Origin of the sequence: Actinobacillus genomosp. 1, from assembly GCF_029774175.1 — a bacterium.
In the GTDB taxonomy this organism is placed as follows: domain Bacteria; phylum Pseudomonadota; class Gammaproteobacteria; order Enterobacterales; family Pasteurellaceae; genus Actinobacillus.
The window spans coordinates 994,982-1,785,000 of the sequence record NZ_CP103834.1 but is presented as its reverse complement, the minus strand read 5'-3'; the positions used below and the strand labels follow the sequence as shown (position 1 = coordinate 1,785,000).

Here is a 790,019-nt window from a genome sequence, read left to right as displayed (position 1 = left end):
AAGCGTAATAGCTCACTAGTCGAGTCGGCCTGCGCGGAAGATGTAACGGGGCTAAAACTAGTCACCGAAGCTGCGGCATCAATGGAAACATTGTTGGGTAGGGGAGCGTTCTGTAAGCGGATGAAGCTGAATTGAGAAGTTTGGTGGACGTATCAGAAGTGCGAATGCTGACATAAGTAACGACAAAACGAGTGAAAAACTCGTTCGCCGGAAGACCAAGGGTTCCTGTCCAACGTTAATCGGGGCAGGGTGAGTCGGCCCCTAAGGCGAGGCTGAAAAGCGTAGTCGATGGGAAACGGGTTAATATTCCCGTACTTGGATAAACTGCGATGTGGGGACGGAGAAGGTTAGGTAATCAGACTGTTGGATGTCTGTTTAAGCCGGTAGGTGGTACATTTAGGCAAATCCGGATGTACATAACACCGAGAAGTGATGACGAGTCTCTACGGAGATGAAGTTACCGATACCACGCTTCCAGGAAAAGCCACTAAGCTTCAGGTTTATCTAAACCGTACTATAAACCGACACAGGTGGTCAGGTAGAGAATACTCAGGCGCTTGAGAGAACTCGGGTGAAGGAACTAGGCAAAATAGCACCGTAACTTCGGGAGAAGGTGCGCCGGCGTAGATTGTAGTGATTTACTCACGAAGGTTGAACCGGTCGAAGATACCAGCTGGCTGCAACTGTTTATTAAAAACACAGCACTCTGCAAACACGAAAGTGGACGTATAGGGTGTGATGCCTGCCCGGTGCTGGAAGGTTAATTGATGGTGTTATCGCAAGAGAAGCTCCTGATCGAAGCCCCAGTAAACGGCGGCCGTAACTATAACGGTCCTAAGGTAGCGAAATTCCTTGTCGGGTAAGTTCCGACCTGCACGAATGGCATAATGATGGCCAGGCTGTCTCCACCCGAGACTCAGTGAAATTGAAATCGCCGTGAAGATGCGGTGTACCCGCGGCTAGACGGAAAGACCCCGTGAACCTTTACTATAGCTTGACACTGAACATTGAATTTTGATGTGTAGGATAGGTGGGAGCCTTTGAAGCAGTCACGCCAGTGATTGTGGAGGCGTCCTTGAAATACCACCCTTTAACGTTTGATGTTCTAACGAAGATTGCGGAACGCGGTCTCGGACAGTGTCTGGTGGGTAGTTTGACTGGGGCGGTCTCCTCCCAAAGCGTAACGGAGGAGCACGAAGGTTTGCTAATCACGGTCGGACATCGTGAGGTTAGTGCAATGGTATAAGCAAGCTTAACTGCGAGACAGACAAGTCGAGCAGGTGCGAAAGCAGGTCATAGTGATCCGGTGGTTCTGAATGGAAGGGCCATCGCTCAACGGATAAAAGGTACTCCGGGGATAACAGGCTGATACCGCCCAAGAGTTCATATCGACGGCGGTGTTTGGCACCTCGATGTCGGCTCATCACATCCTGGGGCTGAAGTAGGTCCCAAGGGTATGGCTGTTCGCCATTTAAAGTGGTACGCGAGCTGGGTTTAGAACGTCGTGAGACAGTTCGGTCCCTATCTGCCGTGGGCGTTGGAGAATTGAGAGGGGCTGCTCCTAGTACGAGAGGACCGGAGTGGACGCATCACTGGTGTTCCAGTTGTCTCGCCAGAGGCATTGCTGGGTAGCTACATGCGGAAGAGATAAGTGCTGAAAGCATCTAAGCACGAAACTTGCCTCAAGATGAGTTCTCCCAGTCTATAAGACTGTAAGGGTTGTTGGAGACTACGACGTAGATAGGTGTGGTGTGTAAGCGTAGTGATACGTTGAGCTAACACATACTAATTGCCCGAGAGGCTTAACTATACAACGCTCAAGTGTTTTTGGGCGTGAAGTTAAGAAACTAAACAAAGAACGAAAGACTAAAGACTAGAAAATCAGTGAACAGCTTGTTTCGAATTTAAACCGAATTTCCCGACGACAATAGTGCGGTTGTCCCACCTGAATCCATTCCGAACTCAGAAGTGAAAAGCCGTTACGTCGATGGTAGTGTGGGGTTTCCCCATGTGAGAGTAGAGCATCGTCGGGTCTTATTACCTTAGCTTATTTTAACTAAGTGAGTTAAGTTAATAAGCACAGAATTTGATTAACAGTCATAGTGCCGTGGCTCTACCTGAATCCATTCCGAACTCAGAAGTAAAATGCGGTAACGCCGATGGTAGTGTGGGGTTTCCCCATGTGAGAGTAGGGCACTGTTAATCTACTAAATTTGCGGAGCGGTAGTTCAGCTGGTTAGAATACCTGCCTGTCACGCAGGGGGTCGCGGGTTCGAGTCCCGTCCGTTCCGCCACTTATCTGAAAGCGAGTTATTACTCGCTTTATCTATATATGATACCAATAGGGGCGTAGTTCAATTGGTAGAGCACCGGTCTCCAAAACCGGGTGTTGGGAGTTCGAGCCTCTCCGCCCCTGCCATATTTAAGAAGCCGATTAGTTTACGCTAGTCGGCTTTTTGCATATTTGTACTTTTCTCTAAAGTGAAGTTATTCTGTTAGAATAATAGAATATCTAGGAATAAAAGTAGCTTCATGAAAAATTTAGATCCTATTATCGAACAGTTTTTAGATACGTTATGGCAAGAACACGGATTATCTGAAAATACGTCGGCTGCATACCGTTTAGACTTGGAATCCTTCTCCGAATGGTTACCTACGCCTAAAGCATTTCTTACTTTAGATCATTTTGACTTGCAAGCATTCTTGGGAGAAAGATTGGAACTGGGCTATAAGGCAACTAGTTCAGCTAGAATGCTCAGTTGTTTGCGTAAATTTTTCCGTTTTTTATATACGGAAAATTATCGTCAAGACGATCCTACTCTCACTTTAACTTCTCCGCGTAAGCCGGCTCATTTACCGAAATCGTTAAGTGAAGAACAAGTGATGGATTTACTTGATTGCCCGAATACGTTGGATCCGGTCGAATTACGTGATAAAGCGATGTTAGAGTTACTTTATGCAACCGGGTTACGCGTTAGCGAACTGGTGTCACTCAATATAGATAATCTGAGTTTACGTCAAGGTGTCGTACGTGTTGTGGGTAAGGGGGATAAAGAGAGGTTAGTGCCAATTGGTGAAGAAGCAAGTTATTGGATTCAAGAGTTTTTTCAGCATGGACGTGCAATGTTATTGAACAATACACAATCAGATGTTGTATTTCCAAGCCGCCGTGGGCAGCAAATGACACGCCAAACATTTTGGCATAGAATAAAACATTATGCCGTTTTAGCAGGTATTGATAGTGAGAAACTGTCTCCACACGTATTGCGTCATGCTTTCGCAACACATTTGGTTAATCACGGTGCAGATTTAAGAGTCGTGCAAATGTTGTTGGGACATAGTGATCTCTCTACCACACAAATTTATACACATGTGGCTAAAGCACGTCTAAAATCATTACACCAAAAATTTCATCCACGAGGATAATATGCAAAAATCATCATCTAAATTTAATTGGGCATTAGCATTACTTTGCTTACCTTGTGCATTATGGCCGCTTGCATTACTGGTTTCTCCCAAATTTTCCAGTTTAGCGTTAAGCCCGGAACAAGTTAATTGGTTTTCGATAGCTTTTTGGATTTATCCGCTTGTCTTATTTGTGATTGCATTGCTGTTATATAAGCTGCATCAATCGCAAAAAGCATTGGCTAGAGGTTTGTTGATACTTTCTTTTATTGGGTTTTATGCCTTACTTGGCTATATTATCCAATCCTTATAACCCATAAACCTGCGAAAGCAGGTTTTTTAATGGCAAAGAAAAACTAACTGATCGCCGAAAAAGATAAGTGGTGTACGTTTCCGTAGCCAAACCGGAACTTGCGCTTGTTGGTAGCGTTTCTTCATTTCTTCTCGCATTGGCTTGCCATACTGTTTGACTTTACCTTGATGCGCTAATTTCACTTGCAGAGGAGCATTCACTAACGCTTCCGGCAATAACAAGCGGTCAATTTTGTCTGACTTTTGGTAAATAATGCTGTCGCCTAAATGTTGTAACTTGCCGATTCCATCCGGTAACATTAACGATTGTTGTACGCAGAGCGGCTGACAAAAATCGTTTATTTCGAGTAAGTCGCCGGTTAAATATAAATGATGTTGATAACGGCGTATCCAAAAATCGGCTAATTTAAGCTGGGGATTTTTATCGGCATCCGCATAAATTGTTTGCTGAATTACTTGCATCAGTTGTGCCGTACTTGGCATTTGTGCGCCGCATTTTTCTAACCACAAACGGATCAATTGTTGTTGTTTCGCCAAAGAAAATTGTGGAAACGCTTCGATATTTAAACGCTTTTCCGAAAAATCCGCATAGTATTGTAATTCTTGAGAGAGCAATTCTTCCAATAGCATTTGTTGTTCGGCACAATGCTGTGCAGAACGAGCCACCATTTGGCTGAAATGCTGCCAGTGTTGATTTACAATCGGTAACACTTCATTGCGTAAAAAATTGCGGTCATAATGGCTGTCGTGATTACTTTCGTCTTCAATCCAAGTTAATTGCTGTTGCAGCGCATATTGTTCGATTTGCGCTTTGCTCACATTAAGAAGCGGTCTAAAAATGGTAAAATTTTGCCAAAATCCGACCGCTTGCATTGCCGATAGTCCTTTGATTCCACTGCCACGTTTTAAGGCAAGCAAGAAAGTTTCTGCTTGATCATCAAGATGATGAGCGGTCACTAACACTTCGTTAGGCAGAATGATTTCCCCTATTGCCTGATAACGTGCCGCTCTGGCGCCGGCTTCGATACCTTCACTGCGATCCACGGTAACCTTTTGCAAAATAAACGGGATTTTTAACCGCTTGCAAATTTGTTCACAAAAAGCTGCCCAACTGTCGGCATTAGGACTAAGCCCATGGTGAATATGTACCGCTCTTAGGTTGATCTGTAATTCGGCTAACAAATGTAATAACACAATCGAATCAATACCACCGCTTAAGCCAAGTACAAAATCTCGCTGTGTCGGGAAGTAGTGTTTAAATTGTTTTCGAAGTGTATCAAATAACATATTGCGCCTTATCTATGTCGGTCATTTTCCTCATTCTATCATTATTCAGTGGCTCTTTTTGAAAAAGAGCAGTGAGAGCCGGATTTAATATGTTAAAATTTAAAGAATTTTATTAAGAAGAGAAAAACAATGTTAAATCAAGTTTCAGAAGGCTTGCTTGCACCAAGCGGGCTTGAGTTATCGCACTTGAGTAAAGTGCTTGATCATTTTGCGAATCGCCAAATTGATTATGCGGATCTCTATTTTCAATTAAGCCAAGATGAGAGTTGGTCGTTAGAAGATTCGATTATCAAAGAGGGCGGTTTTTATATTGACCGTGGTTTTGGTGTGCGTGCGGTATCAGGCGAGAAAACCGGCTTTGCGTATGCAGACCAAATCGGCTTGAGCCAGCTTGAACAATGTGCAACCGCAGCCCGTTCGATTACTAATGCAAGCGGTCAATTATCGGTAAAAAGTTTCAAACAAACGGATGCGATCAAACGTTATGCTTCGGTCAATCCGTTGGATACGTTAAGCCGTGAGCAAAAAGTTGAGCTACTCCATTTAGTCGATAAAGTCGCGCGTGCGGAAGACCCTCGAGTGATTCAAGTTAATGCAGGGCTTTCAGCGGTTTATGAAGAGATGTTAGTGGCGGCAACAGACGGCACGCTTGCAGTGGATATTCGCCCATTAGTGCGTTTATCAGTTTCGGTATTGGTAGAAGAAAATGGTAAACGTGAACGAGGTTCTGCCGGTGCCGGCGGACGTTTCGGCTTAAACTGGTTCTTTGAGCCGCAGGTGGTTAATGGGGAAATGACCGGCGATACTCGAGCGGTTTATCTGGCGAAAGAAGCGGTACGTATGGCATTAGTCAATTTAGGTGCAATGCCGGCACCAGCCGGCACGATGCCGATAGTACTAGGTGCCGGTTGGCCGGGTATTTTACTTCATGAAGCGGTCGGGCACGGGTTAGAGGGAGACTTTAACCGTAAAGAATCTTCGCTATTTACCGGCAAAATTGGAGAGTTAGTCACTTCGCCGCTTTGTACTATCGTTGATGACGGTACGGTACCGGATGTGCGAGGTTCGATTACGGTAGATGACGAGGGCGTACCTTCTCAACGTAACGTATTGATCGAAAACGGTATTTTGAAAGGTTATATCCAAGATAAACTTAACGCTCGTTTAATGGGTGTTGCACCGACAGGTAATGGTCGCCGTGAGTCTTATGCGCACTTGCCAATGCCTCGTATGACCAATACCTATCTCACGGAAGGCTCGCACAGTTTTGAAGAAATGATCGAATCGGTCGATTATGGTATTTACGCACCGCATTTCAGCGGCGGCCAGGTGGATATTACTTCGGGTAAATTCGTGTTCTCAACCGCAGAAGCTTATTTAATCGAAAAAGGTAAAATCACTAAACCGGTTACCGGCGCAACCTTAATCGGCAGCGGCATTGACGCTATGCAGCAAGTTTCAATGGTCGGTAAGAAAATGGAACTCGACCCAGGTATCGGCACTTGTGGTAAAGAAGGGCAATCCGTACCGGTTGGTGTAGGTCAACCGACAGTGAAATTAGATAAGATTACGGTTGGCGGACGAGGGTAAATTTTGCGATCTTACTCGCGAAATTAACAAAATCTTCTTTATATAGGAAACAAGCGGTCATTTTTGACTGATATTTTGCAAATTATCTGGTTTCGTTTTAAGGAAAGCAGGTAAAAAATAAGGAAAAAATAATATGGCATGGGTACAAATTCGTTTAAATAGTACGGATAAACAGGCAGAGCAAATCAGTGATTTTTTAGAAGAAATCGGGGCAGTATCGGTAACTTTTATGGATAGTCAGGATACACCGATTTTTGAGCCGCTACCGGGTGAAACCCGTTTATGGGGTAATACGGACGTAGTGGGTTTATTTGATGCGGAAACCGATATGAAAGCAATTGTTGAAGCATTAATTACTAGCCGTTTAGTTGAAGCGGATTTTGTACATAAGATTGAGCAAATCGAAGATAAAGACTGGGAACGTGAGTGGATGGATAACTTCCACCCAATGCAATTTGGTAAACGTTTATGGATTTGCCCAAGCTGGCGTGAAGTGCCGGATCCGAATGCGGTGAACGTGATGCTTGATCCAGGGCTTGCTTTCGGTACCGGTACACACCCGACTACTGCACTTTGTTTACAATGGTTAGATAGCTTAGATTTAACCGGTAAAACGGTGATCGATTTCGGTTGCGGTTCAGGTATTTTGGCGATTGCGGCACTTAAACTCGGTGCAAAACAAGCGATCGGGATTGATATCGACCCGCAGGCGATTTTAGCTTCGACCAATAACGCCGAAGCAAACGGTGTGGCGGATCGTTTACAGTTATTCTTAGCCAAAGATCAACCGCAAGATCTACAAGCCGATGTGGTGGTGGCGAATATTCTTGCCGGCCCGCTGAAAGAACTGGCACCAAATATCATTACCTTGGTGAAACCGCAAGGCGATTTAGGTTTATCTGGTATTTTAGCAACGCAAGCGGAATCGGTTTGCGAAGCCTATGCGCCGGACTTCAATCTTGATCCGGTGGTAGAAAAAGAAGAGTGGTGCCGTATTACCGGTGTGAAGAAATAATTTAATCGGTTTTAGATAAGCGGTCGGATTTTGTAGAAAATTTGCAAAATCCGACCGCTTTTTTATGCCTTATTTGGCGAGTGCTTGACGCAGTTTTCCGTGATGTACAGCAAGTAATTGTTCGGCAGTCGTTTTATCCGAATCACTTAATATCATCATAATGGCTAATTTTGCGTTGTTTTCGGCAATTTTTAGCGTATTTTCGGCAATCGTTCGATCACATTCGGCGGCTTCCATCACGATTTTAATCGCACGGGCTTTGAGTTTTTCGTTGCTTGCCTGCACATCGACCATTAAATTGGAATAGCATTTGCCGATCATCACCATGGATGCGGTAGTCAGCATATTCAATACCAGTTTTTGTGCCGTGCCGGATTTCATACGGCTTGAACCGGTTAGCACTTCCGGCCCTACAACCGTATCAATCGCAATCTCTGCAATTTGCGCCATCGCTGAATTCGGGTTGCTGGCAATAGAAACGGTAGTCGCACCCAAAGATTTGGCATATTCTAACGCACCAATCACATAAGGGGTACGTCCGCTTGCTGCAATGCCGACCAATATATCTTTTTGTGAAAAATTGACCGCTTGTAAATCGGCTTTGCCTCGTTCCGTATTATCTTCCGCTCCTTCAATCGGGTGGCGTAACGCCCGTTCACCGCCGGCAATAATGCCGACCACCATTTCCGGTGGAACGCCGTAAGTCGGTGGACATTCCGAAGCGTCTAATACGCCTAAGCGTCCGCTGGTGCCGGCACCGATATAGACTAAACGCCCCCTATTTTGGAATGCTTGTACGATTTTTTCGACTGCTTGAGCAATTTGCGCTAAACATTTTTCTACCGCAAGTGGGACTTGTTTATCCTCTTGATTGATCACTTTCACTAGCTCAAGTGCAGAGAGTTGATCGATATTCATTGAGTTAGGATTGCGTTGTTCGGTAATCATTTTTGACAACGCCGTTAATAAATTTTTTTCTGACATTTTTATCTCCAATCACCTTTTACTTTCGGTGTTTTATACAAGTGAGGAGGTGATTACTTAGGATAAATTACCCCTAAACTCACCGGCTGTTTTGCTCCGGTTACGCTTGGTAGATTACTTGCTAAATTATGTACACGTTGATAAGCCAGCCAGGCAAAAGCGGCGGCTTCGACATAATCCATATCCAATCCATATTCGCTAGTGGTTGTGACCGTCCATTTCGGTAGTAATTCACTAAAACGCTGCATTAACAATGGGTTACGTGCACCACCGCCACATACAAGTAATAAGCATTGCTTCTCACTTTCTAAGGTTTTTAGCTCGTTTACTACACTTTGTGCGGTAAATTCCGCCAGTGTACGTTGTACATCTTCAGGGTGATAAGCGGTTAAATTTGCCGATTTTTTTGCAAGCCATTCAAGGTTAAATAATTCTCGACCGGTGCTTTTCGGGGCAGGTAATTTGAAAAAAGGCTCATCAAGTAAACTGTCGAGTAATTCCGGAATCAGTATTCCGGTTTTTGCCCATTCGGCATTTTTGTCGTAGCGTTTGGCTTGATGCAATTCTATCCAAGAATCCATCAGTGCATTACCGACACTGACATCATAGCCAATGGTCGGTTGCTGTGGTGCAAGTACCGAAATATTGGAAATACCACCGATATTTAGCACCACGGTTAAGCGTTCCGGCGAGGTAAAAATCCCTTCGTGAAAAGCGGGAACCAAAGGCGCACCTTGTCCTCCGACCGCCATATCTTTACGGCGAAAATCCGCAATAGTAGTAATGCCGGTGTGAGCGGCAACCAGATTCATATCACCGATTTGCATGGTAAACGGCAATTTACCGTTTGGAGAATGCCATACGGTTTGTCCGTGACAGCCAATCGCTTGAATATCATTTGCGCTGAGCTGATGTTCGGCTAAAAAACGGTTGATACTTTCGGCATACAGCAAGCCTAAACGGTGATCGATTTCACCTAATTTTTGTAACGAAGTTTCGCCGCTTTTGAGTAATTGCGATAAATCGGTACGTAAATCTTCCGGCATAGGTGTAAAGCCGAAAGCGGTCAATCTTGGCGGATTTTTTGCAAAATCCATCACGCATAAATCCACGCCGTCAAGGCTGGTACCGGACATCACGCCGAGGTAGAGATTTTTAGTCATAACAATCAGATAAAAGGAAAATTTGTTGAATTATATCGAATATCCTGCATAAAAGCGGTAAGATCTCGGCTGATTTTTACAAATTTATCTCTTTATGAACCTTCAAAAACTTTTATTGATTCGACGATTTTTCTCTACTCTTGCATTTTTCTCAATGCAAACCGTGTTTTTTATCTATTTACAGAAAAAAGGCTTAAGCAACAGCGAAATCGCTTTTTCGTTGTCTTTATTATTCTTTTGTAATCAAGCGTTGGCGATTTTAGCCGGCATTTGGGGCGATCGTTACGGCTTAGCCAAAATGATGTTGTTAGGCTGTTTGCTGGACGTATTAGCTTATATTTTCTTCCTCTCGGCGGATAATTACGGATTATTATTGTTAGCGACTACTTGCTTCGGGCTGGGGAGCTGTTTGTTCGGTACCAATGCAAAGGCGTGTTTGCTGGCTTTGGCGGGCAATGAATATAGCGAGAAAACCCGTTTACAGGGCAAATATCTGAAAGTGACCAGTATGTCTTCAATGTTTGCACCGTTATTGGTGATTCCGTTTATTAAATTTGAGCAAATCGAGTTATTAATTTGGGTTTGTTTTGCGATGGAGGCGGTGCTATTTGCGCTGATGGTCAAGCCGTTTTATCAGATTCAAACGTTACAAAGTTTGGTGAAATTCCGTTTCGGGCAAATTCGAGAAATTATCACCAAAGAATTTTTATTTGTGCATTTGATGTTGTTTATTCCGCTATCAATTGCCACTTCGTTTTTTGTCATTTTTCCGTTTTTATTTGATAACAAATTAGCTGCACCGGAACATAGCCCAATCGCATTATTTGTGAACGGTTTGATGACGGTATCGCTACAAAGTTATTTCTCACGCAAAATTAATTTAACTGCAAAGCAAATAGTGTGGGTCGCACCGTTGTTAGCGATTGGTATCACTGTGCCGTGGTTTATTACTTTGCATTATATTTCGCTGTTTAGTGCTTATGTCTATTTGGTGGTTTTTACCGTGATTGAGGTGTATGCGCTGACGGCAATGGCGAATTTGTTAGTGAAATTTGATAACGGTACCAATCGAGGCTTCATTTTCGGTGCATCGCGTCTTTTGCTTTCGATTGCCACGGTCGTGGTGATGAATCTAATTCCTCATTTATTTTTGGTGTAGCTATGACTATTCTTTGGATTTCTCTCGGTGCGGTATTAGGTGCAATTTCTCGCTGGCAATTAGGCGTGTGGTTTAACGGTTTTCTAAGTCAATTAGCTTTTGGTACCTTGTTAGCCAATTTACTCGGCTGCTTCTTAATTGGAATTGCTATCGGACTGCATTTGAATGACGGGCAGAAGTTATTGTTTATTACCGGTTTTCTAGGCAGTTTCACCACTTTCTCGAGCTTTTCGTTAGAAGTGAGCGAAAAGTTACTTACCGAAAAATACTATCAAGCATTGAGCGTAATCGGCTTACATTTGATTGGTGGAATCCTGTGTACGGTGTTAGGAATTTTGCTAGTACGCTTTTTTACAGGCGGTCGGATTTTCTAAATTTCTTGCAAACAAAAGCCCTCGCGACTTAATAGTCGGAGGGCTTTTTGATTTAGTTTATTAACTAATTAAAGCAGAATATTCGCAAATAATAAACCGAATGCGATACTGAATGCCATGCTTAATAAGCCCGGTAACATAAAGCTATGGTTGAAGATATATTTACCGATTCGAGTGGTACCGGTGGTATCGAAGTCAATTGAAGCAATAATCGGACCGTAGTTAGGAATAAAGAAGTAACCGTTTACTGCAACGAATACTGCGATAAGCACGGTCGGGTCAATGTGTAATGCAACCGCTAATGGGAAAAGTGTTGCGACTGTCGCCCCTTGGCTGTTTACTAATACAGAGAGTAGGAAAAGAGCGAAAGCAAATGCCCATGGCGCAGTTTCTACTAATCCTGATACCATTTCTTTCACTTCGGTCATATGACCTTGCATTAATGTATCGCCTAACCATGCGATACCGAAGATTGCGATTACCGCACGCATACCCGCATGGAATACCGAACCTTTAGTAATTTCGTTGCCGTCCGGTTTGCAGAAGAAGATGATTAACGCACCAATAGTAAGCATAACGATTTCAATCGTATGTGCCATACCCATCGGTTTACCGTCGAATACCGGACGTAAAGAAGGCATTGCACCCATTAATACTACTAATAATGCGCCGAATAAGAATAAGCTTACGGAAAGTTTTGCGGTCGGTTTAATTGCAACATCCGCAGGATTAGTGTTGGTATTGTTCGCTTTTACGTATTCCGGATCTTGTAATAATTTTTGGTAATGCGGATCGTCTTTTAATTCTTTACCCATTTTATTGACGAATACGCAGGCAAGCATTAAACCGAGAAGTGTAGCAGGAATAGTGACCGAAAGTACGTTACCTAAAGTGATACCTTGCGGTTCTAAGAAAGCAACTACCGCAACGACTGCCGCAGCGATTGGGCTGGCAACGATAGCGAATTGAGAAGCGATTACCGCCATTGAAAGCGGACGTTCCGGACGAATACCGTTATGGCGGCTTACTTCAGCGATAACAGGTAATACGGAATAAGCTACGTGACCGGTACCGGCTAATACGGTAAATGTCCACGTAACAAGCGGTGCGATAAAAGTAATATATTTAGGATTGCGACGTAAAATATTAGTTGCGATTTTAATCATATAATCTAAACCACCGGCCGCTTGCATTGCCGCAGCAGCAGATACTACCGCCATAATCATGAACATTACGTCAATCGGCAGACCCGCCGGTTTTAAACCGAAACCGAAAGAAAGAATTGCAAGACCTAAACCGCCGAAAACACCCAAACCGATACCACCCACACGGGCACCTATCAAAATACATAGTAAAACTATGGCAAATTGCAAAAGAAACATTGCGGACATAATTTAATTACTCCATTGTAATTCATCAAAAAAGCCATCATACTTGAGGCAAAACCTTTTCAGAAATCAAAAACCTTCTCAAGCGGAACGAATGCTTTGAAAAGGAACTGTAATATAGCAATAAATAAAACTAATCTCTATAAGATTTAAGAATTAAATTTTTTTATGATAGGAAATAATATGCAATTTTCAAAAATGCACGGACTTGGCAATGATTTTATGGTGATTGACGGTGTGACGCAGAACGTTTATTTAACCGAAGATGTAATTCGTAAATTGGCTGATCGTCATCGTGGAGTCGGTTTTGACCAGCTGCTATTGGTTGAGCCGCCATATGACCCGGAGCTGGATTTCCATTACCGAATCTTTAATGCGGACGGCAGTGAAGTGGCACAATGCGGTAACGGTGCGCGCTGCTTTGCCCGTTTTGTGACGCTCAAAGGTTTAACTAATAAACAAGATATTCATGTCAGTACCGCTAAAGGAAAAATGGTATTAACTTTAAAAGGTGAAGAAAAAGTTCGCGTGAATATGGGCGAGCCGATTTGGGAGCCGGCACAGATTCCGTTTACGGCAAATAAATTTGAGAAAAACTATATTTTAAGAACCGATTTACAAACGGTATTATGTGGGGTGGTTTCCATGGGGAATCCGCATTGTGTATTACAAGTTGAAGATATTAATACGGCACCGGTTAATGAACTCGGACCTTTATTAGAGAATCATGATCGTTTCCCTGAGCGCGCGAATATCGGCTTTATGCAAGTGGTGAATCGCAATCATATTAAATTACGAGTGTTTGAACGTGGTGCCGGTGAAACGCAGGCGTGCGGTAGCGGTGCTTGCGGTGCGGTTGCGGTAGGCATTATGCAAGGTGTATTAGATAACAATGTCCAGGTAGATTTGCCCGGCGGTTCGCTCCAAATTGAGTGGGAGGGTGTTGGGCATCCGTTATATATGACCGGTGATGCCACCCATATTTATGACGGTTTTATTAAACTCTAAATTAAACTAAGTACTTTTAACCACAGAATACACGGATAGCACGGAAATTTTATTCAGCGTAGTCCGTGTGTTCCGTGGTTTTTAATTATCTAGGCATTTTCTACACCAAACGCCATCACTTCATCAATTTTTTCGGCATTCATCGCAATCATCATTAAGCGATCTACACCTAACGCCACACCGGAACAATTCGGAATGCCTGCTTTTAATGCGGCAAGAAAACGAGTATCTAATTGCTGTGGCGGTAAACCCATTTGCGTTCTGTGTATGTTATCTTGTTCGAAGCGGCGCATTTGTTCTTTCGCATCACTTAGCTCGTGGAAGCCGTTTGCCAATTCTAGGCCTTTGTAATAAACCTCAAAGCGTTCCGCAACACGGTGATCTTCCGAACTGATTTGCGCCAGTGCCGCTTGCGATGACGGGAAATGATAGACCGCAGTCGGACGCTCTTTACCGATATTCGCTTCCACAATCTCACTGAATAGAAATTGTAGCAACGTATCTCTGTTCTCATCATCTTCACAAGGAAAACCGTGCTTACGTGCTTTTTCTACTAATTGCGCACGGGTTGCCGACAGCGGATCTAAACCGACATAGGTTTGGAACACGAACTGATAGCTATAAGATTCCGCCGGTTCGCAATCCAGAATTTGTTGCAATAAATCATCCACCTCATTGATTAAACGATACATATCAAAATGCGGGCGATACCATTCCAACATAGTAAATTCCGGATTATGACGTTTGCCGGCTTCTTCATTACGAAACACGCGACATAATTGAAAAATTGAACCGCTACCCGCCGCCAATAGACGTTTCATATGGTATTCGGGGCTGGTCATCAGATGTAACGTTTTCGCTTCACTGGAAAAAGGCGAAAGAAATTGTGTGTGGAAGGTAGAAAGATGTACATCCGTCACGGAAAATTCGCTCAATGCGGGGGTCTCTACTTCTAATACACCGCGATCTTTAAAGAACTGGCGAATTTCCGCCATAATTTTGCTACGTTTAATCAGGTTTTGAATGGAAGCGGTCGGTTTCCATTCAATATTTTCTAAAGTTAATTCGTTCATAAAAATGATTTTTAGACGTAAAAAATTCATTCTAACGAGATTTGTTTTATTTTGCGAAAGCTAATTTTACGGAATCGTAAATTTGATCGTTTTTCCACAAAATTTTTGTTGCATAGTTTGCTAAATTTTAAGCAAATCAGACCGCTAAATGAGATATATTCTTATCTATAATTACGAGTAATTATCAATACGCCCATGAGTTGATTTACCTTTTTTGAGGTAGATCACAAAACGGATTTTTTGTCCCCCTAAAAATACAAAATACGCTTATCTTGCATAAAAAATAGTGGCACAATAAAAGCGAGTTATATTGATTAATAATCTATTATTTTGGAGTGCATTATGCAAAGTGTTAATTTTGATGTCGCGATTATCGGTGCTGGCGGCGGCGGTTTACGTGCAGCTATCGCAGCAGCGGAAGCAAATCCAAATCTTAAAATTGCTTTAATTTCAAAAGTTTATCCGATGCGTAGCCATACAGTGGCGGCAGAAGGCGGCTCAGCAGCAGTCATCAAAGATACAGACTCTTTTGATAACCACTTTAACGATACCGTAGGCGGTGGCGACTGGTTATGCGAACAAGATATTGTGGAATATTTCGTTGAACATTCACCGATTGAAATGACCCAGTTGGAACGTTGGGGCTGTCCTTGGTCACGTCGTGAAGACGGTGAAGTAAACGTGCGCCGTTTCGGTGGGATGAAAATCGAACGTACGTGGTTTGCGGCGGATAAAACCGGTTTCCACTTATTACACACCCTTTTCCAAACTTCTATCAAATACCCTAACATCGTCCGTTTTGACGAACATTTTGTGTTGGATATTTTAACCGACAACGGCGAAGCTCGCGGTTGTGTTGCGATGAATATGATGGAAGGTACGCTTGTTCAAATCAATGCAAATGCAGTCGTTATCGCAACAGGTGGTGGTTGCCGTACTTATCGTTTCAATACTAACGGTGGTATCGTAACTGGTGACGGTTTATCAATGGCGTATCGTCACGGTGTGGCATTACGTGATATGGAATTCGTTCAATATCACCCGACCGGCTTACCGAATACCGGTATCTTAATGACCGAAGGTTGTCGTGGCGAAGGCGGTATCTTAGTCAATAAAGACGGTTACCGTTACTTACAAGATTACGGTCTAGGACCTGAAACACCAATCGGTAAACCTGAAAACAAATATATGGAACTTGGTCCGCGTGACAAAGTTTCACAAGCATTCTGGCAAGAATGGAAAAAAGGTAACACTTTAAAAACCGCAAAAGGCGTGGATGTAGTGCATCTAGACTTACGCCATTTAGGTGAAAAACACTTAACTGAACGTTTACCGTTTATCTGTGAATTAGCTCGTGCTTATGAAGGTGTAGATCCGGTAACTTCGCCAATCCCGGTGCGTCCGGTTGTACACTATACAATGGGTGGTATTGAAGTGGATATGCACGCAGAAACTTCAATTAAAGGCTTATTTGCAGTCGGTGAATGTGCTTCTTCAGGCTTGCATGGTGCAAACCGTTTAGGTTCTAACTCATTAGCAGAGTTAGTCGTATTCGGTAAAGTGGCTGGTGAAAACGCCGCTCGCCGTGCGCAAGAAGCCGGTCCTCGTAACCAAGCGCAAATTGATGCGCAAGCACAAGATGTTGTTGCACGTTTACATGCTTTAGCTCGTCAAGAAGGTAATGAATCTTGGTCTGATATTCGTAACCAAATGGGTGACGCAATGGAAGAAGGTTGCGGTATCTATCGTACTCAAGAAAGTATGGAAGGTGCGGTCAATAAAATCCATGAATTAAGAGAACGTTACAAAAATATCAGCGTAAAAGATAAATCAAGCGTGTTTAACACCGATTTACTCTACAAAATCGAATTAGGTTTCATCTTAGATGTGGCGCAATCAATCGCTTGCTCGGCTGTTGAACGTAAAGAATCTCGTGGTGCGCACCAACGTTTAGACTATACCGAACGTGACGATGTGAATTACTTAAAACACACCCAAGCATTCTACAATGCGGACGGCACACCGACGATTAAATATTCGGATGTGAAAATTACTAAATCACAACCTGCAAAACGTGTATACGGTGCGGAAGCGGAAGCGCAAGAAAAAGCGAAAAAAGCAGCAGAACAGGCACAAAAATAGGAGAGCGATAATATGGCAAATTTAAATAAAATGACCATCGAAGTGCTTCGCTATAATCCGGAAACAGATAGCGAACCACATTTAGACAAATATGAAGTGCCGTTCGACAGCCAAACTTCATTATTAGATGCACTCGGTTATATTAAAGACGAACTTGAGCCTGAGCTTTCTTATCGTTGGTCTTGCCGTATGGCGATCTGCGGTTCGTGCGGTATGATGGTAAACGGTAAACCGAAATTAGCATGTAAAACATTCTTACGTGATTACAGCGGTTTTATGCGAATCGAACCGCTTGCAAACTTCCCGATTGAGCGTGACTTAGTGGTGGATTTAAGCCACTTTATCGACAGCATCGAAGCAATCAAACCTTATGTTATCGATAATAAAGCACCGGAAGGTCAGCGTACTAAACAAACACCGGCACAATTAGAGAAATATCGTCAATTCTCAATGTGTATTAACTGTGGTCTATGCTATGCAGCTTGTCCGCAATTTGGTTTAAACCCTGAGTTTATCGGTCCGGCAGCGATTACCCTTGCTCACCGTTATAACTTGGATAACCGTGATAACGGTCGTGAACAACGTATGAAACTCTTAAGCTCTAAAAACGGGGTGTGGAGTTGTACTTTCGTCGGTTATTGTTCAGAAGTATGTCCGAAACATGTCGGCCCGGCTTCTGCGATTAACCAAGGTAAATTGGAAAGTGCGAAAGATTACGTAATTTCAATGCTTAAACCAAAAGGCTAGGGGGCAATATGACAACAGCAACTAAACGTAAAGCGTATGTACGCGAAATGAAAGCGAATTGGTGGACAAAATCAAGCTTCTATAAAATGTATATGGTACGTGAAGCGACTTGTTTAGCGACCGTATGGTTTTGTCTGGTATTGCTTCACGGGGTAATCAGTTTAGGCGGAGAAAGTTTAGACGGTTTTATCAGTTTCTTACAAAACCCGATTGTATTTATTTTAAATGTGATCAGTATTGCCGCATTACTTTACCATGCTGCGACATTATATGTGATGACACCGCAAGTTTTAACTTTTATCGTTAAAAACGAACGTGTAAATCCGAATATTTTAAAAAATGCACTTTGGGCGGTAACAGGCTTAGTAAGCCTTGTTGCATTAGTATGTACTTATATCTAGGGGAGAATGGCAATGAATAAACAAGATCCAAAACGTTCTAACGAACCGCCTGTATGGTTAATGTTTAGTGCGGGCGGTACAATTAGTGCAATTTGCTTCCCGATATTACTTCTTATTTTAGGTGTGTTATTACCGCTCGGTTTAGTGCCGGTGGATAATATCGTGGCGTTTGCGCACACCTGGTTAGGTAAATTAGTCATTTTAGCGGTTACCATTTTCCCAATGTGGGCTGGTATGCACCGTGTGCACCATGGTTTACATGACCTCAAAATTCACTTTCCTGCGGGTGGCTGGGTATTCTACGGATTATCCGCTCTCTACTCAGTGATTGTGTTCTTTGCAGTAATCGCACTGTAATCAATATAACGTGAATAAAAGCCATCCGTCAGGGTGGCTTTTTTTGTCGTATAAGCGGTTGAATTTTTAGGAAATCTTGCAAAGCCATTTCTTTAAAATACGAGAAACGGCTTTTTTACTTTTTCATTACCGCAATTTGTTTTAGAATCAACGGACGATTTACTCTCAAGGATTTATGATGAAAAAATTATTTTTAGCGGCGTTAATCGCATCGTTCGGGTTGGCTGCCTGCGGTGTAAAAGGCCCACTTTATTTTCCTGAGCAGCAACCGGCTCAACAACAAACAAAATAATTGCTAACCACGGTAATTCAAAATCTACGTATAACAAGCGGTCGAATTTATTCGATTTTTTGTAAATGCGAGTGTAGCGAGTTTGCCGTGGTTTTATTTTTTCAAACACAACGGACAAATTAATGAATCATTTCAATTATAAAAACCAACAACTTTTTGCGGAAGACGTTTCCGTTTCAGATATCATCAATCAACACGGTACGCCTGCTTATATCTATTCTCGTGCCACGCTTGAGCGTCATTGGCACGCTTTTGATAAAGCATTCGGCGCACACCCGCACTTGATTTGCTTTGCGGTAAAATCCAATTCCAATATCGCTTTATTAAATGTAATGGCGCGCCTCGGTTCGGGCTTTGATATTGTGTCGCAAGGTGAGCTTGAACGTGTACTTGCCGCAGGTGGCGAGCCGAGTAAAGTAGTATTTTCCGGTGTGGCGAAATCACACAGTGAAATTCAACGTGCGTTAGAAGTCGGCATTCGTTGCTTTAATATCGAATCAATCGCCGAGTTACACCGCATTAATGAAGTTGCCGGTCAATTAGGTAAAATCGCACCGATTTCATTGCGTGTAAATCCGGATGTTGATGCGCATACTCACCCTTATATTTCCACCGGTTTAAAAGAAAATAAATTTGGGGTAAGCGTAACCCAAGCTCGTGAGGTATACCGTTTAGCCAAAACGTTACCAAACGTGAAAATTACCGGTATGGATTGCCATATCGGTTCGCAATTAACCGAATTACAACCGTTTTTAGATGCCACTGATCGCTTGATTGTATTAATGGAACAATTAAAAGAAGACGGTATTGAGTTACATCACTTAGATTTAGGCGGTGGTTTAGGCGTGCCGTATAACGGCGAAGAGCCACCACACCCGACCGAATACGCCAAAGCATTATTGGAAAAATTAAAAGGCTATGCGGATCTTGAGATCATTTTAGAGCCTGGGCGCGCGATCACGGCAAATGCGGGGATCTTAGTTACTAAAGTGGAATATCTTAAAGCGAATGAAGATCGTAATTTTGCGATTGTCGATACCGGTATGAACGATATGATTCGCCCGGCACTTTATGAAGCTTATATGCAAATTACCGAGGTAGATCAATCACTTGCACGTGAAAAAGCGGTCTATGACGTAGTTGGCCCGATTTGTGAAACTTCAGACTTTTTAGGTAAAGGCAGAGAACTGGCGATTGAACAAGGCGATCTGATTGCAATGCGTTCGGCAGGGGCTTACGGAGCGGCGATGTCTTCAACCTATAATTCACGTCCTCAAGCGGTCGAAATTATGGTGGACGGCGATCAGGCTTATTTAATTAAAGCACGTGCAAGTTTTGCGGACTTATGGCGTCTAGAGAACTTACTGCCGTAAGTTCTAGAACATTTGCTTTACTTTCCGGTTGAAGCAAATAGAGAAGAAACATTTTAAATTTGGAGAAAGATATGAAACTTTATTGTTTAAAAGGCGCTTGCTCATTCGTACCGCACGTGGCGTTAGAATGGACAGGGGCGGAATATCAAGCGGAACTAGTCAGCCGCGATTTTATTAAATCGGCGGAATTTTTAGCGTTGAATCCACGTGGCGCAGTACCGTTATTAGTGGACGGCGATTTAGCACTTTCGCAAAACCAAGCCATTTTGCATTATTTGGATGAGAAATATCCGGATGCAAAATTATTCGGTAGTAAAACTTTGCGTGATAAAGCGAAAGCGGCGCGTTGGTTAGCGTTTTTCAATAGTGATGTGCATAAATCGTTTGTACCGTTATTCCGTTTACCGAGCTATGTGGAAGGGAATGAAGAATTAACACGAGTGATTCGCCAGCAAGCGGCCGAGCAAATTTTAAATCAATTAGAGACCGCCAATAAGCATTTAGAAAGCCATATTTTCTTCGGTGAAAATATCTCAGTGGCGGATGTTTATCTTTATATCATGTTAAATTGGTGCCGTATGTTAGGCTTAGATTTTTCACACCTTGAGCAACTCTCGCCGTTTATGCAGCGTGTGGAAGCAAATGCCGGTGTAGATGCGGTGCGTCTTGTCGAAGGTTTAAAAGGCTAACCCTTCATTAATAAACGAAAAAAAGCAGAGCAAAGTCCTCTGCTTTTTTTATAAGAATAATTCTTATTAACTTGACAAATATTGATAATAATCAATATCATTTACAATTAGATTTTGTATAAATCCTTTCTTCGTTTTTAAAGATCGAGAGAGTGATGATGATTACAACAACAAATTGGCAGGCAAGCCAAGCCGCTCCGAAAGCATTCCCTGAACGTCAGGCATTAATGCCGATCTGGGGTGGTGAAGCGGTGCCGCAACAAGAATGGCAGAACGTATGGGGACAAGCTGCCGTTCACGCCCTCAAACAAGACGGTTTAGCATATTTCCATATTCCTTTTTGTGCCGGTCACTGTATTTTCTGTGGTTTTTACCGTAATGCGTGGAAACAAGAATACAGTAAAATCTATACCGATAAACTGATTGAAGAATTGGCGTATGAAGCCGGTATCCGCCAAGGTAACGGTAAAATCAAAGCGGTTTATTTCGGTGGCGGAACGCCAACCGCATTGGATACCGAAGATTTAGTCCGCTTAATCAAAGCGTGCTATCAATATTTACCGTTAGCGGACGATTGCGAATTTACGATTGAAGGTCGTATTAGTCATTTTGATATTGAAAAGGCTCGTGCTTGCGTAGCCGCCGGCGTGAATCGTATTTCAATCGGTATTCAAACCTTTAACTCAAAAATTCGTAAACGTTTAGGACGTAAACATAGTGGTGAAGAGGCTTATGAATACCTCAAAGCCTTGTGTGAATTAGATGCGGTTGTCGTTGCCGATTTGATTTTCGGTTTATCGAATCAAACGGATGAAGTTTGGGCGAATGATATTCAAGTGGCAAGTAGCCTGCCGTTATCCGGTTTGGATATTTATGCGTTTAATAACTATCCGTTTTTACCGATTAATAAAATGATTGAACACGGTTCTCTGCCTGCCGCCGCAAGTTTTGAGGTACAAGCGCAACATTACGCTTATGCAGTAGAGCATTTACAAAAAGCCGGTTGGCAACAAGTCAGTAATAACCACTTTGCTTTCCCGAATCGAGGGGAACGAAACCGTTATAACACGTTAGTTAAATCCAATATGCCGTGTCTGGCTTTCGGCTCCGGTGCAGGCGGTAATTTCGGCGGTTATAGTTTCCAAGTACATTCCACACTACAAACTTATTTAGACACACCGGCAGATAAGAAAGCACTATCGTTTTTAAGTAAACACGGTGCAAATAAGCCGTTGCTTGGTGTCGTGCAACACGATTTAGAACTGGGTTATCTGGATATTAAGTTATTTAGACATAACCCGAAAGCAATGAAATTGCTGATGCAATGGCAGCAATTATCTTTATTAAACATTGATCAAGAAGGCATCGCTCGCTTGAATATTAGCGGTCGATATTGGTCACCGACCTTGATCCGCAAATTAATGCTCACGTTACCCACAGAAGATAAAAAGGAGAACAGCATGGTTAAATTAAGTGAAGAACAATTAAGCGAATTACGTCAATCACTTGCCGAAAATCCGGGACAAATTTTAGAAATGGTTGCCGGTATGAAACAATGCAGCTTAGAAGAAGTGATTAGTTGCTTACCGGCGGAAATGGTCATAAAAACGGACGGCGCACGTTTTGTGGAAATCATGCAAGCGTTAGCAATGCTAGAAGATGCGGTGACCTTTATTGCACACACGCCGGATGCAGTGGTTGAGGTCACCGGCAAGCTACCAAGCGGTCAAATCGGCAGAGGTTTTTACAACTTCGACCACGGTCAGGAAGGTGGCGTACACGGTCACCTACGTTATGAAAACTGTGCGGCGATTTATTTACTTGAGCGTCCATTTATGGGCAAACATACCGTATCGCTTAACTTTATTAACCATCAAGGCGGCGCAATGTTTAAAATCTTTGTCGGACGTGATGAAGCGCGTAACTTACGTCAAAACCAAATCGATTTTATGCGTCAATTAATCAAGGGTAAATAATGATTTTATTATTTGGAGCCAACGGCTTAGCCGGACGCGCATTACTGGCGGCGGCTGATCAGCCAATCGTCTCGGTATTGCGCCAACCTTCGACAGATCCGTTTTTTGCGGATCGTCAAACAACTGTTGCCGATGTGATGTCTTTAGAAGCTTGTGAAGCGGTGATGCAGCAATATTCGCCAAAAGTGGTGATCAGCTATATCGGTGGCAAAAAAGACGGTGTACGTAGCGATGCTACCGGTAATATCAATATTATTCGTGCCATGCTGAAATATGCACCTGCCGCTCGTTTTATTTTTATTACCAGTATGGGTTGCGGCGAACAATGGGCATTTTTATCTGAGCCGGTAAAACAAGTATTGGGTGAAGCACTACAAGAAAAAACACAGGCGGAAAACTTACTGCGTGAAAGCTCGCTAAACTGGACGATTTTACGTCCGTGCGGACTAAATACGAGCGAAGGCGAAACCTTCCGTTTAATTGAAAATGCAGCGGAACTACCCGGCAGTTATATGAGCCGTAAAGCATTAGCTAATGCGGTTTTGTCCGTACTTAAAAACGAAGGATTAAAGCATAAAATCTTATCCGTTTGCCAATAAGCAGCGGATCGAAAAGCGGTCGTTTTTAGCAAAAATTTTACTAAAAACGACCGCTTGTGATGAGCGATTAACGCTCAATTTTAGAGCGAATCAACTCGATTAAATCAGCCATTTCTTGCGTTGGAGCAGGGGCTTGGTGCATAAACCAACGGAATAATTCCGGATCGGTATATTTAAGCATTGCCACAAAAGTTTGTTGCTGTGCTTCGCTTAAATCATCAAAATGTTCCTTGTAAAAAGGCATAATCATTTTGTCTAATTCGCGCATACCGCGGCGACATTCCCACTCAATTCTAAAACGATTTAATTCAGCCATTATTTCACCTCATGAATACGTAGTTCTTTCGGTACTTCAAACACCATATTTTCTTCGCAACCTTCTAAATTGCTCACACCGGTTACGCCTAAAGTTTTTAAATGTTCAACCACCGATTGCACTAGAATTTCCGGTGCCGAAGCACCGGCGGTAATACCGATAGTTTCTACACCTTCCAACCAGTTCGGATCAATATCTTGCGGACCGTCAATCAATTTAGCCGGTACACCCATACGTGAAGCGAGTTCTGCCAAGCGGTTGGAATTTGACGAGTTTTTGGAACCGACCACTAATACCAGTTGTGATTGCTTCGCCAATTCTCTTACCGCTTGTTGGCGATTGGTTGTCGCATAACAAATATCGTTTTTACGCGGGCCTTGAATCGCCGGATATTTCTCTTTTAACGCTTCAATCACACCGCTGGTATCGTCAATCGAAAGCGTGGTTTGCGTCATAAAGGTCAGTTCGTCTTGATTGCTGACCGGCAGTTTTGCAATATCTTCAACCGATTCCACCAAGAAAATGCCAGCGTCTTGGTTGTCATATTGTCCCATCGTGCCGATCACTTCCGGATGGCCTTCGTGTCCGATTAAAATCGCTTTGGTACCTTTTTTGCTGGCACGCGCCACTTGCATATGTACTTTGGTGACTAACGGGCAAGTTGCATCAAACACTTTTAAACCGCGCTGTTTTGCTTCTTGGCGAACCGCTTGCGAGACACCGTGTGCCGAGAAAATCACAATCGCATCATCCGGTACTTCATCCAATTCTTCGACAAATACCGCACCTTTGGCTTTTAAGCCGTCCACCACAAAGCGGTTGTGTACCACTTCGTGACGTACATAAATCGGTGCGCCGTGGATTTCAAGGGCGAGTTCTACAATCGAAATCGCTCGATCAACGCCGGCACAGAAACCTCTTGGGTTTGCTAATAAAATATTCATTTAATCACTCTTTTTCTTTTTGTCGAGGAATGCTTCCAAGATGAGCAATCCTGCACCCACTACAATGGCAATATCCGCCACATTAAACACGGGATAATGATAAATATCCCAATAAAAATCAAAGAAATCAACCACATAACCATTATAAGCACGGTCAATCGCATTGCCGATAGCACCACCGATAATTAGGGCATACGCAGAATTTTCCAATTTTTTGACCGCTTGATTACGCCACAGCATCGCTGTTAAACCGAGTGAAATAACAATCGCCAGCCCTAAGAAGAAATATTTCTGCCAGCCGCCGTGGTCGGCTAAAAAGCTGAACGCCGCGCCATAGTTGCGTACATAAGTTAAATTAAAAACGGGTAATACGTTTACACTTTCATACAGATCAAAGCGTTGTACCACAAGGTACTTTGTCCATAGATCAATAATAATCGTCGCTAAACTCAGCCACAACCATTTGATGCCGGTTTGTTTCATAGTGTTCCTATTTGAATGTTAATGCTAAATACTTCACAAGTTGTTTTTCTTTTATAAGGGGAGAGATAAACACCACTCACTAAATAGCGTCTTCGTTTTCTTCACCGGTACGGATACGAATCACTCGCTCGACATCATAGATAAAGATTTTACCATCGCCGATTTTACCTGTCTGTGCGGTATCGATAATCGCTTCGATACAAGCATCTACTTGGTCATCCGCTACTACGATTTCCAGTTTAATTTTCGGTAGAAAATCAATCGCATATTCCGCACCGCGATAAAGCTCGGTATGGCCTTTTTGACGGCCAAAGCCTTTCGCTTCGGTGACGGTCATACCGGTAATACCCGCATCGGTTAATGCCTCGCGCACATCATCCAGTTTGAACGGCTTAATAATCGCTTCGATTTTTTTCATAATAAGTTCCTATTTCAAATTACCACGGAAAACGCAGATTACTCGGAATGTAAAATTCTCAGTAAATTTAACCGCTTGTTTAGTTTTCCGAGTTATCAGTGTGTTCCGTGGTTTTAAAGATTATCTTCTCGCTGATTTCGGGCGGAAACTTTCGCAGATTTCAGGGTGAGTGTCGATATAAATTTCACTTAGTAGTTGTAAGCAATAAGGCACGGCACTAAAAATGCCTCGTACCAGCGTATTGCCTTGCACGTTTTTCACTCCTTCCAAGGTTTCTTTAATCGCTTTCGGCTGCCCTGGTAAATTTAAAATCAGTGAGTCGTGACGAATAACACCGACTTGGCGAGAAAGAATTGCGGTCGGTACAAAATGCAGGCTCACTTGACGCATTTGTTCGCCGAAGCCCGGCATTTCTCGGTGTGCCACCGCAAGGGTTGCATCCGGCGTAACATCTCGTTTTGCCGGTCCTGTTCCGCCGGTGGTTAAGACTAAATGGCAATGGTGTGTATCGACCAATTCAATCAATGTTTGCTCAATTACAGCTTGTTCGTCCGGAATTAAACGTGTTTCAACTTCAAATGGCTCAGTTAATGCGGATTCCAACCAGGCTTGTAACTCAGGAATGCCTTGGTCTTGGTAAATTCCGCCGGAAGCTCGGTCTGAAACGGAAACCAAGCCGATTTTTAATTTATCTTTACTTAACATTTTTATCCCTTGTAATTTTAGGGCGGGTATAAAACCCGCCCGTATTCATATTGAATTTTAGCAAAATAGATTATTTTTTATCTTCCGCTTTTGCCGGTTGTTTATTTTCTTGTTCTTTCAGCATTGACATTGCCATGTTGATACTTTTTTCAACCGTCGCACGGCGCGGTTCTCCTTCAGGGATCAGTTTTAACATCATTCCCCAAGTCATTGCCGCCATTTTGTAGTCTTGCTCTTCAAAGGAGCTGAAAGCAAGTAGGCTAAGTGCATCTAAATTGGTATGGTCTTGGCGTAGAATTTCTTTTAACACCTCTTTACCTTTATCTTTATCCGCTTGATCTTGCGAGAACATCAGCACTTGTGCATAACTGCCTTTATATTGCAGATTTTTCGGGTCTAATTTGCTGGCTTTTTCATAGCTTTCCAGTGCTAATTGACCGTCATCTTTCGCCATACCGATTTGACCTAACATAAACCAACCTTTGGCATCATTCGGTTTCTCTTGCAGCTCTACACGCAATGCCATCGCAAATTGATTTAGTTCTTGTTCGGATAACGGATTGGTATCTTCGTCTTTGATACGCTCATAGAAGTATTCCAATTTCTTATGGGTCATATCAATCATATTGCCCGCTTGCCACGAACCGACGCTCACATAAGCTGCGGTACCGATAGCACCTACGGCTAACAGTAAACCGACAAACCAGGCTTTACCCGACTTACTTTGTTGAAGCTGTTGCGCTTGCACTTGTTCGGGAATATCGTCCAACAAACTTTGTTGAAGTTCCAATTTGGTTTTTTCCGGATCGTCAATTACCCCTTCGTTCGCTTCACGTTCAACTTCTTTTAAACGATCTAAATAGAAGGCTTTATTTAAGCTGTCACGTTTAGTGGAATCACTTTTGACGGTCTTTTTTAGTAACGGATAGAACGCAATTAAACAGATAACGAGCGTAACTATCGCAATAATGATCCAAAAATTCATTAGTCGTCCTTATTATTAAGAATTTGATTTAAACGTGCCTGATCAATCTCTGCCGTTGCAGAATTTTGTTCGGATTTAACCGCTTGTTTTACTTTGGACTTCCGTCCCCAAATTAAACCGAAACCAAGTAGTAATAATGCTACCGGTAAAACCCAAAGTAAGATGGTTGCCGGTGTCAGCGGCGGATCATACGTTACGAAGTTACCGTAACGCTCAATCATATAATTCACCACTTCATCTTTACTTTTACCTTGTTTAAGCAATTCCAACGTTTTTACACGCATATCGGTGGCAATCGTGGCATTCGAATCGGCGATATTATTATTTTGACATTGCGGACAACGCAGTTCTTGAATTAACTTATGATAATCCGCTTCTTGTTGCGGCGTGTCGAACTGGTTAAATTCAACCGGTGCGGCAATCGCTACTGAGCCGGCTAAAATAAAAAGAGATAACAGTTTTTTCATATTATTGCTGCTTAAGTTTTTCATAAATCGGTTTTAATACTTGATTCCATACTTGATCATTCACATCACCGGCGTGGCGGTAGTGGATAACCCCTTTACCGTCAATGATAAAGGTTTCGGGCGCACCGTAAACACCTAAATCTAAGCCTAAAGAGCCTTTCGGATCATAGATATTCGCTTTGTACGGATTACCGTAACTGGCGAGGAATTTCATTGCTTTTGAGCGTTCGTCTTTATAATCCACACCGACAATTTCTACTCCTTGTTTAGCCAGTAACGTTAAGTATTCGTGTTCGGCATAGCAAGTCGGACACCACGTCGCCCAAACGGTTAATAAGCGAGGCGTACCGGTTTTTAACACATTCTGGTCTAACATTTGTTTTTCGTCCAATAAGGATTCCAAGCGGAAATCGGGGATCGTTTTACCGACTAAAGCGGATTCTAGCTTTTTAGGATCGTCGCCCTGCGCATTACGAGAAAGTTGTACCATAAAGGTGACGGTGAGCCCTAAAAAAATAATTAGAGGAAGTAACAGTTTTTTATTCATAATTAGCGGTCTTTTTTCGGTGAAATTTTACAAAAACAGGCGGTTAGCTTAACAAAAATTTAGCGGTTAATCGCCTATTAATTTTCGGTATTTTAACTATACGGCGTTACGTTTTTCATTTTATTTACGAAGCTTCACCGTTTGGATTGCGTGGTCTTCGCCTTTGATTAGAATTAAATTGGCGCGCTCGCGGCTCGGCAAAATGTTTTGTTTTAAATTCAAGCCGTTGATTTCATCCCAAATGGTTGAAGCGGTTTGAATCGCTTCTTGTTCCGACAGTTTTGAATAATGATGAAAATAAGCATTCGGATCAGAAAACGCACTGCGACGGAATTTTAAAAAACGATTAACATACCATTCTTTGAGTAAATCTTCATCGGCATCTACGTAAATAGAAAAATCAACAAAGTCCGATACGAAGACGTTATGCGGACTTGACGGATAATTCATACCACTTTGCAGTACGTTTAGCCCTTCCAAAATCACGATATCCGGTTGATCCACCACATTATATTGATTAGGAATGATGTCGTAAGTTAAGTGTGAATAAATCGGCGCTTGGACATAGCGTTTGCCCGATTTAATATCGGAAACGAATTGAATCAAACGATGAATATCGTACGATTCGGGAAAGCCTTTTCGTTTGAGCAAATCTTTTTCTTGTAATTTTTCCAACGGATATAGAAAACCGTCCGTCGTAATCAGATCAACTTTACGCTCGGTCGGCCATTGCGATAATAATGCCTGTAAAATACGAGCCGAGGTACTTTTACCGACCGAAACGCTGCCGGCAATACTAATCATATAGGGTACTTTTGGTGAAGCTACATCAAGAAAACGATGTAAAACGGTCTGACGCTTCAGATTCTCTTCAATATAGTAGTTAATTAAACGAGCAAGCGGTAAATAAATGGTACTTACTTCATCTAAGGAAAGATCTTCATTAAAACCGAGTAGTGGTTTTAAGTCTTGTTCGGTCAATTTTAATGGAACGGATTTACGTAATTCCGCCCATTTTTGACGATCAAAAGTTAAAAAAGGTGTGATTTTGTTTGATTTTTGCAGGCTCATAGCCAAATTCTCTAGTTTTCCGATGCAATAGTATGCTTTTCTTAAGAAAAGCTTGGATACAAATATACAATATAAATCTAAAAATAGGACGTTTTATCTTAAGAAAAACAAGTAAAATATCTAAAAAACAATCATTTTGTTTACTAAGCAATCGAAAAAACAGATTTTTTAATTTTTTTGAAAAAAATACTTGCGCGCTTTTAAAATTTCCCTATAATGCACCTCACTTGCTTACGACAACGCAACGCCGACTTAGCTCAGTAGGTAGAGCAACTGACTTGTAATCAGTAGGTCACCAGTTCGATTCCGGTAGTCGGCACCATTATCGCATGTTGTAAATAAGTATTCAATTAATCGTGGAGGGATTCCCGAGCGGCCAAAGGGGGCAGACTGTAAATCTGTTGGCTCAGCCTTCGAAGGTTCGAATCCTTCTCCCTCCACCATTTCTTCTAATTGAATCGCACATCGGACAGACGAATTTAGAACAGCGGGCATCGTATAATGGCTATTACCTTAGCCTTCCAAGCTAATGATGCGGGTTCGATTCCCGCTGCCCGCTCCAAGCGCTGATATAGCTCAGTTGGTAGAGCGCACCCTTGGTAAGGGTGAGGTCGGCGGTTCAAATCCGCCTATCAGCACCAGTTATTCTTCTAATTTCATCTCTTCAATGTCTTAAATTTATTAACAATTTCTACATTTGGTTAATGTGGTTATGTACCATTTGTAACCGTGTTTGTTTAAGAGGCTTTTTAAAATGTCTAAAGAAAAATTTGAACGTACAAAACCGCACGTTAACGTGGGTACAATCGGCCACGTTGACCATGGTAAAACAACTTTAACAGCAGCGATCACGACTGTATTATCGAAACACTTCGGTGGTGCGGCACGTGCATTCGACCAAATCGATAACGCGCCGGAAGAAAAAGCGCGTGGTATCACCATCAACACCTCACACGTTGAATACGATACGGAAACACGTCACTACGCACACGTAGACTGCCCGGGACACGCGGACTATGTTAAAAACATGATTACCGGTGCGGCGCAGATGGACGGTGCAATCTTAGTAGTAGCAGCGACAGACGGCCCAATGCCACAAACTCGTGAGCACATCTTATTAGGTCGCCAAGTAGGCGTACCATACATCATCGTATTCTTAAACAAATGCGACATGGTAGATGACGAAGAGTTATTAGAATTAGTAGAAATGGAAGTACGTGAACTTCTTTCTCAATATGACTTCCCGGGTGACGATACACCAATCGTACGTGGTTCAGCGTTACAAGCGTTAAACGGCGTGCCGGAGTGGGAAGAAAAAATTCTTGAGTTAGCACACCACTTAGATACATACATTCCAGAGCCAGAGCGTGCGATTGATAAACCATTCTTATTACCAATCGAAGACGTATTCTCAATTTCTGGTCGTGGTACGGTAGTAACAGGTCGTGTTGAACGTGGTATCATCAAATCAGGTGAAGAAGTTGAAATCGTAGGTATCAAAGAAACTACGAAAACAACCGTAACTGGTGTTGAGATGTTCCGTAAATTATTAGACGAAGGTCGTGCGGGTGAAAACGTTGGTGCATTATTACGTGGTACAAAACGTGAAGAAATCGAACGTGGTCAAGTATTAGCGAAACCGGGTACAATTACTCCACACACAGACTTCGAATCAGAAGTTTACGTATTATCAAAAGAAGAAGGTGGTCGTCATACTCCATTCTTCAAAGGTTACCGTCCACAGTTCTACTTCCGTACAACAGACGTAACAGGTACAATCGAATTACCTGAAGGTGTTGAGATGGTAATGCCTGGCGACAACATCAAAATGACTGTAAGCTTAATTCACCCAATCGCGATGGACGAAGGTTTACGTTTTGCGATTCGTGAAGGTGGTCGTACAGTAGGTGCGGGCGTTGTAGCGAAAATCATCAAATAATTAAGTTTTAGCTTAATATTTGAAGTGAAATGCTAAAGAGAAGGCGTGTTGAAAGACACGCCTTTTTGTTTTTTATGATGGGTATTAAGGTAACGGATTAGTTATGCCGGTTATGAATAAATACGCGGAAAATCATGAGAGACGAAAGAAAAAGCAATGAAAAAGACCGCTTGTTGTGCAATAAGCGGTCTGATTTTTATGAGATTTTGATTAAGCGATTTTTATCGCTTTATATTGGCTGCGTGGTGCGAGGATAAGATCTCTAGCCGCAATAATTTGCAATTCGTAAACGCCCGAGGTTGCCGTTACTTCCATTACGTCATTTACCGCATTAGCCGTATGTTCGAAGGCTTCGATATCCGATTTACCGTTCAATAAATTCGCTAAGAATAAACCCGCAGTCAGATCGCCTACACCTACCGGTTCCTTAGCAAAGGGATATAATGGGCGACTAATATGCCACATACCTTCATTTGTCGCAAATAGCATTTCAAATTTATCCGCTTGTTTACCGACTTTACTTAAATGTTTCACTAAAACTTTTTTCGGTCCTTTGGTTAGAATTACTTTGACCGCTTCAATCGCTTGTTCAAAATTTTCTACGGTTAAGCCGCTTAATTCTCTTAATTCGACTAAATTCGGGGTAATAATATCAGCATGTGCCATTGCCTGTTTTATTAACCCTTCTTTTACTCCGTCGGCAACAATACAGCCTTTATCCGGATGTCCCATTACCGGATCGCATAGATAAATCGCATTCGGATTACGGCTTTTCACCGTATGAAATGCGTTTACAATTTCTGTCACTTGTTCGGCCGAGCCGATGTAACCGGAAAGTACCGCATCACATTTTGTCAATTCGCCAATCTCATCAATCCCTTGAACGATTTCACCGATTTGTTCTTTCGGCATTACCATACCTTTCCATTTACCGTATTGAGTATGATTAGAGAATTGTACGGTATTCAATGCCCAAACATCGACACCTAGCAACTGCATTGGAAAGGTAGCGGATTTATTGCCGGCGTAGCCATAAACCACATGAGATTGAATAGACAGAATGTTTTTCATTCAATTAACTCCTTTTTTATTTTTGAATGTATAAAAATCTAACAAAACAGACTTGTAACTTTAAACGAAAAAACTATAATAACGCCTCTTTTCAAGAAACGCCGACTTAGCTCAGTAGGTAGAGCAACTGACTTGTAATCAGTAGGTCACCAGTTCGATTCCGGTAGTCGGCACCATTCTTTCTTACTTCCGAATATCTTCTTATTCATTCAAAAATAGTCAATTTAAGATTTTTGTGTATAAAAAAGCGATCAAATATTCGCAAAAAATTGCAAAAATTTGACCGCTTGTTTTCTCTTTTGTTTATACGTAGCCGTAGCTCATTAAACGTTGATAACGACGATCTAATAGGTCTTCCGTACCGAGCGGAGCTAAGTCTTGTAAATCGGCCAAGATTTGTTGTTTAAGATTTTCCGCCATTTGTGCAACATCACGGTGCGCACCGCCTAGCGGTTCCGCAACAATGCTGTCGATTAAGTTTAACTCTTTTAAACGTTGTGCGGTTAAGCCCATAACTTCTGCCGCCGTTGAGGCTTTTTCGGCACTTTTCCACAGAATTGAAGCACAGCCTTCCGGAGAAATAACCGAATAAGTCGAGTACTGAAGCATATTGACTTTATCGCCTACACCGATAGCTAAAGCACCGCCGGAACCGCCTTCACCGATAACCGTACAGATCACAGGCACTTTTAATTGTGCCATTTCACGTAAGTTACGTGCGATGGCTTCCGCCTGACCGCGTTCTTCCGCACCGATACCCGGATAAGCTCCCGGGGTGTCGATAAAGGTGATAATCGGCATATTAAAACGATCCGCCATTTCCATTAAACGTAATGCTTTACGATAACCTTCCGGTGCCGGCATACCGAAGTTACGTTTCACTTTTTCTTTGGTGGTACGGCCTTTTTGGTGACCAATGACCATCACTGGACGTCCGTCAAGGCGAGCGATGCCGCCGACGATTGCTTTATCGTCCGCAAACGCACGATCACCGGCAAGTTCGTCAAATTCCGTGAAAATATGTTCGATATAATCTAAGGTGTACGGACGATTCGGGTGACGTGCCATACGAGAAACTTGCCACGCGTCTAAATTGGCAAAGGTTTTTTTCGTCAGTTCTTCGCTTTTTTTCTGTAAGCGTTTGATTTCATCATCAAGGTCGATTTTACCGTCTTGCTCGCTGACCGCACGGAGCGATTCGATTTTCGCTTCCAATTCGGCAATCGGTAATTCAAAATCTAAATATTCTTGGCTCATTGTCTAAGTCCTATTTTCAGAAAATTCTATCTATTCTACCAGTGATACAGGTTAAATAGGTATTTAAGCGGTTATTTTTTTCAATTTTTTTGCAATTTTTGTGACAGATCCGACCGCTTATTCGGTAACGATAAATTGTCCCATCGCACCTCGGTCACGCAGCATAAAATCCGAGATACCAAAGGTGAAGGGTAATTGTGCGCTTGCTTGGTGATCAAAACGAACTAACAAGGTGACTTCTTGATTTTTTTCTAACCAAACCGTATCACGCCATGCGAGTTGCTTATGCGGCAGACGTTGGCGATTACGGGTTTCAATCAGGAATTTTGCACCTTGCAGGGTAAATCCGACCGCTTCATCACTGGTAATATACCAACGTTCGACACTGCCTTGTTTTACATTAAAATCAATCCGTTTCGGATCAAAACGTTGTTGGTTAATCAGCCGATCGAACGGGCGTATAATTAAGCGACGCTCTGCAGCAATTTTTAATTGAAAATCTTCCGTCGCAAACGGCGGTAAACTCGGTTTGTTGCTTAACACTGCCGCCATACCTTCCGGGCGAAGTTCCAAAATCACGTTGTCGGTTAGTTCGTTATCGTCACTAAAGAGGCTTTTCGCTTGGTAAAAAATATCCCGTTTTTGACCGCTTATCAAAGAAACGGTTTGACCTTCGTTGAGATCAACCAGTACTTCCACCCGTTCCGAAGGGGCAAGCGTAATACTCTCTAACGGCACGGGTTCCGCTAGCATACCGATACCGGTCGCAATTAAATGTAACGGTTGATTATTATCCAATCGTAATTGATAAGGGCGAGAAAGCGAAGCGTTTACAATACGTAGGCGTACCCAACCGCGCGCGACTTGGTGATAAGCGGATTCCTGACCGTTTACAAATAGACGTTTACCAAAGAATTGTTTTTGGTTGGTATCTAAAACCTGTACGCCTTGTTTGTTGAGTTGTTGGTCTTGTAGTATCAGCGGAATATCATTTACACCGTATTTATTCGGTAAATTCGCCTTTTTACTTTGCTCGTCTTCGATAATCCATAATCCCGCCAAACCGCGATAAATTTGGAAGGCCGAATTGAGCATCGTGTCGGCGTGATACCAACAGGTACAAGCGGGTTGATGTATCGAGATAATCGGCGACCAGCTGCTTTTAGCCTCCAATTTACGATGGATAGAACCGATCATTTCAGTCGGAGCCAATAACCCTTGAATATTCATCGTAACCGCTTGCGGTAAATTATTTACATAAGTCAGTTTGACGAAATCATCGGATTTAACTCGTACGGTCGGGGCGAGGTATTGACCGTTTACCCCCCATACATCAACTAATTTGCCTTTATCAAATTGCGTTTGCGCAGGGCGTAAATCCAAACGCACGGGGCGACCTCGACCGACGTCAATAATCGGTGGGATTTTTAGCGGTTGGCGTTCCGCCGCCCATAAGGTTTTAGGCGAAGAAAACATAGTCACGGCAACCGCAGAACGTTTAAGTAATTGTCTTCTGGTCAGATTCATCATCTTGATTACTTTATTTCTTAGCTTCTAATTCGGCAATTTCCGCATCTAACGCTTCAATTTTAGACGACATCATCGCATAACTTTTTTCGATTAGTTCTTTAATATTGTCACGGTTATAACCGCTGGTATCAATCGGTTCTAAGGTTTCGCAAATGACCACACCGTTATTCCAACGGTTTAAATCGACTTTATGGTGTAGCGAAGAACAGACAATCGGCACAATCGGCACGCCGGCGGCAATTGCGGTATGGAATGCGCCGGTTTTAAACGGTAATAAACCTCTGCCTCTACTGCGAGTACCTTCCGGGAACATCCAAATCGAAATTTGACGCTCGCGAATAATTTCACCGACTTTATTCATCGTGCTGATTGCGCTGCTGCGTTTTTCACGATTAATAAAAATATTACCGGTCGCCCAGTACACCAAACCGAAAAACGGAATCCAAATCAGACTTTTTTTACCGATAGTCACCGTGCGAGGCGGCACCATACCGGCAATGGTGAGCATATCGTAATTGTTTTGGTGATTGGCGATATAAATCGCCGATTGGTTAAAGTCCGGACGAGGACGATAAATGACTTTTAGTCCAACCAAATGGTGCATCATGGAATACATTTTGGCGACCACACCGACCGAATTCGGATGGCGAAAACGAGCAAAAGCATACAGCGTTCCGATAAGAGAAATCAGAATCGCAAGGATAGCGATCAAAATAATACGAAGAAGTTTTAACATAAATAGCCTTGAGTTTGAATGAAGCTTGCGCTTCTTAAAAATTTACCAAAGTATAGCAAATTTTACTTATTTTATTAAAAGGTTTAAATGCAGAATAAAAGCCGTTATATTAGTTTTACTTTTCAACCAGAGGATGTTTAAGATGAGTAATGTAACTTTAATGGGTAATCCAATCTCCGTTGCCGGTATCTTCCCACAAGTAGGCGATACGGTTGCCGATTTCAGCTTAGTCAATAACGGCTTGGAAAATGTCGCATTAGCGAGCTTTGCCGGACAGCGCAAAGTATTAAATATTTTCCCAAGTATCGATACCGGTGTGTGTGCGACCTCAGTACGTGTATTTAACCAAAAAGCGGCTGATTTAGCGAATACCGTGGTACTTTGTATTTCTGCCGATTTACCTTTTGCACAAGCGCGTTTTTGCGGCGCGGAAGGCATTGAGAACGTACAAACCCTTTCAACATTCCGTAATAAAGCGGTACATAACGCATTAGGCGTTGATATTCAAAGCGGTCCGCTTGCCGGCTTAACTTCACGTTCCGTTATCGTGTTAGACGAAAATAATCGTGTGTTACACAGCGAATTGGTTTCCGAAATTAAAAACGAACCGAATTACGAAGCGGCATTAGCCGTATTAGCTTAAACATAAAGCCAAATCATAAAATGTAGTACCTTCCGTTTTATGGTATAATAAAACGATTACAAGCGGTCCGATTTGCGAATTTTTTTGCAAAAACGACCGCTTCTTTAATAAGAAGGGATACCGAATGAAAGATACGATTGTTGCTCAGGCAACCCCGATTGGTCGTGGGGGCGTGGGCATTTTACGCATCTCGGGGCCGCTGGCTCAAGAGGTGGCGAAAGAAGTGTTGGGCAAAGAGCTAAAACCTCGTCTTGCCAACTATTTGCCGTTTAAAGATCAAGACGGTACTGTGTTAGACCAAGGCATTGCGTTGTTCTTTAAAGCGCCGAATTCGTTTACCGGCGAAGACGTGTTAGAGCTGCAAGGGCATGGCGGTCAAGTGATCTTAGATATTTTACTGAAACGCATTTTAGCGGTTAAAGGCGTACGTATTGCCCGTGCCGGTGAGTTTTCCGAGCAAGCGTTTTTAAACGATAAACTCGACCTTGCCCAAGCGGAAGCGATCGCCGATTTAATTGATGCGACCAGCGAACAGGCGGCACGTTCGGCGTTAAAATCGCTACAAGGCGAATTTTCCAATAAAATTAATCAGCTAGTTGATTCGGTCATTTATCTGCGTACCTATGTAGAAGCAGCGATTGATTTCCCCGATGAAGAAATCGACTTTTTAGCGGATGGCAAAATTGAAGGGCATTTAAACGATATTATTCGTCAGCTGAATGGTGTACGCAAAGAAGCGAAACAAGGTGCGATTTTGCGTGAAGGGATGAAAGTAGTGATTGCCGGTCGTCCGAATGCCGGTAAATCGAGCCTGTTAAATGCTTTGGCGGGCAGAGAAGCGGCGATTGTGACCAATATCGCCGGCACTACCCGTGACGTATTGCGTGAACATATTCATATTGACGGTATGCCGTTGCATATTATTGATACCGCCGGTTTACGCGAAGCGAGCGATGAAGTGGAACGTATCGGGATCCAACGTGCGTGGGATGAGATCGAACAGGCGGATCACGTTTTATTGATGATCGACAGTACCGAACAAACGGCGGAAGCCTTTAAGACCGAATGGGCGGACTTTTTAGCCAAATTACCGCAAAATATTCCGGTCACCGTAATTCGTAACAAAGTGGATTTATCCGGCGAGGCTGAAGGCTTGCAAGAGTTGGACGGCTTTACTTTGATTCGTTTATCGGCACAAACCAAAGTGGGTGTAGATTTACTGCGTGAGCATCTCAAAAAATCAATGGGCTACCAAAGCTCGACCGAAGGTGGTTTCTTAGCTCGCCGCCGTCACTTACAAGCATTGGAAACCGCGGCAGAGCATTTAGAACGTGGCCATATCCAATTAACCCAATTCTTTGCCGGCGAATTACTCGCAGAAGAATTGCGTATGGTACAAAATGCGTTAAGCGAAATTACCGGTCAATTTACTTCGGATGATCTGCTAGGTAATATTTTCAGCTCATTCTGTATCGGTAAATAAGTCCAAGAAAGTAAGATATAAAAAAACAAGCGGTCAATTTCTCCAGATTTTTTGCAAAATTCCTACTGAAATTGACCGCTTTGTTATAAGCGTGAAGGCTAAATAGCCATTAGTTTTTCATTGATTGAACCGGTGCCGGAATACGTCCGCCACGATTCACAAACACTTCGCAAGAGCCTTCTTTAACCGGCATAATCGGCGCATAACCGAGTAAGCCACCAAATTCCACGCTTTCGCCGACATCTTTACCGGTGACCGGAATAATACGCACCGCTGTGGTTTTGCTGTTGATCATACCGATTGCCGCTTCATCGGCGATAATACCGGAAATAGTGTGTGCCGGTGTTTTACCCGGTACGGCGATCATATCTAAGCCGACCGAACAAACCGCAGTCATCGCTTCCAATTTATCTAAGGTTAAAATACCGCTCTCTGCCGCCGCAATCATTCCTTCATCTTCCGAAACCGGAATAAATGCACCGCTTAAGCCGCCCACAGAGCTTGATGCCATCATACCGCCTTTTTTCACCGCATCGTTTAATAATGCTAATGCAGCGGTTGTGCCGTGCGTACCGCATACACTTAAGCCCATCGCTTCTAAAATACGTGCGACGGAGTCACCGATTGCCGGTGTTGGTGCCAGAGATAAATCTAAAATACCGAACGGAATATTCAGCATTTTGGACGCTTCTTGACCGATTAATTCACCGACACGGGTGATTTTAAATGCGGTTTTCTTCACTACTTCCGCCACTTCGGTTAAGGTTGTCGCATTTGAATTTTCTAACGCTTCTTTCACCACACCCGGGCCTGAAACCCCCACGTTAATAATCGCATCCGCTTCGCCTGAACCATGGAATGCACCCGCCATAAACGGATTATCTTCCACCGCATTACAGAACACCACAATTTTGGCACAGCCGAAACCTTCCGGAGTAATGTCAGCGGTACGTTTAATCGTTTCGCCGGCAAGTTTTACCGCATCCATATTAATCCCAGCACGGGTTGATCCGATATTGATCGAGCTACATACGATATCGGTGGTTTTCATTGCTTCCGGAATCGAGCGAATTAAAACTTCATCGGAAGGTGACATGCCTTTTTGCACTAATGCAGAAAAACCGCCGATAAAAGATACGCCGATCGCTTTTGCCGCTCGGTCGAGTGTTTGTGCGATAGACACATAAGAATCCGCTTTAGTTGCCGCCGCAATTTGTGCGATAGGGGTAACGGAAATACGCTGATTAACAATAGGTACGCCATATTTGGCGGAAAGGATTTTGGCGGTTTCGACTAAGTCTTTGCCGACCGTAGTAATTTTTTGATAAATATTTTGGTTTAACTGGTCGATATCGGCACTGATACAGTCGTGTAAATCGATACCGATGGTAATGGTTCGCACGTCAAAGTTTTGGTCGGCGACCATTTTTATCGTTTCAATAATTTCGCTGGATTGAATACTCATTTCTCCACTCCCTTAAATACGGTGCATCGCTTTGAAAATTTCTTCGTTTTGGATACGAATATCTAACGCCAATTTTTTGCTTTCTTGTGTGAAAAACTCGGCTAATTCCGGAAAGGATTTAGCACATTTTGTCGTATCCACCAAAATCACCATCGTGAAAAAATCGTCCATTAGCTGTTGGCTGATATTTACGATATTAATTTGATTTTCCGCTAAAATTTTCGATACGTCGTACACGATACCTACACGGTCTTTTCCGATAACAGTAATTACTGAATTGCTCATTGTTGCTTCCTCGAGTTTGCATATTATTAGATAGGAAGAATGAGTATAACGCTGTTTTAATTATTTGACCAGCCAGTTTGCGCAAACGTTTGCGCAAGTAATAAGAAAAAAAACACGGAATAAATTCCGTGGTTAATATTTAGACTAAATCAAATAATAAAAACTCAACGTCGCTATCGGTTTGAATCGTAAGTAATTGCTCGGCTCGAATCCCTAACGCATCGCTTGTTTCAAGTGGTGTCCCATTTACATTTAATTGACCTTTGACTACTTGTAACCAATACGAACGGTTGCTATCCAATTCAATTTGCGCATTTTTGTTTGTCGCATATTGATAACGCCATAATTTCATATCTTGATAAATCTTAAATGATCCTTGTTCGGCAGTCGGTGATAGAATTAACGTACCGCCTTCACGATCGGCAAATTTATCTTGGCTATAACGAGGCGTTACGTCTTTTTGATTCGGCATAATCCAGATTTGATAAAGATGTAGCGTTTCCTCTAAATCTGGATTCATTTCCGAGTGGAAAATACCCGTACCTGCCGACATAATTTGGAATTCTCCGGCTTTAACTTCAGTTTTATTACCCATACTGTCTTTATGAGCTACACGTCCGTTTAATACATAAGTGAGGATTTCCATATTATCGTGCGGGTGCATACCGAAACCGCGTGCCGGTGCGATAAAATCTTCATTGATCACTCGTAAATGTGAAAAATAGATATGTTTCGGATCATAATAATTGGCAAAAGAAAACGTATGATAACTTTCCAACCAGTCAAATGAACCGTCGCCTCGTTCGTGTGCTTTTCTTACTTGTAACATTTTATACTCCTATAATTCGTTGTTTTTTGCGGTAATTTGACCGCTTGTCGATGGCGGCTATTCTAAATAGAGAATATTAGTAGATAAATATAGAATCTATTGAATAACTATTTACTATTGGTTAATAATTAAATTTTTTGAGAATGAATTTCAGAATCATTAATAGAAAAAATCTATTTATATAACCAGTTTTAATTAGTCTTAGCTATTAATTCCTATCGTACTTATCAGTAATAACAATTAGACAGAATAGATAAGATTACTCATAATTTGCCCAGTTAAATGATGAAAAAGAAATCAATAGGAGTGTAAATTATGACAACTAACACTATTACTTTCCCAGTATTAACTTTAGATACTCAAGCACAAGCACTTAGCGCAGACGTAAATAAAAATGCTACTCACACCGTTCCGGGTTTAACCGTTTCTACCGGTCATTTGATTGCCGATGCGTTACAAATGCGTTTACAAGGTTTAAATGAATTGGCAATGATTTTGAAACACGTACACTGGAATGTGGTCGGAAACAATTTTATCGGCGTTCACGAAATGTTGGATAGTCAAGTTAATGAAGTACGTGAGTTTGTGGATGAAATTGCAGAACGTATGGCAACTTTAGGCGTAGCGCCGAACGGCTTATCGGGTAATTTAGTTGCAACCCGTCAGACACCGGAATACCCGTTAGGTCGTGCAACGGTACAGGAACACTTAAAAATGATCGATTCCTATTATTCACATAATATCGAAGCGCATCGCGTAGTACTTGAGCATAACGGCCATTTAGATCCGATTAGTGAAGATTTATTAGTGGCACAAACACGTGCATTAGAGAAATTACAATGGTTTATCCGTGCGCATTTAGATAGCGGTAACGGCCATATCTAACTAAAATTTTGATGGTATCCTGCTAAATAAGCGGTCGATTTTAATGCAATTTTTGCAAAAAAATCGACCGCTTTAATTTTTGGTAAAATGCAAGTTATTTTTTTCAATTTTGCGATCTAGATCGCAAAATTAATATTTTCTTCGTGCATTTTTGCTATTTATCCTTTAGGGTTCGGGACTGGCTTTGAATTGATTACAATTTATGTTTGTTGCACTAAAAAAGAGGTTATCAAAATGAAAGAAAAAAAGCTAAGAGAAATTTTAAAGCATAATAAACTCAATCGTCTGAAAACATTTGCCGAGGAAACGACGATGTGTTTGGATTTAAAATTAAGTCATTTACGTGAAGAATTGCAAATCACCCAGCAAGAAATCGCGAATAAATTACAGATTAGTCAGCCTTCCGTTGTGGCGTTAGAGAAACGGGGAACGGATATAAAATTATCTTCCATTCAACGTTATATTGACGCTATCGGCGGAAAGTTACAAATTGCGGTGGCGTTGCCTTCCGGAAAATCGGTAATTTACAAACTCTAGCTTAATAAAATAAGCAATCCATTTTGAAAAATTTTAAAGGAGATTAAAATGGATTGCTTGTTTTTAGTTATCATCATTCTTCTTATCCATAAATTATAATTTTAACGTTTCAATGGCCTTAACTATGTTGATGAGATACCTGCGCATGAAGCCGATTTTATTATTAAAAAGATCAATATGGTTAGTCGTTACGTTCGGCATATCAGCCTGTAGTTTAGTTTCTTATCAACCGGTTCAATCCATTACGCAAATTACCCCTAATCAGGGCTACCGTTTACAATCCACCATTAATAAAAATACTGAAGACGGTAACTTGATTATCTTAATGTTTTCCGGCGGCGGTACACGTGCCGCCGCACTGGGCTACGGCGTTTTAGAACAACTCAAATTAGAACATATTCGTCCGACGGCTAAAGGTTCAAGCCTAATTGATAATATCGATTTGGTGTACGGCGTGTCCGGCGGTTCGGTATTAGCCGGTTATTTCGCTCTGGAAGGGCAAGATGTGATTCCCAAATTTGAAGAAAAATTTCTGAAGAGAAATTTTCAGCGAGAAGTAATCGGCCAAGTATTTTCCCTGTCTAACGTCCCGCGTTTAACTTCCCCGCAGTTCGGTCGAGGCGACCTACTGCAAGAACAATTCAACATTGCCTTGTATAAAGGCAAAACATTCGGCGATTTAGAGAAAAACCGTAAGGGGCCTTTTGCCGTCATAAGTGCGACGGATATGAATATCGGGCAAAAGTTCAGCTTCACGCAAGAAACGTTCGACGGACTTTGTTTAGATCTGAATGATTTGGAAATTGCGCGGGCAGTGGCGGCATCCAGTTCCGTACCTTTGATCTTTGCGCCTTTAACCTTAAACAATAACGGCGGGAATTGTCAGTTTAAGATGCCGAAAGAGTTCGTAGTCCGAGAACAAACGGTAGGCGGTTTAACTACCAAAAATATTGAAGAAACCAAACATATATTGACCTTGTATCAGAATAGTCGGGAACGCCCGTTTATCCATTTGGTTGATGGCGGTTTAACCGATAATTTAGGCTTAGCCGGTTTGTTGGATATTTCCGAAGCATTCGGTATGGAACAACTTTATCAGATTATCCGACAAAGCCGAATTAAGAACATTATTGTGATTAACGTAAATGCGCAAAACGAAGTCACGAATGAAATAGATGCAACCGCAAACGTTCCGAGCGTTGCCGACGTAATTAATACGATTATCAATGTGCCGATTGATAAAACGACTCAAAATACCCTACGCCGTTTTCGTACCTTTACCGATGCTTGGAACAAATATGCCAAGACGATGGCGGGTCAAAAAGTCCAGTTACACTTTGTCGGATTAAGTTTAAAAGATCTGCCGGAAGGCGAATTGAAAAAAGACGTACTTAACATTAGTACTTCATTTTATTTGCCTGAGGAAGACGTAGATAAGTTGAGAAAGGCCGCTTATATTTTATTACAACAATCAAACGAGTATCGAGCGGCTTTATCCTCGCTTAGATAAAGCATAGCGATCGAATTTAGCCAATATTTTGTTATTTTTTCGTCAAATTCGATCGCTTATCTTAGTTATGTTCTCGGTAAAGTTGTTCTTTATTTACCAATAATTGTAATTGCGGTAATAATTGAGTAATCATACGCAGTTGTTGAACCAGCACTAGAGCGAGTTTATCTCCGCCGTATTGATAAGTTTGTTCGAAGTGATTAAGTGTCGTATCAATTTCGCTCAGTTGCAGAGAGACGGATTCCTTATCTTTCATTCGAGTGATCGCATCCAACATATCTACCACTTGTTTTCCCTTACTAAAGAATACGGCCGAAAAATCAATATTATGACTTAATTCCGAACTTTCCACTCGGTATGCGCCTAATGCCGAAATATACCCGAGCAACGTATAGGTTACCCCTAATAATTTCGGAGCGAAGTCTAATACTTCCCGATATTTTTTCGGTTCGCTGTGCATATTGGAAATCACCGCACTTAACGCCGAGATATTATTATGCACGTCACGACGAGCGACACGATACGCTAATTGGTCGTTATAGCCGAACTGCAATTGTGCCAAAATATGACGCAAATATTGCCCGCTGGCGGCAAGCGTACTTTGCAAATTGCGATGTAAATTGAGGTATTTCCAGTCCGGATAAATAAACGAAACCGCAAACCATGCTAATGCCGTGCCGACGAGTGTATCGAATAGGCGTGGTAACAGGGCGTTTTCTGCACCTAAGCCGGAGACGTCTAAACTCACAAACACTAATAACGTGATAAAGAAAGTCGAGAAGCCGTAATTACTGATACGGAAGAAGTAATATAAGCTGCCGGTGATACTGATAAGTCCGAGCTGCGCTTCGAGGCTCGGTGAGAAATATTGGAATAGGAAACCGATAAATACCCCTAATACCGTGCCGATAATCCGTTGGATTAAACGTTTTTTAGTCGCAGAATAATTCGGCTGACAGACAAATACGGCGGTTAGCAAAATCCAGTAGCCTTTTCCGTCAAGTTTTAATAACTGCACGACCAAACTGCAAGCAAATACCACGATAGATAAGCGGATTGCATGGCGGAATAGTTGTGAAGACAGAGTACATTGGCTGCGAATCGCTTTTAACATATTGCGCAGACCGGATACATTTTCCGCAATCAAGCGGGTTGATTTGACGACATCTTTACGTAAATCGTCCACACCGTTCTCTTGCTCGATTTGGTTTAACTGTCCCTCGATATTACGTAGGTTCTCTGCGATAGATTGCCAACGATGGGCGGATTTTAAGCCTCTCTCACTATGAAAATGCAGAGAATTAAGTAGCCCTTGTAAGGCTTTCTCACCTCTTGCGCTATGTTGATAACTTTCTCCGTGGCGTAATGCCGAAGCAATCCGCTGGCAGGCAATCGCTTGTAATTCCATCACACGTTGGAAACGGAACATCAAATCGCTGTTGTTTAATTGCTGAAACAGTTCGTGATATTGATAATGGCTCGAACTGGCTCGTTCCCAAATGTCTTGCGCAGTAAAATAATAGCGTAACAAACGATGAGTACGAGAGTGGCGGTTGTGTCCCTGTAAACGGTAAAACAGTGAAACACGAGTTTGGTCGAAGGTTTGTACGATTTGTTGGTTAGCTTTAGCCAAAGCGAGCTGTTTTGCAACAAGATCGTCATCGTCGGGATCGAAGTATTCCGATTTCGCTTGTAAATATGCGCCTAACGCATCATAGGCTTTCGCCAAATTTTCTTGCACAATCCGGTTTGGAAAACAGAAATGGACAATTAATGCGACGACACCGTAAATTAACGCACCGGATAGAATCATCAACATATTACCGTACCAAATACTTTCCGGGGTATAGACTAAACTGGTATAAACCGCCACCACTAGTGAACCGAAAGCAATCGTGCTGTAGCGTTGTCCGATAGCACCGAGCATGACGAGAATAAAGGTGCTTAACATCGCAGCCGGCAAAAACAGCCAGCCAAAACTCAATGAAAATTGCGCGCCTAACGATGAAATTGCAAAGGCGATAAGGCTTAATATCAGATTTTTAATTCTGCCCGATAAACTGTTATCCAAATCCACCAAACCGCCGGCAATAACCCCCAGTATCAATGACATTGCCAAATGTGACATTTGTAACTGCCATACGACAAGTGATACCAGATTAATCGAAATAAAGATCGGTAGCGTTTTAATCATATTTTCCGATAACCAATCGAATCGGAGTTTTTTCAGGAAGTTTTTCATGATAGGAAGTGGTCGAATTCGGCTGAGATTTTACAAATTTTAAAGCAAATTCGACCGCTTAAACAAGAGAAAAGCGAACGGTTTAGCCTAAACGCTCGGCAAGATAGCCCTCATAATCCGGCACATTAATATTAATTTCGTGGTTAAACAGTGAGGCGTTAAGTAAGAAATTGGCACTGGTTTCGTTAATTGCCACCGGAATGTTCCAAACCGTTGCAATACGCATTAACGCCTTTACGTCCGGATCGTGCGGCGCAGCATTCATCGGATCCCAAAAGAAAATCAGCATATCGATTTTTTTCTCCGCAATCAGCCCGCCTAATTGCTGGTCGCCGCCCATCGGACCGCTTAATAACGCTTGGATAGTTAAACCGCTTTCACGGGCTAATAGATGTCCGGTTGTACCTGTTGCATATAAGGTATGCGGAGCCAAAACGGCTTTATGCTGTAGCGTCCATTGGATCAGGCTTTGCTTGCAACTGTCATGCGCAACTAAAGCGATATGCTTCTGAGCAGATATTTTTCGAATTGTTGTTTTCATAGTGGGTTTCCTTTTTGTAAAAATTTGCGCAAATAATACCGCTTATTTATGCCTTTTGCATTGACTAACGAATGATAATAGCTAGAATCTGATAAATCACTCTTAATATTTAATAATAAAGGACTTTTCCTAATGAACTTATACAACATCAAACACCCCGAAGAACAAGTGAATTTCGCACAAGGCGTGCGCCAAGGTTTAGGTAAAGATCAGGGCTTATTTTTCCCTGAAGTGTTGCCGAAATTTGACGATATTGATGCTTTACTGGATTTACCTTTAGTTGAGCGTAGCCAGAAAATTCTTGCGGCATTGATTGGTGACGAACTTCCGCAAGAAACGGTAAATGCGATGGTAAAAAATGCGTTTACCTTCCCGGCACCATTAGCAAAAGTAAATGACGACATTTACGCACTTGAGCTGTTCCACGGCCCGACATTAGCGTTTAAAGACTTCGGTGGTCGTTTTATGGCACAAGCACTGGCAAGCGTGCGTGGTAACGGCAAAATTACCATTTTAACCGCAACTTCAGGCGATACCGGTGCGGCGGTTGCACATGCATTCTACGGCTTAGAAAATATCAATGTGGTGATCCTTTACCCGAAAGGCAAAATCAGCCCGTTACAAGAAAAATTATTCTGTACTTTAGGCGGCAACATTCGTACCGTTGCGATTGAATCGGACTTTGACGCTTGCCAAGCGTTAGTAAAACAAGCGTTTGACGATGCAGAATTACGTCAAGCGATCGGCTTAAACTCAGCAAACTCAATCAATATCAGCCGTTTATTAGCACAAGTTTGTTATTACTTTGAAGCGGTAGCGCAATTACCGAAAGCAAAACGTGCTGACGTCGTGGTTTCAGTACCAAGCGGTAACTTCGGTAACTTAACCGCTGGTTTAATCGCAAAAACGCTAGGTTTACCAATCAAACGTTTTATCGCTTCAACCAATGCGAATGACACCGTGCCACGTTATTTAAAATCAGGCAAATGGGAACCGAATGCAACGGTTGCAACGCTTTCAAACGCAATGGACGTAAGCCGTCCGAACAACTGGCCACGAGTGGAAGAATTATTTAAACGCAATGGTTGGGCGTTAAGCGATTTAGGTTCAGCAGCCTTAAATGATGCGGAAACCGAAGCGGCATTAAAAGCACAATATGCGGAAGGTTATTTATGTGAACCGCATGGTGCAATCGCTTACCAAGTGTTAAAAGATCAGCTTCAAGCAGGTGAAACCGGTATTTTCCTCTGCACCGCTCACCCGGCGAAATTCAAAGAAAGCGTAGAACGTATTCTTAACATTGAATTACCGTTACCGGAAGCATTGGATAAGCATAACAAAATGGAACTGTTATCCGACACCATGCCGGCAGATTTCGCAAAATTACGTGAATATTTGTTAGCGGGTAACTAATCTATTTAGCTTAAACAAGCGGTTGATTTTGAGGAAAGATTTACAAATTTCCTATTAAAATCAACCGCTTTTATTTTGTGTTATTTCAACATTTCTCTGCAATTTTGCTCAACTTGTTGCAAAATGGCGGCATAATCGGTTTGTTTTAAACCGATATCACCAAAATAGTGCATTTGCACATTTTCGATCCCACAGAAGCTAAATAATCCGTTGCCGAGCGTATCATCAAGCGATTTTAAGAAACCTTTGTCTGCATATTTCTGATTGTTGTTACCCATGGTGACAAACTGTTGCATTTTTTTACCTTTTAATAAACCGATACTTTCGGTTTCGCCGTTGGTATAGGCAAAACCATAGGTAAGTACACGATCTAAGTAGCCTTTTAAAATTGCCGGAAAACCCATCCACCAAAGCGGATAAATTAAGGTAATGACATCGGCTTGTTGCCAATATTGATGTTCTGTTTGGACTTGGTTTGCATATATACCGGTGAGGCTGTCTTGAAATTCTTGCCAAGCTAAATTGGGATCAAAATTTAATTGATATAAATCTCGTACGATAACTTGATGATTTTGGCTTGCTTGAACGGTTTGTGTTAGTAGCGCACGGTTAAAACTTTGCGGGTTCGGATGGGCGTAAATAATCAGATGATTCATCGTATTTCTCAGCTAAATAATAACGGTTCTTAATTATCGCCGAAATCAGTCTTTACATACAAAACTTCCCTTAATTATTCTTTGATAATAATCAATCTTTCCTTTAGTTATCAGGCAAATACCTCCTTGGAGTGATGAAAGCGGATCAGTAAAAGTCGATAATATTCATCATTTAGTTTTATTTGCCGTAGGTGTGTTTTGTCCGATTTCAGCCAACAATCTTTGCCTCGACGTAGTTTTTTACGCGGTCATTTTTTAAATGCGTTACAAACTGAGCAGGTCAAGCAACAAGGACATCATGCGATTCGCCCGCCTTGGACAAATCTTGCAAGTTTTTATGAAAAATGTACCGCTTGCGATAACTGTATATCCGCTTGTGAAACGCAAATTATCGTGAAAGGTGCGGGCGGTTATCCCGAGATCGACTTTAGCCGTGGCGAATGTACTTTTTGTGAAGCTTGCGTGAAAAGTTGTGAGTCTGATGTGTTTATCGCTACAACGCAAGAGGCTTGGCGACATAAGATTGAAATTAAAGAAAACTGTTTATTAAAACAACGAGTTGAGTGTAGAAGTTGTGGAGACAGCTGTGAAAGCAGAGCAATTCGTTTTCGCCCGGCATTAGGCGGTATTGCAACTTTACAACTGGATTTGACCGCTTGTAACGGTTGCGGAGCTTGCCTCTCGGTTTGTCCTACTTCCGCAATATCAATTTTAAGGAATGAATTTTAGTAATGAGTACGGAAAATTTAAACGAAGCTAAAAACTGGTATGTGTGCAGCCTTGTCGTGCAAGCCAAGCCGGCAAAATTAGCGCAAGTGAAAGCGGATATTCTCGCAATTCCGCTTGCAGAAATTCACGGTGAAAAAGCCGAAGAAGGCAAATTGGTTGTAACACTTGAAAGTGACAGACAACTTGCACTCGCCGATTTAATCGATCAGGTAAAAGATATTAACGGTGTTATTGTCGTATCGTTAATTTCCAATTACCTAGATGAACAATAGTTTTAATTTTTTTATAAAAGTGGGAAACATTATGGAACTCAATCGTAGAGATTTTATGAAAGCAAATGCGGCGATGGCTGCGGCTGCTGCGGCAGGAATGACCATTCCTGTAAAAAATGTTTATGCTGCTGATGACGGTATTAGATGGGATAAAGCTCCATGCCGTTTCTGCGGTACGGGTTGTAGCGTACTTGTCGGTACCAAAGACGGTCGTGTGGTTGCGACCCAAGGTGACCCGGATGCGGAAGTAAATCGTGGTTTAAACTGTATTAAAGGTTACTTCTTATCAAAAATTATGTACGGCGCAGACCGTATACAAACGCCTTTATTACGTATGAAAGACGGTAAATTCCATAAAGAAGGCGACTTTACACCGGTTTCTTGGGATCAAGCTTTCACGATTATGGCGGAGAAAGTAAAAGATATTCTTAAGAAAAAAGAACCGAATTCGGTTGGTATGTTCTCATCAGGTCAAACAACTATTTTCGAAGGTTATGCGAAAGTAAAACTTTGGAAAGGCGGTTTACGTTCTAACACCATCGACCCGAATGCACGCCACTGTATGGCGTCTGCGGCGGTAGCGTTTATGCGTACTTTCGGTATGGATGAACCTATGGGTTGTTATAACGATATTGAGAAAACCGACGCGTTCGTGCTTTGGGGTTCGAATATGGCGGAAATGCACCCGATTTTATGGAGCCGCATTTCCGACCGCCGCTTATCGGACGATAAAGTGAAAGTGGTGGTAATGTCCACATTTGAACACCGTTCGTTTGAATTGGCGGATACCCCGATTATCTTTAAACCGCATTCGGATTTAGCAATTCTTAACTATATCGCCAACTACATTATCCAAAACGATAAAGTAAACTGGGATTTCGTTAATAAACATACCAAATTTAAACGTGGTGAAACGGATATCGGTTACGGTTTACGTCCGGATCATCCTCGCCAAAAAGCAGCGAAAAATGCGAAAACCGCCGGCAAAATGTATGATTCCGATTTCGAAGAATTTAAGAAAATCGTTGAGCCTTATACATTAGAAAAAGCGCACGAAATTTCCGGTGTACCGAAAGATCAATTGGAAACGCTGGCGAAAATGTATGCGGATCCGAAACAAACGTTAGTATCTTTCTGGACAATGGGCTTTAACCAGCACGTACGCGGCGTATGGGTAAACCACATGGTTTATAACGTACACTTGCTTACCGGTAAAATCTCAACGCCGGGTTGCGGTCCGTTCTCATTAACCGGTCAGCCGTCAGCTTGCGGTACGGCGCGTGAAGTCGGTACTTTCGTACACCGTTTACCGGCGGACATGGTGGTAACCAATCCGAAACACGTTGAAATTGTAGAAAAAGCGTGGAAATTACCGAAAGGTACGATTCCGACCGTGCCGGGGTATCCTGCGGTTATGCAAAGCCGTATGTTAAAAGACGGTAAACTTAATTTCTTATGGCAGCTTTGTACCAACAATATGCAAGGCGGTCCGAATATTAATGAAGAGATCTTCCCAGGTTGGCGTAATCCGGAAAACTTTATCGTGGTTTCCGATCCATATCCTTCTGTTTCTGCGGTAGCTGCGGACTTAATTCTTCCGACTTGTATGTGGGTGGAAAAAGAAGGGGCTTACGGTAATGCGGAACGTCGTACCCAATTCTGGCGTCAGCAAGTAAAAGGTCCGGGTGAATCTCGTTCAGACTTATGGCAAATTGTTGAATTCTCTAAATACTTCAAAACCGATGAGGTATGGGATGAAGCATTACTTGCACAAATGCCGGAATATCGTGGCAAAACCCTTTACGAAGTACTCTATAAAAACGGCGCAGTGGATAAATTCGATACGCCGAATAACGTACCGGGTTATATCAATGATGAAGCGGAACATTTCGGTTACTACCTACAAAAAGGTTTATTTGAAGAATATGCGGCATTCGGTCGCGGTCACGGACATGACTTAGCCGACTTCGATACTTACCACCAAGTGCGCGGCTTACGTTGGCCGGTAGTGGACGGTAAAGAAACCTTATGGCGTTATCGTGAAGGCTTCGACCCGTATGTCAAAGCGGGTGAAGGCGTATCGTTCTACGGCTATCCGGATAAAAAAGCGATTATCTTAGGCGTACCTTACGAAGAGCCTGCGGAAAGTCCGGATGAAGAGTACGATTTATGGTTATGTACCGGTCGTGTGCTTGAACATTGGCATACCGGTACTATGACGCGTCGCGTACCGGAATTACACCGTTCGTTCCCGAACAACCTTTGTTGGATGCATCCGGACGATGCTAAAGCTCGCGGCTTACGTCACGGTGATAAAGTGAAATTAATTACTCGTCGCGGCGAAATGATTACTCACTTAGATACGCGCGGTCGCAACAAATGTCCGAAAGGTCTAATTTATACCACCTTCTTCGATGCGGGACAGTTGGCAAATAAATTAGTGTTAGATGCAACCGACCCGATTTCAGGTGAGACCGACTACAAAAAATGTGCGGTTAAAGTGGTTAAGGCGTAATTATAGCCCCCCTCTTTGAAAAAGAGGGGCTGGGGGAGATTTTTAAGGATCTTCAATATCGTACAAATCTCCCCTAACCCCTCTTTACTAAAGAGGGGGATAAGATAAGTGGAAAATTGTGTAAATTTCAACCGCTTATAAAAAGGATACTACTATGAAACTTGACCCGAATCGTCGCCAATTTTTGAAAAATGCGACCAGAACCGCAGCCGGTATTTGTGGTGTCGGTGTAATTTTAGGGTTACAACAACACCAAGCAAATGCCAAAGAAGGCGTTGCTTTACGACCACCGGGTGCATTACCGGAAAAGGATTTCTTAGCCTCTTGTACGCGTTGCGGACAATGTGTACAAGCCTGTCCGTACGATATGTTGCATTTGGCAAGTTTACTTTCGCCGATGGAAGCCGGTACGCCGTATTTTATTGCACGAGACAAACCTTGTGAAATGTGCGTGGATATTCCTTGTATGAATGCTTGCCCTAGCGGTGCGTTAAGCGAGGAATTGACCGATATTAACGATGCTCGTATGGGATTGGCGGTATTACTCGACCATGAGACTTGTTTGAACTGGCAAGGTTTACGTTGTGACGTATGTTATCGGGTATGTCCGCTGATTGATAAGGCGATTACGCTGGAAGAAGTACCTAATACCCGTACGCATATTCATGCGAAGCTAATCCCGACCGTCCATTCCGATGCTTGTACCGGTTGCGGTAAATGCGAACAATCGTGCGTATTGGAAGAAGCGGCGATTAAAGTATTACCGATGGACTTAGCTAAAGGTATGTTGGGACGTCACTATCGTTTAGGCTGGCAAGAAAAACAAAATGCCGGTAAAGCCTTGTTGGACGAACAGCATCCGGACGGTTTACGTCCGGCAATGGATGCCCGTGTACCGGAAGGAATGAACGAGCCGACTTATCAATTTATGAAAGTACAGCCGAACCAAAAAGTAGCTACGCCGAATCGGGCGACTTACGACTATGTACCGAGTTCGACCACTGTACCTGAAGCGGAACATTTCCCTAACTTAGATTTAAATATTAAGGGGGTTAAATAATGGCTGAGATAAAATTTACCCCGAATAAACCGCAAGACGCCGGTTTAGAGGCTCGACAAAAATTAGGTTGGTGGAGAGCGTACCGATTTTTAATCTTACGCCGTATTAGCCAATTAAGTATTATCCTAATGTTTTTAAGCGGGCCGTTTTGGAATATTTGGATTTTAAAAGGCAATTACAGCGGTAGTATGTTGTTTGACGTGATCCCGATGAGCGATCCGCTCATTACGGCGGAAAGTCTTGCAACAGGCTATTTACCGGAATGGACAACGATTTTAGGTGCGCTAATTGTTGTGGCATTTTATGCGGTAGTGGCAAGTAAAGCGTTCTGCGGCTGGGTTTGCCCTATGAATATGGTTACGGATACAGCCGCTTGGTTACGTAGAAAACTCGGTATTCGTCAAAGTGCTAAAATTCCGCGTAACTTACGTTATGCGATTTTGGCAATGATTCTGGTCGGTAGTGCGATCTCCGGGACATTATTGTGGGAATGGATTAACCCGGTGGCGGCTCTCGGTCGTGTCTTTGTCTTCGGATTGGGCGCAACACTTTGGTTAGTCGCAGTGGTCTTCTTATTCGACTTACTTATCGTAGAGCACGGTTGGTGCGGGCATCTTTGTCCGATTGGCGCAACTTATGCACTGATTGGCGCAAAAAGTATTATCAAAGTCAATGTGGTAGATCGTGCGCATTGTGACCGCTGTATGGACTGTTATAACGTGTGTCCTGAGCCGCAAGTACTGAGAGTGCCGCTACACGGCAAACCGGAAGACAGTACGATAGTGCTTTCAAAAGATTGTATTAGCTGCGGACGCTGTATAGATGTTTGTCCGGAAAATGTTTTTGCCTTTGGAACACGTTTTCAAGGCAGTATCGAAGTAAAAAATGTATAAATCATGGAGTGAACCAAAATGAGAAAATATCTCGCTCTTATCCTTACTGCAATTACAGGTTTTGCAGTAGCGGAAACACAAAATTTATCGCTGGATAAATTACCGGAAAATGTGGCGCCGGCTTATACGAATCCACATAAAGACGTCGGTAATATTCCGACGACTTTCCCTCATCAGCCGCCGCTTGTACCGCATAGTATTCGCGGTTTGCAAGTGACGAAAAATACTAACCAATGTTTAGGTTGCCATGCACCGGAAGTATCAAGTACAACAGGTGCGCCTCGTGTGCCTAAAACGCATTTTATGGATCGCGACGGTAAATTGACGGAAGGTACCTCTCCGCGTCGTTACTTCTGTTTACAATGCCACGTACAACAAACGGATGTAAATCCGATTATTCAAAACAAATTTGAAACGATTCGTCAAACGCAAGGTAAATAAGGAGCAACATAATGATTAAGAAATTTTGGAATTGGTTCCGTACGCCTAGCAAAATGGCGGCAGGCGCATTAATCCTTATCTCCGCAATCGGAGGGATTTTAGCTTGGGGCGGTTTTAACAAAGGCTTGGAATATACCAATACCGAACAATTCTGTTCGGATTGTCATATGAATGACGTTGTACCCGAATATCGTGCTTCCGCCCACTATTCAAACCGTAGCGGTGTGAAAGCGATTTGTTCGGACTGTCACGTACCGCATGAATTCATCGATAAATGGAAACGTAAAATTATCGCTTCAAAAGAAGTGTATGCACACTTTACCGGTAAAGTGGATACCAAAGAAAAATTTGAAGCGCATCGTTTAGAAATGGCGGAGCGTGAATGGGCGCGTATGAAAGCTAACGATTCGCAAGAGTGTCGTAACTGTCATAACTTTGAAGATATGGATTTCACTCAACAAAAAACCGTAGCGCAACAAATGCACGCTATGGCACAAGATCAGGGTAAAACTTGTATCGATTGCCACAAAGGTATTGCACATAATCTTCCGCATATGGAAAAAGTACAAAAAACCTTTATTCCTGAAGATATGATTCAAAAAGAGCAGAAATCCGAAGCAAAATAGTTTAGAGACTAACTAAGGATAAATAATTGGACCGAGTTCAAGATAAATGAAACTCGGTCCTTTTTTATTGCTAATAACGATACTGTCTGAAACAGTACCGGATTCGTTCTTTATGAAACGGCTATAGTCTGTGATTTGTCTTTAGAAAAGATTAAACGCTCTTATATCTCTATCTTCGATATCAACTTAAAGGCATAAAAAATCTGCACCATAAAAAGGATAAGTCCAATTTATAGTGCAGATTTTTAAATATTATCTCGTTTATTTTTTACGAGAATGTAAGCCTTTCTTCTCAAGATTACGATAGATTAACCATTGTTGAACAATCGTAATAATGTTTGAGGTTAGCCAGTAAAGTACTAAGCCTGACGGGAACCATAAGAAGAACACGGTAAACATAACCGGCATAAACGTCATTACTTTTTGTTGTACCGGATCGGTTACCGGACTAGGGGACATTTTTTGTAACAAGAACATCGATGCACCCATTAATAACGGAAGGATGTAGTACGGGTCTTGTGCCGATAAGTCTTGAATCCAGCCGAAGAACGGTGCGTGACGAAGTTCTACCGCTTCCATAAAGGTCCAATATAATGCGATGAAAATCGGCATTTGGATAAGAATCGGTAAACAACCGCCCATCGGGTTCACTTTTTCTTCTTTATAGAGTTTCATCATCTCTTGGCTCATACGCTGACGATCATCACCGAAACGCTCGCGCATCTCTTGAATTTTCGGCTGTAACATACGCATTCTTGCCATTGAGGTATATTGCGCTTTGGTTAATGGATAAAGAATTGTTTTAACCACAATGGTAACACCGATAATCGCTAAACCCCAGTTAGTCACGATACTTTGGATGAAAGTTAATAATGCGAATAACGGTTTTGCAATAAACCACGCCCAGCCGTAGTCTACGGTTAAATCCAAGTTCGCTGCGGTCGCTTCCATCTCTTTTTGGTCTTTCGGACCGGTCCATAATTGGCTGGTAATCGTTGCTTCGCTATTCGGCGCAACGTTTGTTACCGGACCGCGATAACCGATAGTGGCGATACCGTTGTTGGTACGAGAGTAAATCGTATTTTCCGCATCCTGATTCGGAATCCAAGCGGAAACGAAATAGTGTTGCAATAAGGCAGCCCAACCCGCTTTCGTATTAATATCGAGGTTAGCTTTCTCCATATCTTGGAAACTATATTTTTTATAGTTGGTTTCAGCAGAAGAATAAGCACCGCCGGTGTAAGTCGGCATAGTTAAACTTCCTGAACTTTCCAATAAGGTATGTTTGATTTGACCGTAAGGCTGAACTTCGACGGTTGCCGCCGTTTGGTTTTTTACATTGAAGTTCACCGCAACATCATAGCTACCGCGTTTTAACACAAAGTTTTTGGTATAAAGCACACCGTCTTTTTCAAACGTCATCGGTACGCTCATTTCATTTTGACCTTCCGCCAAAACGAACGTATCTTGTGCAACTTGGTATTGCGGACGACCTGCATTGGTATCGATCCCGTTTTTGCCGACTAAACCGCTTTGCGCAATATAAGTCGTCGCTCCGGTTTGTAATAATTTGAATGGCGTTTGGGAATTTAATTCCGCATTATGCGCTAATAAATCCGAAGCAATTACATCGCCGCCTAAAGTGTCGATGGTTAAACGTAATACATCACTTTGAAGCGTGATGGTTTTACCTTGGGTTGCATTTTCCGCAATAACGGTATTTGCGTTAGATGCGGCAGGCACGTCGCTTGATTGTGATGCAACTTGAGCTTGTTGTTGTGCTTGTTTTTGCGCTTGGATTTCAGGATTAAAATCTTGCTGCCATTGCGTAAAAATTAAAAAAGACACTAATAACAAACCCATTACCAGTAAACTACGATTTGAATTCATATTGAGTTTCTCTTGGGTTAAGGACAGATAAAAAGAAAGGCATTTTATAATAGGTTGGCACTAGATCCAACCGCCTTTTGCGAATAGCGGTCGGATTTATCAAGAATTTTGTAAAAAGTTGATCAAATTCGTCCGCTTGTTTGAGGGGAAACTAACGTTTATCTAAGGTTTTGGTTGAAAGACGAGCCACGGCGCAAAGATTGCCTTGTTCGTCTTTAATCTCGATATTCCACACCTGCACTTCACGCCCTAATTTAAGCGGTGTTGCACGTGCAATCGCCTTTGTGCCAGCCGGCACTGATTTTAAATGACTGATATTCAGTTCCATTCCGACCGCAATTTGATGCGCTTCACACACCATTAACGCACCGGCATTGGCAGTGGTTTCCGCTAAAGCGGCTGACACGCCGCCATGCAATACGCCGAACGGCTGCTGGGTACGTTCGTCCACCATAAGTTGCGCTTCAATCCAATCCTCACCGATTGCGGTAAATTCGATACCTAAGTGTGCTACCGCCGATTTTTGGCTAAGTGCGTTTAATTGTTCACAAGTTGCTGTTTGCTTCCAAATGGTCATTATGTTTCCTTTATGAAAAATCTTTCCCAGTACTCTTTATAGAAGAAAAAGTTTTGTTAAATATAATCACTCTCTCCCCTTGTGGGAGAGAGACAGCGAAAAAATTACGTTAGGTAATTTTTTGCAGAGAGAGGGGAAAATACGCCTAGTTCTTCCACGATTCCCCCTCTCCCTGATTTTTCTTCTGAACGAAGAAAAATCTATCCCTCTCCCACAAGGGGTGAGGGATATACAGAAGATTTAAAATCTACACCACCTCAAGCAATGCCTGAATCGGGTGTTTAACCGAATAATGCTCAAAACGTTTTACTTGCGAACGACAGGAATAGCCGGTCGCTAAGCAACGGTCAAGCGGTTTATTTTTCAATTTAATTTGCCACGATTGCTGATAAATCGCTGTCGACATTTCAAGGTGTTTGGTTTCGTGTCCGAATGTACCCGCCATGCCGCAACAACCGACATTTTCATTCACCAACTGTTCACCGAAATGGGCAAAAATCGCTTGCCACTCTTTCTGCGCATTCGGCAATTCGGTCGTTTCGGTACAGTGTGCGAATAAATGCCAGCTCAAGCGGTTAAAATTTACTGATTTTTTGCAATGTTCCAGTTCACCGGCTTGAATCACATCTCGTAGCCATTCGTGAGCCAGTTGCACTTTGAAATCACCGCGCGCTGCTTTTAAGATATCACGATATTCGTCACGGTAAACTAAGGTCAGAGCAGGATCTACCGCCACCATCGGTAAGCCGAGTTGAGCGACACGATTGAGAAATTCCGCCTGATTGCGTGCAGTTTTAGCAAACTTACTTAAAAAACCCTTGATATGTTGCGCCTTACCGCTCGGTTTAAACGGTAACACAACCGGACGAAAACCGAGTTTTTGTAGTAACCGTACAAAATCCGCCACCACTTTCGCATCATAGAACGAAGTAAACGGGTCTTGCACCACCAGCACGGTTTTGCAAAATTCCGCTGATTTTTGACCGCTTACTTGTGCTTCCAAAGCCTCTAAAGTCACGCCCTGATAACCAATCTCAACTAACTGTTGCTGCAAGTTCGGTACGGAAAGCGCCGGTAAATAAGTCATGCCGATCGTTTTGTTCGCCAGCGTTTCCACTAATTTTGAACGACTGAAAAAGTTAAAAAACTTCGGTGCTTTCGCCATCATCGGCGCAACAAATTCAAGATTGGAAACCAGATAATCTTTTGCCGGACGCAAATAACGGCTATGGTACAGCTCATTAAACAGCGATCTAAACGTCGGCACATCAATTTTGATCGGACATTGGCTGGCACAGGCTTTACAGGCAAGGCAAGTATCCATTGCCGCTTTTACTTCGTGCGAAAAATCATATTCTTTCTGTTTATTCAGCGTGTTGCGAATTTTTGCAACAAAATCGGTTAATTTGACCGCTTGTTTACGCGATTTAAAGATCAAATCGTCCGGCGATACGTTTTGTTCGGCAAGTAATCTGAGCCATTCTCGAATCAAAGTCGCACGCCCTTTCGGTGAATAAAGGCGGTTACCCGATACTTTCATTGATGGACACATCGTACTATGTACATCAAAGTTAAAGCACAGCCCGTTACCGTTACAGTTCATCGCCCCTTTAAATTCTTCACGCACTTGAATTGGAATTTGGCGATCAAAATCGGCACGCATTGATGAGTCGATCGGGTAAAGCGCCGCATTACTGTTAAGCGGTGTACAAATTTTGCCCGGATTCAAGCGGTTTTGCGGGTCAAACAGCTGTTTGATATAACGTAATTCTCGCCATAATGTTTCGCCAAAGAATTTCTCGCCATACACCGAACGCATACCTTTGCCATGCTCACCCCAAATTAAACCGCCATATTTTGCGGTAAGTTCAACCACTTGATCGGAAATCGCTTTAAATTTTTGTACTTGCGCACGGTCGGTTAAATCTAATGAGGGGCGAACGTGTAACACACCGGCATCCACGTGACCGAACATACCGTATTCCAAACCGTGATCATCTAATAATTGGCGGAACTCGGCGATGTAATCGGCTAGATGCTCCGGCGGCACACAGGTGTCTTCCACAAACGCAATCGGCTTCGCCCAGCCTTTAGCATTTCCCAATAGACCGACCGCTTTTTTACGCATTGCATAAATTTTTTCGATGGAGGCAATATCGTTGCAAATTTGATAGCCGATAATACCGCCGGTTGAATCAGCCAGTTTTTTATCTAACGCTTTAATGAGGTCTGCGACTTGTTGTTCTATTAGTGTCTGATCACTGCCGGCATATTCCACAATATTAATACCGAGAATCGGGTTATTCGGATCTTCGGTCAATAAATCGGACACCGAATGCCAAATTATGTCCTGTTTAGCTAAATTCAGCACTTTAGAATCGACCGTTTCAACCGAAAGCGCATTGGCTTTCAGCATAAACGGCGCAGAACGCAATGCCGCATCAAACGAATTATATTTAATGTTAATTAAGGTACGGAATTTCGGCAGCGGCAGTAAATTGAGTTTCGCCTCGCAAATAAAAGCAAGCGAGCCTTCCGAGCCGGTTAGAATACGAGTCAAATTAAACTCGCTCTCGTCTGCGTTGAATACATTTTTTAAATCGTAACCAGTTAAAAAACGGTTGAGTTGCGGTAACTCGGCAAGTACGGTCGAGCGTAACTCACGACAACGGCTAAAAATTTCACGATGTAGCTGTTTGCCGGTAGCGGTTAAATTCAAGCAGTTGATTTCTGCAAAAAAATCGCAAGATTTGACCGCTTGTGTTTCCAACACTTCGCCGTTCATCAATACCGATTTAATAGCTAAAACATGATCGGAAGTTTTGCCGTATTGCAGTGAGCCCTGCCCGGAAGCGTCGGTGTTAATCATACCGCCTAAGGTCGCGCGGTTACTGGTAGAAAGTTCAGGAGAGAAAAATAAGCCGTGTGGTTTTAAGAATTGATTAAGCTGATCTTTAACCACTCCGGCTTGCACCCGCACCCAACGTTCTTCTACATTTAATTCGAGGATTTGATTCAGATGGCGGGAGAGATCGACAATAATATTGTTATTCAGCGATTGTCCGTTCGTACCTGTGCCACCGCCTCGAGGGGTAAAAGTGAGATGTTGGAAGTGAGGACTTTGTGCTAATTTCGTTAAAATCACCACATCGGAAACCGATTTAGGAAATAAAATCGCTTGCGGCAACTGTTGATAGACGCTGTTATCGGTGGCTAAAGAAAGACGCTCCGCATAACTGGAAGCAATATCACCGCTAAAATGTTGTTGCTTGAGTTCCTCAAGAAAATGAGTTACCGTCGGATTCAAAGCCGGGATTTTTGAGAGTTGTGGTAGCATATTTTTTATTCTTATAGGACAGAAAGTAAATTCGAGTAATGCGGATATTAACAAGATTTATCAATATTGAAAATGAAAGAGGAAAAAGAATATTTGAATTATAATTTGATTGAAAAATAGACTTTTCTATACACTTTATTACATTTTTACATTGTTATAGTTCTTGATTTTATAAATTCGAACTCGGATAATAATAAGAATTCTTGCTCGTTTGAATTAGAAGAACAAGAATGTAATATTAGGACTGGAAAGTTCGAAATTACAAATTGATTGTAGTTTTGCTTTTTATCCTTGATAATTAACTCTCTTTTTTCTCTAGTGAGACGAGAGCATTAAATCAAAACTTTGGTGCCATAAGCGGTGCTGGAGTGATTTTGTTTTATTAATCGATGACAATTTAGAGGATCATCAAAATGAAAAAATCATTAGTTGCTTTAGCAGTATTATCAGCTGCAGCAGTAGCTCAAGCAGCTCCACAACAAAATACTTTCTACGCAGGTGCGAAAGTGGGTTGGTCTACTTTCCACGAAGGTGTTCGTCAATTCAACAACAAATATGAAAACGATAGCCGTTATTCTACTGTTGGTAATCAGGGTAAAGGTTTCGGTATCAACCGTAACTCAGTAACTTACGGCGTATTCGGCGGTTACCAAATCTTAAACCAAAACAACTTCGGTTTAGCAACTGAATTAGGTTACGATTACTACGGTCGTGTTCGTGGTAATGTAGAAGAGTTCCGTAAATTAAAACATTCTGCTCACGGTTTCAATTTAGCATTAAAACCAAGCTACGAAGTATTACCTAACTTAGACGTTTACGGTAAAGTAGGTGTTGCGGTTGTTCGTAATGACTATAAAGTATATGGCGCAGAAAATACTAATGCACCAACAGAAAAAACTCACAAATTAAAAGCATCTACAATCTTAGGTGCGGGTGTTGAGTATGCAATTCTTCCTGAATTAGCGGCACGTATTGAATACCAATATTTAAACAAAGCGGGTAACTACAATAAATCTTTAGTTCGTGCGGATAAACAAGATGTGAGCTTCCAATATGCTCCGGATATCCACTCTGTAACTGCAGGTTTATCATATCGTTTCGGTCAAGGCGCAGCTCCGGTTGAAGCGGCACCTGAAATGGTTACTAAAAACTTCGCATTCAGCTCAGACGTTTTATTTGATTTCGGTAAATCAAGCTTAAAACCGGCTGCAGCAACAGCTTTAGATGCGGCTAACACTGAAATCGCTAACTTAGGTTTAGCAACTCCTGCTATCCAAGTGAACGGTTATACAGACCGTATCGGTAAAGAAGCTTCAAACTTAAAACTTTCACAACGTCGTGCTGAAACAGTAGCTAACTACTTAGTTTCTAAAGGTCAAAACCCTGCAAACGTAACTGCAGTAGGTTATGGTGAAGCAAACCCAGTAACTGGTGCAACATGTGACGCAGTTAAAGGTCGTAAAGCGTTAATCGCTTGCTTAGCACCGGATCGTCGTGTTGAAGTTCAAGTACAAGGTGCTAAAAACGTAACTATGTAATATAGTGAGTTTTAGAACTTTATAAAAGAAAACCGAATTCTGTTTATCAGGATTCGGTTTTTTTATTTATTCTATTATATAATTTCCCTCCATACGAAGTAAAATTCCATAATTACTTTGTGACTTTTGAGTTATTTACTTCATTTTGTTAGATTTGTGAAAATGATCACAGTATTTATTTCATAAATTTAGTATCCTTATTATGCAATCACTTATATCAAGTGAAGCCCTAAATCATTTCGATCACGAGGATAACTCTATGAAAAAAACAGTATTAAGCACATTGGCATTATCAATTGCATTAGGCGCAGGTATTAGCACCGCACAAGCCGAAACACGTATCGGTGTGACAATCTATAAATACGACGATAACTTTATGGCGTTAATGCGTAAAGAAATCGACAAAGAAGCAAATCAATTAAAAGATGTGAAGTTATTAATGAATGACTCACAAAATACGCAGTCTATTCAAAACGACCAAGTGGACGTATTACTTTCTAAAGGTGTGAAAGCTCTTGCAATTAACTTAGTGGATCCTTCAGCATCAAAAACTATTATTGATAAAGCGAAAGGCGAAGATTTACCAATCGTATTCTTCAATAAAGACCCGGGTGAAAAAGCGATTGCAAGCTATGATAAAGCTTATTATGTAGGTACTGATCCGAAAGAATCAGGCTTAATCCAAGGCGACTTAATTGCAAAACAATGGAAAGCGAATCCGGCATTAGACTTAAATAAAGACGGTAAAGTGCAATATGCGTTATTAAAAGGCGAACCGGGTCACCCTGATGCGGAAGCACGTACTAAATATGTAGTGGAAGGCTTAGCGGCTAAAGGTATCCAAAGCGAACAAATCTTTATGGATGCGGCATTGTGGGATGCGGCACAAGCGAAAGATAAAGTGGACGCTTGGTTATCAAGCGGTAAAGCTAAAGATATCGAAATGATTATCTCAAATAACGACGGTATGGCGTTAGGCGCATTAGAAGCTACTAAAGCACACGGACGTAAATTACCAATCTTTGGTGTAGACGCATTACCTGAAGCGTTGCAATTAATCAAAAAAGGTGAATTAGCCGGTACGGTACTTAACGATGCTGCCGGTCAAGGTCAGGCTGTGGTGCAATTAGCTGCAAATCTTGCGGAAGGAAAAGCGGCTAATGAAGGTACAAATTGGAAAATTGAGAACCGTGTCGTACGTATTCCTTATGTTGGCGTAGATAAAGATAATTTAGATAAATTTTTAAAATAAGTAACTCGATTAGGCACGAGTAGGCTACTCGTGCCTTTTTTGTCGGTATTATGGAGTGAGATATGACAAGTGAAGTACTGCTCACAATGACAAATGTTAGTAAGTCTTTTCCGGGCGTAAAAGCGTTGGATAAAGCTAACTTAACCGTAAAATCTCATAGCGTACACGCTTTAATGGGTGAAAATGGAGCGGGTAAGTCCACCTTGCTCAAATGTTTATTCGGAATTTATGCCAAGGATGAAGGCGAAATTTTATTTTTAGGCAAACCGGTTAATTTTAAAACCTCAAAAGAGGCGCTTGAAAACGGGATTTCGATGGTTCACCAAGAATTGAACCTAGTAAAACAAGTAAGCGTCATGGATAACCTTTGGCTTGGACGTTATCCGCTAAAAGGACCGTTTGTCGATCACGATAAAATGTACCGTGATACCAAAGCAATTTTTGATGAATTGGATATTGATGTCGATCCGCGCGATAAAGTGGCGAAATTATCCGTATCACAAATGCAGATGATTGAAATTGCCAAAGCCTTCTCGTACAACGCCAAAATTGTGATTATGGATGAGCCGACTTCTTCGCTTTCTGAAAAAGAAGTCGAACATTTATTTAAAATCATTCAGAAATTAAAAGATCGTGGCTGCGGTATTATTTATATCTCGCACAAAATGGATGAGATCTTCAAAATTTGTGACGAAATTACTATCTTGCGTGACGGTAAATGGGTTAATACGGTGGCGATTAAAGATACCTCGATGGAACAAATCGTTTCGATGATGGTAGGCCGTGAACTGACCCAACGTTTCCCGGAAAAAACCAATACGCCGAAAGAAACCGTACTCGTGGTAGAACATTTAACCGCTAAAAACCAGCCGTCTATTCAAGACGTTAGCTTTGAATTGCGTAAAGGCGAAGTGTTAGGGATCGCCGGTTTAGTCGGTGCAAAACGTACCGATATTGTTGAAACGATTTTCGGTGTGCGTGAAAAAGCCGACGGTACTATTACTTTAAACGGTAAACAGGTAAACAACCGTAATGCGTTTGAAGCGATTAATAACGGTTTTGCGTTGGTGACCGAAGAACGTCGTTCGACCGGTATTTACGCAAACCTAAGTATCGAATTTAACTCGTTGATTTCAAATATGAAATCTTATTTAGGTAAATTCGGTTTACTCAGCACTAAAAAAATGAAAAGCGATACGCAATGGGTAATTGATGCGATGAATGTGAAAACACCGTCTCATCAAACCAGTATCGGTTCACTTTCCGGCGGTAACCAGCAAAAAGTGATTATCGGACGTTGGTTATTAACTCAACCGGAAATCTTAATGTTAGACGAACCGACCCGAGGTATTGATATCGGGGCGAAATTCGAGATTTACCAATTAATTCTTGAGTTAGCCAATAAAGATAAAGGTATTATTATGATTTCGTCAGAAATGCCGGAATTATTAGGGGTAACCGATCGAATTTTAGTGATGAGTAACGGGAAAGTGGCGGGCATTGTTGAAACCGCTAAAACTTCTCAAGAAGAAATCTTGCAGCTTGCTGCAAAATATTTATAAAAGCAAGGAGTGAAGTATGTCCGCTTTAAAACAGAATCGCACCATGGATTTTTTCAAACAAAATGCGATTTATTTTGTATTATTAATTTTATTAATCATTATTATCTTACAAGACCCGAGTTTCTTAAGTTTACGTAACTTCAGTAACATTTTATCGCAATCTTCCGTACGTTTAATTATCGCACTAGGGGTTGCCGGTTTAATCGTAACGCAAGGTACCGACTTATCCGCCGGTCGTCAGGTGGGGCTGGCAGCGGTAATTACCGCAACCTTAATGCAATCGATGGAAAATATGAACCGAGTTTTCCCGAACTTAGCTGAAATTCCGATTCCGGTGGTTATTCTTGCCGTATGTGCAATCGGTGCGGTTATCGGGTTATTAAACGGTTTTGTTATTGCGTATCTCAATGTAACGCCGTTTATTGCCACCATGGGTACAATGATTATCGTCTATGGTATCAACTCGCTTTATTATGATGCGGTAGGCGGCTCACCGATTGCAGGTTTTAGCGATAGCTTCTCAACCTTCGCTCAAGGTTTCTTCCGTTTCGGTGATTTTAAACTTTCGTATATCACGATTTATGCGGTAGTTGCTACATTAATTATGTGGACGCTTTGGAATAAAACCCGTTTTGGTAAAAACATTTTTGCAATCGGCGGTAACCCGGAAGCGGCGCGTGTTTCAGGGGTAAATGTCCCGCTTAACCTAATGGGTATTTATATGTTATCCGGTGTGTTCTATGCGTTCGGCGGTATGTTAGAAGCGGGTCGTATCGGTTCGGCAACCAATAACCTCGGCTTTATGTATGAAATGGATGCGATTGCGGCTTGTGTGGTTGGTGGCGTTTCATTTGCCGGTGGTGTCGGTACGATTATCGGTGTGGTTACCGGGGTGATTATCTTTACCGTAATTAACTACGGTTTAACTTATATCGGCGTGAACCCATACTGGCAATATATTATTAAAGGCGGCATTATCGTGCTTGCAGTGGCGATTGACTCGCTCAAATACGCGAAGAAAAAATAAAGATTGTCCTTGTCCAAGCGGTATGTTTTGCAAGATTTTTTGCAAAGCGTACCGCTTTTTTTATAGCCGCTTAAACCGTTTTACGAGTAATGAACCAAGCTCTAATATGATCATAAACTAGGTTGAAAAAGAACGTATAAACCACAACAAACATCGTCATACCAATGTCCATCACAAATGCGGCCCACCAGTTTACATTTAACATATAAGCGACTAAAGGAATGGTGAAAATGAGTAAGCCGCCTTCAAAAGCTAAAGTATGAAAAATGCGTAAGATTGTACCTCTCGTTTCTCGAGGTGCGGTGAAAAACCGGTCAAATATTGTGTTGAAAATCATATTCCAAACTACCGCTACCACAGATATGGAAACAATAGTGCCGGTAAGTATTCCTGTTTGATGAGTAGTGAGTAAACTCATTCCGATTAGGGTAAAAAGGATCGCAAAAGTTTCAAACAGTAATGCGTGAAAAATACGCTCTAAACGGCTCATCGGCATAATGATTTTTTCAAAAGTATCGGATGGTATGATATTTTACCTAATCGCGGTGTTTATAGCGACCTTTATGCCATCCGTTATCATAATAGCGATGTGAGTGACGTACTTTTTTGTGATATTTACGTCGGTCGTCACGATGTATTTTTCTATATTTGTGATGACGGTTATTGTTTTCCAGTTTGCCAGCATTCCATTGACTGCCTACCACTCCGCCTAAAGCAGCACCTGCAACCGTAGAAGGAATATCGTTACCCATTACGGCTCCGGCAACTCCGCCAATAACCGCTCCGACGGCGGTATCATGCTGAGAACGGGTTAAAGCGTTTGCGGAAATAGAAACGGATAATGCGGTAATAGCCAAAATCTTGGTAATTAATTTCATATATACTCCAAATGATCAATAGATAGGATTATCTTGTGTGACAAGATGTCTATCGTCAAGTTCGATAGTTCATACTGAAACAATCACGTTTATTTATCACGGTACGGAAAATATATGCGCTTTATTTCTATGTGAGAGAGGCAACAAGGGATAAACCAAGCACCTTTACTAATATAAAAGCATATTTTATCCTGTTGAAATTTTGAATCGAAAGAAGATGTTGTTATAAAATACCGATATGAAGTTTCAACCGTAAAACGTTGTTGAAAGCAATCGTCACAAGTAATAAAGAAGGAGTATTTATGTTAAGTCGGCAATCCGCCACTCAAGGATTTATTTTAGCCGGAATTTATAATTTAGTCGGTATTTTAGGTTTTACCCAATTCTTTACCGATCGAACCTTGATGGAAAACGACCCTATTGTGTTTTCATGGTTAGGGCAAATTGCGATTATTTTATGGGGATTAGCTTACCTATCGGTTGCTCGTTCGTTTTGGAACGTACCTTATTTAGTCGTAGTCTTTTGTTTGGAAAAAATGCTATATGCTGGCGCATGGTTATATTGGCTGGCAACCACACCGGAAAAATTGGACGTGTTAGCCGGTCAATCCATGTTGATGTTCTGTTTCTTTGCCAGCTACGGTTTCGGTGATTTTCTGTTCGGTTTATTTTTTCTGATTGCAGCGGTAAATTCTTTTAAAGGGCGTTATCATTAATCAAGCGAATTTAGTGAATTGTGCTAAAAATGTGATCTTGTTCACACTTATGTTAATCTATTCACGATATAATTTCACAAAAAATTAACACAATAAAAGGGAACATTATGCAAGATTCTAGCTCTGCTTTAGAAAGTTATTCTGATGTAACGCTGATTGGTGCAGGGATTATGAGTGGAACGCTCGGCGCATTTTTAACCGAATTGGCACCGGAAAAAAGTCTTGCGATTTTTGAAAAGCTTTCGGCAGTCGGTTTAGAAAGTTCAAATGAATGGAATAATGCCGGAACCGGACATTCTGCATTATGCGAGCTAAATTATACCGAACAGAAAGCAAACGGCGAAGTTTCGGTCGAGCGTGCCGTTAAAATCTGTGAAGATTTCCAGCTTTCGTTGCAACTTTGGAGCTATTTGGTTGAAGCGGGTAAAATCCAACAGCCGAGGGAATTTATTCACCGTATTCCGCATATCAGTTTTGTTCAAGGCGAACAAAATGCGCAGTTTTTACAAAAGCGTTATCAGAATTTAGCGAAAAGTCATTTATTTGCCGGTATGCAGTTCAGTCGAGATCATCAACAACTTGCGCAATGGATGCCGTTGATGATGCAAAACCGTAAGGCGAATGAAACGTTAGCCGCAAGCTATATCTCATACGGAACGGATGTAAACTTCGGTGAGCTGACTCGAAAATTGTTTGATTATTTAGTGAAGCAAAAAGCGGAGTTAAATTTAAATAATACGGTTAAAAATATACAACGTTTAGCGAACGGCGAGTGGAAACTAACCGTTGTAGATCAGCAAGGTCAAAAGCGAGTGCATCGTAGTAAATTCGTGTTTATCGGCGGTGGCGGCGGTGCGTTGCCTTTACTGCAAAAATCCGGCATCACCGACGGTAAAAATGTCGGCGGTTTTCCGGTAAGCGGTTTATTTATGGTGTGTAATAATCCGGAAGTGATAGCTAAACATAATGCGAAAGTTTATGGTAAAGCGAAATTAGGTGCGCCGCCGATGTCGGTACCTCATTTGGATACCCGTTTTATTGAAGGTAAACAGTCGCTATTATTCGGACCTTTCGCCGGCTTTACATTGAAATTTCTAAAACAGGGTAGTGTTCTAGATCTTCCGACTTCAGTTACCCCGAGTAATTTTTGTTCCGTAACCAAAGCCGGTATTAAAAATTTACCGCTAGCCCATTATTTAATGAAGCAAGCTATGCTCACTAAGTCACAGCGTATGGCGGATTTGCGTGAGTTTATACCGGATGCAAAAGACGAAGACTGGGACGTTTTAGTGGCGGGACAGCGAGTACAAGTCATTAAAGGCGGAGAAATGCGTTTCGGTACCGAGGTGATTCGTGCGGAAGACGGTTCGCTCGCCGCATTATTAGGTGCTTCGCCGGGGGCTTCAACTTCGGTAAAAGCGATGTTAGACGTGTTAGTCGCATGTTTTGCGAGCGAGTTACCTCAGTGGCAAACCAAACTCGTACAAATGTTGCCTTCTTACGGAAAAACATTGCGTAACGAACCGCAGCTCTATGCACAAATTAAGCAGCGTGTAGATCGGGTTTTAGCGTTAGAAAATTAAAAAAGACAAGCGGTCGGATTTTTCGGAAATGTTGCAAATTTATCTGAAAATTTGACCGCTTGCTTTTTGAGCAAACTCACTATTTCAGCGCACAGCCGTACACAAATTACTAGCATTTTAAGGTATTACATTTTATATTAGCGAACAGTTGTAAGCCGAAATAATAACGAATAACTTAATATGACTAATCAACCGAATTACCACCTTATTGACCAAGTACGCCGACGTGCCGAACAATTCGCTACCAGAACCGCTTTACGTTATAAAGCACAGCAAATTTGGCAAGATATTTCATGGCAATCTTTCCAACAGTCCGTTGATCAATTCTCTCTCGCACTCTTAGCTCACGGTATTGAAGTACAGCAAAAAATCGCTATTTTTGCGCATAATATGCCGCAATGGACCATTGCCGATTTCGGCGCATTACAAATCCGTGCGGTAACCGTGCCGATTTACGCAACCAATACCGCTAAACAAGCGGAATTTATCCTTAATCATGCGGATATTCGTATTCTGTTTGTCGGCGATCACGAGCAACTGGAAGCGGCTTTAGAAGTAGCGGATAATTGCCCGTTACTGGAAAAAATCGTGTGTATGAAATCGCAAGAAATCAGTCAAATTCGACCGCTTACCCATACCAAAGTCGAAAACTGGCAAGATTTTCTTGCCTATGCTTCTCAAGATAAACAAGAAGAATTAAGCCAGCGTCTTGCTGATAAAAACCTTTCGGATTTATTTACTCTCATTTATACCTCCGGTACAACCGGCGAGCCGAAAGGAGTCATGTTAGATTATGCCAATATTGCACATCAGCTACACGCCCACGATTTAGCCTTGCCGAAAATTGATGAAAATGACGTTTCATTATCTTTCCTGCCGTTTTCACATATTTTTGAACGAGCTTGGGTGGCTTATGTACTTTATCGCGGTGCAACGGTGTGTTATTTGGAAGATACTAACGAAGTACGTAATGCATTAAATGAAGTGAAACCGACTTTAATGTGTGCAGTGCCTCGCTTATATGAAAAAATGTATAGTGCGATTTGGGATAAAGTGAACAAAGCCCCGGTTCACCGCAGAGCATTATTTAAATGGGCGATTTCGGTCGGCGAGAAAAAACAGAAAAATACGTTATCCTATAAATTAGCGGATAAATTGGTATTAAATAAATTACGTGCCTTATTAGGCGGACGAATCCGTATGATGCCGTGCGGTGGTGCAAAATTAGAGCCTACCATTGGGAAATTTTTCCAAGCAATCGGTGTGAATATCAAATTGGGCTACGGTATGACCGAAACCACCGCCACCGTTTCTTGTTGGGCGGACGAGCAATTTGAACCGAACTCAATCGGGCGTTTAATGCCAAATGCTGAAGTAAAAATCGGTGAAAATAATGAGATTCTCGTCCGTGGCGGAATGGTCATGCGTGGCTACTACAAACGCCCGGAAGAAACGACTCTTGCCTTTACCGAAGATGGCTTCTTAAAAACCGGTGATGCCGGTGAATTTGATGCGCAAGGTAATTTATATATTACTGACCGTATCAAAGAACTAATGAAAACTTCAAACGGCAAATATATTGCACCGCAATATATCGAAGGCAAAATCGGTAAAGATAAATTTATCGAGCAAATTGCGATTATTGCCGATGCGAAGAAATACGTTTCCGCTTTAATCGTTCCGTGTTTTGAAAGCCTTGAAGAATACGCTAAACAGCTAAATATCAAATATCAAGACCGGATGGAATTGGTTAAACATTCGGAAATTGTGCAGTTATTTGAAAAGCGTATCAATGAATTACAAAAAGAGTTGGCACACTTTGAACAAATCAAGAAATTTACTCTGTTGCCGCAAGCGTTCAGCGTAAAAATGGAAGAAATTACACCGACGTTAAAATTACGCCGTAAAGTAATTTTAGAACGTTATCGTAAGCAGATTGAATCGATGTATAAATAATTTCAAGCGGTCGGATTTTGTGAGTTTTTAGCAAAATCCGACCGCTTGCTTATCTACGGAATATCAAAGCCTTGGGCGGCGACATAAACTTTAATCCACTCTTCTTCACTAAACGAAAGCTGTAACGCATCGCTTGCACTACGCACTCTTTCAATTTTACCCGAACCTAAAATCGGCATAATTTTTGCCGGATGGGCTAATAACCAAGCCAATGCCAATACTTCTAAACGACTTTCGCCTTTTTGTTCGCCGATTTCCAATAAAGCTTGAGAAACTCTTGCGCCTCTTTCGTCTAATGGATCAAACAAACGTCCACCGGCAAACGGTGACCACGCCATCGGTTTAATTCGTTTTTCCAGTAAGAAATCTAAACTGCCGTCATCAAACGGTTTTAAATGTAACGGCGAAATTTCAATTTGGTTGGTCACTAACGGTTGATTGACATAAGATTGCAACATTGAGAATTTAGCCGGCGTATAATTGGATACGCCGAAATTCTTGACTTTACCTTCCTGATAAAGTTGGTCAAACGCTTGTGCGATTTGTTCCGGATCGGCACAAGGCGAAAGGCGGTGAATCAATAATAAATCAAGTTGTTCCGTATGTAATTTTTGCAGAGAACGTTCCGCCGACCAAATAATATGACGATAGCTGTTATCGTAATGATGGCTTTTCATTTCCGGTAGGGCTTTATTAGGGTACAAAATGCCACATTTGGTCACTAAGGTCATTTTGTCACGCAATGATTTATTTAATGTGAGAGCTTTCCCGAAAGATTCTTCGGTTGTAAAACCACCGTAACAAGCCGCATGATCAAAGGTATCAATACCAAGTTCCAATAACTGTTCAATAAACGCTAAAGTTTGTTGTGGGGTCTGTTGCCATTTATCCAAACGCCAAAAACCTTGAATAAGACGACTAAAGGTAAGTGTCGGGCTAAGATTAACGTGTTGCATATTCACTCCTTATGGGTAAGTTGGATGAGTTATTTGGATTTTACTCCTAATTAGACTATGATCTATTTATTACACAAACTTTATTAATTAGGAGTACAAACCTCGGTTTGTATTAAAGGTAGAGAGGAAAATTTTATGCACAAAACTATGCAACAAAAAGCGGCGGAAGCACATAATATGTGTAAGCTGAAAGGCGATTCAATGTTGGATAATAGCGATCGCCAAATCGCCTTTGAAGCGGTGTACGATAGTGAAGCGCAAGCGCAACAAGCGGTCGAATTTTTCACGGAAAAGGCAAAATCGGTGGAAACCGAGGCTTGTGTTATTCAGCATAGCATTAGCCCGATTGAAGATGGGTTTTTAATGCAAATGCGGATTGAATTTAGTTGTCAGGCGGAAGTGGTATTATTCCAAATGGCGGTCAGATAAAAAGACAAAGGGGCAATATTGGTTGCCCCTTATTTTTTGTTTTCTGTGGTTAGAAATAAATGGTTTAGCCTTTAAACATTGGTAACATTTCGTACATTGAAAGGAAATGGAACACCGCAGTACAAACACCGAATAAGAATACCAATCCAATCATAACCAGATTACCTTTTTTCGCTTTATAGGCTAATAGCGCCGGAATCATACAAGTCCAAAGGGTTGCCACCGCACCTGCGTAACCAATTGCTTTTAAAAAGCCGAGCGGTGAAAGTAATGAGAATACTAGTGGAGGTAAGAAAGTTACTGCCCATGCTTTGCTTCTGCCTAATTTGCTGTTGTCAAATTTGAAGAAATCCGCCAAGAAGTCAAACGTACCTAGCCCAACTCCGATAAAAGAAGACAGAATTGCCGCCATAGAAAAGGCATTGATCGCTTGTTTCACATACGGCGACTGCACTACTTCACCAATCGTATTGAGTAACACGTCTAAATCACCGTTACTTGCAATCACCGGTGCAAATTGCGCACGCGGTAAATTGCCGAAAATGCTGATCACCCACAGTAAATAAAGCACTAACGCAATAAAAGTTCCGCCGGCAATCGCATATTTTGCTTTTTTCACTTCACCGTAATAAGCACGCATTGAAGAGACTGAGTGGTGGTAGCCGAAAGAGGTTAGTGCAACCGGCAGCATCGCTAATGCGTATTTGGCATATTCTCCGCTCTCATTTTGCTGGTCGAATAAAATATTGCTATCAATATTACTGACCAGACCCGAGATACTGAACGCAAAGGAAAGTGCCATAAAGATAATTAATAGCACCGAAATGCGATCTACCAAGCGAGTAGAGTGCCATACAAAGAACGAGAAAATCAGCACGAATAGTACCGACCAAACACGTGAACTGAATTCACCGAAATCAATCACCGATTTGGTGAGATTTTCTAAAATCCCACCGGAAGCGGTTGTGTAAGCGTAAAGTAAAATCCCACCGACAAAATAGACCGCAAGGTTATTTAACGCATTAATTTTATTACCTAATAAGTCTTTGGTAACGGTATTGAAAGACGCGCGTAGGTCGTAGTTTTTATAGACGTCAAGTAATAACCAGCCGGAAAATGTCATCACAATCATGGTGAAAGCCAGTGCAAGAATAGACCACATTGTCCAAGCTCCCGCACCGGAAGTCGGGAGTCCAAGCATACCTGCACCTACGCAGACACCGGCGATGATACAAGCGCCACCAAAAAGTGTTGGCTGTTTTTGCATAAAATATCCTATTGAAGTAGTACAATAAAGTAATAGTATTGTGCCATAAACTAACTTATTAAAAAATAGTCTTATAGAGAAAAAGTGTATTTTATTGTAATAAAATGCCATTTTTAGCTAAATAGTGAATACTAAAACTTTACGCTTTTGAATAGATTGTCTAAAATAGATCCGAAATTGGATCCGAAGGAACTTATTATGTTGAAGATGAACGATCTTTCCAAATTAACTAACACGCCTAAATCAACCATTCTTTATTATATTAAAGAGGGGTTATTACCGGAGCCGTTGAAAGACAAGCCGAACTTTCATTTATATGATGAAAGCAATATCCAATTAATTGAATTTATTAAATATCTCCAAACGAATTTCAACGCAACGATTTCACAGATCAAAACCGTATTTGCCCAGCCGGATTTTGATCTGAATAATCCTTATAAAAGCTTAATGGGATCGTTAGATATTCTAAATGGTATGGAAGATGCTCATTTGTTAGCGAGTGAGATTTGTTCGGAATTCGGTATTACTGAAGTTGAACTAGATGAATTTGTAGAAATGGGCTTAATGAATCCGACGAATGGGAAGTTTAGTGAAAAAGATCGTGATATGTTGGCTATTCTTAGCCAATGTGATGCACAGGAATTCCAATTATTAGAAAGTTATGCGGAAACAGCGAAAAATTTAGCGCGTCAAGAGATGACAATCGGCGGAGAAATTCTGATGCAAGAAGAAGGGCAAGAAGAACGTTTGAAACACTTTTTCAATATTTTATTGTTATTAAAGCCGTATATCTTAAATTCGCAATTAGTAAAGTATTAACCCTTACTTTTCACTATTTTAGCGATATCTATCATGTTACAAGCGGTCAAATTTGCAGAAAATTTTGCAAATTCGACCGCTTGATTGTTATTAAGGCAGTTCAGGGAACAGCATTTTTAACACGGCTTTGGTTAAACGGCGAGATTTTCCTTGGTAAGGGAAAATATGCATCATCATCATCGGGTTAAAGTTTGCTTCAATCACACCCCATGAACGCAGAGACGGCTCGGCGGCTTTGGTCAAATCCGGAATGATTAAATCCACACCGCAGACTTTTGCTCCCATCGCTTTGGCAATACCAACCGCTAATTGTTTATAACTGTCGTGCATTTGATCGGTCATATCGATTGAGTCGCCGCCGGTACTAATATTAGAGTTGGCACGTAATTGTACGATTTGCCCGTCAGCCGGAATCGAATCAGGCGTTAAACCTTGCTCTTTAAGCTGAAGCAATTCGATGTCACCGAGGGCGATTTTCTTCAATGGCGAACGAGAGCCATCGCCTCGTAGAGGATCACTGTTTTTCGCTTCCACCAATTCACGCACCGTATGTATGCCATCACCTTTTACATTCGCCGGCACACGTAACAATACCGCCAGTGTTTCATCGCCTAACACAAAGAAACGGTATTCGGTGCCGACTAAATAGTCTTCCACCATCACTTCTTTATCTTCACGGAACGCAATTTCAATCGCTTTGGCAAAATCGGCTTTATCCGTCACGCCTTGCTGGAAAATTGTAATACCTAAGCCGTAATTAGTTGATTTCGGCTTAATTACCACCGCTTTACCTTCAAATAACGGATAGTGTGCCACCGCTTGTTCTACCGAGGTAAATTCAACGCTTTTCGGCACATTAAAACCGGCTTTCGCCAATACTTTTTTGGTCACGACTTTATTTTCCATAATTAATGGAGAAATATACTGATCGTGACTGGTCATATTGCCGTTTTTCACATATTCGAGATGATCGCCGAATTTGAGTGCGAGGAACTGATCGTTTTCATCAAGCAATTCGATCTGTAAGCCTTGTTGGATTGCATCAAATAACAAAGCCTGTGTAGAAAGCTCCATATTATCGAAAGCGGAAATCGCATAAAAACGCTCGAATGCTTGCGCTTTATATTGTTGAGCAAGTTGTGCACCGAGTGCTTTATAGCCGCCGGCTTGTTCAACTGCAGCTAATAAACGACCGTTTACCGTTTGGCTCGGATCAGCAAATTGTGCCAGTTTTTGTTGTAATAAATCTTTCTCGTTTTGTGGTACAGAAAGATCATCCAGCATTGCCAGCATCAGGTTAAGGATCGCTTCACCTTCCGCTTGGAACGCAGTGTGCGAATGAGGATCTTCAAGTGCGACTTGATATAATTTTTGTGTGCCAAGTTCGACTTCTTTTTGACCGCTTGTTTCATCCATCCATAACATCGCAAGTAAGAACAGATGAATAAATTTGGCATCGGCAAGTTCAATACCGTAAGGTGAAAGCGGATTGAGATCAAATAAACGGAATTCCGCATATTTAACCCCTTTCTCAAGCAATTCACGTGCTTTTTTCGCACCGCGTAAACGTACGTTCGAATAGAATTCTTTTTCCGCTAATAAATCACCGGTTGCTACAAAATGTTCTAGCGATTCGACATATTGTTGCAGGCTATCATGATTGATCACCACATGAGGGGCATTGACATAGCCATACGGGCTAGAACGTAAACTACGTACTAATTGCCCTTCTGCAAGCGGTGAGTTTTTACCGAAATATTGCGCTTCTACAGTTGGGGTTGCGGCAAGCAAATAAACTAAAATCCATTGATAACGTAAAAAGTTATTGGCTAATTTCATATATAGCGCATTGCGGAACGCAATTTTATTGGGGTATTCCGTTTGTAATGCAAATGCGCTTTCGACAAATTCTTCGGAAATTTGGAAATTATAGTGAATACCGCTCACCATTTGCTTGTATTTGCCATAAATGGCAGAAAGGTGTTCACGATATTTCACATCCCATTCGTTATCTAATTGTGCTTCTTTGATCTCGGATTCCGGTGGTAAACCGGCAGGCATACTGAATGGGAAAATATATTCATCATCGGGCAACGAACGTAACGTTACCTCGTGAATAGCCGATAGCCAACGATATGTGTCTTCCAATTTATCGTTTGGCGGTGTGATAAGTTCTAACTGACTTTCTGCAAAATCGGTTTGAATATAGGGATGATAACTGCGGTTACCAAAAACGCTAGGATGGGCGGTAGTAACAATATTCCCTTTATTATCAATGCGTTGGCTTTCTTTTTCAATACCAAATTTACCTTGTTGAAACAGTAAACCAAGGTGATGAGTTTTAATCAGTTGTTGTAATTTCATAGCTTTCCCTTTCGCGATAAATGCGTTAGACGTAGTCCTGCTCCTAAAATAACATACTTTTTTGATTGGTTTTATAGCCGATTGATAAGATAGTAGATGATTTGGTTATAAAAACTACCGATAATCTTCCTTCAACCGAGTTGCAAGATTTTCCCTTTGAAATCCCTGAGAGTTGGGAAATTGAAAAATTGGGGAATATTATTTTTAATTTAGGGCAAAAAACACCTAATGAGCGTTTTTTTTACATAGATGTAGGTCTTATAAATAATAAAATCCATAAATTAAATAGCTTAGAAAATATTTTAGCACCAGATCAGGCTCCATCTAGGGCAAGAAAGATTGTTCAGAAAAATTCTATTTTATACTCAACTGTTCGTCCTTATTTACAAAATATTTGTATATTAGAACAAGATTTCCAATATGAGCCAATAGCAAGTACAGCATTTGCCGTAATGAATGTATTTACCAATTTTTATCATAAATATTTATTTTACTATTTATTAAGCTCTGTATTTACTGATTTTGTTAATCAAGAAATGGTAGGTGTTGCTTATCCTGCAATCAATGATGATAAATTATATAATTTGCCAATAGCAATCCCCCCACTCAACGAACAAAAACGTATCGTGGCGAAAATTGAAGAATTACTGCCTTATATTGAGCAATATGCAGAAAAAGAAGAAAAACTGACCGCACTTCATCAGCAGTTTCCTGAGCAGTTGAAAAAGTCGATTTTACAGGCGGCAATTCAAGGGAAATTAACTAAGCAAGATCCGAATGATGAGCCTGCTTTGGTATTGATTGAGCGGATAAAAGCGGAGAAATTACGCCTAATTGCCGAGAAAAAACTGAAAAAACCAAAAGTGGTATCAGAAATTATCCTTCGTGATAATTTGCCTTATGAGATTATTAACGGTGAAGAGCGTTGTATTGCCGATGAAGTACCGTTTGAGATACCTGAAAATTGGTGTTGGGTGAGGTTGGGGGAAATTGGTAATTGGGGAGCGGGAGCAACACCTAATCGCCATAAGCCTAAATATTATGAAAATGGTACAATTCCTTGGCTGAAAACGGGTGATTTAAATGATGGGATAATTACTGAAATCCCAGAATATATTACAGAGTTAGCTATAGAAAAAACATCTGTAAAATTAAATCCTGTCGGTTCAGTTTTAATTGCAATGTATGGTGCAACAATAGGTAAATTAGGCATATTAAATATTGAAGCAACTACAAATCAGGCATGTTGTGCGTGTATTCCGTATACAGGAATTTATAATAAATATCTGTTTTATTATTTAATGTCGCAAAAAACGGAATTACAAAAACGTAGCGAAGGTAGCGGACAACCAAATATATCTAAGGAAAAAATTGTAAATTATCTGTTTCCACTTCCTCCGCTTAATGAACAAAAATGCATTGTAGAAAAAATAGAAACTTTATTCTCTACTTTGCAAAATTTATCTCATACTTAACCGCTTAAAAATCTCCCCTTAACAAGGGGAGCTTTATTTTTACCAATCAATAATTTTATTAATTATGGCTTGTTGCTCTGTTGCTGTTTTTCTTAAATAAATTCTGGTGGTTTCAATACTTTCGTGTCCCATTAAATCAGCTAAAAAGGCAATATCATTAAAATGCTCTAAAAAACTTTTAGCAAAGCGATGACGAAATGAGTGAGGATAAACAACTTTTGGATCAAGCTTATACCTTTTTGCTAGAATTTTTAATTGCCCAGCAATACCACGAGTGGTAATACGCTCGCCATATTTATTCAGAAAAATAAACCCAGAAATTTTATTTGTCTGTTTTAGCCATATTTGGCATTCTTGTTGCAATGCTTGAGGAATATAAATTCGTCTTAATTTTCCACCTTTAGAATAAAGATCTAAATAACCAATGTTAATATGCTCGACTTTGATTTGAATTAACTCACTTACCCTTGATCCTGTTGCAGCCATAAAGCGAATAACAAAATACCAATACAATTCATTATCTTCCTTTAATTTCTGTTTAAAATAATAATAATCCGCTTCGCTAATCACATTTTCTAAAAATGGCTTTTGCTGAACTTTAACAAAGCTTAACTTCCATTTTTCTTTTTTAATAAATTCTAAATAACAATTTATTGCTCGTAGCCTTAAACTAACCGTTTGTGGCTTATAGCGATCAATTAAAAAGACTTTATATTCTTTTAAATTGCCCCTTGTAACATTGGGGTATAATTTGTAAAACTGTTTCACAGCAAATAAATAAGCAGAGATACTATTTTTTGCAAGATCTTTATTAGAAAGGTATTTTTGAAAAGAAATAATCATACTGATTCTCCTGTTTTGGTTGAAAAATCAGTATGATAAAAAGATTTAAGCGGTTAATTACGCTCTAAATTTTGCAAAGTAGAAAATAATTTTTCGATTTTTTCTACAATGCGTTTTTGTTCATTAAGTGGAGGGAGTGGAATTAGCCTATTATTTAAATTATTTTGTGTAATTTGATTAATGGTTGTTGTATTGATACCATCAAAATCATTTCTAAATAATGGGGAAGATAAATAATAGTATATATATTGATAAAAAGGGCTTCTGAAAATTGCCATAAAAGCTCCAAATGAATATCCATCTTTATCTACAATAGCTGCTTTTCCAACAAGATTTTTACTTCCATTTCTTGCGCAAATTAATAAATCATTTTTATAACATTTTTTATTTTCTGGAATATTTAAATTAACCCTGACAACATCAGATGAAACATCGATCTTACCATTTTGGATATTACCAGAGCGTAATACAATTGTTCCCTCTAAGACGACATCATTAGGTGCATAGGTAAGTCCTATATTGGTTTCTCCTATTTCCCCCAACCTCACCCAACACCAATTTTCAGGTATCTCAAACGGTACTTCATCGGCAATACAACGCTCTTCACCGTTAATAATCTCATAAGGCAAATTATCACGAAGGATAATTTCTGATACCACTTTTGGTTTTTTCAGTTTTTTCTCGGCAATTAGGCGTAATTTCTCCGCTTTTATCCGCTCAATCAATACCAAAGCAGGCTCATCATTCGGATCTTGCTTAGTTAATTTCCCTTGAATTGCCGCCTGTAAAATCGACTTTTTCAACTGCTCAGGAAACTGCTGATGAAGTGCGGTCAGTTTTTCTTCTTTTTCTGCATATTGCTCAATATAAGGCAGTAATTCTTCAATTTTCGCCACGATACGTTTTTGTTCGTTTAGTGGGGGGAGGGGGATTAAAACATCATTAATTTTATTTACTGCTAATCCTGGCTGTGCCGTAGCAGTAGCATATTGATTTAAATTTAATTGAATAAGAAAATAATTTGCCCATAGAGTATCGGTATTTGAAAATGTTTCTACAACAACAGCGTGTTCTGTAGAATAAAACTTACCTTCTGCAAAATTGATATTTCCACATAATGCACCTTGACGACCAATTATTGGGAATTTACCTTCTCGATTATAAGTTTTAACAAATCCCCTTAAACCATTTCCACCATAACAGGGATATAAACCTTCCTTATATTCTCCATAAATTTCTGAAGCAGAAATAAACCTCCCAGCTTGTAAATGAAAAATATCTTCTAACCTCACCCACACCCAACTCTCGGGAATTTCAAAGGGAAAATCTTGCAACTCGGTTGAAGGAAGATTATCGGTAGCTTTTTTGCTTTTTTTGATTTTCTCTTCTGCGATCAAGCGGTCTTTTTCTTGCTTAATTTTGTCAAGCAAGACCGAAGCAGGTTCATCAGTTGGATCTTGTGGCACGAGCTTGCCTTGAATAGCGAGCTGTAAAATCGCATTTTTGAGTTGTTGAGCTTTCATCGTGTTTGTTTAACCTTTTTTCCGATTGCTTCAAGGGTATTTAAGTCATCTTGTTCGGCATTTAATGCGAGTATTTCACGTCTCTTTTGTTTAAAAAGGGCATACTGTTCATCAGTAAATTCTTTCATTTGTTGGCGGATTTTATTGCCTTTATCCGCCAGCACAGGAAAACCATTATCTTCAATAATGCTATCAATACGGTTTTGCCAAAAGCGTAGGGTTAAATCTTGGCGATTTTTAGCTCTTAGCTCCGCACTTTCTAGGAAGATGACCGTTAGGCGGTTGAGCGTATCAATTTCGTCTTTATTGAGATAATTTTTTGAAACGATAATGTCTGCTTTCAACACTTTCTCGCCACTCCAAGTGGTTAGCCCCATATTTGGTAATTCCGCATTTGCACGGTTACAGATGAGTTCTGCTGCGGTTTGTTGGGTAACAGCGTAAATCAGTTTATTTTGTGCTTCAGCAAAGAACATTTCAGTGGCTTTGTCGGTCGCATCGTAGTCGCTAGAAAGCTTGAATAGTTCCCGCACTTTTTGATAAAAACGCATTTCGCTGGCTCGAATATCTCGGATTCGTTCCAGTAATTCATCAAAGTGATCAACTCGTCCGTTCGGATTTTTCAGACGTTCATCGTCCATTAAAAATCCTTTTTCTAAATAAGTGCGTAAACTACTATTTGCCCAACGTCTAAATTGCACACCTCGTGGGCTACGCACACGAAAACCAATAGCTAAAATCATTGCTAAAGCATAGTGTTTAACGCTGTAATTTTTACCGTCAGCGGCAGTTATAAAGAAATCTTTTATAACTGAAATTTCATCTAACTCTTTGTCTTCAATGATATTTCTTATATGTGTGCCGATATTTTGCACAGAGGTATCAAAAAGTTCGGCAAGCTGATTTTGGGTTAGCCAAACTTCATTTTCTGCAACAAAAAGTGAGACTTTACTTTTGCCGTCTTCAGTGTTGTAAATTATTAAATCAGACATTTTTCCACCTATAATTTAATCCCCAAAATTTGAGTGATTTCGCCTAAAATGCGATCAATATCGGCATTTAAAGCGGTACGTTTTTGCTGATAATTTGCAATGAGTTCATCAGGCGGTAAAATTTCCTCTTCCTCGTGTGGGAAACCACATAGATCAATGTTAAATTGGCGATCCGCAATTTCTTGATAGCTGTAACATCTCGCTTTATCAAAGCCATCAATTTCAATCGCTTGGCGGTTGTGCCACCATTCCATTACCTCGTTGAAATGCTCCAATTTCATTGGTTTAGTTTTGGAGAAATTTTTGTAGCCTTGTGGCATATCTAAGCGGTAAAACCACGTTTCTTTAGTCGGCTCGGTATTATCAAAAAACAGAATGTTGGTGGTAATCGATGTATAAGGAGCAAACACGCTATGCGGTAAGCGGATTACCGTATGCAAATTCATTTCACTCATCAATTTTTGCTTAATCGCCATTTTGGCATTATCCGTACCAAATAAGAAACCGTCAGGCAACACGATTGCTACACGCCCATTTTTCTTTAAGCGATACATAATTACCGACATAAACAGGTCGGCGGTTTCGCTACTGCGGAGAGCGGACGGGAAATTGGTTTTGATTTGCTCAATTTCGCTACCACCATAAGGCGGGTTCATCAAAATAACATCAAATTTATCATTCTCTGTGTAGTCTTTGACGGGCTTTTCTAAGGCATTGTCGTGATGCACATTTGGGTTATCAATGTCGTGCAATAGCAAGTTAGTAATGCAAAGTAAATGCGGTAAAGCCTTTTTCTCAATGCCATAAACAGAATTGCTAAGTAGATTTTTATCATTAATAGAATCGTTTTGTTTATCTAATTCTTTTAATGCCGACGTGAGAAATCCACCTGTACCACAAGCAAAATCAGCAATTTTTTCTCCTAATCTAGGCTTAATCATTTTTGCCATAAAATCGGTTACTGCTCTTGGTGTATAAAATTCTCCTGCATTGCCCGCACTTTGTAGGCTTTTCAGGATATTTTCATAAATATCGCCGAAAGCGTGGCGTTCTTGATATTGCTCGAAGTTAATTTCATCAATGATATTAATCACTTGGCGAAGCAAAATACCATTTTTCATATAGTTGTTATTATCTTCAAAAGCGGCACGAATGATCTTTTGATTCATTGGTGTTTCAGCTGAAATCGGTAAGTTTTTTAATGCTGGAAAGAGCTCGTTATTGACGAAGTTGAGCAATTCATCGCCTGTCATTGCTTTACCGTCTTTGTTATCTTTCGCCCAATTTTGCCAACGTAAAAAGTCGGGCAAAATAGAATGGTAATTATCGTCGATTTGCTCCCACTCCTGTTCTTTGGCATCGTAGATTTTTAAAAATAGAATCCATACGATTTGTTCGATACGTTGGGCATCACCGTTAATGCCAGCATCATTTCTCATCACATCTTGCAGACGTTTTACTAAATTGTTTAAACTCATTTTGTGTCCTATATAAACGAGAAAGAGCGGTCAGATTTTAGAAAATTTTACAAATTTCTTATAAAATCTAACCGCTTATAAAATTAATCAGAATAAATAATTTTTTCTAAGCCTTTTACCGCTTTTCGATAAAGTTCTTTGCCCCCAAACTTATTCAGAATAGGGAGTAAACCTCCAAATGTTCTAAACTTTGGTGTTTGTAGTAATTCAGTTTTACTAAGATCTTTAGTGCCTGATTTCACATATTCATCAAGCAACAGCCCCAACACTTGGCGATTTTCTTCGGAGTATTGGGCTAAATAGTCGCTCTTTTTCGCTTTCTCGATTCGCTCTTGCTTCGTTATCGGCATTTTGCCGTAAGCAACTTTGCGAATAACGTCATAATCATCAAATTGGCTACCAAATTGATTTTTCTTCCGCAGAGAATTAAGCCATTTTTCATCGGTGTAAAATTTCAAGAAAATCTCACCGCTTGTAGTCCAGCTTTGCTGGAATTGCTCATAAGATGAGAAATCTTTTTGAATTTCACGTTGAGAGAAAATATCAATATCCTCTGAAACCAGTTCGCCCTGTTCGTTGAGATATTGCACTTTTTCATCCAGAATTCGAAGTTTTAAGCTGCCAGCCTCCACAATAATAGCGGGCTTATATTCACCACCATCTTCTTTTACTTGATCAGTTGGTTTGGAAGTGCGGTTATTTTTTTCGTTATTTTCTTTGTCATTAAATGGTTTATTTTCAGGCAGTTCAAGAATAGCTACTGGATCACCATCAAAAGCAGGATCAGCAAAAAGGCGAGTTACACCACGAAAATCCAAAATAGTAAAAAATTCTTTGCCTGCATCGGTGCGTAAACGTGTGCCACGCCCAATGATTTGCTTAAATTCGGTCATTGACTGAATGTTGGCATCAAGCACCACTAATTTGCAGGTTTTGCTGTCTACACCCGTAGTCATTAATTTTGATGTTACTGCGATGACAGGGTAAGCATTCCCTTCATTTTGTACATCACAAAAGGCTTCTAAATCGTCATTTTTACCTGTTTGGTCGCCTGTAATTTGGCGAATATATTTGGGATTTTTTGCCAACATATCGGCATTTAAGCGAGAAAGCTCCGCCACCATTCGCTGTGCGTGATTGATATTGGCACAGAACACAATGGTTTTATCCAAGCGGTTGGTTTTCTTGAGAAATTCTGTGATGCGTTCTGCGACAAGGCGAGTGCGGTCGTTTAAGATAATGTTGTAGTCAAAATCTTTAATGGTATAAAGACGATCTTCTACCAATTCTCCATTTTTGTCGGTTAAACCTTTGGTTGGTCGCCAACCTTTTAAGTCGCAATCTAAATCCACTCGAATAACCCGATAAGGGGCTAAAAAGCCATCTTCGATACCTTGTTTTAGGCTGTAGGTGTAAATCGGATCGCCAAAATAGCTGATATTGCTTGCATCAGCAGTTTCTTTTGGCGTTGCGGTCATACCAATGTGCGTTGCTTCGTTAAAATAGTTCAAAATTGCACGCCAATTAGAATCTTCTTTGGCACTGCCACGGTGACATTCGTCAATGATGATTAAGTCAAAAAATGACGGTTGGAATTGCTTAAATAATTCGTTATCCGTTTCGCCATCTAATTGCTGGTAGAGTGCAAGATAGACTTCAAACGAGCTATCTAATTTTTTATTGCTCACTTTAACCATTTTGTCTTTAAATGGCTTGAAGTCTTGGGTCATCGGCTGATCGACTAACACATTTCTGTCTGCTAAAAATAAGACTTTACGTTTTGCCCCACTGGCTTTTAGACGATGAATAATTTGGAAAGCGGTGTAAGTTTTCCCTGTTCCCGTTGCCATTACCAATAAGATGCGATTTCGTCCTTTTGCCACCGCTTCAATGGTAAGATTGATTGCATTCTCTTGGTAATAGCGTGGCTCTTTGAAATTATCACTTGCACTGGTGTAATAAGGCTGTTGGATAATTTTCAATTCTTCGGGTGTATATTGTTTGCTCCAACGTTCAGAAAGTTCTTGTGGAGTCGGGAATTGCGACATTGGCAAAGTACGTTGAACACCCGTAATAAAATCATGCTCAACAAACTCATCACCATTTGAGCTATAGGCAAAAGAGGCTCCCAAGTCTCTTGCATAATCCATTGCTTGCTGTAAACCATCTCTTGGCGAATGTTTATAATCCTTCGCTTCTACTACCGCAATCTTATGATTTTTTGATTGATATAAAATATAGTCCGCTCGTTTTGCTTCTTTGCGGCTGGCTAGTTTAGTTTTAGGATCAACAATCATCTGTCCATCGGTAAATGGTTTATCAACTTTAAAAGAATATTCCTCGCTAATATGTCGATCACTCCAACCTGCATTTTTAATTGCAGGTGTAATGAATTTTGAACGAATATCTGCTTCGGACATCTGACGTTTTTCTGCTGGACTAAACATGGCTTTCCTTCCGATAAGTTTTTCTTATCGGAATAATATCAGAAAGATTTATTTAGAAAAACAAAAGGCGTAAGTTACCTTACGCCTTTTATAAATACATTTTACGTTTGAATCGCTTATTTTATTTTTGCCAAACGCTCACCCATTTGGGTTTCTACGCCGGCTTGTAGGTGAGCTTCGAATTCAACACTATCTTTCGGGAAGAGGTTAATTACGGTTGAACCTAAACGGAAAGCACCCATTTCCTGACCTTTTTTCAGATGCACCGCTGTTTCTCCGGTGGTTTCATAGTGATATACCACAACATCTTTTGCTCGGGGCGGATTAATCACGCCTGCCCAAACGGTACTCATACTTGCCGTAATTGTTGCACCGACAAGAATTTGCACCATCGGCCCGAATTCGGTTTCAAATTCGCAAATTACACGTTCGTTACGTGCAAATAAATTCGGCACGTGTTCAGCTAAGAACGGATTTACCGAAAATAATTCACCCGGTACATAAATCATTTTACGTAATGTCGCATCACACGGCATATGTACGCGGTGGTAATCGCGCGGCGATAAATAAGTGGTAATAAAATGACCGTCTTTAAATTTATTCGCCATTTCTTGATCGTTTGCTAATAATGTTTCAAGCGTAAAGAAATGACCTTTAGCTTGTAGTAAACGGTCATCTTCAATTTTGCCCGATTCGCTTACTTTACCGTCGGCAGGTAAGCAAAGTGCTTGTGCGTCTTGGTTAATCGGACGAGCATTTTCTTTTAACGGACGAATAAAGAACTCATTAAATGTGGCGTAATCAGACGCATTGCTTTTTTGGGCTTCCGATAAATTCACATTATATTGTTTAGCAAATGCACGAATAATAAAGTGGGTTACAACACCCCATTTTTGTTCTGCCAACCAACCGGCTACACGTGTAACAGGTAATTGCGGAAAAATATATTGAAAGGCGACTTTCACACGTTGCCAATAAGTAGGAGTAGAGTATGACTTTAAAGACATTAGGTTGTATCCTTTTTATGCAATTATATAAATAGTCGCGAAGTATAACAGAAAGGAAAGAAATTTACCTAATAGTTATCAAGAGGGCTGAGCCTATAGATTATCTAATAGAGATGCCTAGTATGAATGGTTCGACTCAGCCCGATTTCTTACTCTAGTACAATGCGTTCACGATTTTTCTCTAGCGTTGCTTTACCGATACCGGATACTTCGGTAAGTTGCTCTATAGTAATAAAAGAACCGTTTTTGGTGCGATAATCGACTATCGCTTGTGCTTTTTTCTCGCCGATGCCGACTAGTTTCGCTTTTATTTCCGCCGCATCAGCCGTATTGATATTAACTTGATTCTGTTTCTCGACAGCTTTTCCCGTCATAGTCGCTTGTTGAATAACAGGTGTAGGTTCCGATGCGGATACTTGATTTGGTTTAGCTATCGTATTGCCGGATAGCAGAGCAATCATGAAGCTAATGCTAAGTGTGGTAAGTTTTTTCATAAGTGTTCTCCTTTTTAATTCATAATGTTTCGAGAACAATTTACAAGTCCGTATCATATCGAGCAATTTAACAAATATATTTTTGCGATACGGATCGAGAAAGTCACAAAATTTGTTGTCATAAAATAAAATTGACGGAGAAATAACTTTTTTAGTAGCGATTTAAATAGAATGAGCAGTAATTTCTGTATGATTTCATACAGATAATGGAATTTTTCTGAAAAAGCGTGTGCTGATTGAGCGGAAATACTTTAAAATATGAAAAATCTATTTGGTCTATTTCTACTCTAATATTTGGATATTTAAATGTCACATAATCATCTCCGCAAAGAGCCAACATTTGGCGAATCATCTTCTAATACGGTAAGCTCAACAGAACAAACTGTAGAAAAAATTAATTCGGACGTTATCGAAAAAAGCGTAGTAAACGCTACGGTATCGTTACATTCAACTAAAGTACCTAGTTATACTTTTACGCCGACTATGACGCGTCCGGTTGATGAAACGACAACATTAAAATCAATTGAGGAAACTCAACGAGTGAACAATGAAATGAAACTCTCAACTCATACAGACAGTGATACGACAGACACGCTGAAAGCTGCCGAACAGGTAAATAAAGTTACAACTCCAGAAACGGATACAGTAAAATCCACCGCTAAAAACTCAGGTTTTGCATTTTCTCCCGTTGAAGACGATGTGGAAAAAAGTAAAGTTGAAACTGTGAAAGTTGAGAAAACGGTAACAGAGGAAAAACCAACGATGAATACGAATAATATGGAACGAGTTATTCCGGTATCTAATGTGGAAAAACCGGAAGCACCTATCGTAAAAGTACCTTCAAAATTCCGTCGTTTAGGGCTTGTAGCCGGTCTTGCGGCGATTTTAGCCGGTATTTTCTTTTGGTTAAAACCAAGTGCGCCGGAAACGGTAGAAGAATTACAAGCTCAACAAGGCGGTTCGTTACCAATTGAATTCCGACCGGTTGATGAGGAAGAAGCGAAACGAGCGGAAGCACAAGCGAAAGCCGAACAGGAAGCGGCAGCTCTAGCGCAACAACAAGCTGCGCAGCAAACGCAACAATCGACAGCGGAAGCCGGTGCAACAAACGCGACAAATACTCCGGCAGAATCGGTAACACCGACTACAACGGAAGCTACGGTACCGGCAGTAAATAGTGCGACTGCAACTGAAACGGCGGCGGTAGTCAATAAACCTGTTGTACAACCTGAAGTGGCTAAACCTAAAACGCAAGGCAGCGTGATTCATCAGTCGGAAAATAAAGCGGATAACAAAAAAGCTGAGCCTAAACAGCCGAAAGTTAAGGCAATGACCGCAGATGAGTTTAATGCGAAGAAAGCTAAGAACGCTCAATTAGATCAGTTAGTTAAAAATGTAGAGCAAGGTAAGACGGTAGAAAAAACGGCGGCTAAGGCGGTTAAACCGGCAGTTGCTACTACGACAAGCGGTGTGGTTTCAAGTAAAACATTAACCGTACCGAAAAGTACTTCATTAATGCAAGTGTTCCGTGATAATCAGTTAAATATTTCGGATGTAAATGCTATGAGTAAAGTGAACAACGTCGTCAGTAACTTGAAAGTCGGTGAGCGTGTTACGGTTCGTTTGGATAAGAATAACCGCGTAGTTGAAATGAATATCGGTTCCGGCGGTAAGTTTACTCGTCAAGCGGATGGCAGCTATAGCTTTAAATAATAAATATTACAGAGCAACGTTATAGCCGTTGCTCTTTTTCTTTCAATTTTTAAGGAAAGAGGGGTTTATTGAGGTGTCTTTTTTTATTCAAAAGAAAAGTGCGATTATATGCTCAATAAGTATGTTGGTTATTGTTGGTTGTAAGCCGCTGGAAGCACCTATTGAACAGGTACAACGCGTACAATTTGTAAATAAGCTGGTGCCGACTACAATAAAACCTACGGAAAAAATTAGTGTGGTAAAAAGCCAAACGGCAACAGAATTTCTTTGTAAAGATGATGTTGTTATCAAAGTGCAACGTTACCAATCTAAAAAAGATATAAAAAGTAAGCGAAGAGCAAATGCCAATCAGGCTATTGCGGTCACTTATGGTAATGCTAAACATACGCTGTCACCGGTCGTTGCCAAAGTAGGCGGTGAAAAATATAGCAATATACGTTGGACTTGGTTTGAAGGATTGGACGGCATAGCCGTGCTTTCGGATAACAGCGGCAACGTGTTGGCAAGTGACTGTAAAGCTAAATAACAATAAGCGGTTAAATTTACTTAGATTTTTGCAAGTTTCGAAGTAAAAATAACCGCTTGTTATTTTAGGGAAAAGGACTTAATGAATATTTTAATTATTGGCCCGTCTTGGGTCGGCGATATGATGATGTCGCATGCACTGTATCAACAACTCAAAATTCAATACCCGACTTGTCAAATTGACGTGATGGCACCGGATTGGTGTCGTCCGTTACTTGCTCGAATGCCGGAAGTACGTAAAGCGATCTCGATGCCGATTGGACATGGTTCGTTCCGACTATGTGAGCGTTATCAATTAGGAAAATCGCTGCGCAATCAATACGATATGGCGATTGTTTTACCTAATTCACTTAAATCGGCATTTATTCCGCTATTTGCCAAAATTGCGGTGCGCCGCGGCTGGAAAGGCGAAAGTCGCTATTTCTTGTTAAATGATTTACGCAATAACAAGCAAGATTATCCGATGATGGTGCAACGTTATGTTGCATTGGCTTTTGAGAAAAATGCCGTGCCGAATGCTAAAACATTGCCGATGCCGGTACCTTATCTACAAACGCAAGCGGCTGAGATCATTGCAACTAAAGCGAAATTTGCCAAACAGTTTGAATATGCCGAACAGCGTCCGGCAATCGGCTTCTGCCCTGGGGCGGAATTCGGGCCGGCAAAACGTTGGCCGCATTATCATTATGCTAAATTGGCGGAAATGCTGATTGAAAAAGGTTATGCGGTACATCTGTTCGGTTCTAATAAAGATAAAGAGGTCGGTGAACAAATCCGTGCAAGTTTAGCGGACAATTTACAGCGTTATTGTGTCAATTTAGCGGGGCAAACCGACTTGAATCAAGCGGTTGATTTAATTGCCGATTGTCATGCGGTGGTAAGTAATGATTCCGGATTAATGCATATTGCCGCAGCACTTGGCAAACCGTTGGTTGCGCTTTACGGACCGACCAGTCCGCAATATACGCCGCCGCTTTCCGATAAGGCTGTGATTATTCGCTTAATTGATGGCGGTTTGATTAAGATTCGCAAAGGTGAAGCTGCCGAAGGCTATCATCAGAGTCTGATTGATATTCAGCCGGAAATGGTGATTAAAAAATTAGAGACGTTGTTAGGCTAATTGCAAGCGGTCATTTTTTGCAAAAACTTTGCAGATTTAGACCGCTTGTTTATCTCAATTCAAAAGATAAATAAATGAAAGTTTTAATTGTAAAAACCTCCTCAATGGGAGATGTGATTCATACTTTACCGGCCTTAACCGATGCTCAACAAGCAATTCCGGATATTCAATTCGATTGGGTAATCGAAGAAAATTTTAGTGAAATTCCGCATTGGCATTCGGCGGTTGATAAGGTCGTGCCGTTAGCGATTCGTCGTTGGCGTAAGAACTTATGTAAACGCCAGACCTGGCTGGAATGGCAAAATTATCTGAAGCAACTCCGCTCGACGGAATATGATGCGGTGATTGATGCGCAGGGGTTGATTAAAAGTGCAGTATTTGCCACCAAGCAGGCGAAAGGATCGAAATACGGTTACGATAAACATTCGGCTCGAGAAGGTTTAAGTAGCCTGTTTTATGATCACACGTTTAATATCGCTTATCAGCAACATTCGGTGGAACGGATTCGTCAGTTATTTGCGATGTCACTGAATTACACGCTCCCCGATAGATTGGGCGATTATGGCATTGCCATGCGTTTTGCCAAAAAAAATGAAAATTCAACCGCTTATGTGTTAGCTATTCATGCGACGACTCGAGCGGATAAACATTGGAAAGAAGAATATTGGCGAGAAGTAATTTTAGAATTAAGCATACAAGGTATTGAAGTCCGTTTGCCGTGGGGGAATGAGGCGGAAAGAGAGCGAGCGATACGTTTGGCGGAAACAGCAACGAATGTCGTGATATTACCGAAATTATCCTTAACCGAACTGGCGGAGCAAATTGCCGGTGCGAAGGTCGTATTGTCGGTTGATACCGGACTAAGCCACTTAGCTGCCGCATTAGATAAACAAAACGTGATTTTATACGGTGCAACCGACCCAAAATTAATCGGTGCTTACGGCAAAAATCAGCATTATCTGAGCGGAAACGGTATGGCGAATATTTTACCTTATCGGGTATTGCAAACCTTAGAAACATTGATCACGGAATAATCAATTTATCCCGAGTCGGATACTTGACTTTTGGTCCGTATAACAATAAAATCTACCGTCCTTTCGTCTTTGAAAGGGTATTTTTAATTTTATTTTTATAATTTTAACTGGAGCTTTTAAATGGCAACTATCAACCAATTAGTACGCAAACCGCGTGTGAAAAAGGTTGTAAAAAGCAACGTTCCTGCATTAGAGGCTTGCCCGCAGAAACGTGGCGTGTGTACTCGTGTATACACTACTACACCTAAGAAACCGAACTCAGCATTACGTAAAGTGTGCCGTATTCGTTTAACAAATGGCTTTGAAGTAACTTCATACATCGGTGGTGAAGGTCATAACTTACAAGAACACAGTGTTGTATTAATCCGTGGTGGTCGTGTTAAAGACTTACCGGGTGTGCGTTATCACACTGTACGTGGTGCACTTGACTGTGCAGGCGTTAAAGACCGTAAACAAGGTCGTTCTAAATACGGCGTTAAACGTCCTAAGGCTTAATGGATCTCCGTTAAGTAAGGCCAAACGTCTAAATTAATCAAAAAAATTTAAACCATAAACTCCAGTCAATCGTGATGTGTAGTCACACACAATAGATGAGTTTTGGATTATCCTGAATATATAAACGGAGTATTTGCAATGCCACGTCGTCGTAGTGTTGAACCTCGCAAAATTCTTCCAGATCCGAAGTTCGGTTCAGAGTTACTTGCGAAATTTATTAATGTTTTAATGGTAGATGGTAAAAAATCTACAGCAGAATCAATTATTTACGGTGCTTTAGAAACTTTAGCACAACGTACTGGTAAAGAAGCTTTAGAAGCATTCGAAGCAGCGTTAGAAAACGTTCGTCCGACAGTAGAGGTTAAATCTCGTCGTGTTGGTGGTTCTACTTACCAAGTACCGGTTGAAGTTCGTCCTTCTCGTCGTAACGCATTAGCTATGCGTTGGATTGTTGAAGCGGCTCGTAAACGTGGTGATAAATCAATGGCATTACGTTTAGCAAACGAACTTTCAGATGCAGCGGATAACAAAGGTACGGCTGTTAAGAAACGTGAAGACGTTCACCGTATGGCTGAAGCTAACAAAGCGTTTGCTCACTTCCGTTGGTAATCGTTTAGCAATATGCTTGCAGGGCTTCATCACAAAATTTGCGATGAAGCCTTACCCTTATTTAAACTCATATTAAATTCCAAACAAGGTAATAATATAATGGCTCGTACAACCCCTATTTCACGCTACCGTAATATTGGTATCAGTGCGCATATCGATGCAGGTAAAACAACTACATCTGAGCGTATCTTATTCTATACAGGCGTGAGTCATAAACTTGGTGAGGTGCACGATGGTGCAGCTACTATGGACTGGATGGAACAAGAGCAAGAGCGTGGTATTACCATCACCTCTGCTGCAACAACAGCGTTCTGGTCCGGTATGTCTAAACAATTTGAACAACACCGTATCAACGTTATCGATACTCCGGGACACGTGGACTTTACAATCGAAGTAGAACGTTCAATGCGTGTTCTTGACGGTGCGGTAATGGTTTACTGTGCGGTAGGTGGTGTTCAGCCTCAATCAGAAACCGTATGGCGCCAAGCAAATAAATATCAAGTACCACGTATTGCGTTCGTAAACAAAATGGACCGTACCGGTGCTAACTTCCTACGCGTTGTTGATCAAATCAAAACTCGTTTAGGCGGTAACTCTGTTGCATTACAACTTCCTATCGGTTCAGAAGATAGCTTCAAAGGCGTAGTTGATTTAATTAAAATGAAAGCAATCAACTGGAACGAAGCAGACCAAGGTATGACTTTCACATATGAAGATATTCCTGCGGATATGTTAGAAGCATGTGAAGAACGTCGTGCAATGTTAGTTGAAGCGGCGGCTGAAGCATCAGAAGAGTTAATGGAAAAATTCTTCAGTGGTGAAGATTTAACCGAAGAAGAAATCAAAGCGGCTTTACGTCAGCGTGTATTAGCGAACGAAATTATCCCTGTTTGCTGTGGTTCTGCATTTAAAAACAAAGGTGTTCAAGCAATGCTTGACGCAGTAATTGAATATTTACCTGCACCTACAGATATCCCGGCAATTAAAGGTATCAATGAAGATGAAACCGAAGGTGAGCGTCACGCAAGCGATGAAGAGCCTTTCGCAGCTTTAGCATTCAAAATTGCAACAGACCCATTCGTTGGTAACTTAACCTTCTTCCGTGTTTACTCAGGCGTAATTAACTCTGGTGATACCGTTTACAACTCAGTTAAACAAAAACGTGAACGTTTCGGTCGTATCGTACAGATGCACGCAAACAAACGTGAAGAAATCAAAGAAGTTCGCGCGGGCGACATCGCTGCGGCAATCGGTTTAAAAGATGTTGGTACAGGTGATACATTATGTGCACAAGACGCACCAATCATCCTTGAGCGTATGGAATTCCCGGAACCGGTAATCTCTGTAGCGGTAGAACCGAAAACTAAAGCTGACCAAGAGAAAATGGGCTTAGCGTTAGGTCGTCTTGCTCAAGAAGACCCTTCATTCCGTGTTCACACAGATGAAGAATCAGGCGAAACCATCATCTCCGGTATGGGTGAGTTACACTTAGATATTATCGTTGACCGTATGCGTCGTGAATTTAAAGTTGAAGCGAACATTGGTAAACCACAAGTATCTTACCGTGAAACTATCCGTACAACAGTTAAAGATGTTGAAGGTAAACACGCAAAACAATCTGGTGGTCGCGGTCAGTACGGTCACGTTGTTATCGACTTATACCCATTAGATCCGGAAGGTCCAGGTTATGAGTTCGTAAACGAAATCAAAGGTGGTGTAATTCCTGGCGAATTTATCCCTGCGGTTGATAAAGGTATCCAAGAGCAACTTAAATCAGGTCCGTTAGCGGGTTACCCTGTAGTTGATGTCGGTGTACGTTTACACTTCGGTTCATACCATGATGTTGACTCATCAGAATTAGCGTTTAAACTTGCAGCATCATTAGCGTTTAAATCAGCGTTCGCAAAAGCTAACCCTGTATTACTTGAGCCAATCATGAAAGTTGAAGTGGAAACTCCACCGGACTACGTGGGTGATGTAATCGGTGACTTAAGCCGTCGTCGTGCAATGGTGAACGGTCAAGAAGCGAATGAGTTCGTGGTTAAGATCAATGCGGAAGTTCCGTTATCAGAAATGTTCGGTTATGCAACAGACTTACGTTCACAAACTCAAGGTCGTGCATCTTACTCAATGGAACCATTAAAATACGCTGAAGCACCGACAAGTGTTGCTAATGCAATTATTGAAGCTCGTAAAGCTAAATAATTTATCTTTTAACTAAAGCCTCGGCAATAGGGCAGAGGCTTATTTCTAGGAAGCTATCAAAGTGTCTAAAGAAAAATTTGAACGTACAAAACCCCATGTAAACGTGGGTACAATCGGTCACGTTGACCATGGTAAAACAACTTTAACAGCAGCGATCACGACTGTATTATCGAAACACTTCGGTGGTGCGGCACGTGCATTCGACCAAATCGATAACGCGCCGGAAGAAAAAGCGCGTGGTATCACCATCAACACCTCACACGTTGAATACGATACGGAAACACGTCACTACGCACACGTAGACTGCCCGGGACACGCGGACTATGTTAAAAACATGATTACCGGTGCGGCGCAGATGGACGGTGCAATCTTAGTAGTAGCAGCGACAGACGGCCCAATGCCACAAACTCGTGAGCACATCTTATTAGGTCGCCAAGTAGGCGTACCATACATCATCGTATTCTTAAACAAATGCGACATGGTAGATGACGAAGAGTTATTAGAATTAGTAGAAATGGAAGTACGTGAACTTCTTTCTCAATATGACTTCCCGGGTGACGATACACCAATCGTACGTGGTTCAGCGTTACAAGCGTTAAACGGCGTGCCGGAGTGGGAAGAAAAAATTCTTGAGTTAGCACACCACTTAGATACATACATTCCAGAGCCAGAGCGTGCGATTGATAAACCATTCTTATTACCAATCGAAGACGTATTCTCAATTTCTGGTCGTGGTACGGTAGTAACAGGTCGTGTTGAACGTGGTATCATCAAATCAGGTGAAGAAGTTGAAATCGTAGGTATCAAAGAAACTACGAAAACAACCGTAACTGGTGTTGAGATGTTCCGTAAATTATTAGACGAAGGTCGTGCGGGTGAAAACGTTGGTGCATTATTACGTGGTACAAAACGTGAAGAAATCGAACGTGGTCAAGTATTAGCGAAACCGGGTACAATTACTCCACACACAGACTTCGAATCAGAAGTTTACGTATTATCAAAAGAAGAAGGTGGTCGTCATACTCCATTCTTCAAAGGTTACCGTCCACAGTTCTACTTCCGTACAACAGACGTAACAGGTACAATCGAATTACCTGAAGGTGTTGAGATGGTAATGCCTGGCGACAACATCAAAATGACTGTAAGCTTAATTCACCCAATCGCGATGGACGAAGGTTTACGTTTTGCGATTCGTGAAGGTGGTCGTACAGTAGGTGCGGGCGTTGTAGCGAAAATCATCAAATAATTAAGTTTTAGCTTAATATTTGAAGTGAAATGCTAAAGAGAAGGCGTGTTGAAAGACACGCCTTTTTGTTTTTTATGATGGGTATTAAGGTAACGGATTAGTTATGCCGGTTATGAATAAATACGCGGAAAATCATGAGAGACGAAAGAAAAAGCAATGAAAAAGACCGCTTGTTGTGCAATAAGCGGTCTGATTTTTATGAGATTTTGCTAACGGCTAAATTCCGTCTCCATAAGTCCCTTCGATATCTTCAAAATATTGGTTCATATCAAAAGCCGGTTTTTGTACAGATGATTGCCCAATAATACGAGCCGGTACACCCGCTGCGGTAGCGTGATCAGGAACAGGCTGTAATACAACTGAATTGGCACCGATTTTTGAATAACGTCCTATCTCAATATTACCCAAGATTTTCGCACCGGCACCAATCATTACGCCCTCACGAATTTTAGGATGACGATCGCCGTGCTCTTTACCGGTACCACCAAGAGTTACGCCTTGTAAAATAGATACATCATTTTCAATCACTGCCGTTTCACCCACTACAATACCTGTTGCGTGGTCAAACATAATACCGCAACCTAATTTGGCAGCGGGATGAATATCTACGTCAAATGCCACGGAAATTTCATTTTGTAGATAAATAGCTAATGCTTTACGCCCTTGCTGCCAAAGGTAATGAGTAACACGGTAACTTTGGATTGCATGATAACCTTTTAAATATAACAACGGTGTTGTCCATTTATCTACTGCAGGATCTCGAGTTCGAACCGCATCAATATCACAAGCGGCACTGGCAATAATTTGAGGGTTAGCTTGATAGGCCTCTTCGATAATTTCTTTTAATGCGATTGCCGGCATGATCGGGTTAGCGAGTTTATTCGCTAAAATGTAGCTTAACGAACCGCCTAAATTGCTATGTTTTAAAATAGTCGCATGGAAAAAGCTGGCAAGCATCGGTTCATTATCGACAAGTTCTTGGGCTTCTTCTCTAATATTTTTCCAAATTTGATTAAGTTCACTTTCGTTCATCTAAAACCTCTTTATTCGCCTTTGCGTTCACGCCCTAATAGGCTCGTAGCAACATCATGCGCATTCTTACCGCAGAATAACATTTGATAGATTTGTTCGACAATCGGCATTTCGACACTTTGGGTCTGAGCCAGTAAATACGCTTCTTTGGTATTGTGGAAACCTTCCACCACTTGCCCGATTTCCGCCATAGCTTCCTCAGCAGATTTTCCTTGCCCGAGCATTAAACCGAAACGACGGTTACGCGATTGGTTGTCGGTGCAAGTTAGTACCAAATCGCCAAGTCCCGCCATACCCATAAAAGTATTGGCATTTGCACCAAGTGATGCGCCTAAACGGCTGATCTCAGCTAAACCGCGCGTAATAAGTGCCGTTCTTGCATTAGCACCAAAGCCCATTCCATCGGAAATACCTGCCCCGATTGCAATGACATTCTTAATCGCACCGCCTAATTGCACACCTACCATATCGTTGTTCAAATAGACTCGAAACGCTTTAGCACAGTGAATACGTTGCTGCATTTCGTCGGCAAATTGGCTGTCTGTTGAGGACAGTGCGATAGCTGTCGGTAAGCCTTGAGCGAGTTCTTTGGCAAATGTCGGCCCAGATAGCACCGCTAACGGGTATTGATTACCAAGAATTTCTTGTGCTACGGTTTGTAATAGTCGTCCGGTATTACGTTCCAACCCTTTCGTTGCCCATATAATACGATGATGGGTACTTAACAGAGGCTTTATTTGTTTTAGCACATCGGCAAATACATGACTTGGTACAACGATTAAAATATCTTTGGCTTTGGAAATGGCTTGAACTAAGTCACTTTCAATCTCTAAGGCATCGGGAAAAGCAATATCCGGTAAAAAAGCGTTATTCATTCGTTCGGTTGCCAACACCGCCATTTTTTCCGGTTGATGTCCCCATAGGTAGGTTTTATGTCCGTTACGTGCAAGTGCGATTGCCAGAGCGGTGCCGTAAGAACCAGCACCTAAAACAGTAACGGGTGCCGAATAGACGTTACTCATTATACTTTCCTTATATGATGAATATTTTGAAATTAGAATCCGTATAGGCTGTTAAACAATAACGCTCAATATATCATTTGAGATAAATCCGTCAATTGCGCTTATTTAAACCTATGCAAAGTTTTGAGTTATTGCCTGAGATGAGAAAAAGAAAAGGTATGCAAAGGATGCATACCTTAAAAGAGATTAGTTTACTGCAGGGGTTTCTGCATTTTGCTCCGCTTCTTGACGTTGTAAGTAATCCATAAATAACGCATCGAAGTTTACCGGAGATAAATTTAATGCAGGGAAGGTACCACGGTTTACTAAGCTGGAAATTAATTCGCGAGCATAAGGGTAAAGCACGTTCGGGCATTGTGATGCGAGGCAATGTGCCAATTGAATGCCTTCTATACCTTTAATTGTGAATACGCCCGCTTGCTTCACTTCACAGATAAATGCGGTATCGCCGCTATCTTCTAATGTAGTCGAAACATTAATATGTAATACTACTTCATAGAGATCTTCATCTAACTGTTTAGTTTCCGTATCAAGTTCAAAACCTAATTGAGGTTTCCATTCTTGATGGAAAATAGTCGGTAGATTCGGAGCTTCGAATGAAACGTCTTTGATATAGATACGTTGAATTTGAAGTTCGAACGGAGTTTGCGCTTCTTCTTGAGCGGCCACTTGGTTTTCTTCAGCCATAATATTTCCTTTAATCTATTTAAATTATTTATGTTTTTTAACTGTCGGAAGATTCGCAGCTTTCCAGCCTAAAATACCTTCTTTTAATACATACACTTTAGCGAAACCTTGTTTGGCAAGTAAATCCGCACTTGAACCGGCAGAGAAACCGTTGCTATCAACTAAGATAACCGGGCGATCTTTGTATTTCTCGATCGGATGAACATTATTGGCTTTGATTTCACTCGGCAGAATATGATGACTTTCAACGATATGCCCCGCACGGAATTCATCTTCCGAACGTAGATCGAGGAAAATACCTTCTTCTTTATTAACTAATTGTGTTGCTTGAGCATTTTCAACGATTTTATATTTGCTGGTTATGCCTTTATAAAAATTGAATAAAACCGCAACCACTAAGGCAACCCAAGCAAAAATTAAAATAGGATGAGCCGCAATAAATTGTTGGAGCTGTTGAGTAAATGTTAAATCCATGACTAAATTCTCTTCTTGTTAAAAAGAAAGCGGTCATTTTTAGAGAAATTTTTGCAAATTTTTTCCTAAAATCAACCGCTTATAAAATGCTAATTAAAAGCCCTCCAAACCGGAGAGCTTTATGTTTGAGAATTAGCCTTGAGCTTGTTGAGCCATTACTTCGTCAAAAGATGCCGCTTTTTCGGTTACTTTCGCTTTCGCAAGCACTACTTCAACCGCTTGTTCTTCTAATACCACGTTACGGATATTTTCGGTTAATTGACGGTTTTTCGCATAGTGAGCAACAACTTCAGCCGGTTGTTCGTAAGCCGAAGCGATTTCAGCAATCGTTTCTTCAACACGTTTCTCATCAACTTTTAATTCGTTAGTACCGATTACGGTTGAAAGTAATAAACCTACTTGAACACGACGTTTTGCATCCGCTTCGAATAACTCCGCCGGTAATTGTGCAGCCATTTCCGGTTTACCGCCGAAGCGTTGAACTGCTTGACGACGTAATACGTCCACTTCTTCCGCTACTGCTGCAGCCGGTACTTCAATATCGTTTTGTGCGATTAAGCCGTTGATTACTTGGTTTTTAACGCGTGCGGTTACTGCGTTTTTAAGTTCACGTTGCATATTTTTCTTAATTTCCGCACGTAATTCTTCAACGGTTTTCGCCGCACCGAATTTTTTCACGAATTCTTCGGTTAATTCAGGTAATACGATATTTTCTACTTTCTTAAGTGTAATTGCGAATTTCGCCGCTTTACCTTTTAAGTTTTCAGCGTGGTATTCTTCAGGGAAAGTAACATCGATATCGAATTGTTCGCCGGCTTTGTGACCAACGATACCTTCTTCAAAACCAGGGATCATACGACCTTGACCCATTGCTAAAGTGAAGTCTGTCGCTTTACCGCCTTCAAACTCTTCACCGTCTACAGAACCTACGAAGTCGATTACAACACGGTCTTCCGCTTGTGCCGCTGCTTGAGATTCAGCCCAAGTTGCTTGTTGTTTACGTAACACATCGATCATTTTGTCTAAATCAGCTTCTGTGATTTCTACAACCGGTTTTTCAACTTCGATGTTTTCTAAGCCTTTTAATTCAACTTCAGGGAATACTTCAAAAGTTGCAGTGAAGCTGAATTCTTGACCCGGTTGGTAGTTGTTCGGTGTGAAGGTAGGACGACCGGCAAGGTTAATTTTCTCAGCGATTACCGCATCAAAGAACGCACGTTGCATTTCATCGGATAATACGTCTTGGCGAGCCGCTAAACCAAAACGTTGTTCGATAATTGCGTGCGGTACTTTACCTTTACGGAAACCGTCTACACGAGCGTTTTTCGCATAGCCTTTTAATTGCTCTTTGTAAGCCGCTTCGATTTTATCAGCAGCTACGGTAATAGTTACGCGGCGTTGTAAGCCTTCTAAAGTTTCAATAGAAATTGACATTCTTAAACCTCAAGTTGGGGGTATATAAAAGATACAGAAATAGACGTTTATTGTAACGTTATGTCAATGAACTGTCGAGGGATATTGCGCGGATAATGGACAATTGATAAGAAATAATCAAAAAAAATCAGCAAAATTTATCCGTTAAGCGGTTAAATTTTACTGATTTTTTATCATCAATACGGTTTACCTTATCTTTCCGATTTAAAGACTATAAACCTTTAGGAATACGGATTTTTTGACCCGGGAAGATTTTATTTTCGTCTTTGATTACTTCTTTGTTCGCTTCAACGATCGCTTTATATTTTGCACCGTTACCGTACGCTTTGGTTGCGATTTCCCATAAAGTATCGCCTTTTTGAATCACGTAGAACTCATCGTCACCGGCAAGCGCTTCGCCGTTCGCAATTTGAACGCCGTCGATTTTCACTTCCGAAATACCTTCGATGTTACCCGCCATTAATACCGCTTTTTCTACCGCTGCCGCAGTCGCCGCAATACCGGTCAAATTCGCCACACCGTTTTCAACCGTTACTTGCACATTCTCAACACCCGGATTGTCCGCATTCAAATGTTCTGTTACCGCTTGTGACGCTTCTTCTTCTTTATTGAAAAGTTTTTTGCCGATATTGGCTGCAAAATCAAATAAACCCATGGTAAATTCCTCTAAAGTTAGGTTTAAGGGAGACTATATTCTACATCATTATAGGGTGATTGAAATAGTCGAATCGTTGCGTTAGATTGATGATTAAAAAATAAGTTCAATCCGCTACGGATAATACCGCTTATTAAGTTTTTAATCGTTAAGTGAGAAAATTGACGGCTTATCTTTGATAAGCGGTTGTTTTCAGTAAATGTTTTACAAAAAATTGAGTAAAAATGACCGCTTACGTTTCAAATTTTCTTCATTTTCGGCTAAAATCTCATTCTTTTGTATTTTTCTTCATTCATTTTATTCAGGCAAGGGCGAATCGTGAAACAAGTTAAATTTTACCTGTTGAATCAAGCCGGCGGGCAAGAGCTTTCTGCAGTTGAAGCGATGGCGTGTGATTTAGCGGCGGATGCGTGGCGTTTAGGTAAACGGGTATTGATCGCCTGTGAAACCGAACAGCAAGCCTTGAATATTGATGAAGCCTTATGGGCGAGAGATCCCGATTCGTTCGTACCGCATAACCTTTCCGGTGAAGTAACGCAATACGCTACACCGATAGAAATTTCATGGAAAGGCAAACGTAATGCACAACGCCGAGATTTATTGATTTCGTTACAAACAGACGTGCCGGATTTTATCAACAGTTTTAATCAGATTATTGATTTCGTGCCGGCAAATGAAACGGAAAAAGTACAGGCACGCGAGCGTTACAAACAGTACCGCCAACTGGGTTGGCAATTAACGACGGAACAAGCGTAAATGTGGTATTACAAAACCTTTTCACAATTATCTACAAGAGAATTGTTTGAAATTTACAAGTTACGTACCGCCGTGTTTGTAGTGGAACAAAATTGTCCTTATCAAGAAGTGGATGAGTTAGATCTGATTGCCACGCATTTATTTGCAAAGAATAATGAGAATTTGACCGCTTACTGTCGCATAATCCCTTGCGAAGATTATATAAAAATCGGGCGAGTATTGGTGGCAAAAGAATATCGTGGAGCAGGTTTAGCTCGTGAATTAATGTTACAAGCGGTCGAATTTGCCGAGAAATCCGCAAAACCAATCAAAATCCAAGCGCAAAGTTATTTACAAGGATTTTATAAAAGCCTTGGGTTCGCAGCGACTTCCGGAATTTATTTAGAAGATAATATTCCTCATCTTGATATGGTTTTTAATTAAGCATAATTCAGCCCTATTAGGGCTGGAAATTAGAAAAATACAGAGCCACAGCGAGGCTCACTCAGCCGAAGGCTGATCCTAACCACGTACGGCTTGCCGTGTGTGGAAAAAGAGCGGTTGAATTTCCGTAAAACTTTACAAATTTTGGAGAAAGAAAATGACCCAAAATTGAACAAATTAGAGAACAACAACGCCAACTGCAAATTCAATTTAAAGCGTGGATGGACGATAAGAAAAAGCGTGAGGTGCTAACGTTTCAGCGACCGAATGGAAATATTGTTCGACATTATCCTGACGGACGTGAAGAAGTGATTGAATATGCAAAATAATTTAGCGATTTTCTACTGCGGAACAAACGGTGCGGGGAAAACAACTTTGCGTGGTTTTAATAAAGATACCGTGCAAATTGTGATTGATTCAGATCATATCGCAATGCAAATTAGTCCTGAAAATCCCCGTGCAGTAGATAGTCAAGCAGGCAGGAAAGCGATTGAATTATTATAAAGAGTAAATGCAGTTAACATAATATATTTACATAATTAAAGGAAGACTTATATGAAATCTATAGCCATATTTAATAATAAAGGTGGGGTAGGAAAATCTACTCTTACTTATCATTTAGGATATGCTTTATCAGAAATGAATAAAAAAGTTTTAATGATTGATTTAGATCCTCAATCCAACTTAAGTTTATTTACACTAAAAGACGAAGAAATAGAAACAATATGGAATGAAGAAGATTCTTTTATTGAAGATTATTCAGAAGCAAAAAAAAATCTTAGTGACGAGCAATTTTCACGCTTACATTTAAAAACAAGAAGTATTCATTATATTCTAAAGCCAACTGAAGATGGGCAGTCTGATGAACAAAATATATCTCCCCCAATAAAAATAAATGATAATCTATTCTTAATTCCAGGAAGATTAACATTACATACTTTTGAGGATAAGCTAGCTCAAGAATGGAGTAGGGCTTTTATTGGAAAACCCGAAGCATTAAGAGTAGTTGCTGCTATAAGAAGAATATGTAACGAATATAGCAATAGAATGGGATTCGACATTATCTTATTAGATACATCACCTAGCCTTGGCATACTAAATAAAATAATCATTTCTAATTCTGATGGTTTTATTATTCCTTGTTCTGCTGATGTTTTTTCTGGCTACGGAATTAAAAATATTGGTAATGCCTTAAAATTCTGGAAAAAAGAATTTGATACTATGATGGCATTATTACAAGATAATAAAAAAGAAAATATGCCTAATAGATTTGTTAAACTATTAGGTTACACTATATATAATGCACAAAAAAGAAGTGATGCAAAGAATGAACTCCGACTAGCTCAAGCCCATTATAACTGGGCTAAACTCTTACCAGAAAATATCATAAAATATATTCCTAATGAATGCTATGCACCTATATCAAAAGATGATATAAAATCTTGTATCGGAAATAATTCTATCATTTATGGGCATGCAACAAGGACTGAGACAGCACAAAAAGAAAAAAAACCAATCTGGTTATTACCTGCTGGAATAGCAGGAATTACAAAAGAATATCAATCTGAAATCAGAGACAAATATCATACTTTTGCTAGTGATCTAATAAGAAGATTGGAGAACGTTGATGAATAAATTTGAAAATGAAGAGCTTATTGAATATATCACACAAGAAGCAAAGCATGATTTGGCTCCTCACAGAATATTATTTAATCAATTAAAAGATTACATAGAAACAGATGCTCAGATAAATAAATATGTCCATAGCTATAAATCTAGAGAAAAAGAAGATTCTCATTTAGACGAGAAAATTACTAGAAAAAATAAGGAACGGAGAAAAGAAGGGTTATCTGCGATAGATAAAGATAATATTTTTCATTTAATTACAGATATTTATGGTATAAGAATACTTCATTTACATCATAAACAATTCCAATTCATTCATCAATTTTTCATGGAAAAAGTTAATGCAAATGAAATAGCTTTATATGAAAAACCTAAGGCATATGGCTGGGATCCTGAATATAGAAATTTTTTTGAAGATTTGGGTATTCATTACCAGCAAAAAGAAAGTTCATATACAAGTGTTCACTATGTTTTTCAGCATATAAAAAATAGTAAGGCTACTTGTGAAATTCAAGTTCGAACACTATGTGAAGAATTATGGGGAGAAATAGATCATCTAATAAACTATCCTAAAAAAACGGAAGATCCCGCTGTAGAAGAACTGCTCAAAGTATTTTCCAAAATAGTTGGTGCTTCCGTAAAAGTTTCAAATTCTATTTTTAATATTATAGAGAAAAAATAAATGACCCAAAACCTCCAAATGGCAGACCGTTTCGATGCGTCTGCAGTAGAACAAGCACTTTATAAACACTGGGAAGAACAGGGCTATTTTAAGCCGACTGAGAATCCTGACGTTCCAAGTTACTGTATCGCAATTCCACCACCGAATGTAACCGGTTCATTGCATATGGGGCACGCTTTCCAACAAACGTTAATGGATACGTTAATCCGTTTTAATCGTATGGAAGGAAATAATACCCTATGGCAAACCGGTACAGACCATGCGGGTATCGCAACCCAAATGGTGGTGGAACGTAAAATCGCAGCGGAAGAAGGCAAAACTCGCCACGATTATGGGCGTGAGGCTTTCATCAACAAAATCTGGGATTGGAAAGCCTATTCAGGCGGCACAATCAGCCAACAAATGCGCCGTTTGGGTAACTCAATCGACTGGGATCGTGAACGCTTCACCATGGACGAAGGCTTATCGAATGCGGTAAAAGAAGTATTCGTTCGTTTACACGAAGAAGGTTTAATTTATCGTGGTAAACGCCTCGTAAACTGGGATCCAAAACTTCACACGGCTATTTCAGATTTAGAAGTGGAAAACAAAGAGAGTAAAGGTTCGCTTTGGCATTTCCGCTATCCGTTAGCAAACGGTGCGAAAACCGCAGACGGCAAAGATTACTTAGTGGTAGCGACTACTCGTCCTGAAACTGTACTTGGTGATACGGCAGTAGCGGTTCACCCGGAAGACGAACGTTATCAATCATTAATCGGTAAAACCGTGGTATTACCGCTTGCAAACCGTGAAATTCCAATCGTAGCAGACGAATACGTTGATCGTGAGTTTGGTACGGGTGTGGTAAAAATTACTCCAGCACACGACTTCAACGATTATGAAGTAGGTAAACGTCACGGCTTACCAATGGTAAACGTGATGACGATGAATGCGGATATCCGTGCGGAAGCGGAAATTATCGGCACAGACGGTAAACCGTTAACGACTTACGAAGCCAAAATTCCTGCGGATTATCAAGGCTTAGAGCGTTTCGCTGCACGTAAAAAAGTAGTGGCGGATTTTGAAGCGTTAGGTTTATTAGATGAAATCAAACCGCATGATTTGAAAGTACCTTACGGCGACCGTGGTGGAGTGCCAATCGAGCCAATGCTCACCGATCAGTGGTATGTGAGTGTGAAACCGCTTGCCGAAGTGGCGACCAAAGCGGTGGAAGACGGCGAAATCCAATTCGTACCGAAACAATACGAAAACCTTTACTTCTCTTGGATGCGTGATATTCAAGACTGGTGTATCTCTCGTCAATTATGGTGGGGACATCGTATTCCTGCATGGTATGACGAAGCAGGTAATGTGTATGTAGCACGCAACGAAGAAGAAGTGCGTCAAAAACACAACTTACCAGCAGATCTTGCATTACGCCAAGACGAAGACGTATTAGACACTTGGTTCTCATCAGGTTTATGGACGTTCTCAACTTTAGGCTGGCCAGAGCAAACCAAAGAGCTGAAAATGTTCCACCCGACCGATGTGTTAATTACAGGTTTCGACATCATCTTCTTCTGGGTTGCGCGTATGATTATGTTCACAATGCACTTTGTGAAAGATGAAAACGGCAAACCACAAGTTCCGTTCAAAACCGTGTATGTAACCGGTTTGATTCGTGACGAGCAAGGTCAAAAAATGTCGAAATCGAAGGGTAACGTACTTGACCCGATTGATATGATTGACGGTATTTCCCTTGAAGATTTACTCGAAAAACGTACCGGCAATATGATGCAACCACAACTTGCGGAAAAAATTGCCAAAGCAACTCGCAAAGAGTTTGAGAATGGCATTGCAGCTCACGGTACAGACGCATTGCGTTTCACGCTTGCAGCATTAGCAAGCAACGGTCGTGACATCAACTGGGATATGAAACGCTTAGAAGGCTACCGCAACTTCTGTAATAAATTATGGAATGCAAGCCGTTTCGTATTAACTAACGATAAACTTGATTTATCACCGGGCGAAGCGGAATACAGTTTAGCGGATCGTTGGATTGAATCTGCGTTTAACCGCACGGTTGGTACATTCCGTGACGCATTAAGCCAATATCGTTTCGACTTAGCGGCAAACGCAATTTACGACTTCACATGGAATGAGTTCTGTGACTGGTACTTAGAGCTAACCAAACCAGTCTTCGCAAACGGTACTGAAGTACAAAAACGTGGTGCAAGCCAAACGCTCGTACGCGTACTTGAAAAATTATTACGTTTAGCACACCCGATTATGCCGTTCATCACCGAAGAAATTTGGCAGAAAGTGAAAGGTTTTGCGGGTATTGACGCTGATACCATTATGTTACAACCGTTCCCGAAAGTAGTCGAAAGTAAATTAGACGAAGCGGCGGAAGCACAAATCGGCTGGATTAAAGAGTTAATCATCGCTGTGCGTAACATTCGTGCGGAAAGCAACATTGCACCAAGCAAAGGCTTAGAATTCCTTGTTCGCAACGTATCTGACGAGCAACGCAAAATTCTTGCGGAAAATGACCGCTTGTTAAAAGCAATGGCGAAATTAGATAGCGTACAAGTGCTAAGTACGGACGAAACTGCCCCTCTTTCAGTCGCGAAATTAGTGGGCAACGTGGAAGTGCTAATCCCAATGGCTGGCTTTATCAACAAAGAAGCAGAGTTGGCTCGATTAACCAAAGAAATCGAGAAAATGCGTGGTGAAATCACTCGTATTGAAAACAAACTCAGCAACGAAGCCTTTGTGGCAAAAGCACCTGAAGCAGTCATTGTTAAAGAGCGTGAAAAAATGCAAGAGTACCAAAACGGTTTAGAGAAACTTCAAACGCAATACCAAGCGATTGAAAATCTTTAATCGAGATAAATAGTCAAAAAGCGGTCAAATTTGACCGCTTTTTTTAGCTATTGATACCCAAAAGAAAAGCCCGCAATTTTTTGCAGGCTTTTGGCTTTGGTTTGGAGATACCTTAGCAAGAATTATTTGGTTTCAACTGCTTGTTTTACTTCAGCCGCTTTTTCTTTTACTGCTTCAGCACCAGCTTCAACTTTAGTTGCCGCCGCATCTTTCATTTCAGTTGCTTTATCAGACATTGCTTTTGCCGCATCTTGTGTTGCGGTTTTCGCTTCTTCCATTTTATTTGCTGCCGCATCTTTCATTTCGGTTGCTTTGTCAGCCATTGCTTTCGCTGCATCTTGTGTTGCAGTTTTAGCCTCTTCCATTTTATTTGCCGCTGCATCTTTCATTTCAGTTGCTTTGTCAGCCATTGCTTTTGCCGCGTCTTGTGTTGCAGTTTTAGCTTCTTCCATTTTAGCTGCCGCCGCATCTTTTGTTTCGGTTGCTTTATCAGCTACTGCTTTTGCTGCATCTTGTGTTGCGGTTTTCGCTTCTTCAACTTTAGTTGCCGCCGCATCTTTTGCTTGGTTAGCTTGATCGCAAGCCGCTAAAGTTAATGTTGCACCTAATACTAATGCTAAGAGAGATTTTTTCATTTGTGTTTCCTTATGTAAAAAATGAATGATGCCTACTTTTAATTAAGCACGCTCGTAATACTTAGAACATAGTTTATAAAATAAGTTTCCGGAAATATTTCTTTTTGCTTAAAAAAAAGCCAACTGAAATTTCAGTTGGCTTTCGATTCATAATTTTAATAATTATTCATTATCCGTATTGGCAACACGAGGTGCAGAATGAACGTGACTTACCGCACTTGAATGTCCGCCAAAACCTTTTCCGTAGAAATAGTATTTTGATTGAGTCCATTCGGTTGCGGAAACCATTTCCAATACTTTTTCAGGTGCGGATGCTACCGTCATTTCCGCTTTTGTATGGATAACGCGAGAGAACGTACCTAACTTACCGTTAAAGCTATATTCGCTTTGGTAGTCGGATACGGGCAAGCAAATCGCTTGCGGATTAGCACTTTCAATCGCCGGGGCTTGGGTTGCCTGAGCTTGGTATTTTTGTACTCGCTCATTCTTTTCTTTAACAAGATCACGATCAGAATGTTGTGAAACAAAACCGCCTAAAGGCGCAACGTGTTTTGCCATTGCTTTTTCAACTAATTGCTCATCCGCTTGCTCGCTTTCTTCGATATGATGATGTAAACGCTCTTTGTTCTCTTTAACAAGATCACGATCGGAAGGTTGTTTAATAAAACCGACAATCGGTGCAATAGAACTTGCATTATCCTCAAGGTTTGTTTCGACAATCACTTCATTTACAACTTCGCTCGTTTGTTGTTCAAGCATTTCATCTACGGATAAGAAACGAGGTTTTTCTTCCGTTTTGCTATTCGGTTTGTTGGTTGAAACCGGTTCGCTAAATTTTACCCAAATCTTACCGCTTGCCATTTCCGGAGAAGCGACTGCCGCAGCTAAAGGCATTGCCGCTGCTACATTCTCTTTACGATTATTGTTTTCACGGCGACGTTGATTACCTACGCGAAGATGACGAGGAAGACGGCGCTGACGACCGTTTTCACGTGTCTCTTGACGTTCCTCATTTGCTACTGCCGGCTGTTCATCCTGTGTAACAAGCGGTTGGATTTTCTCCACGTTTTGTAGCTTGTCTTCTACAACTTGAGCAACGATAGCTGTGTTTTCCGCATTCTCTACACGTACTTTTTTACGTAAATCACGACGTTGGCGGCGTTCCGTTGCAGCTACCTCTTTAACCGCACGTTGCTCGACTTGTGCTTCTTGTACACCGGCAACTTCTTCAACCACTTGACGGCGTACTTTTTTCGTCTCATTACGTTCTTGATTACGTTCCTGACGTTGTACTTTTTGCTCTTCTTGTTGTGCTTGAGCTTGTTTGCGTTCTTGACGTTCCGCACGGTTCGGACGTTCACGGCGATTGCGGCGATCACGCTGATTACGTGCTTTCGGCTTCGGTTTCTCTTCAACTTTCTCTTCAGGCGCAAAGAAACTTTTTACTTTTGCAACCAAACGACTAAGTAGTGAAGGTTTAACCTGTTCTACTGGAGTCGGTGCGGGTTGAAGGTTAAGCTCTGTACTTTGTAAGACGGATTCAACGGTAATCACCGGTTCATTACGTGTCACTAACGCTTCGTCCGCAACCGGACTTGCGTGATTGAAAGACTGATTATCTTCTTCACGTACTTCATAGTGTTTCGCTAAATCGTAACTAAGCGTTGGCAACACTTCGCTTTCACGTAAACGATATACGCTGAAATGCGGAGTTTCCATACTTTCATTCGGCACCACCACCACTTGTACATCATGACGTTTTTCGATACTTGAGATCGCTTTACGTTTTTCATTCAGTAAGTAAGATGCGATTTGCACCGGCACGATAGTGTGAACTTGTGCGGTATTTTCTTTGATCGCCTCTTCTTCCAATAAACGTAAAATCGAAAGTGCGATAGATTCGTTATCACGCACTTTACCCGTACCTTGACAACGAGGGCATACGTGGCTTGAAGCTTCGCTTAATGAAGGACTTAAACGCTGACGGCTCATTTCTAATAAACCGAAACGTGAAATACGCCCGAATTGAATACGCGCACGGTCTTGACGTGTCGCTTCACGGATGCGGTTTTCCACTTCACGTTGATGACGCACAGGGGTCATATCGATAAAGTCGATGACAATCAAGCCACCTAAGTCACGTAAACGTAATTGACGTGCAATTTCGTCTGCTGCTTCTAAGTTGGTATTTAGTGCGGTTTCTTCGATATCGCCGCCACGGGTTGAACGTGACGAGTTAATATCAATCGCCGTTAATGCTTCAGTTACGTCAATAACGATTGAACCGCCTGACGGTAAACGTACTTCACGTTGGAACGCCGATTCGATTTGCGATTCGATTTGATAATGGCTGAATAACGGTACTTCACCTTCGTATAAACGTACACGATTGATGAAATCCGGACGCACTAAACGAATATGGTTTTTCGCTTTTTCGAAGATTTTTTTGTTATCGATTAAAATTTCGCCGATGTCACGACGGAGATAGTCACGAATCGCACGCACAATCACATCACTTTCTTGATGAATCAAGAATGGTGCAGGACGAGATTCCGCCGCTTTTTTGATTGCGTCCCAATGATGTAATAAAACTTTTAAATCCCATTGAAGCTCTTCCGGCGATTTACCTACGCCGGCGGTACGTACGATTAAACCGACGTCTTCCGGCACGTCTAAGCAATCTAACGCTTCTTTTAATTCTAAGCGTTCATCACCCTCGATACGACGAGAAATACCGCCCGCACGCGGGTTATTCGGCATTAAGACTAAATAACTGCCGGCAAGCGAGATGAAAGTGGTAAGCGCTGCACCTTTATTACCGCGTTCTTCTTTGCTCACTTGGACAATCACTTCTTGCCCTTCTTTGATAATATCTTTGATATTCGGGCGACCGTTGAATACATAATCCGCAGGGAAGTATTCACGAGAGATTTCTTTTAAAGGAAGGAAGCCGTGACGTTCCGCACCGTAATCTACGAATGCGGCTTCAAGACTTGGTTCAACACGGGTGATTTTCCCTTTGTAGATATTTGATTTTTTTTGTTCGTGTCCCGGGCTTTCGATATCTAAATCGAATAAACGTTGCCCATCAACGAGCGCAACGCGCAACTCTTCTTTTTGAGTCGCATTGATTAACATTCTTTTCATTGTGTTTTCTCATTTTTCATTTTTGTTTTTACATTGCCGACAGAATTAAACGTCCTTTTAATGGCAGTAATGCGCAAAGTTAAATCCATTTTTATTACCTAGAATACCGATGTATTCTTCTCGGATTTGAGGGGCAGTCTCCCGACTGTCGAAAGTAGGTTTTAATTAAGCCGGCTCAAGGTGACGTTTTTGTCTTACGTTTCATTCTTCTTGTCTCGAACGAACTGCAAAATCAATCACTTAGACTTGCGTATTTGCTGATTGGCAAGCGGTGCTTTTTTCGTTATTTTTTACAAATAGTCCGACAATTTCGCCGGACAAAAAAGCATTTTATTATCGCATTTTCACCCCGTAATAGGCAAGGTAAATATCGTAGGTTAGGCGGAGTAAAAAATGGGAAAATGATTGCAATTTATGGTGTTTTTGCTATTTTTGTAGGTAATTTAACCGCTTTAATTAAGGAGTTTATGATGAACAAAACGGCACTTGCGCTACTGTTTTCAGGGGTATTTATCCTTTCCGCTTGTGATGATAAAAATACGCGGGCATTAACCGAGAAATTACAACAAGCCGAACAAAAAATTGCTCAATTAAATGAACAAGTTGCAAAATTTCAGCAAGAATCAACCGCTTTACCGCAACCGATTGCAGAAAAAGCGGATTCTGCATTAGCAACTTTCCCTGCGCTAGATGTTGAAATTTATCCGTTTTTTGCTAAAACGGAACGCATAAAATTCGAACCGCAAGTTAATCAGGAACAAGCGATTCTTTCCGCCGAACAATATTATTTTGTCAGCCTTGCCAAAACCGGCTTTGAATGGTTGGATAACTTATTGGCAAAACAGATTTTAATCAGCTATCAGCCTGTTACGGCGGATGCCGACAGTAAGATCGATCGCAATGCGATAACCGGTGACGAGTTAAATCAACTGAAAACAGCCTTGGACAGAGATTATCAAGAAAGTTTAGCAATGCTAAAAGAAGGTGGGATCCTTGCGATTTCCAGTACGGCGGAAACCATTTATTTAGGACAACGCCATAATATTGTGACTTTTTTCCAAAACTATGACGAATACAGTGGCGGCGCACATAACAATTATCACACCAAATATTTTAATATTGATGTGAATAAAAAACGGATTATTTTATTGGACGACTTACTTTCAGCGGCAAAACAAGTGGAGTTATCTGCGATTTTGTGGGGGTATTATGAACAGCGTAGCGCACCGGATGTGAACGGTAAACGTGAAACTTTTACCCCTAAACAAGACTTTTATGTGTCGGAAGATTTCTTATTTACCGATGACGGGGTGAAATTTATTTATCCGCCGTATGCGTTAGGCCCATTCGCTGAAGGTGAAATCAGCTTGACCGTACCTTGGTATGAAATCAATCAGTTGCTTAATCCGGAATATCAACGTAAACCGAAAGACGGCTACGATTTAGCCCCGGATCATATTCCGGCTGGAAATGAGTAATTAAGCCATATAAACAAGCGGTTAAATTTGCAGAAAATTTTGCAAATTTAACCGCTTGTCTTTACTCTTGTTCTAATTAAAATATCGTTATTCAAACTTATGAGAATCCTGATATGACCAAAGATCCCTTCGCTGAATATATCCGCCATCTTGAACCTTCCAAACTAGAGAAAAGCTATGCTTGGCAAACCGCTATCGGTTTACAAGATGTCGATGGGTTAAAACCGTCGTCTTATTTACGAGAAACGGCGATTAAACATATTGAAGGTGAAATCTCGTTTGAAACGGCAGAACAGTGGATCGAAGGTTATTACCAAGCAAATCCGACAAAAGAAATTGAAAATCGTACTGAAGAAGCGGATAAAGTTTCGGTACGTATTGCCAAATTGCTCTCTGAGCCAGCTTTTTCATTCAATGCGAATCAATATTTAGCCATTCACAAATATCTGTTTCAAGGTATTTATCCGCACGCTGGGCAATTACGAACTTATAATATTACAAAAAAAGAGTGGGTACTAGACGGTGCAACCGTGACTTACGGCATGGCTTCCGAATTGTTGGCAACTTTAGAATACGATTTAGCCCAAGAACGTAAATTCAGCTATAAAGGGCTATCAATTGACCAAGTTATCGAACATTTAGCGCAATTTATCGCACAACTATGGCAAATTCACTGCTTTGAAGAAGGAAATACCAGAACTACCGCCGTATTCTTTATCAAATATCTTCACACTTTGGGCTTCAATGCAACCAATGATATTTTTGCCGAAAATGCGTGGTATTTCCGTAATGCATTGGTACGAGCAAACTATAATAATCTCGCTAAAGGCATCTATGAAAACACGGAGTTTCTCGTACGTTTTATCCGCAATTTATTGCTTGAAGAAAAAAATGAACTGAGTAATCGATTATTGCACATAAACAAAGAAAGAATAATTTTTGACTTAGAGTCAAAAAAATATTGATTTAGTATAAATACAAGTGCTATTATCTCATCTGACAGGAGGTTCCCTCCTGATGTTTCTTCTAAAATTTTAACCTGAAGTTGAACTATGACAGTGGCTCTCATGAGTCGGTTATTTATAACCATATTTCCAGTAGATGCTAAGCAACTAAGCCACCTAAGTATTAAGTTTGATTAAGAACTGATACAGCTTAAAACAACTGGTACGGATAACTTCGTTATCCGAAGACAATGAGTAACCTGTGTTATCCATCCCATTTCTATTCAGTTCAACATTGTTTTGACAACTGGTGCAATGTCGCACTGTTAGATAATAAAGGTTAAAAAATGAACAAAAAATCATTGGTTTTAGAAGAATCCATTAAAGTTTTAAAACAACTACAAATGGAACAGCATGATGTGATGGATAACAGCCAACGACAAAGACTAGATTCTGTAATTCAGGAATTACAAAAGGCACAATTAAGTTCAAATGATCAAATTTTAGATTTGATTGGTAAAGCATTAGATGTTCTACCTTGGCTTGCTAAGCTTTTTTTATATTTTACAGAATAATGTGTCGTTAGTAACAGGTTATTCTTTTTTCTTTAAGGTAAGTGTGATGAATATTGGAAAAGCAATAACATTGTGTCGTAATCAAAAAGGCATAACTAAAACTCAGCTAGCTAAAGATTCTGATCTTTCCATTTCATATTTGACCTTATTAGAACAAGGAAAACGTGAGCCAAATTTATCTGCTATAAATGCAATTTGTAAAGCATTGCAGATCCCACCAAGTATTTTGATTTTTTTAGCTTCAGATTCTACAGAACAGGAAGGAATTTCTTTAGAATTAGCGGAAAAATTATCTCATCTAGCGTTATCTTTGATGGAGTCCAAACCTGAATAAGCCAATATATCCTTACCAACCTGTGAGTAGTTTATTAACACTATCTGATCTTCTAGGGATAGAATTATCTGAATTAGAAAATATCAGGAAAAATTCAGATAATATGTTTTTTATTTCAAAAATAGAAACTAAAAAAGATGGAAGTAAAAGATATACGTTTGATGTAAAACCATCACTTAAAAAAATACATAAAAAAATAAAAAGAATTTTTCTTGAGAAAGTTATCTATCCAGATTACTTACAAGGTTCGTTAAAAGGAAAGGATTACATTAAAGATGCTGAAATTCATCTAAATAGTCAAAATATTATTACTGAGGATGTAAAAAATTTCTTTCCTAGTATCAGTAAAGATATTGTTATTTCTGTATGGAAAAGTGTTTTTCATTTTCCAAAAGATATATCAGAATTTTTAGCTGATTTAATTACTTATAAAGGCTTTTTGGCTCAAGGTGCAATACCAAGTAGTTATATCTGCAATTTAGTTTTATTTAAGGCAGAAAGTGAATTGGTAAAAAAATTAGAAATTCAGGGGTTTACATATACCCGTTATGTAGATGATATTTCCATATCAGCTAAGCGTCCATTTTCACGTTCTGAAAAAACAGAAATTATTGCAGATATTCATAGTATGCTGAAATTGATAGGTGTAAAACTAAATCGTAAAAAACATAGGATTATGCCTAAAAATGATAGGCAGGAGATACATGGTATAAATGTAAATAGAAGATCAGTAACCTTATCTAAAAAGGTGCGAGACAATATAAAAGCGGCGGTTTATCAATGTGAAAAAGAGTATGAACAAAGATCTAAAAATGTAACATACGAAAAACTATATAAAAGCACATTAGGTAGAGTTAATAATTTAGCAAGAATTCATCCTAAAGATGGTAAAAAATTAAAAGCTAGGTTGCAAAAAATTCCTCCTAAAAATTTATAATAGAAATATTTTATTGAAATCTTTATAGATTATAAATAAAGCGGTTAAATTTGCAGAAAATTTTGCAAATTTAACCGCTTGTTATTTATTGCTTATTTAACTTGCTCAAATAACGGCTTCATCACTTTTTCTTCTTGATAAATACGAATACCTAACACAACGAGGTAAACAGGGAATAAATACATCAAGGTGTTCCACGCATGACAAAGTAGCACCACACCAATCAGTTCCGGAATGATATTGAGGAAATAGTTAGGGTGTTTAATCGTTCTGAATAACGTAGAAGTGTTAATTTGGTGGTTCGGTAAAATATAGAGTTTCACCGTCCAAATTTCTTTTAATTCATTGATTACCCAAAAGAGCGCAATATAGGCTAAAAGTACAGTAATTGTACCGATCGTGCTGAGATAATCCCAATGGTGTGCAAAATAATTCGCTTCAAATAATGCGGAAAAATAGAACAGAACATGCACAATAGATAACAGCTTTGAATTTTTACTGCCGTGTTGCGTAGCACCTTTTTGGATAAGCTCCTTCTCATTTCTAATCGAAATACTCAAGCTATACAAGCGGATAATAAAAAAGCTAACAAAGGTAAGGTTTACCAATAACATAAGTTCTCCTTTAATGAAAAGTAATAAAAATAAAATTAAATACGGCGAAAGTTGCTGAAATAAGCTGTTTTTATATTGGTAAATCTTTAAGAAAATTTAACCGCTTGCTCTTGTAATTCTCAGCAAACTTTTCACCGTATTGTTAAAGTTATAGTCCTAATTGCTCCCAAATTTCATCAACACGTTTAACGACATTCGGATCTTTTTTAATTGGTGTACCCCATTCACGGTTGGTTTCGCCCGGCCATTTATTGGTTGCATCAATCCCCATTTTTGAGCCCAAGCCTGCAATCGGTGAAGCGAAATCCAAATAATCAATCGGTGTATGATCAATCAAGGTGGTATCTCGGCTCGGGTCACAACGTGTAGTAATCGCCCAAATCACGTCTTTCCAATCTCTGGCGTTTACATCGTCATCACAGACAATCACAAATTTGGTGTACATAAATTGGCGGAGAAACGACCAAACGCCCATCATCACCCGTTTTGCATGGCCTGCGTATTGTTTTTTAATCGTTACCACCGCAAGGCGGTAGGAACAACCTTCCGGCGGCAAATAGAAATCTACAATTTCCGGAAATTGCTTTTGCAAAATCGGAATAAACACTTCGTTTAACGCTTCACCGAGAACTGCCGGTTCATCCGGCGGACGACCGGTGTAAGTCGAGTGATAAATCGCATCACGACGCATCGTGATATGCGTCACGGTAAATACCGGAAAATATTCTTGTTCATTGTAATAGCCGGTATGATCGCCGTATGGGCCTTCCAATGCCGTTTCATTCGGGTCGATATAACCCTCCAACACAATTTCCGCACTTGCCGGTACTTCCAAATCATTACTAATGGACTTGGTTACCTCGGTTTTCTGACCTCGTAATAAACCAGCGAACGCATATTCCGATAAAGTATCGGGAATCGGTGTAACCGCCGCTAAAATGGTTGCCGGATCAGCACCGATAGCCACCGAAACCGGAAACGGTTTATCCGGATTGGCTTCCTTCCATTCGTGAAAATCCAACGCACCGCCACGATGCGATAACCAACGCATAATTAGCTTGTTTTTACCAATCAGCTGTTGGCGGTAAATCCCTAGGTTTTGGCGTTTTTTATAAGGCCCTTGAGTAATGGTTAATCCCCAAGTAACAAGCGGTGCAACATCACCTTCATGGCAGTGCATAATCGGCAATTTATACAAATCAACGTCATCACCGCTCAATACCATTTGTTGGCAATCCGCTTTACCCAATACCTTACTTGGCATATTCAGCACTTGTTTCCATTGCGGCAGTTGCCCGATAAGTTCTTTAAAACCTTTCGGCGGTTCAGGTTCTTTCAGAAAGGCTAATAATTTGCCGAGTTCTCGTAAGGCGTGTGTATCTTCTTGCCCCATCCCTAATGCGACACGTTTCGGTGTGCCGAATAAATTACACAGTACCGGCATTCGGTAGCCTTTCGGGTTTTCAAATAAAATCGCCGGTCCGCCTTTACGTAAAGTACGGTCTGCAATTTCTGTCATTTCGAGATAAGGGTCGATCTCTTGTTTGACTCGCACTAATTCGCCTTGGCTTTCTAGTTGTGCTAAAAATTCACGTAAATCTTTGTATTTCATATTGGTAAAAAATCAGAAAAATTCGACCGCTAGTATATAGAAAACAATCAATGAAAAATACCCATAAAAAAATTATGAAATTTATATGGAAATTTTATAGAAGTTTGATAGAATCGCCCCACTTTAGCCCAATAGGAGAATACTATGTTTAAGAAAACTGCTTTAGCATTAGCTATGCTAGGCGCAACCGCAGTCGCGAATGCCGATGTACTTACTACGATCAAACCGCTAGGTTTTATCGCAAGTGCAATTACGGAAGGAGTAACGGAAAGCAAAGTATTATTGCCGGTGACTGCTTCTCCACACGATTACAGTTTAAAACCGTCTGACGTAGAACAGTTAAAATCCGCACAACTTGTCGTTTGGGTCGGTGAAGATTTAGAAACGTTTTTAGAAAAAAGTATCGATAAATTACCGAAAGAGAAAGTGCTCAGTTTAGATGATGTGCCGGCAATTAAAGCGATTGTCGATGCAACGGAAAAACACGATGATCATGATGACGATGAAAAACATGAACATGATCACGACCATAAGCACGAACACGAACATGATCATAAACATGAGGCACATAACGGTCATGATCACCATGATCACGAAGGTCATAATCATGATAAAGATTGGCATATCTGGTTCTCGCCGGAAGCAAGCCTTGCCGCAGCGGAACAAATCGCAGCACGTCTAAGCGCACAATTACCGGAACAAAAAGCGAAAATTGCGGAAAATCTTGCAACATTTAAAGCAAATTTAACCGCTAAAAACGAACAAATTCGCAATCAATTAGCGGCGGTAAAAGGTAAAGGTTATTATACTTTCCATGATGCTTACGGCTATTTTGAACGTGCTTACGGATTAACCTCATTAGGTTCGTTTACGATTAACCCGAGCGTAGCACCGGGGGCGAAAACGTTAAGCGTAATTAAGAAAAATGTTGCGGCTCATAAAGCGCAATGTTTATTTGCCGAACCTCAATTTACCCCGAAAGTGATTGAAAGTCTCAGTAAAGGTACGCAAGTTAAAGTCGGACAATTAGATCCGCTCGGTGCGAAAATCGAATTAAGCCAAACCGCTTATCCGCAATTCTTACAAGCGATTGCCGATGAATTCAGCCAGTGCTTGAAATAATCGGCAGATAAAAAACAAGCGGTGGAATTTGCAAAGTTTTCTGCAAATTCCACCGCTTGCTATTTGATATAAATATTATGAAATCACACGGGCTTTAATAGTGCCGTCAATTTGTTGCAAGCGTTCTAACGCTTCGCTTGCATCGTCCAATTCCACATCAATGACCACATAACCGATATTCGGATCCGTTTGTAGATACTGACCGGCAATATTCACGTTACCATCTACGAACACTTGGTTGATCTTATTCAAAATACCCGGGCGGTTTTCATGAATATGTAACAAGCGTTTCGCATTACTATGCAGAATCGGTAACGATACTTCCGGGAAATTAACCGCAGAAAGGGTAGAACCGTTATCCGCATATTTCACGAATTTACTTGCTACTTCGGTACCGATATTCGCTTGCGCTTCAGCGGTTGAACCACCGATATGCGGAGTTAAAATTACATTATCGAATTGGCATAACGGCGATTCGAACGGATCATTGATGGACGCCGGCTCTTCCGGGAATACGTCAATCGCCGCACCACGTAAAGTGCCTTGCGCTAAACGCTCTGCTAACGCATCAATATCCACTACCGTACCACGTGCCGCATTAATTAATACGGAATCATATTTTAATTGTGCAATACGTGCCGCATTCATTAAATTTTTAGTCGAAGCATTTTCTGGGACATGTAAAGAAATCGCATCGCAACTGGCAAGTAATTCGTCTAAACTTGTTACTTGCTGTGCATTACCTAACGGTAGTTTATTTTCAATATCATAGAAATAAACTTGCATACCGATAGATTCCGCCATTACGCTTAATTGCGAGCCGATATGACCGTAACCGACAATCCCTAATTTTTTACCACGTACTTCGTTTGAGCCGGCAGCCGATTTGTTCCACACACCGCGATGTACTTCGGCATTCGCTTTCGGCACTTGACGCATCAAAAGAATAATTTCCGCTAACACTAATTCCGCTACCGAACGTGTATTTGAAAACGGTGCATTAAATACCGGAATACCGAGACGTTTCGCTTCTTTTAAATCAACTTGGTTAGTACCGATACAGAAACAGCCGATTGATACTAGATTTTTGGCATGAGAGAGCACCTCTTTGGTGAGGTAAGTACGAGAACGTAAACCGACAAAGTGTGCATCTTTGATTGCGTTAATCAAATCATCGCCGTCTAATGCTTTTTTATGATATTCAATATTGGTATAACCTGCCGCTTGCAACACGTCTAACGCATTTTGATGTACGCCTTCAAGTAACAGAAATTTAATTTTTGATTTATCAATTTGAACTGCCATACTGGATCCTTGTTGTGTTTGTTTTTATTGTTTTACCATTTTACAAAAAGAAACACACGAAAAATTTTTGAATTTGATAGAAGAGATCATCATAATCAATTGCGAAAATATTTCGTGTGTTTTATTGACTTATTCAATAATTTTTGCGCCTTCCGGTGTACCGATAATGGTTACGTTTGCATAACGTTGTGCAAAGATACCGTTCGTGACGACACCGGCAATATTATTGATGGTATGTTCCATTTTGAGCGGTTCAAGGATATGGAAATTATGTACGTCTAAAATTACATTGCCGTTATCGGTCACTACGCCTTCACGGTATTCCGGCGAACCGCCTAAAGCGACTAACTGGCGAGCGACATATGAACGTGCCATTGGGATTACTTCTACCGGTAACGGGAAGGTTGTGCCTAGTACATCCACTTGTTTTGAGCTATCCACGATACAAACAAATTTTTTCGCCAGCGAGCTAACGATTTTCTCTCGGGTTAGTGCTGCACCACCGCCTTTAATCATCGCACCTTGCGGAGTGATTTCATCCGCACCGTCAATATAAACGTCTAATTCAGTCACTTCATTTGCACTAAATACTTCAATACCGATAGCGCGTAAACGTTCTTCGGAAGCTTTTGAAGCGGCTACCGCACCTTTAATATCATCTTTCATTGAGGCTAACGCATCAATAAAACAGTTTACCGTAGAACCGCTACCGACACCCACGATAGTATCCGGCTTTACAAATTTAAGTGCGGCTTGCGCGGCAATTTTTTTCATTTCTTGTTGGGTCATAATCAATCCTTTTTTATATTAGTTTTATTTTAAAATGAACACTTGAAATATTATCAGTAACAAACCGATTTACCATAAATAAAAGCGGTCGAATTTCCGCAAATTTTTGCAAAAATTCGACCGCTTGTCATTAGTTAGTTATTTTTTACCGCTGCAACGATTTCTTCCGCACAGCTTTGCGCTAATACACCGTCTTCACATTCCACCATCACACGAATTAACGGCTCTGTGCCTGACTTACGGAGAAGAATACGTCCTTTGCCAGCCAAACGTTTTTCTACATCTGCCGCAACCGCTTTTACCGCATCGCTTTCTAACGGATTTTTGCCGCCTTCAAAACGTACATTAATTAACACTTGTGGGAATAATGGTACGGCGCGCGCTAAGTCATTTAAGCTCATTTTATGCGCTTCCATTGCGGCCAACACTTCAAGTGAGGCGATAATACCGTCACCGGTGGTGTTTTTATCTAACACGATAATGTGACCTGAGTTTTCGCCACCCAATTTCCAGCCTTTTTCTTTTAATTGTTCGAGTACGTAACGGTCGCCGACATTCGCACGAGTAAATGGAATCGCTAAGTGTTTCAACGCTACTTCTAAGCCCATATTACTCATTAACGTACCGACTACGCCACCGTGTAATTTGCCCGAACGTAATGCTTCACGCGCAATAATAAATAGGATCTGGTCGCCGTCCACTTTATTACCTAAATGATCCACCATCATAATGCGGTCGCCATCACCATCATAAGCAAGCCCGACATCCGCACCTGATTCAACCACTACTTTTTGTAACGCTTTAATATCGGTTGCACCGCATTTTTCATTGATATTTAAACCGTCCGGCTTGGTACCGATTTCAATCACTTCCGCACCAAGTTCACGCATTACGTTCGGTGCGATGTGGTAAGTTGCGCCGTTTGCACAGTCCACCACGATTTTATAACCTTTCAGGCTGGCATTTGCCGGGAATGTTCCTTTACAGAATTCGATATAACGACCGGCTGCGTCATTAATGCGCATAGCTTTACCTAATTGCGCAGATTCAACGCAATCCATCGGTTGATCTAACAACGCTTCGATTGCTTCTTCCACTTCGTCCGGTAATTTTTCCCCGACACTTGAGAAGAATTTAATGCCATTATCGTAATATGGGTTATGTGATGCGGAAATCACAATACCCGCTTCGGCACGGAAAGTACGCGTAAGATATGCGATTGCGGGAGTCGGCATTGGACCGACAAATGCGGCGGAAAGACCTGCCGCCGCAAGCCCCGCTTCTAATGCCGATTCCAACATATAACCTGAAATACGCGTATCTTTACCGATTAGCACTTGTTTAGTACCTTGGGTTGCCAAAATTTTACCTGCCGCCCAACCGAGTTTTAATGCAAAATCGGGAGTAATAGGAAATTGTCCTACTTTGCCTCGTACGCCGTCCGTACCGAAATATTTACGTTCTGCCATTGTTATATCCTTAAAAAAGAGAGTAAAAACTGCCCGTTAGACAGTCAATTTAACCGATAATTCCTAGCACTTATTTTAAAAAGTACTGATATGCCAAGCTATCCGTGACATTTTGATAACGATAACCGAGTTGATCCAAATGTTGATTAAGACGATGTTTATCGCTTTCATCCAATGTAAATGCGGCAAGAATATCACCGTAATCCGCCCCGTGCGCACGATAATGGAATAACGAAATATCCCAATCGGTCAGTGTTTGGAGGAATTTTAATAATGCGCCTTTTTGCTCAGGGAATTCGAAGCTATAAAGTTGCTCACTGGTAATGCTATTAGGACGACCGCCGACCATATAACGAATATGCGTTTTAGCAATGTCATCATCCGAAAGATCCGCTACGTTATAATTGTGCTGTTGTAGATCGCGAATGATATCCGCTTTTTCCGCGCTGCCGGTAATACGAACCCCAACGAAAATACACGCCTTATTATCATCTGTGTGTCGATAGTTAAATTCGGTGACCGCTCTATTGCCTAAAATCTCACAGAATTTTAAAAAACTGCCTTTTTGTTCAGGAATGGTTACCGCTAATAAGGCTTCATGTTTTTCGCCGATTTCACAACGTTCCGAAACATAACGTAACGTATGGAAATTCAGGTTCGCACCGGAAAGCACACAAGCTAAGTTTTTGCCTTCAAGTTGGTGTTCTTTCACATATTTTTTTAAGCCGGCTAATGAAGTCGCACCGGAAGGTTCTGCAACCGCACGTACGTTTTCAAAAATATCTTTCATTGCCGCACAAATCTGATCGTTATCGACCAGTACCACTTCGTCAATATATTGCTGACATAAACGGAAGGTTTCGTCACCGATTCTTTTTACTGCAATACCGTCTGCGAATAAGCCGACACGTTCCAAGTTATCCGGTTTGCCGACTTTTAAGGCATGTTGCAAACAAGCGGAATCTTTTGATTCAACGCCAATCACTTTTACATTCGGTAGAATTTGCTTAATTAATACCGCAATACCGGCGGCTAAACCGCCGCCTCCGACCGGTACGAATACATAATCTAAATCTGATCTTTGCTGTACTAATTCCATACCGATCGTACCTTGTCCGGCAATCACCATCGGGTGATCGAACGGTGGTACGAAAGTCATCCCCAACTCTGTAGAAAGTTCTAATGCTTTGGCTTTCGCCTCATCAAAATTGGCACCGAATAGTAAGACTTCTCCACCGAACCCTCGTACCGCATCGACTTTAATTGCTGGCGTATTTTGCGGCATAACGATTAATGCACGAAGTCCTAAGTGTTTTGATGAAAGTGCCACACCTTGAGCGTGGTTTCCTGCCGAGGCGGTAATCACACCGGCGGCTTTTTGGCTTGCCGAGAGATTGGAAATCATGGCAAATGCGCCACGCAATTTGAAACTATGTACCGGTTGGCGGTCTTCACGTTTGATAAGAATTTGGTTGCCTAAACGCTCGGAGAGTTTTTCCATTTTTTGAAGCGGGGTAACTTGCGCTAGGTCGTAGATATTGGAACTGAGGATTGCACGCAAATAATCGGTGCCGGATTGAATTGTCGGATTGCTCATAACACTGCTCTGTATTTTATTATACTTTTATATCGGCGTATTGAAGGGTACGTCAGGTTATTGTTTGAAGAAAAACTAAAAAGGCACAAGCGATAACGCTTGCGCCAAAATGAAATAACTAAAGATTAGTGGTGACCGCCACAGCCGCAACCGCCATGTCCATGGTGATGATCGTGGTCGTGATGATGATCATGACCGCCGCATCCGCAGCCGCCTTCTTCACCGTGGCCGCCGCAGCAACCTTCGTGTTCATGACCGGAATGAATATGACCGTGTGCGATTTCTTCTAATGTCGCTTCACGGGTTGCTACCACTTCAACAGAGAATAATAACTCTTGACCGGCTAACATATGGTTACCATCAACCACTACTTCGTCACCGTCCACTTCAGTGATAACAACCGGTAACGGACCTAAATCGGTATCGGCGATAAAACGCATACCGACTTCTAATTCATCAACGCCCATAAATACATCTTTCGGTACACGTTGAACCATGTTTTCATTGTATTCGCCGTAACCTTCTTCCGGTTTAACGCGAACTTCAAAAACATCGCCTACCGCTTTGCCTTCAAGTGCTTTTTCTAAACCTTCAACAAGATTATTATGACCGTGTAAATATTCTAACGGTTGGTTTACCGGTGCTTCATCAACTAACACGCCGTCTTGTGTGCGAACTTGGTAAGCAATGCTTGGAACAACATTTTTTGCGATTTTCATTAAGGATTCCTTTTTTCTATTTAGGTAAAAATACGATTCATTGTAGCGGTTTATCGCAGATTTGCAAAGAATAGAAATAAAATGACCGCTTTGTTCAAACAAGCGGTCTGATTTTGCACGAAATTTGCAAACTTAATCGGTAATATCCGGTGTAACCGTATCCACTACATCAACAGCAGTACCGACTACACCGCCTACAACGGAAGTGACTAAACAACCGCTTAATGCACTACTGCATATTGCGATAACAAAGATTCTAAACAGCGATTTCATATTTATCCCGTTGTGTTACAGATAAAATGCAGCTCTACCGAGGGAGAACTGCATTATAAATGATATGAAGTTAAAGCTTATTTTTCTTCAGCAATAAAGCGATAAGCTAACGCACCGATAATTGCACCTAAAATCGGTGCTACCCAGAATAACCATAGTTGTTCAATCGTCCAAGAGCCTTGGAATAAGGCAACACCGGTTGAACGAGCCGGGTTTACCGAAGTATTGGTTACCGGAATCGAAATTAAGTGAATTAACGTTAAGCCTAAGCCGATCGCAATCGGTGCAAAACCGGCCGGTGCACGTTTGTCGGTTGCTCCCATAATGATAATTAAGAAGAATGCGGTTAATACCACTTCAATTACAAGTGCCGCAGCCATTGAATAGCCGTGTGGAGAATGTTCCGCAAAACCGTTACTTGCAAAACCGGCGGTTACATCAAAACCTGCCGCACCCGAAGCAATCGTGTATAACACCGCTGCCGCTGCAATCGCACCAACAACTTGTGCCACGATATAAGGCACTAAATCTTTTGCATTAAAACGGCCTCCAACTAATAAGCCGATCGAAACGGCCGGGTTAAAGTGACCGCCCGAAATATGGCCTACTGCATAAGCCATAGTTAATACGGTTAAACCGAATGCAAGTGATACGCCTGCATAGCCAATACCTAACTCAGGAATACCTGCCGCTAACACTGCGCTACCGCAGCCGCCAAATACTAACCAAAATGTACCGAAAAACTCGGCGAAATATTTTTTCATTCTTGTTTCCTTAAAAGTAAATTAAACGACACTAATGTGTCAGTGCTTTCCAATAACTATCTTTCGATAGTTTATCGCCAAGAATGCTTAATAGTTTTAAGAAATTAAACACTCTTTTCGAACCGGTGAGTAAAATGATATTTACTCGAATTTGATTTGCCCCGATGCCCGAGCTGAAATAGTCGCTTTACCCGCTTCAAGAGAAAGATGCTCTTTTTCAAATACATCGGCTGATTTTGCCATAGTGGCTAAAGGTCTGGTATTAAAATGGGTTTCTTCACCATTCGGTGTGTCAAGTCTTATATTGGTTAATTGATAATTTTTAAGATTTAACCCTTTTTGAATCACTTCGGCCTTATGCTGGAATTGTTTGATAATATCCAATGTCATTTCATCTTCTAAAGCGGCAATTTTTTCAGGTGAAATACTAAAATAAATATCGTCTATTGCTATTTCCGAACCTAAGTTTTCTAAGACTTTTGCCATTGATTCAAAATCTTTACTTCTTAAATGAATTCGACCTTCAGCTATCCAGCCGTCAATTTTGCCATCGTTTGTATAATTCACGATGTTTCTAATCCCATCGGCTTCTACCTGAATTGTAGAGTATTGCTTGGCACTCTCAAGCGTTTGATTTAAGTTTTTTGAAACGGATTTCTTTAATTCGGCTAAAGACTTGCCGGTCTTACGGCTAAATACGGTCGCTTGCATTAAATCTTTTTCCACTTCTCGACGCACTTCTGTCGAAAATTCAAAAGTAGAACCTGTTGTAGCTTGCTTTTCTGCTAGAGATTCTGACGCAATGGCTAAGTTTGCGGCGATCAACGGTAAAATAATAAAGGCTTTGGATAATTTCATGAGAATTCCTTGCGATGATGAGCATTGCTCAAAGTGCTTGCTTAGAGAGATATTTCCCGATTAAGTTCATTTTCAATCTCTAATACAATCGCTTTATTGACATTTTGTGTGCAAATCGTCCAACGGATATTATAGCCGGCAAGATGCATACCATAGATTCGTTCTGATATTTTCCCTTGCTGATAAGCCGGACGAGGGTCTTGCTCAATAACATTCCGGATAAAAGTGAGTGGCTGCTCAATACCGAATTTTGCAAAATTCCGGCAAAATCCGACCGCTTGTAACGCTCGTTCGGAAAATTCCACTTCGAGTTTTGCTTGTGGTTTAGTTTGTGCGAAGCCGGAATCTGCATCAGGTTCGCTATCTGCATACGCAATGTAGGGCTTAATATCCAAAATCGGCGTACCGTTCACCAAATCAACACTACCTAATTTAAGGAATACTTTTCCATTACTTATCTCCACTCCCTCTAATCTAACCTTAGATAAACCGATAGGATTCGGACGATGTGTCGCTCGGCTGGCAAATACCCCGATACGTTCATTTCCGCCTAAACGAGGTGGACGTACCGTTGCATGCCATTCTCGTTCGGGAATTTGATGGAATTGGAAAATCAGCCATAAATGGCTGAATTGTTCGATACCTCTTATCGCATCGGGCGAATTATACGGCGGAAGTAACTCTAAGATTCCTTTACCTTCCTGTACGAGATTTGCTTGGCGGGGAACGGAAAATTTTTCGTCATAGGGGCTATGAATAATCCCTATAGTAAATAAGGTTAATTGTGGTAAAATCATCAGCTGTATTTATTTACAATAAAATTAAAAATCATGAAAGGAGACAATTATGTTAGCAAATCCACTTATTGTTAGCGATATTAAAAGCATTATTCATCGGGCTCGTGAGCAGGCGATTCGTTCGGTTGATTTTCAGCGAGTCATTATGTATTGGCATATCGGAGAACGTATATTTAAAGAAGAACAACAAGAAAAAGAACGAGCCGAATATGGAAAATATTTAATTAAATCACTTGCCGCACAATTAGGACCCGAATATGGCAGCGGATTTTCTAAAAGACAATTAGAACGTTATCGTCAGTTTTATCGTACATTCCCAATTGTGTCCGCACTGCGGACGCAATTAGCTTGGCAATGGTTTTTCTTTTGTTGCTCGTCAAAAGCGATTACATATTGAAGGCGATGAATTTTTTGTCGATTTAGTATTATATAATCGCTTGTTACAGTGTTTCGTGTTAGTTGAAATTAAAACGCATAAATTAACACATCAAGATATCGGACAATTACAAATGTATGTGAATTATTTTGATCGGGTTGAAAAGCTACCGCATGAAACACCTACAATCGGCATTTTACTTTGTACGCATAAAAACGATGCTGTGGTAAAATTTACGCTCCCTGAACATCAGCAACAAATTTATGCAAGTCAATATCAACTCTATCTACCGAGTGAGCAACGACTTTTAGAAGAAGTTCAGAAAGAGATTCAACAATTTACACAAAAACAGGAAGAACATCATTAATGGATAAACACTCCGCCTTTTCAATTTGGTTTACTACGGCTCGCCCAAGAACATTACCCTTAGCTTTAGCGTCTATTATTGTAGGTTCGGCACTTGCCTATTGGTCCGGACATTTTGATCTAATTACTACGTTACTTGCTTTTATCACCACCATTTTATTACAAATTCTATCTAATTTTGCTAACGACTATGGTGATCATATTAAAGGCTCCGACACAAAGGAACGAATAGGGCCGTTACGAGCGATTCAGCACGGTGCAATTACCGGCGGGCAATTAAGAAATGCCGTCATTCTGCTCAGTGTTTTATCCTTTATCGCCGGTGTAGGACTGACGGTTTACGCTTATCAATCTGTGAAAGATATAGTAGTGTTTATCAGTTTAGGTGTTATTTCGATTATAGCGGCAATTACCTATACGGTTGGCAAAAAAGCCTATGGTTATTTAGGATTAGGTGATTTATTCGTACTGATCTTTTTTGGATTTGTCGCGGTTATCGGCACATTCTATTTACAAGCTCATAGTATTCCGGCAATGATTTTTATTCCTGCTTTCGGCTGCGGTTTATTATCGGTGGCGGTATTAAATATCAATAACCTACGTGATATTAACCAAGACAAACAAGCCGGTAAAAATACTCTGATTGTCCGTATCGGTAGTCAAAACGGGCGGATTTATCATGTCGTATTATTAGTATTAGCGGTCATTTCTTATCTGATTTTTGCCATCAGCGAATTTCAACATTGGTACAGCTACTTATTTTTACTTGCCGTCCCGTTACTTGCTAAACACGGTTCGTTTGTCTATCGTCACCAAGATCCGATTGAATTACGCCCGATTTTAGGACAAATGGCAGGATTAGCACTAATTACTAACCTTTTATTTAGCTTAGGAATTTTTTTAGGTTAGGGCAAATTTAGGGTAAAAAAGACCGCTTGTTTGAGTGATAATCGCAAACAAGCGGTCTTTTTTGTAAGAATATTTTCAAATACTAAAGGATGAACCGCAACCGCAAGTTGAACTTGCATTAGGGTTTTGCACCACAAAACGAGAACCGTCTAAGCCCTCGGTATAATCTACCGTTCCACCGATTAAGTATTGCAGACTCATTGGATCAACCACTAAACCGACATTTTGATTTTCAATGGTTAAATCGCCTTCATTGATTTGGTCATCGAAAGTAAAACCGTATTGGAAACCGCTACAACCGCCACCCGTAATATATACTCGTAAACGAAGATTCGGGTTATCCTCGCCCTCGATTAAACTCTTAACTTTCTTCGCCGCTGCGTCGGTAAAGATAAGAGGAATTTGAATATCGCTCATTTTATTTCCTACAAAAACCAAAATAATTGTGCATTATCTACCAATCTAGGGGAGAGGGCAATAGGATAAATCCTATCGCTCCTCGTAAATCCTTTGTATGCATCTGGAAATACTGGTATCATTCGCAAAGATTTAACTCGGAATATCAACTATAACCTACTGATTAAGAAGGTTATTTAATTTAGTAAAGGTAAATATTAATGATAAAGGCTATTGCTGGCAAGATTGAGCGTTTTTTCGCCTTTGATGAGCTGCTTAAGCAGCTTGTTGTTCGTGATGTAAAATTAAAATATAGACGTAGCTATTTAGGATACTTATGGAGCATCTTAAATCCGTTAATGCTGATGATGGTGTTAGTTATCGTCTTTTCTAATTTATTTAGATTCGATATCCCTAATTTTCCGCTTTATCTCATTTCAGGACAAGTTATTTTTAGTTTCATGACGGAGGCAACAAATAATGCGGTTTGGTCTGTTACCGGAAATGCTTCGTTACTAAAAAAAACCTATGTACCTAAATATATTTTTACGATGTCAAAAGTAGGCAGTTCGCTCGTTAATTTACTTTTCTCACTCGGCGCATTATTACTGGTAATGCTTTATACCCAAGCAGAGTTTTCTTGGAATTTATTATTTTTCCCTTTTATCATTTTACAAGTTTTTTTATTTAGTTTAGGACTTGGTTTATGGTTAGCGGCAATTACCGTTTTCTTTAGGGATATTCAATATTTATGGGGAGTTTTTGTTTCAATGTGGATGTATTTAACACCGCTTTTTTACCCTGTAACAATTATTCCGGAAGAGTATCAAACATTATATAAAACAGCTAATCCAATGTATTGGTATATTGAACAATTCAGGGATATTGTACTTTATGCAAAATTTCCTGAAGCAGGTTCTATTTTTATGGGTACTGGGGTTGCGATATTAGTGCTTATTTTAGGAGCATGGTATTTCAACAAAAAACAAGACGAATTTATTTTATATATCTAATGAAAGACACAGTAATCAAAGTAACCAATGCAACAGTTCGTTTTAATAAATCGACTGAGAATTACAATGGTTTAAAAGAATATGTAATTAAAATGCTAAAAGGTGAACTAATGTTCCAAGAGTTTTTAGCATTAAAAGATGTAAATCTTGAAGTAAAAAGAGGCGAATCCTGGGGGCTTATCGGTACTAACGGATCAGGTAAGTCCACTTTATTGAAACTTATCTGCGGTATTTTAAAGCCTTATAAAGGCACGGTTGAAGTCAATGGCAATATTGCTCCGCTGATTGAGCTCGGTGCAGGATTTGACGGTGAATTAACCGCAAGAGAAAATATTTATTTAAACGGTGCTTTATTAGGGCATAAAAAGGCCTTTATGGAGCAGCATTTCGATGAAATTATTGAGTTTGCAGAGTTACAAGATTTCATTGACGTACCGCTTAAAAATTTCTCATCCGGTATGGCGGCTCGTCTTGGCTTTGCCGTGGCGACTATTGTTAAACCGGAAATTTTAATTGTTGATGAGGTTCTAGCCGTAGGTGATGCGGCATTCCAAGAAAAATGCAAAAGAAGAATGGAAGAAATGCTTTCCGGTGGTACAACCTTATTATTCGTTTCTCACTCTATTGATCAAGTAAAGGAGCTTTGTCAAAACGTGATTTGGATTGATAAGGGGGTAGTAAGAGCTTGCGGAAAAGCGGAAGATGTGATTCCGCTTTATGAAGATTAATAGAAAACCTACTAGACATTTTTTAAAATGATAATGATTCTGTACTGAATATAAGTGTAATAATATTCGTCTTTAAATAATTAACTATAAAATTCGGCTATTGACGAAAGTACTAGGTGGACGGAATAAGTTTATTGTGAAAGATGCTTTTTAAAAGCGATAATTTATCGCATGATTTAATTTAATAGAAGAGGCTTTTATAAATGTTTACAGTTCAAAATGTAATATTTAATTTCTCATCCTTACCTGAACATATGTTTTATCAAATTGATGGTAAAGATTATACGTATTCTCATAAGAATAACAATATCACTATTGATAGTTTTGATGGTGAAACAAAAATAAATTTTTTAGGAATTTTTAATAGTTTCCCTGCGGAACATTTCTTTTTAAATACTAAAGCTAGAAGTGTATATCTAAAGCTTAACATAGAAGGTAATCTTAGCTCGTTAAAAGTATTCAGAAAAACACAATGGAATAATGATATAGTTTATCAATCAAATGATTGTATTTCTAAAGGAGAGATTATCTTAGGTCCTTTTTATTTAGAAGCTGGTACGAAACGTTATTCTTTTGAAATTAGTACTCGGAATAAACTTGTTATTCATGGTGCTGAATGGGCTGTGGAAGATGATATAGTATCAGAAAAAACGGTTGATTTAAGTATTACTACATTTAAGAAAGAGCAATATGTAACGAATAATGTTAATTCATTATTGGAATATAAGCCATTAGATAACTTTAAATTTAGAGCAATTGTTGTAGATAATGGGAGTACACTAAAGTATAGCGATTTTGTTGAATCAGAGAAATTCTTATTGATTTCTCAAGCTAATCTAGGTGGAACTGGTGGCTTCATGAGAGGTTTGTTAGAGGCACATCATAGTAATACGGATTATATCCTTTTCATGGATGATGATATTTTATTGTCTCCAGAAATTGTATTTAGAGCTTTAGCTATTGCACAGATTTCACAAGATAAAAAAGCCTATGGTGGAATGATGTTGCATTTTACGAAGAAAGATAAAATTCATGAGCAAGGTGGGCGTTTACCATGGGAAGTAAACCGTTTCTTTACTGCAATTAATGATGGTGATTATTTATCAGATTTAAATAGCGAACAATATAATGCTTTATATTCGGAAGGAAATCCTGATTTCAGTGGATGGTGGTTCTATATGGCAGAGGTTAAAGAAACTCCCATATTACCAAATTTCTTCTTCAAATGGGATGATATCTGTTCATCATTATATTTACAAAAACATGGGGTTAAGCTTTCAGTTTTTCCAACTATATTTGTATGGCATGAAGATTTCTCTATTAAACGCCATTTATTTATGACAGATTATCTAAGTATGAAAAATGAAATTCATGCATTTGCTTTCTTAAATATTTCTGAAAAACAGATGAAGTCTTCATTTAAGCGTACTTTTCAATTAATAGTTAGAGATATTTTAATGTGGGATTATAAGAGAGCAGAAATTAGAATTAAAGCATTGCAAGATTCATTGAAATATAAAGATATGCTTTCTCCTGAATTTGTATTATCTGGAAATGGTGATTATCCTGTAAAATTAGGTAGAGAATTTACTCCTAAATTACAAGGTATAACTAGTGATATAGATATTTATTTTGAGAGGGAGAAATCATATTTTCCTAGAGGTAATAAAAAATATATAAAATTATTAATTAGCCTGTTTAGACTGGCATTACCTTGGAAAAAAAGTACATTAAAAAATAATAAAATACCTTTACTTTCTATGCATAATGGAAACTTTCCTATTGTATATTCATATAAAAAATATTTTTTATATAACTCTGATGGTAATATTGGTTACTATTGTGAATATTCATTCAAAGAAAGTCTTCGACTTTTTAATGAATTGAGGAAGACTATGAAAGATGTAAGAAAAGAATATCCTAAAATTGTTGAATATATGAATAATACTCAATTTAATGAGGATTATTGGAATAAAATTTTTAAACATAAATAATATAAGTAGGTCTTATGAAAAAATTTCTCCTAGTCGGCGCTGGCTTCTCAAATGCGGTTATTGCACGTGAGCTTGCAGAGCAAGGTTATCAAGTAACGGTAATTGATCAACGTAATCATGTGGCGGGAAACTGCTACTCTGAACGTGATGCCGAAACGAATGTAATGGTGCATATTTACGGTCCGCATATTTTCCATACTGATAATGAACGTGTGTGGAATTATGTGAATCAATTTGGTGAGTGGATGCCGTTTGTTAATCGAGTAAAAACAATTAGCCAAGGGGCTGTGTATTCGTTGCCGATTAATTTACATACGATTAACCAGTTCTTTGGTAAAACGTGTTCGCCGAGTGAGGCAAAAGCATTAATTGAAAGCCAAGCGGATATGTCGATTACCGATCCGCAAACGTTTGAAGAACAAGCGATGCGTTTTGTAGGGCGTGATTTATATAAAGCGTTTTTCTACGGCTATACTAAAAAACAATGGGGCGTAGAGCCGAAAGAATTACCGGCAAGTATCTTAAAACGCTTACCGGTGCGTTTTAATTATGACGATAATTACTTTGCGCATAAATTCCAAGGTATGCCGAAGGACGGTTATACCGTTATCGTAGAAAATATTCTGAAACACGAGAATATTGAAGTACGGTTAGCGACCCCATTTGTTGAAAGTATGAAAGAAGAATTCGATCATATTTTTTGGTCGGGTCCGTTAGATGCTTATTTTGGATTTGAGCTAGGCCGTCTAGGTTATCGTACGTTAGATTTTGAAGCGTTCCGTACTGAAGGTGATTTCCAAGGTAATGCAGTAATTAACTATGGCGATGAAGAAGTTCCATATACGCGTATTTCGGAACACAAACACTTTGCACCGTGGGAGAATCACGAAAAAACGATTTGCTATCGTGAATTTAGCCGTTTATGCGAAGAAAATGATATTCCATACTATCCTATTCGTTTAGTGAAAGATAAAGCCTTATTGCAACAGTATGTTGAAAAAGCAAACAAAGAAACGCAAGTAACTTTTGTCGGACGTTTAGGGACATATCGTTATTTAGATATGGATGTAACCATTAAGGAAGCATTAGAAACCGTTGATGAGATTAAACAATCATTAGCGAGTAATAAGAATTTAAAACCGTTCTATGTAAATATGGATGTGTAAAATTCTTTAGAAAATAGACCGCTTGTAATAATTATTATAAGCGGTTTTTATTGGAGAATGCGATGTTAGAAAAAATTGAGCGTTTAATAGATGAAATAAATAAACTCCATCTTTCTTTCTCAAATGATTATTTTGAAACAGGTAAGATAGAGAAAGTAAATTTAAAACATACATTCTCTAAAGTCCCGACAGAACATATTTTAGCCTATCGTTTAAATCTTCATGAATCAATTAATGATTATTTATATCGTGCTAATTTATATGATGTACCTTATTTTTACCGTGTTAAAACGTCAGAATCTATCTTAGATAAAATAGAACGGTTTAAACAGCGAAACGAAGGATATCCGGTTAATAGTATTTTAAACGATATTTTTGGTGCCAGAATTATTGTATCTAGTGAAGATATTGCATTAATTATGGAATCGTTAGACGATTGGCAAGAAAAATACGGTTTAAAAAATTGGTATTTAAGAGATAAAGATGAATATGTGGGAATTCATGTTTATTTTAAAAATGCGAGCAATTTTTTTTATCCTTGGGAATTACAAATATGGGATAAGAAAGATGCGGAAAAAAATATTCAGAGTCATATAAAATATAAACGTAATTTTGTGAATAACATAAAATGATTATAGAAAAATCCATTTGTGCGGTGGTAGTTACTTATAATCGCAAAGAATTATTATTGAATTGCCTGCAGGCCTTGCAAACTCAAAGTTATCCTCTTGCTCATATTGTAGTGGTCAATAATGCCAGTACGGATGGAACAGTGGATTTTTTGCGAAGTAACGGTTGGTTAGATAACGATAAATTTACTCTTGTGACTTTAGATACGAATCAAGGTGGTGCGGGTGGCTTTTACGCTGGCATTGAGTTTGCTTATCAGCGTCAGTTTGACTATATTTGGTTAATGGATGATGACGGTTTACCGGCTAAGGACAGTTTAGCCGAGTTAATGCCGTATGCTAATGAAGATAACTATATTGGTCCTTTAGTATTAAATAATAAGAATCCTGAAGAACTTACGTTTACATTACGCTTACCGAATAGTAAAAAGGTCTTAACGACTTTAGCTGATGTAGAAACAGCAACAAAAAATAATATTATTCCTGATATTGTGATGCCGTTTAACGGTATTTTATTTTCGAGAAAGATGGTAGAGGAAATAGGCTTCCCTAAAGCTGATTATTTTATTTGGGGCGATGATATGGAATATACTTGGAGAGCTAGAAGATCTGGGTTTAAGATATTTACCGTAACATCTTCTAAATTTTATCATCCGAAGGAGCTAACGTTAGGTACGCCAATGTTTTTTAATTTATTAAAATTTAATGATACCGAATCTAAATTAAAGCTCTATTGTATGTGTCGAAATAATATTCGTAATCTTTTGGATTATAAAGGAAGTTTAATTTCAGTCTTATTTTGTATTAAAGTATGTTGGTTTTTCCTATTTACTAAGCCGAATATAACTAAATTAAAAATCGGTATAAGAGGCATTTGGCATGGTTTAACAAAGAATTTTTCCCATCATAGAGAATACTTATAAAAATTATGAGCAGAGTTAAAATTCTAATTGCAACCCATAAAAACTATGAATTTCCTAATACGGCTTGTTATGTACCGATTTATGTCGGAAAAGCATTACATCGACAGCAATTAGCTATTCAAGGTGATGATACGGGTGATAATATTTCAGTAAAAAACGGTTCGTTTTGTGAATTAACCGCATTGTATTGGGCATGGAAAAACGATGCCTTTGCAGAAAACGATTATGTCGGTTTAGTACATTATCGCCGTTATTTTAAAGGCTCGGACATTCTGTTAAAAGGTAAAAGAATTGCCTCAGAAAATGAATTATTGTCTTATTTAGTTAAATATGATGCCGTTGTAGCGAAAAAGAGAAATTATTATATTGAGAGCGTTTATAGTCATTATAAAAATGCACATTATATTAAAGATTTGGATTTAACTAAAAAAATTATTGAGCGGGATTTTCCGGAGTACGTCACTGCTTTTGAACAAGTAATGTCTAGTGATTCATTACATTTGTTTAATATGTTTGTACTGAAAAGAGAATATTTTGAACAATATTGTGCTTGGTTATTTGCTATTTTGTTTAAATTAGAAAAACTAATTGATATTAGCGGTTATGATAATTACCAAAAAAGAGTGTTCGGTTTTTTGGCGGAACGTTTATTTAATGTCTGGTTATTAAAGAATAAGTTATCTAAAAAAGAAATTAAGGTGATAACTTTAGAAAAAGAGAAAATTCTTTTGAAAGTAATAGGACTTTTAAAAAGAAAATTTTTAAAAAGATCTAAATAAGAGATTGGGAATATTAGAATGAAAAAGCAGATTTTGTGTAAATATATTCTTGCATTTACTGATTTCATATTATTTTATTTCTCTTTTTTATTGTCCTTAGAATTATTAAATTTATGGACGGGAGATCTAAATAAATATTTTCCTATGGAACAGATTAACGATAGGTTGCTGATTCATCTGTTTCTTGCGATTGTATGTGTGTCTTGGTTTGCACTGAGATTAAGACATTATACTTATCGTAAACCTTTCTGGTTCGAGTTAAAAGAGGTTATTAGAACGCTTACTATTTTAGCGGTTGTTGAATTGGCAACCATTGCATTTTCCAAACTTTATTTTTCCCGTTATTTATGGGTCTTAACTTGGACGATTTCTTTAATTATCGTGCCTTTAGGGCGTGTTCTGGTTAAAAATTATTTAATTAAAACCAAGCTATATCTGAAAGATACGATTATTATCGGCGGAGGGAAGAATGCGATAGACGCTTATCATGCTCTGGTCAGTGAGCCGTATTTAGGCTTTAAAGTTAAATACTTTGTTGCTTTGGATAAGCACCCCGATTTAGATAAGTTAGGCGTACCTATTATTAATGAAACACGTCAGAGTTTATGGGAATTGGTTACGAAGAAGTCCGATCAATTTATTGTTGCCTTGGAAGATTACGAAAACGATCAACGAGATAGTTGGCTAAGATATTTATCCAAACAATGCTATCGTTCGGTATCTGTCATTCCTACTTTACGCGGTTTACCTCTGTATAGTACGGATATGTCGTTTTTGTTTAGTTATGAAGTGATGTTATTGCGTGTAAACAATAACCTGGCAAAAAGATCTTCGAGAGTATTAAAACGTACAATGGATATTGTCGGTTCTATTTTATTGATCTTATTAACATCTCCTATTTTGTTATGGCTTTATTTTACGATTAAAAAAGACGGCGGAAATGCTATTTACGGTCATCTTCGTATAGGGAAAAACGGTAAACCGTTTAAATGTTTAAAATTTCGTTCTATGGTAGTCAATTCGGATCAGGTATTACATGATTTGCTTGCTTGTGATGAAGCTGCAAAGGCGGAATGGGAAAAAGATTTTAAATTGAAGAATGATCCTAGAGTGACGAAAATAGGCGCTTTTATTCGCCAAACCAGTTTAGACGAATTACCGCAATTATTTAATGTTTTGGTCGGACAGATGAGTTTGGTCGGTCCTCGCCCGGTAGTTTCTGATGAATTAGCGTATTATAAAGATAATTTGGATTATTATCTAATGGCGAAACCGGGTATGAGCGGGTTATGGCAAGTAAGCGGTCGTAACGATGTGGACTATGATACGCGTGTTTATTTTGATTCTTGGTATGTGAAAAACTGGTCATTATGGAACGATATTGCGATTCTTTTTAAAACAATTACAGCCGTTCGGAAGAGAGCGGGTGCTTACTAATCTTTTAAGAGCAGAAAGATTTTCTTTCTGCTTTTTCTTGTTCCCGATAATTCAGAAGTATATCTTCAAATAGGTACGGGCTTATGAAAACAGTCTTTATTACCGGCGGAGCGGGCTTCATCGGTTCTGCTCTCATACGTTATATTATTAAGCATACCGACTGTGTTGTAGTTAATCTCGATAAACTGACGTATGCAGGAAACCTCGCCTCATTGAAAAATGAGAGTAAAAGTTCACGCTATCATTTCGAGCAAGTGGATATTTGTGATAGCGGTCGAATTTCGCAACTTTTTTGCAAATATCAACCGGATGCGGTTATGCACCTCGCAGCGGAGAGCCACGTTGATCGCTCGATTGGCGGGCCGGCGACGTTTATGCAAACCAACATTATCGGTACTTATACGTTACTGGAAGCAAGTCGTCGATATTGGTCAGATTTGCCCTTAGATAAAAAGCAAAATTTTCGTTTCCATCATATTTCAACCGATGAAGTTTATGGTGATTTAGGTAACGGTGAGGGGCTATTTACGGAAACTTCGCCTTACGCACCTTCCAGCCCTTATTCAGCCTCGAAAGCATCGAGCGATCATTTGGTTCGAGCTTGGTTTCGTACTTACGGTTTGCCGATATTAGTGACAAACTGTTCTAATAATTACGGTCCTTTTCAATTTCCGGAAAAACTTATTCCTTTAATGATTTTAAATGCACTTGAAGGAAAACCGTTACCTGTGTATGGAAACGGTTTACAAATTCGAGATTGGCTATTTGTCGAAGATCACGTACGTGCGCTTTATAAAGTGTTATGTGACGGGAAGGTTGGAGAAACTTACAATATCGGCGGGCATAACGAAAAAACTAATATCGAAGTGGTGTGCGCCATTTGCCGAATCTTAGATGAATTGGTGCCGAATAAACGTAATGGGATAAATAAGTACGAAGAGCTAATTACTTATGTAAAAGATCGTCCGGGGCATGACGTTCGTTATGCAATTGATGCGAGTAAAATTTGCACTGATTTGGGCTGGCAGCCGCAAGAAACCTTTGAATCGGGGTTACGTAAAACCGTTGAATGGTATTTAGCGAATAAGGATTGGTGGCAAGCTATACTTGACGGCTCTTACCTCCGAGAGCGTTTAGCATCGGATCTTAATATTTAAATATAGATAAGTTAGGATCATTTGAGATCTTTCTTAAAAATAAACCGGTCTCTGTGTTTGTTTTTTAGTCTAAAAAGTGTGAATTTGTATAGCGTTCCTACTGAATTTACCCTTTACTTTATAAGTAAGCTGGGGTAGAATGTGCTACCTTTTTTAGTTCTATGTCGCCAAAATTGTGTGCGACTTTATTTAAACATATATTTCCTGAGGTGATGGCATATGCCAGTAATTAAAGTTCGTGAAAATGAATCATTTGACGTTGCATTACGTCGTTTCAAACGCTCTTGCGAAAAAGCAGGTTTATTAGCAGAAGTTCGCGCTCGTGAATTCTATGAAAAACCAACAACAATTCGTAAACGTGAAAAAGCATCTTTAGCTAAACGTCACGCTAAACGTAATGCACGTGAAAATGCACGTAACACTCGTTTATACTAATTAGCAGTCTGCTACTTAGCTTAAATTAACTAAAACCGTGAAACCTTTTGGAATCACGGTTTTAGTGTTTCTAGTGAACCCCTATGTAACCTATTAGTAAATAAGCGGTCAAATTTTGATAATTTTTTGCAAAATTTAGCGTAAATCTAACCGCTTGCCGCTATAACAAGGAGAATCAATGAAAGGTACAATTCCTCGTTCGTTTATTGATGATCTTGTTGCGCGTACCGATATTGTCGAGCTGATCAATAGTCGGGTCAAACTCAAAAAAGCAGGACGAGATTATCAAGCCTGTTGTCCGTTTCATCACGAAAAAAGTCCTTCGTTTACCGTCAGTCAATCTAAACAGTTTTATCACTGCTTCGGTTGCGGAGCGCATGGTAATGCGATTAGCTTTTTAATGGATTACGATAAACTGGAATTTCCCGAGGCGATTGAAGAACTTGCCGCGATGCAAGGTTTGGAAGTACCGCGTGAGAATGTGATGGCTCGTGACGGTAAGCCTCAGGCGAGCTACAAAACCAAGCGTAATTTATATGAGCTGTTAGAAGCGATTAGTCGGTTTTATCAACAAAATTTAACCCAAGATATTCCTAGCCAAAGTTACCTACAAAACCGTGGACTGTCAGCGGAAATCATCGATCGTTTTGAGATTGGTTTTGCACATAATTCGATGGATTCGGTGCTACGTAAGTTCGGTACGAATCGCGATGAAGTACAGAAATTGTTTGATACGGGTATGATTACCCAAAATGATAGCGGTCGAATTTACGATAAATTTCGCAATCGAGTAATGTTCCCGATTCGTGATAAACGCGGACGAGTGATTGCTTTCGGCGGGCGAGTAATGGGCGATGAACGACCTAAATATCTGAACTCGCCGGAATCGGCGACTTACCATAAAGGTAATGAATTATACGGCTTATTCCAGGCACTGCAACAGAACGAAAACCCTACTTCACTCGTTGTGGTCGAAGGCTATATGGATGTGGTCGCATTGGCGCAATTTGGGGTAGATAACGTGGTAGCATCACTCGGTACGGCAACCACCGGCGAACAAATTCAGCAAATGTTCCGTGTTACCGAACAAGTGATTTGTTGTTATGACGGCGACAGAGCCGGACGAGAAGCGGCATGGCGAGCGTTTGAAAATGCGCTGCCGTATTTGCATGACGGGCGTCAGCTGAAATTTATTTTCTTGCCGGACGGCGAAGATCCGGACAGTTTTGTACGGGTGCATGGCAAGCAGGGCTTTGAAGCCTACTTGCAAAATGCGTTGTCACTCAGTGATTTCTTGTTTGATTCCTTGATTGCACAAGTGGATCTCTCCAGTAAAGAAGGGAAATCAAAATTGGCGGCATTAGCGATACCGCTAATTAACCGTATTCCGGGCGAGATGTTACGTGTTTATTTGCGCAATATTCTCGGGCAAAAATTAGGGATTTTAGATCCGGCGCAACTAGAGGCGATGTTACCAAGCCGAGTGCAATCTACACAAAAAACTAAGGCTCAAACACCGCAAATTAAGCGAACGCCAATGCGTTTACTTATCGCTTTGTTATTACAAAATCCAGAATTAGTTAAATTTGTACCGGATATTTCCGCTTTAAAGACGTTGGAGGAACCGGGCTTTGAGTTATTACTTGAATTGGTTGATGTTTGCCGACAAAAAGTGGGTGTATCAATGGGGGCTTTGCTGGAACATTGGCGAGATAAACCGAATTTCCGCACTCTTGAAATTTTAGCCGACTGGGATCATCTAGTTACACCGGAAAATATTGAAAGCACTTTTATCGAAACGCTTGATTTTCTCTATGCAAAATTAGTAGAAAAGCGGATTGAAGTATTGATCGCCAAAGATCGTACGCTAGGATTAAGCGCAGAAGAAAAGCAAGAATTAGTGATGTTGATCGCACAATGATTAAGCGGTCATTTTTGAGAAATTTTTTGCAAAACTATCAAGAAAATTGCAATTAATGGTATAATCCAACACTATTTTTGCTCGCACATAAAACGGATACAATTATGGAACAACAATTAGAACAGCAATCTCAATTAGAACTTCTGATTGCCCAAGGGCGTGAACAAGGCTATTTAACGATTTCGGAAGTGCATGACCACTTACCGGAAGAGTTGGTTGATGCAGAGCAGATCGAAGATATTATTCAAATGATCAACGATATGGGGATCAAGGTTTTAGAAACCGCTCCGGATACCGACGAGCTGATGCTTGCGGAAAATATCGCTGATGAAGATGTCGTAGAAGAAGCGACTAAAGTACTTTCTACCGTAGAATCCGAGTTAGGTCGAACCACAGACCCGGTGCGTATGTATATGCGTGAAATGGGGACGGTTGAGCTACTTACCCGTGAAGGCGAAATTGATATTGCAAAGCGTATTGAAGAAGGTATCAACGAAGTACAGTGTGCGGTAGCGGAATATCCGGAAGCCTTAACCGAGCTAATCGGTTTTTACGCACAGGTTGAAGAAGGTACGATGCGTTTGTCGGATCTTGTTACGGCATTTGTTGATCCGAATATCCAAGCGGATGCGGCATTAGAAGATTTAGAGGTTGATCTTGATGCCGAAGAAGAAGCGACGGATGTTGCGGATGTCGATGACGAAAGCGAAGAGGAAGAAAGCGACGGCAATGCGGATACCGGTGATGACAATTCAATCGATCCTGAACTTGCTCGCGAAAAATTCTATGCGTTACGCGAGCAACACGAAAAAGCCTTACAAGCGATTCAAAAACACGGTCGTAGCCATAAAAAATCAAGAGAGCATATTCAAGCACTTTCGGATATTTTCCGTGAGTTCCGTTTAGTACCGAAGCAATTCGATTTGCTTGTGGAATCAATGCAAAAAATGATGAAACAAGTACGTTCGGAAGAGCGTCAGATTCAACGCTATGCGGTTGAATATGCGCAAATGAAGAAAGCGGATTTCTTGAAACTGTTCCAAGGCAACGAAACGTCGGAAGAATGGATTGAAAAAGCAATCAATGCGAAAAAAGGTGCCGCCCCGAAACTGGCTAACTACGTTGATCAAATTCGTGTCAATATCGCGAACTTACAACGTATGGAACAAAGTACCGGTTTAACGGTGGCACAGATCCGTGAAATCGGCGGTCGTATCGCAAACGGTGAGTTAAAAGCTCGTCGTGCGAAAAAAGAGATGGTTGAAGCGAACTTACGTTTAGTAATCTCGATTGCGAAAAAATATACCAACCGTGGTTTACAATTCTTAGATTTAATTCAGGAAGGTAACATTGGCTTGATGAAAGCGGTAGATAAGTTTGAATACCGTCGCGGTTACAAATTCTCTACTTATGCAACATGGTGGATTCGTCAGGCGATTACCCGTTCAATCGCAGACCAAGCACGTACTATCCGTATTCCGGTGCATATGATTGAAACCATCAATAAACTTAACCGTATTTCTCGCCAATGTTTACAAGAAATGGGTCGTGAGGCGACTCCGGAAGAGTTAGCGGAACGTATGGGAATGCCGGAAGATAAGATTCGTAAAGTGCTGAAGATTGCAAAAGAGCCTATCTCAATGGAAACACCGATTGGTGATGACGATGATTCACATTTAGGTGATTTCATTCAAGACGAAAGCCTTGAATTACCGTTAGATTCGGCAACTGCGGAAAGTTTACGTTTAGCAACGAATGAAGTGTTGGAAGGCTTAACGCCGCGTGAAGCAAAAGTATTGCGTATGCGTTTCGGTATTGATATGAACACAGACCACACGCTTGAGGAAGTCGGTAAACAGTTTGACGTAACGCGTGAACGTATTCGTCAGATTGAAGCGAAAGCATTACGCAAACTTCGTCACCCAAGCCGTTCGGAAACTTTACGTAGTTTCTTAGACGATTAGAATGGAGTGATAAAAAATGCCCAAGTGAGTTGAAACTTGGGCATTTTTGTTTCTATAACAAGCGGTCGAATTTACAAAAAAATTAACAAATTTAACCGCTTGTCCAAAGCATAAAAAAGGAAGCCTAGGCTTCCTTTTCGTTTATATCTAAGACTTATTTAACCGTTACACGGGCGAATTTACGTTTACCGACTTGGTAAACGAACGTACCCTGTTGTGCATTTTGACGAACGTCTTCTACTTTTTCGCCGTCGATTTTTACCCCGCCTTGTTGTGCGGAACGAATCGCCTCGGAAGTTGATGCGACTAAACCGGCTTCTTTTAATAAAGTCGCTAAACCGATTTCGCCTTCAAACGTAAATTCCGGCATTTCATCCGGGATTGCGCCTTTTTGGAAACGGTTGATAAACTCTTGTTCCGCCGCATCCGCCGCCGCTTGATCGTGGAAACGAGCAATTAACTCTTTCGCTAAAAGAATCTTCACATCACGCGGGTTTTTACCTTCCGCAACGTCCGCTTTCAATTGAGCGATTTCGTCTAACGGACGGAATGAAAGTAAATTGTACCAGTCCCACATTAACTCGTCTGAAATCGACATCACTTTACCGAACATATCGCTCGGCGCATCGGTTACACCGATATAGTTACCAAGTGATTTCGACATTTTTTTCTCGCCGTCTAAGCCGACAAGTAATGGTAATGTCATTGCTACCTGCGGTTTTTGACCTGCTGATTTTTGTAACTCACGACCGACTAATAAGTTAAAGGTTTGGTCTGTACCGCCTAACTCAACATCCGCTTCTAACGCAACAGAGTCGTGACCTTGAAGTAACGGATAAATAAATTCGTGGATTGCAATAGATTGATTATTGGTAAAACGTTTTTTGAAATCGTCACGCTCAAGCATACGGGCAACCGTGTAATTAGAGGCAAGGCGAATCATACCTTCCGTCCCTAATTTACCCAACCATTCGGAGTTGAAGACCACACGCGTTTTATTCGGATCTAAGATTTTGAATAATTGTTGTTTATAGGTTTCCGCATTGCGTAACACGTCTTCACGAGTGAGCGGCGGGCGAGTTGAGTTTTTGCCTGACGGATCACCGACCATACCGGTAAAGTCGCCGATTAAGAAAATCACTTCATGACCAAGTTGTTGGAATTGGCGGAGCTTATTTAAAACAACGGTATGACCTAAGTGAATATCGGGTGCTGTCGGGTCTGCGCCTAATTTAATACGTAACGGACGGTTTTCTTTTAACTTTTCAATTAAATCTTCTTCAGAATAAATATTTTCCACACCGCGTTTCAATTCGGCTAAAGTTGCTTCAATAGATTGAGCCATTTGATGATTCCTTATATCTTGTCTTAAATATGAAAATGCTATCTATTATAACGGGATACATTGGAATTGATAAGGTTTAATCGGTTATAGACGAAAAAAAACGCCTCATTTTGTGGGGGAATGAGGCGTAAGAGTTGGAGTGATTACCTATTATTTTTTGAAGTGGTTTAATGATAATAATTCTCATCTTTATAAGCAAGTACCTTTACAAATTCTTACAAATGAGAATCTTTATCATTTGTGCGATAAAATAATAAGATTTTCAGCGAGTTTAAACAAGAACCAAAAAGTCTAAGATAGATAAAAAAGTTACATACGCTAGTTTTAATCGCAATACCGTGATGTTTAACTTTCTCGGCAAGCTAACCAAGGAACACGTATGCCGTTAATATTTTTATAATAAGTAGAACCTTGCTCTCGGGCGACTAAATCCACATAGTTGCCTTGAATCGGGTAATACGAATTATAGGTGACTTCAAAACGAGTACCGCGTGCATTAAGCGTTTTATTTTCAAGGTGATCAAAGGGTTCTACTTTGCCGCCGTCCAATTGAAAATAGAAACCGAAGTTATCTTTTAGACGGCTTTCTTTTGAAAGCGGGAAATAAGTCGATAAATGAGAATTTGCACCGGTTTCAAGGTTACTACAACTATAGAAGTAACGTTTATAATGCGTGGCATTGGATAATTCCGCTTGGCTGATATTATCCTTGAGATAATTGGCTCTCGCTTTCTTTTTCGGTACGGACGAAGTACAAGCGAACAAGAATGTCAGCGTTGAGGTTAATAAAATAAGTTTAAATTTAGTCATAAGATAAAATTCCGATAAAAATAGCCTAGATAAATAGGCTATTTAGTTTAAATGGAGAGGCTGACAAGCGGTAGAGTTTGTAAGAAATTTTGCAAATCTTACCGCTTATTCACTATTTTTTACGTTTTCGATCAGAAGATTTTGCTGCTGTTTTCGTAGCTTCCTTTTCTTTTTTCGATTTACTTTTGCTTGATTTCATTGTTTTAGGTTCTTTAAATATCGGCTTATCGCCGGCTGTTTTGGCTTTCTGTTTTGCAGTTTTACCGACAGCGATACCTTTACGCAGATTATCAATCAAAGCAAAGTCGATTTTCTTATCATCTAAATTGACATTAATCACTTTGACTTTCACCGGATCACCTAAGCGATAAATAACCCCGCTACCACCGACTAAACGTTGGCGATCCGCATCATAATGATAGTAATCATTGTCTAATGTTGAAATATGCACCAAGCCGTCGATCAATAACTCGTTGATTTTAATGAATAAACCGAAACCGGTTACGCTTGAAATCACACCTTCAAACTCTTCGCCGAGATGATCTTGCATAAATTCGCATTTCAACCAATCCGCCACTTCACGGGTCGCTTCGTCCGCCCGACGTTCGGCTGCCGAACATTTCTCGCCGAATTGGTCGATATCGTCCAATTTATAGTGATAACCGCCGCAATCGGTATAGTGTCTGGTATTGCCTTTTCCCTTTTCAATCAAGTATTTAATTGCACGGTGTAACAGCAAATCAGGATAACGGCGAATCGGTGAAGTAAAGTGGGCGTATTCGGTTAAAGCCAAACCGAAATGTCCGACGTTATCCGCTGAATAGACCGCTTGTTTGAGCGAGCGCAGTAACATAGTTTGAATTAATTCGCGATCCGGACGTTCGGCGAGTTGTTCGAGTAATACGGCGTAATCCTTTGGTGTCGGATCAAGCCCAACGTCCCAAGTGAGCCCGCATTCTTTAATAAAGGATTTAAAACTAGTGAGCTTTTCTTCGCTCGGTTTATCGTGAATACGGAATAACGCCGGTTCATTGGCTTTTTCGACAAGACGAGCGGCGGCAATATTCGCTAAAATCATACATTCTTCGATGATTTTGTGCGCATCGTTACGAATTAGCGGCTCGATACGTTCGATTCTGCCTTGCGGATTGAAAATAAATTGGTTTTCAATCGTTTCAAATTCAATCGCACCTCGATAGCGACGAGTGTTTTGCAACACTTTAAACATCTCATTTAAAGTTTCCAAATGCGGTACCAGTGTTGCATAACGCTCACGTAACGCTTCGTCACCTTCTAATATTTTCCAAACTTTAGTATAAGTTAAGCGGGCGTGCGAGTTCATTACCGCTTGATAGAATTGATAGCCGGTCAGTTCACCTTTTTTCGATACGGTCATTTCCGCTACCAAACATAATCTGTCCACTTGCGGATTTAATGAGCATAAACCGTTTGACAGAATTTCCGGTAACATAGGGATCACTCGATTCGGGAAGTAAACCGAATTGCCGCGATTCGCCGCTTCCAAATCCAGTGCGGTTTTCGGACGAACGTAATAACTCACATCGGCAATCGCTACCCATAAACGCCAACCGTCCCCTTCTTTTCTGGCAAAAACGGCATCGTCAAAATCTCGTGCGTCTTCACCGTCAATCGTTACTAGCGGTAAATCACGTAAATCAACACGGTCTGCTTTTGCTTCTTCCGGCACTTCTTCGCTAAATTGACGAATTTGTTTTTCTACGCCTTCCGGCCAAACGTGCGGAATATCGTGGTTACGCAGTGCAATTTCGATTTCCATACCCGGAGCCAAGTTATCGCCCAAGATTTCGGTAATAAAACCGACCGGGCGAGTAAAACTTGCTTTGCGTTCTTGCAATTCCACAACAACCACTTGTCCCATTCTTGCGCCCATGCGCTGATCATCCGGAATAAGAATATCTTGTGTGATGCGGCTATCGTCCGGTACGACAAAACCGATACCGCTTTCTAGGAAGAAACGACCGACAATTTGTTTTTTACGTGCTTCTAAAACTCGGACGATACGTACTTCACGGCGACCTCGACGATCGGTACCGTTCGGTTGAGCAAGTACGAAATCACCGTGCATCACACGTGCCATTTGGTTATTCGGAATAAACCAATCGTCGCCTTTTTCTCCGCCTTCTACTTGTAAAAAGCCGTAACCGTCACGATGACCGATAACCGTGCCTTTAATTAAATCCATTTTTTCCGGCAGAGCATAACATTTGCGTTTGGTAAAGATTAATTGCCCGTCATTTTCCATCGCTCGCAAGCGACGGCGAACCCCTTCGGTACGTTCCTCATCATAGATATGAAAGGCTTCAAGTAATTCTTCACGGCTCATCGGCGCATCGAATTCTCGGATAGTTTGTAAAATAAATTCTCTGCTTGGTACGGGGTTCTCGTACTTTTCGTTTTCTTGTTGGTAATTCGGATCAATTATCATAATGTTCTCTTTATATATGCTAAAGCGGTCTGATTTGCAGAAAAATTTACAAATCAGACCGCTTGTATTAAGTTAAGTTACTCAACCAAAGGCGGACTTTAAGTCCCCAATAGCTGGTAAGCCCTGTGGTATGTTGAACGATTTTACCGTCTTTGATGATAAGAATCGTCGGAGTCGCTTGGATATCCCAGCTTTTGGAAATTTCGCCGTTAGGATCATTGATAACGGGAAACCGGTAATCTTCTTGTTTAAGGTAATCGGCAACTTGCTGCGGATTACCTGATTTAAGTGCAATGCTTAAAACGGAAATATCCTCATCGGCCAATTGTTGAATCGCCGGTGAAGTGAATTTGCAATAAGTACACCAACTGCCCCAAAAGTACAACAACATCGGTTTTTGGTGACTAAGTTGAGCAATTACTTTCGGCTGCTGTTGTAAATCATATAAAACTTGCTGAGCAAATTCGTTTGGCGCATGCGGTTTGCGATACCAATCAATCACGGTACTTAGCACGATAAACATTAATCCGTAGAAAAAAATGTTTTTACCGAAACGTGAAAGCATTGCCTGTTTGTTTTGCATTATTGGTGTTCCTTATCGTGACTGTAAGTATAAGAAGCCGCCCCTCTAGCTAACATTCTTAACTGCATAATCACGCGTTTTTTGAGTTTTTCTCGCTCTTGCGTATTCATATCAAGTGCGTAAGAACCGGCTGTAAATACGATGGTCACTAATCCTTCGGCTTGGATATAAGCGATTTCACGGCTACTGTTCGGATCTTTCGCCACAATGTAATCGGTCAGTTCGGCAATAAAATGTTGAATTTCACGAGAAACGGCGGTACGAAACGCTTGTGAAGTACCGGAACTTTCCCTTAAGAGTAAACGGAACACGTTCGGGCGATCTGCAATCAACTCAAAGAACGTGTCGGTTGAAACGGCAACGATGCTACCCCCCGTTGCAATTCGTTTGCGAGCTTGGCGCATCAGTTGGCGTAAGAGTAAACCGGCTTCATCCACCATCGCTAAGCCGAGTTCGTCCAAATCTTTAAAGTGACGATAAAACGAAGTCGGTGCGATCCCCGCTTCTCTGGAAACTTCTCGTAGGCTTAAATTAGAAAAACTTTTTTCCGCGCTTAACTGGTTAAACGCCGCATCCACTAACGCACGACGAGTCTTTTCTTTTTGTTGAGCTCGAATGCCTATATTACTCATTACTTCTCTCTTGTTTCATAATTTTTGCCACTTCTTTGGCAAGACGCTCATAGCGAATACGTAACGGTGAGCCCGGGCGATAAATTAAACCGACGGTACGGTAAGGCTTAGGTTCATCAAAAGTGAGATAGTTCAGCCCTTCGCAATGCTTCGCCGCTAATTCGGGAATAAGTGACATTCCCGCATTAGCCGCAACCATATTACGTAATGTTTCAAGATTAGTCGCTTTGAAATGCGTGCTTTCTTTGGCGCCGACCGACAAACAATAATCAAGTGTTTGCGTACGGAGACAATGTCCGTCATCTAAAAAGAGTAACTCTTTGTCTTTTAAGCAGGTAATATCGAGATTATTTTTATTCGCCCATTCATGTTTATTAGAAACCGCTAACAGCATTTGCTCGTCAAAAATAGGCACTTCAATAAAAGGTTCGCTTTCTTTTACAAAGGCTAAGATACCGCAATCCAATTGTCCGGATTCAAGCTGATCAACCAATTGTGTTGTTTGTAGCTCATAAATATAGAGCTCAAGCTCTGGGAAGGTGGATTTTAACGCCGGCAATACAAGTGGTAAAAGATACGGACCGAGTGTCGGAATAATGCCGACATGGAGGGGGCCGGACATTTCTTTACCTTGGTTGCTTGCCATCTCTTTTAGCACTTTTACTTCACGTAATACGGCTTTGGCTTGTTCGACGAGGGTTAAACCCGCTTGAGTAAATAATACTTTGCGGCTGGTACGTTCAAGCAATACCGTACCCAATTCGTCCTCTAATTTGCGAATTTGACCGCTTAATGTAGGTTGGCTGACGTTACAAGCGTCCGCCGCACGACGGAAATGTTTATAGTCTGCTAAAGCGATTAAATATTCTAAATCTCTAATATTCACAAGCACTCCTAATTAGATCAAAGGATGACCGTTTTCCTATTAATTAAATAGGCTGAATTATGTCACATTTAGGTGTAGAATGCGTGCGGTTTTTGAAAACATTATGTAAAACAGGAGAATTTTTATGTCTTTAAAAGATATGACAGGTCAAAAAGTACCTAACGTAACCTTCCATACACGCCAAGGCGATGCTTGGGTTGATGTAACGACAGCGGAATTATTTGATAACAAAACCGTTATCGTATTTTCACTTCCGGGCGCATTTACTCCGACTTGTTCATCAACACACTTACCGCGTTATAACGAATTAGCGTGCGAATTTAAAGCGGCGGGTGTGGATAACATTATCTGTATGTCTGTAAATGATACATTCGTAATGAACGCATGGAAAGCAGACCAAGAGTCCGAAAACGTAACGGTAATTCCGGACGGTAACGGTGAATTTACCGAAGGCATGGGTATGTTAGTCGGAAAAGAAGACTTAGGTTTCGGTAAACGTTCATGGCGTTATTCTATGCTCGTGAAAAACGGCGTAGTTGAAAAAATGTTCATTGAACCGCAAGAACCGGGTGACCCGTTCAAAGTTTCTGATGCGGATACGATGATGAAATATTTAGTTTCCGGCTGGGAACCGAAAGAATCCGTATCAATCATCACTAAACCGGGCTGTCCGTTCTGTGCGAAAGCAAAAGCGTTATTAAAAGAGAAAGGCTATACTTTCGAAGAGATCGTATTAGGTCGTGACGCTTCAACTATCTCGGTTCGCGCAATTACCGGCAAAACATCTGTTCCGCAAGTATTTATCGGCGGTAAATACATCGGCGGCAGCGACGATTTAGCAACTTATTTTGCAAAATAATCGGTAAAATTAACCGCTTGATATAAAAAAACCGAACGTTTTAAGGCGTTCGGTTTTTTGTTTATCTCGGCATTATTCCGCACATTCCTGCATAAATTTATCCGCTTGTTTCACCATCGCAGTCGAACCGACAAAGAACGGCACTCGCTGGTGAAGTTGAGTCGGTTTAATATCTAAAATCGGATTAAACCCGTCTGTTGCCATACCGCCGGCTTGCTCAGCTAAGAACGCCATCGGATTACCTTCATATAATAAACGTAATTTACCTTTCGGATAAACGGTTGATGTCGGATAAATATAGATACCGCCTTTTAATAGGTTACGGTGGAAATCCGATACTAATGAACCGATATAACGTGATGAATACGGACGTTTAGTCGCTTCGTCACTTTCTTGGCAATATTTAATGAATTTTTTCACTCCCATCGGGAACGTAACGTACTGACCTTCATTAATCGAATAGTATTTTCCTTCCGTCGGCATTTTCATATCCGGATGAGAAAGAATAAATAAACCGAGCGACGGATCATAGGTAAAGCCGTTTACACCGTTACCGGTGGTATAAACCAACATCGTTGATGAACCGTAAGTCACATAGCCTGCGGCAACCTGTTTACGTCCTTCTTGTAAAAAATCTTCCATTGTCACCGGCGAGCCAATCGGCGAAACACGTTTATAGATAGAGAAAATCGTACCGACCGAAACGTTTACGTCAATATTAGAAGAACCGTCCAACGGATCGGTCATTAGAATATATTTAGCATTTCTGGCACGATCATTGTCAAATGCCACAAAGTTATCGTCTTCTTCGGAGGCAAAACCGGCAACTTCTTCACGTGCCAGTAACGCTTTTTTCATCGTTTCGTTAGCGAACACGTCCAATTTCATTTGTGCTTCGCCTTGAATATTTTCCGAACCGGCAACGCCTAAAATATCTAGGCTTAAACCGGCACGGTTAATTTCTCGGTGAATAATTTTAGCGGCGAGTCGAATAGAAGATAAGATACCGCTTAATTCACCTTTCGCTTCTGGGTACTCCGCTTGTTTTTCAATAATAAATTCGCCGAGTGTTTTCATAATTTCTCCTTGGGCTGTGCTAGAATAATAAAATATATTATAGAGATAAACTGCGGTTACCTCTAATAAGGTACAACAATTTTGTGACATTGATCACATATTTTTCACATGAAGGTTAATTTATGACACAGAAACATATTCATATCTTGGGGATCTGCGGGACTTTTATGGGCGGTGTGGCGATGATCGCTCGAGAACTTGGTTATAAGGTCACGGGATCGGATACCAATGTTTATCCGCCGATGAGTACATTTTTAGAAAATCACGGCATCGAAATTATTCCGAATTACGATGTGGCGCAGCTTCAGCCTGCACCGGATTTAGTGGTGATCGGTAACGCCATGAGCCGAGGCAATCCTTGCGTAGAATATGTATTGGATAATCAGTTAAATTACACTTCAGGCCCGCAATGGTTGCATGATCATCTGTTAAAAGATCGCTGGGTACTGGCGGTGTCTGGCACTCACGGTAAAACGACCACCACCGGTATGTTAGCGTGGATTTTAGATCAAAATCAGATTGATACCGGTTTTTTAATCGGTGGCGTTGCCGGTAATTTCGGTATTTCGGCACGTGCCGGTTCAAGTAAATTTTTTGTAATTGAAGCGGACGAGTATGATTCGGCGTTCTTTGACAAGCGGTCTAAATTTGTACATTACACGCCAAAAACGTTAATTATCAATAATATTGAATTTGACCATGCGGATATTTTTGATGATTTAAAAGCGATTCAACGCCAGTTCCACCACTTAGTACGTACGATGCCGAACAGCGGTTGCATTCTTTCTGCAATAGCGGATGAAAATGTACAAAATACGTTAAAAATGGGCAGTTACAGCGAGTTGCAATTTATCGGTGCAGATCAACAGTGGTTTGCAAAAACGATTTCAGCGGATTGTTCGCATTTTGAAGTATTCCACAAAGGTGAAAAAGCCAGTGAAGTAAAATGGAATATTATCGGGGCGCATAATATGCACAATGCCTTGATGGCGATTGCCGCAGCACATCACGCCGGTGTATCGGTAGCAGGTGCTTGCGAAGCACTCGGCTCGTTTATTAATGCGAACCGCCGTTTAGAAGTGAAAGGCGAAGTGAATGGTATTACCGTCTATGATGACTTTGCTCATCATCCAACCGCAATTGCGGCAACTATTGACGCTTTACGTGGTAAAGTGGGTAAAGAGCAGCGTATTTTAGCGGTGCTTGAACCTCGTTCCAATACGATGAAAATGGGGGTGCATAAAGAAGACATTGCACCAAGTTTAGCCGATGCGAATGCGGTATTCGTTTATCAACCGGATACAATTCCGTGGGAAGTTTCAGTGATTACGGATAATTTAACTCAACCTGCTAAATGGTCGGCGGATTTAGATGAATTGGTCAAAATGGTTGTAGAAGAAGCGAAACCGACAGATCATATTTTAGTGATGAGTAACGGCGCATTTGGTGGAATTCATAATAAACTATTACAAGCATTAAAAGTGTAATGCGCCTAATAAAATAAAGACGCAAGCAATTTGCTTGCGTCTTGTGCTTTCTAAATTCTTTCCTAATATTTATTTCAATAAAACAGTTCAAATTCATACTTTTTGTTCATTATTCAAAAATAAGGCTAAGTCACTTTTTACTAACTATTTTAGTCCTATATGCTCAACTAATTAGTATGATTTAATTCCAAAAGTAAGTTTTCGACTTGCACGAGTAATTTTGGTACAGATTCTATTGCCGTTTCATAGATAACAACAAAATCCAACTCAAAATAACCATGGGCTATGACATTACGCATACCTCGCATATAACGCCAAGGAATATGTTCATACTGTTGAATAAATTCAGGATATTTATTACTTAATACCGTAGCGATTTCTCCCATAGCTACTAAGCTCATTGCAACTGCATTTTCTGAACGTTTATCATCTAAAAAGTCTTCTAATGGGATATCTTTTACAAAGGCTTGAATATCCAAACATAGAGAACGAATTTTCTCTAAATAATCAGGTATACGAAACTCTGCACTCATAATACTTTCGCTTCTGATAAAACTTGTTGACGAAATTTCTCAGGTAAACTACGAGGAGTAAGTATATCCACTTTAATTCCGAGTAATTCTTCTAATTCCACCTGCAGACCACATAAGTCAAACATTGTTGTTTGTGGGGTTGTATCTACCAAAATATCTAAATCGCTATTTTCTGTATCTAGCCCTTTTGCTACGGAGCCGAATACTCGTAAATTTTCCACAGCAAATTGACGACTGACCGCCATAATTTCTGAGTGTTTAGCTTGGATAAGTTTTGATGGGATCATAGCTTACTTCCTTTCGGTTGATAACTTATAGAAAAAGTATAGCTGAAAATTCTTGGTTGTGTAGGTATTTGTTTTTACATATATCTTGAATTTTGTACAAATTCAGTCAAGTTTCAGGAAATTTTAGCGACTTGATATGTTGTAAGCTTTCCATATTAAGTACCAGTATATACTGGTGAAGTACAGTATCGCATTGGTAAAATTAAAGGCTGATCTCGATTTAAAGCTCGGAATCAGCCTTTTAATTAATGATCTAATTTTTATGGGTTACTCTTTTTTCAGTAAGAAAATACCTTGCTCGGTGAAATGGATAAATGCTTCTCTTAAGTCGGGTTCAAATTGATCCGGATTTGCATTGACCAAAACTTCTTTACCGTTCCAATTCGCTACGATTTCCCAGTGATTACCCATATAAACCGCACTCTTAATTTGGCAACGTTGGCTGGCCTCGCCTGTGGCGGTAAGTCGGATTGCTTCCGGACGTACGCCGACTAAACATACACCGTCCGCAACACTAAAATCAGCGGCGTTATGTAACGGGAAACGATAATCGCCGATAGATACCGTACCTTGATTTAAGTTACCGTCAAAAATGGTTGATTCGCCCATAAAATTCGCAAGGAATAAAGAATTCGGTCGTAAATAAAGATCTTTTGCCGGCGCTTTTTGCATAATTTTGCCTTTGTTCATCACGATAACTTCATCCGAAACCGCAAACGCTTCGGTTTGGTCGTGCGTTACATACAGTGAGGTAATGCCTAAACGTTGCTGTAATTCACGAATTTTTTCACGCATTGAACGGCGTAAGTTGGCATCTAAGTTACTTAACGGCTCGTCAAATAATAACACTTTCGGTTTTAGCACTAAGGCACGAGCCAATGCAACACGTTGTTGCTGACCACCGGAAATTTGATCAACGAATCGATCTTCAAAACCGGCTAAATCCACCAGTTCCAATGCCTCTTTCACTCGCTGTTTACGCTCTTCGTTACTTACGCCCTGCATACGTAAACCATAACCGACGTTATCGCCAATCGACATATGCGGGAATAGTGCATAAGATTGGAACACGATACAAATATCTCGGTTTTGAATCGAAGATTTGGTCACATCTTCGCCGTCAATAAAAATTTGACCGCTTGTCGGGTTCTCTAACCCTGCTACTAAACGTAATACCGTGGTTTTACCGCAGCCGGAAGGCCCTAATAAGGTTACCATCGTGCCACGCTTAATCACTAAATCTAAATTATCAATTACCGTTGCTTTACCGAAAGATTTGGTAATATTTTTCAGTACTAAGAAATCGTTGTTCATAATATTTTGCCTTTTATATGCGGACGGCAAGCATACCGCCCGTGGACGAATTAATCTGCTTTTTTCGCTTTGGATTTAGCGATACGAGTATCCCCGACAATCCAGTCGAAGAATAAAATAATCGCCATCATCACAACAATTAAGATTGAACCGTATGCGATCGCCACCCCGTATTCGCCGTCTTCAACACGATTTAAAATATAAGCGGTTGCAACACGGGTATCTGCGGTCACAAGGAACACAATCGCACTCACGGTTGTCATCGCACGTACGAAACTGGTCACTAATGCGGATAACAATGCCGGTTTCAATAATGGGAAGACGATAAACCAAATGGTTTTTAACGAACTGCCTTTTAATGATAATGAGGCTTCATCCAATGATTTATCCAACTGCCCAAGTCCCGCAATTGCCGCACGCATACCGATCGGTAAATCTCGCATTACCATTGAAATAATAATGATGATACCGGTGCCGGTAATATACATTGGCGCATCATTAAAGGCGAGAATATAAGACACACCGGCAACCGTACCCGGTACGGCAAAGCACAGCATAGTTAAGAACTCAAGAGTTTTCTTACCTTGGAAATCTTTACGCACCACAATATAAGCGATTAATAAACCGAATAACGCAGTGAGCGGTGCGGCAATACCGGCGTAAATCATGGTATTGATTAAAGACGGCCACGCCCCGTCACTTAAACCTTGCCCGAATAACATCGCATAGTTATTTAAGGTTAGGGTGTAATCTACCCCCCAGTTTACCGTGAAGCTACCGTAGAAAATACTGCCGTATAACGCAAGGTTGAACACCACCCAGAAACCTAACATTACAATAATGGTATATTTCAAACCGCTTGGTAGGTCTTGTACATCGCCGCGATAAGATTTACCCGAAACGGTCACATAAGAGCGATTACCAATCCACATATACTGAACGATAAAGATCAATAATGAGAAAATCAGCAACATTGAACCTAAGGTACTTGCCGAAGCATAATCTAATTGTGAGCCGGCAATATAGAAATAAATTTGGGTGGCGATTACGTCAAAGCTACCGCCTAAAACCAACGGGTTACTGAAATCGGCGAGTGATTGGATAAACACGATTAAAAATGAATTAGCCAATGCCGGACGTAATAACGGGAAAATAATGTTATAGAACGTTTGATAACGGTTTGCTCGTAACGTATAAGACGCTTCTTCAATCGAAGGGTGAATTGATTTTAACGCACCGTCTAAAATCATAAATGAAATCGGTGCAAAAGCGAGAATCTGTGCGATAGCAATCCCGTTAAAACCATACAGCCAGTTATGATCTTTAAAACCGAAATAGGTATCTAAAAATTCGGTCACATAGCCCGAACGACCAAGCATTAAAGTTACGCCAAGACCCACCACAAACGGCGGTGTCACAATCGGTAGGATTGAGAAAATTTTCCCGATAAAGGCGGTACGGCGAGCGATACGAGTAGTATAAAGCGCAAACGCTAAACCGAAAACGGTTGAAACAATGCCGACAAAGCCGGAAAGGAATAAAGAGTTACTGATTACTCGAACAATATAACCCTGCCCTAAAATTCTGACCACTTGTTCCGGTGCGAAGGTTTCGCCGTCATAAAACATTGAAATAAAAATCGCAACAGTCGGATAAACGATAAAGAAGAAAATCAGCAAGATAATACTGAGCAATGCCGCAATAATAAATTTATCGCCTTGCATCATTTTGAGCTTAGCAAAGGCAAAGGTGGCAAGTGCGGTTAATGTAGCAATCAAGACAATGACCGAATAACCCATACTGACCTTATAAATCGTTGCCGAAATAAAGGCGAATAATAATGTAAATGAAATTAAACCCAATTCCGCTTTTGCCTGGGCTTCGGTCGAAAGTTTTAAGGAAGGGAGTAACCAGAAACCGATTAAAGGTAAAAACCATAGAATAGTCAGATTAACAGAAGACCAACCCATCGCATCTAAAAATTCATCTGAGGTACTTTCCAATAAACCGTAATCCAATGCTTTGGAAGGCAACACAATAAATGCAATAAGTGAGAGCAGAATCCAAAAGTGGCTAGATTCAAACAGCGATCTTTTATTTGTAATAGAATCCATATAGCCTCACAACAACTAATAAAAATATCGAAAAGCAAGCGGTCGTTTTTCGCAGATTTTTTGCAAATTTTTTACGAAAAACGACCGCTTATCAAAAGGCGAATAATTATTTCGCTAATTTTACTTCATCAACCCATTTGCTGATTAAGCGTTTACGTTCGTCACTTGCACCGTATTTTTCAAAATTGTAATCAATTAATTTAAGTTTGGTGAGATCGAACGCAAGCGGAGATTGCTCAGCCGTGGTATTGGTTAAGGTTTGTAACGCTTGACCTTTTTTCCATGCGGTTTCCTGACCTTCTTTTGAAAGAGCGAAATCAACGAATAATTTAGCGTTATCTAAGTTTCTCGCACCTTTTAAGATACTTACGCCGCCTAACTCGTAGCCGGTACCTTCGCACGGTACAACCATTTCAAGCGGTGCACCCTGTTCTTTTTCTAACGCATAGTCATGTAAGAAACCGATACCGACTGTGGTTTCACCTCGAGCGGCATTACGTGCCGGTGTGATACCGGATTTGGTATATTGAGAAATGTTCGGATGAAGATGTTTGAAGTAATCGAACGCTTTATCTTCGCCCCAAAGTTGAGCGAAAGTTGCGATCGCGGTATAGGCTGTACCTGAACTTTGCGGATCAGCGATTTGAATTTCACCTTTTAGTTTCGGATCGGTTAAATCACTCCAACATTGCGGCATTTTCTCAATGCCTAATTTTTTCAAACGTTCGGTATTTACCGCAAAACCTAAAATACCGATATACACCGCTGAACTTAAGTTTCCTTTTACTTTTGCCGGATCTTGGAATTTCGGCATAATTTGATCAATATTCGGTGAACGGTATGCTTCCAATAAGCCTAATTCGCCCGCTTGCGATTGCGGATCTAAAGTACCACCGTACCAAACATCCGCTTGCGGATTATTTTTTTCCGCTTCAATTTTCGCAAACGTACTGCCGGAACCGTTACGAATAAAAGAGGTTTTCACATCATATTTTTCTTCGAATGTTTTTGCTGCATTTTCACACATTACATTAGTCGCACTACAGTAAATCACTAAGCGTCCTTTTGCTTGGGCAGCCGAACTAAACATTAAACCCGCACCAAGTAATGCGGTTGAAACCGCTAAATAAAGTTTCCCAAATTTCATAATCAATAACCTCATTTTGAGTGTAAACCAACAAAATGTGAGCGATTTAATCGAACACATTTTTCTTATTAAAACTAATTTACCGTAATTGAATAAAAAATACCGTGAAGCAGTTCACAAAATACGAGATTGATGAGCGATATTGTTATAAAACCATAATGTAAACCTTATTTGCAATGCATTGGTAAATTATATAAATAATCAAAAAACTTACTTTTTTTTATTTTTATCGGTAAGTATTTACGGTTAAGTCAGACAAACGGCAATATTGTTATAAATCTAGTCTGGGGGATGAATGAGTAAAAAAATTAATGGATTTGAGGTTTTAGGAGAGGTGGCATGGTTATGGGCAAGTTCTCCTTTACATCGAAAGTGGCCGCTTTCTTTGTTAGCAATTAATGTGCTACCCGCAATTGAGAGTAATCAATATGTTTTGTTAAAGCGTGACGGTTTTCCTATTGCATTTTGTAGCTGGGCAAATTTGAATTTAGAAAATGAAATTAAATACCTTGATGATGTTGCCTCGCTAGTTGCGGATGATTGGACTTCCGGCGATCGTCGATGGTTTATAGATTGGATAGCACCGTTCGGAGACAGTGCCGCATTATACAAACATATGCGAGATAACTTCCCTAATGAGCTATTTAGGGCTATTCGAGTTGATCCGGACTCTCGAGTAGGGAAAATTTCAGAATTTCATGGAGGAAAAATTGATAAGAAACTGGCAAGTAAAATTTTTCAACAATATCACTTTGAATTAATGAGTGAAATCAAAAACAAACAAGACTTTAAATTTTCATTAAGAAATACTTAAGGAGAACAAAATGGCAACAAATTCTCATATTGATAGAGTTAAAAAATTAGTTGATTCACTGAATAAATCAACTAAAGGCTTAGCGCAGTCAGGTGCAAACGGCATTAAACAAGGTGCCGGTTATGTCAAAAAAACAGGTCAAAAATTTATCTTATATATTCCTAAAGATTATCAAGGTTATGGTGGTAATAGCGGTGCAAGTTTAAATGATTTGGTTAAAGCTGCGGAAGCTTTAGGAATTGAAGTTCATCGTTCTGAAAAAGACGGTACTACATTAACTAAAGAATTGTTCGGCTCTACGGAAAAATTATTAGGGTTTTCTGAACGAGGCATCGCATTATTCGCACCGCAAGTCGATAAATTATTACAAAAAAATCAAAAATTGGGGAATGCCTTCGGTGGTTCGGCAGAAGCATTGGGGCAGCGTTTGAGTAAAACCCAAACGGCATTATCCGCATTACAAAGTTTTTTAGGTACTGCTATTTCGGGTATGGAACTTGACAGTATCCTTAAACGTCGCAGAAACGGTGAAGATGTTGGTACCGACCTTGCTAAGGCCGGTATCGATCTCACCGCACAATTAATTGACAACATTGCCAGTGCGACGGATACGGTTGATACTTTTTCGGAGCAATTAGGTAAATTAGGTAACGCATTAGCGAATACCAAACTTAAAGGTTTATCGAAAGCATTAAATAAAATCCCCGATTTAAGTATTGCGGGTCCCGGATTTGAGGCGATTGGCGGTATTTTATCGGTTGCATCCGCATCTTTGATTTTAAGTAACAAAGATGCGGATGCCGGCACAAAAGCGGCGGCAGGTCTTGAAATTTCAACTCAAATTATAGGGAATATCGGTAAAGCCGTTTCACAATATGTGATTGCACAACGTGTTGCGGCAGGTTTATCTACTACAGCGGCGACAGGCGGTTTAATTGCTTCTGTTGTGGCATTAGCTATTAGTCCTCTTTCATTCTTAAGTATTGCAGATGATTTTAAACGAGCGGATGAGCTCAATAAATATTCGGAACGCTTTAAAAAATTCGGTTATGAAGGTGATAGCCTATTAGCGTCTTTCTATCGTGAAACCGGTGCGGTTAAAGCGGCTTTAACCACAATTAATACTGTTCTTAGCGCAGCTTCTGCAGGAGTAGGCGCAGCAGCAACCGGTTCACTAATCGGTGCGCCTGTTGCAGCCTTGGTAAGTGCTATTACGGGTATTATTTCCGGTATTTTAGATGCTTCTAAACAAGCGATATTCGAACGTATAGCGACTAAACTTGCCGATAAAATTGAGGCATGGGAACTTCAATACGGTAAAAATTATTTTGAGAACGGATATGACTCCCGTCATTCTGCATTCTTAGAAGATTCATTTGAAATCTTATCTCAATATAACAAAGAACACTCTGTAGATCGTGTAGTCGCAATTACTCAGCAACGTTGGGATGCTAATATCGGTGAGCTTGCAGGTATTACCCGTAAAGGTTCACATACGAAAAGCGGTAAAGCTTATATTGATTTCTTTGAAGAAGGTAAACGTTTAGAGCGAGATCGAGATCTGTTCGATAAAACGGTATTTGATCCGCTTGAAGGTACGATCAATCTTTCAGAGATTAATAAAACCACTTTATTAACCTTTATTACTCCGGTTTTAACTGCCGGTGAAGAAATTCGCGAACGTAAGAAAACCGGCAAATACGAATATATGACGGAATTATTCGTAAAAGGCAAAGAAAAATGGGTGGTTACCGGAGTTAAATCTCATAGCTCGATTTACGATTATACTCAGTTAATTCAATTTGCCGTTGCGCCTGATGGTACAAAACGCCAAGTAACGATTGAATCACATTTAGGCGACAACAATGATCGAATCTATATCTCATCGGGTTCTTCGATTGTATATGCGGGAGAAGGCTATGACGTGGCATATTACGATAAAACGGATACCGGTTATTTAACCTTTGACGGTTCAAAAGCCGATAAAGCCGGTGAATATATCGTAAATAAATCACTTAACGGCGATGTTAAAATTTTAAAAGAAGTTGTGAAAACTCAAAATGTTTCCGTAGGGAAACGTACGGAAACACTACAATATCGTGATTATGAGCTAGGTTATGTCAACAACATCTCTGCTAAAGATGAGCTACACTCAATTGAAGAGATTATCGGCAGCAACCGTCGAGATAAATTCTTTGGTAGTAAATTCAGCGATATTTTCCATGGTGCGGCAGGAGATGATGAAATTGAAGGTCGAGAAGGTCACGATATTCTATATGGTGATGACGGTAACGATACTATCGCTGGCGGTGAAGGAAATGACCATATTTATGGAGGAAACGGTAACGATAAATTATATGGTAACCGAGGAAATAATTATCTAAGCGGCGGTGATGGTGATGATGAGTTATACGCAATTGATGTAGATACGAATAATGTGCTACTAGGCGGTAAAGGTAACGATAAACTTTACTCCGGTTCAGGTAATGATTACTTAGAAGGTGGTGAAGGTAACGATCATTTAGAGGGTAGCTCAGGTAGTGATTTATATGTTTATCGTTCCGGTTACGGTATCCATACAATCAATGAAGAGAACGGTCGAGCACAAGATTTCGATAAACTGTTCTTAGCTGATATCAGTTTTGACTCATTGGCATACTACAGAAGAGGAGACGATATTATTTTAGCTCCGGGTAACTACAATCTTGAATATGCGGAATCGCAAATTATTCTTAAAAATTGGTTTAAAGAGTTTAGACAACATGACGGTTTAAATCGCTCAAATAGCAAAATTGAGGAGATTATTGATAAAGACGGAAATGTTTTCACTATTGAATCTCTTGAGAAGTATATTGATGATTATACTCATAGAAAAAATGAATATTACCTAACTTCTAACTATTACTATAGAAGAGGTAGAGATCAATTAACCGCAATCAGTAATGAAATAGAAAAAATTATTTCTTCTAGCGGTGCATTTACCGGTGAACATGGAAAAGCGTCAATTGGTTTAGGCAATCCATCGATTCCTAATACTAATAATGGAGGAGCTAATATTTTAGGTTCCTTAGCAAATGTTGCTTAAGATAATTATTTTTAAATGATTAATAGCAATCCTATATATATTAGGTGTGTAGGATTGCTATTTTATTTATGGAGGAGCAAATGGATTTTTATCGGGAAGAAGACTACGGATTATACGCACTGACGATTTTAGCCCAGTACCATAATATTGCTGTAAATCCGGAAGAACTAAAACATAAATTCGACCTTGAAGGAAAAGGCTTAGATCTAACCGCTTGGCTATTAGCCGCAAAATCATTAGAACTTAAAGCAAAACAAGTAAAAAAAGCGATTGATCGTTTGGCGTTTATCGCACTACCGGCACTTGTATGGCGAGAAGACGGTAAACATTTTATTTTGACTAAAATTGATAATGAAGCAAAAAAATATTTAATTTTTGATTTGGAAACGCATAATCCTCGCATTTTGGAACAAGCGGAATTCGAGAGCTTATACCAAGGAAAACTGATTTTAGTTGCATCAAGAGCTTCCATCGTAGGTAAGCTGGCAAAGTTTGACTTCACTTGGTTTATACCGGCGGTAATTAAGTATCGTAAGATTTTTATTGAAACGTTAATTGTTTCAATTTTTTTGCAAATTTTCGCACTAATTACACCGCTTTTTTTCCAAGTCGTGATGGATAAAGTCTTGGTACACCGAGGTTTTTCAACCTTAAATGTGATTACGGTGGCATTAGCGATCGTCGTGCTGTTTGAAATTGTGCTAAACGGTTTACGTACCTATATTTTTGCGCATAGTACCAGCCGTATTGATGTGGAGTTGGGAGCAAGATTATTCAGACATTTATTAGCACTCCCTATTTCTTATTTTGAAAATCGTCGAGTCGGCGATACGGTGGCTCGTGTACGAGAACTCGATCAAATTCGTAACTTCTTAACCGGACAGGCACTTACTTCCGTGTTGGATTTAATGTTTTCCTTTATCTTCTTTGCGGTGATGTGGTATTACAGCCCTAAACTTACTCTTGTGATTTTAGGCTCGTTACCGTTTTATATGGGGTGGTCGATTTTTATCAGCCCCATTTTACGCCGCCGTTTAGATGAAAAATTCGCACGTGGTGCGGACAATCAGTCATTCTTAGTGGAATCGGTGACTGCAATCAATACGATTAAAGCGTTGGCGGTTACCCCTCAAATGACTAATACCTGGGATAAGCAATTAGCCAGCTATGTATCGGCGGGATTCCGTGTAACCACATTAGCTACTATCGGACAGCAAGGTGTACAATTTATTCAAAAAGTCGTGATGGTTATTACCTTATGGCTAGGCGCACATTTAGTGATTTCAGGCGATTTAAGTATCGGACAATTAATCGCATTTAATATGTTATCCGGTCAAGTGATTGCACCGGTGATTCGTTTAGCGCAACTTTGGCAAGATTTCCAACAAGTGGGAATTTCGGTAACGCGTTTAGGTGATGTTTTAAACTCTCCGACCGAGAGCTATCAAGGAAAATTGGCGTTACCGGAAATTAAAGGCGATATTACCTTCCGTAATATACGCTTCCGCTACAAACCGGATGCGCCGGTGATTTTAAATGATGTGAATTTATCGATTCAGCAAGGTGAAGTGATCGGTATCGTAGGACGTTCAGGCTCAGGGAAGAGCACCTTAACGAAATTAATTCAACGTTTTTATATTCCGGAAAACGGTCAGGTATTAATAGATGGGCATGATTTGGCATTGGCGGATCCGAACTGGTTACGCCGTCAAGTCGGGGTAGTATTACAAGATAACGTACTATTAAATCGTAGTATTCGAGATAATATTGCCTTAGCGGATCCGGGTATGCCAATGGAAAAAATTGTCCATGCGGCAAAATTAGCCGGCGCACATGAATTTATTTCTGAATTGCGTGAGGGATATAACACGATTGTTGGTGAGCAAGGTGCGGGACTATCGGGCGGGCAACGCCAACGTATTGCGATTGCACGCGCTTTGGTGAATAACCCGAAAATCTTAATTTTTGATGAAGCGACCAGCGCATTAGACTATGAGTCCGAGCATATTATTATGCGTAATATGCATCAGATTTGTAAGGGAAGAACCGTAATCATTATTGCGCACCGTTTATCTACGGTTAAAAATGCCGACCGTATTATTGTGATGGAAAAAGGTCAGATTGTGGAACAAGGTAAGCATAAAGAGCTGCTTGCTGATCCAAACGGCTTATATCACTACTTACACCAATTACAATCAGAATAGGAGGACTTATGAAAACATGGTTAATGGGTTTATATGAGTTTTTCCAACGCTATAAAACGGTTTGGACGGAGATTTGGAAAATTCGTCATCAATTGGATACACCGGATCGAGAAAAGGATGAAAATGAATTTTTACCTGCACACTTAGAGCTGATTGAAACACCGGTGTCAAAAAAACCGAGATTGATCGCTTATTTAATTATGTTGTTCCTATTTTTGGCATTAGTTATTTCAATTGTCAGCCATGTAGAAATTGTGGCGACCGCAACGGGCAAATTAGCGTTTAGCGGACGTAGCAAAGAAATTAAGCCGATTGAAAACGCCTTGGTTAAAGAAATCTTTGTGCAAGAAGGACAATTTGTTGAGAAAGATCAGTTGCTGTTACACCTGACCGCATTGGGAGCCGATGCGGATCAACAAAAAACCAAAAGTTCGTTATCACTGACTAAATTGGAACGTTATCGTTATGAAATTTTATTAGAGGCGGTTGCGGCGGATAGGTTGCCACTCATTGAACTGACAAAGGATGAATTTAAACATGCTACGGAAGAAGATAAAACCAGAATTCGTTATTTGATCACCGAGCAATTTGAAGCTTGGCAAAAGCAAAAGTATCAAAAAGAATTAGCTTTGCAACGTAGAGAAGCGGAAAAACAAACGGTTCTAGCTAATATTCGTAAATATGAGGGAATAAGTCGAGTTGAAAATGAAAGATTAAAAGATCTTAAAAAATTATTTAATTCGAAATCGACTTCTAAACATGATGTCTTGACTCAAGAAAATCGTTATATCGAAGCGGTAAATGAGTTGGCGGTGTATAAATCTCGTTTGAATGAAGTGGAAAGCGATTTACGTCAAGCCAAAGAGGAAATACATTTAATAACTCAGTTGTTTAGAGCCGATATTCTGGAGAAGTTGAAACAAAATGTTGAAGCGGAGAAACAGCTTTCGCTCGAATTAGAAAAAAATGAGCAGCGTCAAATTGCTTCGGTGATTCGTGCGCCGGTTTCCGGTACGGTTCAGCAACTTAAAACCCATACGGTAGGCGGCGTCGTGACAACTGCCGAAACCTTGATGGTAATTGCTCCGGAAGATGATGTTTTAGAGGTAACGGCGTTAATTCAAAATAAGGATATCGGTTTTATCGAAGTCGGTCAGGATGCGGTGATTAAAGTAGAAACTTTTCCTTATACTCGTTACGGCTATTTAATGGGTAAAGTAAAAAATATTACGCTGGAAGCCATCGAACATCCGCAACTCGGTCTAGTTTTTAACTCGATTATTTCTATTGATAGAAAAACTTTATCCGGCAAAGACGGCAAAGAAATTGAACTCGGATCAGGTATGAGTGTGACGGCGGAAATTAAAACCGGAGAACGTAGCGTTATTAGTTATTTACTCAGCCCGTTGGAAGAATCAATCTCGGAGAGTTTAAGAGAACGCTAAAGCAGATAAAACAAGCGGCCATATTTTCCTTACTTTTTTGCAAAAAACGTATGAAATATGACCGCTTGCCGTTTGTTAAAGACTATTTATTTACAATAATTTTAGCACCGTTGGAAAATACGATTTGGCGTGCTTCGAATTGCGCGGTTAGCTGTGCCTGTGGGTTCAGAAATACGGCTTGAGCTTCCTGTGGTAATTCTGAAACCGGTACGGCGAATGCAAGTTCCGCCGTAGTTTGGCGTTTTAAGTTATCTTTAAAGGTAACGGGCGCATCTTGCGTGAGGATAACTTTATCATTATAAACGTAATTAACCGCCCATTGGACGATACGAATATTACGTTTGGTTTTATTCTCAATGCTATATTTAAAGCTTACCATCGGTTGCCCATCTTTATTTTTAGCCAATTCATAACCAAAAAAGCGTAATCCGATACTGTCGTTAAATTGTTTAAGACGTGCTTCTTTAGCGGAAAGAGGTGCATTTTTGGTTACGGCTTTATGTTCAACCGTCGGTTGAATTTTATTGCCTTCAGCTTGAGCATTAAGGGCTAAAAAGAGTGATGCTACTGCCATGCTAAGTAATTTAGTGTGTTTCATAATTCACCTCGTGATGAGTGCTAAAAATCTAAGTAAATATATTATGGTATATATTGTCAGATTTACGGCACGGTTGCAATGACTGCATACCCGTCTGATTCGGCAATAATTTCTACTTGGTTTTGTGCTGCGATAAAAATAGATTCGCCTTGCTGCAAATAAATGGACTCTTCACCGAGATCGATATAAATGCTACCTTTCATCACCAGTAAAATACTTGCGCAGTCTGCCGTGAAGTTTTCTTCGTCAAATGCGTTGAATTGCATATGTTGTAGCGCAAAATCTTTCGCTTCGGGCGTCGGATAAAGATGAATGAAACCGTCGTTTTCTTGATAAGGCGGAATAATTTTCGGAGTAATCGCACGATAGTCGATGGAATGCAATAATGCGGGAACATCAATATATTTCGGGGTTAAACCGCCTCGAATAACGTTATCCGAATTTGCCATTAATTCAATATTCTGACCGCGTAAATAAGCATGCGGTAAACCCGCCCCTTGATATAAGCCTTCGCCTTTTTTCATATGGACAATATTGAAAAAGTAGAAACAAATCAAACCGCCGTCAATTTCTTCAAGCGGCGATTGCATATTTTCTACAATGTAACACACCCAATAATCGGGATTGTCCAATTTAAGTTTATCCGCTTGATATTCTTCTCGTTTAGCTTCAACCACCGGTAAGATCCATTGAGCAAGTTGCTGTTTATCGGCTTGCATAATATCCGCATAAACAAGCGGCAGACCTTTTTCTTCCAAGGCTTGAGCGATAGGTTTGAGAGAATCGTGTTCTTGAAGGCTGGCTTGGATTTCAAGCAACGGTTTGAAGCCGTGTAACGCCCATACGTCCGATAATGCAATCATCATTTCAGGTTTATGATTGGCATCTTTATAAATTCGGTTCGGCGCATTAAGCGGAATATTACGTAGGTTTTCTTGTTCGAATCCGTACTCCGCTTCATTTTTAGTCGGATGAACTTGGATGGAAAGCGGTTGTTTTATATCTAAGATTTTCAATAGATAGGGTAGTGTGTCACCGAATTGACTACGAATTTTTTCACCGAGTAATTCGGGTGTCGTTTCAAGCACTTTATCCAGAGGGAGCCAATTTTGTTCGAAAAGAATTTCAGACGGTGCGACGGGATGAGCCCCCAACCAATATTCGGCATAAGGTTTATCATCGGCTTCAGTTAATTTCAGAAAGTTCGGGATGAAATTCATACCGCCCCAAACATAATGCTGAAATTTCCCTCTTAATTTAAAAATCATTGTTTATATCCTCCGAAGAAATTCACCACTTTTTCAATATCCTCTTTATCCTGAATACGTACCAGTAAACGTCTGCCGCTTTTTAAATCAATAACTAAGATGTTATTGTCGGCCAAATTGATTTGTACGATATTTTTATACTCAAAAAAGACATTGCCAAAGAAGAACCCGCTTTCTTTTAATAACAAATAAGGCGAACGTAAAAAAGCAGTATAAATACAAAGTATAATCGAAAAGGCTAACAAGTAAATGGTTAATGCTTCGATACCGTTTTGAATACCGTAAATGATCGGCAGAATAATCAAACCGATCAGAATCCAAGCATCGGCTTTGACTTGTTTCTGTAAACGTACGGCAAGTTTGGTTTCGCCTTTTAATTTCAGCATAATACTTTGATCATAAACGGCAAAGAGTATTACGGCGATAATACCGACTAAAAGAATAAAATTTGTCATTCGTGCGATCCGAAAATGAAAAGAAACAAGCGGTCATTTTTTGTCAAAAATTTGCAAAATTTGATAAAAATATGACCGCTTATTTTTTTTGAATGTTGATTAAGCTAATGCACCTGTTGCCGCTCCTAAGATACCGATGACGAAGAAGCCAAGGATAATCCAAAGTGCGTTTACACGGTTACGTAATAACCACATACAAGCGAATGTTAGTAATAACGGTAATAATCCCGGCATTAAGCTATCGAGTATTTGTTGGATGGTTGTAGTTTGTTCAACACCGTCTTGCATTTTAATGGTGGATACGACAAGCGGAACATTAATACTTGTCCACTTCTGAACAAGTGCACCCATAATAAATAAACCTAGGATAGAAGCTCCCTCGGTTAATTTCTGTAATAAGCCGCCGCTCATATCTTGTACGACATCCAAACCTTTTTTGTAACCGTAAGTCACGCCGTAGTAACGTGTTGCCAAACGGACAAGGTTAAATAAAACGAAGAATAAAATCGGGCCTAAGATACTACCGGTTAAGGCAATACCCGCACCGAGTGCGGCAAATACCGGACGAGCGGTTCCCCAATAAATCGGGTCGCCTACACCGGCTAACGGTCCCATAAGACCGACTTTAATACCGTTGATTGCCGCATCATCAATCGCTTTACCGTTTGCACGCTCTTCTTCCATCGCGATGGTCACCCCTAATACCGGTGCGGCAACGAAAGGTTGAGTGTTAAAGAATTCAAGATGGCGTTTGATCGCATCTTTGCGTTCTTGCGAATTAGGATCCGGATATAAACGTTTGATAACCGGTGAGATTGAATACATAAAACCAAGTGCCTGCATTCGTTCAAAGTTCCATGAACCTTGGAACAGATTAGAGCGGAGAACAACTGCATTTAAATCGCTTTGCGTTACTTTTTTAATTTCGTTTGTCATTTTATTTTCTCCATTAATCTAATCTGTTATCAAGGTCATCATTTTGGCTTGCAGCAACGACGACTTGTTGGCTTTTGTTATATTTCGGATGAATTTGAATATAAAGGATTGCCATAATCGTACCTAATACGCCGAGCGCAACTAAGTTGAAGTCTGTAAATGCGGCAATAACGAAACCTGCATAGAAGAAAGGCATTAAATGGCCTGCTCGCATCATATTGATAACCATTGCATAACCGACAACCGCAATGAAACCGCCCGCAATTTTCAGACCGGTAGTCACTACTTCCGGAATCGCATTTAACATGGTTTGTACTACATCCGTACCGGCAGTTAATGCTACAATTAGCGCAGGGATAGCGATACGCATAGCTTGTAACATCAATGCGCCGAAATGAATCCAGTCTAAACGGTTGAGATTACCGTCTAATACCGATTTATCCGCAGCGTGTTGGAAACCGACGGTAATAGCACGGACAACATAAGTTAAAACCTGACCGGCAGCCGCTAACGGAATCGCAACGGCGATACCGGTTGCAATATCTTGTCCGCCGACAATTACGAGGATAGTTGAGATCACGGACGCTAATGCCGCATCCGGTGCGAGTGCCGCACCGATATTCATCCAACCTAAGGCTAATAATTCGAGAGAACCGCCGACGATAACGCCGGTTTTCACATCACCTAATACCAAACCGATTAAAGTACAAGCGATTAACGGACGATGAGTCTGGAATTCATCGAGAATAGAACCCGCCCCGCAAATACAGGATACGAGGAAGACAAGAATGACTTGTAACGTTGAAATTTCCATTTTAGTTTCCTTCTAGATTAAGCTGTTTTTCTTTAATAAGTCCATCATATACTGGCGAGCATCGTTCGATACTTTACGTACATCCAGCTCGATACCTTTGGCATCTAATGTTTTGAAAGCATCAATGTCTTGCTCATCTACCGAAACCGCAGAGGTAATCATTTGTTTACCGTCTTTATATGCCATACCGCCGATATTAACCGATTCGAATGCGACTCCCGCATTTACTAAACGTACGACATCGGTCGGATTAGTGAAAAGTAACATCATACGTTCGCCGGCATATTCGGGATTGTTATACACACGAATCATTTTATCGACAGGTACTACGTGTGCAGTTACCCCGGGAGGCGCAACGCTTTTCAGCATAGTTGAACGTACCGTATCTTTAGCCACATCATCATTAACGACAACGATGCGAGTGACTCTGCTTTCCTTTGTCCAACGTGTTGCAACTTGTCCGTGAATTAATCGGTCGTCAATACGTGCCAAACCGATTGTTAAATGCCCGATTCCGTTATTTTGTACCGTTGTCGGTTGAGCGACCGGAGCGGGTTTAACTTCCGGTTCTACCGCCGTTTGTTCTTGCTCTTTTAATGCTCGAACACCTAAACGACCGGCCTCTAAAGCGATTTCAACCAGTTCATCTAACGACGGGCCATCGTCGCGCGCCATAAAAGTTTCGACTAACATCGGCACATTAACACCGGTAACGATATTCATATTTTGTTTACCGTCGATAGTTCGATTTGCCGCATTAAACGGACTGCCGCCCCATGTATCGACTAAAAATAATACTTCATCGCAGTGTGCCAATTCGTTAGCGAGTTTAGCTTGATATTTCCCCATAATGGTTTCAGCATTCTCACCGGGGACGAAATCTATATAAGCAACATCGGACTGTTCACCAATCAGCATCTCGGTCGTTTTGAGAAGCTGTTCGGCGGCGACACCGTGGGTTGCTATGATAATAGCAATACTCATTTTTTACTCCTTAATGGGATTTTTTAGAAACTGTTTTTTCAAATAGAGTGAAAATCGGAGTAAATTCTAGATGAAAATTTACACAAAACAATTGTGAATTTTCTAAATTGTGATCAGTATCTCATTTAAAGGGTATTTTTGTATGTTATATAACCAAATCTATACAATTCATTAACTTTACTTGTAAAAATAATTATCTGCAGTGATGTGAGTAAAACACAAAAAATACCGCTATTCCTATAAGGAATAACGGTATTCGTTTTAAGGTATAGATATGAGAAAGTTATTCTTTCGGTAATCGTTTTACGGCAAGGACTAATCCGCCCCAGATAATGATTAATGCAACACACATCATAATAACTGCTGAAGTACTCATTTGCTTTCTCCTATTGTTCTACTTTAAATTCGGTTTCATTCTGCCATTTCAACCGAGAGAGTAAGAAGGCGACTAAGATTAAGCTGACTGCCATTCCCCAGCCGAAAATATTGATAAACCAGCTCGGATAGCCTTCATAACCTTCATGAACGACTTTGATAATTTCGCTAAATAACATAAATGCCAATACGCCGGTTGTGATGATGACACATAAGCGCCATAAAGTGCCGACTTTGAGCGAAGAAGTTTTGTTGATATGGTGTCCAAGCGTGCTAAGTTTACCTTTGGCAATAATTGCCACTAATGAAACGAATGCGACCGCTACGATACCGAAGTTGTTCACGAATTTATCCATTACATCCAACATCGGTAATCCTGTTGTAGTACCAAACAAGATAACGGAAACCAACATCATCGGTAAACCGACCGCAAAGGTTGATGTAACACGTCCTAATTTGAGTTTATCTTGGACGGCGGCGATAATTACTTCAATTACTGAGATAAATGAGGTTAAAGCGGCAAAGGTTAAGGAGCCGAAGAACAATACGCCGAGTAATGTTCCCATCGGTGCTTCATTGATGATTGTCGGGAAAGCAAAGAAAGCTAAGCCGATACCGCCTTTGGCAACTTCACTGACTTCTTGACCGGATGCCATTGCCATAAACCCTAAAGCGGCGAATACCCCGATTCCCGCCAATACTTCGAAACTGGAGTTTGCGAAACCTACCACCATACCGGTACCGGTAAGATCAGAGTCCTTTTTCAAGTAAGATGAATAAGTAATCATAATCCCGAAGCAAATGGAGAGCGAAAAGAAGATCTGACCGTATGCGGCAATCCATACGCTAGGATCCGCCAATTTTTCCCAATTCGGAGTAAATAGCGCATCTAAACCTTTGGTCGCTCCCGGTAAGAATAGCGACGAAATCACCAAGATAATAAACATCACGACTAAAACCGGCATCAAAATACTTGATGTTTTAGCAATCCCTTTTTCTACCCCTAATGCCAATACGATTAATGCGATAATCCATACGGCGATAAGCGGGCCGACAACCATACCGACAAAATCAAAGCTGATACCGTTAGCAATATCCCCCATTTTAAGAAATTCGCCGACAAAGAAATCAACCGGTTTATCTCCCCAAGCTTTTGTAAGAGAAAAATAGGTGTAAACCGCAGCCCAACCAAGGACGACGGCATAATAAATGCCGATAATGACATTGACTAAAACTTGCCACCAGCCGAAAACTTCAAAGTGTTGATTTAAGCGGCGGAAAGAAAGCGGAGCCGCCGCACGGTGACGATGCCCAATTGCAAAATCTAAAAATAATAACGGAATACCGGCGGTTAAAAGCGCGACGATATAAGGAATAATAAAGGCACCACCGCCGTTTTCATAAGTGGTGTATGGAAATCGCCAGATGTTACCTAAGCCGACCGCTGAGCCGATCGCCGCCATAATAAAGGCATTACGACCGGAAAATGTAGCGCGCTTTATATTAGATGTAGTGTTGGAAGACATGAGATATACCTCAAATTTAATTTTATTTATGTCGAGTTGTAATAGTTATTCGCAATGCCAATATGTCATTGAAAATGCTTAGTATGCAGTGAATATGCCTAAGATTTATTGGGAAGTAAATAGATAAAAATAAAATGAAGGTAGTGGTTATAGAGTGTTAAATAGTTTATTATTCTAACTTTGTTGTATTATTTTAGAATAAAAATCTATTTGTTGGTGCTGGGTAGTTTCTTATATAAACGCTGTCCAAAGGAGTTAGCATAATCACGTTAAATTTGTTTGGTTAAAAAATATGCTTTAGGTCTCTTGGTATAAATAAGAAAGCGGTGGAATTTACAATCTTTTTTGCAAATTCCACCGCTTATATAAGGAAAGGATTAATCTTGTAACGGTTCGACTTTGGCTTGTTTAACCATATTATCGCTTACTTCGAGAATGGTGATTTTAAGGTTATACAAGTTAAATTGAGTATCTTCATCCGGAATTTTTTCTAAATGTTCCAAAATCAAACCGTTAAATGTTCTGGCTTCATCAACAGGTAGATTCCAATCAAATAATTTATTCAAATCACGTAGATTGGCAGAGCCGTCAATAATGACGGAGCCGTCGGATTGTTGTTTTACTTCTTCTTCTATGGTCGGTGTGGTAGAAGTGGTAAATTCACCGACAATCTCTTCAAGAATGTCTTCCAAGGTAACTAAACCTTTAATATCGCCGTATTCGTCCACGACTAAACCGATACGCTCTTTATTACTTTTGAAGTTCATTAATTGCGTCGTTAAAGGCGTTCCTTCCGGAATAAAATAAACTTCATCAACCGCTCGAATTAGCGTTTCCTTACTCGGTTCGTCTTTTTCTAAAAGTAAACGGAAAGCCTCTCGTACGCGTAACATACCGATGATATTTTTATCCATATTCCCTTTATAAAGAACGACTCGGGCATGGGCGGCGTGGTTGAGCTGGCGCATAATCGATTTCCAGTCGTCGTCAATATCAATACTACCGATATCGTTACGAGGCACCATAATATCTTCAACCGTTACCTTTTCCATATCTAGAATAGAAATTAACATTTCTTGGTGTTCGGTCGGAATAAATTTACCCGCTTCTAATACCACGCCTCTAAGTTCTTCGGCACTTAATCCGGTATTTTCATCTTTTTTAACGCGTAATAACTTCATTAAGCCGTTAATGATTAAGTTCATAAAAAACACCAGCGGCATTAATAATTTTTTTAACGGCGTTAAGATATAACTGGCAAAGAATCCGATTTTTTCCGGATAAATCGCCGCTATCGTTTTAGGCAGAATTTCCGAGAATACCAACATCACAAAGGTTAGCGCACCGGTTGCAATCGCTACGCCGGCATCACCGGCTAAACGCATACCGATCATTGTCGCAATAGCGGATGCGGCGATATTGACTAAGTTGTTACAAATAAGGATAAGACTGAGTAAAACGTCCGTTTTGTTGAGCAGCTTCTCCGCCAGTTTCGCCCCTTTATGTCCGTTTTCGGCAAGGTGGCGCATTTTATAGCGGTTCAGCGACATAAGCCCCGTTTCGGAACTTGAGAAAAACGCAGAAAGGAATAGAAGAATTGCGAGTGTAATAAAAAGAGTACTCAGGGGAATACTGTCCAAAATAAAAATCCTATGTAAATGAATCGTTAAGCGGTCGAATTTGAATGAAAATTTGCAAAAAATTCTGAAAACTCAACCGCTTCCTATCGTGATTATGAAATCACATGACTACCGAAATAACCGACGGTCAATAATATTGTACCTAAAATCGAATAAATTAGCACCCGATTTCCACGCCAACGGAATTTCCATTGGCCTAAAAGTTGGATGTTGTAAACAATCCAAGCAAGGAACGAAAATATTGCCTTATGGATTTGTTCCGGCGCAAAGAAATTATGTAGGTAAATCATGCCCGAAATCAGAGTGATTGTCAGTAATGCTTGAGCCGCTAACGTGAGTGTGAAAAAGTGACGTTCTACCGTCATCAGCGGTGGCAGCATACTGCAGAAGACCGCTTTTTTGCTTTTCAGTTTATTATCCAACCATTTTAATTGGAAAGCATAAATTAAGGCTAAGAAAAAGAGTGCGTAGGAAAAAATCGCAATACCTAAATGGAAAATAAGCCCGGTATTTTGCGTAATGTTCTTGATAAAGTTTCCGCTGGCAAAGGTTGATGCTGCTACGCTACAAATCCCGAAGGTATAGACCACCATTAACGGAAACCAAATGGTTTTCCAACGGGGTAAGGCAAGTGTTGCGAAAGCACTCAGTAGTAAGCTCATCATCGAGTTTACATTGGAAAGCGAAAAATTCTGACCAACCCCGTTTAGTACCAATTCTTGTGATAAATTTATTGCGTGGAAGAATATGGCAAGTAAGCCGAATCCAAAAACCGCTTTAATATTCGGTTTTTTATCACCGGTTTGGTTTTCTAAATTGACGAGTGTGGGGGTAACCCATAATAATGCGGCAACATAAGCCAGCATTGCTAAAATCGCAAATAACATTGTCATCCCGTTTAAATTCAAAATAAGAATAGTTTTCAGATACGAGTAATCAAATTACCAGTTTTATTGCCTTTTTGCTATGGTTAGACGTGAAAAATTTCTTAAAGTTTACCTTATGTCAAAGAGGTTCCGCTTATTTAGTTTAGCTTATGAGATATTTTTTAAAAATCCGATTTTCTCTTTGACTATTTTGCTTTCTATCTGTAATATGCACACCCTATGCAAAAGGTAAAACTACCCCTCACCATTGACCCATATAAAGACGCGCAGCGTCGAATGGATTACGAAGGCTACATTTCACGTAGTCTTTTTAGTCGTTTGGGTGAATCTGTGAGCAATGTGCTAAGCGATGCACAAGTTACTCTCTCGTTATATATCGATCCGCAACGCTTAACCGTTATTAAAGGTACGGCGAAAGTTGAAGTGGAATTTGATTGCCAACGATGTGGTAACCCGTTTACACAAACGCTTGACTGTTCATTTTGTTTCAGTCCAGTGTCCAATATGGATCAGGCGGACAATTTGCCCGAAATTTATGAACCTATCGAAGTAAACGAGTTCGGTGAAGTAAATTTACTAGATATGATTGAAGATGAGTTTATCATCGAATTGCCTCTAGTCCCGATGCATAGTGAAGAACACTGTGAAGTGTCCGTGAGTGAACAGGTGTTTGGCGAATTGCCGGAAGAATTGGCGAAAAAACCTAACCCGTTCGCTGTATTAGCTAATTTAAAGAAAAACTAGATCTAGGAGTATAGCCAATGGCTGTTCAACAAAATAAAAAATCTCGTTCACGTCGTGATATGCGTCGTTCACATGATGCATTAACAACAGCAGCAGTTTCAGTAGATAAAACAACTGGTGAAACTCACTTACGTCACCACGTAACTGCTGATGGTTACTACCGTGGTCGTAAAGTAATCAACAAATAATCTCGGTTAGTTTCGAGGTATCAGTTGAATCGTCTAACCCTTGCGTTAGATGTGATGGGCGGGGACTTTGGTCCCCGTATTACTATCCCGGCATTATCTTTAGCATTGGAAAAGAATCCAATGTTATCTTTTGTTCTATTCGGCGATCAGAGCCAATGTTCCCCATTACTTAATTCTCTCCCGATTACACAGCAGCAACGTATTAGTTTTGTGCATACCTCCCGTATTATCGAGGCGGATATTTCTTTTACTCAAGCGTTACGTCAGAGTAAGGGCAGTTCTATGAGACTGGCGTTAGAAGCCGTAGCGAGAGGAGAGGCGCAAGGTTGTGTAAGCGGAGGAAATACCGGAGCATTGATGGGCTTAGCCAAATTACTGATAAAGCCTTTGCCGAATATTGAACGCCCCGCATTGACAACGTTAATTCCAAGTATGAACGGTAAATCGAGCGTGATGTTGGATCTCGGTGCGAATGTGGAAGCAGACAGCCGATTATTATGTCAATTTGCGGAAATGGGCAATATTTTTGCCGAAGTGATGTTAGATTTGGTTTATCCCCGTTTGGCATTATTGAATATCGGCACCGAAGAAAATAAAGGTAATCAAATTATCCGTGATACGCATCAGTTGCTTAAGCAGCGACAGGATTTAAATTACATCGGCTTTATTGAAAGCGACAAATTAATGAATCATTTTGCGGATGTAATCGTTTGTGACGGTTTTAGTGGTAATATTGCTTTAAAAGCCTTGGAAGGTGCGGCTAAAAATATCCTTACCTTATTGAAAAAGCCGACGCCCGATTCTCATCTTTGCCAAACGGCTAAACGTTATTTATTGCGTGCGATTTTCTACCGTTATTATCGGAAATTACAGCAAATCAATCCGGATCGCCACAATGGTGCGACCTTACTCGGGTTATCTTCGGTTGTGGTAAAAAGTCATGGCGGAGCCGGAGTAAATGCATATTTTTATGCGATAGATCACGCAATCGGGCAGATTAGGTACGGAATTCCTGATAAAATTTCACAAGGTTTAAACAGATTACATCAAAATTTATAGAGAATCGAAATATGTACAGCAAAATTCTAGCAACAGGGAGTTATTTACCTGCACAAATTCGTACTAATGCTGATTTAGAAAAAATGGTCGATACGACCGATGAGTGGATTTTCACCCGTTCCGGTATGAAAGAACGTCGTATTGCTGCCGCAGATGAAACTGTTGCGACAATGGGAGCGCAAGCGGCTAAAAAAGCATTGGAAATGGCGAAGATCGATCACAATGAGATTGATCTTATTGTCGTCGGTACAACGACTAACTCGCACGCCTATCCGAGTGCGGCTTGCCAAATTCAGGGGATGCTGGGCATCCAAGATGCGATTGCTTTTGATGTCGCGGCTGCTTGTACGGGGTTTGTCTATGCGTTAAGTGTTGCTGATCAATTTGTGCGTACCGGTAAAGTGAAAAAAACGCTTGTCATCGGTTCGGATTTAAATTCTCGAGCATTGGATGAAACCGATCGCAGTACCGTCGTGTTATTCGGTGATGGAGCCGGTGCGGTTATTCTTGAAGCAAGTGAAGAGCAGGGTATTATTTCGACTCATTTACATTCGTCTTCCGATACTGAATATATGCTTGCTTTACCGGCACAAAAGCGTGGTGATGAAAAATCCGGCTTTATTCAAATGCAAGGCAACGCCACCTTTAAATTGGCGGTAGGTCAGCTTTCAAGCGTGGTGGAAGAAACCCTTGAAGCCAATAACTTACAAAAATCGGATTTAGACTGGCTAGTTCCTCACCAAGCGAATATTCGTATTATTGCCGCAACCGCGAAAAAACTCGAAATGGATATGTCGCAAGTGGTATTAACCGTTGAGAAATACGGTAATAACAGTGCGGCAACCGTTCCAGTTGCATTAGATGAAGCGGTGCGTGACGGACGTATTCAACGCGGTCAATTATTACTGCTTGAAGCATTTGGCGGCGGTTGGACTTGGGGTTCCGCTCTTATTCGTTTTTAATCAATCTTGTTTCTAACAAGCGGTCAAAAAAGATAGAATTTTTACAAATGTCAGAAAAACAAACTTTTGCAGATAAAAAACGTAAAACCGTAGAACAAGCCGAATTTACCGAAGACGGTCGTTACCTTCGTAAAGTACGTAGTTTCGTGTTGCGTACCGGACGTTTGAGCGATTACCAACGTGATATGATGAATAACAACTGGGCGAACCTCGGTTTAGATTATCAAAATACACCTTTCAATTTTGAACAGATTTTCGGTAACAATAATCCGGTCGTGCTAGAAATCGGCTTCGGTATGGGACGTTCTTTAGTTGAAATGGCGGAACAAAATCCGGATCGTAACTACATCGGCATTGAAGTACATACGCCGGGTGTCGGTGCTTGTATTGCTTATGCCGTAGAAAAAGGTGTAAAAAACTTGCGTGTGATTTGCCATGATGCAACGGAAATTTTACGTGATGCGATTGCCGACGGTTCGCTTGGCGGTTTACAACTCTATTTCCCGGATCCGTGGCAAAAAGCGAAACACCATAAACGCCGTATCGTACAGCCGGAGTTTATCACTCGAGTGCTGACTAAATTAGGCGATAACGGCTTTATCCATTTTGCAACCGACTGGGAAAACTACGCAGAACATATGTTAGAAGTATTACGTCAATTTGAGAAAGAGTTACGCAATACCTCGGCAACCAATGATTTTATTCCACGCCCGGATTTCCGTCCTTTAACCAAGTTTGAAGAACGCGGTCATCGTCTTGGACACGGTGTGTGGGACTTATATTTCGTTAAACAAGCATAATCGGTTTAACGATTAATTTTAACTATCCATTCTCATTAAATAAGGGGAGATACAAATGGCTATTCAACGTAACGCGCGTCAGCGTAAAAAAATGCACTTAGCAGAATTCCAAGAATTAGGTTTCTTAGTAAAATTCCAATTTGCGGAAAACACAGGGATTGATCAAATTGATTTAACCGTAGATCGTTTTATCGCAGAAGTAATCAAACCAAACGGTTTAGCTTATGAAGGTAGCGGTTACTTACACTGGGAAGGTTTAGTTTGCTTAGAAAAATTAGGCAAATGTGATGAATCACACCAACAATTAGTAAAAACTTGGTTAGAAAATAACGGCTTAACTCAGGTTGAAGTAAGCGATTTATTCGACATCTGGTGGGACTACCCGGTTCAAGGCTAATGTTGAGCGACAAGCGGTTAAATTTTGCAAAAAAATGGCAAAATCCGACCGCTTTCTATCATGAGGGCGGGTGTATTCCCGCCCGAATAGTTTATAGAGATATTTTTTATAAGAGGAAGATAGATGGAATTTCTAGCCCCTGTTCTTTCAATCATTATCGGCTTTTTTAGCTTCGTATTAATTTTACGTACTTGGCTGCAATTCTGCCAAGTTGATCCTTATATGCCGTTATCCCAATCACTTTTACGCCTTACTTCACCCTTAGTGAATCCGGTAAGTAAAGTGATTCCGACCGTAAAAAACATCAATTTCGCCGCATTACTGATTGCACTCGTATTACTTGCATTCGAGAAATTTGTGCTAGGCGTACCGGTTGCAATGGCGGTATTAGCAGGCTTATTAGGCGTAGTAAAAACTTTCGGGCAGATTTTGTTTTTCACCACGTTAATTCGTGCCTTAATGAGTTGGGTCACACGTGGCGATCATCCGTTAGATTATATGGTAGCTCAAATTACCGAGCCGGTATTAGGTTTTATCCGTAAATTATTACCGCGTACCGGTATGTTAGACTTTTCAGTAATGGTACTCGGTTTCGGCTTAATTCTGCTAAATAACCTTTTCTATAGCGTATTTGGCGTGCTTTGGGCGATCGCTTAATGGAAGCGGTAGAACGTATTGAAAATCCGTGTGGCATCCGCCTGCGGATTTTTTTACAACCGAAGGCAAGTCGCGATCAAATTGTCGGCTTACACGATAACGAACTTAAAATTGCGATTACCGCACCGCCGGTTGATGGGGCGGCAAATGCGCATTTATTAAAATATTTAAGCAAGTTATTTAAAGTGCCCAAAAGCAGTATTGTGCTGGAGAAAGGTGAGCTGCAACGGCACAAACAATTGTTCGTACCGGAACCGAAATTGCTTCCGAAGGAAATTGAGGCGTTGTTTAATAAAGGAGCATAGTTCACTGAAACGTTACTATGTTTAGTGAACTATGTTTATTAATTAAAGCTATTCGCCAGGTTCATATTATCAGTAATGATGCCGTTCACTCCGTTATCAAATAGAGTTTTAATATCCTGTTCGTTATTTGCGGTATAAACCATAACAAATCGTTTAATTGCATGGCATTTGGCAACAAGTTCTGAAGTGGCGATTTTATAATTCAGTACAAAGCCGCTACATTCCAAAGCACTGATACTTTCCCATGCCGAATCACGCCATTTATCCAGTAATAATGCGCGAGGAATAGTAGTTTCCGCATCGTAAGCTCCTTGTAAGGCTTCTTCGCTAAATGAAGAGAGAAGAAACGGACAAATACCTTCCGAGGTGATAAATCGTTGTAAGAATTTCGCACATTGCATGCCCGTTTTATAATCTTGTCCCGGGTTTGGTTTAATTTCTACATTAAGAAAAGCATGATTATCCAGTACAAGATGTACAATACTTTCTAATAGCGGAATGGGTTCTTGAGTAAAGTTTGTACCGAACCAACTACCGGCATCAAGTCGGTTCAATTGTTCCCAATTGATTTTGGCACTACCTTGTCCTGATGTTGTGCGTTCAAGCGTATTATCATGTAATAAAAACAGCAGATCATCGGCAGAAAGTTTGGCATCACATTCAAACATTCGGTATCCTCGTTGAATACCTAGTTGAAATGCCGCCAATGTATTTTCCGGAGCTTGATTTCCGCCGCCGCGGTGGGCGATAATTTTTGGATATGGATATTGCATTGTTAATCCTTATTTTCTTTTTATATCAATTCGTTAGTTTCTTATATTATGCCTGACGTAAATTTGTTGTCGCATTAAACCAATGTAGTTGGGAGAAATCGGCTTCAATATGAAATACACCGGCAGTAGCATGATGCAACAGTTCTGAGCGGATTTGGTTATGACGAATAATGATCGGCTGTTGCCCCAATTCAGCATAAATGAGTTGTTCCGAGCCAAGCAATTCGCTGGTAGAAATATGGCTTTCCCAGCTAGTTTCGTTTACTTGATCCAGAAGGCGGATATGCTCGGGTCGAATACCTAAGATCCAATCACTGTCCTCTTGTACTTGTATGCTGATCGGTACGGGTACGCCTCTTAATAGTTGCCCGTCACAATAAACCCTATGCTGTTTCACTTGGACTTTTAATAGATTCATGGCAGGTAAACCGATGAAGTTTGCGACAAATGTCGATGCCGGATAAGAAAAAATATTCTCTGGCGTATCAAATTGCTCGATTTTCCCTTTATTCATCACAATGATACGATCCGCCAGAGTCATTGCTTCCGTTTGGTCATGGGTAACATAGAGTGAAGTTACGCCGATTTTATTATGACGGCGGCGAATTTCTAAGCGTGTCGATGTACGTAATTTTGCATCTAAATTTGAGAGCGGTTCATCAAACAGAAATAATTGTGGTTTACGCACAATGGCTCTACCCATTGCAACACGTTGCCGCTGTCCGCCCGATAATTCTTTCGGTTTCTTATCTAAATGGGCTTCGATATCTAGCATTTTGGCGGCTTCGGCAATACGTTGCTCAATTTCTTCCGCCGGCATTTTCGCTAACTTGATTCCGTAAGACATATTTTCACGTACCGTCATGTGCGGATAGAGAGCGTAATTTTGAAACACCATGGCAATATTACGTTGTGACGGCTCTAATTCGGTCACATTGCAATTTCCGATGATAATTTCACCGCTTGTCGGCGTTTCTAAGCCTGCAACAATTCTTAATAAGGTGGATTTACCGCAGCCGGACGGTCCGACGACTACAATAAATTCCCCCGGTTCAACTTGTATATCAATGCCTTTTAAAATTAAATCTTGAGGTTTTTTCGTCGTGCCGTAATGTTTCGTGATATTTTTTAACACTAGTGTTGCCATAACATTATTTCCTTGAATAATTATTTTTCTGAATCAATAAGCCCTTTAACAAGCCATTTTTGCATCAATAAGATCACGACGGTCGGAGGAATCAGCATTAAAATGACGCTTGCCATCACAATATTCCAGTTAATTGGTCCACCGCCGGAATCTATCATTTGACGTAAACCGATACCGAGTGAAAACATCTCTTCACTTGTAGTCATTAGCAAGGGCCATAGGTATTGGTTCCAACCATAGATAAACTGAATGACAAATAATGCCGCAATACTAGGTATAGAAAGCGGGACGAGAATATCTTTAAAAAATGTCATTGCTTTTGCACCGTCCATTTTTGACGCTTCCAACAATTCTTGCGGTACGGTGGCGAAGAATTGGCGAAATAAGAATGTAGCTGTAGCGGAGGCTATGAGTGGAATGGTTAATCCGGCATAGCTATTGATCATACCTAGGTTCACTACGACTTCATAAGTCGGAATAATCCGAACTTCAACCGGTAACATTAAAGTTACGAATATGAGTCCGAAAACCAGCCCTCGTAGCGGAAAGCGGAAATACACAATCGCAAAGGCGGATAATAAAGAAATACTGATTTTGCCTATTGCGATTAAGAGCGTCATGGTAAATGTTACCCATAACATACGAGATACGGATAATGCACCGTCTGAGGAATCATTGCCGACAAGCGCAGTGGTATAATTTTGTATCAGTTGATCACCGGGCAATAGCGATATCGGCACGGCTACAACATCTGTTGCCGTATGGGTAGAAGCGATAAAAGCCAAATAGATCGGGAAACAGATCAGTAAAATAGCAAGCCATAGGCTGCAATGGGAGAAAAAATTTAACCAAGGGCGATTTTCAACCATAATTAATGCCCTCCTTTTTGATCCATATAGCGGAATTGAATGAGAGTAAGTAGTAATACTGCCGCCATTAAGATGACGGATTGGGCCGCAGAGCTGCCGTAATCCATAGACATAAAGCCTTCTACATAAATACGATAAACTAAGGTCGATGTCGATTTTCCCGGTCCGCCTTTGGTTAGTGAATCGATAATGGCGAAGGTATCAAAAAAGGCATAGACGATATTAATTACGCAGAGAAAGAATGTCGTCGGCCATAACAGCGGTAACTGAATCGTAAAAAAACGTTTCCACGGTCCGGCGCCATCAATGGCTGCGGCTTCAATAAGCGATTTGGGAATTGCCTGTAATCCGGCGTAGAAAAATAGAAAATTATAAGAAATTTGTTTCCAAACGGATGCGAGAATGACCAACCACATCGCTTGTGAGTCGTTCATTTGATGGTTCCAGTCAATGCCGATATGTTTTAAGAGATAGGCAATTACACCGAAAGAAGGAGAAAACATAAATGCCCATAAAACGCCTACGATAATTGGCGATATGGCATAAGGTAAAATTAAAAATGTACGGTAATAGACTGCACCTTTTACGACTCTGTACATAAAGAATGCGGTCAGTAAAGAGAGAAGCAAGGCAAGCAAAGTTACCCATAAGGAAAAATAAAGGGTGGTATAAATTGAATCCCAATACGTTGGATCATGCCAAAGACGTTTAAAATTATCCAAGCCTACCCAATAAGTCGTGGTACCGAATATATCTTGCATTTGAAATGATTGATACAACGCTTGTATCGCCGGCCAATAGAAAAAAATACCGATAATCAGCAATTGGGGCATCAATAAGAACCAAGGCAGAAAACGGTATCCTGTATATCGAGTCATATTTCTTCCTACGTATAAAAGCAATATCTCCCATTCGGATAAGTCCTAAATGGGAGAATATAGGTAGATTATTTATTAACGGCTCTAAAACGTTCCAGTAATTCATTACCGCGTTTTACAGCACTATCTAACGCTTGTTGTGCCGTTTTTTTGCCACTCCAAACTTGTTCCAGTTCTTCATCTACAATCGTACGAATTTGAGGCATATTACCTAGACGAATACCACGAGTACGTTCGGTTGTTTTGCGTACCATTTGCTCTACCGGCACATCTGTTCCCGGATTTTGTTTATAGAAACCGGATTGTTCCGTGATTTCATACGCTTTTAACGTAACCGGTAAATATCCGGTACGCATATGGCTATTTGCTTGGACTTGAGGCTGAGAAAGGAAATCGAAGAATTGTGCAATACCTTTATAGTGAGATTCGGGTTTGCCGGCGAGTACCCATAAGCTTGCACCACCGATAATCGTATTTTGCGGCGCACCTTTCACATCCTCGTAATAAGGTAACGTCGATTCCCCGAAAGTAAATTTAGCATCACGCTTAATGCCGGAATAAGAACCTGACGAACCGATGAAAATCGCACATTCACCTGATACGAAAGCCGGTTGTGAAGCACTTTCACGACCTTTATAAATAAATAGTCCGTTTTTCGCCATATCCGCTAAATTATCAATATGACGAACGTGCAATGGAGAATTGAAAGCCAATTCGGTATCTAAGCCGTCGAAACCGTTATTTTTCGTTGCAAAGGGTACATCGTGCCATGCTGAAAAACTTTCTAATTGTGTCCAACCTGTCCAAGAAACAGTAAGCGGACAAGAACTCCCTGATTTTTTCAATTGTTCTGTCACGTCACGTACATCTTTCCAAGTTTTGGGCGCTTTTTCAGGATCTAAACCGGCTTTTTTGAAACTATCTTTATTGTAGTAGAGAACGGTTGTGGAGCTATTGAATGGAAGAGATAACATTTCACCGTTAGGGGCGGTGTAGTAACTGCTAACAGCGGGGATATAATCGGACGGGCTAAATTTCACACCGGCATTTTTCATGATTTGAGATACGGACTTCGTTACATCTTTCGCATAAATCATAGAAGCCGTACCCACTTCATATACTTGTAAAATGTCCGGGGCATTACCTGCTCTTACTGCTGCAATACCGGCTGCCATAGATTCGGGATATTCACCTTTGAAAACCGGAACAACTTTATATTCCTGTTGGCTCTCATTAAACTGCTGGGCTAAATCATTGACCCATTCGTTTAATGCGCCTCCCATAGAGTGCCACCACTGAATTTCTGTTACGGCGTAAGCCGGTGTACTTAAAGCAACGGCGGTGATTAATGCGGTTTTGGTGAATAAGCGTTTCATTTTTTACCTCGCTATCGTTAATTCTGTTAGTTCAAATCCACATATGTGCATTGGCATGTAACAAAGATAACAAGGAATTATGGCAACTTAATGACAGATTAAAAAAGTAAAGTGCGAGGTTTTTATGCTCTCACTAGGATAAAAACCTAATAGGATAAATAATTTCGGATATGTAATATCGAAAAGAAAGTAAGAAAAAGCGGTGGCATTTTTGCAAAATCTTGCAGAAATCCCACCGCTTGTTTTTATATGAAATTATTTCATTTTTTCATTGGTTAGTAATTTACCTTTGAATTCACCGGTCAGTGATTCTAAGAAAGCAACAATCTCATTGAGTTCGGTTTCAGAGAAGTTCTTATTGCTTTGGTAAATACCCATGATACGAACCGCTTCTTTTAAGTCTTTCGCAGTTGCATCGTGCATATATGGTGCGGTTAATGCTACGTTACGTAAAGTCGGTACTTTGAAGCGATGCATATCGCTCGGATCTTTCGTAAAGGCATAACGTCCTTGGTCCGCTTCGGTTAATTCCGTACCGCGATCTTTGAAGTAATCGGCATATAAGCCCATATATTCGAATGATTGTCCGCCCATTGCCGTACCGGTATGGCAAGTATCACATTTCGCATTTTTGAAATGTTCATAGCCACGTTTTTGTACGTCGGTTAGCGCATTTTGCTCGCCTTTTAAGAAGCGGTCGAATGCACTGTTCGGCGTAATAAGCGTTTTTTCATATTCACCGATTGCATCGGTGACGTTCGCTTGCGTAAGAGTCGGGTAAATCTCGTGGAAACGTTTCATAAATTCTTCGTCTTTACTGAGTCTGGCGAGAATTTCATCCCAGTTTTTTGAACCCATTTCAACCGGGTTTACCGGTGGACCGCCCGCTTGATCCGCTAAGGTTTTCTCACGACCGTCCCAGAATTGCCATTTATTAAATGCGGCATTAAATACCGTAGGTGCGTTGATCCCGCCTTTTAGACCGTTAATCCCTTCCGATACTGGTAAATTATCCACCCCTGCTTGTGCAAGTTGGTGACAAGTATGACATTGAATCGTACCGTCATCAGACAAACGTCCGTCAAAATAAAGTCCTTCACCTAAAGCGACTTTATGCGGATCTGTCGCTAATTTATCAGGAATCGGTTGAACTAAGCGGGTAGCGTCTGCGCCTTCCGCTTTAGGTAGGAAATGCGCTTGGCGTTGCGCTGTGATCCAATCTAAAATGATTTTTTTCTGAGCTTCGTCAGGACGTGAACCCCAGTGTACATGAATATATTTAGCAACCGGCATTTCATCGTTGCGAATAACTTGTTCTAATTTAGCAAGATCAGCTTCTGAAAGTTTGCTCGGATCTTTCATTCCTTCGATAAGGTGATCAAGACGGAAGAACTTAATACCTTTTTCAATATCTTCAGCGATAACCTGACCTGCAATAGGTAATTTGGTATAAGCCGGTAATTCAACATTAGGTGAGTGACAATATTGACAACCGTTTTCGAACATCACTCCAGCTACCGCTTTATGCGATTCGGGTAAATCTGCGGATGCCAATAATTTAGGCGCTTGCTCTTTGTCAAACCAATAGGCATAACCCACCAGTGAGAAATAGCCGATGCCGGCAGCGGCTAATGCCGAAAGTAAATATTTTTTCATAAATAAATCTCCTTGAAATTGAGATTACATTATCCCTAAAAAGAGTGATATATTTTTTGAGTATGATCAATAGTTTTAATCTATAATAACTATCTCAATAATAAGTATAAACGATGAAAGAAAAACGCCCACCGAAGTGAGCGTTTAAAATCTGTTAAATGAATAGGTAAATTATGCTTTTTTCAGAAATTCGGATTTCAGCATAATTTTGCCGCAATCTACGTTATGGTCACCATTCACTAAGCGGATACCTTTGAATTTCGTACCCTTTTTCAATACTTCGGACGAACCTTTGAGTTTTAAATCTTTAATTAACAGTACATCATCACCGTCAGCTAATAAATTACCGTTGCTATCTTTTACAATTAGCTGGTCTTCATCTTGTTCTTCAATTTCTTCGCCCGTCCATTCGTGAGCACAATCAGGGCAAACAAATTGAATAGAATCGTGATAAGTATTTTCGCCTTTACATTTCGGGCAAGCAGGGTATGTCATAAAAGTAAATCCTCAATGTTATAAAAGGTCGTTATTTTATAATGAAACGCCATAAAAAGTAAGCGGTCTGTTTTGAGGAGAAATTTGCAAGAATTTCTTCAAAATAGACCGCTTTATGCTCAATATCTATAGCTACATTGCCGCAATATATTTCAACATTACACCGGCTGCGATTGCAGAACCGATTACACCGGCTACGTTTGGTCCCATAGCGTGCATTAATAAGAAGTTTTGTTTGTCATATTCCAAACCGACTTTATTTGATACACGTGCTGCCATTGGCACGGCAGAAACACCGGCAGAACCGATAAGCGGGTTAATTTTATTTTTGCTGAACTTGTTCATCAATTTCGCCATTAATACACCGCTGGCGGTACCGATACCGAAAGCAATCACCCCTAATACTAAAATGCCTAAGGTTTGTGGTTGTAGGAATTTATCCGCCACTAATTTCGCACCGACCGATAAGCCAAGGAAAATCGTCACGATATTGATCAGCGCGTTTTGAGCCGTATCATTTAAACGTTCTACCACACCGCTGACACGCATTAAGTTACCGAAACAGAACATACCGAGTAACGGTGCCGCATCTGGCAATAATAACGCCACGAGTAAGAGCAAGATAATCGGGAACAGAATTTTTTCTCGATTGCTTACTGTGCGTAATTGCACCATACGGATTTTACGTTCGGCATCTGTAGTTAACGCTTTCATAATCGGCGGCTGAATCAACGGTACTAGCGCCATATAAGAGTAAGCCGCTACTGCAATCGCACCGAGTAATTCAGGCGCAAGTTTACTTGCCAGATAGATTGCGGTCGGGCCGTCCGCACCACCGATAATACCAATCGCGGCCGCTTGCGGTAGGGTAAAGTCAATAATACCTAACCAGTTCAAACCTAAAGCACCGAGTACGGTGGCGAAAATGCCGAATTGTGCCGCTGCACCTAATAAGAGCGTACGAGGGTTGGCTAATAGCGGACCGAAATCTGTCATTGCACCGACACCCATAAAGATGATGAGCGGAGCAACCCCATAACCGATTGCCACTTTATAGAATAACGCTAACACACCGGCGGTATAGCCCATATCTCCGGCAATCACTTCTAACTCGTTTTGTACCGAAGGTGCGGCTAATGCAATCGCTTCTTTAATACTGTTTACATCCAAACTTGCGCTATTCACTTTTGCAGCGATAATCGCAAATTGTTCGGTTGTGCCGTGATGTAACAGATTATCTAAAGCGGTCATTGCCAAACCGGCTTCCGGAATATTAGATAACAAACCGCCGAAGCCTATAGGTAGTAAAAGGAGCGGTTCAAAGCCACGGGCAATTGCAAGCCAGAGCAATAATAGACTTACCGCAATCATAATGGCTTGTCCTAGCTCCATATGCATAATGCCCATGCCCTGAAACAGAGCGATAATACTTTCCATATCAACTCCCTATTGTTTAAGCAAGATTCATTAATACTTGATCAACGGCAACGACATCACCTTGTTTTATCGCAATACCTTGAACCTTACCGGCTTTGGCTGCACAAATTTGTGTTTCCATTTTCATTGCTTCAAGAATGAGTAACACATCACCTTCCGCCACTTGCTGACCTTCGCTTACTTCCACTTTAAGAATGTTACCCGCCATCGGCGCTTTAACCGGTTCAGCATTTGCACTGGTTGCAGCAGCCGGTGCTACAACTTGTGGTGCGGTAGCTGGTGCTGTCGGTGCAATATTAGTAATATCACCACCCTCGCTTACTTTCACGACAAAGGCTTTGCCTTCAAGTTCAACTGTATAAACTGCAGGACCTGATTGCGGTTGTGCTTTTGGTGCTGCTGCCTGAACCGGTTTAGCGGATTCTGCAGTCGGAGCCGGTTCGAATGCTGCCGGATTATTACGATTTTCTAAGAATTTCCAACCGACTTGTTGGAATAACGCCACGATTAGCACGTCATCAATCGCATTTTCTGAAAGCGTAATGCCTTTCTCTTTAGCCTGTGCAGTTACTTCCGCTACTAATTTGTCAATTTCCGGGGCGATATGGTTTGCCGGACGATCGGTAATCGGCGTAGCACCTTCAAGCACACGTTCTTGTAGTACTTTATTAACCGGTGCAGGCGTACGACCGTATTCGCCTTTTAAAATACCGGCAGTTTCTTTGGCGATAGTTTTATAACGCTCGCCCATTAACACGTTCATGACTGCTTGAGTACCGACGATTTGTGAAGTTGGCGTCACAAGTGGAATATTACCGAGATCTTCACGGACGCGAGGGATTTCTTGTAATACAAGATCAAGTTTGTCACTTGCATTTTGTTGTTTTAACTGGCTTTCAAGGTTGGTTAGCATACCGCCCGGCACTTGTGCTACTAAAATACGGCTGTCTACACCACGTAACTGACCTTCAAATTTCGCATATTTTTTACGAACGTCACGGAAGTAAGCTGAGATTTTTTCAAGTTGAGGAATATTTAAACCGGTGTCATAAGGTGTGCCTTGAAGTGTTGCGACAATAGATTCGGTTGCCGGATGACCGTAAGTACCGGACATTGAAGAAATAGAAGTATCCACACCATCAACACCTGCTTCAATCGCTTTTAATAATGCCATTTCCGCCATACCAGTGGTTGAGTGGCAGTGTAAGTGAAGCTCTACGTCATAACGTTTCTTAATTTCACTGACTAATTCGTACGCAGCCATTGGGGTTAAGATACCTGACATATCTTTGATAACAAGTGAATCTACCCCGATTTCCAATAATTGTTCGGTTACGTCTAACCACGTTTGTAAGGTGTGTACCGGACTGGTGGTATAGCTTAACGTGCCTTGTGCATGCCCGCCGTGTTTTTTAACCGATTGTAATGCAGCCTGCATATTGCGAGGGTCATTTAACGCGTCGAATACACGGAATACATCCATACCGTTTTTTACACAACGTTCTACAAAACGATCTACCACATCATCCGCATAATGGCGGTAACCCAATAAATTTTGTCCGCGTAATAACATTTGCAGTGGTGTATTCGGAATTGCTTTTTTTAATTCACGCAAACGTACCCAAGGATCTTCGCCTAAAAAACGGATACAGCTATCAAATGTTGCACCGCCCCATGCTTCTAAAGACCAATAACCGATTTTATCCAATTCGGCTGCAATCGGTAGCATATCGTCTAAGCGTAATCGTGTCGCAAATAAAGATTGGTGTGCGTCACGTAAAACAACATCAGTAATCGCAATTTTTTTATTTTGAGTAGTCATGATAAAAATCCTCTATTATTTTAATCCTTGTTGGCGACGATGATGGGCAATAGCAGCCGCAATCACGGGGCGTAAATGTTCTAAATCGTTAGCTGGAGTTGCGCTTGGCGCAGGTTTTGCTACTGGAGCGGAGATAGGTTCTGGGAAGTATTTATTGATTAGTGTAGAAATAAAACTAATTGCATAAATCAAAACAATTAGGAAAAGTAACACGAAGCCCATTCCTGAAATCATTAGGTTTATGCCTTCACCAAAGAGTTCTGCATTTGTCATAAATATACCTTTAAGTCTATTGTATTAACTTGTTCAAGATAGCTAAATTATAATTTTCCTGCAAATAATTTAGCCTAGAAATGCCAAGCGGTTCACATTTTTTATCTCACAATGAAAAAGAAATAGTCAAATTTAACAAATTTTTTGCAAATTTCACTCCAAATATGACCGCTTATCAAAAGATTAACGGACACGTTGAACCAAGGCAGAAATATCTTCGGCAAATTTTTCGGTTTCAGCCATTGCTATAATTTGCTCATGCGAATATTTTTTAGCATCATAGACCACGACAATACTTGTATCGCCAACTTGCAGGAAGTTGCTTTCGCCAAATTCAGTATAGCGAGTAGCACCAATACTAATTACCGCTTTTGTCGGGTAATTCGCTTGTTTAAGTAATTCTGCAATATGATTCATCGGTCCTTGATCCGGTTGGTTATTCATCTTGTCTACAATCCAGTTCAGCAGTTTTTGATGAAAATAACTATAGCTTACTGCAGGGCTGTCTTCGCCATATACATTAAGTTCACCGTCACGTTTATGGAAACAAGCGATATGGTAATTATCTAAAACGCAACCCTGTGCAAAATGATCTAAAGGAATAAGTGTTTCAGAAATCCCTTTTGACGCGTTGCCCCAATTTTTCTTTTCACAAATTTTACGTGCATTAGGGCGGCGGATAGAGCAGTCATTGTAAGCGGCAAAATGAGTAGGCTTGAGGGCTATGACTTGATTGTTTTGATATTCAATTTTGCAAATCAGTGCAACTTCAGGTTCAATTTGCAAATTGTCGGCATCATTTGGAAAAGTAATCGTATCGTGAGATAAGGGATAAGTTGCGAGGAATTGTTCCGTTGAGTTTAAAGTTTGGCTTGGTACATAGAAAGGAAAAATCGCTTTCGGTTGAATTGCTTCTTCCGTCTTTACTTGCAAGAAATCAGCCGCTTCACCCGCTTGTTCTAAATGACCGGCAAAATTTCCGGCTACGCCTAAACCAATAAAATGTTCTTTTTGCATAATATTTACCTCTATATAAATAAGTTATACGGAATGTAGCGATTAATTTTAGAAAAAGAAAGTGAATTTTTAGGAAAAGTAAGAATGAACTAATTTACTGTTTAAAGATTGGATTTGTTACTTTTTTAACAAAAAAATAATAAAAAATATTCGAATTGTGTTAAATGTGTTCTTTTGATAACTTTTTCAAGATTTTTTTGCAAAAAGTACTTGCAAGGAATGTGAATTTCTCTATAATGCACCTCACACAACGACGCGCTGTTGTGAACGAGAAGTAAATGCAGTGCGTCGTTCTTTTTTGCTCTTTAACAATATATCAGACAATCTGTGTGGGCACTTGTTGATTGACTTGATTTTAAAAAATTATTTAAAACTTGAAGTCTTAATAGGTGCTTAAACTAGAAATTCATATTTTTCTTTTTACTTAACTTGGTTAGGTAAGGGAAGTGAACTTAGCTAAGCAGTATATTGAGCGATTAAACTTTTTGAATTGAAGAGTTTGATCATGGCTCAGATTGAACGCTGGCGGCAGGCTTAACACATGCAAGTCGAACGGTAGCACAAAGGAGCTTGCTCCTTGGGTGACGAGTGGCGGACGGGTGAGTAATGCTTGGGAATCTGGCTTATGGAGGGGGATAACTACGGGAAACTGTAGCTAATACCGCGTAATATCTTAGGATTAAAGTGTGGGACCTTCGGGCCACATGCCATGAGATGAGCCCAAGTGGGATTAGGTAGTTGGTGGGGTAAAGGCCTACCAAGCCGACGATCTCTAGCTGGTCTGAGAGGATGACCAGCCACACTGGAACTGAGACACGGTCCAGACTCCTACGGGAGGCAGCAGTGGGGAATATTGCACAATGGGGGGAACCCTGATGCAGCCATGCCGCGTGAATGAAGAAGGCCTTCGGGTTGTAAAGTTCTTTCGGTGATGAGGAAGGTGGATGTTTTAATAGGGCATTCAATTGACGTTAGTCACAGAAGAAGCACCGGCTAACTCCGTGCCAGCAGCCGCGGTAATACGGAGGGTGCGAGCGTTAATCGGAATAACTGGGCGTAAAGGGCACGCAGGCGGTTGATTAAGTGAGATGTGAAAGCCCCGGGCTTAACCTGGGAATTGCATTTCATACTGGTCAACTAGAGTACTTTAGGGAGGGGTAGAATTCCACGTGTAGCGGTGAAATGCGTAGAGATGTGGAGGAATACCGAAGGCGAAGGCAGCCCCTTGGGAATGTACTGACGCTCATGTGCGAAAGCGTGGGGAGCAAACAGGATTAGATACCCTGGTAGTCCACGCTGTAAACGCTGTCGATTTGGGGATTGGTCTTTGAGACTGGTGCCCGAAGCTAACGTGATAAATCGACCGCCTGGGGAGTACGGCCGCAAGGTTAAAACTCAAATGAATTGACGGGGGCCCGCACAAGCGGTGGAGCATGTGGTTTAATTCGATGCAACGCGAAGAACCTTACCTACTCTTGACATCCAGAGAATCCTGTAGAGATACGGGAGTGCCTTCGGGAGCTCTGAGACAGGTGCTGCATGGCTGTCGTCAGCTCGTGTTGTGAAATGTTGGGTTAAGTCCCGCAACGAGCGCAACCCTTATCCTTTGTTGCCAGCGGTTCGGCCGGGAACTCAAAGGAGACTGCCAGTGATAAACTGGAGGAAGGTGGGGATGACGTCAAGTCATCATGGCCCTTACGAGTAGGGCTACACACGTGCTACAATGGCGTATACAGAGGGAAGCAATATGGCGACATGGAGCAAATCTCACAAAGTACGTCTAAGTCCGGATTGGAGTCTGCAACTCGACTCCATGAAGTCGGAATCGCTAGTAATCGCAAATCAGAATGTTGCGGTGAATACGTTCCCGGGCCTTGTACACACCGCCCGTCACACCATGGGAGTGGGTTGTACCAGAAGTAGATAGCTTAACCGCAAGGGGGGCGTTTACCACGGTATGATTCATGACTGGGGTGAAGTCGTAACAAGGTAACCGTAGGGGAACCTGCGGTTGGATCACCTCCTTACCAAGAATTAAGCGACAGCGAGTGCTCACACAGATTGTTTGATGAATGAATGAGCGTTTAGGTTAGATGAGATGAAAAGTTATTGAAAGATAACGGTATTTAACGTAAAATATTGCGCTCAAATGGCAAAGTGGAGAGCATCTTTAAATGTTGTCCCCATCGTCTAGAGGCCTAGGACATCGCCCTTTCACGGCGGTAACCGGGGTTCGAATCCCCGTGGGGACGCCATTTAAAGATGACTTTTGTTGTCTGAATTGTTCTTTAAAAAATTGGAAACAAGCTGAAAAACTGAGAGATTTTTCAAGTTCGTTAAAGCGAAAGTGCTAACGAATAGATTGAAAGTCTGAGTAGTAAAAAAATCTTGACTGAACAAAAGCAGTCAAGTGTTTAGTTGAATTAATCAACACGTTAAATGTAAAAGTTTGAAAGAACAAGAACATTTGAGGTTGTATAGTTAAGTGACTAAGCGTACACGGTGGATGCCTTGGCAATCAGAGGCGAAGAAGGACGTGCTAATCTGCGAAAAGCTTGGATGAGTTGATAAGAAGCGTTTAATCCAAGATATCCGAATGGGGAAACCCACTAGATGAAGAATCTAGTATTATTAAGTGAATCCATAGCTTAATAAGGCAAACCGGGAGAACTGAAACATCTAAGTACCCCGAGGAAAAGAAATCAACCGAGATTCTGTAAGTAGCGGCGAGCGAAAGCGGAAGAGCCTGTTAGTGATAATCGTTTTGTTAGGAGAATGAGCTGGGAAGCTCAATCGTAGAGGGTGATAATCCCGTATCCGAAAACATTACGATGGTACTAAGCTAACGATAAGTAGGGCGGGACACGAGAAATCCTGTTTGAAGAAGGGGGGACCATCCTCCAAGGCTAAATACTCCTGATTGACCGATAGTGAACCAGTACTGTGAAGGAAAGGCGAAAAGAACCCCAGTGAGGGGAGTGAAATAGAACCTGAAACCGTGTACGTACAAGCAGTGGGAGCGAGAGAAATCTTGTGACTGCGTACCTTTTGTATAATGGGTCAGCGACTTATATTTTGTAGCGAGGTTAACTGAATAAGGGAGCCGAAGGGAAACCGAGTCTTAACTGGGCGAAGAGTTGCAAGGTATAGACCCGAAACCCGGTGATCTAGCCATGGGCAGGTTGAAGATTGGGTAACACTAATTGGAGGACCGAACCGACTAATGTTGAAAAATTAGCGGATGACTTGTGGCTGGGGGTGAAAGGCCAATCAAACCGGGAGATAGCTGGTTCTCCCCGAAATCTATTTAGGTAGAGCCTTGAGCGGACACCTTCGGGGGTAGAGCACTGTTTCGGCTAGGGGTCCATCCCGGATTACCAACCCGATGCAAACTGCGAATACCGAAGAGTGATACTCAGGAGACACACGGCGGGTGCTAACGTCCGTCGTGGAGAGGGAAACAACCCAGACCGCCAGCTAAGGTCCCAAAGTACTAGTTAAGTGGGAAACGAAGTGGGAAGGCTTAGACAGCTAGGATGTTGGCTTAGAAGCAGCCACCATTTAAAGAAAGCGTAATAGCTCACTAGTCGAGTCGGCCTGCGCGGAAGATGTAACGGGGCTAAAACTAGTCACCGAAGCTGCGGCATCAATGGAAACATTGTTGGGTAGGGGAGCGTTCTGTAAGCGGATGAAGCTGAATTGAGAAGTTTGGTGGACGTATCAGAAGTGCGAATGCTGACATAAGTAACGACAAAACGAGTGAAAAACTCGTTCGCCGGAAGACCAAGGGTTCCTGTCCAACGTTAATCGGGGCAGGGTGAGTCGGCCCCTAAGGCGAGGCTGAAAAGCGTAGTCGATGGGAAACGGGTTAATATTCCCGTACTTGGATAAACTGCGATGTGGGGACGGAGAAGGTTAGGTAATCAGACTGTTGGATGTCTGTTTAAGCCGGTAGGTGGTACATTTAGGCAAATCCGGATGTACATAACACCGAGAAGTGATGACGAGTCTCTACGGAGATGAAGTTACCGATACCACGCTTCCAGGAAAAGCCACTAAGCTTCAGGTTTATCTAAACCGTACTATAAACCGACACAGGTGGTCAGGTAGAGAATACTCAGGCGCTTGAGAGAACTCGGGTGAAGGAACTAGGCAAAATAGCACCGTAACTTCGGGAGAAGGTGCGCCGGCGTAGATTGTAGTGATTTACTCACGAAGGTTGAACCGGTCGAAGATACCAGCTGGCTGCAACTGTTTATTAAAAACACAGCACTCTGCAAACACGAAAGTGGACGTATAGGGTGTGATGCCTGCCCGGTGCTGGAAGGTTAATTGATGGTGTTATCGCAAGAGAAGCTCCTGATCGAAGCCCCAGTAAACGGCGGCCGTAACTATAACGGTCCTAAGGTAGCGAAATTCCTTGTCGGGTAAGTTCCGACCTGCACGAATGGCATAATGATGGCCAGGCTGTCTCCACCCGAGACTCAGTGAAATTGAAATCGCCGTGAAGATGCGGTGTACCCGCGGCTAGACGGAAAGACCCCGTGAACCTTTACTATAGCTTGACACTGAACATTGAATTTTGATGTGTAGGATAGGTGGGAGCCTTTGAAGCAGTCACGCCAGTGATTGTGGAGGCGTCCTTGAAATACCACCCTTTAACGTTTGATGTTCTAACGAAGATTGCGGAACGCGGTCTCGGACAGTGTCTGGTGGGTAGTTTGACTGGGGCGGTCTCCTCCCAAAGCGTAACGGAGGAGCACGAAGGTTTGCTAATCACGGTCGGACATCGTGAGGTTAGTGCAATGGTATAAGCAAGCTTAACTGCGAGACAGACAAGTCGAGCAGGTGCGAAAGCAGGTCATAGTGATCCGGTGGTTCTGAATGGAAGGGCCATCGCTCAACGGATAAAAGGTACTCCGGGGATAACAGGCTGATACCGCCCAAGAGTTCATATCGACGGCGGTGTTTGGCACCTCGATGTCGGCTCATCACATCCTGGGGCTGAAGTAGGTCCCAAGGGTATGGCTGTTCGCCATTTAAAGTGGTACGCGAGCTGGGTTTAGAACGTCGTGAGACAGTTCGGTCCCTATCTGCCGTGGGCGTTGGAGAATTGAGAGGGGCTGCTCCTAGTACGAGAGGACCGGAGTGGACGCATCACTGGTGTTCCAGTTGTCTCGCCAGAGGCATTGCTGGGTAGCTACATGCGGAAGAGATAAGTGCTGAAAGCATCTAAGCACGAAACTTGCCTCAAGATGAGTTCTCCCAGTCTATAAGACTGTAAGGGTTGTTGGAGACTACGACGTAGATAGGTGTGGTGTGTAAGCGTAGTGATACGTTGAGCTAACACATACTAATTGCCCGAGAGGCTTAACTATACAACGCTCAAGTGTTTTTGGGCGTGAAGTTAAGAAACTAAACAAAGAACGAAAGACTAAAGACTAGAAAATCAGTGAACAGCTTGTTTCGAATTTAAAGTGCGAATAAAAAGCAGATAAAGAACAAAGAAAAAGACAGATAAAGACGAAGGCGATAGCCGAAGTCATCGACAGAATATTCTGGCGACCAGAGTGCTGTGGCTCTACCTGACTCCATTCCGAACTCAGAAGTAAAACGCAGTAACGCCGATGGTAGTGTGGGGTTTCCCCATGTGAGAGTAGGGCATCGCCAGATTGAAATTAGCGCGAGAGCGAAAGCGAAGCAAAAGGAACCCTGTGGTTAGAGATAACTACGGGGTTTTTGCTTTTGCAAATTTTTCTCTTTTTGCACGCTGTTTTTTCTTTTCAAAATAGAATGCTATTAGTGGCTCAAGACAATATATTTTATCTGCCTACTTCTCAAAACCATTCTTTTCCGTTATTCTTTTAAAGTTAATCATTTTTATAGGGCTTTAATATCTCTTTGCAACTACCACTACCGATTCATCAAATTGATGATGAAACTTTTGAGAATTTCTATGCGGAAAACAGTCTTGTACTGGTGGATTCGTTACGTCAAAATTTTGTCGATGTACAACAGCCTTTCTTTTATATTTGGGGAGGAAAAAGTAGTGGTAAGAGTCATCTCCTAAAAGCGGTAAGTAATCATTATTTACTGAATCAGCAAACTTCCAGCTATATTCCTTTAGAAAAATCACAATATTTTTCGCCAATGGTTTTGGATAACGCCGAGCAATTAGATGTGATTTGTTTGGATGATATTCAAGTGGTTGCCGGTGATGAAACTTGGGAACTTGCTATTTTTAATCTTTTTAATCAGATTCGCGAACAACAAGGGTTATTTGGTAGCAATCATAAAACATTGCTACTAATTAGTGCGGATTGCCCGCCGCATCAATTAAGAATTAATTTACCGGATTTACGTTCCCGCCTTACTTGGGGAGAGGTTTATCAATTAAGTGATTTAAGTGATGAACAAAAGCGAATCATTTTGCAACGAAATGCGTATCAAAAGGGAATGGAACTTTCTGATGAAGTTGCCAATTTCTTATTAAAACGATTAGATCGAGATCTACATACATTATCTGTCGAATTGGAACGATTGGATCGCGCTTCTTTGCAGGCTCAACGCAAATTGACCGTTCCTTTTGTGAAAGAAATTCTTGGTTTGTAAAGCGATTTGATTCCTATCAAAATTTGCAAAAAATTTGTTAAATTTAACCGCTTATTACCTCTAAAGAGGTAATGATATGGCTACGTTAAATCTCCCTCTTATGTTAAACTTTGCCTATCTTTTTCTTATTATTCATTGTTATGATACATGCTAATCAATTAACTATTACTAATCTTGCTTGTGAACGAGGTGAAAATCGTTTATTTGAAAATTGTAATTTTTCCGTTGCATCAGGTGAGTGGGTTCAAATTGAGGGGCATAACGGGATAGGGAAAACTAGTTTATTACGTATTCTTGCAGGGCTTGCCATACCGGCCGAAGGATGTGTGCTATGGAATGATATTCCTATCCAAAAACAACGTGATGAATATTATTCGGAATTATTTTATTTAGCGCATCATGCGGGGGTAAAACCGGAGCTTTCTCCTTGGGAAAATTTACGTTTTTATCAGAAGATCCAAGGATTAGCATTAGATGATGAAACGTTATGGAATGCTTTAGATAAAGTCGGTTTGATTGGAAGAGAAGATCTGGCTTGTTCATATCTTTCCGCTGGGCAACAACGTCGGGTTGCATTAGCGAAATTATGGCTGACAAAGCAAAAACTGTGGATTTTGGATGAACCTTTTACTGCGATTGATAAAAAAGGTGTTACGGACTTAATTGCTCACATTGAACAACATTGTGAGAATGGCGGTATAGTCATTTTTACCAGTCATCAAGCGGCGGAAAGTAATAAAGTTAAAACCTTATCTTTGGATCAGTTTAAACTATGATTCTATTTACTATTATTCAACGAGAATTAACAATCGCTTTGCGTAAACCGGCGGAGATTCTGAATCCTCTTTGGTTTTTTTTGATTGTGATTACCTTGTTCCCGTTATTGATGGGACCAAACCCTGAATTATTAGGAAAAATTGCTCCGGGGGTGGCATGGGTTGCGGCATTGCTTTCTGCTTTATTATCGTTTGAAAGATTATTCCGTGATGACTATCTGGACGGTTCTCTCGAGCAACTTATGTTATTGCCTATCGGTTTACCGCAAGTTGCATTAGCTAAAGTGATTGCGCATTGGCTACTAACGGGGTTACCGTTAATTTTACTTTCGCCGGTCGCAGCGATTTTACTTTCGTTAGAAACGAATGTGTGGTGGGCATTGGTACTAACCTTATTACTCGGTACACCGATTCTTAGCTGTTTAGGTGCGATAGGTGTCGCTTTAACAGTCGGTTTGCGTAAGGGCGGAACCTTATTAAGTTTATTGATTTTACCCTTGTTTTTACCGGTATTGATTTTTGCTGCGGCAGTATTGGAAGCGGCAACATTGAATATGGGATATAGCGGGCAGCTTGCCATTATCGGTGCGATTTTAGCTTTAACGCTTACATTCTCACCTTTTGCGATAGCAGGCGCATTGAGAATAAGCCTTCAATAATTAAATAAGCGGTCAGATTTTTAGTATTTTTTGTAATTCGGAGATGTTATGTGGAAATGGCTTCACCCCTATGCTAAATCGGAAACACAATATCGATTGTTAGGGAAAATCCAGCCGGCATTAGGTTGGTTAAGTTTTATGATGTTAGCGGTCGCATTTGTCTGGGGACTTGGGTTTGCGCCTAAAGATTACCAACAAGGCGATAGTTATCGTATTATCTTTATTCACGTACCTGCGGCAATTTGGTCGATGGGCGTATATGGTTCAATGGCGGTTGCCGCATTAGTAGCATTAGTATGGCAAATTCGCCAAGCAAACCTTGCGATGATTTCAATGGCTCCAATCGGTTTGGTTTTCGCATTTATTTCACTTGCGACCGGTGCGATTTGGGGTAAGCCTATGTGGGGAACTTGGTGGGTATGGGATGCTCGTTTAACTTCGGCTTTAGTGCTATTTTTCCTTTATATCGGTGTAATGGCACTTTATTCCGCTTTCCAAGATAAACAAACCGGTGCGAAGGCGGCTGGCGTATTAGCCGTAGTCGGGGTCATTAATCTGCCGATTATCCATTTCTCGGTAGAATGGTGGAATACGTTACATCAAGGCGCAACTATTACCAAATTAGATAAGCCGTCAATGGCGGTAGAAATGTTAATTCCGTTATTGTTAGCTATTTTCGGCAGTTTGATTTTTACTGCTTGGTTTAGTATTTGGCGTTATCGTATCGCTTTATTAAACGATGAACGTAAACGCCCTTGGACGAAAACATTAAGCAAATAAGGAGAAAACTTATGCAATTTCAATTTGAATCTATCAGTGAGTTTTTCTCAATGGGTAATTACGGATTTTATGTTTGGCTTTCGTATGCCGTATCGTTGCTCTCAATGGGTATTCTTATTTGGCAAACTCGTCGTGAACATAAGCAAATTTTACAAAATATTCAGAAAGAACAGGCCCGAGAAATTCAGTTGAATAAGAGATAGTCGCAAGCGGTAAGATTTTCGTTATATTTTGTAAGAATATGACCGCTTACATAGGTTGATATCTCTTTATGAAGTGGAAAGCTAATAGCGGCATATTTAGCAAATTTTTGTTATGTTACTATTGTTTTATTATTTTTAAATATTGTGTGCTGTGGGCATACTTTTAAAAGGTGATTACTATGAATCCAAGACGTAAATCTCGATTGAAAGTGGTAGTTTCAATCATTTTTGGTGTTGCGGTAGCAGCCGGATTAACGCTTTACGCGCTAAGCCAAAATATCGACCTCTTTTATACTCCGTCAGAGATTGTAAATGGTAAAAATGATGATCCTGAACAAAAGCCTGAGGTGGGGCAACGTATTCGTGTAGGCGGTATGGTTGTCGAAGGCACGGTAAAGCGTGATGATAAAACGCTAAAAGTAGAATTTGAGGCGAATGATGTCGGTCCGTCAATCGTTATCGAATATGAAGGAATTTTACCGGACTTATTCCGTGAGGGGCAGGGGATTGTCGCACAGGGAGTACTGGTTGAACCGACTCGTTTAAAAGCAACCGAGGTATTAGCGAAACACGATGAAAATTATATGCCTCCTGAGTTAGGTGATAAATTGAAGCAACAACATAGTGCTGCAGGTATTTCCGAAGCGGATTTGAAAGGTGCGTCAGCACGCGATAAAGCTGAAATTGAAAGAACATTGAAGACCTTACAAGGGGAATAATTAATGATTGCGGAATTAGGCAATTATGCCTTAGCACTTGCACTCGGATTGTCGATTTTTTTGGCAATTTTACCGCTTATCGGTGCGCAAAAACAGAATAGTACATTAATGGCATTAGCCCGTCCGATGACGTGGGCAATGTTTTTAGCATTGACGATTTCATTCGGTTCGCTGTTTTATCTGTTTGCAGTGAATGATTTTAGCGTGCAATACGTTGTAAATAACTCTAACTCGACATTACCTATTCAATATCGTTTATCTGCGGTTTGGGGATCACATGAAGGGTCAATGTTATTGTGGGTATGGTTACTCTCGCTTTGGTCTATCGCCGTAGCGGCATTTTCCCGTCAGATGCCGGAAGAAGCGGTTTCTCGCGTATTAAGCGTGATGGGATTAATCAGCATTGGCTTTTTAGTCTTCTTAATCTTCAGTTCAAATCCGTTTAAACGTACTTTCCCTGATTTCCCTGCGGACGGACGTGAATTAAATCCAATGTTGCAAGACGTTGGGTTAATTTTCCATCCGCCATTATTATATATGGGATATGTCGGTTTCTCCGTCGCATTTGCGTTTGCGATTGCTTCTTTGATGACCGGCAGATTGGATACCGCTTGGGCTCGTTGGTCTCGGCCTTGGACAATGGCGGCTTGGGTATTTTTAACACTCGGTATCGTATTGGGTTCTTGGTGGGCTTATTATGAATTAGGCTGGGGCGGTTGGTGGTTCTGGGATCCGGTTGAAAATGCTTCATTAATGCCATGGCTTGCCGGTACGGCTCTTATTCACTCGTTAGCGGTGACTGAAAAACGCGGGACTTTTAAGGCTTGGACGGTTTTATTAGCAATCTTGGCATTCTCGCTTTGCTTGTTAGGTACGTTTTTAGTACGTTCCGGTATTTTGGTTTCAGTACATGCGTTTGCCTCTGATCCGACTCGCGGTTTATATATTCTCGCTTATTTAGTCTTGGTGATTGGCGGTTCATTATTACTTTATGCTTTCCAAGGCTCTAAAATTAAAAGTTTCGATAACTATGAACGCTATTCGAGAGAGTCTATGTTGCTCATTAATAATGTGATGTTAATGGCATTCTTATCTGTAGTGTTGTTAGGAACCTTGTTACCGTTGGTACATAAACAGATCGGTTTAGGTACGATTTCTATCGGTGCGCCGTTCTTTGATCAAATGTTCTTAATTTTAATGGTACCTTTCTCATTTATTTTAGGTATCGGTCCATTAGTAAAATGGCGTAGAGATCAAGTGTCGGCAATTCGTACTCCGATAATTATTGCATTAATTATGATGGTCGTGCTTGGTTTCGGCTTACCGTATTTGTTGCATGATCGTATTACCGCCACTTCGGTATTAGGCGTTATGATGGCGTCCATCATTGTTATTTTGAGTCTGTATGAATTACACCAACGCGCAACGCATAGACATTCCTTTTTAGCCGGCGTATTTAAATTATCGCGCTCCCATTGGGGTATGGTATTGGCTCATTTGGGTGTTGCGATGACGGTATTTGGAATTGCATTCAGCCAAAACTATAGTGTAGAGAAAAATGTACGTATGAATGTCGGCGATAGCGTACAGCTTCAAGGTTATGATTTTACCTTCAAAGGCATTAAAATTACTGACGGTGCAAACTATCAAGGCGGTACGGCCGAGATTGAGATTTCGCGCCAAGGACAATACGAATCGACCTTGAATGCAGAGAAGCGATTCTATAACGTGAGTAAGATGGGAATGACGGAAGCCGCCATTGATTGGGGCTTTAGACGAGATCTATATGCAGCGTTGGGTGAAAAGTTAGAAGACGGCTCGTGGGGCGTACGTTTATATTATAAACCGTTTGTTCGTTGGATTTGGATTGGCGGTTTATTTATGGTGTTCGGCGGTTTACTCTGTATGTTCGATAAACGTTACAGACTAAACGTAGTTAGAAAAAACGCATAATACTTTAGTACATAAGCGGTCATTTTTAGAGAAACTATTGCAAAATATAGCTATCTGGAAATGACCGCTTTTTACTTTTATAAGCACTGTTGGAATACGGAAAAACACTTGAAATAATGTCCGTTGTTGTTCGCTAACTCTATGATATGTTTGAGATTTATTCATAATAGTTGTAAAAATCATTCTTTTTGCTTATTACATAGACAAACGTCCAATTTTTTAGAATTTTTAAGAAAAAGAGTTTGACATATTTTTTTATTCTAGTAATATGTGCGCCACAGACACAGTGAGTGGTGAGATGGCCGAGCAGGCTGAAGGCGCTCCCCTGCTAAGGGAGTATAGGGTTCAAAAGCTCTATCGAGGGTTCGAATCCCTCTCTCACCGCCATTTACTTTATCACGCACCCGTAGCTCAGCTGGATAGAGTACTCGGCTACGAACCGAGCGGTCAGAGGTTCGAATCCTCTCGGGTGCGCCATTTTAATTCTTACTCTATTCGAATTAAAATAGTCGCTGATAAAACTAAATAACTCACCTTCAAAATACAACGCACCCGTAGCTCAGCTGGATAGAGTACTCGGCTACGAACCGAGCGGTCAGAGGTTCGAATCCTCTCGGGTGCGCCATTTCATAAATCATTTCTTTTTATATTTTCCACTAATTTATATAAACTTTTATTATTTAATTTATTCATTATTCTAGTTATTAAATCATATAGGGTTATTCCGTAATAGGGTAAATTCCGTTAGACTTATATTCGTAACTGAAATATAGAGGATTTTATATTGAAAGGATTAATCGCCAGATTCATTGCAGGCTTTGCGCTTTTGCTTTGGGCTTGGGATATGGTATTTCCGTGGCAGCAGCTAATGCAAGCGGAAGAAAATCGCTATAACCAAATTCAACAACGTAAAATATTAAGAGTCGGCATGGTCAATCACCCTATTTCCTATTTTATCGGTGCGGAGGGTGCTGCTGGGATAGAGTACGAATTAGCCAAATCTTTTGCTAATTATCTTGATGTAAATTTAGAGATTAAAACTTTTGATAATAGTGAAAGGCTCTTTAACGCATTAAAGGATAATAAAGTGGATATTGCGGCGGCAGGCTTGTTATATCAACCTGAATTGAGCAAACAATTTCAAATCGGTTCCGCTTACTATTCCGCATCTTGGCAAGTAGTGTATAAGAAAGGGAGTAGTCGCCCTTATAAACTGTCTGAATTAGATGGCGAACTGATCGTACCTTCCGGTTCAGCGGTACTCCCGATTTTACAACGCCTCAAAGAAGATAATCCGACGCTACGTTGGCAGACGACTAATCAATTTACTCAAGAAGAATTATTACTCCAAGTCGCAGAAGGGAAAATTCCTTATACGGTCGGTGTTTCCGTTGATATTTCCGCCGCTCAACATATTCGTCCGAATATTGCGGTTGGTTTTGACTTAACGGACGAGGCACCGGTATTGTGGTATTTACCGAACAGTTCTTATAGTGAATTACAAGCGGCAGTATTAGACTTTATGAATCATGCCAATGAAACCGGATTAATTTCACGCATTGAGGAAAAGTATTTTAATCATTTAGCGCATTTTGATTATGTTGATATTCAAAGTTATTTAACGGCAATTAAATCAGTATTGCCTAGATATCAATCTTTTTTTGAAAAATATCGTGGCGATTTAGAATGGCAGATGTTGGCGGCAATCGCTTATCAAGAGTCTCATTGGGATCCGAACGCAACTTCTCCGACAGGTGTTCGCGGTATGATGATGCTGACTAGAGATACGGCGGATCGTATGAAGATTACTGATCGAACGAATGCGGAGCAAAGTATTCGAGCCGGTTCCGAATATCTGCATATGCTGATGAGCCAAGTTCCCGAAACGGTGCCTAAGGAAGATCGTATTTGGTATGGATTGGCGGCCTATAATATGGGACTAGGGCATTTGTTGGATGTACGACGTTTAACTAAGCAATTGGGCGGAAATCCGGATAATTGGTTGGATGTGAAGAAAAATTTACCGCTTTTAGCGGAAAAACGTCACTATAGCGGCTTAAAATACGGCTATGCCAGAGGCTTTGAAGCTTTTCAATATGTAGAAAACATTCGTCGATATTATAGTAGTATCATTAATCATCAAAGAGTAGAGGAACAAAAAATCCAAAATAATGATGAGCCGCAAAATACTACACAAGATATGACTAAACAATCAGACTCAACTTTGAAGGAATAGTGAAATGAAACGTAAACTGAAAACTAAGAGAAAGCTTGTGAGTAATAATAAAGCTCGTCGAATTTTTCATATTTGGAAAATAAAACATCGTATTGCAGAACGACGGAGATTAGCGTTTATTGCGATGCAAAATGAGGAATGGTAAGCGGTCGGATTTTATCTGTTTTTTGTAAAAAAACCGTCTTGAATAAAGACGGTTTTTATATATTACTATTGTGCGTAGTTAATCACTTTAATTACTTTATTCACACCGCTTACGTTACGAGCGACTTCGGCTGCCGCATCCGCTTGCGTTGGAGAGAGTTTGCCGATTAAAAATACTTCTCCGTTTTCAGTAATCACCTTAACCTCGGTAGATTTTACTTCCGAATTAGCTAACAATTTTGACTTAATTGCGGTTGTAATCCAACTGTCAATCGATATTTGTCCTACGCCGATTTTTTCACCTGTACGTATTTCATTGTAAATCTCTGAAACACCTTCCGCTCCGGCTGCGAGATTTTTCGCGGTTTCCGCTGCGGACATATTAGGTGCTTGACCGATTAATAGCACTTTACCGTTATAAGCGACAACGTTGATACGGGTTTCTTCCTTAAGTTGCGCATCTTTACTTAAATTATATGCCACACGTTCCTCAAGCACTTCATCATCAACCTGAGTACCTGCACTACGAGGATCCGTTGCTACTTTACTGGCAACCGCAGCCGAAGTAACGACCGCCGTAGCGATACAACCTTGCAGAGATAAAAGACTTACGGCAAATAAACTTGTTAAACCAATTCGTTTTAAAGTAAGCATAACAATATCCTTTTTATAAAGTTAAGAAAAAAGTAAATGATCCACTAATTCGCATAGCACGTTTACACAAAACTGATGACCTTCAATAACCCTGAGTTCACTACTGGACGGCATAGAGATTTCAAGATCGTGGTCATCTAATAAGCCTTGCGTATGATCATTACGACTACTGGTAAAAGTAATAATTTCCAGCCCTTCATTTTTTGCCGAATGAATTGCATTTAAAACCGCTTCTTCATTACCGGTAGGCGAAAAAGTAATAAATATATCGCCGTCTTTTGCTACCGCTTGTAATTGTTTACGATAGATATTGACCAATTCATTATCTTGTACGAGAACACCGGCAAGTACACCGTCAAATTGTAATAACAATGCCGAGAAGCTTGGGCGATCTAAGTCGTATTTATGTAATAAATGGCTAACCAGTAACTGTGCATTGGCGTAAGAACGTCCGTGTCCGCAAACAATAACTTTATTACCTCTTAATAAGCAAGCCACAATCCGATGAGCGGCATCACTTAATGATTGAGGTAATAATTCTGCGGCGGCAATTTGAATTTGAATACTTTCGGTAAAGCGATCTTGGATTTTTTCAAGCATGAAACAGTATTTATCCTAAAAAATTTGGAATCCAAAGCGGAGGATTATTCCCTTCAAAAGCAACGACATCAAAACGGCAATTAGCGGTATCCAAACTTTGTTTATGTTTGGTAAATAGCCACATATTGGCGGCATCCAACCATTTTTGCTGTTTTCGATAGTCAATGCTTTCAACCGCAGAACCAAAACGATTACTTTTACGTTGGCGAACTTCGACAAAAACAAAAGTATCGCCTTGTCGCATAATCAAGTCTAATTCACCGCATTTGAACTGCTGATTTGCCGCAACAAACTTAAGCCCGTTTCGTTCTAAAAATTCACGGGCTTTTTGCTCAAAATTTGCGCCTTGTAAGCGTTTAGTTAGCGTTTTCCACTGCGCCATTGCGATATTGCAACCAAGACATACCACGTTCAATATTACAATTCGGGCTAGCGGTTAAATTTCCGGTTAAACCTGAAACGCTATAGCCCGGAATTTGGCGGAATTCATTAAATTTATTGGCAAGCGCCCAAGCATCGGAACCCATTGCATATAAACGCATCATTGAAAAATCGCTTTCCGCTAAAGTTTCCGCTTTTTTATATTCGTCCGAATTTGGATCGGCAAGCAGAGGGATTTCACTAAATTTAACCCCTTCCATTGCCGTACGGAACTCAATGCCGTTATTCGGTGAATTACTACGTGAAGATGTATAAATATTTAATTGTCCGGCAAGCGGAGAACCGTCAATCCCTTGTTTTAATTCAAGTAATTGTTCCGCCGTACCTAACGCATATAATGCCGCACCTTGTACGCCGCCTGAATTTTGAATTGCAGCAACCGCATCTTGCGGCAAGTTATAATAGCGTACATCCGCATCGCTATTGGTCAATTGTCTCCAACGCTGTGAGAATGCGTCCGCAGAACGCTGACCGAAATCATCCTGTGATGCAGCAACGATGGCACGCGAATAACCGTCACGATATAAGCGATCCGCCCCGGCTCTCGCTTCCGCTTCAGGCGATAATCCGTAATAACATACACCCGGAATCGCTTTAACGTTCGGAGTTGAATTTAATGCCAATACGTTCACATTTTTAATTTCTGGGCTTAATAACAATTCATCGACGCGAGATTTTAATAATGGACCGATAATGGTTTGCGCTCCTTGCTGTTTTGCTTGTACGACGATACTTTCGACAGAATTTGCATCCGTGTCGTAAGTTTGTACCGGAATGGAATCCGCACCTTTGGCATCATTAAACCCTTTTTGAATAATATCACCGAGGATTTTTGCTTCACCGCTTAGCGGCAGTAATAGAGCCACGCCGTTTAATTGCGTTTGTTGGAAATTCGATACGTTTTGTAGCTCGGCCGGCATCACGGTTACCGCACTATGGTTCGGATAGAGTTGTTTCCAGTTATTAATACCTTGAGGCATTTGCGCCGGTGTTGAAACATTCTGGTTATAAACCGCAATTAAAGCTAACCAACCGGCAAACTCGGTTTCACCCGGCCCCGGATTAGCTACAGAAAGCGCACCTTTATTGGCATTACGTAATAATGACCAAATTTGGTTGTTATTTTCTTGACGTAACTTGTTATCAATCAATTGAGATGTCATTAAAGAACGGGCTTTAACCGCTTCAATAATATCCTTACGATTTTCCGCGATACGTGCCTGCGTTTGATAATAACGTAAACTTTGCGTACGGCTTAATTGTGCGGTAGGAATCAATCTTAACAGTGAAACGGCTTGCGCTTCATTACCTTGTAAGGCGGCAAGTTGCGTCGCCACCAAATTATATTCTACTTTTTGAATTTCGTTTTTCTGAATCTCTGCAAGTGATAGAGTGAGATCATCGAAGGTATTTTGTGCTTCGGCCGCTTTGTTTTCATCAATTAATTTGCGAATAGCTAATAAGCGATAAGTAATTTTATCTTCTTTATCCGTCGCTTGATCCGCTTTATTGATATAAAACTCTGAAGTCGCATAGGCTTCGTCTTTTACTGTTTTAGTTAATGGATTTTCAAAGAAACTTGTACCGGTACAAGCAGAAAGAAAAAGTGCCATTGCAGTTGGGACAAAGACAGTTTTTAGTTTCTGTTTTAAAATAGTCGCCATTGTATTGCTCCTAATAGACTATAATGGGCGGAATAATATTGAAATCTTACTTATCAAACGAGTGAAAAGCAAATGAAAAACGAACAAAACGGTACTTTGTATATTGTCGCAACACCAATCGGTAACCTTGGAGATATTACACAACGAGCATTAGATACTTTTGCCCAAGTCGATTTAATTGCGGCGGAAGATACCCGCCATAGCGGTTTATTACTTAGCCATTACGGCATCAAAAAACCGTTTTTTGCTTTACATGATCATAATGAACAGCAAAAAGCTGCCGTATTAGTCGAAAAGTTGCAACAAGGATTGAATATCGCTTTGATTTCCGATGCCGGTACACCGTTAATTAGCGATCCGGGTTTCCACTTGGTGCGCCATTGCCGCCAAGCCGGCATTAAAGTCGTGCCGTTACCCGGTGCTTGTGCGGCGATTACCGCACTTTGTGCGTCCGGTATTGCCTCAGACCGTTTTTGTTTTGAAGGGTTCTTACCGGCTAAAACCAAATCACGTTGTGATAAATTAGCTGAAGTGGCTGATGAACCTCGTACACTGATTTTTTACGAATCAACACACCGCATTTTAGATACGCTTGAAGATATGCAAAAAATGTTAGGCGCTGATCGCTATGTAGTAATGGCTCGTGAAATGACCAAAACATGGGAAACCATTTACGGCGATACATTGGAAAATTTAATTGCATGGTTAAATGAAGAGAGTAATCGCATTAAAGGTGAGATTGTGTTAGTGGTGGAAGGAAAACCGGAACAGGCAGATGAAGCATTTTCCGCTCAAGCGGTTAAATTACTCGGTTTACTGTGCCAAGAATTACCGCTGAAAAAAGCGGCGGCAATCGTGGCGGAAACGTTCGGCTATAAGAAAAACGCACTTTACCAATACGGTTTAGAACATCTTTCCGATAACTAAAATACAAGCGGTTAAATTTCCTAAAAATTTAACCGCTTGTTTGTTAGATTCTCGCCAAATCAAAATTCGCTAAATCAATTTTATCTTCCGTGCCGTAGAATTTGGCTAACGCTTTACGTAACGCTTCGGCACGTTTCGGTAAATAACCTCGTTCCGCATAAATTTTGACTTGCTCGAAAACCGCTTGTTTAAACGCGGAATTATCCCCCGGATTACCGGAAAGATTATCCGCACTGGCAAAATAGCGGAATCCGGCGGCGTTTGCCAATACCCATTCAATCGCTTGCGGTTTAACTTCCACCGATTCAAATTCACGCTGACGTTCCGCCGAGCGTCCGTCCGGTTCGTACCAATAACCGAAATCTTCTAATCTACGGCGTTCGGTTCCTGCCACAAGCCAATGGGCAATCTCATGTAATGCACTGCTGTAATAGCCGTGCGCAAATAAAATCACGTTATATGGACGATCGGATTTCACGCCGTCTTCATCTAAAAATGCGGGTAAGTAAATCGGATAGTCTTCGCCCTTTTCTAAGCGGGTATTGTATTCTTCGGCGAAACATTCATCGAAAATACGAATAATGTCTTCAATTTTATGATTGTCTTGGTTCATAGCAAACTTATCTGTGATTAAGAAAAAAATGGCACAAGCGATCAACTTGTGCCATAAGATTATAACTGATTTAGCCAACTTAAAAATTGATTTGCTTCTAAGAAGCCGGTAACTCTTGATTGCGTCAGCTCATTACCGTTCTCATCAAAGAATAAAATGGTTGGTAAACCTAATACATTAAAGTGTTTCATTAACTCATCGTTTTGTGCCGAGTTATTGGTCATATCCACCTGCAGCACCACCATTTCCGCCAATTTTTGCTGTACGGCTTGATCAGTAAAGGTGTATTTCTCAAACTCCTTACACGCCACACACCAATCGGCATATAGATCCAACATCACTTTTTTGCCTTGTGAAGCGGTCAATTTTGCTTGTAATTCTGCAAGTGATTGCACGCGTTCAAACGCTAAGTGATTGCTTACTTGCGCCGAATGAGCGTTACCTTGATTCCAGACTAAGTTCGCCCAAGGGTAAGAAGCAAGCGCAAATGTAAAAAACAATGCAATTCTGACCGCTTGTTTGATTAAGCCTTGTGTAGGAATCACGCTAATCAACCAACCGACAAATACCATCGCCAGTGCCGACCACATAAACGACTCGTAATGGCTCGGTAAAATACGGCTAAGTAAAAAGACCGGTAATGCTAACATCACAAAACCGAATGCGGTTTTTACTTTTAATAACCAATCGCCCGATTTCGGTAAAATACGGTTGCCGAATAAGGTAATCAGAATTAACGGAATCCCCATTCCTAATGCTAATAAATAGAGTGCTAATCCGCCGGTGAGCAAGTCCCCACTTTGGGCAACATACAGTAATGCGCCGGATAACGGCGCGGAAGTACAGGGCGAAGCCACTAAGCCGGCAATCATCCCCATTACAAAAACGCTACCAAATGCACCACCTTGCTGTTTTTGGCTCATTGCATTCAGTTTTTGCTGCCATGAATTCGGCAAGCGGATTTCAAATAAGCCGAACATCGAAGCGGCTAAAATGGTGAATAAAATCGCAAGTGAAATCAGCACCGGCGGGCTTTGTAACGCTACTTGGAACGGTAAGCCGATCGCCGCCACCACTAAGCCTAACAGCGTATAAGTAAGCGCCATACCTTGTACATAAGCAAAGCTGAGTAATAAAGCTTTGAACGTATTAGGGCGTTGCTTATTGCCAATTACAATCGCAGATAACAACGGCAGCATTGGTAATACGCACGGGGTAAAGGCTAAACCGATACCCAGCACAAAGAACCAGAAAATCGATAAGCGATTGTTGGCTAAGTTCTCGGCAAGCTGATCTTGTTCCGCTTTCGGCGCATTAGCCTGTAGCTGAGAAGCGGTTGAATTTGCACTATTTTTTGCAAAATTTTGTACGGAATCGACCGCTGGTTGTCCGTCTAATGCAATGGTGACCGTTTCAGGCGGATAGCAAAAACCTTTGGTACAGCCTTGATAACGAACCGAAAGACTACTGTTTGCTTGTGCCGCAGAGAATGTTACCGGTAGCGTCAGCTGATCACGGAAAATTTCCACATTACCGAAAAATTCATCGTGATAATTTTCCGCAATAGGGAAAGCTAACGGCTGGATTTCGGCATTTTGCGGAGTGACCTGGATTTCCTTTTTATACAGATAATAGCCGTCTGCAATTTGCCAATTCAGTTCAATTTGATTATCGGATTTCGGTGTCGCCGAAAAAGCGAATGCTTCGGATCCGGTCAAGTATTTGGGCTGATCATTACCAAATAGACCGGCATGTGCGGAAAATGTTAGCGTCAGGCTAACGAAGAGAAAGATAAAACGTTTTAGCATATTGAAATAAGAAAATAAAAGATGGTCTATTGTAATATAAATAAGTAAGGTCAGGCAAAACCGTGACTTCTTACAGGAAAAATAGTGAGTTATTGTGAGTCAATTTTAAAAAATTGACAAAAAATGACGTTTTATATTGAGAAAGTTATTCGATAAAGCCATAATAAATTTACGCGTTTTCATTCAAAAGGAGAAAAAACGATGTATGAAATAGTCTTTTATCGAGATAAACGAGGGAGAGAACCCGTTAAAGAATTTCTGTTAAGGTTGTTAAAAGAACAGCAGGAAGGCAGTCGAGAACGATTACACAAAATTAGCCATCATTTAAGCATTTTACATTTGCACGGCACTCGTGCCGGCGAGAATTATATCAAGCATTTGGAAGATCGTATTTGGCAGCTACGTCCGGTCGGTGATTGTCTGTTATTTGCAAGTATCATTCGAGGTAAATTCGTATTATTGCATTATTTTGCCAAAAATAATTATCGAATTCCGAAACGGGAGATAGAACGTGCAAAAGTTCGTTTAGCAGATCTACAGGAGAGAATAAAAGATGAGCCCTATTGGTTCTAGTTGGACATCGTTTGAACAAGAAATTTTTGACGAGTTGGAAATAGCCGAAACACAATTTCGCATACGGCTTATTTTAGAGATTATTGAAACCCGTCAGCAACTGGGGATCTCACAAAGAAAGCTGGAAAAATTAAGCGGTGTGAAACAATCCATGATTGCGCGAGTAGAAAAAGGTTCGGTTAATCCGTCTTTGGCGACTGTATTGAAATTACTCGTTCCGTTAGGTAAGACTTTACAAATCGTACCGCTGGATAAGCCTAAAGTACCACGTTAAAACAAGCAGTCATTTTTCCGAGGATTTTGCAACATCTTCAAGAAAAATGACCGCTTAATTTATCTGAATGGGAACTTTAAACCGCTGTTTTTAACAGATATAAGGTGTAGGCCACATAACACATAAATAGCACGCAACCCTCTACTCTATTAATTCTGCCCGGTCTTTTACGGAAACTAAACGCAAAGAAAAATAATAGGATAGTTACCGCCAACATTACAAGCATATCACGGGAGAAAACCTCCGCTTCCACTTGCATCGGTTCAATTACCCCTGCAATACCGACAACAGCTAAAGCGTTAAATAAGTTCGAGCCGACAATATTACCTAAAGCAAGATCCGATTCGCCTTTACGAGCCGCAATAATTGATGAAGCCAATTCAGGTAATGATGTACCGACCGCTACAATGGTTAAACCGATAACTAAATCGCTTACACCGAAATATTTAGCAATCTCAACCGCACCCCAAACCAGTAACTGAGAACTTGCCATTAAAAAAAGTAAACCGACAACCACCCAAAATAAGGCTTTCTTAATCGGAAATTTTTCTTCGTTTAACGATTCCGTTTGAGCCAGTGTGTCGTTTTTACTTTGTAGCGCAAGCCAGATTGTCCAAGCCATATAGATTGCGAAAATCACCAGTAAAATAATCGCTTCCAAACGAGTGACTTGCGCATCCATTAAGAAGTAAGCGGAAACCAAAGTAATTAAAATTAAAATCGGGAGTTCTTTTTTAATGACCTCGGAAGCAACGATAATCGGTTTGATTAATGCGGTTACCCCTAAGATCAGCGCGATATTGGTGATATTGGAGCCGTAAGCATTACCGAGCGCAATCCCCGAAGCACCTTTCATTGCGGAAGAAGCCGATACCAACATTTCCGGTGCCGAGGTGCCGAAACCGACAATCACAATCCCGATCAACAAGGGGGACATACCGAAATGACGTGCGGAAGAAGCTGCGCCTTCTACAAATTTATCTGCACTCCAAACGAGTAAAATTAAGCCGATAACAATGGCTAATAAAGCATATAACATCGTATTTCCTAATAAATTAAATGGGCGTATAGTATAGGCCAATTTCTGATAATTAACTATAAGGTAGGTTCTATGAAAGTAATTAGCTCTGCGATTAAAAACGGTGCGTTTGAAGATAAATACGGCAAACGCGGCAGTCAATTCAGCCCGAACGGTATGCCGAGTTATTCGATTCCGTTTGAAATTAGTGAGGTACCTGAAGGTACGAAATCTTTTGCCGTTGTTTTGGAAGATAAAGATGCGATTACCGCCAGCGGTTTCGTTTGGATTCATTGGTTAATTGCCGATTTAGAGCGTACCAAAATTGCCGAAAATGAAAGCCTGACCGCCACCGATTTTGTACAAGGTGCAAATTCTTGGGCAAGTAAATTAGGTAACTTTTCTCTCGAAGAAGCTTCAAATTATGGCGGTATGGCACCGCCGAATTGTAAACACCGTTACGAACTTATCGTTTATGCGCTGGATACCAAGCTGAATTTAACTTCGGGTTTCCGTTTCAATGATCTGCATTTTGCAATGCAAGATCACATTCTAGCCAGCGCAAGTATCATGGGAACTTATGACGTTTAAGCTAATTACTGGAACGAGCATTGGACGGACGGTACGAGTGAGGACACTCGTACCAGCATGGTAAAACTTTTGAGAAAAACGACCGCTTGTTATATTTAATTTAAATAGTTAATGGCAAGCGGTCGTTTTTTATAAAAAATTTGCAAAATAATCTAAAAACGACTTGCATAATTATGCAATAAAATTTAGTATTCATTCAATTATTTGAAATATACGGGATTTTAAACGAATGGCAATTCGCATTCACAACGTCAATTTTTTTTACGGCTCAAGCCAAGCGTTATTCGATATTAATTTAGATATCGAAAAAGGCGATACGGTAGTGCTGTTAGGGCCTAGCGGAGCCGGTAAAAGTACCTTAATTCGTACGCTGAATTTAATGGAAATTCCGCAATCGGGTACGCTTGAGATTGCACAACATAAATTCAATCTTTCGGCGAAGACCGATGCGAAAGAAATTGCATTATTACGCCGTGAAGTCGGTATGGTGTTTCAACAATATCATTTATGGCCGCATTTAAGCGTGATGCAAAATCTGATTGAAGCGCCGATGAAGGTATTAGGTTTAGCGAAAGAAGAAGCGATTCAACGTGCTAAGGCGCATTTAACACGTTTACGTTTAGATGAGTTTGCTGATCGCTTCCCATTACAATTATCCGGCGGTCAGCAACAACGTGTGGCGATTGCTCGTGCATTAATGATGCAGCCGCAGGTACTGTTATTTGATGAGCCGACTGCCGCATTGGATCCGGAAATTACCGCCCAAGTGGTTGATATTATTAAAGAATTACAAGATACCGGCATTACGCAGGTGATTGTTACCCACGAAGTCGGTGTGGCACGTAAAGTGGCAACCAAAGTGGTGTATATGGAAAAAGGCAAAATTATCGAACAAGGCGGTGCGGATTGTTTTGAACAGCCGAAAACTGCTCAATTTGAAAACTATCTCTCTCACTCAGAATAAACACTATGCAAGGACACATTATGAAAAAATTATTATTAGCATCAGCCATCGCACTTAGCGCAATTTCCGCACAAGCAAAAGACTTAACCTTTGCAATGGAACCAAGTTATCCTCCGTTTGAATTAACCAATGAAAAAGGCGAAATCATTGGTTTCGATGTGGATATTGCCAATGCAATTTGTAAGGAAATTCAAGCGAATTGTTCGTTTAAAGGTCAAGCATTTGACGGTTTAGTACAAGCAGTGAAACAAAAACGTATCGATGCGGCAATCTCGGCGATTGATATTACCGAAACGCGTGCAAAACAAGTGGCTTTCACAGAGGCTTATTATGATAGTTCGGCAAGTTTTATTGCGGTAAAAGGTAAAGCGGATTTAAATACGGCTAAAAATGTCGGCGTACAAAACGGTACGACCTTCCAACAATATGTTGTTGCGGAAGCAAAACAATACGCACCTAAAGCATACGCTTCGTTACAAGATGCGGTATTGGATTTAAAAAACGGTCGTATTGATATTATCTTCGGCGATACTGCGGTATTAGCGGATATGTTATCGAAAGAAGCGGAGCTTTCATTCGTAGGTGACAAAGTAACCAATAAAAAATATTTCGGTAACGGTTTAGGTATTGCGGTAAATAAATCGAATAGCGAATTAGTCGCGGAATTAAATAAAGGTTTAGCGACCATTAAAGCGAACGGCGAATATCAAAAAATCTACGATAAATGGATGACTAAATAATTTTTATGTTCTCAGAATATCTTCCGCTTATTTATAGTGCCACCCTAATGACCTTAGGGTTGGCACTGACTTCCTTGATAGTCGGCTTATTACTTTCAATGTTGTTTGTGGTACTTGAAACCAGTAAACAACCTTGTGTGAGTAAACCGACTTCTATTTTTTTAGCCTTATTGCGTGGTTTGCCGGAGATTTTAGTCGTTTTACTGATTTTCTTCGGTTCAACCGAATTGGTAGAAAAAATTACCGGCGAATATGTTGAGTTTAGTGCGTTTAGTTGCGGGGTATTAGCACTTTCCTTAATTTTTTCCGCCTATGCTTCGCAATCATTGCGTGGCGCGATTCAAGCCGTACCGAACGGACAATGGGAAAGCGGTGCGGCATTAGGGCTAAGTCGTGCGCATACGTTTTTAAGAATTATTATGCCGCAGGTTTGGCGTCATGCTTTACCGGGTTTAAGTAATCAATGGTTAGTGTTGTTAAAAGATACGGCGTTGATCTCTTTGATTGGCGTGGACGATTTAATGCGTCAGACGGATTTAATTAATACCAATGAACATCAGCCTTTCACATGGTACGGTTTAGCGGCATTAATTTATTTAGCGATTACTTTAATTAGCCAAGTAATTATTGCCGGACTTGAAAAACGTTTCACACGTTTTGAAAGAGGGGGTAAATAATGTTTCAAGATTATTTAGCCGTCATTGCTCAAGGTATTCCAACCAGTTTAAGTTTAACTGCCGTTTCATTGCTGATTGCGTTTGTATTAGCGGTGATTTTGACCTTCTTACTTTCAATGGAAAACAAGCTGATCAAAGCGGTAGTAAACGGTTATTTAATGTTATTTACCGGTACGCCGTTATTAGTGCAGTTCTTTTTGATTTATCATGGGCCCGGACAATTCCAATGGATTGTCGATAGCTTTGCTTGGCAATTCCTATCCGATGCGTGGTTTTGTGCCGCATTAGCGTTAGCGTTAAATAGTGCGGCGTATTCGACTCAATTATTCCACGGCGCGGTAAAAGCGATTCCGAAAGGACAATGGGAAACCTGTGCGGCACTTGGTTTAAGCCGTTTAGACACTTTGAAAATTTTAATTCCATACGCATTGCGCCGTGCGTTACCGTCGTATAGCAATGAGATTATCTTAGTGTTTAAAGGCACATCGTTAGCTTCAACCATCACGCTCTTGGATATTATGGGCTATGCCCGTCAGCTATACGGTACGGAATACGATGCGATTACCATTTACGGTATTGCCGGGGCGATTTACTTAGTGATTACCGGTATGATGACGATTCTGTTACGTAGAGTAGAAGCGAAAGTGCTGGCGTTTGAACGTCCGGCAACGGATAAAGCGTAAATTTTGCGATGGTACTCGTCTCCGATGAGTACCTTTTTTTATATACGGACAAGCGGTCTGATTTTTGGAAAAATTTGCAAATTTCCCGTTAAATCAGACCGCTTGTTGTTAGGATAAAATGGATAAATTACGCTACTTTCTTGGCTAACATGGTTGCGAAGCGCATTTTAATACGGTTGCCGTTCGCATCGGTTTTATGCAATTCGCCCAAATCTTCGTTGTATTTTACTAATTCCCAGTCTTGATAATAGTTTGCTAACTCTCCCTCGCTGAAGGTAAATGAAAATGGCATCGGACACGGATATTCTTCGGTACTCATTGCACACACAATCAGATTATAGCCGCCGACTTTGGTGTTTTTCTGCATATTTTCAATAATTGCCGGAATGCGTTCACGGTTTAAGAACATCATTACAACTGTCGAAACAATCAGATCATATTCGCCGTTTTGATTACCAATTGTCGCTTGGTTAATATCATAAATACCGGTTTCGATATTGCTCAGATTCTCTTTCTCAATCATATAGTTTAAGAATTCGATACTCTCGGCATTATGATCAACCGCTGTCACATCAAAACCTAATAAATTCAGATAGAGAGAATTACGTCCGCGCCCACAACCTAAATCCAACGCTTTACCGGCTTTTACATAATTAACCGCATTTAACACTTCAGAATGAGTTGTGGTTAGATTATATTTTTTCGCATAGTAATCTTTCGCTTCGCAATAGAAGGCTAACTGACATTCTAAATCATCGGAAAGTGCTTCAACTTTATGCCAAATTTGCGGTTCAACAAACGGAGGCTGATTTTCAGGGGTAAAAATCACGCTATTGACTTCTTCTCCTTGTTCGGTCAATTCATAAAATTTTAATTCGCCTTTAAGAATGGTTAGTTTTGCCCAAGTCCCTTGTTTAGTATTGTGCTTTTCTTTAAACATTTGTGGCAGGCTGTCTTTGGTCCAAACCGGCATTTGTTTATAGCAAATTAAATTTTGCATGATGAGTCCTCTCTAACGAATAAAATAATGGCAAATTTTACTCCTCTGATTTTTCTAGGCAATAAAAAAACCGACTAAAATAGTCGGTTATATCAAAAATACCTAAGATTTATTAGATCGCTTTTTAAATTTCGATGCCTTTAAATTGGCGGCCGAAATAAACTAAACCGGTATTGGGCATCACATCAATATGTTTCAGCTCAACCATAAAAATAGTATGTGTACCCACCGAATGGGTATCGACAATATCACCTTGTAAAGACGAGATTGAACCGCGCAATACCGGCTGTCCGTCAAACCCTTCGTCCCAAATATCCCAAGCGAAACGCTCTTCCATACTGCTACATAGGATACAAGCAAAATGCTTCGCCATTTCTTCTTGTTCATGGCTTAAGACATTGATACACACTTTACCGTTTTGCTTGATAATATCGTGTACGGAACTGCTTTGATTTATACAGAAAAGCAAAGTCGGCGGTGTATCGGTTACCGAGCAAACTGATGATACAGTGATCCCGATTTTACCTGCCGCACCATTAGTGGTCACAATACTCACTGCGGCGGATAAATGCGCCATCGCATTACGGAATTGCTGTGAAAATTCAGGTACCTCTTGAGGTTTTGGAATACAAGACATAAATCTCCTTTTAAATTATTCCTTCCAGATCACGTGATATTCTCGGTTATCCGCATCGTGAGAAATTAAGAAGCGAGCGAATACGTCATCCATTTCATCTTTATCGTTCACTAAGCCGACCCACACTTCTGCAAATGCGTCCGGATCAATTAATGTACCGATTTCTTGATCCCAATTGTCCGAGGTTTCAACCATTTCAACTGCGCCACGCTCTTCAAATTGTAAATTGAATAATAAAATATCCGCAGGATCTAAATTCTCACCCGCCATTTCAAGGAAAATATCATATGCGAGATCAATCGCTTCGTCTGGAGTTAATTTGTTCATAATTTGTTTCTTTTATGTAAAAAATAGCGACTTAATTTGCCAATAAAGGTTAGAAAAGTCAAATTTATAGACATTGGATCAAGCGACTTATTACTTGTCCGGCGGTTTTTTCTTTAAGAATTTGCCAATTACTCGGTAATTCAAGCGGCGGATGGTTCTTTTCCGTTTCCACATAAATCAACGCATTGTCGGCAAGCCAGTGGTTTTCAGCCAATAATGTTAGCACCTTCGGCACAAAGCCGTAATGAAAAGGCGGATCGACAAATACCACTTCAAACCCCTGATCAGGATTTTTTTGAGCTAAATATTGCAGTGTGTCGGTATTAATCACGGTGCCATTTGTGGTTTTAAGTGAGGTTAAATTATTTTTCAGCAGATTTGCCGCATTTGCAAATTTTTCAAGAAAAACAACCGCTTGTGCTTGGCGAGAAAGTGCTTCGATACCAAGTGAACCGCTGCCCGCAAAGCAATCTAAGCAACGACTACCCGCCACATCATTCATCAGCCAATTAAACAGGGTCTCTTTTACTCGGTCTGTGGTCGGGCGTAAACCTTCCGCATTTAACACCGGTAGTTTTCGTCCTCGCCACAGCCCTGCAATGACACGCACTTCGCCGGTCGGCTTATTTTGTAAAGTGGAATTACGATTTTTTTTCATACTAACTAAAGGAAAAATAAGGATTATTTGATAAACTATACAAGTTTAGTCCATTTTGAAGGAAAAGTGAGAAAAATATGGCAGAAAAGAAAAAAGGTTTTTGGTCTTGGTTAGGTTTCGGTAAAAAAGATGAACCGAAACAAGCGGAAATCCAAACCGAACAACATACCGAATCGGCTGCAGAAGAAACTGTAGAGCAAAAAGTAGAACAAGCGGAACAAAAGGTCGAGCAGTTACAAGAAACGGTAGAACAGAAGTTAGAAGATCTCGAAGATAAAATAGAAGATAAGTTTGAGCAAATTACTTCACAACCTGAAATCAAGGAATTTGTTGATTCAGTGGAGCAAAAAGCGGAACAGGCTGAGGATTTTGTTGAGCGTATCGAAGATACGATTGAGCAGAAATTTGAACAAGTTGAAGAGTTTTTTGAACAAAAATCGGAAAATATCGAACAATTCGTTGAAGATAAGCTGGAAGAAGCTAAAACTTTTCTGAAAGAAGCGGTAAATGAAGTTGAACAATCTTTCGAACAAGAGAAAGAAAATTCCGTGTCAATTATTGATACGGCAAAAATTGAGCAGCCGTTTACACAAACGGAAGAAGTATCATCGGTAGTCTCTCATTCGGAAAATATCGAAGAGCAGCCTCAGTCTCAAGAACTTACGCAAGCGGTCGAATTTAGCGAAAAATCTGCAAGCGAAAGTGAGATTAACCATCACCAACAAATTGAGCAACGTGTTGAAAAAGTGGTTGATGCGGAGCTTGCCGGTGAGGTGAAAACCAAGTCTGATGCGGAAGAAAATTTTGAAGAATTGGAAGAACTGGTTGAACTTGAAACCGAAAAGGCGGAACACGACCAAGTTGAACAAAAGACGGATGATTACCAAGAAAAACCGAGCGAAGGTGGTTTTTTCAGTCGTTTGTTAAAAGGATTGGTAAAAACTAAACAGAGTATCGGTTCCGGTTTTCGTAATTTCTTTAGCGGCAAAAAAATTGACGACGATTTATTTGAAGAACTGGAAGAGCAGTTATTAGTCGCCGACTTAGGTATGCCGACAACCACTAAAGTTATCAACAACTTAACCCAACACGCCTCTAAGAAACAACTTAAAGATGCCGATTTACTTTATCAGCAATTAAAACTCGAACTTGGCGAAGTGTTAAAACCGGTTAGCCAGCCGCTTGAAATCGATACCGGCAAAAAGCCTTACGTGATTTTAATGGTTGGGGTAAACGGTGTGGGTAAAACAACCACTATCGGTAAATTAGCGCGTAAATTCCAAGCGGAAGGAAAATCCGTAATGCTTGCCGCCGGCGACACATTCCGTGCCGCAGCGGTAGAACAGTTACAAGTTTGGGGGGAACGTAACAATATTCCTGTTGTCGCACAATCTACCGGTTCGGATTCCGCTTCGGTGATTTTTGATGCGATGCAATCGGCGGCATCAAAAGGGATTGATATTCTTATCGCAGATACCGCCGGTCGTTTGCAGAATAAAAACAACTTAATGGACGAGTTGAAAAAAATCGTACGTGTGATGAAAAAATACGATGAAAGCGCACCGCACGAAATTATGCTCACCTTAGATGCCGGTACGGGACAAAACGCAATTAGCCAAGCGAAATTATTTAACGAAGCGGTCGGCTTAACCGGTATTGCGCTAACGAAATTAGACGGTACGGCAAAAGGCGGTGTGATCTTTGCGATTGCCGACCAATTTAACATTCCGATTCGCTTTATCGGAGTCGGCGAAAAAATTGAAGATCTGCGTCCGTTTAATGCGGAAGAATTTATCGAAGCATTATTCGAACACGAAGAATAAAATATTACGCACATTCTTTTACAAAAAATGGTTAAAATTAGACCGCTATTTCCGAATATATCGGAGTAGAAAAAGGTAAACACAATGATTAAATTCACAAATGTAAGTAAAGCTTATAAAGGCGGTAAGCCGGCACTACAGGGGATTAATTTCCATTTACCTGCCGGCGGTATGGCGTATTTAACCGGTCATTCCGGTGCCGGTAAAAGTACCTTGCTTAAACTGATTATGGGCATTGAGCGGGCAAACGGCGGACAAGTGATGTTTAACGGGCATGATATTACCCGTCTTGAAGCGCACGAATTGCCGTTTTTACGCCGTCAAATCGGTATGGTTCATCAAGATTACCGTTTACTTACCGATCGTACGATTTTGGATAATGTTGCGTTACCGCTGATTATCCAAGGCATGAATCAGCAAGTAGTTGAGCGTGAAGCGCGTATTGCGTTAGAGCGTGTCGGTTTAGCGAATAAAGCGAATTATTTGCCGTTACATCTTTCAGGCGGTGAACAACAACGAGTGGATATTGCTCGTGCGATTGTACATCGTCCGATTTTACTATTAGCGGATGAGCCGACCGGTAATTTAGACGAGAAACTCTCGTTTGAAATTTTCCGTTTATTTGAAGAATTTAATCAGGCAGGCACAACGGTTTTAGTGGCAACGCATGATACCAATATTATTTCAAAACGTCCGAAACCGTGCTTAGTATTAGAGCAAGGTCATCTCAGAAATTAAGGAAACAATATGGCTCGTTCATTTAGTACAACTCTTGGTGCCCAAACTCGTTATACCTTACGTTCGGTCTGGCAAGATCTCAAGAAGCGTAAGTTCGGTACATTTCTCACCGTGTTGGTGATTGCGGTTTCGCTGACTATTCCGACGGTAAGTTATTTACTTTGGAAAAATACCAATCAGGCGGCAACCGAATTTTATCCGGAACCGGAACTTACTGTTTATCTGCATAAAAATCTCGCTGAACACGATGTGAATGCGGTGGTGGAACGTATTCGTCATTTCGATGCGGATAAAATCGAATCGCTTAACTATATTTCTCGTCAGCAGAGTTTGGAAGAATTTCGTTCGTGGTCGGGTTTCGGCGAAGCGTTAGATATTATCGATGATAATCCTTTGCCGGCGGTGGTTACCCTTAAACCGAAAAAACAATTTACCGATAACGATACGATGCTTGAGTTTCGTAACGGTTTACAGGCGATTAAAGGGGTGCAAGAAGTCCGTTTAGATAACGGCTGGTTGGAAAAATTAACCGCCTTAACTTGGTTAATCGCTCGTATTGCAATGGTTTGTACCGTGTTAATGTTGATTGCGGTATTTTTGGTTGTAGGTAATGCGGTGCGTACCGATGTGGCAAATAGCAAAGCGTCGATTGAAGTACAGCAATTATTAGGTGCAACCGATCATTTTATCGCTCGCCCGTTCCTTTATACCGGTATGATTTACGGCTTTTTCGGTAGCTTACTCGCTATCCTATTTAGTGCGGTGTTAATCAGTTATTTCACCGGTGTAGTGAAATATGTTACTGACATGTTTACGGTGAAATTTGAATTAAACGGCTTGGCATTCAGTGAAATGTTCTTCTTGATTGTCGCTTGTATCTTTATCGGTTGGCTATCCGCTAAATTGGCAACTAATCGACATATTTTCCGCATCGGTTCTAAATACTAACCGACATAAAAAAGCACCGAAAGGTGCTTTTTTCATTTAGACTGATTACACTTCAATATATTCCGGCTTAAGTCCTAAAAAACTTTCCGCTAACGCTTCGCTCATTTGACGATGACTGGTTGTTCCTTTACCTTCCGCCATCACAATACGGGTAATCCGTTCATCCGACTTACCGCTTAAACGACGGTAGTTCAACGCACTTTGTAGCGGTAAAAAACTCGGGTTGAATGCGGCATTCTCCGCATAACGTCCGCAAATAATTTGTTCTCCGACTTGTAAGGCAATCCCGCTTAACGATTTGCTATATGGTGCATAAGATTGTGCCGCCGCTTGAATCGCCGCTTGTGTTAATAAATCTCCCTGAAGCGGTAGTGAGTGCGTTTGTTGATCAAACAATACCTGTTCGATATTCAAATCTTTTGGTCCGAAAGCATCCGGTAGATATTGTTGCAATAAATTATTTTGGCTGTGCGGTAAATGAATTTTCAGCGTTTTAGCACTATTCAATTCATTCATAAATTGGCGGCAATGACCGCAAGGCGTGTAGTTTACCACCATATCGGTAATAGACTTTTCACCGGCAAGCCACGCATGAGAAATCGCACTTTGTTCGGCATGTACGGTTTGTTGAATTGCTTGTGCGCTAAACTCTTGATTCGCACCGAAATAAAACCGACCGGATGCACCGATGGCAACCGCACCTACATAAAATTGAGAAATCGGCACAAGGGCATAACAAGCGGCAAGCGGTAAACAGACAAGTGCCAATTCAACCGGTGAAAGTTTAAACTGTTGGGTCCATGATTTGGCCTGTTCAGCCGAAAAACAAGCGTGATAATCTTGAGCCTCAAGCGTTGAAGCAACAGCATTAATTATAGGATCATTTTTTTCTTGAACAACTTGAGCGATACGTTGTTGAAGTGCAAATAAAGTTGGCATTATGCTTTTTCTCCTTTGTTTGACGGGTAGTTATTATAACCGCAAATCAGTATTTCAATTGTGATCAAGATCGAACCGAAATAATTAAAATGGATATTTATTAAGCATTTCGTTCTACAATCACACCGACACTGCCGGCTTGCGCAACCGCTTTAGGCTTATGCAATTCAATACGCAATGTACGGATACCATAATTATTTTGTAAAAGATCCGCTACTTGATAAGCAACCGTTTCAACCAGCTTAAATGGCTTGGATTCAACAAAAGCTAAGATTTTTTCTGAAACCTCCGCATAATTTAAGCAATATTGCACGTCATCCGTTGCTACCGCTTTGGTAAAATCCCATTCCATTTCAATATTAAATACTAAGCGTTGTTTGATGGTATGTTCCCAATCGTAAGCACCGATGGAAGCAAAAGCCGTCAATTCGTGAATAAAAACTTTATCCGCCATTTTAGTTTCCTTAATAACTTTGTGATAACATTGCCGAGAATATAACATAGAACGCCAATTGAAGGACAATTTATGAGTATTACCGCCTATTTGTTAATAGTATTTGCCTATTTGTTAGGTTCGGTTTCAAGCGCAATTATTTTCTGCCGCTTAGCCGGTTTGCCGGATCCTAGGGAGAACGGTTCACATAATCCGGGCGCAACGAATGTTTTACGTATCGGCGGAAAATTTTCGGCAATCGGCGTATTGTTGTTTGATATTTTGAAAGGCGGTTTACCGGTTTTATTGGCGTTTAACTTTAAGCTGGAGCCTTCGGAAATCGGACTGATTGCATTGGCGGCATGTTTGGGACATATTTTCCCGCTGTTCTTTCGCTTTAGAGGCGGGAAAGGAGTTGCGACAGCGTTCGGTGCGTTGTTATCAATCAGTTTTGCCGCTTCGGCAGCCGGACTATGTACTTGGTTAATTGTCTTTTTATTGTTCGGTTATTCTTCGCTGAGCGCAGTAATCACCGCATTGATTATGCCGTTTTATATTTGGTGGTTTTTACCCGAATTTACCTTTCCGGTGGCTTTGGTATGCTGTTTATTAGTCTATCGTCATCACGATAATATCCAGCGTCTATGGCGAGGACAAGAACAACCGATGTGGGCTAGAAAATAGAGGATTTCAAGCGTATAAGCGGTTAAATTTAATGAAAAATTGACAAAAATTCTGTCTAATTCAACCGCTTGTTTAAGTGATATAGCAAAAAGCCTAATTCGAAAGAATTAGGCTTTTTAGTTATCTTATACCCATGTTACTGTAACGCTTTTTCAACTTTCTCATAGAGATCGCGAGCTAGGTTGTCTAGATTGCGAAGACGTTCTAAACCTCGTTTCATTAAGGTTTGACGTTGATTGTCATAACGAGAGAGTTTAATCAACGGCTCAATTAAACGTGATGCGACTTGTGGGTTGCTATCGTTTAATTTGATTAAAATATCCACTAAGAATCGGTAACCGGAGCCGTCAATCGCATGGAAGGCTTTCGGACTTTGGTTACAGAAAGTACCGACTAACGCACGTAGTCTGTTCGGATTATTAAAGTTAAAGCTACGGTGATTGAGCAACCCTTGCACGATTTCAAGTACATTTTCGTCCGGTCTTGTTGCTTGGAGCATAAACCATTTATCCATCACTAAGCCGTCCTGATGCCATTTTTGTTCAAAATCCGCCAATAGCTGATCGCGGCAGGCTAATTGCGCCTTGGTCGCTGCAGAGAGTGCCGCTAAGGTGTCCGTCATATTATCCGCTTGCTGATAGTGCTTATAAGTCAGACTATTGCCTAAATCGGTAAAGGCTAGATAGGATAAACAGAGATTACGTAACGCACGTTTTGACATATCTTCCGCAGCAACACGATAAGCATCGCAACGGGTACGGTTATATACGTTCACTAAACGATCTCGTAAGGTTTCGGCGATCGTACGTAACATAAATTCACGAGTAATTGCGATACCGATCGGATCAATTGTTTTGAATAATTCGGCGAATTCGGTTTCTTTCGGGAGCGTTAGCATTAAAGCGGTTAATTCCGGATTCGATTCATAGTTATCTAATAAATAAACCAACGCTTCGGTTAATTCGGCGGAGAAAGTAAAGGCTTCTTCCGATTGATGGTGTGCCAAATTTAGGCGTAATTCATTGTTAAATAACGTTTGTGCCGCATCCCAACGTACAAAATCATTCCGTGCGAATTTGAGTAAGGCAATTAATTGCGCATTGGTATAGGCATAATCTAAACGCACCGGAGCGGAAAAATCGCATAACAACGCAGGTACGGGTTTGTGCATTACATTATGAAATTCGAAGGTTTGTTGCTCTTGTACGACATCCAGGACATTGTTTAATGTAGTACCTTCAAATTGTAAACTAATCGGCGCGCCGTCTTGTTCGCTATATAACTCGATTTTGAACGGAATATGTAAGTTTACTTTCTCTAATTGATCCGCTGTCGGCGGTGTATGTTGTGAAACGTGTAAACGGTAGATATGGTGCATTTCGTCATATTCATCACTCACGCTAAGCTCAGGCGTACCGGATTGGCTATACCAACGACGGAATTGGGTTAAATCAACGCCCGAAGCACGTTCCATTGCCGAAACAAAATCTTCGCAAGTTGCCGCCGAGCCGTCATTTTCCGTAACATACAGCTGCATCCCTTTTTGGAATTTTTCTTCGCCCAATAAGGTGTGAATCATACGAATCACTTCCGCACCTTTTTCATAGACGGTTACTGTATAGAAGTTATTCATTTCAATCACTTTTTCAGGACGAATCGGGTGCGCCATCGGGCTGGCGTCTTCGGCAAATTGCACCGCACGTAATAAGCGTACGTCTTCAATACGTTTTGCCGGACGAGACCATAAATCCGAGGTAAATTCTTGATCACGGAATACGGTTAAGCCTTCTTTAAGGCTTAATTGGAACCAATCTCGGCAAGTAATACGGTTACCTGTCCAGTTATGGAAATATTCGTGTGCAATTACGCTTTCAATATCTAGATAGTCGGTATCGGTAGCGGTTTCCGGTTTTGCCAGCACAAATTTAGAGTTGAAAACATTTAAGCCTTTGTTTTCCATTGCGCCCATATTAAAGAAATCAACCGCGACAATCATATAGATATCTAAATCGTATTCTAAGCCGAAACGATCTTCATCCCATTTCATCGCACGTTTTAGACTTTCCATTGCCCAGCCGGCACGATCTAAATTGCCGCGATCGACATAGATCTCTAATGCGACTTCTCGACCGCTTTTAGTAATAAATTTATCTTGTAACAGATCAAAATCTCCGGCAACCAATGCGAATAAATAGCTTGGTTTAAAGAACGGATCTTGCCATTCGACCCAATGACGACCGTCCTCCAAATCGCCTTGCGCAATGCGGTTGCCGTTAGAAAGTAAGAACGGATACTTCGTTTTAGAAGCGGTAATTTTTGTACGATATTTTGCAAGCACGTCGGGACGATCCAACATATAGGTAATTTGACGAAAACCTTCAGCTTCACATTGGGTACAGATTCCGTCGCCGGATTGGTATAAGCCTTGTAAAGACGTGTTTTGTGCCGGATTTAAACCGGTTTCAATTTGTAATTCGAACGGAGAACTAATATCGGTTACATCAATGGTTAGAGATTCATTATCTTTTTCAAAACGATCAAAAGCTTCGCCGTTTAATTTTAACGAGAGAAAATCAAAACTATGTCCGTCCAAACGAAGATGAGTCGCCTCATTATTTTTACGTTCTACAGTTAAGGTTGAGGTAACAAAAGTACGGTTGGGATCAAGTTGGAAGTCGAGATAAATATCAGTGATAGTAAAATCCGGCGCACGATAATCTTTTCTATATTTTGCTTTAGGTTGCATACTATTTTCCTTGAATGATCGGTAAGAAGAAACTCACCATAGAGAAGCGAACATAATTGTACTAAAATAGTCGCAAGTTTTCCAAAAAATCTGACCGCTTATGACATTTAATCTTCATTTCAATTTGCCTGAAACAGGGGGCAAATTTCAAGACCATCAAACGCTCGGTAATTTACTTGGGCATTCAGACACTTTGGCTATTGCAGAAGCTTCGACACGATTTAGCGGCTTAAGTGTTGTAGTTACACCGGATACTCGTACTGCACTTCGTCTTGAGAAAGCTCTGAAACAATTTAGTAACTTGCCGGTTTCGGTTTTTCCGGATTGGGAAACATTACCCTACGATAATTTCTCTCCGCATCAAGATATTATTTCCGCGCGCCTTTCGGCACTGTTTCATTTGCAGCAAGGCAATAAACAAATTTTTCTGTTGCCAATCAGCACCCTTTTACAAAAAGTTTGTCCGCCGAGTTACCTTGCCAATAATGTGTTATTGATTAAGAAAGGCGATCGTTTTTCGATTCAATCGCTACGTTTACGGCTTGAAAATGCCGGTTATCGCGCAGTGGAACAAGTGTTGGAATACGGCGAATATGCGGTAAGAGGGGCATTACTCGATCTTTACCCGATGGGGACGGAAAGCCCGTTCCGCTTAGATTTTTTTGATGATGAAATCGATTCGATTCGTACCTTTGATGTGGATAGCCAACGTACGATAGCCGAAATCAAAGAAATTAATTTACTGCCGGCACATGAGTTCCCGACCGATAACAATGGGATCGAGCATTTTAGAACTAAATTCCGTGAACAATTCGGTGAGATCCGCCGTGAACCGGAACATATTTATCAGCAAGTCAGTAAAGGGATCTTGAATGCAGGGATTGAATATTGGCAACCGCTGTTCTTTGATGAAATGGCGAGCCTATTTGATTATTTAGCGGAAAATACCTTATTTATTACTTTTGACGGTATTGCGGAAAAAGCGGAACAGTTTCATAAAGATACTGCTCAACGCTATGAAAGTCGCCGAGTTGATCAGATGCGCCCGTTGTTACCGCCTGAAAAGTTATGGTTCTCGGTTGATGAAATCAATCGAGGCTTAAAAGCTTACCCACGTTTGACGTTGAGTGCGGAAAAAGTCAGAAAGTCAGCGGCTAAGCAGAATGCCAATATCGCTAAGCTACCGGAATTAGCGATTAATTCGCAGTTAAAAGATCCGTTTGATGCGTTCAATAAATTCCGTAGTAAATTCGATGGGCAGCTTTTATTTTCAGTAGAAAGTGAAGGTCGCCGAGAAACCTTGCTTGAATTACTTTCACCGCTAAAAATCAAACCGAAACAGGTTAAATCGTTAGCGGAAATTGATTCGCAAATTTCATTGATGGTTTCACCGCTTGATCAAGGCTTTATCATTGAAAATGCAAGCGGTCAAAATTTAGCAATTATTTGCGAAACGGATTTCTTGGGTGAAAAAGTTCAAACAAAACGTGCGGAGAAAAATCGCAAAACGGTCAATCCGGATACGCTAATTCGTAACCTTGCGGAACTCAAAATCGGGCAAGCCGTGGTGCATTTAGAAAACGGTGTTGGCCGTTATGCAGGGCTAACTGTGTTGGATGCCGGCGGTATTAAAGCGGAATACCTTGTATTGCAATATGCGAACGAGGCGAAACTCTATGTACCGGTTGCTTCATTACATCTGATTTCTCGTTATATCGGTGGGGCGGATGAAGCCGCTCCACTACATAAACTCGGTTCGGAAGCATGGGCTAAAACACGCCAAAAAGCAGCGGAGAAAATCCGGGATGTCGCGGCGGAATTACTCGATGTGTATGCGAAACGAGAATCGCAAAAAGGCTTTGCATTTGCCTACGATCGAGACAGTTTTATGCAATTTAGCCACACTTTCCCGTTTGAAGAAACCGAAGATCAAAAAACCGCGATCAATGCGGTTATCAGCGATATGTGCTTGCCAAAGGCGATGGATCGCCTTGTCTGTGGTGATGTGGGTTTTGGTAAAACTGAAGTGGCAATGCGAGCGACTTTCTTGGCGGTTGAAAACCATAAACAAGTTGCCGTGCTTGTGCCGACCACGTTGTTGGCACAACAACATTTCGAGAATTTCAAAGACCGTTTTGCCAACTATCCGATTAATGTTGAGGTGCTTTCTCGTTTTAAAACCGCTAAAGAGCAAAAAGCGATTTTGGAAAAGGTGACGGAAGGCAAAGTGGATATTCTAGTCGGCACGCACAAACTGCTACAAGAGGATGTGCAATTCCGTGATCTCGGTTTGCTTGTGATTGATGAAGAGCATCGTTTCGGTGTGCGTCAAAAAGAGAAAATCAAACAATTGCGAGCTAACGTCGATATTCTCACGCTCACCGCAACGCCGATCCCTCGTACGCTGAATATGGCGTTAAACGGCATGCGAGATCTTTCCGTTATCGCCAGTCCGCCGGCACGACGATTAACGATCAAAACCTTTGTACGCCAACACGATGATTTGATCGTCAAAGAAGCGATTTTGCGTGAAATTCTGCGTGGCGGTCAGGTATATTACCTACACAATGATGTGGCGACTATCGAAAACTGTGCCACTAAATTAGCTGAGCTCGTGCCGGAAGCTCGGATTGTGATCGGACACGGGCAAATGCGTGAACGTGAATTGGAACGCGTGATGAGCGATTTCTATCATCAACGTTTTAATTTATTGGTGTGTTCAACTATTATCGAAACTGGGATTGATGTGCCGACGGCTAACACGATTATTATCGAGCGTGCGGATAAATTCGGCTTGGCACAGCTGCACCAGTTACGTGGACGTGTCGGACGTTCTCATCATCAGGCTTACGCATATTTATTAACGCCGCCGCCGAAAGCACTAACCAAAGACGCTCAACAGCGTTTGGAAGCAATAAGTTCGATTGATAACCTCGGTGCGGGCTTTGTATTAGCCACTCACGATTTAGAGATTCGTGGTGCGGGCGAATTACTCGGTTCGGAACAAAGCGGGCAAATCGAAAGCATCGGCTTCTCGCTCTATATGGATCTGCTCGAAAATGCGGTAAAAGCCTTACAAGAAGGGCGTGAACCGACTTTAGAAGAAATCACCCAAAATCAAGTGGAAATCGAATTACGCATACCGGCATTGTTACCGGACGATTATGTACCGGATGTCAATATGCGTTTATCGTTCTATAAACGAATCGCTTCCGCGGAAAATGTCGAAGCATTGAAAGATCTGAAAGTGGAATTGATTGACCGCTTCGGATTATTGCCGGAAGCAACGAAGAATCTGTTCCAAATTACTCAGCTTCGTCATTTGGCAACACCGCTTGGTTTGAAGAAAGTCGATGCAGGGATTAACGGCGGCTATTTGGAATTTAAACCGACCGCACAACCTGACCCAATGAAGTTCTTACAACTGATTCAATCAAATAAGAATGTCTATAAATTCGAAGGGGCGCAAAAATTCCGCTTTAATTTACCGCTTGAAAGTAATGCGGAACGATTGGAATTTGTTTCAACGTTGATTGAAAAATTGGTTTAATTCATTAAGGGAAAGCGGTGAAAATTTGCAAATTTTTAGCAAAATTTCACCGCTTGTCTTTATTATTTCACGACGGTAATCGTCCACTTAGCATCATCAATTTGCTCGAAGTCAGTCACATCATAGCCTTCTTCCGCCGCCCAGTTCGGGATGGCTTCAGTCGCTTGAGTACAGTCAAATTCGATAATCAGTTCATCGCCTTTATTTAGTTTTGCCATTGCCTCTTTAGCTTCTACAAGCGGGAAAGGACAGACTAAGCCGGATGTTTCTAATTTTACTTGCATATGTGATTCCTTATGTATGTGTATGGTTTATGCGTTTGTACGCGGTTTAATAATTGTGAAGTAAGCGGCAACCCAAGTACCTAAAATCATCACAGGGAGCGATACCCAACCTTGCCATGAGAAAAATGAGGTTTCTACTAAGCCGTTACCGATAGAACAGCCTCCGGCAAGTGTGGCACCGATTCCCATCAATACACCGCCTGTTGCACTGTAGATAACGGTTTTGCTGTCCGGTACTCTCACTCTGAATTCATTTGCGCCTTTCGCCGCAATAAAAGAGCCAAGTAAAATACCTAACACCAGTAATACGCCCCAGTTAATAAATTTAGTTTCGCCGGTGACTAAAAATTGCAATAAATTTGCAGAAGGACCGGTAATGCCTAAACCGAATTCACGCCCTGTCGGTATACTAAATACCCAAGCGCAAATCGCAATAATGCCGATGATTATTGCCGTAATAAACGGATCCCAACGTTTTTCGAATAAAATGTGTGCTAGACCTGTTTTTTTCGGTTTGAGTGTAGCGATTTTAGCTTTGGGTTTACGTAGCTGCTGAAAAACGGCAAATCCGGTGATACCGATAAGCAGAACAACTAAAATCCAAGGTGAAATACCGAAACTTTCATAAATGGTTTTATGTTCGATATTGATACTGCGTAACTCATTGTTAAATGAGCCTAACGGGCCGGTTCTAAGCATTGCACTAAATAACATATAAGTAGCTAATGCAACCCAGCTACCGACTAATCCTTCACCTGCCCGATACCATGTTCCGGTTGCACAGCCGCCGGCGAGAATGATCCCAATACCAAAGAGGAAAGCTCCGCTTATAACTGCAACAGGTGCGAAGTTTTCAGCCGGTTGGAAGTTAATAAAGCCAGCTTCTCTTAGGATAAAGAACCCGACGGATTGAACGCTAATCGCAATAAGTAATGCGATAAACATTTTCTTACTTTTAGTGACATATAAATCTCGGAATGCACCGGTAATACAAAATCGCCCGCGTTGCATAACAAAACCAAGCAATAAGCCACAAAATAGACCTGAAATTAACATAAGATCTCCTGATAAATATAAAGTGTAATTATTATTAGGAAAATCAAATGGTAGATTCCAATAACTATTCTATTTTCTTTATTTCTTTTTGGAATAAGAAACGGATTTCTAGCAAAAAATCGTCAAATGGATTGAATTTTCGCCTAACGAAACTTTTTTTGAAATTTGTGTTTGACAACTTTTCAAAAATCCCTAAAATACGGCACATAAATCGCTACGAAATAACGTAGCGTTTTTATTGCGGGAATAGCTCAGTTGGTAGAGCACGACCTTGCCAAGGTCGGGGTCGCGAGTTCGAGCCTCGTTTCCCGCTCCATTTTAAGATGAGCCCGAGTGGCGGAATCGGTAGACGCAAGGGATTTAAAATCCCTCGCCTTTCGGGGCGTGCCAGTTCAAGTCTGGCCTCGGGCACCATTTTAGAATGACAAAATTTAAATTATGCGGGAATAGCTCAGTTGGTAGAGCACGACCTTGCCAAGGTCGGGGTCGCGAGTTCGAGCCTCGTTTCCCGCTCCATTTTAAGATTTAAAACGGTTGTGCCCGAGTGGCGGAATCGGTAGACGCAAGGGATTTAAAATCCCTCGCCTTTCGGGGCGTGCCAGTTCAAGTCTGGCCTCGGGCACCATTTTAAAGCTTAAAATAAAATTAATTATCGAAGCCCGAGTGGCGGAATCGGTAGACGCAAGGGATTTAAAATCCCTCGCCTTTCGGGGCGTGCCAGTTCAAGTCTGGCCTCGGGCACCATTCGATAATAAACTTCCAAATTATTTTAAATTAAAATAATCTCAATGCGGGAATAGCTCAGTTGGTAGAGCACGACCTTGCCAAGGTCGGGGTCGCGAGTTCGAGCCTCGTTTCCCGCTCCATTCTATATTTAAATCAATTAATTCACCTATCTTAAGTATCTATCTATTAACTTATTTATATTATAATTAAGCTGTTTATATCGTTTTTTAATGATGTTTTTAATGTAATAAAGTAAGGAAATAATTATGCACGAGATGTCTTTATGCCAAAGCATTCTTCAAATAATTGAAAAAGAATGCGAGTCTCAAAATGTAAATCAGGTAACCGATTTATGGCTTGAAATCGGGGCTTTATCTTGTGTAGAAAAATCTTCATTGGAGTTTTGTTTTAATACGATATGCAGGGATACGATTGCGGAAGGATGTCAATTACATTTTATTGATATACCTGCAAAAGCTTGGTGTTGGGGCTGTAGTCAATCGGTGGAGTTAGCCGTGGCACAAACAATATGTCCTCATTGCGGTTCTCAAGATCTGCATATTCAGCAAGGCAGCGAATTAAAAATAAAAGAACTTGCGGTAAAGTAATAATACTTTCATTCTTACATAATAGCTAAGCCGAATAAAATAGTAAGTATTTTATTCGGCTTTAGTTCTGTTTACTCAAATTATTTAATTAAGTGCTACGGGTCTTAATCCTTCGAAATCATTTAACTCCTGCTCTAACTGATTTATGGATAGTAAGGCATCTAAAGTATTTTTAGCTTCTTTTTCATCCATGATACTCATAGCAAAACCGACATGGAGTAGAACCCATTTTCCTAATAACATTTTCGGATCGTTATCACAAACTAAAGTGATATTAACCTCTCTTTGTACACCGCAAACATCGACTGTAGCAAGTTCGAACGCACTTTGCCCAATTTTGACAATTTTTCCCGGTACGCCTAAACACATAATAATTTTCCTATTCTTCTGATCTAGATTTATTTTAACATGGCACTAAAAATATTACGTTTACCTATATCAGGTACCTGCTGTTTTATAGGTAACGATAGTAACATAGTTAGACAATCTTTCGTTAATTGAACCGCTTGTTCCGGTGTTAAACTCGGATCAATCGGAGATAATAATGAACAACTTAGATATTGCGGTATCGAGTTGATACTACTTACGGTAAATGTCATTGTTTTATAGGGTAATTGTAAGCCTAGCTTATCCCCAACTGTCCTTCCTTCCCATAATTGTTCCGGCCCCGGAATGACAATGATACTTATCATCCAAGGTGTTAAGACAGTACCTATCCATTGCCCTTCGTATAATATAAAGTTAGGCGTAAAACATGGAATATCATGCCGATAAAACGGCAGATCTTGCATATTTGCAGATATTTGTTCCATCTCCTTGCGGAATAATTCTGCAGGATTGCGATTAAATCCTACTACCTCGGATAAGGCACTTTCGCTTGATGTATTTTGGTGTCTATACATTTTCCAGCTCCCGAAGTAATAATGGATCATTGAATCCGTAAACTTCCAGTTGCTGAGCTAAACAATGAAAAATGGACGGAAACGCATTTTCTATTGTTTTACTTAGTCCGATCCCCGATTCCAATGATTCCGGTTGGATGCCGATTAGGCATATATGTTCAGGAAGTTCTTCCGTTAAGGTCAATGCCGATAATACATCGCAGATACCAAGCTGATGCGGTGAAATTTTACGTGAAAAAAATGTCGGAATTTTTTCATTGTGCAACACAATAATTTCTCCAGCATTTTTATTGGCAAGTACCGCATCTATAATAATTAGGTATTTACGATTGGCGATACAATCAAGAAGTTCCATTCCACATGTACCGCCATCAATAATATCTAAGAATGCTGCAAGTTCCGGCTTTTTTTCCAGTTCTTGAGCAACTCTGACACCTATGCCTTCGTCACTTAGTAAAATATTTCCGATACCTAAAATTAATGGCTTCATTATAGTACCTTAACTTCGGTTACTTCGTCGGTTTCGGTATTAACGACATGTACGGCACAAGACATACAAGGGTCAAACGAGTGAATCGTACGAACAATTTCTAAAGGTTTCTTCGGATCGGCGACAGGCGTGCCGATTAAAGAGAGTTCATAAGGACCCATTTCATCATCTTGGTTTCTCGGACCGGAATTCCAAGTGGATGGTACTACGGCTTGGTAATTAGCAATTTTACCGTCTTTGATTACAATCCAGTGAGATAACATTCCTCTAGGTACCTCACTAAAGCCAACACCTTTAAATTCGCCTGTCGGTGGAATTTCCGCTTTTAAGTAAGCATCGGTATCACCCCTACCGATATTCTCTATCAATAATTGCCATTGTTGAACAAGTAGATCGTTAAGAGTACAACAATGCACGGTACGTCCGATGATACGTCCTAATGTAGAATGTAAATCATCAACGGATAATTCGTTTTGCGTAAGTGTTTTATATAAGTTTTTCACTTCATTGAAGTGTTTTACGGTTAATTTATTTTCGGTTGCTAATCCGCACATTAGATAAGCTAACGGTCCGACTTCAACGACTTTATTATAAAAAGAAGGTGCTTTTACCCAAGAATATTTCCCGTCTTCTTGCCAACCGGTATATTTAGGACGAGTTAAACCAGCCCACGGTTCTAAAGCCTCATCATCTTCATACCATGCATGTTTTCCGCTTTCTTTAATACCTTTCAATAGGAATTCGTCTTTATAATCGGCGATATTACGGAAAGAAGATAAGTCTCCGTTTTCAATATAACCGCCGGAAAGTACAAATTTAGTATTGTCTTCATTTAAAGGATATTCCGGTACGGATAAGTAATTACGTGATGTTTTACCTAACTGTAGCCATTCCGGATAATGTGCGGCAATAACTGCGGTATCGATTTTATAAACTTGGTTCACGAAATCGTTTAATTTATCTATACAACTTTTAACGAACATTAAACGTTCTAAGTTGAGTACGGATTGAGCGTCTAAGTTAATCGGATTAGCGACACCGCCTATTGCTAAGTTTTGAATATGAGGCGTTTTACTACCTAATAACGCTACGATACGGTTAGCGTCACGCTGGCATTCTAACGCTTGTAAATAGTGGGCGACCGCAATTAAGTTTACTTCCGGCGGTAATTTCATTGCCGGATGACCGAAATATCCGTTGGCAAAAATACCTAATTGCCCGCTCGCAACTAACGCTTTTAATTTATTTTGTACGTTACGGAATTCATTCGCACTGTTTAGCGACCAAGTTGAAACACCTTTCAGCATCGCTTCCGCTTTTTCAGGATCGGCTTTTAGAGCAGAAGTAATATCCACCCAGTCCATTGCGGAAAGTTGATAAAAATGTACGATATGGTCATGCATCGTATGTGCGGCTAAAATCATATTACGAATATATTGCGCATTTAACGGTACTTTAGCTCCGATAGCGTCTTCTACGGCTCTAACACTAACAATAGCGTGTACCGTCGTACAAACGCCGCAAATTCGTTGCATTATCATCCAAGCATCACGAGGGTCTTTACCCTGAATAATATTTTCCATGCCTCGCCACATGGTACCTGACGACCAAGCATTGGTTACTTTGCCGTCTTCAATTTCACAATCGATACGTAGGTGACCTTCAATACGAGTCACCGGATCAATAGTAATACGTTGTTTAGTTGTCATACTCTCACTCCGGATTGGATATTATTTTCTTGATGTGCTTCTTGGATAACTGGTAATACAGGGAATAATCGAACAATTAATATGTAGGCGCAAATTTCAATAGAAATAAACCCGATTGAAATTAATAGTTCCGGTGCCGACGGGAAGTAATCGTAGCCCATGCCCGGATCAAACATAATGATGGAATAATTCATACGCCATAATGCAGAACCGCCGATCATACAAAGGGCCGAGATAAACAACCAACGGCTATCGGAAAATTTGTCGCCTAAGAAGAGTGTGAAAATAGGTAAAGACAGTAAACCTACTTCTAACCAAAACATTAATGAATAGAAATCGCCTTGTAAGACATAATGTAATTTATCGTTATAAATTAATTCTCCGAAACGAACGACGATAAATAATCCGATGAGGATTGCCGCCACTCTGGCTAAACGTGTAAATAAGTGTCTTTCATCCGGTGCTTTACCCGCTAATCCCGCTTTTACTAATGAACCTTCAAAAATGATAATGGAAAATCCCATAATAAATGCCGTAAATAACGAAAAGATCGGTAACATTTCATAGCTTTGCCATACCGGGTGTACTTTATGACCTGCAACAATCATCAGAGAACCCATTGAGGATTGGTGCATCATCGGTAATAAAGCACCTAACGCAACGAGGAAGAACATGATTTTATTGAGCTTATCAAACCATTTTTTCAAACCGAAATAACCTAAAATAACCGGTGCAAATTCTAAGGTTACAACACAGATATAAACGGTCATACATGCCGCTGTTTCAAATAATACGGAAGAGGTATTAAATTGTCCGGGCATGAAAAAATAAGGTAGATGCCAATAACGTCCCATATCGATAGTGATGGATAATCCGCCTAGGGTATATCCGAATAAACTGGCTAACAATGCAGGTCGTACTAAAGGATGATATTTTCCTTTATTAAAAACATATACCGTCCACGCTAATGCCCAGCCTCCGCAAGCTAGACCCGTTCCGACCAATAAGTCAAAACCAATCCATAGCCCCCAAGGATAACCGCCGTTCAGTTCGGTAACGGAACCGATACCAAAAATCAGACGGCGTAAAATTAATAACGCACAAATAGCAGCAAGCGGTGCAAATACTAATACGGGAATTGATATTAAACGACCGCCGAGAGGACGAGCTTTAGCCATGGTGATCCTCCTTATCTTCTTCTACTTTCATTTGTTCACGAGCTAATTTCCATTCTTGTTTTTTAGCTTCTATTTTGTCCGCATGTAAACTTCTATAGGTCATTGCCGTTAGTCCTGCTAAAGCAACTAACGGTAGTATCATGCCTTTATACAAAGTATGCTGTAAATGAGCCGCTCGTGTACCTGTCGCTAATTCATCCAACGGAGGTAAGTCTAAATTTTCATGCGGAACACCGCTAAGTACCAGCACTTGCGTACCACCGCCTTCGGTTTCTCCGTAAATATGTTGCTGATATAAAGGAACTTTAGCTTTATAAGTATCTTTGCTATCCACCGTTTGACGAGGATAATCGTACTCTGTGCCTCTGAGTAAAGTTAAGCGACGTTTGGCTTCGGCCAATAAGTCATTATAACTACCGTAAATAATTGCGCCGGTCGGACAAACTTGACAGCAACCCGGATTTTCGCCTTTATCAATACGCTCCAATCCTTTTTGGTTACACAGTTCACATTTACTGATTTCGCCGAACGGATTGTTATAATCGTATTTAGGTACGTTAAACGGACAAGCGACCATACAATAACGACAACCGGTACAAATATCCGGATCATAATTGACGATACCGGTTTTTGAATCTTTCGTAAGCGCTTGTACCGGACAAGCCGTTACGCAATTGGGTTCAACACAGTGCATGCATTGCTTTTTAATGTAAGCGTAACCGTTATCAACCTGATCTTTATATTTACCTTCCCCATTTGACCAAACTTGAATAATGTTACGAGTAAAAGGCGATAATTTATCGTTATTCGACCAAGTTTGCTCTCCCACAGGATTAATCGCCGTTTTATTTAAATTTTGACATTCGGCGACACAAGCTTGGCAACCGACACAGAGTGTGGAGTCATATAACATACCGACGGCGGTCGGTATCCGAGGGCGATTTTCCGCTTGGGCGTTAGCGACGTTCGGCGTAAGACCGGAGGCTAATCCGCCGCCGATACCCACTTTTAGAAACTTACGTCTATTCATGATATTGTTCCCGAGAATTATTTGAGGCTTGCTGTTGGGCTTTGTGTTGGATACTCAAACTACGTAATGTCATTACACTTACCCCGGTAAGTACGCCGGCGGCTCCGCCGAGTAAACCGATAACAGTTTTAGAGGCAGAACCTCCCTCAGTGATGTTTACGCTAGGTTTATCCACTCTTGGAGTCGGATTCTCCACCGTAGCTAATTGGAAAATACCTTTGGTAAATCCGACACCCTGTTCATTACAGCCATAGCAAGGATGGCCTATACCGACCGGCCAGTTATTACCGCCGACATCACAAAACTCAAGGGTTGAACAGTTACCGTAAGTTTCAGGCCCTTTACAACCTAAATGATATAAACACCAACCTTGTCTGTGTCCCTCATCACCGTATTCACGAGCAAATCTTCCCGCATCAAAGTGCGGTCTTCTATAACAGTTTTCATGAATAAGTCTGTCGTAAGCGAATAGCGGACGATTAAGTTTGTCCATATTCGGTAATTTTTTATAGGTAATAATATAGGCGACGGTTGCCAAGAAATTATGAGGATTAGGAGGACAGCCGGGGATATTAATAATCGGCATACCCAGTAGGATATCCGATAAACTGCTTGCACCGGTCGGATTATTACCGCTGGAAGGAACGCCGCCCCACGCAGCGCATGAACCGATAGCAATGATTGCCATTGCATCTTTAGCGGCTTCTTTAATATGTTCTAAAACGGGTTTGCCCGCAATCATACAGTATATGCCGTCATCTTTAACCGGAATCGAACCGTCCACGACTAAAATATACTGACCTTTATATTTATGCATTGCATTATGTTTGTTATCTTCCGCTTGTTCACCGAAAGCTGCTGATAGCACTTCATGGTATTCAAGAGAAATTAAATCCAACACGAGATTTTCTACCGTAGGATGGGTTGCTCGTAATAGGGATTCCGTACAACCGGTACATTCTTGTGCACCAATCCAAATTACCGGAGGACGTTGCGGGTTTGTTAAGGCATTAGTCATTTCTGCGCTTGCTTTAGCATTTAACCCCATTGTAGCTGCTAAGGCGGTACATAATTTCATAAAATCCCGACGAGAAACATCGGTAAGAGCAGAAAACAGGTCATCATATCGTTGCATATTTCACTCCTAAATACACATTTTATATATGGGCTGATCATAGGCTCTTTAATATGCGATAAATTTGATTTATCTCATAAAAATTAAGGTTTTTTCAGAAATTACACCTAAATAGGTAGCTGGCATTAAGCATACTATTTATTGATGAGAATCATTGTTTTCTTAAATCGGGAGTATTAATTTACCGCTGCTAAAATGATTAAAATAATATTATTTAAAGTGAGGAAAATAGTAATGAGGAATATGGTATATAGCGGCCTTGAAATTAGAGTAAAAGGAAAAGTACAAGGTGTCGGTTTTCGTCCGTTTGTATGGCAGTTGGCAAACGAATATCAGTTATCCGGCGATGTAAATAATGACGGACAGGGTGTTTTGATTAGAATTTTAGCTGATGAAAAAGAAAAAACTTCAGAGAAGTTCAATGCCTTTTTATATGCTTTACAAAATAAACTTCCGCCGTTAGCGCAGATTACCTCATTACAAATTAAGCATAGCGAATGGGATTCCATTATTGATGCGAATTTATTTTTAATTCGTGAAAGTGAAAACAGTCAAATGGATACTCAAGTAATTCCGGATGCGGCAACTTGTCCTGCTTGCTTGAATGAAATATTCGATGAGAATAACCGTCGCTTCCATTATCCTTTTACCAACTGTACTCATTGCGGACCTCGTTTTACGATTATTCGAGCGATTCCCTACGATCGCCAAAATACCTCGATGCGTGATTTTAAGTTTTGCGATACTTGCAAACGAGAATATAAAGATCCGGCGGACAGAAGATTCCACGCACAACCTAATGCTTGTCCCGAATGCGGACCTCACATCATGCTTTGCAATAAAACGGAGCAAATAGCGCAAAATTATCCGGCAATTTTAGCCGCAGCCGATAAATTACGCCAAGGCTACATTGTTGCAGTTAAAGGATTAGGCGGATTTCATTTGGCTTGTGATGCTACTCAAGCGAAAACGATAGATTTATTACGTCATAGAAAGGTCAGACCTAGCAAACCTTTTGCGGTAATGGTACCTAATCTTGATTGGCTAACGGAATTAGCCGAAGAAGAACGTTTATTATTACAAAGTAGTGCGGCACCGATAGTGTTATTAGCGAAGCATAAAGTGCGCGGAGTACACGATTTAGTCGCTCCAGATTTAGCTGAAATCGGCGTTATGTTACCTAGCAATCCGTTACAGCATTTGCTTATGCATGAAGCGAATATGCCTTTGATTATGACTAGCGGAAATCGTAGCGGGTTACCTCCCGCGCTGGATAATCGAGATGCTCTCGACTCGTTAGCGGATTTAGCGGATTACTGGTTACTGCATAATCGAGATATAGTACAACGAACCGATGATTCTCTTGTTAGGGTATCGTTTGACGGCAAAGAAACGTTACGCAGAGCACGCGGCTATGTGCCGAACGAAACCGCCTTATCTATTAATAATGATAAAAATATTTTGGCATTAGGAGCGGATTTAAAAAATACGTTTTGCTTATTACGTAAGGAAAATGCAGTGATTACTCAACATTTGGGTGATATGCAGAATGAACAAATACAACAGCAATTAATTGATAATATTGTATTATTTGAACAAATTTATCAATTTACTCCTGATTTGATAGCTGTTGATGCACATCAAGGCTATTTTACGCATCAGTTGGGTAAAACCTTATCCGAAAAATATAATGTTCCGTTAGTCGAAGTACTGCATCATCATGCTCATATTGTTAGCGTATTAGCCGAACATAATTGTTTGGAAGAACAGGTTATCGGTTTAGCCTTAGACGGTATCGGAATGGGAGAAAATGCCCAATTATGGGGCGGAGAATGCTTATTAGTTTCTAAAAATCGTTGCAAATATTTAGGCGGGTTGCCTCAAGTTGCTTTGATTGGCGGGGATATTGCCGCTAAACAACCTTGGCGTAGTTTTCTTGCGCATTGTTTAGCTTTTGTCGATAACTGGCAAAATAATGCACAAGTTCGGCAGATTATTAAAGATAAAAATTGGCAACCTTTGGTTAGAGCGGTTGAGGCTAAAATTAATGCGCCACTGATTTCTTCAGCAGGTCGTTTATTTGATGCGGCAGCCTGTGCATTGGGTATTGTCGCTGATCAGATAACTTGGGAAGGAGAGGCGGCTTGTAAATTGGAAAATATGGCTTGGCAGTATGCTCAAACGGGAAAAACTTCACGTAACGGTATCACAATCTCTTTAAATGAACATAATCAATTAAATTTAGCGGATTTTTGGTCGGATTGGTTGGCTTTGGAGGCTTCTTCGGCAGAAAAAGCTTGGATTTTTCATTATTCGTTAGCACAAGGATTAGCGAACCTAGCACGTTTACAAGCGGATAAATATCATATTAAAACTATCGTATTGTCCGGAGGTGTGTGGCATAACCGATTACTGCGTTATTTAATTAAATCAATGTTATCCGATTTTAAGCTATTGACTGGGCATGAATTTCCCATGGGAGACGGCGGAATAGCTCTCGGGCAGGCAGTTATCGCAAGTTATTATTAATATTCATATAAATAAGGGCGAGTTATATTCGCCCTTATAAATACTGTTTGTTCAATCACCACGTAATATTACGGATTTTTTATACTTAGCAAATACGCGGTAGAGGTTCGATAGTCGGTAGATCTAATAAACGACTTTGTCCGAAAGATCCGATTAAGCGAACTTTTTTATCGGAAATAACTTCGCCTATGATTGCAGCATCTTTTCCGAGAGGATGAGTCTGGAGAGCGGATAACGCAGCTTGTGCCGCTTCGGCACTTGTAATAACGATGAGTTTTCCTTCATTAGCAAAGTTTATCGCTTCCAAGCCTAACAGTTCACATATCCCCCTTACCTCAGTACGAATAGGTAACGCATCTTGGTAAATTTGCATACCGAGTCCGCTGCTTTGTGAAAATTCGTGTAATACCGCATTTACGCCGCCTCTGGTTGCATCTCTAAGGGTTTTAATTCCTTCTATCGGGCGTAGTAAATCGACTAACGGCGTTAGGACATTACAATCGCTAATCAGATCCGTCTGGATACCGAGTTTCTCTCGTAAATTCAGAATAGTTGCGCCGTGATCGCCTAATGTGCCGCTTACAATAATTTTATCGCCCGTTTTAATTTGATGCATTCCCCATTGGATTTGAGCAGGAATGATACCGATACCGCTGGTATTAATGAAAATTTTATCCGCCGCTCCTTTCGGTACCACTTTAGTATCTCCGGTAACAATTTGAATACCTGCTTTTTTAGCGCAATTTGCCATTTCGCTAATCACTTGCTTTAGCTGTTCAAGCGGGAAGCCTTCTTCTAAAATAAAACCGCATGAAAGATAAAGGGGAACGGCACCGCTTACCACAACATCGTTTACCGTACCGCATACCGCTAATTTACCGATATTCCCACCGGGGAAAAAAATAGGATCTATGACAAAGCTATCGGTACTAAAAGCGAGTTGGTCGCCTTGTGATGTTAAAGCGGTTAAAGGTAAGCGAGCTTGATCTTCAGCCTGTGAAAGCAGAGGATTATTAAATGCGTCCATAAAATATTCTTGAATTAATTTTTGCATTAATAGTCCGCCGTTTCCATGGGACATCGTAATAATATCGCTCATATTATATTTCTCTCCGATATTGATAGTAAGCCGAACACGCCCCCTCAGAAGAAACCATTAATGCACCATAGGCACTATCCGGGTTACATTTTTGCCCGAATAAAGGACAATCACTCGGTTTACATTTTCCTGTTAAGACATCTCCGCAGCGAGCGAGAGGATCATCCGCAACGGCATGTACCTGCGTATTAAAATATTTCTCGGCATCGAATTGCGCATACTGCTCGGTAAGCTCAACCCCTGATTCCGCAATTTCGCCTAATCCTCGCCATTCGCTACTTTTTTTCAATTGAAAGACTTCTTGCATTGCCTGCTGTGCGATTAGATTACCGTTGGATTGAACAATCCGCTTGTATTGATTTTCAACTTCACAACGATTCTCGACGAATTGTTCGACTAGCATCACAATCGCTTGTAATAAATCTAAAGGCTCAAAGCCGGTAACCACAAACGGTTTATGATATTGCTCGGCAAGCGGTTGATAGGGAGCGGTGCCGATAATCATACTGACGTGACCCGGTGCGATAAAGCCGTCGATTAATACTTGCTCTTGTCGTAATAATTCTCGTAATGTAGGAATAATCGTAATGTTTTGGCAAACAATAAAGAAGTTATTTACCTGTTGCTTTTTGGCTTGTTGTAGGGTTACCGCCGTACTTGGCATTGTCGTTTCAAATCCGAGAGAAAAGAAAACCACTTTTTTATCCGGATTTTGCCGGGCAATATTGAGTGCATCCAAGGGAGAATAGACGATACGAATATCGGCACCCTGTCCTTTAGCATCCAATAAAGAGCCTAGTTTGCCTTTTACTCTCATCGCATCACCGAAGGTACAAAAAATGACCTCGGGGCGACGAGCGATTTCAATACATACATCTATTCTGCCCATCGGCAGTACGCATACCGGACAGCCGGGACCGTGAATAAATTCGATGCTTTCCGGTAAAATGCGGTCTAAACCGAACTTAAAAATCGTATGGGTATGACCGCCGCATACTTCCATCAAATAAAGCGGTCGTTTTTTACTGAATTGCGGCAACTTTTGCATTAATTGCTGTAAGTGCGTGATCAATTTACCTGCCAAAACAGGATCTCTAAACTCATCGACGAATTGCATTTTCTGATTCCTTAAGCCATTTGGTTTTCCAACCATTCCAACCACGCTTTCATCCCTTCGCCGGACGTGGCTGAAAGACAAAAGATTTGAATATTCGGATTCACTTGTTTTGCATAGGCAATACATTTTTCCAAATCGAAGTTGAGGTAAGGTAAGAGATCTATTTTATTGATAATCATCAGTTTTGCCGCCATAAACATATGCGGATATTTTAGCGGCTTATCTTCTCCTTCCGTTACCGAGAGAATAGCCACTTTCGCAAACTCGCCTAAATCAAATTCGGCGGGGCATACTAGATTCCCGACATTTTCGATAAACACGGTACTGTTTGGATTCGGTTGTAATTTCGCTAACGCTTCTAACACCATTTTCGCATCCAAGTGACAGCCTTTACCGGTATTAATTTGTAAGGCGGTCACTCCCGTCGCTCTGATTCGGTTTGCATCGTTTTCAGTTTGCTGATCACCTTCAATCACATAACATTGTTTATGTTCTTTTAAATAAGTGAGTGTTGAGGCAAGTAATGTGGTTTTACCGGAGCCTGGGCTAGAAACTAAATTTAATGCCAATATCTTGTTTTGTTTAAAGAAATCATGATTTAAACGCGCATATTGATTATTTTCGCCTAATACGTCTTGTTCAATTTTGAGTAATCGAGTTTGAACATTTGCCGTATTCGATTTTTGCACTTCGGCAACGCCTCTTATGGCGAAAGAATGGGAAGGTTGGGATTTTGAGGGAAGTTCTCCGTCATTATAATGAGTATGCGGTAATTCTCCGATTTTTACCTGAGCGCTGCCGCATCCGCAAGTCGAACACATAATTTATCTCCCTAAATACAAGGTATGATGATCATTATAGAGATTAGACTATACTTTCAATTCGGCTAAGTTGATCAGGATCACAATACTCATAAAATAGCCTGAATTAGGTATATAAGAGATAGAGGAGATATTTTTCATTAAATAGGAAAAAGGCATATATGCAATAAATCATATATGCCGATATTTATACCTACACCAAGCGGTCTAAATTTTCGTTAAATTTGCCATTTTAGCAATCAACCACTTAATGCCGTTACCGGCAAAAGCGATTTGTAAACGGGTCGCTTCGCCGCTGCCTTCTACATTGATAATCGTGCCTTGTCCGAATTTAGCGTGCTGTACTTTTTGCCCCATTTTCCAGCTATTGTCTTCTAAACAAGAAGCGGTCGTTTTTGCCGAATTTTTTGCAAAAGGTGTGCTTTGGGCAAAACTTGCCGCACGATTGATGGAGCCTCTCAAACGCACTTCTCGAATATGTTGTTCAGGCAACTCGGCAATAAAACGAGAGGCGATATGACGCTCTTCTTTGCCGTATAAACGTCTAAGTTCGGCATAACTAATCGTCAATTTTTTCTTCGCTCGGGTAATGCCGACGTAAGCCAAACGGCGCTCTTCTTGTAGTCTGCCTTCGTCAAAACTCATTCCGCTCGGGAAAATTCCTTCTTCCACACCCACCATAAATACACGGGGGAACTCTAAACCTTTTGCCGAATGTAACGTCATTAGTTCGACATAATCCTGATGCGGGGAGGCTTGCGCTTCGCCGGCTTCTAATGAGGCGTGAGTTAAAAATGCGGTGAGATCCGACATTTCTTCCGCTTCATCAGGCTTGCTGAATTGCTTGGTAGCGGTGACCAACTCTTCTAAGTTCTCGATACGAACTTCGCCTTTTTCCCCTTTTTCTTGTTTATACATTTCGTATAAACCGGATTTTTTTATTACAAAATCGGTTTGTTCAAACAGTGGCATTTGTTCGGTTTCTTGTTCGAGTGCATTAATCAATTCGACAAAACGCAGTAAGGCGGAAGCGGCTCTGCCGGACAGTTGTTCTTCCTGTACTGCCACTTGAATCGCCTGCCATAAGGTTATTTGGCGATTACGGGTAATTTGACGAATCGTATCTAACGTGCGTTCGCCAATTCCTCTTGGCGGTGTGTTAATCACTCGTTCAAATGCCGCATCATCTTGGCGATTAGCAATCAAGCGTAAATATGCCAGCGCATCTTTGATTTCTTGGCGTTCGAAGAAACGCATACCGCCGTAAATACGGTAAGGAATATTAGCTTGAATCAATGCTTCTTCAATCACACGAGATTGGCTGTTACTACGATATAACACCGCACATTCGTTTAGGCTGCCTTCGTCTTCTTTCCATTGTTTGATTTGTGAAGCAACAAAACGAGCTTCGTCCAATTCGTTGAAAGCACAATAAATTTCAACCGGATCGCCATCGCCTTGATCGGTCCATAAATTCTTACCCAAGCGGTCTTCGTTATTGGAAATCAATTCGTTAGCAGTGGCAAGAATATGCCCGGTTGAACGGTAATTTTGCTCAAGACGAATAGTTTCCGCTTTTTGGTAGTCATTTAAGAAACGCTGAATATTTTCAACCTGCGCACCACGCCAGCCGTAAATCGATTGGTCGTCATCGCCGACAATCATCACGTTACCGGTTTTACCGGCAAGCAGACGGATTAAGTCGTATTGAATATTGTTGGTATCTTGGAACTCATCGATCAAAATCTGCTGAAAACGTTGTTGGTAGCGTTGCAAAATCGGCGGTTTGTCTCGGAAAAGTTCATAAGCTCGAATCAATAATTCAGCAAAATCTAGCAAACCGGCACGATCACAGGCATCTTGATAGATTTGGTAGATTTGAACTAATTTCTTCTCGTTCGGATCGTTATGATGATCAATATCTTTTGGGCGTTTTCCTTTATCTTTTTGCGCACTGATATACCACGCCACGTGTTTCGGCGGGAAATGTTTTTCATCAATATTGTGCAGCTTTAACAAGCGTTTCAGTAAACGTTGCTGATCTTCGCTATCCATAATTTGGAAATCTTGCGGCAGATTGGCATCAAGATAATGCGAACGTAATAAGCGGTTAGCAATGCTGTGGAATGTACCGACCCACATACCGAACAGGCGGTGATGGCTGCTGGAAGAAAGGGTATGTTCGATACGATGACGCATTTCCGCTGCCGCTTTATTGGTAAAGGTGACCGCTAGAATATTCGATTCCGGTACGTTTTCTACACCGATTAACCATGCAATACGATGGGTCAGTACCCGTGTTTTACCGGAACCGGCTCCCGCCAATACTAAATAATTGCCCAACGGCGCAGCGACAGCCTCTCGCTGCTTATCATTTAAACCGTCTAATAATAAAGAAAAATCCATTACCGCCTCGTATTTAATTAATGTTCGTTTATACAGTTAATCCTATTATAGATCAAAGCGGTCGAATTTTTATAAAATTTCTCAAAATATATATTTTGGATTTTTATAAATGCTTTTAAATATAAATATTTTTAAATATAAATGCTTTTTTATCTGTCACAACTAAATTGTAAATTCAAGAATAAACGCTTTTTTCATACTAATATATTGATTATAATCAATTCGGAGTTTCTAAAGATTATAACTTCAACTAAATAATAAGCGTTTTTATTTATTAAATTACAGTGATATTAAGGCTTAATTATGTAATTTATATTAATTATTTTTAAGAGTGATTTTTTTATGAAGATTAATAATATATCAAAAATAGCCGGCTCTAGTTTTGTAGGTATGGCTGTTTTATCTATGCCGGTTCATGCAGAAAATAACGTTGTAAGCTGGGGAAAGTTATCTAAACCCGGTGATAGTATGTATATACAATTTGGTCTCAGTGATGAAAGGGTAGAAGAGTTAAAAGAAGATGCGAAAAATTACCCAAGAGAAGCTCAGTGGTTTACAGAAGGCGGTGGTGTTTTACAGTCGCAAGAACAAGATAAGGTACTTGAAGGTCAGCAGATAGGTGAAAGAGTAAGTAGTATAATTGATGCATATGATGAGGGAGAGCCATTCCGTGTTAAGAACAGCCCTGTTAAGTACCCTGCTGACCTAACACCAATAAGCGAATTAACTATTCAACTAGAGCGAGGAGTAAAATATAGCTTAAAGAACTTTTTCTTAAGAGGCACATCACTGCCTTCCGCTAAAGGAATTGGTCCGACTCTTTTAGCTCCTTATGATCCGCTGAATAATGAAAGAGATGCGAAAGCTCAAAGTAATCTAGCCGGTGCTACAGCTTATGGAACGGATTCTGAAGCTAAGGGGTTAATGTCCACAGCTTTAGGTTTTGGTTCTTTATCTTTAAATAACTTTGCGACCGCTATCGGTGCTTATGCTACGGCTGAAGGACAAGATTCTACGGCGGTGGGTAAATTTTCTCATGCTTTGGGACAATCCTCTTCGGCTTATGGTCATCTAGCTAGTGCCCAAGGATTAGCATCTTCCGCATTCGGGCATTTAGCAATTGCCGAAGGCGAATCAGCTACCGCAACAGGACACCTTGCAGTAGCTCAAGGTGACCGTTCTTCCGCTTATGGTAACGGTGCGAAAGCTGCCGGTGAACAGTCTTCAGCGGTAGGTTATCTATCTACGGCGGAAGGCGATAAGTCATCCGCTTTCGGTTCTTATGCGAATGCACTTAGCGAAAGTAGTTCGGCTTATGGGTTCTCATCTATAGCTAAAGAGATTGGAGCTTCCGCTTATGGGACTTTATCTATAGCGAATGATAAAGGGGCTTCCGCTTATGGGACTTTATCTATAGCGAATGGTGAAGGGGCTTCCGCTTACGGCCATAATGCATTCGCTGAATGGAATGCTGCATCAGCTTATGGGGAAAACTCATATGCTACTGGAGGAGCCTCTGCATTCGGTCACTCATCTCAAGCAAGTGGGTGGTATTCTTCTGCTTTCGGTAGTCGCTCAATATCAGAAGGTAGCGCTTCCTCTGCTTTTGGTGATTCGGCAATGGCAGAAGGAGATCATTCTTCCGCTTTTGGTAGCTCTGCAATGGCAGTAGGGAGCACTTCTTCAGCTTATGGTCATAAAGCGATCTCTTATGGCCGAGGTTCTTCAGCTTATGGTAATAATGCATTTGCTTATGCTAGTAGCGCTTCTGCATTCGGTATAAGTAGTCAGGCATTAGATTTTGCTTCTGCCGCTTATGGTGCGGGAGCATATTCATTAGGTAAGGCTTCCACTGCGATAGGGATGTTTGCTCACGCCAATGGTTCATTCTCATCGGCATTCGGTGCCATGTCAAAAGCTGACAGTGAATTTTCAACAGCAACAGGATTCTCGGCAAGAGCCGATGAATTATATACAACCGCTACTGGTGCTTTTTCGCACGCAGAAAAAGCATCCGCTTCGGCTTACGGGAATTTCTCTAGTGCGACGGGTGAAGCTGCTTCGGCATTCGGTTATTTAGCAATGGCGCACCAAAATAATGCTACTGCAATGGGTAGTATTGCATTAGCCGAAGGAAATAACGCTACTGCGATTGGTACGCACACCATCGCTAAGTTAGATAATAGCGTGGCTTTAGGCAGTGAGTCCGATACCGGAGATCAAGCTGCATTCGATAAAGTAAAAGAAGCAAAATTCGCAGAAAACTTGAAAGCCAAAGTAGATAATCAGGATGTAACTACAGACTGGGCAGGTAAAACGGCGCACTCTGTTGTTTCCGTAGGTAGAGATGAATATAAAGATAAAGATAAAAGTATCGCTAGTTTAGAACGTCGTATTACTCATGTAGCGGCAGGGAATATTACTGCAAACTCAACGGATGCGATTAACGGTTCTCAAATTTATTCTATCGTGAAAGCGCTTAAGGATTTCGTACAACCTGCGCCAAATCCGGCACCGAATCCTAACCCGGTACCAAACCCTAACCCGGCACCGAATCCGACCGAAACTGTAAAAGTTGAAGGCAGTGGCAATATTTCGGTTACCACCGTAAATAAAACCGCAACCGTTAGCCTAAATAAAGATGTGAATTTAGGTGAAAGCGGTAGTTTGGTTGCCGGTGATACTAAAGTTTCTGACAAAGGTATAAGTTTTGCCGACTCACTGGTAAGCTTAACTTCGGACGGTCTAAATAACGGAGATAAAAAAGTTACTAATGTTGCGGCGGGAGAAGTTAGCGCAAACAGCAAGGATGCGGTAAACGGAACCCAATTACATGCAACAAACCAAAATGTGACGAACTTACAAAATGAAGTCGCAAAAGGTTGGAATCTTGAAACGACTACTGTGGACGGCTCCGTAAGCAAATCTAACGTTAAGATGGGAGATACCGTTAAAGTGAAAGCGGGTAATAATATCGAAATCACTCAAAACGGTTCAAATATCGCTATTGCAACATCTAAAACACCAAGTTTCGATTCGGTGAAAGTAGGTAAAGGCGATAACACGGCAACTATCGAAACCGTAAAAGATAATTACGGCTCTGCACTTAAAGTAAGCGGTGCGAACGGTCAATCTACTCGAATCACTAATTTAGCAGACGGTAAAGCCGATAGTGATGCAGTTAATGTAGGTCAATTGAAACGTGCTACCAATAATATTAACCGTAGACTTGATCGCGTAAACAAAGATTTACGTGCAGGTATTGCAGGTGCAATGGCAATGGGAAATCTATATCAAGCTAATATGCCTGGTAAATCTATGGTTTCTGCGGGTGTAGGTACTTATAAAGATCAAGGCGCAATTGCAGTAGGTTATTCTCGTTTATCGGATAACGGTAATATCGGTGTGAAAATCTCTGTAAACGGTAATACTCGTGGAGATACCGGTGCGGCGGCAAGTTTTGGTTACCAATGGTAATAGAGATTTGTTTGATTAATTAAGTTGATTTTACTTTAATAAACAAGCGGTCGATTTTTTATAAAATCCGACCGCTTTTTTATAGTTATAGAAAATGATAATTATTTTTATTTTATTATTGAAAAGCATCTTGGGTTAATATTGAGAAAGGATAATCAATTAGGTTAAATATTTTTAAAGGAAAAGAATAAAATAATATGCTTTTCGTATATAAAAGTATGGTATAGATAAAAATAGTTACCGATAATTTTTGAAAAATAATCGGTAACTATTTTTTATATTTACAATTCTATAATGGATAAAACTCGTTTATTTACTTCACTAATAAATCAACGAGATATTTCTATAAATTCACAACATATTTGCCGACGCCGAGATCGTCTTCTTTACGAGTACGAGCAATCACGCTTGCCGCCGATTCGACCACACGTAAACCCATTTCGTCTTCGGTACGAACCACATCGCCGCGTAATGAGTTGGTATAAACATCGGTGATTTTAATATCGACAAATTTACCAATCATATCCGGTGTGCCTTGGAAGTTCACAATTCGGTTGTTTTCGGTACGACCGGTTAATTCCATAATATCTTTTTTCGACGGGCCTTCCACCAATACACGTTGTTCCGTGCCTAACATTGCACGGCTGAATTGCATAGCTTGGTGATTGATACGTTGTTGTAAACGTGCTAAACGCTCTTTTTTCTCTTCTTCCGAAATATCATCCGGTAAGTCAGCTGCCGGTGTACCCGGACGAGCAGAGTAGATAAAGCTGAAGCTCATATCGAAGTTTACTTGCTCGATTACTTTCATTGTTTGTTCGAAATCTTCCGCCGTTTCACCCGGGAAACCAACGATAAAGTCCGAACTGATCTGAATATTCGGACGAACTTCACGTAATTTACGAATGATCGCTTTATATTCTAATGCCGTATGGTTACGTTTCATCATGGTTAATACGCGATCCGCACCGCTTTGAATTGGTAAGTGTAAGAAGCTCACTAATTCAGGCGTGTCGCGATAAACTTCAATGATGTCATCGGTAAATTCAATCGGGTGACTGGTGGTGTAGCGTACACGGTCGATACCGTCAATCGCAGCGACTAAACGAAGCAATTCGGCAAAGGTACAAATACCGCCGTCAAAGGTTTCGCCGCGGTAAGCATTTACATTCTGACCAAGTAAGTTCACTTCACGTACGCCTTGTTCCGCTAATTGTGCGATTTCAAATAATACGTCATCCACCGGGCGAGAAACTTCTTCACCGCGCGTATAAGGCACTACACAGAATGAGCAGTATTTATTACAACCTTCCATAATTGAAACGAAAGCGGTCGGGCCTTCGGCACGAGGTTCCGGTAAGCGGTCAAATTTTTCAATTTCTGGGAAAGAAATATCGACAATCGCACGATCTCCGCCACGGATTTTGTTGATCATTTCCGGTAAACGGTGCAATGTTTGCGGGCCGAATACGATATCAACGAATGGTGCACGATCACGAATGTGTTCACCTTCTTGCGATGCTACGCAACCGCCCACGCCGATAATTAGATCCGGTTTATCTTTTTTCCAGTTTTTCCAACGACCGAGTTGTGAGAATACTTTTTCTTGTGCTTTTTCTCGGATTGAGCAAGTATTAAGTAATAATACGTCCGCTTCTTCCGGTTTGTCAGTCAGTTCTAAACCGTGTGTTGAATTTAAAAGATCCGCCATTTTTGATGAGTCGTACTCATTCATTTGGCAGCCCCAGGTTGTAATATGCAATTTCGCCATAATCTTTTAAAAAATAATAAATATATCAATAAGTTAAAAATAAAAGCGTAAAGAGAGAATCCCTTTACGCACAAGTTTCGTTTATTGTACCCGTTTGCTTATTTTTTCGCTATAAATAAATAAAATTAGCAAAAAAATGCCACGATATTTCACTACCGTGGCACTTACTTATATTACTAAATCAATTATTTAGTTAAGGTTAATACAACGCTTTCGCCTGCAACAACTTGACCGACTTTCTTGTCTAAATTGCTGATTTCATCCATATTAGAAATGACTATCGGTGTCAGTACTGATTTAGCTTTGCCTTCGAGTAATTCTAAGTCAAACTTAATAATCGGCTCGCCGACTTTTACCGATTGACCTTCTTGTGCCACGCGGGTAAAACCTTCACCTTTTAATTCCACCGTATCGATACCGAAGTGAACGAATAATTCAACACCTTCTTCCGATTCGATTGAAAATGCGTGATTGGTTTCAAAGATTTTACCGATTGTGCCGTTTACCGGCGCAACAATAGTGTCTGAATTCGGACGAATAGCAACGCCGTCGCCTACGATTTTCTCTGAAAATACCACATCCGGTACGTCTTCGATGTTTACGATTTCACCTGAAAGAGGAGAATATACTTTAACCTCTTTTGCGGCTGCTTGTTTTGATCCGAATAATTTGTCGAAAAAGCCCATAGAAATCTCCGTTATTTTAATAATAGACAAAATACCCGTACATTCTATACGAGAATCTTGTCTTTGTATGCCATTTATTGAAAATTAGTTCAGTTTAGCGTAAAAGTCATTGACTAGTTTTTCAATATCCGCTGCGGTCGGTTGAGCTAATGCCTCGTCCGCTAATGCTTTCGCATCGGCATAGTTGATTGAACGAGCAAGTTTCTTAACATGAGGAACGGAAATCGCACTCATACTGAATTCGTCTAAGCCCATACCTAATAATAATGCGGTCGCACGAACATCGCCGGCTAACTCGCCGCACATACCGGTCCATTTACCTTCAGCATGTGAAGCGTCAATTACTTGTTTGATTAAGTTCAATACCGATGGACTTAACGGATTATATAAATGTGCAATAATTTCGTTACCGCGATCAACCGCTAAAGTATATTGGGTTAAGTCGTTAGTACCGATACTGAAGAAATCCGCTTCTTTCGCAAGATGACGAGCATTGACTGCAGCAGACGGCGTTTCGACCATGATACCTAATTGAAGGTTTTCATCGAATGCTTTACCTTCGGCACGGAGCTGTGCTTTTAATTCCGCAACGATGGCTTTTAATTCACGAATTTCTTCAACCGAGATAATCATCGGGAACATAACCGCTAATTTACCGAATGCCGATGCACGTAACACCGCACGTAATTGCGTATCTAAGATTTCACGACGTGTTAAACCGATACGCACCGCTCGCCAACCTAAGAACGGATTCATTTCTTTCGGTAAGTTTAGGTACGGTAACTCTTTATCGCCGCCGATATCCATGGTACGCAGTACAACTTGTTTACCGTTCATTGCTTCGACAATTTCTTTATAGGCTTCAAATTGTTCGTCTTCGCCCGGTAATTCGCTGCGATCCATAAACAAGAATTCGGTACGATATAAACCGACTGACTCACCGCCGTTACGTAATACGCCGTCCACATCACGGATTGTACCGATGTTACCTGCGACTTCGATACGGTGACCGTCTAAAGTTTCCGCCGGTAAATCTTTTAATTTCGCAAGTTCGGCTTTTTCCGCTGCAACGCGTTCTTGAATCGCTTTAAATTCGGCAAGTGCCGCATCGGAAGGATTAATATGAATTTGGTTATTTACCGCATCCAAAATTAATGTATCGCCGGTTTTAACACGAGCGGTAATATCGTTTGTACCGACAATGGCGGGAAGTTCTAATGAACGAGCCATAATTGAAGTATGCGAAGTACGACCGCCGATATCGGTAATAAAACCTAACACTTTATCTAAATTTAATTGTGCGGTTTCGGAAGGCGTTAAGTCGTAAGCAACTAAAATAACTTCCTCTTGAATATCACCTAAATCGATGATGTGCATATTTAAAATATTGCGTAATAAACGGTTACCGATATCACGAATATCGCCGGCACGTTCTTTTAGGTATTCGTCATCAATTTCTGCCAACATAGATGCCTGCATATCAATAACTTTACTTGCCGCAACATCCGCCGTTACAAGATTATCCGCAATATAGCCCAGAATTTCTTCTTCCAGCTCTTCATCTTCCAAGATCATTAAATGACCTTCAAAGATAGCTTCTTTTTCTTCACCGAGAGTACGTTTTGCTTTCTCTTTAATTGCTGTTAATTGTGCCGCCGCTTTTTCACGACCGGCAAAGAATTTTGCTTTTTCAGCGTCAATTTGATCTGCTGTAATTTTTTTAGTATTGAGTACAATAGGTTCTTCTTTCAATACAAGTGCTTTACCGAATACAACACCCGGAGAAGCAGCGATACCTGTAATCATAATATGTCCTTGTCTAAAAGTGATTAAATGCTTACATAGCACAATACAACCCTATTCCATCCCTATTTCTAAAATAGGAAAGGCAATAGGGCTGCTTTACAATAATAAGAATCTGAAAAGGATTATTCTAAAGTAGGGATTAAATCTACTAAGAAATCAACCGCTTTTTGCTCATCTTCACCTTCAGCAGAAATAGTGATTGTTGTACCTTGAGTTAAACCTAATGTTTGAAGTTTAAACAGACTTTTAGCACTTGAGCTTTTACCGCCGGAAGTTACCGTAATATCCGATGCAAAACCTTTAGCCGCTTTAACGAACTCGGCCGCAGGGCGAGTATGTAAACCGTTAGGTGCAGTAATAACAACGTCTTTTGAGTACATATAAGATTCCTCTTAAATTTTTAAAGTGAAAAAAATCGGTTTAAGTAATTAAAACCCATTACTATTTGTGCTAACTTTACTACAAAAAAGATCTAAAAACACGCTTAAAACCTGAAAATCTTTTGATAAATATTAAATATACGCGTATTAATTAATCAAAAGGAGTGAATTTTGCCTCATGTCAATTTTTAGGAAATAAGTATTAATTAAACGATTGCGCAAAAAATAGTTGAGAACATGACAAAATTTCTTCACCCGTTTATGACAAAGGAAAATCTCACTCGTTCCTTATCAAAAAGCACCGCTTGGTTGGTATATGGCATCATTGTAACGGTTTACGCAATGAGCTTATTCGCCTTGATAGCGCACCGACAAGATGACGGTATGTGGAGCTTTTTCGATGTATTGCCGATTCTGAAATATAGCGGTTTACAAGCCGGATTATCCGCCGGACTTTCTTGCATCTTAGGCATCTTATTAGCCAGAGCCTTCTTTTATTTAGATTTTTTCGGGAAAGCTTATCTTTATAAAATTCTCTCTTTTGTTTGGGCGTTGCCTTCGCTTGTCGTTATTTTTGCGTTAATCGGCTTCTGGGGAAATTCAGGTTGGATGGCGAAGTTTTTGCAGGGGATAGGTATTGAATGGCAATTCAAATTGTACGGTTTACACGGTATCTTACTTGCCCATGTCTTTTTTAACGTACCGCTGGTGACAAAATATTGTGTAGAAAGTTTGCAGCTTATACCAAGCAGCCAACATCGTTTAGCGGCTCAAATGAATTTGAAAGGTTGGTCTTATTTTAAGATCGTTGAATTACCGATGTTAAGCGGGATGTTACCTTATGCTTTTGCCAACGTCTTTTTAATTTGTTTTACCAGTTTTCCAATCGTTCTCATGTTAGGCGGCAGTCCGAAATACAGCACTTTGGAAGTTGCTATCTATCAAGCGGTGACTTTTGAGTTTGATTTTGCAAAAGCGGTCATATTGATTATGGTGCAATTAGCGGTAGGTATTTTATTACAACTGTTAATGGATTTTACCACCAAGTATGCTTTTAATAACGCCAAACAATATACGCCGGTGGTGGATATGATTTGGAAACCTAAGCCAATCGGTTGGCAAAAGAAAGGATTGCAAATCGTACTGCTGTTGCAAAGTTTATTGATTATTTTACCGCTTGCCAGTGTGATTTGGTCCGGTATTTCCGTTTCCAATTTAAGTGAGCGACTATTAAATTCGGCGTTATGGGAAGCCGCTTGGTTTTCATTATTGCTGAGTTTAATCGCATCCGGTTCGGTATTATGTATTGCCTATTTATTAGCGTTGGAAACCAGACAGCTGGCATTTAAACATAAAAAATTGCAATATAGTATTTTGAGCGGTGTCGCGACTTACCCTTTGATTTTACCGGTATTTCTTTTAGCGGTCGGTTTATTTCTATTGCTAATGGAGATTGAATTAAGCACATCTCACTTATTATGGTTAGTCGGTATTTGTAACGGCTTAATTCTATTACCTTATATTTATCGTCTTATTTTTGCCGCAATGTGGCATTCACTTACCGCACAAGATAAATTAGCACGCAGTTTAGGGCTAAGCGGGTTTCGCCGTTGGTGGATTGTGGAAAAAAATTATTTAATTAGGCCGCTTATCGGTGCGTTTGCCCTAGCAATGTCTTCTAGCTTAGGAAGTTTTGCGGTTATTGCTTTTTTCGGAAGCCCGGATTTTAGCTCGTTACCTTATTTGTTATATCAACAACTCGGCAGTTATCGAACCGAAGATGCGGCGGTGACCGCTTTAGTATTGATGCTATTCACCTTATTACCGTTTTTATTTATAGAACAAAAAGAGAAACTTAAATGATTCGTTTGGATGTCCGTTTTGATTATGAACAAATCCCAATGCATTTTGTGCTGGAAGTACCAAAGGGACAACGTGTTGCGATTGTTGGGGAAAGCGGCGCAGGCAAAAGCACCTTATTAAATTTGATTGCCGGTTTTGAGCAGCCGACAAGCGGTCAAATTTGGCTGAATAATTGCAATCATACCGCAACACAAGTGGCTGAACGTCCCGTTTCGATGTTATTTCAAGATAACAATGTTTTTCCGCATCTTACAGTTGAACAAAATATCGGGTTAGCTCTGATTCCTAGTTTAAAACTCAATAGCGATCAGAAAGCGCAAGTAAAACAGATCGCCGAGCAAATGGGAATCGCCGATTTATTGAATAGACGAGCGGATCAACTTTCCGGCGGACAAAAGCAACGAGTAGCGTTGGCGAGAACTTTATTACGTAAACAGCCGATTTTACTGCTCGATGAGCCGTTTTCAGCACTTGATCCTAAACGTAGAAACGAACTTCAAGCATTAGTAGCGGAAATTTGCCGACAACAAAATTTAACCTTATTGATGGTCACTCACCAATTTGAAGAAAGTAAATCGTTATTTGATCGTATTTTAATGATCGAAAACGGAAAAATTTTAACGGATAAATTAATTGTCTGACTGATTTTACTTTTACTTAATTCATTATGTTTTGTATGTATTTTATACTGTGCAAAGGGCTGAATTTACTAAAATTGTGATCTAATCGACAAAACTAAAACGTTTTAGCAGAATTTTCTGTTTTAGCTAAAACGTTTTAGTTAAAATATAATCATTAAATTTTTGATATAAAAAAATAGGTGGCAAACTATGAACTTCCCGAAAATTGCGGAGCAAACGATCGAGAAACTCGGTGGTAAAAGCAATATCACAACGCTGGCGCACTGTGCAACACGTTTACGTTTAACCCTTGCAGACGAGTCAAAAGTAGATAAACAAGCGATTGAGAATATCGAAGGTGTTAAAGGTCAATTCTCAACCAGCGGTCAATACCAAATTATTTTTGGTTCAGGTACGGTAAACAAAGTACACGCTGAGATGCAAAAACAAATGGGTATCGGCGATATGAGTACATCTGAAGTGGCGGCGGCAGGTGCGGCTAATCAACCGTTATTACAACGCTTAGTAAAAGGGTTAGCGGATATTTTCGTGCCGATCATTCCTGCAATCGTGGCAGGCGGTTTGCTGATGGGTATCCACTCAATGCTGACTTCGGTCGGCTTCTTCTGGGAAGGTGAGTCTGTTGCGACCAAATATCCTGAATTTGCGGATTTAATTGATTTTATCAACACCATTGCAAATGCACCGTTTGTATTCTTACCGGTATTACTGGGTTTCTCAGCAACGCGTAAATTCGGTGGTAACCCGTTCTTAGGTGCGGCACTCGGTATGTTATTAGTTCACCCTGCATTAGCGGACGGTTGGAACTATGCGAAAACCTTAATGGAAGGTAACATCAAATACTGGAACGTACTTGGTTTTGAAATTGAAAAAGTCGGTTATCAAGGTACGGTAATCCCAACTATCGTTTCTGCTTGGGTGTTAGCAACGCTTGAAAAAGGTTTCCGCAAATTTGTACCTTCTTATTTAGATAACCTTGTGACACCGATGATGTCTTTATTCATCGCAGGTGTGTTAGCCTTCACGGTAATCGGTCCGTTCGGCCGTGAAGCGGGTTCGGCTATTTCAGCAGGCTTAACTTGGTTATACGACAGCTTAGGTTTTATCGGCGGCGCAATCTTCGGTACATTCTATGCACCAATCGTCATCACCGGTATGCACCAAACTTTCATTGCGGTAGAAACACAATTATTAGCGGAAGTGGCGAACACCGGCGGTACGTTTATCTTCCCAATTGCTGCAATGTCTAACATCGCACAAGGTGCGGCGTGTTTAGGTGTGGCGTTCGCAATGAAAGATGCGAAAGTACGCGGTTTAGCCGTGCCGTCCGGTATCTCAGCATTATTAGGTATCACAGAGCCGGCAATGTTCGGTGTGAACTTACGTTACCGTCAAGCATTTATCGCTGCAATGATCGGTTCAGGTTTAGCGTCTGCGTTTATCGCATTCTTTAACGTGAAAGCGATTGCATTAGGTGCGGCAGGTTTCTTAGGTGTGCCTTCAATCAAACCGGACAGCCTCGCAATGTACTCTGTAGGTATGGCAATTTCATTTATCGTTGCGTTCTCAATCTCAGCGGTATGGGTGAAAAAAGCACAAGCTAAAAAATAATTTAGCAGTAGAATAATAGAGAAAGTCCCTAAATCTTATGGTTTAGGGGCTTTTCGTTTATGCAATAAGCGGTTAAATTTGTTCGATTTTTTGCAAATGGAAGTTTAACCGCAGAATACACGGAACTTCACAGAAAACGATAGTATAAATATTCCCGTAACCAATCAATTGCATTAAAAAGGGCGTACTCGGCACGCCCCTACTTTAATATTGCAGATTTTTAGTGAAATCCAACCGCTTGTTTTGGCTTACTTATAAAACTCAATACCGGAAATGCTGTTGGTGACACGGGTTCCCGCTTTACCGGCTACAATATCTTGAATATCGGAAAGTGAGCCGATTGCGGCGTCTTTACCGGTTGCTTTAACAAAGTTAATCACCGCCTGTACTTTTGGTCCCATTGAACCTGGTGCAAATTCGTCCGCCAGTTTTTCCAATTCCGTTGGGTTTGCTTTGGCAATTTGTAATTGATCCGGTTTGTTGAAGTTCACGCATGCCGCTTTGACATCAGTTGCGATAATAAATAAATCCGCATCCAGTTGTTGTGAAATCACCGCAGTGGCAAGATCTTTATCTACCACCGCTTCCACACCTTGTAATTTACCTTGTGCATCACGAATACTCGGTACGCCGCCACCGCCACCGCAAATTACGATTTGATCTTGTGCTAATAACGCTTTTACCGCTTCAATACCGGTTACCGATTGCGGTTTCGGACTTGGCACCGCTCGGCGGTAATATTGACCGTCCGCCATTACCGTCCAACCTTTTTCAGCGGCGAGTTTTTCCGCTTCTTCTTTTGAGTAAACCTGTCCGATCGGTTTGCTCGGTTTGGCAAAAGCCGGATCTTTCGCATCAACAATCACTTGAGTGACTAAGGTTTGCGTCGGATGTTCCGGCACGAGATTGGTCAGTTCTTGTTGTAACATATAACCGATCATACCGACGGTTTGCGAAACTAACACGTCAAGCGGATAAGGCTCGATTTTGTTATCAATCGCGTGGTAAGCGGCGTGTTGTAATGCGCTTAATCCGACTTGAGGACCGTTACCGTGTGAAATGACTAATTCATTATTCGGTTTGATTTTTGCTAACTGTTCTGCGGCGATTTTGATATTTGCAGACTGGTTTTGGGCGGTCATCGGCTCACCGCGTTTTAATAAAGCGTTACCGCCTAAAGCTACTACGATTTTCATGTTTGTTCCTTTTTCTACTTCTTACGCTAAGCTTGCGACCATGACCGCTTTGATAGTGTGCATACGGTTTTCCGCTTGTTCGAATGCGACGTTTGCCGGCGATTCGAAGACGTCTTCGGTTACTTCGATACCGTTTGCCAGAGCCGGATATTTTTCGGCAACTTGTTTACCGATTTTCGTTTCGCTGTTATGGAATGCCGGTAAGCAGTGCATAAATTTCACTTTCGGATTACCGGTACGTTTCATGAGTTCCGGCGTAACTTGATACGGCATTAGCATATCGATACGTTCGCCCCAAGTTTCAAGCGGCTCGCCCATAGATACCCAAACGTCGGTATGTACGAAATCCACCCCTTTTACTGCGGTATCGATATCGTCGGTTACGGTAATTCTTGCGCCGCTTTCTGCTGCAAATTTTTGGCACATTTCAACTAGGCTGTCTTCCGGTAATAATGCTTTCGGCGCACAGATACGCACGTCCATTCCTAATTTTGCACCGATTAACAGTAATGAATTTCCTACGTTGTTACGCGCATCACCGATATAAACATAACTGATTTGGCTTAACGGTTTTTCACAATTTTCAATCATAGTGAGTACATCGGCTAACATTTGAGTCGGGTGGAATTCATCGGTTAAACCGTTGAATACCGGCACACCGGCATATTGAGCAAGCTCGTTTACCACCGATTGTTTGAAACCGCGATATTCAATCGCATCGTACATTCTGCCCAATACGCGCGCGGTATCTTTCATTGATTCTTTATGCCCGATTTGAGATGAGGTCGGATCGATATAAGTTACGTGTGCACCTTGGTCATAAGCCGCCACTTCAAATGCACAACGGGTACGGGTTGAGGTTTTTTCAAAGATTAATGCAATATTTTTGCCTTTTAATCGTTGTTGCTCGGTTCCTGCATATTTTGCACGTTTTAAATCACGGGATAAGTCTAATAAGAATTTAATTTCACGTTCAGTGTGATTTACAAGGCTGAGTAAGTGTCTATTTTTAAGGTTAAATGCCATGATATTGCTCCTGTGTTCGCTATAAGTAAAAAGATTTAAAAATTTGACCGCTTGTATAAGTGAAATAACTTATTCGAGATCGTGAGTGAATAAAATGTGGAATCGCAAGATGAGAATGCTTTGAAATGAAATGGATAAACACAGCAAAAGAATTCGCTATTTTATCCGTTATGCCTTTTGAGAGCATAAAAAGGGTAGGGTTTAACATTTTTACTCCTAAAAATTTGTGGGGTTGGTACTTGAGAGTCGCCATTAACCTTTCTCGTAGAAGTAGGCGCGTAATTCTAACAAAGCAAACGTTTGCTATCAAGTTGTTAATTATTAGATAATGCAAATTGAATAATAACGCTTTTATTTTGCATTTTTATTCATTAAATACAAGTTGTTTATTAATAATTAAATAAAAATTTATAGGAGTATGATGGTAGCGTTCGGTTAAGCAATAAGCGAACTGATGCTAAATCGCTTAACGAGGACGAAAAAGTTTGTTAAGAATCAGAACGGTTAATGAGACCGGCCAGGTAACCGCAATCAATAAACTGATTAAGACCGATTTAAAGAAGCCAAGGCGAAAAAACTGTACAAAAAAAGTAATTAGAAAACAAACCGGAATGGCAAGCAGATAAATTTCGATCATAGATCCTCCGAGACGAAAAGTAACATCCGAATATTAGCATTTTTGTCGGAATTGAGTAACAGATCGTCTGATTTCTGCTGAAATTTAGAGAAGATTAATGAAATATTTTAACTTTTGAAAAAATAACACTAAAGTGTTAATCTGTTTTTGATCAAATGCAAAGAATCGCGGCACTAGCTCAAGTACACTTGCATTCAGTGATTATTTATTTTTAATTTTTGGAGTTTATATGCTTTATGCAGAATTTTTGCTTTTATTAGCATTCCTCTATGCCGGTAGCCGTTACGGCGGTGTAGGTTTAGGGGTAGTTTCGGGTATCGGTCTATTTGTCGAAGTATTCTTCCTCGGTATGCCGCTTTCAAAAGCACCGATTGATGTAATGTTGGTAATTTTAGCCGTGGTAACTTGTGCGTCGGTACTCGAAGCGGCGGGCGGTTTGAAATTTATGCTTCAAATTGCCGAACGTATCTTACGTAGTAACCCAAGACGTATCACTTTGCTCGGACCGATTGTTACTTATATCATGACTTTAATGTTAGGTACCGGCCACTCGGTTTATTCAATCATGCCGATTATCGGTGACATTGCGTTAAAAAATAAAATTCGTCCGGAACGCCCGATGGCGGCGGCATCGGTTGCATCGCAATTAGGGATTACCGGTAGCCCGCTTTCAGCAGCAGTAGCTTATTACTTAACCGAAATTACCAAATTACCGGGTTTTGAAGGCGTTACACTTTTAAATATCGTAGCGGTAACTATGACGGCAACGTTCGTCGGTGTGCTTGCAATGTGTTTATATAGCTTACGTCGCGGTAAAGAGCTTGAAGATGATCCGGAATATCAACGTCGTATGCAAGACCCTGTATTGCGTAAACAAATTGAAGAAACCAGCTCGACTTCATTAGACGAACAATTACCGGCAAGTGCGAAAAATTCCGTTTATCTATTCTTAGCGGCAATTGCTACCATCGTAATTATTGCAATGGTTCCTGCAATTAAACCGGTAATGGCGGATACGGGTAAGACAGCTGGTATGGATAAAATCATTCAAATCGTAATGCTTACTTTCGGCGGTTTAATTTTAGTATTGACTAAAACCGATGTGAAAAAAGTACCGAACGGTGTGGTATTCAAATCCGGTATGGTGGCGACCATCGCAATCTTCGGTATTGCATGGATGAGTGATACCTATTTCAGTTATGCTATGCCTTCATTTAAAGCGGGTGTAACCGAAATGATTAAAGCGCAACCTTGGACATTCGCATTCGCATTATTTGCAGTATCTGTGGTGGTAAACAGCCAAGCGGTAACTGCGAAAATGTTATTACCGGTCGGTATTGCAATCGGTTTACCTGCTCCGTTATTAGTCGGTTTAATGCCGGCAACTTATGCGTACTTCTTTATTCCTAACTATCCGTCAGATATCGCAACCGTAAACTTTGACGTGACAGGTACAACGAAAATCGGTAAATACTACTTTAACCACAGTTTTATGGCACCGGGTTTGGTTGGTGTAATCGTAGCGTGTTGTGTAGGTATCGCATTAGCTAATATTCTTATTTAATCAATCAAATAAATTAAGCGGTTCGATTTTGTAAAATTTAAGCAAAATCGGACCGCTTATTTTTTTATGCTATAAACCTAATTGGCTGAGTTTATCCGCTTCTTCTTTGAATTGCATGATAGCGTTTTTATCAAAGAAATATTGAGTACCGCAACACTCGCATTGCATATCGATTACGCCGTTTTTCTCGGCAAGCATTTCATCGATTTCTTCCATCGGTAACAGTAAAATCGCGTTACCCGAACGTTCGCGAGAACAGCCGCAATGGAATTTGGTATCTTGCGGCGGATAAACTTCTACGTGTTCTTCATGATATAGACGGAACAACAATTCTTCCGCTTCTAAGCCGAATAATTCTTCGTCTTTCACCGTTTCGGCAAGTGTCATCAAATGCTCGAAATCTTCCGGCGTACCGGTACCGTCCGGCATAATCTGTAATAATAAACCGCCGGCGACCGCTTTGCCTTCATATTCACCGGTGCGAATGACCAAATGGGTTTGAAGTTGTTCCGAACGAATGAAATAATCTTCTAAACATTCACGAATGGTCGGTTTGTCTAAGGCGATTACACCTTGGTAACGCTCACCGTTATTCGGCATAATCGAAATGACTAATACGCCGTTACCGATCATTTCACTTAAGGTTGCATTGTCTGCGATTTCCGCTTGGGTACGCGCTAATGCACGTAATTGTTGTTGCTCGTTACCGTTTACCACCGCCAATTTGAGTGGGCCGTCACCCTGAATTTGGACGGTAATCGTCCCTTCAAATTTCATAATCGCAGTGAGTAGGCTGGTTGCGACCAACATTTCGCCTAATAAATTTTGTACCGCCTTCGGATATTGGTGGGTATTCAGCGTTTCGGTAAAAGTATCGTTTAAACGAACCCATTCACCACGCACGGCGCGGTTTTGGAATAAATAGCGATAAAGTTTGTCGTTGTCTTTTGTATAACTCATGGTTTTTCCTAGTGAAAGCGGTAGGATTTGCAAAAAAATTTGCAAATTTGACCGCTTGTTAAAATAAAAGAAGGCACACGTAAAACGTGCACCGTAGAAGTTTTTTCAATATGGAGATCAAGTTAGTGTATTACAATATTTGATCTTTAAATTTTACTAGATCGCGACGTTCTTTTTTATTCGGTCGGCGATCCGGATGCGGCATCGAAAGCGCATTCGCTTTGCGGGCAAAGGTGATCGCTTCACGTTGCTTAATACTTTTTTCGGTTTCTTGGTAAAGCAATTGCGCTTCCGGTGCGCCTCGGCGTTGGTCGCTGAGTGCAGTGACAATTACTTCTTTTTCATCATTACCTTGGCGCAATTTAATTGTTGCGCCGACTTCAACCGTTTTACTGGTTTTGGCTCGCTGTCCGTTATAATGCACTTTTCCGCCTTCGATCATCGCTTTGGCAATCGAACGTGTTTTGTAAAAACGAGCAGCCCACAGCCATTTATCCAGACGAACTTCATTATCTCGTTCCGTTGTATGTTTCATGAAAAACACCTAATTGTGATTTTTAACTCAATTTGAACGTAAATGATTTTATTTATGTTGAATTTACTGCATAAATTTCAATAAATTTTATCATAAAATATGGTATCTTTAGAAAATTAAATAGCAATAATGAGAATATCTTATGACCACAGAGCGTAAGCTTCCGGAAATTCTTTCGGTAGCAACGATTGCCAAAACACGAATCTTTGAAGTACAAGCTGTCGATTTACGTTTTTCTAACGGTGAAGAACGTCAGTTTGAGCGTTTAACGCCGCAACGTCGTTCTTCCGTGATGGTCATTCCGATTCAAGATCAGCATCTTATTTTCATCAAAGAGTATGCGGTAGGCTCAGAGCGCTATGAGTTAGGGTTCCCGAAAGGGATTGTTGATCCGGGCGAGGAGCCAATAGCCAGTGCCAATCGAGAACTACAAGAAGAAATCGGTTTCGGTGCAAAAAGGATTGAATTTTTACGTTCGCTTTATACCGGCCCGAGTCATATGTTCGGTTTAATGCATTTATTCATAGCCGAAGATCTTTATCCGTCCAAATTAGAAGGCGACGAGCCGGAACCTTTGGAAATAGTACGTATCCCATTAGCAAAGATAGATGAATTATTGGCTGATTCGAATTTTGCAGAATCAAGAAATTTATCCGCCCTGTTTATGCTAAGAGACTATCTGGCAAGCGGTCGGAAATAAGGAAAGTTTAGTATGCAACCATTAAATTCAACGCTGTTGGAAGCGGTTAAACGGATAGCGATAGAGGCGGGAGAACATCTTAAACGTTTTTATCAGTGTTCGGTACAAGTTAAAATGAAAGCGGATCACACGCCGGTGACGGAAGCGGATCTGTTTATTAGTAAATTTGTTACGGAACAATTGCATCAATTAACGCCGGGGATACCGGTTTTATCCGAAGAAAATTGTAATATTGCATTAGCGGATCGTCAGGCTTGGCAAGAATATTGGATCATCGATCCGCTAGACGGTACGCAACAGTTTATCGATCGTACCGATCAATTTTCTGTCGTAATCGGATTAGTTCAGCACAATTGTCCGGTATTGGGGGTGATTCATGCCCCGATTTTGGATAAAACTTATTTTACTATGCGATCAAGCGGCGCGTTTTTGCAAGAAAACGGCGAAATTAGACCGCTTGCCGGTCATCGAGGTTTGCTCAAGGCTGATCGCTTAACAATTACCATGGGCGCATCAGCGCAAAATGCGGTGTTAAATTCGGTGGATAACGCTTATCAGGCGGAAATTTTACAATACGGTTCCAGCAGTTTAAAAGCCGGTTTGCTGGCGGAAGGTAAAGCGGATTGTTATGTACGTTTCGGCGATACGGGCGAATGGGATACTGCGGTAGCGGAAGTTTTACTTTCGGAAGTCGGTGGCAAAATTTTTAATTTGAAGTTTGAACCGCTTACTTATAATCGACGCGCAACTTTTATCAATCCTTATTTTGTTATGGTTGCGGACAAACAATTAGCTTGGGAACAAATCTTCCGGTTTAATTCAAAATAGTTATTTGTATTCCTTTTTAAAATATTACATATTGATTAAATAATTCAGACATTCGGGATAAAAAGAAAAATGAATATCGAAAATAGTTGTATTGTTATTTTTGGTGCATCGGGTGATTTAACTTTCCGTAAGTTAATTCCGGCACTTTATAACTTGTTTAGAGTGGGTCGTTTAGGACAACATTTCTCAGTATTGGGTGTGGCTCGTTCCGAGCTAACGGATGATTCTTTCCGTACCAAAATGCGTGACGCCTTAATTAAATTCGAAAAGGCGGAAGGTCAAGAGTTAGAAGATTTTTGTACCCATTTGTATTATCAAGCGGTGAATACGTCCGAGGCGTTGGATTATGCCAAATTACTGCCTCGTTTAGATGAGCTGCATGATAAATACGGTAGTTGCGGTAATACGCTTTATTATCTTTCTACGCCGCCGAGTTTATACGGCGTGATTCCGGAATGTTTAGCCGCACACGGTTTAACTACCGAAGAATACGGTTGGAAACGTATCATCGTAGAAAAACCGTTCGGTTATGATATTAAAACCGCCAAAGAATTGGATGAAAAAATCCATCACTACTTTGAAGAACACCAGATCTACCGTATCGACCACTATTTAGGCAAAGAAACGGTACAAAACTTATTGGTATTGCGTTTTTCAAACGGCTTATTCGAGCCTTTATGGAACCGTAACTTTATTGATTACGTAGAAATTACCGGTGCGGAAGCGATTGGCGTAGAAGAACGTGGCGGATATTATGACGGTTCGGGCGCAATGCGCGATATGTTCCAAAACCACTTGTTACAAGTATTAGCCATGGTTGCGATGGAGCCGCCAGCAATTATTAACGCCGATTCAATGCGTGATGAAGTAGCGAAAGTGCTGCATTGTTTACATCCATTAACTGCTGAAGATGTAAAAAATAATGTGGTACTCGGACAATATGTAGCGGGTGAAGTGGATGATCAGATGGTTGTCGGTTACTTAGCGGAAAAAGGCGTACCGGCGGATTCGAATACCGAAACCTATATGGCGATTAAGTGTGAGATTGATAACTGGCGTTGGGCGGGCGTACCGTTTTATGTGCGTACCGGTAAACGTTTACCGACCCGTGTCACCGAAGTGGTAATTCATTTTAAAACCACGCCGCATCCGGTGTTCAGCCAAAATGCGCCGGAAAATAAATTAATTATTCGAGTGCAGCCGGACGAGGGTATCTCAATGCGTTTCGGCTTGAAAAAACCGGGAGCAGGTTTTGAAGCGAAAGAAGTTTCAATGGACTTCCGTTATTCAGATTTAAGTTCGGCTTCTAGCTTATTAACCGCTTATGAGCGTTTATTATTAGATGCGTTGAAAGGTGATGCGACTTTATTTGCACGTACCGATGCGGTACATGCTTGCTGGAAATTCGTTCAGCCGATTTTAGATTATAAAGCGGGACGAGGCAGAGTATATGAGTATGAAGCCGGCACTTGGGGGCCGACCGAAGCGGATAAACTTATCGCCAAACACGGTAAAGTTTGGCGTAAACCGTCAGGTGTAATGAAGAAAAAAGTATAAATTTAGCAAATAAATCTCCCCCTCTTTACTAAAGAGGGGGAGATTTGAGTATGAATTAAAAGGAAATGTTAATGAATTACATCACCTTCCAATCCGCTCAACAAGCGGTGGAAAAAATCGCACAAGAATTTGTGTTATACAGTCAATTAAACCGTCCGGTACATATTTCCTTATCCGGCGGTTCAACCCCTAAATTACTGTTTAAAACGTTAGCGCAAGCACCGTTCAATAGCGAAATTCAATGGCAAAATCTGCACTTTTGGTGGGGCGATGATCGTATGGTACTGCCGACTGATCCGGAAAGTAATTACGGTGAAGTGCAAAAGTTACTCTTCGATCATATTCAAATTCCTCAACAAAATATTCACCGTATTCGTGGTGAAGAGTCGGTAGAACAAGAGCTTGCAAGATTTTCGCAAGAATTGACCGCTTGCGTACCTGATTTAGCTTTTGATTGGATCATTCTCGGGATGGGCAATGACGGTCATACCGCTTCGCTTTTCCCTCATCAAACCGATTTTAATGACCAGAATGTGGCGGTTATTGCCAAACATCCTGAAAGCGGTCAAATTCGTATTTCAAAAACCGCTAAATTGCTTGAACAGGCGAAACGTATCACTTACTTGGTAACAGGTGCGGCAAAAGCGGAAGTTTTAAAAGAAATTAACGAAACCGAAGCGGAAAAACTACCGTATCCGGCAGCTCGTATTAAAGCTAAAAGCGGTGTGACCGAGTGGTATTTAGATCGAGAAGCGGCAAAATTGTTATAGTTTGTAGATTATGAATGAAATTCATAATTTAGCTTAATATTTTTCAATGCTGTTATTGCAGATTTGCGTTGTTCTTTGCAATCGTTTCATTTAGGATTCCAATTAAATGAAAATCTTTAATAAGGAATATCTATGACGATTCAAACATTACAACATACAAATAATTTAAGGTTTGCGATTGATCACGGACGTATGGGCGTGTATCAATGGGTAATCGTAATTATGGCTGCCGTAATGAACTTTTTAGACGGTTTCGACGTATTAGCGATTGCCTTTACCGCCACCAATATTTCTAAAGAGTTCGGTTTATCTAAAACCGAATTCGGTGTATTAATCAGTGCCGGTTTAGCCGGTATGACAATCGGTTCGCTGTTTCTTGCGCCGCTTGCCGATAAATTCGGTCGTCGTCCGCTATTACTACTTTCCGTAGCGTTGTCGGCGATTGGTTTGTTACTTTCGGGATTAGCGACCACACCGTTTGTACTTGGTTTTTCACGTGTAATTACCGGTTTGGGAGTGGGCGGTATTTTAGTCGGCACTAATGTGATCACTAGCGAATATTCGTCAAAAAAATGGCGTAGCTTTGCGATCAGCGTTTATGCGGCAGGCTTCGGTATCGGTGCGATGATCGGCGGTATAATGGCGAAAGAGTTGCAAGCGACTTATAGCTGGCATGCGGTGTATTTTGCCGGTGCGGCAATGACGGCGGTCGTGTGGGTTGTGTTATTTATTTGGTTACCGGAGTCGATCGACTTTTTAACCATGAAGCAACCGGCAAACGCCAAAGCACGCTTAAATCACATTGCGAAAAAAATCGGTTTTAACGGTGATTGGGAGCTACCGAAAAAAGTTGAAGCGGTGAAAACCAAGCTGCCGATTTCTCAGCTGTTTAATGATAAATATCGCCGTTCAACCTTATTATTATGGCTTTCGTTCTTTGCCATTATGTTCAGCTTCTATTTTATCAGCTCATGGACTCCGGCATTGCTCAAAGAAGCGGGAATGACGGTGGAAGACAGTATCAATGTAGGCATGGCGATTTCGATCGGCGGTGCGGGCGGTTCGTTAATCTACGGTTTAATCGCCAGCCGTTGGCAGGCAAGAGCGGTATTAATGCTGTTTACCGTATTATCGGCGATTGCGATTGTGGTGTTTATCCTTTCATCTTCGGCACTCGGCGTGGCGATGGCAATGGGAGTGGTTGTCGGGGCGTTAGTAAACGGCTGTATCAGCGGTTTATACACTATCAATCCGGCGACTTACGATGCGGATATCCGTAATACCGGTGTGGGCTGGGCAATTGGTGCGGGGCGTGCAGGTTCGATTCTTGCTCCGACAGTAGCGGGAATATTGCTTGACGGCGGTTTGGCGAAACAAGATTTATATATCGCTGTAGCGGGGGTAATGCTGTTATCTACTCTTGCACTGGCCTTCAAGCGCGAAAATAAAATTTGATTGTAGGAATATATTCATAGTGTCTCAAGGATGCAGGCACTTTTCCTAGAAATCATAAGTGGTCGAATTTGCAAACTTTTCTGCAAATTCGACCGCTTGCGTGTGTAAGAATGTTTTATTTTTTAATAAAGGAGAATATATGAAAAATAAGCTAACAACATCTTATCTTAACGAAATTAAACAGATTTTACATTCTGCTCGTCAGCAAGCTTATGCGGCAGTAAATTCTGCTATGGTGGAAGCCTACTGGAAAATCGGTGAGCGAATCGTATTGGAAGAACAGAATGGTGAGGGACGTGCAGAATATGGCAAAGAGATTATTAAAAATCTTTCCGTTACTCTCACGAATGAATTTGGTTCAGGGTTTGGCGAACGGAATATCCGTAATTTCCGCCAATTTTATTTAATGTTTTCCGATTTGGAGATTTGGAAATCAGTGATTTCCAAATTAACTTGGACACATATTCAACGCACATTAAAAATTACAAACGATAAAGCTCGTTTGTATTATTTGACTGAAGCAGCGGAAAATCATTGGTCGGTACGAACCTTAGATCGTAATATTTCCACTCTCTATTATGAACGTTTACTTGCAAGCCAAGATAAAGAGCTTGTGCAGGCGGAAATGCAAGAAAAAACACAAAAATTACAAGCAAGTGATTTTATTAAATCGCCGACCGTATTAGAATTTCTGAATCTGCCGACTCATTTGGCTTATAGCGAGGCAGAGCTGGAAAAAGCTCTGATTGATAATTTACAACAATTTATGTTAGAACTTGGTAAAGGCTTCGCTTTTGTTGCTCGTCAGCAACATATTCGTACGGAAACTTCCGATTTCTTTATTGATTTAGTGTTCTATAATTACATTCTAAAATGCTTTGTGATAGTGGAACTTAAAACCGAAAAACTCACGCACCAAGACATCGGGCAGTTGGATATGTATGTGCGAATGTACGATGATTTGCAAAAACGAGCGGATGATAATCCGACAATCGGTTTATTACTTTGTACCGAAGCGGATAGCGTTGTTGCGAAATATTCCGTGTTAAATGACAGTTCACAACTGTTTGCCAGCAAATATATGGCATACCTGCCGAGCGAAGAAGAATTGGTGCGAGAGATTGAACAACAGAAAATTATTTTTGAGCAGAATTTTAGTTGAAGTGCTGTAAGATTTACCGCATTTTTAACAGATTGAGTAAATGTAAAAACTAGGGGCGATTATGAAAAAACTTTTTATTTTATACGGTGCAGGCAATACAGGAAAAACAACCACATTTAATAAACTACTGGAAAAAATAAATGCAAAGTACTTGGATAAACTAGTGTATTTTTCTCGTCACAGCAACAATATTGATTTTATAGCAGTATTCCAATACGAAAATATGCGTATTGGTTTCTACTCTTCAGGTGATAGTGAATGGGAAATTAGCCATAATTTGTATGAATTACATCATAAACAATGTGATTTTATCTTTGGTACATCAAGAACTAGAGGTGCTGGTTGCGAAATGTTAGAGAAATTTGCAACTCTTTTTTATGGACATTCAGAAGAAAATGACGTTATTGAATGGTTTGCCAAAGAACGTGCAACAGATGAAGATAATATGAAAGATGAAGATAATATGAAAGTAACAAAAACATTATTTTCAGCTATGGAAAAATTAATTAAATAAGCGGTCAATTTTGCAAAAAATGTTACAAATTCGACCGCTTGTAACGAATCAAAACCAACAGGAGAAGAAAATGTCAGTAAAAGGCGACATCGGCGTTATCGGTTTAGCGGTAATGGGCCAAAACTTAATTTTAAATATGAACGACAATGGCTTTAAAGTAGTGGCGTATAACCGCACGACTTCAAAAGTGGATGAGTTTTTAGCAGGTGCGGCGAAAGGTACGAATATTATCGGTGCTTATTCGTTAGAAGACTTAGCGGCGAAATTAGAAAAACCGCGTAAAGTAATGTTAATGGTGCGTGCAGGCGATGTAGTGGATCAATTTATTGACGCATTACTACCGCATTTAGAAGAAGGTGACATCATTATTGACGGCGGTAACTCAAACTATCCAGATACTAACCGTCGTACCGCTGCATTAGCAGAAAAAGGTATTCGCTTTATCGGTACCGGTGTTTCAGGCGGTGAAGAAGGTGCGCGTCACGGGCCTTCAATTATGCCGGGCGGTAACATTGAAGCGTGGGAACACGTTAAGCCGATTTTACAAGCGATTTCAGCGAAAACCGATAAAGGCGAGCCTTGCTGTGACTGGGTAGGCAAAGAAGGTGCGGGTCATTTCGTGAAAATGGTTCACAACGGTATCGAATACGGCGATATGCAGTTAATTTGCGAAGCTTACCAATTCTTAAAAGACGGTTTAGGTTTAAGCTACGATGAAATGCAAGCTATTTTCCAAGAGTGGAAGAAAACCGAATTAGACAGCTACTTAATCGACATCACTACCGATATCTTAGGCTACAAAGACGAAGATGGCACACCGTTAGTTGAGAAAATCTTAGATACTGCAGGTCAAAAAGGTACAGGTAAATGGACGGGTATCAATGCGTTAGATTTCGGTATTCCATTAACTTTAATCACTGAATCGGTATTCGCACGTTGCGTATCTTCATTCAAAGATCAACGTGTAGCGGCTTCTAAATTATTCAACAAAACCATCACGCCGGTTGAGGGCGATAAAAAAGTATGGATTGAAGCAGTTCGCAAAGCGTTGCTTGCTTCAAAAATTATTTCTTACGCACAAGGCTTTATGTTAATTCGTGAAGCCTCAGAAAACTTCGGCTGGGACATCAACTACGGCGCAACCGCCCTATTATGGCGTGAAGGCTGTATCATTCGCAGCCGTTTCTTAGGCAACATTCGTGATGCGTACGAAGCAAATCCAGACTTAGTATTCTTAGGTTCAGACGATTACTTCAAAGGCATTTTAGAAAATGCAATGGCAGACTGGCGTAAAGTGGTAGCGAAGTCTATCGAAGTGGGTATCCCAATGCCGTGTATGGCATCGGCAATCACGTTCTTAGACGGCTACACGTCAGAACGTGTGCCGGCAAACTTGCTCCAAGCCCAACGTGACTACTTCGGCGCACACACTTACGAACGCACCGACAAACCACGCGGCGAATTCTTCCACACCAACTGGACAGGTCGTGGCGGTAACACCGCTTCAACCACTTATGATGTGTAAGATATCTCTGAACTAATTGCTTATAGAAGCTTCTAAAAAGCGGGTAATAAATGAATTACCCGCTTTTTTTAACTCAAATTAGGACTTCACTATGAAAAAATCACTCGGTATTTCTACTTTGGCGGTATTATTAGCAGCGTGTTCGTCACCAAATGAGCCTACTCAGGTCTCTCAAGTTACGGAAGCGAGTTCGCTTACTAAAGTAGAAGAAGCGTTAAAAGCTTGCCAAGAATCTGTCGGTGAAAGCAAAGATCAAATTAAATTTGACGCTTGTATGAAAGAAAAAGGTTTTGAAAGACAGGCGCAGCAGGAACAGGCTGTGCAGCAAGTACAAGAGACGGTAAAGGAAAACGCTACGGCGGTAAAATCGGAAGCTAAAAAAGTAGTTAAAAAAGTGAAAAGTACTAAAACTAAATAACTAAAAGCCTCTCTAGTGAGAGGCTTCTTTTTGCAAAAAACGGGAGAAATCAGACCGCTTAATGCGGCTTAACCTCACCGTTACGTACGTTAGGATTTACTGCACCGGAACGGGTTTCCGTACTGACTTCTCTGCCGGTTTTAGTGGTATAGTCCGCGCCGTCAAAATCGGACGTTTTATCTAACATAAAGTTGCGATATTCTTCGACCCACATAGCGGTTGCGCCGCAGACGGCAACCGGCATCACGACTAAATTCACAAAAGGTAAAGCGGTAAAAATACTGACGAATGTACCGAAGGTGAAATTTAAAATTTTGCGTTGCCCGAGAGCGTTGCGCATACGTTTAAAACTGATTTTATGGTTATCGAACGGGTAGTCGCAATATTGAATCGCTAATAACCAAGCGCCGAACACAAAGGTTAGAACAGGTACCACGGTTTGCCCGACAACCGGTACGAAACTTAATAAAAACAGTGCAATAAAACGAGGAATACTGTACGCCATTTTTTGCCATTCACGTTTTAGCATACGCGGTACGTCTTTTAACATTTCCGCTACCGTCATATTATTAAGCTGTTCTCCGGTCAGTTGTAATTCGACCTTTTCCGCCAGCAACGCATTAAACGGGGCGGCAATAAAGTTGGTAATGGTGGTAAAGGTAAAATAAAACAGCATAATTAATGAAAGCACGGCAAGCGGTACTAAAATCATAGTCAGCCAATCCAGCCAAGAAGGCATAAAGCTGACGATCCAATCCGCCCAGCCGGCAATATGGCTGATAAAGAACCAAAGTAATGCGATCATTAACACCGCATTAATCACTACCGGTATCAGGACAAACGGCATTAACCGGCGTTGTAACATTAATCGCCAGCCGTAAATAAAATAATGGAAACCTAAGCCTAAGTCGCTTTGCGGTTCGTTAAATGCAGATGACATAATTAATCTATCCTTAATAACTCAAATTTTTATCAGAAATATGGTAAGCTAGACACATTATTTTCGCAAATAGTGAAATTTAAATTTTGTAGATTATTTCAAATGAAAGAGGACCCCAAATGGAGCTTCATATTCTTTTCTTTATTTTAGCGGGCTTATTAATCGCCGTATTAATCGGTTTCAGTTTATGGTCGGCTCGTCGTGAAAAATCACGTATTTTCTCGAATACTTTCTCGACCCGCCCGCCTTCAACGCCGATTAATAACATTGTTTCGGACGTGCCGCCTTCGCTTAATCCGCAGTCTTACGCGCAGACAACAGGACAACACGGCGAAACGGAAGCGGATAATCCGGTGCAAATTCAGCAAGAAGTGGAAAGCTCATTGCGTGAAATAAAAATTAATTTACCGAGACAAGATTCCGCCGCTTATCAAAGTAAAGTAGAAGAAACTCCGATTTATAGCGGTCAGCCGTTACAAGCGCAGCCTCAATATCAGACACAAGCGCAATATCAAGCACAGCCGCAGCATATTGAACCGGCATTTACTCAAGCGCCTCAGTCACCGATTGCGGAAGCAACTTCAGTGTTGGAACAATCGGTGGAAGAGCTGGAACGTCAAGCGGCGCAAGGTGAAGTAGATATTTATTCCGACGCTTCCGTGCGAGTGGAGTTAGCCAAACACTCGATGCAAACGGATGCGGAACAAAAACCGATTGCGGAAAATAATATGATTACGCTTTATGTAGTTGCGCCGGAAGGTCAGCAGTTCCGTGGCGATTATGTGGTACAAAGTCTTGAAGCGTTAGGCTTACAATATGGCGAATATCAAATTTTCCACCGCCATCAGCATATGGGGAACAGCGCATCGCCGGTGATTTTCAGTGTAGCGAATATGATGCAGCCGGGTATCTTCGATTTGGCTAAAATTGAACATTTTTCAACGGTTGGCTTAGTGTTATTTATGCATTTACCGTCGGAAGGCAGTGATGTAGTGAATCTTAAATTATTGTTGAAAACGACGGAAAATCTCGCACAAGCACTTGGCGGTTTTGTGTTAAATGAACATCGAGAAATTTTTGATGAACATTCCCGTCAGGCTTATTTAGCTAGAGTCAGTTAATTTACAAAGTTTTTAGCATAAACGACCGCTTGTTAAGCGGTCTTTTTTATCGAGAATTTCCCAATGCCTTTATTATCACAAATGCAAGAAGACCAAGCGGACACGACTTTCGCACAATTAGAAGCTTTACGTCAAAAATTACGAGAATATGAATACCATTATCACGTATTGGATAATCCGTTAGTGCCGGATGCGGAATATGACCGCTTAATGAATGAATTAAAAAATCTGGAATGGCAACATCCGGAATGGATTACCGTCGATTCTCCGACCCAACGTGTCGGGGCGAAACCGCTGGACGGCTTTGCACAAGTGACGCACGAAATTCCGATGTTATCGTTGGATAATGCCTTTTCCGATGAAGAATTAGACGGTTTTTTACGCCGTATGGAAAGTTATATTACTGAAGATCCGCATACGCTTGCTTTTTGTTGCGAACCTAAATTAGACGGTTTAGCGGTCAGTATTTTGTATGTGGATGGAGTGTTAAACCAAGCGGCAACACGTGGTGACGGTACAACCGGTGAGGATATTACCTCAAATATTCGTACCATTCGTAATATCCCGTTAAAACTGAATATGGATAACCCGCCGGCACGTTTAGAAGTGCGTGGCGAGGTGTTTATGCCGCAAAAAGGCTTTGAAGAACTGAATGAACGTGCGCTGGAAAAAGGCGAGAAAACCTTTGCTAATCCGCGTAATGCGGCGGCAGGTTCATTACGTCAGTTAGATCCGAAAATTACACGTCAGCGTCCGCTCGTGTTAAATGCCTATGGAATCGGTGTTTATGAATCGGATGATGAATTACCTGCAACCCATTTTGAACGTTTGCAATGGCTGAAATCTATCGGTATTCCGGTCAATAATGAAATTCGCTTGGCAACAGGGCGTGAGCAGTTACTTGCGTTTTATGCGGATATTCAAGCCAAGCGTCCGACACTCGGTTATGACATTGACGGCACGGTGCTAAAAGTGAATGACATAGGCTTACAAGAGCAGATCGGCTTTATTTCTCGTTCGCCGCGTTGGGCGATAGCTTATAAGTTTCCAGCACAAGAAGAAATGACGGTGCTGAATGATGTGGAATTTCAGGTGGGCAGAACCGGGGCAATTACCCCAGTCGCAAAATTAGAACCGGTATTCGTTGCCGGTGTGACGGTGAGTAATGCCACTTTACATAACGGTGATGAAATTGAGCGTTTAGGCATTGTCATCGGCGATACGGTGATTATTCGCCGTGCCGGTGATGTGATTCCGCAAATTGTTGGGGTGGTGATGGATCGCCGTCCGGAAAATGCAAAAAAAATCGAATTTCCGACCGCTTGTCCGGTCTGTGAATCGGCGGTAGTACGTGTGGAAGGCGAAGCGGTTGCTCGCTGTACCGGCGGTTTATTCTGTGGTGCACAGCGTAAAGAAGCGTTGAAGCATTTCGTTTCGCGTAAAGCGATGGATATTGACGGTGTCGGCGAGAAATTGATCGAACAATTAATGGATCGTGAGTTGGTGCATACACCGGCGGATCTGTTTAAACTCGATCATACCACTTTAATGCGTTTGGAACGAATGGGTGAAAAATCGGCACAAAATGCGTTAAATAGCATCGAAAAAGCAAAAAATACCACTTTGGCACGTTTCTTATTTGCATTAGGCATTCGTGATGTCGGCGAAGCCACCGCACAAAACTTAGCGAATCACTTCCATAATTTAGATGCGATCCGTGCGGCAACTTTCGAGCAATTGCAAGAAGTACAAGATGTCGGCGAAGTGGTGGCAAATCGTATTGTACGTTTCTGGCAAGAACCTCACAATGTTGCGGTTGTCGAAGATTTGATTTCACAAGGCGTACATTGGCAAGATGTGATTCAGGTTGAAATTGCGGATAACCCGTTAAAAGGAAAAAGTGTGGTTTTAACCGGTACACTTACTCAATTAACCCGAGATCAAGCAAAAGCATCGCTACAGAGTTTCGGTTGTAAAGTATCTGGCTCGGTTTCAAGCAAAACCGATTATTTGATTGCCGGTGAAAAAGCCGGTTCAAAATTGGCAAAAGCGCAAGAACTTGGCGTTAAGATATTGACCGAACAAGAATTTATCGCTTTAACCGGCGAAAATTAAATTATCGTTTGTCAGCAAAAAAGCGTAAAATACAAGCGGTCGAATTTCTAAGAGGATTTACAAATGGCTATTTTAGTAACTGGCGGTGCGGGTTATATCGGTTCGCATACGCTCGTTGAATTATTAAATGCAAATCGTGAAATTGTCGTGTTAGATAATTTATCTAATTCCAGCGAAGTTTCATTGGAACGTGTAAAACAGATTACAGGAAAAACGGTGACTTTTTATCAAGGTGATATTTTAGACCGTGATATTCTGCGTAAAATTTTTGCAGAAAATAAAATTGAGTCTGTTATCCATTTTGCCGGTTTAAAAGCGGTAGGCGAAAGTGTGCGTGAGCCATTACGTTACTATCAAAATAATGTAACAGGCTCTATCGTTTTAGTCGAAGAAATGTTAGTTGCTAGTGTAAATACGATTGTATTCAGTTCATCCGCAACGGTTTACGGTGATCCGCAAATTATCCCAATTGTAGAGTCTTGTCCGGTTGGTGGTACAACAAATCCATATGGTACATCAAAATATATGGTTGAGCGAGTATTGGAAGATACGGTAAAAGCATTCCCACAATTAAGTGCGGTAGTATTACGTTATTTCAATCCAGTTGGGGCGCATGAAAGCGGTTTAATCGGTGAAGATCCGAACGGTATCCCAAATAACTTATTGCCTTATATTAGCCAAGTTGCAGTCGGTAAATTAAAAGAACTTTCAGTATTCGGTAGCGATTATGAAACACACGATGGCACTGGTGTACGTGACTATATCCACGTGGTCGATTTAGCTATTGGGCATTTAAAAGCGTTGGATAAACACCAAGGCGATGCCGGTTTCCATGTTTATAATTTAGGTACAGGAACGGGTTATTCTGTGCTGGATATGGTAAAAGCGTTTGAAACGGCAAACGAAATTAAAGTACCTTATAAATTGGTTGAACGCCGTCCGGGTGATATTGCCGTGTGTTACTCTGAACCGTCTAAAGCGTTAAAAGAGTTAGGTTGGAAAACCGAACGCGGTTTAGAACAAATGATGAAAGACACTTGGAATTGGCAAAAAAATAACCCGAACGGTTATAAAGGCTAACAAGCGTTAATTAAATGATGGCACAGGCGTTTACGTTTGTGCCTTTTTTATCTCCGAAAATTTCTGTTATGATGTTTGATAATTAAGCTAATACAAAGTTGGCGTATTATCATTTCGTTTGCAAAAGAAAAGGAAAAAATGACCGCTTCTCATTCTTCACCTCAACCCTCAATTTGGCGACAAATTTTTACTAAAAATATGTTGCTTTGTCTTTACACCGGCTTTTGTTCCGGCTTACCTTTATTTGTGCTTATCCAATTAATGCCGGCTTGGTTTACCTCAGCAAATCTTGATATTAAAGCTATCGCCGCCTTTACTTTAACCTCATTGCCTTATACGTGGAAGTTCTTATGGGCGGCATTATTAGATCGCTATTTTCCACCGTTTTTAGGTCGCCGCCGCAGCTGGATTTTTCTTGCTCAATTAGGCTTATTGGCGATTCTAGCCGGATTCGGCTTTTTTGATCCGGTAGCGGATATCGGTATTATTACCGTACTTTCGGTGATTTTATCCTTTCTTTCCGCTACACAAGATATTGTGGTGGATGCTTATCGCCGAGAAATTTTATCGGATAATGAATTGGGCTTAGGTAACTCGATTCACGTAAATGCTTATCGCATTGCCGGGCTAATACCGGGCGGTTTATCGCTTTTCTTAGCCGATCATTACCCATGGCAAACGGTATTTATGATTACCGCCGCATTTATGTTGCCATGCCTATTCGTTACGCTATTTGCTAGAGAGCCACAAAGTACACCGATTGATAAAAGCAAACCGTTTTATATGGCGTTTGTTGATCCGTTTAAGGAATTTTTCAGCCGTAAAGGCGTATGGGGTGCAGTAGGACTTATCCTATTTATTTTCTTATATAAATTAGGTGATTCGCTGGCGACTTCGCTACAAACCAAATTTATTTTAGATATGGGCTTTACCAAATCGCATATTGCGGCGGTGGTAAAAACAACCTCGCTCTGGTGCAGTATCGGTGGCGGTATTATTGGCGGGGTGGCAATGCTGAAACTGGGAGTAAATCGTGCGTTATGGATTTTCGGATCAGTACAGTTAATTACTATCTTAGGTTTTGCTTATCTTGCAAGTTTTGAGTATTTTCCGACCGCTTCTATCGGTTCTGCCGAATTATTTAAATTAGGTATTGTGATGGCGGGTGAGTATCTCGGTGTCGGTTTGGGTACGGCGGCATTTGTTGCCTTTATGGCTCGAGAAACCAACCCGATGTACACCGCAATGCAATTAGCCATTTTTACCAGCCTAGCTGCATTGCCAAGTAAATTCTTAGGCGCTTATACCGGACATTTGGTAGAAGCCTTCGGTTATTATCAGTTTTTCTGGATTTGTTTCTTTGTCGCTATTCCAGGAATGTTGATGTTGATTAAGGTTGCGCCGTGGAACGATAAATAATTGTTTTTTTGTTAAAAACTAATCGAGATAAAGAATTATTCATACTAAAGCCTTGCCGTATTATACGACAAGGCTTTTTATATATTTTAGTTATAACTTTATTCAAAAATGAGATTGACTCGCATTATAGATTTAAGTATATTTACAGAACTTTTTGCAAATAAGATTAATTCTCAAAATTAATAAGGCGGTTAAATGCGATTCTCTCAATCAAAACTTTCTATAGCAGTATTTCTTGCAACAACGTCTTGGGCTTATGCTCAAGAAAATACGGTAAATCTTGATGTGGTTTCTGTCGTTTCAGAAAATGCGGGAGCGAAAAGTAAAACTAACGTTGTAACTTTAAAAGATTTAAATAAAGGTACAAAAGAAGATTTACGCGGAGTTTTAAGTGCTGAACCGGCAATCAATTTCGGCGGCGGTACAGGCGGTACTTCACAATGGACAACGATTCGTGGTATGGGGCAAGACCAAATCGATATTAAAGTGGATAACACATATTCTGATGCTCAAATTTTCCACCACCAAAGCCGTTTTATGTTAGATCCGTCATTAATTAAACGTATTGACGTGCGTAAGGGCGCAGGTTCTGCAAGTGCAGGTATTGGTGCAACTAGCGGATCGATTGAAGCGACAACTGTGGATGCAAAAGATCTATTAAGAGAAGGACAAGATTTTGGTTTTAAATTAAATGCCGGTGTAAGTAGCAATAAAGGTCATTCGCAAGGTGCGAGCGTTTATGGTAAATCCGGTGCATTTGATGCGTTATTAAGCGGTAATTGGGAAACGGCTGAAAATTACAAAGGCGGTAAAGGTTATTCCAATAAAGAGGGTAGCGATACGGTTAAAAACAGTGCATTAGGTCAGCGTGGTTTATTAGCTAAATTCGGTTTTGATATTAACGAAGATCATCGTGTAGTAGTAAGCCATCGTCAAGAGCGTTATCACGGTGAGCGTGCATTACGTGAAGAATTTGATTTCTCTCAAGACTGGACAACAACAGCTAGCTTAACTCAACAACAACTTGATGCCGGCTATAAATTAGGAGCTGCTGCAGGGGTTGATCGTCGAGGTCGCCCAACTCGTTATTTGCTTGATAAAAACGGAGCTTTAGTTGCAAACGATGCTAATAATCAACCTTTATATCGGATTACAACTCAAAATACTACAAACCTTGAATATACAGGTAAAAATTTAGGTTTTATTAGTGAAGTAAAAGCGAACGCTTACTTATTAGAAAATTCTCGTGAAGAAACCGATACTAATTCAAAAACAAAAGTGGTAACCAAAGGAGCGAATATCAATTTTGACTCTGAAATCGGTAGTGATCATTTTGTAAAATATGGTGTGAATTATCGCTACCAAGAAGGTAAACCAAACGCAATCACTTCTACAGATGTTAAAAATCACCAAGAAAAAGAAGATGTAGGAGTTTATGCTGAAGGCATTTGGGGATTCGGTCCGGTGACAATGACAACCGGCTTACGCTATGACTATTTTGACTTTAAAGCTAATGACGGTAAAAAAGTTAGTGACGGTGCATTTAATCCAAGCGTCGGTTTAATCTGGGAAGTTGCTCAAGGACTAAGTTTAAATACAAACTTAAACTATGCGACACGTAGCCCACGTTTCTACGAAGTAGCATTAAGCGGTGGTACCGCTCGCAGTGTTGCTGATGACTTAAAAGCGGAAAAAGCACGTAATACGGAGATTGGTTTTAACTATGATTTTAATGATCAAATTTCACTTAACGGTAGCTACTTCTGGCAAAAAGTGAAAGATGCTCATGCAGTATTAAATAATACTTTAGTTAATTCAGCCTTATTACGTAATAAAGGTTATGAATTAGGTGCAGCTTATAAATATAGCGGTTTCACTTTCCGCTTAGGTGTGGCGGACAGTAAGCCTGAAACTTGGGTTTTTAATGATGCAAGTTTAGATAGTACAGTATATGCGGTAGCAACCGGACGTACGTGGACTACAGGTCTTTCTTATAAGTTTGAAAATCCAAGTTTAGAAATCGGTTGGAAAGGTCGTTTTGTTGAAGGTGAAACCGGTACGCCAAGCCGTGGTTCAAATGCGACAACAGCTCCGGTTAAACAGTCAGGCTATGGTGTAAATGATTTCTACGCAAGTTGGGATGCAAATAAAAACTTAACACTTAACTTTGCGGTGAATAATGCATTTAATAAAAATTATAAGAGCCACAGCCAACGTGCAGGTGCAACTAGCTTACCGTCTGCAGGCCGTGACTTCCGTGTAAATGTAAATTACACTTTCTAATTGCTAAAATAAGTGTATAAATAACCGCTTGTGAGGGCTTCTTGCAAGCGGTTATTTTTCATAAAAAATTTGCAATTTCAGGCAGTAATCGGTAAGGTTACTGCCTTAGCTTTTTTATTCGTTATATTTTCATTTTTTAGAGGTTTTCCCTATGAAAATTATTCTTTTAGGTGCACCGGGTGCAGGTAAAGGCACGCAAGCACAATTTATTATGAACAAATTCGGTATTCCGCAAATCTCAACCGGCGATATGTTCCGTGCGGCAATTAAAGAAGGTACGGAGCTTGGTAAACAAGCAAAAGCGTTAATGGATGAAGGTAAATTAGTACCGGATGAATTAACCGTAGCATTAGTAAAAGATCGTATCGCACAACCGGATTGCGCAAACGGATTCTTATTAGACGGTTTCCCTCGTACGATTCCGCAAGCGGATGCATTAAAAGATTCGGGTGTGAAAATTGATTTAGTATTAGAGTTTGACGTAGCGGATGAAGTAATTGTTGAACGTATGAGCGGTCGTCGTGTTCACCAACCGTCAGGCCGTACTTACCACGTGGTTTACAATCCGCCGAAAGTGGAAGGTAAAGATGACGTAACCGGTGAAGATTTAATTATTCGTCAAGATGATAAACCTGAAACCGTATTAGAGCGTTTAGCGATTTATCACAAACAAACTAAGCCGTTAATTGCATACTATACAGCGGAAGCTGAAGCGGGTAATACACGCTATGAACGTTTAGACGGTACGAAACCGGTTGAAGAAGTAAGTGCGGAATTAGCAAAAATTTTAGGTTAATTGTCCCTTATAAATTAAATATGAAAATAGTCGCTAATAATTATTTTTTACAATTGTTAGCAACTATTTGATATAGTAAAAAATGATTGCTAAAAAGTGGGTTAAAACCTTATAGTAAAAGGCTTTAACCCACTTTTTAAAATGTGAACAAAAAAACAGTCCTTTTTACCATTCTTCGAATATCAAAAAACATGATATTAGAAATAATATTCAATGTTATAAATGTAATATTTGTCATAAAATATTTACCTACCAACAAAAATTAAATGCTGCCGATATTTGGTTTGATTATTCGCAAGGAAAACAAACTTATAAGGCACTTGCCATTAAATATCAATATTTAGTAAGAACCATTCATTACCTGCGATGGCAGGCGAGGCTTATTGAAAGATTTCCTAGATACGCCTACGCAAATGTGTCAGTATCATTTAGTCGCAATCGTTATGAGGGCAAAAAGATTTATTTGACAAATCTTAATATTTTATTATCTATGATATAAATTTTCATTTAGAATGAACTAGAAATAATGCTTAATATTTTTAATTTTCAAAATTAATTTGTTTTTTTAGTGCTAAATGATATAAGATATAATCAATATAGATTAATATCTATATTATTTAATGTCATTTTAGAATATATGTTATTACATTCAAATTAGTTACTTAACTTATATAAAATACTTAATTTATGGAGCATAAAAATGAAAAACATACATAAAATAGAACCCTGTCAATTGAACATTAAACAAAAAGCATCAAAATTACCGACCTATATATTAGGTTCTATGGTAGCTTCAGCTCTTGTGCCATCAGCATTAGCGGCAGGGACTATATATGGAGCAGGGAAGGTAAATGCTTCTAATGGTGTGGCCATCGGCGGTACGGCACCGGGAGTACTTGAAACTACTGTTAACGGAAATAAAGGCATTGCTATTGCTGCCAATGGAGGCAACGCCGAAGGTGAAGAATCTATAGCTATAGGTAACTCCACAAATGCTAAAGGTACTAATTCTACTGTAATAGGTCTGTTCGCGAGATCAACAAAAGATGCAACCGATGCTGTTGCTCTAGGCAGATCTGCAGCTGCCAAGAATATTAATACGGTTGCTATTGGTAATACTGCAGCTGCTGATGGTCAGGATGGTATTTCTATTGGTACAAGGGCTAAGAGTGATGGTAATGGTATTGCTATGGGTCTTGAGGCAAATGCTAAGAAAAGTAACTCTATAGCTATTGGTAATGGTGCTAAAACAGAAGCTACTGATGCTGTAGCTATTGGTAATAAAGCCAGCTCTCATATGAATAGCGTGGTTATTGGTTCGAATACTAAAGGTTATGGAAAATATAATACTGTCATCGGTGACAGTGCTTCCGGTCAAACGGAAGGTACCACAGCTATCGGTTATAAAGCGGAAGCCGGTGCTAGTGGCGGTGCTTATGCATTAGCCGCAGGTTACGAAGCTAAAGCCTTAAATTCATCTGGTGTAGCTGTAGGTTATAAGTCAAAGGCACAGAGCCAATGGTCTGTTGCAATTGGTCAGGGGGCTACGGCAGGTGAAAATAACGAAAATCAAAACTCACAAATTGCTATTGGTTTAAATGCCGGAGCTACTGGCGATGATGCGATTGCTGTAGGTTTACGTTCTAAAGCTAACGGAGAATATGGGATTTCTCTTGGTGCGGATAATAAAAATGATGCTAAGTTAGGTGTTATTATTGGTCGAGAGAACGAAATTAAAGATTCTGCGAAAGGCACCATTGTATTAGGCCATTCGGTAAAAAATGTAACAAATGCGAATAATGTTATTTTAGGTAATGAGTCTGCCGATAGTGCTAAGAAAGATTTAGCAGATGCTGTAGAGATTGCAACTGAAGGTAAAACCTTAACCTATAGTAGTTTTAAAGGTACGGCAGCAGGCGTTGTTTCCGTTGGTGCAGCCGGTAAAGAACGTCAAATTCATCATGTAGCTTTAGGTGAAGTTTCTGCGGATTCGACAGATGCGATAAACGGTAGCCAATTATATTCTGTTGCATTAAATGCAGCGAATACAGCAGCAACGGTAGTAAAAGTTTTAGGCGGAAACGCAAACGTTGCTACCGATGGCAAAATTACCATGACTGATATTGGCGGTACAGGGAAAAATTCCGTTCATGAAGCAATTGAAGCCTCTATTACTAAAGTTAATGATGGGCAAAATGCGGTAATGAAAATTTTAAGCGGCAGTGATCTTAAACCGAATGGAAAGCTTGAAATGTCTAATATTGGCGGTACAGGAAAAGATAATGTTAATGACGCTATTAAAGCCGCGATTACTCAAGTTACACAGGGTAAAAATATCACTGTAGAGAGTAACAAAGGAGCTAATGGAGAAACTATTTATACTGTCAAAACTACTGATGACGTTACTTTTGATAAGGTAACTTCTAAAAAAGTTGCTGTTGGTAATATTGTAATAGATTCAACAACGAATCAAATAACAGGTGTTGAAGGTGGGGATATTAGTGTTGGTTCCAAAGCTGTAGTAAACGGTTCTCAACTTAATGAAACTAATCAAAATGTAGAAACTAATAAAACCAATATTGCAAAAGGTCTGAATTTCGCAGATGAAAACGGCAATACCTATAATGCACAATTGGGTAATACGGTTACAGTGAAAGGCGACAGTAAAAATATTACATCTACTCTTGATACACAAGGAAACTATAAGGTTGCGTTGGCAAATGATGTAAATGTTAAGTCTGTTACAACTGGTAATGTATCAATGTCAGCTAATGGCATTAATGCAGGCGGTACAAAAATTACTAATGTTGCTCAAGGTGTAAATGATAATGATGCGGTGAATGTATCTCAACTAAAAGCTACAACACAGAAAATTAACCAAAATATTAATCATGTAAAACAATATGCCGCAGATAACCGTAAACGCGCTAAAGCAGGTTCGGCAGCAGCTATTGCACATGGAAGTATTCCTCAAGTTGTCGGTTCAGGTCGTTCTTCTTTAGGTATCGCTACCGGTGGTTACGGCGGACAATCTGCGATAGCTGTAGGATATTCTCGTTCTTCTAATGATGGTAAACACGTTATTAAATTATCGGCAGGACAAGATAAATATCAAACATCTTATGGTGCAGGTTATTCATATCAATGGTAATCTTTACTAAAGAGCAGATTTATTCTGACAAATCATAAGAAAATGGGAGAATGAATAATTCATTCTCCCATTTTTAACGTAACTACGTTATATAATTTTTATGGATTTACAAAATTTTTACCAAGTGCAATATCTGCCTCAAGCACCGGTTTTAATTCTTCCAATTTCGCTTGTTCGTATTCGCTTAATTTTCCGATAGGCAGTAACTCTTCGACGCCGGTTAAGCCGAAACGTACGGGATGAGCGAAGAATTCAGGATAGTCTGAACCTTCTTTACTTTCTACGTATGCGTAACGAACGCAATCTTCACCTAATAACGCTTTAAATACCGCTACGGCAAAACGTGCGCCGGATTCCGCCATAGAAAGCGTTGCCGACCCGCCGCCTGCTTTAGCTTCTACTACTTCAGTACCGGCATTTTGGATACGATAAGTTAATGCTTCGATTTCCTCTTGAGTAAATGAAAGCGGAAGACCTTCGGAGAGAGCTTGAGAAAGAAGAGGGAGGATAGTCGGACCGGAATGACCGCCGATAACCGGCACTTTAACCGTTTCGACATGTTTAGTTTTTAATTCGGAGGTAAATGTTTTAGCTCGAACCACGTCAAGTGTCGTTACACCGAATAATTTACGTTTATCATAAACGCCGGCTTTACGTAACACTTCCGCTGCAATCGGCACCAATGTATTTACAGGATTGGTAACGATGCCCACACAGGCTTTAGGACAAACTTCCGCGACTTTCTCAACCAAATTTTTAACAATATCCGCATTGATATTGAATAAATCAGCACGAGTCATACCCGGCTTACGCGCCACACCTGCGGTAATAATCACAAGATTTGCATCTTTTAATGCTTCACTCGGATCTTCGCCTGAGTAACCTACGGCATTTACAGACGTCGGAATGTGGCTGATATCAACCGCAATACCCGGCGTTACCGGAGAAATATCATATAACGCTAAGTCTGTACCAACCGGTAAACGAAGTTTTAATAATAGGGCTAAGGTTTGACCAATCCCGCCCGCTGCGCCTAAAAGTGCAACTTTCATAAATAACTCCTAATCAATAATAGTTAAAAAATAGAACTAGGGTAAGTTTACCAAACATTTATTCGGATTGATGCTTAATAAATTAATATTTATAAAAAATTTTTCCAATGTTTGATTTAGATTGATTTTTTGCTATAAGTAAGCAAGAATCGGTCATAATATTAGTATTTATCTTAAATAAAAAAGGGCGAAAATGGAAAAGCTTGATAAGTTATCCGAAGCGTTTAAAGCATTATTAAAACAAGAAAAATTCGGTTCTCAGAGTGAGATTGTGACGGCACTGCAAGAGTTAGGTTTTGAGAATATTAATCAATCTAAAGTGTCTCGTATGTTGTCAAAATTTGGTGCGGTCAGAACGCGTAATACCAAGATGGAAATGGTTTATCAGTTACCTACGGAATTAGGCGTGCCGACAACTTCAAGCCCGCTTAAAAATTTAGTGGTGGATATTGATCATAATGATGTGCTGATTGTCGTAAAAACCAGTCCCGGTGCCGCACAACTTATCGCTCGCTTACTGGATTCTATGGGAAAAAGCGAAGGCATTTTAGGTACTATTGCCGGTGATGATACGATTTTTATCACCCCGACCAAAGTTACTCCGGTGGAGGTTCTGATGCAGAATGTCACCGAATTATTTGAGTCTTCTTTCTAATGAATATTTTTATTACCGGCGGTACCGGCTTTATCGGGCAGGCTTTAGTGAAAACATTGGCTGCGGAAGGACATAATTTGACGATTTTAACTCGTCAAACCATGCCGGAAATATTACCGCAAGCGGTCGAATTTTGCCGAGATTTAACAAGTTTTGAAAATTTCAACCAATTTGATGCCGTGATTAACCTAGCCGGAGAGCCTATTATCAATAAGGCTTGGACAACGAAACAAAAGAGCGTTTTGCTTGACAGCCGAGTCAATATCACAGCGGAATTAGTACGTTTAATTAAAGCGAGTACGAATCCTCCTCATACCTTTATTTCCGGATCGGCAACAGGATTTTATGGTGATTTAGCATCATCGGATAATTTTTATACCGAATCGGCAAGCAGCGGTACAAACTTTACCGCACAAATTTGCCGACAATGGGAAGAAACGGCATTAGAAGCGAATGATGTGACGAGAGTTTGTCTGATTAGAACCGGAATAGTGCTGGCTAAGCATGGTGGGGCTTTAGCGAAAATGCTACCTTTATATCGATGCAATTTAGCAGGCAGATTGGGTTCCGGTAAGCAATATTGGGCGTGGATCAGTTTAGAAGATCATATTCAAGCGGTGTTATTTTTGCTGAAAAATACGAAATGCCGAGGGGCTTTTAATCTTGTTGCTCCGCAACCGGTAACCAGTGCCGAATTTAATCGGCGTTTATCCGGCGCATTAAAACGATATGCCGTGTTCCCCGTTCCAAGTTTTATATTAAAACTGGTATTGGGAGAGCGTTCGCAATTATTATTGGATAATCAACCACTTATTCCTAAAAAATTACAGGATGCGGGTTTTGAATTTAAATATGAAAAGTTAGACTTTGTACAAATGCTTAAATAAAAAAATCCCACCGTCGGTGGGATTTTTTATACTGTACGTTTATTGAAGAATTAAATAGAAGTTTGCGCCGTTACGTAAAATATTGAGTGCGACAACGGACGGTTTTGAATCTAAAACTTGACGTAATTGAGTAAGGTTTTCTACTGCGATACGGTTTACCCCGACAATCACATCGCCTTCGATCAAACCGCGTTGTTCCGCTAATGAGCCTTTTTCTACTTTAGCAATCGCTACACCTTTAACTCGATCTTTATCGAAGTTTGTTAATTCCGCACCTTTAAGTCCGGGAATAATGTCTTTAGTCGCTGCGGTTACACTTTTACCTTGTTCCGCTTGTAAAGTCACTTTCGCTTTTTCCGCTTTACCGTCACGTAAATAAGTCAGCTCAATTTCCTTACCAACACCGGAAGTTGCGACTTTGGCTCGTAATTCACTGAAACTACGGATTTTTTGACCGTTAATTTCAGTAATGACGTCGCCCGCTTTTAAGCCGGCTTTAGCTGCAGCCGAGTCTGCAAGCACTTCACTAATAAATGCGCCTTGCTGTGCACTAATATTAAACGCTTTAGCAAGATCGGCATTTAATTCTCCGCCTTTAATGCCTAACATACCGCGTTTTACTTCACCAAATTCAATAATTTGTTGTACAAGGCTGTTCGCCATATTGGCAGGAATAGCAAAGGCAATTCCCGCATTACCACCGCTCGGTGAAATAATCGCGGTATTGATACCGATTAACTCACCGTTTAAATTGATTAACGGGCCACCGGAGTTACCTTGGTTTACTGCGGCATCCGTCTGAATATAACTTTCATAACCTTCGTCGATACTGCCGGTTGAACGACCTAACGCAGAAATAATACCGGATGTAACGGTTTGACCTAAACCGAACGGGTTACCGATAGCTACACTAAAATCACCGACACGTAATTTATCCGAATCGGCAAATTTTAATTCGGTTAAATCTTTCGGATTTTCCATTTGTACTAAAGCAACATCAGATAACGGATCCGCACCGACCAGTTTTGCTTTAAATTCACGACCGTCTTCAAGTTTAATCGTAATTTTATCCGCATCTTTAATGACGTGGTTATTGGTAATCACGTAACCTTTTTCCGCATTAATAATTGCACCGGATCCTTGTCCTCTGAAATTACGCGGAACATTGCGTTCGCCAAATATATCCGGACCGAAAAAGAACTCGAATTCTTCCGGAATATCACGGCGATATTGTGTTTTCCCCGCTTCGGTTTTTCCTTCCACCGCAATACTTACTACCGCCGGACGCACTTTCTCAATCATCGGTGCGAGGCTTGGCATTGTTTGACCGTCAATTGCGATAGGTAAGGTTGCAAAAGTGGTAGTTGGGGCTGAAAATAAACCTAGACCTAATAATAATGAAGCTAAAATTGATTTTTTCATTACTCTATTCATTTATATTTATCCTTTTAAGTTGTGTGCAACAATAAAACGAGTTCGCATTGTTACTCGCGTTTCCTCAGACCATTTAATTTGGTGGCAGTTCCTTTAAAAAGCAAGTGTATTTATAAAAAATCATCCTCTGTTAAGACAAAAAATTTTCAAAAATTTGTCATTAAATTGTTCATTTTCTGTCAAAATTTAAAAATCCTTTGACTTTATGGGGCAGTTAATAGAGTATTGCCAACCATTTTATGATGTTTTATATAAATAAAGAAAATTCCAATGCTTGCTCATGAATACTTAGTTGAAGTAAAGAACCTTACCTTTAAACGAGGTGAGCGTGTCATTTATAACAACTTAAATTTGAAAGTGCAGAAAGGGAAAATTACCGCAATTATGGGGCCGTCAGGTATTGGTAAAACAACCTTGCTTCGTTTAATTGGCGGACAAATTATCCCCGAGTCTGGTGAGATATTATTTGACGGCGAAGATGTGTGCAAAGCTTCAAATAGCCAGTTATACGCGATTCGCCAACGAATGGGAATGTTATTTCAGTCGGGAGCCTTGTTCACGGATTTATCCACTTTCGATAATGTCGCTTTTCCTATTCGTGAACATACAAAATTACCCGAACAGCTTATTCGAAAATTAGTTCTAATGAAACTAGAGTCGGTCGGCTTGCGAGGTGCGGCGGATCTGATGCCGGCGGAATTGTCGGGCGGGATGGCAAGACGTGCCGCTTTGGCGCGTGCGATTGCACTCGATCCGGAATTAATTATGTATGACGAGCCTTTTACCGGACAAGATCCGATTAGTATGGGCGTGATAGTCGAGTTGATTAAAAAATTAAATCAGGCACTTAATTTAACTTCTATTGTCGTTTCGCATGATGTGACGGAAGTCCTAAGTATTGCAGACTATGCTTATATTGTTGCGGATAAACGTGTGATTGCGGAAGGAACGCCGGAAGCCTTAACGGCGAGTCAGGACCCGCAAGTCATTCAATTCCTAGCAGGAAAAGCGGACGGACCGGTACGTTTCCATTATCCTGCTAAGGATTATACCGAGGAGCTATTTAGTGATTAATTTTATTAGTGGCATCGGTTCCACTGTTATCGGCTTTATCCGAGCTTTTGGGCGAGCGACTTTTATGTTGCTTGGCGCACTTATCGGTAAACCGCAATTTCGTAAGCATACACCGTTATTAATTAAACAATTATATGTTTTAGGCGTACAATCCTTACTGATTATTATGCTTTCGGGACTGTTTATCGGTATGGTACTCGGTTTACAAGGCTATGTGGTGTTAGTGGATTTTGCAGCGGAAACCAGTTTAGGAACTTTAGTTTCTCTCTCATTATTAAGAGAACTCGGTCCTGTGGTAACCGCATTGCTTTTTGCCGGTCGAGCGGGTTCCGCATTAACGGCGGAAATCGGTTTGATGAAAGCGACCGAACAACTTTCAAGCCTTGAAATGATGGCGGTTGATCCGTTAAGACGAATTATTGCGCCACGTTTTTGGGCGGGTGTGATTTCAATGCCTATTTTAGCCGCAATTTTTACCGCTATCGGTATTTGGGGCGGTTCATTAGTCGGGGTTGATTGGAAAGGTGTTGATGGCGGTAGTTTTTGGTCGGTAATGCAAAATTCTGTGGATTGGAGTGATCTGATCAACGGTTTCATTAAAAGTATTATTTTTGCCTTTGCGGTTGTATGGATTGCATTATTTAACGGTTATGATTCCGTAGCGACTTCGGAGGGAATTAGCCAGGCAACGACAAGAACGGTAGTACACGCCTCATTAGTCGTACTCGGATTGGATTTTATTTTAACCGCGATTATGTTCGGCGGTTAATTCACAAGGGAAAGGACAATGCGTCAATCAATTAAATATGAATTTTGGGTAGGTTTATTTGTATTATTCGGCTTAGCCGCATTAGTATTTTTAGGTTTACGAGTAGCGAACGTACAAGGATTTACTTCAGAAAAAACTTATACGCTCTATGCAACTTTTGATAATATCGGCGGACTAAAAGTTCGTGCGCCGATTAAGGTCGGCGGGGTTGTTGTAGGACGAGTTTCGGATATTAGTTTAGATGCTCAAACTTATACGCCTAAAGTATCGTTAGCGGTGAATGAAGATTTTAATAAAATTCCCGATACCAGTTCACTTTCAATTAAAACTTCAGGTTTACTGGGAGAACAATATATTGCGTTAAACGTCGGCTTTATGTTGGAAGGTGAAACGGAATATATGAAAGAAGGCAGTAGCTTTGTCGATACCAATTCGGCAATGGTATTGGAAGATTTAATCGGTCAGTTCTTATACGGAGATAAGAAATCGGATAAAGCTGACGGAGAAAATGCGGAAGGTAAAGAAGAACCTAAAGCACAATAATTACTTAATGTGATTCAATAAGTAATATTTTATTTCGGGTGGGAAGACCACCTTACATTTGGAGATTTTAAATGTTAAAAAATATCAAAAAAGTAATCGTAACCGGTTTTATCGCAGTAGCAACGTTATTCTCAGCTCAAGCATTTGCTGAAACAAGCCCGTATGTTTTAACACAACAAGCAGCGGATAAATTATTCGGTGATATTAAAGCGAATCAAGGTAAAATTAAAGCAAATCCGGAATATCTACGTACGATTGTACGTAATGATTTAATGCCTCACGTACATGTAAAATATGCTGGGCAATTAGTATTAGGTAAAAATTTATCGTCAGCAACGGATGAACAACGCGAAGCGTTCTTTGCCGCTTTCGGTCAATTCGTTGAACAATCTTATGCACAAGTATTAACGCAATATACCGATCAACAAGTTCAAGTTGAGAATGAAAAACCGACAGACGGTAAAACAATCGTTAGTATTCGTGTAAACTTAATCCAATCAAACGGTGCGCAACCGGTGAAATTAGATTTCAAATGGCGTAAAAATAGTAAATCCGGCGAATGGCAGGCTTACGATATGGCTGCCGAAGGTGTAAGTATGGTTGCAACGAAACAAAACGAATGGAGTGGCGTATTGCGTCAAAAAGGTATTGATGCGCTTACCGCTCAAGTGGCAAAATCAGCTAAACAACCGATTACATTAAGTAAATAATATAGTTTTATGAAACCACAAAAAATATTACAATGGGGCGTTCAGCAGAATAATGAAAGCTTATTTGTAAAATTATCCGGTGAATTAACTCGAGACACGTTGCTTCCGCTTTGGAAGCAGCGTGCTTCTTTTTTATCGCCGAAAGGTAATCAGCATATTTACTGGGATTTAAAAGATCTCGAGCGTGTTGATTCCGCCGGTTTTACATTACTTGCTGAATTACTTAATTATTATCAAAAACAAACGCCAAATTGTTTAATTCATGTTCCCGAAGTAGTGAAAACGCTAGCGGATCTTTTTGATTTAACGGATTGGTTAAATACTTTTATCGTTTGCGACAGTAAAAAATGTTGCTGATATTGAGGATATAGACCTAGATGGAACCAAAACAACTTGAAGAAATTTTAAAAAACGCTTTGCCTCATGCGAGTGAAATTCATGCACAAGGTGAGAATTCACATTATGGTGTAATTGTGGTGAGCGATGAGCTTGCGCAATTGTCAAAAGTAAAACAGCAACAAGCCGTTTATGCACCGTTAGGCGAATATTTTGCAACAAATGCGATTCATGCTTTGACCATTAAAGTATTTTCAACAGAGCAGTGGAAAAAAGATCGCTTACTCAATATTGCAGGCTAAAGATTTCAATAAGTGAAAGATAATCAATAATCAAGCGGTCGCTTTTGTAAAAGATTTTGCAAAAATGACCGCTTGTATTTTGTTCTATTAATTATCTATCATCAATTATTCATTTTCGAAGGATTTTATAATGGAAAAATTTCGTGTTCACGGCCCTTTTACATTAAGCGGAACCGTTGATATTTCAGGTGCTAAAAATGCGGCACTCCCGATTCTTTTTGCTGCCATTTTGGCAACAGAACCTGTAACTTTAACTAATGTTCCTGATCTTAAAGATGTGGATACGACATTTAAAATCTTACGTAAATTAGGCGTTGTCGTAGAACGAGATGAAACCGGGGCGGTACAAATTGATGCAAGTAAAATTGATCATTACGTCGCACCTTATGAATTAGTGAAAACGATGCGAGCTTCAATTTGGGCATTAGCACCGCTTGTCGCTCGTTTTCATGAAGGTCAAGTTTCATTACCGGGTGGTTGTACGATTGGAGCTCGTCCGGTAGATATGCATATTTCCGGTTTAGAAAAAATGGGTGCGCTTATCGAATTGGATGAAGGTTATGTAAAAGCGACTTCAAACGGTCGTTTACATGGTGCTCGAATCTATATGGATAAAGTGAGCGTCGGTGCAACATTATCAGTCATGATGGCTGGTACGTTAGCTGAAGGTACGACAACTATTGAAAATGCAGCTCGTGAACCTGAAATCGTAGATACCGCATTATTCTTAAATGCAATGGGAGCAAAAATCTCAGGTGCGGGTACCGATACGATCACTATCGAAGGTGTGGAACGTTTAACCGGTTGCCAGCATCGTATCGTTGCAGACCGTATCGAAACAGGAACTTTCTTAGTCGCAGCAGCGGTATCCGGCGGTAAGATTACTTGTCGTGGAACTAAAGCGGATACATTAGAAGCGGTAATTGAAAAATTACGTGAGGCGGGTATGGAAGTGACGGTTACGGAAGACACAATTACTTTAGATTCTAAAGGTCAGCGTCCGAAAGCGGTAAATATTCGTACGATGCCGCATCCGGGTTTCCCAACAGATATGCAAGCGCAATTTACTTTGTTAAATGTTGTAGCGGAAGGTACAAGTCGTATTACCGAAACAATTTTTGAAAACCGTTTTATGCATATTCCGGAACTTAACCGTATGGGTGCAAAAGGTGAAATCGAGGGTAATACCGCTATTTGTCACGGCGTAGAACGATTAAAATCTGCAGAAGTAATGGCGACAGACTTACGCGCGTCAATCAGTTTAGTATTAGCCGGTTGTATCGCTTCGGGCGAAACTATTGTGGATCGTATTTACCATATTGATCGCGGTTACGAACATATTGAAGATAAATTACGTGGAATTGGTGCAAAAATCGAGAGATTTTCAACCAAATTTGAAGAGTAGTTTTTCTGTTTAAATTCAATAAAAAATGACCGCATCAAGCGGTCATTTTTATAGCCAAAATTACATACCGGAATCTTTTTTCTGTTTATGCATTTTTTTACTATCTTTCATTGATGATTTTTTAGTATTAGACATCGACTTATCGTGCATCATTTTATCATCTTTCATCATGCCGTCATGTTTCATCGAGTCACCTTTCATCATGTCGTCATGTTTCATCGAATCACCTTTCATCATGTCATCATGCTTCATAGAGCCGTCTTTCATCATGCCGTCGTGTTTCATCGAATCCGCTTTCATCATATCATCATGTTTCATATCAGCGGCATTCGCTAATGCGGGCATTGAGATTGATGCGAATAATAAAGAAAGTAATGTGATTTTTTTCATGAAGTTCTCCTTTTAGAAAATAATAATTAAAGAAATCTCTTTAAGTTTGTGCTATTTAAGCATTTGTAATAGTCGTTGTGTAAAAATCGTTGTTTCTATTTATAACCTTTTTCAATCAGTTCTTGATAGCCTCCGTGGTTAGTTACATTGCTGTAACCGAGTTGTTTTAACGTTTGTAATGCGGTTTCCGCTCTACGTCCGGAACGGCAGTATAGATGTACCGGTTCATCTTTATTCGGACTTACTTTACTAATATGATCCGCAATTTGTTCGAACGGAATATTAATCGAACCGTCTAAATGCCCTTGTTGAAATTCTTCCGCAGTACGAACATCAACCCAGATTCCTTTCGCTTTGACCGCTGCATTTGGCATTGTCTGTTCCGTGTGTTTCATTTCTGCCGCATTCGTCATAATTGGAGTAGCTATTGCTAAAGCACCTAACAGATAAATCAATTTATTCATCTTGAGCCGCCACAGCTTCTAAAGCTCTTAAAGAATAGGTGTAAGCGGCACCTGCATTTAGTGCGATAGCGGTTGCTAATGCGCCTGCAATCTCGCTTTCCGTAGCACCGGCTTTCGCCGCTTCTTCCGCATGTACACTGATGCAACTATCACAACGAGTAGTAACCGCTACGGCAAGTGCGATTAATTCACGAGTTTTGTGATCAAGAGCTTCCGCTTCCGCCGCCAGTCCTAGAGCTTGATAAGCTTCTAACATTTTCGGATGTTTTTGGCTTAATGCGCCAAATGATTTTTTAACGTGTGCCGTATGGGCTTTCCAGTCCTGAAACATAAAATTTTCCTCTTATTGAATGTGGATACGGTGTTTTGGACGATAGATTTTAAAGAATATTACAGTAAGCGGTAAAATTTTTAAGAAATTTTGTAAACCTATATTTCCGATAGAAATTCAAGTAGAATAATAACCACTTTTCATAAGAGAAATGAGGAATAAAAATGTCCCAACAATTTGTTTATACAATGCATCGTGTCGGCAAAGTCGTACCGCCGAAGCGTCATATTCTTAAAGATATTTCTTTAAGCTTTTTCCCGGGTGCAAAAATTGGTGTGCTTGGTTTAAACGGTGCGGGTAAATCAACGCTATTACGTATTATGGCGGGCGTGGATAAAGAGTTTGAAGGTGAAGCTCGTCCACAACCGGGTATTAAAATCGGTTATTTACCGCAAGAGCCAAAATTAGATCCGCAACAAACTGTGCGTGAAGCAATTGAAGAAGCGGTTTCGGAAGTAAAAAATGCGTTAACGCGTTTAGATGAAGTTTATGCGTTATATGCCGATCCAGATGCGGATTTCGATAAGTTAGCCGCAGAGCAAGCGAATTTAGAAGCGATTATTCAAGCGCATGACGGTCACAATCTTGATAACCAATTAGAACGTGCAGCGGATGCGTTACGTTTACCGGAATGGGATGCGAAAATCGAACATTTATCGGGTGGTGAACGCCGTCGTGTGGCGCTTTGCCGTTTATTACTCGAAAAACCGGATATGTTATTGTTAGACGAACCGACCAACCACTTGGATGCGGAATCGGTAGCGTGGTTAGAACGCTTCTTACATGACTATGAAGGTACAGTCGTTGCAATTACCCACGACCGTTACTTCTTAGATAACGTAGCCGGCTGGATCTTAGAGCTTGACCGTGGTGAAGGTATTCCTTGGGAAGGTAACTATTCTTCTTGGTTAGAGCAAAAAGAAAAACGTTTAGAACAAGAAGCGGCAGCGGAATCTGCACGCCAAAAATCGATTGCAAAAGAGTTGGAATGGGTACGTCAAAACCCGAAAGGTCGCCAAGCGAAAAGTAAAGCGCGTATGGCTCGTTTTGATGAGCTCAATTCGGGTGAATATCAAAAACGTAACGAAACCAACGAACTCTTTATTCCGCCTGGTCCACGTTTAGGTAATAAAGTTATTGAAGTAAGTAACTTAAGCAAATCTTACGGTGACCGTACTTTAATTGATAATTTATCCTTCTCGATTCCAAAAGGGGCAATTGTTGGGATTATCGGTGCCAACGGTGCAGGTAAATCGACTTTATTCCGTATGCTTTCTGGCCAAGAACAACCGGATTCAGGTTCAATCGTAATGGGTGAAACCGTTGTGCTTGCTTCTGTAGATCAGTTCCGTGACTCGATGGACGATAAGAAAACCGTATGGGAAGAAGTCTCAAACGGTCAAGATATTTTGAATATCGGTAACTTTGAAATTCCAAGCCGCGCTTACGTCGGTCGTTTTAACTTTAAAGGTGTGGATCAGCAAAAACGCGTGGGTGAGTTATCCGGTGGTGAACGCGGTCGTTTACACTTAGCGAAACTTCTGCAACGTGGCGGTAACGTATTGTTATTAGACGAACCGACCAATGACTTGGACGTTGAAACCTTACGTGCGTTAGAAAATGCGATTTTAGAATTCCCGGGCTGTGCAATGGTTATTTCGCACGACCGTTGGTTCTTAGACCGTATCGCAACTCACATCTTAGACTACGGCGATGAAGGTAAAGTGACCTTCTACGAAGGTAACTTCTCTGATTACGAAGAGTGGAAGAAGAAAACTTTAGGTGATGCGGCAACGCAACCTCACCGTATCAAATATAAACGTATTGCGAAGTAATACTTGAATAAGCGGTCGGGTTTTGGTGAAATTTTGCAAATTTTCCTTGAAATTCGACCGCTTGCATCTTTTGATTAGGCAATAAAATGAGTGAACAACCGATAGTAAGACAGGTGGTGCTGGATACCGAAACAACCGGTATGAGTTTTAGCGGACCACCACAAATTGGACATAATATTATTGAAATCGGTGCGGTCGAAGTAATTAATCGTCGCTTAACCGGGCGTACTTTTCACGTCTATATCAAACCGCCGCGAGAAGTGGAAGAAGAGGCGATTAAAGTTCACGGCATTACCAATGAGTTTTTGCAAGATAAGCCTGTGTTTGCCGAAGTTGCGGACGAATTTATTGAATTTATTAAAGGTGCGGAACTCATCATTCATAATGCGCCCTTCGACGTGGCGTTTATGGATCAAGAGTTTTCTTATTTGGAAAACCCTCCGCCGAAGACGGCTGAAATGTGTGGTGTAACCGATAGTCTTGCGGTCGCTCGAAAAATGTATCCGGGTAAACGCAATAACTTGGATGCATTATGTGATCGTTTAGGTATTGATAATAGTAAACGTGTGCTTCACGGGGCGTTACTGGATGCGGAGATTCTGGCTGACGTATTCTTGATGATGACCGGTGGGCAGCTAGCATTATTAGGCGAAGAAGATGCAGCCGTTAATCACGAAAGTATTGCGGATCTTGGTTTAGGCACAATAACGAAATTTGAAACAAGCGGTTTAATTGTGTTGCAATTAAGTGAAGAAGAACAGGTGGCGCACGAAGAATATCTCAAACTGATTGATAAAAAATCCAAGGGGAATTGTATTTGGATGCGATCGAATGAAACGGAATCGGAGCAAATTCACTAATTGCTTGATTTATTTGATTTTAAAATAAGCAAATAAATTCGTTTCGTGAAAAATTGTTTGACGGTTGCGGTATAAATCCGTATGATTCAGATTACCAGTTGCGGAGTGGTAGTTCAGCTGGTTAGAATACCTGCCTGTCACGCAGGGGGTCGCGGGTTCGAGTCCCGTCCATTCCGCCAATTAATTTTTAATTATTGAATTTAATTCGATAATACCGTGTGGAGCGGTAGTTCAGCTGGTTAGAATACCTGCCTGTCACGCAGGGGGTCGCGGGTTCGAGTCCCGTCCGTTCCGCCACTTTTCAAGAAAAAGCCTCTGAGAAATCAGAGGCTTTTTTCATTTTATAGAATCAATAATTTATTCGCTTTGACATAAACGTGAAATAACCGCTTGAATTTGTTGCAAGCCGTTAAGACGAGTACTAGTCAGATTTTGGGAAATTTTTAATGTTTCAAAAAGTTTCGGAATTGAGAATGTTTGTAATTCGCTGATGGATTTTTCCGACAACGCAATAGTGACAATAAATAAAATCCCTTGCATCAAACGGGCATCGCTATAGGCACGAACTTTACGTGGTGTCGCTTGAAATTCAAACCATAAACGACTTTCGCAGCCGTGAATTTCAGGCAATTGCGCTAACTCTTCTTCAGTCGGTTTAGCTAACTGACGGCTTAATTGAATCAGCAAGCGGTATCTTTCTTCCCAAGATTTGCAAAGTTCGAATTTTTGATAAATGTCAGTTAAAGTCATATTTTTATTGATTACCTCTAAATTTTGCAAAAGATTTTAACAATCTGACCGCTTGTTGTTAATGATTTTCTTAAAGTTTGATAGAATTACTCGTTTTTTGATTTTATATAGGAATACAAAAATGGCATTAGTACCGATAGTGGTTGAGCAAACCTCCAAAGGCGAAAGATCGTATGATATTTATTCGCGCTTGTTGAAAGAACGTATTATTTTTTTAACAGGGCAAGTGGAAGATCATATGGCGAATTTAATCGTCGCTCAAATGCTTTTCTTAGAAGCGGAAGATCCGGAAAAAGATATTTATTTATATATTAACTCACCGGGCGGCGTAGTTACCGCCGGCTTGGCGATTTACGACACCATGAACTTTATTAAACCGGATGTGGCGACACTTTGTACCGGACAAGCTTGCTCAATGGGGGCGTTCTTGTTATCCGGCGGCGCAAAGGGTAAGCGTTTCGCTTTACCAAATGCTCGTGTGATGATCCACCAACCTCTAGGCGGTGCGAGAGGGCAAGCGACCGATATTCAAATTCAGGCGCAAGAAATTTTAAAATTAAAAGAAATGCTGACTCGAAAAATGGCGGAGCATAGCGGACAGCCGTTTGAAAAAGTGGCGGCGGATACCGAGCGAGATAATTTTATGTCGGCGGTTGAAGCGATGGAATACGGTCTAATTGATAAAGTTTTAACGCACAGAGATATGAAATAATGGCAAATTTCGAGAAAGAACCGCATTGTAGTTTTTGTGGTAAAAGACGTACCGAAGTTGATCAACTGGTAGAAGGTACGGAAGGTTATATCTGTAATCACTGTATTGAAGAGTCTTACGCATTGTTAAACGGCGAAGAAGAACCGTTAATCGATGAAAAACAAGATGAAGAAAAGTTTTTTGAAAATGTGCCGACGCCACACGAGATTCATGCGCATTTAGATGAGTATGTTATCGGTCAAGAACATGCTAAAAAAGTGTTGTCCGTAGCGGTTTATAACCACTATAAACGTTTACGTAATGCGCTTTCAGGTCATAAAGAAACCAACGGTGTAGAGTTAGGCAAAAGTAATATTTTATTAATCGGCCCGACCGGTAGCGGTAAAACTTTATTGGCGGAAACGTTAGCGCGCCGCCTAAACGTACCGTTTGCGGTAGCGGATGCAACCACGCTTACGCAAGCTGGTTATGTCGGTGAGGATGTGGAAAACGTAATTCAAAAATTACTGATGAAATGTGATTTTGATGCGGAACAAGCGGAACGCGGTATTGTATTTATTGATGAGATTGACAAAATTACTCGTAAGTCGGAAAGTCCGTCGATTACCCGTGACGTATCTGGCGAAGGCGTGCAACAGGCGTTATTAAAATTAATCGAAGGCACGGTGGCGAATATTAATCCGCAAGGTAGCCGTAAGCACCCGAAAGGCGAAACGATTCCGGTTGATACCTCTAAAATCCTCTTTATTTGTGGCGGTGCGTTTGCCGGTTTAGATAAGATCGTAGAAGCTCGCAGTAATAAACAAGGCGGAATCGGCTTTGGCGCAGAACTGAAAAAAGATAAAGAACGTGAAGATCTCACCGAGTTATTCAAACAAGTTGAACCGGAAGATTTAGTTAAATTCGGCTTAATTCCGGAGCTTATTGGTCGATTACCGGTTGTGACTCCGCTACAAGAACTTGATGAAGAAGCGTTAATTCAAATTTTAACCGAGCCGAAAAATGCGATTATCAAGCAATATCAAGCATTATTCCAAATGGAAGGTGTTGAGCTGAAATTTACCAAAGATGCGTTAATTGCGATTGCGCAGAAATCCATTTCACGCAAAACCGGTGCGCGTGGTTTACGTTCGATTGTTGAAAATCTCCTATTGGATACGATGTATAACCTACCGACACTAAAAGCAGAGAAAAATGTGCAGAAAGTGACGATTGGTAAAGGTTGTGTTGAAAACGGCGATAAGCCGAAAGTAGAATAGGCATAGTTAAAATGGACAATGTTTTTCATTGTCCATTTGTTTTATGGGTATGAATATATCATGATACAGGCAATGTATCGTTAAAGAAATAATATGAATATTTGGCAATCTACATCACTTATCACGTGGCTGCTTGCGCCGTTTTCATTGCTGTTTTGGCTGATTAGCCAAGTCCGCTTGTTTTTGTTTCGCAAAAAAATCTTAAAATCTTACCGCTCTCCGGTGCCGGTGTTAGTGGTCGGCAATATTTCGGTGGGGGGGAACGGAAAAACGCCTGTGGTTGTTTGGTTAGTAGAACAGCTACAACAACGTGGTATTAAAGTCGGCGTGATTTCGCGTGGCTATGGCGGCAAAAGCAAAGACTTTCCTCAATTAGTTACCAAACAAAGTTCAGCGGAAATGGTCGGTGATGAACCCGTTTTGATTGTACAACGAACCGGTGTGCCGCTAGCAATTTCGCCGAATCGTCAGCAAAGTATCGAATTATTATTGAGTCGATTTGAGCTGGATTTAATTGTCACTGATGACGGCTTGCAACATTACGCCTTACAGCGAGATATCGAATGGGTTGTGGTTGATGGCGTGCGCCGTTTTGGTAACGGTTTTGTTCTGCCCGCCGGCGGCTTGCGTGAGTTACCAAGCCGTTTGCAATCGGTACAAGCGATTATCTGTAACGGTGGTATTGCTCAGCAGAATGAACATTTAATGACGCTCGAACCTGAATTTGCCGTTAATCTGAAAACGGGCGAGCAAAAGCCGATAACTGATTTTATCGGGCAAGAATGTGTGGCGATTGCCGGAATCGGGCATCCTCCCCGATTTTTTAATATGCTTGAAAATTTAGGCGTTAAATTACTTAAAACACAAGGCTTTGCCGATCACCAAGCATTTGAACCAGCTCAACTTAAAGCACTTGCAGCCGAACAAATTCCATTACTGATGACGGAAAAAGATGCGGTAAAATGCCGAACTTTTGCTCAGCAAAATTGGTGGTATGCACCGGTTTCTGCAAAATTTTCACCGGAATCGACCGCTTGTTTACTCGAACCGATTTTAAAACGATTAGGAAAATAATATGAACGAAAAACTGATTAATCATCTTGCTTGTCCGGTAACCAATACCGGACTGGAATGGGATAAAGCCAATAATCGCTTGATTAGCCGTGAGGCAAAATTAGTTTATCCGATCCAAAACGGCATACCGGTGTTATTACCGGAAGCGGGCGAGAAGTTAGAAGACTAAATGTCTTGAAAATTTAAAGCACAAGCGGTCAATTTTTACGGACTTTTTGCAAAAAATCGTTGAAATTTAACCGCTTGCGATTGCGAACTATGGCCATCATAGTCATAGTTTATTGGTAATAAAAAGCCCTATCCATTTCTGAATAAGGCGGTTTAAATTACTGATCATAATGGTATCTACATGCTACTATTAAAATTGCTTCATCTTCCACGCTGTAAATTAAGCGGTGTTCTTCATTGATTCGCCTTGACCAAAAGCCCGAAAGATTGAATTTTAACGGCTCCGGTTTTCCTATGCCTTCGAATGGTTGGCGTTGAATATCTTTGATCAGGCTGTTTATACGTTTCAAAATTATTGAATCGGTTTTTTGCCAGTATAAATAATCTTCCCACGCATTAGACGAGAAAGTTAGTTTCATTCGATTAAATCTCTTTCAATGCCTTGTCCCTGTCTTAATTCCGCCACACTATCCAATAGCCGTTTTGCATTGGTAGGTGAACGCATTAAATAGGCGGTTTCTTCAAGTGAACAATACTGCTCATATGACATAAGTACGCAATTTCCGCCCTTGCTTCTCGTAATTAAAATAGGCTCAAAATCTTCTGCTACTTTTGACATTGTACCGGCTAGATTTTGGCGTGCTTCTGTGTAGGTTATTGCTTGCATTTATTACTCCTTTTGATTTACATGTACAATATATTGTACATGTAGAAACAATAAAAGACAACGGTAAACGACAAAATAGAGCCGGTTAGTTATGCTCCTATCATTAAATAGTCGCTACCGTCGAGGTTGTACTCTTTAGCTTGCGGTTTAGCTTTATCTACTTCGGTATTAGTAAGGGGCTTCGTAATTCTTGCAAATATGTAACACTCATTTTAGTAACACTGATTTTTGCTATTTTTGCCGATGTTGCTTACAGTGTTACTAAAGATCAATGATTTCAGAAGACGTGAATTGACAATAAAAGACAATAAAAAAGCCTTAAAGCGTTGTGCTATAAGGCTTGTGTAGACGTTTATTTACATCAGTTTATTTTGAATTGGTGGAGATAATCGGGATCGAACCGACGACCTCTTGAATGCCATTCAAGCGCTCTCCCAACTGAGCTATATCCCCGAAAGTGGCAACATAATAAATGCCGCCACGTTAGCTGTCAATAGGAAATTATGCTTGCGCTTGAATAAACTCAATCGCTTTTTGGATACGAGCTAAAGTACGTTCACGTCCGACTAATTTGGCAGTGATATCCATTGACGGCGATTGACCGGAACCGGTTACCGCTAAACGGAACGGCATCCCTACTTTACCCATACCGATTTCTAAATCAGCTGCAGTCGCATTCATCGCATCGTGAATCGCTTCTACACTCCAATCGGTTAAAGCGGTTAATTTTTCCAATAATTTTGCAAGTGGTGCAACTGCTTCCGCTTTGAAGTTTTTCGCCGCAGCTTTTTCATCATAACCGTCAAATTCTTGATAGAAATAACGGCTTGCAGCAGCTAACTCTTTTAAGGTTTTCGCACGTTCGCTTAATACCGGAATAATTTCTTCTAACGCAGGACCGTTTGAGGTATCAATTGCTTGATCATTCATATGCCACGTTAAATATTTCGCCACGTGTTCAGCCGGTAGGCTACGCATATAGTGTTGGTTTAACCATTGTAATTTATCGGTATTGAAAGCACTTGCCGATTTACTTACCGAGTGAATGTCGAATAATTCGATCATTTCTTCACGACTGAAAATTTCTTGGTCGCCGTGTCCCCAGCCTAAACGTACTAAATAGTTAATTAATGCTTCCGGCAAATAACCGTCGTCACGATATTGCATAACACTTACCGCACCGTGGCGTTTCGATAATTTTTGACCGTCATCACCGTTAATCATGGAAACGTGTGCATAAGTCGGAATCGGTGCGCCCAATGCTTTTAAAATATTGATTTGACGAGGTGTGTTGTTGATATGGTCTTCGCCACGAACAACGTGCGTAATACCCATATCCCAGTCATCTACCACCACGCAGAAGTTATAAGTCGGCGAACCGTCTGTACGGCGAATAATTAAGTCATCTAATTCGCTATTGCTGATTTCGATGCGTCCACGTACCGCATCGTCAAACACTACCGAACCTTCTTGCGGGTTTTTAAAACGCACAACGTGCGGTTCATCCGCCGAATGTTCGTGATCACCTAAACAATGACGGTCATAACGAGGTTTTTCTTTATTTGCTTCTTGTTCGTGACGTAAGTTTTCTAAACGTTCTTTTGAGCAGTAGCAACGGTAAGCTAAGCCTTGCTCGATCATTTGATCGATAACTTGGTTATAACGATCAAAACGTTTGGTTTGATAGTACGGGCCGTGTTCCCAACCAAGATTTAACCATTCCATACCTTCAAGAATGGCTGCGGTTGCTTCCGGTGTTGAGCGTTCTAAGTCGGTATCTTCGATACGTAGTACAAATTCACCGTTAAAATGTTTTGCATATAACCAAGAATATAAAGCGGTACGCGCACCACCCACGTGTAAGTAACCGGTAGGGCTAGGCGCAAAACGGGTACGCACTTTTACATTCGGATCTAAAGGGAAAAGAGTTTCGATATTCATTATTATCAGCCTATTAAATGATTTGCCGTGATTGGCTTTTTTAAACAAAAGATTTTTCTATTCTACTACGGTTAATCCGGTGGTTGAAGGTTAAAAAACGTAAAAAATGGAGGTTTTGGACGAAAAATTCAACAAACACGCCGAAATGTTAAAAAAGCGTTTGACGATAAATGAAAAATCTCTATAATGCCACTCCACAACACGGGCGATTAGCTCAGTTGGGAGAGCACCTCCCTTACAAGGAGGGGGTCACTGGTTCGAGACCGGTATCGCCCACCACTTTCCAATAAGTGTTTCGTGTTGATTACAATCTAATAATTGAAAACGGGCGATTAGCTCAGTTGGGAGAGCACCTCCCTTACAAGGAGGGGGTCACTGGTTCGAGACCGGTATCGCCCACCACTTTTCAACAAGTGTTCCGCTTTTCAATTCCCTTTGATGAAATCTCAAGTGGGCGATTAGCTCAGTTGGGAGAGCACCTCCCTTACAAGGAGGGGGTCACTGGTTCGAGACCGGTATCGCCCACCACTTTAGATTTTCATCATAAACTTCAAGCTATAGTAAATGCTATATCATGAGGGCGATTAGCTCAGTTGGGAGAGCACCTCCCTTACAAGGAGGGGGTCACTGGTTCGAGACCGGTATCGCCCACCACTACTTCTTATCTTATTACTTAGTTCCATTATCCAATAACACTTAAAATTTGCTATTTTACCTTCTATCTTTGCATTTCATCACTTTTTTGCGATCTTGATCGGAAATTTCAGATTAAAAACTTCCCATTTCGTTTAAAAATCACTAGCCTTAATATTGATTGACGAGTAAAATTTGCGGTCTTTTTTATTTTATCAACCTGCAAAACTAATCCTTTTGCCGTAAAGCGTGTAACAACGAGGCTTTTACTCTTATGTCAGAACAAATCCAAACTTGTGCAAGCGAAATTCAAGTAACGAATGTCGCGGTACAGCACCCTAAATCAGAAAAAATTAACTTAATGAATTTAACTCGCAAGGAAATGCGTGAGTTATTTGCTGAAATGGGGGAAAAACCGTTTCGTGCCGACCAATTAATGAAATGGATTTACCATTTCGGTGAAGATAATTTCGATAATATGAGCAATATCAATAAAGTATTGCGTGAAAAATTAAAACAAATTGCAGAAATCAAAGCACCGGAAGTATCTGTTGAACAACGTTCAAGTGACGGTACAATCAAATGGGCAATGCAGGTAGGCGATCAGCAAATTGAAACGGTATATATTCCGGAAGATGATCGTGCAACGTTATGTGTTTCTTCACAAGTAGGCTGTGCGTTAGCTTGTAAATTCTGTTCAACTGCTCAACAAGGTTTTAACCGTAACTTAACCGTTTCGGAAATTATCGGTCAGGTATGGCGAGCTTCGAAAATCATTGGTAATTTCGGTGTAACCGGTGTGCGTCCGATTACCAACGTGGTAATGATGGGAATGGGAGAACCGTTACTTAACTTAAATAACGTGATTCCGGCAATGGAAATTATGTTAGATGATTTCGCTTACGGTTTATCAAAACGCCGTGTCACGCTTTCAACGGCAGGTGTTGTGCCGGCGCTTGATATTATGCGTGAAAAAATTGACGTGGCATTAGCGATTTCATTGCATGCGCCGAACGATGAATTGCGTGATGAAATTATGCCGATTAATAAAAAGTATAATATTAAAATGTTAATGGATTCAGTGCATAAATACCTTGAAGTATCGAATGCGAACCACGGTAAAGTGACGATTGAATATGTGTTATTAGATCACGTTAATGACGGCACGGAACACGCACATCAGTTAGCTGAAGTACTAAAAAATACGCCGTGTAAGATCAACCTCATTCCATGGAACCCGTTCCCGGAAGCACCTTACGGTAAGAGTTCAAATAGCCGTGTGGATCGTTTCCAAAAAACGTTAATGGAATACGGTTTTACGGTAATTGTACGTAAAACTCGTGGTGACGATATTGATGCCGCTTGCGGTCAGCTCGCCGGTGATGTAATCGACCGAACTAAACGTACTATGGAAAAACGTAAGTTTGGCAAAGGTATTGCGGTACAAAACCATTAATCAATTTCTCCCTAAGAAACTAAGCGAGGGGAGTATATCTCGAGGAGAACAATATGAACCTTGCAAAATTTTTGCGAAATTTGACCGCTTGTATGCTGTTATCTGTGCTGTTCGGTTGTTCTTCTCAGCTTCCAACCTCCCAAACTACCTTTAATCGTTCGGAAGCGGTTAAAGCGCGTATCAATTTAGCCTTAGCGTATCTCGATCAACATGATTTACCCAAAGCGAAAGAGAATATTGATAAAGCGTTAAGCCACGATCAAAACGATTACTTACCTCATTCTGTTTTAGCTTATTACTATCAGCAAATCGGTGATCAAGCTCATGCGGAACAGGCTTATCATAAAGCATTGAAATTAAGTGATAATCGTCCGGACGTATTAAATAATTACGGTACTTTTCTGTGTAAACAAGCCAAATTTGATCAGGCATATCAGCAGTTTGAGCAAGCGGTGAAAAGTGAGCAGCCTTACTATCATCAAGCCGATAGCCTAGAAAATATTGTGTTATGTGCTAAGCAAGAGCCAAACTTAGCTAAAGCAAATGAAGCGTTAAACCAATTAGAAAAGCTGGATAAAGCAAGAGCGGCGGCACTGCGCTAGCTCGAACTTTTATTTTTGGGCATTGTCTTTTTTACTGCTAAAATAAAGCGAATTTTATTTGTTAGGAAAACGCAATGTCAGAGCTCAATACACAAATTAGCCAGATTATTGCCACAGAACTTTCTGTTGGCTCACATCAAATTCTTGCTGCAATCAAATTACTCGATGAGGGTAATACCATTCCATTTATCGCACGTTATCGTAAAGAAGTCACCGGCGGTTTAGACGACACTCAATTACGTCATTTTGAAACACGTTTAATCTATTTACGTGAGTTGGACGATCGCCGTCAAACGATCCTTAAATCGATTGAAGATCAAGGTAAATTGACGAATGAATTACGTGCCAAAATTGAAACGACCGAAAGTAAAACTGAATTAGAAGATCTTTATTTACCTTATAAACCTAAACGCCGTACTCGTGGGCAAATTGCGATTGAAGCAGGGCTTGAGCCGTTGGCAGATAGCTTATGGAATGATCCGAGCCAATCCCCGGAAGTATTAGCTGAATCTTTTGTGGATGCGGAAAAAGGTGTAGCGGATGTTAAATCTGCGTTAGACGGTGCGCGTTATATTCTGATGGAGCGTTTTTCAGAAGATGCTGAATTACTTGCAAAATTACGCCAATATTTAACCGCTTACGCAACGTTGGAATCAAAAGTGATTGAAGGCAAGGAAGAAGAGGGCGAAAAATTCCGAGATTATTTTGCGCATAGCGAACCGTTTAAAACCATACCTTCACACCGTGCGTTAGCGATGTTCCGAGGCAGAAACGAAGGCGTATTATCGCTTTCGTTAAATGCGGATCCTGAAGCGGAAGAAGGTGCTCGAACAAGCCATTGCGAAGAAATTATTCGCCAGCATTTAGGTGTGATATTCAATCAACAACCGGCAGACAAATGGCGTGAGCAAGTGATTGCTTGGACGTGGAAAATTAAAGCTGCACTTCATTTGGAAACCGAATTAATGGGCGCATTGCGCGAGAAAGCGGAAGAAGAAGCGATTGACGTATTTGCTCGCAATCTGTCTGCGTTATTAATGGCGGCACCGGCAGGCGAAAAAAATACCATGGGCTTAGACCCGGGCTTACGAACCGGTGTGAAAGTGGCTGTGGTGGATAATACCGGTAAATTATTGGCGACCGACACCATTTATCCGCACACAACAGGCAAAGCAGCGGCGGAAGTTTCGCTGTATAAATTAATTAAGCAGCATAATGTTGAGCTGATTGCGATCGGTAACGGCACGGCTTCTCGTGAAACGGAACGTTTTGCCAAGGACGTTTTAAAGCAGATCAAAGAAAGCAAACCGGAGATGTTGATTCCGCAAACCGTGGTGGTCAGTGAGGCGGGGGCTTCGGTTTATTCGGCTTCCGAATTAGCGGCAAATGAATTCCCAGAACTTGATGTTTCATTGCGTGGGGCGGTATCGATTGCTCGCCGTTTACAAGATCCGCTCGCGGAATTAGTGAAAATCGAACCGAAAGCGATTGGTGTTGGTCAGTATCAGCACGATGTAAACCAGTCGCAACTGGCTCGCAAACTGGATGCGGTGGTTGAAGACTGTGTAAATGCGGTTGGGGTGGATCTGAATACCGCTTCCGCACCGTTATTGGCTCGTGTTGCCGGTATGAGCAAAACACTAGCGCAAAGTATCGTAGCGTTTCGTGATGAAAACGGACGTTTTAATGCCCGCTCCGACCTGAAAAAAGTGCCTCGTTTAGGGCCGAAAGCCTTTGAACAGTGTGCCGGTTTTATGCGAATTGTCGGCGGTAAAAATGCGTTAGACGCTTCGAGCGTGCATCCGGAGGCTTATCCGGTGGTGGAAAAAATTCTCCAAGCAACCGATTCGACTCTTGCTGAATTAATGGGCAATGCAACTCGTATTCACCAACTGAATGCAAAAGACTTTGTGGACGAACAATTCGGTTTACCGACTGTAAACGATATTTTCAAAGAGCTGGAAAAACCTGGGCGCGATCCTCGTGGTGAATTTAAAACGGCAACCTTTATGGACGGCGTAGAAGATATTAAGGATCTGAAAGTCGGAATGATCTTAGAGGGGACGGTAACTAATGTGGCGAATTTCGGTGCTTTTGTGGATATTGGCGTACACCAAGACGGTTTGGTACATATTTCAATGTTATCGAACAGCTTTGTGGAAGATCCGCATAAAGTGGTGAAAGTCGGTGATTTGGTGAAAGTGAAGGTCTTAGAAGTGGACGTACAGCGTAAACGTATTGCGCTTACTATGCGTTTAGAAGACAAGCCGACCGACAAACCGACAAGCGGCCGAAATCCGCAAGAAAATCGCAAAAATAGCGAAAAATCCGACCGCTTCTCTGGCAATAAATCGCAACGTAATCAGTTCGCCAACAATGCCTTTGCCGATGCGTTGAAAGGTTGGAAGAAGTAATTCCCTCTCTCTGCTTGTTTTCACTAAACGCTTCAACAAGCTGTCTCTCTCCCACAAGGGGAGAGAGTGAAATATAGCTTAAATAAAACCACGGAACACATTGATTACACTGAATAAAATTTCCGAGTAATCTGTGTATTCCGTGGTTAATTTTTTGCAAAATCTTGCGGAAATATGACCGCTTATTTTGCTTAGTGTAATTTCATTGACGGTCTGAGGAAGCGATTAATTTGACCGACGAATAAAATCAGAGCGGTTTTTACCCAGCCGTGTAAAGCGACTTGGTGCATACGATATAGAGAGAGGTATGCAAGGCGTGCGATTTTACCTTCGATAAACATATCGCCGCTCATTAAGTTACCCATCAAGTTACCGACCGTGCCGAAATGAGAGAACGAAAGCAGAGAGCCTTTATCATTGAATTTAAACGGTTTTTGCTCTTTACCTTCAAGTAAGGCAACAATGTTTTTACCGCATTGGGTCGCCATTTGGTGTGCGGCTTGCGCACGCGGCGGAATCGCTTTGCCGTCTTGGATTAATGAGGCGCAGTCGCCGATAACATATACCGAATCATCTACCGTGGTTTGTAAGGTCTCTTTGATTTCAATTTGGTTGAGACGATTAGTTTCAAAACCGAATTCCTTGACAAACTCGGGCGCTTTAATTCCTGCCGCCCAAACCATCAGATTGGCTTCAATTTTTTCGCCGTCTTTGGTGATTAAGCCGTCTTCCACCGCTTCGGTAATCATCGTATTTAAACGAACGTCCACGCCGGCTTTGCGCAATTCCGCTAAAGCCGAAGCGGATACTTTTTCGGTTAATGCCGGAATTAAACGAGGACCCGCTTCGATTAACGTCACTTTCAAACTGGCTCGGTGTAATTTACCGAAGCCGTATTCGTTTAAATGTTTAACCGTATTATAAAGCTCGGCGGAAAGTTCGATACCGGTTGCACCACCGCCGACGATCGCAATTTTTACATCTTGATCTTCGCTGTGCGAGAAATGTAAGAATAATTCCATCATACGTTTTTGGAATTGTTTCGCTTGTTCCGAGCCGTCTAAGAAAATGCAGTGTTCCGCTACGCCTTTGGTATTGAAATCGTTCGATTTACTGCCGATCGCAATCACTAATTTATCGTAAGCGATATGACGTTCTTTAACCAATAACTGATTCTGTTCGTTATAAATCGGCGCAAGCGTGATTTCTTTTTTATCACGATTAACCGACGTTAAAGTCCCTTGTTGAAACTCGAAAGCATGATTTTTGGCATGTGCACGATAGCTAAGCGCATCGATGCCTTCATCTAAAGAACCGGTTGCCACTTCGTGTAACAAAGGTTTCCAAAGGTGGGTCGTATTACGGTCGATAAGAATCACTTTCGCTTTTTTCTTACGGCCTAATTTGTCGCCGAGGTAAGTCGCAAGCTCTAAACCGCCTGCACCGCCGCCGACTACAACGATTGTTTCGATTGTCATTGAAATACTCCAAAAGATAATAAATTGATAAAAGTCAAAAAAATTGGGTTAATTTTAGGCACTTGTACAATAAAGTCCAGTATCTTTTAAGGTTATTTTGGCTCTTATGCTAAATTGTCTTTGGAAGTGAGAATTTGTTTACAGCGTTTACAGAGATAACGGCGACCGTCTCGCACGATAGCGTTATGGCGGCGTACGGAAAGTAGATGCGTTTGGCAGCCGCATTGATAGGCGAATTGTTTACCGACCACATTTTGCGTATCGAAACAATGATAGGTTTCCGCCGGTACGCCGAAAACTTGCTCCATCATCATTTTCCATTCTTTGCCGTGCGGTTGAACTCGCCCGAACTGTTGATAAACCAAAGCGTGAGCAAGTTCGTGCGGTACCACTTGCTGAATAAAGGATTGCCCGTTTTCCGCCAATAAAACGGGATTAAAGCGAATTTCATTACGTTGCAGGTAAGCGACACCGGCTTTTACACCGCGCACGGCATAGCTGACCGTAGGCGGTGTAAAAGTTTTATTGAAGTGAGTATTGGCTTGCTCCAAATTGCGTTTTAGCTGACGCTGAACCTGCATTTTTAGCTGACGCATAAGAGCAGTATTTGAAACTGAGTCCGTCATTTATTTCGGGCAGTCCATCGGTTGCCATTTTTTATCGTAGCAAACATAGAGTTCGGTCTTGCTTGCGCCTAAATAAACGCCGCGTAGCTGCGGATTATGTTTACGCATCCATTGGAATAAATCATTGCGGCGTAGATTTTTTGCCGGTAGTTTTAGGCTGTAAAACAACTCTTTTTGTTTGGCAAAATAGCTTTCCGCACTATCGAAAGCGCAGCTGCCGTGTTTTTCCCATTCGCCTTGTAATAAGGCCGCCCCCGGTGATTCCGGTAGATATTGCTCAATAGTTTTTGCGGAAACTTCCGGTAAATCGCCTTGGCAATAGCGAGGATGCTGATCAACCGAATGAGCCTTAGCATTTTGTGGCCATAAACCGTGAATAACCCAGCCGAAGTTTTGACTGCCGGTGCACTGATAAGCTAAACGTTGCGGCACATCACCTTGGTTTTTATTGCGTTGTGATTCACAAAAAGCCGGCGACCAAGAAAGTGCCAACATATAGTAATCAACCGGTGCGTGCTTATTTTGCCCGATTTTATCTTCATACATTTTGGAATCATAATTCATCGAAAGTGCCGCTTGAGTCGCAGAGGCTGATTGTGCCTGCGGTGCTTTGGCAATCGGCGTATCGGTTTCGGTTGCATAGTCGTTTTGTTGTTGCGATTGTTTAACCGGTTCTGATTTTTTGGTTTGATTGCCGAAAAAATAAGAGATCGCCGCAATAATTAGTAATACGGCTAATTTTATCAGTTGCTTTTGGTTCATATTTTATAGCTTAGGATTACTAGAAAGGGCGTTACTATAAACAAAAAAGAGAGGTGAGGAAAGATAAAATAAGCGGTTGGATTTGCGAAAAAAGTTGCAAATTCAACCGCTTGTCATTGGCTATTTTATCGTACCGCAAGTAAGGCAGTACAAATAAGTATGTTTAGGGTCGTTGAATTTTTGTAATAATTCAAGTGATTGTTCCGCTTGAGTTGCAATCGGAAGTCCTAATAATGTACCTAATTGTAATTTGAGCTTAGAACCTTTTAGGAATGAGCCGAGCAGACTATCATCGCTATCAATTATCCATTGGCTTCTAAAATGTTCGATTTCCGTTTCGTTATTCGCCTTACGTTTTTGATTTACCAACTCGGTCACCACACTATAAGCACGGGTAAAATCTCCTAATTCATCGACTAAGCCGTGTTTTAACGCATCTTCTCCCGACCACACTTGCCCTTGTGCAATGGTATCCACCGCTTGTTTCGACATATTTCGACCGCGACTGACTAATTCGAGGAAGCGATCATAGCCGTTTTCGATACTGATTTGGATTACTTCCGCTTGTTCTTTCGGCAACGTTTTTAACGGGCTGGAAGAGGCAAACGGTGAAAGTGAAATACCGTCTTCCGTTACACCGAGATTTTTAGCGGTTTTTTCAAAGCTGGCGGCTAAACCGAAAATCCCGATAGAACCGGTAATGGTAGTCGGGCTGGCGATAATTTTATCGCTGGTTGCAGAGATCCAATAACCGCCCGATGCCGCCATTCCCCCCATCGAAGCCACGACAGGTTTACCGGCTTTTTGAATTTCTTCCACTTCTTGGCGAATAATTTCCGAAGCAAGCGCACTGCCACCAGGGCTGTTTACTCTTAGAATTACGCCTCTGACATGCTCATCTTCACGGGCTTTACGTAATAATTTGACTATCGTATCGCTACCGGCGGAACTTGCATCGCTTTCCCCCGAGATAATTTGCCCTTCGACGTTTACAACGGCAATTTTATGTTCGGTTTGTACGTCAAAACGATCATTAAGTTCCATGGCATAATCGAAGTAATCAATACTGTTGTAATGACCTTCTTTGTCTTTACCGAATTGCTCAATCAAAGCGGTCTGAATTTGCGCATTGGTGGCAAGATCGGTTACTAATTTTTGGCTTAACGCATATTGCGCATCGTCACCTTTTAGCTGTCTATATTTCTCAATATAAGTTTGACTGTCCAATAGCACTTGATCCGTAGGAATCTGACGATTTTGCGCGATGTCTTGGCGGATATTGCGCCAAATTGACGTGAGCCACGTTTGTGCATTTTGTTTTGCTTCGGGCGACATATCGTCACGAATAAAAGGTTCTACCGCAGATTTGTAAGTGCCGACACGGAAAATATGCGGTTCGGCTTCAATTTTATCGAGTAAGGTTTTGAAATAAATATTGCTGTAACTGAGCGCATGAATATCGACGAAACCGGCTTTATTCAGATAAATTTTATCGGCGAAACTGGCTAAATAATATTGCGATTGGCTGTATTGCTCGCCGATAGCAATTACGGGTTTGCCCGATTTTTTAAATTCGTTAATTTCATTACCGATAAACTGTAGTGACGCGCTGTCACCGCCTTGGAAATAAGCTAAATCCAGCACTAATCCGGTAATTCGGTCGTCTTTAGCCGCTTTACCAATGGCTCTTACCACGTCAAAAGTTGAAATTTTTATCGGCTCGCTATTGCCTAATTCGGCTTGCACCAAGCGATGAAAATCACCGTATTCATCATGGTTATCGGCTAAGTAGCCGTCTAAATTAAGTGTTAATGCGCCTTTTTCGACAAAATTTGTATGTTTAGTCGAGCTGTTTTCTTCATTGATTAAGGCTAAAAAAGCAAAGCAAATCAATACGAATATAATAAAAAACAGACTCATCACAAATTCACGAACGCAACGAAAAATTTGGTAAATCCCTTTTAATATTTTTAACATAATTATCCTAATTAAACGTAAGAAATTTGCGCAATAAACTACCATAAAAAAGACTTGGAATTAACAAAATATGTTATTCTTATGCTAATTTTTACACGAAAATGTTACTGACTATGGATATTTTAGATTTATTACAACACCGTCGTTCAAATAAAAAATTTGGTGAAATTGCACCCTCTGCGGAGCAAGTTGAAAATATGATTAAAGCGGCATTGCGTGCGCCGGATCACGGCAAAATGAAGCCTTATCATTTTGTGGTGATCGAAAAAAGCGGAATGCCGAAATTGCGAGAATGTTTAGCTGCTGCCGCAGTGGAATTTAATATGGATGAAAAAAATGCAGCCAAGGCGGATAAACTTTCCGGCCAAGCGCCGATGGTGATCGGCATTGTGGCAAAAATTGATCACAAATCACCGAAAGTACCGGCATGGGAACAGATTGTTAGTGCAGGTTGTGCAACTTATGCGATGCAGTTAGCCGCTAATGCACAAGGGTTTGAAACGGTTTGGATCAGCAAAAAATGGGTGGAAGGTTCATTATTACGTGAAACGTTCGGTTGCCGTGCCGGTGATAAAGTGATCGGCTTATTATTAGTCGGATCACCGAAAGAAGATGATGGTATTTCTCTAGCTCGAGAAGCGGAAGTTACCGAAGGTTTTGTAAGTGTGATTCGTTAATAGTGGCGAACCGTATTGAGGAAAGTATGAAAACGATTCTAATCACCGGCTGTTCTTCCGGTATCGGTTATGCCACCGCTAAATTATTGAAAGATAACGGCTGGCGAGTGATTGCCAGTTGCAGAAAACAGGCGGATATTGACCGCTTGCAAGCGGAAGGCTTTGAATGTATTCAGCTTGACGTGCAAGATTCGGCACAAATTGCACAGGCGTTTGACTATATAAAAGCAAGCGGTGGATTAGATGCGGTATTTTGCAATGCGGGGCAGGGGCAACCGGGTTGTGTGGAAGATTTGCCGCGTGAAGCGTTACGTGAGTTATTTGAAATCAATGTGTTTGGTGTGTGGGAAGTGATGAATCATGCACTTAAAATTTTCCGCGCTCAGAATCACGGACGTATTTTACTGACCAGCAGTATTTTAGGATTTGCCGCAATGCACTTTCGAGGTGCTTATAATGCCTCTAAATTTGCGGTAGAGGGAATGGCGGATACGTTACGTCACGAATTATACGGCTCGAATATTTATGTTAGTTTGATTGAGCCGGGCCCGATTTTAAGCGATTTTCGCTCAAATTCTTTGGATAAACTCAACAAATATATTGATGTGGAAAATACCGCTAAAACGGCATTTAACCAAAAACAATATCAGCGTTTGGCAACTAAAAAGAATGATAATCCGTTTGCCAAACCGGCATCTGCGGTGGCGGAAGCCTGCTTAAGAGCTTTAACCGATAACAAACCGAAAGCCCGTTATCAAGTTACATTTCCAACAAAACTGTTCTGGTGGCTAAGGCGCATTTTACCGACTACATGGTTTGATTTTGTGTGCCGTAAATCCGGTGGCTAGAAAAGAAATAAAACCAATAAAACCACGGAATAGACGGATTACACTGAAAAGCCTAGCACGGCAGAGCCGTACTAGGTTAAGCATAATTCAGCCCTGCTAGGGCTGGAAGTTAGAGAAAATATAGAGCCACAGAGTGGCTCACTCAGCCGAAGGCTGATTGTAACCACGTACGGCTTCGTGCGTGAGGGAAACTAGCTATTTCAACAATCTCTGACTGTTCAGCACTACGGTGATGGAAGACATTGTCATTGCAACTGCGGCGATCATCGGGTTGAGTAGCCAGCCGGTAAAAGGGTAAAGTACACCGGCGGCAATCGGAATGGCAATCACGTTATACATAAATGCCCCGAGCAAACTTTGCTTCATATTGCGTAATACCCGTTTAGCAAACGGTAGGATTTGTAGTACCGGTGCCAAGCCGTGTTGCATCAATGAGAGATCGGCGGTTTCGACCGCAATATCCGAGCCATTGTGCATCGCAATGCCCACATTTGCTTGAGCGAGAGCCGGCGCATCATTAATTCCGTCACCAATCATCGCCACTTTTTTGCCTTGTTTTTGCAACTCACGAATTTTATCCGCTTTTTGTTCCGGTAATACTTCGGCAATTACACCATCTAAACCGAGCTGTTGTGCGAAATATTCAGCGGTGGCTTGGCGGTCACCGGTTAGCATTAAGCATTGATAACCTTCCGCTTTAAATTTTTCGATCATTGCTTTGGATTCGTCACGTAATTGATCTTCCACCGATAAAATACCGGCTAATTGATCATTTATTGCTACAAAAATTTGTGTGGCTCGAGAAGCGGTTAAATTTCCGGAAAAATTGACAAACTTCGCATTACCGACCTTGATTTGATCTTCGCCTAAGTTAGCGATAATTCCCGCACCTTTAACCACTTGTACGTTTGTGACTTCACAAGCGGTCTGATTTTCGGCAAATTTTACAATTGCTTTGGCAATCGGATGCGAAGCGTGGACTTCTAAACTTTTTGCCAGTTGTAACACATAATCTTTCTCGAAGCCGTTAAAGGTCTGAATATCCGAAACTGTCATTTCGCCGGTAGTGAGTGTGCCGGTTTTATCGAACACCAACGTATCGATTTCCGAACCGGCTTGCAGGGCTTCGATATTACGTACTAACACGCCGAATTCGGCGGCACGAGCCACGCCGGCAATGGTGGAAAGCGGAATCGCTAAACCGAGCGCACAAGGGCAAGCGATAATTAACACGGTGGTAAAGATCGAGAGTGCGAATGAAAATTCTTTGCCTAAAAATAACCAAATCAGACCGCTTATCAACGCAATCGAAGCCACAACCGGTACAAAAACAGCGGCAACTTTATCGACAAATTGTGCGATCGGTGGCTTACTTGATTGCGCGTGACGTACAGCGTTAATTACACGAGCAAGGGCAGTTTGGCTGCCGACTTGTTCGGCAATATAGATGCCTGCTCCGTCTTGAATCAAAGTTCCGGCACGTACTTTGTCGCCGATTTTTTTCTCAATCGGTAACGCTTCACCGGTCAGCATTGATTCATCCACCCAAATTGAACCGCTTTCCAATCTGCCGTCCACCGCAAGGCGGTCGCCGGTGAGTGCCTGCACACGCATTTCCGGCTTGATGCCTTTGACCGGAATCGTTTGAGTCGCATTATTTTGATCAAAAACGACCGCTTGTTGCGGAGCGAGATCAAGTAATTTTTCTAAGGCAAGTGAGGAACGTTGTTTCGCTTTTAGTTCAAGAAATTTACCGAGATTGATAAAGCCGATAATCATCACGCTGGCTTCATAGTAAACGTGTGCCTGCGGTTGGGGAAAAAGCGTTAGCCAGAAGGAGTAGAGCCAAGCGACACCGGTACTGAGTGCGACTAAGGTGTCCATAGTGGAGGCTTTATTTTTAAGGCTGACCCATGCACCGACAAAGAAATCTTTACCGGCAAAATACATAGTAAATAAACTGACGGCTGCGGCGATAAACCAATATATTAAATTAGTTGAGTTTGGGATCATACCGATAACCAGTCCCAATACGACTAAGCCGAAACCGACAATTAACGCCATAATAAATTGCCATTTTTTATGGCTTAAAGTGCGCTGGGTTTGGGCTTGTTGTTTGGCTCGGCGTTCTTGTTCGCTTTCTAAAATCTCCGCACCGAAACCGATTTTTTCGACCGCTTGCACCATTGCCTGAGGATCCGCTTCGCCCTGTACAAATGCGGTTTGATCGGCAAGATTGACCGAAGCAAAAGTTACCCCTTCCACTTTCATCAAGATTTTTTCAACCCGACGCACGCAAGCGGCACAGTGCATACCGTCAATTAAAAGTTGCTGTTCTTTAGCCATATCGTTTCTTTCCGGTAAGTTTAACCACGGAAATAGTGGTCTTTATATTTTTTTCCCCTCTTTAGTAAAGAGGGGATTTTCTTTGAATACCAATAATGATCAGGATTAAATAACTTCCGCTTCAAAACCAATATCATCAACGGCGGCAATCAGTACGTCTGCGTTAGCGGATCCTTCTACAATCGCTTGTTGCGGATCTAAAGTTACGGTCGCTTTAGTCACGCCTTCTACAGCATTTAAGGCTTTTTCAACGCTTTTTACGCAGTTACCGCAATGTAAGCCGTCAAGTTTGAGTGTAATTGACATTTTGTTTCTCCTAATGATTAGTTGTATGAATTGAAAATGGTGGTTGTGCCGTCTTTTTTAAGTAACAGCACATCATATTTATCTTTATGCCCCATATGTTTCGGCTGATCCATACCCGGCGAACCAAGCGGCATTTCCGGTACGATTAAACCTACCGCATCAGCCGGTTTTTCTTTGAGTAAACGTTCAATATCCTGTGCCGGCACGTGACCTTCAATGAGATAACCGTCCACCATTGCACTATGACAGGCTTGTAATTTCGGCTGTAATTGCAATTTGCTATGTACATGTTGATTACCAGTATCATTTGCGGTGACGTTAAAACCGTGCTGTTTTAAATGATCAATCCAAAAGTTACAGCAACCACAAGTCGGACTTTTCCATACTTCAATATTATTGACTGCATAAGCAAAAGAAGAAGTCGCAAACATTGCACAAAGCGAAACGGTTTTTAACAGACGAAATTTCATAGTTACCTCATAAAAAAGAATGACGAATACTGAATTTCTTTATATGCTAATCCTTAACCCTAGGTTAAGGTCAAGAGGTAACAGAATGAATATTAGTCAAGCAGCCAAACATACCGAATTATCGGCAAAACAAATTCGGGATTATGAAAAAGCCGGTTTATTGCCGCAAGCAACTCGTTCAAGTAGCGGCTATCGAATTTATTCGGCGGCGGATTTAGAACGTTTACACTTTATCAGTAATGCACGTAAGGTCGGATTTTCTTTAGTGCAGATTAGCGAATTATTAAAACTAAATGATGATCCGCATCGTACTAGCCGAGAAGTAAAACGACTTACCGAGCAACATATCGAAGAACTTCAGCAGAAAATTGCCGATTTGCAACAAATGCTGACGCTATTAAAAAGTTGGAGTAAGTCTTGTTGCGGTAACGATAGTCCGGAATGCTCGATATTAAGCGGTCTAAAACGCTAAATTTTTTACAAATCGCCGGTTTTATTTATTTTTGAATTGTCATCAAATCGTCATATTGTTTTTTTAGAATGCGCGTAAACCAAATAATCTATTCCAAACAGCTAGTTCAAACATCAATGAGGAGAACAATATGTTATTGGTAAAAGCAGCTAAAAAATTCGTTCTGATCGGGCTTTCATTAGGCGTAATGGCATCAAGTTATGCTGATACGATTACCGGTGCAGGTGCTTCATTCCCATATCCTATTTATGCGAAATGGGCTTCACTTTATGAGAAAGAAACAGGCAATAAAGTTAATTATCAATCTATCGGTTCCGGTGGCGGTCAGCAACAAATTATTGCAAAAACCATTGATTTCGGTGCATCGGACGACCCGATGAAAGCGGAATTATTGGATCAACATAAATTGTTACAATTCCCGGCAATTATCGGCGGTACGGTACCGGTGGTAAATTTACCGGAATTTAAAGCGGGTGAATTAAAATTATCCGGTGCGGTATTAGCGGATATTTTCCTCGGTAAAATTACCAAATGGAATGACCCTGCGATTAAAGCGTTGAACGGTTCATTAAATTTACCGGATAAAAGTATTGTTGTAGTACGTCGTTCGGACGGTTCGGGTACAACATTCGGTTGGACTAACTATTTATCAAAAGTGTCGCCGGAATGGAAAGAAAAAGTCGGTGAAGGTAAATCGGTTAAATGGCCTACCGGTCAAGGCGGTAAAGGTAATGAAGGTGTAGCCGCTTATGTGAAACAACTTAAATATTCTATCGGTTATGTCGAATATGCTTATGCGAAACAAAATAACTTAGCTTGGGCTTCGTTACAAAACCAAGCGGGTAAATTTGTACAACCGTCACGCGAAAGTTTTATGGCGGCGGCTGCAAACGCACAGTGGGATAAAGCGAAAGGTATGGGCATTGTGCTAACCAATGAAGGCGGCGATAACTCGTGGCCTGTTACGGCGGCAAGTTTCATTCTTGTCCATCAACAAGCGGATAATCCGACCGCAACCAAAGCGGTGTTTGATTTCTTCGATTGGGCATTTGAAAAAGGTAAAAATGCGGCGTCAGAGTTAGATTATGTGCCGTTACCGGATGAAGTAGTTGCTAAAATCAAACAAAAATGGCAAAACGAAGTAAAAGATAAAGACGGTAAAGCGGTTCGCTAATCGTTAAATAAGAAATAAGCGGTTGAATTTGAAGTGTTTTTTGTAAACTTTAAATTCAGCCGCTTTTGTTTTTGTGTGACGGCAATGTCATAAAACTGTCATATTCTTTTTTTAAAATAAGCACCAAGATAAAACATTGGAGTTTTTTATGTCGAATATTCATAAACCGAGCTGTTTAAATCATCCTTTAGCGGAAGGGTTATTTAAGCATACGACACAATTTTTTGCTTGGCTTGTCTTTGCGATGTTGGCGGCCATTTTGATTTCATTAGTTATTGGCAGCTGGGATTCATTAACACGCTTTGGTCTAAGTTTCTTATGGACCAACGATTGGGATCCGATTAATGAGAATTTCGGTGCAATGGTACCGGTTATCGGTACTTTGATTTCTGCGTTAATCGCGTTATTGATTGCCGTACCGATTTCTTTCGGAATTGCGGTTTTTTTAACGGAACTTGCACCGGAATGGTTGAAACGTCCGATTGGCGTAGCGGTAGAAATGTTGGCTGCGATTCCTTCGATTATCTACGGTATGTGGGGTTTATTTGTTTTCGTACCGCTGTTCCAAGAATATATTCAACCGACTTTAATTGAGGTACTTGGCGACCTACCGCTTATCGGCGTGTTATTTTCCGGCGCACCTTTCGGTATCGGTTTATTTACCGCCGGGTTGGTGTTGGCGATTATGATTATTCCTTATATCGCCTCGATGATGCGAGAAGTATTCGGAGTGGTACCGCCGATGTTGAAAGAAAGTGCTTACGGCTTAGGTTCAACCACTTGGGAAGTAGTTTGGAAAATCGTATTACCTTATACCAAAGCCGGTGTAGTCGGCAGTATGATGTTAGGACTCGGACGCGCATTGGGTGAAACGATGGCGGTCACTTTCGTAATCGGTAACGCATTTAACTTACCTGAATCGCTCTTCTCGCCGTCCGCTTCAATCGCTTCATCAATTGCGAATGAATTTAATGAGGCGACCGGATTACAAAAATCGGCGTTGATGGAATTAGGTTTAATCTTATTCTTAATTACTACGGTCGTACTCAGTATTTCTCGCTTAATGATTTTAAGAATGACCCAAAAAGAAGGAAAGAAATAATGTATCGTAATAAAAACGGGCGTTTTTACCGCCGTAAATGTGTAAACAAAGTTATGCTCTCGGGTTCTTTCTTTGCGGTCGGGTTCGGGCTGTTTTGGCTAGGTTGGATTTTATTTACCCTAATTCATAAAGGGATTCCGGAACTCTCTTTAAGCCTGTTTACCTTACCGACGCCGGCACCGAATGAAACGGGCGGTTTAAGTAATGCGATTATGGGTTCCTTTATGATGTTGGTTTTCGCCACTTTAATCGGTACGCCGGTAGGTATTTTAGCCGGTACTTACTTAGCCGAATACGGACGTTACAGTAAGTTGGCAAAAGTTACCCGCTTCCTTAACGACATTTTACTTTCGGCGCCGTCGATTATTATCGGTTTATTTATCTATGCGATTTACGTTTCGCATGTGAAGCATTATTCAGGTTGGGCGGGTTCTTTTGCGCTCGCGATTTTAGTGATTCCGGTGGTCGTACGTACTACCGACAGTATGCTGAATCTGATTCCGAATAACTTACGTGAAGCCGCTGTGGCATTAGGTTGTCCGCAATGGCGTATGATTACGATGGTTTGTTATAAAGCGGCTCGCTCAGGGATTATTACCGGGGTGTTATTGGCGGTGGCGCGTATTTCGGGGGAAACCGCACCGTTATTGTTTACCGCACTTTCAAACCAATTCAGCTCGCTGGATATGAACGCACCGATGGCAAACTTACCGGTGGTCATTTATCAATATGCGGCAAGTCCGTTCCAAGATTGGAATAGCCTTGCTTGGGCGGGCGCAACATTAATTACCGGGTTTGTGTTATGTATAAATATTCTCACCCGTATCTTTTTCAAACCGAAACAACAATAGGAAATGCAATGAGTAACGAATTAATTTCACTACAAGACACTAAAATCGCCATCAATAACTTAGACTTTTTCTACGGTGATTTTCATGCCTTAAAAAATATCAATTTGCGCATTGCGAAAAATAAAGTTACCGCATTTATCGGCCCTTCCGGCTGCGGTAAATCAACTTTATTACGTACCTTAAACCGAATGTATGAACAATATCCGAACCAAAGTGCGCAAGGGGAAATCCTGTTTGAAGGTGAAAACTTATTAACGACCGAAACTGATATTGCATTAATTCGAGCCAAAATCGGTATGGTTTTCCAAAAACCGACTCCGTTCCCGATGTCAATTTATGATAATGTAGCGTTTGGTATCCGTTTATTTGAAAAGTTACCGAAATCGGAATTAAATGATCGTGTCGAATGGGCATTAACCAAAGCCGCATTGTGGAACGAAGTGAAAGATAAATTAAATCAAAGCGGCGACAGTTTATCCGGCGGTCAGCAACAGCGTTTATGTATTGCACGCGGTATTGCGGTAAAACCGGAAGTGTTATTGTTAGACGAACCTTGTTCGGCGCTCGACCCGATTTCAACCATGAAAATCGAAGAATTGATCAGCGAGTTGAAACACGATTATACGGTGGCGATTGTGACCCATAATATGCAGCAGGCGGCTCGTTGCTCGGATTACACCGCTTATATGTATTTAGGCGAATTAGTCGAATTTGGTGAAACCAAACAAATTTTCGATAAACCGAAATTCCAACGTACCGAAGATTACATTCGAGGCAGAATGGGTTAATTTTACTAAAATGAATCGACGCAAGCGGTCGGATTTTGCTAAAATTTTGCAAATTTTTGGTGAAATTCGACCGCTTATCAGAGCAGAACGTTAGAAGCAGACGATGGGGCGCAAAGGATTAGGAGCATAAGATGAATGAAAAAATTCTGATTGTCGAAGATGAAAGAGCTATCCGAGAAATGATCTCTCTGTTTTTATTACAACAGAATTATCAAGTGCTCGAAGCCGAGGATTATCAAAGTGCGGTCAAAAAGCTGAGCGAGAAACCGAAGTTAATTCTACTGGATTGGATGTTACCGGGACGTTCGGGTATTCAGTTTATTCAATATTTAAAAAAATCGGAAGAAACCGCACAAATTCCTATCTTAATGCTTACCGCTCGCAGTTCGGAAGACGATTGCATTGTTTGTCTTAATACCGGTGCGGACGATTATGTGACTAAACCGTTCTCGCCAAAAGTGTTAATTGCCCGAATCGAAGCCTTACTTAGACGAACCTATCAAAATAACGATATTATCAATATAGATGATCTGATCTTGGATCAAAATGCCAAACGCGTTACCTTCCAGAAAAAAGAAATTAGTTTAAGCAGTACCGAATATAAATTATTACACTTTTTTATGACTCATCCGGAAAAAGTCTATAGCCGAGAACAATTACTGGATTTTGTTTGGGGCAATGATATTTATGTGGAAGACAGAACGGTAGATTCTTATATTCGCCGTTTAAGAAGAAGTCTAGAACCCTGCGGTTTTGAACGTTATGTACAAACGGTACGCGGATCCGGCTATCGTTTTTCCAATCATTTTCAGGATAATTAATGAAAAAATTTAGACTTTCTTTCAAGCATTTTTTTATTGAAGCGATTCTTGCCGTTGCTACGGCTTTTTTATTCAGCTTATTTGCTTGGGATTTCCTTACTTGGTTTGTGTTGATTTTAGTGCTGCTATTGGTTTGGCATCATTATAACGAACAACGTTTATTACACCTGATTGATCCGAATCGTGACAGCAGTCGCAAAGTATTAACGACGTGGGAGCATATTTCTCAAACCGTGGCTTTTTATCAAAAACGTAATCGCCGTGAGAAAATCAAAACCTTGCGATTACTTTCGAAATTAAACCGAAATATTCAATATTTGCCGGACGGTATCATTATTTGTCGCCATGACGGCACTATTTTATGGTGTAACAACGCTTCGCAAGAAATCTTAAAGTTTTATTGGGATAAAAAGCTGGAAAAAAGCGTGTTTAACGTGATTTTTTATGAAGAATTTAAAAAATATTTTCATCAAAATAAGAGAAACAGACCGCTTGTTTTAATGGACAGTGACGGGCGATATATCGAATTTCATTTAAACGATTATGACAGCGAAAGTTATTTAATTATTGCGCGTGACGTGACGCAAATGATTCGCTTATTACATTCCAGACAAACATTCCTAACCAATATGAACCACGAATTGCGCACGCCGCTGACCGTATTACGAGGTTATTTGGAATTATTGGAAGGGCAAGCGAAAACCGAGCTACAACAAAAAAGTATTCATGCGATGCAATCCCAAGCGAAACGGATGGGCAATTTATTGGATCAGCTTAATTTATTGGCAAAAATTGAGACGTCTTCCAGCAAAGAACATTATGTAGTTGAAATGTCGGCGATGATTTCCGCTTTACAAAAAAATGCGGATTTTTTAAATCAGAGCAAGCAACAAATTATTTTTAATATCACGCCGAATATTACCGTATTAGGCGATGAAACCCAGTTGCAAAGTGCGGTTTCCAACTTGATTTACAATGCGGTTAAACATGCCGGTGACGGTGCAACCATTGAGGTGGATTGGCATTGGTGTGATGAAGGGGCGGAATTTAGCGTCAAAGACAACGGTATTGGTATTGAAGACGAGCATTTACCGCATTTAACCGAGCGTTTCTATCGAGTGGATGAATCTCGCAGTAATCAAACCGGCGGTAGCGGCTTAGGGTTAGCGATTGTTAAATATGCGTTGGAACAACACGGTTCTCACTTGCAAATCAAAAGTGAGTTCGGCAAAGGTAGTCAATTTAGCTTTATCATTAAAAAATCTCTGCTCGGCGAAACAAAAAATCACTAGAACAGCATTTTTTACTCAACAAATGGGGAATTTGCCAGTAAAATGCCTGTTTTTATGTCCATAAAGAGAGCCAGTCATGTCTGATAAACGCTACGGTGCTGATGAAATTACCGTTTTAAAAGATCTTGAACCCGTCCAACTTCGTCCCGGAATGTACACCGATACCACTCGTCCGAACCATTTAGGGCAAGAAGTTATTGATAATAGTGTCGATGAAGCGTTATCGGGCTATGCCTCTCAAATCGATGTGATCTTGCATACGGATAATTCGTTGGAAGTGATTGATAACGGTCGAGGTATGCCGGTTGATATTCACTCCACCGAAAAAATTTCCGGTGTGGAATTAATTCTCACAAAGTTACACGCAGGCGGTAAGTTTTCCAATAAAAACTACACGTTTTCAGGCGGTTTACACGGGGTAGGGATCTCGGTGGTAAACGCTCTTTCGCAACGTGTGGAAATCAAAATCAAGCGTAACGGTGAAATTTATACGATTGCCTTTGAAAATGGGGTAAAAGTAGAAGAATTAACCGTTGTTGGCAGTTGCCCGAAAAAACAAACCGGTACCACCGTTCGTTTCTATCCTAATCCAAAATATTTCGATTCGCCGAGATTTTCGGTTAGCCGTTTACGCCACTTATTACGTGCCAAAGCGGTACTTTGTCCGAAATTAACCATCAACTTCGTTGATCATATCAATAACAGCAGCGAAACTTGGTATTACGAAGACGGTTTATCCGACTATTTAAGCGAAGCGTTAAAAGAATTCGAATGTTTACCGAATCCACCGTTTATCGGCGATGTTACTTCCGAAACCGAAGCGGTAACTTGGGCATTAACTTGGCTGCCGGAAGGTGGCGAGCTATTGGCTGAGAGTTATGTAAACTTGATTCCGACCGCACAAGGCGGTACGCACGTAAACGGCTTACGTAACGGCTTGTTAAAAGCAATGGTGGAATTTTGTGAAATTCATAATTTATTGCCGAAGAGCGTTAAATTAACCGCTGATGACGTATGGAATCGTTGTGCTTACGTGCTTTCGTTAAAAATTCAAGAGCCGCAATTCGCCGGGCAAACCAAAGAGCGTCTTTCTTCTCGTCAAGCGTCAAGTTATGTGGATAGTACAATCAAAGATGCGTTCAGTTTATGGTTAAACCAAAACGTGCAAACCGGTAAATTGATTGCCGAAATGGCGATCTCATCGGCGCAAAGTCGTTTACGTGCGGCGAAAAAAGTGGTGCGTAAGAAGTTAGTGAGCGGTCCTGCGTTACCGGGTAAATTAGCCGATTGTACCTCACAAGATTTAAGCCGTACCGAGCTGTTCTTAGTGGAAGGGGATTCTGCCGGCGGTTCGGCAAAACAGGCGCGTGATAAGGATTATCAAGCGATTTTACCGCTACGAGGCAAAATTCTGAATACGTGGGAAGTGTCTTCCGATCAGGTGCTTGCTTCGCAAGAGGTTCACGATATTGCGGTAGCACTTGGGATTGATCCCGACAGCGATAGTTTAGATGAATTGCGTTACGGTAAGGTATGTATTCTTGCCGATGCGGATTCGGACGGTTTACATATTGCAACTTTATTATGTGCTTTGTTCTTGCGCCATTTCCCGGATTTAGTCAAAAACGGGCATGTTTATGTGGCAATGCCACCGCTTTATCGGATTGATATTGGTAAAGACGAAGTGCATTACGCGCTTGATGAAGCGGAAAAAGAAGCGATTTTAGCCCGCTTAGCCAAGAAAAAAGGCAAGCCGAACGTACAGCGTTTTAAAGGTTTAGGTGAGATGAACCCAAGCCAATTACGTGAAACCACAATGGATCCGAGTACGCGTCGTTTAGTGCAACTGACATTGGATGAGTTGGATACAACCGAAGAAAACGAGCCGGATACCTTTGAAATTATGGATATGTTACTGGCGAAGAAACGTGCGGAAGACCGTAAACAATGGCTACAAAATCGAGGCGATGAAGCGGAATTAAGCGTTTAATTTGATAGAATATTCAAGCGGTCGGTTTTTTTAGATTTTTTGCAAAAATATGCTGAAAAACGACCGATTGTATTTATGTGAATTTCGTTAAAAATTTTTTGAAGAAGTTCACATTTTTATAACATTTTTATTTTTTTCTAAATAATTTTAGGTATAGTGCAAGCTATTCTTTAACCTAACGATAATGGTGTTCTTATGGGAAGCAATTCAACTCCGTCAAACAAAGCGAGTATGCGTAACGGCATAATTTTTCTCGCCGATGTTGTGCTCTTTTTTATTTTATTAAATACCTTACCTTTTGCGCCCGAAGCAAATAAAGGCTTGGCTTTATTAGTTTTTGTAGCGATTTTATGGCTAACGGAAGCGTTACACGTCACGGTAACCGCATTACTGATTCCGATTCTTTCGGTAGCGTTAGGTTTGGTTAAATCAAAAGAAGCGTTGGTCGCTTTTGCCGATCCGACCATTTTCCTTTTCTTCGGTGGTTTTGCCCTAGCGACCGCATTACATATTCAGAAACTTGACCGCTTGATTGCCAATAAGATTATGGCACTTTCAAGAGGTAAGCTTTCCGTCGCGGTATTGTATTTATTCTTAGTGACCGCATTCCTTTCGATGTGGATGAGTAATACCGCAACAGCGGCAATGATGTTACCGTTAGCGATGGGGATTTTAAGTAAGCTTGATCCGAAAGAAGACCATAATACTTATGTTTTCGTGTTACTCGGTATTGCCTATAGTGCGAGTATCGGTGGTATGGGTACGTTAGTAGGTAGTCCGCCGAATGCGATTGTTGCATCACAACTGCACTTAACTTTCGCAGACTGGATGAAATACGGTTTCCCGATTATGCTAATTTTAATGCCGTTAATGCTAGGTACGCTTTATATGGTGTTTAAACCTAAATTTGATGTGCAATTCGAGCAGTCATTCGAAGTGATTGAGTTGGACAAAAAACGTATTCTTACCTTAGCCATTTTCGTATTAATCGCATTAAGCTGGGTATTCAGTTCTCAATTAAATCCGTTCTTATCGGAGTTACTCGGTTTGAAAGGTAAGATTGGTAGCTTCGACAGTATGGTGGCAATGGTAGCGGCTGCGCTTATTTGTATTACCGGTATTGCAAGCTGGCAGCAAATCCAAGAAGGTACGGAATGGGGCGTATTATTCCTATTCGGCGGCGGTTTGACGTTAAGTAGCGTATTAGGACAAACCGGGGCAAGTAAAATCATGGCGGACGGTATCGTTAGCTTAATTGAAGGCGGCCACTATTATATAATCGGATTGATTGTTGCGGCATTCATTATTTTCTTAACCGAATTTACCTCAAATACGGCAAGTGCGGCGTTATTAGTGCCAATCTTTATTTCAATCGCTCAGGCGTTGAACGTCGAGCCGCTCGGTTTAGCGTTAATTATCGGTCTAGGTGCGTCTTGTGCCTTTATGTTACCGGTAGCGACACCGCCGAATGCAATCGTATTCGGTACGGGACAAGTTAAACAAAGCGAAATGGTTAAAGCCGGTTTCTGGTTGAATATCTTATGTGTATTCGTGATTGCAACGGTGGGATACTTCTTCTGGCGTTAATCTTTAAGAAGTTGAATTCAGAACTTAAATGAATTTAATATAACTATATAGAATAAACGGGTGAATTTATTATACAGAATAAATTCGCCCGTTTTTTATTTGAAATGTACATTATTAATCATTTCTTGTCATATTTTTGTGTAATTTATGTTAAATCTGATTGAAATTTGTTTGATCTAATTCATATAAGTGACATTTATTTTGCACGGGTATTCGCTTTTCGGTTAGATTATAGCTTACTTTGGAATAAAAAATATGTATTGTATTCGAATTGGCTATATTCAAAACCTATTATAGGAGCTTTTATGACCCCAAGTGCAATTACACTCAGTTTTTTAGTGTTTGCAATCGTGATGTTTGCACTCGAGAAATTGCCTCTCGCCGTAACGGCAATGATTGTCACCGTCGGTTTAGCGATTACCGGCGTATTGCCTGCCAAAGATGCCTTTTTAGGCTTTGTAGATACCAATGTGATTTTATTTGTCGCAATGTTCGTCATCGGTGGGGCGTTATTTGAAACGGGGATGGCAAATAAAATCGGTGGGGTCGTCAGTAAGTTTGCCAAAAGCGAACGTCAACTTATGGTGGTGTTGATGGTAATTACCGGTTTTATGTCCGGCGTCTTATCAAATACAGGGACTGCGGCGATTTTAATTCCGGTCATTTTAGGGATTGCGACCAAATCGGGCTTTGCACGTTCAAGATTATTGATGCCGATGGCTTTCGCTTCAACATTAGGCGGGAATTTATCATTGATCGGTTCACCGAATAACCTCGTCGTACAAGGCGTGTTAGCTCAAACCGGTCTGAAATTCGGCTTTTTTGAATATGCGAAAATCGGCTTACCGGTGTTAATCGTCGGTATTCTTTACTTTGTGTTTATCGGTTATCGTTTTTTACCTAAACAGATGAATACACACGTAGAGCAGGAAGAATACAATGCATTCCACAATCATCACAATCATATTCCGAGATGGAAACAATGGGTTTCATTAGTCGTCCTGCTTGCTACGTTACTTGCGATGGTATTTGAAGAAGCTATCGGGATCAAACTGTATATTTCCGCTTGTGTCGGTGCGCTGATTTTGGTCATTATGCGCGTGATTACCGAGAAACAGGCGTATCAGGCGATTGATAGCCAAGTGGTTTTCCTCTTTGCCGGAACTTTAACCTTAGCGGATGCTTTACAACGTACCGGAGCGGGGGCGGATATTGCTCATTCTATTTTAGGTTTATTAGGCTCGCATCCAAGCGCAAGCGCACTTTTATTTACGATTTTGCTTCTTAGCTGTTTATTAACCAACTTTATGTCGAATACGGCAACGGCCGCGTTACTCGCTCCGATAGGTCTTTCGATTGCAAGTTCATTAGGTGCGGATCCGAGAGCTGTATTAATGGCTATCGTAGTCGGTTCTTCTTGCGCATTTGCCACACCGATTGGAACGCCGGCGAATACGATGATTTTATCGGTCGGTCATTATCGTTTTGTTCATTATGTGAAAGCGGGGGTTCCGTTAATTCTCATTACTGTCGCAGTAAGTATGGTGTTATTACCGATTTTCTTCCCTTTCTTTCCGTAATCAAGTAATTACGTTTAATTAAGCAAGCGGTTGAATTTTTGTGAAAAATTGCAACGTTTTCCAGAAATTCAACCGCTTTTTTTATTGAACGGCATTTCTTTAGGTTAATTACACGGAAGACTAAATTATTTGTAATAAATTTGTTAAAAAATTGATAAAATTTATTGTTTCTGAGAGATGCCCTCTTTACTTTTGTAAAAAATCGGTTATTGTCGAATTTAGAATCTAAAAAGACCGATATGCAAACAATTAGAGGTGTTATTATGTCAAAAACTACAAAAAGCCCTATGCGTGGCGTGATTATCTTGACGCTCGATTTAATCTTATTTTTTATCTTACTGAAATGGTTTCCTTTTTCTCCACAAGAAAATCGAGGATTAGCCTTATTAATTTTCGTCGGTATCTTATGGCTAACGGAAGCGTTTAATATCACGGTAACCTCTCTTATGGTACCTATCTTCGCTATCTTTCTAAATGTCCTCTCCACTAAAGCCGCCTTTGCTCCTTTTTCCGAACCGATTATTTTTATGTTTTTTGGCGGTTTTGTGATTGCCGCCGTACTAAATATTCATCAAATTGATCTTTGGATTGCCAATCACGTTATACGTTTAGCGAAAGGCAATCTGAAACGTACGATTATTTATTTGTTTGCGGTTACCGCAGGGCTTTCGCTTTTTATTAATAATACCGCCGTTGCCGCATTGATGTTGCCGCTTTCTCTAGGGATTCTGCATCAATTAGACTTCAAACAACACCGAAAAATCTATGTTTTCGTATTGCTTGGTATTGCGTTCAGTTCAAGTATCGGCGGTATGGGAACGGTGGTCGGTTCCGCTCCGAATGCGATTTTAGCTTCGTATATCAAAGTATCGTTCTCCGAATGGCTTGCATACGGGATGCCGGTGGCGATTTTGTTGATGATTTCGATGGTATTCGCTTTATTAGTGGTGCTTCGCCCGAATTTTAACCTACCGTTTGAAGCTAAAGTCGAGAATATTCCCTTAACCCCTAAACGTTTAACAACCTTGATCGTGTTCTGTATGACGGCGATTTTATTAACTTTCAGTAGTGTCATTGAACCGATTGTGCGCCAAATTTTCGAATTAAAAGAATCGATTAAAAGTTTTGATGCGGTCATTGCTATGATTGCCGTTGTCGTACTTTGTATTACCAATACGGCGACTTGGGCGCAAATTCAAGAGCGTGCAGAGTGGGGCGTGTTAATGTTATTCGGTGGCGGTTTAACTCTCGGTATTGTATTGAAAGATACCGGTGCGAGCAAAATCTTAGCCGACGGTATTGTGAATTATATCGGGAATAAGCATTGGTTAATTATGACGCTTTCGATGGCGGCGTTTATCGTGTTCTTAACCGAATTTACTTCAAATACCGCAAGTGCGGCGTTGATGATGCCGATTTTTATTTCGGTAGCTAATTCGTTAGGTTTACCGCCGATTTCATTAGCGGCAATTATTGCTTGCGGTGCGTCTGCCGCCTTTATGTTGCCGATTGCAACACCGCCGAATGCGATTGTATTTGCCACGGGTTATATCAAACAAAGTGAAATGGTAAAAGTCGGACTTATTCTGAATTTATTATGTGTTGCGATTTTAGGTTGTTTATCTTATTTCTTCTGGACGACTTGGTGGTAAAACTCCATTTGGAGCGTTTTGGGTGAATTAAGCGGTTAAAAATCGGTTGTTTTTTGCAAAATCAAGCAAGAATTTGATCTACATTCGCCCAAAATAGGTAGAAAATGATATAATTGCCCTGTTTTATTTTTGAAACTTAAAAAGAGGAACTTACTATGTCAGTTATTAAAATGGCAGACCTTGATCTTGCCGGTAAACGTTTATTTATCCGTGCTGATTTAAACGTACCGGTAAAAGATGGCAAAGTGACATCTGACGCACGTATTCGTGCAACCATTCCTACCTTAAAATTAGCTTTACAAAAAGGTGCTAAAGTAATGGTAACTTCTCACTTAGGTCGTCCAACTGAAGGTGTTTTCGAAGAAGCAAACTCTTTACAACCTGTAGTTGATTACTTAAACGCATCAGATTTAGGTGTACCGGTACGTTTAGTGCGTGATTACCTAGACGGCGTTGAAGTAGCGGAAAACGAAATCGTGGTACTTGAAAACGTACGTATCAACAAAGGCGAAAAGAAAAACGATCCTGAACTTGCGAAAAAATATGCGGCACTTTGTGATGTATTCGTGATGGACGCATTCGGTACGGCGCACCGTGCGGAAGGTTCTACTTACGGTGTGGCGGAGTATGCTCCGATTGCCTGTGCAGGTCCTTTATTAGCGGCGGAATTAGATGCGTTAGGTAAAGCGTTAAAAGAGCCGCAACGTCCGATGTTAGCGATCGTAGGAGGTTCAAAAGTTTCGACTAAATTAACGGTATTAGACAGTCTTTCAAAAATCGCAGACCAATTAATCGTGGGCGGCGGTATTGCAAATACGTTCATTGCGGCGGAAGGTCACCCGGTCGGTAAATCTTTATACGAAGCGGATTTAATTCCGGAAGCAAAACGTTTAGCCGCAGCGACTAATATCCCTGTTCCGGTTGATGTACGCGTAGGTACGGAATTCTCTGAAATCGCACCGGCAACGGAAAAAGCGGTTTCTGAAGTACAAGAAAATGAATCAATTTTCGATATCGGTGACAAATCAGCAGAGGAATTAGCAAATATCATTAAATCGGCAAAAACGATTCTTTGGAATGGTCCGGTAGGTGTATTCGAATTCCCTAACTTCCGTAAAGGTACGGAAGTCATTTCAAATGCGATTGCCGAAGCGACTGCAAACGGTGCGTTCTCTATCGCAGGTGGCGGTGATACGTTAGCGGCAATTGATTTATTCGGTATTGCAGATAAAATTTCTTATATTTCAACAGGTGGCGGTGCATTCTTAGAATTCGTTGAAGGTAAAGTATTACCTGCGGTTGAAATTTTAGAGAAACGTGCAAACGGCTAATTGATCTTGTAGGGGCGTATTGCATACGTCCTAACACTATCCAAAGGGCGTATGTAATACGCCCCTACTGATATTTTTATTTAAAGGAAACTCAAAATGGCATTATTAGACATCGTAAAACCGGGTGTAGTAACAGGTGATGACGTTCAAAAAGTATTCGCTTATGCTAAAGCACACAATTTCGCTATTCCTGCAGTAAACTGTGTAGGTTCTGATTCTGTAAACGCAGTATTAGAAACGGCGGCACGTGTTAAAGCTCCTGTTATTATTCAATTCTCTAATGGCGGTGCGCAATTCTATGCAGGTAAAGGTATTAAACCGACCTCCGGTACGCGTGCGGATGTTTTAGGTGCAATCGCCGGTGCGAAACATGTTCACGCTTTAGCGGAAGAATATGGTGTTCCGGTAATCCTTCATACCGACCATGCAGCGAAAAAATTACTGCCGTGGATTGACGGTTTATTAGATGCGGGTGAAAAACACTTTGCGGAAACAGGTAAACCTTTATTCTCTTCTCACATGATCGATCTTTCAGAAGAACCGATGAATGAAAATATGGCGATTTGCCGTGAGTATTTAGCTCGTATGGACAAAATGGGTATGACGCTTGAAATCGAAATCGGTATTACCGGCGGCGAAGAAGACGGTGTGGATAATTCGGATGTTGAAGAGTCTAAATTATATACTCAACCGTCAGACGTTTTATACGTTTACGACCAATTACATCCGGTAAGCCATCGTTTTACCGTTGCTGCGGCATTCGGTAACGTACACGGTGTTTATAAACCGGGTAATGTAAAATTAAAACCGTCAATTTTAGGCGCATCACAAGAGTTCGTTTCTAAAGAGCGTAACCTTCCTGCAAAATCAATCGACTTCGTATTCCACGGCGGTTCAGGTTCATCACGTGAAGAAATCCGTGAAGCTATTAGCTACGGTGCAATCAAAATGAACATCGATACGGATACGCAATGGGCATCTTGGGACGGTATTCTTCAATTCTACAAAGCGAACGAAGCATACTTACAAGGTCAATTAGGTAACCCTGAAGGCCCGGATTCTCCAAACAAAAAATACTACGATCCGCGTGTTTGGTTACGTAAAATGGAAGAATCAATGTCTAAACGCTTAGAGCAATCTTTCGAAGACTTAAACTGTGTAAACGTTTTATAATCCAAGATTGTAAAAAGTAAGCCGAAAAAGACCGCTGTTAGGCGGTCTTTTTCGTTGATAATTGCATAGGGATAATTGATAATAGTTTTTCATATAATTCATATTCAATTATCAAATGCCTTTACTTGATATTAAACATCTCAATAAGCATTTTACTGATCGTATCGGTTTGTTTCGTAAGCATGATTTTTATGCGGTAAAAGACGTTTCTTTTACATTAGAGCGAGGTGAAACGATAGCGGTTATCGGTGAAAACGGTGCCGGTAAATCCACGTTATCTAAAATGATTGCCGGAATCACTAGACCGACCTCGGGTGAAATGATTTTCAAAGGTCAGACCCTTCATTACGGCGATTACCGTTTTCGAGTGAAGCATATTCGGATGATGTTTCAAGATCCGAACGATGCTTTCGATCCGAATTATAATGTCGGTCAAATCTTAGATTCTCCTCTGCGTTTAGCTACGAATTTAACTGAAAGTGAACGTAATGAACGGATTTTCAGTACATTACGTTTAGTCGGTATGTATCCCGAACATGCGTTAATTCCTATTCACGAAACATCTAGCAGCCAAAAGCAACGAATTGCTTTAGCGAGAGCTTTGATTCTTTCTCCGGAAATTATTATTGCCGACGATACGCTAAGTACCTTGGATTTTTCGGTTAAAACACAGCTAACCAACTTAATGCTTAATTTACAAGAGCGATTAGGGATTTCTTTTATCTATGTTGGGCAGCATCTCGGTATTATTAAACATATTGCAGATAAACTGATGGTAATGCACGAAGGGGAAGTTGTGGAATACGGTAAAACTAAAGATATTTTGTTAAATCCTCAAAGTCCGATTACGGCACGGTTAATCGAAAGCCATTTCGGCAAAAAATTAACTCCGGAAGCATGGGGTGAATAATTCAAAAATTAATTAAAAAATAATATATAAAAAATATGCGACACAATGAATTTATACGGGGGATAAGAGAAGTTTCTCCGATGATGTTAGGTTTTATTCCTTTAGGGTTGGTGTTAGGTGCGCAAGCCTCACAAAAGGGTATGCCGTTTTATGAAATCGGCTTATTAACCGGGCTGAACTTTGCCGGCGGTTCGGAATTTGCCGCTGTGAATCTTTGGACTCATCCTCTTGCTATCAGTGTTATTGTTGCCGTTTCAATGCTGATTAACAGTCGCCATATTATTATGGGGGCAGCACTCTCTTTGTATATGAAACAGATCGGTCGGTTAAAATCGTTAGGTCTATTATTTTTTATGACGGACGAAGTTTGGGCGATGAATTTGGCTGATGCGCAAAAACGTCCGGAAAAAGCGATTAGTATTCCCTATTATATGGGAACGGCACTTAGCCTTTACGTGATGTGGATCAGCTCAAGCATGATTGGGGCTTATATCGGGCCTTTTGTCGGTGATTTGGAAAAGTACGGTTTCGATATGTCTTTTACTGCAATCTTTTTAGTGATGCTAAAAGGCATGTGGAAATCGTTTAAACTTGCGCGTCCGTGGTTTGTCAGTTTATTGGTCGCCGGTTTTGTCTATCATACGGTAGAGGGTGCTTGGTATGTGCTTGCGGGGGCTTTATCCGGAATTTTATCCGCCTATCTTTGGCATAGGGGAGAGAGTAAGGGAGAAACATTATAATGGAATGGAGTGTTTTTCTGACGATATTACTCATGTCCTTTTCTACTTATCTGACACGGGTTCTCGGTTTTTTGGTGTTACGTAATCGAAAATTAAGTCGTACGACTGAAAAAGTGATGGAGGCAGTTCCCGGTTGCGTGTTAATTTCTGTAATTGCCCCGACCATAATGTCCGGCGATCTCGCCAATACGTTAGCGGTTATTATTACTTGTTTGGTGATGATGAAATTTTCGTTATTTCCGACAGTGGTTATTTCGATTGTGGCAACGGGATTATTGCGAGCAATTTTATAAGGGATAAGCAGTTAAGTTTGAAAATTCTAAACACTTGCTAATTTTCTGCTAATTTTTCTTATTTAGAATGTTTTACATCGGAACTGCTAAGCCGATATGTTTTTTTCACAATGATTCTTAAAAGCTCAAGTCAATTTTGGTTTGAGCTTTTTTTTCATTATATAATCGCTCTCAATACTAAATAGGGGAATATTATGCGAATTTTATTAGTTGAAGATGATGTAATGATCGCAAATGTAGTCGAAGATAGCTTGAAAGATAGCGGCTATGCTGTAGATTGGGTCAATAATGGTAATGTAGCTGAAACAGCTTTGCGAGATCAAACGTATGATATGGTATTGCTAGATTTAGGATTACCCGGACAAGATGGGCTACTCGTGTTACAACATATCCGTAATCTAAAAAATAGCACACCTATTTTAATTATGACTGCTCGTGATGATATTAGTAGCCGTCTAGCTGGGCTAGATGGTGGTGCGGACGATTATTTGGTCAAGCCTTTTGATTTATCGGAGTTGCATGCCCGAATAAGAGCGATTATCCGCCGCCATAGTGGACAGGTAACACCAAAACTAAGTAATGGGGTGCTAACGCTAGATCCACAAACTTATCAAGTTGATATTACAGGTCAAAATGAATCTGTCTCACTGACCAATAAGGAGTTTGCAATTTTGCAAGCCTTGGTATTACGCCAAGGCATTATTCTTTCTCGATCAGATTTGGAAGACAAGCTTTATGGATGGGGGGAAGAAGTAGAAAGTAATGCAGTAGATTTTCTTATTCATACTATTCGTAAAAAAATTGGTAAAAGCCATATTAAAAATGTGCGTGGTGTGGGCTGGTTAGTACCAAAAGAAAGCTAGGGGAAGTAATGAGAAATTCCATTAAAGCTCAATTGATGTGGGGCATTTCGGCATTGTTGTTTATCACGGCATTATTGAATGCAGGCTATAACTTTTCTGATATTTGGAGAGAAACCAATGAATTACAGGATAGGGTTTTAAGACAGGTAGCGGATTATATAGACCCAAATAAAGCTTATCCTAAACAAAATTCTGACCATAATGATACTCAACTACTGGTACAAACTTCGAAAAGCCCTGATGCAATTTTTGATGTAACGGATAAACATGAAGACTTTTATGATGCTGAATATAACGGTGATATGTACCGTTTTTATTTGAAACGAAAGCCGGATGGTTATGTGTTAGTCGCCCAAAATAGCAATTATCGTACCGATTTAGCGATGGATGTAGCGTTAGATAATCTTGTACCATTTGCGATTTTATTACCTCTTACCGTGCTGGCAATTGGATTTTTAGTACATTCTAAAATGCGAACGGTGCAACATATCGCCCAAGAAATTGAGCAACGTCAAGATCTTGATTTAACACCGATTGATACCTTACAAGTTCCAACTGAAATTCAAGGCTTTACCAATGCGATTAATCAACTGTTAGTCAGAACTTTCCATTCGATTGAACAGCAACAGCGATTTATAGCAGATGCAGCCCACGAAATGCGTAGTCCGATGACGGCTCTTTCATTGCAGGCTGAACGCCTTTCAGGACAAGGACTGCCAATACAACAAGCGGTGCAAATTGAACAAATTCAACAAAGTATTAAGCGTAACCGTCACTTAATTGAGCAACTACTTTTACTGGCCAAAGCACAGGCAAGCTATGTAAGTTTACAAAAAACGGAAATCAATTCTCAATATTTATTTCGTCAAATTATTGAAAGTTTGCTACCTATTAGCCAGCAAAAAGATCAGGATATTGGTGTGGTAGGTTCGCAAGCGGTGGTTTTTTATGCTCCGGAAATTGATATGTTTACTCTTGTTAAAACTTTGGTTGATAACGCATTACGATATACGCCAGCAGAAAGCCAAATTGATTTAAGCTGTGAAGAACATGATGAATTTGTGATTTTTAGTGTAGAGGATAATGGTAATGGTATTCCATCGGAAATGCAGGAGCGAGTACTTGAGCCATTCTTCCGTATTCTCGGTACAGAACAACAAGGTACAGGGCTTGGTCTAGCAATCGCTGTAAACATAGCTAAACGTTATGGTGGATATCTAGAATTACATGACAGCCAGAAATTCTCAACCGGACTTTTGGTCAAAGTATTCCTGCGTAAATCTTATCTGCAAGCCTAGTCCATTTATAATAACTGTGTTTGCCCAAAATAATTATCTGTGAATGTAATAATTGAATATGGTTGAACACAGTCCATATCTACCAATATCATTGATACAATGACAACATAATTACAAAACGTTAGTAAAATTCGTCAGCTTGCTAATTTTCCGCTAATTTTTCTTGTTTAAGATGTCTCACATCGGAACTGCTAAGCCGATATGTTTTTTTCATAATGATCTTAAAAGCTCAAACTGTTTTAGTTTGAGCTTTTTCATTTTTCAATAGTTTGAATATTTCACTATATTCTTTATCTTTTTAACGATTTTTCCTAATTTTCGCCTAATTTTGCCCCTGTATTATATTAATAATTGGACAAAATAGTTATCAGTGTGCTTATAGCTATTTATCTTTAATACTATGAAATTAAATATCTAACCGTCAATTTTCTCTTTTTTATATAAAGGATAACTCAATGAAATTTAAACGTCCTCAATGGCATTTATCTCAAGTTAGTCTTATCGCCCTGGTTTCACTTTATGTTACTGTTGCCTTGAATATCGGTTTTTTCCGAAAAGTTGTCAGTCTCTACCAATTTACAGGAACAAGCGCTGATTACTTCATTTACACCATGCCGTTAGTGCTTTTTGCTGCCTTAAATATTGTACTAAACCTACTTTCTCTTCCATTTATACATAAAGTGATTGTACCGTTACTTATTCTATTAAGTGCAGCGGTAAGCTATAACTCATTGTTTTTCAATGTCTATTTTGACCGTGATATGCTCACTAATGTATTACAAACCAACCCTGCTGAAAGCCTGCGAATGATGACACCAAGCTATCTTGTGTGGATTTTCTTCCTTGGTATTGTGCCGGCACTCGCTTATCTTAACGTGAGAATCGCTTACCAAGCTTGGTGGAAAGAAATTTCACTCAGAATTGCAGTGATTTTTACTGCATCGTTAATGATTTTTGCAGTCGCCAGTCAGTTTTATCAAGATTACGCTTCATTTTTCCGTAATAACAAATACTTGCCTCATTTGATTGTACCGTCTAATTTTGTTGCTGCTAGTGTGAGTAAAATCAAGCATAGTCGAATAGAAAATCGTCCGTTCGAGAAATTAGCAGAAAATGTTAAAATAGAAAAACCTGATCGCTATCGCCATGTGACTGTCATTGTGCTAGGTGAAACAACCCGTGCGATGAATTGGGGACTAAATGGTTACGCACGTCAGACTACACCGAAAATGGCAGCCCGTCTTGCAAGCGGTGAGAATTTGATTAATTTTAGTAATGTCAGCAGTTGTGGAACTGCTACAGCTATTTCCGTACCGTGCTTGTTTTCATCAATGACACGAGAGCAGTACGATGAAGTTACTGCTAAAAATCAAGATAATTTACTTGATATTTTGAGTCGTGCAGGTGTTAATGTGGTGTGGATTGAAAATAATAGCGATAGCAAAGGTGTGGCTAATCGAGTTAAAGAAATTAATACTTTTAATGGTAACGCTTCCTCACTTTGTACCAATAGTGAGTGTTTAGATGAAGTGATGTTACCTGAATTGGATAAAGCCTTAGCTGAAAATTCAGACAAAGATACGGTGATAGTATTGCATACGATCGGCAGCCATGGCCCAACTTACTATGAACGCTACACCGAAAACGAACGCCTTTTTACGCCGACTTGTGATACTAATGAAATCAGTAAATGTAGTAATGAAGAATTGGTAAACACCTATGACAACGGTATTGTTTATTTAGATAAGTTTCTTGATCAAGTCCTCCAACGTTTAGAAAGACGAGATGACTGGGAAAGTGCAGTATATTATTTTTCCGATCATGGTGAATCATTAGGCGAAAATGATATTTACTTACATAGCACGCCGTACTCTCTTGCACCAAAAGAACAAACTAAAGTTCCGATGATGATTTGGTTTTCAAAATCTTGGGAAAAAAATGAGCCGTTTGATTTAGACTGTATTAAACGCAATGCCGACAAGCCTTATTCACACGATAACGTATTCCATACGGTATTTAGCTTGTTAGATATTGATATGAATAAACACAGCTTGCCAATATATGATATTTCGCTCGATATTGTCGGTAGTTGTCATCGTTAAACAAGATTGAACGGATTTTGTGGATTTTTGCTCAAATTTAACCGCTTGTCTGATTTTTGATCTAGTGCATAAAAAATGTTAAATACCCCATTTAGACTATTCCTCTTTGTATTTGCTAAACGTACACTGGTATAGATAATAATTTATAGAAGGAATGAAGAATGGAACTTAAAAACGTTATTGAGCAGCGTAAAACGATCAAAGTGTTTAATCCTAATGTGAAAATAGATCGCCAAGAATTAGAAGAAATGTTGAGTTTAGCGCAACTTGCACCGTCTAAAGCAAATTTACAACCGTGGCGTTTTGTCGTGGTGGATGATGCGGAGCAGAAAAGTAAATTGTTAGGCTCGGTTGCATTTAATGTACCGCCGTGTGAAACGGCTTCTGCGGTGATTCTCGTATTGGCGGATTTACAATATCAATTGTTACTGGATGATATTTTAGATCGTTCGATTGAAACCGGTTGTTTACACCAACAATTTAAACAACGTTCGTTGGATTTCTTACTTAGCGTACATAATGCGGCAACGGAACAGGATATTCGCGATCAAGTAATTACCGATACCAGTTTAGCGGCAATGCAATTAATGTTAATTGCCAAAGATAAAGGTTATGATACTCACGCAATAGGGGTATTTGATCGCCCGTCCGTGCTGGCGGCTTTAGAAGTAGATACGACACGTTATTTACCGGTCATGTTATTGGCGATTGGCAAGGCTGCCACCGCAGCGTTACCGAGTAGTCGTTTATCACTTGAATATACGGTCTCTTGGAATAACGGGCTGGGCTTTAAAAAGTAATTGTAATATTTGTTAAACAAGCGGTCTGATTTCTTAAAACTTTTGCAAAAAGTTGCTAAAATTAGACCGCTTTTTTATTGTTATTTTTTATGTTTGAGGAAGTATGCAACCCGCTAATAATTCGATTTTAAGTAAGATTATTTTTGCCAGCCGCTGGCTACAGTTACCGATTTATTTAGGCTTAATTGTAGTGCAAGGTATCTATGCTTATAAGTTTATGAAATCACTCTACAACTTAATCGTAAACTTAGGCGTAATGGATGAGAATACTATTATGCTAACGGTATTAAACTTAATTGACGTAGTGATGATTGCCAACTTATTAATTATGGTTATCGTCGGCGGCTATGAAACATTCGTCTCGAGATTAAGAGTAGATGATCATCCGGATCAGCCGGAATGGCTCAATCATGTCAATGCTTCGGTATTAAAAGTGAAATTGGGTATGTCAATCATCAGTATTTCATCGATTCACTTGCTACAAACCTTTATTAATGCAGGTAATTTGGATGAAAAAACCATGCAATGGCAGGTAATTATTCATGTGACTTTCTTGATTTCGGCGGTTGCAATGGCTTATACCGATAAAATCTCACATTCGGTGACAGTAAAACACCATTAAATCTATCACAATAATTTAATGCATTTTTATCAAAAGCGGTTAGAATTGAACCGCTTTTATTTATGTAGGAAAAGGACTATGACTAAACATTATGATTATCTAGCGATTGGCGGCGGCAGCGGCGGTATCGCTTCTATCAACCGTGCGGCAAGCTACGGCAAAAAATGTGCGATTATTGAGGCGAAACATTTAGGCGGTACTTGCGTAAATGTCGGCTGTGTGCCGAAAAAAGTAATGTTCTACGGTGCGCATATTGCCGAAGCGATTAACAGTTATGCACCGGATTACGGCTTTGATGTCACGGTCAATAACTTTGATTTCACCAAATTAATTGAAAGTCGTGAGGCATATATTTCACGTATTCATACTTCATATAACAACGTATTGGCAAAAAATAACGTTGATGTATTTAACGGTTTTGCAAAATTTGTGGATGCGAAAACGGTTGAAGTAACTTATGCTGACGGCAGTTCTGAGCAAGTTACTGCAGATCATATTTTAATTGCGACCGGCGGTCGTCCGTCGATTCCGGCGATTAAAGGTGCGGAATACGGTATTGATTCCGACGGGTTCTTTGCATTACGTGAAGTCCCTAAACGTGTTGCGGTGGTCGGAGCCGGCTATATAGCGGTTGAAATTGCCGGTGTGTTAAACAGTTTAGGATCTGAAACGCATTTATTTGTACGCCAACACGCACCGCTACGTATGCAAGATCCGTTAATTGTCGATACGTTGTTAGAAGTCTTGGCGCAAGATGGTATCACGCTACATACTCAAGCGATTCCGCAAGAAGTGCGTAAAAATGCAGACGGTTCATTAGTATTAACCTTAGCGGACGGGCGTGAAGCAACGGTTGATTGCTTAATTTGGGCGATTGGTCGTGAGCCGGCGTGCGATAAAATTAATCTTGATGCGGTGGGTGTGAAAACCAATGATAAAGGTCAGATTATCGTCGATAAATTCCAAAATACCAACGTGCCGAATATTTATGCGGTCGGCGATATTATTGAAGGCGGAATTGAATTAACACCGGTTGCGGTAGCTGCAGGTCGTCGTTTATCCGAACGTTTATTTAACAATAAACCGAACGAACATTTGGATTACAATTTAGTACCGACCGTTATCTTTAGCCACCCGCCGATTGGTACGGTCGGTTTAACCGAACCGCAAGCGATTGAACAATACGGTGCGGAGAATGTGAAAGTCTATAAATCTTCATTTACCGCGATGTACACTGCTGTGACTCAACATCGCCAACCTTGCCGAATGAAGCTGGTTTGTGTCGGTAAAGACGAGAAAGTAGTCGGTTTACACGGAATCGGTTTCGGTGTGGACGAAATGATTCAAGGTTTTGCGGTAGCGATTAAAATGGGCGCAACGAAAGCTGATTTTGATAATACCGTTGCCATTCACCCGACCGGTTCGGAAGAGTTTGTAACGATGCGCTAAGTATGAGCTAGTGCAAGTTATACTTATTTGAAAAACGGATACTAAGGTATCCGTTTTTTATTTATACCAAAATAATTGTTCGCCGGTGTTCCAAATTGTTTCCGCAATCATCGGTGGCGATTCATTCCGTAACTCGCAAAGCGTTTGAAAACTGACTGCCAAGCGTTCCGGACGATTAGGTTCTCCTTGAAAGCCGAATACCGGCATATCGGGCGAGTCGGTTTCCAACAATAAACTTTCTAAAGGCAGCTTACGAATCGCTTCTCTGGTTTTATTCGCTCTTGCATAAGTAATAGTGCCGCCAACCCCAATCTTATAACCTAAATCGACAAAGCGTTTCGCCTGCTCGTAGCTTCCCGCAAAGCCGTGAATAACGCCGGTATTGGATAATTTCGCTTTTTTTAGAAAGACGGAAAGCTGATCATGACTGCGACGAGAATGTAAATTTACCGGTAAATTAAACCGCTTGGCGAAAGCAAGCTGTGTTTCTAAAAATTCACATTGTTTTTGCCAAAGCTCATCAGTACAAAGCTGTTCGACAGCTCTTTCCAAACCGATTTCGGCAATTGCTGTACATTGCGGATCTTGTTGGGATAATAAGGATTCTAAATTATCTAAATGCTCGGTCTGATGCTGTTGAATATAAAGCGGGTGAAGCCCTAAACCGTACACTAAGTTATTAGGCATTTGCTTGGCGCAAGCGGTCACTTTTGCGAAATTTTCTGCAAATACGGACACAATCAAAATACGTTTTACATTCGAATGTTCGGCGTTTTCAACAAGTTGGGGAATGGAAAGATTGAGGCTTTCCGAAACATAATCCAAATGAGTATGGGTATCAAAGAATTGCATATAATAGAATGGTAAAAAATAAAAAAGCGAGGAAATTTTCCTCGCTTTTAACGTTTTAATCAAGATTAGTTTGCTGCATAAGCATCTTCGTCACGTTCACCTAACGGTTTAAGCATAGTGAAGAAAAGTACGATACAAACAACTGTTGTCGCTAAGCCTAAGTAAACCGATAATTCATAATCTAAACCGAAACCGATTTTGTTATAGAATAAGTAGGTTGCACATACGCTTGTAATAAACCACGCAGGGATTGAACATACCCAGTGGAATTTTTTGTAACGATATAAGTATGCCGCTGCAGTCCAAAGCATTACCATCGCTGTCATTTGGTTTGCCCAAGTGAAGTAACGCCATAACACGCTAAAGTCGATTTTCGATACTACGAAACCTAATGCGAATAACGGTACTGCAATCAATAAACGTTTCGCTAATGAACGTTGGTCGATTTTGAAAATTTCCGCAATTTGTAAACGTGCAGCACGGAATGCCGTATCGCCTGAAGTAATCGGTAATACCACTACGCCGAGGATTGCAAAAATACCGCCGATAAAGCCTAAGAAGTGCATTGAGCTGTCATAAACCACTTTAGACGGAGAACCTGCTGCAATTGCATCTTGTAACGCTTGTGGGTTTTCATAGAATGCAAGACCAACCATACACCATACTAATGCGATTACACCTTCAGTAATCATCGCACCGTAGAAAATGAAGCGACCTTCGCTTTCATTTTCCGCACAACGCGCCATTAACGGAGTTTGTGTCGCGTGGAAACCTGATAACGCACCGCAAGAAATGGTTAAGAATAATAAAGGCCAAATCGGAACATCGCCTTTAGGTTGGAAGTTTTGGGTGAATTTCTCCCATGTTAAACCTTGACCGTCTGCGTTGATAGTACGGAAGAAATCAATCGGATCTTGCGCACTTAAGTGAGAACTTACTAAACCGTAAACCATACCGATTGACATAAATAGTAATAACGCACCGAAGAACGGATAGATACGACCGATGATTTTATCTACCGGTAATAATGTCGCTAGAATATAGTAACCGAAGATAATAAATGTCCATACACTAATTACAGTCGCTTTATCCATACCCCAAACGGTTACGCCACCGGCTTCTACCGCTTGTTTAACCGCTTCGACATCACCTAATTCAATCGCACCTGAAGTTGCGCCGGCAACATCCATTGTAATGGTTGCCATTAATTGCGCCGGACTTGCAACGAATACCACACCTACTAATAATAGAAGGATTAACGCCATTACGTTGATAAATACTTTAACCGGACGGCCTAAGAATTTACCCGCTAATGCCGGCATTGTCGCACCACCGTTACGAATACTTAACATACCGCAGAAGTAGTCATGTACCGCACCGGCAAAGATACAACCGATTACGATCCAAATCATTGCAACAGGTCCGTATAATGCACCGAGGATCGGACCGAAGATAGGACCGGTACCCGCAATGTTTAATAACTGAATAAGCCAAATCTTCGTTTTAGACATTGGCATATAGTCCACACCGTCATTCATTGTATAAGCAGGTGTTGCTTTTTTCGGGTTAATCACGAAAATCTTTTCGATGATTTTCCCATAGATGAAATAGCCGAGTACGAGGACTGCGACACAGAAGAAGAACCACAACATAGTAAGGTAACCTTATAAAAGTTTAAATTTGGAAGTTATATAAATTGCCCAAGCGGCGTTATATTTTAGTGATATACGTGAATAAAGTAAATTCTGTTCGTTACTATAAATGAGTATTTATGTAAGAAATGTGAATCACTTCAAATTTTTTTGATGTGAAAAATTTTATTTTCTTAACATAAGTCATAATTTATATAAAAACGCCACAATTTCTTGTGGCGGTATGCTTATTTGTGTCGTTTCTCTTCGAAAGTTTCGAGTAACTGTTGAATTTGCTGATTAGCAAAGATTTCTTCTATCGTTACGCTTAATTTTCTTCGCCAATTCGGATATTCAGTACTTGTTCCGGGAATATTCACCGGTTCAAGCATATTTAGCCAATCTTCCGGTTGAGTACCGAATAATGCAGAATTGGTATCCGCTACATAGTTTTGTAACTGATGTACAAATTGTAGGCTGACGCCCTCGCTGTCTTTTGCAAGATCTTGGGCTTTTTCGACCGCTTGTCTAATCGCTTCCTTATTGAAATGGCGGCTTTGTTTCAGAATATTGAGTACTTTCTCACTCGGATAAACACCGAATTTTTCGCCTAAATCAAAGTCGTAACCCTTCCAGTAGCCTTGTACGGTTGGTAAATCATGTGTACTGAGTGTGGTCATCGCTTGATATGGATAATCGGCTAATGGTTTGCTGCCGTGTCGATCCCATTCGAAATAGAAAATGTTATAGGCAAGAATACCTTTGTCTTCTAATTTTTGTAGCATGCCTTTTGGCACGGTACCAAGTGCTTCTGCAATGATTAAACATTGATGTCGTTGGCTTTCTAAGGCTAGAATTGCTAACAAATCCTCAAGTGGATAACGCACATACGCCCCATTTTTAGCCGAATCGCCTTTTGCGACCCACCACATACGAGCAAAACCAAGAATATGGTCGATTCGTAATGCTCCGCAATCTTTCATATTAGCACGTAATAAATCAATAAACGGCTGATATGCTCGGCTTTGCAATACTTCCGGATGCATCGGAGATAAGCCCCAGTTTTGTCCGTTTGGCGCCATAATATCCGGTGGTGCACCAACAGAGGCATTTAGCACAAATAACTCTTTATCCGCCCAAGTTTCCGCACCATTATCGGCAACACCCACCGCTAAATCACGGTAAAAGCCGATAGGCATATTGAGTGCTTTTGCCAATTGATTACACGCTTTTAATTGTTGTTGAGCCACAAATTGCAACCACATATAAAAACGAACTAATTGGCTATGTTCCGTTTGGAATGCCTGTACCGCATTTGATGCGTAGTCTTGATATTCTTGCGCCCAGAAATTCCAACCCCATTGCTCGCTAAATTGGTTGGATAACCAATAATGTAGTGCATCGAATGTGCCTTGTACTTTTAGGCTTTCGCCGTATTCATTGATAAATTGTTCGAAAGCTTGTTGGTCTTGCTGAATGAAAGTGGCATAAGCTAATCGTAGCCCTTCGAGTTTTAAGCGCATTACTTGCGAATAATCTACGTAGTCTTTTGTTCTTGCCTCAATAAGCTGTTGTTGAACTTCTGCGGAATGAAACCAAGCTTGTGCTTCACTAGATTGTTGGAAGGCATCAATCGCGGTTACATCAATATAAATAATGTTTTGCCATAAACGAGAAGACGGACTATAAGGGCTGGCACTTTCTGGATTGGCTGGGAAAATAGCGTGAATTGGATTTAGCCCAATAAAATCACCACCTTTTTCAGCAAGTCGATTGAGAAAGGTTTTCAAGTCGCTAAAATCGCCAATTCCCCAGTTATGTTCGGAACGAAGCGTATAGAGCTGTAAAATAGCTCCCCATAATTTTTGTTTTTGTTGTAATTCTTTCGGTTGGAAAGCGGTTTTTGGCGTAATAATAAGACGGCAACTAAGCGAATGATGCTCACTTTCAAGCTGTAATTGATGATAGCCCATCGGTAGATCTTTCGGTAGATTGATCGCATTACGCTTTACTTTACCACAACGAGTTTCACCGGTTTCTAGGTGAAGTTGCCAGCGAGCTTGTAAGGCTTTATTGCTATTTGCAAGATTTAGTCGAATATAGACCGCTTGTCCTTCTGTCGCTACTTTTACAGGAGGGATAATGGGTTTACTTTTAGGAGAACCTAAGCGTTTTGCAATTTTGCGACAGACAGCTTGGTTGGCATAACGGCGTCTGCCATATTCATCAAAAAAATAAGAATTAAGGTATGGGTGAAGCGATTTCATTGTGATCTTCCTTTTGGGCTTAGTGAGCATAGCTTCATAAGCGGTTATTTTTTATTTATTTTTTGCAAATCGGAGGAGGCTCCTCTGATACCTATCCTTTTACGCCACCAGCAGTTAAACCACCGACTAACCAACGTTGTGCTAATAAGAATACAAGCGTGATTGGAATAGCAGACAAGATGGCTGCTGCGGCAAAGTCGCCCCAGAGGTAGTTTTGCGGATGTAAATACTGTTGCATACCTACTGCAAGCGTGTAGTTATCAACATCTCGTAACAATAAGGATGCAACCGGAACTTCGATAATGCTTGAGATAAAGGAGAGAATAAATACAACTGCTAAAATCGGTACGGAAAGCGGTAGTAAAATTAAGCGGAAAGTTTGCCACGGGCTTGCTCCGTCGAGGGCTGCGGCTTCTTCAAGCGATTTATCAATAGTTTCAAAATAACCTTTGATTGTCCAAACGTGCATTGCGATACCGCCTAAGTAAGCAAAGATTACTCCGCCGTGCGTATTTAAACCTAAGAACGGAATGTAATCGCTTAGACGATCAAATAAGGCATATAACGCGACTAATGAAAGTACCGCCGGAAACATTTGGAAAATTAACATTGATTTCAGCAACAAACTTTTACCGGCAAAACGCAAACGGGCAAAAGCATACGCAGCAGTGGTTGAAAGTGCGAGGGTAATTAGAGCGGTAATACCCGCGACTTTGACGGAATTCCATAGCCAAAGTAAAACAGGGAATGGCGGTGGGGTTATACTTCCGTCCGCATGAGTAACGCTAATGCCTAAGGCGAGTTTCCAGTGTTCAAGTGAAATTTCACTTGGAATCAATTCACCAATTGCTAAGTTTCCGGGGCGCAATGAAATCCCGATAATCATCAGCATCGGGAATAAGATAATCGCACAAAAACAGATTAGAAAAAGATGCGTAGAAAATAAACGCAATTTCATTGATTTAGGTTGAACAATAGCCATAGTTAATATCCTCGTTGCTCCTTCTCTGTATGTAGAAGGAGCAATTTCAATTAATCTTGTGATAATTTCGTCATTCTGATTTGGAATAATGCTAATCCGCTTACTAGCAAGAAGATGATGACCGCAATTGCGGCAGCCAAACCAAAGTCTTGTGTACCACTACCTTCAAAGGCAATACGATAAGTGTAACTGACCAGTAAATCGGTATGACCAGCCGGTGTTGTTGTGCCTACCATATTTGGGCCACCGTTGGTCAATAATTGGATTAATACAAAGTTATTAAAGTTAAAGGCGAAGCTGGCAATCATTAACGGCATAAGCGGTTTAATTAACAATGGCATGGTAATTTTCGTGAAATTTTGCCATACACTTGCGCCATCAATCGCAGAAGCTTCATATAAATCGTGTGGAATCGCTTTTAGCAAGCCCATGCAAACAATCATCATATACGGATAACCTAACCAAGTATTCACAATCAGTAACATTGCCTTAGCTAAGAACGGATCATTAAACCATTCCGGACGGATACCGAATAATTGGTTCAGAATAAGATTGATTTCACCGAAACTTTGGTTAAATAACCCTTTAAAAACTAAGATTGAAATAAAGCCCGGTACGGCATAAGGTAAAATGAGTAACAGACGATAAATCGCTTTACCTTGTAGGGCTTCCCATTGCACAAGGGAGGCAAAAATCATGCCAAGTAAGGTTGTGAAAATAACCGTTAACAGTGCGAATACAACAGTCCAAATAAAGATTTTAATAAAGGGTTCTTGAACACCGTCATCGGTTAAGATTTTGATAAAATTGTGCCAACCGGTTGTAACGGTATAGCCCGGTTCCAATCTACTATCTAGAAAATTATTTTGCGCATCTATTTTTTGGAAGAAACCAATTTCATCATTAGCTTTATAGCGTTCTTGAGTTTCATTATTCGTTAAGATTTCATGGTTTTCATCGTAGGTATAACGAGCTTTTTGTTCTGCAAATTGGCGTAAAGAACTCATAGTGAGTTTTTGCTCAGTCGGAAGAATAAGTTTCACAGACTGTAAGTTTTGGCGATTTTGTGTAATGGCTTTTAATGGAGCAACATTACCAGCCGGAAATTGTTCTACTTCATTTACTGTGATTTCCGAAGCTAAGTCGTTTAATACAAGCGGGTCGGAAAGATAATTTTTTTGCGATTCTTTACTGGTTAAAGCAATTTGATATTGGTTGTTATTCGCTTCAATAAGTTTGAAATCTAAGCGTTCTCCAGCGGCATACGTTTGGCTTTGTAAGTTTCTGAGCACTTGTTCGAAACTTAGTTGGTTCGAACCGCTATAATTGGTAAATGCGATGACAACGGTACAAATGAGCGGGAAGAGTACAAAGATCCCCATTGCCGCTACACCCGGGTAAACATATCGCCAGTGATAAGTTGATTTGTTAGAGAAAATATAAATACCGGCGGTAACTACTACGAGTACAAGTAATGCAAATAAGATTTCGCCTTGTAAATAAATAGTAAAAACAAGATAAAAAGAGAGTAGGTAAAGTAACCCAATAAATAGGCGTTTTGCCCAAGATTGAGAAGGGGTAACGGTTTTTAGTGCTTGCATAGAATTTCCCCTAAGAATGGAGCAAAATGGGATGAGGTTAAACTCATCCTCTTTGTGAAAAACGATAAATATAATGGTGGGTCTTAAGACCCACCTATGGGATGAGAGAATGTTTATTCTTTCTCAATTTTTGCTTGAGCTTCATCAAGTGCGGCTTTTACGGATTGACGACCAGTAGTTGCATTACCAATAGCTGCTTTTTCCGAATACCAGAAACGGCTCATTTGCGGAATATTCGGCATAATTTCACCATTTTCCGCGTTTGCCATGGTTGCGGCAATGCGAGGATCTTTCGCTAGTTTTTCTTGGAAAGATTTAAGCGCTACAGCACCTAAAGGAACATCTTTATTTACTGTATCTAAACCGGAATCGGTTAATAAGTGATTTTCAAGGAATTCTTTCGCTAAGTCTTTATTTGGGCTTGAAGCGTTGATACCGGCACTTAATACGCCAACAAACGGTTTTGATGCTTTACCGTTTAAAGTTGGAAGAACGGCTACACCGTAATTAATTTTACTTTTCTCAATATTTGCCCAAGACCAAGGACCATTAATGGTTAATGCGGTATTACCTTTATTAAAGGCGGCTTCTGCAACTGCATAGTCCATATCTGCACTGATTACTTTGTTTTTTACGAGGTTAACAACATATTGTAAACCTTTTTGTGCGCCTTCATTGTTTACACCGATATCTTTCACATCATAGCCATTTGGCGTAACTTTAAATGCGTAAGCACCTTGAGATGAGATAACCGGCCAAGTGAAGTACGGTTCTTGTAAGTTCCACATGATCGCACTTTTGCCTTTGGCTTTTAATTCTTTATCCAGTTTCTCAACTTCTTCCCATGTTTTTGGCGGTGTTGCTACTAAATCTTTGTTATAAATAAGAGAGATAGCTTCTACAGCAATAGGATAAGCAATTTGTTTACCATTATATTTAGTCGCCTCCCAACCAATATCTGAGAGTTTCGCTTTAAAATCTGAACTTGGTTGAATTTCTGCTAATAAACCGGTTTGAGCATAACCACCAAAACGGTCATGTGCATAAATAATAATATCAGGGCCATCACCGGTTGATGCGACTTGTGGGAATAATTCTTCGAGTTTACTTGGGTGTTCTACAATGACTTTAACACCTGTTTCAGCTTCAAATTTTTTACCCACTTCAGCTAAACCGTTATAACCTTTATCTGCGTTAATCCAAACATTTAATTGTCCTTCGACAATTTTGGCATTCACACCTTGAGCAATACATAATCCTGCTAATACAGCTAAAGCGGTTTTAGTTAATTTTTTCATAGGATTTCCCTCAGTTGGTTTCAAATAATTAATAGACTAATTAGAGATTAGCCATTTTCGTAATGCATAATGAGAAAATTTATCTTTTATTTCATCATCCCCCCTCCTACTCCCTCCCTTTCAATTTATTGATATAGTTCACAGAATTCTTAATGTTTTCTATTTTTGTGATTTCGGTCACAAATTTTGTTATTTTTTTTGTGATCAATGTCACAAAAAATAACGGAAAAAAGCGAATAAAAACATTGAGTTAAGAACTGAAAAAATTTCAGAGGTATGATGTGCAAATTAAATAAATAAGTAAACTAAGTACAAGGTTAGAGTAGGATTGTGAATAAAACTTCATAATTCTTAAATAAGAAAGTGAGGGTAAAAAATGACAGATGTTCGATTAGTAAATGTATGCAAATCGTATGGCAATGTACATATTTCTAAAGATGTTAATTTAGAAATTAAAGACGGCGAATTTGTTGTTTTTGTTGGCCCGTCAGGCTGTGGCAAATCAACCGTATTACGTATGATTGCCGGCTTGGAAGAAATTACCTCCGGTGATTTATTCATCGGGGATAAACGAATGAATGATGTACCGCCGGCGAATCGAAATATCGGTATGGTATTCCAATCTTATGCCCTCTATCCCCATCTTTCTGTTGCAGAAAATATGTCGTTCGGTTTGAAATTGGCTGGTGCTAAAAAAGAAGAAATCAATCAGCGAGTCAACCAAGTTGCAGAAATTCTACAACTCGCTCATTTACTAAATCGCAAGCCGAAAGAATTGTCGGGCGGTCAACGTCAGCGTGTTGCAATTGGGCGTACCTTAGTCTCACAGCCCGAAGTATTTTTATTGGATGAACCGCTTTCAAATTTAGATGCGGCATTACGTGTGCAAATGCGTGTAGAGATCTCAAAATTACATAAAAAACTTGGCAGAACAATGATTTATGTAACGCATGACCAAATCGAAGCAATGACGCTCGCTGATAAAATTGTTGTTTTACAAGCGCTTTCTGCAGGCAGCAATCTTACAACGAACGTTGCTCAAGTGGGTAAGCCATTAGAGCTTTATCACTATCCGGCAAATCGTTTTGTGGCAGGTTTTATCGGGTCACCTAAGATGAATTTCTTGCCGGTGCGAGTGATTGATGTGCGTGAAGGTGGGGTGAAAATTGAATTACCGGATTCAACCCATTTAAATTTCTGGGTACCGGTTGAAAGTGGTGGCGTAAAAGTAGGAGATAACCTTTCATTAGGTATTCGTCCTGAACATTTATTACCGTGTGAACAAAGCGAAGTTTGTATTTCCGGCACGGTAAAAGTAGTAGAACAATTGGGTAACGAAACGCAAGTTCATATTGAAATGCCACCGATTAAACAGAGTTTGGTCTATCGCCAAAATGACATTGTATTAGTGAAAGAAGGTGATTCAATGTCGATTGGTATTAATCCGAATCGTTGTCATCTTTTCCGAGAAGATGGCACGGCATGTAAACGTTTATTTGTCGAGCAAGGCGTATAAATGTTCTTAAGGGTTTCCCTTAAATTTTAATAATGAAAAAAAACTGTCTGAAAAGAGAAAGGAGTTTCCTATGAACCTCAATAAAACGATGTTAGCAACTTTAGTTTCAAGTGCTTTACTTTCAACCAGTGCATTAGCGGTTGATTTCCACGGTTATGCACGTTCCGGTATCGGCTGGACTTCGGGTGGTGGCGAGCAATCGGCATTTACTGTGAATGGTGGCGGTTCAAAATACCGTTTAGGTAATGAAGCAGAAACTTATGCGGAATTAAAATTAGGTCAAGAGCTTTATAAAAATGGTGAGAAATCGATTTATTTAGACTCTAACGTTGCTTATTCGGTGAACCAACAAGTGGACTGGGAAGCAACTAATCCGGCACTTCGTGAAATTAACGTACAGTTCAAGAACTTCGCTGACAGCTTACCGGGCGCTACTTTATGGGCTGGTAAACGTTTCTACCAACGTCACGATGTACATATGAATGACTTCTACTACTGGGATATTTCAGGCCCGGGTGCAGGGGTTGAAAATATTGATGTCGGTTTCGGTAAACTCTCTTTAGCGGTAACTCGTAATACTGAAAAAGATGGTGCATATAGCTGGAACTATAATCCTATTACTAAAAAATGGGAAAGCAGCCAAGATAAAAATAAAGACGTTTATAACGATGTATTCGATGTTCGTTTAGCCGGTCTTGAAACGAATAAAGACGGTTCATTAGAAATCGGTTTTGACTTTGGTAATGCGCATACTAAAGATGGTGCAATCTATGAAAAAGATGCAACCAAACATGGTTATATGGCAACTATTGAGCACACTCAAGGTAACTTCTTCGGTGGTTTTAATAAATTTACCGCACAGTATGCCAAAGATGCGATGACATCATGGAGTACCGGTCATTCACAAGGCGGTTCTGCGAATAATAAAGGCGATATGCTTCGTTTAATTAACCAAGGTGTTGTACAAGCAAGCGATAAAGTAGAAGTAATGTATGCGTTAATCTACGAAAAAACAGACTTAGATAATAAACGAGGTAAGACTTGGTACTCTGCGGGTGTTCGCCCAATGTATAAATGGAGCGATACAATGAGTACCTTATTAGAAGTGGGTTATGACCGTATTAAAGATCAAGCAAGCGGTCAGAAAAATGATCTGATGAAATACACTATTGCGCAACAATGGCAAGCGGGTAGTAGCATTTGGGCTCGCCCTGCAATCCGTGTATTCGGCACTTACGCACACTGGAATGACAAATTTAACACGGCACATCGTACAGACGCTGGTTATAAAGCGAAAGACGGCGAGTTTATCGGCGGTGTTCAATTTGAAGCATGGTGGTAATTGAGCCATTTGGGGCGTATGTATTACGCCCCTTTATACGATGTAAAAGATAATTTTTTAGAGAGGCATTTATGAAAACCAAAATTGCAGCATTTTTATCAAGTGTTTTATTTGCATCGGTTGCTATGGCAGCGACACCGTCAAAAACAGAACTAAGTCGTTTTGGTTGGCAAGATGTGACTTTCTCACAAAAGATTGTTAATGAACTTTCAGAAAAACAAATCCGTACATTTAGCCAAACGCTGGCAGGCACAAATAGTGCGGTAATCGGTTATAAAATTCCGGCAAATCAAGGTACACTCAAGATCAAAGTGAGTAGTTTGGTGGTGGATAATGACCATATTTTTGTACCGAATATCTTAGTTCTGGATGCGAATTTTAATGAGTCGCTAACATACCCCGCTTCGCAATTTAAAGTTGTGGAAGAACGAGGCTTTGAAGGCGGGCAAATTCAAGCGGAATTAAGTTTAACGCCGGCAACCGGACAAGATTTTATTTATTTACTGATCTACACCACTGAAAAAGATCTCGCAGGACAAACGACATTTACTCATCCAGTGAAATTATATGAAAAAGCAAAAGGTAACCAACCGCCTGCAATTGCGGATTTACTGGTAAAGCACACTAATTCAGGACAAATTCAAATTAATGTAGATGGTATTCAGAGTACTCAATTTGTCGGTTTAGGTAATGTGGCTAATGGCGGGGCATTATTTGAAGCAAAACCGACAGCTTCTCAACCAGTTGGAATGGAAGCGAAAGCGGTTAAAAATACACAAAAAAATGCAAAATTGAAATCTGTAGAGAAAACTACGGAACAATATTTTAATGAAGCAGTTATGACGGCGCTTAAAAATAACGATATCAATAAAGCGATGAATTTAGTGAATGAAGCAGAACAATTGGGACTTACTGCACCTCGTCAGATTTTCTTAAAACAAGTTTCCTCCAAAAAATAGATGTTTTTTTCATTTTATCTTTTGCCATTGAGGGTGTCCTTGCTCTCAGTGGCTTTTTTATATCCGCTATCCAGAGAACCGGAAAATTGTTAGAATCTATTTATATTATGTAGTGGAGGCAAGATGCAACAAACGTTTTCAAGATTAATTCCGACAAAATTGATTTCCAGTAAAGCTAATCGTTCTACTAAAGATAATGAAACGATTGAGCGAACATCTTTATTAAATGAATTAAATAAAGCGGAATTTTATCCGATGACACTTGTGATTGCACCGGCAGGATATGGTAAAACGACATTGGTTTGTCAATGGAAAGAAAAACAACTGACAAAGAATCAGCGTATCGGCTGGTATTCACTTGATGAAAGTGATAATAAAGCAGAGCAATTCTCCGCTTATTTTACTGCTGCACTTTCTCATGCGACTGATTTGTCTTTTGCCGGTATCACTTATCAAAATAATCTAGTTGATTATTTTTCCCAATTACTTATTCAACTTTCTCAGGTACGTAGCCATTTCTACCTAGTGATAGATGATTATCATCATATTGAAAATAGCGAAATTCACGATGCACTTCGTTTTTGGTTAAAGCATCAGCCGCAGACAATGAGCTTGATTGTCTTATCACGTTTAACCCCTCCGTTAAGTATTACCAATTTACGAATTCATGAACAACTATTAGAAATTGATGTGCATCAGCTGGCATTCACGCCGACCGAAACTCGTCAATTTTTAGCGTTAAAATTTAATGAACCACTTACAGATGATGAGGTATTTTCGCTTTGTGATCGGGTTGAAGGCTGGGCAACGGCATTGCAATTAGTCAGTTTTGCAGTGAAGCAAAATCCTGAATTATTGCGTTCTCCGGAAAAATTATTTGCCAAGCTTAATCAACAACATATTGCCGATTATCTGAATGAAGAAGTATTCCATTACGTTGAGCCGGAAATTAAGTTATTTATGCAACGCTGTGCGATTTTACGTTCGATGAATGAAAAATTGATACTCGCTTTAACCAAAGATGAAAACGGTGTGAAAAAGCTCGATGAATTAGAAAAAATAGGGCTTTTTATTCAACGGATATTGCATGACGATGGTGAAATTTGGTGGAAATTTCATCCGATTTTAGCATCTTATCTTGCGCAAAGTTGTCGTTTAGAACTGCCTTGTGAATGGCAAGAGCTACATAAAATTGCAGCGATGATGTGGCTGAAATTAGGCTATGGATCCGAGGCGCTTTATCATGCGCAGATGTTGGAAGATTCTCAAACGCTTTATACCATTTTACAAGAACATGGTTGGTCTTTATTTCATCAAGGTCAGCTTAAGTTATTGGAAGACTGTTTGGCATTACTTTCAGCGCAGCAACTTTGGCAAGACTCAAACTTAGTGCTGTTAAAAGCGTGGCTTGCACAGAGCCAGCACCGCCATCAAGAAGTATCGGGTATTTTGCAAAAATTTCAGCCAAATCAACCGCTTGTTGCTGATTTACAAGCACGTTTTGATGCACTAAAAGCACAGGTAGCAATTAATGAAGGTAATGATGAGCAGGCCTATAATTTAGCAAAACAGGCGCTTGTTCATCTGTCGTCTGATTTCGGTTATGCGCAAATTGTTGCAAATTCCATTATTGGAGAAGCACAACATTGTCGAGGCTATCTGAAAGAAGGCTTAGTTCAAATGCAGAAAGTGGAGAAAATGGCATTAGAGCAAAGGGCCTATCATCAATGGTTATGGTCGAAGCTGCAACAAGCGGAAATTTTATCGGCACAGGGCTTTTGGCAGTCTGCCTATGATTTGCTAAAAGATACCACTTTACAAGCGCAGCATTTACACCAAATTCCGATGCATGAATTTCTATTGCGTTTAAAAGGACAAATCTTGTGGGAATGGCATCATTTAGATCAAGCGGAAGCGATGGCGAATGCCGGTATTGAAGTCTTAGAAAAAGAGGGCGAGCAAGCGCATTGTTTGGCATTGTTGGCAAAGGTTTCGCTGACTAAAGGCGATTTAAATAATGCCGGACGTTTGATAGAACAATGTCGCAATTTAATTATTGCTCAGGCGGTGCATTGGGATTGGCGTTCAACTTTTGACGAAGTACAAATGCTGTATTGGCAAATCAGTGATGATAAGTCGCATTTAGAAAGCTGGTTGACGCAAGTTAGTTTTCCGGAACAAGACAATAATCACTTTTTACAACGTCAATGGCGTAATATCGCTCGTTGTTATTTGCTACAAGATAACTTTGAACAAGCGTTGAATATTTTGAATAGTCTGTTACAAACTTCTGCAACCTTTAATTTAATCAGCGATACGCAACGAGCGCTGATTTTGCGTAACCGAGTGTTTTATCGCCAAGGTAGAATGGATCTTGCACAAAAAGATTTGATTCGAGCGTTAAATCTAACCCAACAAACCAATTTTATCAGTGCTTTTGTGATTGAAGGTGATTTGATGGCGCAGCAAATCCGTCAGTTGTTACAAATCAATGTGTTGGATGAACTTTCGACCCACAAAGCGCAGTTTATTTTGCGGAGTATTAACCAGCACAATCGCCATAAATTTGCGCATTTTGATGAAGAATTTGTCGCTAACTTGTTGAGGAATCCACAAGTACCGGAGTTACTTAAAATTAGCCCGCTTACCGCGAGAGAATGGCAGGTGCTCGGTTTAATTTATTCAGGTTACAGTAACGAACAAATTTCACAGGAATTGGTGGTAGCGATAACTACGATTAAAACGCATATTCGTAATCTATATCAAAAAATCGGTGTGGCGAATCGTAGTGAAGCGATTGAATATACTCGTAGTTTATTAAGAATGATGGGGTATAGTTAATTTTCTTCTAAACGAAGAAAAATCGACCCTCGCCCACAAGGGGCGAGGGTTACTTTTTTCGTTATCTTTTCCAAATTCTTGTTTGGTAATCACGAATTGAACGGTCTGAGCTAAAAGTGCCAAGACGAGCGGTATTCAGAATCGTTGATTTTAACCAAGCGGTCTGATTTTGGTAACGTTTTGCAACTTCTTGTTGTGCTTCACGGTAGCTGGCAAAATCGGCCAATACGCAGAAATAGTCTTTGTTTAGCAAATCATAAACCAATGGTTCGAAGATTTCTTGATTACCGCCGGCAAATGAGCCGTCCGCTAATGCATCAATCGCTTTACGTAATACTTCATCTTGTTCGTAGTATTCACGAGAAACATAACCTTTTTCTCGTAATTCACGTACGGATTCTACCGTATGACCGAAAATCACGACATTTTCCTCGCCGGCAAATTCGGCAATTTCCACATTCGCACCGTCAAGCGTACCTAAGGTAATTGCACCGTTTAGGGCTAATTTCATATTACCGGTACCGGAGGCTTCTTTACCTGCAAGGGAAATTTGTTCGGAAACATCTGCCGCCGGAATGATTTTTTCCGCTAAACTTACGCTGTAGTTCGGTAAAAACGCCACTTGTAATTTACCTTGCATTTCCGGATCGTTATTGATGACGTGCGCCACATTATTAATCGCTTGAATAATTTGCTTCGCCATAAAATAACCCGGTGCGGCTTTACCGGCAAAAATAAAGACGCGCGGCACGAATGGCATATCCGGATTGGCTTTCAGCTCTTGATAAGTAGCAATAATATTCAATAAATTGAGGTGTTGACGTTTATATTCATGGAAACGTTTAATTTGTACGTCAAAGATCGCATTTTGATTCACTTGAATACCCAGTGTTTCCTCAATTACTTGTGCCAGCGCCTGTTTATTTTGTTGCTTAATCTCTGCGTAAGCGGTCTGAAATGCTGAATTTTCTGCAAGCGGTTCAATTTGGCGTAACAGCTCTAAATTTTGTGTCCAGTCGCCTTCAATATGTTGATCGAGTAATGCGCTTAATAACGGGTTAGCTTGACGGATCCAACGGCGTGGGGTGATACCGTTCGTCACATTGTGGAATCTGCCGTTAAATAATTTGGCATAAGCAGGGAATAAATCGCTAATCACTAAATCCGAGTGAATTTGTGCCACACCGTTAACCGCAAATGAACCGACCACGCAAAGGTTAGCCATACGCACACGATTATTGGCGATGATTGCCGTTTCGTCCCATACGTTGGCTAATTCATCTTCTGTAAAGCAAGCTTTGACTTGTTGGTAAAGCTCAAGATTAATGCGTTCAATGATGATCAAATGACGAGGCAATAATTTAGCAACAAGGTTTTGATCCCATTGTTCTAGCGCTTCCGGTAACAGGGTGTGGTTGGTATAAGCGAATACTTTTGAACAGATTGACCACGCTTTTTCCCAGCTGTAACCGTATTGGTCGAGTAATAAGCGCATTAATTCAGGAATCGCGATTGCGGGGTGGGTGTCATTTAATTGGATCACTTCAAATTCCGCTAATTGGTCGAGAGTTCTGCCTTTAGCTAAGTGATTTTTGATAATATCCGCTACCGAACAAGCACAATGGAAATATTGTTGCATTAAGCGTAATTCTTTACCGTTTTGATGGTTATCGTTCGGGTAAAGCACTTTGGTAATTTTTGACGCATCAATTACCATTGATTCCGAATCTAAATAATCGCCGTCATTGAATTTGGCTAAATCAAAAGCGGTTTCACTATAGCCTTGCCATAAGCGTAACGGTTGTTGTACGCCTTTATAACCGACTACCGGTAAATCAAACGCTTCACCGTAAATTGTCCATGCCGGTTGCCATTCGTATTTATCGCCGGCAATATGACGAACTTCACCGGCAAAGCCGACTGGTTGGCGGAAATCCGCACGATGTGACTGTAAAGGGAAGAAATCACGTCCCCACGCATCGCCTTCTTCATGTTGTCTGCCCGCCCAATCAAAGCTTTGTTTGAATAAGCCGTATTGATAATGTAAACCGTAGCCTACTGCTGGTTGAGCAAGGCTTGCCATTGAGTCTAAATAGCAGGCGGCTAAGCGTCCTAAACCGCCGTTACCGAAAGCAGGATCAGTTTCTTGTTCTAAAATATCGACCAATGTTTTGCCGTATTTCGCCACTTCATCTACCACATATTGATATACGCCGAGATTCTGTAAGTTATTACCGAGTAAGCGCCCGACTAAGAATTCCATTGAAAGGTAATTGACTTTGCGAGTATCAACAAGCGGTGCGTTTTTCGGGAAAAATTGCAAAGCGGCTTGGTGCGCGACTTGTGCCACCAGCTGATACCATTGTTGATCGGATAATTGAGTTGGATTTAAAGAACGTTCTTCGCAGTAAGCTTGTAAACTGCGTTCAAACAATGCTGAAAATTGTGCCGTGAGCGCCATACATTTTCTCCAGAATGAAAGTAAGAAATTTTTCGCTATTATCAAAAAGCCACTGAATAAAAAAATCCTCCCCGCTAAAATTAGTCAGGGAGGATTTAGTAGTAGGACTAGCTTGAGTGCTGTTCTGTCGCATTTTTATCTTGTGATTTTGTTGCTTTCGGTTCTTTTTCCGGATCGAATTTCACCACCGGCACGCAGCCACGGCAAGCACCTTGGTTTACACCGAGTTCTTCACAAAATTTGTCGTATTTGGCAAGTGCTTTTTTAAACCACCCTTTTGGCTCGTCTGACATATTTCACCTCATTGAATTTACAAAAGATCGGTTAAATTTGACCGCTTATTTATTCATCATTAGTCACGGAAGTTGTTAAATTGGAACGGCTGACCAAGTTCCGCTCCTTTTACCAATTGGATCGCCGCTTGTAAATCGTCACGAGATTTACCGGTTACGCGTACTTGCTCGCCCTGAATTTGAGTTTGCACTTTAATTTTTGAATCTTTGATCAGTTTAGTGATCTTCTTCGCCATTTCGGTTTCGATACCCTGTTTGAGCTTAACTTCTTTTGAGTAAAGTTTACCGTGATGTTCCGCTTCGCTCGGAATATCTAACGAACTGTGTTCGATTCCGCGTTTTACGCAAGAACCGATTAAAATTTCGATTAATTGCTCTAATTGGAAATCGGATTCGCTGGTTAATTTAATACTTTCGTTTTTTTCGTTAAGCTCAATAACCGCTTCAACGCCGCGGAAGTCATAACGTGTGCTTAATACACGGTTGGCATTTTCCACCGCATTACGCACTTCGTGCATGGTAATTTCAGAAACAATATCAAAAGACGGCATTTTTTATTCCTCATTATTGAAACTACGGCAACTATTATCATCATTCGCCGTAGTCGGATTAGACATAAAGATTTTTCGCATTAAGTAAAACGCATAATGCGCTTAAGTCACCGAAGTTTATCACAAATTTCGCTTGTTCTTGAACTTTTGGTTTAGCGTGTAGCGCAACACCGAGTGCAGCGGTTTTGATCATCGGTAAATCGTTTGCCCCGTCACCAATTGCAACCCATTGAGTTTGTGGAATATGAAATTGTTCGCCCAATTTGGTTAAAGTTTGCGCTTTATATTGTGCATCCACCACTTTACCCAGCACCACACCGGTTAATTCGCCGTCAATAATTTCCAATTGATTGGAAACCGCATAATCCAATTGATATTTTTCTTTTAAATAGTCGGCGAAATAATCAAAACCACCCGAAGCAATCGCCAATTTCCAATCGTGTGCTTTTAATTCGACGACCATTTGCTCAAAACCGTCCATTAGCGGTAGCTTTTCTCGTACGGTTTGCAAAATGCTTTCCGGTGCATTTTCCAAAGTACCGACCCGTTTACGTAAACTTTGTTCGAAATCCAACTCGCCTCGCATCGCCCGAGCGGTAATCGCCGAAACAATTTCACCGGCGCCGGCAAGTTTGGCAATTTCATCAATACACTCGATTTTAATCGCAGTGGAGTCCATATCCATCACTAATAAGCCTGCTTCCGTAAGATTGGGTACAATTGCCAAATCCGCCACATCCGCTGCTATTTGGCTTGCCGCTTCTCGTAAATCGCAAGCGGTTAAATTTGTCTCGAAAAATGCAATGTCATAACTTAAATAGACCGCTTGTTTTAGTAATATCGAATCGGTGTCCGCCACAAATTGAGAGATTTGCTGTTCTGTCAGACGTTTAGCGAAGATAAAAATCGTGTTTGGCATAATATTCTCTTTTTAATAGACTTTTTCGAGTGCTGCATAGATAATGTATTTTCGAATTATCTATTATCAATTAGGTATTAGCAATTAATCTATGTATTTAACTCGTGAAAAATTAATGAAAATCGGCTTACTTGCCGGTATCAGCGTGTTATGCGTAATGATTGTGAGTGTGATTTTAAGCGGTATCAATCAGTTTAAATTAGGTTCGCAATTGGCGAGCGTGAACCAAGTTTCCAATCTTTCGCATTTATTGGTGCGGCAGCAAGCGAACCTATTTTCTATGATGTTGGTTCGTAACGTGAAAAGCGAAGACTTGGTAGAGGCGTTGGATGCCTTTTCAAAAGAAGATTTTGTGATTGATGCTAATTTATATTCGCCTTCCGGAACTTTGATTGCACAAAGCCGGAATGCGTTAGAATTTAAATCGCTGATTCAGCAAGATGAGGAACCGGTTACTCAACAAATTGTCGAGCCGATTTTTTCTCAGCAAGATTTGGTCGGTTTTTTACGCGTGACTTTTGATGCGCAGTACGGACAAACGACGAAAAGTAAAGTAGAGCGCATTTTTCATCAATTATACGGGCAGTTAATTATTTTAGTGTTAGCCGGCGGCTTGCTTGCCAGCAGTTACCACTATTTCTTTCGCCGTAAGAGTGCCATCATTCATACTCCGGTAAAACTACCGCTAATTTCGCCTAAAACGCAAACCCGGCGTTTTCATTCGAAACGACGAGTGTTTCGGCACAAGTAATCATTGGGAAGTGATTGTAATTTAGGCTGATGAGAGTATAATAAGTCCCGTTTTTTTATTTATATCCAAACCCTAATTAAAGAGGAATCAATGGCTAAAGAAGATTGCATTGAGATGCAAGGTACAATTTTAGAAACCTTACCAAATACAATGTTTCGTGTGGAATTAGAGAACGGTCACGTTGTTACCGCACATATTTCAGGTAAAATGCGCAAAAACTATATTCGTATTTTAACCGGTGATAAAGTAACGGTAGAAATGACGCCATACGATTTAAGCAAAGCGCGTATTATTTTCCGTGCTCGTTAATTAAAGGCTTAAAACAAAAAACGGAAGTTGAGAAATCAGCTTCCGTTTTTTGTTTTAGCGGGTTTGGCTTGAGGTCGCTTTATTTTTACCTTATGTCACATTTATTTCCACATCAAACACCGGTGTTCTCCGTGTATTCCGTGGTAAATTAATAAAGACTATTTTTCAATAATCGCTTCCGCACAAGCAAAAGCGGACGACCACGCCCATTGGAAATTATAGCCGCCGAGCCAGCCGGTCACATCTAGCACTTCACCGATAAAATAAAGCCCTTCTGTGTGTTTCGCTTGCATCGTTTTTGACGAAATAAAATCGGTATCCACACCACCCATTGTAACCTCGGCGGTACGATAGCCTTCCGTTCCGTTGGGTAAAAATTGCCAATGGTGAATCAATTGATCTAACTGGTTTAATTCCGCTTTGCTTAACTGAGCCATCACATTATCTTTGAAATCACCTTGTTCCAACCAAAGCTCGACTAATTTTTTCGGTAAATAACGAGTTAGTACGGTTTTTAACTGTAATTTCGGAGAAGATTGACGCAATTCGCTTAAGATTATCGAAATATCATCGGAAGGTAACAAATCAATTTCTACCGTTTCACCCAAGTCCCAATAATTAGAAATTTGCAAAATTGCCGGGCCGGATAAACCTCGATGAGTAAATAGCATTTGATTGCTAAAACTTTGCTGCCTGCAAGTGGCACGAATCGGTAACGCAATGCCGGAAAGTGTAGCAAAATGTTTGTCCGAGTCTTTCCAAGTAAAAGGAACAAGGCTTGCTCGTGGCGGAATGACCGGAATATTGAATTGTTCGGCAATTTTATAACCGAACGGGCTTGCGCCTAACGCCGGCATAGACAAACCGCCGGTAGCAATGACTAAATGCTCGGTTTCAAAGGTTTCACTAGCGGTCTGAATTTGGAAATTATTTGCAAATTTTTCGACAGAAATGACCGCTTGTCGTAAAAAGATTTTCACCTTGCCTTTATCGCATTCCGCTTGCAGTAAATCGACAATTTGTTGCGAGCTTTCGTCACAGAATAGTTGCCCTAATTCTTTTTCGTGATAGCTAATCCCGTATTGCGCCACTAAGGCGATAAAGTCCCAGTTGGTATAACGAGCCAGCGCCGATTTTACAAAGTGTTTATTTTGGCTAAGGTAATGGTTTGCCGTAACTTCTAAGTTGGTAAAGTTACAAAAACCGCCGCCGGACATTAAAATCTTACGTCCGATTTTTTTTCCGGAATCCAGTACCGCAACACTTTTGCCCGCTTGTCCGAGTTGGGCGGCACAAAATAAGCCGGCGGCACCGGCTCCGATAATGACGACATCAAAATGTTGCATTAGAAATTTAAGACCTTATCCGCTTCCATCGTCCAGTCTGCAAGCTCAATCAGGGTTCCGACTTCTACACCGTCCGCAAGCGGCAACTCAGTCATACCTCGCGCATTAATACAGGTTTTGCAAAGTTTAACTGTGGCACCTTGTGCGGTGAGAATTTCCAACATTTGTTGCAGATTATAGCCTTCGGACGGATTCTGTTTTCTTAAACCTGCGGTAACCGAATCGGACATTAAGAATAGCTTAAGTTGCGCTTTATGCTGTTCTTGGATTTGTAATGCTAAGCGTAAACCGCTAAAGAAAGATTCGTTGCCGTACGGGGCGGAATTGAAGATAAAAAGAAGTTTTTGCATAGTATTTTCCTTTAAAATACGGAATACATTGATAAAACAAGCGGTCTGATTTTGTATGTTTTTAACAAAATCCGTGTTTTTAACGTATTCCGTGGTTAAGTGAGATTAGCCAACCCAAACGAATTTGGCGATAAATAGTAACGATACTACCGCAACGGACGGATTGATTTCTTTCCAACGACCGGTACAGGCTTTCATCACGCAATATGAAATAAAGCCGAATGCGATACCTTCGGTAATGGAATAAGTAAACGGCATCATTGCGGTAGTGATAAACGCAGGGGTCGCTTCGGTTAAGTCGTCCCATTTCACTTCAATTAAACTTGAAGCCATTAAAATCCCTACAAAAACCAACGCACCGGCGGTTGCATAAGCCGGAACTACCCCTGCAAGCGGTGAGAAGAAAATGGTTAATAAGAATAAGATACCTACGGTAACAGCGGTTAAACCGGTACGACCGCCGACCGATACGCCTGAGCCGCTCTCAATATAAGTACTGATTGCCGAAGTACCCATAAATGAACCGGCCATTGCAGCGGTACTGTCCACTAATAAGGCTTGTTTCATACGTGGGAAGCGACCTTGTTTATCGGCAAAACCGGCTTTGGTGGTTACCGCAATTAATGTACCTGACGAGTCGAATAAGTTTACTAACATAAAGGAGAAAATAATACCGAGTAAACCGACATCTAATGCGCCGGCAATATCTACTTGGCCGACTACCGCATCTAAACTCGGCGGCATAGACATGACGCCGTTAAAACTTACCGCCGGATCAAAAATGAGTGCTAAAGTTGTGATAACGGCAATAGAAATTAATACGCCGGAGTGAAAGCCTTTAGAAGCAAGTACTACGATAATAAAGAAGCCTAAGATGCCCATTAACACTTTCGGATCGTGCAGATCACCCAAAGCGACTAACGTAGCTGGATTTGCGACTACTAATCCCATATTTTTAAAGCCGATAAGGGCGATAAATAAGCCGATACCCGCACCGATACCGACACGTAAACCGAGCGGAATCGCTGACATAAACCAATAACGAATTTGGAAAACGGTTAATAAGAATAAGCCGACCGAGCCTAAGAAAATAGCACCCATACCCACTTGCCATGAGTAACCTAATTTTTGTACCACCACAAAGGCGAAAAACGCATTTAAGCCCATTGCCGGTGCGAGTGCGATAGGAAGATTACTGAATAAGCCCATTGCAATCGTACCGAATGCCGCAATTAAACAGGTGGTGACGAAAACCACTTGAGTATCCATTCCCGCTACACCGAGAATAGACGGATTGACGAATACGATATAAACCATGGTGAAGAAAGTAGTAATCCCCGCCACGATTTCCGTTTTGGCATTAGAGCCTTTTTCGGATAATTGGAACAAACGTTCTAACATAAAAACCTCAGGTAAAAGAAAGAAACTACGGAACGATTTTACGTTCCGCAGCGGATAAAGTTAATATTCCAACACTAAGTTGAGTAATTGAACCGCTAAAAACGCTAGACTGAATTTCTGTTCGTCAGCAACAGACCAGAATTGCACTTCATTTTCCGATTTTGCCAATAATTGGCTGATTTGAAGTTTATTTTCTTCTTCGTTTTCCCCGTTTTTAACCGGTGTCATTACGCTTTCTTCATGGAAATGTAAGCAATTTTGTTGTTGCCATTCTGCGCTAACGCTATCAACGTCCAATTGATATTCCGAATGTAAAGTAACCATTTGCGAAATACCGTAGAAGACCGGTGTTTGCACCGAATGGAAGGTGGTGGAAGCGGTTAAATTCGGTAAAACTTTTGCAAGTTGTAATTCGAAAACTCGAGAGAACGGTAAGTTTTTCTCTTCGCCTTGCACGTTTGCCGGCACGGTATCGAATGCGATACGTTCCGCATTTTCATCAAACGGAATGCCGTTTAACAAACGTGCGGTTTGTCCGGCAAGTTCCTTAACTTTTTCATCACCGAAATACGCCGCCGGTAATAATGAAGTGACAAAAATATGGCTTAACGGTTGAGCTAAGAATGGTTTGAGGGCTAAGGCTAATTGTGAAATTTGCGGGTTAGCCAGTGCAACGATATTGCGTTCACGTAAGTTGGTAATAGCTTCGTCATTGACGCTTGGCACGATTACCGGCACATTGGCAATTAATGCCGTGATGCCGTATAGATCGAGTACAATACAACCGGCTTGCACCGCTTGTGCTAAAACTTCGGCTTGTGCCATTTTGCCGGCAAACAAAACGTGGCTGAAATCCGCCCAATTTACTTCATCAAGCGCAATTTGCTCGATTGCTTTACTGCCCATATAAAGTGATTGTTCTTCACCGAACGGCTCGATTTCGATTGCAGAAATATTGTCTAAGCGCAAATCACACTCAGCTAATGCTTCAAGTAATTTTGATGACAAGGTAAAATCAGCGGCAATCGCTAAACGGATATCTGATGTAATGGAATTCGACATAGGTGAGTTGCTCCTTTTTTATACGCTTGATTTTTTAGCGTAACGCACACACAAAAGTAACAATTGTACATATTTTTAAGAGGAAAAACTAATGACCCCGGCAATAAATTTATTAAAAAAACAAAAAATTGCACATACGCTTCATCCTTATGAACATGATCCGAATAACACTAATTTCGGGCAAGAAGCGGTGGAAAAATTAGGTATTGATGCAAACCAAACATTTAAGACCTTATTGGTAGCGGAAAACGGCGATCAGAAAAAATTAGCGGTGATGGTTGTGCCGGTTTCGCATACGTTGAATTTAAAACGTGCGGCAAGTGCGCTCGGCGTGAAAAAAGTGGAAATGGCGGATAAAGATATCGCCCAGAAAACGACCGGTTATTTGCTAGGAGGAATTAGCCCGCTAGGGCAGAAAAAACGTTTAACCACGGTGATTGACAGCTCCGCACAACAGTTTGCAACGATGTTTGTATCCGGCGGTAAGCGAGGCCTAGACGTGGAATTGGCACCGCAAGATTTGGCTGGTTTGCTAAACGCAACTTTTGCCGATATTAAGGAATAACAAGCGGGCGGATTTCGGCTTTTTTGTAATCTTAAATAAAGAATAATAATCGTTACGGAAAGTTTTGAAAATCCGGATTAAATTTGGGGTGTACAATTTTCAAGATTAAATTAGTGTGATATAGTGGCACCCTATTAGTAAGTAGCTTCTCATTCTCAATTAGACTTGTCTATTGAAATGATAGGCAAATATCTTTTCGTGTGGAACAAATGGCAAAACAGGATGCAGATTGTATAACCTTAGATCTGTTCGCAACCGTGCCAAAAGTTGGGCGACCACGAACCAATCCGTTAAGTCGAGAACAACAAGTTCGTATTAATAAACGTAATCAACTTAAGCGAGATCGTTCGTCCGGGTTGAAGCGTGTTGAATTAAAATTACATGCGGATTTAGTTCGGATGCTTGAGGATGAAGCGTCTCAACGTGGAGTGACACGCGGGCAGTTAATCGAAATTATTTTAAATGATTATATTCATAATCAGACTGATTAGAGAGAAATAGGTAAATTCAAATGGCAGTAGTAGGTTTATTCTACGGTAGCGATACTGGTAATACAGAAAATATTGCAAAAATGATTCAAAAAGAAATCGGTGCGAATTTAATTGATGTGCGCGATATTGCAAAAAGCGCGAAAGAAGATATTGAAGCTTACGATTTCTTACTTTTAGGTATTCCGACGTGGTATTACGGCGAATCTCAAGCGGATTGGGATGATTTTATGCCGACTTTAAAAGAAATTGATTTTAGCGGTAAAGTAATCGGTATTTTCGGTTGCGGTGACCAAGAAGACTATGCGGAATATTTCTGTGATGCGATGGGTACCATTCGTGATGTGGTTGAGCAAAACGGCGGTGTAATTGTCGGACATTGGCCGACTGAAGGCTATAGTTTTGAAGTATCGCAAGCATTAGTGGATGAGAATACATTTGTTGGTTTATGTATTGATGAAGATCGCCAACCAGAATTAACCGGTGAGCGTGTAAACCGTTGGTGTAAACAGATCTTTGATGAGATGTGCTTAGATCAATTAGCATAATGAATACAAAAGATGAAAGGTAACAAGTTATGTCTGAAGAAAATGCAAAACTTCTTAAAAGTGTGGGGTTAAAAGTCACTGAACCTCGCTTAACTATCCTTGCATTAATGCAGCAACATCGTGAAGATATGCAACATTTTTCTGCTGAGGATATTTATAAAATTTTGTTAGAACAGGGTTCTGATATTGGTTTGGCAACGGTTTATCGCGTATTAAACCAATTTGAAGAAGTAGGTATTTTACTTCGCCATAACTTTGATGCAAATAAAGCGGTCTTTGAATTAAATGTTGATCATGAGCATGATCACATTATTTGTATGGATTGCGGTAAAGTGTTTGAGTTTAAGGATCCGGATATTGAACGTCGTCAGCGTGAAATCAGTGAACAGCACGGTATGAAATTAGCGACACACAGTTTATATCTTTATGCAAAATGTAGCGACATTTCACATTGTGATTCTTCAAAAGATAAAAAATAATTTATCTTATCGTTCAATATAAAGCAGACATATACCGAAGGTTTTTTTAAACCTTCGGTTTTGTGTTATCTAAAGGATATGAAATTAAGCGGTTGATTTTGTAAAATTTTTCATAAAAACGACCGCTATCTGAAAGAGATCCCAATTTAATGACAGATAATATTTCACAGCCTGTAGAGGCGAAAGTCAGACTGCCTCGAAAAATTTCACCTTTTTGGTTATTACCAATCGTAGCTTTTGTGATTGGCGGCTTGTTATTTTTCCAAATTCTTAAAGAACAGGGCGAAATGATCACGATTCGTTTTAACGAAGGTGACGGCATAACCGCAGGTAAAACCGTAATTCGTTATCAAGGTTTGCAGATTGGGCAAGTGAAGAAGGTCTATTTTGTCGAAGATCTTAAAAAAGTGGAAGTACAAGCGGAGGTGAATCCCGAAGCAAAGGCGGTATTACGAGAGCAAACTAAATTTTGGTTGGTAAAACCAAGTGCTTCGATTGCCGGCGTGTCAGGACTGGATGCCTTAGTTTCCGGTAACTATATTACCTTGCTTCCGGGAGAAGGAAAAACTGCCAACGAATTTATTGCGGAGGAAGAACCGCCGACGGTATCGGTAACGGACGGCGATTTATTGATCCGTTTAATATCGGATGATCTCGGTTCAATTACGGTTGGAGCGAGCGTTTACTTCCGTAAAGTACCGGTGGGCAGTATTGCGGATTATCGTTTTACCGCTGATCAAAAGAAAGTGGAAATTGACGTTGTTATTGATAAAAAATATGCCAATTTAGTCAAGCAAGACAGTCATTTTTGGAACATTAGCGGAATTAATGCGAATATCGGTTTATCCGGCGTATCGGTAAATGTCGATAGCATTGCTTCGGTAGTTCAGGGAGCAGTAGCTTTTGATTCGCCTGAAGAATCGGTTGTAGCGGATCAGGGACAAAAATTTACCTTATACGAAAGTTTAAAATCGGCGCAACGAGGTAAACCGATTAATATTACTCTCCCGATTATGCAGAATTTAAAAGTAAATGAAACGCCGGTTTTCTACCAAAATATTCAAGTCGGAGTGCTTTCAAGTTTAGCTTTATCAGCTCCCGCAGAGGAAAAAGAAGTAAATACGGAGAATAAACCGTTAGAGAAAGGTATGATTCGCGGTACGTTGTTAATTGATCCGAATCATGTAAATTTATTTAACAGCGGTACTAAAATTTTACTTAAAGAGCCTAAGTTTGCTTTAAACAAAGAGCAACTTAGTAAAGTCGGAGAATTGTTACGCGGTATTTATTTCGATATTGATGCCGGTAAGGGGGAGCCGAAACTTGATTTTGAGGTGCAAAAGGAAGCGGATTATCTACTTTCTCGTCCGAATTTACTGGCTTTAACTTTTAGCGCACCGCAATCATATAGTGTTGATCAAGGGCAGGGTATTTACTATAACGATGTACAAATCGGTGAATTACTGAAACGTACTTTAACGTTGGAAGGAGTGACTTTCCAAGGCATTATTTACCCACCGTATCGCCATTTGGTCGCCGGTAACAGTAAATTTGTTGCTATTTCAAACTTAGACGTATCGGTTGGTTTAGACGGAATGAGAGTACAAGCGGGTTCTCCAAGTGATTGGCTAAAAGGCGGTATTCGCTTATTAACGGACAAAGCTCAAGGCGAGGCTAAAAAACAATATCCGCTTTATAAAGATGTTGAAAGTGCCGAAGCCGGTATTATCGATGATCATAAAAAGACAACCTTAACCTTATCGGCTAACGATTTGTCCGGTATTGATAAAGGCTCGGTGGTGCTTTATCGAAATTTCCAAATCGGTGAAGTGCTGAAAGTACGTCCGCAAAAAAGTCAATTCGAAGTCGATTTGTTTGTGGAACCGGCATATCGTCATTTGCTTAGTGAGAAAAGTCGTTTTTGGATTGAACCGGCGGTTTCTGCCGAGCTTTCTATGCAAGGCTTAAATGTACAAGCCGCACCGCTTATGCGAACTTTGAAAGGTGCAATCAGTTTTGATAACGGCGGCATGAAAGGCGATAAAACCTTATATGCCAGCCAAGCGAAAGCGACTTCGGGTAATACCCGTATTACCTTAATCGCCAAAGATGCTTCCAAACTGTCAAAAGGTATGGACATCAAATATATGGGCTTAACCATTGGACAGATTGAATCGCTTGAACTGCAAAATGCAAAGAAACAGATAAAAGCGACCGCTTACATTGATAGCCAATATTATGCTTTGGTGGCGAAAGAAGGCAGCCGATTTAGTGCAATTTCACCGGAAATTACCACTAGCGGTGTTAAAAATATTGATGCGGCGTTACAAAACTACATTAATGTAGATGCAGGGAACGGCAATCGCAAAACGCAATTTACTTTAAGCGATACTGATACCAATAAAACCATTTATGCGAATGGTTTTCCTGTCATAGTAGAAACCAGCGATGCGCGTGGGATTGAAGCGGATGCACCGGTGCTTTACCGAGGAATGCAAGTGGGGATCGTCAAACGCTTAAATCTAAGTGAATTAGGCGACAGAGTGATGATTCACTTGAGTATTGAAAGTAAATACCAACATTTGGTGCGTAATAATACCGAATTTTGGGCGGCTTCCGGTTATACCATGGATGTTAGCTTACAAGGAGTGAGTATGAATTCGGGCACCATGTCGCAGTTATTAAAAGGCGGTATTGAATTCTCTACCCCATCGGGTAGAGTGGTGCAGCCGCAAGCGAAACCGAATCGCCATTTCTTATTGCAACGTAAGATTCCGCAAGAAGCACCTGAATGGGATCAAGGAATCGCAGAATAATTTCAGAATATGGGGTAATTATCGTACCCCCGTTAAATTTTAAATTGGAGTAAAAAATGCCTTTATTAGATAGCTTTAAAGTTGATCACACTCGTATGAACGCACCGGCAGTGCGTGTTGCAAAAACGATGACGACGCCGAAGGGCGATACGATTACCGTATTCGATTTACGTTTTTGCCGTCCAAATATTGATATTTTACCGGTACGTGGTATTCACACGATGGAACACTTATTTGCCGGCTTTATGCGTGATCATTTAAATAGTGAAAGTGTAGAAATTATTGATATTTCGCCGATGGGGTGCCGTACTGGTTTCTATATGTCGTTAATCGGTGCGCCAAGCGAAGCGGATGTGGTTTCGGCGTGGACAAAATCGATGGAAGATGCTTTAAATAAAGTACCGGACGTGTCAAAAATTCCGGAATTAAACGAATATCAATGCGGCTCTTATAAAGAGCATTCACTTGAAGAAGCGCATCAAATCGCTCGTGATGTGTTAGCCAAGGGTATCGGCGTAAACCGTAACGAAGATTTAGCGCTTGATGATAAATTATTAAATCCATAATTCTTTAAAAAGGCGTAATCTTTATTACGTCTTTTTCTTCTTAAATTTATGCTAATTTTTGACAGACGCCTATTGCGTCTTTTAGTTTTTTCAGGAAAGTAAAATGTTAGACAAAATTTTCAGTTGGTTTGAAGCAAGGGTAGAAACTTACCCGGATGCACCGCCGAAAACTCCCAAAGCGGGAATTATCCCGTTTATTTTTGAAGCGACCAAAGGCATGCGTGGTTATTTAATCGCTTTAACCGTCTTGGTTGCGGCAGTCGGGATTATCGAAGCAGTACTATTTCAATTTATGGGCGAATTGGTTGACTGGGTAGCACAATATTCTCCGGCGCAACTTTGGACGGAGAAAAGCGGTAGTATTATTACGATGTTTTGCATCGCCTTGTTAGGGATTTTATTTGTCTTTTTAGCGAGTAGCATCCGTTTCCAGTCGTTACAAGGCGTATTTCCAATGCGCTTGCGTTGGAATTTCCACCGTTTAATGCTCGGTCAGAGTATGGGCTTTTATCAAGACGAATTTGCCGGACGAGTTTCGGCGAAAGTGATGCAAACCGCTTTAGCCGTGCGTGATGTGATTATGACCTGTGCGGATATGTTGGTTTACGTTGCGGTTTACTTAACGACCTCAAGTGTGATCTTATTACAGTTTGACGGTTGGTTATTTGTGCCGTTTATTCTATGGGTTATTGCCCTTGCGGTGATGATCCGCATTTTCGTACCGAAATTGGCGGAAGCGGCACAAGAACAATCTGATGCACGCAGCTTAATGACCGGTCGTATTACCGATGCTTATTCAAATATTGCGACGGTAAAACTGTTCTCGCATGGCAATCGTGAGTCGGCTTATGCGAAAGAATCAATGCAGGAATTTATGGTTACCGTGCATAAACAAATGCGTCTGGTCACCGTCATCGAAACCCTTACCAATGCGATGAGTATCGGCTTAATTGTCGCAACCGCCGGTATCGGATTATGGCTTTGGGGAGCTGAATTGGTTACTGCCGGGGCGATTGCCACATCAACCGCATTAGCTTTACGTATCAAAGGGTTATCGCAATGGATTATGTGGGAGTTTGCTCGTTTATTTGAAAACTTAGGTACGGTGCAAGACGGTATGCAAACCTTATCAAAACCGCATACGGTGGTGGATAAAGCGGATGCAAAACCGCTTGAAGTTAGCAAAGGCGAAATTAAATTTGAACACGTCAATTTTGCGTATGATCCGAAAAAGCCGTTGCTTAAAGATTTTGAATTAACCATTAAAGCCGGTGAAAAAGTCGGCTTAGTTGGACGCAGCGGTGCAGGTAAATCCACGCTCACTAACTTATTGCTACGTTTTTACGATATTCAAGACGGTTCAATTACGATTGATGGGCAAAATGTACGTGATATTACCCAAGAGAGCCTCCGTTCACAAATTGGCTTAGTGACGCAAGATACTTCGTTATTACATCGCTCAGTGCGTGAAAACTTACTTTATGGTCGCCCGAATGCAACTGAAGAAGAAATGTTGAAAGCGGTAGAAAAAGCGGCAGCGGCGGAATTTATTCCGAATCTACAAGATGCGAAAGGCAGAAGCGGTTTTGATGCGCATGTGGGGGAGAGAGGCGTAAAACTTTCCGGCGGCCAGCGTCAGCGTATTGCGATTGCACGTGTGATGTTAAAAGATGCGCCGATTCTATTATTGGACGAAGCAACCAGTGCGTTGGATTCAGAAGTTGAAGCGGCAATTCAAGAAAACTTAACCGAGTTAATGGACGGCAAAACGGTAGTGGCAATTGCTCACCGTCTTTCAACCATTATGGCGATGGATAGACTGATTGTGTTGGATAAAGGTGAAATTGTGGAACAAGGCAGCCATGAAGAATTATTGGCACAAAACGGTGTTTACGCCAAACTTTGGGCACACCAAAGCGGTGGTTTCTTAGCTGAAGATATTCACTAACTATTCACTTATAACAAGCGGTCGAATTTGCAGAAAATTTTGTATTTAATCACTATAGTTTAAATTCACGATATTCTGGAAATGTAAAGATTTGCTTAAATTTTAAATAAATTATTGATTGCTATTTATATAGCATGTTTTTTATATTAGAATTACAAAAATATCTAAGCTTGAAAAAGCGTTTACTTATTTACCTTAATTTAGGATTTTTATATGTTAAAAAAATTACTTCCAACTGCTTTTGCAGTAACAGCTTTAGCAGCATCAGTATCAGCGCAAGCTAAGTCAATTAGCGGCTCCGTGGATTTCCGTGTTACTTTACCTGAAGTATTAGTGTTATATCATTGGGATGATGCACATTTGACTTTAACTGATAATGTAGCTGATACTCCAAATGATAGTGATCAAGATCGTGAGATTAGTGATGCTACAACTAAGGAAGGAACTGGCGAATTAAATTTAGCTGAGCATACTATTACTGGTGATGTAGCACGTCCGGATATTCCATTTGCTCGTGGCGATAAAATCAAAGTTACACTGAAGAATTCTTGGGCTGTTCGTGCACTATCTATTGATGATGTGACATTGGGACTTGCAGTTCAACAGGAGAAATTAAAAAGTGTGATTGCTAATTCTTCAGAAATTACTGTAAGTGATGCAAAACTTAAAGCAACAAATGCTACAGGAGCTAAAGAAGGTACTTCATTAAAGTTACCTTCACAATGGTCAGAAACTATGGGTGATATTGAATTCAATCTCGACTTACAAAAAGCTAAGCATACAGGAGAATATAACACTCGTGGGGTTGCAGGTTCTGCAACAGTTAATGATGAAGCGACAGATACTTTCCTACTTACTTTAACGGGTAACTAATTTAGTTCTACATATTTAAAAGTTACAAAATGTCAGCACTCTCAAGAGCTGGCATTTTTTTTGAATAAGTTTATAAGGAAAGCAATATGAAAAAATTAGTAATATTAGCAGTGATGTTAGTTACGGGTATAGCTCAAGCTGAATTACAAACTAAGATGGTTACCGATGCGAAAGGAAAAACATCACTAATCGTAAGAGATAACCAACAAAAAGAAATGCCGCCCGCTCAGCTTGGTATCTCACCTCCGATATTATCAGGTACCGTATCGGTAAACAGTTTACGTCTTGATCAATCAGTCACTTTTTATAATTATTCGAATAAACCTAAGGAATTACAGCTTTCCTTAGTGGATATTAAAGGTAATCAAGACAGTCGTTTAATGCGCCAATGGACATTAATTAATCCGACTAAAATCAAGATTGCAGGCGGCGGACATCAAACGATTCGTTTATCGTTTCGCCCTCCTAAAGGAATTTCTCCTAAAAAATATCATGCTATTTTAATGATAGAACAGCAAATTAAAGATCCGATTAGCTATGATAAAGACGGTAACGGGATAAAAATGCAAATCGGTTCTCGCTACGGTTTACCGATTAGTTTAGAGATTAAGCCATAAGGTGACTGAATGAAGCATTCGTTCCTGTATTTATCGCTTAGTATTGCTTTAGGACTTGTAGCGAATAACGTATCGGCAAATGAGAAGATACCGGAAATTCAGTTAGTCGGTATAAAGCTGAACGGACAATCCGTATCGGGAGAACATGGTGATTACCTGCTTGATATGCTCGTGCAAAATAATCGTGAATACTTACCGCTTACGGATTTAGAAAAATTGACCGGTATGAACGCCGTACCGATTAGTGATGTGAATAATCCGATGCGGTATCGCTTTGACACGCCTATCGGTCAGGCTTCGTTAGCTGAGGCAGATATATCGGCATTCAATAATATAACCTATATAGATTTAGCCTCTCTTAAAAAACTGGGGATTAGCGCACGTTTTGAACAATCCGATTTAGCTATTTTGCTCAATATGAGCTATCGAAAGAGAGACACGGAAGTAAAAACAGATAATGCTATAGAAAAAACGGAGCCGGTTGAAATTGAATATTATCCTCAAACTGCGGGATTACTTAGTGCTTATTTAGATAGTAATAGCGAGTATCAGAAAAATCAGTTTGGAAAATATCGTTCTTTCTACAATAGTTTCGGTGCTTTCGGTTATGCCGCAAACGGCGTATGGGGCTTGGATATGAACTATAGCACCTATGGTGAGGGACAATCCAAAAAACGTTATAACAACTTGGAGAATGTTTATTGGACAACCTCCGGAAAACATTTTGCGGGGAGAGTCGGCGTAAATCAAGGTAGCGGAGATTTATACGGTAGTAATGAATATACCGGTTTAACATTAGCGTATAGTAATAAAGGAATCGAACGCCACCTTTCTTTAAACGATAGTTATACTTCTACCTTGTTACAGGGGCAATTCAATGATCTACAAAATATTTCCGGAACAGCCGTACCGGGCGGTGTAGCGGAATTACGTATTAATCAAAGAGCGATTGCTCGAGTATTAATCGGTTTGGACGGACGTTATGAATTTCTTAATTTAGATGTCAGCCAATTGGATTTAGCCAACTCGGAAGTCGATATTGCGATTTATGAATATCCTCAAGCTACAACGCCGGTAAAAGTTGAGAATATTTCATTAGGAAAACGTCGTAGCCGAGCTTCGACAGGCGAATGGTTATTAGAAGCCGGTAGCGGTATGGAAGGGAATGCCTTTGACGACCGCTTAAATGAAGAAAACGGTAACGAGGTAAATCGCCATATCGTTAGTAATTTTTATGCCGAATACGGATTATCGAATCGTATTGCTGTTCGCGGAGGGATTGCCCGTTCGCATAACGGCAGTGGCTTCTACAATACTTGGCATAGCGGACTAAATTTTGCTCCGACGCAGAATAGTAATGCCGATATTGCTTATTGGCATTCACCGGACAGTAGAACCTGGAGAGCGGATTATCAATATCAATGGAAAAATTTATCCGCCTCTTACTATATTTCACACTATCGTTCGTTTTACCGAAAAGAAGAACTCAATACCGATACATATCAGTCGTTGAATTTATCTTATCGTCCTAATGATAAACTAAGTTTAAATTTATCGCATAGTGATGAGCGTCATAAAGGAATAATTGAAGATCATAGAGAAAAAACACGTTTAGGTTTTGATTGGTATGCTACTTCTCAGTTTTCAATGGGGGGATATGCATATACGCAGTCACGTGATTACTATTACCGTTTGTCTTGGAATGATGAAAAATATATTAATCGTTTCGACTTACAAGGAAATCAAGATAGTATCGAAGGTTCGTGGCAGCACCACTATAATCCGAATACGGTAGTCGGCTTATCATTGGCGAAAGACTATCGCCATAATAATTTGTTACATCAAGGATTTGTACATCGTCAATTTGGTGACAATCATTCGTTGAATTTGGGTTATAGTCTTTATCAAGGAAATACAGGTTTTGATAGTCAATGGCAATATCGTCCTATACCGGGAATGTCTATTATGGCAGGTTACCAACATCGTTACGTTGATCATATACGAGAAAGTTACCGAGATATCGACGAACAATACGCTCCGTATTTACAGCGCAAGGCATGGCAAAACGACAGTTATGCTTACTTGCGCTTACGTATTGATTTATATAAGCCGAGTAATGAATTTCCGCATATAGGATATTTCCGAGGTAATCAGCGCGGTAATGTCATGATAAACTTGGAGTATCCTGAAAATTCAAATTTTGATGCTGAAAATATGCGCTTTACCCTTGAGCCAATTAATCAAGTTGAGCATCGTAAAGTAAGACCTGTTTTAGTACAGTCAGAGTTAATTTATCGTGGTACAACAGAGAGCCAATATCAAATACATGATATTGTGCCTGCGGATTATCGTCTAGGGCTGGATTCTCGTAATTTACCGTTTGAATATAGTGAGCAGGATTTACCTAAGCCGACGTTAAGAGTAGATCGATATGCTCCGACTTATGTGGGGTTACCTCTTACAACTCGTTTTGGTATTAGTGGATCTCTCTCGGATTTATTCTCAGGGCAGAAATTGGAACTTTGGCAGGATAATAAATTAATTACTCAAACTGAAAGTGATGAATGGGGTAATTTCCAAATGCTAGATTTACCGAAAGGACAGTATATCCTAAAAGCAAAAGGCTATTTGTCAAAAGAAATTACGATCAAAGATGATTTTATTATGCATCTTATGTTACAAAGGGGGAAATAATCTAATGAAAAAACTGATTTTGTTAGTGCTAGGGTTATCCTGCGGTAACCTTTGGGCGGCTTGTCCGGAATTGGAATATAACTCAGCCCCTCCCTTTTATTTAGATCCTGCTCTGAGAGTAGTTAATAACAATAATACAATTTATTTTTGTCGTTCAAATAGAGCTTTCGGTAAGGCTGATTTGAATCAACGATTTGAAAAAAATATTCAAGAGTATGAATTATTACCTAATATTCCATTACAAAATGGAATGGCAAATATTAGTCTTGGTGATATTCAGGGTACGGGAGATTTAAATGTCGGACAGCATATTCTGACAGGGGGAACAATACCACAACATAATCTTTCCAATCAAACTTTTACATTAGAAACTCAAGGAGTTTTTAATTTTTACTATCGTGCTATTCGTCCGAAAGGAGAATCTATAGATTATTGGACTGAGCTAAGGGATAGTCATATTGGTTTGAGGAGACGTAATAAGGAGTGCGGTGAACAAATTCCGAAGACTATATCTGAGTTACGCAGCAATGCTGATGATATTTTTACAATGAATGATAATTTAGGTGGATGGAAAGCGGGGACTGGATCAATAATTGTAACAAGAGATATTGAGCTGATTAGTCCGGAAGGGCTAAAATATCCGGCTAAAGTTGATCTTATCCATATGAATACTTCTACAAATGGTCAATTTTTTACACCGACAAAAGATGAAAAATCTAGAGATGCCCCTAATTTATTCTGTTGGGTACAAGTAAAAGCTCGCTTAACATTTACGGATCAATCTATTAGACATTCAGGTGTTTTCAACGTAAATATTGGGGTACAGACGAATTAGGATCAAAATAAGAAGTGATTAATTAGCTGTAACGTTTTATCTATTTCTAATACCTTGCATATCGCAAGGTATTTTTTTGCAAAAAATCTGACAAATCCGACCGCTTTTTGATCAGGGATAAGGGAAATAAAAGAATAGTTTCAATCTACAAGTGTAGATCTCGTACAATATGAGCCGGCTATGTTGATTAAGTAGGGGATGATATATGAAAAAAGCATTTATTTTTGATATGGACGGAGTGTTGATTGACTCTGAGCCTTTATGGCAACAAACGGAACTGGATCTTTTACACGGCTACGGTATTCCTATTACCGAACAGGAATTGGCTCGTACGCGCGGTATGCCGTCCGTACCGGTATTACGTTATGCTAGTGAGTTATACCAGAAACCGTTAGATATTGAAAAAGTTGCGCAAGAATTATTGGATTTGGCAATCAGTAATATTCTAAAAGCAAAGCCGTTAATGCAGGGAGTAACAGAAACCTTAGAATTACTTGCACGACATGATATAAAAATTGCGATTGCCTCCGCTTCGCCCCGTTATATGTTGGATAATATCGTGAAAAGTTGCGGTATTGCCGATTATTTTAGCTATATCGCCTCCGGTGCGGAACTGCCGTATAGCAAACCGCATCCGGCGGTTTATTTACAAGCGGCGAAAGGTTTGGGTATTGATCCTGTCGAATGTATTGGCATTGAAGATTCTAAACCGGGTATGATTTCGGTGAAAGCTGCTTCGATGAGCTGTATTGTGATTCCTAATGAATTAGATTTTCACGAAAATTATTGGGCGTTAGCTGATTTCAAATTAGCTAAAATGTATGAAATCAATCCGCAGTTTTTAGCCCGGTTGTAACTTATTTTATCGTCGCAAGCGGTCGTAAATCTTGCAGAATTTACGACCGCTTGCGTGTTTATTCAATTTGAAAAACAGAGAGATTGATAAAGGAATTATAATGATAAAAGCAGTATTTCCCATTCCGGTAAGTTATTTAGGAATGGTTCTCGGGCTTGCCGGAATCGGTTTAGCATGGCGTTATGCGGCAAGCATTTTAGCGATCCCTCATCTTATCGGCGAATCCGTTTTAGCAATCGCCACTTTGATTTGGGCGAGTTTAATCGTGATCTATGGCTATAAATGGTTTAGCTATCCGCAATTAGCCAAAGCGGAATCGGATCATCCGATTATGGGTTGTTTTGTCAGTTTAACAATGATTACGTCGTTGCTCATTAGCCTTGCCGTTCAACCGTATAGCCTGTTCATCAGCCGTATTTTATTAGTTGCAGGAATTATTGGTCAGATAGGTTTTGCGATGTTACGTATCGGTAAATTATGGCAAGGCAATCATCCGACCGAATCAACTACGCCGGTATTGTATTTACCGCTAGTCGCAGCGAATTTTGTCAGTGCCAATGTTTTAGGTATGTCGGGGCAGAATGAACTCGGTATGCTTTTCCTCGGTGCCGGTGTATTTTCGTGGCTCTGTTTAGAACCGGCGATACAGCAACGTTTACGTAATTTAGAACCCGTTTCGCCGGCAGTTCGTCCGGTATTCGGTATTCAGTTCGCACCGGCTTTCGTCTGTTGTTCGGCTTACTTTAGTTTGAACGGCGGCAAAATAGACGGTTTTGTTTATTTGCTTATCGGTTATGGGCTTTTACAATTCTTATTATTGGCCAAATTATTGCCGTGGATTATGCAAAACGGCATATCCATGGGACTTTGGTCTTTCTCATTCGGCTCCGCCTCAATGGCAGGTGTTGGACTCCATTTCTACTACGAACTGTCTGATAAGCCGATAGCAATGCTTGGCATTGCAATGTTTATACTCGGCTCGGCAGCGATTTTAGCATTAGTCTTAATGACGCTACGCTTAATCACCACAAACCGATTTTTACTCAAATAGAAATCTAACTTAGGTATGCTACAAGCGGTTGAATTTGCAAAAAAATTTGTAAATCAAACCGCTTATTTTATTCCCTTAACGCATCAATAACACATTTGAGTGCCGGTGAAGCGTTTCGGTGCGGGTAATAGAGATGAAAGCCGGTAAATGTATAACTAAATTCGCCTAATACTTGAATTAACTCGCCTTTTTCCAATTCTTTTTGGACCAAATCTTTACAAATATAACCTAATCCCAATCCTAATTTTGCCGCATCTCGAATGGCATAATCATTAGAAAAAGTCCATTGTCCTTGTGTTTTAATTTGAATTTGTTCGTGATTGACGATGAAGTCCCAGTGATACATTGCACCGCTGGCATAGCGATAATTTAAGCATTGATGATGGGTTAAATCAGCCGGTGTTTTAGGAAAACCGTGTGCGTGAAAATAGTCCGGTGAGCCGATAACCGCCATTTCTTCATCATTGCCGATTCTTACCGCAATCATTCCTTCAGCAACTAAATCGCCAAAGCGAACACCGGCATCAAATTGTTCGGAAATAATGTCGGAAAATGCGGTATCGCTAATTAATTCAAGTTGAATATCGGGGTAACGTGTTTGGAAGTTAGCGAGCTTAGGCAATAACACCTTATCAAGCGCATATTGTGAGGCGGTGATCCGCACTAAACCGGACGGCGTTTCACGGTAATGCCCTAATATCGCCAGTTCTTGATCGAGTTTTGCAAAGGTTTGTTCTGCCGTTTGAAAAAGTTGGTTTCCTGCATGGGTTAGTGATAATCGGCGGGTAGTTCGAGCGAAGAGTTGTACGCCTAAACGGGATTCCAACTGTTTAATCGTACGGCTTAATGCAGATTGTGAAATACCCAGCTTAGTGGAGGCTTTGGTGAAGTTTTGTTCCCGTGCGACACATAAAAATGCATACAGATCATTATAGTTTTCTCGTTGAAGCATAATATAAATTCCCTTGTAAAAGACGGGCGAAATTTAACCGCTATTTTACCTGATTTAGAACCTGAGTGAATAAATGTTATCGAATTTTTGGTCATTATCATTTGAATGGAAATTTCTATAATGCACACATCTTTTACAATGATTAATGAGGAAAGCAAATGAAAATTCGTACTAGATTAACTGCACTTTCTCGTGCACTTCTACTCGGTTCAATACTTATCGGAGGCTATGCTATGGCAAATTTACCGCAATCAGCAACAGTGGTTGAAGTCCCTGCTCAAACGATTCAACTCACTCAAGAATGGGATAAAACGTTTCCAAAATCAGATAAAGTGGAGCACCGCAAAGTAACTTTTAAAAACCGTTATGGTATTACTTTGGTCGGTGATTTGTATATACCAAAAGGGGCAACAGGTAAATTACCGGCGATTGCAATAAGCGGACCATTTGGTGCGGTAAAAGAGCAATCTTCGGGTTTATACGCACAACACTTGGCTGAACGAGGCTTTGTAACCATCGCATTTGATGGGTCATATACAGGAGAAAGCTCGGGATTACCTCGTAATACTGCTTCACCGGAAATCAATACTGATGATTTTGTATCAGCCGTAGATTTTTTAGGTTCGCTTGATAATGTCGATCGTGAAAAAATTGGGGTGTTAGGTATTTGCGGTTGGGGTGGTTTCGCCTTGAATTCAGCAGTTTCAGATCCTCGCATTAAAGCGGTAGCGGTTAGCACGATGTATGATATGACTCGAGTTATGGCTGACGGTTATGAGATTAAAATGGATCCGTCTCCGAAAGGGCAATATGAACGTGTGCCGGCAATGACGACAGAAGCTCGTTATAAAATGAAACAAGATTTAGCCAATTCACGTTGGGAAGCTGCTGCAAATGATTATGCATTAAATGGCAAAGCGGAAGATCATTTAACACCGCAAGATAAAATTACGGCAGAAACACCAAGATTTGTCCGTGAATATTCAAACTATTATAAAACACCACGAGGCTTCCACCCACGTAGCGTAAATTCAACCGCAGGTTGGAACACTGCAATGATACCATCATTCATTAATATGCCATTGTTACAACGTGCAAGCGAATTAACAGCTCCGGCACTTGTGGTTCACGGTGAAATTGCCCACTCACGCTATTTCGGTGAAGATGCGTTCAAATCGTTAGGCAGTAAAAACAAAGAATTGTATATCGTCCCCAATGCGACTCATACCGATTTATACGATGATGTAGCAGGCAAAATTCCATACGATAAATTCGAGCAGTTCTTTAAAGCGAATTTGAAATAACAGTGACAAGCGGTTAAATTTCCCTAAATTTTTGCAAAAAATGACAGGAATTTGACCGCCTATTTTTTGGAAAATTGGAGAACAAGAATGCAATATGCCGTTGATTTACCGTTGAATAGTTTGATTGAGCAAGGTAGTCGTATTTTTGAGGATATTCATCGAATTGTAGCGGAAAATGCCCCTAAAATTGCCGAATTGTCAGGGAAATTTCAAACACAAGCAGAAATTCAACATCTATTGAGTGAAATTACCCAATCGCATATTGATGAAACTTTACACGTTAATTTGCCGTTATATAGTGATTTCGGTCGTCATCTTCGCATCGGTAAAAATGTATTTATCAATACCGCTTGTGTGTTTACCGACTTAGGCGGTATTACGCTTGAAGATAATGTTTTGCTTGCCCCAAGAGTGAATATTATTACGGTTAATCATCCAACGGATCCGAAAACTCGTCGTGGTGTAATTGTAAAACCGGTAGTGATTAAGCAAAATGCTTGGATTGGTGCAGGCGCAACGGTTTTAGCGGGTGTTACGGTTGGTGAAAATGCGATTGTTGCGGCAGGTAGTGTGGTTACTAAAGATGTACCGGCAAATACGATTGTTGCCGGTGTACCGGCTAAAATCATTAAAATAATTGATGAGGTTCGTAATGAAAATTAAAGCCTTACTAGGGCTGATTATCAGTCTGTTTTTTAGTCCATTTTTACAAGGAAAAACGATGCAAATTACGATAGGACAACAAACTTTTGAAGCAGAATTAGCCGATACCGAGGCAGCACAACAATTTACTAAACTGTTACCTTTAACATTAGAAATGCGAGATCACTTACGCAACGAAAAATTTGCAGAATTACCTCAAAATTTGACCGCTTACGATTATGCGGTCGGCACAATTCAAAGCGGCGATATTCTACTTTGGCAAGGAAATACGTTGGTGATTTTTTATGAGAATTTTGATACGCCTTATCGCTATACTAAAATGGGTAAAATTTCTGATGTAACGGGATTGAAAGCGGCATTGGGAAAAGGGAATAGCATCGTAACTTTTGCCAATTAAAGGAAGCGGTCGGATGCTATTCGGGCATTTTATTTATCAGTGAGGTTTACGCTTACTCACTGCTATCGAGGGTGGGAACACCGGATTAAAATAATGCTCCCTGTTCTCCCGTTACTTTATCGATTTCAGTTTTCACCTCAAAATTTAGTTCGCTTAAATAGCTTTTTAAGGTGGCAATATTATAGAACGAATGGCTATTCGTCGTATTTTGGAAATAAAGATAGAGCTGTTCGAATGAATCTCGGTGCTGTGAAAGTAAGTTTGCCAGTTGTTTTAGCTCTTGATCAGAATAGTGGTAATCGTGTCGTTGTTGGGCGGTTTCCGCTTTCCACCAATTCGGGTTGCGTCCGTGTAAACGCAAATAGGCAATTGTTTGATTGCTATAAAAATAAAATGGAGGAAGTCCGATATTTGTCGGGTAATCAACATTACACCAAATTAAATTCGGCTGCTTGGCAAAGGCTTGTTTTACTTGAGTGATATGCCAACTACTGTGACGAAATTCAACGGCAAGTGAAAAACTGTTAAACCATTTGGTCAGTTGTGCCAAATATAAGCGATTGGCGGTGGTACGTTCAAAGGTATGCGGAAATTGCACAAACAGATTTGCCAAACAATTTTGTTCGATTAACGGTTGTAACGCATTAAGAAATAACTTTGCTTGTGTTTCGGTAGCAATACGTTTATGGCTAAAATCTTGATGCAATTTTACCGAAAATTTTAACCGCCCTTCCGCTTTTTCAACCATACCTTGTAATGCTTTTTCGCCGATAGGCGCATGAAAAGTACTATTGATCTCAACCGTGTCATAATGGCGACTATAGATATTTAGAAAGTCGGTTTTTGATGTGCCGTGCGGATACAGCGTGCCGAGAAGATCGGTATCACTGTATCCGCCTGTACCAAGATAAATTTTAGGCATTAACATTTCCCTAAAGCTAAAATTTGTTGTCCGTTTTCATCGAAATTATGCGGATTTAACCATTTTTCCAATCTTTGTTTATTCGCTTGCCATTCGCTATCAAGTAACGAAAACCAAGCGGTATCACGACTGCGTTGTTTATAGACGACTAATTGGCGGAATGTGCCTTCGTGACGAAAGCCCAAACGTTCGGCACAGCGGTAGGAGGGCTGGTTGAGCGAATCGCATTTCCATTCATAACGGCGATATTGCAGTGTTTCAAATACATATTGCATGACTAAAAATTGCGCTTCCGTTGCAATTCGGCTACGTTGTAGCTGTTCGGAATAGATCACCCAACCCATTTCAATCACTCGATTTTGTCTATCAACACGCATTAAAGCGAAAGTGCCGAGCAATTTATCCGTTTGTTTATCGAAAACGGCTAAATAATAAGGATCTTGCGATTGAGCCATATCGGTGAGGTATGAGTATAACGTTTGTTTATTTGAGAAGGGTTCAATCGGAAGATAAGTCCAGTATTGTAGAGGGCTTTCGCTACCGTAAAGTTGCCAAAGATCTGCAAGATATTGAGGATTTTTCAGTATTTCCGTATCCAATTTTTTGACGACGGCATATTGTCCGATTAATTTTTCAATTTGTGGAGATTGTCCCTCAGTAAAGTGATCCATCGCTTCGCCAATCGGTTGTTTAAATCTGTTATATCTCATTGGTTGTTCCTCATAAAACTAAAGTAAGATGATTCTAAAGCTAAACAACTTGCTTTACAAAAAGTTTTAGGAATTTAACCGCTATTTAAAAGCATAAAAAATCGATAAATTTAATCTAAAATGCTAAAAACTTGCATAAAATTGATATTTTATGCTAAGGTGTATTGGTTTTAATCAATCTGAACAATCCTTGTTCGTCAATTAAGGGTATCTGTGCCTTTTCTTTCGGTTTCGTTCGAGCCTTCTTTTCATCTGTTACTGAACATCAGTTTAATCTTAAATCGACAAAGGAGTATTTATGAAGCTCACGGCATTTATACGTGATAAATCATCATTTAATCCGTTTGTAACGAGTATCACTTTATTAATTGTTATTTTACTTGTTGCCTTTACTTTGCTTTTACCCGCTCAAACGCAATCGGTGTTGGATTGGTTAAAAGCGACCATTTTCCAACATTTTAGTTGGTTTTATATTTTAGTCGGATCGCTGTTTTTATTTTTCTTGATTTTTGTGTCACTAAGTAGTTTCGGCAATATCAAATTAGGTACGAATGAAGAAGAACCGGAATTTCACTTTATGTCTTGGATGGCAATGCTATTTGCCGCCGGTATGGGGGTGGGATTGATGTTTTTCGGTGTTGCCGAACCGCTATCGCATTATGTATCCGGCGTCAGCAACGGTAGTACTGATCAACAGGCGCAGCAAGCCTTGTTGCATACGGTATTTCACTGGGGCATGCACGCTTGGGCGATTTATGGTGTCATTGCTTTGGCTCTCGCTTATTTCGGCTTTCGTTATAAATTGCCATTAGCATTACGCTCTTGTTTTTATCCGTTGTTAAAAGATCGTATCAACGGGCGTTCGGGGGATGTGATCGATATTATGGCATTGGTTGCCACGCTCTTCGGTATTATCACTACGTTAGGGTTTGGTGCGGCACAACTGGGATCCGGATTAGTGGCATTGGGTTGGTTAAGCGAAAGTGATTTCGGTTTACAAGTCGGTGTTATTTTAGTGGTTATGTCGCTTGCGATTCTGTCTGCAATTTCAGGCGTAGGCAAAGGGGTGAAAATTTTAAGTGAAACCAATTTAGGTTTAGCCGGATTTTTATTGTTGTTTGTTTTAATCAGTGGGCCTACGCTTTATTTACTTTCCGCCTTTAGTGACAACATCGGTACTTATTTCAGTCATTTAATTCAACTTAGTTTTAAAACTTATGCTTATGAACCGAATCGAACCGAATGGTTTAACGGCTGGACGATTCTTTATTGGGCTTGGTGGTGTTCGTGGGCACCGTTTGTCGGGTTGTTTATCGCTCGAATTTCACGCGGCAGAACCATTCGCGAATTTGTGTTCGGCGTGTTAGCTATCCCGAGCTTATTCGGTATTTTATGGTTTACCGTGTTTGGTAACAGTGCGATTTGGTTGGATAACAATAGCGCACAAGGCGTGTTATCCGGTTTGATTTCAACACCGGAAATCTTGCTGTTTAAATTCCTTGAGTATTTACCGTTCTCAAGTTTAACCAGTTTCATCGCATTAATTTGTATTGCGTTATTTTTTATTACTTCCGCCGATTCGGGCATTTATGTACTGAATAATATCGCTTCTCGTGATAAGAGTTTAACTTCCCCTCGTTGGCAAGCGATGATGTGGGGCATATTAATGGCGGTAGTTGCTATTACTTTGCTTGGCTCGGGCGGCTTAGCGACTTTACAAACAATGACATTAATTACCGCATTACCTTTTGCGATGTTGATGGTCGTTATTTGTGTCAGTTTAATGAAAGCCTTAGCGGTGGATAAAAAATATTTTGAGGCGAAATTTAATCCGACTACAGTTTTATGGTCAGGCGAAAACTGGAAAACTCGTCTCAATCAAATGCTGAATCAGACTGAAGATAAGGACATTTTAAAATTCTTAAAACATACCGCTTTACCGGCGATGCGAGAATTACGCCGAGAGCTCATTTCGGAATATGATCTGAATGTGGACGTGATCACTAAATTCGATGAAGCCGAACCGGCGGTCGAGTTTGTGATTCATACCGAATCGTTACAAGATTTTATGTATGGGATTCGCTCGGTCGGCCATCAAGTTTCCGAGCAATTAATCAATGACGAACATTTACCGCATATTCAGAATGAAACGACTTACGAGCCGCTAAGCTATTTCTTTGACGGTCGTAACGGCTACGACGTGCAATATATGACGCATAATGAAATCATTGCCGATATTTTAAAACACTACGAACGTTATCTCAGCTTATTACGAGATGTCGGGCAAGAGCTGATGTCGCACGAGCCGACCGAACTTGCTGAATAAGGAAATAAAGTAAGCGGTCTGATTTTTAGCTTTTTTAGCCGGTTTAGAAATCATTTTTACTTATAATCCTTATAAGAAAATATGATTATATTTTATATCTTAAGAGAAGGTAAAATAATACAAAATAGGTTCTTTATTTAAGAAGGAAAGCAATAATGGAATTTATTAAAACTCGTGCAGCGGTGGCTTGGGCGCCGAATGAACCGCTAAAAATTGAAGAATTGGATTTAATGCTGCCGCAAAAAGGCGAAGTGTTAGTCCGTTTAGTGGCAACCGGTGTGTGTCATACCGATGCTTATACCCTTTCCGGTCAAGATAGCGAAGGGGTATTCCCGTGCGTACTTGGTCACGAAGGTGCTGGGATTGTGGAAGCAGTCGGTGAAGGTGTAACCGATTTTAAAGTGGGTGATCACGTTATCCCGCTTTACACTGCAGAATGTCGTAAATGTAAATTCTGTTTATCAGGCAAAACTAACCTTTGTTCGGCAGTACGTGAAACCCAAGGTAAAGGCTTAATGCCGGACGGTACGGTGCGTTTCTTTAAAGACGGTCAGCCGATTTTCCACTATATGGGGACTTCAACTTTCTCTGAATATACGGTGGTTTCCGAATACTCATTGGCAAAAATTCAAGAAAACGCACCGCTTGACGAAGTGTGTTTGCTTGGTTGCGGCGTAACCACCGGTATCGGTGCGGTAACGCGTACTGCAAAAGTGAAAAAAGGCGATACGGTCGCGATTTTCGGTTTAGGCGGTATCGGCTTAGCGGCAATTATCGGTGCAAGAATGGCAGGCGCAGGCCGTATTATTGCGATCGATATTAATCCGGCTAAATTTGAGAAAGCTAAAGAACTTGGCGCAACGGATTGTATTAACCCGAAAGATTACGATAAGCCAATCCAAAATGTGATTATCGAGATGACAGACGGCGGTGTAGATTTCTCATTTGAATGTGTGGGTAATGTGGATTTAATGCGTTCGGCATTAGAATGTTGCCACAAAGGTTGGGGTGAAAGTATCATCATCGGTGTCGCACCGGCAGGGGCGGAAATTCGTACTCGTCCGTTCCAATTAGTTACCGGTCGTGTATGGCGTGGTTCGGCATTTGGCGGCGTGAAAGGACGTACCGAACTACCGGGCATTATCGACCAATTTATGAAAGGCGAATTTAAATTGCGTGATTTCATCACTCACACAATGCCGTTGGAAGACATCAATAAAGCCTTCGATTTAATGCACGAAGGTAAATCAATCCGCACGGTGATTCATTTCTAATTTAATAATATAAGGGGCGTTAAGCCCCTTTTGTTTTTCTTATCGAACGTCTTTCCTTAAAATTTTCCTACCATTTTTCAACAGGCTTGCGAATGTTCATAAAATAGACTATTATTTTTGTAGCAACTTAGCTACAAAAGGAGAAATAATATGAAAATTATAACTAGTCGTGAATTTAATCAAAACCTCGGCAAAGCTCAAAAAGCCGCACTTACTGCTCCTGTAATTATTACCAACCGAGGCGAACCGGCGTTTGTGTTGATGACATACAAAAACTATGCTCAGCAATATCAGCCAAAAACCTTTCGCAGTATTGGTGAAGCATTAGCTGATCCTAACCCCGAAGCTGCCGATGTTGAGCTTGAATTGCAACCTCGTAGCCGTGGACAACGCCGTCCGGTAGAATTTTAGGGGGAAAATGTATTTACTTGATACTCATTTAATCAGTGAAATTCGCAAGATGAAGCAAGGTAAATGCAATGCAGGCGTAGCGGAATGGGTCGAGAGTACATCATCAGAATTGATAAAAACCAATGCGATTGTAATGATGGAAATTGAGCGAGGGATTTTATCAATAGAACGTAAAGATATTGCCAAAGGTAAAGTATTACGTCGTTGGTTTGATGAGCTAGTTAAACCGACGTTTGCAGGTAAAGTCCTTACTATTGATGAAGAAACTGCCCGCATTTGTGCCAAATTACATATTCCCGATCATGCTCCTGAAAATGATGCGTGGATTGCAGCAACTGCGATTCAACATAATCTGATTTTAGTCACTCGCAATGTGGCGGATTTTGCGAAAACCGGCGTGCGAGTGTTTAATCCGTTCCAAGAGTAGCCACATTTTCCACCAACAAAATAGGCAGAATGAAACTCTGCCTATTTTTATCTCCGTCCTATACAACCAGACATCAACCCGTTTTATATTAAATATCAGAAAAAGTGATTAGCCTTTATAACTTAACAAGCGGTAAAATTTACGGAATTGTTTGCAAATTCAATGGAGAAAAGCAATGACAACAGAATATCAACCGCCAAAAGTATGGCAATGGGAAGCACCAAACGGCGGACAGTTTGCCAATATCAATCGCCCGACTTCAGGTGCGTTATTTGAACAGCATTTACCGAAAGGCGAACACGATTTACAGTTGTATTCGATGGGTACACCAAACGGCGTAAAAGTTACCGTTATGCTTGAGGAATTATTAGAACTTGGCATCAAAAAAGCCGCTTATGATCTGTTTCTGATCGATATTAGACAGGGCGATCAATTCGGTTCGGATTTTGTAAACATTAATCCGAATTCAAAAATTCCGGCGTTACTCGATTACAGCCGTGAAAAACCGCAACCGGTATTTGAAAGCGGTGCGATTTTGCTTTATTTAGCAGAAAAATTTAACGCGTTCTTACCGACCGATTTCAGCGAACGTACCGAATGTTTGTCTTGGTTGTTTTGGCAAATGGCAAGTGCGCCTTACGTGGGCGGCGGTTTCGGGCATTTCTACAAATATGCACCAACCAAGCAAGAGTATCCGATTAACCGTTTTACCCTTGAAACTAAACGCCAGTTAGACTTGTTAAATAAACAGCTTGCGAACAAAAACTATATTTGCGGTGAACATTACAGCATTGCCGATATTGCAATTTGGGGCTGGTATGGACAAATCGTGTTAAATCGTGTGTATGAAGCTGCTGAATTTTTAGCGGTACACGAATATCCGCACCTGATGCGTTGGGCGGAACAGATTGCTAACCGTCCGGCTGTGATTCGTGCCTTAGTAAAAGAATATCGTCCGATTAAATCGTAAAAAAAGGGAGAAAAATGACCGCACTTACTCAAATTGCCCGCTATAAAATGTTTGGCGGCTATCACGAACGTTATACGCATTATTCAAACAGCACCCACTGTGAAATGACTTTTGCCATCTACTTGCCGCCGCAAGCGGAACAAGGGAAAAAAGTACCGGTGCTTTATTGGCTTTCAGGGCTGACTTGTACCGATGAAAACTTTGCGACCAAAGCCGGCGCACAACAATTTGCCGCACAACACGGTATTGCGATTGTGATGCCGGATACCTCACCACGCGGTGAAAAAGTGGCAAATGATGAAAGTTATGACTTAGGCCAAGGTGCCGGTTTTTACCTGAATGCGACCCAACAGCCGTGGGCAGAACATTTCAAAATGTACGATTATATTGTGCAAGAACTGCCGGCGCTTATTGAAGCAAACTTTCCGGTCAGCGATAAACGTTCGACTTCCGGGCACAGTATGGGCGGACACGGTGCGATCCAAATCGGTTTAAAGAATCCGGAACGTTACTGTGCGATCTCGGCTTTCTCGCCGATCGTTACTCCAAGCCAAGTACCGTGGGGACAAAAAGCCTTCACCGCTTATTTAGGCACAGATCAGACCGCTTGGGCTGAATATGACAGCTTTGCGTTATTAGATAAGGTATCGCCTGCTCGCCCTATTTTGATTGAGCAAGGGCTTGCCGATAGCTTCTATCCAACCCAATTACAGCCGGAAATATTTGCCGAAAAAGCACAAAAGCTAGGCTTTGATGTCACACTCAATTTGCATGAAGGCTATGATCACAGCTATTTCTTTATCGCGAGTTTTATCGAAAAACATATCGCATTTCATGCAAAAGCGTTAGCAGAAGCATAATATAAAAAGACAAGCGGTCGTAAAATGCAATTTTTTTGCAAATTATGACCGCTTTTTATTTGGTTATGTTAATCGGATTAGCTCGCTAAACCGAAGAATTGCTGAATCCCTACCAGTAAATTATTTACTGCAACGGCGGCAAGAATTAATCCCATCACTCGGCTGATAACCGAAGCCCCGACACTGCCGATAACATTTTGAATTTTACTTGCGGCTAAAAGTAAGAAATAAGTAATCAGCAATACCGCTAACATAATGAGCGTAGTAATGAATTGATCCGTTAAACTAAAGCGATGGTTATCGGTTAATAGCACGATTGCCATCATTGCACCGGGAGAGGCGATAGAAGGAACGGCAAGCGGATAAACCGCCAATTCACTTAAGCTGGTTTGCATTTTGATTTCGTTTTCCGGTTTACCTTCACCGAAAATCATCGTTAAAGCAAAGATTAATAAGACTAAACCGCCGGCAATTTGGAAAGCGGAAAGCGGAATCTGCATCATTTCGAATAGGGATTGCACGGCAACCAAGAAGAATAGCAAGATAATCGTCGCAATTCCGACCGCTTTTAAAGCGACTTTATGACGTTCTGCTGCGGAAAGATGGTTTGTTTTGGCTAAATAGACCGGAATCGAACCGATCGGATCGATTACCGCCCATAACACGACAAACTGTACAATTAATGAATCAAACACAGTAAAACTCCAAATAAATCACTTAGTTATTTGGTAAAGTAACAGAATTTTCGATTTCGTCAAGGCTGGAAAGGCAGGGTTTTCGAGTTAGGAAATAAATAAGTAAAAACGGTATGAAATCAGGGATCTCATACCGTTTTCGTTATGTGTGGATTATTTAATCCAGCTTACGATTTCTTCAATCGGTTTACGTGATTTCGGTGTGATATCACCAGCACGATAGCCGAAAGTTGCCATTACAGAAACGCCGTATTCATTCGGGTCGAATGCGCCGGCTTCGGCAAGAATTTGATTAACCGCATCGTAGTTGAAACCTTCGATAGGGCAGCTGTCGATACCAATCATTGCCGCACCGCTCATCATATTACCTAATGCGATATAAGTTTGTTTTGAGCACCAGTCAAATAATGCACGTTCATTGCCGGCAATTTTAATATCTTCAACGTGGAATTGTTTGTATAACGCTAAAGTTTTTTCCATTTCCTCAGCCGTTAAACCACGTTGTTCAAGGGCTTTTTTGAAGTATTCGCTATCGTGGCTTGCATTTTTCTTAGCAAGTAAAACCACTAAATGGCTTGCGGCGTCCATTTGTGCCGCCATACCCCATGCAACCGGTTTTAATTTGTTACGTAATTCTTGGTTTTGAATTACCACAAATTTCCACGGCTCAGAACCGACCGAACTTGGTGAAAGACGAGCTAATTCTAAAATATAAGCGAAATCTTCATCGCTGATTTTTTTAGTAGCATCGTAATTACGTGTTGCTCGGCGATATTTAAATGCTGCTAACACATTTTCTTTTTCAATATTAAACATTATTTTTCCTTTTTATTTATAGAGTTGATTAGTTAGTGCAACGAATAAAGATGCAAGAACTAAACACGATTTCATAGTTGCTTTCCGAATAAAATATAATTTTTAAAGTTTAAGCGATTCCAAGATATAAAATCCAATCACATTTTATTATAGGGAATATAATTTAAGTTTATGTTAGAAAGCCTATTTTTAGGCGTTTACAATGTTAAAAAATAAGCTACAATCAATTAAATTTGTCCCACAGCAGAAGGAAAATAATATGACGGCAACATTTACACAAATTGGTTGGATCGGCTTAGGTCAAATGGGCGTACCGATGGTTAATCGTTTACTGGCGAATAATATTAATGTCAGCGTTTATAACCGAAATGCGGCGAAAAGTGCGGAATTTGCAGAAAAAGGTGCAAAAGTTGCCGGTTCGGTAGAACAATTAGTTGCAGAAAACCAAGCGGTTATTTTGATGGTTTCGGACTATGCGGCGGCAGTAGATATTTTAAATCCGGACGTTTGTGCAAAACTGCAGGGTAAGGTTATCGTTAATATGAGTACGGTTTCCCCAACCGAAAATTTAAAACTAAAAGTATTGGTGGAAGAACACGGCGGCTTATTTGCCGAAGCACCGGTTTCAGGTTCGGTGGTGCCGGCGACAAACGGTACTTTATTAATCCTATTCGGCGGACAAGAAGCGGTATTAAAACCGTTACAACCGGTATTTGACGTACTTGGTCAGCGTACTTTCCATTTCGGTGATGTGGGTAAAGGCTCCGGTGCAAAATTAGTGCTTAATTCATTATTAGGCGTATTCGGCGAAGCCTATGCAGAAGCAATGTTAATGGGCGAACAATTCGGCATTAACTTAAATGATCTTGCCGAAGCGATTGGCGGATCAGCGATGAACTCACCGATGTTCCAAACCAAAAAACTGTTATTGTTAGAAAAATCATTCCCTGCGGCATTTATGCTGAAACATGCAAGTAAAGATCTCAATCTCGCTTGTGGAGAATTAGAAAAAGCAGGCTTAACGCTACCAGCGGTTGAAACGGTTGCGGCACAATATCGTGAAGCGGTAAAAGCGGATTTAGGAAGCCAAGACGTTTCAGGTATTTACTTACAATTAGCGAAAAAATAATTAAATTTGTATAAATAAGCGGTCGTAAATAGTTAAAAATTTACGACCGCTTATCATTTTATTGTCCTTTACTCTTGTTAGGAATTTATTTCAAAGCTCTGTTTTAATAACTGTAAGATTGCTTGTATTTTTGCCGATTGAGTGCGATGCGCTGTGACGGCATAGAGATTGTAGTAAGGTAATTCAATTTCTGGTAACACGATGACAAGTTCTTTTCTTGCAAGTGATTGTTCGATTTCACCGGAAAGTTGAATGGTGAGTCCAAATCCTGAAATAGCAAGACTTTTAGATGCGGTAATACTTGAACATATAAACGAATTTTTCGGCGAAACTCCTTCTAAACCCAGTGATGATAAAGTATTACGAAATACGGTTTCATTATATTTTATCCAATCTAAGGATAGTAGATCCGTCGCATTATTAATTTCTTTTTCAGCTAAATAAGTCGGGCTAGCACAAATACACAATCGCCATTTAGTCAAATAACGGGCGACTAAACTGCTGTTAGGAGCAGGTTCTGCCGCTCGAATAGCAATATCAATTTGTTCGTTCATTAAATCGGCAATATGATCATCCGGAATCAGTTCAAGCTGAATTTTAGGATGTTGTAATTTTACTTTGGTAAGAAATCGCTTAACCGCTTGGCTATCAATAAAGCCTGTCGGTAAACTGATCGTAACTGGACCGGTAAGTTCGGTTTGTAAATCAGCTAATGCTTCCTGTGTTTCTGCCAGCGTTTGGCTGATTTTCTTTGCTCCCTGCCATAAAAGTTTGCCTGCTGCTGTTGGGCTGATCTTACGAGTCGTTCTATTAAGTAATTTAATGCGGTGATGCCGTTCTAATAATTGAATATGTTGGCTGACAGCGGAACTGGTTATGCCTAATTCTTTAGCTGCGGCAGACATACTGCCTTTTTCTAAGACAAGGTTAAAAATTAACATTGCTTTTAGCATGTCCATCTATCTTTTCCTATTTATTGTTAAGTTTTTCTTGAAAGTTTATTAAGGAATATGTGGATTATCAAGTTGTATTAATAGCGTTACACTCTTTCTATCTTCATTAAACATTTTGGGAGTATAGCTTATGCCACATATCAATATTAAATGTTATCCGAAACATCTAAACGAAGTAGAGTTTACGAATTTCATTGATGAATTAAATGCCGTAATACAGAAACATTTAAAAGCAACGGATGAAGTTATTTCTATTCAATATACCGAGATTGATCCGGAAAATTGGGGAGAGGTTTATCATAACGAAATTGAACCTAATTTAGCGACACTTGCGAAAAAACCGGGTTATAAACTCTAGAGCTAAAATTTAAATTCAAAAATATGGAGTGAAAAATGAAACGAGGAAAATTTTTTCTTTTATTATCAGGGCGTTGGGTTTCTATTTGTTCAGCTAATACAAGTGAAATTCCTCGTTATTTTGGACAAACGGAATCAAGTTATATAAGCCAAACCGCTTATGGCAATTATCCGCAGGCAGGTAAGAGGGTTCAATCCGGTTCGGCTAAAATCTATTATGAAACTTACGGAAAAGGAGATCCGATCGTTATTTTACATGGTGGTTTAGTCGGTTCGATAACGGAAATGGGGGAGTTTATTGATCATTTAAAAAATGATTATCTGGTTATTGCCATTTCGACTCGAGGTCATGGAAAATCGGAAGTTGGTACAGAACCGCTTGATTATGCACAGAAAGCTAAAGACGTAAAAGCGGTATTGGCACAAGAAAAGATTACTCAACCGATTGATATTCTTGGTTTTAGTGACGGTGCTTACACAGGTTATGTCTTTGCCGCAGAATATCCGTTACAGATAAAAAAATTAGTGGCTATCGGTGCGGGTGAATGGAAAAAAGCGTGGCGTTCTTTTGATCTTCCGTTGGAGAATTTAGTTAATTTAGATAAAGCATATTGGGAGCTACAGCAGCATCTTCGTCCCAATCGCGATTTAGCAAATTGGTATAAAAATCAGACCGCTTACTATAATCAAGTTGAAATTGGTAAACCGCTTTTTGAACGGGTTAAAAATAAAACGTTAGTTTTAGCCGGTGAAGATGATAAAAATGCTCCGTTAGATACCGTGATTCAAGCCTATAAATATTTGCCTAATGCAGATTTGGCAATTATTCCTAATGCACCGCATCAAGTTTTTATGACTAATTTCCCCGCTGTATGGGCGGTAGTCGAGCCATTTCTACAGCAAAAATAAGCATAAATAATTAGAGGTAAATCACATATAGATTTACCTCTAAAATTTAGATTGGTTAAAGACTATTCACAATTTCTTTCAACAAGCGGTAAGATTTCGCCTGTTTTTGTTCATCGTAGATATAAGTCACCGCCATAATTTCATCAATTTCCACTTGTTTAGTTAATTGGGTTAATTGAGCTTTAACTGTTGCCGGTGAGCCGACTAGCGTACAAGCGGTCATTTGTTCTACCACCGCTTTTTCTTGGTGGTAAATCTGCATTTCACGTAAATCGACCGGTCCGAAGTGCAGCTCGTTTTCCGTACGATTAAAGTTTTGCCACACTTCCGCATCATTTGCCATTGGCGGTTGTAAATTCTGTTGTGCGTTGGTCACGACATTAATAAAGAATTGGGTTTGGGTGGTCACCAGACTTTGTGCTTCCGCATCGCTATCCGCCACAATCGCATTCACGCCCATAATTACATAAGGTTTCGCTAAATATTTGGACGGCTTGAAATAACGGCGATAAATTTCGACCGCTTCCATCATCATACGTGGAGCGAAATGGGCGGCAAACGCATAAGGTAAACCCAGTTCTGCGGCTAAATAAGCACTTTCGGTGCTGGAGCCTAAAATATAGAACGGGATATCTAAACCGGCGGCAGGGTAAGCGGAAACCGGATTAGTATTTTGGAAATAACCACGCAGTTCGGCAATTTCATCCGGAAATTCGAGGTGTTTTGCTCCTCGGCGTAATGCGTTAGCGGTACGCATATCGGTGCCGGGCGCTCTGCCTAAGCCAAGCTGAACACGATTCGGATAAAGGGTTGCAAGTGTACCGTATTGTTCCGCTACAATATAAGGACTGTGGTTCGGTAACATCACACCGCCTGAGCCAACCGCAATTTTGTTAGTATTGGCTAACGCGTGTTGAATCAGCAGGGTGGTTGCCGAGCTGGCTAGGTTTTTCATATTATGGTGTTCGGCAATCCAATAGCGAGCCAAATCCAGTTCTTCCGCCAGTTTTGCCAGTTTTACCATAGATTGCATTGCTTGTGCGTAGTTTTGCCCTTCACGCACCGGGACGAGATTTAAAATAGAAAGTTGCATAATGTGATAAATCTGAGTGTGATAAATAAGATAAAGCGGTGTAAAAAATGCTTCTTTTTACACCGCTTGTATAGACGTTAATTAGAAATAACCACGTTGATATTGTGCCGGCACAAATTCAATACCGCTGTTATTTGACGCATTTTGTGCGTATTGTACATTCAATAACCATTGTGGGTCACGTAATAATGCACGGCCAACGCCCACTAAATCCGTATCGCCAATGGCTAGCACATGATCAACCACATTCGCATCGTCCAACATACCGACAGCAATAGTAGGTAAACCGGTCGCTTGTTTTACCGCACGAGCTAGATACACTTGATAACCTGCATTAAATGGCGGATGTTTGCCTTCCGCTAACACACCGTCACCGCCGGCACTTACGTGCATACAATCTGCGCCGGCTGCCGCAAAACGTTTTGCCATTTCCACACCGTAATCCGCATCAAAACCGTCCGCACCGAATTCTTGTGCCGAAATACGCACGATCAACGGCATATCTGCCGGCATGACCGCTTTAGCGGCTTTAATTACTTGCTCACCAAATAAGAAACGATCTTGACCGTATTCATCAGTACGTTGGTTTGATTTCGGCGATGAGAATTGGTGAATTAGATAGCCGTGTGCGCCGTGAATTTCAATCGCATCAAAACCGGCTTCCACCGCACGTTTTACCGCATCTTGGTAAGATTGAATCACTTCCTGAATTTCCGCTTTGCTTAATTCACGAGGAGTTTTTAAATTCTGACCTGTATAATCTAATTCACCGTAGTGAATTGCCGAAGGTGCAACCACATCATCGCAATCTTGCGCTTTACGACCGGCGTGACCAATTTGCACCGCAATTTTACTGCCGTATTTATGTACGGAATCGACAAGCGGTTTAAACGCATCACGTTGTTCGTCATTCCATAAACCTAAGCAACTTGGAGTGATACGACCGTTTGGTGCAACGTTGGTCATTTCTACAATGATTAAACCGACACCACCAATCGCACGCGCGGTGTAATGCACAAAATGCCAGTCGTTCGGCACACCGTCTGTTGCCGAATATTGGCACATAGGTGGCATCACGATACGGTTTTTAAGTTCAAGATTTTTGAGCTTGAAAGGTGTTTGTAAATATCTAAATTTCGCCATGTCTAAATCCTTACTTGCAAAAAATTGTATAAATTTTACCGCTTGTTATAATATAAAAACTAATCATATTTGTTTATGGAAGTTATAAATATGCGTGATATTAGAACGGTGGATTTAAATTTATTAAAAGCATTTGATGCACTTTTACAAGAACGCAACGTAACCAAAGCGGCACAACGTTTATCCGTGACTCAACCGGCAATGAGTGCGATGTTAAACCGCCTGCGTGACAGCTTTGGAGACCCTTTGTTTGTACGTGTGCAACACGGGATTGAGCCGACCGCCAGAGCCTTGGCATTAATGCCTTCAGTTAAAACCATTTTGGCGGAAGTGAATCGAATGTTACGACCAGTAGAATTTGATCCACAAACAGCAGAAATGACGATTAAGATTGCCTCCACTGATTATGGTTTGGAAGCGATCGGTACGCCTTTCTTAGCCCATTTAAAACAACTTGCACCCAAAATTAGGGTCGCTTTTTTACCGGCACAAGACGTGGATTTGTTAGCCCAATTTGAACAGGCGAGAATTGATATTGCCTTGGTTTCCACCCAACATATTCCGGCGGATTTACACAGCAAACCGTTGCTGACAGAACATTATGTTTGTGTGATGCGAGCAGATCACCCAATGGCAAACCAACCGTTAAATTTAGACAACTTTTGTGAATTGGATTTTGCAATGATGTCCTATGACGGTGGACAATTTTACGGTGTTTGTGATGAGGCATTGGCGAAACTCGGTAAAACTCGTCGTGTGTCAGTATCAGTCAATCACTTCTCATTGCTACCGAATATCTTACGTAGCACAGACGTAGTGGCATTGATGCCATCACGCTTATCTCATAACTTTAGCGGATTGATTTGCAAAGAGCTTCCGCTCGAAGTACAGGGCTTTGCAATCCAAATGGCATGGCACGAACGCACCCACCAAGACCCAGCTTATCAATGGCTCAGAAATTTGTTGGTGGAGAGCCTGACGAAACAATAATTGACGAACGTATTTACAAAAAATGAGGGAAATTAGACCGCTTGTTATCACTAATATACTAGCTCGCATCCCCTTTCGGGCTTACCCCAAAATGTCTTTTATATTCTCGGCTAAACTGACTTGGGCTTTCGTAGCCGACTTGGAAAGCAATATTGGCGATATTGCTTTGCTTGGTTTGAATAAGCTTTTGTGCGGTCAGTAGACGATGCGATTTTTGATATTGTAACGGCGACATATTGGTCATTTTTTTAAAATGTAAATGAAAACCTGAAACCGACATTCCCGCCTGTTTCGCTAAATCATCTACCCGTAACGGTTCAGACAAATGTTGCTCGATCCACAATGCAGTTTGAGCGATTCGATTTGTGTGGCTGCCTATTTGTACCAATTCTCGTAATTTCTGCCCTTGATCACTTTTTAACAGGACGTAATAAATTTGTTGTTGAATAAGCGGCGCAAGAAAATCTATATCTTCCGGCGTTTTGAGCAAGTCAATCAAGTGTTCAAACTGAGTCAGCAAATTTTCTTCTAATTGCCATTTCAAAAAAGCGGTTGATTTCGTCTGATTTTTTGCAACACTTTTTGGAATGTGTGGCACTATACTTGTCACCATTTTTAGATCGATTTTCATCGTCATCATCAGATAGGGCTTTTCAGGGCTTGCTTCCACTACTTCTACCGACAACGGCACGTTTACCGGACAGAACATAAAATATTTGTTACTAAATAATGTGCATTGATCACCGACACAAATTTTTCTCTCGCCTTGCAACACAATACAAATGCGAGGTTCAAGAATTGTGTTTGCCACCGGTGTAGGACGATCGGCGTGCTGAATCACAAACCCGTCAATCGGCGTTTGCCAAATTTGGTTTTTCGGCACAAGCGGTAATAATTTATCAATAATTTGCATTTTTGGAGAATTAGGCAAAATTTTTACCGAAATGATATACCGACAATCGTGAAATTTCCACAAAAATAACCGCTCGTTCAATGAATATTTGGAGCGGTACGAAAATGGGATTGCAAGCGGTCAAATTTGTAAATCATTTTGCGAATTTGACCGCTTGTGCTTAGAATGGCGAAATTTTATCCAACTTTTGGAGCAATGATGAAAAAAACATTACTGGCGATGATGATCGCAACTGTCGCAGTTGGCACAACAGCTTACGCTGAAACGAAAGCCGTGGCAAATCCTGTGGTGGCGAACCTTGAACAAGAAATCAAAAGTTCGGTATTGATGGACGGCTTAGACGGCGTTTGGGATATGGTTTGGGGGGCTGACGACAAAATTTGGATCACCGAGCGTCAAGGCAAGAACATTGCGACCATTGATCCCAAAACGGGCGAGAAAAAAGTGCTTTACACCTTTGACAAAGCCTTCGCTCAACCCGTTCATCAGGGTGTATTGGGAATGGCGTTCCACCCCAACTTCTTGAAAGGCAAAGGCGAGAACTATGTTTACGCCTACTACACTTATGCCAAAAATCCAACGGACGGTAAATCAACCGCTGGGCGTATCGTGCGTTTAAGCTATGATGCCAAAGCGGGAACACTCGGTAACGAAACGGTGGTGCTAGATAATTTAACAGGCGGTGATGACCACAATGGCGGGCGTTTGATGTTCGACCAAGCGGGCAAATTATTGGCAACCTTTGGCGATAACGGTTTCAACCAATACGGTAATAGCTGTAAGGAAAACCTCGCTCAGAAATTACCAACCGCTGAGGAAATCAAGCAAGGCAACTTCAGCCATTATCGTGGAAAAATTCTTCGTTTGAATTTAGACGGTTCAATCCCTGACGATAACCCAACGATCAATGGTGTGAAAAGCCACGTTTGGGCGTATGGTTTCCGTAATCCGCAAGGCTTAGTTTGGGTAGGAGATCAACTGTTCAACGTGGATCAAGGTCCGGGCGTGGACGATGAAGTCAATCTCATCGAAAAAGGGGGCAATTACGGCTGGCCGCACATTGCTGGCTACCAAGACAATCAGGCTTATAGTTATGTGAATTACTCTCAAGTGAACAACTGTACCCAAGCCCCGATGTACGATGAAGTGACCGTGCCAGAGGGCGTGAAAGCACAATTCCAAAAAGAAACGGACGTGAAATTAGACAACTTCAAAGAGCCATTAAAAACGTTCTATACTGTGCCGAACAGCTACAATTTCAATGATCCAAAATGCAATGGCGACTATATTTGCTGGCCAACGGTAGCGACTACCAGTATCGCTTATTATCCGAAAGACGGCAAAATCAAGCATTTGCAAAATTCCTTGCTTATCACAGGGGTAAAAACAGGTATTCTCTACCAATTACCGTTAAGTGGCGATGCCAAACAGGTTCAAGGCGAAGTGCTAACCCACTTCCGCACCAGCAACCGCTACCGAATGGTACTGGTGTCGCCTGATAGCTCGAAAATCTATGTTGCTACCGATAGTGCAGGCTACATTATGGGCAAACAGCTACAACCCGTGAATGAAGTCGAAAACAAAGGGGCAATTCTCGTTTTTGAAGCGAAATAACAATGCTAGAAAAGGTGGGCAATAGTGCCTACCCTACAAAACACAAGCGATCGAAATTCGCAAAAAATTTGCAGATTTTGACCGCCTGTGGCAAAGCTATTGATGTTTTAACTCTTTAAGTGCTTGGCGAATAATCGCATAACTCGCTGAAAGTGAGAGATAAACCATCACAATAGCAACGATAAGATCAGGTAGATTTGAGTGAGTAAGATAAACAAAAAATGAGGCTAAGATAATGATTAAATTACCAATCGCATCATTTCGTGAGCATAGCCATACGCTCATCATATTGCTGTCGCCTTGACGAAAGCGATAGAGTAACCAAGCGGCAAGCATATTTGCCATAAATGCCGCTAATCCCATTCCGCCCATATCGTTATAACTTGGAAGTGAGCCTTCAGCAAATTGGTAAAAGGTTGTAATGAAAACCCACACGCCAACCAATCCCATTGTTATACCTTTAAGAAGACTGGCTTTTGCTCTTATGGAAAGAGACTTACCTAAAACCAAAAGGCTAATCAGATAATTGGCACTATCACCTAAAAAATCCAAACTATCCGCTAATAGTGACACCGAATTTGCTCGCAAGCCGACCAAAATTTCAACTATAAACATTACTGCATTGATCGAAAATACGACCCATAAAATTTTCCGATAAGTGTTGGAAAGCATTGTTTGCTCAACAGCACAATGATTGCAAGCCATAAAAAAATCCTCTCTAATTGAAAATAGAGCTATACTGTAAAGCCTGTTCTTAGCACAGGGTCAAGAGGGAATTAAGATGAATGATTTTTTTACGGTAAAAGAAGTGAGCAAACAAACGGGGCTTTCACTTGAAACGATTCGCCATTACGAAAAAGTCGCATTAATTTGCCCGCCAAGAGCAGAAAACGGCTATCGCCAATTTAATCAAACCATTATGGAACAGTTAATTTTCATCAGAAATTGCCGAGCATTAGGGTTTTCGCTTGAAGAAATCAAACAAATGCAGGCTTTACAACAGCAACCGCAACAAGATTGCCATAATGTCGATGAGCTTCTCGCCAGCCACATTTTGCAAATTGATGAAAAACTCTCTCAATTACAGCAAATCAAGCAAAAGCTACAAGGCTTGCAAGGATGCAATAACCATAAAATTTCACAATGCAAGGTCATAAACGGCTTAAAAAATAGGTAACTTGCGTGGGCTAAAATGCCCACGTATTCATTTTTTGATGTCCTACCAATCTTTCTGTTCAAATTCTTCCACTAAAAAATCAATGATTTGTCGCACCGCAAGCGGTAATTTTTCTCGGCTTGGATACAAAGCGTAAAGGCTGTATTTGGGAAGTGTCCATTCAGGCAAGACGTTGAGAATTTTACCGCTTGCCAGTAGGTCGCTTAACATATATTTCGGTAGCATTGCAATGCCATTATCGGCAAGCACACTGTTGAGCAAAGCAGTGGTGTCATTGGTGGTAAATTTACTTGTCAAATCAATTTCGATGGTGCGTTCCCCTTGCGTTAAGTGCCACATTTTCATACTGCTATGGCAAAGCTGATGATGTTGCGACAAGTCGTTGGGTGTGGTTGGCGTGCCGTATTCCGCAAGATAGGCGGGGCTTGCCACTAGCAATGAATGGCAATCCGCCAGTTTTCGAGCAATCAAATGGGGGGCAGGGTTATGGGTGATCCGAATGGCAAGATCGATACGCTCGCTAATTAAATCAACCAAATTATCCGTTAGTTGTAACTGCACATTGAGTTTAGGGTGCTGTTTGATAAAACGGTTAATGCTATTTGCTAAATGCAAACTGCCGAAGGAAACCGAACTCGCCACCCGAATCACACCTCGCAATTCGCCTTTTTGAGCGGAAATTTCTCGTTCCATTTCCACCGCACTTTCGGTAATTTTTCGGCAAAAAACGACCGCTTGCTCTCCAATCTCGGTAAGTACCACTTTGCGTGTGGTGCGTTGGAATAAACGAGCGTTGAGCCAGTCTTCCATTAGGGCAATATAACGGCTGATCATTGATTTAGAGATGTTTAATCGTTCAGCCGTTTGGGTAAAACTGCCCGTTTCAGCCACCGATAGAAAAACATTGATTGCAGTAAGTTTATCCATTTTTTCTTCCATTGTTGCTCATTAAGAAACAATGTTATTCAAAAAATGCCATTTATTCAATTTTTTGTTTCGTTATACTGTGCAATATCAAAACGGCAACGTCATTATTTTTTAATTTAACAGAAGGAAAACGTTATGAAAATCGCAGTAATTGGCGCAACAGGTTTAGTGGGCAATGCAACAGTGCAAGAATTGGCTTCTCGTGGACACGAGGTGGTGGGCTTTGCTCGCAATGTTGAAAAGGTGTTTAAGGCAGAGAACGTTCAAGCCGTGCAAGCGGACGTAAATGCAGAAGATTTTGCAGAAAAATTAGCAGGGTTCGATGCGGTGGTGAGTGCGTTTAATGGCGGTTGGACAAACCCAAATCTGGCCGAAGATACCGAGCGTGGTTCAGCATCTATTTTGAACGCAGCCAAAGTGGCTAATGTGCCGTATTTATTGGTGATTGGCGGTGCAGGTAGCCTTTATGTCGCCCCTGATTTACAGCTGGTGGATACACCAAATTTCCCACCTGAAGTGTTCCCAGCGGCAAATGTGGTGCGTAATTTACTTACCGAATTAAAAGGTCGCCGTGATATTAACTGGGCATTTTTATCGCCTGCGGCAATGTTTGCGGTAAACCCGCTTTCGTTTGAAAAAACAGGCAAATATCGCCTAGGCAAAGATGATGTATTGCTCAACGGTGACGGCTCGCCAGCAGATATTTCAGTACCAGATTTAGCCGTGGCAATCGCTGATGACGTGGAACAAAAAGCCCACTTATTTAGCAGATTTACGGTAGCGAACTAAGAAACAGGGCAGAGACGCCCTTTTTTTGTTATAGGAGTAAATAATGGCACTGTTGATTTTTAGCCTAATATGTGGAGGCATTTTTTGGAAAATGCTTAACCATTCGCCCCGCTTACTCCATTTAGGTGAACTACAAAAGATGGAAAACATCCAATTAGACAACACCGTTTTTTATGTTGAAGAAACTCGCTTTGCGACAAACAATTTAGCGGTTAATCAGTATCAACATTTGGCGATGCATTTTTACGATAGGGGGAAATTGTTGAGATATCGCCACGATTGGTACGATCTCTGCCTAACGGTATTTCAATTTGAAGATTGTTCAATGTGGCTTTGGCGGCGAGGTAATCATATCCGCTTAGTCAAAAGCCAAGAACCAATGGAACTTGCTGAATTTGAAAAAAAGATTGCCCCTATCGCTTATAGTAAATGTCTTCACTAATGCCATAACATTTGGAGAATTAGGCAAGTGTTTTAGAGAAATAAGCTACCGCCCACTACTCAATCCCTCCTAAAATAACCGCACTTCTAACGGATAATGCTTAACAGGAGAACATAATGAATTCACTTTTTCAAACTTATACATTAAACAATGGCGTAGAAATTAAAAACCGCTTGGTGGTTGCACCAATGACTCACTTCGGTTCAAACAAAGACGGTACATTAGGCGAGCAAGAACGTACTTTTATTAGCAACCGTGCGGTGGATATGGGGATGTTTATCACAGCGGCTACGTTAGTGGCGAAAAATGGTAAAACCTTTGTAGGACAACCTGAAGCCCTTGACGATAGCCACTTAGACAGCTTGCGTGAAACGGCAAAAGTGTTGCAAGCGCAAGGTACCAAAGCAATTTTACAAATTCATCACGGTGGCGTGAATGCACAAGCAAATTTAACAGACGGACAAGCACTGATTAGTGCCTCAGACCACGCTGAAAGCGGTGCAAAAGCAGCAACTGCAGACGAAGTGGTGGCGTTAATTCAAGCCTATACCAATGCGGCAGAATTAGCGATCCGTGCAGGCTTTGACGGTGTGGAAATTCACGGCGCGAATGGCTATTTGATCCAACAATTCTTCTCGGGCGAATTTAACCGCCGTACAGATGAATGGGGTGGTAGCCTTGAAAAACGCTTACGTTTCCCATTGGCGATTGTGGACTCAGTTATTGCATTAAAAGAGAAATATGCAAAACCTGAATTTATCGTGGGTTACCGTTTCTCGCCAGAAGAACCGGGCGAAAATGGCTTAACAATGGCAGATACTTTCGCTTTAATTGATGCGTTAGTGGAAAAACCATTGCAATACTTACACGTTTCATTGCACGAATTTGACAAAAAAGCACGTCGTGGTGCAGAGACCAACCTCACTCGTATGCAACTTATTCACGAACGCATTAACGGCAAATTGCCATTAATCGGTGTAGGAGGCTTACTTTCAGGTGAGCAAATCCGAGCGGCATTCCAAACAGGTTGGGCGGAATTTATCGGCTTAGGTAAAGCGGTAATGGTCAATCCAAACATTGCGACTTTATTGAAAGAAAACCGTGATAGCGAAATCGCAACCGAGCTTGATCCAACTCGTGCCGACCAATACGGAATGCCGGACATTCTATGGGGCTTATGCCAACAAGGTGGTGCGTGGTTGCCACCTGTGAAAGGTCAAGACTGGAAACCATTAGATATTTAATCTTTATTTAGAAGGAATACACAATGAAAATTTTTTACCAAACATCAGCAACAGCAACAGGCGGTCGTGACGGACATACACGAGTAGATGACGGTTCACTCGGTTTAGATTTAGTTGGTTTCCAAAACGAAAGTGGCAAAGAAGGTGCTAACCCTGAACAGCTTTTCGCAATGGGCTACGCAGCGTGCTTTGACAATGCAATTATTCACGTTGCTCCAACACTAGGCATTAAACCGACTAAACACTCAACGACTGTTGGCGTGGGTATCGGTCAAAAACCAGACGGTGCATTCGGCTTTGAGATCGACATCACCATTACCGTGGAAGGCTTAAGCGTAGAAGAGGCGAAAACCTTAATCGAAAAAGCCCACGCAACTTGCCCATACTCAAATGCAACCCGTGGCAACGTGGACGTGCGTTTACACGTGAATGTGATGCAAATCTTTGATCTATAAGGAAATTAACAATGGCAGCCTATGTGGTTTTTATTCGTGACGAAATGAAAGATCAAACCGCTTACGATGAGTATTTACAACTAGGCGTGCCGACACTGGCTCCGTATGGTGGCGAGATTTTGGTGGCAAACGGTGAATGTCAAGCCCTTGAGGGTGCGGAAATTGACGGTTCCGTAGTGTTACGCTTTCCTGATATGGCGGCCGCCCGAGCTTGGTACACCAGCCCTGAATACGAAAAAATCAAATCAATGCGTTTGAATGCAACACTAGGGCGTGCGGTACTATTAAATGGTATTGCTTAATTCGCTGACAAGCGGTTAGATTTTGCAAAGTTTTACCGCTATTGGAAGAAAGTAATACCGCCTGAGATTGATATTTCAGGCGGTATTTTGTCTATATGGCGAGTAAACAAGCGGTCGAATTTTCGTGAAATTTTGCCAATTTATGAATATCGCTCAAACTTTACAAAAAAATTAGCGACCTAACAAACCGACAGCCTCAACGATTTTGATTAAGCCTTCTGCTGCTACATCGTTGATAATTTTGCCTTGTTTATTGAAGTAATAAAAATTCATTATGCGTGTTGCGAATTTATTCCCCGTAGGGGCTTTACCCATAAAATCGCCCAAGTGAGTGCCTGTGCATAGCCATTGCACCACAACGATATTGCCTTCTTCGACCATTGCTTCGGCTTGCCATTGAACATCAGGGAAGCTTTGGCGGAATAAATGAACAATCGCCAGATAACCTTTTCCGCCAACCATTGGTTCAGGAGACATTGGTGTATAAAATGGGGCATCGTCAGCTACTAACTCACACATTAATGCTTCATCAGCAGTGTTAATGGCAGTTTGAAAACGTTGCATTTGCTCTTTTTGAAAACTCATAATTTCTCCTATGAAATAGTGTCTTTTGAGTTGTGAGAAATTATATCTTATGTAAGATAAATTTATAATAATCTATTTTCTTTAAACACTTTGAAGAAAAACTTATAAATTAAAGCAGGTTATAAGTTATAGAAGTTTTACATTCCCTGTTACTTAAGGAAAAAAATATGATCACGTTACACTATCTAAAACAATCTTGTTCACACCGTATTGTATGGCTACTTGAAGCCTTAGGTTTGGACTACGAACTAAAAATTTATGACCGCTTAGAAGGCACCGGCTTCGCACCGGCAGAACTGAAAGCACAACATCCGCTTGGCAAAGCTCCTGTATTGCAAGACGGCGATTTAGTGTTAGCGGAAGGCAATGCAATTATCCAACACTTGCTCGACCGCTACGACACGGAAAACCGTTTTACCCAAGCACACAAAACGGACGCTTATTCCAATTACGTTTACTGGCTAGCGATTTCAGCGTCAATGTTCTCCGCAAACTTACTGGCGTTAGTCTCGAAGAAAGGTGATTTAGGCGACTTCGCCCAATACACTAATGCGCAAGTTGGTTTATATTTCAATCATGTAGAACAATCGCTAGAAGGCAAAACTTGGATCGTAGGCGAACAACTCACCGGCGCAGATTTTGCATTAAGTTTCCCACTACAATGGGGCTTAAACTATGTGAACAAAGCGGATTACCCAAATATCACCCGTTACCTAGAACAAATCGAAACCCACCCTGCTTATCTCAAAGCGAATGAGAAAACAGCAGGGGGATTAGATTTGAGTCGATTCTAAAACACAAGCGGTCGTAAATTGTTGGGAGTTTACGACCGTTTTTTATTTAGAACGTATGTTGAGAAAACAAAACCGTTCATTACTAATGAACAAAAGTGTTTGATAGTAATGAACGGTTTTGTTTACTTGTTTTTATAAGCGGTTTAATTTCCCTAATTTTTTGTAAATTTCCTGTGAAATTTGAACGCTTTAGAGAGTGAATACTATCTAAAACTAGAAGTTAGATAGTATTTAAATTAATTTAGCTTGATATTTTGTTGGAATTTCACAAGTTGTTCTATTTGATGTGAATTTGGATTATAGATCCATTCATTATCAAAATGTGTTTTTAATCTATTTTCCATAAATAAATTACCAATCACTAAAGAGTGGAATTGATTGCCTTTTTCTCTTTGTTTTTTTATGTCGCTAAGTAAGGTTTCAGGTAATGATCCCATCACAAAATCAGAAATCATCAAAATATCTGCTTTTTCATAATTTTCTGATTGGCATAATGACAATGCATATCGTAATGCTGGAGCGGCATCAGTCCCACCGTGGAATGATTTACTCAAAAAAGAAACTAAATCCGCAATACCTTTTGTTGCACTAATTTCAAATGTCTCAATACCTGTTGAGAAATTAATAACAAAACATTTTCTTTGTTCTGATTTAGCTTTATTTCCTAAATATAAAGACATCGCTTTAGCAATATTTTCAGGTGTCCCACTCATTGAACCACTTGTATCCACACATAAAATCATTGGTCCAAGTTTATCATCTTCCTTTGATTCTATTTCAGTAGTAATTTCATTTTGTTCATCTTGAAATGTTGTTCCTTGTAATTCGAAACAAACTAACTTTGATTCCAAATATTTTAAGTCAAATAAAATAGCTGTTTCAGGATCTGCCATTAATGCTAATTCAGAAGGAATCACATATTCCAATTCTTTCCCTAATTTAAGACCAATAATTTCTTCTTTAGAATTAATATCGGTAACAGGCACGGACACGCTAATTGTTTGAGTAATAGTTTCTATCTTTGATGATTGCTCAATCTGTCGCATTTTACCTAATAAATCTGCGATTTTTTGTGCTTCTTTATCCTGTGCAAAATAATTTGCCCAACGAGTAAGTTCTTTAATTGATTGTGGGGTTAAAGAACCTAAACTATCATCAAACCAAATTCCAAAATCTAAGCCCAAAGGAGAAAGTTGTCGATCTAATTGTTGAATAAGTTCCAACCATTTTTCCAACTCTGTAAGGAATTTTTTTCTTGCAAGTTCAATCTGCTCTAATTCCCATTGGGCTTGTGATTTATCTAGATTTTTTTGCCACTCTTTTAATAATAAATTAGAAGCTACTTCTTTTTCTTCATTATTACTTTCTAATTTTTTATGCCAAAAAGAATAATCAAAAGGAATACCTACTGATTTACAAAAAGCTTGGCATTCTTGGATAGCTTTATCATTTAAAATAGATTTATTCTTATGAAATTCGCTATTCCATATTTTCCATTGCTGTCGGAATCTTGGAAATGGATTTTCTTGTTGAATAAATTTTTCTGCTTTCTTAAACCAATTACAGATATGATCATTTAAATATTCAGCAAGTTGTGGTCTCTGAATAAGCTCTTCATATTTTTCAGAAAGGGATTTTTTGATAATCCCTTTTTCTGATAACAAGTTTATTGACATAACGACTCCAAGCGTTCGCAGTCTGTAATACGCAATTTGAGTTGCTCAATTTGTTTTAAAATACCACTTACTGCTACATTAATTTCATTTTCAGTAACAAATGGGCTTTGTAGTTGTTTTTTGTAGTTTTTATTTTTATTCTCTAATTGCTCTAAAACTGCAGTTAATTCTTGACGAATTTCTTTAACAGATTCAGATAAAGATTTAATCAATCTTTTATTAACTTCTGGTTTTTTATCTCCCTTGTGAATTAATTTTTTAGGAGTAAACTTTACGTCATTATATTCATAACCATATCTCTCACTATATTTTATTATACAGCTTCCTTGACCATTAAATGTGCATTCAATATTATTCATAGAATTTCCATTTTCGTCTATTAGATAGAATTTATCTTTTGTTTTAAATTTATCAATAGGAATATATCCTGAAAATTCACGATTGTAATATCTATCATTAGCATAATTTTTTCTAGAAACAGACTTTTCCACTTTGAAAAACTCTTGTCCATTTGAGAATTTTATAGTTTCATAAATATCCTCAGAGTAATAAATCTCTTTGTTAATCTCTTTATCTAATTTATCTTTTTCTCTATCTAAATCAGCCAAATCAACCCCACTGTCAAAACCGCATTCTTTGATTGCATTCATTACAATATTTTCTACCGCTTCACGATTTTCAGGGGTAGTCCATAAACAATATTTTAATAAAACAACATCACTATGGTTTGTTTCCTTACGTCCATTACAGAATGCAGATGCCTTCAACAGCAATGCAGCTCGTTGCCAACGTCTGTCTGAAACATATACTTTCAACTCATCAAATTTATCAGCTAATTCTTGGCGAATATATTTGATAATTAACAGGGTATCATTGCTAAGCGATACATTATGTAATTGCTCTCGCCATTGCATAAGTTCTTTAGAACTAATAACTAATTCGGGGCTTATGGTTGGTTTTTCTGAACTCGGTTTACTATTTAGTAGCTGATTGAAATTTTCATTTTCTTGAATTGGAGGAACAAGAAGGCGAAGAATAAAACGGTCATATAAAGCATCTAATCCCTGATTCTCGGCTGGAACTTCATTAGATGCAGAAATTAGAGATTTTAGTGGAACATCAATTCTTTCATTACCATTTTTGAAAATATGTTCATTAATAATAGTGAGAAGATTATTCAAAATAGCAGGGCTAGATTTCCAAATTTCATCTAAAAAAGCAAAATCTGCAGTTGGTAAATATCCTTCCACTTGACGGATATAACGATCAGCTTTTAATTCTTGAATAGAGATTGGACCAAAAATTTCTTCTGGTGTTGTAAAGCGGTTCATTAAACACTCGAAATAATTTGAGGTTTCAAATGCACAAGCTAATCTTCTTGAAATCAAACTTTTAGCAGTTCCTGGTGGACCATAAAGAAAAGTATTTTGACCAGAAATAGCCCCTAATAATGTAATAGCTAAAATTTGCTCTCTTTCGTGCATATTGGCATTGAGTTGTTTGAGTAGGTTAGATATGCGATCTTGCATGGCTGTTTTTGAAGCATTAATGATTTTATCAAGATCTTGTAAAGATTGGCTTTGTTGTTTAGATTTTTGATTCATTAGTAAATTTTCCTTAAGTGCAAAATATATTCGAATTATAGTAATTCTAAATTGGTAATTAAAGACGTAGCATCATTTACTTTCCACTAACCAATCCACCATTGGGACGCCATCAATCTCTTTTTCTGGCTGGTATCTGCTTGCGGTAATTATCTCGAATATTCACACTGGAGATAAGTTAGTGTCTTTGAGTTGAATTAGCTGTTGGATGTATTGATTGCATGTTATCAGAGTAAATTGGAACTACAGTTCCAATTTTTTACTTTTGTTAGTGAATTGGAATTATAACTCCAATTAAAAAGAGAGATCGTTTTTACCCCCACTCCCCAAAAGTCCTCCGCCATTCATTTGGGCTGACGTGGAAGCGTTGTTTGAAATGTTGTCGGAAACTGACCGCACTTTGGAAACCGATTTGTTCTGCAATTTGTTCGATAGAGAGTGTGGTGCTTTCTAGTAAATCACGAGCTTTTTGCAAGCGGGTGTCAATCAACCATTGCGCGAAGGATTGTCCTGTGGCTTTACGGAAATGACGAGTAAAGGTGCTACGGCTCATTGACAAACGATTTGCAATTTCGTCAATAAAGTAGACCACTTGCAGATTTTTGCGAATGTCGTCCAGCAGTTCGTTGATGTTTTCATCAGGTGTTTTACGTGGTACGGGCTGTTCGATAAATTGTGCCTGACCACCTTCACGATGGGGCGGCGTAACAAAAAGCCGAGCTAAATGATTAGCCGTTTTTACACCATAAATTTCCCGCACAATCGCCAAACAACAATCCAGCCCAGCAGCTGTGCCGGCGGATGTCATCAAGTTGCCTTGTTGCACATAAAGTGCGTTCAAATCTAACCGCACTTGTGGAAAACGTTGATGAAAATCTGCTTCGCCCATCCAATGGGTTGCCGCCCGTTTGCCATCTAATAAACCTGAATATGCCAAGGCGTAAGTGCCTAAACACAACCCGACAAGCATTGCGCCACGGGCATTGGCTTGTTGCAACGCCGTTTGCAATGCCGCGGTTGGCTTTTCATCAAAATCATTCCAAGCGGGGACGATAATAATATCAGCGGTTTCAAGCAGCCTTAAATCGCTGTCGGCTTGCACCAATGAACCGCCTGAAAGCGAGATTTCAGGTTGTTCTGCCACAATTTTCAAGTCAAATAACGGTTCATTTGCCAATCCTGTTGCGGAAAATACCATTTGTGGCACGGCAAAATGAAATAAGCTAAAATGTGGGTAAAGGATAAGGGCGACAGTTTTCACGGTGTTTTCATCTCTTTTTCAAAGCGGAACATTTCATCAAGCGGTGAATTTTGTTCGTTTCTAAGGCACTTTCGTATTATCTGCATATTTTACAATAAAAAAATGGTCGCAAAACATCCTTGTTTTTCGACCGCTTGTTACCTTAAATTTAAGTTAGAACATTGAACGACCGCTCGCCGTTTTTTCTGGTACGGCTTGGATTATGTCCCAGTGTTCTACGATTTTGCCGTTTTCGTCAAAGCGGAAAATATCCACCACCGCTTCGCCTTTATCCTGCGCATTTAATGTGCTATGAACGTGCAACATCACTAAATCACCTTCCGCCACCACTCGTTTGATTTCAGCACGAGATTGCGGATGTTCTTTTAAGAACGGCGCAAATGCGTCCACAAACGCTTTGCCACCGTCCGCTACGGTTGGGTTGTGCTGTAAATATTCTTTGCCGATATATTTGTCTGTGCCTTCTTGTACTTTGTGTTTGTTGAACACTAATTCATAAAATTCAAGAGCGTTTTTCTTATTTTGCTCCGGTGTGGTGTGTGCCATTGCCGCTGTTGTGGCTAAAAGTGCGGTTGAAATTACTGCAGTTTTAAGTAATTTTTTCATATTGATTTTCCTTTGCTTGAAGAGTTTCAAATAATCTGTTGCCATTATATTGAAATAAAAAATGGGAAAAAGACTGGTTTATGAATATAATTGTTTTAAAAATTGAAACAATAAAGGGTAAAAAATGGATAGAATTACCGCAATTCAAGTGTTTTTAATGGTGGCGGAAACGGGCAGTTTTACCGCAACGGCGGAACGATTGGATCTTTCACGCCCGAAAGTTACCCGTGCGGTTGCCCTTATGGAAGAATGGTTTAATGCTCGGCTTTTGCAGCGCACTACCCGCCATGTTTCATTGACCGATGCAGGCGAACAAGCGGTCGAATATTGTCAAAAAATGACGGAATTAACCTCGGCTATTGAACAAGATTTTTTAGCTAAACGAGGGGAATTGCGAGGCTCATTGCGAATTGCCTCGAACGCAGCATTTGGCAGCACCCATTTGCTCAATGCGATTCGTACTTTTTTAGCCAAACATCCAAAGCTGAATATTCAACTGATTTTGGCGGATAACACGGTAAATTTAGTTGAAGAGGGAATCGATCTTGCCGTTCGTTTTACTAACAATCCCGATCCAAATGTTGTAGCTCGCCCATTATTCACTTGCCATTCTTTATTAGTGGCAACGCCTGCCTATTTAGCTCAGCACGGCACAATTCACTCACCGCAAGAATTAGCTAATCATCGCTATTTAGCACACGCAAATGTAAACCGAAAAGAGTGGACATTTATCAAAGACGGGCAAGAAACCGTGTTGGAACTAACCAGCCAACTCACCATCAACGACACAGGGGCATTACTTAATTTCACCTTAGCAGACGGTGGCATCGCAATGTTGCCGAAATATTTTATTGAGCAACAACTCAAAAACAATCAACTACAAATTGTGCTACCCGATTGGCAAATGCCGACTTATCAAGTGTACGCCGTCTATCCCTCCCGCCGCCAACTCCCCCAAACCGTCCGCAGCTTTGTGGATTTTTTAGTGGAAGAGTTTGAGGGGAGGGGGGGTTGGTAGGAGAAAGGGAAAGTACGGTCGAGTTGTAAGGTTTTATATGATATCGAACGCTTGTTGGTTATGGTTATCGAATCTTTTTAAGATTTTCTCAAGGAAAATCATATTTTTTTCGCAGTTGTACTTATCAAACTGTGATAAATCATTGTTTTCATTTTTCTCATCAAGAATTTCTTTTAATAATTCTAAAATGATTTTTTCATCGTAAAAATATAATAGATGATGAGTATTTTTCGGGTTTGATACAGAATATCTATCATCTAAGATTCTTAATAAATGTAAGATTTTTGCATTATCTGATCCAATAACGTCGATAAGTATATTTTTATCAACTTGATTAAAAATGCTCTTATATTTATAGTTATCTAGTTTTGAGTAATATTCATCATAATTTCCGTCTCCTATTAAAGACAATATTTCAATAAGATTATCTTTTTTACTTTTTTTGTAAAAGAACTGTTGTCTATCATTTAATGTAATTGTTATTTTATTCTTAATTCTAATTACATTTTCATCTTTTTCATTTGTATATCCATACCCAGTACCATTATGAAGTGGAGATGAATAATTAACTTCAAACCAATCAGGGTTGCTCGAAAATTTATTTAAATATTCATCAACTTTCTTTTCTATACTTTCTATGCTTAAATCAGAGATGTTTTCATTTGCAAATAGTATTAATAAATTAAAAACATGAGTTAATATAGGTAACTCATCATATTCTAATTTATCAAATTTTGATAATACATCTTTTAGATTTTCATTAAATTCACTTTCACTTAGGGTTCTATGATCCCATAGGTATAGCCAAGATGGTTTACTATTATTTTGAAAGTAAACTAGCTTGCCTATTTCAGAATTAATTTCATCTTTTATATATTTTGATAATAAAATATCCTCCCAAGTTTTTAGTTGAAAAATGTTTAAATTTTTAAGTTCATTATCTTGTTCTAATACACTCAAAGCTTCTTTTACGTTATTTTTGTTTCTAAATTCTAGATTTAAAGAAAAGAAAAATTTTACAATAAGATAAGAAAATTCTTTGTTTTTTAAAAATTTAGAATCTATATGTGGATAAAAGTCAATAAAGTCTTCCATAACCCGATTTAGATTCCGGAAATTGCTTTTTCCAAATTTTTTGTACTCATTTTTAATTATTTCCAATATTTTATCTTCTTTTAGAATATTTGCTTGATTATTATTTTTAAATGATATCCAATAATCTCTTTCATTATTTTTTATCTCAAAAGTCTTTCATATTGATTTTTCTTTAAACTCATTATAATTATTATCTTTATTTAACTTTTCTTCATTTGCAATAACAATAACCTTTCCATTAGATTGCTCACATAAATAGTTTATAAATCCTAAAACTTGAGAAATACCCATCTTTGTTCGTTCAAGATCATCAAATATGAATGCTATTCCCTTATATTCATCGTCCTTTAAAGGATTAAATTTACTAAAATCAATGTTAATTGTAGTTTCTTCTTCCTTTGTACCAAGTAGATCGATTTTAAAACCCATTTTAATAGCTGATGCTATTACTCCACCGATATATTTAGTTGCTTTATGACCTAGTATAGGGTGAAGTTCTCTAAAGATTGCATCATTGATTTCAGAAATAGAATTTAATCCAAATAAACTAACATATATGAATTTATATTCATTTTTCTGATTTTGATATTCTTTAATGAAATGTGTTTTACCACACCCCCATTCTCCAGTTAATAAAACAGAATAATCTGTATTTTTTCTTTCTAGATAAGAGTCTAAGTATTTTGTAATATAATTATTCATCATTTTTTCCTTTTTATATTTAGATTCTCAATATTTTTAAATAAGTACAAAATAGTATTTCCTGTTATATATGAGTTTTTCTAGAATATTTAGTGTTTCCAAGAAAGCTCTCAAACTCAAATACTGCATCCCCCTCAAACGTATTTCCCTCAAACTCATCCATTGTAACGACATATTTAGGATAGTTGTCTTGAATTTTCAGCAAGTTGCCAAATTCTCGTTCCAATGTTTTTTCCTCGTTGATTGTCAGTGTGGCTTGCATATAAAATGCGTTCGCTGTTTTTTTCTGCGACAAAATCAATTTCTTGGCTGTTTAATCCACCGATTTTGACCTTATAGCTAACAAGTTGAAGATAGCTGAAAATGGCGGTTACTATTTATTCAATATATCTACAAACTTAAAAAAGTTTCAAGTACGATTGAAACTTTTTAAGAAATTACCAAAAGTTTCATTTATAAATGAAATCAAAAGTGCGATGAGTTTTATCCATTTTATTATTACTCAATCAAACTTGACTTGAATCTTTCGCTTTATGGTGAATAAGCCAATATTTTTGTTTTTGGGGAAATTTGCATAATATTCCCTCATCGAAACAAGCGGTCGTAAATTTTTGACGATTTACGACCGCTTGTAGAGTATTCCTAAGATTACTCTCTCGCCAAAATCTTTTGGATTTCCGCCATAATTTCTTGGTCTTGTTCGAGAGCGATACGATACATTTCTTCGTTTTTGAAACGCTCGATTTTCGGGTCGTACACTTCTGACATAAGTTTCACGCTATGGCGATCTTTACCGAAGTACATATTACCGATTTCATGTACTTTGTCTGCATCTAAGCCCAGTTCTCGTAATGCTTGTTTACCGGTACGCAATGCGCTGTCAAAGGTTTCTCGCACTTCAATATCCGCTCCGGATTGTACCAAGTCGTACACATGATAACGGTCATAAGCACGAGCGATAATTTTAATATGTGGATTCACACTACGTGCGTATTTCACGATTTCTAAGGTTTGTTGCGGATTATCAATCGCCACAATCAGCATTTGTGCGGTTTGAATGCCTGCCGCTTTAAGTAAATCAGGGTGAGCACCGTTACCGTAATAACTTTTTACGCCACGTTTTTTCATTGCAGCGATAAGTTTTGGATTCAGTTCAATAATAGTCGGGTGGTAACCTGTCATTTGCAATAAATGATTGACCACTTGTCCGAAACGACCCAAGCCGACCAAGATAATCGGGTTCTGTTCTTCAATATGATCATGCGGTTTAATTTCGTCAATTTTTTGCAAACGAGGCGCGATAAATTTCTGGCTCACAATAATCATTAACGGCGTGAAGACCATCGATAGCACCACAATTGCCGTCATATTGGCGTGTACCGTGTCATCAATCACTTTTTGAGCGTGCGCTGCCGCAAACAACACAAACGCAAACTCACCGCCCTGTGCCATTACGATTGCACGGTCGTGTGCGTCTAAATTGTTACTGCCGGAAAGACGAGCCACTAGGAAAATTACCCCGCCTTTAATCAACATCATCAATGCCACACCGGAGAGAATCAGCCCTAAGTTATCCCACACCACATTTAAGTCGAGCGACATTCCGACCGCAAGGAAAAATAAGCCGAGCAATAATCCTTTAAACGGGTCGATATCCACTTCTAATTGATGACGGAAACTGGAGGTGGAAAGCAATACGCCGGCAGCGAATGCCCCCATTGCTGCGGAAAGTCCGCTCACTTCCATTAATAATGCCGAGCCAAGCACCACGAAAAGTGCTACGGCGGTCATCATTTCTCGGATTTTGGTGCGTGCCAGCATTTTAAAGAACGGATTCAGTACTTTGGTGCCGATAATAAATAAGAAAACCATCGCAAACACGGCAATCGCAATTTTTTGCCAAATCGGCGTGCTGGCTGTTTCCGAGGAATGGATAGGCGACAGAAAAGCGACTACTGCCAATAGCGGTACGATTAACATATCTTCAAATAGCAAAATCGATACCATTTTGCGACCGCGATCAGAAGTCATTTCACCTCGTTCGCTTAACACCTGCATCACGATTGCCGTAGAAGTCAGTACAAAACCTGAGGCACTGACAAATGCCACTTGCCATGAATAGCCGAATGCCATCACTAAACCGGTGAGCGCAATCGCCGCGCCAATCACCTGAAAACTGCCCAAGCCGAAGATATATTTGCGTAAGCCCCATAAATGCGCCGGCTGCATTTCCAACCCGACTAAAAACAGAAACATCACCACGCCGAGTTCGGCAACGTGTAAAATGGTATGCGGATCGGAAAATAAACCGAAGCCGAAAGGCCCGATGGCTAAACCGCCGGCTAAATAGCCCAGCACTGATCCTAAACCGATACGTTTAAAAATCGGTACGGCAATAATTGCCGCCCCTAATAAAGCTACCACACTGGTAAGTTGGCTTGCACCTTCTGCCGCCATAAAACCTCCGAATTCAAAATAAAAATCTTATTATAAAAATAGCATAAAATAGCTAAAGCTTTGATAAGAATTGAAAAGTTAGAAAAAGATCAGGCAAGCGGTTGAGTTTTAACAAATTTTCGTAAGAAAAAGACCGCTTGTCATAATGATTCGGATTACTATAAACAATAACCACAGCTAGAAAAAGCGGGGCATTTTTTTCTTTTTCTTCTATACTGGATTTAATTTTCTTTAATCAGGAGCATAAATGATGAAAATTCTTAATGTTGCGATTGCCGGCAGCGGTTATTCCAGTCGCTTGTTCCATATTCCTTTTCTTAAAAATGACAAACGCTTTCATATTCAGAAAGTGTACGAGCGTACTACCGAGCGAGCAAAAGAATGGCTGCCGGATGTGAATATTGTGCATGAATATCAAGCGTTACTTACGCCGGAAATCGATTTGGTTATTATTACTACGCCGAATCAAACGCATTATGAGATGGTAAAAAGCGCCTTATTAGCCGGTAAACACGTGTTGGTTGAAAAACCGTTAGCCGCAAGCTCGGCGGAGGCATTAGAACTGGAACGGTTAGCCAAACAGCAAAATGTCGTGCTGTACGTTTATCAAAACCGCCGTTGGGACAGCCATATTGCCACAGCAAAAGAAGTTTTGGCTAAAAATTTAGTAGGCGAGGTCGTGGATTGCGAAATCCGCTTTGATCGTTATGCGAAAGGCAAAAATGCTAAAGCATGGAAAGAAGCCGGCGATCGCGGTACCGGTTTAGTTTATGATTTGGGTGTACATTTAATCGATCAATCCATTTATCTGTTTGGTAAACCGCAAGCGGTGTTTGCCGATATTCGTTATCAACACGACGGCGCATTGGTGGACGATAACTTCGATATACATCTTTATTATGCAAACGGCTTAAAGGTTGCCTTACAAGCGTCTAAATATGCACGAGAGCCAAGTCCGGCATTCGTATTACACGGTAAAAACGGTTCTTATATGAAACAAGCGACAGACAGCCAAGAAGCGCATTTAAGCAAAGGTGTGCAGCCAATTGGCAATTGGAATGCGGAACCTGAAACTGAATGGGGTGTGTTACATACGGAAATTGATGGCGAAGTAATTCGTAAGCCGTACCCGAATGCTCAAGCCAGCTATCAAAATTTGGTAGATGATTTATACCGAGTGCTAACTGCCGGATCAGAACCGATCGTAAAATTGGAAGAAGTCACTTTAGTTTTACGCATTATCGAAGCGGCATTTGAAAGTGCGAACAAAGGTCAGAAGATTACGCTATAAGTAAAGCGGAAGATTTACAAGCGGTTGGATTTGCAAAAAATTTTGCAGATTCGACCGCTTTTTTTGTAAGGCTTTAATTATATATTATGACTTATAACAACTTCGTTTAATGATAGATTTAAGGATATTGTATGGAGCAGCTCTCAGTAGAGAATTTAGTTATTGGTTTTGGTAAAGCGGGTAAAACCCTAGCGGCGGATTTAGCTAAGGCTGGGCAGTCGGTAATTTTGGTGGAACAAAGTGAAGTAATGTATGGCGGCACTTGTATCAATATCGGTTGTATCCCTTCTAAAAAATTATTGGTAGAAGGACTAAAAGGGCAAAATGTGGCGGATAAAGTCGCTGTGTTTAATCAGTCAATGACGGCAAAAAACGGCTTAATCGGTAAATTGCGTGCGGCAAATTTTGCTAAGTTAGATAGCCTTGAAAATGCGCGTATTATTACCGCCAAAGCGAGTTTTAAAGACGAACATACCGTGTTATTAAACGGTCGTGACGGCGAGTTTGAAGTACGTGCCGATAAAATTTTTATCAATACCGGTGCAAGTTCAAACCGTTTAGCGATTGAAGGTGCGGATGGTGCGAGAATTTATGACAGTACCGGTATTCTTTCTCTAACCGAACGTCCGGATCGCCTTGTGATTGTTGGCGGCGGTTATATTTCTTTAGAATTTTCCTTTATGTATCAAGCATTTGGCAGCCAAGTTACTATTTTAGAGAATGGCGATACTTTCTTGGCTCGTGAAGATCGTGATATGGCGGAAGCGATGCTTGATGTACTGAATCGTAAAGGTATCCAAGTGCATTTAGGTGTGCAAACGGAACGCTTTGTTGAAAATGCAGATTCGACTACCGTAGTCACCAATCAAGGTGAATTTGTTACCGATGCAGTATTAGTTGCGATCGGTCGCCGTGCCAATACGCAAGGTTTAGCACTTGAAAATGCCGGTATTAAGCTAAATGAGCGAGGTGCAATCATTACCGATGAACATTTACGTGTTGCAGGTAAATCACATATTTGGGCGATGGGTGATGTTGCCGGTTCTGCACAGTTTACTTATATCTCATTAGACGATTACCGCATTGTGCGTGATCAATTATTTGCGGAAGGTAAACGTAGCCGTGATGATCGTGCGGTATTCCCGACCGCTGTATTTACCGAGCCACCATTTGCGCATATCGGTTTAACCGAAAGTGCTGCGCAAAAATCGGGACGCAATATCATTGTGAAGAAAATGAAAGCCGAAATGATTCCCAAAGCCAAAGTATTGGGTCAAACAGACGGATTGCTGAAAGCCATTATTGATGCGGATACGGACGAAATTTTAGGTGTAACGTTATTCTGTGCGGAAGCGCATGAAATCATCAATCTGTTTAAAATGGCGATGGACTACAAAATTCCGGCAAGCTATATCAAAAACCAGATCTTTACTCACCCGACAATTATTGAAGGCTTAAACGATTTATTCGCTTAGCTCTTTAAATAACAAGCGGTGGAATTTGTAAACTTTTTGCAAATTCCACCGCTTTTGTTTTTGTAGATGACTGCGAAAAGGCTTGATCTCTGTACCCAACTCGCCTACATTTATAAATCTTTGTATATAAATAGTACAAATGGTAAAAAAATGGGGAAATTTAACCGCTTGCAATAAATAATTATTGAATAATCTTGCATATTTATGCAAAATATCCCTATTCAGATGTACAGGACATCTTTTTAATAAGATTAAGAAGTGAAAAGGAACATAATATGGCACTTTGGGGTGGACGTTTTAAACAAGAAGCTGATGCGAAATTTAAGTTTTTCAATGACTCGTTACGTTTTGACTATCGTTTAGCATTACAAGATATTGACGGTTCAATCGGTTGGGCGAAAGCGATTACTTCGGTTGGCATTTTAACCGAGCAAGAACACCAACAATTAGTGGCGGCGTTAAAAGAATTACGTGCGGAAATCGAGCCGAATATTGCGATTATTTTACGTGATGATGCGGAAGATATTCATAGCTGGGTTGAATCAAAACTGATCGAAAAAGTCGGTGATTTAGGTAAAAAACTCCACACCGGTCGTAGCCGTAACGACCAAGTTGCGGTGGATATGAAAATGTGGTGTAAGGTTCAGGCGGTCGTATTACAAGAGCGTATCCGCAACTTACAACACAAATTGGTCGAAACCGCCGAAGCAAATCAAAATGCGGTAATGCCGGGCTACACCCATTTACAACGTGCACAGCCGATTACTTTTGCCCATTGGTGTATGGCGTATTACGAAATGTTAGAACGTGATTTCAGCCGTTTAACCGATGCTTATAAACGTATGCACACTTGTCCGTTAGGTTCAGGCGCATTAGCCGGCACGGCGTATTCAATCGATCGTGATGCACTGGCACAGGATCTCGGTTTTGCAATCGGTACACGTAACAGTTTGGATTCAGTTTCGGATCGTGATCACGTGTTAGAACTGCTCTCAACCGCTTCGATCAGTATGGTGCATTTATCACGTTTTGCTGAAGATCTCATTTTCTTCAATAGCGGTGAATCGGCATTCTTGGAATTATCGGATCGTGTCACCTCTGGTTCTTCATTAATGCCGCAAAAGAAAAATCCGGATGCGTGCGAATTAATTCGTGGTAAATCAGGACGTGTATTTGGCGCATTATCAGGCTTACTCACCACCTTAAAAGGCTTACCGCTTGCTTATAACAAAGATATGCAAGAAGACAAAGAAGGCATTTTTGATGCGATGGAAACCTGGCAGGCTTGTTTAGAGATTGGTGCGTTAGTGCTTGAAGATATCAATGTGAACGTGGAACGTACTCGTGAAGCGGCGCAGCAAGGTTATTCGAATGCGACCGAGCTTGCGGATTATTTAGTGGCGAAGGGCATTCCATTCCGTGAAGCGCATCATATTGTAGGTGAAGCGGTAGTCTATGCGATCAGCAAACGTGAACCGTTAGAAGCATTAAGCGTGGCGGAATTTAAACAGTTCCACCCAGTGATCGATGAAGACGTTTACCCGATTCTTTCGTTAGAATCCTGTTTAGAAAAACGTAGTGCGAAAGGCGGGGTGAATCCGGAACGTGTACGTGAAGCGATTGAAGCGGCTAAAGTAAATTTAGGTGCGTAATTGAATTGATATTTGGATAAGAACAAGCGGTCTGATTTGGTAAAATTCTTGCAAAATCAGACCGCTTGTTTATTTGCAGCCTACGTACGGCAATTCCCTTTTATTCTGTGTATTCGGTGTTTTCCGTGGTTCAGATTCAGTGTTTATCTAAATTCGGCTACCGTGTTCCACTTTAACGTGGCTGGCGTGGTCGATTTCTTGGTTATTGTAATCGGATTTAAAGCCTTTTAAATAAACACGAATATGATTTTCTCGTGCGGTAATATTGGCGAAATCTTCAATCAATTCTAATACGTCTGAAGCGATATAAGATGTACGAGAAGCGTCAATAATCACTTTGGAATTCGGGCGAATATTTTTTAAGGTCTTTTTAATTGCCGCTTTATTTAAGAAAGAAACCTCTTCGGAAAGTTGCATTTTGATGTAGCTTGCGTCTTCCAATTCTTCACGACTTAAGTAGTAAGCTCGCTTCATATTACCTTGTAATAAAAAGATAATACTAATCACTAGGCCCAATCCGACCCCTTTGAGTAAATCAAACGCCACCACTGCCGCCGCTGTCGCCACAAACGGAATAAATTGATAAATTCCTTTGTGCCAAAAGTGTTTAAAAATAGTTGGGCGAGCCAATTTATAACCGACCAAAATTAATACTGCAGATAAAGTTGCTAACGGAATTTGATTTAAAATGCTCGGAATTGCCAAGACACAAACAAACAGCAAAATACCATGAATAATACTGGAGAGTTTATGGGTTGCACCGGCATTGGCATTTGCAGAAGAACGCACGATTACTGCCGTAATCGGTAAGCCGCCTAATACGGAAGAGATGATATTACCGACCCCTTGCGCACGTAATTCTTGATTAGTATCAGTAATACGGCGTTTACTGTCTAAACGGTCGGCGGCTTCAATCGACAATAAAGTTTCTATGGAAGCAACAATCGCCATTGTCGCCCCGGTTACCCATACGATTGAAGAACTAAAACCGGCAAAGTCCGGAAAGCGGATTAGATTACTCATTTCCGACCAAGAGTTCGGAATTGGTAACTGAACTAATTGCGTTGCCGGAATGGCAAGAGAACTGTCTATACTTATGAACAGACGGTTAAGACAGATACTGATAATTACCGCAATTAGGGCGGAAGGGAGCATCTTAATTTTTTTTAGTGTAGGAGAGGAATCCCAACCTAACATAATAAATAACGAGAGTAGAGCAATGCTAAACGAACCTAAATGCACATTAATAAACGATTGGCCGATTTCTTGGAAAAATTGTTTATTGCCTAGCGCATACGGCAGTTGAGAAAAAATAATTAAAATCCCGATACCGGCTAACATCCCTTCAATTACGGCAACCGGAATATAATTGGTAATACTGCCCGCACGTAAAAAACCGAGTGAAAGTTGAATGACACCGGCGACAATGCCCGCGCATAGAAATAATTCAAATGAACCTAATTGCGTGACTGCCGCAAGTACAATAGCCACTAATCCGGCGGCAGGGCCCGCTACGCTGATATGTGACGAACTCAAAGCACCGATAACAATACCGCCGATAATGCCCGATACGACTCCCGAAAGCGGCGGTGCGCCCGATGCCAATGCGATACCTAGACATAAAGGTAAAGCGACTAAAAACACAACTAAACCGGAAGCAAAATTTTGTTTGAATAAACGAGTTCTATCTTTTTCAGAAATCATTGTTAGTACCACTTATTTTTATTTATATATTTCTTAACCGTGGGTCAGCGAAAGGCTGAAGCACAAAATATATTTTACGCCTTTTACCGGCATAATCTTTGGTTTATATCAGAGATTTTGATAATTCTTTTATTCTATATAATAAATTTGTTGAAAATATTCATTGTAATAAAAATTTTTACCAAAATTGCGAGTTAAGATTGCAAAACCGTCGCTACCTCTTTAAACTTCCGAATAATTTTTTGTAATTTTTTAATCAAGAGCCTCGTTATGACTGAACCAACTCATCCAACGCAAGAAAATCAAGATATTCCTTTAGGACAAAAGCTGAAACAAGCGCGTGAAGCATTGCATTTAAGCATCGAGGATGTCGCCAAAAAAACGAATTTAAAAAAATCTCACATCGAGTCTTTAGAAAACGATATTTTCATTTTACAAAATGTAGCACCGACGTTCGTACGTGGTTATGTGCGTAATTATTTACGTTTCTTACGTCTGCCGGAAGCATTGGTTTCAACGGTGAACTACGGGGAAGTGATTATTCCTAAAGAAGCGGTTAAATCTCCTTCGCCGAAAATCGTACAAAAATCTCAAACGAAATGGGTGAAATATCTCACGGTTCTTGTTTTGTTAGGTGCGGTAGGTATGACATTACTTTGGTGGTGGCAAGATTATCAAAAAGAGCAGGAAAGCAGAGAACACATTGTCAGTAGCTCTACGATAGAGCAGGCAGTACAAGCTTCTGCGCCGACCTCTGCAGCGGTAGAAGTGCCGGCTGTGCCTGTAGCTCCCGCGCCTGTTATTGAAACGCCTAAGGCGGAAGCGGTAACCCTGATGCCGACGGAAAATAGTGCGACGAATACCGTTGCTGCTGCGGAACAAGCACAAGTGAGCCAAAATCCGGAAACAACAACCGAAGCGGTTAATGTATTACAACAACCTACAGCTACCGAAACGCTGGCGGAACAGCCTCAAGCAGCAGCTATCGGTAATGATGAATTACGTATCGAAATTACCGGTAAAGAAAGCTGGATTACGGTAAAAGGTAACAAGAGTAAGAAAAGTTTAGCGGAAAAATTATATAGCAACGGCGAAGTTCTTACATTTAACGGTGACGAACAATATCGTTTAACTATCGGTGCGCCGGCAAATGTAAAACTTTACTATAAAGGTCAAGAAGTACCGTTAAAAATTGATGGGCGTGTCGCTCGTATTAAATTACCTTTAGCACAATAAGGATTGGAAATGTCAGTTCATCAATCGCCAATTAAACGTCGTGAATCGAAAAAGATTTGGGTGGGCAATGTCGCAGTAGGCGGCGATGCGCCGATTTCGGTGCAGTCGATGACCAATACCCGTACCACCGATGTGGAAGCAACGGTTGCTCAAATTCAAGCACTCGAGCGTGTCGGGGCGGATATCGTGCGTGTTTCCGTACCGACGATGGATGCGGCGGAAGCGTTTAAAGTAATTAAGCAGCAAGTGAATGTACCGCTGGTAGCGGATATTCATTTCGATTATCGTATCGCATTAAAAGTGGCGGAATACGGTGTCGATTGTTTACGTATCAATCCGGGTAATATCGGTAATGAAGAGCGAATTCGTGCCGTTGTGGACTGTGCGAAAGATAAAAATATTCCGATTAGAATCGGTGTGAATGCCGGCTCACTTGAACGTGATTTACAAGAAAAATACGGTGAGCCGACTCCGCAGGCGTTATTAGAATCGGCATTACGTCACGTAGATATTTTGGATCGCTTTAATTTTGAGAATTTTAAAGTCAGCGTAAAAGCGTCCGATGTATTTTTAGCGGTCGAATCTTATCGTCTTTTAGCCAAGCAAATCGTACAACCGTTGCATTTAGGAATTACCGAAGCGGGCGGTGCGAGAGCCGGTTCGGTAAAATCGGCAATCGGTTTAGGTTTGTTATTGTCGGAAGGTATCGGCGATACGTTACGTATTTCGCTTGCAGCCGATCCGGTTGAAGAAGTCAAAGTCGGTTTTGATATTCTAAAATCATTACGTATTCGTTCTCGCGGGATCAACTTTATCGCTTGCCCGACTTGTTCACGCCAAGAAATCGACGTTATTGCTACGGTGAATGCGCTAGAACAGCGTTTAGAAGATATCTTAACGCCGATGGACGTCTCTATTATCGGTTGCGTGGTAAACGGGCCGGGTGAGGCACTTGTATCGGATCTCGGTGTGACCGGCTCAAATAAAATGAGCGGTTTCTATCTTGACGGCGTTCGCCAAAAAGAGCGTTTCGATAATGAAAAATTAATTGACCAACTGGAAGCAAAAATTCGAGCAAGAGTTGCCGAACAACACAATCGAATTCAAATCGAACAAATTTAATTTTAGTAACCACGGTGACACCGATTTACGGATATTGTGCAAACAAGCGGTCAATTTTCTTTAAAAATTTACCTGCCGTATTACTTTGTGTTGTCCGTGGTTTTAGCGTAATAAAAGGAAAACAAAGTGGCTAAAAATATTCAAGCAATTCGTGGAATGAACGATTGCTCACCGACAGAATCGCCGTTATGGCAGTGGATTGAAAATAAAGTACGTAACGTATTAGCCGGTTACGGTTATTCCGAAGTGCGTATGCCGATTGTCGAAAGCACCCCGCTTTTCGCACGTGCAATCGGCGAAGTGACCGATGTGGTTTCAAAAGAAATGTACACCTTCTGGGATAATGACGAACAATTAACCCTTCGTCCGGAAGGGACGGCAGGTTGCGTGCGTGCGGCGATCGAACGCGGGTGGATTTACAATAACGAACAACGTTTATGGTATATGGGTCCAATGTTCCGTCACGAGCGTCCGCAAAAAGGTCGTTATCGCCAATTCCACCAAGCAGGGGTAGAAGTGTTCGGTATTCCGAATCCGGAAATTGATGCGGAATTAATTATTCTTACTGCGCGTTTATGGAAAGAATTAGGGATCGATCAACACGTTTCTTTACAACTAAACTCAATCGGCTCGCTTGAAGCACGTGCGAATTATCGTTCGGCGTTGGTAAAATTCTTAGAAAATCATACCGCTTTGATGAATGATGAAGAAAAAGAGCGTTTAGTTAAAAATCCGTTACGTATTCTTGATACTAAAAACCAAGCGTTACAAGAAGTGTTGAATGACGCACCGAAATTATTAGATTATCTAGATGATGACAGCCGTGAACATTTCACCCAGCTTTGTAGCCTATTAGACGCAATGGGTATTGCTTATGAAGTGAATCCGAAACTGGTACGCGGTTTGGATTATTACAATAAAACCGTATTTGAATGGGTAACTTCGGCGTTAGGTTCTCAAGGTACGGTATGCGGCGGCGGTCGTTATGACGGTTTGGTCGAACAACTCGGCGGCCATGCAACGCAAGGCGTCGGTTTTGCGATGGGCTTAGAGCGTTTGGTTCTGCTAGTTCAAGAAGTGAATAAAGAAATCAACTTACCGAAAGCGGTTGATGTCTATGTGGTTTATTCGGGTGAAGGCGCGACTTTAAATGCGTTCCAAATGGCGGAACGTATCCGTAGCGAATTACCGCAATTAGGTGTGATGACTCACTGCTCGGGCGGTAACTTCAAAAAACAATTTAAACGTGCGGATAAAGTGGAAGCGCAACTTGCATTAGTTATCGGCGAAAGTGAAGTGGCTGAACAAACCGTAGTCTTAAAAGACTTACAAAGCGGTGCGGAACAAATCACTATTGCACAAAGCGATTTAATCGCAGAACTAACAAAACGTTTTTAAGATTAGGAACAATGAATGAGTAACGAATATTTAAATAAAACGGAAGAGCAGCAATTCGAAGACGCGAAGAGTTGGTTTAAAGAAAACGGTACGCCGATTCTGGTTGCCATCATCATTGCTTGTGCGGCAACTTTAGGTTGGAATTTTTGGAAAAACCATCAAATTGAAACGGCACAACAAACTTCAGCGACTTACCAAAATATTATGGAAAGTTATTTACAAGATCCGGCTAAAAATGCACCGCTTATAGAGAAGTTTATCAGTGAGAATAAAGATTCGAGTTATGCGGTATTTTCTCAATTGGAATCGGCAAAACATGCAGTCGAAAAAGCGGATTTTGCAACGGCAAAAACCGTACTGCAAAGCGCACTTACTTCAACAAGTGATGCCAGCTTACAAACAATAATTCGTTTTCGTTTGGCAATGTTGGATTATCAGTTAAAAAATTATGATGAAGCGTTGGCGACCTTAGGTCAAATTAATGATCAAGTATGGGAACAACGTAAATTAGTTTTAACCGGCGATATTTTAGTGGCAAAAGGCGATAAAGTATCGGCAAAAGGCGTGTATGAAAAAGCGAAAGCTACTGCTTCAAACCAAGATAAAGTGCTAATTGACGTACGTTTAAATAATTTATAATCGAAATAGGGCTGTAACATCAGCCCTATTTTTTTATATTTACCAGAAATTATGTGATTTATATTTTACATTAATATTTATTTTCACTTAGAATAGTACAGGTTTTATTATATTTGGAGCTCGTGCTATGAATACGCAAACAATTTCAAATTTTGTTAAACAAGAATTGTCCGGTTGGAAGCCTTTTGAGGTGATTTGGCTGGTAGCCTTTATTGCCGCCCAAGTTTGGGCTTATGTGCAAGCACCGGATTCTATTTTGGCGATGATTTCGGGTATCGCCGGTATTATCTGCGTTGTTTTAGTGAGTAAAGGTAAAGTCAGTAATTACTTGTTCGGTTTAATTTTTGCTTACACCTATTTTTATGTCGCATGGGGCAATAATTTTATCGGCGAAATGAATAGTGTGCTTTATGTGTATTTGCCGGCGCAATTTATCGGTTACTTCGTGTGGCAAGCGAATATGCAAAAAGACAGCCAAGGCGGTGGAGCAGTGATTGCCAAGTCGTTAAGTGTCAAAGGCTGGATTATTCTGTTAGCGGCAATCGGTATCGGGACTTTTCTATTTATTCAAGCACTCAAAGCGGCGGGCGGTAGCTCGACCGGTTTAGACGGTGTGACCACTATCACCACTGTAGCGGCACAGTTATTGATGATTTTACGTTATCGTGAACAATGGTTGTTGTGGATTGTACTTAATGTATTATCCATCGTTTTATGGGCGGAGACACCGGCGATGTATTTAATGTACGGTGCATATCTGCTTAACTCGCTTTACGGTTTCTATAACTGGACGCAATTAGAGAAAAATGCTCAGCGCTAATATTCTTCGCTAGCTAATAACAAGCGGTCTAATTTGCAAAATATTTTACAAATTCAACCGCTTGCTTTTTGCTATAAGTTATAATCTAAAAGTAAATTACGCTTTTTCTCTTGCCACCGCACGATAACCAATATCTCGGCGATAGAAACGACCTTGCCATTGAATTTTTTCGGCAAGTTTTAAGGCTTGTTGTTGCGCATCAAATACGGAATTACCCAATGCGGTTGCACATAAAACACGACCGCCGTTAGTAACGAGTTTACCGTCTTTTTGTTCTACACCGGCAAGGAATACTTTCTGTGATTTTTGTGCTTGAGTTGGAATACCGATGATTTCATCGCCTTTACGATAATCGCCCGGATAACCTTCGGCAGCCAGTACGATACCTAACGCCGCTTGTTCACACCATTTTGATTTAATCGTATCAAGTTTTTCATCACAAGCCGCTAAACAAAGTTGGACTAAATCCGATTCTAAACGCATCATAATCGGTTGAGTTTCCGGATCACCGAAACGGCAGTTAAATTCGATAACTTTAGGTTGTCCATTCGGCATAATCATTAAACCCGCATAGAGGAAACCGGTATAGGAATTACCTTCCGCCGCCATACCTTTCACGGTCGGGTAAATGACTTCTTGCATAACACGATTATGGATTTCCGGCGTAACGACCGGAGCCGGTGAGTATGCCCCCATCCCGCCGGTATTTAAACCTTGATCGCCTTCGCCGACACGTTTGTGATCTTGACTGGTTGCCATCGGTTCCACATTTTTACCGTCCACCATCACGATAAAACTTGCTTCTTCACCGTCTAAAAATTCTTCGATAACCACACGGCTACCGGCTTCGCCGAACGCATTGCCCGATAACATATCTTTTACCGCTTCTTCCGCTTCTTCGAGCGTCATGGCAACAATTACGCCTTTACCGGCAGCTAAACCGTCCGCTTTAATTACAATCGGTGCACCTTTTTGTTTTAAATATGCAAGTGCCGGCTCAACTTCGGTAAAATTTTGATATTCGGCAGTCGGAATCTGATGACGAGCTAAGAAATCCTTAGTAAACGCTTTTGAGCCTTCTAATTGCGCAGCTGCTTGAGTCGGGCCAAAGATTTTTAAACCGTTAGCACGGAATGCATCAACTACACCGATAACGAGCGGTGCCTCCGGTCCAACAATGGTTAAGCCGACTTGGTTTTCTTTTGCAAAATTGACTAATGCAGGAAGATCGGTTGCAGCAATGGCTACGTTTTCAACCCCTTCTTCCAGAGCAGTACCGGCATTACCCGGTGCGACAAAAACTTTTTTGACTAAAGGCGATTGACGAACTTTCCAAGCTAAAGCGTGTTCACGGCCACCGTTACCAATAATTAAAATGTTCATAATTGTTTACCCTTATTTTTAATTTGATAATTTTTTGAGAATAACTGCTTGAGCGGCAATAACCTCTTTGCCGTTAAACGTTACAGAGGGAGAACCGTATAGTTCATAGCCTTCATTAAGTAATTGAGATACTCTTTGGCAGAATGTTGCGTCATCTTTGCCGGTGATTAGTTTGTAAGAAAGTTTTTCATCGCTCATTTGGATTCCATTTGCAAAAGTATGTAGAAAATTGCTCGTTTATTATAAAAGCAAACGTTTGCGCATTATACTTTATTCTTTCGTATAAATAAACTTTAAAACAAGCGGGTAATATTGTTGGTTTTTTACTAAAAACGGCACTTGTCGCTTGCAAAATGCACTTTTTTCAGTATAATTCCACCGTTCAGTCACATCGTTTTTTTAATCCTTGCTTCCACAAGTTGGTGACTGGCTAAAGTTGGAGGCTGCTAACCCGTAAGGATAGTCAATGCGTCACTACGAAATCGTTTTTATGGTTCACCCGGACCAAAGCGAACAAGTACCAGCAATGATTGAGCGTTACACAGCATCTGTAAAAGAAGCTGGCGGTCAAGTTCATCGCTTAGAAGATTGGGGTCGTCGTCAATTAGCATACCCAATCAACAAACTTCACAAAGCACACTACGTGTTAATGAATGTAGAAGCACCTCAAAGTGTAATCGACGAGTTAGAAACTAACTTCCGTTATAACGATGCAGTTCTTCGTAACTTAATCGTTCACACTAAAGCGGCAGTAACTGAAGCTTCACCAATGGTGAAAGCGAAAGAAAGCAAAGTTGCTGAAGCGGTAGCTGAAGTTGAATCAGAGGAAGCTGGCGAGTAATTCGCCAATTGATAATTGCTTAATTCTGAGCGGCTCGGTCGTTTCAATGGTTAAGCAAAGCCAAAACCCGTTAGGGGTTCCGAATTATCGTTTTTGGCTTGAACATCGTTCAATCCAAACAGAAGTAAATTTAGAACGTCAGGCGTGGTGTAAAATCCAAGTGATTTTAAATGGCAGTCAATTTAGTTTAATAACCCAACAAATAAAGCTCGGCGATAAAATTAGAGTTCACGGATTTATCCATACTCACAAAGACTATAACGGTTTAAACCAATTAGTCGTTCACGCCGAACATATTGAATTTATAGATCAGGAGAAGCCAAATGGCACGTTATTTCCGTCGTCGTAAGTTCTGCCGTTTCACAGCGGAAAATGTTGTTGAGATCGATTACAAAGATATCGCTACATTAAAGAACTACATTTCTGAAAGCGGCAAGATTGTTCCTAGCCGTATCACTGGTACTCGTGCGAAGTATCAACGTCAATTAGCTCGCGCAATCAAACGCGCTCGTTACTTAGCGTTACTTCCATACACTGACAACCATCAGTAATAGAGAGGTCGAGTACAATGCAAGTTATTTTATTAGATAAAGTTGCTCACTTAGGTTCTGTGGGCGACCAAGTAACTGTTAAATCAGGTTTTGCACGTAACTTCTTAATCCCACAAGGTAAAGCGGTTATGGCAACAGCAGCAAACATCGCTCACTTCGAAGCACGTCGTGCTGAATTAGAAGCGAAAGCAGCGGAAGCATTATCAGCAGCACAAGCTCGTGCAGCTAAAATCGCTGAAATCGCAGCTGTATCAGTATCTGCAACTGCAGGTGATGACGGTCGTTTATTCGGTTCTATCTCTGCGAAAGATATCGCTGATGCATTAACTGCAGCAGGCGTTGAAGTTGCTAAATCTGAAGTTCGTTTAGGCGAAGGTCCGCTTCGTACAACCGGCGAACACGAAGTTAAAGTTCACTTACACGCTGAAGTGAATGCAGTAGTTACAGTAAACGTAGTTGCTGAATAATAGTCGTAATGATTAACTGAAATACCCAGCTTTTTAGCTGGGTATTTTTTTATATATTATCTAAGCGTTTATACTAAACTTGATGAAACTATGCGGATTTTTTCTTAAGAATTGCATATAATTCATCTTTGATATGTAATTTTTCTCTTTTAAGAACTTCTATTTCATCATTTGTAGCAAGCTCGATATTTGATTCCATATTTTTAATCCGTTGGTCCAACTCATTATGTTTATCAAATAAACGGGAAAAGTGCGTATCACTATTCTTTAATTGAGTAATTAATTCACGAAATTCAGGGAACATATACAACTCCTATTATGTCTTAGTTAATCAATTGGTTTAGTTTGATACTACTCCTTTTTATTTATTCGGCATTGATTTTCTTTTGATTTTTTGAAGCTGATCACAAAATATTTGTATTGGAATAGATTGATGAATTTACTCTAATATTAGCTCAGGTATAATACTGCCTCAGCTTGTTTTACAGGGACAATAATAATGCGTTACAAAGCTCTCTTATCCTTTTTCTTCGCTTTAGTAAGCGGTGCGGCTGTTGCTAAGTGGGAAAAAATTAATGATATTGATTACACTTGGGGACCGTTTAAAATTTATAATATTTCCCTTTTTAGTGAAACAGGTGAATATACACAAGAATCTCGCCCGCTGATGCTGACCTTAAAATACAGTAAACCGGTTGATGGTAGAGATTTTGCTATTTCTGTGGCGAAGTCATGGGAAAGTTTGGGTATTACCTTACCGAAACAAGATGAAGTTATTGATCGTCTGCGTAAAATTTTACCGGATTTAAAACCGGATGATGCTTTAAGTTATATTGCATTAGAGGATAAAGGTTATTTTGTATTGAATGATCAAGTGATTGATCAAGAATTCGATCAAACATTTAATAATGCGATGTTATCGATTTGGCTTGATCCTAAAGTGGAGTTTAGCCAGAAGTTAATCACCAAAAAAGTGGAAGGTGCGGAACAAGAAGTTCATCACTCGCTAGAATATCCGCAAAGTTTAGAAGAAGTTTCGATTGAACCGAGTAAAGCACAAGTTTCTAGCACTTCTGAACTAAGCGATGATGTCGCTCATACGGAACAACTAGTCGATTCCGAGCAGTTATCAACTAAATTGGAATCAACTAAAGCCATCAAATCTATCGGAGTACCGGGGTTACTTTCTCCTATTGCGAATAAATCTTTAGAAGCAAAAAAAGTGCCCGAAGTTAAAAAAGAAGCTGAACCGGCAAAAGATATAGTTGCTGGTGAAAATAAACCGGCAGAACCAAAGATTGTGCCGGCGGAGAAAATCCCTGAAACTGAAAAAGCGAACGAACTAAAAGAAGCAAGTCAATCTACGATTGCTAAAGAGGCAATGGCTACTGAGAATAAGCTCAAAGAGATGAAAGAAGTTCAAGCTGAGAAAGTCGTAGAGCCGGAAGAAACAGCGGAACCGGATAAAACAAAAGAAGCGATTCCTGCACAGGATAAACCGTCTAAAGAAAAAGAAGAAATAGAAAATCCGGAAAAAGAGATTATTCCGGAAATGGATCCGACACCGGACTATAAACTTCCTCTTTCATAAGCAGAGTATTAAGCAGCCGATTGGCTGCTTAATTTTTTTAACTGCTTTAATAAATAAAAGTGGCGGGCGATGTTGTAGATCTTTAAACTCGTTATGCCATTGAGGTTGTTCCGCCAGCATCGGCTCTTCCACTTGCACGATTTCAAACCCGGCTTGAATCAGCTGATTGAAAATCGTTGCCATGGTGCGATGATAGGTTTTGAATGCTTGTTGGAACCAACTTCTATCTCGCTCCCCCTCATCTCGATAATAATTTAAACGATAAGCAACTTGTTGTTTTTGCTCATTTTTCTCCCAACGATAGCCGTCTTTATAGCAAGTGACGATCGGATGTTCTTGGGAAAAAATCAGCGTGCCGCAAGCGGTCATTTTTGCGGAAATTTTTGCAAGTAAATCGGCAAAGTCCTCAATATAATGGAACGCAAACGAGCTGGTGACCACATCAAAATGATCTTCCGGAATTTTATCTAATTGTTCCATTGGCAGGCAATGCAACGAGAAAGCGGTCGATTTTTGCCAATTTTTTGCTAAATCACTTTCTGCCTGTTTTAACATGAGTTCCGATAAATCCAGTCCGACAACTTTACTCGCACCTAATTCTAAATAATGTGCCAAATGTACCCCGGTACCACAACCCAAATCTAATACTTTTTTATTGGTAAGATCCGGTAAAAGTGAAAACATCGTAGGCTTTTCCACCACTTCATTCATACTGATTGGGTTTTCACGTAATTGTTGATAACGTTCAAAGAAAATCGGGGTATCGTAAATACTTTTTTTCAACTGTTTATTCCTATAAAAAAGCCCACAAATGTGGGCGATATGTTACTGGTATTGGGCGAGTTTTTGCAAGGTCTGGTAGGCTTTATCTGTGCTGAGCAAATCTTTAACACGTTGTACGTTGGCTTTTAAATCTCGTTCGCCGAAAGTACGCATAAGCATAGCAGTATTTACTGCAACCGCATCAATATGTGCCGCTTCGCCTTTGCCTTTTAATAAAGCGGTAATTTTTTCCGCATTTTCTGCAGGTTCCCCACCTTTTAACGCCTCAATTGAATGGCGTTGGATACCGAAATCATCCGGTGTTAGTGTGAAATGATGGATCTCTCCTTGTTCAATTTCAGCGACTAAAGTTTCGCCGTGTACCGCCACTTCATCTAAACCGGAACCGTACACCACAATCGAATGTTGATGATTTAAGGTGCGTACCGTTTCTGCATAAAGTTTTAACACATCCGGTGAATAAACGCCGAGTAATTGGCGTTTAGCGTGTGCCGGATTCACCAACGGCCCCAGAATATTAAATAGTGTGCGAGTTTTCAGTGCTTGGCGTACCGGTACAGCGTGTTTAAAACCAGCGTGATAAAGCGGAGCAAATAAGAAACAGAGATTATTTTTATCTAACGCTTGGCGTGCGGTTTGGGGAGAAATGGCAACATTAATCCCTAATGCAGATAGCACATCGCTTGCGCCGGTTTTACTGGAAACGCTACGGCTGCCATGTTTTGCGACTTTATAACCTAAGGTTGCCGCTACAATCGCACTGGCGGTAGAAATATTAATTGTATTTTGCCCGTCACCACCGGTTCCGACAATATCGGCAAAATCGTAATCGGGAGTTGGGAATGCGGTTGCATTTGCAAATGCCGCTTCAACCGCTCCGGCAATTTCTTCAATCGTTTCACCTCGTAATTTTAGTGTGATAAGAGCTGCGGAAAGTTGTTCGTTAGCAACTTTGCCTTGAATTACTTGCTCAAAAAAGTAGTGTGATTCTGCTTTTGTGAGCACTTGATTCTCAAATAATTGACTAAGAATGTTGTCGAGTTGCATAGTGTTATCCTGTTTTTGTTATGTTGATAAGCGGTTATTTTTCTAAATTTTTTTGCTTAATGTTGTGTGGAAAGCAGCCATTCGACCGATTGTTTTAATAATTTAGTGCCTTCTACGGTCAGGATTGATTCTGGGTGAAATTGAAAGCCGCAAATCGGTAATTGTTTGTGGCGAATCGCCATCACGATATTATCGAAGCGAGCATTGATTTCTAACTCCTCCGGCAGATTATCCCCCATCAATGAATGGTAACGGGCAACCGGCATCGGGTTATTGATGCCGTGGAACATTGCTTGGTTATCGTGTTCAATTTTAGACACTTTGCCGTGTAAAACGGTACCGGTATGCACGGTACGTCCGCCTAATGCTTCGATAATTGCTTGATGACCCAAACAAATACCAATCATCGGTACAGCGCCTTTGAGCCGTTTAATGATAGCTAACATATTGCCGGCTTCTGCCGGTGTGCCGGGGCCGGGCGAAAGTGCCACAATACAATTTTCGGTAGTTTGTGCTTTGTTTAGAAAGTCTTCTAATGGGTAATCGTTACGAAAAATAGTTACTTGATGACCTAATTCACGAAATTGATCGACAAGGTTGTAGGTAAACGAATCAAAATTATCAATAAAAAGAATATGTGCCATAGCTTATCCGTCCTTATTTGGTATTAACTTGTGCGATTGCTTTTAATACGGCTTTCGCTTTATGACGTGTTTCATCCGCTTCCGATTGCGGATCCGAATCCAATACTTCACCGCAACCGGCTTGTACGTAAGCGATGCCGTTTTGCACGAATGCAGAACGAATCACAATGCAGGTATCTAAATCGCCGTGCGAAGTTAAGTAACCGACCGCACCGCCGTAACTGTGGCGTTTTTGTTGTTCCACTTGATAGATTAACTGCATCGCTTTAATTTTAGGCGCACCGGTTAAAGTCCCCATATTCATACACGCCTGATAAGCGTGTAGTGCATCTAAATCGGTACGTAATGTGCCAACCACTCGAGAGACCAGGTGCATAATTTGTGAATAGCGATCGATTTGCATCAGATCAACCACTTTACGTGTACCGGCTTGGCAAACACGAGCGACATCATTACGAGCCAGATCAACTAGCATTAGATGTTCTGCCAATTCTTTTTGATCTAAACGTAATTCCAATTCTAAGCGTGAGTCCAATTCCGGATCGATATTGCCGTTGGTATCAAAACCACGCGGACGAGAACCGGCAATCGGATAAATTTCTAATTGACGAGTCGCTTGCGAATATTTCAAGGCACTTTCGGGCGATGCACCGAATAAAGTAAAGTTCTCGCCTTGCATAAAGAACATATACGGGCTTGGATTATTGATTTTGAGCTGACGATAAGCGGCTAAAATATTCGGGCAAGGTAAGCTAAAACGGCGTGAAGGCACAATTTGGAACACATCACCGATATGAATATGATATTTTAGCTTTTGAACGATTTGCTTAAAGGCTTCATCTTCAATATTGGTTTTCACTTCATCACTTGCCGTTCTAATCTGTAGGCGTAATTCGCAAGGCTGATATTTTGCAAGAATTTGGCTAAATTCGACCGCTTGTTGCTGTAAACGGCTTTGTTGGGTTTCATCGAAACAGAAAGTGTGCAACACCGATTCCTGTTTTTGATGGTCAATAAACACTAATTGTTCGGCAAGATAGAAGCTGTAATCGTGGCAACGTAATCCGTCATCTTGTAGTTGAATACCGTCCATCGGAATAAAATGGGCGACCAAATCGTAGCTAAATAAACCGCCTAAATAGATCGGGTCCGCTTTATCGGCAAAAAGTTGGCTCACACAGCGTAAACCGTCAAACACTGTGCTGGTTTTAAGTTTGCTGTCTTCATCTAAATTTTGTGCAATGGGCGGAAAGGTTGCTGATAAGCGGTTAAATTCGGCTGAAACTTTGCAAGTCGGAGCCGGTGATAACTGTTCCAATGCAGCTTGGATATGGGGAATAACCGCTTTACCGTTTTCAGTTAATGTCTCAAAAGTGACGATTTGTGCATCGCAATAAATATGTAATGCAGATTGAGCGAACAATAAACTTTTTAGGCTGTTTTTACTGTGGATTTCTGCAGAGTCTAATAATAGCGTATGCGGTTTATTATCACAGAGGTGGTAAAAAGCGGCGGTGGTATCTGCATAGTAGGGAAGTTGTGTTTGCTGAGTATGGAAATTCATTTCACGATTCCTTGTTTAATTTATTTATGTACTATTAAACTAGTATAAAAATAATAAGTCAAGTAATTTTTTAAATGCGTGAGATTTGACTAAAACGACTGGTTTTCTTTTTTTGCTTTTGTACAATAACCATTATTTTTTATTTATTGAGATATATTATGGCAACTCCACAATCCGGCATTACACTAACGCATCGTAAATCGGGCATTTTTATTGAAGCGAATGTGTTAAATATTGAAATGTTTCGTCCTAGAATTCATACCATTCAGCATCAATTTCAAGAAATTCAGCAGCAGTTTGCTACGGAAGCATTAGGGCTTACCCTTGCTTTCGGCAAAGCACTTTGGAGCCGGCTAAAGGCTAATTCCGCTACTGAATTAAAGGATTTTGTCGCACTAGGCAAAGCGGAACGAGAGTATGCGCCGGCAACCCAACGTGATTTTTTAGTACATATTCAATCAAATCGTCCGGATATTAATTTTTCTATCGCTTTGATGGTGGTGGAACAATTAAAAGAGGTGGCGGAAATAGTGGAGGAAACCCATGGTTTTCGTTGGGTGGAAGAGCGTGATTTAACCGGTTTTATTGATGGTACGGAGAATCCGCAAACCGATGAGAAATTGCGTGAAGTCGCTTTAGTTGAAGAGGGTGAAGATGCCGGCGGCAGTTATGTATTGAGCCAACGCTATGTTCATCAATTATCAAAATGGCATAAGATGAACACGGAGCGTCAGGAACAAGTTATCGGCAGAACAAAAGCGGATAGCATTGAGCTTGATGATGTGCCGGAAAATTCTCATGTAGGTCGTGTGGATTTAAAAGAAAACGGCGAAGGTCTGAAAATTCTACGCCACAGTTTACCGTACGGCTTAGCCAGTGGTGATCACGGATTATATTTTATTGCTTTTGCAAAACGTTTACACAATATCGACCAACAGCTTAAAAGTATGTTTGGTGAATTAGACGGTAAAACCGACCGCTTGTTAGGTTTTACCAAAGCGGTTTCAGGCAGTTACTATTTTGCTCCGTCGTTAGAACAATTGGCAGCATTATAAGAACGGTATAATTCTTTAGAGAATATAAGAATGTTGGTGTATAATACATCAACATTTTTTTCGAAGGATATTACGCTATGAGCCAATTTTTTTATATTCATCCTGATAATCCTCAGGCACGTTTGATTAATCAAGCGGTAGAAATTATTAAAAATGGTGGCGTTATTATTTATCCGACAGATTCAGGTTATGCTTTAGGCTGTGCAATCGGTGAAAAACACGCAATGGATCGTATTGTTGCGATTCGGAAATTGCCTGAAAATCACAATTTTACCTTGGTATGTAGTGATTTATCAGAGCTTTCCACTTATGCATTAGTCACTAATCAATCTTATCGCTTAATCAAAAATAACACGCCAAATCCTTACACCTTTATTTTACCGGCAACCAAAGATGTGCCGCGTAGATTAATGACCAAGCGTAAGACAATAGGGATTCGAGTGCCGGATAATGCTATTGCGTTGGCACTGATTGCAGCGTTAGGTGAGCCGATTTTATCGTGTTCGCTAATGTTACCTGATACGGAAATTACCGAATCGGATCCGGATGAAATTCGAGAACATTTGGAGCATCGTGTGGATTTAATTATCCACGGCGGTTATTTAGGTCAAGAGCCGACAACCGTGATTGATTTAACCGAAGATGCCCCTAAAATTATCCGTGAAGGATCAGGCGATATTACGCCGTTTAATTAATGATTTCCTCCTTCTTAAAGAGGCAATCTATATTTTTAAAGACGCTCGTGAGAGCGACAAAGGAATCTTAATGAAAACATTTCAAACTAAAAATGCCGATCCGAAATCGGTAAAATTTTCTAAAAATCCACGTTTAGCCGAGCGTAATGAAAAGCGTGCCGAACATCCGACCTCAAAACCGTTAAAAGCAAAAAGCGAGCAATCTTTTGCAAAAAAATCAGCAAAACCGACCGCTTCCATCATTGAAACCTCAGAGAAGAAAGAGAAAGTAGTTGGTGAAAAACTACAGAAAATTCTAGCGCGTGCCGGTCAGGGATCTCGCCGTGAGTTGGAAGAGATTATTGCGGCAGGGCGTGTAAGTGTTGATGGCAAAATTGCAAGCTTAGGCGATCGTGTGCAAGTAAGCAGTGCGACTAAAATTCGTATTGACGGTAATTTAATCAGCTTAATTCCGGCACAAAAAGAAATTTGTCGCGTATTGATGTACTACAAACCGGAAGGCGAATTATGTACCCGTTCTGATCCGGAAGGGCGTGCAACGGTATTTGATCGCTTACCTCGTTTAACCGGAGCGCGTTGGATTGCGGTCGGTCGTTTAGATATTAATACTTCGGGTTTATTACTGTTTACTACTGACGGTGAGTTAGCGAATCGTTTAATGCACCCGAGTCGTGAAGTAGAGCGTGAATATTCCGTGCGTGTGTTCGGTAATATTGATGAAGCAATGTTACAGCGTTTACGCAAAGGCGTTCAGTTAGAAGACGGTCCGGCAAACTTTAAACAGATTAAAACGGTCGGTGGCACAGGTTTAAACCAATGGTTTGATGTCACTTTAACCGAAGGACGTAACCGTGAAGTTCGTCGTTTATGGGAATCGCAAGGTGTTGAGGTTAGTCGTTTGATTCGTATTCGTTACGGTAATATCAAATTGGAAAAAGGTTTACCTCGCGGCGGATGGGAAGAAATGGGCTTAGAGCAAGTAAATTATTTACGTGAGCTTGTTGGCTTACCGGCGGAAACCGAAACCAAGGTAGATGTGACGAAAAATCGCCGTCGTACCAATATTCGCCAAATTCGTAAAGCGGTAAAACAGCATTCTAAATATAGAACAAAGGCATAAAACCTAACAGAGAAAGCCAATATAAGAAATATTGGCTTTATTTTTGTTTACAATTTAATTGTAAATTTTGTTATCTTATTTAAGTTATTTGTATATAATTACTGCGCTTATACTTTTATAAGGAGTTCTATATGAAACACATTACAAAATTTGCTGTAACTTTATTAGCCGGATTGGTTATTACCGCTTGTGGCAGTAAGAACCATTCTATTGATATTAAACCTAAATCAGACAAACCTAAGCAGGAACAGCCTAAGCAGCCTCAACCGAAACAAGATCAGCCGAAACAAGATCAGCCGAAACAAGATCAGCCGAAACAGGAGCAGCCTAAGCAAGACCAACCAAAGCAAGACCAACCAAAGCAAGACCAACCAAAGCAAGATCAACCGAAACAAGATCAGCCTAAAGATAAAACAAGCGGCGGAGTATTTATTGTTGAAGGGGCTTCAAAGGGGCTACCCCAATTAACTAAAGAAAAATTGACGGATGCTAATTTGAATTCTATTAAGGTAGATGGCATTGAAATTAAGTTTGCAGATGCAACAAAAGCCGAAGGTAATTGGAAAATATCGAAAGATGGAAGTTTAGAAGTATGTTGTGATAAGTATGATTCGGTTCGTTTTGGTGTATATGATGGAGCTGTAAATAAGAGTTATGCTTTCTATAATGGTAACGTAACTAATGATATACCAACCTCAGGTAAATTTAATTATGAGGGAGATGCTTATTTGTCGGCAGCTATTGATGTTAAAAATGATGATAAGGCGTTTTTTGGTACTTCAAAATTTGAAGCTGATTTCAGTACGAAGAAATTAACCGGTACTTTAGCATTTGATAAGTTAAGTGGTAACAATAAAGTTAATGTTGATGGCACTATTTCTGGAAATAGTTTTACCGGTAAGGCAACATTTGATCGTTTCAAAGATTCAGATGCTATCGTCGAAGGTAAATTCTACGGTGAAAAGGCTAAAGAATTGGCAGGAGCATTCGAAAGTGCCAAGGAAAAAGGTGCCAAACTTGGCGATAAAAGCTGGGGCGGTGTATTTGGTGCTAAACAACAAAAGTAATATATTGATTTAAGTATAAAGCGGTAGGTTTTGCGAAAATTGTAGCAAATGCTACCGCTTTTTATATTATTTTTAGATTTTTCATTTTGATTTATATAATTTATTTTTATACATAGAAGTATATCAGGAGCGTATTTATGCAGAAAATTGCAAAGTTAGGTTTGAGTATATTAGTCGGGTTAGTTTTAAGTGCTTGTGGAAGCGGTGGTGGTAATTCATCAAATAATGCTAAGCATCCACCGATGGCAGATAATACTCCTAAGACGAATAATCCCTCTCCATTAAATAATATTCCTTCAACTTCCGCTACGGGAGCGGCTCTTATTCTTACTAATCAAGATGATAATGTAGTGGAAAAACGCGTGGAAATTAATGATCCAAGTACATCTACTCTAAATGTAGATGGAAAATCAATTCGCGTAAGTTATAAGAACTCAGGAATTTATGCCGGTACTTGGTTAAACATAAATGGTTTACACACTTGTTGTGATAAATACAGTGCGGTACGTTTCGGTATTGTTAAAGATGGTGAGAAAGGGTATATGTTCTATAACGGTTCTCCGACTAAATCCATGCCGACAAGCGGTACGGCAACTTATAACGGCTATGCACTTGTTACGGGTAATTCCGATCAATTTAAAGATAAAGATTGGCTGGATGGGACATCAAAGTTTAACGTTGATTTCGGTACGAAAAAGTTAAACGGTACATTAAATATTGATACGCTTGATGCAGTGAATATCGCTGCAGATATTTCCGGAAATAGCTTTGCAGGTACAGCAAATTCGGCAGGCTTCTCAACTCAAGCAAAAGTGGAAGGTAAGTTCTATGGCGATAATGCGAAAGAACTCGGTGGTATGTTTAAAGACAATTCCAAAATCGGTGATGATAAAGCTTGGGGCGGCGTATTTGGGGCGAGCCAATAATTAATTGGATAAGCGGTCTGATTTTATTATTTTGTTACGCTAAATATTGCAAATAATGATAGAAATTAGACCGCTTATTTTTTAGTTATTCATCATCACTATTCTTCTAGCACCATCAATCCCGGAAGCGTAGCGAAACTTTGCGATTTAACCGTATTATGGAAATCATTGAGATAAGCGTAATGTTGATCCGATTCTCTGAATGCTCCGTAAAGATTACTGTATAGCCCTTGTTGAGTAATTTTCTTAGCAACCACATAACCTCTGTCTAAATAAGGTTTTACCGCCCAATAAGGTAAAGTTGCGATACCTCGTTTACTTGCGACTAACTGAATAATCGCAATAGTTAATTCGCTGGTTCTGCGTGTAGGCATAATACCTGCGGGGCGTAACACTTTACGCAATAAGTCTAACATATCGTCCGGTACCGGATAAGTAATCCAAGTTTCGTCAATAAAATCTTCCGCTTGCCAAATATCTTTATCGGCTAAAGGATGATCCTTAGCACAAATTCCAACCATCTCGTAAGAAAAGAGCGGGCGATAAATAATGCCTTCCGTTTCTTCTGCTTCGGCAACAACCGCCCAATCCGCACGATGAGTTAAGAGCAATCCGACGGTATCGGTATGGAAGCCGGATACAATGTCCAATTCCACTAAAGGCCAACTTTGACGGAAAGTATCCATTGCCGGCATCAGCCAGTCAAAGCAGGTATGACATTCCACCGCAATGCGTAATTCTCCCGCTTCCCCTTGTTTGACACGGGCGAGATCAAGCTCGGCTTCAACGATTTTCGGCAGAATATCATGCGCCAATTTGACTAGACGATCTCCGGCGGGTGTAAAACGTAGCGGTTGGGTCTTACGCTCAAATAAAGTAAGTTCATATTGATCTTCTAACAATTTAAGCTGATGAGAGAGCGCGGATTGCGTGAGATGTACGCGTTTTGCCGCAAGAGAAACGCTGCCGCTTTCTTTTAAAGCGACCAGTGTTTTTAAGTGGCGTAGTTCAAGAAAAATCGGTTTCATGTAAATAATTCATTATAAAAAGAAAGATGATGAAAGATACTATAGATAAATGCTTGGTATGCCAAGACTAAAAATGAAAATAATCATGGGTTAGGCGTTTTTGATACTTTTTTTATGTTATAAAAAAATAATGTTTAATTAATATCAAAATATGATGTGTTTTTTTGCAATATCTAATGGAAATTATCGTTAGACTATAATCCGTTTTAGTTAGGAGAAAAATTATGTCAGCAGAGCAAAAATTACCTCCGGTTGAGGTTAAATTAGGTTTTAATTGGCAGGGATTGCTGATTTCCGTTGTGGTTGGATTTGGTATCGTATTAATTCCTACCCCGGAAGGGTTGAGTGAAAGAGCATGGGGAATGTTAGCTTTATTCGTTGCAACGATTGTAGCGATTATTGCAAAAGCCATGCCGATGGGAGCGGCGACTTTAGTCGCATTAGTGATTAGCGGTGTGACCGAATTAACCCCGATTAAAGCGGGTAAAGACGAAGTGGCGATGTTATCCGGTTTTTCCAATGCAACGATTTGGTTAATCGGAATCGCTATGTTCTTATCGCAAGCAGTAATTAAAACGGGATTGGGTAAACGTATCGCACTTTATTTCGTTTCTCGTTTCGGTAAGAGAATGATGGGCGTCGCTTACGGTATTGCACTTGCCGATTTAGTGATTGGTCCGGGAATTCCGTCCGCTTCTGCACGCGGCGGCGGTATTATGTATCCGATTATGAAATCGATTGCCGAAGCATACGATTCTAAGCCCGGTCCGACAGCAAAACGTGCCGGTGCGTTTTTGGCTTTAGCCGTATCGCAAATCGATACGATTATTTGTACGATGTTTTTAACCGCTATGGCGGGTAACCCTTTGATTGCCGAACTTGCTCGCGGTCAAGGCGTAGAGATTTCATGGATTACTTGGTTTATCGGTGCATTAGTTCCCGGTGTGGTTTGTTTAATCGTTCTGCCGTATTTACTCTATTTGATTTATCCGCCTGAATTAAAAGATACGCCTAAAATGGCGGAGATGGCTCGTCAAGAATTACAAAATATGGGCAAAATGAGTAAAGCGGAATGGATTTTAGCATTAGATTTTGTGTTATTACTGTTCCTCTGGACCGTCGGTGATCTTGCATTTGGTATCCCTGCAACCGTATCCGCTTTTATCGGTTTAGTCATTTTACTCTTATCTAACATTATGAACTGGCAAAATATCATTTCTGAAAAATCAGCGTGGGATACGATGTTCTGGTTTGCAGTGTTAGTGATGATGGCGAATGCGCTAAATAAATATGGTGCGATCACGTGGATTTCTTCGCATATTTCACAATCGGTCGGCGGTTTGGATTGGCCGATTGCATTTGGTATTTTAGTACTGGTTTACTTCTACACCCGCTATTTCTTTGCTTCTGCAATGGCACATATTTCAGCGATGTATCTTGCTTTCCTTGCGGCGGCAATCGCAGTCGGCACTCCGCCGATGCTAGCGGCAATCGGTTTAGGTTATACCTCAACTTTATCAATGAGTTTAACTCAATATGCCGGCGGTCCGGGACCTGCATTATTTGGTTCAGGTTACAACACAACAGGGCAATGGTGGGGCGTTAGTTTCATTATTTCGGTTGCTTCGTTAGTTATTTGGTTTACTGTCGGTGGCGTTTGGATGAAGCTACTCGGTTGGTGGTAATTCGATAACTTAAGATGTTATACATAACTAAGCGGTCAAATTTGTATAAAAAAATGCAAATTTGACCGCTTGTTTTTTCATATAGATAATAATTTATTTATTAATGTATTTCATAATTAAATTGAAAATTATGAGTTTGCATAATGTTTGGTGTTTCTGCATTATCTAGTTATTGAATTTAACAATAGGGTTAGTGAAATAGCAGGAGTGCAGTATGACAACATTACATATCTTAGGTTTTCCACGTGTAGGGGCAAAACGTGAATTAAAATTTGCACAAGAACGCTACTGGCGTAAAGAATTAGCCGAACAAGATTTATTAGATCTGGCAAAAGCGTTACGTGAAAAAAATTGGCAGCATCAGGCACAAGCCGATGCGGATTTTGTCACGGTCGGTGATTTTACGTTTTACGACCACATTTTAGATCTACAAGTAGCAACCGGCGCGATACCGGCTCGTTTTGGTTTTGATAGCCAAAATTTGACCCTTGATCAATATTTCCAATTAGCACGTGGTAATAAAGAGCAGTTTGCGATTGAAATGACCAAATGGTTTGATACTAACTACCACTATCTTGTGCCGGAATTCCAGAAAAACACTCAATTTAAGGCGAATCCTACGCATTATGTGAATCAAATCCGTGAAGCGAAAGCTGTCGGACATCAAGTTAAACCGGTGATTGTCGGCCCGCTAACATTTTTATGGCTAGGTAAAGAAAAAGGCGAAGCCTTTAACCGCTTTGATTTGCTCAAGCAACTTGTGCCGGTTTATTTTGAGATTTTAACCGCTCTCGCCGCTGAAGGTGTGGAATGGATCCAAATTGATGAACCGGCATTAGCATTAGATTTACCTCAAGAATGGCTTGCGGCTTATCAAGACGTTTACGCTCAGTTAGCTAAAGTGAATGCGAAGTTATTATTGGCAACTTATTTCGGCTCGGTGGCGGAACACGCCGCTTTATTAAAAGCGTTGCCGGTAGACGGTTTACACCTTGATCTCGTGCGTGTGCCGGAACAACTCCGTGCATTTGAAGATTATCCGAAAGTGCTTTCTGCTGGTGTGATTGACGGGCGTAATATTTGGCGAGCGAATTTAAATCGTGTATTGGATGTGTTGGAGCCATTAAAAGCGAAATTTAATCAACGTTTATGGATTGCACCGAGTTGTTCGCTATTACATACGCCTTATGATTTATCGGTAGAAACGCAATTACAGCAAAATAATCCTGAATTATATCGCTGGTTAGCTTTTACCTTACAAAAAGTGGCAGAGTTGCAGGTTTTAAAACAGGCGTTAAATGCGGGGCGAGCAGCGGTTACGGAACAGCTGAATGATAGCCAAACCGCGGCAGATGCACGAGCGAACAGCAAAGTGATTCATAAAGCGGAAGTCGCACAACGTTTAGCGAATTTACCGGCAAATGCGGATAAACGCCAGTCACCGTTTGCCGAACGAATTAAGTTGCAAAATAAATGGCTAAATTTACCGCTTCTTCCAACTACTAATATCGGTTCTTTCCCGCAAACATTGGAAATTCGCCACGCCCGTGCCGCATTCAAAAAAGGTGAACTATCGCTTGCTGATTATGAAGCGGCAATGCAAAAAGAAATTGAATTTGTGGTTCGTAAACAAGAAGAGCTGGACTTAGACGTATTAGTTCACGGCGAAGCGGAACGTAACGATATGGTGGAGTATTTCGGTGAGTTACTGGACGGTTTTGCGTTCACTAAATTCGGTTGGGTACAAAGCTACGGTTCTCGTTGTGTCAAACCGCCGGTGATTTATGGTGACGTCACTCGCCCTGAACCGATGACGGTGCGTTGGTCGCAATATGCTCAAAGCCTGACTGATAAAGTGATGAAAGGCATGCTAACCGGCCCGGTGACGATTTTACAATGGTCGTTTGTACGTAATGATATTCCTCGTTCTACCGTATGTAAGCAAATTGGTGTGGCACTTTCTGACGAGGTATTAGATCTGGAAAAAGCCGGTATTAAAGTGATCCAGATTGACGAACCTGCGATTCGAGAAGGCTTACCGCTTAAACGTGCGGATTGGGATGCCTATTTACAATGGGCGGGAGAAGCGTTCCGTTTAAGTTATATGGGCGTAAAAGACGATACTCAAATCCACACTCATATGTGTTATTCGGAATTTAACGATATTTTACCGGCGATTGCTGGGCTTGATGCGGATGTGATCACGATTGAAACCTCACGTTCGGATATGGAATTACTCACGGCGTTTGCCGATTTCAAATATCCGAATGATATCGGCCCGGGTGTTTATGATATTCATAGCCCTCGTGTACCGACAGCCGGCGAAATCGAGCATTTATTACGTAAGGCATTGAAGGTAATACCGAAAGAACGTTTATGGGTGAATCCGGATTGCGGCTTAAAAACGCGTGGTTGGAAAGAAACCGTCGAACAATTACAAGTCATGGTTGAGGTAACGAAAAAATTACGTGCGGAATTAGCTGAATAATTCGACAAAAATAGTATTGGATTTATTAATAAAACAAGCGGTTTAATTTGCAAAAAAATCGGTAAATTAGACCGCTTGCTTAAATTATTTGTTAGAATATCGCCACTTATATTTCTCTTGTTTCAAGCAAGAGGATTTTCTATTTAGGAAAATAAAAATGCGCATTATTTTAACTTCTTTAGTGTTATTTGCCGCTTCAACGGCAAGTTATGCGGAAAAAAGCGGGCCGATTCAAGGACAACTTGAAAACGGTTTACGATATACTTTGCTGCCGTTACATGCGGAAAAAGGACGGATTGAAATTCAAATGAAAGTCAATGCCGGAGCGATTGACGAAACGGATAGCCAGTTAGGCGCAACCAATATACTTAAACATTTAGTGTTACGCGGTACCAATGCTCATCCTAACGGCTTAACGCCGTATTTGAATGAACAAAAATGGAAACAAGAAAAAAATTATCATATCGAGACCGGTTATGATCATACCACCTATCAAATGATTCCGCCTTCAACCTCTAATTTGGATAAAAGTCTCTATTTGTTAGAGCAAATGCTATTTCAAGCGAAACTTACCCAAGAAGATCTTGATGATGAGCGTAAATATATTTTGGAAGATTGGCGACAAGCGCAAAGTGTCGGTAGCTTAATGAATCAAAAACGTATTGCGGCGGTGCGTGCGGATTCTCGTTATGCCGATAGAGCGATTATCGGTACGGCGGAGAATATCCAAAATTTACCGGCAACCCAGTTGCAGCAGTTTTATCAAACGTGGTACACGCCGAATAATATGCAGCTATTAGTAGTCGGCGATATTGAACCGGAAGCGGTGAAACAACAAATTCAACAACGCTTTTCGAGTTTGGTCGCTAAAGAGATGCCGAAAAGGGATTATTTAGATCCTATCTTGTCTGAAGGACTTGCGATTAATAAACTTCAAGATGCTCGCAGTAGCGTCAGCCAAGTCGCATATATTTTCCGCTTTGATGAAATGAAACACCGAGTGCGTACCAATGAAGCTCGTTATGCGCGTTTAATTGACCGTTTGGCACTTGCTTCGTTATCGCAACGATTGCAAAATCCGTCAGCGGTTTTACCTAAAGGCGTTTCCGCTATTACGATACGTAAATCCGACATCGGTAAAAATACCGCTGCATTAGGTTGGTTTGCGACGGTCGAATCAACGCAGCATGAGTTAGGCTTAAAGCAGATTTTTAGCGAAATAGAGCAACTTAAACGTTCGCCTATTACGGAAGATGAGCTGACTAAACAAAAAGAAGCGGTACAAATTCAACTAGAAAATGCGAAGAAAGATGAGAATGATCGCGATTTCCAGCAATGGTTACAGATTATGTCGGAAACCGTATTATCGGATAAACCTTATTTAACGCAGAAGAAGTTGGCGGAGCTCTTAGAGCCAATGCTGAAAAAAGTCTCGGCTAAAGAGGTAAATGAAAGAATCCAACAATGGATTAGCAGTAAAGATCGTTTAATCAACTATCAACCGCCAAGAAAAGTACAGCTAAAATCGATTACGCTAGAAACGGTTAATCTGCTGCAAGCAGAGGTAGAAAAGCCGGAAGTAGAAAAAACGGAAGCTACTCAGCCGACTACAGACAAAAAGCAATAAAGAAACAAGAGTAATCAAGAAATTGATTACTCTTATTTTTTTATCCTTTTAAACGAAATCGCCCACGGCTATAACGAGTTTTCATTAAGGCGAGAATTTGCTCTTTATCGCTACTGACTTTCTGATTACTTTGCTTTGCAACCACCAAGGAATGTTGAATCGAATGGGCGTGAGTAATCGCAATCGCAAGGGCATCGGCGGCATCGGCTTGCGGTTTGGACGAAAGTTGAAGCATACGAGTGACCATATCTTGTACTTGGATTTTATCTGCTGAGCCAATGCCGGTGACGGTTTGTTTGACTAAACGGGCGGCATATTCAAACACAGGTAAATCGTGATTTACCGCTGCGACAATCGCTGTACCGCGAGCTTGTCCGAGTTTGAGTGCGGAATCGGCATTTTTCGCCATAAACACTTGTTCAATCGCAAACATATCAGGTTGGAATTGGGTGATGATTTCGGTCACGCCTGCATAGATGCGTTTTAAGCGAGTCGGTAGATCATCGACGGAAGTGCGAATTGCACCGCTTCCTAAATATTCTAAATGGCGTCCGGTTTGACGAATCACACCATAACCGGTAACCCGTGAACCGGGGTCAATTCCTAAAATAATCGGCATAGTTTGTCCAATGAATGAAAACAAGCGGGCAGATTTGCAAAAATTTTTACAAATCCGCCCGCTTATCTAAAACGAATCAATCTGTTATTTATTTAACTTTGCAGTTGCAGTTTGATTAACTTCGCAGTTTTTTGCAAGGATTTCATCCGCATTTTTACCTTTTTTGAATAACATTCCCGCTTCGGTTTTATTAAAGGTTGAAAGTGAGAAGGTTTCATCTAGGTTCCATACGTGCGTTTTTGAAGCGAATGACGCAAAGTCTTTATTTTTCTCATCACGCATTAACTCTTTTACCGCCACATCATTCACGGTTAAAGTTAAGCCGGTTGCTTTCTCGCCTTCAAAATCATAGGTGGCAACCACGGTTTTATTGTTTTGGCATTGATAAACCACGGTTTTAGAAGAGGCGGTTAATTTATTTTTTACGGTATTTACGGTGTTTGAAACACCGTTAGATACGGCGGTCGCACCTTCTTTTACGGCATTGGTTGTCGCTGAGGCGGCATTTGATACGTTTGAAGCAACATCATTAGCGGTTGAACAAGCTGCTAGTAGTGCGGCAAAAGATAATGCGGATATAAATTTAATTCCTTTCATTTTTTATTCCTTACAATTAAAAAATAAATACACACGTTTTACAACGCCTTCATTAGAAAATTAAAAATGGGTATTAGTTCAATGATTTACTAAAAAAATAAGCCAACCGGTAAGGTTGGCTTTAGCGTAAGGAATTAGAGAAGTGCAGCGACTTCGTCACTGATTTCACCGTTGTGATAGACGTTTTGTACGTCGTCACAATCTTCCAGGCGGTTAATTAAGTCAAGTAATTTCGGTGCGGTTTCCGCATCTAATTCAACGGTAGTTGATGGGATCATTGTCACTTCCGCTTCTTGGATTTTAAAGCCCGCCGCTTCAATACCGTCGCGTACGCTACCTAAATCTTCCCAAGCGGTATAGATTTCGAATGAACCGTCTTCTTGCGGTTGAATATCGTCCGCACCCGCTTCGATTGCCGCTTCGGTTAAAGCGTCTTCATCGGCTGATTCGATTAAGATTAACCCTTTTTTGCTGAATAAGTAACCGACAGAACCTTCAGTACCTAAGTTACCGCCACATTTAGTGAAGCTTGGGCGAACTTGTGAAATGGTACGGTTTGCGTTATCGCTTAAACATTCAACCATTACCGCTGTGCCGCCCGGACCGTAACCTTCATAGATTTTGGTTTCCATATTGGTGTCATCGCCACCGCCTACACCACGTTCAATTGCACGATTGATCGTATCACGTGTCATATTGTTTGATAATGCTTTATCTACTGCAGAACGTAAACGAGGGTTTGCCGAAACGTCACCGCCGCCGATTTTTGCCGCAGTAACCAATTCACGAATTAATTTAGTAAAAATTTTACCGCGTTGTGCATCTTGTGCCGCTTTACGGTGTTTAATGTTAGCCCACTTACTATGACCTGCCATTCTGTTGTTTCCTTTATATTTGATTTGTGAAAATTTGCCCTCGCCCCTTGTGGGAGAGGGAAAGATTGAAGCCTCGTTTAGAGGCGGAAATCAGGGAGAGGGGATGCGGTTAGTTTTTGTAAGACATTTACGAATTTAGACCGCTAGTTTTCCCCCTCTCTCTGTCTGCTCGCTATACGCTTCACAGACAGTCTCTCTCCCACAAGAGGAGAGAGTGGTTATTTCTTTAAATATTTTGCAATTGCCGCTGCATTATTCGGGGATTTCGTTAGCAGTATCGCTTCCTCAACGCTTACCCATTTAAATGCTAAATGTTCGCTTAACACAGGTTGTCGTTCTTGCGTTAAGGCAAGTAAAAACCAATGTTCCGAACAATGTGTCACATCGGGTGCATATTTATACCGAAAATGCGGAAAAATCTCAAATTCTACCGATTCGTTGCAATCTGTTAGCGTAAGTTTTTCCGCTAAAATATCGATACCGATTTCTTCTTTCACTTCGCGAATCGCCGTTTCAAACAGCTGTTCGTTCGGCTCAAGCGAACCGGTCACCGATTGCCAAAATTCGGGATCGTCTTGGCGTTGCAGCATTAAGACGTTGCCCGAATTCTGCGCATAAATCACAACTAAAACGGAGTGAGGATTTTTGTATTTCATTTACAAAAAATAAGCGATTTTTGACCGCTTGTCTTATTCCGCTTTCTCTTTTTTTACGACTGCAATACCCAACTCTTCCAATGCCTGCGGGTTTGCAAAACTTGGTGCTTCGGTCATTAGACACGCCGCTGCGGTAGTTTTCGGGAATGCAATCACATCACGGATATTTTCCGTACCGGTGATAAGCATAGTTAAACGGTCTAAACCGAATGCAAGACCTGCGTGCGGCGGTGTTCCGAATTTTAATGCGTCTAATAAGAAGCCGAATTTTTCTTGTTGATCTTGTTCGTTAATACCGAGGATACCGAATACGGTTTGTTGCATTTTCGGATCGTAAATACGTACCGAACCGCCGCCCACTTCGTAGCCATTGATAACCATATCGTAAGCATTTGCAACCGCATTCACCGGGTTTGCCGCTAATTCTTCCGGCGTTAAACCTTTCGGAGAAGTGAACGGATGGTGCATTGCTGAAAGGTTGCCTTCGCTGTCTGTTTCAAACATCGGGAAATCAATTACCCAAAGCGGTTTCCAAGCGGTTAAATTGGTTAGCTCTAAATCACGACCAACTTTTAAACGTAAAGCGCCCATTGCATCGGTAACTACTTGCCATTTATCCGCACCGAAGAATAGGATGTCGCCGCTAGTTGCTTTGGTACGCTCGATTAACGCTTTGAAAACCTCTTCGTTTAAGAATTTTGCTACCGGGCTTTGGATGCCTTCCATGCCGGCATTTACATCATTGATTTTCGCCCACGCTAAGCCTTTTGCACCATAGATACCGACAAATTGGGTATATTCGTCAATTTGTTTACGGGTAAGCGTTGCACCGTTCGGCACACGAAGCACGGTTACACGACCGTCTGCTGAATTTGCCGGCTCGTTAAATACTTTAAATTCAACGTCTTTTAAAATGTCCGCCACGTCCACTAATTCTAACGGGTTACGTAAATCCGGCTTGTCCGAACCGAAACGTTGCATCGCTTCTTGCCACGTCATGATTGGAAATTTGCCTAAATCTACGTTTAAGCGATCCAACCATAAGCCGTGAATCATATTTTCCATTAATTCACGCACTTCTTCAGCGGTTAAGAATGAGGTTTCCACATCGATTTGGGTAAATTCCGGCTGACGATCGGCACGTAAATCTTCATCACGGAAACATTTTACGATTTGGTAATAACGGTCAAAACCTGACATCATTAACAACTGTTTGAAAAGCTGCGGTGATTGCGGTAAAGCATAGAATTTACCGTTGTGTACACGGCTTGGTACTAAATAGTCACGCGCACCTTCCGGTGTTGCTTTGGTTAGCATTGGTGTTTCGATATCAAGGAAGCCGTTGTCGTCCATATAACGACGTACGAAGCTGGTGATTTTCGCACGTGTTTTGAGTTTTTCCGCCATTTCCGGACGGCGTAAGTCAAGATAGCGATATTTTAAACGTTGCTCTTCCGTGTTGTTTTGGTTGAAATCCAGCGGTAAAACTTCCGAGTTGTTATACACAACTACATTTTTTACTAACACTTCGATTTCACCGGTCGCCATCTCTTTGTTGATTTGTGATTCATCTCGTGCAATCACCTCACCTTGAATTTGCACACACGCCTCTGAACGTAGGCTTGAAGCGATTTTGAAAATCGCTTCATCTTTCTCGTCAAAGAAAACTTGCACGATACCTTCACGGTCACGAATTTGCATAAAAATAAAACGACCGAGGTTACGCACACGGTGTACCCAACCGCTTAATGTTACGGTTTGACCAACGTGCGAACGGTTTAAAACACCACAATAATGAGAACGCATCATAAAAATATCCTTAAGATTTAAAAATAGGTTTTCCGCTGTATGAAATGCGGAGACAAAATCTTTGAAATTATAGCGGAAAATTGGCAGGAATTGGAGATAAAAACAAATAAGCGGTCGATTTTGTAACAAAATTTACTAAAAAATGACCGCTTATTTATTAATTGGTAAAGTTATTTGGCAACAGTTGCTTCAATTAATTTTTCAGCTTTCGCTAAACTGTTTTCTACCGCTGAATACGGCGTATTTGAATGAGCGACAACTTGTTCCGCTTTGTGTAACATGACTTCTACTTTGCCTTTGGTCGGTTCGGTAACTAATACTTTTAACGGTAATTGTAACGCAAGTGTTGGATCTTTTACCATTAACGGCGTACCGGCTTTTGGCGTACCGTAAACAATCACGGTTGCCGGTTGCATTTCAAGGCCGGCGGCTTTCGCAGCGGCTTGGTGATCTATCTTGGTAAAAATTGTCATACCTTTATCTTTAAAACCGGTTTCTAATGTTTCAACGGTTTGCTGAAAGTCGAATTTACTTTCAAAAATCGTCGGTTTTAAATTGGTTTCGGCATTCGCTAAACCGCTCGCTAATAAAGAGACAAGTGCAAATATTTTTAGCTTCATTCTTTTCATCCTCAATAAAAACAGATGACGGTTAGACTGTTAATCGTTTGTATTCTTACAATAAGGTTTCTTTAAGCTAATTTGCTTTTATCGTCAATGTTAAGCCAATTGCGTAGCATTTGTTCACCGTGTTCGGTAATAAAGGATTCAGGGTGGAATTGCACGCCGTAAATCGGCAAATGTTGGTGTTTAAATGCCATTAAGACATCTTGATCGCAAACCGCCGTGGCAATAAGCGGTGTGTTTTCCAACGATTTTTGCGAGATTGCCCACGAATGATATAAACCGATATTAAAACGCTCGGGTAAACCGTCAAAAATCGGGTTGTCGCTTATTTGGATTAAAGGACGTTGCTGCCCGTGTCTGACTTCATTCAAATTGTGTAGTTCGCCGCCAAAAAATTCACACAGCGTCTGATGACCTAAACACACACCTAAAATCGATTTGGTTTGATGAAAACGTTTCAACATTTCGAAGGTTTGCGGATAAGCTCTTGGTACATCCGGGCCGGGTGAAATCAAAATGTGGCTAAAGTTTTCTACCTCATCAAGCACTAATTGTTCTACTAAAACCACTTTCATCGGCACGCCTATTTTACGTAGCAGATCAACCAAATTAAAAGTAAACGAATCGTGGTTATCGATAATTAATAAATTAGTGGCTTTCTTCATTGTTTGCTGCATTGCTATCTTCAATCTTTTCTGCAATTAATATGAGTTTATTGGTATCAAAATCATTGGTAAGCATCTCAACCGCCGGCATCGTTTGGCTAGCTTTGGCGGAAAGTTGCTGGAAGCGTTCCACCTTGCCGACTAAGCCTTGGCGTCCGACTAATGAGGTTACCGTCTGATTATATTGGTTATTGACTGTATTCAGCGTATTGCCCAATTTCGCCAAACGGTCGGCAACGCTACAAACTTGATTATAAATTTCGCCTGCTTTTTCACTGATTTCACGTGCTTCGGCATTGCCTCGCTCAATTCGCCATAAATTTGCAACGGTACGCAAAATCGGCATTAAGGTGGTATATGAAACCAAAATGACATTACGTTCATAACCGTAATTAAACAGCTGCGGATCGTGTTTCATCGCTTCAATATAAGCCGGTTCAATCGGTACAAACATCAAGACGAAATCCGGACTTTTCATCCCTTGCAAACTGCTGTAATTCTTTTTCGATAAGCCGTCGATATGTGTGCGGAGTGATTTGCAATGCTCATCTAACGCTTGGGTAATTGCAAAATTTTCTTCGGATCTGACCGCTTGATCATAAGCCAATAATGAAACTTTACTATCAATAATTAAGTGTTTTTGATCGGGTAAATGTACCACAAAGTCAGGCGCAAAGCGTTTGCCCTCCTGATCTCGAAAACTTTCTTGAGCCACATAGTGCTCGCCGGCTAATAGTCCAGCTGCCTGTAGTGCCGATTCAAGTTGTACTTCACCCCAATTACCGGCGATTTTATTGTTACCTTTTAAGGCATTAGTTAGGTTTTGGGCTTCTTCCGACATCGACACACCGATTTGTAGCACCCTTTTCAGTTCGGCTTCTAAACTTGCCGTGCCTTTCAGCGACTCGCTGTGTACTTCATTTACCCGTTTTTGGAAACCTTCGATTTGTTCTTTAAACGGTTTTAACAGGGCATCTAACGAAGATTGATTGCTCGCGGTAAAACTTTTGGTTTTTTCTTCCAAAATTTGCTGTGCCAAATGTTGAAATTCAACATTAAGTTGTTGTTTTACCTCGATAAAGTTACGTTGTTGTGCTTCAAAATTCGCTTGTTTTTCTGAAAGTGAGGTTCGCAATTCGGTTAATTCATTTTGCGTCTGGCTAAGCTGGGCGACAAGCGATTGGCTTTCACGTTCTTTATGCGAAAGCGCATTTTGATTAAATTGTAATTGTTCTTCTAAACTTTCCGACTTGGCTTGGAATGCACCGATACGTTCTTTTAGCTCATTAATATAGCGTTCCAATTGTTGTTCTTGCTGTTGCGCCTCTTCAATTTTGCTGTGTAAGCGATTAATCTGTGCTTCTTTTTCGTTAATTCGTTCAATACTCGCTTGGGCTTGAGTTTTATATTGAATTGCCCATTGTTCGATCTGATTTTTTTCAATGGCAAGTTGCTCAAATTTTTGATTAATTTGGCTGAGATCGGCTTGTGCTTTGGTCAAATCTTGTGAAAGCTCAAACGCATCACGTTGATAGCGTGATTGCAGAAAAAACAGAAAAACGGCGATAACCAATAGTACGGCAATCGCTACATAAAACCATATTTCATCAATAATCATAAAGGTAAACCTGAATCTAATAGAAAAATATACAGTATTATAGCAATCCGGCGAAAAATGAAAAGTGAAAGAACGTTGCTAAATTGGCAGAAATTCCCCTAGAATAACGGCAATATTCGTCACATTTTGAGTTTATGCAACATTTTATCCAAACCGCCAATCAACTCGGGCAACAGAAAAGCCCGTTTTTCTTTTTAATTGATTTTGAACAGCAAAAACCGATTATTTGCCCGCTGGAAAAAGCGGCAGCAAGCGGTCTTTTTTTCGATTTTTTTTGCAAATCGAATGTTCAGCCGCAAAACGTTCGCAAACCATTTGAATTTCAAATCAATCCCATCTCGTTTGAAACTTATCGGCAAGGTTTTGAACTTGTACAACGAGAAATCCAAGCCGGAAACAGTTATTTATTGAATTTAACTTATCCGACTGAAATTCAAACCAATTACAGTTTAGATGAACTGTTTTTCGCCAGTTCGGCAAAATATAAATTGTGGCTGAAAGAGCAGTTTGTTTGTTTTTCGCCGGAAACTTTTGTGCGGATTCAACAAAATAAAATCTACTCTTATCCGATGAAAGGCACGATTAATGCGAATGAGCCGAATGCGGCGGAAAAGCTGATGCAATCGGATAAAGAATTTACCGAACACAATACGATTGTAGATTTGATTCGTAATGATTTGGCATTAGTTTCACAAAATATTCAGGTGACGAAATATCGCTATTTAGAGAAAGTGAATACCTATCATGGTGCGATTTATCAAACCAGTTCTGAAATTTGCGGCGAGCTAAACGAAAATTGGCAAGCGAGTGTGGGTTCACTATTAGCCAAGCTCTTGCCGGCGGGTTCAATTAGCGGTGCGCCGAAAGAGAAAACCGTAGAAATTATTCAACAAGTGGAAATCGGACAGCGAGGTTATTACACCGGTATTTTCGGTTATTTTGACGGTGAGAATTTAGAGAGTGCGGTGGCAATTCGCTTCATTGAACAGAATAATCAGCGACTGCTTTTCCGTAGCGGTGGCGGCATTACCGCAAAAAGCGTACTGAACGATGAATATAATGAACTATTGGAGAAAGTTTATGTACCGATTTCCATTGTTTGAAACGATTGCAATTATTGATGGTGAACCGCAAAATTTAGCTTATCATCAGCAACGCTTTGAAAGTGCGATTAAACTATATTTTAATGCGCAACCACAGTGGCAATTAGCAGAGGTGATTTGTGTGCCGGACGAATTTCAGCAGGGCAGTGTGCGCTGCCGCATTGATTACAATGCGAGCGAGTTTGAGCAGCAATTTTTTCTTTATACACCACGTAAGATCAACTCTTTCCAATGTGTGTACGTTGAGGGTTTGGATTACCGCTTTAAATATAGCGATCGCAAGCGGTTGGATTCGCTTAAAACTTTGCAAGCCGATGAAGTGATTATTATCAATAACGGCAAGGTGAGCGATTGTACGATTGGAAATTTACTTTTTAACAGAAAAGGGCGGTGGTTCAGCTCGCAAGATTATTTATTAAAGGGTACGCAGCTAACCAAGCTGGTTGAAACCGGTATTGTCGAATTGGTTCAAATTACACCGCAAGATTTGACCCAGTACGAACAAATTATGATGGTGAATGCGCTTAATCCTTTTGATTTACAAAGAGCTTTACCTATTTCAGCGATCAATTTTGCTAGATAGATCGAAAAACAGTAAAAAAATGCTTGAAACTGTATAAGTAAACACTATAATAATACACAGTTAATTGACGACAAGCGGTCGTTTTTTCAGAACAGTTTGCAAAGGACAAAACTATGGCAGCAGATAACAAAAAAGCGCAAAAAGGCACAGTAACAAAACAAATCGATCCGGAACAAAAAGAAAAAGCATTAGCTGCTGCTCTTGCCCAAATTGAAAAACAATTTGGTAAAGGTTCTATTATGCGCTTAGGCGATACGCAAGCACTGGATATTGAAGCGGTTTCAACCGGCTCAATCGGTTTAGATGCCGCATTAGGTATCGGCGGTTTACCGATGGGACGTATCGTTGAGATCTATGGCCCGGAATCTTCAGGTAAAACAACACTGACTTTATCGGTCATTGCGCAAGCACAAAAATCAGGTAAAACTTGTGCATTTATTGATGCGGAACACGCACTTGATCCGGTTTATGCACGCAAATTAGGCGTGGATACCGATGCATTATTAATTTCTCAGCCGGATAACGGTGAGCAAGCGCTTGAGATTTGTGATGCGTTGGTTCGTTCCGGTGCGGTTGATGTAATTATTGTGGACTCGGTTGCCGCATTAACGCCGAAAGCGGAAATTGAAGGCGATATGGGCGATTCTCATATGGGCTTGCAAGCACGTTTAATGTCACAGGCGTTACGTAAGCTAACCGCAAATATTAAAGCGACTAACTGTTTAGTGGTGTTTATCAACCAAATTCGTATGAAAATCGGTGTGATGTTCGGTAATCCGGAAACAACTACCGGCGGTAACGCACTTAAATTCTACGCTTCGGTTCGTTTAGACATTCGCCGTTCAGGTGTGGTAAAAGACGGTGATGAAGTGGTCGGTAGCGAAACCAAAGTGAAAATTGTGAAAAATAAAGTTGCACCGCCGTTCCGTGAAGTCCAATTCGACATTATGTATGGTGAAGGTATTGCTCGAATGAATGAGTTATTAATTCTTGCCGAAGCAAACGGTTTTATCCAAAAAGCAGGTGCATGGTTCTCATATGAAGGCACGAAAATCGGTCAAGGTAAAAACAATGCAATTAAATGGTTAAAAGAAAATCCGGAGATTGCAGAGAAAATTGAACGAGATATTCGTGAGCAACTTATTTCAACACCGGAAAAAACATCGGCAGGCGAACAAAATATGCTAGATGCCGATGATGTGAATGACTTTGAAGACGAAGCGTTTAACGAAGAAGAACTATAGTAAAAAATGCGGTTTCTGCGAAGGTAGAAACCGCATTTGTTTTTTATATTGAATGATTTTAAGTATGGCTAACTACACGGCAATAAATTATCTGTTATATTTACTCTCTAAGCGAGATTATAGTGAACAAGATTTACGACGAAAATTAGTTCAAAAAGAATATAGCCAAGAAGAAATAGAGCAGGCTATCGAACGAGCGCAAAGCAATAATTGGCAAAGTGATGAGCGTTATTGCGCTAGTTTTATTCGTTACCGTTCACAGCAAGGAATCGGGCCCCGCCGTTTAAAACAAGAATTGAAACTCAAAGGGATTAAAGATTGGCTGATAAACCAAGAATTGGAGAATGCCGAGATTGATTGGTTTATACTTGCCGAGCAAGTTTTTGAGAAAAAACGACCGCTGGTATGGGATATTAAAGCCAAACAAAAAATGTGGCGTTTTATGCTTAGCCGAGGCTTTTATAATGATCACTTTAGCCATCTAATGGACATAGATTACAATGATGCAGAATATGAATAATATTACTTTTTTTAGCCGTTTCGAGGCAGATATTTTAGCTGGTAAGAAAACTATTACCATTCGAGATAAATCCGAAGCTTATTTCCAACCTCAGCAAGAACTAAAGGTTTTTACTAATGAAACTCATCGTTTTTTTGCTGACATTCGAGTAATTTCCGTTACGCCTATTCATTTTGAGCAATTAAATGAGCAGCACGCTAAACAAGAAAATATGTCGTTAGCAGAGCTGAAGGAAGTCATCAGAGATATTTATCCGAATGATAATGACTTTTTTGTGATTGAGTTTGAATTAATTGAATGAGTCTTTTTAAATCAACGAAACAAGTAGAACTTTGTCCTGAGTGTGGTTCTGCATTACAAATTAAACGAGGGAAACAAGGCTTATTTTTAGGTTGTAGTAGTTATCCGCAATGTGACTACATAAAACCTCTATATCAGACTAACCGCGTAATTAAAGATTTAACGGAAATTTGTCCTGAATGTGGACACTTTTTGCAGTTAAAACAGGGTAATTTTGGGATTTTTATTGGCTGTAGTCATTATCCGGAGTGTCATTTTACCGTACATGATGAGGCGGAAGAACAAGAAGAATTTGATTGTCCGGAGTGCAAAACGCATAAATTAGTGGCGCGAAAGGGGCTTTCGGGTAAAACGTTTTATGGTTGTAGCGGATTTCCTCACTGTAAGTTTACGTTGGCATCTAAACCTATAGCAAAAACTTGTCCTCAATGCCAATGTTCAATCGTGACGCTTAAGAAGCTACGTGGAAAATCGATGTATCTATGTGCGAATAAGTCATGCCAATACCTATTTAGTGAAGAAAATGAATAACTTAGAAAATATTGTTGAACAATTAAAACGGAATCGTGTGGTTGCTTATCCTACCGAAGCGGTTTTCGGTTTAGGTTGTAATCCTAATAATGAGTCAGCCGTGCGAGCTTTATTAAAATTAAAAAAACGTCCGGAAGAAAAAGGGCTTATTCTGATAGCTCCAACCAAAGAGCTATTACTTCCTTATATTGATGAGAACAAATTAACCGCAGCGCATTGGCAAATTTTTGAAACGCCTTCGGAACGAGCGATTACTTGGGTAATGCCGGCTAAAAAGGATGTTCCTCAATATTTAACCGGACAATTTGATACGATTGCTGTACGTTTATGCCGTATTCCTGCAGTTATTGATATTTGTGAACGTACCGGATTTGCTCTAACTTCAACCAGTTGCAATTTAACCGGACAAGAACCGTGCCGAACGGCAGACGAAGTAAAATTGCAATTCGGTGCGGATTTTCCTGTATTGGAAGCGGAGACTGCTGGCAAAACCAATCCTTCTGAAATTCGAGATATTTTTACACAACATATTTTTAGACAAGGATAAATAAACATGAATCAGTATGCAGTATGGGGAAATCCGATTGCGCAAAGTAAGTCACCTCGTATTCATCAACTTTTTGGCGAGCAAACCGGTAAGTCTATTAGTTATGTTGCTAAGTTAGGGAATGACCTGAATTTTGAGAACGAGCTTATGCAGTTTTTTGCTGATGGGGCAAAAGGGGCAAATATTACCGCACCGTTTAAAGAACGCGCGTTCTCACTTGCGGATGAATATAGTGAGAGTTGTTTGTTAGCGGAAGCCTGTAATACATTAAAACGTTTAGATGACGGGCGGTTATATGCGGATAATACTGATGGTTTTGGACTTTGTTCTGATTTAGAACGTCTAGGTTGGCTGAAACCTCATCAGCGGGTACTTATTTTAGGCGCAGGCGGAGCGACCAAGGGGGTACTTTTTCCGCTGCTAAAAGCGAAACAGCAGATTACTATCTATAATCGAACCTTAGAGAAAGCGGTTCGTTTAGCAGAAAAATTTGCAAAATACGGCAAAATTCAAACCGCTTCATTAGCGCAAATCGCAGAGCAAGAATTTGATTTGATTATTAATGCGACATCTTTAGGTTTACAAGGTAAGTATGTGCCTGTTGCCGCTCATCTTTTAAAATCGGCAGCAGTTTATGACATGCAATATGCGCCGGATATGCGGACACCGTTTTTAAATTATGCTCTTGAATGTGGCGCACGACGTTATCAAGACGGCTTAGGAATGTTAGTCGGGCAGGCTGGTTTTGCATTTAAACTTTGGGAAGATGAATTTCCTGACATTGAGAAAGTGCTTAAACAATTAAAAAGTGAAATGGAAAATGCAAAATAAGATTTCGTAACTTATTATAAAATAAGCGAAAATTAGTTATTTTTATGACAAAATGAGCAATGTATAGCCAAATGATCAAATTTCTTACTTTTTTTAAAAAAAGTGTTTGACGAGGCAAAAGAAAATCAGCATAATACACCCCGTAAACCGATATGGTGAACGCAAAATTAAATGGCTACATAGCTCAGCTGGTTAGAGCACAACACTCATAATGTTGGGGTCGCAAGTTCGAATCTCGCTGTAGCCACCATTTGCGGGAATGGCGAAATTGGTAGACGCACCAGATTTAGGTTCTGGCGCCGCGAGGTGTGTGGGTTCAAGTCCCTCTTCCCGCACCATTTATCGATTTATAAAAATTAGTGTTGGGGTATCGCCAAGCGGTAAGGCACCGGGTTTTGATCTCGGCATCCCTAGGTTCGAATCCTAGTACCCCAGCCATCTAATTATTTCCTAAATAAGCTAACGTTATGTTAGTTTTTTTCTTTTGGGGTATCGCCAAGCGGTAAGGCACCGGGTTTTGATCTCGGCATCCCTAGGTTCGAATCCTAGTACCCCAGCCATCTAATATCTTATCCAGCCTCATACTTATACATTTTTTGATTTATACTTAATAATCCTTATTATTTTCTTTAGCTTTAGACTAAAATTAATTAAAATTAAAAGCTATTCCATAAGGAGAAAGTGAATGTTAAATCCTAAGAATTTTGAGTCGTTAGCTCAGCAACTCCATAACGCATTGCCTCAACCTCTAAAAAATGTCGGCAATGATCTCGAAGAAAAGTTTAAACAAATCCTCCAAGCCCAATTATCTAAACTTGATATTGTCACCCGTGAAGAATTTGATGTGCAGTCTCAAGTGTTGCTTCGTACGCGTGAAAAGCTCAATGAATTAGAAAAACGATTGAATGAGCTTGAAGAACGTCAATCTCAAGAATAATTTATTTTTAATTTTATCAAGCAAAAGGATAACCCAAATGCAAAATATTAATCCAACCCAAACCGTAGCTTGGTCTGCTTTAGAGCAACATAAAGCGGATAACTTAAATATTCCTCAGTTATTTGCCGAAGATGTAAATCGTTTTGATAAGTATCACTTAAACTTTGAACAGCAAATTCTTGTCGATTTTTCTAAAAATGCGATTAATCAAAAGACATTAGAGCTATTGCGTCAGTTAGCGAATGAATGCGGTTTAGCTTCTGCAACCGAAGCAATGTTCTCCGGTCAAAAAATCAATCGCACGGAGAATCGTGCGGTATTGCATACCGCATTACGTAATCGTTCTAATACGCCTGTACTTGTTGATGGCAAAGATGTGATGCCGGAAGTAAATGCGGTATTAGCTAAAATGAAAGATTTCTGTGAACGAATTATTTCCGGAAGTTGGAAAGGTTATACCGGTAAAGCGATCACCGATGTGATCAATATCGGTATCGGCGGTTCGGATTTAGGCCCTTATATGGTAACCGAAGCGTTACGTCCGTATAAAAATCACTTAAATATGCATTTCGTCTCGAATGTAGACGGTACACATATTGCGGAAGTGCTGAAAAAAGTAAATCCTGAAACAACATTAGTATTAGTCGCATCAAAAACTTTTACTACCCAAGAAACGATGACCAATGCTTTAACTGCACGTGAGTGGTTATTAGCGGCGGCAAAAGACGAATCGGCGGTGGCAAAACATTTTGCGGCATTATCAACTAATGCGAAAGAAGTGGCAAAATTCGGGATTGATACGGCGAATATGTTCGAATTTTGGGACTGGGTAGGCGGTCGTTATTCTTTATGGTCTGCAATCGGTCTTTCTATTGCATTGTCATTAGGCTTTGAGAACTTTGAAGCATTGCTTTCGGGGGCTCATGCAATGGATAAACATTTCCGTACTGCGCCGATTGAGCAAAATATCCCGACAACATTGGCGTTAATCGGTATCTGGAATAGTAATTTCCTTGGTGCGGAAACCGAAGCATTATTACCTTACGATCAATATTTACATCGCTTTGCAGCATATTTCCAACAAGGCAATATGGAATCAAACGGTAAATTTGTCGGCCGTGACGGTAGTCCGGTAACACATCAAACCGGTCCGATTGTATGGGGTGAGCCGGGTACTAACGGTCAGCACGCTTTTTATCAATTAATTCACCAAGGTACGAAACTGATTCCTTGTGATTTTATCGCTCCGGCACAAACACATAATCCGGTCGGAGATCACCATGCAAAACTATTATCTAACTTCTTTGCACAAACGGAAGCACTTGCTTTCGGTAAATCGAAAGAAACCGTTGAAGCGGAATTTGTAGCGGCAGGTAAGGATTTAGCGGATGTTGCGGAAATTGTGCCGTTTAAAGTATTTACCGGTAATAAACCGACAAACTCAATTTTAGTGCAAAAAATTACACCGTTCACTTTAGGTGCGCTGATCGCAATGTATGAACATAAGATCTTCGTCCAAGGGGTAATTTTCAATATCTACAGCTTCGACCAATGGGGAGTAGAGTTAGGTAAACAATTAGCAAACCGTATTTTACCTGAGTTACAAAATGCGGAACAAATTACCAGCCACGATAGTTCAACAAACGGTTTAATCAACCAATTCAAAGCATGGCGTTAGTTTATCTATCGGCATAAATTGCAGATAAGAATAGCGGTCATTTTTACAATTTATTGTGTAAAGATGACCGCTATTTATTTTGTTACTCTACTTTTAATTTTTTGCCGACAGTAATATTGTTATTTTTAATATTATTAAGTTTGCTTAATTTTTCTGGTGTTGTTTTATATGTTCTCGCAATAGAATAAAGCGTTTCATCTTGCTGAACGATATGGTAACCGTTCGTTGATTTTTTCGGCTCCGAGCGTTTAGCTGAAGATTCTTCTTTTGAGCCTTTATCTTTTTGGGTTTGTGCTTTATTTTGCTTTTCTTCCCCATCCGACTTTTTATCTTTTATTGAGCTTTTTATTTTCTCGTTACGTTTTTCTTCTTTGTTATTAGCCGAATTTAAAGATTGTTTCGTTGCAGTTTTGTCAGATTTATCATCTTTTTTAACCGATTTATCCTCTTTTCCACTCGACTGTTTTGAAAATTGTTCTTTCTTTGTCTCATTAGCCACTACTTTAACCGAACCGTTTGTATAGCGGGCACGGTAAGCAACTAAACCGTTATAAATCGCACGTGCAATTTTACGACGATAAGCCGGATTAGCCAGCTGTTGCTCTTCCGTTGCGTTCGATAAAAATCCCGTTTCGACTAATACGGAGGTAATATCAGGTGAACGTAATACGCTTAAACTCGCATGCTGGGGAGAACTTTTTGCTAAGGCTGTTATGCTACCCATACGAGACAGGATACTTTTTCCCAATTCATAACCTGAACGTTGAGAATGAGAAAATTGTAAATCCAGCACGGTTTGGTTGAGGTAACGTTCATTATTATTAGATAACACTGAACCTGCACCGCCTAATAACTCGGATTGCTTTTCATGATCCTCAAGCCATTTACCCATTTCATCACTAGCTCGGCGATTAGAAAGTACCCAAACGGAAGCGCCTTTCTGATTAGCTGAGTTAGGTGATGAATCCGCATGTATGGAGATTAGATAGTTTGCCTTATTTTTTCTAGCAATCTCCGTACGATCCGGCAACTGAATAAAATAGTCGCTCTTACGTGTCATGACGGCTTTAAAGTTAGGATCCGAATCAAGTAACGCTTTTAATTCTTTAGAAATACCGAGCGTGACTTCTTTTTCTTTAATTCCTAAGGTTTTGCCGATCGCACCGGGATCTTTACCACCGTGTCCGGCATCAATTACAACAACAACTTTTGCGTAACCGGTTAGGCTAATCATTAAGCCAAATAAACTAACTGCAATATAATTTATTAACTTGTTCATTTTTTTCCTTTTAGTTAAGCGGTCTGATTATTCAGAAATTTTGCAATAATTTGATTACCCGTTTCATTTTGCGCCAGTAGGGTGAGATTACGTCCTGTCTCGGCGTAATCAATTTGGACTAAGATGTCTGCCGGTGGAATAAGCCCTTTTCCTTTAGTTGCCCATTCGAGTAAACAAAGCGTCTGAGGGCGGAAATAATCTCGAATTCCCATAAATTCCAATTCTTCTGGGTCTGCTAAACGGTAGAGATCAAAATGGTACACGGAAAAAGGTATTAATTGATATTCTTCCACTAACGTATAAGTCGGGCTTTTTACATTTCCTTGATGACCAAATGCACGCACAATACTACGAGTTAAGGTCGTTTTTCCGGCACCAAGTTTACCATTTAAATAAATAACGCAACTATGATGAAGATCTTGTTCAAGATATATTTTGATAGCATGAGCAAATCGTTGTCCGAATTGCAACATTTGGTTTTCATCGGGAAAATAAAAAGTAGCTGAATTAGACATTTGGGTTGTTATTTCTCTAAATTAATAAAATGGGTACGATAAAATTTTAATTCTTCGATTGATTCTCGAATATCATCTAAAGCCAGATGGGTGTTTTTCTTCTTAAAAGCGTTAAGCATATCGGGCTTCCAGCGACGAGCAAGCTCTTTTAGCGTACTTACGTCTAAGTGACGATAATGGAAATAATCGGCAAGATCCGGCATATATTTATAAAGAAAACGTTTGTCTTGAGGTACGCTATTGCCGCAAATCGGCGAAGCACCTTTCGGCACCCACCGTTTTAAAAAGTCGATAGTTTGCAATTCAACGGCTCGTTCGGTGAGCTTGCTTTGTTTTACACGCTCGATTAGACCGTTTTCCGTATGTGTTTTGATACACCAATCACTCATTTTATTGAGTAATTCATCCGGTTGATGCACGGTTAATACGGGGCCTTCGGCTAAAATATTTAAATCCTTATCCGTCACAATCGTTGCGACTTCGATAATACGTTCTTTTTCGGGATCAAGTCCGGTCATTTCCAAATCGATCCAGATGAGATTTTGATCGTCTAATTTACTCATATTTATTCCTTTTCTTTTAATGCGCGAAGTACGACATTCGGTACAAATTGTGCAACATCACCTTGATGGCGATAGATTTCTCGTACCATTGTTGAAGATAAATAACGCCATGTTACGGACGGCGGTAAAAAAACGGTTTCTAATTGCCCGGATAATTTATCGTTAAGTTGAGCAAGCTGAATTTCGTATTCAATATCATCACTACCGCGGATCCCTCTGACTAACGCTTTTGCTTGATGTTGTTTGGCAAAATCCGCAAGTAATCCGCTAAATCCGACCGCTTGCACATTGGGTAAATGTGTACAACTTTGTTGAACTAGGGCGGTTCGTTCTTCAAGTGAGAATAACGGTTGTTTACTTGGATTTTTTGCAATGGCGACAATTACCGTACCGAATAGTTTGGCGGCGCGCTCAATAATATCTAAATGTCCGTTGGTAATGGGATCAAAAGTCCCTGCATAGATAACGGTATAACTCATTTTATTTCTCTAAATAAGGGGCGAGAAGTGCCATATGTCGTTTGAGGGCACCTTGATTCTCTTGTAATACGTCAAATCCGGCTTGACTGATTTTTTTACATACTTCCGCATTGCTGAGTAAAAAGTGTACGGCTTGGGCGATGTCTTGCACATCGGATTTCACTTCTACAACACCTTTCACATAGCGCAGTTTTGCAAAAATTTCAGGAAAATTAAATGTATGTACACCGGAAATGACCGGAAGTTCAAAAGCAATAGGTTCTAACGGGTTATGTCCGCCGTGTTTGACTAAACTTCCGCCAACAAAGGCGATTTTAGCCAGTCCGTATAATTGCATCATTTCTCCCATCGTATCACCGAGCAGAACCTGCGTATTCGGCTTTAATGGGCGTTTATCGGTACGTTTAATATAATTAAGGTTAGATTTTACTAATAATTCTTCTACCACACCGAATCGTTCCGGATGGCGCGGAACTAAAATCAGGAGCAAATCCGGCCATTGTGAGAGAAGCTGTTTATGTGCATCCAAGAGCAGTTTTTCTTCTCCCTCATGGGTACTACCGGCAATCCAAACAGGGCGTTCGGCTAATGCCAATTCTTGCTTGGTACTATTTACTTTATTACGTAGCGTATCAGTAATTTCCAAGTCAAATTTCAAGTTGCCGGTATTGACTAATTTTTCAGGATGAAAACCTAATACTAAATAACGTTCGGCGCTGACTGCATCTTGCGCCATTATGAGTGAAATTTTATTTAGCATATGCTCTACACTGAATTTAATCCAACCGTATCGTTTGGCGGATCGAGGAGAAAGTCGAGCGTTAGCAATAATAAAAGCAATACCTTTTTTATGCACTTGATGGATAAGATTCGGCCATAATTCGGTTTCGATTACGAGAATAAGCTTTGGGTTTACAAAGTTTAGAAAACGTAAAACGGCATCGGGTAAATCATAAGGCAAGTAAAAGTGCGACACACTATTACCGAAAGCGGCTCTAACTCGTGCGGAACCCGTAGGGGTCACGGTGGTTACCGTAATCGGTAATTTAGGGTAATGCGTTTGGATTGCCCGAATTAACGGTGTTGCCGCAATGACTTCTCCCACTGATGCGGCATGTACGATAATTCCGTTCGCTTCAGGCTTAGCTAATTCATGATAATAACCGTAACGTTCAAATAAACGGCGACGATAAGCCGGTTGCTTATAACCGCGTTTCCACATCATCAGTAAGATAAACGGTTGAATAATGTAACTGAGCAGAGTATAGAAAATACGTAACATTATTGAGTTCCTACAAGCGGTTGAGTTTTTGCGGTTTTTTGTAATCCTAAGAAAATAAGAGTAGTGACAAAATAAAACATCACACCGGAATTATGCGATAGAAACGCTTGAGTTAAAAAGTAGCCCATCATCAATAAAATATGTGTGATACCGAGTACGCCCCATAAATGAGCTAGAGAATCGGGGGGCGATTGTCGTAAGTTTCGCCAAAATAAACTCAAAGGTACAAATAAGATCGCAAGTAAGGCGATTAATCCGAATACTCCTCTGGTTGTTGTATCGTGTAAATATTGATTATGAGCATGACCAAAGCTAGAAGCGAATTTAGAAATTTTACCTTCTTCAAAATGCTGTTTACGCATTTCCTTAACGCCTTCCAATCCTCGACCGAATAACGGTTTCTCCTGAATACCAAGTAGCGAGCTTTTCCACATATCAAAACGAGCGCCGACGGAAGTACTGGTATTTGAACGATCTACATAAGCGGAAATATCACTTTTCGCTTCGAGATAACGCTGATGAATCGTCTCTCTGACAAAAAAGCCGCCGGCCAGCGTGATGAAAAGTACACTAGTTACTACCCATTTGGACAAATTTTTGCGATTTAAAAAGAAAATGGCTATGAGTGCAACCGGAACTCCGATCCAAGCACCGCGTGCGGTTGTCAGAAAACTGGCAATCATTGCAAGTAATCCAGCAATTAAACAAATGCTCATCAAGAGACGTTGCTTTTGCGTATGAAAATAAAATAATGCGCAAAATGAGAACATTGCTAAAGACATCGCCATATCTCCGGCTTGGATATGCATTGTTTTTGGAAAAGGTTTATCAAGATCAAAACCGAAAACTTGCACGATGCTGACTATTCCCGCCACAATGCCGGCGATTAAAATAGCGTAAAGGATCCATAATTGTTGAATTTGTTTTTTATAAAGCACGGCTAAGATGGGTAAAACCAGTACGGCTCGGCTCGGCAGATCAAGTTCGCTAAACTTACCTTTATGTACGGCGAATGAAATAACGCAGAGAATAAAGTAAAAGAAAAACGAGGCAATCAGCCATTTATCCGCTTTATCTAAACGGAAAGCACGAGATTTAATATGGGGTATGATTAACGCAATGCCTGAAATAGCCAATAGAATCGGAATAAGGCTGTAACTGGTTTTTAAAGGAAGAGCCAAAATAAAAAACAGACCGATTAAGATTGAATAAAGTTGGTCATTATGAGATTTAATTCGCGCTAACATAGCAAGTTCCACATAAGAAAAAATTAACAGGTTATTATACTTAAAAATTGTAGAAGAGAGGAAAGAAAAGGCGGTTTAGTTATATAAATTTTTAACAAATATAAAAAAACCCCTCGTTCCAGAGGGGCAAAACTTATTATGGAGTCATACTTCTTTGAGTACTGCGCAAAATTATATGGATCTTATACTTAAATTCAATAACAAATTTGCAACATTTTTCATACATTATCTATTTTGTGAAGAAGATCACGCTTTATGCGGATTACGGGTATTGGTATCGCTTAAATTGCGCATTAATAATGCATAATCCAAATCAATATCCGCCGGTACGTCTAAAAAGACAAAATGTCCGTCACCAAGGCCTGCTTCCACTTGCTCATTTTTGCGGTTTAGCATACGTTCGATTTTAAATACGATGTTACCTTTCGGCGTCATCATTTCTACCGAATCGCCCACCAAGAATTTATTTTTAACCGCCACTTCCGCCATACCTTCTGCATTGCGTTTGCCGGTGAATTCACCGACAAATTGTTGGCGGTCCGAAATTGAGTAGCCGTATTCGTAGTTTTGGTATTCATCGTGAGTATGACGACGTAAGAAACCCTCGGTATAACCACGATGTGCAAGTGACTCTAAGGTATCCATTAGTGATTCATCAAACGGTTTACCTGCCGCTGCATCGTCAATTGCTTTACGGTAAACTTGAGCGGTACGTGCGCAGTAGTAGAACGACTTAGTACGTCCTTCAATTTTAAGTGAATGAACGCCCATTTGGGTTAATCTTTCTACGTGTTGTACTGCACGTAAGTCTTTGGAGTTCATAAAGTAAGTACCGTGCTCATCTTCAAATGCGGTCATTTGTTCGTCCGGACGGTTTGGCTCGGTGTATAAGAATACTTTATCGGTATGTGAACCTTCGCCTAATGTCGGTGCGATATTTTTCACTTCGATTTCCGGCTCGTAACGTTGAACGGCGGATTGCGGCACGATATTACCGACTTCATCGGTTGTGCCTTCTTCCATTTTGTATTCCCAACGGCAAGCGTTGGTACAAGTACCTTGATTCGGATCACGTTTATTGATATAACCGGACAATAGACAACGACCTGAATATGCCATACAAAGTGCGCCGTGTACGAAGATTTCAAGCTCGATATCCGGCACTTGCTGGCGAATTTCTTCGATTTCTTCCAATGATAATTCACGTGAAAGAATGACACGGGTAAGCCCCATTTGCTTCCAGAATTTTACCGTCGCCCAGTTTACCGCATTCGCCTGTACCGATAGGTGAATATCAATCTCCGGGAAGTTTTCACGCACTAACATAATTAAACCGGGATCGGACATAATCAATGCATCCGGTTTCATATCCACCACGACTTTTAGATCTTTGATAAAGGTTTTAAGTTTTGAGTTGTGCGGTGCAATATTTACCACCACATAGAATTTTTTGCCTAAGCTATGCGCTTCATCAATCGCGATTTGTAAATTGGCGTGGTTAAATTCATTGTTACGTACGCGTAAGCTATAACGCGGTTGGCCTGCATAAACGGCATCTGCACCATAAGCAAAAGCGTAACGCATATTTTTTAAGGTGCCGGCGGGCGAAAGTAATTCGGGTTTCGGGTATTTTAATTCGGACATAGGTTTATTCTCTTCTGATAACAAGTCAGTACGCTCTACAGGTAGAGCGTGTAAAGTTGTCTATTTTCTAGCAAATATTGCTTTCTAGCAAGATATAGATAGATTAGAATACGATTTTTTAATCTATCACTTAACATGTGGGAAAAATGATGAATAAATTTAAACAAACGTTAGCGGTGGCGATGCTTGCATTTTCATCGGCTGCATTAGCAAACGGCGTGATGATGGAAATGTTCCAAATGAACAAGTATATGAGTGCCTTTACTCGAGCTCAAACGGCTACGGAGTTTCAAGAATCGGCAAAACAATTCTTAGTACAAGCGGAAAAAGCTAAAAATACGATGCCGGCAAGTTTAGGCGGTGATCAAGAACGATTCAAAGGCTATCAAGCAGGTATGCAAGAAGTGATTGACGAAGTGAAGAAAGCGGAAGAACTGGCTAAACAAGATAAATTGGAAGAAGCCAAAATGGCGGTATCACGTTTAAACGGACTTAAGAAAAAATACCATTTAGAGTATAAATAACGATTGAAGAGGCGATTGAGTAATCGCCTCTTTGTTTATGATGTGTGAATTGTAAAAATTTATCAAAATTTGACCGCTTGTTTTCGGAGTATTATGGAACATAGATCTTCATTAACTAAAGTATTAGTCGCCACGGCGTCAATCATCGTGATTCTTGCCGGTGTAAAAATGGCGGGTGAAATTATTATTCCTTTCTTGTTGTCATTATTTATTGCGATTATTTGCTCGCCGATTATTAAGTTTATGACCAAGCGGTATATTCCGTTAGGACTGGCAATAAGTTTATTGCTCGGTTTAATCGTCTTAGTTTTCTTTTTCCTAGCCGGTATGATAAACGGTGCGATTCAGGAATTTACCGCTTCGATTCCGCAATATAAAGTGTTATTAACCGAGCGTTTAGAAACGGTTTTCGCTTTGATTAAAGCCTATAACTTACCGATCAGCGTTACTCAAGAAGATGTGCTGAATAAATTCGACCCAAGCGTGGTAATGAATTTTGTCAGCCGCTTGTTGCTTAGCTTTTCCGGTGTGGTATCTAATATTTTCGTGTTATTTTTAGTGGTGATTTTTATGTTGTTCGAATCACCGATGGCAAAATATAAGCTTGCCTTAGCGTTAAGTCCGGATGATGATTTATCGAATGAAGAATATTATTTGAATCAAGTGTTAGACGGGGTAATCGGTTATTTAGGCGTAAAAACGGTGGTAAGCGCACTAACCGGTATCTCGATTTGGATTTTACTGATTGTGCTGGACGTACAATATGCGGTGCTTTGGGCGACACTGGCGTTTTTACTCAATTATATTCCGAATATCGGCTCGTTTTTAGCCGGTATTCCGATCGTATTGCAAGCCTTATTATTAAACGGATTCTCAATCGGTATCGGCGTACTTATCGGTGTAGTCGGTATTAATATGTTGTTCGGTAACGTATTGGAACCGAAAATGATGGGTAAGCGTCTCGGTCTTTCGACTCTTGTCGTGTTCTTATCTTTATTGTTCTGGGGGTGGTTGTTAGGCACGGTCGGTATGTTACTGTCGGTACCGCTCACTATGGCGTTAAAAATCGCCTTGGAGTCGGGGCGTTCGACTCGTCGTTATGCGGTATTACTGGGCGATATAGAAGAAGTACCGACACGTCGTTAAATGCAAGAAAGCGATCGTTAGCATCATGATAGCGGTCGCTTTTTTATTAGTTTGTGTAAACTATAATCAAAAAGCAAACGTTTGCTTAAAAATATGTTTTCAGCCTATTGACGATTTTTAAAGAATCGGTAAAATTCCGCGCATTCTTTTTTTAAAAGATACGTTCGGATGAAGGTAGCTGGAGAAGAGCGTTAAGCTCTACCGACGAGGTAAAATCTTTCAGGTGCTAGCAATAGCGAGGACAGTTACTGGACGAACCCTTGGAGAGATCCAATCCATGTAGTTAATGGAGAATGGACGCCGAAGGCGCAAGTGCGTAAGCATGAAACGCTCAGGCAAAAGGACAGGGGAGAAAAGTACAACCTATTTTCTATTTGTGTTGTGGGGTTTTGTCAATTTTAGATGAAATTCAACCGCTTATAGCCTGCTTTTCTTTCCTTGTAAGTTAAGTTTACGAGGAACCATCATGTCATTTGACGCAATTCTTAATCAAATTAATAGCCTTATTTGGGGCGCACCACTTTTAATTTTACTTTCCGGCGTGGGTATTTATCTGACTTGTGCTTTGAAAGGTATTCAGATTTCGCAACTTCCGCGTGCTTTCGTCTATATGTTCAAACCGGAAAAAGGTAAAGGACAATCGGGCGATATTTCCGCTTTTGCCGCACTTTCTACTGCGCTTGCCGCAACTATCGGTACCGGTAATATTGTCGGTGTGGCGACTGCAATCCACTCGGGCGGGCCGGGTGCGTTATTTTGGATGTGGTTGATTGCCTTATTCGGTATGGCGACTAAATATGCGGAAGGCTTATTGGCAATCAAATTCCGTGGGCGTGATAAAGACGGCTTTGTTGCCGGCGGTCCGATGTACTATATCGAAATGGGTATGGGCAAAAAATGGAAATGGCTGGCGAAAGCATTCGCTTTCTTCGGCGTATTGGTTGCCTTATTAGGTATCGGTACTTTCCCGCAAGTAAACGGTATTACGCATTCGTTAGAATCGACTTTTGATGTACCGGTAGTATTTAGTGCTATCGTATTAACTTTAATTGTGGCTTCGATTGTTTTAGGCGGAGTGAAACGTATTTCTAAAATTGCAACGATCATCGTACCGTTTATGGCGGTCGCTTATGTAATTGCTTCACTCAGCGTATTAATTCTGAATGCAGAGAAAGTGCCGGATGCGATAGTATTGATTGTACATGCGGCTTTTGACCCGGAAGCAGCGGTCGGCGGCGTATTCGGTTTTACCGTGATGCAAGCGATTCAGTTAGGGGTGGCACGCGGTATTTTCTCGAACGAATCGGGTTTAGGTTCCGCACCGATTGCGGCGGCTGCGGCACAAACTAAAGAACCTGTACGCCAAGGTTTAATCTCGATGACCGGTACTTTCTTGGATACGATTATTGTTTGTACTATGACAGGTTTAGTGATTGTATTAACCGGTGCTTGGACAGGCGAAGCCGAAGGCGCGGAATTAACCAATCTTGCGTTTAACCAAGGCTTGGAAAGTTCATTTGGTGCGGTGATTGTCACGGTCGGACTGATTTTCTTCGCCTTTACCACTATTTTAGGCTGGTGCTATTACGGTGAACGTTGTTTTGTTTATTTAACCAACGGCAAAACGCAAGGAATTAAATTCTATCGTTTACTGTTTATTCTCTTAATTGCTTCCGCCCCGTTCTTACAACTAAATACAATCTGGACGATTGCGGATATTGTAAACGGTTTAATGGCGTTCCCGAATCTCATCGCTTTAATCGCATTGCGTAAAGTGATTATAGAAGAAACCAAAAGTTATTTTGCTCGTTTAAAAAACGGTGAACTCGAATAAGATTCACGCCGAGTCATGGAAAATCTGTTAAAGTGTAGGGTAATACCTACACTTTTTTATTTTGTATGAACGTTATTTATTCTTTAGTTTTATTCATCTTTTTGAGTTTAATTTCTCCATTTCTGTATGCCGTTTCTGACAATGCGATCAGTTGTAAAGTAGTGGGGATCAGTGATGGCGATACGCTGACCTGTTTATATCAACGTAAACCGCTTAAGGTGCGTTTGTTGCATATTGATGCACCGGAATCCGCACAACCGTACGGTAATAAAGCGAAACAGGCATTGGCAAATTTAGTCTTTAAGAAACAGGTTATGTTGCATAGCCAAGGTTATGATCGCTATCAACGTTTATTGGCGGTAATTTATGACGAGCGGGAACGCAATATCAATTTATTATTAGTGCAAAAGGGTATGGCGTGGGCATATCGTGAAACTTTGCCGATTTATGAGCGGGCAATGTTAAAAGCCAAGCAAGAAAAACAAGGATTATGGCAAGATAAATCGCCGATTAATCCTGCGCAATGGCGGCAAGTTCATCAGGCTGACAAGCGATCTGATTCCGATTGGAATTGGCAAAAGATTTGGAAAAAACGACCGCTTGACAAGCCCAAAACCGTAGATTGTCATAAAGTATTACATTGTCGTGATTTTAGTGATTACCAAAGTGCGAAACGTTATTTCGACCAATGCGGTTCTAAGACTATGGACGGTAATCACGATGGTATTCCTTGTAATAAATTATATCGAGAGGCAGTACGTTAATGAATATGCAACAAATCACAGAAGCATTTAGATCCGAGTTTCCTTTTTTTAAGCAGCAAGCATCATGGAGCTATTTGGATTCGGCGGCGACCACCTTAAAGCCGCAAGTATTGATGGATAGTACCGCCGAATTTTATGCTTCGGCGGGATCAGTACACCGCAGCCAATATGATCTGGCACAGAGCCAAGCCTATGAGCGAGCAAGAGATTTGGTTACCACTCGTTTTAATGTGGAATCTCGTCATGCGGTCATCTGGACAAGCGGGACTACGCACGCAATTAATTTAGTGGCGTACGGTTTGGAACATTTACTGGCAGCCGGAGATGAAATCATTATTTCCGTAGCCGAACATCATGCGAATTTTATTCCTTGGCAACAATTAGCGCAGCGTAAGCAAGCCAAATTGATCGTATTGCCGTTGGATGCAAATTTTCAGCTAAATCCGACCGCTTTACAGCAAGCGATTTCTGACAGAACTAAAATCGTTGCGTTGAATCTAGTTTCCAACGTTACCGGTGTTCGCCAGCTGGTTGAACAACTCATTCCAATAATTCGCCAATATTCGAATGCAAAAATCTTATTGGATTGCGCCCAAGCGGTATGTTGCGAAAAGGTGGACGTACAAAAATTAGATGCGGATTTTTATGCTTTTTCGGCTCATAAAATGTATGGACCGACCGGCGTGGGCGTTTTAACCGGAAAATTGCAAAGTTTGGAGCAAATTCGACCGCTATTTTTCGGTGGTAAGATGTTAGAAGACATTTCGGAATCGACACTTTCTGTGGCGGCATTACCTTATCGGCTGGAAGCCGGTACACCGAATATTGCCGGTATCATTGGTTTCGGTAAAACGTTGGAATGGCTGGAACAATGGGATTTCAACGCATTGAATCGTGCGGTGGATAACTTGGCGGACGAGGCTTATAAGCGGTTAAAAAATTATAAAAATATTCAAATTTTTTCTCAGCCGGGCTGTTCTACGATAAGTTTTGCATTTGAGGGGATTCATCATGCCGATATTGCGGCGATTATAACCGAAAGTAAAATTGCATTACGTTCGGGAGAGCATTGTGCGAAGCCGTATTTACGTTATTTGCAACAAAGAGGTACGTTAAGAATTTCATTGGTGCATTATACTGCTCCGCAAGAATTGGAGAAATTCTTCAATGCGTTGGATTTAGCCTTGGAGATTTTGCTTGATTAGATCAAAAAAAGATGAAATAGCACTAGAATGAATACCCTAAATAAGGTAATCTTGCCGCCAATTTTCGATTTATTTTAAAATTTAAATTTATAGCAAAAGGTGTCAAAAATGGCTAAACAAATCAAAAAAATTGCCGTGCTAACCAGTGGAGGTGACGCACCGGGTATGAATGCTGCGATTCGCGGTGTGGTGCGTGCCGCATTAAACGAAGGCTTAGAAGTATGCGGTGTTCAAGACGGTTACTACGGATTATATACCGACCGAGTAATTCCGCTTGATAGACGTTCCGTGTCGGAAACCATCAATCGTGGCGGTACCTTCTTAGGTTCGGCGCGTTTCCCGCAATTTAAAGATCCTGAAGTGCGCAAAAAATCAGTAGAAACGCTTAAAAAATATAATATTGATGCGTTGGTTGTTATCGGCGGTGACGGTTCGTATATGGGGGCTAAACTTTTAACCGAAGAATTCGGTTATCCGTGTATCGGTATTCCGGGTACGATTGATAACGATATTGTAGGTACTGATTACACTATCGGTTATCAAACCGCATTAGAAACGGCAGTAGAAGCGATTGACCGTTTACGTGATACTTCGACTTCACATCAACGTATTTCTATCGTAGAAATTATGGGACGTCACTGTGGAGATTTAACCATTAGCGCGGCATTGGCAAGCGGTTGTGAATATATTATCGTGCCGGAAAAAGGTCTAGATAAAGAATCGTTAATGCGTAATATCGAAGACGGTTTCAGTAAAGGTAAACGTCACGCAATTATTGCAATTACCGAATTGATGACGGACGTTCAAGCTCTTGCAAAAGAAATTGAAGATCGTTTCGGCCATGAAACCCGTGCAACCGTGTTAGGCCATATTCAACGCGGCGGTGCGCCTTGTCCGTTCGACCGAATTTTAGCTTCTCGTATGGGCGTATATGCGGTAGATCTTTTATTACAAGGTTACGGCGGTCGTTGCGTTGGTATCAAAAATGAAAATTTGGTACACCATGATATTATTGATGCGATCAACAATATGCGTCGTCCGTTCAAAGAAGAACTGTTTGAAGCGGCTAGAAAATTATTTTAATTTTCCTTAGAATACAAAGGCGACTATTTTAGTCGCCTTTTGTTTTATGTAAGGATACGTTATGCTAAAAGATAAACCGGTTATTTCAAATCAGCACGGTGCGTTAGTGATGGCATTTGTGCCGTTTTTGTATGCCGGATTTAAAAGTGGTTTTAGTTTACTTCATCTTTGGTTTGCCCTTTCTTGGTTATTTCTTTATCTCTTCTCATATCCTTATCTTGCATTATTTAGCAAAAAAACGACCGCTCGTAATAAAAAATGGGCAATCATTTATTTTACTTTAAGTCTATGTTTTGCTTTGCCGGTAGTGATACATAAACCGGGTATTTTGCAATTTTTGTTGATTATTTTACCGCTTGGCTTGGTACAAACTTATTATGCAAAGCAAAAAGACGAACGTCATTTAAATAACGATATTGCCGGTATTCTAACCTTTGGTGTGATTGGTGTGGCAAGCGGTTATTTAATCGGTGGGGGATATGATTGGGCGGTTTTAATTCACCCGACATTGTTTTTCATTGCTACAACTTTTTATGTAAAAAGTATGGTGCGAGAGAGAAGAAATCCGTTATTTATGGAGTTAAGCCTTGCTTTACATTTATTGTTAGCGGTGATTTATTGGTTTTTAGGTTATAAAGGACTGTATTTTGCCTATTTAATCGGATTTATACGTGCTGCGCTGATACCAAGTTTCGGCTTAAACGTGAAGCAAATCGGTATGTTAGAATTTATTACCGTTTTTATTTTCTTTATCTGTTTGATGTACTCGCCATAAACAAAAAGTCTGTAACCGTTCAAGGCTACAGACTTTTTACATTAATAGTCCAAATCGTCTTTATAAAGTTGATAATCGGCTTTTAAGGCTTCGATTAATTCAACAAAATCGTCCGGCAACGGAGCGTGCCATTCCATTAATTCGCCGGTAATCGGATGTTCTAAACGTAGCATAGTTGCGTGTAATGCTTGGCGTTGAAAACCGCGTAATACAGCTAAAAATTCCTCACTTGCCCCTTTCGGCGGACGAGGGCGACCGCCATAGAGTTGATCGCCTAATAGCGGATGAGCAATATGCGCCATATGTACGCGAATTTGGTGAGTACGACCGGTTTCCAAGCGTAAACGTAGGCGAGTATAGTTACGGAAACGCTCCATAATACGATAATGGGTAACCGCCGGTTTACCCATCGGGTGTACTGCCATTGCGGTACGTTTGGTTGGATGGCGTGCCATCGGCTCATCCACTTTACCGCCTTGTGTCATCACCCCGCTTGCTACCGCTTCGTATTCACGCGTAATACGGCGTTTTTGTAATGCGGTTACTAAATGGGTTTGTGCCGGAATGTTTTTCGCCACTACCATTAAACCGGTTGTGTCTTTATCCAAACGATGCACGATACCTGCACGAGGCACCTCAGCAATCGGCGGATAGTAATGTAATAGTGCATTCAGTACCGTACCGTCCGGATTGCCGGCACCCGGATGAACAACTAAATCTTTCGGTTTATTAATTACGATAATATCATCATCTTCATATACGATATTCAACGGAATATCTTGCGGCTCGAAACGGATTTCTTCTTCGATCTCCGCTTGGATTTCTACTTGCTCGCCGCCGAAAACTTTTTCACGGGCTTTATTTACCACTACGCCGTTTACTTTTACTAAATCGCTCTCAATCCAAACTTTTATTCTAGAACGAGAATAGTCGGGGAAAAGCTGAGCGAGGGCTTGGTCAAGACGACAGCCTAATAAGTCGGCGGTTACTTCCGCCGTTAATGTCATTTGTTGAGTCATTAAATATAAATTCCAAAATTTGTTTGTTGCTTATTTAGCGATGTTCTATAAAATAAGACATATCTGTATGAACTTAGCAAAGTGCCATCGGTCAAACCAAACCATTGTACATTAACTTTTCATTGCACACACTTTTTTATAGGTAAAATCATATGCGTAAATTTACTTCTCTTGCTTCTCTTGTATTAGCAGGACTTTTAGTTGTAGGCTGTTCAAGTGCGAATAAAGAATTAGAAGAAGCATCGGCACAAGATCTCTACACCAAAGGTCAAACCTATTTACAAGACGGCGATTATAATTCGGCGATTCGTTATTTAGATGCGGTTGGTACAAAGGGCGGGCAAGGTACGTTCGGCGAACAAACCCAACTAAGTTTAATTTTCGCAAATTATAAAGTGGGGGAGTATTATAAAGCGTTAGATGCGGCGGAACGTTTTGTTCGGGCTTATCCGAATAGTGCAAATATGGATTACGTTTATTATTTAGCCGGTTTAAGTAATGCTCGCTTAGGCGATAATTTTATCCAAGATTTTTTTGGAGTAAATCGTGCTTCTCGCGCATTAGACAGCGTACGTAATGCGTACGGCAGTTTCCAAACCATTGTGCAACATTATCCGCAAAGCCAGTATGTGCGAGATGCGCAGAATTGGATGGCGTATTTAATTAATCGTATGGCTGAGCACGAATTGTCCATCGTGAAATTTTATGATGAGCGAGAAGCTTATGTTGCGGTAGTAAACCGAGTGGAAGAAATGATGCGTTTCTATCCGGACAGTAAACCGACTTATCAAGCACTTTCTTATATGCAAAAAGCCTATGAACAAATGGGTGTTAAAGATTCTGCAGAAAAAGTGGCGGCATTGATCGAAGCGAATAAAGATAAATCTTTCCCTGAAGTCAGTAAACCTGAATACGGCGAACAATTCTAAGCGGTTGATTTTAGTAAAAATTTAGCAATCCTAGGGGCGTTATTTTTAAATAATGCCCCTTTCCCATTTCATAAATAAGACGAAAATATGCGAATTTTAGGTATTGAAACTTCCTGTGACGAAACGGGAGTGGCAATTTATGATGAACATAAGGGTTTGGTAGCAAACCAACTTTATAGCCAAATCGAAATGCATGCGGATTACGGTGGTGTCGTGCCGGAACTGGCTTCTCGTGATCATATCCGTAAAACATTACCGCTTATTCAAGCAGCGTTGAAAGAAGCGAATTTAACCGCAGATGATATTGACGGTGTGGCTTATACCGCAGGTCCGGGCTTGGTCGGAGCATTATTGGTCGGTTCGACTATCGCTCGTTCGCTTGCTTACGCTTGGAAAGTGCCTGCACTTGGGGTACATCATATGGAAGGTCATTTAATGGCACCGATGTTGGAAGACAATCCGCCGGAATTTCCATTTGTGGCGTTACTGATTTCAGGCGGGCATACACAACTAGTCAAAGTAGATGGTGTCGGACAGTACGAAATTTTAGGCGAGTCGATTGATGATGCGGCGGGTGAAGCTTTCGATAAAACCGGCAAATTACTCGGTTTAGATTATCCGGCAGGTGTCGCAGTATCGCAATTAGCCGAGAAAGGTACGCCGAATCGTTTTGTTTTCCCTCGTCCGATGACCGATAGACCGGGGCTGGATTTTAGCTTTTCCGGTTTAAAAACCTTTGCGGCGAATACGGTTAATGCTCATTTAGATGAGAATGGCAAGTTGGATGAACAAACTCGCTGTGATATTGCTCATGCTTTCCAACAAGCGGTGGTTGATACTATTATCATTAAATGTAAGCGTGCTTTACAGCAAACCGGCTATAAACGTCTTGTGATGGCGGGCGGTGTAAGTGCCAATAAACAATTACGAGCCGATTTAGCCGAAATGATGACAAACTTAAAAGGTGAGGTGTATTACCCTCGCCCGCAATTTTGTACCGATAACGGTGCAATGATTGCTTATACCGGCTTTTTGCGTTTAAAAAACGGTGAAACCACCGATTTGAGCGTAAGCGTAAAGCCGCGCTGGAATATGACTGAACTTCCTGAAATTTCAATAACAGGCGGTTCAATGTAAGAAATTTTGCTTTATTTTCTAAGGATGGAATCTTATGCAAAGTATGGAATTGCACAACTATGTTATTAGTCTCAAAAATAATTTACAACGTCGAAATCATATTACGTCGGAATTTGCCAAACAGCATATTCCTTTCGTGTTTTTTGATGCGATTACCCCCGATTTAATCGCACAAAAAGCGCAAGAATTCGGTATTGATATTGCGACAAGCCCTTTGACCAAAGGTGAAATAGCTTGTGCATTAAGTCATATTGCACTATGGCGTTTAGCTAAAGAGCGGAATTTAGATTACATTGCCATTTTTGAAGACGACATTTATTTAGGTGAAAATGCGCAAGCATTACTTCAAACGCATTATTTACCGCAGGATATGGATATATTAAAGCTGGAACAGCATTTTTATCGTGCCGATATGTCTATTTTTCCTAGAATAACTTATTTAGATCGAAAATTTTATCAATTAAAATCTAAACACGTCGGTGCGGCAGGTTATATTGTTTCTAGAAAAGGTATTCATTATATTTTAGAGCAACTTAAGGTTTATCATTTATCAATACCGATTGATGATCTTATTTTTGAGGCATTATTAAAAAATAAAGATTATCTTGTTTTACAAATGAATCCGGCTATTTGTATTCAAGATTTTATTTTAAATAAAAAGACTCATTTTAAGAGTGCGTTAAAAGACGAGCGAGATGTTCGTTGCACGAATAAAATAGGAAAGCAAAAACTCACCCCCTTTAAAAAATTCATTAAAGAACTCAAAAGACCCTTTTTACAACTTAAGAGAAAGAAAATTTACTTTAAATAGAGGACCCTATGAACGTAGCAGAATTCCATCAAAAAGTTGAACAAGTATGGCAACAAATCGAAGAAAAAATTGATGACGAAGGTTTAAGCGTCGATACCGAAATTCAAGGTGCGGTATGTACTTTAACCTTTGATGATGAGTCGCAAATTATCATCAATAAACAAGAAGCAATGTTAGAGTTATGGCTTGCCAGTAAATTAGGCGGCTTCCATTTCGCTTACAGTGACGGTGAATGGGTTACTGCGGAAGGACGTTCTTTCTGGACGCATCTTGAAGAGGCTTTTGCTCGTCATGGCGAACAAATCAGCTTCTAATCAATAAGCGGTCGTTTTTGTAAAAAAATTTGCAAATTTGACCGCTTGTCTATTTCCTTTTTCGCTTATCTTATTGGAATCATAATGCAATTATCTCAAACAGCCGCCAAAGACGTATTAAATAACGTCTTCGGTTATCAATCTTTTCGTCACGGACAACAAGAAGTGATCGATTCGGTTTTGGCGGGAAGAGATTGTCTTGTGATTATGACTACCGGCGGCGGTAAGTCGCTTTGTTATCAAGTACCGGCACTTTGCTTAGACGGTATTACGCTAGTGATCTCTCCGCTGATTTCCTTGATGAAAGATCAGGTTGATCAGTTACTGACCAATGGTATCGAAGCTGGTTTCCTAAACTCCACTCAAACGTTTGAAGAGCAGCAACAAGTTGAACAGAAAGCCCTTTCCGGCCAGCTAAAATTACTGTATCTCTCGCCGGAAAAAGTGATGACTCAAGGCTTTTTCCATTTTATTTCGTTATGCAAAATTAGTCTTATTGCGGTGGATGAAGCTCATTGTGTTTCGCAATGGGGACATGATTTTCGCCCAGAATATACTTTATTAGGTAATTTACGTGATACCTTTCCGAATGTGCCGTTAATGGCACTGACGGCCACCGCAGATCCAACTACCCGTCACGATATTCTGCAACACCTACGTTTAACCGATCCGCATACTTATTTAGGGAGTTTTGATCGCCCGAATATTCGCTATACGGTGCAAGAAAAATTTAAGCCGATGGAGCAATTAGCGAAATTTATCAGTAAACAGCAAGGCAAAAGTGGTATCGTTTATTGTAATAGCCGAAAAAAAGTGGAAGAGATTACTGAAAAACTGGCGGCGCGTAAGATTTCGGTGATGGGTTATCACGCCGGAATGTCGGTTCAGCAGCGTGAAACGGTTCAGAATGCGTTTCAGAGAGATAATATTCAAGTTGTGGTTGCTACTATTGCTTTTGGGATGGGGATTAATAAATCGAACGTGCGTTTTGTCGTGCATTTCGATTTGCCGCGCAGTATCGAATCTTACTATCAAGAAACTGGGCGTGCAGGACGTGATGATTTACCCTCCGAAGCGGTATTATTTTATGATCCTGCCGATTATGCGTGGCTACAAAAAGTATTACTGGAAGAGCCGGAAAGTGAACAGCGCGATATAAAGCAACATAAATTACAAGCAATAGGTGCTTTTGCCGAATCACAAACCTGTCGCCGGTTAGTACTGTTGAATTACTTTGGTGAGTCACGCCAAGAGCCGTGTAAAAATTGTGATATTTGTTTAGATCCGCCTCGTAAATATGACGGTACGCTAGATGCACAAAAAGTCATGTCAGTGATTTATCGTACCGGGCAAACTTTTGGTGCGCATCATGTGATTGGTGTATTACGAGGCTTAAATAATCAAAAAATTCGCCAGTTTAATCATGATCAGCTTTCAGTGTACGGCATCGGCAAGGAGCAAAGCCAAGATTATTGGCTAAGTATTATTCGTCAATTAATTCATTTGGGATTAATACGCCAAAATATTGTGAATCATTCGGCGTTACAACTTACGGAAGAGGCTCGGCCGGTGTTACGCTCCGAACAGAAACTCGAATTAGCGATGCCTCGTTTGACGTTTTCGGCAACGGCTTATGTACAGAAACAGACTTCGGTTCGTTATGATAAAGACTTATTTGCTCGTCTGCGTTTTCTACGTAAGCAAATTGCCGATAAAGAAAATATCCCGCCTTATGTGGTATTCAATGATGCGACTTTGCAAGAAATGGCGGAATTTTTACCGCTTAGCGAGGTGGAAATGTTGGATATTAACGGAGTAGGGGAACGTAAATTAGAACGTTTTGGTGGTGCGTTTTTAAGTTTGATTCGAGAACATTGTAGCAATCGCCAGTAAGCAGACAAGCGGTTAAATTTTGTAAGAATTTCGCAAAATTTAACCGCTTGTTCAGCTATTAGCCTAGCCACTTTTCTACTAATTCGGCATTAGTTTCTTTGTGAACCCACATACTGTCTAATTCCGGTTGAGGAAATTTCGTGTGGTTATAGCCGACAAATTGGCTAAAATCAAAAGCCGCGTGCGGATAGCCGTTTAGTAATAAAAACGCTTGATAGCCGTTTTCCGACCAGCAGATTTCTAAGCGGCGAGGTTCCGTTAAGGTTTTCTCATCAATATCCGCTTTGCTATAGACAAATAAGCTGTCCACCACAGGATTTTCTGTCTGATGTAAATCCATCGCATAAAAATAACCGGTTTCGCCGTCATCTTCAAACATCACGACGAGCTGTTCGTGTTGTGTAGAATGGGCACCGTTACGGTAGCCTTGACCGATAAGTAATTGGTCGGTTAGAACAGAATATAACATTATCTTTCCTCTATTTAATCGAATTGAGTTTGCCAAGTGGTACTTTGATGAGCTTCAAAGCATAAAGCAATTTGTGCTTTGCTATTTTTTTCTTGAGCAAGATACGGAAGGTTCTCAAGTGAGAAATATTGTGAATCAATTGTTTCACTGTTTTCTACAAATTCTCCGCTAAGTAACTCGCACATCACAAAGGTTTTTAACACACTATAAGGGTAATTCGGGTCATTACGACGATGCTGATTGTGAATTGCAATAATAAATTGCGTTTTTACCATTAAACCGGATTCTTCCTTCACTTCTTTTATCGTGTTGGAATTGATTGTTTCCAATACATCAATCCACCCTCCGGGTAATGCCCATCGGCCGTCGTTTTCTTGTACCAGCAGAATTTGTCCGTTTTTAAAAATAGCGGCTCTCGTGTCAATCTTAGGTGTTTGATAACCTTCTTCATTGCAAAAGAGTAGTTTGATTTTCTCAACGGGAATATCTGTTTTATAACTTAACATTTCAGCTGAAATTTCTCGTAAACGCTCATAGCGTTCACGGTCATAAACTCCCGTCGTATAAGTTAATCCGTTTTGTGCGATACTTTGGATTTCAATCGCCCACTTTAGCCATGGCTCGGAAAGTAGAACTTCTTGCATATTTAATTCTCAGTGAAAGTATATACAAAAATGCCACAGAAATTTCTGTGGCATTTATTACTTACGAATCAAACAAGATTACGCTTGACCTTTAACTTCTTTTAAACCGTTAAATGGTGCAGGTGTACCTGCTGCCGCTAATGCTTCTTCGATACGGATTAATTGGTTGTATTTAGCAACACGGTCTGAACGGCTCATAGAACCGGTTTTGATTTGACCTGCAGCCGTACCAACCGCTAAATCAGCGATAGTTGCATCTTCAGTTTCACCAGAACGGTGTGAGATAACTGCTGTGTAACCGGCATCTTTAGCCATTTTGATTGCTGCTAAAGTTTCAGTTAAAGAACCGATTTGGTTAAATTTGATTAAGATTGAGTTTGCGATACCTTTTTCGATACCTTCTTTTAAGATTTTGGTGTTAGTTACGAATAAGTCGTCACCAACTAATTGGATTTTGCCACCTAAAACTTTAGTTTGGTATGCGAAACCTTCCCAGTCAGATTCGTCTTGACCGTCTTCAATCGATTTGATTGGGTATTCGTTGCATAAACCTTCTAAGTAGTGAGTAAATTCTTGAGAAGTGAAAGATTTACCTTCACCTTTCATTTCATATAAACCGTTTTCTTTGTTGTAGAACTCAGAAGATGCACAGTCCATTGCTAAAGTTACGTCTTTACCTAAAACATAACCTGCTTTTTCAACCGCTTCTTTGATACATGCTAATGCATCTGCGTTTGATGCTAAGTTCGGAGCGAAACCGCCTTCGTCACCAACAGCTGTATTTAAACCTTTAGATTTTAATACTTTCGCTAAGTTATGGAATACTTCGGCACCGATACGGAGTGCTTCTTTTAATGTTGATGCACCAACCGGTTGAATCATGAATTCTTGGATATCAACGTTATTATCAGCGTGTTCACCACCGTTGATGATGTTCATCATTGGTAACGGCATTGAATATACGCCCGGAGTACCGTTTAATTCTGCAATGTAAGCATATAACGGTAAACCTTTAGATGCCGCTGCCGCTTTAGCGGTTGCTAAAGAAACTGCTAAGATTGCGTTTGCACCGAATTTAGATTTGTTATCCGTACCGTCTAAATCGATCATGATTTGGTCGATTTCAGCTTGAGCAGAACCGTCTTTACCTAAGATAGCTTGTGCAATTTCGTTGTTTACTGCAGAAACAGCTTTTAATACACCTTTACCTAAGAAACGTGATTTATCTCCGTCACGTAATTCTAATGCTTCACGTGAACCGGTAGATGCGCCAGATGGAGCAGCTGCTAAACCTACGAAACCACCTTCTAAGTGAACTTCCGCTTCAACAGTTGGGTTACCACGTGAGTCGATGATTTCACGACCGATTACTTTAACGATTTTAGCCATTGTTAATATCCTCTAATTGAGAGTTAATGAAAAAAAGAATAGTGATATAGTAAAGACATTTTACGTATTTGTCTTGTAGAAAAGTGATTTAGCTCACAAAATCTAGCACTTCTTTGATCGAATACGGATAAATGAAACTAAAACGATTTAATTATACCTAGATTTTGCCAAAAATATAAACGCCTACCGATATTAAGGTAGGAAAAGTTACGCTTTCTTCACTAAAAAGGTGAGAACTTCATAGTGAGATGTATGCGGAAACATATCAAATAATTGCACCTTTTGGAGTGAATAATTACTTAAGGCTTCAAAATCTTGCGCCATTGTTCTAGCATTACAGCTTGAATAAATTAAATAAGGTGCACCTAATTGATTTAAAAACGCCGAAAGTGGTTTGCCGATACCGCGGCGAGGCGGATTTACGATCACAAGATCCGGTATTATTCCTTTCTCATTTAGCGCAAATTGTGCCGAGTCAAGCGAAGCGAATGTGACATTTTTAAGTTGTAATTGCTCGGCGGATTGAGTAGCGCTGGCAATCGCCGAGGCGGAAATCTCAATACCGGTTAATTGAACATTTTCATTCTTCTCTTGTAACGTTTTGGCACAATGTAAACCAAAGCCACCCACACCACAGAACAGATCCCAAAATTGTTGGATCGGTAACTCTTTTACCCAGTTTTGCGCTGTAGCATAAAGCTGACTAGCGACACTCGGATTAGTTTGGAAAAAGCCTTGCGGACGAATAAATAACGGAATGTCGTTAAAGTTTTCTTCAATCGTGGTTTTTTCGGTAAGGAAAATTTCGGTTTCACCTTCTAAAATCGCAGCGTGTTGCGGCTGGATATTTAAGCTCACTACGGAATCTTTCGGCAGTTTAACTAATAAATTCGGCAATTCACGTTCGACAAGCGGTCGTTTTTGCTCACTTCTTAGCACAAAACGCAGCATAACGGACTGGTTGTATTGGCTTTGCGTAATCAAAATATACTTCAATTCGCCTTTCTTTTTCGAAATGTTATAAGGTACGAGTCCGGCTCGAGCGATAAAATTTTTCAAAATCGGAAAAAACGTTTCAAATTCAGTAGGATAAAGTGGGCAATCACACAGATCAATACCACTTTGCGGATCAGTTTGATCTTTTAAAATGCCTAAAATCGGACGCTCGACACTGCCGGATACCACCATTTTCGCTTTATTACGAAATTGAGCTTGCGGAGATTGAACCGGCGGTAAGATTTCGGTGAAATTTTGCAAAATAAAAGGTGAAATTAACCGCTTAAGATCGGCTTCTTTATCTATAAGCTGTGTAGCATACGGCTTCTCTAGCCATTGGCATGAAACACAATTTTGCTGTTGAAAATGCGGGCAATTTAAGATCATTTTATTAAAGAGTAAGAGATATTTTTTATTCGTTTATTTAGGGCATTAAGAGTATTTATGCCCTATGAAAATGAGTGATGATTAGCAATGTTGTGCTTTATATTCAAGCCATTCGTTTTGTAATGCGGTTAAACGTTGCTGTGCTTGCTGATAACGAGGGCTTGCTTCCAGTTCGTTCCAACTTACCGTTTTGCGTTTCATCAAGGAAATATGGCGTTCGGTTTGCGTTTTAGTCGGTTGATATTTTAAACCGTCTAATACTTGGACGACCCCTTCCGGTTCATTACAGAGCAGCAGTAAATCACAACCGGCGTGAATCGCTTTCTCAGAACGTTCCACAAAACTACCCATAAATCCGGCCCCTTTCATACCTAAATCATCGGAAAAAATAACACCGTTAAAGTTAAGTTGGTTACGTAAGACTTGTTTTAACCAATATTCCGAACCGCTTGCCGGGTGGTTGTCACATTCCGTATAAACCACGTGAGCCGGCATAATTGCAGACAGTTTACCTTTTGAAATAAGTTGCTTAAACGGCAAAATATCATGGTTGAAAATCGCTTCTTTCGGACGATCGTCAAACGGTGTTTCTAGATGCGAATCGGCTAATACGTGTCCGTGACCGGGGAAGTGTTTACCGGTGGTCGCCATCCCCATTTCTCTCATACCGTCAATAAAGGCTTCGGCGATCGGCAGAATCATATTCGGATTTTCACCGAATGAACGATCACCAATTGCTTTACATTGATGACCTAAATCTAAGACTGGAGCAAAACTCAAATCAATATCTAAGGCGAACATTTCAGCCGCCATTAACCAACCGGTTTGTTGGGCTAAAGCGGTCGATTCTTGCGGATTTTTTGCAAGTGTATGGAAGGCTTGCATTGCCGGTAATTTAGTAAAGCCTTCACGGAAACGCTGTACTCGACCGCCTTCTTGATCAACGGTAATCAGTAACGGTTTTTTTACTCGCTGGCGAATAGCTTTTACTAAGGCTTCCAGTTGAGCTTTGTCGTAAAAATTACGGCTAAATAAAATTAATCCGGATACGAGAGGGTGCTCAAGGATTTCAACCTCTTCTTGGCTGAGTTCTTTATCTTTTATATCAATCAGTAACATAGCTTTTAATAGAAAACATTGCAAAATTCGGCAAAAAATTGACCGCTTGCAATAAAATAAGGATGTTTTATTTTACATTAAAAAAGCCCCTGATTTTCATCAAGGGCCGATTAATTATGCTTTAGCGTGTTTTGCTTGATTCTTACGCATTTTAATATTTAACAGTTCTACGACAACGGAGAAGCCCATTGCGGTATAAACCGCTGATTTTGGAATATGAATGTTAAAGCCTTCGCCGACTAACACCACACCGATTAAAATTAAGAAAGCGAGTGCAAGATTTTTAATGGTCGGATTGTTATCGACAAAATCACCGATTGCTTTTGCAGCCAACATCATAACACCCACGGCAATAATAATTGCAATTACCATCACCGGAATATCGTCCGCCATTGCCACCGCAGTAATGACCGAGTCAAGCGAGAAGACTACGTCGAAAATAGCAATTTGAACAAGCGTCATTAAGAAACTTGCTTTTTTCTCTGATTCTTGTTTTTCGTCATGAGATTCCGCCGCAATGGATTCTTTTAATTCCATTGCACTTTTAACAATTAAGAAAATACCACCGATTAAAAGAATTAAATCTCGACCGGAAATAGGCATTCCTGCAATTGAAAAGAGCGGATCGACTAATTTCATCATCCATGCAAGGGAAAGTAATAAGAGAATACGAGTACCCATTGCAAGAGCCAAACCGATAATACGGGCTGATTGACGTTGGTGAATCGGAAGACGTGAAACTAAAATACTGATAACGATAATATTATCAATACCTAATACGATTTCAAGCCCGGTAAGGGTTAATAGCGCAACCCATGCCTCGGGATTGGCAATCCAATCAAACATAAAATGTCCTTTTAAAAAGAGAGAATTTAATAGATTATTACCTATATCCAAAAGGAGCTGATCATAGCGATAGTGAAGTAAAAATTAAAGGGGAGAACGTAAAAAATTCTGTAAAATTTCGGCGGTAAATTGTTTACGTAAATAGAAGCCTAACGGTAAAGATTGAATTCGTTCGCCTTGCTGATTAATTGCTGTAGTGAGTGAGCGGCTATTCCTACCTTTAGGGCGTAATTGCATCACTTCGCCCAACGTGGCATTGATTTCGTTTAAGCGTCCGAAAATAATGTATTCCATTAATTCTTCCCAGTCATTTTTTAACTGCTGTTCTTGCTCAAACGATGGTGTCCACAAAATAGGTTGCCCGATATGGCGTTCAGCGACAGGGATATGCCTTTCGCCTTGCACTGGAATCCATAACACTTTTTGCAATTTATGACGAACGTGCGATGTTTGCCAAGTAATACCGGTATTTTGTGTAAGAGGTGCTAAACTGACAAAGGTTGTTTCTAAAGGAAACCCTTTGTGATTGATCGGAATGGTTTTAAGTTCAATGCCTAAATGAGCAAAATCCTGCTCCGGCTTGCTGCCTGCTTTTGCACCTAATGCGGTTTCGATTAATTGACCGACCCAGCCTTTATCTCGGCGGAGATCTAACGGCACAGCAATGTTTAATTGCTGCGCTATTTCACCTAGGGTAAAACCGGCTAACCAATTTGCTTTTTCAAGCAATTCTTGTTCGGAATGTGAAAAGGTTGAAAGTTTCATTAAACATAATAAAAGGAGAACGAATAATCGGTTCATTCTCCCTGATAAATTTACATCCAAGCATTGTTACGAATAACGCCGACTGCAATTCCTTCAATTTCGATATATTCGATACGAGGATCCACAATAATCGGTTGTAGTTCGTCATTTTCAGGATGAAGATAAATAAGATCGCCTTTTTTCTCTAAACGTTTTACCGTAACTTCATCATCAACTCGTGCAACGACAACTTGACCGTTACGCGCAAAATTTGTTTTATGTACGGCAAGTAAATCGCCGTCTAAAATCCCGATTTTTTCCATTGAGTTGCCATTTACTTTAAGTAAGTAATCTGCGTTCGGATTAAACATTGCACCGTTTACCGGATAATGACTCTCAACGTGTTCAATCGCCATAATCGGCGTACCTGCCGCCACTTTACCGATTAAAGGTAAACCGTCGTCATTTGCCGCAGTTTCTTCATTATCAACTAAAATACGAATACCGCGCGATGTTCCGGAAAGCATTTCGATGTAGCCTTTACGCGCTAATGCTTTTAAATGTTCTTCAGCGGCATTCGGCGATTTAAAACCGATTTCTCGTGCAATCTCAACGCGCGTCGGCGGCATACCTGTTGTTTCAATATGATGTTTGACAAAATCAAAAATTTCTTGCTGACGAGCAGTTAAGTGTTTACGTGACATTTTTTCCTCGCTGTCTTTATATACAGATTTTTTGTTATTATATACAGTAATTTTTTATTTGTAACTAGATAAATTCAGAAAATTTTCACAAATTTATGATAAACTGCGGGCGAAATACTTTAGACGGCATAAACCATAACAATTAAGGATATTAAAATGTCTAGCCTCTTAAATTTTTATCGTAAAGCGTTAAATATTCCGCTTTCATTACTGGTTAAATCTCGAGCTATTCCAACCGATCCGGTCAAGGAACTTAGCCTGAACTTAGCACAACCTATTATTTATGTTTTACCTTATACCTCTCAAACCGATTTATTGATTCTGCAAAAAAACTGTTTGGCACTTAATTTACCTGATCCGTTACAGAATAATGAATTAAACGGTCAATCTTTACCTCGTTATGTATTTTTAGATGAAGGACGTCGCTTTTTTAAATCAAAGGGAGCGAAAAGCGAAACGGAAGCGATCTTTTATCGTTATTTGGATTTACATCGAAATAATGAATCGCTTGACGTTCAATTAGTACCGGTTTCCGTGCTATGGGGACGCTCACCGGGGAAAGAATCGGAACCTCATTTGCGTTTAATGAGTAGTTTCCAACGCATTATTTCGATGATTTGGTTTGGGCGCGATAACTTTGTGCGTTTTTCTCAAGCTCTTTCGTTGAAATATATGGTTGCAGAACACGGTGCCGATGAAGGAATCGCACAAAAATTGGCACGAGTGGCAAAAATTCACTTTGCGAAGCAACGTTATTCCGCCATGGGGCCTAGATTGCCTGATCGTCAAGCGATGTTTAATAAAATTATTCAATCACCGGCGATTAAAAGTGCCATTGAAGAAGAAGCGAAAACGAAGAAAATTCCTATAGAAAAAGCTCGTCAAGAAGCGGAAAAAATTGTGAATGAGATCGCAGCTGATGTAAGCCATGAAAGCTTACGTATTGCGGATCGTATTCTCAGTTGGTTATGGAATAAACTTTACCAAGGTATTAATGTACAGAACGGCGATAGAGTACGTAAATTGGCATTAGAAGGACATGAAATCGTTTATGTACCGTGTCACCGTAGCCATATGGATTATTTATTGCTTTCATATTTGCTTTATCATCAAGGTTTAGTTCCGCCGCATATCGCTGCGGGGATTAATCTGAATTTCTTTCCGGCAGGTCCGATTTTCCGTAGCTGGGGAGCGTTTTTTATCCGTCGTACTTTTAAAGGTAACCGCTTATATTCGACGATTTTCCGTGAATATTTGGCGGAGCTTTTTTATCGCGGATACTCGGTCGAATACTTTATTGAAGGTGGTCGCTCTCGTACCGGACGTTTACTCGAACCGAAAACAGGTATGATGTCGATGACATTGCAAGCATTGCAACGCGGTCTAACTCGCCCGATTAGTATCGTACCGGTGTATATCGGTTATGAACACGTATTGGAAGTGGATACTTATGCCAAAGAGTTACGCGGTGCGGCAAAAGAAAAAGAAAATGCCGGTTTAGTACTGCGTGTGATTAAAAAGCTGAAAAACTTAGGGCAATGCTATGTGAATTTTGCCGAGCCGATTCAAGTGAATAACTATTTAAATCAGTATTTCCCGGAATGGAAAGATACGCAATCTGAAGACAGCCGACCAAAATGGTTGAATGAAGCGGTCGATTCGGTAGCGCATCAAGTAATGATAAATATCAATAAAGCGGCGGCAATTAATGCGAAAAATTTGATTGGTTCCGTCTTGCTTGCTTCACGCCAACGTGCGTTAGCTCGGGAACAGTTGATTGAACAAGTCGATAGCTATTTGCAGTTGTTTAAGCGTGTCAATTATTCCGATGATGTGATCGTGCCGAGCGAAAGTGCGGAGGAAATGCTTGAGCATGTGCTGACTTTACCTCGTTCCGGTGTAATTAGTGAGAAAGATAGTTTTGGTGAAATGATTCGTTTAGATCGAGAATCAGCCGTGCTAATGACTTATTATCGCAATAATATTCAGCATTTATTTGTGTTGCCTTCACTTGTTGCAAGTATTATTTTGCACCATGAGTCGGTATCGAAAGATCTGATTATTAAAACGGTTAATCGTATTTATCCGTTCTTGAAAGCGGAATTATTTCTTCATTTTGAAGAGAATGACGTCAGAAACCAAGTTGAAGCGATTTTAACGGAATTCGCTTCACAGCGTATTGTGAAATACGAGAGTGACGTTTTACAAATCAATCGTGCACGCGTTCGTGCTTTGCAATTGCATGCGGCGGGCGTACGTGAGATTCTACAACGTTACTATATTAGTTTGAGTATTCTGCTTGAACATCCGGAAATCAGCCGTGCGGCATTAGAAAAAGAGAGCCGCTCAATTGCGCAACGTTTATCGGTATTACACGGCATTAACGCTCCTGAGTTTTTCGATAAGGCACTATTTTCAACCTTTAGTGCGAGCTTAAAAGCGCAAGGCTATTTTGATAGTGAAGGAAAATGCATTATGGAGAAAGCGAAGGAAGCGGAAGAGATATTACGTTCGCTTATTTCGGTTGAAGTACAACTCACTATTCAAGGTGCAATGGAAAAAGTAGAAGAAATTGAAAATACTGAAACGGAAGCCAAAACGACAGAAGTCGTAACGGAAAAAACGGAATAGTTTTTTAATATCTAAATAACAAGCGGTAAGGTTTTACAAAATTTTCACAAAACCTTACCGCTTTATTATATAATTTGCGCAAACGATTGCTTTAGCTTTAGAGGAAGAAAAAATGACCACAATTGGCACACCATTAAGACCGAATGCGACGAAAGTAATGATGCTTGGCTCCGGAGAGTTAGGTAAAGAAGTTGTAATTGAATTACAACGCTTAGGCGTAGAAGTGATCGCGGTGGATCGCTATGAAAATGCACCTGCACAGCAAGTTTCACACCGAGCTTATACAATCTCTATGCTAGATGGAGAAGCATTACGAGCATTAGTGGAACAAGAAAAGCCGGATTTTATCGTGCCGGAAGTTGAAGCGATTGCTACGGCAACACTCGTTGAGTTAGAGCAGGAAGGTTATAACGTTGTACCGACCGCAAAAGCAACACAATTAACGATGAACCGTGAAGGGATTCGTCGTTTAGCGGCAGAAGAACTCGGTTTAAAAACCTCTCCTTACCGTTTTGTAGATAATTTGGAAGATTTTAAACAGGCGATTAATGAGATTGGTATTCCGTGTGTGGTTAAACCGATTATGTCGTCGTCCGGTCACGGACAATCGGTGATCAAATCCGAAGATCAGATTCAGCAAGCGTGGGATTATTCACAAGAAGGCGGACGCGCCGGCGGCGGACGTGTGATTGTAGAAGGCTTTATCAAATTTGATTATGAAATCACGCAATTAACCGTGCGTCACGTAAACGGCACGTCTTTCTTAGCACCAATCGGGCATCGTCAAGAAGATGGCGATTATCGTGAATCTTGGCAGCCGCAAGCGATGTCCGAACTCGCGTTAAAATGTGCGCAAGAAACGGCAGAGCGAATTACAACCGCACTAGGCGGACGTGGTATTTTCGGTGTGGAATTGTTTGTTTGTGGTGATGAAATTATCTTTAATGAAGTTTCGCCTCGCCCGCATGATACGGGAATGGTCACCATGGCTTCGCAAGAGCTTTCTCAGTTTGCCTTACACGCTCGTGCGATTTTAGGCTTACCGATTCCGGAAATTTATCAAATTAGCCCGGCAGCTTCCAAGGCGATTGTAGTTGAAGGCAAATCAAATAATGTGAGATTCGGTAATCTTGATAAAGTGTTAGAAGAAATCGGTACGAATATCCGTTTATTCGGTAAAGGCGAAGTAAACGGTCACCGTCGCTTGGGGGTTATCTTAGCCCGTGATGAGAACACGGAAAAAGCCTTGGCAAAAGCCGAACGAGCCTATGCAAAATTAGCGGTACAGCTTTAATGGTTTAATAGACAAAAGTTACATATTTTTCCATTTCACCAAATAACAAGCGGTCAAATTTGCAAAAAAAATCTGCAAATTCAACCGCTTGTTTTGTTATTCGAACTCCAGTTCTACGGCGTTTTCACCGAGTAGAGCTTTGAGTTGGTCGAGCATTTCATCTTTCGGGGTTACTCGCCATTCTACGCCGCTACGTAATAAGGCTCTGCCTTCAGGACTTTGGTAGTAGAAATGTAACGGTAACGTCCCTTCTTTATTCGGTTCGATGATTTCTCGTAATTCTTTTACAAATTGCGGTGTGAGCTGTTCTTGACTAATCGCTAAAGCAAGGCTTTTCGCATAGCGACTGCGAGCTTCGTCTAAAGTAGCTATTTCTCGCACCGACATTTTTAACCCGCCGCTAAAATCATCGAATTGCACCGAACCGGTAGCGATCACAATACGATCTTTCTCTAAAAGATGACCGTAAGTTTCGAGTGCTTCCGAGAATAGTGTCATATCTAATTTACCGGAACGATCTTCAATGGTAGCAATCCCAAGACGGCTGCCTCGTTTGGTTACGGCAATACGTGAACCCATAATAATACCGGCAACGGTAACTACTTGCCCACGGCGTGTTGGTTGCAGTTCATTTAGACGTACTGGCGCATAGTGCGATAACTCTTTTAAGAATCGTCCGATTGGGTGACCGCTTAAATATAAACCGAGTGTGGTGCGTTCACCTTCCAAAACGGTTTGTTCCGACCATTTCGGCGTATTTGCATAGGCATTTTGCACTTCTTCCGGCGTTTCAGTCAGCACACCAAACATATCGCTTTGCCCGAGTGCTTCCATTTTACTGTGTTGATCAGAAGCTTTCAGTGCATCTTCTAAATTTTTCATCAGTGCAGCACGATGCGGGCCTAATTTATCGAAAGCACCCGACATAATTAAGCCTTCAAAGGTACGGCGATTGATTTTTTTCAAATCGACACGTGCGGTCAAATCAAATAAATCTTTGAAGATACCGTCTTTTTCACGCGCTTCTAAAATCGCTTCAACCGGTCCTTCGCCCACGCCTTTAATTGCGCCTAAGCCATAAACAATCTCGCCTTTTTCATTCACTGAAAAACGGTGTTTACCACTGTTTACATCAGGCGGAACAACGGTTAAGCCCATATTGATACATTCGTCATAAAAGCCAACAATTTTGTCGGTATTATCCATCTCCGAAGTCATTACCGCTGCCATAAATTCGGCAGGGTAGTGTGCTTTCAGCCATAATGTTTGGTAAGAAACCAACGCATAAGCGGCAGAGTGCGATTTGTTAAAACCATAGCCGGCGAATTTTTCCACCAAGTCAAAGATTTTCATCGCAAGATCGCCATCAACACCTTGTTTGATTGCCCCTTTTTCGAAGATTTCACGCTGTGCCGCCATTTCTTCCGGTTTTTTCTTCCCCATTGCACGGCGTAATAAGTCCGCGCCGCCTAAGGTATAGCCGGCAAGTACCTGTGCGATTTGCATTACTTGTTCTTGGTAAACGATAACGCCATAGGTCGGATCTAAAATCGGTTTAAGCGATTCGTGCTGATATTGTGCATCAGGGTAAGAAACTTCTTCATGACCATGTTTACGGTCGATAAAGTTTTGTACCATGCCGGATTCAAGCGGACCGGGACGGAATAATGCCACTAATGCGATAATATCTTCAAAACAGTCGGGCTTCAGACGTGAAATCAGATCTTTCATCCCGCGTGACTCTAGCTGGAATACCGCCGTTGTTTTCGAAGCAAGTAACAAATCAAAAGATTTCTTATCATCTAACGGAATACTTTCGATACGCACTGGTTCTTTGCCTTCTCGGGCTAAGCGTTGGTTAATCATCTCCAATGCCCATTTAATAATGGTGAGCGTACGTAAGCCTAAGAAGTCAAATTTTACTAAACCGGCATATTCCACATCATTTTTATCGAAGTGAGTCACCGGATGAAGCCCTTCCGAATCGCAATAAAGCGGTGAGAAATCGGTAATTGCCGTTGGTGCAATAACCACACCACCGGCGTGTTTGCCGGCATTTCGGGTTACGCCTTCCAATTTACGTGCCATATCGATTAAGTCTTTCACTTCTTCATCGGCGTCGTAAAGTTCCGGCAATTTCGGCTCGGCATCAAAGGCTTTTGCTAACGTCATCCCTGGATCCGGCGGAATCAGTTTAGAAATACGATCGACAAAATTATACGGGTGCCCTAGCACACGACCTACATCTCGGATTACCGCTTTTGCCGCCATCGTACCGAAGGTAATGATCTGTGAAACCGCTTGACGACCGTAAGTGTCGGCGACGTGTTCAATCACACGATCTCGTCCGTCCATACAGAAATCGACGTCGAAATCGGGCATTGAAACACGCTCAGGATTTAAGAAACGTTCAAAGAGCAAGTCGAAGGCAAGCGGGTCTAAATCGGTAATTTTTAACGCATACGCCACTAAAGATCCCGCCCCGGAACCACGCCCCGGGCCAACCGGAATATCGTTATCTTTCGACCACTGAATGAATTCCATTACGATCAGGAAGTAGCCGGGGAAGCCCATTTGGTTAATTACGTCCAGCTCGACTTGCAAACGTTCATCATAAACAGACCGCTTGTCTTTACGTTCTTCCGGATCCGGAAATAGAAATTCCAAACGCTCTTCCAAACCTTCACGTGATTTTTTCACTAAAAAATCTTCGGTGGAAAGATCGCCGGTTGGGAAATTCGGTAAGAAATATTCTCCTAAACGCACGGTCACATTGCATCGCATTGCAATTTGTACCGTATTTTCAATCGCTTGCGGTAAATCGGCAAACAAGGCACACATTTCTTGTTCGCTACGGAAATATTGTTGCGGCGAATATTTTTTCGGGCGTTTCGGATCATCCAAGGTGTAGCTGTCGTGGATTGCCACACGAATTTCGTGCGCATCAAAATCGTCTTCTTTCAAGAACATCACGTCATTTACCGCAACTAACGGTAATTGGTGTTTTTGTGAAAAAGGCACCGCTTGTTGAATATAGCGTTCTTCATCCACACGGCCAGTACGACAGAGCGCGAGATAGTAATGATTTGGGAAATATTGCTGATAAAAGCTAACTAATTCGTCTGCTTCCGCTTCATTTTCTTTGAGTAGAGCTTTTCCAACATCGCCGTTTCGTCCGCCGGAAAGCACAATGATGCCCTCATTTAACTCGGCAAGCCACGCTTTTTCGACTAACGGAAATTCAACATAACCTTGTTGATAAGCTTTTGAAAGTAAAAGAGTAATATTGTGATAACCGGTGTTGTTTTTTGCCAGTAAAGTCAGCTCAAAGAAATCTTCGCTATCCGGTTCGGGGCGAACGAAAATATCCGCACCGATAATCGGTTTTAATCCGGCACCTAACGCTTCGCCATAAAATTTCACCAATCCGCAAAAGTTACTGAAATCGGTTAATGCCATTGCCACCATATTGTTAGCAACCGCCGTTTTGACCAATGGTTTTACCTTAGCCAAACCGTTAATCATAGAGAAATCACTATGGACTTTAAGATGAACGAAACGTTGTTGAGTCATTACGATATTAAAATTGAGATAAGAAAAATTTGAGAGGATTTTAGCATAACTAAGCGGTTAATTTTTTGCAAAATTTTGCAGAAATTTAACCGCTTGTTATTACTTGTTATTAATCACGTTTTTTGGTGAGTAGCCACCAAACAATACTTAAACAGATTAAGCTCGGAATTAACGCACCGATAGCGACCGGTATCCACGAGAAGACAAGCGTCATATTGCCGAATACGATATTGGATACGTAAAACACGAAGCCGGCGATGATACCGATAAATAATTTGGTTCCCATTGCGCTACTGCGCAGCGGTCCAAAGACAAACGAGATCGCAAGCAACATCATCACTGCCATTGAAATCGGCTGATACACTTTACGCCAAAAAGCAATTTGGAAGCGTTTGGAATCTTGTCCGGTTTCTTTTAGGAAGCCGACATAATCGGATAAACCTGAAATAGACAGTGATTCCGGTTTGAGCGATACGATACCTAATTTGCTTGGTGTAATCGTTGTCTGCCAGTTTTTATTGACTTCTTTTGCTTGTTGAATACTGTTATCGGCAAGTGATGAAGTTTGTACGCTTTGTAATGTCCAATTCTCACCATTAAAAATCGCATTATCGGCTTGAGTGACTGATTTTAAGACTTTGTCTTCAAAATGATAAATCGACACATTATTTAATTTTCGCTCGTTTTCGATATGGCGAATATAAATAAAATCATTACCGTCTTTTGCCCAAAAGCCGCCTTTAGTCGATAGCATCGAGCCGCCGCTTTGCGCGATAGAACGCATATTTCGAGCATATTGTTCGGTTTGCGGGATTCCCCATTCGCTAATAAACATAGTGAAAACAATGAGAGGAATCGCCGTTTTCATAACAGCTAGACCGATACGGAAACGGGAAAAACCGGAGGCTTGCATCACCACCAGTTCGCTACGGCTGGCAAGGTTTCCCAAGCCTAATAAACCGCCGATTAAGGCAACCACAGGGATAAATTCTTTAATATCGCTTGGTAGCATTAAAAGCGAGTAGTAAGTGGCGGTTAAAGCATCATAAGAGCCTTTACCGACATCTTTAAATTCCTCGACTAATTTAATGATAAACACCAAACCGCTCGACATTAACAGTACGGCAAAAATCATCGCAATAATAGTTTTGCCGATATAGCGTTCGAGAATATTCATACCAAATAAATTCATTTACGCCACCGCCTTATTACGACTGAAAGAATAACGAATCGCCGACATCCATTTTGTATCCCAAAAGTTCATTACCATGGCTAATATAAAGAAGGCAATCGATACTAACGGCATTAATAAGGTCGCATCTAATTTGCCCGAAGCACCGGAAGATTTAAGCGAGCTTTGTAATAAGAAATAGATCAAATACAGCAATACCGCCGGAATCACTTTCGCAAAACGTCCTTGACGAGGATTCACATTACTCATCGGTACGGCGAGTAATGCCATAAGTGGTACGGCAAAAATCAATGCAAAACGCCATTGTAATTCCGCTTTTGCCTCATTCGATGGGTCTGACAATAATTTAGTGAAATCCGCTCGTTGTACTAATTTCTCATTGGAATCCACATCTTGATAACCGAGATAAGCTTGGTAGTCGTCAAAATGAGAAATTCTAAAATCCGCAATATTTGCCGTACCTTCATAACGCGTACTGTTTTCAAGAGTGAGAATTTGATCGCCGTTCGGTAAACCTTGTAACTGACCGGATTCCGCAACTACTACGGAAGGACGATTTTTCTTCTGTTGATCGGGTTGGAATACGTAAATATCGTTTAATTTATTTTGTTCGTTATTAATATTTTCGATAAATAATACATAGCCGCCGGCACTCATAAATTGCCCCGCCGATAATGCGGAAAAACGAGGGTTGGATTTCGCTTCTGCCAACATTTCACTCTGTTTATTGATTGCCCAAGGGGTGAGCCAAAACACGTTATACACCGCAAGTGCCGTAGTAAAAATAGAAAGAAATAATGCGACTTTAGTTAATAAACTCTGACCGATACCGCACGCTCGCATCACGGTAATTTCACTTTCGGCATAGAAGCGTCCCAGAGTGAGTAACAATGCTACGAATAAGGAAAGCGGTAGCATAAATTGAGCTAAAGCGGGCATACCCAGCCCTAATAAACTCAATACTAAGTCGGTCGGTACTTTTCCGCTGACCGCAGAATTCAGCACACTAATTAACTGTTGGCTGAAAAACATCAGTAGCAAAATAAACAGAATAGCCAACTGACTTTTAAAAATCTCTTTCGTTAAATATCGACTTAAAATCACAATGTATCTCTCGTATTAGCCGCCGGTTTATCGGCAACTATAAAAAACGGGGGCAAGCGGTTAAATTTCAAGGAGAATTTGCAAAATTTTTTCCAAAAAAGACCGCTATAAAAGTGCTAATCATACCTTTTTTAGCGATAAAAATCACGAGAACAATCTTAGTTTTATCAGACGGCTATGTTCGTTAAGACTAAGATTATCGTGTTTTAGCGGTAGATTTTTTTAAAATTAATTTTTTACCTTCACGATTAACCACTTCAATTTGATTCGGTGCCACTCTGTCTTTGTGAGAAATAGCAATTAAATTATCGTGTTGCGCACTATTCTCAAAGTTACCTTTCAACGTGAGAGTGTTGATATCAACCTCTTTATCAAACACTAAGAAAGTACCTAACGGTGTGACACGAATATTTTGTAAACCGAGTTTTTCTTTGCTTGTAACTTGATATTGCGGTGCTTTTTTAGATTTATATTGTGCGATGATTTCTTGGTTGGTGACAACATCAATGATACTTTTGAGTTTTTGCGCACTTTTGTCGGTTAAATCGGGCGTATTACTGCTCATTTGGGCATTTTCGGTATTTGAAGTACTTTCGTCATCGGAAGAAAAAACCGCCTCTCCGATAAATTGTTCCGGAACTGCTTTATGAGTGATTAAAGGAGGTGTGTTTTTTTTCGATGCGACCAAAAACAGGCGATCTTCAATCTTCTCAAAACGAATATCGGCATCGGGTATTTGTGAAGTTAATTGTTGAATAAGCGTTTTAATCGCCACTTCACCGTTATTCGGTATGGAAACCTTACGGGTCGTATCTAACTCATAGGCGATAAAACCGATTTTTAGACGTTGCGCCAGCTGTTGCAGTAAGTTTCCCGCTTCTCCTTCATAGGTAATTTTGAGTTTGGCTTGTTCGTAGCGGTTAAAGAGAGAGCTGTCATCGGCAATAACTTGAGGCGGTAGAAAAATAAATGCCATACCGGAGAACAAAATTTTATTAATTAATTTTTTCATAATTTTTCCATTAACGATGCCGTCAGTTTAATTAAGACAAATATTCTACCGATAAAATTCATCGGGCAGAAATAGGAAGTATTTAGTATAGAATAAGTCGTCCAAAAGGAAAACACTATGCCGGTGTTGTTTATGCGCTAGCGAGTGGTTTTATAATGTTCTAATCAAACTAACCCTATGAATCTTTTAGATTATTTATCCGAAAATACCTACTTTATCGGCGTTTTTGGGGATTTTAAAAGAAACTTGTTATTTCTCTCATTTTCTACTTGTAATTTTTAAGATAAATCGGTAGGTTATTCGCAATGTGAGTAATGAAAAGTTACTTTAGCCTTTTAATTTTACAAGAAAGGAGTTACGGATGGAATTTAGTGTAAAAAACGGCAGTGTCGAGAAACAACGTACCGCATGTTTGGTTGTCGGTGTGTATGAGCCTCGTCGTTTATCCGCAGCGGCGGAACAGTTGGACAAGTTGAGCGAAGGCTATATCAGCACGTTATTACGTCGTGGCGATTTGGAAGGCAAGGCGGGGCAAACGCTTTTACTGCATAATGTACCTAACGTACCCGCTGATCGCGTGTTATTGGTCGGTTGCGGAAAAGAAAGAGAATTAACCGAACGCCAATATAAACAAATTATTCAAAAAATGGTACAAGCCGTCAGTGAAACGGGGTCGATGGAAGTAGTTTGTTTTCTGACCGAATTACACGTAAAAGGTCGTACAAGTTATTGGAATGTCCGTTTTGCAATTGAGGCGATTCAAGAAAGTGTATACAGCTATAACGATTTCAAGAGTATTAAACCGGAAGTACGCCGAGAATTCCGCCGTGTTATCTTTAACGTAGCAAACCGTAAAGACTTAGCCGATGCGGAACGTGCGTTAGAACACGGTAAAGCGATCTCGACAGGTGTCGCCTTTGCGAAAAACGTCGCAAACTGTCCGCCGAACGTTTGTAATCCGGCATATTTAGCCGAATTGGCAAAGGGCTTAGCCGCAGAGTATGACAACATTCGTACCACGGTAATTGATGAAGCGGAAATGGCAACATTAGGTATGAATGCTTATTTAGCGGTTTCTCGCGGGTCGCCAAATCCGGCGTATTTATCGGTAATCGAATATAAAAATCATCCGAATCCGGAGGCAAAACCCATCGTTTTAGTCGGTAAAGGGCTGACTTTCGACTCGGGCGGTATTTCGATTAAACCGTCCGACTCAATGGATGAGATGAAATACGATATGGGCGGGGCAGCTTCGGTGTACGGGACAATGAAAGCGTTAGCGGAAATGAAATTACCGCTGAACGTAATCGGTGTGCTGGCAGGCTGTGAGAATATGCCGGACGGCAATGCCTATCGCCCGGGCGATATTCTGACCACGATGAACGGTTTAACCGTAGAAGTGTTGAATACCGATGCGGAAGGTCGTTTAGTATTGTGTGATACGCTGACTTATGTAGAACGCTTCGAGCCGGAACTGGTTATTGATATGGCAACGCTGACCGGTGCTTGTATGATTGCGTTAGGTGCGCATAACAGCGGTTTAATGTCCACCAGTAATGTGTTGGCAAACGAATTATTAAATGCGGCGGAACAAGCGGACGATAAAGCATGGCGTTTACCGCTGGGCGAAGAATATCAAGAACAACTTAAGTCGAATTTTGCCGATTTGGCAAATATCGGCGGACGTTTAGGCGGTGCGATTACCGCCGGACAGTTCTTATCGAACTTCACTAAAAAATATACGTGGGCGCATTTGGATATTGCCGGTACGGCTTGGAAGTCCGGTGCGGCAAAAGGTGCAACCGGCAGACCTGTTTCATTGTTAAGTCAATTCTTGATTAATAAAGCAAATAATCAATAAGCGGTCAAATTTTTATCAAAAATTGAAAAGCCCTCAAATATCTCTATTTGATCTGACCCCAAAAAGTTAGACTGTTTTAATTTAAAGACTGAGTTCTGTATTGTACAGGGCTCAGTCCTTTTAATTTCACTTGAATACGCTCATTGTTGTAATAATGAATGTACTCGTGAATCACTTTCTCAAGCTGTTCGAAAGTTTCAAATCGCTTACCAAAGTAACATTCCGTTTTCAATCGCCCAAAGAAACTTTCCATTGCCCCATTATCCAAGCAATTCCCTTTTCTCGACATACTTTGTTTAATATGATGTTTTCTCAGCATGTCTTGATAGTCAGCCATCTGATATTGCCAGCCTTGGTCGGAATGTAAAATCGGTTTAGCGTCCTTAGGCAGTTTTGCGACCGCTTGCTTTAGCATCCGCATCACTTGCTCAAAGTTCGGGCTTCTTGCTAAATCATGGGCAATAATTTCACCATTAAATAAGTCCTTAATGGGCGATAAATAGAGCTTGCCTTCCGCACATTTAAACTCGGTGATATCCGTGACGAGCTTTTCATTTGGCGCCGTTGCGTGAAAATCTTGTTGCAATACATTCTCGGCAATTTTCCCCACGTCACCTTTATAAGAGCGATATTTCCTCTGCTTACATTTTCCCTTTAAATCAAGCTGTTGCATTATTGCTTGAACACGCTTATGGTTAATCGCACCCAAAAAATCACGTAACTTTAACGTAATACGACGATAGCCATAATTGCCATCATTATCCTGATAAATCTCAACCATTTTCTGCCTCATCACGGCATTTTTATCGATTTTAGGTTGTAAGTGATAAAAGAAAGTACTGCGTTTTAAACCTATCAAAGGGAGTAGGATTTCTAAGGGAAAATTCACCCGCAACGTTTTTACGATGGCTGCTTTTGCCGCATTTTTTGTTGGTTGAACTCCCGTAACTTTTTTAGGTAAGCTACCTCCGCTTCCAGCTCTAAAATACGATAACGTAAGCGTTCTTCTTCGGTTTTAGGTGGGGGAGGCATTTGGGGGTATTTCGATTTCATTGTCGGACGACCTTTGGGTTTGGGGAATAAACCGTTTATACCTTGTTTTTCAAAGGCTTTCAACCATTGGCTAATCGAACCTGAATTAGCGATACCAAAATGAAGGGAGGCTCTTTCCGCAGAAAATTGCCCTTTTTTGACCGCTTGTATAACGGTTAATTTGAATTCGGGGGAATATTTTTGCTTCTTACCCGTCACCACTAACCCATTAATTCCGTTATGATTAAATTGAGCAATCCACCGAGTTAAGGTTTTCTTGGATAATTGAAAATATCGTTGAGTGAATGAATAGTTTTTGTCATTTTGAAGATAAAACTCGATGACTTGTTGTTTGAATAGTGAGTTATATTTAGTCATAAAAAAATCTGCACCTTAATCTGTTGGAGTTTTAGTCCAACTTTTGGGGTGCAGATCAATTTTGAGGGCTTTCTATATTTACGAATAAACTTATTCGATACCGACCAATTTATGTGTTTGTAAACTCAATTGCCATTTGGGTTTATTCGCTCGTTGATTCAAAATACCGAGTTGGGTAATGGTTTCCAATAAATTCATTTTGCCATCCACTTCGCAAGGAGAAAGGTAGTAATGTTCAGCGGTAATTTGTGTTTCGATTTGTTCACAAAAACCTTGTACATCGCCTTTGTCCATCACGATACGGACTTCGTTAGCAAATGGAATACACTCTTTCAAATATTTCTCTTGATACATTAGTTTCGGGCTAGTGGCGATATAATCAATTTGTTTTGGGATGGTTTTTAAGCCGTTCGTTTCAATCGCCAACCAATAACCTTCCGCTTTAAATACATCGAGTAATACGCTTAAATTGGTATACATCGTCGGTTCGCCACCGGTAATGATAATATTCTTGGCGGAATAAGATTTTACTCGTTCAAGAATTTTCGCCACGCTCCATTTTTCGTATTCGTTATAGTTGGTATCGCACCACGGGCAAGCCAGATTACATTTGCCTAAACGCACGAAAATGCAAGGTAATCCGGTGTTAAAGCCTTCACCTTGCAGGCTTTCAAAGATTTCGACAATCGGAAATTCAATATTGGGATAAATAATCGCAGTCATGATAAATCGTGTTTTTTCCTGCAATTATCGTGAATATTCACAATATGAGGTTGGCGTTTCCCAAAGGCGAATTAAGCTGACCGGTAAACCGACTTTTTCCAGCTTTTCAAACATATATTTCGCCATTTCTTCCGCTGTCGTGCGGCTTGGAATACCGTAAACTTTAGAGTTTAAATCGATTAACAGTTTGGCAACTTGGCTTTCTCTGTCGCTATTTAAATCGTAGATATAGGCGTGATCCATCGGGTCTAATATTTCACGTTTCACCACCGATTGTAAATCGGAATAATCCATCACCATGCCTCGTTTCGCTCCTTCAGCAACTAAGTCGCCGCTAACTTCCACCTGAAGTTTATAAGTATGTCCGTGTAAGTTTTGGCATTTGCCGTCGTGCCCATCGAGCATATGCGCCATATCGAAACTAAATTCTTTTGCAATTTTAAACATTTTTTTGACCGCTTGTTTTTTCTGATAAGTACTCATTAAGCCCTTTTTCGCGCAATACGCAACTCGGGCAAGTGTGACAACCGCCTTCTACACCTAAATAGCAAGTATGGGTATGTTGCCTGATATAGTCGAATGCACCGAGTTTATCAGCTAATTCCCATGTCTGTTTTTTAGTAAGGTACATCAATGGTGTTCGAATGTTGAAGTTGTAATCCATTGCTAGATTTAAAGTCACATTCATTGATTTCACGAACACATCTCGGCAGTCCGGATAGCCGCTAAAGTCGGTTTCGCATACACCGGTGAAAATGGTTTGGATACCTTGTCCTTTGGCGTAAATAGCGGTGTAAAGTAAAAACAGCGCATTACGACCATCAACAAAGGTATTCGGCGTATTACCTTCTTGCTTAATTTCACGTTCTTCCATCATCGCATTGGAGGTGATGGCTTTGATTACGGAAGTATCAATCAGCGTTTGTTTCACACCGAGATCTTTGGCTATCCATGCGGCTTTTTCCAGCTCAATTGCATGGCGCTGACCATATTGAAAGGTAACCACTTCAACATTTTCCACACCAAATTCTTGAATGGCTTGGAAAAGACAAGTTGTGGAGTCTTGACCGCCGGAAAAGATCACGACGGCTTTTGGCGTTGAGTTCATTTTGTATCCTTAGTTTTGATTTCAAAGAGAATCTTTGGCGTGGGAGGTTTTCGAACCACGAAAGAATAAGCGGTCTGAATTTGCAATTTTTTTGCAAAAAGAGACCGCTTGTCGAAAAGCTATAATAGCAGAATTTATGCTGATTTTCTAATGTGATTTCGGGTCGTTGGTTTTTTGGATAACCGCCTTCAATAAATTTTTAGAGGCTTCTTGTATCGTTTCTCCGTTCAATGATCCGGAACGTTCTCCCCAAATTGACAAAGAAGCACCGATAATATTCTGTGTATTTTGCACGTGATTCGAAGTGTTTTTGCCGTCCCATTTACCTAATGTCCAGTTATTTAATACGTCTTCAGCCGCATATTTACTATCATTATGAATATTAGAACCGGATTTAGGCACAAAATATAAATAATAAGAATTATAATTCAACACTTTAAAACCGCTTGCCAGTAATTCGGGCAAGCCGGCTCTTATTTCGCGTCGATATTTAATATCCTCTTTGGCTTGAGCATCGCCGTCATAGCTCCAATAAGTAATTTCGATATTCCGATTAAGCTCATTTAAGTTGTTTTTAATCAAACCGTCGTTCCAAATACGGGTAATCAGTCCTTTGCTATTAATAAAGTCATTTAACGTATTTACATAACGAATAAATTCGTGATTGTTTTCGACCGCATAACTAAATTCATCTCCACCGATATGAAAGTGTCGGCTGGAATGCCCAAAAATATAAATCACTTCACCGATTAAGGTTTTGATAATTTCAACCGCTTCAGGGTTATTAATATCGATTTCCTCGGCAAGATAAGGCGATTTCAGCCCTTTCACATACTCCTTACCGTGCTTAAGGGTTAAGAGATCAAAAATCGCCGTCATATGACTCGGGCTATCGACTTCGGGGACAATCTCAATGTTTTTCTCTTTCGCATAATAGATAATGTCGTTCAGTTGTTTATAAGTTAAAAACGGCTTATCGGTTTTCGGATTAAAATAAGTCCCGTTTTTCTGTACGGCATTTGCTTCTTGCTGATCCAAATAAGAACTTTCCAGCGCATAGTTCTCATGATCGGAAAAATGTAAATGTAGGAAAGTTCCGCCTGCCTGATGAATGGTGTCGATAAATTGTTTTATCGTTTCAACCGGATAGAAACGACGAGCGATATCGAGGGTTAATCCGGTTTCTTTTTTCGATGAATCCATAGCGTTTGCATAAGCCGTAGTAAAAGACGAGATAAATATCGTCAGTAACAATGTGATTAATGTGATCGTTTTTTTCATAGTGACACTTAAAAATTTAGGGGTAGTGCTATAGACACGCTTTAAAGAAAATAATTCTCAATTTTTTACACATATGAACTGAGCGAGCAAATGAGGATTGAACGGCATAAAAGCAAGTGAATTTTTAGGTGGATAATTTTATTTTTAGCTTATTCACGCAAACGATTGCATTGTGTTATAATAAATTGCATTTTCTTATTTTTGTTGAGGTTATCTGTGAGCAATACACAACTTAGTTATAAAGACGCCGGCGTAGATATTCATGCCGGTAACGAATTAGTAGAACGTATTAAAGGTGATGTAAAACGTACTCGCCGTCCGGAAGTGATGGGCGGTTTAGGCGGTTTCGGAGCATTATGCGCACTACCGACTAAATATAAAGAGCCTATTTTAGTATCGGGTACTGACGGTGTCGGGACTAAATTACGTTTAGCGATTGACCTCAACAAGCATGACACTATCGGTCAAGATTTAGTGGCAATGTGCGTAAACGATTTAGTGGTACAAGGTGCTGAGCCTTTATTTTTCTTAGATTACTATGCAACCGGTAAATTGGAAGTCGATGTGGCGGCGGATGTGATTAAAGGCATTGCGGACGGCTGTGAAATTTCAGGTTGTGCGTTAGTCGGCGGTGAAACGGCGGAAATGCCGGGAATGTATCATGCGGGCGATTACGACTTAGCCGGTTTCTGTGTCGGCGTGGTGGAAAAATCCGAAATTATTGACGGTTCTGCGGTTAAAGCGGGCGATGTATTAATTGCATTAGCTTCAAGCGGTCCGCACTCAAACGGTTATTCATTAATTCGTAAAGTCATTGACGTAAGCGGTGCGAATCCGGCAACCGATACCTTAGAAGGTAAACCGTTAAGCGAGCATTTATTAGCTCCGACCAAAATCTATGTAAAATCGGTACTTCAATTGGTTAAACAGGCGGATGTACATGCAATCGCACATTTAACCGGCGGTGGTTTCTGGGAAAATATTCCGCGTGTACTTCCGGCGACTGCAAAAGCGGTTATTGATGAAAAATCATGGGAATGGCCGGCGGCATTCAAATGGTTACAAGAAAAAGGTAACATCAGCCGTTATGAAATGTATCGTACCTTTAACTGTGGTGTAGGTATGGTTATCGCATTACCGGAAAAAGACGTTGAAACTGCATTAGCCGTATTAAAACAAGCGGGTGAAAACGCTTGGGTAATCGGTAAAATTGAAAACCTAGGTGAAGGTTCGGAACAAGTTGAAATCATCTAGTTTGTAAAAACATTCAGAAATCGAGCCGCTTGTAGCTATACTACAAGCGGTTTTTTTCTAGGAGTTTTTTGTAATGGCGATTTTTCTTTCAATTTACTTTCTTGTTATCAATCTCATCAGCTTTTATCTGATGTATGCAGATAAACAAAAATCAGTCAATAAAACATGGCGGGTTCCGGAATCCAATTTGTTTTTTCTTTGTTTTGTCGGCGGGTTTATCGGGACTTTCTTGGCGATGAAATATATTCGTCATAAAACCAAGCATTGGCAATTTCACGCCGCAGTGATTATATCCGGTTTGTTTTGGATTATCGGCGTACCGAGCATTTACTACTTCTTGATATTTAATCATTAGAATTTCTAATCCGAAACCTCAATTTATATCCTGTACTCTATTCTGCGAAATGTGATTTAGATCACATTTCTTTTTATGCGAAATCATTATGATCTCTACCGAATTTATTACCTGTTATTTTTTTATTTATTGAGGTGAGTTATGAGTAATGTACGTGTTGAAGTGGATCTATTAGGCGAAAGAAAAGTTCCGGCTGATGCTTATTGGGGTATCCACACACTAAGAGCGGTTGAGAATTTTAATATTTCAAATAACACCATTTCCGATGTACCGGAATTTGTTCGCGGTATGGTGATGGTTAAAAAAGCGACCGCATTAGCAAACGGTGAATTAGGTGCAATTCCGAAAAAAATCGCGAAAGCGATTGTAGAGGCTTGTGACGAAATTTTAGTTAAAGGTCGCTGTATGGATCAGTTCCCATCAGATGTATATCAAGGTGGTGCCGGTACATCGGTTAATATGAATACTAATGAAGTAGTAGCAAATTTAGCTTTAGAGTTATTAGGTCATAAAAAAGGCGAATATAGCGTGATTAACCCGATGGATCACGTCAATGCAAGCCAATCAACCAATGATGCTTATCCTACCGGCTTCCGTATTGCGGTCTATAACAGTATCTTGCATTTAATTAAAAAAGTAGGTTACTTACAAAAAGGTTTCGAAGCAAAAGCGGAAGAATTCAAAGACGTGTTAAAAATGGGACGTACTCAGTTACAAGATGCGGTACCAATGACAGTCGGTCAGGAATTTAAAGCTTTCGCTGTGTTATTGGAAGAAGAAGTACGTAATTTAAAACGTACCGCTAAATTATTGTTAGAAGTGAATTTAGGCGCAACTGCAATCGGTACCGGTTTAAATACACCGGAAGGTTATTCGGAATTAGTGGTTAAACATTTATCGGAAGTAACCGGTTTGCCTTGTGTTTTATCAGAAAACTTAATTGAAGCAACCTCAGACTGCGGTGCTTATGTGATGGTACACGGTGCGTTAAAACGTACAGCGGTTAAACTTTCAAAAGTATGTAACGACTTACGTTTACTTTCATCAGGCCCACGTGCCGGTTTAAATGAAATCAATTTACCGGAATTACAAGCAGGTTCTTCCATTATGCCGGCGAAAGTAAACCCAGTTGTGCCGGAAGTCGTGAACCAAGTTTGCTTTAAAGTAATTGGTAACGATACGACTGTTACCTTTGCAGCAGAAGCTGGTCAATTACAATTAAACGTAATGGAACCGGTAATCGGTCAAGCGATGTTTGAATCTATTGATATTCTTGCTAATGCTTGTGTGAATTTACGTGATAAATGTATTGATGGCATCACAGTTAATAAAGAAATCTGTGAAAACTTCGTGTTTAACTCAATCGGTATCGTGACTTATCTCAATCCGTTTATCGGTCACCATAACGGTGATATTGTTGGTAAAATCTGTGCAACAACCGGCAGAGGTGTGCGTGAAGTGGTATTAGAACGCGGCTTACTCACAGAAGCGCAATTAGACGATATTCTTTCAGTTGAAAACTTAATGAACCCGACTTATAAAGCGGCGAAATTTACTGAAGAAGAGTAGTTTCAGCTTAGTTTTATAAACTGACAAGCGGTCGTATTTTGCTATCTTTTTGCAAAGACGACCGCTATTTTTTTATTGAATATTTCAGTGGTTTGAAGTATTGGAGAGCATATGGAAAAAATCACGATTTATCACAATCCTAAATGCGGAACATCACGTAATACGTTGGCATTAATTCGCCATTTAGGGATTGAACCGACAGTGATTCATTATCTTGAAACGCCACCTGATGAAGCTACTTTACGTCGTTTAATTTCGGCAATGGGTATCAATGTTCGAGAATTACTGCGTACAAATGTACCAGCCTATGAGAAATTAAATTTAGCTCAAACAGAACTGAGTGATGACGAACTGATTGCTGCAATGCTTGCCGACCCGATTTTGATTAATCGTCCGATTGTTATCACAAGTAAAGGTGTTCGACTTTGTCGCCCGTCTGAAGAATTTTTGGAAATTTCACCGGTTTCATTGGATAAACCTTTTACTAAAGAAGACGGTGGAGTGATTGAGCCGTAAGAACGGGTTAAAATACCGGTTATGTTATCGTTAGTCTGGTGGATTAATCGCCATAACGCCTAAAAGAAAAGCGGTCGAATTTGCAAAATTTTCTGCAAACTCGACCGCTTGTTTATGGAATTAGCTGTTGCTAATGCTTAATCGGTCATTTTGATAGTCCACCACAACTGGGCTGTTCGGTAATAATTTACCGCTTAAGATCTGTTGTGCAAGCGGATTTTCAAGCTCTTGCTGAATTGCACGTTTGAGCGGTCTTGCACCGAATAACGGGTCAAAGCCGGCTTTGCCGATGTGGTCTAATGCCGCATCCGTAACCGTCACTTCGTAACCGCGTTCCGCAAGGCGAGCGATTAAACGTTGCAATTGAATACGAGCAATCGCACGAATATGTTCTTGACCTAATGAATGGAACATAACGGTTTCATCAATACGGTTAATAAACTCTGGACGGAAATGCTGACCGACAACTTCCATCACCATCGTTTTCACGACATCATATCCTTTATAAGCATTTTCTTGGATTAAATGCGAACCTAAGTTTGAAGTCATAATCACTACCGTATTGCGGAAATCCACTGTACGACCTTGTCCGTCGGTTAAACGACCGTCATCCAACACTTGCAGCAAGATATTAAACACGTCCGGATGAGCTTTTTCCACTTCATCGAGTAACACTACGGAATACGGACGGCGACGAACCGCTTCGGTTAAATAACCGCCTTCTTCATAACCGACATAGCCCGGAGGTGCGCCGACTAAACGAGAGACGCTGTGTTTTTCCATAAATTCCGACATATCGATACGTACCATCGCATCCGGATCATCAAACAAGAAATTCGCTAGGGTTTTGCAAAGTTCGGTTTTACCAACCCCGGTCGGACCAAGGAACAAGAACGAACCAATCGGGCGATTCGGATCCGACAATCCGGCACGGCTACGGCGAATCGCATTTGCCACCGCTTCCACCGCTTCATTTTGTCCGATGACACGGCTGTGTAACACTTCTTCCATACGCAACAGTTTTTCTTTCTCGCCTTCCATCATTTTGGAAACTGGGATACCGGTCGCTTTTGAAAGCACTTCTGCGATTTCCTCCTCGGTGACTTTGGTACGAAGTAGTTGATTTTCACTGCCTTCTTCCTCACGTTTTACCGCTTCGTGTAATTGTTTTTCCAATGCCGGAATTTTACCGTATTGCAATTCGGACATTTTCTCGAAGTTACTTTCACGGCGAGCCTGATCCATTTCAATACGGGCATTTTCTAACTCGGTTTTGATATGTTGCGTACCAAGTAGAGCCGATTTTTCCGCTTTCCAAACTTCTTCCAATTCAGAATATTCACGCTCACGAGCGGTCAATTCTTCATCTAATTTTGCAAGGCGTTGGCGGCTTGCTTCATCTTCCTCTTTTTGTAACGCTTGGCGTTCCAATTTAAGCTGAATGATACGGCGTTCAAGTTTATCCAACGGCTCAGGTTTAGAATCGATTTCCATACGTAAACTGGACGCCGCTTCATCAATTAAATCGATCGCTTTATCCGGTAATTGACGGTCGGAAATATAACGGTGCGAAAGGGTTGCCGCCGCTACGATTGCCGGGTCGGTAATTTGTACGTGGTGATGGATTTCATAACGTTCTTTCAAACCGCGTAAAATCGCAATCGTATCCTCAACGGTCGGTTCGTCCACTAACACTTTTTGGAAACGACGTTCAAGTGCTGCATCTTTTTCGATATATTGGCGATATTCATCTAGCGTAGTTGCCCCAACGCAATGTAATTCGCCGCGAGCAAGAGACGGTTTGAGTAAGTTGCCGGCATCCATTGCACCGTCCGTTTTACCCGCACCGACCATAGTGTGAATTTCATCAATAAATAAGATAACCTGACCTTCTTCTTTGGCTAACTCATTAAGTACCGCTTTTAAACGTTCTTCAAATTCGCCACGATATTTTGCACCGGCAATTAATGCACCCATATCAAGAGAAAGCACACGTTTATTTTTTAAGCCTTCCGGTACTTCGCCGTTTACAATACGCTGTGCCAAGCCTTCTACGATCGCCGTTTTACCAACGCCCGGTTCACCGATTAATACCGGGTTATTTTTAGTGCGGCGTTGTAAAACTTGTACCGCACGGCGGATTTCTTCATCACGTCCGATAACCGGATCTAATTTACCGGCTTTAGCACGTTCGGTAAGATCAATAGTGTATTTTTGAAGAGCTTGTCTGGTTTCTTCTGCGTTTTGATTATTCACGTTTTCTCCTCCTCGAATTTGGCTGATTGCTGCGTTTACTTTTTCTTTAGTCAAGCCAAATTGTTTTAATAATTTGCCTAAATCGCCGTTATCGTCCAGTGCGGCAAGCACGAATAATTCCGATGAAATAAAGCTGTCACCGAATTGTTGCGCCAATTTATCACATTGATTTAACAGGCGAATCAGTTGCTGTGACGGCTGTGTCGTACCGCCGGATACGGTCGGTAAGCGGTTTAAAATCGTCTCTAATTCACTCAACATTCGTTGTGGTTGTACATTGAGTGCGGTAAATAACGGGGCGATAGAGCCGTCTTGCTGTTTCACTAACGCATAAAGTAAATGGGCGGGTTCAATATAGTTATTATCTTTTCCGATAGCTAAAGATTGGGCTTCTGCAAGAGCTTCTTGCAGTTTGGTAGTAAATTTTTCGAAATTCATATTTTTACTCCTAAATTTCATTAATCTGTATCGAGCAGAATTTATACCGCTTCAACGTTGTAATAAATGGAGCTAGTCGAACTTATTTCAAGTGAAAATGTGAAAAAGATCACAAAAAATAAATTAGTACCTCGTTGTAGGTACTAAAATGGCGTATATTTGATTCTTGTCAATAAAAGTTAGCTAAATTGTTCTTAGAATGTTACTAACGTAACGAGTTGGTTACTTTCGTATTTTAAGAAAAACAACAAGAGGTTAAAAATGAAAAAAACAGTATTAGCGGCAGTATTAGGTAGTGCGTTATTAGCTGGTTCGGCAATGGCACATCAAGCGGGCGATGTTATCTTACGTGCGGGTGCTATTGGTGTTGTAGCAAATTCAAGTTCTGATTATCAAACAGGAGCGGATGTAAACTTAGATGTAAATAATAATATTCAGCTTGGTTTAACCGGTACTTATATGTTAAGTGATAATCTAGGTCTTGAATTATTAGCGGCAACGCCATTTTCACATAAAATTACCGGTAAATTAGGGGCGACAGATTTAGGCGAAGTAGCAAAAGTTAAACAACTTCCGCCAAGTCTTTACTTACAATATTATTTCTTTGATTCTAATGCGACAGTTCGTCCATACGTTGGTGCCGGTTTAAACTATACTCGCTTTTTCAGTGCTGAAAGTTTAAAACCACAATTGGTACAAAACTTACGTGTTAAAAAACATTCTGTAGCACCGATTGTAAATTTAGGTGTTGATGTGAAATTAACGGACAATCTATCATTCAACGCGGCAGCTTGGTACACACGTATCAAAACAACTGCAGATTATGATGTTGGTGGTACACATATTAGTACACCAATCACACTTGATCCTGTTGTATTATTCTCAGGTATTAGCTACAAATTCTAAGTATTTTTAAACTGTGATGAGAAAGGGAGCGTTAATCGCTCCCTTTTTTGTAAAAAATCTTTCAAAAACGACCGCTTGTTAAGCACAAAAATGTAGGATCATTTTCGTGAGCAATTCTCGGGTCGGCTCAATAAATTTTGTTTCTAAAAATTCATCCGGTTGGTGGGCTTGTTCGATAGATCCCGGGCCTAACACAAGCGTCGGGCAGAGCTGTTGAATAAACGGGGCCTCGGTACAATAGTTTACCGCATCACATTTTTCACCTAACAGTTTTTCAACCACTTGTACCACTTGCGCGGAATGTTCACACTCATAACCGGGAATACCGTCGTGCAGATGGCGAATTTCAATCAGATCGCCGTATTGTTCCAACATTGGTTTCAGATTTTCATTGACCATCGCATATAAATCTTCGACCGGCAGATTTGGCAACGGGCGCATATCAAATTGCAGCTCGCAGCAGGCACAAATACGGTTAATCGCATCGCCACCGTGGATATTGCCGAAATTCATCGTCGGATAAGGCACTTTAAACAGATCATTATGATATTTTTCACGTAATTGATTACGCATATTCATCAGATAACCGGTCGCTTGGTGCATTAATTCAATCGCATTAATGCCGCGATCCGGATCGCTTGAGTGACCGCTTTTGCCGGTAATTCTGACCGCTTCGCCAACGTGCCCTTTATGCGCACGAATCGGTTTTAAAGAAGTCGGCTCGCCGATAATCGCACAATCAGGGCGAATATGCGTATGTTGAGCGAAGGTTCTCGCGCCAAGCATGGTGGTTTCTTCATCGGCTGTAGCGAGAATACGTAACGGTTTGGTTAATTTGTTTAAATCAATTTGGCTAACCACATCGACAATAAAAGCAAAAAAACCTTTCATATCCGCAGTGCCTAAACCGTAGAATTTGCCGTCTTGTTCGGTTAATGCGAACGGGTTGAAAGTCCATTTACCTTCGTCAAACGGCACGGTATCGGTATGTCCGGCTAATAATAAACCGCCTTCACCCTCACCGTAAGTGGCTAATAAATTATACTTATCACGACTGCCTTCCACTCGGATAATCTCGGTTTTAAAGCCGAAATCGGCAAGCCATGTCGCCAGTAATTCGATAAGTTGCTTATTGGATTGATCTTCCGCCGCTTCTAAACTGGAAATCGTCGGTAGTGCAATTAAGTTGCGATAGCGTTCGATAAATTTTGTGTTTGCCATAATATTTTCTCTTTTTATTTACGTTTTAACATTGCAAGACCGGCGAGAATTTCCCAAATCATAACCGCATAGATGGCTACTCGTTCAAGTATCGGGGTCAGCATATTTGGAAAAAAGATCGTGATCAATACGCAAAGTACGCCGATTAGACCGGCTTGAATACTAAAGCGGCGTAGCCAAACAAGTTGCGGTTTAACAATATCAATTCCCGCCATAACAATTGCCAAATTACCGAATAAATAAGTAAGACTTGCACCTAAATTTTGTAATCCGCCGGCGGTTATTTTCGCTTGGGATGACGGAATCAAGCTCATACCGATAGTAAAGAACGCGGCAAAAATTAACGCCAACAACCAATATTTACGGCGAGAGAGCTGTAAGATTACCGCAAGATAAGCAACCGCAAAACATAACCCTTGCAGACTGAATACCGCATTCATGACTTGATATAACGGCGAAAAATTATTGGTTTTGCCGTCAATTACCGAACCAAGCGGGATTAGTAATTCTAAAACGGTATGTCTGGCATAGGTTATCAACGAAGATTCGCTAAATAACGCCGAAACAAACTCGGCGAGTGTATAAAATACGCCGATAAATGACAGCAAAACGGCTAATAGAATCACAATAAAGCGCGTACTTCCCCGAATAATCGGATGCATCAGCAACGGATAAACGGCGATTCCGAAAGAACCGTTGGCAAAAAAGAGTTGTAATTGATGGGAAATTTCAACCACTTTATTTGCAAAAATACGTAGAAAAGCAACCGCTTGATTAACCAATGTTGTTTTCATATTTTGCCCTAGAATGAATTGGTGAGAAGCGTATAAATTGCTCCGATAAAAAGCACGCTAATCATCACTAATAAACTTTTTTCAAAGCGAGTTAAATTAAGGTTTTCACCGTTCTGTTTACGAGAATAGAAAAAGAGAGCAAGCCCCGGTACGTATAATACAACAGAGAGCAATAAATAATCTAATCCCGCCGCATAGACAATCCATAAACCGTAAACGGATGCCATTGCACCGGTAAGTTTGATATACCACGCTTCGTTTTGTTTCATCGCCACTTTGAATAAATAAGCACCGACTAAGAAATAAGGTACCAAAATCATCGTAGTCGAAAGCTGAATTAACATACTGTAACCTTTGCCGGTAAACAGCACTAGCAACAGACTGATTTGAATCGCAATATTCGTCAGCCATAAACCGGCAATCGGCGTGCCGTTAATATTAGTACGGTTTAGTACTTTCGGGAAAACTTTGGTTTTTGCCGCTTGGTAAGGGATTTCCGATGAAAACATCGTCCAGCTCATATAAGAGGCTAATACCGATACAATTAAGCAAAAAGTGATAATAATCTTACCGCTTGTACCAATCATCTGTTCCATTAACCCCGCCATAGATGGATTCGGCATTTCGGCAATCACTTCACGAGGCAAAATGCCGAGGGAAAGTACGGTAATCGCCACATATAACACCAGTGTAATCAGAATACCTAAAATGGTGGCTAAGCCGACATCACTTTTCTTTTTGGCATGGGCGGAAAGTACGGAAGCCCCTTCCACTCCGACAAACACCCAAAGGGTAATCAACATTGTGCCTTTTACTTGTTCTAATTGGGTTGTGCCGAGTTTAACGCCGCTAAAATCCTGTACGAATTGCTCCGGTGAGAAAAACCAAACGGCTAAGCCGATAAATAAAAAGAGCGGTAAGGTTTTTACGATAGTTGCGATCAAGTTTACATATGCCGCTTCACGAATTCCTCGAGCAATTAAATGATGGACTAACCAAACGATAATCGAAGCCCCGAAAATAGCGGCTACCGTATTCCCTTGTCCGAAAATAGTTTGATTTTCGCTATCGACAAAAGCCCCCAACCCCTCAAAGGCAACCACTAAATAGCCGACACTGCCGATAGCGGTACAGAGCCAATAGCCCCAAGCGGATAATCCGCCGACCAAATCGCCGAAGCCTTCGCGAGCGTAAGTATAGACGCCGCCTTCCAATTCCGGTTTGATACGAGAGAGAAAAAAGAAAGATAGACCTAAGAAAATAATTCCGATACCGGTAATAAGCCAACCGCTAAGTAATGCTTCGGCACCAGCAACTTCCGCCATATTTTGCGGAAGGCTGAAAATACCGGAACCGATCATTGAGCTAAGTACTAATGCGGTTAAAGAGAAAAGACCGATTTTGCCTTTTGACATAGAATGCCCTTATAATTGTTATTCAAACAAACCGCATAATTTAGCATAAAAATAAAAAATCCTCTAATGCCGAAACAGGAGAGGACTGAGATTTTTTAGCTCCAATCAACATTGGTAAAACTGTTGTAAACCGCCCAGATAAATAATAGTCCGATTAAGATTAATAAGATTTTTTCAAATGCGGTTAAATTTAAGGTTTTGCCTTGATGCTGATAGCGTGAATAAAGGAATAAACCGATGCCCGGTACATAGAGTAGTACCGATAATAATAAGTAATCTAACCCAGCCGCATAGACAATCCATAAGCCGTAAACCGATGCGATAAAACCGGTCAGTTTGATATACCACGCTGAATTTTGTTGGAATGATAATTTCAATAAATATGCACCGATTAAGAAATAAGGCACAAGGATCATTGAGGTCGAAATCAATAATAATGCGTTGTAGCTTTTACCGGTTAATAACACAAGGAATAAACAGAATTGCACCACAAAACCGGTAAACCAAAGTGAATTGATCGGCACTTCATTCGCATTTAATTTATCTAAAATTTTCGGGAACGCGCCATTTTTCGCACCACGATAAGGTACTTCCGCCGAATACATTGTCCAGCTTACATAAGAAGCAAGCACCGACACAATTAAGCAAAAAGTAATTAAAATCTTACCGCTTGAGCCAATCATCGTTTCTAATAAACCTGCCATTGACGGGTTTGACATCTCCGCAATCGTTTCACGCGGTAAAATGCCGAGTGAAAGCACAGTAATTGCAATGTATAAAACCAATGCGATCAGAATCCCAAGTACGGTCGCCAAACCTACATCACTTTTCTTTTTAGCGTGAGCAGATAACACGGAAGCCCCTTCCACACCGGTAAACACCCAAAGGGTAATTAACATCGTGTTTTTCACCTGTTCCGACACGCTGTTATTTAATGCTGATCCTTGCAAATCTTGGTTAAACGTTTCACCTTTGAAGTACCAAATTGCCAAACCGATAAATAGCACGAGCGGGAAAACTTTCACAAAGGTTGCAACCAAGTTTACTGTTGCCGCTTCTTTTACACCGCTTGCTACTAAAGCGTGAACTAACCACACGATAATTGAAGCGCCGATAAAAGAAGCAAGTGTATTACCTTGCCCGAAAATAATTTTGGATTCCGTGTCGGTAAATGAACCAATCCCTTCGAATGCCACCACTAAATAGCCGACAATCCCGATCGTCGCACACAGCCAGTAACCCCAAGCGGATAAAAAACCGACAAGATCACCGAATCCCTCTCGTGCATAAGTATAAATACCGCCGTCTAAATCCGGACGCAGACGAGAAATAAAGAAGAAAGAAAGCCCAAGGAAAATAATTCCGATGCCGGTAATGATCCAGCCGAGAATTAACGCTTCACCGCCGGCGACCGCTGCCATATTTTGCGGCAGGCTGAAAATCCCGGAACCAATCATGGAGCTGAGAACCAGAGCGGTTAAAGAAAGTAACCCAATTTTTTTGTTTGACATAATTGCCCTTATTTTGGTGTTGTGCTTGATACAAGCGGTTAAATTTTGCTGATTTTTTGCAAAAAATTGCCAATTTTGACCGCTTATTCGGTTATTTTAAATGTTTCGCTAGTGTGTTGATGTATTCGATCCCGATACCGCAACAGCCGCCGACAATGGTTGCGCCTTGTGCCGCCCATTTTTGCGCCCATGCAAGATAGGCTTCAGGGGTTAAATCTTTACGCACTTCGTCTAAACCGTCATTGGCGGTTGCATCTTTTGGTTGTGGCGCAAACGCATTTGCATACGCACCGGTTTGGATATGTGTTGCATTTTTGGCTGTTAGAATAGATTGGGTTATCGATAGTGCTTGTTCAATGACTTCCGGCTGACAGCAGTTAAATAAAATCGCATCAACGCCTAATTCCACCATTTTTTCAATCGCAAGGGCTACAGGCTCGCCAGAACGTAGTTGCGGCTCCGGTGTTGGCTCATCATCGGTTAAGGTAAACGAAACCCAAAGCGGGCGGTTATCTTTTGGCAATAACGGCTTAATTGAAGTCGGTTCAATAATCGCACTTTGCGTTTCACATAACCAGATATCCACATAGGGCGAAAGCCCGTCAATAATCGGTTGAGCGATTTCCGCAAAACGATTCGCTTGAATCAAATCGGCACGGTAAGAGCCGAACATCGGCGGTAATGAACCGGCAATTTTTGCAGGTTTTCCGCTATTTTTAACCGCTTGTTTGGCTAAACGACCGGCTAAATCGGCAAGCATTTTGCCATCTGCACTAAAACGTTGTTCGCCAATATGGAATGGCACAACTGCATAGCTATTGGTCGTAATCACTTCTGCACCGTTTGCAATAAAATCTTCATGGACTTGTTGCACCGCAGACGGTTTTTCATAAAGGGATAACGCAGACCATTCCGGCTGTTTAAAAGGTGCGTTCAAACGCATTAACTCACGGCTCATACCGCCGTCTAGGATTGTGATAGGAGATAGCATAGTCTTCTCTGTTTTAAAACTAAAAATGAAAGTGTTTAATGTATCATAAATGTATCGGTGACAATGAAGTTTTTGGCTCCAATTTGCTAGATATTTGTAAGAGTAAATAATATAATGTAAAGCCAATTTTGACAGATATAGAATCATGCTGCTTGCTGACAACATGTGAATGTCTTTTGAGAGTAAAATAATATCAAATAGTTTTGTATATAAATATTTCGGAAAAATTTATGTTACCTATTATAGCAGCTACTGTAGTTGTATCAGCATCAGTATTGAAAGCTATTGTTTCAAGCCAAGTTTCTCAAGGAATTTCTGAAGGTAGTAAAACTGCACAAACACAAATTCATAGCGGGTTATCTCAGTTAATAAAAAGTACGGTTATCGGTATTTTAATAAATGTCGGTATTTTTATATCATCCTATTTCATTTCTTTATTCATTTCGAGAAAGTTTGCCATTCTCTTAATTTGTATAGTTTGTGCAGAATCCTTACTCAAAACAACCTATAAACAAATTAAATTGATACCTGATTATCTCTTGTTTATTAAGTTACGTAGTTTTAAGAAATTTGTGACATATAAAATTGAGAATGAAATACAGAGAGAAGTAAGTAAAGAATTACGAAATAGTAACTTTTTTACACGTACTTTAAACAATTTATTCGGTAGCTCTGAGAGAGAAATTGTTTCTGATATTACACAACAATCTTTAATGGCAACATACCAAATGATTGTATTAAAAACGTTGATTACACTTATGATTCTTATCATTTACTTTGTAACATTCAGATTATTTGTGGTTCCGGTTTTGATTGAAGATTCAGTTAATTTAACATTAAATCCAATCAAGATTTTATGTTATCCATTTGCTTTCTTAATTGATTGTATTTTGGATACTGATTTTACCAATTTCATTATTTAATTAAATTTTCTTACCTAATTGGAGTTGTTTCTTATGTCAGATGTTAATGATTATCTAAAATACAAAGATAATTACTCGGAAAATGAGTTTTGGGATAAAATTAAGGATAACTTAATTTCTATCGGCAAAGAGCTTATAGAAAAAGCACTTGTTCTTTTTTATTCGGGAACGGATAGTAATACACCGATAATGGATAAAACGCTTATTTTTAGCGTGTTAGGTTATTTGATTTTACCTATTGATCTTATTCCAGATGTTACTCCTGCTGTTGGTTATTCGGATGATCTCGCAGGAATCCTTGCTGTTTTAGCAAAAGTTTCAGATTCCGTGACAAAAGAACATACTCAACAAGCACAAGAGAAATTACAGCAGCTTTTTGATTCTACAGGCTCGGAAGAAGTTAAACAACAATCCGAAGCTCAGGAAATGAATACAGTGCAACAAGAAACTGAAGCAAAAAGTAATCAAAAATCAGGACAAGAACCTCCTAATAAGCCGGAAGAATCTCGAAAATCGGAGTCTGGTGGATTTCTATCAAATATAGAAAAAATAGTCGGTATTGCAAATGGTTCGGCAGATCTTGTTCGTAAACTTATTATTTTAGGGATTTTTGCGGCAATTGCCTATTTCGGTTACGCTTTTTATCACAAGGATTCTCAGCCTGTTATCACTTCAACATTAATCAGCGAAAGAGTGAAGCATGTTAAGGAACTAACGACATTAAAATATCACTATAAAGATATTCTGATGATCGAGAAAAATAAAGAAACCGATTTTATTCCTTTTAACTATGCTCGTTTAATTGTGTCTTATGAGGGTATGGCAGTTCTAGGTGTTGAATTGGATAATATTAAAGTGGATATTAGCGGTAATAAAATTATGATTTCCGGTTTAGGGAATGTAAAATTTATTGCTCATGACATTAATGATAATTCACTTAAAGTTTATGATGAAACGGCAAGAATCTTTACAAAAGATTGGGATATTAAAACATTTTCTGATTTAAAGGCTAAGCAACGTACTCAAATAGAACATGATATTATGAATGGAAGTTCTTTACCGGAAGAAGCTAGACAAACAGCTGAAAAAGCGATTGTAGAATTAATTGAATTAATTCCGGGAGTAAAAGGGAAGTATGATATTCAATTTGAAAAAGCTGAAATACAGAAACCTACACAGCCTATAGTAAAACCTCAAGAACCTAAAAAATCTTAATAGCTAAAAAATAGTTGAAACTTAATGCTACTCGACTAAAGCAAGTAGCATTTTTTGTTTCGGATGAGTTATATGAAGACCTGATCAAAATTATAGACATTGCCGTTTTTTTGAATAAATGGTTTGACACTCATCTAAAAAAGTCTATTATAGCCGTCTAGACGGAAAAACGGCTAATTAGAATTCGGTACGAGCGGTCGAAATTTGTAAGATTTTTGCAAAATTCGACCGCTTGCCTAGTGCATATAATGTTATAAATCAACGAATTAAAGGTAACAACAATGGCGATTAATTTATTTACTTCAGAATCAGTATCAGAAGGACATCCGGATAAAATTGCAGACCAAATCTCGGATGCGGTGTTAGATGAAATTTTAAAACAAGACCCGAAAGCACGTGTAGCGTGCGAAACGTATGTAAAAACCGGTATGGCGTTAGTCGGCGGTGAAATCACCACTTCTGCATGGGTGGATATCGAAAACTTAACCCGTCAAGTGATCTGCGACATCGGCTATACTCATTCGGATATGGGCTTTGATGCGCATTCTTGTGCGGTATTAAATGCGATTGGTAAACAATCTCCGGATATTAACCAAGGTGTTGACCGTGCGGATCCGTTAGAGCAAGGTGCGGGTGACCAAGGTATTATGTTCGGTTATGCAACCAATGAAACCGATGTATTAATGCCGGCACCGATTACTTACGCTCACCGCTTAATGGAACAACAAGCGAAAGTACGTAAATCAGGCAAATTAGACTGGTTACGTCCGGATGCGAAAAGCCAATTAACCTTCGCTTACGAAAATAACAAAATCGTAGGGATTGATGCGGTAGTGCTTTCAACTCAACATGCTGAACACGTTTCACAAAAAGATTTAGTGGAAGGCGTGATGGAAGAAATCATCAAGCCGGTATTACCAAGCGAATGGTTAAGCCAAAACACCAAATACTTCATTAACCCGACCGGTCGTTTCGTGATTGGCGGCCCGATGGGTGACTGTGGTTTAACCGGTCGTAAAATTATCGTAGATACTTACGGCGGTGCAGCTCGTCACGGTGGCGGTGCGTTTTCCGGTAAAGACCCGTCAAAAGTGGACCGTTCTGCAGCATACGCAGCACGTTATGTAGCAAAAAATATCGTGGCGGCAGGTTTAGCGGATCGTTGTGAAATCCAGCTTTCTTATGCAATTGGTGTGGCGGATCCGACATCAATTATGGTGGAAACTTTCGGTACGGGTAAAGTTTCAAACGAAACATTAGTGAAATTGATCTATCAAAACTTTGATTTACGTCCGTACGGCTTAATCAAAATGTTAGATTTAATCCGTCCGATCTACCGTGAAACGGCGGCTTACGGTCACTTCGGTCGTGAACACTTTCCATGGGAACAAACGGATAAAGCGGAAGCATTACGTGCCGGCGCAGGTTTATAATTTTAAGTTAATATAACTTAAACGAAGTAGAGCAGTTGAATTTACAGAGAAATTTGTAAATCCAACCGCTTATTTTTTGCTATTCGGAATAAAGGCAAACGTTTGCGCAACGGAATGTAAAAGCGTATAATTCGCCCCAATTTTTTTAATTTGAGGCATTTATGCAAAATTTACGTTATCCCGTTGATTCCAAACCGCCTTTCGGCTTAACCCTTCTTTTAGCGGCACAACATCTGTTGGCTGCACTCGGCGGTATTATCGCCGTTCCGCTTGTTATCGGTAATGTGTTAAAACTTCCGACACCGGATACGATTGTGTTGGTAAACGCGGCGTTATTGGTTTCAGGTATTGTGACGATTATTCAATGCCAAGGTATCGGGCCTATCGGTTTACGTTTACCGAGTGTAATGGGAACTAGTTTTACTTTCGTTGCAGCGGCACTTGCGATCGGTTTTAGCGAACACGGTGTTGCCGGTATTATGGGGGCATCGTTAGTCGGTTCGTTAGTGATGATTATCGGCAGTTTCTTTATGCCGTATGTGCGTAAATTATTCCCGCCTGTCGTGACCGGCGTAGTGGTGATGATGATCGGTTTAAGCTTAATTCCGGTTGCAGTGGATTGGTTCGCCGGCGGCCAAAAAGGTGACCCGCATTATGCGGATCCAGCAAATCTTGCGATGGCGACTTTTGTACTTGTGCTGGTTGTGATCTTAGTGCAATGGGGCAAAGGTATTTTCTCGGCGGCTGCGATTGTAATCGGTATGATGGTCGGCTATGTAGTGGCGTTAGCTCTAGGTTGGATTAACTTTGATGCGGTAAAAAATGCAGATGCGTTTGCGATTCCGCAGCCGTTGCATTTCGGTTTGGCTTTCCCGATTTCAGGGATTATCGGGATGTCGATTGCTTATTTAGTGACGATTGTCGAATCAAGCGGTAACTTCTTAGCTTTAGGTAATGCAACGCAAACGGAAATTACCGGTAAGCATTTACGCGGTGGGGTATTGTGTGACGGCTTAGGCTCCGCATTTGCGGCAATTATGTCCACTACGCCGTTCTCGTCATTTGCGCAAAATATCGGGGTGATTTCCCTAACCGGTGTAGCAAGTCGTTATGTGGTAACCATTATGGGCGTATTGCTGGTGTTAGCCGGCGTATTCCCTTGGTTAGGCGCATTAATCGTGTCGATTCCTAGCCCTGTGCTAGGCGGTGCGGGTTTAATGATGTTTGCGATGATTATTGCCGCCGGTATTCAAATGTTGGATAAAGTGGAACGTTCAAAACGTAACGGTTTAATTATTGCGATTTCAATCGGTTGCGGTTTAGCGGTAACCACTCGTCCCGAATTATTAGATAAATTGCCGAGTTTCTTTAAAGAAGTATTCGGATCAGGCATCACGGTCGGCTCTTTATTGGCTCTTATTCTGAATTTAGTTTTGCCGGAAGATAAAGAATAAATATCAGAATCAATAATCGAAGTAATTGGGAAAACTTACTTGAAATTCGGTAAACTAACCCTTATCTTACGAAGTAACTTTACGCCACGGTTAAGTGGCGTTTTCTTTTCGAATTATTAATAAGGAAAACAAATTATGACTTTACAAGTGACTGACGCAACTTTTGAACAAGAAGTTTTAAAATCAGACGTACCGGTATTATTAGACTTTTGGGCACCATGGTGTGGTCCTTGCCGTATGGTTGCGCCAATTTTAGACGAATTATCGGAAGAGTTCGCAGGTCGTGCGAAAATCGCAAAAGTAAACGTGGATGAGAACCAACAAATTCCGGCACAATTCGGTATTCGTTCAATCCCGACATTAATTCTTTTCAAAAACGGTGAAGTGGTTGCAACGCAAGTCGGCGCATTACCGAAATCACAATTAAGCGCATTTGTTGAACAAGCACTTTAATCTTCAATTTATAAATGAGGGCGGGTAATTTCTCGCCCTTTTTATTTGCAAAAAAATTGTTAAAAAAGACCGCTATTTGTTCTATAAAGCCTAGCCAAATTAGGCGCAAATAGGTACAATCCCTAAGTTACGTTATTTTAAATAGGCGTACAGAAATTTTTTATTTTGGAGAAATTTATGTCGTGGAATGAGTCAGGCAATCAGCAGGATCCGTGGGGTAAACCGGGTCAAAAAAAGCCTGAGCAACAAGGGCAGGGGTCTCAACAGGAGCCTGAAAAACAGAATAATCGCCAAGAGCCGCCGGATTTAGAGGAGGCTTTTAGCTCGCTATTGAAAAAAATGGGTGGAGGTAATAAGGGAAATAATTCTCGCCATCCGCAAAGTTTTGGAAAATTATTCCCGCTTGCCGCAATTTTTGCTGTAATTGTGTGGGGTGCTTCCGGTTTTTATACGGTTAAAGAAGCGGAACGCGGTGTCGTTACTCGCTTCGGTAAGTTAAACGATATTGTTATGCCGGGTTTAAACTGGAAACCGACTTTTGTCGATGAAGTGATTCCGGTCAATATCGAACGTGTTTCCGAGTTAAAAACCAGCGGATCAATGCTGACGCAAGATGAAAATATGGTTCAAGTAGAAATGACCGTTCAGTACCGTGTCGAAGATCCGGCTAAATATCTGTTTAGCGTGCGTGATGCGGATGACAGTTTAAAGCAAGCGACCGATAGTGCGTTACGTTATGTGATCGGTCATATGTCGATGGACGATATTTTAACGACAGGTCGTGCGACGGTTCGTGAAAAAACTTGGCAAACTTTGCGTGATATTATCAAAACCTATGATATGGGTTTATTGGTTACCGATGTAAACTTCCAGTCGGCACGTCCGCCGGAAGAGGTGAAAGACGCGTTTGATGATGCGATTAAAGCGCAAGAAGACGAACAGCGTTTGATCCGTGAAGCGGAGGCTTACGCACGCGGTCGTGAACCGATTGCTCGTGGTCAAGCACAACGTATTGTTGAACAAGCGACAGCTTATAAGGATCAAATCGTATTGGAAGCGAAAGGTGAAGTAGAGCGTTTCTCTAAACTTTTACCGGAATATAAAGCGGCACCGAAAGTAATGCGTGAGCGTTTATATATCGAAACGATGGAAAAAGTAATGAAAAACACGCCGAAAGTGATTATGGACGGTAACGGTAATAACTTAAACGTATTACCAATGGATAAATTATTGGCTAAACCGACCGCTTCCGAATCGGTAAAACAGACGGCACCAATCGTCGTTCAGCAACCGCAAGTAATCCAACAACCGGCACAAACTTCCGGAGCAAGTACACAAGAAGAACCGGTACGTAAGGGGAGATTTTAAAAATGCGTAAATTCTTATTACCTATTTTATCTCTCATTGCTTTTGTGGTGATTTCTTGTATTACGATCGTACCGGAAGGTTATCGTGGCATTATGTTGCGCTTTAATAAAGTGCATCGTGACGCAGACCAAAAAGTGGTGGTTTATGCGCCGGGCTTACACTTTAAAGCCCCGTTTATTGATAACTTGAAAGTATTGGATGCGCGTATTCAGATTTTAGACGGTCAAGAAGATCGCTTTGTAACGGTTGAGAAAAAAGACTTATTAGTTGATTCTTACGTAAAATGGCGTATCAGCGATTTCGGTAAGTTTTATACGGCAACCGGTGGTGATGCTCAGCGTGCTTCGGATCTGTTAAAACGTAAAGTCGGTGACCGTTTACGTTCTGAGATCGGTTCTCGTACGATTAAAGATATCGTATCCGGTTCTCGCGGCGAATTAATGGCGGGTGCGCAAAAAGCATTAAATGACGGCGATGACGGTGCCGAGAAACTCGGTATCGAAGTGGTCGATGTTCGTGTAAAACAGATCAATTTACCGAATGAAGTTTCATCTTCAATTTATCAGCGTATGCGCGCGGAACGTGCCGCAGTTGCAAGCGAACACCGTTCACAAGGTGAAGAAAAGGCGGAAATTATCCGTGCCGAAGTCGATAAGAAAGTGGTGCTGATTGAAGCGCAAGCGAAGAAAACTTCTGAAACTTTACGCGGTGAAGGCGATGCGTTAGCTGCAAAAATTTATGCGGACGCATTCAGCCAAGAGCCGGAGTTTTATAGCTTCGTACGTAGCTTAAAGGCATACGAAAACAGCTTTGCGAAAGATCAAAGCAATATGATGTTACTTAAATCGGACAGCGAGTTCTTCCGCTTTATGAAAGCACCGACAAAATAATTGTATCTATAAGACCCGATCGATATCGGGTCTTTAACTTTTTTATTTCTCTCTGAAAACAGAGCATAACAAGCGGTCGGATTTATCCGTTTTTTAGTAAATTTCTCAGAAAATTTAACCGCTTGTTGTTTGTATGTTTGGAGTGAGCATACCAATTCAATTCAAAACTAACTAAAGAGGCAATTCCTATGGGTAAAAGTGTTGCTATTCTCGGCGCTCAGTGGGGCGATGAAGGGAAAGGTAAAATCGTAGATTTATTAACGGATCGTGTAAAATACGTGGTTCGTTATCAAGGCGGTCACAATGCGGGCCATACCTTAATTATCAATGGTGAAAAAACTGTTCTTCGTCTTATTCCGAGCGGTATTTTACGTGATAATGTAACCTGCTTAATCGGTAACGGTGTGGTACTTTCTCCGGATGCGTTAATGAAAGAAATGGGCGAATTAGAAGCACGTGGTATTAACGTTCGTGAGCGTTTAAAAATTTCAGAAGCTTGCCCATTAATTCTTCCTTACCATGTTGCAATGGATCACGCGCGTGAAGCGGCACTAGGTAAAAATAAAATCGGTACAACCGGTCGTGGTATCGGTCCGGCATACGAAGATAAAGTGGCTCGTCGCGGTTTACGTGTGAGTGATTTATTTGATAAAGAAGCATTTGCTGAAAAATTAAAAGATATTTTGGATTACTACAACTTCCAATTAGTACATTACTATAAAGTTGAACCGGTAGATTTCCAAAAAACTTTAGACGATGTATTTGCGATTGCCGATGTGATTAAAGGTATGGTGGCGGACGTAACCACTTTACTTCACCAAGCGCGCAAAGACGGCGTGAATATTTTATTCGAAGGTGCGCAAGGTACGATGTTAGATATCGACCACGGTACATATCCGTTTGTAACCAGTTCAAATACGACGGCAGGCGGTGTTGCAACCGGTTCAGGTTTTGGTCCTCGTAATCTTGACTACGTATTAGGTATCATCAAAGCATACTGTACTCGTGTGGGTAGCGGCCCGTTCACCACGGAATTATTTGATGAGGTAGGGGCGGAAATCGCTCGTAAAGGTAACGAGTTCGGTGCGGTAACCGGTCGTCCTCGTCGTTGTGGTTGGTTTGATGCGGTAGCTGTACGCCGTGCAGTACAAATTAACTCGATTTCAGGCTTTTGTATGACAAAATTAGACGTATTAGACGGCTTCAAAGAGTTAAAAATCTGTACCGCATATAAAATGCCAAATGGTGAAATCGTAGAATACGCACCGATGGCAGCGAAAGATTGGGAAGGTGTTGAGCCGATTTACGAAACAATGCCGGGCTGGTCTGAAAACACCTTCCGTGTAACTAAACGTGAAGAGTTACCACAAGCGGCGTTAGATTACATCAAACGTATTGAAGAGCTTGTTGGTGTGCCGGTTGATATTCTTTCAACTGGTCCGGATCGTGTGGAAACAATGATCTTACGTGACCCATTTGCGGCGTAATTTCGTTTAAATTTTAAGTTGTTTTCTTACCACGGAAAACACGGAGTTCACGGAATTTTCTGTGTATTCTGTGCTTTCCGTGGTAATTGTTTTTTGATACTTGTCTGAAAAGCAGTTAAATTTGCAAATTTTTAGCGAAATTTAACCGCTTGTTTGGGCAACTTATTTTCCGTAGTGAAACCGAAAAATGAAATTTATTATTAAACTTTTCCCTGAAATTATGATTAAAAGCGATTCGGTTCGTAAACGCTTTATCAAAATTTTGACTTCCAATATCCGCAATGTGTTATTGCGTGAAACCGAAAATGTAGCGGTGATTCGTAACTGGGACTTTATTGAAGTGCGTGCCAAAGTGGCGGAAGAAGCGCCGTTGGTATTGGAATTACTGAAACGTACGCCGGGTATTCACCATATTTTAGAAGTGGAAGAAATGCCGTTTGTGACGATGCACGATATTTTTGAAAATACCTTGGCAAAAGTACGTGATGAGTTAGAAGGCAAAACGTTCTGCGTGCGTGTTCGCCGTAAAGGTAAACACGAATTTCGTTCGTTAGACGTAGAAAAATATGTCGGTGGCGGTTTAAATCAACATATTGAATCGGCTCGTGTGAAATTAACCAAGCCGGATGTAACCGTGCGTATTGATATTGACGGCGATAAAATGTTGCTGATCAATGCTCGTCACGAAGGTTTAGGCGGTTATCCGATCGGTACGCAAGAAGATGTATTATCACTTATTTCCGGCGGATTCGATTCCGGCGTATCAAGCTATATGCTGATTCGTCGTGGCTCACGTGTACATTACTGCTTCTTTAATTTAGGCGGTGCGGCGCACGAAATCGGTGTAAAACAAATGGCGTACCATATTTGGAGCCGTTACAGCACTTCACACAAAGTCCGTTTTGTGGCGATTAATTTTGAAAATGTAGTCGGCGAAATTTTAGAGAAAGTCGATAATGGTCAAATGGGCGTGGTGTTAAAACGTATGATGGTGCGTGCTGCAAGTAAAATCGCCGAGCGTTTCGATATTCAAGCGATCGTAACCGGCGAAGCGTTAGGTCAGGTTTCAAGCCAAACCTTAACCAATTTACGTTTAATCGACAAAGCGTCCGATACATTGGTATTACGTCCGTTAATCACACACGATAAAGAACAAATTATCGCCATGGCAAAAGAAATAGGCACCGATGATATTGCTAAATCTATGCCGGAATTTTGTGGCGTCATCTCGAAAAATCCGACGGTGAAAGCGATTGAAAGCAAAATTGTGGAAGAAGAGGGGCATTTCAATTTTGAAGTGTTGGAACAAGCGGTGGCAAACGCACAGTTCCTCGATATTCGTGAGATTGCTCAACAAACGGAACAAGAGGTTGTGTCGGTTGAAACTACTTCCGAATTAACGGAAAACGATATTATTTTAGATATTCGTAGCCCGGAAGAAACCGATGAAGCACCGTTTAGTTTGGACGGTGTAGAAGTAAAATTAATGCCGTTCTATAAACTTTCAAGCCAGTTCGCTTCGTTGGATCAATCGAAAAACTACTTACTTTATTGCCAACGTGGAGTAATGAGCAAATTACAAGCGCTTTATCTCAAAGAGAATGGCTTTAGTAATGTAAAAGTGTTCCGACACTAATTATTTTAGCAACTTTAAAAGCGGTCATTTTTTGCAAAAAATTTGTAAAATTTGACCGCTTTTTCATTATTTATATTTTCCAATTTAGCAAAACTCATTTAATTTCTCGTTGCTTTTTTATCAAAAATAAATCCGTAAAATTGCACCTCAACGAAACGCACAAACGTGCAAACCCATACGGAGAACAAGAAAATGATGAATTCAAAAATATACCCCATTATTTACCCCTTACATACTCAACAATGGCGTAGAAATCAAAAATCGCCTAACTGTTGCCCCTTTAACCATTTACGATTCTGGTGAAGACGGTGAAATGACCGAAGCAGGTCGCCGTTTTTGGCAAAATCGTTTTGAAGGTTTTGGCTTGTTTATTATGCCTTTTACCAATGTTCACCCAAGTGGCATTGGCTTTGAAAGCCCAAATGCTTTTGATGAACGCCATTTACCTACCTTGCGTGAATATGCTGAAATCGCCCACGCACAAGGGGCAAAAGCAGTGGTACAGATTGCCCATTCTGGCAGTCGTGCCGAACGTTCGATGACCCAAGGATACGACGTGCTAGCCCCAACTGGCGATCTGTACGGGCGATTCCGTACGATGACAGAACAGGAAGTGTGGGAAATGGCGGACAGTTTCGCCTATGCCGCAGAATTAGTGATGAAAGCAGGCTTTGACGGTGTAGAAATTCACGGTGCAAATGGCTGGCTTATTCAACAATTTATGTCGGCGGCAACCAATCTTCGCACGGATTACTGGGGCGGAAATTTGGAAAAACGAATGCGTTTTCCGTTAGCGATTGTGGATAAAATTGATGAAATGCGTAAAAAATATAACCGCCCTGATTTCATCATTGGCTACCGTTTCTCGCCTGAAGAACCCGGTGAAGATGGCATTACAATGAAAGAAACCCTCGCATTAGTGGACGCATTGTTGGAAAAACCGTTGCAATATTTGCATATTTCATTATGGGATTTCTACAAAAAAGTTCGCCGTGGGGCTGATAGCAATCTTACCCGAGTGCAAGTGGTACACGACCGTATCAACGGACGAATGCCGTTCTTTGCCTCAGGTAATTTATACACTGCAGACGATATGCTTAACGCCTACCAAACAGGCTGGGTGGAAAGCGTTTCAATCGGTAAAAGCATTATGCTCAACCCGAATCTCGTGGAACTGATCCAGACTGGACGAGAAGCAGAAATTGAAAGTACCTTCGACTGGGAAAAAGCAGATTACTACCGCTACACCCCAGCAATGCTACAAGGCACAATGGCTGGCACGGATTTCTTTCCACCGTCAAAACAAAATGGTGTGAGATATAGAACCAATCATTTTTAACTAAAACGACAAGCGGTCATTTTTTGCAAAAAATTTGCAGAATTTGACCGCTTTTTCATCACTCTATTTTTTCTAAACTAGCAAAACTGTTTTATTTTTCTTTGGCTTTTTCAGAAAAAATAAACTACTAAAATAACTACAAATTAACCCGTTATGTAAGGAATTAACAATGAAAAATCGTATTTGTAACATTTTAGGTATTGAAAAACCGATTATCCAAGGACCAATGTCTTGGCTGACAGACGCACGTCTTGTGGCAGCGGTGAGTAATGCTGGTGGCTTGGGTGTATTAGGACCAAATGCAGGCTTACACCAAGCGGAATCCACCCCAGAAGGTGCGGCAGAAAAATTGCGTGAAGAGATCCGTAAAACAAAAGCTTTAACGGATAAGCCTTTCGGCGTAAACGTGATTATTGACGGTGCATTAAGTGTGTGGACACCACCGCAAGTAGAAGTCATTAAACAAGAAAAAGTGGCTGTGGTGGTTTATACTGGCTATGGCGAAGGCGGAATCATTCCTGAATTATTCGCAGATTTAAAAGCAGCTGGCGTGAAAATTGTTTATCGAGATATTAACCCAACGCCTGAAAATACCCGACGAGCTGAAGCCGCTGGTGCGGATGTTATCGTTGCGACAGGTTTTGACGAAGGCGGTACATTACCAGGACAAGTGATGGGGACATTCTCTATCGTGCCATTGATTGCCGATGCTACTCAAAACGTACCCGTTATGGCAGCAGGTGGCATTGCCGACCACCGTACAGCTAAAGCTGCATTTGCCTTAGGTGCAGAAGGTTTATTTGTTGGTTCAGCATTTTTAACCACCACCGAAAGCCGTATGCACGATGCAGCTAAAGAAAAAGTTATTGCGGCAACAGGACAAGATTTACTGCTATTCCGCACCGTGCCAGATTATTACCGTTCGCTTTCAACCCCACTCGCAGACAAACTCGCCGAAATGGATAAAGCAGGTGCAAGCAAAGAAGAGATTAATACGTTAATGGGCGGCTTGCGTGGCATGAAATTCGGTATGCTAGACGGCAATTTTGATGAAGGTTATATTTCTGTCGGCAACGGTATCGGTAGCATTCACGCCGTCAAATCCGTAGCGGAAGTTGTTGAAGAATTGACTGGTTGGCTCAAATAATCTTTACCGCCTGAGATTTGGGTTTCAGGCGGTATTTTTTACCCCTATATTTTCAAAATTAGCAAAACTCATTTGATTTTTCATTGCTTTTTAATCAAAAATAAATCCCTATAATTGACCGTACTTAAATTATTTTAGGACAAGAAAATGAAAGAACTTAATATCGCCACTCAATCAGGTACGGTATTGCACGGTGTGCTGTTCCCTGCTGAAACCCAAGCGAAAACGGTGGTTATTGCGATTACAGGTATTCACGGTAACTTTTATTCCAATCCGTTTTATTACAACATTGGTGAAACGCTGAGCAAAGCGGGGGGGGATTTTCTTTATGCACAAACTCGCAATGCATTCGGCAAAATGCAAGAAGTGAACGCCTTAACCAACGAACCTGAAATTATCGGGTCGTTCAATGAAGATTTTGCAAAAACCATTGAAGATTTGACCGCTTACCTTGATTTTGCCGAACAGCAAGGCTATGAAAATATCGTGCTGGCAGGACATTCGCTTGGGGCGAACAAAGTTATCTATTATTTGAGTGAAACGCAAGATCCACGAGTGAGCAAATTTCTGTTACTCAGCCCCGCTAATGTTACCCATTTAACTAATTTTGTCGGTGAGCCTGAGCGTGCCTACATTCGCCAAATGGTCGAAAAGGGTCAAGGGCAAAAATTACTCCCTTTTGAGCTATTTGGCTGGTTGCCTGCCACGGCGGATACCACCTATCAATGGCTGTATAGCCCGTTGCTGAATAATGTCCACGTGGAAACGGATGGTGATTTTTCTCAAGTGGAAAAAATTTCTCATTCTGGGGCTTTGTTAATCGGTACGCTTGACCGTTTTACTTACGGCGATCCAAGTGGTTTTTTACGCAATATCAACGCTCACTTCACGAATAGCCAAGCAAACGAGCTGATTTTTATCGAAAACACGGGGCATACTTATCAGCAAAAAGAGCAAGAACTGGCGGATAAAATCCGTGATCTGCTGACAACTTGGGGGATTTAATGCCATTTCTATTTTTAAAGACGAACGTCGCTATTTCGCTAGAACAAGAAGTTAAGCTAAAAACCGCTTTCGGCAAGGCGATTGCATTAGTGCCAAATAAATCGGAGGCAGTGTTGATGATGGAATTGCAAGACAACGCCCGAATGTGGCTTCGTGGCGGTCAGCCAGCAATGGCGTTTATCAAGTTGAGTTTGTTCGCCGACCCACAACATTTGGGCTACCCTGAATTGACGGCGATGCTCACGCAACAAGTGGCAGAAATTTTGCCGATTCCACCCGAAAATGTGTATATCCAATTTGACAACATTCAGGCGTAGGGCGTGAATGGGTTTTATCTTGAGTAACAAAATATGCTGAAAATAACTGTCTTTACCGATCCGATGATGGGACTTTCCTACGAAAGCGAGCCGTTTTTACGCCAGTTGGAAACCCATTTTCCCAATCAACTTCAATTTGCCTATGTAATGGGCGGTTTGGTGAGAAATGTCGCTGACTGGCTACTGCCGAATGAAACCCTAGCCGAATATAACGCCCGCCTTGCTCGAATTTACGAGGCGGAACAGGCGATTTCAGGCTTACCGATTTCAATGCCGAATCTCAATTTGTTTACCGCTGAACGCCCCTCGTCCCTGCCGTTAAATTTGGCATACAAAGCGGCACAGTTGGCGGAGAGTTGCAAAGCGGACGCTTTTTTATACCGCTTGCGATACGCCACCATTGTGGAAGTTCGCCCAACCAATGATTTAAGCGTGATTTTAGAGGTAGTGCGAGCGGTTGGCATTGATGAATCGCTGTTTTTACGCCATTTTCAAGACGGTTCAGCCCAAGCACAATTAGAACAGGATTTTGCGTTGAAAGATCGCTTAGGCGTACGTGGTTTGCCTGCCTATCTATTTGAATTTGAAGGGAAAAAGCTATTGGCAAATGGCGTGTTGCATTTCGCTCAATTTACGCAAATTATCCGCCAAATTTCAGACGGCAAATTGCAACCTCAAGCCCTTAAATTCACTCAAGAAACGCTCTCGGCATTACTCGCTAAGCACCCTGTGATTTCGCTCATTGAGTTGCAATATGCTTTCAATGTTAGTGAAGCAGAAGTGCGGTCAGTCTTGACAGAGTTTGAAAAGCGCGGGGAAATGGAATGGTTGAATGGGTGGTTTTTACAGGCATCATTTGTATAGGGGATAAAAAGTTGTATCAGTTTATAAATTTTTAGATAATGCCTAAACACTAAATCCATTATTTTAAGGAGTTGTTATGTCCCAATTGGATCTTAATGCCCTAATTACCCGTTTAGAAACGGCAATTAACACCGCAGATGAAAAGTTATTAAATGAATTAGTCGATGAAACCGCCCCTTTTTACACGCCCGTTTCGCCTGCTCCTCTTTATGGCGCAACTGGCTTTTTGGCGGTAGTGAATTTAATGCGAGCGAGTTTTCCAGATGTGCAATGGAAAAAGGAAGAAACGATTGTTCAAGATCACAAAATTGCGGTGCGTTGGACTTGTAGTGGCACCCATCAGCACGAATTTATGGGCGTTCCCTCCACGGGTAAACATTTTTCGATTAGCGTAATGAATTTTTATACATTCAATCCCCAAGGCAAAATTATTAGCGACATTGCGGCAGAAGGAATGATTGGCATTGTGCGTGCGATTGGGTTGTTATCATAAAGTGCAAAATATTTACATATAAGCGGTCAGAATTTGTAATTTTTTTGCAAAAGAGAACACAAAATGGACAGAATCCAAACCTTACAAGTTTTTACTCACGTGGTGGAAACAGGCAGTTTTTCCAAAGCGGCAGATCAGCTAAATTTACACGTTTCAGCGGTTTCCAAAGCCGTGAAGTATTTGGAAAATCAGCTTGGTTTACGTCTGCTTAACCGCACCACTCGTAGCCTAAAATTAACCGCAGAAGGCGAAGCCTTTTATGAAAAAGCGCAATTTTTATTAGCCGAGTTGGAAGAAACATTTCAGGATTTATCAGGCGTGAGCCAGCAGGCAAAAGGCAAATTACGCATTGAAATGCCGACTGTTGTCGCCCCTTTTGTGATTGCTAAATTGTCCGACTTTCAACGCCTGTATCCAGAAATCCAGCTGGTGATCACGGTAAGCGATCAGTTGAGTAACTTAGTTAATGACGGTTTAGATTGCACCCTTCGATTAGGCGAGCTGGCTGATGCCAGCTATATCGCCCGCCGTTTAGCCAATGTGGCAATGCAAACTTGTGCCTCGCCAAGTTATCTTGCCCAACACGGCACACCTGAAACTTTAGCAGATTTAGCACAACATCACGTTGTGCATTATGTTTCAGGTCAGCAGGGGAAAATTATGCCGTGGAAATTTCTTGAGCAGTCAGAGGAAGTTGAACAATTTAAAAACACCCACGCTACACAAGTAAATGACTCAAACGCCCTATTATTTGCTGTTCTTTCAGGGCTTGGCATTGTGCAAATGCCAGATCTGATGCTTCGCCCTTATTTAGAACGTGGCGAGCTTGTACCGATTTTAACGGAGCTACAAACCCCAACTCGTCCTCTTTGGATTATTTACCCTCAACGCCAATTTATTCCAAAGCGTTTGGCGGTGTTAATTGAATGGCTAATGACATTAGCGTGGAATGAATAACCTGCCGCTCAAACTAATGATCGAGCAGATCATTGCTTTGCTTTTTAGTTGAGGCGTTTGGTTAGAAATAGAAAAGAAAAAGGTGCGACATTGCGCACCTTATGAAGACTATGCAAAGTCTTGTAATTCAGGATTAATCGGTGTTTCGGCGATATTATTTGCGTAGTTACATAATGTCGCTAAACTCACACCTAAAATCACTTCAATTGCACTTTGTTGGTTATAACCGGCAGCAAAGAATTCATTCAATTGTGCTTCGGTTAATTTTGCTTTTTGTAGCATTACTGCAAGCGTGAAACGAGCTAATGTATCTAATTTCGGATCTGAGATGCGTGCGGTTGCACGAATTTGATCAACGATTTCTTTCGGTGCGTTTAACGCTTTTAAAGCAATTTTGGTATGGCCGGCAACACAGAATCCGCAGCCGTTTACGATTGCCGCAGTAATTTGTACCACTTCACGCTCAAGCGGTGTTAAGCTGTTGCGACCGTTAATACCGCTGACGGTACGGTAAGTTTCTAATGCGGTCGGTGCATTCGCTAATACGCCGATTAGGTTTGGAATAAAGCCGTTTGCTTGTTTTACCGCTTTTAATGCTTCTTGTGACGCTTCCGGTGCGGTTTCAATCGTATGAATTTGAAATTTTGACATATATATGCTTTCCTTATAAAGAGTAATCTATTTAACTTAATGATAACGGTTGATTTAATAGATCTGCAAAGTATTTTTAACCGTTTTATCGCTATAAATACCTATTTTATATAACTAAAAGTTCTGTAAGAAATGAGAAAAGAGAATAGACGCGAATGAGTAATAAACAAATTTACCTTGCTTCAAACAGCCCGCGCCGATGGGAATTGTTAAAAAATTTAGGCTTGGATTTACTTCGTTTATCAAGTGAAATTGATGAATCGCCGCAAGTAAATGAAAAAGCAGATGAGTATTGCCTACGAATTGCTAAACAGAAGAACCAAGCGGCACAAGCGGTCAGAATTGCAGAAAATCTTGCAGAACACCCGATACTGACGGCTGATACCACTGTTTCGATTGACGGCAAAATTCTCGGTAAACCGAAAGACGAACAAGACGCTTTTGCAATGCTAAAAATGTTATCGGGCAGGACGCACCAAGTATTTACTGCCGTTTGTATTAGTTATCGAGGCAAGCAAGTGGAATGTCTGCATACCAGTGAAGTGAGTTTTAGAAGATTAACCGATGCTGAAATTTACGCTTATATTGCGACGGGTGAGCCGATGGATAAAGCCGGTGCTTACGGTATTCAGCAGTTTGGCGGGGTATTTGTCGAGCGGTTATCGGGAAGCTTTACCGGTGTGATGGGGCTACCGGTATTTGAAACTGCCGAATTATTAAAGCAATTTGATTTGCAAATTTTTTAAAAGATTAGACCGCTTGTTTGCCACGTTATAGGCTTACAAGCGGTCTTTTTTTGAGATTAGATTGCTAATTCAAATGCGTAGAAAGCTACTAACGCAATCGCAATGATTACCGTACCGACGTTGAGTTTTTTGAATTCACCCGAAATGATACGACCGATCACTAATGCGGCAAAACCAAGCATAATACCGGTTACGATATTAGCGGTTAATACGATAAATACCGCACATACTAAGCCTGACATTGCGCCGACGAAATCATCGAAATCTAATTTTGAAACGTTACTTAACATTAATAAACCGACGTACATTAATGCCGGAGCTGTCGCATAACCCGGTACTAAGAACGCAAGCGGTTGGAAAAATAACATTAATAAGAAACCGATACCGACAACGACTGCGGTTAAACCGGTTTTACCGCCAACCGCTGTACCTGCCGCCGATTCAATATAAACCGCTGCCGGTGCCGTACCGAATAAACCTGAAAGCACGGAGCCTAATGAGTCAGAGGTTAAGGCTTTATCGCCGTTAATAATTTGACCGTCTTTATCTAATAAATTCGCTTGACCCGCTACCGCACGAATCGTACCGGTTGCATCAAAGATAGCAGTCATCACTAATGCAAATACGACAGGTAAAATTGCAGTATTTAATGCACCCATTACATCAAGATTTAAGAATTGAGAATTTTCTCCGAAGCTAGGCATTTTGAAGAAACCGGCATATTTTACGTTCGGATCAAACACTAAACCGATGATGGTGATCGCAATAATTACCCATAAAATGCTGCCTTTCACTTTTAAACGCTCTAAGCCGATAATCGCCGCTAAGCCAAGTAACGCCATAATGACCGGGAATGAGGTGAAATCGCCCATTTTTACCGGTAAACCGGCTTGATTGCCAACCACTAAGCCCACGCCGTTCGCTGCGATTAACAGTAAAAATAAACCGATACCGATACCTGCTCCGTGTGCAATGCTTGCCGGCAGGTTACGTAAAATCCACGCACGGATGCCGGTTACCGAAATGAGTGTGAATAATACCCCCATTAAGAAAATTGCACCAAGTGCCACCGGAATCGAGATACCTTGACCAAGCACTAAACTGAATGCGGTAAATGCGGTTAAAGAAATCGCACAGCCGATCGCCATTGGTGCATTTGCCCATAAGCCGATTAAAATTGAACCTAAACCCGACACTAAACAGGTTGCGATAAATACTGATTCAGCTGGAAAACCTGCTTGGCTTAACATACCCGGCACAACAATTACCGAGTACACCATAGCTAAGAATGTGGTTAAGCCCGCAATAATTTCTTGGCGGGTGTTTGTACCACGTTCTTCAAATTGAAACAAAGACATAAAATGAGAACCTCAAATAGATAGAATAAAATTTTAAGGGGAGAATTTTACCGAAGTCAGACCTGATAAGCAAACGTTTGCATAAAATACAATAAATAAGCGGTCTGATTTTCTTTAAGATTTGCAAATCTTTCTTAAAAAGAACGGACTTCACTAAAACAATTTTTGTGAAGTCCGTGTATTCTGTGGTCATAAGTTGCAAAATTTTAGGGAAATTTGACCGCTTGTAAAGGCTAGATTAGTGCGTTGCTGCAAGTTGTTCCAAATCTTTATCGATGTAGTACAACGCTTTGCCGTCTTCACCTAACAGTTTGAATTTATTTAAAATCGAATTAAATAAGAATTCTTCTTCGTGCTGTTCGGCAACATACCATTGTAAGAAGTTAAATGATGAATAATCTTTAGCGTCGAAAGTCACTTCCACTAATTTATTGATTGAAGCGGTGACGTGTTTTTCGTGTTCCAATACGATTTCAAATAAAGATTTTAACGAATCATATTCGGCTTTCGGTGCTTCAATCGCATAAATTTCCGCTAATGAACCGGTTTCGTTTAAATAAGTGAATAAGCGGCGCATATGTTCCATTTCTTCGGTAGCGTGCGCTTTTAAGAATTTCGCCGCACCCGGGAAGCCGTTATTATCCGCCCATGCCGACATTTGTAGATAAACGTTTGAAGAATAAAATTCTAAGTTTAATTGGTCGTTTAATTGTTTGATGATTGCCGGTGATAACATTATGCTTCTCCTTGTTCGTGATCTAAGGTTTCTAAGTCTTTATCGATGAAGTAGAGTGATTTATTGCCTTCGCCCGCCACTGCGAATTTATCTAAAATCTCACCGAATAATTTCTCTTCTTCGTGCTGTTCCGCTACGTACCATTGTAAGAAGTTAAAGGTTGAATAATCTTTTGCGGCAAATGTTACTTCTACTAATTCATTAATTTTTGCCGTGACGTGTTTTTCATGCGCTAGCACTTCGTCAAATAATTCTTTTAACGAAGCGTATTCTTTACGAGGTGCATCGATTTTACCGAGTAACGGTAAACCGCCGGTTTCACTCACATAGTCGAATAATTTTTGCATATGCTCTAATTCTTCGTCCGCATGGCGAAGCAAGAATTTTGCCGCACCGGCAAAACCGTTTTTTGAACACCATGCCGACATCTGTAAATAAACATTTGAAGAGTAGAACTCCAGGTTAATTTGTTCATTGAGTTGATCAATGATCTTTTGCTGTAACATGTTTTACCTCTAATTCAATATTAAAAATTTGTTAAATAATGAGAGCTAATTTCATTACGAAATCCGGATACGACAAAGGGGCGGAAAAACTTCCACCCCTTTGATATATTGTATTGATTATATACGATAATTTAATAAAAAACTATCTATTAATGATCAATAAACGCTTGTTGATCGGCACCTTCTTTTTCCACTACCGGTTTAACCATATGTTCACGATTTAAGCCCAGTTGTAATGCCACACCGATCGCAATATAAATCGATGAATAAGTACCGAAACCGATACCGATTAACAAGGCAAGCGAGAAGCTGTGAATTGTCGGGCCGCCGAACCAGAATAACGCTGCGACAACAAATAAAGTGGTTACCGAGGTCATTAAAGTTCTTGAAAGTGTTTGACTTAACGAAATATCAATTACTTCTTGGGAGGTTACTCGACGAATTTTACTGAAGTTCTCACGTACACGGTCAAATACCACGATAGAGTCGTTTAACGAATAACCGACTACGGAAAGAATTGCCGCGACGAAAGTCAGGTCAATTTCAATCTGTAAGAATGAGAAAATACCGACGGTTACCAATACATCGTGGAATAATGCCAGAACCCCGCCTATTGCCAAACGAATTTCAAAACGAGTACCGACATAAAGTAACAACATTCCAAGCGTGGCGAGGGTTGCCCAAATCGCACCTTGAGTCAGTTCTTCCCCAACGTTCGGTCCGACGAACTCAACGCTTTTAATCGTTGCTCCGGCATCAAGATCCTTATGGACCATATCCATAATTTTATTGCCTAACGACATATCGCCGGCAGATGCCGGTAAACGAATCATCAACTCTTTTTGGCTGCCGGTTGTTTGCACTAACGCATTACCATAACCGTTTTGTTCCAATAAACCGCGTACCTTGCCTAAATCGGCAGGTTGTGAGAAGGTGGTTTCAATTACCGTACCGCCGGTAAAATCCAATCCCCAGTTAAAGCCTTTGGTCACGATAGAGAAAATACATAATGCGCTTACGATTAATGAAAATACGAAACCGACATAACGATATTTCATAAATGGAATGAGCTTATACGGCAGCTTGATTTCCGACGCATCTTTTTCTTTTTGCATAGTTGCCATTTATTTCACCTTAAATCCAAAGTTTTTTCACACGTTTATTGCCGCCGTATACCCAGTTTACGAGCATACGAGTACCGGTAATTGCGGTAAACATTGAAATCATTACCCCAAGTGCAAGCGTGATTGCAAAGCCTTTTACCGGCCCCGTACCTACTGCGTATAATACTAAAGAGGTTAATACCGTCGTTAAGTTCGAGTCGAAGATTGAGGTAAACGCACCGTTATAACCTTCGTGGATAGCTTGTTGTACCGAACGACCGTTACGTAACTCTTCTTTAATACGTTCGTAAATCAATACGTTGGCATCCACCGACATACCTACCGCAAGTACGATACCGGCGATCCCCGGCATCGTCAGCGTTGCACCGATTAATGACATTAAACCGATGGTCAGCACCATATTTACCGTCAGAGCCGCTGCCGCAAACATTCCGAACATTTTGTAGTAAATTAAACAGAATGCGATGGTTAGAACTAAACCGTACATGCCCGCTTCCATCCCTTTAGCAACGTTATCCGCACCTAACGAAGCACCGATAGTACGTTCTTCTACAATCACAATTGGCGCAATTAATGCACCCGAACGTAACAGAACCGCAAGGTTTTGCGCTTCTGCCGGCGAATCGATACCGGTAATTTGGAATTGGCTGCCAAGGCGTGAGTTGATGGTTGCGACGTTAATCACTTCTTCGTGTTTTTCTAAAATCACTTTACCGTTAGCGTCTTTACGGCCGGAATCTTTAAATTCGCTGTAAAGCGTCGCCATCGGTTTGCCTACCGCACTTTTGGTAATATCCGCCATCATCGTACCGCCTTCCGCATCAAGATTGATGCTTACTTGCGGTAAGCCTCGTTCGTCTTTACCGGAGGTCGCATCAATAATATGCTCACCGCCTAAAGACGGTTTACGACGTAGCACGACGGGGTTTCCGTCACGCGTATATTGAATTTCGGAATCCGCCGGTACAATACCTCTGGCTGCAGATTCCGGGCTGGCTTCCGCATTTACTAAACGGAATTCAAGCGTTGCCGTTGCACCGAGAAGTTCTTTGGCACGAGCGGTGTCTTGCACACCCGGTAATTCAACCACGATACGATCCGCACCTTGACGCTGGATAGTCGGCTCCGATACGCCGAGTTCTTCCACACGCTTACGTAAGATGGATAAGTTTTGTTCAATCGCCGTATCGCGTGAGGTGGCAAGTCCGCTTTCCGACGGGCTGAATGAAACCTCAGTCGGGCTAATCGATGCGGCTTCAAGAGAAGTATGAACACGACGGATATAGCGTATCGCTTTATCGGCGGTTTCACTGTCGGCGAATTCAATTACCGTTGCAAAATTTTCGCCTTTTTTAACCGCTTTATATTGGAGTTTTTCTTTACGAAGTTCCGTACGTAGGCTGTCTTGTAGATTTTCTTGCTGTTTGGCTAATGCCGTATTCATATCCACTTCCATCAGGAAGCGAACACCGCCGCGTAAGTCCAAACCTCGTTTCATCGGGCTGCCGCCGATATCGGTTAGCCATGCAGGTGTTGCCGGCGCAAGGTTTAACGCAACAGAAAATTTATCGCCTAATACTTCGGAAATTTTTTCTTTGGCAGGTAATTGTTGTTCATCATTTTCTAAACGCACTAAAATCGAGCCGTTCTCGAGAACGGCTGATTTTGGGGTAATATTCATTGATGACAAGGTTCCCTGTACTTGAACGAGTGTTTCGCTCGTTGCTTGCTGACCACGAGTTCCGGAAATTTGAACCGATGGATCTTCGCCGTATAGGTTAGGAAGAGCGTATAAGCCCCCGATGAGTACAATGATAATAATCATCAGGTTCTTCCATAATGGGAAACGATTTAACACAATTAGTCCCCTAATGATAGGAAAATTAAGAAAGGGCTTTCATTTGACCTTTTGGTAATACCGCAACAACATAGTTACGAGAAATTACAACTTCAGTCGTATCGTTTAATGCGATCACGATATTTTCGTTTTCCGCACTTACTTTAGTGATACGACCGATCAAGCCGCCGTTTGTTAATACTTCGTCACCTTTTGCAAGGTTAGAAAGTAAATCACGTTGTTGTTTTTGGCGTTTCGCTTGTGGGCGATAAATCATAAAGTAAAAAATAAGACCGAAAACCGCTAAAATTACGATCATTTCTAATCCGCCGCCTTGTTGCATAAAAGCTCCTTAAAATCAATAAGTTAGTGTTGAAAAGATAAAATTCCCGTTTGAATGGGAAAATTGGTGCTTAAAATAGCATAAAATCGTTTATTTAACGAGAAGAAAATTTAATGCCATTGCGTTACTTTTAACGTAAGATCACAATCTTACCCTTATTTTTCATCATTCAATTCATTTCAAGGAGAAATTGTGACAAAAATTACTCAACTAGCGGTCGTTTTAGGCTTATTTTTTGCAAATTCGGCTTTTGCTCATCAAGTTCAACTTAATGCCGCTTTGCCTACGGTAAATGTGAGTAAGGACGGCGAGCTGCTAGCAAAAGGTAAAACGGTTACTTATAAAGTATGGACAAGTGACGGCTTGGCGGGAAAAGTTCGTGTAGTACATCATTTTGCCGGCAGAAGCTCGGCAAAAGAGAAGAATGAGGCGTTAATTAATGCGATTAAGGCGGCAAATTTTGATCGCAGCAAATACCAAACGACTTCAATTATTAATGCCGATGATGCGATTGTCGCTACCGGTGCCTTTGTAAAAAGTAGTGCAGAAGACGGAAAATTAGAAAATCCGCATAGCCAAGTGGTGTTGGATCAACAGGGCAGTGTAAAAAATGCGTGGGGACTTAAGGCTAAAGATAGTTTCATTGCCGTATTGGATAAAAACGGCAAAGTCCAATTTGTTGCTGAAGGTAAATTATCCGCTAATCAAATTCAACAGGTGATCGCTTTAATTCATACGCTTATTGCACAATAACTCAGAAAAAAGACGAAGTGGAAAACTTCGTCTTTTTCGCTTTGATATGATTAAAAAAGAATTTCTACTTTTAAACCGCCCATTTCGCTACGGCTAAGTTTCATCGAAAAACCGTGTAATTCAACAATCCTTTTAATAATCGAAATTCCTAAGCCGCTGCCTTTTTCATCTTTATCGGATTGAACCGGGCGATCAACCGGCCGATAAAACGGCTGTCCGAGTTTATGCAAATCTTCATCGCTTACTCCGTAACCGTCGTCTTCAATCGTTAAACCGTTTGAGGTCAGCGTCAGCTTGATTTTACTGCCTTCCGGCGTATAGCTAATCGCATTATCAATTAGGTTTCGCAAGATCAAATTCAGCAATAAAGGCTTCCCTTGTTGGTTTTGCGGTAGGCTTTGCAAATCTACGCTGATTTCCGACCGCTTGTTTTCCGCTTGTGCATAAAGTTGGCTGACGTTTTGTTCAATTAATGTCTGCCAATTAATCGGTTCAAGCTCATCAAGCTGTTCTAAATTTTCCAAACGAGAGAGGGTGAGTAATTGTTCTATCAGCTGTGCAATACGATCAATGCCGTTGGTTAAATTATTTAAGGCGGTTAAATGCGTATCGGGATCGTCAAGCGTCATTTGAGCAATTTCCGTTTGAATACGTAAACCGGCTAACGGGCTGCGTAATTCATGCGCCGCATCGGAGGTAAAACGTCGTTCTCGGCTTAACATTGTTTGCGTACGTGTAAAATAGCGATTCAAACTTTGTACAAGCGGTTGAATCTCTTTAGGTAAATCCGTCGTTCGAATCGGTGTAGTTTCATCCGGTTTGCGCTTTAACACCTGTTTTTGTAATGAACGCAAAGACGCTAATTCTCTAGTGACAATAAACCAAATAGCCAAAATCAGAAGCGGTAGTGCGATAAAACCACCCCAAAATTTGGATGCCATTACATCATTGATGATTTCATTGCGATAATCAATTTCTTGCCCGACCGCAATATACAGATCGCGGTGTTTCAACCAAAAAATACGCCATTGATCGACTTCGGCCTCTTCGTCATCGTGTTCAATTAAACGGATGTTTTTGAAACCTCGATGCGGGGCAAATTCAATAAATTGCCCGTCTCGACCGTCATTAAAAATAGGATCGCCTCGCTCGGTAAAGACCGCAAATGCTAAAGCGTCATCATTGATATGTTTTTGATGATGGACGTTACGACGATGATGAGGGCGAATTTCATGAAAGCCTTGCATAATGTTTGAAGAGGCAAGCTTTTCCGCAAATAAAACTTGTTGCGTATCGAATTGCTTATTCATTTCTTCACGAAATTTAAACCATTCTATCGCCGTTGCGGTAAACCAGATCAGCAAGCTAATGCCGGATAAAATAACGATTAACCTAAAACGTAAACTATTGTTAGCAAAGCGTTTAAGCATCTGAATTTCCTATTTTATAACCTATGCCGTGTACGGTTTTTATCCATTCTTTACCGAGCTTTTTACGTAAATTATGGATATAAACTTCCAGTGCGTTACTGCTGACATCGTTATCCCAACTATATAGTTTTTCTTCAATAACGGAACGCGCCAGTACACGATCTTTATTGCTGGCAAACAGTAACAATAATTGAAATTCTTTCGAGGTTAAGTTGATCTCTTTAGCGGCAAGGGTGACTTTATGGGTACTGCTGTCGATAGTCAGATCACCGATGGTAATTTCGCTTGAACTTTGTTTATAACGGCGGCGAATTAGGGCTTGTAAACGGACGACCACTTCCATTAATGCAAACGGTTTACAGAGATAATCGTCCGCTCCGGAATTAAATCCCAATATTCTTTCGTCTAACGTATCTCTTGCGGTTAAGATTAAAACCGGAATATCCAGATTTTCTTTACGCCAATTTTTCAGAATAACTAAGCCGTCCATTTTAGGCAAAGTGAGATCTAACACGACCGCATCATATTCGGTAGAGAACAGGGCTTCAAAGCCTAGTTTGCCGTCTTGGAACCAATCAACGACAAAATTTTGTTTGGTTAGTCCCAGCTTTAAGCCGTCACCGATAAGTTTGTCATCTTCAATCAGTAGAATACGCATATTTGTGTCCGATAAAGCAAACAAGCGGTCTAAATTTGCTAAAATTTTGCAAAATTCGACCGCTTGTATAAACGATAATAGATAAAAATTATTGTACTTTTTCTACGCTATAAACATCAATAGACGAGTCAAAAGTTTCTTTATCCAATTTACCTTGAATACGAATAGTATCATTCGGTGTTACATCTAAACCTTTCCATACATGGTCATCAATTTCGATTTTAATATTACCGGTACTGTCGGCAAAAATGTATTCGTCACCGTCCACTTGGCGTTGGATTTTGCCTTGTAACACAACACGGCTGTCATCATGCAATGATTTTGCTTGTGCGATAGTGACCGCATTTGTCGCATTGCCACCGAAAGTTTGATTTTGAACCGTTTCATTTTTCGTAGAACAAGCGGCTAATAAGGTTGCCGTAGCAAGAGTGGTTAATACTAAGATTTTTTTCATAAATTGCATTCCTTAATATGCTGATTTTAAAAAGAGATAAAATGATTAAACTTATTTAGCTTTTGTGATGTTTTTCACTTTAATTTCGGGTTGTTCCCATTGTTTATCTAAAATACCGTCAATACGGATTTTATCTTGAGGGCCTACCGATAAGCCTCGCCATAAACTTGGCGGTACTTCAATTTTGATTTGACCGGTACTATCGACAAAAGTGTATTCGGTATCGTTTACTTGTTTGGAAATCGAACCTTCTAGGCTTACAAACGAACGATCTTTTGCGTCTAAGGCTGTTTTTGCATCTTTAGCCACCGCATTTTGGTCAATAAACCCTTGAGGTTTATAGCCGCCGAAATAATGCGGGTGATGATATGCCATCATTTTCATCATATCGTGCGGATGTTTGCCGTTGTGATGGAAAGAATGAAAGTTCTGCCCGCGAGCTTGTCCTTGCATCATTTGATCCGCAGCTTTTCGAGTAAATTCAACCGCTTGTTGTCCCATTACCGGAGCGGCATTTTCCGATACCGCTTGGACTTCGGTTGGTTCATTAGTTTGCCCTTGCGCAGTAGCTTCTTCCGCATTGGCAACTGAAGTGAAAGCCATAGAAGAAAGGGCGAAAATAGAGGCGAATGTCATTAATTTTTTCATAATTAAGCTCCCAAATTAAGTGAGTAATTGTTTGCCATATACTGGCGGAGTAAAACTTAACGTTTTTGGATACGATCTACATCAATGCTTGCCGGGCCTTGAGCGTCTTTATCAACTTTTCCGTAAATCGTGATTTTATCTTTTGGCGTCACGTTTTGATTCTGCCAAGCGTGATCTTCAACATCAATTTTTATTTCACCGGTTGCATCTTTAAAGAAGAACTCATCATTATCTATTTGACGAGTAATATTGCCTGTGAGAGTAACCGGCGTATTTTCAGTCGCTTTTTTCGCTTGAGCGATAGTATTCACCGCTTTTACCGGCTCGGTATTGCCGGCGTTAAAGCCCGCTAAAGCTGTAGTTGAGACGGTTAATAGCGTGGTTAAAGTTAAAAATTTCTTCATAGTTTGCTCCGAAATGAATAGTAAATAAAAAGTGTATTGCCTTATTGACGGGTACATTAAAACAAACAAATCTTAAAGAAATCTTAAGAAAATAATTTTTTATAAAAAAGCCCCGATTATTTTTTTCGGGGCTTGGTATTTGTTAATGAAGAATATTATTTGGCATATACCGGTAAGCGTGCGCAAATATCAAGTACTTTGGCTTTGGTTTCCGCAATCACTTGTTCGTGATTGTTTTTACCGATACTGTCCAATACGTCGCACATCCAACCGGCAAGTGCTTTTACATCTTCTTGATTAAAACCGCGACGTGTAACGGCAGGCGTACCGACGCGAATACCGGAAGTGATAAACGGTTTTTGCGGATCATTCGGCACGGAGTTTTTATTTACGGTGATATTCGCTTGACCTAACGCCGCATCCGCCGCTTTACCGGTTAAGCCTTGTTTTACAAAGCTGACTAAGAATAAGTGGTTTTCGGTACCGTTTGAAATTACTTCATAGCCGCGTTGTTTGAATACTTCTACCATAGCTTTCGCGTTTTTAACTACATTTTGTTGATAGATTTTATATTCAGGCTCAAGCGCTTCTTTAAAGCAAACCGCTTTCGCCGCAATAATATGCACTAACGGCCCCCCTTGGTTTGCCGGGAAAACCGAAGATTGCAGTTTTTTATAAATTTCTTCATCGCCACAAGCGGAAAGAATTAAACCGCCGCGCGGACCGCCTAAAGTTTTATGGGTTGTAGTTGTAACAACGTGAGCGTAAGGAAGCGGGCTTGGGTAAACGCCTGCCGCAATTAAACCGGCAACGTGCGCCATATCGACGAATAAATAGGCACCGACTTCATCGGCAATTTCACGCATTTTCGCCCAATCGACGATTTGAGAATAAGCGGAAAAGCCGGCTACGATCATTTTTGGTTTACATTCCAATGCTTTTTGACGGACGTCTTCATAATCAATTAAACCTTCGGCAGTGATACCGTAGAGTACCGAATTGTAAATTTTGCCTGAGAAGCTCACTTTTGCACCGTGCGTTAAATGGCCGCCATGCGCTAAATCCATCCCTAAAATGGTATCGTTCGGCTGAATTAATGCGCCGTAAACAGCAGCGTTCGCTTGAGAGCCCGAATGCGGTTGGACGTTTACATAATCTGCACCGAATAACTGTTTCGCACGATCAATCGCTAATTGCTCGACAATATCCGCATATTCGCAACCGCCGTAATAGCGTTTTCCCGGATAACCTTCGGCATATTTATTAGTAAATTGCGAACCTTGCGCCTGCATCACTCGAGGGCTTGCATAGTTTTCTGAAGCAATAAGCTCAATATGTTCTTCTTGACGGCGATTTTCATCTTCAATTGCCTGCCATAAAATAGGGTCGTAATCTTGAATATTCATATTTGCTGTAAACATATGGAAGTCCTCCGTAGGGTGAAAATAAATTTGCGCAAACGTTTGCGCAAATTGCGTTGCAAGCATTCTACACATTTCTTAACGATGATGATAGATCTTTTTAGGATAAAATAACGCCATATTATTAATAGAGATAATGAAAAAAATTAATCGAAGAATAAGCGGTTGAATTTTTGGCATTTTTTGCAAAAAATAGGCACTCAAAAGAGTGCCTGAGATAAGGATCTTTAAAATAACTTACTTGACCAACCGAGTTTAGAACCGAGTACGGTAAAGTAGTTATAATCTTTTAAATGTAGAAGACGTAATTTATTCGGACTTTTCTCTACAATAATTCGGTCTTCCGGAGTAAACGGCAAATCATATTGACCGTCGCAGCTGACTTCTAGGCTCGGTTGATTATATTGCGCGAAGCGTAACGAAATCTGGCTGTCGCCGTCAATGACCAAAGGGCGGGAAGAAAGCGTATGAGGGTGCATCGGCACAAGCGCAATCGCATTCATATTCGGCGTTAAAATCGGACCGCCGGCAGAGAGCGAATAAGCGGTAGAACCGGTCGGCGTACTAATAATTAAGCCGTCCGAACGCTGAGAAAATGCGAATTTACCGTCGATATACACTTCAAATTCAATAATACGCGCTACTTGAGTCGGATGAATGACCACTTCATTCAGCGCATTATTCGTTGCAATAATTTTGCCGTTACGTTCAATACGAGCTTCAAGCAAGAAACGCTCTTCAATCACAAACTCGCCTCGTTCAATGCAATTGTGTAATTGTTCGAAGGTTGAATGTGGGGCAATATCGGTTAAAAAACCTAAGTTACCTCGGTTAATACCGATAAGCGGTACTTGATATTCGGCTAACCTGCGAGCCATACCGAGCATATTGCCGTCTCCACCGATCACAATCACTAGATTCGCTTGTTGCCCGATTTCCTCCAGACTTCTTGCCTCGGGCAGATTTAATTGCTGCGCGATACTCTTTTCCACTAAAACACGATAGTGACGATCTTTCAACCAATTATAAACCGCTAAATGTGTTTCCAACGCAATTTCATGACGAGGTTTACCGACAATCGCAATACATTCAAAAAATCGTTCTTCAGATTTCATCTTTTTTACTCATAAAATAAGAATGGCTGAATTCTATACTTTTTTGCTCAGGTATAAAAGACTTGCAGAATATTTATAAAAAATGACCGCTTGTTATGGCTGCCAAAAACCTAATGTTTCATTAAATTTCCAAATAGGGAGTGTTTTTCCGTAATGTTGCAAAGAAACCGTTGCGAAACGTAGTGCCACTTGAGTTTGATCCGTTTCATCAAGTTGTTCGCATAGCTCGGAAAGCGCTTGGTTTAAAGGTATGGTAAGCCACGGTGTAATCCAAGGTGATTCACAATTAAGTTTTTGATAGCTTATCTCCGCTAAATAATCATTTTCAAAATATGGGTTTTCCCATGCTTTCTCGCTGGATTTAAACATAAATTCCCAGTAGCTTTCTTCGCTAGGTAAACAGACTATTTCTGTTTGCCATTTTCCTTCATTTTTTCTAAAAGGCGTAATCAGTGGCAAATTGGCATTTAACCTATTCGTTAAATTCTCTTGCCAATAAGCGTTTACCCGATTAATACCTTTGTTATTTAATAAATCCCCAATCACTTTATGTTCTAAGTCTGCTAAATTGGTTTCAGCCTGTAGCAGGGACGGCTTAATAATGCGAGGTATCGCGGTGATACTTTCTAAATGTTCTTGCTTGATTAAATCTACCGTTTTATGACTGGTTAATTTGTTAAGTTTATCTTCAAAACCCGGATGGCAGAATATCGGTTCCGAGCCATGATTTTTCGTTTGTAAGCCTCGCCAGTTTGTCGGTAGCAATAAAATATTCGCCTGTGTGGCAATTTTTTCAGGGCGATGGCGCCGTACTCGACCCGCTAGCTGAATAATCGAACGCATTGAAGACGGATCAACAATCGCCCAATCATAATCGTGATCTCGCCCGACTTCGGTCACTGGACTGCCTAATACAATAAAAATATGATGAACGGCTTTGTCTTGTGTGAGTGCGCTAATAATTTCCGGTTGGGAAAATAGCGCCTCAGGCTCGCTACGATTTAATATTCTGTCGAGTTTCTCCTCGAGTTTGGAACGTAATAGCAACAATTGTTGAGAATGGTAACAGCATAGATGAATTTTATAGTCGCTAAATTGGGTCTTTAAAGGTGTTTTAAATAAGGTTTCAACGAGCGGAATCATTGGCTTGATATTCGCAAAACGGATTAACCCCACGCTGACATATTTTTTAGAGATAGGATCTTGCTGTGCATATCTCTGATGTAAGGTAATGGCTTGTTCAATTAAAGAATCTGCTAGCATCGTATAGTTAATGTCTTGATTTTCTACGGAGCTAAAGGGCTGTAACTGGATAATTTCCGCTTTATGTCGAATAGGCGATTGCATTAACTTTTCAGCACGGGATGACGTAAACTGGGCATGGTACTGTTCAAACTCTTTTACTGTGGCGCATTTTTGTTGTTGCTGTTTATATTCATCAATCCAAGCGCAACAAATAGGTAACTCAGGGTTGATACCTTGATGACGATTGTAAATCTTACGTCCTGCTTGATAAGCATTAAATAAACCGCTGATAAGATCCGGTGTGAGCGTTGCCGAGGAGAGTAATACTTTACTGCCAAACATTCCCGCCAAATGAACTAAACGGCTCAATGCCGGTAGATCACTTTGACTAAAATCATCGGGTTCGTCTAATACCAGATCAGATGTCAATAAACGTAGCAGAGGCACAATATGCTTACCGCCACGGATTGTTTCCGTTGCTTGAATCATATGATCTAACGTACAACTTACGATAGGTGCATAGAGTAATTTTTTCGCTTTATTATCTGCTAGTAGGGTGCCAAATTCTTCGTCTGCTATGCTACTTTCAAGGACATTCATCCCATAAACTTCATTACCTTCGAACCATTCTTGAACGCTTTCACTACCACTTTGTACCGATTCATTTTGTAACTCAAATAATTGCTTAGTTGCCGAACCGCCGACTAAAACCGCAAGTTGTTCTGGTGATAACATAAGCTTTTGGCGAAGTGCTAAACCTGTTTGTAGCGTAAGTACACGTAAACCAAGCGCGATAGTAAAGCGTGCGCCGTCCTGATTGCTCAAGCCGTACATAATTTTGGCATTAGCGAGTGTTTTTCCACATCCGGTACTCGCCATATTTACCCCAAAGAAGCCGGCTTGTTCGCTTTCCGATTGCACACTTCGCGCTAACTCAAAGGCACGATTTTGCCATTTAAAGCGATCAAGATTCGTACGTTTAGTAAAAGGACGATGTTGCTGAATATGCGGTAGTTCTTTTGCAAGTTTTGGGAGCAAGCGGGCAAATCTTGCGCTTGTTTTACAAACACCAAGCAAATGTTCATCCAGTGCTTGTTTTGGCTGTTTGGTTTTTTTATCTGTATTCGCAAGTAATTTTTCGAAGAAATTAAGGTCTCCCAATTGGCGATCCGCCGGAGCAGAAGAATAATTATGGTCGCCGACAATCAAACACAAACGTGACAAAATAAGTAAGAACGGATCATTTATCGTTTTGTTTAATTGAGATAATTCACGTAAAGGAGCATGGTTTAAGGCTTTGTTAGCCCAACGCTGCATGGCTTTTTGCCAAGCTTTGCTTTCCATCACCAATGTTTTAAATTGCCAGAAGTTTTCCGGTTGAGGATGCTCACTTTGATTCATTACCCAATGTTCTACCGGTGCTAAAAATCGATAGAATAGTTCTACATCTGTTTTAAATATGAAATGTTCTCTTAATTCCCGTTCATAATCACTATGATAACCGAATGTTTTTTGGGTAAAGGGTAATTTATGATGTGAAAGAATGAGCCACAGTACCACTTTAGCAAGCGGTGGAAAATGAGAAAAATTATGCGGATAATCGCTTTTATCCGCAATCAGAGTTAGGTTCGGTAGCCAATCCGGATTCTCTTCAATGTAATTTTGCCAATTTGCTAAACGAGCGAGCCATTGTTCATCCGTATCGCAGCCGGCAATCATGGCTTCAAACAAACGAGCGGAAATCCACTCATGTCGATAACAATCAGGAAAAAATTTCGCTTTAGGTTTTAGTTTTTGCTGAAATGCGATATTTGCTTTACCGATATCATGTAGCAATGCCGCAATAGCGGTTAAAATTTGAATGGAATATGCGCTTAGCCAGCCATTTTCATCATCAGTACGTAAAATATTACGTTGAGTACGATTGGTTGGTACACGTCCTTCGGCATTAAATTGACTTTTATCTCCAACAATCCAAAGCAATTCGGTTAAATTTTTACCATGTGTCCAATAACAAGCAACCGCCGTATTTTTACGAGCCGTTTGACGTAACATATTATGTAGGGTTTCTAGTCCAGCTTGGGTAATGGCGGTTTGCCAGCAACGATCACCGCAACGTTCGGCAAATTGATCCAATATACGTCTAGTTTCGGTCAGGGCATTTTTATTGCATTGGCTAATCAATAAGATATTCATATATTGGCACCTTCAGAAGCAAGTTGTTTAAGCGTATTGATGATAATATCCAGCGCTTCAAAGCGAATAAGGTTATTAATACAAGCTTGGCGGAATTGTTTCTCATTATCCCCATTCTGTGCGGAAATAAATGCTTGCGGCAGAATAATAGCATCTTTAATAATATCTGCCGCATCAAATACCAAACCGCCACGACGTGTTTTCCCGTGTAATATCGCCAAGCCATGCGGTAAACCGAGCACCCAGCAAGCCGTTGCACCTAAACCATAGGCTAAATAATTACCGTGATCTAAAAATTGATTTGCGCCTTCTTTGCCACTTTCTCTTTTAAAACTTTCGTCATTAAGTGTCGCTTGGTTGGCTAAAGCGTATAGTTTTGCGGTTAAACGACCTTCTGCGGCTAAGAGTGATTGGCTGTCTTTCACATTAGTAAATTCTGCTTGATAATGTTGTACTAATGCCGTTAATTTATCTTGAGCATATTCCCAATCGAACTTGTTCCAAGTTCGAAGTAGTAATTGTAACCGTGCTAATTGCAAAGTTTTTGCTGAATTTAACCGCTTGTTATCATCAAACCAAAAGCGACACCACTGCTGTAGATATTCGACCGGACGATATTCACTTTGAGGGCTAAAAAAATCACAACCGATTTCCGCTTCCGTCCCATTAAATAGCGGTGTTCCTCCACCACTACAGAAACCGACCATAACCCCTGCTTTTGATAACTCTCGCATTGCCGCTTGAGTTATCGAAGTACCACTTCCCAATAGTAAACAGATAGTATTGGCAATAGGAATATTCCAATAGAGAGATTCATTATCTTTATCGGTAACGTACTCGACACGTCCACCGTTTAATAATATTCGGCAATGTTCTAAGTAATAAATATTCGCCCGTTTAGAATGTAAAATCGTTTTTAAATCCGAAGACGGAATATAAGGTGTTTTTTTCATATTATTTCCTCCTATTTTATGGGCTTAGCTGCCTATACGGCAGTGAAGCGTGTTGATGACAACACGAATTAATATTTTCATTTCTAAGCTGCCTATACGGCAGTGAAGAATTGCAAATCAAACGCCAAGCACTGCGGTTATTTCTAAGCTGCCTATACGGCAGTGAAGATGCCAGCAGACATAAATGTGGTGGTACGTTTTTTCTAAGCTGCCTATATGGCAGTGAAGGCAGTAAAAATAAGGCAAAGCAAAGCATTCTTTTTCTAAGCTGCCTATACGGCAGTGAAGAGGCGGTAGGGGAAGAAAGCCAACAAAGACAATTTCTAAGCTGCCTATACGGCAGTGAAGCTTGCTCGTGGGTGTATCGCTCCTCGGAGTGTTTTCTAAGCTGCCTATACGGCAGTGAAGCTCTCCGTTTTACCATTCAAAACCGCTCTCAATTTCTAAGCTGCCTATACGGCAGTGAAGTAGCGATTATCCCGAAGTGATTAACCGCATTTTTTCTAAGCTGCCTATACGGCAGTGAAGATAACTTAACATCATTACGTCTTTTGGGGCGATTTCTAAGCTGCCTATACGGCAGTGAAGATCAACACTCACTTTCTTAGCCTCTTGGGTTTTTTCTAAGCTGCCTATACGGCAGTGAAGGGCAAGTGTCGGGATTAATCAAACTTTTTATCTTTCTAAGCTGCCTATACGGCAGTGAAGCGGCTGTACTTGAAAGAATGAAAAGTGCGCAATTTCTAAGCTGCCTATACGGCAGTGAAGAGATAAAAAGATTTAACGAACCATCTTGAGGTTTTTCTAAGCTGCCTATACGGCAGTGAAGACTAACAATTAGATTGTCCACACTCCCGTGATTTTCTAAGCTGCCTATACGGCAGTGAAGGCTTTCTGCCTGAATGGCTTTGGTACGATCGTTTTCTAAGCTGCCTATACGGCAGTGAAGGTGTTGCTCGATCTCACTTGTCTCCAAATCTTTTTCTAAGCTGCCTATACGGCAGTGAAGAAAAGAGGATGTGAATGAATGGATAATCTCAATTTCTAAGCTGCCTATACGGCAGTGAAGATTTCTTTCTGCCCAATCAACATGATCTGATGTTTCTAAGCTGCCTATACGGCAGTGAAGCAACTGCTCAATAACAGTGCTAGGCAGACGCTTTTCTAAGCTGCCTATACGGCAGTGAAGGCTCCCAAGCCTTGCTTCTTGTTCCTAATTTTTTTTCTAAGCTGCCTATACGGCAGTGAAGAATGGCCGCCGAATGAATGATAACCAATTTTCTTTCTAAGCTGCCTATACGGCAGTGAAGAATTGAGAATGTTTCCAAGTAGTTATCAACGTTTTCTAAGCTGCCTATACGGCAGTGAAGTCAAACTGATTTAACGCGGCGTATTTATAAATTTTCTAAGCTGCCTATACGGCAGTGAAGCTGTTAAGCAAGTTGCTTGCTTTAACTTTAATTTTCTAAGCTGCCTATACGGCAGTGAAGACCTCAGCGTTGCCGGACACCCTAGCGTTGCCTTTCTAAGCTGCCTATACGGCAGTGAAGTTAAAGCTGGAATGTCTGCATTGGGATTTAGTTTTCTAAGCTGCCTATACGGCAGTGAAGTGATTGATGAATGTTTACACGATTGGTCGGAATTTCTAAGCTGCCTATACGGCAGTGAAGATGCAGTGTATATCAGATTAACAACCCCAAAAGTTTCTAAGCTGCCTATACGGCAGTGAAGATAGTAATTTTTTCATATTATTTACCTCAAATTTTCTAAGCTGCCTATACGGCAGTGAAGTTGTGGAAGAAGCAAATAACGTAGAGCTAAACTTTCTAAGCTGCCTATACGGCAGTGAAGGCAAAGGATGATTAAAATTAAATTGCCGTTTTTTTCTAAGCTGCCTATACGGCAGTGAAGATCTAACGGTGACTTTGCCGCAACGACAAAGTTTTCTAAGCTGCCTATACGGCAGTGAAGAAATGAGTGGTAATGGTGGCTTAGCCGTACAATTTCTAAGCTGCCTATACGGCAGTGAAGGAATAAAGGCGAGCAAGAAGCCATTGATAAAATTTCTAAGCTGCCTATACGGCAGTGAAGCAAATGTTGGGGATTTTGATTTTAACTATATTTTTCTAAGCTGCCTATACGGCAGTGAAGTATCGTGCTTGTCTAAACTAAACCACGAGGCTTTTCTAAGCTGCCTATACGGCAGTGAAGCGTGACGGTGGCGAGACGGCAGCGCCCGCACTTTTCTAAGCTGCCTATACGGCAGTGAAGCAAGTTGCTGAACTCACAGAAACTGTCTCAAATTTCTAAGCTGCCTATACGGCAGTGAAGGTTGTCTTGAGTGGGGTATAAAGCCATCTCTTTTTCTAAGCTGCCTATACGGCAGTGAAGTCGTTATTTTACTTTAGAATGTCAGATATACCAAGTTGTTAAAGAGCTTTTAATCAAAAAATCCCTTTTTTGAAAGGTTTTTATAACCCTTTGTTTCTAAAAGAAAAATGAATTCTCTTGAAAAAAGGGTTATGAAATGGGTTAGAAATGCGGAACGGTTGCTACTTGGCTTAATCCATATGCGTTAAATAAGCCGGAAGCGGGTTCTGCTAAACGAAATTGTCGTATTGCTAATACAAAATGCTGCTTAGTACTACTGCTCTTGAGTTTTACATGGGGAAATGTTTTTTGATTCTGTTGATGTATTAGCATCTCTTTGCGAACATCTTCAGTCCATTTCCCTTGTTGAGTTAAAAATTTCTCTGTACGGCGAATAGCACTTTGGCCTTTTCTATGTACCCTTTGGTAACGGTAGTATTCCACTATTTCTTCCGGCACAGGTGTTACCGATGTAATAAGCACATAGTCTTGTAAACCTTCTCCAATTAATTGTGTTTTTATTTGGGTACAATGTTGCTCATTTCCGAAAACTCGAATGATTCCACCAAGCGTGCGCCCTAAGCCGTAAGCTGGAAAGCCTAACCCGATTTCGCCTTGATAAAGCGGTAGAAATTTATGCAAAATTTGCAAACTATGTGCAATTACATCCGTTTGAAGTATATCTACTTGGGGAATCGCTTTTAGCTCAATGTAATGTGTTAATTCACTCATATTTATTCCTTACCGCTTGCGCCAAATACGCCACCTCGAATTAATACGCTAATAACGTAGTGCTGTTGTTCAAGTTCCGGTGCTACGTCCTTTAATACCCAGTTATCGAATAGTGTATAGAAATCGATTTTTTCTTTTGGCTGGCGGAACGCCGTACCAAGATTAGTGACTGCGCCATAAGGTTCGGCTGCAATCGGGAAAGGGGCATTTTCTGCATACCAAGTATCAATGGTACGAATCGCATTGCCGATTTTTTGTGAATGCATTCCGGCTTTGTTATTGATTTCATACAAAATTTTACTTTTGTGAGTACCGGTATCTAACACCAATTCTTGTGACGGGTATACTTCTTGACCACGTCCCATTTTGGCTTGGGCTTCAATTTCCAGAATGATGAATTCTTCGCCTTTTAAACCTTTTTCAATATAACTTGCAATTTTTTGAAGTTTTTCATCCGCTTGTTCAAAACTGTTAAGCGGCAGTTGTTTGGCATTTTCGAAAACAATCACATCATCCGCGACCTTTATACTGACTTGGATAGTTTCTGCACTGATACGATTACGCCATAACCAACGAGCATTTGCTAAATTAGTTGCATATCTTTTGGCTAATTCCGACATACCGTGAGTGGTTAAGTAATTTTGAATGGTCGATAGGAGTTTTGCTTGATATTCAGGATCATTACAAACATTAGGCTTTCCTTCAAAAGGTAAAACTTTACAGGTAAATCTTGCGACTAAGGTATCGTAGTCGTCATTTAAAGTTGCAACATCAACGCGCTGTAAATTGGCTTTTTCAATTTCAGCGTCTAATTTGGCAGGATCATTGGCTAATGCGTTTTTTAAGCGATTTGAAATAGTCCCTCTTACCGATTTTTCTCGAATTGTAACCGCAATTTCAGGTGCGTCACTCATGCTATTTTTCTGGGTAAAAGTGGCATCGGAAATATCAAGTTTACGCTCAAAGGCTAGAACTGATGCAGTAGTTAATTTTGTCATATTATGCTCCTTGGGTAATTAAATAGAGATTATCTTGCGGGGTGTTGTAGCGCCAAAAACATTGCGATAAATCATCAGGTAAACTAAAAGGGAAAACCCATTTCCCTAAGCTGTAAACCGTTTCAACATATTGGCTTGGGTATTCAGTAGTACGGCAATTTTGCATGTCACCGGCAGTAAATAGCGGTGAAATAGCTTGGTAACCGACAGGAATCGGTACTAGCCATCCTTTTCCTTGATTGACATTAAAGGTTTCCCATTCTTGGGAAGTTGCGTGTTCGGATAATGGAATATGGTGTAATGTTGCTACCTCAAGTAACGCATCCAGCGCATTCGCATTCGGAGTAGCAGGATAAATCGTTATTTCATTATTTGAGATTCCGTTTTGTAATGACTGAGTAATATCCGCTAAGGTTTGCTTTGCATCCATGAGAACGAAAGCTGGCATAAGAGCAAGTTTTATTTCTTTAGTATCACTTAAATTAAAGAGTTCAACATTCTCAATTTGAAAAACACTACCTCCGGCAATTCGTTGTTGCATAAGCAATTTTTTGCAATGTTCAAGAAATTGTGTTTTTTGTTCCGAGTCCTGACTATTTAATGCATAGTAAAGCTCCGGATCTTTAACTTCTATTTCAACGACTAATGAAATATCCAAGCGAATTTTTCCTTCCTCGATAATGGAAGGCGAATCGCCATTTTTTTTGAGAGGGTTACGTGTTTGATTAAAGGTTAAATCTGAGAAATCACTATTTTTATAACCTAATATTTGATAATCATGACAAGCAATCATCACGCCGCCTAATTCCACTTGTTGGGAAAACAGTTTACGGCTAAGTGCATGAATTGCACCGGTAAAACCGGTGAGTGCAGGAAAACCATACGTGATCGGGCTGGAAATCGTGTTTGCCGCTTGAATTTCAACATGATCAAACAGCAGATAAAAGTTTGGATAATTCATAGCACCTCCTTATATACATGGCGTAATTGTCGATGTAATTTTTTTCGGAAATATTTACGCCATTCGTTATATTCCGTAGCGGTAAAATCGTCCTGATGTTTTGGAAAGCGTTTTTTGAGCAACGCATTGAGCCAAGCGGCAAAGCGTTGTTCTACGTCAGAAATCCAGTCTTGTTGAGTTAAAGCCGAATGGAATTGTTCTTCTCCATTTAACTTAGCACGTTGAGGATCAAGCCAATATTTTTCGCACCCAGCCAGTTGGTAGCCTCGGCTCCAACCGGCAGTACGTTTCTGTAACTTATAAGCTTGTTGCAGTACTATTTGAACAATTAAGTTTACGGCTTCGACACGTGAGTCTCGAATAGTATAAATATTTTTAGGGGCTTCAACGGCTTGATATAGTTGGTATAAACCGGCTCGGCAGACATAGGCTAAGCGTTCATTGAAAATCGTCTTTTGTGTACCGGTTAAGCGAAGTTCGCCTTTGGCAAAAATGGGAGGAAGAGAGGGAAGTAAATAGTTTCTGCCACCTTGTTTACTGGTTAATAAACTGACGTTCTGCGGCTTTGTTCCACCTAGTTTAGTGACTGCTAAATGGGGAATAGATATATAGGGATTTTGTGCTTTATTTTTATAACGATTTTCCCTTGCTTGTTTATTTTCCTCAGAAAAACGGGCTTGATTCAGCTTATTATAAATGGCGTGAGTGAAGGAGGATGGATAAAGCGGAATCAGGCAAGTATAGTGATTATCCTCAATAGCTGAGCTGCTATTTACCCATAAAATTTGTTTATTTCGCTCATGTGTTTCCGGTGAGTTTAAATTACCTTTTAGTGCCATTTGAAAAGCGATTTTATATTGTGCCGAAAGAGAATGATCATCACTAAAACAACCGTCTAAACAAGGATCATCTGTTAGCAATAGGTCTTTTAAAGTCCGTTTATTTACTTCATCAACTATAATATCGAAAAATGCAGCGAGAGGGAGTGCAGCAGCATTACCGTTAGCATCTAAAACAAGTTGATCAATTAATTGAGAACCAACTAATGTCGAGGGGAGATTCAAATTAGCCTGAAAGTTTATGTTATTGCCTTTGGCATCGGGGTGGATTCCTTTAGCGATATGAGTACCAAATTTTAGTTGCCTTGCCATTTCGGTTGCTGCGATATGAATCCAAGTATCGAACCGATACTTTTCTTCGCTTTTACTAATTTCAGCTTTTATTTTGGCAATCTCTTCCGGTTCGGTCGCTTTTTCTAGTTTTTTGTAATCATTTTCAGACTTTTTAAGGTGTTGGGCTTGTAGGAAATCAATGATTTTAGCCCTAATTTGTAAAGGAGTTATCATAGTTTGACCTCTTCTATTTTTAATGTGTCTGCAATTATACCTAATTGAATAATGATTGATCAATTTAATTAAAAATTTAAATTAAATAAAATTTAAAATAAAGTGGATATGTTTTTTGGAAAGCCGCTGATACAGCGGTAAAAGGTTTAGATAATATCTAAAAAAAAGTTTTCTAAGCTACTTATTCAGTAGTGATTTCAGTCTACCGAATATAGTTAGTTTATACAAGCGGTCTATTTTCAGAGAAATTTTGCAAATTGAGCGAGAAATCGGACCGCTTGTTGAGATTTTATGATAAAATTCATCCGTTTTGCTATTCATCCAAGGTTGGGGTGATGTAAAACAAATCGTAAAAAAAGATTCAAATCAGACCGCTTGTCAGCGGTTTTTATTTTTAAACCAACAAGTCACCTCTCGTATGGGTGACCACTGTAACAAGGATATAAAAATGCCTATTATCACTTTACCAGACGGCTCACAACGCCAATTCGATAATCCCGTTTCTGTAATGGAAGTTGCGCAATCAATCGGTGCAGGCTTAGCAAAAGCCACGATTGCAGGTCGTGTAAACGGCGAACGCCGTGATGCGTGTGACATCATTTCTGAAGATAGCTCACTTGAAATTATTACCGCAAAAGATGAAGACGGTTTAGAGATCATTCGTCACTCATGTGCGCACTTATTAGGTCATGCGATCAAACAATTATTCCCAGATGTAAAAATGGCGATTGGCCCGACAATCGACAACGGCTTCTATTATGATGTGGATTTAGATCGCTCGCTCACACAAGAAGATTTAGATGCGATTGAAAAGCGTATGCTTGAGCTGGCTAAAACCAACTATGACGTGGTGAAAAAACCTGTGAGCTGGCAAGAAGCGCGTGATACGTTTGAAAAACGTGGCGAACCGTACAAAATGGCGATTTTAGATGAAAATATCGAACGTACTGCAACGCCAGCGTTATATCACCACGAAGAATATATTGATATGTGTCGTGGTCCGCATGTACCAAATATGCGTTTCTGCCACCACTTCAAATTACAAAAAGTTGCAGGCGCATACTGGCGTGGCGACAGCAAAAATAAAATGTTGCAACGTATTTACGGCACGGCTTGGGCAGATAAAAAACAATTAGCGGAATACTTAACCCGTTTAGAAGAAGCGGCAAAACGTGATCACCGCCGTATCGGTAAAGCGTTAGACTTATACCATATGCAAGAAGAAGCTCCGGGTATGGTGTTCTGGCACAATGACGGTTGGACGATTTTCCGTGAGCTTGAAACTTTCGTACGTACTAAATTAAAAGAGTACGATTACCAAGAAGTGAAAGGTCCGTTTATGATGGACAGAGTGCTTTGGGAACGTACCGGCCATTGGCAAAACTATGCGGATTTAATGTTCACTACGCAATCTGAAAACCGTGAATATGCAATCAAACCGATGAACTGCCCAGGTCACGTTCAAATCTTCAATCAAGGTTTAAAATCATACCGTGACTTACCGATCCGTATGGCGGAATTCGGTTCATGCCACCGTAACGAGCCGTCTGGTTCATTACACGGCTTAATGCGTGTACGTGGTTTTACCCAAGATGATGCGCATATTTTCTGTACCGAAGATCAAATTGAAAGCGAAGTAACCAGCTGTATCCGTATGGTTTACGACATTTACAGCACATTCGGTTTTAGCAACATTCAAGTGAAACTTTCAACCCGTCCCGAAAACCGTATTGGTGATGATGCGATGTGGGATCGTGCAGAAGATGGCCTAGCGAAAGCATTAGTCGCAAACGGTTTAAGCTATGAAATCCAAGAAGGTGAAGGAGCATTCTACGGTCCGAAAATTGAGTTTGCATTACGTGACTGTTTAGATCGTGAATGGCAATGCGGTACGATCCAATTAGACTTCGCATTACCGGGTCGCTTAGATGCGTCTTATGTAGCGGAAGATAACGGTCGCCGTACACCGGTTATGATTCACCGTGCGATTTTAGGTTCTATCGAACGCTTTATCGGTATCATTACCGAAGAATACGCTGGCTTCTTCCCAACGTGGTTAGCGCCGACTCAAGCAGTGGTAATGAACATTACCGATAGCCAAGCGGACTATGTACAAAAAGTAACGAAAGCGTTATCTGATGCGGGTATCCGTGCGAAATCAGACTTACGTAACGAAAAAGTCGGCTTTAAAGTACGTGAACACACCTTACGTCGAGTACCTTATATGCTTGTGTGCGGCGATAAAGAAATCGAAGCGGGCAAAGTATCGGTGCGTACCCGTAAAGGCGCGGATTTAGGCACATTCACCATTGATGAATTTGTTGAAATCCTTAAAAACCAAGTGAAAGCTCGTGAACTTAAATTATTAGGCGAAGAGTAATTTCATTATTTGTAAAAGAGCGGTCAAATTTGACCGCTTTTTTTGTGTCCTTTTTATTTAAGTCAATTTTGTATGTTTAAAAGGTTTTTTTGATATGCTAGAATCCCAAAAGGCTTTCCATCTAACCAAAAGGGGTTATAAATGAAAAAATTACTAATGACTACATTATGTGTTGCGGCACTTGGTTTAACTGGTTGTGCAACTGAAGGTTCTAGAGCTATTGCGCCAACAGTAACACAGGCAGCAAGTACAGCAGCAAATTATCACGGTGTAAAATCGGCTATTTCGGTTGGTAAGTTTGATAATAAATCTAGCTTCCAAAATGGCGTGTTTTCAGATGGGCAAGATCAGCTCGGTAATCAATCAAAAACTATTCTTGTTTCCCATTTACAACAAACAGGGCGTTTTTCTGTACTTGATCGAACCAATATGAGCGAAGCGGCTACCGAAGCGAAGATCAAAGGACAAAAACAAAAGCTCAAAGGTGCTACTTATGTAATTACGGGAGATGTAACGGAGTTTGGTCGTAAGACAGTTGGTGATCACCAATTGTTTGGTATTTTAGGACGTGGCAAAGAGCAAGTTGCTTATGCAAAAGTGACCCTTAATGTTGTGAATGTAAATACATCGGAAGTGGCTTATTCAGTGCAAGGTGCGGGCGAATATAACTTATCAAATCGCGAGGTTTTAGGCTTTGGCGGTACAGCAGGTTATGACTCAACCTTAAATGGCAAAGTGTTAGATTTAGCTATTCGAGAAGCGGTAAATAATTTAGTAAATGGAATTGAAGCCGGACACTGGACCCCAGCTAAATAAGGAGTAGCAATGAAGAAGGTAAACGTAATCACATTTGCTCTAATGGCAATGATTTTATCCGCTTGTTCTTCAAAATCAGTAAATACTCAATATTATTGGGGTAATTATTCGGATATCATTTATAGTTATTACAATGAGCCGAATGATTTTGTTAAGCAAGAAAACGGTTTTAATGAAATTATTAAAATGGCAAAAGATGCGAATAAACCGGTTGCACCGGGGGTATATGGACATTTAGGGCTTGTTTTATTAAAGCAAGGGAAAACAGCAGAAGCACAAAATGCCTTTATTCAAGAGCAACAATTGTTCCCTGAAAGCAAAACATTCATGCAATATTTACAACGTAAGAAATAAGGATAAGTAAAATGAAAAAGTTATTAATGTTACTTTCAGGTATTTTGCTCTTATCTGGATGTGCTAATCAACAGATGCCTTCTTATGATTACAGTGCCTTGAAAGAAAGTAAGCCAAAGTCAATATTGGTTGTACTACCTGTAAATAATTCTGTGGATGTTAAGGCAGACACAAGTGTGTTAGCGAGAGCGACTTATCCTTTAGCAGAATTAGGCTATTATGTTTATCCTGTATCACTTGTAGATGAAGTGTTTAAACAAAATGGTTTAACGGACGGTAATGCAATTCGAAGTGCGAATATTAAGAAAATATATGATATTTTCGGTGCCGATAGTATTTTATACATAAATGTGGATAAATACGGTACAAGCTATAAAGTTTTCGATAGTGTTACAGAAGTAGAATTGGAAGGGAAATTAGTTGACCTTAAAACAGGTAAAACACTTTGGGAAGGTACAGGTCGTTTTGCTGAAGGATCTACACATAGTAATGACGGTGCTTTAGTTGCATTAGTTAAAGCAGCAGTTAGTCAAGTGATAGATACAACAAAAGATAAAGGCTATGAAGTTTCAGCTTCTGCAATGAGTTCTTTGGTTCATTTGGGAAGAAACGGTGGATTATTAGTTGGTCCTCGCCATCCTTCATATGGAAAACTAGAAGTTAAAAAATAATTGTATATTATATAAGCTCTTAATGCATTAAGAGCTTATATTAACTTAGTCTAACTAAGTTAATATCGATTATTTTTATGTGTACTATTGCATAACACGCCAATATCTTTTAGAATCCAAACGTTTGCCCTCCAGTTAATTTAAGGGCTTTAGAAATTTTAATCTTCTGCTTAAGCGGTCGATTTTATAGTAAAACTTACAAGAAGGAATAGTACTATTAAACCTGTAAAACGTGTTCAGTCAAATCGCGCACATCGTCTTAATGACGAAATTCGTGGCGTGAAGGAAGTTCGCCTAACTGATGAAAATGGCGAACAAGTTGGTATCGTATCAATTCAAGATGCTTTGGCGAGAGCGGAAGATGCTGAATTAGATTTAGTTGAAATCAGCCCTAATGCAGAACCGCCGGTTTGTCGTATTATGAACTACGGTAAGTTCATCTACGAAAAAGAAAAAGCTGCAAAAGAGCAAAAGAAAAAGCAGAAAGTCGTACAAATTAAGGAAATTAAATTCCGTCCGGGTACAGACGATGGCGATTATCAAATTAAATTACGCAGCATTTTACGTTTCTTAGAAGACGGTGATAAAGTTAAAATTACCGTACGTTTCCGTGGTCGTGAAATGGCTCACCAAGATATTGGTTTAGATGTTTTAGATCGTGTGAAAACAGATACGGCTGAAGTGGCGGTTGTTGAATCGGCACCGGGTAAACTTGAAGGTCGTCAAGCGGTAATGGTTATTGCGCCGAAGAAAAAATAATTTATTCTTGCATAAAACGGGCGGATCCTATAAAATCCGTCCGTTTTCTCTTTTGTAAAAAAGAGAAACGAAAGCGATCTACAGGCACATTTCGCAGCCTGATTCGCTTTTTTAAGCTGAAAAGCTTATGAGCGGTAACGCTCTTTCGAGATAATTAGTGCTTTCCAAGTAAAAATTCGATTAGCGATAATCATATTTTTCGCCTGATTATTGTGTATTACATAAAACAATGCGGAGTTTATAAAACAATGCCTAAAATTAAAACAGTACGTGGTGCTGCTAAGCGTTTCAAGAAAACAGCTTCAGGCGGTTTCAAACGTAAACAATCTCACTTACGTCATATTTTGACTAAGAAAACCACTAAACGTAAACGTCACTTACGCCACAAATCAATGGTAGCGAAAGCAGACCAAGTATTAGTAGTAGCGTGCTTACCATACGCATAAGCGTTGAGTCAAGTTAAACGTACTTTAGTGAATTTTAGTTAATTATATACATTAGGAGATTTAATAATGGCTCGTGTAAAACGTGGTGTTATTGCAAGAGCACGCCATAAGAAAGTTCTTAAGGCTGCTAAAGGTTATTATGGTGCGCGTTCACGTGTTTATCGCGTTGCGTTCCAAGCTGTAATTAAAGCTGGTCAATATGCTTACCGTGACCGTCGTCAACGTAAACGTCAATTCCGTCAATTATGGATTGCACGTATCAACGCTGCAGCACGTCAAAACGGTTTATCTTACAGCAAATTCATCAACGGCTTGAAAAAAGCTTCTGTTGAAATCGACCGTAAGATTTTAGCTGACATCGCTGTATTCGATAAAGTTGCATTCGCAGCTTTAGTTGAAAAAGCAAAATCTGCTCTTTAATTTTAAAGAATAGAGATTAGGACGCCCTCGGGCGTCCTTTTTTATATGATGCGTAAATTAATCATTATTCGAGGGCATTCCGGTTCAGGTAAATCAACGTTTGCTAAGCAAAAAATAGTGGAATTTAAGCAACGTTTTCCGAGCGGTAAAGTGTTTCATATTGAAAACGATCAATTTCTATATGAAAACGGTGAATATGTTTGGACGAAAGAAAGATTTCAATCCGCTAAAATATTGGCGGAACAGAAATTAGCATCGGCTTGGAAATTTGCAAAAGATTATCCGCAAATATCTATACTGATTGTGATCAGTAATGTGAATCTGAGTTTACCAGCGGTCGAAAAATACCAAAATATTGCAAATTCGTTACGGATCAAGATAGAAAAGTATCGATTGATGAATTTCTTTAAGAATCAACACGATGTTGATGTCTATACGGTATTAAATATGTATTTAATGTTAGAACAGCAGCCGTTAGCGGACGAAGTTATCATTAAACCAATCAAGAAAATGCCTTATTTTATGCGTATAATATTAGAAAAAATGTGTAAGAGTAGGGATAAAAACCATATATAAGCGGTCTAATTTACATTTATTTTTACAAGAAGGAAATAGTAATGAAAAAATTAGTTCTACTTACTTTGCCTTGGGTAGTGGCAGCTTGTTCTACTCCTGTGCAACAAAGCACCGTTCCGATGGATATGCAGGCGGTAGCGGAATATCAACAACGTGTAGCAAGCGGGAATACCGTTTCGGAAAAACAAAAGCAACGTGTTGTTCAGCAAATTGAACCGGACGAGCCGCTTAATCAAAGCGATAAGCGTCCGAAAGTAGTCAGACAGGTTGTAAGAGAGCCGGTGATTTATCCAAGCATTGGCATTGGTTACGGTTATCACAGACATCGCCATCACTGGTAATAAAAAAGCTCCGATTAATGATCTGCACCCCAAAAGTTGGACTAAACCTCCAACGGATTAAGGTGCAGATTTTTTATGACTAAATATAACCCACTATTCAAACAACAAGTCATCGAGTTTTATCTTCAAAATGACAAAAACTATTCATTCACTCAACGACATTTTCAATTATCCAAGAAAAACCTTAACTCGGTGGATTGCTCAATTTAATCATAACGGAATTAATGGGTTAGCGGTAATGGCTAAGAAGCAAAAATATTCCCCCGAATTCAAATTAACCGTCATACAAGCGGTCAAAAAAGGACAATTTTCTGCGGAAAGAGCCTCCCTTCATTTTGGCATTGCTAATTCAGGTTCGATTAGCCAATGGTTGCACACCTTTGAAGAACAAGGTATAAACGGTTTATTACCCAAACCTAAAGGTCGTCCGACAATGAAACCCAAATACCCGAAAATGCCTCCTCCACCTAAAACTGAAGAAGAACGTCTGCGTTATCGTATTTTAGAGCTGGAAGCGGAGGTAGCTTACCTAAAAAAGTTGCGGGAGTTCAACCAACAAAAAATGCGGCAAAAACAGCCATCGTGAAAACGTTGCGGGTGGATTTTCCCTTAGAAATCCTCCTCCCTTTGATAGGTTTAAAACGCAGTACTTTCTTTTATCACTTACCGCCTAAAATCGATAAAAATGCTGTGATGAGGCAGAAAGTGATTGAGATTTATCAGGATAATGATGGCAATTATGGCTATCGTCGTATTACGTTAAAGTTACGTGATTTTTTGGGTACGATTAACCATAAGCGTGTTCAAGCGATAATGCAACAGCTTGATTTAAAAGGAAAATGTAAGCAGAGGAAATATCGTTCTTACAAAGGTGAAGTGGGTAAAATTACCGAGAATGTATTGCAACAAGATTTTCACGCAACAGCGCCAAATGAAAAACTCGTCACGGATATCACTGAGTTTAAATGTGCGGAAGGCAAGCTCTATTTATCGCCGATTAAGGATTTATTTAATAGTGAAATTCTTGCTTACGATTTAGCAAGAAGCCCGAACGTTGAGCAAGTGATGCGGATGCTAAAGCAAGCGGTCGCAAAACTGCCTAAGGACGCTAAACCGATTTTACATTCCGACCAAGGTTGGCAATATCAGATGGCTGACTATCAAGACATGCTGAGAAAACATCATATTAAACAAAGTATGTCGAGAAAAGGAAATTGCTTGGATAATGGGGCAATGGAAAGTTTCTTTGGGCGATTGAAAACGGAATGTTACTTTGGTAAGCGATTTGACACTTTCGAACAACTTGAGAAAGTGATTCACGAGTACATTCATTATTACAACAATGAGCGTATTCAAGTGAAATTAAAAGGACTCAGCCCTGTACAATACAGAACTCAGTCCTTAAATTAAAACAGTCTAACTTTTTGGGGTCAGATCATAAGTCGGAGCTTTTTCACTATGCTAGTTTGCGATATCTTTACGGAAAGACACCATTAATTGGTCGATTTTAAAATTCTCGGTATCAATAATTTCGAATTTATATTGATCATAAAGAACGAAATCGGTTTTCTTTGGAATTTTACGTAGCATATACATCATAAAACCGCCGATAGTTTCATAGTTTTCCGCATTTGGGAAACTTTCGATTTCTAATGCTTTCATCACGTCTTCGAGCGGCGTAGCACCGTCAATTAACCACGAATCTTCATCTCGGCGGACAATTTGTTCTTCTTCGGTTGAAACCAATTCACCCATCACGATACTCATTACATCATTGAGAGTGAGAATCCCCACCACTAATGCGTATTCGTTTACGATAACGGCAAAATCTTCACCGGCGGATTTAAATAGCTCCAATACTTCGTAAAGTGATAACGTATCCGGAATGAAAAGCGATTTTTTCAGTAATTTGGCATCCGTTAGCGACACGTTATCGTTTTTGAGGTATTGGGTAAGTAGATCGTGCGTTTCGATATAACCTAAAATTTTATCTAATCCGTCATCACAGATCAGCACTTTGGAATAGGGATCTTCGCCCAGTGTTTCCAACACCTTTTCTCGATTATCGGTGCGATTTAAAAATACGATATGCTCGCGTGTAGTCATAGTAGAAGTTACACGACGTTCCTGCATTTCAAACACATTTTCGATTAAGTAATGCTCTTGTGCTTTTAAAATACCGGCTTTAGCTCCCGCATCAACCACCGCAACAATATCTTCGGAAGTCATATTGTCTTGGCGTACGGTAGAAACGTGAAATAATTTAAATAATGTGTTGGCAATCCAATCGAAAAAAAGCACAAGCGGTTTAAATAATGCGATACAAAACATCATAATACCTATGGTGCGCACCGCAATTTTTTCCGGATATGTCATTGCCAAACGTTTCGGCATTAAATCTGCAAAAAGCACAAACGCCGAGGTAACAATGATAAACGCAATCCAAGAGGCGGCACTATCAACCCATTCCGCTTGCGTATATTTTGCAAGTAATTCACTGAAGTAGGGGTTGATTGCACTTTCACCGACTACACCACCAAGGATCGCCACCATATTTAAGCCGATTTGTACCACGGTAATAAAACGTCCCGGTTGTTCTTGAAGTTTTAAGACTTTTTCGGCACGAAGATCACCTTCATTGATCATTGACTGTAGTTTCAGCTTTCTTGCACCGGCGAGTGAGATTTCTGCCGAAGAGATAACCGCACTGGTAATAATCAGTAATAAGATAATTAAACTTGCTTCAAATAAGCTCATAAATTCCTCTATCTAACGAGTTAATGTAGAAAATTATAGCATTAAATATTTTCTATATGCTCGACATTGCAAAGTTTTACCCAAAATTGACCGCTTGTCGGTGGGCTTTGGATACAAAAAGATTCGCCTTGATAATCAAATTTTAATTGATAAGCATGTAAGTAAATCCGATCCGCTTGCGAGCCGGCATAGAGTTGATCACCTAAAATCGGGCTTCCTAAACTTTTCATCGCCACCCTTAATTGATGTGTTTTACCGGTTTTCGGTTGCAAAATAAAATGGCGTAAATTTGGCTCAAGCGAATGCGAAACAAATTGAGTCACGGCAGGATTCTGTTTGCTATGGCACAGTTTCCACGCGCCGTTACGGCTTTTTTGCATATCACCGCTAATTTTACCCTGTTTCTTTTTCGGTTTTTGATCGCTCAACGCCCAATAGGTTTTTTCGATTTTATGTTGTTCAAATAAGTGATAAAAGTGTACGGCAGCTTGTTTGTTCAAGGCGAAAATTAATAAGCCGGACGTGACTTTATCTAAGCGATGTACCAGCCACACTTGTTCCACTTGTAATTGTTCGGCGAGTTTTTCGGTTAATCCGACCGCTTCTTCGTCTTTGTGTACACTCACGCCGACCGGTTTATCAATCACAACAAAGTCGTGATGTTGGAAGCAAATAGTCAATTTTTCAGTCATTTTTTGCTATACTCCGATAAATTTTGGCTATTTTAACAGGGAATTGAATATGGCACTTAACATTTATTTAGTCCGCCACGGGAAAACCGTTTGGAATTTAGAAGGGCGTTTGCAAGGCTCAGGCGATTCACCTTTGGTTGAAGAAGGTATTGAAGGGGCAAAAAAAGCGGGTAGAGCGTTAAAAGAGGTTAAATTTGCCGCTGCCTATTCCAGTATGCAAAAACGTGCGCAAGATACCGCAAATTATATTTTGGCGGAAAATAACGAGAAGAACATTCCGCACTTTCACCATTTCGGTTTAAATGAGTTTGATTTTGGGCTTTGGGAAGGTACGAAATCGGTAGATTTATACTCAAATGACGAATATTGGACGATGAAAAAAACACCGGCGGAATATCGTGCGGAAACGAACGGAGGTGAAACTTACGAAGATCTTTATAATCGAGTGATTAAAGTGTTTAATCAAATTGCTCAGTTGCACCAAGATAATGAAAACGTATTAATCGTTGCACACGGTATGACATTAACTGTTCTTACGGCAGTATTAAGAGGCTTACATTGGTCGGAATGTCGTGACGAAACCAAACACAGTTTTGTGATTAACACTGCAATTAACCGGGCGGTCGTTGAGCATGGTAAGGCTGAATTAGTTGAGTTTAACCGCACGGAACATTTGGCTTAGACTTGCAAAAAAATCCAAAAATTAGACCGCTTATTTGCGTTGTTCAAATTAGCGGTCTTACTCTTTTTTATTGGGCTTCAAACCAGCTTTCTAAAATTAAGCAGGCGGAAATCGAATCCACTTTATCTTTCTTTAAGGCTTTGTAACCGCCTCGTTCAAAGATTTCCGCTTTCGCTGACACTGTTGTAAGGCGTTCGTCTTGTAGCTCAACCGGCAAATTAAAACGTCCGTTTAAGCGATTAGCAAATTTTTTCGCTCTTTGGGTGAGCGGTTGTTCGCTGCCGTCCATATTGAGCGGTAAGCCGACCACTAAGCGTTCCGGTTGCCATTCTTTGATCACTTTTTCAATTTGATCCCAGTTCGGAATCCCGTCTTGCGCTTTAAAAGAGGGTAATCCCTGTGCGGTGCCGGTAATATCTTGTCCGACCGCACAACCGATGCTGTAAGTACCGAAATCAAATGCGAGAATTGTTCTTGCCATATTATCCTTTTGCAAAAAATTGTTTATTTTTGACCGCTGCTTAGGCTGTCATTAGGCTCTGCCGGCACGGGCTAACACACCTGAAATACCGAGCATTTCATTTGCTTCCACCCAACGTTCTAAATAACCGGTTTCGAATAAGGTTTTGTCGTTCGCTTCGGAAATCAGCCAGTAATTACGTGCGATTTCTTGTTCGAGTTGTTCCGGTTTCCACGTGGCACAACCTAAACAAACAATAAATTTTTCCGGCGCTTCCGGTTTACCTAGGCTATCTAATACGTCGCCGGAAGTGGTTAGAAAAATATTATCTGTCACGCGATAACTATGTAAAAATTCGTGCTCGGTTTTAGTATGAATAATAAAGCCGCGATCTTGACTGACCGGCCCGCCGCTTAAGACCATCTGATCCTTATGATAATTACGCTGATTCGCCATTTGGAAATCCATACGGGTAATCAATTCCAACACGGATAAGTCGGTTGGTGTATTAATCACTAAGCCCATCGCACCATTATTGTTATGTTCGCAGATATAAATCACGGTACGATCAAAGTAATCGTCATCAATTTCCGGCGTTGCAATTAAAAACTTGCCTTGTAAATTTTCTAACATTAAATATCTCCAAAACAAACCTGTAGAGCGGTAATTGCCGCAAGTGAGGCGGTTTCCGTGCGCAGGACTCGTTTACCTAGTAAAACTTCGGTGAAACCTTCGGTTTCGGTCATTGCGATTTCTTCAGCGGATAAGCCGCCTTCCGAACCGATTAATAAACGCACACCGGCTTCAGGCACATTCGGCAGCTGGCGAATGGTGTATTTCGCACGAGGATGCAGATTTAATTTCAGCATATCATCTTGTTCTTTACACCAGTCGGTCAGCTTCATAATCGGGCGAATTTCAGGAATTTCGTTACGTCCGCATTGTTCGCAAGCTGCAATCGCAATTTTTTGCCATTGCTGTAGTTTTTTATCTTGGCGTTCATCGTTCAGTTTTACCCCGCAACGTTCAGACCAAAGCGGAGTAATGATTTTTACGCCTAACTCAACCGATTTTTGAATAGTAAATTCCATTCGATCACCGCGAGAAATCACTTGCCCTAAATGGATCGCTAAATTGGATTCACGATTATCCAATTCACTGCCATCAATTTTTGCGATAATTTGCTTTTTTCCGACCGCTTGTAATGTCGCGTGAAAAATATGGTTTGAGCCGTCAAATAAAATAATTTGATCGCCTTCTATCATACGTAGTACGCGACCGACGTGATTGGCCGCATCTTCACTTAAAATACAACTGGTTTGATTCGCTAATAATTCAGGATGGTAAATTCTTGGAATGCGCATAAGATGTTCAGATTAACAGTAAGAAAAACAATTTTATCGAAAATAGCTTGTGAGATAAATTGTAGGTAGCGATTAAAGAGCAAAGATAACTTTCTCATACGAAACAAGCGGTCAGATTTGTGAGATTTTTTACCGAAATCAGACCGCTTGCGTTATCGCTTATTTAAATTGATGAATTGCATTTGAGATTTCATTGTCGTTATAGATGGCTTTAACGACATCATCATATGCTTGGCCTAACACTTTCTTAATATCGTCGTTATCCGTAGTGATGGCTGCGCCTTCATAACCTCTTGTCGCATTGAAGTTTTTGCTAAAGTTACCTTTAGGCCCTTTTACCGCAACTTCAACACCGACTTCGGCATTGACTTTGTAGAGTAAGTTACCTTGTTCAACCGTAGCAAAGAATTTACGTACATTCACAATCACATTGGCATTAGCCGCACCTTGTACCAGCTGAAAACCTTTTGCATTCAAATCTTGTTGAACCGCTTGTTGGAACATGAGTCCGACTTCCGGGCTTGAGGTTAAACGAGTAACTTGACCGTTTTTCGTATAGCTTGCCACTTCACGCGAAGTACGTAAATCTTGAGTTAAGACACTAACTGCCGCAGTTTGGTTATTAGTGTTAAACGTTGCAGTCGGACTCGGCGTAGTAAAGTTTAAAACGTTCGATTGTGATTGACAGCCCGTTAATACGGCTGTTGCGAGTGTAGTTGCGATAAGTAATACTTTTTTTGACAATTTCATAATAGATCCTTTTAATTGATAATTCGTTATTGATAATGGATAATGCACTTTATAAGACAATAATACGATGACATTGTTACGCAATTATTACTTATCAACTCTTAATTGGCAATTCATAAGGAATAAAAATGTTGGTAGAACAAGCAATTCGAGATAAATTAACGGCACAATTCTCCCCTGAAGTTCTGAATATTGAAAACGAAAGTTATATGCACAGTTCCGGCAGAGGGGCTGAATCGCATTTTAAAGTGACACTAGTTAGTGATGCTTTCGAGGCGATGAGAACGGTGGCTCGTCATCGTGCAATATATAATTGCCTTGCTTATGAATTAGAAAACGGCGTTCATGCGCTCGCCTTACATACTTATACGCCGACCGAATGGGCGGAAAATAACGGTATTGTGCCGAAATCACCGAATTGTGCGGGAATCGGTTTATAATTTTACTGATAATTAATTTATTTTATAAATAAAATACTTGCTTAGTCGCGTAAAAATCGGTATAGTTCCATTATCTTTCAAATATACTATAATGTATATTAATTAGTAATTCGGTGAGATGTCCGAGTGGTTGAAGGAGCACGCCTGGAAAGCGTGTATATGCGAAAGTGTATCGGGGGTTCGAATCCCCCTCTCACCGCCATTATTAATAGGAAAGATTCCTTACTGTTTTCATAGATATTTCCCTGGTTAAGTTAAAGTAATTAATTACTTTTTTCCTTATTGGTTTAATCCCCGGACTTTCCGGGGATTTTTTTATATAAAAAATATTTAACTGCGAATATAAAAAATAAGCCCGTAGCATTCGACGTTACGGGCTTATTTTATGTCAATTATCATTATTTCACTTTGTGTAACACATACGGACTGTTGGCAATTTTAGCCGGATTTCCATTGGCGTCACAAATTTCGGCTTGGGTATCACTTACTTTAAACGCAAGAGAACCGGAGTCTTTTTCTAAACGAATCACACCGCGTTTATTTTGTTCCCAAATGTAAGTACCTTTATCGGTAAACGGATACTGTTTGCCGTTTTTTACATAGACGGTGTTATATTGATAACTATTATTGTTGCCTAAAATTAATTCCGCTTGGATTTTTTCGCAATCGGCACAAGGCAAATCGCCTTGGAATGTGCCTACTACTGGTTTTTGAGGTAATAATGAACATGCTCCTAACGCCATACTAAATGCAACTAAAGCAATTTTTTTCATACCGTTTTCCTTCTACAAATTAAAAATGTTTAAAACTCGGACTCACCTTGAATTGAAGCTCTGTGACAGTTGGAAAATCTAAGCGAATGAGTTCAAGTAATAAGGTTCTTTGCAACAGCAGTCCTTGGCGTATCGTTGCATTTTGCACCTCAAAGATAAGGCAATTATCAACTAAATTTACAATACGGTAAAGCCCACGGTACTGCTTAGGTAATAAATTTTGAATTTTCTGATTCAGTAAATTTAACTCGTTAGCCCGTTGGACAATACGCGATAGACTTGAGTTCTGTAAAACCTCGGTGATATTTTGTATTGTTGAATTTTTCATCTTTCTTCAAACCGTTATCTTGATTTTACTTAAATTGACCCCATAATGCCTCCATTCTACTGGAATTTAGCGTATAATTAATATAATTTTTTAATCGATTTCTTGATGTTTTTAATGACTTTATTTCGACATTTTCATAAAGCGCCTTTTTGGTCGCAACTTGTTCTCGGACTTGTTGCGATTTTTGCGTTACCTGAAATTCAGACAACGCTCAATCGTGAAAATGAGCAAAATACCGTTATTAATCAATTAGTCACGCAATATACGCAAGTTTCCGAAGAGAACGAACAGCAAACGCTTTTTATTGCAGAACGCCATTTGGCGCAGCAGAATACGACATTACAAGCGGTTGTTTTTTGCAAAATTCTCACCAAATCTTACCGCTTTGACGGTGATGACAACCATCCTATTCGAGCGGGACCAATTGCCTAATCATTACATTTTATTCGCTGCAAAGTACAAGATCGTAAGGGAATATTTTGCGGCATAGTTTTTATTTCCCATAATATAATAAATAGAATTAGATTAGGACAAACCAATGATTTCAAAAATTATCACTTCAATTTTCGGTTCAAGCAATGATCGTACATTAAAACGTTTAAGAAAACGTGTTGCGCAAATTAATAAACTTGAGCCGGCATTTGAAAAATTAACCGATGAAGAATTACAAGCGAAAACCGCAGAATTTAAGCAGCGTTTAGCTGACGGCGCAAGCCTTGATAGCTTATTGAACGAAGCGTTCGCCACCGTACGTGAGGCAAGCCGCCGTGTAATGGGAATGCGCCATTTTGACGTGCAATTAATCGGCGGTATGGTATTAACTAACCGTAATATCGCAGAGATGCGTACCGGTGAAGGTAAAACTTTAACCGCAACTTTGCCTTGCTATTTAAATGCGCTGACCGGTAAAGGCGTACACGTTGTAACCGTGAACGATTATCTTGCACGCCGTGATGCGGAAACAAACCGACCGTTATTTGAGTTTTTAGGTTTAACTGTGGCGGTTAATGTTCCGGGGCTCCCGAACGAAGTCAAACGCGAAGCGTATAAAGCGGATATTACCTACTCAACTAACAGCGAATTAGGCTTTGACTATTTACGTGATAACCTTGCGCACGCAAAAGAAGATCGTTTCCAACGCGAATTACACTATGCGTTAGTGGATGAGGTGGATTCGATCTTAATTGATGAAGCACGTACGCCGTTAATTATTTCAGGTCCGGCGGAAGATGCGACTCAAATCTATCAAGCGATTGATACGATTATTCCGCATTTGATTCAGCAAGATAAAGAAGACACCGAAGAATATACCGGTGAAGGCGATTTCACCTTAGATCTGAAAAATAAACAGGCGCATTTAACTGAGCGTGGTATGGTGAAAGTAGAAGGCATTTTGACTGAAATGGGCTTAATGCAAGAGGGCGAAACACTTTATCATCCGGCTCGTATCGCTTTATTACATCATGTTTATGCAGCGTTACGTGCGCATAAATTATTTGAATTAGATGTAGATTACATCGTAAAAGACGGTGAAGTAGTGATTATTGATGAACACACCGGTCGTACAATGGCGGGTCGTCGTTGGTCTGACGGTTTACACCAAGCGATTGAAGCGAAAGAAAAAGTTAATATTCAAGGTGAGAACCAAACCGTTGCGTCTATCACATATCAGAACTATTTCCGTTTATATGAAAAATTAGCCGGAATGACCGGTACGGCGGATACGGAAGCCTTTGAATTCCAACAAATTTACGGTTTGGATACGATTGTGATTCCAACCAATAAACCGGTTATTCGTGATGACCGTACCGACTTAATGTTTAAAAGCGAGCCGGAAAAATTTGCCGCAATTATCAAAGATATTCAAGAGTGTATAGCGCGCCAACAACCGGTATTAGTGGGGACGGCATCGGTTGAAAAATCGGAGCTTTTATCGGCGGAATTAACTAAAGCCGGTATCGCTCATAATGTTCTAAATGCGAAATTCCACGCCCAAGAAGCGGAAATCGTAGCGGAAGCTGGGGCGCCGGGAGCGGTAACCATTGCAACCAATATGGCGGGGCGTGGTACGGATATCGTATTAGGCGGTAATTGGAAAGCGGAAATTGCGAAGTTGGAAAATCCGACCGAAGAGCAAATCGAAGCGATCAAAGCGGCTTGGAAAGAGCGTTATGACATCGTAATGAAAGCGGGCGGTTTACATATTATCGGTACCGAGCGTCACGAGTCTCGCCGTATCGACAACCAATTACGCGGCCGTTCCGGTCGTCAAGGTGATCCGGGTTCGTCTCGTTTCTATTTATCTTTAGACGATGCGTTAATGCGTATTTACCTGAATGAAGGTAAATTAAATATGATGCGTAAAGCTTTCACCGAAGAAGGGGAAGCGATGGAATCGAAATTACTGACTAAAGTGATCGCATCGGCACAAGCGAAAGTGGAAGCGCATAACTTCGACGGGCGTAAGAACTTATTACAATACGATGATGTTGCGAATGAACAACGTAAAGCGATTTACGAACAACGTAACTATTTGCTTGAAACCGATGATATTTCCGCAATGATTGAAACCATTCGTAGCGATGTATTCAATCGTGTGATTGATCAGTTCATTCCGCCGCAATCCATTGAAGATATGTGGGATGTTGCCGGCTTAGAAGAAGCGTTAAAACGTCAATTCGGTATGGAATTACCTGTTCAACATTGGTTAGAGCAAGAGAATGACTTACACGAAGAAACTTTACGTGAGCGTATTATTGATATTGCGAAACAAGAATATCAAGCGAAAGAAGAGAAAGTCGGTGCGGAAGTGATGCGTAACTTCGAAAAAGGCGTGATGTTACAGAACTTAGATGAACTTTGGAAAGAGCATCTTTCGGCAATGGATTACTTACGTAAAGGTATTCACTTACGAGGCTATGCACAAAAAGATCCGAAACAAGAATATAAGAAAGAATCATTCGAAATGTTTACCAATATGCTCGATTTGTTGAAATCTAATGTGATTAGCGTGTTAAGCCGTATTCAAGTGCGTAGCCAAGAAGAAATTGAAGAAGCGCAACGTCAGCAAGAAGCGATGGCGCAAGCGGAATCGGAAGGTTATCGTACTGAAAATAATCAGGCGGAAGATCAACAAACGGCAGAATTAACGGAAGAACAGTTAGCGAATTTGGATATCGGTCGGAATGATCCTTGTCCTTGCGGTTCCGGCAAAAAATACAAACATTGCCACGGCAGTAAAGCCAGATATGCATAATTAATATAAGCGGTCGTTTTTTCTAAATTTTTGCAAAATTTTCAGAAAAAAAGACCGCTTTTTCTTTGCCTATCAAGACATAAACTCAAAGCGACTTTTTGAGATTGAAGATGTATCTACTAGTTATGAATTCCGATGTAATTGGAAAAGACTATGGCTGAAATGACGTTTGAACAATATCTCGCTTTATTGGTAGAAGAGCAGGACAGGGCTTCGATGCCATTCGAATGGCTGACGATTTTAAGAAAATATGATGAAATTATCCGCTTATTGCCGGACGAAGCTGTGCTATATCATAATCGTTGTACGGTATTGCAAAATTTGGGGCTTTACCAATTAGCGTTAAAAGATGCGAATAAAGCAGTCGAACTTGCGCCAAATTATGCCATTGCTTGGTGTAATAAAGCGATGTTACATAACTTGTTAGGTGATTACCCGCAAGGCTGGCAAGCGTACGAATGGCGTTGGCAAACCGGTTTGCCAGCTTTTGAACCGCTGGAAATTAATATTCCTCAATGGCGAGGAGAAAATATTGGTGATGCTAAAATTTTGTTTCACGTAGAACAAGGATTTGGCGATAACATTCAGTTTGTGCGTTATGCCTTGGAAATGAAACGTCAAGGCTTAAATGTGGTGGTGCTTAATCATAGCGGCATTGAAAATTTACTCAATTATAATTTAGCGCAATACGGCATTGAGACAATGCAAAACGGTGGACGAATTTCAGGGCTGGCATACCATTTGCCGATGTTAAGTGCGCCTTTAGTATTTGGCAGTACACTTGAAAATATTCCTTATTCAAGCGGTTATTTACAAGCACAACCGGAGTTTTTTGCAAAATGGTACAAAAAATAACCCCTTGTAGTACGCTAAAACGCTTGAAAATCGGTGTGGTTTGGGCTGGCTCGGCAAAACATAATCGTAACGCTTCCCGCAGTTTGCCCTTTGAGCTGTTTTCACAGTTATTTACGTTAGATGCTGATTTCCATTGTTTGCAAAAAGAGCTAAACGAAGCGGATTACAAGCGGTCTGATTTATTCGAAAATTTGCATATTTGGCGGCAAGATATTGGCGATTTTTCAGATACCGCCGCATTAATTGCCCAAATGGATCTTGTGATCAGCGTTGATACGTCTGTTGTCCATTTGGCTGCCACAATGGGCAAACAGACTTGGATTATGCTAAGTTATCATCCGGATTTTCGTTGGTTGTTAGCACGACAAGATAGCCCGTGGTATGACAGTGTGAAACTTTTTCGCCAAGAGGCTAGTCTTAATTGGCAATCTGTGATAAAAAATATTCAACAAAAATTACAACAAATTCTCAAGGAAAATACATGAATAAGCCCACAATCCAAGTTGCAGCCGGCATTATCCGCAATGAATTTGGACAGATTTATTTAACTCAAAGGCTCGAAGGGCAAGATTTTGCACAAGCATTGGAATTTCCCGGTGGGAAAGTCGATACGGGAGAAACACCGGAAGAGGCATTAAAACGTGAGTTGGAAGAAGAAATCGGGATTCACGTGTTAAGTGCTTTCCCTTATGAGTCGTTCCGTTTTGATTATCCGACCAAAGTGATTGAGTTTTTCTTCTATTTAGTGGAAGAATGGGTTGGTGAACCGTTTGGACGTGAAGGCCAAGAAGGCTTTTGGGTTGCTCAAGCGGATTTAGATGAGAGCGAATTTCCGCCGGCAAATAGCCGTTTAATCCAACGCTTAAAATCCGAAACTTAATAATATAGAGCATTTCATTCGAGATGCTCTTTTTTATTGTCTAAAAATCAGCCGAAAGCGGTTGCTTTTACATAAAATTTTGCAAAAGTAACTTGAAAGCGAAGAATTCGCCCCAATGTTGGTTATCGTTGCACGCAATTCTGCGTGCGAAATTTTTTGCAGATAGATAATAGAAGGAAACAGACAATGACTCTTCGTCCATTACACGATAAAGTGATTTTAAAACGTGAAGAAGTAGAAACACGTTCGGCAGGTGGTATCGTTTTAACCGGCTCAGCGGCAACAAAATCTACTCGCGGTAAAGTAATTGCAGTAGGTACAGGCCGTTTATTAGAAAATGGTTCAGTACAAGCGTTAGCGGTGAAGGTTGGCGATGTCGTTATTTTTAACGAAGGTTACGGGGTAAAATCAGAAAAAATTGACGGTGAAGAAGTGTTAATTCTTTCTGAAAACGATATTTTAGCAATCGTAGAGTAGTGATTAGCGGTCAGTTTTCACTGATTTTTTGCAAATTGAATAAATAATTTATAGGAAGAAAAAATGGCAGCAAAAGACGTTAAATTCGGTAATGACGCACGTGTAAAAATGCTTAAAGGCGTGAATGTATTAGCCGATGCGGTAAAAGTAACTTTAGGTCCTAAAGGTCGTAACGTAGTATTAGATAAAGCCTACGGTGCGCCGACGATTACTAAAGACGGTGTGTCGGTCGCACGTGAGATCGAATTAGAAGATAAATTCGAAAATATGGGCGCACAGATGGTAAAAGAAGTGGCGTCAAAAGCAAACGATGCGGCCGGTGACGGTACGACAACCGCGACTGTTCTTGCGCAAGCAATCGTAAATGAAGGCTTAAAAGCAGTAGCGGCAGGTATGAATCCGATGGATTTAAAACGTGGTATCGATAAAGCGGTTGTTGCTGTAGTGGAAGAACTAAAAGCGATTTCTAAACCGTGCGAAACTTCAAAAGAGATTGAGCAAGTAGGTACTATTTCGGCCAACTCTGATGAAACCGTGGGTAAATTAATTGCGCAAGCAATGGAAAAAGTGGGTAAAGAAGGCGTTATCACCGTTGAAGACGGTACAGGTTTAGATGATGCGTTAGATGTGGTAGAGGGTATGCAATTTGACCGTGGTTACCTTTCTCCATACTTCATCAACAAACCGGAAGCAGGTACGGTTGAGTTAGAGAACCCATATATTATTTTAGTTGATAAAAAAATCAGTAACATTCGTGAAATCTTACCGGTATTAGAAGCGGTAGCAAAAGCAGGTAAACCGTTATTAATCGTAGCGGAAGATATCGAAGGCGAAGCGTTAGCAACATTAGTTGTGAATACAATGCGTGGTATCGTGAAAGTGGCTGCAGTAAAAGCACCGGGCTTTGGCGATCGTCGTAAAGCAATGTTACAAGATATTGCAATCTTAACCGCAGGTACCGTGATTTCTGAAGAAATCGGTATGGAGCTTGAGAAAGCGACACTTGAAGAATTAGGTCAAGCAAAACGTGTTGTGATTACTAAAGACAATACAACCATTATTGACGGTATCGGAGATGAATCACAAATCAAAGCACGTGTAGCACAAATTCGCCAACAAATTGAAGATTCAACATCAGATTACGATAAAGAGAAACTTCAAGAACGTGTTGCAAAATTAGCCGGTGGTGTTGCGGTAATTAAAGTTGGTGCGGCAACAGAAGTGGCGATGAAAGAGAAAAAAGATCGTGTTGATGACGCATTACACGCAACTCGTGCGGCAGTTGAAGAAGGTATCGTACCGGGAGGCGGTGTTGCATTAGTGCGTGCTGCTTCTAAAGTAGCTGAAACTTTAAAAGGCGAAAATGAAGAGCAAAATGTCGGTATCAAACTTGCACTTCGTGCGATGGAAGCACCGCTTCGCCAAATCGTGACTAACGCAGGTGAAGAAGCATCAGTTGTGGCTCGCAATGTGAAAGACGGTAACGGTAACTACGGTTATAATGCCGGTACGGAACAGTACGGCGATATGCTTGAAATGGGTATCTTAGATCCGACTAAAGTAACTCGTTCTGCATTACAATTTGCGGCATCAATCGCAGGTTTAATGATTACTACAGAATGTATGATCACAGATTTACCGAAAGATGAAAAATTAGATCCTGCAGCTGCAATGGGCGGCATGGGTGGTATGGGCGGAATGATGTAATTCATCCTCCATTAGGTTGTTAATAAGACCTCCGAGCAATTTCTCGGAGGTTTTTTTATATTACAATCTGCGTCACATATTAAGCAAAATATGAACCAAGGGCTAACTTTCGTTAGCCCTTGGTTCATTTCATCAATCAATCATATTAAGGGGAAAAGGATTATTTGCTAATTATTTACCATAGTAAGCTTTTGTCATTAACTCTTCCATATCTTCGACCATAGCAAGACGAGGATTCGCCGGCGTACATTGGTCTTCGAAGGCATTTAATGCAAGCTCACGACGTGCCGCTAAGAACTCTTGTTCGTCAATACCTTGCTCACGTAACGACATTTTCACGCCACAACGTACTGCTAAATCATGTACCGCTTTAGCGTAAGATTCCACCGCTTCTTCCGGCGTTGCCGCCGGTAACCCTAAGATACGTGCGATATCTTGGAAACGTTTATCCGCAACATAGTTAGTATATTTCGGCCAAGTTGCCACTTTAGTCGGGCGAGTACCGTTATAACGAATTACGTGCGGTAATAAAATCGCATTGGTACGACCGTGAATCGTGTGGAATTTACCGCCGATTTTATGCGCCATTGAGTGACAAATACCTAAGAATGCGTTTGCAAACGCCATACCTGCCATAGTTGAAGCATTGTGCATTTTCTCGCGAGCGACTTCATCAAATTCTTTCACGGATTTTTCTAAATTTTCGAATACCAGTTTAATTGCCTGTAACGCTAAACCGTCGGTGTAGTCGTTGGCAAGAATTGAAGTGTAAGCCTCTGTTGCGTGAGTTAATACGTCTAAACCGGTATCCGCTGCAACATGAGCCGGCACTGACATCACTAATGCAGGATCTACAATCGCAATTGTCGGCGTGAGAGAGTAGTCGGCCAACGGATATTTAATATCACCGTCAGTAATCACGGCAAACGGCGTGACTTCGGAACCGGTACCGGATGTGGTCGGGATACCGACAAATTTCGCTTTACGACCTAATTGCGGGAATTTGAACGCACGTTTACGAATATCCATAAATTTCTGAACTAAATCACGGAAATCCACTTCCGGTTGTTCATAGAATAACCACATTACTTTTGCCGCATCCATCGGCGAGCCGCCGCCTAAGGCAATAATGGTATCCGGTTGGAAGCTACGCATAAGTTCCGTCCCGCGTTGTACGGTTTGTAAACTTGGATTCGGTTCAACATCGGTAAATAACTGAATCATCACTTTATTACGACGTTGGCGTAATTGGTCGGTAATTCTATCAACAAAACCGAGATCTACCATTGAGCGGTCGGTCACGATCATCACTTTTTCCGCATCTTTCATTGATTTGAGATATTGAATTGAATCACGCTCAAAGTAGATTTTTGATGGAACTTTAAACCATTGCATATTGTTTCTCCGTCTGCCCACACGTTTAATATTAATTAAGTTCACCGCACTTACGTTGTTACTTACGGAGTTTTTACCGTAAGAACCACAACCTAATGTGAGGGACGGAAGGAATGAGTTATACACGTCACCGATACCGCCGAATGTTGAAGGTGAGTTCCAAATCACACGAATCGCTTTAACACGTTCACCAAATGTTTTGGCTAATTCGGTATTTTGAGTATGAATCGCCGCTGAGTGACCTAAACCGTGGAAGTTCACCATCGCTTCGGAAAGTTCTAAACCGTGTTCGGTTGAGTTTGATTTTAACAATGCAAGTACCGGTGATAATTTCTCACGGGTAAGCGGTTCACCTTCACCGACAAATGCACATTCTGCAAGTAAGATATTCGTTTTTGGCGGCACGTTGAAACCTGCTTGTTCGGCAATCCACGCAGCCGGTTTACCTACGACCGCCGCATTTAATTTTGCACCAGCACAGTTTTCGTCTTTCGCTTTATCCACGCCGAAAATGAATTTTTCTAAGAGAGCTTTTTCTTTTTTATTTACCAGATATACGCCGTAAGATTGCATTTCTTTAACGAAATCCGCGTAAATTTCTTTATCGACAATTGCCGCTTGTTCAGACGCACAAATCATACCGTTGTCAAAAGATTTTGACATCACGATGTCGTAAACTGCTTGCTCTAATTTTGCGGTTTTTTCAACATAAGCCGGTACGTTACCCGCCCCTACGCCTAATGCCGGTTTACCGCACGAATATGCAGCTTCAACCATAGCGTTACCACCTGTTGCAAGAATGGTTGCAATACCCGGATGTTTCATTAATGCTGAAGTACCTTCCATTGATGGAGTTTTAATCCATTGAACACAATTTTTTGGTGCGCCGGCGGCAATTGCGGCATCATAAACAACTTGAGCGGCATGAGCGGATGATTGTTGTGCGGAAGGATGGAAGGCAAAAACGATTGGGTTACGAGTTTTGAGGGCGATTAACGCTTTGAAGATAGTGGTGGAGGTCGGGTTTGTTGTCGGTGTTATACCGCATACTACCCCAACCGGGTCGGCAATTTCGGTAATGCCGGTTACATCATCTTCACTAATTACACCTGCGGTCTTTAAATGGCGCATATTATTGACGACATATTCACAAGCAAACAGGTTTTTAGTCGCTTTGTCTTCAAATACACCTCGACCGGTTTCTTCATAAGCGTGCATTGCGAGTACGCCATGTTTATCCAGTGCCGCCACAGAGGCTTTTGCGACAATGTAATCCACTTGTTCTTGGTTAAGCTGACGAAATTCGTCTAACGCTTTTAAACCGTTTTCAACAAGCTCGTTTACTTCTGCTTGAGCATCATATGGTTGTGCATTTTTTGCATTGTTAGCCATAGTTTGGTTCCTCTAAAGTTTAAAATTTCAAATTTTTTTAACTGGTAAAATTATTACTCAAATATAGGTGGATTGCATTTAAATTCATAACTCTTTAGAGGTGTTCTTGATTTATATCAAATTTAATTTGGTGTAATAATTATCAAAAAAAGTTAGCTGCACAGCTAATGAATAATGTATTAACTTTACACAGAAATTTTGGCAGTTATAGGCAATTAATGATAGGATAAGAATATTTATATAAGTACAACAAAATTGATGAAATTACCCATGAAAGACACCTTACGTATTGCAACTCGTCAAAGTCCTTTGGCATTATGGCAAGCAAATTTTGTGAAAGATGAATTAGAAAAACGTTTTCCGGATCTCTCTGTCGAATTAGTCACTATGGTGACTAAAGGTGATGTGATTTTAGATACTCCGTTAGCTAAAATCGGTGGAAAAGGTTTATTTGTAAAAGAATTGGAATTAGCGCTGTTAGAAAATCGAGCGGATATTGCGGTACATTCGATGAAAGATGTGCCGATGACTTTCCCGGAAGGTTTAGGATTAGCGGTGATCTGCGAGCGAGAAGATCCGCGTGATGCCTTTGTTTCAAATCAATATCAGAATTTAGATGAATTGCCGGCGGGAGCCGTTGTGGGGACATCCAGCTTACGCCGTCAGTGCCAATTAATGGCAAAATATCCGCATTTAGAAGTAAAATCTTTACGTGGTAATGTGGGGACTCGATTATCTAAGTTAGATCATGGAGAATACGATGCGATTATTTTGGCATCTGCAGGTTTGATTCGTTTAGGAATGGCTGAACGTATTCGTAGTTTTATTTCCATTGATCAGTCTTTACCGGCTGCAGGGCAGGGGGCTGTAGGAATTGAAACTCGAGTTAATGACGAACGTGTTTTAAATTATCTTGCAACATTAAACCATAATCCGACCGCTTGTTGCGTTATCGCAGAACGTGCAATGAATACTCGTTTACAAGGCGGATGCCAGGTTCCGATTGGTGGTTTTGCAACATTAAACGGCAATGAAATTACCTTAAATGCTTTAGTCGGCGCACTGGACGGTTCAAGTATCATTCGTGCATCCGGTGTTGCAGCAATAGAGCAAGCGGAACAGCTTGGAATATCTGTTGCCGAACAACTTTTGGCGCAAGGTGCGGATAAGATTCTCGAAGAAGTATATAAAGACGCATAAAATGAATGTGTTAATTACTCGCCCGGATCATCGAGGGCAGGAATTAGTGGAACTGTTGAATCAGCATCAAATTTTTGCGATTCATCAGCCGTTATTTACGATTGAGGCTGGGGCGGAACTTCCTCAGCTCCCGTCGGTAATGTCTCGTTTGAATACCGGTGATTATGTATTTGCCGTGTCTAAGCATGCGATTGATTTTGCCTCGGAAACATTAATACAGACAGGGTTTCATTATCGTACGGATTTGAAATATTTTGCGGTAGGTCGGCATTCGGCCGCTTATTTTTCAGCAAAAACAGAGAATCCGACTTACTATCCGATCTCTTCCGAAAATAGTGAGGGGTTACTTGAATTGCCTGAAATGCAAATATTAGATGGAAAAAATATTTTAATATTGCGGGCGGAAAAAGGGCGAGATTTTTTTGCGGAACAAGCAAGCTTACGAGGAGCAAATATTCAATATTTAGAATGTTATCGCCGTCAATATTTAGCAGATAGCATTACGGAAAAAATGAGTTTGTGTAAACGCGCCGGCATTGATAGTATTATTGTAACCAGTACGGATATCTTAAGCACTTTATATGAACAAACGGCGGAAGACGATCGTCAGTGGTTGATTGAATGTCGTTTAATCGTCGTCAGCACTCGTATTGCTCAACTGGCGTATAAATTAGGTTGGAGTAGAAATAAGGTTCTACTTTCAGAAAAAGCAGACAATAATAGTCTGTTAGAGAGCGTATTGAAATTTATCGACAAATCTAACTAAGGTGGACATATGTCAAAAGATAAGCAGATCATTGAACAAGCAGAAGATGTTGTTGAAACAGTGACAGCCGTTGAGCAAGAAGCTAATTCATCAAAAGAAGAATTTGTAGAAAATTCAGAAAAAGAGACCGCTTCTCAAATAGATAAAGAGGGTGTTAAAGTGGAACAAAAGATTGAAGAAAAAGTAGTTGTTCAAAAATCCGGAGGCAAAGGCATTGCACTATTGGCATTATTGGTTGCAATGGCCGTAGGGGGCGCTGGTCACTATATGGCAAATAAGAAATTTGCTGAAGTTGAACAAGAAATTGCCAAACTTGCAGGACAACAACCGGTTTCTTCTCCTCAAATCGAAATGCCGAATTTTGATGCGGAAAAAGCGCAAATCGCAGAATTGGGATCTTCATATCAGAAAGCGTTAGATCGCATCAGTCAATTGGAACAAGAACAATCAAATTATATGAACCAAATTAACGGATTGAAAACGCAATTACAAAAAGTAACTGGTGCGCCTCAGTCCGAATCGGTTGTTTGGAAATTATCGGATGCGGATTTCTTATTAAATAACGCATTACGTAAATTGGTACTGGATAATGATATTGATACGGCTAAAAGTTTATTATCGGAAGCGGACACCGTATTATCACAAGTGGCGAATACGGACGTAGCAAACGTACGTAGCGCGATAAAAAGTGATTTGAGTCAATTAGCGAATGTGAACCATGTCGATCAGAATAATTTAATGCAGCGTTTAACCACACTAGCGAATCGTTTGGACGATTTGCCGATGATCGCTAATGAAGCGGTTGAAGAAACGGTAATGGTAAGCGGGGAAGTGAGTGATTCGATCGAAGACTGGCAAAAAAATATTGAGAAAAGCGCAAGTTCTTTCTTAGATCACTTTATTCGTGTAAGTGATCGTAATAAGGCGGACGAAAAAGCCTTTGTTGCGCCGAATCAAGAAGTTTATCTGCGAGAAAATATACGTTTACGTTTACAAATTGCAATTCTTGCTATTCCGCGTCAGCAAAACGAATTATATAAACAATCATTGGATGCGGTCAGTACTTGGATTAGAAGCTATTTCGAAACACAAAACGAAAGCGTAAAAAGTTTCTTAAAAGAATTGGACGATTTGAGCGAACAATCCGTTTATATTGATGCGCCTGAGCGTCTTAAAAGTATTGAGTTATTGGAACATCTTTTAAATAAAGCACCGCAAACGGTCGAAAAAATTGAAATTAAAGCGGAAAAAGAATTGGCTCAACCGGCTGTGAGTGAAATTAAAACGGAATCGGCTCCGCAGCAACCCATCCAGTCGCAATCCGAACAACCGTCTAATGTTGCACAGTAAGGAGAATCACTATGTTTAGAGTTCTTTTTTTAATGCTGTTATTACTGGCAAGTTTAATTATCGGTCCTTATCTTTCCGGTAATCAGGGTTACGTACGTATCGAAACCGATACGAAAGTAATCGAAATGAGTCTGGTAATGTTAGTGGTTTTCTTCGTCATCGCTATGTCGGTAGTTTATGCGATTGAAGTGATTATTAGTCGTTTCTGCCGTTTGAGTAAAGGTTCATATAACTGGTTCTTTAATCGTAAACATAAAAAAGCTCAGCAAGAAACTCTAGAAGGGCTAATGAGAATGAGTGAGGGCGATTATTCCAAAGCGGAAAAACTGTTTAGTAAGAATGCAAAACACGCGGACGAGCCCGTTTTAAATCTGATTAAAGCGGCCGAAGCGGCACAACAAGGCGGTGATGAATTCAATGCGAATAAATATTTAATTGAAGCGGCGGAATTAGCCGGACCGAATAATGTTGCGGTGGAATTAGCCCGAACCCGTATTTTAGTTCAACAAAATAAACTGCCGGCGGCTCGTAGTGCGATTGACAGTTTAATTGAATTAGCTCCTCGTAATACGGAAGTACTGCGCTTAGCGATTAACATTTATAAAGACTCGAAAGCATATAACGCTTTAGACGGTATTTTAGAAGATATTGGACAACGTAGTTTCCTTTCTGCAGAAGAGTACGATGCATTAACGCACTTTGTTGATGACGGTTTACTTGATGAAAAAATGAATGAGGAAGGACAAGACGGTTTATTGGCATGGTGGGAAAATCAACCGAGCCGTCGCCGTAAATCCATTTATGTTCGTACCGGTTTAGTCAAACGCTTAATTGATACCGATGATCATGAGTCCGCTCAAGAGATTGCACTGGAAACCGTGAAAAAATATGAAGACGATCAATTAGTACCGTTACTTGAACAACTTACGCGTTTACAAGTGGCGGAAGAAAGTAAATTGGTAAAATTGCTTGTGAAGAGGGCGGATAAAGCGGATGTTCAATATACCGATGATTATGCAAGGGCATTAGGTTATATCTATACGCGAGAAGGATTGTTTGAGAAGGCTAAAAATTATTTCGCTCAGTTGATTGAACATCGTGAATGTGTTGCAAACGACCGAATTATGGCACTTCACGTAGCGGAACAGACTAATGATACTGAACTGGCGAATAAAATTCGCGAGCTTAATTTAAAGCAAGTGAGTATGGATAAGAAAAGTGAGCCTGAGCCTGTTGCTCTAATTGAAAAATCCGCATAATTTAATTTAGATGATATAGAAGCCGTTTATATGTTAATAAACGGCTTTTTTTCGGTACAAATTAGTGTTTTTTACTAAATACTTTCATTAACGGTAAAATAATGAGACAGCAAATTGAACCGATAATAATACCTACCACGAAATCAACGAGGCTTGAGAATTGTGCAGGGATCCCCAAATGTTCGACGAAATGATGAATTTCGGCAATGTTGTGAGAGAAAATGCCGCCACCGACTAAGAACATCGCAATTGTACCGATAATCGAAAGTGATTTCATAAACCACGGCATAATTACAAGTAATGTTTTGCCGATAGATTGGGATAGACCGCTTTTCTTTTGCATTAGCCATAAGCCGATGTCGTCCAGTTTGACAATTAACCCGACCAAACCGTAAACAAAAACGGTAATCCCGATTCCGATACTCGAAAGAGAGAGAATCTTAATCATCGTTGAAGATTCTTGTAACACGCCTAAAGCGATAATAATGATTTCTGCCGATAAAATAAAATCGGTACGTACCGCACCTTTAATTTTATCTTTTTCTGAGATCGGTTCTTCTTCGGAAACTGCATTATGCTCGTCTTTTTTATGCAAGAATTTATGTAGTAGTTTTTCTACACCTTCAAAACACAAATAAGCACCGCCAATCATTAATAACGGAAGAATTGCTTGGGGCAGATAAATTGAAAGCAATAATGCAAGCGGAATTAAAATGACTTTATTGATTAGTGAACCTTTAGCCACACTCCAAACAATCGGTAATTCTCGATCCGGTGAGATGTGTTTACCGCTTACTTGATTTGCATTTAATGCTAAGTCATCACCGATTACACCGGCGGTTTTCTTTGCCGCTACTTTTGTCATGACCGAAACGTCATCAAGTACGGAGGCAATATCATCTAATAATGTAAATAATGAGCTGAATGCCATTGAGATACTTTCCTTAAAAATAAATGTATATAAAAAAACCGAGCTAAATAGCTCGGCTCTTCTGTTGCAATTCGAAATTAGCGACGTAAACCTAAACGTGCGATAGTTTCTGAATATTTAGCAAGATCAGTACGTTTTAAGTAGTCTAATAATTTACGACGACGTGAAACCATACGTAATAAACCGCGGCGACCGTGGTGATCTTTTTTGTGCTCAGCAAAGTGTGCTTGTAAGTGGTTGATTTGAGCTGTTAATAATGCGATTTGAACTTCTGATGAACCAGTGTCTTTTGCATCACGACCAAATTCAGCAACGATTTTTGCTTTTGCTTCTACGCTTAGAGACATTTTAATATCCTTTTTTGTTAAGGGTTGATAATACATCCGTAGCCGATCTCTAACTCAGCTAGGACAGGAATTACGGATTCTAAAGATAAAGCGGCTAAATTTCAACTAAAATTTGCAAAATTAATGGGAAGAATGACCGCTTGGTTTTAAATATTCCTCTCGATTAGGATCGACGGTTTTAGCTTTGCGAATCATCGGTTCAATTGTTGAACCTTGTACTAAAATTGAAAACATTACCACCGCATAGGTCATCACCAAAATAAGATCTTTAATATCAATATTTTCAACGAATGCGACTTTACTCGGAATGGATAAAGCCATTGCTAAAGCCAATCCGCCGCGTAATCCGCCCCAGCTCATAATTTTCAGCGTATAAGGATTATAAGTACGGAATTGTTGCATCAATTTGAACGGAATCCACAAACTGAAATAACGAGCGGCTAAACAAACCGGAATTGCCGCAATCATTAAAATCACGCCGTAAATATTGAAATCGACCAATAATAAAGCAAATCCGATCAGGAAAAATAACAAAGAATTTAAGAAATGATCAATCATTTCCCAGAAATGGTCGAGATAGCGTTGGCTTTGTTCGGAGAAACCGGAGTGACGAGTCCAGTTACCGATCATGATACCTGCAACGACCATGGCTAGCGCACCTGATACATGTAAAATATTACTTGCGAACATAAAGCCGGCAGTCGGGATGGTAAGCGTAATCAAAATTTCCATCGAACCGTCATCAGTGGATGAAATTAAAATATGCGCGATAAAACCTAACACGAAACCGAATAGGATACCGCCGATTGCTTCATGTATAAAAAGCCCCATAATACCGGAGAAATTCGTTTCCTGTCCGCCGAATGCGACGGCAAATACCGTGATAAAGATAACCAAACCGACACCATCATTAAATAATGATTCGCCTTCCACTTGCATGGATAAACGTTTCGGTGCCCGTAAGTTTTTGATAATCGCCAAGACGGCAATAGGGTCGGTAGGAGAAATCAGTGCGCCAAATACGACACAGTAAATAAAATCAATCGGTAAACCGATAAACTGGCTGACGGCATAAATTAAACCGGCGATAAAGAAAGTGGAAGCAAGCGTTGAGAATAAAGCAAAGACGGTAATTTCCCATTTCTGATCTTTTAGAATCGGTAGTTTTACACCTAAGGAACCGGCAAATAATAGGAAACCTAGAATCCCGTTAAGAAGAAAACTTTTGAAATCGATTTGTTCCATCACTTCTTTAGCAATGGTGTCAATATGAAATAATCCTAAAGAACCAAAAATCCAAACCAGTAGTGAACAAACCATTGCTACTGCACTAATTGCAATAGTTGATTGTACTTTGGCACTAATTTTACTTGTAATGAAGCCGAGTAAAATAGACAGAGCCGAGAGGAAACAAAGATATGCGTAAATTCCCATGGGTAATCCTGTCGAAACGAATAATAAAGTGAAAAGAGACCGCTTGAATACAAGTCTAAAGCACAAATTAAAACAAGTTTCCCTATTAATGTAAAGCAAAGTCTCTTAATTTCGTTAAACCGAATAAGGCATATCGGAGGAATGTTTCATGCAAATTACACATTTGAGAATTACTTCGTTTACAGTATAATCATCAAAATTTTTTGTAATAAACTTCTAGGAATTTATCCATGATTGAAAATATGCATGAGAGGGCAAACGGTCCCGTTTTTAAAATTATTTTTGCACTGGTATCTTTGTCTTTCGTTATTACCGGTATCGGCGCCGGTTTAGTAGCCGGAGATACGGCGGCGGTTAAAGTAAATGGCACGGAAATTACTCAGCAAGCGTTTAATGCGGCTAAAAACCGTCAGCAAAGTGTGTTAAATGCGCAAATGGGAGAAAGTTTTTGGGATCTGCTTGATACGCCGGAATACGCAAAACAGTTTAATCAATCGGTATTAAACGGCTTAGTAGATGAAGAGTTATTACGCCAATATGCGAAAGAGCTGAAATTAGGAATTAGTGCCGAGCAAATTAAAGCGGAAATCGTAAATAGTCCGGTATTCCAGCAAGATGGCAAATTTAGCAATGATTTGTATCAACAAACTTTAAGAAGTAACGGCTTAAGTGCGGACGGCTATGCGGCGATTGTGAATGAAGGTATGCTTTTCTCTCAGATACAGGAAGGGATTATCGGAAGTAGTTTTAACGTACCGGAACAAGAAGCGCTTTTAGCAAAACTCTTACTGCAAAAACGTCAAATTCGTTTAGCAAATTATTCGATTGCAGCAGAAGCGGCGAATCAAACAGCTTCAGCGGAAGAATTACAAAAATATTACGACGCACATAAATCCGAATTAATCGAGCCGGAGAAATTAACGGTCGAATACGTAACATTAACACCGTCCGACGTGGCTAAAAACGTGCAGGTTAATGATGAACAAGTTAAAACGTATTACGAAAAAAATAAAGCGGATTATGCGACTAAAGGTGAAGTTCATTTCGCACATATTCAATTAGCGAATGAAGCGGATGCCAAAGGTGTAGCGCAAGAGCTACAAGCGGGAGCGGATTTCGCTACGCTTGCTAAAGCTAAATCAACCGATAAATTGTCTGCGGCACAAGGCGGTGATTTAGGTTGGGCAAAAGCGGGTACTTTCCCTAAAGCGTTTGAAGAGGCAGCTGCAATGCTACAAGACGGTCAAGTTAGTTCGGTCGTTAATGTAGACGGTGCATACCACCTTATTAAAGTTTTAGAACGTAAAGGTGAAAAAGTTATTCCGCTTGAGCAAGTAAAAGAGCAAATTACGAAAACTATTCGTCAAGAATTACTCTTAACCGAATATTCTAATATTGCGCGTGAAATGGCGAATAAAGCATTTGAAAATAACGGTAGTTTAGAAACCGTCGCACAAGCCGGTGGAGTAAAAGTACAGAAATCCGTACAATTTACACACCAAAACGTACCGGTAGAGCTTAATAATGAAAAAGTTGTAAAAGCATTATTTAGCGGTGAGTTGCGTCAAAGTGGGCAAAATTCCGATGCACTCGATATCGGTGATGAGCATAACCCGAAAACAATGTTTGTACGTGTAAGTGATTATCAAACTGAACGCGTTAAAACTTTAGAAGAAGCGAAAGCTGAAATTGAAGATGCGATAAAACAACAAAAGGCGGAACAAATTCTGTTAGCGAAAGCGGAAGAACAAGTTAAAGCACTTAATGAAGGAAAAATAGCGAATGTTTCTTTCGGTAAGTCACAAACGTTAGTTTTTGCACAAGCGGAAAGTGAAAATCCTCTTTTAGCTCAAACGGTTTTTGCGATGGCTAAGCCTGCGGATAAATCCGTTTATCAAGTTGCGCGTAATCAACAAGGTGATGTGATCGTTGTTGCTTTAGATAAAGTTATCGACGGTAATCCGGATGAATTCAAACCGCTTTCGGTACAATTTACTCAAGCAGAACAAACGTTATTACGTGATGATTTACTCAAAGACTTACGTGCTAGAGCTTCGATTGAAGTGAATCAAGACTTTATGGGGCAAATAGACTCTCCGGCTCATTAATCGGTTCGAAGAGAAATGTATAAAAACGCCTAAAACGATTATGTTCTAGGCGTTTTTATTTTATCTTATTCGGCTTACTCTATATAATAACTCGTAATTCCTTATTTGAAGGCTGGTGGGCTGTGGAAATAGATATTAATCTTGCTATTTATCTTCAATTTTTTATTGGATTATTCGCTATTGTGAATCCGTTCGGTTCACTTCCTATTTTTTTCAGTATGACGGCGCATCAATATGAGTCGGAAAGAAATCATACGAGCCTAGTTACTTCGGTATCTATCGGTGTGATTCTATTGGTTAGTTTATTTTTCGGTAAGTTTATCTTAGATGCTTTTAGTATTTCGCTGGATTCTTTCCGAGTTGCCGGCGGTTTTCTGATTGTCAGTATCGCAATGACGATGATTAGCGGTAAACTTGGTGAGCATAAGCAAAATAAAGAAGAAAAAAATGCGGATGTCAGCGAATACGAAAATATCGGCGTTGTGCCGTTGGCTATGCCGATTATGGCGGGACCGGGCGCAATCGGTTCGACTATCGTTTGGGGCACTCGTTATCATCAAGTCACGGATTATATCGGCTTTAGTGTTTCGATTATATTATTCTCAGTCGTGTGTTATATCTTGTTTCGTTTTTCCGCACCGTTAGTTAAAAAATTAGGTAAAACGGGGTCAAACGTCGTCACACGTATTATGGGGTTAATTCTTATGGCTTTAGGGATAGAAATTACGGTTGCCGGACTCAGTAATTTATTTCCGGGATTAACTTCGATTCATTAGAAGGGTAGAATGAAATGCAGTCTGCTAAACAAGCGGTTAAATTTTTCCAAAATCTTGTCAGTTTGTTCGCTTGCTTGATTGTATTGTCCGCTTGTGATCAAGATTTACCCGTCACGCAAGTTGAATCGGCTAAACCGGAAATCTTACCGACAATCGATCATTCGGTTTTAAAGCGTGCGATTTATACCAACAAATTCCAGCTAGATCCGCATTTTGTGGATTCATCGGCGGATGCCGCTCCGTTACGAGATTTGTTTGTCGGCTTATTAGCTTATAATGAGAAAGGTATCGTTCAACCGGCATTAGCGAAAACATGGTTTACCGAAAATAATAAAGACTGGCTGTTTATTTTAGATGAAAACGCAAAATGGTCTAACGGTGAACCAGTTACCGCAGAAGATATAGTGCTGAGCTGGCAACGTTTAGCAAATCCTAAGAATGCTTCACCGTTAGCCGCTTATTTAGCTTATATGCATTTACATCAAGCAAGAGATATACTTGCCGGGGAGAAGGCGGTTAGTGAATTGGGTGTTAAAGCGCTGAATGCGACTACATTACAAATTCGGCTGGAAAAGCCGAATTTGGTTTTCCCCAAAATGTTGGCACACGTTGCCTTACTGCCGAGTTATCGGGGTGAAATACCGAATCCGAATATGCTGATTAGCAACGGAGACTATACGCTAGCGGCCAAAACGGAAAAAAATTTATTACTGAAAGCGGTTAAAAACACTCCGAATTTTACTAAGGTGGAATATCATCGTATTTCCGTTTTACAATCGATTAAACCGTTTGATGTAGTGGAAAATCCGTTAGAGGGGCAACAGCATAATATTTGGGAATTTCCCCGTTTATGCAATTACTATTATGAGTTTAATTTTGCCGATCCTCAGTTGAAACATAAAGAAATCAGACAAGCAATAAAAGCAATGATTTTATCCGCCCGTATTCCGCATCAATATGGAATTGCGAATTTTTCGGTGTTGCCGAAAAGTATGTTAAATACGGAGAAGCATCAATGGAATCCGGTCATTATCGAAACCCTATTGACACAAGCGGGAATCAGTTCGAATAATCCGTTGCAGCTTTCTTTAAGTTATGACGAGCAAGGGAAACATATTGAAATTGCCCAGCAAATGATTAGAACGTTAGGGCAATCGGACTTAATTAAAGTTACTCCTCAAGCACTCGGTTGGACACAACTTTTAGCCGTAAGAGAACAAAAAAATTATCAGTTAAGCAGAGCGGGTTGGTGTGCGGAGTATGCAGATCCGTTACCGTTTTTATTACATTTTCATTCTAAAAGCGCCGATAACAAAAGTAATTATCATAATCCGCAAGTAGATGAAAAACTGGAAAAGTTACAAGAGCAAAACTTAACGGAAGAAGTAAGAGAACAGCTTATTCAAAGTGTCGTAAAGCACCTTGACGATGATGTTGCCGTACTTCCGATGTTTCAATACTATCGCCGTGTTGCATTAGATCCAACCATTTTGGGTATTGATTTAAATAACGATAGTGAAGTAATTTATAGTAAACACTTATATCGACTGAAACCTAAGGATTAATCGATGAATCAACTTAACGAACAGCAATTAAGTGAAATTAAATTTGTTTTACAAAATTTCACACACCCTACATTGCAAAAAGATTTAATCGCATTGAATGCGTTTAAAAAAGCCGAACTCGGTGCAGGCATTTTGCGCTTAGAATTTACTATGCCGTTTGCTTGGAACAGCGGTTTTGAAGCATTAAAAGCGGATACGGAAGCGAAGCTTAAGCAAATTACCGGCGCAAATGAAGTAAAATGGATCTTAAATTATCAAATTGCCACCTTAAAACGTGCAAATAGCCATCCTGCGGTAAACGGCGTAAAAAATATTATTGCGGTAACATCGGGTAAAGGTGGGGTAGGTAAATCGACTACCTCGGTAAATCTTGCGTTGGCGTTAAAAGCACAAGGCGCAAAAGTCGGGATTTTAGATGCGGATATTTACGGCCCGTCCATTCCGCATATGTTAGGTGCTCAAGATCAGCGTCCGACCTCTCCGGATAACAAACATATTACACCGATCGAAGTCTATGGTATTCAATCGAACTCAATCGGCTATTTAATGGCGGATGATAATGCCACTATTTGGCGTGGACCGATGGCGAGTTCGGCGTTAAGCCAATTATTGAATGAAACATGGTGGACGGAACTAGATTACCTTGTAATCGATATGCCGCCGGGTACAGGCGATATCCAACTTACCCTTTCGCAACAAATTCCGGTTACCGGTGCGGTGGTGGTAACCACTCCGCAAGATATTGCGTTATTAGATGCGGTGAAAGGTATTTCAATGTTCCAAAAAGTGTCGGTACCGGTATTAGGTATCATCGAAAATATGAGCGTGCATATCTGCCAAAATTGCGGTCATCACGAAGATATTTTCGGCACCGGCGGAGCGGAGAAAGTGGCGAAGAAATACGGCACCAAAGTATTAGGACAAATGCCGTTGCATATTCGTTTACGTCAAGATTTGGATGCCGGCACACCGACCGTCATTGCGGCACCGGAACACGAAACCAGCCAAGCCTATATCGAATTAGCGGCAAAAGTTGCTTCGGAATTATACTGGCAAGGTTCGGTTATTCCGTCTGAAATTATGATTCGTGAAGTGAAATAAGCCTCGTTTAATCACAATCACATAAAATAAAACAAGCGGTAGGATTTGCAGAAAAATTTGCAAATCCTACCGCTTTTTTTATCAATATTATTCAATATTGGGCGGATATAATTTTGTTTGTCAAGATATTATGTTATTGTAAGGATATCTATCTGTTTGGTTATTTTTATTAATTTGAAAGGAGGTAATAATGAAAATAAAAATATGCCATGTTGTGCTGTTAGCATTAAGCGGCTTTATCGGTTACAAATGGTATCAACATGAACAATGGCAACAGCTGATGGTCAGCGGTTATTGTGAGAAAGACGGCACTTATTTTGATGATAGACATACCAAACAGGAACTAATCGATAGAGCAATTAACTATGTGCTAGAGCACCAACCCGAAGGAATGATTGGAGAAAAAGGAGAAAGTTGGGATATAAAACGATATACCAGCATGGCGGAGTTTAAGAAGCTAAATCCAAATTGTTGCGAGGTTCAACCGTTAGTTGTTGATTTTCCTCCCGAATACTATGATTTTACCTTAGAAGGAAAGGCTTATAGGTATGTAATTGTAAATTATATGCGCTATTATGTCGCTAATGCTAAGAGAGAACCCGATTATTGGACGAAATATATCGCATTTGATAATTGTGGTGATTTGAAAACGCTACATGAGTTAGAAAAAACAAGATAAGGAAATTTGAAAGGGAGATATTATTTAAAATATAAATAAAGGCACTCAACGGAGTCGAGCGCCAGTTAAGAGAGTAATTCAGAACTGTTATTGACGAGGTCATCTTCAGTCTATTTTCGTCGTTAAACTAACCCACCACCAAATCAAATCTCACACTAAACTTGTTTTCCATTAAACGGTATTGATCTTTTAAGTTCGGGCCACAAGAGTTGGAGCCGATGCCACTCATTTTGTAATCAATACATAACACGCTGTAATCGGATTCTTGTAGCTCGTAGCAATGTTTTTTCGCGGTTAATTCCTCTTGCGTATATGGCGAGAGATTAAAGCTGAACGGTTGGCTTGCAGTCACAAACAGATTTTCCGATTTGAGATATTCGCAACCATAATGGCTGCCGTTCTCTTGCGGTTTCACATAATCGGTATGATTTTGTTTTGCCGTTGTACGGTAGATACCTAACTTCGCTAAATGGTGTTTATCCACGTAGCTTTCTTGCTCGCCGTAACCGAAGTATTCCACCGTATTTTCCGCCTTAGAAAGCCAGAAACGTAAGCCGAAACGAGGTAAATACGGTAATTCGGCTGGACGGATTGCGTTGATTTCCATCGAAATTTGCCCGTCATTGAAAATACGATAACAAATATCCAGCGTTAAAATGCGACCGCGAGAAATCGACACAATCGCAGATTTTACTGAAAATTCGACCGCTTGTTCGCTTTGCTGCCACTGAATTTCATAAGCTCTGGTATAGGCTTTATCGTAGCCGGCATTTTGCCATGCTTCACGAATAAGACGATCATTATCGGTCGGCGCACGCCAAATATTAAAATCTAACGGTTGCTGAATAATCGCTTTACCGGCTTTTTCAATACGGCTGAAACCCCCTTTCTGCTTGTCTAATTGATAACTAAATTGACCGTTGTGTACGTTAATGTGGAAGCGATCTTCCTGTACTTCAAATGTACTGTTCTCAATTGTGAATTTTGGTAATACTAATTTATTTTCGCTAAATAAATTGAGCTGCTCGAAGCCAAGTGAATGTGCTTCCTCTAATAATTCAACTGCAGTATTTAAGCGATAATTTAAATTCAATAGCCATAAATGCCCGTTATTTTGCGGTAGTTCAATCGGCAATACTGCGCTGCCGTGCGGTTTGCAAGAAACGGATAAATTTCCACCGCTTGTCACCACGCTGTTTTCGACAAATTCGTAATCAATCGTTAAATAATCGGCGAGATCGGTGAAATCTAAATAGTTGTGAATCACAATTTGGTTATCGATTAATTCAGCACGTGCAGGGCGATTCACATTTTTAAGCTCTAATAAATTACTGTGCGGAATACGATCCGGTGAAACTAAACCGTCCATACAGAAATTACCGTCGTGCGGACTTTCGCCGAAATCACCGCCGTAACCGAATTGACCGTTAGCACGGTAAGGGGCGTGATCACACCATTCCCACACAAAACCGCCGCATGATTGCGGATGACGATGAAACGCTTGCCAATAATCTTCCGCATCGCCGTTTGAGTTACCCATTGCATGGCTGTATTCACACAACACGAAAGGTTTGGCTTGCGCAGTGGCACAATAGCGGTCAATATCTTCGGTTGAGCCGTACATTTCACTATAGAAATCAATATTGGATAAATCATTATTATCGGCTGAGTGCTGATAAATTGAGCTTTCGTAATGCACTAAACGAGATTTATCACGTTGCTTAATCCACGCTGCCGCCGCTTCAAAATTGGCACCATAGCCGGCTTCATTCCCCAACGACCAAATAATAATCGAAGTACGATTTTTATCTCGTTCCACATTGGCTTGCTGGCGATCTAAAATCGCTTTTTTGAACAACGGATCACGGGCGAAGTAACAGTAATTATCAATCATATCTTGACGGATACGCTCAGTTTGCAAATCATTTTGGTGATTTAAGAGAATACTCGGCTCAGGCATTTTGACGGTCAGCATTGATGCGCCATGTGACTCGACATCGCTTTCGCCAATCAGATAAAAACCGTATTGATCGCATAACTCGCTAAACCAAGGCGCATTCGGATAATGGGCGGTACGGATTGCGTTGATATTATGCTGTTTCATCAGCTGTAAATCTTTATGCGCTTGTGCGTAGCTAATCACATAACCAGTTTTCGGATCGCTATCGTGGCGGTTTACCCCTTTAAATTTAATCGGTTGCTGATTAAATAATAAAATACCGTCTTTGATTTCCACTTTTCTAAAACCGATTTTTTGCACAATGACTTCTTCCGCAGTACGCAAAATTAAGGTGTAAAGTTGTGGGTTTTCGGCATTCCATAACTGAATATCTTCTACCTCAATATTAAGTTGCGTATCGGTTTGATTAAAAACGGTAAAGCCTTTCGGATCGAGTAATTGATATTCAATCGCTTGCGGTTGGCGGCTAAACAGCGTTTCCACTTTCAGATTGGCGTGACGTAATTCATCATCCAATTCATATTGAATAAAGAAATCTTGCAGATGATTTTGTTCACGCTCAAGCAAATAGACATCACGGAAAATGCCCGACATTCTGAATTTGTCTTGGTCTTCTAAATAGCTGCCGTCACACCATTTCAATACCACTACGGTTAAATGGTTGGTACCGACTTGTAAATAATCGCTAACATCAAATTCGGAGGTGCTGTGGCTGATTTGGCTATAGCCGACAAACTGTTTATTCACGTAAACAAATAAGCAAGAGTCCACGCCTTCAAAATTGAGCAAATAACGCTTATTACTTTTCGGGGTAAGTTGCAGAGTGCGATGATACACGCCGCATGGGTTTTGATGCGGTACAAACGGCGGATCAAACGGGAACGGATAGTTAATATTAGTATAGTGATGATGATCGAAGCCGTGATTTTGCCAATTTGCCGGCACCGGAATTTTATGTTCAAACGCAACATCAAGGAAATTATTCGGCAAGTCATGATAGCTTTGGAAGTAATTAAAATCCCATTGTCCGTTAAGCAAAGTAAAGTAATCGGATTGTTCACGCTTGCCGCTTAAAGCGGTTTCATTTTGTTTATGCGGAATAAAATAAGCGTGATGCTCAATAGTATTAACGTGAAGCGTATTGGGATCTTGGAAGTAATTCGGCAGTATCATGATAATTTCCTCGATGTTTACAAATTAAAAGTGAAAGGTGTAACGAATATCGTGTTTATAGCGTTCGCCCGCTTTGGTGATGCCACCGAATTGTGCCAACTCGGCTTGGTTCGGCGAATCGGGGAAAAATTCCGGTTCTAGAGCAATGCCAGCGTAATCTTGATAAGTAGAACCGCTTAGATTCGGTTGCCCGCCAAGCCAATTCCCTGAATAGCATTGCAATGCCGGCATTGAGGTATTGAGTTCAAGTGTAAGATCTTCAACCGTTAAACAAGCGGTCGGTTTTGCAGAGTTTTTTACCAATTTGAAAGCGTGATCGTAGCCTTTTACCAGCTGTTGATCGGTATCTTTCAGCAAGTCTTGCCCGATAAGTTTAGGCGTTGAAAAATCAAAACCGGTGTGAGCAACCGCTTTAAACGGTAAAATCGGGATACCGTCTGCGCCGACCGGTAAATATTCGTCTGCGTTAATCATCAGTTGATGTGAAAGCACATTATCACTACCAAGTAGATTAAAATAAGCGTGATTGGTAAAGCAGAGCGGAGTGTCTTGATTTGTGGTTGCGTCAAATTCAATTTCGACTTCTTTTCCATTCAAACGATAAGTCACAACGGCATTCACTTCACCGCCGAAACCTTGTTCGCCGTCTGCAAAAATTCGGCTGAATTTGACCGCTTGAGGATCAATTTGCTCCGCTTGCCAAACTTGTTTATCCGCCCCTTTTTCACCACCGTGTAAGGTGTTTTCGTCGTTATTTTTTACCAGCGTGTAGGTTTTGCCGTTAAGTTGATAAGTGGCATTGGCAATACGATTGGCGTAGCGTCCGCAGGTGGCGCCGAAATAAGCGGTCTGATTTTGCCAATTTTCTGCAGAGGTTGTAACTAACACTTCACGTTCGCCTTTCGGGTGTTTCACTACACAAGAAAGCCAAGAGGCTCCAAAGTCAGACAACGTGATTTTAATGAATGAATTTTCGAGGATAAAAGTTTTCATAACTTGCTCCGAAAGCAAGAAACCACGGAAATTTCCGTGATTTCTGCAGATGAACGATTAAATGAGATGAACGCCGTCACAAGCGGTACAAAGGTGGAAAGTTTCTTTAATACCGGTTTGTTTTTCGTAATTTTCCGCAATGACTTGGCGTAAATGTTCCACTTTCTCATCCGGAACTAAGCAAACGATACAACCGCCGAAGCCGCCGCCGGTCATACGTGCGCCGCCGTTTTTACCGATTGCCACTTGTGCCAATTCGACTAAGTAATCAATTTCCGGAATGGTAATTTCAAAATCATCGCGCATAGAGTCATGCGAACCCGCCATTAATTGACCGAGTTTGACCATATCCTTCGCTTGTAACGCTTCAACCGCTTCTAATACACGCTGATTTTCGCTAATGATATGTTTTGCACGTTTATAAGCTAACTCATTTTGGGCTTGTAATTCAGCCGCTCGCTCAATAAATTGCTCCGGCGTAACATCACGCAATGCTTTCGCCCCAAAGAATTTGGCGGCAAATTCACATTCTTGACGGCGACTGTTATATTCGCCGGTCACTAAGTCGTGTTTTACGTTAGAGTTGATAATCGCAATTGAATAACCGTGCGGAACCGGTGTAGGGGTAATTTCTAACGAACGGCAATCAATCATAATCACTTGATCTTTTTGTCCGAGCGCCGAGGTAAGTTGATCCATATTACCGCAATTAGCACCAACGAAGTTATTCTCCGCTTGTTGTCCGATTAAGGCGATTTCAGCTAAACCGAGCGGTAAATCACCTAACACTTGTGCGGTTTTACCGATTGAAACTTCTAATGCGGCGGACGAGCTTAAACCGGAAGACATCGGTACGTCGCTGGTCATCGCTAAATCCGCCCCTTGTTTAAACTGCGGACATTTCTCCTGAATATATTTCACGACTCCACGTACGTAATTCGCCCATTTATGTTCGGACGGTTCAATCGGTTGGCTAAGGTCGAACTCATCTTGTTCATCAATATCAATCGCATAGACTCGCCAAACCGAATCGTCACGTTTACTAAAGCTGACCGCCATACCGTAGTTAATTGCACAAGGCATTACAAAGCCGTCATTGTAATCGGTGTGTTCACCGATAATATTGACTCGTCCCGGAGCGAATACGGTTTGAGCAGCCGAATAGCCGTAATGCTCGGCAAATTTTTGTATCGCAAGTTGTTGTGGTTTCATTGTCTCTTTCTCTTCTTTTTATTGATCTTTATAGTGAACGCTGTCGCTCACCGCATTTAATCTTTCTGCCGCTTGTTCCGGTGTCAGGTCTCGCTGGCTTTCCGCCATCATCTCATAGCCGACCATAAATTTACGTACGGTGGCAGAACGTAACAACGGTGGATAGAAATGGGCGTGTAGCTGCCAATGTGGATTATCACTTTCGTTAAACGGGGCGAAATGGAAGCCCATCGAATACGGGAAACTGATATTAAATAAATTATCGTAACGAGTGGTTAGCTTTTTAAGTGCGAGAGCTAAATCCGCTCGTTCGGCTTCGTTTAAATTGGTAATGCGTTTAAAGTGTTTATGTTTTGGCAGCAACAAAGTTTCAAACGGCCAGCCTGCCCAGTAAGGCACAACCGCAATCCAGTCTTCAGTTTCAACTACAATACGTTCTTTTTTGGTTAGTTCACGCTCGGCATAATCGAGTAGCAATGGACGACCGTATTGAGCGAAGTAATTCGCCTGACATTCGTCTTCAATTGCTATTTCATTCGGTAAGAAATTACTTGCCCAAATCTGACCGTGTGGGTGTGGATTAGAACAGCCCATCATTGCGCCTTTATTTTCAAAAATTTGTACCCATTGATAACGGCTTTTTAATTCGTTGGCTTGCTCTTGCCAAACCTGTACCACTTGTTCAATTTCAGACACAGAAAGTTGCGGTAAGGTTTTGCTGTGATCAGGCGAGAAACAAATTACACGGCTTTCGCCTTGGGTATGTGAAATTTGGAATAATGGATCGGTACCGGCTTCCGGGGCGGGCGTATCCGGTAGTAAAGCGGAGAAATCGTTTTTAAATACGAAAGGTTTACTATAAACGGGATTTTGCTCGCCGGTAATACGTTTATTACCTGGGCAAAGATAGCAAGTCGGATCATAACTTGGTTTATTATCAGCAATCGTGTCTTCTTGTTGACCTTGCCACGGACGTTTTGCACGATGCGGTGAAACTAGAATCCATTGGTTTTTTAATGGATTAAAACGACGATGAGGGTGATCGTTTAGGATAAATTGTTGGCTCATTGTAGAACTTCTCCATTTGGCGTTTTAGGGTTGGAGTATAGCCGACATTGTTTTTTTTGTGTGTGATAATGATCACAGAAGTGAGCGTAGTCCGATGGTTTTGCCGTAATTTTAGCTAATTTACCGATATAAATCAGAGGTAAAAGAAGAGATTAATAAGGATAAGTCAATAAAATTTTTATGGGTTTTGGTTTGAGTAAGCGGTCGAATTCCCTCTATTTTTTGCGAAAAATTTTGAAAAAACGACCGCTTATTTTTATTTAGAGTTCAAAATTATCGAAATCGTCGGTATCTACCTTAGCATCGATTTGCCCGACTAGATAGGAACTGACTTCGACTTCTTGCGGTGCAACTTGTACGTTATCGGACACCAACCAAGCGTTAATCCAAGGAATCGGATTTGAAGAAGTTGCAAAAGGGCGGGGTAATCCGACCGCTTGCATTCGAATATTGGTAATGTATTCGACATATTTCACCAAAATATCTTCATTCAAACCAATCATTGAACCGTCTTTAAATAAATACGCCGCCCATTCTTTTTCTTGTTCTGCCGCCGCTACAAAAAGCTCATAAGCTTCTTGTTTACATTCTTCGGCAATTTGTGCCATTTCCGGATCATCTTGTCCGGATGCCATAATGTTCAACATATTTTGTGTGCCGGTTAAATGTAGATATTCATCACGTGCGATAAATTTAATAATTTTAGCGTTACCTTCCATTAACTGACGCTCGGCAAACGCAAAAGAACAAGCGAACGATACGTAAAAACGAATCGCTTCCAGCACGTTCACACTCATTAAGCATAAATAAAGTTGGCGTTTTAGGTTGCGTAACGTCACTTGGTATTGCTTGCCGTCCACCGTATAGCAACCTTCTCCGTAGAGTGTATAAAGTTGCGAATCTCGAATTAAATCATCGTAGTAGCAAGAAATATCTTTCGCGCGTTTAATAATTTCTTCGTTAGTCACGATATCGTCAAACACAATCGACGGATCATTGACGATATTACGGATAATATGCGTATAAGAACGTGAGTGGATCGTTTCGGAAAACGTCCAAGTTTCGATCCAAGTTTCCAGCTCAGGAATCGAGACTAACGGCAAAAATGCTACGTTCGGGCTGCGACCTTGAATGGAATCAAGTAATGTTTGATATTTTAAGTTACTGATAAAAATATGTTTTTCATGTTCTGGCAATGATTGGTAGTCGATACGATCTTGCGAAACATCGACTTCTTCCGGACGCCAGAAAAATGAGAGCTGTTTTTCGATTAACTTTTCAAATAATTCATATTTTTGTTGGTCATAACGGGCGACATTGACATTTTGCCCGAAAAACATCGGTTCTTTTAATTGATCATTTTTATTTTGTGAGAAAGTGGTGTATGCCATATTATCTCCTTTTGATTTTCCCACGCACGGTAAGCCGTACGTGGTTATGATCAGCCTTCGGCTGAGTGAGCCACGCTGTGGCTCTTAAATCTATCTCATTATTTTCCGTGTATTTCGTGTATTCCGTGGTTATTTAAATTTAACCACTTATTTATTCATCAGATTTTGCAAGCACCGCCGGCACAACCGTCATTTAAATCTTGTTGGGCATCTTCCGCTCCATCTCTGGTATTTTGGTAATAGAGCGTTTTTAATCCGTATTTATAAGCGGTCAGTAAATCGGCAAGTAAGCGTTTCATCGGTACTTTTCCGTCTTCAAATTTTTGCGGGTCATAATTGGTATTTGCCGAAATCGCCTGATCAATGAATTTCTGCATAATGCCGACCAGCTGTAAGTAACCGCTCATATCGGGGATATCCCACAATAACTCGTATTGTGAGCGGAGCTTTTCATATTCCGGCACAACTTGTTTTAAGATGCCGTCTTTTGAGGCTTTGATACTCACGTAGCCACGCGGCGGCTCAATGCCGTTGGTCGCATTGGAAATTTGCGAGGAAGTTTCTGACGGCATTAGCGAGCTTAAGGTTGAGTTACGTAAGCCGAATTGTTGAATCTCCGCACGCAAACTTTCCCAATCATAATGTAGCGGTTCTGTTGTCAGGTTATCCAATTCTTTTTTATAGCTATCAATCGGTAAAATACCTTGAGCATAGCTCGTCTCATTAAATAACTTACAAGCACCTTGTTCTTTGGCTAAATTGAGCGAAGCTTTCAGTAAATAATATTGCATCGCTTCAAAAGTTCTGTGCGTAAGCGCATTGGCAGAACCGTCTGAATAACGCACGCCGTTTTTCGCTAAGTAATAAGCATAGTTGATGACCCCGATGCCAAGTGAACGGCGAGCTAATGCGGCGTGTTTTGCCGCTTTCACCGGATAGTCTTGATAATCTAACAAGGCATCTAGCGCTCGTACCACTAAGTCGGCAAGCGGTTCAAATTCATCTAAATTTTGCAAAGTACCTAAGTTAAATGCTGAAAGGGTACAGAGTGCGATTTCCCCGTTTTCATCGTTAATATCATTCAGCGGTTTGGTCGGCAATGCGATTTCTAAACATAAATTTGATTGTTTGATCGGTGCAACTTGCGGATTGAACGGTGAATGCGTATTGCAATGATCGACATTCTGAATATAAATCCGACCGGTTGAAGCACGTTCTTGCATGAGCAGTGAAAATAACTCAACCGCTTTCACACTGCGTTTACGAATGCGCGGGTCTTGTTCATATTGCAGATAAAGCTGTTCGAACTTTTCTTGATCGGCAAAAAACGCTTCATACAAGCCATCGACATCAGACGGGCTGAATAAGGTGATTTCGCCACCCTTAATTAAGCGTTGATACATCAGCTTGTTGAGCTGTACGCCGTAGTCCATATGACGGCAGCGGTTGTCTTCTACACCTCGATTGTTTTTTAACACCAATAAACTTTCTACTTCTAAGTGCCATAGTGGGTAGTAAACCGTTGCCGCACCGCCACGCACACCGCCTTGCGAGCAAGATTTCACCGCAGTTTGGAAATGTTTATAAAACGGAATACACCCGGTGTGGAAAGCTTCCCCTTGACGAATCGGACTGCCTAATGCACGGATTGCACCGGCGTTAATGCCGATTCCCGCACGTTGCGAGACGTATTTAATAATTGCAGCAGAAGTGGCATTGATTGAATCCAAACTATCGCCACATTCAATCAGTACGCAAGAACTAAACTGACGAGTCGGTGTTCTTACCCCCGACATAATCGGGGTCGGTAATGAAATTTTAAAAGTTGAAGTCGCATCGTAAAAACGTTTTACATAATCCAAACGAGTGGCTTTCGGATATTTAGAAAACAAGCAGGCAGCAACTAGCAAATATAAGAATTGTGCCGACTCATAGATCTCACCGGTCACTCGGTTTTGGACTAAATATTTTCCTTCGAGCTGTTTGACCGCCGCATAAGAAAAATCCATATCTCGGCTATGTTCGAGGAACTCATTCATTAACTGCCATTCTTGTTCGCTATAGTCGATTAACAGCGCTTGATCGTATTTGCCGAGTGCAACCAGCTTTTTAATATGCGTGAATAAATGAGGCGGGGTGAAATCGCCGTAGGCTTTTTTACGCAGATGAAACATTGCCAAACGTGCGGCAAGATATTGATAATCCGGCGTTTCGGTACTGATTAAATCAGCTGCGGCTTTGATGATGGTCTCGTGAATATCGGCGGTACGAATACCTTGATAAAACTGAATATGTGCGCTTAGTTCCACTTGCGATACCGATACATTCTGTAAACCCTCGGCAGCCCAAGTGATGACACGATGAATTTTATCCAAATCAAACGGCTCTTGCTTGCCGTTGCGTTTGGTTACCATCAATGTTTTCTGCATAAAATCTGTCTCCTTTTATCTTTATTGTTCAACCACTATATGTTGTGATTTTTAAGTGCTTATATACAAGATATTGTTTTGTTAAGATGGGTGCAAGCGGAAAGTTTTGTAAAGAGATATTGACAAAAGATAAGTAATTGAAGATAGGACGATTCGAGAAATGTAAAAAAATAAACCCCTGAAAATCAATTCAGGGGGTTGCATAAAAAAACTAAGGCTCTTTGCCTTTCACATCAATGATAACTACTTCGGATTGTGAACCAAGCCGCATCGGTATGCCCCAGAAGCCATAACCGGAGGTAACAAAATAATGTCCTAAGCCGATTTTTTCATAGCCGTAGTGCAGTCGATAAATCACGTTAGTCATTAAATTTGCCGGAAAAATTTGCCCTTTATGCGTGTGTCCGGACACCTGTAAATCAATCGGTAATTGCGAATGTTGTTCGATTTGTGTCGGACGATGGTCAAGTAAAAACACCGGTGAATCCGAATTGACCGCCGTTAATAATTGAGCGGCGCTCGGTCGATTTTTTACTAAGTCGTCATTACGTCCGATAACGGTAAATTTTCCGTTAATTTCGACCGCTTGATCCCATAGTACTTGGATACCTGCTTTTTGAATTTCGGTGGCAATCGCTTGTTGCTTTCCGAAGAAATCGTGATTACCCAAAGTGGCATAAACCCCTAAAGGCGCTTTAAGCTTAGCAAAATGCGGTTGCATATTTTCAGCTACATAAGCATCGGTATTGTCGTCCATAATATCGCCGGGTAATAAAATCAGATCGACGTTTTGCTGATTAAAGATCTCTGCCAATTTATCTAATTGCTTTGCACCAAACCATTGTCCTAAGTGCAGATCACTCGCCACTCCGATACGCAGCGGTTGATCAAGTTGTTTATCCAATTGTACGGAATAATGCACCACTTTCGGCGTATAAGCGTTATATAAGGCAAGCCCTACAATGCCGAAAAAGGCAAAAGGATAGGCAATTTTTAAGGCAAAATTGACCGCTTGTTTGCCTTTAAATAGGCGGTAAATTGCCGCACAAGCAAGGCTAACGAATAATGCAAACAGCAGTAAAGCGAGCATTAGCGCGGTGATTCTAAAGCCGTTAAACGTGCGAGTAACGGTAAGAATCGCTAAGCTGTTTGCAGCTAAATAGCTAATAAATGTCACGATCTTGCGTGACTTGGCGGATAAGTTGAATAACCAACCTACGGTACGAGAAAAGTTGAAAACAAGGCATTGTAAAACAAGAACGGCAATACCTGTAGTAATATAATAACGATATTCCAACGGCTTTCCTTATGTGAGCAATAAAATGAAAAGTGATTGTAGCTTAGATTGATGTGTCGTACAAAGGAAAAGCCCTATCGTAAAGATAGGGCTTTAATAGAGCAAATGCCATTATGTAGGAGGACTATTTTACGATTTCTCGTGTTGGTTTTTGAAACAGCCGCATTTGCTAATTCAGTGACTTCCGATTAGAAGTTAGGTTTGATTAAACCCGGCTGACCCATTGCCGGATCTGTATTGTATGCTTCCATTGCATCGGCAACCGTCATTCCTAACGCTTTCGCTACGCCTTTACCGTATGCAGGGTCACAGAAGTAGCAGTTACGAATATGACGATATTTGATGAAATCTAATGCATCACCCATACCTTCGGCAGTATTTTTAAAGAGAGATTGTTTTTCTTTCTCTGTCATTAAGTTAAATAACGCACGCGGTTGGCTGAAGTAATCAGAATCGTCTTGACGATAATCCCAGAATGCCGCATCGCCGTTAATTTTGAGTGGCGGCTCAGCAAATTGCGCTTGTTCTTGCCATTGACCGAAGCTGTTCGGTTCATAATGTAAAGTTGAACCGTAGTTACCGTCCACACGACCTTGACCGTCACGGGCATTACTGTGAACCGGGCAGCGAGGTGCGTTTACCGGAATTTGGTGGTGGTTCACACCTAAACGGTAACGTTGTGCGTCCGCATAGTTGAATAAACGTGCTTGTAACATACGGTCCGGCGATACGCTGATACCCGGTACTAAGTTGCTTGGAGCAAATGCGGATTGTTCAACGTCTGCAAAGAAGTTTGCCGGGTTACGGTTTAATTCCATCACGCCTACTTCGATTAGCGGATAATCTTTTTTCGACCAGATTTTGGTTAAATCGAACGGGTGGAAATCCACTTGTTCCGCTTCCGCTTCAGGCATTACTTGAATGTAAAGTTTCCATTTCGGGAAATCGCCTTTTTCGATTGACTCGTATAAATCACGTTGGTGTGATTCACGATCGTTTGCGATGATTGCCGCCGCTTCTTCGTTGGTTAAGTTTTTAATACCTTGTTCGGTACGGAAGTGGAATTTCACCCAGAAACGTTCGTTATTTGCATTGATTAAGCTATATGTGTGTGAACCGTAACCGTGCATATGACGATATGAAGCAGGGATACCGCGCTCAGACATTACGATCGTTACTTGGTGGAACGCTTCAGGTAATAATGTCCAGAAGTCCCAGTTGTTTGTCGCACTACGCATATTTGTACGAGGGTCACGTTTAACCGCTTTGTTTAAATCCGGGAATTTACGCGGATCACGTAAGAAGAATACCGGAGTATTGTTACCTACGAAGTCCCAGTTACCTTGTTCGGTATAGAATTTAACTGCGAAACCACGAATATCACGCTCAGCATCCGCCGCACCACGTTCACCGGCTACGGTAGTAAAACGTGCGAATAATTCGGTTTCTTTACCCACTTCACTAAAGATTGCCGCTTTAGTATATTGAGTAATATCGTGCGTTACGGTAAATTTACCGAATGCACCGGAGCCTTTAGCGTGCATACGACGCTCAGGGATAACTTCACGTACGAAGTTGGCTAATTTTTCGTTTAACCATAAGTCTTGAGCAAGTAACGGACCGCGAGGACCCGCAGTCATGCTGTTTTGGTTATCAACAACAGGCGCACCGTTGTTCATCGTTAATGAGGTATGATGAAATGGACATTTTGACATAGTAATTTACCTTTAATGGTTAATAGGTTTTGTTTATGGAATTATTATTATTGATTGGAGTTTATTTGTAAAACTATCAGTTTGATACAAATTAACGATTGAATTAGATTTTTTAATAGGAATTAACTTTATTTTGTGACTTGAAAAGTAAAACGCTTTTCCCCATTTACTAACACATTTGCAAGCGGTGAAATTCCGCTTATTTTTTGTAAATTAAAGAGGATAAAATGAGTACTAATCAAGAAACAAGAGGCTTTCAATCGGAAGTTAAGCAACTGCTTCAATTAATGATCCATTCACTTTATTCAAATAAAGAAATTTTCTTACGTGAATTAATCTCTAATGCGTCTGATGCGGCGGATAAACTACGCTTTAAAGCACTTTCCAATCCTGCGTTATATGAGGGGGATGGCGAATTACGCGTACGAGTGAGCTTTGATGAAACTTTAGGTACACTGACTATCAGCGATAACGGTATCGGTATGAACCGTGAGCAAGTGATCGATCATTTAGGCACTATTGCTAAATCAGGCACCAAAGAGTTTTTAAATTCGTTAGGTACGGATCAAGCAAAAGACAGCCAATTAATCGGCCAATTCGGGGTTGGTTTTTATTCGGCATTTATTGTGGCGGACAAAGTGACGGTGAAAACCCGTGCGGCAGGTGAAGCACAGGGTGTTATGTGGGAATCTGCTGGTGAAGGCGATTACACGGTAGCGGATATTGAGAAAGCAACACGTGGTACGGATGTTATTTTACATCTGCGTGAGGATGAAAAAGAATTTTTAAGCGAATGGCGTTTACGTGAAATTATCGGTAAATATTCGGATCATATCGGCTTACCGGTTGAAATCCAAACCACAGAATATGATGACGAAGGCAAAGCAAGCGGTCAAAAATGGGAAAAAATTAACAAAGCGCAAGCACTTTGGACTCGCTCAAAAACTGAGATTTCAGACGAGGAATACCAAGAGTTTTATAAACATTTAAGCCACGATTATAATGACTCGCTCATTTGGGCGCATAATAAAGTAGAGGGTAAACAAGACTATACCAGCTTGCTTTATGTACCGGCGAAAGCACCATGGGATTTGTTCAATCGTGATCAAAAACACGGCTTAAAACTTTATGTACAGCGTGTATTTATTATGGACGATGCCGAAGTGTTTATGCCGAATTACCTACGTTTTATGCGAGGTTTATTAGACACGAATGACTTGCCGCTCAACGTTTCACGTGAGATTTTACAAGAGAATAAAGTTACTGCTTCACTACGTGCGGCATTAACTAAACGCGCATTGCAATTATTGGAAAAATTAGCCAAAGACGATCAAGCTAAATACCAAACCTTCTGGAATGAATTCGGTTTAGTGTTAAAAGAAGGCGTTGGCGAAGATTTTGCCAATAAACAACAAATTGCATCATTATTCCGCTTTGCTTCAACCCAAACTGATTCTAGCGAACAAACGGTAAGTTTGGCGGATTATATCGGCAGAATGAAAGAAGGTCAGAAAGCAATTTATTTCTTAACTGCTGATAGCTATGTAGCAGCGAAAAATAGTCCGCACCTTGAACTGTTCAATAAGAAAGGCATTGAAGTGCTGCTATTATCTGATCGTATTGACGAGTGGGTGGTGGGGCATTTAACTGAATTTGACGGCAAACCGTTGCAAAGTATCACAAAATCGGATCTGGATTTAGGCGATCTCGCCGATAAGGAACAAGAAGAGAGCCAAAAAGCACAACAAGCGGAATTCGGATCTTTCCTTGAACGTGCGCAAAACTATTTTGGTGACCGTGTGAAAAAAGTGATATTAACGCATCGCTTAACCGATACACCGGCAGTGGTTTCAACCGATAGTGATGAAATGACTACGCAAATGGCAAAACTGTTTGCCGCAATGGGTCAAAAAGCACCGGAAGTGAAATATACGTTTGAGTTAAATCCGGATCATCAAATGGTTAAGAAAATCGCAGATCTTACAGATGAAACCGAATTTAATGACTGGATTGAATTATTGTTTGAACAAGCATTGCTTGCAGAACGCGGTTCATTGGAAAATCCGGCAGCATTTATTAAGCGTATGAATAAATTGCTTGCTTAATCTAAATATGTAACAAAAAAAGCTATCGAAAGATAGCTTTTTTGTTTTACTAAGCGGTCTGATTTTAGTGCTTTCTTACAAAAATTAAAAAGGCGAGAAATCTTCTCGCCTTAATGTCTAACCGAAATTATAAAATTTCTTTCGCTTTCGCTACTACATTCTCAACAGTGAAACCGAATAGTTTGAAAAGTTGATCCGCTGGCGCAGACTCACCGAAGCTATTCATACCCACGATACGGCCTTCAAAGCCAACGTATTTGTACCAGAAATCAGATAATTGTGCTTCGATTGCTACACGTTTGGTTACTGAGCTTGGTAATACGCTTTCACGATATGCGGCATCTTGTTTGTCGAATACATTGGTACTTGGCATGGAAACAACACGTACTTTCGTACCTTCCGCATCTAATACTTCAGCCGCTTTCATCGCTAAATCCACTTCAGAGCCGGTTGCGATGAGAATTAAATCCGGATAGCCGCCTTTTTCACAGCATTCACGTAAGATATAACCGCCGCGAGCAACGTTTGCCAATTGTTCCGGCGTACGTGTTTGTTGCGCAAGATTTTGGCGAGTGAAAATTAATGCACTTGGGCCGTCTTTACGTTCAACCGCTGCTTTCCATGCAACCGCAGATTCCACTTGGTCAGCCGGACGCCATGTTTCTAAGTTCGGAATGAAACGTAATGATGCGGTTTGTTCTACCGGTTGGTGAGTCGGACCGTCTTCGCCTAAGCCGATAGAATCGTGTGTATAAACGAATAATGAGCGTTGTTTCATTAATGCCGCCATACGCACCGCATTGTGGGCATATTCATAGAACATTAAGAACGTTGCACCGTAAGGAATAAAACCGCCGTGTAATGCAATACCGTTCATAATTGCAGACATACCGAATTCACGTACACCGTAGTTGATGTAGTTACCATCGACGTTATGATCCGCACGGATTGGTTTTGAACCTGACCATAAGGTTAAGTTAGAACTTGCTAAGTCGGCAGAACCGCCTAAGAATTCCGGTAAGATATGCGCATAAGCTTCAATCGCATTTTGTGATGCTTTACGGCTTGCGATCGCTGCCGGATTTGCTTGTAATTTCTCAATAAACGCTTTGCTTTCCGCTTCCCAGTTCGCCGGTAAATCACCCGCCATACGACGTTTAAATTCCGCCGCTAATTCAGGATATGCCGCTTCATAAGCCGCAAATTTAGCATTCCATTCTTTTTCTACAACCGCACCTTGCGCTTTGGCATCCCATTCCGCATAGATTTCAGCCGGAATTTCAAACGGCGCATATTCCCAGTTGAGTGCTTTACGGGTTAATGCGATTTCATCATTACCTAACGGCGCACCGTGGCAGTCATGCGATGCCGATTTATTTGGCGAACCGTAACCGATGATGGTTTTACAGATAATTAATGTCGGACGTTCGGTTTCCGCTTTTGCATTTTCAATGGCAAATTTGATTTGTTCCGCATCGTGACCGTCCACGTTACGGATAACTTGCCAACCGTATGCTTCAAAGCGTTGTGCGGTATCGTCAGAGAACCAACCGTCCACATGACCGTCGATTGAAATGTTATTATCATCGTAGAAAGCGATTAATTTACCTAAGCCTAAAGTACCGGCTAATGAACAGGCTTCGTGTGAAATACCTTCCATTAAGCAGCCGTCGCCTAAAAATGCGTAAGTATAGTGATCAACGATTTTATGACCTTCACGGTTAAATTGTCCGGCTAAGGTTTTTTCCGCAATCGCCATACCGACCGCATTGGTAATACCTTGGCCTAACGGACCGGTTGTGGTTTCAACGCCTGGTGCGTAACCGTATTCTGGATGGCCCGGTGTTTTAGAATGTAATTGACGGAATTGTTTTAAATCTTCAATTGAAAGATCATAACCCGTTAAGTGTAATAAGCTATAAATTAACATTGAACCATGGCCGTTTGAAAGTACGAAACGGTCGCGATCAGCCCACTTAGGATTGGTTGGATTATGTTTTAAAAAGTCGCGCCATAATACCTCTGCGATATCCGCCATACCCATTGGGGCACCCGGGTGACCGGAATTAGCTTTTTGTACCGCATCCATACTTAGAAAGCGAATTGCATTCGCTAATACTTTACGTTCTGCCATGTGTTTACTCCTAGACAAGAAAATGACAAATACTCTAATAAACTAGATTAGTTGATAAATGGATTCTACACTATTTTTGAAGTAATACTCAAAAAATCTCGAGTAAAAATTGTGATCTTCTTCACAAAAAAGATGAGAAAACTTTGATGTTAAATGATTGTTTTTGATTAAATAAAAGTGGTGTGGATATTTTGTGGAAAATAATATGAATGGCATAGATTAATTATTGATCTTTGTTGCCAAATGCCATAGAATACGCACTCTTTTTTGGCGTCGAGTAAATACTCGGCATATTATTTATTCACATATGGTACTTATCAGCGGATATGCGAAAGTATAACAAGATAAGCGGCGATATGGCTTCATTAGAGGTTTTCCAATGAAACAAGGTATTCACCCAGAATATACAGAAATTACTGCAACATGTTCATGCGGTAACGTAATTAAAACTCGCTCAACAGTGGGTAAAAACTTAAATCTTGATGTGTGCGGCAACTGCCACCCATTCTATACCGGTAAACAACGTGTTGTTGATACCGGTGGTCGTGTTGAACGTTTCAACAAACGTTTCTCAATTCCAGGCACAAAATAATTTCCGAATTATTGCTAAAACCCCGCAACTGCGGGGTTTTTTGTTTTCTTAATCGGCTATTTGCCTTAGCGGTTTAATTTTCAGTTCTTTTTGCAAATTGATTATTTAACCATTGAGTTGCATTTTTTAGATTAAACCCTTTTGTGTCATTGTTATCATTAGTTATCTTGTCGGATATAACCATAAAAGAATCAATTTGTAGCTTTGGACGAGGATGCCAGCGGGCCAAGTTTGCTAAATGATTCGCATAAAAGGATAGTAACGGTTTTCCATAGGCGCATGCCATATGTACACCGCCACCATCTACTGCAATTACAATATCTGCAGCATTGACTAACGCACAATAATTTAGCGTATCGGTTTGCGGCGATATAGTGATTTGTACTTTAGTTGCTGTATTCAGAGATTGAAGATATTGTTCGCTTGATTTTGTATGTGTAAGTAAAAAACTGATCTGATCTAAATATTTAGGGTTGATATGATTCAATAAATTAGCCAATTCATCGGTCGGAATTTCTCTCATACTCCCTTGAGGGTTCAGCAATACTCGAATTTTTTTTGTACTATGCCAATAGCTCTCGGCAAGCTGAGCGTATTCAGACGGTATAGTTAAAACATAATCGCTAGATTTGCCAATTAAATACGGTGCGAGTACAGAACAGTGCAAGTAATCTGCAATATGTGTATTATTCGGAATTAGCGTAGTAAAATCATAATTTTTTACGGTTTCTAATGAATAGTATTTTTTATCTTCTTTACCAAAATTGATAATAATTTTAGGGTTGAGTAATGCATCTAAAATGATTGATTTAGAAGTAAAAGTAGGCTGAAAATCAAGATATAAATCCCATTTGCCTCGTTGTGTTAAATAATTACTAGTGTTGTTATCAATTAATTGATCGACTGAATCGGCCTGTGCAAAGAGTTGTTTATTGCGTTCTGTAACTAATACGGCTGTTTTTACGTTAGGAAAGGCTTGTTTGATTTGCGCTAAATGCGCAATATGTACGATAGCATCACCAATCGCATCTCCGATCGGTTTTAAAAGTACGGTTTTAATATGTTTTAATTCGCTCTCATGTGAACGAGAACGCTTTCCAAATAAGGCTATAATTAATCTCTTCATTTACTTCAATTCTCCCTTATATTACCAATATAACATATTTCAACGCTTGAATAATTGGCTTTTTTCCGTAAAATCCATACGTATATTAGTTTTAGTATATATAGAAAACACCATGATAGATGACCATTATTCCATTCCACCGATTTTTGTTATTAGTTTGGCTAATTCTGCTAGGCGTAAAATTATTTCAGCTCGTCTTAATAGTTTAGGGTTAGCGTTTGAGTTTATTGATGCCGTAAACGGTAGAGATTTAACAGAGGAACAGCTTGCTCAAATAGATTATGATTTTTACCCTCAGCGATTTGGTGGAAAACACAAATTGAAACTTGGTGAAATTGGCTGTGCAATGAGCCATATCAAGGCTTACCAGTATCTAGTAGATAATCATATTGAAGAAGCGATTATTTTAGAAGATGATGCAATCGTTTCACATTATTTCAGACGTATTGTGGCGGATGCGCTTAAGAAAGTACCGAGCAGAAAACAAATAATATTTTTTGATCATGGTAAAGCTAAATATTGGCCAATAACACGTTCTCTTAAAGAAGGTTACAAATTAGTACGTTATCGTTCGCCTTCTAAAAATTCTAAACGTACAATTATGATTACTACCGGCTATTATCTTACTTTAGACGGTGCGAAATTATTATTAAAACATGCATACCCAGTAAGAATGCCGTCCGATTCTTTAACTGGTGCACTCCAAATGACAGGGATTAAAGCCTATGGTGTGGAGCCTCCTTGTATTTTTATTAGTCCCGGTTCGGAAATCGATGAAATAGAAAAACGTGGTTAAAATGAAAAAACTAACACTAAAACAAAAGCTTCGAAGAATCCGAATTAAATTGGGAAAGTTTTTTCTAGATAAAAAGAGTGTAACTAATACTTTAGACGGTTTACCTAAAAAAATCCTATTTCTCCGTCAAGACGGAAAAATTGGGGATTATATTGTCAGTTCATTTGTATTTCGAGAAATAAAAAAGCAATCTCCCGAAACGCATATCGGGGTGGTTTGTTCTCGTAATAATGCTTATTTATTTGAGCATAGTCCTTATATTGACCAATTGTATTTTGTACGCACCAAAAATATTGGTGATTATTTAGCCTGTGGTAAGCAACTGGCAAAAGAACAATATGATGTTGTTATTGACCCGACTGTAACGCTACGTAATCGAGATTTACTTTTCTTACGTACGATTAATGCGAAAGCTTATATCGGATATGACAAATCGGACTATAAGATTTTTACTGCGAGCGTACAGAATGAACGACAACATTTCGCTCAAATATATAAACAGGCACTGGAGCTTGCCGGTTTTACAGAGATTGATACGCAATATGATGTGCCGAAAGATGAAAACAGTGCGAGAGCGATAAAAAACTATTTATCGGAAAACCGGATTAGACATTTTATTGCGCTAAATTTATTTGGAGCAGGATCGGCACGACGTTTTTGCGACGAGAAAGTAACGGAGTTACTCACATATTTAAATAAGATAAGTGTGAAGCCTATCCTATTACTCACATTTCCGGAGGTTACACCAAAGTTAAAGCAAATCGCTAGTCGGTTTGAGAATGTCTTTGTATATGAAAATACGCAAACCGTATTTGATACGATTGAGCTTATTCGTCATTCGGATGTATTAATTTCGCCGGATACTTCAACGGTGCATATTGCTTCAGGCTTATCCAAGAATATCATTGGATTTTATAGCTCGGATGAGCAGAACTTTATTCATTGGCATCCGAATAATAAGGCGAAAACCTATATTTTACGTTTTAAACAAAGTGTGAATGATCTTGATTTTAATCAGATCAAACCGGAATGGTTAAACTAAATGGAATTCCAATCCCTTAAACTGTTTTTAGATATTGTGCAAACTCGTAGCTTTATCCGTTCGGCTGAAAATAATTATATGAGTGCATCTACGCTTACACGTCATATTCAGCGAATTGAAGAAGAATTGGGACAACCGTTATTTATCCGAGATAATCGACAAGTTCATTTAACCGAAGCGGGTGAAAAATTCTTAATTTTTGCCAAGCAAAGTTGGTCTGATTGGCGACAACTGCAGCATCAGCTTTCACCGGTACAAGGTCAGTTAGAGGGGGAATTGAAAGTGTTCTGTTCGGTAACGGCGGCTTATAGTCATTTACCACAAATTCTGGAGCAGTTTCGTCAGGCGCATCCGAAAGTTGAGATCAAGCTCAGTACTGGCGATCCGGCGCAAGCGGTGCATACGGTACATTCTTTCGAAGCGGATATTTCTTTAACCGGCAAACCGGAACATCTGCCGAATAGCATTGTGTTTCATTATATTGATGATATTCATCTTTCGATTATTGCACCTCGAGTAGCTTGTGTTGCAACACAATATTTACAGCAACAACCGATTGATTGGCAGAATATTCCTTTTATTTTGCCGGTGGACGGTCCGGTACGAAAGCGAATTGATCGCTGGTTTAAAGAGCTGAAGATTAAAGAACCTAAAATTTATGCTACGGTTGCCGGACACGAAGCGATTGTACCGATGGTTGCTTTAGGATTCGGAGTAGCATTGTTACCTGATGTCGTGATTAAGCATAGTCCGATGAATAATCAAGTTTCTTATTTGAAATTAGCGGATCCTATATCGCCGTTTGAATTGGGGATTTGTGTGCAGGAAAAGAGGTTACAAGAACCGATTATTAAGGCATTTTGGGAATTGTTGCCGAAAGATTAAAGACAAGCGGTCAAATTTAAAGAATTTTTTGTAAATTTTTTGCTAAATTTGACCGCTTGTTTGCTATTTGAATACCGCCCAAACCGGAGAATGATCCGAAGGTTTTTCCATCGCGCGAATTTCAAGATCAATGCCGGTTTCTACACAACGTTCCGCTAATCCTTTTGAAGCGAGTACCAAATCAATACGTAGTCCTCGATTATCATCAAATCCTTTCGAACGGTAATCAAACCACGAGAATTTATCATTAGCTTGCGGGTTCATTGCACGGAATGTATCGATTAAACCGTAACTATATAAACGATCTAACCACTCACGTTCTTCCGGTAGGAATGAACATTTACCGTCACGTAGCCAACGTTTGCGATTCGGCTCACCGATACCGATATCTAAATCGGTCGGACTGATGTTCATATCGCCCATAATCACAATCGGATTTTCCGGAGAGAGTTCGGTTTCTAGATAATGCTGTAAATCCGCATAGAATTTTTCTTTTGCCGGAAATTTGGTTTCGTGCGAGCGATTTTCACCTTGTGGGAAATAACCGTTTAACACGGTCAGTACGCCGAATTCCGTTTCAATATCCGCCATAATCATACGTTTTTGCGCATCAGCATTATCGGTTGGGAAACCTTTACGCACGGCAAGCGGTTCTTTTTTGGTTAAAAGTGCTACGCCGTAATGTCCTTTTTGCCCGTGATGAAAAACGTGATAACCCAAATGATTGACTAAATCCCAAGGAAAATCTTCGTCGGCAACTTTGATTTCTTGTAAGCCGATAACATCCGGCTGATGTTTATCAATAATCGCTTCTAATTGATGCGGACGAGCACGTAATCCATTGATATTAAAAGAAATAAATTTCATATATAAAATCCAAATAGAAACCACGGATAAGGCAAACAAGCGGTCATTTTTCCGCAAAAATTTGCATTATCCGTGGTACAAGTAAAAATTAAAGCGTCATTGCCGCAATCCAACCGAACACTAATAACGGGATATTAAAGTGTAAGAAGGTTGGTACGACCGAATCCCAAATATGATCGTGTTTACCGTCAGCATTTAAACCGGATGTCGGGCCTAAAGTTGAGTCGGATGCCGGTGAACCCGCATCACCTAAAGCAGCCGCCACACCGACGATTGACATAGTGGCTAACGGAGAAAAGCCGAACGATACGCAAAGCGGTACATAAATAGAAGTAATAATCGGCACGGTTGAGAATGACGAACCGATACCCATTGTGATAAATAAACCGACAACTAACATTAATAATGCCGCCATTTCTTTCGTCTGAATCGAACCGCGTAAGGCTTCTACTAATTCAGGTACACCGCCGGTGGCGTTTACTACGCTGGCAAAACCGGATGCGGCAATCATCACGAAACCAATCATCGCCATTAAACGTAAACCGTCTTGGAAGAGATCATTCGTTTGTTTTAATTTAAATACGCCGCCTAAAGCAAAAATAATTAAACCGGCTAAACCACCGATAACGGTTGAGTTAGTCGCTAATTGCACGGAACAGGTAGCGATAATCGCCACAATACTTACACCGATATGGAACGGTTTAACTTTTGCAACACGTAAGGCAATTTCGTCTGCGGTCGCTTCTTTTACGTTTTCTACATAAGTTCTCGGTTTACGATAAGAAACGAAGAAAGCAAACAGTAAGCCTAAGATCATACCGGCAACCGGTACTGCCATCGCTTTGGTCATTTCAGCCGTTGTTGCGACAAGATTAAAAGGTTGCCCCGCTTGGTTGATATTCTTAACCAAAATACTTTCAATAAAGATTTGTCCGAAACCTGCAGGGATTAGCATATACGTTGCGGTTAAACCGAACGTTAAAGCACAAGCTACCGCACGACGGTCAATTTTTAACTGATTCATTACGCTTAATAATGGCGGAACGACAATCGGAATAAAGGCAATATGAATCGGAATAAGGTTTTGTGATGAAATTGCAAATGCGGTTAATACGAATAATACAAGATACTTAAACCAAAAGACCGAACGACCTGAAGGACGTTTACCGAATGCAGAAATGACTTTATAAGCAAGTAAATCGGTTACTCCCGATTTAGATAAAGCAACGGCAAATGCGCCGAGTACGGCATAGTTCATTGCGGTTTCCGCTCCACCGCCTAAACCGCCTGTAAATTTTTCTATGGTTTTAGTAAGAGCTTCAAATAAACTCATATCATCAACACCATAGAAGCCGATTACACCGCAGGTTAAAGCTGCGATAATTAACGCAATTACCACATTAATTCTGAGCAAGCTCAAAGCAAGTAATACGATAATTGAGATAACAACTTCATTAGACAACATTGTGTTTTACCTTTTTTGTAAGAAATAAAATAATTCTCTAATGTAACGCAAAAAATATTGTTGTCGAGTATTTTTTGTAGATATAGGCTAATTTATAAAATGATGATACAAAATCGCTGTGCTTTAGCATATTTTACGCCTTTATTCTCATACTTTTACTTTTCTCAATAAGGAGGATTTACCTCCACTTAATTTTTACATAAGATAAAAATCGGAATATTTTTATACTCGGAGGTTTTATGTCTTTCTCTAAAAATGTGTTGTGGTTGGCTTTATGTTCGCCTCTTGCAATAGCAAATAACTGGCAGAGTACGTTATTCCCGAATTTTAAAGAATCGGAAAAATTAATTTTAAAATCGGAGCAACCATTAAAAAAAGGAACTTATCCGCTCACTTTTCAAAGCGGGCAGCAATGTTTTCAGCCTCAATTACCGATTAAATTAAATCAGACACTCTCCCTTTCCTCTTGTACTTCAGATGTTCCGACATTTCGTGTTTTCCGTGATGGTAATTATTCCGCTCAAATTGATTTAAGAAGCGGTACGCCGACATTACGTTTAAGTGTCGAACAAAAAGAAGATAAACCGAAAATTTGTCCAGTTTGGAATGGGCAAGCGGTAGAAATTGATGTAAAAGATACTTTTCAAGAAAATGAGCAAGTAAGAGATGCTTATTCAGGACAAACGGATATTGTGAAAAATGGTAAGGTACACTTTTTACCTTCATCAGACTCTAACGGTTTGTTACTGTTAGAAAAAGTAGAGCAGAAAACAGGATCTAAATTCGATTGGCATAATGCAACGGTTTATTTTGTTTTAACTGATCGTTTTTATAATGGTGATAAAACGAATGACCACAGCTATGGCAGACAATATGATGGACTTCAAGAAATCGGTACGTTTCATGGTGGAGATTTAAAGGGATTAACTCAAAAACTCGATTATTTACACAAACTGGGTGTTAATGTGTTATGGATTAGCTCACCGTTAGAGCAAATTCATGGTTGGGTTGGTGGTGGAGAAAAAGGCGATTTTCCACATTATGCTTACCATGGTTATTATCATCAAGATTGGACTAAAATTGATGCCAATATGGGAACTGAGCAAGATTTGCAACAATTAATTGAGCAAGCTCATCAACGTGGTATGAGAGTTATTTTTGATATTGTGATGAATCATACTGGGTATGCGACATTGGCGGATATGCAAGAATTCGGTTTCGGTTCACTTTATTTAAAAGAACAAGAAGTTAGTCAAATATTAGGCGAAAAATGGACTGATTGGAAACCTCAAACCGGTCAAAATTGGCATTCATTCAATAATTTTATTAATTTTTCCGATAAAGCTGCTTGGGCAAAATGGTGGGGGAAAGATTGGACGAGATCCGATTTAGGCGATTATGATAGCCCTAAATTTGATGATTTAAAAATGTCGCTCGCCTCATTACCGGATTTAAAAACAGAAGCAAAACAAGCGGTTAAATTACCAATATTCTTGGCAAATAAGTCAGACACTAATGCGATTGAACGAGACAATGCCAATGTTTCTGATTACTTAATGGGATGGCTTTCCGATTGGGTAAGAAAATATGGTGTGGATGGTTTCCGTGTCGATACGGCAAAACATGTTGAAAAAAGTACATGGGCAGCGTTGAAACAGTCAGCAGAAAAAGCATTACATGAATGGCAAGAAAAAAATCCAACGAAGAAATTTGATGATAAATTTTGGATGGTGGGAGAAGCATGGGGACATACGATTGTTAAAAGTGATTATTTCCAAAACGGTTTTGATGCAATGATAAATTTTGATTTTCAAGATCAAGCTAAAGAAAGTTTAAACTGTTTTGCGAATATTGAACCCACATATCAAAAAATGAGTGAAAAATTAGCTGATTTTAATATGTTGAGTTACTTGTCTTCACATGATACTCGTCTGTTTTTCCATTCTGATAGTGAACGATATTTTGATAGACAAAAAATTGCAGCGAATTTATTAATGCTGGCTCCCGGAGCCGTGCAAATTTATTATGGTGATGAAAGTGGAAGAGAATTTGGTGCAACCGGTTCGGATCCGATTCAAGGAACACGTTCGGATATGAATTGGGATGATTTAAAAAATAAATTCCAAAACCAAGCATTAAAATCACATTGGCAAAAATTAGCGAATTTTAGGAAAAATCATATCGCTGTAGGTAAAGGACAGCAAATTGTTGAACAAAATAAGTCTTATTTTGCATTTAGCCGCCGTTACCAAGATGACAAAGTGATGGTCGTTTGGGTTGGTAATCGGCCATAGAAAAAAAGAGCAAACTTTAGCGTAATTTGCACTTAAAAGTTTGCTCTTTGTTTTTATTGGACTTCTTTAAATTGAATCATTCCATTTTCGCTGTAATCAGCTTGTTCGTCTTCATCTTGGATTAGCGGCTGATTTGGCATTTCCGCTTTATCAAAGGCAATATCGCCTTCCACACCTTCCAATACCTGACCGCGTTTTAACCCTTTAAAATCGAACAGGCTAGGGTCACAAAGATGCGAGAGGGTAATGTTCTGCATTGCACTAAACATCGTTTCGATTCGTCCCGGATATTGGCGATCCCACGTTTGCAGCATTTCTTTAACCACTTGGCGCTGTAGATTCGGCTGAGAACCGCATAAGTTACACGGAATAATCGGGAATTGTTTTGCCTGCGAATATTTTTCGATATCTTTTTCTTTACAATAAGCCAACGGACGAATCACGATTTGTTTGCCATCATCGGAAATCAATTTAGGCGGCATAGATTTTAATTTACCGCCGTAAAACATATTTAAGAATAACGTTTCCAACATATCGTCACGGTGGTGGCCAAGTGCAATTTTTGTTGCACCGAGTTCGGTAGCGGTGCGGTATAAAATGCCGCGACGTAAACGCGAGCAAAGCGAGCAAGTGGTTTTCCCTTCCGGAATTTTCTCTTTTACGATGCCGTAGGTATTTTCTTCGACGATTTTATATTCAACGCCGATAGATTCCAGATATTCAGGCAAAATATGCTCCGGAAAGCCCGGTTGTTTTTGGTCTAAATTAACCGCTACGATATCGAAGTGAATCGGTGCGCTGAGTTTGAGATTAAGTAGAATATCTAATAATGTGTAGCTGTCTTTACCGCCGGACAAGCACACCATCACTTTATCGCCGTCTTCAATCATATTGAAATCGGCAATCGCATTACCGACATTACGGCGTAAACGTTTTTGTAATTTGTTGAAATTATAGGCAATCTTTTTTTCTTGTTGAGTATTCGCTGATTGAGTATCTTGATTCATAATCGTGAATTTTTAAATAAATGTTCGGTTCGGTATATGAGATAAAAAATGAAGTCCGTCATACTAAAGACTTCCGTATTTTTTGCAAGCGTTTCATTGGATGTTTTGTCGCTAGATAAGCGTTTATCGGCAAACAAGCGGTCTAATTTTAGCATTTTTTTGCAATTTTAAAGTTTATCAAAATACTCATTACCCCAAGTTTGTTCGGCAAGTTGCAATAAGTTGGCGAAATCCTGATAAGAAGGCATTGCCTGATCTTCAACTTTTTTATTCTCATTAATCAGTTTTTGTTTTAATTCTTGATACCAGCCTAACAACGAAAGCGGTAAAGGCGAGGCGGCTCGTTTACCTAACCAATATAAGCCTTGATACGGCAAACTTAATGCAAATAATGAAGTGATAATCGCATTGGCTAAAATGGATTGGCTCGGGTCGGCAAAGAAGTACTGCCATAAAATCGCAAAGCAAGCGAAAGCGGGCATAAAGCGGGAAGCTAATTTTACTAAGCGAATCAATCGATAATCGGGCATAAACAGCCCTAACTTTTTTTGGTTCGGATAGGTGGCGAGATAACGTTGTCCGGCTTGAAGAGTCGCATTCATAACGATAATGTTTTATAAGATTTATAAGAAAAATAATAAAAATAGCATAACATAAGTTTTATCCGCCGAAAATGCGCAGATTTTAATGCAGTAATGATCAACAATTGCTATACTTTGCAACAATTTTGTTACACGATTAGATATAGAAGGATAGATTAATGCCAATTAAATTTCCAGATTTGTTACAAGATAGTTGGAACTTTATACGTAATCAACATACATTTTCGTTATTGGCAATTATTTTGCTAAGCGCGTTGCAGTTTGTGAATTTATTTTTAGTACCTCGTATCGGGAATATGAATGCCGAAAATGTCGAGATGACATTATCCGACTTATTTCCGTTGTTAGTGATGGGCGTAGCCAATATTTTTATTACGACCTTATTAATCTTGAATATTAAAGAAATTAACCGAGGAAGTTTCAAACATTTTTTCCAAAACCTTTCCATTGCTATCGCGAATCTGTTTGCGGTCGTTTTGCTTAATATCATTATGGTATTACCGCTGTCGATCGGAATGGCTTCTCAAGTGTTCGGGGCAAAGGCGGGTAACGGCTTGTCGATGATCGCTTTTCCATTGATTATCGGCGGTGCGTTTTTGTTTATTAAATTATGCTTATCCGTTTATGCCTATTTAATTGAAGAACTTAATGGCGTAAATGAGGCAATTCGTTTTACTTGGCAATTAAGTCGCGGTCGAGGTATCGCATTAGTCTTGTTCTGCGTAATTTCTTATTTTGTACCGCAGATTTTAATGTCTTTTTTAAGCGGTTTAAGCGGCAATACGCTCGGTCTTGTGGCGAACGTGTTAGTCAGTTCGTTTTTCTCATTATTTATTACCGTATTTAGTTTCCGTTTTTATCAGGCATATAGCCAAAATAACGTTGTAAGAGGGTAGGATGAAACAGTTACTTGAATTTATTCCGCTCATTCTATTTTTTACCGTATATAAATTATATGGTGTGCAACAAGCGGCAATTACTTTAGTTATCGCAACCGTTATCCAATTAGTTGTGTTAAAAACGCTTTATAAGAAGATTGAGAAATCCCAATGGATTATGGGTGTTTTTGTGATTTTCTTCGGGATTTTGACCGCTTATTTTAATGATTTAAATTTCTTAAAATGGAAAGTGACTATCATTAACGGTTTATTTGCCGCCGTATTATTGGTCAGCCAATTTGTTTTCAAAAAGCCAATTATTCAAATGTTGTTAGGTAAGGAACTACAATTGCCGAGCAAAGTTTGGAACAACCTCAATCTAGGTTGGGCAGGATTTTTTATTATCTGTATGTTACTCAATATCGTGATTAGTTATTACTTCTCGGACGACGTATGGGCAACATTTAAAACTTTCGGATTTACCGGATTGAGTTTAATCGCTGCGATTGCAACCGGCGCTTATCTTTATCCGCATCTTAAAAACGTGGAGAATACCAATGAGCAAGCATAAACCTTATGACAGAAATCCTAATGGTAAATTATTATTAAGAACGCTCGCAATGCCGTCGGATACGAATGCCAACGGCGATATTTTCGGTGGGTGGATTATGTCGCAAATGGATTTAGGCGGTGCGATTCTTGCCAAAGAATTGGCAAAAGGCAGAGTAGTGACGGTCACTGTAGATAAAATGGTGTTCCATATGCCGATTTCGGTTGGGGATGTGGTTTGCTGTTACGGAACTTTAGTAAAAGTGGGGCGTTCGTCATTACAGGTTAAAGTCGAAGTGTTTATCAAGCAAGTTTATGAAGGCTCAAGAGAGCGTTTCCGAGTTACCGAGGCTCTCTTTACTTATGTGGCAGTTGATAAAGAGGGGAAATCACGTGCGGTTCCTCGTGAAAATAATCCGGAACTTGATGAAGCATTGGCATTAATGGAGCAGGCTTTAGCGTTTGAAGCGGAGCTTGCAAATCAACAACAAACTGCGTAGAGGTAAAAATGTATTACGTTATTTTTGCACAAGATAATCCGAATATGCTTGAGAAGCGTTTGGAAGTTCGTCCCGCTCACTTAGCACGTTTAGAAAAACTGCAAGCTGAGGGGCGTTTATTAACTGCAGGGCCAAATCCAACGGAAGATGGTAGCGGTGTAACCGGTTCGACTGTGATTGCTGAATTCGATTCGTTAGCCGATGCACAAGTATGGGCTTCCGAAGATCCTTATACCGAAGCCGGTGTTTACGGTGATGTGATTATCAAGCCGTTTAAAAAAGTGTTCTAATCTTTTTTTCTTAAAACAGGCACAAGCGGTTTCGCTTGTGCCTTTTTCTCGTCCAATTTTTGAAAGAGGCATATATGTTCGCTCAAACCGATCTTTCCGAATTCGTGTCGGAATCCGATTTACAAAATGCTGATAAAATCCGACCGCTTGCTATTGCGGTAGGAATGTCGAATTTTGTGAAACAGACGCTACATAAGCAACCGCAGTTATTACAGGCGTGGTTAGCGGAATATCCGTCTATCGCAAAGGTCGGTAATTATGCCGAACATTTAGCCGCCGTTTTAGCGCAGGTGCAAGATGAAACTCAATTAGCGCGAGAATTACGTCTGTTTCGTCATCGTGAAATGGCAACATTAAGTTTTCTGCAATCGAATAAACTTGCTAGCGTAGAGTTTGTATTCGAGCATTTATCCGATTTGGCGGAAACGCTGATTATCGGCGCAAGAGATTGGCTGTTCAAGCGTTGCTGTGAAGAATACGGCACGCCGATGAACTCGCTGGGTGAACAGCAAGAGTTACTGATTTTAGGGATGGGCAAATTAGGCGGACGAGAACTGAATTTTTCCTCGGATATTGATCTAATTTTTACCTATCCAGATGCTGGTGAAACGGTCGGCGGTCGTAAACCGATTGAAAATAGCAAATTCTTTATTCGCTTAGGACAGCGTTTAATTAAAGCATTAGATGAAATCACGTTAGACGGCTTTGTATATCGTACCGATATGCGTTTACGTCCGTTCGGCGACAGCGGTGCTTTGGTACTTAGCTTTGCCGCAATGGAAGACTATTATCAAGAGCAAGGGCGAGATTGGGAACGCTATGCGATGATTAAAGCCAAAATTTTGGGTGGAGAACCGCATAATCTTAACCATCGTTATTTACGCCAAATGTTACGCCCGTTTATGTATCGCCGTTATTTGGATTTCAGTGCGATTCAATCGTTACGTGAGATGAAACAGAAAATCAGTCGAGAAGTGGTTCGCCGCAATTTAACCGATAATATTAAATTAGGTGCCGGCGGGATTCGAGAAATTGAATTTATTGTGCAAACGTTCCAAATGGTACGAGGTGGTCGAGATAAAATCCTCCAAGAACGGAGTTTATTGCGTGTTCTGCCTCGCCTTGCCGAATTACAATTACTTACCGAACAGCAAGTTAAGCAATTATATAATGCCTATATTTTCCATCGTCAGGTCGAAAATGTGCTGCAAGCGATTGATGATAAGCAAACACAAACGTTACCGACCGATGAGCAAGACCGAGCAAGAATCATTTTTGCTTGCCAATCTTATTTGCAAAAAAATGCGGAAAACCAACCGCTTGTAGTAGATCACAACATTCATAATTGGCAAGACTTTTTACAGGTACTGGAACAACATCAGCAAAATGTGCGAGCGGTATTTAGTCAAATTATCGGCGAAGAAGAGGAAGATGAGGCTTCATCGCTTAATGAGAAATTAGCGGTTTGGCAAGATATTTTACATTATCAAGTCAGCGAAGAAGATTTGGCGGCGGTTTTGGCAGATTACCCGATTAGCCAGAATGATTACAACGAAATTTTTAGACAGCTTTCCAGTACGTTTCAGGATTGGGTAAAACGCCCGATTGGTGTGCGTGGGCGTAATGTTTTACTCAAATTGATGCCGAAAATTTTAGATATGGTGTGTAGCCGAGCAGATTATTTGGTGGTATTGCCGCGTATGCTGAATATCATCGATAAAATTACTATGCGAACTACCTATCTGGAGCTTTTGCAAGAAAGGGAGCAAATTCTACCGCTTCTGATTACCTTGTGCAGCCAATCGATAATGATTGCCGAGCAAATCGCTCGTTATCCGATGTTATTGGACGAACTCATTATTCAAAACAGTCTTACGCAAGTTTTGGCATTGGAGCAGTATAAAACGGCGTTAAATGATTATTTGATTCGGATTCCGGAAGAAGATGAAGAAGCATTAATTGATGCGTTACGCCAATTTAAACAGAGCCAAATTTTGCATATTGCGGCGGCGGATATTTTAGGCGTATTGCCGGTAATGAAAATTAGCGATCATCTTACTTATTTGGCGGAAGCAATTATCGGTGCGGTGGTCAATATGGCATGGAAATCATTGTCGCAGCGTTTTGGCGTGCCGGATCATTTAACCGATACTGAACAAGGCTTTGCAGTGATTGCTTATGGAAAATTGGGCGGTATTGAGCTGGGTTATAACTCGGATTTAGATTTGGTTTTTCTGCATAACGCACCGCAGGATAGTGAAACGACCGGTGCGAGAAAATCGATTTCAAGTCATCAGTTCTATTTAAAATTAGCGCAAAAGATTAACTCGATTTTTAACTTAAATACCAGTGCCGGTGTGCTTTACGAAGTGGATATGCGCTTGCGACCGTCAGGCGAAGCCGGTTTATTAGTCAGCACGGTGAGTGCTTACGAGACTTATCAACAAAATGAGGCGTGGACATGGGAATCACAAGCGTTAGTTCGTACTCGTTGCGTTTATGGTTCGCCCGATCTGGCGCAAGCCTTTGAGAAAATTCGCCGAACAACTTTGGCAATGTCCCGAGCAAGCGGTCAGTTACGCCGAGAAATTTGCGAAATGCGTTACAAAATGTATCAACATTTAAGCCATACCGATCAAACTCAGTTTGATTTGAAAAAAGATAAAGGCGGTATTACCGACATCGAATTTATCGCACAATGTTTGGTTTTGGAATACGCTCATCAGTATCCGCAAATGGCGGTTTGGTCGGATAACGTTCGTATTTTTGATTCGGCAGTGGAGTGCGGTATTTTATCTTGTGATGACGGCGAAAAGTTAAAACATTGCTATACGGTGATCCGTAATCGTATTCATCATTTGAATTTGTTGCGCAGCCCGAGTGTAGTGAGCGCAGACGAATTTGTCGAAGAACGAGCGTTTGTAGCGCAAATTTGGCAACGAATTTTTGGATAAAATCAGAGAGCGGTTGAATTTGCAAAAAATTTTGTCAATTTAACCGCTTGTTTTCCGTTATAATAAGGCAAATTTACCCATTCAAGGAGTTTGCAATGGAATATCAATTTACGCATTCAATTCACGGCGTAGTCGCAAAATGTTCAATGGACCACGAAGCCTTTGCCCGTTGGCTAAATACGGAAATAACGGAAAATCCTAAAGAGTTGATCAATATCTTTACCGAAATTGAGAAATGCCGCGCGGCTTATCCTAATCATTATGAGTGTGTATTCGAAGGAAAAGAGTACAGTTTATTTTTTGATTGCGATGAGGTCATGGTAAAAGCGAATAACTTAGATGACGCTTTTGATGAAGAACAAATGGAAGACGGCTTTCAGTTCTATGACCAAGAAAGCATTGCATTTTGTGGCTTAGAAGATTTCGAAAACTTTTTAAAAGCCTATCAGAAATTCAGTAAAACTTATCACTAATATTAATGAAGAAAAAAGAAGGGGCAACTTTAATAAGTTGCCCTTTTGCATTTATAGATTTGGACGATTAACGTAAGAACTCAACAAACCAAGTGATTACACCTAAGTTTAATAGATCCACGAAGAATGCACCGACTAACGGCACGATTAAGAATGCTTTGTGTGACGGACCGAAAGTTTCTGTGACCGATTGCATATTCGCTACCGCAGTTGGGGTTGCACCTAAACCGAAACCGCAGTGACCGGCGGTTAAAATCGCCGCATCATAATCTTTGCCCATTACACGGAAAGTAATAAAGTAACCGTATAGAATCATCACGATAGTTTGAACGATTAAAATAATTAACATCGGGCCAGCTAAACCGGCTAATTCCCATAATTTAATACTCATTAACGCCATCGCAAGGAATAAGCTTAATGATGCGTTACCGAATACGTCGATCGCACGGTCGAACATATCGAATTTAAATACTTTCGTTAATACGTTACGTAAGATAACCCCAAAACCTAAAGCCCATACGAATTGCGGTAAGCCTAAATCCGGGAAAGCGTTAGCCATAACGGATGAGAACGCTAAACATGCGGCAAATAACGCCATGGTTTCAATCGTAGAACTTGCCGTAATAAAACGAATACTGTCCGCCGATTCAAAAGTGCTGTCATCATATTGTTCGGCAGAAGTATCTACTTTTTTGCCGACACTTTGTTTACGATCTTTTTTCATTTTATTGACTAAGCGACGAGCAACCGGACCACCGATTAAACCGCCGGCCACTAAACCGAAGGTTGCAGACGCCATCGCCATTTCCATTACACCGGAAATACCGTATTGCTCGGAGAATATTTTCGCCCATGCCGCACCGGTGCCGTGACCACCGGTTAAGGTAATAGAACCGGTAATTAAGCCTACAAGCGGATCTAAACCTAATACTGTCGCAAGACCGACACCTACGCCGTTTTGGATAATAATAAGTACGCCAACAACCGCGAGGAAGATTACTAAAGGCATACCGCCTTGTTTTAAGCGCGAGAAATCGGCGGATAAACCGACCGATGAGAAGAACGCCAACATAAAGGCATTTTGTAAACTTTTCTCAAATTGGAAAGAAAGCCCCATCCAGTGATATAAGCAGAGAATCACGATTGCTGCCACTAAACCGCCGGCAACGGCCTCGGGAATATTAAAATCCTGCAGGAATTTGATTTTGTTTACAAAAAAACGACCGATTAAAAGAACGAGTGTCGCAGCAATTAATGTGTGGTAACCGTTAAGAATTATTGGTTCCATAGGTGCTCCTCTAAAATGAAATGTTAAATGAATGTTTAAAAATAGGTATTGCTCGATACTAGACCAATAAAAATCATTTGTCAAAGGTATCTATAAATTAATTTATTACTAGAATTAAAAAAACTTATCATATAAGTTAAAAATTTTTTGAGAGAGATCATATTTTGATGCTCGTAATTGCAAATTTCTTGAATTAGCTCTCATTTTTTTAAATTCGCATTTGTTAAAATTTAAAAAGTAATTTTTTTATTGGAGGCGAAAATGAGCGATATAGCCATTATTGTGAGCCTATTATCATTAGTTGCGGTATTAGGTTTATGGATTGGTCATATAAAAGTAAAAGGGGTTGGTCTCGGCATCGGCGGGGTACTGTTCGGCGGGATCATTATTTCCCATTGTACCCATTTGTACGGTATCGAATTAGATGCGCATACGTTACATTTTATTCAAGAGTTCGGATTAATCCTATTTGTTTATTCAATTGGTATTCAGGTTGGCCCGGGATTTTTTGCATCATTGCGTCAATCCGGCTTAAAGCTAAATGGCTTCGCCGTTATGATTGTTGGGCTAAGCGGAATACTTGTTGCTTTGATTCATAAGTTATTCGACGTACCGCTACCGGTTATTTTAGGGATTTTTTCCGGTGCGGTGACCAACACTCCGTCTTTAGGTGCCGGACAGCAGGTATTAACGGAGCTTGGCGGTGAAAATATTACTGCCGTAATGGGAATGAGTTATGCGATAGCTTATCCGTTCGGAATTATCGGTATTTTACTTTCTATGTGGTTAATTCGTATTATCTTTAAAGTGAATATTGATAAAGAAGCGCAGGAATTTGACGATAACCAAAATCAGCAAAAAGAAGGATTGGATACGCTTAACGTACGTTTGACCAATCCTAATTTAGGCGGTTTAAAATTAAAGGAAGTACCTGATTTCGAATCGCATACGGTTATCTATTCACGATTAAAACGTAATGACGAACTGATTGTGCCGAATGTCGATACGGTCTTAAATGTCGGAGATGTACTTCACTTAGTCGGAGAAAAAGCGACTCTACATAAAATGCAACTGATTCTAGGAGAGGAGGCTGACGTATCGGTTTCAACCCGAGGTACGATTTTCCGTTCCGAACGAGCGGTCGTTACCAATGAAAACGTATTTGGTAAAAAAATCCGTCATTTAATGCTTAAAGGGAAATATGAAGTGGTAATTTCTCGTCTGAATCGTGCAGGGGTTGAATTAATTCCGAACGGTGAGATGGCATTACAATTTGGGGACGTACTGAACTTAGTCGGACGTCAGGAAGATATTGAAACGGTGCGAGCGATTATTGGCGATGCGCATCAAAAACTACAGCAAGTTCAAATGTTGCCGATTTTTGTCGGAATTGGATTAGGTGTCTTGCTCGGTTCATTGCCTCTTTATATTCCGGGATTCCCCGTGGCGTTAAAATTAGGTTTAGCCGGCGGTCCGTTGGTGGTTGCTTTGATTCTTGCCAGAATCGGCAGTATCGGTAAACTTTATTGGTTTATGCCGCCAAGTGCCAACTTAGCATTGCGTGAAATCGGTATCGTACTCTTTCTTTCTGTGGTCGGTTTAAAAGCGGGAGCTAATTTCCTTGATACGTTATTAAGTAATGAAGGGCTTGCTTGGATGGGGTACGGCGCAGTCATTACTTTTATCCCATTAATCGTGACCGGATTAGTGGCGCGTGTTTACGGGAAAATGAATTACCTATCATTGTGCGGTTTATTATCCGGTGCGATGACTGATCCGCCGGCATTAGCTTTTGCAAATGAAATCAAAGACGGACACGGTGCTGCGGCTCTTTCGTATGCAACGGTGTATCCGCTGGTGATGTTCTTACGCATTATTTTACCGCAATTGCTTGCGATTTTACTTTGGGCGGCGAGTTAAGCGAATTAATCCTGATAAATAGCGGTCGGATTTAATAGAATTTTTGCAAAATTCTCACTGAATCCGACCGCTATTTTCATTTATTCTCTGTTCAGCAGATCGGATTCCTTGTAGAATAATCGTTTAATTTTTTATAGAAAAGAATAGATATTATGAGTCGCTCTAAAAAAACACGTCGAATTACCGACATTATGCCTGCCAGAAAAGCAGATAAAAAACCGGAACAACCTAAATTAAGCGGCGGTAAAAACCGTAAACCTACCCGTTATGAACTTGATGCTAAAGCGCGTGAAGAAAAGAAAAAGCGTAAACACAAAGGTTTACCTACAGGCTCGCGTAATGTTGATCCGACGGAACAGAAAAAGGCTGCGGTAAAAGAGGTGAAAGATCCTCGTATCGGTAGCCGCAAAAAAATCCCTCTGATGGTAGAATTTGTGAACAAGCCTGAAAAAGGTCAGCTTATCAAGCCTGTTGCAGTGGAAGAATATAAATCTCATTTATCGCCGGAATTAGAACTGGAGCAATTAGAGAACAATGAGATCTTAAATCAATTATTAGATGAAATTGAAGCGGGTAAAACCTTATCGGCGAAAGATCAACAATTTGTCGATGAATGTTTAGATCGTATTGATGAATTAATGACCGAACTAGGTATCCAAGATGAAGACGAAGATAACGGGGATGTGTTACTTCGCCAATTTGAAACGATGGACATTAATCAATTTAGATAAGATGATTAAAAACCTATGATTCGATTTTTTCTCATTATTCTTGCGATATTAATTGTGCTTTCAATGACTGGTTATGCAGCCTATTTATTGTTTAAATTGCGTAAACAAAACGCTCAAAATAAAGCGTTGTTAGAACAAGCGGAACAGGCAAAGAAAGCACGTTTCGAGCGTATTATTGATAGTATTGATGTAATTGCACGGGCGATGCTTTCCGAACAATGTGATTTTTCGGAAGGTGTACTTCGTTTAAAACCGTTGCTTGATGTGTTGGGGAAACCGTTAAGTCAATATTCGGCAATGTGGGAATTGTATTTAGTTGTAGAAAATATGCCGATTTTAGACGAGCGTAAAGCTTTAAAACGTAATGAACGTATGAAGCAAGATTTACATCGACAATCAAAAGAAGTTGAATTGGAACAACAGATTAAAGCGGAATGTCATCAATTACTGATCGATATAGAACAATTAAAACTTACATATAGTGAGTGATGCCTATCTTGAAGGAAAGCCAATGTCAGAAATTATTTGGGATTTAGCCCTTATCCAAAAATATAATCAATCCGGTCCTCGTTATACTTCTTATCCGACCGCATTAGAATTTAACCAAAGCTACAATGATGACGATTTTAAAGCCGCGGCGGCACGTTATCCGAATCGTCCTTTATCTCTTTATGTACATATCCCGTTTTGTCATAAGTTATGCTATTTCTGTGCGTGTAATAAAATCATTACTCGCCATCGCCATAAAGTAGATATTTATTTGGATTATCTTGAAAAAGAAATTAAAACGCGATCTTCACTTTTCACAAATCGTACCGTCACGCAAATTCATTGGGGTGGCGGTACGCCGACTTATTTGGATGAAGCGCAATCGGCTCGTTTAATGACTATGTTACGTCAGCATTTTAACGTCAGTAAAGATGCCGAAATCAGTATTGAAATGGATCCGCGTGAAATTGAACTGAATATGTTGGATCACCTCAAGTCAATCGGCTTTAACCGTATCAGTATGGGGATTCAAGATTTCAACAAAGAAGTGCAGAAATTAGTTAATCGTGAACAAGACGAAGAGTTTATTTTTGCCTTAATGAAGCGTGCGAAAGAGCTTGGCTTTACATCAACTAATATTGATTTGATTTACGGTTTACCGAAACAAAACGTAGAAAGTTTTATGTACACGCTCGAACGTGTGATCGAACTAAATCCGGATCGTATGAGCGTGTTTAATTATGCGCATTTACCGAGTCGTTTTGCCGCACAAATTAAAATCAAAGATGATATGTTACCGGCACCGGAAACGAAATTAACCATTCTACAAAAAACCATCGAGTTTTTAGGCGATAACGGTTATAAATTTATCGGTATGGATCATTTTGCCAAACCAGACGATGAGCTGGCGATTGCGCAGCAACAAGGCGTATTACATCGTAATTTCCAAGGTTATACCACTCAAGAAGAATGTGATTTATTAGGTATGGGCGTGTCGGCAATCAGTTTACTTGGCGATACTTACGCACAAAACCATAAAGAATTACAGCAATATTACGCAAATGTCGAAGAACGAGGTATCGCATTACACAAAGGCTTGGCATTAACTAAAGACGATTGTATTCGTCGTGACGTGATTAAAGCGTTAATTTGCAACTTTAAGTTGGAATTTGACCGCTTACAAGCCGAATATCAGATTGATTTTAAACAGTATTTTGCTGAAGATTTGGCTTTACTTGAGCCATTGGCGAAAGACGGTTTATTAGATATTAACGGAAATAGTATTGTGGTGTCACCGCGAGGTCGTTTATTAATACGTAATATTTGTTTATGTTTTGACGTATATTCAAGACAACTTGCAAAAAGACAACAATTTTCGAGAATTATTTAAGCTCAAACGGTCATACTTTCGAGTAAGTTATGGCTTTCTATTGACAAGGAATCATTATGAAAACACGTTATAGTGTTCTTTCTGTTGCAATGACGGCGGCATTTTGTGCTCAATATGCGCAAGCGGATCTGAAAGAACAATGCCTATTAGGTGTGCCTCATTTTCAAGGCGAAGAGGTAACGGGCGATCAAACTATGATGCCGATTGAAATTGAAGCGGATAAGGCGGTTATCAACCAACCTAAAGATGCGACCTATACCGGTGATGTAGCGATTAAACAAGGAAATCGTTCTATTCTTGCCGATGAAGTGCGAGTAGAACAGAACGGCGAGCAAGCTCGTCGAGCTTTTTTGAAAGGTGACTACCGTTATCAAGATAATCTGATTCAAGCAAAAGGACGAGATGCGGCAATGGATCTCAGTTCTGAAACCGCCGAGTTACAAAATACCGAATTCCAATTAGTCGGTCGTCAAGGACGAGGTACGGCGGAAAGCGGTTCGTTTAGTAACAATAAACGCATTTTAAAAAATGCGAGTTTTACTGCGTGCTTGCCGAATGATAATGCTTGGTCGATTGAAGGAAATGAAATGATTCAGCATATTGATGAAGAATATGCTGAAATTTGGCATGCACGTTTTAAAGTATTGGGTATGCCGATATTTTATTCGCCTTATTTACAATTCCCAATCGGTGATCGTCGTCGTTCCGGTTTATTGATTCCGAATTTCCACCGTTCAAGTAAAGACGGATTTGTGTATTCTCAACCGTTTTATTGGAATATTGCACCGAATATGGATGCAACCGTCACACCGACTTATTATTCTCGTCGTGGCTGGCAAATTAGCCCTGAATACCGCTATTTAACCAAATTAGGAGAAGGTATAGTCGCCGGCGAATATATGAGTAAAGATCGTTTAGACGAATATAAATCGGATGATAATGATCGCAAGCGTTATTTAATGCACTGGCGTCATAATATGAGCTTCTTAACCGATTGGCGTTTATATGTCGATTATACTAAAGTCAGTGATAAACGTTATTTCTCCGATTTTGATTCGGAGTACGGTAACAGTACCGACGGTTATGCTACTCAACAATTTAAGTTAGGCTATTACCAACCTAATTATAATTTATCGATTTCCGGTAAAAAATTCCAAACTTTTGATGAGATGGATGTCGGACCATACCGAGTATTACCGCAAATTGATTTTAATTATTACAATGACGGTTTAGTAAAAGCAGGAAATTTCAAACTTTTCTCCCAAGCCGCTCGTTTTGAGAATGACAGTACTCTAATGCCGAAAGCATGGCGTTTTCATGTAGAGCCGACACTTAATTTCCCTCTGGCGAATCGCTACGGCAGCTTAAATTTTGAAACTAAGCTTTATGCGACTCACTATATTCAGCAAAAAGGCAGTAGTAAGCAGGCGGGTGAGATTGATAAAAATATTACCCGAGTGATTCCCCAAGTAAAACTTGATTTACAAACCGTGTTAGAATCGGATAAACAATTATTTAAAGGCTTTAATCAGACCTTTGAACCTCGTGTGCAATATGTTTATCGTCCGTATAAAGATCAAAGTAATATCGGTTCGGGCTTAAATCAGAGCGTAAGTTTCGGCTACGATTCAACATTATTGCAACAAGACTTCTATAGTTTCTTTAATGATCGTTCATTTAGCGGTTTGGATCGTATTGCATCGGCAAATCGCTTGACCGCCGGCGGAACTACTCGTTTTTATAGTGATCAAACAGGCGCAGAAGTATTTAATTTTAGTGCGGGACAAATGTATTATTTAAGTCCGTCTAAAATTTCCGATGATTTCCGTACCACGGGACGTTCATCTTCTTGGGCGTTGGAATCTAACTGGAAATTCCACCGTAAATGGAATTGGCACGGTGCTTACCAATATGATACGCGTTTAAATCAAACTTCATTGGCAAATACTTCGTTACAATATAAACCGAGCCAAGATAAACTTGTCCAATTAAGTTATCGTTTTGCAAGTAAAGATTATATTAATCAAAACTTACGTAGTAATGTGTATGGGCAGGATATTAAACAAGTAGGGGCGGTTGTAGGCTGGGAATTGACCGATCGAGTCGCATTTATGGCAAGTCATTACCATGATATCGCACTTAAAAAACCGGTAGAAAGTCAATTTTCAGTAAACTATAACACCTGTTGTTGGAGTGCGAATGTATATGTCGCGCGTAAACTAACCGCAACTCCAATCGGCTCGCCGGATACTATCAATGATTTATACTATGATAATAAATTCGGTGTGAATTTTGAATTACGCTTCGGTACGAATTACAGTAGCGGCGTACGTAAAATGCTGAAAAAAGGTTTGATTCCTTATACGGAGCAATACGGTATTAATTAATAGTTCGTTATTATAGAAATAACCTATTTTATATTTAGAGCTGATGGTGATTTTATATCATCATCAGCTCTTTTAATTTATATGTCTTAATATATAAATATAGTGCTTTATGTAAATTTGCTTTACTTAGTTGAATATCTTTACTAATTTAAGTGGCTTTTTAAATTTATTGATTCTAATTATTTATGCGCTACTTACATTACGGCCTACTCGCTACATTATTAATTTATTCAAATACGGGGAATACAATGCCGATTCCTCCCCTCAATGATTCGCAATTAAAGCAATATACCCAGCGTGATGCTGAAGTTCAACAACGTCAGAAGCAACTGGATAATCACCGAGAAAGTCAATTTAAACCGCAAGTTGATATCCGTATAGATACTTATCAAGAAAACCGACTACAAATTCCGACCGCTGAATCTCCTTGTTATCCTATCCGCCGTATCTCCTTAATTGATTATTCTAATGAATCATTAAATCAAACCAGCCAATTTCAATGGGCATTTAATCAAGCGATTTCTGATTTGAAACTGACTTTACCGCACTGTTTAGGTGGAGAAGGTTTAGGTATTTTAATGAAGCAAACGCAAAATAATATTATTGAAAAAGGCTATATAACTACTCGGGTGGTCGCACCGGAACAAGATTTACGTTCCGGAAATTTAGTACTAACCGTAATTGCGGGAAAGGTTCGCAATACTTTAGTTGAGGATAGCGGGCGAGTTGCTCGTTTTACTCCGTTACATGCGCTTACCGCTCTAACTTTTAAAAAGGGCGATCTCTTAAATGTGCGTGATATAGAACAGTCATTAGAGAATTTAAAACGAGTACCGACAGCTGAAGCTAATATTGAGATTCTTCCGAGCGAAGAGGAAGATAGTCAGGCGGGCGAAAGCGATTTAAAAATCAATTATGCTCAAGCGATTCCGTTTAGGCTTAATTTTGGTTTAGATGACTCGGGTTCAACCTCAACCGGTAAATGGCAGGCATCAGCGACTTTCTCTTGGGATAATCTCTTTTCAGCAAATGATCTTTTCTATACCAGTTTTACCCACAGTATTAAACGCCATTCGGATGACAAGGGTAAACGAGCCAGCCGTAACTTTTCTTTCTATTACTCGATTCCTTCCGGTTATTGGCAACTGACGGCAAATCATTCAATTTACCGTTATCGCCAACAGGTATTCGGTGCTTTTCAAAATTATCTTTATGCTGGCGAAAGTGAAACGGATAAGTTAAGCCTGTCACGTGTGTTATATCGTGATGCGCTAAGAAAGACTACGATTTCCGCCGGCTTTTGGTCACGCCATTCTAAAAACTTTGTCGATAATACGGAAGTTGAAGTTCAGCGTCGTCGTATGGCGGGTTGGGAGGTCGGTATCGCACATAAAGAATATTTCAGTAACGCCACTTTAGAACTTGAGATGAACTTTAAACGGGGGACAGGCGTAAGAGGCGCAATCGGCGCACCGGAAGAAGCGTATAACGAAGGAACATCTCGCCCGAAAATTCTTACAACATCGATAGATTATAAAAAACCGTTCGCATTGGAAGGACAAGCTTGGCAATTTCATTCAAAGGTTAATGCACAATGGAATAAAACGCCGCTGATTCCCCAAGACCGCATCAGTATCGGTGGTCGTTATACGGTTCGGGGATTTGACGGTGAACTTTCTCTTGCCGGAGAACGAGGTTGGTATTGGCGTAATGAATTTAGTTGGAATGTCGGTAATCGAGGTCATTGGTTTTATTGGGGATTAGATGGCGGGAGAGTATCAGGTTTAGGCGGTAATGAACGATTCGGTCATCATTTAATGGGAACGGTAATTGGATTACGGGGCGGTTGGAAAGGCTTTTATTATGACTATTTTGTCGGAAGACCGATGCGCTATCCGAAGGGATTTAAGGTAGCAAAGCATGTGACGGGGTTTAATCTGAGCTATAGTTTTTAACGTATAGCTATTATTAAAGGAATTAATTAAGTAAAAGGAATTACATTATGAATAAGAAATCTTTCCGAGTTATTTTCAGTAAAACATTACAACGTCTTGTTGTGGTATCCGAATTAGCCAGAACAACAGGAAAAACAAATGAATCCGGTATGACAAGCGGTAATTTTTTGCAGAAAATTTGCAAAATTAGACCGCTTACTTTTTACTTATTTTGTGCGTGGGGTGTTGTCGGAATCTCACAAAATGCGTTGGCGGAACTTATGATTCAAGCGGATAAAAGCGCACAGAAAAATGAGCAGCCTATCGTATTAAAAACACCTAACGGCTTACCGCAAGTGAATATTCAAACACCGAATGATAAAGGGCTTTCACATAACAAATACAGTAAATTTGACGTAGATACTAAAGGAGCGATTTTAAATAACAGTCGTACTCAAACCCAAACGCAGTTGGAAGGCACTATCCAAGCTAATCCTTATTTGGCACGCGGTGAAGCAAAGGTGATTTTAAATGAAGTCAATTCAAACGACCCGAGTATCTTAAAAGGCTATATTGAAGTTGCCGGTAAAAAAGCGGACGTTATCATTGCCAATCCCAGCGGTTTGCATTGCGAGGGTTGCGGTATTATCAATGCGAGCGGTGCGACATTAACTACGGCTAAACCACAAATTGAAAGCGGTAGTCTGGAAAGTTTTATCGTTGAAAAAGGCAGAGTGAAAGTCAGTGGTACAGGCCTAGACAACAGCCGGGTGGATTATACCGATATTATTGCTAAAGAAGCCGAAATTAATGCCGGTGTATGGAGTAAGAAAAAACTCATGGCAATTACCGGTAAAAATACCGTGAAAGTCCGTAGTACATCCAATAAGGAAAATGATTTACAAATCATTAATACGGTCACGACCAAAACGTTAGAAGAACACGATGTTCCGAAGTATGCGCTCGATGTCAGTGCGCTTGGCGGAATGTATGCCGGAAAGGTTCATCTTATCGGTACGGAACAAGGTTTAGGCGTACGTAACACCGGACATATCGGTGCAAGTAGCGACAATGTTAAAATCGATTCGCAAGGACGAATTGTGAATAAGGGTATTATTAACGGTAATGACCATCTTGAGCTAAATGCTAAACAAGGCATTGAGAATCAAGGAAGAATTGAAACTAAATACGGTAATATCATCCTAAACAGCCGTGCGGATATCAAACAAGACGGATCAATCGTTACCCGCCAAGGAGATATTCGACAACGAGCAGAACAAGGCATTCGCCAAACCGGTGAAACGGTTGCCGGAGGGAACATCAACTTTAATGCCGATGATGTTACAGCCGCAGAATCTTCGCTTATTGCCGCCGGAATTAATATTCAAAATACGAAACAAGGTGAAACTCGCCAACTCTCACCACAAGCGGATAACGGTAAAGACATTCACATTGTCACACGACAACAAGCGGTGTTAAACGGTAAAAATATTGCAAGCGGTACATTACAAATCAAGGCGAGCAAAGCAAATTTGGATAAAAGCCAAACCAGCGCAAATCGTATCAATATCAATGTTAAACAGGGTGATATTCAAGCGAATCAAGCCAATATCAGTGCAAAAGATACGCTACGTTTAAGTACGCCTAAAATTTTATCTACCGCAAATAGTCATTTAAGTGCGAAACATATTCAAACGGCACAAACCGACTTAAACACTCGAAATGCGGTTTGGGAACAGACCGGTGAACAAGATTTTACATTAAAAGCTAAATCAATTAATAACCAAGGCGGTGTTATAAAAACACAAGGTCGTTTTAAGATTGAGACGGAACAAGTTAATAATAACAAGGGGATTCTTTTTTCAGAACGGTGGTTAAACATTACTGCGGATAAGATCAACAATCAGCAAGGAATAATAGAAAGTACGGAAGACATGAGATTATCGGCAACTCGGTTGGATAATCAAGCCGGTGTTGTTCGTAGTAAAAACGCCAAATTAGACATTGCCGAAATAAATAATAATGCGGTTTCCGATAAAGGTTCTTTAATTTTAGCTACTGATTCATTGGTGTTAAATAGTAAACAGCTCAATAACCAAGCTACCAAAGCAAAAGATATAAAGCCTGTTCAGGGAATTCTGGCGAATACAATGACGCTGGATGTTGATAATTTGGATAATCGCCAAGGCGGTGTGTATAGCGGTAAGATTGTGACTGTAATCGGTAAAACCCGCTTGGATAATCATCAAGGAGAACTGCTAACATTAGAATCGCTCGATATAAAAGATAAAAGCGGAAAGTTAGTTGTAAATAACCGAGAAGGTTTATTTCAAGCCGGTAAGCGTATAATGCTTCAGGCAAAAAATCTTGCTTCCGAAGAAGGTTCAATAAAAACTGCCGGAGATCTTTTCATTTCCTTGAAAGACAGCTTCGTTCTAAATAAAGCTTTTGAAGTCGGTAATAACTTCAGCTTTAAAACGGAAGGAAATTTTGAAAACAATACGAAACTGATCGTGAATAACCAAGCAAGTATATCTGCACAAACAATCCAAAATAATAAAAATGCAGAAGTATCATCGAAGGAAACCACATTAGTTTCAAAAAATTTGATAAATAGAGGATTAATTGACGGTCATAACACTTTAATTAAAAGTGATGAAGTGACCAATATAGGTACGGGTAGAATTTATGCCGATTATCTCGCTTTTAAATCGAATATTATTAAAAATTTGAGCGAAAAGGCGGACGGAGAAATAAAATCAGGTACGATCGCCACCAGAAACCGCTTAGATTTAGAGGTAAATAAGTTTATCAATAGCGATAAATCATTACTTCTTTCTTTGGGGGAAGCTTATATCAGTAATGATCTTGATAAGAATAATCAGGCAATCGGTAAAGCGGCATTGATTGAAAATAATAGTGCGACAATTGAGTTTTTAGGTAATGCGAGAGTTAGTACTAAAAAGTTTATTAACCGAGATACCCATGTAAAAACCAGAATACGTGAAGAAAAAGAAGAATTTGACCTTTACGGAAAAGAAGATCCTATTACTAAAAAAGTAGAAAGATGGTATCGAGTCGGTGTCGATGGTTTAATTGATCATGCAAACGGACAACGTCATAAGAGTGCGACCTTTGACTTCTATGATCCTAATAAACAAGATATTGTCGCTCAGAAAGGCGAACTCTGGCAACGTAAGAAATTCACTCAAATAAAAGAAATCGCAGAAAGTTATGATGAGTCACCGGCAGAGTTTTTAGTAGGTGGAAATTTGGCACTTAATAGCCAACACGTATTAAATCAATATAGTAAGCTGCTGATTGGAGATAAGTTATATTTTAATGAACAAGAAATTAACCATAGTAAGGAGACTATTCAGACCGAAAACGGTATTTTAGAAAATAAAGATCTTACCGTGTCGCTTACCGAGCGTAAATCAGGCGATTTCTATCGTTATCAACAAGATCGACGTAGATCGGGTAAGCGCAGACATCATAAAAACTTTTTCGATGAGAAAGTTAGACATCCTCTTGATGAATATACTTCAAATACAAGCAGATTAACGCTTGCACTCAATACTATCGGTACAAAGCTATCGCCGATACCTCATTCGGATATTGCCGCACAATCTCCAGCGGATAATATTCGGTTAAATACTATGCCTAAGATTGCGCTTGGTGAAGATAAATCTAATCAGACAAATCCTCCGGCTTCAATTAAAACACATTTAGCGGATATTACTTTGCCTAATGCTAGCCTTTATACAATTAACCCGAAAGCTAAACAAGGTTACATTGTTGAAACGGATCCGCGATTTATTAATAGAACCGGACAACTAAGTAGCAATTATTTGTTTGAACGATTAGGTAATAACGGAGAGCATTTACTTAAACGATTAGGTGATGGCTTTTATGAGCAGCGTTTAGTGAATGAACAGATTTATCAATTAACCGGACGCCGTTATCTTGACGGATATGAGAATGACATCGAACAATATAAAGCACTTATGGCAAACGGTGCGAAGTACGCTAAAAAGTTTAATTTAAAAGTCGGGATAGGTTTAACCGCAGCACAAATGTCAAAATTAACTACGGATATGGTTTGGCTGGTAAATAAAGATATCACGCTTGCTGATGGACATAGGGTCTCCGCACTTGTTCCTCAAGTCTATTTATTAGCTAAAGATAGCGATATTACTGCTCATGGCACAGTTATTTCGGCGAAAGAAATTAGAGGAAATACGGCTTCATTACATAATAATGGGGTAATAGCGGGAAGAGATTTAACATATTTTAATACCGAAAGTCTTAAAAATAGCGGGACAATCTTAGGTAATAGGATTGATTTATCTGCAAAACAAAGCTTAGTGAATTTAGCAGGGAAAATTGAAGCGGTCGATTTTTTACGATTATCTGCCAATAAAAAATTAGAAATTACCGGTACGCTTTCGGATACGAAAAGTAAATATGGGAACATTGAACGTACCTCATTGGATAAAACTGCAACGGTTAGCGTAACAGGTGAAAACGGACGATTAATATTACAGAGTGACGGTGATATAACCTTAAAAGCCGCAGATATTACCAGTAAAGGTACCATTGCTGCAGAAGCAAAAGAACTAAATATCACGACCGCCAATATAAAAAATAAGGAACATTACAACGGAAATGCGGATAACTATTACCGTTTAGATCAAAAATCCGAAATAGGTAGCCGCCTTAAAGGCAATAACGGTGTTACGTTGATTGCGGAAAATGAGGTGATATTAAGACAGGCGGAGATAACGAGCCCAAACGGAAATGTAACCGTAGCCGCTAAGCAAGGCGATATTAAAGTGGAAGCCGGCAGAACGGAAGAACGGCTGGCTAGTGCAGTTAAATCAACTCGACGAGGTTTTTTAAACAAAACAACGGAAAAACAGCGTTATGTACATAATATTAGCGAAGCCGTAGGAAGTAATCTTGACGGTAAAAACGTCTCTCTGATTGCAGAACAAGGAAATATAAGTATAAAAGGTTCGGCTGCAGTTGCCGAGAATGATTTAACGATAGCGGCAAAACAGGATATTTCGATTTTAGCGGATAAAAATACGTACTTCCGAGATGAAAAAACGGAACGTAAAAAATCAGGCTTAATGGGAACAGGCGGTATCGGTTTTACGCTCGGTGCAAAGAAAGAACAAGTAGAACAAGACAGAACCCAACAAAGTGCGGTACGTAGCCAAGTCGGTAGTTTAAACGGAGATAGCAAGATTCTTGCTGGCAATCATTACCAACAAACGGGAAGTGTTGTGATCTCACGTGACGGTAACATTGATATTCAGGCAAAAAGTGCGCGAATAGAAGCGGCCCGTTCTGATTATGAAAGTCATTATAAACGTACCGCCGAACAGAAAGGGGTAACGGTTGCAATAAATCTCCCGGTAGTACAAGCGGTTCAATCTGCGCTAAATCTTGCAAATACGGTTCAAAAAGTGGGAGAGAGTAAAAATAATCGCATTAACGCTATGGCTACAGCAAATGTTGCATTTGATGCAATGAACTCGGCCGAACAAATTATCGACGTAATGCAAAATATTGACGGTGCAAAAAATCTTGCAAAAGGTGTTTCTGAAGGAGCAAGTATTTCCGTTGCCTATGCGAATCAAAAACAGGCTCAAACTCAGCAATCGGAAGGGAGCAAAGGAGAATCAAGCCGAATAAATGCCGGTAGTAAAATTAGTATTACCGCTATTGGAGATAATGATAATTCAACTATAACGGTAGTTGGTTCCGAGATTAGTGGTAAAAAAGGTACATCTTTTAAGGCGGATGGAGATGTAAATTTACTGGCGTTCAAACAAGGACATAAAGAAAGAAGTACAAATAAATCAAGCGGTTTTAATGCGGGTATAGCGGCAAGTTATGGAAATGGAGACTTTGCATTTGGGATCACTGCAGGTGCAAATTATGGGAAAGGTTATGGTAACCGTAATGAAGCTACTTGGCTACATAGTCATATCGGTAATAAAGAAAGCCTGACTAAGATAGAAAGCGGTCATGATACGAATCTAAAAGGGGCGCAAGTTCTCGGTAATAGAGTAGAAGTATCCGCTGAAAATCTTAATATTGAAAGTCTGCAAGATCTAATGACATACCGTAGCAAGCAAATGACCGCAGAGGGTAGGATAACAGCCGGTTACGGTTTCTCTGCAAATGGTAGTTATAATCAATCAAAAATGAATGCGGATTTTTCTAATATCAATGAACAATCAGGACTTTTTGCGGGCGATAACGGTTATGACATCAATATTCGTAAACACACCGATTTAAAAGGTGCAGTAATAACTTCGACTGAAAAAGCTGAAGCAGCAGGATATAACCGATTTAGTACGGGGGTATTGACTCATCAGGAGATTCAAAATCAATCAAGTTATTTTGCAAAAGGCTTTGGTTTAAATGGAGGCTTTAGTATAGGTGGTGGAGATACATCGAAGGAAGTTGGAGGTATGAAGTTGCAACAAATCGGTCAAAATCATACGGACGGTTCATCTAAAGTAGAGTTTGGTGGTATCGCAGGAATCGGTTCACAAGGTAACTGGGGAATGGCTAAAGGATTAGCAACGGCGTTTTTAGGACAAGTACGTGATAGTGGTCACCAAAGTGGAATAACGACCAGTTTTATTAATACGGCAAATATTCAAATCCGGGATTCGGAAGTACAAAAAGCTCTTACCGGTAAAACAACGGAAGAAACGGTTAAATTAATAAAGAAAGCCAATATTCATCAAGCTGTTACTAAAACTGATATTGAACAAGTGAAATCCGATTTGGTAAGAGACTTAACAATCGCTACGGATTTTGTGAAAAATCTAAGTGATCGAGGTGATCGTATGTATTATCAAATGGAAAGAAATGAAGATTCTCTGTTTTCTATTCAGGATGAAGTTAAAAATAAAAACTGTAACCATATATCCTGTTTAGGATTTGATGATGGAAGTTTTAAAGATAATTCTCAGACTTTAAAAGGAATTATTTATAGCGATCAAATTTTAACGGACGAACAAGCTAAATTATTAAGTAATGTCGCTACTGCCGGAATGCTAAATTTAGAACGAAAAGAGAAAGTATCCAGTGCTATTTTATATAGTAAGACGCTTTCTTCTCTTGAGGAAACTCCTGTCATTTTAAATCGAGGAAGTGCAGGCATAGTCAATGAGTTTTTATTTACGGGTTTTGAACGTTTTAGAGCATGGGCAAATATACCGGAGGTTTTTGGGGCATCCAATGCAACAAGAGATCATGCGCAAATCAATAAAAAATTAGATGAATACAATGCTTATCAAATGGCTCAAGGTAAAAGAACAATAGATGTGAATAATGTTGCGCATAGTTTAGGTGTTTCAGAAAATAAAAATATGTTGAACTGGTCGGAATATTTAGATAATAAATATGATCATACACATATTAATTTCTCACATTTAGGAGGTTCATATCCTTCATCTGAAATACATAAACAAGCGAAAGGCGTATTTAAAGGTGTTAGTACCGAATACCATGGTGCAAAAGGGGATTTTGTTTATTCTGGATTAAGAGGCTTATTTATTGGTAATAATCCTAATGCAAGACAAGCGGAGGGATTAGGATTCGGTGAAGCTCATTCAGAGGCTAATCAAAATATTAATAATTTGAAGTATATTTATAAATTTAAAGAGGATGGAGAAAAAGAGAAAAAATGGATAAAAACAGAAAAAATTATACAAGGTATTTACCCTACTGATTTTAATAGAAAATTTAATAAATCAGAAGAGAAGTAATTATGAAATACATAACTATTTTATTTTTTTTCTTTATTTCATCATGTGCATTTGTTCCTTTATATTCAATACCGAATAGTGATGCTAAATGGATTCATAAAGTAACAGGAGAAGAGGTTCCTGATAGTTTATATTCTCAATGTGCAAGAGATGCTACATTTAGTATACTTGGAAGGTATGCATATCTGGATCGTTTGGATACAGAATATCTTGATGAGTTGGTAAATATACGGAAAAAGGAAGGGAAATGTTTATATGAGAAAGGTTTTATTTTTAAAACTAAATTATTTAGTGCCTATTGTTATAGGCTAGAAGATGTTTGTAATGCTTACAAAGAGTTCTCTAGATAATATGCTATCGGTACATTGTCTGTTATAAATTAGTCTGTATCGGGTATAGCCAAACTATGTAAAATAACTTTATTTCCAAGCGGTCAAATTCCTAAAATCTTTTGCAATGTGCAAACTTTTATTAGGATTTGACCGCTTGTTTTAATAGCAATTAGTGGCGGAAATGACGCATACCGGTTAAGACCATTGCCATGCCATGTTCGTTAGCCGCATCAATCACTTCTTGATCTCGCATTGAGCCGCCCGGGTGGATTACGCAAGTGATGCCGACTTTAGCTGCAGCATCAATACCGTCACGGAATGGGAAGAACGCATCTGAAGCCATTACACAACCTGCAACTTGTAAGCCTTCGTCTTCTGCTTTAATACCGGCAATTTTCGCTGAATATACTCGGCTCATTTGTCCTGCGCCGATACCGATTGTTTGGCCGTTTTTCGCATAGACAATCGCATTTGATTTCACATATTTTGCCACTTTCCAGCAGAATAATAAGTCTTCAAGCTCTTCTTTGCTTGGTTTACGTTCGGATACTACTTGTAAATCGTCAATTGAAACCGAACCTTGATCCGCATCTTGCACTAATAAACCGCCGTTTACACGTTTGAAATCTAAACGTTTTTGTGCTTGAGTAAATTCACCACATTCTAATACACGTACATTTTTCTTTTTCGCAAGCGCTGCTTTTGCCGCTTCTGAAACGGTTGGCGCGATAATCACTTCCACAAATTGGCGATCTGCGATCGTTTGTGCCGTTTCACCGTCTAACCCACGGTTAAAAGCAATAATACCGCCGAATGCAGATGTCGGGTCGGTTTGGTAAGCACGGTTATAAGCTTCTAAAATGTCTTTACCTAATGCAACACCGCAAGGGTTAGCGTGTTTTACAATCACGCAAGCCGGTTCTGCAAATTCTTTTACACACTCAAGTGCCGCATCGGTATCCGCAATATTGTTATAAGAAAGTGCTTTACCTTGTAATTGTTTTGCAGTTGAAACAGAAGCTTCTTTCACTTCGTTTTCAACATAGAAAGCTGCATTTTGATGTGAGTTTTCACCGTAACGCATGGTTTGTTTGCGTACGAAATTTAGGTTTAAGGTACGGGGGAATTGACCGCAGACTTGCGTTAAATCTTCTTCCTCTGCACCTTGGTATGGCGGAACAAGTTTACCGAAGTAGTTCGCAATCATTGAATCATATTGTGCAGTATGTTCGAATGCTTTAATTGCAAGGTTGAAACGCGTTTCAAGGGTTAATTCGTTTTGGTTTTGATCCATTTCGGCAAGAATTGCATCAAAATCGTTATTATTTACCACGATCGCCACATCTTTATGGTTTTTCGCTGCAGAACGCACCATGGTCGGGCCGCCGATATCAATATTTTCAATTGCATCCGCTAAGGTGCAATTTGGATTCGCAACGGTTGCCGCAAACGGGTATAAGTTCACCACTACCATATCAATACGTTCGATACCGTGTTGGTTCATCACTTCATCATCCGTACCGCGGCGACCAAGAATACCGCCGTGTACTTTCGGATGCAGGGTTTTTACGCGACCGTCCATCATTTCAGGGAAGCCGGTGTAATCTGATACTTCCGTGACCGGTAAGCTAGCTTCAGCTAACAGCTTTGCCGTACCGCCTGTCGAAAGTAATTTCACACCGCGAGCTACTAGCCCTTGTGCAAATTCTACAATACCTTTTTTGTCAGACACACTTAATAACGCCTGTTGAATCGCCATTTTTCTAAGTTCCTTAAAATGAATGTTAAATAAAATACTTTTTTATTATAACGCAAACGTTTGCTTTTTTCATTAGTAAGCGGTCTAATTTGCAAAGTTTTTCACAAAAATGACCGCTTGCAGGAGGTGGAAAGAAGTGTAGAATGCAAAAATATAGGAGGCGTTATGATCAAACATGATTTAGATAATTTTGAGTTTAGCTATCTAAACGAGGAAGGAATTAAAGCCGGAAAATTACGTTATCGTTATATTAAAGATAATGTGATTGACGCTTATACCACCAAAGTGGATGAAGCTTTTCAAGGAAAGGGGATTGCCGGCGAGCTTTATGCCGCATTGATTACATTTGCTCAAGAAAAAGGGCTAAAAATCAAGCCGAGTTGTAGTTATGTAGAAGTCAAAATGCGAAGAAATCATCAGGATTTAATTGCTTAAAGAAAAGGCACTCATGAGGAGTGCCTTTTTGTTATTATTCATTATAGAGTGCCATATAAAATTTATTTTCAAAATTCACTAACGGCGCTCGTTTAGTTTTGCTTTCAAGTTCTCCGGTTGAATAGCCGTTTACAAATTGCACAAAAGCAATGCGCTCGCCTCGAGCGTTTTTCATAAAGCCCGCCAGATTATATACACCTTTCAGAGAACCGGTTTTAGCGATTAGATTTTTCGCTAACGGTTCAACGGAAATTGATCCCCTACCGGAAATCGTACCGTCTACACCTGCAATCGGAAACGTTTCGAATAACTGTAGCTGTGGCTCATTTTTCGCAATATATTCCAATGCTTGTAACATGGTTGCCGCACTGACTTGATTATGACGAGATAAACCTGAACCATCTACAACCACACTGTTATCGAATTTTATTCCTGCTTTGCTTTTTAACAAATTTCGAACTACATGGCTTGCTAGTGGAAAAGAAGCCGGGCGGTTATGTTGTTTATTGGCAATGCTTCTAAATAGACTGTCCGCAATTTGATTATCGGATTTCTTCATCATTTTTTTCAATAGTTCCGGTAACGGAACAGACCAATGTTCGGCTAATAAAGTACCGTTTTGCGCATTGAGCGGTTCTTGAATTTTCCCTTCAAAGGTAATACCAAGACGTTTCAAATTCGCCTTGATTAAATTAGCGCCATAAGTAGCTGGATCTTGTACCGAAAAACTGAGCCCGAAAGGCTCTGCTTGGCGAGCCATACAACCTTTGATTTGATAGCGGTTGTTGTCATTAACAACAACATCTAGCTGGCAATAAGGGGCTTCCGCTTTATCGACGATATAAGCCGAACTAAATACTTGTACCGGATAGGCGGCGGGAACATTAACTTTTGCAAAATCACCGACTTTTTGATTGGCGTCTAAATTGACATAAAAGCAGTTATTATCCACATTGACGGCAGCAGGCGGAGCGTTAAAGCACATAGTTAAATCATTCCAAATCCACCCCGCCGCTTTATCGTGGCTGGCAAAAACAGAGGTATCTAAAATTAAATTACCTTCTATTTTTTCAATACCTTGTTTTTTTAATTGTCCGATAAGCTGATAAAGCTGACCGCTAGTGAGATCCGGATCACCTGTGAATTTGGCGATTAAATCACCTTTTATTATTCCGTTTTCCACTTTCCCGTTCGTTAATAAAGCCGTTTGAAAGCGAAAATCATTCGGTAAAACCAATTTAGCGGCAAGTGCAGTAAATACTTTTTGTGTACTTGCCGGCAACATAAAAACATCACTTTGATATTGTGTAATAATTTGATTGGTTTCGAGGTTTTTCGCAATAAAACTGGCGGAGGCACCTGCCGGTAAATTGGTGAGAAGCTCCGAGGTGTTTATTTCGGCAAAAGAAATACTCGGAATAAAGATACTCGTCAGTAAAAGATTTTGAATGTATGAACGAACGGATTTTAACAACATATAAATTCGGGAGTTGATATTTTTAACAAGACGTTGAATAATAGTCCTTTAAACTATTTTAGTAAACTTGAAAAGGATAAATAATGAAACAAATTCCTATGACGGTGCGTGGAGCAGAATTGCTTCGTGAAGAATTAGAATTTCTAAAAAATGTTCGCCGCCCACAAATTATTGATGCGATTGCAGAAGCGCGTGAACACGGCGATTTAAAAGAAAATGCCGAATACCACGCGGCACGTGAACAGCAAGGTTTCTGTGAAGGTCGTATTCAAGAAATCGAAGGTAAGCTAGGTAATGCGCAAATCATTGACGTAACTAAAATGGCGAATAATGGTAAAGTGATTTTCGGTGCGACAGTCAGTTTAGTGAATGCGGATACCGATGAAGAAGTGACTTACCGTATTGTCGGTGACGATGAAGCGAATATTAAAGAAGGCTTAATCTCGGTCAATTCTCCGATTGCCCGCGGCTTAGTCGGCAAAGAAGTGGACGATTCGGTCAGCATCGTAACACCGGGCGGTAAAGTAGAATTTGATATTATTAATGTGGAATATATTTAATTCGAATTCCGTATAAAGTTAAGCGGTCATATTTCTTCAAAATTTTGCAAAAAATGGAAGAAATATGACCGCTTTTTTATATTTATTGGAATAAATGATGATGTTTCACTAATTCCTCTCTGGTGAGGGTAAATACACCGAGTCCGCCATTTTTTAGTTCAACCCAATGGAACGGTACGCTTGGGAATTGTTCGATTAAATGCACCATACTGTTGCCGACTTCACACACTAACACTCCGTTATCCGCCAGATAATTCGGTGCTTCGGCAAGAATACGTTTGGTAATATCTAAACCGTCCGCACCGGACCCTAATGCTAATTCCGGTTCGTGGTGGAATTCTTGCGGCATATCGTCCAAATCTTCTTGATCCACATACGGCGGATTAGTTACGATTAGATCATATTTATCTTGCGGAATATCGGTAAATAAGTCTGAGCTAATTGGGAATACGCGATGCGCAACTTGATGACGCTCGATATTAATTTGTGCGACGTCTAACGCATCAAGCGATAAATCGACCGCATCAACTTCTGCGTGCGGGAAGCGTTCTGCACAGGCAATCGCAATACAGCCGCTACCGGTACACATATCTAAAATACGTTTCGGTTCGGCGCGTAAAATGCCGGTAAATCCTTGTTGAATTAATTCGCCTATTGGTGAACGAGGCACAATCACACGTTCGTCCACATAGTATTCTGCACCGCAGAACCAAGCGGAATTAGTTAAATATGCCACCGGTTTACGCATACCTAGGCGTTGAATCACCATCTCGATAATACGTTCTTTTTCAATGCGGGTCAGGTTAGAGGAATACATCGCTTCCGGCACGTCAATCGGTAAATTTAACGCACTTAATACCAATTGATGAGATTCGTCCCAAGGATTATCTAATCCGTGACCATAATAAAGATCCGAAGCGTTGAAATAGCTATATGCCCAACGCATCATATCTTGAATTGTCTTTAAATCATCTGCGGCGGATGACTCGCTAATTTCTTCTAATAATTCTAAGTTATGTTCAAACATAGTTGTCCCTTTTATATAAGTTAAAGCAGGCTTATTCTATACCGATATGCTTTTTTGCGCTAGAATTCCGCAAAATTAAAGGAAATAAAAATGAGAACGACCGAGCTTATCGAACTAGACCAAAAGCATATTTGGCATCCTTATTCTTCCATTACTCATCCTATTCCCACTTATCCGGTAGAACGTGCTGACGGTGTAATAATTACACTTAAAGACGGTAAAAAATTGATTGACGGAATGTCTTCATGGTGGGCTGCATTACACGGCTATAACCATCCTCGATTAAATCAGGCGGCAACCGAACAATTAAGCAAAATGAGCCATATCATGTTTGGTGGCTTGACTCACGAGCCGGCGGCTAAACTTTCGCAAACATTATTGGAAATCTTACCGCCTGAGCTGAATAAAATTTTCTTTGCTGATAGCGGCTCGGTAGCAGTTGAAGTCGCTATGAAGATGGCATTGCAATATGCGCAAGCAAGCGGTCAAAAAAATGCTAAAAAACGCACTAAATTTGCCACTATTCGTTCCGGTTATTATGGTGATACTTGGCATGCGATGTCGGTTTGTGATCCCGTTACTGGGATGCACGGTTTATTCAATTCCAGTTTACCGGTGCAATATTTTCTGCCGCAACCGAGTGTGAAATTTGGTGAAGCATGGCGAGATGAAGCGATTTTGCCACTACAAGATTTATTTGAACAACATGGCGATGAGATTGTCGCATTAATTCTCGAACCTGTTGTACAGGGCGCAGGTGGGATGTATTTCTATTCGCCGGTGTATTTACAAAAAGCAAGAGAGTTATGCGACCGTTTCGGGATTCTGTTAATTTTCGATGAAATTGCAACCGGTTTCGGACGTACGGGGAAATTATTTGCGTTGCAACACGCTGAGGTGGTACCGGATATTATTTGTTTGGGCAAAGCGCTAACCGGCGGTTATTTGACTTTATCGGCAACCGTCACGACAGAAAAAGTTGCAACGGTCATTTGTGAGGGAGAAGCAAAATGTTTTATGCACGGCCCGACATTTATGGCGAATCCGCTTGCCTGTGCGATTGCTTATGAATCGATTAATTTATTATTAGAAAGTGATTGGCAAGCCAATATTCAACGTATTGAACGGCAATTAATAGATGAGTTGGCACCGGCAAAACACTTTAAATCGGTAGCGGAAGTACGAGTATTAGGCGCAATCGGTGTATTAGAAATGCAACAGCCGGTTGATTTGGTATCACTACAAAAATTATTTGTAGAACACGGCATTTGGGTTCGCCCTTTTGGCAAACTGGTTTACATTATGCCGCCGTTTATTATTAGTCAGGCGGAATTAACCCAACTCACTACCGCCTTATTGCAAGTATTAAAAATAGCTTATAACGAATAAAACGTCATATATTTCACGGAGGTTTTATGAATGTATTCGAACAAAAGTTAGCGGAATTAACGCAAGCCGGTTTAAAGCGAGTGTTACCACCGATTCAACACGATGGAAAGTGGATTATTGCCGATAATCGTCGAATGCTAAATTTTTCTTCAAATGATTATTTGGGATTGGCTTCAGATCAGTATTTACAAAAACAATTTTTGCAAAAAATCAGTGAAAATGAACCGCTTGTTACTCCGCTTACCTCATCTTCTTCGCGTCTACTGACCGGTAATTTCCCGATTTACCAAGATTTTGAGCAGCTGATTGCCAACCGTTTTCAGCGAGAAGCGGCTTTGTTATTTAACAGTGGTTATCATGCCAATATCGGTATTTTGCCCGCGTTAGCGGATAAAAATACCCTAATTCTTGCCGATAAGTTAGTACACGCCAGTTTGATTGACGGGATCCGTTTAGCCGGTGTGTCTTTTTATCGCTATCAACATAATAACCTCGAACATTTAACTCAATTACTCAGTAAATATGCTGCACAGTTTGAGCGGATTATCATTGTTACCGAAAGTATTTTTAGTATGGACGGCGATATTGCGCCTTTGGCTGAACTCGTGGCATTAAAAAAAGCCTTTGCCAGCCAGTGTCATATTATGCTGTATGTTGATGAAGCGCATGCAATCGGGGCATACGGAGAACAGGGCTTAGGCATGGCGGAAGTATTAGACTGTATCGAAGAGATCGATTTTTTAGTCGGCACTTTCGGTAAAGCATTGGCTTCGATGGGGGCTTATTTGGTGTGCGATCAAGTGATTAAAGATTACTTAATCAACACGATGCGTCCGCTGATTTTTTCGACTGCATTACCGCCGCTAAATGTCGCATGGACGGCATTTCTATTTGAGCGGTTAGCCGAATTTCAACCTAAACGACAGCATTTAGCGCAGCTCAGTGAGAAGCTAAAACAAGCGGTACAGCAGAAAAATAGTTATCCGTTACAAACGCAAAGTTGCATTATTCCGTTTGTAGTGGGTGAAAACGAACAAGCGGTGCAAAAAGCCAAAACATTGCAACAACAAGGTTTTTATTGCTTGCCGATTCGCCCGCCGACAGTGCCGAAAGGTACGGCTCGTATCCGCCTATCATTAACCGCTGATTTAACCACCGAAGAATTAGATCGCTTAATTGCTTGTTTATAAGGAGAAAAAGTGAAAACAAAATTAATTTCAACTCAACAAGCCAATTTGATTATTTATTTTGCCGGTTGGGGCACACCGGCATCGGTTGTCTCACATTTAGCGTTGCCGAACGGTTATGACTTATTGATTTGTTATGATTACCAAGATTTAAACTTTCCTGCTTTTGATTTTAGCCGTTACCAAACCCTCCGCTTAGTGGCGTGGTCGATGGGCGTTTGGGTGGCGGAAAATGTATTACCGGAGATTAATTTGACTTCTGCGATAGCGATTAACGGTACGCCTTTTCCTAAACACGATGAATGGGGGATTCCGCTACAGATATTTAACGGCACATTACAAACATTAAATACAGAAAATCGCTTGAAGTTTGAACGCCGAATTTGTGGTGATAAACAGTTGTTAAATGCTTACCTCGCATTACCCGAACAGCGTTCGCTTGCTGAAATTCATCATGAACTTGAGGTATTGAATACGGCAATCGAGGCAAATCTTGTTACGCCGAAGCTACATTGGACGAATGTCATTATTGGCGAGAAAGATCGTATTTTTTCAGCACAAAATCAGCTAGCTTTTTGGCAAGATAAAAATGTGCGTATGACACAAATGCCTAAAGGTGAGCATTATCTCTGGCAACATTTTTCTGAGTGGGAGCAATTATGGCAAAGTTAGATAAGCCATTGATTGCACAACGTTTTGCAACCCATATCACGGAATATGACGAGCATGCGATCGCTCAACAACAGATTAATCGACAATTGGTAAATTTGCTCGCCAAAACGAACAAACAATGTTTTCGGCGAGTGTTGGAAATCGGTTGTGGCACGGGTGATTTAACTCAGCATTTAGTGCGTGAATATCAAGTGGAACATTTGGTTATTAACGATCTGAGTGATGTCTATCAAGATTGCGTCTTGCAAAAAATTGGCGAAAATCGACCGCTTGTTTCCTTTAAATTTATAGCCGGCGATGCGGAACATTTAGCCTTTGATGGGCAATTTGATTTGATCAGTTCTGCGTCCGCAGTACAGTGGTTTGAACAACCGCAAACTTTTGTTTCGCAAGCTGCGAATCTGTTACAGTCGAATGGTATTTTGCTATTTAATAGTTTTACAACGGAAAATTTAGCGGAAATTCGTCAACTAACGGGTGTTGGGCTGACTTATCCAAGCCAAGAAGATTGGCATTTTTGGTTAAGTAAAGACTTTACCCAGTTACAGATTATGCAACGGCAGATTCGTTTAACCTTTGCTTCACCGCTTGCCGTGTTGCAACACCTGCGGAAAACCGGGGTAACGGCAATTAGTACACAAACGTGGACACGCAAAAAGTTGATGGCATTTAGTGAACAATATCAAGCTCAATTTAGCTGTGAACAAGGTGTTTATTTGACTTATGAGCCGATTTTTATTTTGGGAGTGAAAAAATAATGGGCAAAATCATTTTTGTATCGGGCATTGATACCGACATAGGCAAAACGGTCGCCACCGGGTTTTATGCTAAACATTTGATGAAACAGGGTTATTCGGTGATTACGCAAAAAATGATTCAAACCGGCTGTGAAGGCGTTTCCAGTGATATTCTGCACCATCGCCAGATGCAAAATATGCCGTTAACCCAAGAGGATAAAGACGGTATTACTTGTCCTTATCTTTTTCGCTATCCTTGTTCGCCCCATTTAGCGGCGGAAATGGAAAATATCATTATTGATACACACAAAATTGCCGAAGCCGGCCAATTATTAGCCGAAAAATATGATTACGTTTTGTTAGAAGGGGCTGGCGGTTTGGCTGTGCCTTATGATAATCGACATACAACACTGGATTATATTGCGGAGCAGCAATTGCCGCTGATTTTAGTGACTTCCGGCAGATTAGGTTCGATTAATCACACCTTGCTCAGTTTAATGGCATGCCAACAAAAACAGATTCCGTTAGTCAGTTTGATCTATAATAGTTATCCGCCAACAGACGAAATTATTCAGCAAAGTACGCTAAATTATTTAAGAGAATATATTGAACGCAATTTCCCGGAAGCGGAATTTTTAGTAATGGACAAACAAGCATGTTAGATAACGAAGATTTTGCACTTTTCCAAGAAGCGGTAAAAGGCACGAAAAAAATTAAACAAGACACTTTTGTACCGAAAACTGCGCCTCGTAAAAAAGTTAATGAGTTACGAGAGCTACAAGAACAAAAAGACACCGAATTTTTCTTCTCTGATGAATATGAGCCGTTATTACGAGAAGAAAATGAGAAAATCAAATATTTACGTGCGGATATTGACCCGTATATTTTAAAGCAATTACGCCGTGGCGATTTTCAGCCGGAGCTTTTTTTAGATTTACACGGTTTAACTCGTGAACAAGCAAAAAAAGAGTTGGCGGCACTGATTTTGGCGTGCGAGAGAGAACAAGTTTATTGTGCCAGCATTATGACCGGTTTTGGTACGCGCACTTTGAAAGATCAAATTCCCCGTTGGTTGGTGCAACACCCTAAAATCATCGCTTTACACCAAGCGCCAAGAGAGTGGGGCGGTGATGCGGCAATTTTGATTTTGGTAGAACAAATCGAAAGTCCGGAAAGACGTTTATTCGAACGTAAATAACTCATGACAAGCGGTCGTATTTTTGCAAAATTTTGCACAGATCCGACCGCTTGATCTATCTATCTCATAAGGAAGTTTGTAGAATGCCTGCCTTTATTTATACAGGAGATTTCCATGTTAGAACTTGTGATCGCTATTTTATGTAGCGTCTCTGTCGGGGTGTTGATTAAAGTCGCGCGTCAAAAGCAAATTGCCATTGATCAAAGTATCGCAGTGAACTATATCGTCACGACTTCGATGACCTATTTTTTACTGAATCCGGATTTTAAAGGGCAAACCGTGGTTGATATTGTAGCGAATAACCCTTCGTCTTATCTATTTTTTGCATTAGGTTTCTTATTACCAACCATTTTCCTGATTCAAGCCAAATCACTTGAATTTGCCGGTATTATTCGTACCGATGCGGCCCAACGTCTTTCGCTGTTTTTACCGATTTTGGCGGCATTTACCATTTTCGGTGAACAAATTACCCAAAATAAATTAATCGCTTTAGTATTAGCCTTTGTTGCGCTCGGTTGTTTGCTGTGGAAAACCCATCACGGTATGGGTAAAGGCGGTAAAATTGCGATTATTAGCTTGGCTTGTGTGTGGCTAGGTTATGGCATGACCGATACGCTATTTAAGCAAATTGCTAAATCAGGTTCGGCTTTTCCGGTAACATTGTTTATCGCCTTTGTTTTTGCCGGCTGTTTAATGTTTGTTTATTTATTACTGAAGCGTACGCAATGGCAGGTGCCGAGTGTGGTGGTCGGCTTAGTGTTAGGGGTATTGAATTTCTGTAATATTTTATTTTACATTAAAGCACACCAAGTGATGAAAGATGACCCGACTTTAGTGTTTACCGGTATGAACCTCGGTGTGATTTGTTTAGGGACATTTATCGGTGCATTAGTCTTTAAAGAAAAAATTAATAAAATTAACTACTTAGGCGTATTTATGGCGATTATTGCAATTATCTGCTTATTTTATTGGAAATAATCCGATTTGAATCAATAATCGAAATAACGTAAGAATACGGTTTGAGCTATAATAAATCCTTTCTATGCTAAGCAATGGAAAGGATTTTCTTTTTAGGGGGAAAAATGAAGGTAATAAAGCAATGTAGTCAAAGCTATGTAAATTGGGTACTTCGTTTAGGGAGAGGAAAGGCAGCATTATTAGGATTCTTTGTGTTAGCGAGTTTTGCAATAGCGGCGCAAAGTATTCTCACTTATCTTTTTACCGGCAGTATTTTAGCGCAAGATATTTTACGTTCGATTTCTTTCGGATTGATTTCCGCACCTTTTGTCATTTATTTCTTCAATCTGATTGTCGAGAAATTGGAAAAGTCTAGAATCCAGCTTGAGCAGAGCGTTTATGATCTCGGTATTTTGCGGGAACAAGACGCTTTTTTAAATGCAACTTTAGAAAAGAATAACCGTGATAAAAGCGTGTTAATGGCAACGATTAGCCATGAATTACGCACCCCGTTAAACGGTATTATCGGGCTAAGTCGCATTTTGTTGGAAGGTGAATTGACCGAACAACAACGTGAATATTTGAAAACGATCAATATTAGTGCGGTTTCGTTAGGACATATCTTTAGCGATATTATTGATTTGGAAAAAATTGACAGTCGTCGGGTGGAATTGTTTAGAAAGGAAATAGAGTTTTCTCAACTAATTAGCGATATTAGCAATTTCGGCAATCTGATGGCGGAACAGAATAAAATTAAATTCCATATCGATTATTCGGATGATTTACCGAATTTTATCTATGTGGATAACGCCCGTTTAAGCCAAATATTGTGGAATTTAGTCAGTAATGCGGTCAAATTTACTCCGGCAGGCGGTGATATTTATTTAAGTGTAAAACGAATTGATAACGATCATTTTAGCTTTAGTTTGAGAGATACCGGAATCGGTATTCCGAAACACGAACAACGCAAAGTGTTTGCAATGTTTTATCAAGCGGAAAACTCTCAAGAAAGAAAAGCGCAAGGAAGCGGTATCGGTTTGGCGATTTCCAAACGTATCGCTAAATTAATGGGCGGCGATTTAACCCTACACAGTGAAATGGGCAAAGGTTCTACTTTTACGCTGACTATTCAAGCTGATCCGGTCGAAGCGGAAAAATCGGTAAAAATTAATGCGCACGCACTAAAAGTATTACTGGTGGAAGATATTGAAGTGAATGTGGTTGTCGCTCGCGCTATGTTAGAAAAATTCGGTTGTGATGTGGATGTCGCAATGACCGGCGCACAAGCATTTGAATTATTTGCACAACACAGTTATGACCTGATTTTACTGGATATTCAATTGCCGGATATGACCGGTTTTGATATTGCCAAACAATTGCGTGAACGTTACGAAAATGAAGAGGTGGATTATCTACCGTTGTTAGTCGCATTGACGGCGAATATTATGCAAACCAAGGAAGAATATCAGCAACAGGGTATGGATGACGTATTGCGTAAACCGCTTTCGTTAGAGGCGTTATCCGAATGTTTAAATCACTATTTTAATAGTGATTTTGTGGAAAAAACCGCTGAAATTGCACCGCTTGTCGAAACCGAAGAAACGTTGAATTTGCCTTATGATCGTAAAATTTTATCGGAATTTATTGAAGTAATGGGAGCTAAAGCCGTATTAGCCAACTTTGCATTATTTGCTAAATTAATGCCGGAGTATTTAGCTAATTTACAGCATTATTTAACCGAATGGCAGGCGACCGATTCGCCGGAAATGCGTAAATCTACAGCGGATGAAGCGCATAAAATCAAAGGGGCATTAGCTTCTGTCAGCTTAAAACGTTTACAAGAAATTGCGCAACTCGCCCAGACGGATAACGGAGAGGTCTGGGAACAGCATATCGCACAATGGGTATTCCAAATCGCGCAGCAATGGCAAACGGATTTAGCTTTAGCGGAAAATTGGGTAAAAGAAAATTACTAAGCAAATAGGGATAAAGAATCTATGCTTTATCCCATTTTTTATGTTTAGGATTGACAAATTCAATCCCTTTATCTTTAAAATCAATTCCTTCGAGAGCCAGCAGATAGCGTTTAGCCGGTAATCCTCCGCCGAAGCCGGTAAGCGTTTGGCTTTTGCCTAATACACGATGACAAGGCACGATAATTGAAATAGGGTTACGTCCGACTGCACCGCCTACCGCTCGCATTGCATTCGGTTTACCAAGTTGTTGAGCGATTTCACCGTAACTGGTGGTTTTGCCGTAAGGAATGGTTAATAAAATCTGCCAGACGGATTTTTGAAACTCGGTACCTTGCGGTGCTAGAAAATCCAAATGCTGGAACTCTAATTTCTCACCGGAAAAATAGCGGTCTAAAATATTGCGTGTTTTGCAAAAAATGTCAAAAATTTGACCGCTTTCTTCTGTAGCTATTTGCCATTTTTGAGCATCTGTAGTGAGTTGCTCTTGTTCAAATTCAATACCAATCAGTCCCTTATCATTAGCAATCAATAACAACTTTCCGACCGGTGAATGGTAATATTGATAGTAAATTGTAGATTTCATTGTTTCTCCTTAAAGTAAATAAAAAGGGTGTAATCAGTTTACACGCCTTTTGCATATTCGTAATTTCCTATTTTGAGTTAGGAATTAGAATTTGTAGTTAACATTTAAACCATAGAGGTGACCGCGCGCTTTAGTTTTAAATGCCGCACCGTCTTCTTTGAAACTGAAGCTTGTACCACGTAAATGTGCATAAGCTGCGTCAATAGAAGTATTTGGTGTAATTTGATAAGTCGCCCCCACTGAATACCATACACGGTTAGTATCAGGAATTGAAATTGATGGGTGATTTACACTTGCATTACGGTCATACGCAATACCTGTACGTAATGTTAGATCAGGCGTTGCAATAAATGAGAAACCTAATGAGTATCGGTTAGAATCACGGAAGTTCTCTGTTTTATGGAACAAATGTTTACCATCAAGATCATGGTATGCATCTAAGGCTTTTAAGCGTGACCATTCAGTACGTTTCCAACTATATTGCATTGCTACACGCTCACTTAGTTTATGCCAACCTGAAAGTTCCCAATAAGCAGGCAGATTTAAAGTTAAGCGTCCATCCCATTCTTGGTTATTTGTCGCATAAGTTGTGCCTTTGCTTGTTCTCATATCTTGAGTTAAGCCGTTACGATATTTACCTTTGAATTTTACATCAACAGCAGAATGATATGCTAAACCCCAACGATGATTTTCGTTAAGATCATAAGTTAAACCTGCATTCCAACCGAATGACCATTCATCACCTTTAATACTCGCAACCTCAGTTGATTTATTCATTGCTGATAAACTATTCGCTGTTGCTGCTAATGCAGCAGCTGCTTGTGATACGGTTGTGTTTGGTGAACTTTTCGCCAATGATTGTAGTGTCGCCGCCGCTTCAGGATTTGCAGCTGCCAATGCTTGTAATCTTGGATTATTAGGAATGGATGCAGCTAAAGTAGATAACGTCATTGAAGCTGGCAGGCTGCTTAATAAGGCTGCCCCTTTTCTTGCGGTTTCAATTGATTTACTTTGATCACCTAAAGTACGACGAACTTCTGCTTTTGAATAAATCGCATTCACGCCCGCACCAAAGCTAAATCCATGACCTAAATCATAGGCACCACTTACGTTAAAGTTATGTGCTTGTAGTTCTGTTTTACCGCCTATTGAACCTGCGTTGTAATCATCCGGATATTCTGAACTTAAGCCAAAGTTTACGTTATAACCTAAACCTAATGAAAATTTGTCATTAATTGGCGTAACAAAATAAACATTTGGAATAACTGATGTCGGTACGACATTACTTGCATAAGCATTGCTACCTGAAGCACTAGTTCCTGAAATAATAATATCAGTATCGACTAATACGCCGCCTGCTGATATTTGTGCTTGGCGTAATTTAGTCATTAATGCCGGGTTATTTGCCACTACGGACGCATTGTCCGCAACCGCCGCATTACCTGCGTACGCCATACCGAGTCCTGACGTTGAAACTTCTGCAAGTTGGAATAAAGAAGCCGATACGCCGCCGGCAGCTAAGCTAAGAAGTGAAGCAATAAGAGTTTTATTAAATGTGTGATTCATTAGGTGTCCTTTTAAATAAAAAAATAGCCGTATAAATGGCCATTTTTGTGAACTTTCGTTCATATTTTTATAATTGCTAAAAAGCAAAACGCGGGCGATTCTACGTAGGGATAACAAGGTGAGCAAGTGTATTTACTTAAAAAAGTAGGAGTTCCGACCAGTAAGGTATAACGTATTTATATTTATATGAATTTTAAATTGAAAAGTCGATTAAAACGGCAATAGATCGTAGGTTATATTAATTTCTTATAGATTGGTCGGGATTGTTATTTTATGCCTTTTAAAAATCATTTATAATTGTAAGGTTATTGATTTAAAAAGATGCAAATTATTCTTTTATGTTATCACTAAGGATTATTAATAATCTTTATCATTTATAAAACCTTTCAGTGTGATAAGTGTAAAATTCTTGACTGTAACAGTCAGGTATATCAAAATTCACACCGTAAATCGATTACTATTTCCTTATTAAAAGAGGGACAAAAATTATGAAATTAACGTCAAGAGGGCGTTATGCGGTAACTGCGATTCTAGATATTGCGTTACACGGAAAGTCTTTGCCGGTAAGCCTTGCCGATATTTCGGAACGTCAAGCGATTTCATTGTCGTATTTGGAACAATTATTTGCTCAATTACGTCGCGAAGGAATCGTGCATAGCGTGAGAGGTCCGGGCGGCGGTTATCAACTCGGTAAGCAACCTGAAGAGATTAGTGTGGGGATGATTATTGCGGCGGTGAATGAAAATCTTGACGTAACCAAATGTAAAGGGAGCGGTAACTGTAGTAAAAACTCACAGTGCTTAACTCATCATTTATGGGAACGTTTAGAAGAACAAATCGGTGTATTTTTAAATACGATTACCTTGGCGGAGCTGGTTGAAGAACATTCGGATCACGATTGTGAAAAAGAGCATTGCCACGATCATTCACACAAACATTAATTGCAACAATTTCAATAAAAACGACCGCTTATTTAAAGCGAGTTAGGAGTAACAATGTCAGTTAAATTACCTATCTATTTAGATTATGCAGCAACTACGCCGATGGACGAGCGTGTTGCGCAAAAAATGATGCAATACATGACCAAAGACGGCATCTTTGGTAACCCGGCTTCACGTTCACATAAATTCGGTTGGGAAGCGGAAGAAGCGGTAGACGTTGCACGTAACCATATTGCGGATTTAATCGGTGCGGACAGCCGTGAAATCGTATTTACTTCCGGTGCGACAGAGTCGGACAACCTTGCGATTAAAGGTGCTGCGCATTTCTATCAAACTAAAGGTAAACATATCATTACCGTTAAAACCGAGCATAAAGCGGTATTAGATACTTGCCGTCAATTAGAGCGTGAAGGTTTCGAAGTAACTTACTTAGATCCGGAACAAGACGGTTTATTAGATTTAGCTAAATTAGAAGCGGCGATTCGTCCGGATACCATTTTAGTTTCCGTAATGCACGTAAATAATGAAATGGGCGTTATCCAAGACATTAAAGCAATCGGTGAAATTTGCCGTTCACGTAAAATTATTTTCCACGTGGACGCAACGCAATCGGTCGGTAAAGTACCGGTAAACGTACAAGAGTTAAAAGTAGACTTAATGTCTTTCTCAAGCCACAAATTATACGGACCGAAAGGTATCGGCGGCTTATATGTATGCCGTAAACCGCGTGTTCGTATCGAAGCGATTATTCACGGCGGCGGTCATGAACGTGGTATGCGTTCAGGTACATTACCTGTACACCAAATCGTAGGTATGGGCGAAGCGTATCGTATCGCTAAAGAAGAAATGGCAACAGAAATGCCTCGCTTACGTGCTTTACGTGACCGTTTATACAATGGCTTCAAAGATATCGAAGAAGTGTATGTAAACGGTTCAATGGAAGAAGGCAAACGTGTAGATTCAAACTTAAATATCAGCTTCAACTTTGTTGAAGGTGAGTCATTAATGATGGCATTACGCGATATTGCGGTTTCATCAGGTTCTGCATGTACTTCGGCAAGTTTAGAGCCTTCATACGTATTACGTGCCATCGGCCGTGACGATGAATTAGCGCACAGCTCAATTCGTTTCACTTTAGGTCGTTGGACAACAGAAGAAGAAATCGACTACACCATCGAGCTTGTGAAAAAAGCAATCGTAAAACTTCGTGAACTTTCTCCGCTTTGGGAAATGTTTAAAGAAGGTGTGGATCTATCAAAAATCGAGTGGAATCACCACTAATCAGTAGCAATATTGCAAGGCATTTGCGTTGTTGAACCGCCTTGCCGTACTGATTGTACTGTCTGTGGCGGTTCGCCTAGCAACTGCAAGCAATATTTTACTGATAACAGAATTTAACAGAAGGAATGCAAAATGGCATACAGCGAAAAAGTAATCGACCACTACGAAAACCCACGTAACGTAGGAACATTTGACAAAGAAGCGGCGGATATCGGTACCGGTATGGTAGGTGCGCCGGCTTGTGGCGATATTTTACGTTTACAAATTAAAGTGAACGATCAAGGTATTATCGAAGACGCACGTTTTAAAGCGTACGGTTGCGGTTCTGCAATCGCATCAAGTTCTTTAATTACCGAATGGGTGAAAGGTAAATCGTTAGAAGAAGCGGGCGCAATTAAAAACAGCGACATCGCGGAAGAATTGGAATTACCACCGGTAAAAGTTCACTGTTCAATTCTTGCGGAAGACGCAATCAAAGCAGCGATTGCCGATTATAAAGAAAAACAAGCTAAATAATAATTAACTTCGAATAACACGGAAAGCACGAAAACAAGCGGTTGTTTTTTCGCAAAATTTTGCAAAATCAACTTTTTCGTGTATTTCCGTGTTTTCTGTGGTAAAGATCGCTTTCATTTAACAGATTAAAAAGGATAACTTATGGCAATTACATTAACCGAAACAGCAGCAAATCGAGTTCGTACATTCTTAGAAAACCGTGGTAAAGGCATTGGTTTACGTTTAGGGGTGAAAACGTCGGGCTGTTCGGGACTGGCTTATGTGCTTGAGTTTGTTGATGTGTTAAATGAGGATGATCATGTCTTTGAACAACACGGCGTAAAAGTGATTGTAGATGAAAAAAGCCTAACTTATTTAGACGGTACCGAATTGGATTTCGTCAAAGAAGGTTTAAACGAAGGTTTTAAATATAACAATCCGAATGTGAAAGATTCTTGCGGCTGTGGTGAAAGTTTTAACGTATAGAGATAAACAATGAATAATCCTTTTGTTCTATTTGATTTACCGGTTCAATTTGAATTGGATAACGCGCTACTTTCCGAACGTTATTTGGCATTGCAAAGACAACTGCATCCGGATAATTTTGCGAACGGTTCTTCAACGGAACAGTTAGCGGCGGTACAAAAATCGGCAGATATAAATTCAGCGTTACAAACGCTTAAAGATCCGATTCTACGTGCGGAAGCAATAATTGAAATTCATACCGGCGAAGCAAAAAATCTCGAAGAAAAAAGTATGCGAGATATCGAGTTCTTAATGCAACAGATGGAGTGGCATGAGAAACTGGAAACAATCGAACATCGTCGTGATGAAGACGAATTAACCTCATTCTTAAAGCAAATTAAAGCCGAACAGAAAGCCGTTTTAGAGCAACTGCAACAAACGCTGGAAGCGCAACAATGGCAACAAGCTAATGGGCTGACAGATCGCCTACGCTATTTTAAAAAGCTGATTATTCAAATCGAAAAAGTCGAAGAAAAATTCTTCGAGATGTAGTGGTATCAGCCGGATACAAGCGGTCGGATTTTAAGAGAATTTTGCAAATGTCTTTACCCTATATTTTGTTGGCATTAGTCGCCGGTTCCGCTTTGGCAAGTCAAGCGGCAATCAATAGCCGCTTAGCGCAAGCAATGCTCGGGCAACCGTTGGTGGCGGCGACCATTTCGTTTGCAACCGGTACGATTGCATTATTGTTATTCTGTTTTTGGAAAACCGATTTAAGCGGTGCGTTACAACAGCTTCCGTCACAGCCGTTTTGGAAATTACTCGGCGGGATTTTAGGCGCCGGTTTCGTCTTTACTACGGTATTTTTAGCACCTAAAATCGGCATTACCAATATGCTGTTTTTTATTATTGTCGGACAGTTGGTCACAGGCGCGATTATCGATCATTTTGGTTTGTTTGGAATGGCGGTTCGTCCTTTCCAATTAAATCAATTAATCGGCTTATTAACGGTTGCTTGCGGTTTGGGGATTTATTTCTTAGCCCGAAAATAAGCGGTCGAATTTAAAGGAAATTTTGCAATGAAAGCATTAGAAGAATTATTAGATAAGCAATCGGCGTGGCTTATTTTAAGAGATTGGTTTACGCAAGCAAAAAATCATTATGAAATTTTAGCGAGCTATCCGGAAGACGCCGGTGCGGCGTTAGTCGGAATGCAGCTTTCGACGCGTTCGCCGATGGGCGCAATCGTGTATGAGACCGGCGGTATTTTTATTGATCACGGCTGGTTACGTATTTTAGGCTCCGGTAACGAAAAATTACCGAGAGGATTATTCGACTGGAATTTCGGTAAAACCTTTAAACAATCGGGCGAACAACCGAGCCATTTATTAGTGGCGGACGATGCAATCGGCGGTTATTTTGCGATTAATGCCGGCGGCTTAGGCGATAAAGTCGGGCAAGTTTATTATCACAACCCGAAAACCAAAAAATGGGAACCGTTAAATTTAGGTTATTCGGAATTTCTCGGCTGGGCGTTAGCCGGCGATTTAGCCGATTTTTATAAAGACTTACGCTGGGAAAACTGGCAAACGGATATTGCGAATTTACAAGGTCATCAAGTATTAGAATTAGAAAGTAAAATCGCCGTCCCGATCGAACGCCACTACCAAGGCGTATTCGTACCGGAAAATATGGGCTATTCGGTAGCATAGCTTTACAACTCTCTCCCCTTGTGGGAGAGAGACAGCTAAAAATAGCGTAAGGCTATTTTTAGCAGAGAGAGGGGAAAAGTCCCTTTTCTCGATTGAGATCGCAAAAATATTTGAAAAATTATTTTCTACTTTCGCTAAATTATTTAGCGAGGTGGAATATGAAAGAAAAATTACTGCAACGGGCAAAGAAACTTCGCTCTTCAATGACAGAGGAAGAGCAGATGCTTTGGCAAGAATTACGAGCAAAGCGTTTTATTGGAACAAAATTTCGACGTCAGCAAGTAATAGGATTTTATATTGTTGATTTCATTTGTTTTTCAAAAAAATTAATTATTGAATTAGATGGTATTCAACATATAGATCGGCAATCTTATGATGAACAACGGACTAGATATTTAAATCAACAAGGGTTTAAAGTATTACGTTTTTGGAATAGTGAGATTCATAATGATCTAGATCGTGTATTAGATACGATTTTTTATGCGATTGATATGGATTGCCCCTCTCTCTGATATTTGCTTCTGGACGAAGCAAATATCGGTCTCTCTCCCACAAGGGGAGAGAGTTAAGGAATACATCATTTTGACCGTAATTTATCACCTCGTTCACAAAGGTGAAAGAGCAATAAAAAAGAGAGATAAAACATAATGGCATTACTTCAAATTGCTGAGCCGGGGCAGACGGCTGCACCGCATCAGCATCGTTTAGCGGTGGGTATTGACCTCGGCACAACCAATTCATTGGTGGCAAGTGTACGTAGCGGGCAAACGCAGGTGTTGTTAGATGATCAGGAACGAGCGTTAGTTCCATCCGTCGTCCACTACGGTGAACAACAAAAAATCGTTGGGGTTGAAGCATTTGCGCAAGCAAGTATTGACCCTCAGAATACGGTAATTTCGGCGAAACGTTTAATCGGTCGCTCACTAGCAGACGTACAAACACGTTATCCGGAGTTACCTTATCAATTTATTGCCAGCGATAACGGTTTACCGTTAATTCAAACTAAACAAGGTAATAAAAGTCCGGTTGAAGTGTCGGCAGATATTTTAAGCCATTTAAATCGCTTTGCCGAACAACGTTTAGGCGGAGAATTATCCGGTGTAGTTATCACTGTACCGGCGTATTTTGATGACGCACAACGTCAAAGCACCAAAGATGCGGCGCGTCTCGCCGGTTTAAATGTATTACGTTTATTAAACGAACCGACGGCGGCGGCGATTGCTTACGGTTTGGATAGCGGGCAAGAAGGCATTATTGCGGTATATGATTTGGGCGGCGGTACTTTCGATATTTCGATTTTGCGTTTAAGTCGCGGTGTGTTTGAAGTGTTGGCGACCGGCGGCGATACCGCACTTGGCGGCGATGATTTTGACCATTTACTCGCCGATTGGATTGCGGAACAAGCAAATTACAAACCGCAAAATGCCAATGAACAACGTGAATTATTAACGCTAGCCACCCAAACTAAAGTGGCGCTTTCACAAGCGGTCGAAACCGAAGTGGAATTTGCAAATTGGCAAGGCACGGTAAGCCGCGAACAATTTAACGAGTTAATTCAACCGTTAGTTAAACGTTCATTGATGACCTGTCGCCGTGCGTTAAAAGATGCCGGCGTGGAAGGCGAAGAAATCCGTGAAGTAGTGATGGTGGGCGGTTCGACTCGAGTTCCGTTTGTGCATGAACAAGTCGGCGAATTTTTCGGAAAACAGCCTTTAACTTCGATTGATCCGGATAAAGTGGTGGCATTGGGGGCGGCAATTCAGGCGGATATTTTGGTCGGTAATAAACCGGATAGCGAAATGTTGTTGCTGGATGTCGTACCGCTTTCACTCGGCATTGAAACAATGGGTGGTTTAGTGGAGAAAATTATTCCGCGTAATACCACGATTCCGGTTGCACGAGCGCAAGAATTTACTACCGCTAAAGACGGACAAACCGCAATGAGCGTACACGTGTTACAAGGCGAACGTGAGTTAGTCGAAGATTGTCGTTCACTTGGTCGCTTTACGTTACGAGGCATTCCGCCGATGGTTGCCGGTGCGGCGACAATTCGTGTTACTTATCAAGTGGATGCGGACGGTTTACTCAGTGTTACGGCAATGGAAAAATCGACCAAAGTGCAGGCTTCGATTCAAATTAAACCGTCTTACGGTTTAACCGATGAAGAAGTAACGCAAATGATTAAATCTTCAATGGCAAACGCCAAAGAAGATATGGAAGCTCGCCAACTTGCCGAACAACGTGTTGAAGCGGATAGAACGATTGATACGGTCGTTTCGGCATTACAACAAGACGGAGCGGAAGTATTAAGCGTTGAAGAGTTTAAATTAATTGAAGCGGAAATCGCAAAACTGATTCAATTAAAACAAGGTACGGATCGACAAGCGATTGCCCAAGGGGTAAAAGATTTAGATCTCGCAACACAAACATTTGCTGCGAAGCGAATGAATTTATCAATCCAAAAAGCATTGGCGGGTAAAGCCGTTGATGAGATTGTTTAATGAGTTCCCTTTTGAAAAAAAGGGATTGGAGAGATTTTAAGATCGTGATTTTACAGAAAGTCAGTAAAATCTGGCCGCTTGTAGAATCGGTTTCAGCATCTTTCCGAGGTAAATAAAAGAGAGGATATTATGCCAAAAGTTGTTTTTCTTCCGCATGAAGAGTTCTGCCCGGAAGGTATGGTGATTGAAGCGCAAACCGGCGACAATTTATTAGAGTTAGCGCACAATGCGGGGGTTGAAATTCACCATGCTTGTGACGGTTCTTGTGCTTGTACTACCTGCCATGTAGTGATTCGTGAAGGATTCGATTCATTAAATGAAACGACCGATCAAGAAGAAGATATGTTAGATAAAGCATGGGGTCTTGAAATGGATAGCCGTTTAAGTTGCCAATGTGTAGTAGGCGAAGAAGACTTAGTGGTGGAGATTCCGAAATATAACTTAAATCACGCAAATGAGGCGGCACACTAATGAAATGGTCTGATACCCGTATGATTGCGGAAAATCTCTATGATATGAATCCGGATTTAGATCCGACAACGGTTCGTTTTACCGATATGCATAAATGGATCTGTGAAATGGAAGATTTTGATGATGATCCGGAAGCGTCAAACGAGCATATTTTAGAAGCGATTTTAACCATTTGGTTAGAAGAATACGAATAAATTGCTTGGTTAAAAAACTTAAAAGGGCTGTGTAAGATAATTACACAGCCCTTTTTACTTATTCTAATAGATTAGAATTTTACATTGACGGCAAAGGTAAAGTTACGCCCGATTTGCGGCACATAAGGTAAGAATGAGTTATGAATATAAATTTGCTCATTCAATACGTTATTTGCTCGTAACGAGAAGGTGTAATCGACATTTTTGATAATGCGATTGTAATCAATACCTAAGTTAAGCAAGTTGTAGCCTTGCGTTTTATTTTCCGTCACTTTACGAGCGACCATCGGTAGATTGTTGTTCACGTAGTTTTTAATTTCGCAGTCACCGTCACTTCGAGAACAACCTTTCGGAGTGTGTAATCTCGGTTTAATCGCAATGGTAGATGTTGATACGCGTTTTTGAGTAAAGACACGAATATATTCTACGTTTGCCGACCAATTCTGATTGAAATATCCCTGCCAACGGAAACCTAAACGAATCGGTGGAACTCGTGGTGCGTTAGTCGCAGGACGTTCAAGTTTGTCCGTGCCAAGTTTGCCCGGGTAAGTAATTACACAAAATTCAGGAGAATTTTCGATTTCTTCCTTAGTACAAGAAGGTTCTAAATCAACAACCGGTGGGACGGTAAGTTCATGCTGATTAAGAAATTTCACACATTGGCTTAAATCTCCGCCTCTTTGCAAGCAGTCGGTATTAATATTTTCTTCATCTAAGATCGGATCTTTATCATAGAAATTCTTACCGATAACCGGTGATAATTTGCCGATGCGTCCGCGTACAATATCGCCGAATAAAGTGATACTGTGATCCGGATGGAATTGATAAGTGACTTCCGCTTCTAAACCATAAAATTTTGCAGTGGTTTGGTTATAACGACGTAAGTAAAGATTGCCTTCTTTCTCTACGTTTTCATTGAAAATATAGTTGTCGAAATCACTGTAATAGCCGCTGGTTTTATAGAAAACTTTATCTCCTGTGTGTCGGAAAGCTAATTCATAGTTATCCGATTTTTCTTTGGTTAAGTTTTTATTACCATGTTCAAAAGAGCTGGTGGCAAGATGTCTTCCTTGATAATACAACTCCATCGGTGACGGAATACGCTCGTTATGCGAATAACTGAATGATAAACGGTTTTCCGGCGTAAAGTCCCAAGACGTGGTTGCCGCATAAGAAAGCGCATTTTGCTTATATGGAGTTAAATCGGGATGAATCGGCGAATATACCTTAGGTCTTGACGGATCTTTTTGCAAACTGTTCAGTGCATGATTTAACAATTTTTGTTCGTAGTGAACCGGCGTTTTTTGTTTTTCGTAGCGAACAGCGGTATCTAAGCTAAATTTCCCTAGATTAAATTGCTCCAAGCCGAATAAACTTAAACTTTTATTCGTATGCGGTACCAATAAATAAGGACGATAACTGTTTACGTTATTTTGTAAGGCTTTGTTATAGGCTTCCGCCGATTCGAAATAACTTGGCAGTAACACTTCCCCCGCACTGGCTTTTTGCGTTTGATACTGTACTCCAACAAGTCCTTTAAAATGCTTAGTCGGTGCGTGATAAAGTTCTAAGCGACTATTAAATCCTTTATTTTTGAAAATGGCATTTTCACTATTTTTATCTACAGTCGGGCTACGTTCACTACTTTTCGGATTGCTTTGAGTCTGCGGATTACCAGGATCTCGTTCGTCATGATAATAATCGGCGAAAGTTAGACTGAGTTTTACTTTATCCAACCATTTAAACGGCTGTAACAATTCTCCGCGCACGTCATAACGTTTGGTATTCATTAAAATATAAGGGCTGTCGTGTAAATGATTTACCGGCGTACCGATCGGATTACTTTCGCTCGGATCGTTATGATTATGTCTGCAATGGGTGTGCGGATTATCGTAAATATCCTCATCGCCCATTAAATGCGGATAGATAGACAGATAATAACGTCCCGAACCGTACCATTGCGTGAAATGTTCTCTGTCGCTGTTACAGTGAATATGTCCCGGAATACTATAGCGGTCTTTGCGATAGCTGTAAGAGGCACCTAAATAGCCTTTATCATGAATATAAGAAAGCCCGATAGTGCCGACTCTAGATTTATTATCACTACCCGGTAAGTAATTTAATTGTTTGGTTTCCGCTTGGAATTTCGGTACACGATAGTTATCCGCATTACGTTTCAACCCTTCTAAACGTAGAGCGAAATGATTACCTAGCCCCAATGTAATACCGGCGGTATTGACGATTTCTTTGCTGGCGGTGTTATAACGGGATAAAACTTCCCCTTCAACATTTGAGAGAATTGATCCGGCAGGCATTCGACTCGGAATACGCCCGTCCACCACATTGACCACACCGGCCGGCGAAGCGGTGCTATATAAAAGCGTATTCGCACCTCGGACGATTTCCACTTGGCTGGCAAGTAAAGTATCGGCGGCGACTACATGGTCGGGCGAGAGTGAAGACATATCGATCACGTCCGTGCCGTTTTGTAGGATTTTTACACGTACGCCGTCTTGCCCTCGAATAATCGGTTTGCTGGCACCGCCGCCAAACGGATTCGAGTGAACGCCGAGTTCGCCCGCCAATGCGTTACCTAAGGTTGCGGAACGGTGTTTTAATTGTGATCTATCGACCACTTGATCGCTGATATTATTTGAATTATTGAGAATCGAATCGGCTAATTCACCTTGCGCATTAACTTTTACTTCCCCCAATTCAACGGCTTCTTCGGCTTGAACGGACAAGCTTAAAAATGTAAATAGAGCCAACGTAATGGCGTTCTTTTTCATTGTTTCCCCTTTTATATAATAAGAATAATCTAAAAAGAGGAAAATTATATACGCAAAAGCCATAAAAAAATAATGGATTTACAAAATTCCATTAAATTTTTATGGTTTATTGGTATAAAGGGAAGAAATATACGGCTTAACTCATCGTTTTCTTTATAGCGGCGATCGAATCGGCTCGACGTTTGTTCAACTCATCTCTAATCGCTTGTTTTTCAAAACCATCCGCAATCACTTGCTGTACGTCCACTTTATTCGCCGCTTCGAAATAACGCTTGGCGAGTTCAGCCTGTGGATATTCTCTACTTTCAAAACCTAATCTACCTCGTGCATCCGCCTCACAAGCGAGTAAAAAATCAAAGAAACGTTGCGGTTTACGCCATACATCAAGTACGTTAAATACTTTCAATACGGTTTCCGGACGTAGCTCCGCCATTTTATGGCAGTGGGTATGATATTCTGTAACTAGAATGGCGAAGTCTTTGATATCTGTCGGTACTTTTAAGCGATTGGATAGCTCACGAGCCGGCTTGATGCCTTTCACTTCATGTCCGTAATGATGCGGGAGAATCTCTTTTTCGGTTAGACCTTTGCCTAAATCGTGGCAAAGCGAAGCCCATAGTAAAGCGGTCGGATTTTCCGCGTTTTTTACAAGTCGTTTAGCTTGCGCAATAACAAGTAAAGTGTGAATCCCACAATCAATTTCAGGGTGGTGTTGTGGAGGCTGAGGCACGCCGAATAAGCGACCGAATTCCGGAAATAATACGGCTAGTGCACCGATTTCTCGTAATACTTCAAAATAGATTTGCGGATTATCCGTTGTAAAGGCTTTTTGAGTTTCCAACCAAACACGCTCCGCAGTTAAGTGAGCCAATTCACCACAAGCGGTCATTTCTTGCATTAATTTTACCGTTTCAGGCGCGATTTTAAAGCCAAGCGAATGGAAACGGGCGGCAAAGCGAGCGACTCTTAAAACTCGCAGCGGATCTTCACTAAATGCCGGTGAAATATGACGAAGCAGACGATTTGCTAAATCTTGTTTACCGCCGTATGGGTCAAAAATTTGACCGCTTGCATCTTGGGCAATCGCATTAATGGTTAAATCCCGACGGATTAAATCTTGTTCGAGCGTGACATCCGGCGAAAAATCGCAGAGAAAGCCGTTATAGCCGACCCCGTTTTTACGTTCTTGGCGAGCTAGTGCATATTCTTCTTTGGTTTTTGGATGTAAAAAAACGGGGAAGTCATTGCCGACTTGCTGATAGCCTTGTGCTAGCAGTTGTTCGGGCGTTGCACCAACCACCAGATAATCCCGATCTTTTACCGGTAAGTTTAATAACTGATCACGGACTGCACCGCCAACGAGATAAATTTGCATAGTTTTGTTACTTTTATGAAAGATGATTCCATTTTGCAGAATTATAAAAAAATTTGACCGCTTGTGTTGAGTGCAAGCGGTCAAATTTCTAACTTATTTTGCGATTATGCAACGGTTACCGATTCAATTACTACATCTTCAACCGGTACGTCTTGGTGGAAGCCTTTGTTGCCGGTTTTCACGCCTTTGATTTTATCAACCACGTCCATACCTTCAACCACTTCACCGAATACCGCATAGCCCCATTCTTGCACCACTTCACGACCAAACATTTCTTTTGAACGGTAATCTAAGAAAGTATTGTCCGCTACGTTGATAAAGAATTGTGAGCTTGCTGAATGCGGATCAGAAGTACGCGCCATGGCAAGTGTGCCGCGTTTGTTGCTTAAACGGTTGTTCGCTTCGTTTTGAATCGGCGCTTTGGTTGCTTTTTCAATTAAGCCTGAAGTCATACCGCCGCCTTGAATCATAAAACCATCGATAACACGGTGGAAAATCGTACCGTTATAAAAGCCTTCTTTGCAGTAATCTTCAAAGTTTTTAGCGGTTACCGGTGCTTTTTCAAAGTTAAGTTCGATTTTAATGTCACCGAAATTCGTATGTAATGTAATCATTTGGATTCCTTATAAAAGAGAAAGGGAAGTTTAGTGTGCTATTATTAAAAAGTTTACGGGAAATTGCAAAAAAATCTCAAAATTAGACCGCTTATTCGCTATACTTCTCAACATTGCGATAACAAATCAGTACAGAGGATACTATGCTCAAAATTTATAACACTTTAAAACGTGAAAAAGAAGAATTTAAACCGATTAACCCGAACCAAGTTGGTATGTATGTCTGCGGCGTTACGGTTTACGATCTCTGTCACTTTGGGCACGGACGTACCTTTGTTTCATTTGACGTGATTGCACGTTATTTACGTTATTTAGGCTATAACTTGCGTTATGTGCGTAACATTACCGATGTGGACGATAAAATCATCAAACGAGCGTTAGAAAATAACGAAACTTGCGATCAATTAGTCGAGCGTATGATTGCTGAAATGCATAAAGATTTTGATGATCTGAATATTCTTCGCCCGGACGTTGAGCCTCGTGCGACCAAACATATCCCGGAAATTGTGGCGATGGTGGAAAAACTGATCGCAAACGGTCACGCTTATGTCGCAGCAGATGGCGACGTGATGTTTGATGTGGAAAGTTTCAAAAAATACGGTGCGTTATCTCGCCAAAATTTAGAACAATTACAAGCCGGCGCACGTGTTGAAATTAAATCGGTGAAGAAAAATCCGATGGACTTCGTGTTATGGAAAATGTCGAAAGAAGGTGAGCCGAGCTGGCAAAGCCCGTGGGGCAACGGTCGCCCGGGTTGGCATATCGAATGTTCGGCAATGAACAGCAAAGAGTTAGGCGAACATTTTGATATTCACGGCGGCGGTTCGGATTTAATGTTCCCACACCACGAAAACGAAATTGCGCAATCTTGCTGCGCACACGGTGGCGATTATGTGAATTACTGGTTACACACCGGTATGTTGACGATTGACGATGAGAAAATGTCAAAATCACTCGGTAATTTCTTCACGATTCGTACCATGTTAGAAAAATATGAGTCGGAAACGTTACGTTATTTCTTCTTAACCGCGCACTATCGTAGCTTACTAAATTACAGCCTAGATAATTTAGATTTAGCACGCTCGGCGTTAGAACGTTTATACACTTCATTACGTGGTTGCGATTTATCGGTTGAGATTGCCGGCGGCGAACAATACGTCGAAGCGTTTAAAGCGGCAATGGACGATGATTTCAACACACCGGGCGCATTAGCGGTATTATTTGAAATCGCACGTGAAGTGAATAAACTCAAAACCGAAGATATGGCGAAAGCGAACGGGTTAGCGGTGCGTTTAAAAGAATTAGCCGGTGTATTAGGATTACTTTATCAAGATCCGGAAGCGTTTTTACAAGGTGATACGAACAATGATGAAGTTGCGGAAATTGAAGCGTTAATCAAACAGCGCAACGAAGCAAAAGTAGCGAAAAACTGGGCTGTTGCCGATGAAGTGCGTGATAAGCTAAAAGCAATGAATATCGTATTGGAAGACACGCCAAACGGCACAACGTGGCGTAAGGCGTAAGCACTAAGTGATAAAACAACAAGCGGTTGAATTTGTAAAAAATTCTGCAAATTCAACCGCTTTTTTCGTTCTTAGAATGATTAGTTGCTTTTTTATTCTTTTTTGATATAAAAAAACCGGTTTAGTGAATTGACATAGCAATCTAGACGTCTAAAATAACCAACTAGTTTAATTAATAGATAATGTGGATATAAAGTTATGATTCAGCTGAAAAATATCAGCAAACAGTTTGAGGTAAAAGGTAAAAAGATTACCGCCTTAGACAATGTAAACCTTGAGGTGCCGAAGGGGACGATTTACGGCGTAATCGGGGCGAGTGGTGCGGGCAAAAGCACGCTTATTCGCTGTGTGAATTTACTTGAACGTCCGACAATCGGTAGTGTTATTGTGGACGGGCAGGATTTGACCGCAATGTCGGAAAAAGAGCTGATTTTAGCTCGCCGTAATATTGCGATGATTTTCCAACATTTTAATTTGTTGGCTTCACATACGGTATATGAAAATATTGCATTACCATTAACTTTAAGCAATACGCCGAAAGATCAGATTGAGAAGAAAGTAAACGAATTGATTGAATTGGTCGGCTTAACCGAGCGTAAAGACGTTTATCCGAGCAATTTATCCGGTGGTCAGAAGCAACGTGTCGCAATCGCACGTGCTTTGGCAAGCGATCCGCACGTTTTATTATGTGATGAAGCGACAAGTGCGTTAGATCCGGCGACTACACAATCGATTTTACAATTATTAAAAGACATTAATAAGCGTTTAGGCTTAACCATTTTATTGATTACCCATGAAATGGAAGTGGTAAAACGTATTTGTGATCGAGTGGCGGTGATTGATAAGGGGCAACTAATTGAAAGCGGTTCGGTCAGTGAAATTTTCTCTAATCCGAAAACGGAATTAGCGCAGAAATTTATTCAATCGACATTCCATTACGAATTACCGGCGGAATATACCGAGCAGCTTTCCGAACATCCGACGCCAAATGGTAAGCCGATTATTAAATTTGAATTTACCGGTCGTTCGGTGGATGCGCCGTTACTTTCTATTGCCTCGAAAAAATTCGGTATTGATTTCAGTATTTTAATGTCGCAAATCGATTATGCGGGCGGTGTTAAATTCGGTTTTGTCATTGCGGAAGTTACCGGTAATAACGATTCGATTGCGGAAGCTAAATTCTATTTAATTGATAATAAGGTAAAAGTGGAGGTGCTTGGTTATGTGGGATAGTTTTATGCAGGAACTCACACCTCAAATGTGGGGCTTAGTCGGTACTTCAACGCTTGAAACGCTCTATATGGGCTTTGCTTCGACTTTATTGGCGGTGGTAGTCGGTTTGCCAATTGGCTTTTTAGCGTTCTTAACCGGTAAAGGGGAGATTTTAGAGAATCCGCGTTTACATCAGGTATTAGATGTCATTATTAATATCGGTCGTTCTGTTCCGTTTATTATTTTGTTAGTGGTATTGTTACCTTTTACCCGTTTATTGGTCGGGACAACGCTCGGTACTACGGCGGCGATTGTGCCGTTAAGCGTTTCGGCAATTCCGTTTTTTGCGCGTTTAACTTCAAATGCGTTATTAGAAATCCCGGCAGGTTTAACCGAAGCGGCTAAATCAATGGGAGCAACCAATTGGCAAGTAGTCAGTAAATTCTATTTACCGGAATCATTGCCGATTTTAATTAACGGTATCACATTAACTTTAGTTGCCTTAATCGGTTATTCTGCAATGGCGGGAGCGGTTGGCGGCGGTGGTTTGGGTAACCTTGCCATCAGTTACGGTGAACACCGTAATATGGTCTATGTAAAATGGATCTCAACAATTATTATTGTCGCAATTGTAATGGGCAGCCAAAAAATCGGCGATAACCTTGCAAAACGTTACGATCATCGTTAAACACAACATTAAAAAGGGGTCTTCCTATGAATTTTAAGAAAGTATTAGGTGTAGCGTTAGTGTCGGCTTTGGCATTAACCGGTTGTAAAGAAGAGAAGAAAGCGGATGCTCCGGCAGCGCAAGCCACTTCAAAAATTAAAGTAGGCGTAATGTCCGGTCCGGAACACACGGTGGCGGAAAAAGCGGCGCAAGTGGCGAAACAAAAATACGGTTTAGAAGTTGAGTTCGTATTATTCAATGACTATGCGTTACCAAATACGGCGGTAAGTAAAGGAGATTTAGATGCGAACGCATTCCAACACAAACCGTATTTAGACAAAGACAGCCAATCAAAAGGCTTAACTAACCTTGAAATCGTCGGTAATACTTTCGTATTCCCGCTTGCCGGTTATTCTAAAAAAATTAAAAACGTTGCTGAGTTAGCGGAAGGCGCGGTAGTTGCAGTACCTAACGACCCTTCAAACCTTGCGCGTGCATTAATCCTTTTAGAGAAACAAGGCTTAATTAAGTTAAAAGACAATACCAACTTGTTCTCAACCACACTAGATATTGTTGAAAATCCGAAAAAATTAAATATCAAAGAAGTGGATACTTCGGTAGCGGCAAAAGCATTAGATGATGTGGATTTAGCGGTAGTAAACAATACTTATGCAGGTCAAGTCGGTTTAAGTGCGAATGACGGTATTTTTGTAGAAGATAAAGATTCTCCGTATGTAAATATCATTGTGGCGCGTAAAGACAACAAAGACAGCGAAGCGGTGAAAAACTTTGTGAAATCATTCCAAACCGAAGAAGTGTTCGGCGAAGCGCAAAAACACTTTAAAGATGGTGTCGTGAAAGGTTGGTAATCATTAACTGATGCCAAAAATCGTTAAACAAGCGGTAAAATTTATCTAAAATTTTGTAAAAGTAGAAGAAAATTTTACCGCTTCTTTTTTATCTATATTGAGAGGTTTATCCTATGAATTTAAAGAAATTATTTGGTTTTGCCGTTGTTTCTGCGTTAGCATTAACCGGTTGTAAAGAAGAGAAAGCGGCAGATACGGCGAAAGCAGAAGCAAGAACATTAACCGTTGGCGTGATGCAAGGCCCTGAAGCACAAGTAAACGAAGTGGCGGCACGTATCGCTAAAGAAAAATATAACTTAGATGTGAAGTTGGTTGAATTTAGTGAATATACTCAACCTAACTATGCATTAAGCCACGGCGATTTAGATGTGAATGCGTTCCAATCCGTGCCGTTCTTTGAACGCGAAATGAAAGAGAAAGGTTATAAATTTGTTGCGCAAGCAAATACTTTTGTGTTCCCAATCGCAGGCTATTCTAAAACGGTTAAAGCGATTGCCGATTTAAAAGAAGGTGCAAAAATTGCAATTTCAAATGAGTTAAGTACGGCGGGTCGTTCCTTACTCTTGTTACAAGCAAACGGCGTGATCAAATTAAAAGATCCGACAAATCTTTATGCAACGGAAGTGGATATTGTTGAAAATCCTAAAAACGTCAAAATTAGCCAAATTGATACGGCATTATTAACTCGTGCGTTAGACGACGTAGATCTTGCCATTATTAATAATAACTATGCGGGTCAAGCGGGTTTAACGCCGGAAAAAGACGGTGTGATTGTGGAAGCGAAAGATTCTCCGTATGTGAATTTAATTGTTTCTCGTGAAGACAACAAAGACAATCCGGCAATTAAAGACTTTGTTAAGGCCTTCCAAACCGAAGAAGTGTATCAAGAAGCACTTAAACACTTCCCGGGCGGGATTGTAAAAGGCTGGTAATCTAAAAAATAAACTACGAATTTGCGTTCGTGGTTTATTTTTTTACTGATGATAGCCGCTTAATAACGCTTGCCAATTTTGCTCGTTAAATCGAATATTTAAACGTGTTTGTTCTTTTTTAAACGAACGTAGCAAACGGGCTAAATTCTCTGATTTCCAATCATTGGCTAGCGAGATACCGCATTTATCGAAATCAATTAAGAAAAATTGACCGCTTGCTGGATCAAGCAAAATATTATGGATATTCAAATCCGAATGATGTACTTGATGATCGTGTAACCGGCGAATCAATTTACCGATTTGTTGATATTGCATATCGGAAAGTTCGTGAGTTTGGAGATATTTACTCAAATCTTGCGTTCCTTCAATTTTCTCCAACATAATATCCGCTTTATACCAACAGCAAGTTTTTTCCACTTTTAGTGCAATCGGGCGGGGAACGGGTAAATTCCATTCGTGCAATTTTTCCAATAAGGAAAATTCTTGAAAAGCTCGGGTGTTTTCCAAGCGGTTAAACAGATATTGATCTTTGACTAATTTGCCGAACAGTCCGCCTCGATAATAATGACGCACCACCACATTTAAGCCTAATTCTGTTTGGGTGTTTAGAAACCAAGTAATGCCTCTGCCTTTGGATAAACCTAACAAGCGGTCGGAATCGGCAAAATTTTTGCAATTAAGTAATGCTTTTAGCGTTTCTATTTGTGAATGTGGTACAAGCTTATTATTAAAGTGGTAAAAAATCATACGGACTATTGGGATTAGTTATCATTGAGATAAATTTTAGTGCTATTTTTTTTGATGTCAATTTGTTAAAATTCTCGCCTTAATTTTTAGAGGAAACCCAATGAGCATTATCTCCGCAGAAGCCCAAAAAGTGCGTGAAGCCTTAATTGCGAAAGGCATTGAAACCCCAACTATTCAACTGACTAAAGACAAAGATTCCCGCCGTGCAGAAATTCAGCAACATATGCGTTCCGTATTGGAATTGCTCGGTTTGGATTTACAAGATGATAGTTTGGAAGAAACCCCGCACCGTTTAGCGAAAATGTATGTGGATGAAATTTTTAGCGGTTTGGATTATGCGACTTTCCCCAAAATTACCAATATTGAAAATCGTATGAAAGTCAGTGAAATGGTGTTAGTGGACGATATAACCCTGACATCGACTTGCGAACACCATTTTGTGACGATTGATGGTAAAGTTGCCGTAGCTTATTACCCGAAAAAATGGGTGATCGGTTTATCTAAAATTAATCGTGTAGTGCAATTCTTTGCGCAACGTCCGCAGGTACAAGAACGTTTTACCGAGCAGATTCTGACCGCATTTCAAACCATTTTAGAAACCGACGATGTGGCGGTTTATGTGAAAGCGACGCATTTCTGTGTGAAATGTCGCGGTGTGAAAGACACCAATAGTTATACGGTAACATCGGCATTCGGCGGCGTATTTTTAGAAGACAGGGATACACGCAAAGAATTTTTAAGTTTAATCAATAAGTAAGTAAACGGATAAGCGGTCTGATTTTGGCAAATGTTTGCAAAAATTTAACCGCTTATCTTTTTTGAGAAATAGATCGAAATGATGAAAATTGCATTAGGCATTGAATATGACGGCAGTCGCTATTTCGGTTGGCAACGTCAAGACGAAGTGGAAAGCGTGCAACAGAAGCTGGAAGAAGCATTGTCGATTGTCGCCAACGCGCCGATAGAGGTTTTTTGTGCCGGACGAACCGATTCCGGTGTGCACGGAACAGGGCAAGTGGTGCATTTTGAAACGCAGGCGATACGCCCGTTACAAAGTTGGTGTTTCGGTACCAATGCGAATTTACCGGACGATATTGCAGTAAAATGGGCGGTTGAGGTGAGTGAAGATTTTCACGCCCGTTTTAGTGCCACGGCAAGACGTTATCGTTACATTATTTTTAATAACAAACTGCGTTCGGCAATTTTGCCGAAAGGTGTCTCACATTATCATTATGAACTCGATCATCAGAAAATGCACGAAGCCGGTCAGTTTTTGTTAGGCGAAAATGACTTTAGCTCATTCCGTGCCGCTAAATGTCAATCGCATACCCCTTGGCGTAACGTTCATTATCTGAATGTCAGCCGCTTGGGTAATTATATTGTGGTGGATATTCAAGCGAATGCTTTTGTGCATCATATGGTGCGCAATATTGTCGGAAGCCTAATTGAAGTCGGGCAGGGCAGACAACCGGTCGAATGGATTCAATGGTTATTGGCACAACGAGATCGTACCTTAGCGGCGCCGACCGCAAAGGCGGAAGGTTTATATTTGGTGGATGTGCATTATCCGGAGCGTTTCGGTATCCCTAAAACCGCATTAGGTCCGTTATTTCTGGCGGATAATTAAATTAAAAAAGCCAAACCGAAATTCGATTTGGCTTTATCTTCAATTGTTATTTAATTTTTTAAACGTTTTTTAAAGTACTGTCCGTACGACGCGCTTCATTTTTATGTACTAATTTATTTAATTGCGTTTCGAGTTTGGTTTCAACTTCATTAATTGCTAGGTATAAATCTTCGTTATTTGCCTTCGCAAAAAGTTCCCCAACCGGCGTACCGATAGACGCTTCAACTTCATAACTATTTGGCAATTTATGAATCATGAAATGCGGGTTAATTAATTGGGTTTGCCATTTTTCGAGTTTCGCTAAGCGTTCTTCAATATGAGTACGAATTGCAGGGGTAACTTCCATTTGTTTGCTTGAAATATTGATTGTCATAGCATTTTCCTCTTTGTGAAGGGGTTATTATTAAGTTGATTTCAAAATATGACTTTTACTCCAAAATATCAAGTCAAAAACCGAAGCAAAATTTAAAAATTTGATCTACTTAACACTTTTTTAGTGTTTTTGATTATAATCTATCCGAAAAATTAGGATGGTAACAAATGACTGAAAATAAAAACATTCCACCGTTTGAACGACGATTCTTACACCCTAAATATTGGGGACTTTGGCTCGGCTTAGGGGTATTTAAATTAATTTTGTGTTTACCTTATCCTGTTCTGGTTGTATTAGGTAAACGGATTGGTAAACTTTTCGCACATCTCGGTTTCGGCAAACGCAGAATGCGTATTGCACGTCGAAATTTAGAACTTTGCTTTCCGAATTATTCCGCCGAACATATTCAAACTATTTTGGATAAAAATGTGGAATCGGTCGGTATGGCGATTATTGAAACCGGTATGGCATGGTTTTGGTCGGATAAACGCATTCTCAAATGGTCTAAGATCGAAGGGCTGGAATATCTAAAAAATCAGCCTGAAGGAAGCGGAATTTTATTAGTCGGCGTGCATTTCCTTACTTTAGAAATGGGAGCGCGAGTTATAGGTTTACACCATCAAGGGGTGGGGGTTTATCGCCCGAACGATAATCCGTTATTAGATTGGATTCAGTTCCGTGGTAGAGTACGCTCAAATAAGGCTATGCTTGATCGTAAAGACTTACGCGGTATGATTCGTGCGTTAAAAGCGGGCGATACGATTTGGTATGCGCCGGATCATGATTACGGTCGTAAAAATAGTGTGTTTGTCCCGTTTTTTGCCGTAAATGAGGCGTGTACTACGGCAGGTACTCGTATGTTATTACGTTCCGCACCGAATACGGTTGTCGTGCCGTTTAGCCCGATTAGAAATAGTGATTTCTCCGGTTATACAATAAAAGTCAGTCCGGCGGTTGATTTCAGCGAATGTGAAAACGAATTGGATACCGCAGCAAAAATGAATAAGGTCGTGGAAGCTGAAATTCTTAAAGAGATAAGCCAATATATGTGGTTGCACAGACGTTTTAAAACTCGTCCTCAAGAAGCGGATAAAAGCTTATACGATTAAAATAAACCCGACATTATTGATATAGTGTCGGGTTTATTTTTTTCTTTATAGGTTTTCTTCAATTTTTTAGTTGTTATTCGCAAAAAATACTTGCATATTTAAAGCGAATTTTGCAATCTAACAAAATATTGTACATAACAAAAAAATACAGGAGATGATTATGGCAACCCCACTATTTCACGGCAGCATTGTTGCACTTGTCACGCCGATGACTCACGGTGAAGTAAATTACGAAGAGTTAAAAAAATTGGTTGAATACCATGTTCAAGCCGGTACTCACGGTATTGTATCGGTCGGTACGACAGGCGAATCGACCACATTAAGTATTGATGAAAATGTGAAAGTGATCAAGAAAACCGTGGAATTTGCAGATGGTCGTATTCCGATTATTGCCGGTACGGGGTCGAATGCAACCAGCGAAGCGATTATTTTAACCAAATTATTAACCAATAGTGGCGTTGCAGGTTGTTTAAGTGTGGTTCCTTATTACAATAAACCGACTCAAGAGGGAATGTATTTACACTATAAAGCGATTGCCGAAAGTACCGACTTACCGCAAATTTTATATAACGTACCGAGCCGTACCGGCAGTGATTTAAAACCGGAAACCATCGGACGTTTAGCCGAGATCCCGAATATTGTCGGTGTAAAAGAAGCAACGGGTGATTTAACTCGTTTGCCGTTAATTAAAAAATTAGCCGGTGAAGATTTTATTTTCTTAAGCGGTGACGATGCGACAGGCTTAGAATCAATGAAACTTGGCGGTCAAGGCGTAATTTCGGTAACCAATAACGTTGCGGCGGCGGATATGGCAAAAATGTGCGAGCTTGCATTAGCCGGTAAATTTGATGAAGCGGAAGCGATTAATCAGCGTTTAATGGCATTGCACCACGACTTATTTATTGAAGCGAATCCGATTCCGGTCAAATGGGCTGCTTATAAATTAGGTTTAATTAGTGAACCGAATTTACGCTTACCATTAACGACTTTATCGGAATCCGCTCAACCTACCGTGTTAGCGGCATTGCAAAAAGCCGGTTTAATTTAACCGCTTGTTATTAGCTATAGATAAAAACCCCGTACTTGAATACGGGGTTTTATATTAGACAAGCGGTCAAATTTACTAAAAAATTTGCAATACTACTTTAGAACAGCTCAACCACTTTAGCAAATACCATAATAACACCGTAAGCGAGCGGAACAGTTACGATAATCCAACGTAACCATACCATACAACCGCCGTGAGCGACTTCTTCGGCAACCAGATAAGTATCCGAAATTACGGTTTCGTCGCTTGGCTCGGCACTGTGAGCCGCTTCTTTAAGCGGTAATTCGTGATGTTTTTCATGTACCGCTTTCACGCTTAAATTACAGATAAGTCCGACAATCAATAATGCCGCCATAATGTACATGGTAATACTGTACGCCTGTGCTGCCGGTACGCCGTTATCAATTTGCATTTGGCGAATATAATTCACTAGAACCGGTCCGACGACTGCAGCGGTGGACCACGCAAGTAGAACTCGTCCGTGAATTGCACCGACTTGATAAGTACCGAATAAATCACGTAGATAAGCGGGAATGGCTGCGAAACCACCGCCGTACATCGAGATAATGACACAGAAACCGATTACAAATAATGCTTTGTTGCCGCTTTCGCCTAATGACGGAATCGCAAAATAAAGTACCGAGCCGAGTAAGAAGAAAATAGAGTATAAGTTTTTACGCCCGATTTTGTCCGAAATGCTTGACCAGAAGAAACGCCCGCCCATATTAAATAAGCTGAGTAAGCCGACAAATCCGGCTGCCGCTAAGGTACTGATTGCCGCTTGTTTGCCGACGGAGACTTCCGAGAATAATTCTTGAATCATCACGGATGCTTGGCCAAGTACGCCGATGCCTGCCGTTACATTTAGGCACAAGATCCAAAACAAGAGCCAGAATTGCGGGGTTTTCATCGCTTTATTCACACCGACATTGTGTGAGCTGATTAATTTATTCTTCGGTTTACTCTCGACAAATCCTTTCGGTTTCCATGCCGGATGCGGTAGGCGAATGGTAAATACGCCAAACATCATAAAGATAAAATAGAAAATACCTAAGACGATAAAGGTTTCGACAATTCCGACAGAAGTTGGGCTGCTAAAGAAATTCATTAACGCCACAGAAATTGGAGATGCGAGCATTGCACCGCCTCCGAAGCCCATAATCGCTAAACCGGTTGCCATTCCCGGTTTATCCGGGAACCATTTCATTAAGGTTGAAACCGGTCCGATATAACCTAAACCTAAGCCGATACCGCCAAGTACCCCGTTTCCTAAATATAACAGCCATAAATTATGCGTATGTACGCCAAATGCCGCTACGAGAAAGCCTAAGCTAAAGCAGATGGAAGCTACAAACATCGCTTTACGAGGACCGACACGCTCCATCCATGTACCGAATAATGCGGCTGATGCCCCTAATACGGCAAGGGCGATACTAAAAACCCAACCGACCGTTGTGAGTTTCCAGTCATCGGCTGTAGATTGCGTGATACCGATAACTTTAGTTAATGGCGCATTAAAAACCGAATAAGCGTAAATCTGCCCGATAGATAAATGTACCGCAAGTGCGGCGGGAGGAATCAGCCAACGATTAAATTGCAAAGGTGCAATGGTTTTTTCACGATCTAGGAATGACATGAGGAAGCTCCGATGAAAGGTAATTAACAATAATTTAACTGAATTATAACAGTAAAATTCATTTGCGCAAACGTTTGCGCAAAGAAAAACACAATAAAAAAGCCTCTTTTTGTGAAAAGAGGCTTTGATAAAATAAGTTAAAAATTAGACCGCTTGCAAATGAGCTTGGTAAGCTTGCAGCGTATTTTGCATTAACATAGCTACCGTCATAGGGCCGACGCCGCCGGGTACTGGTGTAATAAAACTTGCTTTAGCTTCCGCAGAAGCGTATTCCACATCACCAATTAGCTTGCCTTCCACTCGGTTAATACCGACATCAATCACAATTGCACCCGGTTTAATCCATTCGCCTTTTACGAAGTTTGGTTTCCCAACACCGGCAATGACAATATCCGCTTGTGAAACATGATAAGCCAAATCTTTAGTACGGCTATGCGTGACGGTAACGGTACAGCCGGCAAGTAGTAATTCCATTGCCATCGGGCGACCGACAATATTTGAAGCACCGACGACAACAGCATGTAAACCGGCAAGATTCACTCCGGTACTTTCTAATAATTTCATTACGCCGTATGGGGTGCAAGAACGTAAAGTAGGAATTTTTTGGCATAAACGCCCAACATTGTAAGGGTGAAAACCGTCCACATCTTTATGCGGTACAATCGCTTCGGTCACTTTAGTCGCATCGATTTGTTTCGGTAACGGTAATTGCACCAAAATACCGTCCACCGTATCGTCGTGGTTTAATTGTTCGATAATGGCAAGTAATTCGGTTTCGCTTGTGTCTGCCGGCAGATCATAGGATTTGGATTCGATACCGATTTCGGCACAACTTTTACGTTTACTATTCACATATACCTGAGAAGCCGGATCCATTCCTACCAAAATAACCGCTAATCCCGGCTTACGTTTACCTTGTGCGGTATAGGTTTGAATTTGTTCAGCTATACTTGCTTTAACTTGCTTTGCCACCGTGGTACCTGAAATGATGTGTGCCGTCATTGTTTCTCCTATAATTTGATGTAGTTTGCAAACGTTTGCTATTTTGTCAGAAAACGGTCGATTTGCAAGTGTGTAAATCAACTCGTATTAGGAATAAATACGATTAAAGTTCAAACAGTTAAACGGCAATACTTAAAAAAGAGATTGACGAAATTTAAGATAAGTCTATAATAAATATCACTTTTCATCGGCGAGTAGCGCAGCTTGGTAGCGCAACTGGTTTGGGACCAGTGGGTCGTAGGTTCAAATCCTATCTCGCCGACCACTTTACTCTTTCATAAATATTTCTTCCCTATATTTATCTTATTGCGCCCTTAGCTCAGCTGGATAGAGCAACGCCCTTCTAAGGCGTGGGTCAAAGGTTCGAATCCTTTAGGGCGTGCCATTTAATCCTTTTAAAATCAATCACTTATAGACTAAGCAACAAGTTTTAATTTTGGTTCATTTGGCGAATGTTCCGTAAATGTACCGTAGATTTCAACCTTGTTTTCGAGTTCCAGTAGGTGATCTGTATTGAAAGAATGCCTTATAATTTCTTAGGGTTTAGCCTGTTTAGATGAAAATAAGCGGTCAAATTCGACCGCTTATTTGTAAAAGAGAGGATTATTCTACTTGAAATAAGAACGGATTTAAGCCGCTGCGCGCAAAGCCCTTCTGTTCCATTTCCGCATCTAAGAATAGCGTGCCTAAATCGTCCGCAACAGGCTCTACATGCGGATCTTTTTCTTGGTAAAGCACTTTTAAATAACTTTCGCAATCACCGCAACTTTCGGCTTTTACCGCCGCATCCACACTATCGATACTCCAGTAATCCAATTTACCGCTTTGATCGCAAACGGAACATTGTGAGCGAACCATATTCCATTCACTCTCGCACAGCGAGCAATGCAAATAGCGTAAACCTTGAGTGTCACCGAAATGTACCACACTGACGATAGGTGCAGAGTCACAAACCGGGCAGGTATGACGTTCGCCGACTTCCGTTTGCGTATTACGCGGTAGCTGTTGGGCTAATTGCGTCCAATAAAGCGATAACGCCGCCCATAAGAATACCGCTTTATCCGCACCGACCGCTTCATAACGTTCATTAAGTAAATCGTCGGCTAACGCTTCCAGTTCGGAAGTGGATGATTTCTCTAATAACTCAATCGTTGCCAACATCGTGTCGTTAGCATAGGGTTTAAATTTCTCAGTTAATAACAAAAGCAATTCGCGCCATTCGCTTGAACGCTTAAAGGTTTTGGCATTCAGCGGTTTTTGTCCGTTTGATTCTTCAATGCAAGCGGTTAATTTTTCCGCATAATTTGCAATGGGATGATTTTCCAATAAATCTAACTGTACTTCGGAAAGATTCGCCGCAAATTCCAAGTAATCGCCGAACGGATTATTTTCAGCCAATTGGCGTAATCGTTTGGCGCGACGAAAATATAGGTTCTTCGGATTAGCGAATAATAAAGGCGGATTTTGAAACGAGCTTGCAGCTTGTTTAATTTCGTTTTCGGGTAAAATTCGGATACTCATATTATGTTCTCTGGTTAAATCTTGCTAAATTCCCTTAGTCAAAAGAAATTTAGCAAGTATTTAAAAATAAAGTGCGGTAAGTTTACCGCACTTGTATCTTTAAAAAGAATTAGTTATTTCTGTTCGCTTGTTTTTCAAGCTCGGGTAATACTTCTTCTTTAAGCCATTTCGGATGGTGTTTTTTCGCCCAACGGACGGTTACCCAACCTTCAACCATTCCAGTAATCGAGCCTTTCACCCAGAATGCCATATACATATGTACCAAAATACCGGTAAACAATGCGAAGGCACTTGCAGAGTGAAGCAAGATTGCGATACGTAAGGTTTGAATTGAGAAATTATCGGAGAAATATTTTCTCCACATGATAATGCCCGTAATTAAAAGGGTAAACATCGCTAAAATCAATGTCCAGAACAGCATTTTCTGACCGAGATTATATTTACCGTTATAAGCAACGGCATGTTCGTTACCTTTTAATACTTCAACAATCCCTTTTGCCCAACGAATATCGTTTTTTTCCGGGATATTATGATGCCAGTAAATAATCGCCATAATAATAAAGGCGATAAACATCACAATACCGGTAAACGGGTGGATCGCTCGAGCAAGTTGCGGCGTACCTAAGATCTCGGTTAGCCATGCGAAATCCGGGAAGAAAAACGCTACACCGGTAAACATGGTTAAGAAGAAAGAGATAACCAAGAACCAATGGCTGACACGGGCAAGCGGTTTATGACGAACGATTTTGGTATCATTCGTAATTTCAAATTTCTTACTCATGCTTTTCTCCTTCCTCATGGTGATCTTCGACATCTTCTTCAATGTTCGGACCAACGGTTACATAGTGTGCAACTTCAGCGAGTGCAAGACCACCCATTGCGATAGCCGCAACCGGTTTTAATACGTCTTTCCAAAGTGTGACTGTCGGGTCGATACCCGGATCTTTCGGTAAACCGGAATATAATTCAGGTTTGTCCGCATGATGCAATACATACATTACGTGCGTACCGCCCACACCTTCCGGGTTATAAATACCGGCATTTTCGTAGCCGCGACTTTTCAGATCCGCAACACGTTGTTCGCCGTAGTGAAGCATTTCTTCTTTCGAACCGAAACGAATCGCACCTGTCGGACAAGTTTTCACACATGCCGGTTCTTGGCCTACGTTCACACGATCCACACAAAGGGTACATTTGTACACACGGTTATCTTGGTCATTCATACGAGGAATATTGAACGGACAACCTGCGATACAATAACCGCAACCGATACATTTATCGGATTGGAAGTCCACAATACCGTTCGCATATTGAATGATTGCACCCGGTGCCGGGCACGCTTTTAAGCAGCCCGGCTCGGCACAGTGCATACAACCGTCTTTACGGATTAACCATTCCAAGCGGTCGTTTTCTTCCACTTCGTTGAACTTCATCACCGTCCATTGCTCGGCATTTAGATCACGAGGATTATCGTAAACTCCTACGCATTCTTCTTGCGGAGCACGGAGATCGTTCCATTCCGAACACGCCACTTGACAGGCTTTACAACCGATACAAGTCGAAACATCGATAAGTTTTGCAACCTCAATCACATTATCACGCGCCTGTGGCGGTGGCGTGACGAAGGAAGTTGCTGAGATTTTAATAATGTTTTGGTCTTGAACTGCTGACATTATGCCACCTCCGAAACTTTCTCAATGTTCACAAGGAATGTTTTATATTCAGGCGTTAAAGTATTACCGTCACCTACACGACCTGTAAGTTTATTGGCAAGATGACCTTTATTACCTACCGATTTAAATCCGCCGTGAATCGGAATACCGACCGTATGGATTTCTTTACCGTCCGCCATAAGCGGTTTAATACGTTTCGTTACTACCGCTTTGGTTTTAATATAACCGCGTTTTGAAGTAATTTTTACCGTATCGCCATGGCTGATACCTTTCAGTGCGGCAAGTTGTTCGCTGATTTCCACAAACGGCTCAGGCTGCGCAATCATATTTAGTTGCGAATGCTTAGTCCACCAGTGGAAATGCTCGGTTAAACGATATGTCGTTCCTACGAATGGGAACTCGTCCGCCGTACCGAAGCGATCTTTATCTCGCGGTAAAATACGCGCAACCGGGTTTGAAACCACGTTCGGATGTAACGGGTTCGTACCAATCGGCGTTTCAATCGGTTCATAGTGTTCCGGGAACGGTCCTTCAGCCAATTGCGGTGCAAATAAATGCGATACACCGTCGTTTGTCATGATAAACGGCATCACAGGGCTATTTGGTGCCGCAGTACCGAAGTCCGCTACATCAATGTAGTTCCAGTTCTTACCATTCCACTTAATTAGCTGACGTTTAGGGTTCCACGGTTTACCCGTTAAGTCCGCCGAAGCTCGGTTATATACGATACGACGGTTGAGCGGCCATGCAAACGACCAACCTAACGTATTACCTAAACCTGACGGGTCGGAGTTATCACGGTTTGCCATTTGGTTACCTTTTGGCGTCCACTGACCGGTATAGATCCAGCAAACGGAAGAGGTTGAACCGTCAGCACGAAGTAATGCGAAACTTGAGAGTAAATCGCCTTTTTTCGCTACTAAGTTACCGTTGGTATCGTACAGATCTTCTAATGCGTAACCGTTATTTTCTTTCGCAATTTCATCCGCTTTCGGCTCGAGCGGATTTGCATAATCCCAGCTCATCGCTTCAAAGCTTTCTAAGCCTTTACCGCCTTCTTTGTGATACATTTCCATCATCACTTCACGGATTTCTGCAAGAATGTCCACGTCCGGTTTTGCTTCTTTCGGTGGTTCTGAGGCTTTCCAGTGCCATTGTAACCAACGACCTGAGTTTGCAATCGAACCGTCTTCTTCTGCGAAACAAATACTCGGTAAACGGAATACTTCGGTTTGAATTTCCGCCGGATTCACATCATTCAATTCACCATGGTTTTTCCAGAATTCCGACGTATCGGTCGCTAATGGATCCATAATGACTAAGAATTTTAATTTACGTAACGCACTTGAAATTTTGTTCGAGTCAGGGTAAGACGCTAACGGGTTATAACCTTGGCAGAGATAACCGGTCACTTTACCTTCATCCATCATGTCAATAAAACGAAGATGGTCTAAACGGTATTTCAACTGTTTCGGTAAATAGTGATAACCGAATTCATTGTCTTTAGTCGCTTTATCGCCATAGAACGATTTCAACATACTCACCATAAATTTCGGTGTGTTTTGCCAGTAGTTTACTTGACCTTCCACCACTGTTTTCGGTGTAATACGATTTAAGAACGACTCAAGCGTTGTATCCGATTCCGTCGGTAATGGAATATAACCCGGTAACATATGAGGGAATAAGCCCATATCTGTCGTACCTTGTACATTCGAGTGACCGCGTAATGCGTTTACGCCGCCGCCTGCCATACCGATATTACCTAATAGCAATTGGATAATTGCCATTGTACGAATATTTTGCGAACCAATCGTATGTTGTGTCCAACCTAACGCATATAAGAATGTTGTCGTTCTTTCCGGCGTAGCCGTTGATGCGATAGTTTGCGCAAATTCTAAGAATTTGTCTTGTTTAGTACCACAAATACGCTCCACCATTTCCGGTGTATAACGTTCAACGTGTTTTTTCAATAAATTGATAACGCAACGCGGATCTTGTAACGTCATATCACGTTTCGGCTGACCGTTTTCATCAAGCTGATAAGTCCAAGTCGATTTATCGTAGCTACGTTTTACTTCGTCGTAACCGGTGAATAAACCGTCTTCAAAACCAAAACCTTCGTTGATTAAGAAACTTGCGTTCGTGTAATGTTTAACGTATTCGTGTTGAATTTTATCGTTATCGAGTAGGTATTTGATTACGCCTGATAAGAACGTAATATCCGTACCGGAACGAATCGGAGAATAGAAATCCGCAACGGATGCCGTACGGTTAAAGCGTGGATCAACCACCATTAACTTCGCACCGTTTTGTTTTTTCGCTTCGATTGCCCAGCGGAAACCGACAGGGTGAGCTTCAGCGGCATTACCGCCCATTACTACCACTACGTCCGCATTTTTGATATCCACCCAGTGGTTTGTCATGGCACCGCGACCAAATGTTGGAGCAAGACTTGCTACCGTTGGTCCGTGTCAGGTACTCGCTACTTGGTCAATAACAACTAAACCGAGTGCACGAGCCCATTTCTGGGAGATAAGAGAGGTTTCGTTACTTGTTGCGGAACCGCAAAGTAAACCGGTAGTCGTCCAACGATTGACGACTGTGCCTTCTTCATTGACATCTTGCCAGTTCGCATCACGGTCTTCTTTCATTAATTTTGCAATACGATGGATAGCGTCATGCCAAGAAATACGTTCCCATTTATCCGAACCCGGCGCGCGGTATTCAGGATATTGTAAACGATTCGGGCTGTTTACATAGTCTAATACGCCTGCGCCTTTAGGGCAGAGTGCGCCGCGACTTACCGGATGGTCAGGATCGCCTTCCACATGGAAAAGTTTTCCTCTTGAATTCATTGCTCCGTCACCCATGCTGTACATTAACATGCCACAGCCGACAGAACAGTATGTACAGGTTTGACGAGTTTCTTTTGCGCGCAAAAGTTTGTACTCTCGCGGAGCCGCCAATGCGGTTGCCGGGGCAAAGCCCAACATAGCCGCAGAAGTACCCGCCATACCACCTGCACAGACCTTAAAGAACTTACGTCTTGAGATCTGCATAATCACTCCTAAAAATAGAACATTAACCACAAATTAATGTAAATAACCCACACTTTAATTGCATCGCAATACATTTAAAGTAAAGGCTATTATTTGCCTTTACAGATAATAAGCCATACCCCATCGTAAGTAAAAACAGCATTATTTACAGCGGATTTGATATAGCTTAAATATTCGGTGTAATAGTAGCAGAATCAAAAAAATTTATAAGGTTTTTTTTCAATTTTTTAACAATTTTTCCCCGCTAAATGCTAGAAAATTAGTCAAAATGTTAAAAAAATGTTAATTGATGAGAATGATTTTTATTGTGCTGAAAAGAAGACGAATATAGACTGTAATAAAACCTATATATTTCTCGGCATAAAAAAATTGTAGAATAAATAGCACTATATTAGTGGAGTTAAATAGGATAAGTGATGAATATAATCACAAAAAAACAAGCGGTTAAATTACAACAATTTCTTAAAACCGAATTTCAAGAAAATCTTATTACCGAAGTACCGGTTGCGTTAGTCTATAACGGGATTTCTCATGCGGTAATGATGACGACACCGCAAGATTTGGAAGATTTCGCATTAGGTTTTTCGTTGGCGGAAGGCATTTTAACCGATAAACAAGAATTATACGGCTTGGATGTGATTGAACAGTGCAACGGTATCGAAGTACAAATGGAGATCGCCACTCGCCAATTTGTGGCGCTGAAAGAAAAACGCCGTTCGATGACCGGCAGAACCGGTTGTGGAATTTGCGGGGTAGAGCAGTTGGAACAAGTCAGTCAAAGTTGCAAATTTTTGCAAAAAAATGACCGCTTGCAAGCCGTAAATCCACAGATATTTAATGATTGTTTACAGCAACTCGAGCAAGCGCAACAGTTGGCGCAACAAACCGGCGCAAGCCATGCGGCGGCATTCTTTTCTCCGCAAGGGGAGTTGCTTGCGATTCGAGAAGATGTCGGCAGACACGTGGCGTTGGATAAACTGATCGGTTGGCATGCGAAAGCCGGTAAGCCGCTTGGTTTTGTGTTTGTAACCAGTCGTGCCAGTTTTGAAATGGTGCAGAAATGTTTGGCGGTCGGTATCGAAATGTTATGTGCCATTTCCGCAACAACCGCCTTGGCGGTTGAGATTGCTCAAGCGCATGATTTCACTTTGAGTGCTTTTACCCGCCAAGGCAAAGCGACCGTATATTCCGGTAAAAAACGCTTGTTATTGGAGAACGCATAATATGGAAATCGCTTTATTATTAGCGGAGAAAATTACCCAATTAACCATCATTGTCTTGCTTGGTTATTTATTGGTAAAACTGAAGTTATTGAGTTCGGAACAAAGTTATCCGATTTCGGTTATCGGGCTGTATATTATTAGCCCGTCTATGCTGATTACCGCTTTTCAAATCGAATATTCGGACGCTATTTTGCACGGCTTATATTTGTCTTTCGGTATGGCGATTTTGCTAAGCGGTCTGTTGATTGTGATCGGTAAAATATTAAAGCCGATTTTTAAATTAAGTAATTTGGAACACGCCACCGCCATTTATTCCAATTCGGGCAATTTGATTATTCCGTTGGTCGCTTCGTTATTTGGTAATGAATGGGTAATTTATGCCACCGGTTTTATGGTGGTACAGAATTTCTTGTTTTGGTCGCATTTACGTATGCTATTGTGCGGTAAAGGCGAGGTGTCGCTGAAAAAAATTGTTACCAATATCAATATTATTGCGATTGTAATTGGTATGCTGTTGTTCCTGTTACAAATTAAATTACCTAACGTAATTGCGGGAACATTAGCTTGGCTTGGCGATATGATTGGGCCGATGGCGATGTTAGTGGCGGGGATGTTAATTGCGTCGATTCCAGTTAAAGAGATTATGTCGGATAAACGTATTTATTTGGTTTCGTTTCTTCGCTTGATTTTTATCCCACTGATTTTATTGGTGATTGTCAAAGCGTTTGACTTTGGCAGTTGGGTGGCGGAAAACGGCGCAACTATTGCAATGATTAGCTTTTTGGCGACAACCAGCCCTTCGGCGGCAACCGTCACACAAATGGCGGTGGTGTATAACCAAGACGCCAGAAAAGCCAGTGCGATTTATGGTGTCACCACTTTGCTCTGTGTGTTCACTATGCCATTGATTATTGCCTTATATCAATGGTTATAAACTAAAAAATAAGCGGTCTGTTTTGTAAAAGTTTTTGCAAATTCTTTTCTAAACCAGACCGCTTGTTTATGGTTTTTAGTCGTTATTGACCTAAATTACCGGCTCCAAACATAATGGCAAACAGTGCCAGTTGTAATTCCGATTCCGAAACCTCTCTACCGTTTAAAGTCACTTTACCGTTTTCAATGCTCAGTGCGGTTTTGATACTTTCGGCATCAACGGTTGCCAATGTAGATTGTTGTGCGCTATTCGTTAATTCCTGAACAAGCAGTTTGGCATTTTCTTCCGGTGTGCCGACGTAATCTTCCGGCGAAACGGATAGCCATTGGGTGGCAAATTCTTCACTTGCCGCAAGATTTAGATTGAGATTTAGATAGGACGGCTTAAAGATTTTAAGCATATCCTCGATAGATTTAGCTTGTGACAGTTTCGCAATATCGAATTTATCCAAATTTAAGTCAAGGTTAAAAGTATTTTTACCTTTAGCGTTTTCAAGCGAAAGCTCACTTATTTTTAATTTGGGTGCTTGGCTCACTAATGCCATCACGACCGTTTGAATTTGCTGTTGGATTTCAGGCGATTCATTTTCCAGCTTATCTGACAGTAACATTAATTCATTAAACGATTTAGCATCTACATCCAGAGCCATATCCGCTTGAAACTTGCCTAAATCGGCAGTTTTGTTACCTTCGGTCCAATCCGTTTTGATCGAGAAGTTACCGGCACTTACTAGGCGATTGTTTTCAATTTTACTGTTGCCTTTAGATATAAGGTCATTGAGGTTCACAATACGATTTTTATCGGTAATAAAGGCGAGCTTTTTAAATGAAACTTGGTAATCACCAATGCCTTTTAACTCCGGATATTGGTTGTCTTTAATGTAATTGGCATCGTAATTTAAATCGGTAATCTCAATCTTTTCATTACTTTCCTGACTTTTGACTTTAATAAAATCCGCATTGAGTTTCTGTTTCCCGAAACCGGTATAGTCGCCTTCAAAATGAATTTTTGACGTTTCAATAGTTTCGGATTTGACCGGATTTAACGTAGCGTTACCGGCGACTTCGCCAGCGTAATTGACATCCGTGGTCGCAACCAAAATTTCGTGATTGGCAAAATAGGTTTTGATATGTTCATCAACGGCGGAAAGACGAGATTCGCCGCTTAACAACATTGGGACTAAATTACCTTTCAGTAAGCGATTTAACGGAATCGGACCGTGGTAAACCTTATCGTTACCTTTAAAAGTAAAGGTTTTTTCTCCGTCTTTAATATTGACATTATATTGAACCTCGGAACTAAAAACGCCTTTAGCAAGTTTTACTTCATTAATCTCGGCATTTACACCATAAAGGTTTAAACTTTTTAAATTATGATTAAGTTGCTCAAGTAAGGCTGGATAGCGTTGTTCGATTTGATTGCCGGTGTACCATGCACCGCCGGTTGTCACGGCGGCTAAAACGGCAATAACGGATAATGCAATTTTTGATTTCTTCATTATAAAAATCCTTAAAGAAAGAGAAGGAACGATAGCTAAATTCTAATTAAAAACCGAGAGATTGTAAAAGTTCGGTTTTTTAGTCAAGTATTCTATGCTTCGGTTTGTCGAATCAACCATTCGCAAGGTTCGAAGCGTTTGCCGTATTGTTTAGCGTGTAAGCGTAGCTGATGCACAATTTCCGTTACGCCGATTTTCTCGATATACGCATAGATTCCGCCTCGAAATTCGGGAAATCCCATACCGAGAACGGAAGCTACATTACCCTCATCGGTAGAGGCGATAACCTGATCTTGTAAACACCAAGCGGCTTCATTGATCATTCGTAACACGCAGCGACGAACAATCTGTTCTGACTCTAAATCATTACGAGCAATTGTTTCCATCACGTGATAAATACTTTTATCTTCCTGTAAACGCTCCCCGAAGCGATCGTACATATAAAAACCGCGTTTATTTTTACAGCCTTTACGCTCATTTCTGATTAATAAATCAACGTTTTCAGGTAAAGTAAAACGGCCGCCTAATTCACGCACTAAAGCCGGATTCGATTTAACCAATACATCCAACCCCATTTCATCGATCATCGCAAGCGGACCTAATTTAAAACCGAATTCTTGTAGCGAGCGATCAATAAATTCAATCGACTCGCCGTCAATTAAGCATTGGATAGCCTCAAGTAGTAACGGTGTTAAGACACGATTAATAAAAAAGCCTTGTTTATCGGCAACTAATAACGGAATCTTGCCTTGCTGAATGGCAAAATGAATCGCAGTCGCAATCGTATGTTCGCTTGTCGTGCCATGCGGTATGATTTCCACCATTTTTTGCGTGGTGACCGGGCTGAAATAATGTAACCCGATCACGTTTTCCGGACGTATCGCATGGGCGGCAATATCTTTAATCGCAAAGGTTGAAGTATTACTTGCAAAAATGGTCTTTTCACTATAATAGTTTTCACTTTCGGCTAACATACGTTGTTTGAGCTTCAGATCTTCATATACCGCCTCAATCACAAAATCGGTCGATTTTGCCGCAACTAAGCGTTCTCCGCCGGTAATTAAGTTCATACGTTGAATCATTTCACCGTGATTAAGCTGTTTTTTATCCATCGCTTTTTGCATTAATTCAAAACCGGTACGTAAGGCTTTACGAATTTCAGACGGATGAATGTCTTTAATACGAACCGGAACTTTCGCATTATTTGCAGTTAAATAAGCAATGCCTGCGCCCATATAACCTGAACCTAAAATACTGACATGAGCCACATCGCGTACGTTACCTCTAATACGATATTTATCTCTCATAGCTCGCTCGGTTTTCTTTAACTCGATTAATACTTGCGAGGCTTCACTATTAAACAGTTCGACAAAGGCTTGTTGTTCGAGAGCTAAACCTTGTTTAAAGTGCGGTTCTTTGAGTAATTCTATCAGTTTGGCAGTTGCAGGATAATTGCCGAATGTTTTCAGCCAAATCGAATTTTCCGAACGTTCGAGAAATTTATTGCGTAAGAACGGATTGCCTTCCAGCTGCTTACGCCATTTTTTAAATAAGGTAAGAGGTTGTTTATGATTGGCTTTTGGGATTTTCTTTTCCAGTAACAGTTGATAAGCACCGGTTAAAAGGCGAGCTTTAGGAACCAATTGATCAACTAACCCTAATCCTTTCGCCGTTTCGGCAGTTATTTTTTCACCAAAGAGCATAAGCGGTAGGGCGGAACGTAAGCCGATTAAACGTGGTAAACGTTGTGTTCCTCCGGCAAAGGGTAATAAGCCGGAACGTACTTGCGGCATGGAAAATAGAGTATGTGATTCGTCACTGGCGATGCGATAATCGCAAGCCAATGCAAGCTCTAAACCGATACTAAAACAATTACCGTCAATTGCGGCGATAATCGGCATTTTAAGCGTATTCAATTCTCGCATAATCGCTTGCGCATCTTGAGAAAACGCAAATAACTGTTCGTCTGTTTTTCCTTTGAAAAGACTCGGCTTTAAGCCTTGGATAAAATTATTTTCACGGGTTGAAATAAAAATTGCACCTTGCACCTGACGATAAATCAGTGTACCGATTACATCTCTTAATTCATCGGTAAAATTTTCGGGTAACCAATTTGCATCGTTATCTACGGAATGAATACGAATAATCGCAATCTGATTATCATCTACTTCTACTTGAAACATCGGTTGCTGAGTGGGTTGTTCGATTTGCTCTGTCATGGATTATCCTTATTCGCTCTCTAATACCATTGCCGCTCCTAAGCCGCCTAAACCGCTGGATGCAACTAACGAGATTCCGCCGCCTTTACGTTTAAGGGCGTAAAGCGATTGGATTACGGTGCGTAGGCTGGTTACCGCACGAGGATTGCCGAATGCGATGGAACCGCCCAAATGATTGAGTTTATCCATATCAATTTTGCCTAAACAAGCGGTTCGATTCAGTTGTTTTTTTGCAAAATCGTTCGATTCGAAAAAGCGTATATTCGCTAACATTTGGCTGGCGGACGATTCGTGAATATCAATGTAATCCATATCCTGTAAACCTAATTCGGCTCGTTCCAACGCTTGAGCGGCAGCAATGGTTGCGCCGGCGAACATATCTTGCCAAATGTCATTACCGGTAATCGCATAACTGCGAATATAGCCTAACGGTATTAAGCCGAGGGCTTTTACTTTAGCTTCATTCATTAACATCACCGCAGCGGCTCCATCCATCGGTTGAGGCATATTCGCTTCAGTGACGGTGGCGTAGTCCTTATTAACAATCGGTGAGAAGCGTTGGTAATAACTTTCTCGGGTCGCCGCGGAGATTAACGTATCGGAAACGACAAAATCTTTATAAGGACGCGGGAAAGACGGCATCACTTCTTCTTTTAATAAACCGATTTTCCAAGCGTCGGAGGCTCTTTGATTGGATAAGCGAGCGTATTCGTCTTGTTCCGCTCGGCTTATGTGATTATTTTGCGCCATTTGTTCGGATACTTCCGCTACGGACATTTGTGTGGTGAAATCACGTAAATTAACGCCGTGCGGTTTGAGATCTCGCCAAGAAAAATGACGAAAACGGCGATATTTTTCCTCGAGCGTTTCCGCACTAAAAATAGATTTTAATTTATAAATAACCCGAGGACTGATACTTAACGGCGCATTTGAAATTGAATCGGCTCCTCCGGCAATACCTGCACTAATCGAACCGCTGACAATACTGCCGGCAACATTTGCGATCGCTTGTAAACCGGATAAACAAGAACTACTGATACTGTAAGATTGTAATTTAGGCATATTCAATGCCAATGCGATTTCTCTTGCCGGATTCGGAATGTCGGGTTGCTGAATCACTTGCCCGAATACCAGTTGTTCGATTTCATGATGTTCAATTGCCGTACGGCTGAGTAATTCGTTGGTTACCATCGTACCAAGACTGGTCGCATAAGCATCTTTAAAGCCCGTGTCTTTACGCGCAAACGGTGTTCTCAGTCCGGATACAATTGCAACACGCTCACCTTTAGTTGTCAGTAAGTGCTGATTCGGCATGATTTGTCCTTAATAGGGAGGAAGTCGAAGTTGGAAAACAACATTGTAGCATTGTTAATTTGAAAATAAATAAAGCATAAGAAAAGAACTGCGGACGAATACTAAAGTTATGCAGCATGAAAATAGCATACGACAAGCGGTTATATTTTCAGGATATTTTGCAAATTATCGCGAAAATATAACCGCTTGCTACGATAGAAGAATGATTACTCGCTTTTATCTTTGTATTCACATAAGTCTTCAATAATACAAGAACCGCAACGAGGCTTGCGAGCAATGCAAGTGTAGCGTCCGTGTAGAATCAACCAATGATGTACATCCACTTTAAATTCGGCGGGTACTACTTTTAGCAGTTTTTCTTCCACTTTAACGACATCTTTACCGGGGGCGAATCCGGTACGGTTGGCTACGCGAAAAATATGCGTATCGACCGCAATGGTCGGATGACCGAAAGCGGTATTAAGTACGACATTTGCGGTTTTACGACCGACACCGGCAAGTGCTTCCAATGCTTCACGATTTTCCGGTACTTGGCCGTTATGTTTTTCAATCAAATCTCGGCAAGTTTTGATAATATTTTCGGCTTTACTGTTAAACAGTCCGATAGTTTTAATATATTCTTTTAAGCCGTCCACGCCTAAGTCCAAGATAGCTTGCGGCGTATTCGCAACCGGAAATAATTTATCCGTTGCTTTATTTACTCCTTTATCCGTCGCTTGAGCGGAAAGAATAACCGCAATCAGTAATTCAAACGGATTACTGTAATTCAGTTCGGTAGTAGGGTGAGGGTTTTCGTTACGTAAACGGGTTAAAATTTCAATTCGTTTTGCTTGATTCATTTATATTCCCAGAAAAGATAACAATCCTTGTTCGTATAACATTTTGATTACCATAAGAAATGACATAGTGACCAACATCGGGCGTACCAGTTTTTTACCTTTGGTCACCACCATTCTCGCACCTAAAGTACCGCCGATAAATTGACCAATCATCATAATAAAACCGATTTTCCATAAAACTGCACCGCCTAATATAAAAAAGATAAGTGCAGCAAAGTTAGAGGTAAAATTTAGCACTTTGGCATGAGCAACGGCTTTCGGTAAATTAAAGCCGAGTAATAAGATAAAGGCCAAGGTAAAAAACGAACCGGTTGCCGGCCCGAACATACCGTCATAAAAACCGATACCGGCGGCGGCACTAAAGGCGAATAATGGAAAGCTGATACGTTGTTTTCGGTCTTCATCGCCGACAGTCGGGCTAAATAAAAAATAAATACCGATGATTAACACTAAAAACGGTAATAACATTTTGAGCGAATTGACGTCGATCATCTGCACGAAGATTGTACCGCAAGCCGCACCGATAAAGGTCAATAGAATCAATAGGGAAATTTGTCTGAGATTAACCGCTTTTTGACGAACAAAATAAAGCGAAGCGGAAAACGAACCGCCGCAGGCTTGTAATTTATTCGTACCAAGTGCCATCGTCGGCGGTATGCCGGCGGAAAGCAAGGCGGGGATCGTCAGTAACCCGCCGCCGCCTGCGATAGCATCAATAAAGCCGGCAATCGTTGCAATGCCAAATAACATTGCTAAAACATCAAACGAAAGTTCCATAAAAATCCTTTTATTTTAGTAAATAACCATTTCATCAATATGCACGGCAACCGAGCCGAATTCATAACCGAGTAGCGATTCGATCTCTGCGGATTTTTTGCCTTTAATACGAATCAGCGCATCGCTATTATAGCGAGCAAGCCCTAATGCGAGCGCTTTACCTTCCTGATTGAATATTTTAACGACTTCGCCACGGCTAAATACGCCATTAATTTCAGAAACACCGACAGGCAGTAGTGATTTATGTTGTAACAATGCGGCTTCCGCCCCTTTATCTACCACAAGTGAACCGACTTGCGGTGCGGCGAATAGCCACTGTTTACGCCCTTCCAAGCGGTCGGATTGCACTAAAAATTTACTACCGATAGATTCGCCGTTGGCTAAATCGACTAAAACATTCTCACGAGAACCGCAGGCGATAATGGTTTCAACCCCCGAACGGGTAGCAATATCGGCTGCGGTAATTTTAGTACTCATACCGCCGGTACCAAGACCGGTTACGCTACCTCCCGCCATTTGGCGAATTTCAGGCGTGATTTTCTCTACGACGGATAATAATTTCGCTTGAGGATTTGAACGGGGATCCGCATCAAATAAGCCTTCTTGATCCGTGAGTAAATAAAGCTGATCCGCATGAGCTAAAATTGCGACAAGGGCGGAAAGATTGTCGTTATCGCCAACTTTAAATTCTTCGGTAGCGACCGTATCGTTTTCATTGATAACGGGAATGATTTTTTGCTCTAACAACGCATTTAACGTGTCACGTGCATTTAAAAAACGTTCGCGATCATCAATATCGGCACGGGTTAATAAAATTTGCCCGATATGAATCCCGTAAATATCGAATAAATTTTCCCAGGTACGGATCAATTGGCTTTGTCCGACGGCGGCAAGCATTTGTTTATAAGCAAGTGTTTTGGGAAGCTCGGGATGACCTAAATAATCTCTGCCGGCTGCAGCGGCTCCGGAAGTGACGACAATCACTCGATGATGTTGATGAAGTTGAGCAATTTGTTTAACTAATTCCAGCATATAAGGACGGCTTAAACTTTTTCCGCCGTGCGTGAGAGTACTGGTACCAAATTTAATTACAATCGTCTTTTGCATAGTCTTATCCCGATAAAAAATTTAACACCAAAGTATCACTTTTATTTGTTAAAATCACGCCCAATTTTATTGAAAAGGAAGAAAAAATGAAGATAAGTTTGATTGTTGCCAGAACCTTAAATCACGTTATCGGCAAAGATAACCAAATGCCGTGGAATTTGCCGGTGGATTTGGCTTGGTTTCGCCAAAATACGCTAGGTAAGCCGGTGATTATGGGGCGTAAAACTTATGAATCTATCGGACGACTTTTGCCGAAACGACCGAATATTATTTTGTCGCGTTCAGGGTTTTGTGTGGAAGGGGCTTATATGGCGGAAAACTTTGCGCAAGCGGTCGAATTAGCCAACACTTTTGCAAATACGGATGAGATTATGGTGCTCGGCGGCGGCGAGTTGTTTAAACAAACAATTCCGCAAGCGGACAGACTTTATTTAACGGAAATTCAGGCTGAAATTGAGGGCGATACGTTGTTTGAGTTTGACGAATCAAATTGGCGGTTATCCGAAGAAAAATGGTCGGAAATTGACGAACAAAACGCCTATCGTTGTCATTTTATGATTTTAGAAAGAAAATAATTTGTTTGTTTTGTGAGCAGTTAATTCATCTTTACAAAACGCAAACCTTTGCATTTTTATTGCTTAAACACAAAGTAAAAAAGAAAGCGTACAATCGGTTCGACAATTTTATTATTTAAAGGAGTAAATATGGATTACGTTGAACTGTTAGGTTATGTCGCAATGGCGTTTGTCGGTTTATCTTTTGTACTAAAAGATGTGATTAAGCTTCGTTTGATTAATGCGATTGGTTGCGTACTGTTCGTAATTTACGGCTTTTTTATCGGATCTATTCCGGTAATGGTAATGAACCTATTTGTTGCGTTATTGAATTTCTATTTTGTCTTTAAAAATTGGCATAGACCGGTTGAAATAAATTCGTAAGATTTTAACTAAAACAGACCGCTTGCCACGGTCTGTTTTTGTATTAGAGATTGCCGAGGATATCCAGTGCGTCGCTTAATTTTTTAACGGTAAACACTTCCATGCCTTTAATCGGTTTTTTGGGGGCGTTGCCATGCGGAATGATCGCGCGTTTAAAGCCGTGTTTCGCCGCTTCGCTAATACGTTCCTGACCGCTCGGTACCGGGCGAATTTCACCGGCTAACCCGACTTCGCCGAATACCACTAAATCTTGTGGTAACGAGCGATTTCTAAAACTGGAAATTAAAGCCAAAATTAACGCAAGATCGGCACTGGTTTCAGTCACTTTTACCCCACCGACTACATTGACGAACACATCTTGATCCGACATTTGCAAACCGCCATGCCGATGTAATACTGCAAGTAATAAGGATAAACGGTTGTGATCCAATCCGACCGCAACACGACGAGGGTTGGCTAACATAGAGTGATCGACTAACGCTTGAATTTCAACTAATAACGGACGGGTTCCTTCCCAAAGTACCATTACGGAACTGCCCGGTGTTTGCTCATCACTACGGCTAAGGAAAATCGCAGAAGGATTTTTTACTTCTCGTAAACCTTGTTCGGTCATAGCAAATACGCCCAATTCATTGACCGCACCGAAACGGTTTTTCTGGCTGCGTAAGGTACGGAATCGAGAATCCGATTCGCCTTCCAGTAAAATTGACGCATCGATACAATGCTCTAATACTTTAGGGCCGGCGAGCGTACCGTCTTTGGTTACGTGTCCGACCATAATAATCGCTACTTGCCGTGTTTTCGCATAGCGAGTTAAAAACGAAGCACACTCCCGCACTTGAGAAACACTGCCGGGAGAAGATTGAATATCGGCAAGGTGCATCACTTGGATAGAGTCTATCACCATAATTTTCGGTTTTTCTTGGTCGGCGATATTACAAATATGCTCAACGGAGGTTTCGGAAAGCATTTTTAAATTTTCGGTCGGTAAGCCTAAACGGTTAGCCCTCATCGCCACCTGTTGTAAGGATTCTTCACCGGTGACATAAAGCGTTGGTAAATCTTTAGCTAAGCCGCACATTACTTGCAGAAGCAAGGTGGATTTACCGGCACCGGGATGACCGCCGATTAAAATCGCCGAACCCGGTACAACACCTCCGCCCAGTACGCGATCAAGTTCATTAAAACCGCTGCTGAAACGAGGGACTTCTTGTAAGCTGATTTCAGATAAAGTTTGTACTTTGCCGGAGGTCTCCCCGGCATAACCGCTGAAGCGGTCGTTTTTATTTGATTCTTTAGCTGAGATTAAGCGAACTTCGCTAATCGTATTCCATGCCTTGCACTCTTTACATTGTCCCATCCAGCGAGAATATTCCGCGCCGCAATCATTACATACATAAGCTGTTTTGGGTGCCTTTGCCATTTTGACCTCTGAATTGATTAAAACGTTGTCATCATAACAAAAGATACTGACTAAATAAACAGTTATAAATTTACTGTTTTTGCGATACGGATCGCAGAAGTACATTATGCCGCTAGTGAGAACATACAAAATATTGCACACTTTTTAAAGGCATCTGTTGGAAATAAAAGGAGTACGGTATGCAAAAACTAAATCTTATTCGACCGCTAACTAAAGCATTTACTTTAATTGAATTGATGATCGTGATTGCGATTATCGCCATTCTTGCTACGGTTGCGATTCCGTCATACAACAGTTATACCCAAAAAGCGGCACTTTCCGAATTGTTATCGGCGTCGGCTTCCTATAAAACGGATGTTGAAATTTGTATGTATAACACGGGAGAGGCGAAAAATTGTAGTAGCGGTCAGAACGGCGTTAGCAAAATTACGGAGCTTAAAAGAGCTAAATATCTAAATACGATTACGGTTGAAAGCGGCACGATTACAGTGACGGGGAAGGGGAATCTACAGGAATACGGCTATACAATGACACCGAACTATAACGGGAATACGATTTCTTGGGAAACGAAATGTAACGGGGCAGATTTGAGTTTATTTCCGGCAAATTTCTGTGCCGCAAATTAAATCCTTCGGAGCACGATATGCAGTATTCGGTATGTGACATAAACAGTAGGCAAGTATTGCGGATCTCCGATGAACGATGGCAAAAAAATGCTGAGGAAGGTCATATTCTATTACGTTATCTTGCCGTACCGATTCAGGAAGATGAGCAAATCTTGTGGCTTGCAATCGACGATATGAATAATCTCAGTGCTTGCGAAATTTTTGCTTTTATTGCTCATAAGCGAATTGAACCGGTATTGGTTTCCTCCGAAGAATTGAAATATCTACTTGGACAATTAATGCCGGAACAACAGTCCGTATATGAAGAAACCGAACTGCATTATCAGTCTTTAGAACAAACGGAACATTTGGATTTTAATGATCCTATTATTCAAGTGTTAGATAGCCTGTTTAAATACAGTTTAAAGCACAATGTCTCGGATATTCATTTAGAACCGCAGAAAGACAATATGCTGATTCGATTACGTATTGACGGTGTGTTACATCACTATAAATCACTTTCTCTTCAGCTTGCCAACCGTATTCTTTCTCGAATTAAATTATTAGCGAAACTCGATATTAGCGAATCTCGTCTTCCGCAAGACGGGCAATTTAGTTTTAAAACCGCATTATCAGAAACATTGGATTTTCGCGTTTCAAGTTTACCGACTAATTGGGGAGAGAAAGTAGTTTTACGTTTACAAAAAAATAAGCCTACGCATTTCGATTTTATTTCCTTAGGCTTTTTAGCGGAACAGCAAGAAAAACTATTACAGGCACTGCGACAACCCCAAGGGCTAATACTGGTAACAGGGCCGACGGGCAGCGGTAAGAGCATTACGTTATACAGCGCATTAGATTATTTAAATGACAGTAAAAGGCATATTTTGACCGCGGAAGATCCTATTGAAATCGAGCTTGATGGAATTATTCAAACGCAAGTAAATCCTGCGATAAATTTGGGTTTTAGTCGGTTATTGAGGACGTTTTTACGTCAAGATCCGGATGTGATTATGTTAGGGGAGATTCGTGATCAAGAAAGTGCCGAAATAGCGTTGAGTGCGGCGCAAACCGGGCATTTGGTTCTCTCTACTTTGCACACTAATGATGCGCCTTCGGCTATTGAACGTTTATTACAACTCGGTATAAAAGAATATGAAATCAATAATTCGTTATTACTTGTTATAGCGCAACGTTTAGTACGTAAATTATGTACTCAATGCGGCGGGACAGGATGTAAACATTGTTATCACGGTTACAACGGGAGAATCGGCGTTTATCAGATGTTTTCAAAAAATGGCAAAATTTTTGAAAAATCGACCGCTTGTCTGGATTTTGAAAATTTGTATCAAAGTGCGCAACAGAAACTAAACGCCGGCGTGACTTCATTGGAAGAAATTAACAGAGTATTAGGTAATGTTGAAAGTATATGAATTTCATTGGCAAGCTAAAAATCGTTTTCGGCAACCTCAAAAAGGGAAAGCTTTAGCTCGTAATAGTATGGAGCTGGAGCATCGCTTATTGTCAAAAGGCTATTCTCATATTCAAATTCAACGCAATTTTAGTTTTGCGACAAAAGTTTCTTCAACATCTATTACTCAAGTAATTAAGCAGTTAGCGATTTTACTTAATGCCGCCGTTCCTTTAAAGCAGGCACTGAATATAGTGTTAGAAAATACGCAGCATATTCGGCTCTACTTATGGCTTAATGATATAAGCCGTTTAATTGAATCAGGCTATACGTTTTCGGCAAGTCTGACCAAACTTAACCTGTATTTAGCAAGAGCGGAAATACAGTTGGTGAGGATTGGAGAACAAAGCGGACGATTGGCTGAAATTCTGGAAAATATCGCAGAAAACCGTAGTCAAACGGAAAAATTGCATACAAGAATTAAAAAGATAATGTTTTATCCTGCCGTTACCTTGAGTATTTCACTGGTACTTTCTCTCGGAATGTTACTGTTTATCGTACCTCAGTTTGTTGAGCTTTATGCCGAGAATGAAAAAACGCTTCCTTTTATTACGCAGATACTCTTTATATTATCAAACTTTTTACGGCAGTATTTATTATTGATTCTTATGGTAAGCGTAGTAGCGGTCGGTTTTTTCTGCTTTTTTGCAAAAAAATATCGGCTTTTAACCTCTGTTAAATTAGGAATTTTAAATTTGTTACCACTTTTTAATAAAGTGGCAGAAAATGCCCGTATTGTATTTTTTAGCGAAAATTTGGCTTTAATGTTAAAAGCGCATATTCGACTTGAAGTTGCGCTAAATACCTTTCTGGCTACGCAATCACAAGATTTGATTTTACAAAAAGAAGTCAAAAATATTCTAGCACTTTTAAAACAAGGTTATCGTTTTTCTGAAAGTATAAATCCGAGTATTTTTACTGTGCAAGTCGTGCAAATGCTTGCTATCGGGGAGAAAAGCGGCAATTTAGCGCAAATGTGCGGTTATATCGGGGAACAATTTCGGCAACAATTAAATGATCAAATTGATCTGCTATCACAACTTCTTGAACCGATGTTAATGCTGGTTATCGGACTAATTATCGGTACGATTTTTATTGGCTTGTATTTACCGATTTTTGACTTAGGCGGACTAGTCGGAGGGGCTTAGTGATATTTCAACAATTGCTGATGTTGCTCGGTTCTGTTATTTTTGCATGGTGGTGTAAGAGACAAATTCCACAGTTTGCAGAATATATTAATCAACAGATTTATAATGAATATTCCGCTTTATTCCCTGTTTCTGGCAGTTACCGAGATTTTCGTCATACTTCGAGTTTACAACCGCAATATAACGGATGGGCGAATCTATTTTATCTTGCATTTCCTGCACTCTCTTTCGGAATAGTTGATCCTGTCATTGCATTACTATTGATGATTTTATGCTTTCTATCGGTTTTGGATTATTGTTATTACTTAACCGATATTCGTTATGTTGCCGTTATATTCGTCTTAGCGTTATTAGCTTCGGTAACCGAAGCATACCGAGAAAGTCTTCTGTTTTGCTGCCTTTGCTTTGGTATGCTAGGTTTATGTTCTCGTTTGATTTTAAAAAAGGAAGTATTAGGCAGCGGAGACAGTTTATTGTTGATTGCGTTATCGCCGCTATTTTCATTAGAAGAAATATGTTTCTTATTATTGATCGCATCCTTTTCTGGGATTGTATTTTATCTACTTTATTATGTGATGAAGAAAGAAAAGCTCACAAAATTACCCTTTATTCCTTTTATTAGCTTTTCGACTTTCGTACTAATTATTGATAGAATTTGTGGCTAATTATTCGTATGGGAACACAAATGAGCTATGTAGTAGGCCTAACCGGCGGTATCGGAAGTGGTAAAACGACAGTCGCAAACTTATTTGCCGAACTCGGCGTACCGTTAATTGATGCGGATATTGTTGCACGCCAAGTGGTTGAAAAAGGTACTCCGTTATTAAGTAAAATTGCATCGCATTTCGGCGATGAGATTTTAACCTCACAAGGTGAACTGGATCGAGCCAAGTTACGCCAAATTATTTTTCATCAAGAACAAGAAAAAATATGGTTAAATAACCTACTGCATCCTGCCATTCGTCAAGAGATGTTGCGCCAAATTCAAGCCTGTTCCGCACCATATTTATTATTTGTGGTGCCGCTACTGATTGAAAATAACCTTACTGAATTTTGTGATCGAGTAATCGTGATTGATGTAGAACCAGCCATTCAGCTCGAACGAGCTACGAAACGAGATCAAAGTAAGGTTGAAACGATTAAAGGTATCATGGCATCACAAGTGAGCAGAGCAGAACGCTTACGTTATGCGGACGATGTGATTGAAAATAATTTACCGCTGGAACAAGGTCTCGAAGTTATAAAAACACGAGTCGCAACATTACACCAATCCTATTTAGATTTAGCTCAACAGAAGGACAGCAAATGTCAGAAACTATCGTAAATTGCCCGACTTGTCATCAAGAAGTGGTTTGGAAGCCGGAAAATAAATATCGCCCGTTTTGTAGCGAACGTTGCCAACTGATTGATTTAGGTGAATGGGCGAATGAAGAAAAGCGTATCGCTGCTGTTGAAAATGATGTGATGACTTCGGATTTAGAAGGGCATTACTAACTAATAACTATGACGGAAGCTATTGCAAATTTATCATAAAATTTAACCGCTTGTAGTAGCTTCCGTATTCACTTTTTATTCAAAATAGGCTGAAAAGCGTTCTAACTCCAACCAAACTTCATCACTAAATTCTTGTTTTACTTTCTTTTCCAGCTCAGCTAAACGCTGAATAAGTTGATATAACTTTTTATAAGTTAAGCGTTGCACTGCCGCTTGATAAAAAGGACGGCGATTTTGCCAGACTTTCAAGCGGTCAAATTCTGCACGTAAATTACCCATATATAACGGCTGATTGCTATTTTGCACCGGTTGCGGAGAACGTGTTATTTCCAATAGTACCAGTAATTCTTTTTGAATAATACGTAGTAAAACAACCGGCTGAACTTCCTCGTTTTGTAGGTGTTTTAAAATGCGTTCTGCACGGGCAATTTTACCTTCTAATAGTGCATCAATCCATTGAAACGGTGAAAATTGTGCGGATTGTTCCACCACTTCTTTAGAGCGAGCCAGTGAAATTCTTCCGTCGGTAAAACGGAGTTGCAGCATTTGTAACGCTTGTTTTAGTGCCAATAAATTCCCTTCATAGCTATAACAGAGTAGTTGCACCGCTTCCTGCTCAATCTGCAATTCCATCGACTTGGCTCTATGTGAGAGCCAAGTAGGTAATTTAGTAATTTCCGGCGTTTGGCAATTAACTTGCACCGTTTGAGCTTCGATTTGTGTGAACCAAGCTTGTTTTTCCATTACTTTGCTGAATTTCGGTAAGCAGAGAATCAGCAATAAATCCGGATGGCTAAAATGACATAACTCGGCAACATTTTTCATTTGTGCCGCGGTTGGCGCTTCCGGTAGATTTAGAATGATAATTTGACGATTAAAAAACAAACCGTTTGATTGCGCGGCTCCAAAGAGATCTTCCCACTTAGTGTCATTGGCAACGCTAATTTCTTGCTTTTCATCGAAATCGGCTAAACGAGCGGCTTGCACGATATGATCTTTGCTTTCATTTAGTAATAGCAGATCACTCCCGGTCAAGAGATAAAAAGGAGAGAGGCTTTTAGATAAAACGTTAGGAAGTGCTTCAGGGAAAACTTTTTGCATATTGAAAACCACGGATTACATGGATAAACACGGATTGCAAAAAAGCAAAAGAATTTGACCGCTTGTTTGCTTAAAAATCCGTGTTATCGGTGGTTAATGAATTATTTAGCTTGATTTAATTCTTTATGTAAACCAGCCATTTTGATAATTAATTGGCGAGAAGCTTGTTCGTACATATCTTTAAAGATCATTTCTTGTTCTGCAGATTTTGCCAATGCAGCACGAGAGTCATCAAAGAAAGTACGGTGAACGGAAACTTCTAACGGATACGCACCTTTTTTCGGTACATCGACAATCGCTTGTACATTCAATGTCAGTAATTTCTCCGCTTCGCGCGCTTGTTTGAATACCGAAACGACTTTACTATCGCTTGATGCACCGACAAGACGTAATTTAGCGACGCCTTCCGTTGCAGAAACTAATTCGACATCGTTAAGTTGTAGTTGATGACGTAAAGTACGTGACATATCGCTATGCTGATCGGCACTTTCAAATGTCAGTGTACGCAAATCTTGCGGTAGAACTTCATTATTTTTGAAGTGCCAGCCACAAGCACTTAAGCCGAATATTGCTAAAAGCGTGAGTTTTTTTAACATTGGGAGCTCCCATTTGAATTGGTTTGTATGAGCGTACTACAAACGCCCTTTTCCATCATAATCTACAAATAAAGGGCGAACACAGTTCGCCCCTACTGTTATTACGCTTTTACCGCAAAACTTAACATTTTATACGGTACATAGATTTCTTTAACGATTTCTACGCCTTCTAAGAATTTCGCTACGTTTGCATCCGCTTTCGCAATCGCTTTGACTTCATCTTCGGTTGCTGTTGCCGAAACGGTGACTTTACCACGTACTTTACCGTTTACCTGTACCACAACTAATTTTTCGTCTTCAACCATTGCCGATTCGTCCGCAACTACCCATGGTGCGAAGTCAATCGTATCGTTATTGCCTAACGCTTGCCATAATTCGAAACAGATATGTGGTGTGATTGGGTAAAGCATACGGACTACCGCACTTAATGCTTCCGCCATTACCGCTTTATCTTGTTCGTTTTCCAGCGGTGCTCTAGTTAGCTTGTTCATCAATTCCATAATCGCAGCAATTGCGGTATTGAATGTTTGGCGGCGACCGATATCGTCAGACACTTTCGCAATCGTTTTGTGTACGTCACGGCGAAGTTCTTTTTGTGCTTTGCTTAATGCTGCCACATTTAATGCCGTTGTCGCAGGATTTTGGCTGTATTCATACACCAAGTTCCATACACGACCTAAGAAGCGTTTTGCACCTTCCACACCGGATTCTTGCCATTCAAGCGTCATTTCTGCCGGTGAAGCGAACATCATAAATAAACGTACTGTATCCGCACCGTATTTTTCCACCATTTCTTGTGGGTCGATACCGTTGTTTTTCGATTTCGACATTTTGGTCATACCGCTGTGAACTAACTCACGACCTTCCGGATCAGTCGCTTTGATGATACGACCTTTCTCATCACGCTCAAGAGTTACTTGTGTCGGGCTAACCCAAATACGCTCGTTAGTCGGGCTGGTATAGTAGAACGCATCGGCAAGCACCATACCTTGGCATAAAAGTTTGGTTGCCGGTTCGTCAGAATTTAAAATGCCCGCATCACGTAATAATTTGTGGAAGAAACGGAAGTAGAGTAAGTGCATTGTTGCGTGTTCGATACCGCCGATATATTGATCCACCGGTAACCAGTAATTCGCTTCATCCGAATCTAACATACCTTCGTGATATTGTGGGCAAGTGTAACGTGCGTAGTACCAAGACGATTCCATAAAGGTATCGAACGTATCGGTTTCTTTTAACGCAGGTTTGCCGTTATAAGTGGTTTTCGCCCATTCAGGATCCGCTTTGATCGGGCTTTGTACGCCGTTCATCACTACATCTTCAGGCAGAATTACCGGTAAATCTTGCATCGGCACTGTCACTACTTCGCCGTCTTCGGTAGTCATCATTGGGATTGGCGCACCCCAGTAACGCTGACGAGATACACCCCAGTCACGTAAACGGAAGTTCACTTGGCGTTTACCTACACCCATTGCTTCTAATTTATCCGCAATCGCATTGAATGAACCATTGAAGTCCAAACCGTCAAATTCCATTGAATTGATGAGCTTGCCGTGTTCGGTATAAGCCGCCTTTGAGAAATCCCATTCAGAACCGTCAAGCGGTTGAATTACTTGATTAATTGGTAAACTGTATTTTTGAGCAAATTCAAAGTCACGTTCATCGTGAGCCGGCACAGCCATTACCGCCCCCGTACCGTAGTGCATTAATACGAAGTTCGCAACCCAAACCGGTACTTCTTTACCTGTTAGCGGGTGGATAGCGAACAAGCCGGTTGCCATCCCTTTTTTCTCCATGGTCGCTAATTCGGCTTCCGCAACTTTGGTGTTTTTCGCTTCACGAATAAATTCCGCAAGTGCCGGATTATTTTCTGCCGCCATTTCCGCTAACGGGTGCGCTGCAGCAACCGCTACATAGCTCACACCGAAGAATGTATCCGGACGAGTAGTGTAAACCGGTAATTCCGCATTTGAACCAACGATTTTGAAGGTGATTTCAACCCCTTCGGAACGACCGATCCAGTTACGTTGCATAGTTTTTACTTGATCAGGCCATTGAGGAAGATTATCTAAATGATTTAATAATTCTTCTGCGTAGTCGGTAATTTTAATAAACCATTGTGGGATTTCACGCTGTTCCACAGGCGTATCACAACGCCAGCAGCAACCTTCGTGAACTTGCTCGTTCGCAAGCACGGTTGCATCGTTCGGACACCAGTTTACCGTTGAGGTTTTTTTATACACTAAACCTTTTTTGTAAAGTTCGGTGAAGAACCATTGTTCCCATTTGTAGTATTCCGGACGGCAAGTGGTTACTTCGCGATCCCAATCGTAAGAAAAGCCCAACATTTTGAGCTGACCTTTCATATACTCAATGTTTTCATAAGTCCATTTTGCCGGAGCGGTATTATTTTTTACTGCCGCACCTTCCGCCGGTAAGCCAAATGCGTCCCAACCCATTGGTTGTAACACATTTTTACCGATCATACGTTGATAACGAGAAACCACATCACCGATGGTGTAGTTACGCACATGACCCATATGTAATTTACCTGATGGATACGGCAACATTGAAAGGCAATAGTATTTCTCTTTTGTGACATCTTTGACGGCTTTAAAAACTTTATTTTCTGCCCAGAATTGCTGAACTTTAGGTTCAATTGCACTTGGGTTATATTGTTGTTGCATAAATTTTAACCTTTGAATCTTATCGAAAAAAATTACTGTTAGCATACCTTAAAAACGACTTTTTTTGAATGGCAAGCGGTCGGATTTTAGGGATTTTTTGCAAGTGAAAGAATTTATCCGAAAGTAAAGAAGTAATTTGTAGGAAACGTATTTTATTTTGTGACAACTGTCAAAAAATAGAAGTTTTGTTTTTGCTTTTTATTTATCTAACGGGATAATGTGAATCTATAAAATTATAGAGGAGAGTCAATATGAAAAATATGTTGTTAATGAGTGGTTCCAAATATAAGGATACGGCTTATTTAGTACATACTTTACCGTGGTTAGCACAATTCTTAGCAGATTATAAAGGTAAGAAAGTCGCTTTCGTACCGTATGCGGGAGTACGCCGTTCATTTGATGAATATGAAACGACCGTACAAAACGCATTACAATCTTTAGAGGTTGAAATCGTCTCGGTACATCGAGGCAAACAACATCGCGATATTATCGAACAAGCGGATGTGATTGCGATTGGCGGCGGTAACACGTTCTGTTTATTGAAACAGATGTATGAACATGACTTATTGGATGCCATTCGAGCCAAAGTAAATAGCGGGACGCCTTATTTCGGCTGGAGTGCCGGTGCGAATGTCGCAGGCAGCTCGATTATGACTACCAATGATATGCCGATTACCTATCCGCCGTCTTTTAATGCGTTAAATCTTTTCCCTCATCAAATCAATCCGCATTTTATTTCCGGCAAAATGCAAGGGCATAACGGCGAAAGTCGAGAAGAACGTTTAGAAGAATTTTTAATCGTGAATCCTCAATCTTTGGTTTATGCAATGCCGGAAGGTACCGCATTACATATTCAAGGCGAACAAGCGACCGTACTCGGTGCGCAAGATATTCTTTGTTTTAGTGAAAAAATGCAGCTTGATACTAAAGCGGTAAATTCAACATTTAACTACTAAGGAATTTATTATGGATGAACTCAAACCTTTTGTTGCCATTATCGGCATTGTGGTCACGGTTTACCTGTTGATTAAAAAATATGACACCCGAACGGTATTAATCGGTATCGGTTTAATTATGTCGGTCGTAACACTTAATCCGATGGGGGCATTAGACGCCTTTGCCAAATCAATGACCTCAAGCGGTCTGATTATGGCGATTTGTTCCAGTATGGGTTTTGCTTATGTAATGAAATACACCCAATGCGATACGCATTTGGTGCATTTGCTTACTAAGCCGTTAAGCGGTCTTAAATTCTTTTTAATCCCGATTGCGACCATTATTACCTTCTTTATTAATATTGCGATTCCTTCTGCGGCAGGTTGTGCGGCTGCGGTGGGTGCAACTTTAATTCCGGTATTAAAAAGTGCGGGCGTACGTCCTGCAACCGCTGGTGCGGCAATTTTGGCGGGAACATTCGGTTCGATGATGAGCCCGGGATCTTCTCACTCGGCAATGATTAGTGAAATGTCGAATTTAACCATTACCGAAGTGAACCTTTCTCATGCACCTTATACTATGATCGCTGGTGCTATCGGTGCAGTTGCTTTAACTTTGATGGCAATTATTTTTAAAGATTACGGCGAAGAACATCGTAAAGCTTATTTAGCTGAAAACCAAAATGCGGAAACCAAGTTTAGCGGTGTTAATCCGTTATATGCGCTTGCTCCGTTATTACCGTTAATTATCCTTGTTATCGGTGGTACCGAATTACAAAAAACACCGGGCTTAGAATGGACAAAAATGGGCGTACCGCAAGCGATGTTAATCGGTGCGATTTATGCGATTATCGTCACTCGTATTTCACCGGTGAAAATTACCGAAGAATTCTTCAACGGTATGGGTAATTCGTATGCTAATGTTCTCGGTATTATTATTGCCGCAAGCGTATTTGTATCCGGCTTAAAAGCAACCGGTGCAGTGGATTCGGCAATTGAATTCCTTAAACACTCAAATGAATTTGTGCGTTGGGGAGCAACTATCGGACCATTCTTAATGGGGATTGTGACCGGTTCGGGCGATGCGGCGGCAATTGCGTTTAATACCGCAGTAACACCGCATGCGGTTGAGTTAGGTTATACCCATGTGAATTTAGGTATGGCGGCAGCAATTGCCGGTGCTATCGGTCGTACCATGTCACCGATTGCCGGGGTAACGATTGTTTGCGCAGGTTTGGCAATGGTCAGTCCGGTCGAGATGGTAAAACGTACTGCACCGGGTATGATTTTAGCCACCCTGTTCTTGGCGTTGTTTATGTTGTAAAAATTAAAGAGAAGCCGCACCAAAATGTGTGGCTTATTTTTTATCTGATTAAATTAGGATGATAGGTGGTTATTATGTCGATCAGTTTAGAAAAACTTATAGCTTGGCGCAGAGAGTTCCATCGTTTCCCGGAAACGGGCTGGTCTGAGTTTTGGACAACCAGCCGTATTGCTGACTATTTAGATGAAATGGGAGCGGAACTATTATTAGGCAAACAGATTATCAATGAAGAATTTGTTCGCGGTCGTAATAAAAATGTGGTTGAGAAAGGTATTGCTAATGCGATTGCGTATGGAGCAAAACAAAAATGGCTCGACAGAATGGATGGATATACGGGATGCGTTGCGATTTTTGATTCGGGAAAATCAGGTAAAACGGTTGCGTTACGTTTCGATATAGATTGTGTTAATGTTTCGGAAACAAAATCGGATACACATATTCCCAATCAATTGGGGTTTGCTTCATTAAATGACGGTTTTATGCATGCGTGTGGTCATGACGGACATATTGCGATGGGATTAGCCACGGCATTATGGTTATCGCAGAATAAAGACAAATATAGCGGTAAAGTAAAAATAGTATTCCAACCGGCTGAAGAAGGAGTTAGAGGTGCTGCGGCAATCGCTGCAAGCGGTGTGATTGACGATGCGGATTATTTTGCCAGTTCACATATCAGTTTCTGCGCAAATAGCGGAACGGTATTGGCAAATCCTCGCAATTTTCTCTCCACCACTAAAATTGATATTCGATACTTTGGACAACCGGCTCATGCCGGAGCAGCTCCGCAAGTCGGTAAAAACGCATTACTGGCGGCGGCACATGCAGTGACTCAATTACATGGTATCGCTCGCCATGGGCAAGGTATGACGAGAATTAATGTCGGGGTATTGAAAGCGGGAGAAGGACGTAATGTTATTCCTTCAAAAGCAGAACTTCAATTGGAAGTTCGAGGTGAGAATAAAGAGATTAATCAGTATATGGTTGATCAAGTCATGCAGATAGCGCAAGGTATCGCGATCAGTTTCGGGGTAAGCTATGAAACGGAAATTATGGGTGAAGCCGTTGATATGGTTAATGATCCGGAATTAATTAGATTGATTGAGGAAATTGCGATTGTTCAACCGGAAGTGCATGATTCGACCTCGGACTATGCTTTTAATGCGAGTGAAGATGCAACGATTCTAGGCAGAAGAGTACAAGAGCGAGGCGGTAAAGCAATCTATTTTATTGTCGGTGCGGATCGTACTGCAGGTCATCACGAAGCTGAGTTCGATTTTGATGAAAAACAATTACTGACCGGTGCAAATATCTATACTACATTAATTCAGAGATTATTAAATTAAGGTGTTTTTGAAAAATAAAAGCCAACTCGGCAGATTTGAGTTGGCTTTTTTACTGGATAGAGAATATTTTTTTAAGCGGTAATCACTTCCACGCCGCCCATATATGGACGTAATACTTCAGGCACGGTGATTGAGCCGTCAGCATTTTGATAGTTTTCAATTACTGCCACTAACGTACGACCCACCGCTAAACCTGAGCCGTTTAAGGTATGGACTAAGCGAGTTTTCTTATCGCCTTTCGCTTTGCAACGTGCAGACATACGGCGAGCTTGGAAATCCCACATATTTGAGCAAGAGGAAATTTCACGGTAAGTGTTTTGTGCCGGTAACCAAACTTCTAAATCATAAGTTTTTGCTGAACCGAAGCCCATATCACCGGTACATAGTAAAACTTTACGGTATGGTAAGCCTAAAAGTTGTAATACTTTTTCAGCGTGACCGGTTAATTCTTCTAATGCTTCCATTGATTTTTCCGGAGCAACGATTTGTACCATTTCCACTTTTTCAAATTGGTGCATACGGATTAAACCGCGTGTATCACGCCCATAAGAACCGGCTTCAGAACGGAAACACGGCGTATGTGCGGTATAACGTAACGGTAAGCTGTCTTCATCGATAATTTCGTCACGCACTAAGTTAGTTACCGGTACTTCCGCCGTTGGAATTAAACTGAACGGGCGTTGTGTTTCGTTCGGATCTTGACCGGTTAATGGTTGTGTATGGAATAAATCTTCGCCGAATTTTGGCAATTGACCGGTACCGAATAATGTGTCGTGATTTACTAAGAATGGCACGTTTGTTTCCACATAGCCGTGTTGTTCGGTATGAAGATCTAACATAAATTGCGATAAAGCACGGTGTAAACGAGCAAGTTTTCCTTTCATCACGACAAAACGGCTAGCGGTTAATTTTACACCGGCAGCAAAATCTAAACCGTTTAACGCTTCGCCTAACGCCACGTGATCTTTGATTTCAAAGTCAAATTGACGAGGTTCGCCCCAACGTGACACTTCTAAGTTTTCCGTGTCGTCTTTACCTAACGGTACTTCGTCAGCCGGTAAGTTAGGCACAGATAAGAGTAACTCACGAATTTCCGCTTGTACTTGGTCTAAAGCGACTTTCGCTTCATTTAATTCGTTACCCATATTATCTACTTCCGCTAATAACGCAGAAATATCTTCGCCGCGCGCTTTTGCCGCACCGATATTTTTTGAACGGGCATTACGTTCCGCTTGTAAAGTTTCGGTTTTTACTTGAAGTGTTTTGCGTTGTTCTTCCAATGCTTTCACACGTTCTACATCAAGGGTAAAACCACGTTTAACTTTAAGTGCATTTGCAACATCGTCTAAATTAGTACGAAGAAGATTTTGGTCGATCATTTTTTATTCCTTAATTTTTAATTGTGACCACGGACGGCACAGATGGCTCGGAGATGTAAAAAACGGGTCAAATTTAACCGCTTGTTCCGTGCTTGCTGTTATCCGTAGTTTTTGAAATTAGCCACGATTTGCGTTTTTCATAATACGCTGTTTCGCTACTTGCCATTCACGGGCTTTAATGTCTTCACGTTTATCGTGGAGTTTTTTACCTTTTGCCACGCCGACTTTCACTTTCGCCCACGCATTTTTCCAGTAGAGCGATAATGCCACAACCGTCATGCCGTCTCGATTTACTTTGCCGAATAGCGAATCCAATTCACGTTTATTCAATAATAATTTACGGGTGCGAGTCGGATCACAAACAATGTGAGTGGAAGCCATATTTAATGGGGTGATGGTTGCACCGAATAGAAACGCTTCGCCGTTACGAAATGTCACGTAACTGTCGCCGATATTCGCCTTACCGGCACGCAGCGATTTTACTTCCCAGCCTTGTAATTCTAAGCCGGCTTCAATTTCTTCTTCGATAAAATATTCATGACGAGCACGTTTATTTAGTGCAATCGTATTCGAAGCTACTTTTGGTTTTTTTGCCATAATTTAAAAAGATTGAGAAAAATTTATAAGATTCTACCGCAAAGCCGCCTAACAGTGAACAGTAACCGTTTAAAATCAAGCGACAAGCGGTTAAATTTGCGAAAAATTTTGCAAAAATAACCGCTTGCCATTGTTACTCAAGCATATCCGCCAATAAGAATTGTAATACCGCATCCATACGTAAATGCGGAATCGGTTCGCCATAGGCGAGCGGTTTAGGTTCGAATTGGTCGAACTCAAAACGGTTAAATTGCCAATAATTTGCATCCGGTAAGCGGCTTGGTACCGTGCCGGGGTAAAGCGTCACTTGCTTTTTATCGGTTGAACGAATGCCTCGAATCGCTTTAATTTGCGTACCGTTTTGGGTAACCGCCACCGGATCGGTCGCTCGAATTGCCGAAATGGCGTGATAGCCGGTTTCAATACCGTCAAAAGCGGCGTGTCGTCCGCCTTCTTGCACTAATTGACGCATCAAACTTTCCAAATTCGGCAGTTGATCGCTGGTGATATGATCCGCTTTGGTTGCGACAAATAATAGCTTATCGATATTGGACGAAAACAGGCGGTGAAATAACGAACGATTACCATAATGAAAATGCTTAAACAATTGCTGCAAGCCGATTTTCATTTCTAAAAATGCCTCTAAGCCGTGGTTTAACGGCGTTAAACAATCGGCAAGAATCACTTGGCGGTCGAATTGTGAAAAATAGTCTTCATAAAACGGTTTAACAATCTTTTGTTGATACTGATTGTAACGTTTTTTAAGCATTTGGAACGTGCTGTTTGCCGGCGAGTTCTCGAGTTTTTCCCAATCGGCTTCAGTTAAATCCAGCAACGGGAAAAACTGAAAAACAGGTGCGCCTTTTGAATTTTCGCTTGGCAATACAAATCGCCCCGGCTGAATATATTGCATACCGGCTTGTTTACATTCCAACAAATAAGCGGTGTAAATTTCGCTTAATTCGGCAAGTTGGTTTTCGTCTGCTTTGGCAAAAAGATCTAATTTTTTGACCGCTTGTAACCAAGGCTGTGCTAGTTCCGCACGTTTTCCTTTATGCACTAATTGCTGTGCTTGCGACCATTGTTTGAAAGATTGCGAGAGCAGCGGTAAGTCTAACAGCCACTCGCCCGGATAATCGAAAATATCCAAGTAGAGTGTACCGGTTTCTTTTAAATGTTTGAGTAAACCGTCCTGACGTTGGTAGCGGATCGCTAAACGAATTTCGCTGATACCGGTGGTAGAAGGTGCCCATACCGGCGGATCATTTTCCAAACATTGGCGGTTTTTATCGTATTCAAAACGAGGAATGGTTAAATCGCCTTGTTCAACTCGCTTTACCGATATGATTTGCCCGTTGCGTGCCGCACCGAATAAATTGACGTGTGCATGGCTATCTTTATTGATATGCAATAGCTGATCGACAAAACTGGTAATAAAGGCGGTTTTGCCGCTACGGCTTAAACCGGTCACGGCAAGGCGAAGATGATTATCTAAACCGCGTTGCACAAATTTATGCAGTTTGTTTTGGATTTGGTTAAACATTTCTCGAATATGCTGTAAATTGCTAAAATAAAACGAATTATACAACTAAATAAACGGGATACCTTAATGGAAAATGAAATCGAGCTAAAAATCATGCTAAAAGCGGAGAATGTAGAAGCATTGGCAGATTGGTTTACGCAACAGAATGTTTTGTCGCAAGCGACCGATATATTAGGGAACACTTATTTTGATACGCCGGAACAGTTTTTTGCCCAAAACAAGATGGGGTTGCGGGTACGTAATCATAATCAAAAGTATGAGATGACTTTAAAAACCAAGGGTGAAATTGTCGATGGGTTGCATATTCGCCCCGAATATAACTTGTCGTTGGAAAGCTACCAGCCGGATTTCAAGCGGTTAAATTCGCACTTTAATTTGCAAATTCCGCAAGCGGAACAAATTGCGCAGCAACTTGCCCCGACCTTTAGTACCGATTTTACTCGTCGTAAATGGCTAATTGGGCTTAATCAATCGCAAATTGAAGTGGCGTTGGATCAAGGTATGATAAAAAACGGTTTTGGCGAAGAAGCGATTTGCGAATTAGAGCTGGAACTTAAAAGCGGCAGCTTAACTGATATATTGGCTTTACTAAAACAAATTCCACGCCAAGACGGTATGTGGTTTAGCAATTTAAGTAAAGCGCAACGAGGCTATTTGGTTGGACAAGCGGTTAAATTTAAGCAACAAATTAGCAAAGCGATCGAGAGTAGTTCTGGTGAAGCGTTACTGCAACAATTAGCGGATTATATTCGTACCGTTGAGCAAGATTTGGAAGTGCTAGATTGTTTTAATCAATTAGCCGGTTTGCAATTAAACAGTTGGGCGCAAGCGCAGCAATATTTAACAAGCAAAGCCTATTTTGAAGAGAATCTAGCAAAAATCGAACAACGTTTAGCGAAAAACTAAAATAAAAAAGAACGCCACTATCATCGTGCATAGTGGCGTTTGCTTTATTTGGTTACTTCAAATGTTTGAGGTGGGAAAATGATGTCATTAACTTGAATGGTTAAACTATATTTTCCTTTCGGGTCACTTTTCTCAAATCGCCAACAGTTATCTAGACGTTCATTATTGGAATTCGTCATACGAGTGGTAATTTTATGCGTTAAGCGATCAGCAGAAGTGCTTACGCTGCCGGCAGCAGAACCGAATTTTGAAGGGGCGGGAGATTGAAAGATTTCGATCACTTCGTTACTTGCTTTAAACGGCATATTAAATACAACCCAACAAAGCTGGTGTGTTTTACTTAACGAAAGCTGATTATTTTCAACCGCTCTACCGACTTTATTACTCATATCCAATACTTGTACTTTTAGCATAGGTTGCATATTGGTCGCCGGAGTTTCAGCGTAGCCGCAAATACTGGCACAACTTAACATTGCGATAGCGAATAATTTTTTCATGAATTGTTCTCCGATGTATTGTTTTGATGTGCTTCTCTTAAACGATTAGCAATAATTTGAATTGCTTCGCCGCTACTTACGCCTTGCGCCATCAATTCTTGAATTTGTTCAACCGCAGCTTGTTGCTGCTCGTGTGTTAAAGACAGTAATGCATTATCCATATTAGTTTATATCAGATTGAAAAAATATTGGGAAATTCCAGTTAAAGGTAAGAAATACATTTTGCCATTGTTCGTCAAGCGGTGCAAAAATTTCGATTTTTTGCGCCGTTTTCGGGTGCGTAAATTTCAAAAAATGCGAATGTAGCATTAATCGGTCACAACCGGTTTTTTCGGTTAAAGTACGATTTTGGTGCAAGTCACCGTATTTGGTATCGCCCATAATCGGATGAAATAAATGCTTCATATGGCGGCGCAATTGGTGTTTGCGTCCGGTTTTCGGTAATAATTCAACCAAACTGTAACGTGCCGTTTGGTATTTCCCCGCCGGATAGGGCATTTCGACACTTGCAAGATTTTGGTAAAAAGTGACCGCTTGTTGCGCTTCTTTCGGTTGCGAAAATTTATCGGCAATTTTGTCTAAAATGACTTTTAGCGGATAATCGATCTCGCCTTTGTCGAGTAGATAACCTCGTACCACCGCTAAATAGCCTTTCTCCAGTTGGTGTTGTTCAAATTGTTCGCTCATTAGGCGAGCCATCTCACTATTTAGCGCAAACAATAACACACCGGAAGTCGGGCGATCTAAGCGATGAATCGGGAAGACGTGCTGACCGATTTGATCACGTAATGTTTGCATCGCAAATTGCGTTTCGTGTTTATCTAGCCATGAACGGTGAACTAATATTCCAGCCGGTTTATTAATCGCAATCAGTTCATCATCACGGTATAAAATTTCCAGTTCCATTTAGTCCTTTAATAATAATTCAATTAATAACACCGGCTGATGAATCGCTTTTAAATAGCTTTCGTCTTTTAAGGCTTCTTCCAAGTAAGGCGTAATCGAAAAGTTGCGGGGTAAATCTGCACCAGCGTCTAAAAGTGCGTGCATACGGGGAATAAAAATCCATTGTAACCATTGAGTCGGGCTAAGCGTGCCGAGACAAAACGGCTGATCGTTTGCTAAATCTTCCAAGCTCGGCGCAACCGCATCCCATTGCTTATGCGTACGTAATGCAATTTCTAAATCGGTTAAGTGTTGTCTAACTTTGGTTTTCATATTTTATTTAATTAAGTTCGTTAATCCAGTTTGGGTAAATCAGGTTTAAGGTACGTTCCATAGTTTCATAAACGGCTTTCGCAATAAACTCAGTGATTGGTTGATAATTGCCTAAATCACCTAACGCCAATGCACGATAATAGTCAGCTCGATTCTCCGCTTTTAAAATAGTCACTTGGAAACCGGCTTTCATTAATTCTAAATTCATCAATAAACGTCCAGTACGTCCATTACCATCAATAAAAGGGTGAATTGCTACAAATTTGTTATGTAGCATAGCAATGCGTTCAATTGGTTCTAATGTATTGAGATTTTCTTGGTTCCAAAGCATTAATTCTTCCATTTGCGGATGAACTAAAAAAGGTTGTGGCGGTTGATGTTCCGCACCGTTAATGACTACCGGTACATTACGGTATTGCCCGGCTTCTCGTGCTTTATCGGTTTTTTGTAGTAACAAATAATGGAAATTTTTTATTGTTGCTTCTGTTAGCGGTACATTTCCTTTTACGAGATCGATTAAGTAACCAATCGCCTCTTGATGGTTAATAATATCTAAATGATCTTTAAATGGTTTACCATTGGCGGTAATTCCGTTTTCAAGTAGTACGCGTGTTTCAAATATATCTAATGTATTTCCCTCTATCGCATTGGATTGCTGATTATATTTCAGCATTAAATCCGCTTGAATGTTTTTCATTACAGCGATATTGAGAGGACGATGCTTATCAAGCAAAGTCCGCATTTTATGAAGTTTGGTAATAAGCATAGTGAATTTATTGATAAATAAAAATATGTGCCGTATTCTACCATTATCTATGGTATCCACCAATTCATAATAAAAAGAGAAAATATGCAAAACCAACCAACTATTCTGCAAAAAATCGTCAAAGATAAAGCCGTTTGGGTAGAGAACAAACAAAAAGCATTTCCACTTTCACAATTCCAGCAGCAAATTGTTACCGCTGATCGGGATTTTTATGCGGCATTAGCGAAAGCTTCTCATCAAGTGCCTGCTTATATTTTGGAATGTAAAAAAGCCTCACCATCCAAGGGATTAATTCGTGCCGAGTTTGATTTGGATGCGATTGCGCAGGTATATAAACATTACGCTTCCGTGATTTCCGTACTGACCGACGAGCAATATTTTCAGGGCGATTTTCGTTATATTGATCAAGTTAAGCGTCAAACAACGCAACCTATTTTATGCAAAGATTTTATGATTTCGCCGTATCAGGTGTATTTGGCTCGTTATTCGAATGCGGATGCAATTTTGCTGATGTTATCGGTAGTTGATGACGAAACTTATCGCACATTGGCGGACTTAGCACATTCTTTAGGTATGGGGGTTTTAACCGAAACCAGCACAGATAAAGAATTTGAGCGAGCGTTAGCATTGGGCGCAAAAGTGATTGGCGTGAATAACCGTGATTTGCATACTCTGACGGTGGATATGAATCGCATTGTGCGTTTGGTAGAAAAATATCAGGAGCAAATTCCGGCAGATGTCCGTTTGATTTCAGAATCAGGCATTTATGATCATACGCAAGTGAAAGCGATTAAGCCGTTTGCGCATGCATTTTTAATCGGCAGCAGTTTAATGGGCAGTACTGATTTAAATAATGCGGTACGTTCTGTTATTTTCGGTGAAAATAAAGTATGTGGTTTGACCCGTACGCAAGATGTAAAATCGGTGTATGAAAACGGCTTTTTATATGGCGGATTAATTTTTGCTGAAAATTCGCCGCGCCAATTATCGTTACGACAAGCGCAGGAATTAGTGGTGAATGCGCCATTGCGTTATGTCGGCGTATTCCAAAATCAAGCGGTCGAATTTGTCGAAAAAATGGCAAAACAGCTTGAGTTATATGCGGTTCAGCTACACGGCTCAGAAGATGAATCCTATATTGCTGAGCTGTCAGTGAAATTAGCCGGAAAAACGCAAATTTGGCAGGCAATTTCGGTTGATGTTCAAGCGGAAACGGCTGTTTATCAAGATAATCCGTTAGTGGCACGTTATATTTTGGATAGCAAGCACGGTACACAGCAAGGCGGTACGGGCAAGGTATTCGACTGGAATATCATTCCAATTGAATTAAAACAAAAAGCAATGCTTGCCGGTGGGATTTCGGCTGAAAATATCGAACAGGCTCTAGCACAAGACTGTTTAGGCGTCGATCTGAATTCCGGTGTAGAACAGCATAAAGGCGTAAAAGATTTAGCAAAAATTACTGCTTGCGCAGAGAAAATTCTCAAAGCCTAAGAATTGTGATAGACTTCAACAAATAATACTTAACCAAGAGAGGAGAGAAAAAATGGGTACTTTAGGTTATTCGATGATGACTGTTGTAGCGGCATTAGGTATGATCGTAATTTTCGCTTACAATATCTTCTAGTCCGTTACTACGGAAAAGCACGGAAAGCACAGAATGTTATCAGTAACTTCCGTGCTTTTCCGTCTATTCCGTGGTAAATATTATGAACACACTCAGTTTTGCATCTCTTTCTTTCAATTCAAATAATACTCCCGTTTCCGAACAATTCGATGATATTTACTTCTCCACCCAAGACGGTCTTGAAGAAAGCTACTATGTTTTCCAGGAAGGTAATCAGCTTTTGCAAAAATGGCAAACTCATATGAGTGAATCTTTTGTGATTGCTGAAACCGGTTTTGGTACCGGACTGAATTTCTTAGCGGTTGTCGATAAGTTCCAGCAATTTTTAAGTGAGTTCCCTCATAGTAAACTTAAGCGTTTATATTTTATTTCGTTTGAAAAATTTCCTCTTACTTCCGAGCAATTAGCGACCGTTCATAAAAATTACCCGCAATTTGCCAAACTTTCCCAGAAAATGACCGCTTGTTGGCAACCGCGCCAAACAGGCTGTCAGCGTTATCATTTCGAACAAATCTATCTTGATGTATGGTTCGGCGATATGTTAGACAACTTACCGCAATTAGGTGATTTATATAATAATCGAATTGATGCGTGGTTTTTAGATGGTTTTTCACCGGATAAAAATCCGGAAATGTGGAATGAAACGCTTTATCGCCAAATGTTCAGTCTGACTAAAAACGGCGGCAGTTTTGCGACATTTACTGCCGCAAGTGCGGTGAGAAAAGGCTTACAAGCGGTCGGATTTGAAGTCAAAAAACGTAAAGGTTTTGGTAAAAAACGAGAAATGCTGTGGGGCGAAAAACCGCAACAAAGCGAAACTATACCGGTAAATTATCCGTATTTTTATAGCGAGCCACAAACAGAAGCAGAGGATATTGCGATTGTCGGTGGTGGTGTTGCCAGCCTGTTTGTCGCATTATCATTGCTTGAAAAAGGCAAAAAAGTTACGCTTTATTGCAAAGATAACGCTTTGGCACAAAATGCTTCCGGCAATTTGCAAGGTGCGATTTATCCGCAACTGAGTGACGATGACGAGCGTAATATCCGTTTTTATGTGCATTGTTTCGACTATGCATTGCAACGTTTGGCACAAATTGAACCGCTTGTTGAGTTTGAACACGCCTTAACCGGTGTAGCCTTATATGCCTATAACGATAAAACGGCGAAGAAATTAGAAAAAATGGCTCAGCAAACTGATGATGAAAGCTTATTTAAGCTATGTAATGCAGCTGAATTAAGTGAAAAAATCGGGTTGAACGTGCCGAATAGCGGTGCGTTTATGCCGCAAAGCGGTTGGTTATCACCGATACAATTTGTACAAGGTACGTTTGCTTATTTAGAAACGAAAGGGTTACAGATTGTGTTAAATCACGAAGTGAAAGATCCGCAATTTAGCGCAGGAAGGTGGCAGTGGCAACACGATGGCGAAATGTTTAGTCATCAGATTTTAGTGTTGGCGAACGGGCATACATTCACACAATTTCAACAAGCTCAGGGGATTCCTCTGTATCCAGTGCGTGGGCAAGTGAGTCAGATTCCGACCACACCGGCTTTACAGCAGCTAAAATGTGTGGTGTGCTATGACGGTTATTTGACACCGGTTTCTAAAGCGAATACCCATTGTATCGGTGCGAGCCATGTGCGTGATAATGCCGAAACGCATTTTTCGTTGGAAGAGCACCATGAGAATGTAGCAAAACTTCAGCAAAATTTGACCGCTTGTGATTGGACGGGCAATATCGATCTTTCGCAAAATTTAGCTAAACAAGGGGTGAGAGCAGCACTGCGAGATCGTGTACCGATGGTTGGGCAAATGCCGAATTTTATCGCTCAAAAAGCACAATATCAGAATTTGTATAATCAGCTTCGCCGCAAACAAGCGGTTGAAAATGCGGAAAATTTTGCAAATTTATATATGGTAAACGGTTTAGCTTCTCGAGGCTTAACCACCGCACCGCTGTTAGGCGAAATGTTGGCAAGTTTGATTTGTAATGAACCGCTACCAATCAGCGAAGATATTTGGCACGTACTTAGTCCAAATCGTACTTGGATACGAAAATTGTTGAAAGGCTCAAAAGTGGAATAGCTAAAAAACAAAACCTCGAATAGTGATATTCGAGGTTTTTTGTTAGTTGTAAAAACATACTGTCTTTACTATAATTTACAAGTTTTAGCAATAAAGCTAAAACGAGCTGGTGGCGACCTTTAATCCCACCAACTTTGAAGAGGATAACCAAATGTTTAAATACATTATCCTAGTTATTTTCTTGTTAGTCTTGAGCTCGCCAGCTTACTAATAAGAAATAACTCAACTGAGCGGTTATCCGCTCAGTTCTTCAAATCATAAGTCGTTAAGCACTCGTTGTCAAATACAATGCTTAATCACAAGGTAAAATTTTAATTGCTAAACCGCCGGTTGACGTTTCACGGTATTTGGCATTCATATCTTTACCGGTTTCGTACATCGTTTCGATCACTTTATCTAAAGTGACTCGAGGTTGTGAGGTTAAACGTAAAGCCATACGACTGGCATTGATTGCTTTAACTGAAGCGATCGCATTCCGTTCGATACAAGGTACTTGCACTTGTCCTCCAACAGGGTCACAGGTTAAACCGAGGTTGTGTTCCATTGCGATTTCTGCTGCGATACACACTTGATCGGGTGTTCCGCCCATGATCTCGGTTAAACCGGCCGCCGCCATTGAACAAGCCACACCGACTTCACCTTGACAACCCACTTCCGCACCGGAAATAGAAGCATTCATTTTGTACAGTGTGCCGACAACGCTACAAGCTAATAAATAACGCTCAATCGTTTCTTGATTAAGCGGTGCGATAAATTGCTGATAGTAAGCTAATACTGCCGGCACAATACCGCAAGCACCATTAGTTGGAGCTGTAACAACACGTCCGCCTGCCGCATTTTCTTCATTTACTGCTAATGCAAACATATTTACCCAGTCAATAATTTGCATTGGGTCAGTATTAAATTTACCAGTTGCCTCTAATGTTCTGCGTAAAGACGGTGCACGGCGTACCACTTTTAATGGGCCGGGTAATAAACCTTCCGTATGTAAACCGTGTTGGATACAGTCTTCCATCGTTTTCCAAATTTTTGCAAGATAATCCGAGATTTCTTGTTTTGGACGCAGAGCCGTTTCGTTCTTCCAAACTAAACTTGAAAGCGGTAAGCCTTGTTCTTTACAGTGTTTGAGTAAGTCTTCCGCATTTTTATAAGGGAACGGCACGGATACGGTATCGTCTGCTTGGCTGTCAAAGTTTTCATCATCAACGATAAAACCACCACCGATAGAATAGAACGTTTTTTCGAATAATAAAGAGTCACCTTCGAAGGCTTTTAAAATCATTCCGTTTTCATGACGAGGTAAGAAATCGTAATGAAAAGGCATATCTTTATAGAAATCGAATGTGATGGTTTTTGCCATTTCAGGTACAGCTTCGGCAACAACTAATTTGCTTTCTTGCTTCACTTGTTCGATAACACTATCAATTCGTTCAATATCCACATTATCGGGTAAATACCCCATTAAGCCCATTACCACCGCAATATCGGTGCTATGGCCTCGACCGGTTAGGGCCAGAGAACCGTAAATATCGGCTTGTAAGCGGTCGGTTTTAGCTAAAAGTTTACGAGCCAGTAATTCATCAATAAATTGTTTAGCCGCTTTCATCGGGCCGACAGTATGTGAACTCGAAGGGCCTATGCCCACTTTAAAAATATCAAATACACTAATCATAATATCTATAACACTCTATGTTAAAAAAGAGGCAACAAACACCAAAGATATATTAGGTTAGGTTTGTTGCCTAAAAATTCGGAAGGGCGGATTATACAGAGATTATAGTAATCCGTACACTATTGCTGAAATAGCGATTGTTCCCATCACAACCACAAAAGTATTACTCATGACACTGTTTCTATATTTTGCCAATGCAGGCACAGTATAAATCGCATATACAGGCATAATAAACAGAATCATTGCAATAATAGGCCCACCTAAACTTTCGATAAAACCCAGAATACTTGGGTTGATAGTGGCGACAATCCATAATGTGATAAAGAAGATAACTGCAGTGATTTTTTGGAATTTTGCCGATTCAATCGGTTTATCACGTAGTTGATTGACTAAACCTTCTAATCCTTCACGCGCACCTAAATAGTGACCGAAGAAGGAACTGCCAATTGCTAAGAATGCCACTAATGGACCAAAGTAAGAAATAACCGGGTTATCAAATTTATTTGCTAAATAAGATAAAATCGAAATATTTTGTGTTTTGGCTTGTGCTAATTCTTCCGGTGTTAGCGTCAATACACAGCTGAATACGAAGAACATTACGAATAACACTAAGATCGTTGCGGTTGAACGTAATACTTTGCTTGATTCAACTTCGGTTTTTTGCGGATCTTGATAATGTTTTTGCTGTGAAAGCGCAAATGATGAAATTGCCGGCGAATGGTTAAAAGCAAACACTAATACCGGAATCGTTAGCCATAAAGTAGTTAAGAAATCTCCTGTGCTTGGCATTTGTTGTAATGCCGCACCGTTCCATTCCGGAATCAGATAAATAGATAAACCGAACAGGATAAGCACTAACGGATAAACTAAGTAAGTTGTAATTTTCAGCATTACTTGCTCACCCATTAACATTACGCTAATCATGATCGCAATTAATACACCTGATAGTAACGCACGAGGCGGTACCGCCATATGCAATTGGTTTTCAATAAATGAACCGACAGTATTAGTGATACCCACGCCATAAATTAATAGAATCGGGAAGATGGCGAAGAAATAAAGTAAAGTAATAAATTTACCGGCATTTTCTCCGAAATGTTCACGTACAACGTTGGTGATATCGCTGCCCGGTTTACCTGAGGAAAGCACAAAACGTGCCAGTCCTCGGTGTGCGAGATAAGTCATCGGTCCGACTAATAAAGTCATTACAATCAACGGATAAAAACCGCTCATACCGGCGTTAATCGGTAAAAATAATACGCCTGCACCAACAGCCGTACCGAATAGATTAAGCACCCAAGTGAGGGAAAAACGATTAGATGGCGTAGCCATAAGATTCTCCTATTTAAAAGTTAGATTTATAAAATTTTTGGGTGGATCATAGTCTTTCGGTTATAGGAAACAAGTCAAAAATGTCAATTTTGTGATCTAGCTAAAAATTTATTTATCTTTAGCAGATTATTTGATTATTTTTTGTTTGTTTAGTGATTAAATCTAATTCTAGTGATTTATTTAGATTTTCAATAATCTTTCGATTTTTAATTAATCCTATAAGTTATCATTGATTTACAAAACTATAATATATATGGCTTATTGGTTATAAGGAGGTCAATTTTGTTATTTTAAATTCGTCTAAAAATGCTTTAAGTTCAAAAATTTATTCGATTGAGGATTTTTTTATGCGCCTTTCTAAGATTTTTATAGCCCTATCCGTAATTGGTTTTTCATCATTTCTAGCTGCCGCACCGGCAAATACGTTAGTAAATTGTGTTGCAACCGCACCTCAAAAGTTAAGCCCGGCAATTACTAATGATGCGAATGACTTTAATGCCAGTTCTCAACAAATTTATGACCGCTTATTAGCATTTAAAGCCGGTAAAATCGAAGTTGAACCAAGTTTAGCGGAGAAGTGGGAAGTAAGTGAAGACGGTTTAACTTATACTTTTCATTTACGCAAAGGCGTACAGTTTCACAGTAACAAACTATTTACGCCTAGCCGTAATTTCAATGCGGATGATGTAGTATTTTCCTTTCAACGTCAGGCGGATAAAAGTCACCCCTACTACAATGTTTCCGGTGGGACTTATTTCTATTATCAATGGATGAATCTACCGAAAATTTTAAAGTCGGTTGAGAAAGTTGATGATTATACGGTGAAAATAACCTTGAATCAGCCGAATAGTCCATTTCTTACCACAGTTGCAATGGATTTCTTATCGATTTATTCAAAAGAATATGCGGATAAATTATTAGCGGAGGGTAAGCCGGAATTATTGGATCAGCAGCCGATTGGTACGGGACCGTTTGAGTTTCAAGTTTATCAGACCGATCAAGCGGTACGTTATAAAGCCAATCCGAATTATTGGCAGGATAAAGCCAAATTAGAACGTTTAATTTTTGCGATTACCCCTGATGCGGGAACTCGCTATGCTAAATTGAAAGCCGGTGAATGTGATGTGATTGATTTTCCGAATATCGCCGATATTGCCCAAATGAAACAAGATCCGAAAGTGACGTTATTTGAGCGTGAAGGTTTAAATCTGGCATATCTCGGCTTAAACACCAAAAAAGCGGTATTAGATAACGTGAAGGTACGCCAAGCACTACAACACGCTACCGATAAAAAAGCGATTGTCGATGCGGTGTTCCAAGGCGGCGGTACGGTGGCAACGAATCCGTTCCCAAATTCGGTACTTGGTTACAATGAAAATTTAGCTCAGTATGAATTTGATTTGAATAAAGCGAAAAAATTGTTAGCTGAAGCCGGTTATCCGAATGGGTTTGAAACTGAAATTTGGGTACAACCGGTAGTACGTCCGTCAAATCCGAATCCAAGACGTACCGCAGAAATTATTCAAGCGGATTGGGCGAAAATCGGTGTTAAAGCGAAACTGGTTAGCCACGAATGGGCGGATTTTAATAAGCGGACTCGTGAAGGCGAATTTTCAGTCGGTACTTACGGCTGGACAAGCCGTAACGGTGATCCGGACAATTTCCTGTTTCCGTTATTAAGCAAAGAAAATATTCCGGGTACCAATTATTCCCGTTGGACGGATAACGAATTTGAAAGCTTATTACAAAAAGCGGTACAAACGCAAAATACCGCTGAACGTCAGCAGTTGTATCAACAAGCGGTCGAAATTTTCCAAAAAAATACACCGATAATTCCGATTGCCCATGCGATTAACTATGTTCCGGTCAGCAAACGTGTGCAAGGCTTTGTACAAAGCCCGTTCGGTTATACTTCTTTCTATAATGTGAGCCTAACGGAATAATATATCTTAAACTTTACAAAGTTTAATTGAAATTTAACCGCTTGTTGTTACTTAAAAACGCACTAAATTTTAGGATTTAGTGCGTTTTGTGCTATTAAGTCGGTCGTACGCCTAATGCGTGGCAAATCGCATAGGTTAATTCGGAACGGTTCAGCGTGTAGAAATGGAAATCTTTTACGCCTTCTTTTGAGAGAATTTTAACCATATCCATGGCAATACTGGCGGCAACCAAATTTCGAGTAGTCTGATCATCATCTAATCCTTCATACATTTTGTGCATCCAATGCGGTACTTTAACATTAGTAATTTTTGCCATTTTTTGTAATTGTTTAAAATTCGTGACCGGTAAAATGCCCGGTACGATTTCCACATCAATTCCAACGGTTACGCAACGATCACGGAATCGAAGATAACTGTCAATATCAAAAAAGAATTGGGTAATCGCACGATTAGCACCGGCTTCCACTTTTTGTTTTAAGTAAATCAGGTCGGATTGTGCCGATTTGGCATCCGGATGTACTTCGGGATAGGCGGCAACCGAAATATCAAAATCCGCCACTTCTTTTAATAATTTGACTAAATCGGTCGCAAAAAACGGTTGCTTAGTATAACCGGCAGGCTCGTCACCTCGTAATGCGACAATATGGCGAATACCGTTTTCCCAGTAATCCTTAGCGATTTCACGAAGTTGATCGGGCGTGGCGTCTATTCCGGTTAAATGCGGTGCGGCAAGTAAGCCGGTATCTTGTTGAATACGTTTTACAATCGAATGCGTACGTTCTCGCTCGCCTGAATTTGCCCCATAGGTAACGGAAACGAATTTAGGTTTAAGCGGAGCAAGTCGATGAATCGAATCCCAAAGCAACATTTCCATTTTTTCGTTTTTAGCGGGGAAAAATTCAAAAGAAGCGTTAATATTGCCGTTTAAATCGGCAAGGGTATGATTTAAATGATCAATTTCTTTTGCATAGCTCATAATAAGTGTCTCCGTTTTATTCTGATTGTGATGAGAACACTGTAAAATGCCGAGCTAATTAAATCAATTTCATTATTTTCATATTTTTTATTAATCAAATTCATTTATGGAAGTGAAGTAATTATGAATCAAATTCATGTAGAGATATAAAATTTTTCAAGAACCAAATAAACGGAAGTTTGTTAAAATAAACAAAACGTTATATTTATATATTAGGAATGATTACTATGTCTAAACTTTTCCCTAACGCAACACAACGTACTTCCGCACCTTATCGTTTTGATATCGTAGGGAGTTTCTTACGTACCGATCCGATTAAACAAGCTCGTCAGCAATGTTCATGCGGAGATATTTCTTGTGCGGATTTAACCCAAGTAGAAGATGCGGAAATTGCAAAATTAGTTGAACATCAAAAAGCAGTTGGTTTACATGCGGTAACTGACGGCGAATTTCGTCGTACCTTTTGGCATATGGATTTTTTAGCCGCATTAGACGGTATTCAGGAAGTGGACGCAGAGAAGTTCTCGGTACAATTTAAACATCACAGCGTACGTCCGAAAACGATTAAAATTGTCGATAAAGTGGATTTTTCGGAATCGCACCCGTTTGTAGAACATTTCCGTTCGCTACAAAAAATTGCCGGTGAAACGGAAGTGAAATTCACGATTCCTTCGCCGTCAATGTTACATTTAATTACTAATGTACGTGCGGAAGATTATCAGCCGATTGCACGTTATGAAAATAACAACCAGTTATTGTTAGACGATATTGCCGATGCGTATATCAAAGCGATGAACGTGTTCTATAAATTAGGTTGCCGTAATTTACAATTAGATGATACCAGCTGGGGCGAATTTTGTGCCGAGGACAAACGTGCAGCCTATAAAGCACGTGGTTTAGATTTAGACCAAATTGCCAAAGATTACGTGTATATGGTTAATAAAATCGTTGATGCAAAACCGGCGGATGATATTGCCATTACGATGCATATTTGCCGTGGTAACTTCCGTTCAACCTGGTTCTCGGCAGGTGGTTATGAGCCGGTGGCGGAAACCTTATTCGGCACGTGCCGCATTGACGGTTTCTTCTTAGAGTACGATTCTGATCGTTCGGGTGATTTCAAACCGTTACGTTTTATCAAAGATCAACAAGTAGTTTTAGGCTTAATCACCTCAAAAGACGGTGAATTAGAAAATCGTGATGAAGTAATTGCTCGTATTCAAGAAGCGGCACAATATGTGGACATCAACCAGCTTTGTTTAAGTCCGCAATGCGGCTTTGCGTCAACTGAAGAAGGTAATATTCTGACAGAAGAGCAACAATGGGCAAAACTGAACTTTATTCGTGAAATCAGCGAAGAAGTTTGGGGCAAATAATTATTAAACGGATGATCAAAAGGGCAAGATTTTATCTTGCCCTTTATTTTTGTATTTTGTTTTATTACTCATCGGCATAAGTAATGCGCGCCTAAACTATTCGGTTCGTTTAGCATTTGCAAAACCACAAGCTGTGCGGTTTTTAGCGCATAAAAGATTTCGATGCCTTGTTTCTGATGATGTGCAATCGGATTAAAACGTTTTTCGAACTGTCGCAGTTCGTTCTGCAATAAGCTCAAGTTTGCTTTGGTGCGATACACATTAGCAAAACGAGCCATTTGTTCACGAATTTGTTTGAGCAGCTCACTGGCAAACAGGGAATTATCGCCGTTTGGATTGTTTAACCGGTTAAGCACTTTTTCAGCCTGTAAACGATAAGTGTTAGTGTTTGCAAGCGGTTGAATTTTGGTGATTTTTTGCAAATTTTTGACCGCTTGTGCTACCGCTCGTTTGGCGAATACCAAGCCACCACCGACCGAATTGCCTCCTAAGCGGTTTGCTCCCTCAATACAATGGGCGATTTCACCAATCGCAAATAATCCGGTGACACAAGATTCGCCATTCTCGTTAATCTCAACTCCGCCGTTACAACTGTGGGCAAATGGTGCGATAGCAATTTTATCTTTAACCAAATCTATCCCTACTTCTTGGCGTAACCAATTAAGATAAACCGTATAAAATTCTTGTTCATCTTGATAAAGCTCAGGGCTATAGTGCAGGTAAATGCCTTTTTGCTGCGGGTTAGTCAATAAATGCTTCATCATCACCAAATCAAATTCGACACAAGGGAAATCCACACTAAACGGTGCATAATGGCTACGGGCTAACATCATTTGTTGAAATTGTGTTTGAGTCAGATGAGAAAATAGATCTTGCCCATTTTCATCAGTAATTTTAGTGACGTATTTCAGCGTATGTTCGCCAAATAACACTTTATATTTCGGTTCGACAAAAGAGGGAATAAATTGAATAAAGGCAAGATTGGTCAATTTTGCACCGGCTTGTTGAGCAATGAAATGCGTTGAGCCGATAATATCCGCCGGATAAAGATTGTCTTTATATAAGCCGGCAATACCGCCGCTGGCTAAAATAATTTGGCTGGTTTTGCAAAAAATATAGCAAATTTGACCGCTTATGTTCAGGCTAAATACCGCTCCTTGTACTTGATTTTGTTCGGTAACAATATGCAGTAAGGTCGCTTGTTCATAAACATTAGTGGATTGGCTATCAAGAATTTGTTTTGCCCGTTGAGCGGCTTCTCGCCAATTATTGATCAGATAAATAGGGCGTGAATACTCGGCAAAACAAGCTGGACGATTGTCGTTGCGTAGCCAAGGCTTAAAGCCGATTTGTTCGAGTAATTCAATCGCTTGGGGCGAATCTTCAATATAAGCTTTGACTACTTTCGGATTGGTTCTGCCTTTGCCGACACGTTCAATATCTTGTTGGAATTTTTCCGAGTCATTTTCACCGGTCACTTGAATACCTAATGTGGCTTTTAACGGAAAGAAGCTCGCGCCTGAACCAATGGGGGCTTTGCTGATTAATGTGGTTTTCAGCCCAAGTCGTTCCGCTTCAACCGCAGCAGCAAGCCCGGCAATACCGGAGCCAACGATAAGTAAGTCGCTATAAATCGTTTGAGTAATTTGAATTGATTGCATAATGGATATAGATAAAAGGGCAGGATAAACCTGCCCTGAATGTAGCATAAATTATAACAATGACGGTGCGGCATTAATCAGCGTACGAGTGTATTCCTCTTTTGGCGAATTAAATACTTCGCTTGAACTGCCGGTTTCCACCACTTTTCCGCCGTTCATTACGACAATGCGATCCGAAACTTGATGTACGGTTTGTAAATCGTGGGAGATAAACACCATAGCAAGATTCAGCTCTTTTTTAAGATCAGCAAGTAAATTTAATACTTGCGCCCGTACCGATACGTCAAGTGCAGAAGTCGGTTCATCGGCAACAATCAGTTTCGGATTGAGTGCTAATGCTCTGGCGATAGCTACCCGTTGTTTTTGACCACCGGATAAACGGGTCGGCTCGACTAAAGCAGCGGAACGAGGTAAACCGACTCGAGAGAGTAATTCGTACACTCGTTTTTCTCGTTCGTGCGGTTGCAATACGTTATGGATATCCATCGGATCTTTTAAAATATCCAATACACGCATACGAGGATTGAGCGCGGTTGCCGGATCCTGGAAAATGACCGAAACTTGACGACCAAACTGTTTACGGGCTTCGGTGCTGCCGTATTTCATTTGTAAGCCGTTAAATTTGACCGTGCCGGAAGTCGGCTTTTGCAAGCCGATCATAATACTGGCTAAAGTTGATTTACCGCAGCCGGATTGACCGACTAACCCGACCGTTTCCCCCGCATAGATTGATAAACTGACATTATCTACCGCCGTGAATTTTTTCGGATTAAATAAAGTACCGTCTCGAGAGGCAAATTGCATCACAATATCGGATAATTCAAGAATCGGTTGTTCTTTTAACACTTTCATACTCATGAGTTATCCCTCCACGCGTTTTTCTTGTGTTGCTAAATGTGACGCCCAAAAATGTTGTGGGTGATCATCGGTGGCAACCAGTTGTAAATGTTGTTCCGGATCCGCTTCCGGACGTAATGAACGACTGGCGAAGCGGTCACCTTTCGCAAAGTCGAATGGTGACGGTACGCTACCCGGAATTTGATATAAGCGTTCGGCTCGTAATTCGGTTGAGAGAACAGAGCCTAGTAAACCACGCGTATATTCGTGAGTCGGATTTGCTAAAAGCGGTGTAGTAGGTGCCGCTTCAACTACTTGGCCTGCATACATGACCGTGATGTGGTGTGCCATTTGTGCCACAAGTGCGAGATCGTGACTGACGAACACCATTGCAAAACCGAGTTTTTCACGTAATTCGTTTAAGAGTTTGATCACTTCGGCTTGTACCACAACATCGAGTGCAGTGGTCGGTTCATCGGCGATTAATAATTTAGGCTCACGAGCGAGTGCCATTGCAATCAATACACGCTGACGCTGTCCGCCTGAAAGCTCATGCGGATAACGATTAAGTGTTTTTTCCGGATCGAGTTTTACCCATTGCAATAAGGTTTCTGCGCTTTGTTTTCCACCTCGGCTAATCAGCTGTGCCATTTGATCTTTGATTCGCATAGACGGGTTAAGCGCACTTAACGCATCTTGGTAAATCATTGAAATTTCATGGCCTCTCAACGCATTGAGTTGTTCCGATTTAAGTAAATCGTGTTGTTTACCGCTACGATCGGTAAATAAGATTTCACCGGTGATCTGGGCGGTTTTCGGTAATAAACCCATAATAGAGAATGCGGTAATTGATTTACCGCAACCGGATTCACCGACTAAGCCCATGGTTTCGCCTTCATGTACGGTAAAGCTGATGTTATCAACCAGCGGAATTTCACCGTAACGATTCGGGAAGCGAATTGATAAATTTTTCACTTGTAAAATCGGTTTCGCATTGGCATTTAATTGCATACGGTCAGTACGAGCGGTTTCTTTTTCATGTAATTTTAATAAATAACGTTTTAATGCGAGCGTTTCCGCCATCGCTTCTTGTACATCGGTAGAAAGCGGTTTTGCGACATCTTCTTTGGTTTGTGGTGATGTTTTGAGTTTCGGATTCACTAACGCATCGGTTAAACCTTCCGCCAAGATATTTAATGCTAATACGGTAAGCAAAATCATAATCCCGGCAAAGGTTGTCGCCCACCAGAAACCACTAAGTACAAGGTTACGACCTTCAGATAAAATATTACCCCAAGACGGGAACGGCGGTTGTACGCCGGCACCTAAGAATGAAAGAGACGCTTCAAATACGATTGCATCCGCCACCATTACCGTAGCGAATACTAATACCGGTGCAGCCGTGTTACGCACAACGTGTTTTAGTAAAATATAAGTACGGCTGCCGCCTAACACTCGTTCGGCACGTACATAATCTTCTTCCCATTGGGATACGACATTCGCACGGACTACCCTTGCAAGTTGTGGAGTATAAACGACCGCTATCGTAATGATAATTACCGGCACTGAATTACCAAAGGTTGCGAGTAATACTGCGGCAAGTGCAATACCCGGAAATGCCATTAAAATATCCATTAAACGCATGATCACTTCGTTACCGAATTTATCGGCGGTGGCGGCGGTAGCACCTAGAATGCCACCAAACAAGATAGCAACCCCTACCGCACCTAAACCGATAAAGAGTGAAGTTCTTGCCCCCCAAACCATACGGGAAAAAATATCACGCCCTAAACGGTCGGTACCGAATAGATAGTCACCGCTCGGTGCTTGCACCGGTCGAAGGGTTTGTAAGGGATCATACGGGGCGACAATCGGGGCTAAAATTGCAATACAAGCCACAAATAAAATGAAAATCAATGCAATTTTTGAACTGGTTGATAATGCTCTAAATCTAGCGCCACCGTTAGCTAGTCGAGCGGCTAATCCTTGACGAAACATTATAGACTCCGAATTTTTGGATTGATGAGCAAATAGAGAATATCAACAATGATATTAACTAATACGAAGGTAAAGGCGATAGTAAGTACCACACCTTGCACTAAGTGTAAGTCGTGATTCACGATACCGTTAAAGATAAGTTTACCCATACCCGGTAGGTCAAAAATTTGTTCGATTACCACCGCACCGCCAAGTAAATAGCCGACGCGTAAACCAAGTACGGTCACCGGTGTGATTAAGGCATTTCGTAAGACATTATGGCGAATCACGGTTGAGTAAGGCACACCGTTACCAATTGCGGTACGCACGTAATCTTTATCCATTTCTTCCACCATTGTGGTACGCACGACACGAATTAATGAGGCACAAACAGGCACTGCAAGTGCAAGTGACGGTAAAATCATCGAACGGAAATATTCGTTCGGATCCTCACTGAACGGTACAAAACCACCGGACGGTAACCAATCCAGTTTTAAAGAAAAGTATTGAATCAGTAAGATACCAAGCCAGAAAGACGGTGTCGCAACCGCTGCGACCGATACTAAACGAATCACTTGATCGACCCAACGGTCACGATAAAGCGCGGCAAGAATACCTAACGAGAAAGAAACGATTGCCGCTAAAAATACCCCGATAAAAGTCAGTTGTAAGGTTAGCGGAAATGCTTTGGCAATCATATCGATAATCGGCTGTTCAGGCGGTGTAGTCATACCGAAATCCAGTACGAATAAATTACCGAGGAAGCGGAAATACTGTACAACCACAGGATCATTTAAGCCGTGTTGTTCTCGATAAATTTCTTTTGCCGCTTCACTGGCACTTTCCCCTAACGCAACCGTAGCAGGATCGCCCGGTGTAAATTGCAATACGATGAAGACTAAGGCTGTAACTCCGAGAATCATAATCGGTAAAGCCATTAGACGACGAAATAAAAGACGAAGGATGATTTCCATTGAGCCTCCCTCATTTTAGAAGGGTAAATATAAGATGTAATGAAGATAGTTATTAAGAATGCCCTTTGCCTTTGCATAACAAAGGGCATGTATTAGAGATTATTTACGACCCACACCTAAGAATGACAGGCCGGTTGTCGGTAGCGGTTGGAAATCGGTAAGTGATTTATCGCTCCATGCGGTCGGTAATTTACGATGAACGATCGGGTAAAGAGGCACTTGTTCGGCAATAATATTGATTGCTTTTGTCCATGCTGCTTTTGCACCTGCCGGATTTTTTGCGGCTTCATCCAATAATTTTTGCACTTCGGCGTATTCAGGCGTATTTGCCCAACGGAAACGGCGTTTCGGCCATACGTCACCGCGGTACCACCAGCTTAATAATAAGTCTAAGTCGTTACCGAATACGGACGGATCGCCCGGTGCGATAACCACTTCAAATGCACCTTTATCAACATGCGTGCCATATAACGCACCGGATTGTAAATGTTGAAGTGTGACTTTCACGCCTTTTAACGCATTCCAAGATTCGAGAATAAGCGGCGCACACTCTTTCACCCAAGCGTGGTCGGTTGCGAGTAATTCGAATTTTAATTCTTTGATACCGGCTTCCGCTAATAAACTTTCGGCTTTTGCTTTATCGAAGTCATATTGGCTGGCAGCTTTAACATAATCAGGGTGAGTGTCTTGTACATAAGAGCTTGCCGCTTTGGCATTACCTAAGAATACAATATCAATAAGTTTTTGCGTATCTAAACCGTAATGTAATGCTTGGCGTACTTTCGGGTTATCAAACGGTGCTTTTTCACAGTTAAACATTAAGAACAATAATCCGAAAGATTGTACCGATTCCACTTTTCCTTTGCGTTTTAAGCGTTCGGCATCGAGATACGGTACGGATTCAATCGCTTGTACACGACCGGATTCTTGTGCGGTTACACGAGCGGCATCATCTGATAATAAGAACCACGTCATTTTATCTACTTTAGCCGGATACATACCGTTATAAGCGGTATTGGCTTCAAAGACAATACGGTCATCTTTGGTTGCAGACACAAATTTATAAGGGCCGGAGCCGATAGGTTTGGCATCAAATGCGGATTGACCGGCTTCAACAATATGTTTAGGAACGATTTTCACGATGGTTAAACGTTCTTTAAATAGAGCAAACGGATATTTTAATTTAAATTCCACCACTTTATCGTCGAGTGCTTTCACTGAAGCAATAAACGGAATAAATTGCGCGAACAGTGAAGCTTTAGCCGGATCTAACACACGTTCAAACGAGTAAACCACATCTGCGGTGGTAACCGGTTTACCATCGTGGAAGGTTGCCCCTTCACGTAAGGTGATATGGTATGTCACCTCATCTTTTTGTTCCGGCTCTTTTGCCGCTAAAGCAAGATAAGGTTGGCGAGTTGCCGGGTGTAAATCCACTAAACCTTCAAAAATATGTAAGTTCGCCGCCATAGAAGATGCACCGCTTGAAGTAAGCGGGTCAAAACCGGTTGAGATCGGATAAGCAATCCCTGCTTCAATACTTTTACCTGCTGCGGCAAATGCATTATTAGAGAAAGTACCTAAGGTACCGGAGAATGCAAAGCCTGCTCCGACACCGGCAAGAAGCTTCATGAAGTGGCGACGTGAGTCGTTATGAGAAAAATGAGAAGTCATAGCACACCTCTTTATATTTAAATAGATTAGATATATTCAGCACAACCTTAATCTGAACAGCGATAAAGTTCTTTTCTAGATTTAAAAATGAAGTGATAAAATCAAAATTAACTCTAAAAATGGATTGAATCTATCATAACAAGTTATAAATAGGGGTAAAGCCGATAATGTTAGATTTGTGATCTCTCTCACAGAAAACTTTTCTTTCCTGTTTACGGACTTTTCGTTATCATCATTTTTATTTAATCATAGTAGTTAGAACGTGAATTTAACCCTTCCTCCCTTAAGTCTTTATATCCATATTCCGTGGTGCGTGCAAAAATGTCCGTACTGCGATTTTAATTCACATGCACAAAAAGGTGTGATTCCGGAAGCGGAATATATTCAACATTTACTTGCAGATTTATCACAAGATTTGACCGCTTATCAGGCGGCAATCGGTGAGCGCAAAATTCATTCGATTTTTATTGGCGGCGGCACACCAAGTCTGTTTTCGGCAGAGGGAATTGCTTATCTGTTGGCGGAAGTCGAAAAGCGTATTCCGTTTGAAGAGAATATTGAAATTACCCTAGAGGCGAATCCCGGTACGGCGGAAGCGGAACGTTTTCTTGGTTATGCACAGGGGGGAGTAACACGTATTTCGATGGGGATCCAAAGTTTCGAGCCGGAAAAACTGCTCAAACTTGGGCGTATTCACGACTCGAATGAGGCAAAACAAGCGGTCATTTTTGCGAAAAATTCTGCAAAATCGGGGCTGCAAAGTTTTAATATAGATTTAATGCACGGCTTACCCAATCAATCAGTGGCACAAGCGCTGGAGGATTTACGTCAAGGTATTGCACTCGCACCGCCGCATTTGTCGTGGTATCAATTAACTATTGAACCGAACACGATGTTTTATTATCGCCAGCCGACTTTACCGGACGATGATGAATTATGGGATATTTTCGAGCAAGGCCATCAGTTACTCACCGCTGCCGGTTATGAGCAGTATGAAACCTCGGCGTATGCGAAAAAAGGTTATCAATGTCGTCATAATCTCAATTATTGGCGTTTTGGCGACTATTTGGCGATTGGTTGCGGAGCGCACGGTAAGATTAGTTATCCGACCGGCGAAATTTACCGCTTCAGCAAAACCAAACATCCGAAAGGCTATATGCGAGGCGAATATCGCTACAGCCAAGATTTGATTGAGCTTGCTGATCGTCCGTTTGAATTTTTTATGAATCGTTTCCGTTTACTGGAAGCAACCCCGAAACAAGAATTTGAGTTCTACACCGGTCTTGATCGTGAAATCGTTAGACCAACGATGGATTGGGCATTAAGAAAAAATTACATCACGGAAACCGAAAAATATTGGCAGATCACCCAGCACGGTAAGCTATTTTTAAATGAATTATTGGAAGGTTTTTTAGAATAGCTTTTGCAAAAAAATTCAAAGATTTGACCGCTTGTAGTAGAATACAAGCGGTCTTTTTTTAGGAATTTTTTGCAATGAATACACTTAAAGCAGGTGAGCAAGCACCTCAATTTACTTTGTTAGATCAGCACGAACAACCGGTTTCACTTAGCCAATTTGCCGGTAAAAAAGTGCTGGTTTATTTTTATCCGAAAGCCTTAACCCCAGGCTGCACTACACAAGCTTGCGGCTTACGTGACAGTAAGTCGGAATTAGAGGAATTAAATGTGGTGGTGTTAGGCATTAGCCCGGATTTACCGAAAAAATTAGCGCAATTTGTCGAGAAAAAAGCACTGAATTTCACGCTATTGTCTGATGCGGATCACCAAGTTGCCGAAGCATTCGGTGTATGGGGCGAGAAAAAATTTATGGGCAGAACCTATGACGGCATTCACCGCATCAGTTTTTTAGTGAATGAACAGGGCGTGATCGAACAGGTATTCGATAAATTCAAAACCGGTGAGCATCATCAAATGGTGGTCGATTTTGTAAAAGGAACGAAATGATGGCGAATAAAGCGATATTTTTAGATCGTGACGGCACGATCAATATTGATCACGGTTATGTACATCAAATTGACGATTTTCAATTTATTGAGGGTGTCGGCAAGGCGTTAAAGCAGCTACAAGATAAAGGTTATCTATTGGTATTGGTCACCAATCAATCCGGTATTGCGCGCGGTTATTTTAGCGAAGAACAATTTAATCAATTAACAGAGTGGATGGATTGGTCGCTAGATGAAGATTACGGGGTTGTGTTAGACGGTATTTATTATTGTCCGCATCATCCGGAGGGCAAAGGCGAATATAAAGAAGATTGCGATTGCCGCAAACCGAAAGCCGGAATGTTCACGCAAGCGATTGCCGATTTAAATATTGATCCAACACAATCGTATATGGTCGGCGATAAATTAGAAGATCTATTAGCGGCTGAGGCTGCCGGCGTGAAAACAAAAGTGTTAGTGCGTACCGGTAAAGCGGTTACCGCAGAAGGCGAAGCGAAAGCCGATTTGGTATTAGACAGTTTAGTGGATTTAGTCCGTTATATTAAATAGTCTATTTACCACAGAATACACGGAAAACACAGAATATAAGTAATCATTTCAATGTGTTAATTATTTTATAGAATCAAAAGTTTGAAAAGATGAACTACAACGATAAATCATTATCTGCTCTGAAATTAGGGCAAAAAACTGAATATAAAAGCGAGTATGATCCTACGCTTTTACAGCCTGTTCCACGTAAATTAAACCGTGACGGTTTAGGGATTACCGAACAACAACCGTTTGATCGAGGTGCAGATGTTTGGACCTGTTATGAATTGTCTTGGTTAAACGAAAACGGTTTACCACAGGTAGCGATTGCGGATGTAGCGATTGATTTTCGCAGTGAAAATTTAATCGAATCAAAAAGTTTTAAGCTCTATCTAAACAGCTTTAACCAAACCAAATTTGCCTCATTGGAACAAGTGGAACAAACATTGGCTAAAGACCTAAGCCAATGTGCAAGCGGTCAAGTTTCGGTAAAAGTTTACAAGTTATCCGCTTACACCCAGCAACCGATTGTTGATTTTGCCGGTGAATGTATTGATGAACAAGATATTCAAATTGACAGTTACGAATTTTCTAACGAGCATTTAGCAAGAGTGGCAGAGGGGGAAGTGGTTAAGGAAACTTTAGTCAGCCATTTGCTGAAATCAAACTGTTTGATTACCTCGCAACCGGACTGGGGTAGTGTGCAAATTCACTATGTCGGCAAAAAATTAAATCGAGAGAAATTATTACGCTATTTAGTGTCATTCCGTGAACATAATGAGTTCCACGAACAATGCGTAGAGCGAATTTTTACCGACCTTATGCAATTTGCACAGCCGGAAAAACTGACGGTCTATGCACGTTATACCCGCCGAGGCGGTTTAGACATTAACCCATTCCGCTCAAATTTTGAGTCTGTTCCGCAAAATTTGAGAATGGCAAGGCAGTAAGAAAAATGCCCCAGAAAATCGAGAACGATATTTTGGGGCTTTTTTCTATTTATTTCCTATTTGCTTTTCAACCGAAGTTAGCATTCCTCTTAATAAATTCAACTCGTTGGTTTCAAGTTCGGCACGTTGGTATAAGCGGCGGAGCTTGAGCATTACCGCATCATTGCGAATAAAGCCTAATTGTTTATAAAGTCTCTCAGTGTGATTAAAGAAATGTTCCAAAGCTTCAGTATTCGGGTAATCCTTTTCTTCCACAAGCGGTCGAATTTGCGGATTTTTTTGCAAATCCAACCACGCCATACGCACTTCGTAACTTGCCAGCTGGACCGCCATCGCTAAATTTAACGAACCATAGTCAGGATTGGTCGGAAAGTTTAAATGATAATGGCATTTTAGTAATTCTTCGTTAGTTAATCCGACTCGTTCCCGACCAAATACAATCGCCACTTTGCCTTTTTCGGCACGTTCAACCGCCAATTTACCGCAATCCCTCGGCTCAATAAGAGTATTTTGTAGATGACGTAATCGAGCGCTGGTGCCTATTACTAATTGGCAATCTGCAACCGCTTGTTCAAATGAGTCAAAAATTTGAGCGTTATCCAGCACATCTTTTGCGCCGGCGGCAAGAGCTTGAGCTTGTTCGTCAATCGGATTAAGCGGAGTAACTAAACGTAAATTTGAAAGCCCCATAGTTTTCATTGCACGGGCAGCGGAGCCAATATTAGCGGGCAGGGAGGTTTCAACTAAGATAATCTGGATTTGGTCTAAAATATTCATTCTATTCTATAAATAAGAAATTTTGTAAGATTTTAGCAGATTTGAGTCAAACTGAAAATTCGCAAAATTCTGTCAAACAATTAAATTGATAAGTCGATTTTTTTACAAATTTTTCCGATTTAATGATACATTTAGGCGAGTTTTTTAAAACGAAGTGGGTTATCATCATAGCCCGATTATAAACATAACCATACAGGAGTCTTTATGCTTATTGGTGTACCAAGAGAGCTGTTAGACGGTGAAACACGTGTGGCGGCAACGCCAAAAACCGTTGAACAGATCAAAAAGCTCGGCTTTGATGTGCTCGTTGAACACAATGCAGGTTTTAAAGCGAGTTTTGAGGACAACGCATTTGTGAATGCAGGTGCGACTGTCGGCACGCAACAAGAGGTTTGGAATTCAGATATTATTTTTAAAGTGAATGCGCCGACCGATGCTGAAATCGCCCTTATTAAAGAAGGCGCAACGCTAGTGAGTTTTATTTGGCCTGCACAAAATCCGCAATTAATGGAAAAATTGCAAGCTAAGAAAATCAATGTATTAGCAATGGACGCTGTGCCTCGTATTTCGCGTGCGCAAGCGCTTGATGCATTGAGTTCAATGGCGAATATTTCCGGTTATCGTGCGGTTATCGAAGCGGCGAATGCGTTCGGTAGCTTCTTTACCGGTCAAATTACTGCGGCAGGTAAAGTACCGCCGGCGAAAGTGTTGGTTATCGGTGCGGGTGTTGCCGGTTTAGCGGCAATCGGTGCGGCAAACAGCTTAGGTGCGATTGTTCGTGCGTTTGACTCTCGTCCGGAAGTAAAAGAACAAGTTAAATCTATGGGGGCAGACTTCTTAGAAATCGATTTCGAAGAAGAAGGCGGCTCAGGCGACGGTTATGCAAAAGTAATGTCGGAAGAGTTTAACCGTCGTGCAATGGAACTTTACGCCGAACAAGCGAAAGAAGTGGATATTATTATCACCACGGCAGCGATTCCGGGTAAAGCGGCACCTCGTTTGATCACTAAAGAAATGGTCGATTCAATGAAACCGGGTTCGGTGGTTGTCGATTTAGCGGCGGCAACCGGCGGTAACTGTGAATATACTAAAGCAGGTAAAGTCTTTGTTACTAAAAATCAAGTAAAAGTTATCGGCTATACGGATTTCCCAGCACGTTTACCAACTCAATCTTCACAACTTTACGGTACAAACTTAGTTAATTTACTTAAATTACTTGCACCGAATAAAGACGGTCAAATCGATATTAACTTTGAAGACGTGGTATTACGCGGAGTAACCGTGGTACGCGACGGCGAATTAACTTGGCCGGCTCCACCGATTCAAGTTTCTGCTCAACCGCAAAAACAAGCGGCTGCGGCACCGATTGAGAAAAAAGAAGAAAAACCGACCGATCCACGTGTTAAATACGGTGTAATGGCAGGTGTCGGAGCATTATTCTTGTGGTTAGCCTCTGTAGCACCGGCGGCATTCTTATCACACTTTACCGTATTCGTATTGGCCTGTGTGGTGGGGTATTATGTGGTTTGGAACGTTAGTCACGCATTACATACGCCGTTAATGGCGGTAACCAATGCGATTTCCGGCATTATCATTGTCGGTGCGGTATTACAAATTTCACAACCGACCGGTAATTTCTTTGTGGATATTCTTGCGTTTATTGCGATCTTAGTCGCAAGCATTAATATCTTCGGCGGTTTCAAAGTCACGCAACGTATGCTTGCGATGTTTAGAAAAGGTTAAGGAGAAACTCATGTCTTTTGGATTTGTAACAGCTGCATATATTATTGCTGCGATTCTCTTTATTATGAGTTTAGCAGGGCTTTCTAAACACGAAACGGCAAAAGCGGGTTGTTGGTACGGTATCGTCGGTATGACAATTGCGTTAATCGCAACCATTTTCGGCCCGCAATCGCAAGGTACGCTTTGGATCTTAATCGCCATGGCAATCGGTGGCTTTATCGGTGTGAGAAAAGCCGTAAAAGTTGAAATGACGGAAATGCCGGAATTAGTGGCGATTCTACACAGCTTTGTAGGTTTAGCTGCGGTATTAGTCGGTTTTAACAGCTATGGTTTACACGTAGATGCGATTCCGCCAGCAAATTTAGATGAAGTGGCATTAGCGGCATTCCATGCAGAACAAGCAACACTGGCTAACATTCATAACGTTGAAGTGTTCCTTGGTATCTTTATCGGTGCGGTGACTTTCTCAGGCTCATTAGTCGCATTCGGTAAATTAAGCGGCAAATTATTCGGTCGCAAAGTGTCTTCAGCGGCATTAAATATTCCGCATAAACACAAATGGAACTTAGCGGCATTAATCGTTTCTGCGTTATTAATGATCGTATTCCTAAATCATCCTGAGAATATTTTCCCTGTGTTGATTATGACGGTAATTGCATTAGTGTTCGGTTGGCACTTAGTATCATCTATCGGTGGTGCGGATATGCCGGTAGTGGTTTCAATGTTGAACTCATATTCAGGTTGGGCGGCAGCGGCAGCCGGTTTTATGCTAAGCAATGACTTGTTAATTGTAACCGGTGCGTTAGTAGGTTCATCAGGTGCGATTCTTTCTTACATTATGTGTAAAGCGATGAACCGCTCATTTATCAGCGTGATTGCAGGTGGCTTCGGTACAGAAGTTAAAGCAAGCTCAGGTGATGAAGAACAAGGCGAACACCGTGAAACTACTGCGGAAGAAGTGGCGGAAATGTTGAAAAATGCAAGTTCTGTGATCATCACGCCGGGATACGGTATGGCTGTGGCACAAGCACAATATCCGGTAGCGGAAATCACCGCAAAATTACGTGAGAAAGGTGTTAATGTGCGTTTTGGTATTCACCCTGTTGCAGGACGTTTACCGGGTCATATGAACGTATTACTTGCAGAAGCGAAAGTACCTTACGATGTGGTACTTGAAATGGATGAAATCAATGATGATTTCGAAGAAACCGATGTAGTATTGGTTATCGGTGCAAACGACACGGTAAACCCGGCGGCATTAGATGATCCGTCAAGCCCAATCGCAGGTATGCCGGTATTAGAAGTGTGGAAAGCACAAAACGTTATCGTATTCAAACGTTCAATGGCGGTTGGTTACGCAGGTGTTCAAAACCCACTGTTCTTTAAAGAAAATACCCAAATGTTATTCGGTGATGCGAAAGAGCGTGTGGATGACATTTTAAGAGCATTAAATAGCTAATCCAGCGACAATAAAAAAAGAGATCTTCGGATCTCTTTTTTGTTTTGTATTTATTGTTCCGTTCGAAATGTATAGATTCTACCAACCACCCCCAATCGATTTATATAAACGAATCAAATTTTGTGCTTGTGAGAGTTGTGATTGAATCAACTTTTCTTGTGCGCTATATGCGGCAATTTTAGCACGAAGTGCCACATCTAACGTTTTATCGCCATATTTAAACAGTTTTTCCGAATCAATCGCTTGCTTATTGGCTTGTTGGTAATACTTTTGTAACAGGTGATTCTGATTATTTAACGCATATTGTTGTTGATAGGCGGAATCCACTTCGGCTAAAGCGGTTAAAAGCGTTTTGTCATATTGAATTAAAGCGGCTTTTAAACTTGCTTGCGCAGCTTCAATATTAGCGGCGATTCTACCATTGGTAAAAATAGGCAATTGTACTCCGAGACTTGCCAATCCGGCTAAAGACGAGATATTACCTAAGTCTTGATCCAGTTTTAAATAGCCGCCTTGACCTTGAAAAGTAATATCAAAACGAGGGTAAAGATCCGCTTGTTTAGCGGCTAAATTCGCTACTTGTGCTTGCACTTGTTGCTTTGCCGCTCGTAAATCGGGGCGATGATCGAGTAAGCTGCTAGGCTGCGTACCGCTTGGCGTATTCGGTATTTTAATTAAAGCATTACGGTTTTTTTGTAACCGGAAAGCTTGCGGAGCTTTACCGATTAAAATAGCGATATTTCGCTGAAATTCGTCCGCTTGTGCGGATAATGTCGCTTGTTTGGCTTGTATTGCGCTGATTTGTCCGTCAATTTCATTCAGTTCATAAGCAGTGGCTTGACCTGCGTTAAATCGTCCTTGGATATAACGTTTAAGCGCTTGCAGAGCAGTAAGTTGCTGCGTGAGATTATTATTCTGCTTGTCGGTAGCGATTATACGAAAATAGTTATTGGCAATTTCGCCGGTAATCAGCATTTGAGCGGCATAAATTTGTTCTTGTTGCGCCAATGCAAGTGAGGTCGCTTTATCCGCTTCACTTTGTTTTTTGCCGAAGAAATCAAGTTCCCAAGATAAATTAATACCGCCATAAATATCGGATATTTGTTTACGGTCGGGATTAACTCTATCTAAATTTACATCACTAACGCCGGCACCTGTTGAACCGCTCGCACCAATATTAATGCCTTGGTCGGCTTGTCTATAATCTGCATAGGCTTGCGTTTCGGCAAGGCGAGCTTGCGCGAGTTTAATATCTAAATTGTGTTGCAGCCCTTGCTCAATTAATGCGGTGAGTTGCGGATCTTGCCAGTTTTGCCACCATTGGCGGATATTTGTCACCTTATTAGCCGTATTGGCATATTCGAATTGTGCAGGTAATTCAATATCGGACTGCAATTTGGCAACGTCTTGGTTGTGACAAGCGGTTAAAATTAAGCAAAAAATTGCAAAGGAGGCATATTTCTCAATCTTCATAGTTGTTCCTATATCCTTATCCCTGTTTGGAGAGCATTGATTTAAATTGATAGAGGGCAAGGCTTAAAAACAGAGCTCCCACCATTGCCATTTTAGCTAAATAGTGCCATACCATATCAAGACCCGCACCACGAAATAGCACGTCTTGAGCGTAAGCGCCAAGCATGGTGACAGGAGAAAGTTGGGTTAGATTTTGTGCGAGCTGAGGCATATTTTCCAGTGGTGACATTGAACCGGACAATAAATAGAGAACGAGGTAAATCGGCATACAGAGTAGTCCGAATTGTGGCATTGTCGGCGCAAACACAGCGAGTAAAATACCTAATGAAGCAATGGAAAACAGAAAAATTGCTGCTCCTAAGATGAAAATAGCAATTTGCTGATTTGCCAGCGGCGTACCTAATATGCCTGCGACTACGATTTTTAAAGAAAAGCCGGCGGTTACTAATAATACCAAACCATTAGCAAGAATTTTAGCCGTCATAATTTCACTGGCACGTACGGGCATTACCAATAAATGTTCTAGTGTACCTCGTTCCCGTTCTCGAATCACTGCCGAACCCGCTAAAAGTAGAGTTAGAAGCGTTAAATTACCGACAATTTGTACCGTTCCCATAAACCATTCGCTTGAATGGTTAGGGTTATATAAAACATTAGCGACCACATTTATGGGAGCTTGTAACGCACTTATGCCAAGAAACTGCTGAATTTCTCGATTAAAAATTTGTGTAATATAAGAAGAACCGATATTCGCTTGTGTCATTGCGGTGGCATCGACTAAAAGTTGTAAATGCGGTGACTTACCGCTTGAGAGATCTCGTTGGAAATTAGCAGGGATTTCGACTACAAACGTAAATTTACCGTTATCCATTAGATATTCGACTTGGTCGGCTTTTACCTCTTCAACGGTTTTGAAGTAGGGAGGAATCAGAGCATCTTGCAAGCGATACGACAGTGTAGAGTGATCATAATCGACAATAGCAACGGAACCGTTTTTGACATCCGTCATACCTTGCTTAGCAATCGTCAATATGGCAGCGGAAAACATATAGATAATCATCGCCACCAATACTTTATCACTAAAGAGGCTTTTAAATTCTTTGGCTGAAAGAAATGCCACATTTTTGAACCAACGTAACATATTACTTTTCCTGTTTTTTTAATGCCAAAGTGGCAAGTGTGAGGTAAACAAAATAAATGAGAGCTAGAGCGAAATAACTCTGCTCAAATTGAGTAAAACTTAATCCTTTAGTAAAACCGCCTAAGCTGATTTGTTGAAACCATGCTCCCGGGAAGATTTTAGAAACCAGTTGAACACTAGCGTCCAGCCGTGAAACAGGATACATCACACCGGAAAAATTAACCGACGGGATCATTGATACAATTGCCGCTACAAAAATTGCAGCGACTTGTGATTTCACAAAACTTGAAACGAGCAAACCAAAACCGGTGGATGCGCAGATGCCTAACAATACACCCAAAAACATTGCCGGAATTGAGCCTTTAATCGGAACACCAAATACTATTATTGCGGTGAGCACCAACACTAAATAGCTTACAAAGGCTAAAACGATATAAGGTAGTTGCTTGCCAAGTAAAAACTGAAAAGGCGAAGCCGGCGAGCCGTATAGATTCATAATAGAACCAATCTCTTTTTCACGCACTACACTTAGTGCGGTCATCATCGTTGGGATCATCACCATGGCTAACATAATAATGCCCGGCGTCATTGCAAAAATACTTTTGAAATCTTGGTTATAAACCATTCTTGGCTCAATCAGATTATTTTGCGTGATAGTAAAACCCGCTTGTTTTTGCATATCTTTTACATATTGTAAGATAACACCGGTGGCCGAACCTTTTAAATTTTCTGCAGTGGAAGGGAAAGCCCCGTCAATAAACAAGCCTAGTTCCGGTTGTTGTCGGCGGAGTAGATTCCGTCCGAAGTGTGCCGGAATTTCTAAAACAACACGTACTTTACCGGCTTGTAGGACGGAGCTAATTTCATCGATCGAATATAAATTCTCTTGCAAGATGAAGTAACGTGAGCCTCGAAAACTTTCAATTAATTTACGACTTTCCGAACTATTATCGTGATCTAATACTGCCATTTTTAACGGATTAATATCGAAGGAAATACTGGAACCCATTGCCAACAACATAATCAGCGGCCCGAGTAATGCGAATAATAAGCGGATTTTATCTCGGAGTAATTCTTTACTTTCTCGTAAAGCAAAGGTGGTGATAACAGAAAAGTAATGGGTAAATTTTTGCCAAAATTTGGCCGCTTGTACTGGTTCTTCTTGAATTTCCTGCACTTCGTTGGATTCGGTTGGCATTGTGATGTCGTCCGCCTGTTCTTCTAAATATTTAATGAAGGCTTGTTCTAATGTGGAGGATTGTTTTTCAAGGCGTAACGCTTCAGGCGAACCAACCGCTAAAACTTTGCCTCGGTGCATAAGAGAAATCCGATCGCAACGTGCCGCTTCATTCATAAAATGGGTGGTGACGAAAATGGTGATGTGATCTTCACGTGAAAGTTTAATCAAATAGGACCAAAACATATCGCGAGCGGCAGGATCCACACCTGATGTAGGTTCGTCTAGAATCAAGACTTCAGGTTTGTGTAAGCAGGCGGCAGCGAGTTGTAATCGTTGGCGAATCCCCAGCGGTAAATCGGCCGGTGTATATTCTGCCGTCTCTAATAAATCAAATTGCGTTAATGCCGCTTGGATTCTGCTTAACCATTCATCTTTCGGCAGTTGATAAAGTTTAGCGTGTAGTGCAAGGTTTTCTTTGACACTCAACTCTTCATACAACGAAAAGGCTTGCGACATATAGCCTACCCGTTTACGAGTATCAATATCGCCGGCATTGATAGGCTGACCTAACAATGTCGCCTCGCCTTCGGTAGGATCTAGTAGGCCGGTTAGCATTTTCATTGTAGTGGATTTACCGCAACCGTTTGAACCGAGGAAGCCAAAGATTTCACCTTTGGCAATCTCAAAACTGACATTATCTACAGAAATAAAATCACCGAATTTTTTGGTTAAATTTTTAGCAATAATAACGGGCGGTTCATTCGGTGAATATTGGAATGGCGGAATTTCAATACCGTTTTCCGCTCCTCGTTTTTCCCGCGGTAATAATTTGATATATGCCTGTTCAAGATTTTGTACTTGCATTTCTGCAATGAGTTGTTGAGTGGGTTTATGCGCAATAATTTTGCCGTTATCCATCGCTAAAACGTGCGCAAAATTTTCGGCTTCATCAATATAAGCGGTTGCAACAATTACCGTCATTTCAGGCGATTCGGCACGTAATTCTTTTACTAATTGCCAAAATTGGCGGCGAGAAAGCGGATCTACGCCGGTAGTCGGTTCATCTAAAATCAGTAAATCCGGATTGTGTACTAAAGCACAGCATAAACTAAGCTTTTGTTTCATACCGCCAGATAATTTTCCTGCGGGACGATCGGCAAAGGGTAATAAGCCGGTCGCTTTAAGTAAACGTTGGATTTTAGCTCGTCGTTGTAACGGAGAAAGACCGAAGAGGCGCGCATGAAAATCGACGTTATCGTAAATCGACAACGTGAGATAGAGATTTTTGCCTAAACCTTGCGGCATAAAGGCGATTTTGTGAGTAAGAGCTTTACGTTCGGCTTGGTTCGCGATATTTTGACCAAAGACGGTAATAGACCCGTGTTGTAGGATTTTTACACCTGCAATGAGTGATAAGAGGGTTGATTTGCCCACGCCGTCAGGACCGATTAACCCAACGGTTGTACCTTTTTCCAGTTCAAAAGAAATCTGTTCGAGTGCCGCTTTTTTGCCGTAAAAATGGCTGACGTTTTCTAGGCGTAGGGCAATAGTTTTCGATTGCATAATTTAATTATCGCTTGGCAGTTTAATAGCTAAATCGTCCGACCAACTTGCTTGCGCATCATATTTGACATAACCCATTGCAGTCATTCCACCTTTAAGCAGGTTTTTATGTTGTATAGCAATATCCGTTGGAATTTGTAATTTGATTTTAAACATTAACTTGCTTCGCTCCTCACTGGTTTCTACCGATTTCGGCGTGAATTGCGCTTCCGAAGCTACAAAGACCACTTTAGCGGGAAACACAAAATCAGAACCGTCAATTTTGATACGGGCTTCATCATTTAAGCGGACTAAATTGGATTGATGGGCGGGCAGAAATACATTGAGATAAACGGTTGAAGGGTCGAGTAAACTGACGACTTTTCCACCAATGCCAACTACAGAACCCAACGTAGCGATTTTATATTCAATACGACCGTCTAATGGGGCTCTGATTAACATATCATCGTTTTGTGAGTCGGCTTGTTCAGCGAATGCTTTCGCTTGATTTACCGTAGCTTCGGCTTGCGAGATGGTTGCTTGCGCTTGTGTTATTGTCGCTTGAGCTTCCGCCTTAGCCGCTTTAGCCGTTTCTACGGCTGCGAGTGACGCTTTGTAATTAGCTTGACGACGTTCTAATTCGCTGCTTGAAATTAAATTATCATGGTACAAATTTTTCGCATTACTCAATTCTAATTTAGCGATATTGGCTTTTTGCTGTTGGGCCGCGATTTCTGCATTTGCACGGCTGACCGCTTCTGTCGCTCGGCGTTTTTGTGCTTGAGCATTATTCACAGAGGCTTCGGCTGCCGCAATTTGTGCTTGAGCGGAATTAACTTGGCTTTGCGACTGGCTGGATGAAAGACGCACAAGCGGTTGATTTTTTCTCACTTCTTGTCCTTCTTGAATATAAATTTCCTCTACTCGTCCGGCATAAAGAGAAGCAATATCAAGACGCTCCACTTCTATACGTCCATTAACGCTGGCGATGCCTTGCAACCCATTATCGGTAGGCCAATTTTTTTGTAAAAAATAACTTCCGGCTAATGCGGCGGCAATTAAAATGGCAATGGCAAATTTTTTCATAGAATTTCTCTTGCTTAAAAAGTATGTAAAAAATTCTAAAAAAATGACCGCTTATCTGCAATCAATAATAATCAATATAATGTTGCTTAAGCCGACAAAACTGGCTAAATTGTCGCTTAAATAACTTTTTAGGAGAAAATATGAAAAAAGAAGATCCTCGCATTAAGCGTACTCGAATGTTGATTCAGACCTCTTTCCTAAAATTGTTGGAAACTAAAGCATACGAAGAAATTACGGTACAAGATATTTTAGATATTGCCGAGGTGAATCGTTCTACATTCTATAAGCATTATCTCAACAAAGAAAAGTTGATTGAGCAAATAATCGGACAGCTTAAGGAAACGGTAATTTTACCTTTATTAGAACAACGATTTAGTATTCCGATTAAAGCATTCGCTCTGGTAGCCGTGCCGATTATTAGCGAACACCGCTCGGTATTTAGGCTACTTTGGCAAGTTGATACTCAGCGTATTAGTTTGAAAAAAGACTTTTTTAACTTAGTAAAAAATAAATATATCAGCGTGTCACGGCACAAATTTGATCGCACAAGTGCAGAACTGGAATTTCAAGGCACATTATTTGCCTATATTTCGGTTGGAATGTTTGAGCATATTATTCAAGGTACGGAAACTATCGACCCTGACATCGAACATCAAAATATTGAGGATGTGTTATCGTTTTTTAATATGGGATGATGCACATAGGTCGTTTTCGGCATAGCAAGGACAACTGTACTAACTATGCCGAAAACTGGTAAAAATCTGTTAATCATCTTGATTAATTCGGCTGGAAACCGCACTTTGCTGGTTTTTATATTTAGCGTCTTTACGAGCATTATAAGGTTTTGCCGCATGACCGCTTAGAATTTCGAAACTTAATGCGCCGATTGCCATATTAGGACGTAAAGCAAGCGGCAATTTTCCGGCATTGAAAAATTCTAGTACGATTTTACCGTGCCAACCCGGATCGATTCGGTGCGCCGTCACGTGTACCATTAAACCTAAGCGAGCCAACGAAGAACGTCCGTCCAACCAACCGACGATATTGTCCGGCAAAGTAACCGACTCCAGTGTCGTCGCAAGTGCCAATTCGCCCGGGTGAAGGAAAAACGCATCGCCGTCGGCGATAATAATTTCCTCGCTCATCACTTTATGAAGCTGAGCGGTCACTTCTTCACGAGGACCGCTTAAATCGATATAAGGTGTCGCATGCTCACGAAAAACACGGAAAGAATTACCTAAGCGTACATCAACGGTTGCACCGGTAATTTTTTCATTTGAAGGTCGAGGGGTAATTTCAATAATTCCTTCGTCTAAATAACGTTCGATGTCGGTATCACATAAGCGCATAAGAAATCCTATCGTTTAGATAATAGCTGTTTAATTTGAGCTTTTAGAATATTGATGGCAATACGGTTTTTCCCGCCTTTCGGCACGATAATATCCGCATACTGTTTTGACGGTTCGATAAATTGTAAAAACATCGGGCGCACCGTTTTACGATATTGAGCGATAACGGATTCCATTGTTCTGCCGCGTTCCACCATATCGCGTTGTAAACGACGAATAAAACAAATATCTAACGGCGCATCGACGAAAATAGAAACGTTGATCTCATTACGAATTTCTTCATCGGTCAGCAATAAAATACCTTCCAGAATAATGATTTTTTTAGGTGCGAAATTTTTGGTAGTGGTTTTACGATTATGTTGCGAATAATCATATTCCGGAATCTCGATTGCTTCTCCTTGTTTTAATTGACGGAGATGTTCGACAAGCAGATGATGATCCATTGAGTTCGGGTGATCGTAATTGGTTTTTACCCGTTCTTCCATAGTTAAGTGGGTTTGATCTTTATAATAAGCATCTTCCGAAATGATACCGATATCGTCCGAACTAAGTTCTTCTTTTAATTCTTTATAAATTGTCGAAGCGATAAGGCTTTTACCCGATGCGGAGGCTCCGGCAATAGCAATAACGATACAAGCTTGGTTTTCAATAGTTTCAGACATAATCGGTTCCTAAATATATTCATCATCAAAGAAAAGGATAAAATTCGGGGGATTATACCGCATTTTTGTAAAATTTTGCGTATAATCGACCGCTTGTCGGCTTAATTGAGAGGAAAAATGGATATTTTTATTCAAGGATTCATAGTTTGTTTTGGACTGATTGTATCAATCGGTGCACAAAATGCTTTTTTACTTAAACAAGGAATCCTAAAACAACATGTTTTTTGGGTTGCATCACTTTGTTTTTTAGGTGATGTATTTTTAATGACACTGGGCGTATTAGGCTTAGGTTCGATTGTAGCGAATTTGCCAACTTTAAGCTTGGTCATTGCATTACTCGGGGCATTTTTTCTATTTACCTATGGCAGCCGCTCGTTTATCAGTATTTTTAAGAGTAATGAAGCCTTAACTGCAAGTAATGAAAATGCGACAAGTTTAAAAAGAGCGTTAATGATTACTTTTGCGATTACCTTTTTAAATCCGCACGTTTATATTGATACGGTAGTAATTTTAGGCGGAATCGGCGGAAATTTGGATTTTAGCGGTAAAATGGCATTTCTGACCGGGGCGTTAAGCTGTTCGTTTTTATGGTTTTTCGGCGTAGGGTATGGTGCCGGTTTCCTTTCGCCCTATTTTGAAAAGCGCAGAACATGGCAAATTTTGGATTTTATTACCGGTGTGATTATGTATGCGATTGCAATCAGTCTGACAATATATGCCTTCCGATTGGCAAAACAGGTTTTTGCAGGATAAGCGGTTAAATTTACGCTATTTTTTACAAAAAAGAAACGCTCGGAGTTTTTAGCTGCGAGCGTTTTGGTTTTAGTAGCAGATTAAATTATAAGTAGAATTTTTCTACGAAATTTAATTTGTCATCTAATTTTAATACTAACGGCTGACCGGTTGGGATTTCGAAATCCATGATTTCCGCATCAGAAATACCGATGATGTGTTTCGCTAATGCACGAAGTGAGTTACCGTGTGCGGTTACAAGTACACGTTTACCGGATAATAATGCCGGCGCAATTTGATCTTCCCAGAACGGTAACACGCGTTCTAAAGTGATTTTGAGGTTTTCCGCATTTGGAATCACATCTTTCGGTAAGTGAGCATAACGACGATCGTTATGTGCAGAATTTGCATCATTCGGATCTAAATCCGGCGGAGAAATATCGTAAGAACGACGCCAAATGTGAACTTGTTCGTCACCGTATTGTTCGGCAGTCGCTTTTTTGTCTAAACCTTGTAACGCACCGTAGTGACGCTCGTTTAAACGCCAGTTTTTCACTTGTGGAATCCATAATTGATTAGATTCTTCTAATACGATGTTACAAGTTTTGATTGCACGAGTTAAAACGGAAGTAAAAGCGATATCGAATTCATAACCGGCCGCTTTTAATTTTTGACCTGCCGCTTTCGCTTCTTCGATACCGCGTTCTGTTAAATTAACATCACGCCAGCCTGTAAATAAGTTTTTAGCATTCCACTCACTAAAACCGTGACGAATAAATACTAATTCCATAAAGACTCCTATGTTTTTTAAGTTGATTTGAAAACGAGGTATTTATAACAAAAATCTACTTGCTTTGAAATAGTTAGCCGATTTCTTTTTAGAAAAGCGAGAGAAAAGCTGATTTTCCTCAAATATTTGATAGAATAAGATATTTTGTCGTCTTTAATTGATTTCTGTAGGTGGATCTTGTGAAAGTCTTTCGTCCGTTTTATGCCATTCCGCTATTGATTTGCTTTAGCGTATTTGTTCAGTCGTCCAATGCGACCGAGCTTTCAAGTATTCAACAAAAAATTAAACAACAGCAAAGTAAAATTAACGAACAACGTCAAAAACGCAGTGCGTTGCAATCCACGCTGAAAACGCAAGAAATCGAAATGGGTAAAGTACTCGGTAAGTTAAAAGAAACCGAAATGTCTTTAACCGAAACCCGTCAAGCGATTAAGCGTACCGAGCAAGAAATTCAAAGACTGGAAAAGCAAGAAAAAGAGCAGAAAGAGAAGTTAAAAGAGCAGTTGGATTCCGCTTATCGTTCCGGTATTCATCCTTCCGTGTTGGAAAGATTAATGTCGGAAAGTGCCAAAAATGCCGACAGAATGAGTGCTTATTATGAACATATCAATCAGGTAAGAATTGATACGATTAATGAATTACGTCGTACCCAAGAAGAACTTAAGGCTCGTCGAGATGAGTTAAAAGGCCAACAGAAAGGGCAACAAACCCAATTAAGCGAACAAAAGAAACAAGAAAAAGATTTAAAGAAAGTACAAAGCGAACGCGAAACGACATTACGTTCGATTGATAAAACCTTAGAGCAAGACGAAAGCCGTTTGGAATCGTTAAAAAATAATGAAGCGGCGTTACGTAATCAATTAGCCAAAGCAACTGCAGAATCCGAACGTCAAGAAGAGCAGGAAATCGCCCAATTAGAGCAGAAAAAAAATAGTGAGGAAAAACGTAAAGCGACCGAACAAGAGAAGCAACAAGTTAGAGCAGGTAAAGGTTTAGGTGCGCCGAATAAGCAATTCAGTATGCCGGTGGCGGGCAAAGTGGTAAATAGCTTCGGTTCTCGCCAGATGGGCGAAGTGACTTGGCACGGTGTTGTTATTGCAGCAAGCGCAGGTTCTCCTGTACGAGCCATTGCCGGCGGGCGTGTGATTTTAGCCGATTGGCTGCAAGGTTACGGTCAAGTTGTGGTAGTGGATCACGGTAACGGCGATATGTCGTTATACGGCTATAACCAATCCGTTTCGGTGCGTAAAGGCAGCCGTGTTTCAGCCGGACAACAAATTGCGAGCGTGGGTAATTCGGGCGGTCAAAATCGTTCGGCACTTTATTTTGAAATCCGTCGTAAAGGGAATCCTAAAAATCCAATGGGCTGGGTCAAATAATGTGGAATTTATTTCAAAGTAAGCGGTCTATTTTTCCAGTTTTTTTGCAAAGTTTGTTGCTAATTACACCGCTTGCCCAAGCCGGAAAGTTGGCGATTGTGATTGATGACATCGGCTATCGAATGAAAGAAGATAATGCGATTTACGCATTACCGAAAGAAGTGAGCGTTGCCATCATTCCCGTTGCACCTTATGCGACCGCTCGTGCACAAAAAGCTTATCAACAAAAGCGAGATGTACTGATTCATCTGCCGATGCAGCCTAAAAATAGATATCAACCGATTGAATCGGGGGCGTTAATGGTTGGGGCAAGTAAAGAAAAAGTTTCTCAATTGATTCAAGCGGCACGTAATCAAGTTCCCTATGCCATCGGTTTAAATAACCATATGGGAAGCGGAGCAACGGCGGATAGACAAACGATGGAACATTTAATGGCGGAGCTATCAAAACAACAATTGTTCTTTCTCGATAGTAAAACCGGCCCGAGTGTTGCGGCAAAAATCGCTCGTGAATTAGGTGTGAACGCTTTGGAAAGAAGCCTATTTTTAGATGATAATGATGCTTTGCATGAAGTGCAGAATCAGTTTCATCTTGCGCTACATTATGCTCGAAAACACGGGAGTGCGATTTTAATCGGTCATCCGCGTAAAAATAGTATTGAGGTGTTAGAAAAAGGGCTTGCTAATTTACCTGAGGATATTCAATTGGTGAGTATGGGAACACTATGGCGTAATGATAGCGTTGTGCCGAAAACACCATTTATTATGATTTTTGATGATATGCCTGCGCCGACTTCGGTCGCTCCATTTAATGCCGTGCCGCTGTTAAGAGGCGTACCCAAAGATTAATCATTAGGACATTATCGTGAATTTTAAACCGCATTTATTAAGCTATTGTTGTTTACTTGCATTTACTCAAATCGGTTATGCTCAGCAAGCTGTACTATCCGAAGACGATTCTGCCGAGCAATCGGAGAATACGGAAGCAAGTTCGCCGGAGTCAAAGATTGAGGCTGCCGTCGATTTAGAGGTAAAAGGCATTGAGAATAAAGATAAAGACGCTTGGGCGAATGTCCAAATTTATCTTGGACAGATTGCAAAAGAATATGCGGACGGTTCGGAACGTCATCAATATTTGGTACAAACCGCAGTAGATAAAGCATTGCGAGCTAAAGGCTACTACAATACCCGGTATCAATTTATTTATACGCCTAGAGTAAATAAAAAGCCGTTACTGACCTTAAATGTCGAGCTGGACAGTCAAAAAGTTAAAATAGATGAAACGGACGTTCGTCTTAGCGGTGAGGCAAGTAAAGATGAAGATTTTACTAAATTAGTCGATTCCGTACCGAAGAAAGGAACGGATTTAAATCACGAACAGTATGACGGTTTTAAAAGTAATATTGAAAGTTTAGCCTTTAAAAAAGGTTATTTTGACGGAAACTGGTTATATCATCGATTAGAAATTTATCCGAAAGACCATTCGGCGGATTGGCGTTTAGGCTATGAAAGCGGTGTACGTTATCGCTATGGTGAAATTAGGTTTACCGATAATCAAATTAAAGAAGAGTATCTGCGTAATATCTTAACCGTTGAATCCGGTGAGGCTTACGATGCTAACGATTTATCTAAAATCACATCGGATTATTCGTCAAGTAATTGGTTTTCTTCCGTATTAGTCGAACCGCATTTAAACGAAGAAGAAAAAACGGTCGATCTAAACGTGTTATTTCAGCCGAAGAAAAAAAATGATGTAGAGGTGGGAATCGGCTTTGCAACCGATGTCGGTCCTCGTTTTCAGCTAAACTGGAAAAAACCATGGATTAATAGCCGCGGACATAACATTGAATCGCGTACTTATATTTCCGCGCCGGAGCAACGTTTTGAGTTCGGCTATAATATTCCTTTACGTGAAGATCCTTTGCATTACTATTATCAATTCTCCGGTTCGTTAGAAAACGAAGATCAAAACGATACTAAATCAACGGCGGCAACTATCGGTTTTCAACGATTTTGGACGCATGAAACCGGCTGGTCATTTTCAGCCGGGGTAAAAGCCCGTTATGATTCTTTTACCCAAGCGGATGAATCTCATCGTACCTTATTAGTTTATCCGACCGCATCGCTAAATCGCACTCGTTCGGACGGTAATCGTTTTCCGCTTTGGGGAGACAGTCAAAGATTAACGGTGAACTGGGGCACGAAAGCTTTCGCTTCGGATGTAAATTTTTATAGTTGGAAAGCTTCAAGTACTTGGGTCAGAACTTATTTTGATCATCATCGTTTTTTCTTACGCGGTGAAGTCGGTCATATTCATTCTAAAGATTTCCATCGAATTCCTCCGGCATTACGTTATTTCGCCGGTGGTGATATGAGCATACGAGGATTCGGTTATAAAGATATTTCTCCTAGAGATCCGAAAAACGGTAAGTTGATTGGCGGATCTCACCTTGCGACCGCAACCGCAGAATACCAATATCAGATTTATCCGGATTGGTGGGCGGCGCTTTTTTATGATACGGGTTTAGCCTCAAATAAGTTTGAAGCGAAGGATTTACATTCCGGTGCAGGGATTGGCGTACGCTGGGCTTCACCAATCGGTGCGATTAAGTTGGATTTGGCAACGCCGGTCAGATCACCGAATAATGAAAAAGGTGTGCAATTTTATATCGGCTTAGGTTCGGAATTATAAAATTATTCAAGCGGATAAATTTGTCCGCTTTATTTGTATTAGATAAATGGTAACAGCCATGAGCGAGCAACATCATCAACAAGTAGAAAATGAACAAACGGAGCAAGATCTCGTAACGACCAAAAAAAGTAAATGGCGTTGGTTACGTCATCTCGGTTGCGGTTTATTGTGTTTGATTTTAATTCCATTCGTTTTTTTAATGACGGGAAAAGGGCAACGAACCGCATTCGAATTGGCGGATAAATTTCTCGAACCATTAACTATCGGCAGTGTAAAAGGTAGTCTGCAAGACGGATTAACTTTATCCGATACTAAATTTGTGACGGATGGAGTGGATGTTGCGGTCGGACAAGCGGATTTACAGATCGGCTTCGGTTGTTTATTAAGACTGGAAAGCTGCGTTGAGAATCTCGCATTAAAAGATACGAAAGTTGAGATTGATACGGCTAAATTACCGCCTGCGCAACCGGAGAAGGAAAGCGAACCTTTTACCGAATTGAATTTACCGGTAGGCATATCGGCTAACAAGATTGTTTTAGACAATATTCAAGTCAAAGTCGATGAAATGGATATTGCTTTAACGCATTTCCATTCGGGGATTTCAGGCAAAGGCAGAGCTGTGAATTTAGCCCCGACCGAATTAGACGGTTTAACGGTTTCACTTGCGCCGGCAAGTGCGGCACAAGCGGTCGAAAAAACACAAAATATTGCAAAAGAATCGGTAAAACAGACCGCTTCTACCATTGATTGGGCAGAAATTAAAGCTAAATTGGCACAACCGTTATTGACCAAACAAGCACCGATTAAATTGCCTTTAGATGCGGTAATTCCACAATTGGAAGCCAAAAATATTCACATAGAACAGAAAGTAAAAGATAAGGACGGAAAGTTCGTTACACCTCAATCCATTGTGAAGCTAGAATCGCTTTTATTGCAGGCAAAAGCGGATCAACAAGCGATCGAGTTATCACAACTATTGCTAAAAAGTGATCGAGGTAATATTAACGGCAACGGCTTACTGACATTAGCGGAAAATTACCCTCTCAATTGGACGTTAAATGCGGATTCACCATTATTAGCGGATCTAAAAATTCCGGCAAGCCAAGCAAAAGTAGTATTAAACGGTGAATTATTTGGTAAAACTTCGCTGGATATTCAAACAAACGGTGCAGTAAAAGCTCGTTTAACCGGTGAGGTTCAGCTTGCCGAGCCGAAAACGCCATTAAATCTTCACTTAGCCAGTGAAGCGGTTTCCTATCCGTTTATACCGGAAAAAGGAACTGATCCGTTGAAATTAGAAAAAATTGATTTCTTACTCACCGGCGATTTACTTAATTATCAACTAGATACAAAAGTGAATGCGACAGGTATGGGCATTCCGGCAAGTTACGCGCATCTAAAAGGGCAAGGCGAAATTAGCCAATTTAATATTGAGCAACTTACGCTGAATGCTTTAGAGGGTAAAGCAAATTTAAGCGGAAATATTAATTGGGAAAACGGAGTGGCATGGGATGCGAAAACGGATCTAAATGCGATCAATACCAAATCGCTGGCACCGCAATGGGCTGCAGTGCTTTCCGGCGGTTTGCAATCTAAAGGCTATGCGGGACGAGGAGAAAACGGTTCGGATTGGAATGTTGAGGTTTCTCATTTAGATTTGAACGGTTCGCTTTTGCAAAAAAATTTACAGCTCAAAGGTGAGATTAAATCGAATCGTGACACTTTATTAGACGTACCTTCCGCCACGTTGGTTTACGGTGAAAATAATATTGCGCTAAAGGGAGTCTTAAGTGATAAATCAGACTTTGCGGCGCAAATTAATGCGCCGAATTTAAGCGGTTTATTACCTAAATTAGCGGCAAATATTCAAGGGAATGTGAAGCTGACCGGTAAAGTTGCCGAACCTAATTTAGATCTGGATTTAGTCGCTAAAAGTTTAAGCTATGATCAGCTTAATCTAAAAAACTTGGTCGCAAAAGGTAAAGTGACCACCGAAAAAACGATTCAAGGTAATTTAGCGATAAATTTAGCGCAATTGGTATACGGCGATGTACAGGTAGAGAATGCCAGCTTAGTGGCGAATGGCAGTGAGGAAAATCATAGTTTAAAACTGAATGCGAAAGGTAATCCGATTGGGGCGAGTTTGCAGCTTTCGGGAAAATTCGACCGCTTACAGCAAGTGTGGAAAGGGCAACTAAGTCAAGTCGCTATTGATAGCACGGACTTCGGTTCGTTTAAAACCAACCAAACAGTGAATGTTAGCTACGATAACAAGCAAGTTAATGCGAATGTTTCTGCCCATTGTTGGAACAATCCCAAAATTAATTTGTGTTTTCCACAGGCATTTGATGCCGGTCAAGAGGGTAAAGTACCGTTTGAAATCAAGCAATTCGATTTAGCGGCAATTCAGGCGTTTTTAGATAAAAATACCCAATTATCCGGCATTATTAATGCCAAAGGTGATGCCGCTTGGTTTAAGAATAAACAGCCGCAGGTGAATTTAGAATTGAATTCTAACGCCTTGAAATTGGTGCAAAAATTAGACGGAGGCAATAGTTTCCCTCTCACATTAAGTCCGGTTAAAGTGAATGCGAATTTAGCGGATAATAATTTGAAGCTGAAAAGCGATATTAAAGTGGAAAATAACGGTCGCCTTGCGACGGATCTCGTGATGAATGATGTGGCTAATGCACGTAAATTATCCGGTAGTATTCATATTGATCAGCTTACGCTTAAATTGATTAAGCCGTTATTAACCGGAGGTGAATCGATTGACGGCAATATCAATGCACGTTTGTCAGTCGGAGGAACTGTCACCGCACCGTTATTAAACGGCACGTTAAATCTTAGCGAGTTACGGGCGAAAGCGAGTGCAATGCCGTTTGATGTCACCGGCGGTCATTTAGCGTTAAATTTCCACGGTGCGACTTCAACGCTTTCCGGTCGAGTACAAACCACGGAAAGCGAATTGCGTTTGGACGGCGATGCGGATTGGCGACGTTTAGATGCGTGGAAAACCAGAGTACACGCCCAAGCGCATCGCTTCCGCGTAAACGTGCCGAATATGGCGAAAGTGGAATTTAGCCCGAATATTGAAGTAACCGCAACACCGAAAGAACTTATCTTAGGTGGTAATATTGATATTCCTTGGGCGCGAATTGCGGTCGAATCCTTACCGGAAAGTGCGGTAAGCGTTAGCGGTGATGAAGTGATTATGGACGGTTCGGTAAAACAAAAAGTGCCGTTAGCTCAGCGTCAGATTCCGGATAAAACCGCCGGCGGTATGGCAATCAAAGCAAATATTAATATCAATATCGGCGATGATGTCAGTATTAATGCTTATGGTTTAAAAAGTCATTTAAACGGGACGATTGCGGTACGTCAAGGTAAACAGGGACTCGGTTTATACGGACAAGTAAATTTAAAAAACGGGCGTTATGCGTCATTCGGACAAGATTTACTAATTCGTAAAGGCGTGATCAGCTTTGCCGGATTACCGTCGCAACCTTCGTTAAATATTGAAGCGATTCGTAATCCTGAAGCCATGGAAGATCCGAGTGTAACCGCCGGGGTAAAAGTTATCGGTTTAGCGGATAGCTCGGAAGTAAAAGTATTCTCCGAGCCGGCGATGTCACAGAATGAAGCCCTCTCGTATGTACTGACCGGTCGCTCGTTAGATAATAGCGGCGATGCGGGATCCAGTAATTCGATGGCGGCGGCGTTAATCAGTATGAGCTTATCGAAAAGCAGTAAAACCGTTGGGGCGGTAGGCAGTACTTTCGGCTTAAAAGATTTAAACGTGACGACGGCAGGGATTGGTGACAATACTAAAGTGGAAGTCAGTGCGAGCTTAACGCCTAAATTTAAAGTGAAATACGGAGTCGGCATTTTTGCCGCACTTACCGAATTAACCCTACGCTATAATTTAGCACCGAGACTTTATTTGCAATGGGTATCAAGTGTAAATCAAGCGGTCGATTTAATGTATCGTTTTGAATTTGATGAAATGTTTGAGTAATTTCATCAAGTATTTTAAACAAGCGGTCTATTTTGTGAATTTTTTTGCAAAGCAGACCGCTTATTTTTTCTATAAATTTTGCCCAAGAATGGCAGATAACGTGCTAAAATCCAATTCAATTCAACGTGTTATCTAAATTAAACAAAAATTGATCAAATATGGAAAAACAACGACAAAGACAGTTGCAAAAATGGCTTCGAGGGCAGCAAAAGATCATTAAAAAATGGATGTATTTTAATGTGTTACTCGGTAGTTTGAGTGCTGTATTGATGATTGGACAAATGGCACTTTTAGCAACGATGTTACATAAAATGATTATTGAACATCAAAGCCCTCAAACATTCTTAGTGGAACTCGGCTTGTTATTTGTTTGTTTTAGCGGTCGTGCGCTATTGATTTGGTTACGTGAACGTACCGGCTTTAAAGCGGGTCAAAC

The 790,019-nt window shown here is 40.6% G+C and carries 712 protein-coding genes, 31 tRNA genes, 6 rRNA genes, 6 pseudogenes, 1 CRISPR repeat array and 1 riboswitch (2 of these 757 running past the window's edge); of the genes and pseudogenes, 430 read left to right on the top strand and 325 right to left on the bottom strand.

Annotated features, from left to right (window positions below):
• From NYR63_RS08290 to NYR63_RS08260, 7 genes are all read left to right on the top strand, one after another.
• A 23S ribosomal RNA gene (locus NYR63_RS08290) occupies positions 1-1,810 on the top strand; it begins 1,089 nt to the left of the window's first position.
• 107 nt (positions 1,811-1,917) lie between these two features.
• Positions 1,918-2,033, top strand: a 5S ribosomal RNA gene (gene rrf / locus NYR63_RS08285).
• A gap of 56 nt (positions 2,034-2,089) precedes the next feature.
• A 5S ribosomal RNA gene (rrf, locus tag NYR63_RS08280) occupies positions 2,090-2,205 on the top strand.
• Positions 2,206-2,217: 12 nt separating this feature from the next.
• Positions 2,218-2,294 (top strand) — tRNA-Asp (locus NYR63_RS08275).
• Between the two features lie 49 nt (positions 2,295-2,343).
• Positions 2,344-2,419: transfer RNA gene (locus NYR63_RS08270), tRNA-Trp, on the top strand.
• A 113-nt stretch (positions 2,420-2,532) separates the two neighbouring features.
• Complete coding sequence (gene xerD / locus NYR63_RS08265; protein WP_279457099.1) at positions 2,533-3,426, top strand: site-specific tyrosine recombinase XerD; 894 nt, start codon at positions 2,533-2,535, stop codon at positions 3,424-3,426.
• 1 nt (position 3,427) lies between these two features.
• On the top strand, positions 3,428-3,718 hold the full coding sequence (locus tag NYR63_RS08260; RefSeq protein ID WP_279457098.1) for a DUF5389 family protein: 291 nt from the start codon (positions 3,428-3,430) through the stop codon (positions 3,716-3,718).
• 26 nt (positions 3,719-3,744) lie between these two features.
• Here the strand turns inward: NYR63_RS08260 and tilS are convergent, their stop codons facing one another.
• Positions 3,745-5,004: a tRNA lysidine(34) synthetase TilS gene (gene tilS, locus NYR63_RS08255; protein WP_279457097.1), complete on the bottom strand. Its 1,260-nt coding sequence runs from the start codon at positions 5,002-5,004 to the stop codon at positions 3,745-3,747.
• Between the two features lie 129 nt (positions 5,005-5,133).
• Here tilS and tldD point away from each other — a divergent pair, with 129 nt between their 5' ends.
• Positions 5,134-6,594 carry a metalloprotease TldD gene (gene tldD, locus NYR63_RS08250; RefSeq protein ID WP_279457096.1) on the top strand — a complete coding sequence of 487 codons (1,461 nt, stop codon included), beginning with the start codon at positions 5,134-5,136 and terminating at the stop codon, positions 6,592-6,594.
• A gap of 133 nt (positions 6,595-6,727) precedes the next feature.
• Positions 6,728-7,609 carry a 50S ribosomal protein L11 methyltransferase gene (prmA, locus tag NYR63_RS08245; protein WP_279453240.1) on the top strand — a complete coding sequence of 294 codons (882 nt, stop codon included), beginning with the start codon at positions 6,728-6,730 and terminating at the stop codon, positions 7,607-7,609.
• 69 nt (positions 7,610-7,678) lie between these two features.
• On the opposite strand, the gene murQ is transcribed toward prmA, so the two are convergent.
• Positions 7,679-8,593: an N-acetylmuramic acid 6-phosphate etherase gene (murQ, locus tag NYR63_RS08240; protein ID WP_279457095.1), complete on the bottom strand. Its 915-nt coding sequence runs from the start codon at positions 8,591-8,593 to the stop codon at positions 7,679-7,681.
• Positions 8,594-8,646: 53 nt separating this feature from the next.
• Positions 8,647-9,756, bottom strand: coding sequence for an anhydro-N-acetylmuramic acid kinase (locus NYR63_RS08235; RefSeq protein WP_279457094.1), 1,110 nt, complete (start codon positions 9,754-9,756; stop codon positions 8,647-8,649).
• A gap of 94 nt (positions 9,757-9,850) precedes the next feature.
• Between NYR63_RS08235 and NYR63_RS08230 the strand changes: the two genes are divergently transcribed.
• Both NYR63_RS08230 and NYR63_RS08225 read left to right on the top strand, forming a co-directional pair.
• Entirely contained in the window at positions 9,851-10,915 is a 1,065-nt protein-coding gene (locus NYR63_RS08230) for an MFS transporter (RefSeq protein ID WP_279457093.1), read from the top strand.
• Between the two features lie 2 nt (positions 10,916-10,917).
• Positions 10,918-11,289: a CrcB family protein gene (locus NYR63_RS08225; protein ID WP_279457092.1), complete on the top strand. Its 372-nt coding sequence runs from the start codon at positions 10,918-10,920 to the stop codon at positions 11,287-11,289.
• Between the two features lie 68 nt (positions 11,290-11,357).
• Here NYR63_RS08225 and NYR63_RS08220 read toward each other — a convergent pair whose 3' ends face one another.
• The gene (locus NYR63_RS08220; protein WP_279457091.1) at positions 11,358-12,680 is read right to left on the bottom strand and encodes an anaerobic C4-dicarboxylate transporter; all 1,323 of its coding nucleotides are present in this window, start codon (positions 12,678-12,680) and stop codon (positions 11,358-11,360) included.
• Positions 12,681-12,860: 180 nt separating this feature from the next.
• Between NYR63_RS08220 and dapF the strand changes: the two genes are divergently transcribed.
• Positions 12,861-13,685 carry a diaminopimelate epimerase gene (dapF, locus tag NYR63_RS08215; RefSeq protein WP_279457090.1) on the top strand — a complete coding sequence of 275 codons (825 nt, stop codon included), beginning with the start codon at positions 12,861-12,863 and terminating at the stop codon, positions 13,683-13,685.
• Between the two features lie 89 nt (positions 13,686-13,774).
• Here the strand turns inward: dapF and epmA are convergent, their stop codons facing one another.
• Positions 13,775-14,758 carry an elongation factor P--(R)-beta-lysine ligase gene (gene epmA, locus NYR63_RS08210; RefSeq protein WP_279457089.1) on the bottom strand — a complete coding sequence of 328 codons (984 nt, stop codon included), beginning with the start codon at positions 14,756-14,758 and terminating at the stop codon, positions 13,775-13,777.
• A 342-nt stretch (positions 14,759-15,100) separates the two neighbouring features.
• Between epmA and frdA the strand changes: the two genes are divergently transcribed.
• The 9 genes from frdA (at position 15,101) to NYR63_RS08165 (ending at position 23,334) form a co-directional block, all read left to right on the top strand.
• A complete protein-coding gene (gene frdA / locus NYR63_RS08205; protein WP_005598820.1) occupies positions 15,101-16,900 on the top strand; it encodes a fumarate reductase (quinol) flavoprotein subunit in 1,800 nt (599 codons plus the stop codon).
• A gap of 12 nt (positions 16,901-16,912) precedes the next feature.
• Positions 16,913-17,647, top strand: a complete 735-nt coding sequence (locus tag NYR63_RS08200) for a succinate dehydrogenase/fumarate reductase iron-sulfur subunit (protein WP_015674339.1) — start codon at positions 16,913-16,915, stop codon at positions 17,645-17,647.
• Between the two features lie 8 nt (positions 17,648-17,655).
• Positions 17,656-18,048: a fumarate reductase subunit FrdC gene (frdC, locus tag NYR63_RS08195; protein WP_215578156.1), complete on the top strand. Its 393-nt coding sequence runs from the start codon at positions 17,656-17,658 to the stop codon at positions 18,046-18,048.
• 12 nt (positions 18,049-18,060) lie between these two features.
• Positions 18,061-18,405, top strand: a complete 345-nt coding sequence (gene frdD, locus NYR63_RS08190; protein ID WP_279457088.1) for a fumarate reductase subunit FrdD — start codon at positions 18,061-18,063, stop codon at positions 18,403-18,405.
• A gap of 178 nt (positions 18,406-18,583) precedes the next feature.
• On the top strand, positions 18,584-18,697 hold the full coding sequence (gene lptM / locus NYR63_RS08185) for an LPS translocon maturation chaperone LptM (RefSeq protein ID WP_012263268.1): 114 nt from the start codon (positions 18,584-18,586) through the stop codon (positions 18,695-18,697).
• 122 nt (positions 18,698-18,819) lie between these two features.
• Entirely contained in the window at positions 18,820-20,070 is a 1,251-nt protein-coding gene (gene lysA / locus NYR63_RS08180) for a diaminopimelate decarboxylase (RefSeq protein WP_279457087.1), read from the top strand.
• Positions 20,071-20,141: 71 nt separating this feature from the next.
• Positions 20,142-20,759 (top strand): glutathione S-transferase family protein, encoded by a 618-nt coding sequence (locus tag NYR63_RS08175; RefSeq protein ID WP_279457086.1) that lies wholly within the window; start codon positions 20,142-20,144, stop codon positions 20,757-20,759.
• Between the two features lie 158 nt (positions 20,760-20,917).
• Positions 20,918-22,735, top strand: a complete 1,818-nt coding sequence (hutW, locus tag NYR63_RS08170) for a heme anaerobic degradation radical SAM methyltransferase ChuW/HutW (protein WP_279458547.1) — start codon at positions 20,918-20,920, stop codon at positions 22,733-22,735.
• Entirely contained in the window at positions 22,735-23,334 is a 600-nt protein-coding gene (locus tag NYR63_RS08165) for an NAD(P)-dependent oxidoreductase (protein ID WP_279457085.1), read from the top strand. The genes hutW and NYR63_RS08165 overlap by 1 nt, the downstream gene beginning before the upstream one ends.
• Before the next feature lie 67 nt (positions 23,335-23,401).
• Here NYR63_RS08165 and NYR63_RS08160 read toward each other — a convergent pair whose 3' ends face one another.
• From NYR63_RS08160 to coaA, 9 genes are all read right to left on the bottom strand, one after another.
• The gene (locus NYR63_RS08160; protein ID WP_279457084.1) at positions 23,402-23,650 is read right to left on the bottom strand and encodes a succinate dehydrogenase assembly factor 2; all 249 of its coding nucleotides are present in this window, start codon (positions 23,648-23,650) and stop codon (positions 23,402-23,404) included.
• Complete coding sequence (gene ispH, locus NYR63_RS08155) at positions 23,650-24,594, bottom strand: 4-hydroxy-3-methylbut-2-enyl diphosphate reductase (RefSeq protein WP_279457083.1); 945 nt, start codon at positions 24,592-24,594, stop codon at positions 23,650-23,652. The genes NYR63_RS08160 and ispH overlap by 1 nt, the downstream gene beginning before the upstream one ends.
• A complete protein-coding gene (lspA, locus tag NYR63_RS08150) occupies positions 24,595-25,077 on the bottom strand; it encodes a signal peptidase II (RefSeq protein ID WP_279457082.1) in 483 nt (160 codons plus the stop codon).
• 79 nt (positions 25,078-25,156) lie between these two features.
• Positions 25,157-25,495 (bottom strand): nitrogen regulatory protein P-II, encoded by a 339-nt coding sequence (gene glnB / locus NYR63_RS08145; RefSeq protein ID WP_039198472.1) that lies wholly within the window; start codon positions 25,493-25,495, stop codon positions 25,157-25,159.
• A gap of 120 nt (positions 25,496-25,615) precedes the next feature.
• On the bottom strand, positions 25,616-26,200 hold the full coding sequence (gene mog / locus NYR63_RS08140; RefSeq protein ID WP_279457081.1) for a molybdopterin adenylyltransferase: 585 nt from the start codon (positions 26,198-26,200) through the stop codon (positions 25,616-25,618).
• Between the two features lie 70 nt (positions 26,201-26,270).
• Positions 26,271-27,185 carry a c-type cytochrome biogenesis protein CcmI gene (ccmI, locus tag NYR63_RS08135; protein WP_279457080.1) on the bottom strand — a complete coding sequence of 305 codons (915 nt, stop codon included), beginning with the start codon at positions 27,183-27,185 and terminating at the stop codon, positions 26,271-26,273.
• Positions 27,185-27,676, bottom strand: a complete 492-nt coding sequence (locus tag NYR63_RS08130) for a cytochrome c-type biogenesis protein (RefSeq protein WP_279457079.1) — start codon at positions 27,674-27,676, stop codon at positions 27,185-27,187. The genes ccmI and NYR63_RS08130 overlap by 1 nt, the downstream gene beginning before the upstream one ends.
• On the bottom strand, positions 27,654-28,199 hold the full coding sequence (locus NYR63_RS08125) for a DsbE family thiol:disulfide interchange protein (RefSeq protein WP_279457078.1): 546 nt from the start codon (positions 28,197-28,199) through the stop codon (positions 27,654-27,656). The genes NYR63_RS08130 and NYR63_RS08125 overlap by 23 nt, the downstream gene beginning before the upstream one ends.
• A gap of 120 nt (positions 28,200-28,319) precedes the next feature.
• The gene (gene coaA / locus NYR63_RS08120; RefSeq protein WP_279457077.1) at positions 28,320-29,270 is read right to left on the bottom strand and encodes a type I pantothenate kinase; all 951 of its coding nucleotides are present in this window, start codon (positions 29,268-29,270) and stop codon (positions 28,320-28,322) included.
• Between the two features lie 246 nt (positions 29,271-29,516).
• On the opposite strand from coaA, the gene NYR63_RS08115 reads away from it, so the two are divergent.
• The 5 genes from NYR63_RS08115 to tuf (NYR63_RS08095) all read left to right on the top strand — a co-directional run bounded on the left by NYR63_RS08115 (position 29,517) and on the right by tuf (NYR63_RS08095) (position 31,209).
• A tRNA-Thr gene (locus NYR63_RS08115) sits at positions 29,517-29,592 on the top strand.
• Between the two features lie 36 nt (positions 29,593-29,628).
• Positions 29,629-29,713, top strand: a tRNA-Tyr gene (locus NYR63_RS08110).
• A 44-nt stretch (positions 29,714-29,757) separates the two neighbouring features.
• Positions 29,758-29,832 (top strand) — tRNA-Gly (locus NYR63_RS08105).
• Positions 29,833-29,835: 3 nt separating this feature from the next.
• Positions 29,836-29,911 (top strand) — tRNA-Thr (locus tag NYR63_RS08100).
• 113 nt (positions 29,912-30,024) lie between these two features.
• Positions 30,025-31,209, top strand: a complete 1,185-nt coding sequence (gene tuf / locus NYR63_RS08095; protein WP_009875214.1) for an elongation factor Tu — start codon at positions 30,025-30,027, stop codon at positions 31,207-31,209.
• A 210-nt stretch (positions 31,210-31,419) separates the two neighbouring features.
• On the opposite strand, the gene pdxY is transcribed toward tuf (NYR63_RS08095), so the two are convergent.
• Positions 31,420-32,280, bottom strand: coding sequence for a pyridoxal kinase PdxY (pdxY, locus tag NYR63_RS08090; protein WP_279457076.1), 861 nt, complete (start codon positions 32,278-32,280; stop codon positions 31,420-31,422).
• 100 nt (positions 32,281-32,380) lie between these two features.
• Between pdxY and NYR63_RS08085 the strand changes: the two genes are divergently transcribed.
• Positions 32,381-32,456, top strand: a tRNA-Thr gene (locus NYR63_RS08085).
• A gap of 127 nt (positions 32,457-32,583) precedes the next feature.
• Here the strand turns inward: NYR63_RS08085 and accA are convergent.
• The 3 genes from accA to NYR63_RS08070 all read right to left on the bottom strand — a co-directional run bounded on the left by accA (position 32,584) and on the right by NYR63_RS08070 (position 35,803).
• A complete protein-coding gene (gene accA, locus NYR63_RS08080; RefSeq protein WP_279457075.1) occupies positions 32,584-33,537 on the bottom strand; it encodes an acetyl-CoA carboxylase carboxyl transferase subunit alpha in 954 nt (317 codons plus the stop codon).
• Positions 33,538-33,654: 117 nt separating this feature from the next.
• On the bottom strand, positions 33,655-35,067 hold the full coding sequence (locus NYR63_RS08075) for a multicopper oxidase domain-containing protein (protein WP_279457074.1): 1,413 nt from the start codon (positions 35,065-35,067) through the stop codon (positions 33,655-33,657).
• A gap of 10 nt (positions 35,068-35,077) precedes the next feature.
• Entirely contained in the window at positions 35,078-35,803 is a 726-nt protein-coding gene (locus tag NYR63_RS08070; RefSeq protein ID WP_279457073.1) for a 1-acylglycerol-3-phosphate O-acyltransferase, read from the bottom strand.
• Positions 35,804-35,945: 142 nt separating this feature from the next.
• Between NYR63_RS08070 and tpx the strand changes: the two genes are divergently transcribed.
• Both tpx and mnmE read left to right on the top strand, forming a co-directional pair.
• Positions 35,946-36,446 carry a thiol peroxidase gene (gene tpx / locus NYR63_RS08065; RefSeq protein ID WP_279457072.1) on the top strand — a complete coding sequence of 167 codons (501 nt, stop codon included), beginning with the start codon at positions 35,946-35,948 and terminating at the stop codon, positions 36,444-36,446.
• Positions 36,447-36,570: 124 nt separating this feature from the next.
• The gene (gene mnmE, locus NYR63_RS08060) at positions 36,571-37,929 is read left to right on the top strand and encodes a tRNA uridine-5-carboxymethylaminomethyl(34) synthesis GTPase MnmE (RefSeq protein ID WP_279440713.1); all 1,359 of its coding nucleotides are present in this window, start codon (positions 36,571-36,573) and stop codon (positions 37,927-37,929) included.
• 109 nt (positions 37,930-38,038) lie between these two features.
• Here the strand turns inward: mnmE and NYR63_RS08055 are convergent, their stop codons facing one another.
• The 3 genes from NYR63_RS08055 to NYR63_RS08045 all read right to left on the bottom strand — a co-directional run bounded on the left by NYR63_RS08055 (position 38,039) and on the right by NYR63_RS08045 (position 40,508).
• The gene (locus NYR63_RS08055; RefSeq protein WP_279457071.1) at positions 38,039-39,394 is read right to left on the bottom strand and encodes a PFL family protein; all 1,356 of its coding nucleotides are present in this window, start codon (positions 39,392-39,394) and stop codon (positions 38,039-38,041) included.
• Positions 39,395-39,406: 12 nt separating this feature from the next.
• The gene (locus NYR63_RS08050) at positions 39,407-39,679 is read right to left on the bottom strand and encodes an ACT domain-containing protein (RefSeq protein WP_005598736.1); all 273 of its coding nucleotides are present in this window, start codon (positions 39,677-39,679) and stop codon (positions 39,407-39,409) included.
• A gap of 139 nt (positions 39,680-39,818) precedes the next feature.
• Positions 39,819-40,508 (bottom strand): pirin family protein, encoded by a 690-nt coding sequence (locus NYR63_RS08045; protein ID WP_279457070.1) that lies wholly within the window; start codon positions 40,506-40,508, stop codon positions 39,819-39,821.
• A 315-nt stretch (positions 40,509-40,823) separates the two neighbouring features.
• Here NYR63_RS08045 and NYR63_RS08040 point away from each other — a divergent pair, with 315 nt between their 5' ends.
• The 3 genes from NYR63_RS08040 to NYR63_RS08030 all read left to right on the top strand — a co-directional run bounded on the left by NYR63_RS08040 (position 40,824) and on the right by NYR63_RS08030 (position 43,440).
• Positions 40,824-41,393 carry a Dps family protein gene (locus NYR63_RS08040; RefSeq protein ID WP_279457069.1) on the top strand — a complete coding sequence of 190 codons (570 nt, stop codon included), beginning with the start codon at positions 40,824-40,826 and terminating at the stop codon, positions 41,391-41,393.
• A gap of 234 nt (positions 41,394-41,627) precedes the next feature.
• Complete coding sequence (locus tag NYR63_RS08035) at positions 41,628-41,930, top strand: helix-turn-helix domain-containing protein (protein WP_279457068.1); 303 nt, start codon at positions 41,628-41,630, stop codon at positions 41,928-41,930.
• Between the two features lie 145 nt (positions 41,931-42,075).
• The gene (locus tag NYR63_RS08030) at positions 42,076-43,440 is read left to right on the top strand and encodes a patatin-like phospholipase family protein (protein WP_279458545.1); all 1,365 of its coding nucleotides are present in this window, start codon (positions 42,076-42,078) and stop codon (positions 43,438-43,440) included.
• Between the two features lie 61 nt (positions 43,441-43,501).
• Here the strand turns inward: NYR63_RS08030 and yccS are convergent, their stop codons facing one another.
• Both yccS and mgsA read right to left on the bottom strand, forming a co-directional pair.
• Positions 43,502-45,682 carry a YccS family putative transporter gene (gene yccS / locus NYR63_RS08025; RefSeq protein WP_279457067.1) on the bottom strand — a complete coding sequence of 727 codons (2,181 nt, stop codon included), beginning with the start codon at positions 45,680-45,682 and terminating at the stop codon, positions 43,502-43,504.
• Between the two features lie 82 nt (positions 45,683-45,764).
• A complete protein-coding gene (mgsA, locus tag NYR63_RS08020; RefSeq protein ID WP_279457066.1) occupies positions 45,765-46,223 on the bottom strand; it encodes a methylglyoxal synthase in 459 nt (152 codons plus the stop codon).
• A 132-nt stretch (positions 46,224-46,355) separates the two neighbouring features.
• On the opposite strand from mgsA, the gene thrC reads away from it, so the two are divergent.
• Positions 46,356-47,636, top strand: a complete 1,281-nt coding sequence (gene thrC, locus NYR63_RS08015; RefSeq protein WP_279457065.1) for a threonine synthase — start codon at positions 46,356-46,358, stop codon at positions 47,634-47,636.
• An 80-nt stretch (positions 47,637-47,716) separates the two neighbouring features.
• Here thrC and NYR63_RS08010 read toward each other — a convergent pair whose 3' ends face one another.
• A complete protein-coding gene (locus tag NYR63_RS08010) occupies positions 47,717-48,292 on the bottom strand; it encodes an NAD(P)H-dependent oxidoreductase (protein ID WP_279457064.1) in 576 nt (191 codons plus the stop codon).
• 198 nt (positions 48,293-48,490) lie between these two features.
• Here NYR63_RS08010 and napF point away from each other — a divergent pair, with 198 nt between their 5' ends.
• The 7 genes from napF to NYR63_RS07975 all read left to right on the top strand — a co-directional run bounded on the left by napF (position 48,491) and on the right by NYR63_RS07975 (position 54,828).
• The gene (gene napF, locus NYR63_RS08005; protein WP_279457063.1) at positions 48,491-49,021 is read left to right on the top strand and encodes a ferredoxin-type protein NapF; all 531 of its coding nucleotides are present in this window, start codon (positions 48,491-48,493) and stop codon (positions 49,019-49,021) included.
• 2 nt (positions 49,022-49,023) lie between these two features.
• Positions 49,024-49,293, top strand: a complete 270-nt coding sequence (locus tag NYR63_RS08000; protein WP_279457062.1) for a chaperone NapD — start codon at positions 49,024-49,026, stop codon at positions 49,291-49,293.
• Positions 49,294-49,324: 31 nt separating this feature from the next.
• Entirely contained in the window at positions 49,325-51,808 is a 2,484-nt protein-coding gene (gene napA, locus NYR63_RS07995; RefSeq protein ID WP_279457061.1) for a nitrate reductase catalytic subunit NapA, read from the top strand.
• A 154-nt stretch (positions 51,809-51,962) separates the two neighbouring features.
• The gene (gene napG, locus NYR63_RS07990; RefSeq protein ID WP_279457060.1) at positions 51,963-52,868 is read left to right on the top strand and encodes a ferredoxin-type protein NapG; all 906 of its coding nucleotides are present in this window, start codon (positions 51,963-51,965) and stop codon (positions 52,866-52,868) included.
• Positions 52,868-53,761: a quinol dehydrogenase ferredoxin subunit NapH gene (gene napH / locus NYR63_RS07985; RefSeq protein WP_279457059.1), complete on the top strand. Its 894-nt coding sequence runs from the start codon at positions 52,868-52,870 to the stop codon at positions 53,759-53,761. The genes napG and napH overlap by 1 nt, the downstream gene beginning before the upstream one ends.
• 18 nt (positions 53,762-53,779) lie before the next feature.
• Positions 53,780-54,202, top strand: coding sequence for a nitrate reductase cytochrome c-type subunit (locus NYR63_RS07980; RefSeq protein WP_279457058.1), 423 nt, complete (start codon positions 53,780-53,782; stop codon positions 54,200-54,202).
• Positions 54,203-54,213: 11 nt separating this feature from the next.
• Complete coding sequence (locus tag NYR63_RS07975; protein WP_279457057.1) at positions 54,214-54,828, top strand: cytochrome c3 family protein; 615 nt, start codon at positions 54,214-54,216, stop codon at positions 54,826-54,828.
• Positions 54,829-55,089: 261 nt separating this feature from the next.
• Here the strand turns inward: NYR63_RS07975 and yidC are convergent, their stop codons facing one another.
• From yidC to ydiJ, 3 genes are all read right to left on the bottom strand, one after another.
• On the bottom strand, positions 55,090-56,718 hold the full coding sequence (yidC, locus tag NYR63_RS07970) for a membrane protein insertase YidC (RefSeq protein ID WP_279457056.1): 1,629 nt from the start codon (positions 56,716-56,718) through the stop codon (positions 55,090-55,092).
• 151 nt (positions 56,719-56,869) lie between these two features.
• On the bottom strand, positions 56,870-57,295 hold the full coding sequence (locus NYR63_RS07965) for a hotdog fold thioesterase (protein WP_279439586.1): 426 nt from the start codon (positions 57,293-57,295) through the stop codon (positions 56,870-56,872).
• A gap of 247 nt (positions 57,296-57,542) precedes the next feature.
• On the bottom strand, positions 57,543-60,632 hold the full coding sequence (gene ydiJ / locus NYR63_RS07960) for a D-2-hydroxyglutarate dehydrogenase YdiJ (RefSeq protein ID WP_279457055.1): 3,090 nt from the start codon (positions 60,630-60,632) through the stop codon (positions 57,543-57,545).
• A gap of 413 nt (positions 60,633-61,045) precedes the next feature.
• On the opposite strand from ydiJ, the gene ompA reads away from it, so the two are divergent.
• The 4 genes from ompA (at position 61,046) to mglC (ending at position 66,011) form a co-directional block, all read left to right on the top strand.
• The gene (ompA, locus tag NYR63_RS07955; protein ID WP_279457054.1) at positions 61,046-62,170 is read left to right on the top strand and encodes a porin OmpA; all 1,125 of its coding nucleotides are present in this window, start codon (positions 61,046-61,048) and stop codon (positions 62,168-62,170) included.
• 259 nt (positions 62,171-62,429) lie between these two features.
• Positions 62,430-63,422: a galactose/glucose ABC transporter substrate-binding protein MglB gene (mglB, locus tag NYR63_RS07950; RefSeq protein ID WP_279457053.1), complete on the top strand. Its 993-nt coding sequence runs from the start codon at positions 62,430-62,432 to the stop codon at positions 63,420-63,422.
• A gap of 62 nt (positions 63,423-63,484) precedes the next feature.
• Positions 63,485-64,984 (top strand): galactose/methyl galactoside ABC transporter ATP-binding protein MglA, encoded by a 1,500-nt coding sequence (gene mglA, locus NYR63_RS07945; protein ID WP_279457052.1) that lies wholly within the window; start codon positions 63,485-63,487, stop codon positions 64,982-64,984.
• 16 nt (positions 64,985-65,000) lie between these two features.
• Entirely contained in the window at positions 65,001-66,011 is a 1,011-nt protein-coding gene (mglC, locus tag NYR63_RS07940) for a galactose/methyl galactoside ABC transporter permease MglC (RefSeq protein ID WP_279457051.1), read from the top strand.
• 70 nt (positions 66,012-66,081) lie between these two features.
• Here the strand turns inward: mglC and NYR63_RS07935 are convergent, their stop codons facing one another.
• Together NYR63_RS07935 and NYR63_RS07930 are read right to left on the bottom strand one after the other, a co-directional pair.
• Positions 66,082-66,507, bottom strand: a complete 426-nt coding sequence (locus NYR63_RS07935) for a PACE efflux transporter (RefSeq protein WP_279457050.1) — start codon at positions 66,505-66,507, stop codon at positions 66,082-66,084.
• A gap of 40 nt (positions 66,508-66,547) precedes the next feature.
• A complete protein-coding gene (locus tag NYR63_RS07930; RefSeq protein WP_279457049.1) occupies positions 66,548-66,889 on the bottom strand; it encodes a glycine zipper 2TM domain-containing protein in 342 nt (113 codons plus the stop codon).
• A 302-nt stretch (positions 66,890-67,191) separates the two neighbouring features.
• On the opposite strand from NYR63_RS07930, the gene NYR63_RS07925 reads away from it, so the two are divergent.
• The 3 genes from NYR63_RS07925 (at position 67,192) to NYR63_RS07915 (ending at position 71,144) form a co-directional block, all read left to right on the top strand.
• Positions 67,192-67,605: a hypothetical protein gene (locus NYR63_RS07925; protein ID WP_279457048.1), complete on the top strand. Its 414-nt coding sequence runs from the start codon at positions 67,192-67,194 to the stop codon at positions 67,603-67,605.
• Between the two features lie 107 nt (positions 67,606-67,712).
• Positions 67,713-69,188 carry a malate dehydrogenase (quinone) gene (mqo, locus tag NYR63_RS07920; protein WP_279457047.1) on the top strand — a complete coding sequence of 492 codons (1,476 nt, stop codon included), beginning with the start codon at positions 67,713-67,715 and terminating at the stop codon, positions 69,186-69,188.
• 180 nt (positions 69,189-69,368) lie between these two features.
• Positions 69,369-71,144: an AMP-dependent synthetase/ligase gene (locus NYR63_RS07915; RefSeq protein WP_279457046.1), complete on the top strand. Its 1,776-nt coding sequence runs from the start codon at positions 69,369-69,371 to the stop codon at positions 71,142-71,144.
• Between the two features lie 53 nt (positions 71,145-71,197).
• On the opposite strand, the gene NYR63_RS07910 is transcribed toward NYR63_RS07915, so the two are convergent.
• Complete coding sequence (locus tag NYR63_RS07910; RefSeq protein WP_279457045.1) at positions 71,198-72,100, bottom strand: aldo/keto reductase; 903 nt, start codon at positions 72,098-72,100, stop codon at positions 71,198-71,200.
• 135 nt (positions 72,101-72,235) lie between these two features.
• On the opposite strand from NYR63_RS07910, the gene NYR63_RS07905 reads away from it, so the two are divergent.
• The gene (locus NYR63_RS07905) at positions 72,236-72,529 is read left to right on the top strand and encodes a YfcZ/YiiS family protein (RefSeq protein WP_279457044.1); all 294 of its coding nucleotides are present in this window, start codon (positions 72,236-72,238) and stop codon (positions 72,527-72,529) included.
• A 64-nt stretch (positions 72,530-72,593) separates the two neighbouring features.
• Here NYR63_RS07905 and NYR63_RS07900 read toward each other — a convergent pair whose 3' ends face one another.
• Positions 72,594-73,796 (bottom strand): aromatic amino acid transporter, encoded by a 1,203-nt coding sequence (locus NYR63_RS07900; RefSeq protein WP_279457043.1) that lies wholly within the window; start codon positions 73,794-73,796, stop codon positions 72,594-72,596.
• Between the two features lie 198 nt (positions 73,797-73,994).
• Between NYR63_RS07900 and NYR63_RS07895 the strand changes: the two genes are divergently transcribed.
• Positions 73,995-74,615, top strand: a complete 621-nt coding sequence (locus NYR63_RS07895; protein ID WP_115587549.1) for a MerR family transcriptional regulator — start codon at positions 73,995-73,997, stop codon at positions 74,613-74,615.
• 90 nt (positions 74,616-74,705) lie between these two features.
• On the opposite strand, the gene gshAB is transcribed toward NYR63_RS07895, so the two are convergent.
• Positions 74,706-76,979 carry a bifunctional glutamate--cysteine ligase GshA/glutathione synthetase GshB gene (gshAB, locus tag NYR63_RS07890; protein WP_279457042.1) on the bottom strand — a complete coding sequence of 758 codons (2,274 nt, stop codon included), beginning with the start codon at positions 76,977-76,979 and terminating at the stop codon, positions 74,706-74,708.
• A 101-nt stretch (positions 76,980-77,080) separates the two neighbouring features.
• Here gshAB and NYR63_RS07885 point away from each other — a divergent pair, with 101 nt between their 5' ends.
• Entirely contained in the window at positions 77,081-78,454 is a 1,374-nt protein-coding gene (locus NYR63_RS07885; protein ID WP_279457041.1) for a restriction endonuclease subunit S, read from the top strand.
• Between the two features lie 39 nt (positions 78,455-78,493).
• Here NYR63_RS07885 and NYR63_RS07880 read toward each other — a convergent pair whose 3' ends face one another.
• The 7 genes from NYR63_RS07880 to NYR63_RS07850 all read right to left on the bottom strand — a co-directional run bounded on the left by NYR63_RS07880 (position 78,494) and on the right by NYR63_RS07850 (position 87,238).
• Positions 78,494-79,297 (bottom strand): tyrosine-type recombinase/integrase, encoded by an 804-nt coding sequence (locus NYR63_RS07880; RefSeq protein WP_279457040.1) that lies wholly within the window; start codon positions 79,295-79,297, stop codon positions 78,494-78,496.
• A gap of 53 nt (positions 79,298-79,350) precedes the next feature.
• Positions 79,351-80,820, bottom strand: a complete 1,470-nt coding sequence (locus NYR63_RS07875; protein ID WP_279457039.1) for a restriction endonuclease subunit S — start codon at positions 80,818-80,820, stop codon at positions 79,351-79,353.
• Positions 80,817-81,812, bottom strand: a complete 996-nt coding sequence (locus NYR63_RS07870) for a virulence RhuM family protein (protein WP_279457038.1) — start codon at positions 81,810-81,812, stop codon at positions 80,817-80,819. Before NYR63_RS07870 ends, NYR63_RS07875 begins: the two co-directional genes overlap by 4 nt.
• Positions 81,813-81,820: 8 nt before the next feature.
• Entirely contained in the window at positions 81,821-83,290 is a 1,470-nt protein-coding gene (locus NYR63_RS07865; protein WP_005599897.1) for an HsdM family class I SAM-dependent methyltransferase, read from the bottom strand.
• 83 nt (positions 83,291-83,373) lie between these two features.
• On the bottom strand, positions 83,374-85,737 hold the full coding sequence (gene hsdR, locus NYR63_RS07860; RefSeq protein WP_279457037.1) for an EcoAI/FtnUII family type I restriction enzme subunit R: 2,364 nt from the start codon (positions 85,735-85,737) through the stop codon (positions 83,374-83,376).
• A gap of 116 nt (positions 85,738-85,853) precedes the next feature.
• A complete protein-coding gene (asd, locus tag NYR63_RS07855) occupies positions 85,854-86,744 on the bottom strand; it encodes an archaetidylserine decarboxylase (protein ID WP_279457036.1) in 891 nt (296 codons plus the stop codon).
• A gap of 149 nt (positions 86,745-86,893) precedes the next feature.
• Positions 86,894-87,238: a ComEA family DNA-binding protein gene (locus NYR63_RS07850; RefSeq protein WP_279457035.1), complete on the bottom strand. Its 345-nt coding sequence runs from the start codon at positions 87,236-87,238 to the stop codon at positions 86,894-86,896.
• A 306-nt stretch (positions 87,239-87,544) separates the two neighbouring features.
• Between NYR63_RS07850 and NYR63_RS07845 the strand changes: the two genes are divergently transcribed.
• The 8 genes from NYR63_RS07845 (at position 87,545) to tuf (NYR63_RS07810) (ending at position 96,185) form a co-directional block, all read left to right on the top strand.
• A complete protein-coding gene (locus tag NYR63_RS07845) occupies positions 87,545-88,951 on the top strand; it encodes a LysM-like peptidoglycan-binding domain-containing protein (RefSeq protein WP_279457034.1) in 1,407 nt (468 codons plus the stop codon).
• Between the two features lie 121 nt (positions 88,952-89,072).
• On the top strand, positions 89,073-89,477 hold the full coding sequence (locus NYR63_RS07840) for a GlcNAc transferase (RefSeq protein ID WP_279457033.1): 405 nt from the start codon (positions 89,073-89,075) through the stop codon (positions 89,475-89,477).
• 81 nt (positions 89,478-89,558) lie between these two features.
• The gene (gene waaF / locus NYR63_RS07835) at positions 89,559-90,596 is read left to right on the top strand and encodes a lipopolysaccharide heptosyltransferase II (protein WP_279457032.1); all 1,038 of its coding nucleotides are present in this window, start codon (positions 89,559-89,561) and stop codon (positions 90,594-90,596) included.
• 74 nt (positions 90,597-90,670) lie between these two features.
• Complete coding sequence (gene rfaC, locus NYR63_RS07830) at positions 90,671-91,630, top strand: lipopolysaccharide heptosyltransferase RfaC (RefSeq protein ID WP_279457031.1); 960 nt, start codon at positions 90,671-90,673, stop codon at positions 91,628-91,630.
• 120 nt (positions 91,631-91,750) lie between these two features.
• Complete coding sequence (gene rpsL / locus NYR63_RS07825) at positions 91,751-92,125, top strand: 30S ribosomal protein S12 (protein WP_005543325.1); 375 nt, start codon at positions 91,751-91,753, stop codon at positions 92,123-92,125.
• A 138-nt stretch (positions 92,126-92,263) separates the two neighbouring features.
• Positions 92,264-92,734, top strand: coding sequence for a 30S ribosomal protein S7 (rpsG, locus tag NYR63_RS07820; RefSeq protein ID WP_005619841.1), 471 nt, complete (start codon positions 92,264-92,266; stop codon positions 92,732-92,734).
• A 99-nt stretch (positions 92,735-92,833) separates the two neighbouring features.
• The gene (gene fusA / locus NYR63_RS07815; RefSeq protein ID WP_279457030.1) at positions 92,834-94,939 is read left to right on the top strand and encodes an elongation factor G; all 2,106 of its coding nucleotides are present in this window, start codon (positions 92,834-92,836) and stop codon (positions 94,937-94,939) included.
• A 61-nt stretch (positions 94,940-95,000) separates the two neighbouring features.
• Positions 95,001-96,185, top strand: a complete 1,185-nt coding sequence (gene tuf / locus NYR63_RS07810) for an elongation factor Tu (RefSeq protein ID WP_009875214.1) — start codon at positions 95,001-95,003, stop codon at positions 96,183-96,185.
• Positions 96,186-96,401: 216 nt separating this feature from the next.
• On the opposite strand, the gene cysE is transcribed toward tuf (NYR63_RS07810), so the two are convergent.
• The 6 genes from cysE to lysM form a co-directional block, all read right to left on the bottom strand.
• Positions 96,402-97,217, bottom strand: coding sequence for a serine O-acetyltransferase (gene cysE / locus NYR63_RS07805; RefSeq protein ID WP_279457029.1), 816 nt, complete (start codon positions 97,215-97,217; stop codon positions 96,402-96,404).
• 11 nt (positions 97,218-97,228) lie between these two features.
• Positions 97,229-98,239, bottom strand: a complete 1,011-nt coding sequence (gene gpsA / locus NYR63_RS07800; RefSeq protein WP_279457028.1) for an NAD(P)H-dependent glycerol-3-phosphate dehydrogenase — start codon at positions 98,237-98,239, stop codon at positions 97,229-97,231.
• Positions 98,240-98,425: 186 nt separating this feature from the next.
• Positions 98,426-98,926, bottom strand: coding sequence for a protein-export chaperone SecB (secB, locus tag NYR63_RS07795; RefSeq protein WP_279457027.1), 501 nt, complete (start codon positions 98,924-98,926; stop codon positions 98,426-98,428).
• Between the two features lie 24 nt (positions 98,927-98,950).
• Entirely contained in the window at positions 98,951-99,400 is a 450-nt protein-coding gene (locus NYR63_RS07790; protein ID WP_009875212.1) for a rhodanese-like domain-containing protein, read from the bottom strand.
• A gap of 132 nt (positions 99,401-99,532) precedes the next feature.
• On the bottom strand, positions 99,533-100,834 hold the full coding sequence (gene tig, locus NYR63_RS07785; protein ID WP_237592679.1) for a trigger factor: 1,302 nt from the start codon (positions 100,832-100,834) through the stop codon (positions 99,533-99,535).
• Between the two features lie 211 nt (positions 100,835-101,045).
• Entirely contained in the window at positions 101,046-101,489 is a 444-nt protein-coding gene (lysM, locus tag NYR63_RS07780) for a peptidoglycan-binding protein LysM (protein ID WP_126375176.1), read from the bottom strand.
• Between the two features lie 318 nt (positions 101,490-101,807).
• On the opposite strand from lysM, the gene NYR63_RS07775 reads away from it, so the two are divergent.
• The 6 genes and pseudogenes from NYR63_RS07775 (at position 101,808) to NYR63_RS07750 (ending at position 107,841) form a co-directional block, all read left to right on the top strand.
• Positions 101,808-102,245, top strand: coding sequence for a DNA polymerase III subunit chi (locus tag NYR63_RS07775; protein WP_279457026.1), 438 nt, complete (start codon positions 101,808-101,810; stop codon positions 102,243-102,245).
• Positions 102,246-102,668, top strand: coding sequence for a GNAT family N-acetyltransferase (locus tag NYR63_RS07770; RefSeq protein WP_279457025.1), 423 nt, complete (start codon positions 102,246-102,248; stop codon positions 102,666-102,668).
• A gap of 318 nt (positions 102,669-102,986) precedes the next feature.
• Positions 102,987-103,166 (top strand): annotated as a pseudogene (locus NYR63_RS07765) (hypothetical protein); the annotation flags it as partial.
• A gap of 57 nt (positions 103,167-103,223) precedes the next feature.
• Positions 103,224-104,303 carry a ParA family protein gene (locus tag NYR63_RS07760; RefSeq protein WP_279457023.1) on the top strand — a complete coding sequence of 360 codons (1,080 nt, stop codon included), beginning with the start codon at positions 103,224-103,226 and terminating at the stop codon, positions 104,301-104,303.
• Positions 104,296-104,976, top strand: coding sequence for a RelA/SpoT domain-containing protein (locus NYR63_RS07755; protein ID WP_279457022.1), 681 nt, complete (start codon positions 104,296-104,298; stop codon positions 104,974-104,976). Before NYR63_RS07760 ends, NYR63_RS07755 begins: the two co-directional genes overlap by 8 nt.
• Positions 104,977-107,841, top strand: a complete 2,865-nt coding sequence (locus tag NYR63_RS07750; RefSeq protein ID WP_279457021.1) for a valine--tRNA ligase — start codon at positions 104,977-104,979, stop codon at positions 107,839-107,841.
• Between the two features lie 122 nt (positions 107,842-107,963).
• Here the strand turns inward: NYR63_RS07750 and NYR63_RS07745 are convergent, their stop codons facing one another.
• On the bottom strand, positions 107,964-108,476 hold the full coding sequence (locus NYR63_RS07745) for a histone H1 family protein (RefSeq protein ID WP_279457020.1): 513 nt from the start codon (positions 108,474-108,476) through the stop codon (positions 107,964-107,966).
• Positions 108,477-108,638: 162 nt separating this feature from the next.
• On the bottom strand, positions 108,639-111,623 hold the full coding sequence (rne, locus tag NYR63_RS07740; RefSeq protein ID WP_279457019.1) for a ribonuclease E: 2,985 nt from the start codon (positions 111,621-111,623) through the stop codon (positions 108,639-108,641).
• 401 nt (positions 111,624-112,024) lie between these two features.
• On the opposite strand from rne, the gene NYR63_RS07735 reads away from it, so the two are divergent.
• The 5 genes from NYR63_RS07735 to NYR63_RS07715 all read left to right on the top strand — a co-directional run bounded on the left by NYR63_RS07735 (position 112,025) and on the right by NYR63_RS07715 (position 115,891).
• Entirely contained in the window at positions 112,025-113,101 is a 1,077-nt protein-coding gene (locus NYR63_RS07735; protein ID WP_279457018.1) for an RsiV family protein, read from the top strand.
• A gap of 113 nt (positions 113,102-113,214) precedes the next feature.
• The gene (locus tag NYR63_RS07730; protein WP_279457017.1) at positions 113,215-114,066 is read left to right on the top strand and encodes a Fic family protein; all 852 of its coding nucleotides are present in this window, start codon (positions 113,215-113,217) and stop codon (positions 114,064-114,066) included.
• 326 nt (positions 114,067-114,392) lie between these two features.
• Positions 114,393-114,620, top strand: coding sequence for a hypothetical protein (locus NYR63_RS07725; protein WP_279437136.1), 228 nt, complete (start codon positions 114,393-114,395; stop codon positions 114,618-114,620).
• A gap of 46 nt (positions 114,621-114,666) precedes the next feature.
• Positions 114,667-114,954, top strand: coding sequence for a helix-turn-helix domain-containing protein (locus NYR63_RS07720; protein WP_279437135.1), 288 nt, complete (start codon positions 114,667-114,669; stop codon positions 114,952-114,954).
• A 22-nt stretch (positions 114,955-114,976) separates the two neighbouring features.
• A complete protein-coding gene (locus NYR63_RS07715; RefSeq protein WP_279457016.1) occupies positions 114,977-115,891 on the top strand; it encodes a reverse transcriptase family protein in 915 nt (304 codons plus the stop codon).
• Positions 115,892-115,983: 92 nt separating this feature from the next.
• On the opposite strand, the gene NYR63_RS07710 is transcribed toward NYR63_RS07715, so the two are convergent.
• Positions 115,984-116,505: an isoprenylcysteine carboxyl methyltransferase family protein gene (locus NYR63_RS07710; protein ID WP_279457015.1), complete on the bottom strand. Its 522-nt coding sequence runs from the start codon at positions 116,503-116,505 to the stop codon at positions 115,984-115,986.
• Between the two features lie 148 nt (positions 116,506-116,653).
• The gene (gene ubiD, locus NYR63_RS07705) at positions 116,654-118,117 is read right to left on the bottom strand and encodes a 4-hydroxy-3-polyprenylbenzoate decarboxylase (RefSeq protein WP_279457014.1); all 1,464 of its coding nucleotides are present in this window, start codon (positions 118,115-118,117) and stop codon (positions 116,654-116,656) included.
• 144 nt (positions 118,118-118,261) lie between these two features.
• On the opposite strand from ubiD, the gene znuA reads away from it, so the two are divergent.
• Complete coding sequence (gene znuA, locus NYR63_RS07700) at positions 118,262-119,239, top strand: zinc ABC transporter substrate-binding protein ZnuA (RefSeq protein WP_279457013.1); 978 nt, start codon at positions 118,262-118,264, stop codon at positions 119,237-119,239.
• A gap of 75 nt (positions 119,240-119,314) precedes the next feature.
• On the opposite strand, the gene serA is transcribed toward znuA, so the two are convergent.
• The 9 genes from serA to tsaA form a co-directional block, all read right to left on the bottom strand.
• Positions 119,315-120,544, bottom strand: coding sequence for a phosphoglycerate dehydrogenase (gene serA, locus NYR63_RS07695; protein ID WP_279457012.1), 1,230 nt, complete (start codon positions 120,542-120,544; stop codon positions 119,315-119,317).
• Between the two features lie 129 nt (positions 120,545-120,673).
• Positions 120,674-121,333, bottom strand: a complete 660-nt coding sequence (gene rpiA / locus NYR63_RS07690; RefSeq protein ID WP_279457011.1) for a ribose-5-phosphate isomerase RpiA — start codon at positions 121,331-121,333, stop codon at positions 120,674-120,676.
• 134 nt (positions 121,334-121,467) lie between these two features.
• Positions 121,468-122,802: a phosphoglucosamine mutase gene (glmM, locus tag NYR63_RS07685; protein WP_279457010.1), complete on the bottom strand. Its 1,335-nt coding sequence runs from the start codon at positions 122,800-122,802 to the stop codon at positions 121,468-121,470.
• Positions 122,803-122,872: 70 nt separating this feature from the next.
• Positions 122,873-124,399 (bottom strand): threonine ammonia-lyase, biosynthetic, encoded by a 1,527-nt coding sequence (gene ilvA / locus NYR63_RS07680; RefSeq protein WP_279457009.1) that lies wholly within the window; start codon positions 124,397-124,399, stop codon positions 122,873-122,875.
• Between the two features lie 125 nt (positions 124,400-124,524).
• Positions 124,525-125,118, bottom strand: coding sequence for a peptidylprolyl isomerase (gene slyD / locus NYR63_RS07675; RefSeq protein WP_279457008.1), 594 nt, complete (start codon positions 125,116-125,118; stop codon positions 124,525-124,527).
• 132 nt (positions 125,119-125,250) lie between these two features.
• Complete coding sequence (locus NYR63_RS07670; RefSeq protein ID WP_279457007.1) at positions 125,251-125,391, bottom strand: hypothetical protein; 141 nt, start codon at positions 125,389-125,391, stop codon at positions 125,251-125,253.
• Between the two features lie 77 nt (positions 125,392-125,468).
• Positions 125,469-126,155 carry an aquaporin Z gene (aqpZ, locus tag NYR63_RS07665; RefSeq protein ID WP_279457006.1) on the bottom strand — a complete coding sequence of 229 codons (687 nt, stop codon included), beginning with the start codon at positions 126,153-126,155 and terminating at the stop codon, positions 125,469-125,471.
• Between the two features lie 141 nt (positions 126,156-126,296).
• Positions 126,297-127,013: an SIMPL domain-containing protein gene (locus NYR63_RS07660; protein ID WP_279457005.1), complete on the bottom strand. Its 717-nt coding sequence runs from the start codon at positions 127,011-127,013 to the stop codon at positions 126,297-126,299.
• Positions 127,014-127,054: 41 nt separating this feature from the next.
• A complete protein-coding gene (gene tsaA, locus NYR63_RS07655) occupies positions 127,055-127,810 on the bottom strand; it encodes a tRNA (N6-threonylcarbamoyladenosine(37)-N6)-methyltransferase TrmO (RefSeq protein WP_279457004.1) in 756 nt (251 codons plus the stop codon).
• 49 nt (positions 127,811-127,859) lie between these two features.
• Between tsaA and NYR63_RS07650 the strand changes: the two are divergent.
• Positions 127,860-128,553 (top strand): annotated as a pseudogene (locus tag NYR63_RS07650) (PDDEXK nuclease domain-containing protein).
• Positions 128,553-129,461, top strand: a complete 909-nt coding sequence (locus NYR63_RS07645; RefSeq protein WP_279457003.1) for a 1,4-dihydroxy-2-naphthoate polyprenyltransferase — start codon at positions 128,553-128,555, stop codon at positions 129,459-129,461. The pseudogene NYR63_RS07650 and the gene NYR63_RS07645 overlap by 1 nt, the downstream one beginning before the upstream one ends.
• 75 nt (positions 129,462-129,536) lie before the next feature.
• On the opposite strand, the gene erpA is transcribed toward NYR63_RS07645, so the two are convergent.
• The gene (gene erpA, locus NYR63_RS07640) at positions 129,537-129,878 is read right to left on the bottom strand and encodes an iron-sulfur cluster insertion protein ErpA (RefSeq protein ID WP_005598685.1); all 342 of its coding nucleotides are present in this window, start codon (positions 129,876-129,878) and stop codon (positions 129,537-129,539) included.
• 200 nt (positions 129,879-130,078) lie between these two features.
• On the opposite strand from erpA, the gene NYR63_RS07635 reads away from it, so the two are divergent.
• From NYR63_RS07635 to rpoD, 12 genes are all read left to right on the top strand, one after another.
• Complete coding sequence (locus NYR63_RS07635) at positions 130,079-130,870, top strand: ABC transporter permease (protein WP_279457002.1); 792 nt, start codon at positions 130,079-130,081, stop codon at positions 130,868-130,870.
• On the top strand, positions 130,870-131,598 hold the full coding sequence (locus NYR63_RS07630) for an ABC transporter ATP-binding protein (protein WP_279457001.1): 729 nt from the start codon (positions 130,870-130,872) through the stop codon (positions 131,596-131,598). The genes NYR63_RS07635 and NYR63_RS07630 overlap by 1 nt, the downstream gene beginning before the upstream one ends.
• Positions 131,599-131,801: 203 nt before the next feature.
• Positions 131,802-133,592, top strand: a complete 1,791-nt coding sequence (locus NYR63_RS07625) for a glycosyltransferase family 2 protein (RefSeq protein ID WP_279457000.1) — start codon at positions 131,802-131,804, stop codon at positions 133,590-133,592.
• A gap of 14 nt (positions 133,593-133,606) precedes the next feature.
• Positions 133,607-134,758, top strand: coding sequence for a UDP-galactopyranose mutase (gene glf / locus NYR63_RS07620; protein ID WP_279456998.1), 1,152 nt, complete (start codon positions 133,607-133,609; stop codon positions 134,756-134,758).
• Between the two features lie 62 nt (positions 134,759-134,820).
• Entirely contained in the window at positions 134,821-135,390 is a 570-nt protein-coding gene (locus NYR63_RS07615; protein WP_279456997.1) for a GTP pyrophosphokinase, read from the top strand.
• Entirely contained in the window at positions 135,387-136,310 is a 924-nt protein-coding gene (locus NYR63_RS07610; protein WP_279456996.1) for a glycosyltransferase family 2 protein, read from the top strand. The genes NYR63_RS07615 and NYR63_RS07610 overlap by 4 nt, the downstream gene beginning before the upstream one ends.
• A 5-nt stretch (positions 136,311-136,315) precedes the next feature.
• Complete coding sequence (locus tag NYR63_RS07605; RefSeq protein WP_279456995.1) at positions 136,316-137,089, top strand: DUF4422 domain-containing protein; 774 nt, start codon at positions 136,316-136,318, stop codon at positions 137,087-137,089.
• An 18-nt stretch (positions 137,090-137,107) separates the two neighbouring features.
• A complete protein-coding gene (gene wbaP / locus NYR63_RS07600) occupies positions 137,108-138,526 on the top strand; it encodes an undecaprenyl-phosphate galactose phosphotransferase WbaP (protein ID WP_279456994.1) in 1,419 nt (472 codons plus the stop codon).
• An 83-nt stretch (positions 138,527-138,609) separates the two neighbouring features.
• Positions 138,610-139,683 carry a dTDP-glucose 4,6-dehydratase gene (gene rfbB, locus NYR63_RS07595; RefSeq protein WP_279456993.1) on the top strand — a complete coding sequence of 358 codons (1,074 nt, stop codon included), beginning with the start codon at positions 138,610-138,612 and terminating at the stop codon, positions 139,681-139,683.
• A gap of 219 nt (positions 139,684-139,902) precedes the next feature.
• On the top strand, positions 139,903-140,118 hold the full coding sequence (gene rpsU, locus NYR63_RS07590) for a 30S ribosomal protein S21 (RefSeq protein WP_005598703.1): 216 nt from the start codon (positions 139,903-139,905) through the stop codon (positions 140,116-140,118).
• Positions 140,119-140,296: 178 nt separating this feature from the next.
• Entirely contained in the window at positions 140,297-142,039 is a 1,743-nt protein-coding gene (dnaG, locus tag NYR63_RS07585) for a DNA primase (protein ID WP_279456992.1), read from the top strand.
• 104 nt (positions 142,040-142,143) lie between these two features.
• Positions 142,144-144,003 carry an RNA polymerase sigma factor RpoD gene (gene rpoD / locus NYR63_RS07580; protein ID WP_279456991.1) on the top strand — a complete coding sequence of 620 codons (1,860 nt, stop codon included), beginning with the start codon at positions 142,144-142,146 and terminating at the stop codon, positions 144,001-144,003.
• Positions 144,004-144,157: 154 nt separating this feature from the next.
• Here the strand turns inward: rpoD and tyrS are convergent, their stop codons facing one another.
• From tyrS to oxyR, 6 genes are all read right to left on the bottom strand, one after another.
• Complete coding sequence (gene tyrS / locus NYR63_RS07575) at positions 144,158-145,348, bottom strand: tyrosine--tRNA ligase (RefSeq protein ID WP_279456990.1); 1,191 nt, start codon at positions 145,346-145,348, stop codon at positions 144,158-144,160.
• Positions 145,349-145,693: 345 nt separating this feature from the next.
• Positions 145,694-146,158 (bottom strand): hypothetical protein, encoded by a 465-nt coding sequence (locus NYR63_RS07570; protein ID WP_039709590.1) that lies wholly within the window; start codon positions 146,156-146,158, stop codon positions 145,694-145,696.
• Between the two features lie 112 nt (positions 146,159-146,270).
• Positions 146,271-148,625, bottom strand: a complete 2,355-nt coding sequence (gene rnr / locus NYR63_RS07565) for a ribonuclease R (protein ID WP_279456989.1) — start codon at positions 148,623-148,625, stop codon at positions 146,271-146,273.
• Between the two features lie 67 nt (positions 148,626-148,692).
• The gene (locus NYR63_RS07560; RefSeq protein ID WP_039709293.1) at positions 148,693-149,208 is read right to left on the bottom strand and encodes a protein disulfide oxidoreductase; all 516 of its coding nucleotides are present in this window, start codon (positions 149,206-149,208) and stop codon (positions 148,693-148,695) included.
• Positions 149,208-149,840 (bottom strand): HTH-type transcriptional repressor FabR, encoded by a 633-nt coding sequence (gene fabR, locus NYR63_RS07555; RefSeq protein ID WP_039709294.1) that lies wholly within the window; start codon positions 149,838-149,840, stop codon positions 149,208-149,210. Before fabR ends, NYR63_RS07560 begins: the two co-directional genes overlap by 1 nt.
• Positions 149,833-150,726, bottom strand: coding sequence for a DNA-binding transcriptional regulator OxyR (gene oxyR / locus NYR63_RS07550; RefSeq protein ID WP_279456988.1), 894 nt, complete (start codon positions 150,724-150,726; stop codon positions 149,833-149,835). Before oxyR ends, fabR begins: the two co-directional genes overlap by 8 nt.
• Positions 150,727-150,850: 124 nt before the next feature.
• Between oxyR and NYR63_RS07545 the strand changes: the two genes are divergently transcribed.
• Entirely contained in the window at positions 150,851-151,585 is a 735-nt protein-coding gene (locus tag NYR63_RS07545; RefSeq protein ID WP_279456987.1) for a glutathione peroxidase, read from the top strand.
• A gap of 72 nt (positions 151,586-151,657) precedes the next feature.
• Here the strand turns inward: NYR63_RS07545 and fbp are convergent, their stop codons facing one another.
• Positions 151,658-152,662, bottom strand: a complete 1,005-nt coding sequence (fbp, locus tag NYR63_RS07540) for a class 1 fructose-bisphosphatase (protein ID WP_279456986.1) — start codon at positions 152,660-152,662, stop codon at positions 151,658-151,660.
• Between the two features lie 122 nt (positions 152,663-152,784).
• Between fbp and mpl the strand changes: the two genes are divergently transcribed.
• The gene (gene mpl, locus NYR63_RS07535) at positions 152,785-154,149 is read left to right on the top strand and encodes a UDP-N-acetylmuramate:L-alanyl-gamma-D-glutamyl-meso-diaminopimelate ligase (RefSeq protein ID WP_279456985.1); all 1,365 of its coding nucleotides are present in this window, start codon (positions 152,785-152,787) and stop codon (positions 154,147-154,149) included.
• Between the two features lie 167 nt (positions 154,150-154,316).
• Here the strand turns inward: mpl and NYR63_RS07530 are convergent, their stop codons facing one another.
• The 5 genes from NYR63_RS07530 to NYR63_RS07510 all read right to left on the bottom strand — a co-directional run bounded on the left by NYR63_RS07530 (position 154,317) and on the right by NYR63_RS07510 (position 159,544).
• Positions 154,317-154,682: a HepT-like ribonuclease domain-containing protein gene (locus NYR63_RS07530; protein WP_279456984.1), complete on the bottom strand. Its 366-nt coding sequence runs from the start codon at positions 154,680-154,682 to the stop codon at positions 154,317-154,319.
• Positions 154,679-154,969 carry a nucleotidyltransferase family protein gene (locus NYR63_RS07525; RefSeq protein WP_279456983.1) on the bottom strand — a complete coding sequence of 97 codons (291 nt, stop codon included), beginning with the start codon at positions 154,967-154,969 and terminating at the stop codon, positions 154,679-154,681. Before NYR63_RS07525 ends, NYR63_RS07530 begins: the two co-directional genes overlap by 4 nt.
• 267 nt (positions 154,970-155,236) lie before the next feature.
• The gene (gene fbpC / locus NYR63_RS07520; protein ID WP_279456981.1) at positions 155,237-156,283 is read right to left on the bottom strand and encodes a ferric ABC transporter ATP-binding protein; all 1,047 of its coding nucleotides are present in this window, start codon (positions 156,281-156,283) and stop codon (positions 155,237-155,239) included.
• A 50-nt stretch (positions 156,284-156,333) separates the two neighbouring features.
• The gene (locus NYR63_RS07515) at positions 156,334-158,397 is read right to left on the bottom strand and encodes an ABC transporter permease (protein WP_279456980.1); all 2,064 of its coding nucleotides are present in this window, start codon (positions 158,395-158,397) and stop codon (positions 156,334-156,336) included.
• Between the two features lie 106 nt (positions 158,398-158,503).
• Positions 158,504-159,544: an ABC transporter substrate-binding protein gene (locus NYR63_RS07510; RefSeq protein ID WP_279456979.1), complete on the bottom strand. Its 1,041-nt coding sequence runs from the start codon at positions 159,542-159,544 to the stop codon at positions 158,504-158,506.
• A 295-nt stretch (positions 159,545-159,839) separates the two neighbouring features.
• Here NYR63_RS07510 and apxIC point away from each other — a divergent pair, with 295 nt between their 5' ends.
• The 4 genes from apxIC to apxID all read left to right on the top strand — a co-directional run bounded on the left by apxIC (position 159,840) and on the right by apxID (position 167,092).
• The gene (gene apxIC / locus NYR63_RS07505) at positions 159,840-160,358 is read left to right on the top strand and encodes an RTX toxin-activating lysine-acyltransferase ApxIC (protein WP_279456978.1); all 519 of its coding nucleotides are present in this window, start codon (positions 159,840-159,842) and stop codon (positions 160,356-160,358) included.
• 10 nt (positions 160,359-160,368) lie between these two features.
• A complete protein-coding gene (locus NYR63_RS07500; RefSeq protein ID WP_279456977.1) occupies positions 160,369-163,443 on the top strand; it encodes an RTX family hemolysin in 3,075 nt (1,024 codons plus the stop codon).
• 80 nt (positions 163,444-163,523) lie between these two features.
• On the top strand, positions 163,524-165,647 hold the full coding sequence (apxIB, locus tag NYR63_RS07495) for an RTX toxin T1SS ABC transporter permease/ATPase subunit ApxIB (protein ID WP_005618982.1): 2,124 nt from the start codon (positions 163,524-163,526) through the stop codon (positions 165,645-165,647).
• An 8-nt stretch (positions 165,648-165,655) separates the two neighbouring features.
• A complete protein-coding gene (gene apxID / locus NYR63_RS07490; RefSeq protein WP_279456976.1) occupies positions 165,656-167,092 on the top strand; it encodes an RTX toxin T1SS ABC transporter adaptor subunit ApxID in 1,437 nt (478 codons plus the stop codon).
• Between the two features lie 82 nt (positions 167,093-167,174).
• On the opposite strand, the gene NYR63_RS07485 is transcribed toward apxID, so the two are convergent.
• From NYR63_RS07485 to NYR63_RS07440, 10 genes are all read right to left on the bottom strand, one after another.
• Positions 167,175-167,690 carry a hypothetical protein gene (locus tag NYR63_RS07485; RefSeq protein ID WP_279456975.1) on the bottom strand — a complete coding sequence of 172 codons (516 nt, stop codon included), beginning with the start codon at positions 167,688-167,690 and terminating at the stop codon, positions 167,175-167,177.
• 62 nt (positions 167,691-167,752) lie between these two features.
• Complete coding sequence (gene manA, locus NYR63_RS07480) at positions 167,753-168,958, bottom strand: mannose-6-phosphate isomerase, class I (RefSeq protein WP_279456974.1); 1,206 nt, start codon at positions 168,956-168,958, stop codon at positions 167,753-167,755.
• Entirely contained in the window at positions 168,955-169,413 is a 459-nt protein-coding gene (locus tag NYR63_RS07475) for a DUF986 family protein (RefSeq protein WP_279456973.1), read from the bottom strand. The genes manA and NYR63_RS07475 overlap by 4 nt, the downstream gene beginning before the upstream one ends.
• Before the next feature lie 99 nt (positions 169,414-169,512).
• Positions 169,513-170,349, bottom strand: coding sequence for a PTS mannose transporter subunit IID (locus tag NYR63_RS07470; protein WP_005598569.1), 837 nt, complete (start codon positions 170,347-170,349; stop codon positions 169,513-169,515).
• A gap of 13 nt (positions 170,350-170,362) precedes the next feature.
• Positions 170,363-171,163 carry a PTS mannose/fructose/sorbose transporter subunit IIC gene (locus tag NYR63_RS07465; protein WP_279456972.1) on the bottom strand — a complete coding sequence of 267 codons (801 nt, stop codon included), beginning with the start codon at positions 171,161-171,163 and terminating at the stop codon, positions 170,363-170,365.
• A gap of 12 nt (positions 171,164-171,175) precedes the next feature.
• A complete protein-coding gene (gene manX / locus NYR63_RS07460) occupies positions 171,176-172,147 on the bottom strand; it encodes a PTS mannose transporter subunit IIAB (RefSeq protein ID WP_279456971.1) in 972 nt (323 codons plus the stop codon).
• A 283-nt stretch (positions 172,148-172,430) separates the two neighbouring features.
• A complete protein-coding gene (locus NYR63_RS07455) occupies positions 172,431-172,523 on the bottom strand; it encodes a methionine/alanine import family NSS transporter small subunit (protein WP_279456970.1) in 93 nt (30 codons plus the stop codon).
• A 10-nt stretch (positions 172,524-172,533) separates the two neighbouring features.
• Positions 172,534-174,048: a sodium-dependent transporter gene (locus NYR63_RS07450; protein WP_279456969.1), complete on the bottom strand. Its 1,515-nt coding sequence runs from the start codon at positions 174,046-174,048 to the stop codon at positions 172,534-172,536.
• 377 nt (positions 174,049-174,425) lie between these two features.
• Complete coding sequence (locus NYR63_RS07445; protein WP_279456968.1) at positions 174,426-175,688, bottom strand: HlyC/CorC family transporter; 1,263 nt, start codon at positions 175,686-175,688, stop codon at positions 174,426-174,428.
• Positions 175,689-175,780: 92 nt separating this feature from the next.
• Positions 175,781-176,575: a cytochrome C assembly family protein gene (locus tag NYR63_RS07440; RefSeq protein ID WP_279456967.1), complete on the bottom strand. Its 795-nt coding sequence runs from the start codon at positions 176,573-176,575 to the stop codon at positions 175,781-175,783.
• 219 nt (positions 176,576-176,794) lie between these two features.
• On the opposite strand from NYR63_RS07440, the gene yceD reads away from it, so the two are divergent.
• The 8 genes from yceD to yggU all read left to right on the top strand — a co-directional run bounded on the left by yceD (position 176,795) and on the right by yggU (position 181,687).
• Positions 176,795-177,319, top strand: coding sequence for a 23S rRNA accumulation protein YceD (gene yceD, locus NYR63_RS07435; protein ID WP_279456966.1), 525 nt, complete (start codon positions 176,795-176,797; stop codon positions 177,317-177,319).
• Positions 177,320-177,336: 17 nt separating this feature from the next.
• Positions 177,337-177,507, top strand: a complete 171-nt coding sequence (rpmF, locus tag NYR63_RS07430; protein WP_005598552.1) for a 50S ribosomal protein L32 — start codon at positions 177,337-177,339, stop codon at positions 177,505-177,507.
• Between the two features lie 24 nt (positions 177,508-177,531).
• The gene (plsX, locus tag NYR63_RS07425) at positions 177,532-178,566 is read left to right on the top strand and encodes a phosphate acyltransferase PlsX (RefSeq protein WP_279456965.1); all 1,035 of its coding nucleotides are present in this window, start codon (positions 177,532-177,534) and stop codon (positions 178,564-178,566) included.
• A gap of 11 nt (positions 178,567-178,577) precedes the next feature.
• Complete coding sequence (locus tag NYR63_RS07420; protein WP_279456964.1) at positions 178,578-179,528, top strand: beta-ketoacyl-ACP synthase III; 951 nt, start codon at positions 178,578-178,580, stop codon at positions 179,526-179,528.
• Positions 179,529-179,575: 47 nt separating this feature from the next.
• Positions 179,576-180,328: a tRNA (guanosine(46)-N7)-methyltransferase TrmB gene (gene trmB, locus NYR63_RS07415; protein ID WP_279456963.1), complete on the top strand. Its 753-nt coding sequence runs from the start codon at positions 179,576-179,578 to the stop codon at positions 180,326-180,328.
• Positions 180,329-180,383: 55 nt separating this feature from the next.
• Positions 180,384-180,725 carry a YggL family protein gene (locus tag NYR63_RS07410; protein ID WP_005598541.1) on the top strand — a complete coding sequence of 114 codons (342 nt, stop codon included), beginning with the start codon at positions 180,384-180,386 and terminating at the stop codon, positions 180,723-180,725.
• 123 nt (positions 180,726-180,848) lie between these two features.
• Positions 180,849-181,382, top strand: coding sequence for a YggT family protein (locus NYR63_RS07405; RefSeq protein ID WP_279456962.1), 534 nt, complete (start codon positions 180,849-180,851; stop codon positions 181,380-181,382).
• The gene (gene yggU, locus NYR63_RS07400; RefSeq protein WP_279458544.1) at positions 181,382-181,687 is read left to right on the top strand and encodes a DUF167 family protein YggU; all 306 of its coding nucleotides are present in this window, start codon (positions 181,382-181,384) and stop codon (positions 181,685-181,687) included. The genes NYR63_RS07405 and yggU overlap by 1 nt, the downstream gene beginning before the upstream one ends.
• A 38-nt stretch (positions 181,688-181,725) precedes the next feature.
• Here yggU and NYR63_RS07395 read toward each other — a convergent pair whose 3' ends face one another.
• From NYR63_RS07395 to NYR63_RS07345, 11 genes are all read right to left on the bottom strand, one after another.
• The gene (locus NYR63_RS07395; RefSeq protein WP_279456961.1) at positions 181,726-182,460 is read right to left on the bottom strand and encodes a glycerophosphodiester phosphodiesterase family protein; all 735 of its coding nucleotides are present in this window, start codon (positions 182,458-182,460) and stop codon (positions 181,726-181,728) included.
• A 46-nt stretch (positions 182,461-182,506) separates the two neighbouring features.
• Positions 182,507-183,607, bottom strand: a complete 1,101-nt coding sequence (locus NYR63_RS07390) for an ABC transporter ATP-binding protein (RefSeq protein WP_279456960.1) — start codon at positions 183,605-183,607, stop codon at positions 182,507-182,509.
• A 20-nt stretch (positions 183,608-183,627) separates the two neighbouring features.
• Positions 183,628-184,476, bottom strand: coding sequence for a sn-glycerol-3-phosphate ABC transporter permease UgpE (ugpE, locus tag NYR63_RS07385; RefSeq protein ID WP_279456959.1), 849 nt, complete (start codon positions 184,474-184,476; stop codon positions 183,628-183,630).
• 2 nt (positions 184,477-184,478) lie between these two features.
• Positions 184,479-185,354 (bottom strand): sn-glycerol-3-phosphate ABC transporter permease UgpA, encoded by an 876-nt coding sequence (ugpA, locus tag NYR63_RS07380; protein WP_279456958.1) that lies wholly within the window; start codon positions 185,352-185,354, stop codon positions 184,479-184,481.
• A gap of 68 nt (positions 185,355-185,422) precedes the next feature.
• Complete coding sequence (ugpB, locus tag NYR63_RS07375; protein ID WP_279456957.1) at positions 185,423-186,730, bottom strand: sn-glycerol-3-phosphate ABC transporter substrate-binding protein UgpB; 1,308 nt, start codon at positions 186,728-186,730, stop codon at positions 185,423-185,425.
• 255 nt (positions 186,731-186,985) lie between these two features.
• The gene (locus NYR63_RS07370) at positions 186,986-188,386 is read right to left on the bottom strand and encodes a cytochrome c peroxidase (protein WP_279456956.1); all 1,401 of its coding nucleotides are present in this window, start codon (positions 188,384-188,386) and stop codon (positions 186,986-186,988) included.
• Between the two features lie 171 nt (positions 188,387-188,557).
• Positions 188,558-188,881: a zinc ribbon domain-containing protein YjdM gene (locus NYR63_RS07365; RefSeq protein ID WP_279456955.1), complete on the bottom strand. Its 324-nt coding sequence runs from the start codon at positions 188,879-188,881 to the stop codon at positions 188,558-188,560.
• A 132-nt stretch (positions 188,882-189,013) separates the two neighbouring features.
• Entirely contained in the window at positions 189,014-190,318 is a 1,305-nt protein-coding gene (locus NYR63_RS07360; RefSeq protein WP_279456954.1) for an oxaloacetate decarboxylase subunit beta, read from the bottom strand.
• 16 nt (positions 190,319-190,334) lie between these two features.
• Positions 190,335-192,140, bottom strand: coding sequence for a sodium-extruding oxaloacetate decarboxylase subunit alpha (gene oadA, locus NYR63_RS07355; RefSeq protein ID WP_279456953.1), 1,806 nt, complete (start codon positions 192,138-192,140; stop codon positions 190,335-190,337).
• A 15-nt stretch (positions 192,141-192,155) separates the two neighbouring features.
• Complete coding sequence (locus NYR63_RS07350; RefSeq protein ID WP_279456952.1) at positions 192,156-192,413, bottom strand: oxaloacetate decarboxylase subunit gamma; 258 nt, start codon at positions 192,411-192,413, stop codon at positions 192,156-192,158.
• 183 nt (positions 192,414-192,596) lie between these two features.
• The gene (locus NYR63_RS07345; protein WP_279456951.1) at positions 192,597-193,430 is read right to left on the bottom strand and encodes a DUF5718 family protein; all 834 of its coding nucleotides are present in this window, start codon (positions 193,428-193,430) and stop codon (positions 192,597-192,599) included.
• Positions 193,431-193,917: 487 nt separating this feature from the next.
• Here NYR63_RS07345 and NYR63_RS07340 point away from each other — a divergent pair.
• The 16 genes from NYR63_RS07340 (at position 193,918) to NYR63_RS07265 (ending at position 207,513) form a co-directional block, all read left to right on the top strand.
• Positions 193,918-195,457 (top strand): 16S ribosomal RNA (locus NYR63_RS07340).
• A gap of 152 nt (positions 195,458-195,609) precedes the next feature.
• Positions 195,610-195,685 (top strand) — tRNA-Glu (locus tag NYR63_RS07335).
• Positions 195,686-195,909: 224 nt separating this feature from the next.
• Positions 195,910-198,808: ribosomal RNA gene (locus tag NYR63_RS07330) — 23S ribosomal RNA — on the top strand.
• A 179-nt stretch (positions 198,809-198,987) separates the two neighbouring features.
• Positions 198,988-199,103 (top strand): 5S ribosomal RNA (gene rrf, locus NYR63_RS07325).
• Together the 16S, 23S and 5S rRNA genes with 1 tRNA gene alongside form the textbook arrangement of a ribosomal RNA operon.
• Positions 199,104-199,331: 228 nt before the next feature.
• Positions 199,332-200,042 carry a DnaA regulatory inactivator Hda gene (gene hda, locus NYR63_RS07320; RefSeq protein ID WP_279456950.1) on the top strand — a complete coding sequence of 237 codons (711 nt, stop codon included), beginning with the start codon at positions 199,332-199,334 and terminating at the stop codon, positions 200,040-200,042.
• A gap of 140 nt (positions 200,043-200,182) precedes the next feature.
• On the top strand, positions 200,183-200,818 hold the full coding sequence (ccmA, locus tag NYR63_RS07315; RefSeq protein ID WP_279456949.1) for a cytochrome c biogenesis heme-transporting ATPase CcmA: 636 nt from the start codon (positions 200,183-200,185) through the stop codon (positions 200,816-200,818).
• The gene (gene ccmB, locus NYR63_RS07310; RefSeq protein WP_005615770.1) at positions 200,815-201,477 is read left to right on the top strand and encodes a heme exporter protein CcmB; all 663 of its coding nucleotides are present in this window, start codon (positions 200,815-200,817) and stop codon (positions 201,475-201,477) included. The genes ccmA and ccmB overlap by 4 nt, the downstream gene beginning before the upstream one ends.
• A gap of 48 nt (positions 201,478-201,525) precedes the next feature.
• The gene (locus NYR63_RS07305; RefSeq protein WP_279456948.1) at positions 201,526-202,257 is read left to right on the top strand and encodes a heme ABC transporter permease; all 732 of its coding nucleotides are present in this window, start codon (positions 201,526-201,528) and stop codon (positions 202,255-202,257) included.
• 11 nt (positions 202,258-202,268) lie between these two features.
• Entirely contained in the window at positions 202,269-202,460 is a 192-nt protein-coding gene (ccmD, locus tag NYR63_RS07300; RefSeq protein ID WP_279456947.1) for a heme exporter protein CcmD, read from the top strand.
• A 179-nt stretch (positions 202,461-202,639) separates the two neighbouring features.
• Positions 202,640-203,179 carry a cytochrome c maturation protein CcmE gene (ccmE, locus tag NYR63_RS07295; RefSeq protein WP_279456946.1) on the top strand — a complete coding sequence of 180 codons (540 nt, stop codon included), beginning with the start codon at positions 202,640-202,642 and terminating at the stop codon, positions 203,177-203,179.
• Positions 203,180-203,182: 3 nt separating this feature from the next.
• Complete coding sequence (locus NYR63_RS07290; RefSeq protein ID WP_279456945.1) at positions 203,183-205,132, top strand: heme lyase CcmF/NrfE family subunit; 1,950 nt, start codon at positions 203,183-203,185, stop codon at positions 205,130-205,132.
• 292 nt (positions 205,133-205,424) lie between these two features.
• Positions 205,425-205,519, top strand: a tRNA-Ser gene (locus NYR63_RS07285).
• Positions 205,520-205,532: 13 nt separating this feature from the next.
• Positions 205,533-205,609 (top strand) — tRNA-Arg (locus tag NYR63_RS07280).
• Between the two features lie 71 nt (positions 205,610-205,680).
• Positions 205,681-205,757: transfer RNA gene (locus tag NYR63_RS07275), tRNA-Arg, on the top strand.
• Between the two features lie 159 nt (positions 205,758-205,916).
• The gene (gene mltF / locus NYR63_RS07270; protein WP_279456944.1) at positions 205,917-207,368 is read left to right on the top strand and encodes a membrane-bound lytic murein transglycosylase MltF; all 1,452 of its coding nucleotides are present in this window, start codon (positions 205,917-205,919) and stop codon (positions 207,366-207,368) included.
• A 4-nt stretch (positions 207,369-207,372) separates the two neighbouring features.
• Positions 207,373-207,513, top strand: coding sequence for a hypothetical protein (locus NYR63_RS07265; RefSeq protein WP_279456943.1), 141 nt, complete (start codon positions 207,373-207,375; stop codon positions 207,511-207,513).
• Positions 207,514-207,578: 65 nt separating this feature from the next.
• Here NYR63_RS07265 and dolP read toward each other — a convergent pair whose 3' ends face one another.
• The 4 genes from dolP to NYR63_RS07245 are packed head-to-tail and all read right to left on the bottom strand — an operon-like array spanning position 207,579 to position 210,871.
• Positions 207,579-208,166 (bottom strand): division/outer membrane stress-associated lipid-binding lipoprotein, encoded by a 588-nt coding sequence (gene dolP, locus NYR63_RS07260; RefSeq protein WP_279456942.1) that lies wholly within the window; start codon positions 208,164-208,166, stop codon positions 207,579-207,581.
• 21 nt (positions 208,167-208,187) lie between these two features.
• Positions 208,188-208,766 (bottom strand): D-sedoheptulose-7-phosphate isomerase, encoded by a 579-nt coding sequence (locus NYR63_RS07255; protein WP_279456941.1) that lies wholly within the window; start codon positions 208,764-208,766, stop codon positions 208,188-208,190.
• 10 nt (positions 208,767-208,776) lie between these two features.
• Positions 208,777-209,148 (bottom strand): YraN family protein, encoded by a 372-nt coding sequence (locus NYR63_RS07250; RefSeq protein WP_279456940.1) that lies wholly within the window; start codon positions 209,146-209,148, stop codon positions 208,777-208,779.
• A complete protein-coding gene (locus tag NYR63_RS07245) occupies positions 209,123-210,871 on the bottom strand; it encodes a penicillin-binding protein activator (protein ID WP_279456939.1) in 1,749 nt (582 codons plus the stop codon). The genes NYR63_RS07250 and NYR63_RS07245 overlap by 26 nt, the downstream gene beginning before the upstream one ends.
• 72 nt (positions 210,872-210,943) lie before the next feature.
• On the opposite strand from NYR63_RS07245, the gene rsmI reads away from it, so the two are divergent.
• Positions 210,944-211,798: a 16S rRNA (cytidine(1402)-2'-O)-methyltransferase gene (rsmI, locus tag NYR63_RS07240; RefSeq protein WP_279456938.1), complete on the top strand. Its 855-nt coding sequence runs from the start codon at positions 210,944-210,946 to the stop codon at positions 211,796-211,798.
• A gap of 43 nt (positions 211,799-211,841) precedes the next feature.
• On the opposite strand, the gene NYR63_RS07235 is transcribed toward rsmI, so the two are convergent.
• Together NYR63_RS07235 and NYR63_RS07230 are read right to left on the bottom strand one after the other, a co-directional pair.
• Positions 211,842-212,411 (bottom strand): elongation factor P hydroxylase, encoded by a 570-nt coding sequence (locus NYR63_RS07235; protein ID WP_279456937.1) that lies wholly within the window; start codon positions 212,409-212,411, stop codon positions 211,842-211,844.
• 59 nt (positions 212,412-212,470) lie between these two features.
• Positions 212,471-214,219 carry a protein-disulfide reductase DsbD gene (locus NYR63_RS07230; RefSeq protein WP_279456936.1) on the bottom strand — a complete coding sequence of 583 codons (1,749 nt, stop codon included), beginning with the start codon at positions 214,217-214,219 and terminating at the stop codon, positions 212,471-212,473.
• A gap of 201 nt (positions 214,220-214,420) precedes the next feature.
• On the opposite strand from NYR63_RS07230, the gene NYR63_RS07225 reads away from it, so the two are divergent.
• On the top strand, positions 214,421-214,792 hold the full coding sequence (locus NYR63_RS07225; protein WP_279456935.1) for a type II toxin-antitoxin system RelE/ParE family toxin: 372 nt from the start codon (positions 214,421-214,423) through the stop codon (positions 214,790-214,792).
• Complete coding sequence (locus NYR63_RS07220; RefSeq protein ID WP_279456934.1) at positions 214,773-215,066, top strand: helix-turn-helix domain-containing protein; 294 nt, start codon at positions 214,773-214,775, stop codon at positions 215,064-215,066. Before NYR63_RS07225 ends, NYR63_RS07220 begins: the two co-directional genes overlap by 20 nt.
• Positions 215,067-215,142: 76 nt before the next feature.
• On the opposite strand, the gene NYR63_RS07215 is transcribed toward NYR63_RS07220, so the two are convergent.
• Positions 215,143-216,105, bottom strand: a complete 963-nt coding sequence (locus tag NYR63_RS07215) for a calcium/sodium antiporter (RefSeq protein WP_279456933.1) — start codon at positions 216,103-216,105, stop codon at positions 215,143-215,145.
• A gap of 72 nt (positions 216,106-216,177) precedes the next feature.
• On the opposite strand from NYR63_RS07215, the gene NYR63_RS07210 reads away from it, so the two are divergent.
• The 5 genes from NYR63_RS07210 to artM all read left to right on the top strand — a co-directional run bounded on the left by NYR63_RS07210 (position 216,178) and on the right by artM (position 219,739).
• On the top strand, positions 216,178-216,675 hold the full coding sequence (locus tag NYR63_RS07210; RefSeq protein ID WP_279456932.1) for a YbhB/YbcL family Raf kinase inhibitor-like protein: 498 nt from the start codon (positions 216,178-216,180) through the stop codon (positions 216,673-216,675).
• Positions 216,676-216,904: 229 nt separating this feature from the next.
• Complete coding sequence (artP, locus tag NYR63_RS07205) at positions 216,905-217,639, top strand: arginine ABC transporter ATP-binding protein ArtP (RefSeq protein WP_279456931.1); 735 nt, start codon at positions 216,905-216,907, stop codon at positions 217,637-217,639.
• 20 nt (positions 217,640-217,659) lie between these two features.
• Positions 217,660-218,379, top strand: coding sequence for a transporter substrate-binding domain-containing protein (locus NYR63_RS07200; RefSeq protein WP_279456930.1), 720 nt, complete (start codon positions 217,660-217,662; stop codon positions 218,377-218,379).
• Between the two features lie 5 nt (positions 218,380-218,384).
• The gene (artQ, locus tag NYR63_RS07195; RefSeq protein ID WP_005598470.1) at positions 218,385-219,056 is read left to right on the top strand and encodes an arginine ABC transporter permease ArtQ; all 672 of its coding nucleotides are present in this window, start codon (positions 218,385-218,387) and stop codon (positions 219,054-219,056) included.
• Positions 219,056-219,739 (top strand): arginine ABC transporter permease ArtM, encoded by a 684-nt coding sequence (gene artM / locus NYR63_RS07190; RefSeq protein WP_279456929.1) that lies wholly within the window; start codon positions 219,056-219,058, stop codon positions 219,737-219,739. The genes artQ and artM overlap by 1 nt, the downstream gene beginning before the upstream one ends.
• A 127-nt stretch (positions 219,740-219,866) precedes the next feature.
• Here the strand turns inward: artM and tehB are convergent, their stop codons facing one another.
• The 4 genes from tehB to rsmD all read right to left on the bottom strand — a co-directional run bounded on the left by tehB (position 219,867) and on the right by rsmD (position 222,361).
• Positions 219,867-220,739, bottom strand: coding sequence for an SAM-dependent methyltransferase TehB (gene tehB, locus NYR63_RS07185; protein WP_279456927.1), 873 nt, complete (start codon positions 220,737-220,739; stop codon positions 219,867-219,869).
• A 124-nt stretch (positions 220,740-220,863) separates the two neighbouring features.
• Positions 220,864-221,376 carry a 4-hydroxyphenylacetate 3-monooxygenase, reductase component gene (gene hpaC, locus NYR63_RS07180; protein ID WP_279456926.1) on the bottom strand — a complete coding sequence of 171 codons (513 nt, stop codon included), beginning with the start codon at positions 221,374-221,376 and terminating at the stop codon, positions 220,864-220,866.
• Between the two features lie 15 nt (positions 221,377-221,391).
• Complete coding sequence (locus NYR63_RS07175; protein WP_279456925.1) at positions 221,392-221,703, bottom strand: HI1450 family dsDNA-mimic protein; 312 nt, start codon at positions 221,701-221,703, stop codon at positions 221,392-221,394.
• 64 nt (positions 221,704-221,767) lie between these two features.
• The gene (rsmD, locus tag NYR63_RS07170; RefSeq protein WP_279456924.1) at positions 221,768-222,361 is read right to left on the bottom strand and encodes a 16S rRNA (guanine(966)-N(2))-methyltransferase RsmD; all 594 of its coding nucleotides are present in this window, start codon (positions 222,359-222,361) and stop codon (positions 221,768-221,770) included.
• Between the two features lie 77 nt (positions 222,362-222,438).
• Here rsmD and ftsY point away from each other — a divergent pair, with 77 nt between their 5' ends.
• The 3 genes from ftsY to ftsX all read left to right on the top strand — a co-directional run bounded on the left by ftsY (position 222,439) and on the right by ftsX (position 225,870).
• The gene (gene ftsY, locus NYR63_RS07165) at positions 222,439-224,184 is read left to right on the top strand and encodes a signal recognition particle-docking protein FtsY (protein ID WP_279456923.1); all 1,746 of its coding nucleotides are present in this window, start codon (positions 222,439-222,441) and stop codon (positions 224,182-224,184) included.
• A gap of 84 nt (positions 224,185-224,268) precedes the next feature.
• Positions 224,269-224,922 (top strand): cell division ATP-binding protein FtsE, encoded by a 654-nt coding sequence (gene ftsE / locus NYR63_RS07160; RefSeq protein ID WP_279456922.1) that lies wholly within the window; start codon positions 224,269-224,271, stop codon positions 224,920-224,922.
• A 9-nt stretch (positions 224,923-224,931) separates the two neighbouring features.
• Positions 224,932-225,870, top strand: coding sequence for a permease-like cell division protein FtsX (gene ftsX, locus NYR63_RS07155; protein ID WP_279456921.1), 939 nt, complete (start codon positions 224,932-224,934; stop codon positions 225,868-225,870).
• A 45-nt stretch (positions 225,871-225,915) separates the two neighbouring features.
• On the opposite strand, the gene cdd is transcribed toward ftsX, so the two are convergent.
• A complete protein-coding gene (gene cdd / locus NYR63_RS07150) occupies positions 225,916-226,809 on the bottom strand; it encodes a cytidine deaminase (protein ID WP_279456920.1) in 894 nt (297 codons plus the stop codon).
• 100 nt (positions 226,810-226,909) lie between these two features.
• Complete coding sequence (gene folB / locus NYR63_RS07145; protein ID WP_279456919.1) at positions 226,910-227,263, bottom strand: dihydroneopterin aldolase; 354 nt, start codon at positions 227,261-227,263, stop codon at positions 226,910-226,912.
• Between the two features lie 72 nt (positions 227,264-227,335).
• Here folB and plsY point away from each other — a divergent pair, with 72 nt between their 5' ends.
• A complete protein-coding gene (plsY, locus tag NYR63_RS07140) occupies positions 227,336-227,926 on the top strand; it encodes a glycerol-3-phosphate 1-O-acyltransferase PlsY (protein ID WP_279456918.1) in 591 nt (196 codons plus the stop codon).
• Between the two features lie 136 nt (positions 227,927-228,062).
• On the opposite strand, the gene pepN is transcribed toward plsY, so the two are convergent.
• A complete protein-coding gene (pepN, locus tag NYR63_RS07135; protein WP_279456917.1) occupies positions 228,063-230,672 on the bottom strand; it encodes an aminopeptidase N in 2,610 nt (869 codons plus the stop codon).
• A 100-nt stretch (positions 230,673-230,772) separates the two neighbouring features.
• Here pepN and mfd point away from each other — a divergent pair, with 100 nt between their 5' ends.
• Positions 230,773-234,222: a transcription-repair coupling factor gene (gene mfd, locus NYR63_RS07130; RefSeq protein ID WP_279456916.1), complete on the top strand. Its 3,450-nt coding sequence runs from the start codon at positions 230,773-230,775 to the stop codon at positions 234,220-234,222.
• A gap of 62 nt (positions 234,223-234,284) precedes the next feature.
• Here the strand turns inward: mfd and NYR63_RS07125 are convergent, their stop codons facing one another.
• Together NYR63_RS07125 and NYR63_RS07120 are read right to left on the bottom strand one after the other, a co-directional pair.
• Entirely contained in the window at positions 234,285-234,506 is a 222-nt protein-coding gene (locus NYR63_RS07125; RefSeq protein ID WP_279456915.1) for a sulfurtransferase TusA family protein, read from the bottom strand.
• A gap of 27 nt (positions 234,507-234,533) precedes the next feature.
• Complete coding sequence (locus NYR63_RS07120) at positions 234,534-235,562, bottom strand: YeeE/YedE family protein (protein ID WP_279456914.1); 1,029 nt, start codon at positions 235,560-235,562, stop codon at positions 234,534-234,536.
• A gap of 240 nt (positions 235,563-235,802) precedes the next feature.
• Here NYR63_RS07120 and NYR63_RS07115 point away from each other — a divergent pair.
• From NYR63_RS07115 to hypA, 7 genes are all read left to right on the top strand, one after another.
• Positions 235,803-235,878: transfer RNA gene (locus NYR63_RS07115), tRNA-Gly, on the top strand.
• A gap of 11 nt (positions 235,879-235,889) precedes the next feature.
• Positions 235,890-235,976 (top strand) — tRNA-Leu (locus NYR63_RS07110).
• Between the two features lie 26 nt (positions 235,977-236,002).
• A tRNA-Gly gene (locus NYR63_RS07105) sits at positions 236,003-236,078 on the top strand.
• Between the two features lie 22 nt (positions 236,079-236,100).
• Positions 236,101-236,187: transfer RNA gene (locus NYR63_RS07100), tRNA-Leu, on the top strand.
• 32 nt (positions 236,188-236,219) lie between these two features.
• Positions 236,220-236,306: transfer RNA gene (locus NYR63_RS07095), tRNA-Leu, on the top strand.
• Positions 236,307-236,352: 46 nt separating this feature from the next.
• Positions 236,353-236,428 (top strand) — tRNA-Gly (locus tag NYR63_RS07090).
• A 126-nt stretch (positions 236,429-236,554) separates the two neighbouring features.
• A complete protein-coding gene (gene hypA, locus NYR63_RS07085; RefSeq protein ID WP_279456913.1) occupies positions 236,555-236,896 on the top strand; it encodes a hydrogenase maturation nickel metallochaperone HypA in 342 nt (113 codons plus the stop codon).
• An 84-nt stretch (positions 236,897-236,980) separates the two neighbouring features.
• Here the strand turns inward: hypA and hybG are convergent, their stop codons facing one another.
• Genes hybG through hybO form a run of 7 tightly spaced genes read right to left on the bottom strand, consistent with a single transcriptional unit; the run spans position 236,981 to position 243,340 of the window.
• Positions 236,981-237,265, bottom strand: coding sequence for a hydrogenase maturation factor HybG (gene hybG, locus NYR63_RS07080; RefSeq protein WP_279456912.1), 285 nt, complete (start codon positions 237,263-237,265; stop codon positions 236,981-236,983).
• Between the two features lie 29 nt (positions 237,266-237,294).
• Positions 237,295-237,798: a hydrogenase-2 assembly chaperone gene (gene hybE / locus NYR63_RS07075; RefSeq protein WP_279456911.1), complete on the bottom strand. Its 504-nt coding sequence runs from the start codon at positions 237,796-237,798 to the stop codon at positions 237,295-237,297.
• On the bottom strand, positions 237,791-238,288 hold the full coding sequence (locus tag NYR63_RS07070) for a HyaD/HybD family hydrogenase maturation endopeptidase (protein WP_279456910.1): 498 nt from the start codon (positions 238,286-238,288) through the stop codon (positions 237,791-237,793). Before NYR63_RS07070 ends, hybE begins: the two co-directional genes overlap by 8 nt.
• The gene (gene hybC / locus NYR63_RS07065; protein WP_279456909.1) at positions 238,288-239,997 is read right to left on the bottom strand and encodes a hydrogenase 2 large subunit; all 1,710 of its coding nucleotides are present in this window, start codon (positions 239,995-239,997) and stop codon (positions 238,288-238,290) included. Before hybC ends, NYR63_RS07070 begins: the two co-directional genes overlap by 1 nt.
• A complete protein-coding gene (hybB, locus tag NYR63_RS07060; protein ID WP_279456908.1) occupies positions 239,994-241,175 on the bottom strand; it encodes a Ni/Fe-hydrogenase cytochrome b subunit in 1,182 nt (393 codons plus the stop codon). Before hybB ends, hybC begins: the two co-directional genes overlap by 4 nt.
• On the bottom strand, positions 241,168-242,205 hold the full coding sequence (gene hybA, locus NYR63_RS07055; protein ID WP_279456907.1) for a hydrogenase 2 operon protein HybA: 1,038 nt from the start codon (positions 242,203-242,205) through the stop codon (positions 241,168-241,170). The genes hybB and hybA overlap by 8 nt, the downstream gene beginning before the upstream one ends.
• Positions 242,198-243,340: a hydrogenase 2 small subunit gene (gene hybO, locus NYR63_RS07050; protein WP_279456906.1), complete on the bottom strand. Its 1,143-nt coding sequence runs from the start codon at positions 243,338-243,340 to the stop codon at positions 242,198-242,200. The genes hybA and hybO overlap by 8 nt, the downstream gene beginning before the upstream one ends.
• 234 nt (positions 243,341-243,574) lie before the next feature.
• Between hybO and hypF the strand changes: the two genes are divergently transcribed.
• Positions 243,575-245,869: a carbamoyltransferase HypF gene (gene hypF / locus NYR63_RS07045; protein WP_279456904.1), complete on the top strand. Its 2,295-nt coding sequence runs from the start codon at positions 243,575-243,577 to the stop codon at positions 245,867-245,869.
• Between the two features lie 85 nt (positions 245,870-245,954).
• Here the strand turns inward: hypF and hypE are convergent, their stop codons facing one another.
• The 4 genes from hypE to uvrD form a co-directional block, all read right to left on the bottom strand.
• The gene (hypE, locus tag NYR63_RS07040) at positions 245,955-246,968 is read right to left on the bottom strand and encodes a hydrogenase expression/formation protein HypE (RefSeq protein WP_279456903.1); all 1,014 of its coding nucleotides are present in this window, start codon (positions 246,966-246,968) and stop codon (positions 245,955-245,957) included.
• Position 246,969: 1 nt separating this feature from the next.
• Positions 246,970-248,085 carry a hydrogenase formation protein HypD gene (gene hypD / locus NYR63_RS07035; RefSeq protein ID WP_279456902.1) on the bottom strand — a complete coding sequence of 372 codons (1,116 nt, stop codon included), beginning with the start codon at positions 248,083-248,085 and terminating at the stop codon, positions 246,970-246,972.
• Between the two features lie 11 nt (positions 248,086-248,096).
• A complete protein-coding gene (gene hypB / locus NYR63_RS07030) occupies positions 248,097-248,906 on the bottom strand; it encodes a hydrogenase nickel incorporation protein HypB (RefSeq protein ID WP_279456901.1) in 810 nt (269 codons plus the stop codon).
• A gap of 207 nt (positions 248,907-249,113) precedes the next feature.
• The gene (gene uvrD, locus NYR63_RS07025; RefSeq protein WP_279456900.1) at positions 249,114-251,312 is read right to left on the bottom strand and encodes a DNA helicase II; all 2,199 of its coding nucleotides are present in this window, start codon (positions 251,310-251,312) and stop codon (positions 249,114-249,116) included.
• A 468-nt stretch (positions 251,313-251,780) separates the two neighbouring features.
• Between uvrD and NYR63_RS07020 the strand changes: the two genes are divergently transcribed.
• A complete protein-coding gene (locus NYR63_RS07020) occupies positions 251,781-254,789 on the top strand; it encodes a YadA-like family protein (RefSeq protein ID WP_279456899.1) in 3,009 nt (1,002 codons plus the stop codon).
• Positions 254,790-255,132: 343 nt separating this feature from the next.
• Here the strand turns inward: NYR63_RS07020 and miaB are convergent, their stop codons facing one another.
• The 4 genes from miaB to ptsH all read right to left on the bottom strand — a co-directional run bounded on the left by miaB (position 255,133) and on the right by ptsH (position 259,432).
• Complete coding sequence (gene miaB / locus NYR63_RS07015; protein WP_005617789.1) at positions 255,133-256,560, bottom strand: tRNA (N6-isopentenyl adenosine(37)-C2)-methylthiotransferase MiaB; 1,428 nt, start codon at positions 256,558-256,560, stop codon at positions 255,133-255,135.
• A 185-nt stretch (positions 256,561-256,745) separates the two neighbouring features.
• Positions 256,746-257,246: a PTS glucose transporter subunit IIA gene (gene crr, locus NYR63_RS07010; RefSeq protein WP_279456898.1), complete on the bottom strand. Its 501-nt coding sequence runs from the start codon at positions 257,244-257,246 to the stop codon at positions 256,746-256,748.
• A gap of 84 nt (positions 257,247-257,330) precedes the next feature.
• A complete protein-coding gene (gene ptsI, locus NYR63_RS07005; RefSeq protein ID WP_279456897.1) occupies positions 257,331-259,052 on the bottom strand; it encodes a phosphoenolpyruvate-protein phosphotransferase PtsI in 1,722 nt (573 codons plus the stop codon).
• 122 nt (positions 259,053-259,174) lie between these two features.
• A complete protein-coding gene (gene ptsH, locus NYR63_RS07000; protein WP_005598406.1) occupies positions 259,175-259,432 on the bottom strand; it encodes a phosphocarrier protein Hpr in 258 nt (85 codons plus the stop codon).
• A gap of 237 nt (positions 259,433-259,669) precedes the next feature.
• On the opposite strand from ptsH, the gene thiP reads away from it, so the two are divergent.
• The 3 genes from thiP (at position 259,670) to NYR63_RS06985 (ending at position 263,547) form a co-directional block, all read left to right on the top strand.
• Positions 259,670-261,295 (top strand): thiamine/thiamine pyrophosphate ABC transporter permease ThiP, encoded by a 1,626-nt coding sequence (thiP, locus tag NYR63_RS06995; RefSeq protein WP_279456896.1) that lies wholly within the window; start codon positions 259,670-259,672, stop codon positions 261,293-261,295.
• Entirely contained in the window at positions 261,292-261,936 is a 645-nt protein-coding gene (thiQ, locus tag NYR63_RS06990; protein ID WP_279456895.1) for a thiamine ABC transporter ATP-binding protein, read from the top strand. Before thiP ends, thiQ begins: the two co-directional genes overlap by 4 nt.
• 189 nt (positions 261,937-262,125) lie before the next feature.
• Positions 262,126-263,547 (top strand): sucrose-specific PTS transporter subunit IIBC, encoded by a 1,422-nt coding sequence (locus NYR63_RS06985; protein WP_279456894.1) that lies wholly within the window; start codon positions 262,126-262,128, stop codon positions 263,545-263,547.
• A 248-nt stretch (positions 263,548-263,795) separates the two neighbouring features.
• On the opposite strand, the gene arcC is transcribed toward NYR63_RS06985, so the two are convergent.
• The 3 genes from arcC to NYR63_RS06970 form a co-directional block, all read right to left on the bottom strand.
• Positions 263,796-264,743 (bottom strand): carbamate kinase, encoded by a 948-nt coding sequence (arcC, locus tag NYR63_RS06980; RefSeq protein ID WP_279456893.1) that lies wholly within the window; start codon positions 264,741-264,743, stop codon positions 263,796-263,798.
• 21 nt (positions 264,744-264,764) lie between these two features.
• Positions 264,765-265,769, bottom strand: a complete 1,005-nt coding sequence (locus NYR63_RS06975; RefSeq protein ID WP_279456892.1) for an ornithine carbamoyltransferase — start codon at positions 265,767-265,769, stop codon at positions 264,765-264,767.
• Between the two features lie 466 nt (positions 265,770-266,235).
• Complete coding sequence (locus tag NYR63_RS06970) at positions 266,236-266,406, bottom strand: GhoT/OrtT family toxin (protein ID WP_279456891.1); 171 nt, start codon at positions 266,404-266,406, stop codon at positions 266,236-266,238.
• 229 nt (positions 266,407-266,635) lie between these two features.
• On the opposite strand from NYR63_RS06970, the gene NYR63_RS06965 reads away from it, so the two are divergent.
• Positions 266,636-267,970, top strand: a complete 1,335-nt coding sequence (locus NYR63_RS06965) for an anaerobic C4-dicarboxylate transporter (protein WP_279456890.1) — start codon at positions 266,636-266,638, stop codon at positions 267,968-267,970.
• A 69-nt stretch (positions 267,971-268,039) separates the two neighbouring features.
• Here NYR63_RS06965 and hslO read toward each other — a convergent pair whose 3' ends face one another.
• Positions 268,040-268,930, bottom strand: coding sequence for an Hsp33 family molecular chaperone HslO (gene hslO / locus NYR63_RS06960; RefSeq protein WP_279456889.1), 891 nt, complete (start codon positions 268,928-268,930; stop codon positions 268,040-268,042).
• A 130-nt stretch (positions 268,931-269,060) separates the two neighbouring features.
• On the bottom strand, positions 269,061-269,465 hold the full coding sequence (gene hslR / locus NYR63_RS06955) for a ribosome-associated heat shock protein Hsp15 (protein ID WP_279456887.1): 405 nt from the start codon (positions 269,463-269,465) through the stop codon (positions 269,061-269,063).
• A gap of 142 nt (positions 269,466-269,607) precedes the next feature.
• On the opposite strand from hslR, the gene nudE reads away from it, so the two are divergent.
• The 9 genes from nudE to NYR63_RS06910 all read left to right on the top strand — a co-directional run bounded on the left by nudE (position 269,608) and on the right by NYR63_RS06910 (position 278,394).
• Positions 269,608-270,165, top strand: coding sequence for an ADP compounds hydrolase NudE (nudE, locus tag NYR63_RS06950; protein ID WP_279456885.1), 558 nt, complete (start codon positions 269,608-269,610; stop codon positions 270,163-270,165).
• A gap of 12 nt (positions 270,166-270,177) precedes the next feature.
• On the top strand, positions 270,178-270,993 hold the full coding sequence (gene cysQ / locus NYR63_RS06945) for a 3'(2'),5'-bisphosphate nucleotidase CysQ (RefSeq protein WP_279456883.1): 816 nt from the start codon (positions 270,178-270,180) through the stop codon (positions 270,991-270,993).
• Positions 270,994-271,062: 69 nt separating this feature from the next.
• Positions 271,063-272,550, top strand: a complete 1,488-nt coding sequence (gene zwf, locus NYR63_RS06940; RefSeq protein ID WP_279456880.1) for a glucose-6-phosphate dehydrogenase — start codon at positions 271,063-271,065, stop codon at positions 272,548-272,550.
• A 71-nt stretch (positions 272,551-272,621) separates the two neighbouring features.
• Positions 272,622-273,320, top strand: coding sequence for a 6-phosphogluconolactonase (gene pgl, locus NYR63_RS06935; RefSeq protein WP_279456878.1), 699 nt, complete (start codon positions 272,622-272,624; stop codon positions 273,318-273,320).
• A gap of 132 nt (positions 273,321-273,452) precedes the next feature.
• On the top strand, positions 273,453-274,775 hold the full coding sequence (locus NYR63_RS06930; protein ID WP_279456877.1) for an MFS transporter: 1,323 nt from the start codon (positions 273,453-273,455) through the stop codon (positions 274,773-274,775).
• 139 nt (positions 274,776-274,914) lie between these two features.
• Complete coding sequence (locus NYR63_RS06925) at positions 274,915-275,937, top strand: PDDEXK nuclease domain-containing protein (protein ID WP_279456875.1); 1,023 nt, start codon at positions 274,915-274,917, stop codon at positions 275,935-275,937.
• Between the two features lie 61 nt (positions 275,938-275,998).
• The gene (locus NYR63_RS06920; protein WP_011848564.1) at positions 275,999-276,451 is read left to right on the top strand and encodes a hypothetical protein; all 453 of its coding nucleotides are present in this window, start codon (positions 275,999-276,001) and stop codon (positions 276,449-276,451) included.
• A gap of 70 nt (positions 276,452-276,521) precedes the next feature.
• Positions 276,522-277,976, top strand: a complete 1,455-nt coding sequence (gnd, locus tag NYR63_RS06915; protein WP_279456874.1) for a decarboxylating NADP(+)-dependent phosphogluconate dehydrogenase — start codon at positions 276,522-276,524, stop codon at positions 277,974-277,976.
• Between the two features lie 91 nt (positions 277,977-278,067).
• On the top strand, positions 278,068-278,394 hold the full coding sequence (locus tag NYR63_RS06910; protein ID WP_279456873.1) for a hypothetical protein: 327 nt from the start codon (positions 278,068-278,070) through the stop codon (positions 278,392-278,394).
• 58 nt (positions 278,395-278,452) lie between these two features.
• Here the strand turns inward: NYR63_RS06910 and cysZ are convergent, their stop codons facing one another.
• Positions 278,453-279,334, bottom strand: coding sequence for a sulfate transporter CysZ (cysZ, locus tag NYR63_RS06905; protein ID WP_279456872.1), 882 nt, complete (start codon positions 279,332-279,334; stop codon positions 278,453-278,455).
• 119 nt (positions 279,335-279,453) lie between these two features.
• On the opposite strand from cysZ, the gene zipA reads away from it, so the two are divergent.
• The 8 genes and pseudogenes from zipA to NYR63_RS06865 all read left to right on the top strand — a co-directional run bounded on the left by zipA (position 279,454) and on the right by NYR63_RS06865 (position 291,299).
• On the top strand, positions 279,454-280,455 hold the full coding sequence (zipA, locus tag NYR63_RS06900) for a cell division protein ZipA (protein ID WP_279456871.1): 1,002 nt from the start codon (positions 279,454-279,456) through the stop codon (positions 280,453-280,455).
• 63 nt (positions 280,456-280,518) lie between these two features.
• Positions 280,519-282,570 carry an NAD-dependent DNA ligase LigA gene (gene ligA, locus NYR63_RS06895; RefSeq protein WP_279456870.1) on the top strand — a complete coding sequence of 684 codons (2,052 nt, stop codon included), beginning with the start codon at positions 280,519-280,521 and terminating at the stop codon, positions 282,568-282,570.
• Positions 282,571-282,633: 63 nt separating this feature from the next.
• The gene (gene galE, locus NYR63_RS06890; protein ID WP_279456869.1) at positions 282,634-283,650 is read left to right on the top strand and encodes a UDP-glucose 4-epimerase GalE; all 1,017 of its coding nucleotides are present in this window, start codon (positions 282,634-282,636) and stop codon (positions 283,648-283,650) included.
• A gap of 138 nt (positions 283,651-283,788) precedes the next feature.
• Positions 283,789-285,069, top strand: coding sequence for an AmpG family muropeptide MFS transporter (locus NYR63_RS06885; protein ID WP_279456867.1), 1,281 nt, complete (start codon positions 283,789-283,791; stop codon positions 285,067-285,069).
• A 195-nt stretch (positions 285,070-285,264) separates the two neighbouring features.
• Positions 285,265-287,352: a TonB-dependent receptor domain-containing protein gene (locus tag NYR63_RS06880; protein WP_279456866.1), complete on the top strand. Its 2,088-nt coding sequence runs from the start codon at positions 285,265-285,267 to the stop codon at positions 287,350-287,352.
• A gap of 151 nt (positions 287,353-287,503) precedes the next feature.
• The gene (gene adk / locus NYR63_RS06875; protein ID WP_005617774.1) at positions 287,504-288,148 is read left to right on the top strand and encodes an adenylate kinase; all 645 of its coding nucleotides are present in this window, start codon (positions 287,504-287,506) and stop codon (positions 288,146-288,148) included.
• Positions 288,149-288,504: 356 nt separating this feature from the next.
• Positions 288,505-288,597 (top strand): annotated as a pseudogene (locus NYR63_RS11320) (IS256 family transposase, variant Zn-binding type); the annotation flags it as partial.
• A 251-nt stretch (positions 288,598-288,848) separates the two neighbouring features.
• Entirely contained in the window at positions 288,849-291,299 is a 2,451-nt protein-coding gene (locus tag NYR63_RS06865; RefSeq protein WP_279456865.1) for a YadA family autotransporter adhesin, read from the top strand.
• Between the two features lie 98 nt (positions 291,300-291,397).
• Here the strand turns inward: NYR63_RS06865 and mdh are convergent, their stop codons facing one another.
• Positions 291,398-292,351: a malate dehydrogenase gene (mdh, locus tag NYR63_RS06860; protein ID WP_279456864.1), complete on the bottom strand. Its 954-nt coding sequence runs from the start codon at positions 292,349-292,351 to the stop codon at positions 291,398-291,400.
• A 193-nt stretch (positions 292,352-292,544) separates the two neighbouring features.
• On the opposite strand from mdh, the gene argR reads away from it, so the two are divergent.
• Together argR and NYR63_RS06850 are read left to right on the top strand one after the other, a co-directional pair.
• Positions 292,545-293,006, top strand: coding sequence for a transcriptional regulator ArgR (argR, locus tag NYR63_RS06855; RefSeq protein ID WP_279456863.1), 462 nt, complete (start codon positions 292,545-292,547; stop codon positions 293,004-293,006).
• The gene (locus tag NYR63_RS06850; RefSeq protein ID WP_279456862.1) at positions 293,006-293,893 is read left to right on the top strand and encodes a TIGR01777 family oxidoreductase; all 888 of its coding nucleotides are present in this window, start codon (positions 293,006-293,008) and stop codon (positions 293,891-293,893) included. Before argR ends, NYR63_RS06850 begins: the two co-directional genes overlap by 1 nt.
• A gap of 39 nt (positions 293,894-293,932) precedes the next feature.
• On the opposite strand, the gene NYR63_RS06845 is transcribed toward NYR63_RS06850, so the two are convergent.
• Positions 293,933-295,327, bottom strand: a complete 1,395-nt coding sequence (locus NYR63_RS06845) for a DegQ family serine endoprotease (protein ID WP_279456861.1) — start codon at positions 295,325-295,327, stop codon at positions 293,933-293,935.
• A 270-nt stretch (positions 295,328-295,597) separates the two neighbouring features.
• On the opposite strand from NYR63_RS06845, the gene mlaF reads away from it, so the two are divergent.
• The 7 genes from mlaF to murA all read left to right on the top strand — a co-directional run bounded on the left by mlaF (position 295,598) and on the right by murA (position 300,466).
• On the top strand, positions 295,598-296,401 hold the full coding sequence (gene mlaF, locus NYR63_RS06840) for a phospholipid ABC transporter ATP-binding protein MlaF (RefSeq protein WP_279456860.1): 804 nt from the start codon (positions 295,598-295,600) through the stop codon (positions 296,399-296,401).
• Entirely contained in the window at positions 296,394-297,170 is a 777-nt protein-coding gene (mlaE, locus tag NYR63_RS06835) for a lipid asymmetry maintenance ABC transporter permease subunit MlaE (RefSeq protein ID WP_279456859.1), read from the top strand. Before mlaF ends, mlaE begins: the two co-directional genes overlap by 8 nt.
• Before the next feature lie 18 nt (positions 297,171-297,188).
• Positions 297,189-297,713, top strand: a complete 525-nt coding sequence (gene mlaD, locus NYR63_RS06830) for an outer membrane lipid asymmetry maintenance protein MlaD (protein ID WP_279456858.1) — start codon at positions 297,189-297,191, stop codon at positions 297,711-297,713.
• Positions 297,714-297,784: 71 nt separating this feature from the next.
• Positions 297,785-298,423, top strand: coding sequence for a phospholipid-binding protein MlaC (mlaC, locus tag NYR63_RS06825; protein WP_279456857.1), 639 nt, complete (start codon positions 297,785-297,787; stop codon positions 298,421-298,423).
• 9 nt (positions 298,424-298,432) lie between these two features.
• On the top strand, positions 298,433-298,780 hold the full coding sequence (locus NYR63_RS06820; protein WP_279456856.1) for an STAS domain-containing protein: 348 nt from the start codon (positions 298,433-298,435) through the stop codon (positions 298,778-298,780).
• A gap of 20 nt (positions 298,781-298,800) precedes the next feature.
• Entirely contained in the window at positions 298,801-299,061 is a 261-nt protein-coding gene (locus NYR63_RS06815; RefSeq protein ID WP_005601835.1) for a BolA family protein, read from the top strand.
• 130 nt (positions 299,062-299,191) lie between these two features.
• Complete coding sequence (gene murA / locus NYR63_RS06810) at positions 299,192-300,466, top strand: UDP-N-acetylglucosamine 1-carboxyvinyltransferase (RefSeq protein ID WP_279456855.1); 1,275 nt, start codon at positions 299,192-299,194, stop codon at positions 300,464-300,466.
• 60 nt (positions 300,467-300,526) lie between these two features.
• On the opposite strand, the gene NYR63_RS06805 is transcribed toward murA, so the two are convergent.
• From NYR63_RS06805 to NYR63_RS06795, 3 genes are all read right to left on the bottom strand, one after another.
• Positions 300,527-300,856, bottom strand: coding sequence for a hypothetical protein (locus NYR63_RS06805; RefSeq protein ID WP_279456854.1), 330 nt, complete (start codon positions 300,854-300,856; stop codon positions 300,527-300,529).
• 95 nt (positions 300,857-300,951) lie between these two features.
• Positions 300,952-301,320, bottom strand: a complete 369-nt coding sequence (locus NYR63_RS06800) for a rhodanese-like domain-containing protein (protein ID WP_279456853.1) — start codon at positions 301,318-301,320, stop codon at positions 300,952-300,954.
• Positions 301,313-301,651, bottom strand: coding sequence for a carboxymuconolactone decarboxylase family protein (locus NYR63_RS06795; protein ID WP_279456851.1), 339 nt, complete (start codon positions 301,649-301,651; stop codon positions 301,313-301,315). Before NYR63_RS06795 ends, NYR63_RS06800 begins: the two co-directional genes overlap by 8 nt.
• A 164-nt stretch (positions 301,652-301,815) precedes the next feature.
• Here NYR63_RS06795 and ettA point away from each other — a divergent pair, with 164 nt between their 5' ends.
• The 4 genes from ettA to NYR63_RS06775 all read left to right on the top strand — a co-directional run bounded on the left by ettA (position 301,816) and on the right by NYR63_RS06775 (position 304,643).
• The gene (gene ettA / locus NYR63_RS06790; protein WP_279456850.1) at positions 301,816-303,486 is read left to right on the top strand and encodes an energy-dependent translational throttle protein EttA; all 1,671 of its coding nucleotides are present in this window, start codon (positions 301,816-301,818) and stop codon (positions 303,484-303,486) included.
• An 86-nt stretch (positions 303,487-303,572) separates the two neighbouring features.
• Entirely contained in the window at positions 303,573-304,346 is a 774-nt protein-coding gene (dnaQ, locus tag NYR63_RS06785; RefSeq protein WP_279456849.1) for a DNA polymerase III subunit epsilon, read from the top strand.
• A gap of 102 nt (positions 304,347-304,448) precedes the next feature.
• Positions 304,449-304,525: transfer RNA gene (locus tag NYR63_RS06780), tRNA-Asp, on the top strand.
• Between the two features lie 41 nt (positions 304,526-304,566).
• Positions 304,567-304,643: transfer RNA gene (locus NYR63_RS06775), tRNA-Asp, on the top strand.
• A gap of 60 nt (positions 304,644-304,703) precedes the next feature.
• Here the strand turns inward: NYR63_RS06775 and NYR63_RS06770 are convergent.
• Positions 304,704-305,096: a SufE family protein gene (locus NYR63_RS06770; protein WP_279456848.1), complete on the bottom strand. Its 393-nt coding sequence runs from the start codon at positions 305,094-305,096 to the stop codon at positions 304,704-304,706.
• 121 nt (positions 305,097-305,217) lie between these two features.
• Here NYR63_RS06770 and clpP point away from each other — a divergent pair, with 121 nt between their 5' ends.
• The 4 genes from clpP to NYR63_RS06750 all read left to right on the top strand — a co-directional run bounded on the left by clpP (position 305,218) and on the right by NYR63_RS06750 (position 308,310).
• Entirely contained in the window at positions 305,218-305,808 is a 591-nt protein-coding gene (gene clpP / locus NYR63_RS06765; protein ID WP_005598326.1) for an ATP-dependent Clp endopeptidase proteolytic subunit ClpP, read from the top strand.
• Positions 305,808-307,067, top strand: a complete 1,260-nt coding sequence (gene clpX, locus NYR63_RS06760; protein WP_279456847.1) for an ATP-dependent protease ATP-binding subunit ClpX — start codon at positions 305,808-305,810, stop codon at positions 307,065-307,067. The genes clpP and clpX overlap by 1 nt, the downstream gene beginning before the upstream one ends.
• Before the next feature lie 93 nt (positions 307,068-307,160).
• A complete protein-coding gene (lpxK, locus tag NYR63_RS06755; RefSeq protein ID WP_279456846.1) occupies positions 307,161-308,141 on the top strand; it encodes a tetraacyldisaccharide 4'-kinase in 981 nt (326 codons plus the stop codon).
• 1 nt (position 308,142) lies between these two features.
• The gene (locus NYR63_RS06750) at positions 308,143-308,310 is read left to right on the top strand and encodes a Trm112 family protein (RefSeq protein ID WP_279456845.1); all 168 of its coding nucleotides are present in this window, start codon (positions 308,143-308,145) and stop codon (positions 308,308-308,310) included.
• Positions 308,311-308,467: 157 nt separating this feature from the next.
• On the opposite strand, the gene NYR63_RS06745 is transcribed toward NYR63_RS06750, so the two are convergent.
• The 4 genes from NYR63_RS06745 to gltX form a co-directional block, all read right to left on the bottom strand.
• Complete coding sequence (locus tag NYR63_RS06745; RefSeq protein ID WP_279456844.1) at positions 308,468-308,728, bottom strand: Txe/YoeB family addiction module toxin; 261 nt, start codon at positions 308,726-308,728, stop codon at positions 308,468-308,470.
• On the bottom strand, positions 308,725-308,976 hold the full coding sequence (yefM, locus tag NYR63_RS06740; protein WP_279456843.1) for a YoeB-YefM toxin-antitoxin system antitoxin YefM: 252 nt from the start codon (positions 308,974-308,976) through the stop codon (positions 308,725-308,727). The genes NYR63_RS06745 and yefM overlap by 4 nt, the downstream gene beginning before the upstream one ends.
• Positions 308,977-309,353: 377 nt before the next feature.
• Positions 309,354-309,429: transfer RNA gene (locus tag NYR63_RS06735), tRNA-Ala, on the bottom strand.
• 48 nt (positions 309,430-309,477) lie between these two features.
• On the bottom strand, positions 309,478-310,917 hold the full coding sequence (gene gltX, locus NYR63_RS06730; protein ID WP_279456842.1) for a glutamate--tRNA ligase: 1,440 nt from the start codon (positions 310,915-310,917) through the stop codon (positions 309,478-309,480).
• 203 nt (positions 310,918-311,120) lie between these two features.
• Between gltX and NYR63_RS06725 the strand changes: the two genes are divergently transcribed.
• The 7 genes from NYR63_RS06725 (at position 311,121) to NYR63_RS06695 (ending at position 316,022) form a co-directional block, all read left to right on the top strand.
• Positions 311,121-311,196: transfer RNA gene (locus NYR63_RS06725), tRNA-Val, on the top strand.
• Positions 311,197-311,243: 47 nt separating this feature from the next.
• Positions 311,244-311,319: transfer RNA gene (locus tag NYR63_RS06720), tRNA-Val, on the top strand.
• A 50-nt stretch (positions 311,320-311,369) separates the two neighbouring features.
• Positions 311,370-311,445: transfer RNA gene (locus tag NYR63_RS06715), tRNA-Val, on the top strand.
• Positions 311,446-311,495: 50 nt separating this feature from the next.
• Positions 311,496-311,571: transfer RNA gene (locus NYR63_RS06710), tRNA-Val, on the top strand.
• Positions 311,572-311,824: 253 nt separating this feature from the next.
• Positions 311,825-313,006, top strand: a complete 1,182-nt coding sequence (locus NYR63_RS06705; protein ID WP_279456841.1) for a bifunctional tRNA (adenosine(37)-C2)-methyltransferase TrmG/ribosomal RNA large subunit methyltransferase RlmN — start codon at positions 311,825-311,827, stop codon at positions 313,004-313,006.
• A 53-nt stretch (positions 313,007-313,059) separates the two neighbouring features.
• Positions 313,060-313,608: a type IV pilus biogenesis/stability protein PilW gene (pilW, locus tag NYR63_RS06700; RefSeq protein ID WP_279456840.1), complete on the top strand. Its 549-nt coding sequence runs from the start codon at positions 313,060-313,062 to the stop codon at positions 313,606-313,608.
• Positions 313,609-313,682: 74 nt separating this feature from the next.
• On the top strand, positions 313,683-316,022 hold the full coding sequence (locus NYR63_RS06695) for a Tex family protein (RefSeq protein ID WP_279456839.1): 2,340 nt from the start codon (positions 313,683-313,685) through the stop codon (positions 316,020-316,022).
• A gap of 191 nt (positions 316,023-316,213) precedes the next feature.
• Here NYR63_RS06695 and NYR63_RS06690 read toward each other — a convergent pair whose 3' ends face one another.
• From NYR63_RS06690 to sppA, 4 genes are all read right to left on the bottom strand, one after another.
• Entirely contained in the window at positions 316,214-317,500 is a 1,287-nt protein-coding gene (locus NYR63_RS06690; RefSeq protein ID WP_279456838.1) for an NAD(P)/FAD-dependent oxidoreductase, read from the bottom strand.
• A 104-nt stretch (positions 317,501-317,604) separates the two neighbouring features.
• Positions 317,605-318,096, bottom strand: a complete 492-nt coding sequence (locus NYR63_RS06685; protein ID WP_431831773.1) for a SprT family zinc-dependent metalloprotease — start codon at positions 318,094-318,096, stop codon at positions 317,605-317,607.
• Between the two features lie 30 nt (positions 318,097-318,126).
• Positions 318,127-318,888, bottom strand: coding sequence for a ribonuclease T2 (locus NYR63_RS06680; protein ID WP_279456836.1), 762 nt, complete (start codon positions 318,886-318,888; stop codon positions 318,127-318,129).
• 120 nt (positions 318,889-319,008) lie between these two features.
• A complete protein-coding gene (sppA, locus tag NYR63_RS06675; protein ID WP_279456835.1) occupies positions 319,009-320,865 on the bottom strand; it encodes a signal peptide peptidase SppA in 1,857 nt (618 codons plus the stop codon).
• 101 nt (positions 320,866-320,966) lie between these two features.
• Between sppA and NYR63_RS06670 the strand changes: the two genes are divergently transcribed.
• Positions 320,967-321,542, top strand: coding sequence for a nitroreductase family protein (locus NYR63_RS06670; RefSeq protein ID WP_431831761.1), 576 nt, complete (start codon positions 320,967-320,969; stop codon positions 321,540-321,542).
• A gap of 26 nt (positions 321,543-321,568) precedes the next feature.
• On the top strand, positions 321,569-322,390 hold the full coding sequence (locus NYR63_RS06665; RefSeq protein WP_279456833.1) for an SDR family NAD(P)-dependent oxidoreductase: 822 nt from the start codon (positions 321,569-321,571) through the stop codon (positions 322,388-322,390).
• A gap of 195 nt (positions 322,391-322,585) precedes the next feature.
• Here the strand turns inward: NYR63_RS06665 and NYR63_RS06660 are convergent, their stop codons facing one another.
• The 3 genes from NYR63_RS06660 to NYR63_RS06650 all read right to left on the bottom strand — a co-directional run bounded on the left by NYR63_RS06660 (position 322,586) and on the right by NYR63_RS06650 (position 325,512).
• On the bottom strand, positions 322,586-324,736 hold the full coding sequence (locus NYR63_RS06660; protein ID WP_279456832.1) for a heavy metal translocating P-type ATPase: 2,151 nt from the start codon (positions 324,734-324,736) through the stop codon (positions 322,586-322,588).
• 105 nt (positions 324,737-324,841) lie between these two features.
• The gene (locus NYR63_RS06655; protein ID WP_115587397.1) at positions 324,842-325,042 is read right to left on the bottom strand and encodes a heavy-metal-associated domain-containing protein; all 201 of its coding nucleotides are present in this window, start codon (positions 325,040-325,042) and stop codon (positions 324,842-324,844) included.
• Between the two features lie 17 nt (positions 325,043-325,059).
• Positions 325,060-325,512 (bottom strand): DUF411 domain-containing protein, encoded by a 453-nt coding sequence (locus NYR63_RS06650; RefSeq protein WP_279456831.1) that lies wholly within the window; start codon positions 325,510-325,512, stop codon positions 325,060-325,062.
• 85 nt (positions 325,513-325,597) lie between these two features.
• On the opposite strand from NYR63_RS06650, the gene NYR63_RS06645 reads away from it, so the two are divergent.
• From NYR63_RS06645 to gorA, 22 genes are all read left to right on the top strand, one after another.
• A complete protein-coding gene (locus NYR63_RS06645; protein ID WP_279456830.1) occupies positions 325,598-325,984 on the top strand; it encodes a Cu(I)-responsive transcriptional regulator in 387 nt (128 codons plus the stop codon).
• 187 nt (positions 325,985-326,171) lie between these two features.
• Positions 326,172-327,158 carry a phosphate ABC transporter substrate-binding protein PstS gene (gene pstS, locus NYR63_RS06640; RefSeq protein ID WP_279458543.1) on the top strand — a complete coding sequence of 329 codons (987 nt, stop codon included), beginning with the start codon at positions 326,172-326,174 and terminating at the stop codon, positions 327,156-327,158.
• A gap of 148 nt (positions 327,159-327,306) precedes the next feature.
• Entirely contained in the window at positions 327,307-328,260 is a 954-nt protein-coding gene (gene pstC / locus NYR63_RS06635; protein ID WP_279456829.1) for a phosphate ABC transporter permease subunit PstC, read from the top strand.
• On the top strand, positions 328,260-329,111 hold the full coding sequence (gene pstA / locus NYR63_RS06630; RefSeq protein WP_005617740.1) for a phosphate ABC transporter permease PstA: 852 nt from the start codon (positions 328,260-328,262) through the stop codon (positions 329,109-329,111). Before pstC ends, pstA begins: the two co-directional genes overlap by 1 nt.
• Before the next feature lie 8 nt (positions 329,112-329,119).
• On the top strand, positions 329,120-329,899 hold the full coding sequence (gene pstB / locus NYR63_RS06625; RefSeq protein WP_005601789.1) for a phosphate ABC transporter ATP-binding protein PstB: 780 nt from the start codon (positions 329,120-329,122) through the stop codon (positions 329,897-329,899).
• A 131-nt stretch (positions 329,900-330,030) separates the two neighbouring features.
• Positions 330,031-330,720: a phosphate regulon transcriptional regulator PhoB gene (gene phoB / locus NYR63_RS06620; RefSeq protein WP_115590651.1), complete on the top strand. Its 690-nt coding sequence runs from the start codon at positions 330,031-330,033 to the stop codon at positions 330,718-330,720.
• Positions 330,720-332,012: a phosphate regulon sensor histidine kinase PhoR gene (gene phoR, locus NYR63_RS06615; protein WP_279456827.1), complete on the top strand. Its 1,293-nt coding sequence runs from the start codon at positions 330,720-330,722 to the stop codon at positions 332,010-332,012. The genes phoB and phoR overlap by 1 nt, the downstream gene beginning before the upstream one ends.
• 76 nt (positions 332,013-332,088) lie before the next feature.
• Complete coding sequence (parE, locus tag NYR63_RS06610) at positions 332,089-334,002, top strand: DNA topoisomerase IV subunit B (RefSeq protein WP_279456826.1); 1,914 nt, start codon at positions 332,089-332,091, stop codon at positions 334,000-334,002.
• A gap of 195 nt (positions 334,003-334,197) precedes the next feature.
• Positions 334,198-335,589 carry a DASS family sodium-coupled anion symporter gene (locus NYR63_RS06605; protein ID WP_279456825.1) on the top strand — a complete coding sequence of 464 codons (1,392 nt, stop codon included), beginning with the start codon at positions 334,198-334,200 and terminating at the stop codon, positions 335,587-335,589.
• A 305-nt stretch (positions 335,590-335,894) separates the two neighbouring features.
• On the top strand, positions 335,895-337,169 hold the full coding sequence (locus NYR63_RS06600) for an SLC13 family permease (protein WP_279456824.1): 1,275 nt from the start codon (positions 335,895-335,897) through the stop codon (positions 337,167-337,169).
• A 263-nt stretch (positions 337,170-337,432) separates the two neighbouring features.
• Complete coding sequence (locus NYR63_RS06595) at positions 337,433-338,821, top strand: SLC13 family permease (protein WP_279456823.1); 1,389 nt, start codon at positions 337,433-337,435, stop codon at positions 338,819-338,821.
• Positions 338,822-338,976: 155 nt separating this feature from the next.
• On the top strand, positions 338,977-340,152 hold the full coding sequence (locus NYR63_RS06590; RefSeq protein WP_279456822.1) for a phosphoglycerate kinase: 1,176 nt from the start codon (positions 338,977-338,979) through the stop codon (positions 340,150-340,152).
• Positions 340,153-340,248: 96 nt separating this feature from the next.
• Positions 340,249-341,325 (top strand): class II fructose-bisphosphate aldolase, encoded by a 1,077-nt coding sequence (fbaA, locus tag NYR63_RS06585; RefSeq protein WP_279456821.1) that lies wholly within the window; start codon positions 340,249-340,251, stop codon positions 341,323-341,325.
• A gap of 115 nt (positions 341,326-341,440) precedes the next feature.
• A complete protein-coding gene (locus tag NYR63_RS06580) occupies positions 341,441-342,235 on the top strand; it encodes a peptide ABC transporter ATP-binding protein (protein ID WP_279456820.1) in 795 nt (264 codons plus the stop codon).
• A 35-nt stretch (positions 342,236-342,270) separates the two neighbouring features.
• The gene (locus NYR63_RS06575; protein WP_347710234.1) at positions 342,271-342,975 is read left to right on the top strand and encodes an AzlC family ABC transporter permease; all 705 of its coding nucleotides are present in this window, start codon (positions 342,271-342,273) and stop codon (positions 342,973-342,975) included.
• Positions 342,975-343,268, top strand: coding sequence for an AzlD family protein (locus NYR63_RS06570; protein WP_279443325.1), 294 nt, complete (start codon positions 342,975-342,977; stop codon positions 343,266-343,268). The genes NYR63_RS06575 and NYR63_RS06570 overlap by 1 nt, the downstream gene beginning before the upstream one ends.
• 194 nt (positions 343,269-343,462) lie before the next feature.
• Complete coding sequence (locus NYR63_RS06565; RefSeq protein WP_279443326.1) at positions 343,463-344,131, top strand: response regulator; 669 nt, start codon at positions 343,463-343,465, stop codon at positions 344,129-344,131.
• Positions 344,132-344,139: 8 nt separating this feature from the next.
• A complete protein-coding gene (locus tag NYR63_RS06560; protein WP_279456818.1) occupies positions 344,140-345,429 on the top strand; it encodes an ATP-binding protein in 1,290 nt (429 codons plus the stop codon).
• Between the two features lie 455 nt (positions 345,430-345,884).
• Positions 345,885-347,531 carry a phosphoethanolamine transferase gene (locus NYR63_RS06555; RefSeq protein ID WP_279456817.1) on the top strand — a complete coding sequence of 549 codons (1,647 nt, stop codon included), beginning with the start codon at positions 345,885-345,887 and terminating at the stop codon, positions 347,529-347,531.
• Between the two features lie 161 nt (positions 347,532-347,692).
• Positions 347,693-348,331: a nitroreductase family protein gene (locus tag NYR63_RS06550; protein ID WP_279456816.1), complete on the top strand. Its 639-nt coding sequence runs from the start codon at positions 347,693-347,695 to the stop codon at positions 348,329-348,331.
• 103 nt (positions 348,332-348,434) lie between these two features.
• Positions 348,435-348,953, top strand: a complete 519-nt coding sequence (locus tag NYR63_RS06545; RefSeq protein WP_279456815.1) for a TIGR00645 family protein — start codon at positions 348,435-348,437, stop codon at positions 348,951-348,953.
• A 78-nt stretch (positions 348,954-349,031) separates the two neighbouring features.
• Positions 349,032-350,402, top strand: coding sequence for a glutathione-disulfide reductase (gene gorA / locus NYR63_RS06540; RefSeq protein WP_279456814.1), 1,371 nt, complete (start codon positions 349,032-349,034; stop codon positions 350,400-350,402).
• A 57-nt stretch (positions 350,403-350,459) separates the two neighbouring features.
• Here gorA and NYR63_RS06535 read toward each other — a convergent pair whose 3' ends face one another.
• The 6 genes from NYR63_RS06535 to malE all read right to left on the bottom strand — a co-directional run bounded on the left by NYR63_RS06535 (position 350,460) and on the right by malE (position 359,033).
• Positions 350,460-351,254, bottom strand: coding sequence for a TatD family hydrolase (locus NYR63_RS06535; protein ID WP_279456813.1), 795 nt, complete (start codon positions 351,252-351,254; stop codon positions 350,460-350,462).
• 65 nt (positions 351,255-351,319) lie between these two features.
• Complete coding sequence (locus NYR63_RS06530; RefSeq protein ID WP_279456812.1) at positions 351,320-352,906, bottom strand: carbon starvation CstA family protein; 1,587 nt, start codon at positions 352,904-352,906, stop codon at positions 351,320-351,322.
• A 227-nt stretch (positions 352,907-353,133) separates the two neighbouring features.
• Positions 353,134-355,152 carry a 4-alpha-glucanotransferase gene (gene malQ / locus NYR63_RS06525; protein WP_279456811.1) on the bottom strand — a complete coding sequence of 673 codons (2,019 nt, stop codon included), beginning with the start codon at positions 355,150-355,152 and terminating at the stop codon, positions 353,134-353,136.
• A gap of 91 nt (positions 355,153-355,243) precedes the next feature.
• Complete coding sequence (gene malG / locus NYR63_RS06520) at positions 355,244-356,134, bottom strand: maltose ABC transporter permease MalG (protein WP_005598221.1); 891 nt, start codon at positions 356,132-356,134, stop codon at positions 355,244-355,246.
• A gap of 50 nt (positions 356,135-356,184) precedes the next feature.
• Positions 356,185-357,735: a maltose ABC transporter permease MalF gene (gene malF, locus NYR63_RS06515; RefSeq protein WP_005601770.1), complete on the bottom strand. Its 1,551-nt coding sequence runs from the start codon at positions 357,733-357,735 to the stop codon at positions 356,185-356,187.
• A gap of 113 nt (positions 357,736-357,848) precedes the next feature.
• Positions 357,849-359,033: a maltose/maltodextrin ABC transporter substrate-binding protein MalE gene (malE, locus tag NYR63_RS06510; RefSeq protein ID WP_115587377.1), complete on the bottom strand. Its 1,185-nt coding sequence runs from the start codon at positions 359,031-359,033 to the stop codon at positions 357,849-357,851.
• Positions 359,034-359,409: 376 nt separating this feature from the next.
• On the opposite strand from malE, the gene malK reads away from it, so the two are divergent.
• The 4 genes from malK to malT all read left to right on the top strand — a co-directional run bounded on the left by malK (position 359,410) and on the right by malT (position 365,691).
• Positions 359,410-360,549, top strand: coding sequence for a maltose/maltodextrin ABC transporter ATP-binding protein MalK (gene malK / locus NYR63_RS06505; protein ID WP_005601766.1), 1,140 nt, complete (start codon positions 359,410-359,412; stop codon positions 360,547-360,549).
• Positions 360,550-360,619: 70 nt separating this feature from the next.
• Positions 360,620-361,891, top strand: a complete 1,272-nt coding sequence (locus NYR63_RS06500) for a maltoporin (RefSeq protein WP_279456809.1) — start codon at positions 360,620-360,622, stop codon at positions 361,889-361,891.
• A 71-nt stretch (positions 361,892-361,962) separates the two neighbouring features.
• Positions 361,963-362,850, top strand: coding sequence for a maltose operon protein MalM (malM, locus tag NYR63_RS06495; RefSeq protein WP_279456808.1), 888 nt, complete (start codon positions 361,963-361,965; stop codon positions 362,848-362,850).
• A gap of 123 nt (positions 362,851-362,973) precedes the next feature.
• Positions 362,974-365,691, top strand: a complete 2,718-nt coding sequence (gene malT, locus NYR63_RS06490) for an HTH-type transcriptional regulator MalT (protein ID WP_279456806.1) — start codon at positions 362,974-362,976, stop codon at positions 365,689-365,691.
• A 61-nt stretch (positions 365,692-365,752) separates the two neighbouring features.
• On the opposite strand, the gene glgP is transcribed toward malT, so the two are convergent.
• The 4 genes from glgP to serB form a co-directional block, all read right to left on the bottom strand.
• The gene (gene glgP / locus NYR63_RS06485; protein WP_279456805.1) at positions 365,753-368,152 is read right to left on the bottom strand and encodes a glycogen/starch/alpha-glucan family phosphorylase; all 2,400 of its coding nucleotides are present in this window, start codon (positions 368,150-368,152) and stop codon (positions 365,753-365,755) included.
• Positions 368,153-368,259: 107 nt separating this feature from the next.
• Positions 368,260-368,445 (bottom strand): DUF5363 domain-containing protein, encoded by a 186-nt coding sequence (locus tag NYR63_RS06480; RefSeq protein WP_279456804.1) that lies wholly within the window; start codon positions 368,443-368,445, stop codon positions 368,260-368,262.
• Positions 368,446-368,504: 59 nt separating this feature from the next.
• A complete protein-coding gene (locus NYR63_RS06475) occupies positions 368,505-368,996 on the bottom strand; it encodes a YajQ family cyclic di-GMP-binding protein (protein ID WP_115590638.1) in 492 nt (163 codons plus the stop codon).
• Positions 368,997-369,054: 58 nt separating this feature from the next.
• Complete coding sequence (gene serB, locus NYR63_RS06470; protein ID WP_279456803.1) at positions 369,055-369,915, bottom strand: phosphoserine phosphatase SerB; 861 nt, start codon at positions 369,913-369,915, stop codon at positions 369,055-369,057.
• 91 nt (positions 369,916-370,006) lie between these two features.
• Between serB and NYR63_RS06465 the strand changes: the two genes are divergently transcribed.
• Together NYR63_RS06465 and infA are read left to right on the top strand one after the other, a co-directional pair.
• Positions 370,007-370,666: a YtjB family periplasmic protein gene (locus NYR63_RS06465; protein ID WP_279456802.1), complete on the top strand. Its 660-nt coding sequence runs from the start codon at positions 370,007-370,009 to the stop codon at positions 370,664-370,666.
• A 90-nt stretch (positions 370,667-370,756) separates the two neighbouring features.
• Positions 370,757-370,975, top strand: coding sequence for a translation initiation factor IF-1 (infA, locus tag NYR63_RS06460; RefSeq protein ID WP_005598198.1), 219 nt, complete (start codon positions 370,757-370,759; stop codon positions 370,973-370,975).
• A 158-nt stretch (positions 370,976-371,133) separates the two neighbouring features.
• Here infA and NYR63_RS06455 read toward each other — a convergent pair whose 3' ends face one another.
• From NYR63_RS06455 to NYR63_RS06440, 4 genes are all read right to left on the bottom strand, one after another.
• A complete protein-coding gene (locus NYR63_RS06455) occupies positions 371,134-372,321 on the bottom strand; it encodes an NAD(P)/FAD-dependent oxidoreductase (protein WP_279456801.1) in 1,188 nt (395 codons plus the stop codon).
• Positions 372,321-372,671, bottom strand: a complete 351-nt coding sequence (locus NYR63_RS06450; RefSeq protein ID WP_279456800.1) for a DsrE/DsrF/TusD sulfur relay family protein — start codon at positions 372,669-372,671, stop codon at positions 372,321-372,323. Before NYR63_RS06450 ends, NYR63_RS06455 begins: the two co-directional genes overlap by 1 nt.
• Positions 372,672-372,776: 105 nt before the next feature.
• Positions 372,777-374,072, bottom strand: coding sequence for an NCS2 family permease (locus tag NYR63_RS06445; protein WP_279456798.1), 1,296 nt, complete (start codon positions 374,070-374,072; stop codon positions 372,777-372,779).
• 60 nt (positions 374,073-374,132) lie between these two features.
• Positions 374,133-375,134 (bottom strand): oxidoreductase, encoded by a 1,002-nt coding sequence (locus NYR63_RS06440; protein ID WP_279456796.1) that lies wholly within the window; start codon positions 375,132-375,134, stop codon positions 374,133-374,135.
• Positions 375,135-375,225: 91 nt separating this feature from the next.
• Between NYR63_RS06440 and ybaK the strand changes: the two genes are divergently transcribed.
• From ybaK to tehA, 13 genes are all read left to right on the top strand, one after another.
• Entirely contained in the window at positions 375,226-375,699 is a 474-nt protein-coding gene (ybaK, locus tag NYR63_RS06435) for a Cys-tRNA(Pro)/Cys-tRNA(Cys) deacylase YbaK (RefSeq protein ID WP_279456794.1), read from the top strand.
• A gap of 209 nt (positions 375,700-375,908) precedes the next feature.
• On the top strand, positions 375,909-376,190 hold the full coding sequence (gene ybfE / locus NYR63_RS06430; RefSeq protein ID WP_005619180.1) for a LexA regulated protein: 282 nt from the start codon (positions 375,909-375,911) through the stop codon (positions 376,188-376,190).
• Between the two features lie 20 nt (positions 376,191-376,210).
• Entirely contained in the window at positions 376,211-376,735 is a 525-nt protein-coding gene (gene fldA / locus NYR63_RS06425) for a flavodoxin FldA (protein ID WP_005598185.1), read from the top strand.
• A gap of 29 nt (positions 376,736-376,764) precedes the next feature.
• The gene (fur, locus tag NYR63_RS06420) at positions 376,765-377,214 is read left to right on the top strand and encodes a ferric iron uptake transcriptional regulator (RefSeq protein ID WP_005601736.1); all 450 of its coding nucleotides are present in this window, start codon (positions 376,765-376,767) and stop codon (positions 377,212-377,214) included.
• A 149-nt stretch (positions 377,215-377,363) separates the two neighbouring features.
• A complete protein-coding gene (locus tag NYR63_RS06415) occupies positions 377,364-380,030 on the top strand; it encodes a PqiB family protein (protein WP_279456792.1) in 2,667 nt (888 codons plus the stop codon).
• 56 nt (positions 380,031-380,086) lie between these two features.
• The gene (luxS, locus tag NYR63_RS06410; RefSeq protein ID WP_279456791.1) at positions 380,087-380,596 is read left to right on the top strand and encodes an S-ribosylhomocysteine lyase; all 510 of its coding nucleotides are present in this window, start codon (positions 380,087-380,089) and stop codon (positions 380,594-380,596) included.
• A 103-nt stretch (positions 380,597-380,699) separates the two neighbouring features.
• The gene (locus NYR63_RS06405) at positions 380,700-382,544 is read left to right on the top strand and encodes an ABC transporter ATP-binding protein (RefSeq protein ID WP_279456790.1); all 1,845 of its coding nucleotides are present in this window, start codon (positions 380,700-380,702) and stop codon (positions 382,542-382,544) included.
• Between the two features lie 213 nt (positions 382,545-382,757).
• Positions 382,758-383,417, top strand: coding sequence for a hypothetical protein (locus NYR63_RS06400; protein ID WP_279456789.1), 660 nt, complete (start codon positions 382,758-382,760; stop codon positions 383,415-383,417).
• A gap of 86 nt (positions 383,418-383,503) precedes the next feature.
• A complete protein-coding gene (locus NYR63_RS06395; protein WP_279456788.1) occupies positions 383,504-384,034 on the top strand; it encodes a hypothetical protein in 531 nt (176 codons plus the stop codon).
• A gap of 9 nt (positions 384,035-384,043) precedes the next feature.
• Positions 384,044-386,728 (top strand): hypothetical protein, encoded by a 2,685-nt coding sequence (locus NYR63_RS06390; protein ID WP_279456787.1) that lies wholly within the window; start codon positions 384,044-384,046, stop codon positions 386,726-386,728.
• A 4-nt stretch (positions 386,729-386,732) separates the two neighbouring features.
• Positions 386,733-387,563, top strand: a complete 831-nt coding sequence (locus NYR63_RS06385) for a hypothetical protein (RefSeq protein ID WP_279456786.1) — start codon at positions 386,733-386,735, stop codon at positions 387,561-387,563.
• Positions 387,564-387,768: 205 nt separating this feature from the next.
• Entirely contained in the window at positions 387,769-388,419 is a 651-nt protein-coding gene (gene hxpB / locus NYR63_RS06380; protein WP_279456785.1) for a hexitol phosphatase HxpB, read from the top strand.
• Positions 388,420-388,519: 100 nt separating this feature from the next.
• Entirely contained in the window at positions 388,520-389,470 is a 951-nt protein-coding gene (gene tehA, locus NYR63_RS06375) for a dicarboxylate transporter/tellurite-resistance protein TehA (protein WP_279456783.1), read from the top strand.
• A 67-nt stretch (positions 389,471-389,537) separates the two neighbouring features.
• Here tehA and NYR63_RS06370 read toward each other — a convergent pair whose 3' ends face one another.
• Positions 389,538-390,422 carry a LysR family transcriptional regulator gene (locus NYR63_RS06370; protein ID WP_279456782.1) on the bottom strand — a complete coding sequence of 295 codons (885 nt, stop codon included), beginning with the start codon at positions 390,420-390,422 and terminating at the stop codon, positions 389,538-389,540.
• A gap of 158 nt (positions 390,423-390,580) precedes the next feature.
• Between NYR63_RS06370 and NYR63_RS06365 the strand changes: the two genes are divergently transcribed.
• The 3 genes from NYR63_RS06365 (at position 390,581) to NYR63_RS06355 (ending at position 392,786) form a co-directional block, all read left to right on the top strand.
• Complete coding sequence (locus NYR63_RS06365) at positions 390,581-391,726, top strand: alpha/beta hydrolase (RefSeq protein ID WP_279456781.1); 1,146 nt, start codon at positions 390,581-390,583, stop codon at positions 391,724-391,726.
• 87 nt (positions 391,727-391,813) lie between these two features.
• Complete coding sequence (locus NYR63_RS06360; RefSeq protein ID WP_279456780.1) at positions 391,814-392,389, top strand: DapH/DapD/GlmU-related protein; 576 nt, start codon at positions 391,814-391,816, stop codon at positions 392,387-392,389.
• Between the two features lie 58 nt (positions 392,390-392,447).
• Positions 392,448-392,786, top strand: coding sequence for a cyclophilin-like fold protein (locus tag NYR63_RS06355; protein WP_347710240.1), 339 nt, complete (start codon positions 392,448-392,450; stop codon positions 392,784-392,786).
• Between the two features lie 85 nt (positions 392,787-392,871).
• Here NYR63_RS06355 and NYR63_RS06350 read toward each other — a convergent pair whose 3' ends face one another.
• Together NYR63_RS06350 and NYR63_RS06345 are read right to left on the bottom strand one after the other, a co-directional pair.
• Positions 392,872-393,714 (bottom strand): DUF72 domain-containing protein, encoded by an 843-nt coding sequence (locus tag NYR63_RS06350; RefSeq protein ID WP_279456777.1) that lies wholly within the window; start codon positions 393,712-393,714, stop codon positions 392,872-392,874.
• Positions 393,708-394,418, bottom strand: coding sequence for a GNAT family N-acetyltransferase (locus NYR63_RS06345; RefSeq protein WP_279456776.1), 711 nt, complete (start codon positions 394,416-394,418; stop codon positions 393,708-393,710). Before NYR63_RS06345 ends, NYR63_RS06350 begins: the two co-directional genes overlap by 7 nt.
• A 298-nt stretch (positions 394,419-394,716) precedes the next feature.
• On the opposite strand from NYR63_RS06345, the gene NYR63_RS06340 reads away from it, so the two are divergent.
• The 6 genes from NYR63_RS06340 to fghA all read left to right on the top strand — a co-directional run bounded on the left by NYR63_RS06340 (position 394,717) and on the right by fghA (position 400,686).
• Positions 394,717-396,744, top strand: a complete 2,028-nt coding sequence (locus NYR63_RS06340; RefSeq protein WP_279456775.1) for a BCCT family transporter — start codon at positions 394,717-394,719, stop codon at positions 396,742-396,744.
• A gap of 155 nt (positions 396,745-396,899) precedes the next feature.
• Positions 396,900-398,018 carry an S-(hydroxymethyl)glutathione dehydrogenase/class III alcohol dehydrogenase gene (locus NYR63_RS06335; RefSeq protein WP_279456774.1) on the top strand — a complete coding sequence of 373 codons (1,119 nt, stop codon included), beginning with the start codon at positions 396,900-396,902 and terminating at the stop codon, positions 398,016-398,018.
• A 150-nt stretch (positions 398,019-398,168) separates the two neighbouring features.
• Entirely contained in the window at positions 398,169-398,429 is a 261-nt protein-coding gene (locus NYR63_RS06330) for a type II toxin-antitoxin system Phd/YefM family antitoxin (protein ID WP_115590630.1), read from the top strand.
• A 7-nt stretch (positions 398,430-398,436) separates the two neighbouring features.
• Positions 398,437-398,856, top strand: coding sequence for a type II toxin-antitoxin system VapC family toxin (locus tag NYR63_RS06325; protein WP_279456773.1), 420 nt, complete (start codon positions 398,437-398,439; stop codon positions 398,854-398,856).
• A gap of 175 nt (positions 398,857-399,031) precedes the next feature.
• Positions 399,032-399,826, top strand: a complete 795-nt coding sequence (gene yghU / locus NYR63_RS06320; RefSeq protein WP_279456771.1) for a glutathione-dependent disulfide-bond oxidoreductase — start codon at positions 399,032-399,034, stop codon at positions 399,824-399,826.
• Between the two features lie 14 nt (positions 399,827-399,840).
• Positions 399,841-400,686 carry an S-formylglutathione hydrolase gene (gene fghA / locus NYR63_RS06315; protein ID WP_279456770.1) on the top strand — a complete coding sequence of 282 codons (846 nt, stop codon included), beginning with the start codon at positions 399,841-399,843 and terminating at the stop codon, positions 400,684-400,686.
• A gap of 77 nt (positions 400,687-400,763) precedes the next feature.
• On the opposite strand, the gene NYR63_RS06310 is transcribed toward fghA, so the two are convergent.
• Both NYR63_RS06310 and NYR63_RS06305 read right to left on the bottom strand, forming a co-directional pair.
• Complete coding sequence (locus tag NYR63_RS06310; protein ID WP_237610195.1) at positions 400,764-401,381, bottom strand: MarC family protein; 618 nt, start codon at positions 401,379-401,381, stop codon at positions 400,764-400,766.
• Between the two features lie 153 nt (positions 401,382-401,534).
• Entirely contained in the window at positions 401,535-402,197 is a 663-nt protein-coding gene (locus NYR63_RS06305; protein ID WP_279456769.1) for an NAD(P)H-dependent oxidoreductase, read from the bottom strand.
• A gap of 259 nt (positions 402,198-402,456) precedes the next feature.
• Here NYR63_RS06305 and NYR63_RS06300 point away from each other — a divergent pair, with 259 nt between their 5' ends.
• Complete coding sequence (locus tag NYR63_RS06300; protein ID WP_279456768.1) at positions 402,457-403,326, top strand: NAD(P)-dependent oxidoreductase; 870 nt, start codon at positions 402,457-402,459, stop codon at positions 403,324-403,326.
• A gap of 77 nt (positions 403,327-403,403) precedes the next feature.
• Here the strand turns inward: NYR63_RS06300 and NYR63_RS06295 are convergent, their stop codons facing one another.
• Positions 403,404-404,285, bottom strand: a complete 882-nt coding sequence (locus NYR63_RS06295) for a LysR family transcriptional regulator (protein ID WP_279456767.1) — start codon at positions 404,283-404,285, stop codon at positions 403,404-403,406.
• 124 nt (positions 404,286-404,409) lie between these two features.
• On the opposite strand from NYR63_RS06295, the gene pptA reads away from it, so the two are divergent.
• Positions 404,410-404,637, top strand: coding sequence for a tautomerase PptA (gene pptA, locus NYR63_RS06290; RefSeq protein WP_279456766.1), 228 nt, complete (start codon positions 404,410-404,412; stop codon positions 404,635-404,637).
• A gap of 35 nt (positions 404,638-404,672) precedes the next feature.
• The gene (locus NYR63_RS06285; RefSeq protein ID WP_279456765.1) at positions 404,673-405,545 is read left to right on the top strand and encodes an alpha/beta fold hydrolase; all 873 of its coding nucleotides are present in this window, start codon (positions 404,673-404,675) and stop codon (positions 405,543-405,545) included.
• A gap of 55 nt (positions 405,546-405,600) precedes the next feature.
• On the opposite strand, the gene NYR63_RS06280 is transcribed toward NYR63_RS06285, so the two are convergent.
• Positions 405,601-406,638: an LLM class flavin-dependent oxidoreductase gene (locus NYR63_RS06280; protein WP_279456764.1), complete on the bottom strand. Its 1,038-nt coding sequence runs from the start codon at positions 406,636-406,638 to the stop codon at positions 405,601-405,603.
• Positions 406,639-406,719: 81 nt separating this feature from the next.
• A complete protein-coding gene (locus NYR63_RS06275) occupies positions 406,720-407,781 on the bottom strand; it encodes an NADH:flavin oxidoreductase/NADH oxidase (protein ID WP_279456763.1) in 1,062 nt (353 codons plus the stop codon).
• Positions 407,782-407,871: 90 nt separating this feature from the next.
• Here NYR63_RS06275 and NYR63_RS06270 point away from each other — a divergent pair, with 90 nt between their 5' ends.
• Positions 407,872-408,771 carry a LysR family transcriptional regulator gene (locus NYR63_RS06270; protein ID WP_279456762.1) on the top strand — a complete coding sequence of 300 codons (900 nt, stop codon included), beginning with the start codon at positions 407,872-407,874 and terminating at the stop codon, positions 408,769-408,771.
• Positions 408,772-408,829: 58 nt separating this feature from the next.
• Here the strand turns inward: NYR63_RS06270 and NYR63_RS06265 are convergent, their stop codons facing one another.
• Positions 408,830-409,684, bottom strand: coding sequence for an AraC family transcriptional regulator (locus tag NYR63_RS06265; protein WP_279458542.1), 855 nt, complete (start codon positions 409,682-409,684; stop codon positions 408,830-408,832).
• A 198-nt stretch (positions 409,685-409,882) separates the two neighbouring features.
• On the opposite strand from NYR63_RS06265, the gene NYR63_RS06260 reads away from it, so the two are divergent.
• Positions 409,883-411,298, top strand: coding sequence for a glucose/sorbosone family PQQ-dependent dehydrogenase (locus NYR63_RS06260; protein ID WP_279456761.1), 1,416 nt, complete (start codon positions 409,883-409,885; stop codon positions 411,296-411,298).
• A 96-nt stretch (positions 411,299-411,394) separates the two neighbouring features.
• Here NYR63_RS06260 and NYR63_RS06255 read toward each other — a convergent pair whose 3' ends face one another.
• Positions 411,395-412,003 (bottom strand): cation diffusion facilitator family transporter, encoded by a 609-nt coding sequence (locus tag NYR63_RS06255; RefSeq protein ID WP_279436857.1) that lies wholly within the window; start codon positions 412,001-412,003, stop codon positions 411,395-411,397.
• 76 nt (positions 412,004-412,079) lie between these two features.
• Between NYR63_RS06255 and NYR63_RS06250 the strand changes: the two genes are divergently transcribed.
• Complete coding sequence (locus tag NYR63_RS06250) at positions 412,080-412,475, top strand: MerR family DNA-binding protein (protein WP_279445980.1); 396 nt, start codon at positions 412,080-412,082, stop codon at positions 412,473-412,475.
• Positions 412,476-412,517: 42 nt separating this feature from the next.
• Here the strand turns inward: NYR63_RS06250 and NYR63_RS06245 are convergent, their stop codons facing one another.
• Positions 412,518-413,402 carry a LysR family transcriptional regulator gene (locus NYR63_RS06245; RefSeq protein WP_279456760.1) on the bottom strand — a complete coding sequence of 295 codons (885 nt, stop codon included), beginning with the start codon at positions 413,400-413,402 and terminating at the stop codon, positions 412,518-412,520.
• A 135-nt stretch (positions 413,403-413,537) separates the two neighbouring features.
• Here NYR63_RS06245 and NYR63_RS06240 point away from each other — a divergent pair, with 135 nt between their 5' ends.
• The 5 genes from NYR63_RS06240 (at position 413,538) to NYR63_RS06220 (ending at position 416,634) form a co-directional block, all read left to right on the top strand.
• Complete coding sequence (locus NYR63_RS06240) at positions 413,538-414,191, top strand: NAD(P)-dependent oxidoreductase (protein WP_278226189.1); 654 nt, start codon at positions 413,538-413,540, stop codon at positions 414,189-414,191.
• A 43-nt stretch (positions 414,192-414,234) separates the two neighbouring features.
• The gene (locus NYR63_RS06235) at positions 414,235-414,633 is read left to right on the top strand and encodes a hypothetical protein (RefSeq protein WP_279456759.1); all 399 of its coding nucleotides are present in this window, start codon (positions 414,235-414,237) and stop codon (positions 414,631-414,633) included.
• A gap of 116 nt (positions 414,634-414,749) precedes the next feature.
• The gene (locus NYR63_RS06230; RefSeq protein WP_279456758.1) at positions 414,750-415,877 is read left to right on the top strand and encodes an NADH-dependent flavin oxidoreductase; all 1,128 of its coding nucleotides are present in this window, start codon (positions 414,750-414,752) and stop codon (positions 415,875-415,877) included.
• A 23-nt stretch (positions 415,878-415,900) separates the two neighbouring features.
• A complete protein-coding gene (locus tag NYR63_RS06225) occupies positions 415,901-416,332 on the top strand; it encodes an organic hydroperoxide resistance protein (RefSeq protein WP_279456757.1) in 432 nt (143 codons plus the stop codon).
• Positions 416,333-416,343: 11 nt separating this feature from the next.
• Complete coding sequence (locus NYR63_RS06220) at positions 416,344-416,634, top strand: DUF1330 domain-containing protein (protein WP_278226181.1); 291 nt, start codon at positions 416,344-416,346, stop codon at positions 416,632-416,634.
• Between the two features lie 171 nt (positions 416,635-416,805).
• Here NYR63_RS06220 and NYR63_RS06215 read toward each other — a convergent pair whose 3' ends face one another.
• Positions 416,806-417,219 (bottom strand): ester cyclase, encoded by a 414-nt coding sequence (locus tag NYR63_RS06215; protein ID WP_039197976.1) that lies wholly within the window; start codon positions 417,217-417,219, stop codon positions 416,806-416,808.
• 167 nt (positions 417,220-417,386) lie between these two features.
• Here NYR63_RS06215 and NYR63_RS06210 point away from each other — a divergent pair, with 167 nt between their 5' ends.
• Positions 417,387-418,013, top strand: a complete 627-nt coding sequence (locus tag NYR63_RS06210; RefSeq protein WP_279440497.1) for a glutathione S-transferase family protein — start codon at positions 417,387-417,389, stop codon at positions 418,011-418,013.
• Positions 418,014-418,249: 236 nt separating this feature from the next.
• On the opposite strand, the gene NYR63_RS06205 is transcribed toward NYR63_RS06210, so the two are convergent.
• The 4 genes from NYR63_RS06205 to NYR63_RS06190 all read right to left on the bottom strand — a co-directional run bounded on the left by NYR63_RS06205 (position 418,250) and on the right by NYR63_RS06190 (position 423,160).
• A complete protein-coding gene (locus NYR63_RS06205) occupies positions 418,250-419,689 on the bottom strand; it encodes a VWA domain-containing protein (protein WP_279456756.1) in 1,440 nt (479 codons plus the stop codon).
• A complete protein-coding gene (locus NYR63_RS06200) occupies positions 419,680-421,293 on the bottom strand; it encodes an AAA family ATPase (RefSeq protein WP_279456755.1) in 1,614 nt (537 codons plus the stop codon). The genes NYR63_RS06205 and NYR63_RS06200 overlap by 10 nt, the downstream gene beginning before the upstream one ends.
• Before the next feature lie 313 nt (positions 421,294-421,606).
• On the bottom strand, positions 421,607-422,554 hold the full coding sequence (locus NYR63_RS06195) for a GlxA family transcriptional regulator (protein ID WP_279456754.1): 948 nt from the start codon (positions 422,552-422,554) through the stop codon (positions 421,607-421,609).
• 153 nt (positions 422,555-422,707) lie between these two features.
• Positions 422,708-423,160 (bottom strand): nuclear transport factor 2 family protein, encoded by a 453-nt coding sequence (locus NYR63_RS06190; protein ID WP_279456753.1) that lies wholly within the window; start codon positions 423,158-423,160, stop codon positions 422,708-422,710.
• Between the two features lie 124 nt (positions 423,161-423,284).
• On the opposite strand from NYR63_RS06190, the gene NYR63_RS06185 reads away from it, so the two are divergent.
• Positions 423,285-424,178: a LysR family transcriptional regulator gene (locus tag NYR63_RS06185; protein WP_279456752.1), complete on the top strand. Its 894-nt coding sequence runs from the start codon at positions 423,285-423,287 to the stop codon at positions 424,176-424,178.
• Between the two features lie 33 nt (positions 424,179-424,211).
• Here the strand turns inward: NYR63_RS06185 and NYR63_RS06180 are convergent, their stop codons facing one another.
• The 4 genes and pseudogenes from NYR63_RS06180 to NYR63_RS06165 form a co-directional block, all read right to left on the bottom strand.
• The gene (locus NYR63_RS06180) at positions 424,212-425,273 is read right to left on the bottom strand and encodes a hypothetical protein (RefSeq protein ID WP_279456751.1); all 1,062 of its coding nucleotides are present in this window, start codon (positions 425,271-425,273) and stop codon (positions 424,212-424,214) included.
• Positions 425,274-425,429: 156 nt separating this feature from the next.
• Complete coding sequence (locus NYR63_RS06175) at positions 425,430-425,975, bottom strand: P-loop NTPase fold protein (RefSeq protein WP_279456750.1); 546 nt, start codon at positions 425,973-425,975, stop codon at positions 425,430-425,432.
• 36 nt (positions 425,976-426,011) lie between these two features.
• Positions 426,012-426,340 (bottom strand): annotated as a pseudogene (locus NYR63_RS11315) (hypothetical protein); the annotation flags it as partial.
• Positions 426,341-426,623: 283 nt separating this feature from the next.
• On the bottom strand, positions 426,624-428,432 hold the full coding sequence (locus tag NYR63_RS06165; protein ID WP_279456748.1) for a monovalent cation:proton antiporter-2 (CPA2) family protein: 1,809 nt from the start codon (positions 428,430-428,432) through the stop codon (positions 426,624-426,626).
• A 247-nt stretch (positions 428,433-428,679) separates the two neighbouring features.
• Between NYR63_RS06165 and NYR63_RS06160 the strand changes: the two genes are divergently transcribed.
• The 3 genes from NYR63_RS06160 to argH all read left to right on the top strand — a co-directional run bounded on the left by NYR63_RS06160 (position 428,680) and on the right by argH (position 432,850).
• Positions 428,680-429,723, top strand: coding sequence for a Gfo/Idh/MocA family oxidoreductase (locus tag NYR63_RS06160; protein ID WP_279456747.1), 1,044 nt, complete (start codon positions 428,680-428,682; stop codon positions 429,721-429,723).
• A 131-nt stretch (positions 429,724-429,854) separates the two neighbouring features.
• On the top strand, positions 429,855-431,198 hold the full coding sequence (locus tag NYR63_RS06155) for an FAD-dependent oxidoreductase (RefSeq protein ID WP_279456746.1): 1,344 nt from the start codon (positions 429,855-429,857) through the stop codon (positions 431,196-431,198).
• Positions 431,199-431,473: 275 nt separating this feature from the next.
• Positions 431,474-432,850 (top strand): argininosuccinate lyase, encoded by a 1,377-nt coding sequence (gene argH / locus NYR63_RS06150; protein ID WP_115590601.1) that lies wholly within the window; start codon positions 431,474-431,476, stop codon positions 432,848-432,850.
• A gap of 147 nt (positions 432,851-432,997) precedes the next feature.
• Here argH and NYR63_RS06145 read toward each other — a convergent pair whose 3' ends face one another.
• Positions 432,998-434,554, bottom strand: a complete 1,557-nt coding sequence (locus tag NYR63_RS06145) for a SulP family inorganic anion transporter (RefSeq protein WP_279456745.1) — start codon at positions 434,552-434,554, stop codon at positions 432,998-433,000.
• Positions 434,555-434,824: 270 nt separating this feature from the next.
• On the opposite strand from NYR63_RS06145, the gene NYR63_RS06140 reads away from it, so the two are divergent.
• The 5 genes from NYR63_RS06140 to pnuC all read left to right on the top strand — a co-directional run bounded on the left by NYR63_RS06140 (position 434,825) and on the right by pnuC (position 439,769).
• The gene (locus NYR63_RS06140; protein WP_279456744.1) at positions 434,825-435,790 is read left to right on the top strand and encodes a RodZ domain-containing protein; all 966 of its coding nucleotides are present in this window, start codon (positions 434,825-434,827) and stop codon (positions 435,788-435,790) included.
• Positions 435,791-435,799: 9 nt separating this feature from the next.
• Positions 435,800-436,912, top strand: coding sequence for a flavodoxin-dependent (E)-4-hydroxy-3-methylbut-2-enyl-diphosphate synthase (gene ispG / locus NYR63_RS06135; RefSeq protein WP_279456743.1), 1,113 nt, complete (start codon positions 435,800-435,802; stop codon positions 436,910-436,912).
• A 126-nt stretch (positions 436,913-437,038) separates the two neighbouring features.
• A complete protein-coding gene (gene hisS / locus NYR63_RS06130) occupies positions 437,039-438,310 on the top strand; it encodes a histidine--tRNA ligase (protein ID WP_279456742.1) in 1,272 nt (423 codons plus the stop codon).
• Between the two features lie 15 nt (positions 438,311-438,325).
• Positions 438,326-438,949, top strand: a complete 624-nt coding sequence (locus NYR63_RS06125; protein WP_279456741.1) for a YfgM family protein — start codon at positions 438,326-438,328, stop codon at positions 438,947-438,949.
• 127 nt (positions 438,950-439,076) lie between these two features.
• Positions 439,077-439,769, top strand: a complete 693-nt coding sequence (gene pnuC / locus NYR63_RS06120; protein WP_279456740.1) for a nicotinamide riboside transporter PnuC — start codon at positions 439,077-439,079, stop codon at positions 439,767-439,769.
• Between the two features lie 96 nt (positions 439,770-439,865).
• Here the strand turns inward: pnuC and purD are convergent, their stop codons facing one another.
• Both purD and NYR63_RS06110 read right to left on the bottom strand, forming a co-directional pair.
• Complete coding sequence (purD, locus tag NYR63_RS06115) at positions 439,866-441,152, bottom strand: phosphoribosylamine--glycine ligase (RefSeq protein WP_279456739.1); 1,287 nt, start codon at positions 441,150-441,152, stop codon at positions 439,866-439,868.
• A gap of 18 nt (positions 441,153-441,170) precedes the next feature.
• Positions 441,171-441,350, bottom strand: coding sequence for a DUF1737 domain-containing protein (locus NYR63_RS06110; RefSeq protein ID WP_279456738.1), 180 nt, complete (start codon positions 441,348-441,350; stop codon positions 441,171-441,173).
• Between the two features lie 268 nt (positions 441,351-441,618).
• Between NYR63_RS06110 and rpsF the strand changes: the two genes are divergently transcribed.
• Genes rpsF through rplI form a run of 4 tightly spaced genes read left to right on the top strand, consistent with a single transcriptional unit; the run spans position 441,619 to position 443,011 of the window.
• Positions 441,619-441,993, top strand: coding sequence for a 30S ribosomal protein S6 (rpsF, locus tag NYR63_RS06105; RefSeq protein ID WP_005598107.1), 375 nt, complete (start codon positions 441,619-441,621; stop codon positions 441,991-441,993).
• Positions 441,968-442,342 carry a primosomal replication protein N gene (gene priB / locus NYR63_RS06100; protein ID WP_279456737.1) on the top strand — a complete coding sequence of 125 codons (375 nt, stop codon included), beginning with the start codon at positions 441,968-441,970 and terminating at the stop codon, positions 442,340-442,342. The genes rpsF and priB overlap by 26 nt, the downstream gene beginning before the upstream one ends.
• Positions 442,317-442,544 (top strand): 30S ribosomal protein S18, encoded by a 228-nt coding sequence (gene rpsR / locus NYR63_RS06095; protein ID WP_005598105.1) that lies wholly within the window; start codon positions 442,317-442,319, stop codon positions 442,542-442,544. The genes priB and rpsR overlap by 26 nt, the downstream gene beginning before the upstream one ends.
• Before the next feature lie 17 nt (positions 442,545-442,561).
• On the top strand, positions 442,562-443,011 hold the full coding sequence (gene rplI, locus NYR63_RS06090) for a 50S ribosomal protein L9 (RefSeq protein WP_005612601.1): 450 nt from the start codon (positions 442,562-442,564) through the stop codon (positions 443,009-443,011).
• 88 nt (positions 443,012-443,099) lie between these two features.
• Here the strand turns inward: rplI and NYR63_RS06085 are convergent, their stop codons facing one another.
• Positions 443,100-443,315: a YdcH family protein gene (locus NYR63_RS06085; protein WP_005598087.1), complete on the bottom strand. Its 216-nt coding sequence runs from the start codon at positions 443,313-443,315 to the stop codon at positions 443,100-443,102.
• Positions 443,316-443,510: 195 nt separating this feature from the next.
• Here NYR63_RS06085 and NYR63_RS06080 point away from each other — a divergent pair, with 195 nt between their 5' ends.
• Positions 443,511-444,602: a hypothetical protein gene (locus NYR63_RS06080; RefSeq protein WP_279456736.1), complete on the top strand. Its 1,092-nt coding sequence runs from the start codon at positions 443,511-443,513 to the stop codon at positions 444,600-444,602.
• Here NYR63_RS06080 and NYR63_RS06075 read toward each other — a convergent pair.
• From NYR63_RS06075 to NYR63_RS06060, 4 genes are read right to left on the bottom strand one after another with little or no spacing between them, the layout of a single operon-like run.
• Positions 444,597-445,385 carry a class I SAM-dependent methyltransferase gene (locus NYR63_RS06075; RefSeq protein WP_279456735.1) on the bottom strand — a complete coding sequence of 263 codons (789 nt, stop codon included), beginning with the start codon at positions 445,383-445,385 and terminating at the stop codon, positions 444,597-444,599. The two genes, NYR63_RS06080 and NYR63_RS06075, sit on opposite strands and share 6 nt — an antisense overlap.
• A 42-nt stretch (positions 445,386-445,427) precedes the next feature.
• Positions 445,428-446,432: an anthranilate phosphoribosyltransferase gene (gene trpD / locus NYR63_RS06070; protein ID WP_279456734.1), complete on the bottom strand. Its 1,005-nt coding sequence runs from the start codon at positions 446,430-446,432 to the stop codon at positions 445,428-445,430.
• Positions 446,433-446,488: 56 nt separating this feature from the next.
• Positions 446,489-447,076, bottom strand: a complete 588-nt coding sequence (locus NYR63_RS06065) for an aminodeoxychorismate/anthranilate synthase component II (RefSeq protein ID WP_279456733.1) — start codon at positions 447,074-447,076, stop codon at positions 446,489-446,491.
• A 13-nt stretch (positions 447,077-447,089) separates the two neighbouring features.
• Positions 447,090-448,640 carry an anthranilate synthase component 1 gene (locus NYR63_RS06060; RefSeq protein WP_279456732.1) on the bottom strand — a complete coding sequence of 517 codons (1,551 nt, stop codon included), beginning with the start codon at positions 448,638-448,640 and terminating at the stop codon, positions 447,090-447,092.
• 158 nt (positions 448,641-448,798) lie between these two features.
• Here NYR63_RS06060 and NYR63_RS06055 point away from each other — a divergent pair, with 158 nt between their 5' ends.
• The 5 genes from NYR63_RS06055 (at position 448,799) to NYR63_RS06035 (ending at position 453,503) form a co-directional block, all read left to right on the top strand.
• Positions 448,799-449,695, top strand: coding sequence for a Dyp-type peroxidase (locus NYR63_RS06055; RefSeq protein ID WP_279456731.1), 897 nt, complete (start codon positions 448,799-448,801; stop codon positions 449,693-449,695).
• A 77-nt stretch (positions 449,696-449,772) separates the two neighbouring features.
• A complete protein-coding gene (locus NYR63_RS06050; RefSeq protein ID WP_005604900.1) occupies positions 449,773-450,390 on the top strand; it encodes an L-threonylcarbamoyladenylate synthase in 618 nt (205 codons plus the stop codon).
• A gap of 70 nt (positions 450,391-450,460) precedes the next feature.
• A complete protein-coding gene (rluB, locus tag NYR63_RS06045; RefSeq protein ID WP_279456730.1) occupies positions 450,461-451,510 on the top strand; it encodes a 23S rRNA pseudouridine(2605) synthase RluB in 1,050 nt (349 codons plus the stop codon).
• Between the two features lie 131 nt (positions 451,511-451,641).
• Positions 451,642-452,577 (top strand): Slam-dependent surface lipoprotein, encoded by a 936-nt coding sequence (locus NYR63_RS06040; protein ID WP_279456729.1) that lies wholly within the window; start codon positions 451,642-451,644, stop codon positions 452,575-452,577.
• A gap of 137 nt (positions 452,578-452,714) precedes the next feature.
• Complete coding sequence (locus NYR63_RS06035) at positions 452,715-453,503, top strand: Slam-dependent surface lipoprotein (protein WP_279456727.1); 789 nt, start codon at positions 452,715-452,717, stop codon at positions 453,501-453,503.
• Between the two features lie 98 nt (positions 453,504-453,601).
• On the opposite strand, the gene NYR63_RS06030 is transcribed toward NYR63_RS06035, so the two are convergent.
• Positions 453,602-454,531, bottom strand: coding sequence for a LysR family transcriptional regulator (locus tag NYR63_RS06030; RefSeq protein ID WP_279456726.1), 930 nt, complete (start codon positions 454,529-454,531; stop codon positions 453,602-453,604).
• Between the two features lie 224 nt (positions 454,532-454,755).
• On the opposite strand from NYR63_RS06030, the gene NYR63_RS06025 reads away from it, so the two are divergent.
• The 3 genes from NYR63_RS06025 (at position 454,756) to NYR63_RS06015 (ending at position 460,331) form a co-directional block, all read left to right on the top strand.
• Positions 454,756-456,216 carry a DASS family sodium-coupled anion symporter gene (locus NYR63_RS06025; protein ID WP_279456725.1) on the top strand — a complete coding sequence of 487 codons (1,461 nt, stop codon included), beginning with the start codon at positions 454,756-454,758 and terminating at the stop codon, positions 456,214-456,216.
• A 214-nt stretch (positions 456,217-456,430) separates the two neighbouring features.
• Positions 456,431-458,704, top strand: a complete 2,274-nt coding sequence (gene metE, locus NYR63_RS06020) for a 5-methyltetrahydropteroyltriglutamate--homocysteine S-methyltransferase (RefSeq protein ID WP_279456724.1) — start codon at positions 456,431-456,433, stop codon at positions 458,702-458,704.
• Between the two features lie 157 nt (positions 458,705-458,861).
• Positions 458,862-460,331: a M16 family metallopeptidase gene (locus NYR63_RS06015; protein ID WP_279456723.1), complete on the top strand. Its 1,470-nt coding sequence runs from the start codon at positions 458,862-458,864 to the stop codon at positions 460,329-460,331.
• A gap of 40 nt (positions 460,332-460,371) precedes the next feature.
• Here the strand turns inward: NYR63_RS06015 and ruvC are convergent, their stop codons facing one another.
• The 8 genes from ruvC to rmuC all read right to left on the bottom strand — a co-directional run bounded on the left by ruvC (position 460,372) and on the right by rmuC (position 467,796).
• The gene (ruvC, locus tag NYR63_RS06010; RefSeq protein WP_014991005.1) at positions 460,372-460,950 is read right to left on the bottom strand and encodes a crossover junction endodeoxyribonuclease RuvC; all 579 of its coding nucleotides are present in this window, start codon (positions 460,948-460,950) and stop codon (positions 460,372-460,374) included.
• Positions 460,951-461,034: 84 nt separating this feature from the next.
• Complete coding sequence (locus NYR63_RS06005; RefSeq protein WP_279456722.1) at positions 461,035-461,547, bottom strand: hypothetical protein; 513 nt, start codon at positions 461,545-461,547, stop codon at positions 461,035-461,037.
• Between the two features lie 134 nt (positions 461,548-461,681).
• Positions 461,682-462,422 (bottom strand): YebC/PmpR family DNA-binding transcriptional regulator, encoded by a 741-nt coding sequence (locus NYR63_RS06000; RefSeq protein ID WP_279456720.1) that lies wholly within the window; start codon positions 462,420-462,422, stop codon positions 461,682-461,684.
• A 218-nt stretch (positions 462,423-462,640) separates the two neighbouring features.
• Complete coding sequence (gene nudB / locus NYR63_RS05995) at positions 462,641-463,078, bottom strand: dihydroneopterin triphosphate diphosphatase (protein ID WP_279456718.1); 438 nt, start codon at positions 463,076-463,078, stop codon at positions 462,641-462,643.
• Positions 463,079-463,111: 33 nt separating this feature from the next.
• The gene (gene aspS, locus NYR63_RS05990; RefSeq protein WP_279456716.1) at positions 463,112-464,887 is read right to left on the bottom strand and encodes an aspartate--tRNA ligase; all 1,776 of its coding nucleotides are present in this window, start codon (positions 464,885-464,887) and stop codon (positions 463,112-463,114) included.
• A gap of 170 nt (positions 464,888-465,057) precedes the next feature.
• Complete coding sequence (locus NYR63_RS05985; RefSeq protein WP_279456713.1) at positions 465,058-465,507, bottom strand: DUF302 domain-containing protein; 450 nt, start codon at positions 465,505-465,507, stop codon at positions 465,058-465,060.
• 71 nt (positions 465,508-465,578) lie between these two features.
• Positions 465,579-466,190, bottom strand: coding sequence for an anthranilate synthase component II (locus NYR63_RS05980; protein ID WP_279456712.1), 612 nt, complete (start codon positions 466,188-466,190; stop codon positions 465,579-465,581).
• Positions 466,162-467,796 carry a DNA recombination protein RmuC gene (rmuC, locus tag NYR63_RS05975; RefSeq protein ID WP_279456709.1) on the bottom strand — a complete coding sequence of 545 codons (1,635 nt, stop codon included), beginning with the start codon at positions 467,794-467,796 and terminating at the stop codon, positions 466,162-466,164. Before rmuC ends, NYR63_RS05980 begins: the two co-directional genes overlap by 29 nt.
• A gap of 134 nt (positions 467,797-467,930) precedes the next feature.
• Here rmuC and NYR63_RS05970 point away from each other — a divergent pair, with 134 nt between their 5' ends.
• The 14 genes from NYR63_RS05970 (at position 467,931) to pgi (ending at position 476,070) form a co-directional block, all read left to right on the top strand.
• The gene (locus NYR63_RS05970) at positions 467,931-468,899 is read left to right on the top strand and encodes an aminodeoxychorismate synthase component I (protein ID WP_279456708.1); all 969 of its coding nucleotides are present in this window, start codon (positions 467,931-467,933) and stop codon (positions 468,897-468,899) included.
• Positions 468,877-469,482: an aminotransferase class IV family protein gene (locus NYR63_RS05965; protein ID WP_279456706.1), complete on the top strand. Its 606-nt coding sequence runs from the start codon at positions 468,877-468,879 to the stop codon at positions 469,480-469,482. Before NYR63_RS05970 ends, NYR63_RS05965 begins: the two co-directional genes overlap by 23 nt.
• A 113-nt stretch (positions 469,483-469,595) precedes the next feature.
• Entirely contained in the window at positions 469,596-470,726 is a 1,131-nt protein-coding gene (gene recA / locus NYR63_RS05960; RefSeq protein WP_279456705.1) for a recombinase RecA, read from the top strand.
• Positions 470,727-470,790: 64 nt separating this feature from the next.
• On the top strand, positions 470,791-471,246 hold the full coding sequence (recX, locus tag NYR63_RS05955) for a recombination regulator RecX (protein WP_279456703.1): 456 nt from the start codon (positions 470,791-470,793) through the stop codon (positions 471,244-471,246).
• A complete protein-coding gene (gene yqfB, locus NYR63_RS05950) occupies positions 471,239-471,547 on the top strand; it encodes a N(4)-acetylcytidine aminohydrolase (RefSeq protein WP_279456701.1) in 309 nt (102 codons plus the stop codon). The genes recX and yqfB overlap by 8 nt, the downstream gene beginning before the upstream one ends.
• Positions 471,544-472,077, top strand: coding sequence for a DNA topoisomerase family protein (locus NYR63_RS05945; protein ID WP_279456699.1), 534 nt, complete (start codon positions 471,544-471,546; stop codon positions 472,075-472,077). The genes yqfB and NYR63_RS05945 overlap by 4 nt, the downstream gene beginning before the upstream one ends.
• The gene (locus tag NYR63_RS05940) at positions 472,070-472,624 is read left to right on the top strand and encodes a Sua5/YciO/YrdC/YwlC family protein (RefSeq protein WP_279456698.1); all 555 of its coding nucleotides are present in this window, start codon (positions 472,070-472,072) and stop codon (positions 472,622-472,624) included. Before NYR63_RS05945 ends, NYR63_RS05940 begins: the two co-directional genes overlap by 8 nt.
• A 6-nt stretch (positions 472,625-472,630) precedes the next feature.
• Positions 472,631-473,455 carry a shikimate dehydrogenase gene (aroE, locus tag NYR63_RS05935; protein ID WP_279456697.1) on the top strand — a complete coding sequence of 275 codons (825 nt, stop codon included), beginning with the start codon at positions 472,631-472,633 and terminating at the stop codon, positions 473,453-473,455.
• A gap of 173 nt (positions 473,456-473,628) precedes the next feature.
• A tRNA-Met gene (locus NYR63_RS05930) sits at positions 473,629-473,705 on the top strand.
• 3 nt (positions 473,706-473,708) lie between these two features.
• Positions 473,709-473,793, top strand: a tRNA-Leu gene (locus tag NYR63_RS05925).
• A 25-nt stretch (positions 473,794-473,818) separates the two neighbouring features.
• Positions 473,819-473,893: transfer RNA gene (locus tag NYR63_RS05920), tRNA-Gln, on the top strand.
• Positions 473,894-473,940: 47 nt separating this feature from the next.
• Positions 473,941-474,015: transfer RNA gene (locus tag NYR63_RS05915), tRNA-Gln, on the top strand.
• A 125-nt stretch (positions 474,016-474,140) separates the two neighbouring features.
• A complete protein-coding gene (ubiK, locus tag NYR63_RS05910) occupies positions 474,141-474,392 on the top strand; it encodes a ubiquinone biosynthesis accessory factor UbiK (RefSeq protein ID WP_279456696.1) in 252 nt (83 codons plus the stop codon).
• A gap of 37 nt (positions 474,393-474,429) precedes the next feature.
• Complete coding sequence (gene pgi / locus NYR63_RS05905) at positions 474,430-476,070, top strand: glucose-6-phosphate isomerase (protein ID WP_279456695.1); 1,641 nt, start codon at positions 474,430-474,432, stop codon at positions 476,068-476,070.
• Positions 476,071-476,152: 82 nt separating this feature from the next.
• Here pgi and NYR63_RS05900 read toward each other — a convergent pair whose 3' ends face one another.
• From NYR63_RS05900 to yegQ, 7 genes are all read right to left on the bottom strand, one after another.
• Positions 476,153-477,349 carry an N-acetylmuramoyl-L-alanine amidase family protein gene (locus tag NYR63_RS05900; protein WP_279456694.1) on the bottom strand — a complete coding sequence of 399 codons (1,197 nt, stop codon included), beginning with the start codon at positions 477,347-477,349 and terminating at the stop codon, positions 476,153-476,155.
• A gap of 14 nt (positions 477,350-477,363) precedes the next feature.
• The gene (gene tsaE / locus NYR63_RS05895; protein ID WP_279456693.1) at positions 477,364-477,864 is read right to left on the bottom strand and encodes a tRNA (adenosine(37)-N6)-threonylcarbamoyltransferase complex ATPase subunit type 1 TsaE; all 501 of its coding nucleotides are present in this window, start codon (positions 477,862-477,864) and stop codon (positions 477,364-477,366) included.
• A gap of 8 nt (positions 477,865-477,872) precedes the next feature.
• Positions 477,873-478,427 (bottom strand): oligoribonuclease, encoded by a 555-nt coding sequence (gene orn / locus NYR63_RS05890; RefSeq protein ID WP_279456692.1) that lies wholly within the window; start codon positions 478,425-478,427, stop codon positions 477,873-477,875.
• Between the two features lie 2 nt (positions 478,428-478,429).
• Complete coding sequence (gene coaD, locus NYR63_RS05885) at positions 478,430-478,906, bottom strand: pantetheine-phosphate adenylyltransferase (protein WP_279456690.1); 477 nt, start codon at positions 478,904-478,906, stop codon at positions 478,430-478,432.
• Between the two features lies 1 nt (position 478,907).
• Positions 478,908-480,188, bottom strand: a complete 1,281-nt coding sequence (waaA, locus tag NYR63_RS05880; RefSeq protein ID WP_279456689.1) for a lipid IV(A) 3-deoxy-D-manno-octulosonic acid transferase — start codon at positions 480,186-480,188, stop codon at positions 478,908-478,910.
• The gene (locus tag NYR63_RS05875; RefSeq protein WP_279456688.1) at positions 480,188-481,435 is read right to left on the bottom strand and encodes an O-antigen ligase family protein; all 1,248 of its coding nucleotides are present in this window, start codon (positions 481,433-481,435) and stop codon (positions 480,188-480,190) included. Before NYR63_RS05875 ends, waaA begins: the two co-directional genes overlap by 1 nt.
• 246 nt (positions 481,436-481,681) lie before the next feature.
• Positions 481,682-483,079 (bottom strand): tRNA 5-hydroxyuridine modification protein YegQ, encoded by a 1,398-nt coding sequence (yegQ, locus tag NYR63_RS05870; RefSeq protein ID WP_279456687.1) that lies wholly within the window; start codon positions 483,077-483,079, stop codon positions 481,682-481,684.
• A gap of 149 nt (positions 483,080-483,228) precedes the next feature.
• Between yegQ and NYR63_RS05865 the strand changes: the two genes are divergently transcribed.
• The 7 genes from NYR63_RS05865 (at position 483,229) to NYR63_RS05835 (ending at position 490,410) form a co-directional block, all read left to right on the top strand.
• Positions 483,229-483,603, top strand: coding sequence for a cytochrome b562 (locus NYR63_RS05865; RefSeq protein ID WP_279456686.1), 375 nt, complete (start codon positions 483,229-483,231; stop codon positions 483,601-483,603).
• Positions 483,604-483,696: 93 nt separating this feature from the next.
• Positions 483,697-484,749 (top strand): AI-2E family transporter, encoded by a 1,053-nt coding sequence (locus tag NYR63_RS05860; protein ID WP_279456684.1) that lies wholly within the window; start codon positions 483,697-483,699, stop codon positions 484,747-484,749.
• A 250-nt stretch (positions 484,750-484,999) separates the two neighbouring features.
• A riboswitch (glycine riboswitch) is annotated at positions 485,000-485,106 on the top strand.
• 109 nt (positions 485,107-485,215) lie between these two features.
• Positions 485,216-486,583, top strand: coding sequence for an alanine/glycine:cation symporter family protein (locus NYR63_RS05855; RefSeq protein ID WP_279456683.1), 1,368 nt, complete (start codon positions 485,216-485,218; stop codon positions 486,581-486,583).
• Positions 486,584-486,648: 65 nt separating this feature from the next.
• Positions 486,649-487,347: a thermonuclease family protein gene (locus NYR63_RS05850; protein WP_279456682.1), complete on the top strand. Its 699-nt coding sequence runs from the start codon at positions 486,649-486,651 to the stop codon at positions 487,345-487,347.
• The gene (locus tag NYR63_RS05845) at positions 487,347-488,552 is read left to right on the top strand and encodes an aminotransferase class V-fold PLP-dependent enzyme (RefSeq protein WP_279456681.1); all 1,206 of its coding nucleotides are present in this window, start codon (positions 487,347-487,349) and stop codon (positions 488,550-488,552) included. The genes NYR63_RS05850 and NYR63_RS05845 overlap by 1 nt, the downstream gene beginning before the upstream one ends.
• A 108-nt stretch (positions 488,553-488,660) precedes the next feature.
• Positions 488,661-489,635 carry a 6-phosphofructokinase gene (pfkA, locus tag NYR63_RS05840; protein WP_279456680.1) on the top strand — a complete coding sequence of 325 codons (975 nt, stop codon included), beginning with the start codon at positions 488,661-488,663 and terminating at the stop codon, positions 489,633-489,635.
• Between the two features lie 61 nt (positions 489,636-489,696).
• Positions 489,697-490,410, top strand: a complete 714-nt coding sequence (locus NYR63_RS05835) for a YwiC-like family protein (protein ID WP_279456678.1) — start codon at positions 489,697-489,699, stop codon at positions 490,408-490,410.
• A 41-nt stretch (positions 490,411-490,451) separates the two neighbouring features.
• Here NYR63_RS05835 and rluD read toward each other — a convergent pair whose 3' ends face one another.
• Positions 490,452-491,429 (bottom strand): 23S rRNA pseudouridine(1911/1915/1917) synthase RluD, encoded by a 978-nt coding sequence (rluD, locus tag NYR63_RS05830; protein WP_279456675.1) that lies wholly within the window; start codon positions 491,427-491,429, stop codon positions 490,452-490,454.
• A gap of 152 nt (positions 491,430-491,581) precedes the next feature.
• Between rluD and NYR63_RS05825 the strand changes: the two genes are divergently transcribed.
• The 5 genes from NYR63_RS05825 to recQ all read left to right on the top strand — a co-directional run bounded on the left by NYR63_RS05825 (position 491,582) and on the right by recQ (position 496,513).
• Positions 491,582-492,358, top strand: a complete 777-nt coding sequence (locus tag NYR63_RS05825; protein WP_279456674.1) for an outer membrane protein assembly factor BamD — start codon at positions 491,582-491,584, stop codon at positions 492,356-492,358.
• Between the two features lie 87 nt (positions 492,359-492,445).
• Positions 492,446-493,495, top strand: coding sequence for a tRNA (adenosine(37)-N6)-threonylcarbamoyltransferase complex transferase subunit TsaD (gene tsaD / locus NYR63_RS05820; protein WP_279456672.1), 1,050 nt, complete (start codon positions 492,446-492,448; stop codon positions 493,493-493,495).
• Between the two features lie 34 nt (positions 493,496-493,529).
• Positions 493,530-494,306, top strand: a complete 777-nt coding sequence (locus tag NYR63_RS05815) for a glycosyltransferase family 25 protein (protein ID WP_279456671.1) — start codon at positions 493,530-493,532, stop codon at positions 494,304-494,306.
• A gap of 8 nt (positions 494,307-494,314) precedes the next feature.
• Complete coding sequence (cyaY, locus tag NYR63_RS05810; RefSeq protein WP_279456670.1) at positions 494,315-494,620, top strand: iron donor protein CyaY; 306 nt, start codon at positions 494,315-494,317, stop codon at positions 494,618-494,620.
• A gap of 84 nt (positions 494,621-494,704) precedes the next feature.
• The gene (gene recQ / locus NYR63_RS05805; protein ID WP_279456669.1) at positions 494,705-496,513 is read left to right on the top strand and encodes an ATP-dependent DNA helicase RecQ; all 1,809 of its coding nucleotides are present in this window, start codon (positions 494,705-494,707) and stop codon (positions 496,511-496,513) included.
• A gap of 58 nt (positions 496,514-496,571) precedes the next feature.
• Here the strand turns inward: recQ and NYR63_RS05800 are convergent, their stop codons facing one another.
• From NYR63_RS05800 to lexA, 8 genes are all read right to left on the bottom strand, one after another.
• On the bottom strand, positions 496,572-496,982 hold the full coding sequence (locus NYR63_RS05800) for a DUF2251 domain-containing protein (protein WP_126375013.1): 411 nt from the start codon (positions 496,980-496,982) through the stop codon (positions 496,572-496,574).
• Positions 496,983-496,996: 14 nt separating this feature from the next.
• Complete coding sequence (locus tag NYR63_RS05795; protein WP_279456666.1) at positions 496,997-497,626, bottom strand: NUDIX hydrolase; 630 nt, start codon at positions 497,624-497,626, stop codon at positions 496,997-496,999.
• Positions 497,627-497,704: 78 nt separating this feature from the next.
• Positions 497,705-499,015 carry a phosphopyruvate hydratase gene (gene eno, locus NYR63_RS05790; protein WP_005597992.1) on the bottom strand — a complete coding sequence of 437 codons (1,311 nt, stop codon included), beginning with the start codon at positions 499,013-499,015 and terminating at the stop codon, positions 497,705-497,707.
• Between the two features lie 207 nt (positions 499,016-499,222).
• Positions 499,223-500,398 carry a 23S rRNA (uracil(747)-C(5))-methyltransferase RlmC gene (gene rlmC, locus NYR63_RS05785; RefSeq protein ID WP_279456665.1) on the bottom strand — a complete coding sequence of 392 codons (1,176 nt, stop codon included), beginning with the start codon at positions 500,396-500,398 and terminating at the stop codon, positions 499,223-499,225.
• An 81-nt stretch (positions 500,399-500,479) separates the two neighbouring features.
• Positions 500,480-501,517, bottom strand: a complete 1,038-nt coding sequence (gene nagZ, locus NYR63_RS05780; RefSeq protein WP_279456664.1) for a beta-N-acetylhexosaminidase — start codon at positions 501,515-501,517, stop codon at positions 500,480-500,482.
• Positions 501,518-501,631: 114 nt separating this feature from the next.
• Positions 501,632-502,363, bottom strand: a complete 732-nt coding sequence (locus NYR63_RS05775) for a TerC family protein (protein ID WP_279456663.1) — start codon at positions 502,361-502,363, stop codon at positions 501,632-501,634.
• A gap of 84 nt (positions 502,364-502,447) precedes the next feature.
• Positions 502,448-503,128, bottom strand: coding sequence for a DNA mismatch repair endonuclease MutH (mutH, locus tag NYR63_RS05770; RefSeq protein WP_279456662.1), 681 nt, complete (start codon positions 503,126-503,128; stop codon positions 502,448-502,450).
• Between the two features lie 50 nt (positions 503,129-503,178).
• Positions 503,179-503,811, bottom strand: a complete 633-nt coding sequence (gene lexA / locus NYR63_RS05765) for a transcriptional repressor LexA (RefSeq protein ID WP_005608326.1) — start codon at positions 503,809-503,811, stop codon at positions 503,179-503,181.
• Between the two features lie 156 nt (positions 503,812-503,967).
• Between lexA and plsB the strand changes: the two genes are divergently transcribed.
• Together plsB and purT are read left to right on the top strand one after the other, a co-directional pair.
• Positions 503,968-506,442: a glycerol-3-phosphate 1-O-acyltransferase PlsB gene (gene plsB, locus NYR63_RS05760; protein WP_279456661.1), complete on the top strand. Its 2,475-nt coding sequence runs from the start codon at positions 503,968-503,970 to the stop codon at positions 506,440-506,442.
• A gap of 112 nt (positions 506,443-506,554) precedes the next feature.
• Positions 506,555-507,736: a formate-dependent phosphoribosylglycinamide formyltransferase gene (gene purT / locus NYR63_RS05755; protein ID WP_279456660.1), complete on the top strand. Its 1,182-nt coding sequence runs from the start codon at positions 506,555-506,557 to the stop codon at positions 507,734-507,736.
• A 96-nt stretch (positions 507,737-507,832) separates the two neighbouring features.
• Here the strand turns inward: purT and dnaE are convergent, their stop codons facing one another.
• The 4 genes from dnaE to NYR63_RS05735 all read right to left on the bottom strand — a co-directional run bounded on the left by dnaE (position 507,833) and on the right by NYR63_RS05735 (position 514,617).
• The gene (gene dnaE / locus NYR63_RS05750; RefSeq protein ID WP_279456659.1) at positions 507,833-511,309 is read right to left on the bottom strand and encodes a DNA polymerase III subunit alpha; all 3,477 of its coding nucleotides are present in this window, start codon (positions 511,307-511,309) and stop codon (positions 507,833-507,835) included.
• A gap of 109 nt (positions 511,310-511,418) precedes the next feature.
• Entirely contained in the window at positions 511,419-512,501 is a 1,083-nt protein-coding gene (gene lptG / locus NYR63_RS05745) for an LPS export ABC transporter permease LptG (RefSeq protein WP_279456658.1), read from the bottom strand.
• The gene (gene lptF, locus NYR63_RS05740; RefSeq protein ID WP_279456657.1) at positions 512,502-513,605 is read right to left on the bottom strand and encodes an LPS export ABC transporter permease LptF; all 1,104 of its coding nucleotides are present in this window, start codon (positions 513,603-513,605) and stop codon (positions 512,502-512,504) included.
• A gap of 196 nt (positions 513,606-513,801) precedes the next feature.
• Complete coding sequence (locus NYR63_RS05735; RefSeq protein WP_279456656.1) at positions 513,802-514,617, bottom strand: hypothetical protein; 816 nt, start codon at positions 514,615-514,617, stop codon at positions 513,802-513,804.
• A gap of 361 nt (positions 514,618-514,978) precedes the next feature.
• Here NYR63_RS05735 and pepA point away from each other — a divergent pair, with 361 nt between their 5' ends.
• Positions 514,979-516,478 carry a leucyl aminopeptidase gene (gene pepA / locus NYR63_RS05730; protein WP_279456655.1) on the top strand — a complete coding sequence of 500 codons (1,500 nt, stop codon included), beginning with the start codon at positions 514,979-514,981 and terminating at the stop codon, positions 516,476-516,478.
• A 76-nt stretch (positions 516,479-516,554) separates the two neighbouring features.
• Here the strand turns inward: pepA and NYR63_RS05725 are convergent.
• The 5 genes from NYR63_RS05725 to NYR63_RS05705 all read right to left on the bottom strand — a co-directional run bounded on the left by NYR63_RS05725 (position 516,555) and on the right by NYR63_RS05705 (position 521,000).
• A protein-coding gene (locus NYR63_RS05725; RefSeq protein WP_279456654.1) for an IS3 family transposase occupies positions 516,555-517,888 on the bottom strand; the annotation gives its coding sequence in 2 pieces (ribosomal slippage) (positions 516,555-517,423 and positions 517,423-517,888; 1,335 coding nt in all).
• A 90-nt stretch (positions 517,889-517,978) separates the two neighbouring features.
• The gene (locus tag NYR63_RS05720) at positions 517,979-518,611 is read right to left on the bottom strand and encodes a 7-carboxy-7-deazaguanine synthase QueE (RefSeq protein WP_279456653.1); all 633 of its coding nucleotides are present in this window, start codon (positions 518,609-518,611) and stop codon (positions 517,979-517,981) included.
• 24 nt (positions 518,612-518,635) lie between these two features.
• Entirely contained in the window at positions 518,636-519,058 is a 423-nt protein-coding gene (gene queD / locus NYR63_RS05715) for a 6-carboxytetrahydropterin synthase QueD (protein WP_279456652.1), read from the bottom strand.
• Positions 519,051-519,719 (bottom strand): 7-cyano-7-deazaguanine synthase QueC, encoded by a 669-nt coding sequence (gene queC, locus NYR63_RS05710; RefSeq protein ID WP_039197354.1) that lies wholly within the window; start codon positions 519,717-519,719, stop codon positions 519,051-519,053. Before queC ends, queD begins: the two co-directional genes overlap by 8 nt.
• Before the next feature lie 147 nt (positions 519,720-519,866).
• The gene (locus tag NYR63_RS05705; protein ID WP_279456651.1) at positions 519,867-521,000 is read right to left on the bottom strand and encodes a family 20 glycosylhydrolase; all 1,134 of its coding nucleotides are present in this window, start codon (positions 520,998-521,000) and stop codon (positions 519,867-519,869) included.
• Positions 521,001-521,216: 216 nt separating this feature from the next.
• On the opposite strand from NYR63_RS05705, the gene purM reads away from it, so the two are divergent.
• From purM to arsC, 4 genes are all read left to right on the top strand, one after another.
• A complete protein-coding gene (purM, locus tag NYR63_RS05700; protein WP_279456649.1) occupies positions 521,217-522,254 on the top strand; it encodes a phosphoribosylformylglycinamidine cyclo-ligase in 1,038 nt (345 codons plus the stop codon).
• Between the two features lie 73 nt (positions 522,255-522,327).
• Positions 522,328-522,609, top strand: a complete 282-nt coding sequence (locus NYR63_RS05695; protein ID WP_279456647.1) for a DUF1294 domain-containing protein — start codon at positions 522,328-522,330, stop codon at positions 522,607-522,609.
• A gap of 141 nt (positions 522,610-522,750) precedes the next feature.
• Entirely contained in the window at positions 522,751-524,178 is a 1,428-nt protein-coding gene (gene aspA / locus NYR63_RS05690) for an aspartate ammonia-lyase (RefSeq protein WP_279456646.1), read from the top strand.
• 111 nt (positions 524,179-524,289) lie between these two features.
• Positions 524,290-524,694, top strand: coding sequence for an arsenate reductase (glutaredoxin) (gene arsC, locus NYR63_RS05685; protein WP_279456645.1), 405 nt, complete (start codon positions 524,290-524,292; stop codon positions 524,692-524,694).
• A gap of 120 nt (positions 524,695-524,814) precedes the next feature.
• Here the strand turns inward: arsC and clpB are convergent, their stop codons facing one another.
• Positions 524,815-527,388, bottom strand: a complete 2,574-nt coding sequence (gene clpB, locus NYR63_RS05680; RefSeq protein ID WP_279456644.1) for an ATP-dependent chaperone ClpB — start codon at positions 527,386-527,388, stop codon at positions 524,815-524,817.
• A 261-nt stretch (positions 527,389-527,649) separates the two neighbouring features.
• Here clpB and NYR63_RS05675 point away from each other — a divergent pair, with 261 nt between their 5' ends.
• Positions 527,650-528,294 (top strand): OmpW/AlkL family protein, encoded by a 645-nt coding sequence (locus tag NYR63_RS05675; protein ID WP_279456643.1) that lies wholly within the window; start codon positions 527,650-527,652, stop codon positions 528,292-528,294.
• A 78-nt stretch (positions 528,295-528,372) separates the two neighbouring features.
• Here NYR63_RS05675 and argE read toward each other — a convergent pair whose 3' ends face one another.
• The 5 genes from argE to NYR63_RS05650 form a co-directional block, all read right to left on the bottom strand.
• A complete protein-coding gene (gene argE / locus NYR63_RS05670; RefSeq protein ID WP_279456641.1) occupies positions 528,373-529,515 on the bottom strand; it encodes an acetylornithine deacetylase in 1,143 nt (380 codons plus the stop codon).
• 14 nt (positions 529,516-529,529) lie between these two features.
• Positions 529,530-530,309 (bottom strand): permease, encoded by a 780-nt coding sequence (locus NYR63_RS05665; protein ID WP_279456640.1) that lies wholly within the window; start codon positions 530,307-530,309, stop codon positions 529,530-529,532.
• 8 nt (positions 530,310-530,317) lie between these two features.
• Positions 530,318-531,724, bottom strand: a complete 1,407-nt coding sequence (locus NYR63_RS05660; protein WP_279456639.1) for a basic amino acid/polyamine antiporter — start codon at positions 531,722-531,724, stop codon at positions 530,318-530,320.
• 95 nt (positions 531,725-531,819) lie between these two features.
• Positions 531,820-533,235: a basic amino acid/polyamine antiporter gene (locus NYR63_RS05655; RefSeq protein ID WP_279456638.1), complete on the bottom strand. Its 1,416-nt coding sequence runs from the start codon at positions 533,233-533,235 to the stop codon at positions 531,820-531,822.
• Positions 533,236-533,326: 91 nt separating this feature from the next.
• Positions 533,327-534,226: a homocysteine S-methyltransferase family protein gene (locus NYR63_RS05650; RefSeq protein ID WP_279456637.1), complete on the bottom strand. Its 900-nt coding sequence runs from the start codon at positions 534,224-534,226 to the stop codon at positions 533,327-533,329.
• A gap of 230 nt (positions 534,227-534,456) precedes the next feature.
• On the opposite strand from NYR63_RS05650, the gene NYR63_RS05645 reads away from it, so the two are divergent.
• The 16 genes from NYR63_RS05645 (at position 534,457) to NYR63_RS05570 (ending at position 551,207) form a co-directional block, all read left to right on the top strand.
• The gene (locus tag NYR63_RS05645) at positions 534,457-535,149 is read left to right on the top strand and encodes a hypothetical protein (protein WP_279456636.1); all 693 of its coding nucleotides are present in this window, start codon (positions 534,457-534,459) and stop codon (positions 535,147-535,149) included.
• Between the two features lie 33 nt (positions 535,150-535,182).
• Positions 535,183-536,364: a DUF4230 domain-containing protein gene (locus tag NYR63_RS05640; protein WP_279456635.1), complete on the top strand. Its 1,182-nt coding sequence runs from the start codon at positions 535,183-535,185 to the stop codon at positions 536,362-536,364.
• Positions 536,365-536,645: 281 nt separating this feature from the next.
• Positions 536,646-537,797 carry a methionine adenosyltransferase gene (gene metK / locus NYR63_RS05635; RefSeq protein ID WP_014991856.1) on the top strand — a complete coding sequence of 384 codons (1,152 nt, stop codon included), beginning with the start codon at positions 536,646-536,648 and terminating at the stop codon, positions 537,795-537,797.
• Positions 537,798-537,958: 161 nt separating this feature from the next.
• On the top strand, positions 537,959-539,251 hold the full coding sequence (locus tag NYR63_RS05630; RefSeq protein WP_279456634.1) for a nucleobase:cation symporter-2 family protein: 1,293 nt from the start codon (positions 537,959-537,961) through the stop codon (positions 539,249-539,251).
• A 135-nt stretch (positions 539,252-539,386) separates the two neighbouring features.
• On the top strand, positions 539,387-539,704 hold the full coding sequence (gene trxA / locus NYR63_RS05625; RefSeq protein ID WP_005597935.1) for a thioredoxin: 318 nt from the start codon (positions 539,387-539,389) through the stop codon (positions 539,702-539,704).
• A 177-nt stretch (positions 539,705-539,881) separates the two neighbouring features.
• Complete coding sequence (gene hflK, locus NYR63_RS05620) at positions 539,882-541,072, top strand: FtsH protease activity modulator HflK (RefSeq protein ID WP_279456633.1); 1,191 nt, start codon at positions 539,882-539,884, stop codon at positions 541,070-541,072.
• A gap of 2 nt (positions 541,073-541,074) precedes the next feature.
• Complete coding sequence (gene hflC, locus NYR63_RS05615) at positions 541,075-541,962, top strand: protease modulator HflC (protein ID WP_279456632.1); 888 nt, start codon at positions 541,075-541,077, stop codon at positions 541,960-541,962.
• A 188-nt stretch (positions 541,963-542,150) separates the two neighbouring features.
• A complete protein-coding gene (purA, locus tag NYR63_RS05610) occupies positions 542,151-543,449 on the top strand; it encodes an adenylosuccinate synthase (protein WP_279456630.1) in 1,299 nt (432 codons plus the stop codon).
• A 187-nt stretch (positions 543,450-543,636) separates the two neighbouring features.
• Positions 543,637-545,085: a tRNA uracil 4-sulfurtransferase ThiI gene (gene thiI, locus NYR63_RS05605; RefSeq protein ID WP_279456629.1), complete on the top strand. Its 1,449-nt coding sequence runs from the start codon at positions 543,637-543,639 to the stop codon at positions 545,083-545,085.
• 199 nt (positions 545,086-545,284) lie between these two features.
• Complete coding sequence (locus NYR63_RS05600; RefSeq protein ID WP_279458541.1) at positions 545,285-546,424, top strand: NADH-dependent flavin oxidoreductase; 1,140 nt, start codon at positions 545,285-545,287, stop codon at positions 546,422-546,424.
• 169 nt (positions 546,425-546,593) lie between these two features.
• Positions 546,594-547,571 carry an NAD(P)H-dependent flavin oxidoreductase gene (locus NYR63_RS05595; protein ID WP_279456628.1) on the top strand — a complete coding sequence of 326 codons (978 nt, stop codon included), beginning with the start codon at positions 546,594-546,596 and terminating at the stop codon, positions 547,569-547,571.
• Between the two features lie 147 nt (positions 547,572-547,718).
• Complete coding sequence (locus NYR63_RS05590; RefSeq protein WP_279456625.1) at positions 547,719-548,576, top strand: alpha/beta fold hydrolase; 858 nt, start codon at positions 547,719-547,721, stop codon at positions 548,574-548,576.
• Positions 548,576-548,893 carry a hypothetical protein gene (locus tag NYR63_RS05585; protein ID WP_279456623.1) on the top strand — a complete coding sequence of 106 codons (318 nt, stop codon included), beginning with the start codon at positions 548,576-548,578 and terminating at the stop codon, positions 548,891-548,893. The genes NYR63_RS05590 and NYR63_RS05585 overlap by 1 nt, the downstream gene beginning before the upstream one ends.
• Before the next feature lie 33 nt (positions 548,894-548,926).
• Positions 548,927-549,757, top strand: a complete 831-nt coding sequence (locus NYR63_RS05580; RefSeq protein WP_279456621.1) for a DsbA family protein — start codon at positions 548,927-548,929, stop codon at positions 549,755-549,757.
• Between the two features lie 76 nt (positions 549,758-549,833).
• Positions 549,834-550,250, top strand: a complete 417-nt coding sequence (locus NYR63_RS05575) for an ester cyclase (RefSeq protein WP_279456619.1) — start codon at positions 549,834-549,836, stop codon at positions 550,248-550,250.
• Positions 550,251-550,313: 63 nt separating this feature from the next.
• Complete coding sequence (locus tag NYR63_RS05570; protein ID WP_279456617.1) at positions 550,314-551,207, top strand: LysR family transcriptional regulator; 894 nt, start codon at positions 550,314-550,316, stop codon at positions 551,205-551,207.
• A 108-nt stretch (positions 551,208-551,315) separates the two neighbouring features.
• On the opposite strand, the gene NYR63_RS05565 is transcribed toward NYR63_RS05570, so the two are convergent.
• The gene (locus tag NYR63_RS05565; RefSeq protein ID WP_115590538.1) at positions 551,316-551,858 is read right to left on the bottom strand and encodes a carboxymuconolactone decarboxylase family protein; all 543 of its coding nucleotides are present in this window, start codon (positions 551,856-551,858) and stop codon (positions 551,316-551,318) included.
• 155 nt (positions 551,859-552,013) lie between these two features.
• Here NYR63_RS05565 and NYR63_RS05560 point away from each other — a divergent pair, with 155 nt between their 5' ends.
• Positions 552,014-552,604: a Maf family protein gene (locus tag NYR63_RS05560; RefSeq protein WP_279456614.1), complete on the top strand. Its 591-nt coding sequence runs from the start codon at positions 552,014-552,016 to the stop codon at positions 552,602-552,604.
• Positions 552,605-552,660: 56 nt separating this feature from the next.
• On the opposite strand, the gene NYR63_RS05555 is transcribed toward NYR63_RS05560, so the two are convergent.
• The 6 genes from NYR63_RS05555 to yajC all read right to left on the bottom strand — a co-directional run bounded on the left by NYR63_RS05555 (position 552,661) and on the right by yajC (position 558,508).
• On the bottom strand, positions 552,661-553,962 hold the full coding sequence (locus NYR63_RS05555) for an NCS2 family permease (protein WP_279456613.1): 1,302 nt from the start codon (positions 553,960-553,962) through the stop codon (positions 552,661-552,663).
• Between the two features lie 238 nt (positions 553,963-554,200).
• Positions 554,201-554,698: a non-heme ferritin gene (gene ftnA, locus NYR63_RS05550; RefSeq protein WP_279456612.1), complete on the bottom strand. Its 498-nt coding sequence runs from the start codon at positions 554,696-554,698 to the stop codon at positions 554,201-554,203.
• Positions 554,698-555,204: a non-heme ferritin gene (gene ftnA, locus NYR63_RS05545; RefSeq protein ID WP_115590534.1), complete on the bottom strand. Its 507-nt coding sequence runs from the start codon at positions 555,202-555,204 to the stop codon at positions 554,698-554,700. The genes ftnA (NYR63_RS05550) and ftnA (NYR63_RS05545) overlap by 1 nt, the downstream gene beginning before the upstream one ends.
• Positions 555,205-555,353: 149 nt before the next feature.
• The gene (secF, locus tag NYR63_RS05540; RefSeq protein ID WP_279456611.1) at positions 555,354-556,328 is read right to left on the bottom strand and encodes a protein translocase subunit SecF; all 975 of its coding nucleotides are present in this window, start codon (positions 556,326-556,328) and stop codon (positions 555,354-555,356) included.
• A gap of 10 nt (positions 556,329-556,338) precedes the next feature.
• Positions 556,339-558,186: a protein translocase subunit SecD gene (gene secD, locus NYR63_RS05535; protein ID WP_279456610.1), complete on the bottom strand. Its 1,848-nt coding sequence runs from the start codon at positions 558,184-558,186 to the stop codon at positions 556,339-556,341.
• Between the two features lie 25 nt (positions 558,187-558,211).
• Positions 558,212-558,508 (bottom strand): preprotein translocase subunit YajC, encoded by a 297-nt coding sequence (gene yajC, locus NYR63_RS05530; protein WP_005597904.1) that lies wholly within the window; start codon positions 558,506-558,508, stop codon positions 558,212-558,214.
• 192 nt (positions 558,509-558,700) lie between these two features.
• Between yajC and NYR63_RS05525 the strand changes: the two genes are divergently transcribed.
• Complete coding sequence (locus tag NYR63_RS05525; protein WP_279456609.1) at positions 558,701-559,261, top strand: YtfJ family protein; 561 nt, start codon at positions 558,701-558,703, stop codon at positions 559,259-559,261.
• 50 nt (positions 559,262-559,311) lie between these two features.
• Here NYR63_RS05525 and NYR63_RS05520 read toward each other — a convergent pair whose 3' ends face one another.
• The 13 genes from NYR63_RS05520 to csy1 all read right to left on the bottom strand — a co-directional run bounded on the left by NYR63_RS05520 (position 559,312) and on the right by csy1 (position 576,192).
• Positions 559,312-560,691: an ATP-binding protein gene (locus NYR63_RS05520; RefSeq protein ID WP_279456608.1), complete on the bottom strand. Its 1,380-nt coding sequence runs from the start codon at positions 560,689-560,691 to the stop codon at positions 559,312-559,314.
• Entirely contained in the window at positions 560,684-561,349 is a 666-nt protein-coding gene (locus NYR63_RS05515) for a response regulator (RefSeq protein ID WP_279456607.1), read from the bottom strand. The genes NYR63_RS05520 and NYR63_RS05515 overlap by 8 nt, the downstream gene beginning before the upstream one ends.
• Positions 561,350-561,437: 88 nt before the next feature.
• Positions 561,438-561,803 carry a YgiW/YdeI family stress tolerance OB fold protein gene (locus NYR63_RS05510; protein ID WP_279456606.1) on the bottom strand — a complete coding sequence of 122 codons (366 nt, stop codon included), beginning with the start codon at positions 561,801-561,803 and terminating at the stop codon, positions 561,438-561,440.
• Positions 561,804-561,854: 51 nt separating this feature from the next.
• Entirely contained in the window at positions 561,855-562,451 is a 597-nt protein-coding gene (locus tag NYR63_RS05505) for a NirD/YgiW/YdeI family stress tolerance protein (RefSeq protein ID WP_279456605.1), read from the bottom strand.
• Between the two features lie 56 nt (positions 562,452-562,507).
• The gene (locus tag NYR63_RS05500) at positions 562,508-562,855 is read right to left on the bottom strand and encodes a NirD/YgiW/YdeI family stress tolerance protein (protein WP_279456604.1); all 348 of its coding nucleotides are present in this window, start codon (positions 562,853-562,855) and stop codon (positions 562,508-562,510) included.
• A gap of 155 nt (positions 562,856-563,010) precedes the next feature.
• On the bottom strand, positions 563,011-564,276 hold the full coding sequence (gene glyA, locus NYR63_RS05495; protein ID WP_279456603.1) for a serine hydroxymethyltransferase: 1,266 nt from the start codon (positions 564,274-564,276) through the stop codon (positions 563,011-563,013).
• A gap of 227 nt (positions 564,277-564,503) precedes the next feature.
• Complete coding sequence (locus NYR63_RS05490) at positions 564,504-565,391, bottom strand: NAD(+) kinase (RefSeq protein ID WP_279456602.1); 888 nt, start codon at positions 565,389-565,391, stop codon at positions 564,504-564,506.
• A 93-nt stretch (positions 565,392-565,484) separates the two neighbouring features.
• Positions 565,485-568,832, bottom strand: a complete 3,348-nt coding sequence (gene cas3f / locus NYR63_RS05485; protein ID WP_279456601.1) for a type I-F CRISPR-associated helicase Cas3f — start codon at positions 568,830-568,832, stop codon at positions 565,485-565,487.
• A complete protein-coding gene (gene cas1f, locus NYR63_RS05480) occupies positions 568,829-569,785 on the bottom strand; it encodes a type I-F CRISPR-associated endonuclease Cas1f (RefSeq protein ID WP_279456600.1) in 957 nt (318 codons plus the stop codon). The genes cas3f and cas1f overlap by 4 nt, the downstream gene beginning before the upstream one ends.
• Positions 569,786-569,805: 20 nt before the next feature.
• Positions 569,806-572,176: a CRISPR direct-repeat array (repeat unit 28 nt; unit sequence TTTCTAAGCTGCCTATACGGCAGTGAAG).
• Positions 572,177-572,317: 141 nt separating this feature from the next.
• Positions 572,318-572,887, bottom strand: a complete 570-nt coding sequence (cas6f, locus tag NYR63_RS05475; protein ID WP_279456599.1) for a type I-F CRISPR-associated endoribonuclease Cas6/Csy4 — start codon at positions 572,885-572,887, stop codon at positions 572,318-572,320.
• Positions 572,888-572,889: 2 nt separating this feature from the next.
• The gene (csy3, locus tag NYR63_RS05470) at positions 572,890-573,885 is read right to left on the bottom strand and encodes a type I-F CRISPR-associated protein Csy3 (RefSeq protein ID WP_279456598.1); all 996 of its coding nucleotides are present in this window, start codon (positions 573,883-573,885) and stop codon (positions 572,890-572,892) included.
• Between the two features lies 1 nt (position 573,886).
• Entirely contained in the window at positions 573,887-574,846 is a 960-nt protein-coding gene (csy2, locus tag NYR63_RS05465; RefSeq protein ID WP_279456597.1) for a type I-F CRISPR-associated protein Csy2, read from the bottom strand.
• Positions 574,843-576,192: a type I-F CRISPR-associated protein Csy1 gene (csy1, locus tag NYR63_RS05460; RefSeq protein WP_279456596.1), complete on the bottom strand. Its 1,350-nt coding sequence runs from the start codon at positions 576,190-576,192 to the stop codon at positions 574,843-574,845. Before csy1 ends, csy2 begins: the two co-directional genes overlap by 4 nt.
• Positions 576,193-576,640: 448 nt before the next feature.
• Between csy1 and thrS the strand changes: the two genes are divergently transcribed.
• The 10 genes and pseudogenes from thrS to NYR63_RS05410 all read left to right on the top strand — a co-directional run bounded on the left by thrS (position 576,641) and on the right by NYR63_RS05410 (position 584,365).
• Positions 576,641-578,572, top strand: a complete 1,932-nt coding sequence (gene thrS / locus NYR63_RS05455; protein WP_279456595.1) for a threonine--tRNA ligase — start codon at positions 576,641-576,643, stop codon at positions 578,570-578,572.
• 141 nt (positions 578,573-578,713) lie between these two features.
• Positions 578,714-579,388 (top strand): CsgG/HfaB family protein, encoded by a 675-nt coding sequence (locus NYR63_RS05450; RefSeq protein ID WP_039196340.1) that lies wholly within the window; start codon positions 578,714-578,716, stop codon positions 579,386-579,388.
• Between the two features lie 9 nt (positions 579,389-579,397).
• Positions 579,398-579,742, top strand: coding sequence for a DUF4810 domain-containing protein (locus NYR63_RS05445; RefSeq protein ID WP_018652799.1), 345 nt, complete (start codon positions 579,398-579,400; stop codon positions 579,740-579,742).
• 11 nt (positions 579,743-579,753) lie between these two features.
• Entirely contained in the window at positions 579,754-580,413 is a 660-nt protein-coding gene (locus NYR63_RS05440; protein ID WP_279456594.1) for a DUF799 domain-containing protein, read from the top strand.
• Between the two features lie 279 nt (positions 580,414-580,692).
• Complete coding sequence (gene infC / locus NYR63_RS05435; protein ID WP_431831760.1) at positions 580,693-581,172, top strand: translation initiation factor IF-3; 480 nt, start codon at positions 580,693-580,695, stop codon at positions 581,170-581,172.
• Between the two features lie 248 nt (positions 581,173-581,420).
• Complete coding sequence (rpmI, locus tag NYR63_RS05430) at positions 581,421-581,618, top strand: 50S ribosomal protein L35 (RefSeq protein ID WP_005596065.1); 198 nt, start codon at positions 581,421-581,423, stop codon at positions 581,616-581,618.
• A 66-nt stretch (positions 581,619-581,684) separates the two neighbouring features.
• The gene (gene rplT / locus NYR63_RS05425) at positions 581,685-582,038 is read left to right on the top strand and encodes a 50S ribosomal protein L20 (RefSeq protein ID WP_005596075.1); all 354 of its coding nucleotides are present in this window, start codon (positions 581,685-581,687) and stop codon (positions 582,036-582,038) included.
• Between the two features lie 48 nt (positions 582,039-582,086).
• Positions 582,087-582,614 (top strand): recombinase RecA, encoded by a 528-nt coding sequence (locus NYR63_RS05420; protein WP_347710370.1) that lies wholly within the window; start codon positions 582,087-582,089, stop codon positions 582,612-582,614.
• Positions 582,615-582,655: 41 nt separating this feature from the next.
• Positions 582,656-582,955: a hypothetical protein gene (locus tag NYR63_RS05415; protein WP_279456592.1), complete on the top strand. Its 300-nt coding sequence runs from the start codon at positions 582,656-582,658 to the stop codon at positions 582,953-582,955.
• Positions 582,956-583,030: 75 nt separating this feature from the next.
• A pseudogene (locus NYR63_RS05410) lies at positions 583,031-584,365 on the top strand (IS3 family transposase).
• A 51-nt stretch (positions 584,366-584,416) separates the two neighbouring features.
• Here NYR63_RS05410 and NYR63_RS05405 read toward each other — a convergent pair.
• Together NYR63_RS05405 and NYR63_RS05400 are read right to left on the bottom strand one after the other, a co-directional pair.
• Positions 584,417-585,712: a hemolysin family protein gene (locus NYR63_RS05405; RefSeq protein ID WP_279456591.1), complete on the bottom strand. Its 1,296-nt coding sequence runs from the start codon at positions 585,710-585,712 to the stop codon at positions 584,417-584,419.
• 41 nt (positions 585,713-585,753) lie between these two features.
• On the bottom strand, positions 585,754-586,404 hold the full coding sequence (locus tag NYR63_RS05400) for a TIGR01621 family pseudouridine synthase (RefSeq protein ID WP_279456590.1): 651 nt from the start codon (positions 586,402-586,404) through the stop codon (positions 585,754-585,756).
• A 49-nt stretch (positions 586,405-586,453) separates the two neighbouring features.
• On the opposite strand from NYR63_RS05400, the gene NYR63_RS05395 reads away from it, so the two are divergent.
• Complete coding sequence (locus tag NYR63_RS05395; protein WP_279456589.1) at positions 586,454-587,086, top strand: histidine phosphatase family protein; 633 nt, start codon at positions 586,454-586,456, stop codon at positions 587,084-587,086.
• A 67-nt stretch (positions 587,087-587,153) separates the two neighbouring features.
• Here NYR63_RS05395 and ruvX read toward each other — a convergent pair whose 3' ends face one another.
• The 4 genes from ruvX to NYR63_RS05375 all read right to left on the bottom strand — a co-directional run bounded on the left by ruvX (position 587,154) and on the right by NYR63_RS05375 (position 589,660).
• The gene (ruvX, locus tag NYR63_RS05390; RefSeq protein WP_005596085.1) at positions 587,154-587,567 is read right to left on the bottom strand and encodes a Holliday junction resolvase RuvX; all 414 of its coding nucleotides are present in this window, start codon (positions 587,565-587,567) and stop codon (positions 587,154-587,156) included.
• Between the two features lie 51 nt (positions 587,568-587,618).
• Positions 587,619-588,179: a YqgE/AlgH family protein gene (locus tag NYR63_RS05385; RefSeq protein WP_279456588.1), complete on the bottom strand. Its 561-nt coding sequence runs from the start codon at positions 588,177-588,179 to the stop codon at positions 587,619-587,621.
• The gene (gene rsmE / locus NYR63_RS05380) at positions 588,179-588,910 is read right to left on the bottom strand and encodes a 16S rRNA (uracil(1498)-N(3))-methyltransferase (RefSeq protein ID WP_279456587.1); all 732 of its coding nucleotides are present in this window, start codon (positions 588,908-588,910) and stop codon (positions 588,179-588,181) included. Before rsmE ends, NYR63_RS05385 begins: the two co-directional genes overlap by 1 nt.
• A 159-nt stretch (positions 588,911-589,069) precedes the next feature.
• Complete coding sequence (locus NYR63_RS05375; RefSeq protein WP_279456586.1) at positions 589,070-589,660, bottom strand: YajG family lipoprotein; 591 nt, start codon at positions 589,658-589,660, stop codon at positions 589,070-589,072.
• Between the two features lie 128 nt (positions 589,661-589,788).
• On the opposite strand from NYR63_RS05375, the gene NYR63_RS05370 reads away from it, so the two are divergent.
• Both NYR63_RS05370 and NYR63_RS05365 read left to right on the top strand, forming a co-directional pair.
• The gene (locus NYR63_RS05370; RefSeq protein WP_279456585.1) at positions 589,789-590,100 is read left to right on the top strand and encodes a BolA family protein; all 312 of its coding nucleotides are present in this window, start codon (positions 589,789-589,791) and stop codon (positions 590,098-590,100) included.
• A gap of 112 nt (positions 590,101-590,212) precedes the next feature.
• Positions 590,213-590,302, top strand: a tRNA-Ser gene (locus tag NYR63_RS05365).
• 196 nt (positions 590,303-590,498) lie between these two features.
• Here NYR63_RS05365 and NYR63_RS05360 read toward each other — a convergent pair.
• Both NYR63_RS05360 and NYR63_RS05355 read right to left on the bottom strand, forming a co-directional pair.
• On the bottom strand, positions 590,499-590,873 hold the full coding sequence (locus NYR63_RS05360) for a copper resistance protein NlpE (protein WP_279456584.1): 375 nt from the start codon (positions 590,871-590,873) through the stop codon (positions 590,499-590,501).
• A 19-nt stretch (positions 590,874-590,892) separates the two neighbouring features.
• Entirely contained in the window at positions 590,893-591,201 is a 309-nt protein-coding gene (locus NYR63_RS05355; protein WP_279456583.1) for a DciA family protein, read from the bottom strand.
• Between the two features lie 105 nt (positions 591,202-591,306).
• Here NYR63_RS05355 and secM point away from each other — a divergent pair, with 105 nt between their 5' ends.
• The 6 genes and pseudogenes from secM to groL all read left to right on the top strand — a co-directional run bounded on the left by secM (position 591,307) and on the right by groL (position 598,376).
• Positions 591,307-591,633 (top strand): secA translation cis-regulator SecM, encoded by a 327-nt coding sequence (gene secM, locus NYR63_RS05350; RefSeq protein ID WP_279456582.1) that lies wholly within the window; start codon positions 591,307-591,309, stop codon positions 591,631-591,633.
• Positions 591,634-591,739: 106 nt separating this feature from the next.
• Positions 591,740-594,457 carry a preprotein translocase subunit SecA gene (secA, locus tag NYR63_RS05345; RefSeq protein ID WP_279456581.1) on the top strand — a complete coding sequence of 906 codons (2,718 nt, stop codon included), beginning with the start codon at positions 591,740-591,742 and terminating at the stop codon, positions 594,455-594,457.
• A gap of 153 nt (positions 594,458-594,610) precedes the next feature.
• Positions 594,611-595,797 (top strand): annotated as a pseudogene (locus NYR63_RS11295) (glycosyltransferase family 9 protein).
• On the top strand, positions 595,794-596,192 hold the full coding sequence (gene mutT / locus NYR63_RS05330; protein WP_279456578.1) for an 8-oxo-dGTP diphosphatase MutT: 399 nt from the start codon (positions 595,794-595,796) through the stop codon (positions 596,190-596,192). The pseudogene NYR63_RS11295 and the gene mutT overlap by 4 nt, the downstream one beginning before the upstream one ends.
• Positions 596,193-596,378: 186 nt before the next feature.
• On the top strand, positions 596,379-596,669 hold the full coding sequence (locus tag NYR63_RS05325) for a co-chaperone GroES (protein ID WP_005597793.1): 291 nt from the start codon (positions 596,379-596,381) through the stop codon (positions 596,667-596,669).
• A 63-nt stretch (positions 596,670-596,732) separates the two neighbouring features.
• On the top strand, positions 596,733-598,376 hold the full coding sequence (groL, locus tag NYR63_RS05320; RefSeq protein WP_279456577.1) for a chaperonin GroEL: 1,644 nt from the start codon (positions 596,733-596,735) through the stop codon (positions 598,374-598,376).
• Positions 598,377-598,547: 171 nt separating this feature from the next.
• On the opposite strand, the gene adhE is transcribed toward groL, so the two are convergent.
• Positions 598,548-601,163, bottom strand: coding sequence for a bifunctional acetaldehyde-CoA/alcohol dehydrogenase (adhE, locus tag NYR63_RS05315; protein WP_279458516.1), 2,616 nt, complete (start codon positions 601,161-601,163; stop codon positions 598,548-598,550).
• Between the two features lie 270 nt (positions 601,164-601,433).
• On the opposite strand from adhE, the gene hemC reads away from it, so the two are divergent.
• Genes hemC through NYR63_RS05295 form a run of 4 tightly spaced genes read left to right on the top strand, consistent with a single transcriptional unit; the run spans position 601,434 to position 605,738 of the window.
• The gene (gene hemC / locus NYR63_RS05310) at positions 601,434-602,363 is read left to right on the top strand and encodes a hydroxymethylbilane synthase (RefSeq protein ID WP_279458515.1); all 930 of its coding nucleotides are present in this window, start codon (positions 601,434-601,436) and stop codon (positions 602,361-602,363) included.
• Position 602,364: 1 nt separating this feature from the next.
• Entirely contained in the window at positions 602,365-603,129 is a 765-nt protein-coding gene (locus tag NYR63_RS05305) for a uroporphyrinogen-III synthase (protein WP_279458514.1), read from the top strand.
• 9 nt (positions 603,130-603,138) lie between these two features.
• Positions 603,139-604,479: a uroporphyrinogen-III C-methyltransferase gene (locus NYR63_RS05300; protein ID WP_279458513.1), complete on the top strand. Its 1,341-nt coding sequence runs from the start codon at positions 603,139-603,141 to the stop codon at positions 604,477-604,479.
• Between the two features lie 11 nt (positions 604,480-604,490).
• Complete coding sequence (locus NYR63_RS05295) at positions 604,491-605,738, top strand: heme biosynthesis protein HemY (RefSeq protein WP_279458512.1); 1,248 nt, start codon at positions 604,491-604,493, stop codon at positions 605,736-605,738.
• A gap of 61 nt (positions 605,739-605,799) precedes the next feature.
• Here NYR63_RS05295 and NYR63_RS05290 read toward each other — a convergent pair whose 3' ends face one another.
• The 3 genes from NYR63_RS05290 to NYR63_RS05280 form a co-directional block, all read right to left on the bottom strand.
• Positions 605,800-606,669 carry a DUF808 domain-containing protein gene (locus tag NYR63_RS05290; RefSeq protein ID WP_279458511.1) on the bottom strand — a complete coding sequence of 290 codons (870 nt, stop codon included), beginning with the start codon at positions 606,667-606,669 and terminating at the stop codon, positions 605,800-605,802.
• A 77-nt stretch (positions 606,670-606,746) separates the two neighbouring features.
• The gene (gene rpsO, locus NYR63_RS05285) at positions 606,747-607,016 is read right to left on the bottom strand and encodes a 30S ribosomal protein S15 (RefSeq protein ID WP_005597777.1); all 270 of its coding nucleotides are present in this window, start codon (positions 607,014-607,016) and stop codon (positions 606,747-606,749) included.
• A 120-nt stretch (positions 607,017-607,136) separates the two neighbouring features.
• A complete protein-coding gene (locus NYR63_RS05280; RefSeq protein WP_279458510.1) occupies positions 607,137-608,450 on the bottom strand; it encodes a cation:proton antiporter in 1,314 nt (437 codons plus the stop codon).
• A gap of 230 nt (positions 608,451-608,680) precedes the next feature.
• Between NYR63_RS05280 and NYR63_RS05275 the strand changes: the two genes are divergently transcribed.
• From NYR63_RS05275 to NYR63_RS05255, 5 genes are all read left to right on the top strand, one after another.
• The gene (locus NYR63_RS05275) at positions 608,681-610,558 is read left to right on the top strand and encodes a SurA N-terminal domain-containing protein (RefSeq protein WP_279458509.1); all 1,878 of its coding nucleotides are present in this window, start codon (positions 608,681-608,683) and stop codon (positions 610,556-610,558) included.
• A gap of 122 nt (positions 610,559-610,680) precedes the next feature.
• Positions 610,681-611,334: a YchE family NAAT transporter gene (locus NYR63_RS05270; RefSeq protein ID WP_279458508.1), complete on the top strand. Its 654-nt coding sequence runs from the start codon at positions 610,681-610,683 to the stop codon at positions 611,332-611,334.
• A 14-nt stretch (positions 611,335-611,348) separates the two neighbouring features.
• Positions 611,349-612,899, top strand: a complete 1,551-nt coding sequence (locus tag NYR63_RS05265) for a peptide ABC transporter substrate-binding protein (RefSeq protein ID WP_279458507.1) — start codon at positions 611,349-611,351, stop codon at positions 612,897-612,899.
• A gap of 3 nt (positions 612,900-612,902) precedes the next feature.
• The gene (gene apbC, locus NYR63_RS05260) at positions 612,903-614,000 is read left to right on the top strand and encodes an iron-sulfur cluster carrier protein ApbC (protein ID WP_279458506.1); all 1,098 of its coding nucleotides are present in this window, start codon (positions 612,903-612,905) and stop codon (positions 613,998-614,000) included.
• Positions 614,001-614,190: 190 nt separating this feature from the next.
• Complete coding sequence (locus NYR63_RS05255; RefSeq protein ID WP_279458505.1) at positions 614,191-614,679, top strand: hypothetical protein; 489 nt, start codon at positions 614,191-614,193, stop codon at positions 614,677-614,679.
• Positions 614,680-614,806: 127 nt separating this feature from the next.
• Here NYR63_RS05255 and NYR63_RS05250 read toward each other — a convergent pair whose 3' ends face one another.
• From NYR63_RS05250 to NYR63_RS05215, 8 genes are all read right to left on the bottom strand, one after another.
• A complete protein-coding gene (locus NYR63_RS05250) occupies positions 614,807-617,812 on the bottom strand; it encodes a glycoside hydrolase family 2 TIM barrel-domain containing protein (RefSeq protein ID WP_279458504.1) in 3,006 nt (1,001 codons plus the stop codon).
• Positions 617,813-617,836: 24 nt separating this feature from the next.
• Entirely contained in the window at positions 617,837-618,805 is a 969-nt protein-coding gene (locus NYR63_RS05245; protein ID WP_279458503.1) for a galactose-1-epimerase, read from the bottom strand.
• Between the two features lie 57 nt (positions 618,806-618,862).
• The gene (galK, locus tag NYR63_RS05240) at positions 618,863-620,017 is read right to left on the bottom strand and encodes a galactokinase (protein WP_279458502.1); all 1,155 of its coding nucleotides are present in this window, start codon (positions 620,015-620,017) and stop codon (positions 618,863-618,865) included.
• 18 nt (positions 620,018-620,035) lie between these two features.
• Entirely contained in the window at positions 620,036-621,085 is a 1,050-nt protein-coding gene (gene galT, locus NYR63_RS05235; RefSeq protein WP_279458501.1) for a galactose-1-phosphate uridylyltransferase, read from the bottom strand.
• 260 nt (positions 621,086-621,345) lie between these two features.
• A complete protein-coding gene (nrdB, locus tag NYR63_RS05230) occupies positions 621,346-622,476 on the bottom strand; it encodes a class Ia ribonucleoside-diphosphate reductase subunit beta (protein WP_279458500.1) in 1,131 nt (376 codons plus the stop codon).
• Between the two features lie 158 nt (positions 622,477-622,634).
• The gene (gene nrdA / locus NYR63_RS05225) at positions 622,635-624,905 is read right to left on the bottom strand and encodes a class 1a ribonucleoside-diphosphate reductase subunit alpha (protein WP_279458499.1); all 2,271 of its coding nucleotides are present in this window, start codon (positions 624,903-624,905) and stop codon (positions 622,635-622,637) included.
• A gap of 211 nt (positions 624,906-625,116) precedes the next feature.
• Positions 625,117-626,202 (bottom strand): metallophosphoesterase, encoded by a 1,086-nt coding sequence (locus NYR63_RS05220; RefSeq protein ID WP_279458498.1) that lies wholly within the window; start codon positions 626,200-626,202, stop codon positions 625,117-625,119.
• A 188-nt stretch (positions 626,203-626,390) separates the two neighbouring features.
• Positions 626,391-627,917: a catalase gene (locus tag NYR63_RS05215; protein WP_279458497.1), complete on the bottom strand. Its 1,527-nt coding sequence runs from the start codon at positions 627,915-627,917 to the stop codon at positions 626,391-626,393.
• 227 nt (positions 627,918-628,144) lie between these two features.
• Between NYR63_RS05215 and htpG the strand changes: the two genes are divergently transcribed.
• Positions 628,145-630,022, top strand: coding sequence for a molecular chaperone HtpG (htpG, locus tag NYR63_RS05210; RefSeq protein ID WP_279458496.1), 1,878 nt, complete (start codon positions 628,145-628,147; stop codon positions 630,020-630,022).
• Between the two features lie 127 nt (positions 630,023-630,149).
• Here htpG and tkt read toward each other — a convergent pair whose 3' ends face one another.
• The gene (tkt, locus tag NYR63_RS05205) at positions 630,150-632,156 is read right to left on the bottom strand and encodes a transketolase (protein ID WP_279458495.1); all 2,007 of its coding nucleotides are present in this window, start codon (positions 632,154-632,156) and stop codon (positions 630,150-630,152) included.
• A 379-nt stretch (positions 632,157-632,535) separates the two neighbouring features.
• On the opposite strand from tkt, the gene rpmE reads away from it, so the two are divergent.
• Positions 632,536-632,748: a 50S ribosomal protein L31 gene (rpmE, locus tag NYR63_RS05200; RefSeq protein WP_005623406.1), complete on the top strand. Its 213-nt coding sequence runs from the start codon at positions 632,536-632,538 to the stop codon at positions 632,746-632,748.
• A 73-nt stretch (positions 632,749-632,821) separates the two neighbouring features.
• Here the strand turns inward: rpmE and NYR63_RS05195 are convergent, their stop codons facing one another.
• A complete protein-coding gene (locus NYR63_RS05195) occupies positions 632,822-633,874 on the bottom strand; it encodes a heptosyltransferase (RefSeq protein WP_279458493.1) in 1,053 nt (350 codons plus the stop codon).
• A 112-nt stretch (positions 633,875-633,986) separates the two neighbouring features.
• On the opposite strand from NYR63_RS05195, the gene NYR63_RS05190 reads away from it, so the two are divergent.
• From NYR63_RS05190 to ilvY, 3 genes are read left to right on the top strand one after another with little or no spacing between them, the layout of a single operon-like run.
• Positions 633,987-634,670 (top strand): glycosyltransferase family 25 protein, encoded by a 684-nt coding sequence (locus NYR63_RS05190; RefSeq protein WP_279458492.1) that lies wholly within the window; start codon positions 633,987-633,989, stop codon positions 634,668-634,670.
• Position 634,671: 1 nt separating this feature from the next.
• On the top strand, positions 634,672-635,712 hold the full coding sequence (locus NYR63_RS05185) for a glycosyltransferase family 9 protein (RefSeq protein ID WP_279458491.1): 1,041 nt from the start codon (positions 634,672-634,674) through the stop codon (positions 635,710-635,712).
• Positions 635,713-636,597, top strand: coding sequence for an HTH-type transcriptional activator IlvY (ilvY, locus tag NYR63_RS05180; protein ID WP_279458490.1), 885 nt, complete (start codon positions 635,713-635,715; stop codon positions 636,595-636,597).
• Positions 636,598-636,660: 63 nt separating this feature from the next.
• On the opposite strand, the gene xthA is transcribed toward ilvY, so the two are convergent.
• Both xthA and NYR63_RS05170 read right to left on the bottom strand, forming a co-directional pair.
• Positions 636,661-637,464, bottom strand: coding sequence for an exodeoxyribonuclease III (xthA, locus tag NYR63_RS05175; protein WP_279458489.1), 804 nt, complete (start codon positions 637,462-637,464; stop codon positions 636,661-636,663).
• Between the two features lie 88 nt (positions 637,465-637,552).
• Complete coding sequence (locus NYR63_RS05170; RefSeq protein ID WP_279458488.1) at positions 637,553-638,929, bottom strand: Na+/H+ antiporter family protein; 1,377 nt, start codon at positions 638,927-638,929, stop codon at positions 637,553-637,555.
• Positions 638,930-639,168: 239 nt separating this feature from the next.
• Here NYR63_RS05170 and NYR63_RS05165 point away from each other — a divergent pair, with 239 nt between their 5' ends.
• Complete coding sequence (locus NYR63_RS05165) at positions 639,169-641,223, top strand: alpha-amylase (protein ID WP_279458487.1); 2,055 nt, start codon at positions 639,169-639,171, stop codon at positions 641,221-641,223.
• A gap of 53 nt (positions 641,224-641,276) precedes the next feature.
• Here NYR63_RS05165 and ttcA read toward each other — a convergent pair whose 3' ends face one another.
• The gene (ttcA, locus tag NYR63_RS05160) at positions 641,277-642,230 is read right to left on the bottom strand and encodes a tRNA 2-thiocytidine(32) synthetase TtcA (RefSeq protein ID WP_279458486.1); all 954 of its coding nucleotides are present in this window, start codon (positions 642,228-642,230) and stop codon (positions 641,277-641,279) included.
• Positions 642,231-642,397: 167 nt separating this feature from the next.
• A complete protein-coding gene (gene yfbV, locus NYR63_RS05155; RefSeq protein ID WP_005597682.1) occupies positions 642,398-642,832 on the bottom strand; it encodes a terminus macrodomain insulation protein YfbV in 435 nt (144 codons plus the stop codon).
• A 158-nt stretch (positions 642,833-642,990) separates the two neighbouring features.
• Here yfbV and NYR63_RS05150 point away from each other — a divergent pair, with 158 nt between their 5' ends.
• From NYR63_RS05150 to NYR63_RS05125, 6 genes are all read left to right on the top strand, one after another.
• Positions 642,991-643,728, top strand: a complete 738-nt coding sequence (locus NYR63_RS05150; protein ID WP_279458485.1) for a hypothetical protein — start codon at positions 642,991-642,993, stop codon at positions 643,726-643,728.
• Position 643,729: 1 nt separating this feature from the next.
• The gene (locus NYR63_RS05145; protein ID WP_279458484.1) at positions 643,730-644,281 is read left to right on the top strand and encodes a septation protein A; all 552 of its coding nucleotides are present in this window, start codon (positions 643,730-643,732) and stop codon (positions 644,279-644,281) included.
• On the top strand, positions 644,268-644,759 hold the full coding sequence (gene yciA / locus NYR63_RS05140; RefSeq protein ID WP_279458483.1) for an acyl-CoA thioester hydrolase YciA: 492 nt from the start codon (positions 644,268-644,270) through the stop codon (positions 644,757-644,759). Before NYR63_RS05145 ends, yciA begins: the two co-directional genes overlap by 14 nt.
• A gap of 8 nt (positions 644,760-644,767) precedes the next feature.
• Entirely contained in the window at positions 644,768-645,049 is a 282-nt protein-coding gene (locus NYR63_RS05135) for a YciI family protein (protein WP_279458482.1), read from the top strand.
• A 74-nt stretch (positions 645,050-645,123) separates the two neighbouring features.
• A complete protein-coding gene (gene glnE / locus NYR63_RS05130; protein ID WP_279458481.1) occupies positions 645,124-648,003 on the top strand; it encodes a bifunctional [glutamate--ammonia ligase]-adenylyl-L-tyrosine phosphorylase/[glutamate--ammonia-ligase] adenylyltransferase in 2,880 nt (959 codons plus the stop codon).
• Positions 648,004-648,098: 95 nt separating this feature from the next.
• Entirely contained in the window at positions 648,099-648,476 is a 378-nt protein-coding gene (locus NYR63_RS05125; protein ID WP_279458480.1) for a YacL family protein, read from the top strand.
• A 67-nt stretch (positions 648,477-648,543) separates the two neighbouring features.
• On the opposite strand, the gene gltS is transcribed toward NYR63_RS05125, so the two are convergent.
• Complete coding sequence (gltS, locus tag NYR63_RS05120; RefSeq protein WP_279458479.1) at positions 648,544-649,764, bottom strand: sodium/glutamate symporter; 1,221 nt, start codon at positions 649,762-649,764, stop codon at positions 648,544-648,546.
• A 261-nt stretch (positions 649,765-650,025) separates the two neighbouring features.
• Here gltS and NYR63_RS05115 point away from each other — a divergent pair, with 261 nt between their 5' ends.
• From NYR63_RS05115 to NYR63_RS05080, 8 genes are all read left to right on the top strand, one after another.
• Complete coding sequence (locus NYR63_RS05115) at positions 650,026-651,684, top strand: putative transporter (RefSeq protein WP_279458477.1); 1,659 nt, start codon at positions 650,026-650,028, stop codon at positions 651,682-651,684.
• Between the two features lie 152 nt (positions 651,685-651,836).
• Positions 651,837-652,415 carry a Der GTPase-activating protein YihI gene (gene yihI / locus NYR63_RS05110; protein WP_279458476.1) on the top strand — a complete coding sequence of 193 codons (579 nt, stop codon included), beginning with the start codon at positions 651,837-651,839 and terminating at the stop codon, positions 652,413-652,415.
• A gap of 15 nt (positions 652,416-652,430) precedes the next feature.
• Positions 652,431-652,904: a DUF2489 domain-containing protein gene (locus NYR63_RS05105; RefSeq protein WP_279458475.1), complete on the top strand. Its 474-nt coding sequence runs from the start codon at positions 652,431-652,433 to the stop codon at positions 652,902-652,904.
• Positions 652,905-652,926: 22 nt separating this feature from the next.
• A complete protein-coding gene (hemN, locus tag NYR63_RS05100) occupies positions 652,927-654,294 on the top strand; it encodes an oxygen-independent coproporphyrinogen III oxidase (RefSeq protein ID WP_279458474.1) in 1,368 nt (455 codons plus the stop codon).
• A gap of 56 nt (positions 654,295-654,350) precedes the next feature.
• Positions 654,351-656,681, top strand: coding sequence for an LPS assembly protein LptD (gene lptD / locus NYR63_RS05095; RefSeq protein ID WP_279458473.1), 2,331 nt, complete (start codon positions 654,351-654,353; stop codon positions 656,679-656,681).
• 248 nt (positions 656,682-656,929) lie between these two features.
• The gene (locus tag NYR63_RS05090; protein WP_431831769.1) at positions 656,930-658,636 is read left to right on the top strand and encodes a ShlB/FhaC/HecB family hemolysin secretion/activation protein; all 1,707 of its coding nucleotides are present in this window, start codon (positions 656,930-656,932) and stop codon (positions 658,634-658,636) included.
• 47 nt (positions 658,637-658,683) lie between these two features.
• Positions 658,684-666,411 carry a hemagglutinin repeat-containing protein gene (locus tag NYR63_RS05085; protein WP_279458471.1) on the top strand — a complete coding sequence of 2,576 codons (7,728 nt, stop codon included), beginning with the start codon at positions 658,684-658,686 and terminating at the stop codon, positions 666,409-666,411.
• Between the two features lie 2 nt (positions 666,412-666,413).
• Positions 666,414-666,761 carry a hypothetical protein gene (locus tag NYR63_RS05080; RefSeq protein WP_279458470.1) on the top strand — a complete coding sequence of 116 codons (348 nt, stop codon included), beginning with the start codon at positions 666,414-666,416 and terminating at the stop codon, positions 666,759-666,761.
• Positions 666,762-666,912: 151 nt separating this feature from the next.
• Here NYR63_RS05080 and purH read toward each other — a convergent pair whose 3' ends face one another.
• Complete coding sequence (gene purH, locus NYR63_RS05075; protein WP_279458469.1) at positions 666,913-668,502, bottom strand: bifunctional phosphoribosylaminoimidazolecarboxamide formyltransferase/IMP cyclohydrolase; 1,590 nt, start codon at positions 668,500-668,502, stop codon at positions 666,913-666,915.
• A gap of 165 nt (positions 668,503-668,667) precedes the next feature.
• Here purH and NYR63_RS05070 point away from each other — a divergent pair, with 165 nt between their 5' ends.
• A complete protein-coding gene (locus NYR63_RS05070) occupies positions 668,668-668,937 on the top strand; it encodes a GNAT family N-acetyltransferase (RefSeq protein WP_279458468.1) in 270 nt (89 codons plus the stop codon).
• Positions 668,938-668,971: 34 nt separating this feature from the next.
• On the opposite strand, the gene dacB is transcribed toward NYR63_RS05070, so the two are convergent.
• Entirely contained in the window at positions 668,972-670,414 is a 1,443-nt protein-coding gene (gene dacB, locus NYR63_RS05065; RefSeq protein WP_279458467.1) for a serine-type D-Ala-D-Ala carboxypeptidase, read from the bottom strand.
• An 83-nt stretch (positions 670,415-670,497) separates the two neighbouring features.
• Between dacB and greA the strand changes: the two genes are divergently transcribed.
• A complete protein-coding gene (gene greA, locus NYR63_RS05060; RefSeq protein ID WP_005597638.1) occupies positions 670,498-670,974 on the top strand; it encodes a transcription elongation factor GreA in 477 nt (158 codons plus the stop codon).
• Between the two features lie 82 nt (positions 670,975-671,056).
• Here the strand turns inward: greA and prmB are convergent, their stop codons facing one another.
• The gene (gene prmB, locus NYR63_RS05055) at positions 671,057-672,001 is read right to left on the bottom strand and encodes a 50S ribosomal protein L3 N(5)-glutamine methyltransferase (protein ID WP_279458466.1); all 945 of its coding nucleotides are present in this window, start codon (positions 671,999-672,001) and stop codon (positions 671,057-671,059) included.
• Between the two features lie 90 nt (positions 672,002-672,091).
• On the opposite strand from prmB, the gene bioA reads away from it, so the two are divergent.
• From bioA to NYR63_RS05015, 8 genes are all read left to right on the top strand, one after another.
• On the top strand, positions 672,092-673,390 hold the full coding sequence (gene bioA / locus NYR63_RS05050) for an adenosylmethionine--8-amino-7-oxononanoate transaminase (protein ID WP_279458465.1): 1,299 nt from the start codon (positions 672,092-672,094) through the stop codon (positions 673,388-673,390).
• 26 nt (positions 673,391-673,416) lie between these two features.
• On the top strand, positions 673,417-674,580 hold the full coding sequence (locus NYR63_RS05045; RefSeq protein WP_279458464.1) for an 8-amino-7-oxononanoate synthase: 1,164 nt from the start codon (positions 673,417-673,419) through the stop codon (positions 674,578-674,580).
• A gap of 9 nt (positions 674,581-674,589) precedes the next feature.
• On the top strand, positions 674,590-675,249 hold the full coding sequence (locus tag NYR63_RS05040) for a DUF452 family protein (protein ID WP_279458463.1): 660 nt from the start codon (positions 674,590-674,592) through the stop codon (positions 675,247-675,249).
• Positions 675,237-676,007 (top strand): malonyl-ACP O-methyltransferase BioC, encoded by a 771-nt coding sequence (gene bioC, locus NYR63_RS05035; protein ID WP_039196386.1) that lies wholly within the window; start codon positions 675,237-675,239, stop codon positions 676,005-676,007. Before NYR63_RS05040 ends, bioC begins: the two co-directional genes overlap by 13 nt.
• On the top strand, positions 676,007-676,648 hold the full coding sequence (gene bioD, locus NYR63_RS05030; protein WP_279458462.1) for a dethiobiotin synthase: 642 nt from the start codon (positions 676,007-676,009) through the stop codon (positions 676,646-676,648). The genes bioC and bioD overlap by 1 nt, the downstream gene beginning before the upstream one ends.
• Entirely contained in the window at positions 676,642-677,184 is a 543-nt protein-coding gene (gene smrB / locus NYR63_RS05025) for an endonuclease SmrB (RefSeq protein ID WP_005597623.1), read from the top strand. The genes bioD and smrB overlap by 7 nt, the downstream gene beginning before the upstream one ends.
• Positions 677,185-677,298: 114 nt before the next feature.
• A complete protein-coding gene (locus NYR63_RS05020; protein WP_279458461.1) occupies positions 677,299-678,162 on the top strand; it encodes an EamA/RhaT family transporter in 864 nt (287 codons plus the stop codon).
• 104 nt (positions 678,163-678,266) lie between these two features.
• Positions 678,267-680,117 carry an ATP-binding protein gene (locus tag NYR63_RS05015; RefSeq protein ID WP_279458460.1) on the top strand — a complete coding sequence of 617 codons (1,851 nt, stop codon included), beginning with the start codon at positions 678,267-678,269 and terminating at the stop codon, positions 680,115-680,117.
• A 19-nt stretch (positions 680,118-680,136) separates the two neighbouring features.
• Here NYR63_RS05015 and NYR63_RS05010 read toward each other — a convergent pair whose 3' ends face one another.
• Together NYR63_RS05010 and NYR63_RS05005 are read right to left on the bottom strand one after the other, a co-directional pair.
• Positions 680,137-680,700, bottom strand: a complete 564-nt coding sequence (locus NYR63_RS05010) for a methylated-DNA--[protein]-cysteine S-methyltransferase (protein WP_279458459.1) — start codon at positions 680,698-680,700, stop codon at positions 680,137-680,139.
• Positions 680,701-680,784: 84 nt separating this feature from the next.
• Positions 680,785-682,266: an outer membrane protein transport protein gene (locus NYR63_RS05005; RefSeq protein ID WP_279458458.1), complete on the bottom strand. Its 1,482-nt coding sequence runs from the start codon at positions 682,264-682,266 to the stop codon at positions 680,785-680,787.
• Between the two features lie 488 nt (positions 682,267-682,754).
• Here NYR63_RS05005 and NYR63_RS05000 point away from each other — a divergent pair, with 488 nt between their 5' ends.
• The 11 genes from NYR63_RS05000 to iscX all read left to right on the top strand — a co-directional run bounded on the left by NYR63_RS05000 (position 682,755) and on the right by iscX (position 690,326).
• Positions 682,755-683,207 carry an Rrf2 family transcriptional regulator gene (locus NYR63_RS05000; RefSeq protein ID WP_005597614.1) on the top strand — a complete coding sequence of 151 codons (453 nt, stop codon included), beginning with the start codon at positions 682,755-682,757 and terminating at the stop codon, positions 683,205-683,207.
• Positions 683,208-683,261: 54 nt separating this feature from the next.
• Positions 683,262-684,488 carry an IscS subfamily cysteine desulfurase gene (locus NYR63_RS04995; protein WP_005601261.1) on the top strand — a complete coding sequence of 409 codons (1,227 nt, stop codon included), beginning with the start codon at positions 683,262-683,264 and terminating at the stop codon, positions 684,486-684,488.
• Between the two features lie 132 nt (positions 684,489-684,620).
• Entirely contained in the window at positions 684,621-685,004 is a 384-nt protein-coding gene (iscU, locus tag NYR63_RS04990) for a Fe-S cluster assembly scaffold IscU (protein ID WP_005597611.1), read from the top strand.
• 141 nt (positions 685,005-685,145) lie between these two features.
• Positions 685,146-685,469, top strand: a complete 324-nt coding sequence (gene iscA / locus NYR63_RS04985) for an iron-sulfur cluster assembly protein IscA (RefSeq protein WP_005597607.1) — start codon at positions 685,146-685,148, stop codon at positions 685,467-685,469.
• 9 nt (positions 685,470-685,478) lie between these two features.
• Positions 685,479-686,000, top strand: coding sequence for a Fe-S protein assembly co-chaperone HscB (gene hscB, locus NYR63_RS04980; protein ID WP_279458457.1), 522 nt, complete (start codon positions 685,479-685,481; stop codon positions 685,998-686,000).
• Positions 686,001-686,047: 47 nt separating this feature from the next.
• Complete coding sequence (locus NYR63_RS04975) at positions 686,048-686,500, top strand: DMT family transporter (protein WP_039196395.1); 453 nt, start codon at positions 686,048-686,050, stop codon at positions 686,498-686,500.
• 27 nt (positions 686,501-686,527) lie between these two features.
• Positions 686,528-687,160 (top strand): DUF2625 family protein, encoded by a 633-nt coding sequence (locus NYR63_RS04970; RefSeq protein ID WP_279458456.1) that lies wholly within the window; start codon positions 686,528-686,530, stop codon positions 687,158-687,160.
• Positions 687,161-687,318: 158 nt separating this feature from the next.
• Complete coding sequence (locus NYR63_RS04965; protein ID WP_115589745.1) at positions 687,319-687,672, top strand: endonuclease domain-containing protein; 354 nt, start codon at positions 687,319-687,321, stop codon at positions 687,670-687,672.
• A 135-nt stretch (positions 687,673-687,807) separates the two neighbouring features.
• Positions 687,808-689,661 carry a Fe-S protein assembly chaperone HscA gene (hscA, locus tag NYR63_RS04960; protein WP_279458455.1) on the top strand — a complete coding sequence of 618 codons (1,854 nt, stop codon included), beginning with the start codon at positions 687,808-687,810 and terminating at the stop codon, positions 689,659-689,661.
• Positions 689,662-689,790: 129 nt separating this feature from the next.
• Entirely contained in the window at positions 689,791-690,132 is a 342-nt protein-coding gene (gene fdx, locus NYR63_RS04955) for an ISC system 2Fe-2S type ferredoxin (protein ID WP_005623313.1), read from the top strand.
• On the top strand, positions 690,132-690,326 hold the full coding sequence (gene iscX / locus NYR63_RS04950) for a Fe-S cluster assembly protein IscX (protein WP_018651770.1): 195 nt from the start codon (positions 690,132-690,134) through the stop codon (positions 690,324-690,326). Before fdx ends, iscX begins: the two co-directional genes overlap by 1 nt.
• A 71-nt stretch (positions 690,327-690,397) precedes the next feature.
• Here iscX and NYR63_RS04945 read toward each other — a convergent pair whose 3' ends face one another.
• The 3 genes from NYR63_RS04945 to NYR63_RS04935 form a co-directional block, all read right to left on the bottom strand.
• Complete coding sequence (locus tag NYR63_RS04945; RefSeq protein WP_279458454.1) at positions 690,398-693,115, bottom strand: TonB-dependent receptor; 2,718 nt, start codon at positions 693,113-693,115, stop codon at positions 690,398-690,400.
• Between the two features lie 136 nt (positions 693,116-693,251).
• Complete coding sequence (locus NYR63_RS04940) at positions 693,252-694,490, bottom strand: multifunctional CCA addition/repair protein (RefSeq protein WP_279458453.1); 1,239 nt, start codon at positions 694,488-694,490, stop codon at positions 693,252-693,254.
• A gap of 104 nt (positions 694,491-694,594) precedes the next feature.
• Complete coding sequence (locus tag NYR63_RS04935) at positions 694,595-695,104, bottom strand: peptidylprolyl isomerase (RefSeq protein WP_005612256.1); 510 nt, start codon at positions 695,102-695,104, stop codon at positions 694,595-694,597.
• A 143-nt stretch (positions 695,105-695,247) separates the two neighbouring features.
• Here NYR63_RS04935 and cysS point away from each other — a divergent pair, with 143 nt between their 5' ends.
• From cysS to NYR63_RS04910, 5 genes are all read left to right on the top strand, one after another.
• Positions 695,248-696,627, top strand: a complete 1,380-nt coding sequence (gene cysS / locus NYR63_RS04930; RefSeq protein WP_279458452.1) for a cysteine--tRNA ligase — start codon at positions 695,248-695,250, stop codon at positions 696,625-696,627.
• A gap of 198 nt (positions 696,628-696,825) precedes the next feature.
• Positions 696,826-697,860 (top strand): methionine ABC transporter ATP-binding protein MetN, encoded by a 1,035-nt coding sequence (gene metN / locus NYR63_RS04925; protein WP_279458451.1) that lies wholly within the window; start codon positions 696,826-696,828, stop codon positions 697,858-697,860.
• Positions 697,850-698,527, top strand: coding sequence for a methionine ABC transporter permease (locus tag NYR63_RS04920; RefSeq protein ID WP_279458450.1), 678 nt, complete (start codon positions 697,850-697,852; stop codon positions 698,525-698,527). Before metN ends, NYR63_RS04920 begins: the two co-directional genes overlap by 11 nt.
• 26 nt (positions 698,528-698,553) lie before the next feature.
• Positions 698,554-699,375 (top strand): MetQ/NlpA family lipoprotein, encoded by an 822-nt coding sequence (locus NYR63_RS04915; RefSeq protein ID WP_279458449.1) that lies wholly within the window; start codon positions 698,554-698,556, stop codon positions 699,373-699,375.
• Positions 699,376-699,488: 113 nt separating this feature from the next.
• Positions 699,489-700,307, top strand: a complete 819-nt coding sequence (locus NYR63_RS04910) for a MetQ/NlpA family ABC transporter substrate-binding protein (RefSeq protein WP_279458448.1) — start codon at positions 699,489-699,491, stop codon at positions 700,305-700,307.
• A gap of 42 nt (positions 700,308-700,349) precedes the next feature.
• Here the strand turns inward: NYR63_RS04910 and NYR63_RS04905 are convergent, their stop codons facing one another.
• Positions 700,350-701,054: a 3-deoxy-D-manno-octulosonic acid kinase gene (locus NYR63_RS04905; protein WP_279458447.1), complete on the bottom strand. Its 705-nt coding sequence runs from the start codon at positions 701,052-701,054 to the stop codon at positions 700,350-700,352.
• Between the two features lie 100 nt (positions 701,055-701,154).
• On the opposite strand from NYR63_RS04905, the gene folE reads away from it, so the two are divergent.
• Together folE and truA are read left to right on the top strand one after the other, a co-directional pair.
• A complete protein-coding gene (gene folE, locus NYR63_RS04900; protein ID WP_279458446.1) occupies positions 701,155-701,811 on the top strand; it encodes a GTP cyclohydrolase I FolE in 657 nt (218 codons plus the stop codon).
• Between the two features lie 81 nt (positions 701,812-701,892).
• Positions 701,893-702,681, top strand: a complete 789-nt coding sequence (gene truA / locus NYR63_RS04895) for a tRNA pseudouridine(38-40) synthase TruA (protein WP_279458539.1) — start codon at positions 701,893-701,895, stop codon at positions 702,679-702,681.
• 58 nt (positions 702,682-702,739) lie between these two features.
• Here truA and hpf read toward each other — a convergent pair whose 3' ends face one another.
• Entirely contained in the window at positions 702,740-703,054 is a 315-nt protein-coding gene (hpf, locus tag NYR63_RS04890; RefSeq protein ID WP_279458445.1) for a ribosome hibernation-promoting factor, HPF/YfiA family, read from the bottom strand.
• A gap of 167 nt (positions 703,055-703,221) precedes the next feature.
• Here hpf and NYR63_RS04885 point away from each other — a divergent pair, with 167 nt between their 5' ends.
• Positions 703,222-704,163, top strand: a complete 942-nt coding sequence (locus tag NYR63_RS04885; protein WP_279458444.1) for a Kdo(2)-lipid IV(A) acyltransferase — start codon at positions 703,222-703,224, stop codon at positions 704,161-704,163.
• A gap of 154 nt (positions 704,164-704,317) precedes the next feature.
• Entirely contained in the window at positions 704,318-705,211 is an 894-nt protein-coding gene (gene dapA / locus NYR63_RS04880) for a 4-hydroxy-tetrahydrodipicolinate synthase (protein WP_009874625.1), read from the top strand.
• Positions 705,212-705,308: 97 nt separating this feature from the next.
• Here the strand turns inward: dapA and NYR63_RS04875 are convergent, their stop codons facing one another.
• Both NYR63_RS04875 and folD read right to left on the bottom strand, forming a co-directional pair.
• A complete protein-coding gene (locus tag NYR63_RS04875) occupies positions 705,309-706,847 on the bottom strand; it encodes an L-lactate MFS transporter (protein WP_279458443.1) in 1,539 nt (512 codons plus the stop codon).
• Between the two features lie 144 nt (positions 706,848-706,991).
• A complete protein-coding gene (gene folD / locus NYR63_RS04870) occupies positions 706,992-707,849 on the bottom strand; it encodes a bifunctional methylenetetrahydrofolate dehydrogenase/methenyltetrahydrofolate cyclohydrolase FolD (protein ID WP_279458442.1) in 858 nt (285 codons plus the stop codon).
• Positions 707,850-708,037: 188 nt separating this feature from the next.
• Between folD and NYR63_RS04865 the strand changes: the two genes are divergently transcribed.
• Positions 708,038-708,114: transfer RNA gene (locus tag NYR63_RS04865), tRNA-Pro, on the top strand.
• 43 nt (positions 708,115-708,157) lie between these two features.
• Positions 708,158-708,234: transfer RNA gene (locus NYR63_RS04860), tRNA-Arg, on the top strand.
• A 218-nt stretch (positions 708,235-708,452) separates the two neighbouring features.
• Here the strand turns inward: NYR63_RS04860 and fdhE are convergent.
• From fdhE to fdnG, 4 genes are all read right to left on the bottom strand, one after another.
• Positions 708,453-709,370 carry a formate dehydrogenase accessory protein FdhE gene (gene fdhE / locus NYR63_RS04855; protein WP_279458441.1) on the bottom strand — a complete coding sequence of 306 codons (918 nt, stop codon included), beginning with the start codon at positions 709,368-709,370 and terminating at the stop codon, positions 708,453-708,455.
• 109 nt (positions 709,371-709,479) lie between these two features.
• A complete protein-coding gene (locus NYR63_RS04850; RefSeq protein ID WP_279458440.1) occupies positions 709,480-710,151 on the bottom strand; it encodes a formate dehydrogenase subunit gamma in 672 nt (223 codons plus the stop codon).
• Positions 710,144-711,043, bottom strand: a complete 900-nt coding sequence (gene fdxH / locus NYR63_RS04845; protein ID WP_279458439.1) for a formate dehydrogenase subunit beta — start codon at positions 711,041-711,043, stop codon at positions 710,144-710,146. The genes NYR63_RS04850 and fdxH overlap by 8 nt, the downstream gene beginning before the upstream one ends.
• A complete protein-coding gene (fdnG, locus tag NYR63_RS04840; RefSeq protein ID WP_279458438.1) occupies positions 711,043-714,102 on the bottom strand; it encodes a formate dehydrogenase-N subunit alpha in 3,060 nt (1,019 codons plus the stop codon). Before fdnG ends, fdxH begins: the two co-directional genes overlap by 1 nt.
• Positions 714,103-714,518: 416 nt before the next feature.
• Here fdnG and fdhD point away from each other — a divergent pair, with 416 nt between their 5' ends.
• The gene (fdhD, locus tag NYR63_RS04835; RefSeq protein WP_279458437.1) at positions 714,519-715,325 is read left to right on the top strand and encodes a formate dehydrogenase accessory sulfurtransferase FdhD; all 807 of its coding nucleotides are present in this window, start codon (positions 714,519-714,521) and stop codon (positions 715,323-715,325) included.
• Position 715,326: 1 nt separating this feature from the next.
• Positions 715,327-716,259: an AEC family transporter gene (locus tag NYR63_RS04830; RefSeq protein ID WP_279458436.1), complete on the top strand. Its 933-nt coding sequence runs from the start codon at positions 715,327-715,329 to the stop codon at positions 716,257-716,259.
• 82 nt (positions 716,260-716,341) lie between these two features.
• Here the strand turns inward: NYR63_RS04830 and NYR63_RS04825 are convergent, their stop codons facing one another.
• The 6 genes from NYR63_RS04825 to proB form a co-directional block, all read right to left on the bottom strand.
• Complete coding sequence (locus tag NYR63_RS04825; protein WP_279458435.1) at positions 716,342-717,757, bottom strand: YdgA family protein; 1,416 nt, start codon at positions 717,755-717,757, stop codon at positions 716,342-716,344.
• Between the two features lie 92 nt (positions 717,758-717,849).
• Positions 717,850-719,976: a 3-hydroxyacyl-CoA dehydrogenase NAD-binding domain-containing protein gene (locus tag NYR63_RS04820; protein WP_279458434.1), complete on the bottom strand. Its 2,127-nt coding sequence runs from the start codon at positions 719,974-719,976 to the stop codon at positions 717,850-717,852.
• 9 nt (positions 719,977-719,985) lie between these two features.
• Entirely contained in the window at positions 719,986-721,290 is a 1,305-nt protein-coding gene (locus NYR63_RS04815; protein WP_279458433.1) for an acetyl-CoA C-acyltransferase, read from the bottom strand.
• 206 nt (positions 721,291-721,496) lie between these two features.
• The gene (gene nth, locus NYR63_RS04810; RefSeq protein ID WP_267978577.1) at positions 721,497-722,129 is read right to left on the bottom strand and encodes an endonuclease III; all 633 of its coding nucleotides are present in this window, start codon (positions 722,127-722,129) and stop codon (positions 721,497-721,499) included.
• Complete coding sequence (locus NYR63_RS04805; RefSeq protein ID WP_279458432.1) at positions 722,130-722,906, bottom strand: TSUP family transporter; 777 nt, start codon at positions 722,904-722,906, stop codon at positions 722,130-722,132.
• Positions 722,907-722,921: 15 nt separating this feature from the next.
• Complete coding sequence (proB, locus tag NYR63_RS04800) at positions 722,922-724,013, bottom strand: glutamate 5-kinase (protein ID WP_279458431.1); 1,092 nt, start codon at positions 724,011-724,013, stop codon at positions 722,922-722,924.
• An 86-nt stretch (positions 724,014-724,099) separates the two neighbouring features.
• Here proB and folA point away from each other — a divergent pair, with 86 nt between their 5' ends.
• Together folA and NYR63_RS04790 are read left to right on the top strand one after the other, a co-directional pair.
• Positions 724,100-724,588, top strand: a complete 489-nt coding sequence (folA, locus tag NYR63_RS04795) for a type 3 dihydrofolate reductase (protein WP_279458430.1) — start codon at positions 724,100-724,102, stop codon at positions 724,586-724,588.
• A 129-nt stretch (positions 724,589-724,717) separates the two neighbouring features.
• On the top strand, positions 724,718-724,951 hold the full coding sequence (locus NYR63_RS04790) for a YgjV family protein (RefSeq protein WP_115589814.1): 234 nt from the start codon (positions 724,718-724,720) through the stop codon (positions 724,949-724,951).
• A gap of 43 nt (positions 724,952-724,994) precedes the next feature.
• Here the strand turns inward: NYR63_RS04790 and radA are convergent, their stop codons facing one another.
• A complete protein-coding gene (gene radA / locus NYR63_RS04785; protein ID WP_279458429.1) occupies positions 724,995-726,374 on the bottom strand; it encodes a DNA repair protein RadA in 1,380 nt (459 codons plus the stop codon).
• Positions 726,375-726,553: 179 nt separating this feature from the next.
• On the opposite strand from radA, the gene NYR63_RS04780 reads away from it, so the two are divergent.
• From NYR63_RS04780 to yacG, 6 genes are read left to right on the top strand one after another with little or no spacing between them, the layout of a single operon-like run.
• Positions 726,554-727,000 (top strand): pilin, encoded by a 447-nt coding sequence (locus NYR63_RS04780; RefSeq protein WP_279458428.1) that lies wholly within the window; start codon positions 726,554-726,556, stop codon positions 726,998-727,000.
• Positions 727,001-727,017: 17 nt separating this feature from the next.
• Positions 727,018-728,412: a GspE/PulE family protein gene (locus NYR63_RS04775; RefSeq protein ID WP_279458427.1), complete on the top strand. Its 1,395-nt coding sequence runs from the start codon at positions 727,018-727,020 to the stop codon at positions 728,410-728,412.
• Positions 728,396-729,598, top strand: coding sequence for a type II secretion system F family protein (locus tag NYR63_RS04770; protein WP_279458426.1), 1,203 nt, complete (start codon positions 728,396-728,398; stop codon positions 729,596-729,598). Before NYR63_RS04775 ends, NYR63_RS04770 begins: the two co-directional genes overlap by 17 nt.
• 20 nt (positions 729,599-729,618) lie before the next feature.
• A complete protein-coding gene (locus NYR63_RS04765; protein WP_347710369.1) occupies positions 729,619-730,263 on the top strand; it encodes a prepilin peptidase in 645 nt (214 codons plus the stop codon).
• Between the two features lie 20 nt (positions 730,264-730,283).
• Complete coding sequence (gene coaE, locus NYR63_RS04760; protein WP_279458424.1) at positions 730,284-730,922, top strand: dephospho-CoA kinase; 639 nt, start codon at positions 730,284-730,286, stop codon at positions 730,920-730,922.
• The gene (gene yacG, locus NYR63_RS04755; protein WP_279458423.1) at positions 730,904-731,092 is read left to right on the top strand and encodes a DNA gyrase inhibitor YacG; all 189 of its coding nucleotides are present in this window, start codon (positions 730,904-730,906) and stop codon (positions 731,090-731,092) included. The genes coaE and yacG overlap by 19 nt, the downstream gene beginning before the upstream one ends.
• A gap of 75 nt (positions 731,093-731,167) precedes the next feature.
• On the opposite strand, the gene holA is transcribed toward yacG, so the two are convergent.
• From holA to leuS, 3 genes are all read right to left on the bottom strand, one after another.
• Positions 731,168-732,193, bottom strand: coding sequence for a DNA polymerase III subunit delta (holA, locus tag NYR63_RS04750; RefSeq protein WP_279458422.1), 1,026 nt, complete (start codon positions 732,191-732,193; stop codon positions 731,168-731,170).
• 101 nt (positions 732,194-732,294) lie between these two features.
• Positions 732,295-732,789, bottom strand: coding sequence for an LPS assembly lipoprotein LptE (gene lptE, locus NYR63_RS04745; protein WP_279458421.1), 495 nt, complete (start codon positions 732,787-732,789; stop codon positions 732,295-732,297).
• Between the two features lie 101 nt (positions 732,790-732,890).
• A complete protein-coding gene (gene leuS / locus NYR63_RS04740) occupies positions 732,891-735,476 on the bottom strand; it encodes a leucine--tRNA ligase (RefSeq protein ID WP_279458420.1) in 2,586 nt (861 codons plus the stop codon).
• A 251-nt stretch (positions 735,477-735,727) separates the two neighbouring features.
• Here leuS and pepE point away from each other — a divergent pair, with 251 nt between their 5' ends.
• The 3 genes from pepE to NYR63_RS04725 all read left to right on the top strand — a co-directional run bounded on the left by pepE (position 735,728) and on the right by NYR63_RS04725 (position 739,078).
• Positions 735,728-736,432: a dipeptidase PepE gene (pepE, locus tag NYR63_RS04735; protein ID WP_237586305.1), complete on the top strand. Its 705-nt coding sequence runs from the start codon at positions 735,728-735,730 to the stop codon at positions 736,430-736,432.
• A gap of 10 nt (positions 736,433-736,442) precedes the next feature.
• The gene (gene dcuC / locus NYR63_RS04730) at positions 736,443-737,735 is read left to right on the top strand and encodes a C4-dicarboxylate transporter DcuC (protein ID WP_279458419.1); all 1,293 of its coding nucleotides are present in this window, start codon (positions 736,443-736,445) and stop codon (positions 737,733-737,735) included.
• Between the two features lie 74 nt (positions 737,736-737,809).
• Complete coding sequence (locus tag NYR63_RS04725; RefSeq protein WP_279458418.1) at positions 737,810-739,078, top strand: M20 family metallo-hydrolase; 1,269 nt, start codon at positions 737,810-737,812, stop codon at positions 739,076-739,078.
• Positions 739,079-739,149: 71 nt separating this feature from the next.
• Here the strand turns inward: NYR63_RS04725 and serS are convergent, their stop codons facing one another.
• The 3 genes from serS to NYR63_RS04710 all read right to left on the bottom strand — a co-directional run bounded on the left by serS (position 739,150) and on the right by NYR63_RS04710 (position 742,597).
• Positions 739,150-740,457: a serine--tRNA ligase gene (gene serS, locus NYR63_RS04720; protein ID WP_279458417.1), complete on the bottom strand. Its 1,308-nt coding sequence runs from the start codon at positions 740,455-740,457 to the stop codon at positions 739,150-739,152.
• 117 nt (positions 740,458-740,574) lie between these two features.
• A complete protein-coding gene (smpB, locus tag NYR63_RS04715) occupies positions 740,575-741,054 on the bottom strand; it encodes an SsrA-binding protein SmpB (protein WP_279458416.1) in 480 nt (159 codons plus the stop codon).
• 133 nt (positions 741,055-741,187) lie between these two features.
• Complete coding sequence (locus NYR63_RS04710; RefSeq protein WP_279458415.1) at positions 741,188-742,597, bottom strand: YcjX family protein; 1,410 nt, start codon at positions 742,595-742,597, stop codon at positions 741,188-741,190.
• A gap of 66 nt (positions 742,598-742,663) precedes the next feature.
• Here NYR63_RS04710 and NYR63_RS04705 point away from each other — a divergent pair, with 66 nt between their 5' ends.
• Positions 742,664-743,503, top strand: coding sequence for an inorganic triphosphatase (locus NYR63_RS04705; RefSeq protein ID WP_279458414.1), 840 nt, complete (start codon positions 742,664-742,666; stop codon positions 743,501-743,503).
• A gap of 44 nt (positions 743,504-743,547) precedes the next feature.
• Here the strand turns inward: NYR63_RS04705 and NYR63_RS04700 are convergent, their stop codons facing one another.
• The 5 genes from NYR63_RS04700 to NYR63_RS04680 are packed head-to-tail and all read right to left on the bottom strand — an operon-like array spanning position 743,548 to position 745,915.
• Positions 743,548-744,000, bottom strand: a complete 453-nt coding sequence (locus NYR63_RS04700; RefSeq protein ID WP_279458413.1) for a hypothetical protein — start codon at positions 743,998-744,000, stop codon at positions 743,548-743,550.
• Positions 743,997-744,161 (bottom strand): YoaH family protein, encoded by a 165-nt coding sequence (locus NYR63_RS04695; protein ID WP_005597369.1) that lies wholly within the window; start codon positions 744,159-744,161, stop codon positions 743,997-743,999. Before NYR63_RS04695 ends, NYR63_RS04700 begins: the two co-directional genes overlap by 4 nt.
• A 1-nt stretch (position 744,162) precedes the next feature.
• Positions 744,163-744,906: a tRNA pseudouridine(65) synthase TruC gene (gene truC / locus NYR63_RS04690; RefSeq protein ID WP_279458412.1), complete on the bottom strand. Its 744-nt coding sequence runs from the start codon at positions 744,904-744,906 to the stop codon at positions 744,163-744,165.
• On the bottom strand, positions 744,907-745,218 hold the full coding sequence (locus tag NYR63_RS04685) for a YqcC family protein (protein WP_014991719.1): 312 nt from the start codon (positions 745,216-745,218) through the stop codon (positions 744,907-744,909).
• A gap of 7 nt (positions 745,219-745,225) precedes the next feature.
• Positions 745,226-745,915, bottom strand: a complete 690-nt coding sequence (locus tag NYR63_RS04680) for a Fic family protein (RefSeq protein ID WP_279458537.1) — start codon at positions 745,913-745,915, stop codon at positions 745,226-745,228.
• A 153-nt stretch (positions 745,916-746,068) separates the two neighbouring features.
• Here NYR63_RS04680 and trpCF point away from each other — a divergent pair, with 153 nt between their 5' ends.
• Positions 746,069-747,478: a bifunctional indole-3-glycerol-phosphate synthase TrpC/phosphoribosylanthranilate isomerase TrpF gene (trpCF, locus tag NYR63_RS04675; RefSeq protein WP_279458411.1), complete on the top strand. Its 1,410-nt coding sequence runs from the start codon at positions 746,069-746,071 to the stop codon at positions 747,476-747,478.
• Between the two features lie 215 nt (positions 747,479-747,693).
• The gene (gene mnmC / locus NYR63_RS04670) at positions 747,694-749,697 is read left to right on the top strand and encodes a bifunctional tRNA (5-methylaminomethyl-2-thiouridine)(34)-methyltransferase MnmD/FAD-dependent 5-carboxymethylaminomethyl-2-thiouridine(34) oxidoreductase MnmC (RefSeq protein ID WP_279458410.1); all 2,004 of its coding nucleotides are present in this window, start codon (positions 747,694-747,696) and stop codon (positions 749,695-749,697) included.
• 292 nt (positions 749,698-749,989) lie between these two features.
• On the opposite strand, the gene NYR63_RS04665 is transcribed toward mnmC, so the two are convergent.
• The gene (locus NYR63_RS04665) at positions 749,990-751,369 is read right to left on the bottom strand and encodes an L-serine ammonia-lyase (RefSeq protein ID WP_279458409.1); all 1,380 of its coding nucleotides are present in this window, start codon (positions 751,367-751,369) and stop codon (positions 749,990-749,992) included.
• Positions 751,370-751,471: 102 nt separating this feature from the next.
• Positions 751,472-752,701, bottom strand: a complete 1,230-nt coding sequence (locus NYR63_RS04660) for a serine/threonine transporter (RefSeq protein ID WP_279458408.1) — start codon at positions 752,699-752,701, stop codon at positions 751,472-751,474.
• Between the two features lie 347 nt (positions 752,702-753,048).
• Here NYR63_RS04660 and NYR63_RS04655 point away from each other — a divergent pair, with 347 nt between their 5' ends.
• On the top strand, positions 753,049-754,644 hold the full coding sequence (locus NYR63_RS04655) for an ABC transporter substrate-binding protein (RefSeq protein WP_279458407.1): 1,596 nt from the start codon (positions 753,049-753,051) through the stop codon (positions 754,642-754,644).
• Positions 754,645-754,738: 94 nt separating this feature from the next.
• Here NYR63_RS04655 and metF read toward each other — a convergent pair whose 3' ends face one another.
• Positions 754,739-755,620 carry a methylenetetrahydrofolate reductase gene (gene metF, locus NYR63_RS04650; protein ID WP_279458406.1) on the bottom strand — a complete coding sequence of 294 codons (882 nt, stop codon included), beginning with the start codon at positions 755,618-755,620 and terminating at the stop codon, positions 754,739-754,741.
• A gap of 218 nt (positions 755,621-755,838) precedes the next feature.
• On the opposite strand from metF, the gene NYR63_RS04645 reads away from it, so the two are divergent.
• Positions 755,839-756,996, top strand: coding sequence for a 5-methyltetrahydropteroyltriglutamate--homocysteine S-methyltransferase (locus NYR63_RS04645; protein WP_279458405.1), 1,158 nt, complete (start codon positions 755,839-755,841; stop codon positions 756,994-756,996).
• A 68-nt stretch (positions 756,997-757,064) separates the two neighbouring features.
• Here NYR63_RS04645 and NYR63_RS04640 read toward each other — a convergent pair whose 3' ends face one another.
• From NYR63_RS04640 to NYR63_RS04620, 5 genes are all read right to left on the bottom strand, one after another.
• Positions 757,065-758,657 carry an FAD-dependent oxidoreductase gene (locus NYR63_RS04640; RefSeq protein WP_279458404.1) on the bottom strand — a complete coding sequence of 531 codons (1,593 nt, stop codon included), beginning with the start codon at positions 758,655-758,657 and terminating at the stop codon, positions 757,065-757,067.
• A gap of 51 nt (positions 758,658-758,708) precedes the next feature.
• Positions 758,709-759,515 carry an ABC transporter ATP-binding protein gene (locus NYR63_RS04635; protein ID WP_039197125.1) on the bottom strand — a complete coding sequence of 269 codons (807 nt, stop codon included), beginning with the start codon at positions 759,513-759,515 and terminating at the stop codon, positions 758,709-758,711.
• Positions 759,516-759,518: 3 nt separating this feature from the next.
• Positions 759,519-761,492: a dipeptide/oligopeptide/nickel ABC transporter permease/ATP-binding protein gene (locus NYR63_RS04630; RefSeq protein ID WP_279458403.1), complete on the bottom strand. Its 1,974-nt coding sequence runs from the start codon at positions 761,490-761,492 to the stop codon at positions 759,519-759,521.
• On the bottom strand, positions 761,492-762,445 hold the full coding sequence (locus NYR63_RS04625) for an ABC transporter permease (protein ID WP_279458402.1): 954 nt from the start codon (positions 762,443-762,445) through the stop codon (positions 761,492-761,494). Before NYR63_RS04625 ends, NYR63_RS04630 begins: the two co-directional genes overlap by 1 nt.
• A 99-nt stretch (positions 762,446-762,544) precedes the next feature.
• A complete protein-coding gene (locus NYR63_RS04620) occupies positions 762,545-764,119 on the bottom strand; it encodes an ABC transporter substrate-binding protein (RefSeq protein WP_279458401.1) in 1,575 nt (524 codons plus the stop codon).
• A 262-nt stretch (positions 764,120-764,381) separates the two neighbouring features.
• Here NYR63_RS04620 and hemW point away from each other — a divergent pair, with 262 nt between their 5' ends.
• The 4 genes from hemW (at position 764,382) to queF (ending at position 767,561) form a co-directional block, all read left to right on the top strand.
• Entirely contained in the window at positions 764,382-765,539 is a 1,158-nt protein-coding gene (gene hemW, locus NYR63_RS04615) for a radical SAM family heme chaperone HemW (protein WP_279458400.1), read from the top strand.
• 74 nt (positions 765,540-765,613) lie between these two features.
• Positions 765,614-766,084 carry a thioredoxin-dependent thiol peroxidase gene (gene bcp / locus NYR63_RS04610; protein ID WP_005604491.1) on the top strand — a complete coding sequence of 157 codons (471 nt, stop codon included), beginning with the start codon at positions 765,614-765,616 and terminating at the stop codon, positions 766,082-766,084.
• Positions 766,084-766,632: a D-glycero-beta-D-manno-heptose 1,7-bisphosphate 7-phosphatase gene (gene gmhB, locus NYR63_RS04605; RefSeq protein ID WP_279458536.1), complete on the top strand. Its 549-nt coding sequence runs from the start codon at positions 766,084-766,086 to the stop codon at positions 766,630-766,632. Before bcp ends, gmhB begins: the two co-directional genes overlap by 1 nt.
• A gap of 89 nt (positions 766,633-766,721) precedes the next feature.
• Positions 766,722-767,561, top strand: coding sequence for an NADPH-dependent 7-cyano-7-deazaguanine reductase QueF (gene queF, locus NYR63_RS04600; protein ID WP_279458399.1), 840 nt, complete (start codon positions 766,722-766,724; stop codon positions 767,559-767,561).
• A 45-nt stretch (positions 767,562-767,606) separates the two neighbouring features.
• Here the strand turns inward: queF and trmJ are convergent, their stop codons facing one another.
• Positions 767,607-768,338, bottom strand: coding sequence for a tRNA (cytosine(32)/uridine(32)-2'-O)-methyltransferase TrmJ (gene trmJ / locus NYR63_RS04595; RefSeq protein WP_279458398.1), 732 nt, complete (start codon positions 768,336-768,338; stop codon positions 767,607-767,609).
• Positions 768,339-768,542: 204 nt separating this feature from the next.
• Here trmJ and pntA point away from each other — a divergent pair, with 204 nt between their 5' ends.
• Together pntA and pntB are read left to right on the top strand one after the other, a co-directional pair.
• Positions 768,543-770,081, top strand: a complete 1,539-nt coding sequence (pntA, locus tag NYR63_RS04590) for a Re/Si-specific NAD(P)(+) transhydrogenase subunit alpha (protein WP_279458397.1) — start codon at positions 768,543-768,545, stop codon at positions 770,079-770,081.
• A gap of 10 nt (positions 770,082-770,091) precedes the next feature.
• Entirely contained in the window at positions 770,092-771,540 is a 1,449-nt protein-coding gene (pntB, locus tag NYR63_RS04585) for a Re/Si-specific NAD(P)(+) transhydrogenase subunit beta (protein WP_279458396.1), read from the top strand.
• A 78-nt stretch (positions 771,541-771,618) separates the two neighbouring features.
• Here pntB and NYR63_RS04580 read toward each other — a convergent pair whose 3' ends face one another.
• Genes NYR63_RS04580 through NYR63_RS04565 form a run of 4 tightly spaced genes read right to left on the bottom strand, consistent with a single transcriptional unit; the run spans position 771,619 to position 777,962 of the window.
• On the bottom strand, positions 771,619-773,013 hold the full coding sequence (locus NYR63_RS04580) for a TolC family protein (protein ID WP_279458395.1): 1,395 nt from the start codon (positions 773,011-773,013) through the stop codon (positions 771,619-771,621).
• Positions 773,014-773,029: 16 nt separating this feature from the next.
• Positions 773,030-774,154 (bottom strand): ABC transporter permease, encoded by a 1,125-nt coding sequence (locus tag NYR63_RS04575; protein WP_279458394.1) that lies wholly within the window; start codon positions 774,152-774,154, stop codon positions 773,030-773,032.
• 1 nt (position 774,155) lies between these two features.
• Entirely contained in the window at positions 774,156-776,897 is a 2,742-nt protein-coding gene (gene rbbA, locus NYR63_RS04570) for a ribosome-associated ATPase/putative transporter RbbA (RefSeq protein WP_279458393.1), read from the bottom strand.
• A gap of 3 nt (positions 776,898-776,900) precedes the next feature.
• Positions 776,901-777,962: an HlyD family secretion protein gene (locus NYR63_RS04565; protein WP_279458392.1), complete on the bottom strand. Its 1,062-nt coding sequence runs from the start codon at positions 777,960-777,962 to the stop codon at positions 776,901-776,903.
• A 140-nt stretch (positions 777,963-778,102) separates the two neighbouring features.
• On the opposite strand from NYR63_RS04565, the gene NYR63_RS04560 reads away from it, so the two are divergent.
• Positions 778,103-778,657, top strand: coding sequence for a TetR/AcrR family transcriptional regulator (locus NYR63_RS04560; protein WP_279458391.1), 555 nt, complete (start codon positions 778,103-778,105; stop codon positions 778,655-778,657).
• A gap of 69 nt (positions 778,658-778,726) precedes the next feature.
• Here the strand turns inward: NYR63_RS04560 and dcd are convergent, their stop codons facing one another.
• The gene (gene dcd / locus NYR63_RS04555) at positions 778,727-779,311 is read right to left on the bottom strand and encodes a dCTP deaminase (protein WP_279458390.1); all 585 of its coding nucleotides are present in this window, start codon (positions 779,309-779,311) and stop codon (positions 778,727-778,729) included.
• Between the two features lie 8 nt (positions 779,312-779,319).
• Positions 779,320-779,973, bottom strand: coding sequence for a uridine kinase (gene udk / locus NYR63_RS04550; RefSeq protein ID WP_279458389.1), 654 nt, complete (start codon positions 779,971-779,973; stop codon positions 779,320-779,322).
• A 117-nt stretch (positions 779,974-780,090) separates the two neighbouring features.
• Between udk and NYR63_RS04545 the strand changes: the two genes are divergently transcribed.
• On the top strand, positions 780,091-780,726 hold the full coding sequence (locus tag NYR63_RS04545) for a LysE/ArgO family amino acid transporter (RefSeq protein ID WP_279458388.1): 636 nt from the start codon (positions 780,091-780,093) through the stop codon (positions 780,724-780,726).
• Between the two features lie 85 nt (positions 780,727-780,811).
• On the opposite strand, the gene NYR63_RS04540 is transcribed toward NYR63_RS04545, so the two are convergent.
• On the bottom strand, positions 780,812-781,495 hold the full coding sequence (locus NYR63_RS04540; RefSeq protein ID WP_279458387.1) for a 2,3-diphosphoglycerate-dependent phosphoglycerate mutase: 684 nt from the start codon (positions 781,493-781,495) through the stop codon (positions 780,812-780,814).
• A 170-nt stretch (positions 781,496-781,665) separates the two neighbouring features.
• Between NYR63_RS04540 and envC the strand changes: the two genes are divergently transcribed.
• The 5 genes from envC to cydD form a co-directional block, all read left to right on the top strand.
• Positions 781,666-782,874 (top strand): murein hydrolase activator EnvC, encoded by a 1,209-nt coding sequence (envC, locus tag NYR63_RS04535; protein ID WP_279458386.1) that lies wholly within the window; start codon positions 781,666-781,668, stop codon positions 782,872-782,874.
• Entirely contained in the window at positions 782,874-783,722 is an 849-nt protein-coding gene (locus NYR63_RS04530) for a divergent polysaccharide deacetylase family protein (protein ID WP_279458385.1), read from the top strand. Before envC ends, NYR63_RS04530 begins: the two co-directional genes overlap by 1 nt.
• 16 nt (positions 783,723-783,738) lie before the next feature.
• The gene (gene tamA / locus NYR63_RS04525) at positions 783,739-785,565 is read left to right on the top strand and encodes an autotransporter assembly complex protein TamA (RefSeq protein WP_279458384.1); all 1,827 of its coding nucleotides are present in this window, start codon (positions 783,739-783,741) and stop codon (positions 785,563-785,565) included.
• 58 nt (positions 785,566-785,623) lie between these two features.
• The gene (tamB, locus tag NYR63_RS04520) at positions 785,624-789,583 is read left to right on the top strand and encodes an autotransporter assembly complex protein TamB (protein ID WP_279458383.1); all 3,960 of its coding nucleotides are present in this window, start codon (positions 785,624-785,626) and stop codon (positions 789,581-789,583) included.
• A 158-nt stretch (positions 789,584-789,741) separates the two neighbouring features.
• A protein-coding gene (gene cydD, locus NYR63_RS04515) for a heme ABC transporter permease/ATP-binding protein CydD (protein WP_279458382.1) crosses the window boundary here: on the top strand, positions 789,742-790,019 show its beginning. It continues 1,465 nt past the right edge of the window; 278 of the gene's 1,743 nt are visible here — the first part of the coding sequence; its start codon is at positions 789,742-789,744; the stop codon falls past the right edge of the window.

Bases quoted from the DNA above. Each gene is read 5' to 3' on its own strand.
- xerD (WP_279457099.1), top strand. From the start codon at position 2,533: ATGAAAAATTTAGATCCTATTATCGAACAGTTTTTAGATACGTTATGG.
- NYR63_RS08260 (WP_279457098.1), top strand. From the start codon at position 3,428: ATGCAAAAATCATCATCTAAATTTAATTGGGCATTAGCATTACTTTGC.
- tilS (WP_279457097.1), bottom strand. From the start codon at position 5,004: ATGTTATTTGATACACTTCGAAAACAATTTAAACACTACTTCCCGACA.
- tldD (WP_279457096.1), top strand. From the start codon at position 5,134: ATGTTAAATCAAGTTTCAGAAGGCTTGCTTGCACCAAGCGGGCTTGAG.
- prmA (WP_279453240.1), top strand. From the start codon at position 6,728: ATGGCATGGGTACAAATTCGTTTAAATAGTACGGATAAACAGGCAGAG.
- murQ (WP_279457095.1), bottom strand. From the start codon at position 8,593: ATGTCAGAAAAAAATTTATTAACGGCGTTGTCAAAAATGATTACCGAA.
- NYR63_RS08235 (WP_279457094.1), bottom strand. From the start codon at position 9,756: ATGACTAAAAATCTCTACCTCGGCGTGATGTCCGGTACCAGCCTTGAC.
- NYR63_RS08230 (WP_279457093.1), top strand. From the start codon at position 9,851: ATGAACCTTCAAAAACTTTTATTGATTCGACGATTTTTCTCTACTCTT.
- NYR63_RS08225 (WP_279457092.1), top strand. From the start codon at position 10,918: ATGACTATTCTTTGGATTTCTCTCGGTGCGGTATTAGGTGCAATTTCT.
- NYR63_RS08220 (WP_279457091.1), bottom strand. From the start codon at position 12,680: ATGTCCGCAATGTTTCTTTTGCAATTTGCCATAGTTTTACTATGTATT.
- dapF (WP_279457090.1), top strand. From the start codon at position 12,861: ATGCAATTTTCAAAAATGCACGGACTTGGCAATGATTTTATGGTGATT.
- epmA (WP_279457089.1), bottom strand. From the start codon at position 14,758: ATGAACGAATTAACTTTAGAAAATATTGAATGGAAACCGACCGCTTCC.
- frdA (WP_005598820.1), top strand. From the start codon at position 15,101: ATGCAAAGTGTTAATTTTGATGTCGCGATTATCGGTGCTGGCGGCGGC.
- NYR63_RS08200 (WP_015674339.1), top strand. From the start codon at position 16,913: ATGGCAAATTTAAATAAAATGACCATCGAAGTGCTTCGCTATAATCCG.
- frdC (WP_215578156.1), top strand. From the start codon at position 17,656: ATGACAACAGCAACTAAACGTAAAGCGTATGTACGCGAAATGAAAGCG.
- frdD (WP_279457088.1), top strand. From the start codon at position 18,061: ATGAATAAACAAGATCCAAAACGTTCTAACGAACCGCCTGTATGGTTA.
- lptM (WP_012263268.1), top strand. From the start codon at position 18,584: ATGAAAAAATTATTTTTAGCGGCGTTAATCGCATCGTTCGGGTTGGCT.
- lysA (WP_279457087.1), top strand. From the start codon at position 18,820: ATGAATCATTTCAATTATAAAAACCAACAACTTTTTGCGGAAGACGTT.
- NYR63_RS08175 (WP_279457086.1), top strand. From the start codon at position 20,142: ATGAAACTTTATTGTTTAAAAGGCGCTTGCTCATTCGTACCGCACGTG.
- hutW (WP_279458547.1), top strand. From the start codon at position 20,918: ATGATTACAACAACAAATTGGCAGGCAAGCCAAGCCGCTCCGAAAGCA.
- NYR63_RS08165 (WP_279457085.1), top strand. From the start codon at position 22,735: ATGATTTTATTATTTGGAGCCAACGGCTTAGCCGGACGCGCATTACTG.
- NYR63_RS08160 (WP_279457084.1), bottom strand. From the start codon at position 23,650: ATGGCTGAATTAAATCGTTTTAGAATTGAGTGGGAATGTCGCCGCGGT.
- ispH (WP_279457083.1), bottom strand. From the start codon at position 24,594: ATGAATATTTTATTAGCAAACCCAAGAGGTTTCTGTGCCGGCGTTGAT.
- lspA (WP_279457082.1), bottom strand. From the start codon at position 25,077: ATGAAACAAACCGGCATCAAATGGTTGTGGCTGAGTTTAGCGACGATT.
- glnB (WP_039198472.1), bottom strand. From the start codon at position 25,495: ATGAAAAAAATCGAAGCGATTATTAAGCCGTTCAAACTGGATGATGTG.
- mog (WP_279457081.1), bottom strand. From the start codon at position 26,200: ATGTTAAGTAAAGATAAATTAAAAATCGGCTTGGTTTCCGTTTCAGAC.
- ccmI (WP_279457080.1), bottom strand. From the start codon at position 27,185: ATGAATTTTTGGATCATTATTGCGATAGTTACGCTCGTTATCTGTTTA.
- NYR63_RS08130 (WP_279457079.1), bottom strand. From the start codon at position 27,676: ATGAAAAACTTAAGCAGCAATAATATGAAAAAACTGTTATCTCTTTTT.
- NYR63_RS08125 (WP_279457078.1), bottom strand. From the start codon at position 28,199: ATGAATAAAAAACTGTTACTTCCTCTAATTATTTTTTTAGGGCTCACC.
- coaA (WP_279457077.1), bottom strand. From the start codon at position 29,270: ATGAGCCTGCAAAAATCAAACAAAATCACACCTTTTTTAACTTTTGAT.
- tuf (WP_009875214.1), top strand. From the start codon at position 30,025: ATGTCTAAAGAAAAATTTGAACGTACAAAACCGCACGTTAACGTGGGT.
- pdxY (WP_279457076.1), bottom strand. From the start codon at position 32,280: ATGAAAAACATTCTGTCTATTCAATCTCATGTGGTTTATGGCTACGCC.
- accA (WP_279457075.1), bottom strand. From the start codon at position 33,537: ATGAGCCAAGAATATTTAGATTTTGAATTACCGATTGCCGAATTGGAA.
- NYR63_RS08075 (WP_279457074.1), bottom strand. From the start codon at position 35,067: ATGATGAATCTGACCAGAAGACAATTACTTAAACGTTCTGCGGTTGCC.
- NYR63_RS08070 (WP_279457073.1), bottom strand. From the start codon at position 35,803: ATGTTAAAACTTCTTCGTATTATTTTGATCGCTATCCTTGCGATTCTG.
- tpx (WP_279457072.1), top strand. From the start codon at position 35,946: ATGAGTAATGTAACTTTAATGGGTAATCCAATCTCCGTTGCCGGTATC.
- mnmE (WP_279440713.1), top strand. From the start codon at position 36,571: ATGAAAGATACGATTGTTGCTCAGGCAACCCCGATTGGTCGTGGGGGC.
- NYR63_RS08055 (WP_279457071.1), bottom strand. From the start codon at position 39,394: ATGAGTATTCAATCCAGCGAAATTATTGAAACGATAAAAATGGTCGCC.
- NYR63_RS08050 (WP_005598736.1), bottom strand. From the start codon at position 39,679: ATGAGCAATTCAGTAATTACTGTTATCGGAAAAGACCGTGTAGGTATC.
- NYR63_RS08045 (WP_279457070.1), bottom strand. From the start codon at position 40,508: ATGTTACAAGTAAGAAAAGCACACGAACGAGGCGACGGTTCATTTGAC.
- NYR63_RS08040 (WP_279457069.1), top strand. From the start codon at position 40,824: ATGACAACTAACACTATTACTTTCCCAGTATTAACTTTAGATACTCAA.
- NYR63_RS08035 (WP_279457068.1), top strand. From the start codon at position 41,628: ATGAAAGAAAAAAAGCTAAGAGAAATTTTAAAGCATAATAAACTCAAT.
- NYR63_RS08030 (WP_279458545.1), top strand. From the start codon at position 42,076: ATGAAGCCGATTTTATTATTAAAAAGATCAATATGGTTAGTCGTTACG.
- yccS (WP_279457067.1), bottom strand. From the start codon at position 45,682: ATGAAAAACTTCCTGAAAAAACTCCGATTCGATTGGTTATCGGAAAAT.
- mgsA (WP_279457066.1), bottom strand. From the start codon at position 46,223: ATGAAAACAACAATTCGAAAAATATCTGCTCAGAAGCATATCGCTTTA.
- thrC (WP_279457065.1), top strand. From the start codon at position 46,356: ATGAACTTATACAACATCAAACACCCCGAAGAACAAGTGAATTTCGCA.
- NYR63_RS08010 (WP_279457064.1), bottom strand. From the start codon at position 48,292: ATGAATCATCTGATTATTTACGCCCATCCGAACCCGCAAAGTTTTAAC.
- NYR63_RS08000 (WP_279457062.1), top strand. From the start codon at position 49,024: ATGAGTACGGAAAATTTAAACGAAGCTAAAAACTGGTATGTGTGCAGC.
- napA (WP_279457061.1), top strand. From the start codon at position 49,325: ATGGAACTCAATCGTAGAGATTTTATGAAAGCAAATGCGGCGATGGCT.
- napG (WP_279457060.1), top strand. From the start codon at position 51,963: ATGAAACTTGACCCGAATCGTCGCCAATTTTTGAAAAATGCGACCAGA.
- napH (WP_279457059.1), top strand. From the start codon at position 52,868: ATGGCTGAGATAAAATTTACCCCGAATAAACCGCAAGACGCCGGTTTA.
- NYR63_RS07980 (WP_279457058.1), top strand. From the start codon at position 53,780: ATGAGAAAATATCTCGCTCTTATCCTTACTGCAATTACAGGTTTTGCA.
- NYR63_RS07975 (WP_279457057.1), top strand. From the start codon at position 54,214: ATGATTAAGAAATTTTGGAATTGGTTCCGTACGCCTAGCAAAATGGCG.
- yidC (WP_279457056.1), bottom strand. From the start codon at position 56,718: ATGAATTCAAATCGTAGTTTACTGGTAATGGGTTTGTTATTAGTGTCT.
- NYR63_RS07965 (WP_279439586.1), bottom strand. From the start codon at position 57,295: ATGACCATTTGGAAGCAAACAGCAACTTGTGAACAATTAAACGCACTT.
- ydiJ (WP_279457055.1), bottom strand. From the start codon at position 60,632: ATGCTACCACAACTCTCAAAAATCCCGGCTTTGAATCCGACGGTAACT.
- ompA (WP_279457054.1), top strand. From the start codon at position 61,046: ATGAAAAAATCATTAGTTGCTTTAGCAGTATTATCAGCTGCAGCAGTA.
- mglB (WP_279457053.1), top strand. From the start codon at position 62,430: ATGAAAAAAACAGTATTAAGCACATTGGCATTATCAATTGCATTAGGC.
- mglA (WP_279457052.1), top strand. From the start codon at position 63,485: ATGACAAGTGAAGTACTGCTCACAATGACAAATGTTAGTAAGTCTTTT.
- mglC (WP_279457051.1), top strand. From the start codon at position 65,001: ATGTCCGCTTTAAAACAGAATCGCACCATGGATTTTTTCAAACAAAAT.
- NYR63_RS07935 (WP_279457050.1), bottom strand. From the start codon at position 66,507: ATGCCGATGAGCCGTTTAGAGCGTATTTTTCACGCATTACTGTTTGAA.
- NYR63_RS07930 (WP_279457049.1), bottom strand. From the start codon at position 66,889: ATGAAATTAATTACCAAGATTTTGGCTATTACCGCATTATCCGTTTCT.
- NYR63_RS07925 (WP_279457048.1), top strand. From the start codon at position 67,192: ATGTTAAGTCGGCAATCCGCCACTCAAGGATTTATTTTAGCCGGAATT.
- mqo (WP_279457047.1), top strand. From the start codon at position 67,713: ATGCAAGATTCTAGCTCTGCTTTAGAAAGTTATTCTGATGTAACGCTG.
- NYR63_RS07915 (WP_279457046.1), top strand. From the start codon at position 69,369: ATGACTAATCAACCGAATTACCACCTTATTGACCAAGTACGCCGACGT.
- NYR63_RS07910 (WP_279457045.1), bottom strand. From the start codon at position 72,100: ATGCAACACGTTAATCTTAGCCCGACACTTACCTTTAGTCGTCTTATT.
- NYR63_RS07905 (WP_279457044.1), top strand. From the start codon at position 72,236: ATGCACAAAACTATGCAACAAAAAGCGGCGGAAGCACATAATATGTGT.
- NYR63_RS07900 (WP_279457043.1), bottom strand. From the start codon at position 73,796: ATGCAAAAACAGCCAACACTTTTTGGTGGCGCTTGTATCATCGCCGGT.
- NYR63_RS07895 (WP_115587549.1), top strand. From the start codon at position 73,995: ATGTTGAAGATGAACGATCTTTCCAAATTAACTAACACGCCTAAATCA.
- gshAB (WP_279457042.1), bottom strand. From the start codon at position 76,979: ATGAAATTACAACAACTGATTAAAACTCATCACCTTGGTTTACTGTTT.
- NYR63_RS07880 (WP_279457040.1), bottom strand. From the start codon at position 79,297: ATGATTATTTCTTTTCAAAAATACCTTTCTAATAAAGATCTTGCAAAA.
- NYR63_RS07875 (WP_279457039.1), bottom strand. From the start codon at position 80,820: ATGAAAGCTCAACAACTCAAAAATGCGATTTTACAGCTCGCTATTCAA.
- NYR63_RS07870 (WP_279457038.1), bottom strand. From the start codon at position 81,812: ATGTCTGATTTAATAATTTACAACACTGAAGACGGCAAAAGTAAAGTC.
- NYR63_RS07865 (WP_005599897.1), bottom strand. From the start codon at position 83,290: ATGAGTTTAAACAATTTAGTAAAACGTCTGCAAGATGTGATGAGAAAT.
- hsdR (WP_279457037.1), bottom strand. From the start codon at position 85,737: ATGTTTAGTCCAGCAGAAAAACGTCAGATGTCCGAAGCAGATATTCGT.
- asd (WP_279457036.1), bottom strand. From the start codon at position 86,744: ATGTCTTTAAAGTCATACTCTACTCCTACTTATTGGCAACGTGTGAAA.
- NYR63_RS07850 (WP_279457035.1), bottom strand. From the start codon at position 87,238: ATGAAAAAACTTACCACACTTAGCATTAGCTTCATGATTGCTCTGCTA.
- NYR63_RS07845 (WP_279457034.1), top strand. From the start codon at position 87,545: ATGTCACATAATCATCTCCGCAAAGAGCCAACATTTGGCGAATCATCT.
- NYR63_RS07840 (WP_279457033.1), top strand. From the start codon at position 89,073: ATGTTGGTTATTGTTGGTTGTAAGCCGCTGGAAGCACCTATTGAACAG.
- waaF (WP_279457032.1), top strand. From the start codon at position 89,559: ATGAATATTTTAATTATTGGCCCGTCTTGGGTCGGCGATATGATGATG.
- rfaC (WP_279457031.1), top strand. From the start codon at position 90,671: ATGAAAGTTTTAATTGTAAAAACCTCCTCAATGGGAGATGTGATTCAT.
- rpsL (WP_005543325.1), top strand. From the start codon at position 91,751: ATGGCAACTATCAACCAATTAGTACGCAAACCGCGTGTGAAAAAGGTT.
- rpsG (WP_005619841.1), top strand. From the start codon at position 92,264: ATGCCACGTCGTCGTAGTGTTGAACCTCGCAAAATTCTTCCAGATCCG.
- fusA (WP_279457030.1), top strand. From the start codon at position 92,834: ATGGCTCGTACAACCCCTATTTCACGCTACCGTAATATTGGTATCAGT.
- cysE (WP_279457029.1), bottom strand. From the start codon at position 97,217: ATGAACGAAAGTGAACTTAATCAAATTTGGAAAAATATTAGAGAAGAA.
- gpsA (WP_279457028.1), bottom strand. From the start codon at position 98,239: ATGAGTAACGTCTATTCGGCACCCGTTACTGTTTTAGGTGCTGGTTCT.
- secB (WP_279457027.1), bottom strand. From the start codon at position 98,926: ATGGCTGAAGAAAACCAAGTGGCCGCTCAAGAAGAAGCGCAAACTCCG.
- NYR63_RS07790 (WP_009875212.1), bottom strand. From the start codon at position 99,400: ATGGATTTAACATTTACTCAACAGCTCCAACAATTTATTGCGGCTCAT.
- tig (WP_237592679.1), bottom strand. From the start codon at position 100,834: ATGTCAATTTCTATTGAAACTTTAGAAGGCTTACAACGCCGCGTAACT.
- lysM (WP_126375176.1), bottom strand. From the start codon at position 101,489: ATGGGTTTATTTGATTTTGCAGCCAATATCGGCAAAAAACTTTTCAAT.
- NYR63_RS07770 (WP_279457025.1), top strand. From the start codon at position 102,246: ATGTGGTATTACAAAACCTTTTCACAATTATCTACAAGAGAATTGTTT.
- NYR63_RS07760 (WP_279457023.1), top strand. From the start codon at position 103,224: ATGAAATCTATAGCCATATTTAATAATAAAGGTGGGGTAGGAAAATCT.
- NYR63_RS07755 (WP_279457022.1), top strand. From the start codon at position 104,296: ATGAATAAATTTGAAAATGAAGAGCTTATTGAATATATCACACAAGAA.
- NYR63_RS07750 (WP_279457021.1), top strand. From the start codon at position 104,977: ATGACCCAAAACCTCCAAATGGCAGACCGTTTCGATGCGTCTGCAGTA.
- NYR63_RS07745 (WP_279457020.1), bottom strand. From the start codon at position 108,476: ATGAAAAAATCTCTCTTAGCATTAGTATTAGGTGCAACATTAACTTTA.
- rne (WP_279457019.1), bottom strand. From the start codon at position 111,623: ATGAAAAGAATGTTAATCAATGCGACTCAAAAAGAAGAGTTGCGCGTT.
- NYR63_RS07735 (WP_279457018.1), top strand. From the start codon at position 112,025: ATGATTGCAATTTATGGTGTTTTTGCTATTTTTGTAGGTAATTTAACC.
- NYR63_RS07730 (WP_279457017.1), top strand. From the start codon at position 113,215: ATGACCAAAGATCCCTTCGCTGAATATATCCGCCATCTTGAACCTTCC.
- NYR63_RS07725 (WP_279437136.1), top strand. From the start codon at position 114,393: ATGAACAAAAAATCATTGGTTTTAGAAGAATCCATTAAAGTTTTAAAA.
- NYR63_RS07720 (WP_279437135.1), top strand. From the start codon at position 114,667: ATGAATATTGGAAAAGCAATAACATTGTGTCGTAATCAAAAAGGCATA.
- NYR63_RS07710 (WP_279457015.1), bottom strand. From the start codon at position 116,505: ATGTTATTGGTAAACCTTACCTTTGTTAGCTTTTTTATTATCCGCTTG.
- ubiD (WP_279457014.1), bottom strand. From the start codon at position 118,117: ATGAAATACAAAGATTTACGTGAATTTTTAGCACAACTAGAAAGCCAA.
- znuA (WP_279457013.1), top strand. From the start codon at position 118,262: ATGTTTAAGAAAACTGCTTTAGCATTAGCTATGCTAGGCGCAACCGCA.
- serA (WP_279457012.1), bottom strand. From the start codon at position 120,544: ATGGCAGTTCAAATTGATAAATCAAAAATTAAATTTCTGTTACTTGAA.
- rpiA (WP_279457011.1), bottom strand. From the start codon at position 121,333: ATGACCCAACAAGAAATGAAAAAAATTGCCGCGCAAGCCGCACTTAAA.
- glmM (WP_279457010.1), bottom strand. From the start codon at position 122,802: ATGGCAGAACGTAAATATTTCGGTACGGACGGCGTACGAGGCAAAGTA.
- ilvA (WP_279457009.1), bottom strand. From the start codon at position 124,399: ATGAGCAATCCGACAATTCAATCCGGCACCGATTATTTGCGTGCAATC.
- slyD (WP_279457008.1), bottom strand. From the start codon at position 125,118: ATGAAAATCGCAAAAAATGTTGTTCCAAGCATTGCTTACCAAGTTCGC.
- NYR63_RS07670 (WP_279457007.1), bottom strand. From the start codon at position 125,391: ATGAAATCGCTGTTTAGAATCTTTGTTATCGCAATATGCAGTAGTGCA.
- aqpZ (WP_279457006.1), bottom strand. From the start codon at position 126,155: ATGAAAAAATATTTCGCCGAGTTTTTCGGTACATTTTGGTTAGTATTT.
- NYR63_RS07660 (WP_279457005.1), bottom strand. From the start codon at position 127,013: ATGAAATTATCCAAAGCCTTTATTATTTTACCGTTGATCGCCGCAAAC.
- tsaA (WP_279457004.1), bottom strand. From the start codon at position 127,810: ATGATTTTACCACAATTAACCTTATTTACTATAGGGATTATTCATAGC.
- NYR63_RS07645 (WP_279457003.1), top strand. From the start codon at position 128,553: ATGGATAAACACTCCGCCTTTTCAATTTGGTTTACTACGGCTCGCCCA.
- erpA (WP_005598685.1), bottom strand. From the start codon at position 129,878: ATGAGCGATATTCAAATTCCTCTTATCTTTACCGACGCAGCGGCGAAG.
- NYR63_RS07635 (WP_279457002.1), top strand. From the start codon at position 130,079: ATGATAAAGGCTATTGCTGGCAAGATTGAGCGTTTTTTCGCCTTTGAT.
- NYR63_RS07630 (WP_279457001.1), top strand. From the start codon at position 130,870: ATGAAAGACACAGTAATCAAAGTAACCAATGCAACAGTTCGTTTTAAT.
- NYR63_RS07625 (WP_279457000.1), top strand. From the start codon at position 131,802: ATGTTTACAGTTCAAAATGTAATATTTAATTTCTCATCCTTACCTGAA.
- glf (WP_279456998.1), top strand. From the start codon at position 133,607: ATGAAAAAATTTCTCCTAGTCGGCGCTGGCTTCTCAAATGCGGTTATT.
- NYR63_RS07615 (WP_279456997.1), top strand. From the start codon at position 134,821: ATGTTAGAAAAAATTGAGCGTTTAATAGATGAAATAAATAAACTCCAT.
- NYR63_RS07610 (WP_279456996.1), top strand. From the start codon at position 135,387: ATGATTATAGAAAAATCCATTTGTGCGGTGGTAGTTACTTATAATCGC.
- NYR63_RS07605 (WP_279456995.1), top strand. From the start codon at position 136,316: ATGAGCAGAGTTAAAATTCTAATTGCAACCCATAAAAACTATGAATTT.
- wbaP (WP_279456994.1), top strand. From the start codon at position 137,108: ATGAAAAAGCAGATTTTGTGTAAATATATTCTTGCATTTACTGATTTC.
- rfbB (WP_279456993.1), top strand. From the start codon at position 138,610: ATGAAAACAGTCTTTATTACCGGCGGAGCGGGCTTCATCGGTTCTGCT.
- rpsU (WP_005598703.1), top strand. From the start codon at position 139,903: ATGCCAGTAATTAAAGTTCGTGAAAATGAATCATTTGACGTTGCATTA.
- dnaG (WP_279456992.1), top strand. From the start codon at position 140,297: ATGAAAGGTACAATTCCTCGTTCGTTTATTGATGATCTTGTTGCGCGT.
- rpoD (WP_279456991.1), top strand. From the start codon at position 142,144: ATGGAACAACAATTAGAACAGCAATCTCAATTAGAACTTCTGATTGCC.
- tyrS (WP_279456990.1), bottom strand. From the start codon at position 145,348: ATGGCTCAATCTATTGAAGCAACTTTAGCCGAATTGAAACGCGGTGTG.
- NYR63_RS07570 (WP_039709590.1), bottom strand. From the start codon at position 146,158: ATGACTAAATTTAAACTTATTTTATTAACCTCAACGCTGACATTCTTG.
- rnr (WP_279456989.1), bottom strand. From the start codon at position 148,625: ATGATAATTGATCCGAATTACCAACAAGAAAACGAAAAGTACGAGAAC.
- NYR63_RS07560 (WP_039709293.1), bottom strand. From the start codon at position 149,208: ATGCAAAACAAACAGGCAATGCTTTCACGTTTCGGTAAAAACATTTTT.
- fabR (WP_039709294.1), bottom strand. From the start codon at position 149,840: ATGAGTAATATAGGCATTCGAGCTCAACAAAAAGAAAAGACTCGTCGT.
- NYR63_RS07545 (WP_279456987.1), top strand. From the start codon at position 150,851: ATGTCTTTAAAAGATATGACAGGTCAAAAAGTACCTAACGTAACCTTC.
- fbp (WP_279456986.1), bottom strand. From the start codon at position 152,662: ATGAAAACACTCGGCGAATTTATTATTGAAAAACAAGCGGAGTACCCA.
- mpl (WP_279456985.1), top strand. From the start codon at position 152,785: ATGACACAGAAACATATTCATATCTTGGGGATCTGCGGGACTTTTATG.
- NYR63_RS07530 (WP_279456984.1), bottom strand. From the start codon at position 154,682: ATGAGTGCAGAGTTTCGTATACCTGATTATTTAGAGAAAATTCGTTCT.
- NYR63_RS07525 (WP_279456983.1), bottom strand. From the start codon at position 154,969: ATGATCCCATCAAAACTTATCCAAGCTAAACACTCAGAAATTATGGCG.
- fbpC (WP_279456981.1), bottom strand. From the start codon at position 156,283: ATGAACAACGATTTCTTAGTACTGAAAAATATTACCAAATCTTTCGGT.
- NYR63_RS07515 (WP_279456980.1), bottom strand. From the start codon at position 158,397: ATGGATTCTATTACAAATAAAAGATCGCTGTTTGAATCTAGCCACTTT.
- NYR63_RS07510 (WP_279456979.1), bottom strand. From the start codon at position 159,544: ATGAAATTTGGGAAACTTTATTTAGCGGTTTCAACCGCATTACTTGGT.
- apxIC (WP_279456978.1), top strand. From the start codon at position 159,840: ATGAGTAAAAAAATTAATGGATTTGAGGTTTTAGGAGAGGTGGCATGG.
- NYR63_RS07500 (WP_279456977.1), top strand. From the start codon at position 160,369: ATGGCAACAAATTCTCATATTGATAGAGTTAAAAAATTAGTTGATTCA.
- apxIB (WP_005618982.1), top strand. From the start codon at position 163,524: ATGGATTTTTATCGGGAAGAAGACTACGGATTATACGCACTGACGATT.
- apxID (WP_279456976.1), top strand. From the start codon at position 165,656: ATGAAAACATGGTTAATGGGTTTATATGAGTTTTTCCAACGCTATAAA.
- NYR63_RS07485 (WP_279456975.1), bottom strand. From the start codon at position 167,690: ATGAAACACACTAAATTACTTAGCATGGCAGTAGCATCACTCTTTTTA.
- manA (WP_279456974.1), bottom strand. From the start codon at position 168,958: ATGATTTTTAAATTAAGAGGGAAATTTCAGCATTATGTTTGGGGCGGT.
- NYR63_RS07475 (WP_279456973.1), bottom strand. From the start codon at position 169,413: ATGACAAATTTTATTCTTTTAGTCGGTATTATCGCCGTAATACTCTTT.
- NYR63_RS07470 (WP_005598569.1), bottom strand. From the start codon at position 170,349: ATGACAAACGAAATTAAAAAAGTAACGCAAAGCGATTTAAATGCAGTT.
- NYR63_RS07465 (WP_279456972.1), bottom strand. From the start codon at position 171,163: ATGGAAATTTCAACGTTACAAGTCATTCTTGTCTTCCTCGTATCCTGT.
- manX (WP_279456971.1), bottom strand. From the start codon at position 172,147: ATGAGTATTGCTATTATCATAGCAACCCACGGTGTCGCCGCCGAACAG.
- NYR63_RS07455 (WP_279456970.1), bottom strand. From the start codon at position 172,523: ATGAGTACTTCAGCAGTTATTATGATGTGTGTTGCATTAATCATTATC.
- NYR63_RS07450 (WP_279456969.1), bottom strand. From the start codon at position 174,048: ATGTCTTCCAACACTACATCTAATATAAAGCGCGCTACATTTTCCGGT.
- NYR63_RS07440 (WP_279456967.1), bottom strand. From the start codon at position 176,575: ATGTTATTTGCGATTTTAGCAATGCTGGCTTATGTTGCCGCATTATTA.
- yceD (WP_279456966.1), top strand. From the start codon at position 176,795: ATGCAAAAGGTAAAACTACCCCTCACCATTGACCCATATAAAGACGCG.
- rpmF (WP_005598552.1), top strand. From the start codon at position 177,337: ATGGCTGTTCAACAAAATAAAAAATCTCGTTCACGTCGTGATATGCGT.
- NYR63_RS07420 (WP_279456964.1), top strand. From the start codon at position 178,578: ATGTACAGCAAAATTCTAGCAACAGGGAGTTATTTACCTGCACAAATT.
- trmB (WP_279456963.1), top strand. From the start codon at position 179,576: ATGTCAGAAAAACAAACTTTTGCAGATAAAAAACGTAAAACCGTAGAA.
- NYR63_RS07410 (WP_005598541.1), top strand. From the start codon at position 180,384: ATGGCTATTCAACGTAACGCGCGTCAGCGTAAAAAAATGCACTTAGCA.
- NYR63_RS07405 (WP_279456962.1), top strand. From the start codon at position 180,849: ATGGAATTTCTAGCCCCTGTTCTTTCAATCATTATCGGCTTTTTTAGC.
- yggU (WP_279458544.1), top strand. From the start codon at position 181,382: ATGGAAGCGGTAGAACGTATTGAAAATCCGTGTGGCATCCGCCTGCGG.
- NYR63_RS07395 (WP_279456961.1), bottom strand. From the start codon at position 182,460: ATGCAATATCCATATCCAAAAATTATCGCCCACCGCGGCGGCGGAAAT.
- NYR63_RS07390 (WP_279456960.1), bottom strand. From the start codon at position 183,607: ATGGCAACACTAGTGTTAAAAAATATCACGAAACATTACGGCACGACG.
- ugpE (WP_279456959.1), bottom strand. From the start codon at position 184,476: ATGGTTGAAAATCGCCCTTGGTTAAATTTTTTCTCCCATTGCAGCCTA.
- ugpA (WP_279456958.1), bottom strand. From the start codon at position 185,354: ATGACTCGATATACAGGATACCGTTTTCTGCCTTGGTTCTTATTGATG.
- ugpB (WP_279456957.1), bottom strand. From the start codon at position 186,730: ATGAAACGCTTATTCACCAAAACCGCATTAATCACCGCCGTTGCTTTA.
- NYR63_RS07370 (WP_279456956.1), bottom strand. From the start codon at position 188,386: ATGAAAAAATATTTACTTTCGGCATTAGCCGCTGCCGGCATCGGCTAT.
- NYR63_RS07365 (WP_279456955.1), bottom strand. From the start codon at position 188,881: ATGACATACCCTGCTTGCCCGAAATGTAAAGGCGAAAATACTTATCAC.
- NYR63_RS07360 (WP_279456954.1), bottom strand. From the start codon at position 190,318: ATGGAAAGTATTATCGCTCTGTTTCAGGGCATGGGCATTATGCATATG.
- oadA (WP_279456953.1), bottom strand. From the start codon at position 192,140: ATGACTACTCAAAATAAAAAAATTGCGATTACTGATGTTGTTTTACGT.
- NYR63_RS07350 (WP_279456952.1), bottom strand. From the start codon at position 192,413: ATGACAAATGCAGAACTCTTTGGTGAAGGCATAAACCTAATGATTTCA.
- NYR63_RS07345 (WP_279456951.1), bottom strand. From the start codon at position 193,430: ATGCAAAAAGAACATTTTATTGGTTTAGGCGTAGCCGGAAATTTTGCC.
- ccmA (WP_279456949.1), top strand. From the start codon at position 200,183: ATGATACATGCTAATCAATTAACTATTACTAATCTTGCTTGTGAACGA.
- ccmB (WP_005615770.1), top strand. From the start codon at position 200,815: ATGATTCTATTTACTATTATTCAACGAGAATTAACAATCGCTTTGCGT.
- NYR63_RS07305 (WP_279456948.1), top strand. From the start codon at position 201,526: ATGTGGAAATGGCTTCACCCCTATGCTAAATCGGAAACACAATATCGA.
- ccmD (WP_279456947.1), top strand. From the start codon at position 202,269: ATGCAATTTCAATTTGAATCTATCAGTGAGTTTTTCTCAATGGGTAAT.
- ccmE (WP_279456946.1), top strand. From the start codon at position 202,640: ATGAATCCAAGACGTAAATCTCGATTGAAAGTGGTAGTTTCAATCATT.
- NYR63_RS07290 (WP_279456945.1), top strand. From the start codon at position 203,183: ATGATTGCGGAATTAGGCAATTATGCCTTAGCACTTGCACTCGGATTG.
- NYR63_RS07265 (WP_279456943.1), top strand. From the start codon at position 207,373: ATGAAACGTAAACTGAAAACTAAGAGAAAGCTTGTGAGTAATAATAAA.
- dolP (WP_279456942.1), bottom strand. From the start codon at position 208,166: ATGCTTACTTTAAAACGAATTGGTTTAACAAGTTTATTTGCCGTAAGT.
- NYR63_RS07255 (WP_279456941.1), bottom strand. From the start codon at position 208,766: ATGCTTGAAAAAATCCAAGATCGCTTTACCGAAAGTATTCAAATTCAA.
- NYR63_RS07250 (WP_279456940.1), bottom strand. From the start codon at position 209,148: ATGGCGCAGTGGAAAACGCTAACTAAACGCTTACAAGGCGCAAATTTT.
- NYR63_RS07245 (WP_279456939.1), bottom strand. From the start codon at position 210,871: ATGGCGACTATTTTAAAACAGAAACTAAAAACTGTCTTTGTCCCAACT.
- rsmI (WP_279456938.1), top strand. From the start codon at position 210,944: ATGAAAAACGAACAAAACGGTACTTTGTATATTGTCGCAACACCAATC.
- NYR63_RS07235 (WP_279456937.1), bottom strand. From the start codon at position 212,411: ATGAACCAAGACAATCATAAAATTGAAGACATTATTCGTATTTTCGAT.
- NYR63_RS07230 (WP_279456936.1), bottom strand. From the start codon at position 214,219: ATGCTAAAACGTTTTATCTTTCTCTTCGTTAGCCTGACGCTAACATTT.
- NYR63_RS07225 (WP_279456935.1), top strand. From the start codon at position 214,421: ATGTATGAAATAGTCTTTTATCGAGATAAACGAGGGAGAGAACCCGTT.
- NYR63_RS07220 (WP_279456934.1), top strand. From the start codon at position 214,773: ATGAGCCCTATTGGTTCTAGTTGGACATCGTTTGAACAAGAAATTTTT.
- NYR63_RS07215 (WP_279456933.1), bottom strand. From the start codon at position 216,105: ATGTTATATGCTTTATTAGCCATTGTTATCGGCTTAATTTTACTCGTT.
- NYR63_RS07210 (WP_279456932.1), top strand. From the start codon at position 216,178: ATGAAAGTAATTAGCTCTGCGATTAAAAACGGTGCGTTTGAAGATAAA.
- artP (WP_279456931.1), top strand. From the start codon at position 216,905: ATGGCAATTCGCATTCACAACGTCAATTTTTTTTACGGCTCAAGCCAA.
- NYR63_RS07200 (WP_279456930.1), top strand. From the start codon at position 217,660: ATGAAAAAATTATTATTAGCATCAGCCATCGCACTTAGCGCAATTTCC.
- artQ (WP_005598470.1), top strand. From the start codon at position 218,385: ATGTTCTCAGAATATCTTCCGCTTATTTATAGTGCCACCCTAATGACC.
- artM (WP_279456929.1), top strand. From the start codon at position 219,056: ATGTTTCAAGATTATTTAGCCGTCATTGCTCAAGGTATTCCAACCAGT.
- tehB (WP_279456927.1), bottom strand. From the start codon at position 220,739: ATGCAAAATTTAATTTGCTATAAACAAATGCCGGTTTGGACCAAAGAC.
- hpaC (WP_279456926.1), bottom strand. From the start codon at position 221,376: ATGTCTTGTATTCCAAAACCTCAAGAGGTACCTGAATTTTCACAGCAA.
- NYR63_RS07175 (WP_279456925.1), bottom strand. From the start codon at position 221,703: ATGAACAAATTAACTCCAGACGAAGCGATTGATCTCGCATATGATATT.
- rsmD (WP_279456924.1), bottom strand. From the start codon at position 222,361: ATGAAAAAAAATCGTAATTCCACTTTACAAAATAAGCCGACCGGCGAA.
- ftsY (WP_279456923.1), top strand. From the start codon at position 222,439: ATGGCAGAAAAGAAAAAAGGTTTTTGGTCTTGGTTAGGTTTCGGTAAA.
- ftsE (WP_279456922.1), top strand. From the start codon at position 224,269: ATGATTAAATTCACAAATGTAAGTAAAGCTTATAAAGGCGGTAAGCCG.
- ftsX (WP_279456921.1), top strand. From the start codon at position 224,932: ATGGCTCGTTCATTTAGTACAACTCTTGGTGCCCAAACTCGTTATACC.
- cdd (WP_279456920.1), bottom strand. From the start codon at position 226,809: ATGCCAACTTTATTTGCACTTCAACAACGTATCGCTCAAGTTGTTCAA.
- folB (WP_279456919.1), bottom strand. From the start codon at position 227,263: ATGGCGGATAAAGTTTTTATTCACGAATTGACGGCTTTTGCTTCCATC.
- plsY (WP_279456918.1), top strand. From the start codon at position 227,336: ATGAGTATTACCGCCTATTTGTTAATAGTATTTGCCTATTTGTTAGGT.
- pepN (WP_279456917.1), bottom strand. From the start codon at position 230,672: ATGCAACCTAAAGCAAAATATAGAAAAGATTATCGTGCGCCGGATTTT.
- mfd (WP_279456916.1), top strand. From the start codon at position 230,773: ATGACATTTAATCTTCATTTCAATTTGCCTGAAACAGGGGGCAAATTT.
- NYR63_RS07125 (WP_279456915.1), bottom strand. From the start codon at position 234,506: ATGCAAGTAAAATTAGAAACATCCGGCTTAGTCTGTCCTTTCCCGCTT.
- NYR63_RS07120 (WP_279456914.1), bottom strand. From the start codon at position 235,562: ATGTTAATTTCAGGTCTATTTTGTGGCTTATTGCTTGGTTTTGTTATG.
- hypA (WP_279456913.1), top strand. From the start codon at position 236,555: ATGCACGAGATGTCTTTATGCCAAAGCATTCTTCAAATAATTGAAAAA.
- hybG (WP_279456912.1), bottom strand. From the start codon at position 237,265: ATGTGTTTAGGCGTACCGGGAAAAATTGTCAAAATTGGGCAAAGTGCG.
- hybE (WP_279456911.1), bottom strand. From the start codon at position 237,798: ATGTATAGACACCAAAATACATCAAGCGAAAGTGCCTTATCCGAGGTA.
- NYR63_RS07070 (WP_279456910.1), bottom strand. From the start codon at position 238,288: ATGAAGCCATTAATTTTAGGTATCGGAAATATTTTACTAAGTGACGAA.
- hybC (WP_279456909.1), bottom strand. From the start codon at position 239,997: ATGACAACTAAACAACGTATTACTATTGATCCGGTGACTCGTATTGAA.
- hybB (WP_279456908.1), bottom strand. From the start codon at position 241,175: ATGGCTAAAGCTCGTCCTCTCGGCGGTCGTTTAATATCAATTCCCGTA.
- hybA (WP_279456907.1), bottom strand. From the start codon at position 242,205: ATGAATAGACGTAAGTTTCTAAAAGTGGGTATCGGCGGCGGATTAGCC.
- hybO (WP_279456906.1), bottom strand. From the start codon at position 243,340: ATGCAACGATATGATGACCTGTTTTCTGCTCTTACCGATGTTTCTCGT.
- hypF (WP_279456904.1), top strand. From the start codon at position 243,575: ATGAGGAATATGGTATATAGCGGCCTTGAAATTAGAGTAAAAGGAAAA.
- hypE (WP_279456903.1), bottom strand. From the start codon at position 246,968: ATGAGCGATATTATTACGATGTCCCATGGAAACGGCGGACTATTAATG.
- hypD (WP_279456902.1), bottom strand. From the start codon at position 248,085: ATGCAATTCGTCGATGAGTTTAGAGATCCTGTTTTGGCAGGTAAATTG.
- hypB (WP_279456901.1), bottom strand. From the start codon at position 248,906: ATGTGTTCGACTTGCGGATGCGGCAGCGCTCAGGTAAAAATCGGAGAA.
- uvrD (WP_279456900.1), bottom strand. From the start codon at position 251,312: ATGGATTTTTCTTTATTATTAGACGGTTTAAATGATAAGCAGCGAGAG.
- NYR63_RS07020 (WP_279456899.1), top strand. From the start codon at position 251,781: ATGTATATACAATTTGGTCTCAGTGATGAAAGGGTAGAAGAGTTAAAA.
- miaB (WP_005617789.1), bottom strand. From the start codon at position 256,560: ATGGCGAAATTGCATATTACAACCTGGGGCTGCCAAATGAATGAGTAC.
- crr (WP_279456898.1), bottom strand. From the start codon at position 257,246: ATGGGCTTTTTCGACAAATTATTCGGATCAAAACAAGCAGCCGCAAAA.
- ptsI (WP_279456897.1), bottom strand. From the start codon at position 259,052: ATGATTACAGGTATCGCTGCTTCTCCGGGTGTTGTATTCGGTAAAGCA.
- ptsH (WP_005598406.1), bottom strand. From the start codon at position 259,432: ATGTACTCAAAAGACGTTGTTATTACTGCACCTAACGGTTTACATACT.
- thiP (WP_279456896.1), top strand. From the start codon at position 259,670: ATGACAAAATTTCTTCACCCGTTTATGACAAAGGAAAATCTCACTCGT.
- thiQ (WP_279456895.1), top strand. From the start codon at position 261,292: ATGATTCGTTTGGATGTCCGTTTTGATTATGAACAAATCCCAATGCAT.
- NYR63_RS06985 (WP_279456894.1), top strand. From the start codon at position 262,126: ATGAACTTCCCGAAAATTGCGGAGCAAACGATCGAGAAACTCGGTGGT.
- arcC (WP_279456893.1), bottom strand. From the start codon at position 264,743: ATGAAAATCGTAGTAGCTTTAGGCGGTAACGCTTTATTAAAACGCGGT.
- NYR63_RS06975 (WP_279456892.1), bottom strand. From the start codon at position 265,769: ATGGCATTTAACCTTAAAAATAGACACTTACTCAGCCTTGTAAATCAC.
- NYR63_RS06970 (WP_279456891.1), bottom strand. From the start codon at position 266,406: ATGATCGAAATTTATCTGCTTGCCATTCCGGTTTGTTTTCTAATTACT.
- NYR63_RS06965 (WP_279456890.1), top strand. From the start codon at position 266,636: ATGCTTTATGCAGAATTTTTGCTTTTATTAGCATTCCTCTATGCCGGT.
- hslO (WP_279456889.1), bottom strand. From the start codon at position 268,930: ATGAGTTATACAAAAGACAACGACAAACTTTATCGCTATTTATTCCAA.
- hslR (WP_279456887.1), bottom strand. From the start codon at position 269,465: ATGAAACATACAACGGAACGAGATAATGAAGTTCGTCTGGATAAATGG.
- nudE (WP_279456885.1), top strand. From the start codon at position 269,608: ATGACCACAGAGCGTAAGCTTCCGGAAATTCTTTCGGTAGCAACGATT.
- cysQ (WP_279456883.1), top strand. From the start codon at position 270,178: ATGCAACCATTAAATTCAACGCTGTTGGAAGCGGTTAAACGGATAGCG.
- zwf (WP_279456880.1), top strand. From the start codon at position 271,063: ATGAATATCGAAAATAGTTGTATTGTTATTTTTGGTGCATCGGGTGAT.
- pgl (WP_279456878.1), top strand. From the start codon at position 272,622: ATGAATTACATCACCTTCCAATCCGCTCAACAAGCGGTGGAAAAAATC.
- NYR63_RS06930 (WP_279456877.1), top strand. From the start codon at position 273,453: ATGACGATTCAAACATTACAACATACAAATAATTTAAGGTTTGCGATT.
- NYR63_RS06925 (WP_279456875.1), top strand. From the start codon at position 274,915: ATGAAAAATAAGCTAACAACATCTTATCTTAACGAAATTAAACAGATT.
- NYR63_RS06920 (WP_011848564.1), top strand. From the start codon at position 275,999: ATGAAAAAACTTTTTATTTTATACGGTGCAGGCAATACAGGAAAAACA.
- gnd (WP_279456874.1), top strand. From the start codon at position 276,522: ATGTCAGTAAAAGGCGACATCGGCGTTATCGGTTTAGCGGTAATGGGC.
- NYR63_RS06910 (WP_279456873.1), top strand. From the start codon at position 278,068: ATGAAAAAATCACTCGGTATTTCTACTTTGGCGGTATTATTAGCAGCG.
- cysZ (WP_279456872.1), bottom strand. From the start codon at position 279,334: ATGTCATCTGCATTTAACGAACCGCAAAGCGACTTAGGCTTAGGTTTC.
- zipA (WP_279456871.1), top strand. From the start codon at position 279,454: ATGGAGCTTCATATTCTTTTCTTTATTTTAGCGGGCTTATTAATCGCC.
- ligA (WP_279456870.1), top strand. From the start codon at position 280,519: ATGCCTTTATTATCACAAATGCAAGAAGACCAAGCGGACACGACTTTC.
- galE (WP_279456869.1), top strand. From the start codon at position 282,634: ATGGCTATTTTAGTAACTGGCGGTGCGGGTTATATCGGTTCGCATACG.
- NYR63_RS06885 (WP_279456867.1), top strand. From the start codon at position 283,789: ATGACCGCTTCTCATTCTTCACCTCAACCCTCAATTTGGCGACAAATT.
- NYR63_RS06880 (WP_279456866.1), top strand. From the start codon at position 285,265: ATGCGATTCTCTCAATCAAAACTTTCTATAGCAGTATTTCTTGCAACA.
- adk (WP_005617774.1), top strand. From the start codon at position 287,504: ATGAAAATTATTCTTTTAGGTGCACCGGGTGCAGGTAAAGGCACGCAA.
- NYR63_RS06865 (WP_279456865.1), top strand. From the start codon at position 288,849: ATGAAAAACATACATAAAATAGAACCCTGTCAATTGAACATTAAACAA.
- mdh (WP_279456864.1), bottom strand. From the start codon at position 292,351: ATGAAAGTTGCACTTTTAGGCGCAGCGGGCGGGATTGGTCAAACCTTA.
- argR (WP_279456863.1), top strand. From the start codon at position 292,545: ATGGAAAAGCTTGATAAGTTATCCGAAGCGTTTAAAGCATTATTAAAA.
- NYR63_RS06850 (WP_279456862.1), top strand. From the start codon at position 293,006: ATGAATATTTTTATTACCGGCGGTACCGGCTTTATCGGGCAGGCTTTA.
- NYR63_RS06845 (WP_279456861.1), bottom strand. From the start codon at position 295,327: ATGAATAGAGTAATGAAAAAATCAATTTTAGCTTCATTATTATTAGGT.
- mlaF (WP_279456860.1), top strand. From the start codon at position 295,598: ATGCTTGCTCATGAATACTTAGTTGAAGTAAAGAACCTTACCTTTAAA.
- mlaD (WP_279456858.1), top strand. From the start codon at position 297,189: ATGCGTCAATCAATTAAATATGAATTTTGGGTAGGTTTATTTGTATTA.
- mlaC (WP_279456857.1), top strand. From the start codon at position 297,785: ATGTTAAAAAATATCAAAAAAGTAATCGTAACCGGTTTTATCGCAGTA.
- NYR63_RS06820 (WP_279456856.1), top strand. From the start codon at position 298,433: ATGAAACCACAAAAAATATTACAATGGGGCGTTCAGCAGAATAATGAA.
- NYR63_RS06815 (WP_005601835.1), top strand. From the start codon at position 298,801: ATGGAACCAAAACAACTTGAAGAAATTTTAAAAAACGCTTTGCCTCAT.
- murA (WP_279456855.1), top strand. From the start codon at position 299,192: ATGGAAAAATTTCGTGTTCACGGCCCTTTTACATTAAGCGGAACCGTT.
- NYR63_RS06805 (WP_279456854.1), bottom strand. From the start codon at position 300,856: ATGAAAAAAATCACATTACTTTCTTTATTATTCGCATCAATCTCAATG.
- NYR63_RS06800 (WP_279456853.1), bottom strand. From the start codon at position 301,320: ATGAATAAATTGATTTATCTGTTAGGTGCTTTAGCAATAGCTACTCCA.
- NYR63_RS06795 (WP_279456851.1), bottom strand. From the start codon at position 301,651: ATGTTTCAGGACTGGAAAGCCCATACGGCACACGTTAAAAAATCATTT.
- ettA (WP_279456850.1), top strand. From the start codon at position 301,816: ATGTCCCAACAATTTGTTTATACAATGCATCGTGTCGGCAAAGTCGTA.
- dnaQ (WP_279456849.1), top strand. From the start codon at position 303,573: ATGAGTGAACAACCGATAGTAAGACAGGTGGTGCTGGATACCGAAACA.
- NYR63_RS06770 (WP_279456848.1), bottom strand. From the start codon at position 305,096: ATGACTTTAACTGACATTTATCAAAAATTCGAACTTTGCAAATCTTGG.
- clpP (WP_005598326.1), top strand. From the start codon at position 305,218: ATGGCATTAGTACCGATAGTGGTTGAGCAAACCTCCAAAGGCGAAAGA.
- clpX (WP_279456847.1), top strand. From the start codon at position 305,808: ATGGCAAATTTCGAGAAAGAACCGCATTGTAGTTTTTGTGGTAAAAGA.
- lpxK (WP_279456846.1), top strand. From the start codon at position 307,161: ATGAATATTTGGCAATCTACATCACTTATCACGTGGCTGCTTGCGCCG.
- NYR63_RS06750 (WP_279456845.1), top strand. From the start codon at position 308,143: ATGAACGAAAAACTGATTAATCATCTTGCTTGTCCGGTAACCAATACC.
- NYR63_RS06745 (WP_279456844.1), bottom strand. From the start codon at position 308,728: ATGAAACTAACTTTCTCGTCTAATGCGTGGGAAGATTATTTATACTGG.
- yefM (WP_279456843.1), bottom strand. From the start codon at position 308,976: ATGCAAGCAATAACCTACACAGAAGCACGCCAAAATCTAGCCGGTACA.
- gltX (WP_279456842.1), bottom strand. From the start codon at position 310,917: ATGAATATCGAAACTCTTTTCCCTTTAGATCCGAATGTAAAAGTGCGT.
- NYR63_RS06705 (WP_279456841.1), top strand. From the start codon at position 311,825: ATGTCAGAACAAATCCAAACTTGTGCAAGCGAAATTCAAGTAACGAAT.
- pilW (WP_279456840.1), top strand. From the start codon at position 313,060: ATGAACCTTGCAAAATTTTTGCGAAATTTGACCGCTTGTATGCTGTTA.
- NYR63_RS06695 (WP_279456839.1), top strand. From the start codon at position 313,683: ATGTCAGAGCTCAATACACAAATTAGCCAGATTATTGCCACAGAACTT.
- NYR63_RS06690 (WP_279456838.1), bottom strand. From the start codon at position 317,500: ATGACAATCGAAACAATCGTTGTAGTCGGCGGCGGTGCAGGCGGTTTA.
- NYR63_RS06685 (WP_431831773.1), bottom strand. From the start codon at position 318,096: ATGCGTCAGCTAAAAATGCAGGTTCAGCGTCAGCTAAAACGCAATTTG.
- NYR63_RS06680 (WP_279456836.1), bottom strand. From the start codon at position 318,888: ATGAACCAAAAGCAACTGATAAAATTAGCCGTATTACTAATTATTGCG.
- sppA (WP_279456835.1), bottom strand. From the start codon at position 320,865: ATGTTAAAAATATTAAAAGGGATTTACCAAATTTTTCGTTGCGTTCGT.
- NYR63_RS06670 (WP_431831761.1), top strand. From the start codon at position 320,967: ATGTTACTGACTATGGATATTTTAGATTTATTACAACACCGTCGTTCA.
- NYR63_RS06665 (WP_279456833.1), top strand. From the start codon at position 321,569: ATGAAAACGATTCTAATCACCGGCTGTTCTTCCGGTATCGGTTATGCC.
- NYR63_RS06660 (WP_279456832.1), bottom strand. From the start codon at position 324,736: ATGGCTAAAGAACAGCAACTTTTAATTGACGGTATGCACTGTGCCGCT.
- NYR63_RS06655 (WP_115587397.1), bottom strand. From the start codon at position 325,042: ATGTCAATTACACTCAAACTTGACGGCTTACATTGCGGTAACTGCGTA.
- NYR63_RS06650 (WP_279456831.1), bottom strand. From the start codon at position 325,512: ATGAAATTTCGTCTGTTAAAAACCGTTTCGCTTTGTGCAATGTTTGCG.
- NYR63_RS06645 (WP_279456830.1), top strand. From the start codon at position 325,598: ATGAATATTAGTCAAGCAGCCAAACATACCGAATTATCGGCAAAACAA.
- pstS (WP_279458543.1), top strand. From the start codon at position 326,172: ATGGCATCAAGTTATGCTGATACGATTACCGGTGCAGGTGCTTCATTC.
- pstC (WP_279456829.1), top strand. From the start codon at position 327,307: ATGTCGAATATTCATAAACCGAGCTGTTTAAATCATCCTTTAGCGGAA.
- pstA (WP_005617740.1), top strand. From the start codon at position 328,260: ATGTATCGTAATAAAAACGGGCGTTTTTACCGCCGTAAATGTGTAAAC.
- pstB (WP_005601789.1), top strand. From the start codon at position 329,120: ATGAGTAACGAATTAATTTCACTACAAGACACTAAAATCGCCATCAAT.
- phoB (WP_115590651.1), top strand. From the start codon at position 330,031: ATGAATGAAAAAATTCTGATTGTCGAAGATGAAAGAGCTATCCGAGAA.
- phoR (WP_279456827.1), top strand. From the start codon at position 330,720: ATGAAAAAATTTAGACTTTCTTTCAAGCATTTTTTTATTGAAGCGATT.
- parE (WP_279456826.1), top strand. From the start codon at position 332,089: ATGTCTGATAAACGCTACGGTGCTGATGAAATTACCGTTTTAAAAGAT.
- NYR63_RS06605 (WP_279456825.1), top strand. From the start codon at position 334,198: ATGGGAAGCAATTCAACTCCGTCAAACAAAGCGAGTATGCGTAACGGC.
- NYR63_RS06600 (WP_279456824.1), top strand. From the start codon at position 335,895: ATGACCCCAAGTGCAATTACACTCAGTTTTTTAGTGTTTGCAATCGTG.
- NYR63_RS06595 (WP_279456823.1), top strand. From the start codon at position 337,433: ATGTCAAAAACTACAAAAAGCCCTATGCGTGGCGTGATTATCTTGACG.
- NYR63_RS06590 (WP_279456822.1), top strand. From the start codon at position 338,977: ATGTCAGTTATTAAAATGGCAGACCTTGATCTTGCCGGTAAACGTTTA.
- fbaA (WP_279456821.1), top strand. From the start codon at position 340,249: ATGGCATTATTAGACATCGTAAAACCGGGTGTAGTAACAGGTGATGAC.
- NYR63_RS06580 (WP_279456820.1), top strand. From the start codon at position 341,441: ATGCCTTTACTTGATATTAAACATCTCAATAAGCATTTTACTGATCGT.
- NYR63_RS06575 (WP_347710234.1), top strand. From the start codon at position 342,271: ATGCGACACAATGAATTTATACGGGGGATAAGAGAAGTTTCTCCGATG.
- NYR63_RS06570 (WP_279443325.1), top strand. From the start codon at position 342,975: ATGGAATGGAGTGTTTTTCTGACGATATTACTCATGTCCTTTTCTACT.
- NYR63_RS06565 (WP_279443326.1), top strand. From the start codon at position 343,463: ATGCGAATTTTATTAGTTGAAGATGATGTAATGATCGCAAATGTAGTC.
- NYR63_RS06560 (WP_279456818.1), top strand. From the start codon at position 344,140: ATGAGAAATTCCATTAAAGCTCAATTGATGTGGGGCATTTCGGCATTG.
- NYR63_RS06555 (WP_279456817.1), top strand. From the start codon at position 345,885: ATGAAATTTAAACGTCCTCAATGGCATTTATCTCAAGTTAGTCTTATC.
- NYR63_RS06550 (WP_279456816.1), top strand. From the start codon at position 347,693: ATGGAACTTAAAAACGTTATTGAGCAGCGTAAAACGATCAAAGTGTTT.
- NYR63_RS06545 (WP_279456815.1), top strand. From the start codon at position 348,435: ATGCAACCCGCTAATAATTCGATTTTAAGTAAGATTATTTTTGCCAGC.
- gorA (WP_279456814.1), top strand. From the start codon at position 349,032: ATGACTAAACATTATGATTATCTAGCGATTGGCGGCGGCAGCGGCGGT.
- NYR63_RS06535 (WP_279456813.1), bottom strand. From the start codon at position 351,254: ATGCAATTCTTTGATACCCATACTCATTTGGATTATGTTTCGGAAAGC.
- NYR63_RS06530 (WP_279456812.1), bottom strand. From the start codon at position 352,906: ATGTTGTGGTTCTTCTTCTGTGTCGCAGTCCTCGTACTCGGCTATTTC.
- malQ (WP_279456811.1), bottom strand. From the start codon at position 355,152: ATGAAATCGCTTCACCCATACCTTAATTCTTATTTTTTTGATGAATAT.
- malG (WP_005598221.1), bottom strand. From the start codon at position 356,134: ATGGCTATTGTTCAACCTAAATCAATGAAATTGCGTTTATTTTCTACG.
- malF (WP_005601770.1), bottom strand. From the start codon at position 357,735: ATGCAAGCACTAAAAACCGTTACCCCTTCTCAATCTTGGGCAAAACGC.
- malE (WP_115587377.1), bottom strand. From the start codon at position 359,033: ATGAAAAAATTAACTAAAACCGCTTTAGCTGTATTAGCAGGATTATGT.
- malK (WP_005601766.1), top strand. From the start codon at position 359,410: ATGACAGATGTTCGATTAGTAAATGTATGCAAATCGTATGGCAATGTA.
- NYR63_RS06500 (WP_279456809.1), top strand. From the start codon at position 360,620: ATGAACCTCAATAAAACGATGTTAGCAACTTTAGTTTCAAGTGCTTTA.
- malM (WP_279456808.1), top strand. From the start codon at position 361,963: ATGAAAACCAAAATTGCAGCATTTTTATCAAGTGTTTTATTTGCATCG.
- malT (WP_279456806.1), top strand. From the start codon at position 362,974: ATGCAACAAACGTTTTCAAGATTAATTCCGACAAAATTGATTTCCAGT.
- glgP (WP_279456805.1), bottom strand. From the start codon at position 368,152: ATGGCGCTCACGGCACAATTTTCAGCATTGTTTGAACGCAGTTTACAA.
- NYR63_RS06480 (WP_279456804.1), bottom strand. From the start codon at position 368,445: ATGTCAGACGAGCCAAAAGGGTGGTTTAAAAAAGCACTTGCCAAATAC.
- NYR63_RS06475 (WP_115590638.1), bottom strand. From the start codon at position 368,996: ATGCCGTCTTTTGATATTGTTTCTGAAATTACCATGCACGAAGTGCGT.
- serB (WP_279456803.1), bottom strand. From the start codon at position 369,915: ATGCCAAACACGATTTTTATCTTCGCTAAACGTCTGACAGAACAGCAA.
- NYR63_RS06465 (WP_279456802.1), top strand. From the start codon at position 370,007: ATGTATTTAACTCGTGAAAAATTAATGAAAATCGGCTTACTTGCCGGT.
- infA (WP_005598198.1), top strand. From the start codon at position 370,757: ATGGCTAAAGAAGATTGCATTGAGATGCAAGGTACAATTTTAGAAACC.
- NYR63_RS06455 (WP_279456801.1), bottom strand. From the start codon at position 372,321: ATGCAACATTTTGATGTCGTCATTATCGGAGCCGGTGCCGCCGGCTTA.
- NYR63_RS06450 (WP_279456800.1), bottom strand. From the start codon at position 372,671: ATGCAAAAACTTCTTTTTATCTTCAATTCCGCCCCGTACGGCAACGAA.
- NYR63_RS06445 (WP_279456798.1), bottom strand. From the start codon at position 374,072: ATGTTAGAACGTTTGTTCCAATTATCCGAAAAAGGCTCTAATGCCAAA.
- NYR63_RS06440 (WP_279456796.1), bottom strand. From the start codon at position 375,134: ATGTCGAATTCCATTACATCAGATATCCGTTTAGCGATTGCCGCTGAT.
- ybaK (WP_279456794.1), top strand. From the start codon at position 375,226: ATGACCCCGGCAATAAATTTATTAAAAAAACAAAAAATTGCACATACG.
- ybfE (WP_005619180.1), top strand. From the start codon at position 375,909: ATGGCAAAACAGGATGCAGATTGTATAACCTTAGATCTGTTCGCAACC.
- fldA (WP_005598185.1), top strand. From the start codon at position 376,211: ATGGCAGTAGTAGGTTTATTCTACGGTAGCGATACTGGTAATACAGAA.
- fur (WP_005601736.1), top strand. From the start codon at position 376,765: ATGTCTGAAGAAAATGCAAAACTTCTTAAAAGTGTGGGGTTAAAAGTC.
- NYR63_RS06415 (WP_279456792.1), top strand. From the start codon at position 377,364: ATGACAGATAATATTTCACAGCCTGTAGAGGCGAAAGTCAGACTGCCT.
- luxS (WP_279456791.1), top strand. From the start codon at position 380,087: ATGCCTTTATTAGATAGCTTTAAAGTTGATCACACTCGTATGAACGCA.
- NYR63_RS06405 (WP_279456790.1), top strand. From the start codon at position 380,700: ATGTTAGACAAAATTTTCAGTTGGTTTGAAGCAAGGGTAGAAACTTAC.
- NYR63_RS06400 (WP_279456789.1), top strand. From the start codon at position 382,758: ATGTTAAAAAAATTACTTCCAACTGCTTTTGCAGTAACAGCTTTAGCA.
- NYR63_RS06395 (WP_279456788.1), top strand. From the start codon at position 383,504: ATGAAAAAATTAGTAATATTAGCAGTGATGTTAGTTACGGGTATAGCT.
- NYR63_RS06390 (WP_279456787.1), top strand. From the start codon at position 384,044: ATGAAGCATTCGTTCCTGTATTTATCGCTTAGTATTGCTTTAGGACTT.
- NYR63_RS06385 (WP_279456786.1), top strand. From the start codon at position 386,733: ATGAAAAAACTGATTTTGTTAGTGCTAGGGTTATCCTGCGGTAACCTT.
- hxpB (WP_279456785.1), top strand. From the start codon at position 387,769: ATGAAAAAAGCATTTATTTTTGATATGGACGGAGTGTTGATTGACTCT.
- tehA (WP_279456783.1), top strand. From the start codon at position 388,520: ATGATAAAAGCAGTATTTCCCATTCCGGTAAGTTATTTAGGAATGGTT.
- NYR63_RS06370 (WP_279456782.1), bottom strand. From the start codon at position 390,422: ATGCTTCAACGAGAAAACTATAATGATCTGTATGCATTTTTATGTGTC.
- NYR63_RS06365 (WP_279456781.1), top strand. From the start codon at position 390,581: ATGAAAATTCGTACTAGATTAACTGCACTTTCTCGTGCACTTCTACTC.
- NYR63_RS06360 (WP_279456780.1), top strand. From the start codon at position 391,814: ATGCAATATGCCGTTGATTTACCGTTGAATAGTTTGATTGAGCAAGGT.
- NYR63_RS06355 (WP_347710240.1), top strand. From the start codon at position 392,448: ATGCAAATTACGATAGGACAACAAACTTTTGAAGCAGAATTAGCCGAT.
- NYR63_RS06350 (WP_279456777.1), bottom strand. From the start codon at position 393,714: ATGTTAATGCCTAAAATTTATCTTGGTACAGGCGGATACAGTGATACC.
- NYR63_RS06345 (WP_279456776.1), bottom strand. From the start codon at position 394,418: ATGAGATATAACAGATTTAAACAACCGATTGGCGAAGCGATGGATCAC.
- NYR63_RS06340 (WP_279456775.1), top strand. From the start codon at position 394,717: ATGAAGCTCACGGCATTTATACGTGATAAATCATCATTTAATCCGTTT.
- NYR63_RS06335 (WP_279456774.1), top strand. From the start codon at position 396,900: ATGGAATTTATTAAAACTCGTGCAGCGGTGGCTTGGGCGCCGAATGAA.
- NYR63_RS06330 (WP_115590630.1), top strand. From the start codon at position 398,169: ATGAAAATTATAACTAGTCGTGAATTTAATCAAAACCTCGGCAAAGCT.
- NYR63_RS06325 (WP_279456773.1), top strand. From the start codon at position 398,437: ATGTATTTACTTGATACTCATTTAATCAGTGAAATTCGCAAGATGAAG.
- yghU (WP_279456771.1), top strand. From the start codon at position 399,032: ATGACAACAGAATATCAACCGCCAAAAGTATGGCAATGGGAAGCACCA.
- fghA (WP_279456770.1), top strand. From the start codon at position 399,841: ATGACCGCACTTACTCAAATTGCCCGCTATAAAATGTTTGGCGGCTAT.
- NYR63_RS06305 (WP_279456769.1), bottom strand. From the start codon at position 402,197: ATGTTTAATATTGAAAAAGAAAATGTGTTAGCAGCATTTAAATATCGC.
- NYR63_RS06300 (WP_279456768.1), top strand. From the start codon at position 402,457: ATGACGGCAACATTTACACAAATTGGTTGGATCGGCTTAGGTCAAATG.
- NYR63_RS06295 (WP_279456767.1), bottom strand. From the start codon at position 404,285: ATGGACATGCTAAAAGCAATGTTAATTTTTAACCTTGTCTTAGAAAAA.
- pptA (WP_279456766.1), top strand. From the start codon at position 404,410: ATGCCACATATCAATATTAAATGTTATCCGAAACATCTAAACGAAGTA.
- NYR63_RS06285 (WP_279456765.1), top strand. From the start codon at position 404,673: ATGAAACGAGGAAAATTTTTTCTTTTATTATCAGGGCGTTGGGTTTCT.
- NYR63_RS06280 (WP_279456764.1), bottom strand. From the start codon at position 406,638: ATGCAACTTTCTATTTTAAATCTCGTCCCGGTGCGTGAAGGGCAAAAC.
- NYR63_RS06275 (WP_279456763.1), bottom strand. From the start codon at position 407,781: ATGGCGAAATTTAGATATTTACAAACACCTTTCAAGCTCAAAAATCTT.
- NYR63_RS06270 (WP_279456762.1), top strand. From the start codon at position 407,872: ATGCGTGATATTAGAACGGTGGATTTAAATTTATTAAAAGCATTTGAT.
- NYR63_RS06265 (WP_279458542.1), bottom strand. From the start codon at position 409,684: ATGCAAATTATTGATAAATTATTACCGCTTGTGCCGAAAAACCAAATT.
- NYR63_RS06260 (WP_279456761.1), top strand. From the start codon at position 409,883: ATGAAAAAAACATTACTGGCGATGATGATCGCAACTGTCGCAGTTGGC.
- NYR63_RS06255 (WP_279436857.1), bottom strand. From the start codon at position 412,003: ATGGCTTGCAATCATTGTGCTGTTGAGCAAACAATGCTTTCCAACACT.
- NYR63_RS06250 (WP_279445980.1), top strand. From the start codon at position 412,080: ATGAATGATTTTTTTACGGTAAAAGAAGTGAGCAAACAAACGGGGCTT.
- NYR63_RS06245 (WP_279456760.1), bottom strand. From the start codon at position 413,402: ATGGATAAACTTACTGCAATCAATGTTTTTCTATCGGTGGCTGAAACG.
- NYR63_RS06240 (WP_278226189.1), top strand. From the start codon at position 413,538: ATGAAAATCGCAGTAATTGGCGCAACAGGTTTAGTGGGCAATGCAACA.
- NYR63_RS06235 (WP_279456759.1), top strand. From the start codon at position 414,235: ATGGCACTGTTGATTTTTAGCCTAATATGTGGAGGCATTTTTTGGAAA.
- NYR63_RS06230 (WP_279456758.1), top strand. From the start codon at position 414,750: ATGAATTCACTTTTTCAAACTTATACATTAAACAATGGCGTAGAAATT.
- NYR63_RS06225 (WP_279456757.1), top strand. From the start codon at position 415,901: ATGAAAATTTTTTACCAAACATCAGCAACAGCAACAGGCGGTCGTGAC.
- NYR63_RS06220 (WP_278226181.1), top strand. From the start codon at position 416,344: ATGGCAGCCTATGTGGTTTTTATTCGTGACGAAATGAAAGATCAAACC.
- NYR63_RS06215 (WP_039197976.1), bottom strand. From the start codon at position 417,219: ATGAGTTTTCAAAAAGAGCAAATGCAACGTTTTCAAACTGCCATTAAC.
- NYR63_RS06210 (WP_279440497.1), top strand. From the start codon at position 417,387: ATGATCACGTTACACTATCTAAAACAATCTTGTTCACACCGTATTGTA.
- NYR63_RS06205 (WP_279456756.1), bottom strand. From the start codon at position 419,689: ATGTCAATAAACTTGTTATCAGAAAAAGGGATTATCAAAAAATCCCTT.
- NYR63_RS06200 (WP_279456755.1), bottom strand. From the start codon at position 421,293: ATGAATCAAAAATCTAAACAACAAAGCCAATCTTTACAAGATCTTGAT.
- NYR63_RS06190 (WP_279456753.1), bottom strand. From the start codon at position 423,160: ATGAAAAAATTACTTAAAACTGCAGTAATTTCAACCGCACTTTTAGCC.
- NYR63_RS06185 (WP_279456752.1), top strand. From the start codon at position 423,285: ATGGATAGAATTACCGCAATTCAAGTGTTTTTAATGGTGGCGGAAACG.
- NYR63_RS06180 (WP_279456751.1), bottom strand. From the start codon at position 425,273: ATGGAAGACTTTATTGACTTTTATCCACATATAGATTCTAAATTTTTA.
- NYR63_RS06175 (WP_279456750.1), bottom strand. From the start codon at position 425,975: ATGAATAATTATATTACAAAATACTTAGACTCTTATCTAGAAAGAAAA.
- NYR63_RS06165 (WP_279456748.1), bottom strand. From the start codon at position 428,432: ATGGCGGCAGAAGGTGCAAGCCAACTTACCAGTGTGGTAGCTTTATTA.
- NYR63_RS06160 (WP_279456747.1), top strand. From the start codon at position 428,680: ATGATGAAAATTCTTAATGTTGCGATTGCCGGCAGCGGTTATTCCAGT.
- NYR63_RS06155 (WP_279456746.1), top strand. From the start codon at position 429,855: ATGGAGCAGCTCTCAGTAGAGAATTTAGTTATTGGTTTTGGTAAAGCG.
- argH (WP_115590601.1), top strand. From the start codon at position 431,474: ATGGCACTTTGGGGTGGACGTTTTAAACAAGAAGCTGATGCGAAATTT.
- NYR63_RS06145 (WP_279456745.1), bottom strand. From the start codon at position 434,554: ATGATTTCTGAAAAAGATAGAACTCGTTTATTCAAACAAAATTTTGCT.
- NYR63_RS06140 (WP_279456744.1), top strand. From the start codon at position 434,825: ATGACTGAACCAACTCATCCAACGCAAGAAAATCAAGATATTCCTTTA.
- ispG (WP_279456743.1), top strand. From the start codon at position 435,800: ATGTCAGTTCATCAATCGCCAATTAAACGTCGTGAATCGAAAAAGATT.
- NYR63_RS06125 (WP_279456741.1), top strand. From the start codon at position 438,326: ATGAGTAACGAATATTTAAATAAAACGGAAGAGCAGCAATTCGAAGAC.
- pnuC (WP_279456740.1), top strand. From the start codon at position 439,077: ATGAATACGCAAACAATTTCAAATTTTGTTAAACAAGAATTGTCCGGT.
- purD (WP_279456739.1), bottom strand. From the start codon at position 441,152: ATGAACATTTTAATTATTGGTAACGGTGGCCGTGAACACGCTTTAGCT.
- NYR63_RS06110 (WP_279456738.1), bottom strand. From the start codon at position 441,350: ATGAGCGATGAAAAACTTTCTTACAAACTAATCACCGGCAAAGATGAC.
- rpsF (WP_005598107.1), top strand. From the start codon at position 441,619: ATGCGTCACTACGAAATCGTTTTTATGGTTCACCCGGACCAAAGCGAA.
- rpsR (WP_005598105.1), top strand. From the start codon at position 442,317: ATGGCACGTTATTTCCGTCGTCGTAAGTTCTGCCGTTTCACAGCGGAA.
- rplI (WP_005612601.1), top strand. From the start codon at position 442,562: ATGCAAGTTATTTTATTAGATAAAGTTGCTCACTTAGGTTCTGTGGGC.
- NYR63_RS06085 (WP_005598087.1), bottom strand. From the start codon at position 443,315: ATGTTCCCTGAATTTCGTGAATTAATTACTCAATTAAAGAATAGTGAT.
- NYR63_RS06080 (WP_279456736.1), top strand. From the start codon at position 443,511: ATGCGTTACAAAGCTCTCTTATCCTTTTTCTTCGCTTTAGTAAGCGGT.
- trpD (WP_279456734.1), bottom strand. From the start codon at position 446,432: ATGCAACTCGACAACATTCTTAGTCAATTATTTGAGAATCAAGTGCTC.
- NYR63_RS06065 (WP_279456733.1), bottom strand. From the start codon at position 447,076: ATGGCACATATTCTTTTTATTGATAATTTTGATTCGTTTACCTACAAC.
- NYR63_RS06060 (WP_279456732.1), bottom strand. From the start codon at position 448,640: ATGAATTTCCATACTCAGCAAACACAACTTCCCTACTATGCAGATACC.
- NYR63_RS06055 (WP_279456731.1), top strand. From the start codon at position 448,799: ATGGCAACTCCACAATCCGGCATTACACTAACGCATCGTAAATCGGGC.
- NYR63_RS06050 (WP_005604900.1), top strand. From the start codon at position 449,773: ATGAGCCAATTTTTTTATATTCATCCTGATAATCCTCAGGCACGTTTG.
- rluB (WP_279456730.1), top strand. From the start codon at position 450,461: ATGAAAACATTTCAAACTAAAAATGCCGATCCGAAATCGGTAAAATTT.
- NYR63_RS06040 (WP_279456729.1), top strand. From the start codon at position 451,642: ATGAAACACATTACAAAATTTGCTGTAACTTTATTAGCCGGATTGGTT.
- NYR63_RS06035 (WP_279456727.1), top strand. From the start codon at position 452,715: ATGCAGAAAATTGCAAAGTTAGGTTTGAGTATATTAGTCGGGTTAGTT.
- NYR63_RS06030 (WP_279456726.1), bottom strand. From the start codon at position 454,531: ATGAAACCGATTTTTCTTGAACTACGCCACTTAAAAACACTGGTCGCT.
- NYR63_RS06025 (WP_279456725.1), top strand. From the start codon at position 454,756: ATGTCAGCAGAGCAAAAATTACCTCCGGTTGAGGTTAAATTAGGTTTT.
- metE (WP_279456724.1), top strand. From the start codon at position 456,431: ATGACAACATTACATATCTTAGGTTTTCCACGTGTAGGGGCAAAACGT.
- NYR63_RS06015 (WP_279456723.1), top strand. From the start codon at position 458,862: ATGCGCATTATTTTAACTTCTTTAGTGTTATTTGCCGCTTCAACGGCA.
- ruvC (WP_014991005.1), bottom strand. From the start codon at position 460,950: ATGCCGATTATTTTAGGAATTGACCCCGGTTCACGGGTTACCGGTTAT.
- NYR63_RS06005 (WP_279456722.1), bottom strand. From the start codon at position 461,547: ATGAAAGGAATTAAATTTATATCCGCATTATCTTTTGCCGCACTACTA.
- NYR63_RS06000 (WP_279456720.1), bottom strand. From the start codon at position 462,422: ATGGCAGGTCATAGTAAGTGGGCTAACATTAAACACCGTAAAGCGGCA.
- nudB (WP_279456718.1), bottom strand. From the start codon at position 463,078: ATGAAATACAAAAATCCTCACTCCGTTTTAGTTGTGATTTATGCGCAG.
- aspS (WP_279456716.1), bottom strand. From the start codon at position 464,887: ATGATGCGTTCTCATTATTGTGGTGTTTTAAACCGTTCGCACGTTGGT.
- NYR63_RS05985 (WP_279456713.1), bottom strand. From the start codon at position 465,507: ATGAAGCTAAAAATATTTGCACTTGTCTCTTTATTAGCGAGCGGTTTA.
- NYR63_RS05980 (WP_279456712.1), bottom strand. From the start codon at position 466,190: ATGCAGCAAACAATGAAGAAAGCCACTAATTTATTAATTATCGATAAC.
- rmuC (WP_279456709.1), bottom strand. From the start codon at position 467,796: ATGATTATTGATGAAATATGGTTTTATGTAGCGATTGCCGTACTATTG.
- NYR63_RS05970 (WP_279456708.1), top strand. From the start codon at position 467,931: ATGCAACATTTTATCCAAACCGCCAATCAACTCGGGCAACAGAAAAGC.
- NYR63_RS05965 (WP_279456706.1), top strand. From the start codon at position 468,877: ATGTACCGATTTCCATTGTTTGAAACGATTGCAATTATTGATGGTGAA.
- recA (WP_279456705.1), top strand. From the start codon at position 469,596: ATGGCAGCAGATAACAAAAAAGCGCAAAAAGGCACAGTAACAAAACAA.
- recX (WP_279456703.1), top strand. From the start codon at position 470,791: ATGGCTAACTACACGGCAATAAATTATCTGTTATATTTACTCTCTAAG.
- yqfB (WP_279456701.1), top strand. From the start codon at position 471,239: ATGAATAATATTACTTTTTTTAGCCGTTTCGAGGCAGATATTTTAGCT.
- NYR63_RS05945 (WP_279456699.1), top strand. From the start codon at position 471,544: ATGAGTCTTTTTAAATCAACGAAACAAGTAGAACTTTGTCCTGAGTGT.
- NYR63_RS05940 (WP_279456698.1), top strand. From the start codon at position 472,070: ATGAATAACTTAGAAAATATTGTTGAACAATTAAAACGGAATCGTGTG.
- aroE (WP_279456697.1), top strand. From the start codon at position 472,631: ATGAATCAGTATGCAGTATGGGGAAATCCGATTGCGCAAAGTAAGTCA.
- ubiK (WP_279456696.1), top strand. From the start codon at position 474,141: ATGTTAAATCCTAAGAATTTTGAGTCGTTAGCTCAGCAACTCCATAAC.
- pgi (WP_279456695.1), top strand. From the start codon at position 474,430: ATGCAAAATATTAATCCAACCCAAACCGTAGCTTGGTCTGCTTTAGAG.
- NYR63_RS05900 (WP_279456694.1), bottom strand. From the start codon at position 477,349: ATGAACAAGTTAATAAATTATATTGCAGTTAGTTTATTTGGCTTAATG.
- tsaE (WP_279456693.1), bottom strand. From the start codon at position 477,864: ATGTCTAATTCAGCTACTTTTTATTTTCCCGATGAAAACCAAATGTTG.
- orn (WP_279456692.1), bottom strand. From the start codon at position 478,427: ATGAGTAAATTAGACGATCAAAATCTCATCTGGATCGATTTGGAAATG.
- coaD (WP_279456690.1), bottom strand. From the start codon at position 478,906: ATGAGTTATACCGTTATCTATGCAGGGACTTTTGATCCCATTACCAAC.
- waaA (WP_279456689.1), bottom strand. From the start codon at position 480,188: ATGTTACGTATTTTCTATACTCTGCTCAGTTACATTATTCAACCGTTT.
- NYR63_RS05875 (WP_279456688.1), bottom strand. From the start codon at position 481,435: ATGTTAGCGCGAATTAAATCTCATAATGACCAACTTTATTCAATCTTA.
- yegQ (WP_279456687.1), bottom strand. From the start codon at position 483,079: ATGTCCGAATTAAAATACCCGAAACCCGAATTACTTTCGCCCGCCGGC.
- NYR63_RS05865 (WP_279456686.1), top strand. From the start codon at position 483,229: ATGAATAAATTTAAACAAACGTTAGCGGTGGCGATGCTTGCATTTTCA.
- NYR63_RS05860 (WP_279456684.1), top strand. From the start codon at position 483,697: ATGGAACATAGATCTTCATTAACTAAAGTATTAGTCGCCACGGCGTCA.
- NYR63_RS05855 (WP_279456683.1), top strand. From the start codon at position 485,216: ATGTCATTTGACGCAATTCTTAATCAAATTAATAGCCTTATTTGGGGC.
- NYR63_RS05850 (WP_279456682.1), top strand. From the start codon at position 486,649: ATGAACGTTATTTATTCTTTAGTTTTATTCATCTTTTTGAGTTTAATT.
- NYR63_RS05845 (WP_279456681.1), top strand. From the start codon at position 487,347: ATGAATATGCAACAAATCACAGAAGCATTTAGATCCGAGTTTCCTTTT.
- pfkA (WP_279456680.1), top strand. From the start codon at position 488,661: ATGGCTAAACAAATCAAAAAAATTGCCGTGCTAACCAGTGGAGGTGAC.
- NYR63_RS05835 (WP_279456678.1), top strand. From the start codon at position 489,697: ATGCTAAAAGATAAACCGGTTATTTCAAATCAGCACGGTGCGTTAGTG.
- rluD (WP_279456675.1), bottom strand. From the start codon at position 491,429: ATGACTCAACAAATGACATTAACGGCGGAAGTAACCGCCGACTTATTA.
- NYR63_RS05825 (WP_279456674.1), top strand. From the start codon at position 491,582: ATGCGTAAATTTACTTCTCTTGCTTCTCTTGTATTAGCAGGACTTTTA.
- tsaD (WP_279456672.1), top strand. From the start codon at position 492,446: ATGCGAATTTTAGGTATTGAAACTTCCTGTGACGAAACGGGAGTGGCA.
- NYR63_RS05815 (WP_279456671.1), top strand. From the start codon at position 493,530: ATGCAAAGTATGGAATTGCACAACTATGTTATTAGTCTCAAAAATAAT.
- cyaY (WP_279456670.1), top strand. From the start codon at position 494,315: ATGAACGTAGCAGAATTCCATCAAAAAGTTGAACAAGTATGGCAACAA.
- recQ (WP_279456669.1), top strand. From the start codon at position 494,705: ATGCAATTATCTCAAACAGCCGCCAAAGACGTATTAAATAACGTCTTC.
- NYR63_RS05800 (WP_126375013.1), bottom strand. From the start codon at position 496,982: ATGTTATATTCTGTTCTAACCGACCAATTACTTATCGGTCAAGGCTAC.
- NYR63_RS05795 (WP_279456666.1), bottom strand. From the start codon at position 497,626: ATGCAAGAAGTTCTACTTTCCGAGCCATGGCTAAAGTGGGCGATTGAA.
- eno (WP_005597992.1), bottom strand. From the start codon at position 499,015: ATGGCTAAAATCGTTAAAGTAATCGGTCGTGAAATCATCGACTCACGT.
- rlmC (WP_279456665.1), bottom strand. From the start codon at position 500,398: ATGATCTTAAATTGCCCGCATTTTCAACAGCAAAATTGTGTTTCATGC.
- nagZ (WP_279456664.1), bottom strand. From the start codon at position 501,517: ATGTTACTGATTGATATAAAAGATAAAGAACTCAGCCAAGAAGAGGTT.
- NYR63_RS05775 (WP_279456663.1), bottom strand. From the start codon at position 502,363: ATGTTTGATTGGATTGCCAATCCCGAGGCATGGGTTGCGCTATTAACC.
- mutH (WP_279456662.1), bottom strand. From the start codon at position 503,128: ATGAAACTTTCAACCTTTTCACATTCCGAACAAGAATTGCTTGAAAAA.
- lexA (WP_005608326.1), bottom strand. From the start codon at position 503,811: ATGTCACGTAAACACTTAACTGCTCGTCAGCAAGAAATTTTTGATTTT.
- plsB (WP_279456661.1), top strand. From the start codon at position 503,968: ATGTCTAGCCTCTTAAATTTTTATCGTAAAGCGTTAAATATTCCGCTT.
- purT (WP_279456660.1), top strand. From the start codon at position 506,555: ATGACCACAATTGGCACACCATTAAGACCGAATGCGACGAAAGTAATG.
- dnaE (WP_279456659.1), bottom strand. From the start codon at position 511,309: ATGACTCAACAACGTTTCGTTCATCTTAAAGTCCATAGTGATTTCTCT.
- lptG (WP_279456658.1), bottom strand. From the start codon at position 512,501: ATGAATTTATTTGGTATGAATATTCTCGAACGCTATATCGGCAAAACT.
- NYR63_RS05735 (WP_279456656.1), bottom strand. From the start codon at position 514,617: ATGAAAAAATTAATTAATAAAATTTTGTTCTCCGGTATGGCATTTATT.
- pepA (WP_279456655.1), top strand. From the start codon at position 514,979: ATGGAATTTAGTGTAAAAAACGGCAGTGTCGAGAAACAACGTACCGCA.
- NYR63_RS05720 (WP_279456653.1), bottom strand. From the start codon at position 518,611: ATGACTGCGATTATTTATCCCAATATTGAATTTCCGATTGTCGAAATC.
- queD (WP_279456652.1), bottom strand. From the start codon at position 519,058: ATGTTTAAAATTGCAAAAGAATTTAGTTTCGATATGGCGCATATGCTC.
- queC (WP_039197354.1), bottom strand. From the start codon at position 519,719: ATGAACTCAACGCCAAAAGCCGTCGTGATCTTTTCCGGCGGTCAAGAC.
- NYR63_RS05705 (WP_279456651.1), bottom strand. From the start codon at position 521,000: ATGAAAAAAACGATCACATTAATCACATTGTTACTGACGATATTTATC.
- NYR63_RS05695 (WP_279456647.1), top strand. From the start codon at position 522,328: ATGGCGATTTTTCTTTCAATTTACTTTCTTGTTATCAATCTCATCAGC.
- aspA (WP_279456646.1), top strand. From the start codon at position 522,751: ATGAGTAATGTACGTGTTGAAGTGGATCTATTAGGCGAAAGAAAAGTT.
- arsC (WP_279456645.1), top strand. From the start codon at position 524,290: ATGGAAAAAATCACGATTTATCACAATCCTAAATGCGGAACATCACGT.
- clpB (WP_279456644.1), bottom strand. From the start codon at position 527,388: ATGAATTTCGAAAAATTTACTACCAAACTGCAAGAAGCTCTTGCAGAA.
- NYR63_RS05675 (WP_279456643.1), top strand. From the start codon at position 527,650: ATGAAAAAAACAGTATTAGCGGCAGTATTAGGTAGTGCGTTATTAGCT.
- argE (WP_279456641.1), bottom strand. From the start codon at position 529,515: ATGGCAAACACAAAATTTATCGAACGCTATCGCAACTTAATTGCACTA.
- NYR63_RS05665 (WP_279456640.1), bottom strand. From the start codon at position 530,309: ATGAAAACAACATTGGTTAATCAAGCGGTTGCTTTTCTACGTATTTTT.
- NYR63_RS05660 (WP_279456639.1), bottom strand. From the start codon at position 531,724: ATGTCAAAAGGCAAAATCGGTCTTTTCTCTTTAACCGCATTAGTACTT.
- NYR63_RS05655 (WP_279456638.1), bottom strand. From the start codon at position 533,235: ATGTCAAACAAAAAAATTGGGTTACTTTCTTTAACCGCTCTGGTTCTC.
- NYR63_RS05650 (WP_279456637.1), bottom strand. From the start codon at position 534,226: ATGCTATCTCCTATCACAATCCTAGACGGCGGTATGAGCCGTGAGTTA.
- NYR63_RS05645 (WP_279456636.1), top strand. From the start codon at position 534,457: ATGTTACCTATTATAGCAGCTACTGTAGTTGTATCAGCATCAGTATTG.
- NYR63_RS05640 (WP_279456635.1), top strand. From the start codon at position 535,183: ATGTCAGATGTTAATGATTATCTAAAATACAAAGATAATTACTCGGAA.
- metK (WP_014991856.1), top strand. From the start codon at position 536,646: ATGGCGATTAATTTATTTACTTCAGAATCAGTATCAGAAGGACATCCG.
- NYR63_RS05630 (WP_279456634.1), top strand. From the start codon at position 537,959: ATGCAAAATTTACGTTATCCCGTTGATTCCAAACCGCCTTTCGGCTTA.
- trxA (WP_005597935.1), top strand. From the start codon at position 539,387: ATGACTTTACAAGTGACTGACGCAACTTTTGAACAAGAAGTTTTAAAA.
- hflK (WP_279456633.1), top strand. From the start codon at position 539,882: ATGTCGTGGAATGAGTCAGGCAATCAGCAGGATCCGTGGGGTAAACCG.
- hflC (WP_279456632.1), top strand. From the start codon at position 541,075: ATGCGTAAATTCTTATTACCTATTTTATCTCTCATTGCTTTTGTGGTG.
- purA (WP_279456630.1), top strand. From the start codon at position 542,151: ATGGGTAAAAGTGTTGCTATTCTCGGCGCTCAGTGGGGCGATGAAGGG.
- thiI (WP_279456629.1), top strand. From the start codon at position 543,637: ATGAAATTTATTATTAAACTTTTCCCTGAAATTATGATTAAAAGCGAT.
- NYR63_RS05595 (WP_279456628.1), top strand. From the start codon at position 546,594: ATGAAAAATCGTATTTGTAACATTTTAGGTATTGAAAAACCGATTATC.
- NYR63_RS05590 (WP_279456625.1), top strand. From the start codon at position 547,719: ATGAAAGAACTTAATATCGCCACTCAATCAGGTACGGTATTGCACGGT.
- NYR63_RS05585 (WP_279456623.1), top strand. From the start codon at position 548,576: ATGCCATTTCTATTTTTAAAGACGAACGTCGCTATTTCGCTAGAACAA.
- NYR63_RS05580 (WP_279456621.1), top strand. From the start codon at position 548,927: ATGCTGAAAATAACTGTCTTTACCGATCCGATGATGGGACTTTCCTAC.
- NYR63_RS05575 (WP_279456619.1), top strand. From the start codon at position 549,834: ATGTCCCAATTGGATCTTAATGCCCTAATTACCCGTTTAGAAACGGCA.
- NYR63_RS05570 (WP_279456617.1), top strand. From the start codon at position 550,314: ATGGACAGAATCCAAACCTTACAAGTTTTTACTCACGTGGTGGAAACA.
- NYR63_RS05565 (WP_115590538.1), bottom strand. From the start codon at position 551,858: ATGTCAAAATTTCAAATTCATACGATTGAAACCGCACCGGAAGCGTCA.
- NYR63_RS05560 (WP_279456614.1), top strand. From the start codon at position 552,014: ATGAGTAATAAACAAATTTACCTTGCTTCAAACAGCCCGCGCCGATGG.
- NYR63_RS05555 (WP_279456613.1), bottom strand. From the start codon at position 553,962: ATGTCTTTGTTTCAATTTGAAGAACGTGGTACAAACACCCGCCAAGAA.
- ftnA (WP_279456612.1), bottom strand. From the start codon at position 554,698: ATGTTATCACCGGCAATCATCAAACAATTAAACGACCAATTAAACTTA.
- ftnA (WP_115590534.1), bottom strand. From the start codon at position 555,204: ATGTTACAGCAAAAGATCATTGATCAACTCAATGAACAAATTAACCTG.
- secF (WP_279456611.1), bottom strand. From the start codon at position 556,328: ATGGCAACTATGCAAAAAGAAAAAGATGCGTCGGAAATCAAGCTGCCG.
- yajC (WP_005597904.1), bottom strand. From the start codon at position 558,508: ATGCAACAAGGCGGCGGATTAGAAATGATCGTAATTTTAGCGGTTTTC.
- NYR63_RS05520 (WP_279456608.1), bottom strand. From the start codon at position 560,691: ATGCTTAAACGCTTTGCTAACAATAGTTTACGTTTTAGGTTAATCGTT.
- NYR63_RS05515 (WP_279456607.1), bottom strand. From the start codon at position 561,349: ATGCGTATTCTACTGATTGAAGATGACAAACTTATCGGTGACGGCTTA.
- NYR63_RS05510 (WP_279456606.1), bottom strand. From the start codon at position 561,803: ATGAAAAAAATCTTAGTATTAACCACTCTTGCTACGGCAACCTTATTA.
- NYR63_RS05505 (WP_279456605.1), bottom strand. From the start codon at position 562,451: ATGAAAAAATTAATGACATTCGCCTCTATTTTCGCCCTTTCTTCTATG.
- NYR63_RS05500 (WP_279456604.1), bottom strand. From the start codon at position 562,855: ATGAAGAAATTTTTAACTTTAACCACGCTATTAACCGTCTCAACTACA.
- glyA (WP_279456603.1), bottom strand. From the start codon at position 564,276: ATGTTTACAGCAAATATGAATATTCAAGATTACGACCCTATTTTATGG.
- NYR63_RS05490 (WP_279456602.1), bottom strand. From the start codon at position 565,391: ATGAAATCTGAAGAACGATTTTTTGAATGTATTGCGATTGTCGGTAAA.
- cas3f (WP_279456601.1), bottom strand. From the start codon at position 568,832: ATGAATATCTTATTGATTAGCCAATGCAATAAAAATGCCCTGACCGAA.
- cas1f (WP_279456600.1), bottom strand. From the start codon at position 569,785: ATGAAAAAAACACCTTATATTCCGTCTTCGGATTTAAAAACGATTTTA.
- cas6f (WP_279456599.1), bottom strand. From the start codon at position 572,887: ATGAGTGAATTAACACATTACATTGAGCTAAAAGCGATTCCCCAAGTA.
- csy3 (WP_279456598.1), bottom strand. From the start codon at position 573,885: ATGACAAAATTAACTACTGCATCAGTTCTAGCCTTTGAGCGTAAACTT.
- csy2 (WP_279456597.1), bottom strand. From the start codon at position 574,846: ATGAATTATCCAAACTTTTATCTGCTGTTTGATCATGTTGAAATTCAA.
- csy1 (WP_279456596.1), bottom strand. From the start codon at position 576,192: ATGATAACTCCTTTACAAATTAGGGCTAAAATCATTGATTTCCTACAA.
- thrS (WP_279456595.1), top strand. From the start codon at position 576,641: ATGCCTATTATCACTTTACCAGACGGCTCACAACGCCAATTCGATAAT.
- NYR63_RS05450 (WP_039196340.1), top strand. From the start codon at position 578,714: ATGAAAAAATTACTAATGACTACATTATGTGTTGCGGCACTTGGTTTA.
- NYR63_RS05445 (WP_018652799.1), top strand. From the start codon at position 579,398: ATGAAGAAGGTAAACGTAATCACATTTGCTCTAATGGCAATGATTTTA.
- NYR63_RS05440 (WP_279456594.1), top strand. From the start codon at position 579,754: ATGAAAAAGTTATTAATGTTACTTTCAGGTATTTTGCTCTTATCTGGA.
- rpmI (WP_005596065.1), top strand. From the start codon at position 581,421: ATGCCTAAAATTAAAACAGTACGTGGTGCTGCTAAGCGTTTCAAGAAA.
- rplT (WP_005596075.1), top strand. From the start codon at position 581,685: ATGGCTCGTGTAAAACGTGGTGTTATTGCAAGAGCACGCCATAAGAAA.
- NYR63_RS05420 (WP_347710370.1), top strand. From the start codon at position 582,087: ATGCGTAAATTAATCATTATTCGAGGGCATTCCGGTTCAGGTAAATCA.
- NYR63_RS05415 (WP_279456592.1), top strand. From the start codon at position 582,656: ATGAAAAAATTAGTTCTACTTACTTTGCCTTGGGTAGTGGCAGCTTGT.
- NYR63_RS05405 (WP_279456591.1), bottom strand. From the start codon at position 585,712: ATGAGCTTATTTGAAGCAAGTTTAATTATCTTATTACTGATTATTACC.
- NYR63_RS05400 (WP_279456590.1), bottom strand. From the start codon at position 586,404: ATGACTGAAAAATTGACTATTTGCTTCCAACATCACGACTTTGTTGTG.
- NYR63_RS05395 (WP_279456589.1), top strand. From the start codon at position 586,454: ATGGCACTTAACATTTATTTAGTCCGCCACGGGAAAACCGTTTGGAAT.
- ruvX (WP_005596085.1), bottom strand. From the start codon at position 587,567: ATGGCAAGAACAATTCTCGCATTTGATTTCGGTACTTACAGCATCGGT.
- NYR63_RS05385 (WP_279456588.1), bottom strand. From the start codon at position 588,179: ATGTTAGAAAATTTACAAGGCAAGTTTTTAATTGCAACGCCGGAAATT.
- rsmE (WP_279456587.1), bottom strand. From the start codon at position 588,910: ATGCGCATTCCAAGAATTTACCATCCTGAATTATTAGCGAATCAAACC.
- NYR63_RS05375 (WP_279456586.1), bottom strand. From the start codon at position 589,660: ATGAAATTGTCAAAAAAAGTATTACTTATCGCAACTACACTCGCAACA.
- NYR63_RS05370 (WP_279456585.1), top strand. From the start codon at position 589,789: ATGTTGGTAGAACAAGCAATTCGAGATAAATTAACGGCACAATTCTCC.
- NYR63_RS05360 (WP_279456584.1), bottom strand. From the start codon at position 590,873: ATGAAAAAAATTGCTTTAGTTGCATTTAGTATGGCGTTAGGAGCATGT.
- NYR63_RS05355 (WP_279456583.1), bottom strand. From the start codon at position 591,201: ATGAAAAATTCAACAATACAAAATATCACCGAGGTTTTACAGAACTCA.
- secM (WP_279456582.1), top strand. From the start codon at position 591,307: ATGTTTTTAATGACTTTATTTCGACATTTTCATAAAGCGCCTTTTTGG.
- secA (WP_279456581.1), top strand. From the start codon at position 591,740: ATGATTTCAAAAATTATCACTTCAATTTTCGGTTCAAGCAATGATCGT.
- mutT (WP_279456578.1), top strand. From the start codon at position 595,794: ATGAATAAGCCCACAATCCAAGTTGCAGCCGGCATTATCCGCAATGAA.
- NYR63_RS05325 (WP_005597793.1), top strand. From the start codon at position 596,379: ATGACTCTTCGTCCATTACACGATAAAGTGATTTTAAAACGTGAAGAA.
- groL (WP_279456577.1), top strand. From the start codon at position 596,733: ATGGCAGCAAAAGACGTTAAATTCGGTAATGACGCACGTGTAAAAATG.
- adhE (WP_279458516.1), bottom strand. From the start codon at position 601,163: ATGGCTAACAATGCAAAAAATGCACAACCATATGATGCTCAAGCAGAA.
- hemC (WP_279458515.1), top strand. From the start codon at position 601,434: ATGAAAGACACCTTACGTATTGCAACTCGTCAAAGTCCTTTGGCATTA.
- NYR63_RS05305 (WP_279458514.1), top strand. From the start codon at position 602,365: ATGAATGTGTTAATTACTCGCCCGGATCATCGAGGGCAGGAATTAGTG.
- NYR63_RS05300 (WP_279458513.1), top strand. From the start codon at position 603,139: ATGTCAAAAGATAAGCAGATCATTGAACAAGCAGAAGATGTTGTTGAA.
- NYR63_RS05295 (WP_279458512.1), top strand. From the start codon at position 604,491: ATGTTTAGAGTTCTTTTTTTAATGCTGTTATTACTGGCAAGTTTAATT.
- NYR63_RS05290 (WP_279458511.1), bottom strand. From the start codon at position 606,669: ATGGCATTCAGCTCATTATTTACATTATTAGATGATATTGCCTCCGTA.
- rpsO (WP_005597777.1), bottom strand. From the start codon at position 607,016: ATGTCTCTAAGCGTAGAAGCAAAAGCAAAAATCGTTGCTGAATTTGGT.
- NYR63_RS05280 (WP_279458510.1), bottom strand. From the start codon at position 608,450: ATGGGAATTTACGCATATCTTTGTTTCCTCTCGGCTCTGTCTATTTTA.
- NYR63_RS05275 (WP_279458509.1), top strand. From the start codon at position 608,681: ATGATTGAAAATATGCATGAGAGGGCAAACGGTCCCGTTTTTAAAATT.
- NYR63_RS05265 (WP_279458507.1), top strand. From the start codon at position 611,349: ATGCAGTCTGCTAAACAAGCGGTTAAATTTTTCCAAAATCTTGTCAGT.
- apbC (WP_279458506.1), top strand. From the start codon at position 612,903: ATGAATCAACTTAACGAACAGCAATTAAGTGAAATTAAATTTGTTTTA.
- NYR63_RS05255 (WP_279458505.1), top strand. From the start codon at position 614,191: ATGAAAATAAAAATATGCCATGTTGTGCTGTTAGCATTAAGCGGCTTT.
- NYR63_RS05250 (WP_279458504.1), bottom strand. From the start codon at position 617,812: ATGATACTGCCGAATTACTTCCAAGATCCCAATACGCTTCACGTTAAT.
- NYR63_RS05245 (WP_279458503.1), bottom strand. From the start codon at position 618,805: ATGAAAACTTTTATCCTCGAAAATTCATTCATTAAAATCACGTTGTCT.
- galK (WP_279458502.1), bottom strand. From the start codon at position 620,017: ATGAAACCACAACAACTTGCGATACAAAAATTTGCCGAGCATTACGGC.
- galT (WP_279458501.1), bottom strand. From the start codon at position 621,085: ATGAGCCAACAATTTATCCTAAACGATCACCCTCATCGTCGTTTTAAT.
- nrdB (WP_279458500.1), bottom strand. From the start codon at position 622,476: ATGGCATACACCACTTTCTCACAAAATAAAAATGATCAATTAAAAGAA.
- nrdA (WP_279458499.1), bottom strand. From the start codon at position 624,905: ATGCAGAAAACATTGATGGTAACCAAACGCAACGGCAAGCAAGAGCCG.
- NYR63_RS05215 (WP_279458497.1), bottom strand. From the start codon at position 627,917: ATGTCAAAATGTCCATTTCATCATACCTCATTAACGATGAACAACGGT.
- htpG (WP_279458496.1), top strand. From the start codon at position 628,145: ATGAGTACTAATCAAGAAACAAGAGGCTTTCAATCGGAAGTTAAGCAA.
- tkt (WP_279458495.1), bottom strand. From the start codon at position 632,156: ATGGCAGAACGTAAAGTATTAGCGAATGCAATTCGCTTTCTAAGTATG.
- rpmE (WP_005623406.1), top strand. From the start codon at position 632,536: ATGAAACAAGGTATTCACCCAGAATATACAGAAATTACTGCAACATGT.
- NYR63_RS05195 (WP_279458493.1), bottom strand. From the start codon at position 633,874: ATGAAGAGATTAATTATAGCCTTATTTGGAAAGCGTTCTCGTTCACAT.
- NYR63_RS05190 (WP_279458492.1), top strand. From the start codon at position 633,987: ATGATAGATGACCATTATTCCATTCCACCGATTTTTGTTATTAGTTTG.
- NYR63_RS05185 (WP_279458491.1), top strand. From the start codon at position 634,672: ATGAAAAAACTAACACTAAAACAAAAGCTTCGAAGAATCCGAATTAAA.
- ilvY (WP_279458490.1), top strand. From the start codon at position 635,713: ATGGAATTCCAATCCCTTAAACTGTTTTTAGATATTGTGCAAACTCGT.
- xthA (WP_279458489.1), bottom strand. From the start codon at position 637,464: ATGAAATTTATTTCTTTTAATATCAATGGATTACGTGCTCGTCCGCAT.
- NYR63_RS05170 (WP_279458488.1), bottom strand. From the start codon at position 638,929: ATGTTGTCTAATGAAGTTGTTATCTCAATTATCGTATTACTTGCTTTG.
- NYR63_RS05165 (WP_279458487.1), top strand. From the start codon at position 639,169: ATGTCTTTCTCTAAAAATGTGTTGTGGTTGGCTTTATGTTCGCCTCTT.
- ttcA (WP_279458486.1), bottom strand. From the start codon at position 642,230: ATGAATCAAGATACTCAATCAGCGAATACTCAACAAGAAAAAAAGATT.
- yfbV (WP_005597682.1), bottom strand. From the start codon at position 642,832: ATGAATGCGACTCTTCAAGCCGGACAACGTTATCTCGCCACCTATCCG.
- NYR63_RS05150 (WP_279458485.1), top strand. From the start codon at position 642,991: ATGCCAATTAAATTTCCAGATTTGTTACAAGATAGTTGGAACTTTATA.
- NYR63_RS05145 (WP_279458484.1), top strand. From the start codon at position 643,730: ATGAAACAGTTACTTGAATTTATTCCGCTCATTCTATTTTTTACCGTA.
- yciA (WP_279458483.1), top strand. From the start codon at position 644,268: ATGAGCAAGCATAAACCTTATGACAGAAATCCTAATGGTAAATTATTA.
- NYR63_RS05135 (WP_279458482.1), top strand. From the start codon at position 644,768: ATGTATTACGTTATTTTTGCACAAGATAATCCGAATATGCTTGAGAAG.
- glnE (WP_279458481.1), top strand. From the start codon at position 645,124: ATGTTCGCTCAAACCGATCTTTCCGAATTCGTGTCGGAATCCGATTTA.
- NYR63_RS05125 (WP_279458480.1), top strand. From the start codon at position 648,099: ATGGAATATCAATTTACGCATTCAATTCACGGCGTAGTCGCAAAATGT.
- gltS (WP_279458479.1), bottom strand. From the start codon at position 649,764: ATGGAACCAATAATTCTTAACGGTTACCACACATTAATTGCTGCGACA.
- NYR63_RS05115 (WP_279458477.1), top strand. From the start codon at position 650,026: ATGAGCGATATAGCCATTATTGTGAGCCTATTATCATTAGTTGCGGTA.
- yihI (WP_279458476.1), top strand. From the start codon at position 651,837: ATGAGTCGCTCTAAAAAAACACGTCGAATTACCGACATTATGCCTGCC.
- NYR63_RS05105 (WP_279458475.1), top strand. From the start codon at position 652,431: ATGATTCGATTTTTTCTCATTATTCTTGCGATATTAATTGTGCTTTCA.
- hemN (WP_279458474.1), top strand. From the start codon at position 652,927: ATGTCAGAAATTATTTGGGATTTAGCCCTTATCCAAAAATATAATCAA.
- lptD (WP_279458473.1), top strand. From the start codon at position 654,351: ATGAAAACACGTTATAGTGTTCTTTCTGTTGCAATGACGGCGGCATTT.
- NYR63_RS05090 (WP_431831769.1), top strand. From the start codon at position 656,930: ATGCCGATTCCTCCCCTCAATGATTCGCAATTAAAGCAATATACCCAG.
- NYR63_RS05085 (WP_279458471.1), top strand. From the start codon at position 658,684: ATGAATAAGAAATCTTTCCGAGTTATTTTCAGTAAAACATTACAACGT.
- NYR63_RS05080 (WP_279458470.1), top strand. From the start codon at position 666,414: ATGAAATACATAACTATTTTATTTTTTTTCTTTATTTCATCATGTGCA.
- purH (WP_279458469.1), bottom strand. From the start codon at position 668,502: ATGGCGATTCAACAGGCGTTATTAAGTGTGTCTGACAAAAAAGGTATT.
- NYR63_RS05070 (WP_279458468.1), top strand. From the start codon at position 668,668: ATGATCAAACATGATTTAGATAATTTTGAGTTTAGCTATCTAAACGAG.
- dacB (WP_279458467.1), bottom strand. From the start codon at position 670,414: ATGTTGTTAAAATCCGTTCGTTCATACATTCAAAATCTTTTACTGACG.
- greA (WP_005597638.1), top strand. From the start codon at position 670,498: ATGAAACAAATTCCTATGACGGTGCGTGGAGCAGAATTGCTTCGTGAA.
- prmB (WP_279458466.1), bottom strand. From the start codon at position 672,001: ATGTTTGAACATAACTTAGAATTATTAGAAGAAATTAGCGAGTCATCC.
- bioA (WP_279458465.1), top strand. From the start codon at position 672,092: ATGAGAACGACCGAGCTTATCGAACTAGACCAAAAGCATATTTGGCAT.
- NYR63_RS05045 (WP_279458464.1), top strand. From the start codon at position 673,417: ATGAATGTATTCGAACAAAAGTTAGCGGAATTAACGCAAGCCGGTTTA.
- bioC (WP_039196386.1), top strand. From the start codon at position 675,237: ATGGCAAAGTTAGATAAGCCATTGATTGCACAACGTTTTGCAACCCAT.
- bioD (WP_279458462.1), top strand. From the start codon at position 676,007: ATGGGCAAAATCATTTTTGTATCGGGCATTGATACCGACATAGGCAAA.
- smrB (WP_005597623.1), top strand. From the start codon at position 676,642: ATGTTAGATAACGAAGATTTTGCACTTTTCCAAGAAGCGGTAAAAGGC.
- NYR63_RS05020 (WP_279458461.1), top strand. From the start codon at position 677,299: ATGTTAGAACTTGTGATCGCTATTTTATGTAGCGTCTCTGTCGGGGTG.
- NYR63_RS05015 (WP_279458460.1), top strand. From the start codon at position 678,267: ATGAAGGTAATAAAGCAATGTAGTCAAAGCTATGTAAATTGGGTACTT.
- NYR63_RS05010 (WP_279458459.1), bottom strand. From the start codon at position 680,700: ATGAAATCTACAATTTACTATCAATATTACCATTCACCGGTCGGAAAG.
- NYR63_RS05005 (WP_279458458.1), bottom strand. From the start codon at position 682,266: ATGAATCACACATTTAATAAAACTCTTATTGCTTCACTTCTTAGCTTA.
- NYR63_RS05000 (WP_005597614.1), top strand. From the start codon at position 682,755: ATGAAATTAACGTCAAGAGGGCGTTATGCGGTAACTGCGATTCTAGAT.
- NYR63_RS04995 (WP_005601261.1), top strand. From the start codon at position 683,262: ATGTCAGTTAAATTACCTATCTATTTAGATTATGCAGCAACTACGCCG.
- iscU (WP_005597611.1), top strand. From the start codon at position 684,621: ATGGCATACAGCGAAAAAGTAATCGACCACTACGAAAACCCACGTAAC.
- iscA (WP_005597607.1), top strand. From the start codon at position 685,146: ATGGCAATTACATTAACCGAAACAGCAGCAAATCGAGTTCGTACATTC.
- hscB (WP_279458457.1), top strand. From the start codon at position 685,479: ATGAATAATCCTTTTGTTCTATTTGATTTACCGGTTCAATTTGAATTG.
- NYR63_RS04975 (WP_039196395.1), top strand. From the start codon at position 686,048: ATGTCTTTACCCTATATTTTGTTGGCATTAGTCGCCGGTTCCGCTTTG.
- NYR63_RS04970 (WP_279458456.1), top strand. From the start codon at position 686,528: ATGAAAGCATTAGAAGAATTATTAGATAAGCAATCGGCGTGGCTTATT.
- NYR63_RS04965 (WP_115589745.1), top strand. From the start codon at position 687,319: ATGAAAGAAAAATTACTGCAACGGGCAAAGAAACTTCGCTCTTCAATG.
- hscA (WP_279458455.1), top strand. From the start codon at position 687,808: ATGGCATTACTTCAAATTGCTGAGCCGGGGCAGACGGCTGCACCGCAT.
- fdx (WP_005623313.1), top strand. From the start codon at position 689,791: ATGCCAAAAGTTGTTTTTCTTCCGCATGAAGAGTTCTGCCCGGAAGGT.
- iscX (WP_018651770.1), top strand. From the start codon at position 690,132: ATGAAATGGTCTGATACCCGTATGATTGCGGAAAATCTCTATGATATG.
- NYR63_RS04945 (WP_279458454.1), bottom strand. From the start codon at position 693,115: ATGAAAAAGAACGCCATTACGTTGGCTCTATTTACATTTTTAAGCTTG.
- NYR63_RS04940 (WP_279458453.1), bottom strand. From the start codon at position 694,490: ATGCAAATTTATCTCGTTGGCGGTGCAGTCCGTGATCAGTTATTAAAC.
- NYR63_RS04935 (WP_005612256.1), bottom strand. From the start codon at position 695,104: ATGATTACATTACATACGAATTTCGGTGACATTAAAATCGAACTTAAC.
- cysS (WP_279458452.1), top strand. From the start codon at position 695,248: ATGCTCAAAATTTATAACACTTTAAAACGTGAAAAAGAAGAATTTAAA.
- metN (WP_279458451.1), top strand. From the start codon at position 696,826: ATGATTCAGCTGAAAAATATCAGCAAACAGTTTGAGGTAAAAGGTAAA.
- NYR63_RS04920 (WP_279458450.1), top strand. From the start codon at position 697,850: ATGTGGGATAGTTTTATGCAGGAACTCACACCTCAAATGTGGGGCTTA.
- NYR63_RS04915 (WP_279458449.1), top strand. From the start codon at position 698,554: ATGAATTTTAAGAAAGTATTAGGTGTAGCGTTAGTGTCGGCTTTGGCA.
- NYR63_RS04910 (WP_279458448.1), top strand. From the start codon at position 699,489: ATGAATTTAAAGAAATTATTTGGTTTTGCCGTTGTTTCTGCGTTAGCA.
- NYR63_RS04905 (WP_279458447.1), bottom strand. From the start codon at position 701,054: ATGATTTTTTACCACTTTAATAATAAGCTTGTACCACATTCACAAATA.
- folE (WP_279458446.1), top strand. From the start codon at position 701,155: ATGAGCATTATCTCCGCAGAAGCCCAAAAAGTGCGTGAAGCCTTAATT.
- truA (WP_279458539.1), top strand. From the start codon at position 701,893: ATGAAAATTGCATTAGGCATTGAATATGACGGCAGTCGCTATTTCGGT.
- hpf (WP_279458445.1), bottom strand. From the start codon at position 703,054: ATGACAATCAATATTTCAAGCAAACAAATGGAAGTTACCCCTGCAATT.
- NYR63_RS04885 (WP_279458444.1), top strand. From the start codon at position 703,222: ATGACTGAAAATAAAAACATTCCACCGTTTGAACGACGATTCTTACAC.
- dapA (WP_009874625.1), top strand. From the start codon at position 704,318: ATGATTATGGCAACCCCACTATTTCACGGCAGCATTGTTGCACTTGTC.
- NYR63_RS04875 (WP_279458443.1), bottom strand. From the start codon at position 706,847: ATGTCATTCCTAGATCGTGAAAAAACCATTGCACCTTTGCAATTTAAT.
- folD (WP_279458442.1), bottom strand. From the start codon at position 707,849: ATGACGGCACACATCATTTCAGGTACCACGGTGGCAAAGCAAGTTAAA.
- fdhE (WP_279458441.1), bottom strand. From the start codon at position 709,370: ATGAGTATCCGAATTTTACCCGAAAACGAAATTAAACAAGCTGCAAGC.
- NYR63_RS04850 (WP_279458440.1), bottom strand. From the start codon at position 710,151: ATGAGTAAGAAATTTGAAATTACGAATGATACCAAAATCGTTCGTCAT.
- fdxH (WP_279458439.1), bottom strand. From the start codon at position 711,043: ATGTCAGCAGTTCAAGACCAAAACATTATTAAAATCTCAGCAACTTCC.
- fdhD (WP_279458437.1), top strand. From the start codon at position 714,519: ATGAATATAATCACAAAAAAACAAGCGGTTAAATTACAACAATTTCTT.
- NYR63_RS04830 (WP_279458436.1), top strand. From the start codon at position 715,327: ATGGAAATCGCTTTATTATTAGCGGAGAAAATTACCCAATTAACCATC.
- NYR63_RS04825 (WP_279458435.1), bottom strand. From the start codon at position 717,757: ATGAAGAAATCAAAAATTGCATTATCCGTTATTGCCGTTTTAGCCGCC.
- NYR63_RS04820 (WP_279458434.1), bottom strand. From the start codon at position 719,976: ATGACAGAGCAAATCGAACAACCCACTCAGCAACCGATGTTTCAAGTA.
- NYR63_RS04815 (WP_279458433.1), bottom strand. From the start codon at position 721,290: ATGCCGAATCAGCACTTACTGACAACTAAAGGTGAGCGTGTTGCAATT.
- nth (WP_267978577.1), bottom strand. From the start codon at position 722,129: ATGAATCAAGCAAAACGAATTGAAATTTTAACCCGTTTACGTAACGAA.
- NYR63_RS04805 (WP_279458432.1), bottom strand. From the start codon at position 722,906: ATGGAACTTTCGTTTGATGTTTTAGCAATGTTATTTGGCATTGCAACG.
- proB (WP_279458431.1), bottom strand. From the start codon at position 724,013: ATGCAAAAGACGATTGTAATTAAATTTGGTACCAGTACTCTCACGCAC.
- folA (WP_279458430.1), top strand. From the start codon at position 724,100: ATGAAGATAAGTTTGATTGTTGCCAGAACCTTAAATCACGTTATCGGC.
- NYR63_RS04790 (WP_115589814.1), top strand. From the start codon at position 724,718: ATGGATTACGTTGAACTGTTAGGTTATGTCGCAATGGCGTTTGTCGGT.
- radA (WP_279458429.1), bottom strand. From the start codon at position 726,374: ATGGCAAAGGCACCCAAAACAGCTTATGTATGTAATGATTGCGGCGCG.
- NYR63_RS04780 (WP_279458428.1), top strand. From the start codon at position 726,554: ATGCAAAAACTAAATCTTATTCGACCGCTAACTAAAGCATTTACTTTA.
- NYR63_RS04775 (WP_279458427.1), top strand. From the start codon at position 727,018: ATGCAGTATTCGGTATGTGACATAAACAGTAGGCAAGTATTGCGGATC.
- NYR63_RS04770 (WP_279458426.1), top strand. From the start codon at position 728,396: ATGTTGAAAGTATATGAATTTCATTGGCAAGCTAAAAATCGTTTTCGG.
- NYR63_RS04765 (WP_347710369.1), top strand. From the start codon at position 729,619: ATGTTGCTCGGTTCTGTTATTTTTGCATGGTGGTGTAAGAGACAAATT.
- coaE (WP_279458424.1), top strand. From the start codon at position 730,284: ATGAGCTATGTAGTAGGCCTAACCGGCGGTATCGGAAGTGGTAAAACG.
- yacG (WP_279458423.1), top strand. From the start codon at position 730,904: ATGTCAGAAACTATCGTAAATTGCCCGACTTGTCATCAAGAAGTGGTT.
- holA (WP_279458422.1), bottom strand. From the start codon at position 732,193: ATGCAAAAAGTTTTCCCTGAAGCACTTCCTAACGTTTTATCTAAAAGC.
- lptE (WP_279458421.1), bottom strand. From the start codon at position 732,789: ATGTTAAAAAAACTCACGCTTTTAGCAATATTCGGCTTAAGTGCTTGT.
- leuS (WP_279458420.1), bottom strand. From the start codon at position 735,476: ATGCAACAACAATATAACCCAAGTGCAATTGAACCTAAAGTTCAGCAA.
- pepE (WP_237586305.1), top strand. From the start codon at position 735,728: ATGAAAAATATGTTGTTAATGAGTGGTTCCAAATATAAGGATACGGCT.
- dcuC (WP_279458419.1), top strand. From the start codon at position 736,443: ATGGATGAACTCAAACCTTTTGTTGCCATTATCGGCATTGTGGTCACG.
- NYR63_RS04725 (WP_279458418.1), top strand. From the start codon at position 737,810: ATGTCGATCAGTTTAGAAAAACTTATAGCTTGGCGCAGAGAGTTCCAT.
- serS (WP_279458417.1), bottom strand. From the start codon at position 740,457: ATGATCGACCAAAATCTTCTTCGTACTAATTTAGACGATGTTGCAAAT.
- smpB (WP_279458416.1), bottom strand. From the start codon at position 741,054: ATGGCAAAAAAACCAAAAGTAGCTTCGAATACGATTGCACTAAATAAA.
- NYR63_RS04710 (WP_279458415.1), bottom strand. From the start codon at position 742,597: ATGTTTAACCAAATCCAAAACAAACTGCATAAATTTGTGCAACGCGGT.
- NYR63_RS04705 (WP_279458414.1), top strand. From the start codon at position 742,664: ATGGAAAATGAAATCGAGCTAAAAATCATGCTAAAAGCGGAGAATGTA.
- NYR63_RS04700 (WP_279458413.1), bottom strand. From the start codon at position 744,000: ATGAAAAAATTATTCGCTATCGCAATGTTAAGTTGTGCCAGTATTTGC.
- NYR63_RS04695 (WP_005597369.1), bottom strand. From the start codon at position 744,161: ATGGATAATGCATTACTGTCTTTAACACACGAGCAGCAACAAGCTGCG.
- truC (WP_279458412.1), bottom strand. From the start codon at position 744,906: ATGGAACTGGAAATTTTATACCGTGATGATGAACTGATTGCGATTAAT.
- NYR63_RS04685 (WP_014991719.1), bottom strand. From the start codon at position 745,218: ATGAAAACCAAAGTTAGACAACACTTAACCGATTTAGAAATTGCATTA.
- NYR63_RS04680 (WP_279458537.1), bottom strand. From the start codon at position 745,915: ATGAAAAACATTCAAGCGGATTTAATGCTGAAATATAATCAGCAATCC.
- trpCF (WP_279458411.1), top strand. From the start codon at position 746,069: ATGCAAAACCAACCAACTATTCTGCAAAAAATCGTCAAAGATAAAGCC.
- mnmC (WP_279458410.1), top strand. From the start codon at position 747,694: ATGAACACACTCAGTTTTGCATCTCTTTCTTTCAATTCAAATAATACT.
- NYR63_RS04665 (WP_279458409.1), bottom strand. From the start codon at position 751,369: ATGATTAGTGTATTTGATATTTTTAAAGTGGGCATAGGCCCTTCGAGT.
- NYR63_RS04660 (WP_279458408.1), bottom strand. From the start codon at position 752,701: ATGGCTACGCCATCTAATCGTTTTTCCCTCACTTGGGTGCTTAATCTA.
- NYR63_RS04655 (WP_279458407.1), top strand. From the start codon at position 753,049: ATGCGCCTTTCTAAGATTTTTATAGCCCTATCCGTAATTGGTTTTTCA.
- metF (WP_279458406.1), bottom strand. From the start codon at position 755,620: ATGAGCTATGCAAAAGAAATTGATCATTTAAATCATACCCTTGCCGAT.
- NYR63_RS04645 (WP_279458405.1), top strand. From the start codon at position 755,839: ATGATTACTATGTCTAAACTTTTCCCTAACGCAACACAACGTACTTCC.
- NYR63_RS04640 (WP_279458404.1), bottom strand. From the start codon at position 758,657: ATGCAATCAATTCAAATTACTCAAACGATTTATAGCGACTTACTTATC.
- NYR63_RS04635 (WP_039197125.1), bottom strand. From the start codon at position 759,515: ATGAGTATGAAAGTGTTAAAAGAACAACCGATTCTTGAATTATCCGAT.
- NYR63_RS04630 (WP_279458403.1), bottom strand. From the start codon at position 761,492: ATGTTTCGTCAAGGATTAGCCGCTCGACTAGCTAACGGTGGCGCTAGA.
- NYR63_RS04625 (WP_279458402.1), bottom strand. From the start codon at position 762,445: ATGGAAATCATCCTTCGTCTTTTATTTCGTCGTCTAATGGCTTTACCG.
- NYR63_RS04620 (WP_279458401.1), bottom strand. From the start codon at position 764,119: ATGACTTCTCATTTTTCTCATAACGACTCACGTCGCCACTTCATGAAG.
- bcp (WP_005604491.1), top strand. From the start codon at position 765,614: ATGAATACACTTAAAGCAGGTGAGCAAGCACCTCAATTTACTTTGTTA.
- gmhB (WP_279458536.1), top strand. From the start codon at position 766,084: ATGGCGAATAAAGCGATATTTTTAGATCGTGACGGCACGATCAATATT.
- queF (WP_279458399.1), top strand. From the start codon at position 766,722: ATGAACTACAACGATAAATCATTATCTGCTCTGAAATTAGGGCAAAAA.
- trmJ (WP_279458398.1), bottom strand. From the start codon at position 768,338: ATGAATATTTTAGACCAAATCCAGATTATCTTAGTTGAAACCTCCCTG.
- pntA (WP_279458397.1), top strand. From the start codon at position 768,543: ATGCTTATTGGTGTACCAAGAGAGCTGTTAGACGGTGAAACACGTGTG.
- pntB (WP_279458396.1), top strand. From the start codon at position 770,092: ATGTCTTTTGGATTTGTAACAGCTGCATATATTATTGCTGCGATTCTC.
- NYR63_RS04580 (WP_279458395.1), bottom strand. From the start codon at position 773,013: ATGAAGATTGAGAAATATGCCTCCTTTGCAATTTTTTGCTTAATTTTA.
- NYR63_RS04575 (WP_279458394.1), bottom strand. From the start codon at position 774,154: ATGTTACGTTGGTTCAAAAATGTGGCATTTCTTTCAGCCAAAGAATTT.
- rbbA (WP_279458393.1), bottom strand. From the start codon at position 776,897: ATGCAATCGAAAACTATTGCCCTACGCCTAGAAAACGTCAGCCATTTT.
- NYR63_RS04565 (WP_279458392.1), bottom strand. From the start codon at position 777,962: ATGAAAAAATTTGCCATTGCCATTTTAATTGCCGCCGCATTAGCCGGA.
- NYR63_RS04560 (WP_279458391.1), top strand. From the start codon at position 778,103: ATGAAAAAAGAAGATCCTCGCATTAAGCGTACTCGAATGTTGATTCAG.
- dcd (WP_279458390.1), bottom strand. From the start codon at position 779,311: ATGCGCTTATGTGATACCGACATCGAACGTTATTTAGACGAAGGAATT.
- udk (WP_279458389.1), bottom strand. From the start codon at position 779,973: ATGTCTGAAACTATTGAAAACCAAGCTTGTATCGTTATTGCTATTGCC.
- NYR63_RS04545 (WP_279458388.1), top strand. From the start codon at position 780,091: ATGGATATTTTTATTCAAGGATTCATAGTTTGTTTTGGACTGATTGTA.
- NYR63_RS04540 (WP_279458387.1), bottom strand. From the start codon at position 781,495: ATGGAATTAGTATTTATTCGTCACGGTTTTAGTGAGTGGAATGCTAAA.
- NYR63_RS04530 (WP_279458385.1), top strand. From the start codon at position 782,874: ATGTGGAATTTATTTCAAAGTAAGCGGTCTATTTTTCCAGTTTTTTTG.
- tamB (WP_279458383.1), top strand. From the start codon at position 785,624: ATGAGCGAGCAACATCATCAACAAGTAGAAAATGAACAAACGGAGCAA.